The 918861-nt window shown below is 58.9% G+C and carries 887 protein-coding genes, 4 tRNA genes, 1 other RNA gene, 4 pseudogenes and 2 riboswitches (2 of these 898 only partly in view); of the genes and pseudogenes, 391 read left to right on the top strand and 505 right to left on the bottom strand.

All coding sequences use genetic code 11. The features are described from left to right. Positions 1–840 carry the 5' portion of a citramalate synthase gene (cimA, locus tag K3754_RS08535; RefSeq protein ID WP_259942855.1) on the bottom strand. The gene continues 774 nt to the left of window position 1, outside the view, so 840 of the gene's 1614 nt are visible here — the first part of the coding sequence; the start codon lies at positions 838–840; the stop codon falls past the left edge of the window. 136 nt (positions 841–976) lie between these two features. Continuing rightward, entirely contained in the window at positions 977–2413 is a 1437-nt protein-coding gene (gene cysS / locus K3754_RS08530) for a cysteine--tRNA ligase (protein WP_259942853.1), read from the bottom strand. Positions 2414–2634: 221 nt separating this feature from the next. Between cysS and K3754_RS08525 the strand changes: the two genes are divergently transcribed. Then, positions 2635–3810: a pyridoxal phosphate-dependent aminotransferase gene (locus K3754_RS08525; protein ID WP_259942852.1), complete on the top strand. Its 1176-nt coding sequence runs from the start codon at positions 2635–2637 to the stop codon at positions 3808–3810. Between the two features lie 59 nt (positions 3811–3869). On the opposite strand, the gene K3754_RS08520 is transcribed toward K3754_RS08525, so the two are convergent. Next, positions 3870–4469 (bottom strand): outer membrane protein, encoded by a 600-nt coding sequence (locus K3754_RS08520; RefSeq protein WP_203211436.1) that lies wholly within the window; start codon positions 4467–4469, stop codon positions 3870–3872. Positions 4470–4893: 424 nt separating this feature from the next. On the opposite strand from K3754_RS08520, the gene K3754_RS08515 reads away from it, so the two are divergent. After that, on the top strand, positions 4894–6435 hold the full coding sequence (locus K3754_RS08515) for a trimethylamine methyltransferase family protein (protein ID WP_259942849.1): 1542 nt from the start codon (positions 4894–4896) through the stop codon (positions 6433–6435). A 380-nt stretch (positions 6436–6815) separates the two neighbouring features. On the opposite strand, the gene K3754_RS08510 is transcribed toward K3754_RS08515, so the two are convergent. Further along, entirely contained in the window at positions 6816–10475 is a 3660-nt protein-coding gene (locus tag K3754_RS08510) for a vitamin B12-dependent ribonucleotide reductase (protein ID WP_259942847.1), read from the bottom strand. 875 nt (positions 10476–11350) lie between these two features. Between K3754_RS08510 and K3754_RS08505 the strand changes: the two genes are divergently transcribed. Continuing rightward, on the top strand, positions 11351–14917 hold the full coding sequence (locus K3754_RS08505) for an Ig-like domain-containing protein (protein ID WP_259942845.1): 3567 nt from the start codon (positions 11351–11353) through the stop codon (positions 14915–14917). A gap of 2 nt (positions 14918–14919) precedes the next feature. Here K3754_RS08505 and K3754_RS19865 read toward each other — a convergent pair whose 3' ends face one another. The 5 genes from K3754_RS19865 to pdxH all read right to left on the bottom strand — a co-directional run bounded on the left by K3754_RS19865 (position 14920) and on the right by pdxH (position 18469). Further along, positions 14920–16350 carry a DUF4214 domain-containing protein gene (locus tag K3754_RS19865; RefSeq protein ID WP_311201479.1) on the bottom strand — a complete coding sequence of 477 codons (1431 nt, stop codon included), beginning with the start codon at positions 16348–16350 and terminating at the stop codon, positions 14920–14922. A 249-nt stretch (positions 16351–16599) separates the two neighbouring features. Further along, a tRNA-Pro gene (locus K3754_RS08490) sits at positions 16600–16676 on the bottom strand. A gap of 61 nt (positions 16677–16737) precedes the next feature. Next, positions 16738–17238, bottom strand: a complete 501-nt coding sequence (locus K3754_RS08485; RefSeq protein ID WP_259942843.1) for a DUF192 domain-containing protein — start codon at positions 17236–17238, stop codon at positions 16738–16740. Beyond that, positions 17196–17756 carry a cold-shock protein gene (locus K3754_RS08480; protein WP_259942841.1) on the bottom strand — a complete coding sequence of 187 codons (561 nt, stop codon included), beginning with the start codon at positions 17754–17756 and terminating at the stop codon, positions 17196–17198. Before K3754_RS08480 ends, K3754_RS08485 begins: the two co-directional genes overlap by 43 nt. Positions 17757–17863: 107 nt before the next feature. Further along, complete coding sequence (gene pdxH, locus K3754_RS08475) at positions 17864–18469, bottom strand: pyridoxamine 5'-phosphate oxidase (protein WP_203211442.1); 606 nt, start codon at positions 18467–18469, stop codon at positions 17864–17866. A 177-nt stretch (positions 18470–18646) separates the two neighbouring features. On the opposite strand from pdxH, the gene fabI reads away from it, so the two are divergent. The 9 genes from fabI to K3754_RS08430 all read left to right on the top strand — a co-directional run bounded on the left by fabI (position 18647) and on the right by K3754_RS08430 (position 28041). Next, complete coding sequence (fabI, locus tag K3754_RS08470; protein WP_259942835.1) at positions 18647–19453, top strand: enoyl-ACP reductase FabI; 807 nt, start codon at positions 18647–18649, stop codon at positions 19451–19453. Continuing rightward, positions 19450–20061 carry a LysE family translocator gene (locus K3754_RS08465; protein WP_259942833.1) on the top strand — a complete coding sequence of 204 codons (612 nt, stop codon included), beginning with the start codon at positions 19450–19452 and terminating at the stop codon, positions 20059–20061. Before fabI ends, K3754_RS08465 begins: the two co-directional genes overlap by 4 nt. A 20-nt stretch (positions 20062–20081) precedes the next feature. Then, positions 20082–20684 (top strand): LysE family translocator, encoded by a 603-nt coding sequence (locus K3754_RS08460; RefSeq protein ID WP_203211445.1) that lies wholly within the window; start codon positions 20082–20084, stop codon positions 20682–20684. A 6-nt stretch (positions 20685–20690) separates the two neighbouring features. Beyond that, positions 20691–21212 carry a xanthine phosphoribosyltransferase gene (gene gpt, locus K3754_RS08455; RefSeq protein ID WP_203211446.1) on the top strand — a complete coding sequence of 174 codons (522 nt, stop codon included), beginning with the start codon at positions 20691–20693 and terminating at the stop codon, positions 21210–21212. A 61-nt stretch (positions 21213–21273) separates the two neighbouring features. After that, entirely contained in the window at positions 21274–22452 is a 1179-nt protein-coding gene (locus K3754_RS08450) for an aminotransferase (RefSeq protein WP_259942827.1), read from the top strand. 66 nt (positions 22453–22518) lie between these two features. Then, positions 22519–24363, top strand: coding sequence for a peptidyl-prolyl cis-trans isomerase (locus tag K3754_RS08445; protein WP_259942825.1), 1845 nt, complete (start codon positions 22519–22521; stop codon positions 24361–24363). Between the two features lie 12 nt (positions 24364–24375). After that, on the top strand, positions 24376–25887 hold the full coding sequence (gene trpE / locus K3754_RS08440; protein WP_259942823.1) for an anthranilate synthase component I: 1512 nt from the start codon (positions 24376–24378) through the stop codon (positions 25885–25887). A 237-nt stretch (positions 25888–26124) separates the two neighbouring features. Next, entirely contained in the window at positions 26125–27165 is a 1041-nt protein-coding gene (locus tag K3754_RS08435; protein ID WP_259942820.1) for a succinylglutamate desuccinylase/aspartoacylase family protein, read from the top strand. Positions 27166–27258: 93 nt separating this feature from the next. Then, entirely contained in the window at positions 27259–28041 is a 783-nt protein-coding gene (locus K3754_RS08430) for a methyltransferase domain-containing protein (RefSeq protein WP_259942818.1), read from the top strand. A gap of 7 nt (positions 28042–28048) precedes the next feature. On the opposite strand, the gene K3754_RS08425 is transcribed toward K3754_RS08430, so the two are convergent. Continuing rightward, positions 28049–29569: a divergent polysaccharide deacetylase family protein gene (locus K3754_RS08425; RefSeq protein WP_259942816.1), complete on the bottom strand. Its 1521-nt coding sequence runs from the start codon at positions 29567–29569 to the stop codon at positions 28049–28051. 170 nt (positions 29570–29739) lie between these two features. Here K3754_RS08425 and K3754_RS08420 point away from each other — a divergent pair, with 170 nt between their 5' ends. The 7 genes from K3754_RS08420 to lexA all read left to right on the top strand — a co-directional run bounded on the left by K3754_RS08420 (position 29740) and on the right by lexA (position 35271). Then, a complete protein-coding gene (locus tag K3754_RS08420) occupies positions 29740–30321 on the top strand; it encodes an aminodeoxychorismate/anthranilate synthase component II (RefSeq protein ID WP_259942814.1) in 582 nt (193 codons plus the stop codon). Further along, the gene (gene trpD / locus K3754_RS08415; protein ID WP_259942812.1) at positions 30318–31334 is read left to right on the top strand and encodes an anthranilate phosphoribosyltransferase; all 1017 of its coding nucleotides are present in this window, start codon (positions 30318–30320) and stop codon (positions 31332–31334) included. Before K3754_RS08420 ends, trpD begins: the two co-directional genes overlap by 4 nt. Further along, positions 31331–31990: a uracil-DNA glycosylase gene (locus tag K3754_RS08410; protein WP_259942811.1), complete on the top strand. Its 660-nt coding sequence runs from the start codon at positions 31331–31333 to the stop codon at positions 31988–31990. The genes trpD and K3754_RS08410 overlap by 4 nt, the downstream gene beginning before the upstream one ends. A 10-nt stretch (positions 31991–32000) precedes the next feature. Next, positions 32001–32813 carry an indole-3-glycerol phosphate synthase TrpC gene (trpC, locus tag K3754_RS08405; protein WP_259942809.1) on the top strand — a complete coding sequence of 271 codons (813 nt, stop codon included), beginning with the start codon at positions 32001–32003 and terminating at the stop codon, positions 32811–32813. Continuing rightward, positions 32813–33289, top strand: a complete 477-nt coding sequence (gene moaC, locus K3754_RS08400) for a cyclic pyranopterin monophosphate synthase MoaC (protein WP_259942807.1) — start codon at positions 32813–32815, stop codon at positions 33287–33289. The genes trpC and moaC overlap by 1 nt, the downstream gene beginning before the upstream one ends. Further along, positions 33286–34458, top strand: a complete 1173-nt coding sequence (glp, locus tag K3754_RS08395) for a gephyrin-like molybdotransferase Glp (protein WP_259942805.1) — start codon at positions 33286–33288, stop codon at positions 34456–34458. The genes moaC and glp (K3754_RS08395) overlap by 4 nt, the downstream gene beginning before the upstream one ends. Before the next feature lie 111 nt (positions 34459–34569). Continuing rightward, complete coding sequence (gene lexA, locus K3754_RS08390; protein ID WP_203211460.1) at positions 34570–35271, top strand: transcriptional repressor LexA; 702 nt, start codon at positions 34570–34572, stop codon at positions 35269–35271. Here lexA and K3754_RS08385 read toward each other — a convergent pair. Continuing rightward, entirely contained in the window at positions 35265–37319 is a 2055-nt protein-coding gene (locus K3754_RS08385) for a ComEC/Rec2 family competence protein (RefSeq protein WP_259942801.1), read from the bottom strand. The two genes, lexA and K3754_RS08385, sit on opposite strands and share 7 nt — an antisense overlap. Positions 37320–37443: 124 nt before the next feature. On the opposite strand from K3754_RS08385, the gene gltX reads away from it, so the two are divergent. The 4 genes from gltX to K3754_RS08365 all read left to right on the top strand — a co-directional run bounded on the left by gltX (position 37444) and on the right by K3754_RS08365 (position 41048). Beyond that, entirely contained in the window at positions 37444–38844 is a 1401-nt protein-coding gene (gene gltX / locus K3754_RS08380; protein ID WP_259942799.1) for a glutamate--tRNA ligase, read from the top strand. 113 nt (positions 38845–38957) lie between these two features. Next, positions 38958–40253, top strand: a complete 1296-nt coding sequence (gene gltA, locus K3754_RS08375) for a citrate synthase (RefSeq protein ID WP_203211463.1) — start codon at positions 38958–38960, stop codon at positions 40251–40253. Positions 40254–40623: 370 nt separating this feature from the next. Then, positions 40624–40752, top strand: a complete 129-nt coding sequence (locus K3754_RS08370; RefSeq protein ID WP_259942795.1) for a hypothetical protein — start codon at positions 40624–40626, stop codon at positions 40750–40752. Continuing rightward, a complete protein-coding gene (locus K3754_RS08365) occupies positions 40749–41048 on the top strand; it encodes a hypothetical protein (protein WP_203211465.1) in 300 nt (99 codons plus the stop codon). Before K3754_RS08370 ends, K3754_RS08365 begins: the two co-directional genes overlap by 4 nt. 39 nt (positions 41049–41087) lie before the next feature. On the opposite strand, the gene K3754_RS08360 is transcribed toward K3754_RS08365, so the two are convergent. From K3754_RS08360 to K3754_RS08315, 10 genes are all read right to left on the bottom strand, one after another. Then, entirely contained in the window at positions 41088–41864 is a 777-nt protein-coding gene (locus K3754_RS08360) for an enoyl-CoA hydratase-related protein (RefSeq protein WP_259942793.1), read from the bottom strand. Between the two features lie 73 nt (positions 41865–41937). Next, positions 41938–42390 (bottom strand): cytochrome c-type biogenesis protein, encoded by a 453-nt coding sequence (locus K3754_RS08355; protein ID WP_203211467.1) that lies wholly within the window; start codon positions 42388–42390, stop codon positions 41938–41940. Continuing rightward, positions 42387–44348: a heme lyase CcmF/NrfE family subunit gene (locus K3754_RS08350; RefSeq protein WP_203211468.1), complete on the bottom strand. Its 1962-nt coding sequence runs from the start codon at positions 44346–44348 to the stop codon at positions 42387–42389. The genes K3754_RS08355 and K3754_RS08350 overlap by 4 nt, the downstream gene beginning before the upstream one ends. Before the next feature lie 73 nt (positions 44349–44421). Then, positions 44422–44997, bottom strand: a complete 576-nt coding sequence (locus K3754_RS08345) for a holin family protein (protein WP_259942789.1) — start codon at positions 44995–44997, stop codon at positions 44422–44424. Then, the gene (locus tag K3754_RS08340; protein WP_203211470.1) at positions 44988–45599 is read right to left on the bottom strand and encodes a holin-associated N-acetylmuramidase; all 612 of its coding nucleotides are present in this window, start codon (positions 45597–45599) and stop codon (positions 44988–44990) included. The genes K3754_RS08345 and K3754_RS08340 overlap by 10 nt, the downstream gene beginning before the upstream one ends. Before the next feature lie 71 nt (positions 45600–45670). Next, the gene (gene ccmE / locus K3754_RS08335; protein ID WP_203211471.1) at positions 45671–46114 is read right to left on the bottom strand and encodes a cytochrome c maturation protein CcmE; all 444 of its coding nucleotides are present in this window, start codon (positions 46112–46114) and stop codon (positions 45671–45673) included. Positions 46115–46120: 6 nt separating this feature from the next. Further along, entirely contained in the window at positions 46121–47149 is a 1029-nt protein-coding gene (gene argC / locus K3754_RS08330) for an N-acetyl-gamma-glutamyl-phosphate reductase (protein ID WP_259942786.1), read from the bottom strand. 36 nt (positions 47150–47185) lie between these two features. After that, entirely contained in the window at positions 47186–47995 is an 810-nt protein-coding gene (gene murI, locus K3754_RS08325; RefSeq protein ID WP_259942784.1) for a glutamate racemase, read from the bottom strand. A 7-nt stretch (positions 47996–48002) separates the two neighbouring features. Continuing rightward, positions 48003–48890 (bottom strand): lysophospholipid acyltransferase family protein, encoded by an 888-nt coding sequence (locus K3754_RS08320; protein WP_259942782.1) that lies wholly within the window; start codon positions 48888–48890, stop codon positions 48003–48005. Positions 48891–48965: 75 nt separating this feature from the next. Beyond that, a complete protein-coding gene (locus K3754_RS08315; RefSeq protein WP_259942780.1) occupies positions 48966–52382 on the bottom strand; it encodes an indolepyruvate ferredoxin oxidoreductase family protein in 3417 nt (1138 codons plus the stop codon). Between the two features lie 174 nt (positions 52383–52556). Here K3754_RS08315 and K3754_RS08310 point away from each other — a divergent pair, with 174 nt between their 5' ends. The 3 genes from K3754_RS08310 to purL all read left to right on the top strand — a co-directional run bounded on the left by K3754_RS08310 (position 52557) and on the right by purL (position 56701). Beyond that, positions 52557–53462 (top strand): LysR family transcriptional regulator, encoded by a 906-nt coding sequence (locus K3754_RS08310; protein WP_203211476.1) that lies wholly within the window; start codon positions 52557–52559, stop codon positions 53460–53462. 410 nt (positions 53463–53872) lie between these two features. Continuing rightward, positions 53873–54403 carry a hypothetical protein gene (locus tag K3754_RS08305; RefSeq protein WP_259942776.1) on the top strand — a complete coding sequence of 177 codons (531 nt, stop codon included), beginning with the start codon at positions 53873–53875 and terminating at the stop codon, positions 54401–54403. 138 nt (positions 54404–54541) lie between these two features. Beyond that, complete coding sequence (purL, locus tag K3754_RS08300; protein ID WP_259942774.1) at positions 54542–56701, top strand: phosphoribosylformylglycinamidine synthase subunit PurL; 2160 nt, start codon at positions 54542–54544, stop codon at positions 56699–56701. A gap of 228 nt (positions 56702–56929) precedes the next feature. Here purL and K3754_RS08295 read toward each other — a convergent pair whose 3' ends face one another. Beyond that, the gene (locus K3754_RS08295) at positions 56930–58189 is read right to left on the bottom strand and encodes a VWA domain-containing protein (protein ID WP_259942771.1); all 1260 of its coding nucleotides are present in this window, start codon (positions 58187–58189) and stop codon (positions 56930–56932) included. Between the two features lie 60 nt (positions 58190–58249). Then, complete coding sequence (locus tag K3754_RS08290) at positions 58250–59158, bottom strand: MoxR family ATPase (RefSeq protein ID WP_259942769.1); 909 nt, start codon at positions 59156–59158, stop codon at positions 58250–58252. 225 nt (positions 59159–59383) lie between these two features. On the opposite strand from K3754_RS08290, the gene K3754_RS08285 reads away from it, so the two are divergent. The 9 genes from K3754_RS08285 to K3754_RS08245 all read left to right on the top strand — a co-directional run bounded on the left by K3754_RS08285 (position 59384) and on the right by K3754_RS08245 (position 69631). Continuing rightward, positions 59384–60427 carry a glycosyltransferase family 2 protein gene (locus K3754_RS08285; protein ID WP_259942766.1) on the top strand — a complete coding sequence of 348 codons (1044 nt, stop codon included), beginning with the start codon at positions 59384–59386 and terminating at the stop codon, positions 60425–60427. Beyond that, positions 60424–61059 (top strand): sulfotransferase, encoded by a 636-nt coding sequence (locus K3754_RS08280; RefSeq protein WP_259942764.1) that lies wholly within the window; start codon positions 60424–60426, stop codon positions 61057–61059. Before K3754_RS08285 ends, K3754_RS08280 begins: the two co-directional genes overlap by 4 nt. Next, the gene (locus K3754_RS08275) at positions 61059–63416 is read left to right on the top strand and encodes a glycosyltransferase family 2 protein (RefSeq protein WP_259942761.1); all 2358 of its coding nucleotides are present in this window, start codon (positions 61059–61061) and stop codon (positions 63414–63416) included. The genes K3754_RS08280 and K3754_RS08275 overlap by 1 nt, the downstream gene beginning before the upstream one ends. A 2-nt stretch (positions 63417–63418) precedes the next feature. Next, entirely contained in the window at positions 63419–64111 is a 693-nt protein-coding gene (locus K3754_RS08270; RefSeq protein ID WP_259942759.1) for an FkbM family methyltransferase, read from the top strand. Beyond that, a complete protein-coding gene (locus K3754_RS08265; RefSeq protein WP_259942757.1) occupies positions 64112–65155 on the top strand; it encodes a glycosyltransferase family 2 protein in 1044 nt (347 codons plus the stop codon). Positions 65156–65263: 108 nt separating this feature from the next. Next, the gene (locus K3754_RS08260) at positions 65264–66211 is read left to right on the top strand and encodes a phosphoadenosine phosphosulfate reductase (protein WP_259942755.1); all 948 of its coding nucleotides are present in this window, start codon (positions 65264–65266) and stop codon (positions 66209–66211) included. 33 nt (positions 66212–66244) lie between these two features. Beyond that, positions 66245–67279 (top strand): dihydroorotase, encoded by a 1035-nt coding sequence (gene pyrC, locus K3754_RS08255; protein ID WP_259942753.1) that lies wholly within the window; start codon positions 66245–66247, stop codon positions 67277–67279. A gap of 36 nt (positions 67280–67315) precedes the next feature. After that, positions 67316–67993, top strand: a complete 678-nt coding sequence (locus K3754_RS08250; RefSeq protein WP_203211488.1) for an orotate phosphoribosyltransferase — start codon at positions 67316–67318, stop codon at positions 67991–67993. Positions 67994–68146: 153 nt separating this feature from the next. Continuing rightward, entirely contained in the window at positions 68147–69631 is a 1485-nt protein-coding gene (locus K3754_RS08245) for a replicative DNA helicase (RefSeq protein ID WP_259942751.1), read from the top strand. A gap of 50 nt (positions 69632–69681) precedes the next feature. Here the strand turns inward: K3754_RS08245 and K3754_RS08240 are convergent, their stop codons facing one another. Further along, a complete protein-coding gene (locus tag K3754_RS08240) occupies positions 69682–71007 on the bottom strand; it encodes a dienelactone hydrolase (RefSeq protein ID WP_259942749.1) in 1326 nt (441 codons plus the stop codon). Between the two features lie 83 nt (positions 71008–71090). Then, complete coding sequence (locus K3754_RS08235) at positions 71091–71822, bottom strand: sterol desaturase family protein (RefSeq protein ID WP_259942747.1); 732 nt, start codon at positions 71820–71822, stop codon at positions 71091–71093. Positions 71823–72010: 188 nt separating this feature from the next. Here K3754_RS08235 and alr point away from each other — a divergent pair, with 188 nt between their 5' ends. From alr to K3754_RS08170, 13 genes are all read left to right on the top strand, one after another. Then, positions 72011–73045, top strand: coding sequence for an alanine racemase (gene alr / locus K3754_RS08230; protein ID WP_259942745.1), 1035 nt, complete (start codon positions 72011–72013; stop codon positions 73043–73045). Between the two features lie 41 nt (positions 73046–73086). Further along, positions 73087–73542, top strand: a complete 456-nt coding sequence (locus K3754_RS08225; RefSeq protein WP_259942743.1) for a paraquat-inducible protein A — start codon at positions 73087–73089, stop codon at positions 73540–73542. 59 nt (positions 73543–73601) lie between these two features. Beyond that, on the top strand, positions 73602–74969 hold the full coding sequence (radA, locus tag K3754_RS08220) for a DNA repair protein RadA (protein ID WP_203211494.1): 1368 nt from the start codon (positions 73602–73604) through the stop codon (positions 74967–74969). A 26-nt stretch (positions 74970–74995) separates the two neighbouring features. Further along, positions 74996–75550, top strand: a complete 555-nt coding sequence (locus K3754_RS08215; RefSeq protein ID WP_120504770.1) for a CvpA family protein — start codon at positions 74996–74998, stop codon at positions 75548–75550. Positions 75551–75726: 176 nt separating this feature from the next. Further along, entirely contained in the window at positions 75727–77211 is a 1485-nt protein-coding gene (purF, locus tag K3754_RS08210) for an amidophosphoribosyltransferase (protein ID WP_203212153.1), read from the top strand. A gap of 220 nt (positions 77212–77431) precedes the next feature. Then, positions 77432–77689, top strand: a complete 258-nt coding sequence (locus tag K3754_RS08205; RefSeq protein WP_203211495.1) for a YjhX family toxin — start codon at positions 77432–77434, stop codon at positions 77687–77689. 9 nt (positions 77690–77698) lie between these two features. Continuing rightward, on the top strand, positions 77699–78160 hold the full coding sequence (locus tag K3754_RS08200) for a GNAT family N-acetyltransferase (protein WP_259942737.1): 462 nt from the start codon (positions 77699–77701) through the stop codon (positions 78158–78160). Positions 78161–78243: 83 nt separating this feature from the next. Next, positions 78244–78657 carry a hypothetical protein gene (locus K3754_RS08195; RefSeq protein ID WP_259942735.1) on the top strand — a complete coding sequence of 138 codons (414 nt, stop codon included), beginning with the start codon at positions 78244–78246 and terminating at the stop codon, positions 78655–78657. Between the two features lie 74 nt (positions 78658–78731). Next, complete coding sequence (locus K3754_RS08190) at positions 78732–79061, top strand: pilus assembly protein PilP (protein WP_259943283.1); 330 nt, start codon at positions 78732–78734, stop codon at positions 79059–79061. Between the two features lie 43 nt (positions 79062–79104). After that, a complete protein-coding gene (locus tag K3754_RS08185; protein WP_203211499.1) occupies positions 79105–79740 on the top strand; it encodes an SDR family oxidoreductase in 636 nt (211 codons plus the stop codon). Positions 79741–79830: 90 nt separating this feature from the next. Continuing rightward, the gene (surE, locus tag K3754_RS08180) at positions 79831–80616 is read left to right on the top strand and encodes a 5'/3'-nucleotidase SurE (protein ID WP_203211500.1); all 786 of its coding nucleotides are present in this window, start codon (positions 79831–79833) and stop codon (positions 80614–80616) included. After that, the gene (locus tag K3754_RS08175; protein ID WP_203211501.1) at positions 80613–81269 is read left to right on the top strand and encodes a protein-L-isoaspartate(D-aspartate) O-methyltransferase; all 657 of its coding nucleotides are present in this window, start codon (positions 80613–80615) and stop codon (positions 81267–81269) included. Before surE ends, K3754_RS08175 begins: the two co-directional genes overlap by 4 nt. A gap of 61 nt (positions 81270–81330) precedes the next feature. Continuing rightward, complete coding sequence (locus tag K3754_RS08170; protein ID WP_259942732.1) at positions 81331–82602, top strand: M23 family metallopeptidase; 1272 nt, start codon at positions 81331–81333, stop codon at positions 82600–82602. Between the two features lie 8 nt (positions 82603–82610). Here the strand turns inward: K3754_RS08170 and K3754_RS08165 are convergent, their stop codons facing one another. Genes K3754_RS08165 through tatA form a run of 4 tightly spaced genes read right to left on the bottom strand, consistent with a single transcriptional unit; the run spans position 82611 to position 85189 of the window. Next, positions 82611–83453, bottom strand: coding sequence for an ATP-binding protein (locus K3754_RS08165; RefSeq protein ID WP_259942730.1), 843 nt, complete (start codon positions 83451–83453; stop codon positions 82611–82613). Next, positions 83450–84349 (bottom strand): twin-arginine translocase subunit TatC, encoded by a 900-nt coding sequence (gene tatC, locus K3754_RS08160; protein ID WP_203211504.1) that lies wholly within the window; start codon positions 84347–84349, stop codon positions 83450–83452. Before tatC ends, K3754_RS08165 begins: the two co-directional genes overlap by 4 nt. A gap of 3 nt (positions 84350–84352) precedes the next feature. Continuing rightward, positions 84353–84976, bottom strand: a complete 624-nt coding sequence (gene tatB / locus K3754_RS08155; RefSeq protein ID WP_259942727.1) for a Sec-independent protein translocase protein TatB — start codon at positions 84974–84976, stop codon at positions 84353–84355. 3 nt (positions 84977–84979) lie between these two features. After that, positions 84980–85189: a twin-arginine translocase TatA/TatE family subunit gene (gene tatA / locus K3754_RS08150; protein WP_203211506.1), complete on the bottom strand. Its 210-nt coding sequence runs from the start codon at positions 85187–85189 to the stop codon at positions 84980–84982. Positions 85190–85401: 212 nt separating this feature from the next. Here tatA and K3754_RS08145 point away from each other — a divergent pair, with 212 nt between their 5' ends. Together K3754_RS08145 and K3754_RS08140 are read left to right on the top strand one after the other, a co-directional pair. Next, a complete protein-coding gene (locus K3754_RS08145) occupies positions 85402–85713 on the top strand; it encodes a hypothetical protein (protein ID WP_259942725.1) in 312 nt (103 codons plus the stop codon). A 1-nt stretch (position 85714) separates the two neighbouring features. Next, the gene (locus K3754_RS08140; protein ID WP_259942723.1) at positions 85715–86392 is read left to right on the top strand and encodes a YafY family protein; all 678 of its coding nucleotides are present in this window, start codon (positions 85715–85717) and stop codon (positions 86390–86392) included. Here K3754_RS08140 and K3754_RS08135 read toward each other — a convergent pair whose 3' ends face one another. From K3754_RS08135 to K3754_RS08110, 6 genes are all read right to left on the bottom strand, one after another. Further along, complete coding sequence (locus K3754_RS08135; RefSeq protein WP_259942720.1) at positions 86393–86761, bottom strand: Lin0512 family protein; 369 nt, start codon at positions 86759–86761, stop codon at positions 86393–86395. Beyond that, on the bottom strand, positions 86754–87107 hold the full coding sequence (locus tag K3754_RS08130) for a Lin0512 family protein (protein ID WP_259942718.1): 354 nt from the start codon (positions 87105–87107) through the stop codon (positions 86754–86756). Before K3754_RS08130 ends, K3754_RS08135 begins: the two co-directional genes overlap by 8 nt. 26 nt (positions 87108–87133) lie before the next feature. Then, on the bottom strand, positions 87134–88219 hold the full coding sequence (locus K3754_RS08125; RefSeq protein WP_203211511.1) for an ABC transporter ATP-binding protein: 1086 nt from the start codon (positions 88217–88219) through the stop codon (positions 87134–87136). 33 nt (positions 88220–88252) lie between these two features. Then, positions 88253–89611, bottom strand: a complete 1359-nt coding sequence (locus K3754_RS08120) for a sodium:proline symporter (RefSeq protein ID WP_259942716.1) — start codon at positions 89609–89611, stop codon at positions 88253–88255. Between the two features lie 107 nt (positions 89612–89718). After that, the gene (locus tag K3754_RS08115; RefSeq protein WP_259942714.1) at positions 89719–90837 is read right to left on the bottom strand and encodes a hypothetical protein; all 1119 of its coding nucleotides are present in this window, start codon (positions 90835–90837) and stop codon (positions 89719–89721) included. Then, the gene (locus K3754_RS08110) at positions 90837–91616 is read right to left on the bottom strand and encodes an SDR family oxidoreductase (protein ID WP_203211514.1); all 780 of its coding nucleotides are present in this window, start codon (positions 91614–91616) and stop codon (positions 90837–90839) included. The genes K3754_RS08115 and K3754_RS08110 overlap by 1 nt, the downstream gene beginning before the upstream one ends. Before the next feature lie 137 nt (positions 91617–91753). Here K3754_RS08110 and K3754_RS08105 point away from each other — a divergent pair, with 137 nt between their 5' ends. After that, a complete protein-coding gene (locus K3754_RS08105) occupies positions 91754–92767 on the top strand; it encodes a Hint domain-containing protein (protein WP_259942712.1) in 1014 nt (337 codons plus the stop codon). Here the strand turns inward: K3754_RS08105 and K3754_RS08100 are convergent. Further along, on the bottom strand, positions 92764–93480 hold the full coding sequence (locus tag K3754_RS08100) for an MgtC/SapB family protein (RefSeq protein WP_259942710.1): 717 nt from the start codon (positions 93478–93480) through the stop codon (positions 92764–92766). The genes K3754_RS08105 and K3754_RS08100 overlap by 4 nt on opposite strands. A 116-nt stretch (positions 93481–93596) precedes the next feature. On the opposite strand from K3754_RS08100, the gene K3754_RS08095 reads away from it, so the two are divergent. From K3754_RS08095 to K3754_RS08085, 3 genes are all read left to right on the top strand, one after another. Next, the gene (locus tag K3754_RS08095) at positions 93597–95204 is read left to right on the top strand and encodes a peptide chain release factor 3 (protein ID WP_203211517.1); all 1608 of its coding nucleotides are present in this window, start codon (positions 93597–93599) and stop codon (positions 95202–95204) included. Continuing rightward, positions 95204–96139 carry a glycosyltransferase family 2 protein gene (locus K3754_RS08090; protein WP_259942706.1) on the top strand — a complete coding sequence of 312 codons (936 nt, stop codon included), beginning with the start codon at positions 95204–95206 and terminating at the stop codon, positions 96137–96139. Before K3754_RS08095 ends, K3754_RS08090 begins: the two co-directional genes overlap by 1 nt. 139 nt (positions 96140–96278) lie before the next feature. Next, the gene (locus K3754_RS08085) at positions 96279–97799 is read left to right on the top strand and encodes a DEAD/DEAH box helicase (RefSeq protein ID WP_259942704.1); all 1521 of its coding nucleotides are present in this window, start codon (positions 96279–96281) and stop codon (positions 97797–97799) included. A 73-nt stretch (positions 97800–97872) separates the two neighbouring features. On the opposite strand, the gene K3754_RS08080 is transcribed toward K3754_RS08085, so the two are convergent. The 37 genes from K3754_RS08080 to K3754_RS07900 form a co-directional block, all read right to left on the bottom strand. Beyond that, positions 97873–99540 (bottom strand): ribonuclease J, encoded by a 1668-nt coding sequence (locus K3754_RS08080; RefSeq protein ID WP_259942702.1) that lies wholly within the window; start codon positions 99538–99540, stop codon positions 97873–97875. Then, on the bottom strand, positions 99540–100316 hold the full coding sequence (locus tag K3754_RS08075) for a type III pantothenate kinase (RefSeq protein ID WP_259942700.1): 777 nt from the start codon (positions 100314–100316) through the stop codon (positions 99540–99542). Before K3754_RS08075 ends, K3754_RS08080 begins: the two co-directional genes overlap by 1 nt. A gap of 19 nt (positions 100317–100335) precedes the next feature. Next, positions 100336–101070, bottom strand: coding sequence for a biotin--[acetyl-CoA-carboxylase] ligase (locus tag K3754_RS08070; RefSeq protein ID WP_259942698.1), 735 nt, complete (start codon positions 101068–101070; stop codon positions 100336–100338). A gap of 51 nt (positions 101071–101121) precedes the next feature. After that, positions 101122–102564 carry an NADH-quinone oxidoreductase subunit NuoN gene (gene nuoN / locus K3754_RS08065; RefSeq protein ID WP_203211523.1) on the bottom strand — a complete coding sequence of 481 codons (1443 nt, stop codon included), beginning with the start codon at positions 102562–102564 and terminating at the stop codon, positions 101122–101124. A gap of 13 nt (positions 102565–102577) precedes the next feature. Further along, entirely contained in the window at positions 102578–104140 is a 1563-nt protein-coding gene (locus K3754_RS08060; protein ID WP_203212154.1) for an NADH-quinone oxidoreductase subunit M, read from the bottom strand. Continuing rightward, complete coding sequence (gene nuoL, locus K3754_RS08055) at positions 104140–106233, bottom strand: NADH-quinone oxidoreductase subunit L (protein ID WP_259942695.1); 2094 nt, start codon at positions 106231–106233, stop codon at positions 104140–104142. The genes K3754_RS08060 and nuoL overlap by 1 nt, the downstream gene beginning before the upstream one ends. A gap of 4 nt (positions 106234–106237) precedes the next feature. Continuing rightward, a complete protein-coding gene (nuoK, locus tag K3754_RS08050; RefSeq protein WP_025048953.1) occupies positions 106238–106543 on the bottom strand; it encodes an NADH-quinone oxidoreductase subunit NuoK in 306 nt (101 codons plus the stop codon). 73 nt (positions 106544–106616) lie between these two features. Further along, entirely contained in the window at positions 106617–107219 is a 603-nt protein-coding gene (locus K3754_RS08045; RefSeq protein WP_203211525.1) for an NADH-quinone oxidoreductase subunit J, read from the bottom strand. After that, positions 107216–107617: a carboxymuconolactone decarboxylase family protein gene (locus K3754_RS08040; protein ID WP_203211526.1), complete on the bottom strand. Its 402-nt coding sequence runs from the start codon at positions 107615–107617 to the stop codon at positions 107216–107218. The genes K3754_RS08045 and K3754_RS08040 overlap by 4 nt, the downstream gene beginning before the upstream one ends. Beyond that, positions 107614–108108, bottom strand: a complete 495-nt coding sequence (gene nuoI / locus K3754_RS08035) for an NADH-quinone oxidoreductase subunit NuoI (protein ID WP_203211527.1) — start codon at positions 108106–108108, stop codon at positions 107614–107616. The genes K3754_RS08040 and nuoI overlap by 4 nt, the downstream gene beginning before the upstream one ends. Before the next feature lies 1 nt (position 108109). Further along, entirely contained in the window at positions 108110–109150 is a 1041-nt protein-coding gene (nuoH, locus tag K3754_RS08030) for an NADH-quinone oxidoreductase subunit NuoH (RefSeq protein ID WP_203211528.1), read from the bottom strand. Between the two features lie 7 nt (positions 109151–109157). After that, positions 109158–109541, bottom strand: a complete 384-nt coding sequence (locus K3754_RS08025; RefSeq protein ID WP_203211529.1) for a hypothetical protein — start codon at positions 109539–109541, stop codon at positions 109158–109160. After that, on the bottom strand, positions 109538–111553 hold the full coding sequence (gene nuoG, locus K3754_RS08020) for an NADH-quinone oxidoreductase subunit NuoG (protein WP_259942682.1): 2016 nt from the start codon (positions 111551–111553) through the stop codon (positions 109538–109540). The genes K3754_RS08025 and nuoG overlap by 4 nt, the downstream gene beginning before the upstream one ends. A gap of 4 nt (positions 111554–111557) precedes the next feature. Continuing rightward, the gene (locus K3754_RS08015) at positions 111558–111959 is read right to left on the bottom strand and encodes a DUF5333 domain-containing protein (protein WP_203211531.1); all 402 of its coding nucleotides are present in this window, start codon (positions 111957–111959) and stop codon (positions 111558–111560) included. A gap of 120 nt (positions 111960–112079) precedes the next feature. Beyond that, positions 112080–112406, bottom strand: coding sequence for a hypothetical protein (locus tag K3754_RS08010; RefSeq protein WP_231024155.1), 327 nt, complete (start codon positions 112404–112406; stop codon positions 112080–112082). A 69-nt stretch (positions 112407–112475) separates the two neighbouring features. Continuing rightward, positions 112476–112982: a DUF3291 domain-containing protein gene (locus K3754_RS08005; RefSeq protein WP_259942678.1), complete on the bottom strand. Its 507-nt coding sequence runs from the start codon at positions 112980–112982 to the stop codon at positions 112476–112478. A gap of 4 nt (positions 112983–112986) precedes the next feature. Further along, positions 112987–113394: an MAPEG family protein gene (locus tag K3754_RS08000; RefSeq protein WP_203211533.1), complete on the bottom strand. Its 408-nt coding sequence runs from the start codon at positions 113392–113394 to the stop codon at positions 112987–112989. Then, positions 113394–114689 (bottom strand): NADH-quinone oxidoreductase subunit NuoF, encoded by a 1296-nt coding sequence (gene nuoF / locus K3754_RS07995; protein ID WP_203211534.1) that lies wholly within the window; start codon positions 114687–114689, stop codon positions 113394–113396. Before nuoF ends, K3754_RS08000 begins: the two co-directional genes overlap by 1 nt. A 10-nt stretch (positions 114690–114699) precedes the next feature. Next, the gene (locus K3754_RS07990) at positions 114700–114930 is read right to left on the bottom strand and encodes a DUF5337 domain-containing protein (RefSeq protein WP_259942676.1); all 231 of its coding nucleotides are present in this window, start codon (positions 114928–114930) and stop codon (positions 114700–114702) included. A gap of 17 nt (positions 114931–114947) precedes the next feature. Further along, positions 114948–115784: an NADH:quinone oxidoreductase gene (locus tag K3754_RS07985; RefSeq protein ID WP_259942674.1), complete on the bottom strand. Its 837-nt coding sequence runs from the start codon at positions 115782–115784 to the stop codon at positions 114948–114950. 31 nt (positions 115785–115815) lie between these two features. Continuing rightward, positions 115816–117018, bottom strand: a complete 1203-nt coding sequence (locus K3754_RS07980; RefSeq protein ID WP_259942672.1) for an NADH-quinone oxidoreductase subunit E — start codon at positions 117016–117018, stop codon at positions 115816–115818. 79 nt (positions 117019–117097) lie between these two features. Then, positions 117098–118339 carry an NADH-quinone oxidoreductase subunit D gene (locus tag K3754_RS07975; RefSeq protein ID WP_203211537.1) on the bottom strand — a complete coding sequence of 414 codons (1242 nt, stop codon included), beginning with the start codon at positions 118337–118339 and terminating at the stop codon, positions 117098–117100. Continuing rightward, positions 118339–118473 carry a hypothetical protein gene (locus K3754_RS07970; RefSeq protein ID WP_259942670.1) on the bottom strand — a complete coding sequence of 45 codons (135 nt, stop codon included), beginning with the start codon at positions 118471–118473 and terminating at the stop codon, positions 118339–118341. Before K3754_RS07970 ends, K3754_RS07975 begins: the two co-directional genes overlap by 1 nt. Then, positions 118473–118646, bottom strand: coding sequence for a hypothetical protein (locus K3754_RS07965; protein ID WP_025048937.1), 174 nt, complete (start codon positions 118644–118646; stop codon positions 118473–118475). Before K3754_RS07965 ends, K3754_RS07970 begins: the two co-directional genes overlap by 1 nt. Continuing rightward, entirely contained in the window at positions 118646–119251 is a 606-nt protein-coding gene (locus K3754_RS07960) for an NADH-quinone oxidoreductase subunit C (RefSeq protein ID WP_259942668.1), read from the bottom strand. Before K3754_RS07960 ends, K3754_RS07965 begins: the two co-directional genes overlap by 1 nt. After that, a complete protein-coding gene (locus tag K3754_RS07955) occupies positions 119248–119772 on the bottom strand; it encodes an NADH-quinone oxidoreductase subunit B family protein (RefSeq protein WP_025048935.1) in 525 nt (174 codons plus the stop codon). Before K3754_RS07955 ends, K3754_RS07960 begins: the two co-directional genes overlap by 4 nt. Further along, positions 119763–120128: an NADH-quinone oxidoreductase subunit A gene (locus K3754_RS07950; RefSeq protein WP_025048934.1), complete on the bottom strand. Its 366-nt coding sequence runs from the start codon at positions 120126–120128 to the stop codon at positions 119763–119765. The genes K3754_RS07955 and K3754_RS07950 overlap by 10 nt, the downstream gene beginning before the upstream one ends. Positions 120129–120350: 222 nt before the next feature. Further along, positions 120351–120797: a hypothetical protein gene (locus tag K3754_RS07945; protein WP_259942663.1), complete on the bottom strand. Its 447-nt coding sequence runs from the start codon at positions 120795–120797 to the stop codon at positions 120351–120353. Positions 120798–120952: 155 nt separating this feature from the next. Continuing rightward, positions 120953–121735: a crotonase/enoyl-CoA hydratase family protein gene (locus K3754_RS07940; protein WP_259942661.1), complete on the bottom strand. Its 783-nt coding sequence runs from the start codon at positions 121733–121735 to the stop codon at positions 120953–120955. Positions 121736–121777: 42 nt separating this feature from the next. Then, a complete protein-coding gene (locus K3754_RS07935) occupies positions 121778–122632 on the bottom strand; it encodes a hydroxymethylglutaryl-CoA lyase (protein WP_259942659.1) in 855 nt (284 codons plus the stop codon). Positions 122633–122660: 28 nt separating this feature from the next. Continuing rightward, positions 122661–123332: a glutathione S-transferase family protein gene (locus K3754_RS07930; protein WP_203211542.1), complete on the bottom strand. Its 672-nt coding sequence runs from the start codon at positions 123330–123332 to the stop codon at positions 122661–122663. Further along, positions 123329–125275 carry an acetyl/propionyl/methylcrotonyl-CoA carboxylase subunit alpha gene (locus tag K3754_RS07925; RefSeq protein ID WP_259942655.1) on the bottom strand — a complete coding sequence of 649 codons (1947 nt, stop codon included), beginning with the start codon at positions 125273–125275 and terminating at the stop codon, positions 123329–123331. Before K3754_RS07925 ends, K3754_RS07930 begins: the two co-directional genes overlap by 4 nt. Before the next feature lie 120 nt (positions 125276–125395). Beyond that, positions 125396–127000 (bottom strand): carboxyl transferase domain-containing protein, encoded by a 1605-nt coding sequence (locus K3754_RS07920; protein ID WP_203211544.1) that lies wholly within the window; start codon positions 126998–127000, stop codon positions 125396–125398. Positions 127001–127094: 94 nt separating this feature from the next. Beyond that, positions 127095–128612, bottom strand: a complete 1518-nt coding sequence (locus K3754_RS07915) for an AMP-binding protein (RefSeq protein WP_259942653.1) — start codon at positions 128610–128612, stop codon at positions 127095–127097. Beyond that, positions 128612–129325 carry a flavodoxin family protein gene (locus K3754_RS07910; protein WP_259942650.1) on the bottom strand — a complete coding sequence of 238 codons (714 nt, stop codon included), beginning with the start codon at positions 129323–129325 and terminating at the stop codon, positions 128612–128614. Before K3754_RS07910 ends, K3754_RS07915 begins: the two co-directional genes overlap by 1 nt. Then, positions 129322–129669: a hypothetical protein gene (locus K3754_RS07905; RefSeq protein ID WP_259942647.1), complete on the bottom strand. Its 348-nt coding sequence runs from the start codon at positions 129667–129669 to the stop codon at positions 129322–129324. Before K3754_RS07905 ends, K3754_RS07910 begins: the two co-directional genes overlap by 4 nt. A gap of 4 nt (positions 129670–129673) precedes the next feature. Then, entirely contained in the window at positions 129674–130837 is a 1164-nt protein-coding gene (locus K3754_RS07900) for an isovaleryl-CoA dehydrogenase (protein WP_259942644.1), read from the bottom strand. A 141-nt stretch (positions 130838–130978) separates the two neighbouring features. Between K3754_RS07900 and K3754_RS07895 the strand changes: the two genes are divergently transcribed. After that, positions 130979–131455, top strand: a complete 477-nt coding sequence (locus K3754_RS07895) for a pyridoxamine 5'-phosphate oxidase family protein (RefSeq protein WP_203211549.1) — start codon at positions 130979–130981, stop codon at positions 131453–131455. A 35-nt stretch (positions 131456–131490) separates the two neighbouring features. On the opposite strand, the gene K3754_RS07890 is transcribed toward K3754_RS07895, so the two are convergent. Then, complete coding sequence (locus K3754_RS07890) at positions 131491–132687, bottom strand: DegT/DnrJ/EryC1/StrS aminotransferase family protein (protein ID WP_259942641.1); 1197 nt, start codon at positions 132685–132687, stop codon at positions 131491–131493. Then, the gene (locus tag K3754_RS07885; RefSeq protein ID WP_259942639.1) at positions 132684–133361 is read right to left on the bottom strand and encodes an HAD-IIIA family hydrolase; all 678 of its coding nucleotides are present in this window, start codon (positions 133359–133361) and stop codon (positions 132684–132686) included. The genes K3754_RS07890 and K3754_RS07885 overlap by 4 nt, the downstream gene beginning before the upstream one ends. Before the next feature lie 129 nt (positions 133362–133490). Between K3754_RS07885 and glmU the strand changes: the two genes are divergently transcribed. The 4 genes from glmU to K3754_RS07865 are packed head-to-tail and all read left to right on the top strand — an operon-like array spanning position 133491 to position 137902. Continuing rightward, a complete protein-coding gene (glmU, locus tag K3754_RS07880) occupies positions 133491–134843 on the top strand; it encodes a bifunctional UDP-N-acetylglucosamine diphosphorylase/glucosamine-1-phosphate N-acetyltransferase GlmU (RefSeq protein ID WP_259942637.1) in 1353 nt (450 codons plus the stop codon). Positions 134844–134845: 2 nt separating this feature from the next. Then, complete coding sequence (gene glmS / locus K3754_RS07875; RefSeq protein WP_259942635.1) at positions 134846–136666, top strand: glutamine--fructose-6-phosphate transaminase (isomerizing); 1821 nt, start codon at positions 134846–134848, stop codon at positions 136664–136666. Next, the gene (locus K3754_RS07870; protein WP_203211554.1) at positions 136666–137220 is read left to right on the top strand and encodes a pyridoxamine 5'-phosphate oxidase family protein; all 555 of its coding nucleotides are present in this window, start codon (positions 136666–136668) and stop codon (positions 137218–137220) included. Before glmS ends, K3754_RS07870 begins: the two co-directional genes overlap by 1 nt. Beyond that, a complete protein-coding gene (locus K3754_RS07865) occupies positions 137213–137902 on the top strand; it encodes a DNA alkylation repair protein (RefSeq protein ID WP_259942633.1) in 690 nt (229 codons plus the stop codon). The genes K3754_RS07870 and K3754_RS07865 overlap by 8 nt, the downstream gene beginning before the upstream one ends. On the opposite strand, the gene K3754_RS07860 is transcribed toward K3754_RS07865, so the two are convergent. Next, positions 137899–138438 (bottom strand): hypothetical protein, encoded by a 540-nt coding sequence (locus K3754_RS07860; protein ID WP_259942631.1) that lies wholly within the window; start codon positions 138436–138438, stop codon positions 137899–137901. The genes K3754_RS07865 and K3754_RS07860 overlap by 4 nt on opposite strands. An 85-nt stretch (positions 138439–138523) precedes the next feature. Here K3754_RS07860 and moaA point away from each other — a divergent pair, with 85 nt between their 5' ends. From moaA to K3754_RS07845, 3 genes are read left to right on the top strand one after another with little or no spacing between them, the layout of a single operon-like run. Then, complete coding sequence (gene moaA, locus K3754_RS07855; RefSeq protein ID WP_203211557.1) at positions 138524–139531, top strand: GTP 3',8-cyclase MoaA; 1008 nt, start codon at positions 138524–138526, stop codon at positions 139529–139531. A 6-nt stretch (positions 139532–139537) separates the two neighbouring features. Then, a complete protein-coding gene (locus K3754_RS07850; protein ID WP_259942628.1) occupies positions 139538–140827 on the top strand; it encodes a 3-deoxy-D-manno-octulosonic acid transferase in 1290 nt (429 codons plus the stop codon). After that, positions 140820–141848, top strand: coding sequence for a glycosyltransferase family 4 protein (locus K3754_RS07845; protein ID WP_259942626.1), 1029 nt, complete (start codon positions 140820–140822; stop codon positions 141846–141848). Before K3754_RS07850 ends, K3754_RS07845 begins: the two co-directional genes overlap by 8 nt. Before the next feature lie 10 nt (positions 141849–141858). Here the strand turns inward: K3754_RS07845 and K3754_RS07840 are convergent, their stop codons facing one another. From K3754_RS07840 to K3754_RS07815, 6 genes are all read right to left on the bottom strand, one after another. After that, on the bottom strand, positions 141859–143025 hold the full coding sequence (locus tag K3754_RS07840; RefSeq protein ID WP_203211560.1) for a M20 aminoacylase family protein: 1167 nt from the start codon (positions 143023–143025) through the stop codon (positions 141859–141861). Between the two features lie 61 nt (positions 143026–143086). Next, positions 143087–144253, bottom strand: coding sequence for a M20 aminoacylase family protein (locus K3754_RS07835; RefSeq protein ID WP_259942622.1), 1167 nt, complete (start codon positions 144251–144253; stop codon positions 143087–143089). 22 nt (positions 144254–144275) lie between these two features. Next, positions 144276–145622, bottom strand: coding sequence for an FAD-binding oxidoreductase (locus K3754_RS07830; protein WP_259942619.1), 1347 nt, complete (start codon positions 145620–145622; stop codon positions 144276–144278). 17 nt (positions 145623–145639) lie between these two features. Beyond that, positions 145640–146803 (bottom strand): acetylornithine deacetylase, encoded by a 1164-nt coding sequence (argE, locus tag K3754_RS07825; RefSeq protein WP_203211563.1) that lies wholly within the window; start codon positions 146801–146803, stop codon positions 145640–145642. Then, on the bottom strand, positions 146796–147176 hold the full coding sequence (locus K3754_RS07820) for a VOC family protein (RefSeq protein ID WP_259942614.1): 381 nt from the start codon (positions 147174–147176) through the stop codon (positions 146796–146798). Before K3754_RS07820 ends, argE begins: the two co-directional genes overlap by 8 nt. 4 nt (positions 147177–147180) lie before the next feature. Beyond that, complete coding sequence (locus K3754_RS07815; protein WP_259942611.1) at positions 147181–149013, bottom strand: ABC transporter ATP-binding protein; 1833 nt, start codon at positions 149011–149013, stop codon at positions 147181–147183. A 309-nt stretch (positions 149014–149322) separates the two neighbouring features. Here K3754_RS07815 and K3754_RS07810 point away from each other — a divergent pair, with 309 nt between their 5' ends. The 4 genes from K3754_RS07810 to K3754_RS07795 all read left to right on the top strand — a co-directional run bounded on the left by K3754_RS07810 (position 149323) and on the right by K3754_RS07795 (position 154460). Further along, complete coding sequence (locus K3754_RS07810; protein ID WP_203211566.1) at positions 149323–151044, top strand: peptide ABC transporter substrate-binding protein; 1722 nt, start codon at positions 149323–149325, stop codon at positions 151042–151044. 108 nt (positions 151045–151152) lie between these two features. Then, positions 151153–152190, top strand: a complete 1038-nt coding sequence (locus K3754_RS07805; RefSeq protein ID WP_203239659.1) for an ABC transporter permease — start codon at positions 151153–151155, stop codon at positions 152188–152190. Beyond that, a complete protein-coding gene (locus K3754_RS07800; RefSeq protein WP_203211568.1) occupies positions 152183–153181 on the top strand; it encodes an ABC transporter permease in 999 nt (332 codons plus the stop codon). The genes K3754_RS07805 and K3754_RS07800 overlap by 8 nt, the downstream gene beginning before the upstream one ends. A gap of 205 nt (positions 153182–153386) precedes the next feature. Next, on the top strand, positions 153387–154460 hold the full coding sequence (locus K3754_RS07795; protein WP_259942604.1) for a YeeE/YedE family protein: 1074 nt from the start codon (positions 153387–153389) through the stop codon (positions 154458–154460). Here K3754_RS07795 and K3754_RS07790 read toward each other — a convergent pair. The 3 genes from K3754_RS07790 to K3754_RS07780 form a co-directional block, all read right to left on the bottom strand. Continuing rightward, the gene (locus K3754_RS07790) at positions 154396–155679 is read right to left on the bottom strand and encodes a DUF3422 family protein (RefSeq protein ID WP_259942602.1); all 1284 of its coding nucleotides are present in this window, start codon (positions 155677–155679) and stop codon (positions 154396–154398) included. The genes K3754_RS07795 and K3754_RS07790 overlap by 65 nt on opposite strands. 365 nt (positions 155680–156044) lie before the next feature. Continuing rightward, a complete protein-coding gene (locus K3754_RS07785; protein WP_203211571.1) occupies positions 156045–157478 on the bottom strand; it encodes an NAD(P)(+) transhydrogenase (Re/Si-specific) subunit beta in 1434 nt (477 codons plus the stop codon). A 13-nt stretch (positions 157479–157491) separates the two neighbouring features. Then, positions 157492–159066: a Re/Si-specific NAD(P)(+) transhydrogenase subunit alpha gene (locus K3754_RS07780; RefSeq protein ID WP_259942599.1), complete on the bottom strand. Its 1575-nt coding sequence runs from the start codon at positions 159064–159066 to the stop codon at positions 157492–157494. A 307-nt stretch (positions 159067–159373) separates the two neighbouring features. On the opposite strand from K3754_RS07780, the gene K3754_RS07775 reads away from it, so the two are divergent. Continuing rightward, the gene (locus K3754_RS07775) at positions 159374–159925 is read left to right on the top strand and encodes an REP-associated tyrosine transposase (RefSeq protein ID WP_259942597.1); all 552 of its coding nucleotides are present in this window, start codon (positions 159374–159376) and stop codon (positions 159923–159925) included. Positions 159926–159927: 2 nt separating this feature from the next. Here the strand turns inward: K3754_RS07775 and K3754_RS07770 are convergent, their stop codons facing one another. The 5 genes from K3754_RS07770 to K3754_RS07750 form a co-directional block, all read right to left on the bottom strand. Beyond that, entirely contained in the window at positions 159928–160704 is a 777-nt protein-coding gene (locus tag K3754_RS07770; protein WP_203211574.1) for a gamma-glutamyl-gamma-aminobutyrate hydrolase family protein, read from the bottom strand. 67 nt (positions 160705–160771) lie between these two features. Next, entirely contained in the window at positions 160772–161197 is a 426-nt protein-coding gene (locus K3754_RS07765) for a heme-binding protein (protein ID WP_203211575.1), read from the bottom strand. A gap of 88 nt (positions 161198–161285) precedes the next feature. Continuing rightward, on the bottom strand, positions 161286–163418 hold the full coding sequence (locus tag K3754_RS07760; protein WP_259942594.1) for a malate synthase G: 2133 nt from the start codon (positions 163416–163418) through the stop codon (positions 161286–161288). A 240-nt stretch (positions 163419–163658) separates the two neighbouring features. Continuing rightward, positions 163659–165023 carry an IS1182 family transposase gene (locus K3754_RS07755; protein WP_259940777.1) on the bottom strand — a complete coding sequence of 455 codons (1365 nt, stop codon included), beginning with the start codon at positions 165021–165023 and terminating at the stop codon, positions 163659–163661. 99 nt (positions 165024–165122) lie between these two features. Next, the gene (locus tag K3754_RS07750) at positions 165123–165314 is read right to left on the bottom strand and encodes a hypothetical protein (protein WP_203211577.1); all 192 of its coding nucleotides are present in this window, start codon (positions 165312–165314) and stop codon (positions 165123–165125) included. 102 nt (positions 165315–165416) lie between these two features. Here K3754_RS07750 and pepN point away from each other — a divergent pair, with 102 nt between their 5' ends. Genes pepN through K3754_RS07735 form a run of 3 tightly spaced genes read left to right on the top strand, consistent with a single transcriptional unit; the run spans position 165417 to position 169147 of the window. Next, positions 165417–167969: an aminopeptidase N gene (gene pepN, locus K3754_RS07745; RefSeq protein WP_259942591.1), complete on the top strand. Its 2553-nt coding sequence runs from the start codon at positions 165417–165419 to the stop codon at positions 167967–167969. Position 167970: 1 nt separating this feature from the next. After that, positions 167971–168708, top strand: coding sequence for an SDR family oxidoreductase (locus K3754_RS07740; protein ID WP_259942587.1), 738 nt, complete (start codon positions 167971–167973; stop codon positions 168706–168708). Beyond that, positions 168689–169147: a hypothetical protein gene (locus tag K3754_RS07735; RefSeq protein ID WP_259942584.1), complete on the top strand. Its 459-nt coding sequence runs from the start codon at positions 168689–168691 to the stop codon at positions 169145–169147. The genes K3754_RS07740 and K3754_RS07735 overlap by 20 nt, the downstream gene beginning before the upstream one ends. Here the strand turns inward: K3754_RS07735 and K3754_RS07730 are convergent. After that, positions 169141–169863 (bottom strand): transglycosylase SLT domain-containing protein, encoded by a 723-nt coding sequence (locus K3754_RS07730; protein WP_203211580.1) that lies wholly within the window; start codon positions 169861–169863, stop codon positions 169141–169143. The genes K3754_RS07735 and K3754_RS07730 overlap by 7 nt on opposite strands. A gap of 254 nt (positions 169864–170117) precedes the next feature. Here K3754_RS07730 and K3754_RS07725 point away from each other — a divergent pair, with 254 nt between their 5' ends. The 3 genes from K3754_RS07725 to K3754_RS07715 all read left to right on the top strand — a co-directional run bounded on the left by K3754_RS07725 (position 170118) and on the right by K3754_RS07715 (position 173498). Next, positions 170118–171416, top strand: a complete 1299-nt coding sequence (locus tag K3754_RS07725; RefSeq protein ID WP_203212157.1) for a hypothetical protein — start codon at positions 170118–170120, stop codon at positions 171414–171416. A 72-nt stretch (positions 171417–171488) separates the two neighbouring features. Further along, positions 171489–173000, top strand: coding sequence for an Asp-tRNA(Asn)/Glu-tRNA(Gln) amidotransferase subunit GatB (gatB, locus tag K3754_RS07720; RefSeq protein ID WP_259942581.1), 1512 nt, complete (start codon positions 171489–171491; stop codon positions 172998–173000). 24 nt (positions 173001–173024) lie between these two features. Next, positions 173025–173498 (top strand): thioesterase family protein, encoded by a 474-nt coding sequence (locus K3754_RS07715; protein ID WP_203211582.1) that lies wholly within the window; start codon positions 173025–173027, stop codon positions 173496–173498. Here K3754_RS07715 and K3754_RS07710 read toward each other — a convergent pair whose 3' ends face one another. Both K3754_RS07710 and K3754_RS07705 read right to left on the bottom strand, forming a co-directional pair. Then, positions 173499–173903 (bottom strand): group III truncated hemoglobin, encoded by a 405-nt coding sequence (locus K3754_RS07710; RefSeq protein WP_259942580.1) that lies wholly within the window; start codon positions 173901–173903, stop codon positions 173499–173501. It abuts the gene before it with no gap. Next, the gene (locus K3754_RS07705) at positions 173900–174055 is read right to left on the bottom strand and encodes a hypothetical protein (protein WP_259942578.1); all 156 of its coding nucleotides are present in this window, start codon (positions 174053–174055) and stop codon (positions 173900–173902) included. The genes K3754_RS07710 and K3754_RS07705 overlap by 4 nt, the downstream gene beginning before the upstream one ends. 77 nt (positions 174056–174132) lie before the next feature. Here K3754_RS07705 and K3754_RS07700 point away from each other — a divergent pair, with 77 nt between their 5' ends. Next, positions 174133–174561 (top strand): Rrf2 family transcriptional regulator, encoded by a 429-nt coding sequence (locus tag K3754_RS07700; protein WP_203211585.1) that lies wholly within the window; start codon positions 174133–174135, stop codon positions 174559–174561. A gap of 171 nt (positions 174562–174732) precedes the next feature. Further along, positions 174733–175158: a DUF4177 domain-containing protein gene (locus K3754_RS07695; protein WP_409202372.1), complete on the top strand. Its 426-nt coding sequence runs from the start codon at positions 174733–174735 to the stop codon at positions 175156–175158. A 9-nt stretch (positions 175159–175167) separates the two neighbouring features. Here K3754_RS07695 and K3754_RS07690 read toward each other — a convergent pair whose 3' ends face one another. After that, entirely contained in the window at positions 175168–175425 is a 258-nt protein-coding gene (locus K3754_RS07690; protein ID WP_259942572.1) for a BolA family transcriptional regulator, read from the bottom strand. Positions 175426–175500: 75 nt separating this feature from the next. On the opposite strand from K3754_RS07690, the gene K3754_RS07685 reads away from it, so the two are divergent. The 7 genes from K3754_RS07685 to K3754_RS07655 all read left to right on the top strand — a co-directional run bounded on the left by K3754_RS07685 (position 175501) and on the right by K3754_RS07655 (position 183837). Further along, positions 175501–176127 (top strand): J domain-containing protein, encoded by a 627-nt coding sequence (locus K3754_RS07685; RefSeq protein ID WP_203211588.1) that lies wholly within the window; start codon positions 175501–175503, stop codon positions 176125–176127. A gap of 130 nt (positions 176128–176257) precedes the next feature. Then, on the top strand, positions 176258–177925 hold the full coding sequence (locus K3754_RS07680; protein WP_259942568.1) for a tetratricopeptide repeat protein: 1668 nt from the start codon (positions 176258–176260) through the stop codon (positions 177923–177925). Between the two features lie 116 nt (positions 177926–178041). Then, the gene (gene cobS, locus K3754_RS07675; protein WP_259942565.1) at positions 178042–179028 is read left to right on the top strand and encodes a cobaltochelatase subunit CobS; all 987 of its coding nucleotides are present in this window, start codon (positions 178042–178044) and stop codon (positions 179026–179028) included. A 21-nt stretch (positions 179029–179049) separates the two neighbouring features. Continuing rightward, positions 179050–179754: an aspartate/glutamate racemase family protein gene (locus tag K3754_RS07670; protein WP_259942562.1), complete on the top strand. Its 705-nt coding sequence runs from the start codon at positions 179050–179052 to the stop codon at positions 179752–179754. Further along, positions 179747–181624, top strand: coding sequence for a cobaltochelatase subunit CobT (cobT, locus tag K3754_RS07665; protein WP_203211592.1), 1878 nt, complete (start codon positions 179747–179749; stop codon positions 181622–181624). The genes K3754_RS07670 and cobT overlap by 8 nt, the downstream gene beginning before the upstream one ends. A 44-nt stretch (positions 181625–181668) precedes the next feature. Then, the gene (locus K3754_RS07660) at positions 181669–183459 is read left to right on the top strand and encodes an aminopeptidase P family protein (RefSeq protein WP_259942557.1); all 1791 of its coding nucleotides are present in this window, start codon (positions 181669–181671) and stop codon (positions 183457–183459) included. Positions 183460–183492: 33 nt separating this feature from the next. Then, the gene (locus K3754_RS07655) at positions 183493–183837 is read left to right on the top strand and encodes a DUF427 domain-containing protein (RefSeq protein ID WP_203211594.1); all 345 of its coding nucleotides are present in this window, start codon (positions 183493–183495) and stop codon (positions 183835–183837) included. A 12-nt stretch (positions 183838–183849) separates the two neighbouring features. Here the strand turns inward: K3754_RS07655 and K3754_RS07650 are convergent, their stop codons facing one another. The 16 genes from K3754_RS07650 to K3754_RS07575 form a co-directional block, all read right to left on the bottom strand. Continuing rightward, positions 183850–185535: a chloride channel protein gene (locus K3754_RS07650; RefSeq protein WP_259942555.1), complete on the bottom strand. Its 1686-nt coding sequence runs from the start codon at positions 185533–185535 to the stop codon at positions 183850–183852. Between the two features lie 64 nt (positions 185536–185599). Next, on the bottom strand, positions 185600–187249 hold the full coding sequence (gene recN, locus K3754_RS07645) for a DNA repair protein RecN (RefSeq protein WP_259942553.1): 1650 nt from the start codon (positions 187247–187249) through the stop codon (positions 185600–185602). A gap of 36 nt (positions 187250–187285) precedes the next feature. After that, positions 187286–188155 carry an outer membrane protein assembly factor BamD gene (locus K3754_RS07640; protein WP_203211597.1) on the bottom strand — a complete coding sequence of 290 codons (870 nt, stop codon included), beginning with the start codon at positions 188153–188155 and terminating at the stop codon, positions 187286–187288. A 226-nt stretch (positions 188156–188381) separates the two neighbouring features. Next, a complete protein-coding gene (gene lpxC / locus K3754_RS07635) occupies positions 188382–189305 on the bottom strand; it encodes a UDP-3-O-acyl-N-acetylglucosamine deacetylase (protein ID WP_203211598.1) in 924 nt (307 codons plus the stop codon). Positions 189306–189509: 204 nt separating this feature from the next. Further along, positions 189510–191129 carry a cell division protein FtsZ gene (ftsZ, locus tag K3754_RS07630; RefSeq protein WP_259942539.1) on the bottom strand — a complete coding sequence of 540 codons (1620 nt, stop codon included), beginning with the start codon at positions 191127–191129 and terminating at the stop codon, positions 189510–189512. A gap of 175 nt (positions 191130–191304) precedes the next feature. Continuing rightward, positions 191305–192639, bottom strand: a complete 1335-nt coding sequence (gene ftsA, locus K3754_RS07625) for a cell division protein FtsA (RefSeq protein ID WP_203211600.1) — start codon at positions 192637–192639, stop codon at positions 191305–191307. A gap of 31 nt (positions 192640–192670) precedes the next feature. Continuing rightward, positions 192671–193558 (bottom strand): cell division protein FtsQ/DivIB, encoded by an 888-nt coding sequence (locus tag K3754_RS07620; RefSeq protein WP_259942534.1) that lies wholly within the window; start codon positions 193556–193558, stop codon positions 192671–192673. Further along, on the bottom strand, positions 193546–194424 hold the full coding sequence (locus K3754_RS07615; protein WP_231024158.1) for a D-alanine--D-alanine ligase: 879 nt from the start codon (positions 194422–194424) through the stop codon (positions 193546–193548). The genes K3754_RS07620 and K3754_RS07615 overlap by 13 nt, the downstream gene beginning before the upstream one ends. A gap of 106 nt (positions 194425–194530) precedes the next feature. Continuing rightward, on the bottom strand, positions 194531–195478 hold the full coding sequence (gene murB, locus K3754_RS07610) for a UDP-N-acetylmuramate dehydrogenase (protein ID WP_259942532.1): 948 nt from the start codon (positions 195476–195478) through the stop codon (positions 194531–194533). Between the two features lie 31 nt (positions 195479–195509). After that, positions 195510–195803, bottom strand: coding sequence for a hypothetical protein (locus tag K3754_RS07605; protein ID WP_203211604.1), 294 nt, complete (start codon positions 195801–195803; stop codon positions 195510–195512). Beyond that, positions 195800–196066 (bottom strand): DUF2484 family protein, encoded by a 267-nt coding sequence (locus K3754_RS07600; protein ID WP_259942529.1) that lies wholly within the window; start codon positions 196064–196066, stop codon positions 195800–195802. Before K3754_RS07600 ends, K3754_RS07605 begins: the two co-directional genes overlap by 4 nt. After that, positions 196063–196314 (bottom strand): DUF2484 family protein, encoded by a 252-nt coding sequence (locus K3754_RS07595; RefSeq protein WP_203211606.1) that lies wholly within the window; start codon positions 196312–196314, stop codon positions 196063–196065. Before K3754_RS07595 ends, K3754_RS07600 begins: the two co-directional genes overlap by 4 nt. Further along, positions 196311–197732 (bottom strand): UDP-N-acetylmuramate--L-alanine ligase, encoded by a 1422-nt coding sequence (gene murC / locus K3754_RS07590; RefSeq protein WP_203211607.1) that lies wholly within the window; start codon positions 197730–197732, stop codon positions 196311–196313. Before murC ends, K3754_RS07595 begins: the two co-directional genes overlap by 4 nt. Further along, complete coding sequence (locus K3754_RS07585) at positions 197729–198829, bottom strand: UDP-N-acetylglucosamine--N-acetylmuramyl-(pentapeptide) pyrophosphoryl-undecaprenol N-acetylglucosamine transferase (RefSeq protein WP_259942525.1); 1101 nt, start codon at positions 198827–198829, stop codon at positions 197729–197731. Before K3754_RS07585 ends, murC begins: the two co-directional genes overlap by 4 nt. 31 nt (positions 198830–198860) lie before the next feature. Beyond that, positions 198861–200030, bottom strand: coding sequence for a putative lipid II flippase FtsW (gene ftsW, locus K3754_RS07580; protein ID WP_203211609.1), 1170 nt, complete (start codon positions 200028–200030; stop codon positions 198861–198863). A 156-nt stretch (positions 200031–200186) separates the two neighbouring features. Continuing rightward, on the bottom strand, positions 200187–200714 hold the full coding sequence (locus K3754_RS07575) for a peroxiredoxin-like family protein (protein WP_259942519.1): 528 nt from the start codon (positions 200712–200714) through the stop codon (positions 200187–200189). A 107-nt stretch (positions 200715–200821) separates the two neighbouring features. Here K3754_RS07575 and K3754_RS07570 point away from each other — a divergent pair, with 107 nt between their 5' ends. Beyond that, positions 200822–201994, top strand: coding sequence for an NAD(P)/FAD-dependent oxidoreductase (locus K3754_RS07570; RefSeq protein WP_259942517.1), 1173 nt, complete (start codon positions 200822–200824; stop codon positions 201992–201994). Position 201995: 1 nt separating this feature from the next. On the opposite strand, the gene murD is transcribed toward K3754_RS07570, so the two are convergent. Then, positions 201996–203390 (bottom strand): UDP-N-acetylmuramoyl-L-alanine--D-glutamate ligase, encoded by a 1395-nt coding sequence (murD, locus tag K3754_RS07565; RefSeq protein WP_203211612.1) that lies wholly within the window; start codon positions 203388–203390, stop codon positions 201996–201998. Positions 203391–203593: 203 nt separating this feature from the next. On the opposite strand from murD, the gene K3754_RS07560 reads away from it, so the two are divergent. Then, on the top strand, positions 203594–204520 hold the full coding sequence (locus K3754_RS07560) for a glutaminase (protein ID WP_259942512.1): 927 nt from the start codon (positions 203594–203596) through the stop codon (positions 204518–204520). A 15-nt stretch (positions 204521–204535) separates the two neighbouring features. Here K3754_RS07560 and mraY read toward each other — a convergent pair whose 3' ends face one another. From mraY to mraZ, 7 genes are read right to left on the bottom strand one after another with little or no spacing between them, the layout of a single operon-like run. Then, positions 204536–205618, bottom strand: coding sequence for a phospho-N-acetylmuramoyl-pentapeptide-transferase (gene mraY, locus K3754_RS07555; protein WP_259942510.1), 1083 nt, complete (start codon positions 205616–205618; stop codon positions 204536–204538). A gap of 43 nt (positions 205619–205661) precedes the next feature. After that, positions 205662–207089 (bottom strand): UDP-N-acetylmuramoyl-tripeptide--D-alanyl-D-alanine ligase, encoded by a 1428-nt coding sequence (gene murF, locus K3754_RS07550; protein ID WP_259942509.1) that lies wholly within the window; start codon positions 207087–207089, stop codon positions 205662–205664. After that, on the bottom strand, positions 207086–208567 hold the full coding sequence (locus tag K3754_RS07545; RefSeq protein WP_259942507.1) for a UDP-N-acetylmuramoyl-L-alanyl-D-glutamate--2,6-diaminopimelate ligase: 1482 nt from the start codon (positions 208565–208567) through the stop codon (positions 207086–207088). The genes murF and K3754_RS07545 overlap by 4 nt, the downstream gene beginning before the upstream one ends. A 15-nt stretch (positions 208568–208582) precedes the next feature. Beyond that, complete coding sequence (locus tag K3754_RS07540; RefSeq protein WP_203211617.1) at positions 208583–210370, bottom strand: penicillin-binding protein 2; 1788 nt, start codon at positions 210368–210370, stop codon at positions 208583–208585. Next, on the bottom strand, positions 210367–210732 hold the full coding sequence (locus K3754_RS07535) for a cell division protein FtsL (RefSeq protein WP_025048854.1): 366 nt from the start codon (positions 210730–210732) through the stop codon (positions 210367–210369). Before K3754_RS07535 ends, K3754_RS07540 begins: the two co-directional genes overlap by 4 nt. Positions 210733–210734: 2 nt before the next feature. Continuing rightward, positions 210735–211724 carry a 16S rRNA (cytosine(1402)-N(4))-methyltransferase RsmH gene (rsmH, locus tag K3754_RS07530; RefSeq protein WP_203211618.1) on the bottom strand — a complete coding sequence of 330 codons (990 nt, stop codon included), beginning with the start codon at positions 211722–211724 and terminating at the stop codon, positions 210735–210737. Positions 211725–211729: 5 nt separating this feature from the next. After that, positions 211730–212233, bottom strand: a complete 504-nt coding sequence (mraZ, locus tag K3754_RS07525; protein ID WP_203211619.1) for a division/cell wall cluster transcriptional repressor MraZ — start codon at positions 212231–212233, stop codon at positions 211730–211732. A gap of 812 nt (positions 212234–213045) precedes the next feature. Between mraZ and K3754_RS07520 the strand changes: the two genes are divergently transcribed. Then, positions 213046–213837 carry a hypothetical protein gene (locus K3754_RS07520; RefSeq protein WP_259942501.1) on the top strand — a complete coding sequence of 264 codons (792 nt, stop codon included), beginning with the start codon at positions 213046–213048 and terminating at the stop codon, positions 213835–213837. A 29-nt stretch (positions 213838–213866) separates the two neighbouring features. Here the strand turns inward: K3754_RS07520 and K3754_RS07515 are convergent, their stop codons facing one another. Further along, positions 213867–214940, bottom strand: coding sequence for an Mrp/NBP35 family ATP-binding protein (locus K3754_RS07515; RefSeq protein ID WP_259942498.1), 1074 nt, complete (start codon positions 214938–214940; stop codon positions 213867–213869). 521 nt (positions 214941–215461) lie between these two features. Here K3754_RS07515 and K3754_RS07510 point away from each other — a divergent pair. Next, complete coding sequence (locus K3754_RS07510) at positions 215462–215674, top strand: DUF1127 domain-containing protein (RefSeq protein ID WP_203211622.1); 213 nt, start codon at positions 215462–215464, stop codon at positions 215672–215674. Positions 215675–215874: 200 nt separating this feature from the next. Here K3754_RS07510 and K3754_RS07505 read toward each other — a convergent pair whose 3' ends face one another. Together K3754_RS07505 and K3754_RS07500 are read right to left on the bottom strand one after the other, a co-directional pair. Next, complete coding sequence (locus K3754_RS07505; protein ID WP_203211623.1) at positions 215875–216078, bottom strand: helix-turn-helix transcriptional regulator; 204 nt, start codon at positions 216076–216078, stop codon at positions 215875–215877. Beyond that, on the bottom strand, positions 216078–216608 hold the full coding sequence (locus K3754_RS07500) for a hypothetical protein (RefSeq protein WP_259942493.1): 531 nt from the start codon (positions 216606–216608) through the stop codon (positions 216078–216080). Before K3754_RS07500 ends, K3754_RS07505 begins: the two co-directional genes overlap by 1 nt. Positions 216609–216706: 98 nt before the next feature. On the opposite strand from K3754_RS07500, the gene K3754_RS07495 reads away from it, so the two are divergent. Further along, positions 216707–217336 (top strand): hypothetical protein, encoded by a 630-nt coding sequence (locus tag K3754_RS07495; protein ID WP_259942490.1) that lies wholly within the window; start codon positions 216707–216709, stop codon positions 217334–217336. A 7-nt stretch (positions 217337–217343) separates the two neighbouring features. On the opposite strand, the gene K3754_RS07490 is transcribed toward K3754_RS07495, so the two are convergent. Further along, positions 217344–219686 carry an ATP-dependent helicase gene (locus tag K3754_RS07490; RefSeq protein ID WP_259942486.1) on the bottom strand — a complete coding sequence of 781 codons (2343 nt, stop codon included), beginning with the start codon at positions 219684–219686 and terminating at the stop codon, positions 217344–217346. A gap of 150 nt (positions 219687–219836) precedes the next feature. Between K3754_RS07490 and K3754_RS07485 the strand changes: the two genes are divergently transcribed. Together K3754_RS07485 and K3754_RS07480 are read left to right on the top strand one after the other, a co-directional pair. Beyond that, on the top strand, positions 219837–221000 hold the full coding sequence (locus tag K3754_RS07485; protein ID WP_259942483.1) for an alpha-hydroxy acid oxidase: 1164 nt from the start codon (positions 219837–219839) through the stop codon (positions 220998–221000). A 147-nt stretch (positions 221001–221147) separates the two neighbouring features. Continuing rightward, positions 221148–224588 carry a pyruvate carboxylase gene (locus K3754_RS07480; protein ID WP_259942480.1) on the top strand — a complete coding sequence of 1147 codons (3441 nt, stop codon included), beginning with the start codon at positions 221148–221150 and terminating at the stop codon, positions 224586–224588. A gap of 33 nt (positions 224589–224621) precedes the next feature. On the opposite strand, the gene K3754_RS07475 is transcribed toward K3754_RS07480, so the two are convergent. Continuing rightward, positions 224622–225854: an adenylate/guanylate cyclase domain-containing protein gene (locus K3754_RS07475; protein ID WP_259942478.1), complete on the bottom strand. Its 1233-nt coding sequence runs from the start codon at positions 225852–225854 to the stop codon at positions 224622–224624. Between the two features lie 102 nt (positions 225855–225956). Here K3754_RS07475 and K3754_RS07470 point away from each other — a divergent pair, with 102 nt between their 5' ends. Together K3754_RS07470 and K3754_RS07465 are read left to right on the top strand one after the other, a co-directional pair. After that, positions 225957–226331, top strand: coding sequence for a VOC family protein (locus tag K3754_RS07470; RefSeq protein ID WP_259942475.1), 375 nt, complete (start codon positions 225957–225959; stop codon positions 226329–226331). 79 nt (positions 226332–226410) lie between these two features. Further along, on the top strand, positions 226411–226917 hold the full coding sequence (locus tag K3754_RS07465) for a DUF2244 domain-containing protein (RefSeq protein ID WP_259943279.1): 507 nt from the start codon (positions 226411–226413) through the stop codon (positions 226915–226917). Here K3754_RS07465 and K3754_RS07460 read toward each other — a convergent pair. Next, positions 226893–227777, bottom strand: a complete 885-nt coding sequence (locus K3754_RS07460; RefSeq protein WP_259942472.1) for a LysR family transcriptional regulator — start codon at positions 227775–227777, stop codon at positions 226893–226895. The genes K3754_RS07465 and K3754_RS07460 overlap by 25 nt on opposite strands. Positions 227778–227872: 95 nt before the next feature. On the opposite strand from K3754_RS07460, the gene K3754_RS07455 reads away from it, so the two are divergent. Further along, positions 227873–228514 (top strand): class I SAM-dependent methyltransferase, encoded by a 642-nt coding sequence (locus K3754_RS07455; protein ID WP_259942469.1) that lies wholly within the window; start codon positions 227873–227875, stop codon positions 228512–228514. Positions 228515–228617: 103 nt separating this feature from the next. Here the strand turns inward: K3754_RS07455 and K3754_RS07450 are convergent, their stop codons facing one another. Next, positions 228618–229076, bottom strand: coding sequence for a GatB/YqeY domain-containing protein (locus K3754_RS07450; RefSeq protein ID WP_259942466.1), 459 nt, complete (start codon positions 229074–229076; stop codon positions 228618–228620). Between the two features lie 195 nt (positions 229077–229271). On the opposite strand from K3754_RS07450, the gene carA reads away from it, so the two are divergent. Both carA and K3754_RS07440 read left to right on the top strand, forming a co-directional pair. Beyond that, positions 229272–230429, top strand: coding sequence for a glutamine-hydrolyzing carbamoyl-phosphate synthase small subunit (gene carA, locus K3754_RS07445; protein WP_259942464.1), 1158 nt, complete (start codon positions 229272–229274; stop codon positions 230427–230429). 102 nt (positions 230430–230531) lie between these two features. Then, positions 230532–232442 (top strand): glycosyltransferase family 2 protein, encoded by a 1911-nt coding sequence (locus K3754_RS07440; protein ID WP_259942461.1) that lies wholly within the window; start codon positions 230532–230534, stop codon positions 232440–232442. A gap of 29 nt (positions 232443–232471) precedes the next feature. On the opposite strand, the gene K3754_RS07435 is transcribed toward K3754_RS07440, so the two are convergent. Continuing rightward, the gene (locus K3754_RS07435) at positions 232472–233125 is read right to left on the bottom strand and encodes a GntR family transcriptional regulator (RefSeq protein ID WP_203211636.1); all 654 of its coding nucleotides are present in this window, start codon (positions 233123–233125) and stop codon (positions 232472–232474) included. A 100-nt stretch (positions 233126–233225) separates the two neighbouring features. Here K3754_RS07435 and K3754_RS07430 point away from each other — a divergent pair, with 100 nt between their 5' ends. Next, the gene (locus tag K3754_RS07430; protein WP_259942456.1) at positions 233226–233873 is read left to right on the top strand and encodes a pyrimidine 5'-nucleotidase; all 648 of its coding nucleotides are present in this window, start codon (positions 233226–233228) and stop codon (positions 233871–233873) included. A 9-nt stretch (positions 233874–233882) separates the two neighbouring features. After that, a complete protein-coding gene (locus tag K3754_RS07425) occupies positions 233883–235079 on the top strand; it encodes a UbiH/UbiF family hydroxylase (protein WP_259942454.1) in 1197 nt (398 codons plus the stop codon). A 230-nt stretch (positions 235080–235309) separates the two neighbouring features. Here the strand turns inward: K3754_RS07425 and K3754_RS07420 are convergent, their stop codons facing one another. From K3754_RS07420 to K3754_RS07395, 6 genes are all read right to left on the bottom strand, one after another. After that, positions 235310–235855, bottom strand: coding sequence for a hypothetical protein (locus K3754_RS07420; protein ID WP_259942451.1), 546 nt, complete (start codon positions 235853–235855; stop codon positions 235310–235312). Between the two features lie 197 nt (positions 235856–236052). Beyond that, the gene (locus tag K3754_RS07415; RefSeq protein WP_259942449.1) at positions 236053–237177 is read right to left on the bottom strand and encodes an aminotransferase class V-fold PLP-dependent enzyme; all 1125 of its coding nucleotides are present in this window, start codon (positions 237175–237177) and stop codon (positions 236053–236055) included. Between the two features lie 75 nt (positions 237178–237252). Next, entirely contained in the window at positions 237253–237687 is a 435-nt protein-coding gene (locus K3754_RS07410) for an ion channel (protein ID WP_203211640.1), read from the bottom strand. 63 nt (positions 237688–237750) lie between these two features. Further along, on the bottom strand, positions 237751–238074 hold the full coding sequence (locus tag K3754_RS07405) for an antibiotic biosynthesis monooxygenase (protein WP_203211641.1): 324 nt from the start codon (positions 238072–238074) through the stop codon (positions 237751–237753). A gap of 66 nt (positions 238075–238140) precedes the next feature. Continuing rightward, complete coding sequence (locus tag K3754_RS07400) at positions 238141–238602, bottom strand: Lrp/AsnC family transcriptional regulator (protein ID WP_203211642.1); 462 nt, start codon at positions 238600–238602, stop codon at positions 238141–238143. Further along, positions 238599–239054 (bottom strand): Lrp/AsnC family transcriptional regulator, encoded by a 456-nt coding sequence (locus tag K3754_RS07395; protein WP_259942446.1) that lies wholly within the window; start codon positions 239052–239054, stop codon positions 238599–238601. Before K3754_RS07395 ends, K3754_RS07400 begins: the two co-directional genes overlap by 4 nt. Before the next feature lie 135 nt (positions 239055–239189). On the opposite strand from K3754_RS07395, the gene ilvC reads away from it, so the two are divergent. The 4 genes from ilvC (at position 239190) to K3754_RS07375 (ending at position 242975) form a co-directional block, all read left to right on the top strand. Continuing rightward, positions 239190–240212, top strand: a complete 1023-nt coding sequence (ilvC, locus tag K3754_RS07390) for a ketol-acid reductoisomerase (protein WP_203211644.1) — start codon at positions 239190–239192, stop codon at positions 240210–240212. 99 nt (positions 240213–240311) lie between these two features. Next, positions 240312–241406, top strand: a complete 1095-nt coding sequence (locus tag K3754_RS07385; RefSeq protein WP_259942443.1) for an alanine racemase — start codon at positions 240312–240314, stop codon at positions 241404–241406. 155 nt (positions 241407–241561) lie between these two features. Then, positions 241562–242059, top strand: a complete 498-nt coding sequence (locus K3754_RS07380; protein ID WP_259942441.1) for a cupin domain-containing protein — start codon at positions 241562–241564, stop codon at positions 242057–242059. A 34-nt stretch (positions 242060–242093) separates the two neighbouring features. Beyond that, positions 242094–242975 (top strand): DMT family transporter, encoded by an 882-nt coding sequence (locus tag K3754_RS07375; protein WP_259943276.1) that lies wholly within the window; start codon positions 242094–242096, stop codon positions 242973–242975. On the opposite strand, the gene glmM is transcribed toward K3754_RS07375, so the two are convergent. The 9 genes from glmM to K3754_RS07330 form a co-directional block, all read right to left on the bottom strand. After that, entirely contained in the window at positions 242972–244324 is a 1353-nt protein-coding gene (glmM, locus tag K3754_RS07370; RefSeq protein ID WP_203211647.1) for a phosphoglucosamine mutase, read from the bottom strand. The genes K3754_RS07375 and glmM overlap by 4 nt on opposite strands. Continuing rightward, positions 244321–245343: a dihydropteroate synthase gene (folP, locus tag K3754_RS07365; protein WP_259942437.1), complete on the bottom strand. Its 1023-nt coding sequence runs from the start codon at positions 245341–245343 to the stop codon at positions 244321–244323. Before folP ends, glmM begins: the two co-directional genes overlap by 4 nt. Continuing rightward, positions 245340–246266, bottom strand: a complete 927-nt coding sequence (locus K3754_RS07360) for a dihydroneopterin aldolase (RefSeq protein WP_259942435.1) — start codon at positions 246264–246266, stop codon at positions 245340–245342. The genes folP and K3754_RS07360 overlap by 4 nt, the downstream gene beginning before the upstream one ends. 109 nt (positions 246267–246375) lie before the next feature. Further along, complete coding sequence (locus K3754_RS07355; RefSeq protein ID WP_259942433.1) at positions 246376–247017, bottom strand: cell wall hydrolase; 642 nt, start codon at positions 247015–247017, stop codon at positions 246376–246378. 128 nt (positions 247018–247145) lie between these two features. Beyond that, positions 247146–249713: a putative PEP-binding protein gene (locus tag K3754_RS07350; protein ID WP_203211651.1), complete on the bottom strand. Its 2568-nt coding sequence runs from the start codon at positions 249711–249713 to the stop codon at positions 247146–247148. Between the two features lie 105 nt (positions 249714–249818). Beyond that, positions 249819–252047 carry a glycine--tRNA ligase subunit beta gene (glyS, locus tag K3754_RS07345; protein ID WP_259942430.1) on the bottom strand — a complete coding sequence of 743 codons (2229 nt, stop codon included), beginning with the start codon at positions 252045–252047 and terminating at the stop codon, positions 249819–249821. 114 nt (positions 252048–252161) lie between these two features. Beyond that, positions 252162–252977: a DUF1206 domain-containing protein gene (locus tag K3754_RS07340; RefSeq protein WP_259942427.1), complete on the bottom strand. Its 816-nt coding sequence runs from the start codon at positions 252975–252977 to the stop codon at positions 252162–252164. A gap of 67 nt (positions 252978–253044) precedes the next feature. Beyond that, positions 253045–253569: a DUF6446 family protein gene (locus tag K3754_RS07335; RefSeq protein ID WP_259942424.1), complete on the bottom strand. Its 525-nt coding sequence runs from the start codon at positions 253567–253569 to the stop codon at positions 253045–253047. A gap of 27 nt (positions 253570–253596) precedes the next feature. Further along, positions 253597–254535, bottom strand: a complete 939-nt coding sequence (locus K3754_RS07330; protein WP_203211654.1) for a glycine--tRNA ligase subunit alpha — start codon at positions 254533–254535, stop codon at positions 253597–253599. A gap of 179 nt (positions 254536–254714) precedes the next feature. Between K3754_RS07330 and K3754_RS07325 the strand changes: the two genes are divergently transcribed. Then, a complete protein-coding gene (locus K3754_RS07325) occupies positions 254715–256490 on the top strand; it encodes a serine protease (protein WP_259942420.1) in 1776 nt (591 codons plus the stop codon). Between the two features lie 108 nt (positions 256491–256598). Here K3754_RS07325 and K3754_RS07320 read toward each other — a convergent pair whose 3' ends face one another. From K3754_RS07320 to metZ, 6 genes are all read right to left on the bottom strand, one after another. Then, positions 256599–258152, bottom strand: a complete 1554-nt coding sequence (locus K3754_RS07320) for a 5-guanidino-2-oxopentanoate decarboxylase (RefSeq protein ID WP_409202381.1) — start codon at positions 258150–258152, stop codon at positions 256599–256601. 56 nt (positions 258153–258208) lie between these two features. Continuing rightward, positions 258209–259657, bottom strand: a complete 1449-nt coding sequence (locus K3754_RS07315) for a TrkH family potassium uptake protein (protein ID WP_203211657.1) — start codon at positions 259655–259657, stop codon at positions 258209–258211. Positions 259658–259779: 122 nt separating this feature from the next. Beyond that, positions 259780–260031 carry a hypothetical protein gene (locus K3754_RS07310; protein WP_259942413.1) on the bottom strand — a complete coding sequence of 84 codons (252 nt, stop codon included), beginning with the start codon at positions 260029–260031 and terminating at the stop codon, positions 259780–259782. A gap of 125 nt (positions 260032–260156) precedes the next feature. Next, entirely contained in the window at positions 260157–260612 is a 456-nt protein-coding gene (locus K3754_RS07305; protein ID WP_259942411.1) for a DUF2867 domain-containing protein, read from the bottom strand. Positions 260613–260704: 92 nt separating this feature from the next. Beyond that, positions 260705–261799: a GTP cyclohydrolase FolE2 gene (folE2, locus tag K3754_RS07300; protein WP_259942409.1), complete on the bottom strand. Its 1095-nt coding sequence runs from the start codon at positions 261797–261799 to the stop codon at positions 260705–260707. A 192-nt stretch (positions 261800–261991) separates the two neighbouring features. Then, positions 261992–263173, bottom strand: a complete 1182-nt coding sequence (gene metZ / locus K3754_RS07295) for an O-succinylhomoserine sulfhydrylase (protein WP_259942407.1) — start codon at positions 263171–263173, stop codon at positions 261992–261994. A gap of 88 nt (positions 263174–263261) precedes the next feature. After that, a riboswitch (SAM riboswitch) is annotated at positions 263262–263338 on the bottom strand. Between the two features lie 111 nt (positions 263339–263449). Here metZ and K3754_RS07290 point away from each other — a divergent pair. Continuing rightward, positions 263450–264151, top strand: coding sequence for a glutathione S-transferase N-terminal domain-containing protein (locus K3754_RS07290; protein WP_203211662.1), 702 nt, complete (start codon positions 263450–263452; stop codon positions 264149–264151). Positions 264152–264187: 36 nt separating this feature from the next. Here the strand turns inward: K3754_RS07290 and K3754_RS07285 are convergent, their stop codons facing one another. From K3754_RS07285 to K3754_RS07265, 5 genes are all read right to left on the bottom strand, one after another. Beyond that, positions 264188–264799 carry an inner membrane-spanning protein YciB gene (locus K3754_RS07285; protein ID WP_259943273.1) on the bottom strand — a complete coding sequence of 204 codons (612 nt, stop codon included), beginning with the start codon at positions 264797–264799 and terminating at the stop codon, positions 264188–264190. A gap of 13 nt (positions 264800–264812) precedes the next feature. Then, positions 264813–265715: a DMT family transporter gene (locus K3754_RS07280; RefSeq protein WP_259942404.1), complete on the bottom strand. Its 903-nt coding sequence runs from the start codon at positions 265713–265715 to the stop codon at positions 264813–264815. Positions 265716–265740: 25 nt separating this feature from the next. Next, positions 265741–267075 (bottom strand): signal recognition particle-docking protein FtsY, encoded by a 1335-nt coding sequence (gene ftsY, locus K3754_RS07275; protein ID WP_259942401.1) that lies wholly within the window; start codon positions 267073–267075, stop codon positions 265741–265743. Positions 267076–267140: 65 nt separating this feature from the next. Continuing rightward, positions 267141–267779 carry a lysoplasmalogenase gene (locus tag K3754_RS07270; RefSeq protein ID WP_259942398.1) on the bottom strand — a complete coding sequence of 213 codons (639 nt, stop codon included), beginning with the start codon at positions 267777–267779 and terminating at the stop codon, positions 267141–267143. A 3-nt stretch (positions 267780–267782) separates the two neighbouring features. Further along, on the bottom strand, positions 267783–269495 hold the full coding sequence (locus K3754_RS07265) for an NAD(P)H-dependent oxidoreductase subunit E (RefSeq protein WP_259942395.1): 1713 nt from the start codon (positions 269493–269495) through the stop codon (positions 267783–267785). Positions 269496–269664: 169 nt separating this feature from the next. On the opposite strand from K3754_RS07265, the gene K3754_RS07260 reads away from it, so the two are divergent. Continuing rightward, positions 269665–270687, top strand: coding sequence for an alkane 1-monooxygenase (locus K3754_RS07260; RefSeq protein ID WP_259942393.1), 1023 nt, complete (start codon positions 269665–269667; stop codon positions 270685–270687). Positions 270688–270713: 26 nt separating this feature from the next. Further along, the gene (locus K3754_RS07255) at positions 270714–271109 is read left to right on the top strand and encodes a hypothetical protein (RefSeq protein ID WP_203211668.1); all 396 of its coding nucleotides are present in this window, start codon (positions 270714–270716) and stop codon (positions 271107–271109) included. Between the two features lie 15 nt (positions 271110–271124). On the opposite strand, the gene xseA is transcribed toward K3754_RS07255, so the two are convergent. Beyond that, entirely contained in the window at positions 271125–272672 is a 1548-nt protein-coding gene (gene xseA / locus K3754_RS07250; protein ID WP_259942391.1) for an exodeoxyribonuclease VII large subunit, read from the bottom strand. Between the two features lie 96 nt (positions 272673–272768). On the opposite strand from xseA, the gene purD reads away from it, so the two are divergent. After that, the gene (gene purD, locus K3754_RS07245; RefSeq protein WP_259942388.1) at positions 272769–274034 is read left to right on the top strand and encodes a phosphoribosylamine--glycine ligase; all 1266 of its coding nucleotides are present in this window, start codon (positions 272769–272771) and stop codon (positions 274032–274034) included. Between the two features lie 84 nt (positions 274035–274118). Here the strand turns inward: purD and K3754_RS07240 are convergent, their stop codons facing one another. Continuing rightward, a complete protein-coding gene (locus tag K3754_RS07240; RefSeq protein ID WP_259942386.1) occupies positions 274119–274844 on the bottom strand; it encodes a VCBS repeat-containing protein in 726 nt (241 codons plus the stop codon). After that, the gene (locus K3754_RS07235; protein ID WP_025048791.1) at positions 274844–275167 is read right to left on the bottom strand and encodes a 2Fe-2S iron-sulfur cluster-binding protein; all 324 of its coding nucleotides are present in this window, start codon (positions 275165–275167) and stop codon (positions 274844–274846) included. The genes K3754_RS07240 and K3754_RS07235 overlap by 1 nt, the downstream gene beginning before the upstream one ends. A 208-nt stretch (positions 275168–275375) precedes the next feature. Between K3754_RS07235 and K3754_RS07230 the strand changes: the two genes are divergently transcribed. Then, positions 275376–275939, top strand: coding sequence for a peptidoglycan-binding protein (locus tag K3754_RS07230; protein WP_203211671.1), 564 nt, complete (start codon positions 275376–275378; stop codon positions 275937–275939). Positions 275940–276021: 82 nt separating this feature from the next. On the opposite strand, the gene K3754_RS07225 is transcribed toward K3754_RS07230, so the two are convergent. From K3754_RS07225 to K3754_RS07215, 3 genes are all read right to left on the bottom strand, one after another. Further along, positions 276022–277497 carry a DegQ family serine endoprotease gene (locus tag K3754_RS07225; protein ID WP_203211672.1) on the bottom strand — a complete coding sequence of 492 codons (1476 nt, stop codon included), beginning with the start codon at positions 277495–277497 and terminating at the stop codon, positions 276022–276024. A gap of 348 nt (positions 277498–277845) precedes the next feature. After that, a complete protein-coding gene (locus tag K3754_RS07220; protein WP_203211673.1) occupies positions 277846–278646 on the bottom strand; it encodes a glutathione S-transferase family protein in 801 nt (266 codons plus the stop codon). A 4-nt stretch (positions 278647–278650) separates the two neighbouring features. Next, positions 278651–279094 carry a cupin domain-containing protein gene (locus K3754_RS07215; RefSeq protein ID WP_259942379.1) on the bottom strand — a complete coding sequence of 148 codons (444 nt, stop codon included), beginning with the start codon at positions 279092–279094 and terminating at the stop codon, positions 278651–278653. An 18-nt stretch (positions 279095–279112) separates the two neighbouring features. Here K3754_RS07215 and K3754_RS07210 point away from each other — a divergent pair, with 18 nt between their 5' ends. Beyond that, positions 279113–280138 carry a LysR family transcriptional regulator gene (locus tag K3754_RS07210; RefSeq protein WP_259942377.1) on the top strand — a complete coding sequence of 342 codons (1026 nt, stop codon included), beginning with the start codon at positions 279113–279115 and terminating at the stop codon, positions 280136–280138. A 285-nt stretch (positions 280139–280423) separates the two neighbouring features. Here the strand turns inward: K3754_RS07210 and hflC are convergent, their stop codons facing one another. The 4 genes from hflC to rpiA all read right to left on the bottom strand — a co-directional run bounded on the left by hflC (position 280424) and on the right by rpiA (position 284895). Further along, positions 280424–281323, bottom strand: coding sequence for a protease modulator HflC (hflC, locus tag K3754_RS07205; RefSeq protein ID WP_259942375.1), 900 nt, complete (start codon positions 281321–281323; stop codon positions 280424–280426). Next, positions 281323–282546, bottom strand: coding sequence for an FtsH protease activity modulator HflK (gene hflK / locus K3754_RS07200; protein ID WP_203211676.1), 1224 nt, complete (start codon positions 282544–282546; stop codon positions 281323–281325). The genes hflC and hflK overlap by 1 nt, the downstream gene beginning before the upstream one ends. Positions 282547–282615: 69 nt before the next feature. Further along, complete coding sequence (locus tag K3754_RS07195) at positions 282616–284094, bottom strand: FAD-dependent oxidoreductase (protein WP_259942372.1); 1479 nt, start codon at positions 284092–284094, stop codon at positions 282616–282618. Between the two features lie 12 nt (positions 284095–284106). Next, on the bottom strand, positions 284107–284895 hold the full coding sequence (gene rpiA, locus K3754_RS07190; RefSeq protein WP_259942370.1) for a ribose-5-phosphate isomerase RpiA: 789 nt from the start codon (positions 284893–284895) through the stop codon (positions 284107–284109). Between the two features lie 178 nt (positions 284896–285073). On the opposite strand from rpiA, the gene K3754_RS07185 reads away from it, so the two are divergent. Then, entirely contained in the window at positions 285074–285769 is a 696-nt protein-coding gene (locus K3754_RS07185; protein ID WP_259942368.1) for a glutathione S-transferase family protein, read from the top strand. After that, the gene (locus K3754_RS07180; RefSeq protein ID WP_259942366.1) at positions 285769–287142 is read left to right on the top strand and encodes an L-serine ammonia-lyase; all 1374 of its coding nucleotides are present in this window, start codon (positions 285769–285771) and stop codon (positions 287140–287142) included. The genes K3754_RS07185 and K3754_RS07180 overlap by 1 nt, the downstream gene beginning before the upstream one ends. A 244-nt stretch (positions 287143–287386) precedes the next feature. Here the strand turns inward: K3754_RS07180 and K3754_RS07175 are convergent. Both K3754_RS07175 and K3754_RS07170 read right to left on the bottom strand, forming a co-directional pair. Next, positions 287387–288376: pseudogene (locus K3754_RS07175) on the bottom strand (NAD(P)-dependent oxidoreductase); the annotation flags it as partial. A 65-nt stretch (positions 288377–288441) separates the two neighbouring features. Then, positions 288442–289299, bottom strand: a complete 858-nt coding sequence (locus K3754_RS07170; RefSeq protein ID WP_259942361.1) for a helix-turn-helix domain-containing protein — start codon at positions 289297–289299, stop codon at positions 288442–288444. A 62-nt stretch (positions 289300–289361) separates the two neighbouring features. Here K3754_RS07170 and K3754_RS07165 point away from each other — a divergent pair, with 62 nt between their 5' ends. From K3754_RS07165 to K3754_RS07150, 4 genes are all read left to right on the top strand, one after another. Beyond that, entirely contained in the window at positions 289362–290483 is a 1122-nt protein-coding gene (locus tag K3754_RS07165) for an alpha/beta hydrolase (protein ID WP_259942359.1), read from the top strand. Positions 290484–290514: 31 nt separating this feature from the next. Further along, positions 290515–291690, top strand: coding sequence for a reductive dehalogenase (locus K3754_RS07160; RefSeq protein ID WP_259942356.1), 1176 nt, complete (start codon positions 290515–290517; stop codon positions 291688–291690). Next, complete coding sequence (gene fosX / locus K3754_RS07155; RefSeq protein WP_259942354.1) at positions 291687–292097, top strand: FosX/FosE/FosI family fosfomycin resistance hydrolase; 411 nt, start codon at positions 291687–291689, stop codon at positions 292095–292097. The genes K3754_RS07160 and fosX overlap by 4 nt, the downstream gene beginning before the upstream one ends. Before the next feature lie 98 nt (positions 292098–292195). After that, positions 292196–293107: a pirin family protein gene (locus tag K3754_RS07150; RefSeq protein WP_259942352.1), complete on the top strand. Its 912-nt coding sequence runs from the start codon at positions 292196–292198 to the stop codon at positions 293105–293107. Between the two features lie 136 nt (positions 293108–293243). On the opposite strand, the gene K3754_RS07145 is transcribed toward K3754_RS07150, so the two are convergent. After that, positions 293244–293831, bottom strand: a complete 588-nt coding sequence (locus K3754_RS07145; protein ID WP_259942349.1) for a TetR/AcrR family transcriptional regulator — start codon at positions 293829–293831, stop codon at positions 293244–293246. Positions 293832–293908: 77 nt separating this feature from the next. On the opposite strand from K3754_RS07145, the gene K3754_RS07140 reads away from it, so the two are divergent. Both K3754_RS07140 and K3754_RS07135 read left to right on the top strand, forming a co-directional pair. Next, a complete protein-coding gene (locus K3754_RS07140) occupies positions 293909–294205 on the top strand; it encodes a hypothetical protein (RefSeq protein WP_259942347.1) in 297 nt (98 codons plus the stop codon). A 105-nt stretch (positions 294206–294310) separates the two neighbouring features. After that, entirely contained in the window at positions 294311–295597 is a 1287-nt protein-coding gene (locus tag K3754_RS07135) for a homoserine dehydrogenase (protein ID WP_259942345.1), read from the top strand. A gap of 80 nt (positions 295598–295677) precedes the next feature. Here the strand turns inward: K3754_RS07135 and K3754_RS07130 are convergent, their stop codons facing one another. The 15 genes from K3754_RS07130 to K3754_RS07060 all read right to left on the bottom strand — a co-directional run bounded on the left by K3754_RS07130 (position 295678) and on the right by K3754_RS07060 (position 309753). Next, complete coding sequence (locus K3754_RS07130) at positions 295678–296373, bottom strand: RraA family protein (RefSeq protein WP_259942343.1); 696 nt, start codon at positions 296371–296373, stop codon at positions 295678–295680. Continuing rightward, positions 296366–297040 (bottom strand): alpha/beta fold hydrolase, encoded by a 675-nt coding sequence (locus tag K3754_RS07125; RefSeq protein ID WP_259943270.1) that lies wholly within the window; start codon positions 297038–297040, stop codon positions 296366–296368. The genes K3754_RS07130 and K3754_RS07125 overlap by 8 nt, the downstream gene beginning before the upstream one ends. A gap of 29 nt (positions 297041–297069) precedes the next feature. Next, positions 297070–298194, bottom strand: coding sequence for a cobalamin-independent methionine synthase II family protein (locus tag K3754_RS07120; protein WP_203211690.1), 1125 nt, complete (start codon positions 298192–298194; stop codon positions 297070–297072). Positions 298195–298211: 17 nt separating this feature from the next. Next, positions 298212–299180, bottom strand: a complete 969-nt coding sequence (locus tag K3754_RS07115) for a cupin domain-containing protein (protein ID WP_259942341.1) — start codon at positions 299178–299180, stop codon at positions 298212–298214. A 54-nt stretch (positions 299181–299234) separates the two neighbouring features. Beyond that, positions 299235–299372, bottom strand: coding sequence for a hypothetical protein (locus tag K3754_RS07110; protein ID WP_203211692.1), 138 nt, complete (start codon positions 299370–299372; stop codon positions 299235–299237). Position 299373: 1 nt separating this feature from the next. Continuing rightward, entirely contained in the window at positions 299374–300363 is a 990-nt protein-coding gene (locus tag K3754_RS07105) for an ester cyclase (RefSeq protein ID WP_259942334.1), read from the bottom strand. Then, positions 300360–301394, bottom strand: a complete 1035-nt coding sequence (locus K3754_RS07100; protein ID WP_409202371.1) for a LacI family DNA-binding transcriptional regulator — start codon at positions 301392–301394, stop codon at positions 300360–300362. The genes K3754_RS07105 and K3754_RS07100 overlap by 4 nt, the downstream gene beginning before the upstream one ends. Continuing rightward, positions 301379–302143, bottom strand: coding sequence for an SDR family NAD(P)-dependent oxidoreductase (locus K3754_RS07095; RefSeq protein WP_259942331.1), 765 nt, complete (start codon positions 302141–302143; stop codon positions 301379–301381). Before K3754_RS07095 ends, K3754_RS07100 begins: the two co-directional genes overlap by 16 nt. Next, on the bottom strand, positions 302143–303198 hold the full coding sequence (locus tag K3754_RS07090; protein ID WP_259942329.1) for an ester cyclase: 1056 nt from the start codon (positions 303196–303198) through the stop codon (positions 302143–302145). Before K3754_RS07090 ends, K3754_RS07095 begins: the two co-directional genes overlap by 1 nt. Beyond that, entirely contained in the window at positions 303195–304505 is a 1311-nt protein-coding gene (gene hisD, locus K3754_RS07085; RefSeq protein WP_203211696.1) for a histidinol dehydrogenase, read from the bottom strand. Before hisD ends, K3754_RS07090 begins: the two co-directional genes overlap by 4 nt. A 5-nt stretch (positions 304506–304510) precedes the next feature. Next, positions 304511–305047 carry an ester cyclase gene (locus K3754_RS07080; RefSeq protein ID WP_203211697.1) on the bottom strand — a complete coding sequence of 179 codons (537 nt, stop codon included), beginning with the start codon at positions 305045–305047 and terminating at the stop codon, positions 304511–304513. A 122-nt stretch (positions 305048–305169) separates the two neighbouring features. Beyond that, positions 305170–306324 carry a carbohydrate ABC transporter permease gene (locus K3754_RS07075; protein WP_259942324.1) on the bottom strand — a complete coding sequence of 385 codons (1155 nt, stop codon included), beginning with the start codon at positions 306322–306324 and terminating at the stop codon, positions 305170–305172. Further along, positions 306324–307346: a carbohydrate ABC transporter permease gene (locus K3754_RS07070; RefSeq protein ID WP_203211699.1), complete on the bottom strand. Its 1023-nt coding sequence runs from the start codon at positions 307344–307346 to the stop codon at positions 306324–306326. The genes K3754_RS07075 and K3754_RS07070 overlap by 1 nt, the downstream gene beginning before the upstream one ends. Positions 307347–307435: 89 nt before the next feature. Beyond that, positions 307436–308644 carry an ABC transporter substrate-binding protein gene (locus K3754_RS07065; RefSeq protein ID WP_203211700.1) on the bottom strand — a complete coding sequence of 403 codons (1209 nt, stop codon included), beginning with the start codon at positions 308642–308644 and terminating at the stop codon, positions 307436–307438. A 59-nt stretch (positions 308645–308703) separates the two neighbouring features. Beyond that, positions 308704–309753 (bottom strand): ABC transporter ATP-binding protein, encoded by a 1050-nt coding sequence (locus K3754_RS07060; RefSeq protein ID WP_259942316.1) that lies wholly within the window; start codon positions 309751–309753, stop codon positions 308704–308706. Positions 309754–309875: 122 nt separating this feature from the next. Here K3754_RS07060 and K3754_RS07055 point away from each other — a divergent pair, with 122 nt between their 5' ends. The 8 genes from K3754_RS07055 to K3754_RS07020 all read left to right on the top strand — a co-directional run bounded on the left by K3754_RS07055 (position 309876) and on the right by K3754_RS07020 (position 318316). Continuing rightward, a complete protein-coding gene (locus K3754_RS07055) occupies positions 309876–310877 on the top strand; it encodes an ester cyclase (RefSeq protein WP_409202370.1) in 1002 nt (333 codons plus the stop codon). After that, entirely contained in the window at positions 310874–311740 is an 867-nt protein-coding gene (locus K3754_RS07050; RefSeq protein ID WP_203211703.1) for an amidohydrolase, read from the top strand. The genes K3754_RS07055 and K3754_RS07050 overlap by 4 nt, the downstream gene beginning before the upstream one ends. A gap of 85 nt (positions 311741–311825) precedes the next feature. Beyond that, positions 311826–312794, top strand: a complete 969-nt coding sequence (gene glpX / locus K3754_RS07045; RefSeq protein ID WP_203211704.1) for a class II fructose-bisphosphatase — start codon at positions 311826–311828, stop codon at positions 312792–312794. Between the two features lie 77 nt (positions 312795–312871). Beyond that, positions 312872–314611 (top strand): single-stranded-DNA-specific exonuclease RecJ, encoded by a 1740-nt coding sequence (recJ, locus tag K3754_RS07040; protein WP_259942307.1) that lies wholly within the window; start codon positions 312872–312874, stop codon positions 314609–314611. A 90-nt stretch (positions 314612–314701) separates the two neighbouring features. Beyond that, positions 314702–314776, top strand: a tRNA-Glu gene (locus K3754_RS07035). A 345-nt stretch (positions 314777–315121) separates the two neighbouring features. Then, complete coding sequence (locus K3754_RS07030) at positions 315122–315874, top strand: sugar transferase (protein WP_259942305.1); 753 nt, start codon at positions 315122–315124, stop codon at positions 315872–315874. A 70-nt stretch (positions 315875–315944) separates the two neighbouring features. Next, positions 315945–316886 (top strand): CpsD/CapB family tyrosine-protein kinase, encoded by a 942-nt coding sequence (locus tag K3754_RS07025; RefSeq protein WP_203211707.1) that lies wholly within the window; start codon positions 315945–315947, stop codon positions 316884–316886. 128 nt (positions 316887–317014) lie between these two features. Further along, positions 317015–318316, top strand: a complete 1302-nt coding sequence (locus tag K3754_RS07020) for a Wzz/FepE/Etk N-terminal domain-containing protein (protein WP_203211708.1) — start codon at positions 317015–317017, stop codon at positions 318314–318316. Here K3754_RS07020 and K3754_RS07015 read toward each other — a convergent pair. After that, positions 318307–319620, bottom strand: a complete 1314-nt coding sequence (locus K3754_RS07015) for an oligosaccharide flippase family protein (protein ID WP_259943267.1) — start codon at positions 319618–319620, stop codon at positions 318307–318309. The genes K3754_RS07020 and K3754_RS07015 overlap by 10 nt on opposite strands. 151 nt (positions 319621–319771) lie before the next feature. Between K3754_RS07015 and K3754_RS07010 the strand changes: the two genes are divergently transcribed. After that, complete coding sequence (locus K3754_RS07010) at positions 319772–320959, top strand: glycosyltransferase (protein ID WP_259942299.1); 1188 nt, start codon at positions 319772–319774, stop codon at positions 320957–320959. 2 nt (positions 320960–320961) lie between these two features. On the opposite strand, the gene K3754_RS07005 is transcribed toward K3754_RS07010, so the two are convergent. The 8 genes and pseudogenes from K3754_RS07005 to K3754_RS19880 form a co-directional block, all read right to left on the bottom strand. Then, positions 320962–321795: a glycosyltransferase family 2 protein gene (locus tag K3754_RS07005; RefSeq protein WP_259942297.1), complete on the bottom strand. Its 834-nt coding sequence runs from the start codon at positions 321793–321795 to the stop codon at positions 320962–320964. Beyond that, on the bottom strand, positions 321792–324305 hold the full coding sequence (locus tag K3754_RS07000) for a hypothetical protein (RefSeq protein ID WP_259942294.1): 2514 nt from the start codon (positions 324303–324305) through the stop codon (positions 321792–321794). The genes K3754_RS07005 and K3754_RS07000 overlap by 4 nt, the downstream gene beginning before the upstream one ends. Continuing rightward, complete coding sequence (locus K3754_RS06995; protein WP_259942289.1) at positions 324302–325246, bottom strand: hypothetical protein; 945 nt, start codon at positions 325244–325246, stop codon at positions 324302–324304. The genes K3754_RS07000 and K3754_RS06995 overlap by 4 nt, the downstream gene beginning before the upstream one ends. Positions 325247–325260: 14 nt before the next feature. Continuing rightward, positions 325261–325947 carry a 4'-phosphopantetheinyl transferase gene (locus tag K3754_RS06990; RefSeq protein ID WP_259942286.1) on the bottom strand — a complete coding sequence of 229 codons (687 nt, stop codon included), beginning with the start codon at positions 325945–325947 and terminating at the stop codon, positions 325261–325263. Next, a complete protein-coding gene (locus K3754_RS06985; protein ID WP_259942283.1) occupies positions 325944–330527 on the bottom strand; it encodes a MupA/Atu3671 family FMN-dependent luciferase-like monooxygenase in 4584 nt (1527 codons plus the stop codon). The genes K3754_RS06990 and K3754_RS06985 overlap by 4 nt, the downstream gene beginning before the upstream one ends. Continuing rightward, positions 330524–331522, bottom strand: coding sequence for a glycosyltransferase family 2 protein (locus K3754_RS06980; RefSeq protein ID WP_259942281.1), 999 nt, complete (start codon positions 331520–331522; stop codon positions 330524–330526). Before K3754_RS06980 ends, K3754_RS06985 begins: the two co-directional genes overlap by 4 nt. Before the next feature lie 5 nt (positions 331523–331527). After that, positions 331528–338010 (bottom strand): type I polyketide synthase, encoded by a 6483-nt coding sequence (locus K3754_RS06975; RefSeq protein WP_259942278.1) that lies wholly within the window; start codon positions 338008–338010, stop codon positions 331528–331530. Positions 338011–339248: 1238 nt separating this feature from the next. Then, positions 339249–339299, bottom strand: a pseudogene (locus tag K3754_RS19880) (hypothetical protein); the annotation flags it as partial. A gap of 446 nt (positions 339300–339745) precedes the next feature. Here K3754_RS19880 and K3754_RS06965 point away from each other — a divergent pair. Together K3754_RS06965 and K3754_RS06960 are read left to right on the top strand one after the other, a co-directional pair. After that, entirely contained in the window at positions 339746–339931 is a 186-nt protein-coding gene (locus tag K3754_RS06965) for a hypothetical protein (protein ID WP_259942272.1), read from the top strand. Then, entirely contained in the window at positions 339928–340674 is a 747-nt protein-coding gene (locus tag K3754_RS06960; RefSeq protein ID WP_259942269.1) for a WecB/TagA/CpsF family glycosyltransferase, read from the top strand. The genes K3754_RS06965 and K3754_RS06960 overlap by 4 nt, the downstream gene beginning before the upstream one ends. A gap of 2 nt (positions 340675–340676) precedes the next feature. Here K3754_RS06960 and K3754_RS06955 read toward each other — a convergent pair whose 3' ends face one another. The 9 genes from K3754_RS06955 to K3754_RS06915 all read right to left on the bottom strand — a co-directional run bounded on the left by K3754_RS06955 (position 340677) and on the right by K3754_RS06915 (position 349613). Continuing rightward, a complete protein-coding gene (locus tag K3754_RS06955) occupies positions 340677–341621 on the bottom strand; it encodes a glycosyltransferase family 2 protein (RefSeq protein ID WP_259942267.1) in 945 nt (314 codons plus the stop codon). Next, entirely contained in the window at positions 341618–342661 is a 1044-nt protein-coding gene (locus K3754_RS06950; protein WP_259942262.1) for a glycosyltransferase family 2 protein, read from the bottom strand. Before K3754_RS06950 ends, K3754_RS06955 begins: the two co-directional genes overlap by 4 nt. Positions 342662–342696: 35 nt before the next feature. After that, positions 342697–344037 (bottom strand): FAD-binding oxidoreductase, encoded by a 1341-nt coding sequence (locus tag K3754_RS06945; RefSeq protein WP_259942261.1) that lies wholly within the window; start codon positions 344035–344037, stop codon positions 342697–342699. Continuing rightward, the gene (locus tag K3754_RS06940; RefSeq protein ID WP_259942258.1) at positions 344034–344786 is read right to left on the bottom strand and encodes an NAD(P)-binding domain-containing protein; all 753 of its coding nucleotides are present in this window, start codon (positions 344784–344786) and stop codon (positions 344034–344036) included. Before K3754_RS06940 ends, K3754_RS06945 begins: the two co-directional genes overlap by 4 nt. After that, the gene (locus K3754_RS06935) at positions 344786–346285 is read right to left on the bottom strand and encodes an aldehyde dehydrogenase (protein WP_259942255.1); all 1500 of its coding nucleotides are present in this window, start codon (positions 346283–346285) and stop codon (positions 344786–344788) included. The genes K3754_RS06940 and K3754_RS06935 overlap by 1 nt, the downstream gene beginning before the upstream one ends. A 4-nt stretch (positions 346286–346289) precedes the next feature. Further along, the gene (locus K3754_RS06930) at positions 346290–347204 is read right to left on the bottom strand and encodes a dihydrodipicolinate synthase family protein (RefSeq protein ID WP_259942253.1); all 915 of its coding nucleotides are present in this window, start codon (positions 347202–347204) and stop codon (positions 346290–346292) included. A gap of 6 nt (positions 347205–347210) precedes the next feature. Further along, positions 347211–347915: a GntR family transcriptional regulator gene (locus K3754_RS06925; protein ID WP_259942251.1), complete on the bottom strand. Its 705-nt coding sequence runs from the start codon at positions 347913–347915 to the stop codon at positions 347211–347213. Between the two features lie 79 nt (positions 347916–347994). Continuing rightward, positions 347995–349026, bottom strand: a complete 1032-nt coding sequence (locus K3754_RS06920) for a GGDEF domain-containing protein (RefSeq protein ID WP_259942249.1) — start codon at positions 349024–349026, stop codon at positions 347995–347997. Then, the gene (locus K3754_RS06915; protein ID WP_203211727.1) at positions 349026–349613 is read right to left on the bottom strand and encodes a heme NO-binding domain-containing protein; all 588 of its coding nucleotides are present in this window, start codon (positions 349611–349613) and stop codon (positions 349026–349028) included. Before K3754_RS06915 ends, K3754_RS06920 begins: the two co-directional genes overlap by 1 nt. Before the next feature lie 182 nt (positions 349614–349795). Between K3754_RS06915 and K3754_RS06910 the strand changes: the two genes are divergently transcribed. Further along, positions 349796–350311 (top strand): hypothetical protein, encoded by a 516-nt coding sequence (locus tag K3754_RS06910; RefSeq protein WP_203211728.1) that lies wholly within the window; start codon positions 349796–349798, stop codon positions 350309–350311. 74 nt (positions 350312–350385) lie between these two features. Here K3754_RS06910 and K3754_RS06905 read toward each other — a convergent pair whose 3' ends face one another. The 3 genes from K3754_RS06905 to K3754_RS06895 all read right to left on the bottom strand — a co-directional run bounded on the left by K3754_RS06905 (position 350386) and on the right by K3754_RS06895 (position 353027). Continuing rightward, positions 350386–351945 carry a trimethylamine methyltransferase family protein gene (locus K3754_RS06905; RefSeq protein WP_259942244.1) on the bottom strand — a complete coding sequence of 520 codons (1560 nt, stop codon included), beginning with the start codon at positions 351943–351945 and terminating at the stop codon, positions 350386–350388. Positions 351946–352050: 105 nt separating this feature from the next. Then, complete coding sequence (locus tag K3754_RS06900) at positions 352051–352746, bottom strand: HAD family hydrolase (RefSeq protein WP_203211731.1); 696 nt, start codon at positions 352744–352746, stop codon at positions 352051–352053. After that, a complete protein-coding gene (locus K3754_RS06895; protein ID WP_259942240.1) occupies positions 352743–353027 on the bottom strand; it encodes a DUF3572 domain-containing protein in 285 nt (94 codons plus the stop codon). Before K3754_RS06895 ends, K3754_RS06900 begins: the two co-directional genes overlap by 4 nt. A gap of 97 nt (positions 353028–353124) precedes the next feature. Between K3754_RS06895 and K3754_RS06890 the strand changes: the two genes are divergently transcribed. Then, positions 353125–354528, top strand: coding sequence for a diguanylate cyclase (locus tag K3754_RS06890; RefSeq protein WP_259942239.1), 1404 nt, complete (start codon positions 353125–353127; stop codon positions 354526–354528). An 87-nt stretch (positions 354529–354615) separates the two neighbouring features. Continuing rightward, the gene (locus K3754_RS06885) at positions 354616–355542 is read left to right on the top strand and encodes a DMT family transporter (RefSeq protein ID WP_203211734.1); all 927 of its coding nucleotides are present in this window, start codon (positions 354616–354618) and stop codon (positions 355540–355542) included. Here K3754_RS06885 and K3754_RS06880 read toward each other — a convergent pair. Beyond that, positions 355475–356167, bottom strand: a complete 693-nt coding sequence (locus tag K3754_RS06880) for a thiamine diphosphokinase (protein ID WP_259942236.1) — start codon at positions 356165–356167, stop codon at positions 355475–355477. The two genes, K3754_RS06885 and K3754_RS06880, sit on opposite strands and share 68 nt — an antisense overlap. A 141-nt stretch (positions 356168–356308) precedes the next feature. Between K3754_RS06880 and K3754_RS06875 the strand changes: the two genes are divergently transcribed. Further along, positions 356309–358348: a hypothetical protein gene (locus K3754_RS06875; RefSeq protein ID WP_259942234.1), complete on the top strand. Its 2040-nt coding sequence runs from the start codon at positions 356309–356311 to the stop codon at positions 358346–358348. A 70-nt stretch (positions 358349–358418) separates the two neighbouring features. Here the strand turns inward: K3754_RS06875 and K3754_RS06870 are convergent, their stop codons facing one another. Next, positions 358419–358640 carry a DUF2842 domain-containing protein gene (locus K3754_RS06870; RefSeq protein WP_203211737.1) on the bottom strand — a complete coding sequence of 74 codons (222 nt, stop codon included), beginning with the start codon at positions 358638–358640 and terminating at the stop codon, positions 358419–358421. Between the two features lie 25 nt (positions 358641–358665). Next, entirely contained in the window at positions 358666–359961 is a 1296-nt protein-coding gene (locus K3754_RS06865) for an adenylosuccinate synthase (protein ID WP_203211738.1), read from the bottom strand. A 176-nt stretch (positions 359962–360137) separates the two neighbouring features. Here K3754_RS06865 and K3754_RS06860 point away from each other — a divergent pair, with 176 nt between their 5' ends. Beyond that, complete coding sequence (locus K3754_RS06860; RefSeq protein WP_203212169.1) at positions 360138–360533, top strand: DUF6524 family protein; 396 nt, start codon at positions 360138–360140, stop codon at positions 360531–360533. A gap of 11 nt (positions 360534–360544) precedes the next feature. Further along, positions 360545–360757: a hypothetical protein gene (locus tag K3754_RS06855; protein WP_203211739.1), complete on the top strand. Its 213-nt coding sequence runs from the start codon at positions 360545–360547 to the stop codon at positions 360755–360757. A gap of 17 nt (positions 360758–360774) precedes the next feature. Here the strand turns inward: K3754_RS06855 and K3754_RS06850 are convergent, their stop codons facing one another. Genes K3754_RS06850 through nthA form a run of 3 tightly spaced genes read right to left on the bottom strand, consistent with a single transcriptional unit; the run spans position 360775 to position 362374 of the window. Beyond that, the gene (locus K3754_RS06850; protein WP_259942230.1) at positions 360775–361089 is read right to left on the bottom strand and encodes a nitrile hydratase accessory protein; all 315 of its coding nucleotides are present in this window, start codon (positions 361087–361089) and stop codon (positions 360775–360777) included. Continuing rightward, positions 361086–361763: a nitrile hydratase subunit beta gene (nthB, locus tag K3754_RS06845; RefSeq protein ID WP_203211741.1), complete on the bottom strand. Its 678-nt coding sequence runs from the start codon at positions 361761–361763 to the stop codon at positions 361086–361088. Before nthB ends, K3754_RS06850 begins: the two co-directional genes overlap by 4 nt. Beyond that, entirely contained in the window at positions 361760–362374 is a 615-nt protein-coding gene (gene nthA / locus K3754_RS06840) for a nitrile hydratase subunit alpha (RefSeq protein ID WP_259943264.1), read from the bottom strand. The genes nthB and nthA overlap by 4 nt, the downstream gene beginning before the upstream one ends. Before the next feature lie 339 nt (positions 362375–362713). On the opposite strand from nthA, the gene secG reads away from it, so the two are divergent. The 17 genes from secG to K3754_RS06755 all read left to right on the top strand — a co-directional run bounded on the left by secG (position 362714) and on the right by K3754_RS06755 (position 378059). Beyond that, a complete protein-coding gene (secG, locus tag K3754_RS06835; RefSeq protein ID WP_203211742.1) occupies positions 362714–363073 on the top strand; it encodes a preprotein translocase subunit SecG in 360 nt (119 codons plus the stop codon). Positions 363074–363251: 178 nt separating this feature from the next. Beyond that, positions 363252–364898 carry a CTP synthase gene (locus K3754_RS06830; RefSeq protein WP_203211743.1) on the top strand — a complete coding sequence of 549 codons (1647 nt, stop codon included), beginning with the start codon at positions 363252–363254 and terminating at the stop codon, positions 364896–364898. A 34-nt stretch (positions 364899–364932) separates the two neighbouring features. After that, positions 364933–365370 (top strand): hypothetical protein, encoded by a 438-nt coding sequence (locus tag K3754_RS06825; protein ID WP_259942226.1) that lies wholly within the window; start codon positions 364933–364935, stop codon positions 365368–365370. Further along, complete coding sequence (locus tag K3754_RS06820) at positions 365367–366059, top strand: HTTM domain-containing protein (RefSeq protein ID WP_259942224.1); 693 nt, start codon at positions 365367–365369, stop codon at positions 366057–366059. The genes K3754_RS06825 and K3754_RS06820 overlap by 4 nt, the downstream gene beginning before the upstream one ends. A 45-nt stretch (positions 366060–366104) precedes the next feature. Beyond that, a complete protein-coding gene (gene rlmJ / locus K3754_RS06815) occupies positions 366105–366881 on the top strand; it encodes a 23S rRNA (adenine(2030)-N(6))-methyltransferase RlmJ (protein WP_259942222.1) in 777 nt (258 codons plus the stop codon). Positions 366882–366936: 55 nt separating this feature from the next. Next, complete coding sequence (locus tag K3754_RS06810) at positions 366937–367587, top strand: hypothetical protein (protein ID WP_259942220.1); 651 nt, start codon at positions 366937–366939, stop codon at positions 367585–367587. Positions 367588–367596: 9 nt separating this feature from the next. Beyond that, the gene (locus K3754_RS06805; RefSeq protein ID WP_203211748.1) at positions 367597–368034 is read left to right on the top strand and encodes a TerB family tellurite resistance protein; all 438 of its coding nucleotides are present in this window, start codon (positions 367597–367599) and stop codon (positions 368032–368034) included. Between the two features lie 36 nt (positions 368035–368070). Next, positions 368071–368514: a TerB family tellurite resistance protein gene (locus K3754_RS06800; RefSeq protein WP_259942217.1), complete on the top strand. Its 444-nt coding sequence runs from the start codon at positions 368071–368073 to the stop codon at positions 368512–368514. Positions 368515–368631: 117 nt separating this feature from the next. Beyond that, the gene (locus K3754_RS06795) at positions 368632–369408 is read left to right on the top strand and encodes an ABC transporter ATP-binding protein (RefSeq protein ID WP_259942215.1); all 777 of its coding nucleotides are present in this window, start codon (positions 368632–368634) and stop codon (positions 369406–369408) included. Positions 369409–369436: 28 nt separating this feature from the next. Further along, a complete protein-coding gene (locus K3754_RS06790) occupies positions 369437–370171 on the top strand; it encodes a transporter substrate-binding domain-containing protein (protein WP_259942213.1) in 735 nt (244 codons plus the stop codon). A 79-nt stretch (positions 370172–370250) separates the two neighbouring features. After that, on the top strand, positions 370251–371132 hold the full coding sequence (locus tag K3754_RS06785) for an ABC transporter permease (protein WP_203212171.1): 882 nt from the start codon (positions 370251–370253) through the stop codon (positions 371130–371132). Next, on the top strand, positions 371129–371935 hold the full coding sequence (locus tag K3754_RS06780; RefSeq protein ID WP_203211751.1) for an ABC transporter permease: 807 nt from the start codon (positions 371129–371131) through the stop codon (positions 371933–371935). Before K3754_RS06785 ends, K3754_RS06780 begins: the two co-directional genes overlap by 4 nt. Positions 371936–372051: 116 nt before the next feature. Beyond that, on the top strand, positions 372052–373386 hold the full coding sequence (locus K3754_RS06775) for a glutamine synthetase family protein (protein WP_259942210.1): 1335 nt from the start codon (positions 372052–372054) through the stop codon (positions 373384–373386). A gap of 9 nt (positions 373387–373395) precedes the next feature. Next, positions 373396–374085 carry a type 1 glutamine amidotransferase gene (locus K3754_RS06770; RefSeq protein WP_259942208.1) on the top strand — a complete coding sequence of 230 codons (690 nt, stop codon included), beginning with the start codon at positions 373396–373398 and terminating at the stop codon, positions 374083–374085. Continuing rightward, on the top strand, positions 374085–375443 hold the full coding sequence (locus tag K3754_RS06765; RefSeq protein WP_203211754.1) for a glutamine synthetase family protein: 1359 nt from the start codon (positions 374085–374087) through the stop codon (positions 375441–375443). Before K3754_RS06770 ends, K3754_RS06765 begins: the two co-directional genes overlap by 1 nt. A gap of 29 nt (positions 375444–375472) precedes the next feature. Further along, positions 375473–376777 (top strand): FAD-binding oxidoreductase, encoded by a 1305-nt coding sequence (locus K3754_RS06760; protein WP_259942206.1) that lies wholly within the window; start codon positions 375473–375475, stop codon positions 376775–376777. 103 nt (positions 376778–376880) lie between these two features. Continuing rightward, positions 376881–378059: a DegT/DnrJ/EryC1/StrS aminotransferase family protein gene (locus tag K3754_RS06755; protein ID WP_259942204.1), complete on the top strand. Its 1179-nt coding sequence runs from the start codon at positions 376881–376883 to the stop codon at positions 378057–378059. A gap of 128 nt (positions 378060–378187) precedes the next feature. Here the strand turns inward: K3754_RS06755 and phaR are convergent, their stop codons facing one another. From phaR to K3754_RS06740, 3 genes are all read right to left on the bottom strand, one after another. Beyond that, positions 378188–378748, bottom strand: coding sequence for a polyhydroxyalkanoate synthesis repressor PhaR (phaR, locus tag K3754_RS06750; protein ID WP_203211756.1), 561 nt, complete (start codon positions 378746–378748; stop codon positions 378188–378190). A gap of 131 nt (positions 378749–378879) precedes the next feature. Beyond that, positions 378880–379323, bottom strand: a complete 444-nt coding sequence (locus K3754_RS06745; RefSeq protein WP_203212173.1) for a phasin family protein — start codon at positions 379321–379323, stop codon at positions 378880–378882. Positions 379324–379471: 148 nt separating this feature from the next. Continuing rightward, a complete protein-coding gene (locus tag K3754_RS06740) occupies positions 379472–381277 on the bottom strand; it encodes an alpha/beta hydrolase (protein ID WP_203211757.1) in 1806 nt (601 codons plus the stop codon). 105 nt (positions 381278–381382) lie between these two features. Here K3754_RS06740 and phaZ point away from each other — a divergent pair, with 105 nt between their 5' ends. Next, positions 381383–382654, top strand: coding sequence for a polyhydroxyalkanoate depolymerase (gene phaZ / locus K3754_RS06735; protein WP_203211758.1), 1272 nt, complete (start codon positions 381383–381385; stop codon positions 382652–382654). 4 nt (positions 382655–382658) lie between these two features. Beyond that, complete coding sequence (locus tag K3754_RS06730; RefSeq protein WP_259942200.1) at positions 382659–383228, top strand: DUF6151 family protein; 570 nt, start codon at positions 382659–382661, stop codon at positions 383226–383228. 7 nt (positions 383229–383235) lie between these two features. Here K3754_RS06730 and K3754_RS06725 read toward each other — a convergent pair whose 3' ends face one another. The 7 genes from K3754_RS06725 to K3754_RS06695 all read right to left on the bottom strand — a co-directional run bounded on the left by K3754_RS06725 (position 383236) and on the right by K3754_RS06695 (position 388472). After that, entirely contained in the window at positions 383236–383946 is a 711-nt protein-coding gene (locus K3754_RS06725) for an alpha/beta fold hydrolase (protein WP_259942198.1), read from the bottom strand. 98 nt (positions 383947–384044) lie between these two features. Further along, the gene (locus tag K3754_RS06720) at positions 384045–384662 is read right to left on the bottom strand and encodes a hypothetical protein (RefSeq protein ID WP_259943260.1); all 618 of its coding nucleotides are present in this window, start codon (positions 384660–384662) and stop codon (positions 384045–384047) included. A gap of 17 nt (positions 384663–384679) precedes the next feature. Further along, the gene (locus tag K3754_RS06715; RefSeq protein WP_259942195.1) at positions 384680–385108 is read right to left on the bottom strand and encodes a VOC family protein; all 429 of its coding nucleotides are present in this window, start codon (positions 385106–385108) and stop codon (positions 384680–384682) included. Between the two features lie 15 nt (positions 385109–385123). After that, positions 385124–385876, bottom strand: coding sequence for a carboxylesterase (locus K3754_RS06710; protein WP_203211762.1), 753 nt, complete (start codon positions 385874–385876; stop codon positions 385124–385126). Between the two features lie 70 nt (positions 385877–385946). Then, positions 385947–386192, bottom strand: a complete 246-nt coding sequence (locus K3754_RS06705) for a hypothetical protein (RefSeq protein ID WP_203211763.1) — start codon at positions 386190–386192, stop codon at positions 385947–385949. A 117-nt stretch (positions 386193–386309) separates the two neighbouring features. Beyond that, complete coding sequence (locus tag K3754_RS06700) at positions 386310–387569, bottom strand: MFS transporter (RefSeq protein ID WP_259942190.1); 1260 nt, start codon at positions 387567–387569, stop codon at positions 386310–386312. Between the two features lie 60 nt (positions 387570–387629). Next, positions 387630–388472, bottom strand: coding sequence for a creatininase family protein (locus K3754_RS06695; RefSeq protein WP_203211765.1), 843 nt, complete (start codon positions 388470–388472; stop codon positions 387630–387632). A 73-nt stretch (positions 388473–388545) separates the two neighbouring features. Here K3754_RS06695 and K3754_RS06690 point away from each other — a divergent pair, with 73 nt between their 5' ends. The 6 genes from K3754_RS06690 to K3754_RS06665 all read left to right on the top strand — a co-directional run bounded on the left by K3754_RS06690 (position 388546) and on the right by K3754_RS06665 (position 394489). After that, positions 388546–389718, top strand: a complete 1173-nt coding sequence (locus K3754_RS06690) for an MFS transporter (protein WP_259942188.1) — start codon at positions 388546–388548, stop codon at positions 389716–389718. 88 nt (positions 389719–389806) lie between these two features. Beyond that, the gene (thrS, locus tag K3754_RS06685; RefSeq protein WP_203211767.1) at positions 389807–391753 is read left to right on the top strand and encodes a threonine--tRNA ligase; all 1947 of its coding nucleotides are present in this window, start codon (positions 389807–389809) and stop codon (positions 391751–391753) included. A 228-nt stretch (positions 391754–391981) separates the two neighbouring features. Then, positions 391982–392284, top strand: coding sequence for a DUF2282 domain-containing protein (locus tag K3754_RS06680; protein ID WP_203211768.1), 303 nt, complete (start codon positions 391982–391984; stop codon positions 392282–392284). Between the two features lie 64 nt (positions 392285–392348). Further along, a complete protein-coding gene (locus tag K3754_RS06675; RefSeq protein ID WP_259942182.1) occupies positions 392349–393197 on the top strand; it encodes a DUF692 domain-containing protein in 849 nt (282 codons plus the stop codon). After that, positions 393194–393937 (top strand): DNA-binding domain-containing protein, encoded by a 744-nt coding sequence (locus tag K3754_RS06670; RefSeq protein ID WP_259942179.1) that lies wholly within the window; start codon positions 393194–393196, stop codon positions 393935–393937. The genes K3754_RS06675 and K3754_RS06670 overlap by 4 nt, the downstream gene beginning before the upstream one ends. A gap of 9 nt (positions 393938–393946) precedes the next feature. Next, positions 393947–394489 carry a DoxX family protein gene (locus K3754_RS06665; protein ID WP_259942176.1) on the top strand — a complete coding sequence of 181 codons (543 nt, stop codon included), beginning with the start codon at positions 393947–393949 and terminating at the stop codon, positions 394487–394489. A 45-nt stretch (positions 394490–394534) separates the two neighbouring features. Here the strand turns inward: K3754_RS06665 and K3754_RS06660 are convergent, their stop codons facing one another. Continuing rightward, complete coding sequence (locus K3754_RS06660; protein WP_259943258.1) at positions 394535–394855, bottom strand: ArsC/Spx/MgsR family protein; 321 nt, start codon at positions 394853–394855, stop codon at positions 394535–394537. A gap of 177 nt (positions 394856–395032) precedes the next feature. Between K3754_RS06660 and K3754_RS06655 the strand changes: the two genes are divergently transcribed. Continuing rightward, entirely contained in the window at positions 395033–395239 is a 207-nt protein-coding gene (locus K3754_RS06655; RefSeq protein WP_025047677.1) for a cold-shock protein, read from the top strand. A gap of 72 nt (positions 395240–395311) precedes the next feature. On the opposite strand, the gene K3754_RS06650 is transcribed toward K3754_RS06655, so the two are convergent. The 3 genes from K3754_RS06650 to thyX form a co-directional block, all read right to left on the bottom strand. Further along, positions 395312–396496 carry a cytochrome P450 gene (locus K3754_RS06650; RefSeq protein ID WP_259942174.1) on the bottom strand — a complete coding sequence of 395 codons (1185 nt, stop codon included), beginning with the start codon at positions 396494–396496 and terminating at the stop codon, positions 395312–395314. Between the two features lie 43 nt (positions 396497–396539). Beyond that, positions 396540–396863, bottom strand: a complete 324-nt coding sequence (locus K3754_RS06645) for a TraR/DksA C4-type zinc finger protein (protein ID WP_259942172.1) — start codon at positions 396861–396863, stop codon at positions 396540–396542. A 232-nt stretch (positions 396864–397095) separates the two neighbouring features. After that, positions 397096–398001, bottom strand: a complete 906-nt coding sequence (thyX, locus tag K3754_RS06640; protein WP_203211774.1) for an FAD-dependent thymidylate synthase — start codon at positions 397999–398001, stop codon at positions 397096–397098. A gap of 213 nt (positions 398002–398214) precedes the next feature. On the opposite strand from thyX, the gene K3754_RS06635 reads away from it, so the two are divergent. The 5 genes from K3754_RS06635 (at position 398215) to K3754_RS06615 (ending at position 402608) form a co-directional block, all read left to right on the top strand. Next, positions 398215–399246, top strand: a complete 1032-nt coding sequence (locus tag K3754_RS06635; RefSeq protein WP_259942170.1) for a hypothetical protein — start codon at positions 398215–398217, stop codon at positions 399244–399246. Beyond that, positions 399247–400641 carry a surface lipoprotein assembly modifier gene (locus K3754_RS06630; RefSeq protein WP_259942168.1) on the top strand — a complete coding sequence of 465 codons (1395 nt, stop codon included), beginning with the start codon at positions 399247–399249 and terminating at the stop codon, positions 400639–400641. It begins immediately after the preceding gene. A 97-nt stretch (positions 400642–400738) separates the two neighbouring features. After that, complete coding sequence (locus K3754_RS06625; RefSeq protein WP_203211777.1) at positions 400739–401173, top strand: VOC family protein; 435 nt, start codon at positions 400739–400741, stop codon at positions 401171–401173. Then, positions 401167–401883 carry a DUF1194 domain-containing protein gene (locus K3754_RS06620; protein ID WP_231024290.1) on the top strand — a complete coding sequence of 239 codons (717 nt, stop codon included), beginning with the start codon at positions 401167–401169 and terminating at the stop codon, positions 401881–401883. Before K3754_RS06625 ends, K3754_RS06620 begins: the two co-directional genes overlap by 7 nt. Beyond that, positions 401880–402608: a DUF1194 domain-containing protein gene (locus tag K3754_RS06615; protein WP_259942164.1), complete on the top strand. Its 729-nt coding sequence runs from the start codon at positions 401880–401882 to the stop codon at positions 402606–402608. The genes K3754_RS06620 and K3754_RS06615 overlap by 4 nt, the downstream gene beginning before the upstream one ends. Here the strand turns inward: K3754_RS06615 and K3754_RS06610 are convergent. The 3 genes from K3754_RS06610 to K3754_RS06600 form a co-directional block, all read right to left on the bottom strand. After that, complete coding sequence (locus tag K3754_RS06610) at positions 402605–403105, bottom strand: MarR family winged helix-turn-helix transcriptional regulator (RefSeq protein ID WP_203211779.1); 501 nt, start codon at positions 403103–403105, stop codon at positions 402605–402607. The genes K3754_RS06615 and K3754_RS06610 overlap by 4 nt on opposite strands. 122 nt (positions 403106–403227) lie before the next feature. Beyond that, a complete protein-coding gene (locus K3754_RS06605; RefSeq protein WP_203211780.1) occupies positions 403228–403506 on the bottom strand; it encodes a succinate dehydrogenase assembly factor 2 in 279 nt (92 codons plus the stop codon). Beyond that, positions 403499–403897 (bottom strand): helix-turn-helix transcriptional regulator, encoded by a 399-nt coding sequence (locus tag K3754_RS06600; protein ID WP_259942160.1) that lies wholly within the window; start codon positions 403895–403897, stop codon positions 403499–403501. Before K3754_RS06600 ends, K3754_RS06605 begins: the two co-directional genes overlap by 8 nt. Before the next feature lie 102 nt (positions 403898–403999). Here K3754_RS06600 and K3754_RS06595 point away from each other — a divergent pair, with 102 nt between their 5' ends. Beyond that, positions 404000–405202: a pyridoxal phosphate-dependent aminotransferase gene (locus K3754_RS06595; protein ID WP_259942158.1), complete on the top strand. Its 1203-nt coding sequence runs from the start codon at positions 404000–404002 to the stop codon at positions 405200–405202. 10 nt (positions 405203–405212) lie between these two features. Then, positions 405213–405617 (top strand): hypothetical protein, encoded by a 405-nt coding sequence (locus K3754_RS06590; protein WP_037909586.1) that lies wholly within the window; start codon positions 405213–405215, stop codon positions 405615–405617. A 4-nt stretch (positions 405618–405621) separates the two neighbouring features. On the opposite strand, the gene K3754_RS06585 is transcribed toward K3754_RS06590, so the two are convergent. After that, positions 405622–406470 (bottom strand): DMT family transporter, encoded by an 849-nt coding sequence (locus K3754_RS06585; protein WP_259942153.1) that lies wholly within the window; start codon positions 406468–406470, stop codon positions 405622–405624. A 104-nt stretch (positions 406471–406574) separates the two neighbouring features. Between K3754_RS06585 and K3754_RS06580 the strand changes: the two genes are divergently transcribed. Further along, a complete protein-coding gene (locus tag K3754_RS06580; protein WP_259942151.1) occupies positions 406575–407258 on the top strand; it encodes a YafY family protein in 684 nt (227 codons plus the stop codon). A gap of 2 nt (positions 407259–407260) precedes the next feature. Here the strand turns inward: K3754_RS06580 and K3754_RS06575 are convergent, their stop codons facing one another. Continuing rightward, positions 407261–408628: an MATE family efflux transporter gene (locus tag K3754_RS06575; protein ID WP_259942149.1), complete on the bottom strand. Its 1368-nt coding sequence runs from the start codon at positions 408626–408628 to the stop codon at positions 407261–407263. 42 nt (positions 408629–408670) lie between these two features. After that, complete coding sequence (locus K3754_RS06570; RefSeq protein WP_259942147.1) at positions 408671–409060, bottom strand: DUF4260 domain-containing protein; 390 nt, start codon at positions 409058–409060, stop codon at positions 408671–408673. Between the two features lie 92 nt (positions 409061–409152). Here K3754_RS06570 and K3754_RS06565 point away from each other — a divergent pair, with 92 nt between their 5' ends. Further along, a complete protein-coding gene (locus K3754_RS06565; protein WP_259942146.1) occupies positions 409153–410019 on the top strand; it encodes a LysR family transcriptional regulator in 867 nt (288 codons plus the stop codon). Positions 410020–410096: 77 nt separating this feature from the next. After that, positions 410097–410963: an alpha/beta fold hydrolase gene (locus K3754_RS06560; protein ID WP_259942144.1), complete on the top strand. Its 867-nt coding sequence runs from the start codon at positions 410097–410099 to the stop codon at positions 410961–410963. Positions 410964–410966: 3 nt separating this feature from the next. Here the strand turns inward: K3754_RS06560 and K3754_RS06555 are convergent, their stop codons facing one another. Continuing rightward, on the bottom strand, positions 410967–411575 hold the full coding sequence (locus tag K3754_RS06555) for a carboxymuconolactone decarboxylase family protein (RefSeq protein ID WP_259942142.1): 609 nt from the start codon (positions 411573–411575) through the stop codon (positions 410967–410969). A gap of 113 nt (positions 411576–411688) precedes the next feature. On the opposite strand from K3754_RS06555, the gene K3754_RS06550 reads away from it, so the two are divergent. From K3754_RS06550 to K3754_RS06535, 4 genes are all read left to right on the top strand, one after another. Further along, on the top strand, positions 411689–411937 hold the full coding sequence (locus K3754_RS06550) for a hypothetical protein (protein ID WP_025047699.1): 249 nt from the start codon (positions 411689–411691) through the stop codon (positions 411935–411937). Further along, entirely contained in the window at positions 411934–412314 is a 381-nt protein-coding gene (locus tag K3754_RS06545) for a type II toxin-antitoxin system death-on-curing family toxin (protein WP_259942138.1), read from the top strand. Before K3754_RS06550 ends, K3754_RS06545 begins: the two co-directional genes overlap by 4 nt. 71 nt (positions 412315–412385) lie before the next feature. Beyond that, positions 412386–414344, top strand: a complete 1959-nt coding sequence (gene parE / locus K3754_RS06540) for a DNA topoisomerase IV subunit B (protein ID WP_203211791.1) — start codon at positions 412386–412388, stop codon at positions 414342–414344. Next, positions 414341–415072 carry a DUF4145 domain-containing protein gene (locus tag K3754_RS06535; RefSeq protein WP_259942135.1) on the top strand — a complete coding sequence of 244 codons (732 nt, stop codon included), beginning with the start codon at positions 414341–414343 and terminating at the stop codon, positions 415070–415072. The genes parE and K3754_RS06535 overlap by 4 nt, the downstream gene beginning before the upstream one ends. A 95-nt stretch (positions 415073–415167) precedes the next feature. Here K3754_RS06535 and K3754_RS06530 read toward each other — a convergent pair whose 3' ends face one another. Continuing rightward, positions 415168–415569, bottom strand: coding sequence for a cytochrome c (locus tag K3754_RS06530; RefSeq protein ID WP_203211792.1), 402 nt, complete (start codon positions 415567–415569; stop codon positions 415168–415170). 132 nt (positions 415570–415701) lie between these two features. On the opposite strand from K3754_RS06530, the gene K3754_RS06525 reads away from it, so the two are divergent. Together K3754_RS06525 and K3754_RS06520 are read left to right on the top strand one after the other, a co-directional pair. Further along, the gene (locus K3754_RS06525; protein ID WP_203211793.1) at positions 415702–416103 is read left to right on the top strand and encodes a PaaI family thioesterase; all 402 of its coding nucleotides are present in this window, start codon (positions 415702–415704) and stop codon (positions 416101–416103) included. Then, positions 416100–416777, top strand: a complete 678-nt coding sequence (locus K3754_RS06520; RefSeq protein WP_259942131.1) for a hypothetical protein — start codon at positions 416100–416102, stop codon at positions 416775–416777. The genes K3754_RS06525 and K3754_RS06520 overlap by 4 nt, the downstream gene beginning before the upstream one ends. Here K3754_RS06520 and K3754_RS06515 read toward each other — a convergent pair. Further along, a complete protein-coding gene (locus K3754_RS06515) occupies positions 416774–417184 on the bottom strand; it encodes a cytochrome c (RefSeq protein WP_311201470.1) in 411 nt (136 codons plus the stop codon). The two genes, K3754_RS06520 and K3754_RS06515, sit on opposite strands and share 4 nt — an antisense overlap. 99 nt (positions 417185–417283) lie before the next feature. Here K3754_RS06515 and K3754_RS06510 point away from each other — a divergent pair, with 99 nt between their 5' ends. Beyond that, positions 417284–417718, top strand: a complete 435-nt coding sequence (locus K3754_RS06510) for a DMT family transporter (RefSeq protein ID WP_259942129.1) — start codon at positions 417284–417286, stop codon at positions 417716–417718. A gap of 1 nt (position 417719) precedes the next feature. Here the strand turns inward: K3754_RS06510 and K3754_RS06505 are convergent, their stop codons facing one another. The 6 genes from K3754_RS06505 to pepT all read right to left on the bottom strand — a co-directional run bounded on the left by K3754_RS06505 (position 417720) and on the right by pepT (position 424235). Further along, positions 417720–418700: an Ldh family oxidoreductase gene (locus K3754_RS06505; RefSeq protein ID WP_259942126.1), complete on the bottom strand. Its 981-nt coding sequence runs from the start codon at positions 418698–418700 to the stop codon at positions 417720–417722. Positions 418701–418875: 175 nt separating this feature from the next. Further along, positions 418876–419559 carry an ABC transporter ATP-binding protein gene (locus K3754_RS06500; RefSeq protein ID WP_259942124.1) on the bottom strand — a complete coding sequence of 228 codons (684 nt, stop codon included), beginning with the start codon at positions 419557–419559 and terminating at the stop codon, positions 418876–418878. Next, entirely contained in the window at positions 419552–420799 is a 1248-nt protein-coding gene (locus K3754_RS06495; RefSeq protein ID WP_409202380.1) for a lipoprotein-releasing ABC transporter permease subunit, read from the bottom strand. The genes K3754_RS06500 and K3754_RS06495 overlap by 8 nt, the downstream gene beginning before the upstream one ends. 99 nt (positions 420800–420898) lie before the next feature. Continuing rightward, positions 420899–421408 (bottom strand): DUF2937 family protein, encoded by a 510-nt coding sequence (locus K3754_RS06490; protein WP_259942119.1) that lies wholly within the window; start codon positions 421406–421408, stop codon positions 420899–420901. Between the two features lie 80 nt (positions 421409–421488). Beyond that, positions 421489–422829 (bottom strand): proline--tRNA ligase, encoded by a 1341-nt coding sequence (proS, locus tag K3754_RS06485; RefSeq protein ID WP_259942116.1) that lies wholly within the window; start codon positions 422827–422829, stop codon positions 421489–421491. Between the two features lie 161 nt (positions 422830–422990). Then, a complete protein-coding gene (gene pepT / locus K3754_RS06480; RefSeq protein WP_203211800.1) occupies positions 422991–424235 on the bottom strand; it encodes a peptidase T in 1245 nt (414 codons plus the stop codon). A 117-nt stretch (positions 424236–424352) separates the two neighbouring features. Here pepT and K3754_RS06475 point away from each other — a divergent pair, with 117 nt between their 5' ends. The 5 genes from K3754_RS06475 to K3754_RS06455 all read left to right on the top strand — a co-directional run bounded on the left by K3754_RS06475 (position 424353) and on the right by K3754_RS06455 (position 431479). Then, on the top strand, positions 424353–425714 hold the full coding sequence (locus K3754_RS06475) for an FAD-dependent oxidoreductase (RefSeq protein ID WP_259942110.1): 1362 nt from the start codon (positions 424353–424355) through the stop codon (positions 425712–425714). A gap of 67 nt (positions 425715–425781) precedes the next feature. After that, the gene (locus K3754_RS06470; protein WP_259942107.1) at positions 425782–426861 is read left to right on the top strand and encodes an AI-2E family transporter; all 1080 of its coding nucleotides are present in this window, start codon (positions 425782–425784) and stop codon (positions 426859–426861) included. A 1-nt stretch (position 426862) separates the two neighbouring features. After that, positions 426863–427543: an HdaA/DnaA family protein gene (locus K3754_RS06465; protein WP_259942103.1), complete on the top strand. Its 681-nt coding sequence runs from the start codon at positions 426863–426865 to the stop codon at positions 427541–427543. A gap of 74 nt (positions 427544–427617) precedes the next feature. Then, the gene (locus tag K3754_RS06460) at positions 427618–429792 is read left to right on the top strand and encodes an RNA degradosome polyphosphate kinase (protein WP_259942101.1); all 2175 of its coding nucleotides are present in this window, start codon (positions 427618–427620) and stop codon (positions 429790–429792) included. Between the two features lie 103 nt (positions 429793–429895). Beyond that, the gene (locus tag K3754_RS06455; protein WP_259942099.1) at positions 429896–431479 is read left to right on the top strand and encodes a Ppx/GppA family phosphatase; all 1584 of its coding nucleotides are present in this window, start codon (positions 429896–429898) and stop codon (positions 431477–431479) included. Positions 431480–431559: 80 nt separating this feature from the next. Here the strand turns inward: K3754_RS06455 and K3754_RS06450 are convergent, their stop codons facing one another. From K3754_RS06450 to K3754_RS06420, 7 genes are all read right to left on the bottom strand, one after another. Beyond that, the gene (locus K3754_RS06450; protein WP_259942096.1) at positions 431560–431925 is read right to left on the bottom strand and encodes a hypothetical protein; all 366 of its coding nucleotides are present in this window, start codon (positions 431923–431925) and stop codon (positions 431560–431562) included. Positions 431926–431948: 23 nt separating this feature from the next. Next, the gene (locus tag K3754_RS06445) at positions 431949–432998 is read right to left on the bottom strand and encodes an endonuclease/exonuclease/phosphatase family protein (RefSeq protein WP_259942093.1); all 1050 of its coding nucleotides are present in this window, start codon (positions 432996–432998) and stop codon (positions 431949–431951) included. Beyond that, complete coding sequence (locus tag K3754_RS06440) at positions 432998–433678, bottom strand: molecular chaperone DjiA (protein ID WP_203211808.1); 681 nt, start codon at positions 433676–433678, stop codon at positions 432998–433000. The genes K3754_RS06445 and K3754_RS06440 overlap by 1 nt, the downstream gene beginning before the upstream one ends. Before the next feature lie 31 nt (positions 433679–433709). Next, a complete protein-coding gene (locus K3754_RS06435; protein ID WP_259942090.1) occupies positions 433710–434195 on the bottom strand; it encodes a GNAT family N-acetyltransferase in 486 nt (161 codons plus the stop codon). After that, positions 434192–434806: a VOC family protein gene (locus K3754_RS06430; protein WP_259942087.1), complete on the bottom strand. Its 615-nt coding sequence runs from the start codon at positions 434804–434806 to the stop codon at positions 434192–434194. Before K3754_RS06430 ends, K3754_RS06435 begins: the two co-directional genes overlap by 4 nt. Before the next feature lie 191 nt (positions 434807–434997). After that, on the bottom strand, positions 434998–437139 hold the full coding sequence (gene scpA, locus K3754_RS06425) for a methylmalonyl-CoA mutase (RefSeq protein WP_259942084.1): 2142 nt from the start codon (positions 437137–437139) through the stop codon (positions 434998–435000). Next, the gene (locus K3754_RS06420; protein ID WP_259942082.1) at positions 437099–438112 is read right to left on the bottom strand and encodes a hypothetical protein; all 1014 of its coding nucleotides are present in this window, start codon (positions 438110–438112) and stop codon (positions 437099–437101) included. Before K3754_RS06420 ends, scpA begins: the two co-directional genes overlap by 41 nt. A gap of 99 nt (positions 438113–438211) precedes the next feature. Here K3754_RS06420 and K3754_RS06415 point away from each other — a divergent pair, with 99 nt between their 5' ends. Further along, entirely contained in the window at positions 438212–438673 is a 462-nt protein-coding gene (locus K3754_RS06415; RefSeq protein WP_203211813.1) for a DUF4174 domain-containing protein, read from the top strand. An 85-nt stretch (positions 438674–438758) separates the two neighbouring features. Here the strand turns inward: K3754_RS06415 and K3754_RS06410 are convergent, their stop codons facing one another. From K3754_RS06410 to K3754_RS06370, 9 genes are all read right to left on the bottom strand, one after another. After that, positions 438759–439538, bottom strand: a complete 780-nt coding sequence (locus K3754_RS06410) for a hypothetical protein (RefSeq protein ID WP_203211814.1) — start codon at positions 439536–439538, stop codon at positions 438759–438761. A gap of 4 nt (positions 439539–439542) precedes the next feature. Next, the gene (locus K3754_RS06405) at positions 439543–441588 is read right to left on the bottom strand and encodes an acetyl/propionyl/methylcrotonyl-CoA carboxylase subunit alpha (protein WP_259942077.1); all 2046 of its coding nucleotides are present in this window, start codon (positions 441586–441588) and stop codon (positions 439543–439545) included. Positions 441589–441723: 135 nt separating this feature from the next. Then, positions 441724–441930: a hypothetical protein gene (locus K3754_RS06400; protein ID WP_025047728.1), complete on the bottom strand. Its 207-nt coding sequence runs from the start codon at positions 441928–441930 to the stop codon at positions 441724–441726. Positions 441931–442255: 325 nt separating this feature from the next. Beyond that, the gene (locus K3754_RS06395) at positions 442256–442603 is read right to left on the bottom strand and encodes a hypothetical protein (RefSeq protein WP_203212179.1); all 348 of its coding nucleotides are present in this window, start codon (positions 442601–442603) and stop codon (positions 442256–442258) included. A 78-nt stretch (positions 442604–442681) separates the two neighbouring features. Beyond that, positions 442682–442828 carry a hypothetical protein gene (locus K3754_RS06390; protein ID WP_162933395.1) on the bottom strand — a complete coding sequence of 49 codons (147 nt, stop codon included), beginning with the start codon at positions 442826–442828 and terminating at the stop codon, positions 442682–442684. 214 nt (positions 442829–443042) lie between these two features. After that, the gene (locus K3754_RS06385) at positions 443043–443417 is read right to left on the bottom strand and encodes a DUF6497 family protein (RefSeq protein ID WP_259942071.1); all 375 of its coding nucleotides are present in this window, start codon (positions 443415–443417) and stop codon (positions 443043–443045) included. Continuing rightward, positions 443414–443809, bottom strand: a complete 396-nt coding sequence (locus K3754_RS06380; RefSeq protein WP_203211817.1) for a cupin domain-containing protein — start codon at positions 443807–443809, stop codon at positions 443414–443416. Before K3754_RS06380 ends, K3754_RS06385 begins: the two co-directional genes overlap by 4 nt. Continuing rightward, complete coding sequence (locus K3754_RS06375; protein WP_259942068.1) at positions 443806–444279, bottom strand: isoprenylcysteine carboxylmethyltransferase family protein; 474 nt, start codon at positions 444277–444279, stop codon at positions 443806–443808. The genes K3754_RS06380 and K3754_RS06375 overlap by 4 nt, the downstream gene beginning before the upstream one ends. Next, positions 444276–445808 (bottom strand): acyl-CoA carboxylase subunit beta, encoded by a 1533-nt coding sequence (locus K3754_RS06370; protein ID WP_203211819.1) that lies wholly within the window; start codon positions 445806–445808, stop codon positions 444276–444278. The genes K3754_RS06375 and K3754_RS06370 overlap by 4 nt, the downstream gene beginning before the upstream one ends. Before the next feature lie 169 nt (positions 445809–445977). On the opposite strand from K3754_RS06370, the gene K3754_RS06365 reads away from it, so the two are divergent. After that, complete coding sequence (locus K3754_RS06365) at positions 445978–447195, top strand: multidrug effflux MFS transporter (RefSeq protein WP_259942064.1); 1218 nt, start codon at positions 445978–445980, stop codon at positions 447193–447195. Between the two features lie 83 nt (positions 447196–447278). Further along, the gene (locus K3754_RS06360; protein WP_259942062.1) at positions 447279–448679 is read left to right on the top strand and encodes a short-chain fatty acyl-CoA regulator family protein; all 1401 of its coding nucleotides are present in this window, start codon (positions 447279–447281) and stop codon (positions 448677–448679) included. Here the strand turns inward: K3754_RS06360 and K3754_RS06355 are convergent, their stop codons facing one another. The 7 genes from K3754_RS06355 to K3754_RS06325 all read right to left on the bottom strand — a co-directional run bounded on the left by K3754_RS06355 (position 448680) and on the right by K3754_RS06325 (position 456562). Next, on the bottom strand, positions 448680–449345 hold the full coding sequence (locus K3754_RS06355; RefSeq protein ID WP_259942059.1) for a thermonuclease family protein: 666 nt from the start codon (positions 449343–449345) through the stop codon (positions 448680–448682). Positions 449346–449452: 107 nt separating this feature from the next. After that, positions 449453–451111 carry a choline dehydrogenase gene (gene betA, locus K3754_RS06350; protein WP_259942057.1) on the bottom strand — a complete coding sequence of 553 codons (1659 nt, stop codon included), beginning with the start codon at positions 451109–451111 and terminating at the stop codon, positions 449453–449455. Positions 451112–451365: 254 nt separating this feature from the next. Continuing rightward, a complete protein-coding gene (gene betB, locus K3754_RS06345) occupies positions 451366–452823 on the bottom strand; it encodes a betaine-aldehyde dehydrogenase (protein ID WP_259942055.1) in 1458 nt (485 codons plus the stop codon). Positions 452824–452870: 47 nt separating this feature from the next. Next, complete coding sequence (gene betC, locus K3754_RS06340; RefSeq protein ID WP_259942053.1) at positions 452871–454379, bottom strand: choline-sulfatase; 1509 nt, start codon at positions 454377–454379, stop codon at positions 452871–452873. Further along, a complete protein-coding gene (gene betI, locus K3754_RS06335) occupies positions 454376–454951 on the bottom strand; it encodes a choline-responsive transcriptional repressor BetI (RefSeq protein ID WP_259942051.1) in 576 nt (191 codons plus the stop codon). The genes betC and betI overlap by 4 nt, the downstream gene beginning before the upstream one ends. Before the next feature lie 71 nt (positions 454952–455022). Further along, the gene (locus K3754_RS06330) at positions 455023–455925 is read right to left on the bottom strand and encodes a DMT family transporter (RefSeq protein WP_259942048.1); all 903 of its coding nucleotides are present in this window, start codon (positions 455923–455925) and stop codon (positions 455023–455025) included. A gap of 37 nt (positions 455926–455962) precedes the next feature. Then, positions 455963–456562: a LysE/ArgO family amino acid transporter gene (locus tag K3754_RS06325; RefSeq protein WP_409202369.1), complete on the bottom strand. Its 600-nt coding sequence runs from the start codon at positions 456560–456562 to the stop codon at positions 455963–455965. Positions 456563–456653: 91 nt separating this feature from the next. Here K3754_RS06325 and K3754_RS06320 point away from each other — a divergent pair, with 91 nt between their 5' ends. Beyond that, on the top strand, positions 456654–457532 hold the full coding sequence (locus tag K3754_RS06320) for a LysR family transcriptional regulator ArgP (RefSeq protein ID WP_259942046.1): 879 nt from the start codon (positions 456654–456656) through the stop codon (positions 457530–457532). Positions 457533–457630: 98 nt separating this feature from the next. Continuing rightward, the gene (locus K3754_RS06315; RefSeq protein ID WP_203212181.1) at positions 457631–457876 is read left to right on the top strand and encodes a hypothetical protein; all 246 of its coding nucleotides are present in this window, start codon (positions 457631–457633) and stop codon (positions 457874–457876) included. Positions 457877–457958: 82 nt separating this feature from the next. On the opposite strand, the gene K3754_RS06310 is transcribed toward K3754_RS06315, so the two are convergent. Both K3754_RS06310 and K3754_RS06305 read right to left on the bottom strand, forming a co-directional pair. Next, on the bottom strand, positions 457959–458324 hold the full coding sequence (locus tag K3754_RS06310; protein WP_203211829.1) for an STAS/SEC14 domain-containing protein: 366 nt from the start codon (positions 458322–458324) through the stop codon (positions 457959–457961). A gap of 149 nt (positions 458325–458473) precedes the next feature. Continuing rightward, positions 458474–459214: a YebC/PmpR family DNA-binding transcriptional regulator gene (locus K3754_RS06305; RefSeq protein WP_203211830.1), complete on the bottom strand. Its 741-nt coding sequence runs from the start codon at positions 459212–459214 to the stop codon at positions 458474–458476. Positions 459215–459353: 139 nt separating this feature from the next. Here K3754_RS06305 and K3754_RS06300 point away from each other — a divergent pair, with 139 nt between their 5' ends. Then, positions 459354–461126: an SLC13 family permease gene (locus K3754_RS06300; RefSeq protein WP_259942041.1), complete on the top strand. Its 1773-nt coding sequence runs from the start codon at positions 459354–459356 to the stop codon at positions 461124–461126. Between the two features lie 89 nt (positions 461127–461215). Continuing rightward, positions 461216–462073: a bile acid:sodium symporter family protein gene (locus K3754_RS06295; RefSeq protein ID WP_259942039.1), complete on the top strand. Its 858-nt coding sequence runs from the start codon at positions 461216–461218 to the stop codon at positions 462071–462073. A gap of 12 nt (positions 462074–462085) precedes the next feature. Here the strand turns inward: K3754_RS06295 and K3754_RS06290 are convergent, their stop codons facing one another. From K3754_RS06290 to mgtE, 4 genes are all read right to left on the bottom strand, one after another. Continuing rightward, positions 462086–463858, bottom strand: coding sequence for an SLC13 family permease (locus tag K3754_RS06290; protein ID WP_203211833.1), 1773 nt, complete (start codon positions 463856–463858; stop codon positions 462086–462088). Positions 463859–464100: 242 nt separating this feature from the next. After that, positions 464101–464913 carry a TIGR00282 family metallophosphoesterase gene (locus K3754_RS06285; protein ID WP_259942035.1) on the bottom strand — a complete coding sequence of 271 codons (813 nt, stop codon included), beginning with the start codon at positions 464911–464913 and terminating at the stop codon, positions 464101–464103. A 64-nt stretch (positions 464914–464977) separates the two neighbouring features. Continuing rightward, complete coding sequence (locus tag K3754_RS06280; RefSeq protein WP_259942034.1) at positions 464978–465547, bottom strand: 5-formyltetrahydrofolate cyclo-ligase; 570 nt, start codon at positions 465545–465547, stop codon at positions 464978–464980. Next, complete coding sequence (gene mgtE / locus K3754_RS06275; RefSeq protein WP_203211836.1) at positions 465544–466947, bottom strand: magnesium transporter; 1404 nt, start codon at positions 466945–466947, stop codon at positions 465544–465546. The genes K3754_RS06280 and mgtE overlap by 4 nt, the downstream gene beginning before the upstream one ends. A gap of 111 nt (positions 466948–467058) precedes the next feature. Here mgtE and guaD point away from each other — a divergent pair, with 111 nt between their 5' ends. Then, positions 467059–468354 (top strand): guanine deaminase, encoded by a 1296-nt coding sequence (gene guaD / locus K3754_RS06270; protein WP_259942031.1) that lies wholly within the window; start codon positions 467059–467061, stop codon positions 468352–468354. Between the two features lie 10 nt (positions 468355–468364). Here guaD and K3754_RS06265 read toward each other — a convergent pair whose 3' ends face one another. The 5 genes from K3754_RS06265 to K3754_RS06245 all read right to left on the bottom strand — a co-directional run bounded on the left by K3754_RS06265 (position 468365) and on the right by K3754_RS06245 (position 472724). Continuing rightward, the gene (locus K3754_RS06265) at positions 468365–468784 is read right to left on the bottom strand and encodes a CAP domain-containing protein (protein WP_259942029.1); all 420 of its coding nucleotides are present in this window, start codon (positions 468782–468784) and stop codon (positions 468365–468367) included. Further along, a complete protein-coding gene (locus K3754_RS06260; protein WP_259942027.1) occupies positions 468781–470121 on the bottom strand; it encodes an 8-oxoguanine deaminase in 1341 nt (446 codons plus the stop codon). Before K3754_RS06260 ends, K3754_RS06265 begins: the two co-directional genes overlap by 4 nt. A 108-nt stretch (positions 470122–470229) precedes the next feature. Continuing rightward, entirely contained in the window at positions 470230–471030 is an 801-nt protein-coding gene (gene hisN, locus K3754_RS06255; protein WP_259942026.1) for a histidinol-phosphatase, read from the bottom strand. A gap of 54 nt (positions 471031–471084) precedes the next feature. Next, positions 471085–471456 carry a helix-turn-helix domain-containing protein gene (locus K3754_RS06250; protein ID WP_203211841.1) on the bottom strand — a complete coding sequence of 124 codons (372 nt, stop codon included), beginning with the start codon at positions 471454–471456 and terminating at the stop codon, positions 471085–471087. A 392-nt stretch (positions 471457–471848) separates the two neighbouring features. Next, positions 471849–472724: a LysR family transcriptional regulator gene (locus K3754_RS06245; RefSeq protein WP_203211842.1), complete on the bottom strand. Its 876-nt coding sequence runs from the start codon at positions 472722–472724 to the stop codon at positions 471849–471851. A 123-nt stretch (positions 472725–472847) separates the two neighbouring features. Between K3754_RS06245 and K3754_RS06240 the strand changes: the two genes are divergently transcribed. Beyond that, positions 472848–473063 (top strand): DUF1127 domain-containing protein, encoded by a 216-nt coding sequence (locus tag K3754_RS06240; protein WP_203211843.1) that lies wholly within the window; start codon positions 472848–472850, stop codon positions 473061–473063. A gap of 126 nt (positions 473064–473189) precedes the next feature. Then, on the top strand, positions 473190–473966 hold the full coding sequence (locus tag K3754_RS06235) for a Bax inhibitor-1/YccA family protein (protein ID WP_203211844.1): 777 nt from the start codon (positions 473190–473192) through the stop codon (positions 473964–473966). 146 nt (positions 473967–474112) lie between these two features. Here the strand turns inward: K3754_RS06235 and K3754_RS06230 are convergent, their stop codons facing one another. The 8 genes from K3754_RS06230 to gatC all read right to left on the bottom strand — a co-directional run bounded on the left by K3754_RS06230 (position 474113) and on the right by gatC (position 479490). After that, on the bottom strand, positions 474113–474637 hold the full coding sequence (locus K3754_RS06230) for an AAA family ATPase (protein ID WP_259942022.1): 525 nt from the start codon (positions 474635–474637) through the stop codon (positions 474113–474115). A gap of 70 nt (positions 474638–474707) precedes the next feature. Beyond that, positions 474708–474875 carry a 50S ribosomal protein L33 gene (gene rpmG, locus K3754_RS06225; protein ID WP_011454349.1) on the bottom strand — a complete coding sequence of 56 codons (168 nt, stop codon included), beginning with the start codon at positions 474873–474875 and terminating at the stop codon, positions 474708–474710. A 117-nt stretch (positions 474876–474992) separates the two neighbouring features. Continuing rightward, positions 474993–475700: an SDR family oxidoreductase gene (locus K3754_RS06220; protein ID WP_259941992.1), complete on the bottom strand. Its 708-nt coding sequence runs from the start codon at positions 475698–475700 to the stop codon at positions 474993–474995. A gap of 95 nt (positions 475701–475795) precedes the next feature. Continuing rightward, an RNA gene (gene rnpB / locus K3754_RS06215) (RNase P RNA component class A) lies at positions 475796–476200 on the bottom strand. Between the two features lie 93 nt (positions 476201–476293). Next, entirely contained in the window at positions 476294–477019 is a 726-nt protein-coding gene (locus tag K3754_RS06210; protein WP_259941990.1) for an N-acetylmuramoyl-L-alanine amidase, read from the bottom strand. After that, a complete protein-coding gene (locus tag K3754_RS06205; protein WP_203211847.1) occupies positions 476958–477677 on the bottom strand; it encodes a hypothetical protein in 720 nt (239 codons plus the stop codon). The genes K3754_RS06210 and K3754_RS06205 overlap by 62 nt, the downstream gene beginning before the upstream one ends. 38 nt (positions 477678–477715) lie before the next feature. Continuing rightward, positions 477716–479203 (bottom strand): Asp-tRNA(Asn)/Glu-tRNA(Gln) amidotransferase subunit GatA, encoded by a 1488-nt coding sequence (gene gatA / locus K3754_RS06200; RefSeq protein WP_203211848.1) that lies wholly within the window; start codon positions 479201–479203, stop codon positions 477716–477718. Continuing rightward, positions 479203–479490 (bottom strand): Asp-tRNA(Asn)/Glu-tRNA(Gln) amidotransferase subunit GatC, encoded by a 288-nt coding sequence (gatC, locus tag K3754_RS06195; RefSeq protein ID WP_203211849.1) that lies wholly within the window; start codon positions 479488–479490, stop codon positions 479203–479205. The genes gatA and gatC overlap by 1 nt, the downstream gene beginning before the upstream one ends. A gap of 186 nt (positions 479491–479676) precedes the next feature. Between gatC and K3754_RS06190 the strand changes: the two genes are divergently transcribed. Next, a complete protein-coding gene (locus K3754_RS06190) occupies positions 479677–480372 on the top strand; it encodes a metal-dependent hydrolase (protein WP_259941987.1) in 696 nt (231 codons plus the stop codon). Positions 480373–480375: 3 nt separating this feature from the next. Here the strand turns inward: K3754_RS06190 and K3754_RS06185 are convergent, their stop codons facing one another. The 3 genes from K3754_RS06185 to K3754_RS06175 are packed head-to-tail and all read right to left on the bottom strand — an operon-like array spanning position 480376 to position 481888. Continuing rightward, positions 480376–480810: a hypothetical protein gene (locus K3754_RS06185; protein ID WP_203211851.1), complete on the bottom strand. Its 435-nt coding sequence runs from the start codon at positions 480808–480810 to the stop codon at positions 480376–480378. Further along, positions 480807–481427 carry a DUF5671 domain-containing protein gene (locus K3754_RS06180; RefSeq protein ID WP_203211852.1) on the bottom strand — a complete coding sequence of 207 codons (621 nt, stop codon included), beginning with the start codon at positions 481425–481427 and terminating at the stop codon, positions 480807–480809. The genes K3754_RS06185 and K3754_RS06180 overlap by 4 nt, the downstream gene beginning before the upstream one ends. Before the next feature lie 5 nt (positions 481428–481432). Further along, positions 481433–481888 carry a nucleoside deaminase gene (locus K3754_RS06175; protein WP_259941982.1) on the bottom strand — a complete coding sequence of 152 codons (456 nt, stop codon included), beginning with the start codon at positions 481886–481888 and terminating at the stop codon, positions 481433–481435. Positions 481889–481950: 62 nt separating this feature from the next. On the opposite strand from K3754_RS06175, the gene K3754_RS06170 reads away from it, so the two are divergent. Then, positions 481951–482796 (top strand): pseudouridine synthase, encoded by an 846-nt coding sequence (locus tag K3754_RS06170; protein ID WP_203211854.1) that lies wholly within the window; start codon positions 481951–481953, stop codon positions 482794–482796. Between the two features lie 25 nt (positions 482797–482821). On the opposite strand, the gene K3754_RS06165 is transcribed toward K3754_RS06170, so the two are convergent. Then, a complete protein-coding gene (locus tag K3754_RS06165) occupies positions 482822–484078 on the bottom strand; it encodes an MFS transporter (RefSeq protein WP_203211855.1) in 1257 nt (418 codons plus the stop codon). Positions 484079–484635: 557 nt separating this feature from the next. On the opposite strand from K3754_RS06165, the gene K3754_RS06160 reads away from it, so the two are divergent. The 8 genes from K3754_RS06160 (at position 484636) to dtd (ending at position 491796) form a co-directional block, all read left to right on the top strand. Continuing rightward, positions 484636–485520, top strand: coding sequence for a 5-bromo-4-chloroindolyl phosphate hydrolysis family protein (locus K3754_RS06160; protein WP_259941979.1), 885 nt, complete (start codon positions 484636–484638; stop codon positions 485518–485520). Positions 485521–485556: 36 nt separating this feature from the next. Then, positions 485557–486753 (top strand): toxic anion resistance protein, encoded by a 1197-nt coding sequence (locus tag K3754_RS06155; protein ID WP_203211858.1) that lies wholly within the window; start codon positions 485557–485559, stop codon positions 486751–486753. 55 nt (positions 486754–486808) lie between these two features. Next, the gene (locus K3754_RS06150; protein ID WP_259941975.1) at positions 486809–487717 is read left to right on the top strand and encodes a DUF2927 domain-containing protein; all 909 of its coding nucleotides are present in this window, start codon (positions 486809–486811) and stop codon (positions 487715–487717) included. Positions 487718–487752: 35 nt separating this feature from the next. Further along, positions 487753–488874 (top strand): SPFH domain-containing protein, encoded by a 1122-nt coding sequence (locus K3754_RS06145; RefSeq protein WP_025047777.1) that lies wholly within the window; start codon positions 487753–487755, stop codon positions 488872–488874. A gap of 43 nt (positions 488875–488917) precedes the next feature. After that, the gene (locus tag K3754_RS06140; protein ID WP_231024285.1) at positions 488918–489493 is read left to right on the top strand and encodes a cytochrome b/b6 domain-containing protein; all 576 of its coding nucleotides are present in this window, start codon (positions 488918–488920) and stop codon (positions 489491–489493) included. A gap of 71 nt (positions 489494–489564) precedes the next feature. Beyond that, positions 489565–490677: a TFIIB-type zinc finger domain-containing protein gene (locus K3754_RS06135; protein WP_203211861.1), complete on the top strand. Its 1113-nt coding sequence runs from the start codon at positions 489565–489567 to the stop codon at positions 490675–490677. Next, the gene (locus K3754_RS06130) at positions 490674–491348 is read left to right on the top strand and encodes a nitroreductase (RefSeq protein ID WP_259941968.1); all 675 of its coding nucleotides are present in this window, start codon (positions 490674–490676) and stop codon (positions 491346–491348) included. The genes K3754_RS06135 and K3754_RS06130 overlap by 4 nt, the downstream gene beginning before the upstream one ends. Before the next feature lies 1 nt (position 491349). Next, positions 491350–491796 carry a D-aminoacyl-tRNA deacylase gene (gene dtd / locus K3754_RS06125; RefSeq protein ID WP_259941966.1) on the top strand — a complete coding sequence of 149 codons (447 nt, stop codon included), beginning with the start codon at positions 491350–491352 and terminating at the stop codon, positions 491794–491796. On the opposite strand, the gene K3754_RS06120 is transcribed toward dtd, so the two are convergent. Beyond that, positions 491793–492104 carry a cupin domain-containing protein gene (locus tag K3754_RS06120; RefSeq protein ID WP_259941964.1) on the bottom strand — a complete coding sequence of 104 codons (312 nt, stop codon included), beginning with the start codon at positions 492102–492104 and terminating at the stop codon, positions 491793–491795. The two genes, dtd and K3754_RS06120, sit on opposite strands and share 4 nt — an antisense overlap. A gap of 148 nt (positions 492105–492252) precedes the next feature. On the opposite strand from K3754_RS06120, the gene K3754_RS06115 reads away from it, so the two are divergent. The 8 genes from K3754_RS06115 to K3754_RS06080 all read left to right on the top strand — a co-directional run bounded on the left by K3754_RS06115 (position 492253) and on the right by K3754_RS06080 (position 502523). Beyond that, a complete protein-coding gene (locus tag K3754_RS06115; RefSeq protein WP_259941962.1) occupies positions 492253–494250 on the top strand; it encodes a CocE/NonD family hydrolase in 1998 nt (665 codons plus the stop codon). Between the two features lie 123 nt (positions 494251–494373). Next, a complete protein-coding gene (locus K3754_RS06110; RefSeq protein WP_259941960.1) occupies positions 494374–495969 on the top strand; it encodes an ABC transporter substrate-binding protein in 1596 nt (531 codons plus the stop codon). A 16-nt stretch (positions 495970–495985) separates the two neighbouring features. After that, complete coding sequence (locus K3754_RS06105; RefSeq protein ID WP_025047785.1) at positions 495986–496942, top strand: ABC transporter permease; 957 nt, start codon at positions 495986–495988, stop codon at positions 496940–496942. After that, positions 496939–497754: an ABC transporter permease gene (locus K3754_RS06100; RefSeq protein WP_203211867.1), complete on the top strand. Its 816-nt coding sequence runs from the start codon at positions 496939–496941 to the stop codon at positions 497752–497754. Before K3754_RS06105 ends, K3754_RS06100 begins: the two co-directional genes overlap by 4 nt. Beyond that, a complete protein-coding gene (locus tag K3754_RS06095) occupies positions 497751–499388 on the top strand; it encodes an ABC transporter ATP-binding protein (RefSeq protein WP_259941957.1) in 1638 nt (545 codons plus the stop codon). The genes K3754_RS06100 and K3754_RS06095 overlap by 4 nt, the downstream gene beginning before the upstream one ends. A 208-nt stretch (positions 499389–499596) precedes the next feature. Next, positions 499597–501312, top strand: coding sequence for a DUF4214 domain-containing protein (locus K3754_RS06090; protein ID WP_259941954.1), 1716 nt, complete (start codon positions 499597–499599; stop codon positions 501310–501312). Positions 501313–501450: 138 nt separating this feature from the next. After that, a complete protein-coding gene (locus K3754_RS06085) occupies positions 501451–501903 on the top strand; it encodes a MarR family winged helix-turn-helix transcriptional regulator (RefSeq protein ID WP_259941952.1) in 453 nt (150 codons plus the stop codon). Further along, positions 501900–502523 carry a cysteine hydrolase family protein gene (locus tag K3754_RS06080; RefSeq protein ID WP_259941950.1) on the top strand — a complete coding sequence of 208 codons (624 nt, stop codon included), beginning with the start codon at positions 501900–501902 and terminating at the stop codon, positions 502521–502523. The genes K3754_RS06085 and K3754_RS06080 overlap by 4 nt, the downstream gene beginning before the upstream one ends. Positions 502524–502529: 6 nt before the next feature. Here K3754_RS06080 and K3754_RS06075 read toward each other — a convergent pair whose 3' ends face one another. After that, complete coding sequence (locus K3754_RS06075; RefSeq protein WP_259941948.1) at positions 502530–503756, bottom strand: hypothetical protein; 1227 nt, start codon at positions 503754–503756, stop codon at positions 502530–502532. Between the two features lie 213 nt (positions 503757–503969). On the opposite strand from K3754_RS06075, the gene K3754_RS06070 reads away from it, so the two are divergent. Then, positions 503970–504806 (top strand): alkaline phosphatase family protein, encoded by an 837-nt coding sequence (locus tag K3754_RS06070; RefSeq protein WP_259941946.1) that lies wholly within the window; start codon positions 503970–503972, stop codon positions 504804–504806. Positions 504807–504824: 18 nt separating this feature from the next. Here K3754_RS06070 and K3754_RS06065 read toward each other — a convergent pair whose 3' ends face one another. The 14 genes from K3754_RS06065 to K3754_RS06000 all read right to left on the bottom strand — a co-directional run bounded on the left by K3754_RS06065 (position 504825) and on the right by K3754_RS06000 (position 520441). Further along, complete coding sequence (locus K3754_RS06065; protein ID WP_259941944.1) at positions 504825–505781, bottom strand: alpha/beta hydrolase; 957 nt, start codon at positions 505779–505781, stop codon at positions 504825–504827. Then, positions 505778–507655 (bottom strand): acyl-CoA synthetase, encoded by a 1878-nt coding sequence (locus tag K3754_RS06060; RefSeq protein WP_203212184.1) that lies wholly within the window; start codon positions 507653–507655, stop codon positions 505778–505780. Before K3754_RS06060 ends, K3754_RS06065 begins: the two co-directional genes overlap by 4 nt. A 235-nt stretch (positions 507656–507890) precedes the next feature. Further along, positions 507891–508322, bottom strand: coding sequence for a peptidoglycan-binding protein LysM (gene lysM, locus K3754_RS06055; protein WP_037908994.1), 432 nt, complete (start codon positions 508320–508322; stop codon positions 507891–507893). Positions 508323–508387: 65 nt separating this feature from the next. Next, complete coding sequence (locus K3754_RS06050) at positions 508388–510211, bottom strand: ABC transporter transmembrane domain-containing protein (RefSeq protein WP_259941941.1); 1824 nt, start codon at positions 510209–510211, stop codon at positions 508388–508390. 99 nt (positions 510212–510310) lie between these two features. Then, positions 510311–510385: transfer RNA gene (locus K3754_RS06045), tRNA-Gly, on the bottom strand. A gap of 109 nt (positions 510386–510494) precedes the next feature. Further along, the gene (locus K3754_RS06040) at positions 510495–511925 is read right to left on the bottom strand and encodes a mandelate racemase (RefSeq protein WP_259941938.1); all 1431 of its coding nucleotides are present in this window, start codon (positions 511923–511925) and stop codon (positions 510495–510497) included. 60 nt (positions 511926–511985) lie between these two features. Beyond that, positions 511986–512966, bottom strand: coding sequence for an ABC transporter substrate-binding protein (locus tag K3754_RS06035; RefSeq protein ID WP_203211875.1), 981 nt, complete (start codon positions 512964–512966; stop codon positions 511986–511988). Between the two features lie 35 nt (positions 512967–513001). Continuing rightward, a complete protein-coding gene (locus K3754_RS06030; protein WP_203211876.1) occupies positions 513002–513778 on the bottom strand; it encodes an ABC transporter ATP-binding protein in 777 nt (258 codons plus the stop codon). After that, on the bottom strand, positions 513775–514527 hold the full coding sequence (locus K3754_RS06025) for an ABC transporter permease (protein WP_203211877.1): 753 nt from the start codon (positions 514525–514527) through the stop codon (positions 513775–513777). The genes K3754_RS06030 and K3754_RS06025 overlap by 4 nt, the downstream gene beginning before the upstream one ends. Before the next feature lie 39 nt (positions 514528–514566). Beyond that, positions 514567–515622, bottom strand: a complete 1056-nt coding sequence (locus tag K3754_RS06020; protein ID WP_203211878.1) for an NAD(P)-dependent oxidoreductase — start codon at positions 515620–515622, stop codon at positions 514567–514569. A gap of 24 nt (positions 515623–515646) precedes the next feature. After that, positions 515647–516738 carry a dihydrodipicolinate synthase family protein gene (locus K3754_RS06015; RefSeq protein WP_259941932.1) on the bottom strand — a complete coding sequence of 364 codons (1092 nt, stop codon included), beginning with the start codon at positions 516736–516738 and terminating at the stop codon, positions 515647–515649. Continuing rightward, complete coding sequence (locus K3754_RS06010) at positions 516735–518333, bottom strand: acyl CoA:acetate/3-ketoacid CoA transferase (RefSeq protein WP_203211880.1); 1599 nt, start codon at positions 518331–518333, stop codon at positions 516735–516737. Before K3754_RS06010 ends, K3754_RS06015 begins: the two co-directional genes overlap by 4 nt. Continuing rightward, positions 518330–519082, bottom strand: a complete 753-nt coding sequence (locus tag K3754_RS06005) for an enoyl-CoA hydratase/isomerase family protein (protein ID WP_259941928.1) — start codon at positions 519080–519082, stop codon at positions 518330–518332. The genes K3754_RS06010 and K3754_RS06005 overlap by 4 nt, the downstream gene beginning before the upstream one ends. Positions 519083–519106: 24 nt before the next feature. Next, positions 519107–520441 carry an FAD-dependent oxidoreductase gene (locus K3754_RS06000; protein WP_259941925.1) on the bottom strand — a complete coding sequence of 445 codons (1335 nt, stop codon included), beginning with the start codon at positions 520439–520441 and terminating at the stop codon, positions 519107–519109. A gap of 106 nt (positions 520442–520547) precedes the next feature. On the opposite strand from K3754_RS06000, the gene K3754_RS05995 reads away from it, so the two are divergent. Further along, on the top strand, positions 520548–521234 hold the full coding sequence (locus tag K3754_RS05995; protein ID WP_203211883.1) for a GntR family transcriptional regulator: 687 nt from the start codon (positions 520548–520550) through the stop codon (positions 521232–521234). Between the two features lie 79 nt (positions 521235–521313). On the opposite strand, the gene K3754_RS05990 is transcribed toward K3754_RS05995, so the two are convergent. After that, positions 521314–522207: a LysR family transcriptional regulator gene (locus K3754_RS05990; protein ID WP_203211884.1), complete on the bottom strand. Its 894-nt coding sequence runs from the start codon at positions 522205–522207 to the stop codon at positions 521314–521316. 117 nt (positions 522208–522324) lie between these two features. Here K3754_RS05990 and K3754_RS05985 point away from each other — a divergent pair, with 117 nt between their 5' ends. From K3754_RS05985 to K3754_RS05945, 9 genes are all read left to right on the top strand, one after another. Then, a complete protein-coding gene (locus K3754_RS05985) occupies positions 522325–523269 on the top strand; it encodes a tripartite tricarboxylate transporter substrate binding protein (RefSeq protein WP_203211885.1) in 945 nt (314 codons plus the stop codon). Then, positions 523266–523766, top strand: a complete 501-nt coding sequence (locus K3754_RS05980) for a tripartite tricarboxylate transporter TctB family protein (protein WP_259941919.1) — start codon at positions 523266–523268, stop codon at positions 523764–523766. Before K3754_RS05985 ends, K3754_RS05980 begins: the two co-directional genes overlap by 4 nt. A gap of 39 nt (positions 523767–523805) precedes the next feature. After that, positions 523806–525254: a tripartite tricarboxylate transporter permease gene (locus K3754_RS05975; RefSeq protein ID WP_259941915.1), complete on the top strand. Its 1449-nt coding sequence runs from the start codon at positions 523806–523808 to the stop codon at positions 525252–525254. Beyond that, positions 525251–526090, top strand: coding sequence for an amidohydrolase (locus K3754_RS05970; RefSeq protein WP_259941913.1), 840 nt, complete (start codon positions 525251–525253; stop codon positions 526088–526090). Before K3754_RS05975 ends, K3754_RS05970 begins: the two co-directional genes overlap by 4 nt. A gap of 19 nt (positions 526091–526109) precedes the next feature. Beyond that, positions 526110–527276: a UxaA family hydrolase gene (locus K3754_RS05965; protein WP_259941910.1), complete on the top strand. Its 1167-nt coding sequence runs from the start codon at positions 526110–526112 to the stop codon at positions 527274–527276. After that, the gene (locus K3754_RS05960) at positions 527273–527575 is read left to right on the top strand and encodes a UxaA family hydrolase (protein WP_259941908.1); all 303 of its coding nucleotides are present in this window, start codon (positions 527273–527275) and stop codon (positions 527573–527575) included. Before K3754_RS05965 ends, K3754_RS05960 begins: the two co-directional genes overlap by 4 nt. A gap of 306 nt (positions 527576–527881) precedes the next feature. Further along, entirely contained in the window at positions 527882–529273 is a 1392-nt protein-coding gene (locus K3754_RS05955; protein WP_259941907.1) for an MFS transporter, read from the top strand. After that, positions 529270–530214, top strand: coding sequence for an alpha/beta hydrolase (locus K3754_RS05950; RefSeq protein WP_259941905.1), 945 nt, complete (start codon positions 529270–529272; stop codon positions 530212–530214). Before K3754_RS05955 ends, K3754_RS05950 begins: the two co-directional genes overlap by 4 nt. Further along, positions 530201–531088 carry an SDR family oxidoreductase gene (locus K3754_RS05945; protein WP_259941903.1) on the top strand — a complete coding sequence of 296 codons (888 nt, stop codon included), beginning with the start codon at positions 530201–530203 and terminating at the stop codon, positions 531086–531088. Before K3754_RS05950 ends, K3754_RS05945 begins: the two co-directional genes overlap by 14 nt. Before the next feature lie 27 nt (positions 531089–531115). On the opposite strand, the gene K3754_RS05940 is transcribed toward K3754_RS05945, so the two are convergent. Further along, positions 531116–531820 carry a TetR/AcrR family transcriptional regulator gene (locus K3754_RS05940; protein ID WP_259941901.1) on the bottom strand — a complete coding sequence of 235 codons (705 nt, stop codon included), beginning with the start codon at positions 531818–531820 and terminating at the stop codon, positions 531116–531118. Between the two features lie 122 nt (positions 531821–531942). Continuing rightward, positions 531943–533223 carry a tetratricopeptide repeat protein gene (locus K3754_RS05935; protein ID WP_259941898.1) on the bottom strand — a complete coding sequence of 427 codons (1281 nt, stop codon included), beginning with the start codon at positions 533221–533223 and terminating at the stop codon, positions 531943–531945. Positions 533224–533625: 402 nt separating this feature from the next. Between K3754_RS05935 and K3754_RS05930 the strand changes: the two genes are divergently transcribed. Genes K3754_RS05930 through K3754_RS05900 form a run of 7 tightly spaced genes read left to right on the top strand, consistent with a single transcriptional unit; the run spans position 533626 to position 541287 of the window. Beyond that, positions 533626–534966 carry an ABC transporter substrate-binding protein gene (locus K3754_RS05930; protein ID WP_259941896.1) on the top strand — a complete coding sequence of 447 codons (1341 nt, stop codon included), beginning with the start codon at positions 533626–533628 and terminating at the stop codon, positions 534964–534966. A 51-nt stretch (positions 534967–535017) separates the two neighbouring features. Further along, a complete protein-coding gene (locus K3754_RS05925; protein ID WP_259941892.1) occupies positions 535018–535998 on the top strand; it encodes a carbohydrate ABC transporter permease in 981 nt (326 codons plus the stop codon). After that, on the top strand, positions 535998–536999 hold the full coding sequence (locus K3754_RS05920; RefSeq protein ID WP_259941890.1) for a carbohydrate ABC transporter permease: 1002 nt from the start codon (positions 535998–536000) through the stop codon (positions 536997–536999). Before K3754_RS05925 ends, K3754_RS05920 begins: the two co-directional genes overlap by 1 nt. A gap of 4 nt (positions 537000–537003) precedes the next feature. Next, entirely contained in the window at positions 537004–538089 is a 1086-nt protein-coding gene (locus K3754_RS05915) for an ABC transporter ATP-binding protein (protein ID WP_259941887.1), read from the top strand. Beyond that, positions 538086–538820, top strand: coding sequence for a hypothetical protein (locus K3754_RS05910; RefSeq protein ID WP_259941885.1), 735 nt, complete (start codon positions 538086–538088; stop codon positions 538818–538820). The genes K3754_RS05915 and K3754_RS05910 overlap by 4 nt, the downstream gene beginning before the upstream one ends. Positions 538821–538847: 27 nt before the next feature. Continuing rightward, on the top strand, positions 538848–540281 hold the full coding sequence (locus K3754_RS05905) for a sulfatase-like hydrolase/transferase (RefSeq protein WP_259941882.1): 1434 nt from the start codon (positions 538848–538850) through the stop codon (positions 540279–540281). 4 nt (positions 540282–540285) lie between these two features. Next, the gene (locus tag K3754_RS05900) at positions 540286–541287 is read left to right on the top strand and encodes a Gfo/Idh/MocA family protein (protein WP_259941879.1); all 1002 of its coding nucleotides are present in this window, start codon (positions 540286–540288) and stop codon (positions 541285–541287) included. A gap of 20 nt (positions 541288–541307) precedes the next feature. Here K3754_RS05900 and nanR read toward each other — a convergent pair whose 3' ends face one another. After that, positions 541308–542033, bottom strand: a complete 726-nt coding sequence (gene nanR, locus K3754_RS05895) for a transcriptional regulator NanR (protein WP_259941877.1) — start codon at positions 542031–542033, stop codon at positions 541308–541310. Between the two features lie 179 nt (positions 542034–542212). Here nanR and K3754_RS05890 point away from each other — a divergent pair, with 179 nt between their 5' ends. Both K3754_RS05890 and K3754_RS05885 read left to right on the top strand, forming a co-directional pair. Then, positions 542213–543049 (top strand): phosphogluconate dehydrogenase C-terminal domain-containing protein, encoded by an 837-nt coding sequence (locus tag K3754_RS05890; RefSeq protein WP_259941876.1) that lies wholly within the window; start codon positions 542213–542215, stop codon positions 543047–543049. A 3-nt stretch (positions 543050–543052) separates the two neighbouring features. After that, positions 543053–543886 (top strand): sugar phosphate isomerase/epimerase, encoded by an 834-nt coding sequence (locus tag K3754_RS05885; protein WP_259941875.1) that lies wholly within the window; start codon positions 543053–543055, stop codon positions 543884–543886. Here K3754_RS05885 and K3754_RS05880 read toward each other — a convergent pair. The 5 genes from K3754_RS05880 to K3754_RS05860 form a co-directional block, all read right to left on the bottom strand. Beyond that, a complete protein-coding gene (locus K3754_RS05880; RefSeq protein WP_259941874.1) occupies positions 543871–545238 on the bottom strand; it encodes a four-carbon acid sugar kinase family protein in 1368 nt (455 codons plus the stop codon). The two genes, K3754_RS05885 and K3754_RS05880, sit on opposite strands and share 16 nt — an antisense overlap. Then, the gene (locus K3754_RS05875) at positions 545235–546482 is read right to left on the bottom strand and encodes a ribulose-bisphosphate carboxylase large subunit family protein (protein WP_259941872.1); all 1248 of its coding nucleotides are present in this window, start codon (positions 546480–546482) and stop codon (positions 545235–545237) included. Before K3754_RS05875 ends, K3754_RS05880 begins: the two co-directional genes overlap by 4 nt. Further along, positions 546475–548226: a hypothetical protein gene (locus K3754_RS05870; protein WP_259941869.1), complete on the bottom strand. Its 1752-nt coding sequence runs from the start codon at positions 548224–548226 to the stop codon at positions 546475–546477. The genes K3754_RS05875 and K3754_RS05870 overlap by 8 nt, the downstream gene beginning before the upstream one ends. 131 nt (positions 548227–548357) lie before the next feature. Further along, positions 548358–548747 (bottom strand): hypothetical protein, encoded by a 390-nt coding sequence (locus K3754_RS05865; RefSeq protein ID WP_259941867.1) that lies wholly within the window; start codon positions 548745–548747, stop codon positions 548358–548360. A gap of 185 nt (positions 548748–548932) precedes the next feature. Next, the gene (locus K3754_RS05860) at positions 548933–549790 is read right to left on the bottom strand and encodes a M15 family metallopeptidase (RefSeq protein WP_203211911.1); all 858 of its coding nucleotides are present in this window, start codon (positions 549788–549790) and stop codon (positions 548933–548935) included. 201 nt (positions 549791–549991) lie between these two features. Between K3754_RS05860 and K3754_RS05855 the strand changes: the two genes are divergently transcribed. Both K3754_RS05855 and K3754_RS05850 read left to right on the top strand, forming a co-directional pair. After that, the gene (locus K3754_RS05855) at positions 549992–550546 is read left to right on the top strand and encodes an OmpA family protein (protein ID WP_203211912.1); all 555 of its coding nucleotides are present in this window, start codon (positions 549992–549994) and stop codon (positions 550544–550546) included. A gap of 34 nt (positions 550547–550580) precedes the next feature. Next, positions 550581–552752 carry a serine/threonine protein kinase gene (locus tag K3754_RS05850; RefSeq protein WP_259941864.1) on the top strand — a complete coding sequence of 724 codons (2172 nt, stop codon included), beginning with the start codon at positions 550581–550583 and terminating at the stop codon, positions 552750–552752. Positions 552753–552769: 17 nt separating this feature from the next. Here K3754_RS05850 and K3754_RS05845 read toward each other — a convergent pair whose 3' ends face one another. The 19 genes from K3754_RS05845 to K3754_RS05755 form a co-directional block, all read right to left on the bottom strand. Beyond that, complete coding sequence (locus K3754_RS05845; RefSeq protein WP_203211914.1) at positions 552770–553492, bottom strand: PP2C family serine/threonine-protein phosphatase; 723 nt, start codon at positions 553490–553492, stop codon at positions 552770–552772. After that, positions 553489–554172: a type VI secretion system-associated protein TagF gene (gene tagF / locus K3754_RS05840; protein WP_259941861.1), complete on the bottom strand. Its 684-nt coding sequence runs from the start codon at positions 554170–554172 to the stop codon at positions 553489–553491. The genes K3754_RS05845 and tagF overlap by 4 nt, the downstream gene beginning before the upstream one ends. Next, the gene (gene tssM, locus K3754_RS05835) at positions 554172–557732 is read right to left on the bottom strand and encodes a type VI secretion system membrane subunit TssM (protein ID WP_259941859.1); all 3561 of its coding nucleotides are present in this window, start codon (positions 557730–557732) and stop codon (positions 554172–554174) included. The genes tagF and tssM overlap by 1 nt, the downstream gene beginning before the upstream one ends. Then, positions 557729–559162, bottom strand: coding sequence for a type IVB secretion system protein IcmH/DotU (icmH, locus tag K3754_RS05830; protein ID WP_259941857.1), 1434 nt, complete (start codon positions 559160–559162; stop codon positions 557729–557731). Before icmH ends, tssM begins: the two co-directional genes overlap by 4 nt. A gap of 15 nt (positions 559163–559177) precedes the next feature. Then, positions 559178–560518 (bottom strand): type VI secretion system baseplate subunit TssK, encoded by a 1341-nt coding sequence (tssK, locus tag K3754_RS05825; RefSeq protein WP_203211918.1) that lies wholly within the window; start codon positions 560516–560518, stop codon positions 559178–559180. A 33-nt stretch (positions 560519–560551) separates the two neighbouring features. Beyond that, complete coding sequence (gene tagH, locus K3754_RS05820) at positions 560552–561958, bottom strand: type VI secretion system-associated FHA domain protein TagH (protein WP_259941854.1); 1407 nt, start codon at positions 561956–561958, stop codon at positions 560552–560554. Between the two features lie 9 nt (positions 561959–561967). After that, complete coding sequence (locus K3754_RS05815) at positions 561968–562267, bottom strand: PAAR domain-containing protein (protein ID WP_203211920.1); 300 nt, start codon at positions 562265–562267, stop codon at positions 561968–561970. A 4-nt stretch (positions 562268–562271) separates the two neighbouring features. Continuing rightward, positions 562272–562823 carry a DUF6931 family protein gene (locus tag K3754_RS05810; protein ID WP_238938215.1) on the bottom strand — a complete coding sequence of 184 codons (552 nt, stop codon included), beginning with the start codon at positions 562821–562823 and terminating at the stop codon, positions 562272–562274. A gap of 65 nt (positions 562824–562888) precedes the next feature. Next, a complete protein-coding gene (locus tag K3754_RS05805) occupies positions 562889–564892 on the bottom strand; it encodes a type VI secretion system Vgr family protein (RefSeq protein ID WP_259941849.1) in 2004 nt (667 codons plus the stop codon). Between the two features lie 91 nt (positions 564893–564983). Further along, on the bottom strand, positions 564984–567695 hold the full coding sequence (gene tssH, locus K3754_RS05800; protein ID WP_259941847.1) for a type VI secretion system ATPase TssH: 2712 nt from the start codon (positions 567693–567695) through the stop codon (positions 564984–564986). Positions 567696–567733: 38 nt separating this feature from the next. Next, a complete protein-coding gene (tssG, locus tag K3754_RS05795; protein ID WP_203211924.1) occupies positions 567734–568777 on the bottom strand; it encodes a type VI secretion system baseplate subunit TssG in 1044 nt (347 codons plus the stop codon). Continuing rightward, positions 568741–570621 (bottom strand): type VI secretion system baseplate subunit TssF, encoded by a 1881-nt coding sequence (tssF, locus tag K3754_RS05790; protein WP_203211925.1) that lies wholly within the window; start codon positions 570619–570621, stop codon positions 568741–568743. Before tssF ends, tssG begins: the two co-directional genes overlap by 37 nt. 6 nt (positions 570622–570627) lie before the next feature. Next, positions 570628–571125, bottom strand: a complete 498-nt coding sequence (gene tssE / locus K3754_RS05785; RefSeq protein ID WP_203211926.1) for a type VI secretion system baseplate subunit TssE — start codon at positions 571123–571125, stop codon at positions 570628–570630. Continuing rightward, positions 571118–571954 carry a type VI secretion system accessory protein TagJ gene (locus tag K3754_RS05780; protein WP_259941843.1) on the bottom strand — a complete coding sequence of 279 codons (837 nt, stop codon included), beginning with the start codon at positions 571952–571954 and terminating at the stop codon, positions 571118–571120. The genes tssE and K3754_RS05780 overlap by 8 nt, the downstream gene beginning before the upstream one ends. 60 nt (positions 571955–572014) lie before the next feature. After that, entirely contained in the window at positions 572015–572506 is a 492-nt protein-coding gene (locus K3754_RS05775; RefSeq protein WP_203211928.1) for a type VI secretion system tube protein Hcp, read from the bottom strand. 87 nt (positions 572507–572593) lie between these two features. Continuing rightward, the gene (tssC, locus tag K3754_RS05770) at positions 572594–574087 is read right to left on the bottom strand and encodes a type VI secretion system contractile sheath large subunit (protein WP_259941841.1); all 1494 of its coding nucleotides are present in this window, start codon (positions 574085–574087) and stop codon (positions 572594–572596) included. 3 nt (positions 574088–574090) lie between these two features. Further along, positions 574091–574627, bottom strand: a complete 537-nt coding sequence (gene tssB / locus K3754_RS05765) for a type VI secretion system contractile sheath small subunit (RefSeq protein ID WP_409202368.1) — start codon at positions 574625–574627, stop codon at positions 574091–574093. A gap of 47 nt (positions 574628–574674) precedes the next feature. Beyond that, a complete protein-coding gene (gene tssA / locus K3754_RS05760; protein WP_259941838.1) occupies positions 574675–575715 on the bottom strand; it encodes a type VI secretion system protein TssA in 1041 nt (346 codons plus the stop codon). 241 nt (positions 575716–575956) lie between these two features. Further along, positions 575957–577087 carry a bifunctional 2-polyprenyl-6-hydroxyphenol methylase/3-demethylubiquinol 3-O-methyltransferase UbiG gene (locus K3754_RS05755; protein WP_259941836.1) on the bottom strand — a complete coding sequence of 377 codons (1131 nt, stop codon included), beginning with the start codon at positions 577085–577087 and terminating at the stop codon, positions 575957–575959. 293 nt (positions 577088–577380) lie between these two features. On the opposite strand from K3754_RS05755, the gene K3754_RS05750 reads away from it, so the two are divergent. The 5 genes from K3754_RS05750 to K3754_RS05730 are packed head-to-tail and all read left to right on the top strand — an operon-like array spanning position 577381 to position 580838. Next, entirely contained in the window at positions 577381–577803 is a 423-nt protein-coding gene (locus tag K3754_RS05750) for a hypothetical protein (RefSeq protein ID WP_311201469.1), read from the top strand. A gap of 3 nt (positions 577804–577806) precedes the next feature. Continuing rightward, positions 577807–578430, top strand: a complete 624-nt coding sequence (locus K3754_RS05745; protein WP_203211932.1) for a MotA/TolQ/ExbB proton channel family protein — start codon at positions 577807–577809, stop codon at positions 578428–578430. Between the two features lie 10 nt (positions 578431–578440). Continuing rightward, positions 578441–578881, top strand: a complete 441-nt coding sequence (locus K3754_RS05740) for a biopolymer transporter ExbD (RefSeq protein WP_259941833.1) — start codon at positions 578441–578443, stop codon at positions 578879–578881. Then, complete coding sequence (locus tag K3754_RS05735) at positions 578878–579294, top strand: biopolymer transporter ExbD (RefSeq protein ID WP_259941831.1); 417 nt, start codon at positions 578878–578880, stop codon at positions 579292–579294. The genes K3754_RS05740 and K3754_RS05735 overlap by 4 nt, the downstream gene beginning before the upstream one ends. Beyond that, positions 579291–580838: a DUF4384 domain-containing protein gene (locus K3754_RS05730; protein ID WP_259941830.1), complete on the top strand. Its 1548-nt coding sequence runs from the start codon at positions 579291–579293 to the stop codon at positions 580836–580838. Before K3754_RS05735 ends, K3754_RS05730 begins: the two co-directional genes overlap by 4 nt. A 21-nt stretch (positions 580839–580859) precedes the next feature. Here the strand turns inward: K3754_RS05730 and K3754_RS05725 are convergent, their stop codons facing one another. Further along, entirely contained in the window at positions 580860–581369 is a 510-nt protein-coding gene (locus tag K3754_RS05725) for a hypothetical protein (RefSeq protein WP_259941828.1), read from the bottom strand. 236 nt (positions 581370–581605) lie between these two features. Here K3754_RS05725 and K3754_RS05720 point away from each other — a divergent pair, with 236 nt between their 5' ends. Further along, positions 581606–582316, top strand: coding sequence for a hypothetical protein (locus K3754_RS05720; protein ID WP_259941826.1), 711 nt, complete (start codon positions 581606–581608; stop codon positions 582314–582316). A 58-nt stretch (positions 582317–582374) separates the two neighbouring features. On the opposite strand, the gene K3754_RS05715 is transcribed toward K3754_RS05720, so the two are convergent. Further along, positions 582375–583886, bottom strand: coding sequence for a caspase family protein (locus K3754_RS05715; protein ID WP_259941824.1), 1512 nt, complete (start codon positions 583884–583886; stop codon positions 582375–582377). Positions 583887–584211: 325 nt separating this feature from the next. Here K3754_RS05715 and K3754_RS05710 point away from each other — a divergent pair, with 325 nt between their 5' ends. After that, positions 584212–592317, top strand: a complete 8106-nt coding sequence (locus K3754_RS05710; RefSeq protein WP_259941822.1) for a DUF4214 domain-containing protein — start codon at positions 584212–584214, stop codon at positions 592315–592317. A 5-nt stretch (positions 592318–592322) separates the two neighbouring features. Here the strand turns inward: K3754_RS05710 and K3754_RS05705 are convergent, their stop codons facing one another. The 5 genes from K3754_RS05705 to K3754_RS05685 all read right to left on the bottom strand — a co-directional run bounded on the left by K3754_RS05705 (position 592323) and on the right by K3754_RS05685 (position 597712). Next, entirely contained in the window at positions 592323–593234 is a 912-nt protein-coding gene (locus K3754_RS05705; protein ID WP_259941820.1) for a hypothetical protein, read from the bottom strand. Positions 593235–593319: 85 nt separating this feature from the next. Beyond that, entirely contained in the window at positions 593320–593916 is a 597-nt protein-coding gene (locus K3754_RS05700; protein WP_203211941.1) for a putative adhesin, read from the bottom strand. Positions 593917–594393: 477 nt separating this feature from the next. Continuing rightward, entirely contained in the window at positions 594394–595428 is a 1035-nt protein-coding gene (locus K3754_RS05695) for a fatty acid desaturase (RefSeq protein WP_259941817.1), read from the bottom strand. A 173-nt stretch (positions 595429–595601) separates the two neighbouring features. Further along, on the bottom strand, positions 595602–596375 hold the full coding sequence (locus K3754_RS05690; protein WP_259941815.1) for a 3-keto-5-aminohexanoate cleavage protein: 774 nt from the start codon (positions 596373–596375) through the stop codon (positions 595602–595604). A 17-nt stretch (positions 596376–596392) separates the two neighbouring features. Beyond that, positions 596393–597712 (bottom strand): aspartate aminotransferase family protein, encoded by a 1320-nt coding sequence (locus K3754_RS05685; RefSeq protein ID WP_259941813.1) that lies wholly within the window; start codon positions 597710–597712, stop codon positions 596393–596395. 108 nt (positions 597713–597820) lie between these two features. On the opposite strand from K3754_RS05685, the gene K3754_RS05680 reads away from it, so the two are divergent. The 4 genes from K3754_RS05680 (at position 597821) to K3754_RS05665 (ending at position 602830) form a co-directional block, all read left to right on the top strand. Continuing rightward, positions 597821–598687 carry a MurR/RpiR family transcriptional regulator gene (locus K3754_RS05680; protein WP_259941811.1) on the top strand — a complete coding sequence of 289 codons (867 nt, stop codon included), beginning with the start codon at positions 597821–597823 and terminating at the stop codon, positions 598685–598687. 37 nt (positions 598688–598724) lie between these two features. Next, the gene (locus tag K3754_RS05675; protein WP_203211946.1) at positions 598725–599693 is read left to right on the top strand and encodes a TAXI family TRAP transporter solute-binding subunit; all 969 of its coding nucleotides are present in this window, start codon (positions 598725–598727) and stop codon (positions 599691–599693) included. A gap of 96 nt (positions 599694–599789) precedes the next feature. Then, positions 599790–602396 carry a TRAP transporter permease gene (locus K3754_RS05670; RefSeq protein ID WP_259941808.1) on the top strand — a complete coding sequence of 869 codons (2607 nt, stop codon included), beginning with the start codon at positions 599790–599792 and terminating at the stop codon, positions 602394–602396. Next, positions 602393–602830, top strand: a complete 438-nt coding sequence (locus tag K3754_RS05665; RefSeq protein WP_203211948.1) for a universal stress protein — start codon at positions 602393–602395, stop codon at positions 602828–602830. Before K3754_RS05670 ends, K3754_RS05665 begins: the two co-directional genes overlap by 4 nt. A gap of 44 nt (positions 602831–602874) precedes the next feature. On the opposite strand, the gene K3754_RS05660 is transcribed toward K3754_RS05665, so the two are convergent. From K3754_RS05660 to K3754_RS05630, 7 genes are all read right to left on the bottom strand, one after another. Beyond that, a complete protein-coding gene (locus K3754_RS05660) occupies positions 602875–603801 on the bottom strand; it encodes a LysR family transcriptional regulator (protein ID WP_203211949.1) in 927 nt (308 codons plus the stop codon). A gap of 30 nt (positions 603802–603831) precedes the next feature. Then, entirely contained in the window at positions 603832–604863 is a 1032-nt protein-coding gene (locus K3754_RS05655; RefSeq protein ID WP_203211950.1) for an ABC transporter ATP-binding protein, read from the bottom strand. Continuing rightward, complete coding sequence (locus K3754_RS05650) at positions 604860–605852, bottom strand: ABC transporter ATP-binding protein (RefSeq protein ID WP_259941803.1); 993 nt, start codon at positions 605850–605852, stop codon at positions 604860–604862. The genes K3754_RS05655 and K3754_RS05650 overlap by 4 nt, the downstream gene beginning before the upstream one ends. A 5-nt stretch (positions 605853–605857) precedes the next feature. Then, positions 605858–606802, bottom strand: a complete 945-nt coding sequence (locus K3754_RS05645) for an ABC transporter permease (RefSeq protein ID WP_259941801.1) — start codon at positions 606800–606802, stop codon at positions 605858–605860. Further along, positions 606799–607779 (bottom strand): ABC transporter permease, encoded by a 981-nt coding sequence (locus K3754_RS05640; RefSeq protein ID WP_203211953.1) that lies wholly within the window; start codon positions 607777–607779, stop codon positions 606799–606801. Before K3754_RS05640 ends, K3754_RS05645 begins: the two co-directional genes overlap by 4 nt. 128 nt (positions 607780–607907) lie before the next feature. Continuing rightward, the gene (locus K3754_RS05635) at positions 607908–609467 is read right to left on the bottom strand and encodes an ABC transporter substrate-binding protein (RefSeq protein WP_259941799.1); all 1560 of its coding nucleotides are present in this window, start codon (positions 609465–609467) and stop codon (positions 607908–607910) included. A gap of 227 nt (positions 609468–609694) precedes the next feature. Next, positions 609695–610648: an ornithine cyclodeaminase family protein gene (locus tag K3754_RS05630; protein WP_259941797.1), complete on the bottom strand. Its 954-nt coding sequence runs from the start codon at positions 610646–610648 to the stop codon at positions 609695–609697. A gap of 253 nt (positions 610649–610901) precedes the next feature. On the opposite strand from K3754_RS05630, the gene K3754_RS05625 reads away from it, so the two are divergent. Both K3754_RS05625 and K3754_RS05620 read left to right on the top strand, forming a co-directional pair. Then, a complete protein-coding gene (locus tag K3754_RS05625) occupies positions 610902–614357 on the top strand; it encodes an indolepyruvate ferredoxin oxidoreductase family protein (RefSeq protein WP_259941795.1) in 3456 nt (1151 codons plus the stop codon). Between the two features lie 126 nt (positions 614358–614483). After that, entirely contained in the window at positions 614484–616082 is a 1599-nt protein-coding gene (locus tag K3754_RS05620; protein WP_259941793.1) for a tetratricopeptide repeat-containing sulfotransferase family protein, read from the top strand. Between the two features lie 38 nt (positions 616083–616120). On the opposite strand, the gene K3754_RS05615 is transcribed toward K3754_RS05620, so the two are convergent. From K3754_RS05615 to K3754_RS05570, 10 genes are read right to left on the bottom strand one after another with little or no spacing between them, the layout of a single operon-like run. Beyond that, a complete protein-coding gene (locus K3754_RS05615; protein WP_259941791.1) occupies positions 616121–617404 on the bottom strand; it encodes a glycerate kinase in 1284 nt (427 codons plus the stop codon). After that, complete coding sequence (locus tag K3754_RS05610) at positions 617385–618161, bottom strand: oxidoreductase (protein ID WP_259941789.1); 777 nt, start codon at positions 618159–618161, stop codon at positions 617385–617387. The genes K3754_RS05615 and K3754_RS05610 overlap by 20 nt, the downstream gene beginning before the upstream one ends. A gap of 12 nt (positions 618162–618173) precedes the next feature. Next, the gene (locus K3754_RS05605; RefSeq protein ID WP_203211960.1) at positions 618174–619049 is read right to left on the bottom strand and encodes an SMP-30/gluconolactonase/LRE family protein; all 876 of its coding nucleotides are present in this window, start codon (positions 619047–619049) and stop codon (positions 618174–618176) included. After that, positions 619049–619987, bottom strand: coding sequence for a 3-keto-5-aminohexanoate cleavage protein (locus tag K3754_RS05600; protein WP_259941786.1), 939 nt, complete (start codon positions 619985–619987; stop codon positions 619049–619051). Before K3754_RS05600 ends, K3754_RS05605 begins: the two co-directional genes overlap by 1 nt. Before the next feature lie 4 nt (positions 619988–619991). Continuing rightward, positions 619992–620921 (bottom strand): 3-hydroxyacyl-CoA dehydrogenase, encoded by a 930-nt coding sequence (locus tag K3754_RS05595; RefSeq protein ID WP_259941785.1) that lies wholly within the window; start codon positions 620919–620921, stop codon positions 619992–619994. Next, positions 620918–621964 carry an ABC transporter ATP-binding protein gene (locus tag K3754_RS05590; protein ID WP_259941783.1) on the bottom strand — a complete coding sequence of 349 codons (1047 nt, stop codon included), beginning with the start codon at positions 621962–621964 and terminating at the stop codon, positions 620918–620920. Before K3754_RS05590 ends, K3754_RS05595 begins: the two co-directional genes overlap by 4 nt. Further along, positions 621965–623077: an ABC transporter ATP-binding protein gene (locus tag K3754_RS05585; protein ID WP_259941781.1), complete on the bottom strand. Its 1113-nt coding sequence runs from the start codon at positions 623075–623077 to the stop codon at positions 621965–621967. Continuing rightward, the gene (locus K3754_RS05580; RefSeq protein WP_203211965.1) at positions 623077–624024 is read right to left on the bottom strand and encodes a carbohydrate ABC transporter permease; all 948 of its coding nucleotides are present in this window, start codon (positions 624022–624024) and stop codon (positions 623077–623079) included. The genes K3754_RS05585 and K3754_RS05580 overlap by 1 nt, the downstream gene beginning before the upstream one ends. After that, the gene (locus K3754_RS05575) at positions 624021–624869 is read right to left on the bottom strand and encodes a carbohydrate ABC transporter permease (RefSeq protein ID WP_037908891.1); all 849 of its coding nucleotides are present in this window, start codon (positions 624867–624869) and stop codon (positions 624021–624023) included. The genes K3754_RS05580 and K3754_RS05575 overlap by 4 nt, the downstream gene beginning before the upstream one ends. A gap of 58 nt (positions 624870–624927) precedes the next feature. Next, positions 624928–626538: an ABC transporter substrate-binding protein gene (locus tag K3754_RS05570; RefSeq protein ID WP_259941778.1), complete on the bottom strand. Its 1611-nt coding sequence runs from the start codon at positions 626536–626538 to the stop codon at positions 624928–624930. A gap of 328 nt (positions 626539–626866) precedes the next feature. On the opposite strand from K3754_RS05570, the gene K3754_RS05565 reads away from it, so the two are divergent. From K3754_RS05565 to K3754_RS05550, 4 genes are all read left to right on the top strand, one after another. Continuing rightward, the gene (locus K3754_RS05565; RefSeq protein WP_203211967.1) at positions 626867–627922 is read left to right on the top strand and encodes a sugar phosphate isomerase/epimerase; all 1056 of its coding nucleotides are present in this window, start codon (positions 626867–626869) and stop codon (positions 627920–627922) included. A 5-nt stretch (positions 627923–627927) separates the two neighbouring features. Continuing rightward, positions 627928–629115: a Gfo/Idh/MocA family protein gene (locus tag K3754_RS05560; RefSeq protein WP_259941774.1), complete on the top strand. Its 1188-nt coding sequence runs from the start codon at positions 627928–627930 to the stop codon at positions 629113–629115. 49 nt (positions 629116–629164) lie between these two features. Continuing rightward, on the top strand, positions 629165–630130 hold the full coding sequence (locus K3754_RS05555; protein WP_259941771.1) for a DUF4432 family protein: 966 nt from the start codon (positions 629165–629167) through the stop codon (positions 630128–630130). A 64-nt stretch (positions 630131–630194) separates the two neighbouring features. Next, positions 630195–631172 (top strand): LacI family DNA-binding transcriptional regulator, encoded by a 978-nt coding sequence (locus K3754_RS05550; protein WP_231024274.1) that lies wholly within the window; start codon positions 630195–630197, stop codon positions 631170–631172. Positions 631173–631192: 20 nt separating this feature from the next. On the opposite strand, the gene K3754_RS05545 is transcribed toward K3754_RS05550, so the two are convergent. Beyond that, positions 631193–631609, bottom strand: coding sequence for a DUF4345 domain-containing protein (locus tag K3754_RS05545; protein WP_259941769.1), 417 nt, complete (start codon positions 631607–631609; stop codon positions 631193–631195). 137 nt (positions 631610–631746) lie between these two features. Between K3754_RS05545 and K3754_RS05540 the strand changes: the two genes are divergently transcribed. Next, entirely contained in the window at positions 631747–632739 is a 993-nt protein-coding gene (locus K3754_RS05540) for an AraC family transcriptional regulator (RefSeq protein WP_259941767.1), read from the top strand. A gap of 7 nt (positions 632740–632746) precedes the next feature. Continuing rightward, complete coding sequence (locus K3754_RS05535; RefSeq protein ID WP_259941765.1) at positions 632747–632905, top strand: hypothetical protein; 159 nt, start codon at positions 632747–632749, stop codon at positions 632903–632905. A gap of 399 nt (positions 632906–633304) precedes the next feature. On the opposite strand, the gene K3754_RS05530 is transcribed toward K3754_RS05535, so the two are convergent. After that, positions 633305–633880, bottom strand: coding sequence for a hypothetical protein (locus tag K3754_RS05530; protein WP_259941763.1), 576 nt, complete (start codon positions 633878–633880; stop codon positions 633305–633307). 189 nt (positions 633881–634069) lie between these two features. Between K3754_RS05530 and K3754_RS05525 the strand changes: the two genes are divergently transcribed. Further along, on the top strand, positions 634070–634654 hold the full coding sequence (locus K3754_RS05525; RefSeq protein ID WP_259941760.1) for a DUF2199 domain-containing protein: 585 nt from the start codon (positions 634070–634072) through the stop codon (positions 634652–634654). A 568-nt stretch (positions 634655–635222) separates the two neighbouring features. On the opposite strand, the gene K3754_RS05520 is transcribed toward K3754_RS05525, so the two are convergent. The 12 genes from K3754_RS05520 to K3754_RS05465 form a co-directional block, all read right to left on the bottom strand. Beyond that, positions 635223–635918 carry a GntR family transcriptional regulator gene (locus K3754_RS05520; protein ID WP_259941758.1) on the bottom strand — a complete coding sequence of 232 codons (696 nt, stop codon included), beginning with the start codon at positions 635916–635918 and terminating at the stop codon, positions 635223–635225. Beyond that, a complete protein-coding gene (locus K3754_RS05515; RefSeq protein WP_259941756.1) occupies positions 635915–638011 on the bottom strand; it encodes a molybdopterin cofactor-binding domain-containing protein in 2097 nt (698 codons plus the stop codon). Before K3754_RS05515 ends, K3754_RS05520 begins: the two co-directional genes overlap by 4 nt. Beyond that, positions 638008–638433: a (2Fe-2S)-binding protein gene (locus K3754_RS05510; RefSeq protein WP_259941754.1), complete on the bottom strand. Its 426-nt coding sequence runs from the start codon at positions 638431–638433 to the stop codon at positions 638008–638010. Before K3754_RS05510 ends, K3754_RS05515 begins: the two co-directional genes overlap by 4 nt. Next, positions 638430–639158 carry a class II aldolase/adducin family protein gene (locus K3754_RS05505; protein ID WP_259941752.1) on the bottom strand — a complete coding sequence of 243 codons (729 nt, stop codon included), beginning with the start codon at positions 639156–639158 and terminating at the stop codon, positions 638430–638432. The genes K3754_RS05510 and K3754_RS05505 overlap by 4 nt, the downstream gene beginning before the upstream one ends. An 11-nt stretch (positions 639159–639169) precedes the next feature. After that, entirely contained in the window at positions 639170–640480 is a 1311-nt protein-coding gene (locus K3754_RS05500) for a TRAP transporter large permease (protein WP_259941750.1), read from the bottom strand. Further along, positions 640477–640992, bottom strand: coding sequence for a TRAP transporter small permease (locus K3754_RS05495; RefSeq protein WP_259941748.1), 516 nt, complete (start codon positions 640990–640992; stop codon positions 640477–640479). The genes K3754_RS05500 and K3754_RS05495 overlap by 4 nt, the downstream gene beginning before the upstream one ends. Before the next feature lie 4 nt (positions 640993–640996). After that, positions 640997–642049, bottom strand: coding sequence for a C4-dicarboxylate TRAP transporter substrate-binding protein (locus K3754_RS05490; protein WP_259941745.1), 1053 nt, complete (start codon positions 642047–642049; stop codon positions 640997–640999). Positions 642050–642105: 56 nt separating this feature from the next. Then, on the bottom strand, positions 642106–642741 hold the full coding sequence (locus K3754_RS05485) for an RraA family protein (RefSeq protein WP_259941743.1): 636 nt from the start codon (positions 642739–642741) through the stop codon (positions 642106–642108). Next, positions 642738–643556, bottom strand: a complete 819-nt coding sequence (locus K3754_RS05480; RefSeq protein WP_259941741.1) for a fumarylacetoacetate hydrolase family protein — start codon at positions 643554–643556, stop codon at positions 642738–642740. Before K3754_RS05480 ends, K3754_RS05485 begins: the two co-directional genes overlap by 4 nt. Positions 643557–643724: 168 nt before the next feature. Beyond that, positions 643725–644144 carry a DUF6326 family protein gene (locus K3754_RS05475; protein ID WP_259941739.1) on the bottom strand — a complete coding sequence of 140 codons (420 nt, stop codon included), beginning with the start codon at positions 644142–644144 and terminating at the stop codon, positions 643725–643727. 62 nt (positions 644145–644206) lie between these two features. After that, complete coding sequence (locus K3754_RS05470; protein WP_259941737.1) at positions 644207–644863, bottom strand: DUF2306 domain-containing protein; 657 nt, start codon at positions 644861–644863, stop codon at positions 644207–644209. Between the two features lie 34 nt (positions 644864–644897). Then, positions 644898–645518 (bottom strand): class I SAM-dependent methyltransferase, encoded by a 621-nt coding sequence (locus tag K3754_RS05465; protein ID WP_259941735.1) that lies wholly within the window; start codon positions 645516–645518, stop codon positions 644898–644900. A 175-nt stretch (positions 645519–645693) separates the two neighbouring features. Here K3754_RS05465 and K3754_RS05460 point away from each other — a divergent pair, with 175 nt between their 5' ends. After that, positions 645694–646608 (top strand): LysR family transcriptional regulator, encoded by a 915-nt coding sequence (locus tag K3754_RS05460; RefSeq protein ID WP_259941732.1) that lies wholly within the window; start codon positions 645694–645696, stop codon positions 646606–646608. 296 nt (positions 646609–646904) lie between these two features. On the opposite strand, the gene K3754_RS05455 is transcribed toward K3754_RS05460, so the two are convergent. Then, positions 646905–648137 (bottom strand): adenylate/guanylate cyclase domain-containing protein, encoded by a 1233-nt coding sequence (locus K3754_RS05455; RefSeq protein ID WP_259941730.1) that lies wholly within the window; start codon positions 648135–648137, stop codon positions 646905–646907. Positions 648138–648357: 220 nt separating this feature from the next. Further along, positions 648358–648810, bottom strand: a pseudogene (locus K3754_RS05450) (tyrosine-type recombinase/integrase); the annotation flags it as partial. Positions 648811–648889: 79 nt separating this feature from the next. On the opposite strand from K3754_RS05450, the gene K3754_RS05445 reads away from it, so the two are divergent. After that, the gene (locus K3754_RS05445) at positions 648890–649156 is read left to right on the top strand and encodes a hypothetical protein (protein WP_259941728.1); all 267 of its coding nucleotides are present in this window, start codon (positions 648890–648892) and stop codon (positions 649154–649156) included. A 165-nt stretch (positions 649157–649321) separates the two neighbouring features. Here the strand turns inward: K3754_RS05445 and K3754_RS05440 are convergent, their stop codons facing one another. Next, on the bottom strand, positions 649322–650734 hold the full coding sequence (locus tag K3754_RS05440) for an RtcB family protein (protein ID WP_259941726.1): 1413 nt from the start codon (positions 650732–650734) through the stop codon (positions 649322–649324). A 283-nt stretch (positions 650735–651017) separates the two neighbouring features. Between K3754_RS05440 and K3754_RS05435 the strand changes: the two genes are divergently transcribed. Beyond that, positions 651018–652577 carry an RNA repair transcriptional activator RtcR family protein gene (locus K3754_RS05435; protein ID WP_259941724.1) on the top strand — a complete coding sequence of 520 codons (1560 nt, stop codon included), beginning with the start codon at positions 651018–651020 and terminating at the stop codon, positions 652575–652577. A gap of 626 nt (positions 652578–653203) precedes the next feature. Here the strand turns inward: K3754_RS05435 and K3754_RS05430 are convergent. The 3 genes from K3754_RS05430 to K3754_RS05420 form a co-directional block, all read right to left on the bottom strand. Beyond that, a complete protein-coding gene (locus tag K3754_RS05430) occupies positions 653204–653968 on the bottom strand; it encodes a hypothetical protein (RefSeq protein ID WP_259941722.1) in 765 nt (254 codons plus the stop codon). A gap of 140 nt (positions 653969–654108) precedes the next feature. Further along, a complete protein-coding gene (locus tag K3754_RS05425; RefSeq protein ID WP_259941720.1) occupies positions 654109–654399 on the bottom strand; it encodes a hypothetical protein in 291 nt (96 codons plus the stop codon). Further along, positions 654396–656027, bottom strand: a complete 1632-nt coding sequence (locus K3754_RS05420; RefSeq protein WP_259941718.1) for a phage minor head protein — start codon at positions 656025–656027, stop codon at positions 654396–654398. The genes K3754_RS05425 and K3754_RS05420 overlap by 4 nt, the downstream gene beginning before the upstream one ends. A gap of 158 nt (positions 656028–656185) precedes the next feature. Here K3754_RS05420 and K3754_RS05415 point away from each other — a divergent pair, with 158 nt between their 5' ends. From K3754_RS05415 to K3754_RS05395, 5 genes are all read left to right on the top strand, one after another. Then, entirely contained in the window at positions 656186–657403 is a 1218-nt protein-coding gene (locus K3754_RS05415) for a site-specific integrase (protein WP_259941716.1), read from the top strand. Continuing rightward, on the top strand, positions 657318–658016 hold the full coding sequence (locus K3754_RS05410; protein ID WP_259941714.1) for a hypothetical protein: 699 nt from the start codon (positions 657318–657320) through the stop codon (positions 658014–658016). The genes K3754_RS05415 and K3754_RS05410 overlap by 86 nt, the downstream gene beginning before the upstream one ends. Before the next feature lie 122 nt (positions 658017–658138). Further along, a complete protein-coding gene (locus K3754_RS05405; RefSeq protein ID WP_259941711.1) occupies positions 658139–658363 on the top strand; it encodes an AlpA family transcriptional regulator in 225 nt (74 codons plus the stop codon). Positions 658364–658386: 23 nt separating this feature from the next. After that, positions 658387–660159 (top strand): bifunctional DNA primase/polymerase, encoded by a 1773-nt coding sequence (locus K3754_RS05400; RefSeq protein ID WP_259941708.1) that lies wholly within the window; start codon positions 658387–658389, stop codon positions 660157–660159. A gap of 132 nt (positions 660160–660291) precedes the next feature. Beyond that, positions 660292–660588: a hypothetical protein gene (locus K3754_RS05395; RefSeq protein WP_259941705.1), complete on the top strand. Its 297-nt coding sequence runs from the start codon at positions 660292–660294 to the stop codon at positions 660586–660588. Positions 660589–660910: 322 nt separating this feature from the next. Here the strand turns inward: K3754_RS05395 and K3754_RS05390 are convergent, their stop codons facing one another. Together K3754_RS05390 and K3754_RS05385 are read right to left on the bottom strand one after the other, a co-directional pair. After that, on the bottom strand, positions 660911–661249 hold the full coding sequence (locus K3754_RS05390) for a hypothetical protein (RefSeq protein ID WP_259941703.1): 339 nt from the start codon (positions 661247–661249) through the stop codon (positions 660911–660913). A 165-nt stretch (positions 661250–661414) separates the two neighbouring features. After that, positions 661415–661795, bottom strand: coding sequence for a hypothetical protein (locus tag K3754_RS05385; RefSeq protein WP_259941700.1), 381 nt, complete (start codon positions 661793–661795; stop codon positions 661415–661417). A gap of 311 nt (positions 661796–662106) precedes the next feature. Here K3754_RS05385 and K3754_RS05380 point away from each other — a divergent pair, with 311 nt between their 5' ends. From K3754_RS05380 to K3754_RS05335, 10 genes are all read left to right on the top strand, one after another. Continuing rightward, entirely contained in the window at positions 662107–662310 is a 204-nt protein-coding gene (locus K3754_RS05380; RefSeq protein ID WP_259941697.1) for a hypothetical protein, read from the top strand. Positions 662311–662416: 106 nt separating this feature from the next. Next, the gene (locus K3754_RS05375) at positions 662417–664180 is read left to right on the top strand and encodes an SIR2 family protein (protein WP_259941694.1); all 1764 of its coding nucleotides are present in this window, start codon (positions 662417–662419) and stop codon (positions 664178–664180) included. Continuing rightward, positions 664180–665592 (top strand): nuclease PIN, encoded by a 1413-nt coding sequence (locus K3754_RS05370; protein WP_259941692.1) that lies wholly within the window; start codon positions 664180–664182, stop codon positions 665590–665592. Before K3754_RS05375 ends, K3754_RS05370 begins: the two co-directional genes overlap by 1 nt. Before the next feature lie 220 nt (positions 665593–665812). Next, on the top strand, positions 665813–667567 hold the full coding sequence (locus tag K3754_RS05365) for a retron Ec67 family RNA-directed DNA polymerase/endonuclease (RefSeq protein WP_259941690.1): 1755 nt from the start codon (positions 665813–665815) through the stop codon (positions 667565–667567). Positions 667568–668390: 823 nt separating this feature from the next. Further along, positions 668391–671372, top strand: a complete 2982-nt coding sequence (locus K3754_RS05360; protein WP_259941687.1) for a pentapeptide repeat-containing protein — start codon at positions 668391–668393, stop codon at positions 671370–671372. Positions 671373–671684: 312 nt separating this feature from the next. Further along, complete coding sequence (locus K3754_RS05355; RefSeq protein WP_259941685.1) at positions 671685–672878, top strand: site-specific integrase; 1194 nt, start codon at positions 671685–671687, stop codon at positions 672876–672878. Next, positions 672809–673483 carry a hypothetical protein gene (locus K3754_RS05350; protein WP_259941683.1) on the top strand — a complete coding sequence of 225 codons (675 nt, stop codon included), beginning with the start codon at positions 672809–672811 and terminating at the stop codon, positions 673481–673483. The genes K3754_RS05355 and K3754_RS05350 overlap by 70 nt, the downstream gene beginning before the upstream one ends. 101 nt (positions 673484–673584) lie before the next feature. Further along, the gene (locus tag K3754_RS05345; protein ID WP_259941680.1) at positions 673585–673809 is read left to right on the top strand and encodes an AlpA family transcriptional regulator; all 225 of its coding nucleotides are present in this window, start codon (positions 673585–673587) and stop codon (positions 673807–673809) included. A 264-nt stretch (positions 673810–674073) separates the two neighbouring features. Beyond that, the gene (locus tag K3754_RS05340; RefSeq protein ID WP_259941677.1) at positions 674074–675024 is read left to right on the top strand and encodes a RepB family DNA primase; all 951 of its coding nucleotides are present in this window, start codon (positions 674074–674076) and stop codon (positions 675022–675024) included. Next, entirely contained in the window at positions 675021–676001 is a 981-nt protein-coding gene (locus K3754_RS05335; protein WP_259941674.1) for a helicase RepA family protein, read from the top strand. Before K3754_RS05340 ends, K3754_RS05335 begins: the two co-directional genes overlap by 4 nt. 388 nt (positions 676002–676389) lie before the next feature. Here K3754_RS05335 and K3754_RS05330 read toward each other — a convergent pair whose 3' ends face one another. Together K3754_RS05330 and K3754_RS05325 are read right to left on the bottom strand one after the other, a co-directional pair. Beyond that, the gene (locus tag K3754_RS05330) at positions 676390–676620 is read right to left on the bottom strand and encodes a hypothetical protein (protein ID WP_259941672.1); all 231 of its coding nucleotides are present in this window, start codon (positions 676618–676620) and stop codon (positions 676390–676392) included. 236 nt (positions 676621–676856) lie between these two features. Next, complete coding sequence (locus K3754_RS05325; RefSeq protein WP_259941670.1) at positions 676857–677432, bottom strand: GIY-YIG nuclease family protein; 576 nt, start codon at positions 677430–677432, stop codon at positions 676857–676859. Between the two features lie 311 nt (positions 677433–677743). Here K3754_RS05325 and K3754_RS05320 point away from each other — a divergent pair, with 311 nt between their 5' ends. From K3754_RS05320 to K3754_RS05310, 3 genes are all read left to right on the top strand, one after another. Then, a complete protein-coding gene (locus K3754_RS05320; RefSeq protein WP_259941668.1) occupies positions 677744–677944 on the top strand; it encodes a hypothetical protein in 201 nt (66 codons plus the stop codon). 137 nt (positions 677945–678081) lie between these two features. Further along, positions 678082–679041, top strand: a complete 960-nt coding sequence (locus K3754_RS05315; RefSeq protein WP_259941666.1) for a DNA cytosine methyltransferase — start codon at positions 678082–678084, stop codon at positions 679039–679041. A 66-nt stretch (positions 679042–679107) separates the two neighbouring features. Continuing rightward, entirely contained in the window at positions 679108–680010 is a 903-nt protein-coding gene (locus K3754_RS05310; RefSeq protein ID WP_259941664.1) for a NaeI family type II restriction endonuclease, read from the top strand. A gap of 510 nt (positions 680011–680520) precedes the next feature. Here the strand turns inward: K3754_RS05310 and K3754_RS05305 are convergent. The 7 genes from K3754_RS05305 to K3754_RS05275 all read right to left on the bottom strand — a co-directional run bounded on the left by K3754_RS05305 (position 680521) and on the right by K3754_RS05275 (position 685057). Then, positions 680521–681621, bottom strand: coding sequence for a DUF262 domain-containing protein (locus K3754_RS05305; RefSeq protein ID WP_259941660.1), 1101 nt, complete (start codon positions 681619–681621; stop codon positions 680521–680523). A gap of 178 nt (positions 681622–681799) precedes the next feature. Then, a tRNA-Phe gene (locus K3754_RS05300) sits at positions 681800–681874 on the bottom strand. 102 nt (positions 681875–681976) lie between these two features. Next, positions 681977–682168: a DNA gyrase inhibitor YacG gene (locus K3754_RS05295; protein WP_203211995.1), complete on the bottom strand. Its 192-nt coding sequence runs from the start codon at positions 682166–682168 to the stop codon at positions 681977–681979. Further along, on the bottom strand, positions 682165–683187 hold the full coding sequence (locus K3754_RS05290) for a ribonuclease E/G (RefSeq protein ID WP_259941656.1): 1023 nt from the start codon (positions 683185–683187) through the stop codon (positions 682165–682167). Before K3754_RS05290 ends, K3754_RS05295 begins: the two co-directional genes overlap by 4 nt. Then, entirely contained in the window at positions 683184–683762 is a 579-nt protein-coding gene (locus K3754_RS05285; protein WP_259941654.1) for a nucleoside triphosphate pyrophosphatase, read from the bottom strand. Before K3754_RS05285 ends, K3754_RS05290 begins: the two co-directional genes overlap by 4 nt. Positions 683763–683881: 119 nt before the next feature. Next, entirely contained in the window at positions 683882–684100 is a 219-nt protein-coding gene (infA, locus tag K3754_RS05280; protein WP_005978431.1) for a translation initiation factor IF-1, read from the bottom strand. 81 nt (positions 684101–684181) lie between these two features. Continuing rightward, the gene (locus K3754_RS05275) at positions 684182–685057 is read right to left on the bottom strand and encodes a carbon-nitrogen hydrolase family protein (RefSeq protein ID WP_203211998.1); all 876 of its coding nucleotides are present in this window, start codon (positions 685055–685057) and stop codon (positions 684182–684184) included. Between the two features lie 173 nt (positions 685058–685230). On the opposite strand from K3754_RS05275, the gene K3754_RS05270 reads away from it, so the two are divergent. Both K3754_RS05270 and K3754_RS05265 read left to right on the top strand, forming a co-directional pair. Beyond that, entirely contained in the window at positions 685231–686205 is a 975-nt protein-coding gene (locus K3754_RS05270) for a LysR family transcriptional regulator (protein WP_203211999.1), read from the top strand. Continuing rightward, entirely contained in the window at positions 686202–686906 is a 705-nt protein-coding gene (locus tag K3754_RS05265) for an NAD-dependent deacylase (protein ID WP_259941650.1), read from the top strand. Before K3754_RS05270 ends, K3754_RS05265 begins: the two co-directional genes overlap by 4 nt. 80 nt (positions 686907–686986) lie before the next feature. Here K3754_RS05265 and K3754_RS05260 read toward each other — a convergent pair whose 3' ends face one another. The 3 genes from K3754_RS05260 to rpmB all read right to left on the bottom strand — a co-directional run bounded on the left by K3754_RS05260 (position 686987) and on the right by rpmB (position 688235). Further along, entirely contained in the window at positions 686987–687454 is a 468-nt protein-coding gene (locus K3754_RS05260) for a copper chaperone PCu(A)C (protein ID WP_231024271.1), read from the bottom strand. 39 nt (positions 687455–687493) lie between these two features. After that, on the bottom strand, positions 687494–687805 hold the full coding sequence (locus K3754_RS05255; RefSeq protein ID WP_259941647.1) for a hypothetical protein: 312 nt from the start codon (positions 687803–687805) through the stop codon (positions 687494–687496). A 130-nt stretch (positions 687806–687935) separates the two neighbouring features. Continuing rightward, on the bottom strand, positions 687936–688235 hold the full coding sequence (gene rpmB / locus K3754_RS05250) for a 50S ribosomal protein L28 (RefSeq protein ID WP_203212002.1): 300 nt from the start codon (positions 688233–688235) through the stop codon (positions 687936–687938). 244 nt (positions 688236–688479) lie between these two features. Here rpmB and K3754_RS05245 point away from each other — a divergent pair, with 244 nt between their 5' ends. Beyond that, on the top strand, positions 688480–689169 hold the full coding sequence (locus tag K3754_RS05245) for a phosphatidylcholine/phosphatidylserine synthase (protein ID WP_259941645.1): 690 nt from the start codon (positions 688480–688482) through the stop codon (positions 689167–689169). Between the two features lie 70 nt (positions 689170–689239). Beyond that, positions 689240–690697: an MFS transporter gene (locus K3754_RS05240; RefSeq protein WP_259941643.1), complete on the top strand. Its 1458-nt coding sequence runs from the start codon at positions 689240–689242 to the stop codon at positions 690695–690697. Here K3754_RS05240 and K3754_RS05235 read toward each other — a convergent pair whose 3' ends face one another. The 5 genes from K3754_RS05235 to K3754_RS05215 form a co-directional block, all read right to left on the bottom strand. Further along, on the bottom strand, positions 690698–691153 hold the full coding sequence (locus tag K3754_RS05235) for a methylated-DNA--[protein]-cysteine S-methyltransferase (RefSeq protein WP_259941640.1): 456 nt from the start codon (positions 691151–691153) through the stop codon (positions 690698–690700). It abuts the gene before it with no gap. 93 nt (positions 691154–691246) lie between these two features. Continuing rightward, on the bottom strand, positions 691247–694171 hold the full coding sequence (gene ileS, locus K3754_RS05230; RefSeq protein ID WP_259941638.1) for an isoleucine--tRNA ligase: 2925 nt from the start codon (positions 694169–694171) through the stop codon (positions 691247–691249). A 292-nt stretch (positions 694172–694463) separates the two neighbouring features. After that, positions 694464–695465, bottom strand: coding sequence for a YcjF family protein (locus K3754_RS05225; protein WP_259941636.1), 1002 nt, complete (start codon positions 695463–695465; stop codon positions 694464–694466). Continuing rightward, positions 695465–695908, bottom strand: coding sequence for a GNAT family N-acetyltransferase (locus K3754_RS05220; RefSeq protein WP_231024269.1), 444 nt, complete (start codon positions 695906–695908; stop codon positions 695465–695467). The genes K3754_RS05225 and K3754_RS05220 overlap by 1 nt, the downstream gene beginning before the upstream one ends. Then, on the bottom strand, positions 695905–697320 hold the full coding sequence (locus K3754_RS05215) for a YcjX family protein (protein WP_259941633.1): 1416 nt from the start codon (positions 697318–697320) through the stop codon (positions 695905–695907). The genes K3754_RS05220 and K3754_RS05215 overlap by 4 nt, the downstream gene beginning before the upstream one ends. A 90-nt stretch (positions 697321–697410) precedes the next feature. On the opposite strand from K3754_RS05215, the gene truA reads away from it, so the two are divergent. Further along, positions 697411–698178 (top strand): tRNA pseudouridine(38-40) synthase TruA, encoded by a 768-nt coding sequence (gene truA / locus K3754_RS05210; protein ID WP_259941630.1) that lies wholly within the window; start codon positions 697411–697413, stop codon positions 698176–698178. A 9-nt stretch (positions 698179–698187) separates the two neighbouring features. Here the strand turns inward: truA and gndA are convergent, their stop codons facing one another. After that, positions 698188–699606 carry an NADP-dependent phosphogluconate dehydrogenase gene (gene gndA, locus K3754_RS05205; RefSeq protein WP_259941626.1) on the bottom strand — a complete coding sequence of 473 codons (1419 nt, stop codon included), beginning with the start codon at positions 699604–699606 and terminating at the stop codon, positions 698188–698190. 255 nt (positions 699607–699861) lie between these two features. Here gndA and K3754_RS05200 point away from each other — a divergent pair, with 255 nt between their 5' ends. From K3754_RS05200 to K3754_RS05190, 3 genes are all read left to right on the top strand, one after another. Further along, a complete protein-coding gene (locus tag K3754_RS05200; protein WP_259941623.1) occupies positions 699862–702051 on the top strand; it encodes an NADP-dependent isocitrate dehydrogenase in 2190 nt (729 codons plus the stop codon). A 174-nt stretch (positions 702052–702225) separates the two neighbouring features. Then, entirely contained in the window at positions 702226–702684 is a 459-nt protein-coding gene (locus K3754_RS05195) for an NUDIX hydrolase (protein WP_203212012.1), read from the top strand. A gap of 139 nt (positions 702685–702823) precedes the next feature. Next, positions 702824–704311, top strand: coding sequence for an inorganic phosphate transporter (locus K3754_RS05190; RefSeq protein ID WP_203212013.1), 1488 nt, complete (start codon positions 702824–702826; stop codon positions 704309–704311). On the opposite strand, the gene K3754_RS05185 is transcribed toward K3754_RS05190, so the two are convergent. From K3754_RS05185 to K3754_RS05175, 3 genes are all read right to left on the bottom strand, one after another. Next, positions 704308–705330 (bottom strand): 2-dehydropantoate 2-reductase, encoded by a 1023-nt coding sequence (locus tag K3754_RS05185; protein WP_259941619.1) that lies wholly within the window; start codon positions 705328–705330, stop codon positions 704308–704310. The two genes, K3754_RS05190 and K3754_RS05185, sit on opposite strands and share 4 nt — an antisense overlap. Further along, positions 705320–706225, bottom strand: a complete 906-nt coding sequence (gene argF / locus K3754_RS05180) for an ornithine carbamoyltransferase (RefSeq protein WP_259941617.1) — start codon at positions 706223–706225, stop codon at positions 705320–705322. Before argF ends, K3754_RS05185 begins: the two co-directional genes overlap by 11 nt. 70 nt (positions 706226–706295) lie before the next feature. Beyond that, entirely contained in the window at positions 706296–707468 is a 1173-nt protein-coding gene (locus K3754_RS05175) for an aspartate aminotransferase family protein (RefSeq protein ID WP_259941614.1), read from the bottom strand. A 265-nt stretch (positions 707469–707733) separates the two neighbouring features. Between K3754_RS05175 and K3754_RS05170 the strand changes: the two genes are divergently transcribed. From K3754_RS05170 to mdoH, 8 genes are all read left to right on the top strand, one after another. Then, on the top strand, positions 707734–708642 hold the full coding sequence (locus K3754_RS05170; RefSeq protein ID WP_259941612.1) for a DMT family transporter: 909 nt from the start codon (positions 707734–707736) through the stop codon (positions 708640–708642). A 103-nt stretch (positions 708643–708745) separates the two neighbouring features. Then, the gene (locus K3754_RS05165) at positions 708746–709321 is read left to right on the top strand and encodes a GcrA family cell cycle regulator (protein ID WP_025049850.1); all 576 of its coding nucleotides are present in this window, start codon (positions 708746–708748) and stop codon (positions 709319–709321) included. Between the two features lie 321 nt (positions 709322–709642). Continuing rightward, positions 709643–711259: a thiamine pyrophosphate-binding protein gene (locus K3754_RS05160; protein ID WP_259943250.1), complete on the top strand. Its 1617-nt coding sequence runs from the start codon at positions 709643–709645 to the stop codon at positions 711257–711259. Beyond that, positions 711243–712466 (top strand): CaiB/BaiF CoA-transferase family protein, encoded by a 1224-nt coding sequence (locus K3754_RS05155; protein ID WP_259941609.1) that lies wholly within the window; start codon positions 711243–711245, stop codon positions 712464–712466. The genes K3754_RS05160 and K3754_RS05155 overlap by 17 nt, the downstream gene beginning before the upstream one ends. A 184-nt stretch (positions 712467–712650) precedes the next feature. Next, positions 712651–714000: a tetratricopeptide repeat protein gene (locus K3754_RS05150; RefSeq protein WP_259941607.1), complete on the top strand. Its 1350-nt coding sequence runs from the start codon at positions 712651–712653 to the stop codon at positions 713998–714000. 29 nt (positions 714001–714029) lie between these two features. Continuing rightward, positions 714030–715286 carry an OpgC family protein gene (locus K3754_RS05145; RefSeq protein ID WP_259941604.1) on the top strand — a complete coding sequence of 419 codons (1257 nt, stop codon included), beginning with the start codon at positions 714030–714032 and terminating at the stop codon, positions 715284–715286. Continuing rightward, entirely contained in the window at positions 715286–716815 is a 1530-nt protein-coding gene (locus K3754_RS05140) for a glucan biosynthesis protein (protein WP_259941601.1), read from the top strand. Before K3754_RS05145 ends, K3754_RS05140 begins: the two co-directional genes overlap by 1 nt. Next, positions 716812–718695, top strand: coding sequence for a glucans biosynthesis glucosyltransferase MdoH (gene mdoH / locus K3754_RS05135; RefSeq protein ID WP_259941599.1), 1884 nt, complete (start codon positions 716812–716814; stop codon positions 718693–718695). The genes K3754_RS05140 and mdoH overlap by 4 nt, the downstream gene beginning before the upstream one ends. On the opposite strand, the gene K3754_RS05130 is transcribed toward mdoH, so the two are convergent. The 4 genes from K3754_RS05130 to K3754_RS05115 all read right to left on the bottom strand — a co-directional run bounded on the left by K3754_RS05130 (position 718696) and on the right by K3754_RS05115 (position 721205). Next, positions 718696–719121, bottom strand: coding sequence for a rhodanese-like domain-containing protein (locus tag K3754_RS05130; RefSeq protein WP_259941597.1), 426 nt, complete (start codon positions 719119–719121; stop codon positions 718696–718698). A gap of 68 nt (positions 719122–719189) precedes the next feature. Continuing rightward, positions 719190–719714, bottom strand: a complete 525-nt coding sequence (locus tag K3754_RS05125; protein WP_203212021.1) for a YHS domain-containing (seleno)protein — start codon at positions 719712–719714, stop codon at positions 719190–719192. 128 nt (positions 719715–719842) lie between these two features. Beyond that, positions 719843–720625 (bottom strand): SseB family protein, encoded by a 783-nt coding sequence (locus K3754_RS05120; RefSeq protein WP_203212022.1) that lies wholly within the window; start codon positions 720623–720625, stop codon positions 719843–719845. Then, on the bottom strand, positions 720618–721205 hold the full coding sequence (locus K3754_RS05115) for a uracil-DNA glycosylase family protein (protein ID WP_259941595.1): 588 nt from the start codon (positions 721203–721205) through the stop codon (positions 720618–720620). Before K3754_RS05115 ends, K3754_RS05120 begins: the two co-directional genes overlap by 8 nt. A gap of 119 nt (positions 721206–721324) precedes the next feature. Here K3754_RS05115 and K3754_RS05110 point away from each other — a divergent pair, with 119 nt between their 5' ends. The 6 genes from K3754_RS05110 to K3754_RS05085 all read left to right on the top strand — a co-directional run bounded on the left by K3754_RS05110 (position 721325) and on the right by K3754_RS05085 (position 727872). Further along, positions 721325–721669, top strand: coding sequence for a helix-turn-helix transcriptional regulator (locus K3754_RS05110; protein WP_025049839.1), 345 nt, complete (start codon positions 721325–721327; stop codon positions 721667–721669). After that, a complete protein-coding gene (locus K3754_RS05105; protein WP_259941592.1) occupies positions 721662–722687 on the top strand; it encodes a permease in 1026 nt (341 codons plus the stop codon). Before K3754_RS05110 ends, K3754_RS05105 begins: the two co-directional genes overlap by 8 nt. Positions 722688–722976: 289 nt before the next feature. Beyond that, positions 722977–723636 (top strand): ABC transporter ATP-binding protein, encoded by a 660-nt coding sequence (locus tag K3754_RS05100; protein ID WP_203212025.1) that lies wholly within the window; start codon positions 722977–722979, stop codon positions 723634–723636. Next, complete coding sequence (locus K3754_RS05095; RefSeq protein WP_259941589.1) at positions 723614–725521, top strand: capsule biosynthesis protein; 1908 nt, start codon at positions 723614–723616, stop codon at positions 725519–725521. The genes K3754_RS05100 and K3754_RS05095 overlap by 23 nt, the downstream gene beginning before the upstream one ends. After that, positions 725518–726351: a 3-deoxy-8-phosphooctulonate synthase gene (gene kdsA / locus K3754_RS05090; protein ID WP_203212027.1), complete on the top strand. Its 834-nt coding sequence runs from the start codon at positions 725518–725520 to the stop codon at positions 726349–726351. The genes K3754_RS05095 and kdsA overlap by 4 nt, the downstream gene beginning before the upstream one ends. Before the next feature lie 24 nt (positions 726352–726375). Further along, the gene (locus K3754_RS05085) at positions 726376–727872 is read left to right on the top strand and encodes a phosphomannomutase/phosphoglucomutase (protein WP_259941586.1); all 1497 of its coding nucleotides are present in this window, start codon (positions 726376–726378) and stop codon (positions 727870–727872) included. A gap of 92 nt (positions 727873–727964) precedes the next feature. Here K3754_RS05085 and K3754_RS05080 read toward each other — a convergent pair whose 3' ends face one another. The 8 genes and pseudogenes from K3754_RS05080 to trmB all read right to left on the bottom strand — a co-directional run bounded on the left by K3754_RS05080 (position 727965) and on the right by trmB (position 734928). Then, the gene (locus K3754_RS05080; RefSeq protein WP_259941583.1) at positions 727965–728612 is read right to left on the bottom strand and encodes a phosphoribosylanthranilate isomerase; all 648 of its coding nucleotides are present in this window, start codon (positions 728610–728612) and stop codon (positions 727965–727967) included. A gap of 8 nt (positions 728613–728620) precedes the next feature. Next, the gene (locus K3754_RS05075; protein ID WP_203212030.1) at positions 728621–728971 is read right to left on the bottom strand and encodes a lipopolysaccharide assembly LapA domain-containing protein; all 351 of its coding nucleotides are present in this window, start codon (positions 728969–728971) and stop codon (positions 728621–728623) included. Then, positions 728971–729279 (bottom strand): annotated as a pseudogene (gene ihfB / locus K3754_RS05070) (integration host factor subunit beta); the annotation flags it as partial. The gene K3754_RS05075 and the pseudogene ihfB, both read right to left, overlap by 1 nt. Before the next feature lie 258 nt (positions 729280–729537). Further along, entirely contained in the window at positions 729538–731211 is a 1674-nt protein-coding gene (rpsA, locus tag K3754_RS05065) for a 30S ribosomal protein S1 (protein ID WP_203212031.1), read from the bottom strand. Positions 731212–731544: 333 nt separating this feature from the next. Further along, entirely contained in the window at positions 731545–732183 is a 639-nt protein-coding gene (locus K3754_RS05060) for a d(CMP) kinase (RefSeq protein WP_259941578.1), read from the bottom strand. Continuing rightward, positions 732180–732695, bottom strand: coding sequence for a hypothetical protein (locus tag K3754_RS05055; RefSeq protein ID WP_259941577.1), 516 nt, complete (start codon positions 732693–732695; stop codon positions 732180–732182). Before K3754_RS05055 ends, K3754_RS05060 begins: the two co-directional genes overlap by 4 nt. After that, on the bottom strand, positions 732695–734047 hold the full coding sequence (aroA, locus tag K3754_RS05050; protein WP_259941575.1) for a 3-phosphoshikimate 1-carboxyvinyltransferase: 1353 nt from the start codon (positions 734045–734047) through the stop codon (positions 732695–732697). Before aroA ends, K3754_RS05055 begins: the two co-directional genes overlap by 1 nt. Positions 734048–734226: 179 nt before the next feature. After that, positions 734227–734928, bottom strand: a complete 702-nt coding sequence (gene trmB, locus K3754_RS05045; RefSeq protein WP_203212035.1) for a tRNA (guanosine(46)-N7)-methyltransferase TrmB — start codon at positions 734926–734928, stop codon at positions 734227–734229. 103 nt (positions 734929–735031) lie between these two features. Between trmB and K3754_RS05040 the strand changes: the two genes are divergently transcribed. Then, positions 735032–735808: a response regulator gene (locus tag K3754_RS05040; RefSeq protein ID WP_203212036.1), complete on the top strand. Its 777-nt coding sequence runs from the start codon at positions 735032–735034 to the stop codon at positions 735806–735808. Positions 735809–735879: 71 nt separating this feature from the next. Here the strand turns inward: K3754_RS05040 and metK are convergent, their stop codons facing one another. From metK to miaB, 8 genes are all read right to left on the bottom strand, one after another. Then, entirely contained in the window at positions 735880–737061 is a 1182-nt protein-coding gene (gene metK, locus K3754_RS05035; RefSeq protein ID WP_203212037.1) for a methionine adenosyltransferase, read from the bottom strand. 4 nt (positions 737062–737065) lie between these two features. Further along, positions 737066–737115, bottom strand: a riboswitch (SAM-SAH riboswitch). A 37-nt stretch (positions 737116–737152) separates the two neighbouring features. Further along, a complete protein-coding gene (gene lnt, locus K3754_RS05030; protein WP_259941571.1) occupies positions 737153–738640 on the bottom strand; it encodes an apolipoprotein N-acyltransferase in 1488 nt (495 codons plus the stop codon). Next, positions 738637–739536 (bottom strand): hemolysin family protein, encoded by a 900-nt coding sequence (locus K3754_RS05025; RefSeq protein ID WP_203212039.1) that lies wholly within the window; start codon positions 739534–739536, stop codon positions 738637–738639. Before K3754_RS05025 ends, lnt begins: the two co-directional genes overlap by 4 nt. Positions 739537–739561: 25 nt before the next feature. Next, on the bottom strand, positions 739562–740077 hold the full coding sequence (gene ybeY / locus K3754_RS05020) for an rRNA maturation RNase YbeY (RefSeq protein WP_259941568.1): 516 nt from the start codon (positions 740075–740077) through the stop codon (positions 739562–739564). A 69-nt stretch (positions 740078–740146) separates the two neighbouring features. Then, positions 740147–741145 carry a PhoH family protein gene (locus K3754_RS05015; RefSeq protein ID WP_259943247.1) on the bottom strand — a complete coding sequence of 333 codons (999 nt, stop codon included), beginning with the start codon at positions 741143–741145 and terminating at the stop codon, positions 740147–740149. A gap of 147 nt (positions 741146–741292) precedes the next feature. Next, positions 741293–741622: a hypothetical protein gene (locus tag K3754_RS05010; protein WP_259941565.1), complete on the bottom strand. Its 330-nt coding sequence runs from the start codon at positions 741620–741622 to the stop codon at positions 741293–741295. 5 nt (positions 741623–741627) lie between these two features. Next, positions 741628–742200, bottom strand: a complete 573-nt coding sequence (locus K3754_RS05005; protein ID WP_409202367.1) for an OmpA family protein — start codon at positions 742198–742200, stop codon at positions 741628–741630. Between the two features lie 198 nt (positions 742201–742398). Next, entirely contained in the window at positions 742399–743721 is a 1323-nt protein-coding gene (miaB, locus tag K3754_RS05000; RefSeq protein ID WP_259941562.1) for a tRNA (N6-isopentenyl adenosine(37)-C2)-methylthiotransferase MiaB, read from the bottom strand. A gap of 111 nt (positions 743722–743832) precedes the next feature. On the opposite strand from miaB, the gene K3754_RS04995 reads away from it, so the two are divergent. Together K3754_RS04995 and K3754_RS04990 are read left to right on the top strand one after the other, a co-directional pair. Then, positions 743833–744702, top strand: coding sequence for a glycosyltransferase family 2 protein (locus tag K3754_RS04995; protein WP_259941559.1), 870 nt, complete (start codon positions 743833–743835; stop codon positions 744700–744702). A 1-nt stretch (position 744703) separates the two neighbouring features. Continuing rightward, positions 744704–745549: a sterol desaturase family protein gene (locus tag K3754_RS04990; RefSeq protein ID WP_259941557.1), complete on the top strand. Its 846-nt coding sequence runs from the start codon at positions 744704–744706 to the stop codon at positions 745547–745549. Here K3754_RS04990 and K3754_RS04985 read toward each other — a convergent pair whose 3' ends face one another. Then, positions 745550–746344 (bottom strand): phytanoyl-CoA dioxygenase family protein, encoded by a 795-nt coding sequence (locus K3754_RS04985; RefSeq protein WP_259941554.1) that lies wholly within the window; start codon positions 746342–746344, stop codon positions 745550–745552. 89 nt (positions 746345–746433) lie between these two features. On the opposite strand from K3754_RS04985, the gene K3754_RS04980 reads away from it, so the two are divergent. Further along, positions 746434–747342: a LysR family transcriptional regulator gene (locus K3754_RS04980; RefSeq protein ID WP_203212046.1), complete on the top strand. Its 909-nt coding sequence runs from the start codon at positions 746434–746436 to the stop codon at positions 747340–747342. On the opposite strand, the gene irrA is transcribed toward K3754_RS04980, so the two are convergent. Further along, complete coding sequence (irrA, locus tag K3754_RS04975; protein WP_203212047.1) at positions 747339–747761, bottom strand: iron response transcriptional regulator IrrA; 423 nt, start codon at positions 747759–747761, stop codon at positions 747339–747341. The two genes, K3754_RS04980 and irrA, sit on opposite strands and share 4 nt — an antisense overlap. 187 nt (positions 747762–747948) lie before the next feature. Here irrA and fabA point away from each other — a divergent pair, with 187 nt between their 5' ends. The 3 genes from fabA to K3754_RS04960 all read left to right on the top strand — a co-directional run bounded on the left by fabA (position 747949) and on the right by K3754_RS04960 (position 750614). Further along, entirely contained in the window at positions 747949–748458 is a 510-nt protein-coding gene (gene fabA / locus K3754_RS04970; protein ID WP_203212048.1) for a bifunctional 3-hydroxydecanoyl-ACP dehydratase/trans-2-decenoyl-ACP isomerase, read from the top strand. 126 nt (positions 748459–748584) lie between these two features. Next, on the top strand, positions 748585–749814 hold the full coding sequence (gene fabB / locus K3754_RS04965) for a beta-ketoacyl-ACP synthase I (protein ID WP_203212050.1): 1230 nt from the start codon (positions 748585–748587) through the stop codon (positions 749812–749814). A gap of 8 nt (positions 749815–749822) precedes the next feature. Further along, the gene (locus K3754_RS04960; protein ID WP_025049809.1) at positions 749823–750614 is read left to right on the top strand and encodes an enoyl-ACP reductase; all 792 of its coding nucleotides are present in this window, start codon (positions 749823–749825) and stop codon (positions 750612–750614) included. A gap of 6 nt (positions 750615–750620) precedes the next feature. Here the strand turns inward: K3754_RS04960 and K3754_RS04955 are convergent, their stop codons facing one another. Beyond that, positions 750621–750866 carry a hypothetical protein gene (locus tag K3754_RS04955; protein WP_259941546.1) on the bottom strand — a complete coding sequence of 82 codons (246 nt, stop codon included), beginning with the start codon at positions 750864–750866 and terminating at the stop codon, positions 750621–750623. A gap of 99 nt (positions 750867–750965) precedes the next feature. Further along, positions 750966–752081 (bottom strand): class I SAM-dependent RNA methyltransferase, encoded by a 1116-nt coding sequence (locus K3754_RS04950; protein WP_259941544.1) that lies wholly within the window; start codon positions 752079–752081, stop codon positions 750966–750968. 90 nt (positions 752082–752171) lie between these two features. On the opposite strand from K3754_RS04950, the gene K3754_RS04945 reads away from it, so the two are divergent. Then, entirely contained in the window at positions 752172–752537 is a 366-nt protein-coding gene (locus K3754_RS04945; protein WP_259941542.1) for a hypothetical protein, read from the top strand. A gap of 21 nt (positions 752538–752558) precedes the next feature. On the opposite strand, the gene K3754_RS04940 is transcribed toward K3754_RS04945, so the two are convergent. Further along, positions 752559–752987: a peptidylprolyl isomerase gene (locus K3754_RS04940; RefSeq protein ID WP_203212055.1), complete on the bottom strand. Its 429-nt coding sequence runs from the start codon at positions 752985–752987 to the stop codon at positions 752559–752561. A gap of 182 nt (positions 752988–753169) precedes the next feature. On the opposite strand from K3754_RS04940, the gene K3754_RS04935 reads away from it, so the two are divergent. The 10 genes from K3754_RS04935 to K3754_RS04890 all read left to right on the top strand — a co-directional run bounded on the left by K3754_RS04935 (position 753170) and on the right by K3754_RS04890 (position 763077). Next, the gene (locus tag K3754_RS04935; protein ID WP_259941538.1) at positions 753170–753856 is read left to right on the top strand and encodes a haloacid dehalogenase type II; all 687 of its coding nucleotides are present in this window, start codon (positions 753170–753172) and stop codon (positions 753854–753856) included. Beyond that, positions 753856–754680, top strand: coding sequence for an alpha/beta fold hydrolase (locus K3754_RS04930; RefSeq protein WP_203212197.1), 825 nt, complete (start codon positions 753856–753858; stop codon positions 754678–754680). The genes K3754_RS04935 and K3754_RS04930 overlap by 1 nt, the downstream gene beginning before the upstream one ends. Further along, the gene (locus K3754_RS04925; protein ID WP_259941536.1) at positions 754677–755648 is read left to right on the top strand and encodes a threonine/serine dehydratase; all 972 of its coding nucleotides are present in this window, start codon (positions 754677–754679) and stop codon (positions 755646–755648) included. The genes K3754_RS04930 and K3754_RS04925 overlap by 4 nt, the downstream gene beginning before the upstream one ends. After that, entirely contained in the window at positions 755645–756841 is a 1197-nt protein-coding gene (locus tag K3754_RS04920; RefSeq protein WP_259941533.1) for an endonuclease/exonuclease/phosphatase family protein, read from the top strand. The genes K3754_RS04925 and K3754_RS04920 overlap by 4 nt, the downstream gene beginning before the upstream one ends. Next, positions 756841–757629: a 3-oxoadipate enol-lactonase gene (pcaD, locus tag K3754_RS04915; RefSeq protein ID WP_259943241.1), complete on the top strand. Its 789-nt coding sequence runs from the start codon at positions 756841–756843 to the stop codon at positions 757627–757629. Before K3754_RS04920 ends, pcaD begins: the two co-directional genes overlap by 1 nt. Next, positions 757622–758002 carry a 4-carboxymuconolactone decarboxylase gene (gene pcaC, locus K3754_RS04910; protein ID WP_259941531.1) on the top strand — a complete coding sequence of 127 codons (381 nt, stop codon included), beginning with the start codon at positions 757622–757624 and terminating at the stop codon, positions 758000–758002. The genes pcaD and pcaC overlap by 8 nt, the downstream gene beginning before the upstream one ends. Positions 758003–758005: 3 nt before the next feature. After that, positions 758006–759331, top strand: coding sequence for an adenylosuccinate lyase family protein (locus tag K3754_RS04905; RefSeq protein WP_259941528.1), 1326 nt, complete (start codon positions 758006–758008; stop codon positions 759329–759331). A gap of 4 nt (positions 759332–759335) precedes the next feature. Continuing rightward, a complete protein-coding gene (locus tag K3754_RS04900) occupies positions 759336–760535 on the top strand; it encodes a TCR/Tet family MFS transporter (protein ID WP_259941526.1) in 1200 nt (399 codons plus the stop codon). A 92-nt stretch (positions 760536–760627) separates the two neighbouring features. Continuing rightward, the gene (locus tag K3754_RS04895) at positions 760628–761716 is read left to right on the top strand and encodes a Zn-dependent alcohol dehydrogenase (protein ID WP_259941524.1); all 1089 of its coding nucleotides are present in this window, start codon (positions 760628–760630) and stop codon (positions 761714–761716) included. A gap of 128 nt (positions 761717–761844) precedes the next feature. Further along, entirely contained in the window at positions 761845–763077 is a 1233-nt protein-coding gene (locus tag K3754_RS04890; RefSeq protein ID WP_259941522.1) for a mandelate racemase/muconate lactonizing enzyme family protein, read from the top strand. Here K3754_RS04890 and K3754_RS04885 read toward each other — a convergent pair. Both K3754_RS04885 and K3754_RS04880 read right to left on the bottom strand, forming a co-directional pair. Then, a complete protein-coding gene (locus tag K3754_RS04885) occupies positions 763074–765263 on the bottom strand; it encodes a thiamine pyrophosphate-dependent enzyme (protein WP_259941520.1) in 2190 nt (729 codons plus the stop codon). The genes K3754_RS04890 and K3754_RS04885 overlap by 4 nt on opposite strands. Positions 765264–765418: 155 nt before the next feature. After that, entirely contained in the window at positions 765419–766642 is a 1224-nt protein-coding gene (locus K3754_RS04880) for an acyl-CoA dehydrogenase (RefSeq protein WP_203212064.1), read from the bottom strand. Positions 766643–766726: 84 nt separating this feature from the next. On the opposite strand from K3754_RS04880, the gene K3754_RS04875 reads away from it, so the two are divergent. Then, positions 766727–767641, top strand: coding sequence for a LysR substrate-binding domain-containing protein (locus tag K3754_RS04875; protein WP_259941513.1), 915 nt, complete (start codon positions 766727–766729; stop codon positions 767639–767641). Between the two features lie 108 nt (positions 767642–767749). Further along, complete coding sequence (locus K3754_RS04870) at positions 767750–768082, top strand: hypothetical protein (RefSeq protein WP_259941510.1); 333 nt, start codon at positions 767750–767752, stop codon at positions 768080–768082. Between the two features lie 42 nt (positions 768083–768124). Here the strand turns inward: K3754_RS04870 and K3754_RS04865 are convergent, their stop codons facing one another. Then, complete coding sequence (locus tag K3754_RS04865; protein WP_259941508.1) at positions 768125–768790, bottom strand: SOS response-associated peptidase; 666 nt, start codon at positions 768788–768790, stop codon at positions 768125–768127. A gap of 104 nt (positions 768791–768894) precedes the next feature. Beyond that, on the bottom strand, positions 768895–769920 hold the full coding sequence (locus K3754_RS04860; protein WP_259941505.1) for an alpha/beta fold hydrolase: 1026 nt from the start codon (positions 769918–769920) through the stop codon (positions 768895–768897). 145 nt (positions 769921–770065) lie between these two features. Here K3754_RS04860 and K3754_RS04855 point away from each other — a divergent pair, with 145 nt between their 5' ends. Beyond that, positions 770066–771100: an AraC family transcriptional regulator gene (locus tag K3754_RS04855; protein WP_259941502.1), complete on the top strand. Its 1035-nt coding sequence runs from the start codon at positions 770066–770068 to the stop codon at positions 771098–771100. Positions 771101–771142: 42 nt separating this feature from the next. Here K3754_RS04855 and K3754_RS04850 read toward each other — a convergent pair whose 3' ends face one another. Together K3754_RS04850 and K3754_RS04845 are read right to left on the bottom strand one after the other, a co-directional pair. Then, a complete protein-coding gene (locus K3754_RS04850; protein WP_259941499.1) occupies positions 771143–771685 on the bottom strand; it encodes a hypothetical protein in 543 nt (180 codons plus the stop codon). A 207-nt stretch (positions 771686–771892) separates the two neighbouring features. Further along, entirely contained in the window at positions 771893–773449 is a 1557-nt protein-coding gene (locus K3754_RS04845; protein WP_203208797.1) for a bifunctional UDP-sugar hydrolase/5'-nucleotidase, read from the bottom strand. Positions 773450–773607: 158 nt separating this feature from the next. Here K3754_RS04845 and K3754_RS04840 point away from each other — a divergent pair, with 158 nt between their 5' ends. From K3754_RS04840 to arsC, 4 genes are read left to right on the top strand one after another with little or no spacing between them, the layout of a single operon-like run. Then, positions 773608–773958 carry a DUF952 domain-containing protein gene (locus K3754_RS04840; RefSeq protein WP_259941496.1) on the top strand — a complete coding sequence of 117 codons (351 nt, stop codon included), beginning with the start codon at positions 773608–773610 and terminating at the stop codon, positions 773956–773958. Continuing rightward, complete coding sequence (locus tag K3754_RS04835; protein WP_259941493.1) at positions 773955–774386, top strand: DUF1330 domain-containing protein; 432 nt, start codon at positions 773955–773957, stop codon at positions 774384–774386. The genes K3754_RS04840 and K3754_RS04835 overlap by 4 nt, the downstream gene beginning before the upstream one ends. After that, positions 774383–775426, top strand: coding sequence for a quinone-dependent dihydroorotate dehydrogenase (locus K3754_RS04830; RefSeq protein WP_259941490.1), 1044 nt, complete (start codon positions 774383–774385; stop codon positions 775424–775426). The genes K3754_RS04835 and K3754_RS04830 overlap by 4 nt, the downstream gene beginning before the upstream one ends. After that, entirely contained in the window at positions 775423–775767 is a 345-nt protein-coding gene (arsC, locus tag K3754_RS04825) for an arsenate reductase (glutaredoxin) (protein WP_259941487.1), read from the top strand. Before K3754_RS04830 ends, arsC begins: the two co-directional genes overlap by 4 nt. Before the next feature lie 123 nt (positions 775768–775890). Here the strand turns inward: arsC and K3754_RS04820 are convergent, their stop codons facing one another. Genes K3754_RS04820 through K3754_RS04810 form a run of 3 tightly spaced genes read right to left on the bottom strand, consistent with a single transcriptional unit; the run spans position 775891 to position 778174 of the window. Beyond that, the gene (locus tag K3754_RS04820; protein ID WP_259941485.1) at positions 775891–777243 is read right to left on the bottom strand and encodes an MATE family efflux transporter; all 1353 of its coding nucleotides are present in this window, start codon (positions 777241–777243) and stop codon (positions 775891–775893) included. Next, on the bottom strand, positions 777243–777755 hold the full coding sequence (locus K3754_RS04815) for a PaaI family thioesterase (protein WP_203208803.1): 513 nt from the start codon (positions 777753–777755) through the stop codon (positions 777243–777245). Before K3754_RS04815 ends, K3754_RS04820 begins: the two co-directional genes overlap by 1 nt. Then, complete coding sequence (locus K3754_RS04810; protein WP_259943239.1) at positions 777752–778174, bottom strand: PaaI family thioesterase; 423 nt, start codon at positions 778172–778174, stop codon at positions 777752–777754. Before K3754_RS04810 ends, K3754_RS04815 begins: the two co-directional genes overlap by 4 nt. Before the next feature lie 119 nt (positions 778175–778293). On the opposite strand from K3754_RS04810, the gene K3754_RS04805 reads away from it, so the two are divergent. Then, positions 778294–778668 carry a MerR family DNA-binding transcriptional regulator gene (locus K3754_RS04805; RefSeq protein WP_203208805.1) on the top strand — a complete coding sequence of 125 codons (375 nt, stop codon included), beginning with the start codon at positions 778294–778296 and terminating at the stop codon, positions 778666–778668. 27 nt (positions 778669–778695) lie between these two features. Here the strand turns inward: K3754_RS04805 and K3754_RS04800 are convergent, their stop codons facing one another. Together K3754_RS04800 and K3754_RS04795 are read right to left on the bottom strand one after the other, a co-directional pair. Next, a complete protein-coding gene (locus K3754_RS04800) occupies positions 778696–778914 on the bottom strand; it encodes a hypothetical protein (RefSeq protein WP_259941483.1) in 219 nt (72 codons plus the stop codon). A 79-nt stretch (positions 778915–778993) separates the two neighbouring features. Continuing rightward, positions 778994–779752, bottom strand: a complete 759-nt coding sequence (locus K3754_RS04795) for a LuxR family transcriptional regulator (RefSeq protein WP_203208807.1) — start codon at positions 779750–779752, stop codon at positions 778994–778996. A gap of 276 nt (positions 779753–780028) precedes the next feature. Between K3754_RS04795 and K3754_RS04790 the strand changes: the two genes are divergently transcribed. The 8 genes from K3754_RS04790 to K3754_RS04755 all read left to right on the top strand — a co-directional run bounded on the left by K3754_RS04790 (position 780029) and on the right by K3754_RS04755 (position 789378). Further along, positions 780029–780430, top strand: coding sequence for a MerR family DNA-binding transcriptional regulator (locus tag K3754_RS04790; RefSeq protein ID WP_203208808.1), 402 nt, complete (start codon positions 780029–780031; stop codon positions 780428–780430). Between the two features lie 54 nt (positions 780431–780484). Next, positions 780485–782266, top strand: coding sequence for an acyl-CoA dehydrogenase C-terminal domain-containing protein (locus K3754_RS04785; protein WP_203208809.1), 1782 nt, complete (start codon positions 780485–780487; stop codon positions 782264–782266). Between the two features lie 48 nt (positions 782267–782314). Then, positions 782315–782527 carry a hypothetical protein gene (locus K3754_RS04780; RefSeq protein WP_259941480.1) on the top strand — a complete coding sequence of 71 codons (213 nt, stop codon included), beginning with the start codon at positions 782315–782317 and terminating at the stop codon, positions 782525–782527. Positions 782528–782561: 34 nt separating this feature from the next. Beyond that, complete coding sequence (locus K3754_RS04775) at positions 782562–783710, top strand: acyl-CoA dehydrogenase family protein (protein WP_259943238.1); 1149 nt, start codon at positions 782562–782564, stop codon at positions 783708–783710. A gap of 170 nt (positions 783711–783880) precedes the next feature. Then, positions 783881–784519, top strand: a complete 639-nt coding sequence (locus K3754_RS04770; RefSeq protein ID WP_259941478.1) for a glutathione S-transferase family protein — start codon at positions 783881–783883, stop codon at positions 784517–784519. A gap of 11 nt (positions 784520–784530) precedes the next feature. Next, positions 784531–785742 (top strand): acetyl-CoA C-acetyltransferase, encoded by a 1212-nt coding sequence (locus K3754_RS04765; RefSeq protein ID WP_203208812.1) that lies wholly within the window; start codon positions 784531–784533, stop codon positions 785740–785742. A 21-nt stretch (positions 785743–785763) separates the two neighbouring features. Beyond that, complete coding sequence (locus K3754_RS04760; RefSeq protein WP_259941474.1) at positions 785764–787968, top strand: 3-hydroxyacyl-CoA dehydrogenase NAD-binding domain-containing protein; 2205 nt, start codon at positions 785764–785766, stop codon at positions 787966–787968. Between the two features lie 144 nt (positions 787969–788112). Next, a complete protein-coding gene (locus tag K3754_RS04755; protein ID WP_259941469.1) occupies positions 788113–789378 on the top strand; it encodes a cytosine deaminase in 1266 nt (421 codons plus the stop codon). Here the strand turns inward: K3754_RS04755 and K3754_RS04750 are convergent. Further along, positions 789368–790282, bottom strand: a complete 915-nt coding sequence (locus K3754_RS04750) for a DMT family transporter (protein WP_203208815.1) — start codon at positions 790280–790282, stop codon at positions 789368–789370. The genes K3754_RS04755 and K3754_RS04750 overlap by 11 nt on opposite strands. A gap of 135 nt (positions 790283–790417) precedes the next feature. Here K3754_RS04750 and K3754_RS04745 point away from each other — a divergent pair, with 135 nt between their 5' ends. Then, positions 790418–790705: a helix-turn-helix domain-containing protein gene (locus K3754_RS04745; RefSeq protein ID WP_259941465.1), complete on the top strand. Its 288-nt coding sequence runs from the start codon at positions 790418–790420 to the stop codon at positions 790703–790705. 10 nt (positions 790706–790715) lie between these two features. On the opposite strand, the gene K3754_RS04740 is transcribed toward K3754_RS04745, so the two are convergent. Together K3754_RS04740 and K3754_RS04735 are read right to left on the bottom strand one after the other, a co-directional pair. Then, on the bottom strand, positions 790716–791363 hold the full coding sequence (locus K3754_RS04740) for a sulfotransferase family protein (protein WP_259941461.1): 648 nt from the start codon (positions 791361–791363) through the stop codon (positions 790716–790718). Positions 791364–791372: 9 nt separating this feature from the next. Next, the gene (locus K3754_RS04735; protein WP_311201468.1) at positions 791373–792299 is read right to left on the bottom strand and encodes a DMT family transporter; all 927 of its coding nucleotides are present in this window, start codon (positions 792297–792299) and stop codon (positions 791373–791375) included. A 92-nt stretch (positions 792300–792391) separates the two neighbouring features. On the opposite strand from K3754_RS04735, the gene K3754_RS04730 reads away from it, so the two are divergent. From K3754_RS04730 to K3754_RS04720, 3 genes are all read left to right on the top strand, one after another. Next, a complete protein-coding gene (locus tag K3754_RS04730) occupies positions 792392–794023 on the top strand; it encodes an AMP-binding protein (RefSeq protein WP_203208818.1) in 1632 nt (543 codons plus the stop codon). An 89-nt stretch (positions 794024–794112) separates the two neighbouring features. Next, positions 794113–795126: a hypothetical protein gene (locus K3754_RS04725; RefSeq protein ID WP_259941457.1), complete on the top strand. Its 1014-nt coding sequence runs from the start codon at positions 794113–794115 to the stop codon at positions 795124–795126. A 4-nt stretch (positions 795127–795130) separates the two neighbouring features. Then, a complete protein-coding gene (locus tag K3754_RS04720; protein WP_259941454.1) occupies positions 795131–795883 on the top strand; it encodes an SGNH/GDSL hydrolase family protein in 753 nt (250 codons plus the stop codon). Here the strand turns inward: K3754_RS04720 and K3754_RS04715 are convergent. From K3754_RS04715 to K3754_RS04695, 5 genes are all read right to left on the bottom strand, one after another. Next, positions 795856–797010, bottom strand: coding sequence for an SPOR domain-containing protein (locus K3754_RS04715; protein ID WP_259941451.1), 1155 nt, complete (start codon positions 797008–797010; stop codon positions 795856–795858). The two genes, K3754_RS04720 and K3754_RS04715, sit on opposite strands and share 28 nt — an antisense overlap. Positions 797011–797107: 97 nt before the next feature. Beyond that, a complete protein-coding gene (gene upp, locus K3754_RS04710; protein ID WP_203208822.1) occupies positions 797108–797749 on the bottom strand; it encodes a uracil phosphoribosyltransferase in 642 nt (213 codons plus the stop codon). A 135-nt stretch (positions 797750–797884) separates the two neighbouring features. Further along, a complete protein-coding gene (locus K3754_RS04705) occupies positions 797885–799078 on the bottom strand; it encodes a phosphopentomutase (protein WP_259941449.1) in 1194 nt (397 codons plus the stop codon). Then, positions 799078–800385: a thymidine phosphorylase gene (locus K3754_RS04700; RefSeq protein ID WP_203208824.1), complete on the bottom strand. Its 1308-nt coding sequence runs from the start codon at positions 800383–800385 to the stop codon at positions 799078–799080. The genes K3754_RS04705 and K3754_RS04700 overlap by 1 nt, the downstream gene beginning before the upstream one ends. Then, on the bottom strand, positions 800386–800781 hold the full coding sequence (locus K3754_RS04695) for a cytidine deaminase (RefSeq protein ID WP_259941446.1): 396 nt from the start codon (positions 800779–800781) through the stop codon (positions 800386–800388). It abuts the gene before it with no gap. A gap of 189 nt (positions 800782–800970) precedes the next feature. Here K3754_RS04695 and K3754_RS04690 point away from each other — a divergent pair, with 189 nt between their 5' ends. Continuing rightward, positions 800971–803244 (top strand): NADP-dependent malic enzyme, encoded by a 2274-nt coding sequence (locus K3754_RS04690; RefSeq protein ID WP_203208826.1) that lies wholly within the window; start codon positions 800971–800973, stop codon positions 803242–803244. Positions 803245–803473: 229 nt separating this feature from the next. Continuing rightward, positions 803474–805363 (top strand): propionyl-CoA synthetase, encoded by a 1890-nt coding sequence (locus K3754_RS04685; protein WP_259941441.1) that lies wholly within the window; start codon positions 803474–803476, stop codon positions 805361–805363. Positions 805364–805414: 51 nt separating this feature from the next. Here K3754_RS04685 and K3754_RS04680 read toward each other — a convergent pair whose 3' ends face one another. Then, on the bottom strand, positions 805415–805612 hold the full coding sequence (locus K3754_RS04680; RefSeq protein ID WP_203208828.1) for a CsbD family protein: 198 nt from the start codon (positions 805610–805612) through the stop codon (positions 805415–805417). A gap of 94 nt (positions 805613–805706) precedes the next feature. Continuing rightward, a complete protein-coding gene (locus K3754_RS04675; protein WP_203208829.1) occupies positions 805707–806468 on the bottom strand; it encodes an NAD kinase in 762 nt (253 codons plus the stop codon). 166 nt (positions 806469–806634) lie between these two features. On the opposite strand from K3754_RS04675, the gene glyA reads away from it, so the two are divergent. Both glyA and K3754_RS04665 read left to right on the top strand, forming a co-directional pair. Continuing rightward, positions 806635–807912 carry a serine hydroxymethyltransferase gene (gene glyA / locus K3754_RS04670; RefSeq protein WP_203208830.1) on the top strand — a complete coding sequence of 426 codons (1278 nt, stop codon included), beginning with the start codon at positions 806635–806637 and terminating at the stop codon, positions 807910–807912. A gap of 211 nt (positions 807913–808123) precedes the next feature. Continuing rightward, complete coding sequence (locus K3754_RS04665) at positions 808124–808477, top strand: phasin family protein (RefSeq protein ID WP_259941436.1); 354 nt, start codon at positions 808124–808126, stop codon at positions 808475–808477. A gap of 87 nt (positions 808478–808564) precedes the next feature. Here K3754_RS04665 and K3754_RS04660 read toward each other — a convergent pair whose 3' ends face one another. After that, positions 808565–809341 (bottom strand): SDR family oxidoreductase, encoded by a 777-nt coding sequence (locus tag K3754_RS04660; protein WP_203208832.1) that lies wholly within the window; start codon positions 809339–809341, stop codon positions 808565–808567. 108 nt (positions 809342–809449) lie between these two features. Between K3754_RS04660 and K3754_RS04655 the strand changes: the two genes are divergently transcribed. The 3 genes from K3754_RS04655 to K3754_RS04645 are packed head-to-tail and all read left to right on the top strand — an operon-like array spanning position 809450 to position 811272. Beyond that, positions 809450–810001 carry a TetR/AcrR family transcriptional regulator gene (locus tag K3754_RS04655; protein WP_259941432.1) on the top strand — a complete coding sequence of 184 codons (552 nt, stop codon included), beginning with the start codon at positions 809450–809452 and terminating at the stop codon, positions 809999–810001. After that, on the top strand, positions 809998–810393 hold the full coding sequence (locus K3754_RS04650) for a cupin domain-containing protein (protein ID WP_259941429.1): 396 nt from the start codon (positions 809998–810000) through the stop codon (positions 810391–810393). Before K3754_RS04655 ends, K3754_RS04650 begins: the two co-directional genes overlap by 4 nt. An 18-nt stretch (positions 810394–810411) precedes the next feature. Next, complete coding sequence (locus tag K3754_RS04645; RefSeq protein ID WP_231024263.1) at positions 810412–811272, top strand: DUF817 domain-containing protein; 861 nt, start codon at positions 810412–810414, stop codon at positions 811270–811272. Here K3754_RS04645 and K3754_RS04640 read toward each other — a convergent pair. Further along, complete coding sequence (locus tag K3754_RS04640; RefSeq protein ID WP_203208835.1) at positions 811263–811637, bottom strand: hypothetical protein; 375 nt, start codon at positions 811635–811637, stop codon at positions 811263–811265. The two genes, K3754_RS04645 and K3754_RS04640, sit on opposite strands and share 10 nt — an antisense overlap. A 53-nt stretch (positions 811638–811690) precedes the next feature. Between K3754_RS04640 and K3754_RS04635 the strand changes: the two genes are divergently transcribed. After that, complete coding sequence (locus tag K3754_RS04635; protein WP_259941426.1) at positions 811691–812461, top strand: alpha/beta fold hydrolase; 771 nt, start codon at positions 811691–811693, stop codon at positions 812459–812461. Positions 812462–812600: 139 nt separating this feature from the next. Next, positions 812601–815933, top strand: coding sequence for a carbamoyl-phosphate synthase large subunit (gene carB, locus K3754_RS04630; RefSeq protein ID WP_259941423.1), 3333 nt, complete (start codon positions 812601–812603; stop codon positions 815931–815933). A 3-nt stretch (positions 815934–815936) separates the two neighbouring features. Here the strand turns inward: carB and K3754_RS04625 are convergent, their stop codons facing one another. After that, positions 815937–816806: a hypothetical protein gene (locus K3754_RS04625; RefSeq protein ID WP_259941421.1), complete on the bottom strand. Its 870-nt coding sequence runs from the start codon at positions 816804–816806 to the stop codon at positions 815937–815939. Positions 816807–816936: 130 nt separating this feature from the next. On the opposite strand from K3754_RS04625, the gene K3754_RS04620 reads away from it, so the two are divergent. Then, positions 816937–818061, top strand: coding sequence for a beta-ketoacyl-ACP synthase III (locus tag K3754_RS04620; protein ID WP_259941417.1), 1125 nt, complete (start codon positions 816937–816939; stop codon positions 818059–818061). Positions 818062–818081: 20 nt separating this feature from the next. On the opposite strand, the gene K3754_RS04615 is transcribed toward K3754_RS04620, so the two are convergent. Then, positions 818082–818540, bottom strand: a complete 459-nt coding sequence (locus K3754_RS04615; RefSeq protein WP_203208840.1) for a hypothetical protein — start codon at positions 818538–818540, stop codon at positions 818082–818084. 207 nt (positions 818541–818747) lie between these two features. On the opposite strand from K3754_RS04615, the gene K3754_RS04610 reads away from it, so the two are divergent. Both K3754_RS04610 and K3754_RS04605 read left to right on the top strand, forming a co-directional pair. Continuing rightward, the gene (locus K3754_RS04610) at positions 818748–819326 is read left to right on the top strand and encodes a thymidine kinase (RefSeq protein WP_259941414.1); all 579 of its coding nucleotides are present in this window, start codon (positions 818748–818750) and stop codon (positions 819324–819326) included. Positions 819327–819437: 111 nt separating this feature from the next. After that, complete coding sequence (locus K3754_RS04605; RefSeq protein WP_259941412.1) at positions 819438–820640, top strand: GAF domain-containing sensor histidine kinase; 1203 nt, start codon at positions 819438–819440, stop codon at positions 820638–820640. A 48-nt stretch (positions 820641–820688) separates the two neighbouring features. On the opposite strand, the gene K3754_RS04600 is transcribed toward K3754_RS04605, so the two are convergent. The 5 genes from K3754_RS04600 to K3754_RS04580 all read right to left on the bottom strand — a co-directional run bounded on the left by K3754_RS04600 (position 820689) and on the right by K3754_RS04580 (position 823899). Then, positions 820689–821639 (bottom strand): D-glycerate dehydrogenase, encoded by a 951-nt coding sequence (locus tag K3754_RS04600; RefSeq protein WP_259941410.1) that lies wholly within the window; start codon positions 821637–821639, stop codon positions 820689–820691. Continuing rightward, positions 821636–821974, bottom strand: coding sequence for a tRNA-binding protein (locus tag K3754_RS04595; RefSeq protein ID WP_203208844.1), 339 nt, complete (start codon positions 821972–821974; stop codon positions 821636–821638). Before K3754_RS04595 ends, K3754_RS04600 begins: the two co-directional genes overlap by 4 nt. Next, positions 821967–822782 carry a pyrroline-5-carboxylate reductase gene (proC, locus tag K3754_RS04590; protein ID WP_259941408.1) on the bottom strand — a complete coding sequence of 272 codons (816 nt, stop codon included), beginning with the start codon at positions 822780–822782 and terminating at the stop codon, positions 821967–821969. The genes K3754_RS04595 and proC overlap by 8 nt, the downstream gene beginning before the upstream one ends. A 33-nt stretch (positions 822783–822815) precedes the next feature. Further along, positions 822816–823316 carry a YbjN domain-containing protein gene (locus K3754_RS04585; RefSeq protein WP_203208846.1) on the bottom strand — a complete coding sequence of 167 codons (501 nt, stop codon included), beginning with the start codon at positions 823314–823316 and terminating at the stop codon, positions 822816–822818. A gap of 343 nt (positions 823317–823659) precedes the next feature. Further along, complete coding sequence (locus K3754_RS04580; protein ID WP_025047864.1) at positions 823660–823899, bottom strand: accessory factor UbiK family protein; 240 nt, start codon at positions 823897–823899, stop codon at positions 823660–823662. Positions 823900–823995: 96 nt separating this feature from the next. Here K3754_RS04580 and lgt point away from each other — a divergent pair, with 96 nt between their 5' ends. The 5 genes from lgt to K3754_RS04555 all read left to right on the top strand — a co-directional run bounded on the left by lgt (position 823996) and on the right by K3754_RS04555 (position 828222). Next, positions 823996–824874: a prolipoprotein diacylglyceryl transferase gene (lgt, locus tag K3754_RS04575; RefSeq protein WP_203208847.1), complete on the top strand. Its 879-nt coding sequence runs from the start codon at positions 823996–823998 to the stop codon at positions 824872–824874. Continuing rightward, a complete protein-coding gene (locus tag K3754_RS04570) occupies positions 824871–825932 on the top strand; it encodes a class I SAM-dependent methyltransferase (RefSeq protein ID WP_259941404.1) in 1062 nt (353 codons plus the stop codon). Before lgt ends, K3754_RS04570 begins: the two co-directional genes overlap by 4 nt. Continuing rightward, the gene (gene pgeF, locus K3754_RS04565) at positions 825929–826684 is read left to right on the top strand and encodes a peptidoglycan editing factor PgeF (protein ID WP_259941402.1); all 756 of its coding nucleotides are present in this window, start codon (positions 825929–825931) and stop codon (positions 826682–826684) included. The genes K3754_RS04570 and pgeF overlap by 4 nt, the downstream gene beginning before the upstream one ends. A 286-nt stretch (positions 826685–826970) precedes the next feature. Further along, on the top strand, positions 826971–827114 hold the full coding sequence (locus K3754_RS04560; RefSeq protein ID WP_203208850.1) for a hypothetical protein: 144 nt from the start codon (positions 826971–826973) through the stop codon (positions 827112–827114). Between the two features lie 307 nt (positions 827115–827421). Beyond that, complete coding sequence (locus K3754_RS04555; RefSeq protein ID WP_259941399.1) at positions 827422–828222, top strand: Hint domain-containing protein; 801 nt, start codon at positions 827422–827424, stop codon at positions 828220–828222. Here K3754_RS04555 and K3754_RS04550 read toward each other — a convergent pair. Beyond that, positions 828213–828713 carry an Lrp/AsnC family transcriptional regulator gene (locus tag K3754_RS04550; protein ID WP_203208851.1) on the bottom strand — a complete coding sequence of 167 codons (501 nt, stop codon included), beginning with the start codon at positions 828711–828713 and terminating at the stop codon, positions 828213–828215. The genes K3754_RS04555 and K3754_RS04550 overlap by 10 nt on opposite strands. Positions 828714–828997: 284 nt before the next feature. Here K3754_RS04550 and trxB point away from each other — a divergent pair, with 284 nt between their 5' ends. Both trxB and K3754_RS04540 read left to right on the top strand, forming a co-directional pair. Next, a complete protein-coding gene (gene trxB / locus K3754_RS04545; RefSeq protein ID WP_203208852.1) occupies positions 828998–830002 on the top strand; it encodes a thioredoxin-disulfide reductase in 1005 nt (334 codons plus the stop codon). A gap of 156 nt (positions 830003–830158) precedes the next feature. Next, positions 830159–831883, top strand: coding sequence for a bifunctional sulfate adenylyltransferase/adenylylsulfate kinase (locus K3754_RS04540; RefSeq protein ID WP_203208853.1), 1725 nt, complete (start codon positions 830159–830161; stop codon positions 831881–831883). A 73-nt stretch (positions 831884–831956) separates the two neighbouring features. Here the strand turns inward: K3754_RS04540 and K3754_RS04535 are convergent, their stop codons facing one another. Together K3754_RS04535 and K3754_RS04530 are read right to left on the bottom strand one after the other, a co-directional pair. Then, complete coding sequence (locus tag K3754_RS04535; protein WP_231024260.1) at positions 831957–832178, bottom strand: DUF1150 family protein; 222 nt, start codon at positions 832176–832178, stop codon at positions 831957–831959. 4 nt (positions 832179–832182) lie between these two features. Continuing rightward, a complete protein-coding gene (locus K3754_RS04530) occupies positions 832183–832596 on the bottom strand; it encodes an Hsp20 family protein (RefSeq protein WP_203208854.1) in 414 nt (137 codons plus the stop codon). A gap of 164 nt (positions 832597–832760) precedes the next feature. On the opposite strand from K3754_RS04530, the gene K3754_RS04525 reads away from it, so the two are divergent. The 3 genes from K3754_RS04525 (at position 832761) to K3754_RS04515 (ending at position 834617) form a co-directional block, all read left to right on the top strand. Further along, entirely contained in the window at positions 832761–832985 is a 225-nt protein-coding gene (locus tag K3754_RS04525) for a YdcH family protein (RefSeq protein ID WP_025047875.1), read from the top strand. A gap of 80 nt (positions 832986–833065) precedes the next feature. Next, the gene (purE, locus tag K3754_RS04520) at positions 833066–833554 is read left to right on the top strand and encodes a 5-(carboxyamino)imidazole ribonucleotide mutase (RefSeq protein ID WP_259941391.1); all 489 of its coding nucleotides are present in this window, start codon (positions 833066–833068) and stop codon (positions 833552–833554) included. Next, positions 833547–834617 (top strand): 5-(carboxyamino)imidazole ribonucleotide synthase, encoded by a 1071-nt coding sequence (locus tag K3754_RS04515; protein WP_259941389.1) that lies wholly within the window; start codon positions 833547–833549, stop codon positions 834615–834617. Before purE ends, K3754_RS04515 begins: the two co-directional genes overlap by 8 nt. On the opposite strand, the gene K3754_RS04510 is transcribed toward K3754_RS04515, so the two are convergent. Continuing rightward, positions 834618–835760 (bottom strand): alpha-D-ribose 1-methylphosphonate 5-triphosphate diphosphatase, encoded by a 1143-nt coding sequence (locus tag K3754_RS04510; RefSeq protein ID WP_259941388.1) that lies wholly within the window; start codon positions 835758–835760, stop codon positions 834618–834620. It abuts the gene before it with no gap. Then, on the bottom strand, positions 835747–836535 hold the full coding sequence (locus K3754_RS04505; RefSeq protein ID WP_259941386.1) for an alpha/beta fold hydrolase: 789 nt from the start codon (positions 836533–836535) through the stop codon (positions 835747–835749). Before K3754_RS04505 ends, K3754_RS04510 begins: the two co-directional genes overlap by 14 nt. Before the next feature lie 70 nt (positions 836536–836605). Between K3754_RS04505 and K3754_RS04500 the strand changes: the two genes are divergently transcribed. Further along, entirely contained in the window at positions 836606–837058 is a 453-nt protein-coding gene (locus K3754_RS04500; protein ID WP_259941384.1) for an NUDIX domain-containing protein, read from the top strand. Here K3754_RS04500 and K3754_RS04495 read toward each other — a convergent pair. From K3754_RS04495 to K3754_RS04480, 4 genes are all read right to left on the bottom strand, one after another. Next, entirely contained in the window at positions 837024–837872 is an 849-nt protein-coding gene (locus K3754_RS04495) for a DMT family transporter (protein WP_259941383.1), read from the bottom strand. The two genes, K3754_RS04500 and K3754_RS04495, sit on opposite strands and share 35 nt — an antisense overlap. 59 nt (positions 837873–837931) lie before the next feature. Then, positions 837932–838549 (bottom strand): response regulator, encoded by a 618-nt coding sequence (locus tag K3754_RS04490; protein WP_259941381.1) that lies wholly within the window; start codon positions 838547–838549, stop codon positions 837932–837934. A gap of 174 nt (positions 838550–838723) precedes the next feature. Beyond that, entirely contained in the window at positions 838724–839455 is a 732-nt protein-coding gene (locus K3754_RS04485) for an ATP-binding protein (protein WP_259941379.1), read from the bottom strand. 76 nt (positions 839456–839531) lie between these two features. Continuing rightward, positions 839532–841016: an ABC transporter substrate-binding protein gene (locus tag K3754_RS04480; protein WP_259941377.1), complete on the bottom strand. Its 1485-nt coding sequence runs from the start codon at positions 841014–841016 to the stop codon at positions 839532–839534. Here K3754_RS04480 and K3754_RS04475 point away from each other — a divergent pair. Together K3754_RS04475 and K3754_RS04470 are read left to right on the top strand one after the other, a co-directional pair. Continuing rightward, on the top strand, positions 841015–843087 hold the full coding sequence (locus K3754_RS04475; RefSeq protein WP_259941375.1) for an ATP-binding protein: 2073 nt from the start codon (positions 841015–841017) through the stop codon (positions 843085–843087). The two genes, K3754_RS04480 and K3754_RS04475, sit on opposite strands and share 2 nt — an antisense overlap. A 21-nt stretch (positions 843088–843108) precedes the next feature. Further along, the gene (locus K3754_RS04470; protein WP_203208864.1) at positions 843109–843546 is read left to right on the top strand and encodes a response regulator; all 438 of its coding nucleotides are present in this window, start codon (positions 843109–843111) and stop codon (positions 843544–843546) included. A gap of 83 nt (positions 843547–843629) precedes the next feature. Here K3754_RS04470 and groL read toward each other — a convergent pair whose 3' ends face one another. From groL to K3754_RS04455, 3 genes are all read right to left on the bottom strand, one after another. Beyond that, a complete protein-coding gene (gene groL / locus K3754_RS04465; protein ID WP_203208865.1) occupies positions 843630–845282 on the bottom strand; it encodes a chaperonin GroEL in 1653 nt (550 codons plus the stop codon). 115 nt (positions 845283–845397) lie between these two features. Beyond that, complete coding sequence (groES, locus tag K3754_RS04460; protein WP_025047887.1) at positions 845398–845685, bottom strand: co-chaperone GroES; 288 nt, start codon at positions 845683–845685, stop codon at positions 845398–845400. Positions 845686–845874: 189 nt separating this feature from the next. Then, on the bottom strand, positions 845875–846555 hold the full coding sequence (locus K3754_RS04455; protein WP_259943234.1) for a DUF2161 domain-containing phosphodiesterase: 681 nt from the start codon (positions 846553–846555) through the stop codon (positions 845875–845877). Between the two features lie 52 nt (positions 846556–846607). Between K3754_RS04455 and K3754_RS04450 the strand changes: the two genes are divergently transcribed. Both K3754_RS04450 and K3754_RS04445 read left to right on the top strand, forming a co-directional pair. Beyond that, the gene (locus K3754_RS04450; RefSeq protein WP_259941372.1) at positions 846608–846985 is read left to right on the top strand and encodes an MmcQ/YjbR family DNA-binding protein; all 378 of its coding nucleotides are present in this window, start codon (positions 846608–846610) and stop codon (positions 846983–846985) included. 62 nt (positions 846986–847047) lie between these two features. Continuing rightward, positions 847048–847968, top strand: a complete 921-nt coding sequence (locus K3754_RS04445) for a manganese-dependent inorganic pyrophosphatase (RefSeq protein ID WP_203208868.1) — start codon at positions 847048–847050, stop codon at positions 847966–847968. Between the two features lie 79 nt (positions 847969–848047). On the opposite strand, the gene K3754_RS04440 is transcribed toward K3754_RS04445, so the two are convergent. Continuing rightward, a complete protein-coding gene (locus tag K3754_RS04440; RefSeq protein ID WP_203208869.1) occupies positions 848048–848398 on the bottom strand; it encodes a hypothetical protein in 351 nt (116 codons plus the stop codon). A gap of 213 nt (positions 848399–848611) precedes the next feature. On the opposite strand from K3754_RS04440, the gene K3754_RS04435 reads away from it, so the two are divergent. From K3754_RS04435 to K3754_RS04415, 5 genes are all read left to right on the top strand, one after another. Continuing rightward, positions 848612–849484 (top strand): TIGR01459 family HAD-type hydrolase, encoded by an 873-nt coding sequence (locus K3754_RS04435; protein WP_203208870.1) that lies wholly within the window; start codon positions 848612–848614, stop codon positions 849482–849484. 90 nt (positions 849485–849574) lie between these two features. Next, entirely contained in the window at positions 849575–850018 is a 444-nt protein-coding gene (locus K3754_RS04430; protein ID WP_025047893.1) for a MaoC family dehydratase, read from the top strand. Between the two features lie 117 nt (positions 850019–850135). Further along, complete coding sequence (locus K3754_RS04425; protein WP_203208871.1) at positions 850136–851068, top strand: bifunctional riboflavin kinase/FAD synthetase; 933 nt, start codon at positions 850136–850138, stop codon at positions 851066–851068. Further along, positions 851065–851535 carry a YcgN family cysteine cluster protein gene (locus tag K3754_RS04420; RefSeq protein WP_203208872.1) on the top strand — a complete coding sequence of 157 codons (471 nt, stop codon included), beginning with the start codon at positions 851065–851067 and terminating at the stop codon, positions 851533–851535. Before K3754_RS04425 ends, K3754_RS04420 begins: the two co-directional genes overlap by 4 nt. Continuing rightward, on the top strand, positions 851535–852569 hold the full coding sequence (locus tag K3754_RS04415) for a low specificity L-threonine aldolase (RefSeq protein ID WP_259941362.1): 1035 nt from the start codon (positions 851535–851537) through the stop codon (positions 852567–852569). Before K3754_RS04420 ends, K3754_RS04415 begins: the two co-directional genes overlap by 1 nt. Before the next feature lie 7 nt (positions 852570–852576). On the opposite strand, the gene K3754_RS04410 is transcribed toward K3754_RS04415, so the two are convergent. Together K3754_RS04410 and K3754_RS04405 are read right to left on the bottom strand one after the other, a co-directional pair. Next, entirely contained in the window at positions 852577–853350 is a 774-nt protein-coding gene (locus tag K3754_RS04410; RefSeq protein WP_259941359.1) for an alpha/beta fold hydrolase, read from the bottom strand. 26 nt (positions 853351–853376) lie between these two features. Continuing rightward, a complete protein-coding gene (locus tag K3754_RS04405) occupies positions 853377–853973 on the bottom strand; it encodes a 2-hydroxychromene-2-carboxylate isomerase (RefSeq protein WP_203208875.1) in 597 nt (198 codons plus the stop codon). Between the two features lie 105 nt (positions 853974–854078). On the opposite strand from K3754_RS04405, the gene K3754_RS04400 reads away from it, so the two are divergent. Continuing rightward, complete coding sequence (locus tag K3754_RS04400) at positions 854079–855098, top strand: ribose-phosphate pyrophosphokinase (protein ID WP_203208876.1); 1020 nt, start codon at positions 854079–854081, stop codon at positions 855096–855098. An 8-nt stretch (positions 855099–855106) separates the two neighbouring features. On the opposite strand, the gene K3754_RS04395 is transcribed toward K3754_RS04400, so the two are convergent. The 8 genes from K3754_RS04395 to K3754_RS04360 form a co-directional block, all read right to left on the bottom strand. Continuing rightward, on the bottom strand, positions 855107–855457 hold the full coding sequence (locus K3754_RS04395; protein ID WP_203208877.1) for an H-type lectin domain-containing protein: 351 nt from the start codon (positions 855455–855457) through the stop codon (positions 855107–855109). Positions 855458–855572: 115 nt separating this feature from the next. Continuing rightward, positions 855573–856010 (bottom strand): F0F1 ATP synthase subunit epsilon, encoded by a 438-nt coding sequence (locus K3754_RS04390; protein ID WP_025047901.1) that lies wholly within the window; start codon positions 856008–856010, stop codon positions 855573–855575. Positions 856011–856025: 15 nt separating this feature from the next. Then, on the bottom strand, positions 856026–857450 hold the full coding sequence (gene atpD / locus K3754_RS04385) for a F0F1 ATP synthase subunit beta (protein WP_203208878.1): 1425 nt from the start codon (positions 857448–857450) through the stop codon (positions 856026–856028). 19 nt (positions 857451–857469) lie between these two features. Further along, on the bottom strand, positions 857470–858348 hold the full coding sequence (locus tag K3754_RS04380; protein WP_203208879.1) for a F0F1 ATP synthase subunit gamma: 879 nt from the start codon (positions 858346–858348) through the stop codon (positions 857470–857472). Between the two features lie 14 nt (positions 858349–858362). Beyond that, entirely contained in the window at positions 858363–859901 is a 1539-nt protein-coding gene (atpA, locus tag K3754_RS04375) for a F0F1 ATP synthase subunit alpha (protein WP_203208880.1), read from the bottom strand. After that, positions 859902–860462, bottom strand: coding sequence for a F0F1 ATP synthase subunit delta (locus tag K3754_RS04370; RefSeq protein ID WP_259941353.1), 561 nt, complete (start codon positions 860460–860462; stop codon positions 859902–859904). Between the two features lie 334 nt (positions 860463–860796). Beyond that, positions 860797–861114 carry a DUF3775 domain-containing protein gene (locus K3754_RS04365; RefSeq protein ID WP_259941351.1) on the bottom strand — a complete coding sequence of 106 codons (318 nt, stop codon included), beginning with the start codon at positions 861112–861114 and terminating at the stop codon, positions 860797–860799. Positions 861115–861200: 86 nt separating this feature from the next. Then, positions 861201–861947, bottom strand: coding sequence for a methyltransferase domain-containing protein (locus K3754_RS04360; RefSeq protein ID WP_203208882.1), 747 nt, complete (start codon positions 861945–861947; stop codon positions 861201–861203). A gap of 62 nt (positions 861948–862009) precedes the next feature. On the opposite strand from K3754_RS04360, the gene gloB reads away from it, so the two are divergent. The 3 genes from gloB (at position 862010) to K3754_RS04345 (ending at position 866238) form a co-directional block, all read left to right on the top strand. Then, entirely contained in the window at positions 862010–862777 is a 768-nt protein-coding gene (gloB, locus tag K3754_RS04355; protein WP_203208883.1) for a hydroxyacylglutathione hydrolase, read from the top strand. A gap of 174 nt (positions 862778–862951) precedes the next feature. Further along, entirely contained in the window at positions 862952–865273 is a 2322-nt protein-coding gene (gene clpA, locus K3754_RS04350; RefSeq protein ID WP_025047909.1) for an ATP-dependent Clp protease ATP-binding subunit ClpA, read from the top strand. Continuing rightward, positions 865270–866238, top strand: coding sequence for a M23 family metallopeptidase (locus K3754_RS04345; RefSeq protein ID WP_259941346.1), 969 nt, complete (start codon positions 865270–865272; stop codon positions 866236–866238). Before clpA ends, K3754_RS04345 begins: the two co-directional genes overlap by 4 nt. Positions 866239–866242: 4 nt before the next feature. Here K3754_RS04345 and K3754_RS04340 read toward each other — a convergent pair whose 3' ends face one another. The 3 genes from K3754_RS04340 to K3754_RS04330 form a co-directional block, all read right to left on the bottom strand. Then, complete coding sequence (locus tag K3754_RS04340) at positions 866243–868330, bottom strand: peptidoglycan -binding protein (protein ID WP_259941344.1); 2088 nt, start codon at positions 868328–868330, stop codon at positions 866243–866245. Between the two features lie 2 nt (positions 868331–868332). Then, the gene (locus K3754_RS04335) at positions 868333–869538 is read right to left on the bottom strand and encodes a biopolymer transporter ExbB (protein WP_259941342.1); all 1206 of its coding nucleotides are present in this window, start codon (positions 869536–869538) and stop codon (positions 868333–868335) included. A 73-nt stretch (positions 869539–869611) separates the two neighbouring features. After that, on the bottom strand, positions 869612–870142 hold the full coding sequence (locus K3754_RS04330; protein ID WP_203208887.1) for a gamma-glutamylcyclotransferase: 531 nt from the start codon (positions 870140–870142) through the stop codon (positions 869612–869614). Between the two features lie 66 nt (positions 870143–870208). Between K3754_RS04330 and K3754_RS04325 the strand changes: the two genes are divergently transcribed. Further along, entirely contained in the window at positions 870209–871213 is a 1005-nt protein-coding gene (locus K3754_RS04325; protein ID WP_259941340.1) for a DUF2125 domain-containing protein, read from the top strand. On the opposite strand, the gene K3754_RS04320 is transcribed toward K3754_RS04325, so the two are convergent. The 5 genes from K3754_RS04320 to K3754_RS04300 all read right to left on the bottom strand — a co-directional run bounded on the left by K3754_RS04320 (position 871214) and on the right by K3754_RS04300 (position 875707). After that, positions 871214–871990 (bottom strand): extensin family protein, encoded by a 777-nt coding sequence (locus K3754_RS04320; RefSeq protein WP_259941338.1) that lies wholly within the window; start codon positions 871988–871990, stop codon positions 871214–871216. Then, positions 871990–872913, bottom strand: coding sequence for a prephenate/arogenate dehydrogenase family protein (locus tag K3754_RS04315; RefSeq protein WP_259941335.1), 924 nt, complete (start codon positions 872911–872913; stop codon positions 871990–871992). The genes K3754_RS04320 and K3754_RS04315 overlap by 1 nt, the downstream gene beginning before the upstream one ends. After that, positions 872910–873992: a histidinol-phosphate transaminase gene (gene hisC, locus K3754_RS04310; protein WP_259941333.1), complete on the bottom strand. Its 1083-nt coding sequence runs from the start codon at positions 873990–873992 to the stop codon at positions 872910–872912. The genes K3754_RS04315 and hisC overlap by 4 nt, the downstream gene beginning before the upstream one ends. A gap of 126 nt (positions 873993–874118) precedes the next feature. After that, on the bottom strand, positions 874119–874739 hold the full coding sequence (gene rpsD, locus K3754_RS04305; protein ID WP_203208892.1) for a 30S ribosomal protein S4: 621 nt from the start codon (positions 874737–874739) through the stop codon (positions 874119–874121). Between the two features lie 398 nt (positions 874740–875137). Further along, complete coding sequence (locus K3754_RS04300; protein WP_259941329.1) at positions 875138–875707, bottom strand: DNA-3-methyladenine glycosylase I; 570 nt, start codon at positions 875705–875707, stop codon at positions 875138–875140. A gap of 100 nt (positions 875708–875807) precedes the next feature. Here K3754_RS04300 and K3754_RS04295 point away from each other — a divergent pair, with 100 nt between their 5' ends. The 5 genes from K3754_RS04295 (at position 875808) to K3754_RS04275 (ending at position 880878) form a co-directional block, all read left to right on the top strand. Beyond that, entirely contained in the window at positions 875808–876653 is an 846-nt protein-coding gene (locus tag K3754_RS04295; RefSeq protein ID WP_259941327.1) for an EAL domain-containing protein, read from the top strand. A gap of 121 nt (positions 876654–876774) precedes the next feature. Next, the gene (locus tag K3754_RS04290; protein ID WP_203208895.1) at positions 876775–877950 is read left to right on the top strand and encodes an acetyl-CoA C-acetyltransferase; all 1176 of its coding nucleotides are present in this window, start codon (positions 876775–876777) and stop codon (positions 877948–877950) included. Positions 877951–878026: 76 nt separating this feature from the next. Then, positions 878027–878749: an acetoacetyl-CoA reductase gene (gene phbB, locus K3754_RS04285; RefSeq protein ID WP_259941324.1), complete on the top strand. Its 723-nt coding sequence runs from the start codon at positions 878027–878029 to the stop codon at positions 878747–878749. A gap of 330 nt (positions 878750–879079) precedes the next feature. After that, complete coding sequence (locus tag K3754_RS04280; RefSeq protein WP_259941321.1) at positions 879080–880018, top strand: transcriptional regulator GcvA; 939 nt, start codon at positions 879080–879082, stop codon at positions 880016–880018. Beyond that, the gene (locus K3754_RS04275) at positions 880015–880878 is read left to right on the top strand and encodes a DMT family transporter (protein WP_259941319.1); all 864 of its coding nucleotides are present in this window, start codon (positions 880015–880017) and stop codon (positions 880876–880878) included. The genes K3754_RS04280 and K3754_RS04275 overlap by 4 nt, the downstream gene beginning before the upstream one ends. Positions 880879–880890: 12 nt before the next feature. On the opposite strand, the gene K3754_RS04270 is transcribed toward K3754_RS04275, so the two are convergent. From K3754_RS04270 to K3754_RS04260, 3 genes are all read right to left on the bottom strand, one after another. Further along, the gene (locus tag K3754_RS04270; protein WP_081785672.1) at positions 880891–881055 is read right to left on the bottom strand and encodes a YdcH family protein; all 165 of its coding nucleotides are present in this window, start codon (positions 881053–881055) and stop codon (positions 880891–880893) included. A 110-nt stretch (positions 881056–881165) separates the two neighbouring features. Further along, the gene (locus K3754_RS04265; protein ID WP_203208899.1) at positions 881166–881918 is read right to left on the bottom strand and encodes a tRNA1(Val) (adenine(37)-N6)-methyltransferase; all 753 of its coding nucleotides are present in this window, start codon (positions 881916–881918) and stop codon (positions 881166–881168) included. Next, positions 881915–882130: a DUF2007 domain-containing protein gene (locus K3754_RS04260; RefSeq protein ID WP_203208900.1), complete on the bottom strand. Its 216-nt coding sequence runs from the start codon at positions 882128–882130 to the stop codon at positions 881915–881917. The genes K3754_RS04265 and K3754_RS04260 overlap by 4 nt, the downstream gene beginning before the upstream one ends. Before the next feature lie 56 nt (positions 882131–882186). Here K3754_RS04260 and K3754_RS04255 point away from each other — a divergent pair, with 56 nt between their 5' ends. Continuing rightward, entirely contained in the window at positions 882187–883185 is a 999-nt protein-coding gene (locus tag K3754_RS04255; protein WP_259941311.1) for a polyprenyl synthetase family protein, read from the top strand. Here K3754_RS04255 and K3754_RS04250 read toward each other — a convergent pair. The 4 genes from K3754_RS04250 to soxR all read right to left on the bottom strand — a co-directional run bounded on the left by K3754_RS04250 (position 883178) and on the right by soxR (position 888156). After that, on the bottom strand, positions 883178–883984 hold the full coding sequence (locus tag K3754_RS04250; protein ID WP_259941309.1) for a 4-(cytidine 5'-diphospho)-2-C-methyl-D-erythritol kinase: 807 nt from the start codon (positions 883982–883984) through the stop codon (positions 883178–883180). The genes K3754_RS04255 and K3754_RS04250 overlap by 8 nt on opposite strands. Further along, positions 883974–885689, bottom strand: a complete 1716-nt coding sequence (locus K3754_RS04245) for a tetratricopeptide repeat protein (protein ID WP_259941306.1) — start codon at positions 885687–885689, stop codon at positions 883974–883976. Before K3754_RS04245 ends, K3754_RS04250 begins: the two co-directional genes overlap by 11 nt. Before the next feature lie 167 nt (positions 885690–885856). Next, positions 885857–887506 carry an electron transfer flavoprotein-ubiquinone oxidoreductase gene (locus K3754_RS04240; protein ID WP_203208904.1) on the bottom strand — a complete coding sequence of 550 codons (1650 nt, stop codon included), beginning with the start codon at positions 887504–887506 and terminating at the stop codon, positions 885857–885859. Positions 887507–887700: 194 nt separating this feature from the next. Beyond that, on the bottom strand, positions 887701–888156 hold the full coding sequence (soxR, locus tag K3754_RS04235) for a redox-sensitive transcriptional activator SoxR (protein WP_259941304.1): 456 nt from the start codon (positions 888154–888156) through the stop codon (positions 887701–887703). A gap of 87 nt (positions 888157–888243) precedes the next feature. On the opposite strand from soxR, the gene K3754_RS04230 reads away from it, so the two are divergent. The 3 genes from K3754_RS04230 (at position 888244) to K3754_RS04220 (ending at position 890300) form a co-directional block, all read left to right on the top strand. Then, on the top strand, positions 888244–888624 hold the full coding sequence (locus tag K3754_RS04230; protein ID WP_203208906.1) for a VOC family protein: 381 nt from the start codon (positions 888244–888246) through the stop codon (positions 888622–888624). Between the two features lie 141 nt (positions 888625–888765). Continuing rightward, the gene (gene greA, locus K3754_RS04225; protein WP_203208907.1) at positions 888766–889236 is read left to right on the top strand and encodes a transcription elongation factor GreA; all 471 of its coding nucleotides are present in this window, start codon (positions 888766–888768) and stop codon (positions 889234–889236) included. Between the two features lie 14 nt (positions 889237–889250). Further along, positions 889251–890300, top strand: a complete 1050-nt coding sequence (locus K3754_RS04220; protein ID WP_203208908.1) for a hypothetical protein — start codon at positions 889251–889253, stop codon at positions 890298–890300. Between the two features lie 39 nt (positions 890301–890339). On the opposite strand, the gene K3754_RS04215 is transcribed toward K3754_RS04220, so the two are convergent. Further along, positions 890340–890774 carry a GNAT family N-acetyltransferase gene (locus K3754_RS04215; protein ID WP_203208909.1) on the bottom strand — a complete coding sequence of 145 codons (435 nt, stop codon included), beginning with the start codon at positions 890772–890774 and terminating at the stop codon, positions 890340–890342. A gap of 18 nt (positions 890775–890792) precedes the next feature. Here K3754_RS04215 and K3754_RS04210 point away from each other — a divergent pair, with 18 nt between their 5' ends. Next, positions 890793–890957: a hypothetical protein gene (locus K3754_RS04210; RefSeq protein ID WP_259941300.1), complete on the top strand. Its 165-nt coding sequence runs from the start codon at positions 890793–890795 to the stop codon at positions 890955–890957. A 69-nt stretch (positions 890958–891026) separates the two neighbouring features. Here K3754_RS04210 and glp (K3754_RS04205) read toward each other — a convergent pair whose 3' ends face one another. The 4 genes from glp (K3754_RS04205) to K3754_RS04190 are packed head-to-tail and all read right to left on the bottom strand — an operon-like array spanning position 891027 to position 895100. Then, positions 891027–893078 carry a gephyrin-like molybdotransferase Glp gene (gene glp, locus K3754_RS04205; RefSeq protein WP_259943233.1) on the bottom strand — a complete coding sequence of 684 codons (2052 nt, stop codon included), beginning with the start codon at positions 893076–893078 and terminating at the stop codon, positions 891027–891029. A gap of 20 nt (positions 893079–893098) precedes the next feature. After that, a complete protein-coding gene (mobB, locus tag K3754_RS04200; protein WP_259941297.1) occupies positions 893099–893590 on the bottom strand; it encodes a molybdopterin-guanine dinucleotide biosynthesis protein B in 492 nt (163 codons plus the stop codon). Beyond that, positions 893587–894189 carry a molybdenum cofactor guanylyltransferase MobA gene (mobA, locus tag K3754_RS04195; RefSeq protein WP_259941295.1) on the bottom strand — a complete coding sequence of 201 codons (603 nt, stop codon included), beginning with the start codon at positions 894187–894189 and terminating at the stop codon, positions 893587–893589. Before mobA ends, mobB begins: the two co-directional genes overlap by 4 nt. Beyond that, complete coding sequence (locus K3754_RS04190) at positions 894186–895100, bottom strand: formate dehydrogenase accessory sulfurtransferase FdhD (protein WP_259941292.1); 915 nt, start codon at positions 895098–895100, stop codon at positions 894186–894188. Before K3754_RS04190 ends, mobA begins: the two co-directional genes overlap by 4 nt. Before the next feature lie 23 nt (positions 895101–895123). Between K3754_RS04190 and K3754_RS04185 the strand changes: the two genes are divergently transcribed. After that, positions 895124–895843 (top strand): AzlC family ABC transporter permease, encoded by a 720-nt coding sequence (locus tag K3754_RS04185; protein WP_259941289.1) that lies wholly within the window; start codon positions 895124–895126, stop codon positions 895841–895843. Continuing rightward, positions 895840–896166: an AzlD domain-containing protein gene (locus K3754_RS04180; RefSeq protein ID WP_025047944.1), complete on the top strand. Its 327-nt coding sequence runs from the start codon at positions 895840–895842 to the stop codon at positions 896164–896166. The genes K3754_RS04185 and K3754_RS04180 overlap by 4 nt, the downstream gene beginning before the upstream one ends. A 6-nt stretch (positions 896167–896172) precedes the next feature. Here the strand turns inward: K3754_RS04180 and K3754_RS04175 are convergent, their stop codons facing one another. The 5 genes from K3754_RS04175 to K3754_RS04155 form a co-directional block, all read right to left on the bottom strand. Continuing rightward, a complete protein-coding gene (locus K3754_RS04175) occupies positions 896173–896778 on the bottom strand; it encodes a hypothetical protein (RefSeq protein WP_203208915.1) in 606 nt (201 codons plus the stop codon). A gap of 29 nt (positions 896779–896807) precedes the next feature. Then, on the bottom strand, positions 896808–896942 hold the full coding sequence (locus tag K3754_RS04170; protein WP_025047946.1) for an aa3-type cytochrome c oxidase subunit IV: 135 nt from the start codon (positions 896940–896942) through the stop codon (positions 896808–896810). A gap of 103 nt (positions 896943–897045) precedes the next feature. Continuing rightward, positions 897046–897519, bottom strand: coding sequence for a DUF6173 family protein (locus K3754_RS04165; RefSeq protein ID WP_203208916.1), 474 nt, complete (start codon positions 897517–897519; stop codon positions 897046–897048). A gap of 9 nt (positions 897520–897528) precedes the next feature. Beyond that, entirely contained in the window at positions 897529–898581 is a 1053-nt protein-coding gene (locus K3754_RS04160) for an MBL fold metallo-hydrolase (protein WP_259941284.1), read from the bottom strand. Further along, positions 898581–900293, bottom strand: a complete 1713-nt coding sequence (locus K3754_RS04155) for an acyl-CoA dehydrogenase (RefSeq protein WP_259941281.1) — start codon at positions 900291–900293, stop codon at positions 898581–898583. The genes K3754_RS04160 and K3754_RS04155 overlap by 1 nt, the downstream gene beginning before the upstream one ends. Positions 900294–900425: 132 nt before the next feature. Here K3754_RS04155 and K3754_RS04150 point away from each other — a divergent pair, with 132 nt between their 5' ends. After that, positions 900426–901367, top strand: a complete 942-nt coding sequence (locus K3754_RS04150; protein WP_259943232.1) for an L-threonylcarbamoyladenylate synthase — start codon at positions 900426–900428, stop codon at positions 901365–901367. 8 nt (positions 901368–901375) lie between these two features. Here K3754_RS04150 and K3754_RS04145 read toward each other — a convergent pair whose 3' ends face one another. Continuing rightward, positions 901376–901945: a YqgE/AlgH family protein gene (locus K3754_RS04145; protein ID WP_259941278.1), complete on the bottom strand. Its 570-nt coding sequence runs from the start codon at positions 901943–901945 to the stop codon at positions 901376–901378. 135 nt (positions 901946–902080) lie between these two features. On the opposite strand from K3754_RS04145, the gene K3754_RS04140 reads away from it, so the two are divergent. Next, positions 902081–902902 carry a protein-disulfide reductase DsbD domain-containing protein gene (locus K3754_RS04140; protein WP_259941275.1) on the top strand — a complete coding sequence of 274 codons (822 nt, stop codon included), beginning with the start codon at positions 902081–902083 and terminating at the stop codon, positions 902900–902902. Position 902903: 1 nt separating this feature from the next. Here K3754_RS04140 and K3754_RS04135 read toward each other — a convergent pair whose 3' ends face one another. The 5 genes from K3754_RS04135 to K3754_RS04115 form a co-directional block, all read right to left on the bottom strand. Further along, positions 902904–906305: an efflux RND transporter permease subunit gene (locus K3754_RS04135; protein WP_259941273.1), complete on the bottom strand. Its 3402-nt coding sequence runs from the start codon at positions 906303–906305 to the stop codon at positions 902904–902906. A 2-nt stretch (positions 906306–906307) separates the two neighbouring features. After that, entirely contained in the window at positions 906308–907774 is a 1467-nt protein-coding gene (locus K3754_RS04130) for an efflux RND transporter periplasmic adaptor subunit (protein WP_259941270.1), read from the bottom strand. A gap of 91 nt (positions 907775–907865) precedes the next feature. Then, positions 907866–908408, bottom strand: a complete 543-nt coding sequence (gene moaB, locus K3754_RS04125) for a molybdenum cofactor biosynthesis protein B (protein ID WP_259941268.1) — start codon at positions 908406–908408, stop codon at positions 907866–907868. Next, positions 908405–909019: a LysE family translocator gene (locus K3754_RS04120; protein WP_203208923.1), complete on the bottom strand. Its 615-nt coding sequence runs from the start codon at positions 909017–909019 to the stop codon at positions 908405–908407. Before K3754_RS04120 ends, moaB begins: the two co-directional genes overlap by 4 nt. Continuing rightward, positions 909016–909786, bottom strand: coding sequence for a uracil-DNA glycosylase family protein (locus K3754_RS04115; RefSeq protein WP_259941264.1), 771 nt, complete (start codon positions 909784–909786; stop codon positions 909016–909018). Before K3754_RS04115 ends, K3754_RS04120 begins: the two co-directional genes overlap by 4 nt. Before the next feature lie 150 nt (positions 909787–909936). Between K3754_RS04115 and K3754_RS04110 the strand changes: the two genes are divergently transcribed. The 7 genes from K3754_RS04110 (at position 909937) to K3754_RS04080 (ending at position 914897) form a co-directional block, all read left to right on the top strand. After that, positions 909937–910878 carry an aspartate carbamoyltransferase catalytic subunit gene (locus K3754_RS04110; protein WP_120504432.1) on the top strand — a complete coding sequence of 314 codons (942 nt, stop codon included), beginning with the start codon at positions 909937–909939 and terminating at the stop codon, positions 910876–910878. A gap of 42 nt (positions 910879–910920) precedes the next feature. Then, a complete protein-coding gene (locus tag K3754_RS04105) occupies positions 910921–911445 on the top strand; it encodes a hypothetical protein (protein WP_259941262.1) in 525 nt (174 codons plus the stop codon). A 139-nt stretch (positions 911446–911584) separates the two neighbouring features. Next, positions 911585–912040, top strand: coding sequence for a hypothetical protein (locus K3754_RS04100; RefSeq protein ID WP_259941260.1), 456 nt, complete (start codon positions 911585–911587; stop codon positions 912038–912040). A 79-nt stretch (positions 912041–912119) separates the two neighbouring features. Beyond that, entirely contained in the window at positions 912120–913394 is a 1275-nt protein-coding gene (gene pyrC / locus K3754_RS04095; RefSeq protein ID WP_259941258.1) for a dihydroorotase, read from the top strand. Then, on the top strand, positions 913394–914002 hold the full coding sequence (plsY, locus tag K3754_RS04090) for a glycerol-3-phosphate 1-O-acyltransferase PlsY (protein WP_259941256.1): 609 nt from the start codon (positions 913394–913396) through the stop codon (positions 914000–914002). The genes pyrC (K3754_RS04095) and plsY overlap by 1 nt, the downstream gene beginning before the upstream one ends. Before the next feature lie 41 nt (positions 914003–914043). Then, on the top strand, positions 914044–914277 hold the full coding sequence (locus K3754_RS04085; protein WP_203212209.1) for a hypothetical protein: 234 nt from the start codon (positions 914044–914046) through the stop codon (positions 914275–914277). Then, a complete protein-coding gene (locus K3754_RS04080; RefSeq protein WP_259941253.1) occupies positions 914274–914897 on the top strand; it encodes a LysE family translocator in 624 nt (207 codons plus the stop codon). Before K3754_RS04085 ends, K3754_RS04080 begins: the two co-directional genes overlap by 4 nt. 9 nt (positions 914898–914906) lie before the next feature. Here the strand turns inward: K3754_RS04080 and K3754_RS04075 are convergent, their stop codons facing one another. The 3 genes from K3754_RS04075 to K3754_RS04065 all read right to left on the bottom strand — a co-directional run bounded on the left by K3754_RS04075 (position 914907) and on the right by K3754_RS04065 (position 917683). Beyond that, a complete protein-coding gene (locus K3754_RS04075; protein WP_259941251.1) occupies positions 914907–916277 on the bottom strand; it encodes a glutamate--cysteine ligase in 1371 nt (456 codons plus the stop codon). Positions 916278–916337: 60 nt separating this feature from the next. Further along, complete coding sequence (locus tag K3754_RS04070; protein WP_203208932.1) at positions 916338–916865, bottom strand: hypothetical protein; 528 nt, start codon at positions 916863–916865, stop codon at positions 916338–916340. An 89-nt stretch (positions 916866–916954) separates the two neighbouring features. Further along, positions 916955–917683: a 16S rRNA (uracil(1498)-N(3))-methyltransferase gene (locus tag K3754_RS04065; RefSeq protein WP_259941246.1), complete on the bottom strand. Its 729-nt coding sequence runs from the start codon at positions 917681–917683 to the stop codon at positions 916955–916957. Between the two features lie 12 nt (positions 917684–917695). Between K3754_RS04065 and ubiA the strand changes: the two genes are divergently transcribed. Beyond that, complete coding sequence (gene ubiA, locus K3754_RS04060) at positions 917696–918670, top strand: 4-hydroxybenzoate octaprenyltransferase (RefSeq protein ID WP_259941243.1); 975 nt, start codon at positions 917696–917698, stop codon at positions 918668–918670. 61 nt (positions 918671–918731) lie between these two features. Further along, a protein-coding gene (locus K3754_RS04055) for an OmpA family protein (RefSeq protein WP_259941240.1) crosses the window boundary here: on the top strand, positions 918732–918861 show its beginning. Its footprint extends 1778 nt past the window's final position; the window shows 130 of its 1908 coding nt (coding positions 1–130); its start codon is at positions 918732–918734; its stop codon lies off the right edge, out of view.

Here is a 918861-nt window from a genome sequence, read left to right as displayed (position 1 = left end):
CAGCATCCGGCTGGTGCGGGTCAGCCCTTTGAGAGCTTTTTTACTGACGCCGATCTCATAGGTGCTGGCATAGGGTTCTTTGAGCAGCAGGATCGGGATCAGCGCCGTCAGATTGGCATTGCCGCATCGCTCGCCCAGCCCGTTGAGCGTGCCCTGGATCTGCCGCGCCCCGGCATCGACGGCAGCCAAGGTACAGGCGACCGCGTTTTCGGTATCGTCATGGGTGTGAATGCCAAGGTTTTCGCCCGGAATGCCCGCCGCAATGACCTCGCTCGTGATCCGCCCCACCTCGGAAGGCAGCGTACCGCCGTTGGTGTCGCACAGCACGATCCACCGCGCACCGGCGTCCCGCACGGTCTTGAGGCATTCAATCGCATAGTCCGGGTTGGCCTTGTAACCGTCAAAGAAATGTTCCGCATCAAAAAGCGCCTCGCGCCCGCTGGCCACGATATGGGCAATGCTGTCGCGCAGCAGCGTCAGATTTTCATCAAGCGTAATGCCAAGGGCGGTCTTGACGTGAAATTCATGGGTCTTGCCAACGATACAGACCGATTTGGTGCCGGCGTTCAGCACGGCGGCCAAAACATCATCGTTTTGCGCCGACATGCCGGGGCGTTTGGTCATGCCAAAGGCGGTCATCCTGGCTTTGGTCTTTGGGGCCGCATCGAAAAAGGCATTGTCGGTCGGGTTGGCACCGGGCCAGCCACCTTCGATGTAATCCACGCCCAGATCATCGAGCGCACGGGCGATCTGTTGCTTTTCTTCGGTGGAGAACTGCACGTCCTGGGTTTGCTGACCGTCGCGCAGGGTGGTGTCATAAAGGCACAGGCGGGTTTTCATGACTGTGCTCCTTTTGGGCAAGAGACAACAGTTCTGAATACCGGTTCGTGCCCGTGGCACGAACAGTCCCCGACCGCCCCCATGGGCGGGGACTTACGCCCTACCCGCGGCCGGGGACTGCTCTGTGTTGACGAGTTCATCGCAAAGCCTCCACCTTCTCTTTATCAAAGTCCGGGCCAGGCAGAAGAGCGATCTCGGATTTACTCATTCGCACTTCCAATCCAGCATCAACAAGCGCTTTCTTGAGGGCATCCAGCTTTGAGAAATCCTTCGTTTCCATTGCTTCGGCCTTTAGAGCCCCTAGTAAGTCCACAAAATGCGAGACAGCCAGTTGTTCAACTGCTCCATCGAACACCCAAGCCCCCATAGTCGCGTTATCCGACAGAAGGCCTAACAGCCGCGCAGAAGCCGCAAGATCGTCCACATCCTTTTCTGTTCTTTCGGAGCGCTCTTTCTTGAGCAAGGCTTGCGCCAATTGATGTAACTCGGAAATCGCAAGTGGCGTATTGAGATCATCTTCGAGAGCCGCAATCACTTTGTCCGAGACAACTCCGCTGTCGCCAGCTCCGTTTACCAAACCTCGCCACTTCCGCAGCGTCTTTTCCGCCTCGGCCCGCTTTTTCTCCGTCCAATCCATTGGCTTGCGATAATGCGTGGATAGCATGACAAAGCGGATCACCTCGCCCGGCACGCCCTGATCCAGCAGATCGCGCACGGTAAAGAAATTGCCCAGGCTCTTGGACATTTTCTTGCCCTCCACCTGCAACATCTCGTTGTGCATCCAATAACGGGCAAAACCGTGACCGGCGCAGGTGCTCTGCGCGATCTCGTTTTCGTGGTGTGGGAACTGCAGATCATTGCCGCCGCCGTGAATGTCAAACTCGCTTCCCAGCAAGGCCTCCGCCATCGCAGAGCATTCAATGTGCCAGCCCGGACGCCCCTTGCCCCATGGGCTGTCCCAGCCGGGGGTGTCCGCATCTGATGGTTTCCACAGGACAAAATCCATCGGGTCTTCCTTGTAGGGCGCCACCTCGACACGCGCACCGGCGATCATGTCATCCACAGAACGGCCCGACAGTGCACCGTATTTCTCATAGGACCGCACCCGGAACAGAACATGCCCCTCGGCCGCATAGGCATGCCCCTTGGCGATCAGATCTTCGGTCATCGCAATCATTTCCGCGATATAGGCAGTGGCACGCGGCATCGCCTTTTGATGCGCCTCCCCCCTGATCGAGGGTTGCAACGCCCCGACGGCGGCCATGTCATCCAAAAACCACTGGGTTGTCTCGGCCGTGATATCGCCAATGGAGCGCCCGGTTTCCGCCGCACGCGCGTTGATCTTGTCATCCACATCCGTGAAATTGCGCACATAGGTGACGTTACCCACGCCAAATTCTTTGCACAGCAAGCGATAAAGCACATCAAAGACGATCACGGGCCGGGCATTGCCCAGATGCGCCCGGTCATAGACCGTCGGCCCGCAGACATACATGCGCACATCATCGGCGTTGATCGGGACAAAATCCTCTTTTGTCCGGGTCTTGGTGTTGAAAAGTTTGATCGTCGTCATCGGGCCGTCCTCGCGCAGGTCTGGCGCGGGCTTGCCACATATTTCTCAGAATGAAAACGACATGAACACGCCCGCGAGAAGTCTCAGCAGGTAATAATGCAGCAAATAATGCAGGTCATCGTATTCATACCCCTGCCTAGCCTGCGACCCGCCGTGCGGTCAAGGGCAATTGACGAATCAAATGACCTCTGCGCCCCTGCCCCAAAGCATGGGAGAAAGTTATGCAGGTATCGCAGCGCATTGGCGGCATTCTGGGTGGTGGATCAGACGGTTGGGATGTGTTCAACCGCGCCCGTGACATGATCGCGGATGGCGTGGCCGTGACAGAGCTGACCATTGGGGAACATGACATCCGCACCGCAGCGCCGATCCTGCAGGATATGCACCGCGCCGCGATGGCGGGTCACACAGGCTATGCCGCTGTGCCGGGCACCAATGCCCTGCGCGACACCGTGGCGAAACGGGTGCAAGACCGCACCGGCGTGACAACCACACGTGACAATGTGTTGATCACTCCCGGCGGCCAATCGGCCCTTTATGCCGCGCATATGGTGGCCTGTGATGCAGGCGATACCGCGCTATACCTTGATCCGTTTTATGCCACCTACCCCGGCACCATTCGCGGGGTCAGCTGCACACCCCGCCGCATAGCCACCCGCGCCGAGGATGCGTTTCAGCCCCGTGCGTCTGACATCGCAGCGGCGGCTGAGGGGGCCAAATCCCTGCTGATCAACTCGCCCAATAACCCCACTGGCGTGGTCTATTCCCGCGCCACGCTTGAGGGGATCGCGCAGGTTTGCAAGGATCATGATCTGTGGCTGATCTCGGACGAGGTTTACGACACCCAGGTATGGGAGGGCGAACATCTCTCGCCCCGCGCCCTGCCCGGCATGGCCGAACGTACTCTGGTGGTCGGATCCATGTCGAAATCCCACGCCATGACCGGATCGCGCTGCGGCTGGATCATCGGGCCGGAGGATGTGATCGGCGATCTGATCAACCTGGCCACCCATACCACCTATGGCGTGCCCGGTTTCATTCAGGATGCCGCCGTCTTTGCCTTGGACCAAGGCGCTGAATTTGAGGAAGAAATCGCCGATCCATTCCGCCGCCGCCGCGCCATTGCGCAGCGGGTTCTGGCCGGTCAGAACACGGTCTCATTGGTGCCCTCTCAGGGTGCGATGTATCTGATGCTGGATCTGCGGAGCACCGGAATGACCGGCGAAGAGTTTGCCAATGCGCTGCTTGATGCCCATCAGATTGCCACCATGCCCGGCGAAAGTTTCGGCGAGGCGGCGGCGGGCCATCTGCGCGTGGCGATGACGATTGAGGATGACGCCTTTGAAGCGGCGCTCACGACCCTTTGTGCCTTTGCCCAGACCTGCGCAACGGGCTGAAACGAAAAAGGCCGGGGCGTGTTCGCACCCCGGCCTTCTGCCTCAAATCAACCCGATCTTCAGAACCGGAGCGAACCGCGCAGGCTGAACGTGGTCGCATCGATATCATTGCCGGCTACGCCGCCAACATCGCTGAACCGATGTTCAAGCAGCTCCGCGCCAACAGTGAACCGGTCCGTGACCCTATGAGCCACACCGATCCCTGCAAATGGGCCGGTTTCATCGCCAACAGAGGTATCCGCGCGGGCGACACCGCCGGTGGCATAGATCAATGTATTGCCCAGATCATAGCCGCCCTTCAGCTTGAGCCGCGCCACGGAATCGATAGAGGCTGCACCGCCCCCAAGGCTGATGTCTGTCTTGTCGTAGTCCAGTTCACCACCCAGAACAAAATCGCCAAAGTCGTAGTCATAACCTGCGTGAAAACCGTAGGAATTGTCATTGCCATCCAGTGCCCCGGGGCCATCCGCATCGGCATAGCCAAGCTGCAAACCGGTGTAGAAGCCTGTCCAGTCGCCGGATGCGGCGATCACCGGGGCGGGCACAGCCACGGGCGCCTCAACAGCGGGATCTTGCAGGCTGCCTGCCTGTGCGATGCCGGTAAAGGCGGTGGCGGACAACAGCGCGGCGGCGGCGGTCAGTTTGGTGAAACGTGTCATATCTCTGCTCCTTGTTAACAACAGCCCCACCGTTGCGGCGGGATCATCTGTTAACGCGGCAAATAGGATCGGGTTTCCTTGTCGACATCCCCCATAACCGTCATGGGCGAAATGTCGCCCGATTTCGATATATCGTCGGCCAGCATTGGCCCAAGGCTGCCATGCCCCTGCAAATGCGCCTGACTGGTCCTTGAAAACCTTAAGCTCACACCAAGTCGCAAATGGAACAGCCGGTCGCAAACGGGACAGAACCGCAATCGGGGATTTCCCAGACTTTTCAAAAGACCGGAGCATATATGAAAAGAGATCTGTGCATTATTTCCCGCGTGATCCGCACCATCGGTGCGGAACGGGGACGTGCGGCGCGAGGGGCACCGGCCAAGGGGTAATCCGCCCTTCCCTCTTTTTTACAACGGATCTTGCCATGTCAGACATTTCTCCCTCACGCAGCGGTGGCCGTGCTGCCCGCCGTGCTGCGCGCAACGCGCCCCTTGCCCAGCACCTGCGCCCCATCCGCCCCGGCCTTGAGGGTGGCACCTATAAGCCGCTCAGCGAGGCCGATATGCAGGCCATTCACCGCGCAGCGCTTGAAGCCCTCGAAGAGATCGGGCTGGCCGATGCCCCGCCCAGCGGCATAGCTCATCTGACCGGCGCGGGCGCGATCCTGGGCGACGACGGGCGCATCCGCTTTCCCCGCTCCTTGGTTGAAGACACGCTGGCAATGGCCAATCGCCAGATCACCCTTTGCGCCCGCGATCCGGCCCATGATCTGGAATTGGGCGGCAACCGCGTGCATTTCGGCACGGCCGGCGCAGCGGTACATATGGTCGATGCACAGGGCCGCAATTACCGGGAATGTGGCGTGCAGGATCTGCATGATGCAGCGCGAATTTGTGACACTCTGGACAACATCCATTTTGTGCAGCGCCCGATGGTCTGCCGCGATATTCCTGACAATCAGGAGATGGATCTCAACACCATTTTCGCCTGCTGCTCTGGCACGACCAAGCACATCGGCACCTCTTTCACGGAACCCGCATTCGTACCTAAGGCATTGGAAATGCTGCATATGATTGCGGGCGGCGAAGACAAATGGCGCGAACGCCCCTTCATGTCCAACAGCAATTGTTTCGTGGTTCCGCCGATGAAATTCGCCACTGAATCCTGCGAGGTTATGGAGGCGGTGATCGAAGGCGGCATGCCGGTTCTGCTGCTCTCGGCTGGCATGGCGGGGGCCACGGCCCCTTCCACCGTGGCAGGCGCGATTGTGCAGGCCGTCGCGGAATGTCTGGCCGGGTTGGTCTATGTGAACGCCGTGAAACCGGGGCATCCGGCGATCTTTGGCACATGGCCTTTTGGCCTTGATCTGCGGTCGGGTGCCATGACGGGCGGATCCGGAGAGCAGGCCTTGTTGACCGCAGGTTGCGCGCAGATGCATAAATTCTACGGCGTGCCCGGCGGCGCGGCGGCGGGCATCGCAGACAGCAAACTGCCCGATATGCAGGCCGGATGGGAACAGATGTGTTCTAATGTTATGGCCGGATTGTCAGGCTGCAACATGATCTATGAGGCCGCCGGGATGCATGCCTCGCTGCTTGGGTTTTGCCATGAATCGCTGATTCTGGGGGATGACCTGATTGGTCAGGCGCTGCGCTGTGTGCGCGGGATCGAGGTGAACGACGAAACATTGGCGCTGGATCAGATGCGGCAGGTCTGCCTGGGCGGGCCGGGGCATTATCTGGGCACCGAACAGACCCTGAGCCGGATGGAACTGGATCATGTCTATCCGGCGCTTGGCGATCGGTCCTCGCCCAAGGAATGGGATGAACTGGGCAAGCCGGATCTGATCGAAAAGGCCACGGCCCGCAAAGATCAGATTTTGGGGCAAAGATCCGCCGCCAGCTTTGATCCGATGCTGGAGAAGGCCTTGCGGGAAGCATTCCCGATCCATTTGCCGGTGCAGTAACGGCACCCTGACCCTTTGCCCGGAATCAAGGGCTTGCCCGCCGGGCAGCGCCCGTCCGCCCCATGGGCGGGCGCTTTCTGGAGGTTTGGAAATGCTGTCAGCTTCGCAATACCTGCACCATAAATTGCCCGATCTCGACCGGTCACGCGCCCACCCGCGGACGGGCATTGCCCTAGTTGCCCAGAAAGAAGAAAGGGAGAACCGGAGTTCTCCCTGAGTTTCGCCGTTCAAGCTCAATATGTTAACCGCTCGAGATTTATTTTTGCCTGCGGCCTGAACGTCGTCCGGGGCGAGCGCACCCGCCCCTTGTGAGGTGGGGGGACGTAACGTACCGCCCCACCCATGGCAAAGAGGCACCGGATCACCGATGCCCCAATTCCTTAACTACACCCGCTTGTCCCGCCGCAGGTGTTGCATTTCATGCAGGTGCCGTTGCGCACCAGAGTGTAATTGCCGCATTCGCCGCAGGCCTCACCCTCATAGCCCTGCATCTTGGCCTTGGTCCGGGCATCAAGACTGGTGACAGAGCCGGACGCCACAGCCGTGGTGGTCGACATCGCCACCGCAACGCCGCCGGCAGTGGCCACTTCGGGCACAAGTGTTTCTACCGCGGATGCAGTCACTTCCTGACCGCCCTGCAGGACAACCAGTTCCTGCGGCAAACGGTTGCGCAGATATCCGGTTGAACTGATTTGCTTGAGCACTTCGAGGGACCGCGTCGCAGCGGTTTCGGACAGTTCGGACACATTGGCCACGTTTTCTTCGGCCTCGCCCTTGCCCAGATCATCAAATGTCGCGCCCTGCGGCTTCACATGGGCCAGATCGGTGCGATCCAGATAGCTTACCGCCAGTTCGCGGAAGATATAGTCAAGGATCGAGGTCGCGTTGCGAATGGTCTCATTGCCCTGCACCATGCCCGCGGGCTCAAACTTGGTGAAGGTGAAGGCGTCGACAAATTCCTCAAGCGGCACGCCGTATTGCAGGCCAACCGATACTGCGATGGCAAAGTTGTTCATCATCGCCCGGAAGCCAGCACCTTCTTTGTGCATGTCGATGAAGATCTCGCCCAGCTTGCCGTCTTCGTATTCGCCGGTGCGCAAATAGACCTTGTGCCCGCCAACAACCGCCTTCTGGGTATAGCCCTTGCGGCGTTCCGGCATTTTTTCGCGGTGGGATTTGATGATCTCTTTGACGATCACCTTTTCCACGACTTTTTCCGCAAGAACCGCAGCCTTTTCCTGAATGGAGCCACTTTCGAGCACTTCTGCCGCCTCGTCGTCATCCTCAACCAGCGCCGCCGCCAGAGGTTGCGACAGTTTGGAGCCGTCACGGTAGAGCGCGTTGGCCTTGATGCCCAAGGACCAGCTCAGCTCATAGGCTTTTTGACAATCCTCGATGGTGGCATCGTTTGGCATGTTGATGGTTTTTGAGATCGCGCCGGAGATAAAGCTTTGTGCCGCCGCCATCATGTAGATGTGGCTGTTCACGCTCAGGTAACGCTTGCCCTTTTTGCCACATGGGTTGGCGCAATCGAAGATGCCGTAATGCTCTTCTTTCAGATGCGGCGCGCCCTCAAGGGTCATGGTGCCGCAGACATGGTCGTTGGCTGCATCCACATCCTTGCGGGAGAAACCCAGAGATTTCAGCAGGTCAAACGTCGGATCGTTCAGCTTTTCTGCCGGAATACCAAGGACTTGGGTGCAGAACTCTTCTCCCAATGTCCACTGGTTGAACACAAACCGGATGTCAAAAGCCTGCGCCAATGCCGCGTCAACCTTGGCCAGTTCATTGGGACCAAAGCCGTGACCGGCCAGCGTGGTGTGGTTGATGCCCGGCGCATTGCCGATGGTGCCGTGGCCCACTGCGTAAGATACAATCTCTTCGATCTGGGCAGAGCCATAGCCCAGCTTTTCAAGTGCTGCCGGAACCGATTGGTTGATGATCTTGAAATAACCGCCGCCGGCCAGTTTCTTGAACTTCACCAGCGCAAAGTCAGGCTCGATCCCGGTGGTGTCACAATCCATCACCAGACCAATGGTGCCGGTTGGCGCGATCACGGAAACCTGCGCGTTGCGGTAGCCATGGGACTCGCCCAGCTTCAGCGCCTCATCCCAGCAGGACATGGCCACATCGACCAGACCCGGCTGCGGGCAGTTGCCATGATCCAGCGCCACAGGCTTGACCGCCAGCTTTTCATAGCCGGTGTCATTGCCGTAAGCCGCGTTACGGTGATTGCGGATCACACGCAGCATGTGTTTGTCGTTCTTGGCATAGCCCGGAAACGCGCCCAGCTCACCCGCCATCTCGGCGGAGGTGGCATAAGACACGCCTGTCAGGATCGCGGTCAGCGCACCACAAAGGGCACGGCCCTCATCACTGTCATAGGAATACCCCATGTTCATCAGCAAACCGCCGATGTTGGCGTAGCCAAGACCCAGCGTGCGGAAGTCATAGGACCGCTGTGCAATCTCTTTGGACGGGAACTGCGCCATCATCACCGAGATTTCCAGTGTCACTGTCCACAGACGCGAGGCATGCATGTAGTCTTCGACCTGGAACTCGCCATCCTTGAGGAAGGTCAGCAAGTTCATCGAGGCAAGGTTACAGGCCGTGTCATCAAGGAACATGTATTCAGAACAAGGGTTTGAGCCGCGAATGGCGCCGTCCTCGGGGCATGTGTGCCATTCGTTGACCGTGTCGTGATACTGGATGCCCGGATCGGCGCAGGCCCATGCCGCGTGGCCCACCTGTTCCCACAGATCGCGGGCCCGGACGGTTTTGGATACTTTGCCGTTCACCCGGTCGATCAGTTCCCAATCGGCGTCTTTTTCCACGGCTGTGAGAAATGCGTTGGTGACACGGATGGAGTTGTTGGAGTTCTGGCCCGATACAGAATTATAGGCTTCGGAATCCCAGTCGGTGTCATAGGTGGGGAATTCGATGCTGGTGTGACCCTGCTTGGCGTAATCCAGCACACGCTTGACATAAGTCTCTGGGATCGCAACTTTTTTGGCGTCGCGCACAGCTGCTTTCAACTGATCATTCTTGGCCGGATCATAGGCGTCTGCCTCTGCCCCGTCCCATGCTTTGATGGCGTCAAAGATCTGGTTCAGCTTTTGCTCGTGCATCTTGGAGCCTGCGACGATGGACGCCACTTTCTGCTCTTCGAGAACCTTCCAGTTGATGAATTCTTCGATGTCGGGGTGATCGGCATCGACGATCACCATTTTGGCCGCGCGGCGCGTTGTGCCGCCCGATTTAATTGCGCCCGCAGCGCGGTCACCGATTTTCAGGAACCCCATCAAGCCAGAGGATTTGCCGCCACCAGACAGGCTTTCTCCTGCGGCCCGCAGGGACGAAAAGTTGGTACCGGTGCCGGAGCCGTATTTGAACAGACGCGCCTCGCGGACCCAAAGATCCATGATGCCGCCATCTCCCACCAGATCATCGGCAACCGACTGGATAAAGCAGGCATGCGGCTGCGGATGTTCATATGAGGATTTGGAGCGGGTCAGCTTGCCGGATTTGTGATCGACATAATAGTGGCCCTGTGCCGGACCATCGATGCCGTACGCCCAATGCAGGCCGGTGTTGAACCACTGAGGAGAGTTCGGCGCGGCGCGTTGGCTGGCCAGCATGTGGCGCATTTCGTCATAATAGGCGCGGGCGTCGTCCTCGGTGGTGAAATAGCCACCCTTCCAACCCCAATAGGCCCAGGCACCTGCCAAACGGTCAAACACCTGCTTGGAAGAAATCTCGCCGCCCATCTCGGCGCCCTCAGCCGCAACAGAGCGCCACAGGAACTCTGGCACGCCCTTTTCTTTGACCTTCTTGAGTTTGCTGGGCACGCCCGCCTTGCGGAAATATTTTTGCGCGATGACGTCGCTTGCGACCTGGCTCCAGCTTGACGGAACTTCGACATCGTCCAGTTTGAACACCACCGATCCATCCGGGTTTCGGATTTCCGATACCGTGGTGATAAAATCCAGGTCCGCGTAGGCGTCCTGACCGGCTTTGGTGAAATTCCGTTCAATCTTCATTGTCGCTGCCTCATATCCAGCTGTCCACATCAAGAGCCGCACCCGTCATTGCAGGTCGCCTCCGCCCCTCATAACCGCCAAAATGGCGCAGTCGTTTATTGGCCCGGTCAAACCTGTTGACCGGCCGAAACGCAGCATCTGACTTTGATATTTAGTCCTAAACCTGCCTGCACCTGCGATGCGCCCTTGCGGTTTCATCCACTACATATTGTGGCGTCATCGTCGGCCTCCACAAACTGACGTATTCACCCCTAATGGGTCAACGGAAATATTGTAAAAATTTCCAAAAGAAATTGTTGACCAAAGATATTCCTGCCGGGCCAACCCGGCCAAAGTGATTCAAGCGCAATCTATCCCCAGCTTGATCCATAGGCACGGGTCCGCACAGCATCCCAATTAACCGAAGTTTCCGGCATGCTTAGCCAAAATTGCTCATCTGATGGGTGAAGTTATCCACAAAAACCAGTTACAGAAATGGCCCTTCCGGGCGGCGCTAACCCCACGTTAACCTTTGCGCATTTTTGCAGCACAGATCACCCGTTTTTGCGCCGCGCCCACAGAATCGGCACCGAATCTCTCAAGGCGCAGCCCAGGCCGGTCACACCATCTGGGAGGGTTTCGCGACAAAACACACCATATCTAGGGAAGGCCTAAAACAGCCCGACGAGGCCGGATACAAAGGCCAAACAGCGCTGATCCGATGAAATTTCCCTTGGCCCCTATTGCGCTCTGGGTCTAGGGTACGCCACTTTGTGCAAGACCGGATCAGGATCATATCTGCGCGGCAAATCAGATAGATCCACCGACGATCCTGCATCGCCGACTGTATGACATTAACCATTGCCCGCCGACGCCATTTTGAGAAAGTCAATTAGATGCCAGACGATATCTCCGATACAACATTGACTTCCGGTGCAATCACCCCCGGCACATCGGTCACCGGCGAGATCGAAGTCATCGGTGATGCGGACTGGTTCGAGGTCACGCTGATCGCGGGACGGATCTATGAAATAGAGATGCGCGGCGCAGACACCGCGGATGGCACATTGGCCGATCCCGAATTTGCCGGTGTGTTTTTGTCCGATGGCACGGCAGCGGTGGGTACCGGCAATGGCGATGCTTCTGCCGACACAACAAACAGCGCAACGACATTCTATGCGCCCTACAGCGGTGTCTATTATCTGTCCGCAACCGGGCTGACAGGTACCGGCACCTATACTTTGGAAATTACGGATCTGTTGAACAGCGTCAGCGGGGCCGCGCCAGACGACCTGATCGTCGGAACCGAAGCGGACGACACGCTGCTTGGCCTTGCGGGCAACGACACGATCTATGGATTGGGCGGCGATGATCTTATTGAGGGCGGTGACAACGACGACAGCATCATCGGCGGGCTGGGCGCAGATACGATCCTGGGCGGCAGCGGCAATGACACCATCGTAAGCTCGAATGGACCGGACCCGGACCATGATGGCGCAATCCTCGGCGTGGCCGAAGACGACCTTTCCATCACCGACGTGATCTACGGCGGCGATGGCGATGACCTGATCAACATGGGCGACGATCTGCCTGCCGGCAACAACTCCATCACCTATGGCGAGGCGGGTAACGACAGCATAACCGGACGCGGCGCAGTGCAATACATCGACGGCGGCACCGGCGCGGACTACATGCAAGGCAGCGGCGGCGCGACGATCTACATCGTCGACAACTTTGGTGATCAGACGATCGAGCTTTCCTCCGATGTGATGGGCCCCGGCAATACAGCGACCGGCGATATTGACGAAGTGCGCTCCAGCATCAGTTGGACCTTGCTGCCCTGGAATGAGGCAGGCGGGGCAAACCAGATCGAGAACCTGACACTGATCGAGGGCGGCAACGCCAGCGCAACTGGCAATGAGGTGGGCAATGTCATAATTGGCAATACGGGCAGCAACCGGATCAACGGAATGGCCGGCGATGACACCCTAACCGGTGGCGGCAGTGCGGATATCTTTCAATTCTCTCCGGGCGGTGGTCACGATATCATCACAGATTTTCAGGTCGGCATTGATCAATTCGGCACCGTCGGCTTTGGCAGCGCGCCTACAGTGGTCGAAACTGTCGATGCAGACGGATATCGGGTCTTTACCTTTGATGGCGAGACGTCCGTGACCCTTTTGGGGGTCTTTGCCAACCGCGCGCCGGAGTTTACCAGCGTCCCGCCCCTGACCATCAACGAAGACGAGCTGTTCACTTACCGCGTGACGGCAGACGATCCCGACGACGACAACCTCAGCTTTGTCAGCTCCTCCTGGCCATCCTGGCTGACGCCGGTGGGCGGGGTGCTGACAGGCACCCCCACGCAAGAGAATGTCGGCACAGAGGGCAACAGCTTCAGCTTTGTTATCTCGGATCCGGGCGGCCTGACCGCAACGCAGGAATTTGTCATTGAGGTTTTGAACGTCAATGATGATCCGGTCTTTGACACCTCCCCGATCCTGACGGGGACCGAAGGCTCTGCCTACAGCTACACCCCGGCCTTTAACGATGAGGACGGGGACATCCCGACCATCGACATGGCGAACACCCTGCTGCCTGATTGGTTGACTATTGATCCGGCAACCGGCGCCCTGAGTGGCACCCCGACACAGGCGGATGTCGGCACCCATGCGATTAACATCGCCATCAGGGATGGCAACGGTGGCACCGCGGTGCAAGCCTTTGATCTGACCATTGAGGCAGTCAATGACCCGCCCGTTGCACAGGATGACACAGCCACCGGCACAGAAGATGCCGTTCTGGTCATCGCGAACCTACTGGGCAATGACAGCGATGCAGAGGGCGATCCATTGAGCATCCAGTCTGTCAGCCAAGGCGCACATGGGGATGTGATGTTGAACGCTGACGGTACAGTCGGCTATACGCCTGATCCCGATTTCAGCGGCACCGACACATTCACCTATACCGTCGCAGACGACACAGGTGGCACCGATACGGCAAACGTGACGGTGACCATCGAGAATGAAAATGATGCGCCCGCAGGGGACATCCGTATCTCCGGCGCTGCCATTGTGGGCCAGACCCTGACCGTCGATCTGTCACAGTTTTCCGACCCGGACGGGATCGACAGCGCCACAATGACCTATCAATGGTTGCGAAACGGGACAGAGATTGCCGGAGCCACCACCAGCACCTTCACCCTCAGCGACGCTGACATCGATGCAACACTGTCCGTCTCACTGTCCTACAACGATGAGGGCGGCACGGCGGAGGCGGTGACCAGCCTTGCCACAGGTCCAGTTGCGGCCGAGGCCACGCCGGTGACTGGAACACTTGCCATCACCGGGACTGCCGGATTGTTTCAGCTGCTGCAGGTGTCCAAAGATCAATTGAATGACCCCGACGGCCTTGCACTGCAAAGCGAGAGCTATCAATGGCTCAGCGACGGACAGCCCATCACAGGCGCAACCGGCCCTGTTCTGGAAATTACGCCAGAGCTGATGGGCCGCGATATTACCGTGCAATTGCATTACGTTGACAGCACTGGCACTGAGGCAACCCTCGCCAGTGCCCCACTTGCCATACCGGATCCGATCATCGGCACCGAGGCCGCTGACCAGATGACCGGCACCTCCGGCAACGATCTCATTGATGGTCTGGACGATCACGACACGCTGGCCTTTACCGCAAATCGGGCAAGCTACTCCATCACGCTCGGCCAGCAGGGGATCATTGTGGACGACCGCCGCACCGATGGTGATGGCACGGACCAGATCGCCAATATCGAAACCCTTGCGTTTCTCGACAATGATTGGCCGCTGCATGTGTTTTCTGACGTGACCACGCTAAGCCAGGCGGAATTTTCGACCTTTATCGAGATGTATATCGCTTACTTCAATCGCGCCCCGGATGCCGAGGGGCTGTTCTTCTGGGCAAATGCCCTGTCCAACGGCACCTCCCTGGAAGAGATCGCGGCACTGTTCTTTGATCAGGACGAAACCCGCAGCATCTATGGCGAAGAGATCACCGATCTTCAGGGGTTCGCCCAACAGGTCTATCAAAACGTGCTGGGCCGCGCATTTGATCAAGAAGGGCTCGATTTCTGGGTATCGGTTCTGCAAAGCGGCGCCGTGGCCCTGCCAACCTTCATGCTTGAGATCATCAGAGGAGCAAAAGCACCGGCGGCGGAGGATGCAAGCCAGGCTTTCAAGGATCAGAAGGCCACCGATGTTGCCTATCTGTCAAACAAGGCCGATCTGGGCACTTATTTCTCTGCCATCAAAGGCATGAGCGACGTAGAAAATGCCCGCGTAGCCATGACACTGTTTAACGGCAGTGCAGACAGCATCACCGCCGCGAAAAACGCGATTGATGGTTATTATGCAGATGCTTTGGATGCCCAGAACGGTGAATTCCTGATCTCCGTTGTGGGTGTGGTCGATGATCCGTTTGCGGGCTAGGATCACGCCACGGCAAAAAGATCATCCAAGAATCCCGCCATTGGCATCAGGAACGCACCCTGTTCCGGGTCGAGCGCGGCAAGATGCGCCAGATCAATCGCTGCAATTGCTTCAGAAAAACCCGCATCGCTGCCGTCATACAAGGCCATGGCAGAGGATGCGCTTTGCAGATCGGACAGGCCCAGCTGCACAGAGAAATACGCCCCTATGTCCGTCTTGGCTTCGAGAAAGGCCAAATCTGCAAGCTGTTGATTTTCAAATTCCTGACCCAGATGGGAGGGCGGCGCGGCCTTGGCGCCTTCCAGCACGCGCAAAATAAATGCGTCGCGTTGCACCTGCCCGCTGTCCAGCAGGCCCACCCAGAAGTTGAAGCCGTCCGGGTCCGGTGCGCGGCCCAAAACGTTGTCATAAACTGCAGTGGCAAATTCGGCCGCGCTGGTGCCAACGGGGTAAAGGGAAAGCGTTTCGGCCTGACCGGAGAATTCCTGTGACATCTTATCTAGCGGCAAACCATCAGCAAATGCCGCCGCCCAGAAATACAATCCTTCCGCATCCGGGGCCCGGTCGAAATAGGCCACGTAAAGCTCGATGATGCTTCTCAGATCGCTCTGCGCGATTTGGGACACCGCCATCAAAGCCGCGAGATTCACCCCAGCGTCGCCAGCGCCTCCGTCGAACTCCAGATGCTCGATCCGCGTCAATTCATCCAGCCCTTCACCATCGACCCTGCGATCCAGCAGCGTGACGCCAGATGGGCCAACGGTCAGCGTAAAACTGTCCTTCTCACCAGACACAACCGCCGTATCAGTGCCCTGCCCGCCATCCAGAATGTCGTTCCCATTGTCGCCGGACAGCCGGTCATCACCGGCCCCGCCGGACAGCATGTCGTCACCGCCCGCACCAAAAATTTCCTGATCAAAGCCGCGGGTCAGGATCACATCCGCCTCTGCCGTGCCGACAATCGAAAACGGAAACTCAATAAGCGTGTCCCGCGCAACAAAGCCAAGCCAACCCACACCGGACGGATTGGGCAGAACATCATCGACATCAATCCCGACCAGATCCAAGAGTGAGCCAATCACCGAATTGCTGTTTTGATCGAACACCTCGTAGCTGAGTGTCTGGCCGTTCATCGCCAGCGCAAACTGATCAATCAGCGCGGCCACGGCGGCGGGGGATCTGCCGCCCAGATCCAGCGTGACGCGGTCGATCCGATGCGCTTCTATGCTGCTTTCAGAAGAAAGCGCACGCGGCACCCAAGCGCTTTGCTGATGTGTCTCAACGTATAATTCCCCTGAAAACAGGGTGTTATCTGTATAGGCCGAGAGGATGAACTCAGCGTCCTGATCATCGGTGAGGATCAAAGCAAGATGCCCTGCGCCGGTTGATATGTCCTGACCTACCCTGCGTCCGGCAATTTCAATAGATGCCATAACTCCGTTCCCTCAAAGGTGCGTGTCAATTGGCGACAATCGCAAAAGGGTGCCCTGCCAAGGGGGGCAATTCAACCTGGATTCGTTAGGGCCAAGCGGAGTATCGCCGCCACGATCCTGAGGCGGCCCGGACAGGCAGAATCCGAAAAACACCCGGAAAGGCAAAAATCGCGGCCATCATAGCCTGGCGAAGTCTTCACCCGTCATGCGGCCCACAAAAGTGGAAGTCTCTGATGATGCTTGTGAAAGTGGTCGGAGCGAGAGGATTCGAACCTCCGACCCCCTGTACCCAAAACAGGTGCGCTACCAGGCTGCGCCACGCTCCGACGTGGCCTCTTTAGCCACAGTTGATCTGAATGAAAAGCCCTAGATTGCGAGTTTCTGAGATCAATTGCAGGGCCAAGCCGGATCATGGGCGCCAAAGGCCGGATGACGCAGGGCGCTGCCCTCGGTTATCCCCAGTTTTTTGGCCATTCCGCCGTTGATCTCCAGCACCGCCAGCACCTGATCCCCGCCAAAAATCGGCGTCTCATCCAGGGGAATCGCCTGATGGTGAATGTGCTGCACAATGCCCTGCGCGTCGACAAACAGCATATCGAGGGGAATCAGCGTGTTGCGCATCCAGTATTGCGCAGTCTGCGGCGCCGGGTAGACAAAGAGCATGCCTGCGCTGGCCGCCAGTTCTTCGCGGTGCATCAATCCCTGCGCCTGTTCGGCGGGATCATCGGCAATTTCAACGTTGAAACGGGCCTGCCCCCAGTCGCCGCGCAAACTGACGGTGTCGTCTTGGCAGATGTCCTGCGCGAAGGCACCGAGCGGCAAAAGCGACAGAGCCGCCGCCCCGCCTAGGTGCCGCCACCCTCGTCTGATCCAATTGCTGCTTCCCATGCCTGCACCTCAGCGGCCATAACGCCGCGTTTACCATTGATCACCCGCATCGCCAAAGCTTCTCCCGGTTGCAGATCGGACAAGCCCGATTGCCGCAACACTTCGACGTGCAAAAACACATCTTCGTCCTTGCCAAAGACATTGGCAAATCCAAATCCCTTGGCCTTGTCAAACCATTTGACACGCGCCGGTTGCAACGGCGTATCCGCCATCGCCTGCGCGTCCAACTCTCCGATGTCCGTCAGCACCGCCGCCTGCGCACCCTCAGGTGGAATGATCTCGGTGATGCTTGCCGCCTGAACGCCGCGATCTGTCTGGTGGGCGTGAAAGGTTATCTTGGCCCCGTCCGCAACGGAACTTTGGCCAAAATTTCGCAACACATTGACATGCAACAAAATATCCGGCCCACCATGATCCGAAATGACAAAGCCAAAGCCTTTGACAGGGTCGAACCATTTGACCACTCCGGTCAGCGGCTGCGGATCAACCTGGGGTATTTCAGGGTTGTCTTGTGACACATCTCAACCATTGCTGTTTTGCCGTTCACGGCTTCGTTATCTGGACGACATTAGACATTTTTTTCTGTTTTGCATCAAATTTAGCCCATGATCTATGTCCTATCACATCACGGGTTCAGGCGTGTCACGCTCCAAGGGGCGTCCGGGGCAGCGCGGCGCCACTGGAATCTGTCGTGCAGACGGAAATCTCCATCCGCCCACAGTTCGATCTCCAGCGGGGTCAACCGGTATCCCCCCCAAAAGGGTGGACGCGGGGGATTCGGCCCTTTGCTGGCCGTGATTTTGGCGACTTCGGCCATCAGTGCGGCCCGGCTGCTGAGCGGCCGCGACTGCGCAGAGGCCCAGGCGCCCAACCGGCTCTTGAGCGACCGCGACGCATAATAGGCATCCGCCTTTGGCCCATCCTCACGGGTGATCAGCCCCCGCGCCCGCACCTGGCGGCGCAAGGATTTCCAATGCATTACAAAGGCCGCCTTGCCCGCACTGTCCAGCTCCTGCGCCTTTGCGCTTTCGTAATTGGTATAAAAAACAAAGGCATCCGCCTCGATTTCTTTCAGCAGAACCATCCGCGCATTGGGCATTCCATCGGCATCCACTGTCGACAGGGCAATCGCGTTGGGATCGTTCACCTCGGCCGGTTCGGCCTCTGCCAACCAGCGGCGGGCAATCTCAAAGGGGTCATCACCCGCAAACAGACCTGTACGTTTTTCCATTGTGATACTCATCCATGCTTTGCCCCGACAGCGCCGGGATTTCCAAATCGCTAACGCAATAGACATACGGCAGCAACGCAAAGGTCAATTGGACATATGCGCCGCGCGGCGCTTGATGGCATGGTCACAATCCCCTAAACGTGGCTTTGTTAATGACTTTCAGGGTGAGGCAGCACTATGGCGAACGACTTGATGCAGGGCAAACGCGGGCTGATTATGGGCCTCGCCAACGACAAATCCATCGCTTGGGGCGTCGCACGCGCACTGGCCGATGCCGGGGCAGAACTGGCCTTTTCCTATCAGGGCGATGCTCTGAAAAAACGCGTTGATCCACTGGCCGCACAATTGGGCAGTGACATTGTCCTGCCTTGCGATGTGGGCGATGAGGCCTCGCTGGATGCGCTGTTTGCCGATCTCAAGGAGCGCTGGGGCGAACTGGACTTTGTGGTCCATGCCATCGGCTTCTCCGACAAGAACGAATTGCGCGGACGTTATGTCGACACCAGCCGCGGCAACTTTGCCATGTCGATGGATATCTCTGTCTATTCTTTCACCGCCGTGATGCAACGCGCGGAAAAGATGATGTCGCCCGGCAGCAGCGCCCTGACGCTCACCTATTACGGCGCAGAAAAAGTCATGCCGCACTATAACGTCATGGGTGTGGCCAAGGCCGCGCTTGAAGCATCGGTGAAATATCTGGCCGAGGATCTGGGCAAAGACGGCATTCGCGTCAACGCAATCTCTGCCGGTCCGATCAAAACGCTGGCCGCCTCCGGTATTGGCGATTTCCGCTACATCATGAAGTGGAACGAATACAACTCGCCCCTGCGCCGCAACGTGACCATTGATGATGTGGGCAAGGCGGCTCTGTTCCTTGTCTCCGATCTGGGCTCCGGCACCACGGGCGAGAACCTGCACGTCGATGCAGGCTATCACGTCGTGGGCATGAAGGCGGTGGATGCACCGGACATGAGCAAGGAATGACGGCAACCGCACTCGCCAGCCTTGCCATTGTGCAGCTTTTGATCGCAATGAGCCCCGGCCCCGCCGCGGTTCTGACGATCCGCACGGCGGCGGTTGAGGGTGCCAAACCCGCGCTGACCCTCAGCGTCGGCCTCGCGATTGGTGTGCTGCTTTGGGCCGTGGCTGCCCTGCTTGGCCTGTCTTTGGTGTTCGAAATCATGCCGTGGCTGCAAACCGGTCTGCGGGTGGCTGGCGGGCTGTTCCTGATCTGGATCGCCCTCTCCCTTTGGCGCAATGCCGCGGCGCCCTTGCCCGAGACCCGCACGCAACTTCCGCGCAGCACGCTGTCCATCCTGCGACTGGGCATCTGGACCAATCTGGCCAACCCCAAGGCGCTCGCCTATTTCGCCGCTGTGTTCACCGGCGTGTTGCCCGCAGACTTGACCCTGATGCAGGCGCTGGTCGTGCTTGCCATGATCTTTGCCATCGAAACCGGCTGGTATGCCGCGCTTTCCTTACTGTTTTCCCGCGCGGGACCGCGCCGCGTCTATGTGCGGATCAAGACTGGTGCAGAAAGGGTCTTTGGCGTGCTGCTGGGCCTCTTTGGTGTCCGAATTGCATTGTCATAACCGCACGAAGGATCCGTTGAATGTCTCTTGAAGCCCTGATTGCATTTAATCTCGTCCTGCTGGCCGCGCTTGCCAGCCCCGGCGCTGCCATGCTGTACACCGTCAAGAAAACCGTCAGTGCAGGCCGCCGGGCCGGTATGATGACTGGTATGGGCCTCGGCACCGCCGCCGCCTGCTGGACCCTCGCCGCCTTTCTGGGTTTGGAAAGCGTTTTTGCCCTGTTTCCATGGGCTTATGGCGCTTTGAAGGCGGGCGGCGCGCTCTATCTGATCTGGATCGCTGTGCAGACATGGCGCCACGCCCGCGCCCCCCTTAACGATGCCCCAACCCCTTCGGCCCGCAGCTTTGCAGGCGGATTGCTGGTGAACTTCGGCAATCCAAAATCCATGCTTTTTGCCGCCGCCGTGATCCTCGTGGTCTTTCCCAAGGATCTGAGCGCCGGGCAGATCACCTTTGTTGTGCTCAACCACCTTGTGCTGGAATGGCTGTTTTACGGCATTCTGGCCACCGCCCTCAGCGCCCCTGCTGCACGGGCAGGATATCTGCGCCTCAAACCCATTTTTGACCGCATCGCCGCCTCTCTGCTGGGCGCGTTTGGACTGCGGCTGCTCCTTGAAAGGTAACCCCCCATGACCGACAACAGACTGCCCCACGAAAAAGGGTTCCACATCAGCTGGGATCAAATCCATCGCGACAGCCGCGCCCTGGCGTGGCGGCTTGATGGAAAGGGGCCGGATGATGGCGCGTGGCGTGCTGTGGTGGCCATCACCCGGGGCGGCATGGCCCCCGCGATGATCGTCGCCCGCGAGCTGGACATCCGCACCGTCGATACAATCTCCGTGGTGTCTTATCATTCCGGTGGCGGCAAGGCCGATCAGCGCCGCGAAGCCAAAGTGCTCAAATCCCCGGACAAAGAAGTAATGGGCGATGGCACCGGCGTGCTGATCATCGACGATCTGGTGGACAGCGGCAAAACCCTCGAACTGGTGCGCCAGCTTTACCCGCAGGCCCATTTCGCAACAGTCTACGCCAAACCCGAAGGCGAGCCGCAGGTTGACACCTTCATCACCGGGGTCAGCCAGGACACATGGATTTTCTTCCCCTGGGACATGGCCCTGCAATATGTCGAGCCTTACCGCGGCAAGGACTGACCCCTCTGCGCCCCCTTTTTGGCCATAAATACTCTCCCGCACTCTCACCCATGAGCCGCACATGACCCTGACACGCACCGCCGCCACCTTCCCGCCCCCCGTGATGGAGGCCCGCCGCTGGCTCACGGGCGTGAATTTTCCCGCAGATCGCCCGCTGATCAACGTCAGCCAGGCCGCGCCGGTTGATCCACCCCCCGCGCCCTTGCGCCAGGCGATGGCCGATGTTGCCCTGACCAATGACGAGGCGCATCTCTACGGGCCTGTGCTGGGCCTGCCGGAGTTGCGGGCCGAACTGGCCGCACAAACCGCTGCGCATTACGCCGGCACCGTGCATGCCGAACAGGTCTGCATCACCTCCGGCTGCAATCAGGCCTTCGCCGCCGCCATTGCGATGCTGTGCAGCGAGGGGGATGAGGTCATCTTGCCAACCCCTTGGTATTTCAACCACAAAATGTGGCTGGACATGTCCGGCGTCACCTCCGTGCCACTGGCCACCGGCGCGGATCTGCTGCCTGATCCGCAAGCGGCGGCTGCCCTGATCACCCCGCGCACCCGTGCTATTGCGCTGGTCACGCCCAACAACCCCGGCGGCGTCGAATACCCCGCCGAACTGGTGCAGGGCTTCTTTGATCTGGCCCGCGACAAGGGCATCGCCCTGATCCTTGATGAAACCTACCGCGATTTCGACAGCCGCAGCGGCCCGCCCCATGCCTTGTTCCAGGATCCCGATTGGCAGGACACGCTGATCCACCTTTATTCCTTCTCCAAGGCCTACCGCCTGACCGGCCACCGCGTTGGCGCGATGATCTCAAGCGCGGCACGTCTGGCCGAGGTGGAAAAGTTTCTTGACACCGTGGCAATCTGTCCGGCGCAACTGGGCCAACATGCCGCGCTTTGGGGGATGCAGAACCTCAAACAATGGCTGGCCGGAGAGCGCGACGAAATCCTCGCCCGCCGCGCCGCGATCACCGCAAACATGCCCAAGCTGGAACCGCTGGGCTGGAAACTGCTGGGTCTGGGCGGCTATTTTGCCTATATGCAGCATCCCTTTGCAGAAAGCTCCGCCGTTCTGGCCCCGCGTCTGGTGCGCGATGCGGGTATCCTGACCCTGCCGGGCACCATGTTCTGTCCTGAAAGTGACCCAAGCGGTGCCAGCCAACTGCGGATCGCCTTTGCAAATCTGGACGCGGACGGGATTGCTGTGCTGTTTGACAGGCTGGCCGCGGTGCCACAGGCGTAACCGGCTCTTGCCCCCCTGCCACGCAGGGCATAGACAATCGACAAACAAATTTACAGGTGCGCTGACATGGCCAAAGGTTCTAGCCTTTCGAAAACTGCAATCTGGATCCTGATGGGTCTGCTGATGTTAGGCCTTGGCGGCTTTGGCGCGGTGAACCTCAGCGGCAATATCCGCTCAATCGGCACTGTCGGTGACAAGGCGATCCCCGTGGATGCCTATGCCCGCCAGATCCAGAACGAAATCCGCGCATTGGAACAGCAAACCGGACAGGCCCTGCCCTTTGCCCGCGCTCAGGAAATGGGTCTGGACCGCGCCGTGCTGCAACGTGTGGTGCGCAATCGCGCCCAGGACCACGAGACAGAACAGCTTGGCCTCTCTGTCGGCGATGAAACCCTGCGCGACGAGATCCTGCAGATCCCCGCGTTTCAGGGCGTAAACGGCGAATTTGACCGCGAAGGCTATCGATTTGCCTTGCAACAGGGCGGCATCAGCGAGGCAGAGTTTGAAACCTCCCTGCGCGAAGAGGCGGCCCGCACCTTGCTTCAGGGCGCGATTGTCGGCGGTGTGCAGATGCCCGACACCTATGCCAAGACCCTTGTCAGCTATCTGACCGAGACCCGCAGCTTTACCTGGTCGCAACTGGATCGCGATGATCTGGCCGCGCCGTTGCAAACTCCGGCAGATGACGTTCTGAAAACCTATTATGATGAGAATGTTGATCTGTTCATGCTGCCCGCCAGCAAACAGATTACCTATGTCACACTGTCGCCTGATGCGCTGATCGACGAGGTTGTCGTCCCCGAAGAGGAACTGCGCGCCGAATATGACGCCCGCGCCGATGAATACAATCAGCCCGAGCGACGCTTGGTCGAACGTTTGGTGTTCTCGGACAATGATGCCGCCGACAGCGCTGCCGCCATGCTTGAGGTCAGCGGCACCACGTTCAACGCCTTGGTCGAGGAACGCGGGCTTCAGCTCTCCGATGTGGATCTCGGCGATGTCAGCCGCCTTGAGCTTGATGCCGCCGGAGAGGCTGTCTTTGCCGCCGAAGTGGGTGCGGTGGTTGGCCCCCTGCCCAGCGATCTCGGCCCGGCCCTGTTCCGCGTAAACGCGGTTCTGCCCGCACAGAACACCAGCTTTGAAGAGGCCATGCCGGCCCTGCGTCAGGAATTGGCCCTGACCCGCGCTGTGCGTGCGGTAGAGGCCCGCGCACAGGATCTTGATGACCAACTGGCGGGCGGTGCAACGCTCGAACAACTGGCAGCAGAGACCGAAATGAGCCTTGGCACCATTGATTGGACCGAGGACAGCTCCGAGGGTATCGCCGCCTACGGCGAGTTCCGTCAATCCGCAGCGGCACTTGACGAGGGCGATTTCCCCAAGATCGAACAGCTTGAGGATGGCGGCATCTACGCCATGCGTCTCGACACCGCGCTGGACGCTCGACCTGAGCCGTTTGACAGCGCCCGTGATGCCGTACTGGAAAGCTGGCAAGCCCAGCAAACGGTCAATCTCCTGACGGCGCAGGCCACAACGCAGATCGCCACATTGGGCGGCGCGGCCTCCTTTGAAGCCGCCGGTCTGGATGCAACTGTCGAGACCGACCAGAACCGTAACGCCTTTATCGAAGGGGCACCTGCCGGTTTCATGGACGAGGTTTTCGCCATGAACATCGGCGATGTCGCGGTCCTGCCCGGTAAGGACACGGTGACCATTCTACGGCTCGACGATATCAACGCGGGATCGCAAGATGACGACCGCTCCAACGCGCTTGTTGCCCAGATCAGCGAGCAGTTGAACCAGACCCTCGCGCAGGATCTTTACGGGATCTTTGCCGACGAGGTCGTCAGCCGTGCAGGCCCGCAAATCGACCAACGCGCCTTGCAGGCCGTTCACGTCAACTTTCCCTAAGGCACTGAATACATGGCACTGACCCCGGAATTTGATGACTTTGCCAAGGCCTATTCCGCCGGACAAAATCAGATCGTCTATACCCGTCTGGCCGCGGATCTGGACACGCCTGTATCCTTGATGCTCAAGCTGACGGGCGCGGCAGAAAATGCCTTTGTGCTGGAATCCGTCACCGGCGGCGAAGTGCGCGGCCGCTATTCGATCATCGGCATGAAGCCCGATCTGATCTGGCGCTGCCGGGGCGAAACCTCCGCGATCAACCGCGCCGCCCGCTATGATGCGGAGGCCTTTGAAGATGTGCCGGGCGACCCTTTGGATGTGCTGCGCAGCGTGATTGCGGAATCCAAGATCGACCTGCCCGAAGATTTGCCGCAAGCGGCGGCGGGCCTGTTTGGCTATCTTGGCTATGACACCATCCGGTTGGTGGAACACCTGCCGAATGTGAACCCCGATCCGCTGGGCCTGCCCGATGCGCTGATGCTGCGCCCCTCTGTTATTGCGGTGCTCGACGGGGTCAAAGGTGAGGTCACCATTGTCTCTCCCGCCTGGGCTTCAGACGGACAATCGGCCCGCGCCGCTTATGCCCAAGCCGCCGAACGGGTGATGGATGCGGTGCGCGATCTGGAACGCGACATGCCCGGCGCCTCCCGCGATCTGGGCGATGCGGGCGAAGATGCTGCGCCTGTGTCCAACTTCACCCGTGAGGGGTACAAGGCCGCTGTTGAAAAAGCCCGCGAATACATCGTTGCGGGCGATATTTTCCAGGTGGTGCCAAGTCAACGCTGGGCCCAGGGGTTTACCCAGCCGCCATTTGCCCTTTATCGGTCCTTGCGGCGCACCAATCCGTCGCCGTTCATGTTCTACTTCAACTTCGGCGGCTTCCATGTGGTTGGCGCCTCGCCCGAGATCCTTGTGCGGGTCTTCGGCAACGAGGTGACGATCCGCCCCATCGCAGGCACACGCAAACGCGGTGAAACCCCAGAAGAAGATCGCGCATTGGAGGCCGAATTGCTGGCCGACGAAAAGGAACTGGCAGAACATCTGATGCTGCTGGATCTGGGCCGCAATGACGTGGGCCGGGTGGCCAAGATCGGCACCGTGCGCCCCACCGAAGAGTTCATCGTTGAGCGTTACAGCCATGTGATGCACATCGTTTCGAACGTGGTGGGAGAGCTGAAAGAAGGCTGTGATGCGCTTGATGCTTTCTTTGCCGGAATGCCAGCCGGCACGGTGTCCGGCGCACCCAAAGTCCGCGCGATGGAGATCATTGATGAGCTGGAGCCGGAAAAACGCGGCGTCTACGGCGGCGGTGTCGGATACTTCAGCGCGGGTGGTGATATGGACATGTGCATCGCCCTGCGCACCGCGGTGATCAAGGACGAAAAGCTGTATATCCAAGCAGGCGGCGGCGTGGTCTATGACAGCGACGCAGAGGCCGAATTCATGGAAACCGTACACAAATCCGGTGCCATTCGCCGCGCGGCTGCCGATGCGGCGCGCTTTGATGGCAAGGGGCGGAATTGATCGGTTTGACCGTCCGACCGCACCAATTGATGGGCCACCTGTTCGCGCCCGAACCCGAGGGCGGCTCTCAGTCTTGCAAAGGCTCTTTTGCAAGCATTTACGGTGCAAGGACTTTCTTGGGTCGGAAATTCGCACCCGCCCTGGGGGGGCGGGGTCGGGCGCGAACCGGATCGCCGGGCGATCCGGAGGCGTTTTTGATGCATTTCATTTTTTCTCCTGGGAACTAGGACGGACGACATGGCGACACGCGAAGACTTTTCGATTGGCAACATCTCCATCGCCCCAGGCACGTCGCAATCTGTCACCCTGCCCGTGTCGATCCTGCCCGATCACACGCCTGTCGGGTTGGCTGTACAGGTCCATCACGGCAAGCGCCCCGGCCCCACGATGTGCGTCAGTGCGGCTGTGCATGGCGATGAGGTGATCGGCGTTGAAATCGTGCGCCGCCTGTTGCGCGCACCGCAGCTCAAATCCCTGCGCGGCACGCTCTTGGTGGTTCCGGTGGTCAACTCCTACGGGTTTTTGTCCCGCTCACGTTATTTGCCCGACCGGCGCGATCTCAACCGGTGTTTTCCGGGCCACCCGTCCGGCTCACTGGGCGCCCGGCTGGCACATATCTTTCTAAATGAGGTGGTTCTGCGCTGCGATTTCGGAATTGATCTGCATTCGGCAGCAATCCACAGGACAAACTTGCCGCAGGTGCGGGTGTCTCCGGCAGACAAGGTGACCGCTGGCATGGCACTTGATTTTGGCGCTCCCGTGGTGCTGACCTCGCCCCTGCGGGATGGGTCGTTGCGGGCCGTAGCAGCCAAACACGGCACACCCATTTTGCTGTATGAGGCGGGCGAAGGGTTACGGTTTGACGAGATGGCCGTGCGGGCCGGTGTGGCCGGTATCCTGCGAGTGATGCGCGGGCGCGATATGTTGCCCGCGAAGGGCATCGCCAAGGCCAAGAGCGCACCGCATATCTGCACCTCTTCCACATGGCTGCGCGCCCCGGCGGGCGGGCTGCTGCGCACCTTCCGCGCCGAGGGGGAAACCGTGGCCAAAGGGGATGTGCTTGCCACGGTCTCTGATCCCTTTGGCGATGTGGAAGCCGATCTGGTCGCACCCTCCGCTGGCATCCTGATTGGCCGCGCGATCCTGCCGGTGGTGAATGAGGGCGATGCGGTGTTCCATCTGGCCCAGCTCAGCCCCCGCGCCAATGCCGATACGGTGGAGGATCTCGCCGAGCAGCTGGAAAGTGATCCCTTGTTTGACGAGGATGAAATTATCTAGCTGCGTCAGGCCACTGACCCAAAATTTTCGCAACGCTGCGCAGATCGCCATTTTTTGTTAAACTGTCGGAGCTTTCCCTGCCGGAGCCCCGAAATGCTGAAGTTTGACGCCGAAACCGCCAAGATCCTGGACAACGCCTATCAAGGGGCCGATTTCACGGCGCGGCGCTTGGTCTCCTACAACGCCTTGTCGCCAAACCCCGGCGAGACCCTCCTGGATATCGGATGCGGCAACGGTCTGCTGACACTGGATCTGGCCCGCGCCACAGGGCCAGAAGGCCGGGTCGTGGGCATTGATCCGAGCGCGGATATGCGCAAGGTCGCCGCAGCGCGATGCGCAGGGCAGCCCCATGTGACATTCCGTGACGGACTGGCCGGTGCGCTGCCGGTTGAGGATGGCGTGGCCGACGGCGCCGTGGCGTTGCAGGTTTTCGAATATGTTGATGACCTAGGCACCGCCATGCGGGATGCGATGCGATGTCTCAAGCCCGGCGGGCGGTTGGTGATCGGAGATCTTCACTTCGGCAGTTTCATCTGGCACAGCGAGAATCCCCCACGTATGGCACGGATGCGGGCCGCATGGGACCACCACTTTGTCCATGCTGACCTGCCGACCAAAATGCTGCCGCTGTTGAAAGAGGCCGGTCACCGCGTCGAAGCGGTTCACCCCTTCACCACCGCCGATCATTGCCTCAGGCCGGACGGGCTGGCCCGCATGATGATGCACCTTATGACCCGCTATGCCGTTGAAAACGGACATGTTTCACAGGATGAGGCAGACGATTGGTTCGCCGAACAAGAGGATCTGGCCCGCAGGGGACATTTCTTTTTCTCGCTCAGTCAGTTTGTGATCACCGCCCGCAAGACAGGCTCATAAGCCGCGTTTATTGTTCGCGGCTCAGCACAGCGGAAATGGGCGCCAACGCCACTTTGCCCGCGCGGTCCTGCAGCCCCCATAACAAGAGCGCCGAGATTGTATCCGCCCGCAACCGGCCCAGCATGATCACACCGCCGTCTTGGCCGGCGCGAAACGCCGCCTGATCCAGAAAACGCCGGATCACGGTGGCGGTCTGGCCCTTGCTGTCAAAATCGCGGAAGATCGGATCGGCAGCCACACCAGCCTTGCGGGCCAGTTTTGGCATTGTGTTCAAACCCTTGTCCTGTGTCACAAGCCCATGTCCTGTCTGGCCAAGGATCGCAGTGACCTGATCGGACAGTTCTTTGGAGCCTTGCACACCCGTGTCGGTACCTTCCAGCACAGCCACAGCGCCCGGCAAACCAGCCAACGCCGTGGCAAGCAGGGTCTCGGCGTCAACGGCGGTTGCCGCCTCGGGCAAATCCACCTCGATCAACACCTCCAACCCTTCGGACCGGTAAAGCGCGATCCGCTCGGCCGCGTCAGGGGCGTTTGCATTGACCGCAAAGCTGAGCGGATAGGGAAAACTGCGCAGCGCGGCTATGCCCGCCGCCCCGGTGACAGGCGCATTGCCGTCGTCAATCAGGACGATCGCCATCAAGGGTTTGCCTTCGGGGTTTTCAAAAGGCTCGGCGTTGATCTCAAGCGCGGGTCCGACCTCAGCCACGACCTCTGGCGCAGCCGGAGTGGTTCCCGCATCTACCAGCGCATCAGTGGCCGGTCCGCGATTGATCGTTACGCCGCTGTCCCGGTCTGTCAAAGAGATCGCAGGCTTGCCGATGCTGGGGCGGCCAGTGTTTTCATCATTCGTTTCGTTTTCTGCGGTCTGCGGCTGCGCAGGTTCCAACGCAGGTGCTGGCGCTTCGGGCTGGCTGGCGGTCTGCGGTGTTTCGGGTGCTTGATCCGCCTCGGTGTTGCCCGCCAAATCAGGTTTTACCGAATCCGCAGGCGCCTCGCCAATTTGCACGGGCGCTTGCACCGGCTCTTCGGCTTCAGGTGCCCTGGACAGAGCAGGATCGTCGCTTTGGGTGACAGGTTGTTGCGGCAGGCCGGGATCAGTGTTGATCGCCACATCATCGGTTTCGGGCGGCGCCATCGGGGCCAGGGCCTGCGGATTGGGCAGTACAGGCGCATCGGGCGCGATCGCCACACTGCCCGTATCATCGGTGCCTGCCGGGGCTTGCAAGCCATCCGCCGATCCGGTTTCGGGGCGCCCTGCGGAAGACTGTTCCTCTGCGCCTAAAGCCGCCTCGCTGTCGGGGGCAGGTGCCGTGGCTTGCGGCGCGGTGCCGACCGATGCCGGGGCACTGTCGGTGCTAGGCTGTGTGTCTGGCGCTGCAGGATCGGCCACGGGGGCATCCACCGCACCGGGGGCCATATCATCCACCACAGGTGATTGCGGCAATGGCATCATCACCGAGGCCACACCGGCCACGCCGACGCTCAATACGCCGCCCCAAAGCACACCGCTTAGAAATCCCCGTGCCATCGCGCACTCTCCTGCTCAAACGACCGCATGCTGTGCGGTCTCTGTCCTCATCTGGCTGCCCCGCTCTTGACGCCAGCGGACAAGCCTGAACATGTATGGCACCGTGTATACTCTGTCTCGGCAGCGTTACTCTAGCCCTAATGCCCGGCCCCAATACAAAGAGTTGTCCATTGTTGCTGCTTATCGATAACTACGACAGTTTCACCTATAATCTTGTGCATTATCTCGGCGCTTTGGGCGCGGATGTGCATGTGGTGCGCAATGACCAGATCACCGTGGACAAAGCCATGGCCATGAACCCTGCGGGGATCTTGCTGTCTCCCGGTCCATGTGACCCCGATCAGGCGGGCATCTGCCTTGACCTGACACGCGCGGCGGCAGAGGCGAAATTGCCTTTGCTGGGTGTCTGTCTTGGCCATCAGACACTGGGCCAGGCCTTTGGCGGCAAGGTGGTGCGGGCCAAAGACATCGTGCACGGCAAACTTGGCCAAATGCATCACAAAAACAAAGGCATGTTTGCAGGTCTGCCCAGCCCCTTTTCCGCGACGCGATATCATTCGCTGGTGGTGGATCGGGACAGCCTGCCAGACACGCTTGAAATCACCGCAGAATTGGAAGACGGCACAATCATGGGCCTGCAACACCGCAACCTGCCCCTGCACGGCGTGCAATTCCATCCTGAATCGATCCGTTCCGAACACGGGCATGCCATGCTCCAGAACTTCCTGAATGAAATGAAGGTGCCCGCATGAGTGACGCGCTTAAACCGCTGATTGATGCCGCCGCCAACGGCCCCCTGACACGCGCACAGGCTGGCGAAGCCTTCGAAATCCTGTTTGACGGCGAGGCCACGCCAAGCCAGATCGGCGGCTTTCTGATGGCGCTGCGCACGCGGGGCGAAACAGTGGATGAATATGCCGCCGCTGCAAGTGTCATGCGGGCCAAATGCCACGCGGTGGCAGCGCCAGAGGGCGCGATGGACATCGTCGGGACCGGCGGCGATGGTAAAGGCACGCTGAACATTTCCACCGCGACCGCCTTCGTCGTGGCGGGCGCGGGTGTGACGGTGGCAAAACACGGCAACCGCAACCTCAGCTCCAAGTCCGGCGCGGCTGACGCGCTGACCCAGATGGGTATCAACGTGATGGTCGGCCCCAAGGTGGTGGAACGCGAACTCGCGGGCGCTGGCATCGGCTTTATGATGGCACCGATGCACCACCCGGCGATTGCCCATGTGATGCCAACTCGGTCCGAATTGGGCACACGCACGATCTTTAACATTCTCGGCCCACTCACCAACCCCGCCAGTGTCAAACGCCAGTTGACCGGCGCCTATCGCCGCGATCTGATCCGCCCGATGGCGGAAACCCTGCAAGCCTTGGGCTCTGAAAAAGCATGGTTGGTACATGGATCGGACGGCACGGATGAGTTGACCATCACCGGGGTCAGCTGGGTCTCTGCCTTGGCGGATGGTGCGGTGACAGACTTTGAAATACATCCCGAAGAGGCCGGCCTGCCCGTGCATCCTTTCGAGGCCATCGTCGGCGGCACGCCAGAGGAGAATGCCCGTGATTTCAACGCATTGCTGGACGGTGAACAATCAGCCTACCGCGATGCGGTGCTGCTGAACTCCGCCGCGGCGCTGGTGGTGGCGGATGCCGCAACGGATCTGAAAACCGGGGCAGAAATGGCACGCACCAGTATCGATTCCGGTGCCGCCCGCGACCGCCTGACCAAATGCGCGGCCCTGTCGCAGGAAAAATGACCCCCCTTGATGTCAGTAATCTCGGGGCGTGGTCGGACCTGCCCTTTTTTGAGACAACATTGCCAAGGATCGAAGCCGCCCTTGCCGCCGAAGAGCGCCCCGTCTTTCCGCCAGCCAAGGCGGTCTTTAACGCCTTGGAACGCTGCCAGCCAGAAGACACCCGCGTCGTGATCCTTGGCCAGGATCCCTACCACACACCGGGCAAGGCCGATGGTCTGGCTTTCTCCATCCCCCAAGACTTTGGCGGGAGGCTCGACAGCCTTGGCAATATTTTCAAAGAGATAGAGACCGATCTTGGTCAGGTTCGCACCAGAACGGACTTGCAAGACTGGGCCGATCAGGGCGTTCTGCTGCTGAACACCGCGCTCACCGTGCCGCAGGGCGCGGCCAAGGCGCACGCCAAGCTGGGATGGTCAGTGCTGGTCCAAGAGGTCTTGGCCAAACTCGCCGATCGCCCCCGCGTGTATCTGCTTTGGGGCGGACCGGCGCAGAAGATCGGGCGCCACATCGACCCCCATCAGAATCTCAAGATCGAAACGGCCCATCCCTCACCCCTGTCTGTATATCGTGGATTTTTTGGCGCACGCCCCTTCAGCCGCAGCAATGCATGGTTGCAGGCCCGCGGCATGGGGGTCATAAACTGGGCCAACCCATGAGAAAGCTGCCATGACCGATACCATTCTCGACAAGATCAAAGCCTACAAGCTGGAAGAAGTTGCCGCCGACAAGGCCGCAAAACCCCTCAGCGAAGTTGAAGCCGAAGCGCAGGCCGCCAGCCCCGTGCGCCCCTTTTCAGAGGCACTCTTTGAGGCATCCCTGCAAGGCTATGGCCTGATCGCTGAAATCAAGAAAGCCAGCCCGTCCAAAGGCTTGATCCGCGCCGACTTCGACCCGGCCGCATTGGCGCAGGCCTATGCCGCAGGCGGCGCAACCTGTTTGTCGGTTCTGACCGACACGCCCAGTTTTCAAGGCGCCAAGGACTATCTGGTCGAGGCCCGCGCAGCCTGCGATCTGCCCGCGCTGCGAAAGGATTTCATGTATGACACCTATCAGGTTGCCGAAGCGCGGGCGCTGGGGGCAGATTGTATCCTGATCATCATGGCTTCCGTGTCTGATGCCCAAGCCGCCGAATTGGAGGATGCCGCGGCCCAATGGGGCATGGATGCACTGATCGAAGTGCATGACGCCGAAGAACTGGAGCGCGCCTCCCGTCTCAAAAGCCGCATGATCGGCATAAACAATCGCAATCTCAAGACTTTCGAGACCTCTCTTGATGTGACCCGCACCCTGTCCAAACAGGTGCCGGGGGACCGGATGATGGTCTCGGAATCGGGCTTGAACACACCCGAAGATCTGGCCGATATGGCCCGCTTTGGCGCCCGGGTGTTCCTGATCGGCGAAAGCCTGATGCGGCAAGAAGATGTTGAGATCGCCACCCGTGATCTGCTTGCCGATCCCCTGACCGCCGGAGGCATGTGATGGCCCTCACGCATTTTGACGCCAAGGGCGACGCCCATATGGTGGACGTCTCGGACAAGGACATCACATCACGCATCGCCGTGGCCGAGGGTCATATCAAGATGCAGCGCGAGACCTTTGAAATCATTACCGAAGGCCGTGCCAAGAAAGGCGACGTTCTCGGTGTCGCACGACTGGCCGGTATCATGGCGGCGAAACGCACCGCCGATCTGATCCCGCTGTGCCATCCTTTGCCGATCACCAAGGTCAGCGTCGATCTGGAGCCGGATGATAGCCTGCCCGGCATCCGCATCACCGCCACTGTCAAGACAACCGGCCAAACCGGCGTTGAAATGGAGGCGCTCACCGCCGCCTCCACGGCCGCGCTCACGGTTTATGACATGTCCAAAGCGGTCGATAAATCCATGGAGATCGGCGGTATTCGGGTCATGCTGAAAGACGGCGGGAAATCAGGGCGTTACGAGGCATCCGAATGATCCCTGTCGCCGAGGCGCTGCAACAACTTTTGGATCTGGCCTCACCTCTTGATGTCGAAGACGTGCCACTGCGCCAGGCCGCCGGACGGGTATTGGCCCGTGACGTGGTCGCGGCCCGAACACAGCCGCCTTTTGCCGCGTCCTCCATGGATGGCTATGCGCTGCGCCGCGCCGAGGTTGAACCCGACGCGATGTTCAAGGTCATTGGCGAGGCGGCGGCGGGCCATCGGTTCAAGGGCACGCTCAAAGCCGGACAAGCGGTGCGTATCTTTACCGGTGCCCCCATCCCCGAAGGCGCAGATTTTGTTGTTATTCAAGAGGATACAACGCGTCGCGGTGATCTGATCACATTGGGTCACAAGGTCGGAACCAAAGACAACATACGTCCGGCTGGTGGTGATTTTGCCAAGGGGCAAAAGGTCTCTGCCCCCCTGCTGTTGCGCCCTGCCGATATTGCCTTGCTGGCGGCCATGAACATTGCCCGCGTGCCGGTCGCCCGCAAACCCGTCGTTGCGATCCTCGCCACGGGGGATGAATTGGTGCAACCGGGCGAGACACCGGCCGAAGATCAGATTGTTGCCTCAAACAGTTATGGCCTGGCAGCCATGTTCGAAAGCAAAGGCGCTCAGGTTCGAATGCTGCCCGTGGCCCGCGACAATGCGGCCTCTCTCAAGCAGGCCTTTACGCTGGCCAAGGGTGCGGATCTGATTGTGACCATCGGTGGCGCTTCTGTTGGTGATCACGATCTGGTTGCGCCAGTTGCTGCCGAGATCGGAATGCAGCAAAGCTTTTACAAAGTGGCCATGCGCCCCGGCAAACCGCTGATGGCGGGCACCTTGGGCAATGCGGTTATGCTGGGCCTGCCGGGCAATCCGGTGTCTGCGATGGTCTGCGGTACGATCTTTGGGGTGCCGCTCCTGCGTAAGATGTTAGGGCTTGAGTCCGATCCCCTGCCGATGCAGGAGGCGCCGCTGGGCGTCGACCTGCCGCAAAACGGCCCTCGCGCCCATTACATGCGCGCCCATTTGCGCGATGGCGTACTTTTCCCGGATGACAGGCAAGACAGCTCTCTTCTGTCGGTACTGGCCACAGCAGATGCCTTGATGGTACGCCCCGTGGACGAGCCCCCCCGCAAAGCGGGCGATCGCGCAGAATACATCGCGATATAAGCAAGGCCTGTTGCCAGAACCGTCGCGAACAAACCAATTTTCGAAGAATTGTTGACACAAAACGGGAACATCACTAGAACAAAACAAAACCGATGTTCGAAGGGACCGCCCATGTTGACGAAAAAGCAACTCGATCTTCTGGCCTTTATTCACAAACGGGTGCAGCGCGATGGCGTGCCGCCCAGCTTTGATGAGATGAAGCTGGCGTTGGATCTGCGGTCGAAATCGGGCATTCACCGGCTGATCACAGCCCTTGAAGAGCGCGGATTCATCCGCCGTCTGGCACATCGCGCCCGTGCGATCGAGGTTGTCAAACTTCCAGAAAGCCTTGGCGGCACGCCGAATGCCGGGTTCACACCCAAGGTCATTGATGGCGATCGGCCCGATGGCCCGCCGCCAGCGACAGCCCTGCAAACGCACACGGCGCAGGCCGTCGATCTGCCCGTTATGGGCCGCATCGCGGCAGGTGTGCCGATTGAGGCGATCAACCAGATGACCCATTCCGTGGCTGTGCCGGGCGGTATGCTGTCGGGCAACGGACAGCACTATGCCCTTGAGGTCAAAGGCGATTCGATGATCGAGGCCGGCATCAACGATGGCGATGTGGTGGTGATCCGCGAAACCAATGTAGCCGATGATGGTGACATCGTCGTGGCCCTTGTCGAAGACAGCGAAGCGACGCTCAAACGTTTCAAACGCTCCGGCAGTTCCATCGCGCTTGAGGCTGCCAACCCCGCTTATGAAACGCGGGTATTGCCCTCTGACATGGTCAAGGTGCAGGGGCGGCTGGTCGGTCTGATCCGCACCTATTGAGGATCGCGCGGCGCTTTGGGCCAATTGGTCCAAAGCCGTTCGCCTGTGCGGGCGCGCGCGGTTGTGATTTGCCAGTCCCGCGCGCCCTTGCGCAGGGCCAATGCACCGGTTTTCCGCAATGCTGCAGGATCGAAAATCAGGCAGTCCGCACCCGCGATCCCGGGTGCATCCACGGACACCACGACAATCTGCTGCGCCGAACATCCCTTGAAGCTGGCCAGCGCCCGCTTGCCAGACAGATGCTGCACTGGGCCGTTTTTCCACCGGGCGGCGGCCTGATCCTGCCTTGCCCCATCGCCATCGTTCTCCAGCCAGATCTGTGCAACGAACCCTGCGCCTTTGGCCTTGCTCAACGCGCGGGCCTCCGGCCCCATCACCCCGACCAAGGTGCCCTGTTCGGCAATCAACACATCTGGCCGCTCCGCCCCCCGCCAAAGCAGCAGCGCCGCCGCCATCATCACCGGCCCGCCCCAGCGCAAGCGACCCTGCCAGAGCACCAGCACCAAAAACCCCGACGCCAGAACCGGCAGCACGGATGGCCCCGGCGCCACAACATAGCCCCGCGCGCCATCCAGCGTTGCCACCTGATGCGCCACCCAAAGGATCCATGACAACCCCCATCCCATTGGCCAAAGGCCCAATGCCTCCAGCCCGAAGGGCCATAATACCAGCGCCAAAACAGCCGCTGGGATCACCAGAACCCCCATCAACGGAACCGACAGAAGATTGGCCACCAATCCATAATGGGCGATGGTATTGAAATGTGCCGCCGCTATTGGCGCTGTGGCAAATCCTGCCACTGCCGAGGACAGAACCGTGGCCAGAACCACCCTGCCCCAGCGCGGCATCTGCGGCAGCGGCGCATCACGCAGCCAGCCGAAGACTGCAACCAGGGCCACGGTCGCGGCAAAGGACATCTGAAAGCCCGGCCCGGTCAGTGCCTCTGGCCGCAGCAGCAAAACAATCGTTGCAGCCACCGCCACCGCCCGCAGCGAAATCGCCCGCCGCCCGATCAACAACGCCCCAAGCGCCGTCCCTACCATGATAAACGCCCGTTCGGTTGCGACATTGCCGCCCGACAACGCCAGATACCCCGCCGCAGCAACCAGCGCACAAACCGCGGCAATTTTTTTGGTTGGCCAATAAAGCGCGGTATAGGGGATCGCACTCAGCAGAACGCGCAGGGCACCAAGAACCACCGCTGCAAGCAATCCCATGTGTAGGCCCGAGATTGCCAACAAATGCGCGAGATTGCTGGCCCGCAAATCCTCCAACGTACTGCGGGGGATGGCGCTGCGGTCTCCCGTGGTCAACGCCGCAGCAAAACCGCCGATCTCGCCGGGCAAGATGTTTCGAATATGGGCCGAGATGGCCATACGCGTGCGAAACAACATCAGATCCAGCGTGCCGTGCTCGGGCCACGCTGCCCCCATCAGCGGCACACGGGTATAGCCAACAGCACCGAGTTGGGCAAACCAGGCATGGCGCTGAAAATCAAAGCCGTCCGGCTCCACCGGGCCGGAGGGCGGCGACAAATGCGCCGTGGTCATCACCCGCAGTCCCGGTTCGGGGGTGATACCCTGGGTTTTGCTGTGCAAGGAGATCCGCACCCGCGCGGGGGTCCGCTCCGGCGGTACGCGTTCCAACTGCACACGGTCCAGCGTCAGGCGCAGGGCATCCGATTGACTGCGGTCCATAGCGATGATCCGGCCTTCAACCGCGCCGTAATACCGCCAGCCCAGAACCGGATTGGTTAAGCTATGTGCCCGCAGTCCGGCAACGGTGAACCCGGTCACAATCAGCGCCCCTGCGATGGCCAGTGGTGCCGCCGCCTCGGACAGGAACACCGCCAGCACCGCCAAGGCCACGGCCACCCCCACCAAGACAGGGTAAAGCACCAAGGCAGGCTCAAAACGCAGGCTGAAATAGCACCCGATGCCAATGGCGAGACAAACCGGCACCCAGCCCAGCATCATCCCGCGTTGCGCCAGCATCAACTGGCTCAACGCCGATTTTACCCAAATGGACAGCGCCGCGGCCCGCCCCATGCTTGCCCCCGTTCCCCGCACTGGATAGACAGACGGGAAATCTACGGCGCGGATGGTTAGCAAATGGTAAACACCAGCAGCCCCAGCCGCCGCGCCGCCTTATCCAGTTAAGAAAGACACTGTCATGTCCGCATCTGTTGTGACCCGTTTTGCCCCATCGCCCACCGGCTTTTTGCACATTGGCGGGGCACGCACCGCCCTGTTCAACTGGCTTTATGCCCGTGGTCGGGGCGGCAAATTCCTTTTGCGGATCGAGGATACGGACAGGGCGCGTTCTACCCCCGAAGCAACAGAGGCCATCTTGCAGGGCATGGCCTGGCTTGGCCTTGATCATGATGGTGAAATTGTCAGTCAGTTTGACAACGCCCCGCGCCACGCCGAAGTTGCGCTGGATCTGCTGGCACAAGGCAAGGCCTACAAATGCTTTGCCACCCAAGACGAGATCACCGCCTTCCGCGAGGCCGCCCGCGCCGAAGGGCGCAGCACTCTTTACCATTCACCTTGGCGCGATGCCGCCCCCGGAACCCACCCCGATGCGCCTTATGTGGTGCGCATCAAAGCGCCGCAAACCGGCGAAACCGTGATCCGCGATCAGGTGCAGGGCGATGTCACCATCCGAAACGATCAGCTGGACGACATGGTTCTGTTACGCTCTGACGGTACACCGGTCTATATGCTGGCCGTGGTGGTGGATGATCATGATATGGGCGTGACACATGTCGTGCGGGGCGACGACCACCTCAACAATGCCGCCCGGCAGATGATGATCTATGATGCGATGGGCTGGGACGTGCCGGTCTGGGCGCATATCCCGCTGATTCACGGGCCGGATGGCAAGAAACTGTCGAAACGTCACGGCGCATTGGGCGCGCAGGAATATCAGGCCATGGGCTATCCTGCCGCTGGCATGCGCAATTATCTGGCCCGTTTGGGCTGGAGCCATGGGGATGACGAGTTTTTTACCGATGCGCAGGCACAGGAATGGTTTGATCTGAGCGGTATCCGCAAAAGCCCCGCGCAGTTCGATCTCAAGAAGCTTGAGAACATCTGCGGTCAGCATATTGCGGTGACGGATGATGCTGCATTGCGGCGTGAAACCGAGGCTTATTTGCAAGCAGCAGGCGAACCGGCCTTTTCTGACGCCCAGTCATCCGCTTTTGAGGCTGCGCTTTATTGTCTCAAGGAGCGGGCCAAGACATTGCCGGAACTCGTTGAAAAGGCACACTTTGCCCTCACGTCCCGCCCCATTGAACCGGATGAGAAGGCTGCAAAAAACCTCGATACGGTATCCCGTGGTATACTGGCGGAATTGACGCCGCATCTGCAAAATGCTAGCTGGGACAGAGAAACGCTGGAAGAGGTTCTGAACGGCTTTGCCGCCGCGAAAGACACCAAGTTTGGCAAGTTGGCAGGGCCGCTCCGCGCGGCCCTTGCTGGGCGGGCCGTCACACCATCTGTCTTTGACATGATGCTTGTGTTGGGACGTGACGAAACCCTGGCCCGATTGACAGAGGCCTCTGCCTGAGAACTGGTTAACCGTTTCTCAAGGCGGGAGGGGATAACAGACAAGGCAGCCTTTTCGGGGGCTGGCCAAGACGGCGGTCACCTGTACCGCAAAAACATTCGGGAAGGGACCATATGACTGAAACAAAGAAATCCGCAACGCTGACAATTGATGGCAAAAGCTACGATTTGCCCATCTTTTCGCCAACGGCTGGTCCTGATGTGCTCGATATTCGCAAGCTGTATGCTCAGGCGGATGTCTTCACCTATGACCCCGGCTTTACCTCGACTGCGTCTTGCGACAGCACCATCACCTTTATTGATGGCGAGGAAGGCGTGCTGCTACACCGCGGCTATCCGATTGATCAACTGGCAGGCAAATCGCATTATCTCGAAGTGTGCTACCTGCTGCTCTATGGTGAGCTGCCCTCCCCCGCAGAGCTGGAAGATTTCGAATCCCGCGTGACCAACCACACCATGCTGCATGAACAGATGATGTATCTGTTCCGTGGCTTCCGCCGCGATGCGCATCCAATGGCCATCATGGTGGGTGTGGTGGGCGCGATGTCGGCATTTTATCACGACAGCACGGACATTTCTGATCCATGGCAGCGTGAGGTCGCCTCGATCCGCATGATCGCCAAGATGCCAACCATTGCCGCGATGGCCTATAAATACACCATCGGTCAGCCATTTGAGTATCCGCGCAACGATCTTGACTATGCGTCCAACTTCCTGCGCATGTGTTTTGCCGTTCCTGCACAGGACTATGAGGTAAACCCGATCCTGAGCCGCGCGATGGACCGTATCTTTACCCTGCACGCCGACCACGAGCAGAACGCATCGACTTCGACCGTGCGTTTGGCATCGTCCTCTGGCGCCAACCCCTTTGCCTGTATCGCGGCGGGCATTGCCTGTCTTTGGGGTCCGGCACATGGCGGCGCCAACCAGGCCTGTCTGGAAATGCTCAAGGAAATCGGCACGCCTGATCGCATTCCTGAATTCATCGCCCGCGCCAAGGACAAGAACGATCCATTCCGTCTGATGGGCTTTGGCCACCGCGTTTACAAAAACTTTGATCCACGGGCGACCGTGATGAAAGAAAGCGCGGACGAAGTGCTCGAACTGCTGGGTGTTGAAAACAATCCGGTGCTTCAGGTCGCCAAGGAGCTTGAGCGTCAGGCGCTGGAAGATCCGTATTTCGCGGAAAAGAAACTGTTCCCGAACGTCGATTTCTATTCCGGCATCATCCTGGAGGCCATGGGCTTCCCCACATCGATGTTCACCCCGATCTTTGCCTTGTCACGGACCGTGGGCTGGATTTCCCAGTGGAAAGAGATGATCGGCGATCCACAGAACAAGATCGGCCGTCCACGCCAGCTTTATCTCGGCGAGACCAGCCGCGACTATGTGGATATCGAAAACCGCTAAGTTCCGGATCCAGATCCAAACTGACAAACGCCCCGGTGTTTCCGGGGCGTTTTTCGTTCAACAGCCTGTTTCCAGATCAGAAACAATGAACCACAGCCAAGGCTGATGTCTACTCGCCCCTAAGCTGCAGATCCCGCCCTTAAGAACCCCTAAAGGTCAAATGCCCTTTGATTCGTTGACCAGATCAACCGATTCATCAGGGTTTTGCCGCCAATCCACCCGCCCAATTTTGACACTTTGTCTTGCTTTGGCGCTAAATGAGGCGCGGATGTGGCATTGTTTCTGGCGCTGTGACAATGCCCTGCTCAAACTTGACCGGACGCGCCCCGCCCCCCTATCGTCAGAGCAACGTAAATCAGGGTGCGATCTAATGATGGAAATTCTGGCGACATGCTGCGCCTTGCTGGTGTTAACAGGTATCGCGGTCCAGGCGGGCCGTCTTTGGGTCACAGCAGCGATCTGTGCCAAGGCGCAGAACGCACAAAGGAACATGCGATGAGCAAGAAAATGACGCATCGCCACCTGTGCTGGGACAGCGCGGCCAATATGATGCCCGTTGCCGCCGCAACAGAACCCTGCCCGCAAGGGGTACTGGTGCCAAATACGCAAGAAAACCATGACCAGATTGCCGTGGTCTATGACAAGGGCAATCCGCCGCCCGAGATTACCATCAAAGAGATTTCCGGCACCGTGCATACCGTGCTTGCCGATGGTGTGGCCGTTGCCGTTGTGGCGCGGGCCACCGGCCCTGCGCCCCGTGTGGATGAAGTGCTGTTGGTGGAGCGGAGCCTGTAGACCGGCCCAAGCATCCACCCCATCCGAACATGGACAGGATCAGCGGCCCTCGAACTTGGCCGCGCGTTTTTCGGTAAAGGCCAACACGCCCTCTTTGAAGTCACGCGATTTGCCGCAAACGCCCTGTTGTTGCGCCTCAAGCGTCAGCTGTTCTTCCAATGTGTTGTCCCAGCTGGCGCGGATCACCTCTTTGGCCGCCTGATAGGCCGCTGTTGGCCCTGCGCCCAGTTGTGCCGCCTTGCCGCGCCAGTGCGCGTCAAAGTCCGCATCCGGCACAGCCTCCCAGATCATGCCCCAATCATCGGCCTGACGGGCCGAGATCTTGTCTGCAAACAGCGCCGCTCCCATCGCTTTGGCCATGCCCATCTGGCGCGGCAGCGTATAGGTGCCACCCGCGTCAGGGATCAGGCCGATCCGTGTAAACGCCTGAAGGAAATAGGCCGATTCCGTTGCAAAAACCACATCCGCAGCCAGCGCGAGGTTCGCCCCCGCCCCGGCCGCAGCCCCGTTTACGGCAGCAATGGTCGGCACGGGGCAATTCACAATCGCCCGCAACATCGGAGCATATTCATCCCGAAGGGTGCGTTCGAGATCGACCGAAGCGCCGGACGCCCGATCCCCCAGATCCTGTCCGGAACAAAACGCCCGGCCCGCACCTGTGATAACAACCACCCGCGCATCCTTGCCGCCTTGCGTGACCGCATGGGCAATCTCGGCCCGCATCTGCGTGGTGAGCGCGTTCATCTTGTCTGGCCGGTTCATCGTGATCAGTGCCACGTTGTCCGAAACGTCATAGGTGATCGTTTGATAGTCCATATCGTCAGTCCTTGCTTACCGGCATTTGACGCAGGTTATCAAAGCCAGCGGGAGGGACCAGCGAAACCGCGCGTCAGCCCTTCAAAATATCATCCAGCCGCGCTTGTTCTTCCGCGTTCAGCGGGGTGTCGGCGGAGGCCACAGCTTTGGACCGGCCGCGCAGATAGATCATACCGGCCCCACCTGCAAAAAGCAGCATGAGCGGCCCCGCCCCCCAAAGCAGCCAATTGGCCCCTGTGTTGTCCGGCTTGAGCAGAACATATTCGCCATAACGGTCCACGATAAATGCGACCGCCTGCGCGTCCGTATCCCCCGCCACAAGCCGATCACGCAGCAAGATCCGCAAATCCCGCGCAAGGCTTGCATTGCTTTCGTCAATGCTCTCGTTGCGGCACACCAAACAGCGCAGCCCTTTGGACAGCTCACGCGCCCGCGCCTCAAGTGCGGGATCGTCCAGCACCTCATCAGGTTGGACCGCGGCCAAAGGGCTGGCCAGCAACATCAGGATCAGGGCGATGCGTTTCATTCGGCAGGCACCGCGCTGAACTTGCGGGCGCCAGCCGCCACACGGAACCGCCTGTCAGACAGGCTCAGCAATCCGCCAAGCGCCATGAGGGCACAGCCGATCCAGATCCAGTTGGTCATGGGTTTGATATAGGTCCGCACGGTCCAGCCGCCGTTGTCCTGCTGATCCCCGATCACCACATAGACATCGCGCAACAGATTGTAATCAATCGCGGCTTCGGTCGTGGGCATCTGCGCAACCGGGTAAAACCGTTTCTCCGGTGTCATTTTCGCGATCTCTGAACCGTCTTTGGCCAGTGTCACAAAACCGGTTGTCGAAAGGTAGTTCGGCCCGCGCAATTCCTGCACATCCGTCAGCGTCAGCGTGTAGCTGCCCACATCAAACGGCGTGTCGATCTGCGCCACGCGAATATCATCCACGGTCCACGCCGTCAGACCGGCGATGCCCGCCATCGTCACGCCCAGCCCGCCATGAGCCACCGCCTTGCCCCAGTCGGCACGCGGCAGACGCCACAAACGACCCAGCCGGTTCGCCCCTCGCCCGGTCCGTTGCATCAACTCCACCACAGTGCCAGACACCAGCCAAGCGCCAAGGAAAAGACCCATGGGCCCCAACATGCTGCGCCCGGTCTGCATCACGAAGGCCAGCCCCGCGACGGCCAAAGCCAACACAAAAACATAGCGCAGCGGCCACATTGCACGGGATATCCGCGCCCGTTTCCATGGCAAAACACTGCCCACCGGCAGGATCAGCCCAAGCGCCACCATGAAGGGTGTGAAAGCCGCATTGAAAAACGGCGGGCCGACGCTGAGCTTGCGGTCAAAGAACATCTCGGCCAACAGGGGCCACATTGTCCCGACAAAGACCACAAAGCAGGCAACCGCCAACAACAGGTTGTTCACCACCAGCGCGGATTCGCGGCTGACCAGACCAAAGACGCCCTTGGCCTCCATCGCGCCCGCCCGCAGGGTAAACAGCACCAGTGCCCCGCCCATAAAGAACGCCATGATTGCGAGGATGAACACCCCGCGTTCGGGATCATTCGCAAAAGCATGGACGGAGGTCAGCAGGCCGGAGCGCACGATAAACGTGCCAATCAGAGAGAAGCCAAAGGCCAGAATGGCCAACAGGATGGTCCAGCTTTTCAGGCTCTCGCGTTTTTCCACCACGATCGCCGAATGCAGCAGCGCCGCCGCCAAGAGCCATGGCATAAAGCTGGCGTTTTCAACAGGATCCCAAAACCAGAAGCCGCCCCAGCCCAGCTCATAATAGGCCCACCATGATCCCAATGCGATCCCGATGGTCAGGAAGATCCATGCCGCCAAGGTCCATGGCCGCACCCATCGCCCCCAGGCAGCATCCACGCGCCCTTCGATCAAGGCCGCCACGGCAAAGCTGAACGCCATGCTCAGCCCGACATAGCCGAGGTAAAGAAACGGCGGGTGAAACGCGAGACCGGGATCTTGCAACAGCGGGTTCAGATCCTGCCCGTCAAAGGGCGGCACCTCAAGGCGCAGAAACGGGTTGGAGGTAAAGATGATAAAGGCAAAGAACGCCACCGCGATGGCCGATTGCACGGCCAGAACCCGCGCCCGCAGGGTGGGCGGCAAACCACCGCCAAACCATGCCGCCATCGCGCCAAACAAGGTCACAATCAGCACCCAAAGCAGCATCGACCCTTCGTGGTTGCCCCATGTGCCGCTGATTTTATAGAGCATCGGCTTGGCCGAATGGCTGTTGGCGACCACCACGTTGAGCGAGAAATCAGAGACAACAAAGGCCCATGTCAAAGCGCCAAAAGACAGCGCCGTCAGCACGAATTGCGCCCCGGCGGCAGGTTCGGCGATGGCCATCCAACCCGGCCAGCGTTTGTGCGCCCCGATCAGCGGCACGATCATCTGAACAATCGCCACAGCAAAGGCGAGGATCAGGGCGAAATGTCCAAGTTCTGTTGTCATACCATGGTTATAGGGCGCAGGGTGCCCCCTTGCCATGGCCTTTTACATCACGTTTGAGCGCAAAGCGTCGCAGTCAGCGCCGCGTCGCCTGCCAAGCAATAAGTGCGGGGTTCTCCTGCGGCGCCAGACTGGCGTTTTCCAGCGCGGCATCGGTGCCGGTTTGGGCGGCCTGCCCATCATCAAATCTCAACTTTTCAATAGCTTGCACATTCTCGATCATCTGCGGCACGCGGATCATGCTGGCCGCGATGTCGCGTTGAAAATCTTGCGCTTTGACCTGATGACGCGCCCCGAAATAAAACGATACGATGACCCCTAGCAGCCACCAAAGTGGCTCTGGCACCAGTGCAATGCCTTGCATCCGTTCGGCGAACCACAGCGGGTGCACCATCGCCGAGATGAACAATCCCAGGGTGCCAAGCGCCAGCGCCGGACGCGGCAAGCGGTTCAAGCCGTCCATGAATCGATCAAACCGGCCCAAACGCGGTACGGCAAACTCTGCGCCCAGCTGGCTCATCGCTTGTTTCTGGATCTCGGCACTGCGCCCTGCGCCCGCCTCCGCGTTTTCGCGGAACACTTCTACCGTGTCGCGTAAGACATTGCGGTTGCTGCCAAAAATAAACCCGAAGATGCGTTCGATCATCCCCATGCCGCGGTCCTTTGTGCAAATTCTGCATCGCTGAGATGGTATTTGGGATCAATGAATTCTTCAGCCCGTTTGATCCAGCCGCCTTTCCCGCCAGCAATTGTTCGGGCATATTTGCGGCTGGCAGGTCGCCGGTCCGCAAGGCGGAAATAATAGTTGCGCCGTGCAATGCCGTATGCGTCCACCAGATGATCCGGCGCGGCTGACATCGCTTGTGCAGCGGCGGCAACGCTCTGCGGTCCAAGCGCCCCGTCCACCGCCACCACAAACCCCATATCGCAAAGCAGTCGTTGCAGGATTTTCACCGCATTGGCGCCCGCATTGACGTACATGTCAAAGACGCTCGCTTGTAGCGCCTCGGGCAAATCACCAATGCGCGGTCGTTTGAAATAGTGCTCAATGAAGATGTCCGTTGCCTGCGCGCGGCTCAGCCGCCGGACGTCTGCAGCGGTCACCCTGCCATCGCCTGTCAGGTCCACGCCAAGGCGGCGCATGGTGTGGATCGTGACGCCAAATTTGGTCGCGCCGCCGGGATCATCGGGGTCATTCACAAAGCCGCCTTCGCGGGCGACGATCTGTTTTGCAATTTCTCTGACCGTTTGCATCCGTCCCTCCCCGTTTGGTCGGCAAAGGGAAGGCCAGAATGGTTAATCACCCGTCAGGGCACCGCGCGGTCTTAACTGTCCGGCGCTTGATAGACACCTTGTTCCTTCAACGCGTCCACGACCTCTTTCGGCATATAGGTCTCGTCGTGTTTGGCAAGGATTTCAGTCGCTTCAAAGACACCGTTGATGTAACGGCCCGTGCCGACCATGCCCTGGTTTTCCTCAAACAAATCCGGCAGAACACCCGTGAATGTCACGGGTACGGTAGCGCCTCCATCTGTCACGCTGAAGCGGACAGTTTCACCATCGCCGCGCACCAGTGATCCCTCTTCAACCAGACCGCCAATGCGAAAAACTTCGCTTGCCACGGGCGGTTCCTCCATCACCTGGCTGGGCGAGCGGAAATAGTTGATGCCGTCCTGCAAGGCATAGCCGATCAGTGCCGTGGCGGCGATCAACGCCACCACCGCCACTGCAATCACCTGGATACGTCTTTGTTTTTTAAGGCTTTTCATATCACCTCATGGGAACAGAGGGGCCATCATCAGCCCTTCGGTCTCTTCCAGACCTAACATCAGATTGGCGTTCTGCAAGGCTTGACCGCTCGATCCCTTGGTCAAGTTGTCCAATGCGGCGATGACGATCACGCGGCCCTCGATCCGGTCCGCAACCACCCCGATATGGCAGAAGTTAGAGCCGCGAATGTGCCGTGTGCTGGGCGCCTCGCCCATCGGCAGAACCTCGATAAAGGGTTCATCTGCATAAGCTTTTTGCAATGTCGCATGGATCTCTTCAGCCGAGCCCTTGACATAGCAGGTCGCCAGAATGCCCCGGTTCGCAGGTACAAGATGCGGCGTGAACTGCACCTGCACGGGCCGTCCTGCAACTGCGGTAAATTCTTGGTCAAACTCGCCCAGATGCCGGTGCGTGCCGCCCACGGCATAGGCATGATAACCTTCGGACAACTCCGCATGCAGCAGGTTTTCCTTCAACGCCCGACCTGCCCCCGACACCGCGCATTTCAGGTCCATGATGATCTCGTCCAGATCAATCACCCCTGCGGCGATCAACGGCCGCAGTGCGAATTGCCCAGTGGCCGCGTTGCAGCCCGTACCCGCCACCAGACGCGCGGTGGCGATCTCGTCGCGGTAAAATTCGGTCAGCCCGTAAACCGCCTCTTCCTGCTGTTCCAGCGCGGCATGGGGATTGCCATACCATTTGTCGTATTCCGCCGGATCGCGGAGCCGGAAATCCGCAGACAGATCGACAATTTTCAAGGTTTTGGGCAATGCGGCGATCACTTGCTGCGAGGTCTTGTGCGGCAGGGCGCAGAAACACAGGTCAATCTGGGAAAAATCGATATCTTCGATGGTCACCAGTTCGGGCAGGTCCAAATGGCGCAGGTGCGGAAACACCTCAGACATCTGCTGCCCGGCCTTGGAGTTCCCTCCCAAGGCTTTGATTGTCATAGAAGAATGGCCAGCGATGAGCCGGATCAGTTCTGCGCCGGTATAGCCGGACGCGCCAAGGATGGCGATGTTATAGGTCATGTGTCGGTCCCACTTTGGGTATGATGTGCAAGAGTTTCAGGCGGCGGTAAATGTGATTTCTCGTCGCAGAAACTGTGTTGCGCGGCTGCTGACCCGTTTTGGATCGCCCGTTGTCAAAAACGACGATGTGCCGCTGCCCGTCATGTTGGGGTGCCGTTCCAGATAATCGGCGAGGCTTTCGGCCACCAAAGAGGCCTGCGAAAACACTTTTACATCCGGGCCCAGCGCATCCTGAAAGGCCTTTTGCATCAAGGGATAATGGGTGCAGCCCAAGATCGCCGCTTCTGGATCGGGCATCTTGCGTTTGAGCGCATCCACATGGCTGCGCACCATCGCCTCGGCAAGTATGAAATCGCCGTCTTCGATGGCATCCACAATCCCGCCACAGGCCTGCGCCTCAACGTCCACGCCGATTGCCCGGAAGGCCAATTCCCGCTGAAACGCCCGCGATGCCACAGTGGCGGGTGTGGCAAACAGCGCCACGTGTTTTACAGCCACCTCGCGGGGCGGTGAGTTATCGCCCCACTGGCGTTCCGTCATCGCCTCGATCAGCGGCACAAACACGCCCAGAACACGCTTGTTTTCGGGCACCCAGCTTTCCTGCATCCGGCGAAGCGCGGCGGCCGAAGCGGTGTTGCAGGCCAGAATCACCAAATCGCAGCCCGCATCAAACAGCCGCTGCACAGCGGCCACGGTCAGGTTGTAGATATCATCGGCGGTGCGCACGCCGTAGGGTGCATGGGCGCTGTCCGCCAAATAGACAAAATCTGTATCCGGAAGCCGCTTTTGCACTGCATCCAGAACTGTCAGCCCGCCAAGGCCGCTGTCAAAAATACCTACTGCCATGTCACTGTCACCTTGCAGCGCGATGCCGCTCTTCAAATTCAAAGCCCAACTCGCTGGCGCGATCCGGCTCTTGGGACAACTCATAAGTGGCTTTGCGCAGGAAATCCATCATCGCTTTGCCGTCTTTTGACAGTGGGTTCAGAATGTCGCGGGTGATGGGTGCTCCGATGGCCACGCGCACCGGGGTATCGACCCGTTTGCGAAATTCCTTGATCAACAGCCCCATGCGCAATGTGCTGTGCAGGTGACTGGCAATCTGGAACATTCGGCTGGTGTGCCCGTCAAAATAGACCGGCACCACCGTGGCATCTGATTTTGCAATCATCCGCGCGGTAAAGCTGCGCCAGACCGGATCCAGCGGCTTCGAAAACGGCCTTGCCGCTGTGCTGACAGTGCCCCCCGGAAAGATACCGATGGCACCGCCCTGCCCCAGATAGTCAAGCGCGGTCTTTCGGGTCTGGATGTTCAACGCCAGCGCCGCCTTATCCGCATCAAAGCTAATGGGCAGGAGGTGTTTGCCCAGATCGGGCGCACGGCGGAACACCGAATGGGCCACAATACGGAAATCACCGCGCGCCTGTGACAGCATTCGCCCCATCATAAGCCCGTCAAGAATGCCGTAGGGATGATTTGCGATCAAAATCACGGGGCCATGGCGCGGGATATTGGCCAATGACCCGCTGGTGATCTCAAGGCTCAGCCCATAGCGATCTGCCATAACGTCAAAAAAGCTGCGCCCCGAACGCATATCTTCCTCATAGCCGGAGGCACGGCGGATCAGACCCAGCCGTCCGGTGCTGTTCTCCATCAACCGGATCAGGGCTCGCCCACCACGCGATGCGGCGGAATAGGCGTAAGAGATATCGCGGGTGGATGCGGCGGTGTCTTTGGTCATCTCTCTTCCGGTCGTAAATGGGGGCAGGCACCCTGCCCCCATTTACGACGGTTTTGCGAAGATTACATGACGAAGTTACTCTGCCGCCTTGGATGTTTTGGTGCCGCCCGCCCGGATCACCGACAACAGCTCTTCGCGGCGCTTGGCCGCTTTGGCCTCATTTGCCTCTTTCACCGGACCAAAGCCGCGGATTTGCAGGGGCAATTCGGCAAGCGCAACAATGGCATCACGGGTCTGATCTGTGAGCAACGGCAATACTTCGGCCATATCACGCTCATATTGTTTGATCAGCGCCCGTTCCATCTTGCGCTCTGCTGTGCGGCCAAATGGGTCAAGCGGCGTGCCGCGCAGGCCCTTCATCTTGGCCAACAGGCGCAAAGGTGTCTCCAACCATTCGCCAAATTCGCGTTTCTTGGGACGACCATCCGGCCCTTTGCCACTCAGCATCGGCGGGGCGAGGTTGAAAGTCATTTTGAAATCACCGTCAAATTCCGCTCGTGCCTTGTCACGGCTTTGCAGCAGCAGACGCGCCACTTCGTATTCGTCCTTATAGGCCAGCAACTTGTGATAGCCCAGCGCGGCCGCCTCTTTGACCGCCCTATCCGAAATGCCATCCAGCATCTTGCCATAGCGTTTGGCCAACCGTTTGCCTTGATACGCGGTCAAATGCTCCTTGCGGAACGCGATCTTGTCGTTCAGCGTTTTTGGCAGCGCGATCACCTTGGGTTTACTGACCTCTGCGGCGTCCTGTGGATAGAGCACCGCCCAGCGCCCGATCTCGAACGCCCTCAGGTTCCGGTCTACTGCGGCACCGTTCATGCGGATGGCCTCTTGCAGGCTCTCCAATGACAGCGGCAAAAGCCCCTGCTGCCAGGCCGCACCAAAGACCATCATGTTGGAATAGATACTGTCGCCCAGCGCCGCCTTGGCCAGATCAGAGGCGTCAAACAGCGCCACATCGTCTTTCAGACGCGCCTGCAGGGCCAGCTCAAGCCGGTCGTAGGGCAATTGGAATTCTGTATCGCGGGTGAAATCGCCCGTGATGATCTGATGCGAGTTCACCACAGCACCGGTTTGCCCCATCTTGGTCAGACCAAGTGTCTTGTTCCCGGCTGAAACCACCAGATCGCCGCCGATCAAGGCATGTGCCTCCCCCGTGGCCACGCGGATGGCGTTGATATCTTCGGGCCGCTCGGCCAAGCGGCAGTGGATATGCACCGCGCCGCCCTTCTGCGCGAGGCCCGCCATTTCCATCATGCCCGCACCTTTGCCATCCAACTGGGCGGCTTGTGCCAGCAATGCGCCAATGGTCACAACACCTGTCCCGCCCACTCCGGTGATCACCACGTTATGGGTGCCGTCGATTTTGGGCAGGTTTGGCATCGGCAGATCGGGGATGGTAAGCTCTGTCGTGGGATCCTTGCGGATCTTGGCCCCTTCGAGGGTCACAAAAGACGGACAGAACCCTTTGACGCAGGAAAAATCCTTGTTGCAGGACGATTGATCAATCGCACGCTTGCGGCCCAGCTCGGTTTCATTGGGCACGATAGAGACACAGTTGGACTGCACCCCGCAATCACCGCAACCTTCGCAAACCGCGTCGTTGATAAACACCCGTTTGTCCGGATCGGGGAACAGCCCCCGTTTGCGGCGGCGGCGTTTTTCGGCGGCGCAGGTCTGGATATAGACAATCGCGCTGACGCCTTCGACCTTTTCAAAATGTTTCTGCACATTCATCAACTCGGCACGCTCAAACAGCTCAACACCTTTGAACGCAGAAAAATCAACGTCTTCTTTCTCGTCATAAACAACGGCAAGGGTCTTGACCCCCATCGCCTGCAGTTCCGCGACGATGCGCGGGGCACTGAGATCGCCCTCGTTGTGCTGGCCGCCGGTCATGGCAACCGCATCATTGTAAAGGATCTTGTAGGTGATGTTGGTGCCTGCCGCGAGGGCCGCGCGGATCGCCTGAACGCCCGAGTGGTTGTAGGTGCCATCGCCAAGGTTCTGGAACACATGTTTGCGGTTCGAGAACGGTGCCTCACCGATCCAGTTCGCGCCCTCGCCCCCCATATGGGTAAAGCCGGTTGTCTCACGGTCCATCCATTGCACCATGTAGTGACAGCCGATGCCTGCATAGGCCCGCGCACCCTCGGGCAGTTTGGTCGATGAATTATGCGGGCAGCCTGAGCAGAAATACGGCAAACGCGCCGCGATATCTTCGGCATTGTCGGCGCGGCGGGCATTGTCCAATGCCTCAAGCCCGGCGCGAATGCCATCGGTCTCGCGCCCCTCTTCCAAAAGGATGCCGCCAATCTTTTCCGCAATCAGAATTGGATCAAGCGCTCCGCGTGTCGGGAACAGTTCTTCGCCATGCTCAAGCCCCGCACCGCCGCCCTTGTACCAACCATAGACCCGGCGGTGCTGATCCGAGAACAACGCCTCTTTGATCTGCACTTCGATCAGCTTGCGCTTTTCTTCCACCACCACAACAAGATCAAGACCTTCGGCCCACTCATGAAAGCCCTTCATATCAAGCGGGAAGGTCTGCCCGATCTTGTAAAGTGTGAGGCCCAGCCGCTCCGCCTCGTTCTCGTCGATGTTCAGCAGGCTCATCGCGTGCAGCAGATCCAGCCAGTTCTTGCCCGCAGCGGCAAAGCCGATCTTGGCCCCCCGCTTGCCCCACATGCGCTTGTCCATCTTATTGGCATGGCTGAAGGCTTCGGCGGCATAGCGTTTGTAATCGATCATCCGGATTTCTTGCAGATGCGGCGTGTCGCCAAGGCGGATGTTCAACCCGCCGTCCGGCATCTCGAACTCCGGCGTGATCAGTTTCATCCGGTTTGGATCACCATTGACGACGCTGGTAGCCTCGACGGTGTCTTTCATCGTCTTGAGACCCACCCAAAGGCCAGAGAACCGCGACAAGGCCCAGCCGTAAATACCGTAATCAAGAATTTCCTGAACACCCGCAGGGCTGACCACGGGCATATAGGCATCCACCATCGCCCATTCCGATTGGTGCAACACGGTAGAGGATTCGCCGGTGTGGTCATCCCCCATCGCCATCAGAACACCACCATGCTTGGAACTGCCGGCCATATTGGCGTGGCGCATCACGTCGCCGGTGCGGTCCACACCCGGACCTTTGCCGTACCACAGGCCAAAGACACCGTCATATTTGCCTTCGCCGCGCAGCTCGGCCTGCTGGGTGCCCCAAAGGGCGGTTGCGGCCAGATCTTCGTTCAGGCCGGGCTGAAAACTGACGTTATACGCGGCCAACAGTTTCTCTGCCCTGCTCATCTGCAGATCGACCCCGCCAAGAGGGCTGCCGCGATAGCCGGTGCAATGGCCCGCAGTGTTGAGACCCGCGGCCCTGTCCCGCGCCGATTGCATCATCATCAGACGCACAAGCGCCTGCGTGCCATTGAGCAGCACAGGTGATTTTTCCAGATCAAAACGGTCGTTCAGCGAAATCTTAGGGGCAGTCATGGCGGTCCTCCCTTAGGGCGCGATGGCAAACAGATATGGACGGCTATATAGGTCACAATTGCTGACCTGTATAGCGTGTTTTTTGTGCATAAGTGCAAATCTGCCGATCCAACCCCTGTCTTTTGGTCCAATTTAGGTTAGGACTAACGCAAAAAAGAATAGGATCGCGGGACGATGGATTGGGACAAACTCAGAATATTTCACGCCGTAGCGGATGCCGGGTCCCTGACCCACGCGGGCGAGAAGCTGAACCTGTCGCAATCTGCCGTGTCACGGCAGATTCGCGGCCTAGAGGAACAGCTTAACACGAACCTGTTTCACCGCCATGCGCGGGGGCTGATCCTGACCGAGCAGGGCGAGCTGCTTTTTGATGCCACCTCTGCGATGACCAAACGTGTCGATGCCGCTGCCGCCCGCATTCGCGACAGCGAAGAAGAGGTGTTTGGCGAATTGCGCGTCACCACCACCACCGGCTTTGGCACCCTGTGGCTGGCACCCCGGCTGCCAAAGTTATACGAGAAATATCCCGATCTAAAGGTCGACCTGATGCTGGAGGAACGGGTATTGGACCTGCCGATGCGCGAGGCGGACGTAGCGATCCGTATGAAAGAGCCCTCCCAAGCGGACCTTATTCGCAAACGTTTGATGAATGTACGCATGTGCCTTTATGCCAGCCCGAAATACCTGGCCGAACACGGCAACCCGCAAACCATCGAAGAAGTGTCCAATCACCGACTGATTTGCCAGAACACCGACAGCGATCAAGTTGCGGCAGGTCAGAACCTTGTACAGCAACTGATGCTGAATGATGTGCGGTCCATGCTGACCGTGAACAATTACTTCGGCGTGCTGCAGGGGGTTCTGCATGATCTGGGGATTGGGGTTCTACCGGACTACCTAACGCAGGATTTTCCCGATCTGGTGCAAGTCCTGCCCGAAGTTGAGTCGGCAGATGTGCCTGTTTTTCTGGCCTATCCCGAAGAATTGCGCCAATCCAAGCGCGTTGCGGCCTTCAAAGACTTCGTTCAGGATGAGATCATTTCTTACCGCAAGCAATTGAGAGAAAAAGAAAAAGACTAAGCTATGCACGGCGCGCATACCGGACATGCTTACTAAATGGTCAAAACTGACTTGATCGAAGCAGCACTGCTGCCTAATTGACCATCATGAAGATTGACCGCCCGAGGGCGCGTCGCTTCATACCTCCCTGTTGGACTTGGCCGAGCGTAATGCTCGGCCTTTTTTTTGCGCATCGGTCTGAGGATCGGTCCATCACCCCACTGCATACGACCTGAACGTGCCTCTGTTCCTACCGGGTCGGCGCAACGCCAGAAAAATCAAAACCCGATAAACAGATATAAAACAGTCAGTTAAACAAATTCTCTACCCGTTTTTCAAAATTTTTTGGAACTTCCCACCCAGGCATCCGTTGTCTCACCGTACACCGCTGACGATGCGGACTGAGAGTAACGAATGAAGGAGTTTACACCATGACACGCAAGCTTTTGCTGACATCCACCACCGTCGCCACACTGATCGCCGCCCCTATGGCCTATGCAAGTGGCACCATCGCTGATGAGCTGCCAACCAACTCGCCTGAAGTGAGCGCGAACGTACCCGCGACTGATGGCGGTTCGACATTGAACAATTACGATACGGACAACAAACGCTATGGTCTCGGCATCGCCGATTATGACCCCACTACCATGAGCCTCACCGATGAAGAATACGCGGCGGTGAAGGCCTCCGTCGGTGCCAACTTCGAAACCCAAGACGGTGAAGTGTTGGGCGTTGTGAAAGGCGTCAGCTTCGACGGCCAGGGCAACCCTGAAATGATTGTGGACCTGGAAGAAGATACCAAGATTGACGCCGAAGTGCTGGTCGTGACGCTGCTGCCAGACAGCCTGCGCCTCGATAACGGCCAGATCGTGATCGATACCACGGCGGACGAGCTTTACCTCAAGGCCCAGCAGGGTTCCAAGGCCGATGACGAAACACGCACAACTGTCATCGTGATGTAAACGGATCGCCCTTTCGGGCATCCCTGCACCAAGGGGCGGCTTTCCACTTCGGAAAGCCGCCCATTTTTGCGTATCCCCCTTCCCCCGCGCCCGCCCATCCTCTAAGAGACGCGGCATCAATGCCGAAGGGGACCGCGCATGACCGAACCAGCCATCACCGAAGACATCATTGCCGCACATGGCTTCACCCCGGATGAATACGCCGAAGTGAACAACATCCTCGGCCGCGCCCCCAATTACACCGAGATGGGCATCTTCTCGGCAATGTGGAACGAACATTGTTCGTATAAGTCCTCCAAGAAGTGGCTGCGCACCCTGCCGACGACCGGCCCGCAGGTCATCTGCGGCCCCGGCGAAAACGCTGGCATCGTGGATATCGGCGACGGCCAGGCGTTGGTTTTCAAAATGGAAAGCCACAACCACCCCTCCTACATCGAACCCTACCAAGGGGCCGCCACAGGCGTGGGCGGGATTCTGCGCGATGTCTTCACAATGGGCGCCCGCCCCATCGCGGCGATGAACGCGCTCAGCTTTGGCCGCCCCGATCACCCCAAGACCCGCCAGCTTGTGCATGGTGTGGTGGCCGGCGTCGGCGGATATGGCAATTGTTTTGGCGTGCCAACCGTGGGCGGCGAAGTGCGCTTTGATGCGGCCTATGACGGCAATTGCCTGGTCAATGCCTTTGCCGCAGGCCTCGCAGATGCCGACAAGATTTTCTACTCCGCTGCCTCGGGCGTGGGCATGCCGGTGGTCTATCTTGGTGCCAAAACCGGCCGTGATGGCGTTGGCGGGGCGACCATGGCTTCGGCCGAATTCGACGACACGATCGAAGAAAAGCGCCCCACCGTGCAGGTCGGCGACCCCTTCACCGAAAAGCGCCTGATGGAAGCCACGCTGGAGCTGATGGCGACAGGTGCGGTGATCTCGATCCAGGATATGGGCGCGGCGGGTCTGACCTGCTCTGCCGTGGAAATGGGCGACAAAGGCAAACTTGGTGTGCGCCTTGATCTTGAAAAGGTGCCCACGCGCGAAGAGAACATGACCGCCTATGAGATGATGCTGTCGGAATCACAGGAACGCATGCTCATGGTCCTTCGCCCCGAGCTTGAGGCAGAAGCCAAAGCCGTGTTCGACAAATGGGATCTGGATTTTGCCATTGTCGGGGAAACGCTGGCCGATGACCGGTTCCTGATCATGCTGAACGGCGAGGTCAAGGCCGACCTGCCGCTCAGCAAACTGGCCTCCACCGCCCCTGAATATGACCGCCCCTGGGTCGAAACCCCGCCAGCCGAACCCATGGCTGATGTGCCGGGGGTCGACCCGATTGACGGGCTCAAGGCGCTGATCGGTGATCCGAACTATGCCGCCAAGAACTGGGTCTATGAACAATATGACACCATGGTGATGGGCGACACCGCCCGCACGCCCGGCCTTGGCGCGGGAATTATCCGGGTGCATGGCACCGACAAGGCAATTGCCTTCACCTCCGATGTGACCCCGCGCTATGTCAAGGCGAACCCCTTCGAAGGCGGCAAGCAGGCGGTCGCGGAAGCCTACCGGAACCTGACCGCTGTTGGCGCACGGCCTTTGGCCACCACCGACAACATGAACTTCGGCAACCCCGAAAAGCCGCAGATCATGGGCCAATTTGTAGGTGCGATCAAAGGCATCGGCGCGGCGGTTGAGGCGCTGGATATGCCTATCGTGTCGGGCAATGTCTCGCTCTACAATGAAACCGACGGCGCGGCGATCCTGCCCACACCCACCATCGGCGCAGTGGGCTTGCTGGACCACACCGACGATCTGATCGGCTGCGAAGTCCGCGAAGGTCATCTTGCGCTGGTTCTGGGCGACACCGCGGGCCACCTCGGCCAATCGGCGCTGCTGGCACAGGTCTTTGGCCGCGCGGATGGCGACGCGCCCCATGTTGATCTGGCCGCAGAAAAAGCCCACGGGGATTTCATCCGCGCCAACCGTGCCCTGATCAAAGCCTGCACCGACCTCAGTGATGGAGGTCTGGCACTGGCCGCCTTTGAAATGGCCGAAGCCGCAGATGTGGGCGTCACCCTCGACACCGCAGACACGCCGACGCTGTTTGGCGAAGATCAAGCCCGCTACCTGATCGCCTGCAACTTTGATCAGGCCGAAGCCTTGATGACCGCCGCAGGTGCCGCAGGTCTGCCCCTGCATACGGTCGGCAAATTCGGCGGCAGTGATGTGTCCTTCGGCGGCACCTCCGCCCCGCTCGAAGAGCTCAAAACCATCTACCGTACCACCTTCGCGGATACTTTCGCCTGATCCTTTGGGTCCGGAGCCGCCCTTGCTTGTGCACGGGCGGCCCGATCAGCGCGGCACGGTCAAGACAAATCGCCGAGGGCCCCCGCAGGGGATACGGCTATTTGTCTTGAGCGGGACGAGAAGATTGGGCAGACAGGGCTCAAGCAAGGGATGCACCCCGGACCCTTTGGGTCAGGTGAGCCCGCAGCGAAAACCGGAAAAATCAAACACCGAATGCGGCGCAGCCGCTCATTGCTCCATGGCCAGCAACAGGCGCTGCTTTTCGCCGCTGTCATCGGGACGTGACAAAGCCTCGGCCAAAGCTTCCAACGAGGCGATGGAATGACCGGCGCGGAAACTGTCCACATGAGGCAACATCGCGCGAATGCCTGCCGCCTTCGGCGCAAATCCATCCCAGCGCAGCAGCGGGTTCAGCCAGATCAGCCGCCGCGCGGTCAGATGCAGACGCTGCATTTGCCGCCCCAAGTCCTCGGGCGCATCTCGATCCAGCCCGTCGGTGATCAAAAGAACCACCGCACCCTGCCCCATGACCCGCCGCGACCAATCGCGGTTGAATGCCTCAAGACTGGCCCCGATCCGGGTGCCGCCTTCCCAGTCCTGCGCCTCGGCCCCCGCCGCCGCCAGCGCCGCATCCACATCACGGGTGGCCAGATGGCGGGTGATATTGGTCAGGCGTGTGCCAAAGGTAAAGGCATGCACCCTGGCCCAACCTGCCCCCTGCGCGTTGCTGACAGCATGCAGAAAATGCAGGATCATTCGCGAATACTGGCTCATGGACCCTGAGATGTCGCACAGCACCACCAGATTGGGGTAACGCGGGCGCGGGGTCTTGAGCACAAGCCGGTGCATCTCGCCGCCTCTGCGCAATGCCCCGCGCAGGGTGCGGGCGGCATCGATGCGCCCGCGCGGCGCGGCCATGGCCCGGCGCGACGGCAAGGGATTGACCGGCAGGGTCAGCCGCGCCAGCATGCGTTTGGCCTGGGCAATTTCGGCAAGGCTCATCTGTTCAAAATCCAGTTGGCGCAACCGTTCGGTGGCCGACATGGTCAGGCTGGCGTCCACTTCCAATAATGGATCATCCTGGGCGGTCTCGTCTTCATCCTGCGGTAGCGGCGCATCTGCGCCGTCCAACAAGGCCTCCGCCGCGCGTTTTTCCGCCGCTTGGGCCGGTCTGTCCTCCTGTACCCCGCGGATCGCAGGCAACATCGCCGACATCATATGTTCCAGATAACGCGGATCACGCCAGTAAAGCCGGAAGATCTGCGCAAAGACCCGGCGGTGCTCCGGGCGGTTCACAAAACAGGCATGCAGGGTCCAGTAGAAATCGCGTTTTTCAGTGAAACCCGCCACCTGCACCGCGCGGATCGCGTCGATCACCCGTCCGGGGCCAATGGGCAACCCCGCCCGGCGCAGAGCGCGGGCGAAATGGGTGATGTTGCCCGCCAATTTGGGATCATCGGGCAGATCGAGGGGCAGATGTTCAGCCATGAATGGCTGATTGGAGGCTCTGCCTCCAAACCTCCGGAGTATTTTGGGCCAAAAAGGGGGTCATGCCACTTCCAGCGTGGCCCTGGCCTGATCAAGGATGCGTTTGGCCTCGGACCCTTGCAGTTTGGCAATGTCATCTTGGTATTTCAGGATCGCGCCCAATGTGTCGGCGATCACCTCGGGGCTGAGACTGATCACGTCGAGGGCCAGAAGGCATTTGGCCCAATCGATGGTTTCGGCCACGCCGGGTTTCTTGAACAAATCCTCGGTGCGCAATTGCTGGACAAAGGCGACAACCTCCCGGCTGAGCGCCTCTGATGCCTCGGGCGCGCGCGCAGCGATAATCTCCATTTCGCGGTCGAAACCGGGGTAATCGACCCAATGGTAAAGGCAGCGCCGTTTCAGCGCGTCATGCACCTCGCGGGTGCGGTTCGAGGTCAGGATCACGATCGGCGGCTCTGGCGCCTTGATCGTGCCAAGTTCGGGGATGGTGACCTGAAAATCGCTGAGCGCTTCGAGCAGGAACGCCTCAAATGGGGCATCGGTGCGGTCCAGCTCATCAATCAGCAGCACCGGCGCGCCGTTTTCATCGGGGCGCATCGCCTCGAGCAGAGGGCGTTCAATCAGATAGTCATCGCTGAAAAGCTGGGTATTGAGCGCGGCACTGTCGGCACTGCCCGTGGCCTCGGCCGTGCGGATCGCAATCATCTGGGCCGGAAAGTTCCACTCATAGACTGCAGAAGAGGCATCAAGCCCCTCGTAACACTGCAGGCGGATCAAGCGGCGGTCCAGACCCGCCGCCAATGCCTTGGCAATCTCGGTCTTGCCCACGCCAGCCTCCCCTTCGAGAAACAGCGGCCGGCCAAGCGAGAGGGCGAGAAACACCACGGTGCCCAAAGCCCGGTCGCTGATATAGCCCTGATCGTCCAGCATTTTCTGAACGGCGTCGATACTGGATATGTCTGGCATGGCAGCTCCTCTTGCCTCAAAGGTGCATCTTGGCGGCGCAGCGTCAAGCCGTGCTGGCGGATATGTCACGCCCTGCCCGCCTGCTGCTGCAAAGATTGACGCGATTCAGCCGCCCTGCCATACTCAGAGGCGAATAATATGAGGTTTCGGGGCATCTCGCACCCGGCCCAGAGGCGGCTATGAGACAGAATATCTACATCCCCAATGCGGGCGGTGCGGCCTGATATGCGCATCACCGCTGTGACCTGTGTCAAGAACGAAGGCCCGTTCCTGCTGGAGTGGATCGCCTTTCACCGTGTGATCGGCGTGACCGATTTTCTGTTTTATTCCAACGATTGCACCGATGCGACCGACCGTTTGCTGGACCGGCTGGAGGATCACGGCATGGTCGCGCATCTGCCCAATCCGGCGACCAACCGCAATTACCAGATGCAAGCGCTGAAAAAGGCGCGAAAGCATCCCTTGATCCGCAATGCCGATTGGGTCTGGGTGGCGGATGTGGACGAATTTCTCAACATTCATGTGGGCGATCATACGATCCCCGCGCTGATCCATGCATGCGGCAATCCGCAGGCAATCTCGGTCACGTTTCAGTTCTTTGCCAACGACGGTATAGAGACCTTTGAAGATGAGCCGGTGATCGCCCAATTTTTGCGCAGTCACAACCCTGACATCTGGTGCGCCGACACGGCGATTGAAGTCAAAAGCCTGGTACGTGGGGATTTCCCACTGGATTACTATGGTGCGCATCGTCCCTTCCATAATGAGGATGTGCCAAAGGAAGAGCGGCCAAGCTGGACCGATGGCGCGGGCCGTCCTGTGCCCGGCCCGTTCCGCCGCCGCGCCAACAAGCGCCGCATCCGCGCCTTTCCCGCCCATGGTGCCCGGCGATTTGCCACGTTGAACCATTATGCCCTACGCTCGCTCGACAGCTATCTGGTCAAGAACGACCGGGGCGATGTGAACCGCGAACACCGTGCCTTTGACGACAGCTATTGGCGCGAGCGCAACGATGGGGCGTTCTTTGATGACAGCATCTTGCGATACCGCGATGCGCTGAGCGAAGAGATGAACCGCCTCAAAGCCCTCCCCGGCGTTGCGGACCTGCATGCGGAGGCAGTCGCCCTTCACCGCGCCAAACGCGACGAGTTGCTGTCCCAGGACAGTTACCGCGCCATGCAGGACCAATTGCGCAATGCCAGCCGTTATTGCGCTGCTGAGGCCGCAATCCGAGAAGAGATCGGAATGGACGAAGGGGCACAGCCATGACCCGCCTGCGCATTGTCAATCTGGCCCTGCCCAAAACCGGCACCACCACCCTGACCGAGGCCTTGCGAGCCGCTGGTTTGACGGTCGCCGATTGGAAGATCCGCCCCGGCCAATCCACCCGCAATGACATTCCGCGTCAGCATCTGGGGAAAATAATCTATACCGATTATTTCGACAGCGGCGATCCATTGGCGCGGCTGGATGAGTTTGACGCCGTGAACGAAATGTCGGCCGTGCGCGAGGATCGGTCCTTGTGGCCGCAAACCGATTGGGGTCTGCTGAGCGCCATCCAGAAGCACCACCCCGGCGTCAAATTCGTACTGACGCGCCGCGATCCGGCCAAGGCAGCCAACAGCATGATGCGGTGGAACAATCTTGGCAAACGCCGACTGCCACAGGCCGATATTCCCGGCCTGCCGCGTGGCTTTGGCCAGAGCGAGACAGAACTTGCCCGATGGATGGAAGGACATTACGCCTTTTGTGACCGTGTCTTTCAGGGCTGCGACAATTTCCATGCCTATGATATCGAAGACAGCCAAGCGCCTGAAAAGCTTGCCGCCTATCTGGGCATTGAACTGCCGTGGTGGGGACAGGCCAATGTCGGCAAGGTCAAAGCGGAAGAGGCAAACTGATGCGTCTGACACTGCTGATCGGACCCAATGAGAAAGCCGCCGCGCGGTTTCGTGCGATGTTCAAACAAAAGGCGGCCGCGCTGGAGAAACAGGGCATTTGGGTGCCGGAGTGGAACCATGTAAGGCTCTATGCCGCCTGCGCGGAAACAGGCGATGTGACCTCGCTGCGCCACAAACGCGGGATGGACAGCGCCTTGGTGCAGCAGACCATGGCGCATGAGTTTCAGACATTGTTTGACAAAGAATTGCCTGAAGCGCCAGCTGATCATGTGGTGTTCAGCGCGGCACAATTGGGGTCTCTGCTGACGAAACCATCGGAAATCAAACGTTTGCACGGCCTTTTGGCGCCCTATTTCGATGACATCCAAATCGTGGCTCATGTTGAGGAACAGGCTCGGGCCTTGGCGGCGCATTACATCACGGCGATTCTGGACGGGCGGCGGCATTCGTTGCAGCAAGAGCTTGATCTGGCGAAAGGCAGCAATTGGTGGGCCGGCGCATTGGCCTTGCGACAGGGGCCGGACACCTATGCGGGCCTCTTTGACGATGTACAACATCCGCCGCATTGGCTGGACTATGCCGCGCTGCTTGATCATTGGGAAACGGTCTTTGGCAAAGGCAAAATGCACCTGCGCCCGCTTGATCTGGCCGCTTTGAGGTCAGAAACCTGCACCGATGAACTGGTGGATATGCTGGGCCTCGGCGCAAACCTTGGCAAGATGGCAGAGGAGCGGGTGTTCCATCCCGAGCCTGCGGCCTCTCTCACCCGGATGCGGCAGTTCAACGAGGTATTGATCCGCCATGCGCAGGCCAAAGACATCATTGTGCCGCGTGACCTATGCCAGCAGATGCGGATGAGCCTGCGCGTGCCCGGCCCGCCCACCGCGCCCGGCAGCCTCTTTGCGGTCTCGGACCATTTTGCCAAAGACAATGCCAAGCTGATCAAGGCCTTTCCTGGTCTGGCTGGCGCGCTGACCCCTGATGCACCAACTGTGGCTTGGCAGGAGGCTGATCCCACCAATGGGTACCGCGCAACACAATACCTTGCCGCCTATGCCCACCAGATCCGCAAGAACAGCACCCCCGTCGCCGAAAAACGCGCCGAAGCGGCGGCGGCGAAAGAGGCCACTGCGAAATTCGATACGCTTTTATCAGATGATACCGCTGACGCAGATCAGCAGGCCAGCAATGCCCGTCTGCTCAATCGGGTCAAGCTGAACCACGAAATGATCCTGAACACGCAGTTCAGACCCCACAACAATCTGGGCGCGGTCAACGAAGAGGAACTGGCAGCCGCCTACACCATCGCCCCGCCCCGCAAATTGGCCCCCGGCAGCAGCGGCAATGTCATCGTCGGCTGCATGAAAAACGAAGCGCCCTATATCGTGGAATGGATCGCCTATCACCGCGCCATCGGGGTCGATAACTTCCTGATCTACACCAATGATTGCAGCGATGGCACGGACGAGGTTCTGGGCCGCTTGCAGGATATGGGCGTGATCCAGCACCGCAACAACGACAACTGGAAAGGCAATTCCCCGCAGCAATATGCGCTGAACCAAGCCCTGAAAGAGCCCGTCATCCAAAAAGCGGAATGGATCATTCACATCGACGTGGACGAGTTCATGAACGTGCGCACCGGTAACGGGACTTTGGATGATCTCTTTGCCGCTGTGCCGGATGCCACCAATATCGCGATGACATGGCGGCTGTTCGGGCACAACGGGATCACCCAATTGAACGATGCCTTTGTGATTGATCAATTTGACGCCTGTGCGCCGAAATACTGCCCCAAGCCGCATACGGTCTGGGGGTTTAAGACGATGTTCCGCAACATCGGGGCCTATGCCAAAATTTCCTGCCACCGTCCCAACAAACTGGACGAAGGGTTTGAAAACAAAATCAAATGGGTAAACGGCTCCGGTCAGGATATGACCCGCGACGCCGCGCATAACGGCTGGCGGTCCTCAAAGAACAACATCGGTTACGACCTTTTGCAGCTGAACCATTATGCGCTGCGCTCTGCCGAGAGTTTCCTGATCAAACGGCAAAGAGGACGCGCGTTGCATGTGGATCGCTCGATCGGCATCAACTACTGGATTCGGATGGACTGGTCCGATTTCCGCGACATCACCATCAAACGCAACATTCCCCGTGTCCGCGCCGAATATGATGATTTGATGCGGGACGACATACTGCGCCAAGCCCATCAGGACGGTTTCGAATGGCACAAGGCCAAGGCAAGGGAATTGCACCAAATGCCGGAATTTCAGGATCTTTACCGCCAGGCGCTTGAGGTCAAGCTGAACGAAACCGAACGGGTGGCCTATGCCCTTTCGCTGGATATGGAGAGTTGAGCATGGACGGCCAAGCGACTGAAGACACAGGATTTGTCCGGTCTCGCGGGATGAAATTTCCCAAGCACCCCGAGATCATGCAGGGTAAAATTCGCCGGTTGTTGCGGTCCAATTCCTATGAGGCCAAAGAAACCGAAGCCGCCCTGCGTGTGGTGCGCGAGGGCGATGTGGTGGTCGAACTGGGCGGCGGTATCGGGTATATGTCCACGCTGGTGGCCACCAAACGCGCGATCAAATCGGTGCATGTATTTGAAGCCAATCCAAACCTGATCCCCTATATCCGCTCGGTCCACGTGGCCAATAACGTGACCAACGCCCATGTGACCAACGCCATCCTAGGTCCGCGCAAGGGATCGGTGGATTTTTATGTGCGCGAACCCATGCTTGGCTCGTCCATGCAGGTGCTGGAGGGTGAGGTTGATCCACCCTCTGCAAAGGTGGACGTGCTGAATGCCAAAGCGACCTTCAAGGAGATTGGTGCAACCGTCCTGATCTGCGATATCGAGGGGGCCGAGGTCGATCTGATCCCGCAATTGGATCTGACCGGTCTCAGGGCCGCAATCATCGAAACCCATCCACAGTGGATCGGGCCAGAGGGCATCAACAAGGTCTTCCGCGCCTTTATGGATGCCGGTCTGGCCTATTACCATCGCGGCTCGCATGGCAAGGTTCTGGCCTTTCGGACGGATTGGTAAGTGACCCACCTCGCCATCCTCTGCGTCAAGAACGAAGGCGCGTTTCTGCTGGAATGGCTGGCCCATCACCGTGCCTGCGGGTTTGACGATTTTATTGTCTTTTCAAATGACTGCAGCGATGGCACCGATCAAATTCTGGACCGGTTGCAAGACATTGGCTGGCTGACCCATCACCGCAATGGCGGCCCCTACGACAGTGGCGGCATTCAGTTTACCGCGCTCAAACAAGCGTCCAAGCTGGATGCGGTCAAGCGGGCCGAGTGGATTTTGCCGCTGGACGTGGACGAATTTGTGAACATTCACTGCGGCGATCACACGTTGGCCGCGCTGCACACCGCCCTGCCCGAGGCAACGGCGATCACGCTGACATGGCGGCTGTTTGGCAATGGCGGCATTGCCCGCTACGCAGATGTGCCCGTGACAGAGACCTTCACCCGGTGCGCCCCCAAGGTCATGCCTTGGCCGTGGCGGGCGGCGATGTTCAAAACGCTGTATCGCAATGACGGGATCTACCGCAAACCCGGCGTGCACCGGCCCCGTGATCCAGACAAAACCCGCCTGAGCGAGGCGCAATGGTTTGACGGGCGCGGAGAGGCTTTGGATGACAGCTTCCGCACCAAGGGGATCTTTTCCGATTTCCGGCAGGACAACACACCTCTGGTGCAGTTGAACCATTACCCCCTTGGCGCGATGGAAAGCTATATTCTCAAGGCTGACCGTGGCCGCGCCGTACATGCCGAGGACCGTTTGGGCATGGACTATTGGGTCGAACGGAATTTCAACACCGACACGGACACTTCCATTTCCGCATTGGCCCCCCGGCGCGACGCCCTGCAGGCGGAATTGCACGCCGATCCCGTGCTGGGAGAGCTGCACCAACAAGCCGTGCAATGGCGCAAAGACCGCTTTGACGCGCTGATGCTGGAAGAGCCGAACCGCGCCCTTTTTGGCCGTTTGGCGATGACGCCAGCCTCTGAACCGGTCCCTTCTGAAACCGCTAGTTTCCTCATGTCTTATGGGCGAAGGGCGCAAAACCGCCACTAAACCTCACTGTTTTCACACGCATTTTCCGCAATTTCGCCGCATTGGGCCGGTAAATCCTCATACAAATGCGCACAAAATAAGCGCGAATATGCTATTGAGGACGTGGCAATGACAAAAGAGACGCCCACACTTCAGATGTCACTGGTAGACCTGCCTCGGCGGGACTGGCTTGGTGCAATCGAAAGCATTTGTGAAAACGAAGGTTTCTACGAACCTTTGGGCCGACGCCACTTTGCCGCTTATGTTGAAAAAGGCGATACATTGGTGGTCTCCTTCGAGACCATTCAAGGCATTCACGCCCTGTCCGACTATGGCCAACCTCTGGCCTGGGACATGGCCCGCAACCACAATTGGTCCAGCCTCAGCATTATCAGCCATGGCGATACATGGTTCCGCGACAACAAGGTTTACGGTTTTTTCGACCGCCTGATCGACGAAGGCGTGTTTGACGAGTTTGAGACCATCCTGTTTTATGGCGCTGGTCCCTGCGGCTATGCCGCCGCCGCCTTTTCGGTGGCTGCCCCCGGCGCCCGTGTGGTGGCGATCCAGCCGCAGGCCACGCTGGACCCGCGCGTCACCGAATGGGACAACCGCTTTACCGAGATGCGGATCATCGATTTTACATCCCGCTATGGCTATGCCCCCGATATGCTGGATGCGGCCGAACAGGCCTATGTGATGTATGACCCGCGTGAACAGCTTGATGCCGTTCACGCCGCACTTTTCACCCGTCCCAATGTGCGCAAACTGCGGATGCCCTATATGGGCGGCGCCTTGCAGACAGATCTGCTGGAGATGGAACAATGGGAGGCGCTGCTGTGCGCTGCAGCGGATGACCGGCTGACCGTGCGCCGCTTTGCCAAGATGTACCGCGCCCGCCGCGACTACCGCCCCTACCTGCGCAATCTGATGAAACACCTCGAAGCCGAGGAACGTATTCCGATGCTTCTCGCGCTGTGCCGCAATGTAACAAGCCGCATGAACGCCCGCAAATTCGCCAACAAGCTGCGCGAATACGACGAAGAACCAGAGCAGAAAGCAGCAGAACAAGGCTAGGATTGGCAAACGCTCTGTGCTAGCGGAAGCGCCATGACACAGAGCCTGACACTCCGCCGCCCCGATGACTGGCATTTGCACCTGCGCGATGGCGATATGCTGCGCGCCGTGCTGCCCCATACCGCCAATCACTTTGCCCGCGCCATCATCATGCCCAATCTGGTGCCGCCGGTTGTGACCGGTGCCGACGCCGCCGCTTACCGCGAGCGCATCATGGCCGCATTGCCCGAGGGCAGTGATTTTGAGCCGTTAATGACACTCTACCTGACCGAAGATACAGATCCCGAAGATCTGGCCGCCGCCCATGCCAGTGGGCTGGTGAAAGCGGTGAAGTTATACCCCGCAGGCGCAACAACCAATTCCGCCAGCGGTGTCAGCGACTTTAACAAAGTTGCAAAAGTCCTTGAAAAAATGGCCGAAATCGGCCTGCCGCTTTGCACCCATGGCGAAGTGACCAACAGCGACGTGGATATTTTTGACCGCGAGGCCGTGTTCATCGACCGTGTGCTAGACCCCATCCGCAAGGACCATCCGGCGCTGCGCGTCATCATGGAACATATCACCACAAAAGATGCCGCTGATTATGTGCGCTGCGCGGATCAGAACCTCGCGGCAACAATCACGACGCACCATCTGGTGATCAACCGCAATCATATCCTCGCCGGGGGTATCAAGCCGCATTACTACTGCCTGCCCGTGGCCAAACGCGAAACCCACCGTCTTGCCCTTCGGGCCGCGGCCACATCCGGCGATCCACGGTTTTTCCTTGGGACCGACAGCGCCCCGCACACCGACGCCAACAAGCTGCTGCCTTGCGGCTGCGCGGGCTGTTTCACTGCGCCCAACACCATGTCGATCCTTGCTGAAGTGTTTGAACAAGAAGGCAAACTTGATCAGCTTGAGGCTTTCGCATCGCTGAACGGGCCTGCCTATTACGGCCTGCCAGCGAACGAGGACCAGATCACCCTGATCCGCGAAACGCCCAGCTTTCCTGTGCAGATAGACACGCCCGATGGCCCCGTCACCGTCTTTGATCCCGATATGCCACTGCACTGGCGTGTTGCTTAAATTTCAATCCCAGCCTGCCACCAAAGGACCGCCTGCATGATCCCTTCCAGCTACCCCACCGCCGAAGAAATGGCCCGCCTCACCGCCCGGATGCTGCTTGAGATCAAGGCGGTGCATTTCAACGCCGATGAACCCTTCACCCTGGCCTCCGGCCTGCCCAGCCCCACCTATATCGACTGCCGCAAGCTGATCAGCTATCCGCGCATTCGCAGCACCTTGATGGATTTTCTCACCGTCACCGTGATGCGCAACGCAGGTTTTGAGGCGTTTGACAACATTGCAGGCGGCGAAACCGCAGGTATTCCCTTTGCCGCCATGGTCGCCGAACGCATGGCGCTGCCGATGACCTATGTGCGCAAGAAGCCCAAAGGATATGGCCGCAATGCCCGGATCGAAGGCGCGATGAGCGAAGGTGAACGTGTGCTGCTGGTCGAAGATCTGACCACCGACGGCGGATCAAAGCTGAGCTTTGTGGACGCCATCCGCGAGACCGGCGCGACCTGCGCCCATACGGCGGTGATCTTTTATTACGGTATCTTCCCGCAGACCGAAAAGACCCTTGGCGATCACGGCGTGGCCCTGCACAGCCTGTGCACATGGTGGGACGTTCTGGCCGAAGCCAAGGCGCAGGGCGCGTTTGACGAAAGCACCCTGTCCGAAGTTGAGGCGTTCTTGAACGCACCAAAAGAATGGCAGGACGCCCGAAAAGTCTAACGGCCCTAAACCCACAATATGTTGACGTCGCATGCCCTTTCGGGGCAAGATGAAGTGTGCGCAAAGCCTTCCACAACTTATCCACATAAACATACAATTTGCGCCGATCCGCGCCTCTGTCTATGACAGAAGCGGGACAGACAGGGTGAGATAATGAACGAAATAACATCGCTGAACGCGAACCAGATCGCTGTGCAGGCCCCTGAAACAATGCCGCATTCCATCGAGGCTGAACAACAGCTTCTGGGTGCGATACTGACCAATAACGACATTTATGATCGTGTTGCCTCGATCATCACGGCCAAGCATTTTTACGATCCGGTTCATGCCCGCATTTTCGACATTGCGGCCGCCCGCATCGCCAAGAACAACCTTGCCTCGCCCGTGACTCTCAAAGCCTTCATGGAAGATGACGAAGGCCTCAGGGAATTGGGCGGTCCGGCCTATCTGGCCCGTCTGGCCGGCGCTGCGATCTCTGCCTTTGCGGTGCGCGACTATGCCCAGATGATCTATGATCTGGCGGTCCGCCGCGACCTGATCCAACTGGGCCGGGACATATCGGCCAAGGCCGCGCAGGTCGATGTCAAATCAGAGCCACGCGAGCAAATCGTCGAGGCCGAGCAACAGCTTTACAAGCTGGCTGAGCAAGGCCAGACCGAAAGCGGTTTTCAAAGCTTTCTCAAGGCGGTAACCGATGCTGTTAATGTTGCCAACGCCGCTTATCAACGCGAAGGCGGGCTTGCAGGGCTGTCCACCAAACTGAACGATCTGGACAACAAGCTGGGTGGCTTGCACAAGTCGGACCTTTTGATCCTCGCCGGTCGTCCGTCGATGGGCAAAACCTCGCTTGCGACCAACATCGCCTTCAACATTGCCAAGGCCTATCGCCGTGGCACGCGCCCCGACGGCACCGAGGGGGCTGTCGATGGCGGCGTGGTAGGGTTCTTTTCCCTAGAGATGAGCGCCGAGCAGCTCGCGGGCAGGATTTTGGCGGAAGCGTCGGAAATCTCCAGCCACAAAATCAGGCAAGGCGACATGGACGAAACCGAATTCCGGCGGTTCGTCAACGCCGCCAAGGAACTGGAGGCCTGCCCGCTTTTCATTGATGACACCGCTGCCATTCCGATTGCGCAGCTTTCTGCGCGGGCGCGGCGGCTCAAGCGGACGCACGGTCTGGATCTGCTGATCGTGGACTATTTGCAGTTGGTGCGCGGCACGGCTGAAAACCGGGTGCAGGAAATTGGCGAAATTTCCATGGGTCTCAAAGCCATCGCCAAGGAACTGGATATTCCGGTGATCGCCCTGTCACAGCTGTCGCGGCAGGTGGAAAGCCGCGAAGACAAGCGCCCGCAACTGTCAGACCTGCGCGAATCCGGCTCCATCGAACAGGATGCGGACGTGGTGATGTTCGTGTTCCGCGAAGAATACTACGTCGAGCGGGAAAAGCCCGGCGAAGAACGTCTTGACGAGATGGCCGAATGGCAAGAACGCATGGCCCGCCTGCACGCCAAGGCCGAGGTGATCATTGGCAAGCAGCGCCACGGTCCAATTGGCACGGTCGAGCTGAGCTTTGAAAGCGAGTTCACCCGCTTTGGCAATCTTGCAAAGCCTTGGCAGCAAAGCCCGGAAGGGTTTTGAGGTCAGGATAACGGTATGAAACGGCGGGCTGATGGGCCCGCCGTTCTTGCTTATTGAGCGGCCTTTTTGACCTCGTATTTTAGACCCTTGGCCGTGCCCTTGGCAAAACCTTTCCAATAGCTGTGGTCTTCCTTGGCCGTGCCGTCTTCGTTCATCGACCACACGCCCGCGTTTGAATCCTCGGTCAGCTTAAGATGGGCGGCTTTTTCGGCATCGCCTTTCAGATGGGAATCCAGCCACGCGGTTACAAAATGCTGTGCAATGTTGTTCATCCGCGCAGAATCCCAGACCGGATCGGTGTAGTGCTCCGAGATGTCAAAGCCTTTGCTTTCGTTGAAGTAATAGCTTTCCTTTGGCGCAGGCATCGGGGCACCGGAGTTGTGGCCCCCGTTGACATAGGTCAGCAATGCGCGGTCCACATTGCTGGCGTTGTCCCAGATGGCCCGCACACCGTTTTCATAAAGCGAAACATCGTCCTGCGATCCGGCGATGAACAGCATCGGGATTTGTATCCCCGCCAGTCCATCGGCATCCCAAAACCCGGTGTTCATACCCCAGGGGCCAAAAGCCACGGCGGTCTTGATCCGTGCGTCAGGCAACGCGTTATGGGTCTCGCTGCCCGCTTGGTGGATGCCAAGCGTGCCGTGCGGCCCGCCCCAAGGATACCCAACCGAGGCTTCAGTCACACCGCCACCTGCGGTGATGATTGCGCCGTAACCGCCCATGGAATAACCGATCAAACCGGTGTTGCCTGCATCGTATAGCCCGGCAAAATCACCGCCCTCCGTCGCCATCTGCGCCATTTCCTCAAGCACGAACAACTGGTCCAGCGAGCGGTTCACAAGCGTAGAGCCAAACGCCGCCTGCGTCCGGTAGGTGCTGTCCGTATGGTCGATCGAGGCCACGACATAGCCCTTTGACGCGATGTTCTCCGCCAGATGGGACAGCAGGAAACGGTTGCCCGGATAGCCATGGCTGATCAATACCAGCGGATAAGCCGTGTCTGTCTGCGCAGGTGCGGCATCGCGCACGGCGCGGCCCGTCAGTGTCACTTCGGTTGTGCCATCGCGCAGAAACGCCTTGAGCGTGGTGTCGCCGCTGGCCCCTGCGGCTGCGGGATACCACATCTCGACCGTCAAGGGCCGGTCATAGCGCGGCCAAGCGTCCGGCTTGGGTGCGGCAGGGTCGATAGCCAGAATATTGATCTGGTCCGCATTGACCATCTCAAGCTGGCGCACGCCCACGGGCATCTCGCCATAGGCGGCCAGTTCCGGTGCGCTTGGCAATTGTGTATCTATGGGGTTTTCGGCCAATGCGGCGCTCCCGATCAGGCTGGCGCTGGCCGCAAGGGCCGCCAATGATGTTGATCTGTTCATGATGTCCTCCCTTTATCCGGACCAGCTTAGAGTGCGGCAGGGACAGGGCAAGAAATGCTTTGGTGACGTTGCGGCGTTTCGGCCTAGCCCGACACCCGCGCAGCCTGCGTTATTTCCGCCGTGCTTAGCCCGTATCTGTCCGCAAAACGGACCCGCGCGGCGACAAGGCGCGGATCATCCGGTGACATACCAAGAGTGCGGATGAACTCCATCCGCTGTTGCGATTTGAGCGCCTCGCGGTCGATATCGGTGCCCATGGCGCGGTCAATGATCTCGCCGCCAGGGCTGACATGGAACCATTTGCCGAAGTCGCGGAAATGATGTTGATTGTGCAGCCGGGTCACATGCCGCTCAACTGCGGTTTTGGGCAGGTTCAGATGGGCGGTCATATGGAACCACTCATAAACCATAAACATCAAAACCCCGCCCGCAGGCACAATCGCAACCGCGATCCAGATGGCATCCGCCGCCCCAAAAAGAGCGGCAATCCCCCAGACCGCAAGGAAATTAAACGCCAGCATCGGCAGCGCAACCCAGATCGGCACAAAGAACAACCCGTGATTGGTTGGGAAATCGTGATGGCCGTAATGCGCCTGATAGAGCAGATCAAATGCCCATTGGCGGCGCGGCGGATTCAGGTGAAAGACATGGCGGTGCAGGTTGTATTCGTTCAACAATTGCGCCCCGATGCCCAGCGGCACCAGCAACCACACCCAAGCTGGCCCGGCGAAAATCATCGCAACAAAGGCCAGCCCGCAGGCCAGCGCCATGATCCAGATCGCGGGATGTTTGAACATGATCGACAGTCGCAACATGGGTCTGATGCCCCCTTTCAAGGCAAGTGTGCTTTGACGGCCCTTGGTTTGTAAAGCGTGGCGCGCGCAAGCTGACGCGAGGTCGACTTGCATAACCCTTGCGCGAATTTGTTGCGCTGATCCGGCGGGTTCAGCAAATCTGCCCGCCATCGCTTGACGCATCGCAGGTTTTGAGCCAGCAGAAGCCCATGACAACTGCACATCTCACCATCGACCTTTCTGCCATTGCAACCAACTGGCAGGCCCTGAACCGCCTCACAGATTGCGCCACCGCAGCCGTGATCAAGGCGGATGCCTATGGTCTTGGCATCGAACAGGTTGGCCCTGCCCTTGCCGCCGCGGGCGCACGGCAGTTCTTTGTCGCCGCCGCGGAAGAAGGCGCTGCGCTGCGCCGCGTGCTTGGCCCCGGCCCGGAGATCCTGATCCTGTCTGGCCACATGGATGGCGACGCACAGCTGTTGCAGCAAGCCGATCTGGTGCCGATGATCAACTCGGTGGATCAGTTGCTGATGCAAGTCGAGGCCCTGCCGGGGCACCATTTCGGCGTGCAACTGGACAGCGGCATGAACCGGCTGGGGATGGAGCCCGCCGAATGGGCCGCCCTGCGCGATATTGCAGAGGCACAGGATTTGCGGCTGGTGATGTCGCATCTGGCCTGCGCGGATGAACCGGACCACCCGATGAATGCCGCGCAATTGGCCAGCTTCAAGGAAATGGTTCAAGGGGTTGAGGCACCTTTGTCGCTGGCGGCCACGGGCGGTATCCTGCTGGGCCGGGATTATCATTTTGATCTGACCCGCCCCGGTGTCGGTCTCTATGGTGGCCTGCCTTTTGTCGATGCCGTGCCGGTTGTGACGCTGGATCTGCCGGTGATCCAGATCCGTGATGTGGAGCCAGGCGAGTCCGTAGGCTATGGCAACGCCTTTGTGGCGCAGCGCCAGACCCGCATTGCCACAGTGGCCGCCGGTTATGCCGACGGGCTGATCCGCGCGATGGGCGGCACGGCAACTGTGACCTGCGACGGGCAGAAACTGCCCGTTGTCGGGCGGGTTTCCATGGATATGCTCACCATTGACGTGACCGCGCTGGACCATGCCCCGGCAACGCTGCAACTGCTGGGCCAGCATCAATCCGTTGACACGGTGGCCGGATTTGCCGGAACCATCGGCTATGAAATCCTGACCTCGCTTGGGGCGCGGTACAACCGTAGCTATATCGGGTAACATCAAGGGCGCGAACAAAGTGCCAAAGGGTTTGTTTTGCCATGGCACTATTGAAATTTCTCAACCTGTCCTTGCTGATCCTCTACCCCATTGCTTGGACGGCCCCCTTGATGCGGGCAGGCCTGCTGCCGCTGTTTTCGCTGAGTGAGATATCCGTGCTGACGGGTCTGCAATCACTTTGGGCATCCGACATTTTTCTGGCGCTTCTGGTGACGGTGTTTGCTCTTTTTGCACCATATCTCAAGACGATAGGCCTCGCGCTTGTGCAGTTTGGATGGCTCAGTGAGCGCAGCCTGCCCGCGTTGCATGTGCTGGGAAAACTGGCGATGGCCGATGTGTTCCTGATCGCGCTTTATATCACGCTCACCAAAGGCATCGGGCTGGGCCGGATTGAAACCGCATGGGGGCTCTATCTGTTCACGGCCTGCATTCTGGCATCGCTGCTGATCTCCTGGCGCACCGAGAACCTGTTAGCAAGACCGCACCCTAAAGAGTGATCCGCGCTGCCCCTGCGGTTTTTCTTTGACCCCGCGCATCACCTCCGCCACAAGACGATATGGCAAAATCGAGCAAGACATTCTCCTGCGCCAGCTGCGGGGCCAGTTTCAACAAATGGTCCGGGCGCTGTGACGGCTGCGGCGAATGGAATACCATTCAAGAAGACAAAGGCATTTCCGCCGGACCGCCCAGCAAATCACTGGGCGCACGTCGCGGTGCGGCGCTGGAACTGACGGATCTGGCCACTGAAGAGGCGCCGCCGCCGCGCAGCCATTCCGGCATTGGCGAGTTGGACCGCGTTTTGGGCGGCGGGCTTGTGCCGGCCTCGGCCATTCTGGTGGGCGGCGATCCGGGCATCGGCAAATCCACCCTGCTTTTGCAGGCCGCGGCGCATTTTGCCAAGAACGGCATCAAGACCATCTATGTCAGCGGCGAAGAGGCCAGCGCACAGGTGCGCATGCGGGCTCAGCGCCTTGGTCTTGCGGATGCGCCGGTGAAACTGGCCGCCGAGACCAACTTGCGCGATATCCTGACGACGCTGGACGCAGAGCGCCCGCAGCTTGCGATCATCGATTCCATTCAGACCATGTGGGCTGACAACGTTGAAAGCGCGCCGGGATCGGTCAGCCAGGTCCGCGCCGCCAGCCATGAATTGACCGCCTTTGCCAAACGCACCGGCACGTCGGTCATTCTGGTGGGCCATGTCACCAAGGAAGGCCAGATCGCAGGCCCGCGTGTTGTGGAACATATGGTCGACACCGTGCTTTATTTCGAAGGCGAGCGTGGCCATCAGTTCCGTATCCTGCGCAGCGTCAAAAACCGCTTTGGTCCCGCCGACGAAATTGGCGTGTTTGAAATGACCGGGCACGGATTGTCCGAAGTGACCAACCCTTCTGCCCTGTTTCTCAGTGAACGTGGTCAACCCGCCGCCGGATCTGTGGTCTTTGCGGGGATCGAGGGCACAAGGCCCGTGTTGGTGGAACTTCAGGCGCTTGTTGCCCCCTCGCCGCATTCGCAGGCGCGCAGAACGGTTGTGGGCTGGGATTCGGGGCGGCTGGCGATGATCCTTGCGGTTCTTGAGGCCCGCTGCGGCATCCCGTTTGCAGGGCTGGATGTATACCTCAACGTGGCAGGCGGCATGAAAATCTCGGAACCTGCCGCAGATCTGGCGGTCGCTGCTGCGCTCCTCAGTGCCAGGGAAGACGTGGCCCTGCCCGCAGAAACTGTTGTTTTTGGCGAGATTAGCCTCTCTGGCGCCCTGCGACCGGCCTCTCAGACCGAAAACAGGTTGAAAGAAGCGCAAAAACTTGGTTTTACCAGCGCCATCGCTCCGTCGGGCGGCAAAGCTGTTGGCACCTCTGGGATCACCCTCAACACAATGAGCGATCTCACCGGGTTTGTTGGCGAAATATTCGGAGCGGGCTGAGGCCCATAGCGGAAGGCAAAAGGCAAATGGAAGGTTTTACCATTATTGATGGCGTGGTGGCATTGGTCATCGTGTTGTCCGCCCTGTTGGCCTATGGCCGTGGGCTGGTGCGAGAGAGCATGGCAATTGTGGGCTGGGTGGCGGCGGCTGTTCTGGCGTTTCTGTTTGCGCCTCGGGTCGAACCATTGGTGCGCGAAATTCCGGTTGTCGGTGAATTTCTGGCGGACAGTTGTGAATTGTCGATCATTGGCGCCTTTGCCATTGTCTTTGCCATTGCGCTGATCGTTGTGTCGCTCTTCACACCGCTGTTTTCATCGCTGGTGCAACGCTCGGTGCTGGGTGGATTGGATCAGGGGCTTGGTTTTGTCTTTGGCGTGGCACGGGGCATCTTGTTGGTTGCGATTGCCTTTTTTGTCTACGACACCGTGATCACTGGCCAGCAATACACCATTGTGGACGAAAGCCGTTCTGCCGCTGTGTTTGGCCAATTCACCGGCCAGATCGAAGAGCAAAACCCCGAAGAGGCCATGGGCTGGATCACCTCGCGTTACGAGGCATTGGTGGGCAATTGCGGGCAATAAGCCCCAAGGCCCGGCCCCTGTTGATCGAGACCGCACAACCGCTATCCGGTGATGTATCTGGACAAAGGCAAAAACCGCCCGGATCAGACGTTCTTGCGGGGTGACATGCGCGATCATTCCCCCTAAACAGGCGATGTCTGTTAGCCGGATTCGGAGCCTCACCGTTGTCCAAGATCATGCCCCCCGCCCATCCCTTTGACACCTCCTATCTGCGCGATAGTGATGATGGTGATAAACTCAAGGAAGAATGCGGGGTGTTCGGCGTGATCGGCGTTGCTGATGCCGCCAATTTTGTCGCCCTCGGCCTGCACGCCTTGCAACACCGCGGCCAAGAGGCCGGCGGCATTGTCAGCCACCATCCTGATGCCGGTTTTCAATCCGCCCGCCGCTTTGGCTATGTGCGGGACAACTTCACCTCGCAGGACGTCATGGAAACCCTGCCTGGCCCGCTGGCCATCGGGCATGTGCGGTATTCCACCTCCGGCAACAAAGGCCCGACCGCGATCCGCGATGTGCAGCCGTTTTTTGGCGAATTTGCCATGGGCGGCGCGGCCATTGCCCATAACGGCAACATCACCAACGCCGAAGCCCTGCGCCGCGAATTGATCGAACGGGGCAGCATTTTTCAATCCTCGTCAGACAGTGAATGCATCATTCACCTGATGGCCCGTTCCCTGCAACGCAACATCCCCGAACGCATGGAAGACGCCCTGCGACGGGTTGAAGGGGCGTTTTCCATCGTCGCGATGACCCGTACAAAGCTGATCGGTGTGCGTGACCCGCTGGGCGTGCGCCCGCTGGTTCTGGGCAAGGTCGGTGACGGCTGGGCGCTCAGTTCAGAAACCTGCGCGCTGGATATCATCGGCGCAGAATTTGTTCGCGAGATCGAGCCGGGCGAGATGGTCGTTATCACTTCCAAGGGGCTTGAATCGCATTTCCCCTTCCGCCGTCAGCCCTCGCGGTTCTGCATCTTCGAACATGTCTACTTCAGCCGCCCTGACAGCATTCTGGGTGGACGGTCCGTATACGAAACCCGCGAAGCCATTGGCCGCGAGCTGGCCAAAGAAAGCCCGGTCGAGGCCGATCTGGTCTGCCCCGTGCCGGACAGTGGCACGCCTGCGGCCATCGGTTTTTCGCTGGAATCCGGCATTCCCTACGCCATGGGGATCATTCGGAACCAATACATGGGCCGCACATTTATTGAGCCGACAGAACAGATCCGCAACATGGGTGTGCGTCTGAAACTGAACGTCAACCGTGCCCTGATCAAGGGCAAGCGGGTGATCTTGGTGGACGACAGCGTGGTGCGCGGCACCACCAGCCGCAAGATCAAGGAAATGATCCTCGATGCCGGCGCCAAGGAGGTGCATTTCCGCATCGCATCGCCGCCCACGGCCTGGCCGTGTTTTTATGGCGTGGACACGCCGCAGCGCGAAAAACTGCTGGCCGCGACCATGTCCGAAGAGGAAATGCGCGAACATCTGGCGGTGGACAGTCTCAAGTTTATCTCGCTTGACGGGCTTTACCGCGCGGTGGGTGAAACAAAGGGGCGCGACAAGAAGTGTCCGCAATATTGCGATGCCTGTTTCTCTGGCGAATATCCGGTCACCCCAGCCGATCAGATCAGCCATGGTTTCGAGATGAAGCCAGCGGCGGAATAGCAACACTTGCACGCAAGCCCGATCGCGACGCTTGCGTGATCCCGCACATCCCCCTATCTGAGCCGCAACGTATCGCCCAGCCGCGATATGATGGAGTGTTTATGTCTACGATTGTGGTCCGCCACTAAGATCCGGCCAGCCGGATCGACCTAACCCAAACCCCTACCGCGCGTCAGGCCGGTGGGCGTTTTGCGTTGACGTAAATCCACGAGACATCACAGTGAACATCTCAAAACACGAACAGCGTGTTTTGCACGTCCTTGCACAGGGCGGCGCAATTCATTTCGAACGTATGCCCAACGGCAAAATCAACAGCGTCAGTTGTTACACACGGCAGGGGCACCTGCTGGAGGACTGTACGCTTCCCCTCTTTGACCGCCTCAAGAAACGGCGGTTCATCAAATCCAAAGGCGGACGCCCCTACCGGGTCACCCAGCAGGGTCTGGCCTGCGTCCGCGCACAACTCGACAACAGATAGGCGATAAATATGACATTAACCATCACACCAACACGCGCCGATGACATCCCTGCCCTTGGGCAGATCCTTGACCAGACCGAGCTTTTTCCGCCTGAGATGCTCAAGGAAATGCTCATGCCCGCTTTGGATGGCAGCCATCCCGCGCTGTGGCTCACTGCACATCTGGACGGCAGTGCCATCGGGTTCAGCTATACCGAGCCTGAAATGCTTGCCGAAGGGGCGTGGAACATGCTGGCCATTGCCATCGCACCGGACCATCAGGGCAAGGGACATGGCGCAGATCTTGTCCGCGCAACAGAAGCGCAGCTGCGCCAAAATGCGCAGCGACTGCTGATTGTGGAAACTTCCGGTTTGGCGGCATATGCCGCCACCCGCCGTTTCTATGACACCGCCGGTTATGACCAAGAGGCCCGCATTAGGGATTTTTGGGCTGATGGCGACGACAAGGTGATCTTTCGCAAACGGCTTTGAGCGGTTGGCCCCTGACCCGCAATCCAGGTCGGGGGCCAACCTCCTGCCATCTTTTGTCAGCAATTCATGGCATAACCCAAAGGATGCAACATGCGCCCGCCCCGCTTCTGGCCCTGATCGCCAAATGGTCCGGCCCCGCCCAGCAAGGGCTTTGGGCCTGCCGCGCCATCTTTCACGATGTGGCGGGGACCGCTGGCATCGGGCATCTGGACGAAAGCCTCAAATGGGGCCAACCGTCCTGGCGGCCGAAAAAGCCGCGCACAGGGTCGACTTTGCGGGTCAGTTGGGACAGCGGTGATCCCAATCACCTGCCCCTGTTTGTGGATTGCAAAACCGATTTGGCCAGCCGCATGCGGACCCTTTACCCCGATTTGCCGCAAAATGACGGGCGGCGGCGTCTTGCGGTGGATCTGACACAGCCCCTGCCGGAGCAGGCCATCGCGCATCTGGCGCAGATGACCTTCTGCTATCATCTGAAAACCGCCGCTGTCGGCTAATCTCCGCCGCCGTATTGGCAGGCTTTGGCTGACGCCAAGACAGGCCCCTTTTACCTTCTTACGGGCGTTGTTAGCTGGCTGTTAACACACCACCCGTTAAGCAGCCGGGCCAGAGAGCCAGGCGCAAGAAGGCATATATGACATCGCAGACATCGCAGGGGCAGACGCCCCCACAGGTGGCCAAACTGGCCACCGAACAGGTTCGCTTGGACAGCACCGCAGTGATCGGGATTTTCGGCAGCAACGCCGCGCCCGGCGCCTTGATCCGTACCCACCGAGGCAAGATTGAACGGGTCGCGGTGGGCGATAAGGTCGCAGGGGGCGTGGTCGCCGCGATCAGCGAAAACGCCGTAATCCTGAACAAACGTGGCAAAACCACCCAGATGAAGCTGCCCCAGACCTGACAGCAGCCTTGACGCGCAAGGCCGCGAAGTGCAAACCGCGCCCATGACAAAAACCGTATTGATCACAGGCGCCTCGCGCGGCCTTGGCGCCGCCCTGGCAGAGGCTTTGGCCCCCACCCATCACATCATCGCTGTGGCCCGCACCACCGGCGCCCTAGAAGAGCTGGATGACCGCATTCAGGCCGCTGGCGGCACTGCCACGTTGGCCCCGATGGACATCACCACCGCTGATGCCATGGCGGTCCTGTGCAAGGGCATTCATGACCGTTGGGGCAGCCTTGATCTGTGGCTGCACACCGCCATTCACGCCGCGCCGCTGGCCCCTGCCGATCATGTGGATGCCAAGCATCTGGCCAAATCCATCGACATTAACGTCACCGCCACATCGCGGCTGATCACCTATGTTGCGCCTTTGCTGGGGCAATCCGGTCAGGCGGTGTTCTTTGACGACCCTTGCGCGGGCCAGAAATTCTTTGGCAGCTATGGCGCCTCCAAAGCGGCGCAGATGGCGCTGGCCCGGTCCTGGCAGGCCGAAACTGCCAATATCGGCCCCAAGATCCAGATCGCCACACCCGCGCCTATGCCCACCGGCACCCGCGCCCGGTTCTTTCCCGGCGAGGATCGCAGCCCGCTGAGTGACACCAAAACCCAGGCCGCTGCGGTATTGGCGCAACTCTAAACGCTGCTGTGGGGTAAATTGCGGCTCGGCAAGGCCCGCATCCTTGCCCAGTCGCGGCCCCTCGCCTATCAAGGCGAAAAAGGGGCTTTCATGCGCATTCTGATCACAAATGACGACGGTATCAACGCGCCGGGGCTGCAGGTTCTGGAAGAGATCGCCAAAACCCTTGCCGGACCGGAGGGAGAGGTCTGGACCTGCGCCCCCGCGTTTGAACAATCCGGCGTTGGACATTGCATCAGCTACACCCACCCGATGATGATCGCCAAGATGGACGAGCGCAGCTTTGCCGCCGAGGGATCGCCAGCCGATTGTGTGCTTGCCGCGCTGCATGACGTGATGCCGGATGCGCCGCCCGACCTGGTGCTGTCCGGTGTGAACCGGGGCAACAACTCTGCCGAAAACACCCTTTACTCCGGCACAATCGGCGGCGCGATGGAGGCGGCGCTGCAAGGCGTGCCGGCCATCGCCCTGTCACAGTACTATGGCCCCGCCAACCGCGACATGGACAACCCATTCGACGCCTCGGCCCGACACGGGGTCGATGTGATCCGCCGCATCCTGGCCGCGACGCCAAACGAGACAGACGGTTACCGGTTGTTTTACAACGTGAATTTCCCGCCCGTCCCCGGCGCGGATGTCAAAGGCATCCGTCTGGCCGAACAGGGCCGCCGCCCCGGCACGGGCTTTTCAACAGAGCCGCATCAGTCGCCCTCGGGCCGCCGTTTTCTGTGGATCAAGGGCGGCGATCAACAGATCAAAACCGCCCCCGGCACCGACGCGGCCGTGAACCTTGAGGGATATATTTCGGTAACGCCCATGCGCGCCGATCTGACGGCCCACGACATGATGCAATCGCTGGATGGCATCAACACATGAGTGATCCCGCCGCCTCTGATGCAGAACGCAAGATGCAGTTCCTATATGCGCTGCGCTCCAAGGGGGTGACGGACAACCGGGTGCTGTCGGCCATGGAAGCGGTGGATCGCGGGCCGTTCATCAAGGGGCTATTTTCCGAACGCGCCTATGAGGATATGCCGCTGCCGATTGCCTGCGGCCAAACCATCAGCCAGCCCTCTGTGGTTGGGCTGATGACCCAGGCGCTTGAGATCAGCCCGCGCGACAAGGTGCTGGAGATCGGGACCGGTTCTGGCTATCAGGCGGCGATCCTCAGCAAACTGGCGCGGCGCGTCTACACCATCGACCGGCACCGCCGTCTGGTGCAGGAGGCCCGCAGCATCTTTGACGCGCTGGACATGCACAACATCACCGCCATCACCGCCGATGGCAGCTTTGGCCTGTCTGAACAGGCACCGTTTGACCGGATCATCGTGACCGCCGCCGCCGAAGACCCGCCCGGCCCGCTGTTGGCGCAGCTCAAGGAGGGCGGCATCATGGTGCTGCCTGTGGGCCAGTCGGATGCGGTTCAACACCTGATCCGCGTGCGAAAATCCGCCGATGGTCTCGAATATGACGAATTACGCTCTGTCCGATTTGTTCCCCTGTTGGAAGGGTTGGGCAAGGACGGATAAATATATTATGGTATGCGAAAATTCCGGACGACACGGAATAGACGCGGATGAGGACATGCAGATGCACCGTTCATTTTTACGCCGCCGTGCGCGGCTGACTCTGTTGGCAGGCAGCAGCGCCATTATTCTGGCCGCTTGCGGTGATCAGCCGCTTGATTTCGACCTGCGCGGCCTTGGCGGCGGATTCAGCACCGCCGAAGCGGCCACCGGCCCCCTGGCCAAACGCCCCAAACCCGATGATCGCGGAATCATCTCCTATCCGAACTATCAGGTGGCCGTCGCCCGGCGCGGTGACACGCTGGATGATGTGGCGGCACGGGTTGGCGCCGATGCGTCCACATTGGCCAGCTATAACGGCATCGAGGTCGACGTGGCCCTGCGCAAGGGCGAGATCATCGCGCTGCCCAACCGCGTGGCCGAACCCTCCCCCGCCACAGGCGCGGCGGGCACCGGCCCAATTCAGCCTCTGGACATCACAAGCATTGCCGAAGGCGCGATCGCCCGTGCGCCGGAAACTCCGGCCGTGCAAACCGCCGCGCTGCCGCCATCCCAGCCAGCGGCCAGCGCCAAGGCCGTGCCCGTGATGACTGGCAAAGAACCGATCCGGCATCAGGTGGAACGCGGCGAGACTGCCTATACCATCGCACGGCTCTATGCGGTGCCGGTCAAGGATCTGGCCGAATGGAATGGTCTTGGCGCCGATTTTGCCCTGCGGGAGGGGCAATTCCTGTTGATCCCTGTGCCGCAGCAAGCCCCGCCAAAGCGCAAACCGCAGCCCGCCACGGCGAAAAAGACCGCAGCGACCACCGCCAAGCCCGTTACAACCACCCTTCCCGGTGCCGGATCGCCAACGCCAACACCGCCCTCAGCGGCCAAACCGTTGCCTCAGGACAGCACGGCCAAGCCACTGACCCAAAAGGAAAAAGCGGCACCATCCAAACCGGTGGCCGATGTCGGCAAACCCACCAAAGCTGCCAAGGCGGGCAAACTCCTGACACCCGTGAAGGGCAGCATCATTCGCGGGTATTCCAAAGGTCGCAATGAGGGCATCAACATCAAGGCTGCCGCCGGCACTGCGGTAAAAGCCGCCGACACGGGCACCGTCGCCGCGATCACCAAGAACGCTGAAGGTGTGCCCATTGTCGTGGTACGCCATGCCGATAACCTGCTGACCGTCTATGCAAACGTCACCGATGTAAGCGTCAAGAAAGGCGATAAGGTCTCGCGCGGTCAATCCATCGCCAAGCTGCGCAGCGGCGATGACGCCTATGTGCATTTTGAAGTGCGAAAAGGCTTTGACAGCGTCGATCCGGAACCGTTTATCAACGGCTGATTAAGGGTTTAGCCCAGCGTCACGCCTTTGCGGCCCGCCAGATCAACAAAGTATTGCCATGCCACGCGGCCCGACCGTGCACCGCGTGTGGCCTGCCATTCGATGGCTTCGGCCCGCAGATCGTCATCGCTGATCTGCACTCCATGGGCATCGCAATAGCCCCGGATCATCGACAGATATTGGTCCTGATCGCAGGGATGAAAACCGAGCCAAAGACCAAAGCGATCCGACAAGGATACTTTTTCCTCAACCGCCTCAGAGGGGTTGATCGCCGAGCCGCGCTCGTTTTCGATCATGTCACGGGGCATCAGGTGACGGCGGTTTGACGTGGCATAAAGCACCACATTGTCCGGCCGCCCTTCGATCCCGCCGTCCAGAACGGCCTTGAGCGACTTGTAATGCGCATCATCATGGCCAAAGCTCAGATCGTCGCAGAACAGGATAAACCGCTGCGGCGCACCGCGCAGAAGCGACAATAAACGCCCCACCGATGGCAAGTCTTCGCGCTGCAATTCCACGATCCGCAACCGGTCATGGCTGGCGTGAACATCCGCGTGTATAGCTTTGACAAGGCTGGATTTTCCCATGCCCCGCGCCCCCCAAAGCAGCGCGTTGTTGGCGGGCAGCCCCGCCGCGAACTGGCGCGTGTTGGCCAGCAGTGTATCGCGCGACCGGTCCACACCGACCAACAGGCCGATATCGACCCGCGATACATTCCCAACCGGCTCTAGCAGGTCCGGATCGGTGTGCCAGACAAAGGCCGTCGCGGCGTCAAAATCCGGCGTGGCGAGTGGCGCAGGGGCCATGCGTTCCAGGGCCGCTGCGATACGTTCCATCGGATCTTTGGTCACTTCAGGTCGTCCTCGTCATCCGCGTCTTCGTCGTCGAATTCTGCCAAGAGATCATCTTCGTCGTCATAATACCCTTCGGCCCGCAGACGTGCCTCGCGCTTGGCCTCAACCCGGCTGACAAGGAAGATCGAAATCTCATAAAGCCCATAGACCACAACAAACAGGATAAGCTGGGTGACAACATCGGGCGGTGTCACCAGCGCGGCGAGCAAAAGGATACCAACAACCGCATATTTCCGCACGTTCCGCAGGCCTTCGGTGCTGACCAGACCGGCCTTGCCCATCAGGGTCAAAAGCACCGGCAGCTGGAAACACAAGCCAAAGGCGACGATCATTTTCAACGTGATATCAAGGCTTTCGTTGACCTTACCGTTGAACACGATATCGATCCCGCTTTTGCGGCCATCGCCGTCAACCACAAGGGCGGCGATGTAGGATGCCGCGTCAGAAAACCCAAGGAAGAACTGCATCGCCAGCGGCACAACCACGTAATGCGCAAATGCGGCCCCCATCAGGAATAAGACTGGCGAGGCGATCAGAAACGGCAGGAACGCCGATTTTTCGTTCTTATAGAGCCCCGGCGCCACGAAGCGCCACAACTGGTTGGCAATCACCGGAAAGCTGATGGCCAGACCGCCCACCATCGAGATGCGGATCAATGTAAAGAAATACTCCTGTGGCGCAGTGTATTGCATCACCGGATTGGGATTTCCGAGATTCCGCATGGTGTTTTCTATCGGCACCAAAAGGAAATCGAGGATCGCACTGCCAAAGGCAAAACAGATGATCATCCCCACCAGAAACGCCAGCACCGACCGGATCAGCCGCGTGCGCAATTCTGCCAGATGTTCAATCAGCGGCGCTGCGCTGTCGTCGATGTCTTCGGTGGCGCTCATGTTTTACTCTTTTTTGGCCGCAGCTGTTTTGGTGGCGGTTTTCTTGGCGGGCGCTTTTTTGGCAGCGGGCGTCTTGGCCGGGGCCGTCTTTGCAGCAGGTTTTTTCGCCGCGGTTTTCTTGGCTGCCGGTTTCTTGGCCGCCGGTTTTTTGGTGGCTGGCTTTTTGGTGGCAGGTTTTTCCGCCGATGGCGCAGCGACATCCGCCTCTGCCGCTTCGGCTTTGGCCAGCGCCTCAGTCGCCTCGCGCTGCTTGCGCTCTGCGGCGGCGCGTGCGGTGGCGGCTTCGATCTTTTTGCGATCCGCCGCGCGTTCTGCGGCCAGCTTGCCAGTCTCGCTGTTGGGGTCGAGGTCCGTCAATGACGAGGCAGCCGATTTGACACCGTCCATCGCCGCCCCCACCGGGTTGGTGGCCGCCTTGAGGGATTTGTTGATGCTGCTGGACATTTCGCGCACGCCGCTTTCGTCCGCGGCGTCATTCATCGCCGTGCTGAATTCACGCGCCATACCTTTGGCCTTGCCCACAAACTGCCCGACACGTCGGAACAACACAGGCAGATCCTTCGGCCCCACCACGATCAACGCGACGATGCCAACGACCAATAGTTCGGTCCAGCCCAGATCGAACATCCCTTAGACCTTGTCTTTTTCCGGAGCGGTCTCTTGATCAGCGGTCTCGGACTGGTCTGCCAGTTCCTTTTCGCCTTCGTTGATGCCCTTTTTAAAGCTGGTGATGCCCTTGCCGACTTCGCCCATGAGCGACGAGATCTTGCCACGGCCAAAAAGCACCAGCACCACAACCGCAATAAGCAGCAGGCCCGGCAATCCGATATTGTTCAACATTTTGCTTCTCCGTTCTGTACGCCGCCCCTCAGGCGACCGTTTTTCAGCATCTTTCTTAGGCCGCTTGGCGCAAGACAGGAAGGGCAAACGCCGTTTGCGGTGCATTGCGCGGGGTCGATACGCAAAAAATCAGACACTTGCGACACTCAACTGACAGGTTTATGTCAGTTGTAGGCGGCTAAGACGGCCTCACACATGAAAAGGAGTATCCCATGTCTGAGACCACACAAGTTGCCGAAGTTGTCACGTTTCGCCTGTTGAAGGGCGCCGATCCCGCCGCATTTGTCAGCGCTGCTGCCGAGATTGATCCCATCCTGCGCAGAAGCGGAGCCGTTCTGGGGCGGACCCTGTCCATGGACGATGATGGACTATGGACCGATCACATCATCTGGACCGATTTGCAATCGGCCCGGACAGTTGCAGAACAGATGATGGCCGATCCCGCCGCCGCGCCCATGATGTCGATGATTGACCCCGATGATGTGGCCCTGCGCCACGCCAGGATCATGTATCAAAAGGAGTAATATGCGCCGCAGCGACCGTCTTTTTGACATTATCCAAATCCTGCGCGACGGCAAACTGCACCGCGCGCAGGACATCGCCGCACGTCTGGAGGTGTCCACCCGCACGATCTACCGCGATATGGACACGCTGGTTGGCTCCGGCGTGCCAGTCGAGGGGGAGCGCGGCGTCGGCTATATGATCACCGAAGCGATCAGCCTGCCGCCGCTGACCCTGACGGCCAGTGAGTTGGAGGCGTTGAACCTTGGGCTGGCTGTTGTGGCGCAGGCCGCCGATCAGGATCTCAAAACTGCTGCCGACACGCTGGCCGACAAGATCGACGCCGTGCTGCCCGCCCGCACGATTGCCGAGGCGCAGGCGTGGAAATTTGCAGTCTATCCTTTTGCAGATGCCACCCGAAACCTGAGCCACATGGCCCTGTTGCGCAGCGCCATCAAAGCCCGGCAAAAGGTGCGGCTGACCTACACCTCGCGGGACGACAATGTCACAAGCCGGGTGATCCGGCCTTTGCATATGGAATATTGGGGCCGCGTGTGGACGCTGACATCATGGTGCGAATTGCGCAATGGTTTCAGGGTGTTCCGCCTTGATCTGATCGAAAGCACCGAGGCTTTGCCGGAACTCTTTGTGGACGAACCGGGTAAGACCATCGCGGATTACCAGCCCTATGCGGACAGTTGATCAGCCCTTGATCTTCCATCCGTTCTGCGGCGGCAGGAACGCCTCGACACTGGCTTGAGCTATCACAATAGTCTCGCCGCCCGCTGGCACGTTTAATCCGCCAAACACCGCCGTGACCTCGGCCCGCCCGCGTGGCAGTTTCGCCGCGAGAACCTCAAGATCCAGCTTTTCCGGCTCCTGCACCGCAACCGTCACCTGGACCCTCATGTCACTGTGATCCAGCCCCGTCACGCCAAAGATCGGCAGTGAGGAATGACGAAACGCATCTTCAATCGCGCGGCCAGCGGCCTTGGTATAGTCCATACCGTGCAGATCATTGCCCATGCCCATTTCGATGATGACGCGCTGATGGTCTTTGGTGTTACGCATCGGCCCGCTCCATCTCGAACCCGACGGACAGCGCCACATTGGCCATGATTGTCGGATGACCGTCCCCATCCGGGCGCGGCACATCCAGACCGCCGCGCTGGATGTTGACGGTCACCTCACCATAGGGAAACACCGCCCGCAGGGCATCAGCATCCACCTCTTCGGGCTTTTGCACACCCACATCGAGGGTGATCTGCATGTCGGTTTTGTCAAAGCCGAACAGCTCCGCCAGATTGATCGAATTATGCCAGAGCGCATCTTGCACAGCACGCTTTGCCGCTTGGGTATAATCTCCGCGCCGCAGCGACGACCCCATACCAAATTCCACCAACAACGTCTGCGCCATGATTGCCCTCCTCGATCAGTCCCCGGTCAAGTGACTGGAAACACAAAACATTTGTCACGCCGGATGGTCAGCCACATCACCGCTCCGGGCTGCGGCAGGAACACATTGGGCACCGTCGCCTTGAGCAATGACCCATCGTGATCCATGCGAAATTCCACAAGGCTTTCGTTGCCCATGAACCGCGCCCGTTCCACCACGGCCCGCGCCGCCGCGCCGTCGGTGGCGGTGGGCGCTGGCCCTTTGCCGCCACGATCAAAGTCGATGCGCACATGCTGGGGACGGAAAACGATATCAACGGCGGTGCCATCGGGCACACCGGGGGCCAGAAACCGGCCAAATGGAGTTTGTGCCAAAGCGCCTGAAACTTCGGCCCGCAGCACATTGGCGTCACTAAAGAACGCAACCGAGGCGCGGTCAATCGGGCGGGTGTAGACATTATAGGGCGCGCCCTGCTGTACGATCTTGCCATTGCGCATCAGGGCGATTTCATCCGCCATCCGCATCGCCTCGTCCGGCTCATGGGTGACAAGCAAAACTGCCGTGTCTTCTTCTTTCAGGATGCTCAGGGTCTCATCGCGAATACCATCGCGCAACCGGTTGTCGAGCCCCGAGAATGGCTCATCCATCAACATGATGCGCGGACGGGGGGCAAGCGCACGGGCCAGCGCCACGCGTTGTTGTTCGCCGCCGGAAAGCTGATGCGGATAACCGTCGATAAACCGTTTGAGATCAACCCGTTCCAGAAGCTCTTCGATCCGCTTGCGTTTTTCCGCCTTGGTCCCGGTCTTCAGGCCAAAGCCGACGTTGTCTGCTACGCTTAGATGCGGAAACAGGGCAAAATCCTGAAACATCAAGCCAATCTCGCGCCGCTCAGGCGGGACACGAAACACCGTGTCGCAGATCAGCTTGCCATCCACATGGATTGTGCCGCTGTCCTGCATCTCTACGCCGGCGATCATCCGCAATGTCGTGGATTTGCCGCAGCCAGACGGGCCCAGCAGACAGGTCACCTGCCCCGGCATGATCTGCAAAGACACACCATCCACAACCGGCCGCCCCTCATAGGTGCGGCGCAGGTCTTTGATCTCAAGGCGGGGAACAGGGGCAGTCATGGGTATCCGATAAAATCACTCGGAAACCAGCTATCAGCCCCGCCGCATCCCCGCAAGCACTGCGGCAAAACCTGCGACCAAAACCACCACGCAGATCACCAGCAGTTGTTCGTATTTGTGCCCCTCCGGCAGGAATGCGGCCACCGTCGGCCAGCTGCGGGCGAAATAGGCAAAAGCGCCCAACATCGCCGCGCCGAAGGCCACCAGATAAGCCCAAAGTGCCACAGGCCGTCCCATCACCAACCCGACAATCAGCACGGGTGTAAGGAACATCGACGCCGTGCCAGACACCGCCACTGCATCAAACAACGTGGCATTGCCCCACAGCGTCAGCGCAGTGCCAGCAGTCATAAACACCAGCATCACAATACGTCCCCCACCAAGGGACCGGGGCGCAAGGCGCAACTCCTCTACCACCAGACGCGCCGCAGAGGACAGGGCCGAATCCAAAGTGCTGAGCGCAGACACCAGCAGCGAAATCATTAACGCCACAAAGACCCAAGGCGGGAACATGAGCGCCCATGTGCCGATCAATTGTCCCTCATAATCCGCACCGGTCAGCCCAGCTTGAATTCCGAAAAAGCCAAACCCGATGATGCAAAGGGTCGAGATCCAGAAGGCATGCAGAAAGGAACGCTGTGTCGTCGCGGGATCCGCGATGAAACCGCGATCCATCATCACCGGATCATGCGCGGGATAGGAGAAAACCTGTAGCCCCGCCACCAACAGCAGCACCCAGCCGTTGTAAGCACCAGAAACGCCCGGTGCGGTCAGAACGGCAGGCAGATCAAACCCCGGTGCCGCCAACAGCGCCCCAAAGGCAAGGCCAAACACCACCAGAAAAACCGCCATCTGCAAAACATCCGTGCGCAGCGCGGCAGACAAACCGCCCCATGCCGAATAGGCCAGCCCCAGCACGGCAACGATCAAGATCGCGCCCGTGCCACTGCCCGCAAGCACAGCGTTGAAAATCAGCCCCACCACCAAAAGATTGGCAAAGACCTCGGACAACAGCCGTAATGCAATCACCAGATTGTAGCACCCGGTGCCAACCGCGCCAAACCGGCCTTGCAACCAATCCTGCACGGACCCTGCGCCGCCGCGCCGCAGATGCCCGACGATATAGCCGCCCGTCAGGAACGATCCGTAATAGGCGGCATAGGCCAAGGTGCCCGCAATCCCGTAATAATAGCCCAGAATCGCTGCGTTCATCAGGGATCGGGCAAATATCCAGGTGGTCACCTGCGACAGGACCAAGACCCAGAGACCCGGCGCTCGGCCATCCACCCCCTGCCCGCCAAAGAACCCCTCAACGCTGGCGCGGCGCGGCGCTACCAATAGGCTGGCAACAAGGACCGCCGCAAAGAGCGCAATCAGAACAGGGGTTTGCATGGTAAAGCCTTTCGCAGATCACCTTGTGGATCAGCCTTAGTCGAGCACCACCAACCCCGCCAGTTGTCGCAGGCGCCGCTGTCAGGAATGTGATGGGTTGTCATCCCTCAGGTCAGCTCAAAATCCGCCGTGGCCACATCGACACCATTGACCTGCAAGATGACCTGATGCGCGCCCGGATGCAGGGTAAAGGTTGTCGCATCGCCCTTGAGCCGGTGATTCTTGGACAGGATCAAAGGTTTGCCAGCCGTGATCTTGCCAGTCTTGAGCTTGAACACTTTCTCCGCGCTCTTGCCCTGCGGTCGCGCAAATCGCAGGCGGTAATCCACCAGCACAGGCAGCTCTTGCTTGGCAGTCAGTTCCACCTCAAAGCTCAGAACTTCGCCGATGGCATAGCTCTCTTGTCCCAGCCTGACCTGCGCCGTCACATCGACATCACTGCGGTAGCCAAGCAGATCCAGCGCCCCGCCATGCCCTTGCTTGATCAAGGTGCGCAGGGAATGCCGGGTCATCCACGCCAGTTCTTTGGCACTTTGCTTGCCACTGTCATCCCAGGATCTAAGCAGATTCACCACGACATCGGGTTGGTTTTTTGCAATGTCATTCAAGTGATTAGAGACCGATCTTGTCACATATCGGGTCTTGTCCGCATGGAGCCGCGCCAGCAATGGCAAAGTCTGATCGCTGCTCAAGGTGACAGCCTTGGCCCATGGCAATTTCGGGCGCGTGCCTTCGCTTACCAAGCGGCGCACATGGTAATTCTCATCCTCAACCCAACGGTTCATCCGCGCCAGTGTTTCATCCGGCCAACGGTTCAGAAAGGGTCGGATGTAGAACTCCATCGAGAACCGCTTGGTCGCCTGATAAAGCAGATCAAGCGCCCGTTCCCGGTGATCCTCCAGCCCATGCCGCACCGCAAGAATGCCGGGCAAGCCGTGGATAAACCGCCCAAAATCATCATCGGTCAATGACGGATCAAGCGGAGGCGGCATCGCCGCTTCAAGCTGTGCGGCCATTGTGGGAAAATCGCGGGCCAACTGCGCTTCAAGGCAATCGGCCATCCACTCCATCCGCGCCAGCAATTCCCGCTCGGCAAAGCCTGAAAGCGCCTCCCGCTGGAAGCGAGCGGCGTCAAAGTCGGGCAAGGCGCTGGCAAATTCGGATGCCAGATCACCCACTGAATCTGCATTGAACAGGTGATCCTTAAGCGAAAATTTCTCAGCCATTACATCGTGATATTGGTCGCACCACCATCCAGCAGGATATTCTGCCCGACGATGAAACCGGCATGTTGTGAACACAAAAACGCGCAGGTCGCACCAAATTCGTCCGAGGTGCCATAGCGCCCTGCCGGAATTGTGGCTGCGCGTTCGGCGCGGGCCTCATCAAGAGAAATGCCGCGGGCCTTTACCACGCCACCATCCAGCATATCTGCGCGGTCGGTCGCATGAATGCCGGGCAACAGGTTGTTGATCGTCACGCCCTTGCTCGCCACCTGCCGCGAGGTGCCAGCGACATACCCGGTCAGCCCGGTGCGGGCCGAGTTGGACAGGCCCAAAACACCGATCGGCGCGCGCACGGATTGCGAGGTGATATTGACCACCCGGCCCCAGCCACGCTCCATCATGCCGGGCACTTTGGCTTTGATCAGGGCAATCGGAGCCAGCATATTGGCATCCAGCGCCTTGATGAAATCCTCGCGGTCCCAGTCATGCCACATACCCGGAGGCGGGCCGCCCGCGTTGTTGACTAGAATATCAATGTCGCCCGCCGCCTCGATCACGGCCGCTTGGCCCTCTGCGGTGGCCACATCCGCCGCCACTGTGGTGATCTCAACACCGTAGGCCTGCCGCAGACGCTCCGCCGAAGCCTGCAGCGCCTCGGCGCCACGTGCGTTCATAACCAGATTGACACCAGCCGCCGCCAATGCCTCGGCGCAGCCAAGGCCGAGGCCCTTTGAAGATGCGCACACCAGTGCCTTTTTGCCCTTGATCCCAAGATCCATATCGCGATTCCCTCCATCTGTTGTGCAAGACCTACCACGGCCACGATCCGAAGCCAGCACCGATACATCATCCTTACCGGTTAACGGAATTCTCACAGTTTCAGGTAAATCATCGCAAAACTGCAAAGGATCCTGCCATGCCAGCCTCTCGCACGTCCCATCCGCATCAGCTTGCCGTGATACGCGGTGATGACTTCCGCGTCAGCCAGGGCGCAAATCAAGGGGATGTTTTGACCGGTGCCTCTGATTTGGTGTTGGACGATCAATATACCTTGGCCAAGGATGCACCAGCGGAGGTTCTGGCCCTGCATCCCGGCCCGGACAACCTGTTTGAGGTTGCCGATGGCACGTCTGTGGCACGCGCAGGTGCTCAACTTTTGTTGGAAGCGCGGCTGTGCATGATGTCTCCAATGGGGATGATGATGGATGCGCTCTTGTTTGTTGAAACAAACACATCAGGTGCCAACCGCGCGGTTTTCCTGCATCCTTTCTCGCCCCTGATGCCCGGTGTGCCCTATGCACTGGTGGATATTGACCCGGACAATGCACGACTGTTTTTTGCGCAATCCGGCACGGTGTCACTGGGGCGCGGCACCCTGATCACACGGGCGGGCGGACAGCAAACCCCCGTCGAACATTTGCGTCCCGGCGATCTGATCATGACCCGTGACGACGGTGCGCAACCCCTACGCTGGATCGGGCAGCAAACGCTGCGGGCGGTCGGGGATCTGGCCCCGGTTCTGATCCCGGCCGGAACGCTGAACAACCAAAACGACCTGTTGCTCAGCAAGGATCAAAGCCTGTTCATCTATCAGCGGGACGACCGTCTGGGCCTTGGCCGCGCCGAAGTGATGATCAAGGCAGAGCATCTTGTAGATGGCCAGATCATCACCCGGCAAGAGGGTGGTTTTGTTGAATATTATCAGTTGGTTTTCGACAATCACCAGATCATCTTTGCCGAAGGAATCGCCGTGGAAACCATGCGGATCAATCGCCGCAATCGAGCATTGTTGCCGGCCAAGATGTCGCGCCGATGGGGGCCGGCGATCCCGGGCCATTCCGACAGGCCTCATGCCGCTTTTGAAATCGCTGACGCCCCCTTTGGCAAGGCAAACCCAGCGCAGTTGCTGCGCCGCGCCAGCCGGGGTTAGCTGTCGCCAGCCGCCTCATACCGCAGGCTGCTGATCTTGAGGTCCAGCATCAGCGGATCAAGCGCTTCCTTGAGCGGCGCATCGGACGGCCCCGCCACTGTCACACTGAGGTCCAGACGCGATGCCCCGCTGTCATCCTCGCGCTGACGTTCCAACCCGCTGACATGGAATTCAGGGGGCGGCAAACGGTTCAGAAGCAAAGACCGTACATCCGCCTCATGCTTGGACTGACAAGACACCGTGATATGCGCCTCCGTTACAATCGGCATGCCAGCAGAGGTCTTGGTTTTGAGAAATTTCACCAAGGGCCGCAGGCCCAGATTGACAAAAATGATCATGCCTGTGGCAAGCACCGCAAACAATGGCGCCCCCGCACCGGCCAACAAACCGACCGCAGCAGAACACCACAAGGTTGCCGCAGTGTTCAGTCCGTGCACGGTAAACCCATGCCGGAAAATGATCCCCGCGCCCAGAAAACCAATGCCGGACACCACCTGTGCGCCCACCCGTGTCGGGCTTAATTCATCGGGGAAAAGGCTTGAAAACACGACATAACTTGCCGCGCCAAGCGCGACCAAAGCATTGGTGCGCAGCCCTGCCATGCGTTGGCGCACCTGGCGCTCTGATCCGATCAACCCCCCGCAGACGAGGGCCAAAGCCATGTTCAATGCCGCCGCGGCAAGTGAGATCGGGAGGGTTAAATCTGATTCCATTCAGCCACCCTAACGGGCAGGTCAGCCCTGCGCCAACCAGATCCGACGTAAAGCAGCCCATCACCGCCGCCCAAGCCCGCTTGCCGCCGCGCTGCGCCATCGCTATATGCCAATCCATGTTGGACAACCTCAAGAACCGCCCCGAATTGCCCCCGGAAATCGCCCGTCGCCGGACATTTGCCATCATCAGTCACCCTGATGCGGGCAAAACCACCCTGACGGAAAAATTCCTGCTGTTCGGGGGTGCGATCCAGATGGCCGGACAGGTCCGTGCCAAGGGCGAAGCGCGGCGCACGCGATCTGACTTTATGGCGATGGAGAAGGACCGTGGCATCTCTGTTTCCGCTTCGGCAATGTCCTTCGATTTCAAAGAGTTCCGCTTCAACCTTGTGGACACACCCGGCCACTCCGACTTTTCCGAGGACACCTATCGCACGCTGACGGCGGTGGATGCAGCCGTGATGGTGATTGACGGTGCAAAGGGTGTGGAAAGCCAGACGCAAAAGCTGTTCGAAGTGTGCCGGATGCGCGATCTGCCGATCCTGACCTTCTGTAACAAGATGGACCGCGAAAGCAGGGACGTTTTTGAGATCATTGACGAAATTCAGGAAAACCTCGCCATTGACGTGACCCCGGCCAGCTGGCCCATCGGGATCGGACGCGATTTTATCGGATGCTATGACATCCTGCGCGACCGGCTTGAGCTGATGGACCGCGCCGATCGCAACAAGGTCTCGGAATCAATCGAGATCAACGGCTTGGATGATCCAAAACTCGCCGAACATGTGCCGGCCAACCTGCTGGAAAAGTTGCAGGAAGATCTTGAAATGGTGCGCGAATTGATGCCGCCCATGGACGCGAGATTGATGGCCGAAGGATCACTGACGCCAATCTGGTTTGGCTCCGCAATCAACTCTTTCGGGGTCAAGGAACTGATGGAGGGCATCGCCAAATTTGGCCCGGAGCCGCAAATCCAGTCGGCTGAACCGCGTCACATCCTGCCCGAAGAAAAGAAAGTGTCGGGATTTGTGTTCAAGGTACAGGCCAATATGGACCCCAAGCACCGCGACCGCGTGGCCTTTGTCCGGCTTGCCTCGGGGCATTTTCTGCGCGGCATGAAGATGACCCATGTGCGCACCAAAAAACCGATGTCGATCACAAATCCGGTGATGTTCCTCGCCTCTGACCGTGAGCTGGCCGAAGAGGCATGGGCCGGCGATATCATCGGCATTCCCAATCACGGCCAATTGCGCATCGGCGATACCCTGACCGAAGGCGAAGCGTTGCGGGTCAGTGGCATCCCGTCGTTTGCGCCCGAATTGCTGCAAGGGGTGCGTGCAGGTGATCCACTCAAGGCCAAACACCTTGAGAAAGCTCTGATGCAATTTGCCGAAGAAGGCGCGGCAAAAGTGTTCAAACCCTCCATCGGTTCGGGCTTTATCGTCGGCGTTGTGGGGCAGTTGCAGTTCGAAGTTCTGGCCAGCCGGATCGAGCTGGAATATGGCCTGCCTGTGCGGTTTGAAGCCTCACAATTCACCTCGGCACGCTGGGTGAATGGTGATACGCAAGCCGTTGAAAAATTTGCAGATAGCAACAAACAGCACATCGCCCATGACCATGATGGCGACATTGTCTATCTCACCCGTTTGCAGTGGGACATTGACCGGGTTGAGCGCGATTACCCCGACGTGCGCCTGACCGCGACCAAGGAGATGATGGTGTAATGACCACTTGGGGGTTGAGCGCGACTGTCCTCGCCCCTGCCGCGGAAATTCTGCAATTTGCCGCCTACCATCTGGAGGCGGGCGCGCATCGGATCTATCTCTATCTGGACGATGACAACCCCGCCGCCTTTGACCCACTCAAGGCACATCCCAAGGTCCGTGTGACCCGCTGTGATGCCGCTCACTGGGACCGGCTGGGTATGAAACGGCCCCGCAAACATCAGGTCCGGCAATCGGCCAATGCCACGCAGGCCTATCAACGGGCGGGCGAAGTCGATTGGTTGATCCATATGGATGTGGATGAATTTCTGGTGTCATCCCGGTCTGTTGCGGCCTCCCTTGCCGCCTGCCCGGCAGACCAGAAAATCGCCCGCATTCGCCCGATGGAAGCGCTGGCAGGTGACGGCACTGCCTTCAAAGCCTTCATTCCCAACGGTCCTGACCGGGCCAAGATCGTGCGCGACCTTTACCCGACTTACGGCGCCTATGTGAAAGGTGGGTTTCTCAGCCATCTGGCCGGCAAGGTGTTTGTACGCACCGGACTGCCCGACGTTCGAGTGCAGATCCACAACGCTTTTCAAAACGATCAGATGCTCAAAGGGCCAGAGCAACATCCCGATATTGATCTCGCCCACCTGCATGCCGCGAGTTGGGACAAATGGATGGCCGCATATCGGTTCCGCGTCGCCAAAGGGTCCTACCGCGCAGAACTTGCGCCGAACCAACCGCGCGACAAGGGCGGGTTGTCGATGCATGAGCTTTTGACAATGATCGAAACCGAAGATGGCGAGGCTGGACTGCGCGCGTTCTTTGACGAGCTTTGCGCGGATACACCCGCAATGCGGGAAAGGTTGGCGGGTTTTGACATGCTCAAGCGGGCCAATCTTGGCTTAAAGGCAACATTGTCCACACATTTCCCGCAGTTTTTGCTCTAATCGCACATCTGTTTGACGCGATAGCACCAAGTTGTTATGCGAACGCAACATGTAGCGGCCGGGTGGCCGCCCCTTGGGCCATGCGGGCCGACATGAACTGCTGCTGCGGGCCAAGCGTGTCCGCTTTTATCGGATACACATGACAAAATTTTCTGATCTGAATCTGAATCCCAAAGTGCTCAAGGCCGTTGAAGAGGCCGGGTACGAAACCCCTACCCCCATTCAGGCGGGTGCTATTCCCCCTGCGTTGATCGGCCGTGATGTTTTGGGCATTGCCCAGACCGGCACCGGTAAAACCGCCAGCTTTACGCTGCCGATGATCACGCTTTTGGCGCGTGGCCGGGCGCGGGCGCGGATGCCCCGGTCTTTGGTTCTATGCCCCACACGGGAACTCGCCGCACAGGTGGCCGAGAACTTTGACACCTATGCCAAACACGTCAAACTGACCAAGGCATTGCTCATTGGTGGTGTGTCGTTCAAGGAACAAGACCTGCTGATTGACAAGGGCGTTGACGTCCTGATCGCCACGCCGGGCCGTTTGCTTGACCATTTTGAGCGCGGCAAGCTGATCCTGAATGACGTAAAAGTCATGGTTGTGGATGAGGCTGACCGGATGCTTGATATGGGGTTCATCCCCGACATCGAACGTATCTTTGGTCTGACCCCCTTTACCCGCCAGACATTGTTCTTCTCTGCCACTATGGCCCCCGAGATCGAACGGATCACCAACACCTTCCTCAGCAATCCAGAGCGGATCGAGGTTGCCCGCCAGGCCACCACAAGCGAGACAATCACCCAAGGTGTGGTCAAGTTCAAAGCCTCCCGCAAAGATCGCGAAGGGTCAGAGAAACGCAAACTGCTTCGCACTTTGATCGACGCCGAGGGCGAAAAACTGACCAATGGCATTATCTTCTGCAACCGCAAGATGGATGTGGATATCGTTGCCAAGTCACTGAAAAAATACGGATATGACGCCGCGCCGATCCACGGCGATCTGGACCAAAGCCAGCGTACAAGAACGCTTGATGGCTTTCGCGAAGGCGCGCTGAAGATCCTTGTGGCCTCTGACGTGGCTGCGCGCGGTCTGGATGTGCCCTCTGTCAGCCATGTGTTTAACTACGACGTGCCCAGCCATGCCGAAGATTATGTCCACCGCATCGGGCGCACAGGCCGCGCCGGACGCGATGGCACCGCAATCATGATCTGCGTGCCGCGCGACGAGAAGAACCTCGAAGACGTAGAACGTCTGGTGCAGAACGAAATTCCGCGCTTGGACAACCCGTTGGCCAAGGGTCAGCCGAAAGAGGACGCCAAAGCAGAGACCAAGCCAGCAGAAAGCGCCGAGGGCGAAAAACCCAAGCGCAGCCGCTCGCGCTCTCGCAAGTCAGACGACAAGCCCAAAGAGACGGCCCAAACGGCGGAAACGCCTTCAAAGCCCGCTCAGGAACAGGCAGCCCCCAAGGCCAAATCCGAGAGCAAGCCCAAGCAGGATGACAAACCCCGCGAGACACAGGGCCGTGACAACAGCCAGAAGGGCCGCAATGACAAACGTGGCCGTGGCCGCAACGATCATCGTGGTGGCCATCAGGTGGTGGGTCTGGGCGATCACACGCCAGAGTTTATTGGCCTCAGCTTTGATGATCGCCGCAACGCGACCTGATCAAACGGACACGCGTACAAAAAAGGCCCCGCAATTTGCGGGGCCTTTTGTTTTGCATGGGTGGAAAACCGGCTCAACTCAGCCGGCTCACCACGATTGTTACTTCCGGCTTCTTGCCGATTTCGTCCTGTGCGGACTGACGCACCACGCGTTTCAGACCATCGTGCAGCTTGTCATCGTCGCGCAATGTCGCTGCCTTGGACCGGCCAAGCCATTGGCGAAGGTCTTCCTCCAGCACATCGACCAGCGGTGCCTTGGATCGGCCCGTTTCCGGCAGCCCCATCATATCCACCCAAGGATCGCCCAGAGGTTCGTCATCGGTGTCCATGATCACAGTCACGGTCACATGCCCATTCAGCGCCATGCGGATACGATCCCGCACCACGCCATCAAGCGCACCGATTTGCACCGAACCATCCAGGTAGGTGCGGCCGGTTTCGATGTATTCCGCCACTTTCGGCTCATTGCCGGACAGATCAATCATCATGCCGTTCACAGCCAGCACACCTTTGATGCCCTTGGCTTCGGCCAGCTTGGCATGTTCGCGCAGATGGCGGTGTTCGCCGTGCATCGGAATCAGCACTTGCGGTTTGACCACATCATGCAGCGTTTCGAGATCGGGGCGGTTGGCGTGACCGGACACGTGATAAAGACCGGAGCTGTCATCCACCACATCCACTCCCTTTTCAGAGAACTGGTTGATGATGCGAATGACGCCGCGTTCGTTGCCCGGGATGGTCTTGGAGGAAAACAGGAACATGTCCCCTTCCTTCATCTCGATCCCTTGATACTTGCCCCGCGCCAGCTGCGCCGAGGCTGCACGGCGCTCGCCTTGCGAGCCCGTCACCAACAGCATCAGATTTTCGCGTGGCACCGCGCGGGCCTCTTCGGGGCTGATCACATTGGGGAAATCCTTCATCACCCCGGTTTCCAGCGCCGCCTCGACCATGCGTTTCATCGCACGGCCTAGCAGAACAATCGACCGCCCGGCCTTGTCCCCCGCCACAGCAAGGGTTTTCACCCGCGCCACGTTGGAGGCAAAGGTGGTTGCGACAACCATTCCTTCGGCACTTGAAACCAGCTTTTCGATCTCGGGGCCAACGGTCACTTCAGACCGGCCCGGCGCGGGCGAAAAGACATTGGTACTGTCGCAGACCAGCGCCTTGACGCCATCCTTGCAGACTTCGGCCCAAAGATCGGGGTCATAGGCCTCACCCACACCCGGCGTGGTGTCGATCTTGAAATCACCCGAATGGATCACGCGGCCCGCAGGTGTATCAATCACCATGGCCGAGGATTCAGGGATCGAATGCGAGATCGGCAAAAAGCTGATGCTGAATGGACCGACTTTGATCTGTTCTGGATAAGCCCCGACAACACTGACCGCGTCTTCGGGGTGCCCGTGTTCAGACATCTTGCGATGGGCGATATTGGCGGTGAACCGGCGCGCATAGATTGGCGCGCGCAGCATGTCATAGGTGTGGGCCACGGCGCCGATATGATCCTCATGGGCGTGGGTGATAAACACCGCCTCAATCTGGTCACGGCGTTCCTTCAGCCAGGCAATATCGGGCAGGATCAGATCCACGCCGGGGCTGCCATCCATGTCGGGGAAGGCCACGCCAAGGTCCACGACAATCAGCCGCTCCTTGCCCGGTTTCCCAAAGCCATAGACATAGGCATTCATGCCAATTTCACCGGCCCCACCGAGGGGCAGGTAGATTAATCTTTCACTGCTCATTAGTCAGCATTTTCCTTGTTATACTTATGGATGACGGTCAGCCCGTGCATCGTCAGGTCATCTTCGATGACGTCAAATAGATCTTCGGTTTGCGCAAACAACGGGGCCAGCCCGCCGGTTGCTATGATTTTCATTTTCTGGTCGCGTTCGGCCTTGATCCGGGCGCAGATCTCTTTGACCAGCCCGACATAGCCCCAAAAGACGCCCGATTGCATACAGGCGACGGTATTAGTGCCTACTACACGCTGCGGCTTGGTAATGTCCACATGCGGTAGCGCGGCGGCAGCCATATGCAGTGCTTCGAGTGACAGATTTACACCGGGGGCGATCACGCCGCCCACATAGGCACCATCCCGGCCCGCCACGTCAAAGGTCGTCGCAGTGCCGAAGTCCACCACAATCAGGTTGCCGCCATGGCGGTCAAAGGCTCCTGCGGTGTTGACCAAACGGTCTGGCCCGACAATCGTGCCCTGATCCACACGCGGAAGCGCTGGCAACAGGCAGTCAGGCTTGCCCACCACCAGCGGGCGACAACCAAAGAACTGATCCGAGAACACCCGCAGATTGAACACAACCCTTGGCACGGTAGAGGAAATGATCACCTCGGTGATCTTGGGATCAATGCCGTAGTGTTCCAGCAAGGTCGAGAACCACGTGAAATAGGCATCCGCCGTGCGCGCATGATGGGTCGAGGTTCGCATGGTGCAGAGGAATTTCTCCCCGTCCCAGATCGAAAAAACCGTGTTGGTGTTGCCGCAGTCAATGGCCAGAAGCATATCTTGGCCTCCTTTTGGGTTAGAAATAGACATCCGCCGCTGTGATCGCGGCGCGGCCATTGGCCGTTTGCAAGATCAGATTGCCCGCCTCATCGACATCCTCAAAGGTGCCAACGGTTTCATCCCGCATTGTGCGGGCAGTGATCACTTCGCCCAGTTTGGCCGCATGAGACAGCCACGCCCGGCGGATCGGGGCAAATCCATGTGCGGTAAACTGGGTCTCCAGCACCGCATATTCCGCCGCGAGTGCGTCCAGAAACACCTCAGGTGCGACATTGATATCCAGCGTTCCGGCCAGCGACATCGGCGTCAGCGCCCGCGCCTCGACCTCACCGGCGCCGGGGGCATGGGCCAGATTGACGCCGATGCCGATCACCAGGTGATCGCCGATGCTTTCCAGCAGAATACCCGCGACCTTACCGCCCTTGAGCAATACATCATTGGGCCATTTGAGTGCAAAAGCCTGTGCCTGCCCCGTGACCTCGACAAAGGTCCGATAGAGCGCCAGCGAGGTCACGAAACTGCGCAGGGCAGCCACGCCCGGCTCTTCTCGCCGCCGCATGATCAGGGTGCCTGCAAAATTGCCACGCGGGGTGGACCAGGCCCGCCCGCGCCGTCCGCGCGCGTTGGTTTGTTCCAGCGCCAGTATCCACGCAGGTCCGGACAACGTGGGCGCCATACGCGCCGCCTCAGACAGGGTTGAATCCAGCACATCAAAAACATGCCGCCCATAGCCCTCCGGCCAGGCGGTCATGTTTTCACCATGTCTTCAAAGCACGGCATCACAGCCGGCAGGCAGGCACCGTCAGTTGACAAGCGCACCCGCCGCCGCCGCTGCGGCCCCTTCCACGCCAAACATATTGGCAATGCCAAGCACCATGATCAGCGCCGAAGCAATCAGGAAGCCGCCCAAGATCCCGCCACGCGAATTGTCGAGCTGTTCGGATTGTTCCTCACCAAAGTACATGTAGAACACGATCCGCAGATAGTAATAGGCACCAATCACAGAGGCGATCACACCGGCAATCGCCAGCCACACCAGATCAGCCTCATAGGCAGCCCGCAGCACGTAAAGCTTGCCAAAGAAGCCCAGCATCGGCGGCACACCGGCCAGCGAGAACAGCAGAACCAGCATCGCCAGGGCACGGCCCGGATTGGTTTTGGAGTACATGTTCAGCGACGAAATATCCGTGACCGGTGCGCCGTCCTTCTGCATCATCAGGATGAAGGCAAAGGTGCCGACATTCATCGTCACATAGATCGCCATATAAACCAGCATCGCCTGCACACCCAACACGGTCCCGGCCGCCAGACCCATCAGGGCGTAACCCATATGCGCGATGGACGAAAACGCCATCAGACGTTTGATGTTGGTCTGGCCAATCGCCGCGATCGCGCCAAGGAACATCGACAGCACCGAGAGCAGTGCAACAATCTGGCTCCAGTCGCTGACCGCGTTGCCAAAGGCATCATGCAGCACACGTGCAAACAGACCCATCGCCGCAACCTTGGGCGCGGTGGCAAAGAACGCGGTAACCGGGGTTGGAGACCCTTCATAAACGTCAGGGGTCCACATGTGGAACGGAACCGCGGATACCTTGAACGCCATGCCCGAGATCAGGAACACCAGACCAAACAGCAAGCCCAGAGAGACATTGCCCGATTGTGCGGTGGTGATGATACCGGAGAACAGCGTTGTGCCCGCGTAACCATAAACCAGCGATGCACCATAGAGCAGCAAACCAGAGCTGAGCGCGCCCAGCACAAAGTACTTCAGGCCCGCTTCGGTGGATTTGACAGAGTCGCGGCGCAGGGAGGCAACGACGTAAAGTGCCAGCGATTGCAGCTCCAAACCCATGTAAAGCGCCATCAAGTCGCCCGCGCTGACCATCATCATCATGCCCACGGCAGAAAGTGCCACCAGCATCGGATACTCAAACCGCAGCAAACCGCGCGATTTCATATAGCCTTCGGACATCACCAGAACCGCCGCTGCGGACAGCAGGATCGTCACCTTGGCAAAGCGGGCAAAGCCATCCTCGATGAACATCCCATCAAAGGCCACGCGCGTGCCCTCACCCGTCAGGCCAATCCATGCCGCCAGAGCAACAAAGACGATGGCCGTCAGCCAGACCAGCAAACCACCGGTTTTGTCCTTGGTGGTATAGACCGCCCCCATCAGCCCCAACAGCGCAAAGGCTGAGAGCAGAATCTCGGGCAGGATGATATTCAGATCAGCGGAAATCATCGCGTGGTCCTTCTTAATGAGTGGCTTCGGCGGATTGGACAGCGGTATCAGCCGCGTCCAGCGCCACAGTGTAGTTTTCAACCAGCGCCGCAACGGACGGGCCGATCATATCAAGCACCAGTGCCGGATAGACCCCCAAGAGCAGGGTCATCACCACCAGTGGCGCAAAGATCCAGCGCTCACGCGGGGTCATATCGGTGATCGCCTTAAGGCTTTCCTTGATCAGGTCGCCCATGACCACCCGGCGGTACAGCCAAAGTGCATAGGCCGCCGAGAAGATGACACCGGTTGTGGCAATCGCTGCAACCCAGGTGTTGACCTGGAAGGTCGCCATCAGCGTCAGGAATTCCCCGACAAATCCGGAAGTACCCGGCAGGCCGACATTGGCCATGGTGAACAGCATAAAGATCATCGCATAGGCCGGCATCCGGTTCACCAGACCGCCATAGGCGTCGATGTCGCGGGTGTGCATGCGGTCATAGATCACTCCGACGCAGAGGAAGAGCGCGCCGGAGATAAAGCCGTGGCTGATCATCTGGAAAATCGCGCCATCAATACCCTGCTGGTTGGCGGCAAAGATCCCCATGGTGACAAAGCCCATATGCGCAACAGATGAATAGGCAATCAGCTTTTTCATGTCTTCCTGCACCAGCGCGACCAGCGAGGTATAGACAATCGCAATCGCCGACATCCACAACACCAGCGGCGCCATGATATCCGATCCCACAGGGAACATCGGCAGGCTGAAGCGCAGGAAACCGTAACCACCCATCTTGAGCAGGATCGCCGCCAGAACCACGGACCCTGCGGTTGGCGCCTGTACGTGGGCATCCGGCAGCCAGGTGTGCACCGGCCACATCGGCATTTTCACCGCAAAGCTGGCAAAGAACGCGAGGAACAATAGTGTTTGCATCCCGCCGATGATCTGAACGCCCATCACGCTGAAGGTTTCGGACCCAAAGGTGTGTGTCAGCAAGCTCAGCTCGCAACCGCCGATACATGTGGTGCCCGCCTCGGTAAACATCGCCACCATGGCCACCAGCATCAGAACCGAGCCGAGGAAGGTATAAAGGAAGAACTTGAAGCTGGCATAGATGCGGTTGGCCCCGCCCCAGATGCCGATGATCAGGAACATCGGGATCAGGCCTGCCTCAAAGAACAGGTAAAACAACACCAGATCCAGCGCCATGAACACACCCAGCATGAGCGTTTCGAGCACCAGAAAGGCAATCATGTATTCCTTGACGCGGGTGTTCACGTTCCAGGAGGCTGCGATCACCAGCGGCATCATGAAGGTGGTCAGCATCACGAACAGGATCGAGATGCCATCAACACCAAGGCGGTACTTCAGGCCCAGCAGCCAGTCTGCCTCATCGACAAACTGAAACCCGGTGTCGTTGGGGTCAAATTCAAACAGAATGAACAGCGAGATCAGGAAGGTCACCGTGGTGGTGATCATCGCGAGCCACTTGGCATTGCGCCCCGCAGCCTCATCATCACCGCGCAGGAAAATAGCCAGGATCAGCGCCGCAAAGGCGGGCATGAACGTGACAATGGAAAGCAGATGCGAGTCCATCAGTTTGCCCCCCCGCTCATCGTCATCCATGTGACAAGGACCGCGATCCCGATCACCATGGCAAAGACATAGGTAAAGATGTAGCCCGATTGCGCCTTACCGGCCAGACGGGTGAAGAAGGGGACGATGCCCATGGCGACGCCGTTCAAAGTGCCGTCAATCACGTTGCCATCTCCGCGCTTCCACAAGAAGCGGCCAAGTGCCTTGGCGGGGCCGACAAAGACCACGTTGTAGATCTCATCAAAGTACCATTTGTTTTTCAGGAATAGATAAAGCGGCTTTTGGTTTTCGGCCAAACGTGCCGGCAGGGTCGGGTTCCAGATGTAGAACCACATCGCCATGAAAAAGCCGCCCAGCATCGCAATGAAGGGACTGACCTTAACCCATTTCGGGGCGTCATGAGCCGCATCCAGCACATGGTTGTCCGGAGCAAAGTAGAGCGCGCCATCACCAGGGTTGCCGCCAAAGGCCGCGTGGTGTTCACCGTCAGAAGCGCCATGATCACCTTCGCCGTGATCGGTTGACGCGCCATCCACTTGGGCGTCGCCATGCCCGGCCTCTTGGGCCAGCGGAATGTCATAGAACTCCGCAATCTCGTCAGTGTGCCCAAAGAAGCTGCCATACCACAACATGCCCGAGAACACCGCGCCCAGGGCCAGAACACCCAGAGGGATCAGCATGGTCATGGGCGATTCATGGGCGTGCTCATGGGTGTGCTTGTTGCCGCGCGGGGTGCCATAGAACGTCAGGAAGATCAGGCGCCAACTGTAGAAGCTGGTCATCGCGGCAGCCACAACCAAGAGCCAGAAGCCATACATAGACCCACCGCCCCAGGCGCTTTCGATAATCGCGTCCTTGGACAGGAAGCCCGCGAAACCAATATGCGTCAGCGGAATGCCAACACCGGTGATCGCCAGCGTACCAATCATCATCGCAGCAAAGGTATAGGGGATCTTTTTGCGCAGACCGCCATAGTTCGTCATGTCCTGCTCGTGGTGCATCGCGTGGATCACCGAACCGGCCCCAAGGAACAACATCGCCTTGAAGAACGCGTGGGTGAACAGGTGGAACATCGCGGCGGAATACATGCCTACGCCCGCGGCCACGAACATATAGCCCAGCTGCGAACAGGTGGAATAGGCAATCACACGTTTGATGTCGGTCTGAACCAGCCCCACTGTCGCGGCAAAGAACGCTGTTGTCGCACCAATCACGGTCACGAATGTCATGGCCTCGGGCGCAAATTCCATCAATGGGGACATGCGGCAGACAAGGAATACACCTGCTGTCACCATGGTCGCGGCGTGGATCAGGGCAGACACCGGGGTTGGGCCTTCCATCGCGTCCGGCAACCATGTGTGCAGGAAAAGCTGCGCCGATTTGCCCATTGCGCCGATGAACAGCAAGAAGGCAATCAGGTTGGCTGCGTTCCATTCGGTCCACAGGAAGCCAACGGTCTGTTCAGCCAGCTGCGGTGCCGCAGCGAATACATCGTCAAAGCGTATGCTGTCGGTCAGGTAGAACAGCGCGAATATCCCTAGCGCAAAGCCAAAGTCGCCCACTCGGTTGACCACAAAGGCCTTGATCGCGGCGGCATTGGCGCTTGGCTTTTTGAAGTAGAAACCAATCAGCAGATAGGAGGCCACGCCAACCCCTTCCCAACCAAAGAACATCTGCACAAGGTTGTCAGAGGTCACGAGCATCAGCATCGCGAAGGTAAAGAACGACAGATAGGCAAAGAAACGCGGGCGATAGCTTTCGTTTTCACCAAAGTTCTCGTCGTGGGCCATGTAGCCAAAGGAATAAAGATGCACGAGGCTGGAGACCGTGGTCACAACAATCAGCATGATCGCGGTCAGACGGTCCAGACGGATCGACCAATCGGTGCTCAGGCTGCCGCTTTCGATAAAGCGCAGGATCTGGATATGCTCTGTGGGTCCCTCAAAGGTCAGGAATGTGAGCCAGCTCAGCGCAGCGGACAGGAACAAAAGCGCTGTTGCAACCATCTGTGCAGGTCGTTCGCCGATGATCTTCCAGCCAAAGCCGCAGATCAATGCGCCAACCAGAGGGGCAAAAAGGAGTGTGGTTTCCATGATCTCAGCCCTTCATCACGTTGACATCTTCGACCGCGATCGTGCCACGGTTACGGAAGAAACAGACCAGAATGGCAAGACCGATGGCCGCCTCAGCCGCCGCAACGGTCAGGACAAACAACGTGTAAACCTGCCCGACCAGATCACCCAGAAAGCTGGAGAAAGCGACAAAGTTGATGTTCACCGCCAAGAGCATCAATTCGATGCTCATCAACAAAATGATCACGTTCTTACGGTTCAGAAAAAGCCCGAAGATGCCAATGACAAACAGCGTCGCCGCTACTGTCAGATAGTGTTCAAGTCCGATCATCTTATTCTTACACTTTCCGTCTTGCGCCGGTTTCTTCGAAGAAACCGGTCCGATTTTTCCGAAAAATCGGGGCTCAGAGCCCCTGCCCCGGTTTCACGTCTTTCAATTCCATCGCCTTCGCCGGATCGCGCATCATCTGCGCCACCACGTCCTGGCGTTTCACATCCACCCGGTGGCGCAGCGTCAGCACAATCGCGCCGATCATCGCCACCAGCAGGATCAGCCCCGCCAGTTGGAACAGCAGGAAGTAGTCATCATAAAGGATCAGACCCAGCGCCGCAGTGTTGTGCACGCTTGTGTCCGTCACCTGCGTGCGCAGCCCCTCGGCCGCCGCGTTGCTTTCCCATGCGCCAAAGGCCATGACGAATTGCATCAAGATCACCAGACCGATGAGCAAAGCCAGCGGCATATAGCGAGCCATCTCTGCCTTCAGCTCGGCAAAGTCGACATCCAGCATCATCACCACGAACAGGAACAGCACCGCGACAGCGCCGACATAGACAATGATCAGCAGCATCGCGACAAATTCCGCCCCCAGCAGGACAAACAGGCCCGCCGCGCTCAGGAATGACAGGATCAACCACAGCACCGAGTGCACGGGGTTGCGGCTGATCACGGTGAACAGCCCGCCCGCAATCACGCAGGTTGCAAACAGGTAGAATGAAAAGACACTCATGCGTCGCCCTCTTTTTCGTCCAACACCGCTTGCGCCAGTTCCAGCGCGCGGGTCATTGCGGGAATACCGGCGAACACCGACATCTGCCCGATTGTTTCTACGATGTGCTGCTTGGTCGCCCCGGCCTCAAGCGCGTGGCGCACGGTCTGGCGCACGGCCATATCGTTTTGTGCGCCCTGCATGGTCAGCCCGGCCAATGTCAGCAACATCCGTGTGCGCGCATCCAGCCCGCCTTCGTTCAGCGTATTGCCGAACATCATTTCCATCATGTCCTTGGGCATGGTGCCCATCATCGCCTCAAACCCCTTCGGCGTGAACGCATCCATCGCAGGAAAGCCTTTGGCCATTTCCTGCGCTTGGTTCATCATCGCTTCAAAGGGGTTTTTGGGATCGCTCATCGGTAAGGTGCATCCATTTCGAGGTTGCGGGCGATTTCGGCTTCCCAGCGGTCACCGTTCTCAAGCAGCTTGGCCTTGTCGTAATACAGCTCTTCGCGGGTTTCAGTTGAGAACTCGAAGTTTGGCCCCTCGACAATCGCATCTACAGGGCAGGCTTCCTGGCAGAAACCGCAGTAGATGCATTTGGTCATGTCAATGTCGTAACGCGTGGTGCGGCGGCTGCCGTCCTCGCGCGGCTCGGCGTCGATGGTGATCGCCTGTGCAGGGCAGACCGCCTCGCACAATTTGCAGGCGATGCAACGCTCTTCGCCATTTGGATAACGGCGCAGCGCATGTTCACCGCGAAACCGCGGGGACAGCGGGCCTTTTTCGTGCGGATAGTTGATGGTCGCCTTGGGGCGGAACATATACTTCAGGCCCAGCATCATGCCTTTGGCAAAATCCTGCAGCAGGAAATATTTTGCGGCGCGGGTATAGTCGATCTGCGTCATATCAGCCCCCTACGGTCCAGCGCGCATATACGCCCCAGAACCATTCGAATTTTGCGGCAAAGGCCACGAACACCACCCAGAACAGGCTGAACGGCAGGAACACCTTCCACCCCAGTCGCATCAGCTGGTCATAGCGGTAGCGCGGCGTGATCGCCTTCACCATGGAGAACATGAAGAAGACAAACAGCATCTTGATGAACATCCAGAAGAAGCCATCGGGCAGGAACGGCACCGGCGACAGCCAGCCACCGAAGAACAACAGCGATACCAATGCGCACATCAGAACCACGGCCACCAGTTCACCGATCATGAACAAAAGGAACGGCGTGGAGGAATATTCAACCTGATAGCCCGCCACCAGTTCTGATTCCGCTTCGGGCAGGTCAAACGGTGGGCGGTTGGTTTCGGCCAGCGCCGAGATGAAGAACAAGAACAGCATCGGGAAATGCGGCAGGAAGTACCAGTTGAAGATGCCCCAATCGCCATCTTGCGCATTCACGATCGAGCTAAAGTTCATCGAACCGGTGGACAGGATCACGCCGATGATGATCAGGCCGATCGACACCTCGTAAGAAATCATCTGCGCCGCAGAGCGGAGCGAGCCAAGGAACGGATACTTGGAGTTGGACGCCCAACCACCCATGATCACGCCGTAAACCTCAAGCGAGGAGACCGCAAAAACATACAGGATCGCCACGTTGATGTCCGACAGGATCCAACCCTCGTTGAAGGGGATCACGGCCCAGGCGATCAGTGCCATCACCAGCGACACCATCGGCGCGAGGAAAAACACCGGCTTGTCCGCGCCCGCAGGGACGACGACCTCTTTCACCACGTATTTCAGCAAGTCCGCGAAACTTTGCATCAGACCAAAGACGCCCACCACATTGGGCCCCCGGCGCATCTGCACCGCCGCCCAGATTTTGCGGTCCGCGTACATCAAAAAGGCCAGCGCGACCAAAAGCGGCAGAAGGATCAACAGAACCTGCCCCAATGTCAGCAAGGCAATGCCCAGACCCGTGTTGTAAAAGAATTCAGCCATTAGTCCCTCACACCGTCGGTATGCCGCGTTCTGCGCAGTCTTGCGCAGTCACTTCAGCATCAATTGTCCTCAAGCCGCGCGGCAGGCTCGGCGAGATTGTGTAAACAGCATCTGCCCGCCATATGCTACCCTCTTGGCTCACATTTGTGCGGACATGACGCGCAAAACCGTAACCACGGATTAACGTGTACTGCGCAGCAGCGCATCTGGCGTAATCCGCTACGTCTTTTGTGCTTTGTGCTTTGGTCATGGCGACGTTGAACTGCACCAGATCGCCCTCCAAAAGCTTGGTTTCCACCCCTTTGTATTCCGGGATGAAATCCTCCGCCGTGGGCGGCGGTGTCTCGCAAGCCGCCAAGGCAAGAGGAAAAACTGCTGCCACCCGCTTCACTCCGCCGCCAGTGGTGCAGCGGCGCGTGCGGCGGCGTTGGCGGACAGCTCCGCCATCAATTGGCTGGCGCGGGCAATCGGGTTGGACAGGTAGAAATCCTTGATCGCCGCGTCAAATGGGTTGGCCATGATCTTGCCGCGCTCAAGTGGTTGCCATTCGTTCGCCGCAACTTCATCGACATCGCCCAGATGCGAATGCGCCGCAACCAATTGCTGACGCAGGGCAGCGATGGAATCGAACGGCAAGGTTGCATCCAGTTCCGCAGAAAGTGCCCGAAGAATGGCCCAGTTTTCCTTGGCTTCGCCGGGGGCAAAGCCTGCTCGCTGTGCAATCTGTGGCCGCCCTTCGGTGTTCACAAACAGACCCGGCTCTTCGGTATAGGCGGCACCGGGCAGGATGATGTCTGCGCGGTGAGCACCACGGTCGCCATGGCTGCCCTGATAAATCACAAACGGACCGGCGGGAATGTCACCCTCGTCCGCGCCAAGGTTGTAGATCACCTCTGCGCCCAGAACATCGGTGATGCCGTTCTCGGACGTCGCGCCGATGTCCATCGCGCCCACACGGCCTGCCGCAGTGTGCAGCACCATGAAGGTGGATTTGGTGCTGTCGGCCAGCGCCATCGCCTCGGCCAGGATCGCCGCGCCATCCTCTCGGGCCAATGCCGCCTGCCCGATGATGATCACTGACGGCTTTTCAGCCACATCAGAATGATCCCGCTTCATCAGGTCGGACATGATCGAGGGATCATCACCGATATGCATGGTTTCATAGGTCAGATCGACGTTTGTGCCAATCACGCCAATGCCCGCGCCTTTGGTCCAGGCCTTGCGGATACGCGCATTCAAAACCGGCGCTTCAACTGCGGGGTTGGTCCCGATCAGCATGATCGCCTGTGCGCTGTCGATGTCTTCGATTGTGGCCGTGCCCACATAGCCAGATCGGTTGCCCGCTGGCAGTTTCGCGCCATCGGTGCGGCATTCAACGCTGCCGCCCAGCCCTTCGATCAGTTGTTTCAGGGCAAAGGCCGCCTCGACCGACGTCAGATCGCCGACCAGACCGCCAACTTTCTTTCCCTTCATCGCCGCCGCAGCCGCGGACAGCGCCTCTGGCCAGCTGGCTTTGCGCAGCTTGCCGTTTTCGCGAATGTAGGGCGTGTCCAAACGCTGGCGGCGCAGACCGTCCCATACAAAACGGGTTTTGTCGGAAATCCATTCCTCATTCACGCCGTCATGGTTGCGCGGCAGAATGCGCATCACTTCGCGGCCCTTGGTGTCCACCCGGATGTTGGAGCCAAGCGCATCCATCACATCGATGCTTTCGGTTTTGGTCAATTCCCACGGACGGGCGGTAAAGGCGTAAGGCTTCGACACCAATGCGCCCACGGGGCACAGATCAATGATGTTGCCTTGCAGATTGCTGTTGAGCGTCTGGCCCAGATACGAGGTGATCTCGGCATCTTCGCCGCGGCCTGTCTGACCCATCATGTGCAAACCCGCCACCTCGGTGGTGAAACGCACACAGCGGGTGCAGGAAATACAGCGGGTCATGTGGGTTTCAACCAATGGCCCAAGATCCAGATCTTCGGTGGCGCGCTTGGGCTCGCGGTAACGCGAGAAATCAACGCCGTAGGCCATCGCCTGATCCTGAAGATCGCATTCGCCACCCTGATCGCAGATCGGGCAATCAAGCGGGTGGTTGATCAGCAGAAACTCCATGACCCCTTCGCGGGCCTTTTTGACCATAGGCGAATTGGTCTTGACCACAGGCGGCTGGCCCTCGGGACCGGGGCGCAGATCGCGCACCTGCATCGCACAGGAGGCCGCAGGTTTGGGCGGACCACCCACAACCTCGACAAGACACATCCGGCAGTTCCCGGCAATCGACAGCCGTTCATGGTAGCAAAACCGCGGCACTTCGACGCCGGTCTGCTCACAGGCCTGAATGAGGGTCATCGCCCCATCGACTTCGATTTCCTTGCCGTCGATGATGATCTTGCGGGTATCGCTCATATGCTCACTTCGCTTTCAGTAACGAACCGATCCGGCTCGATTTTTGAATCTCTGCACGTCCTAGCGCACAATAGCTTTGCGGGTCAGAAGTATCGACCCCCTTTGCCTTGAAAAACGCCCTTCCACGGGCACGCATCCGGTCTTTTTCGGCCTCGCTGTCGACGTAGGCCTCGATCTCTGCTTCGGAATAGCCAAGCGCCCGCGCCTGCGCCTTTAGATCCCAGACATAACTGACCGCCTTGAGCATCCGCGCCGAGATCGTTGGACAGCTTTTGCGGATCCGGTCGGCAATCCCAAGATCAAGCAGCGCATCATCAATCACAGCCACCTCCCGCAACGGGGGCTTGGCCATGGCGGGCACCGCCATCAAACTTAATCCGGTTATTGCAATCACGATAAATCGCATTCTTACTTCTCCTCATGTGATGCGGGCAGTCTGGCCCAGCTTCGCACATGCGGTTTTGGTGTCTGATAGGCAATAACATCACGAAATGCAAAGCCTCAGGCGGGTTTTACGCGCCAAATTTTACTGTGGGCAACGGCCACTGAAAACCAGCCGGTCATCCACAATTCTCAACTCCTCTGCGGGGGTGTCAGGACCAACCGTCCATTCGATATCGGAACTGCCGTAGTACTGCACGCAATGGGAGATCGCCGCGTGTTCACCGGCCTGCCGCGCACCCTCAACCGACTGGGAGGCGTCGCGCACTGTCACGGTGAATACATCCAGCTGTTTGTCCACCTTTGCCACCTTGGTGCGATAATAGAACCCTTCGAACGGGGTCAGTTTGCTTTTGTCTGCGCAGCCTGCCAGCAACGCGGCAACCATCAGGGCTGGAACAATTATCTTCATCTTACTTCTCCGCCAGAATGCAGCAGGGCCGCAGCCCCCGCATCATCATATGTTGCCCGCGCGAAATGCTCACGCCGCCTGCCCCGCGCCACAGGCCTTGGTCTTCCAAAGTCCTGCAGATTTCACAAAGGACCAGCCAAAGGCAAAATCACTTTCGCCGTGCTTTTCCAGATGCCTGAAACGTTCCATCGCCTCGGCCATGGTGGGGCGATGTCCCTCAGGCACCCACCACATCGCAAACCGCAGTGCCGCGCCCATGTCGTACCATTCCGCCTTGCGATCATAGAACTGCTTGTGAACGGTGTTCCAGACAAAATGTTCAAGCGTTTCAACGCTTTCCCAAACAGAAAGGGTCGAGGCCATGCGCGGGTTACCCCCCATTTCGCCTTCGGGATTGTTCTGTTCGCGCTGCATGGTGTCTTCGTTCATCATCCAGACAAAACCGGCTGCGCGTTGCGCAATCCCGTTGACCAGATCCAGCCCATCTACAAAATCCTTCACCCTTGGATCATCCCAATCATATTTGAGAATGCCCAGGTTCAGCTCGGCAAGATGATGACCGGCGGGATGTTGCATCAGATCAAAGCACCGCCACAACGGCCAGAACAGCCAATGCCAACATGCAGAACCAACCCACAGCAAAGCTGGCCGAACGCATGCCCTGGTTTTCCGTCTTGATGTGAATAAACACCATTACGATCCGCGCCACGATGAACAACGAGGCCAGAAGATTGACCCAGAACGCCGGCGCACCGGCCAGCATCGCGGCTGCTGTAGCCGCCACGAATGGGCCGGAGTTTTCAACCGCGTTCATGAACGCCCGCTCACGGCGGTAAACCACATCGGAATAATCCCGCTTTGGCTTGCCACATTCACAACGTTTCTCTGCCGAGCGGCCAATCGTGGACGCCCCCGCCAGAAGCGCAACAATCACTGACCAAAGCGCCAAAGACAGGATGGCGTGGCTGTATTCTGCAAAAGCTTCCATTATTCTGCCGCCACTGCTGAAACGCGTCCGGTGCGTTTGTGTTTGATCCGGTCTTCGATCTCGTCGCGGAAGTGGCGGATGAGACCCTGAATAGGCCAGGCCGCCGCATCACCCAGCGCACAGATTGTATGGCCTTCGACCTGTTTGGTCACGTCCAGCAGCATGTCGATCTCTTCGGGTTCCGCGTCGCCTGTCACCAGACGGTCCATCACCCGCATCATCCAGCCCGTGCCTTCGCGGCAGGGCGTACACTGGCCGCAGCTTTCGTGCTTGTAGAACTTCGACAAACGCCAGATCGCTTTGATCACGTCGGTGGAATTGTCCATCACGATGACCGCCGCCGTGCCCAGACCAGAGCGCTGCTCACGCAGGTAGTCAAAGTCCATGATCGCTTCGCGCATGTCCTTGCCGGGGATCATCGGCACCGAGGATCCGCCCGGGATCACAGCCTTGAGATTGTCCCAGCCGCCGCGAATGCCGCCGCAGTGGGTTTCGATCAGCTCTTCGAAAGTGATCGACATCGCCTCTTCGACCACGCAGGGGTTGTTGACGTGACCGGAGATCGCAAACAGCTTGGTGCCCGCGTTGTTGGGGCGGCCAAAACCGGCAAACCATTCCGGCCCGCGCCGCAGGATTGTTGGCACAACGGCAATCGATTCCACATTGTTCACCGTGGTCGGACAGCCATAAAGGCCAGCCCCCGCCGGGAACGGCGGCTTCATCCGCGGCATGCCCTTTTTGCCCTCAAGGCTTTCCAGCAGCGCGGTTTCCTCGCCGCAGATATAGGCCCCTGCCCCGTGGTGCAGGTAAAGATCAAAGTCCCAGCCGGACTTGGCAGCGTTCTTGCCCAGAAGGCCCGCGTCATAAGCCTCATCAATCGCGGCTTGCAGCGCCTCACGCTCGCGGATGTATTCGCCGCGAATGTAGATGTAGCAGGCGTTGGCATTCATCGCAAAGCTGGCAATCAGGCACCCTTCGATCAGCGTATGCGGATCGTGGCGCATGATTTCGCGGTCTTTGCAGGTGCCCGGCTCGGATTCGTCCGCGTTGATCACGAGATAGGATGGCCGGCCATCGCTTTCTTTCGGCATGAAGGACCATTTCAAACCGGTGGGGAAACCCGCACCGCCGCGCCCGCGCAGACCGGAGGTTTTCATCTGGTCGATGATCCAGTCACGCCCCTTTTTGATGATGCCGGCGGTGCCATCCCAATGGCCGCGCGCCTGCGCCCCTTTGAGCGTACGGTCATGCATCCCGTAGATGTTGGTAAAGATGCGGTCTTGGTCCTGAAGCATAACTGCCTACCTACTCACTTGCTTTGGCGGCCCGCCGGGCCTGCCATATCTGATAAATCACAACCAACGCCCAAAAGAGCGCGGCCAAAGCTGCAAAATCGAACAGGAGCGCGAAACGCCCCGGCAGCCCCAACGCAGGCCCCGCCCATTGTGCGATGATCCAAAGCACCATCGTCACGGCAATGACCAGAGCAACACTCTGGCCTTTGCGTGCAATTGCTTTGTCTGTCTCAACGCTCATCTGCGGGGCGCTCCGGTCTATTTCTTCTTACGCTTCGAGAACTCGGTCTCGCCGCCTTTGGCCAGTATCTTGGCCTGACTGACCCAATTGTCCCGTTCGATGCGGCCTTTGAAGCGCAGGCGCTCATCAACCCAGGCGATCTCTTTCTTGCGCAATCCGGCAACCTGATCGTAGTGCCAGATGCCCATCTCGTTCAGGGTTTGCTCCAACTTGGGGCCAACGCCGCTGATCAGTTTGAGATCATCCGCGCCAGTTGCACGCGGTGCAGTCATCAATTCGGGTTTGCCATCCGCCGCGACGGGCGGCCGCTTGGGCTTGGCCGCGGCATCTGCCTTGGGTTTCGCTGCGGCTTTGGACTTGGCAGCGGCTTTTGGTTTTGCTGCGGCTTTTGGCTTGGCTGCGACCTTTGGCTTGGCTGCGGCGGCCGGTTTGGCACTTGCGGCCTCAGCTGTTTCTGTGGCCGGGGCGGAGGTCTCTGCCGGTGCGGCCTCCTGCGCCTCCGGCTCCGGCGCGGGATCAACCATATCGACCGCTTTGGCCGGTGCTGCATGGGCCGTTGCCGCAGCAGAAGACGCAGCAGGTGCAGCAGAGGTCGTGGTGTCCGTGCTGGCTGCGCTGGCCGCAGAGACCGTCGTCGCTGCCGGACCCGAGGCAAAGGAACTGCCACTGCTGCTACAACGGAACTGGATCAACAAATAGCCAAGAATGATCGCAATCACGATCCCTGCAAACAGCGATGAAAGGAACGACCAGCCCGCCAAGGCCAGCAGCAACAATGCGCAGATCACGCCGCCAACGGCACCCATGATCCAACAGTTACGCGCGCAATCGGCGCCTTCTGTGTTTTTTGTCATTTTCGTCCCTCTTCCCGTTGTTTTTTATGTCTCAGTCTTTGTAGATATTCCCCTTGCTGGCCCGCGTGGAAAACTCTGTCTCCTCGCCTGCGGCCAGTTTAACCGCCTGTTCGACCCAATTGTCGCGGCTCACGCGACCTTTGAAGCCTTCCAAATTCTCATCCACCCAAGCCACCGCCTGTGCGTCCCACTTTGCGATCTGGTCGTAGTGGAAATAGCCCATGGAGTTGAGCAAATCTTCCAGCTTTGGCCCGACGCCTTTGATCATTTTCAGATCATCCGGTCCCGCTTTGCGCGGCGCTTTCATCGTGCGTGGCTTTTTGCCCGCAGCCGGGGCCGCCTCTGCCTTGGCCGGTGCTGGTGCCACACTGCCCGACTTGGGCTTGGCCTTTGCCTTGACCTTGGGCGCTTCGCCCGGTGTTTCGGAGTGCTTGTCGGAACTCTCGCCCACCGCGCGTTTGGCCGCCGCAGGTTTTGCCGCCGCTTTGGTCTTTTTCGCCGCCGCAGGTTTCTTGTCCGCGTTTGCACCCTTGAGCCATGGGGTCAGCAACGGCACCTCGGTGCCATCAATGCGTTTAACGCTGTCGCCAATGTCCACGGCCAGTTGCGCACTGGCGTTGTATTGCGTCTTGCCGCTGTCATGGCCGGTCAAGCTTGTCAGACCGCTGAGTGGCTCGGAGGCGTAACGCCCGTTTTGCGGGCCCGGAACCGGAACCTTGCCAGCGGAAAGATCATCCAGCAGTTCAATCAATTTGTCACGGGTGAGATCTTCGTAATAATCCTTGCCGATCTGGGCCATGGGCGCATTGGCACAGGCCCCAAGGCATTCGACCTCTTCCCAGGAAAACTTGCCATCCGCCGACAGCTCATGCGGGTTGGGCGCGATGCGTTCCTTGCACAAGCCAACCAGATCTTCGGCGCCGCAGATCATGCAGGTCGTGGTGCCGCAAATCTGGATATGCGCAACAGAGCCAACCGGCTGCAACTGGAACATGAAATAGAAGGTCGCGACCTCAAGCCCGCGAATATAGGCCATGCCCAGCATGTCAGAGATATGCTCAATCGCCGGACGGCTGAGCCAGCCCTCCTGTTCCTGCGCACGCCACAACAGTGGAATGATCGCGCTGGCCTGACGCCCTTCGGGGTATTTGGTCATCTGCGCTTCGGCCCAGGCCTGATTGGCAGGGGTGAAGGCAAAGCTTTCGGGTTGTTCGTGGTGCAAACGGCGCAGCATAGTCTCTAGCTTTCGTTTGTGTGGCGGACCGATGGCCCGCCATGAGTGTATTCAAATAGGTGATGGTCCATCGGCCGCATCAGCGGTCGATCTCCCCGAACACCACGTCCATGGTGCCAATGATCGCAGCAACATCGGCCAGCTGGTGGCCCTTGCTGATGTGATCCATCGCCTGCAAATGCGGATAGCCCGGTGCGCGGATCTTGGCGCGGTAGGGTTTGTTGGATCCATCCGCCACAAGGAACACACCAAACTCGCCTTTTGGCGCTTCGACGGCGCAATAGACCTCGCCCGCCGGCACGTGGAACCCTTCGGTATAAAGCTTGAAGTGATGGATCAGGCTTTCCATGTTGGTCTTCATCGCAGAGCGGGTCGGCGGGGTCAGTTTGCCCCGTGCCAGAATATCACCCTTGCCCTCGGGCGCGCGCAGCTTGGCAATGGCCTGATGGATGATGCTGACCGATTGCCGCATCTCTTCCATCCGGCAGAGGTAGCGGTCAAAGCAATCGCCATTCTTGCCGATCGGGATCTGGAAATCGAACTCGTCATAGCACTCATAGGGCTGCGAACGGCGCAAATCCCATGCCATACCGGAGCCGCGCACCATCACGCCGCTGAAGGCATAATCCAGAATGTCCTGTTCGGTCACGACGCCAATATCGACGTTACGCTGTTTGAAAATCCGGTTTTCGGTCAGCAACCCGTCAATGTCATCCAAGAGGTTCGGAAATTCATTGGCCCACGTTTCGATATCGTCGATCAGGTCTTCGGGCAGATCCTGATGCACACCGCCGGGACGGAAATAGGCCGCGTGCAGACGTGCGCCACAGGCCCGCTCGTAGAACACCATCAACTTTTCGCGTTCCTCGAAACCCCAGAGCGGCGGCGTCAGCGCCCCCACGTCCAAGGCCTGCGTGGTCACGTTCAGCAGGTGGTTCAACACCCGGCCAATCTCGGAATAAAGCACCCGGATCAGGCTGGCGCGGCGCGGCACTTCGGTGCCGGTCAGCTTTTCAATCGCCAGACACCAGGCATGTTCCTGGTTCATCGGCGCCACATAATCCAGCCGGTCGAAATACGGCAGGTTCTGCAGATAGGTCCGGCTTTCCATCAGCTTTTCCGTGCCACGGTGCAGCAGACCGATGTGCGGATCGCAGCGCTCTACAATCTCGCCGTCCAGTTCCAGTACCAGACGCAAAACCCCGTGCGCCGCGGGGTGTTGCGGGCCAAAGTTGATGTTGAAATTGCGGATCTTCTGTTCCCCGGTGACAGCATCGGTTGAGCCGTCATCATAGGTGTTCACGCGAATATCGCCGTCCATTATTGATCGCCTCCGGATGTCCTGCGGGCAAAGATGTCCGACTTGTCATCGCTGTCCTCAACCCGCACAGGGATCGGCAGCTCTTGGCGCAGACCAAACAGATCGGCCATCATCTTTTCCAGAAACGCAATCATTACAGTTTCTCCAACTCTTGCAGCTTGAGACCCATCCACCACAGCAAGGCAATAGTGCCCAGCGGGACAAGGCACACAGCCGCCCAGTATTTGTTGATGCCAAAGAATGGCAGCAGCTTGACCATCGGGATGGCTGTCAGTGCAGACAGGATCAACCACCAGATACCGCCCATTACTTCGCCTCCGCCTTGTCGTCGCCGGGCAGGATGTATTCAGCCCCCTCCCATGGCGACATAAAGTCAAACTGGCGGTATTCCTGAACCAGCTTCACCGGCTCATAGACCACGCGTTTCTGCGCCTCGTCATAACGCACTTCGGTATAACCCGTGGTCGGGAAATCCTTGCGCAGCGGATGCCCGCGAAAGCCGTAATCCGTAAGGATGCGGCGCAGGTCCGGGTGACCGGAGAACAGGATGCCGAACATGTCAAAAATTTCACGCTCGAACCAGTTGGCGCTGGGATGTACATCGACCAGCGAGGGCACCATATCCATTTCCCGCGCCGCGACGCGCAGGCGAATGCGGTGGTTCTGGTACATGCTGAGGAAATGGTACACCACGTCAAAGCGTTTGGCACGGCCCGGATAATCCACCGCTGTGATGTCGATCAAGGTCGAGAACCGGCAGGTTGCATCGCCTTTGAGAAACTCCACCAGACCAGTGATGTTGGTCAGCGTGACATCCACGGTCAGCTCACCATGGGCAATCTCCCATGACAGCACACAATCGGGGCGTTTGGCCTCAATATAGGCGCCGAGTTCTTGCAGTTGCTCGCTCATCGTACAATTGTCCCTGTCCGGCGCATCTTGCGCTGCAATTGCAGCAGACCATACAGCAGCGCCTCAGCCGTGGGCGGGCAGCCCGGCACATAGACATCCACCGGCACAATCCGGTCACAGCCGCGCACAACGCTGTAGGAATAGTGGTAATAGCCGCCACCGTTGGCACAGGATCCCATGGAGATCACATAGCGCGGCTCGGGCATCTGGTCGTAGACCTTGCGCAGCGCCGGCGCCATCTTGTTGGTCAGCGTCCCGGCAACGATCATCAGGTCAGACTGGCGCGGGCTTGCGCGCGGCGCGGTGCCGAAACGTTCAAGATCATAGCGGGGCATTGAGGTGTGCATCATCTCAACCGCACAGCACGCCAGACCAAAGGTCATCCAGTGCAACGAGCCTGTCCGGGCCCAGTTGATGATGTCTGCGGTTGACGTGACAAGGAACCCCTTGTCCTGCAATTCTGCGTTCAGGGCCTGCGTTGCAACCTCGCGGTCGGGCCCTGCCGTTGCGGTCACTGCCATTCCAGCGCCCCTTTCTTCCACTCATAAGCAAATCCGGCGGTCAAAACCCCCAGGAACACCATCATCGACCAGAAGCCGACCATGGAGATATCCTTGAACGCCACCGCCCATGGGAACAGGAAGGCAATCTCAAGGTCAAAAATGATGAACAAAATCGAGACGAGATAGAATCGCACGTCGAACTTCATCCGCGCATCGTCAAAGGCATTGAACCCGCATTCATAGGCGGACACTTTTTCAGGATCCGGGTTGCGCACAGCAACCACGATAGCGGCAAGGATCAGCACAACGCCAAACCCGATGGCCACGGCCAGAAAAACAAGGATGGGCAGATATTCCCGCAGCATGTCGTCCAAGGGGAGGCTCCTTTAGCTTGGCAGTCTTTGGATTGGTCAAAGACGCTGGCAGAACAGACTTGGAACGGGTTTAGCCAAGGTGGTGGTCAGGGTCAACGGGAGGATGGGTGTAAATGGCCGCAGAAGCGCCCTTATCAGGTGCAATTGGATGGATATGGGGTGCCTCGCGCAGATTGACCGCAAGGGCTTGGCCGCGTTCGCGGTTTACCCCTTTGCAGTCGATCAATCCGCAATCGTGCAATCTGGGTCCGCCAAACAGGCCCGGACCTTCTGGAACATGGGTTCAGAAAGCCTGAAATAGACCTCACACAGATCAGCGCGAATTTCGACCCAATCCTCCTGACCCGATGACCACATTATGCCAAACACCGGCTCATCAAACGCTGGCAGTGATCCGATGAATTGCGCTCGAACCGGTAAGTGAACGATCGTCTGGCTGGTCGAGAAGGACTCGGCTGATCCGTTTTTCAGCCGCACGCCCGAAAATCGAATGGCTCTACGATAGGTATAGGTGACATCAGCTTGAATTTCATTTGCCGCGGTATCGGGATCGAGCCAACGCTCAGATCGGTCATCAACCTCGATCTCATGTGTAAATGGCCCGACTTTCACCTTTTCAACGGTGCCCCAGACCAGAAATTCCCCTTCTGACAAATCGCCATGCGCCATCGCAAGCCGCCGAATAAATTCATCCTGAGTTTGCTTGGCCGGGTCTTTGCCAAAAAAGGCCTCAGGGTATCGACAGCTCAGAGCACTCGCTGGCGCGGCACAGATCAAAGCGCCAAACGCTATGAACAAACAAACCGCCGCGCCGTCCCTGCCCCTCACGCCATCCAAGCCGCCTTGCGCCGGTCAAAGAACGCGCCGATGCCCTCGGCGGCCTCTTCTGTCTCCCACCGTTCCGCCAGTGCGGCGATGGTATGCGCTACGACCTCATCATCAATCCGCGGTCCCAGATCACGGGCCAGTTTCTTGGCCGCCGCCACCGCGCCGGGGGCGCAGGACAGATAGGGCACCACTTCGGCCTCAATCGCCGCGTCCAGATCATCCGCAGGCACCGCGCGGGCCAGCAGGCCCAGATCAATCGCCTCAGCCGCGCCAAAAAGCCGCGCCGACATGAACACGCGCCGTGCCCGCCCCTCGCCCATCCGTGCCAGAACATAAGGGCCGATGGTCGCCGGAATGATCCCAAGCCGGGTCTCGGTGAACCCCATCTTGAGGCTGTCCACACCAATCGCAACGTCACAGACCGAGGCCATGCCAACCCCGCCGCCAAAGGCATTGCCCTGCACCTTGCCAATCAGCGGCTTTGGTAGCCTGTTGAGCGCCCCCAGCATCGTCGCCAGCTTGCCTGCCTCTTTGCTGCGGGTTTCCGGGTCCATCTCGGCCTGATCGCGCATCCAGCCGAGATCACCGCCGGCACAAAAGGATTTGCCCGCACCGGTCAACACCACCACCCGCACTGCATCATCCGCCGCCAGATCCGCCGCCGCCTGTGTCAGATCGGCCAGCATCTGCGCCGACATGGCGTTGTGCTTTTCCTCCCGGTTCAGCGTCAGCGTCGCCACACCGCGCGTGTCGGTTTCAATCTTGATTGTCTCGAACATATTGTTCCTACTTCGTTTTTCCCCGATTGCCGCGCCCGTGGCCTAGCCCCGCATCGCGCGGGCCATCCCGGCGGCCTCTTCGATCACCGCTTGATCAAGGCCCGTTTCATAACCCAGTGCCGTCAGATGCGCATTCACCGCCTCCGTTGCGACATTGCCCGCCGCCCCCGGCGCATAGGGGCAGCCGCCCAAGCCGCCAACAGCCGCATCAAAGACCCGCACCCCCATCGACAAAGATGCATCAATATTGGCCATCGCCCGCCCGTGAGTGTCATGGTAATGCCCCGCCAGACGCCCCACCGGCACCACATCGCGCACCGCCAGCAGCATCTTGGCAATGCTGTCCGGCGTGCCTGCGCCAATCGTGTCGCCCAGCGAAACCTCATAACATCCCATGGCAAACAGCTTGTCCGCCACCATTGCCACAGCGGAGGGATCAACCGCGCCGTCATAGGGGCATTCCACTACACAGGACACATAGCCGCGCACCGGGATATCCAGATGCCGCGCCTCCTCCAGCACCGGCACAAACCGTTCCAGCGATTCTGCGATACTGGCGTTGATATTCTTTTGGCTGAACCCCTCAGAGGCCGAACCGAACACCGCTATCTCATCAGCTTTGGCCGCCAGCGCATCCTCGTAACCGCGCATGTTCGGCGTCAGGGCAGCATAGCGCACGCCCTTGGCCCGCTTGATCTGGCCCAGAACCTCACCCGAGCCCGCCATCTGCGGCACCCACTTGGGGCTGACAAAACTGGCGCATTCAATGCGCCGAAAACCCGCGTCGCTCAGCCGGTCGATCAGCGCGACCTTTTCCGCCACGGGAATTTCCCGTGCCTCGTTTTGCAATCCGTCCCGGGGGCCGACCTCAAAAATTTCACATGGTCCCAAGCTCATGGCATTCCCCTTCGTTGCCGCATCCGCCTCAGACCTTTTCTATTGGCCAGGGGGGATAAAATTCCTGTTCATAGATCCCGCCCTCTGTGGGCAAGGATTTGGCAAAGCTGTCCCGCGCCGTGATCCGCGCATACCATTCGGCCACCGCAGGGTGCTGATCCAGCTTCACAAAGTAGCGTGACATATAAACAGCCTGACCAACAGATATATCCGCAGCCGAAAACCCGCTGGTCAAAAGATAGTCGCGGTTCTCCACCGGTGTGCTCAGCCGCGCCTCGAGTGCATCATAACATTTGCCAATCCGCGCCGCCTCCAGCTTCATCACGATAGGGCTGCGCATATGGTCCTCGCGCAGCGCCACATGTTGCTGGGTGAGGGCCGCCGTGTGCTGGCTGATGGTTTCAGCGAAATGTACCCAGACCAGCCAGGCCATGCGGTCCGGATCATCCGCTGGACGGCCCAACCGGTCAGGGCTGTAGCGTTCACACAGGTATTGTGTGATCGCCCCGGTTTCAAACATCCGTTCCCCGTCGATCTCAAGCGCAGGCACCCGGCCTGCCGGTGACAGGCTCAGGTACTCCGGATCGCGCAGGGATTTGTCAAACGCATGCAGCTTGAGCTGGAACGCCACATCCATCTCGTTGAGCAACCAAAGGGTGCGCATCGAGCGGGTCTGCGGACAGTGGTGCAATGTGATCATGCAGCGGCCTCCTCTTCGGCCTCCAACCTAACGAGTGCTGCGCCCGCTTCAACCTGATCGCCAGCCGTGGCCAGAACCTCGGCCACCACGCCATCGCGGGCCGCCAGCAAGGAATGCTCCATTTTCATGGCCTCTAGGACCGCCAGTCGGTCGCCCTTGGCCACCCTCTGCCCGACTTTGGCATCCACAGCGCGGACAAGTCCGGGCATCGGTGCCTCGATGAGATTGCCGTCGCCCTGCGCCCCTGCCGCCCGCGACAGCGGGTCAATCACGTCAAAGGCCATGCCGTAACCCTCAAACACAGTGACTGTCGCGCCCGAGATGGCCACATCCGCTGCAGGTTGACCGCCAATGGTCCAGCGCCCCCCCCGGCGCAGGGCCTGCACTTCGTCCTCGCCCAGAGTCCAATGCTGTTCATCCGGTGAGATCACCCGCACTTTCAGCAGATGTTCCTCGCCGCCCCAGCCGAGCATGATCTGACGCCGCAGCGCCCGCCACAGGGTGAATCCCGTCTCGGCCTGGGTCTCCAAGAGACCCAGCGCCGCCATTCCGGCCAACGCCGCATGGCGCGGTGCAATCTCCGGTGCGGCTGTCAGCGCATCAATGTCGCGGGCAATGAGGCCTGTATCGACCTCGCCCTTGCCAAACCCTTCATGCGCGGCAAGCGCGCCGAGGAAGGCCAGATTGGTCACGGTGCCGCCCACCTGACAACCGCTCAGTGCCGCACGCAGGCGCGACAGGGCCACATCGCGGTTCGGCCCATGCACAATCACCTTGGCAATCATCGGATCATAAAACGGGCTGATAGTATCGCCCGCCCGCACACCGCTGTCGGCGCGGGTCTGCGGGGTGAACTGCAAATGCGTCAACGTGCCGGTCGCGGGCAAAAAACCCTTTGGCACATCCTCGGCATAAAGCCGCGCTTCAAAGGCGTGACCGCTGATCGACAATTCGCCCTGCTGCTTCGGCAGGCTCTCGCCCGCCGCCACGCGCAGCTGCCATTCCACCAGATCAACACCGGTGATCAACTCGGTCACCGGATGTTCCACCTGCAAGCGGGTGTTCATCTCCATGAAAAAGAAACCATCTGCGCGCAAACCGCCCGAGCCGTCCACGATAAACTCAACAGTGCCGGCCCCGGCATAGCCAATCGCCTCGGCGGCCCGAACCGCCGCCTGGCCCATGGCATCGCGCACATCCTGCGGCATATCCGGCGCGGGTGCCTCTTCGATCACCTTCTGATGGCGGCGCTGCAAGGAACAATCGCGCTCGAACAAATGCACCGCCTTGGTGCCATCACCAAAGACCTGCACCTCGATATGGCGCGGCTTGGTCACAAATTTCTCAACCAGAACATCCGAATTGCCAAAGGCGGTCTTAGCTTCCGAGCGAGCCGAGTCCAGCGCCGCCTGGAACGCGCCCGCCTTTTCGACCAATCGCATGCCCTTGCCACCGCCGCCTGCGACCGCCTTGATCAATACCGGATAGCCGATCTTCTCGGCCTCGGCTGCCAGCAGCGCATCGTCCTGATCCGCCCCATGATAGCCCGGCACCACCGGCACGCCGGCCTCCACCATCAGCGCCTTGGCCGCATCCTTCAGGCCCATCGCCCGAATGGCCGATGCCGATGGCCCGATAAAGGTCAAACCGGCCTTCTCGACGGCCTCCACAAAATCGGGGTTCTCGGACAGAAAGCCATAGCCGGGATGGATCGCCTGTGCGCCGGTCTCCAGCGCCGCCTGAATGATCACATCACCCTTCAGATAACTTTCCGCCGGGGCGGAGCCGCCAATATGCACAGCCAGATCTGCCATCTGCACATGTTTTGCCGCGCGGTCCGCATCAGAATACACCGCCACGCAACGCACACCCATAGCCTGCGCCGTTTCCATCACCCTGCAGGCAATCTCGCCCCGGTTCGCAATAAGGATCGTGTCAAACATTCGCCGTTCCTTCACTTTCAACTTTGTCTTCCTTTTTGGCCTTCAATACTCCGGGGGTCTGGGGGCTGGCCCCCAGCTCTGCCCAAAAAAAGACCCCTGCGCCTTCGTGATCCATCGCCATCACATCCGGAACACGCCAAAGCGTGTCGGCTCAATCGGTGCGTTCAAACTGGCTGACAAAGACAGTGACAGCACATCGCGGCTCTTGCGCGGATCAATGATCCCGTCGTCCCAAAGCCGCGCGGAGGCATAAAGCGGATGGCTCTGTTCTTCGAACATATCTATCGTCGGTTGCTTAAAGGCCGCCTCTTCTTCGGCGGACCAGGTGCCGCCTGCCCGTTCAATGGCATCACGTTTGACTGTCGCCAGAACCCCCGCCGCCTGCGGGCCGCCCATCACGGAAATCCGGCTGTTGGGCCAAGTCCACAGGAACCGCGGGCGATAGGCCCGGCCGGACATGCCATAGTTGCCCGCCCCGAAGGAGCCGCCCACCAGCATGGTGATCTTGGGTACATTTGTGCTGGCCACCGCTGTCACCATCTTGGCGCCGTGCCGCGCAATGCCTTCATTTTCATATTTACGTCCGACCATAAAGCCGGTGATGTTTTGCAGGAAAACCAAGGGGATATTGCGTTGCGAGCACAGTTCAATGAAATGCGCACCCTTCTGCGCTGCCTCGGAAAACAGCACACCATTGTTGGCCACGATCCCGATCGGGCATCCTTTGACATGAGCAAAACCGGTCACAAGGGTCTCGCCAAAGCGGGCCTTGAATTCATCAAAGCGGCTGCCGTCGACCAGACGCGCGATCACCTCGCGGATATCATAGGGCGTGCGCAGATCCGCCGGCACCACACCCAGCAGTTCGGATGGATCATAGGCCGGCTCTTCGGGGCTGGCCCATTCCACGGTCTTTGGCTTGCTGCGGTTCAGCTGCCCCACTGCACGGCGGGCCAGAGACAAGGCATGGGCGTCATCTTCGGCCAGGTAATCGGCCACGCCGGACAGGCGCGTATGCACATCACCGCCGCCCAGATCTTCGGCAGAGACCACCTCGCCCGTGGCCGCCTTGACCAAGGGCGGACCGGCGAGAAAGATCGTGCCCTGCTCTTTGACGATGATTGTCACATCCGACATCGCCGGTACATAGGCCCCGCCCGCGGTGCAAGAGCCCATCACCACCGCGATCTGCGGAATGCCCTTTGCGCTCATCCGGGCCTGATTGTAGAAGATCGCACCAAAATGATCCCGGTCGGGAAACACTTCGTCCTGATTGGGCAGGTTCGCGCCGCCGCTGTCCACCAAGTAGACACAAGGCAGATGGTTGGTCTCGGCGATCTCTTGGGCCCGTAGGTGTTTTTTCACCGTCATCGGATAATAGGTGCCGCCCTTCACGGTGGCGTCGTTACACACCACCATGACCTCTTGCCCCTGCACCCGGCCAATGCCTGCGATCACACCCGCACAGGGCGCCGCTCCATCATAAAGCCCATGCGCCGCCGTCGCGCCGATCTCCAGAAACGGGCTGCCCGGGTCCAGCAGGTTGGCCACACGTTCGCGCGGCAACATCTTGCCCCGGCTTTCGTGGCGGGCGCGGGACTTCTCGCCGCCACCCAATGCGGCGGCCTGTGCCGCCTCGCGCACCTGCTCCAGCGCCTCCAGATGGGCCGCTTCGTTGTTTTTGTAGCCTTCGGACGAAGGCAGCGCCTGCGAAGTGAGTTTCACGTTTCATCTCCTTCATTTCGCGGAATATTCTGGCACCGAGGTGCCGGCTTTTTCGAATAAATCTGTTCTGCCGCCGGGTGGAGAATGGACCAGTTCATACGGCCCCCTCCGCCGCAGCACGGGCCTTCAGCTCCTTGCGGATCACCTTGCCAGTTACCGTCATCGGCAGGGCGTCGACAAAAGAAATTTCCCTTGGATAAGAATAGCTTGCCAGCCGATCTTTGACCCATTTCTGCAACTCTTCGGCCTCTACACCGGAACCGTGCTTGCGCACCACATAGGCTTTGACCACCTCCGTGCGCAGCGGATCAGGCTTGCCCACAACCCCCACGGTCGCAACGCCGGGATGGGTCAGCAGGCAATCTTCAATCTCGACCGGGCCAATGCGGTATCCGGCCGAGGTGATCACATCATCCTCGCGCCCGACAAAGCGCAGGTAATCACCCTCCCAGATGCCGCGATCTCCAGTGATCAGCCAATCATCGCGAAATTTCTCGGCCGTCGCCTCTGGCCGGTTCCAATAGCGCAGCATCATCGACGCCGATCCGCGCCGGATGGCCACGTCACCTTCGCCCGATGTGGGTTGGCCTGCGCTGTCAATCACGGCAACGTCATGGCCCGGCACCGGCTTCCCGATACACCCCGGTTGTGCATCAAAATCAGCGGCGCAGGAGGAAGCGACCATGTTGCATTCGGTCTGGCCGTAGAACTCGTTGATCTCCAACCCGAAGGCTTTGCGCCCCCAAGCCAGCATCTCGCCGCCCAATGGCTCGCCGCCACTGGCCACGGACCGCAAACCGGGGATCGCCATATCTGCCGCTTTGAGCATTCTTAAAGCAGTGGGCGGAAAGAATACATTGCGCGCCCCGCCCTGCGCGATCACCTCGGCGCAGCCCTCCACCGTGAATTTGCTCATCCGCGCCGCCACCACAGGAATGCCAAGCGCCAGCCCCGGCATCAGCACGTCGAACAGCCCGCCAATCCACGCCCAGTCCGCGGGAGTCCAGAGGCAATCACCCTGCTGCCCCAGATGATTGTGACTGATCGAGACCCCGGGCAAATGGCCGGTCAGAACCCGGTGCCCATGCAGCGCGCCCTTGGGGCTGCCGGTGGTGCCGGAGGTATAAATCAGCACGGCGGGATCGTCAGCGGCGGTGTCGGCAAACCCGACCGGATCACCCTGTATGCCGACGTAGTTCGCGATCCACGCCTCTGCCAAATCGCCCAGCAGTGCCGCCCCTTCATCGTCCGTCAGAACAATGGCACAGCCCGCATCCCCGACCCGGCTGGCCAGCGCATCATGCTTGAAGAGTTTGAACAAAGGCACTGAAATCGCGCCAATTTTCCAGATCGCCAGATGGGCCGCCGCGCACCAAGGGCTTTGGCTGAGCAAAACGCCCACACGGTCACCTGCCCGCACCTTTTTCAACAGGGCACGGGCCAGACCATCGGCCATGGAATGCAATTGGCCAAAGCTGACATCGCGCCGCTGCGGACCGGTCAAATCAATGATCGCCGTGGCCCCGTCCGGCTGCGACAGGCATTGCGCGGCCATGTTCAGCCGCGCGGGAATGTCCCAGCTGTGGTCAATATGCAGGCCCGGCAGGTCCATCAGCTGCGATACTCCGGATTCTCATAGCCAAATCGTGCACCCGCATCCCAAGCCTTGCGATCGTTGCCCTGATTGGGATAACCGCCTGCCGCATTGAGCATTCGTGCCAGATGCATGGCGTTCCACGTCATGATCGTGGTGTTGCGCTGGGTGAATTCATTGTCCAACCCGGCGCGGCTGCCATCCTCCAGATCGTCTCCATAGGATGGCCCTGGCCCCGCCTCGCCGATCCAGCCACAATCGGCCTGCGGCGGGATCGTGTAGCCCAAGTGGTTCATCGCAAAGCCAAGGGTCATGGCGGTGTGTTTGATGCCATCCTCGTTGCCGGTGATCACACAGGCCGCAACCTTGCCATAGAAGACCGATTGCCCCTTGTTGTTCAGCTCCCCGCTCATCGCGTAGAGACGTTCGATCAGGACACGGCAAACAGAGGATTCCTCGCCCAGCCAAAGCGGCGTGCCTATGATCAGGATATCGGCGGCCAGCACCTTTTCCCATAAAATTGGCCAGTCGTCCTGCGCCCAGCCATGTTCGGTCATGTCGGGATAAACACCTGGCGGCACCTGATGGCTGAGCAGATGCAGATGTTCAACCTCTACGCCCTCGCCCTCCATGATGGCGGCGCTGGCGTTCATCAAAAGCTTGGTATGGCTTTCCGATGGCTCTTTCTTGAGAGACGTGTTGATAAACAAGGCTTTGAGAGGGGTTGTCATGTGTCGGGCTCCAGTTCCGGAAAAGGCGATGTACCGGCCGCAGGCAAGGGTGCCGCAATGCGGCCGCCGAACCTATTCACGTAGTACACAGCCTCAAACACTCCAGTTTCTCCCATCGGTTTACACCGCACGACGATCCAAACGCTGGCCAAATCCGGCGCGGGATAGGCCGCGCAATCGATTGGTTTGGCCCCTGTTCCGGCCTCCTGCAGATAAAGCGCGGCATACCGCGCGATCACGTCGCTTTGCTCCAGCGTGGCCACGATCCAGCCCAACCGGAACACCAATACTGCGCCAAGACCGGTCAGCGCCGCCAAGGGCGCCCACCAAAGCCAGCGCGGCATCTGTTTAACCCATCGAAGCCATCATCTCGCGGCCCACCAGCATCCGGCGAATTTCCGAAGTGCCTGCGCCGATTTCCATCAGTTTGGCATCACGGAAAATCCGGCCCACCGGGTTGTCGGACAAATAGCCCGCGCCGCCCATGGCCTGTACGGCCTGATGCGCCTGCACCATGGCCTGCTCCGAGGCGTAAAGACAGCAGGCCGCGGCATCCTGACGGGTTACGGTGCCACGGTCACAGGCCTGCGCAACCGAATAGACATAGGCACGGGCCGAATTCATCGCGGTGTACATATCCGCCATCTTGCCCTGCATCAGTTGGAAGTTGCCGATCGGCTGACCAAATTGTTTGCGCTCGGCCATGTAAGGCATGATCTCGTCCAGACAGGCCGCCATAATGCCAAGGCCGATACCGGCCAGCACCACGCGTTCGTAGTCCAGACCGGACATCAACACGCGCACGCCTTTACCCTCCTCGCCCAGCACGTTCTCAAACGGCACTTCTACGTCGTCAAAGATCAGCTCTGCCGTGTTCGACCCGCGCATCCCCAGCTTGTCAAAATGCGGGCTGGTTGTGAAACCCTTCATCGTCTTTTCGATCAAGAAGGCGGTGATCCCCTTGGAGCCGGCATCGGGGTCCGTTTTGGCGTAAACCACCAATGTATCGGCATCCGGGCCGTTGGTGATCCAGTATTTATTGCCCGACAGACGGTAATGATCGTTTCGCTTTTCGGCGCGAAGTTTCATGCTGACCACGTCACTGCCCGCAGATGGCTCTGACATTGCCAAAGCGCCGACATGTTCGCCGGAACACAGCTTGGGCAGGTATTTCTCTTTCTGCTCTTGCGTGCCGTTCAACTTGATCTGGTTCAGGCATAGGTTCGAATGCGCCCCATAAGACAGCGAGACCGAAGCCGACGCCCGCGCGATTTCCTCTACCGCAACCGTATGCGCCACATAGCCCATGCCCGTGCCGCCAAATTCCTCGTCGACGGTCATACCAAGGAGGCCCAGTTCACCCATCTCGGTCCAAAGCTCGGGCGGGAACTCATTCTTGGTGTCAATGTCTGCGGCCATCGGCTTGACGCGCTCTTGCGCCCAGCGATGCACCATTTCGCGCAATGCGCCGACATCTTCCCCCAGATCAAACTGCATACTGGCGTTGAACATGGCTCTCTCCCGTTTATTGAACGCTTGTTCATTACTTACAGATCAAACATCCACCGGTCAAGCGTCTTGGAAAGGTGGAACCAATTGCCGCGCTGCCCGTTGGTCCTTCAGCAATGCAAATTCAGCAAAAAGAGAGAGAACATGACCGACAGTTTGAAAAAAGAATTCTGGGACCGTCTGGAAGACACGCGCACAGGCATGTTGTCCGCCGGATCCGCCCCTGCCGTCCCAATGAGCCATTTTGTTGAGGACGACAGCACCGCGCCATTCTTGTGGTTCATCACCGCCAAAGGCACCGCACTGGCCGAGGCAGCAGCCACGGGCGCCGACGCCCAATATATTGTATCGACCAAGGACGAACAGCTTTACGCCCGCATTGATGGGCGTGTCCAGGCAGTGAATGACCCTGCGCAGCTTGACCGGATCTGGAACGTGATGGCCGATGTCTGGTTTGATGGGGGTAAGCATGACAGTGACGTGCAGCTGCTGCGGATGGATCTGAAACAGGCCGAGGTCTGGCTGACCGATGGCAGCATCAAATTCCTGTTCGAAGTGGCCAAGGCCCACCTGACAGACCAACAACCCGATGTCGGCCAGCACGGCACGGTGCATTTCTAATCAACCCCGCGCCCTCTCCTTTCGGAGGGGGCGTTTTAGCTTGGCGCTTGATACACGCGGCCAACCTCTGCGCGGATGATCCGCGCAATCAAGGCACAATCTTCCAAAGAGAAGGTCAGCGGCACGCGCATATCCACGATCCCGGCCAGCACCGCATCACTTTTGGGCATCGGCGGCGCATCCACGTAACGCCATGAATCATAGCGGCTGGTAAATCCGACCGGCTCTGCCCCGCCGAACCATTTCAATTCAACACCGCGTGCCGCGCAACTGCGCTGTACCTCTAGCACGGCGGCCTCGCTCCAGCCGGACAGCAGGAATTGAATGGAAGATCCAACAATACTTTCTTTTCCGGGGCGTTCGATCACGGTCAGGCCCGGCGTGCCGCGCAGCCCCGCTTCGATCGCATAGTACCGCTCGTTCCACCGCTGCACTTGACGGTCCAGGTCCTTCAATTGCGGGCGCAGGATCGCGGCCCGCAGATTATCCATTCGCCCCGAAATGTTGGGGGTCTCATAGCGAATGGTCTCAAAAGCCTCTCTCGGCGGACCGGCTTCATGCCGTTCATACAGCATGTAAGAGCCGGACAATATGATCGCCCGCGCCGCCACCTCTGCATCGTCTGTGACGAGCAATCCACCCTCGCCCGAATTGACATGTTTGTAGGTTTGGCAGGAATAGCATCCGACCTTGCCCTGCGTTCCCGATGGCACCCCATCCCAGGCCGCGCCCATGGTATGCGCACAATCTTCAATCACGGTGATCCCCGCCGCATCACAAATCGCCATGAGCGCGGTCATATCCGCCAAATGCCCGCGCATATGGCTCAACAATAAAACATCGGCCTGATCGGCCTTGACGGCGAGATCCTCAAGATCAATCACCAACTGGTCTGTGACACCGACAAACACCGGCACAGCGCCAAGCGCCGCAATTGCCCCCGGAACCGGGGCCAAGGTAAAAGTGTTTGTCAGAACCTTATCGCCGGGTTTGACCCCCACCGCCCGCATCGCCGTGGCCATCGCATAACCGCCCGATGCCACCGCGAGACAGTACTTCGCGCCGGCCTGCGCGGCAAACTCCTGCTCCAGCAGCGCAGTTTCCGCGATCTCGCCCGCGACAGTATTATATCGGTGCAAGCGCCCATGCCGCATCACCGCCACGGCTGCCTCGATGCCGGCCTCGGGAATTGGCTCTTGCTGTGTGAAACTGCCTTTGAAAACCTCTGTCATTGCCCCGCCCTTCCGATCAAATTTTCAACAATGCCCGGCAGATCCGCATAATCATGTAGTAACGCCTCAGGCTCCAATGCCGACATGTCGCCGCCCGCCGGACCGAATGTCACCAACACACAAGGCACCCCGGCCGCCTGCGCCGTCTTTCGGTCCGTGATCGAATCCCCGATCAGCATGGACTGCGCCGGATCCCCGCCTGCGCGGCGGGTGGTTTCGTGCAAATGCTCAGGATCAGGCTTGCGCACAGCGAGGCTGTCGGCCCCCAGCATGGATTGCCAGATGTCACGCACGCCCAACCGCCGCAGCAATTGATCGGCCAGCGCCTCTGGCTTGTTTGTGCAGATCGCAACGCGATAACCGCTTGATTTCAAGGTCTCAACCGCATCCATCGCGCCGGGATACAGATAGGTCCGGCTGTCAATGTCCTGCGCATAGGCTTCAAGCAGCTTGGGATAGAATACATCAATCACGGCATCATCAAGCGGACGGCCCAAACGTTCCATCCCGAGGGTCAGCATCGCCCGACCGCCCCGCAACGCCGTCCCCGCATCGCGGGCAGCATCCAGCAGATCGCCCTCGCCCATCTGCCGAAAACAGGCGTTCGCCGCCGCGATCAGATCCCCGCTGGTGTCTGCCAAAGTGCCGTCGAGATCAAAAACAACTGTCTTCATGAAACCCTCTGCTAAGCGGAACCCCGCCCGTACATGTTGCAACCCGCAACCTTGTTTGATGCCGCGCAGCCTTGCGCCTTTGTGCGAAGGGCGTAAAGAGAAAGCAAGTATCAGAATAAAGAGACAGACATGAAAACTGGACTGATCATCCTTGCCGCAGGCAAAGGCACGCGGATGAATTCGGAATTACCAAAAGTACTGCACCCAATCGCGGGAGAGCCGATGCTGGTGCACGCCATGGGCTCCGGTGCGGCGCTGGCACCGGAATGTACCGTGATTGTCGCCGGACATGGGGCCGCGCAGGTCGAAACCGCAGCGTTGGAACATGATCCCGATGTCACCGTCGTCACCCAGGACGAACAGCTTGGCACTGCCCATGCGGTTGCGCAGGCCCGCAAGGCGCTGGATGGGTTCGATGGAATGGCATTGGTGCTATACGGTGACACCCCATTCGTGCAGCCTGAAACGTTAGAAAAAATGCAAGAGGCACTGACCAGGCATGATCTGGTTGTGCTGGGCTTTGAAGCGGCTGATCCGGCCCGCTATGGGCGGTTGATCCTGCAAGGGGATCACCTGGACCGGATCGTCGAATACAAAGATGCATCAGATGAAGAACGCGCAATAACGCTCTGTAATAGCGGTGTTGTTGCCTGCAAGTCGGACCTGCTCTTTGATCTGATTGATGCCGTTGGAAATGACAATGCGGCGGGCGAATATTACCTCACCGACATCGTAGAAATCGCCCGTGCGCGGGGCTTGTCTGCCACTGCAGTGACCTGCGCCGAAGAAGAAACCATGGGCGTCAATTCTCGCGTTGATCTGGCCGCCGCAGATGCCGCGTTTCAGTCCCGCGCCCGCCAAACCCTGATGGAAGATGGCGTCACCCTGATGGCCCCCGAAACAGTTTATCTGGCCCGTGATACGGTGATTGGCCGCGACACGGTGATTGAACCGAATGTGGTCTTTGGCCCCGGCGTGACTGTCGAATCCGGCACAACCATTCGCGCGTTTTCGCATTTGGAAGGCTGCCATGTGTCCCGCGGTGCCATTGTCGGCCCTTATGCCCGCCTGCGCCCTGGCGCGGAGCTGGCCGAAGACGTGCGCATCGGCAATTTTGTCGAAGTGAAGAACGCGCAAATCGCCGAAGGGGCCAAGGTCAACCACCTCAGCTACATTGGCGATGCCACAATCGGGCGCAAATCCAACATCGGCGCCGGTACGATCACTTGCAATTATGACGGCGTCATGAAGCATCACACCCATATCGGCGAGAACGCATTTATCGGGTCAAACACCATGTTGGTCGCGCCGGTCTCAATCGGGGATGGCGCGATGACCGGCAGCGGCTCCGTCATCACCTCGGACGTGGAGCCGGACGCGCTGGCGCTGGCCCGTGCGCCGCAAGTCGAGAAACCGGGGATGGCACGTAAATTGTTCGAAATGTTAAAGGCCAAAAAGGCCAAAGCGCAGAGAGGCAGCTAGAAATGTGCGGAATTGTAGGGGTACTGGGAAACCACGAAGCAGCGCCGATACTTGTAGAGGCTCTCAAACGGCTGGAATATCGTGGCTATGACAGCGCCGGTATCGCAACGGTGAACGACGGCACATTGGACCGCCGCCGTGCAGTCGGAAAGCTGGTGAACCTCAGCGATCTGCTGGTGCACGAACCGCTGGCGGGCAAGTCCGGCATCGGCCATACCCGCTGGGCCACCCACGGTGCGCCGACGGTCAACAACGCACACCCCCATAAGGCCGGTCCAGTTGCCGTGGTGCACAACGGGATCATCGAGAACTTCCGCGAATTGCGGTCCGAACTGGCGGAAAACGGTGTGAAATTCATCACCGAGACCGACACCGAAACCGTCGCTCTTATGGCGCAGCACTATATGTCTCAGGGTCATGAGCCGGTTGAGGCGGCAAAACGCACGATTGCCCGGCTGGATGGCGCATTCGCCTTGGCTTTCCTGTTTGACGGCCATGACGATCTGATGATTGCAGCCCGCAAGGGATCACCTCTTGCGTTGGGCTATGGCGAGGGCGAAATGTTCGTCGGCAGCGACGCCATTGCCCTATCGCCGCTGACAGACCGGATATCCTATCTTGAAGAAGGCGATGTCGCGGTCATCACACGAAACTCCGCCGAAATCACCGATGCAAACGGCGCATTGGCCAATCGCGCGATCCGTACCATCCAGATTGACAGCACCCGCATCGACAAGGGCGGGCACAAGCACTTTATGGCCAAGGAAATCGCCGAACAGCCCGGTGTGATCGGGGATGCACTGCGGCAATATATCACCGCCGAAGGCGAGATTAACCTACCAGATAAAGGCATTGATTTCAGCAAGATAGACCGCATCACTATGGTCGCCTGCGGCACGGCATTCTATGCCTGCCTCACCGCGAAATATTGGTTTGAGCAAATTGCTCGCCTGCCCGTAGAGGTCGATGTGGCCTCCGAATTCCGCTACCGCGAACCGCCGATCCCTGATCGCACCCTGGCCCTGTTTGTCAGCCAGTCAGGCGAGACTGCCGATACCCTGGCCGCCCTGCGCTATTGCGAGGGCAAGGCGCAAACCATCACATCAGTGATCAACGTTCCGGAATCCTCCATCGCCCGCGAAAGCGATCTGGCGCTGCCGATCTTTGCCGGTGTTGAGGTTGGCGTGGCCTCGACCAAAGCGTTCACATGCCAGCTCACAGTGTTGTTCCTGCTTGTTCTGAAGGCGGCCAAAGACCGCGGCGCTCTGGATGACGCCGCGATCGCGGATCACATCAGCCATCTGCGCGGATTGCCTGCCGTATTGAACACCGCGCTAGAGCAAAACGATGCCCTGCGCGATGCGGCCCGTAAACTGGCCTCGGCCCGAGATGTACTGTTTCTGGGGCGTGGCCACATGTATCCTCTCGCCCTTGAGGGCGCTCTTAAATTAAAAGAAATCAGCTATATACACGCCGAAGCTTATGCATCAGGTGAACTGAAGCACGGCCCCATCGCGCTTGTGGATGAGAACGTGCCGGTGGTGGTGCTGGCCCCGCGTGATCCGCTTTTCGACAAGACGGTCAGCAACATGCAGGAGGTCATGGCCCGCAAAGGCAAAGTGATCTTGGTGTCCGACAACAAGGGTTTGAGCGAGGCCAATGAAGGAGTCTGGTCGAGCATCGAGATGCCTTCAATAAGCGATGCACTCACCCCGATCCTTTATGCGATACCGGCTCAATTGCTGGCCTACCACACCGCCGTCGCCAAGGGGACGGACGTTGACCAGCCGCGCAATCTGGCCAAATCGGTCACGGTGGAGTAATGGCCAAGCAATTTGACGCGCTCAGCGACGATCACAGCAGCTTTATCGCCGCGCAGCACATGTTCTTTTGTGGCAGTGCGGCGCAGGACGGACGTGTCAATATCTCGCCCAAAGGGATGGACAGCCTGCGGGTGCTTGGCCCCAACCGGATCATCTGGCGCAATCTGACGGGATCGGGCAATGAAACCGCCGGTCATTTGGCACGGGTCAATCGCATGACCCTGATGTGGTGCGGATTTGAAAAGCGCCCGATGATTTTGCGCTGCTACGGCACGGCCCGCACCCTGCACCCCCGTGATGTGGAATTCGCCGAATTTAACAAACTCTTCCCACCCTCAGACGGCGCAAGGCAGATCTACGATCTGCAGATCGACCTTGTGCAAACCAGCTGCGGCTATGCCGTGCCGTACTATGACCACCAAGGCCCGCGCGACACCTTGGAAAAATGGACCTTGGACAAAAGCCCCGCGGAAATCGAAACCTATTGGGACACCCGCAACCAGCGCACCATTGACGGGATGCCAACCCATATTCTTGGTCCGTCTGATGATTGATCCGTACCTTGAGGCATTGGAGGCGCTGTCAGACCCCGAACGCGCCGTGCAGATGCGCAAGTATCACAAAGCGGACCGCCGATACCTTGGCCTGGCCAACCCGCAAATTGACGCGCTGACCAAGTCCTGGCGGGCCGAGCTGAATCTGGCAGAACGGGTCGCACTGTCAGATGCGCTTTGGCAGACCGATATTTTCGAAGGGCGTTTGGCAGCGGCCAAATTGCTAACCCAGGCCCGACTGCGCCCCGATGACACACCCGCATGGCGATTGATTGCATCATGGACCACTGATTTTGACAGCTGGGCGATCGCCGATCACGCCTCTATGGCTGCGCAAAAGCGTTTGGTGGCTGACCCCGCACGTTTAGACGAGGTCGAAACCTGGATTGCCTCCGATCACATGTGGACACGGCGTGCGGCGTTTGTCTCGACCTTGCCCTGGACCAAGCAGAACCACCCTAAACCCCATGAATTGGCCGCTCGGGACCGCATTCTGGGCTGGGCCGCAGCCCTGGTTAAAGATCATCAGTGGTTTATTCAAAAAGCCATCGGCTGGTGGCTGCGCGACCTGTCGCGCCATGATCCGGCCCGCACCATCGCGTTTGTCGAGGCCCACGGGGATGTCATGAAGCCTTTCGCAGTGAAAGAAGCGATGCGGCATCTGAAAAAAGCGGGTGGTTAACCCTCCAGCGCGACAGTGACCTCGGTCAGGTCCGTCAAGGACGCGCCGATCAAACGCATGGCAGACAGTGACACCCGGCTGCCGCCCGTTGCGGGCCCATCCAAGGGGATTAAGGTCACCAGAGAGGATTTGCCATTGGCGGGATTGGTCACCCGTCCTTGCGCCTCGGCTTTGACCAAGGGTGTTTTCAACCATAATCCGGGCTCTGTTGGGCTGCCCAGACTGGCCACAGTACGCCCCAGATCGCGGGTGGGCGCGGCAGGGGGGGCAACAGCGGCGGCGCGTTGCTCTGCTGTGGTGGTGTCCAATGCTTCTGCCGATTGGGCGCTTGGCGCGGGCGGCGGCGCCGAGGTTTCCGGGGTCAAGATATTGCCCTGCGACACCGGATCACTGGGGACAAAAGGATCAAGCGGCGCGTCATTAGCCACCGCATCCGGTTTGCCCGGTCCGGGCATGGAGATTCCGATCCTGTCCATCACGCCGGCGCAACCGACGAGGATAAGACAGGACAAACTGATCAGGGCAAACGGCTTCATCCTGCCATTCTAGCCCCGGCCCTTCGGACCGGCAATCAACCAATTGGCGCTTGCCCCGCAATAGGCGGGGCATTACCTATGACCCATGAACGCACCTCTCATTGATCCTTTCGCGCGCGCAATCACATATCTGCGGGTTTCTGTCACGGACCGTTGCGATTTCCGCTGTGTCTACTGCATGTCGGAAAACATGACCTTCCTGCCCAAGAAGGAACTGCTTACCCTCGAAGAACTGGACCGCATGTGTTCCACCTTTGTTGGACTGGGCGTGCAAAAGCTGCGCATCACCGGCGGAGAACCCTTGGTGCGCCGCGACATCATGACGTTTTTCAATGCGATGGGCCGTCACCTTGAGGCTGGAACGCTCAAGGAACTGACGCTCACCACCAACGGCAGCCAGTTGGAGCGTTTCGCAGGTGATCTTTATGCCGCAGGCGTGCGGCGGGTGAATATCTCGCTCGATACCCTGGACGAAGGAAAATTCGCCGAAATCACGCGCTGGGGCCGTCTGGCGCAGGTTTTGCGCGGTGTTGATGCGGCGCAAAAAGCCGGTCTGCGGGTCAAGATCAATGCTGTGGCGCTCAAAGGTTTCAACGAAGACGAGCTGCCCGAAATTACCAAATGGTGCGCCGAGCGGGACATGGATCTGACCTGGATTGAAGTGATGCCGATGGGCGATCTGGGCAATGAAGACCGGTTGGAACAATACTGGTCCCTCGACGATGTCCGCGCACGTTATGCCGAACATTACACGGTGACAGATCTGGCGGAGAACTCCGGCGGACCTGCGCGTTACGTGCGCCTTGAGGAAACCGGCCAGAAGATCGGCTTTATCACCCCTCTGAGCCATAATTTCTGTGAAAGCTGCAACCGTGTGCGTATCACCTGCACGGGCGAGATTTACATGTGTTTGGGGCAGGAGGACGTCGCCGACCTGCGCGGCCCTCTGCGGGCCCATCCCACCGACAGCGCCCCGCTTGAGGCCGCGATCCGCGCCGCGATTGAACGCAAGCCCAAGGGCCATGACTTTGACTATTCGCGCCAGCGCGCCGATGGCCAGATGTCGCGCCACATGAGCCATACAGGCGGCTGATCTTCCATGCCTGCCCCCTTTCTCTATCGTGCCTGGGTGGGGGCAAGCATGTTGCTTGTGCCATTCTTTGCCCGTCGTGAAGTGCGCAAATTGCGCGATGCCGGACTGTCAGTGGACCGCGCCCATGAAAAGCTGGGCCATGCCACAGAACCGCGCAACCCCTCCGGCCCGCTGATCTGGTTTCACGCCGCCTCTGTCGGGGAAAGCCTGTCTGTGCTGGCGTTGATTGACCGCATGGGCAAGGCTTTGCCGAATGCGCAGTTTCTGATCACCTCCGGCACCGCCACATCGGCCCGCCTCCTGGCGCAGCGCATGCCGCACCGTGCGGTACATCAATTTGCCCCGCTCGACGCCCCCGGCCCGCTGAAACGGTTTCTGCGCCATTGGCGCCCCGATGCGGCAGTGTTTGTGGAAAGCGAACTTTGGCCGCAAATGCTGCGCCGGACCTATGAGCGTGGCACCAGGATGGCACTGGTCAATGCCCGCCTGTCCGAAGGGTCCATCGCGCAATGGCGCAGGTTCCCCAAAACCGCCCGCTATATCTTTGATGTCTTTTCGCTGATCCTGACTCAAAACGACGCAATGGCCGGGGCGATGGTGGCGATGAACGCGCCGCCGGATCGTGTGGCGCGGGGGATCAACCTTAAATCCATGGCAGGCCCGCTGCCAGTGGACGAAGACCTCTTGTTTGAGGCCCGCGCCGCGCTTGGGCATCGGCCGGTCTGGGTGGCCTCCTCGACCCATGAAGGCGAAGAGGAAACGGTGCTGGCGGCGCATCAGGCTTTGCTCAAACGGTTCCCTGATCTGTGCCTGATCCTCGCCCCCCGCCATCCCGAACGCGGCGATGCGGTGGCAGCGATGATCGTACAATCCGGCCTCAGCATGACCCGCAGAACCGCAGGCGACATGCCCGGCGGACAGGTGTTTCTGGCCGATACCATGGGCGAATTGGGCAGTTGGTATGCCGTCAGTGATCTGGTGTTCCTGGGCGGGTCTTTGCACCCCATCGGCGGGCACAATCCGTTTGAAGTGGCACAATCAGGCGCTGCGGTTTTGTCCGGCCACCACGTGAAGAATTTTTCCGAAACCTATGAAGAGATGGAAAAAAATGGCGCTGCCCGTTTGGTAAAGACAGCCGAGGATCTCGCCGCACACATCGCTGAACTGCTTGACAACGAGACACGGCGGACTGCCATGAAAAATGCAGCTGCCTCCTTCACCGCCGCGCAAACCGACAAGCTGGACAGCATCGCGCAGCGCCTGATCAAAGCATTGGACCTTGGCGCAGATGGCTGAAGTTTTTGTCACGAACTACAACCCGAATTTCACCGGTGTTTCGGCCACAGCCGCCAATGTGATCCGCCAGCAGCGGCGGCGCTATGATCTGACCTTTGTTGGACACCCCCTGCCCGGCTGCCCTGATCCGGTCACGCCAGGTGCGGCCCATGCCATGTCCCGCACCGTGCCCGACGACCGCCCATTCGCGATCTGGCATGTGCGGCGAAACCCCGAAATGCGCAGCGCCATCTGGTTGCGCGATATCCGGCGCGCGCCGATCAAGATCGTCTTTACCTCCGCCGCGCAGCGCTTGCATTCGGCCTATCCGCGCTGGCTGATCAGCCGCATGGACGCGGTGATTGCCACTACGGATAAAGCCGCCGAATTTGTGCCCCACGTCCGCGCGGTGGTTCCGCATGGGGTCGATACCGAGGCGTTCTATCCCGCCAAGGATCGCGCCGCCGCATGGGCCAATCTCGGCTATGGCGGCACGTCAGGGATCGCGACCATCGGGCGCATCCGGCCTGAAAAAGGAACCGATGTTTTTGTCGATGCAATGCTGCGTCTGCTGCCTGAACGGCCCGGAACGGTGGCTCTGGTCATTGGCCGGGCTGGCGGGAAATACGAAAGCTATCTCAAAGACTTGAAAGCCAAGGTTGCCGCCGCCGGACTGGCCGATCGCCTGCTCTTTCCCGGCGAGATTGCAGCGGACAGGTTGCCCATGCTGATGCGGTCCCTGTCACTGGTGATGCAACTGCCACGCTATGAGGGGTATGGCATGGTGCCGCTGGAAGGTCTCGCGTCAGGGGTGCCATTCGTGGGCAGTGAAACAGGATACTATCGCAATTTTTCCGCGCAGGGGCGCGTCGGTGCCATTGTCCCGCTGGAAGATGCAGAAGCCGCCGCCTTTGCCGCACAGGAAATGCTGGACCGTAAGAACGCCGCTGCTGCGGCCCGTGACGTTGCGCTTCACAGCTTTAGCGCCAAGGCAGAGGCAGACGGCATTGATGCCGTCTACCAATCGCTTTGGCAGGGTTAGCGCCCGCCGCTTAGTTCATCACAGGCATGCGCTGCTCAACGATGCCCGCCCACCAGCTGCATCCTGCTGGGATCGCCTCGTCGTTGAAATTGTACATCGGGTGATGCACGGCGGCGCTGTCGCCATTGCCGACAAGGATGTAGGCGCCGGGCCGCTCTTCGAGCATAAAGGCGAAATCTTCACCGCCCATGACCAGCGGTGCCTCGTCACAATCACCTGACACGGACCGCGCAACTTCGGCTGCAAATTCTGTCTGTTCTTCGTGGTTTACCATGACCGGATAGTTGCGTTTATAGTTCACTCGTGCAGTCGCGCCAAAGGTCGTGGCGATGCCTTCACAGATCTCCGTCACCCGCTTTTCCGCCAGATCGCGCAGCTCATTGGACAAGGTGCGCACCGTACCCAGCATATTAACCCGCTGCGGGATCACGTTGAACGCCTTTGAGGAGGTTTCAAAGGATGTGATCGACACCACGATGCTGCCCACCGGATCGGCATTTCGCGAGGCAATGGTCTGCAGGGCGGTCACGATATGCGCGGCGACAACGGTTGTATCAATTGTCTCGTTCGGTTTGGCCGCATGGCCGCCCAAGCCCTCAATCTCGATATCAAGCAGATCGGTCGCCGCAAAGAACGGGCCCGAGCGGATGCCGAACTTGCCCGTCGGCACGCCCGGCCAGTTGTGCATGCCGTAGACCTCTTGGATGTTCCAACGGTCCATCATCCCGTCTTCGCACATCTCGCGGCCACCGCCGCCGCCCTCTTCGGCGGGCTGAAAGATCACCACCGCCGTGCCGTCAAAATTGCGGGTCTCCGCCAGATATTGCGCCGCGCCAAGAAGCATCGCCGTATGCCCGTCATGGCCGCAGGCATGCATCGCATTGGGCGTCTTGGAGGCATATTCAACACCGGTCTGTTCATGGATCGGCAGCGCGTCCATATCCGCGCGCAGACCGATCACCTTGCCAGACGCGGTCGATTTGCCCTTGATCACACCCACAACACCGGTGCGCCCGATGCCTTCGACCACTTCGTCGCAGCCGAACGCCCGCAGTTTCTCGGCCACGGTGGCCGAGGTCCGGTGGGTCTCAAACAGGATTTCGGGGTGTTCATGCAAATCACGTCGCCATGCGGTGATGTCATCATGCAATTCGGCAAATCGGTTCTTTACGGGCATTGGGTGTCTTCCTTTTATTCTTGTTTAGGCGGTTTCATCCGCCTCTGTTTGATATGTAGGATCAGTTTGACGGCAAACGAGTCTCAACCATTTCGGCAAACCATGAACAGCCCGCCGGAATCGCATCGTCGTTGAAATCATACATCGGGTGATGCACCGTCGCGCCATCGCCGTTGCCAATCATGATATAGGCTCCCGGACGCGCATTCAGCATATAGGAAAAATCCTCTCCGGCCATGATCGGCGGCGTGTCGCGCCAGACGTCTGGCACAATTTTTTCAGCAACATCAGCGGCATATACGGTTTCTTTGTCGTGATTGACCGTCACGGGATAGCCACGTTCATAATCAATATCGGCGCGGCATTGATAGGCCGCAGCGGTATGCGTCACCAGCTCGCGCAGCCGCTGTTCGGCCAGATCGCGCACGTCTTCATCCAAGCTGCGCACCGTGCCGCGCAGGCGCACGGTTTGCGGCAATACATTGTGGCTGTCGGTGTCACTGCGCAGGGTGCAGACCGAGACAACCACCTGTTTGATCGGGTCCACATTGCGGCTGGCAATGGATTGCAGCGCCACCACCACATGCGCCGCCGCCAGATTGGTATCAACCGCCTCATGCGGGGCGGCGGCATGACCGCCCTGCCCGTCGATCACGATGTCAAATTGATCCGTCGCCGCCAGCAAGGCACCGGGGCGGATCGCGAATTTGCCCACCGGGTAATCCGGCATATTGTGCATGCCGTAGACCTCATCAATTGACCATCGTTCCATAAGCCCGTCTTTGACCATCTCATTGCCACCGCCGCCGCCCTCTTCGGCAGGCTGAAAGATCAGAACACAGCGGCCATCAAAGTTGCGGGTTTCCGCCAGATATTGCGCCGCCCCCAGCAGCATCGCGGTATGGCCATCATGGCCGCAAGCATGCATCTTGCCGGGAACTTTGGAGGCATATTCAAGGCCCGTTGCCTCTTCGATCGGCAGTGCATCCATATCGGCCCTCAGCCCGATCGTGCGCCCCGATGTGTTGGTCTTGCCCTCAATCACCGCCACAACGCCGGTCTGGCCAATGCCGGTGGTGATGTCCGTGATGCCAAATTCCCTTAGCTTCTCCTCAACGAATTTCGCGGTTTCATGCACGTCAAATTGCAGTTCTGGATATTGGTGCAAGTGACGGCGCCATGCGGTGATTTCGGCATGAGTTTCGGCAAAACGGTTCTTAATTGGCATATGTCCCCCTAAATTGGCGGGCTCAAACAGATGGGCCCAGCCGGATCGCGCTGCCATCGGTGAATCGGGCTGCGCGAAACCTTGTCAGATCATGCCCCAGCGGATCGCCAGTGACCAGAGCCGCCAAAACACGCCCCATCGCAGGACCAATGCCGAACCCATGGCCGGACATGCCCGTGCCGATCACCAGCCCCGGCAGCTCAGTACAATGGTCCACCACAGGCACCACATCAGGCATTGTATCGATCATCCCTGCCCAGCGGGCCGTGACCTTGACCTCAGGCAAGGCCGGGAAAAGCGCGACAAAATCTTCCACCAAACGGTCCAGCTTTTTGATGTTGGGCGCAGGGTCGAGAATGCGCATCCGCTCAAACGGGGTTTGATCATCTGCGGTCCAGCGGCGTTTGGTCCCCCAACCATCCGGATAATCCTTTGGCGATGCAAGATGATAGGATTGTCCCAAGGGATTGGCCCTAAGCTGGGGCAGATACTTTCCGAAATGGCGAAAGGCATCTGGACCGATGAAGAGCTCTGTCACGCCAGAGGGCGCCAAAGTGTAGCCGCCATCGGCCCGGCGCCGGAACGCCACTTTGCTGTCCGCAGCCGCGCCTTCACACAGATGCGGCAAGGGCGCGGTCGACAGAACGCTTTCGCGCACCGAAAGCTGTGGCAGGGACACCCCGTGATTGCGCAGAAACAAGGATGACCACGCGCCAGCCGCCAAAACCACACGCGGCGCAGCGATACGGCCGCTTTCCGTAACGACGCCCGCCACTTTGGCCGCCGCCAGATCAAGGCAACGCACCGCGCAGTTCTCAATGATATCTACACCTTCCGCCGCCGCAAGATCCGCCAGGGCGGGCACCGCCAGCCATGGCTCTGCCCGCATGTCAGACGGCGTCACCATCGCGCCTTTGTAACGCTGTCCCATATCGGGAAACATCGCCGCCGCCTCACGCGAGGACAACATACGGGTGTCCAGATCATGATCCGCCGCCAACGACTGCCAATTGGAAAATCCGGACAGGTCTTTCTCGGTCTCCGCGAAATAGGTCACGCCGCCCTGATGCAGCCCGATGTCAACGGCACAATCGGCGGCCAGATCCTGCCACAGGCCGATTGCCTCCATCATGATCGGCAGTTCGTCGGGATCGCGGCCCTGTTGCCTGATCCACCCCCAATTGCGCGCGGATTGTTCGGCGGCGATGCGCCCTTTTTCAAGCAGGACCACCCGGTGCCCGCTCCGCGCCAGGTAAAGCGCGGTGGTCACCCCGATCACGCCGCCACCGATGACAACCACATCCGCCGCCTCAGGCACGGGCCCGGCAAAGCGTTGCGGTATCGGGGCGCGGAACGGGAAGGCGGACATTGGTGACTGTTCGGGCCTTAAGAGGCCAGCCGCGACAGCAGGCTCTTCATAAAGTCATGTCCGGCGTTGAACTGAGATATCTCAATAAACTCATTGGGTTGATGCGCCTGCGCAATGTCACCCGGCCCGCAGATCACCGCCGAATATCCGGCCTCTTGGAACTGCCCGGCCTCGGTGCCATAGCTGACCTTGTGACTGGCATTGTCACCGGTGATCTGGCGCACCAATGTTTCGGCCTCGCCATTGTCTTCGGGCTTGAGCCCCGGCACATCAAAGCGTGGTGTGACCTCGATGTAGGTCTCGGGCACAACAGCCTGCATCTGCGCTTCGACCTCGCGCACCTTCTTGAGATAGGCGGTGCTCCAGGCATCTTTGTCCTCGCCCGGCACCACGCGGAAATCCATGGCGAATTTGCAGTCCTTGGCGGTGATGTTATGGGCTGTTCCCCCTTCGATCATGCCAACATGGCTGGTGGTGAACGGCGGATCAAACATCGCGGCAATGGCAGTGGGTTTACGCGCCATGCTTTGAGTGTTCATTTCATTGGCCCATTCGATCAATTTGGCCCCGGCCATGATCGCGTTGACCCCGGTATGCATCAGCGAGGAATGCACCTCAAAGCCCACCACGTGCGTGTCAAACCCGGTGCCGCCCTTGTGGCCGGTCACCGCTTGCATGGTTGACGGCTCCCCCACGATCACGGCAGATCCCTTGGGCAACACAGGCTGCATCGCCTCAATCATCGGCGGCGCGCCGGTGCATCCAATTTCCTCATCAAAACTCAGCGCGATCTGCAACGGGCGTTTCAGCCCCATGTATTTCCCCTCGACCAAGGCCCAAAGGGCCAGCGCATCAAACCCTTTCATGTCGCAGGTGCCGCGCCCGTAATATTTGCCGTCTTTTTCCACAACGCTGAACGGATCAGTGTCCCAGGGTTGCCCGTCAATCGGCACAACATCGGTATGCCCCGACAGGACGATTGCGCCCTCTTCCCAAGGGCCGACATGGGCAAAAAGCGCATGCTTGGGCTCCTCCGGATCAACATAGCGATGGCTCTCGATGCCGTGGCTGTCCAGGTAATCGGCCACCCAGTCGACCAGCGGGATGTTGGTGTCACGCGATACAGTGGGAAAACTGATGAGTTTTTCCATCAGGGCGAAGGGGGAAAGCCGTTCAGCCATTTGAGTTTATTCCTTCTCCGAAAAAGACCAGGGTGCAGTCTTCGTCCGCCACGTGGAATTCACGCTGGCCATAATCTTGGTTGAAGGGGGCCCGCACCCGGCCCGCCGGCAGCCTGTCCAGCATGAGTTTCATGTCGGCATAAAGCGCGTCAATGCCCTGTACATCTATGTAGAATGATCCCTCGCGGGCAGGATCTTTGAGATCCACCCCCGCACTGACCTCGACCAATCGAACCGCAACATCATCCCGGCGCAAAAAGGCATAATTGTCTGCCTCAAATCCCAGGGTAAACCCCAGCACGTCGCGATAGAACCCGGTCTGCGCCGCCAGGTTGGTGCAGGGCACAAAGGGTGTGATCTGCGTCAGGCGCATGGGATCAATAGCCGCTGTCGGTCAGCAACACCTCGTGGCCCGGTTCGATCTGCCGGTAGATGGATTTCTGCGGCCTGTAACTGATTGGATGGATCGGCGAAGGGATCGGCTTGAAGTTGAGATCCTTCTCGTCCTTACGTTTGCGCGGGTCGGCGATGGGAACCGCTTTCATCAAGGCTTGCGTGTAAGGATGCTGTGGGTTTTCAAATACTTGCGATCGCTTTCCGATCTCGACAATCCGGCCCAGATACATCACGCCCACGCGGTGGCTCACACGTTCGACCACCGCCATATCGTGGCTGATAAACAGGAACGACAGATTAAGTTCTTGTTGCAACTCCATCATCAGGTTCAGCACCTGCGCCTGCACCGACACGTCCAGCGCCGACACAGCCTCATCCGCAATGATCAACTTGGGGTTCAGTGCCAGCGCACGGGCAATCGCGACACGTTGGCGTTGTCCCCCGGACAGTTCGTGCGGAAAGCGCCGCATAAAGCTGCGCGGCAGCTCCACCCGGTCAAACAGCATCTCGACCCGTTTGGTGATGTCCCCACCCTTGAGCGTGGCAAAGTTGTGAATGGGTTCGGCCACCTGATCGGACAATTGCATCTGCGGATTGAGCGAGGCGAAGGGATCTTGAAAGATCATCTGCATATCAAGCCGCGCGTTGCGCAACTGCTGGTGGTTCAACGCCATGATGTCTTTGCCGCCAAGGTCGATCTCACCCTCTTGCGGCTCTACCAGCCGCAAAATGGACCGGCCCGCGGTGGATTTGCCGCAACCGGATTCGCCCACAAGGCTCAGCGTTTCGCCTTTGTTGATTGAGAATGAGACATCCTCGACCGCATGCACATTGGCGATTGTCCGGCGGAAAAAGCCGCCCTGCACCGGAAAACGTGTGGTCAGATTCTTGACCGTCAGCAAAACCTCGTCCGATCCCTTGATCGGCAGGATTTCCTTGTCTTCGCTGCCCATCAGTTTCATCGGCTCGGGATAGGCCTTGCCGGTCATCTCGCCCAGTTTTGGAACCGCCGCCAAAAGCGCCTTGGTATAAGGGTGCTGCGGGTTCTCGAAAATCTCTTCGACCGTGCCCTCTTCGACCTTGTTGCCGCGGAACATGACCACCACACGGTCGGCCATCTGTGCCACAACGGCCATATCATGGGTGATAAACATCACCGCCGTGCCGGTTTCGCGCTTCAATCGGTCCATCAAGGCAAGGATTTCGGCCTGAATGGTCACATCCAGTGCCGTTGTCGGCTCATCCGCGATCAAAAGGCGCGGCTCGCAGGCCAGCGCCATGGCGATCACAACACGCTGGCGCATGCCGCCTGACAATTCATGAGGGTATTGCTGCAAACGCCGCTCCGGCTCGGGGATGCGCACCTGTTTGAGCAGATCCAGCGCCCGCGCTTCGGCCTGCGCCTTGTTCATGCCCTTGTGCAAGCGAAGACCCTCGGTCAACTGCTTGCCCACTGTGAACACCGGGTTCAGGGCCGTCATCGGTTCTTGGAAGATCATCCCGATCTCATTGCCGCGAATATGGCGCATCGTTGGCTGATTGGTTTGCGCCAGATCCACCTCGCCGCCCTGGGCACGGTCAAACAACAGCCGCCCCCCGGCAATTTCTCCGCCGCCATATTCGACCAACCGCATCAAAGACAGCGATGAGACCGATTTACCGGAGCCAGATTCGCCCACGACACAGACCGTTTCGCCCGGATTGATGTCGAAACTGACATCTTCAACGCCGACCACAGGGCCATCTTTTGTTTGAAATTCCACGCGAAGCCCTTGAATTTGGGCAATCGGGCCTTTGGTCGTCTGATCCAGCATCACGTTTCCTATTGTTATTTGTCGTCTGGGTTGATGGACGCTACGGCGATTGCACCAAGACTGTCAAACATCCGCCGTTGCCCATGCGTAATTTGCGGCTGGATTAATGTCTGGGGTTGCATTTCTGGCCAAACCTGTTTCGATACGCCCCATGCGCTTTGGGGGAGTGAACAAACAAATCGGCTTTTGCGCGGACTTTACGCAACGTTAGCCGTCGTTCTTAAACCAAACTCAATGCGACAAGAAAGGGTGCGGACCAACCCCACCCCAAAACGCGACACGCAACACGTGTCCAACAAGGAGTAAAAAATGAAAATGAAAACCCTTTTGATGGGTGCAATTGCCTCAGCTGCCTTTGCACCTTTCGCCCTCGCGGACGGCCATTCCGGCGAACGCGGGCGCGACGGTGAGGTCAAGATCATTTATTGGCAAGCGCCATCGATCCTGAACCCATATCTGTCCGGCGGCACCAAGGATCTCGAATCGGCCTCGCTCGTGATTGAGCCTCTGGGCCGTTACAACGAAACCGGCGCATTGGTCCCCTATCTGGCGGAAGAAATTCCAACGGTTGAAAATGGCGGCGTAAGCGCAGATCTCAAATCCATCACATGGAAGCTGAAAAGCGGTCTTGTATGGTCCGACGGCTCCCCTGTGACATCTGCGGACGTCGCGTTCACGGCGGAATACTGCATGCACCCCGAAGGTGGCTGTGCGCAGGGTTCCAAGTTTGACGGCGTTGATTCGGTCGAAGTTCTGGATGACCTGACGGTCAAGGTGCACTTCTCCGAAGCCAAACCAAACCCATACGGCCCGTTCATGGGCGGCCAGTCCCCGATCATTCAGAAGGCACAGTTCTCTGAATGCCTCGGTGCCAAGGCGCCGGAATGTACCGAAGCCAACTTTAATCCAATTGGCACCGGTCCTTTCAAGGTTGTGGAGTTCCGTCCAAATGACGTGATCACCATGGAAGCCAACGAAAACTACCGTGAAGAAGGCAAACCTGCCTTTGCGTCGCTGACCTTCAAAGGTGGCGGTGATGCGGTTGCAGCTGGCCGTGCGGTTATGGAAACCGGCGAGTTTGACTATGCATGGAACATGCAGTTGGCACCCGATGTTCTGGCCAAAATGGCCGAAGCGGGCAAAGGCAAGCCAATTTCCGCATTCGGTACGCTGGTTGAGCGTCTGGAAATGAACCTGACCAACCCATCGCCAGATCTGCCCGAGGGCGAGCGCTCCACCGTTGCGCATCCGCACCCGTTCCTGTCTGACGAAGCGGTACGCCGGGCACTGTCCATGGCGATCGACCGTCCTTTGCTGGTCGAAGTTGGCTACGGTCAAGCGGGTCGTCCGACCTGTAATCTGGTGCCTGCGCCAGCGCTTTATGCGTCCGACAACACCGAGTGTCTGACACAAGACATCGACGGCGCCAAAGCCATGCTCGACGCAGCCGGCTGGGTTGACAGCGATGGCGACGGTGTACGTGACAAGGACGGCGTGAAACTGTCGATCCTGTACCAGACATCGACCAACGCTGTGCGTCAGGATTTCCAAGCCCTGATCAAGGACTGGTGGAACCAGATCGGCGTAGAAGTTGAACTGCGCAACTTGGACGCATCCGTGTTCTTTGGTGGTGACCCAGGTTCCCCTGACACCTTCCAGAAGTTCTACGCGGACGTGGAAATGTACGCCAACAACTTCGACGGCACAGACCCACAGGCTTATCTGTCGGCCTACCGTTGCGGCAACGAGCCAAAGCCATCCAGCCAGTGGCAGGGTGAAAACATCAACCGCTTCTGTGATCCAGAATATGACGCCCTGCTGGACGAATTGTCCCGCACAGGCGAACTGGACAAGCGCGGTGAAATCTCCAAGAAGCTGAACAACATGCTCACCAAAGACACGATGACAATCGTGCCGCTGGTTGACCGTGGTCGTGTTTCCGCTGCGTCCAACACATTGGGCGGTGTTGTCCTGAACACATGGGACAGCGAACTGTGGAACGTTGCTGACTGGTATCGCATCAAGGAATAAAAGAATGGCGGGTCGTCTGGCCCGCCTTTCTCTTTTTGCGGCAGGGCGGGCATGTCTCGCCCTGCACCTTCACCCACCCCATCAGACTGAATTGCAAAGGCGACGCTTATGTTGACCTTCACCCTACGACGATTGTTGCTGTCGATCCCGACACTTTTGTTCATCAGTCTCGTTATTTTCCTTCTTCTCCAACTCGCTCCGGGCGATCCGATGGCACAGGTGCCGTTGACGGTGCCGCCCGAGGTCAAACAAAAGATGCGCGAGGCGCTGGGTCTGGGTCAGCCGATCCATGTGCAGTACTACAAGTGGCTGATCCAGTTCTTCTGGATCGAACCGCTGGTCTTTATCGATTATCTGACCAACACGTCGAGCCTGTTCAGCTGGCTGCCGGATACCGCATTCTCCGAAGGCAAACTGCGCGTGATCAGTTGGCAAACCCGCTCTCCGGTGATGGACATCGTGGTGCAGCGGATGCCGCAAACCCTTTGGGTTGTTGGCTTGAGCTATGTTGTTGGCATCGTGATTGCGATCCCGATCGGGATCTATTCGGCCTACAAGCATTACTCCGTGTTCGATCAGGCCGGTACCTTCATCACCATGATCGGCTTTTCGATCCCGCCATTCTTCACCGGCCCCCTGCTGATCGTGATCTTCTCGGTTTACCTCGGTTGGTTGCCATCGATCTATGACACCACCCATGTGGTGACCGACTGGGCCAGCTTTAAGGTGCAGTTCTTCCAGATGATCATGCCGGTGATGGTGCTGGCGCTGCAAACCACCGCCCAGATCAGCCGCTATATGCGCGGTGCGATGCTGGACAACCTCAATCAGGACTATGTGCGCACAGCCCGTGCCAAAGGCCTGCGCGAAGGCGTTGTGGTCATGGTGCATGTGCTGCGCAACTCGATGATCCCGGTTGTGACCGTGATTGCACTGGGCATGCCGGCCATCTTTGGCGGCGCGATCATCACCGAGAACGTGTTCAAGGTGAACGGTATCGGACAGCTTCTGCTGACCGCGCTTTTTGCCAACGATCTGCCGATGGTGATGACCCTGACCTTTATCTTCGCCATCCTGATCGTTCTGTTTAACCTTATCGCCGACGTCCTCTATGGCGCGCTTGACCCGAGGATCCGCTATGACTGAGCAACCTATCCCCGCAAGCCCCATCGAGGCCGATATCGAGACCTTTGGCGCGCTCACCGACAAAGAGCCGCAAAAGCCGCCGCGCAGTCAGTGGCGCGATGTCTGGGACCAGTTCCGCAAACACAAAGGCGCGGTCTTTGGTGGCGGCTTCCTGATCTTCATCACCTTTGCGGTGATCTTTGGCCCTTACCTGTGGGATGTTGATCCCAAGGGGCTCGATATTCGCAACAAGAACTGGCGCCCGGTCTACACCCTGCTTTGGGAACCGGATGCGAAGGCCGGATGGGCGCATCCCTTTGGCACCGACCAATTGGGCCGCGATATCATGGCCCAGATGATTGCCGGAGGGCGCGTATCCATGTCCGTCGGCTGGCTCGCCATGGGTCTGGCTTTGGTTATCGGCACCGCCATCGGCGTGATTGCCGGCTACTTCAAGCGGCTTGATTTCTGGCTGATGCGTTTTACCGATCTGGTGTTGTCGCTGCCGATCCTGCCACTGGTTCTGCTGGCGGTGACCCTGTTCCGGCAACCGCTCAATTCGCGGTTCGGGCCCGAAGGCGGCATGTTCATCCTGATTGTCGCAGTCATCGGCCTCACCTCATGGATGCAAACCGCGCGGATCGTGCGGGGTGACATTCTGGCGCTCAAGGAACGTGAGTTCATCCTCGCCGCCCGGTCCATCGGCACCACTTCGGGCAAGATCATCCGCCGGCACCTGCTGCCCAATGTGATCTCGCCCATCATGGTTTCCGCGACGCTGGGCCTGGCAACCGCGATCATCACCGAAAGCGCGCTGAGCTTTCTGGGCGTTGGCTTCCCCTCGGACTATCCGACATGGGGCAAGCTATTGGCCGATGCGGTGCAGCGGATGCAGGACTTTCCCGAGCGGGTCTTGCTGCCCGGCATCGCGATCTCACTGACGGTGCTGAGCGTGAACTACCTTGGCGATGGCCTGCGTGATGCGCTCGATCCGCGGATCCGCGGACGATAGGCAAATAAGGATCAATGCGCCTCCACTGGCGCGTTGAAACAACTCCTGTTCTGACAAATCAATAAAGGGTGGAGGATGTTTTGATCCTCCACCCTTTTTCAGAATTATCTCCCTGCCAACACCCCACAATCACATTCTCATATGCTTGATTGGCAATGTATATCGCGCCAAATGGGAAAATATTCCGATTTTGGAGATTACGGCGATGTTTGAGTCTTTTGGTTTTGAAGAAACCACCGCGCGGCAGGCGTCTGTTCTGCTGGCGGCGATCATTGGTCTGGTGTTTGGCGTGTTGGCGCAGCGCACCAAGTTCTGTTTCCGCCGGTCGCTGGTTGGCGAAGATCGCCGCGCCGCGGGCGGTGTCTGGCTCATGGCGCTGGCTGTCGCGATCATCGGCACCCAAGGTGCAGTGGCCGCCGAATGGATCACCTTTGACGAACATCGCTTTATGACATCGGCCCTGCCCATTCTGGCCATCGCTGCAGGTGGCCTGCTCTTTGGTGCAGGAATGGTCCTGACACGCGGCTGTATCTCTCGCCTGACGGTTCTATCCGGCTCTGGCAACCTGCGTGCGGCGCTGGTGGTGCTGGTCTTTGCCGTTGTGGCCCATATGACCCTCAAAGGGGTTCTGGCCCCCCTGCGCGTGGCCCTGGGCAGTGTCACAGTGGAAATGGGCGACTACGTCAGCCTCGCCGCCCTGCCCGGCGGCGCATGGGTCTGGAGTGGGCTGATTGTCATGATCGCCCTGATCTTTGCCTTTCAATCCGGCAACTCCGTTGCGCAATTGGTGATGGCCGCCGTGATCGGCCTTTTGGTGCCTGCCGCATGGGTCGGCACCGGCTTTGTCCTCTTTGACGATTTTGACCCCATCGCCATGGAAAGCCTGTCGTTCACTTCCCCCGCATCGGAGACCCTGTTCTGGAGCATCGCCAGCAGCTCAATCCCTTCCGGATTCGGCACTGGCCTTCTGGGCGGCGTCTTTGTTGGTGCCTTGCTGGCCAGCCTGCTGTTTGGCGGCTTCCAGTGGCAAAGCTTTGAAGCGCCACGCCAAACCGGGCGCTACATGCTGGGCGCGGCGCTCATGGGCGTCGGCGGTGTGCTCGCGGGCGGCTGTACCCTTGGTGCAGGCCTTTCAGGCGTGCCGACACTCTCTGTGGCCGCCATTCTGGCAATTGTGATGATTGCGGTCGGGGCCAAAGTGACCCACGCCCTGCTCAGCCAAGACGCTTACGCAGACGCCGCACCATCCACCAAACAGCCCCCACTACCGGCAGAGTGATCAACGAGATGAGCATGCCTTTGCTCATCTCCATCACCCCCGCCAATGGATAGAGCAAATACCCGGTGAGCGAGACCGCGTAATAGCTGATCGCCACAACCGAAAGCCCCTCAACGGTATGTTGCAACCGCAACTGCAAATCGGCGCGGCGGTCCATACTGGCCAGAATGGCCTGGTTCTGGGCCGAGCGTTCCACATCCACCCGCGTCCTGAGCAACTCACTGGCACGGATCGCCCGCGCCGATGTCTCCTTGAGCCGCGCCTCGGTGGATTGCACGGTGCGCATCGCAGGCTCATAGCGGCGCATCATAAATTCGCCAAAGCCTTGCCGCCCCATAAACCGCGACTCCCGCAGCGCCAGGATGCGCTGGTTGACCAAGGCCTGATAGGCCCCCGTCGCACCCAGCCGGTAGGCCGATTGCACAGACAGCGTCTCAAGCTCCACCGAGATATCCAACAGCGCGTGCAATGTGTCCTCTGCGACCGCAGAAGAGCCGCGCATCTGCGCCATCAGATCGGTCAGCTTGCCATCAAGCCGGTTGAGCTGCGGTGACATGGTCTTGACCATGGCAAACCCCAGCATCGAGGCCGCCTTGTAGGTCTCGATCTCGCAGAGCCGCTGCAGAATGCGCCCGATGCGACGTTTGCCGGTGGTCTCTGCCGTGAAAATCGCAATGCGCAGGTGGCCCGCCGGATCGATCCTGAAATCGGTGGCCACAACGGCAGCCCCTTCCAGAACCGTGGCCACTGCAAGGCTTTCGGGCACAAACCAATTGCGCAACTGATCGGCAATCTGGATGTCCTCTTCTGGCCGCGGCATCAACCGGAGCAAGGCAGATGTGATCCGCCCCCCCGGCACGCTCTCAAGCCAATAGTCGGGAAAAACATCAAACTCGACAGGATCAAATGGCCGGTCCGACACATCTTGGGAAAATACCGTATAGGTTACAAATTCCGTGTGTTGTTCCCACTTGAGCCAGTATTTCCCCATCTCACCATAATAATGTGTAGCATCCGCACCGGGATGCGGCGCGCCGTAATGGTCCAGCAAAGCGACCAAATGCGCGTGATCGGCGCTGCGGTCCCGCTTGGCAGGATCTGGAGAGGGTTGGATCGCCAGGAAGACCGCCGTTGAAGGCGCAGTGAGCGATGGAAAGGGCCGCGCGTGAAGCTCCCCCGAAAGGGCATAGCGGTTGGGGTGGTCTTTGATCGGGGCCATGGGTCAAATCCGGCAGTCGAGGACATTTCGCCCACCATAGGGAATTTCTCCGCCCTGAATAGAGAAAAATGTTATATATCAGCATCTTGACGGTGTACTTCGGTATACAGATCATTGCCTGCCACGCCGCGCATCATCGCAGCCCAAAGCGGGGGGGCTGACAAGGCGTGTCATGGCGGCACCTGCCCATGGCACATTTGACTGCGGGTCTCTGAACCAATTGGAACGGCCACGGCGCCACTATCCTGATCGAATTCTGCGCTCCTGCCTTCAAAGAAAAACGCCCCGCCATTTCTGGCAGGGCGTTCAAGGATGGTGCGCGGAACTTTTCAGAATTTCCGCACCGTTTTCTTTCCAGGAAAACGTCAGTCGATCATCGGCAACAGCTTGTCCAGGGACGCCTTGGCATCGCCATAGAACATCCGCGTGTTCTCCTTAAAGAACAACGGGTTCTCGATCCCGGAATAACCGGTGCCCTGCCCGCGTTTGGACACGAACACCTGCTTGGCTTTCCAGCATTCCAGAACCGGCATACCGGCAATCGGGCTGTTCGGATCGTCCTGCGCCGCCGGGTTCACGATGTCGTTGGAGCCAATCACAATCGCCACGTCGGTGTCAGGGAAATCATCATTGATCTCGTCCATCTCCATCACGATGTCATAAGGCACCTTGGCCTCGGCCAGCAGCACGTTCATGTGCCCTGGCAAACGCCCCGCAACCGGATGAATGGCGAACCGCACATTCTTGCCCTTTGCACGCAGCTTTTTCACCAACTCGCTCACGGCCTGCTGGGCCTGGGCCACCGCCATACCGTAACCGGGGATGATGATGACGCTGTCGGCCTCGTTCAAGGCCGCAGCAACGCCATCGGCCTCGATCGCGATCTGCTCGCCCTCAACCGCCATCTGCTCACCTGCGGGGCCGCCAAAGCCGCCGAGGATCACGCTGATGAACGAACGGTTCATCGCCTTACACATGATGTAGCTGAGGATCGCACCGGAAGAGCCAACAAGTGCACCCACCACGATCAACAGATCATTGCCAAGGCTAAAGCCAATCGCCGCCGCAGCCCAACCTGAGTAGGAGTTCAGCATCGAGACAACCACCGGCATATCCGCGCCGCCGATCCCCGTGATCAGGTGATAACCGATAAACAAGGCGGCCAGCGTCATCACAAAGAGCGGCAGGAAGCCACCTGTGTTGAAATACCAGATCAGACAAATGGCAGAGAGCGCCGCCGCAGCCGCGTTCAGGAAATGCCCACCGGGCAGTTTCTTCGCCGCTGAATCTACACGGCCCGCCAGCTTGCCATAGGCAATCACAGAGCCGGTAAAGGTCACCGCACCGATAAAGATGCCCAAAAAGACCTCAACCCGCAGGATGGCAATCTCGACGCCGTCTTTCTTGGCCAGAAGCGCGGCAAAGCCTTCGGTCGCCTTCTTCGCGGCCTCGTCCATCGCCATCACATTGCCCAGCTCAAAATGGGCGTTGAAGCCAACGAAGACCGCCGCGAGACCCACCAAGGAGTGCATCGCCGCGACCAATTCGGGCATCTGCGTCATCTGCACCCGTGTGGCCAGCTGATACCCGATGGCACCGCCACCGGCGATCAGCACCAGCGACAAAAGCCAGAAACCTGAGCCCGGCCCGATCAATGTGGCCGCAACCGCCAGCGCCATGCCGACAATCCCGTACCAGACCGCGCGTTTGGCGCTTTCCTGACCGGACAGCCCGCCAAGGCTGAGAATGAAAAGAACGGCCGCAACGACGTAGGCTGCTGTTGTAAAACCAAAATCCATGGATCCCGCTCCCTTAAGATTTCTGGAACATGGCGAGCATGCGCCGTGTCACGAGAAAGCCACCAAAGATGTTGATCCCACACATGAAGACCGACAAGGCAGCTAGAATGATCACCAGGAACGAGCTGGAGCCGATCTGCATCAGCGCCCCCAGAATGATGATCGAAGAGATCGCATTGGTCACCGCCATCAGCGGTGTGTGCAGGCTGTGCGCCACGCCCCAGATCACCTGGAACCCGACAAAGACCGCCAGCACAAAGACGATAAAGTGCTGCATAAAGCTGGCTGGCGCCACAAGGCCAACCGCCAGAAGCAACGCACCGCCCACGGCCAGCAATGTGACCTGGTTCTTGGTCTGCTGTTTGAACGCGGCGACCTCTTGTGCGGCCTTTTCTTCGCGTGTCAGCTCTTTGGGCGCTTCTTTCTTGGGCGCTGCCGCAATCGCCGCGATCTTGGGCGGGGGCGGCGGGAAGGTGATTTCCTTGGCGTGGGTCACGGTCGCGCCGCGGATCACGTCATCTTCCATATTGTGATTGATCACACCGTCTTTTTCAGGGGTCAGATCGGTCATCAAATGACGGATGTTGGTGGCATAGAGGGTTGAAGCCTGCGTCGCCATCCGGCTTGGGAAATCCGTGTAGCCGATGATGGTCACGCCATTGTCGGTCACGATCTTCTCGTCCGCCACGGTCAGCTTGCAGTTGCCGCCCTTTTCCGCCGCCAGATCCACGATCACGGAGCCAGGTTTCATGGATTTCACCATGTCCTCGGTCCACAGCTCCGGCGCCTCGCGGTTGGGGATCAACGCCGTGGTGATCACGATATCGACTTCAGGCGCCAGTTCACGGAATTTGGCCAGCTGCGCCTCGCGGAATTCCGGTGAAGAAACAGAGGCATAGCCGCCTGTTGCCGCGCCGTCCTGCTGTTCTTCCTCAAAATCGAGGTAGACAAATTCAGCGCCCATGGATTCAACCTGTTCGGCCACTTCTGGACGTACGTCAAAAGCATAGGTGATCGCACCCAGCGATGTGGATGTCCCAATCGCCGCAAGGCCGGCCACACCCGCCCCGACAACCAGAACTTTGGCCGGGGGCACCTTGCCCGCCGCCGTGATCTGGCCGGTGAAAAAGCGGCCGAAGTTGTTGCCGGCCTCGATCACCGCGCGGTAGCCTGCGATATTGGCCATGGACGACAACGCATCCATTTTCTGTGCGCGGGAAATACGCGGGATCATCTCCATCGCGATGACCGTGGCGCCCTTCTTGGCCGCCGCTTCCATGCCTTCGGCATTTCCTGCCGGGTTGAAGAAGGAAATCAGCGTCTGGCCGTCGCGCAGGCGCTTCAGCTCGGCGTCATTGGGCGCGCGGACCTTGGCCACCACATCGGCCGCTTTCCAGAGCGCCGCGGCGGTTTTGACCACCTCGACACCCGCAGCCTTATATGACGCATCATCAAAACCAGCAGCGGCACCCGCCCCCGTTTCAATCACACAATCATGCCCGAGTTTTTGCAACTGAAGAGCCGACTCCGGCGTCATTGCAACGCGGGCTTCCCCTTCAAAAATCTCTTTTGGCGTTCCGATCTTCAATTCAAAATCCCCCGCAAATGAGCCGCACCCCATTGGCGCAACTTTGTTGCGTATCCGATAGCGTGCAGACCACAATTGTACAAGCGGCAGTCCATGTTTCGGGGCGTCAAACGAGGGAAATCCTTCCCAAAAATGCTGTTTCTTAGGCACAAAGTGTCGTGATCAGAATGTTCCGGTGCCATGAGCCGCATTTGCAGAGGTGAATCGCCCTGCCGCATCGAAGAGGCCGGTGCGCCTGCGCACCTCTGGTTTTCCGCTCCCCCGGCGTTAGCCAAGTGTTAACCTTGCCCTGCGTAGCCTCATCACCATGCAAGATCTCACCCCGCCCGCCTTCGGCACGAACCGCCACTTCTTCACGCTTCGCCTCGCCGATCCGCAAGACGATGTGCTGCTGCGCCGCATCGGCAAATTGCGCGCCGCCATGCGCAGCACCCTGCGCCATCACAGGTTTCGCATAGATGCCATTGCCGTTCTGCCTGCAACGATCCACATGATCTGGACCTTGCCGCATGAAGCTACAGATATCGCCAACCGGATTGGCATGTTCAAAGCGCGGTTTTCAAGACATCTGCCACCCGCGACCTATCGCAGCCCGTCACAAATCAAGAAGGGAGAGAAAGGCATCTGGCAGCGCGGCTATTGGTGCCACCCTCTACGCAATGCGGCCCAGTTCAATCGGTATCGGGCTTTGATTTACCACAGTCCGGTTCAGGCCGGATTGTGCAAGACCCCGCAGGATTGGCAATATTCATCGATCCACCGCGACCTTGCCCGCGGATACCCCCTGCCTGCGCCACTTGGCTCTGCCGCGCCGCCAGCAATACCGCAACCCGTTGAGATCGCGCGTGTTGCTTTGTGAATTCAGACCGCTTTGAGGGCCGGCGCGGCGCCACTCGCCGCCCATTGGCGCACCGCGCTGCCAAATCCGGCAAACAAGGGCCGTGAAACAGGATCACCCGCCGCGTTCCACTCCGGGTGCCATTGCACCGCCAGGGTAAAGCCCGGCGCGCCCTCAACATAGATCGCCTCAGGCGTGCCATCCTCGGCATGACCATCAATCACAATCCGTTGCCCGGCGCGTTTGATCCCCTGCCCGTGCAGCGTATTGGTCCGAACGACTGGCGCCCCCATAAGCTCATGAAACACGCCGCCTTCGGTAAAGGTCACATCATGGCGCAGTTCGAACTTCTCCTCGATGGTGCCCTCGGGCGGCATCCGGTGGTTCATGCGCCCCGGCAAATCACGGATCTCGGGATAAAGCGTGCCGCCCATCGCGACATTGACCTCTTGAAACCCCCGGCAAATGCCCAGAAACGGCTGGCCGCGCTCCACGCAGGCCCGCACCAGCGGCAAAACAATTGCATCGCGGGCGCGGTCAAATTCTCCGTGTGCCTCGGTTGCGTCCTCGCCATATTCCTCGGGATGCACATTGGGCCGCCCACCGGTCAGCAGGAAGCCGTCACACACATCCAGAAGCTCTGCAACGCTGACATGTTTGGGGTCACTTGGAATGATCAACGGCATGCAGCCGGCCACTTCGGCCAAGGCATCCGCGTTCATCTGCCCGCCCGCATGCACCGGGTACTGATCGTTCAACAAATAGGAATTGCCGATAATGCCAACAACTGGACGGGCCATAGATCACCAAAAGGTTAGACAGGTTCGAGGCAATATAGGGCGGGATTTCCCCGCCCTCAACCACCGATCAGATCTCGCCGGTCAGACCCGCCGCTTCGATCCCGGCCAGCGCCGCCACCGCATCATTGTCCGAGGTATCCCCCGTGACGCCAACCGCGCCAATCACCGCGCCCTTTTTGTCGCGCAGCAACACGCCGCCCGGCACCGGGATCACCTGACCGCCATAAACGCCGTTCACCGCCGCCATGAAATAAGCCTGATCCTCGGCCCGTTTCATCTGCGCCGTACCGGCCATGCCCAACATCACGGCACCATAGGCCTTGCCATGGGCGATCGAGAACCGCCCTGGTGCTGCGCCATCCTCCCGCTCAAACGCCTGAACATGGCCGCCTGCATCCAAAACCACCACGGACAATGGCTTCAGCTCCATCTCGCGGCCTTTTTCCAGTGACTTGCGAATAATCGTCCGCGCCTTGCGCAATGAAATACCCATCTCGATCTTCCTCTTCCCTTTTTGGCTCTAAATACTCCGGGGTGCGCGAGGGGCTGGCCCCTCGCATCCGCCCTGTGTTCCGCGCAGCCTAGTCTGCGGCCTTCAACTCCAACCGTCGTGCATGCAGCACAGGCTCGGTATAGCCTGAGGGCTGCTGCCGCCCTTTCAGCACCAGATCACAGGCCGCCTGAAACGCGATCCCGTCAAATCCTGGCGCCATTGGCTGATAAAGCGGATCTCCGGCGTTCTGCCGGTCCACCACTGCCGCCATCTTTTTCAATCCGGCCAGGACCTCCGCCTCGCTGATCACCCCGTGATGCAGCCAGTTCGCCATCGCTTGCGCCGAAATCCGGCAGGTGGCGCGGTCTTCCATGAGGCCCACATCATTGATGTCCGGCACCTTGGAACAGCCAACCCCCTGATCCACCCAGCGCACCACATAGCCAAGAATGCCTTGGGCGTTGTTCTCGATCTCGCGGGTGATCTCTTCGGCGCTCAGATTGCGGCCATCCATCACCGGGATGGTCAACAGATCCGCAAGGGTGCCGCGGGCGCCGCCTGCCTTGATTTCGTTCTGGCGGGCCAGAACATCCACCTGATGATAATGGGTGGCATGCAATGTCGCCGCTGTGGGGGATGGCACCCATGCGCAATTGGCACCCGATTTGGGGTGGCCGATCTTGACCTCCAGCATATCGGCCATCAGGTCGGGCATGGCCCACATGCCCTTGCCGATCTGCGCACGACCCTGCAGCCCGCAGGCCAGCCCGATATCGACGTTTCGATCCTCATAAGAGGCGATCCAGGCGGCATTTTTCATCTCGCCTTTCGGCACCATTGGGCCGGCTTCCATCGAGGTATGGATCTCGTCGCCGGTGCGGTCGAGGAACCCGGTGTTGATGAAGGCCACCCGCTTTTTCGCGGCGCGGATACATTCCGCCAGATTGGCAGAGGTTCGGCGCTCTTCGTCCATGATGCCCAGTTTCACCGTGTTCGCAGGCAGGCCCAGCGCCGCCTCGACATGGCTGAAAATCTCGTCCGCAAACGCAACTTCTTCCGGCCCGTGCATCTTGGGTTTGACCACATAGATGCTGCCCTTGACGGAATTGCCGCCCTCGCGCGCCAGATCGTGCATGGCGATCAGGCTGGTGATCATCGCATCCATCAACCCCTCGCCTGCTTCCAGCCCGTCGCGGTCCAGAATGGCCGGATTGGTCATCAGATGGCCCACATTCCGTACCAGCATCAGCGACCGACCCTTCAGCGTCAGCTCAGACCCGTCTGGCGCGGTATAGTCGCGGTCCGGATTCATCCGGCGGGTCATCTGCTTTCCGGCCTTTTCAAAGGTCTCTTCCAGATCACCTTTCATCAGGCCAAGCCAGTTGCCATATGCGACAACCTTGTCCTCCGCATCCACGGCCGCGACGCTGTCTTCGCAATCCATGATCGTGGACAGGGCCGATTCCATGATCATGTCGGACACATGCGCCGGATCGGTTTTTCCGATGGCATGCTCCGCGTCAATCTGCACCTCGATGTGCAACCCGTTGTTCTTGACCAGGATCGCCGATGGCGCATCCACCGCGCCGCGATACCCGGCAAATTGAGCGGGATCAGCCAATGCAGGCGCCAATGCCCCGTCTACAACACTATATCCCGTCACATCCGAATGGCTGCCACCGGCCAGCGGCGCAACCTCATCAAGAAACGCCTTGGCCTTCGCCACAACACGCGCACCGCGCTCTGGGTCATAGCCGCCCTTGGCAGGCAGATCGCCCAGCGCATCGGTGCCATAAAACGCATCATAGAGGCTCCCCCAGCGGGCATTGGCAGCGTTCAGCGCAAAACGGGCGTTGGTGATCGGCACCACAAGCTGCGGCCCCGGCACCTGTGCGATTTCAGGATCAACATTGGTCGTTTCAATAGAGAACGCGCCGCCTTCCGGCACCAGATAACCGATCTCTTTCAAAAACGCGGTATAGGCCGCCGCATCGTGGGCCTGGCCCCTGTGATCTTTGTGCCAATCGTCAATTTTGGCCTGAATATCGGTGCGGGCCTGCAGCAATGCGCGGTTTTTTGGCCCCAGATCGTGAACAAGCGATGAAAAACCGGTCCAAAACGCATCTACGTCCACGCCCGTGCCCGGCAAGGCTTTGGTTTCGATAAAGTCTGCCAGCAGCGGGTCAACCTGCAACCCGTGTTTATCGGTCCTGTTTGTCACGATGCGCTCCTCCAATGCAATGTTCGGCCTTGCCGCGTTTATCCATAATGTCGCAGCGATACAAGTTGGGGCGGTAATACTATATTACCAATTCCGATCCCTACGCGATCATGATCACAAATGGTGCACTTTGCAGGCGGTCCAAAAGAAAAAGCACACCCTCCCGGATGTGCTCAGATTACTGACAAACCCCGTCATTTTGGCGGGGTTTTGTTTATGTGTTTAGGGGTTTGCTCTGTCTCAGGTGCTTTGTGGTGTTCCACGCGATACAGCCATTGCGATTTTCTTGATGTTCTGGGCGGTGGCTGCCAGGAGGCATTGGGTCTGGACTTTGGCTCGGGATCGGAAGCGGGCGTAGCGGTGGCCGAAGAGTTGTTTGGCGTCCGCAAAGGAGCGCTCGACGGTTTCTTTTCGTCGTTTGTAGAGCGCCTTGCCCCAGTCGGTCAGGCGGTGGGCATCTGTGCGTTCGCGGGCGTCGGCCCAGACATGGCGGGTGACGGTTTTCTGGGCCTTGGCGTTGGTGGTACAGGAGGCCAGCAGTGGACAGTCGCGGCACTGTGACGGGTCAGATTTGTAGTGACGGTAGCCGCTGCGGTCGGTCGTGGCGTAAGGGATCACCTGACCTTCGGGGCAGCGATAGGCGTCCACTGCCGCATCATACCGGAAGGCGCGTTTGGGCAGCATCCCTTTAGGACGCGACGGGCGCAGGTACCCCGTAACACCGAGGATACCGCGATCCTCCAGCCCCCTGGCAATCGGCGCGCTGGCATAGCCTGCATCCAGGCCCACCGCCTGCACGTCAAATCCGAACCGCGCCCGCTGACGGTCCAACCGCCCCAGATAGGGGATGCTGTCATGCACGTTGGCGGCCGTCACATGGGTGTCGGTGATGATGGCGTAGCGCCCGTCCACTGTACGGTGATCAAGGTAAAAGAACCCTTTAGGTTTGCCGTCACGCACCATGTAACCTGCGTCCGGGTCGGTGCGGCTGACCTTGGTTTCCTTCACCGGCGGCTGGCGATCCTTCGGCTTGAGGGGATTTTTGCCATGCGCGGCACGGTCGGCAGTGATGGCCGCATCCAAATCATCCCAATAGGCGGCGCGGGATTTGGCGACCATGTCCTTGTCATAGCGGCCCTTGTTGGCATTGGCCTTCAGATGCGTGCTGTCTGTATAGAGCACCTCACCGCCCACAAGCCCGCGCCCAATGGCCTGCTCCACAATATGATCAAAGATGCGCTGTGCGATATTCGTCCCGTCGAACCGGCGGCGGCGGTTCTGGCTGAAGGTGCTGGCGTCAAAAACGCTGTCCGTTAGCCGCAGCCCGATGAACCAACGATAAGCCACGTTCACCTCGATCTCCCGCATCAGCTGCCGTTCCGAGCGGATGCCGAACAAGTATCCGACAAACAGCGCCTTGAAGAGCATCTCAGGCGCAATCGGCGGGCGACCATTGTCGGGGCAATAAAGGTCCTCGGTCATCTCCCGGATGAACCCGAAGTCAATCGCAGAACTCACCTTGCGCAAAAGATGATCGCTCGGCACCAATTGCTCCAACGTAACCATCTCAAGTTCGGTCTGCTGTGGGGAAGGCTTTCTCAACATACCCCATTGAATCAAAAGTCCCCGCTCATGGCGAGGACTTTGTCAGCAGTCTGAGCACACCCTCCCGGATGTGCTTTCTCATAGATAAATTTATAATGATCAGTTGCTGGGCTGAACCGTCGTTTCAGTCCCGATCAGGGTTTCCGCACTTGGTTCTGATCCGTTCATGACCGAAAAGAGGATCACCACCAAAAGCATCAGCGCCCCAAAGATCATTGCGCCTTTGATCCCCAAAAGCGGGGGACGGTGGTTTTCTTTTTGTGTTTCGATATTTGTGTCGGGTGCAGACATTGTTCGTTCCTCTCATCAGTTCGGTTCAGACCCGGTTGCGGGTCTCCGTTCAGGGACATAACGTGCGGCAAAACAAATTGTTCCATCTCAAGGATCTGCTCCATGCCCGAGACTGCCCCCGAAACCATCTATCTGGCCGATTACACCCCCTTCGGTTTCATCGTGGACAGCGTGGCGCTGACCTTTGATCTGGATCCCCGCGCGACCCGCGTAACAAGCCGCATCGCCTTTCACCCCAACCCAGATGCCGAGGACCACGTTTTTTTTCTGCATGGGGAGCACCTCAAATTGATCTCGGCGAAGATCGACGGACAGGCGGTTTCACCCCAGATCACGTCCAAGGGGCTGACCTGCGATGTGCCGGACGCACCTTTTGTCTTTGAGGCAGAGGTCGAGATTGACCCAACCGGCAACACCGCGCTGGAGGGGCTTTATATGTCGAACGGGATGTATTGCACCCAATGCGAGGCCGAGGGCTTTCGCAAGATCACTTATTATCCCGACCGCCCCGATGTGATGGCCACCTTTGAGGTCACGATCAATGGCCCCCACCCCGTGCTGCTGTCCAATGGCAATCCTATCAGCAGTTCAGAGCATCATGCCAAATGGTATGACCCTTGGCCCAAACCCGCCTATCTCTTTGCCTTGGTCGCCGGTGATTTGGTCGCCCATCCGGGCAAGTTCACGACCCAAAGCGGGCGCAAGGTTGATCTCAACCTTTATGTCCGTCCCGGCGATGAGGGTAAATGCGCTTTTGGCATGGAGGCGCTGATCGCCTCGATGAAATGGGACGAAGAGGTTTATGGCCGCGAATATGATCTCGATCTGTTCAACATCGTTGCGGTGGACGATTTCAACATGGGCGCGATGGAGAACAAGGGGCTGAACATCTTCAACTCCTCCGCCGTCCTCGCCTCCCCCGAAACTTCGACCGACATGAACTTTGAGCGGATCGAGGCGATCATCGCCCACGAATACTTCCACAACTGGACCGGCAACCGCATCACATGCCGTGACTGGTTCCAGCTGTGCCTCAAGGAAGGGCTGACCGTCTACCGCGACAGCCAGTTCACCTCTGATATGCGCTCTGCCGCGGTCAAGCGGATCTCGGATGTGATCGACCTGCGCGGGCGGCAGTTTCCCGAGGATCAAGGGCCGCTGGCCCATCCTGTGCGCCCTGAAAGCTTTCAGGAGATCAACAACTTCTACACTGCCACTGTCTATGAAAAGGGCGCCGAAGTGATCGGGATGCTCAAGACGTTGGTGGGGGATGAAGCCTATGCAAAAGCGCTCAACCTCTATTTTGAGCGCCATGACGGTGATGCGGCAACAATCGAGGATTGGCTGAAAGTGTTTGAGGACACCACCGGCCGTGATCTGGCGCAGTTCAAGCGTTGGTACGGTCAGGCCGGCACCCCGCGCCTGAGCGTTGAGGAAACATGGGAAGACGGCACGCTGACCCTCACCTTTACCCAGCATACACCGCCCAGTGTCGCCACCCCCGATCCACAGCCGCAGGTCATCCCGATTGCCACCGGCCTGATCGGCCCCAATGGCAACGAATTGGCCGAAACGCGGATTCTGGAAATGACCGAAGCCAAGCAAAGCTTTACCTTCGAAGGGTTGGGCGCACGGCCCGTGGCCTCAATCCTGCGCGGGTTCTCGGCGCCGGTTGTCCTCACCCATGATCTGTCCGACGCGGACCGTGCGCATTTGCTGGCCCATGACTCCGACACGTTCAACCGCTGGGAAGCCGGGCGCAGCTTGGCGCGGCAATCCTTGTTGGCGATGATCACATCGGACGCCGCGCCCGACAGCGCGTATCTGGATGGCATTCATGCGGTGGTCTGTGACGCCGCCCTTGATCCGGCTTACCGCGCGTTGATGCTGGGCCTGCCCAGCCAATCAGATCTGGCCTCCGCCCTGCATGACCAAGGACATGTGCCGGACCCCGCTGCGATCTACCGCGCCGGTGAGGCCATGCGCGATGCAAAGGCTGCACGTTTCGCAGATGAAGCCCAAGCCATCTATGACGCCTGCAAAATCGATGGTCCCTATGAACCCGGTGCCGAACAGGCGGGCAAACGCAGCCTCGGCAACGCCATGCTGTCCATGATCACCCGCCGCCAGGGCGGGGCTTTGGCCCAAGCGCAGTATAACGCAGCCGACAACATGACCCAACAGCTCAGCGCGCTGGCCTGTTTGATCCGCGCCGGTGACGGCGAAAAACCCCTCGCCAGGTTTGAAACCCAATGGCGCGATGACCGGCTGGTGATGGACAAATGGTTCGGCCTACAGGTGCTGGAGGCCAAGCCCGAAGAGGCCGCCGCCGTGGCCGAAAGCCTGACGAAGCATAGCGATTTCAACTGGAAGAACCCCAACCGTTTCCGCGCGGTCTTCGGCAGCCTGTCCATGCATCATGCGGGGTTCCATCACGCCAGCGGCGATGCCTATGCCTTGCTGGCCGATTGGCTGATCAAGCTGGACGCGGTTAACCCGCAAACCACGGCGCGGATGTGCACCGCCTTCCAGACCTGGAAACGCTATGACGCAGATCGCCAGGCCAAGGCCGCCGCCGCGTTGGACCGCATACTGGCCACACCGGATCTCAGCCCCGATACAACAGAGATGCTTACCCGCATCCGGGGGGCATAAGATGCGTCCGGTTTGTCTCATCACGGGCGCTTCTGCGGGCATCGGTGCGGCCTGCGCAACACTGGCGGCCAGCCGTGGCTACGATCTGGCGCTGACCTACAACTCTGACCCCAAGGGCGCAGAGAATGTTGCCGACAAAGCCCGTGCAGCCGGGGCAAAGGTGGTCGTCCTGCAATTGGACGTGGCGGACCCTGAAGCCATTGAAGCCATGTACAGGGCGGTCGATGATCATTTCGGGCGGTTGGATGCGCTGATCAACAACGCGGGCATTGTCGCAGAGGCGGCGCGGCTGACTGACATGGATCACGCCCGCCTGCGGCAGATTTTTGATGTCAACGTGATCGGCGCGATGCTGGTGGCCAAGGGGGCCGTGGCAAGGATGGAACCTGCGGGCGGCGGGGTGATCGTCAACATCTCCTCTGCTGCGGCACGGCTTGGATCTGCCAATCAATACCTCGACTATGCCGCAAGCAAAGGCGCGATCGACACCTTTACAAAGGGGCTTTCGGATGAGGTCGCGCCAAATGGCATTCGGGTGATGGCCATTGCGCCGGGCCTGATTGAAACGGATATCCATATGAAGGGCGGTCAGCCAGACCGCGCCGCGCGGCTGGGCGGCAGCACCCCCATGGGCCGCGCGGGCAGCGCCGAAGAGGTCGCCAATGCGGTGATCTGGCTGCTGGGGGATGAGGCCTCTTACGTCACCGGATCGGTTCTGAATGTCACCGGGGGCCGCTGATCCCATGGAGGACGGGCTGCATTTTCGCCGCTCGGCCCGCAATCGCAGCACGCTCATCACGCTTGCGGTGATCTGGCTGGTGCTGCTGACCTTGCTGCTGTTTTTGGAAGCGGCGTGGTGGATCATCGCTTTCCTGGGGGCCTTCACCCTGCCCGCGCTGTGGGATGTGGTCCGCGACACCCAAAGCGGGCTGGAGTTGAGCGCATATACTCTGAGCTGGTTCACCGGCCGCCGCAGCGCCGAGATCGCGCTGGAAGATATTGATCATATGCGTCTGGACACGCGGCTGGACTTTTCGGTGCGGGCCACTGCGGTGCTCAAGACCGGGCGCAAAATTCGCCTGCCATTTGAATGCACGCCGCCACATCAGGCCTTCGAGGACGCTTTGACCGCCCAGGGGCTCAAGGTGCGGCGCACCCATTTCCAACTGCGTCAGTAGTCCGGGGTTTCAGGCCGCGCCTTGGGCCGCTGTTTGTCCAGACGGGTGCAATAGGCCTGTTTGCGCAGCCATCCGGCCATGTCCCGGCGCTTGGCCGCAGAATGCATCGGGCCCCAATCGGCGGTAACCCCCTGCCCCTTGCGGCCACGATAGCCATGGATGACCCCGTCACGCGGCACAGTATGGGCCATGATCCGCACCGCGCAGCTGAGGTTAGCCGCACCGTTCTTGAGACCGTCGCCAGACCGCGCATTGCATTTGTAACCCCGCGCCGTTGCAGGCAGAATTTGCAGCAGGCCATACCAGCGCCCGCCGCCGCCCACGGCCCAAGGTCGATAGGTGCTTTCGTGTTTGGCCAGTGCAGACATGAACCCAACCCAGAAATCTGCCCTTTGCTGTGCATCCGCTGCCGGATAGGCCGGGCACCATTTGGCGATATCAGCAGGCACCAGTTCGACCAGCGGCCTGCCATGGGTCGCCAGCGCAGACAATGCGCCGCGCGTCCATGTGGCGTGGCCCTTCATATGTTGCCAACGCGTGCGCGGCAGCGCGGCCCGGCGCAGCGGCGGACGCAGCTTTTTGAGCCCCGCATCTATTGGCATACTCTGATCGGACGGGGCCACCAATGCCACTGCAACAGGCGTGTCCGTCTGTGCGAGGACACCCCCCGCACCAATCCAGATCGCCAGCGCCCCCCCAAGGAACGTAAACTTCATCGCGAAACTATGGGTGCCCCACGATGCCATTTTCAAGTTTCTTAACGCGCCTTAACCCTTCAGGGCGACAAAAAGGCGGCTTTTGCGCAACTGTCCTGCCCTTTGCAACAATCCGGCACATTCTGCGCCAGACCACGCCATAGAGCGGGTTCCAGCCCGATTTCTCCGCGAGAACACCCCACAGCGGTCATGGTTCCGCCCCAAATCAGGGGCAGATTGGACCTCGAACACAAATCGCCAGGACCAAACCCGTGATGAAAACGCTGAACGACATTCTGCAAAAACACGCCAGCCCCCTGCTTGGGCTGCTCGATAAATCGCGTGTTGGCACCCGTCGCGGCAAATCTCGCCGGCAAGAGGACGCGATGGATCCGATTGTCCCGCTGGCGCCACTGGTCAAACGTGACACGCTGCGCATTGCATGCCCTGATCCCACCGCCGAAGACACCCTGCGCGACCGCCACATCCGGCAGGCGCAGGCCTTGGTGCGCCAGGAACGCTGGGCGGAGCTGACCCAAACCATCAAAGATGCGGACATGCGCCGCGAAATGACACCGGGTGCGATGCCGGTGGCCGATCTCATGGCATATGGCGCCCGCGCCGATGTTGTTGCCGCCGCTGAACATGCCTTGATGGATGGAAAACCAGCCAAGGGCGCGCCCCTGTTGGCCGGGATTGAAGCGCTGGAACATGTGCTGGCAGAAAACAAAGGTGATCACATCATCGGGTCGATCGTGGCCCAGGCGCATATGGACATCGGCTGGGCCTGGCGCGGCAACGGCTGGGACGGGGATGTACCGGAACTGAACGCCAACGCCTTTGCTGCGCATTTTGACCGGGCCACGGACATCATCTCTGACTTTAATATTCAAATCCACCAATCGGCGCTCTTGGCGGGCACGGCCTGTGCCCTTTTGGGCGGCACTGCGCCCGGCAGGCTACCGGTGGCAGACCGCTATGAAAAGCTGATTGATTTGAACCCTGCCAACCCGCGTGTGATGCGGGCGATGGGCAACCACCTGTTGCCGCGCTGGTACGGCTCTTATGATGAGCTGGAACTGGAGGCACGCCGCACCGCCGCCCGCACCACTGACACATGGGGCGCCGGCGCCTACACCTGGGTCTATTTTGACGCGATCTTCAACGACGAAGGTGCCTGTGCCAACCTCGATTTGCCCTTCTTTATCGAGGGCTTGCACGACATCCTTGAACGCCGCCCCGATCCATATACTGCCAATCTGCTGGCCGCCTATTGCGCAAATGCCATTGGACAGGCGATCTCCGGCAATGATGATGTGGATCAGATCCGCTCGCAAATCGCGGATTGCGCCCATTGGATTGTGCGCCGCCACCTGACCGAACTGCACCCGATGATCTGGGCCCATGCCGCCCGCGGGTTTGACAACAATCTGCGCATCCGCTCAGCCACACGTTTTGCCGAAGCGGGCCGCGAAGATGCCGTGCGGATCATCACAAAACTGTTCCAACGCGAAATAGCGGCCGGAAAACGTATCGTTTTCACCGACACAGGGCCAATTGCACGCGCCGGATAAGCCGCAGCCTCTTGCAGCACCCCGCCCCCTGTCCTATGACCTTCGACGTTCGCCAACGCACGAGGGCCTTCCATGCTTGATCTGACTTACGACACCCCGAAACCACGCGTGATCGCGGGGGCCAAGAATGACTGGGAACTGGTCATCGGGATGGAGGTGCACGCACAGGTGCAATCCAACGCCAAATTGTTCTCAGGTGCCTCGACCAAATTTGGTGCAGAGCCGAACAGCAACGTGGCTTTCGTGGATGCCGCCATGCCCGGCATGTTGCCGGTTATCAATGAATATTGTGTGGAACAGGCGGTGCGCACCGGCCTTGGCCTGAAGGCGCAGATCAATCTGAAGTCGGCCTTTGACCGGAAAAACTATTTCTATCCCGATCTGCCGCAGGGCTATCAGATCTCCCAGCTTTATGAACCGATTGTCGGTGAAGGCGAAGTTCTGGTTGAGATGGGCGATGGCACCGCGCGTCTGGTACGTGTGGAACGCATCCACATGGAACAGGACGCAGGCAAATCCATCCACGACATGGATCCGAACATGTCTTTTGTGGATTTGAACCGTACGGGCGTCTGCCTGATGGAGATTGTCAGCCGGCCCGACATTCGCGGCCCCGAAGAGGCCGCCGCTTATCTGGGCAAACTGCGCCAGATCCTGCGCTACTTGGGCACCTGCAACGGTGACATGCAGTCGGGCGCGATGCGGGCCGATGTGAACGTGTCGATCTGCCGTCCGGGCCAGTATGAGAAGTATCAGGAAACACAGGACTTTTCCCACCTCGGCACCCGCTGCGAGATCAAGAACATGAACTCCATGCGCTTTATCCAGCAGGCGATTGAAGTCGAGGCGCGCCGCCAGATCGCGATTGTCGAGGCGGGCGGCGAAGTGGTGCAGGAAACCCGCCTTTTTGACCCCGACAAACAGGAAACGCGGTCCATGCGGTCTAAGGAAGAGGCGCATGATTACCGCTATTTCCCCGATCCCGATCTGCTGCCACTGGAGATTGAACAGGCTTGGGTAGACGACATCGCGGCCAACCTGCCCGAACTGCCTGACGCGAAGAAATCTCGCTTTATCAACGACTTCGGGCTGAGCGACTATGACGCTTCGGTGCTGACTGCAGATCTGGATTCGGCGGGCTATTTCGAAGCCGTGGCCAAAGGCCGCGACGGCAAGATGGCTGCGAACTGGGTGATCAACGAATTGTTCGGCCGCCTGAAAAAAGACGACAAGGACATCACACAAAGCCCGGTATCCCCTGCCCATTTGGGTGCCATCGTAGATTTGATCGCATCTGACGCAATCTCTGGCAAAATCGCCAAGGACGTCTTTGAAATCAGCTATACCACGGGCCGCGAGCCGGGCGAGATTGTCGAGACCGAAGGCATGAAGCAGGTCACGGACACCGGCGCCATCGAGGCCGCAGTGGACGAGATCATCGCCGCCAACCCCGATCAGGTCGCCAAGGCCAAGGAAAACCCCAAATTGGCAGGTTGGTTTGTGGGTCAGGTGATGAAGGCCACGGGCGGCAAGGCCAATCCAAAGGCTGTGAACCAATTGGTCGCGAAAAAGCTGAACTCATAAATGGGGCCACCCGCAGGAGCGCCAATGACCCAGCTTTTCCGATCCCGTCCGCTCAAGGTTTTGCCGGAGTGGATTGATTTCAACGGCCATCTCAACATGGCCTATTACAACGTGTTGTTTGATCACGCGGTGGATCACGCATACGAGCAGTTGGGCTTTGGGCCAGAGTATCAAAAGACCGGCTGCACCACCTATGTTGCGGAATGCCACATCTGTTATCTGCGCGAATTGCATGAGGGCGACGAGGTCACGGTCACGCTGCAACTGATTGATTATGATGAGAAACGTTTCCATTATTATCAAGAGATGTGGCATTCGGATGGCTGGCGTGCAGCAACTGCCGAAGGGCTGACGCTGCATGTTGATCAATCCGGCCCGCGCGTGGCACCGATGCCGGACGACATTCAGAAAAAGCTGGCGGCGTTCAAGGCCGGGCAAGGCGAAATGCCTCTGCCAGACCGTGTGGGCCGCAGCATCGGGATCAAGCGCAAGACCTGATCACCCCAGATCCGGCAGCGCTCCGAACCCGCCGCGCTGCGCCAACAGGCCAGACCGCAACCCCTGCCCGATCCGGTGCGCAAGCGCCGACCATGCCTGTGCAGATGTTTGCGGCAACTCGCGCTGCAACACCTCGTCAAACAAGGTGAGCCAACCTGTAAAATGGTCGGGATGCACCGATTTGGCCTTGAGATGAACCTGCATGGGATTGCCCGAATAGCACCGCTCTCCCAAGATCGCATTGCGCCAGAACAGAACGATCTTGTCCTCGTGGCTGGGCCAATCGGCAACATGGCCGCCAAACACAGGCCCTAGCACCGGATCGTCCCGCACAGCGCTGTAGAAACTGCGCACAACGCGGATGATCTCATCCGCATCCACTTCAAATCTCGGCGGAAGGCTCATACGGCAAACACCCAAACGGCGATCAACATCACGACGGTGTAGATCAAGGTATTGATCATCCAGCGGATCAAACCCGCGTCCGAGGTCGGCTCCACCCCGATCCATTTGCAAAACTGGGTTCCAGGCCAAAGGATAAGATCTGATAGAGTCATGTCGCACCTATAATCGGTATTTTCGATGCGGCTTTTATAACGCTTCTAAATACGCATTGTAAATGCTAAATAAAGCCATGCAGCTCGATAAATTCTCAGACTATGCCCTGCGCATCCTGATGGCGCTGGCGGTGCACCACCCAGAAAAGATGGCGGTGGCCCGCATCGCAAAGGTCTATAACCTGTCTGAAAACCACCTGTCCAAAGTGGCCTCTGCCCTTGTGCGGGGCGGGTTTCTACGTTCTGAACGGGGCCGCGCAGGTGGGTTAACTCTGGCTCGGGCGGCAGATGAGATCAGCATCGGCGCGGTCATTCGTCATCTCAAAGAGGACGAGCCGGTGGTGGAATGCTTTGGCCCGAACTGCCAATGCCGCATCGAATCTGCCTGCGGTCTGCGCGATCCGCTGGCCCAGGCCAAAGAGGCGTTCTTTGCCGCGTTGGACCCTTATAGCCTCGCCGATGTCTCTGCCAATCGCGGCGCATTGGCCAGTTTGCTTGCCCCATGAACGGATAACATTCCCTTTGGGCGCGTCATAAGGTAGACAGCGCGCAGATTTTAAAGAGATGTTCCTATGCCCCGTTACGAATACAAAGTTGTGCCCGCCCCGACAAAAGGTCTCAAAGCGAAGGGATTACGGACACCGGAGGCCCGGTTTTCCAATGCGCTTCAAGCGCTGATGAACACACTTGGTGGCGATGGCTGGGAATACCAGCGTGCGGAAACGCTGCCGAGTGTCGAACGGTCCGGTCTGACATCATCTACAACAGAGTGGCGTCACGTTTTGGTGTTCCGCCGCGCGGTGGAAACCCAGACCGAAGCCTTTACGCCTGAACTGTTGCCTGCCCCTGTGCCAGTGGAAATGCCCAAAGATCCTGCCCCCGAAAAGCCTGAAACGGCCGGGGAGTCTGAGGCGGAAAAGCCCTCGGAAGTGGCTCCTGAAAAAGCTGAGGACAAGGCTACAGAAAAGCCCGATGAACAGCCCAAAACACCTGTGGACAACCCTGTGGATAACGGCGTTGAAGACACTGATGATGTGGCCGGTATCGGCTCACCACTTGAGGTTCTTGCAAAGGCAAGAAATAAATCAAAATCAGATAATTAAGAGGCACTCTTAAACGTCTAAATCAAGTGCCAGCGCGTGAATCCGGGCAATCAGCTCCGGCCCCAGTGCGGCGTGAACCGCCCGGTGCCGCGCCAACCTGTTTTTGCCTTCAAAATCCTTGGACCGGATGCGCACATTGAAATGGCTTTCGCCCCCCTCTTGATAGCCCGCATGTCCGCGATGGCTTTCGCTGTCATCCACCACCAGAACCTCGCCATCGGGAAAGGCAGCGGTCAGCCGGTCTTCGATCTCTTGCGTTTTCGACATTTTTTTTCCGAAGCCCCTTCAATCTCGCTGCACAAAGTCTAAACTCTGCCGCCTGAGTCTAAAAGGTCTATCACTATGCCCAAACCAGATCCGTTCGGATTTGACATGTCCGTGTCCACATCGAAAAAGAAAAATCCGCGCGGTCGCCGTGGCATGTCCGGCGCGTCCGAGACATCGACACGGATCTGCGATCATGAGGGATGCGAGGAGGCGGGAAAGTTCCGCGCGCCCAAAGCACCCGATGTTCTGGACGATTATTTCTGGTTCTGCCAGCAGCACGTGCGCGAATATAATCTCAAGTGGAACTTCTTTGACGGCACCACCGAGGCCGAAATGAACGCCCAGATGTCCGAAGACAAGGTGTGGGAACGCAAGACCAAGCCGCTGGGCGATCCCGAAGCGCGCGCATGGGCGCGTCTTGGGATTGAAGACCCGCATCAGGTGCTGGGTAAGAACGCGACTCAGAATCCCGGTCGCGGGCCACAGGCGGGCCGCCGCCTGCCCCCCACCGAACGCCGCGCCATCGAAATACTTGAAGCCAAGGACACATGGTCCAAGCCCGAGGTACGCAAGGCCTACAAGGCTCTGATCAAGGTGCTTCACCCCGATATGAACGGCGGCGACCGGTCCCAGGAAGAGCAGCTGCAAGAGGTTGTATGGGCATGGGACCAGATCAAAGGCAGCCGGAATTTCAAGGACTGATCTGAATATATCAGATTGATATCAAAACCTTAAAGGATCGCTCTGGCGGTCCTTTTGCTTTTTCATCTGCCGGGTCTGGGCAAAGCCCATTGCAATTGGCATCCTGCGCCAAACCGCAGGAGCCGCGCAGATGAATTACCCTTATGATTTGGGCCGATACGGCCGCACATTGACGACTGGCGCAGCGGACGCGCAGACATGGTTCGATCGCGGCCTCAATTGGATCTACGGATTTAACCACGAAGAGGCGGTTGCCTGCTTTATCAAGGCCGCCGCCGCAGATCCGCATTGCGCCATGGCCTTTTGGGGGCATGCCTATGCGGCCGGTCCCAATTACAACATGTCCTGGGATCTGTTCGATGACAAAGGCCGGGCGGAGGCGCTTGCCGCGTCCTATGACGCCACCCAAGCCGCCTTGGCGCAGATTGCCCATGCGTCCCCGCCGGAAGCGGCCCTGATCAACGCGCTCACCGCACGCTATCCACAGCGGGAGGTGATCGAGGACATGCACCAGTGGGATTATGACTTTGCCGATGCGATGCGCGCGGTTCACCACGCCTTTCCCCATGACGCCGACATCGCCACCATCTTTGTCGATGCATTGATGAACCTGACCCCATGGAACATGTGGAACCTCGAAACCGGCGCAATAGCCTTTGATGCGGCGACCGAAGAGGCGCAAGAGGTGCTGGAGCGGCACATGGCCATGCCCGGCGGCATGGCGCATCCCGGCATCCTGCATCTCTACGTTCACCTGATGGAAATGTCCCCCTTTCCGGAAAAGGCGCTGAAGGCGGCGGATGTGCTGCGCACGCTGGTGCCCGATGCGGGCCATCTGGTGCATATGCCCACCCATATTGATGTGCTTTGCGGGCATTACGAAAATGTCGTGCGCTGGAACGAAAAGGCGATCGAGGCCGATCTGAAATATTACGAGGCAGAAGGCGCGTTCAACATTTACACCGGCTACCGGCAGCACAATTATCACTTTGTGATCTGCGGCGCGATGTTTCTGGGACAGTTTGAGCCAGCCATGCAGGCCGTGCGGCAAATGGCAGAGACCGTCCCGCCAGAGCTGTTGGAGATCAAATCACCCCCGATGGCCGATTATTTCGAAACGGCCTTGGGCAAAGAGCCCCATGTCCTGATCCGCTTTGGCATGTGGAACGAGATCCTCGAACTGGATCTGCCTGCCGACACCGAACTTTATTGTATGACCACGGCTTTTATCGAATATGCCAAGGCGCTGGCCCATTCCGCGCTTGGCAATGTACCGCAAGCCGAGGCGCAGCTTGAGGTGTTTCTGGCCGCCAAGGCCCGCGTGCCGGAAAGCCGCCTGTCGCATAATGTGCGCGGGGTTGACCTGTTGGACGTGGCCGAGGCGATGCTGCGAGGGGAGCTGACCTATCGCAAGCGCGACTATGACACGGCCTTTGCGCATCTGCGCCGGGCCGTGGCGCTGGATGATGCCCTGCCCTATGACGAACCCTGGGGCTGGATCCAGCCCACCCGCCATGCCCTCGGCGCGTTGCTTTATGAACAAGGGCAATATGCCGAGGCCGAACAGGTCTTTCGCGAGGATCTCGGCCTTGCCCCCGGCCTGCCCCGTGCCTGCGTGCATCCGGACAACGTTTGGGCGCTGCGCGGGCTTTACGACTGTCTGATCGCACAGGGAAAAACCGAAGAGGCACCGCACATCAAATTGCGCCTCGATCTGGCCAATGCCCGCGCGGATCGGCCCATTTTGGCGGCCTGTGGATGTGCCCAGGTTGCCGTGACGCAATGTTGCACCAAATAACTGGCCTTAAAGTCTGACAAACCATTAGCCCAACCCTTGCACCCATCGGACGAATGGTGAACAACGGTCCGGCTTGAGCCGCCCTTTGGGGCGCACCAGAGAAAAGGACAGGACAGATGGCCGACGGCGCGCTGGATATCGACACCAAACCAACCGAAGAAATCAGCGTCCGCGAGGTTTTCGGTATTGATACGGACATGGTTGTAAAAGGCTTTGCCGAACGCACCAACCGCGTCCCGGAACTTGACAGCACTTACAAGTTTGATCCCGATACGACATTGGCGATCCTTGCAGGCTTTAGCCACAACCGCCGCGTGATGATCCAGGGCTATCACGGCACGGGCAAATCGACCCATATCGAACAGGTGGCAAGCCGCCTGAACTGGCCTGCGGTGCGCGTCAACCTCGACAGCCACATCAGCCGGATCGACCTGATCGGTAAGGACGCGATCAAGCTCAAGGACGGCAAGCAGGTTACAGACTTCCAAGAAGGCATCCTGCCCTGGGCGCTGCGCAACCCGACCGCGATTGTATTTGATGAATATGACGCAGGCCGCGCCGATGTGATGTTCGTGATCCAGCGTGTTCTGGAAGTGGACGGCAAGCTGACCCTGCTGGACCAGAACCAGGTGATCACGCCCCACCCTTATTTCCGCATTTTTGCGACCGCCAACACCGTGGGTCTGGGTGACACGACTGGCCTTTACCACGGCACACAGCAGATCAACCAGGGCCAGATGGACCGTTGGTCTTTGGTGGCGACGCTGAACTATCTCAGCATTGATGCAGAAACCGCGATCGTTCTGTCCAAGAACCCGCATTACAACACCGAAGCGGGCCGCAAAACGGTCAAGCAGATGGTGACTGTTGCGGACCTGACGCGTACGGCCTTCATGAACGGTGAGCTTTCCACCGTGATGTCGCCACGTACCGTCATCGCATGGGCCCAGAACGCCGAAATTTTCCGCAATGTCGGCTATGCCTTCCGCCTGTCCTTTCTCAACAAATGTGACGAGCTGGAGCGCCAGACGGTGGCGGAGTTCTATCAGCGTCTGTTCGATGAGGAACTGCCCGAAAGCGCGGCCAGCGTTAGCTTGGGGTAAGCCAAAGCCTAAGGAGGCGTCATGCACTTAGGTTTGATCGGCGGCATCGGTCCGGCATCCACGGTTGTCTATTATCAAAAACTGACGTCTGCCCTGCGCGCATTGGGGCAGCCGCTGGAGCTGACCATCGTCAACGCGGATGCCAATGTTCTGGTGAAAAACAATCTGGCAGATGACCGCGCCGCGCAGGCAAAGGTCTATGCGGGATTGATTGACCGGCTCAAGGCGGCGGGGGCCGATTGTGCGGTGATCACCTCTTTGGGGGGGCATTTCTGCATTGAGGAAACCGTGCCGCTGTCCGCATTGCCGTTGATCAGCGGTGTGACCCCGCTGGACGGATACTTCACGCAGCAGGGCATCAAAACGGTTGGCTTGTTGGGAACGGCAGTGGTGATGCGCACAAAATTATACGGCCAGCTTGAGAACACCGCGGCCATTGCGCCCGATGACATCGCCGGCGCGGGCCAAACCTATCTCGATATGGCGTTGTCGAGCATCTGCACCGACGCGCAGCGCAGCTATTTCTTTGAGCAGGGTCAAAGCCTGATCGACGCTGGCGCGGATGCCGTCGTTCTGGCAGGCACCGATCTGAACCTTGCGTTTGACGGGCGCGATATTGGCTATCGGGTGATTGACGCGCTAGACATACATATCGACCTTCTGGTCAAGCTGGCCACGGGGGCGGCTGATCTGAACGAGCATGCAATGGGGGCAACCAATGTCTAAACCATCCGACAATCCCGCAGATGCGTTCAAAAAGGCGCTTGCCGAAGCGTCCAAGGTCATGGCCAATGATCCCGAACTGACGGTCAGCTATTCGGTAGATCCCTCCGGCCTGTCCGGCGACACCATGCGCCTGCCGCAAGTGACCCGCCGCATGACCCGCGAAGAGGTTTTGCTGGCCCGTGGAACCGCCGATGCGCTGGCGCTGAACCGGCGCTATCACAACGGCCAGACCCACGCACGCTATGCCCCGCAAGGGGAAATGGCGCGCGATCTTTACGAGGCCATGGAGACCGCCCGCTGCGAAGCGGTGGGCGCGCGCGACATGCCCGGCACCGCGGGTAATATCGACGTCAAAATCAAACATGACGCCCTGCGCAAGGGCTATGATCAGGCCAGACAGGCCAGTGACGTGCCACTGGCCACCGCTGCGGGCTATCTGGTGCGCCATCTGGCCACCGGGCGCGACTTGCCCCCCGGCGCGGACAACGCGATGGAGCTGTGGCGCGGTTATATCGAGGAACAGGCCGGCGGTACGCTGGACACCCTTGGGGATATTCTGGAAGACCAATCCGCCTTTGCCAAATTCGCCCGCCAGATGATCAGCGATCTGGGTTATGGCGATCAATTGGGCGATGATCCTGACCAGCTTGACGAAGACATGGAAGACGAGGCCGAAGAAGGCGCGGAGGAAGAACAAGACCCCGACAGCACCGGCGAGGACGATCAGGACGAAGACGACGCCGAAGGCAGCGCCGAGCAAAGCCAGGAAGAACAGCAAGACAGCGCCGAGGCGCAGGTCTCGATGGACGAAATGGCCGATCAGGAACTGGGCGAAGAGGCGGAAATGCCCGAAGGCGAGGCCCCGCTTGAGCCACCTGCCCCGCAGCCGGTTTCGGACGCCGATCCCAATTATCTGGTCTATATGGACACCCACGACGAGGTGATTGGAGCCGAAGATCTGGCAGAGCCGGTAGAGCTTGAACGCCTGCGGGCCTATCTCGACCAACAGCTTGAGCCGCTCAAGGGCGCGGTCAGCCGTCTGGCCAACAAGTTGCAACGCCGTTTGCAGGCCCAGCAGAACCGGTCTTGGGAATTTGACCTCGAAGAAGGCATGTTGGACGCGGGCCGGCTGGCGCGGGTTGTGGCCAATCCCACGACGCCGCTGTCCTTCAAGGTCGAGAAAGATACCGAATTCCGCGACACGGTTGTGACGCTGCTACTCGACAATTCCGGCTCCATGCGCGGTCGGCCGATTTCCATCGCCGCGATCTGTGCCGATGTTCTGGCCCGCACATTGGAGCGGTGTAACGTCAAGGTCGAGATTCTCGGTTTTACCACCCGCGCCTGGAAAGGCGGGCAGGCTCGCGAGGCGTGGCTGAACGAAGGTCGCCCGGTGCAGCCCGGTCGCCTGAACGATCTGCGCCACATCATCTATAAGTCCGCTGACGCCCCGTGGCGGCGGACCCGGCCCAATCTGGGGCTGATGATGAAAGAAGGCCTGCTGAAGGAGAACATCGACGGTGAGGCGCTGGAATGGGCGCACCGCCGGATGCTGGCGCGGCATGAAGCCCGCAAGATCCTCATGGTGATCTCGGACGGGGCGCCGGTGGATGACAGCACCCTGTCGGTGAACCCCGCCAATTATCTGGAAAAGCATCTGCGCGATGTGATCGCCATGGTCGAGAAACGCAAGGCTGTGGAACTGCTGGCCATCGGTATCGGCCATGACGTCACGCGCTATTACGACCGCGCGGTGACGATCACCGATGTGGAGCAATTGGCCGGTGCAATGACCGAACAACTGGCGGCGCTGTTTGACAGTGATCCACGGGCACGGGCCCGCGTCATGGGTATCCGCCGAGCCAGTTGAGAGCGCTGGATTGAGTTTTTTTGAGCCAAATGAAGGAGGGGCGGATGTTCCAGAGTTTCGAGGTCACCGCACGCCCGGAACAGGGGCCTCCCCGTCTGGCCGCGCTGCGCCAAGAGTTGACCGCAGAGGGCCTTGATGGGTTTCTCATTCCCCGCGCCGATGCCCATCAGGGCGAATATGTTGCCCCCCGTGATGACCGGCTGGCCTGGCTGACCGGGTTTACCGGCTCGGCAGGCTTTTGTGCGGCGCTGAAAGGCGTCGCGGGCGTGTTCATTGACGGGCGCTATCGCACACAGGTCAAGACGCAGGTCGCGGCAGAGTTTACGCCGGTGCCATGGCCGGAAATGTCTTTGGCGCAGTGGCTCAAGGACCAATTGCCCAGCGGCGGCGCAGTTGGGTTTGACCCCTGGCTGCACACCGCAGGGCAGTTGGAACAATTGGCCGAGGCTTTATCCGGCACCGGTATAGAAATGCGGACCTGCGCCAATCTGGTGGACCGGATCTGGGCAGATCAACCTGCCCCACCGATGGCACCGGCCAAGGTACACCCCATTGAATTTGCTGGCGAAAGCCATGAGGACAAGCGGGCACGGCTGGGCAAGTCTTTGCAAGAGGCAGGCCATTCCGCAGCCCTGATCACCCTGCCCGACAGCCTGTGCTGGCTGCTCAACCTGCGCGGCGCGGATATTCCACGCAATCCGGTGATGCATGGCTTTGCGGTGCTGCATCAGGACGGCGCGGTGGATCTGTTCGCTGCCGCCTCCAAGCTGCAAGCGGCAACAGACCATCTGGGGGCGGAAGTCACGATACATAACCCCGAAACACTGATCACCTTTCTGCAACAGCTCAAAGGCCCGGTGCGCATAGAAAAGCAAAGCGTTCCGGTCATTCTGGCCGAAGCTTTGCGCGATGCTGCGGTCTTTGGCGATGATCCCTGTGCCCTGCCCAAGGCTTGCAAGAACGCCGCCGAGATCGCCGGATCAGCTCAGGCGCATCTGCGCGACGGGGCCGCGCTCTGCGAAGTGCTGGCCTGGCTGGACGCGCAGCCCGTGGGCAGCCTGACAGAGACACAGGTGGTCAGCCAGTTGGAGGCAGCGCGGCGCAAGGACAATGCGCTGCAGGACATCAGCTTTGAAACCATCGCGGGCACCGGCCCTAATGGCGCGATCATGCATTACCGCGTGACCGAAGACAGCGACAGCCGCCTGGAAGACGGTCATCTGCTGGTGCTGGACTCCGGCGGGCAATATCTCGATGGCACCACCGACATCACCCGCACCATTGCCATCGGCACACCACCTGAAGAGGCCAGCGCCGCCTTCACCCGCGTTCTGTCCGGAATGATCGCCATGAGCCGCCTGCGCTGGCCGCGCGGGCTGGCGGGACGTGATATCGAGGCGATTGGCCGCATGCCGCTGTGGCTGGCTGGGCAAGACTTCGATCACGGGCTGGGGCACGGCGTTGGCGCTTATCTCAGCGTGCATGAGGGGCCACAACGGCTCAGCAAACTCAGTCATGTGCCGCTGGATACGGGCATGATCCTGTCGAATGAGCCGGGCTACTACCGCGAGGGCGCCTTTGGTATCCGGATCGAAAACCTGTTGGTGGTCGAAGACGCACCAGATTTGGCCGGCGGCGACGCGCACCGTAAAATGCTGCATTGGCGCACGCTCAGCTTTGCGCCCATCGACCGGAGGCTGATCCTGCCTGCACTGTTGGACCCGCTGGCGCGTGCATGGCTCAATGCCTACCACGCCGAGGTTGCAGAAAAAATCGGCCCGCGGGTATCGCCTGTTACAAAACTATGGTTGGATGCTGCCACCGCCCCGATTTGACGGGGGAGAAGAACGCTTTTGGGGAGAAACAGCATGGCCGATCACATCACAATTACACAATCCGATGCCAATTGGACCGTGCGTGCCGGTGGTGCCGTTCTGGGCGAAACCACCAATGCCCTGATCCTGCAAGAGGGCGATTATCCCGAGGTTGTCTATTTCCCGCGCAGCGATATTGCCATGGCGTTTCTGGATGAAACGGACAAAACCACCCATTGCCCACACAAGGGTGATGCCCGCTATTTCTCTGTGGTGACCAAAAGCCGAACGCTGGAGAATGCGGTTTGGTCCTACGAAAACCCGCATGAGGCCGTGGCGGCGATCAAGGATCATCTTGCCTTTTATCCCATCGAGGAAATCACCGTCGAACAGATCTGATCCCGCACCGGGTCAGGAGTGTTCCTCTGCCGCTGTGGCGGCCAGAGCCCTGTTGTAGACCTTAAGCGCATCGACGTGGAACAACGCCCCGAGCAGTTCGGGAGGCGCATCCGCGCTGAGCGTCACGACCGGAATGAACCGTGCGCCTGATTGCTCAAACACCGGCAGCGCAGCTTCAAGCGTGGCGGTGCCGTCGATATAGGTACCTTCGTTGATGAGATCCCAACAGGCGGCGTCATCCGCCGCCCTCGGATCATCCGGCCGGCGCATGATCCGCGCCACCATGAACATCGACAGCAGATAAGCCTGCGGCCCTGCGGCCAGATGAATGCCGCGCCGCTCGATCTGGGTCAGGAAGAAACTGCGATCGACGATGCGCGAGGCCAGAGCCGTGGACATGCTGACCGCGACCATCACCGCAAGACCGGTTTGCCAATCCCCGGTCAGCTCAAAGACGATCAATGTGGTGGAAATCGGCGCGCCCAGCACCGCTGCGGCCACCGCGCCCATACCCGCCAGCGCATAAAGCGAGGACGAACCGGAGACATCGGGAAACACGCCGGTGGCAATCAGGCCAAAGCCCAGGCCCGTCAGCGCACCGATCATCAACGAGGGCGAAAACACCCCGCCGCCCATGCGCCCGCCCAAGGTGATGGAAACCGCCGCCACCTTGAGCACGGCAAAGATGATCGCCTCGTGCAACACCAATTGGCCGGTCAGTGCATGTGACGTGGTTTCATAGCCCACGCCAATGATATGCGGAAACCAGATCGCAATGACGCCAAGGATCGCCCCCGCCACCGCCGGGCGCAGCCATCGCGGCAGTTTTGTCGCCTTTTCAATGACATCACCAAAGTCTTCAGCCCAAAAGATTCCCCGCATCAAGACCACAGAGACCAAACCGCAAGTGAGCCCCAGCAGCAGGAACGCGGGCAGCTCGACATAGAATTGCAGATCGCCGTAGGTCGGCAGGATAAACTCGGTGACGCCGCCAAACTCCCAGCGGTTGATCACTGTGCCCGCTACAGATGCAATAACGATGGGTGCAAAGGCATGTACGGCAAAATGCCTCAGCACCACCTCAAGCGCGAACAAGGCCCCTGCAATGGGGGCGTTGAAGCTGGCCGATACCGCCGCCGCCACTGCGCATCCCAGCAGATCCCGCCCCGTTATACCATCGGCGTTTATGCGGCGGCTGACCCATGTGGAAATCACTCCCGCCAGATGCACAACCGGCCCTTCGCGCCCCGACGACCCACCGGTGCTGAGGGTGATCATTGACGACAGCGCCGAGGCGAGCCCGGCGCGGGTCTCGACCCGGCCATCATGCATTGCCGCGCCGAGGATCACGTCACTGACGGACCGCGACCGCGCATCATGGGTGAAGAAATGCAGGATCAGCCCGACAATCAACCCGCCAATGGTGGGGATCAAAACGATATAATACCACGGCACTCCGGTGAGGAAACTATGCAGGTTCTGCACATCTTCCGTTCCGTAAAGGGTGGCCTGTAGCCAATTGATCCCTTTACGAAAAAACAGTGCTGCGAAACCGGCGGCGATGCCGATCAACAGGGCAATAAACCAAAAGGTGATCTTGCCCGGACCACGGGTGCGAATGACCTTGAGACCATCACGGCAGGCGCAGACCGCCTGGTCAAACTGCTGTGCAAGAAAGGAAGGCGGGCGTTCGGTCATGTCACCACCGGCATCGAGGATCGATCAAATCGGAGCAAAGACTTATGACATTGCCCCATCCCGCCTACCCCGCCAACAAGGCCTCGGCGGCGGCGCGGGCGGCGTCGGTGATCACGTCCCCCGACAACATCCGCGCCACTTCGTCCACCCGGTCCGCAGGGGCCAGCGGCACCACGGTTGAGGTGGTGATCCCCTTGGCCACGCCTTTGGCCACGCGCCAGTGATGCGCCCCAAGGGCGGCCACCTGCGGCGAATGGGTGACAACCAGAACCTGCCCTCCCTCGGCCAGCGCCGACAGACGTCGCCCGACCGCATCGGCAGTTGCCCCGCCCACACCGCGGTCAATTTCGTCAAAGATCAGGGTCAGCCCCGACTGGCCTTGGGTCAGGCAGACCTTGAGCGCCAGCAAAAAGCGGCTGAGTTCACCGCCAGAGGCGATTTTGCCCAGCGGGCCAGCGGGCGCACCGGGGTTGGTGGCCACGGTAAAGGACACGCCATCGTGCCCGTCCGGGCCGGGATCTTCGGCGGTGATTTGGGTTTCGAACACCGCCCGCTCCATCTTGAGAGGGGCCAGCTCTGCCGCGACAGCCTTGTCCAGCTTGGCCGCGGCCTTGGCACGGCTCCGGCTCAATGCTTCTGCTGCGGCCTCATAAGCAGCTTCGGCATCGCGGACAGCCTGTTCAAGCGCGGCCTGCGCTGCCTCGCCTGCGTCCAGTGCATCCAGCTTGGCCCGCAGGGTATCGGCAAATCCGGCAAGATCGTCGGGGGCCACATCATGTTTGCGCGCCAGTCCACGAATGGCAAACAGGCGCTCTTCGGCCTCTTCCAGCTCAATCGGGTTAAAGGACATCGCATCAATCGCATCAGCCACGCCGGACATCGCCTCGTCCAGTTCCACCATCGCCCGGTTCAGCGCCGCCATCGGTGCCTCAAGCGCCCCTTCGGCCTGTGCGGCCGCACCATCGAGCCAGCGCAGCGCATCGCCCAATTGCCGCTCCGCACCGTTCTGGCCCATCATCTCATAGGCGTTGACCACATCACTGCGGATCTTTTCCGCGCCCTGCATCATCCGGCGTTTGGTATCCAGCGTGGCCTCTTCGCCCTCTTGCGGGTCCAGCTTGTCCAGTTCGGCCACCGCATGGCGCAAGAATTCTTCTTCGGCTTCAATAGCTGCGCGTTCGCCAGCGGCAATCTTGGCGGCTTTACGCGCCGCCGCAAGCGCAGACCATGCCTTGCGCACATTGATTTGTGCCGCACCGTTGCCGGCAAAATCATCCAGAATGGCCCGGTGCCCGCGCGGGTTCAGCAAACCGCGGTCGTCATGCTGCCCGTGCAATTCCACCAGGGTTTCGGACAGCGCCCGCAACACCTCGCCCGAACAGCGCCGGCCATTGACCCAGGCGGTCTTGCGCCCGTCGCGGCCATTGATCCGCCGCAGGATCAACTCATCCCCATCAGGCAATCCCGCCTCTTGCAAAACAGCACGGGCCGGGTGCCCCTCGGCCAGATCGAACCATGCTGTGACCTCGCCCTGCTCCGCACCCTGGCGCACCAGATCGGCGCGGCCGCGCCAACCCAGAACAAATCCCAAAGAATCTAGAAGGATAGACTTGCCCGCACCGGTTTCACCGGTCAGCACATTCAACCCCGGTTGAAAGCCAAGCTCCAGCCGGTCAATGATCAGCATGTCCGATATATCAAGCCCGCGCAGCATCAGATCAGCCCGTAGAGTGGGGAATTACCCCACGCGTTACAACCACTCGCCCTTGATGGTCTGGCGGTAAATCTTGCCCAGCCAGTTGTCCTTAAAGAACTTCGGCTCAAGCCCCTGACCGGTAAGCAGTTTATAGCTGTCCTCATACCAATCCGTGGATCGGTAGTTGTGGCCAAGGATCGCCGCCGCGGTCTGGGCCTCGTTTGTCAGGCCAAGCGAAAGATATCCTTCGACCAGACGATGCAAGGCTTCGGCAGTGTGGGTTGTGGTCTGGAAATCCTCCACCACAACGCGGAAACGATTGATCGCAGCGGTGTAATGATCCCGGCGCAGGTAATAGCGGCCGATCTCCATCTCTTTGCCCGCCAGATGGTCAAAGGCCAGATCAAATTTCAGGATCGCCGATTTGGCATATTCACTGTCTGGGTATTTCTCGATCACGTCACGCAACGATTGCAACGCCTGAAAGGTCAAACCCTGATCACGGCCCACTTCGTCAATCTGGTCATAATAGCTGAGTGCCAGCAGATATTGCGCATAGGCGGCATCGTCATCATCGGGGTAAAAATCGATGAAACGCTGCGCCGCAGACCGGCTGTCGGGGTAGTCCTTGTTCTTGTGATAGGCAAAGGCCTGCATGATCAATGCGCGGCGGGCCCAATCCGAATAGGGATAGAGCCGCTCAATCTCGGCGAAGTAGAACGCGGCCTCTTTGGGGCGGCGGCGGTTCAGTTCAAACTCGCCCCGTTCAAAGATCTGTTCGGCAGAATAGGTCTCAAGCGGGATTTCCTGAGGGTTGAAGAAACTTGTTGTGGTGCGCCCGGCATCCCGTGCGCCGCAAGCCGTCAAAGCCGCAACCACAAGCACCGCACCGATCATCCGCTTACGCGACCCCGCCACTGTCATGCCCCCACCCTTTGTATCGTTAAACACATGGTCACCCGACCCTTCTTGCGACCTTGCCTAGCACAATAATTTGCGTTGCAAAACGCCGATTCCGCACTTTGTGGTGTACCTCACGGAAAAGTCCGAGGAATTGACGCGCCGCCACCGTTATCTGTATGGAATTACATGCACTTGGGCCACGCTTCAATGGCAATAGCGGCAACATCGCAACTGTTGCGTCCTGACCCTAAGCAACCTGCGGAATTTCGTCCCAGATCAGGCCCGCACCCGGCAGCCGCGCTGCGGTCTGTGCATCACAGGTGATCAGCCGCACAGCACCGGGTGTGGCAAAGAGTGCGCGCAGCAAGGTGTTGGTCAGGGAATGGCCCGCACGAAAACCCGTATAATGGCCCAAAAGTGGCGCTCCCGCCAAAGCCAGATCACCCAATGCGTCCAGCATCTTGTGACGCACAGGCTCATCCGCATAGCGCAGACCGCCCGGGCTGATGACACGGTCACCGTCAAAAACAACCGCGTTCTCACCAGAATCGCCACCCAGCGCCAGACCATTGGCCTGCATCGCATCCACATCCGCCTGGCGGCAGAACGTGCGACTGTCACACAGCTCGCGGGCAAATGAGCCGTTGTTCATCACCAGGGATTTCTTCTGATGGCCAATGGCCGCGTCAGCGAAATCGATCTCGAAATCAATGCGCAGCGTATCAGCCGGCGCGATCGTTGCGGTCGCTTCACCATCCCGGACAGTGACGGTCTTGAGCACCTCAAACGCCATCACAGGCGCGGACAACTGGCGAATGCCACGCTGCATGAAACCGCGCACAAACGGGATCGCAGAGCCATCAAGGATTGGCACTTCTGGTCCGTCGATGTCGATCATTGCATTGTGGATGCCGCAACCAGCCAGCGCCGCCATCAGATGCTCAACCGTCGAAACAGCCAAACCCGAGGCATTTTCCAGCTTGGTACACAATGGCGAACGGTTCACCGCGTCCCAACGTGCGGGGATCAGGCGGTCACCGACCAAAACATCGCTCCGGGAAAACCAGATACCGTGATGGGCCCCGGCGGGGCGCACGGTCACTGTGGCCGGTGCACCCGAGTGCAGGCCCTTGCCCGTAAAGCTGATGGAAGATTTGATCGTATTCTGCACGCAGTCCGCCTGTATCCGAATCCCGCCGCAGCGGTTGCCATGGAAGTAAGGGGCGGACACCGCAGTCTCAACTCAATCTTTGTAACGGACTGAAACATGGCTGTAATGATTGAGCGCAAAGACGCCAATGACAAACCAAGCCCCTGATTAAAAACGAAAAAGGGCCGCCAAAAAGCGACCCTTCCTTGATCATTTGTGAGGCGCTTAGTTCGCCTGACGGCGCAAAAACGCGGGAATCTCGATCCGTTCCTGATCCGGATCGGAGCTTTCCTGCGGCTGCGGCGCGGCGGCGGCCTGCCCCTGATGGGGCTGCATTTGCGGCTGCTGGCGGGCCGGACGCTGCTGCGCTTCGCCCTCTGCGTGGCCGGTCATCCGGTTGATCAGCGAGTTGATGCCAAAGCGTGGTTTTTCAGCCTGCGGTGCGACCTGTGGTGCTGCGGCGGGCGCTCTCTGTTGCTCTGGAGCGGCTTTCTGAGCCGCGGCCCGCAAACGTGCCAGCGCCTCCGGAGACGGGGTGCCAGGTGCGGGGGCACGCGGGGCCACAAAGGTATCAGGCTCGGCCTCAAGGCTTTCTTCCTGACGGGGTTCAAAGGCCGCGACCTGCGGCTGATAGGCCGGTGGTGGCAGGTCATCCGCATCATTGGTGTCTTCGGCAAACAGATGGTCGACCTGCTCTTCCTCGGCGGCACGTTGCACGTCGAGATCCTCGAAGAGCGGCGCCTGATCTTCCGCCTGTGCGGTCTCAGCCGTCATTGGCGTTTCATCGGCCACATCAACAGGTGCCTCTTCGGCCACGGTCTGCGGCTTCAAGGGGGCGCTCATGGATCGGCGCGGCACCGGGATGTCCGTGTTGACTTCAACCGCGTCGATCCCTGTTGCCACAACGCTGACGCGCATCATGCCGCCCAGGGAATCGTCCATGGTGGACCCGACGATGATGTTCGCATCCGGGTCAACTTCTTCGCGAATGCGGTTCGCCGCTTCGTCCAGTTCAAACAAGGTCAGATCCTGACCGCCGGTGATGTTGATCAACACGCCCTTGGCTCCGCGCAGGCTGATTTCGTCCAGCAGCGGGTTGGCAATGGCCTTTTCAGCGGCCTGAATGGCGCGATCTTCGCCGTCGGCCTCGCCTGTGCCCATCATCGCCTTGCCCATTTCGTCCATTACGGCCCGCACGTCGGCAAAGTCGAGGTTGATCAGGCCGGGACGGACCATCAGATCCGTAACGCCCTTAACCCCTTGATAAAGCACGTCATCTGCCATCGAGAAGGCATCGGTAAAGGTGGTCTTTTCATTCGCCAAACGGAACAGGTTCTGGTTTGGAATGATGATCAGCGTGTCCACGACCTTTTGCAGGGCTTCGACACCCTCTTCGGCCTGGCGCATCCGTTTGTTGCCCTCAAACTGGAAGGGTTTGGTGACAACGCCAACGGTCAAAACGCCCAGTTCACGCGCCGCCTGGGCGATGATCGGGGCTGCACCGGTGCCGGTGCCGCCGCCCATACCTGCGGTGATAAAGCACATATGCGCACCCGCCAGATGATCGACGATCTGTTCAATGCTTTCCTCGGCAGCGGCCGCGCCAACGCTGGCTCGTGCGCCCGCGCCCAAGCCTTCGGTCACTTTGATACCCAACTGCACCCGGCTTTCCGCCTTGGCTTGCTGCAAAGCCTGCGCGTCAGTGTTCGCAACCACGAATTCGACGCCTTCGAGCGATTTGTCGATCATGTTGTTGACCGCGTTGCCGCCTGCGCCGCCGACACCGAAAACGGTGATCCGTGGTTTCAGGTCATCATGCCCGGGCATGGAAAGATTGAGTGTCATAATGCTGTCCGCCTGTTTATTTGCCCACGTTCGCAGGCTTATTTCGCCACCAATTGCCGGTAATCTTAACGGCCTGCAGCCCCATCGTCACCCATAAATCGATTAAAACCAGCTAAATATGGGCATTTTTTCGCCGATTTACCATGCATTTCGGGTCATCCACCGCATATTGCGGTCACCAATTGTCTCGGAACCATTTTACGGCCCGCTTGAGCGACTTAGACGGATAGCTGTCCGCCGGGATCGCAAAGTCCCACCATTCGTCCTGAGGATGCGCCGCAAAGAGCGACAGCCCTACGGCCGAGGCAAAGCCCGGCCCGGTTGCGGCCTGCGGCAACCCATGCACGCGCAGGGGCCGGCCAAGGCGCACCTGTTGTCCCAAAATCTTGCTCGCCAGCCCGTCCAGGCCGGGGATCTGGCTGCCGCCGCCGGTCAAAACGATCTGCTGGCTCGGCAGATGGTCAAAGCCTGCCGCATCAAGGCGCACCCGCACCTCTTCGAGGATCTCTTCGACCCGTGGCCGCATGATGCCAATCAATTCGGCGCGGCTGGCGGTGCGGCGATCATGTTCGTAATCGCCCGTGTCGCCGCCGATCTCGATCATCTCGCGGTCGTCCATGCCGGTGGCATGCACGCCGCCGTAAAATGTCTTGATCCGTTCGGCATTGGCTGTCGGAACTTGCAGCCCCATGGAAATATCGCTGGTGACGTGATCACCGCCCATGCGCACGCAATCTGCAAAAATCATATGTTTCTTGATGAAAACAGACACGCTGGTTGATCCGCCCCCCATATCGATACAGGCCGCGCCCAGCTCTTGCTCATCCTCGACGAGTGCCGAAATGCCCGAGACATAGGCAGAAGAGGCAATGCCAGCCAATTCAAGATCACAACGTTTGATGCAATGGGCCAGATGCTGTACCGCTGCGGCATCGACCGTCAGCATATGCATATCCACCGAAAGGGTATTGCCCAATTGTCCGCGCGGATCGCTGAGCCCCGACCGATGGTCCAGCGCAAAGTTCACGGGCTGGGCATGCAGCACTTCGCGGCCCTCGCCGTATTCGGGCACCTCGCATCCGGCCAGAACCTGGGCGACATCCTGTTCGGACACGGTTTGCCCGTCCAGTTCGATCTGCGCGTCCAGCCCGTAGCTGCGCGGCTCGGCCCCGGAGAAACAGGCAATCACGTGATCCACACGGATACCGGCCATCTTTTGGGCGGCCTGCAATGCGGTGCGGATGGCGCGTTCGGTTTCGCCCATCGCGCATATCTCGCCAAAGCGGACCCCGCGAGACCGTGTCGTCGCGGCGCCAATAACCCGAAAGCCCGACTGCCCCGCCAGCGATCCGATTTCACCCTCGTCGCCCAACTGCCCCGCCCCGTCAAAGCGCAGAACAAGGCAGGCGATCTTGGAACTGCCTACATCCAGAACGGCGACAACACCGCGCTGCATGGCGAGTTTCCGCATGTGCCGCATAGACCGTTGGCTGTCATATAGATTTGTCATCGTCTCACCGCCTCATGTCGCGGGTCCAGCATCACTGGCCCGAAATCTGTTTGATCTGCCACCATTGTTTTGTGGCTTCTTCACTCATCCTGACGGTCGGCCGCTGGGCCAACCGCATGTCCACAACCAACACATCCCGGCTGAGAACCTCTTGTGCGCCTTCCAGCGCGATCACCCGCTCCAGCGCTTGAACCGCGCCGGTTTCGGGCAACATGATCCGCTGGTCGCGGTCCAGAACCACATCCCAGCGCCGTTCGCCCACACGGACCAAACCGCGCAGTCGCTTTCCAATGGGCGCGGTTGCGTTGATCAGGCGCAATGCCTCCGGCACCTTTGCCTGCGCCCCCTGCCCGGCGATCAACGGCAAATCGGGACGCGCCGCGCGGCTGTCAACCACTTCGACCCGTGCGCCACCCTCATCCACCAGAACCAAACCGTCTTCGGTGCGCCAAACCGCAACCGGAATGCGCGGCGTCACATCCACCTGCAAAATACCGCCTGGTTTGATCCGCACGCTGGCATTCTTGACCCCGTCCAGTTCGGTGATCTGCTGGCGTAGGGTTGTGACATCCAAATCAAAAGAACTGACGGGAAATTCCACCGGCACCAGCGCCCGCACATTTGCCGCGAGCGCGCCGGTCGCCCCATCCACAGCCATCAGTTTGACCATAAATTCCGGGCGCTCTTCAATGCTGCGCCGTGCGTCCGACACCGCCAGCGCAATCGCCTCGCGGCGCTCTTCGTTGGACAGGTAAATCGTGGCGGCCATCAAGGTCAGGCAAAACGGAACACCCGCCCGCAGCGCCAGCCGGAACCCCGGCGTCAGCATCAACCGCTGCATCCGCCAGGACCAGCGCGATGGCGCGGGGTCTGCTTTGGCCGGTTTGGCCGAGGAACGGCGCAGGCTCAGCGGGAACATGTCGCGTCCTCCACCATCCAGGCGCAAAGCTCAGGGAAAGACATGCCGCAAGCCGCCGCCTGTTCCGGCGTCAGTGACGTGGCGGTCATGCCCGGCTGGGTATTGGTCTCAAGCAGCACCAGACCATCGGCGCCCTTGCTTTCGTCCCAACGGAAATCCGTGCGGCTGACGCCCCGGCATCCCAAGGCGTTATGCGCCCGCAAGGCATACTCAAGACAAAGCTCAAAAATCTCGGTCGGGACATCGGCCGGCACGATATGGGACGATCCGCCCTCTTTGTACTTCGCGTCATAGTCATACCAGCCGGTGGTCAGGATATCCGTGACCGTCAGCGCCCGCTGTCCCATCACAGTCGTGGTCAATTCGCGCCCCGGCGCGAAAGCCTCGACCATCACAAATTCTGGCATCTCCGGGCCCAGTTGCGGCGGGCCGTTGTTCTCGGCGCCCACCAGATAGACCCCGACGGAGGATCCTTCGTTATTGGGTTTGACCACATAGGGTGGCGTCATCACGTGGTCGCGGCGCACATCCTCGGCGGCGGCTATCGTGCTTTGCACAACCGGCAGGCCAACACTGCGATAAATCTCCTTGGTGCGCTGTTTGTCCATCGCCAGCGCAGAAGACAACACACCCGAATGACTGTAGGGGATCTGCAACCATTCCAGCAAACCCTGCACACAGCCATCTTCGCCCCAGCGGCCATGCAGGCAATTGAGAACGGCGTCAGGCTTTATCTGTGTCAAAACGGCAGCAAGATCGGGGCCAGCGTCGACCTCGATCACATTGTAGTTTCTTTCCCTTAGCGCGGCTGCGCAGGCTTGCCCACTGGACAGCGAGACCTCGCGCTCTGCAGAGGGGCCGCCCATCAATACCGCCACTGTCGGGGTTGTCCTGCTCGACGTACCCACCGGAGTGCCTTTTGTCCCGGACCTTTTGCGGCCCTTATTTTCAGTTTATTTGCCGATTTTCGGCTTATGCCTCAGGCACCGGATCGCCTAAAAATTCACCGATGCGCATGATTTCCCATTCTAGCCTTATCCCACTGGTTGCGTAAACCTTTTTCCGCACCTCCTCGCCCAATCTTTCAAGATCTTCGGCTGTGGCCTGATCGGCGTTGATCATGAAATTGGAATGTTTCGGGCTCATCTGCGCGCCGCCCACACAGGCGCCGCGCATGCCTGCGTCGTCGATAACCTTCCATGCCTTGAGATCATGCACATCGTCGGCTTCGCCCGTGCTTGAGAAACCCGCAGGATTGCGAAATGTGCTGCCCGCGCTGCGGTCTTTTGTGGGTTGGGTCTCATCGCGCTTGCGCAATTGGTCTTCCATGCGGGCGTGCAATGCCTCTGGATCGCCCTTGGGCGGCGCAAAGGTGGCGCTGACGATCACGGCCCCATCTGCTAAGTCACTTTGGCGATAGCGAAAATTCAGATCATCGGCAGTCAGGGTGATCAAACTGCCGCTGCGGGTCACCGCCTGGGCCGAGACGAAATGATCCGCCGTATAGCTGCCATAGCACCCTGCGTTCATGCGAACTGCACCACCGATACTGCCCGGAATGGTACGCAAGAATGTAAGGTCAAGTCCCGCATCTGCCGCCTTACGGGCCACATGTGCATCCAGCGCCGCCGCGCCAGCAGTGACTTGGCCGTCTGATACGTCAATGCCGTTGAAACCGCGCCCCAGACGGATCACCACGGCCCGCAAGCCCCCGTCCCGCACGATCAGATTGCTGCCCACGCCCATGGGGAAAACCGCCACAGTTTTGGGCAGATCACGCAGGAAATCGCGCAAATCATCCAGATCAGCGGGTTGAAAAAGACGATCCGCCGGTCCGCCCACGCGCAGCCATGTCAGATCGTTCAGGGGGCGCTGCGGTGTCAGCTTGCCGCGCACGGATGGGTAATTCTCATCAGTCATGGCGCGGGACTAGCGGCAATTTTGGTGCGGGTCAAACATCGCTTTGATCCACTCGGCTGGCCACCCAAGCGCGGTGGATGCGTCCGGCAAACCCGCCGACACCAAAGGCACAAAGCGCATAGAGAACGGCAGAAGCCTGCGCAATCAACGCGTTGATCTCAAGGGGATGCGCATTCAGCCATCCCATCATCCAGATCATGTTAAGCCCCAGCCCGACAATCAAGACAGCAAAGAACCGTTTGATATTGAAATGAAATCCGGTCCAGGCACAGGCCAGCATCCAAACCGCCAGCACCGCAACAAGCGAGGCGACCAGCAGGCTCATTCCGCAGCGCCATCCCGGCGCAACACCACACGGCGCAGCCAACGGCCCAGATAGATCACCGGCCAGCGCAGCACCGAACAGGCCCCCGCCAGAACCAGCAAGGCCACCCAGGGACCATGCTGCATGATGACATAGCCGAGAATGGGAATGCCCAGCCCGATCAGGATATAGGCGTTGCGCCAATGCTGATCCTTGCTTGGCGTCATAGCCAGGACATTGGCCACTACGGCCCACAAGCAGGCCAACGTCAGGGAAAGGCTCATTCCGGCACCTGAGGATTTTGTCCACGCAGCTTGGCGATCAGGAATTTCAGCGGGTTACGGTACATCGAGACAAAACCTGCCAGCGCAAGCGCGGCAATCAGCCATCCCACCTGCAATCCGATCATTACGATCAGCACCGGCGCCGCCAACAAAAGCGCCACCCCCGGCACATATTGCCGCCGCATGGGCAGCATTGCCACGCCCACGGAGGCAAAGACCCAAAAAATGCACAGCCAAAGCAAGGTCACGCCGCCGCCCCTTTCATCGTCTTCAACCGGTCCGGCAATTCATTGGCCCATGCACTGATCGTACCGGCGCCAAGACAGACCACCATGTCGCCGGGGCTGGTCTGTTCACGCACCAATCGGGCCAGATCATCGCCATCCTGCACAGCGCGGGCATGACGGTGGCCGTGGCGGATCAATCCGGCCACCAGACCGTCACGATCTGCCCCTTCGATGGGGTCTTCACCCGCCGAATAGACATCGGCGATGCCAACCACATCCGCATCGTTGAAACAGGCACAGAAGTCATCGAATAGGTCATGCAACCGGCTGTAGCGATGCGGCTGATGCACCGCGATGACGCGCCCTTCGGTGGCTTGCCGCGCGGCCTTCAGAACGGCGGCAATTTCAACCGGGTGGTGGCCATAATCATCAATGATCGTCACGCCATCAATTTCGCCAACTTTTGTGAACCGGCGGTTAACGCCGCCAAAGCTGGCCAATGCGCCGCGGATCTCTTCAGCCTTCATGCCCAGATGCCGCGCCACAGCCACCGCCGAGAGCGCGTTGGACACGTTGTGATCCCCCGGCATCGGCAGGCTGCAGTCCTTGATCACGATGTCTTCGGCCTGCAGGTAGATATCAAAATGCGCAACACCATTTTTGTAGTGCAGGTTTCTGGCCCGCACATCGGCCTGCGCGTTGAACCCATAGGTCACGACCCGGCGATCGGTGATCTTGCCCACCAGCGCCTGCACTTCGGGGTGATCGGTGCAGCACACAGCCAGCCCGTAGAACGGAATGTTCGAAACAAAATCAAGAAAGCCCTGCCGCAGCGTGTCAAAGTCGCCCCAATGTTCCATATGTTCAGGGTCGATGTTGGTCACAATCGCAATGGTTGCCGGCAGGCGGTTGAAAGTACCATCGCTTTCGTCGGCCTCCACCACCATCCATTCGCCCTGCCCCATCCGGGCATTGGAGCCATAAGCGTGAATGATCCCGCCGTTGACCACCGTGGGGTCAATCCCACCCTTGACCAACAATTCCGCCACCAGTGTTGTGGTGGTGGTCTTGCCGTGGGTGCCTGCGACCGCGATGTTGGATTTCAGGCGCATGAGTTCTGCCAGCATCTCGGCCCGGCGCACGATGGGCAGGCCTGCGGCGCGGGCGGCGTCGAGTTCGGGATTGCCGGGCTTGATCGCGGAAGAGATCACCACAACCTCGGCATGTTCGATGTTTTCTGCCTTTTGCCCGCCTTCAAAAATCGTCGCGCCCAATTCGGCCAGACGGTTGGTAATCTTGCTGGCCTTCAGGTCAGAGCCTTGCACGGTGTACCCGTGATTCAGCAACACCTCGGCGATGCCAGACATGCCAATGCCGCCGATACCGACAAAATGGATGGGGCCCACATCGGTGGGCAGTTTGGTGGCGGCTGCGTTCATGTCTGCTTTCCTTTTTGGGCCAGTTCTTCGACCATCTGCGCCAATGCCTCGGCAGCTTCGGGTTTGCCGACCGACAGCGCGGCCAGCGCCATTTGCATCGCCGCATCCGAATTGCCAAGCACCAAGTGAATCTGTTCGGTCAGGCTTTCGGGATTTGCGGCGTCTTCCGGCACCATGATCGCCGCGCCGGCCTCAACCAGGCCGCGTGCGTTTGCGGTCTGATGATCGCCAGTGGCTGCGGCGAAGGGGATCAGGATCGACGGGCGACCAATCACCGATATATCCGCAACCGAGGACGCACCAGCGCGGCTGATCACCAGCTGCGCCTCGCTCATCCGGCGCGGCACATCGTCAAAGAACGGCTGAACATCGGCGGAAATCCCGTGTTCGGCATAAAAGGCCGAGACCCGTTCGCCGTCTTCATCCCGCGCTTGATGGCTGACGCGGATGTTGCGCAGCATATCCATCGGCAGGTTGGCAATGGCCGGTGGCACAACGTCACTGAGAATGCGGGCGCCTTGCGATCCGCCCATCACCAGCAGTTCCATCGGATAGTCCCCCGGCGCGATATAGCCAGCGCCGGCTCGATCCAGAACGGCACTGCGCACCGGATTGCCCACATGTACCCCTTCCACCCCTTCTGGCAGGGTTGTCGGCCATGTCCCGCAGGCCACCGCATCCACGCGTTTGGAAAACACTTCGTTCACGCGGCCCAAGACGCCGTTTTGTTCATGGATCATGCGCGGCAGCCGCAAGGCCCAAGCCGCGCCCAGCGCCGGAATAGAAGGATATCCGCCAAAACCGACCACTGCCGCAGGCCGGTCGCGCAGCATACGGGCCATCGCGCCCAGCGCCCCTGCACCAATGCGCAGCGGCACCATGGCCCTGGCCGCAAGTCCGCCACGGGCAAAGGTGGCGGAACTCACTTGCACGATCTCGACCGCATCTGGGAAACCGCCTGTGTACCGCGCCCCGCGTGCATCCGTGGACAGGCGCACCCGCCAGCCCCGCGCGAGCATCACCTCCGCCAGCGCCTGCGCGGGGAACATATGCCCACCGGTGCCTCCGGCTGCGATAATCAATAGCGGTGCCGTCATGACCGTCTCCTTGTGCCGCCCTTTGGCACGATCAGCGTGCCCGGCCGCGGCCCAGTATATCAGAAATTTCGCCCTGGGGCCTTGTGCGGGTAAAGGCAAGCAACATGCCAACCGCGATCCCGGATGCAATCACCGAACTACCGCCATAGCTGACAAACGGCAAGGTCATGCCTTTGGCCGGCAGCAAACGCACCGCAACGCCCATGTTGATCATCGCCTGAACGCCAAACATGCAGGCCAGCCCCGTGCCCGCCAGCCGGATGAACGGATCACGTTCCCGCACCAGCCGCAACAGCGACCGCACCACAACGCCGGAGTACAGCAGGATAATGCAAAGAACGAGGATCAGCCCGTATTCTTCGGCCGCCACCGCGATAATGAAATCCGTATGCGCATCCGGCAGGGACCATTTCACCTGCCCCTCGCCCACACCCACACCGAAGAGCCCGCCCTCGCGGATCGCATTGGTGGCATAGCCTAGTTGCGTTGTGGGATCGACATCGGGGCTGAGAAACCCATCAATCCGCCGGGCAAAGTGTTCGGAATTGGAATAGGCCACCGTGCCTGCCACAACGACCAATCCAGCCATACCCACCAACAATGTGATCGGCGCACCGGCGACAAAATACATCACGCCCCAGCCAAACAGCACCAGACAGGCCTGACCGAAATCGGGCTGCATCGCCAGCATCAGCACAATCGCGATGCATAGCGCAAAAGACCAAAGCCGCCCTGGAGGCCCGTTAATTTCCTGGCTGGCGGCCATCATCCAGGCCGCCGCCACCACAAATCCGGGTTTGAGAAATTCGGAAGGTTGCACCGAGGCGAAGCCAAGTGAATACCAACGCACCGCGCCTTTGCCAAAATCTGTCCCCAGAAACGGCAGCAACGCCAGCGCCACAAAGGCGCAGATGAACCCAAGGACCGCCAGCCGCCGCACCAGAACCGGCGACATCATCGAGGTCAGCACCATTGCGATCATCGCAAGACCGCCAAAGAATGCCTGCCGCTGCACATAGTGAAACGGCTCAAAGCCGTTTTTCGCGGCCAGGGGCGGCGAGGCCGCGAGCCCCAGCAACATGCCAACAAGGAACAGCATGAGGATGCAGGACATCGCCCATCTATCAACTGTTCGCCACCATTTTGGAAGAATCGGTTCGCCATCCCGCACCGGGACCGCACCATAGACCATTTCTGTCATGGGCTCTGCCTTACACTGCCTTCAACTGCCGCGTCCTGGCTTCTGCCCGGCACGTCGCCCCTTTTCGGGGTCTAAAAGGCAGCATAACGCGAAAAGCCCCTGTAATCTAGTGGATTTCCACCAGGGGATGATCCCCCGGTGGCAGTTTTTCGCAGATTACGCGGCGCGGTGGGTTCCGCGCACCGGATAGTCATTGGCCCGGATGAATTTGATCCCGTTCAGGATACCTTCCAGCTCCGGCCGGGCAAAGGGCGCATTGGACACATCAAGGATCTGCACATTGCCTTTTTCATTGATCACAAAAAGGCCCGGTTCGGGGAACGGACGGTCGGTTTCCTTGGCGCTGCGCGGGTCCGATATATAAAGCCCCAAGGCCTGCATCTGCGCCACGCTCAGCCCGTATCCCATTGGCAGGCTCAGTTCCTTTTCATCCACCATTGCCTGCGCTTTTTCCTCAGGATCGCCTGAAACCATGACCACTTCGACCCCCTCGGCGTGGTATTGCGGGGCCAGTTCCTCCAGCTTGGCAAGGTATTTTTTACAAATCGGGCAATGCAGCCCGCGATAGACCACTACCATCTGCCACTCGAACCCGTCTGAGGGCGTGCCAAGGGTCACATGCCCCCCGCCCAATTTGTCTGCGGTCATGAGCGGAAATGCCTGTCCGGCCTCTAGCGTATTCATTCTTTGTCCTTTCTTGCGTGTTTCCTCCGACTTAACGCCCCATGGTGTCGCGGCAATCCCCCTCACAGCATCTTGACCGCCCTCGCCAAAGCAGGCAGAGCCGCCCCATGCAGGTGGATACAGCAATCATAGGCGCAGGCGCGGCAGGCATGATGTGCGCAGCCCATGCGGGCGGCAAGGTGCTGTTGGTTGATCATGCAAAGGCGCCCGGTGAAAAGATCCGCATTTCAGGCGGCGGGCGCTGCAATTTCACCAATATGTACTGCGATCCGGGCAGTTTCCTCTCTGGCAATCCACATTTTGTCAAATCCGCCTTGGCCCGCTATACCCAATGGGACTTCGTCGAGCTGGTCGATCAACACAGTATCAAATGGCACGAAAAGACTCTTGGTCAGCTGTTTTGTGACACCTCCGCCAAAGAGATCATCGCCATGCTGCGCCGCTTGATGCAGAAGGCCGGCGTCGATCTGCGCCTGCAAAGCAGTGTTTCGAACATCCGTAAGACGGAAAGCGGCTTTGCGCTGACCTTGCATGGGCCGCAGGGCGATACATTGGTTGCTGCAAATAACCTTGTGATCGCCACAGGCGGCAAATCCATCCCCAAAATGGGCGCGACCGGCTTTGCCTATGAGGTCGCCGCTGCGTTTGGCCTTCCGGTGACAGAGACGCGCGCAGGATTGGTGCCATTCACCTTCACCGATGCGCGGTTCGCCCCGATTTCGGGCACCGCAGTCCCGGCCCGTGTGACGGCCGGCGGCACCAGCTTTGACGAGGCGCTTTTGTTCACCCATCGCGGGCTGTCCGGTCCGGCGGTCTTGCAGGCCTCCTCCTATTGGCAGGACGGCGCGGAGATCACCGTCAATCTCGACCCGAATACCGCCCTGTTCGAAGCGCTGCGCGACCAGCGCCAAAGCTATGGCCGCCGCAATTTCACCACTGAACTCTCTGCCCACCTGCCCGCCCGATTGGTGGAGCACCTTGGGGCGTTGCATGACCTGACCGGAAACCTGGCTGACTGGTCCGATGCGCGGCTCATGGCCCTCTGCGACGGTCTACAAAACTGGCAGATGGTTCCCTCCGGCACCGAAGGATACCGCACCGCCGAAGTGACCCTTGGCGGGGTGGACACGGATGCGTTGTCCTCCAAGTCCATGATGGCAAAAACCGTTCCGGGCCTCTATTTCATCGGCGAAGCGGTGGATGTGACCGGCTGGCTTGGCGGCTACAACTTCCAATGGGCCTGGTCCTCCGCGATGGCGGCCGCCCGCACGATGGGCTGACTTAGCCCAGCTGCTTGGCCACCTGCGCTGCAAAGTCATCGCCGCGCCGCTCGAAACTGTCGTATTGGTCAAAACTCGCCGCCGCCGGGGCCAGCAGGACCACATCGCCCGCTTCGGCCTCCGCCACCGCACGGGCGACGGCTGTGGCCATATCACCGCAAACCTCGGCCTCCACGTCCAGCTGCATGGCAAAACCCGCCGCCTCGCGCCCGATCACATAGGCTTTGCGCACCCCACCGGTGGCGCCTGCAAGCCCGCCAAGACCGCCCTCCTTCTCCAGCCCCCCGCAAATCCAGCGGATGTTGCTGAAGGCCGCCAGCGCCTTGGCCGCGCTGTCCACATTGGTGGCCTTGCTGTCATTGACATAGCGCACGCCGTCTTTCTCGGCGATGGTCTGGGACCGATGTGGCAAACCGCCAAAGCTGTGAAAGGCCGCCTCGATCACCTTGGGCGCCAGGCCAAGCGTCCGGCAGGCCGCATAAGCGGCGCAGGCGTTCTGGTGATTATGTGCGCCGGGCAAACCTGCCACCCCGCGCAGATCAATCGACGCCACCTGCTTGCCCTTGCGATATTCCGACAGGAACCCTTTGCGGGCAAACACCTGCCAGCCCGGCCCTGTCAGCTTTTGCGCCACACTGATCCGGATCACCCGGTCATCCGCCGGTCCCTCGGTGAGCTGCCCGGCCAGGAACCGCCCTTCGACCTCGTCCACACCGATCACCGCACGGTCCGGTCCGCCTTCGGCAAAAAGCCGTCGCTTGGCCGCAAAATATCCGCCCAATCCATGATGCCGGTCCAGATGGTCGGGGCTGAGATTGGTGAACACCGCCACATCCGGGGTCAGGCTGCGCGCCAGATCGGTCTGATAGCTTGACAGCTCCAGCACCACCACTTCGCCATCGATCGCCGGATCCAGATCCAGAACCCCGCGCCCGATGTTGCCCGCCAATTGGCAGGGCCGGCCCACCTGTTCCAGAATGTGATGGATCAGCGCCGATGTCGTTGATTTCCCGTTCGATCCGGTGACCGCAACCACCCGTGGGCTGGTATCAAAATTGTCCCATTCACTGGTGGCAAAGCTTTGAAAGAACAGCCCGATGTCATTGTCCACAGGCACGCCGGCCTCCAGGGCCGCCGCGACAACCGGATTTGGATCAGGATAAAGATGCGGAATGCCGGGGCTGACAATCAGACGCGCAATCCCGTCAAAGCCGCGACGCCGGAGATCCACACATTCAAATCCCTCAGCCTCGGCCTTGGCTCGCGCGGCCGGATTGTCATCCCAGCACAGCGCCGCAGCCCCACCAGCCGCCAAGGCCCGCGCGGCCACAAGCCCCGAACGCCCCAGTCCCAAAACCGCCACCTGCGTGCCCGCCAATCCTTGCACCGGAATCATCGCCGTCCCCTTCTTTTGCCGGCAAGATGGCGCAAGGGCGCGTCGAAGACCATCCACCCTGTCCCTTTTTGGCCCTAAATAATCCGGGGGAATCGCGGCCTGCCGCGATGGGGGCTGGCCCCCTGCTGCCACTGGAAACACCCGCCCGCCCCTGCTAGGCAACCTCGACAGACCCACACCGCATCCGCCAGAAAGGCCCGTCCATGCCACGATCCAGCGCCCCTGACCTGCCCGGCCTCCTGTCGCGCCTTAACGGGCACATGCGCGAGGATGACCATTGGGGCGATGTTGCCGCCTATATCCCGCAGCTGGCCCATGTGGATCCGCGCCAGTTTGGCATTGCCGTGGTGACGGCGGACGGTACCTGTCATGTGGCAGGCGACAGCGAGGTGCCCTTTTCGGTTCAATCCATCACCAAGGTCTTCACCCTTGCCATCGCGTTGGGCCGGTCCGGCGATCAACTGTGGCAAAGGGTCGGGCGTGAACCGTCGGGCCGGGCCTTCAACTCCATCGTGCAGCTTGAACAGGAACAGGGCCGCCCGCGCAATCCCTTCATCAACGCCGGTGCCATCGTGACCACGGACGAGGTGCTGGGCCAGCGCCCCCCGCGCGAGGCTTTGGCAGAGATCGTGCAATTTGTCCGCGCCGCGGCAGGCACCGAGGACATCCACATCAATGATGCCGTTGCTGCGTCAGAAACCGCCTTTGGCCACCGCAACTTTGCGCTGGCACATTTTTTGGCGTCGTTTGACAACCTCAAGAACGCGCCCGAGCTGACGCTCGGCACCTATTTCCACCACTGCGCCATCGAAATGTCCGTCCGGCAACTGGCCATGGCGGGCCGGTTCCTTGTCGATGCGCCCGGCCTGCCGCGCCTTGTGTCAGCGGGGCGCATCCGGCGGCTGAATGCGCTGATGCTGACCTGCGGCCATTACGACGGATCGGGCGATTTTGCCTATCGCGTTGGCCTGCCCGGAAAATCCGGGGTTGGCGGCGGCATCCTTGCCATTGTTCCCGGCCAGGCCAGCATTGCGGTGTGGTCGCCGGGGCTCAACCGCTATGGCAATTCGCACAAGGGCACCGAAGCCTTGGCCGCCCTTGCGCGCCAGATGAATTGGTCGATCTTCTAGATTTGCGGCAGATCCTTAACGGATTTTCAAGGTCGCCAGCCCGAGCATTGCCAGAATAAGCGAAATGATCCAGAACCGGATCACGATCTGCGGCTCCGCCCAACCTTTTTTCTCATAATGGTGATGGATCGGTGCCATCAGGAACACCCGCTTGCCGGTGCGTTTGAAGTACAGCACCTGAATGATCACGCTCAGCGCCTCTACCACGAACAATCCGCCAACAATCGCCAGCACCAACTCGTGCTTGGTCGCCACCGCAATCGCGCCCAGCGCCCCGCCAAGCGCGAGTGACCCCGTGTCGCCCATAAACACCGCCGCCGGAGGGGCGTTGTACCAAAGAAAGCCCAAGCCGCCGCCAAAAATACCGGCTGTAAAGATCAGGATCTCGCCCGTTCCCGGCACGTAATGCACGTCCAGATATTCGGTGAAATCGACGCGGCCCACAGCATAGGCAATGATGCCAAGGGTGCCAGCGGCAATCATCACCGGCATGATCGCCAGACCGTCCAGACCATCGGTAAGGTTCACCGCATTGGCCGCGCCCACGATCACGACAATCGCAAAGGGGATGAACAGCACCGAAAGGTTGATCAGCGTGTCCTTGAACACCGGCAGCGCCAGTTTGTACTGCAGCGCCTCAGGGTGGTATTGCGCCGCCCAATAGCCCGCAATCCCGGAAATGATCAGCCCCAGCAACAGCCGCACCTTGCCCGATACACCGGCCGTGTTTTGCTTGCTGACCTTGGCGTAATCGTCGGCAAAGCCAATCGCGGCAAAGCTCATGGTGACAAAAAGCACCAGCCAGACAAACGGATTGTCAAGCCGCGCCCAAAGCAAGGTCGAAGTCAACAGCGCCCCAACGATCAACAGCCCGCCCATTGTCGGCGTGCCTGCCTTGACGAAATGCCCCTCTGGCCCGTCATCGCGGATCGGCTGGCCTTTGCCCTGCTTGCGGCGCAACACCGCGATCAATGGCTTGCCGAACAAAAACCCGAACAGTAAGGCGGTCAGAAACGCCCCCCCGGCCCGGAAGGTGATGTAGCGAAACAGGTTAAAGAAATCGCCACCGTCCGACAGCAGGGTCAACCAATAGAGCATAAAATGCGTCCTTACTCATGATCGGGAGGCCAGATGGCCCCGTTCAACTCTGGCCGTTGCGATGGCCCATTTTGCGTATGGCGTCAACAACAGCGCCCAGTTTCATCGAAAGAGACCCCTTGGCCAGAACCACATCTCCCGCATGCAAACGGCCTGTCAGCCCCTCCAGCATCTCGGCGGAGGTCTCTGTCCAGTCACCACGCCGGTGTTCGGGCAACAGATCATAAAGCGATTTCATCAGCGGCCCGATGCAATGCACAACATCCACCTTCTCCATCGCCTCCAGATGGGCGAGCCCTGCATGCAGCGCGATCTCGTCGCTGCCCAGTTCTTTCATATCGCCCAGAATGGCAATCCGCCGCCCTGCGCGGTTGTGGATCGCATTCTCGCCAACTGCCGATGCCGCCAGCACCTCCAAAGAGGCGGCCATCGAGGTCGGATTGGCGTTGTAGCTGTCATCGATCAGATCCAGCGTCAGGTGATGTTCCACCGGGTCAAGCTGCACCGTTTCGCGCACGCCCCGCCCCTTGTAGGGCGACCAGCGGCCTAGCGATTGCGCAGCGAGCGCCAGATCGGCACCCATCGCCTCCGCCACCGCCAATGCGCCCAGCCCGTTCATCGCAAAATGCCGCCCAGGCGTTGCGATTTTGAACAGCAGCGGCGTGCCATTGGCCTGCGCCTGCACCACGGTGGTATCGGCCTGCACCTGCACCTCTATCAATTTGAAATGCATCGCATGGGTGCCAAATTCCACATCGCGCAATTTGCAATCCACGGCCTTGGCCATCAGGATCGCCGCATGTTCAATATCGGCATTGATCACCGCCACGCCGCCAGGCTGCAGCCCCTCGAACACCGATGCCTTTTCAACGGCGATGCCCGCCACATCGTTGAATGCCTCCAGATGTGCGGCGGCAACTGTTGTGACCATGGCCACATCCGGTTTGGCCATTTTGGCCAGCGGCGCAATTTCGCCGGGGTGGTTCATGCCGATCTCGATGATCGCGAACTCGGTGTCCTGCGGCATCCGCGCCAGCGTCAGCGGCACCCCCCAATGGTTGTTGTAACTGGCGACAGAGGCATGGGTCCGCCCCTGATCCCCCAGCATTGAAAGCAGCATTTCCTTGGTCGAGGTTTTGCCAACGCTGCCGGTGATTGCCGCAACCTTGGCCCCCGTTCGGGCCCGCGCCGCCGCGCCAAGCTGTTCCAGGCCGGTCAAAACATCAGGTACGATCAACAAGGGCGCGTCCGGCGCGACACCTTCCGGCACATGGCTGACAAGGGCTGCGCCCGCGCCTTTTGAAAAGGCCTGCGCCACAAAATCATGGCCGTCACGCACGTCTTTAAGGGCCACGAACAAATCGCCTGCTTCAATCGTGCGGGTGTCGATGGACACCCCGTTGCAGGCCCAGTCTCCCTGAGCCTTGCCGCCCGTTGCCGCCTGCGCCTCTGCGCTGGTCCAAAGTGTCATGCCAGTCTCCCGTCCAGCGCGGCCACCGCAACGCTGGCCTGTTCCACATCATCAAAGGGCAGGATGTCATCACCGACCACTTGCCCGGTTTCATGGCCCTTGCCCGCAACCAGCAACGCATCCCCGGCCCCAAGCATGTCCACGCCGCGCAGAATCGCCTCGGCACGGTCGCCAACCTCGGTTGCCTCGGGCGCACCTTCCAGCACAGCGGCGCGAATGGCCGCCGGATCTTCGGAGCGCGGGTTGTCATCGGTCACAATCACCAGATCGGCATTTTCCGCCGCTGCCGCGCCCATCAACGGACGTTTGCCCGCATCCCGGTCGCCGCCCGCACCAACAATGGCGATCAAACGCCCCATCACATGGGGGCGCATCGCCGCTAGCGCCGTGGCCACCGCATCAGGCGTATGGGCATAATCGACAAACACGGCCGCGCCATTGTCGCGGGTCGCGGCCAGTTGCATCCGGCCACGCACCGTCGTCAGATGCGGGATCGTGTCGAACACATCCGCCGGATCACCACCGCAAGCGATGACCAGCCCCGCCGCCAACAGCACATTGTCGCCCTGAAAGCCGCCAATGAGGTTCAGCCGCTTTTGAAAGGTCTTGCCGCGCCAATCAAACCGGAGATCCTGGCCCGTGGCATCAAACCTTTGTGCCGTCAGATGCAGATCACCGCCATCGCGGCCCACTGTGATCACCTCGCAGCCGCGCGCCTTGGCAATCGCGGCCATGTCCACGCCCTTGGGGTCGTCGATATTGATCACCGCCGTGCCATCCTGCGGCAAAACCCGCGAAAACAGTCCCGCCTTGGCATCAAAATAGGCCTCGAACGTCTGGTGATAGTCCAGATGATCCTGAGTGAAATTGGTAAATCCAGCAGCACGTAGGATCACACCGTCCAATCGCCGCTGATCCAGCCCATGTGACGAGGCCTCCATCGCCGCATGGGTGATCCCGTTCTGCGCGGCCTCGGCCAAGGTCCGGTGCAGTGTGATCGGCTCTGGCGTGGTATGGGCCAACGGGGCGGACCATGCACCTTCAACGCCGGTGGTGCCCAGGTTGACCGCTGGCAGATCCATCTCGATCCAGATTTGCCGCACAAATGTCGAGACCGAGGTTTTGCCATTGGTGCCCGTGACCGCGACCATCGTCTGGGGCTGCGCCCCCGACCACAAGGCTGCCGCCCGTGACAAGGCCTCACGCGGGGCATCGGTGATGACAACAGCTGTGCCTGCCTCCGCCATAAGATCTGCGGCAATCTCGGCCCCTTCGGCATCGGTCAGGACCGCCACCGCCCCCATGCGCAATGCATATTGGATAAATTCAGCACCATGCACCCGGCAGCCGGGCATCGCGGCAAACAAAAATCCGTCTTTCACGGCGCGGCTGTCCACCGCAACGCCAGTGATATCGGGATTGGCCCCGCCCCGTGCCGTCAGACCAAGGGAGGAAAGGGAAACACACGGGCTGGCCATAGGTTATTCTTTTTGTCAGTTGCTGCTGGTCAGCGTTAGCACAGCGTCGTTTGCAGGTTCAACAGTTGGTCGCACCCCCAAAAGCGGTGCGACGCGCCGGATCATTTCCGCAGCCACCGGAACCGCCGTCCAGCCAGCGGTACGGCGCGGCTTGTCACCCGAACTTTCCACCGGTTCGTCCAGCGTCACAACCAGCACATACTTGGGATCATGAGCCGGAAAAATCGAGGCGAAGGTGGCGATCACCTTGTCCTCGTAATAGCCGCCCGTGGGTTTGGGTTTGTCCGCTGTGCCGGTTTTGCCGCCCACATGATAGCCGGGCACCTCGCCAAAGCTGGCGGTGCCCTTGCTGACCACTTTGCGCAGCATCAACCGCGCCGCCTTGGCCGCGCGTGAGGACATCACCCGCTCGCCCATCTTGGAACGGGGCTGTTTGATCAAGGTCGGCTCCACCTTGAACCCCCCATTTGCAATCGCCGCGTAACCTGCCGCCAAGTGCATTGGGCTGGTCGAAATGCCATGACCGTAAGAGATTGTTACGCTGGACAGGTCCGTCCATTTCTTTGGCAACAGGGGTTTACCCCCTGCGGCCTCGACGATTTCAAAGCCCGTGGGTTCAAAAAAGCCAAGGCTTTTTAGAAATTCCTGTTGGCGTTTGATGCCAATCTCCAAGGCCATCCGGCCGGTGCCTCGGTTCGAGGATTTGACGATGATGTCAGTGACTGACAGCTTGCCGTAGTTCTTGTTGCGGAACTCGCCAATGCGAAACCCGCCAACTTTCATCGGGCCTTTGGTGTCGATCACGGTGTCCGGGTTCACCAGCCCCAGATCAACGGCCTGCGCGGCGGCAAATATCTTGAAGGTCGAGCCAAGCTCGTAGACCCCCTGCACCGACCGGTTGAACAACGGGCTGTCGGAGGCGTCGCCCTCGACCGCGGGGCGCGGGCGATCATTGGGATCAAAGCTTGGCAAAGAGGCCACGCTGATCACTTCGCCGGTTTTCACATCCATCAATACCGATGTCGCACCCTTGGCGTTCATCAGTTTCATACCGCCAAACAGCACCTGTTCGGCTGCGGCCTGCACTGTCAGATCCAGCGACAGTTGCAACGGCTTGTTGCCGTTGGCCGGATCACGCAGGTATTTGTCGAAATATTTCTCAACTCCCGCAACGCCGATCACCTCGGCAGCATGCACGCCCTCTTTGCCGTAGCTGGCACCGCCCATCACATGTGCGGCCAGCTTGCCGTTAGGATAAAGCCGCATATCACGCGGCGCAAACAGCAGGCCCGGATCGCCGATATCATGCACGGCCTGCATTTGCTCCGGGCTGATTTTCTTTTTGATCCACAAGAATTTACGCTTGCCGGTAAAGTCCTTCTTGAGCCGTGCCAGATCCAGATCGGGGAAGATCTTGACCAGACCTTCGGCGGCAGCATTGGGATCAACCATATGCAGGGGCTGGGCATAAAGGGCATGGGTGTCAAAATTCGTGGCCAGCAGGCTGCCATGACGGTCCACGATATCGGCCCGGCTTGCCGAAATGACGGCGCCCGGCGCATGGGTGCGCGGCTCAACCGGTTCGGACATCGCCAAAAGGCCCATACGCCCACCGACAACAGAGAACGCACAAAAGAAACACACGCCCATGATCAGCAAACGGCCCTCGGCGCGTTGCCGCGACTGGTCGCGCATCTGTTCGTGACGGATACGTTTGTTTTCCCGCTCGATCGCGTCGGGATTTTCGCCTTTTTGACGGGCGTCCAGAATGCGGGCAAGCGGGCGGAGCGGCGTGCGGATCATAGCGGATCATCCTGAGAAGAAGTGCCAGAGTTCATGGTGGAGACATCGACCGGATTGGTGATCGGCAACAGCGGTGCAGGGGGATAGGCCACCTGATCCACCAGGCCGAACTGATCCGGCTGCAAGGGCAGAAGGCCCAGCCGGTCAAAGTTGATCACCGACAGATCGCGCAGCCGGTCAGGACGGTTCTGATAGGCCCATTCGGCCCGCAGCACCGCCAGCCTTGCATGGGCCTGCCGGATGCTGGCGTGCAGCTTGTCTGCTTCGCTCAGCGCCGATTGGGTCGCATAATTCTCGCGGTAGGCCCAGAAGGCCAGACCGATCACCGCCAAAGACGTCAGGATGTATAACACCGCTCGCATGATCAGAGCCCCTTTACCATCGGCATCCCGATGGATTTTGCATCAACGCCCCCTGAGGGTGCGTCAGTACGTGTCGCCACCCGCAGCTTGGCCGAGCGGCTGCGCGGGTTGTCTGCCAATTCTTCGGCATCCGGTCCTATCGCCTTGCGCGATTTCACGGTGAACTGCGGCGCGTCGCGCTGCATCTCGGGGGCAAAGCGATTTGCATTGCCGCCCGACCCTGACCGCGCGGTCAGGAACCGTTTGACCATTCTGTCTTCTACAGAATGAAAGGTAACAACGGCCAATTTTCCCCCGGGCTTCAGCGCCCGCTCGGCGGCCATAAGGCCTTGGAACAATTCGCCATATTCATCGTTCACCGCAATCCGGAGCGCCTGGAAGCTGCGGGTGGCGGCATGGGATTGGCCGGGCTTGCTGCGCGGCAGCACCCCTTCAATCAGGGAGGCCAGTTCAAGCGTGGTGGTGATCGGCGCCTCGGCCCGCGCACGGCCAATGGCTTTGGCGATGCGGCGGCTGGCGCGTTCTTCGCCGTATTGAAACAGGATGTTGGCCAGCAGCTCTTCTTCGGCCTCGTTGACCAGGTCGGCCGCCGATGGTCCGTCCTGCGACATCCGCATGTCCAGTGGGCCATCCCTCATAAACGAAAACCCGCGCTCCGCGAGATCTAGCTGCATTGAGGACACGCCAAGATCCAGCACAACGCCGTCCAGATCCTGCGCATATTCATCCATCCGCGAAAACACGCCCCGCTGCATCACGATGCGGTCGCCATAGTCGCCCGCCCATTCCGCGGCCATCTCAAAGGCCAGCGGGTCACGGTCCACGCCAATCACGCGCTCTGCGCCTGCCTCAAGCAGGCCGCGCGTATAGCCGCCAGCACCAAATGTGCCGTCCAGCCAAACGCCCTCAACCGGCGCAACGGCCGCCAACAACGGGCGCAACAATACTGGGGTGTGGGGGGCAGAGGGATGATCAGTGGCCGCAGCAGCCATATCCGTTACTCCCCCGACTTTCCGTCCAGAAAGACCAGAGGATCAAAGTCCTCGGGCAATTCATCTAACCACTCTTCCTCTTTTGCCCGCTCTACGGTGTCATAGGTTTCAGGCTTCCAGATCTGGAAGGTGTCGCCCGCCGCGATAAAGAAGGCTTCGTTTTCAAGCTCGATTTTCCGGCGCAGTTTGGCCGGCAGAACCAAACGCCCGGTTTCATCTACATTTGTGGGAAAGGACTGCCCGTGAAACAGACGTTGAAGCATCTTGCGCTCCATTGATCCGCGCGGCAGCGCGTCGATCTTGTCGTCCACCTCGTTGATGGCGTCCATTGTATAACATTCAAGATAGTTGCGGCGATGATCGCCATAGACAATGACCAGTTCGGGGTTGTTGCCCGATTGCCAGTTCGGGTCGCCAGCCTCAAGCACACGGCGAAAAGAGGCTGGGATAGACACCCGCCCCTTCGTATCGACCTTGTGTTGGCTCTCGCCTCTGAACCTGCGGCTCACTGTCTTTGTCCTGCCTGCGCTTAACTGCGCTTTGCTATTGTCGCGCCCCCGCGAATGCCCCCCACCGATCTTGTGAAATGGAAACGGCGGGTTGATCTGCTGCCACTGATCAACCCGCCGCCCTCGTCCCGCTGTTGCGGGGAAGTCCGACTGCGCGCGCCACCTGGGGGGATGTCTGCTCGCTCGCGCGCCGGATCTCTTGGTCTGATGAAATCGAGGGCCTGTATGAAACCTGCGTGGTTTTTATTGTGTGGGGTCGTTTGGTGCCCCGTGTCCCGTTCTCATCCGATGAACAAGGGATGCCACGGGAAATCATGGGTGTCTACATTTATTATAGCCAATCGACACAATATCTGGTTTTGCACAAGGCTGAAAAACAAGATTTAGCTAAGAAATGGCTCGCAAAATTGGCTCAATTTGCAGTAGATGACCCCAAAGGCACTACATATAGTAGGATATCGACGCATCGAAAAAAGTGGGATAATTTCCCAGAAATTTTCGCCCACAAACTTATCCACAAGCAATGTTCACCACTTGTTCCCATCAGTAACTGCAAACCAAGGCAAATTTCAACCCTATTCCCGTGGAATTGATTCGGTTTCGGCAGGTTTCAGCCGGACTTCACGCCCCTGATTGGTATATGGCCCATCTATTCCCGTAAGCCGTCCCATCTAATCCCACAGGTGCCATAGGATCCCAGTTCCGACCTTCCACGCGCTGCAAAATCGCGCCTTACCTTGCGTCCCCCGCGCCAAACCGCCAAAACAGGCGGGCCAGCCCGCATTACGGGCTATTGGGCAGAGGAGCTAAAGATGACCACCGCACTGGCGCTGATTTCCCATGCCATTCGTATGTTGGTGTTCGAAACCGGCACAACGTTGAAAGTTGTGATGCCCGCCATCCTGCTGGTGCTTGGCAGCACATTGGCGTCCGTGGTCTTGTTGCCCGACGCCATCGCCGCGTTGCAAGCCCACCCGGAAGATATGGTTCTGCCCTCCGGTGGGGAACTTGGCTTGCTGGCGCTTTTCGGGCTTTGTGCGCTGATGGGCTATGTGCTGATGGCGATCCTGTGGCACCGGCATGTCTTGCTGAGTGGGACCGACCATGCCGACGATCTGCGCCCTTCAGCATCGATTGTATTGTCTTACGTCTGGCGGGCGATCCTTGTCGGCCTCATGCAATTGCTCGCTACCATCCCGATTGTCATTGGCACCGCCGCCATCGGCGCCGTGATTGGGATAACCGCAGGACTGGGCGGCAGCGCCTTTTTGGGACTGGTCATCGGGCTGCTGGCCAGTGTGGTCTTTGTCTGGATCGCGCTGCGGCTCTCGGTCGTGCTGCCGGCTGCTGCATTGGGGCAACCAATGAAGATCTTCGAAAGCTGGCGCGAAACTGCGCCGATCTCCGGACCGCTTTGGGGCGTTGCCGCGCTTTTGGCGGCGATCAACATCGGGATCAACGGTTTTGCCGCGATGATCCTGCCAGAGGCCGCCGTGGTCTCAGCCCTGATTTCGGCCTGCGTTTACATGATCGAAGGGTTGGTCTTTGTCTCGGTCCTGACAACCCTATACGGTCATTTGGTGGAAAGGCGCACGTTGGGGTGACATGCGCCTTCGGGCCTAAAGTCCTGCCCCTATGCCATGCCACCTTTGATCAAGCCTTCGGCGATCTGCCCGTAAGCCTTGGCCATCGCGCTGTCCCCCGCCGCGACCGGCGTGCCGCCGTCACCCGCCAAGCGGGTCTCCAGATCAATCGGCAAAGTGCCCAGCAAAGGCACGCCGATTTTCTCAGCCTCATCCGCCACGCCACCGCGGCCAAAGATCTGATGCTCTGACCCGCAGTCGGGGCACACGAACATCGACATATTCTCGATCAAGCCCAAAACCGGTGTCTTCAGCGTGCCGAACATGTCCAGCGCCTTGCGGGCGTCAATCAACGCCACATCCTGCGGTGTGCTGACCACAATCGCGCCGGTCAGTTCGGACTTGGTGCAAAGGGTCAACTGCACATCCCCTGTACCCGGCGGCAGATCGACCAGCAAAACGTCAAGCTCCCCCCATTCCACCTGCCCCAACATCTGTTGCAAGGCGCCCATCAACATCGGCCCGCGCCAGACCACGGCCTTGCCCTCCTCCATCATAAAGCCGATGGACATCAATGTGACCCCATGGGCCTGCAACGGAATGATTGTCTTGCCATCCGGGCTGGCGGGCTTTTTGTTGATTCCCATCATGCGCGGCACGCTGGGCCCATAGATATCGGCATCCAAAAGGCCGACCTTGCGCCCGGCCCGTGCCAGCGCCACAGCCAGATTGGTGCTGACCGTGGATTTGCCGACACCGCCCTTGCCCGATCCAATGGCCAATATGCGTTTGACACCGGATGGTTTGGTTGGACCGTCTTGTGGTTTGGGATGACCGCCGACCTTTAGGGATGGAGGTGCGGCCGGTTTGGCCGCCGGACCATGTGCTGTCAGCGCGACCGTGGCCTGGGAGACACCAGGCAGATCCGCCACGACCTTCTCCGCCGCATCGCGCAGCGGCGCCATTGAGCGGGCCACGTCTGCATTTGGCGCCTCAATGACGAAGCGCACCACATCCCCGTCAATGGTCAATGCACGGATCAAATCATGATCCAGAATGCTTTTGCCATCCGGCAGGGCCACACGGGCCAGTGCGGCCTCTACCTCGGCTTTGGTGATGGGCATTGCGAACTCTCCTCTTGTTTGACCCTGAAATGGCAGGTTCTGCCCAAATCACAAGAGGGGCGCGGCGATTTGCGCAATGGTTCTGCGCGCAATGCAAGGGGGCCATCGCAATCCATGCGAATGCTGCATAGCAGCATTGCAAATTTAATTATTGTGCAGTTGCAGCATCTGCCTCATCTTAGTCTCATCAGGAAGCCGCAAGGCTCCTTGAGAAAGTTACCAAACAGGCCTACCTCCTCCCGGGCTTGTTTGAATTTGGCGGCGACATTTTCCTCCTCCCTAATGTCGTCGCCCTTTCTTTCTTTTCTCCCCCTTCAAAATCAGCTTCGCCCCACACCGATGCCCTGCGCCAAACTGCAGCGCCATTTGTTTCCGTTTTATTAACAACAGGTTGCCGTCACGTCGCCCATGCAAAAACTGCATATCGGCTTTGCCATTACAGCCGTTGTAAGGGTCTGGGAAAGGCGTATGTACCCCTCATCAGACAAGACGATAACGTCATACATATACGAGGTGCCCCGATGGCATACATGAACACAACAACCGCCGCTCACCCTTCTGTATTTGCACAAATCGGTGCATTTTTTGAAGGCGCAGCAACACGCTACAAACAATACCGTCTTTACCGCGCAACCTTTGATGAGCTGAGCGCCCTGAGCAACCGTGAACTGGCCGATCTGGGCCTGAATCGCTCTGACCTGCGCCGCGTTTCGATCGAAGCCTCCCGCGCCTAAGACACCGAGATTGGACGCAACGCACCTCCCTGCCTTTGCGTCCAAAGCAGAGGTCCGCATCACCTTCCTCCTCCCTGATGCTGCGAGACCCTGCGCATAGACCCGAAGCCGACCCTCCCTTGACGCTTCGGGCCGACATAGAAACAGCGACACCTTCCTCCCAAGGTGTCGCTGTTTTCTTTTGTGAGGCCGATGTCGCCTCAGGGCGCCGCTTCAAGCAGGTCTCCGGGCTGGCATTCCAGCACCTCGCAAATCTTGGCCAGCGTTTCAAACCGCACGCCTTTGACCTTACCGGACTTGAGCAGGCTCAAATTCTGCACCGTGATCCCCACCGCTTCGGCCAGATCCTTGGACTTCATCTTGCGTTTGGCCAACATCACATCCAACCGGACAATGATCTGCATCAGACAAACTCCTCATTCTCGCGGGCGATCCGGATGGCTTCGCGCATCACAAGTCCGAGGAAAAAGAATGCCAGCCCGCTGAACGCCAATCCCAGATTGCCGCTGTCATACCAGAACCGAAGCGGTAAGGGACCGCCCGCATTGTGCCAGGACCGGATCATCGGGCTGACCGCGCCTGCCAGAAGCGAAGTTGTCGCAGAACCAAAGATCAACAGCCCCATCCAAACCAGCCGGCAGGCAATGCGCTGATCAAACACGGCCCCGGCCCGCAGCAACCAAAGCAGCGACGCGCCGGTCAAATAGGCCAGCCAACCCAGTGCCGTGGGAACAAGCCAGACGCAAAAGAACACCATGCGGGTCGTGACGGAGATCTCTGCATAGGGGTCAACCCACCGATCATTGCGTGTCCAGCGCCCCCAATCCAGAAACGACAATTGGAGGTTCCAGCTTAGTGCTTCATAGGGATAGTAGATCAGCATCGGCGAAATGCAGATTAGGGCAATGATGGACAATCTTTGTATTTTCGTCATGAGCACTTCCAAAAATTACTGTTTTACGATAATTTTGTATTGCATTTCATAAATTGTCCAGCCTTTACTGGAGGCAGTTCTTAATGAGGAATCAACAGATGCGAAAAACCCAATTACCCTTTCTCGCCCTATGTGCCGTGCTGCTTGGCGGTCCGGTTGCCTCTGAGGTCAAGATATTTGGCAACGCCGTGGCCCTCGCCAAAGTCCCCGGTATTGAACTGTCGCGCAAACAGCAAAGACACTTTAACGAATTTAAGGCCAAGAAATCCTACTTCGGGGCTTTCTATGCTGCGCCCGGCACCGACTATTCCTTCTGGACCAGAAATTTCCACAGCCTGAACAGCGCCAAAATGGGTGCCAAGAAGGGCTGCGAGCTTGGCGCGAAAGTGGCCAAATGTTCACTGGTCGCTGTGTTATTCCCCAAAGGCATGGATCCCAACGGCAACGGGCTTGCGGGGCTTGGGCAAAGAGCAGGCAAGGAGTTCACTTCGACCTACGTCAAAAAGCAGAAAAAAGGTAAATTCGGGGCCTTTGCCATCAACGGAGCAAGCGATCATGGCTTTTCTTACGGATGGGTCAGCGCCGCCGAAGCAAACGCCGCTGCTATCGAGTTTTGTAACGCCGGCAGTGCCCAAGCGCTTGCCAGGTTGGGCATTGAGGGGCGCAAATGGGCTCGGTCAAACGGATTGGACAAATGCCGTGTGATCGACACCCACTCCCCCGATTGATCAGGCGTTAAAACGGCACATCATCACAGCCTGAGAGAAAGCGGGACACAACTTTCTTTGTGCCCGCTTTTTCAAATTCGACCTCAAGCTTGTCACCCTCGATCCCGATCACCGCGCCATAGCCGAACTTCTGGTGAAAGACCCTTTCGCCCATCGTGAAACTGCTCACGGCGTTCATATCGATCGTGACATTGCGGGTTTCTTTGGGCTGGCTCATGCCACGTTCCCCTGCCCGCGCCTGCAGGCGCCGCCAACCGGGGGAGTTATAGACATTCGCCTCCGCCGCCTGATCATGCAGATTGCTGGTCGGCATCGCCGCGCCGTAGCCGCCGCCATAAAGACCGGGGGGCGTCAGCACCTCGACGTTTTCCTCTGGCAGCTCATCAATAAACCGTGACGGCATGGAGGATTGCCATTGGCCAAACACCCGCCGGTTCGCGGCAAAGGAAATCGTACACAGCTCTTCGGCCCGCGTGATCCCCACATAGGCCAGCCGCCGCTCTTCTTCCAAACCCTTGATTCCGCTTTCATCCATCGACCGCTGCGAGGGGAACAAACCATCCTCCCAGCCGGGCAGAAAAACCGCAGGAAATTCCAGCCCCTTGGCCGCATGCAGGGTCATGATCGACACTTTCGCGCCGCCGTCATCGCTTTCATTGTCCATGATCAGGCTGACATGTTCCAAAAACCCTTGCAGGTTCTCGAATTGTTCAAGCGCCTTGACCAGTTCCTTGAGGTTTTCCAGCCGCCCCGGCGCCTCAGGCGTTTTGTCATTTTGCCACATCCCGGTATAGCCGCTTTCGTCCAGAATGATCTCGGCCAGCTCCACGTGGGACATCGTCTCATCGCCCACCATCCGGCCCCAGCGGTCAATCCCGTCAATCAACAGACGAAGCTGCGCCCCGCCCTTGCCGCCCAAACCGTCATGAGCCAACAAGATCCGCGCCCCCTCGACAAGGTTGGTGCCATGTTCGCGGGCGGTGATCTGGATCTTTTGCTGCGCCTTGTCCCCCAGCCCGCGCTTGGGCGTGTTCACAATCCGCTCAAACGCCAGATCATCATCCGGACTGGTCACCACGCGGAAATAGGCCATGGCATCGCGGATTTCCAAACGCTCATAGAATCGCGGCCCACCAATCACCCTATAGGGCAAACCGATGGTCAAAAACCGGTCCTCAAAGGCGCGCATCTGGTGGCTGGCCCGCACCAGGATCGCCATCTGATCCAGATCCATCGGCGCCTGCCCGCGCGTGCCGCGCTGCATCGCTTCGATCTCATCCCCGATCCAGCGGGCCTCTTCCTCACCGTCCCAATGGCCAATAAGGCGCACCTTCTCGCCGTCCTCGGCCTCGGTCCACAGCGTCTTGCCCAAGCGCCCCTCGTTGCCCGCGATCACGCCGGAGGCAGCAGCAAGAATATGCGGGGTCGAGCGGTAGTTCTGCTCCAGCTTGACAACATGCGCGCCCGGAAAATCCGTCTCGAACCGCAGGATATTGCCCACCTCGGCGCCGCGCCAGCCATAGATCGACTGGTCATCATCCCCCACACAGCAGATATTGCGATGCCCCTGTGCCAACAGACGCAGCCACAGATATTGGGCCACGTTGGTATCTTGGTATTCGTCCACTAGGATGAATTTGAACCAGCGCTGATACTGCTCCAGAATGTCCGGATGGGTCTGGAATATCGTGACCATATGCAAAAGCAGATCACCAAAATCCACCGCGTTCAGCTCTTTCAAACGTCGTTGGTATTGATCGTAAACCTCTGTACCGCGGTGATTATACAGCCCCGCATCGGCCGCTGGCACTTTATCGGGCGTCAACGCGCGGTTCTTCCAGCCATCAATGATCCCCGCCAGCATCCGCGCCGGCCAGCGTTTGTCATCGATATTCTCGGCACGGATCAACTGTTTCAGCAGCCGCAGCTGGTCATCGGTATCCAGTATGGTGAAATTGCTCTTGAGCCCCGCCAGTTCCGCATGGCGGCGCAACAGTTTCACACAGATCGCATGAAATGTGCCAAGCCAGGGCATCCCCTCAACCTGTTGACCAAGCATATGCCCAACGCGGGTCTTCATCTCTCGCGCTGCCTTGTTGGTAAAGGTCACCGCCAAAATCTCGTTGGGCCGTGCCCGCCCGGTGTTCATCAAATGCACAATTCGCGCGGTCAGGGCCTTGGTCTTGCCCGTGCCTGCCCCGGCCAGCATCAACACCGGCCCGTCCATCTGCTCTACCGCGGCCCGCTGCGCGGGGTTCAGCCCGTCCAGATAGGGTTGAGGCCGCGCCGCCATTGCGCGGGCGGACAAAGATGCGCCTTCAAAGGCGTCCATTTCATCAAAACTGCTCATGGCGGTTAACCTAGCCGCTTTCACCGCGCAGGAAAACCCATGTTCTTGGGATGTTCCCCTCCCTTTTTGGCCTTAAATACCTCCGGGGGTTTGGGGGCTGGCCCCCAACTGGCGCTAGACAATTCCGCCCCTCTTGGCGCAAATGCTGATATGGACCTGCACGCCACCTACCCCGCCCTGTCTGACCTGCGCCGCCGCGCCCAAAGGCGGATACCCAAATTTGTGTGGGAATATCTCGACAGCGGCACCGGCAACGAGGCGACAAAGGCCCGCAACCGCGCAGATCTCGACCGTATCGGCATGATGCCGGCGATTCTGGGCGGCGAATTCATCCCGGACCTGAGCATCTCCCTCTTTGGCCAGACACTTCCCCTGCCTTTCGGGTTTTCGCCCATTGGCATGTCCGGTCTGATCTGGCCCGACGCCGAAGGCCACCTCGCCCGCGCCGCGGCCAGGGCGGGCATCCCCTATTCCCTTTCCACCGTCGCCAGCCAAAGCCCCGAAGACCTCGCCCCGCATCTGGGCAGCCACGGCTGGTTCCAGATGTATCCACCCCGCGATCCCGAGATCCGCAAGGATATGTTGCTGCGGGCCAGATCCGCCGGGTTCAACACTTTGATCCTGACCGTAGATGTGCCCGTGGCCAGCCGCCGCGAAAGACAGGTGCGATCGGGTCTGACCAACCCGCCAAAATTGACACCGCGCCTGATGGCGCAAGTGGCGCTGCGTCCGGCCTGGGCCTTGGGTATGGCGCAGCGCGGCATGCCGCATATGCGGATGCTGGACAAATACACAAGTGACGCCACCGCCAATCTGTCCCCCACGGCCCATGTGGGCTACCTGCTGCGCACGGCGCCCGATTGGGAGTATGTCAAATGGCTGCGCGATCATTGGGACGGGCCATTTGTCATCAAAGGTGTGTTGCGCCCTGAAGATGCAGCACAGCTGGAAAGCCTTGGCGTGGATGGCATCTGGGTGTCCAATCACGCGGGTCGCCAGTTTGATGGCGCGCCGTCCAGCATCGCCGCACTTCCGGCCATTCGGGACGCAACAGACCTGCCTGTGATCTTTGACAGCGGTGTGGAAAGTGGCCTTGATATCCTGCGGGCAATGGCCCTCGGCGCGGATTTTGTCATGCTGGGCCGCGCCGCGCATTTCGCACTTGCAGCGCTGGGTCCAAGGGGCGTTGATCACCTGATTGACCTGCTTTCCAAGGATCTCAGCGCCAATATGGGCCAATTGGGCGCAACAGACCTAAAAAACCTGCCCGCCCCGATTGCGCTAACAGAAAATCCTGTAAAACCAGCCCTGTAAAGGAAAAATTGACGTTGGGGCAGTTGACCCTGCGCGCCAATCCTTACGAAACCTTTCGCAATTGTTACAAAACCGTCGCAGGAGGGATTGCGCTGCATCGCAGCATCCTTAAAGTGCGGCCAAATTCAATCGTCGAGGATCTGCCCCATGCCCGATTTTTCCAAAGTCCTGATCGCCAACCGCGGCGAAATTGCCATTCGCGTCATGCGTGCCGTCAGCGAGATGGGCAAGACAACAGTGGCCGTCTATGCCGAAGAGGACAAGCTGGGTCTGCACCGGTTCAAGGCAGATGAGGCCTACCGCATTGGCGAAGGATTGGGGCCAGTCGCGGCCTATCTGTCGATTGATGAGATCATCCGCGTGGCCAAGGAATCCGGCGCGGATGCGATCCACCCCGGCTATGGTCTGCTCTCGGAGAACCCCGATTTTGTTGACGCCTGCGAAAACAACGGCATCACCTTTATCGGGCCCAAGGCAGAAACCATGCGGGCCTTGGGCGACAAGGCATCCGCCCGCCGCGTCGCCATGGAGGCCGGTGTGCCGGTCATTCCCGCCACCGAGGTGCTGGGCGATGACATGGACGCCATCCGCGCCGAGGCAGCCGAGGTCGGTTATCCGCTGATGCTCAAGGCGTCATGGGGCGGTGGCGGGCGCGGCATGCGCCCGATCCACGGCGAGGCCGAGCTTGAGGAAAAAGTGCTGGAGGGCCGCCGCGAGGCCGAGGCCGCCTTTGGCAATGGCGAAGGTTATCTGGAAAAGATGATCATCCGCGCCCGCCACGTCGAGGTGCAGATCCTTGGCGACAAACACGGGGAAATCTACCACCTGTTTGAACGCGATTGTTCGGTACAGCGCCGCAATCAAAAGGTCGTGGAACGCGCCCCTGCCCCCTATCTGACCGAAGAACAGCGCGCCGAGATCTGCGAGCTGGGCCGCAAGATCTGCGCCCATGTCGGCTATGAATGTGCTGGCACTGTTGAATTCCTGATGGATATGGAAACGGGCAAATTCTACTTCATCGAGGTGAACCCGCGGGTGCAGGTGGAACATACCGTCACCGAAGAGGTCACCGGCATCGACATTGTGCAGGCGCAGATCCTGATCGCCGAGGGCAAGACCATTGCCGAGGCCACGGGCAAGAACGCACAGGACGAGATCCGCCTGAATGGCCATGCCCTCCAGACCCGCGTCACCACCGAAGACCCGCTGAACAATTTTATTCCCGATTATGGCCGCATCACCGCTTACCGCTCAGCCACCGGCATGGGCATCCGCCTGGATGGCGGCACCGCCTATGCGGGCGGGGTGATCACCCGCTATTACGACAGCCTGCTGACCAAGGTCACGGCCTGGGCGCCAACCCCGGAAAAGGCGATCTCCCGGATGGACCGCGCCCTGCGGGAATTCCGTGTGCGCGGCGTCAGCACCAACATTGCCTTTGTGGAAAACCTGCTCAAGCATCCGACGTTCTTGAACAACGAATACACGACCAAGTTCATTGACGAGACGCCCGAGCTGTTCCAGTTCAAAAAGCGCAAGGACCGCGGCACCAAGGTTTTGACCTATATCGCCGACATCACCGTGAACGGGCACCCCGAGACCAAGGATACCCCGCGCCCCTCTGTGCAATTGCGCGATCCCAAACCGCCCGCCACCAAGGCAGATCCGATGATGGGCACACGCAATCTGCTCGAACAGAAAGGCCCGCAAGCCGTGGCCGACTGGATGGGCCAACAACGCCAGCTGTTGATCACCGACACAACCATGCGCGACGGGCACCAATCCTTGCTGGCCACGCGGATGCGCAGCCACGACATGATCAAGGTCGCCCCCGCCTATGCCGCCAACCTGCCGCAACTGTTCTCGATGGAATGCTGGGGCGGTGCAACATTTGACGTGGCCTACCGGTTCTTGCAGGAATGCCCATGGCAGCGCCTGCGCGATCTGCGCGCCGCCCTGCCCAATGTGATGACGCAGATGTTGCTGCGCGCCTCAAACGGTGTGGGCTACACCAACTACCCTGACAATGTCGTGCAGAAATTTGTCGCCACGGCCGCCGAAACCGGGGTCGATGTCTTCCGCGTCTTTGACAGCCTGAACTGGGTAGAAAACATGCGCGTCGCAATGGATGCCGTGGTCGAGGCGAACAAGGTCTGCGAAGGCACGATCTGCTACACCGGCGATATCTTTGACCCGAACCGCGCCAAATATGACCTGAAATACTATGTCCAGATGGGCAAGGATCTGAAGGCCGCTGGCGCCCATGTGCTGGGCCTGAAGGATATGGCCGGACTTTTGAAACCGGCGCAAGCCCGCGTGTTGATCAAGGCGCTCAAGACCGAGGTTGGCCTGCCGATCCACTTCCACACGCACGACACGGCGGGCATTGCCTCTGCCACCATCCTTGCGGCCTCCGAGGCCGGTGTGGATGCGGTGGATTGCGCCATGGACGCGCTCAGCGGCAATACCTCACAAGCGACGCTTGGGTCCGTGGTTGAGGCGCTCAAACACACCGACCGCGACACCGGTCTGGATATGAACGCAGTGCGCGAAATCTCTGACTATTGGGAAGCGGTACGCGGCCAATACAGCGCCTTTGAAACCGGCATGCAGGCGCCTTCCTCCGAGGTGTATCTGCACGAAATGCCCGGCGGCCAGTTCACCAACCTCAAGGCGCAGGCCGCCTCGCTTGGCCTGGATGACCGCTGGCCAGAGGTCGCCCGCACCTATGCGGATGTGAACCAGATGTTCGGCGATATCGTCAAAGTGACGCCCTCCTCCAAGGTTGTGGGCGACATGGCGTTGATGATGGTCTCCCAAGGGCTTTCCCGCGCCGATGTGGAGAACTCCGAAACCGATGTTGCCTTTCCCGACAGCGTTGTTGACATGATGCGCGGCAACCTGGGCCAGCCTCCTGGCGGCTTCCCGGAGGGGATCGTCAAAAAGGTGCTCAAGGGCGAAGCGCCCAACACCGAACGCCCCGGCAAACACCTTGAACCGGTCGATCTCGAAGCCGTCCGCGCCGAGCTGTCGGCAGAGCTGGACGGCATGGCCATCGATGATGAGGATCTCTGCGGCTATCTGATGTATCCCAAGGTCTTCCTCGATTACATGGGCCGCCACCGCATCTATGGCCCGGTGCGCACCTTGCCGACGCAAACCTTCTTCTATGGCATGGAACCGGGCGAAGAAATCTCTGCCGAGATTGACCCCGGCAAGACCCTCGAAATTCGCATGCAAGCGATGAGCGAGACCACCGAAGACGGCGAAGTCAAAGTGTTCTTTGAACTCAACGGCCAGCCGCGTGTGATCCGGGTGCCGAACCGATTGGTCAAATCGACAACCCTGCAACGGCCCAAGGCCGAGGCGGGTAATGAGAATCACATCGGCGCACCGATGCCGGGGGTTGTGGCCTCTGTCGGGGCCGTGGTTGGGCAAACCGTTCACGCAGGTGACCTCCTGCTGACCATCGAAGCGATGAAGATGGAAACCGGCATCCACGCCGAGCGCGACGCGGTTGTGAAGGCCGTGCACGTGCAGGCAGGTGGCCAGATCGACGCCAAAGACCTGCTGGTCGAGTTGGAATAAAGGCTATCAGCAGGGCGGTTCAACGCCGCCCTGTCATTCGCTGCCTAAATACAGCGTGAACAATTCCTGCGGCGCTTCGACACCGCGCAGCATATAGGGGCCAAGCGAGATCACCTGCGCCTTGCGGGTTGTGACCTGCCGCGCGACCTGGGCGGACATGATAAAGTTGCGGTCCAGCGGCCCACACATGCCCTGAATACGGGCCGTTTGATTGACCGCAGCCCCGATCACCGTGAAATCCAGCCGCGCCTTGCCGCCGATATTGCCATAAAGCACATCACCCAGATGCAGCGAGAGCGAGTAATCGGTGGTGGTCAATCCCTCCTCCGCCCGCCGGGCGCTGACCGCCGCCATCCGCTCTCCCACCTGGATCGCCGCCTCAAGCGCATTGTCCACCGCGCCGGCGTCTTTGCTGCAATCAAAGATCGCAAGCAGGCCATCGCCCATAAATTTCAAGACATTACCGCCGTGCCCTTCCACAAGGCCGACCACTTCGCCAAAGTAGTCATTGAGCATATCAATGACCGCATGACCGGCAATCCGTTCCGACAATTTGGTAAAACCGCGCAGATCAAAGTACCAGATCACCGCATGTATTGTCTCGGATGAGCCGCGCACGATATCGCCCGACAGCACCCGTTCGCCCGCATCGGCGCCCAGATAAGTCTGCACGATGTCACTGGCCATCTGCCGGTTCGACGCCGATTTGAGCGCCAGCCCCAAATAGGGCAACAACCGCCGCAACATGGCAAGATCACTATCAGAAAACCCGCCTTCGCTGTCGCTGGTCCAGGACATCATCAATCCTTCGGCGGGGTCATCGGGATTGGTCGCCAACGAATTGCGCGGCTGTTCAAAGCTGACCTTGGCCGCGAAATAATCGGTGCATCCGCGTTCTTTCAATTCGGACAGAAACGGAAACCGGGCGGGCGGGTCGCCTTTTTCGAGGCTGATCCGCAGATCCGCCTCATCGACACTCAACAGATAATAAAGCGGGCTGGCCAGCCAGACATCCAGCGGCGCATCCGTGTGTTCATAGGAATCGCGCTCCATGCCTGCATCGCGCTGCCAGTTGTAGCCAAAACCGCCATATTCGGGATGATAGGCCCGCTGTGCCACATGCACCCGCTGCACCGGGAGACCCGCCTGCAATATCCGGGTGCAATACCCTTCAAGCAGGTCTTCTTGCGAGGTGCCGTAGACCCCTTGTAGGACAAGCCATTCTGCAATGGCGTCATGACTGCTGAGGTTCGGGTCTGGCTGCATATGCGCAATATGGGGGCAGGCTGGACCGCTTGCAAATCAATCCTGACCCATCGCATCTTTCAAACGCTTGATCATCGGGCGCAGAACCTGCACTGACGTCACATGCGCCTTTCTGCCCTGACCTTGATTGTCCCCGACTATGACGCCGCCATTGCCTTTTACTGCGGGCAAATGGGGTTTGTTTTGGATGAAGATATTGATCAGGGGCACAAACGTTGGGTCCGGGTTACACCTCCGGGCGGCGGCGCGGGTTTTGTTCTGGCCCAAGCGGCAGACGACCGGCAAACCGCCGCGATCGGCGATCAGGGCGCAGGGCGGGTCTGGCTGTTCTTGCAAACCGATGATTTTGCCGCAGATCATGCGCGGCTGTTGGCGGCGGGTGTCACCTTTGAAGAAGCGCCGCGCCATGAGCCCTATGGCACCGTTGCAGTGTTCCGCGACATTTTTGGCAATCGTTGGGATCTGATCGGCAGCTGAAGTTTGCACATCGTGCCGCATTGCCTTGACGCCTGGGGCGGTTATCTTGGCCATCCAAGACAACAATTGCGCTGATCCGATGCCCTACGAATGGACCACCTCGCCCGGTGACACACCTCAGGAAATGCGCCTTTGGCCGCATCAATCCCTGCCGCCCCGCGGCTTTGCTGGCTTTATCCTTGTGACCTTCACGCTGATCCTGATCCCGACCCTGCCGCTGTTGGGCACGGCGCTGCTGTGGGGTTTGTTGCCCTTTGTCTTGCTGGCGGTGGCGGGGATGTACTTTGCCCTGCAACGCAATCACAAATCCCGCCTGATCGAAGAGGTGCTGACCCTCGATCAGGAGATGACCCACCTGCGCCACACTACGGCCAAGGGGGAGGTCAAAGACTGGGATTGCGACCGCTATTGGACCAAGGTCACGAAATATGACGCAGACGGCCCGGTGCCGCACTACGTCACCTTGCGCGGCAAGGGGCGCGAAGTCGAAATCGGAGCCTTCCTGTCCGAGGACGAACGCATCGCCCTTTTTGAGGAGCTGCAGCGCCGCCTGCCCCCGGATCAGCCAAGTGCCTCAACCAGATAATCAAAGACAATGCGCATCCGGCGGCTTGTGCTCAACTCGCGGTGGGCCACCAGCCAGGTTTCGATCTCAAAGGGGGCAATCCCCGGCATCAGCCGCACCACCCCCGCCGTTTGCGCCGCCACATCATCGGTCATGATCCCGATACCAAGCCCCTGCTGCACCATTTGCCATTGCACAAGATGGGTGGCACTGGTCAAAACAAAGTTCTCCGCCGTAACCGGCACGCCCGCCGCGTTCAAGCCGTCTATCAGAACATCATTGTCGGCAAAGCCGATAAAATCAGCCGCCACCAGCGACTTGAGCGTGTCAAAGGGACCGTTATCCCGCACATAGCTTTGCGCGGCATAAAGGCTGGCCCGCCCATTGCGCAGCTTTCGGGCGATCAATTGCGGATCGGTGGGCCTTACATTACGCAGGGCGATATCGGCCTCGCGGCGCCTCAAATCGCGCAGTTCGTTGCTGGCCACGATATCAATGCGAATGCCCGGATGCGCCTGACGCAGCTTGGCCAGAACGGGCGGCAGATTATAGACCGACAGGATCTCGCTGGCGGTGATGCTGACCAATCCTTCCGCCGTCTGGGATTGCCCCGATGCCACCCGAGACAGCCCACCTGCGGCTTGTCCCATGGCGCGGACGTGGTCCATCATCTCGAGCCCTGAAGGGGTCAGCATCAGCCCGTGCCCTGCCCGTTCAAACAAGGCCACGCCCAGTTCCTCCTCCAGCGCGGCCACCTGCCGGCCCAATGTTGGCTGGGTCAAGCCAAGAGCCCGCGCAGCGGCGGACAAAGAGCCCTCTTCCGCCGTGACCAAAAAGGCCCGCGCCCTGTTCCAATCAAAGTTGATCAATCGCCAATCCATGCAAATTTGCATAGCAATTCACCAGATTTAGTCAATTCCCCTAAAATTTCTTATGGTGTAGCCACACTTCACGCCTCAAATGCATGGATCACCCAATGACCAATCTCACCAAACCCCATCCCGAAAGCCGGTTTTGGAACCGTATGGCCCCCGGTTATGCCCGCAGCACCATCTCCGATGTGGAAAACTACGAACGCAAGCTGCGTGAAACCGCCGCATTGATGCGACCTGACATGCAGGTGCTTGAGATCGGCTGTGGAACCGGATCCACCGCACTTTGGCACGCGCCAAACGTTGCGCATATCACGGCAACGGATTTATCCTCTGGCATGCTGGACATCGCCCGCGAAAAGGCCCGCACAGCGGCGATTGAGAACATCACCTTTGTGGAGGCCGCGGCCGAAGATGTCCCGCAACCGGATCGGCCCTATGACATGATCATGGCCCATAGCCTGCTGCATCTGGTGAAAGATCATCGCGAAGTGATCACCAACATGGCCAATATGCTGGCCCCTGGCGGCTATCTCGTGACCAGCACCATCTGCATGTCGGAAGGGTTGTCAGCTTTCAAACTGATCGCTTGGCCCGGCCGCATCCTTGGACTTTTGCCGCGCATCAATTTTCTACGCAAACGTGATTTGGAAAATGCAGTGCAGGATGCCGGTTTAAAGATCCACACATGCTGGCGTCCGGGCAAGCGCAAAGCCGTTTTTCTGATCGCCCAGAAACCGGCATAAGAAGCCCCACCCTGTGGATAACTGCCTCATGCGCCGCATGAGGTAGTCCCGCCAAGCATTTGTTATGTTTGAAATTCGGGCGCATCGCACCCCTGTGGGAAAATTAGCCCAAGCGGTTCTTAACCTTCGGCCCAACAGCGCCGAAATCCATCCGCCCTGTGTACTTGGTCTTGAGCAGGCCAATCACCTTGCCCATGTCCCGAATAGACGACGCACCAACCTCTGAAATCGCCGCTTCGACGGCGGCTTCAACCTCGGCATCGTCAAGTTGACGCGGCAGGAACTCTTCGATCACAGCGATCTCCTGACGTTCCCGCTCAGCCAGATCCAGACGCCCGCCCTCTTCATAGGCCCGCGCCGATTCCATCCGCTGTTTGGCCATCTTGCCAAGAATCGCCAGAACCTCGGCTTCGCTGGCGCCGTCGTCGCTGCCGGTCGCGCGGCTCGCAATGTCCTTGTCCTTGATCGCAGCATTGATCAACCGCAAGGTCGAAAGCCGCTCAGCGGCCTTGTCTCGCATGGCTTGTTTGAGGGCATCTGAGATGCGGGTGCGCAAAGTCATGAGTTCGGTCCTGTGCTCTGATCGATACTAAGCTTCGGACCATACCTGCACTCCGCCCAGCAGGCAATGGGCATCAAAGCCGCTAAGATATTGTTTTCCAACACAATCTCATTTTTCAACAAGACTTGACCACAGCCCGCCCCGGCATTAGGTTCGCGCAGATTTATCCAGACACATCCCGCCCGGAGGCCCCCCATGTCCGCGCCCGTTCCCCCTCGCCCGACTGCCTGTCTTGTACTGGCGGACGGTTCAATTTTCTACGGCATGGGTTTTGGTGCCACTGGCCAAACCGTCGCAGAGCTTTGTTTTAACACAGCAATGACCGGTTATCAGGAGATCATGACAGACCCCTCCTATGCGGGCCAGATCGTGACATTCACCTTTCCGCACATCGGTAACACTGGCACCAACCCCGAAGATGATGAAACCGGCGATCCGGTCGCCTCAGGCATGGTCGTCAAATGGATGCCGACGGACCCGAGCAACTGGCGCAATGTGCAGCATTTGTCGAATTGGCTGGCGGCGCGGGGCCGGATCGCGATCGGCGGTGTGGACACCCGCCGTCTAACCCGCGCCATCCGTCACAGCGGCGCGCCCCACGTGGCGATGGCCCATGACCCCGATGGCAACTTCGATATCGAAGATCTGATCGCCAAGGCCCGCGCCTTTGCCGGTTTGGAAGGCATGGATCTGGCCAAGGAAGTGACCTGTGCGCAGTCTTACCGCTGGAACGAGACCCGTTGGGCCTGGCCCGATGGCTACAAACCCAATGAGAACCCCAAGCACAAGGTTGTCGCCGTTGATTATGGCGCCAAGCGCAACATCCTGCGCTGCCTAGCCTCTGCCGGTTGTGATGTGACGGTGCTGCCTGCCACGGCCACCTATGAGGATGTGATGGCGCATAATCCTGACGGCGTGTTCCTGTCTAACGGCCCCGGCGATCCGGCGGCCACAGGCGCTTATGCCGTGCCGATGATCCGCGAAGTGCTGGACAAGACGGAGCTGCCGGTTTTTGGAATTTGCCTTGGACATCAGATGCTTGCACTGGCCCTTGGTGCCAAGACCATCAAGATGAGCCACGGCCACCACGGCGCCAACCATCCGGTCAAGGACAATGACACCGGCAAGGTTGAGATCACTTCGATGAACCATGGGTTTGCTGTCGATGCCCAGACCCTTCCGGAGGGCGTTGTGGAGACCCATGTGTCGCTGTTTGACGGGTCCAATTGCGGTATCCGTCTGGCGGATCGTCCGGTGTGGTCGGTCCAGCACCACCCTGAAGCCTCCCCCGGACCGCAAGACAGCTTCTACCTGTTTGAGCGTTTTGCTGAAGCGATGGAAAACCGCGCCTGATCCGCGATCCGGCTTGACGGTCAACCGCTCTTCTCTCTGGTTAAGGGAAAATTAACCAACCAAAGCCAATGCTGACCTGAATTTCAGGTTGGGGTTTTGAAAATGAGCAATCTTCGGCTGGCTCTGGCAGCGCCGCAGATCGCCAACCCGGTTCAAAAACGTATGCCATTGGGCCAACACCTGATGGCGGCGGGGGTTATTGGTGATCAGGATTTGGCGCATGCGTTGGATTTGCAGCGCCATGTTGACGCGCCTATTGGCGAAATCCTGGTTGCCGAAGGGTTGGCGACGCGCAACGATGTTCTATTGGCGCTGTCACGCCAAAGCGCCGCACAATTGGCCGATCTGGATGGTCAACCGCCAACCCCGATGATGGCACAGCATCTGTCCGCTTCGGTTTGCCTGAAATTTCAGGTGGTTCCGTGGCTATCCCTGAATGGTATGCTTCTCGTTGCCACCAGCAATCCCAATGAATTTGAACAATTGCGCCTCTCCGTGGGAGAGAACGGCAAACGGATGTTTCCCGCCATCGCCTCGCCGCGGCAAATCAAGAAACATATCAGCCGCCTTTACGGCGCGGAACTGGTCCAGCATGCCGCCAGAAAGGTGCCCGCAGTCGAAAGTTGCCGAACTTGGGACATTTCGGGAAACCGGCGGCGCAATTGGGCTGTGGCCGTCATCGCCACTTTGCTGGTGGCGCTTATTTACGCGCCCCTTTGGACCCTCACCGTGCTGATGCTTTTCGCGGTCGGGACATTGGTGATGTCCACCACTCTCAAGGCCGCCGCGCTTTGGGCCGAGTTGACCCATAGATATACAGCGCCGCGCCAGACCGCGCCCTCCTCTGTCCTGCCGTTTCGGGTGCCAAAAGTTTCTGTCCTGGTGCCATTGCTGCACGAGAAGGAAATTGCGGGCGCCCTGATCAAAAGGCTTGAACGGTTGACCTACCCAAAATCCCTGCTGGAAATTGTGTTGGTGCTGGAGGCCACGGACGATCTCACCCGCGAGACATTGGCCCGCACATCGCTACCCGAATGGATCAATGTGATCGAGGTGCCCGAAGCCAATCAATTGACCACAAAACCGCGGGCATTGAACTATGCGATGGACTTTTGCCAAGGATCGATCATTGGCGTTTGGGACGCCGAAGATGCCCCGGAGGCCGATCAGATCGAAAAGGTCGTCTCCCGTTTCCAATCCGCCCCGCCAGAGGTCGCTTGCCTGCAAGGCAAGCTGGACTACTACAACAGCAGTGCAAACTGGTTATCACGTTGTTTTACAATCGAATATGCGGCATGGTGGCGGGTGCTTTTGCCCGGTGTGGCGCGGTTGGGACTGGTGCTGCCCCTGGGCGGGACAACCCTGTTTTTTCGCCGTGATCTGCTGGAGAAGCTCTGTGGTTGGGATGCCCATAACGTCACCGAGGATGCCGATCTTGGCGTGCGACTGGCCCGCCATGGATACCGCACGGAGCTGATTGATACCGTCACATTTGAAGAGGCCAATTGCCGGACGTGGCCTTGGGTGCGGCAACGCTCGCGCTGGCTCAAGGGGTTCTTGATCACATGGTCGGTGCATATGCGCGATCCGGCCGCCTTGTTGCGTGATCTGGGGTGGCTGCGTTTTTTGGGGGTGCAAACCATGCTGCTGGCGACCTTTGCCCAGTTTGCCGCCGCGCCGCTGCTGTGGTCATTCTGGCTGGCGCTGGCGGGGCTGCCCCATCCGGTTCCGATGACCATGGGCAATGGGGTGCTATGGGCGATGGTGACGCTGTTTATTCTGTCAGAGACCCTGAACCTGTTGATCGGGATGATTGCCACCTCCGGCGAGCGGCACCGCCGCCTGATGCCTTGGGTGTTCACGACGCCGTTCTATTTTCCACTTGGGGCGCTGGCCGCGTACAAGGCTCTGCATGAATTTGTGGTCAGCCCGTTTTTCTGGGACAAAACCCAGCATGGCGTCACGCCGGACCCGCAGCCGCATTTGCCCGCAAACGCCTCACATCTCAGCTAAATGGTGACACAGACACCAAGGCAAGGGGTCTAGCCTTCGTCCTCGCGGCGCGCCGCCTCTTGCTTGAGACGGGTCACAAAGGCCACCGAAATATGACTGCGCAGCGCCTCATCCGCGCCATCTTCATCCCGCGCTTCGATCATTGAAACGATCTTGTCATGTTCCGCCTGCGCAAGCGCTCCGCGCCCCTCCGCCGCCAATGACGTGGTCGCCATAAGCGCCATGGAACGGTACAAAAGATCGAGCTGTTGCACCAAATAGCGGTTGTGCGAGGACAGATGGATCTGTTTGTGAAAGCGCCGGTTGCTGCGCGAGAGCGCCGAGGGATCATTGACCAGCTTATTGTCCGACTCCACCATTTCGCGCAGAACCCGCACCTCTTCCTCGGTGGCGTGGCGGGCGGCCAGACGTGCGGCCAGCCCCTCCAACTCCCCCCGCACCACGTAAAGTTCGGCGGTTTGGTTATGATCCAGTGACGCCACGATAAGGCTGCGCCCGTCACGTGTCAGCAAGGACTGTGTCTCCAACCGTTGCAACGCCTCGCGCACCGGGGTGCGTGACACGCCAAAACGATCCGCCAATTCGCTTTCCACCAGCCGGTCACCGGGTCGATAGGTGCCCACATCGATGGCCTCAAGTATCATCGAATAGGCGTCTGTTGATCCGGGTTTGGGCGCGGCCATAGCAATCTTCCTTTGGTTGCGGCCACCTTACTGTCTGATCCCTTCGGCGCAAGCCCGCAGCCCCCTTGCGAAGCATCCGCCAAGCGCCTAAGCCAAACATATGCCACGCGATGCCTTCTCTCACGTCGATACCTGGGTCTTTGATCTGGACAACACGCTGTACCCGCCCGAGGCGCGGCTGTTTGACCTGATTGAGGTCCGCATGACCAATTGGGTGATGCAGGAACTCAAGGTGGATCAGCCCGAAGCGGACCGTCTGCGCCGCAAATACTGGCACGAACACGGCACCACATTGGCCGGCTTGATGCGCGAACATGACATCGACCCCGCCCCCTACCTTGTGGACGTGCATGATATTTCCATGGACAGCCTGACCCCCGATCCCGACCTTGCCGCCGAAATCCGCAGCCTGCCGGGGCGGCGCATTGTCTACACCAATGGCTGCGCCCCCTATGCCGAGCGGGTGCTGGCCGCGCGTGGCCTGTCGGGGCTGTTTGATGCGGTCTACGGGGTGGAACACGCCGATTTCCTGCCCAAGCCGGACCGGGCGGCCTTTGACAAGGTTTTTGCCACCGACGGCCTGAACCCTGCCTCTGCCGCGATGTTCGAGGATGATGCCCGTAACCTGTCCGCACCCTTCGAGATGGGCATGCGCACGGTGCATGTGGCCCCTGCGCGACAGCATGCCGCGCATATTCATTACCATACCGATGATCTTCGGGGTTTCCTCGGCCAGGTGAAAGCATAAGTGTAAGCCATGGCTTTTGACTGCGATATTCTGATCTCGGGCGGCGGGATTGCCGGGCTGACCGCGGCGGCGGCCTTTGGCACCGCAGGGTTTGATGTGATCTGCGTTGATCCGGCCCCGCCCGTGGTGGAACGGGACGCCCAAGGCGCCGACATGCGCAGCACAGCATTCCTGCAGCCGGCCCGCCGGGTGCTGGAAGCGGCCGAGATCTGGCCCGCGCTCGCCCCTCATGCCGCCCCTTTACAGATCATGCGCATTGTTGATGCGGGCGGCGCAGAGGCCCAGCCGCGCGTGACCCGCGAATTTGATGCCAGCGACATTTCGGACCAGCCCTTTGGCTGGAACTTTCCCAACTGGCTGCTCCGCCGGGAACTGGTGGCGCGGCTGAACGATCTCCCTAATGTGGATTTCCGGCCCGGCACCGGCACAACATCCCTGTTCACCCGCACCGCAGAGGCCCGCGTGGGCCTGACCGATGGCAGCCGCATCCGCTGCAAACTGGTGGTCGCCGCCGATGGCCGCGCAAGCCCGATGCGCGAGGCGGCGGGCATTTCCGTCAGCACCCGGCGTTATGGGCAAAAGGCACTGGCCTTTGCCGTGACCCACCCGATCCCGCACGAAAATGTATCGACCGAGATTCACCGCACTGGCGGGCCGTTCACACTGGTGCCCCTGCCCGATCTGGATGGCATGCCCTCATCGGCGGTGGTCTGGATGGACGATGGCCCCCTGACCGTGGCCCGCGCCGCAACGGACACCGCCGATTTTGAGGCCGAAATGTCAGAGCGGTCCTGCCATCTGTTTGGCCCACTCACGCTGGCCAGCCCGCGCAATGTCTGGCCGATCATCAATCAGCACGCCGAAAGGTTGTCGGGAGAACGGTTGGCGTTGATCGCAGAGGCCGCCCATGTCGTGCCGCCCATCGGGGCGCAGGGGTTGAACATGTCGCTCAATGATCTGGCCTGCTTGCTGGATCTGGCGGTGGCACATCCCGAAACGCTGGGCGATGCGGCGATGCTGGAGAAATATCACAAGTCCCGTTTTGCCGACATCCAACTGCGGGTGCGCGGCATTGACCTGCTCAACCGCGCCAGCCAAGCCAGCAGCCCGCTCGCCCGCGACGCCCGCGCGGCCGGTCTCAATGCGCTTTATGCCATGCCGCAGGTGCGCAAGATGCTGATGCAAATGGGCCTTGGCGTGCGGTAACGCGGGGTTCGCTTTGCCACGTAAGTTGGCTCTGGGGGACGCTTGCTTGTGCTGTGTTGCACCTTTCGCAGACTGAAATCGCCAGATGTCCGTTTCCAGCCCAGAGTCACCGATGCTGTGTCGTGATTAAATGTCCGCTTTGCGTGCCGCAGACCAGCATTTCAAAACGCCTCTTGTAAGACTGTTGTAGTTGCCGACTCCCAGTTACAATGTTGACTCTATGGACTTGGTTACAGCCAGTCTGCCACGGCCGCTTTGAGTGAATTAGTATCGGCGTTTTCGCCGTGCGCTGCGATCAACTGTTCAACCACTCCAAATTGTGAAACGGCATGACCCAAATCCCAAACTCCCAGCAGGTCGGTGTAGATCGGCACATAACCCTTGTCTGCAAACGCAAGATAGGATGCTGGCACCTCGCCGAATTGGGTCAGGTCATGCTCGCTGATACTTTTGAATTGCTTGTCTTGATTCTCCTTGATCAGAGAAACGACGCTACCAAGCCAAGCGGCAAGCGGTTCACGCATCGCCGGTATGGCAATGAGTTTTTGCCACGCGGAGCTGAAGGGTTCGTCCCAGGGGGCAAGTTCGCAATCTCCGGGACGCCACGTTCCAGACAAATCGATGGTGTAGTGGAACAGGTCAACGTCGCTCAGACCCTCCCGAACAAGCGTCAGCGCATCATTAAGGTCTTTGCCCATTTGAGCGACGGAACCATCGTTTTGAACACTGATTATGAGCGTCATGCTGCTTGCGTCAGCGTAGGGTGTCAAAGCCATGAGAGGTCCTCGTCTAGAGCCAGTTCTGTAATTCCGACATTAAACTCTTACATTCCGGCCTTATTTGGGCGAAACCGCGTCAGACATCTAATGCCGGAGATCGCGATTGGCTAATCTGTATGCAGACATTCGTCAGAAGCTTACGAATGCCCGCTTCGTCCGCAAAGCGGACATTTCCCTCCCCAAGAACCACCCCCTCAAACAACCTCATCCACCACAGCCGCCAGCCTCGCCAATGTGGCGTCCACATCATAAAGCTTGTCCAAACCAAACAGGCCCAGACGGAAGGTGCTGAAGCCCTCAGGCTCACCCACCTGCAACGGAACACCGGCGGCAATCTGCATACCCTTTTCGGCAAACGCCTTGCCGTTCTGGACCTGCGGGTCGGAGGTATAGCTGACCACAACCCCCGGCGCACCAAAGCCATCCGCCGCGACCGAGGTCACGCCCTTGGCCGCCAACATCGCCCGCACCCCATCACCAAGCCGCCATTGCGCCTCTTTCAAACGGTCAAATCCGTATTCCTTGGTCTCGATCACCGTATCGCGGAACGCCCGCAAGGCATCGGTCGGCATGGTCGCATGATAGGCATGACCGCCGTCCTCATAGGCTTTCATGATGCTGCGCCACTTGGCCAGATCAATGGCGAAACTGTCCGATTGTGTCTCTGCCAACCGCGCTTCGGCACGCGATGACATCATCACGATGCCTGCACTTGGCGAGGCGCTCCACCCCTTTTGCGGGGCCGAAATTGCCACATCGACGCCAAGGGCTTTCATATCGACCCAAGCGCAGCCCGAAGCGATGCAATCCAGCACCATCAGCGCCCCCATCTCATGGGCGGCCTGCGCCATGGCGGTGATGTAATCATCGGGCAGGATCACCCCGGCACTGGTTTCCACATGGGGGGCAAACACCACCTGCGGCCTGTTCTCGTGGATGGCCGCGATCACGTCCTCAATCGGCGCAGGGGCAAAGGGGCTTTGCGGCGCATTGCCTTGAGGCCGTGCCTTCATAACGGTGGTGTTGCCAGTCAAATCGCCGCTTTCGATGATCTGGCTCCAGCGGTAGGAAAACCAGCCATTGCGCACCACCAGCACCTCGGCGCCGCGGGCGAACTGCCGCGCCACGGCTTCCATCGCATAGGTGCCGCCGCCGGGGATCAGGGCCACAGCATCCGCGTTGTAAACCTCTTTCATCAGCTCGGAGATGTCGCGCATCACCTGTTGAAAGGCGGCGGACATATGGTTGAGCGAGCGATCCGTAAACACCACGGAAAACTCATCCAACCCGCTTGGGTCAATTGTATTTAGCAAAGCCATTTGAGGTTCCTTTTGCAATTCGCCCTGCACTTTCGCCGCGCAGGTAAGTCAATCTGATGTCCATATCCGATCCGGTCAAACCGAGCCACCGCGCTGGCGGGTGCGGATCTGGCGCAGGGTTTCCACCAGCATCGCAGTGAGCAAACCAAAGATCAAAAGACCATTTGCCGCTGCCAATCCGCCAAGCAGGCGCCATTCCACCGGCAACAGAATGTCGCCAAACCCCAGCGTGGTGAAGGCAACCAGCGAGAAATAAACCGATGCCTCAAAGGTCACAAAGATCTGCAACAGCCACAGGGCGACCGCCCATATCCAGACCGCCGCTGTCATCATCACCAATGTCCAAAACATCGCAAAGGACAAAACAATGGTCAGTTTTGGCCCATGAGGCGGGCGGATCACCCAGCGGTGACTGCGCGCCAGTGCCAGTTCGAGCCCCCACCACGACATCGCAGCGGCAATGGCAGTGATTGCAATCAAACCACTTCCCAAAAGCAACTGAATGAACATGCCGCGATCCTTTACGCTGAATTCACGCCCAAGGCATAGCGCAAGCGTGCCCGCCCTGCACCCCTATTGAGGAAAGGTGGCAGCGACCTCATACATCACCGGCTCGAACCGGGTACAAAGCTTGGCAATCTCGCGGTTGCGGCGGCGCATCTCATCTGTGCGCAGCATCGCCTTGAAATCATCACGGGTGGCCCATTGGGAGTAATTCGCGATCCGCGTTTCCGCGTCGTTCACATGCAGTCCGGCCCCCGTAAATCCCGGTTGTTTCGAGATAAATTCAGCATAGGCCTGGGTCAGCAGGTCCAGCAAATCCTGACAGGTTCCGGGCGAACATTCAAAGGTGGTGATGACGGTCTGCAGGGCAGCATTGGCTTTGATCTGGGGCATTGTGGCTCCTCCTTGGGGTCATGCTAACACGAAAATCCCGGATGTCTGGCCTCTTATGCACCCCGTTCAAACGCCAAGTGGCCCCGGCAGACGTTCCTCGCTGAGCAGCACATTCGCCTCCACCTCGCCCGCGCCGGGCAAGGTCATGATCCGCCGCCGCAGCACCCGTTCAAAATCCGGCAAATCCCGCGCCACGACCCGCAAACGGTAGTCATAAAGGCCCAGAACATGCTCCACCGTCTGCACTTCGGGGATCGCCGCCACTGCGCGCTCAAAATCCTCGAGGCTGACGCGCCCCTTGGTGGCCAGCTTGATGCCCAAAAACACCGTCACCCCAAAGCCAAGGCTTTCGGCATTGAGCCGCAATCTGCGCCCGCGCAAGATCCCGGCCTCCTCAAGCCGCCGGATGCGCCGCCACGTGGCCGGCTGGCTCAGCCCATAGCGCCGCCCCAAGGCAGAAGCACTTTGTGTGGCGTCGCGCGCCAGTGACCGGATCAATTGATGGTCGATTTCATCAAGATCAATCATATCGGCAAAGTCTGTTCTGATTTGATCCGCGCCACCTGCATCAAGGCCTCAATGTCCGCAATATGCGGCAGGGGAAGGATACGGCTGCGGTAAATCTGTTGATAATGGCCCATGTCACGGGCGATGATCGAGAGGCGCACATCGACGCGGCCCAAAAAGGTCTGGACCTCGATCACCTCGGGCACTTTCCGTGCCTCGGCGAGAAAGGCGTCAAACGCATTGCTTTGGGTTTTGTCCAGCGTCACCCGCAAGGACACCTCCACCGCATAGCCAAGCGCGGCCCAGTTCACCACCGCGCTCACGCCCTGCACGATGCCGTCATCTTCCATCTTGGCAATCCGCCGCGCCGCCTTGCCCGGTGTCATGCCGCAGCGTTCGGCCAATTCACCGGGGCTCAGGCTTGGCTCCGCCTGCCAATAGCGCAACAAACGCCGATCCACGTCATCAAGCATGATTTTTCCATTATTTGACCAAATCACGCATTACCATCTTCATCTGATCGAATAAACTCATAAATCAGCAATAGCCCCTCACGGCACAATGCGTATGTTGAACCTCAGATTTATGACCTCGAAAGGACCGCCAAAATGCGCGTTTATTACGACCGTGACTGTGACGTTAACCTCATCAAAGACAAAAAAGTCGCCATCCTCGGCTATGGCTCACAGGGCCACGCCCACGCACTGAACCTGCGCGACAGCGGCGCGAAAAACCTTGTAGTAGCCCTGCGCGACGGCTCTGCCTCCAAGGCCAAAGCCGAAGGCGAAGGTCTCAAGGTTATGGAAATCTCCGAAGCCGCAGCATGGGCCGATGTGATTATGTTCACCATGCCCGATGAACTGCAGGCCGATACCTATAAAAAATACGTGCATGACAACATCCGTGAAGGCGCAGCGATCGCATTTGCCCACGGTCTGAACGTACACTTTGGCCTCATTGAGCCAAAGGCAGGCGTTGACGTGATCATGATGGCGCCAAAAGGCCCAGGCCACACGGTGCGCGGCGAATACACCAAAGGCGGCGGCGTGCCTTGCCTCGTTGCGGTAAACCAAGACGCCTCCGGCAAAGCGCTGGAAATCGGGCTGTCTTACTGCTCCGCCATCGGTGGCGGCCGTTCTGGCATCATCGAAACAGATTTCCGCGAAGAATGCGAAACCGACCTCTTTGGCGAACAGGCCGTTCTCTGTGGCGGTATCGTTGAATTGATCCGTATGGGTTTCGAAACACTGGTTGAAGCCGGTTACGAGCCTGAGATGGCCTATTTCGAGTGCCTGCACGAAACCAAGCTGATCGTGGACCTGATCTATGAAGGCGGCATCGCAAACATGGATTACTCGATCTCCAATACAGCCGAGTATGGCCAGTATGTTTCCGGCCCGCGCATCCTGCCTTACGACGAAACCAAGGCCCGTATGAAAGCGGTTCTGAGCGACATCCAGTCCGGCAAGTTCGTGCGTGACTTCATGCTGGAAAATGCAGTTGGCCAGCCAACGATCAAATCCTCGCGCCGTGCAAACGACGAGCACCAGATCGAAGTTGTCGGTGGCAAGCTGCGCGACATGATGCCCTGGATCTCTGCGGGCAAGATGGTCGACAAAGCCAAGAACTAAGGCTTACGATCTCGACAATTCAGCGCCCGGCAGCCTGTTCTGCTGGGCGCTTTTTATTGTGCGGGCCTTTTCAGCTGGCCGGCACACAGGAGAAGCCCGATGAATTATGCGGACATGGAAACACCCTGCCTTATCCTCGACCAAGAGCGATTTGAGGCCAATGCAGCCAAGATGCGTGCCCATTGTGATGCACGCGGTGTCGCCCTCCGGCCGCATCTCAAGACGCTCAAATCGGTTGACGCGGCCAAGGTTGCGACGGGTGGAATGCTGCAAAGGATCACGGTTTCTACGCTCCGCGAGGCGGAGGTTTTCGCCCGCGCCGGTTTTGACGACATCCTGCATGCGGCGGGGATTACGCCGAACAAGTTTGATCACGTGCGCAAGATCAACGCAGAGACCGGCAAGAGGCTGATCCTGACCCTTGATTCTATCGAAATGGCGCAGGCTTTGGTGCAAAACGACCTGCCCAATAGTGCCATGATCGAGATTGACTGCGGCGAACATCGAGGCGGGATCGGAAGCGATAACAAAGGCTTGGAAGACATCGCCCGGATGCTTGGACGTCAATTTACGGGCATTATGACCCACGCAGGTCATTCTTATAGCTCTGACCAGATCGGACGGATCAAAGAGATCGCCGATGATGAGGTCAATGCAGCCACCACAGCGGCAACGCGGCTCCGGGCTGCCGGGATAGAGGTGCCGAGTGTCTCTGTCGGATCAACGCCCACGGTGCTGCATGCGGACTCTCTAGACGGGGTCGATGAGGTGCGCTGCGGGATCTACATGGTCTGGGATCTGAGCCAATTCGGGCGGGGCATCTGCGCCCTAGACGATCTCGCCTTGACGGTGCTGGCCACGGTGATCGGGCACAACCGAAGCGCGGGCGTTCTGACCGTCGATGCGGGCGCTCTGGCCATGTCCAAGGACATAGGCGCCAACACCTATCTGCCTGATGCGCGTTTTGGCTGGCTTTGCGATGCAAATGACCTGACCCCGTTGGGTCTGAGCATCGACACAGTGCATCAGGAACACGGCACGGTGGTGGTCAAAGACCCGTCCGCATTTGACCGTTTGCCCATCGGAACACAGGTGCGCATTCTGCCCGGTCATGCCTGCCTCACGGCGGCGGGCGGCTATGAAGGCTATCATCTGCGGCAGGGTGGGTTCTGGCCAAGGTTCAACGGCTGGTGAGCGCAGCTTTTCAAATCTCTTGGCGTCCTATTGGGTCGCCGCCAAAGGCGGCCTTGCCATCCTTCGGCCCATGGCGAAGTAAATCTGATTGACCCCGGTCCCCTGTCGGGGTCTTTTGCGTGAACGCATCACCCCCAAGGTCTAGGAAAGCCGAAATGCCCATCATCACCAAAGCCGCCGCAAAACGCGATAGCTGTGACGGCAAGAACAGCCCCTGTGGGTCTTATGACGCCCTGCTTTATTCTGACAGCGGTGGCTTGACCCAGTTTGGCGCTTTTGTTGAGACCCTGCCTCCGGGCTCGGCGTCCTCCATCAAGCACTGGCATGCCAAGGAAGACGAAATGATCTATGTTCTGGACGGCGTTGCAACTGTCCTCGAAGGAGATGAGGAACACCAGCTCACCCCCGGAGATGCTGCAACTTTCAAGGCCGGCGATCCCTTGGGACATTGCGTGCAGAACAAGTCAGACCGACCGATTACATATCTCGTCATCGGCACTCGCAAGGAAGCCGACACCGTGACCTTTCCGGACCACGACCGCGTTCTGCATTTCACCAGAGATGACGCAGGAGAGACTGCCGAAAGACATTTTGAAACCTTACAAGGCGCGCCTGCAACCAGCCCCTATGTGATCGACGCCAGTGCCACCTGACACCACCCCACGCATCACCCTCTACAGCTGGCTGATGGTGGCCATCCTTGCCTTTGTCTGGGGCGGCACGTTTATGGTCACCGAAGTGGCGCTGCGTGGCATCACCCCGTTCTGGCTGGCGGCCTCGCGCATTGTATTCGCTGCCATGATCATGATCGCGGTTTGGGGATTGCGCGGCTTTGTCCTGTTCCAGGCTCCACTCAGCGGGGCTCAACGTGCGGCCCTGTTCACCATCGGCGCGGCCAGTTCGGCGGTGCCTTTTTCCCTGCTCGCTTGGGGCCAGCAGCATGTGACCTCTGGCTTTGCCGGCGTGTCCATGGCCTCAACCGCGCTGATCATGCTGGTGCTGGCGCATTTCTTTGTGCCGGGTGAACGGTTGACCCTGCGCCGGTCTATCGGGTTTGCCATCGGATTTTGCGGGGTTGTGGTGCTGATCGGTGGTCAAGCCTTCGAGACCTCGGGCGGCCTGCTGGAACCCATTGGACGTGCGGCCTGCATCGGCGCCGCGTTCTGTTATTCGGTCAGCTCGATCCTGATGCGCCGGTTGCCTGCGGTCGATCCCATTGGTCTGGCGACCGTATTGCTGTTGATCGCCTCTGCGATCACCGTGCCGCTGGCCCTCATCACCGAAGGGCTGCCGCCGCTGCCAGACAAGCAAACCCTTGTTGTGCTTGCCTTTCTGGGACTGATCCCCACTGCTGCCGCCAATATCCTGCGGGTGCTGGTGGTGCGCAGCGCCGGGCCGGTCTTCATGTCACTGGTCAATTACCAGGTGCCGGTCTGGTCTGTGGTGCTGGGCGCATGGATCCTGGCCGAACCGATGCCGCCATCGCTGCTTTATGCGATGGTCTTGATCTTGGTCGGGGTCGGGATCAGCCAATATGGAGCATTGCGCCGGTTGTTTGGCCGCGCCTAACTCGAACCGCCAACGGCCTCTGTCACAGCCGCCACAACACCATCCACACAGCGCTCCATCAGCGCTGCGTCTTCGTGTTCGGCCATCACCCGGACCAAAGGTTCAGTGCCGGACTTGCGGATGAGCAGACGCCCACCCCCAGACAAATCCGCCTCTGCCTGCGCGATCGCTGCCTTGACCGGGGCCATTTCCAGCGGCGCCTGGCCCGCCGCAAAACGTACGTTCTTAAGCAATTGCGGCACCGCATCAAATTGATGCAACAACTCTGACGCTTTGCGCCCGCCCCGCACCAGTTCCGCCAGAAACTGCATGCCCGCCATCAGCCCGTCGCCCGTGGTGGCATAATCGGTCATCACGATGTGCCCCGATTGTTCGCCGCCAAGGTTAAAACCGCCCTGCCGCATACGTTCCACCACATAGCGATCGCCAACGCTGGTGCGTTCCAGCCGCAAACCCCGCGCGTCCAGGAAACGCTCCAGCCCCAGATTGCTCATCACAGTGGCCACAAGGGCGTTGCCCTTCAGCCGATCTTCTTCGGCCCAGCGGGCCGCCATCAGCGCCATGAACTGATCGCCGTCGCCAACATTGCCCTTCTCGTCGATCAGAATCACCCGGTCGGCATCACCATCCAGACAAATGCCCACATCTGCCCCATGGGCCACGACCGTTTCTGCCGCGGATTGCGGATGGGTCGATCCACAGCCCTCGTTGATGTTGTGGCCATTGGGGGCCACGCCCACGGGAATCACGGTCGCGCCCAGCTCCCACAGGGTCATCGGCGCGACGTGATGCGCCGCACCGTTGGCGCAATCTATCACCACCTTCAACCCGTCCAGACGCATCTGGCGCGGAAAGGAGGATTTCACCCTTTCGATGTAACGAAAGCGGCTGTCGTCGATACGTTTGGCGCGGCCAATCTCGGCCGCCGCAGTCGGTTCAACCCCTTCGGCGACCAGCGCCTCAATCTCGGCCTCAGCCTGATCGGACAGTTTGAACCCGTCAGGGCCAAAGAATTTGATGCCATTGTCATGGGCCGGGTTGTGGCTGGCGGAAATCATCACCCCCAGATCGGCGCGCATCGACCGGGTCAGCAGCCCAACCGCCGGGGTCGGCACCGGCCCCAAAAGCAGCACATTCATGCCCGTGCTGGTCAGGCCCGCCGTCAGCGCGTTTTCAAACATATAGCCAGACAACCGCGTGTCCTTGCCAATCACCACCCGGTGCACACCCTTGTTGTCACGCCGGAAATAACGCCCCACAGCCGCGCCGATGCGCAGGGCCATCTCGGCGGTCATGGGATAGATGTTGGCCGTGCCGCGCACGCCGTCAGTGCCAAAAAGCTTTGTCATGCCTGTCTTCCTGCCATGGCAGCCCGCCACAGCGCTATTGCCTGAGTTGTTTGCGGCACATCATGCACACGCAGGATCTGAATACCATGGGCAAGGCCTGCAAGCGCAACCGCAATCGACCCCGGTGCGCGGTGATCTGCCTGCGGGGCATTGCCGATGGTGCCGATAAACCGCTTACGCGATGCACCCAGTAGGATCGGCACCCCCAGATCATGAAACAGGCTGAGCCGCGCCAAGAGGGTCAGGTTGTGATCCAGCGTCTTGCCAAAACCGATGCCCGGATCGGCGATGATCCGGCTGTGCGGAATGCCCTGGGCTGCAAGCGTTTCAATGCGGCCCGCCAGATAGTCGAAGACATCCAGCAGCACATCATCATAGCGCGGGTCTTTCTGCATGGTTTCGGGATCGCCCTGCGCATGCATCACACAAACCGGCAAGGACCGTGCCGCGCAGAAAGGCGCCAGCGCATCATCATAGGTCAGCCCGGAAACGTCATTGACCAGATCCGCACCCGCCCGGATTGCGTTTTCAGCCACCGCCGCTTTGCGGGTGTCGATGGAGATCGCACAATCCACACCGGAGGCCCGCAACCCTTCGATGACAGGAGACGTACGGCGGATCTCTTCGTCCACGGCGACGGTTTCCGCGCCGGGGCGGGTGGATTCGCCGCCGATGTCCAGAATATCCACGCCCGCAGCCTGCATTTGCAATCCGGCGCGAACCGCGTCCTGTTCCGCCGCGTGAACACCGCCATCTGAAAAACTGTCCGGTGTGGTGTTCAGAATGCCCATCACCCGCGGACGATCCATGGTCAGCATGGCCACTTGGGGGCGGGGTGCACTCAAACGGGCGGCCGCATCGGCCGGCAGGTCTTCCGCCGCGATGATCTGCCCCGACGCGCCACGGCGCAACACCTCAACTTGCGAGAACCAGCCCCATCCCCCCGCAAGGGAAAGCGCCTCATCAGGCCGCGCTGGCCCGCATTGCACAAGCGGGCGAAAATAGTCGCGCCCAGTCACAACCTGTCCTGCTCCGCCGAGATGGGTTTGAGCGGCACGGATGCCTCTTGCGGCAGCGCCGCCCCTATCACCAGCATATCCTCGGCCTCCATCGAGGCGGCAAACCATGCGGCCAACGCCACCGCATCACGCGGCTGGGCAGACGGGGTATCCACAGAATCCAGCACAATCTTGGACGGTGCCCAGACGCAAGTTTGGCCGTTCTTCATTGCCCAGTCGAGTTCAGTGCGGGTGTCCACCACCACGCAGCGGTCATCCCTGGAGGCCAGAACCCATGCATTCTGTTCAATCGCCAACAGATCAATCCGGCGCTGTGCCATCTTGTGCGACAACTGCGGCGCGGCGGCATCCGGTGCGCCCACACAAATAATCACCGGCTTGCCCTGCCCGGTCAATTGATCCAGCCATCCCGCCAGATGCGGAGAGGCAATTGCGGCATTGCCCAGAAACAGAAACTGCGGCTGCGGTGCGGCCTCTTGCACCACCTCGGGCGCGGGGGCAGCGGCCACGCGGGCCCGCACAATCTCGACGCCCAATGCACCGGGGCCACGATCCAGCTTTTCGATACGCACAAAGGCCCGCATGGCCTGCGGTTCCAGCAATATTCGATCTGCAACGCGCTCTGCCAGTGTTTCAAGCAACGCCAAACGCTCCACCGCCAGTTCTGCGGCAATCGCTTCGGTCACTCGATCATAGCTCAGGATACGGTCCACATCGTCTTCAATAGGCCCGGTCAGCGGCTGCACCTCAACCACGACATTAAAGCAGATGCGCTGTGTCACCCCGCGTTCAGCCTGAAACGCGCCGATCTCGACCTCTACGATGTGATCGCGCAGGGAAATGCGGTCCAGCGGGGCGTCACCGGCCATGGCCTCCGCACGCTCTGAGGGATGCGCAAAGGCAAGGCGGACTTCGTTCGACATGGTTCTGGCCTTCAATGGGTGTTTTCAGATGCGGGCATAGCCGATCCGGCCCGCATTAGCAGCCATTTTTCCGGCAGACCAGCACCGGAACACGCCCTTTTGGGCGAAATCAGTTGGAGGCCGTGCGCCAGGTGTGACGGTAGAACAGATGAACACCGATCCGGGCCGTGCGGGTGTAGACGCGCGACCAACGCGGTTTGACCGCCGTTGTGTGGTAATGCGTGGCGCCATCCGTCAGCTCAGGCGCCTTGCCGTCAAGGCTTGCGCGGGCCACTTTCGACACCCGGGCAAAGGCACGCGGCTCAGCGATCACTTCTTTATGGCCATCACAGGTATAGGTGAACTGGCACTGATATTTCTTGCCGGTCCCCTGATTGATCACACCGCAAGGAGTGCTGGGAAAGCGTTTGCTTTCCACCCGGTTCAGGATCACCTCGGCCACGGCAAACTGGCCCTTCACGGTCTCGCCGCGCGCCTCGAAATAAAGCGCCTCGGCCAGACAGCGCCATTGGGCAGACCCTGAGGCTTTGGGCTGCGCGTCGAGCCACTTGCGTGAGAACTCAACATCGGATTGGGCTGCTTTTGGCTCTGTGACCAACGACTTCAATCGTTTGTCCCCGGCAGATTTGAGGCCCTTTGCCTCGACCTTAGCCAGTTCTTCGGCCTTGTCTGCATTGGCTGTTGCGACCACGGGGGTGATCACGATGGCCGACAAAAGTGCCGCGAAAATCGAAGTCTGAAACCAACGCATGCTGCGCCTCGTGTGCTGTTAACTCAGCTGAGCGCCTACCCAGAATCCGCGTTCTGGTAAACCCACCCGTTTGCGGGTGCGTCAATTGTGGAAAAAATTGGCCGGTATTGTTGATCCGCAGGGGATTTCTACCCGATCTTGTGTTGAATTGCGAGTTGTGCTGCGGCAAGTCTTGCTACCGGAACGCGAAACGGTGAGCAAGAAACGTAGTCGAACCCCGATTCCCGGCAAAATGCAATCGATTCGGGGTTGCCGCCGTGCTCCCCGCAGATCGACAGGGTCAATCCCGGCTGCGCCTTGCGGCCCCGCTCTGCCCCAAGCTGCAAAAGCTCGCCCACGCCCTCAACATCGAGAACGTGAAACGGATCTTCTGGAAAGACCCCCTGCTGCACGTAATCAGACATGAAACGCCCCGCGTCATCGCGGGACAGACCATAGGTCATCTGGGTCAAATCGTTGGTGCCAAAGCTGAGGAACGCGCAATGCGGCGCAATCTCGGCCGCCCGCAAGGCTGCACGCGGCGTTTCCACCATCACACCCAACCGGTAAGTAAAGCTGGCATCGCTTTCAGTGCGCACCGCCGCCGCCACCGCATCCACGGAGGTCTTGATCAGCTCGACCTCGCGTTTGGCGCTGACCAGCGGAATCATGATCTCAGGCACGACCGGTTCGCCATCTTTGCTGGCGGCAATGGTCGCCTCAAAGATCGCCCGCGCCTGCATCTCGTAAATCTCCGGCACCGTCACGCCCAACCGAACCCCGCGCAGCCCCAGCATCGGGTTGTATTCGCTCATCGCCTCGATCCGGCGGGTCACATCCGACAAGGGCAGGCTCAATGCCTCGGCCAACTCGCGCTGGCCAATCCGGTCCGCGGGCAGGAATTCGTGCAAGGGCGGATCGAACAGACGGATGCACACCGGCTGCCCCTGCATGATGCGGAACAACTGGGTGAAGTCATCGCGTTGCATCGGCAACAGCCGTTCCAGCACGGCGCGGCGATCCTCGCCGGTTTCGGCAAAGATCATTTCACGCATCACGGTCAGGCGGCCGGGATCAAAGAACATGTGTTCCGTGCGGCACAGCCCGATGCCATGGGCGTTAAAGTTGCGGGCGGTCTGCGCGTCTGCTGGCGTGTCCGCATTGGCGCGGATGCCAATGTCGGCGACCTGCTCTGCCCAGTCGAGCAATTTGTTGAATGTCTCGTCCAGCGCGGCCTCTTGCATCTTGACCGCGCCCGCCAGAACCTGACCATTTGATCCATCCAGCGTGATCTCGTCCCCTGCGTTGAACACCCGGCCATCCGGCGCGGTGATCTGCTTTTTCTTCAGGTTCAGTTTCATCGAAGAGGCGCCAACGACACAGGGCAGGCCAAGCCCGCGCCCGATCACCGCAGCATGGCTGGTGATCCCGCCCCGTTCCGTCAAAACCGCGCTGGCGGCATGCATGCCGCGAATGTCCTCAGGGCTGGTTTCGCGGCGGATCAGAATGCAAGGTTCGCCGCGTGAGGCGCTGGCCTGCGCCTCGGTCGCGGAAAACACGATCCGGCCCGTGGCCGCACCGGGACTGGCGGCAATGCCGCGCCCGATCACGTCTCGCTTGGTCTTGGGGTCAACCTGCCGGTGCAACAATTCGGTCAATGTGCGCGGTTCCACCCGCATCAATGCCTCTTCGCGGGGGATAATCTTGTCATCCGCCAGCCGCACGGCAATGCGCACCGCCGCCCGTGACGACCGCACCACGCGCACGCCGTCCAATATGTGCAAAGCACCATCCTGAATGACAAATTCGACCTGCATTTCCTCGCGCAGTTTGGCCCGCATCAAAGCGGCATGTTGGGTCAATTCGGCGAAGGCGTCCGGCACCAGTTCCTCAAGCGACAGGCCGCGCGGATCTTTGGTCAGGTACAGTGCCTCTGAATCGCCCTGCAACGCATCGCGCCCCTGCGATTGGCTAAGGTAGCGGCCCTTGATCTGCGGCAGCCCTGTATCACTGTCCACCAGTTGCAAAACGCCCGACCCGCATTGGCCGGTTCCGACGCCAAAGGCCATCTCTTGCACCACAAGACCAAGCCCCGCATCCGCTGGCGCCCCCTTGGCCTGCCGCAACAGCCGCGCCGAGGTGCCACCCCAGGCCCGCGCCATCGACCGCAACACGCCGGCCAACTGTTTGGCCGGATCCTGGGGGAAGCTTTCCTCGGTCTCTTGTTCATAGGCCCAGAGCGATTGCTCCAACGCGGCGCGGCCATCGCCGGTCACATCGTCGAACATATCCGGGTCAAGCCGCGCCACGTTGATCGCATAGGTCTGGACAAACCGGGTATATAGCGCCGCTGCCGGCTCCTCGCCCATGGTTTCGCAGAATTCATCGAACCGCGCGCCGTTGATGCCAATGTTCAACACGGCCCCCGGTCCGCCCCAATCCGGATCCTGGCTGGAGGGGCGCACACAAAGCAACGCCTCTTTGGGAAACTGCGCCACCACGGCATCCACATCGGGCAAATGCCCTTCAGCGATCTTTTGCACCGCATCAAAGGACAACGCCACCGTACGCGGCACAGGCAGGTCAAGCCGCACCAGCCGTTGCAGGCATTTCGCCCGCCCCCCGTGGGTGTCATTCGCAATCGGCCCGTCGGCCGTCACAAGCGTTGTATGTGGATTATTCTGCACCGCAGCACCTTTCGTGTTCAGGTGCAGCATAGGCAGTTGACGCCAACAGGCAAGAGAAAGGCGTGAGCAGCTGACTGCATCACGCCTTTGCCTTCGTCAAACTTGCCGTATCAGCCCCGCCGGAGGGGCAGGCGTTTACCCATCAATCCGCGTCAGATCCGCGACCGAAGAACAGGTGGTGCGGATGCGGCTGAGCAGGTTCAAACGGTTGCGGCGCACGGTGCCATTGTCGCTGTTGACCTGAACCGCATCAAAGAACGCATCAATCGGACCGCGCAGCGCGGCCATGGCGGACATCGCTGTGGTGAAATCCTGCGCGGCCATTGCCGGGGCAATCGCGGCTTCGGCCTTGTCCAGCGCGGCGAAAAGCGCCTTTTCCTCATCGGTTTCGGCAAATTTGATGTCTGCACCGTAAGAGTATTCCACGCCATCCGCCGCTTCGGCCTGCGTCAGGATGTTGTTGGCGCGCTTGAAACCCTGGATCAGGTTTTCGCCATCATCGGTTGACAGGGTCTCGGACAAGGCACGGGCGCGTTTGACCAAGAGCGTCAGATCGTCGTTGCCTTCCATCGCAATGCAAGCGTCGATGATGTCGTGGCGGATGCCTTGGTCCTTGAGGTAGACCTTGAGGCGGTCGTGCAAGAAACCCAGTAGATCCACCGATTTGTCCGGCACCTGTTCACCCAAAGCTTCAAAGGCAGCGTTGCCTTCCCCTTCGGCAAGGCGCGCCTTCACGGTTTTGAATGCCGCCCCGAACACGCCGTGTTCGGCAATTTCTTCGACCAGATCGTGGATCAGGTTTGCCTTGAGGTCGCCATTTGACTGCCCCTTGTTGCGCACCAGTTGCGCGTCGATAAAACGGTCCATGTGCAATGAGATGTCGTTCTCAACCAATATCCGAATTACCCCCAGCGCCGCACGGCGCAGGGCAAACGGATCCTTAGAACCCGTCGGCTTTTCATCAATCGCCCAAAACCCGGTCAGCTTGTCGATCTTTTCGGCCAGCGACACGGCAACCGACACAGGCGCGGTGGGCACGTCATCGGATGGCCCAAGTGGCGCGTAATGTTCCTTGGCTGCCGCCGCAACCGCATCGCTTTTGCCCGCCGCTTTAGCGTAATAACTGCCCATAAGCCCTTGAAGTTCGGGGAACTCGTAAACCATCTCCGACGACAGATCCGCCTTGGCCAGCCGCGCCGCCTGCTCTGCCTCATCAGCATCCGCGCCGACCATCGGGGCCAGCTCGCGGGCCAGCACGGCCATGCGTTCGATCAATTCGGCCTGCGTTCCCAGTTTGTTGTGGAAAGTCACATTCTCAAGCGATTTGACCCATGCGCTCATGCCCTCATTCGAGGTCGCGGTGCGCAGGTCGTTTTCCCAGAAGAACTTTGCATCTGCCAGACGCGCCGACAGCACCTTTTCATTGCCCGCCAGAATGGTCGCGCCATTGTCCGCCGTGGTGCGGTTGGCCACGGTGATAAACCGTTCGATCTGTCCGGTCTTGGGATTGCGCACGGAAAAGAACTTCTGATGTTCGCGCATAGAGGTCTGAAGCACCTCTGGCGGCAGGCCCAGAAAATCATCGGCAATCTGACCCATCAGAACCACCGGATATTCGACCAGACCTGCGACCTCGGCCAAAAGACCCGCGTCCTCCACCACTTCCAGCCCATTGGCAAAGGCCATATTGGTGGCGTCATTCCAGATGGTTTCAGCACGCTCTTCGGCGGAAAGCACCACAAAGGCGCGCTTTAGCTTGGCCGCGTAGTCCTCAAAGCTGCTGACCTTGATCGCCTCTGGCGCAAGGAAGCGGTGGCCGCGAGTCTCATCGCCGGAGGTGATCCCGTCCACGTCCAGCGCGACAACCTCGGCGCCGTCTTCGGCCGACATGATGCACAGGATCGAATGCAGCGGGCGCACCCATTTCAGGCTGCCACTGCCCCAGCGCATGGATTTGGGCCATGGGAAGTTGCGAATGGTCTGTTCAAGCACCTCTGCCACGATCTCGGCTGCCGGGCGGCCCGGCTTTTCGATCATGGCAAAGAGGATCTTGCCTTTGGGGGTATCGCGTTCCTCAAGCTGGTCACGGGTCAGGCCCGCGCCGCGCAGAAACCCTTCGATGGCTTTTTCGGGCGCGTCAGCTTTTGGGCCTTTGCGCTCTTCCACCGTGCGCGGGCTGGCGGCCAGCATATCACCAAGCGCCAGCGTCAACCGGCGCGGTGTGGAAAAGGCCGCAGCAGAACCATAGGTCAAACCCGCCTCTACCAGACCATTGGTCACCAGCTTTTTCAAATCCTCGGCGGCGCGGGTTTGCATCCGCGCGGGGATTTCTTCGGAAAACAGTTCAATCAGCAGGTCTGGCACGGGCGGTGTCCTTCGTCTTGCCGCGATGCGGCGCGTCTTTCGCGCTTGGATAACCGCAGGGGCGGCGTGGGTCCAGCCCCGAAGCGCCTCCGCCATGGCTATAGAACCCGGTCTTTAGCTGGCCAATGTGCGAATATCCGGCGCTGACAGCTTCGGCACGACCCGCCAGCCCGCCTCAACCATATTGTACACGGCAAATGCCACCAGTCCCAGCCCCGCCCCCGCCAGCAGGAACCGCCCCAGATAAGCGCTCCGCAGCTGGTCCAGCGCCTGCCCCAGCCCGCCAGCCTGCGACGGATCGGCATTCAGCGCGGCAAAGCCAAGCGACAGGGCCACCAGCGCCAGCATCAGCCCGTAGATGATCAGACCTGCGGTCAGCACAGGATCAACCTTCTGCGTGAATTGTGAGCGGGCAAGATGTGACTTGTAGCTGCCGCGCCAGCCCTTCTGCATGTAGTAGATCCCGGCCCCGACAAGGATCAGCGCCGCCAGCGCCACCAAATAACGCCCGCCCGGCATCGCCATCAATCGCGCGGTCCAGTCTTGCGCCGCGCTGCCCCCCTGATCCGATCCGGCATAGGCCAGACCAATCACCGACAGCCCGATCCCGCCGTGGATGAGCCCCGTCACGATCTGACCGCCACGCGCAATCAAACCCTTCGGACCGGTTCCATGGTCCTCAACATCCGCGATCCCCGCCGTAACACGCCACGCCAGATAGGCCATCAGACCAAGCCCGATGGCCCAAAGCGCCGGAACCCCCATGGGCTGTGCGCGCAGGGCGGACAGCGTGTCTTCGGTGCCGGAGCTGGACATGGAGGAGAACGATGCCCAGAACGCCAGCCCCCCGATCAGGAAATAGATGATCCCGCGGGCGGCATAGCCGCATCGCATGACCCATTTGAGGGTGGAATGTGGGGTGTCAGACACGGGCAAATCCTTTCGCTATGAAAGAACAAGCCGGTAAGGGGCGGTTTGGTTCCGCCTTGAGCGGGGATTAGTCCGAGAGGCTGGACGGAAGCGGCGGACATTCTTCGCCGACAACCGTGCCGTCATAGGCCTTTTCGCCGCAATCGTTCAGTTCGTGCCAGACATAGCCGCGCCCGTCATCGGTGATCGCGACAATCCGGTCAACGCCATAAGCGATGTTCTTTTGGCCCAGAAAGGTCAACGCGGTGCCGGTTTCGATCTCGTTGCCCAGCGCCTCGGCGTCAAAGCAGTCAAACCACCCCGGCGCGTTGCGCGGCGTGGCGCTGTCGACCAGTACATAGGTCTCGGTCAGCAAAGGCAGGCTGAGATCCGTGGTAAAACAGGCCCGGAACCGAATGGGGGAGCTGTCAGCATCAATCGCCTGTATCCCGGCAGCCTCAATTGTTTCCGGCTCTTGCGTGGTAAGAGAGACCAAGGTCACGTCAGCCGCAGGCACCTCGCGGTAAAACCCGTAGATTTGCAGGTAGTACAGGCCAAGGCCCGCTATCAGCGCCGACACCATAATGACGATTCCCACGATCTTGCCGTTCATATCCCTGCCCTCAACCTGGCCGCGCTGTTACGCGGCATCCTCGGACCAGCCACCTGCGCGGGTCTGCACAAAGGCATCGGCGCACATCTTGGCCAAGGCCCTGACACGCCCGATATAGGCCTGCCGTTCGGTTACAGAGATCACGCCCCGCGCGTCCAGCAGATTGAACATATGGCTGGCCTTGATGCATTGGTCATAGGCCGGATGCGCCATGATGATGCGCTTGCCGGTCTTTGGATCGGTCGCGGGTTGCTCAAGGATCACCTTGCAATGGGCCTCGGCCTCTTCGAACTGGCGCAACAGAACTTCGGTGTTGGCGGTGTCAAAGTTCCAGCGGGCGTATTCCTCTTCGGTCTGTTTGAACACATCCGCATAGGTCAACGGGATCAGTGCATCAGGATCATTGAACGGCATGTCCATCACATGGTCCACGCCCAGCACATACATCGCCAAACGTTCCAAGCCATAGGTCAATTCGCCCGAGACCGGTGCGCAGTCATGGCCGCCGACCTGCTGGAAATAGGTAAACTGGCTGACTTCCATACCGTCGCACCAGACCTCCCAACCCAGCCCCCAGGCGCCCAGCGTCGGGCTTTCCCAGTCATCCTCGACAAATCGGATGTCGTGCAGGTCCATATTGATGCCAATCGCCTCAAGCGAGCCGAGATACAATTCCTGCAGGTTCGGCGGGCTGGGTTTGATCAGCACCTGATATTGGTAATAATGCTGCAGACGGTTCGGGTTTTCCCCATAACGACCATCCGTCGGGCGGCGCGAGGGCTGCACGTAGGCGGCTGTCCAGGGCTGGCTGCCGAGGCTACGCAATGTGGTGGCCGGATGGAACGTCCCTGCCCCAACTTCCATGTCATAGGGCTGCAGAATCGCGCATCCCTGCTGCGCCCAATAGTTTTGGAGCGCCAGAATGATCGCTTGAAACGACCGGGGTGTTTGCGGCTTTTCGGACATGGAGATCCCCTTTGAACTTGCGCGACTTACCTACGAGCGCAGCCGCGCAGGGTCAATTGCAGCAATGACACATTTTCACCGTGCTTTCCCATGGCATTTTACCGGATTTCCTGCTTATCTGCGGCGAATTTTGGTGAACGAGAGCTGAGTTGACGATGTTGCGCATTCTGAACGTCCTTATGACAACCCTTCTGGCCGTATTTCTGGCCGTGCCAGCCATGGCACAATCACAATCAGACGACGATGTAGTCTGGGTCCAGATCGAGGCACATCCCAGTTTGGCAGCCGCGACCGAACGCGCCCGCGATTTCAGTGGGCAGCTTGAGGATGTGAACGGTTTTGCCCTTGGTGGCGGATGGTACGGTATTGCCCTTGGCCCTTATCGCCGCGCCGATGCAGAACTGGTCCGGCGCACCTACGTGCGTCAAGGGCTGGTCGCGCGTGACAGCTTTATCCAGCTTTCCAGCCGGTTCCGCCAACAGTTCTGGCCCGTTGGTGCAAATGTGCTGAACCGCGGCGTGATCGAAGCGCCCGCCAGCGTGGGTGCCGCCCCTCCTCCGCAGACCCCCGACGAGACACCCACGCAGGAAACCGTGGCGCAGGAAGAAGCACCCGTGGTGATTGCCGAAGAGCCCGATGAAACCCCGCGTGAAGCCCGCCGGAGTGAGCAATTGCTGAACCGCGACGAACGCAAGGATTTGCAGATTGCTCTGCAATGGGCCGGTTTTTACAACGCCGCCATTGATGGCGCATTCGGGCGCGGCACCCGCAACTCCATGGGCGCCTGGCAAGAGGCCAACGGCTATGAGGTCACCGGGGTTCTGACCACCCGCCAGCGGGCGGCACTAATCAGACAGTACAACGCGGTGCTGGACGGTCTGGGCCTGCAAATGGTCCGCGACGAGACCGCAGGTATCGAGATCATGATGCCCACCGCCGAAGTTGCCTTTGCCCGTTACGAGCCACCCTTCGCCCATTACGACAGCACCGGCAATATCGGCGCAAAGGTCTTGCTGATTTCGCAAGCCGGGGATCAGAACACGCTTTTTGGTCTTTATGACATCATGCAAACCCTTGAGATCGTGCCGCTGGATGGTCCACGCGCACGCAAGAACAATTCGTTCGAATTGATCGGTGAGAACGGCAGCATCATCAGCCAGACACAGGTATCGTTGCAGAACGGTCAAATCAAAGGCTTCACCCTGATCTGGCCCGCAGGTGACGAGGACCGCCGCCGCCGCGTTGTGGCGGAGATGTCCAAGAGCCTGACGCGGCTGGACGGCGCGCTCGACCCCGCAGCGGGCGGAAGCGACACACAGGCGATTGATCTGGTGGCCGGCCTGAAGATCCGCCAACCCAAAATCTCGCGCTCCGGTTTCTTTATCGACGGGCAAGGCACAGTTGCGACCACCTCTGAGGCGGTTCAGGCCTGTACGCGCGTGACCCTTGATGGCGACACAGAGGCGGACATTCTGGCTGATGACAGCGCCAGCGGTGTCGCCCTGCTGAAACCACGCGATCGCCTGTCACCGATGGCCGTGGCGCAATTCGGCAGCACCCCGCCCCGCCTGCAATCAGAGATCTCGGTCGCCGGCTATTCCTACGAAGGCGTGCTCAGCGCGGCCACGTTGACCTTTGGCACTTTGGCCGACCTGAAGGGCCTGCGCGGCGAGGAAAACCTGAGCCGCCTGGCGCTCGACGCACAGCCCGGCGATGCGGGCGGACCGGTCTTTGACGTCAGCGGCAATGTTCTTGGTATGCTGTTGCCCAATGCGCAAAATGGTCAGCAATTGCCGGAAAACGTCAGCTTTGCCATTGAAGGAGCCACGATTGCCGATCTGGTGCAGCAGGCCGGTTTGAGCCTGACCAAGACAGACAATGTCGGATCCGTCGCCCCCCGAGATTTGCGGATCGCAGCGCAAGGCATGACGGTTCTGGTCAGCTGTTGGGAGTAAAGGCGGACAGCCTGCGGAGATCTTGAAAACTCTGGAACGATGTCAAAGAAGAACCTAACGCCCCGGAGTTATCAAAGACTCCGGGGCGAATTTTCTAAAAAGATCGCATCACGCCGTCAGCGCCGGTGTGAGATAGATCAAGGTCGGTCCTTCCGCCTCAAAGGCCTCCGAAACCGCGCTCTGCATCTCTTCCAGTGATCCCGGAGCAACCGCACGCGCGCCAAACGCCTCGGCCAGCTTCACAAAATCGGGGTTCTGCGCAATCACCGCATTTGGCGCGATCTGCGCGCCGACCATGCTGTCCTCGATCTCTTTCAGCTTGCCATTGTCCCACAGGATGATCGGCAGGCTGAGACCCAATTCCACCGCAACACCCAGTTCCTGCATCGTGTAGTGAAAACCGTAATCGCCAATGATCGCCATGGTCGGTTGCCCCCGCCGCGCTACTGCGCCGCCAATCGCAGCAGGCGTGGCATAGCCCAAGGTGCCAAAGCCATATGGGTGATGCCAGTGGCCAGGCCGGTCCATGTCCCACACTTCCTTGGCCACATAGGCAAACTGGGTCATGTCCGAATATATCATCGTATCGGCGGGTACAGCTGCACGTAGCGCATCACAGATCGGCACAATGCCCGGACGTTCCGCATCGGTTTCGGCCCGCCAGCGGGCGCGGGTTGCAGCCACCTGTTCTGCGGACCATTCACTGCTGCCTGCTCCGTCTGGCATGGCCCGGGACAAGGCAGACAGGAACGCTTGCGCGTCCGCGTGGATGGCAAAGCTGGCCCCCTGCGGATCGCAGAGCACTTCAGGGTCCAAATCAACCCGGATCATCGGTGCGGTATGACCCAAATGCGCCCGCCACAGATCGACCTCCACCAGTTCGGTGCCGACCGCCAGCACCAGATCAGCTTCGGCCATCACTGCGGCGCTGTCAGCCCGCGCCAGACAGGCTCCGAAATGCAGGGGCGCATCCGGCCCGACGATCCCGCGCCCGGCATAGCTGGTCGCGGAGGCCGCGCCGCTTTTGCGTAGCACCTCACGCGCGGCATCGGAGGCCTGCGCCGCCCCGCCACCAAACACGATCATCGGCTTTTTCGCTGCCGCCAGCATCGATGCCACCTCCGCCACGTCATTCGCATGCGCGGCTGGCCGCTTGCGTTTGGGCGTATGCGCCAAATCCGCCGCGGGCGCCTGCGCCTCCAGCTGGGCAATCGGCACCTGAATATGCTTTGAGCGTGGGCGTTTGGTCTCGAACTCCACCAGGGCGCGGTCGATCAGTGCATAGGTAGCGTTCGCCGACAGGGCCGTTTCCGACCAATCGCACACCGTGCCAGCGGCAATTTCCTGATCCTTCATCTGGTGCAATTGCCCACGCCGCGCCGCTGTTTCATCGAGACAGGACGACAACACCAACATCGACACAGAGTCCGAATAGGCCTGCCCCATCGGGGTCATGATGTTGCAGACACCCGGTCCGGTGATCACATAGGCCACCCCCGGCCGCCCCGTTGCGCGGGCATAGCCGTCGGCCATAAACCCCGCACCCTGTTCGTGACGGGCCAGCACATGGGTGATGCCTGCCTCTTCGATCCCGCGATACATTTCCTGATTGTGCACGCCGGGAATGCCAAAGATCACATCCACCCCGCGATCCTTGAGCATATGAGAGATTTGCGCCCCCAAGGGACGGGTGCGGCCAGCGCCGTTTTGATCAGCCATCAGGCCCTCCAGAATTTAACGGTAAGAATGACGTAAACCGCCATCAGTTCGAGACGTCCGATCAGCATCGCGGCTGTCAGGATCCATTTTGCGGTGTCGTTGAGGCTGCTGAAATTGCCCGCGGGGCCGATGATATCGCCCAGCCCCGGACCAATGTTGGCCAGCGCCGCCGCCGCGCCGGAGACCGAAGTCACAAAATCCAGCCCCGTCATGCTCAGCGCCACAGCCACCAATCCCATCGTCACCACAAAGAACATAAAGAACGACATCACCGAGCTCAGAACGTCCTGTCCCACAGGTCTGCCGTCATAGCGGGGGGTGAAAATGCCATGCGGCGACCGAATGCGTCGCAACTGGGCGCGGATCGATGCAAAGAGCAGCTGATAGCGGAAGATCTTGATCGAACAGGCGGTTGAACCCGCGCAGCCGCCAATCAGCCCGATGAAAAAGAACAGCGCCACCGCGAAGGGGCCCCACTGCATATAATCAACAGAGGCATAACCCGTGCCCGAGATAATCGAGGTGATGTTGAACAGCGCCTCTCGAAAACTGCGTTCCCAACCAAAGGAAAAGGTCTGTTGCAACGAGATGACAATCACGGCGACGAGGATCACGATGGTCACGAGGAACCCACGCACCTGCGGATCGCGGTGCAGGGCCAGCGGGTTGCCATTGATCAATTGCACATAGCGCACGAAGGGCAGTGCCGCGAGAATCATAAATACCGTGGCCACATATTCCATCGGCCCCGAAAACGCCCCAAAGGAGGCATCGTAATTGGAAAACCCACCGGTCGAGATCGTGGTCAGCGCATGTACCGTGGCGTCAAACGCATTCATCCCCAGCGCCAGATAGCTCAGGATACAGCCCATGGTCAGCCACAGGTAGATCACCGCGATCTGGGTCGCGATTTCACCGGCACGGGGCAGGATTTTACCAAAGGTATCAAACCCTTCGGAGCGGAAGATTTGCATGCCGCCCACCTTCAGCTCTGGCAGGAACACCATTGCCACGACGATGATACCAATGCCGCCCAGCCATTGCAGAATACCGCGCCACAAGAGCAGCCCCTTGGGCAAGCTGTCCAGCCCCGACAAAACCGTGGACCCCGTCGTGGTCAGCCCTGACATCGCCTCGAACACCGCGTCCGTCACACTGGAATTGGTCTCGCCCAGAATAAACGGCAATGCGCCAAACAACGGCAGCATCAGCCAAACGCCAGTGGTCAGCAAAAAGGTTTGCTGGATCGTCAGCCCTTCGCGCACGCCATTGGAACAGGCCAGCGCAATCATGCCGCCGCCCAGTGTGGTGATCAGAAAGGTCTCAACAAAAACGAAGGCATGGCCGCGCCCTTCGGCCAGATCAACCAGCATCGGCAAGAGCATGAAAAGCCCCAGCACCGCCACCAGCAGTCCAACAACATATCCAACAGGGCGCAGATCCATCATGCCGCAGCGTTGGCGCGGGGGCGGGCCAGTGTCAAGCCACGCCAGCCAAACAAAAAGACCCCGCCGCACCGCGCATACGCGAGGTCAGGCAGGGCCAATTGCGTGTTGGGTGGTGGTGCCGCTCAAACGTAGTAGATGTCTTTGAACACGTAATGCACGATGTCATCGCGTTTGATGTTCAATTCCGCCAGTTCGGCGTCCGATTTTGCCCGCAGCCGTTCCACACGGTCGATCCGCCGTTGGCCGGCGGAATTGGCCATGATCGCGCGGCCGAACTTCGAAAAGCTATTGGCAATTGCGTCGAGCAGATTGCGGGTCATGGTGATTTCCCGGCCCATTACTTCGGCAGGGGATGCGATGTCGTTATACGCCATTGTTTTATCTCAGCAAATGATTGGAATGTCTTGCCCTCTACATAGGGACAGACATCACCGGGCAGTACCGACAATACTGCATAGCCGCCGCCCGCCCCGCACAGTGCAGCGGCGCGCCAGAAAGATCAGTCCGCAGCGTTGACGCGGGCCAAGGCGTCACGGGCGATCATGATGTGAAACGGCAGGATCATCCTCAGATAAAGCTGACCGCCGATGTTGTGGGGATGCACCCAGGTGGCCAATGACACCTGGCCGCCCTGACGCAGAACGGAAACGCGAAAATCGAGGTGGCGGTCGTTGAACCCTGCGATCAGCTCGCCCTCGGTGTCGATCTCAACCGGAAAAATGCCGACCTTGTCTTTGCCTTCCGGCCCATCGTTGGACAGACCGAAGGGCGTCGTCACCCAGCGACGGATCAGCAGCAAGAACTGCGCCCAACCGGGAAAGCTGGTGATGATCTCGGCGGCACGGCGCGGGGGCATATCCGCCGCGACGGTATAACAATCGACAAAATCATGCGGCCCGACCCGCGACCAAAGCTGGCTGTGAATGGGAAGATCAATCTTGCGGACCCGTGTCATATCGGCGCTCCCTGGCTGATTGAGGTCAGCCTAGCCGCGCTTGACCCGCGCTGCAGTGCGGCATAGGGGCGCAGCATGCCGCGCCCTGCCCGTCATCCGACGTGGAACAACGTGTTGAACAGCTTGGGGTCGATGCTTTGCATCTCAAAGGTCGGCCCCTCGGTCAGAATGCTGATCGCGTCATGGCTGTGCAGGCTTTCCTGATGGCTGGCAATCACGCGGAAATCGCCAACGCGCGCATCTTGCTGCAATTGTTGACAGAAAAGACGCGCGGCATCCTCCACAAAGATCGGATTGGCTGCGTTCAACTCGGCAAAGGCCTGTTCATCCTCGCGCTTGACCATCACTTGTGTTTCGGTCGGCACCGCGCGGCGGCAGGCCTCGATCAGGTCTTCAAACCACAAACAACTGTTGTCGCCCTCAAGCACTGCCGAAATGCGTGCCACGGATCGCTGCGAATGCGGAGTGGCCAATTGATTGCGCGTGGCGCGGGCATGTTCGCTCAATTCCAGGGAACAAGGGCATGTGCTGGAGTAGACGTAATCGAGATGGATGATCTTCTGACGAACACCGTCTTTCTCCACCAGCTCCAGCGCGATGTCATAATACTGATACCCCGACAGGCCCGAGCGCAGGCTTTCGATTTTCATCGGAAAGGAGAACCGCATCTGAATCCGTGCATCAAAGCTTTCCAGATCGGATTTGTAATCGTCCAGCGCCGCCTCAATCACATGAAAACTGAACGTGCGCTCGGCATGTTTGTAAAAGCTGCGCATGATCCGGGACATGTTGATGCCCTTCTTGTCCGCCTCAAGGCTGACCGAACCGGTGATCGATGTCTCCAGCGTCAGATCACCGTTGTTGCGGGTATGAAACCGGATAGGCAGGCGAAAGTTCGAAATGCCAACATGCTGGATCTGCTGCTTGGCCCCGCGGATCAGGCTTGAAGGTCCGTTCTGTAGGTCGGGCAAACCCGCCTTATAGGCGGCATCCACTTTGAAATCCTGCGGGTATTCGCGGCTGAAGTTTGGGTATTCACCTTTGTCTTGCAAAAGCCGCGCCACATGGGGGTCGAGTGCATCAATCTCGGTCGCGCTGGCCCCTGCGGCCCAGGCCTTGAGCGTGGCAAGCGCCTGTTCGGCATCGGACTTGTCTGGCCCTTTTTCGACGGATGTGATGGCATTCATGGCGGTCTCCCCCTTTTGGTGCCTGCCTCATACTTATGCTGCGCGGCGCCAATTACCAATTATCATAACACATACGGTGCAAGTCGGGGCATGGATCACACCGTTTGCGTCCTTTGAGAGGCCAAAACCAACATCACACATCAAAAAAAGTAAGGAATGGCACGGTTTGGACCGCAAACCGCGCCCCATCCTTCACAAATCAGTGAGCGCCTGCCGGATATCGGCGATCAGATCCTGCGCATCTTCCAGCCCGATGGACATCCGCACGAGGCCCGGTGCGATTCCCAAAAGGTCTTTTTGATCCTGCGGCAACCTCTGATGGGTGGTGGTGGCAGGATGGGTCAGGATGGTCTTGGCATCACCCAGATTGTTGGAAATCACCCCGACCTCGATCGCATTGAGGAACTTGAACGCCGCGTCTTTGCCGCCCTTCAGAACCAGCGACAACACCGTGCCGCCCGCCCCCATCTGCGAAAGCGCGAGTGCATTCTGCGGATGATCCGCCAAACCGGGGTAGATCACTGTCTCCAGCGCCTCATGGCCCTGCAATGCCTCTGCGATGGTCTGGGCCGACGCCGCTTGCGCCCGAACGCGCAGGCTCATGGTTTCCAGCCCTTTGAGCATCACCCAAGCGGTAAACGGGCTCATGGAACCGCCGGTATGTTTCATATAGGGTTCAACCGTGCCGCGGATAAAATCGCGGGTGCCAAGGATCACCCCGCCAAGGGTGCGGCCTTGGCCGTCGATGTGTTTGGTGGCCGAATAGATCACCACATCTGCCCCCTGCGCGATGGCACTGGAAAATTCCGGCGTGGCAAAGACATTGTCGACCACAACCAATGCCCCTTGGGCGTGGGCCAGTCCGGACACCGCTTTGATATCGACCAGTTGCAGCGTCGGGTTGGAAACCGATTCAAAAAACACCGCTTTGGTGTCAGGACGGATCGCCGCCTTCCATGCGGCCAGATCGGTGCCGTCCACCAGGGTAATCTCGACCCCGAACCGGGCCAGCACGTCTTCGAGCACGTAAAGACAAGATCCGAACAACGCCCGCGCCGAGACAACGTGATCCCCGGCCTTGAGCATCGCGGTCAACGCGCCGCTGACCGCGGCCATTCCGGATGCGGTTGCAAAAGCATCCTCTGCCCCTTCGAGCGCTGCAATGCGGTCCTCGAACATGGCCACGGTCGGGTTGCCATAGCGGGCATAGATAAATTCATTAGGGCCGCTTTCCAAGAAACGCGCCTCGGCGTGTTCGGCGGTCTCGTAGACAAACCCCTGAGTGAGGAATATCGCCTCGCTCACCTCGCCATATTGGCTGCGGCGGGTACCGGCGTGAATGGCTTTGGTGCGCGGATGCCAATCGTTGCTCATCGTCTTTTCCTTTCGCGCCTGCGCGGCAGGCATAAGTTGACCCGGCGGCGAAAGAGACAAAAATGCCCCCAACGCGGTCAAGCGAAAGAGGGCTTTCATCCTGACCTTTTAGCAGATTGTTTAACGTGGCCCGCAATCCGGTTACAAATCACCACGGGTCCGCTTTACGCCTGATGGCGTCATGCGTCAATGGTGCGCTGCGCGATTGACGGGCTGGCCTCTTGGCAATCCGGCGGCAACAGGCCAAGCTGGCACAAACCGCAGGAGGAGCGCCCCATGACAGCCCCCATCGACCTTTATTTCTGGCCCACACCCAACGGTTGGAAAGTCTCTATCGCGCTTGAGGAAATGGGCCTGCCCTATGACACCCATCTGATCAACATCGGCGCTGGTGACCAATTTGCACCGGAGTTTTTGAAGATTTCCCCCAACAATCGCATGCCTGCGATTGTAGACCCGGATGGCCCGGATGGCGCACCGATTGCCATCTTTGAAAGCGGGGCAATCCTGCAATACCTCGCCCGTAAGACCGGTCAATTCTGCGGCAGCACCGAACGCGAACGCATCGCGGTGGATCAATGGCTGATGTGGCAGATGGGCGGGCTGGGTCCGATGGCGGGACAGGCGCATCATTTCCTCAAATACGCCCCCAATATGGAGCCGCCCAACGATCTGCCCTATGCCAAGGACCGCTACCGCAACGAGGTGGCGCGGCTCTATGGTGTGCTGGACCGGCAATTGGCGCAGCATGAATTCGTGGCGGGTGATTTTATCTCGATCGCGGATTTCTCGATCTGGGGATGGGCGTCCTTGTGGGAAGGGCAGCAACAGACGCTGGAGGACAAGCCGCATATGGCCCGATGGCTCGACCAGATGGCCGCGCGGCCCGGCGTTCAGGCCGGACGGGCGCTTCATGCCGAAAAACGCGGTGACATCGCCAAGGACAAAGGCGCGCAGGATCAATTGTTTAAGCGTTGAGCTACCGCGGCGGGCGCGGACTTATTGAAATCTCCGCTACGCCCCGCTGTCGTCTTTCTCAATACCGTAGGTCTGGAACAATGCGCCTTGCGTCATGAAAAACGCAAAGATCGCCGCTGTCAGACCGAAGGTTTTGAAATAGACCCAGATTTCTGTGCTGAACATTCGCCAGATCAGTTCATTGGCGACGGCCATCCCGAAGAAGAACAGCATCAACCGTTTTGTCAGCAACATCCAACCGGCATCCTGCAACGGCATCATCTCTTCCATCACATATTTAAGGTAAGACTGCCCGCGCAGCAAGCCAACCGCCAGAACACCGCCAAACAAGGCGTAAATCATCGTTGGCTTCATCTTGAAGAACCGGTCGTCATTCAGCCAGACCGACAACCCGCCAAAGACCACAACCAACACCACCGTGGCAATCTGCATCCGGTTGATCTTGCCGGTCAGCGCCCAAATCGCCCCGGTCGCCGCAACGAGGATCGGGATAAACGCCGCTGTCACAACGATAAATCCGTCGTATTCAGTGCCGCCGATGGTGAACACCCGGTCCTTCAGCCGCAAATAGGCGACAAAAAACAAGATGATCGGCCCGTATTCGAGCGCCATCTTGACCATGGGGTTGATCTGCCGTTCCTGCGCCATCATCTGCTCCTGCTTATCCGCCCATCTCAACTATCACGGCGCCCGCCGCAATCAAGGCCATCAAAGCCACGCGGCGCGGGCCGACAGTTTCTTTCAAAAACACCCAGCCGATGATCGCGGCAAACACCGTCGAGGTTTCGCGCAGCACCGCCGCCTCACCCACCTTGTCCAGCCGGGTTGCCATCATGATTGCGCCAAAGCTCATGAAGGCGACAAGCCCGCCAATGAAACCGCGCCCCATCAGGGGGCCAAGCGCGGGCGGGTTTTCCATGGCCCACCACCGCCGCGCGGCGATGAAGGGCATCACCACTCCGTCAATCATGAAAAACCATGCCAGAAAGGTGAAAGGATCCGACGTCGCACGAATGCCGTAAGCGTCATAAGTGGTATAAAGCGCCACGAAGAGGCCGGTCAGCACCGCAATCGCAAGGGCGGCGTTCAACGTCTCCCGCTCCGCCGTGAGAAAGATCATGTTGTAGATCGCCAGCCCAAAAATCCCCGCAAGCAAGACCGCAACGCCCATCCATTGCAGCAAGGTGAAGCTTTCCTCGAAGATCAGATAGGCGCCAATGACCGCAAAAAGCGGCCCCGTCCCGCGCACCACCGGATAGACCACGGTATAGGCGCCCTTGGTATAGGCCCAAGCCTGCAACATCTTGTAAACAATGTGAATAAGGAACGCACCAAGGAAGATGATCCACATATGCGGCTCGGGCCAAGGCACCACAAAAAGCGCGAAAGGCGCGGCCATCACACAATAGGCAAAGTCAATCGCGCCCCGTGTCAGCCAGGGATCGTGCCGCCCCTTTTGCAGCGCCCCGAACACCGCATGCAAAAACGCCGCCATCACCGCCAGCCACAGGGCCACCGTATGGCCCGTCGCTGTCCCTTCGATGGAGATCAACCATTCTGTCATGGACGGGCAAAGGCGGGTCTAAACCTCACCGTTCATAACCGACAAGGGCATCTGCAAATTCTTGCGGGTCAAAGGGCGACAGATCGTCGATCTGTTCGCCCACACCGATAGCATGGATCGGCAGGCCAAACTGATCGGCCAGCGCCACCAGAACACCTCCCTTGGCCGTGCCGTCCAGCTTCGTCATCACCAGACCGGACACATCTGAAATCTCTTGGAAAACCTTCACCTGATTGACCGCATTCTGGCCCGTTGTCGCATCCAGCACCAACAGCGTATTATGGGGCGCGGTGTCGTCCTTCTTGCGGATCACACGCACGATCTTGGCCAGCTCTTCCATCAGATCACCGCGGTTTTGCAATCGACCGGCGGTGTCGATCATCAGCAAATCAGCGCCGTCTTCCTGTGCTTTGGTCATTGCGTCAAAGGCCAGGCTGGCCGGGTCCGTGCCCTGCGCGGCGGTCAGCACAGGCACCCCCGCACGGTCGCCCCAGACCTGCAATTGTTCTACAGCGGCGGCGCGGAATGTATCGCCCGCCGCGATCACAACGTTCTTGCCCGCCGCTTTGAACTGGCTGGCCAATTTGCCGATGGTCGTGGTCTTGCCCGATCCGTTGACTCCCACGACCAAGACCACTTGCGGCGTTTTGGAATAAAGCGGCAAGGGACGTGCAACCGGCTCCATGATCCGGGCGATTTCATCGGCCATCAATTGCTTGATTTCGCCCACGGACAGCTTCTTGCCAAACCGCCCTTCAGCCATGTTGGCGGTCACCCGCATCGCCGTTTCCACACCCATATCGGCGGTGATGAGCAGCTCTTCGAGCTGCTCCAGCATGTCGTCGTCCAATGTCCGGCGCACCACGGTTTTTGGTGCGGCGCGCCCCATCAGGCGGCCCAATAGCCCCGGTTTGACAACCTCTGTCGGCATGGCCTCTTCGAGATCGGGTGCCACCGACGTCATGGTGGTGCGCAGCGGTTCGGCTTTGATCCGCTCCGGTTCGGGCGCAATCTCTGGCTCTGGCTCTGGCTCTGGCTCTGGCTCTGGCTCTGGCTCTGGCTCTGGCTCTGGCTCTGGCTCTGGCTCTGGCTCTGGCTCTGGCTCTGGCTCTGGAAGGGGCTCGGCGATCTCCTCCTCTTTGGCCAGCTCTTCTATCGGCTCGGGGTCCGTTGCAACGGGCGCAGGCTCCGGATCAACGGCCTCCGGCAAGATTTCCGCAGCCGCCGCCGGAGCCTCTTGCATCACCTCATCCACAGCCGCCTCTTCGGCGCCGCCATCACTGACAATCGCCTCCAGACCTTCGTCGATCTTGGACGAGGATTTAAACAGCTTGTCTTTGAGCTTCTTGAAAAATGCCAAGGGAAATCTCCGCGCAGGTTTTCCCTGATCTATAGTCTAGTTCCGCCGGATGGAAGAGTGGCCGGTTAAAACACCCCTTGCCCAGCCGTCCCGAGTGTTAAAAGCACGATCGCCCCCCAATACAGCGGCCAGATCAGAACGTTGGCCCAGCGTTCGGCTCGGTCCCCCCGCGCCAAAACAAAGGTTTGCAATCCCAGCAGTGTATCGGAGGCCGCAAACGTCAATGCCCCCAAAACCACCAAAGGTTCTGCCGTCATAAGACCGCAGATGCCCATGGTGATGATAATACCTATATAAACAGCCACCGGCAGGCGCAGATCACCGGCATTGGGCAACAGCACGCGCACCATGATGCCCGCCAGAACCGCCAGACCAATGAGAAGTGCAATGGCCAGCGGCGCAGCCAGCTGGGCCGGATCAGGAACCAAATAGACAAAAAACACGGCAATCCACGCCAGATGTCCCAGCGCGAAGGCGATCAATCCCCCCAGAAACGCCTTGTCCCCCGGACGGGACAAAATCACATCACCAAGACTGCAAAGCGCCAAAGCCAGGGCAAGCGCGGGCAAACCCGCAAGCAGCGCCACAATCGCCAGAGGAAACACAGACAAGCCTTTGACAGCGCTCCGAAAAACGCTGTGGCCTTCGAACAGCGTCAGCGCCCAATAGATCGCGGCGGCCGCCCCAGTCAGTGCCCAGATCAATCCTTAAATCTCGTCCGGGAAATGCTTCATCACCAGCCGGATCGGGTTTGGCGCCGCCTGTCCCAGACCGCAAATGGAGGCATCAACCATCGCTGTGCTCAATTCTTCCAGCAGCCCCTGATCCCAGCTGTCTTTCTGCATCAGCTTCACTGCCTTTTCGCAGCCTACCCGGCACGGTGTACATTGGCCGCAGCTCTCGTCCTCAAAGAACCGCAGCATGTTCAGTGCCGCCGCCTTGGCCGAATCCTGATCGGACAGAACCACCACCGCAGCGGAGCCGATGAAGGATCCATGGGGCTGCAACGTGTCGAAATCCAAGGGTATGTCATTCATCGACGCAGGCAGCAGTCCCGAAGACGGCCCGCCCGGCTGATAGGCCTTGAAGCTGTGACCGCTCGCCATGCCGCCGCAGGCCTCGATAATATCGGTGATGGTTGATCCGGCGGGCAGCAGATACATCCCCGGATTGGCCACACGGCCCGACACGGAATAGCTGCGCAGCCCTTTGCGGCCGTTTTTTTCGGTGGACGACAGAACCTCCGGCCCTTCCCGGCAAATCCGCGCAACCCAATGAAGTGTTTCGACGTTGTGCACCAATGTCGGTTTGCCAAAAATTCCGACCTGCGCCACAAAAGGCGGGCGGTGGCGTGGCATGCCACGTTTGCCTTCGATGCTTTCGATCATCGCGCTTTCTTCGCCGCAGATATAGGCGCCAGCGCCGCGGCGCAGATCGATATAGCCCGGCTCAACGATGCCCGCGCTTTCGAGTGCTGCAATCTCGCGGCGCAGAATTTCCAGAACTGCCGGATATTCATCGCGCATGTAGATAAACGCTTTTTCTGCCTCAACCGCCCACGCAGCGATCAGCATGCCCTCAAGGAACAAATGCGGCGTGCGTTCCAGATACCAACGGTCCTTGAACGTGCCCGGCTCCCCTTCGTCGCCATTCACAGCAAGGTAACGTGTACCTGCGTTGGCGCGAACAAAGCCCCATTTCTTGCCTGACGGGAAACCGGCCCCGCCCAGACCGCGCAAGCCAGAGGCCAGCACTTTTTCCTGCACCTCTTCCCAATTGCCATTGTCGCGCAGGTCTTTGAAGGTTTCATATCCGCCGGTGGCGGCATAGGCATCAAAGGTTTCATAATCGGGCAGATGGGCGTGGGTGTCACTTGCAGCAATTGCGGCCTGCACCTTCTCGGGGGTCGCATTGTCGATATGATTGTGGCCCAGTTCCAGCACTGGCGCGGTGTCGCAGCGGCCCATGCAGGGCGCCCGCAGAACGCGGACCTCTGCCGGATCAAGCCCGTCTTCAAGCGCCGCTTTCAACTGCTGTGCGCCAGCCAGTTCACAAGACAAAGAATCGCACACGCGAATGGTCAGTGCGGGGGGCGGAGTTTCGCCCTCTTTGACCACATCAAAATGCGCATAAAAGGTTGCGACCTCGTAAATCTCCGCCATCGACAGGCGCATCTCTTCGGCCAGCGCCCGGATATGCGCGGCAGACAAATGCCCGTATTCGTCCTGAATCAGGTGCAAATGCTCAATCAGCAGATCCCGGTCGCGGCTTTTCCCGTCAAGCAGCGCACGCACCTCATCCCAGGCCCGATCCTCAAGCTGGCGGCCCTTGGTGTGACGGCGGCCCTTACCTTTGCCGGACTTCCAGACGCCTTTTTTCGGCCCGTCGCCTGCGGTCTTGGTGTTCTCATCCAGCGCCATGATCTACCCTTTTTGTGCATTGGTTGGCGCATCTCTAACAAATCCTTAGGGGCGGGCACGATAAAAAAGCGACAATTCCATCGCAGTTTGCGCGGGCGGCGGGCGATAAGTGTGATTGTGCCGCCCGCGCCGCCGCGCCAGAATAGCCGCAGTTGAGGAGAGCCGTTTCGTGTTGTGGTATGCCATCGCCAGCCTGACCCCTGCGGCATTTCTGGGGGCCGCCTGCCTGTGGGGAGGGATATGGCCGTTGCTGGCATTGCTGTCGGTGACCGGCGCTGTGTATTTTATGGATCGCCTGAACCGGCTGTTGCCAGACACGCAAAGCTCCGGTCTCTGGCTGTCTTACCTCTTGACTGCCGCGCATTTTTTGCTGCTGTGGTTGGGGGTTATCGCGCTTTCCTCAGACAACCCACTAAATCTCACCGGCAAAATCATGACCTTTGCCGCATTGGGGCTGTTCTTGGGTCAGGTGTCCAATTCCAATGCGCATGAGCTGATCCACGCCAAGGCGCGCTTGCCCCGTCGCTTGGGTGCCTTGATCTTTTGCACCTTGGGCCACGGGCATCATGTCTCGGCGCATCTGCATGTCCATCACATCCACGCCGCCACAAACGGCGATCCAAATTCGGCCAGATTGGGCGAAGGGTTCTGGCAGTTCTGGTTGCGGGCCGCACCGGCAGAATTTGTCGCTGGCCTGCGGGCTGAGAGCCGCAGACATCAAGGAAAGCCGCTGCGCCACCCCTATTGGCTGTGGATCGGCGGAGCAGCGATCAGCCTGCTCTTGTCCTATGCAATTGCGGGAACGAGCGGGCTGTTGATCCATGTGGCCTTGGCCGCCTATGCGCAATGGCAATTGCTTTTGTCCGATTATGTCCAACACTACGGGCTGCGCCGTGCAATCCTACCGGGGGGCAAACCCGAACCCATGGGCCCGCAGCACAGCTGGAATGCGCCACAATGGTATTCTTCTGCGATGATGCTGAACGCACCGCGCCATTCGGATCACCACCTGCGCCCTGCCCGCCCGTTTCCGGCGCTCCAGGTGACGCCGGACACCATGCCAGTGCTGCCACGGTCCCTGCCTGTTATGGCCAGCATCGCGCTGATCCCGCCCATCTGGCGCCGGATCATGGATCATCGCGCTGCCCGTTGGCAAAATGCGGCTTCTGCCGATCAGAGGGCTGGTCGATGAGGCCGGTTTCTGACAATCATTGGCCCATGAGATACATCGCTTTGATCTTTGCCGCCTTCACCGCTCTGCCCGCCGCAGCGCAGGATCTGATGACAGCCGCCGAATTTGACCGCTACACCAAGGGCAAGACACTGTTCTATGGCCGCGATGGCGCGGCTTATGGGGCCGAGGTCTATCTGGAAAACCGCCGGGTGCGCTGGTCCTTTCTGGACGGCCAATGCAAGGACGGGGAATGGTATGAAGAGGCCGGGCTGATCTGTTTTGTCTATGAGGACAACCCTGACCCGCAATGCTGGTCCTTCACCGAGGGCAGCGGCGGACTGGTCGCGCGGTTTGAAAACAATCCCCTGACAACAGAGCTTTACGAGGCGCAGGACGTGGGTGAAGAGATGGTTTGCCTAGGCCCAAAGGTCGGCGTCTAAGGGCCAGCAGGCGGATTATAGCAGCGTCCCCTGCTCCGGTGCGGGGGGCGGCGGGGTTTTCTTCTTGGCCGGGGCTTTGCCACCAACCTCAACCCGCCCATCGGCAAATTCGATCTCAAGCGTTGTTGCCTTTTTCGCCGCGGCTTTGCCCGTGATCACCGCCCCGTCGCCCCGCACCACGGCATAGCCCCGCGCCAGGGTGGATTTGTAGCTCAGCGTTTCGCGCAGCCGGTCCAAGGCGTCGATCTTTTGCCGCCAATTGCGGGTCTGCCGTTGCCCCGCTTCGGACAGGCGCAGGCTGATCTGGGCAAGAGTACCCGACTTGCGCTGGTGATCCTGCGCCAAGGCTTCGGGCCGAAACGCCTTTGCGCGGGCCTCGTAACGGTCGCGCTTGGCCGCGATGGTGCGCAAGAGCGCCGGATCAAGGCGCGTCGCCAATCCCGCCAACCTGCGCCGGTCATTGTCCAATAGCCGATTCAATGTCGCTGGCCGCAACGATCCGGACACATCCGCGAGCCGCACCCGCCGCCGTTGCACCCCGGCGATCAGCGCCGGTTCCAGTTTCTCTGCCGCGCGGTCAAGCCGCTGTCGCGGGCCATCCAGCAAGGTCTCGGGGCGGGGCAAGGCACGGGCCATGTCGCGCAGCCGTTGGCCCCGCCGGGTCAATCCCTGGCTCAGCATCTGGCCCATGCGGGCCTCTTGGGTCTCCAGCCAAGCGGCCAATTCGTGCCGGACCGGCACCGCCAGTTCTGCCGCCGCCGTTGGGGTTGGGGCGCGTTTGTCCGACACAAAGTCGATCAGGGTGGTGTCGGTTTCATGCCCCACCGCGGAGATCAGGGGAATCTGCGAGGCGGCTGCAGCCCGCGCCACACTTTCCTCGTTGAAGCCCCAAAGATCCTCGACCGACCCGCCGCCCCGCGCCACGATCAGCAAATCGGGCCGTGGCAGCGCCCCGCCCGGTGTCAGCGCATTGAAGCCCTCGATGGCGCGGACCACCTCGGGCGCACATTTGGCCCCCTGCACCGCCACCGGCCAGATCAGTACCTTGCGCGGAAACCGATCCCGCAGCCTGTGCAGGATGTCGCGGATGACCGCGCCGGAGGGCGAGGTCACAACGCCTATAATTTCAGGCAGGTAAGGCAAGGGCCGCTTGCGGGCGGGGTCAAACAACCCTTCTGCCGCCAGCATTTTCTTGCGTTTCTCCAAAAGCGCCATCAAGGCGCCCATGCCTGCCGGTTTGATATCTTCGATGACGATCTGGTACTTGGACTGCCCGCCAAAGGTGGTGACGCGCCCGGTCGCCACGACCTCCATCCCCTCTTCGGGCTGGGTCTCCAGCTTGGCGCTGACCCCTTTCCAGATCACGCCGGATATGACCGATTTGTCGTCTTTAAGGTCCAGATAGATATGCCCGGACCGGGGGCGGCTGACCCGGCCCACCTCGCCGCGGATGCGCACATGGCCAAATTCGCCCTCGATCACACGCTTGATCGCGCCTGACAGTTCGGTGACCGAAAACTCGGGGCTGTTCAGTCCGTCCTGGGGATCGTCGATCAGGTCCATGCAGATTGTGTCCTTATGTCCGCCTGCGCCGCCTTGTCTCGGGGCTTTGCCCAGCTTAGAACGCCAGCACGCAGAGGCCAAGGGAGCAAGAGCGCGATGAACATCCTAATTCTGGGCAGCGGTGGACGCGAACATGCATTGGCCTGGGCGGTGATGCAGAACCCCAAATGCGACAAACTCATTGTCGCGCCCGGAAACGCAGGCATCGAAGCAATTGCCGATTGCGCCAGCTTTGACATCATGGACGGTGCCGTGGTGGTCGGGTTTTGCGAAGAGAACAGCATTGATTTTGTGATCGTCGGACCCGAGGCGCCCCTGGCCGCCGGTGTGGCCGACGATCTGCGCAGCGCCGGTTTCAAGGTGTTTGGCCCTTCGGCAGGTGCGGCGAAGCTGGAAGCGTCCAAAGCTTTTACCAAAGAGATTTGTGATGCCTGCAACGCCCCAACGGCGGCCTATGGTCATTTCACCGATGCTGCCGCCGCGCGGGCCTATGTCGCCGCGCAGGGCGCACCAATTGTGATCAAGGCTGACGGTCTGGCCGCAGGCAAAGGTGTGATCATCGCCATGACCGATGCCGAAGCACTGGCGGCGGTGGACGAAATGTTCGACGGCTCCTTTGGCGCGGCGGGCGCAGAGGTGGTGATCGAGGAGTTCATGGAAGGTGAAGAGGCTTCGTTCTTTGTCCTGTGTGACGGCGAAGAGGTGCTGCCCATCGGCACCGCCCAAGACCACAAACGCGTGGGCGAAGGCGACACCGGCCCGAACACCGGCGGCATGGGCGCCTATTCCCCCGCGCCGGTTCTGACCGACGCGATTGCGCAAAAGGCGCTGGACGAGATCATTCGCCCGACCATGGCCGAAATGGCCAAACGCGGCACGCCCTATCAGGGGGTGCTTTATGCCGGGCTGATGATCAAGGATGGCCAGCCGCGTTTGGTGGAATACAATGTGCGCTTTGGTGATCCGGAATGCCAGGTGCTGATGATGCGCCTGGGGGCGCAGGCGTTTGACCTGATCCAGGCCGCCGCAGAAGGGCGGCTGGACGAAATGCGCGTTAATTGGGCCGAGGATCATGCCATTACGGTTGTGATGGCGGCGGAGGGTTATCCCGGTAGCTATGACAAGGGATCGGTAATCAACGGTTTGGACAACATGCCGGAAGACAGCGCCAATATGGTGTTTCACGCGGGCACAGCCCTGAAAGACGGGGCGGTCATTGCCACGGGCGGGCGGGTCTTGAACGTCACGGCGCGCGGAGCCTCTTTGGCCGAGGCACAGGCGCGGGCCTATAAGATGGTGGATGGGATTGACTGGCCCGAAGGGTTCTGCCGCCGTGATATCGGCTGGCGGGCTTTGGGGTAAACATCTTCGGATCGGGCTTTGCCGATCCGACCGGACGGGGGGCCAGCCCCCCGCACCCCCCGGAATATTTAGGGCCAAAAAGGGTCAGTTACAGGCAAGCGCGGCGCGAAAGCTTTTGCGTCCCTTGTGCGGGCCGATGTCGCGTTTTTGCAGTTGGGTTCCGTCGAAAGTGACCGCCATCAGGCGCGACCAATCTGCGGTGGCGACGATCATTTCAGGTCTGTCATCGCAACTGCGAATGCCCCCCGCGATATCCGTCTCGCCAATACGGTGGTTGGTCAGGCCCGGCAGCGTGGCCACCTCTGCGAGCCGGTTGTCTTCGAACCGCCAGAGACGCAGGGTTTTGGCCAGATGGGGGCGGTCGATATAGGCCAGTTCGACCCTACCGTCGCCGTCCAGATCCGCCGCGCCAATCGGGGCCAGCCAGCGGTTGCGGGTGCCGATGAAGGGTGTCGCGGTCACGACGCCGTTTGCGTCGTAGATCGCCAGTCGCGCCCCTTTGGACAGATCGCTTTCGACTACCACAACCAACGGCGCATCTGCGCCAAGATCGGCAAGCCGGGGCGCGACATCCTCAAAAACGCGATGTTGGGGGAGACGCAGCAGGATCTGTCGGGCCGGGCAGTCAGTACAGTCCTTTACCTTGAGCCGCAGCGCACCCCATTCGATCGCATCGCCAAGGATGCCATGGGTGTAGCGCGTGGTGGGCTCGGCATATTCCGCCGCAAGGATCGTCGGGGCGGGGCCAGCAATGGCCCCCTGCCCCAGAGTGAGCAGCAGCGCCAGAATACTCCGCTGCCACAGGCGCATCAGATCTGCTTTTCTGGCATCTGCACGCGCAGGCCGTCCAAGGCATCTGTCACCTTGAGCTGGCAGGTCAGTCGGGATCGTTCTGGATTTGGCTCATAGGCGAAATCCAGCATGTCTTCTTCCATGTCGTCTTTGGCCGGCAGTTTCTCTACCCAAGCCGGATCCACATAGACATGACAGGTGGAGCAAGCACAGGCACCGCCACAATCGGCCTCGATACCGGGGATGTTGTTGTCGCGTGCGCCTTCCATGACGGTCATGCCATTTGCGACCTCGACCACATGTTCGGTTCCGCCGTGCTCCACATAGGTGATTTTCGCCATTCGAGCGCCCTCAATCAAATTTCGATTTTTTCTGTTTAGCGGGGCAAGCGCGGCACTGCCACCCCCTTTTTCATTGGCGTTTTTCCATGACAGATTGGCCGGGGTTTGGGGCCTGAATTTCAGGCAGGGTTAATAGGTCCGAACCCTAGGCAGGCGGCGGGAAAACCGCTAATCTGGGCCGAACCGCAGACCCAAGAGGCATTGGGCTATGATACAGGCAACACCGCTCCGATGGCTCCGGCTGGCGGCCTTTGGGCTGGGCGGTGCTGTTGTTCTGGCGGGATGCGAAACCCAATATGCCGACAAGGGCCATGCCTATAGGGCAGAGCCCGGTGTCTATCAGGCCACCCGCAATGGCCCGGATGGCGCACCCCAAGGCAGTTGTTGGGGCCGCACAGTCAGCCCGGCGGTGATTGAAACGGTCACAGAGCAGGTGCAGGTGTCGCCGGCGCAATACAATCCTGATGGCAGCCTGCTGCGCCCGCCGTCATACCGCAGCGAAGCCCGGCAAATGATCGTCACGCCCCGTGTTGACAGTTGGTTCGAGACCCCCTGCGCCGAGGCTCTGACGCCTGATTTCATTGCATCGTTGCAGCGTGCACTTGCCGTGCGCCGTTATTACGAAGGGCCGATCACAGGGATATTGGACAAAAACACCCAAGCCGCCATTCGCGCCTTTCAGCGGACCACCGGACCGGACAGCGGTGTGCTGTCGCTGGCCTCTGCGCGGCAATTGGGGTTGATCGCTGTGGACAGGACAACGTTGGAATAAAGGCAAGACCAAGGGTCAGGTCCCAAAAAAGGGCGCCCCGCAGGACGCCCTTTTTCATGAATGCGATTTGTCCTGCGACCAATCAGTCAGACAGGGTCAGCGCCACAAACCGTGGATCACCCGCGCGGCGCACCAACATCAACAGCGACTTGCGCCCTGCTTCCTTGGCCGCGTCCACCCGCGCCTCCAACTCGGCGATGTTGGTGACCTTCTGTTGGCCCGCCTCGGTGATGATGTCACCTGCACGCAGACCTTTCTCAAAGGCCTCGGAGGTTTCATCCACTTCGGTCACGGCCAGACCGGCCATGTTCGCCTCAACACCCAGTTCCGAGCGCAGATCGTCGGTGAGCGGTGCAAGGGTCAGACCCAGCACGGTTTTGCTTTGCGGTGCCGGCGTTTCTTGTTCCTGCGCAGGAGAGGATGACGCCCCGTCCGCATCTTCGCGGCGACCCAGAACAACCTTGATTGTCTGGCTTTTGCCCTCGCGCAGGACGGTCACCCGAACCGTGGCGCCCACCGGGCTGTTGCCCACCTGACGGACGAGGCCTCGTGTATCGGCCACATCGACGCCATCGAAGGACAGGATCACATCACCTGTTTCAAGGCCTGCCTCTTTGGCGGGGCCATCCGGCACATCGGTGATCAGCGCACCTGCAGCGTTCTCGAGCCCCATGGCATCGGCCACATCATCGGTCACATCCTGAATGCGCACACCCAGCCAGCCCCGGCGGGTTTCGCCAAATTCCTTGAGCTGGTCCACCACACGGGTCACCACGTTGGAGGCCATGGAAAAGCCGATCCCGATAGAGCCGCCATTGGGCGACAGGATCGCCGTGTTCACGCCGATCACGTCACCGTCCATATTGAACAGCGGGCCGCCCGAATTGCCCCGGTTGATCGCTGCGTCGGTCTGGATGTAATCGTCATAGGTGCCGGACAGGGCCCGGTTACGGGCAGACACGATACCCGCAGAAACAGAGAACCCCTGCCCCAGCGGATTGCCCATGGCGATCACCCAGTCGCCCACACGGGCGGCGTCACTGTCACCGAACGATACAAACGGCAGCGGGGTTTCGGCCTCTACCTTGAGCAAGGCAATATCGGTGTTCGGGTCCGTACCGATCACCTTGGCCTGCAGTTCTTCGCCAGAGAAAAATTCGATGGTGATCTCATCCGCCCCGTCGATGACGTGATTGTTGGTGACGACATAGCCGTCCTCCGAAATCACAAAGCCCGACCCAAGTGCCGAGGACCGGCGTGGGCGGTTGCCATCACCGCGGTTGTTGCGGTCCTGGAAATCGCGGAAGAAATCCTCAAACGGCGATCCTTCGGGCACAATGCCCTGCGGGCCGGTGCGGCCCTCGATCACGGTTGAAGTGGTAATATTGACCACCGAGGGGCTGATCTTTTCGGCCAGCGGCGCGAGGCTTTCGGGTTTGGCCAAGGCCATCGCCGCCTGCACCGTGAGAAAGATCAACGTCAAAAAGCTGAGGAAAAAGGCCTTGAACGCCAGCGTTTCCTGTATCGGGCTGGCTTGCACTTTTGCCTGTGACTGCATGGTATTCTCCTGCTGTGTCCTGCTGGGCGCGGGCACGCCCCGGTCATTCCGTGAAGAGCAGACTGCATCCTGCAAGGCCGCTCCGCAATATGAAAGATGTGGCTGATCACGTGCTTTTCAACTGCCGCAAGGGCAGTCGTGAGGTGAGATATGCGCAAAATTTTGCCGAAAAGGGCGGTTTTGGGTGGGGTGAGGCGCGGTCTGGCGCGTCTGTGGTGGCCAGAAGCGAATTGAGCCACTGTTCCAACGGTACGGGCCGATCTGCCGGTTTGGGGTGTCTGTTTTGAACCCAAACTGTCCGATGCTGCGCGGAGCATAAATTTCCGGTTTTTATTTCCTACGCCATGGTCAGGCAACAAGGCCAAGGTCTTTGTCGGTGGCTGTAGCCAAATATTTCTCTTTGGGGGGCATGGGTCTTAATGGCCAAGGCGGCTCGAAGGCGAAACTTGAGACGCTGCGCCCTTCTGGCAAGGCACCATTTCCTGCCCCAAGCGCGTAGTCGTAGTACAGCTTGACGATCTCTTCTTCGGTCACTTGCTTTGTCGCCGGATGAGCCATGCACGCGTCATGCCATGCGCGAACACGGTCATAGTCTTTGCCTTCGGGAAGTTTGAAGCCTTCGTAGTAATCGAGGAACCAAAATCGCTTGAACATTGGTGTGAAGACGGCCTCAGCCAGACCGAATTCCTCAAATAGATAAGGGCCGGTCGGATTGTAATGACCCAGAAAATCGTCAATTTCCCGGTACAGCGCCAAGAGCTTGTCTAGATGCGCGTCCCGCTGTGCCAGGTCCTGGTTCATGACAAAAAGATAGCCAGCCATCGTAAAGGGCCCTTCGCAGGCAATAAGCATTGACTCAATGGCATGTTCGACCGGGTCGCTACGGCGCAACGGTGCCCCCGGCAAGACTTCGTCAAGGTAGCGCAGGATGACGAGGCTTTCTTTGAGTATGCGCCCATCACTGGTTTCCAGCACTGGCAAGGCAGTGGTGCCTCGGGTTTTGGCCAGCAAATCCGGGTCGCGCGGTTTGGTGATATCCACGACCCTGAATTCGACCGCGCCTGACAGACCCCGAAGAGCCAGCAAAATCTCCAGTCGTTGCGAAAAAGGGCAGACGGGGATGTGATAAACGATATGTTTGTCAGTCATGTGATCAATCCAGCGGGGGGCCGGTAAAGGCCATATTGTGCCGCTTGGCACTCTCTTCGATGACAGGCATGTCCTCGGGGATGCGACACTGACCAGCGGCCATGTCTGCAAAGAAACCTTCGAAACCGCCGGGTGTCAGGATAATCAGGTGTCGGCATGGTCCGTCATCAGTTACTTTGAACGTATGTTCCTTGCCGCGCGGGATGAACACGCTTTCGCCAGCACCTGCTGTAAACTCCCGGCCTTCCAGCCAGAACTTGCAAGTCCCAGTGAGTATGACAAAGGTTTCGTCCTCGTTTTGATGTACATGGCGCGGTGGACCGCTGCCCGCAGGGGACCAACTATCCACAATGGACATTGCACCGCCTGTCTGTTCAGGACCCAGAATGGTCTTATACTGGACACCTAGCCATTCAATGGCTCCGTCGATTTGGGCCAGGTCTTTCATCGTTTCCTCCCTTTGATATTGGATGAAACGAAAGCGCTTTCGTTGACAGAATATTACAATTTTGCCAACCTATCAGGCAAATCGTATTATCTGATACAGGATATCGACCAAGTGAATTTCGCCACTTTGGATCTTAACCTCTTACGTGTCTTAGACGCAGTTTTCCACGAAGGCTCAACCGTCAAGGCGGCGAACAGCTTGGCCATGTCACAATCGGCTGTGTCTGGAGCCCTGTCGCGTCTACGCCATGCCTTGGGCGATCCCCTTTTTGTCCGGCAGGGAAATCGATTGGTTGCGACGGATTACGCAGCGGGGATCGAAACCGGTTTACGCGAAGAACTCGAACGTCTGGAAACATTACTTGCGCCGCCGGCGACCTTTAATCCACAAACCGCAGAAGGCACGTTCCGTATCGCCGCGAGCGATTTTTTCGCGGAACTCCTCATGCCGCCCTTGGCCGATCTCCTGCAAAAATCAGCGCCTAGTCTTCGCGCACAACTCGTTGACCTGGTTCCGAATGATTATGTGGCTAGCCTAGAACAACGTAAGGCCGACATTACACTGATCCCCGACTTGGAATTGCCGGACTGGGTCAATCGAGAACCGCTCTTCCATTCCCCGTTCCACGTAATCGCCCGCAAAAGCAATCCAGGTATTGAGGGACTTACGGACGGGACGCAGATGCCAATGGAAACCTTTTGCGCGCTTCACCACGTTCTGTTTTCTCCTGAAGGAAATCTCGCTGCGATGGGTGATGCAGCGCTGGCACGCGTTGGTAAATGTAGACAGGTCGCTGTGACTGTTCCTGTGTTTAGCGGTGTATGCCGCGCGGTGAGCGAAAGCGATCTCATCGCGCTTGTGCCTGCACAACTTGCTAAGAAGGTGGCCAAGGCATTTGGGCTGCATGTGTTCAAACCTCCAATGAAGATTGAACCTGCGTTGATCATCGGCGTTTGGCACAAGCGTTCCGAAAACGCGCCGATGGCATCCTGGATGCGGAGCCAAGTCTTCAAATTAATGAAGGGTTTAGATTCAGGCAGTTAGTTAAGAATTTTCCATCCGGCGCCGTTCGGAAAGATACAAATTGATGTTTCAAAGAACAGAATAGAAGTAAATTTGATCGTTCAATCCAGACATTCGCGCAAGCGCAGCGAATTCACCCTCTGTCCGCATAGCCGACATTTGACACCTGATCCCCCTTTTCGGTCAACCAGAACTGCCAGACCGTTGAGCGTGATCAGCCTCCAACCCCCAACAAAAAAAGAGGCCAGTGCATGCACCGGCCCCTTCCAAATTCTTTGCCAACCCGCAGGCCAGCGGAACAAACCCTTAGTTGCGTTCGCCTTCTTCGGAGCGGCTGCCCTGATCGGAGCGCAGGTAGTTGAAGAACTCGCTGTCCGGGGAGAGAACCATGGTCGAATTCTCCCCTTTCAAGGCCTCTTCGTAGGCCGTCAAAGACCGGTAGAATTCAAAGAACTCCTGATCTTTTCCATAAGCCTCGGCAAAGATGCGGTTCCGCTCGGCGTCTGCCTCACCTTCGATGATACGCGCATCACGGCGGGCCTCTGACAGGATCTCTTCGTAGGTCCGGTCTGCAAGGGCGATCACACGTTGTGCCGCCTCTTGGCCGCGGGCACGTTCGTCGGTCGCTTCACGGTCACGTTCCGCGATCATCCGCTGCAGGGTGGCGTCGAAGTTCTGCTCCGGCAGGTTGGTTTGGCGCAGGCGCACATCCACAACCTTGAGGCCCAGCGCATTGGCCCGTGCGTCCGCCCGTTCCCGGATCTGGTCCATCAGCGCCGAACGCTCCGGCGACAGGATGGTGTTTGAGGTCACACCTTGCGAACCCAGCACCGCGCGGATCTGTGATTCCAGAATACCGCTCAAATCGCTGCTGGCCTGACGTTCACCGCCAGCACCAATCGCCTGACGGTACTGTACGATGTCGTCGATCCGGTAGAGCACAAAGGCGTCGATTTCGAGGCGGCGGTCATCGGCCGGCGTCACTTCGATCACCTCGGTCTCAAGCGACAGGATACGGTCTTCGAAGCGGACGACCTCATCCAACATCGGTACTTTAAAGCCGATGCCCGGCTCGATCCGCACCTGTTTGATCTGGCCGAAACGCAGCACCAGTACCTTTTCGCGTTCGTCCACAACAAAAATCGACGACAACACCGCCACGGCGGCAATCACCACAATCGGGATCAGAAAACCTGTTTTCCGCATCAGTTTGATCCCCCGTTGCGACGCAATTCATTCAGCGGCAGATAAGGCACAACGCCCTGCCCGCCGGCACCGCCGGTGTTGTTTTCAAGAATGATCTTGTCCACGTCGCCCAGTACCTTTTGCATGGTTTCAATATAAAGACGTTTGCGCGTCACCTCGGGTGCCGCCTGATATTCGGTCAGAACCGCCTCAAAGCGGCTCGCCTCACCCACAGCATCGTTGACCACACGGGCGCGATAGCCTTCGGCCGCTTCGAGCAGTTGGGCGCTTTCACCGCGCGCCTCAGCCGTGCGGCGGTTGGCATAGGCATCCGCCTGACGCTCAACCCGGTCGCGCTCCTGTTCAGCGGCCTGAACGTCGCGGAAGGCATCCACAACAGATTCGGCGCTGATTGTGCCATCCGGATTGGTCACCCGAACTGTCTGGCTTGGCGGGTCAACCTTGTTCACGTTGACACGCAGCACGTTGATACCGGTCTGGCGGTTATCAAGCGTGATCTGGATCAGCTCCTTAACGCGGTCGGCAACAGCGCCACGATCCCGGTTCAGAATTGGTGCCAGTTCAGATTGCGCAATCACTTCGCGCATCGCAGATTCAGAGATCGCCCGCACAGAGGCATCCGGATCGCGCAGCGAGAATTTGAAATCCTTGGCGTTCTTGATGTTCCACACCACCTGGAAATCAATGTCCACGATGTTTTCATCCGTGGTCAGCATCAAACCGTCGTTGTCACTGGCCCCGCGCCCCACGCCGATCTCTTCGGTGCGGTTGGTGGTGACGTCAAAGACCTCAGCCGTGACAACCGGCCATGGGGCAAAGTTCAAACCCTCGGTACCGATCTCGGAGAATTCGCCAAGGAACAGCTCGATTGACTGCTGTTCAGGGCGCACGGTGTAAAAGCTTGCAAACCCCCAAAGTGCCACAGCGGCCAGAATGCCGATGCCGACTGTGCCGCGCGTCAGGGCCGGACCATTGCCGCCTCCGCCGCCGCTGCCATTGCCGCCGCGCTCACGGCCACCGCCGCCGCCCATCAGAACACGCAGCTGCTCCTGGCCTTTTCTCACCAGATCGTCGATCTCCGGGATTTGCGGTTTTTCACCTTCAGGGCGACGTCCGCCCCCTTGGTTGCCACGGTTCGGAGGCGTGCCGCGATCACCGCCGCCGTTGTTGCCTCCGCCGCTGTTTCCGCCCCCGCCCCAGGGACCGCCTGAATTGCCAGCCATGTATTCTTTTCCCCTTATGTGCCGCTCAGTGCGGCCGATGTCTCAAACTTGTGTGCAGATGGCCGAAAATCAAGCCGTCCGCGTCGGATTGCGCATGGTGACCAACTCTTCGGACATGGTTGGGTGCACCGCGCAGGTTGCATCGAATTGTTCTTTGGTCAACCGCGCCTTTACCGCGATCCCTGCCAATTGGATCATCTCGCCCGCATTGGGGGCGACGATATGACAGCCAAGGACCGTGCGGTTTTTCTTGGATACGACCAGTTTCATCAGCACCCTATCAGATTTTTCGGCAAAGGCCGACTGCATCGGCCGGAAGGATGTGCTGTAAACCTCGATCTCCTCCTGTTCACGCGCGTCTTCCTCGCTCAGACCAACGGTGCCCATCTCCGGCTGCGTGAAAATGGCACTGGCAATCACATCGTGATCCACCGGCGTTGGATTGGCGCCAAACACGGTTTGGACAAAAGCCATCCCCTCCCGGATCGCGACCGGGGTCAGGTTCACCCGGTCCGTGACATCGCCGATGGCATAGACGGATGGCACTGCCGTCTGGCTGTATTCATCCACCTCGATCTGCCCCTTGCGGCCCAGCTTCACGCCCAGCTCTTCCAGGCCCATATCGGCACTTGCCGGGTCACGGCCCGTGGCAAACAGCACCATGTCGAATACTTTTTCGCCGCCCGTGGTCGACTTGACCCAGATCGGCCCCTTTTGCCCGGCGGATACGCCGCTGCTTTGGGCGTGCATCTCTTGGGCTTGCTGCACAGAGGCGCCCATCGCCGCATCTGACTGGGTCGGCATCGCGCCATCCTTGTGATCGGCCAGCAGGGACATTTCCAGAATGTTGGTGCCTACATGCAGATCAACGCCGTTTTCGCGCATGGATTCCGCAACCAAGCCGCGGGCCTCTTCATCAAAGCCGCGCAGAATCTGCGCACCGCGATAATATTGCGTAACCTCAACCCCCAAGCCATTGAGAATACAAGCAAACTCGCTCGCGATATAGCCACCGCCAATGATAAGAATGGACTTTGGCAGTTTTTCCAGATGGAAGATGTCATCCGACACGATCCCCAATTCGGCATTGGGAATGTCAGGCCGGATGGGCCGCCCGCCCGTCGCCACAAGGATGTGTTTCGCCGTCTTGGTGGTGCCATCGGCCAGCTCAACCGTATGGGCATCCTTCAGCTTGGCCCGCTGATCATAGGTGTCCACACCGGATCCGGCCAAAAGATTGCGATACACCCCCTCAAGGCGGTCCAATTCCGTATTCAGGCGGGTTTTAAAGCCATGCCAGTCAAATGGCCCTTCGGTCAGATCCCAGCCATAGCATTTGGCCTCTTCCACCACATTGGCATAGCCCGAGGCAAAAACCATTAGCTTTTTCGGCACGCAGCCCCGGATCACACAGGTGCCGCCATAGCGGTCATCCTCGGCCAGCGCCACCTTGGCCCCATATTCGCCAGCCGCCACACGGGCCGCACGCACCCCGCCAGAGCCGCCGCCGATTACAAAAAGGTCATAGTCAAAGTCTGTGTTGGCCATGGGGCGCATTTCCTATTCCGTAAGGTCCGAAAACAAATTGTCAGATTCAACAAAATCAAGCCGTTCTGTTGCAACCGTGCCTTCATTTATGTCGCGCACCTCGACCTTGCCATCCCCGTAACCGATCACAACTGTGTCACAGATGTCGATAAACAAGCCGTTTTCCACAACCCCTGGCATCTGGTTCAGTACCAGCGCCAATTGCCGGGCATTGCCGATCCGGTTGAGATGCAGATCAAGGATGTGATTTCCCTCATCCGTGACAAAGGGCGCCTGGCCATTCATCCGCAGGGTTGAGGTGCGCCCTAGAACATCCATGCTGATCAGCGTTTCTTCGATCAGCGCCTGTGTGGATTGCCAGCCAAACGGGATCACTTCCACCGGCAGGGGAAACGCGCCAAGGGTCTCGACCTCTTTGCCGACATCGGCAATCACCACCATCTGGTCACTGGCCGTTGCCACGATCTTCTCCAAAAGCAACGCGCCGCCGCCCCCCTTGATCAGGTTCAGATCACCGTCAAATTCATCAGCCCCGTCAATGGTCAGATCCAGCCATTTGGCCTCGTCCAGCGTGATCACCTCAATCCCCACATCCCGCGCCAGCTGCGCGGTGCGGCTGGAGGTCGGCACGCCCTTGATCTTGAGCCCGTCATCGCGCACCAGCTCCCCCAGGCAACGCACCAGCCATGCGGCGGTTGATCCGGTGCCAAGCCCAACACGCATCCCGTCTTCGACATATTGCGCGGCCCGTTTTGCCGAAACAAATTTGGCCTTGTCGATGGGTGAGAGTTCTCCGGACATGAGGCAGCTCCGATAAATGACGTCTGTGCGCGGTTATAGGCACATTGCCGCGCGGGTGCGAGAGGCAGGAAGGTCTTTTTTGCAGCGCCGATCCTCCTGCGGCCCTGCAAGACCCATTCAAGAGGCAAGTGGTCGTTTTCAAACCTGACGGCGGAGGGCGGCAGGGTTACACGGGCCCATGACCTATGTGCTTCACTATGCCCCTGACAACGCTTCCCTAATCGTCCGCATGGCGCTGGATCATCGCGGGCTGCCATACCGGACCCAACTGGTAGACCGCGCCAGCCAAGAACAAAGCTCGGCGGCCTACCGCGCCCTTAATCCCAACGGATTGATCCCGACCCTGGAAACCCCGCAAGGGCCACTCTTTGAAACCGGCGCAATCTTGCTCTGGCTGGCCGACACCCATGGCGGGCTTGGCCCTGATCCCGCAGATCCGGCGCGCGGGGACTTTCTCAAATGGCTGTTCTTTGTGGCCAACACCCTGCACCCCTGCCTGCGGATGCTGTTCTATCCGGAAAAATACATCGGCACGGGCCATCAAGATGCGCTGCGCAGGGGATTGCAGGCCCAATTGAAACAGGGCTTTGCAACCCTCGATACCTATGCCTCCCAATCAGAGACCTGGCTCAGCGGCCGAAAGCCCGGCGTGCTTGATTTCTACACCGTTGCCCTGCTGCGCTGGCCCGCGCTCTACCCGTCAGACGCTGATCGCAGCTGGTTCACGCTGGCCGACTACCCTGCTTTGCAAGATCTTTGCACCCGCATCGAAACCCTGCCCTGCACCGCCGCCTTGCAAAAGGCCGAAGGTCTGGGCGATACACCCTTCACCGCGCCCCGGCGCCCCACCCCTCCAGAAGGCTCGGCCACCTGATGTTTCTTTCGGTTTTTGACATGTTCAAAGTGGGCATTGGCCCGTCTTCCTCGCACACGATGGGGCCCATGGTGGCCGCCGCACGGTTCCTGAACCAGATGCGCGCCTCGCCCTTCCACTTTGCCGGGCTGCGCGCCTCCCTGCACGGATCGCTGGCGTTCACCGGTGTCGGCCATGCCACGGACCGCGCCACCATTCTCGGGCTCGCAGGGTTCACCCCGGGCGATTATGACGCCGACCGCGCCGAGGCGGTGCTGGCTCAGATCAACGAAACCCATGAAATCACGGTCGGCGGATTGCCGCCCCTGCGGTTCAACCCAAAGACCGATATGATCTTTGACTACGATCATAAGCTGGAAGGTCACGCCAACGGCATGATGCTGATGGCCACGGACGCCCAAGGCGACGTCACCTTGAGCGAAACCTTCTATTCCATCGGCGGCGGCTTTGTCATGACCGAAGCCGAACTGGCAGCAGGAAAAGACACCGACGAAGGCGCGCCTGTGCCCTTTCCGTTCAAATCGGCCGCCGAAATGCTGGAGATGGCCAAAGCGTCCGGCAAATCCATTGCCCAGATGAAACGTGACAACGAAGTGTCCCGCAACGGCGAGGTGCATCTGCGCTCCGGCACCAAACGGCTTTGGCAGGTGATGAACGATTGCATCAACCGCGGTCTGGCGACCGACGGCATCCTGCCCGGCGGCCTGTCCGTCAAACGCCGCGCCAAGGGCATCCATGACGCCCTGATCGCCGAACGCGGGCTGAACCAATCCGCGCCGCACACCATCAATGACTGGATGAGCGTTTATGCCATGGCGGTGAACGAAGAAAACGCAGCTGGCGGACAGGTTGTAACCGCCCCCACCAATGGCGCGGCCGGCGTGATGCCGGCGACCCTGCGCTATTACCTTGACCACGTACCGGGCGCCTCGGAAAGCCATGTGGAAGACTTCCTGCTGACCGCGGCCGCTATCGGCGGGCTGGTCAAGTTCAACGCCTCGATCTCGGGCGCCGAAGCGGGCTGTCAGGCCGAAGTGGGCTCTGCCGCGGCCATGTCTGCCGCCGGCCTCTGCGCGGTCATGGGCGGAACACCCGAACAAATTGAAAACGCGGCGGAAATCGCACTGGAGCACCACCTCGGCATGACCTGCGATCCGGTCAAAGGGCTGGTGCAGGTGCCCTGCATCGAACGCAACGGGTTGGGCGCGATCAAGGCGGTCTCGGCTGCCTCCCTGGCGCTGCGCGGCGATGGCACCCACCTTGTGCCCCTGGACGCCTGTATCGAAACCATGCGTCAGACCGGTGCGGATATGTCCGAGAAATACAAGGAAACCTCGCTGGGCGGCCTGGCCGTCAACGTTCCCAACTGCTGATCAAACACGGCGATTCTATTTGGGGTCAAGGATGCGCAGCACCGGGCCTGCCCGGCTTGTCCTTGAGGCCGAATGGAATCGTCCCCACCCTCGAATAGGTGCCTTGAGCGCAGACCTGCGGCTCAAGCACCTCTGCGCAAAACGGGCCACTGCCCTCACCTCCGCAACCCTGTCAAGGCAAGGGCTCGCGCCGCCCCCCGCGCCAAATATCACGTCGCGGCCCCTGCGGGCCGCGCCCGCCGGATCACGCTCCGCGCCGGACTTTCACCTCATAACCGCGTTCCTCGGGTTCATCATCCACCAGTTCCTGCGGGAAACCGGGGACGGTCACACTCAGGCCCGTCGCCTCTTCCAGCCGCTCGATCATCCGGTCCGACTGTGCCCGTTCGCCAAAGCGCTTCTGCCCGTCAGTCATCATCTCGATCATCAAGGGCGACAGCTCCAGCGGCACGCCGTGATCATCGGCCAGTTTCTGGAACAAGCCGATGTCCTTTTGCACAAGATCCATGGTGAAATTCACATCCCGCGACCCCGACAGGATCAGCTGGCTTTCGGTCTCATGCACAAAGCTCGTGCCAGAGGACATCGCGATTGCCTCATAGGTCATGGCAAGGTCCATACCGGCAGCTTTCATCACCGTCAACGCCTCGCACAAAGACAAAAGGTTCATTGTTGCCAGATAGTTGGTCATCACCTTTAACGTACTGGAGGTGCCCACATCGCCGACATGCAAAATCCGCCGCCCCATATGGGTCAGGATCGGCAACACCTTGTCAAAGGTCTGCCGCGTACAGCCGGCATAGATCGAGATGTTGCCGGTCCCGGCCCGGTGACAGCCCCCGGACACGGGGCAGTCCACCGCCTCACCGCCGGCAGCAATCACCGCTTCGGCATGGGCCTTGATCTGATCGGCATCCGTGGTCGACATTTCCATCCAGATCTTGCCCTTCCCCACATGGGGCAGCATATCCGCCACCACCGCCGCACAGGCCGCCGGGCTGGGCAGGCAAGTGATCACCGCGTCGCATTCTTGCATGAGCTGCGCTGCGGATCCCCCAGTGGCCGCGCCGCGTTCGGCGAAATCGGCCACCAGATCGGCGTTCAGATCGAAGACCGTAAGATCCACCCCGTTGCGCAGCAGCGATCCCGCCAGTTTGCCGCCGACATTCCCCAGCCCAATAAACCCAACTTTCATCTGCATCTCCCTGATATCTTTACCCATCAGCGAGGCCCGCCCGCGACCTGTCGCGCCTGATCGCGACGTTCTGGCCTTTAGGCGACATCACGCGGCCCAGCTTCCTAGAACCGCTCTCCCAGCAGGCGATAGCACCAGAAGGCCTCCTGCGTTTCAATCATCCGGTTCAGCTTGGCGGGGGAAAAGCCTGTGGCGCGGCGCACCGCGCGCCCCATGTGCGACTGATCGGCAAATCCTGCATCCACGGCAATCGCCGCCAATGGCGCGTCTTTCTCTGCCACTGAAATCTGATGCAGCCGGTCAATCGCTGCATGAAACGCCAGGGTTTGCCGCGACTGCCCGCTCCAGCGTTTGATCCGCCGTTCCATCGCCCGCAAGCTGCGCCCCGGCCCGGCCAATGCGGCGCGGTGCATCAGGGACCGCGACCAGCCCGACAACCACGGACCGCCCGTCCAGCCAACAGCGGAAGGGCGAGATTTCGACCGCTCTGCCATCAACACGGCGCAGAATTGCGCCCAAGCTGCATCCGCAGGCAAGCCCTGCGCATACCCACCAATTGCGGCCTCAAGAAACGCCGGGACCGGACCACCCTGCGCCTCTTCCGACAGCCCCTCCCAGGCATCGGGGAACAGCCCAACCGAAATGGCATAGACCGGGCCGTCACTCCAGCTGGTTGTCGGGCTGGCCTGCGGCGGGGTCAGGGACAACCGATCAATTTCAGGCAATTGGTGGGCCACAGCCACATCGCAGCCTTCAGGCAAAATGCGCAGCCCACCTTCGATCACAAAGGACACCGAGACCAATGGCGAGGCCGGAAAATGGTTCAACCTGTCCGCATCGCTCAGGGTGCAGCCGCGCGTATCGCGCAGAATGCCCGCAAACACCGCGTCCGCCAAAGCCGCAGGCGGCAAGAACAATTTGGAAATGGGTGCCACGCTTTTGTCCTCGACTGTCGGGATCATTCTATTGCGGGCGGGCAGTCTCTGGCAAATCCAAACCGACCTTCTCAAAGCCGGAGCATCCGATGTCCAAGATCAAATTCAGCGGGCCGTTTTCCCTGCGCCTGTCCAGCTTTCTCGCGATCAACAAGATCGCTCTCGCCACCTATGCCCGCCACGCTCTTGGCCGCCGGTTGGAGCGGACATGGGACGCGCATTTTGAGATCGGCATCCGCTTTTGGCGGCACCAGTTCACCAAGGCATTGGCCATGGATGATATAGACAAAGGCCGTGCATTGTTTGACAGCCTGCAAACCGAAACTGACGATCACTATGCCGTCAGACGGAGCACAAGCGACAGTCCAAAGGGAGTGTGGCACCACCCTGAAACACGATCAAGCGCAGCAACCCTGCTCTATCTACACGGCGGCGGCTATACATTTCACGGCGCAGTCAGCCACCGCTATGCCGATATGCTGGCGCATCACAGTGGGGCGCCGCTCTTTGCCCCCGATTACCGCCTCACGCCGGAACATCCTCATCCAGCGCAGTCAGATGACGCCTTTGCCGCGTGGCAATATCTGCGCGAAACCGGTCCCGCCAAGCAGATCGTGGTGATCGGTGACAGTGCAGGCGGGCATATGGCCCTCAGCCTGCTGCAACGGCTCAAGATCGAGGGAGAGCCGCAGCCCGCCCTTTGCATTGGCCTCTGCCCCTGGACGGATATCGGGGATCGCGGGGCAAGCCTTCATGGCAACGATTCCTATGATCTGGTGCAAGGCTGGATGGCGTTAAGGTTCGGCGAATGGCTTGACCCAAAAGGCACTTTCGGGCGGCTTGCGCTGTCGCCCATTGCCTATGATTACAATGGCTTGACACCAATCTATCTACAGGCAGGCGGCCGCGAGATATTGCGCGACATGATCCGGGACTTTGCCCGCGCACAGGCCGCGAAGGGCGCTGATATATTGCTCGATCTGTGGCCCGACATGGCCCATAACTTTCAGGCCCTGGACAGCACCAGACAGTCATCAACGGAGGCCCTGCAGCGCATCTGCGCGGCCGTTGAGGCCTTCGCAGGGGCAGGTCCGTCCATGACCGCTGGCCCTGCCACCGAAGTTTGCCATGGCGCGACCTTTTCTTGCGCGGACCACACGGAGGCGGACGCAAAAACCATCGGCCAATTCGCTGTGCAATCCAGCCTTTGACAAATCCGGCGGCGCAGGCTCAACTCCGGCCATGAGCTATCCTTCCAACCGCCCCGCGCCCCACCCCGACGATGCCGCCGCAGGCATTGACGTCACCGAAGATTTCGAACGCTTCACCCAGCGCAATGATATCTTTACCCGCGCCTTTTGGGACGATGCGGTGCGCACCAAGAGGTCCGACGCCTTCTTTGCCTCCTACCGGATGGAGGCTACCCCGCGCCGCGGTGATGGCTTTACCCAGCGTGACTTTGCCCTGCGCAATGCCTCCTGGCTGATCAGTGATCTGATCTCGGATCGCGGTGGTGACAGTGGCCGCCGCGAAGGATTTCAATCCTCGATTGCCAATGACACCCCTGTCGCCCCGATGCAGCAAGAGATCGACGATCCGGCCAAAACGTCCCATGAGATCAAACGCATCGCGCGTTTCTTTGGTGCGGACCTTTGCGGGATCACCGATATGGACGACCGGTGGCTATATGCCAGCCGCGTCGACACCCGCGATATGACGGAGGCTCCGAACGACCTGCCCGAAGGCATGACATCGGTGATCGTCATGGGCCACCAGATGGAAGAAGAGCTGGTTGCCACCTACCCCTCCGCCCTCGCCGGGGCGGCCACGGGCCGCGAATACAGCCACGAGGCCGCCGTGGTCATGCAACTGGCCGCTTATATCCGCAATCTGGGCTACGAGGCTACGGCCAGCATGAATGACACCGGGCTGGTCATCCCCTATGCGATCAAGGCAGGTTTGGGCGAATACGCCCGCAACCAGATGGTGATCACACCGGAATTTGGCCCACGCCTGCGGTTTTCCAAGATCTTTACCAATCTGCCCCTGACCCATGACCGGCCCGAGCCCAAGGGCGTGCGCGCCTTCTGCGATATCTGCACCAAATGCGCCGATGCCTGCCCGGTCAAGGCGCTGCCCTTTGGCCCGCCCGAGGTTGGCGGCAGCAACCCATCCGCGATCAAGGGCGTGCGCAAATGGACATCCGATGCCGAGAAATGCTTTGGCTTCTGGGCCAAGATGTCATCCGATTGTGCGATCTGCATGCGGGTCTGCCCGTTCAACCGCGATTTTAGCAAGACCAGCCATCGTCTGTGGCTGAAACTGGCCCTGTCGCCCCTGCGCAAACTGGCGCTTTGGCTGGATCGCAACCGGGGCAAACGCCGCAAACCCTCTGATTGGTGGGCGGCGGCAGAATGATCGAAGGGCTCAGCCATATCACCTTTATCACCCGCAATCTTGACCGAATGGAGGAGATCCTGACAACCGTCTTCGATGCGCGAAAAATCTACGACAGTGGAGATAAGACATTCTCTCTCGCGCGCGAACGGTTCTTTGACATCGGCGGGGTCTGGGTTGCCGCGATGGAAGGTGATCCGCTGGTCGATCAAACCTACAACCACGTCGCCTTCAAAATGGGCGCGGATGACTATGACGACCGCCTCGCCCGGATCAAGAAACTGGGCCTGACCCTGCGCGAGGGCCGGGCGCGCGTCGAGGGGGAAGGCCATTCGCTCTATTTTTATGACGATGACAACCACATGTTCGAATTGCACAGCGGCACCTTGGACACCCGGCTGGCGCGATATGCCAAAGGACGCACCTAGTTCTGTGCAACCCTGCACAGCCGCCCTGAGTTTCGGCCCTATTGGCGCATGAGTTGCACAGCCCTATATCCATCTCAACGCTGAGAAAGGAGAATGCTATGTCTCTCAGACCCACATTGGAAACCCGCCGCGCCACCCCAACGCTTGAGGGCGCCGGCGTGAAACTGCACCGCGCTTTCGGCTTTCAGGATCCCTCCGAACTGGATCCCTTCCTGCTGTTCGATGATTTCCGCAACGAGCGGCCTGAAGACTTTGAAAAAGGCTTTCCCTGGCACCCGCATCGGGGCATCGAGACCATCACCTATGTGCTGGAAGGCACCGTGGAGCATGGAGATTCGCTGGGCAACACCGGCACATTGGGCGCGGGTGATGTTCAATGGATGACCGCCGGTTCCGGCATCATGCATCAGGAAATGCCCGGCGGAAACGCACGCGGCCAGATGCACGGATTTCAGCTTTGGGGCAATCTGCCCGGCGCGCAGAAAATGTGTGCGCCGCGTTATCAGGATGTGACTTCGGCGGATATTCCGGTTGTGACAGATGACGATGGCACCCGCGTCAAGGTGATCACGGGTGAGTTCTGGGGCAAACGCGGCCCGGTGGACGGCATCGCCGCCGATCCGCAATACCTTGATGTCTTTGTCCCTGCAGGCGTGAAAAAGACCTTCAGGATCGATACCTACCGCCGCGCCTTTGCCTATGTTTTCGATGGGGCTGGCGCATTTGCCGATGCCTCTGCCCCGTCCGGCGTACTGCTGGAAAAAGAAGTCGCGGGTCAAGAGCTGAACATCCGCGATCTGTCGGGTGATCGCACGCTTATCCGCTTTGGCACAGGTGACGAAGTCACGGTTCAGGCTGGCCCCGATGGCATCCGCTTTCTGCTGATTTCAGGTGCGCCGATCGAAGAACCCGTCGCATGGCATGGCCCCATCGTGATGAACACCCGCGAGGAGCTGATGCAGGCCTTTCAGGACCTCAAGAACGGCACCTTCATCAAGCCGGTACACTGACCTTGGATGGGCGGCGCACCCCCGCCGCCCTCACCACAAGGCATCCCACGCTAATAGGGCAAACGCCCCTCTCTTCATTTGGCCAAAAAAACTCAAGAGCACCACGAGCGCCCATCACCAACAGCAGTTATGCGCGTCACCCCGCGCCAACCGCCTTGCGGACCATATCCCAATACTGCGCCACAACCTCGTTCAGCGACAAACGCCCGCCGGACCGGAACCAGGTGTTGACCCCGGTCAGCATCGCAATGATCGCCAGCGTGACAATTTTGGTATCGCTGACGACAAAAACCCCCGCCGCCGCGCCGGCCTGCAAGATGGCTTCGAGATGATCTTCATACCGCCGGCGCAACGCCTCGATCTGGCTGAAGTTTTCAGGCGTCAGATTGCGCAGTTCCATATAGGCGATAAACACCGCATCCGGGCGATCCGCGTGAAATCGGATGTGGAATTCAACAAAATCGCGCAGGGCCTGAAGCGCGGATTTGCCCTCGGCCACCGGCACCTCGGCCAGCAGGTCGGTCATATGCCCCTGCATCAGATCAAACAGCAGCGACTGTTTGTCCGGCGTATAATTATAAAGCGCCCCGGCCTGCACGCCGACCTCGGCCGCAATGGCCCGCATCGACACCGCGGCATATCCGCCCTGCGCAAACAGCCGCAGCGCAGCCGCCCGCACGCGGGGGCCGGTGATATCAGAATGAGATCCGGTGGTTCTTGCCATGGGGGCAATTTAATGAACAATCGTTCAAAAGCAAAGCCCGCTTGCACGCCCTGCCCCACTGATGCAAAAACAGATCCATGATGCAAACGCGTTCTCCATACGTCTGCGCCTTTGCGCTGCTTTTTGCAGCGGGCTGTACGACGTTTCCGCAGCTTGATGACAGCATTCGCCCAGAGGTGCGCGATGCCGATTACGCAACGCTTGTGCCGCTGTCCACATTGCAGACCAGCACGGACCCCATCCGTATTGATCCTGCCCAGACCCAAGCGGAACTGAATGGCCGTCTTGCCGGGTTGCGCGCCCGTGCCGATCGTTTGCGCGGCACCGTGCTGACCGGACGGGAAAAGCAGCGGCTGCAAGAAGGCTTGCAATAGGCATCTGGCGCGTTGCAAGCGCCGCTTGAACCCGCTACATCGCCTTTAAAGCCTGCCGTATTGGGCAGCCCCTATTTATTTTGAATTGCTACAAAGGAACCTCACATGTCTGACCCGCTTCGCCTTGGTATCGCCGGTTTGGGCACGGTGGGTATTGGTGTGGTGCGCATCATTCGCCAGCAGGCAGCACTGCTGTCCGCCCGCACCGGACGAGAGATCACAATTTCCGCGGTTTCTGCCCGCAGCAAAGGCCGGGATCGCGGCATTTCGCTGTCTGGTTACGCTTGGGAAGATGATCCGGTGGCCCTCGCAACCCGCGACGATGTTGATGTCTTTGTTGAGCTGATGGGCGGCGAAGATGGCCCTGCCAAAGACGCAACCGAGGCGGCGCTGAAGGCAGGCAAACATGTGGTCACGGCCAACAAGGCAATGCTGGCCATCCACGGCCAGGCGCTGGCCGAACTGGCCGAAGCCAAGGGGCTGACCCTGCGCTACGAGGCCGCTGTTGCTGGCGGCATTCCGGTGATCAAGGCCCTGTTCGAAGGGCTGGCAGGCAATGAGATCAAGCGCGTGATGGGTGTCATGAACGGCTCTTGCAACTACATCCTGACGCGCATGGAAAATTCCGGCAAAACCTATCAGGAAATCTTCGCCGAGGCCGATGGCCTTGGCTACCTTGAGGCAGACCCGCAGCTGGATGTGGGCGGGATTGACGCCGCCCACAAGCTGGCGATCCTCAGCGCCATCGCCTTTGGCACCAAGGTCGATTTTGACGGTATCCAGCTGGAAGGCATAGAGCGGGTCAGCATCGAGGATATCAATGCTGCCGCCGATATGGGCTATAAGATCAAGCTCCTCGGCGTCGCCCAGAAAACGGGCCGCGGTCTGGAACAGCGCATGCAGCCTTGCCTTGTCCCTGAAACATCACCGCTTGGCCAACTTGACGGCGGCACCAATATGGTGGTCATCGAAGGCGATGCCGTCGGCCAGATCGTTCTGCGCGGCGCAGGTGCGGGCGAAGGTCCAACCGCAAGCGCGGTGATGGCCGATGTCTGCGACATTGCACGGGGCTGGTCCGGTCCGGTCTTTGGCCAGCCTGCCGCGACGCTGGAAACCTCGCAATCGGCGCAGTCACAGGCCGCCGCCCCTTATTATCTGCGCATGGCCTTGGTCGACAAACCGGGTGCCTTGGCCAAGATCGCCACCGTTCTGGGCGAAGCAGGCGTGAGCATCTACCGGATGCGCCAGTATGAGCATGATGCCCCCTCCGCGCCGGTGTTGATCGTCACGCACAAGACAACCCACGCCGCGCTTGAGGCGGCGCTTGAGAATATGCACGGCACAGGCGTTTTGGCCGGTGAACCGGTCGCCCTGCGCATCGAAGAGGTCTGATCGCGGGCAGATCCCAATCTGATACCAAAAAGGCGCGAGATCATTTGATCCCGCGCCTTTTTTTGCATCTGGCAACTGGCTTAAGTGCGTTGGCGTTCAAATTCAGCCCAAGCCGCCTCAAAGCTGGCAAAGTCAAAGCCCGGCGCGCGGGCGGCATTCAGAACGATCTTCTCTGTTTCAAGCAGCTTGGCAATCGCCCCGCCAATAGCGCCCAGATAATCGTCCGGGATCACCAATGCGCCGTGGCGGTCTGCATGCACCATCTCGTTGTCTGCAACTTCCATACCAAAGACGGTCACCGGTGTCGCGATTTCCAGCACATGCACAAAACCGTGGCTTGGCCCCACCGATCCGGCAATCACCGGAAAGTTGTCAGGCAAATCGCCCAGATCGCGCATCACCCCGTTGGTCAAGGCTCCGGCTAGGCCAAAGCCTTTGTGGACACTGGTGTTGATCTCGCCCCAATAGGCACCGATGGCCGCATCACCATCCACGTCTTCGACCACCGCCAGCGCCGGACGCGGGCCGCTGGCCATGTGGCGGTAATAATCCATACGCCGGGCGCGGATCACATCCGCCGCTTCTGTTGGCGGCGCAATCGCCGAGATTTTGGCCGTGCGGGCGCGGCCCACGATGGCCCCCGCGCCAGGATCACTGCACAGCACCGTGCCGCGCGTGAAACGGTCAAAACCGCGCTTGCCCTCCACCACCTCGATGGCGTTGCACACGGTTGGCGTATCGACAGAGCGCAGCAGCGCCAGCAGTTGTTCATCCATTGTCTATCTCCTCAAGCCAGCGGCGCAGCGCGGCGGTTGTTTCGTCAGGTTGTTCCAGCACCGGCAAATGGCCCGCGCCTTCGATGATGCACAGCCGTGATTGGGGCATCAGACCGGCCATCAATTCATGCCGCTCCACCGGGCAAAGCAGATCCTGCCGCCCGCAGAGCACCAGCGCCGGACCGTCAAAGCAGCGTAATGTTTCGGTCTGGTCGGGCCGGTTCATCAGGGCAACGGATTGGCGGCAAAACACCTCCGGCCCCAGCGCCAATGCCATATCCATACACAGATCTAGGATCTCGCCCCGGCGCGGCCCATCACTGAGGTAATTGGGCTTCATCTCGTCGCGCATCACGCTATCAAGCTGGCCATTGCGGGCCTTGTCCATCTGCGGGGCGCGTCGGGCTTTGACCTCATCTTTTTCCGCCAATGGATTGGTGTCCATCAGGGCCAGCCCCGCAACGCGGTCCGGCGCCTGGCGCAAGACCTCCATCGCCACGATCCCGCCCATCGACAACCCGCCAAGGGCAAATCGCGGCGGCGCTGTGGCAAGGATCGTTTCGGCCAAGGCCTCGACACTATCCGCGCTGGCAAGGTCATAGACCTCTACCGCACGGCCCGCGCCGAAAACATCAATCTGGGGGGAAAACAGCCGGGCATCACACATCATGCCCGGCAACAGAACAAGCGGGGTTGTCACTTGACCAGTGCCACCCCTTCGGCCAATGCCGACAGCTTGGCATAGGCGATATCGGGATCCACAGTGCCAAATCCGGCAAAGGTGCCAAAGCCGCAATCGCTTCCTGCGATGACCCTGTCCTTGCCTACGATATCGACAAACCGCTGGGTCCGCTGCGCCACCAGTTCGGGATGCTCGACAAAATTGGTGGTGGTATCGACGACACCGGGCACCAGCACCTTGTGATCCGGGATATCCGCCTTGCGGTCCCGGAACGTGGTCCATTCATGGCCATGGCGCGGATTGGAGGTTTCGAACAACACATACTGCGCCTTGGCAGACATCAGCGTATCAAACATGGTCGCCATCGGCACGTCGCAGATATGCGGCCCCTCGTAGTTGCCCCAGCAGATGTGAATGCGCACTTTGTCTTCCGGCACGTTTTGCAGCGCATGGTTCAACGCCTCGACATGGGAGTTGGCGATCTTCACAAACTCTGCATCGCTCAGATCGTTGAACAGCATGTGCCGCGACAACGCCAGATCCGGGCAATCAAGTTGCAGGTCCAGACCCGAGGCCACAATCGCCTCGTATTCGTCTTTCATCGCATCCGCCAGCGCCGCCAGATAGGCCTCGCGGGTGGCATAGTGATCGTTCTGCAAAAACAGCGAGATCACACCGGGCGATGCTGCATTCATAAAACCGCGCTCTGCTCCATGCGTGGCCATCGCGGCCTTGAGGTTGGCAATGTCTTTCTCAAGCTCGCCCTGACCTTTGGATTTGACCGGCCCTACGCACATCGGGCGGGCATATTGCGGGGTGCCGCCGTCATCGGCCAAACGTTTGAGAAAGCCGGGAAATTTCTTGAGATCCGCTGGCGCGTGGCGGGGGCTGTCGCCGTCAAATCCGGTGTAGCGGTCTTTGACATAGGTGGCATAGCTGATCTTGGAGGTTTCCCCGTCCGAGACAATGCTGACGCCCGCCTCAACCTGTTTGCGCACGGTGTCCGACACCGCCGCCGTCATCGCCGCGTCAAAGGCCGCCGGATCGTAGTTTTCGTTGTTTTCGCGGGCGAAAATGAAATCCACGACCTCTTGGGTCCGGGGCAAAGAGCCCACATGGGTGGTTTTGATCGTTGTCATGTGGGCTCTTCCCTTGTTTAGTTTTCGGTCCAGGTTGCGCCGGCCGGATCATCGGTCGCGGTTACACGATAAAGGCTGGCCTCGCCGGTCATGGAGGGGGCCAGCGCATGGGCCTCCTGTGGGTTGATCAGCGCGGTGTCACCGGGGTTTAGCACAGTTTCATAACCTTCAAAACGCAATGTCCAATGGCCGCGCATCGGCATCAGAACAACATGTTTGTCATGGCTGTGCATCTCGTCCGCGATGGACCCACGGGTCAGGAAATCCACCTCGAAACCCGGTTTGTCTTTCAGCAATGCATCGGTGCCGATCACCTTGGCCGGCTTCTTGCCCGCCAGTGCCATCAGATCCCAGTACCGCGCGACATATCGCGGCACGACATTTTCCACGGGCACTTCGGGGAATTCCTTGAGCTGTTCGGCGCTCAACAATGGCATGGGCGATACATTGTGCGGCAGTTCCTGGCCCTTCTTGGTGTCATAAAGCACACCGTTCTCGCCCAGAACCAATCCATGTGCACTGGCCTCTTCGATCACATGCGGCGCCCAGGTCACGCCGCCACCTGCATCGTCACCGCCAAGGATGGCCATGATCATCCCGTAATCGGTGCCGACGTTTTCAAAGCCGCGGAAAATGCCGGTGGGGATGTTAAAGATATCCCCTTCTTCGGCGATAAATTCGCCCGCTGTGCCGTGCAGACCCCAGAAAAAGCGCCAGCGCCCCTTCAGAACAAAAAACACCTCTGCCGTGGTGTGGCTGTGCAGAGAGTTGCGGCATTTGGGCGGTTGTCCCGCCGCCCCGATGTTAAAGCCGGGGGTGTCGCGGATATGGACGTGTTGGTCCGGGCTTTCGGAAACCCCGCCGCCGATGATGGTAAAGTTTTCCTTTTGATCGCTGCCCGGTGTGTGAGCGTCGATAAAGGCGGTTTTGCAGGGCTTCAGCTCGCCATAGCGAACGATGCGTTTTTCGATGTCTGCGCGTGTCATATGAATATTCCGTTTGTTCAGTTGTCTGGTTTTGGATGTGGGCCGATGGCCCGTTCAGATCACTGCAACTCCCGGTGGGCGCAGGTTCAGCCGCCGCGCACGGCGGCTTTGGAAATAAGCATGCAAACGCCGGGTCTGCGCGGTCTCGCACAGGCCCGATGTCTGGCAAAAGGGCTGTTGCCCTGCGTCCATTTTAAAGGTCTCCGGTCTGAAGCAGGATTTGCTTCCAGACAGATGTTTCGTCAAACAAGGACCATTCGCGGCGCAGCTTGGGCTCGCCGCCCACAAGCGCCCCAAATTCGGCGTGACTTGCACCGAGGATGAACACATCCTTGCCCGTGGGCACACCAAAGCTGCCCCAACCGCTGTGCTTGCCGTGCAAGGTCCAGCGCAAGGCTGCTCGGGGCGGCATCATTGGATCATCGCGGCCAATCGTGTGGTGGATCTTGAACTCCGCATTCGGGAAGGACGCCCGAAGCCCCATCCAGAACTGGTCCGCCCCGTCGAATGACATCGCTTCAATGCCGCCCGGATAATAAAGGTTTGCCGCGCGGTCATATTCCTGCGGGATCACGGTAAAATCGGCATTCATGATACGGGTCAGGATATCGGCGAACCGCTGTCCCCATTCATTGTCGTTGCCGGTGCCCTTGTAGGGGCCTTCGACGTCATTTGCCGGGGTATAGGGCCGTACACAATTTTCCGGACCACCCTCGCGGGCGATGAGATCACGGGCATAGTCCTTGGGGTCCACGCCCAGCTGGCGCACAATCGCACCCTGATCGCGGATCAGCCATTCGTCGTTGATCTGGTTATTGATCGCATGGCAATCCGCAAGAATCCGGTAACCCAGTTTCTTGCCCGTTGCCGCGCCGTAAACGCCAGGATTGCTGTGCGTTGCCGTCGAATACAGCCGGTGTGAGCTAAGCATGCCCTCCTCGGGCGTGCCGGACCAGATGACGTCTTCGCCAAACAGGGTCCGGTCAGGAAACTCCGCCAGCGTGGCCATGGTGGCCGCAATCACCCCTTCATTGCCAACCACAACCGAGGCAGGTGAGCGCACAACGATGTCGGGTGCATAATATTGGTGCAGCGTGGAAATGCCGCGATCTTCCCAGATCTCTTTGGTGATACCGATGATATAGTCGGGAAAATCGGTGAATTTAGGGTCAAACCCTTTCATTGTGTCCATCCTTCAGGAATGCGTGCCGAGCTGCGTACAACCAGCTGGCCTTCTATTTCAAACAGGCCGGGTTTTCCGGCTGGTTTTTCAATTTGGTCGATCAGAGTTTCGACCGTTGCATCGACCATGCGATTGACCGGTTGCCGCAGCGTTGTCAGGTCGTAAGAGCCCCAACTTGCCATTGGCACATCGTCATATCCCACAATCGAAATGTCTCTGCCGGGGGTCATCCCGGCGTCGCGGACCGCGTCCATCACGGCAAAGGCCATGTGATCGTTGCCAACAAAAATCGCATCTGCCGGGTCTGGACGGTCCACCAGGGACCGCGCCGCCGCCATTGCGATATCGCGTTTATACATGCCTTCCAGCACGTCAAACGGCTCCACCCCTGCCGCTTCAAGCGCGGTAACAAACCCCTCTTGGCGATCACGGCCCGTCGAACTGCCCTGCCAACCGGCGATATGGGCGATCCGCTCATGTCCGCCAGCCATCAGGAATTCCGCCACCTTGGCGCCGCCCAACACGTTGTTTGAGGTGACGTTGGAAAACCCTTCGCCGTTTTGGCCCCGGTTGAACAGAACGACAGGAATCCCAGCCGAGCGCGCCCGCGCCGCCAGATCCGAACTCATCGAAACCGACGCCGCGACAATGCCATCGACCTGATAATCCATCAGATCCTGCAAAACGCTGTCGATCCCGTCGGTGGAGTTTGGCGCGGTGAAGATCAGGATGTGATAGCCCTTGGCCTGCAAGGCATTTGAAAGCAGTTCAAGCGCGACGGGATAGAATTGGTTTTCCAGATAGGCCACCACCAACCCGATGATGCGGCTGCGCCCTGATACCATCGCACGGGCCAGAACATTGGGCCGGTAGCCCAGTTCTGCCGCGGCAGTGCGCACCTTCTCCACAGTCTTGGCCGAGGCCGAAGCACCGGGCGTGAACACCCGGCTGACCGCCGATTGGCTTACGCCTGCGCGGGCGGCAACTTCTGCTGAGGTGACCTTGTTCTGCGCCATCAGTCTGCTGTCCATCCTCCGTCGATCAGCATCGCCGTGCCGGTGACAAGCGCAGAGGCATCTGAGGCCAGATAGACCGCCGCGCCCATGATATCCTCGACCTCGCCTGCGCGGCCCAGCTTGATCTTCTCTTCGATCCAGGCGCGTTTGGCCGGATCATCAAATGTCGGGCGTGTCAGGTCGGTCAGGATGAAGGTCGGGCAAATGGTGTTGATGCGGATTTTCGCCGGTCCCCATTCAATTGCCATCGCCTTGGTCATGCCTTCCACGGCATGTTTGGACGCACAATAAAGCGCCCGTTCCTGTCCTCCGACATGGCCCATCTGGCTGGAGATCGTGATCAGTGAACCCGGCTTGCCCGCATCCATCAACCCCTGTGCCACGGCTTGGGCCAAGAAATAGGTGCCGCGCACGTTCACGCCCATCACCGCGTCAAAGTCCTCTGACGTTGTGTTCAGCGCCGGAGCATGGCGCGCCGTGCCAGCGGCATTGAGCAGGATATCAAACGGATCGGCCGCACCGACAGCTGCGCGGGTGCCTTCCAGATCGCCGATGTCCAGCGGCATGATCTCCGCGCTCCAGCCCTTTTCAGCAAAGGCCGCCGCGCAGTCTTCCAAGGCGCCGCGCCGCCGGGCCGCCAGCGTGACAGAGGCGCCCGCCTCTGCCAAAGCGGTCGCGCAGGCCAGCCCGATCCCGGAAGACGCCCCCGCAACAAGGGCGCGTTTTCCATCCAGACGAAAGGACGGTGTTGAAGGCAATTCCATCAAGGGTCTCCTACTGGGAATGGCACCGCGCCGGGCACGCGGGCCTTGTTGAACTCCCGCAGACGGGCAAAGACGTCGACACCCAATTGCCGGTAGGCATCCAGAATATCAACCGTCACCCAGTTCTCGCGGATCTTGCCATCTTCAATACGCCAGAAATCCAGCGACCGCATGGTGATTTTCTTGCCCGAAGGGGCAATCCCGAGCCAACCGTCATGGGTCACGGTCTGGATCATATTGGGCCAGCCCGTGACGGCAGCATAATTGTTGTCGCCAAAGAAGTGATAAGTGATCTCATCCACATATTGGCCGCGGTCCGGCATGCCGCCCAGAAACGGGATCTGGTGCCAGTTGCGAAAGCCTGCATAGCCGCGCCCGGTTCCGATGCCCGCAGGCCCGTACCAGTTCATACGTTCGTCCCAATACTTGGGCATTTGCATGACTTCAGGACCGCCTTTGGACGGATGCAGCTTGAGATGTTCCAGCATATCCACGATCAGGTCGCAGCTTTGCTGGCTTTGCTCAGGATCACGCGCGGGGCGGTGCAGCCCATCACAGGTGGCCGGCCCCGGCACGCAAAACTCGCGCCCCAGCGAAGGCGACATGGGCCATGCATTGGCCTGCATCATCACTTCGGGGATGTCCCAGATCGCCTGAAACTCCACCACTTTGCCGTTCTCGAACCTGTAGAATTCGTGAAACCGCATGTGGCACAAATGGCCCGTTGGCGGGATATCCAGAAACGGCGCGGCAAAGGTGCCGTAGAAATGCCCGCCGCAGCCGACCCATTCTGCCCCGTCGCCATCCTGCCCTGCCATCACGATCCAGTCGCGCCGCTCCACGTCCGGCCAAGCGGCCCGAAGCGGGGCCAAGGCCCCATCATAAAACGCCTCTGCCCCGATCAAATCGCCGAAGGGGTGGCAGTGGTGGAACACTGCGTCCGGCGCTGCGATGTCGTCAAGCGCCGCGCGAATCCCCGCGGCGTCCCAATTGTATTGGGCCGCCCGCAGGGCCCCGAGGGCCGCCTTATTTGCATCATGGCTGTTTAGCGTCATTCAGCCGCCTCGCCGTATGGAACGTTCTGTCCGCCGTAGCGGCGGACACGCAAGTTGCATTGTTCGGCGTGGCCGACAAAGCCTTCGAGCAGGCACAGGCGAGAGCCATAGGCGCCGATCATCGCGGCGGCTTCGTCCGTGGTGACTTTCTGATAGCTGTGGGTCTTGAGGTATTTGCCAACCCACAGACCGCCCGTGTAGCGACCGGCCTTCTTGGTGGGCAGCGTGTGGTTGGTGCCGATCACCTTGTCGCCATTGGCCACATTGGTGCGCGGACCCAGGAACAGCGCGCCATAGCTGTGCATGTTCTCCAGATACCAGTCATCACGGTCCGTCATCACCTGCACATGTTCATAGGCCATGTCATTGGCGACCTGCAGCATCTCGTCATGGCTGTCGCAGAGCACCACATCGCCAAAGTCTTCCCAGCTCACCGACGCCGTATTGGCGGTGGGCAGGATCTTCAGGATACGCTCGATCTCGCCCATCGTCGCCTCGGCCAGTTTGCGCGAGGTGGTGATCAGGCAGGCGGGGCTGTTGTAGCCGTGTTCGGCCTGGCCCAGCAGATCGGTGGCGCACATTTCGGCATCCACCGTGTCATCGGCAATCACCATGGTCTCGGTCGGCCCGGCAAACAGATCAATGCCCACCCGGCCAAACAGCTGGCGCTTGGCCTCGGCCACAAAGGCATTGCCCGGCCCGACCAGCAGATGCACCGGCGCGATGCTTTCGGTGCCGATGGCCATTGCGCCCACTGCCTGAATGCCGCCCAGAACATAGATCTCGTCCGCGCCGCCGATGTGCATCGCGGCAATCACTGCCGGGTTCGGCTCTCCGTTGAAGGGCGGTGTGCAGGCGATGATGCGCGGCACCCCCGCCACCTTGGCCGTGGCCACCGACATATGCGCCGAAGCGACCATCGGGAATTTGCCGCCGGGCACATAGCAGCCCACCGATTGCACCGGGATGTTCTTGTGCCCCAAAATCACACCGGGCAGCGTTTCCACTTCGATATCGGTCATCGAGGCCCGTTGCGCCTTGGCGAAATTGACCACCTGTTCCTGGGCAAAGCGGATGTCGGCCATGTCACGCTCGGACACCTTGGCGATGATCGCCGCGATCTCGTCATCCGACAGGCGGTAGGACGGACGGTCATAGCCGTCAAACTTCACCGCCAGCTCATGCACCGCGGCATCGCCGCGCGCCTCGATATCCGCCAAAGTGGAGGCCACAACATCCCGCACCTTCGCGTCATCTTCTGCTTTTTCTGTCTCGGGCTTGCTGCGCTTGAGAAATTCGATCGCCATTGCTCTTATCCTTGATTGTCGGGCCGGGGCGGCGTTTTTTCGCCCCGGTCATAGCTTTCCCAGCCTTCGCCGTTGAACACATCGACACCCAGCTGGGCCAATACATGCGGAAAATCGACCATCACCCAGTTGTCCGAGATCTTGCCGTCTTCAACTTTCCAGAAATCCATGTAGCGGATTTCAATTCTTTTACCTGTGGGCGCGAGACCCATGAAATCGCCCGAATGCGTGGCTTCCTGCCGGCCAAAGGCCGCGGCCCATTCGCCCATGTAAAGGCGGGCCTCGTCCACGCAGACCTTGTCCGAGAACGCCGCCTGAAAGGGGCGTTGCCAGTTGTCCTGAAACTGCGTCAGGCCGGTTTTGGTGCCGCAGCCGGTGTTGCCCATCCAGCGAAAGCTATCGTGGAAGAATGCGCCAATGCCATCAATCGTATGGTCATTCAGCCCATCCACCATGCCTTCGATCACGGCGCGGGTCTCATCTGTTTTGCTCAGGTCCGTATCACGGCTCAGCACGGCTTGTTCGGGTCGGGATCCTTTCATCGGATCATCCTTTCTTGCATAGGTTTCAGATCAGCACGCGCCGATCCTGCCTATGAAGTCCCTCGGCATCCGGTTGAGCGCCGGATGCCGGGCAGTTGCCCCATGTCGTGCCTTGCTGCTCATCAGCCTTTCACCGCACCTGCGGTCAGGCCGCTGACGATCTGGCGTTGGAACACCATCACCAGCAGGAACAGTGGCGCCGTGATCGACACCGCCGCAGCCACAGCAACCACTTGGTCAGTGGTGGTGGTTTCGCGGTTGAACATGCCTGCGATCGCCGGAACCATCGTTTGATTGCTGGCATCAAGCAGCAAAGAGGTCACGAGGAAGTCGTTATAGGCCAGCAAGAAGCTGAAGAGACCCGTCGTGATCACTCCCGGCCACATGACTGGCATGATCACCAGACGGAAGGCTTTGAAGTGCGAACAGCCGTCCACACGCGCCGCCTCGTCCAGATCCGCAGGGATGTTGGAGAAGAAGCTGCGCAGCATCCAGATCGTAAAGGGCTGGTTGATCGCCACCAGAACCGCAATCACCGCGATGGGCTTGCCGTAAAGCGTGGGCGCGTTTTCACCCAAGATCGGGGCCAGCCATTCAGAGGAGCTGATGAACACAGGCAGGTAGCCTGCGACCAGAACCGAATGCGGCAGGGCGCGGAAAATAAGTGCAATGATCAGCAGCCAGAAGGCCAGAACCGAACCGGACCGTGCCAGACCGTAGCCTGCCAATGTCCCCACCGTCAGAGAGACAGTCACAACGCCGGCGGTCACGATCAGGGAGTTGGCAAAGTTGTTGGCAAAGCCGCGTTCAAACCAGACCGTGTAATAATGTTCCGTGGTTGCGCCCAGCACATCTTTGCCAAGCGGGCCAAGCAGCGGGTTCACCACATTGCTGACCACGGGAAATACACCGAGGAACAGGAAGATCACGGCCACACCCACCAGCGCGGCGGCAATGATCCAGCCCAGCACCAGCCAACCGCCGGGAGAGTGGCGTTCGACCAGTGCGGGCAACCGCTGCATGCAGAGGCGGATCACGAAATAGATCAGCACAACGCCAAGCAGGATATCGAACAGCGAGAGCCCATTGCCATTGGCCACGGTTTCGGGGCCAAAGATCACGTTCAGCGGGTTGCTGTCGAAGGCATCCACGGGGGATTTGAAGCTCATCACCGTGATCCAGAAGATCGGGAAAGCGGCGATCACACTCCAGATCGCGAGGAAGCTGCCCGATGCGATCTTGAGTGAAGTCGGTTGTTGAAGGGCGCGAGCAGTCATTAGTGGGTCCCCCGATGGTCGCGCCAGGTGCGCTTGAGAAGTGGCACGAGCAGGATCGCAATCCCGATCATTGTCAGCATGGCCGAGGCCGATGCCCGTGAAACAGAGCGGTTGCCTGCCTGATCCGGCACAAGGAAGTCATAGGTCAGCCATTGCAGGGAAATCACGTAACCCTGGCTGCTGAAGCCAACGATCTCTTCGAAGGCACGGTAGCAATCCATCAGGTGAATGATGGTCACAAAGATAATCAGCGGCATCAGATGCGGAATAATGATCAGGCGCAGACGCTGCCAACGGCTTGCCCCGTCGATCACCGCGCTTTCAAGGCTGTCCTGGTTCACTGTCTGGAGGCCGGCATAGAAGATGATCGCGGCAAAGGGCGCGACGTGCCAGACGCGGTAGAACATCATCATCAATTCGATGGTCCAGGCCTGAGCAAAGAGCGCCAGATCCTTGGCGGTCCACCATTCCAGAAAGGCTGTCAGAATACCGTCGCCGCGGAACAGCCAGTTGATCGAAAGAGCGCCGATCACAGGTGTCACGACAAATGGCAGCAGCGAGATAAAGATCACCGGCCCGCGAATGGCGCGGCTGGCGTTGTTGATGGTCAGCGCGATCAGCAACCCGGTGCCCACAACAAGTGGCAGGGTGACCAGCGTAAACATCAGGGTAAAGCGCAGAGCTTTCCAGAAATCGATGGTTTGCAGCTTGCCCCATGCCCCTTCGGACACAGCCTCCCAGAAACGGTCCAGTTCAAGCACATTGCGGTAGCTTTGCAACCCGACGAATGTGGTCTCTGTAATGACCTCGCCATGTTCATCCAGCTCCGGGATGGTTTGTGTTTCCATCGTACAGGTCTGGGTCAGAAAACCCGGCGTGCAGGTCTCAACTTCGATGGTTTTGTAGATAGGCTGTGTCAGATTAAAGCTTTGCCAGAACACCGTGATCAGCGGGAAAGCAATAAAAATCAGCATTATCAATACGGACGGGCCGACAAATGCGGCGAATGTCTTGAACTTCATGCGACCTCCCTTTCCGGTATTCGGCTGTTTGTTAATTGAGTTGGTTTGGGAAATCGGGGCCGCCCGCACAAGGCGGCCCCGCAACCGGATCAGTCGATCAGGCCGGATTCTTTGGCAGCTGTTATATAGGCCGCTTCGATGTCTGCCAGCGCAGTTGCTGCGTCTTTTGCACCGGTCAGGTAGTCGGAGATCCCGTTACCCAAAGAGGTGTGCATGATGCCCATCGGGCCGGACGCAGGGTAAGGCTTGGCACCTTTTTGTGCGGTCGCCGCAGCGCCGGCTGCCAGTGGACCAGGCTCATAGCCTGCGATCAGCCACACAGCCGCGTCGTTGTTGGCTTTCACAACTTCCTCGTCCATGCCTTCCATCGCAACGCGGAACGCCGCTTCGGCTTCTTCGTCGGTGATGTTGGAGGCGATCACGATACCGTCCCACCAGATCGAGGAGGCAGGTGCAGCAGAACCCATTGGCGCAGCGGCCATTTTGACTTTGCCGACAACTTGGCTTTCCGCTTCGTCATCCATTGCGCCGCCGCGGCTGGCCCAGAGGTTCGCCATGGCGATTTTGCCCTGCTGGAACTGCTGCTGCACATATGTGGAATCGGACACCAGGTATTCTGGATCCATATACGCGGTCAGAGCCTTGAGTGTTTCAAGAGACTTGATGCCCTTTTCGTTGTTGATCGTTGGCATGTTGTTGCCGTCGATGAACGAACCGCCCTCGCCCAGATACATGTTGATGAACTCTTCGCCGAGGTTCCAACCTGTTTTGAAGGTGCCACCCAAGGGGTATTCAACAACGCCTGCCGCCTTGATCTTCTCAGCTGCGGCCAACACTTCGTCATAGGTTGTCGGAACAGCGATACCCAGATCGTTCAGGATGTCCTCGCGGTACATCAGGTGCTGGTTGTTCACCATCATGGCAATCGCCATGATCTTGCCATCCACAGTGATCTTCTGGTTTGGCGTCAGGTTCTGGCCGTATTTGGCAACCAGATCATCCAACGGACGGATCGAGCCGCTTGTCAGCAGCGGGATCATGGTGGAGTTGGCAACGCCGCCAATGTGATACAGCGATGGGTTCGCAGCAAAAGCTTCTGGCTGCTTTTCGCGGAAGTCCTGGTCGAGGTTGGCCTCGAAGTTCCCACATTCTGCCATCGCGTCTGTGACAGCTTTCCATGCTTCAAAGCCCGCAGACAGCGAACGCAATTCGACAGTGTTTTCAAACGCGCAGTCCGCAGCAACAATGCTGCCTGCAACGCTCATCACACCTGCCATGAGGATTGTCTTGAGTTTCATTTGGTTTTCTCCCTGTAGATAAAGCCGCGCCTTGGGGCGCGGTTCGGTTTGCCGGAGGATCAATCCTCCAGCCGTGCCCCTGTTTCTGCATCAAACAAGTGGCAGTGATCTTGAGGTATCGTGATCGACACCATATCGCCGATCTCGGCGCGGAATGTCTTGTCTGCACGGGCACTGACCAGCGCACTTCCGATCCGAACGCTGACCATGGTCGCATCGCCCAAAAGCTCCAGCGTGTAGATCGGCGCATTGATATTGCCGCCTTCCGCAGAAACCATCGCATCCTCGGCGCGGAAGCCCAAAGTGATCGGGCCGTCCTTGACCTTCAGACCCGGAATGTTGGTGTGCTTGGCCGTGAAGGCGCCGCCGGCGATCTCGCCATCGATCAGGTTCATCGCCGGGTTGCCGATAAAGCTGGCGACAAAGGTGTTGGCCGGACGGTCATAAATGTCTGTGGGGCTGCCCACCTGTTGGACGATCCCCTTTTCCATCACAACAACACGGTCCGCGAGCGTCATCGCCTCGATCTGGTCATGGGTCACGTAAATGGTGGTCGCCGCCAGCTCGTGGCTGAGGTTCTTGATCTGGGCACGGGTTGAAACCCGCAGCTTGGCGTCGAGGTTTGACAGAGGTTCATCCATCAAGAACACATTCGGCTCACGCACAATGGCACGGGCCAAGGCCACACGCTGGCGCTGACCACCCGAAAGCTCTGCCGGTTTGCGGTGCAGGAATTCGTCGAGTTCCACCATCGCGCTGGCCCGCATCACTTTTTCATTGTGGGTCGTAGGATCGACCCCCCGCACCCGCAATGGAAAGCGGATGTTCTCATAAACGTTGAGATTGGGATAAAGCGCGTAACTCTGGAACACCATCGCCACGTCGCGATCTTTGGGTTCCAGATCATTCACGACCTGACCATCGATCAGGATCTCACCATCGGTGGGATCCTCCAGACCTGCGATCATCCGCATGGTTGTTGTCTTGCCGCAGCCCGAAGGCCCCAGCAGAACCAGAAATTCCCGATCCGCAATCGTCAGATCGAATTTGTTGACACCTATGAAGGCACCCCATCGTTTTGAAACGCCGGACAATTTGATTTCGGCCAAAGCGATCTCCCCCCGCAATGATGTTTTTGCATACGTTTGCAACAAGGGTAGACATGTGACCTACCTTACGGCAAGTTCTTTTTCGCAAACGTATGCAAAAAACTGAACCACAGGCTTATAACGTGTTAACATTTAAAGAAGAAAAGCGCCTCGTCCGCGCCCACCATGCCGCCCTCATTTCGGCAGATCCGGCGAAAATCGGCGAATCGATGCAGCGTGATGTTGCCGAAGATTATCTCTGGCGCGGCTTTCATCCATTTGGGCTTCTCAATGGTGCAGAGACCGTTGCGACCCGCTTTTGGACGCCCCTGCGCGCCGCCCTCACCCGGATGCAACGGCGCGAGGATATCTTCTTTGCCGGCACCAACGAAATGGACGGCTTCAAAGGGGTCTGGGTGGTGTCCATGGGCCATCTGATGGGGCTGTTTGATCAGCCTTGGCTGGGCATCAAACCCACCAACAAAATGGCGTTCCTGCGGTATTGTAGCTTTGACCGGGTCGAGAATGGCAAAATCACCGAAACAGCCATGTACTTCGACATTCCACACCTGATGACCCAGGCCGGGCAATGTCCCTTCCCGTCACAGACCGCCTTCCATCTGGTGCAACCCGGCCCGATGACTCACGACGGCTTGTTGATCGATGACCAACCCGAAGAGGAAGGCGCAGCCACCCTTGCCGCCATCAATGCGATGATTGGCGATCTGGGGCAGTGGAAATCCGGCCTGACCCTTGAGGACGAGCTGGTCCGCACATGGCATGACGACATGATCTGGTGGGGGCCAGAGGGGATTGGCGCGACCTACACCATTGAACGCTATGCCAAACAACACGCTGGCCCTTTCCGCGCCGGATTCACCGACCGCGCCAAGACCAGACATATCGCAAGGCTGGCCGAGGGGCATTATGGCGGCTTTTTTGGCTGGCCCAATTTTACCGCCCGCCCCACCGGCGGCTTTATGGGACTGCCCGGCAGTGACACCAGCGGCGAATTCAGGGTGATCGACATCTACCGCCGCGACGGGGACAAGCTGGCCGAAAACTGGATCTTCATTGACCTGCTGCATTTCTGGAAGACCCAAGGTCGCGACTTTCTGGCCGAAGCCACAGCGCAGAGCACATGAGAATAGACGCGCACCATCATCTTTGGGATCTCGGCGCTGTGCATTACCCTTGGCTGATGGCCAAGGGGGTGGAACGGTTCTTTGGCAACCCCGCCCCGATCCAGCAGGACTATCTGCTGGATCAGTTTCGCAAGGATGCTGCCGGATTTGACGCATCGGTGCATATTCAGGTGGGCGCCGCCGACAGTATCGCCGAGGCAACCTGGGTGCAGATGGTAGCGGACAACGCACCGGACTGGCCTTTGGCGCAGGTGGTGTTTTGCGATCTGACCGCGCCCGATCTTGATGCGCAGCTTGATCATTTCCAGACGCTCAGCACCCTGCGCGGTGTGCGGCAGATCGTCGGCCGCGCCCCCGGCGAGGATGCAGTGACCGGCACCAACGATCTGCTGGACAACCCCGCGTTTGCCAAGGGGCTTGCGCTGGCTGGCAAACGCGGATTGTCCTTTGATCTGCAACTCATTCCCGAGCTTTACGATGGAATGGCACGGGTGTTGGACCATGCCCCGGATGTACCGGTCGCATTGTGCCATGCCGGATCGCCCCATGATCGCAGCACGGCAGGCATCACCGCCTGGGCGAAATCCCTGCGCCGAATGTCCGAGCGCCCGCAGGTGACGTGCAAACTCTCGGGTTTGGGGATGTTTGATCACAACTGGACCGCAGACAGTATCCGCCCGATCATCGAGACATGCCTTGATCAATTTGGTCCGGACCGCTGCATGTTTGGATCGAACTTTCCGGTGGATTCGCTTTACTCGGATTATGAAACGCTGATCGGCGCCTATGAGGCCATCGTGCCAGCAGACGCCAAACAGGCGGTCTTTGGCGGCACCGCAGCAGGTTTTTACGGCCTCAAATAGGGCCGCGCGGCCACTGCATGCTTGTGCCAATCGGTATGGGCGGTTAGAGCATGAGCTGACTTTTTGACCAGCAAGGACATTGCCCATGACCGCTTCCGCCCAATTCCAAGACCGCATGTTGTCGCTGGGCCTTGCCCGCGTTTCCGAAGCCGCTGCCTTGGCCTCGGCCAAGCTGGTCGGCAAGGGCGATGAGAAAGCAGCGGATCAGGCGGCAGTGAACGCCATGCGCGAGCAGCTGAATATGCTGGACATCGCCGGTGTTGTGGTGATCGGCGAAGGTGAGCGGGACGAAGCCCCGATGCTGTACATCGGCGAAGAGGTTGGCACAGGCAACGGGCCGGGCGTCGACATTGCGCTGGACCCGCTCGAAGGCACCACGCTGACTGCCAAGGACATGCCCAACGCCCTGACCGTGATCGCCATGGGCCCGCGCGGTTCAATGCTGCACGCACCGGACGTCTACATGGAAAAGCTGGCAATTGGCCCCGGCTATGAAACCGATGTTGTGACCCTGTCCATGTCTCCGGGCGAACGGGTGGAGGCACTGGCCAAGGCCAAGGGCTGTGACGTGGCAGACATCACCGTATGTATTCTGGAACGCCCGCGCCATGAGGCGATGATCGCCGAGGTCCGCGCCAAAGGCGCCGCGATCCGTCTGATCACCGATGGCGATGTGGCCGGCGTGATGCATTGCGCCGATCCTGACACCGGTATCGACATGTATATGGGCGACGGCGGCGCGCCTGAGGGTGTTCTGGCCGCGGCAGCCCTGAAATGCATGGGCGGGCAGATGTACGGCCGTCTGCTGTTCCGCAATGATGATGAACGGGGCCGCGCCGCCAAGGCTGGCATCACCGATCTGGACCGGATCTACAGCCGCGATGAAATGGTGACCGAAGACGTGATCTTTGCCGCCACCGGCGTCACTGGCGGTACCTTGCTGCCCGGTGTGAAACGCGAGCCGGGCTGGATGACCACCGAAACCCTGATCATGCGGTCCAAAACCGGATCGGTGCGGCGCATCAACTACCGCACCCCCGTCGAGACCCACTAAGCCCCAGCGATGGGCGCAGCCTTGGGACGCTCCGCGGGGAGGTTTAAGGGCCAAATGAAGAAGGAGGAGGCCGGCGCGTGCATTTTCTAGGCGTAGAGGCTTCTTTGACGGGCAGACGCTGGGTTGGTCCCGGCGTCGAGGTGGACCGCGCAGCAGAGCTGATCATGCAACGCAGCGCCCTGCCCATGGCGGTCTGTCAGGTTCTGGCCCGGCGCGGTGTGCCCGCAGAAGAGGCGGAGGCGTTCTTGGCCCCGGCCTTGCGCGATCTGCTGCCTGATCCGCGATCTTTGAAAGATATGGAACAAGCCGCTGTGCGGTTTCTGTCTGCCCTGAAAAACCGCGAAAAGATCGCGGTCTTTGCCGATTATGATGTCGACGGCGGCAGCTCTGCCGCACTTTTGCTGGTCTGGTTGCGGCAGATGGGCCATAACGCGACCCTCTATGTCCCCGACCGGATTGATGAAGGCTATGGCCCCAATGAAGAGGCCATGGCGGCACTGGCTGCGGATCATGATCTGATCATCTGCGTCGATTGTGGCACGCTGTCTCATGGCCCGATTGCCGCCGCCAAGGGCGCGGACGTGATTGTGCTGGATCATCACTTGGGCGGTGAAACCCTGCCTGATGCACTGGCTGTCGTAAACCCGAACCGTCAGGATGAGGACGGTGCCTGCGCCCATCTTTGTGCGGCGGCGGTGGTGTTCTTGATGTTGGTTGAGGCCGGGCGGCAATTGCGCGAAGCGCAGGTCAAAGGCCCGGATCTGATGGCAATGCTGGATCTGGTGGGGCTGGCGACAGTGGCCGATGTGGCGCCGCTGACCGGTGTGAACCGTGCTTTCGTGCGTCAAGGTCTGCGGGTGATGGCACGGCGCGAGCGGCCCGGACTGGCCGCCCTGGCCGATGTGGCGCGGATGGACACCGCGCCGACCGCCTATCACCTTGGGTTCCTGCTGGGACCGCGGATCAACGCAGGCGGACGCATTGGGCAAGCCGATCTGGGTGCGCGGCTTCTGGCCTCGGATGATCCGCATGAAACGGCTGCCTTGGCCGAACGGCTCGACACCTTGAACACCGAACGCCGCGAAGTCGAAGCTTCGGTTCGCGCCGCCGCGCTGGAGCAGGCCGAATCCCGTGGATTTGATGCACCGCTGGTCTGGGCCTCCGGACCCGGCTGGCACCCCGGCGTTGTGGGCATTGTGGCATCACGCCTGAAAGAAGCCTCCAACCGCCCCTCGATCGTCATTGGTGTCGAGGATGGCATCGGCAAAGGTTCCGGGCGCTCCGTCTCCGGCATTGATCTGGGCGCCCCCATTCAACGGCTGGCCGCCGAAGGGTTGTTGATAAAAGGCGGCGGCCACAAGATGGCCGCTGGCCTGACCGTGGCCGAAGACAAGCTGGAAGCAGCCATGGAACGCCTGGGCGAGTTGCTGGCAAAACAGGGGGCGCATCTGGCCGGCCCTGCCGATCTGTCAGTGACCGGATTGATGATGCCGGAGGCTGCAACTGTCGAGCTGGCCGAAATGATCGAGCAAGCCGGCCCATTTGGGTCCGCCGCGCCTGCCCCACGATATGTTTTTGCCGAGATGAAGATCTTTTTTGCCAAGCGGGTTGGCGAAAGCCACCTCAAGATCAGCTTTGGTGATGGATTGGGCACCAAGATGGACGCTATCGCCTTCGGCGCGTTTGACAGCCCGCTTGGACCGGCGCTGGAGAATCATAATGGCGCAAGGTTCCACCTGGCGGGACGTCTGGACATCAACACATGGCGCGGTCGCCAGACCGTACAATTGCGTCTGGAAGATGCCGCGCAGGCTTAAAGACCGGCCTCACTAAAGTTTTTTCATTTTGTTTGAAATTTCTGCTTGCGGGTCCAGACACCTTTGCTTAAAGAACCGCTCACAGACAGTGGCCCGTTCGTCTATCGGTTAGGACGTCAGGTTTTCAACCTGAAAAGAGGGGTTCGACTCCCCTACGGGCTGCCACTTACCCCCTTCAAATCAATCAACAATATGACGTAGCGGAAAAACCGTTTCCTCCATTTGGGAAACAGTTTGTTTCGCAGATTTCGCATCAAATGTGTCTAAAAGATGCTATAGATGGGCCAAGAATACTGCGCCTGTTGTCCGACCTACCTTTTTGCTGACGCAAATGCGGCGAGAAAAAGCCGCCGAGGCCCGGAAGGACAAATTGGCCGCCCAAGCGAACCGGTGATGCCTGCTGCCCCTGCATCCCAAACCGCCAAAGCGCCAAAGAAAGGCCAGCCCCGTTTGGCGGATGCTCCGTCACTTGGACCTGAATGATTTGCAAATGACCCTGGGGGGTTTGGCATGAAGAAGTTTAACGCGGATGGGCCTGAGTTTGGCTTGTTTGACATTTCAGCGCCGCACCGCGCCACCGCACCCGTTGCGGTGCGTGCGGCGGCGCGCAGTCAAGTTTGGGATGCCGCCGTTGCGCGCAAAACCGCGCCTTTCTACATCTATCGCGATTATGCCAAGCGCCTGATGGATATCGCCTTTATTGCGATCACCCTGCCATTCTCGCTGCCGGTTATCCTGCTGTGTGCCTTGGCGCTTTGGATTGAAGGCGGCTCGCCTTTCTATACGCAGGACCGTCTGGGCCGCAAAGGCGCACGGTTCTCGATCCTCAAACTGCGCACCATGGTGCGCAACGCCGACGAGGTTCTTGAAACCTATCTGGCCGCCGACCCCGAGATGCGCCGCGAATGGGATGAGCTGCAAAAGCTGCGCAATGATCCGCGTGTGACACCTGTGGGACAGTTCTTGCGGGCGACTTCATTGGACGAGCTGCCACAGCTGTTCAACGTTCTGACCGGCGATATGAGCATTGTTGGCCCCCGCCCGATGCTGCCCGAACAGCTGGCGATGTACGGGGATGCTTCCGCCTATGAGGCCCTGCGCCCTGGAATCACCGGTCTTTGGCAGATCTCGTCGCGCAACGACAACGGCTTTAGCCACCGCAAGTCCATTGATGCAACCTACGAGCGTGATCTGACGCTGATGCTGGACCTGAAAATTCTGTTCAAAACGGTTGGCGTAGTATTGCGCCGGACGGGCTGCTAGAAACAACCCGATCCCGGCAACCCTTTATCAAACGAAGTGGCACATGGCCAAGAAACCCAAAGGCAAGACAATGAAAGATAATTATTTTTCAGAAGACATGTCCGATTTTGACATGGACGATGCTTTGATCGATGCCCCGGTTGATATGGGGCACAGCCTGCGCCCGCGCCGCGGCTTGGCCGAACAGGCCAAACGCCGCTTGCTGGATCAATCCCTTGCCGCCCCAAATCTTGAGTTTGACCTGCCCCCGGAAGAGGAAGAAGCGCCCGCGCCGATGATCCTCGAAGAGGCCGTACAACCGCGTGCCTATGGGTGGAACGACATTCCGATGATCACCGAAGGACTGGGCAATGCCATGTCCCCCGCCCCCAGCACACTGCCCGCAGAGCGTGAAGACGCCTCTGGCCGTGCATTTGATTTGCTGCGCACCCGTTTGCGCCAGACCACGCTGGAAAACGGATGGGTCAACATCGGCATCACCGGCCCGACCGCCGGTTGTGGCAGTACCTTCACCGCCACCAATCTGGCACAAAGCCTATCACGGATTGCGGGCTCGCGCAGCGTCCTGATGGACTTTAACCTGCGCGATCCCGGCGTGGCGCAGGCCTTTAACCTGCCATCCGGCGGCATGATGGAAAACTACCTGTCCGGCGCGGTTGCCGATCAGGATCACCTGCTGCGTGTGTCAGACACACTTGCGCTTGGCCTCAACCAATCGCCCTCGCGCAATGCCGCCGAGGTTATGCAGGATCCCAAGACCCACGCCACGCTGGCGCGGATGCAACAGGATCTGAACCCCGATCTGGTGATCTACGACCTGCCGCCCATGTTGGCCTATGATGATGTTTCGGCCTTCCTGCCGCAGCTTGACGCGATCTTGGTGGTATCTGACGGCACCCAGACAATCAGCCGTGATTTGCTGGAATGCGAACGGATGCTGGACGGTCAGGTGCCGTTGCTGGGTGTGGTTCTGAACCGCGCACGCAAATCAAGCATCCGCCGGTTCCGCTAACCAGAAGTAGAGAACCCTAACCTTCTACATTAATTTGCCCTATTCTAGCCTGAATTCTCTGGTTAGAACGACAGGCCCGGATCGGAACGGCGATCCAGGTGAGGTTATTGAAATAGAATAGAGCACGCATGGGTCCGATCTATACTCTGGCTGACTTTACGGACATGCTCCGCCGCCGTGCGGGGCTGATCCTGTTTGTGTTCCTGCTGGGTTGCGTGGCCTCGGTGGTCTTTGCCCTGCTTCAACAGCACGTCTATAGCTCTTCGGAGGTTATTCAGGTTGAACAGCCCATCGTCAAAGACGACCTGGCCCCTTCGACCGTTGACGGCTCCTCTGCGCGGCGCTTGCAATTGATCGAACAACAGGTCATGGCCCGGAGCAGCCTGCTTGAGATCATCGACAAATTTGACCTCTACAAAGATATGCCCGGTCTGATGCAGATCGAAAAAGTCAGCCGCCTGCGGCAAGCCATTTCAATCACCGGAATGGCGGCTGTGCGCGAAGGCTTTGCCGATGATGGCGCCATTTCGGTGATCACCATCACCGCCAATATGGACACTCCCGAAAAAGCGCAGGCCATTGCCCATGAGATCGCGGATCGCACTCGCCTTTTGGCCGCAGAGCAGCGCGAGGTCAGCACCCGCGAAACGCTGGATTTCTTTGAACAGCAAGAAGACAAGCTGATCGTAGAACTGGCCGCGCTCGAGGCCGAGCTGACCGCGTTCCGCAAGGCAAATGATCTGTCCATTGAAGGCAGCCTTGAATTTCGCCGTGACGAGATTGCAAATCTCAATTCATCCCTGCTGGAACTGGACCGCGAGATTATCTCGACCCAGCTGGCCCGCACCCGCATTGACCGCACCGCCCGTGCCGAAACCGTCGCCCGCCAGGAGCGCGAGATCGAGGCGCAACTCAGCAGCCTGACCACCCAGCGGCGGCTTTTGGACCAACGGCGCACCGCTCTGAGCAAAAGCCTGGAAACCTCTCCAGAGGTCGAACTGCAACTGGCCCAGTACACCCGCCGGATTGAACAGGTACAAGGGCAATTGGACGTCATCGCGACCCGCCGCAGCGAGGCCGAGGTCGGCTTTTCCCTTGAGGCAGGCGCGCGCAGCGAACGAATGATCACCCTTGAAGAGGCGCAAGTGCCCGAGGCGGCAATCACCCGCAGTCGCAAAACCATTGCGATGCTGGGTGCCGTGGCCTCTGTCATTGTGGCGGTTGGCGTGGCGTTCTTGCTGGAGCTGCTGAACCCCGTTGTGCGTTCGGCCCGGCAGATGGAACGAGAAACCGGCCTGCGGCCTGTTGTCTCTATCCCGGTGGTCGAGACCAGCGGCCCTGGCGGATTGAAGGGCATGTGGCAAAGCCGCCGTGAGGCTGGTCAGCGCGGCCGCGCCGCACGGCAGGCTCGCAAATTGCGTCAGGGTTGACCAGAGGCCGCCCAAAGCGCGGCAATCGGTCCCCAATGCATCCAGCCGGCCGTCACAGCCGTGGCCAGACCCACCCCGGCAAACAGCGCATCATGACGCGGATCCCAGACTCCATGCGCCCGGGCCAGCCAGATCAGCACCCCATGTGACAGCACCATCGCCAGTCCCATCCCAATGATTGCGCCGATCAGACCCGCATAAACCGCGCCGACAAACAGCATCCCCACCTGCAAGCTCGACCGGATCGCGGAATAGACAAAGAACCGCCGCGAATCCCCCGCCGCCAAGGCCGCCTGATCATAGGTCATGCCAATCACCTGCGGGATCAGAGCCACCGCCAAAAGCACAATGATCGCCCCTGACAGCGCATAGCGTGCATCATACAGCAGATCCACAAGCCATGGCCCTGACAGCGCCATCACCACCAAAAGCCCGATCACCCCCACCGACAGCCCATAGCGTAGCCGCGCGATCCGCGCGGGTTCCGTCTGTTCCCGATAAACCGGGATCATCACCCGCGCCGTTACATTATGCCCCAGCAGCAGAGGAAAACTGGCAAGGAAATAGCCGATGTTGTAAATGCCCAAGGTCTCAAGCGTCAGAAACTTGCCAAGCACGGCCTTGTCCCCCTGACTGGCAAAGAACCAAAACACCGTGGACAGGAAAATCCATTTGCCAAAGGTGATCAGCTCTTTGGCCGCGGCCCCTTCCCATTGGAACCGGTTGCGATCGCCGGGCAGGTAAAAATGGGTCAACGCCAGTTTTGCCACCGCCCCGATCACCCCGCCAATCACCAGCGCCAGCACCGATTGCAAGATCAACGCCAGTGCGATCATGCTGATCAGCCCGATCACCTGTGACAGCAGATCCAGAACCGTCAGCCGCCCCATCAACAAATGCCGGTGCGCCGTTTCGATCCGTGTCGGGTTGAACCCGCTGACCAGCAGCGAAAGCGCCGCCAGCGGCAAATAGCTGGCCAAAGCTGGCTGGTCGTAAAACACCGACAGCGGATAAGCCAGAAGACAGGCCGCAACCCAGAGCAACCCGCCCCGCACCACCTGAATGCTCCATGCAGTGTTCAGGAACGCCGGATCATCGCCACGTTTGCTTTGTGCGATAGAAGGGGCGATGCCCACGTCCGAAAACAGGGTTAACCCCACCGTCACAACAGAGATGAGCGCCATCAGTCCAAATGCCTCGGGGAACAGAAGCCGCGTCAGGATCAGGTTCGACAACAGCCGCAACCCCTGCGACGCACCATAGCCAAGGATGATCAAAGAGGCCGAGCGGAACACCCGCGCCATCAGCCGGTTGTCCCCCAGTTTTTCCCAAATACGCGCAAACACTCGAAAAATTGCCTCACTTCTGCCGTTTGCGCAGACTAAGCCCTGCAAGACCCGTGTACCAGCGCCAAGATTTGACGTTAGGATGGCACAAACCCAAAGGACAACCCACTTGAAGATCGCCTATATCCTCAACACCTATCCGCAGCCCTCGCACAGCTTTATCCGCCGCGAGATCCACGCGCTTGAGACGCAGGGCCATGATATCTTCCGCATTGCCATGCGCCCCTCTTCGGCTGCGCTGGTTGATCCGCTTGATCAGGCCGAAAACGCCAAGACCGAACATGTGCTGGCCCAAGGGGCCGGGCAGCTGGGCCGTGCGCTGTTTCGGGTTTTGAAATCGGATGCCACCACTTTTTTTGCCGCCGCAAAGGTTGCGTCGGATCTGGGTGCCGCATCCGAAAGCAGCCGCATACGCCATCTGATATATCTGGCCGAGGCCTGCTACGTGCTGGAGCGGTGCAAGGCCGAGGGCATCACCCATATGCATGCCCATTTCGGCACCAATGCCGCCGCCGTGGCGATGCTGGCCCATTTGTTGGGCGGGCCGGAATATTCTTTCACCGTACATGGCCCCGAAGAATTTGACGCCCCCCGCGCGTTGTCCTTGGGCGCCAAGATGCATCACGCTGCATTTACCGTCGCGATCAGCAACTTTGGCCGCAGCCAGCTGTGCCGCTGGGCCGCCGCCGAAGATTGGGACCGCATCAAGGTTGTACATTGCGGGATTGAGCCCGCCCGCTTTGGCGATCCGCGCCCCCTGCCCAAAGGGCCACGGCGGGTGGTCTCTATCGGGCGCTTTGTCGAACAGAAGGGCCAGTTGTTGTTGATCGACGCCTTGGCCAGAACCGAAGATCCCGATCTGCACCTGACCCTTTTGGGGGATGGCGAGATGCGCGGCCTGATCGAGGCACGGATCGCGCAACTTGGCCTGCAATCGCGCGTGTCCTTGCCCGGCTGGGTAGATGAGGCGCGGGTGCGCTCCGAACTGGCCGGTGCGCATGGATTTGTCATGCCCAGCTTTGCCGAAGGTCTGCCGATGGTAATTATGGAGGCGATGGCCGCCGCCCGCCCGGTGATCGCGACCTATATCGCTGGCACGCCGGAACTGGTGGTGGATGGCAAGACCGGCTGGATGGTGCCTGCAGGGGATGCAGATGCATTGGCCCGCGCTCTAGATGAATTGGCCAGGGCCACTCCGCAAAAGCTGACAAAAATGGGCGAAGCGGGCCGTGTTCGCGCCCTGTCCCGCCATGATGTCGCGGTCGAAGCGGCCAAACTGGCCTCTCACGTCCGGTAAATCTAGCGGCCCCGCACCCAGCGGTCTGACGATCGCAGGATCGGCAGCTTGATCGCAATCCGCACAGCCGCAAATGCAACAAAGGCCAGCGGATCACGCAGGGCGCGCTTCCACACCGGCACGACGTTGTCCTTGGGGTCGTCATTGGCCAACAGCGCTGGATAGCGCTCTTCGATCTCGGCCACCCCGATATCCTGCCGCCGCCGCACCCGCACCAGTCGCGCGAACCCTTCGATCATCGGCCAATCATAAACCGCATCCACAGCGTGTCGTTCGTGGGGGCGAAAATTGAGGCGGGCAAAGGTGTCATCCGAAATGATATCCGGCCAATGGTCCCAGCGCCTGCGCCCGGTACGGTTCATCGCAAACACGCCAAAACCGGGCACGCCGTGGGTCATAAACGGTGTGGTCAGCCAGAACCGCGTGTAGTGCCGCGTCAATGCATCATCCTGCACCGTCACATTGGGCTGCCCGCTGGCATATCGCGGGGCATCCACGGCCAGCGCTTTGGCGATCTGCCCCACCAGCGGAGGCGACACATTCACATCCGCATCCAGATAGATCAGCACATCCCCCTGTGCCGCGGCCTCTCCGGCATTCCACGCATTCAGTTTGCCGCCCTGGGCCAGGTCCAACACCTTGAGCCGCCATCCCTTGAGCAGGGTCTGTTCCTCAAACCCCTGCGCAATCGCGGCAGTGTCGTCAGTGCACCCATTGGCGACCACGATCACCTCAACCGGTCCTTCGACCGGGTCAGAAGCCAGCACCGCCCGCATACAGGCCGGTAAATAGCCGGCCTCGTTATGGGCAGGGATCAAGATGGAAGTGCCGGTCATAAATTGCCTGTCAATGCGGTCCAACGTGGGTTTTGATCATCCAGATGGCGCAGGCCACCCCATGATCCCCATTTGGTTGGGCTATACACGTCTGAGTATGCATTGAACAGTTTGCCTCCCACAGACTGCCAGCCGGCCAGCAGTGTCCGGTAAAGATCACCCATCTCCTGCGTGTAGTTGAAGTGGTGAAAGAACGCGGTCAGCTCGGCATCCTCAACCTGCGGGCCAAGACCCACAATATGGCTGCCACCCTCATACATGATCAGGTCCAGCCCGTGGTCTTTTGCAATCTTTGCATGATACGGCCAGACCCGTCCGATGAGATCGGCCAAGGTGTCTTCTGGATTGCCACTCACCGCGCCATCATGCAATTCACGTGCCGCCAAGGTGCTGGCCAGATCATAGCGGTGCGCGGCTATATACTCGGTTGCAGCCTGCCCAGTCAGTCCGTCAGAGGCGGCATCGGCCCGCGCTTTGGCAAGGCTATCTGCAAGCCAGCCTTTGACCATATCCTCGCGGTCCTCCAGCCCCAGAACACCTCCAAAATACCCCGTTACGGCATAGGCATCAAAGGCGGTTTTTGGTGCGGCAACACCTTCGGCCTGTGCCAAAGGGGCATTCAATGCCGCATCCTCCAGCCCCAGCCAGCCGGTTTGGCTGCTGATCACATTGACCAGTTGGTTTTTGGCCTCCGCCGCAAATGCAGCCGACCAGATCCGCGCCACCTCTGCTGCCCGCAACCCGTAATATTGCATCCACGCGTTATCCTCGCCCCAGCGGTCTCGCGCCTGTTCATCCGCCCATCGGGCCTGATCAAACTGCCAGTTCCAGACCTCGTTTGAGAATTCGACGTAAACCTTGCGTTCATCCTTCAACTGATCGCGGGTCATTGCGGCGAAGCGTTGCACAAAATCGTCCGTGGCCTGATGCGGAACATTGATCCAAATGTCCTTGCCCAACTCATTGCCCAGCCGGATCATCACCTCAATCGGCACCCCGCCCATATAGGTGGCATTGCCCGGCACCGGGCGGTCCTGCCATGCGGACAGGTCTGAATTGTTGGTCTCCATCCAATCCATGAACCGCAGCACCTCGAACGAGGTCAGCCGCGCCGTCCAATCGGGGTTGAACATCGCCCCCTGATCCAACATCGCCGCGCGGTCTTCACGTACCAATGTGATCTCACCCAGTGGCGCGGCCGTCCCTATACGCTGCACCCGGATATCCACGCTGCCCGGACCGGGGGTATAGTCAAAACGCACCTCGCCCGTGCCATAACGGATGTTGCTGGCACGGCCCGCAACTTCGATCACCGCGTCCCCTTCAAAGCGCAGCACATACCGCCCCGCCAGTGATGTCGCGCCCTCAGGCATATCGGTCAGAGCCACGGTGCCAATGCTGCTGACCTCCGCAGGCATCCGGATTGGCCAGCCTTGCGCATCCAGATAGCCTTCATCGCGCAACACCGCATGATCCATCCCGCCCCAACGTTTGGGCAGATGGCCAAACCACGGACGGGCGGTTTTCATCACATCAAGGAAAGGCTGCTGGCTGGACCAATCTGTCACGGCCGCAAGACCAATGGCCCCGGCGCCGCCCAAGGTCACATCACCTGCGACCAGCGTGGCGGGTTCCGGCAGCGGTGGGCCAGTGGGTAATTTCGGTGATTTCCCTGCGGTTGCTTTTGGTTGCGGCGCGTCAACCACAATATCGCCCTGATAGGCCACGACCGTATCCCATGCAATCTGCTGCAACGCCGCCATCAACGCGGGATCAAGCGTTTGGAAATCACCGCCCCAGCGCCCCTTACCCGGCCCCGGCAAACCCAGCGGGGATTGACCGGTCAGTGCCGCATATTGAACCTGGGAAACAAAGTAATGGCCCAGATCATTGAGGTGGATGTCATCCGAGAACAGCGCTGAAATGGAGGAAACACCCGCAACCTCGCCAGCATTGATGGCATCATAGAGCCGCCCCATGGCTTGACCTGCGGGCAGTAAACGGGCGGCAGGCGCATCACTTGGCAGGCCCGCATTGACCTCGTCAACAATCCCCTCCCAGACCGGCAGGTCCGCATCAATCCGGCTGCGCCAAGGCACATCTGCCCCTTCGTCATGATCCACCGCAACGCCTGTCCCGCTTTTGAGACTGTGCCAAGTTTCCATGATATAAACTTGCACCGCCGGATTGGCTGCCAGCGCCAGCTCTGTATAAGACCGGGCAAAGAACCCACTGTCGGACCATGTCACATGGTTGGCCAGCGGCAGGGCTTCTGTCAGGACCAGATGGGTGATCGCGCCTTCCGCCAGCACCGTCCGCGCATCCACACCCTCGGCGTCCGCACCATGGTCCCAATTGTAGCGCAAAGGCGCACCGTTGATGATCTGCGCCTGCACCTGCGCTTCGCCTGAACCTGCGCCGAGCGCGTTCTCCAGCATATCCGGCCCGTCTTGGCCAAACAGGCTGTGCCCCACCATCAAGACGGAAAAGACAGTATCCAGAAGGCTCATCCCGCGACTCCGGTTTCCGGCATGGATTGCACCACCTTCCAAACGACCTGCTGCATCAACGCCGCCGCCTCTGCGCTGGGCGCATCGGCATTGCTGCCATCGGCACGGGTCAGTTGATGCGGCAATCCTGACGGATCACGGTGATACAGAACGGCATAATGGGTCAGCGCCACCAGATAGGCACCCAGATCATTCACATGGATCGTGTCGCGACTGCCATCATCCGTCATGCCGAACAGATCATCCACCGCCGTGATACCCTCAACACCCCCGCGCTTCTCAACCGCACGGGCAAAGGCCGCCATCACCTGCCCTGCCGGGATCAGATGGATCGGAGCACCGCCTTGGGCCAGCGCAGGATAAAGCACACGCTCACGCCACAGTGCATCGAGATCATCATCTATGCGTGTCTTCCAGCCTGCAGGATCGTTGATGTGATGCCAGGTCTCATAAAGGTAAAGCCGCGCCTTCGGATTGGCCGCATGGGCCAGCTTGGCCCATTGGCCCAGATAACGGGCGCTGTCGTGGTATTTGATCGCATCGCGCAGCTCGACCATCTCGGTCAACACCACCGCATCATAGGTGCCTGACGTGATCGCCTCGGTCGCGGGGCGGAACCGCGGATGGGCGTTTTCGGCATCAAAGCCATTGATCGGCAGATCCGGCTCCCAATGTTCCTTGAGCGATGTGCCCCATCCAAGCTGGCTGTCGTAGTGATGGCCCGCGCCCGCCAGTTGGGCCAGCATCGCTGGCATGTCGCGCCCCACCAGTGAATGGCCCAGGTGATAAACCCGCAGTGCGCCCTCGGGTGCTGGCAAAGGCGCCGCATAAAGCACCTCGGCCTCGGCTTTGCCCGACTGGCGCCGCAGCATCCAGAACGACCCGCCTGCCGCAACAAGCGCAAGCCCGGTCAGGGTCAATCGTCGGCTCATACTGGCCATCACAAAACGCCTCTTTACTCTTTGGCCGGGTCGATGGTGACCGCCGTAACAATGTGCCCTTGGACCAGGGCAAAGCGGCCCTGCAGCCGATCACCAGCTGCAAACTGTCCGGCTGGTCTTACAAATCGGGCCTGAAACTGGCCTGAATCCGGTGCAATAACAATGTCCAGATGATCAAATCCAAACAGCACTCCTGTCAAAGGGAACTGTGCCTTGTAGGCCGCCTCCTTCGCGGAAAAGATCACCTTGGCCTGCATCGCCTGATCAGAACCAGCAATCCGCGCTCGTTCCTCGGGGCTGCAAATCGTGGACAACAAATCGGGGTTCAGCGGCGTTGCCGCCTCTATATCGACACCCAGATGCGCCGCGCCGCGCGTGACCGCCGCGAGGCACCAGCGGTCATTGTGGGTGATGCTGCCATGCCATCCGATTGGCCATTGCGGGGCGCGGTCCGGGCCTGCCGGAATCGCAACATTCCTGCCGCCCAACTTGCGCATCGCCGCCCGCGCCGCGTTGCGACCGGCGGCGAACTCGGCCTGCCGTTTGGCAACCGCCTGCGCCACAAATCGCGCCTCTTCAACCCAGATCGGCTGCTGCGCCTGATGCGGGTCAGCAACTGCCACAGCAACAGCCCTGTCAAACAGGTCCGCCGCTGCCGCCTCAATCATCGCAGCATCTTCATCGGCGCAGGCCTCGATCATGCGCCGGCCTTGCTCCGCCCGGCGCGCATCATCCGGCGTTTGGACATGGTCTCCGATTTGGCCGGATCGGGTGCCGCAACGGCAGGTTCTGCCGCGGGTTCTGCCGCCGCGCCCGGTGCCTTGTCCAAATGCGCCGCCAAGCCTTCGAGCGTGGGAAAGCGGAAGATGTCCGTGATCGACAATTGTTCCGCGCCCAGCGCCGCCTTGATGTCGCGGTGCGCTTGTACGGCCAGCAAGGAATGTCCGCCCAGACCAAAGAAATTGTCCTCGGCGCGGATGTTTCCAACGCCCAGAACCTTGGACCAGACCTCGGCAATGGCGGCCTGCGTCGCGCTGGCAGGCGCGGCTTTGACGGCGGAACCATCGGCCCGCGCGGCCTTGCGCCGATCCGGGCGAGGCAGCGCCTTGCGGTCGATCTTTTTGTTGGGCGTCAGCGGCATAGCCTCTAGCTGCGCAAAATACCCCGGCACCATGATCGCCGGCAGATCGCGCGACAGATGCGCCGTCAGCTCAGCATCGGCGATAACCCGGCTTGCGGTGAAATAGCCCACCAGTTGCGGCCCGCCCGGCACATCGTCGCGCGGCACAACAACCGACTGTATGAGTCCATCCAAACCCGCAAGACAAGCTTCAATCTCCCCCAGCTCGATCCGGTGACCGCGAATTTTGACCTGCGCATCGGCGCGGCCCATAAAGTGCAACATGCCTGTCGCATCCCAAGCCGCCAGATCGCCAGTGCGGTACATTCGTCCTGCGCCAAAGGGATTTTCGACAAACCGCTCTGCGGTCAGTTCCGGCTGGTTCCAATAGCCATCCGTCACCCCATCGCCGCCAATCCACAGCTCGCCCGCTGCGCCCGCCGGTTGCGGCTGCATGTCCGCGTCCAGAACGTAGACTTGGGTGTTGGCAATCGGCGTGCCGATGGGCGCTGTGGCCTCTGCCCCGTCCCGGACCATCGTTGTGGTCGACCAAATTGTGGTCTCGGTCGGTCCATACATATTTTGCAACCTGGCCGAGGTGCAGGATTTCAGCGCCGCAACCAGTGAACCCGGCAAAGCCTCGCCGCCAACCATCAGATGTCTGACCCGCGACAGTGCTGCCTGTGCCTCGTGGTTGGTGACCAGCATCTGCGCCATGGAAGGCGTGCATTGCAGATGGGTCACACCGTGGCGCACGATCTGCGTGGCGAGCGAATAATCATCCTCGCGCAGCACGGTTTCCTTGTTGGATTGCGCCAGCACATCCGCCAGTGGTTTGAGCCCTTCCATGACCTTCGGCGTGGAGATGCCATAGTCAATCAGACATGCAATCTCATCCACGCCGATCCGCTTGAGCTGTTCTGTACGGGCAAGACCATCGGCCACGGTGCCGAACATGCCACTGTCATTGAAGTAACGCTGGAACGCAAATTCCAAAATGCCTTCCATTTCGTCGTGCGACAGATCCTCCAGATTGACCTCAAAAGGGTTGGTCACGCCCTTGGGCTTCTTGAACGCCGGGAAGGCCCAGGCGTATTGTTTGATCAGACCCGCCGCTGAACGCAGGTAATCTTTCATCGGCTCACGCGCGACCTCTTCGGCCTCTGCGCGGGTGGCGGCAAGATAGGTGTGCAGCATTACGGTGACTTTGAAGTCCGCCGGATCATGCCCTGCCCCGCGCAACGCGTCGTGGTAGATCTTGATCTTGTCCGCGACCTCATCCACCGACTGGCCCAAAAGGTGAGTCAGCACGTTCGCGCCAATCTCGCCCGCCTCACGCCATGTCGCCGGATTGCCCGCCGTGGTCACCCAAACGGGCAATTCCTTGGACACCGGACGCGGCTGGGTGACAACCGCATGGGGCGTGCCGTCCTGCTTGGGGAATTCCACAGCTTCGCCGCGCCACAGGCGCCGCAACTGGTCAATGGTTTCAAACATCGCCGGTTTGTTGTGGGGCGGCGTATTTTCCGGGCGCAGTACAAAATCATCGGGCTGCCAGCCGCTGGCCACGCCGATCCCCACCCGGCCATTGGTCAGGTTGTCGATCACCGCCCATTCCTCGGCAATGCGGGCCGGATGGTGCAAGGGGGCCACGCAAGACCCCGCGCGGATTTCGAGGTTTTGCGTCACAGCCGCCGCCGCCGCGCCGGTCACAGACGGGTTCGGGTATGGGCCACCAAAGGCATGGAAGTGCCGCTCCGGCGTCCAAAGCGCATTGAAGCCGTGGGCATCGGCAAACTTTGCCCCCTCAAGCAGCAGCTCGTATTTCTTCGGTCCGACACCGCCATCGTTGCCCCAGTAAAACAGGTTGAAGTCGATCTTGCGATCCGACAGGCCGATGGGGCCATCCGACACCTGCGTGCGGCTTTCATCACCCGCCAGCACCAGTTTGAAGCCGCGCGACAGGGTCCAGAACAGCTCAAGCACTGAAATGTCGAACGACAGGCTGGTGACAGCCAGCCAAACCGCCCCCGCCTCGTGGTCGATCCGGTCGTCCATCCCGGCAAAGAAGTTGGCGACATTGCCGTGGTTGACCATCACACCCTTGGGTGTGCCGGTGGAGCCGGAAGTGTAGATCAGATAGGCCAGATCCTCTGGGGTGGCAGTGGCCTTTGGATTGTCCTTTGGTGCCGCAGTCACGCGGGCGTCGGTATCTATCTGCAACACCTGCCCGTTATGCGCGGGCAATTGCCCCGCCAGCGCCGATTGCGTGACGATGATGGGCGCAGCGCTATCGGTTATGTAGTGGGCAATGCGATCCGCCGGATAGGCCGGATCAAGCGGGACATAAGCGCCGCCCGATTTCAGGATCGCCAGTGCGCCGACGATCAAATCAACACCGCGCGCGGCATATAGGCCGATGGGCGTGCCGGGTGCTGCGCCCATGTCGCGCAGGACATGCGCCAGTTTGTTGGCGCGACCGTTCAGATCGCCATAACTCAGGGTTTCACCCTCAAACACCAGCGCCTCTGCATCCGGCGTAAGGGCGGCCTGCGCCTCGAATGCCGCGTGAATGGTGGTGCGGTCATAGCTGCGGTCGGTGGCGTTCCAACCCATGAGCAATTGATCGCGTTCGAAGGCAGGCAAGGCCCATAGATCAGCGCAGGTTTGCGCCGCTTCGATCTGCGCAAGCGCCGCTTCGAACCGGGCTGCCAGCAGGGTCAGCGCGGCCTCACCCAAGCGGGTCGGGTCATAGATCACACTGCAACCTTCATCAGTCACTGCGAGGGTCAATGCGGCACCCGGCAGAGGATCGGTGGTGAAGCTCAGACCGATCTCGGCGTGCTCACCATGGTCGATGGCCGGATCACGCAGAGCCAGATCCGTCGCGTGACCCGCGCTGTTTGAGGCCCGCTCCAGATCTTTCTGAAACTCTTCTACGGCCTCTGCAACCGTGGTTTCCGCCGTCGCTGTCAGCGTCAACGGCACATGATCCACCAACAGCGGATGTGCAGTGTCTTGGCGCAGGGCAAGGGTGCCCACGGTTTGCCCAGACGAATTCAGCGCCGCCAATGCCAATGCCGCCGCCTGCTGGGTACGGTCTTGTCCCTTTGGCGTGGCTAGAGAATGCGATTGCAGATCCGCGTCATCTTGAGCACCTCCAGCCCCGGCCAGCGGGCAAGACATCCAATCCGCTTGCCCCAGCGCATCGCGCCAATAGGCTTCATCCTTGACCGGCAGGGGCGCAAGCGCAGGAGGGACGATGCTGTCCCCTGCCGAGAACAAAGTGGTCAGATCAACGGCAGAGCCGTCGAGCATTGTAATATTGTGCAAAGTAACAGCCGCGGATGCGGTACCGATGGTGATCCGGTCCGCCGTCACGGACAGCACCTCTCCACATTCGGCGGTTTGATCCGATGCGGACAGACCACCAATCACCAGAGCCTGATCCCCCGCCATCAGTTTGGCCGTGGTCAGCGGGTTCCAATAACCGCCAAAATCAAGCCCGCGCATCAGGCGTGACAGGGTCATCGCGTCTTGGGTGAAATCGAGAACGCCCATATTGGCAGGACGATCATCACGGGCAAAATAGCTGCGCTGCGTCAGGTCTTGGGCCGTGCGTTGCAACAACCCGCTTTCCAGTTGCGCCACAACATCGGCAAAGCTTTCCATCCCCGCTGCATAGCATTTGGAATTGAGGCTGAAGGCGGTTTCATCCTCGGCAATCTGCACCATCCGCTGTGCCAGAATATCGCCCTCGTCCACACCGCCTTCGATGACGTGCCATGTGATGCCATGGCTGTCTTCGCCGTTGATGATCGCCCAGGCAGGCGTGTTCAAACCGGCGTAACGCGGCAGCGGTCCATCGTGAAAGTTGATCGCCCCCTTGCCGGGCAGGGCCAGCACATCCGCCGGGATCATCCGCAGGTTTGCAATGCTGAGCAGCCAATCGGCGGTGACGCCAGCCACAATCAGATCACGCGGGTTCTCAAGCACCTTGAGACCCTTGCCCTCTGCCCAGCCGCGCACGGCCGGATCACGCGTCACAACGGCAGGCAAGCGATGCCCGCCCGTCAACAACATGTCGCCACAGGCAATCGTGAGGGATTCGTCCCCCATCAGAATGGCGTCAAAACCGGCGGGAATAAAAGCTGCGGTCATGGTCTGTCCTCCGTTGCGGGGCGTCGTGATGTTGCGGGTTGCCGGTCAAGCGACAGGCCAAAGCCATGCCGCGCCAGATCACGCAGGAAATAGGCAGGGTCCTGGCTGATTTTCCCCGAGATGGCACAGCGCAGATGATGAATGGCCCCACCCGCCAACCGCGCCACAAGAGCAGCGGCGGCATAGGCAGAGCCGTGATTTTTGACAAAGTAATGGCGGCGGCTGTCGAACCAATAAGACGGCATACGTTGCCATTCCTTCATACCCGTCGACACCGAGCCGATATGCACCACCCGGCTTTGTGGCAGATACCAACAGCTCCACCCCGCGCGGGCGGCGCGTTTGCACAGATCGGTTTCTTCAAAATAGAGAAAGAAGGTTTCGTCAAACAGCCCGATTTCATCCAGCATCTTGGCCCGGACCAGAACGCTGGCCCCCGCCACCCAATCGACACGGGCGGTGTGATCAGGCAATGGCGGCGCAACGATGGCGTTCTTCAGCAACCGCGAAAAGATACCGGTGCGGGCCGCCCCTTCAAATTCGCCAGCGATCGAAGGGAAACGGAACGCGGTGCAATGGGTCACGTCATCCTCGCCGCGCACATGGCTGCCTGCAAACCCCGCTTTCGGATGGCTTTCCATATGGGTGATCAGACGCGGCAGGCATCCCGCATCGGGAAAGGCATCGGAGTTCAGCACATAAAAGTAATCCGGCGCACTGCCATCGGACATGCGAGATGTGAGACCAAGATTATTGCCCGCGCCAAAACCGCCGTTTACATCCGACAGGATCAATCGCACCAGACCGTTTTCATCCCAGCCCCGTTCGGTGATGGCCCGTTGCAACACCCCCGCCGACCCGTCGCCGGAAGCATTGTCGATCAGGATCATCTCGGCCCCGACCGGCATATCGGCCAGCGCCGCTTCCGCCGCCCGCAGGGTCATCTCAGCCGTGCGGTAGTTGAGGATCAGAACCAGAACTTTTGCTGCTGCCATGTCTCTCACTCCGCCGCTGTGGCTCGGGGCCAGTTACTGTCTTCTGGATCAGGTTCAAGGGCACCGCCGATCACTTCGCGCAATTCCTGCGCCAGCACGGTCACATAGGGCGCAAGCACCATGGAGTCGTGATCTCCCGGCACCTCGATCACCTCTAGGTTCGCCACATATTTGCGCCAGTCGTTGTCCTCGAATACATACTCGCGTTCGGCGCTGACAAAGCGCCCCTTGGTCACACGCCAATGCCGGTCGAGCGGTGGCCGGAACAGGGTCATTGGTCCGTCCCATTTCGGCGTGTCATATGCCCCGACAGCGGTCAGGAAGGCCTGCTGGATCTTGAGGTTGTTAAACTCTGACCCGTTGCCATCCCCCGCCTCTGCCTGGGCATCCGCGCGGCGGGTCTTTTCCCATGCCAGACGGTTTTGCGCCCATTCCACGAGGTATTTCGGGCCTTTGCGGCGCAACTGTGCCAGTTTGATCAGCGCCTTATCTGGACGCGACAACGATGGCCGCACCGGCAGCGGTGTGTCGAGCATCGCCAGCACTGCCACCTCTTCGCCGGCAGAGCGCAACTGTTGCGCCATTTCGTAGGCGGTGATCCCGCCGCCGGAATACCCCGCCAGCAGGTACGGCCCGTTTGGCTGAACCCGGCGCACCTCAGCCAGATAATCACGCGCCGCCTCGCCCACATCGGTGTGGGGCGGCGTGTCGCCAATCAAGCCACGCGCCTGAATGCCCATCACCCGGCGTTCCTTGCTGAACGGCAGGGCCAGATGGCGCAGATTCAACACGTTGCCAAACATCCCCGCCACCACAAACAGCGGCGCGGCGTCCTTGTTGTCGCATTGGTTCAGCGGCACCAGATAATCGTAACTTTCGATCACCGGCCCGTCACCCGCAGCGGCAGGGCCCGAGGCATCGCCCGCATCGCCGGTCTGCGCCGCGATCAAGGCTGCGCATTTGGCAATCGTTGGTGCTTCGAACAGGACAGAGATCGGGAATTCCACCGAAAATTCGCGTTTGACACTGGCAAAGAGGCGCACAGCGATCAAGGAATGGCCGCCAAGGTCAAAAAAGCTGTCCTCAACGCCAACCGGACTGACGCCCAGAAGGTTTTCCCAGATCGCCGCAAGGCGTTCTTCGATGCCATTGCGCGGCGCGACAAATGTGCCGTCCAGTTCAGGACGTTCAAAGCTTTGGCCGCTGGAGCTGGCGCCCTGCGGCGGCTGATCGGCTTGCGCGATCAGACCATCAAGCGGCAGTGAAGAGACAATCACCTGCGAGCGGCCCAGCGCGATGGCCCGGCGCAGCGCCTCTGGCCCTTCAGCGGCACGAATGCCCTGTGACACCATATAGGCCAGACGTTCCTCCGCCGGTGTCAGGTTACCCTGATCCGCTTCGGTATCATCAAAACGCACTTCACGCGGATCCAGCGGCGCAGCGGCAAAACCGCCCTCAAGCCGTTTCATCGCAAAATCCTGCACCGCCACCAGAACCCGGCCCGTCGCGTCACAGATCGTCACATCAAAGCTGGCAAAGCCATCACCTGCCGCCGTTTTCGACAGCGCGACATGGGAATAGATCTCTGCAGGCAGCGACCCATAGACAGTGATTGCACCATAGGACACCGGTACCCAGAGGTGGCTGGCATCATAGCTTGGCACCAGATCAATCGCCCAACCGGTGGCAAGGTCCATCAAACCGGCGTGCAACAGATGGCCCTCAGCCAGATCATCGCGGCAGGCATCAGGCAAGGCCAGTTTGGCAATCCCTTCATTTGTACCTATCGCGGTTTCGCGCAGCACGTGCCAGCGCGGCCCAAAGTCCAGATGCGCCTCTTGCGGTGAGGTCAACCGCCCGCCCTCTGGCGCGGTATCAATTTGCGCACAGCGGCCAAACGCGGCCTCAAGGTCAAAGGGTTCAGACTGCGAATGGCTGGCTGCCGCAATCTGCGCCTGCGCATGAAGCTGCCAACCGGATTTGCCGTTCAAAGTGCAATCGCTGCGCAATTCGGCGGCAAAGCCTGCCCCATCTGCGCTTAGGTTGATCTGCAATTCGCGCGGCGTTTCATCCTCGACCGGCATCGCCCGCAGGAAATAGAGGTCACGGATTTCGAAACCTTGGGTCAACCCCTGCCCCTTGGCGGCTTCGGCCAATAGTTCGATATAGCCTGTGCCCGGCATGATCGCCTGACCATCCTTGGTGCGGTGCTGATCCAGCAGCCAATGTGCGCTGCTGATCTGCGCGGACAAGACAGGATCTCCCGCCGCGTCCGACCCCATGGTCTGCACGAGTGCTGCATTGATCGGGCGTGCGGGCAGCACATCACTTGCGCCCCCGCTCAGGCTGTTGGTGGCCATGCCGACATCGGCCCAAATGCCCCAGTTGATTGCCATCACGCGGGTCGCATCGCCACTGCGGGCGGCGGCATAGGCATTGAGCCAGGCGTTCCCTGCAACATAATCCACCTGACCGGCAGATCGGGTCGCCGTACTGGTGGAGGAAAACAGGATCAGACAATCCAGATCGCCATCAGGCAGCAATTGATCAATGACCCGCAAACCCTGCACCTTGGGCGACAGAACCGCATCCATCTGCGCATCCGTTTTGCCCAGCATCGGCCCATCGTCCAGCGCACCGGCGGCATGGATAACCCCGTTGATCCGGCCATGGCGTTTTTGCAGATCTTCAATCACCCGGCGCATCTGCGCCAGATTGGCCACGTCGGCCCCGGCGACCTCTACCTGCCCGCCTTTGGCGGCGGCGCGTGTCTCAAGTTCGATCACGCTGCGCATCCGCCGCGCGGTGCGGTCCGCGGTGCCATGGCGGCTGAGGTAGCCATTCCACGCCTGACGATCCGGCAAAGGATCGCGGCCCAGCAGAACCACCGTGGCAGACTGCCGCGACAAGATATCGGCTGCCAGTGTCTGGCCAATACCGCCAAACCCGCCCGTGATCAGATAGACACCGCCCTCCTCAAAGAGGGTATCATCGGTGGCGTTCAATGGCGCGGGCTTATAGCTTTGTTCAAACCGTTTCGCGCCGCGATAGGCAGCCACTACATTTGCAGGCACGGCCATCAGGTCTTCCAGCAACCGATCGGTCAGATCATCCGCGACATCGGGTTCAGGCGCGGCAGCAGGCGCAAACCAGCCACGTTTTGCGGGCACATTGGCCGCTTGTTCTTCAATATCGATCTGGGCACAGGTCACGCCCGGCATCTCACGTGGGAACACGCCGACAGGGCCAGCAATCAACGCCTTTTCGGGATGGCGCAGCGCCTCATCCTTCAATTGCGCCGCTCCAGTGGTAAAGACACTCAGATGCAGCGGCGCATCGTTGCCTGCTTCGGTCAGGGATTGGGCAAGCCAGGTCAGGCTCCAGAACCCCTGTTCAAGGTTGCGATCAAAGATGCTGCTGCCGGGGCGCGGGGCGACGTGATCGTCGGTCAGCCAGAAATGCGCGATGCGGTCGGGCATCAGCCCGCGTTCCGCCAGATCGGCAATCAACAGGTCATAGTCCCTGCGTCCTTGTTCGGCGGCCAGTGTGTAGCTGTCATCCCCCTGCCGGGCAAAGGCATCCCCTGCCCGCACGGCGATCACTTTGTGACCCGCGTCGCGCAGGCGCACCATCACCGGCGCGGCTATGCCATCACCATCCGCAAAGAACAGCCAAGAAAGCGGTGTCGCGGCCAGATCGGTGATTGCGTCAATATCGGCATTGGCAAAGCGGGGCCGCCATGTGGGCACTGCGCCCCAGGTGGTGATATCGTCCTGCCGCACCAAGGCGCTGGCGGGCGCGGCAACGGCTGCTGTGCCCGGCTCTATGAAGTAACGGGCGCGTTGGAAGGCATAGGTCGGCAACACCACACGGTTGCGCCGCGCCTCACCCCAGATTTGGGTCCAATCGGCCTCAACGCCGCAGGCCCAAAGCCGCCCGATAACGGACATGAAATACATGTCATCCGCGATATCCTGATCGGGATGGCGCAGGGTCGAAAACGCCTGTGCGGGTTTGACCCCGTCGCTCATCTGCGCGAGCGCGGACAAGGCCTTGCCCGGCCCGACCTCAAGGTAAACGCGGTCACGCGGGGCGCTCAGCGTGGCAATGCAATCAGCAAAGTTCACCGTGTTGCGCAGCTGCCCAACCCAATAATCGGGGCTGGTCGCCTCTTCCGCCGTGATCTCCTGGCCAGAGCGGTTGGACATAAACGGCATCTGCGGCGCTTGCAGGTCAAGCCCGGCAAGGAACGCACGATAGCGATCCAAAATCGGCTCCAACATGCGGCTGTGCGCGGCGATGTCGATGGCGATCCGCTGATATTCCAGCCCTGCGTCGGTCAAACGGGCCTGCATCGCATCCAGCGCAGATTGCGGGCCGGACACGGCAATCAATTCGGGCGCATTGACCGAGGCGATGTCCAGATCGTCCCCCAGTAGCGGTTCAATCGCGCCGAGCGGTGCGGAGATGCTGATCATCCCGCCGGCAGGCACCTCATCAAACAGCTGCCCCCGCAGCAGCACCAGATCAATCAGGTTTTCAAAACTCATCACACCGGCAAGGCATGCCGCCACGTTTTCACCCATCGAATGCCCCACCATCGCGGCAGGTGTCACGCCCCAGCTGATCCACAGCTGCGCCAGCGCATATTCGGTGATCGCAATCAGCGGCAATTGTACGGACGGTTGTTTGAGCCGTTCTGCAGCGGCCTCCATTTGGCCCGCTTCGGGCAACCAAAGGGACCGGATGTCATAATCCAGCTGCGGCTGTAGGTGCGACAGGCCGCGATCCATCCAATCGGCAAAGACCGGCTCTGTCTCGTAAAGATCCCGCGCCATGCCGGGGTACTGCGCCCCGCCGCCAGGGAACATAAACACAACCTCGGGGGCATCACCCAGCAGATCATGGGTAAAGACCCGGCGGGTGTCGCCACCCTCAAGCAATGCGGCGGCCTCCTCATGGGTTTCAGCAACCACAACGCGCCGCTTTTCAAAGCCGCGCCGGCCGTTTTTCAGGGTAAAGGCCACGTCGGCCAAGGGCTGTTCGGGATGTGCCCGCAGATGCGCCGCCAGCGCGGCGGTGTTTGCCTCCAGCGCGGATTTGCTGCGCCCGGAAACACACAGCACATGGAACGGCCAGTCACTTTCTTCGGACGGGGCGCGCGCGGGTGCCTCTTCGATGATCGCATGGGCATTGGTGCCGCCGACGCCCAAGGCATTGACCGCGGCACGGCGCGGCGCGATGCCTTGCGGCCAGTCGCGCAATCTATCGTTGACCGAAAACGGGCTGCCCTCAAATGGAATGGCCGGATTGGGCGCTTCATAGCCCAACGATGGCGGCATCTGTTTGTGATGCAGGGCAAGTGTGGATTTCACAAATCCTGCAACCCCCGCCGCCGTATCCAAATGGCCTATGTTGGTTTTCACGGATCCGATGCGGCAAAAATCCGTATCGGTGGTGGTCTTGCGATAGGCTTCAGTCAGGGCGGCCACTTCGATGGGATCACCCAGATAGGTGCCGGTGCCATGGCATTCGACCATGCCAATGCTTTGGGCGGCGACGCCCGCATCATCGAGCGCCTTTACGATGGCATCGGTTTGTCCATCCACAGATGGGGCCAGATAGCCTGCTTTGGCTGCGCCATCGTTGTTGACCGCCGATCCTTTGATGACACCCCAGATGTGATCCCCATCTGCAATTGCATCCGAGAGGCGCCGCAAGGCCACAGCCCCCGCGCCGGAGCCAAAGACCGTGCCCTGCGCCCGGTGGTCGAAGGCGTGGCAATGCCCGTCCGGTGACAGGATTTCATTTTCCTTGAACTCATACCCGCGCCCATGCGGCAATTCGATGGTCACACCGCCCGCCAGCGCCATGTCAATTTCACCTGCCCGCAGCGCTTGACAGGCATAGTGGATCGCCACAAGAGAGGTCGAACAGGCGGTTTGCATGTTGATCGACGGGCCTTTGAGGTCAAACACATGGCTCACCCGCGTCGAAAGGAAATCCTTGTCATTGCCCGTGTGGCGCAGCAGGAACATGCCCACGTCATCCACCAGATCGGGGTTCGAGCAGATGTTGAAATAGAAATAGCTGCCCATCCCGCAGCCTGCGTAGACACCGATGGGCCCCGCCATGGTTTCAGGGGGATGGCCGGCCTGTTCCATCGACTGCCAGGCCACCTCAAGGAATTTGCGGTGCTGCGGATCAAGGATCGCAGCATCTTTGGGGGAAAAGCCAAAAAACTCTGCATCGAAGGTGTCGAACCCGTCAAGCACAGCAGCGGCAGGCACGTAATTCTTGCGGGCAATGTTCTCGGGGCTTTCGCCAGCGTCCAGAAGTTCCTGTTCGGTCAGGCGGCGAATGGACTCAACACCGTCGCGCAGATTGGCCCAGTAGGCATCTACACCTTCTGCGCCCGGCACGTTCACAGCCATGCCAACAATTGCGATATCTTCGCCTGAAATCGAGCGGCCCTTGGTGGTATCCATTCGTTCAATATTCCCGTTGCCTGCCCCAGGACGGACTTCACCCGTCTGAGTAATTAAGGAATATATGCCTGTGGAACTTGGAGAAATTGGGAAGATTTCAGGGCTTTTCCCCGAAGATCTGCCGTTTTCAACAGGTTTCCCTTAATAACAAGGCTTTGCCCGCCTAAAGCTACCATAATAAAGGCAAAAAAGGGCGGTCATTATTGACGCAGGCGAAACAATTTTGACCAATCGAGGCGGATCAAAACGCCAAATAAGGCCAATTGGCTCATAAAACGGTGCGTTTGCCTTGATTTTGCCTTGTTTTGTCAAGGACTGCGGTTTGCATCTGGTAACGCGGTTGATGGGTGGACCCGGCAAACAGTTTTTCGGCATATCCCACGATCGCCCCCGCCGTCAGCCAGGTGAGCGGCGTCAACGTCGCATTGAGCAGCATATCCATCAAGGTAACGCCCAAAATCAGGCACAGCGGCGCCACATAGGGTGAGACGGTTTGCGGGCGTTGCCTTGACACGTAAAGCCCCATCATCAGCAGCGGCAGCGCCAAAAGCCCGAATTCGCAGATATAGCCAACCCATCCAAAAGTGCCAAAAACGATGATCCAGCGGCCATCGGGAATGGTCAAAATCTCTCCTGTTTCGCTATGGCGGACCAAAGAGCGGCCCCAACCGCCCCACCCAAACGCCGGTTTTTCCGCAGCCCGAACAAGCAGTTGATCCTCGTTGTTAAACCGGTATTCCAAGGATTGCGCCCGCTCGTCGCTGATCTCTGCAGCTTGCGCCAGAATGGCCTCCGTCGGGATAACATCCAGATTGCGCAGCATCGGATATCCCACCGCCACGACAGCAAAAACCACCGCCAGCCGAATTTGCCAACGGCTTGGGATAAACAGCGCAACAGGCGTCAGCGCCACCCCATAGGCAAAGGATGCAAGGCTTTTGCACATCACCAACAGAACCGTCAGATACCCAACGATCAAATACCCTTTCATCCGCTTTTCCGCTGGCCCATAGCGCACCAGGGCTGCGGCTGAAATCAGGCTGGTCACCACGAAGACCGCGAGCCACAAACCATGTGGCAAGAACACGATCGGGCGATAGCCGCCATCGCGGATCATCTGTTCAAAGGAATGCTGGAAAAAGCCGTAAATCCAGATGTTTGTCACCGGGCTGAACTGAATTTCAAAGAACGATGGGATCGAATAGATCAACCCGCCCACCATGAAGGCCAGCAAGATCTCATGCAGGCCTTTTTCGTCTGACAAATACTGCCGCGCCAGCAAGAACGGCACCAGGGTCAGCACCTGTGCCAGCACAACCGCCCCCACGTCACGCACCGATTGGCCCGGCAACTGGTCCACCAAAAAGATGATCGGATGCGCATCGCGCAGCACTTCGAACAATATCGGATCACGGTTGGTCATCACCGTCGGAATGGCGGACAGAACCAGCCCCGCCACCAACAGACGCCCAATCCAGTTTTGCGGCCAGATCTGCAACTTTTCGCGCAGCGAGAAGATCAGGATCAGGACAACGCTGAGGTTCGGAATGGACACTTTGTCCATCGATGGCACCAGTGGCAGATTGAATTCGGCCAGCGGCGGCAAAAACAGATAGCCGCCCAGGATGGACCAGATCAGAGCCCGCTGAAGCGGCATTTTGCGAAACAGCCACAAGCATACCAACGGCCAGATCAACAGCATCAGATATGCAAAACCGTTTGGCATGTTGGTCCTATGGCGTGGTGGCTTTGGGGGAAAATATCATCTGGCCTGACGCCTGTCATCCCGATAGATTCTGTTCACGACGGCGCATTGCGTGATCAAATTGCAGGTAACCACATGATAAAAATTGAAAATTTTGAAATCGCGGCGACACATCACCTTTCATTTGATGTCCAACCCAAGGGCCCCAACCCATGAAATTTGGCAAAGTCCCCCACCAGATCGAGGTCAATGTGCCAACCCGCCACGCATTGTTTCAGGCTGTGACTAAACATTTGAAAGAAAACACCGGATTCGCGCTGGCCACGCTGAACCTTGATCACCTCACCAAACTGCCGGAAGAACCTCCATTTCTCGCCGCCTACCGTGCACAAGATCTGGTGGTGGCCGATGGCCGGCCCGTTGTCTGGCTGTCCAAGATCGCCCGGCAACCGGTTGAACTGATGCCAGGGTCTGACATGATCCTGCCGCTTTGCGATCTGTGTGTTGAAAATGGACGGTCCATCGCTCTCGTCGGTAGCAGTGATGAGGCCTTGTCGGGCGCAGCAAAAGCGTTGAAAGCCCGCATTCCGGGGCTGGAGGTGTCTTTCATCCACGCGCCGCCCTATGGATTTGATCCGCAAGGCGCTGCCGCAGACGAGATCCTTCGTGATCTGGCGAGCAGCGGCGCAGGGCTTTGTTTCATTGCCCTTGGCGCGCCCAAGCAAGAGATTTTCGCAGCACGTGGCCGGCAAATGGCCCCCGATGTCGGATTTGCTTCTATCGGCGCGGGGCTGGATTTCTTTTCCGGCCATCAGGTGCGTGCGCCCAAGATCATGCGCATGGTGGCGATGGAATGGTTATGGCGGGCACTGCAAAGCCCGCGCCGCATGGTCCCACGCTATGCCAAGTGTTTCGCGATCCTCCCGGGGCTCACGATCAACGCGCTGCGCCAACGATAAGGCTATTTGTATTCGATAATCTCAGATTTGCGCCCCGAAATCCGGCCCAAGTGATATTGCACCGCCCCCAAGCCTTCGGGAAACTTTGAAAAGGTCGTCAACGCCCCCCATGCCAACCCGCCTTGCCGGGACAGGCGCAGAACTTGCAACAGGTAGATCCCCAGCAGCAACAGCGCCCAAGGACTGATCAACAAAGCCAACAGCAGGATGAACAAGGGCAACACCGCCCCCCAGATCAACGCACGGCGGCTCTCTGCCACCCAATGCCGCTCCGGCGGCGCACCATGCAGCGCCGCTCCTTCTGCAAAGGCATGGCCTGCCCGCTGGCTGCGCTTCCACCACTGGCTGAGGCGAGTGATCTCGGCGTCATGCCATGTCATCTCTGCATCCAGACGCCAGATCTTCCATCCGTTCTGGCGCAAACGCAGGCAGAGTTCCGGCTCCTCTCCTGCAATCAGGCTGTCACGATAACCGCCCAGCTCCCTCAGTGGTGCAACCCGCATCAGGGCATCACCACCGCAAGCCAAAGTTTGCCCCACCGGCGTGTCCCATTCGCGATCAATCAAACGGTTGTAAACTGAAGCCTCCGGAAACCGTTCGCGCCGCCGACCGCAGACAACCGCCACATCGGGATGGGCTTCGAGGAACCTGCGAGCGGTGTCAATCCACCCCGACCGCAGGGCGCAATCTCCGTCAAGGAATTGAACCAATTCAACACCTTCTGCAACCTCCACCAATCCGGCATTGCGCGCACGGGCCGCTGTGAACGGCTGGGTCAGATCCAATGTAACCACCTGCGCACCCTGGCTTTGCGCCGCCTCAACAGACCCATCGGTGGACCCCGAATCCACATAGATCACCTGATCGACCTGCCCCTCAAGCGCCGCAAGACAGGCAATCAACCGCGCCCCTTCGTTGCGCCCGATAACGACCGCTGCAACCGTCATTGGCCCACCTTTGAAAGATACTCAGAGAACCGCTTGGACCCGACAAGAAACCCCGCGCGGATCAACAATTCCACCCGATTCCAAGGCCGCGCATCCAGTGAAAACAGCGTCACATCCGGCACATTGCGCATCACCGCCGCGCGGCGGGCATCTTCACCATGCGCCACATCCCCTGCGCCCAGCGATGCCGCATCCCGCGCTCCCGGATCATTGGCGAATTTGTAGTGTTTGATCACCCCGGTGATGTCGGCGCAACGCACCCCCATCGACAAATGCGGATGAGGCGCGGGCGTTACCTCCGGCCCGTTGAAGATCAGCGGATGTTTGGTCAGACAACAGGCCTCGCCAAAGACCTTGCCCCGCACCCCGCCAAAGCAGAATTGTATATCGCGGTGCGTGTTCGTGTTGCCTTTGAGCAGCTCTGAGAACGGGATCTCGGCGCTGTGGTAATCATATTTGTCCACTGTGCTAATATCGAAATAGCTAAATTCCTCAAGCACTTGGGCGTAAGGCAAATGTGCCACTTCGCGCAGCGGCGCTTTGGGAAACATCTCTAACATCTGCGCCACCATCGCCGTGGCCCCCTGCCCTTTGAGATAGTCAATCAGCCCATCAATGCCCAAACGCTCCCGGCCTTCGAAATCAAAAATCTCATCCATGTCCACATAGAGGCACCACCGGTTCTGCCCATATGTGTTGGCCGGATATTGCCGGATCAGGTCTTCGAATCCCGCCAATGGCAATGCGCTTTGGTCAATGATCGTGCCGGGCTCTGCCGCGATGCGGGGCAGTGTGTCGTCGGTCGACCCATTGTCGATAAAGACAAAATGCCGGATGCCCATGGCGCGGTAATGGGCAAAAAATGCATCCAGATAATAGCTGCCGTTGCGCACCAGGGCGATCAGCACCACCTCATCGGCACCGACATCCAGTTGCGCGGGCCCGTGCAGATGGCGCAAGGAGCGTGCAAATTGCTGGCGGCGGCGCCGTTCGCGCATTTTATGCAGGGCGCGGCGCATCAGATGGATCGGGCTTTTCATAGGCGGGTGATACGCCAGCGGCGGCGGCGGGTCTACTATTCTGCGCCCGCGCGATGCTCTTTCCAGCGCAGGTATGCATTTGCGCCCCAGGTGGCAAAAGGTTGCGGGGGCAAGGGCTTGGGTGCCGCTTCGGCGTCGAAATGGGCAGTGATCTCCGAGCGGTGCCCCATTGCTGCCTCGGCGGCAGCGATGCCCGTCAGGGTGCCCCGCGCCGTGCCAAGCCCGTTTTGGGCGCAGGCGGCGTAGATGCCATCGTCAATCTGATCCGTAACGCTGACCCCGTTGAGCGTCAGGCACAGATGTCCGGCCCAAGCGTATTGCATCGGCATTCCCGCCAGCTGCGCAAACCGGCTGTCGAATTTTTCGCGGTGGACTTGCGCGGCACGGGCCACATCGCGGGGCGTTGCCATCATGCCAGGGCGCAGGGTCGCGCAGGTCCGCGTGATGATCCGGTTGCCCCCCTGTGCGGTGTCAATGCGCCGCATGGTTGTGCCCATCGGATCGGACGGCGTAATGCCCCAGCGCGGCGCGCCGCCCAAACGGGCCAGCGCATCCTTGTCCAACTCTGGCGTCATGGAGGCATAGAGGAACAACTGCATCAACTGCCCCTTGGCGATGCCAAAGCTTTCCAGATGACCGTTGTTCGCCAGAATGATCCGGGGTGCAGTGATCTGGCCCTGCGCTGTGGTCACAGACCAGTCACTGCCCTGCCGGGCAAACCCGGTCACGGCAGAGCTTTCGTAAATCTGCACATCCCCGCGGCGCAGCCCCTGCGCCAAACCGCGAATATATCCCGCAGGCTGCAAGATCATGGTTCCGGGTGTGAACAGGCCAGAGCGATAGTGGTTGCTGCCGGTCAATTCTTGCATGTGTTGGGCGTCCAATGTTTCGCTGGTCTCGCCCAAGGACGCCAGATGCCGCGCATAGCTGGCGTTATGCGCCTCCCCCTTGGCCGTGGCGGCACCGTTCACCTTGCCCGCCGGATCGGCATAGGCTGGATTGATCCCGTATTGCGCCACCGCATCAGCGGCAAAGGCGATCGCCCGCCGATTGAGCGCGATCAGCGCCGCATCATCGCCCGCCCCCGCGTAATCCTCCGAGGCCAGATCATGCGGCAGGTCAATCATAAACCCCGAGTTACGCCCTGCACTGCCTTCGGCAATCCGCAAACCGTCCAGCACAACAATGCGCAACCCTTTATCGAGCTGCCGTAGACGCCGCGCCGCTGACAGGCCAGCAAAGCCCGCGCCAATCACCACAACATCGGCGGTTTGAGAGCCTGAAAAAGGGGCAGTCACCGGATATGGGCCAAGAATTTCCGCCCATGCGGCGGGGGTATCGAACTGCGGTGCACGTCTTGCGCGATAGTTGGTCACAGACCCAACCGCGGCTTGAGAGCCTCCAACCCGGCGACCAATGCATCATGTGCACCGGTCTCCTGCATATGCGCCTTGAGGCTGGCGTTCAGCCCGCCTTCGGTTGCAAGCCCCTGCAAGAGCGCATCAAAATCCGCATCGCTGGTGGCCATCTGCCGAAGAAACCCTGCAAAGACCCCAGCCACATAACCCTCTGCCGCCTTGGGATCGCCGGTCTGATCGCCCAGCCATTGTGCCCCGGTCTGCATCAGCGCGATCAGCGGCGCAGACAGCGCACTGCCCGCGAAATGCGCGTTCAGCGCGGCTTCGCTGGCAACCGCAAACACATGATCGCTGTCACCAAAGAGCGCTGTCAATGCAGTGGAGGCCGGATAGACCGGCAGCATCGAACCGCCCGTGCTGATCGCCGACAAAGGAATGGTCATCGCAATATCCGTCGCTGGCGCGCACAGCTGTTGCAAGGCGTCATGGCTCACATCCACCATCACCGAAATCACCGCTTGGTCGGCCCGAAACGGAAGGCTTGGCAAAACCTGCCGCGCAACATCTGCCACCAGGCACAGAAACACTACGTCTGATCCGGCCACCACATCCGCATTCGCGGCCACGGTTGCCCCATCGACCTCAGCAGCCAATTGCGCCGCAACCTGCGCGTTGCGCTCTGACACCATGATCTGATGCCCGCGCCCCGCCAGTCCGCGCACCATGGCAGCGGCGATTTCGCCGGTGCCAATAAACCCGATGCGCATCAGGACACCTCGCCGTCGCTGTCATCGGACAGATCAATCCAGATCGTCTTGAGCTGGGTATATTGATCATGGGCATGCACGGAATTGTCGCGTCCACCAAAGCCTGATTGTTTGAACCCGCCGAACGGAGTGGAAATGTCTCCCTCCCCATAGCTGTTCACCGTCACCGTACCCGCCCGCAGCATCCGTGCACCGCGCAGGGCGCGTTTGCCATTGGCCGTGAAGATCGACGCGCAGAGGCCATAGTCGGTGTCATTGGCCACCGCGATGGCCTCCTCAAAGCTGCTGACCGCGATTACGCTCAGAACCGGGCCAAAGATCTCGTCCCGTGCAAGGGTATGAGTGTTGCTTGGCAACTCCAAAACCGTCGCTTCGACAAAAGCACCGCCTTGCGTTCCGCCGCCGATCACCGCCTTAGGAGCGCCCTCCAAATAACCGGAAACCTTATCAAAATGGACCTTGGAGACCATCGCCCCAAGCCGCGTTTCAGGATCAAGCGGATCGCCCAGAGGCCATTCCCGCGCATGGGCTTTGATCCGGTCCAACAACGCGTCTTTGACATCGCGGTGCACGATCAAACGGCTGATGGCCGAACAATTTTCGCCCATGTTCCAGAATGCGCCGTTGACGACATGCGCGGCCACCGCATCGAGGTTTTCGGCATCTTCCATCACCACGCAGGGGTTCTTGCCACCCATCTCAAGCACCACTTCCTTGGCGTTGCTTTCAGCGGCATAGCTGAGGAACTTTTTGCCCGTGACGGTCGAGCCGGTGAAGCTGACCATGTCCACATCCATATGGCGGCCCAGAGGTTCGCCCACCTCTGCCCCACCGCCGGGCAGCACGTTCAGCACACCGCGTGGCACACCGGCCTCATGGGCCAGTTCAGCCACCCGCAACGCGGTGAGCGAGGTTTCTTCCGCCGGTTTCACCACCACCGAACATCCCGCCGCAAGCGCCGGGCCAATTTTCCACGCCAGCATCAACAAGGGGAAGTTCCACGGCAGGATCAGCCCCACCACGCCAATGGGTTCGCGCACCACCATGGCGATGTGATCATCGCTTGCCGGGGCGACCTGATCATACATCTTATCAATGGCTTCCGCGTGCCACTTGATGCAGGTAATGGTCTCTGGCAAGTCCACGGTTTCGCAATCAAAGATGGTTTTGCCGCTGTCGATGCTTTCCATCACCGCCAGTTCGCGGGCATTGCGGGTCAGCAATTTGGCAAAGCGGATCAGGACATCCTTACGCTCTGACGGATGCCGGCGGGACCAACGGCCATCCTCAAAAGCCTCCCGCGCCTTGGACACGGCAAAATCAACGTCCTCAGCTGCGCAAGCGGCAATGTCCGCCAGCGCCTCTCCTGTGGCAGGGTTCACCGTTGTGAAGGTCTCGCCCGACGCCGCAGGGCGATAGCTTCCATCCACAAATGCCGCCGCCGGAAGGTCGAGATTGACGGCGATCGCACGGTATTCTTCTTTTGTCAGCAATCCCATGATCTTAACCTTTCTGAATGTCAGCAATGGTGGATTTGAGCACACGGATCACCTGATCCAATTCGCGTTTGTCGTCTTTGTTCAATGGCTTAAGCGGCGGCATCACCCCGCCCGTGTTCACCCCGGCCATCGTGGTGCCATGTTTGACACATTGCACAAACTTGCCGCCCTGTTCGAGAACCCGCATCAGGGGCATCATCGCTGACATGATCCGCCGTCCCTTGGTGAAGTCGCCCTCAACGGCGCAAGCCTGATAGAGCGCCACATGTTCTTCGGGCAGGAAATTCGACCCGGCACAAACCCAGGATCGTGCGCCCCATGCAAAAAACTCAAGCGCCTGATCATCCATGCCGCAAGACATCTGGATATGCGGATAATCCCGCGCCAAAAGATGTACACGGTTGATATCGCCGGAACTTTCCTTGATCGCGCAGATATTTCGGGACCGGCCAACGCGATCCAGAAATTCCTCGCCCATGTTCACACCCATCCGTCCCGGATAGTTATACAGCATCACCGGCAGGTTCGCAGCGCGGTCGATCGCCAGCGCGTTCAAGGCATTTTCCCGCTCTGTCGGAACGGCATAGGGCGGCGTCGCGAGCAGGATCGCATCCGCGCCAATCTCTTTTGCCCCACTGGCCAAGGCGATGGAATCCTCTGTGCGCATCGTGCCGGTGCCCACAATCAGCGGCAAACGCCCCTTGATCCTATCCTTGGTGAACTGGGCCAGATCCAACCGTTGCTCGACCGTTTGAGCATAGTTTTCGCCGGTGGAACCGCCCGATATGATCCCATGCACCCCTGCCCCAATCAGATGCTCCACCTGATCGGCAAGGCCATCACGGTTGAAGCTGCCATCGGGGGCCAGCGGTGTGACGATGGGCGTGTAGATGCCCTCGAATTGAAAGATTGGTGTCATTGTCCCTCACTCCGGCGCGGTGCCGGTTCCCAGTTGCAGGTCAAGCCCGGCGGGCATGACAAATTGTTCGATACGCCCGCGCGACAGGTTCCAATGTGCGATGGCCAGATCGGCCGCGGCATCATCATCCGCGGCCTCAATCGCCGCGATGATCGCGTCGTGCTGGTCGCTGGCGGAGGTCAGGTTCTCTTCCATCTCGGCGTCTTGCGGACGGAAAAATGTCATCGAGATCCGCGCGTGATCAATCAGCAGACGCTGGAAGCTGGGCAGAAGATACACATTGCCCGCCATCTGTCCGGTCACGTCATGAAAATGGTTATTGGCCAAGGCCCGTGCCGCGATATCACCGCCGCGCAGTGCCGCTTTGAAGGCGCTTTGCGCATCTTTGAGAGCCGCAATCTGGGACGGTTTCGCATTCTGCGCTGCCAACCTGAGGATCGCGCCATAAATCATTGGAGCTGCGAGAAAAAAGTCGCGCAGGGTCTTGTGGCTCATCTCGGCAACACGTGCGCCGCGGTTGGTGCGGATTTCAACAAATCCTTCGCCTGCCAACTGGCGCAGCACTTCGCGCAGCGGCGTGCGCGACAAGTGCCATTCCTCCGACAATCGCGCCTCATCCAGATCCGCGCCTGGCTGCAAGTCCTGGGTCAGGATCGCGTGCCGCAGATGATGCAACACGTGTTCTTTAGAATATTTCTTGTCCTGTGCCACAGCGCCCCCTGTTTCCTCTGAATGAGGTGAGTCGGGGTACTTCTAGCATTGCATACAATTTGTGTACAATAATTTCTTTCTAACGCGGGTCAGGGTTCTGCCGCCGCTCTGACGATGCCATATTGGGAGCCCTTTTTCGCAAGGCCGGTGTGTAGACCGTTTGCCGCGACCGCCCCGCATGTTTGGAGGCATAAAGTGCCACATCCGCGTTGGAGAGCACGTCTTCCATGCTCGATTGATCCTCCTCCCCGATCCAGACGGTGCCGATACTGGCGGAGATCCGGCAATCTTGCCCGTTGAACGATATCGGCTCTTCCAAGCGGTCTATGATCCGCCGGCCCACCCGGCGCATCAGGTTGCCATTGCGCACTTCAGGCAGGACAATTGTGAATTCATCCCCGCCAACACGGGCAACAGTATCGGTTTTGCGGGTTTCGCTGACCATGATCTGCGCGACGATCTGCAGCACATGATCGCCTGCGGCATGGCCCAGCGTGTCATTGACCTCTTTGAAATAGTCCAGATCAATGTTCATCACCCCGAAACAGGCAGTGCCTTTGACCATCCGTTTGAGCACCGTATCCAGCGCCCGTCGGTTCTTGAGGCCCGTCAATGTGTCGGTAAAGGCCTGTTCCTCCGCCGCGATCTTGGCCCCTTGCAGGCGCAGGTTCAACTTGCGAGATGCCTCCATCGCGGCGGTTTTTGCTTCCACCAGATAAAGCATCTCGATGGCAAGATCGGTCGCCGCAAAATCAGCGTTGGACAGGGAATAGTCCCGCACCCCATCCACAATAGAGATGCCAAAGCTGAGGTTCACAACCGTATGATTGCCCGCATCCCCCACCGGCACCATGATCCCCTTGAACGCGGTACGCGGCGGATCACGCAGTTCCAGATGCAGCTTGAGATCACGGGCCTTGTGCAGATCGGCCATCGAGACAATCGCGCGGGGGCGTTTGATATCAAACACTTCCAGAAACCGTTGTCCCAATAGATCGTCAGACTTGCACAGCTTGTGCGCGGTGGGCCCTGCGTGAATGATATGGCCCGTCGCACTGAGAACCAGATGCATCGGGCATAAAACATCCAAAACCGGGGCAGAGACGATCATCACGTCGCCCGTGCGCCGAGATCGAAACGCCGCCCTTCGGAAAAGTCGGTTTTGACCAATGTGATCGACACCGTTTCAACGCCTTGCCCGCCGCCGGTATGTTCCAGCAGTGCCAGCGCCCCGTAGTCATCCGCCATAACCCGAAGAACCCCCATCATCACATGGCCATAGCCCGCCACAGGAGCCGCACAAATCAGCGAGAAATGCCCATCGACGTGATCGCGCAGTTCTATCCGGGGGAGGTGCAGATCGGACAGCGCCAAACGCGCCCGATCTGCAAGATCATCCAGAGAATGCAGAAAATCCTCAAAATTCACGCCGCCAAAACGCAGCAGCCGCCGAGTGCCTTCGAACCGCGGATGCGACACCAGATAGGTGCCGATATCCTCCATCACGTCGACGCGGGGCCGTTCCACCGTTTTGGACACCGCATCAAGAATGGCGGGCGTGATGGCGTCGTCATACTCAAGCATGGCTTCAAACTCGATAAAGTCGAGATTGGCATGGCGGGCACTGGCCTCCCATACGGCGGGGCCGTAAGTGTCACAGACAAAATTCTGGATGCTGCGGTTGAATAACCCATGCATTGGCGGCCTCATTCCCATACGTCCCGGCGCCAGCCTTACCCAAACCCCTTAAGATCTACCCAACAGACACAGTTTTACACATTTCGCAGCACCACATGCGGGCATATCATTATCTCATTGCAACCCATTGTGGAAAAGTTAATCTGCGCGCATCAAGACTGACCTCAACGAAAGACCTCGATATGCCATTGTTCCTGTTGATCCTCAGCGCCCTTGGCGGCGCCCTTTGGTGGTGGGTGCGCAACAACCCGCGTGACGCGTTGCACGTGGCCAGCGATGTTGCAACGACGGTTAAGAACGCCCCGCGCAAACTGGCCTTCCGGCGGCAAACCGAAGCGCATCCCGTCGAAGGGATTGACGATCACCGCATCGCAATCTGCGCCATCGCACAGGCCTTTATCGAACTTGACGACCTGCCCACCCGCGAACAGCGTGACCAATTGCACCTCCTGCTGCGCAGCCGGATGCAGACCTCCGAAGAAGAAGCGCAAGAAATGGAAGTGCTTGGCCGATGGCTGATCACCCAATGTGACGGCGCGAAACCCGCGATTTCGCGTCTTGGCCGCAGATTGCACAAGATCGACGGCAATGCCTCATGGGGGGTCTTGCAAGAGATTTTGATGGATCTGGTGGGCGGCACCCTGTCTTACGGTCAAATCGGCGCGATCGAAGACCTCAAGCTGGCTTTGCGGAAGTAGGCAAAGCCACCAGCGTCCTCACCGCCCCTGCCCGATAATGGCGCAGGGCGATGAGGTTGAATTCCGCATCCAAGTCAGAAATCCGTCGGCGCTCCGCCTTCGGACTTCCGGCGGGCAACAAAGTCGGCCAGTTCATCGCGGATCGCAATGTCCATCTCCGGCGCTTCAAAGCTGGTGATAATTTCCTTGAACATGTGGTGTGCGCGTTCCGCCGTCCAGATGCCACCCGCCGCTTCCCAGCCTTCGTAGTTTTTCCAGTCACTGAGGAAGGGCTGATAGAATGCCGTGGTATAACGATCCTGCGTGTGCTGGATACCAAAGAAATGGCCTGCATTGCCCACGGATTTGACCGCGTCCAGCGCGATCTCGTCTGGTCCGGTCGCACAAATCTCAGGCTGCATGTACCGCTGGATCTGCTGCAAAACTTCGCAATCCATGATAAACTTCTCCGGCGAGGCGATCAGCCCCCCTTCGAGCCAGCCCGCCGCGTGGTAGACCATGTTGGTGCCCGATTGCACCGACGCCCAAAGGCTGTTGGAGGTTTCCCACATCGCCTGCCCGTCCGGCACATTCGCCGCGCAAACCCCGGAGGACCGCATCGGCAGCCCATAGTACCGCGCGAGCTGCCCTGTCATCTGGGTCGCACGCATGTACTCAGGCGTGCCAAAGGCAGGTGCGCCGGATTTCATATCCACGTTGGAGGTAAAGGTACCAATCGCCACCGGGCAGCCGGGGTTGATGATCTGGGCCAAGACAATCGCACAAAGCCCCTCGGCCAGCGATTGCGCCACAGCGCCGGACATTGTCACGGGTGCCATCGCACCTGCAAGGGTGAAGGGTGTCACGACAAGACCCTGCCCGCGCCGCGCCAGACGCATCCAACCGTCCATCATCGGAAAGTCATGCTTGAGCGGCGAGGTTGAGTTGATGTTGGTGTACATACGTGGGGACGCGTCAAACTCATCATGAGTCAGCCCGCCCGCGATGCGCACCATCTCCATCACGTCTTCGACACGCTCAGCGCCCAGCGAATAGGCGTGCATCACTTTGTCCGTCAGCGTCAGCTTGTCATAAAGCACATCCAGGTGGCGCACAGAGGCATGAATATCACAAGGCTCCACCGGATAGCCGCCGGCAAAGTGGATACAGTTGAAATACTGCGTCAGCTTGAGCAGATTCTTGCACATTTCACGGGTGCCGGGCACCTTTTTGCCAATCGACATGTCCCAATAGTTGGGCGGCGAAGACACGTTACCAAACAACAGGTTGTTGCCGCCGACGGTGATTTTCCGTTTTTCGTTTCGCGGTGTCAGCGTGAACTCGGAGGGGGCTTTGCCGACCCACTCCATAACAAAATCACGGCCCATGCGGACGTTTTCGCCATTGATCGTGCAGCCCGCCTTGCGCAGGATTTCAAGCGCTTCTGGGTTCAGGAATTCAATGCCGATCTCTTCGAGGATGCGCATCGCACCGTCATGGATTGCTTCAACCCCCTCGGGGCTCAACGGCTCCGTGGGCCGGTCGATATTGACCGGCGGGTTCCATGGCATTTGTTCGATCACCGCGCTGCCGCGCCGGTCTTGTGCACCTGCGCGGCCGCCGCCGCGGGTTCTGCGTTTGGGTGGCTGTGTCATGTCGTTACTCCTGAGTTGATCTCAGAAGGCACCATCGGCATGACGCCATCCTTTCCATTCACGACGACATATGTCGTTTTTAATCTCCAACCCAAAAATGCCAGATCATTGGGCGTCCAGCCATTCCGGCAAATACCCGATATCAGGGAGGACAACATCGGCGTGCGGCGCAAGATCGGCGCGGCTTGCCGGGCCGGTCAGAACCCCGACACAAATCATGCCCGCCGCCCGTCCGGCATCCAGATCATGGGTGCTGTCGCCGATCATCGCAATCTGTCCCGCGGGCAAACCGCATTGCGCGGCGAAGGCATGCATCTGGCCCGGCGCGGGTTTGCCGCCATGACCACTGTCGAAGCCCGCGACAAAATCGAACATCTCTAGAATACCGGCCTGCAACAGATGCGCACGGGCCGGCATTTCCGCATCATTGGTTGCCACCCCAAGCGCCAGCCCCCTTCGCCGGAACTCGGTCAGAAGCGGGACCAGCGGCACCGCCTGTTGCTGCTGTGTGTTCGCCGCCTCTTCGTTCAACATATCCTCAAGCGCAGCAAAGGACATCTGCGGAAAATGCGGGTGCAAAGCCTCGGTCACTTCTCCTGCGGTGCTGGCAATCACCACGCTATCAGGGGCAAAGTTGCGCTGCTGCATGTCAAATCCGATCGCCGCGCCCACGCGCCCGGCCTTGGCGTGATCCCCCTCGCAGGCTCGCAGCAAGAACGCATGCGCCCAGGTTTCCCAGGTGGCGGCAAAATCGAACAAGGTTCCGTCCTTGTCGAACAAAAGCCCTTTGATTTCAGTCATGTCCAATTCACCTGTGCTCCGCCCGGCAGGGCCATACGGGCCTGCATCAATTGATCGTACGGGATCGCGGCGCTGTCACAAAAGCCAATAACCCAAGCGTCATCCATCATCAGAAAATCCAATACCGCGCCCAAAAAGACCGGATCGCCGGCCCGTTCGCGCAGATCCGCCTCTGACGCACCTGTGCTTCCAAGAAAGGTCGGCAACAGGTCATCATTGGCCGCCAACCACGCCAGCGCCCGCAGCGCCAGAGTTTCAGCAGCATCAACAGAGAGTGTCATAACGTGATCCGGTTTTCAGGGCATCGCAACGGTTTGTTAACCATTAGGGCCAAATACAGGGACATGGAAATGCAAATCATGTCAGAAAGGATGCCGCGTGCAGGGTAAGATCCTCATCGTGGATTCAATTGCCACCAACCGGATCGTGATGAAGGTCAAGCTAACGGCGGCCTGCTATACGGTTGTGCAGGCGTCCTGTGTGAAAAACGCGCTGACGATGGCCGAAATTCACATGCCGGATCTGGTGATTTGTGCAATGACCCTCTCTGACGGAGAGGCCGCTGACCTCTGCCGGGCGATGGGCCGCAACCCGGTTACCCGGCAGATCTGTGTTCTGGCCCTGCAAGGCTCGGGTGATGCCGCATCGCGGGTGGCCCTGCTCAAGTCCGGTGCGCAGGATGTTCTGCCAAAACCATTGGACGACACATTGCTCTTGGGGCGGGTGCGCAGTCTGCTGCGGGCGCAGAACGCCGATGCAGAATGGCAATTGCGCGAAGACACCAGCCGCGCTTTGGGCCTGGCGGAGCCGGACAATCCTTATGCCGAACAGGGGCGCACGATGTTTGTCTGTGCAAGCCCTGGCACCGCGCACAGTTGGGCCATACAGATGCGACCCCACTTGAACCAGCAGATCACCCAAGCCGCGCCAGACACCTTGATGCAGACCCTGCAAAAAGGCGCCCTTCCCGATACCTTTGTACTGATCCTGCCCGCTGACCGGGAGCCGGCACAATCGATGTTGCGATGTATCGCTGCGCTGCGGGCCAATGCCCAGACCCGTCATGCCGGCGTTTTGGTCTTGCAAACCAAGCCCGACGCCGAGATCGGTGCCTCTGCGCTGGATCTGGGGGCCGATGATCTGATGACCGCCGGTTTTGAACCAGCAGAACTGTCCTTGCGGCTCAAGGCGATGCTGCGCCGCAAGCGCATTGGAGAGCAGATGCGCGCCACCGTGCGCACGGGGCTCAGGGCAGCGGTGAATGATCCACTGACGGGCCTTTATAACCGGCGATATGCCATGCCTTATCTGGCCCAGATGGCCGCGCGGGCGCGGGACAATGGCGCGTCTTTTGCGGTGATGATCGCGGATCTGGACCACTTCAAACGGATCAACGATAAATTTGGCCATGCCTCGGGGGATGCGGTTCTGGTGGAAGTTTCGGATCGGCTCAGGGGCTGCCTGCGCAAAACGGATATGGTTGCGCGAATCGGCGGTGAGGAATTTCTGATCGTCACGCCAGCCCCGTCGCTGGCCCAGGCACAAACCGCCGCACTGCGAGTTTGCGATGCGATATCTTCCAGCCCGGTCAACCTGCCCCCGCCACATGCCCCGGTCAGCGTTACGGCCAGCATCGGGATGGCGCTGTGCGATCCGGAACGGCATCCGGCCAAGGACTGCGACGGTATCGGCGAGGCCCTGCTCGCGCAGGCAGATAAGGCGCTTTATGCTGCCAAGGGACGCGGACGCAATCAGGTGAAACTCGGACGTCCTGCGGCATAGGATGATCGCAGCAAACTGAAGCGAGTGATCGAAAGGAATACAACCTAAGCGATTGCAATCCGAGAAGCAGCACCCTAACCTGCCAAGATGACACAGGACAAACCCCTCATCGGAATCGCGCTTATGCTCGGGTTTTGCGCGGTCGCCCCATTTGGCGACGCCGTGGCCAAGATTCTGGGCACCTCTGTACCTCTGGCCGAGGTCGTTCTCGTCCGGTTTGCAGTGCAGACGCTGATCCTGTTCCCGCTGGTCTGGTCCACGGGCCGCGTATGGCGCATGCGGGGCCGTATCCTTGGGCTGACAGTTTTGCGCACCGTTCTACATATCGTCGGCATCGCCGCGATGTTTACAGCCTTGCAATACCTGCCCTTGGCCGATGCTGTGGCGATTGTCTTTGTCATGCCGTTCTTCATGCTGCTGCTCGGAAAGTTTGTCCTGAACGAAGAGGTCGGCAGCCGCCGATTGATGGCCTGTATCCTCGGCTTTACCGGCACGCTTTTTGTGGTGCAGCCCAGCTTTGTTAATGTTGGCTGGCCTGCGCTTTTGCCGGTTTTTGTCGCTGCCAATTTTTCTGTTTTTATGCTGGTCACAAGGCAAATCGCCAAAGAGACTGACCCGATCGGATCGCAGGCCGTCAGCGGGTTGATCGCGGTCGCCATCATGGTGCCGGTGATCTGGGCCGGATCCGGGCATGGGCTCAACCCGCTCAATCTGATTCAACCCAACGCTCAGGAATGGGGCCTGCTGATTGCCATCGGCGTTTTGGGAACGGGCGCGCATCTGTTGATGTGTTGGTCCTTGCGCTATGCGCCCTCGACCACGCTGGCCCCGATGCAGTACCTTGAAATTCCGGTCGCGACCTTGCTGGGCTTTGTGTTTTTCAAAGACCTGCCAAATCTCCTGGCCAGCCTTGGCATCGTCATTACCATTATCTCGGGCCTTTACATCATCTACCGCGAGCAGGCCACCGCGCGGCGTCTGGCTGGCAAAGCGCCGCAACCACATCAGGCATAAGCCGACGCGGCAGGATCAGCGCCAGACCGGGCTGTTCCATCTGCAACGACATAGGTCCGGTCGCTGCGTTGGAGGTGCCGATTTTTTCCCCCAAGGCAAAGTTCAGCCCATCTATCGGCCATTTCAAACCCGCGCTTTGCCCTGCCGCATCGGCCAAAGGGAAAAGCGAGACAACATCTCCTGCCCGTGTTGGCAATGCGATCTTGGGCGGTGCGAGCAAGATCACCTCATCGCGGCCCAGCAACACACAGGGGCGGTCCGCAAAAGCCAGCAGCCCGTGAAGCGCGGCAAGTTGATGATCGACCCGTCCGCCCAGAAACCCAGCGCCCAAAATCACCGGCGCATCAATCCGCGCCAGCGCCTTTTCAAAATCGGTGGTGTCTTGCTCATCGATCCGGTGCAATCGCGCGGGTGGGATCTGGCCCAGAACCGCGCTCGGCGCACTGTCAAAATCCCCCAACACCGCCTCCGGCATGATCCCCGCCTCTAATGCCAGGACCACACCGCCATCAGCCGCCACACAAATCGGCGCAATACTTAATGCTTCTTTAAGATCAACTGTGTTTGCCTCTCCACCACCTATGAGGGTGATTGCGGCAGAACTGTGTATAATGGGGTCAATCATGGCAGATTACCTTGGTTTTGGGAAACTGGACACAATCTCGCCTTGAAATGATACGGTGGTTGGCACAGATTCGGGCCGCTTTGGTCTTGGATATCGTGGTAAACGGTAACCTGCAAAACCGCAGAGGACGAGCATCCGATGATGAGTAATAACAAAATTCTAACGGTTTCCTACGGCACTTTCTCGTGCACGTTGGAAGGTTTCGAAGATTCATTTGGCACCATGAAGGCGATTGCGGAGTATTTCCGCGATCTTGCCTCTGATGACCGATACTTTGGCGCCGAACCGCCGCAGCCCGATGCAGAGATGCTGGCGCGGATCGCCCAAAAGGAAATGACGCGCCGCGTTGAGGCCCGCGAACAGGACGGCAAGATCGTACTGAGCGCCCATGAGCAAAGCGAAACCGCACCGGCCCCCGCTGCTGCGATTGCCGCACCGGCCGCCGCCGTTGTTGCCGCCGCCCCTGACGTGCAATTGCCGCAGGATGACCAGGCCGCTGCGCAAGCTCCGGTGGTCATCTCGACCTCCGCACCCGCAGACATCGCTGAGGCGCAGCCCGCCGTAGAACAGCCAGCCCCCGCAGCCGAAGACACGCCCGAGGACACGCCGGACATTGTGCCCGGTCAGCCGGATGCCGAGGTTGAGGCCTTCTTTGCCGATGCGGACCACGCGGGTGCCAACGACACATTCGAAGATCAAGAGACACTTTCCCCATCTGCCCCTGTGGCGGCTTCTGCTCGGGTTGCCACGGTCGCGGCGGCGGTATCGGAGGGCGCAGAAGCGTCTGACGTACTGCCCACAGAAGAGATTTCCTCTGCCTCTGTGACACCAAAGGAAGACAGCATTGCCGCAAAGCTGCAGCGCATCCGCGCCGTTGTTGCACAGAACGAAGTTGCCGACGAGGACACCGATTTCCTTGAGGACGAACACGCCGATGCCGCGCAAGCCGATACGGCCACACCGGCCGGCCAAGATGATGATGAGGTGGATTCCATCCTCAGCGCCCTGAGCAGCAAAGACATCGACGACGCCAGTTTCGAAGACGAGGCAGTCGAGGTTGAAACTGCGCAGGATACTGTGGAAGATGACGCCGAAGAGGATGATTTGGCCGCAAGCCTGAGCAATCTCTTTGACGAAGAAGACGTAAAGCCCGCTGATGAGGATGCTTTGGCAGATCTGGCCGCACTGGCCGATGAAGACGATGCAAAAGCCGAAAAAGCGCCAGCCGCACGGGTGATCAAGGTCAACCGGGCCGAGCTGGAAGCCGCCCTGAAAGACAGCGAACTGGACGCCGGTGAAACGGCAGAAGAGGCCGCCGAGGATGTATCCGCGCTGGACCAGATCGCACCGTCAAAGACCGATGCAACGGCGTTGACGCCGGAAGACGAAGAAGATCTGGTTGCAGAGCTCTCCTCGCTTGAGGCGGAGTTGGAAGAAGACACCGCCGCGCCAGAGATCGCAGAAAAGGCACCTGCCGCCCCGACAGCGGCCCGGCGTATCCTGCCATCCATTGATGAGGATGATCAAAGCTCTGACGTCAACCGTTTGCTGGCCGAAACCGATCAGCAGATGGACGAACCGGAAAGCGCAACGCGCCGCGATGCCTTTGCCCATTTGCGTGCCGCAGTGGCCGCGAAAAAGGCCGATGTCGCGATGGGTCAGCCAGAGACCGAGGACGAGAACGACAACGCTTACCGCAGTGATCTGGCCGAAGTGGTGCGTCCGCGCCGACCCAGCCCTGAAGGCCGCACCAAGCGCCCAGGCGGCAGCCGCCCTGCGCCACTTAAACTGGTCGCGGAACAGCGTATCGACGTCGCCCGCCCCACATCCGATGGGCCCGTGCGCCCGCGCCGTGTTGCGGCGGTGGCAGATCCGGTTGAAACCCCCGATGGCGACAGCTTTGCCGATTACGCTGCCGAAATGGGCGCAACGAAGCTGCCCGAACTGCTCGAAGCGGCGGCAGCCTATATGTCCTTTGTTGAGGGTCGCAAACAATTCTCGCGTCCACAACTGATGACCAAGGTGCGTCAGGTCAGCGCCGAAGACGGGTTCAGCCGCGAAGATGGTCTGCGCTCCTTTGGGCAGTTGCTGCGCTCTGGCAAAATCGAAAAGATCAAAGGGGGCCGGTTCACGGTATCTGATGATATCGGTTACCGCCCCGGCGAACGCGCAGCAGGCTAACCTGTTGACACTAAAAACAAGAAAAGGCGGCCCCAGTGGCCGCCTTTTTCATTTTCGGAATATGTCCGATCTATTTGTCTTGATCCGGATCGGCCTGACCGATCCCAATAAATACAAACTTGAAGGGCAAGATCCAGACAATGCCAAGCCCGACATAGATGCCCAGTTCCAAAAGGATCGACGGACGCTCAAACTGGTTCACCGCCCAGACCGCGCAAGCGATATAGACCGGCAATCCCACCAGCAGGATCACCAATGACCAACGTCTGCGTGCCTTGTAGCTGAGTGCCATGTGATGCCCTTTCGTACCGCTGTGATCAGTCTGCAAATGGATCAGTGACCAGGATCGTATCTTCCCGCTCCGGTGAGGTGGAAACTAGCGCGACCGGGCAATCAATCAACTCTTCCACGCGGCGCACATATTTGATTGCCTCGGCAGGCAGATCCGCCCAGGATCGCGCGCCTTCGGTGGATTGAGACCAGCCGGGCATCTCTTCGTAAACCGGCACGCAGCGGGCCTGTTCTTCGGCAGCGGTGGGCAGATAGTCCAGCCGCCGACCGTCCAGATCATAACCAACACAGATCTTCAGGGTTTCGAACCCGTCCAGCACGTCCAGTTTGGTCAGGCAGATGCCGGTGATGCCAGAGGTCGCACAGGTTTGGCGCAACAACGCTGCATCGAACCAACCACAGCGGCGTTGCCGCCCGGTGGTGGTGCCGAACTCATGGCCGCGCTCGCCCAGGCGCTGGCCATCCGCGTCCTTCAGCTCTGTCGGGAACGGGCCTTCGCCCACACGGGTTGTATAGGCCTTCACGATGCCCAGCACATAATCAATCGCGGTCGGGCCAAGGCCCACGCCGGTCGCAGCCTGCCCCGCAATCACGTTGGAGGAGGTCACAAAAGGATAGGTGCCAAAATCGATATCCAGCAAGGCGCCCTGCGCCCCTTCGAAAAGGATCCGTTTACCCGCCTTGCGTTTCTCGGCCAATACCTTCCAGACCGGCGCTGCGAAAGGCAGAATTTTCGGTGCAATGTCTTGCAGTTGCGCAATCAGGGCGTCGCGGTCGATGGCCGCGATCCCCAACCCTTTGCGCAGCGGGTCATGATGCTGCAAGGCACGGTCGACGCGGGCCTCTAGTGTCGCGGCATCCGCCAGATCGGCAACACGAATGGCACGGCGGCCAACCTTGTCCTCGTAGCACGGTCCGATCCCGCGGCCGGTGGTCCCGATCTTGGTCCCTTTGCTGGCCGCCTCTTCGCGCGCGCGATCCAGTTCACCGTGAAACGGCAGGATCAGCGGCGTGTTTTCGGCAATCATCAGGCTTTCGGGATTGATCGTCACGCCCTGCGCTTCGATGGTCTTGATTTCGTTCAGCAGGTGCCAGGGATCCAACACCACACCATTGCCGATCACCGACAATTTGCCACCGCGCACCACGCCCGAGGGCAACGCGTGCAGCTTAAAAACCTCACCATCAATCACCAGGGTATGGCCGGCGTTGTGACCACCCTGGAACCGCGCGATCACGTCGGCGCGTTCAGACAGCCAATCGACAATCTTGCCTTTTCCTTCGTCACCCCATTGGGCACCGACAACAACTACGTTGGCCATGATGATCTTCCTTCTAGACAACCCGCGCCCGTATAGCGGCAGCAGGCGGGCGGCGAAACTGGAAAATCCGCCATGCTGCGTTTTGCCTCAAATGAATGCCCATCGTCCGGCTTTCCCGCACTGGACTTTGCCACCGCCTCGGCGGTAGTTTTGGCGAAAAGAAAGAGGGACGTAAAATGGGCTTTGTCCTGCGCTGGATCTGTGCATTTGGTCTGCTCGCCGCGACCTTCAACCCGACCGAGTATAACTACGCCACTTGGGTGCGTGATTTCGGGCGGGAAAATCTGTCTGTTGCGGTGCTTTTGGGGCTGCTTTTGATGATTGGCTATATCATCTATCTGCGGGCCACTTTGCGATCTATCGGCGGTTTTGGTATGATGCTTGTGCTGGCCGTTGTCTCGGCCTCGCTTTGGGTGCTTTATGATTTCAAGGTGCTGCGCCTCGACAATGCCAGCGCAAATGTCTGGCTGGCACTGGCCGCACTCAGCCTTGTTTTGGGCATCGGCCTGAGTTGGAGCCATGTGCGGCGCAACCTGTCCGGACAAGCCGATATGGACGATGTGGACAACTGAAAGGAACGGCAATGCGCAAGACGGCCCGGACAAGCGAGAGCTTTGAAAAGTTCTATTACAAACAGGTTGCTACCGGTGAGGGCTGCGGCTGCGCCGAGCGGATCATCGACGTGCATGAATTCAACCGTCTGGCCGGTTCGTCCAAGCGGATCGGCAGCTTGCTCCCCCAAAAAGGCGCATGGCGGCGGTTTCTGCGTAAAGCGGGCCTGTACAGCCGAGATTGAAGCATTGGATCTGGCGGTCAATCGGCCAGATGCACCGGCGCCCCGTGCGGCGTTGACAGGTAGGCCGCCTCCCACGCATTGCGCAGGTCGGCCACATCCGCGGGGGCGGCCATACCGATCTCGGCCAGAAAGCTTTCAAGTGTTTCCAGCCAGGCGGTAAAGTAATCCTCACCGCCGTTCAGTTCTTTGTCTAAGCCATGCCGCGCCAGCGTTGCGCCAAAGCGTTCCGCCCAATCGGCCCAGGCGAAATGCCCCGCCTCATTCAAATGTACGGTCAAAGCAAAGACCTGCGCATGCCAAGGCGCGTCAAAGGCCGGTTCAGGCGCGCTCATGCCTCCGGCTCCAGATAGCTTTGCCACAGGTCCAGAACCACCTCATCGTGTGGATGCTCGGGGTGCGACCACAACTCGGACGCGGGGAACACCACAGCATAAAGCGGCTCTGCCGCATCTCCCAACCGGTGCGCCGAACTGTCCGGCAACACATGAGTTCCATGCAGGCGAAGGATCCGGCCCCGCGCACCAGCGGCATAGGTCGGCAGGCGCGTATGCCCCCCATCGACCAGCGTATTGGCGGCGATCTTGCGTGTGACAACCACGTCGCCCACTTCGAACTGCGGCGCGGTGTTGCTGGGCCGATCGGCAGGGCCGCCCTTGGCCAGAACCCCCGCCACCTGATCGGCGGTCAGTTTCTTGTCGGCCAGTGGGCTGGGCGCGGGATCGGCTTGTCCGGACAACTCTTCGCGGGTCACAACGCCGGTTTCGACCAGAAGGTTGGCCAGACCCGAAATCCATTTCTCATAGTAAGAGAACCGCGCATAGTCGGTCGGGGCCAGACATTCCCGCGCGTGGCGGGAAACGTCGATGTTCCATTTGCCAAGCGATCCGGCGGCCAAGGTCACGGCCAACGCCCGCGCATGCCAATCGGTGTGGAACACTTCGTCTTCCGGCTCGGGCGTAATGGTGCCATCGCCGTAGCGCCCGCCCATATCATGCACCCGGCTCATGGGGCGCTCGCCAATGCTGTGCCGATCATGCTGTCGCGGCTGATAAGGGTCATCAGCGCCTCTTCGTCCATGCCCTCTGTGCCTGCGGGCCGTTGCGGGATCACCAGATAACGGACCTCGGCGGTGGAATCCCAGACGCGCACCGCGGTCTCGCTGGGCAAGGTCACGCCAAAATCAGCCAAAACCTTGCGCGGCTCGCGCACAACGCGGGCGCGGTAGGCATCTGATTTGTACCACCCCGGCGGAATGCCCAAAAGCGGCCAGGGATAGCAACTGCACAGGGTGCAAACGACAATGTTATGCTGGGTCTCGGTGTTTTCCACCGCGACCATGTGTTCGCCCTGCCGCCCGTAAAACCCGAGATCCGAAACCACCTTTGTCGCATCCTCCAGCAGGGCCGCACGGAACGCCGGATCAAGCCAGGCACGGGCCACCACGCGGGCACCATTGCGCGGGCCGATGCGGTTTTCATAGGTGTCGATGATTTCATCCAGCGCGGCGGGATCAATCAATCCCTTGCGGGTCAAAAGGGTCTCTAATGCCTTGACCCGGAGGGCAGGATCAGAAGGCAAAAGCGCATGCGGGTCTTCGTGAGAATGATCATGAGGCATGGCGCGAGACTGCAACAGCGCACTGACCTTGTCCATGACCGGCGGAACAATTTAATCCGTTTACAATTCAACCCGCGAAATCGGCCGTTTTTTGTGTTATGGTTGTCCTACGAAGCGAGTCTGACCCACCTCAATTCCAGGATAACCCTTCTAACAAGGCGTGGTAGAGCACCGCTTCAACAGACCGCCGCCCCCATGCGGCGGTCTTTGTTATGCGGCGCAGCCGCGACACCCCGCCCTTTAGACCGCAAAGAATGGCGCACAAAGCCGATCCCGACTTGCCCCGCGCCGCAAAGACGCCTAGATACCCGCAAACGAAATTCGAAAGCGCCCGTCTCCATGGAAAATGTCGTTCTGATCGTTCACCTGCTTTTGGCCTTTGGCCTGATTGCCGTTGTGTTGCTGCAACGCTCTGAAGGGGGCGGTCTTGGCATGGGTGGCGGCGGCGGTGCCGTTTCAGGCCGGGCAGCGGCCACAGCGCTTGGCAAATTGACCTGGCTTCTGGGCGCCGGTTTCATCGTCACTTCGATTTCTTTGACAGTGATCGTGGCGCAAAAATCCTCCGGTGCATCGGTTCTGGACCGTCTGAGCGCAACGCCGCCAGCCGTGACCGACACCGAAACGGGCCTGCCCGCCGGTGAAAGCCTGCTGCCACCAACCGCCGATGACAATGCACCTTTGGTGCCAGCGGCGGACTGAACGAAAAACACTAAACATTGAGGCAATGCCATATTTCGCAACATCATGTTGCGGCTTGGCCTTGCCTTGAGCATCCGAATCCTGTTAGGCTTAAATCCCGTGGTGCTGCGTTATTTCGCAGCTCAGTTTGGTGTTTTTGGTCAAACACAAATACGAATTCACGGGGGTCTCAGGACATATGGCGCGATATATCTTCATCACCGGCGGTGTGGTTTCCAGCCTTGGCAAAGGTTTGGCATCGGCGGCTTTGGGGGCGCTGTTGCAAGCGCGGGGATTTTCTGTCCGGCTGCGCAAACTTGATCCCTACCTGAACGTCGATCCCGGCACGATGTCGCCCTTTGAACATGGCGAAGTGTTCGTGACCGATGACGGGGCCGAAACAGACCTCGATCTGGGCCATTACGAACGCTTCACCGGCGTGCCCGCCCGCAAAACCGATTCCGTTTCCTCGGGCCGCATCTATTCCAACGTGTTGGAAAAGGAACGCCGCGGTGACTATCTAGGCAAAACCATTCAGGTGGTGCCGCATGTGACCAATGAAATCAAAGAGTTCCTCGCCATTGGCGAAGACGAAGTTGATTTCATGCTCTGCGAAATCGGCGGCACTGTCGGCGACATCGAAGGTCTGCCGTTTTTTGAAGCGATCCGCCAGTTTTCCCACGACAAGCCGCGCGGGCAGTGCATCTTTATGCATCTGACCCTGCTGCCCTACCTGGCCGCCAGTGGCGAGCTGAAGACCAAGCCGACCCAGCACAGCGTGAAGGAATTGCAATCCATCGGCATTGCGCCCGACATTCTGGTCTGCCGCTCCGAACAGCCGATCCCGCAGAAGGAACGCGAGAAAATCGCGCTGTTCTGTAACGTGCGCCGCGAAGCCGTCGTGGCGGCCTATGACCTTAAATCCATCTACGAAGCGCCGCTGGCCTACCATGCGCAGGGTCTCGATCAGGCGGTTCTGGATGCCTTTGACATCTCCCCCGCCCCGCGTCCCGATCTGGCCGTTTGGCATGACGTTTATGACCGCATTCAAAACCCCGAAGGCGACGTGCGCGTGGCGATTGTCGGCAAATACACCCAGCTTGAAGACGCCTATAAGTCTATCGCCGAGGCTTTGACCCACGGCGGCATGGCCAACCGCGTCAAGGTCAAGGTGGAATGGGTCGATGCCGAAGTGTTCGACAAGGCCGAAGATGTCAGCTCCCACCTCGAAGGGTTCCATGCGATCCTTGTGCCCGGTGGATTTGGCGAGCGCGGCACCGAAGGCAAAATCAAAGCGGCGCAATATGCCCGCGAACACAAAGTGCCCTATCTGGGCATCTGTCTGGGCATGCAAATGGCCGTGATCGAAGCGGCGCGGAACGTGGCAGGCGTCAGCGCGGCGGGCTCCGAAGAGTTTGACCATGAGGCAGGCAAGAAACGGTTTGAACCTGTGGTCTACCACCTCAAGGAATGGGTGCAGGGCAATCACAAGGTCGAGCGCAAAGTGGGCGACGACAAAGGCGGCACCATGCGTCTGGGCGCCTATGATGCGACCCTCACAGAAGGATCTAAAGTAGCGCAGGCCTATGGCACAACCGCCATTGATGAGCGTCACCGCCACCGCTATGAGGTTGATATCGCTTACAAAGACAAGCTCGAAGAGGCAGGCCTGAAATTCTCCGGCATGTCCCCCGATGGCAAACTGCCCGAGATTGTCGAATGGCAGGATCACCCTTGGTTCATCGGCGTACAGTTCCATCCCGAACTGAAATCCAAACCCTTTGACCCGCATCCCCTGTTCAAGGACTTTGTCCGCGCGGCCAAGGAAATGTCGCGGCTGGTTTAACGCTGCTGAAAATCGCAGGTGTTAAGTTGCCAATATGGTGCGTCTTTTCTTCCTGCTGTTGCCGGGGCTGATCCCGTCCTGGGAATTTTTCAAAGCGATTGAACCCTCGCCGCGCGTGCAGTGGCGGCTGTTCTCTATCCCTTTGGAAGATGGCGAAGGCTGGAACGAGTTTCGGCCTCGGCCACAACGCCTGTCCCTGCTGACCATCCTGCGGCGCTTGTTCTGGAACCCGCGTTGGAACGATTCCCTCTATCTTGTGAGCCTGTCAGAGCGGTTGATGCTGAACCCCACTCAGCACAGCGTGGATGAGATTTTTGACAGGTTGAACTTTTATGTCTCGGCGCCCGGTCCCATTGAAGATGGCCCGCTGAACCTGCAATTCCGTCTGATCTTTGTGCGCCGCGAAGGCGAGCAGATCACCGAAAGCATCACCTATATGTCCGAGCCGCGCCGCTATCGAGGCCGCCCATGACGCTCGACACCGCCTTTCGCGCCACCGAAGTGCTGATCGCGCTGGCTTTCCTTCAGCAAAGCGCCGAATTCATGCTGCGCAGCGGGGTGGAACGGGCGATCTTTGCCGTCCGTATCGTGGCCTGCCTTGCCCTGCTCTTTGGCGCCCAAACCGAACTGGCATTGCTGGTTCTCGTGGTGATCAGCCTGTGGATGCTGCATCGGTTTCAGGGCCCCTATAACGGTGGCAGCGACCGGATGAGCCTGCTGATCCTGTGGTGCCTGACCCTTGCGCAATGGATGCCGAGCCTGTTCTGGCAAGAGGTGATCTTTGGCTATCTCGCATTTCAGCTGACGTTGTCCTATTTCATCTCCGGGCGGGTCAAGATCGTGAACCCTGAATGGCGCTCCGGCCGGGCGCTGCGGGATGTGTTTGCCTTTTCCGCCTATCCGGTCAGTGAAAACCTGCGCAAACTTGCGGCGCGTCCGCGCCTGCTTTGGACTGCGTCTTGGGCGGTTATCCTGTTTGAAGTGGTCTTTCCACTGGCCCTGCTGGATCAGACCCTGTTGATTGCCGCGCTGTGCATCGGGGCAAGCTTCCATTTGTCGAATGCGATTTTCTTTGGGTTGAACCGCTTTGTCTGGATCTGGATCGCCGCCTATCCGTCGCTCTTGTGGTTTCAGGACAGGGTTATTGGCGATGTTTTCTGATCCGCACCCTATTGCGCCGCTGCTTCAAACCGCTACACGGGTCAGATGCTGAGCTATCAACACATCTATCACGCGGGTAATCTGGCGGACGTGCAAAAACACGCACTGCTGGCCTGGATGCTGGCCTATTTGACCCGCAAGGATAAGCCCCTCACCTATATGGAAACCCATTCTGGCCGGGCGCTCTATGATTTGACGGATGACGCCGCGCTCAAGACCGGTGAGGCGGCGCAAGGGGTTGAAAAGGTTAAAGGATGGTTTGCGACAGATCATCCCTATGCAGAAGTTCTGACGCAAACCCGCGCCACTCATGGACCTGATGCCTACCCCGGATCGCCAATGATTGCCGCGCAGCTGTTGCGGACACAGGACAGGATCCATCTGGCCGAATTGCACCCCCAAGAACACAGCGGGCTTGATCTGGCCATGTCGCCCTATCCGGCGAAATGCTATTTGCAGGACGGGTTCCAGATGGCCTTTGCCCTGACCCCACCGACCCCGCGCCGTGGGCTGCTGTTGATTGATCCCAGCTATGAGATCAAAACCGACTATCAGGACATTCCCAAACAGATCGGCAAACTGGCCCGCGCGTGGAACGTCGGGATCATCGCCCTTTGGTATCCGATCCTGAACAACAAGGCGCATCTACCGATGTTGCAAACACTGTCCCAAGCGCACCCCGATGCCCTACGGTCCGAGGTCCGGTTTCCCCCCGCACGCCCCGGCCACGGGATGGTGGGTTCGGGCCTGTTTGTGATCAACCCGCCCTATGGTCTGGCCGATGAGGCCAAGCGTCTGGCTGCTCTCTTCGCCAAGTTGTGAGACCTGCGGACAACTAAAACGCTACGCATCTCGAAAAATATGCTAGTCTTGCGGCATGACACGTCTCGGCGCAATTCTTCTGGCCTTGATGCCACATGCCGCATTGGCCTGCGGCGCGCCGGTATGTCTGGTGGATCCAGACGGTTTGGTCCTGCCGCAAATCATCACTTTTGACGATATTCAGGCCGGTGGTGGGCCGGGTTTTCGGGTCGATGATATCCTGCCCCTGCCCGGCGCAACCTTTGGCGAACGCTTTGCCGGCCAGATTGTCGAGAATGTCGGCACCCATGACCAGATCGCCGGCACCGCTTTTGCCCCCCTCACGATGATGCCCGGCGATGCGGGGCAAAACCTTTCAGTGGTGCGGTTTGGCGGCACGACCGTGCTCAACGGATATGGCGCGGCGGGCTACCCCAAGCGCGAGGCGCAGGGCGAAGGCGCAATTGCGGTTTTGTTCGACGAGGACCAATCCGCCTTTGCCTTCGATCTGCGCGGCGGCGAGGCTGGCGTTGCAATAGTCTCGTTCCACCGCCGAGATGGTACGTTGATCGGCACAGTTCCCATTGACCCGACCGGCGAATTTTCCGTCGGGTTCATCCGCAATCGCGGCCCCGATGACATTGCAGGCTTTATTGTGACAAATACTGACCCGCAGGGGCTTGCCATTGACACTTTACGCTTTGGAAAACCACCCAACCTCAGCTAATAACGGCTTATGTTTGAACGTCTCTTCCCGCGCCGTGCGCCCGAACCGAAACCCCTGCCCCAACCCAACGCCCAGCTTGCCCTCGGCGCGTTACTGGTGCGCGTGGCCTTTGCCGACAAGGAATACAAAGCCGCCGAAATCGGCCAGATCGACCGTATCCTTGCGCAATCCTTCGGGCTGAACCCGATTGAAGCGGCCAAGCTGCGTGCCACCTGCGAAGCGCTGGAACGCGACGCCCCCGGCACGCCCGAATTTGCGGCGATCCTGCGCGAAGAGGTGGATTACGCCGACCGCAAGGCGCTGGGTGATGCGATGTGGTCTGTGGCTCTGGCCGATGGCGACCGTGACGATGCCGAGGAAGAGCAGCTCTCGCAGATCGAAGCTGCCCTGGGCTTGACCGATATCGACATTCAGGCCGCCCGGGAAAACGCCCTGCGTTCGATCTGACTTGGCCTGCGCGGTCAGGCGTCCTATATCGCACCCATGTTTGCAGATTTTATAAAACGGCTGACCCAGCCTGATCCCGCCCCGCTGCCAGATGATGACGCACGCCTCGCGCTGACTGCGCTCTTGGTGCGAATCGCACGGTCCGACAACGATTATGCCGCCAGCGAATCCCGCCGGATCGACCAGATCGTGATGCAGCGCTATGGGCTGGATGCTGATGCGGCCCGTGCCCTGCGCAGCGACGCCGAAACCCTTGAGACCGAAGCGCCGGACACCGTCCGCTTTACACGCGCCATCAAAGACGCGGTCGCCTATGAGAACAGGCTGGCCGTGATTGAGGCACTTTGGCAGGTGGTCTTGGCCGATGGCAACCGCTCTGACGAGGAAAACGCGCTGCTGCGTCTGGTGGCGAGCCTCCTGGGAATCACCGACAAGGACAGCGCAATGGCCCGAAAACGCATCGAAAACACGCCAAACTAACCGGTTTCAGGGCGGAATGTGATCGAAACGGCCCGCAGGCAAAGCTCTGCGTTGCATTTGTTTTGGTTTTGGCTCTTTATGACCTACCGAAACGCCTAAAAAAGAGACACGCCCCACGTGAACACACAAACGCCGGTCATCCAAATCAACAACCTCCACAAGGCTTATGGCGCATTGGAGGTTCTCAAAGGGGTGAGTATCACCGCCGAGCGCGGCCATGTGATTTCGCTGATCGGCTCGTCCGGTTCGGGTAAATCGACCCTGCTGCGGTGCTGTAATCTGCTTGAGGACAGCCAGCAGGGCGAAGTGATCTTCAAGGGCGAGCCCGTCGCGTGGAAAGGCACCGGTCATGGCCGCCGCCCCGCCGATGCCAAGCAGGTGCTGCGCATCCGCACCAACCTGTCGATGGTGTTTCAGCAGTTTAACCTCTGGGCGCATATGTCGATCCTGCAAAATGTGATGGAAGCGCCACTAACGGTTCTGGGCCGTGACCGCGCCGAGGTGGAGAAATCCGCCCGCGCCTATCTCGATAAAGTTGGCATTGGCGACAAATGTGACGCCTACCCGGCGCAATTGTCGGGCGGCCAGCAACAACGCGCCGCAATCGCACGCGCCCTCTGCATGGAGCCCGAGGCGCTGCTCTTTGATGAACCGACCTCGGCGCTTGACCCGGAGCTGGAGCAAGAAGTTGTCAAAGTTATCAAGGATCTGGCCGCTGAAGGCCGCACCATGATGATTGTGACCCATGATATGAAACTGGCCGCGGATGTGTCGGACACAGTGGTGTTCCTGCATCAGGGTCTGATCGAAGAACAAGGGACGCCGGAAGCTGTTTTTGGCGCACCCAAATCCGAACGACTGCGCGGGTTCCTGTCGGCAACCCAACCTTCGTAAATTAAAAAAACCAAACGGGAGACTACTCATGAAGAAGATTATCCTCGCGACAGCGGCGTTGGCCGTTACCGGATCATTGGCATTTGCTGATGGTCACGGCAAAACCATCCGCATGGGCACCGAAGGCGCTTACCCTCCGTACAACTACCTCAATGACGATGGCAAAATTGACGGCTTTGAAATCGAGCTGGGCAATGAGTTGTGCAAACGCGCTGAGCTGACGTGCGAATGGGTCACAAACGAGTGGGACAGCATCATCCCCAACCTCGTCTCAAGCAACTATGACACCATCATGGCCGGCATGAGCATCACCGATGAGCGCGATGAAGTCATCGATTTCACTCAGGACTACTTCCCGCCAACCGCCTCTGCCTATGTTGCAGCTTCCGAGGGTGCGGATCTGGAATCCGGTGTGGTTGCCGCACAGACATCCACAATTCAGGCCGGTCACATTGCGGCAAGCGGCGCTCAGCTGGTTGAATTTGCAACGCCGGAAGAAACCGTGGCCGCCGTGCGCAAGGGCGAAGCAGACGCCGTGTTCGCGGACAAAGACTACCTCGCGCCGCTGGTCGAAGCCTCCGGCGGTGAGCTGATGTTTGTTGGGCCAGACGTTCCATTGGGCGGCGGCATCGGCATGGGCCTGCGCGAAAGCGACACCGAGCTGAAAACAAAGTTCGACGCAGCGATCACCGCAATGAAAGCGGATGGTTCGCTGAACGCCATGTTGAAAAAGTGGTTCGGCGACGAAACCGCGACTTACTAAACCAATCAGGGGGAGGGCATCGCGTCCTCCCCTTACCTTTTGATAAAACACAACTTCTACAGCATCCACAGGTGCCACCATTTTCGAATATTGCGCAGACCCCAGCCAGCTAGAAGGCTTTCGCTGGCTCAGTTGCTACCTGACCACGGGCAAGCATATGTCATTGTATTGGTCCGTCGTGACCGTGCTGACACTTTTGGCGATCACCGCACCTGTTGCGCTTGCCTTTGGATTTGCCGGGGCCTCTGCGGCGCGGTCATCGTTCTTTCCGCTGCGCTGGTTTGGCAAGACCTATATCGCGCTGGTGCGCGGAGTGCCCGACATCGCATTTTTCCTGTTCTTTGTAATCGCACTTGATCAGGCCATTGAATATCTGCGCCACAAGGTGCTCTGCCCCGATTGGGAGGAACCCATTCGGCAGGGCAATGATTTTGTGGTATGTCAGGCCGCAAAAATGCCGCTGAGCAGTGCGCCGCAATGGGTGCACGAAAGCTATGGTTTCGGCATTGCGGTTGTGACCTTTGCCATCGTGTTTGGCGCTTTTGCTGCCAACGTTCTGTTCGGCGCCATGCGGGCCGTGCCTCGGGCCCAGCTTGAAACCGCCGAGGCTTACGGGATGTCACAGCGCCAGACGTTCTGGCGCGTGTTGGTGCCGCAAATGTGGGTTTTTGCCCTGCCCGGCCTCAGCAACCTCTGGATGGTTTTGATCAAAGCCACACCGCTGCTGTTCCTTTTGGGTGTTGAGGACATCGTCTATTGGGCGCGGGAATTGGGCGGTTCCAAGACCCCCCGCTTTACCGACTATCCCCATGGCGACTGGCGCATGTGGTACTTCCTTGCGCTATTGGTGTTTTACTTGCTGTTCACTCGGTTCTCCGAAATCGTGCTTGATCGGATCATGGCGCGCCTCACCCATGGACAGGCAACCACCGGCGGCGAAGCACAAAGGAAAGCGGCATGAGCTGTTGGCAGACAATTCAGGATTACGGCCTGCGCTCCCTTGGGATTGGTGAACGGCTTTTGCCGCGTGACAATTTCACTCTGTGCGATCAGTTCACGCTGATCGGTTCGGGCATGATCTGGAACATCTATTTTGGTATTTTTGCCCTTGTCAGCGGCTTTTTCTTTGCCACCCTGGTGGCCCTTGGAAAGGCCAGCCCGAACCCCTGGCTGCGCAAACCGTCCGAGTGGTTTATCTTCCTGTTTCGCGGCTCGCCGCTGTTTATCCAATTCTTTTTCGGGTATTTTTTCTTTCTCACGCTGAAAAGCCACTTTGCCTTCTTCAACCCCTTCACTGCCGCGTGGCTGGGCGCGTTGATTGTATTGTTCCTCAACACCGCCGCTTATTCCGGCGAGATTTTTTATGGCGCGTTGCAATCCATCCCCAAGGGCGATGTCGAGGCCGCCGATGCCTATGGTCTGTCCGGTTGGAACCGCTTCCGCAGGGTGATCTGGCCCACGATGCTGCGCCTTGCTTGGCCGGCCTACACCAATGAGGCTATCTTTCTGTTCCATGCCACAACGCTGGTGTTTTTCAGTGGCTTCCCGGCATGGCAGCAGCGCGGCGATGCGCTTTATTACGCCAGCTATTTTGCCGACAAAACCTTTAACCCCTTTGTCCCCTATCCGATCCTTGCGGGCTATTTCATCTTGCTGACGATCATCGTGATTTCGATCTTTGGTGTGATCAATGCGCGGCTGAACCGGCATTTGCCGCAAGCAGCAAAACGCAAAATTCGCTTGCGTCCCAATCTGATCCGGTAGTATCCAGAATTTGATCAAATTATCCGGCGCGTGGGCGGCGGGTGCCTTTTGGACCGTGATGTAGCCCATCACGCCCGAACAGAGCGGCGTATGCCCACCGCCTTTTCAGGTGTGTTATGAACAATTGGCTCCGCAAACATCCTCAAGTCCGCACAATCCGTGTGGCTGCCGCTGATCTCAATGGCCAGCCGCGCGGCAAACGTATTCCCACCCGCTTTGCTGATAAGGTCACAACCGAAGGCACCCGTTTTCCTTTCTCGGTGCTCAGCCTTGATATCTGGGGCGAAGACATCGACGACAGCCCGCTGGTGTTTGAAACCGGCGACCGTGATGGCGTTCTCAAACCGACTGAGCGTGGCTTTATGCCCATGCCATGGCTCGATGCGCCCTCCGCCCTGCTGCCGATCTGGATGTTTCATGAGGATGGCCGCCCCTATGGCGGTGATCCGCGCCATGCTTTGCGGGCGGTTCTGGACCGGTTCAAGGCACGCGGTCTCACCCCGGTGTGCGCGGTCGAGCTTGAGTTTTTCCTGATCGACGATTCGGGTCGCAACCTGCAAATCCCGATCTCTCCGCGCTCTGGCAAGCGGCGCAAGGCGGCAGAGACCCTGTCGATTCGTGCACTAGATCAGTTTGATGCCTTCTTTACCGATCTCTACGACGCCTGCGAGGAAATGGACATTCCTGCCGACACCGCGATCAGTGAGGCGGGTCTGGGCCAGTTCGAGATCAACCTGATGCATTGCGATGATGCGTTGCGGGCGGCGGATGACGCCTGGCTGTTCAAGATGCTGGTCAAAGGTCTGGCCCGGCGCCATGGCTTTGCCGCGTCTTTCATGGCCAAACCTTATGAAGATTATCCCGGCTCTGGCCTGCACACACATTTTTCGGTGCTTGATCAGGACGGCAACAATGTCTTTGACAACGGCGGCGATGAAGGCACGGATATGATGCGCCACGCCGTTGCGGGCTGTATGCAGGCGATGCCCGGCTCCGCACTTGTCTTTGCACCCCATGCCAACAGTTTTGACCGGATGGTGCCGGGCAGCCACGCGCCCACGGGCGTCAGCTGGGCCTATGAAAACCGCACCTCCTCCATCCGCATCCCGTCGGGCAATCACAAGGCGCGCCGGATCGAGCACCGCGTGTCGGGCGGCGACGTGAACCCCTATCTGATGCTGGCGGCCGTTCTTGGTGCGGCGATCAATGGCATCGATGATGGCATTGAGCCGCCCGCACCTATCACCGGGAACGCCTATGCCGCCGATCTGCCGCAAATCCCCGGCGACTGGTCTTCGGCCATTGATCTGTTTGAAAAAGACCCCGCCGTAGCGCGGATTTTTGCGCCTGAGTTGATCCGCAACTTTGTCCTGACCAAGCGGCAGGAGGTCCACTATATGGCCGAGCTGACCCCGCAAGAGCAGGTCGAAATTTACCTCGATACCGTGTAAGGCAGGAACATGAAGATTGGTATTCTACAGGCTGGTCATTCACCGGATGAGCTGAAAGACGAACTGGGCAACTATGGCGAAATGTTTCCCAAGTTGCTGGCTGGGCACGGCTTTGATTTCGAGGTCTGGTCTGTCGTGGACGGTGTGTTCCCCGACAGTCTGGATCAAGCCGATGGCTGGCTGATCACCGGATCCAAGCACGGCGCCTATGAAGATCACGATTGGATTGCGCCGCTCGAAGAATTCATCCGCGAAAGCTATGCCGCCCACCGCCCGATGGTTGGCATCTGCTATGGCCATCAGGTGATCGCACAGGCATTGGGTGGCAAAGTTGAGAAATTCGATGGCGGCTGGTCTGTTGGCCGCACTGAATATGACATCGGCGGGCGCAAGCTGGCACTGAACGCATGGCATCAGGATCAGGTCACAGCCCTGCCTGAAGGTGCAGAAGTGATCGGCTCCACCGACTTTTGCAAAAACGCGGCGCTGGTCTACGATGACCGGATCTGGACCATTCAACCGCACCCCGAATTTGGCCATGCCTTCATAGACGGGCTGATCAAGACACGGGGCAAAGGGGTTGTGCCGGACGACCAACTTGCCGCCGCCGCAAAAGAACTTGGGGCGCCCCTGCACAATCAGGACATCGCTGACCAAATCGCGACATTCTTCAAGACCAAGCAGAAAGAGAGGGCCTGATGGCCGACTGGACCCAAAACCTTCCAAAAGCCGCAGCGGAATATCTGACCGACCGGCGTCTTGATGAAGTGGAATGTGTGATCCCCGACCTGCCCGGCATCGCCCGAGGCAAGGCTGTCCCGGCCAGCAAATTTGCGCGGCAGGAATACTTTCACCTTCCCGACAGCATTTTCTACCAAACCATCACTGGCAATTGGGGCGAGGCCGCAGGCGATGAAGGTTTCATCGAAAAGGACATGATCCTCAAGCCCGACATGGAGACCGCAACCGCGGCGCCCTGGACCGGGGATTGGACCTTGCAAGTGATCCACGACGCCTATGATCGCGATGACAATCCGGTGCCCTTCTCGCCCCGGAACGTCCTCAAACGGGTGGTACAACTTTATCGAGACAAGGGCTGGGAGCCGGTCGTGGCCCCCGAGATGGAATTCTTCCTCGTGGCCCGCAACCTTGATCCGGCCCAAGAAATCAAACCGATGATTGGCCGCTCAGGCCGCCCCGCCGCTGCGCGGCAGGCCTATTCGATGACCGCCGTGGACGAATTTGGCCCCGTCATCGACGACATTTACGATTTTGCCGAGGCGCAGGGATTTGAAATCGACGGCATCACCCAAGAAGGCGGCGCCGGCCAGCTCGAGATCAACCTGCTGCACGGCGATCCGGTGAAACTGGCCGATGAGGTGTTCTATTTCAAACGTCTGATCCGCGAAGCGGCCCTGCGCCACGATTGTTATGCCACCTTTATGGCCAAACCCATCGAGGATGAACCGGGATCAGCCATGCATATTCACCATTCGGTGTTGGATACGAAGACCGGCAAGAACATTTTTTCCGCCGAAGACGGATCTGAAACGCCTGCCTTTATGCACTTCATCGCGGGGCTGCAAAACCACATGCCAGATGCGCTGGCTGTGATTGCGCCCTATGTGAACAGCTACCGGCGTTATGTCAAAGACCACGCAGCACCAATCAACCTCGAATGGGGGCGCGACAATCGCACCACGGGTATTCGTGTGCCGCTTTCCGGCCCGGCGGCGCGGCGTGTGGAAAACCGCCTCGCCGGCATGGATTGCAACCCCTATCTGGGCATCGCGGCGTCACTCGCTTGCGGATATCTGGGCCTGACCGAGGGCAAAGCCCCGGCGGACGAATTCAAAGGCGATGCCTATGATGGCGATGGCGATATCCCACAGGTTCTCGGCTCTGCCCTTGATCTGTTTGACGAAGCCACCGCGCTGCACAGCGTTCTTGGCACCGAATTCGCCCGCGTCTATTCGATCGTGAAACGCGCCGAATATGACGAGTTCTTGCAGGTCATCTCCCCTTGGGAACGTGAACACCTGCTGATGAACGTCTGACGCCCCCAGACCAACAAAAGGTGACGGAAGTGAACCTGCTTTATGCCAATGACCGGCGCGGCGCTTATCCAGACAGCTGGTACGCCGCGACCGCCACGCCGATGGATCGCTTTCCCACCTTGAAGGGGGCGCAAAAGGCGGACGTCTGTGTGATTGGCGGCGGCTATACCGGTCTGTCTGCCGCCCTGCACTTGGCCCAGGCGGGCCGTGACGTGATTCTGATCGATGCCCAGCGGGTCGGCTTTGGCGCATCAGGGCGCAATGGCGGGCAATTGGGCAGCGGCCAGCGGGTCGAGCAGGACGCGCTGGAAAAGATGCTGGGCGATCCCCATGCCGCGACCCTGTGGCAAATGGGGGAAGAGGCCAAGGATCTGGTCAAGAGCTTGATCAAAAAACACGATATCGACTGTCACCTAAAGCCCGGCGTGGCCTGGACAGCCTCAGACAAGGGCGATCTGAAGCATCTGCACGCCTATGCGGACCATCTGCAAAGCCGCTATGGTTATGACCAGATCGAAACGCTGGATCACACGGCATTGCAATCGGTCTGCCCTTCACCGGATTATCTGGGCGGGGTTCTGGACATGGGCGCGGCGCATCTGCACCCGCTGAACTACGCGCTGGGTCTGGCAAAGGCCGCCGCCGCAGCGGGGGTGCGTATCTTCGAAACCAGCCCGGCCCACCACATCACCGAAGGCCGCAAAACCACTGTTCAAACCGACGCAGGCCGGATCGAGGCCGACCACGTGATCCTTGCCTGCAACGGCTATCTTGGCGGGCTGAACCGCAAAGTGGCGGCGCGGGTGATGCCGATCAACAATTTCATCGCCGCCACCGCCCCCTTGGGGAGTGGCATCAAGGACGTGCTGCCCCGCGACGTGGCCGTGGCCGACAGCCGCTTTGTCGTCAACTATTTCCGTCTGTCCCACGATGGCAGGCTGCTGTTTGGTGGTGGCGAAAGCTATGGCTATCGCTTCCCCACAGACATCGCGGCCAAAGTCCGCAAACCCATGACCGAGATTTTTCCGCATCTCAAGGACATCCCCATCGATTACGCCTGGGGCGGTACGCTGGGCATCACCATGAAACGCCTGCCCTATGTGGCACGGGTGGCCCCCAACATCCTGTCTGCCTCCGGCTATTCCGGCCACGGCGTCGGCACGGCAACCCACGCAGGCGCGTTGATGGCCCGCGCCATTCAAGGCGACAGCGACGGCTTTGACACAATGGCTGCGATCCCGACCCGCCCCTTCCCCGGCGGCGCGGCGCTGCGCAACCCGCTGCTGGTGCTCGCCATGACCTGGTATTCCCTGCGCGACCGGTTGGGCATCTGATCAAACCCCAACTACCGTTCCACAGGGCGGCTATCGCTTGGCCCTTGGTCTGTTCCCTCAATTGTTTTACAAATTCGAAAACAACAATTCGGATTCTTGAAATATGTCACTGCCCGACCTGCACCAGGCCGAAGCCATCCCAACAGCTGCCCAAAACGATCTGAACCGTATTCTGCAAGACGGAGATCTGTTCCGCTATACCGCCACATCGGACGCTCCGGTGTCCCTGCTGGAACGGGATTTTGCGCAAATGATGGGCAGCACCTATGCGCTTGCGGTCTCGTCCTGCTCTGCGGCGCTGTTTCTGTCTCTCAAGGCGCTGGACCTGCCGGCAGAGGCCCGTGTGCTGATCCCCGGCTTCACCTTTGCCGCAGTGCCCTCCGCAGTGATCCATGCCGGATGCCGCCCCGTGCTGTGTGAGGTTGCCGACAACTACCGCATCAATGTCGACGATTTTGCGGAAAAACTTCCCTCAGTTCAGGCGGTGATTATCAGCCACATGCGCGGCCACACCTCGGACATGGATGCCATCCTGACCCTCTGTGCAGATGCAGATATTCCCGTGATTGAAGATGCCGCACATTCCCTCGGCACCCTTTGGCATGGCCGGAAAATCGGCACTCTGGGCAAAATCGGCTGCTTTTCGTTCCAGTCTTACAAAATGATCAACGCAGGCGAAGGCGGCATTCTGATCACAGACGATGCAGATCTGGTTGCACGGGCGATCATCATGTCCGGCGCCTATGAACACAATTGGAAGAAACATGCTGCCCTGCACTCTGCCTTTGCCCGCTGGCAAAACCAACTGCCGCTCTACAATCTGCGCATGTCAAACCTCGCCGCTGCCGTGATCCGCCCGCAGCTGGCCGAATTGCCCCGCCGTACTTCAGATGGGTTGCGCAACCATGATTACGTCGCCGCCCGGCTGTCGCGCACCGACCGGATCGACGTGCCCGCGCCGCTGGCGCCCGAAACACGGGCACCCGATTCCATCCAATTCAATCTCATTGGAATGTCAGACAATGCAGTTGCGCAATTTGCCCAAACCGCCGCCGACATGGGCGTCAAGGTTCAGGTCTTCGGAATGTCAGACGACAACGCCCGCGCGTTCTGGAACTGGCAGTTCATCCCCGATCTGCCCGACCTGCCCCAAACCCGCGCGATGCTGATGCGGGCCTGCGACGTGCGCTTGCCGGTTCAACTGAGCCTTGATCAATTGGATGCGGTCTGTGCGGTGCTGCTCAAGGCGCTGGACCACGCAACCAAAGAGGCGGCCGCCTGACCCCTGCTTCATTTGGCAAGAAAAACTCAATCCCACCGGTACAACCCGCGCCGCCGGTGCACAGGTGGGCTCAGATCAACGCATATCCCGAAAAACATGCCGCGCGGCCCCGCCGCGCGTCCTTTGGATCACTTCAACTTTGACAGTTTGTCCTGAAGCTCCGCCAACTGCCGTTTGATTGCGTCCAGATCTTCGCCTTGATCCGGGCCGTCGGCCTTGGCCGCCGAGGGCGCTTCGGGTGTGGTGCCGCCACTCCAATTGCCCGTCATCGCCTTCATAAAGGCCTGCTGCTGCGCTTGCATAACGTCCAGCCCCGGCATCTTTGCCATCGGGTTCATGGAAGACATATTTTCCATCACCCGCGCCTGCCCGTCCCGGAGCATGTCAAATGAGGCCTGCAAGAACTGCGGCACCACAGATACATCACCGGACATATAGCTGCGCACCAGATCATTCAGCACCTCGACCGGCAAAACAGATTCGCCGCGGCTTTCGTGTTCTGCAATGATTTGAAGCAGATACTGCCGCGTCAGGTCATCGCCCGACTTCAGATCAACGATCTGCACCTCGCGCCCGTCGCGGATAAAACCCGCAATATCTTCGAGCGTCACATAGTCGCTGGTTTCCGTATTATAAAGCCGCCGAGACGCATAGCGTTTGATAAGCAATGGCTTGGGTTTATCCGCCACGGTTGGTCCTCCCAGATTACGTGCTGCATTGCAGCTTATGGGAGTGTTGCACAAAAAGAAAGGGCGGGCTCAATGAGCCCGCCCTGCCCTCACACCCTAAGGGGAGGAAGTGATGTGAGGTCTATTCCGTCTTACTTCGCAGTGGCTTTTTTCGCCGCGGCCTGAACGTCGTTGGACGCCTTTTTAACGGCTGCTGTTGCGTCTTCCTGCATGTCTTTGCCGGCAGCCATCATCAGCTCGACTGTGTCCATCTGGACTTTCTTGGCGATCTCGGCGAATGCCGCCATGTGCTCGGCCGCTGTTTCAGCAGAAGCAGACGCGAAATCGGTCATGGCTTTTGCATAGTCGGCTGGCTCTGCTTTGGCTTTGGACATATCTGCCATTTTCGCCAGTGTGTCTTTTGTCCACTTGCTGGAAATCTCGGTAGATTTCTCAACAGCTGTCAGGGCAACGCCGGACAGTTTTTCATTCAGTGTCGCAGATGTTTTGAATGCGTCTTCCATTGCGGCTGTATCCACTGGGAAAGAACCCATTACGTCTTTGAACATTGCGGTCATGTCTGGTGTCTTAGTCATTTCAAGTATCCTTAAGCTCTGGTTTGTGCTTGGCGGATGCTCCGCCTTTCTGCGTCTGCTAAAGGATATAGATGCTGCAGCGCGGCATTTCAAGTATTTTTTCTGCACCGCAGCATAAATCTGGACCAAGCTCCAAAAGTCATCAAAATCAAAGCTTTGCCTTTTTCGCCACATATTCTCCAGGGGCATCTGATAGAATGATGTGGCCATCATCGCCGGGGAAACGGGCGGGAATCATCTTACCAGACCGCTTTTTCAGCCATTTCTCCCATCGCGGCCACCAAGACCCTTCGTGGAACTTTGCCCCTTCAAGCCAGTCGGCATGATCGAGGCCCAGATCATCATTGGTGTAATGGCCATATTTTTTCTTGGACGGCGGGTTGACGATCCCCGCGATGTGTCCCGACTGCGTCATGATAAAGGTCTTGTTCTCCGACCCCATCTTCTGCACGCCGCGATAGCTGTCTTTCCAGGGCGCGATGTGATCGGTCTCGCAGGCAATGGCGCAAAGCGGCACGTCAATATCGCCCAGTTCCAGATGGTGCCCCATCAGATCAAAGCCGCCATCGGCCAGCTCATTACGTTGGCACAGGCCGCGCAGATATTGCATCGCCATCTTGGCCGGCAGGTTCGCCCCGTCCCCGTTCCAATACAGCAGATCAAAGGCGGGCGGGGTCTCCCCCATCATATAGCTTTTCACCGCGGGCCCGTAGACCAGATCATTGGACCGCAAGAACGAGAACGTCCGTGCCATGATCACAGAGGGCAACACGCCTTTGTCTGCGGTCTCTGCCTCGATCCCATCAATAAAGTCATCCGTCAGGAAAGGCTGGAATTCTCCCTGATCGGAAAAATCCGTGAGCGCGGTAAAGAATGTCGCCGATTTGATCGAGGTATCGCCGCGTTGTTTCAGCAAAGACAGGGTCAGCGACAGCGTTGTGCCCGCAATGCAATAGCCAACGGCGTTGACCTGTTTCTGTCCGGTGATCTTCTTGGCCTCTGCGATCGCGGCCAGATAACCGTCTTCGACGTAATCTTCCATACCGATATCGCGGTAGGCCGCATCCGGGTTGACCCAAGACACCATGAACAAGGTGTAGCCCTGATCGACAACCCATTTGACCAATGAGTTCTGGGCCTTGAGATCAAGAATATAGAACTTGTTGATCCAGGGCGGGAACACAACCAGCGGCGTGGCATGTACCTCTTCCGTGCTGGGGGTGTATTGAATCAGCTCAAACATCTTGTTGCGGAACACGACCTTGCCCGGCGTGGTGGCGATGTTGCGGCCCAACTCAAACGCCTTTTCATCCGCAAGCCGCACGATCAGTTCACCATCATTGGCCTCCAGATCCGAGATCAGGTTTTCCAAGCCCTTGATCAGGCTCTCACCCTCGGTCTCGACCGCGCGTTCAAGGGCATCCGGGTTGGTGGCCAGAAAATTGGTCGGGCTCATCATGTCGATGATCTGGCGGCTGAAATAGGACAGCCGCTGTTTCTCGCGGGGCTCCATATCGGTGATATCTTCAACGGCCTGCGACAAGGCTTCGGAATTGATCAGATACTGTTGCTTGACAAAATTGAAGTAAGGATGCGTTTCCCAAAGCGGATTGGTAAAGCGGCGATCCCCCCCCGTCTTGTCTTCGGGTGCGACAAATGAGCCCTTCGCCAGCGCCTGCTGCGCCTCCATGAAGTGGGTCACGGTCTTGGCCCAGTACCCCATCTGATGTTCCATCAGCTTGGCCGGGTTTTGCACCGCTTCGGCCATATAGGACTGTGCAGCCTTGGAAAACAGCTCTTGATTCGGGCCGTCGAGGGATTGCTGATGGGTCTTGCGATGGGTCATGACCTCGGTCAGACGCGCCGTCAGCTCCTCCACTTTCTTTAAATTTTCGGCCATCCGCGACAACGAAGCCTCAGTTGGCGTGCCCTCTTCCGTGGTTTCAGTTGTCATCTTAACCTTTTGCTCCTATCTTCGCACCTGCAGCATAACATCACGCCTCTCCTTGAGGACTGTGACAAAATAACTGGCAACGGGCTCACAACGAGGACACCCTTCATGCGCTACATGGCTACTTACGACCTGATGGAAACCTTTCGGAACACCAATCAGTGGCTCGGCGCCTCTGCACTTGCCATGGCATCCTACCCTGCTTTTTCGATGTTTCCAAACCCTACGCTTGAATGGATGGCCGCTTGGGGCGAAGTGACGGAACGTACGTTCTCGCGGATGGTGGTGAAACCCGATTGGAACATTCCTCCCTTCGTCGGGGCCAACGGTCAGGACCGGTTGGTGACAACCGAAACCGTGGTAGAGGGCGATTTTGGCGATCTCATTCATTTCCGCGTTCAGGGCCGCACCGACAAAAAGCGGCGCGTTCTATTGGTGGCACCAATGTCCGGCCACTACGCAACTTTGCTGCGCTCAACCGTGATCAGCTTGCTGCCCGATTGTGACGTCTACATTACAGATTGGCACAACGCGCGTGACATTCCAGTCAGCGCCGGCAAATTCGACATCGAAGATTACACGTTGTATCTGGTCGACTACCTGCGCGAGCTGGGTCCGGAAACCCATGTGATCGCTGTGTGCCAACCTGCCCCGCTGGCGCTGGCCGCGACGGCTTATCTGGCCGAAGAAGACCCCGATGCGCAGCCGCGCTCCCTGACATTGATCGGTGGTCCGATCGACCCCAACGCCGCCGCCACAGATGTGACGGACTTTGGCCGCCGGGTCACGATGGGCCAGCTTGAGGAATCGATGATCCAGCGGGTCGGCTTTAAATACAAGGGTGTAGGCCGCATGGTTTACCCTGGCCTCCTGCAATTGGCCTCCTTCATCTCGATGAACAGCGAGACCCATATGGACGCTTTCAAGAACCAGATCTCCCGCGTGATGCGCGATGAGGCCCATGAGCACGACAAGCACAACAAGTTTTATGATGAATACCTTGCCGTGATGGACATGACCGCCGAGTTCTATCTTTCCACGGTTGAGCGAATCTTCAAAGCCGGCGAAATCGCCAGCAACAACTTCACTGTTGCGGGCAAGAAAGTGGACATCGGCAAGATCACAACGGTTGCGGTGAAAACCGTCGAAGGCTCCGAGGATGACATTTCCGCACCCGGCCAATGTGTTGCCGCGCTGGACCTGTTGACCGGCCTGCCGGACAGCAAAAAAGCCAACCACGTCGAAGAAGGCGCGGGCCACTACGGCATCTTTGCTGGCAAAAGCTGGCGCAACAACATCCGGCCATTGGTGTTGAACTTCATCGACGCCAACGAAGGCAAACCTGCCGCAAAGCCAGCCAAGAAAACCAAGGCGGCCTGATCCATTGACCGATCTGCCTTTCTCCTGCCGGTGCGGTCAGGTGAAAGGCACCTTGCATGATGCAGCCCCCGATGCCGGTACCCACGTCCGCTGTTTTTGCAGCTCGTGCCGGGCCGCGATGATCTATACAGGTGATCCTGATCCCGGTGATCAGGGCGTGACCCTGTTTCAGACAACACCGGACAAAATTAGCTTTCAGCAAGGGCAAGACCAGCTTGCGGTCTTTTCCTTCGGTCCCAAAAACATCCTGCGCTGGCGCGCAGCATGCTGCAATGCGGCACTATTCACCACATTACGCAGCCCCAAGATACCATTGGCGGCGCTTATCACCCGGCGGTTGGCAGACGCCACGGCCATCGGGCCGGTGAAATCGCAAGCCTTTGTCCCTCAACCCGACGGCACCAGCCAACATCAGGGAAAACTGGCATTGTTCGGGGGTGTCCTGTGGCGTGGCTTGATCGCCCGGCTGACCGGCCGTTGGAAAAACACGCCCTTCTTCGACATCAAAACACGAACGCCCACGGCCCCCGTAACGGTTCTGACCAAAGAAACCCGCACAAATCTAATTGGCTAACGCCACCCTACCGCAAGATCACCGGCAGCCCCATCCATTCGCGCAGCGCCGCAGTGGTTTCCATCGGCTGTTCCAACATCGGATAATGGCCGGAGTTTTCCAGCACGGTCAGCTTGGCAGACGGGATCAGCTCCGCCATAAAGCTGTGCCGTTTGACCGGGCACAACGCATCATGCACCCCGCACAGCACCAGCGCAGGGACTTTGCATTTCCGCAGAACCGATTGTTGATCCCGCCGGCGCTGCATCGCCCGTGATTGCCGGATGAACACATCCGCGCCCAGCACTTCGGCCATATCCGCCACCAGCGCCATCACTTCCATCCGCTGTGGACCGGGGGCAAGATGGTCTGGGGACAGGGCCGTGCGCATCACTTCGGCCATCCGCCCCGATCGCGCCTTGACGATCTCGGGCTCGCGGTTGGCCGCCATCACCGGCGTTTCCGCCAGCGGATTGGCCCCCATCAGGGCTAGGCGCGAAACGCGGCCTTCTGCGCGGCGCAGAATTTCCATCGCAACAATCGCCCCCAGATCACTGCCCAGCAAGGCAAACCGCCTTGGCAGCATCTCAAGCAAGCTTGAGGCAATTTCCTCCACCCGTTCGCCTTGCGTAACCGGAGCGACCATGATCGGCATTTCCGACGACAATTCAGCGATCTGTGGCCCAAACAAGCGCGCATCGCACATCATTCCGGGCAGAAGAACCAGCGGTTCAACCATAGATCACCATGCAATCACCTGAATACTGGGTCATTTTGCCCTGCCTGCCTGTTTTCCTAGCTATAGCACGCGCGGGCCATCCCGCAATGCGGCGCGTGTCAAAGCGGCAAGGCAATGCCTTTGAACGGCGGGAAATCAGCATAGGCTTTTTGCCGCTCCGCCAAAGTGATCTCTGGCGCCTCCCCCGCCTTCAACAGAGTCCCGCGCGGCGCGATATAACTGGAGATTGTGCGCAGCGGTTTTGGCCGCCAGACAAGGTTGAACGCCGCCAGCTTGGGGAAAAACCACATCTCTGAATAGGGCAGATGGTCATGTATCCACCACGCCAGATCGCGCCAGTCACGCCCCTCGGCATAGCGGTCCGCGAACCACGGGATCACCACCGAAGCACCGGCAATGGCCGCATCGCCAACACCGCGATCCCAGATATGGCATTCCAAGGGGTTGTCGTTGCGGGCGCAGTTCAGCCGGTTTTCATTGCCGTAGCGGTTCAGATCTGGCGCGCGATAGCCCGACCGGACAGCCACCCGGCCAAATGTCTGTTCCAAAGGGTCAAGTAGAGACGTGCAAAACGCCTTGCCATTCTTGATCACCAGATCAGGGTTTTCCGGGACGTTCGGCAGACCATGAAATCCTGAAATCTCCGAATACATGAAATCCCGCATGAAAAAGTATTTCGACAATCGCACCCGGCCAAAGGTCTCCAGGCTCCACATGCTGGCCGGTTTGCGCATCAGCCGTATCCGTTCCAGCGAAATTCGCCCCTTGGCCCCAGCGCGGAGAACGGGTTATGGGCCACCTCCCAGATATGGCCTTCGGGGTCGGCGAAGTACCCGATATGCCCGCCCCAGAAAATATCATGCGCCGGTTTCAGCACCCGCCCGCCTGCGGCTTCGGCCTTGGACAACAACGGCGCCACGTCTTCCTTGTTGGGCACGTTGTGGGAAAAAGTGGACGCCCCGCGCCCGAGTTCTTCAGCCGGCAGGCCAATGTCCTCGGCCAGTTTTTCCAGCGGGTAAATGCCCAAAGTCTGACCGATCAGATCATAGGCGATCACGCCATCTGGGCTGTCCTCTCGCGACCAGCCAAGCGCGTCATAAAAGGCCGCCAATGCAGCGGGGTCTTTGGCACCCAGAGTGATCAGCGAAATGCGTTGATCCAATTTACCACATCCTTTTCAGTTGCTTGCCGCCAAAACCTCATCAATCGCGCCGAGGATCAGATCGAGACATGGCCCGTCCGAGAACCGGTGGTCGGCATCCTTGACCAGCTTCAGCTGCATATCCGGACCTGTGGCGTGCTCCAGCAATCGCACCGCCGTTTCAACGCTGACGGCCGTATCGGCAGTGCCTTGCAGGAACCGCACCGGGAACGGCAGATGCAGTTGGTCGCGCAGGACCAGTTGCTTGCGCCCATCCTCGATCATCCGGCGGGTGATGATGTAGGGCTCCATGTAATCCGATGGCAATTCGACCTGCCCGGCGTCTGCCAATTGCTGTTTCTGCGCATCGGTGAAATTGGCCCAATAGCCATCTTCGGTGAAATCCGGCGCGGCGGCGATGGTCACCAAACCGGCAAGCTTCTCTGGCATCGCCCGCGCCAGCAAAAGCGCCTGCCAGCCGCCCATGGAAGACCCGACGGGCAAGATTGGCCCTTCTGTCAACTCGGCCACCGCCTCTGCCGTGTCTTCGGCCCAATCCCCGATGCAGCCATCCGTGAAACTTCCCGAAGATTCGCCATGACCGGAGTAGTCAAAACGCAAAAAGGCGCGGCCCTGTGCCTGCGCCCATTCTTCGAGAAACACCGCCTTGGTGCCCATCATGTCGGATTTGAGACCACCCAAAAAAACCACACAAGGACCGCGCCCGGTGGTCAGGTGATAGGCCAGTTTGCGGCCCTGTTTGGTGGTCAAAAAAGATGTGTCGCCCATGCACGCCCCCGGTGTTTTGCGCCATCATGCGCCGCACCGGGGCGGAGGGCAACCACCTCAGAACACAGGATCAGCCGCCGATGTATGTGGCTGTCTTGGGACGGTAAAAAACCTTTTGATCATGCATCCGGCCCAGCAATTCCTCGCCCGCGCGTTGATCGGCCTCGATCACCCGGATTGATTCCATGTCCGCCGGATCCTGACCACCCAGTGCAAGACGCATCTTGCTCAGCTCACGGCCCCGCGCGCGCAGCGCTTCTTCAATCAATTCAACGTCACTGATCGACAGGTCAAATGTACGATTATAGCTTGCCATTCTGCTCATCCCCCAAAGGAAAGGTCGGGGTCGCATCGCGCTGCCCCTATGTCGTAAATATACGCTGATACGTCGCAGTCAATCCATACTTGTCGAACAATTGCCGCGGGCCCGTGGCTATTCCACCTCAGGCAGGCCACGCGCAACCATTGCGGCAAGAATCGCCATCACAGCGAAAACCATCAAGGTCGCTTGCGGCCCGATGATCGCGGCCCCGCCACCGATCACGCCTGCCAGCAACAACAAACCACCGATCACCGTGTTGCTCACGGCGGCAAACGCGGCCCTTTGATCTGCGGGCGCGAGGTCGACCAGATAGGTTGAGCGCCCCTGCCGCACCCCGTGATAGGCGACCATCAACACAAACAGAACGGCGGGCATGGCCCAGAACGCCGTGGCCAATCCGGCAAACCACAATCCAACGGCTGCGCAGATCGCTGCCGCGCCTGCGCCGCCCGCCAGCATCAAGACCTTACGGCTGGATCTGTCAGACAAACGGCCCCAGACATAGGAACTGATCAAAGACGCCGATGCAGAGGCCAGAACCAAAGCGCCCAACTGGCCCAGCCCGCTGTCCTCAGACTGGCCAGCAAGAATCACCAGATAGGGTGGTGCCAATGCGGTCGAAACCAGAAGGCCGCGCACCACAACAAACCGGCGCAGATCGGCGTTGTCGCGCAAGACCCCGAACCCTGCAGCGGTTGCCGATTGCTCCGCGCTCGGCTTTTCCTCCACCCTTGAAAACAAAAGGGCTGCCGCAATCCAAAGCCCCGCTGCCAAGGCGATTGCCAAAATGATCGCCCAACGATTTTGCGCAAGACCCGACAGCAGCAACCCGGCAAAGACCAGCACCGCAACAGACGCCACGGATCCCGCCAACCCCGTCACCGCCCCGCGCCGGGTCTTGGCAACGGTTTTCCCCAGGATGTCTTTGTAAGAGACCGAACAGGCCGCCCGGCAAAGCGCCAGTCCGGCAAGAGCGGCACAAATCGCCAGCCCCGCTGCGGCCCCCTCCAGGAACACTGCAGACAGCACAATCAATCCGGCGGCGATCCCCTGCCCGGCGCTGCCGATCACCCAGGCCCATTTGCGCCGGGCCAGGCCTTGCACCCATCCCGCCAAGGGCATCTGCGGCAACAGCGCACCGGCCTCACGGATCGGGACAAGCGCACCTGCATAGACCGCAGGCGCACCCAGCGCCGTGAGCAGCCACGCCAGCACCAGCTTGGGGTCGATCAAACCATCCGCCACCTTGGTCATCGACAGCGACGCGATGTGCCGGAGCCCGTTGCGGGCCTCAGCCTGATCAATGTCTTGGGCGGCGTCCTCTGCCCCGGTGATCGCGGCAAAGGTGTCTTGGCTCTGAATATGGGTCATGATCGGTCCGTCTGTGTCTGGCCTGTGAGGCCAGACCAGTTAGGGCGATGGCCCGTTCCCTCAAGTGCCGGGTCGGAATGGCACCCCGCCGGTTTCCGCGCCGCGCAGATCTTCGGGCGCGGCCCATGTGTCCGGATCGGCAATCATCGCCGCTAGCGCGTCCGCACTCACCTCGATCAATCGCTCCCCCTTGTCCGCCGTGGCCCGCGCCGGATTGCCTGCCACACCATTGCCTGTCAGATGCGTGAAGGGCCGCCAGCGATAAGATGCCTTGCCCGCCCGCAGAAAGGTAGGCCCATCAACCGCCTTACTGGCCAATGCACCCATGTCGCTGCTGTCCACCAGATCTCCCACCAGTGCCATCATCATCGAGGTTTCCGCCTCGCAGGCGTGTTGCATCCCGTCCTGATCCTCAAGAATACCGCCCACTTCCTCAGCCGCTTCCATGGGATAGGTTGTGGCAACCAGGGTTGCGGGCACCTCCGGGGCCAGTTCATCACAGATCTGATGCATCGCGATGATGTTGCCGCCATGGGAATTGGAAATCAGGATGTCTCGAAACCCATGCCGGGTGATTGACAGGACCAGATCCCTGACCAATGCGCGAAACGTGGCATGGCTGACAGTCAGGGTTCCGCCAAAGGGCATGTGATGCTCTGACAGCCCCGACCAGACCACGGGCGTGACCACCACGGGCCGGGTTCCGCTGGCTTTGCGGGCCGCGCGAATGGCCACCTCATGGCCCAGCCGCGTGTCCGTCATAGTGGGCAGATGTGGCCCGTGTTGTTCAATCGAGGCGATGGGCAGGATCACCACCGCATTTTCGTCCGCCAGACGGCGCAATTCATGCGCCTTCAGGTTTTGCCATTCCACTTCGATCATCCTGTCCTCCTTCGGTGTCATGAAAATGCCGACGCTGCGGCAGTCTTGCATGGGCAACTAGACCTGTTAGGCATTTGATATGCAATCCTCTGACATGGCCCCTGCCCCTGATCGGTTGCTGATCCCCCTGTTGTCGTTGGGCAACTTTGTGATCGGTATGGGGGCCTTTGTGATCGTTGGAGTGCTAGAACCTCTGGGCGCCGATATGCAGCGCAGCGCCGCCTCTGCCGGACAATTGTTGACCGTCTATTCCATTGCTTACGCAATCTTGTCGCCTTTGTTGGTCGCCCTCAGCGGGCGCGTGGGCCGCAGGCGGGTCCTGGCATCGGCCTTTGTTCTGTTTGCGCTGGCAGCTGTCCTTTCGGCGGTTGCCACAAACTTTGCCATGCTCAACATCGGACGGGTGCTGGCCGCGGCAGGCGCGGGTCTGTTCACCCCCGTGGCCGCAGCCGTTGCCGCCGCACTCTACCCAGAGGCGCAAAGGGCGCGGGTTCTGGCCAGCGTGTTTTTCGGGCTCACCCTTTCGCAGGTTCTGGGCGTGCCGGTCGGAAGCTGGATCGCCTATAGCTTTGGCTGGCGGTGGGCGTTCTGGCTGGTGCTGGCGCTGACCCTTCCGCTGATATGGCTGACATGGCGGCGCGTGCCGGCCGGTCTGAGGTTTCAGCCCGTGAGCTTGACCGATCTTGGGCATGTCCTCTCGCAGGGCCGCGTGATGCTGGCAGTAATGTTCACCGGCAGTTTTCTTGGCTCGATCTATGTCCTTTATACCTATGTCGCACCGCTGCTGAGCGGGACCATGGGATATGGGCGGGATGGTATTACCGCGATCTTGCTTGTGTTTGGTTTGGGGGCGGTCGGAGGCAACATCCTTGGCGGGTTCCTTGCCGATAAGCTGGGCTGGAAAATCACGCTAACCGCGCTTTGCCTGTGCCAAATGTCTGTGATGCCACTGTTTTCCTTGTTGCCCGTCTCCGACATTGCGCTTGTGGCCATCGCATTTTTCTGGGCGCTCTCCGGATGGGCCTTTATGGCCGGACAACAGATGCGCCTGATCAATTTTGCCGGGGCGCAGGCGCCTGTCGTTCTGGCCGTCAATGCCGCGGCGATCTATATTGGCGCGGCCATTGGATCGGCCATCGGCGGGCTGGTCATCGCAGGATTTGGCATTGCCGCCACTGGATTTGCCGCCGGTTGCTGTGCCTGCCTTGCCCTGCTGCACCTGTGGCTTTCTGTCCGCTATCCGCCACAGCCTCAACACAGCCCTTGACCTTGCCTGCCCGCCGCGCGAAACAGCGCCCACACATAACCCGCAACCGGGCGTCTCGTGGGCGCCAAACTGACGAGGAGCGCCCAAGATGGCTCAAATCTCTCTCACCCTTCCCGATGGCAATGCACGCAGCTACGACGCAGGTATCACTGCGGGCGAAGTGGCGGCCGATATTTCCAAATCCCTTGGTAAAAAAGCCATCAGCGCCACCGTGAACGGCGCACATTACGATCTGGCCTGGCCGATCGATGCTGATGCCGACATCGCCATCCACACCATGGCCGACGAAGAACAGGCCAATGAGCTGGTGCGCCACGACTTGGCCCATATCATGGCCCGCGCCGTGCAGGAGATCTGGCCTGATACCAAAGTGACCATCGGCCCGGTGATCAAGGACGGTTGGTACTACGACTTTGACCGCAAAGACCCGTTTACCCCCGAAGACCTTGGCCTCATCGAAAAAAAGATGAAGGAAATCATCAACAAGCGCGACCCCGTCCGCACCGAGGTCTGGGACCGCGCCCGCGCGATCAAACACTACGAGGACAATGGCGAGCCCTATAAGGTTGAGCTGATCGACGCCATCCCCGGCGATGAGCCATTGCGCATGTATTGGCATGGCGACTGGCAGGATCTGTGCCGGGGTCCGCATTTGCAGCATACCGGCCAAGTGCCGGGCGATGCCTTCAAACTGATGTCCATTGCAGGCGCTTACTGGCGCGGCGACAGCGACCGTGCGATGCTGCAACGGATCTATGGCGTAGCCTTCACCGGCAAGGAAAAACTGCGCGCACATCTGAACATGCTTGAAGAGGCCGCCAAACGCGACCACCGCAAACTGGGCCGCGAGATGGATCTGTTCCACATGCAGGAAGAAGCCCCCGGACAGGTGTTCTGGCACGCCAACGGCTGGCAAATCTACACCGAACTGCAAGACTACATGCGCCGCCAGCAACGCAAAGGTGGCTACGTGGAGGTCAACACTCCGCAGGTCGTGGACCGTAAATTGTGGGAAGCCTCCGGTCACTGGGAAAAGTATCAGGAAAACATGTTCATCGTCGAAGTCGACGAAGAGCACGCCCGCGAAAAGGCGGTCAACGCCCTGAAACCGATGAACTGCCCCTGCCACGTGCAGATCTTTAACCAGGGTCTGAAATCCTATCGCGATTTGCCGCTGCGCATGGCCGAATTCGGCTCGTGCAACCGGTATGAGCCCTCTGGCGCCCTGCACGGTATCATGCGCGTGCGCGGCTTTACCCAAGATGACGGGCATATTTTCTGCCGCGAGGACCAGATCGAGGCGGAAACCGCTGAGTTCATCACCTTCCTCAGCAACATCTACAAAGATCTGGGTTTCGAGAACTTCAGCGTGAAATTCTCCGACCGGCCAGAGACACGCTCCGGCTCGGACGAGGTTTGGGACAAGGCCGAAGAGGCGCTCTTGTCAGCCACCCGTGCCGCCGGGATCGAACCCGAACTGAACCCCGGCGAAGGCGCATTTTATGGCCCTAAGTTGGAGTTTGTCCTGACCGACGCGATTGGCCGCGATTGGCAATGCGGCACCCATCAGGTTGATTTCGTCCTGCCCGAACGGCTGGATGCAACCTACGTGGGCGCCGATGGCGCCAAGCACCGCCCCGTAATGCTGCACCGGGCCACCCTGGGCAGTTTTGAGCGTTTCATCGGGATTCTGATCGAAGAGCACGCTGGCAAATTGCCCTTCTGGCTGGCCCCACGTCAGGTTGTTGTTGCCTCGATCACATCCGAGGCTGATGACTATGTGGTTGAAGTTGTTGAGACTCTCAAAGCCGCCGGTGTGCGGGCCGAGGCCGATATGCGTAACGAAAAAATCAACTACAAGGTCCGCGAACATTCAGTTGGCAAGGTGCCTGTGATTCTCGCCGTGGGTGGCCGCGAAGTGGAAGAAAAGACCGTGTCTGTCCGCCGTTTGGGCGAAAAACAGACTTCGGTGCAACCCTTGGCCGATGTTGCCGCCGCCCTGAGCGTCGAGGCAACACCGCCCGATCTGCGATGATCCGGTCCTTGTAACATTCCTCACACGGGGCCGTTTGCGCGGCCCCGTTTTTTGTGGGCCTGTAACAATTCACAGGTGCCAAAGGCCAAATTCGCAACAAATCTCCCAGATTTTCCGGCAAATCCTGACAGGATCGTGACACACTCCCTCGTGAGTGGTGTTAGACTGGCCCGGATGGTTTACTCTTCACATCACCCGTTGATTTGAACACCAAAGGAAGTTTGAAAAATGTCCAACACACTCAAATCCGTCGCGCTTGCAGGCGCTGTTGCCGCAGCGATGACCGCACAGACAACCACGGCTGAGGCGGCCTCCAAAGAGAAATGCTATGGCGTGTCTTTGGCTGGTGAAAACGACTGCGCTGCCGGCCCGGGCACCACCTGCGCAGGTACATCCGTCACCGACTATCAAGGCAACGCCTGGACGTTGGTTGACGCCGGAACCTGCGAAAGCATCGATTTGCCAGCGATGGCAGACGGCTCTGAGCGCAAAGGCTCGCTTGAGGCACTCGACCGCGACCTGCCCGCGTAAGAAATGCGTTCCGGGCGGCCCAGAGCGCGGCCCGGAACACCCTTGATCCACCGGAGGGCGCATCATGCTCGACACGCGGTCCCGATTTGACCAGTTGCCCAACGCAGCCGGGATCGGATACAAACCCCAACATTTCCAAGAGCTTCTGGATGATCCCGGCGCTGTTGAATGGGTTGAAGTTCATGCCGAAAACTACATGGGTGACGGCGGGCGACCCTTGGCCCAGTTGCAGGCGTTGTCCGAGACCTTTGCGATTTCCATCCATGGTGTAGGCCTGTCCATCGGGGGCCAACAGCCGCTTGATAAGGATCACCTAAATCGGCTCAAGCGCCTGTGTGATCGCATCAAACCCGCCAGCTTTTCGGAACATCTGGCATGGTCCACCCACGGTGCGGAGTTCATGAACGATCTGCTGCCCCTGCCCTATACAGCCGAAACTCTGACCCTCGTGAGTGACCATATCAATCAGGTTCAAGACACCTTGGGTCGTCAAATGCTGCTCGAAAACCCGTCCAGTTATCTGACGTTTGCTGAATCTACTTTTACAGAAACTGACTTTCTTTCTGCGGTTATCCACAAGACATCCTGTGGTCTATTGCTGGATGTGAACAACGTATTCATTTCATCCACAAACCTTGGGCTCAGCCCAGAGACCTACATTGATACCTATCCAACCGATCATGTGGGCGAGATCCATGTGGGTGGACATGATGAAGATCAGGATGATTTTGGTGCGCCGTTGTTGATCGATAGCCACGCCAAACCAGTCGTCGATCCGGTTTGGTCATTGCTCAAATACACGCTTGCACAAACCGGACCAAAACCGGTTTTGGTGGAATGGGACAACGATATTCCGTCTTGGCCAACCCTTCGTGCCGAAGCAAACCGCGCCGCCATGGCCTTGGCCGGATGACCCGATCGGATAGATTTCACGCGGGCCTCCTGGACCCAGCGCGCCCCGTGCCGGACGGTCTGATCGACGGTAAAAACCAACCGGCAGGCCGCAGATATGATGTCTATCGCAACAACGTGACCACCTCGCTTTGTGAGGCTCTATCAACGGCGTTCCCGCTGGTTCGCAAACTGATCGGCACGCAGAATTTCAGCTCGCTCGCGCCGCTCTACGTCCGAAATCACCCCCCTAAATCGCCGCTCATGATGCATTATGGCGTTGATTTTCCTGAGTTTATCGAAAACTTCACGCCCCTTGCGCATATCGGGTATCTGGCCGATGCCGCACGGCTTGATCAGGCCATGCGCCGGTCCTACCACGCCGCCGACGCTCCGAATTTTGACGCGACCAGGCTGCAAAACACTGCGCCGGATGCATTGCCTAGAATGAAGATTGGTCTTGCACCAGCCAGCCTGATCCTGCGCTCAGATTGGCCGCTCTATGACATCTGGCGCTTCAATAACGAAGTTGGCGCGCCCAAACCGCAGGCTATTGCACAGGATGTTCTGATTACCCGTCCAGAATTTGATCCACAGCCATGGCTCCTGCCTCCGGGGGCCGCGATCTGGCTGGAGAACCTGGCCCAAGGCCGGACATTTGGGGCTGCGCACGATCTGACCCTTGCGCAAATACCCGATTTTGATCTCGCCGCCGCCCTCACAACGGCCCTGTCGTCCCGAGCCTTTAAAGAAACCCCGTAAGGAATTGATATGAAACCACTTATATCCCTGCATGATGCAGTTTTCACCAGACTCGAACAGGCCAACTGGTTGTTGCCAACGCTCGCAAGGTTCCTTTTTGCGGCTGTTCTGCTGGTCTACTTCCTCAATTCGGGTCTCACCAAAATCGGCGATGGCCTGTCCGGCCTATGGACACCTTCCGTCGGTGCCTATGCGCAGATCTTCCCCCGTGTGCTTGAAGACGCGGGCTATGACACTGATGCACTTGGTCTTTTTCATCGTTTGGTCGTGCTCGCAGGAACATGGGCAGAGTTCATTTTGCCAGCCCTTATCGTTGTTGGCTTGCTGACCCGCCTCGCCGCGCTCGGGATGATCGGTTTCATCGCTGTCCAATCGCTGACCGACATCTATGGCCATGGCCAAGACAGCGCGTTGGGCGCGTGGTTCGACCGATTTCCGGATGCGGTCATCATGGACCAGAGGGCGTTGTGGGTTCTCTTGCTGCTGATCCTGGTGATCAAAGGCGCGGGGCCCTTGTCCTTTGACCGCGCATTCAAACGGCGCGTTATTTGAGCGTTGAAACCATGCTGGCGCGCGCGCCGCGCCAGCTGACACCATTTAGGAAAGTGCTTTAACTTCCTTCTCTATATCGCTGTTCCAAGATAGAAAAAGTGTGTTATCCACAGCAATCAACGGCCGCTTCATCAACGCGGGATGGGCTTTGATCAATGTCAGAGGATCGGCCTGCCGCTCTACCTCGCTCAGCCCTCTCCAAGTGGTGGACCGTGTATTCATTAGCGCGCCACCGAACTGTTGATGTGCCGCCAACAACACCTCTTCAGGAACGCCATCAACGCGCACATCAACGAGCATAGCATCAGGCAGTGCCTTCATCGCCTTCCTGCAGGTATCGCAATTCTTAAGACCATAAATTTGCATCATTTTCCCTCTTCTTTCGGCGCTTGATCTGAAATTTGAACAAAATTTTTCGCGATTTACTTGATTTTTCTCCCGATTGCGCAATCCTTTCTACTGTAGGGCGCGCCGGAATTGGTTTGGCATAGGCCCTATCCTGTTTCGGCAGGCCTATGAAAGACTAAAGGAGGCGCGGATATTATGCCGAATGGCACCGTGAAATGGTTTAACACCACCAAGGGTTACGGATTTATCGCACCAGAAGGTGGCGGCAATGATGTATTTGTACATATCTCAGCGGTCGAACGCTCTGGCCTGACGGGCCTTGCGGATGACCAGAAAGTCAGTTTCGAACTTTCCGAAGGCCGCGACGGCCGCCAGATGGCGTCTGATATCACCCTGTTATAACAACAGATCAGTGACGGAAAACCGGTAAATTTGGCGTTGTGCAACAACGCCAAACCAAAGATTTTGCTGCGCTCAGGTCAGGGCGCAGGGGAGTGACTGGTATCCGTGAAACCTGATACGCCCACCGCCCAGGCGGCCGGGGGCCAAAACATAATCAGGATAGCGCCTCAAAAAACGTTCAATAGCGATCCGTCCTTCCATCCGCGCGAGCGTCAGGCCCACGCACACATGCGGCCCGCCCGCAAAGGCAAGATGTCGGTTCGGCTGCCGCTTTATGTCAAAGACTGTTGGGTTTTCAAACACATCCGGGTCTCTGTTGGCCGCGCCAATGCACAGATGAAGATTGGTCCCCGGCGGGATAATTATGCCGCCGAACGTCACCTGTGCCGCGGTTTCACGATTGCCAAACTGGTTTGGTGACCGCACTCGCAGGATCTCCTCCACCGCCGTGTTGATCAGCGCCGGGTCGTCAATCAACTGCGCCTTTTGCACTGGATGATCGTTGAGCAGGGCCAAGCCGTTGCCGATCAGGTTCGTCGTGGTTTCATGGCCCGCATTGAGGATGAAAATGCAATTCTGGATCAGCTCGATCTCGGTCAACCGCCCTGTATCATCCCCATTGATCAGCCGTGTCAGCACGTCCGTTTCGGGGTCTCCCGGTTGTGCCCGCCTGCGGGCGATCAGGTCCGTGAGGTAGTCCTTGAAGTCGCGCACCGCTCGATGGCCGGCCTCCAGCTGCTCTGGGGTCAGGACCGGCTCCAACGCGCCGAGAATTGACAGAGACCAATCGCGCAGGGGGCCACGTTCGTCCATCGGTACATCAAGCAGGTTTCCGATGATCTGGATGGGAATTGTAGATGCAAAATCCTCAATAAGATCAGCATCCTGCGGCATGACGTTCAACAAGTGGTCCACCGTTTCAATCAACCCCGGTTCCATCCGCGCCAAGGCTTTGGGCGTCAAGGCTGATGTCATGATCCGGCGCACACGGGTGTGAAGTGGCGGGTCGTTAAACACCAGCGAGGTGGTATGATGTTCGAATAGTGGTGTATCCAGCCCGAATTTGGGGGCAAAGGCCGCCTTTTTGTCCGAAATATAGGTTGTCGTGTCGCGGTAGATGGCATTCAGATCGGCGTGTTTGCAAATCAGGACAGAGCCGTCCGGCTGCTCCAAAACAGGGGTTTCAGCCAGCAGGCGATCGTAATGCGGAAACGGGTTGTCGGTGAAACCGGCGGGTGGGTTGGCAAGATCAAACATGGCGGCAGTCTGGCCTTTGCCACGCCGGTGTCAATGCGGCGCGCTAGCCCGCCTGCATGCAATCGCGGCATTTCGGCATGGAAGGGTCCGCAGCAAGGCGGGCAGGCTCGACCGCCTCGCCGCAATCGGTGCAAAAGCCGTATTCGCCCTCCGCAAGCCGCGCCAGAGCCGCCTGAATGCGCAGCCGCTCGGCCCCGCGTCGCCGCGCCTGTGCTTGTGCCATCGCCTGATTTTGCAGGGCATCCATCCGCGAGAGCCGGCCAACCGCCTGTTGATCCAGTTCCACGGTCTTTTGTCCGTCAAGGCCAGCGGCATCTTCGGCATCAAGCGCCTCAAGTCGGGCGTGTAGGGCAGTTTTCGGATCCATGTGTTGTGGTAGGGCCGGGTTCACCCCGCCGTCAAGGGCATGGTGCAGGCATCGCCGGGCAGCGACCGACCTGGAGGGCGCCTCCCCCCTCCAAGCGGCAGAGGGGCGGCGCAAAATGCACAGCTTTCATGAGGTGTGATCCGGTGCAAAAGCGCCCTCCTGGGGGAGGTCGGGCGCTGCCCGGCGATGCCGGGCGGGGTGGGTGGTGTGACGACAGGCCGCTCAATCTGCCTTACCCAATAACCCCTTCAAACTCGCGCCACTCCCCTTTCGACATCCCCGAAGTCTCCTGCGTGACCGTCTCGCCCTTGAGCATCCGGCGCAGGCAATCCAGCGCCTTTCCAGACAGTGTCGCGCCACCCAAACGATAGTCCTCAAACGCGCCATAGGCTGCGGGCACCCAGTCGGCCACCACCTTGCAGATCGCATCGGCGTAAACCCGGATCTCATATTGCGCATGGGCATCGGCCCGCAAGCGCAGGAAGTGGAAGAGATTGTGCAGATCCACCTTCCAGTACCACTGCGTATAGACATTGGCGGGCAGGTTCATCCGCGCCAGCTCGCGGGCCAGACCGTCCTGCCCCTCTTGCGAGATCATTTCCTGATAATGGTCATAGGCGCGGCTGCTGTCTGCCTTGAGGATCTCCAGCACACGGGCCGCTTCTTCCCCTTCAAGCAGGCCGCCCCGCCCCTGATTGTTCACCGTACTTTGCGCATTGATGTGCTCGGGCGCGGGGATGTAGAACTCGCGGTCCAGAATGGAATAACGGGCGGAATATTCGTTCACATTGGCGGTGCGGTGGCGGATCCATTGCCGCGCGACAAAGACCGGCAGTTTCACATGCAGCTTGATCTCGCACATCTCGAACGGCGTCGAATGCCAGTGCCGCATGAGGTAACGGATCAAGCCTTCGTCGTTCTGCACGGATTTGGTGCCCTTGCCATAGCTGACCCGCGCCGCCTGGCAGATCGCGGCATCATCGCCCATATAGTCGATCACCCGGATAAACCCGTGGTCCAGCACCTCATGCGCCTTGTAAAGATGCGCCTCCATCCCCGGCACGGTGGCCCGCAAGGTAGGCTGGCTTTCGCTGCGCAGGGCGTCAATTTCGGCTTGTTGGTCAGGGGACAGGGGCATGACGGGCGGTCCTTTTGAGGCACTCATGGGTGGCATGGATTCGCAGATCACTATATCTGCGCAAATCCACCTGAGGAACCGCCATATGCGGTATTGTTTTTTGACCACCCTTGAAAAGTTATTCAACCGTGAGGGATGCAGCAGCGTTGACAAAACCGCCTCTGGTTTGAGACTGTAATGCAAAATAAAACACAGAGCTGAAGGCAGGCTATCATGAAAATCAATGCAGCGGGGCTCTTGCTCTGTACGTTTCTTGTTGGATGTGGCGGCACACCTCCCTTCAATGCGGATGAGACAGAAGATCCGACAACAACAGACGGTACGATCGACAGCGATCGCACCCTGCCCCCCGGCACCTCATCACCGCAGCCCGACACCACGATTTTCCGCAAAGAAGCGGTCGACGAGAACGGCAATGGCTTTGCCGAGGGCGTGGCCTATAATTCTACGGACGACACTTTTACCGTCGACAATCTCCCGTTTGATGGCGGCGCAGACACACCATATATCCGCGGCCAAGCGGTCGGCAGCCTCGGACCATATGCGGTTTATGAGGCGGTGCAACAATATCCAGACACACAGACCAACGCGACCATCAACCAATTCCGACACCGCGCCATTTACGGCGTCAGCACCAGCGGCAACACCGAATTTGCCATCGTGCGCACCGGCGCCTACGTCGGCTATGGCTTTGGCGGTTTTGTTTATGAGCGCAACGGAACGGTGGTCCTGCCCACCACCGGCCAGGCGCTTTACAACGGTCAGGGTGCCGGGCTGCGAGACTACAACGGGCGCGGCGGGTTGGAATACACCACGTCGGACGTGCAGATCGCCATCGACTTTGATGACTTCAACGAAACCACAGGCCGCTACGAAGGCGCAGTGGATGGATTTGTGTTCAACCGCAAGGTCTACAACCTCGCCGGCGAGGATATCACCAGCGATATCTATGGCCGCGTCGGAGCTGCAAGCGATGCGACCCTCACCGCGATTCCGACAGCTGTCTTCACCGTTTCGACCAACGCGCTCGATGCCAATGGCGAGATAACCGGCACGCTCACATCCCGCTTTGGTAACAATAGCGGCCAGGCTGTCGATTATGAGAACGGCCAATACTACGGGATCATCTCGGGCGACGGAGCCGAGGAAATCGTGGGGATTATTGTCCTGGAAACAGGCGAAGATCCAACCGCAGACGGTGTCCGCGAGACCCTTGGTTTCACGATCTATCGCGGAAATCAGTAAATGCCCAAGCGGCGCCCCTTTTACAGGAGCGCGGCCATCCTCGGGATCTTGGCCTGTCTGACGGGCCTGCCCGTGGCTGCGCAAACCACATTGGACGCCCCTGCCATGCGGCAGGCGGCAACCGAAGCCTTACGTGCCGGAGATGCGCAGCGGGCCAGAGTCTATGCTGAGGCATTGCTGACCCGCGATGCCAATGATCTGAACGCCCATTTGATCCATGCCCGCGCGCTGCGCGATTTGGGCCGGACCGCCCCTGCCCGCACCGCCGCGCGGCGTGCGTGGCAATTGGCACAAACAGACGCGGAAAAATACTCGGCCGCTCTGATCACCGCTCAGGTATTGTCTACAGCCGGACAGCGCACCCGTGCCCAGCTTTGGCTGCGCCGCGCGGCCGAACATGCGCCCAATGATCTGCTCCGCGCCCGCGCCGAACGTGACTTCAAATATGTAAGAACCCGCAATCCCTGGCACACCAGCCTCAGCTTCACCTTGGCCCCGAATTCCAACATCAACAACGGCAGTGCCCAGGACCGGTCCGAGCTGAACTATGCCATCAGCGAAATCCTGTTCGGCCAGCCCATCGAATACAATCTCACTGGCAGTGCCCGCGCCCTCAGCGGGCTGGAGGTTGGTGGCAGCATGCGCACACGCTACAGGTTTCACCAAACGCCGGTCACTGCGCATGACGTCAAGATCGGCCTGTCCTATCGCACCTTTGCCCTGTCGGGCAGCGCCCAGAACACCGCGCCCAACGCATCCGGCTCTGACTTTGCCTTCGGAACGGCAACGCTCGGCTATGGGTTCAAGCGCATCAACTTTGAACGCAAGGGCGAGTTTACCTTTGACGGCGAGCTGGGCCAATCCTGGTATGGCGGATCCCGTTACGCCAGCTATTTGCGCGGCGCGGCCTTTCAGGCCTACAGCCCCAGCCGCACAAAAAGATACCGCTTTGGCGTTGATGTTGAACGACAATTCGGCCAAGCCACGCCGGACGTTGACAGCCTTGCCCTGCGCGGCAGCCTGACCCAGCGGCTCAAATCCGGCGATACGCTTTATCTTGGGCTGAGCGCGGAAACCACGCATTCCGTCGAAAAGGATGCCGAATACAGTGAGGTTGAGCTGCGCTCAGGCTATGTCATGCGCAAGCCAATCATGGGGGCGGATGTGCAATTTGGCCTTGGTGCCGCCTATCGCGATTATGACGTGTCCCGACATTCGGCGGATGGCCGACAGGATCGCAAGATTTTTGCTGATGTCACCGCAACCTTCCGGCAGATCGACTATTACGGATTTAACCCCTCCGTGACCCTCAGCGCGTCAAAAACCGACAGCAACATTGGCCTTTATGATGTGAACCGCATCGGGCTCAGCATCGGGATCAAATCCGCTTTCTGATCCAAAAATCCCAGACGCTCAAAATCCCGCGAGGCGCTGGAATGCGCGGCGGGCTGTGCTAAGTTGCAGCCAACGCAGTGCAACAAAGGACCACAGCATGCCAATCAAATACCTGCACACGATGGTGCGCGTGAAGGATCTGGAAAAATCCATCGCATTCTACGAACTTCTCGGGCTTGTTGAACGCCGTCGCATTGAAAATGAAGGCGGACGTTTTACCCTCGTTTTCCTGTGCCCTCCGGGTCAGGCGGATGGTCATGCGGACGTGGAACTGACCTACAACTGGGATGGTGACGATGAACTGCCATCCGACAGCCGCCATTTCGGCCATCTGGCCTATACCGTGGATGACATCTATGCCACCTGCCGCCACTTGCAGGAAAACGGCATCACCATCAACCGCCCGCCCCGCGATGGCCGCATGGCCTTTGTCCGCTCTCCCGACAATATCTCTATCGAATTGTTGCAAGAGGGCGATGCACAGGCCCCCGCCGAGCCTTGGGCCAGCATGGAAAACACAGGCCATTGGTAAAACGGCTGGCCTCTGTTGCGGCGCTGGCCTTGGCCGCCGCTGCCCCGGCGGAGGCCGCCAATTGCCGTCTGGCGCTTTTACTTGCGCTGGATGTCTCCAGTTCTGTCGATCCGGTTGAGGATCGTTTGCAGCGCGGCGGCCTTGTTGCCGCGCTGACGTCGCCCGAAGTGCAGCGCGCCTTTTTCGCCGCAGATCAAAAGGTTGCACTGTCCGTTTATGAATGGTCGGGCCGCTACAATCAGGAAGTTTTGCTGGATTGGACGATGATTGACGATCTCGAAACCCTCGTGAACACCGCCGAGATCATCGCAAACAGCACCCGCAGCCACAATGAGTTTCCAACTGCGATGGGCTATGCTTTGGGGCACGGGGCCAAGCTGCTGCAAGCTGCGCCCGATTGTTTGCGCAAGACCCTTGATATGGCCGGTGACGGGCAAAACAACGAAGGGTTCGGCCCGCAAGCCGCCTATCGCGAGTTCCCGTTTGAAGAGGTGACGGTGAACGGTCTTGTGGTGAATGCCGCCGACTTTGAAGGTGAGGTTGGGTTGATCGCCTTTTACCGCGCCGAGGTTTTGCATGGACCTGGGGCGTTCTTGGTGATTGCCGACGGTTTCGAGGATTATGAACGTGCCATGCGGCAAAAGCTGGAGCGTGAGTTGACCCCGCCCGCCATTGGCGCTTTGCCGCGGCCTGCTGGATCAGCGGGATGATCCGCGCCGCGCTGCTGGCGCTGGCGCTTTCCGTGGCCGCGACCAGCGCAACGGCGGCCTGCCGGCAGGCTTTGGCGCTTGGGCTTGATGTTTCCGGATCGGTCGATGCCAAGGAATATCGGGCGCAACTGGACGGGCTGGCATCGGCGCTGAATGATCCGGAGGTCCGCGCCAAGGTTCTGCAAATGCCTTCCGCCCCCGTCCGTCTGCTTGTCTATGAATGGAGCGGGCCAGCCGATCAACATGTGCTCCTGCCTTGGTCCGTGCTGGATCAGCCTCCCGCACTGGATATCGCGATCGAGACCCTGCGCCAGACCCGCCGCCGCAACGCCACCCCTGGCACCGCCCTAGGTGTGGCGATGACCTTTGGCGCGCAACTCTTGGCGCAGCAACCGGATTGCTGGAAACGGACCTTGGACATCTCCGGAGATGGCAAATCCAACCTTGGCCCCCGTCCCCGTGACGTGAATGACCAAATTGAACGCAGCGGCATCACTATCAACGGGCTGGTCATTGGTGCAGACGCCCCGAATATGGGCGATCTCAGGCAGGCGGAAATATCAGAATTGTCCGCTTACTACAGCGCCGAAGTGATCCTTGGCCCGGATGCCTTTGTTCAAACCGCGCTGGGTTATGACCAATATACCGATGCGATGAAACGCAAGTTGCTGCGCGAGTTGGAAGGGCTGGTCCTGTCCTACCTGCCGCCCCAGCCCGACCGCTAGTAGATATAGCGGATCTGATCTGTCCAATACCGTTCCATCCGTTTGAGAGAAACCGTGATCTCGGACACGCCCGCAGGGCCAAGCACACCTTTGTCTTCGAGCCCATCCGCATGCCGCGCAAACAGTTCTGCCACGACGTCGCGAATGTGGCGGCCCTTTTCGGTAAGGCGCACCCGCACGGAACGGCGATCAATCTCGCAGCGTTGATGGTGCATGAACCCCATCTCCACCAGTTTTTTCAGGTTGTAGCTGACGTTGCTGCCCTGGTAATAGCCGCGGCTTTTCAACTCGCCGGCGGTCACCTCATTGTCGCCAATGTTAAACAGCAACAGCGCCTGCACTGCGTTGATTTCCAAGACGCCGACCCGCTCAAACTCGTCCTTGATCACGTCAAGCAGCAGCCTGTGAAGCCGCTCAACCAAAGACAGGGCCTCTAGATAGCCCACCATAAAGCCTGATTCATTGGCAGCGCCGGTGACGGATTGTTGAATGCTCATTTGTTTCTCCGACTCAATGTGTTGCCACAGAAAATGGGAAAAAAAGCAGAATAATTCGTTAAACCCTGAAACAGCTTCGAAGGGCGGCCAAAACAGCGGCCCTCCGGTGTGGGCCGTTTGGGCTAAACCTGTCCGACAGGTTGATCCGCGATGCGGCTTTGAATGCGGGCAATCAGATCGGAATATCGTTCCGGTACAACGACTTGCCCTGTGACCCATTGATAAAGGTCATGGTCGTTCTCGTTCAGCATATCGTCATAAAGCGTCAAACCGGCGTCATCCATCGCCTCAAGATGATCACCCGCAAAGGCCGAAAGGATCAAATCCATTTCTTTGATCCCCCGGCGCATCGACCGCATGTGCAGGCGTTTGACCTTATGCGCCCGCAGCTCTTCAGCCATGGGTCGCATCCTCAAGCATCTTGCGCACGCGTTTTTCCAGACGACCCATCGCCTCGGCCCGTTTTTGCATCTCAAGGCGCATATCGCGGATTTCTGCCAGAATCTCGCTCAGATCGCTGTTGTGCGGGGTGATGATGTCCGGATTGTCCAATCCTTCCCCCTCGCCATTGATCAGCCACATCATCGATACATTCAGCAACCCTGCCAACATCGACAGCCGGTTCGCGCGCGGCTCGGACACGTCGTCCTCCCAACTGCGCAATGTGGATTGTTTGACGCCAAGCCGCTTGGCCAGAACCGCCTGTGTCATGCCCGCCATTTCGCGCGCCGCTGCAACGCGATCTCCAAAGGTCGCCGCCTCCGGTCCATACCAGTCTGCTGTCTCAGTCATCGTTAACATCTCCTCGATCTTTGCATTCTCACCAATGTCGCTTGATCGGTGCGGGGGTGGCCCCTATGAGTATGCTGCACACTTAGACAAACTGAGGCCAAAATGGAACTGCTCTCTCAATCACTCTCCCGCGTCAAACCGTCCCCGACCATCGCGGTGACGACGAAAGCCGCCGAACTCAAGGCTGCGGGGCGCGACGTGATCGGCCTTGGCGCCGGAGAGCCGGATTTTGACACGCCGCAAAACATCAAGGATGCCGCCATCGCGGCGATCAATGAGGGCAAAACCAAATACACCGCAGTGGACGGCATTATCGAGCTGAAGCAGGCCATTTGCGACAAGTTCAAACGTGACAACGGGCTGGACTATACGCCCTCCCAGGTCAGTGTGGGTACGGGTGGTAAACAAATCCTGTACAACGCACTCATGGCCACGATGAACCCCGGCGAAGAAGTGGTGATCCCCGCCCCTTACTGGGTCAGCTATCCTGATATGGTCCTGCTTGCAGGCGGTGAACCGGTGATTGCCGAAGCGTCTTTGCAGACCAACTTCAAACTGACCGCAGATCAGCTTGAGGCCGCGATCACCCCCAAGACTAAATGGTTCATCTTCAACAGCCCCTCCAACCCCACCGGAGCAGGCTACACCCGCGCCGAGCTGAAGGAGCTGACCGATGTTCTGATGCGCCATCCCCATGTCTGGGTGATGACGGACGATATGTATGAACATCTGGCCTATGACGATTTCAAGTTCTGCACCCCCGCAGAGGTGGAACCGGCGCTTTATGACCGCACATTGACCATCAACGGCGTCTCCAAAGCCTATGCCATGACCGGCTGGCGCATCGGCTATGCCGCAGGTCCGGAGAAATTGATTGCTGCGATGCGCAAGGTGCAATCGCAATCCACCTCCAACCCCTGCAGTGTCAGCCAATGGGCGGCTGTGGAGGCGCTGAACGGCACGCAGGATTTCCTGCCGACCAACAACGAGATCTTCGTGCGCCGCCGCAATCTGGTGGTCTCCATGCTGAACGAGATCGACGGAATGGCCTGCCCCACCCCCGAAGGCGCGTTCTACGTCTATCCCTCCATCGCGGGTCTGATCGGCAAGACATCCGCCGCAGGCACCAAGATCACCAACGACGAGGTCTTTGCCACGGCGCTGCTCGAAGAAACCGGGGTGGCCGTTGTCTTTGGTGCGGCTTTCGGGCTGTCGCCAAACTTCAGGGTCAGTTACGCTACCTCTGACGAGGCCCTGAAAGAGGCCTGCACCCGCATCCAGACATTCTGCGCGGGACTGACCTGAAAGGGGCAACATGGCGGCAGAGTTACCTGAGTATTATTTCCGGGTCCGCGAGAATGGCGCGGCGGTTTTCCGTGTGGACACAGAGAACCGCCACCGCCGCATCGAGATGGACCAAATCGCCGTCGTGAACATCCGCAACGGGGCCATCAAACCCCATGGTGAATATGTGCTGACCGACGCGGATCTGGCCCATATCCAAAGCTGGATGGAAGACCGCAATCAGGTTCTGGCCCACCGCGACATCGACGACATTCACCGCGCCGTCGACTACATGAACCTCACCACGCAATGGGTGCAATCCAAAGCCACCGACGAACAGCTCGACGCGGTCACTGATGGTCTGCTTCTGGCGATGCACGATCTGCGCAGCACCTTGGTGCGTAAAAAGGCAGATCGCTTGATCAACAAAGACTAGCCGTCTAAGCCCTGCGTCGCTGCGACCAGATCACCGCCGCGAATATCACCACTCCGCCCAGCAGAACCTGCGGCTTTGGCACTTCTGACAGCAATGCAAAGGCCAAAACAGGTGCCAGCGGCATCTCCAACGTCGATAGCAATGCGGTTTCGGCTGATGGCAATCGCCGCGCCCCTTCCGACAGGGTCACGGAAGCCACAGCAAAGACCAACCCAAAGGCAATGAGCACCGGCATCTCAGCGGCAGGGGTCGCCATCGGATCGCCAAAGGTTAGGGCCAATGGCAACAACACCACAGAAGACAGCGCCGCTGGCAAGGCTGCCGTTGCCTGCGGATACATCCGGTAGGCCACCATCACCCCCGCCATCATCAAGGTCATGAACAGCGCCAGAAAATCGCCCTTGAGCGCGCCACCGCCAACCGATCCCGACAGGATAACCAAGACTCCGCCAAACGCCGCACCAGAGGCGATCATCACCCGTCTGCTGGGCGCTTCCTTGATGAAAATCCACGACAGTCCCGCCGCGATGAAGGGCGCTGCGGCATAGATCAGCGCGACATTGGCAACGCTGCTGTGTTTGAAGGCCGGAATAAACGCCGCCGTGCCTGCCGCCATCATGCCCGTGATCCAGAAGGCGGGCCAACCGAAGGCCCGCACTTCTGACCGCAACTGGCCGCGCATCACCAAATAGACCAGCGTGAACCCCGCCGCCGCCACCCCACGCCAGAAGATCACGCCCCAGGCCGCTGTGGTCACCGATTTGGTAAAGATCCCAGCCGTGGAAAACACCACCGCCGAGATCACCACAAGGAGGATGCCCGCGGTTCGGGTGGTTTGGTCAAATCTATGCATGGGTCTGGTCCTACTTATGTGTTTGACCGGAGCCATAGCGCATCACTGCTGCCATCTATGTGTCAGGAGTGTTAGGCTAGACCGCAAATAACCGAAGGCGCCCCATGTCCAAATCAACACGGTTCTTTGAAGTCATCCAACTGCTGCGAAGTGCGCGCAAACCCATCCTGGCCCGCGAGATAGCCGCCGCGCTCGAAGTGTCGGTGCGCACGGTCTATCGTGACATCGCAAGCCTGCAGGCCATGCAAACGCCTATTCTGGGTGAGCCGGGTGTGGGCTATGTGATGCGCAAGGGCTATGATCTGCCGCCGATCAATCTGGATGTGGATGAGGCCGAAGCCATCGCAGTGGGCCTCAGCCTGATTGCCCGTACAGGTGATCCCGGTCTGTGGCGGGCGGCAGGTCGGGCGGCCCGCAAACTGCAAGAGGCCGCACCTGGAACCCGCAAGCTGGTGACGTCGTCATGGGGGGTGGGCAACACCCCCAGCATCGACATCTCGCAAATCCGGCTGGCCATCCGACGTGAAAGCAAGCTCAGCATCCGCTACCGCGACGTGGAGGGCCGCGAGACCCGCCGCACCATCTGGCCCCTTGTCATGATCTATTATGTCGACAATGCCATGATCGTTGCATGGTGCGAAAAACGCCAAGACCTGCGGCATTTCAGGCTGGACCGGATGACGCATTGTGCCTTCCTTGCGGAGGATTTCAAAGGCCTGGGTGACGCCTTGATCGCGCAGTGGGAGCAGACCCAGAAACACGACACGGTGTCGACCAAAGACCTTTGATATCAGGTTGCAACGGGCTGCCCGACCTGTTTGATCGTCACCCGCCAGAACCGCAGGTTCAGCAAGATCGCTGCAACACCCAAACCAAGGACCAGACCGGCCCAGACACCGATCCCTTCAAATCCGAAGGTGAAGCCCAGCAGGTAGGACGCCGGAATGCCCACGACCCAATAGCTGAACGCGGCCATCCACATCGGCACGCTTGTGTCCTGCACCCCGCGCAAAAGGCCAAGCGCCACTGCCTGTGCCCCGTCGACCAGCTGGAACAGCGCCGCCATTGCCAAAAGGCCCACGCCCACGGCCAGTATCTCAACCCGCGCCGGTTCGCCCTTTTGCATGAACGCCGAGATCAGCGGCTCTGGCCAGCCGACAAAGCCGATGATGGTCAGCACCGCAAATCCAACAGACATGGCCAGAACAATCTTGGCACCGCGCCCCATATGATCGACATCTCGCCGCCCGTAGGCGTTGCCCGCGCGGATTGTTGCCACGTTGCTGAGGCCCAGATGCACCATGAAGGTGATCGAAGCGAGCTGCACCGCGATGCCATGCGCGGCCAGTGGAATTGTCCCCAACCAACCCATCATCATCGCCGAAGCGGCAAACAGGCCAACTTCGCTGAGCGCTGTCAGGCCAATGGGCAGGCCCAGTTTGAACACCCGCGCAAACATCGACGGATCCAGCCGCCACAGGCGCACGAACAACTGGTGCTGCGGCACCACCACAAGAATATAGATGAGAATACCGATCAACGAGACGACCTGCGTGGAAAGCGATGCAATCGCCGCCCCCACAACGCCCAGCTCGGGCGCGCCCCAGTTGCCAAAGATCAGCGCGTAATTCGCAATCGCGTTGAAGATCGCCGCTACGATCGTGATCCAGAAAACCACCTGTGTCCGCTCCAACGCCGCCAGATAGGACTTCAGCACCATCACGAACAGTGCCGGGATGATCCCCCAGCCCGCGACCTTGAGGTATTGCCCCGCTACAAAGGCCAGATCATCGCCCTGCCCCAGCAGCCGCAAAACCGGCTCCGCCCAGACCAGAATGGGCATCGCAATCATTGCAAAGATCAACGAAAGCCAGATCCCCATGCGCGTGGCGCGGCGAATGCCCACCTCGTCCTTTTCAGCCGCAAAGGAGGCCACAAGCGGCATCACCGCCCAGGCGAAGCCCGAGCCGAAGATGAACAACACAAAAAAGAACGTGCTGCCCAACGTCACAGCGGCCAAAGCCTCGACCGAGAACCAGCCAAGCATGACCGTATCGGTCACGCCAATGGCAATTTGCCCCAGATGCCCACCGATCAACGGCAGACCCAAAGTAAGAATCGCGCGGACATGGCCGCCATATGTCATAGGTTGTGTCATGGCCCAGAATTAGGCGCGAATTTTTCAAAGGTGAAGAGGCGGTTATACACGGCCCAAATGCGTGTCTTTGAAGTGACCATTGTACTTAAGTCCATACCCAATGGCCCGGTCGAACCCGATATGGGCGCCCCAGATCAACGCCAGTTCCAAGGCGAGGGATGACCCCATCCATCCCCCCGTAGCCGCCAGCGCCAGCGGTGTCAGATAACTATGGCCGATGTTATAGCACAAAGCGCCAATCCGGTTGCTGGCCAGATACCCCAACATGAACAGATCCGGCAGCAGAAAAGCCATAAAATACAGCCACCAACCGCCTTCCATGTAGCGGTAGCTCAGCGTACAAAGCACCGCTACGGCCGCGCCTTCGCTGCGCAGGATCGCTGGCATATACCAGCTGCGTCCGGCCTTTTTGATCATTTTTGCCTCAGTCATTTCATTCTCCTTTTTCGGCTTCGCAAGGATCATCCCTGTGATTACGCCTGAAAGAAATTGTTCAAATGCGTTTACCCAGCTATCATATTTTGATGAGTACAATTTTCCCGTCCCTTGACCACATCCCGGCCTTTCACGCGGTTATGACAACCGGCAGCCTCAGTGCGGCCGCCCGCAATTTGCGACTGGCGCAGCCCACCGTGCGCCGCCACATCGAAGCGCTGGAACAAGAGTTGAACACCCAGTTGTTCACCCGTGCCGCCAACGGCCTGACCCCGACCTCCATGGCCGAGACACTTTTGCCACTGGCCCGCGCCGTGCTGGAAGAGGCAGCGGCCATGCACCGGGCGGCCTCGGCGCAAAAGGACGCGCTGTCGGGTGTTGTGCGCATTACCTCCAGCCGAGTTGCAGCGGCCCATGTTTTGCCGCCCCTGCTGGCTCGGCTTGCCAAAGACGCGCCCGGCCTGCGCTTCGAACTGGCCGCCACCGATCACGCCGAAGATCTGACGCGCCGCGCCGCCGACATCGCCTTGAGGTTTACCCCGCCCAAACAGCAATCCCTGATCGCGGCGCCCTTGGGCGCGGTCGAGGTAGGTCTCTTTGCCCATCCCGATCTTGATCTGCCGGACAGGATGGACAGCCTGCACAATGCCCCCTTCATTGCAGATGACCGCGAAGGCATCATTCTGCCTGCCATCCAAAGCGCCGGCGTGCCCCTGCCCGATCACATCATCTTGCGCTGCGATGATCCCCTGTCGCAGATCGCGCATATCCAATCCGGTTTGGGCGTGGGGTTCTGCCAGGTCAAGCTGGCGACCCGCCTTGGGCTCAGGCGTGTCTTGCCGAACTGGACCTATGAGATGCCCGCGTGGCTGGTCCTGCACGAAGATCAATCGCGCATCGCCCGAATCCGTTTTGTTTTCGATTATCTCAAGGACGAATTGCGCCATTGGATGTGACAGGCTTGCACCTGCAATCCGCCCGCGCCACAGTTGCCCTGCCCCGAGCGGCAGACCATCCAAAAGGGGACAGGACCATGCGCACCGAAACAACAACATTGAACGGCCAATCCTTTTTTGTCCGGCACTGGGGGGATGAATCCCTGCCCAAAATGTTGATGCTGCACGGCTTTCCTGAATACGGCGGTTCATGGTCCGATCTGGCAGAGCGCCTTTCACATCGCTTTCACATCATCGCACCCGATCAACGCGGATATGGGCAAAGCTGGGCCCCTGCGGATGTCTCTGCCTATACCACCTCGGAACTGGTCAAAGATATGGCGGCCCTGATCGGGGATGATCCCCTGATCGTTCTTGGCCATGACTGGGGTGCAGCGGTGGCTTATGGCATTGCAATGTTCCGGCCTGAATTGGTGCAAAAGCTGATCATCATGAACGGTGTGCATCCGGCCCCGTTTCAACGGGCCATGGCCGCTGGCGGGCCGCAGACCGAAGCATCGCAATACATCCACTACCTGCGCAAGGACGGGTCCGAAGATCACCTTGCCGCCGACAATTTCGCCAAGTTACGGGCGCTGTTCTCTGCAAAAATGGATATGTCTTGGCTTACGGGGGCGACCCTTGAGACCTATCTGGCGGAATGGTCACGCCCCGGCAGGCTGCGCGGCATGGTCAATTGGTATCGCGCATCGCCCCTGCAAGTCCCCCTAACGGGCCAATCGCTCCCGGATTTGCCCGCGTTTGATCCAGCCCGCCTACAGGTGCGCTGCCCGCATCTGTTGATCTGGGGCAGCGATGATACCGCGCTCTTGCCCGCCGCCACCGAAGGGCTCGAGGAATTTGCCCCCGATCTGACAAGGGTAGAGATTGCAGGGGCGGATCATTGGCTGCACCACCAGAAACCCGATGAAGTGGCGCAGGCAATTTTGAGTTGGCTGGACTGATCCCTATTTGTGGCCCCAATCGTCCGGGTCGTCCGAATTGCCGGGGCTGAGGCCGATGATGTCACCATCCGTGGAACACCCAAGCCCGAGAACCGTGCGGTTCGCATAGGAGAAATAAGCGCTGACCTGATTGATCTCCAGAATTTCACCGTCGTCCCAACCCGCATCGCGCAGCGCCTGCACATCGGCCTGTACCATTTGCCCTGCTGCTTGCGTCAGCTTTTGCGCATAGACCATAGCCGCTCTTTGCGCATCATCCAGCGGTGCCGCCGCCACATCACGCGCCGTGATCGCCCCGCGGATCGCATCCGCCCGCGCATCATCACGCAACAGACGTTTCATTCCGGCAAAATGATGCTCTACACAATAGCTGCAATCATTGAGAGATGACACCCAAACGCCCAGCACCTCCAAGAACCATTTGGGGATCTCGTTGTCCTTGTGATGCAGCACATATTTGTAAATCGCCATATGCCCCTCCATCGTGTGAGGACGCAGCGAATGCATCATCATGATGTTGTCGACATTGTTGTTCGGCCCCGTAACCCGTTGATAAAGCTGCTTGAGCTTGCCGGTTGCCGCGTCAAAGGGAATGGTCTTGATCCAAGGCATTGGTGCCTCCTTTATGGTTTTTCCACACACTGCGTCCATGGATGGATCACCGCAAGACCCCTTGCAAAAACAACACAATAATGTATATCTAGATATATATTTTGGAGCACATCATGACCCGCATCCTGACCAACCACATTGCCACGATGACCGAAATGCGCGAGCCGCACAAAGTGCTGGAACGCTCGGGCGGTAAACCTGTGGCGATCATGAAGAACTCCAAATGCGTGGGCTATTTTGTGCCCGCAGAGGCGACCTTGCAGGAAGAGCCACGCTACGCCACGCTTGATGAAGTGATGCAGAGTATTGCCCGTAGGAAAAGCGTCAACCAGCCTGTCCTCGATTACCTCAAAGACAAATGAGTTTTGTCCTTATCGATGCGGATCTGGTGGTTGCCATTCACGATGCGGTTCTCAACCCCGGCGAGTTGCAAGGCATGGCTGGAGACAAATCCATCGGCGGCGCACTGGCGGGCGTCGACAATCGTCTGGTCTACGGCTTGATCAACGACGTTTTTGATCTGGCTGCAGCCTATTGTGTCGCGATCGCGACCGGCCATGCATTTAACGACGCCAACAAGCGAACCGCTCATCAGACAATGGATGTCTGTTTGGATCTCAACGGCGTGCAATTGGCCCACGATACCATCGAAGCGAGTGATCTGATCCGCAATGTGGCGCAGCGGCGGCTGGATGAGGACGATCTGGCCGCATGGCTGCGCAAGAAGGCTGTGGATTAACCGCGCAAACGCATTGCCGGAAGCCGCGCAGCCTGTCAAAATGGCCGGCACATATAAGAAAGAGCAGCCTCATGTCCGATCTTCTCACCGGAACACAGCCCAGCAAAGAATACGATGCCTCCTCTATCCAGGTGCTGGAGGATATGGAACATGTGCGCCTGCGCCCCGGCATGTACATTGGCGGCAAGGATGATCGCGCCTTGCACCACATGGTGGCCGAGATTGTCGATAACTCCATGGATGAGGCCGTCGCGGGCCATGCCACCTGGATCGAGCTGGAATTGCATGAAAACGGCCATGTCACGGTGCGCGACAATGGCCGCGGCATTCCCACCGATCCGCACCCCAAAGACCCCAGCAAATCGGCGCTTGAGATCATTTTCTGCACGTTGAACGCAGGCGGCAAGTTTTCCGGTGACAGTTATGAAACATCGGGCGGCTTGCACGGCGTTGGCTCGTCGGTCGTGAACGCCCTGTCGGACCATCTGCGCGTGGAAGTGGCCCGCAATCGCGAGCTTTTCGCGATGGAATTCTCGCGCGGCATTCCCCAAAGCAAACTGGAGAAGGTTGGCGCCGCCCCCAACCGGCGCGGCACAGCGGTGACGTTCCACCCCGATCCGGAAATCTTTGGTTCGCTGAAGCTAAAGCCTGCCCGGCTTTTTGCTATGGCGCGATCCAAGGCCTATCTGTTTTCGGGCGTCGAGATTCGCTGGAAATGCGGGCAGGATGACGGCACCACACCGCAAGAGGCCAGCTTTCACTTCCCCGGCGGCCTGTCGGATTACCTGAACGAAACCTTAGGTGGATCAACCACTTATGCCGATGCGCCTTTTGGCGGCATGGTGGATTTCAAGGAGAAATTCAACACTCCCGGCAAGGTCGAATGGGCCATCAACTGGACCCCGTCCCGCGACGGATTCATCCAGTCTTACTGTAACACCATCCCCACCCCCGAAGGCGGCACCCATGAGGCCGGTTTCTGGGCGGCGATCCTCAAGGGGATCAAGGCTTACGGCGAATTGGCCGGCAACCGCAAGGCCAGCACGATCACCCGCGAGGATCTGATCACCGGCGGCTGTGCGCTTGTCTCCTGCTTTATCCGCGAGCCTGAATTTGTCGGCCAGACCAAGGACCGCCTTGCCACCACCGAAGCGCAGCGGATGGTCGAAAACGCCGTGCGCGACCACTTTGACAACTGGCTGGCCGCTGACACCAAATCTGCGGGCGCGATTCTCGATTTTCTGGTGCTGCGGGCCGAAGAGCGCCTGCGCCGCCGTCAGGAAAAGGAAACCGCACGCAAGACCGCCACCAAAAAGCTGCGCCTGCCTGGCAAGCTGACCGATTGCACCAGCAAGACCCGTGAAGGCACCGAATTGTTCATTGTCGAGGGCGACAGCGCCGGCGGCTCTGGCAAGGGGGCACGCAACCGCAACAATCAGGCGCTTTTGCCGCTCAAGGGTAAGATCCTCAACGTTCTGGGCGCGGCGTCAAACAAACTGACCACCAATGCCGAAATCAGCGATCTATGCGAGGCTTTGGGGGTGGGCATGGGCACTAAGTTCAACCTTGATGATCTGCGCTATGACAAGATCATCATCATGACCGATGCGGATGTCGATGGCGCCCATATCGCGGCGCTTTTGATGACCTTTTTCTTTACCCAGATGCGGCCCCTGATTGACGACGGGCATCTGTATCTGGCCTGCCCGCCGCTCTACCGGCTGACCCAGGGGGCCAAACGCATCTATGTCGCTGACGATGCGGAAAAGAATTACTGGATGGAAAAGGGTCTGGGCGGCAAAGGCAAGATCGACGTGCAGCGGTTCAAAGGTCTGGGGGAAATGGATGCCAAAGACCTTAAGGAAACCACAATGGACCCCGGAACCCGCAAGCTGATCCGGGTGACGGTGGACGAGGATGAACCGGGCGAAACCGGCGATCTGGTGGAACGTTTGATGGGCAAAAAGCCAGAGCTGCGGTTCCAGTACATTCAGGAAAACGCACGGTTTGTGGAGGAATTGGACGTTTGAGTGACAATTACCTTGGTGCTTTCGGCCCATCAGCGACAAGACGAGCCAATTGTCCAGATTGTAGAAAACCTACACGAGTATCTACACTTTTTGAGAGAATAGATCGCTGGCAGGACGCTCAAAACAACATTGAGGGCCTGATTGAAAGTTACGTTTTTCAATGTAATGGCTGCGAGGTGGTTTTCTTTGCCAGAGTTACTTCGAACTCGGAAGATTATGTGGAACGAACCAATCCATACACCGGCGAAAATTTCCCATATTACAACAATATCTATGTGTATTGCCCTTCGGTCCCATCGTTACCAATTCCAAGCTGGGCTGGATTGAAACTAGCTCTGCAGGATGAACAATTGCATCACCTGCTATCTAGCGTGTACCAAGCCATCAATTCTGACTTACCAGTTCTGGCTGCCATCGGAATGAGGACCGCATTTGATAGAATTTCAGAAATTCTCGGAGTTAATGTTGATGAACCTTTTGCAGAGAAGTTAGAAAGCCTCCGAAAGGATGGTTACATTAGTGGAACCCAAAAGGGTATTTTGGAAGTTCTTGTTAACGCAGGAAGTGCCGCCGCCCATCGAGGTTGGCGTCCAAACTCGCGTCAACTGGTGACAATGCTCGAGATTTTGCAAGCTTTGATACGAGATCACTTCATCTTGAAAGGTGACGTAGCTGATTTGAGGGCAGTAATCCCGACAAAATCTGAACCGAAAAAGAGCGCAGACTGAAAACCTCCGAAAGAGAAGTTGTCACAAAAACCTAAGAGTCCCTTCCCCTCCCCCATTGGGGAAAGGGCTTCATCGCTCCTTCACAAGGCTACGGTTTACGGCTGCTCCTGAATGACCCCCAGATAGGCCACCAAATCGACAATCGCGCGGCTGGTCATAATCGGCTGACCGGTTTCCGCCTTAAGCGGCGTGTCATCCCCCTCAAAGAATGGCCCATAAACCGGCATCGGTGATCCGTGGCTGACCAAGGGATCACGCCCGTCAATCCGAGTCACCACCCGTGTGACCGGGAACTGCCCGTGCCGCGCTGTCAGATCGTTCAGCGGCGGCGGTTGCAGCATCAAGGCCGGAGCCATCGGGCCATTGCCGCGCCCCTCCAGCCCATGACAGGTTGCGCAATGCGCATCATATAGCGCCGCACCTGCCCCTACATCCTGGGCCTGCGCCGCCCCCTGCATCATGCCAAAGGCCACCGCCGCGATCACAAGTCTTTGCATTCGATCCTCCATCGTTATCTGCCCCATCATATCGCAGCCCTCCACCGCCCCGCCCTGCGCTGGATCAAATTTTGCAACTTGCGCCTGTGAATTGCCCCGCTAGGCTGCTGCCATTGCACCAGCGAGGCCGTTATGACCCCGGACATTGTCGAAACGTTTCTTTATGATCACTTCGCCCCATGGGTGCTGGCGCTCAAGCCAAAAGTGGCACAAGCCGATACGCAAAAGACCGTTCTGGAAATCCCGGTCACCGATGCCTTGAACCGTACAGGTGGCATTGTTTGTGGACAGGCACTGTCCGCATTGGCAGACACCGCAATGGTCTTGGCCTGCGGTGCCCATGAGGGTCAGATGATCCCTGTCGGCACCGTCACTTTGGACACGCAATTCATGCGCCCCGCCAGTGGCGACAGCATCCGCGCCGAGGCCGAGATCACCCGCGCTGGAAAAAGCATGATCTTTGCCCGTTGTACACTTTACGCCGAACCCTCGGGCAAGGCCGTTGCCACCGCCACGGCAACTTTCGCACGATGATCCGTATCCTGCTTGTTCTGGTGCTGCTGGCCGGATGTGGCCGCCCCCTGACCGACAATGAACGCGCCTATCTGGCCACGATCCATGGTACCTCGCTGAATATGGACAAGGTGCGCCTGCATGATGGCGCGCCCACCCGCGCTGTCACCTTCCGCCGCAAACCGCGCCCACGCACGACCTGCAGAGAACTGATCCTGCCCCCCGCAACAGAAGCCATCGTAACCTCTAAACCGGCGGCTGTGGCGCTGTATAACACCGTGCTGTTCGACAAGGATTGGTACATCGATGATTACCTGCCCGACTACCCGGACCGGATCAATCTGATCGCAGCGATGTTGCTGGCCCATGAGATCACCCATATCTGGCAATGGCAAAACCGCGCCACGACAGGCTATTCCCCGCTGCGGGCCGCGTCAGAACATGGCAACAAGGCCGACCCATATCTGTTTGATATCAAAGCCAATCCCAAGTTCGGAGACTTCGGATATGAACAGCAAGGTTCGATCGTCGAGGAATTTGTCTGCTGCCGCGCCCTTGCCCCGCAAGCCCCGCGCACCAAACGATTGCATACGCTGATCGGTCAGGTCATGCCGGTGGCCCCGCTTCCGCAACGCCGCCAATATGACGTCAGCCTGCCATGGAAGGGTGTCAAGATCGACGGGATCTGCGGTTAGCGCTGGATCGCTTCGAGATAGGCCAGCAAACCCGCCAGAACGCGTGGTGTGGGTGTCATGACCCCGTCCACATCAACCGGCACCAGATCATCCGCCATGACGCCGCCAAACTGTGGCATTACACGGGCCAAATGCCCCTGCTCAGGATCGCCATAGATATAGCTGAGGGCGCGGGCGGTTGGAAATGTGCCACCGTTTGCGTGGGCAAGAAGCGTCAGATCGGTTGGCTTGCGATCAAGCCCCGACGCCAGAGGCCCGTCACCCCGCCCGGAAGGCCCATGGCAGGACACGCAGTTTTCTGCAAAAAACGCCGCGCCGTCACCAGCCTCGGGCATGGTGTTCGGCGCACAGGCCAACACAAGAGCACCTGCCCCGGCAAGGGCGAGAGTCGTCAAATATGACCGCATGAAATTCTCCTGATCTGATGGCCTGCCATCTATCCTTGTGTCTTTGCCTACAGCTGGCCATGATCCAGATCAAGTCACCACAGGAAGGCAGATTTACCAATGGCACATTACGCCCTGATCATGCTCGTCGCCGGGATCGGCATTCCGGTTCTGGCCGCCCTGAACGCCGCCTTGGGCAGTTGGGTCGGATCACCTGCCGCCGCTGCAATGGTGCTGTTTGTAGTGGCCTTTTTCAGCTGTCTGGTGGTGGTTCTGGTCACTGGCCCGCATGCGCTGGACAGGTTCATAACCGCACCCAGACATTTGTTTTTGGGCGGTGTTCTGGTCGCCTTCTATGTCTTGACCATCACCTTTATCGCCCCGCATTTCGGGGTCGGAAATGCCGTTTTCTTTGTGCTATTGGGGCAATTGATATCAGCCGCAGCGATTGATCATTTTGGCCTCTTCGGGGCGCAGGTGTCCTCGCTGGGTCTGGCCCGCACAGGCGGGATCGCGCTGATGGCGGCCGGTGTCTGGCTGACCCAGCAGGTCTAGACTAGGCCTTCGCGAACCCTTCGATCATCGCCCAAACCGCATCATCCACTTCGACCGGATCACTTTGCTGTTTGTTCTGGCCGGGCATCCGCGCCCCTTCGTCGGTGGCGGCAGCGGCGGCCAATGCCTCAAGCCGTGCGCCGAATTCCGGCGATGAGGACGGGTCGATGATGATGTAATATTGGCCCAGATCATGCGGCGCACCTTCAGGCGCTTTGAGGGGTTTGACATCCTTGGACAGAATGCCCCCCGTCATGCCGGCTGCCAGAATTTCCGCCATCAGGCCAAAGCCCCAGCCTTTGTAGCCGCCCATCGACACCAGCGATCCCCCCAGCGCCGCCTCCGGATCTGTGGTGGGATTGCCATCCGCGTCCACGGCCCAGCCTTCGGGGATCTGCCGTCCGGCGGCCTTGGCCATGGTGATTTTGCCCAAAGCCACGGTTGTGGTGGATTGATCGAACTGCATGGCAATGCCGCCCGCGCCATCCGGCACGGAAAAAGCAATCGGATTGGTGCCAATCACACGGGTTTTTCCGCCCGGCGCGGCCACGATAGGCGATGCATTGGTAAACCCGATGCCGATCAAACCGGCGTGGGCAATCTGTTCCGTAAAATACCCCAGCGACGTGCAGGTGTGCGCATGGCCAACCGCCATCGTGGCCACCCCGGCCTCCCGCGCCGCATCCAGCGCCACAGGCAAACCATAGGCAAAGGCGGGTTGGGCAAAGCCAAATCCGGCATCCACATGGATGGCCGCACTGCGCCGCGCATTTACAACTGGCACCACCTTTCCCTTGACCCGGCCAGAGGCAAGCTGCTGGCAATAGCTTTCCACATAGTACAAACCACAGATCTTGTTGCCGACCGCTTCGGCCTTGGCCACGGCCCGCGCAACCTCGGCGGCGGGAAATGCGTCAGCCCCATGGGCGATCAAAGCCGCCTGCGTGGTTTCCTCGATGGTTTTGAGCGAAATATGCGCCATGCGTCTTCCTTCTTGGCCCCTCCCCTTGGGGGCGAAGATCAGTCTGACCTTAGGTCAATTCTCACGTCAAGCGTTTGAAACCGACCAGAAGGCAATATTTTGCACAGGCAACACATTTTACGAGAAATCGCCACACCGACACACGCAGGCCGAGAACGGCGAAGGTTTTCAGCGCCTAAACGGTCACCAATTGCCCCGCATCCAGCCGGATCTGCCGATCCATCCTTGCCGCCAGATCAAGGTTATGGGTCGCGATCACCGCCGCAAGACCGGTGCCGCGCACCAGATCCATCAACGCCCCAAACACCTGATCCGATGTCCCCGGATCAAGGTTTCCTGTCGGCTCATCTGCAAGCAAAACCTTTGGCGCATTGGCCAGGGCCCGGCAAAACGCAACGCGCTGCTGTTCGCCGCCCGACAGGGCCGCGGGGCGATGGTCTGCACGCTCTGCAATCCCCACTCGCTCCAACAAATTCCGCGCATGCGTCTCAGCCGCCGCTTTTGCCACACCATTGGCCAGTTGTGGCAACACGATATTCTCCTGCGCCGAAAACTCCGGCAACAGGTGATGAAACTGATAGATGAAACCCACCTCACTGCGACGCACCTTTGTGCGTTGCCGATCGCCGCGCCCGGTCATGTCCTGCCCGGTGATCTCGACCTTGCCCGCGTCCGGCGTGTCCAGCAGCCCGGCAATATGCAACAGGGTCGATTTGCCCGCCCCAGAAGGTGCCACAAGGGCCACAACCTCGCCCTTGCGCACATCCAGATCAATGCCGCGCAACACGTTCACTTCATTGGGCAACCCGTGGTTATAGGCTTTGGTGATCCCTGAGAGCCGCAGCACAAACTCACTCATAGCGCAGCGCCTCCACCGGATTCATCCGCGCCGCCCGCCGCGCCGGAAAAATCGTCACGATAAACGACAGCCCCAGCGACAAAGCCACCGCAGACAGCACATCAGCCAATTGCAACTTGGCCGGCAGGAAGTAGATCCCCCTGATCGATGCATCCCACGCCGTGCCGCCAGACAGATAATTCACGAAGCCAAAGATCTGATCGACATATAGCGCAAAAAGACAGCCCAGAATGACGCCCAGCGCCGTGCCTATGATCCCGGTAAACGCGCCGCAAATAAAGAATACCCGCAGCACCGATCCTTCGGTCAGCCCCATGGTACGCAGGATGCCAATATCGCGCCCCTTATTTTTGACCAACATGATCAGCCCCGAAACGATGTTCATCGCGGCGATGAGAACCAGTACAGACAGGATCACAAACATCACCCGATCCTCGATATCCAGCGCATTGAGGAACGACCCCGACGCATCACGCCATGTCCAGACCTGCGCCCGCGGGCCGGTCGCGGTCAGGATCGGCAAAGCGTAGTTATCCACAGCTTCGGGATCTTCGACCATCACTTCAAGTTCGTCCGCCACCCCTTCACGGTTAAAGAAGATTTGCGCATCTGAAATCGGCAGATAGGCACGGGTGCGGTCAATGTCATAACGTCCCGCCGAAAAGATATACACAACCTCATAGGCGTTCACCCGCGGGCTGGTCCCAAAGGCGGTCTTGACCCCGTTAGGCGAGATCAGCTTGACCCTGTCCCCAACCGCGACGCCCAGGGTGTTGGCCACCCCGATGCCCAGTGCAATGCCCTCTTCAAACCGGTCCAAATCGCCCTGCGCGCGGGTCTGGTCGGCGATCCGCGGGATTGTCTTCAAATCCTTCGGCGCAATACCAAACACTTCGACACCTGCATTGGACTGGCGATGATTTGCCATGACCTGCTGCCGGATCAGCGGCGCAACCCGCGTCACCCCCGGCACTGAAGCGACAGACTGGGCCAAGGCCTCGTAGTCGGCAATGCTCCGGTCAATCCGCCCGGCCGCGTTCACCTCGCCCAACTGGTAGACCGTCACATGCGCATTTGCGCCAAGGATCGTATCCACAAACTCCGCCCGAAATCCTGAGCGCACCGAAAGCGTTGCAATCAAAGCAAAAACCGCCAGTGTGATGCCGATCAAGCTGATCCAGGTCATCACCGAAACGCCGCCCTCGGCCCGTCGCGCCCGCAAATAGCGCCAGGCGATCATCCATTCAAAAGGCGCAAAGGGCGCAGTGCTCATCTTTTTGTCCATCCTAAGGAGGCTTCTGGCATTTTGGCCGCAACCTGAGGCTTTGCCCTCACAGGGTCAAGCGCCCATCGCGGGATCGGCGGGCCTGCGTCGAAACGGCCAGGACAGGATGCGCAAAATAACCGCAAGCACCGCCAAGCCCAGCACAAAGCCAACAGCCGCAAAAACCGCTCCGGCAAAATTCAGCGGCAGGGCAGGTTGATACTCCGACCAGGCGGCGCGCGCGATCTCGGGGTCCGTCAGGCTTGGCATATGATAGGCCCGCATGAACGGACCCTCGTTCTTCAATTGCTCCAAATCGGACCGCAACCGTGCGTAGCGGTCAAAGGTTGCGGTCATGTCTCTGCGCCGCCGCTCCAGAAAATCCGTGCCCTGCATCTGCGCCAGTGCATCAGCGCGGCTCAGCCCCACAGCCGCTGCGGAGGCATCAAAATCCGCCACCACATCCGACAGTGCATCAACCGCACCGCCCAGTCTTTGGATATATTGCTGGGAGAACTCAGGGAATTGCGAGGTCGCCGTGGCCCCGGCCAACCCACCCGCAAGGGTCAAGGCCCGCAGGATCATCGTTCTTGCTCCACAATGGGCGCCATGCTCTGCCTCCCGTTTGAACCGCAGGCTAACATACGTCAGCCTGCGATCAAGGATCAGGCGATGCCAGCGTAGATCTGCGCAATCTTCTGGACCGCAGCCTCTGGCGGCATCTCTTCGCTCTCGCCTGTGCGGCGCGAGGTCAATTCGACCACCCCGTTTTTCAGCCCGCGCGGCCCAACCGTGATCCGCCATGGCAGGCCAAGCAGGTCCATCGTGGCAAACTTGCCCCCTGCCCGCTCATTGCGATCATCATAAAGCGGCTCAAGCCCCAACGCCTTGAGAGACGCATAAAGCGCATCACAGGCAGCATCCGCCTCTTCGTCGCCCTGCTTGAGGTTTACAATCCCCGCATGGAAGGGCGTCACGCCTTCAGGCCAGATGATCCCCCTGTCATCATGGCTGGCCTCAATGATCGCGCCCAAAAGGCGGCTCACACCTATCCCGTGGCTGCCCATATGCACCGGCACGGTCTTGCCATCCGGCCCCTGCACCTTGGCGCCCATGGCCTCGGAATACTTGGTCCCGAAATAGAAGATCTGCCCAACCTCAATGCCCCGCGCTGTGCGTTGGCGGTCCTTTGGCACCTCGGCAAAGAGCACCTCATCATGGGTCTCATCCGTGCGGGCATACTTGGAGGTAAACTCCTCCAACACAGCGGCACACTGATCGACACTGTCATAATCGATCTCGCGATCACCAAAGGTCAGATCGGTCACCGCGCTGTCATAAAACACTTCGGACTCGCCGGTTTCGGCCAGCACAAGGAACTCATGGGTGTAATCACCGCCAATCGGCCCCCCATCTGCCCGCATCGGGATCGCCTGCAGGCCCATCCGCTCATAGGTCCGCAGATAGCTTACCAGATGACGGTTGTAAGCATGCAGCGCGTCCTCCTTGGTCAGGTCAAAGTTATAGCCGTCCTTCATGAAAAACTCTCGGCCCCGCATCACACCAAAACGCGGGCGGATCTCGTCACGGAATTTCCACTGAATGTGGTAAAGCGTCAAAGGCAGGTCTTTGTAAGACCCGACATGGCTGCGGAAAATGTCGGTGATCAGTTCCTCATTGGTGGGGCCATACAGCATATCACGCCCATGCCGGTCCTTGATGCGCAGCATTTCTTCGCCATAGTCGTCATAGCGGCCGCTTTCGCGCCACAGATCCGCCGATTGCAACGTCGGCATCAGCATCGGAATATGCCCCGCCCGCTGTTGCTCTTCATGCACGATATTCTCGATCTTGCGCAGCACCTTGAAACCAAGCGGCAACCAGGAATAAATTCCGGCACTCGCCTGCTTGATCATCCCCGCCCGCAACATCAAACGGTGGCTCACAATCTGCGCCTCAGAAGGGTTCTCTTTCAGCACAGGCAAAAAATAGCGGCTCAGACGCATCACGCGCTCCTCGGCAAAGTCAAATTCCTTGCCTTGCCTAATTCAAACCCCGCGCAGGCACAATCACCATCCCGGGCCCTACGCCTTTTTGGCTTCAAATACTCCGGGGGTTTGGGGGCAGCGCCCCCATTCATCTCAAAATTCAAATGCGGCGCAGCCGCTCATTCTGATCCAGCGGCCAATTGCGCAAGCTCCAGCGCCACCTGCGTGGCCTGTGCCATATCCTGCACCGATATCCATTCCAGCGGCCCGTGGATCTCCTGCATACCGGTGAAAATATTCGGGCATGGCACCCCCATCTCGGTCAGGCGCGATCCATCCGTACCGCCCCGGATCGGCACCGACACCGGCTCAAGCCCGGCCTTGCGCACCGCTGCATGGGCCAGATGCACAGGCGTCATATCCTCCTCCAGCCAATAGCGCATGTTGCGGTATTGCGGGCGGATTTCGCAGGTGATCTCGGCACGCGGCTCCGTCGCGGCGACGGTCTGGCAAATCTGGCGCAGCAGATCACCCTTCGCAGCCAAGCCATCCCGCTCAAAATCGCGCAGGATCAGAACGATTTCCGCCTCGGTCGAGCCGCCATTCACTTCGGAGACATGGATAAACCCTTCTGTGCCTTCGGTTGTGTCCGGCGTCATCGTGACCTGCGGCAAGGTCATGATGATCTTCGCAACCAGATGCAGCGCATTGACCATCTTGTCCTTAGCAAATCCCGGATGGGCCGACACGCCCCTGACCTTGATCACCGCCCCATCGGCTGAAAACGTCTCGAACTCCACCTCGCCGGGCTTGCCACCATCGAAGGTATAGGCAAAATCCACTGCCAGATCGGCAGGCAGCCTCGCATCCACCCCACGTCCGATCTCTTCGTCCGGCGTAAAGGCCAGCCGGATCTTGCCATGCGGAATTTGCCGGTTGTTCAACAAATGCCGCGCCGCCGTCATCGCAATCGCAACCCCGGCCTTGTCATCGCCGCCCAACAAGGTTGTGCCGCTGGCCGTGATGATATCTTCGCCCATCTTTTCACCCAAATAGGGCGAATTTTCTGGCGACAGCTTCAACTCCGGCGCATCGGCAAAGGTGATATCGCCGCCGTTGTAACCGCGATGCACCACAGGTTTCACACCTGTGGCATTGAACTGCGGCGCGGTGTCCACATGGGCCAGCCACCCCATCACCGGCGCGTCCTCTACAGTTGCCGGAATGCTCGCCAGAACCACACCGTAATCCGTCAGCACAACATCTTCTGCGCCCATCTCCAGCAATTCTTCCACCAGCAATTGCGACATCTGCAACTGGATCTCGGTGCTGGGGGACGTCGGCGATGTGGCATCGCTCTGGCTGTCAATCGCCGCATAGCGGACCAGCCGGGTTTCCAATTCGTCGTCAAATGCACTGCGCATGGTTCTCTCCCGCTTTTGCCCGATAGAGCCGCCTGAGCGGACCCGAAGTCAAGACAGTCAAATGCTTGACCGGCCCGCGGCGGAAATGCTCAGTGGTCAAAACACCCAGGATTGCCCATGCCCAGCATCACCGAACCGGCCCGCGAAACCCCGATTATTCACCAAACCGGCGTTCTGGTTGTCGGCTCCGGCCCAGGCGGCCTTGCTGCGGCGCTCGCCGCCGCGCGGGCGGGTGCAGAGGTTACGCTGCTGGATCGGTTCGGTTGTTTTGGCGGCAATATCACCGTTGTCGGGGTTGAAGGCTTTGCCTGGTACCGCCATGAAGCGACTGTCGAAGCGGGCGGCATCGGCTGGGAATTTGAGGAACGCGCCAAAGCTATGGGCGCGGCGACCCCGGAATCCCAATCGCTCAGCTATGAGTTGGACAGCGAAGGCTTCAAACTGGTCGCTGACCGGCTGGTGCAGGAGGCCGGCATCCACCCCATGCTGCACCGCCAGTTTGTCGCCCCGATCATGCAGGGGGACCGGATCACCGGGGTGATTGTCGAATCCAAGGCAGGACGCGAGGCGATTTTGGCCAAGGTGGTGATAGATGCCACCGGCGACGCAGACGTCGCACAACGGGCGGGCGCGCCCACACGAAAAACCCCGATCGAAGAGATGCAGGCCGCCTCGGTGATGTTCCATATCGCGGGCGTGGACAAACAGGCCTTCATGGCCGGAGTGCAGAGCGATCCGCAAACCTACAAGGATTGGTCCTCGGGTGAGTGGCAGGTCGAAACCGACGGCAAGGAAGACGATATGTTCTCGCCCTTCCTTGGAAAACCCTTTGAACGCGCAATTAAGGACGGTCTGATCCCGCCGCATCTGAACACCATCGGCGGCACATGGGGGGCGGTCCATGACACCGGCGAGATGACCTATATGAACCTCGTACATCTGGCAGGCTGCGACGGCACCGATCCCGACAGCATGACCCGCTTTGAGATCGAAGGCCGGGCGCAGGCCATGCTCGCCATCGATGCGCTGCGGGCCTATACGCCGGGCTGCGATGCGGCGCGGCTACGCAACTTTGGCATGTCCATCGGCATCCGCGACACCCGCAAGCTGGATGCCCAATACAACATGACCGAAAACGATGTCCGCCATCAGGGCCGTTTTGAGGACAGCATTGGCATCTATCCCGAATTTATCGACGGCTATGGCGTGCTGATCATTCCGACCACGGGGCGCTATATGCAGGTGCCCTATCGGTCAATGTTACCCAAGAAGATCAAAAACTTGCTGGTCACAGGCCGCGCCATTGGCGGCGACAAGATCGCCCATGCCGCCACCCGCAACATGGCCTGCTGCGCCGTAGCGGGCCAGGGCGCAGGCGTTGCGGCGGCGCAAGCTATCGCCACCGGCACCGCGTTGGACCAGCTTGACATTCAAGCCGTGCAAACCACCCTGTCGAAACAAGGCGTGCGGGTATTCTAGCGCCCCCACCCCTTGAAACACCGTTCCGCATGGGCGATGTGATAGAAAGCCCAAACCGGAGACATTCATGGCCCTGCCTGTACGAGATCAGCTGAAATACTGGGGCGCCGCCACGGCGGTGTTTCTCATTATACTGTGGTTTCTCGGTGATGTGCTGCTCCCCTTTGTCTTGGGCGGGGCGATAGCCTATTTCCTTGATCCGGTGGCCGACCGGCTTGAGAAAATGGGCCTCAGCCGCGCCTTGGGAACGGCCTGTATCACCGTTGTTGCCCTGCTGATCTTTGTGGTCATGGCGCTGCTGGTGGTGCCGACACTGGTCAATCAAACTGTCAGCCTGATCGAGGTGGCACCGCAGCTGACCCGCGATTTCACCAATTTCCTGACCGAACGGTTTCCATCCCTGCTCGATCAGGATTCGACCCTGCGCAGTTCGCTCAATTCGATAGGAGCCACCATTCAGGAACGCGGCGGACAGGTGTTGCAAACGGCACTGGCCTCCTTTGCCTCGATTATCAACATCATCCTGCTCTTTGTGATCGTGCCTGTGGTCGCGGTTTACCTGTTGCTGGATTGGGACCGCATGGTCGCTGGCATTGACGGATTGTTGCCAAGAGACCATCAGCCGGTGATCCGCCAGCTGGCCAGAGACATTGACAAAACGCTGGCCTCTTTCATTCGCGGTATGGGCACCGTTTGCCTGATCCTTGGCACCTATTATGCCATCGCACTGATGCTTGTGGGGCTGCAATTTGGTCTTGTCGTTGGGTTTATTGCGGGTCTCGTGACCTTTATTCCCTACCTCGGCGCGATCCTTGGCGGCGCCTTGGCCATCGGGCTGGCATTGTTCCAGTTCTGGGGGGATTGGGTGTCCATCGGACTGGTCGCCGGTATCTTTGCTCTCGGTCAGGTGATCGAAGGCAATGTTCTGACCCCCAAGCTGGTGGGCAATTCGGTGGGCCTGCACCCTGTTTGGCTGATCCTGTCGTTGTCTGTCTTCGGCACGCTCTTTGGCTTTGTCGGCATGTTGGTCGCGGTCCCTGTTGCGGCGGCGCTGGGTGTGGTGGCCCGCTTTGCGGTCAGCCAATACAGACAAAGCCTGCTATACAAAGGCACCAGCCAAAACGCCAAATCCTCGGGCGACAGCTGACATGCACAGACAACTGGGACTGGACCTGCCCAGCCGCACGGCGCTGGAACGGGATGCATTTTTTGTCGCACCCTCGAACGCCATGGCGCTTGCGATGATTGATGGCTGGCAACAATGGGCGGGCGGCAAGCTGGTGCTGACCGGTCCTGACGGATCAGGCAAAACCCACCTTGCCCACGTCTGGGCAGAGATGTCAGGCGCCACCATCGTGCCAGCCAGCAGCCTTCCAGACGCGGACATCCCCGCCCTTGCCCAATCCAGCATCGCGGTCGAAGACATTCCTGCCACCGCAGGCAACGCAGAGGCGCAGACCGCCCTGTTCCACCTTCACAACCTGGTGCTCGCCGAAGGTCACAAACTGCTGCTGACCGGTACACCGCCGGTGCAACATTGGGGGCTCAGTTTGCCAGACCTCATCAGCCGCCTGCGCGGGGCAACTGCCGTCGCGCTGGAGGCCCCCGATGATGCGCTGCTGTCGGCCCTACTCGTCAAACTGCTGGCTGACCGGCAATTGACACCCAAGCCCGATCTGATCCCCTATCTGCTGACCCGAATGGACCGTTCCTTTGCCGCTGCGATTGACCTGATCAACCGGCTGGATGCCGCCAGTATCGCGCTCAAACGGCCCGTGACCCGCCATCTGGCAATGCAGGTGCTGGACAAAGACCACCCTGACGCGTGATACTGCTTTGAAATATGGTAGAAATCCTTTCTGCCTGTCGCAATCCCGTTACACACCAACGCCATAAGGCGCCCATGACCCACGCAGATTTTCTCGAAAGCCCCTTTCCCGACGCGACCGACCTGCCCGAGCTGGACATCTCGGGAACTGGCAGGTTCTTTAACCGCGAACTCAGCTGGCTGGCCTTCAACTGGCGGGTATTGGAAGAGGCCGAGAACCCCCGTGTGCCATTGCTGGAAAGGCTGCGGTTCCTGTCAATCTCTGCCGATAATCTTGATGAATTTTACACCGTGCGCGTCGCAGGCCTGCGCGAGCTGGCACAGGCGGGCAACACCACCCCTGCCGCTGACGGGCTGACACCTGCCGAACAACTGGTGTTGATCAACGAAAACGCCCGCAATCTGATGATGAACCAGCAGCGTGTTCTGGTCTCTTTGATGGCCGAGATGGACGCGCAAAACATCATGCTCGAACGGATCGCGGATCTGACCGACGATGACCGCGTGTATCTCAAGGAAGTTTTTCTAAATCAGGTGTTTGCCGTTCTGTCGCCCCTGGCGATTGACCCCGCGCATCCCTTCCCGTTTATTCCCAACACCGGCTATGCACTGGCCCTGCAACTGGAACGCAGCGCCGACAAACGCCCTTTGCAGGCGCTTTTGCCGATCCCCGCGCAGATTGACCGTTTCGTGTCCCTGCCTGCCCCCGATGGCAGCATCAGGTATCTGCCGCTTGAAGACCTGCTGGTCGTGCATATTCCGGACCTGTTTCCGGGTTACAAGCTCAAGGCACACTTCGAATTTCGCGTGCTGCGCGACAGCGACCTCGAAGTGGAGGACGAAGCCGAAGATCTGGTGCGCGAATTCGAGGTGGCCCTGAAACGCCGCCGCCGCGGCGAGGTGGTGCGCCTGACCCATTCCGCCGGTGCGCCGGAAAAGCTGAAATCCGTTATCATGGACGAATTGGGCGTACACGAACGCGATGTGATCGAGATTGACGGCATGATTGGCGTCGATGACCTGAGCGAGCTTGTCACCGACAGCCGTCCGGATCTGCTTTGGCCGCAGTTCACACCGCGCGTGCCGGAACGGGTGTCGGATCACGATGGCGATATGTTCGCTGCGATCCGCCAGAAAGACATGCTGTTGCACCACCCCTATGAAACCTTCGATATGGTGGTCCGTTTCCTGGCACAAGCAGCGCGTGATCCCAATGTGGTGGCGATCAAACAGACGCTCTACCGCACCTCGCGCGACAGCCCGATTGTCGAGGCGCTGTGCGAGGCGGCTGAGGATGGCAAATCGGTCACCGCCCTGGTTGAGCTGAAGGCCCGCTTTGACGAGGCGGCCAACATCCGCCAGTCGCGGCGGTTGGAACGCGCGGGCGCACATGTGGTCTACGGATTTATAGACCTGAAAACACACGCAAAAATTTCAACCGTGGTGCGCCGTGAAGGCAATCAACTGGTCACCTACACCCATTATGGCACAGGCAATTACCATCCGATTACGGCCCGCGTTTACACCGACCTTTCGCTGTTCACCTGCGATCAGCGTCTGGGCCGGGACGCCACCAAAGTGTTCAACTACCTGTCCGGCTATGCCCAGCCCGACAGCCTTGATAACCTTGCCATCTCGCCCACCACCCTCAAACCGCGCCTGCTTGAAATGATCGCCGCCGAGGCGGATCATGCCGCCAACGGCAAACCGGCCGAGATCTGGGCCAAGATGAATTCCATCATCGATTCCGAAGTCATTGACGCGCTCTACGCCGCCTCGCAGGCCGGAGTGAAGATCAGCCTTGTGATCCGCGGCATCTGCGGGTTGCGCCCCGGCGTCAAAGGGCTGAGCGAGAATATCCGCGTGAAATCCATTGTCGGACGGTTCTTGGAACATTCACGCATTGTCTGCTTTGGCAATGGCCATGGATTGCCGCATAAAAAGGCGCGGGTCTTTATGTCGTCCGCCGATTGGATGGGCCGCAACCTGAACCGCCGCGTTGAAACGCTGGTTGAGATCGAAAACCCGACCGTGAAGGCGCAGATCACCAGCCAGGTGATGGCGGCAAACCTTGCCGATGTGGCCCAAAGCTGGGTCATGGCCCCCGATGGCACATTTGACCGCCCGCCGATCCCCGAAGGCCAGTTTGCATTCAACTGCCACCGCTTCTTTATGGAAAATCCGTCGCTGTCCGGGCGCGGTTCTGCCGGGGCGTCAGACGTGCCAAAACTGACCCATACAGAAGACTGATTTTTGCCCGCCGCACCGCCGGATTTGCCCTGATTAACGATTGACCTAAGCACGGCGCTGGACCATTTTGCGCCCAACTGCCACCTGCCCGCAGGAGACGCCCATGGCCCATCTCACCGACCCCGCAACGTCTGCGGTGCCAGAAACCGGACTTGCGGATTTGGGGCTTTTCGGCAAACCCCTGTTCGAAGATCCAAGCGCACGGGCGCTGGCGCGGGTCGGGGTTGTGGATGTCGGGTCAAACTCTGTCCGATTGGTGGTGTTTGACGGCGCGGCGCGATCGCCCGCCTATTTCTACAACGAAAAAATCATGTGTGCCCTCGGCGCGGGCATGGCCGAAACCGGCCATCTGTCGCCCCAAGGCCGCGCCCGCGCCCTGTCAGCCATGCGCCGGTTCAGCAAACTCGCCGAAGGGATGGGCCTGTCGGAACTCACGGTTGTCGCCACTGCGGCGGTGCGCGATGCCACTGACGGGCAAGAGTTCTGCGACGAGGTGCGCCGCGAAACCGGTCTGCGGATCTGGGTCATTGACGGGCGCGAAGAGGCACGATTGTCGGCGCAGGGCGTCCTGCTGGGCTGGCCGGGGGCTTATGGGCTGGTCTGCGACATTGGTGGTTCGTCGATGGAACTGGCCGAAATTTCCGGCGGGCGCGTCGGGCGGCGGGTCACCTCTCAGCTTGGCCCGCTGAAACTGCGAGACCTCAAAGGTGGGGCCACGGCACGCGATGCCCATATCAAAGAGGTGATGGAAAGCCTGCATGCCCAAATGGGCAGCCAACGCGACCGATTGTTTCTGGTGGGCGGATCATGGCGGGCCATCGCACGGATTGACATGCTGCGCCGGGGCTATCCCCTGCATGTACTGCACGAATACCGCATGACGCCCAAAGCCGTCCGCGCCACCGTGAAATACATAAAGAACTGCGATCTGGATGAACTGCGCGCCGCCTGCGGTGTGTCCTCAACCCGGATGGCGCTGGTGCCCTATGCCGCGCAGGTTTTGTCGCGGCTGGTGCGCACCTTCAAACCCAAGGACATCGCGATCTCCAGCTATGGTATCCGCGAAGGCATGCTTTACGAACAGATGCCTCAACGCCTGCGCGACCGCGATCCCCTGATCGAGGCATGCCGCTTTGCCGAGGCCAAGGATGCCCGGATGCCGGGTTTTGGCAAGGTGCTCAACAATTTTATCGCCCCGCTCTACCGCTCGGCCCCTGCCCCGCGCAAACGGCTGGTCAAAGCCGCCTGCCTTCTTCATGACGTCAGCTGGCGGGCGCATCCCGACTACCGTGCAGAAGTTTGCTTTGACAATGCCACCCGCGCCAACCTCGGCGGGCTGAAACACTCCGAACGTATCTATCTGGGTCTGGCGCTGCTGCACCGATATTCCAACAAGCGCGAGAACACCCGGTTTGAAGATCTCTACGAGATGGTAGACGAACGCACCCGCAGAGAGGCCGAAATCCTTGGCAAGGCGATGCGATTTGGTGCGATGCTGTGGATGAACAAAGATGCAGAACGCGGCGAAATGCGTTGGTTTCCAAAGAAAAAGCTGCTGCAATTGCGCCTGACCGAAGATATGCTGCCCCTGTTTGGCGAGGTCGCCGAAGCGCGGTTCAACTCATTGGCCAGTTCCCTTGAGGCGCAGGTCGAGATCAAGACCGTGCGCGAGGCGCGACACGATTGACACGCCCGCCCGGCCGTGAGGGCGGAATTGAGTTTTTCTTGCCAAATGAAGCAGGAGGACGCACGGAACAACAGCCGTGTTCAAAGGTCAATTTGCGGTGCAGGTTCGGTCGGGGTTTCCGGTTTGACCAATGGATGATCCGGTTTGCGGCGGATCACGATATCCCCGTTTGGCAACATCTCGGGCGCTTGATACGCGCTCCAGTCCTCGACCTCTTCCAAGAGTTCGGTCAGTTTCGGCCCCATCTCCTGGGCAAAGTTCTTGAGTGCCGGGCCCATCTGATCGGCCAGCCCTGAAAATTCCTCGATGGCGGGCTCCATCTCTTTGAGGATGCCTTCCATGAACATCTGCGCCCCGCGTTCCATGAGGGACAATCCGCGGTCCTCCTCGGCGGCCACAGCCAACGGAGCCAGAGCCACCACAATGATCAGACTGATACGTTTCATAGGGCCAATATAGTGGCTTTGCCTCAGGTTTTCGAGGGGGCGACCGGACCATCAGCGAATTCCAGCGTCACCGGGAAATGGTCAGACGCCATTACAAGTGCATCGCGCAGCTCTGGTGTGTGCCAGCAATCAGGATCATCGAGCGGATGCCAGATCCGCCAGGCCGCGCCCCGTTGCCGGAAATGCGGCGTGACCATGATGTAGTCCAAAAGCGCCTGCAAGAACCGCTTTTCCGGCCTGATCCAGAACCGCGAAGTGGTCGGCATTGCGCCCAAACGGCGGCTGAGCGCCTGCCGCGCATGCGGATCAAAAAGCGCATCCGGCCCGTCATCCCCCATGACGATCTCGACCGACGAGCGGCCAAACAGATGTTCAAACTCATCCAGCCCCGGCCCGTCATTCAGATCCCCCAGAACCACCAGCGGCACTGCATCTTGCACATGTTCCTCGATCCGGCCACGCAGCCAAATTGCCTGGGCCAATTGTTTGCGCCGGTTGGCAATGGCAAAGCTCATCACTTCGGCAGGATTGCTTGCCCCATGCGGCGCTTTGGACTTGAGATGCGCCCCGATCATTCGAAAGACAAATCCACCAGCAGTCTCAACCGACAGCTCAAGCGGCGGCTTGGAAAACACCACCCGGTCTTCGGTGGCATCAATATCCAGATCAATCCGCAGCGCCCCGTCGAAACGCGGCGCACCCTTTGCCCCATCGGGACCAGACGCCACACCTTGGGGATCATGCTTGACCCGCATCACATCCGGATCAAACAGCAAGGCGATCTCTTGCTGGGTGTCATTGGGAAAACCAATGACCGCATCCCTTGCCCGCAACCCAAAATGTTCAGCGAACCCGGTCAGAGCTTTGATGGTAGAGCGGCTCTTGCTCTGGTCCGGCGCTTCGATAATCATGACAGCATCCGCATCCAGGGCCTGAAACACCCGGCCCAATGCCTGGGTCTGCTGCGCGCGCGTTACGTTGTAGCGTGCCGACCAGCCGCCATCATTAAAAAGCTGGTCATCGTCGTCAAACAGGCTCGAAAACCACTCGATGTTATAAGTGGCAATCCGCATCAAGCGGCCTTGCCAGACAAGGTTTCCCAGGCCCGGTTGATATCAATCAGCCGCTTTTCCGCCATGCGCACTGCCTCTTCGGGCAGGCCCCGCGCCACCAGGGCATCGGGGTGATTGGCCCGCACCAGTCTGCGCCACGCTGCCCGCGCTTCCTCCATCGAGGCATCCGGCGCAATGCCCAGAACCGTATGTGGCAGCGGCGAGGTATCAGGCACAAACCGCGCCTTGAGTGCCGGAAATATCTCATCGGCCAACCCGAATATTTCCGCCACCCGCTCCAGAAACGCGTCCTCATTGGGGTGATATGTCCCATCGGCCATGGCGATGTGGAAAAGCCCCTCCATCAGATCGGTCAGGATCTCGGGCTGCTCGGCAAACATCTGGGCGATCCGGCGGGCGTAATCGTCAAATCCCGCCACATCGCGCCGTGCCAGATTGAACACCCGCGCCGCACCATCCGCATCGGCCTCGGCAATCTGAAACACCTCGCGAAACGCTGTGACCTCATCGCGGGTGACCAAACCGTCGGCCTTGGCCATCTTGGCCCCCAAGGCGATCACCGCAATGGTGAAGGCCACCGACCGCTCCGGAGGGCTGCGCAGGCGGTCAAACACTTCTCCCAGCCCCTGGCCAGAGGTCAGGGCGGAAAGGGCTTCGGTGATGCGGGTCCAAATCGACATGGGCGAACCATAGACGCTGCCGCGGGGGAAGTCAGGACGTTCGGAGGCTTTTCTGCATCAAAATCAGGTCAAGCCATACGCCGTGCTTGCGCCCCACCTCCGGCATGTGCCCGGTCTGGGCAAACCCCATCTTCCTGTGAAAGGCGACAGCCGCTTCATTGGCCCCACTGATCCCGGCCACCATGACGTGAACCCCCTGATCCCGCGCCGCCTTTTCCGCCTGCGCCATCAGACGCGCCCCGATACCCTGACCGCCAAAACCGTCCGCCACAATCACCGTGTGTTCGACCGTATGGGCATATCCGGGCCCGGCCCGAAACGCCCCGAATGTCACAAATCCGGCCAGTGCACCCGCCTCGGCCACCCAAAAGGCGGAAGGCCGTGAATCAATCAACCCGGCCACCTCCGCTGGCGTTTTCTCAACTGTGGTGAAGGTAAACACCGTGTCCCGGATCATGCCATTCCACAGCGCCGCGATACCCTCTGCATCCGCTGCACCCGCGGGCCTGACAATCACCGCAGCACCCGTGCCTGACCCGCAACGTCAAACCGCGCCTCAAGCCCGGCTGAGCCGGTCTCAAACGCCACAAATGCACCCTGCAAATGCGACGCAAGCAACTGCGCCAGCTCCGCCGCCTGCGGATGGCGCACTGTCAATCCGGTCATCCGGCAACCCTTTTGCTCCAACCGCGTCGCCGGATGTGCAGCGCCCTCCCATTCGATCAGCGCAGGCGCACAATTGTCATAGGGCAAAATCCCGCTCTCCGGCACCGCCATGCGCCACCGCAGATCGCCCCGCTGCAACTGCACAGGTGCGCCAAAGCCTGCCGGCAAGGCGGCCAATGTTGCGTCCAGATCCGAACAGCGGCAAATCCAGTTGCTCAGCCGCGCCGCACCGGAAAACCGATCCAGATCAAACCACCGCGGCCGCATTGGCGTGGCCCCGTCGGGATTGATCGCAATCGCCTCAAGATACAGCCCGTCTTCGAGGCCCAACAGCATATTATGGGTGAAGAACACATCATGCTCACCGCCCTGCTGCAAGGACACACCCAACGCCGCCTCAACATGGGCCTGCGCCGCCGCCAGCGTTTCTCCGGCCACAGCAACATGATCCAGTTCCATCATTGCCCCACTCCCCACTGCAACGCCCCCCTTTTTGGCCCAAAATACTCACGGAGGGGGTTTGGGGGAGGCAGACGGCCTCCCCCAACTTATCAACACGCGCCATCTGTCCAGGCAGATGGACGACAGGGCGGCAGTCAGCCGCCCCCAATCAACAAATCACATCATTTGGCATTCGCCAAATGCCCTTTGGGTCACCCCCGCGCCGTGCGGATCAGCTTGAGAATATCCTGCGCCGCCGACGGTATATTGGTCCCCGGCCCAAAGATCGCCTTGACCCCGGCATCATAGAGGAACTGATAATCCTGCTGCGGGATCACCCCGCCGCAAATCACCAGAATATCCTCTGCGCCCGCCTCTTTCAGCGCGGCGATCAATTGCGGGGCCAGCGTTTTATGGCCCGCGGCCTGCGAACTGATACCGATCACATGCACATCGTTATCAACCGCATCCTGCGCCGCTTCGGCGGGGGTCTGGAACAGCGGCCCCACATCCACGTCAAACCCGATATCGGCAAAGGCCGTGGCAATCACCTTGGCGCCGCGGTCATGGCCGTCCTGGCCCATCTTCACCACCAGCATACGCGGGCGCCGACCCTCGGCCTCGGCAAATTCTTCCACGGATTTCTGGATATTGGCGAAACCCTCATCCCCTTCATAAGCCGCGCCATATACCCCGGCGAGGGTTTTCACCTCCGCCCTGTGGCGGCCAAACTCGTCTTCCATTGCCATGCTGATCTCTCCCACAGTGGCACGTGCCCGTGCCGCTTCGACCGCCCCTTCCAACAGGTTGCCGCCCTCTTTGGCGCGGCGGGTCAGTTCCGCCAATGCGGCGGTACATGCGGCCTCGTCGCGGCTGGCGCGGATGCTGTTCAAACGTTTGATCTGGCTTTCGCGCACCGCGACATTATCCACATCCAGAATATCAATCGGGTCTTCGCTTTCCCGGCGGTATTTGTTGACCCCGACGATCACCTCGGTGCCTCGGTCAATATTGGCCTGCCGCGTCGCCGCCGCCTCTTCGATCCGCAGTTTCGGCATGCCGGAAGCCACGGCCTTGGTCATGCCGCCCAATTCCTCAACCTCTTCGATCAAGGTCCAGGCCGCCTCGGCCAGATCATGGGTCAGCTTTTCAACATAGTAAGACCCGGCCAGCGGATCGACCACATTGGTCACGCCGGTTTCTTCTTGCAAAATCAACTGGGTATTGCGGGCAATGCGCGCGGAAAAGTCGGTCGGCAAGGCAATCGCCTCATCCAGCGCGTTGGTGTGCAGCGACTGCGTGCCGCCCAGTGCCGCCGCCATCGCCTCATAAGCGGTGCGTACCACGTTGTTGTACGGATCCTGTTCCTGCAAGGACACGCCCGACGTCTGGCAATGGGTCCGCAGCATCGAGGATTTCGGGTTCTTCGGCTCAAACTCCGACATGATCCGGTGCCAAAGCAAACGCGCCGCCCGCAGTTTGGCCGCTTCCATGAAAAAGTTCATGCCAATGGCGAAAAAGAACGACAGGCGCGGCGCAAACCGGTCCACATCCATGCCAGCAGCAATCGCGGTGCGCACATATTCACGGCCATCCGCAAGGGTAAAGGCCAGTTCCTGAACGAGGTTCGCGCCGGCCTCTTGCATGTGATAGCCCGAGATCGAGATCGAATTGAACTTCGGCATATGGTCCGAGGTATATTCGATGATATCGCCAATGATCCGCATCGATGGCTCTGGCGGATAGATATAGGTGTTGCGCACCATGAACTCTTTCAGAATGTCGTTCTGAATGGTCCCGGCCAGCACCGACTTGTCATGGCCCTGCTCTTCGCCCGCAACGATGAAATTGGCCAAAATCGGGATCACGGCACCGTTCATCGTCATCGACACGCTGACCTTGTCCAACGGGATGCCGTCAAACAGGATTTTCATATCCTCAACACTGTCGATGGCCACACCGGCCTTGCCGACATCACCCTCAACACGGGGGTGGTCACTGTCATAGCCCCGGTGGGTGGCCAGATCAAAGGCCACCGAAACCCCCTGCTGCCCCGCCGCCAGACCGCGCCGGTAAAATGCGTTGGATTCTTCGGCTGTTGAAAAGCCCGCATATTGGCGGATTGTCCAAGGACGGCCCGCGTACATCGTGGCCTTCACCCCGCGGGTGAACGGCGCGCTGCCGGGGATGGAGCCCAGATGATCCACCCCTTCGAGGTCTTCGGCAGTGTAAAGCGGCTGCACGGGGATGCCCTCAAGGGTGTTCCACGTCAGATCGTCCACACTGCGTCCACGCAGCTCCGCCTCGGCAGCTTTACGCCATGTTTCCTTTGATGTGTCCTTGTCCGCTGTCATGAGCTTGTCCTCTTGTCATCTGATCCGGCGGCAGGTTTTTGTCTGCGCTTGTCCGGATCTTATCCTCTGTCAAATGGGCCAGACCATCAGCACCGGCAGTCAGCCAGTGCAGATCGTCCGCATAGTGATCCGCCAATCGGGCGGTTTGTTCTGGAGTGAACGGGTGCCAACGGCCCTGTCCTTCGGGCAATTGCGCCGGGTCTGCCCCCTGCGCCAACAGCACCCCGCGCAGCTTTGGCAAATCCGGTGACCGGTTCAGCCAAAGCGCATTTCGGTCGGCGGGCACCGCGCGGTCCAATGCCGCCGCCAGCACGCTGTCGGACCGGCCTGCAAAGGTTTCAAACGGCAGCACCTCTATATGCGCATCCGGCACTGCGCAAGACAGATCCGTGATGACATCCCGCCAACCCCGCTGGCGGTTCGAGATCACCTCGAAGGTGCGTGGCTGTGGCACGGGATGTCCTCGGGCCACGGTCATCGCCGCTACCGAGGACCACCATAGGTCGGGCGAGCGGACACATAGAACCACGCGGCTGACCTTGCCGCCAAAGGCCGCTGAAACCCGTGCCAGTCGTTCACCGATCGCAGGATATAGAGTTCTGGCCCGCAGGCAGGCCCGCGGCGTGCCGATCATGTTCTCGTCACTGACCAGAAGATCGCGCAGCCCCAGATCCGCAGCCCGCGCCGCAAGAAGCTGCACCCGCCCTTGGGCACGGGTCTGAAGGCTGAGCCTTTTTGCAGCGGCAGGGCCGGAAAACAACCCCGGAAACACCGACTTACGGGTGCGCCACGGCCCCCAGAACCCGGTGCCCTGTTGGCCCAGATCATCCGCGTGCTCCCGCACATAATGCTGGAACGTGGTCGTCCCGGTGCGATGCGCACCAAGGTGAAGTATGACATCCATAACAGCGGCGCCAATCGTGCTGAGCAAGGCCGCCCCCATCGGCCTGAACGCAGGGGAACACCCCGTCATGTGCCCAAAGCCATTGCATTGTGCTTAATGCGAAAATCACACCGATTTTGCATCGCAAATCTTGCAAAAGCGCCTATATCTGTTTCAACAGGAGCCTTTATGAAACCGCTTATACCGCTTGTTATTGCTGGATTTTTTGCCACCGCACTGAGTGCGGACACCGATGCGCCACCTGCCGCAGATACCGTGTTTCGCACCGCAGATATGGCCGATTTAAGCGAATTCCACTGGAAAAAGCGCCCCGTTGTGGTCTTTGCCGACAGCGAGAACGATCCTGCCTTTATCGAACAGATGGAACTTTTGGAGGCCCGCACGGACGCGCTGATCGAACGGGATGTCGTCGTTTTGACCGACACCGACCCCGCTGCTCGCTCGGCGCTGCGGCTCAAGATGCGGCCCCGCGGCTTTATGCTGGTGCTTGTGGGCAAGGACGGCGGCATCAAACTGCGCAAGCCATTTCCATGGGACGTACGGGAAATCAGCCGCAGCATAGACAAAATGCCCATCCGCCAACGCGAGATCCGCGAAGAGAAAGACACCATGCGCCCCGAGAGGCCGTGATCCTTGATCAGCGGTGCTCTGGCGCCTATGTTAAAGGCAGGAACAACGCGAAGGTCTGATATGGACAAAGATCCCAACATACCGTTCACACCGATCCCTGTGACGTGGCGGACAGGTCCGCGCCCTGGCTATTGATAATCTGCTGGGCCGCTCTGGCCCCGCCGACGGAATAGGCCTTGATCAATCGTAGGGCATATTTTCCGAATAAATACGCCTGTTTACGCATGCCTACATAGTCTGAATACATTGCAGTGCGGCGTGGTGGGTCCAGTGTCTTGAACGTCTCGCCGCGCATATCCTCGGCAAGAGCCGAAACCGATTTGATCAGACTGTAGTAGGCGACAATCGCATCAATCGTCTGGCGCGGCAGCACGTCAATCTCCGCGATCACCGCGTCATAGACATGATCGTGATGCTCACGCGGGATAAAGGGCACATAATCCGCCTCTTTTTCCATACGTTCGGTCAAGGCGGCGACATAGGCCTCCGTTTCCCCCACCACCCAAAGCGATTCCAGCGTATTGCCGATCTCTGCATAAAGCGCCTTGTGATAATCCCGCAGCCGCTCCGCACGCCCGCGCGATTTGGCCAGTTCGGCAAAAATTGCCGTGGTCAGCCAGCCCACCGCAATCACCAGACCCGCGATCATCGCTTGCTGGATACCGGTCTCCAACTGGCCCAGGAAGGGCAGAGCCGCCCAGACTAAAGCGCCGAGGATCACGACGACCGGCAGACCAATCGTCAAAAAGAACTGCGCGATGATCAGACCTGCGGTGCGGGCCTCTTTCCACAGCAACAGCAGACCGGCGCAGAACACTGCGCCAATCGCCAAAAGCCAGGGAAGTGACAGCACCGCATCAGTCATCGGATCATTCGAACTCCATGATCACGTCGTCCACCGCAAGGCTGTCGCCGGCGCTGGCGTTGATCTTGGACACCACACCTTTTTTCTCGGCGCGCAGGATGTTTTCCATCTTCATCGCCTCAATGGTGCAAAGCGCCTGACCTTCCTGCACCTCGTCGCCCACAGCGGCCTCCAGTTTGACCACCAGACCCGGCATCGGGCAGAGCAGCATCTTGGACGTATCCGGCGCGACCTTTTCCGGCATCATCAGGGCCAGTTCGGCCTGACGGGGGGTGCGCACATGCACGCGCAGGTCCGCGCCCCGGGTGCGCACACGGAAACCGCCAGAGATCTTGCCAACCTTCAGGATCAGCGGTGCATCTGCCACGGTCATGGTCGCCAGTTGATCGCCCGGCGTCCAATCGCCGCTCACGCGCAGCGCTTCGCCATCGGCAAAGTTCACGGTCGCGCCGTCCTGATCGGCCTCGATGGTCACATCAAAGGACTGCCCCTGAATGGCGACGTTCCAATCAGTGCCGACCTTGCGTTCGTGGTTGTCCATCCGGCCCGACACCCGCGCCCGGCGGATCTCGGCCACGCGGTGCATGGCAGAGGTCGCCGCCGCAATCCGGCGCAATTCGCCCTCGGGCAGTTCAACCCCCTCAAACCCATCAGGATATTCCTCGGCGATAAAGGCCGTTGTCATATCCCCGTTGATAAAGATCGGGTGATCCATCACCGCCGACAGGAACGGCAGGTTGTGACCAATCCCCTCGACCTCAAAACTGTCCAGCGCCACGCGCATCTGCTCAATCGCCTCGGCGCGGGTCGGGGCCCATGTGCACAGCTTGGCGATCATCGGATCGTAGTACATGGAAATCTCGCCGCCCTCATAGACGCCGGTGTCATTGCGCACGGCCGTTGCCCCTGACGGGGCATCATCCTGCCACTTGCCGTTGTCCAGAAGTGGCCCGGCCGCGATTTCCTGTGGCGGGCGATAGCGTGTCAAACGGCCAATGGAGGGCAAAAACCCCCGATAGGGATCTTCGGCGTAAAGACGGTTCTCAATCGCCCAGCCGTTCAGCTTCACATCCGATTGTTTGATCGACAGCTTCTCGCCATTGGCCACGCGGATCATCTCTTCGACCAGATCAACACCGGTGATCAACTCGGTCACAGGGTGTTCCACCTGCAAGCGGGTGTTCATCTCAAGGAAGTAAAAGTTCTTGTCGCCATCCACGATGAATTCCACCGTCCCGGCAGAGGTGTAATCAACCGCAAGCGCCAGTGCGACCGCCTGTTCGCCCATGGCCTTGCGGGTCACCTCATCGAGGAAAGGCGAAGGTGCCTCTTCGACAACCTTCTGGTTGCGGCGCTGGATCGAACATTCCCGCTCACCCAGATAGATACCATTTCCATGGCTGTCGCAGAGCACCTGAATTTCGATATGGCGCGGCTGGGTGACGAACTTTTCGATAAAGATCCGGTCATCGCCAAAGGAATTGGCCGCCTCGTTCTTGGACGACTGGAACCCCTCGCGGGCCTCTTCGTCATTCCAGGCAATCCGCATGCCCTTGCCGCCGCCCCCGGCAGAGGCCTTGAGCATCACCGGATAACCGATTTCATTGGAAATCTTGACCGCTTCATCCGCATCCTCGATCAGCCCCATGTAACCCGGAACGGTGGAGACCCCCGCCTCCTGCGCGATTTTCTTGGAGGTGATCTTGTCACCCATCTTTTCAATCGCCCCCACGGGCGGGCCGACAAAGGCCACGCCAGCGTCCGACAGCGCCTCGGCGAACTTGCTGTTCTCGGACAGGAAGCCATAGCCGGGATGCACGGCCTCGGCCCCGGACGATTTGACCGCCTCCATCACCTTGTCGATGACGATGTAGGACTGGTTTGCCGGGGGCGGGCCGATATGCACGGCCTCATCCGCCATCTGCACATGCAGCGCCTGCGCATCCGCGTCCGAATAAATCGCGACAGTGGTGATGCCCATCTTACGGGCGGTCTTGATAACGCGGCAGGCAATCTCGCCCCGATTGGCGATCAGGATTTTCTTGAACATGGGATATCCTTCTGGGTCTTGAGGAAAACACAAAAACCCTGTCGCAGCGAAGGCTGCGCAGGGTTCAAATAGGCGGGTGCCAAACATGCGGGCCGGATCTTGCGGCCTGCCGTTTTGGCAATGATTAGAGGGTGATCAGTTGCACTTGCCAGGGTTGAGCTGGCAATAGGCGATGTTGCCCGCAGCCCCGATGGCCGCGCCTTGGGCAAGGCTGCCACTGGTGATCGCCGCAGCGCCCGCGCCAATGGCCGCGCCGCCAAGTGCCTGTTCGCCAAGCGTGTCACCGCAAGCGGCCAAACCGCCGCAGGCCGCAAGGCTGAGAATGATATGTTTGATGGACATCTGCCTGTTCCTTCACTGCTTTTATATGCAGGAACAACGCAGCAGGCGCCCTTTGGTTCCGCGCTGCCGGGCCGATCCTGTGCCTGACCATCCAGACCGCGCCGCCTGCGGGAAAAAACGGGCAGCACAATCGGGGGGACGCTGCGCTGCCCATAAGGGGAAGGGGTTTGGTCTTGATGTGCAAACGGCGCATGTTCTTTGAGCGCGCCGCCTGCAGGTCCGACCCTGTCCAAATCCGCCCCAAGGGCCAAGCCCATAACGCCCCGCGCCGAGAAATCGGCTGAGGATCGCGCAAATGCGGGGAGGAGTGGCGCAAACATGCCGATTAGCCTTCAAACGCTTCTGGAAAGGCCGCGCGGGCGATGGCCTCGTCGATGACCAACAGCGCCTCGTAATCTGCCGGATCAAAAGGATCGGTCGCAGGCAAGACCTCGCGGCCAAACAGCCACGACAGACGTCCCGCGTCCAGATTGCCGCGCTCAAACGGCTGATCGCCAAAGGCTTCCCACAATGCCTTCATAAAGGCAGCATCGGCACGGCGGTCCGGCGGGCGGCGATCCGGGCGACGCTCGCGCCGGGTGATCGGCGTGACGCCCTTGGGATTGGGGCGACGAATGGTGAATTGAAAGTCAGTGCCGGGCAAACGGCCCGGAAACCCGCGATGTTTCAACATATAGGCAGGCATCACACACCCTCCTGACAAAGGGTGGTGGGGATCAAGGCAGGCGGGGTCGCCTGCCTTGTAACAGACTTACTTGTATTTGCCTGTGTATGTGGGCTCAACCGAGATGGGCTCTGGGTCGACAACCACGAATTCTTCTTCGGTCTGGCCGCTTGTGCATGCGGCAACAACGGCAACAAAGCCGAGCGTTGCCAACAGTTTGATGCTCTTTGACATCTATGTCTCCTGTCATTGTTGATGAGGCGCTGCACTGCTAGATGCCTCGCACGCCCCGGTTCTGAGGTAAGGGATACATGGGTATTCCTTGGCCGCAGAATAAGCAAAACGCTTTCCGATTGATATGGTTCCGCCGTCAATCGGCGGACTTGTGACGCCAAAGCCTCATTCATTCGTGTCTGTGGCAAACCGCCCCCTACATGTTGTGGTTGCATCAGAAACCCTCCCAAATACAGGAGCCATTTTCTGCGCGAAACGCTTCGAAAAACTGTGTTGCATCAGGATCGGCAACGCCAAATTCGGTGGGCCGGTCGGCCAGCGAGACCACGATCACATCGCCGGACAGTTCAAAATCCGAGATATACGACAACGCAGTTTCCTCACACAGATGCAACATGTCCTGCGCGTTGGCCTCCGCCATCGCGTCATCGCGGGAGATCTTCGGCGCAACGAACCTGAACCGCAGCCAGACCTCATCGCCCAGATCGTCAATCAGCACCTCCTGAAGGTCTACAGGCTGTCCCGATGGCACCTCGAAGGACCAGACCGGCGTCGCCGCCAGCAAAAGCGCAAAGGCCAGACGGATCATGGCGCCTCTTCCTCCTGTGTGGCGAAATCGGCGGGCGAGATGATCTCGATCAGCTCCATATCGTCCGAATGCCGCACCTCGCGATGCTTGATCCCCGGCGGCTGCAACACGCAAGATCCGGCCCGCAGCAGATGCTCCCCCTGCCCCTCATATTCGAACACCACCCAGCCTTGGGTGACATAGACCATTTGGAAATCCAGTTCATGGGAATGCCATGCACCGGGGCTTTCCATCCCCGGAACCGCGCGGATCACATGGGCGCCGTAGCCGCCTTTGGTCGCATCCTTGATGCCCAGATCGCGATACTCAAAAAACGGCCGCAAACCGGCACCTTCGAACTTGCCATCATCCGCATGGGCGATGGTGAAGGCTTGGTTTTTGAAAAGGGTCATAACCATCTCCGCGTTTGGGTCAGGTATTCATCGTAAGGCGCGCCAAATTTCTGGCTCAGATAGGTTTCCTCGCGCAGCACCACCCCCCAATGCAGGCAAGCCCAAAGGATCACCGCCCCCAACACGGCCCAATCCAGCGAGAACACCAAACCAAGGCCAAGTTGCAGGATCACCATCCCCAGATACATCGGGTTCCGGGTAAACCGGTACGGCCCGTCCTGCACAAGATGCAGCGCCGACTGCCGTGGATCGACATGGGTGCCAGCTTGCCGAAACGCCCGCGTGCCACCTGCCGCCAACGCCCCTGCGCCCAGCATCATCACCAGCCCTGCCACAATGCTCCACCCGGTGCCCGCTGATGGCAAAAGGCCAAGCGGAACCGCCCATTCCGCTGCAATCGCAGCGGCAGGCACCACCACAGATAGCAGCGGCGGAAAGAACAGGATGTCAGGGCCAGCGCTTTGGGTCATAGCGGAATGTTGTCGTGCTTTTTCCAAGGCCGGTTGACCTTCTTGTTCCGCAAGGATGCAAAGGCCCGCGCGATCCGTTTGCGCGTGGTGCGCGGCTGGATCACTTCGTCGATGAACCCGCGCTCTGCGGCGACAAAGGGATTGGCGAACCGGTCTTCATAATCCTTTGTGTGCTGCGCGATCTTTTCCGCATCACCCAGATCCTGACGATGAATAATTTCCGTCGCGCCCTTGGCCCCCATCACGGCCACCTCGGCCGTGGGCCAGGCATAGTTGAAATCGGACCGCAGATGCTTGGACGCCATCACGTCATAAGCCCCGCCATAGGCTTTGCGGGTGATCACCGTCACCATCGGCACGGTCGCCTCGCCATAGGCAAACAGCAGCTTGGCCCCATGTTTGATCACGCCGCCATATTCCTGACTGGTGCCGGGCAGAAAGCCGGGCACATCCACCAGCGTCAGCAGCGGGATTTCGAAGGCATCACAGAACCGCACAAACCGCGCCGCCTTGCGAGAGCTGTCAATGTCCAGACAGCCCGCCAGAACCATCGGCTGGTTCGCAACCACACCCACGGTGCGCCCCTCAAGACGGACGAAACCGGTGATGATGTTCTTGGCGAAATCTTCCTGAATTTCGTAAAAATCGCCCTCATCGGCCAGCTTATGAATCAGCTCTTTCATGTCGTAGGGCGTGTTCGGATTGGCCGGAACCAGGGTATCAAGGGAGGCCTCAATCCGGTCCGGCTCATCAAAGAACGGGCGCACCGGCGGCATCTGGGTGTTATTGGCCGGCAGGAAATCGACCAAGCGCCGCACCTCTGCCAAGGCTTCCACATCGTTTTCAAACGCCGCATCCGCGACCGAGGATTTACGGGTGTGGGTTGTCGCCCCGCCCAGTTCTTCGGCGGTCACCACCTCGTTGGTCACGGTCTTGACCACGTCAGGGCCGGTCACGAACATGTAGGAGGTGTCTTTGACCATAAAGATGAAGTCGGTCATGGCGGGGGAGTATACCGCACCGCCCGCACATGGCCCCATGATCACGCTGATCTGCGGGATCACGCCGGAGGCTTCGATATTGCGCTGAAACACTTCGGCATATCCGGCCAGCGAGGCCACGCCTTCCTGAATGCGCGCCCCGCCAGAATCGTTGATGCCGATCACCGGGGCACCATTCTGGATCGCCATATCCTGAATTTTGCAAATTTTCTGCGCGTGGGTTTCCGAAAGCGATCCACCAAAGACCGTGAAATCCTGACTGAAGACATAGACCAGACGGCCATTGATCGTGCCCCAGCCGGTTACCACACCATCGCCCGCAGGCTTTTGTTTCTCCATGCCAAAATCGGTACAGCGATGAGTGACAAACATGTCAAACTCTTCAAAGCTGCCCTCGTCGAGCAATAATTCAACCCGTTCCCGCGCTGTCAGTTTGCCGCGCCCGTGTTGCGCATCAATGCGTTTTTGACCCCCGCCAAGGCGCGCGGTTTCGCGGCGCTCTTCAAGCTGTTCCAGAATATCTTTCATGATGAACCCCTGCATAAGTTTGGCGCATCTTATCCAAGCGGGGACGGCAACCAAAGTGGATTTGTGAATATTTGCAAAGTATTTCCACAGCTTCACCAGCTAATTGCAAAATTGCAAATGATCCCGCCCTCTCTGGACATTGACCCGACATCGGAATACTTGCATTTGCATGAATGCCCCTCCCGTTATCCGGTTTCTGGATCGGACCACCCCACCGCATATCTCTACGTTGATCCTGCTTGCGGGCCTGTCTGCGATGGTGATGAACATCTTCCTGCCCAGCCTTCCCCAAATGGCAGAACATTTTGGCACGGATTACGCGGTGATGCAGCTTTCGGTCCCGCTCTTTCTGTTTTGCAGCGGCATCCTGCAACTCTTCATCGGCCCGATCTCCGACAATCTGGGCCGCCGCAAGGTGATGATGGGTGGATTGATCCTCTTCATCGGGGCGACATTGGGCTGTATCTACGCCCCCAACGCCACCGTTTTCCTGATCTTTCGCATAGGCCAAGCCATCATTGCCACGGCAATGGTCCTCAGCAGGGCCGTGATCCGCGATCTGTATTCACAGGATCAATCCGCCTCCATGATGGGCTATGTCACCATGGGGGTTGCCCTCGTACCGATGATCAGCCCCGCCATCGGCGGTGCGATTGAACAGGTCTTTGACTGGACCGTCACGTTTTGGTTGATGGCGGTTCTCGGCGGGATAATCCTGCTGATTGTCTGGGCCGACATGGGCGAAACCGCCCGCCACTCCGGCAAGACCTTGCTCGGACAGTTCCGTGAATATCCCGAACTGCTCAGAGCGCGGCGGTTCTGGGGTTATGCGATGGCTTCCGGATTTTGTTCTGGGGCGTTCTACGCCTATCTTGGCGGCGCGCCTTTTGTGGGCAGCACGGTCTTTGGCCTCAACCCGTTCTGGCTTGGCATCTACTTTGGCGCCCCCGCGATCGGCTATTTCGCGGGCAATTTCCTCACCGGTCTTTATGCTGTCAAATTCGGCGTCAACGCCATGGTGCTCTGGGGTTGTATTGCCAATGCCCTGGGCGGCGCAGTATCCTTGCTGATCTTTCTCAGCGGGTATGGCACGGCCGAAACCTTCTTTGGCCTGATGACCCTTGTGGGCCTTGGCAACGGGCTGTGCATCCCCAATGCTGCGGCAGGCATGCTGTCTGTGCGCCCGCATCTGGCAGGTACGGCCTCCGGCCTTGGCGGCGCGATCATGATCGGCGGCGGCTCTGGCCTTGCGGTGCTGGCAGGCGCCCTGCTCACCCCTGAAACCGGCGCCTATCCACTGCTTTGGCTCATGCTGCTGACCGCCATTGCTGGGGTGATCTCCATCGCATCGGTGATCCGCCGTGAAAAAGCGCTCGGATTAGCATAACGTTAACCTTTTCACCGCACCTTGCCGCAGGGAGTTTGCAAAGCTAGGCTATCCCAAACTGCAAAGTTGCAAAGGGTGGCGTCATGGCCAATCAAAAACTCTATGCCGGAGCCAAGCTGCGCGAATTGCGCACGCGCGTCGGGCTGACCCAGAAAGACTTTGCCGGGCGGCTTGGCGTGTCCCTGCCTTACCTCAACCAGATGGAAAACAACAACCGACCGGTCAGCACAACCGTGGTCCTGTCTTTGGTGACAGAGTTCGGCATGGACGTGAGCGAGCTCAGCACCGGTGACGGTGAACGCCTGGTCAGTGACATGCGTGAGGCGCTGGCCGATCCGGTCTTTGGCGGCAACATGCCCCCGCTGGCCGATCTGCGCCTCACAGCCTCCAATGCGCCGGGCCTGGCGCGGGCCTTTCTTGAACTGCACCAAAGCTACCGGCAGACCCACGAGCGCCTCGCCTCTCTGGATGAGGCTTTGGGCCGTGGCGATGCCAGCGCCTCCCCCTCACCATGGGAAGAGGTGCGCGATTTCTTCCACTATTGCGACAACTACATCGACGCGGTTGACCGCGCCGCCGAACATTTCGCCAGCCGCGAAGGCGGTCATAACAATATGCGCGTCGCTGCCGCCTCATCCCTTGCCAATGCCGGGGTCAGCGTCAGCTTTGCCGATGCCGACCGCCTGCGCCAATACGACCCTGCGCAAAAGGCGCTGACCTTGTCGGCCCGCGCCGCACCAGAGACCCAAACCTTTCAAATGCTGCTGCAAGTTGCCCTGACACGACAGGAGCCCCTGCTTGAGGCGACCCTCGATCTGGCCCGTTTTCATTCCACAGGGGCGCGGGAGATCGCCAAGATCGGGCTGGCCAATTATTTCGCCGGGGCCGCACTGATGCCCTACGGCCAATTCCATGAGAAGGCCCAAACCTGCCGCCACGATCTTGAGGTGCTCGCCGGACATTTCGGCGCCTCCATCGAACAGGTGGCGCACCGGCTTTCCACCCTGCAGCGTCCCGGTGCCAAGGGTATCCCGTTCTTTTTCGTGCGGGTGGATCAGGCGGGCACCATCACCAAACGCCACTCTGCCACACGCCTGCAATTTGCCCGTTTCGGCGGGGCCTGCCCGCTGTGGAACGTGCATCGCGCCTTTGAAACGCCGGGGCATTTCCTGCGCCAGCTGGCCGAAACCCCGGACGGCGTCCGCTATATCTCGCTGGCCCGCGACATCACCAAACCGGGCGGCCGCTTTGGCGCCCCTGTACGCCGTTACGCCATCGCGCTTGGGTGCGAAGTGGGCCATGCCGATGCGCTGGTCTACGCCGATGGCATGGACACCAGCCGCGACAGCGCCTTTGAACCCATCGGGATTTCCTGCAGGATTTGCGAACGCAAAGGCTGCCATCAACGGGCTGTTCCGCCCCTTGAACGGCGCCTGGTGGTCGATCCGAACCGCCGCGATGTCCTGCCTTATCAGGTGGAATGATCAGCGCCGTGCGGGCCGCCACCCGGAGGCTCGCGCCTGCGCTTCGGAACAGAACCACCGCTCGCCCTTGGCGGGCTGAATGCCGGTGCGGTCATAAAACTTTTGCCCCGGCATGTGGTAGATCCGTTTGCCCTTGACCGAGATATTGCCCTTGATCGTACAGTTTGGATCTTGCGCGTCGCGCCCCTCGATCCGGGTCAGGCGATAGCGTGCAGGCGATTGCATCGTGAACCCGTGAATTCCGCGCTTGGCAACCAGGGCCGCCTTTTCATCCAGGTCATAATCCATCGCATATTTGCGGTAGGCGAAAGCCAGACCATCCTGCACCAGCCGCGCCCCAATGTCCGCATCCCCGGCATAGCACTTGGCAACCACGCGTCCGTAACGGTCTTTGTCCTTGGCCACACAGCGCACCGGCTGCCCACCATAGAGATCTTGCAATTGCCGCGTGACCCAATCACCGCAGGCCCAGTTTTGCCCGCTGAGCGTTGTGCACGGCTGCCCGCGTTCCGGCGCGTCGATGCCATATAGGCGCACGCGGATCCGACCGACATCCACCGTATCGCCATCAATCACGCGCAGTTTTCCGGTGATATCTGCCGCCTGCACAGCGGGTGCCAGCAGCCAAAGCGCACACAGCGCAAATCGTAAACAAATGGTTAACATGGCGCCACTATGGGCGCTCCACCCGCACGACGAAAGCGGTTTCGTTAAGAAAAGTTAATGCCGCTCAAGCCATGCCGAAGTCGGCTGTCGGGCGATGGCGCAGCAGATCACCGCTGCGCTGTTTCCCACTCCGGGTGAACCCAGGGCACATCATTGGCCCGCGCCAAGGGATCAAGCCCCAGCAACAGATCCGAAACCTTCTCACCCACCATGATCGAAGGCGCATTGAGATTGCCGTTGGTGATGCGCGGAAAGATCGAACTGTCCGCCACACGCAGCCCCTCCACCCCGATCACCCGCGCCTGCGGATCAACCACCGCCATCGGATCATCCGCCGCACCCATCTTGCAGGTGCCGCAAGGGTGATAGGCGCTCTCGGCATGTTCTGCGATGAAACTGTCAAGCTCCGCATCCGTTTGCATCTCCGCACCGGGCTGGATTTCATGTTTCACAAAGGGCTTGAATGCATCCTGCGCAAAAATCTCGCGGGTCAAACGGATGCAGGTGCGGAAATCCTCCCAATCTTCGGGATGGGACATATAGTTGAACCGGATCACCGGATCATCCGCCGGATTGCCGGACCGCAGGGTCACTGCCCCCCGCGACTTGGACCGCATCGGCCCGGTATGGGCCTGAAACCCATGCCCCTCCGCCGCGGCCTGCCCGTCGTACCGTACCGCAATGGGCAGGAAATGATACTGGATATCCGGATAGGGCACCCCGGCCTTGGACCGTACAAAGGCCGCGCTTTCAAACTGGTTGGATGCGCCCATGCCGGTCTTGGTAAACAGCCACTGCGCCCCGATCACCGCCTTGGACAGGACGTTCCAGTGTTTATACAGGGTGATCGGCTGCGATGCGGCCATTTGGATATAAAGCTCCAGATGGTCCTGCAGGTTCTGCCCGACACCGGCGCGGTCCGCGACCACCTCGATGCCATGCTCGGCCAGATGCGCGGCAGGTCCAATGCCCGACAACATCAACAGCTTTGGCGAATTGATCGAGGAAGCGGCCAAAACCACCTCACGCTCGGCGCCGATGACCTCGGTCTTGCCCCCGCGCTGCACCTCAACGCCGATGGCGCGGCCATCCTCAATCACCACACGCTGAGCCAAGGCGCGGATCAATTCGACATTGCCGGTGCGCTGCGCAGGCCGCAAATAGGCATTGGCCGCCGACCACCGCCGCCCGTTCCACACGGTCTGCTCCATCGGGCCAAAGCCCTCTTGCTTTTCCCCGTTGTAATCATCCGTGGCCTCATAGCCGGCCTGCTCGCCGGCCTTCACAAAAGCCTCGAACAACGGGTTCTTGCGCGGCCCCCGGCTCACATGCAGCGGACCGTCCGTGCCGCGCCAACCCGCATCGCCGCCATGACCGCCGTCATGCCAGCTTTCCATCCGTTTGAAATACGGCAAAACATCCGCATAGGCCCAGCCCTGCGCGCCGCTTTCCTCCCAATGATCATAATCCATCGCATGACCGCGCACATAAACCATCCCGTTGATCGAGGACGATCCGCCAATCACCTTGCCGCGCGGGCAGGCCAGTTCGCGGTTGTTCAAATGCGGCTCCGGCTCTGACCGGTAGCCCCAGTCATAGCGTTTCATATTCATCGGATAGCTGAGCGCCGCAGGCATTTGAATAAACGGGCCCGCATCGGTGCCGCCATGTTCAATCACGATCACCTTGCGCCCCGCCATCGCCAAACGATACGCCATGGCACAGCCGGCACTGCCAGCCCCAACAATTACAAATTCCGCCTTCATACCTACCTCTTCGTGATTCCGCGCAGGGTCAAGGAGGCGCAAAGCGCCCCAAGCTGTGCTTGGCTTGTCCTTGACGCTGCGGGGAATCGCACCGCCATCATTGAACCGGTGTCTTGAGCCACAGACCTGTGGCGCAAGCACCTCTCAGCAAATCTCAAAACCGCCACAGAACAAAACCACCGATCCTGATCCGGGCTCACCTCGCCAAAAGCGCCAAAAATGAAACGCGCGTCAGCGCTCCTTTTGGCAGCGCCCTAAAAGGGCGCCTCCACGTCATCCATGCGCACAAACACCGATTTCAACTGGCTGTAATGCGCGATCGCCGCCTTGGAGTTCTCGCGCCCCACACCGGAGTTTTTGGATCCCCCAAAGGGTGCCTCGACCGGCGCGTCATTATAGGTGTTGATGAAACAGGTGCCCGCCTCAAACCGCGCCGCAACGCGGTGCGCACGGGTCAGATCCTTGGTGAACACACCCGCCGCCAGACCAAATTCGGTGTCATTGGCCCGCGCCATCACCTCATCTTCGTCCTCAAAATCCAACACCGCCATCACCGGGCCAAAAATCTCTTCGCGGGCGATGATCATGTCATCGGTCACATCGGCAAACACCGTCGGCTGCATATAGAACCCGTCCCGGTCAATCTGCGCCCCGCCCGTGACCAACCGCGCGCCTTCGGCCTTGCCCTTTTCGACATAGCCCAGCGCGATATTCATCTGCCGCTCTGACACCATCGGACCAAAGCTGGTGTCGGGGTCCATCGGATCGCCAATCACCGCATTGCCCAGACGTTCCGTCAAACGGGTCAGGAACTTTTCCTTGATCGCCTTGTGCACAAACACCCGCGTGCCGTTGGAGCAGACCTGACCAGAGCTATAGAAATTGCCCAAAATCGCCCCGCCAACGGCGTTCTCGATATCCGCGTCATCAAAGACGATCATCGGGGATTTGCCCCCCAGTTCCATCGTCACATGTTTGATGCCTTCGGCCGCAGCGGCATAGACCTTGCGCCCCGTCGGCACAGACCCGGTCAGCGACACCTTATCAACCCGCGGATCGGTGACCAATGCACTGCCCACCTCGCCCATGCCCTGCACGACATTGTAGATGCCCGCCGGCAGACCCGCTTCGTGCAGGATCTCGGCCACCTTGAGCGCACAAAGCGGCGTTGTCTCGGAGGGTTTGAAAATCATCGCATTGCCGCAAGCCAGCGCCGGTGCACCCTTCCAGCAGGCGATCTGCGTTGGATAATTCCATGCGCCGATCCCCACACAAACGCCCAAAGCTTCGCGGCGGGTATAGACCCAGTTCTCGCCCAGCTGGATATGCTCGCCGGTCAGTGTCGCCGCCATGCCGCCGAAGTATTCCAGCGCATCGGCCCCGCTGGTGGCATCCACCACCGAGGTCTCCTGATAGGGTTTGCCGGTGTCATAGGTTTCCAGCACGCTCAGATCGTGATTGCGCTCGCGCATGATCTGCTCGGCCCGGCGCAGGATACGCCCGCGCTCTGTTCCGCTCATCGCGGCCCATGCCGCTTGGGCATTGCGGGCCGATTCAATTGCCTGTTCAACAATCGCAGGCGTCGCGGCATAAACCGTTGCGATCTTTTCCCCGGTTGCGGGGTAAATTACATCAATCGGCGTGCCGCTTGTGTCTTCGACGTAGGCGCCATTGATGAAATGGCTGGCCTTGGGCTGTGTGTCATAGGGCATGGGTTAACTTTCTGCCTCCGGCGGGAGTTTAGGGGCCAAATGAAGGGTCATTCACCGCGCGGGAAGCGTTTGTTTTCTTCCAGCACGTTGAGGTCCATGTGATTGCGCATGTATTGTTCCGACGCCTTGCGCAGCGGCTGGTAATCCCATGGATAATACCCCCCCTCGCGCAGCGCCTCATAGACCACCCAGCGGCGGGCCTGGCTCTTGCGCACATCCGCGTCATAGGCCTCCAGGTCCCAACGGGCATCCGCCTTGGCCCGCAGCGAATTCAACGTGCCTTGGTGATCAGGGTGATCCGCCAGATTGGTCAGCTCATGGGGGTCCGCCTCCAGATCGAACAATTGATCTGGGTCCAGCGCACAGCGATTGTATTTCCACTTGCCATAGCGCAGCGAAACCATCGGCGCATAGCTTGCCTCGGCGGCATATTCCATCGCCACTGGCTCGGTCCGCTCTACCCCTTGGCCCATCGGGACCAGTGACTGGCCGGTGGTCCATGCCATCACCTCGTCCATGCTGACGCCAGCGAGTTCACATAGGGTCGGGCAGACGTCGATGTTGCTGACAGCGGTGGTTTGCAGGCCCGGCTCCATCTGCGGGGCCGAGATCATCATGGGCACGCGCGATGATCCCTCAAGGAAGGACATCTTGAACCAAAGCCCCCGCTCGCCCAGCATGTCGCCATGGTCGGACACAAACAGGATGATCGCCTCTTGCCGCGTGTCTTCCAGCGTTTTCAGGATCTCGCCGATCTTGTCATCAAGATAGCTGATGTTGGCAAAATAGGCCCGGCGGGACCGGCGGATGTCTTCTTCCTTGATGTCAAAGCTGCGCCAGTCGTTCGCGTCAAAGATGCGCTGCGAATGTGGATCGTGATCCTCATAGGCCATCGCGGGCACTTCAGGCAGCAGATGTTCGCAATCCTCGTAAAGATCCCAGTACTTCTTACGTGCCACATAGGGGTCATGCGGGTGGGTAAAGCTGGCCGTCAGGCACCATGGCCGCCCGTCCTCGCCGCGCGACAGATCATAAAGCTTGCGCACCGCGTTGTAGGCAACATCATCGTCATATTCCATCTGGTTGGAAATCTCGGCGACCCCGGCCCCGGTGACAGAGCCCATGTTGTGATACCACCAGTCAATCCGTTCCCCCGGCTTGCGGTAGTCGGGGGTCCAGCCAAAATCGGCGGGGTAGATATCGGTGGTCAGGCGCTCCTCGAACCCGTGCAACTGGTCTGGCCCGACAAAGTGCATCTTGCCCGACAAGCAGGTGTGATAGCCCGCCCGGCGCAGGTGGTGCGCGTAGGTCGGGATCGATGAACAGAACTCGGCGGCGTTGTCATAAACGCCGGTATCGCTTGGCAATTGGCCCGACATAAACGCCGCCCGGCCCGGCGCACACAGGGGCGAGGCCGTATAGGCATTGGCAAACCGGGTCGACCGCGCCGCCAGCGCCTTGAGGTTTGGCGCATGCAGGAAATCCGCCGGACCATCGGGAAAGAATGTGCCGTTGAGCTGATCCACCATCAGGATCAGAATATTTGGTTGTGTCATCTAGGTGCCTTAAGCAAGAGATCGAGTGTTGTAAGGGCTGATTTGAGCGCCGCCTTGGCGGTGCCGGAGTGCGACAGCGCCGCACGAAGATAGAGACCATCAATCAAGGCCGCTATCGTATCTGCATCCGCTTCGGGATGGGGGGATGCGCCGCGCAGGGCATGGGTCAGGTTGGACCGCAACCGGCGCTGGTAGATCCGCAAAAGCCGCTGGGTGCCACTGCTGGTACGCGAAGCGGCGTAAAGCGTCATCCAGGCTGACACCGTTTCAGGTGCAAAACAGGTTTCGTCAAAGCTGGCGATGATAATTGCCGCCGCCCGGTCGCGGGGGGTTTCGGCCTGCGACAGATGGTGCAGAACCTGCGCTTTGTATTCTTCAAGGATATGGGTCATCGCGGCGAGGAAGATCTGATCCTTGCCGCCAAAATAGTGGTGTGCCAGCGCCGTGGACATGCCTGCCCGCTTGGCAATTTGCCCGACGGTGACGTCCAGCGAATGCGCCGCGCCAATCTCGGCGATTGTGGCCTGTACCAGCGCCGAGCGCCGAATGGGCTGCATTCCTACTTTTGGCATGACGGATTCTATCCTTTGGCGTTACCGCGTCAGGATAGTTCGATCTTTATTGACCCGTCAATCAAGAAAAGTCAGAGCTTGGTCGCATTCGCATTCGGAGTGATCTGCCGTTTCAACATTGCCTCGCGCCAGGTGATAAATGTCACCGACCCCAGAATGACAAAACCGCCTACGATGACCCAGATATCCACCGGCTCGTTAAAGGCCAAAACCCCAAGGGACGTGGCCCAAAGCAGCTGCAAAAACGTGATAGGCTGGGTCACGGTCACGGGCGCGGCAGCAAAGGCCAGCGTCATCGTATAATGCCCCGCCGTGGCAAACACCGCGACCGCCGTGAGAATCAAAACCTCGCGCAATGTGGGCATGACCCAAACCGGCAAGGCAAAAGGGGCCAGCGCCAGCGTGACAAAGATCGACAGCATGGCCACCACTACCGCAGGCCGCACTTCATCAGCCAGCACCTTGGCCAAAAGGTAAGATCCGGCAAAAACCACCGCGGCAAACAGCATCGCAAGATGGCCCAGACTGACCTCGCGAAATCCCGGACGCAGGATGATTGCCGCGCCCATCAGCCCCAGACACACCGCCGCGATACGCCGCACCGCCAGCTTTTCCCCCAGAAACACCGCAGCCCCCAACGTGACATAGATCGGGGCGAGGTAATTCATCGCCGTGACCTCTGCGATGGGGATGCGGGTCATGGCGTAGAACCACAAGATCACGCCCAGCGCATGACAAAACCCGCGCAGCCCGAACAAGGACCATTGGCGCCGGCTGAGATTGGTTTTCCGCAAAGCCCTCAACGCAGGCAGCAGGAACACCAGCCCGATGGCATAGCGCAGAAATGCCGATTCCGCCGCAGGCAGGCGCGGGCCCATATATTTGACCAGGGCCGTGACGGCGATGAAAAAAAGCCCCGTGACCAACATCCAAAGAATACCGGTAAGCGGGCGTTGAGGTGTAGCAGTAACCATGGCGCGACAGTTTCTCAACGCGCCGTAAAGGGCAAGGTCACATCAACAATAGTTTTGCCGCAATGCCCCACATCGTTGCCGCGATCAGCCCGTCAAGAATGCGCCAGCTGAGCGGGATCGCAAATAGCGGGCCAAGAAGGCGTGCGCCATATCCCAACGAAAAGAAGAAACAAAAGCTGGCGAGCGTGGCACCGATGCCAAAGGCCAGCCTGTCGGGATACTGCGCCGAGATCGAACCGATCAAAACAACGGTATCGAGATAGACATGCGGGTTCAGCCACGTCAGGGCCAGAACCGTCAGCAGTGATTTGTGCAATGACCCCGCGCCCTGCCCGTCTGCCTCAAGTGCCACGCCGCCCCGCCACGCCGCGCGGGCATTGAGGTAGCCATACCAGATCAGGAAAGCCGCGCCGCCATAGCGCATGACGGTCTCAAACCACGGCCACGCTTCTGCCAATGCGCCAAAGCCTGCAACCCCGCCCGCGATCAAAATGGCGTCCGACAGGGCACAGGTCAGGCAAACCCAGAACACATGCACACGGCGCAGCCCTTGCCGCAGCACAAAGGCGTTCTGTGCGCCAATCGCCAGAATGAGGGTCAGGCTCAGGGCAAAGCCGGGCAGAAAAGAGGTCAGCACACGCGCGGTCCTTTTGCAGGTCTGGCGTTTGACTACAGCGCCCGTGCAGATTAGACAAATTAAAGATACTAAGCTTGAATTAGGAAAACTGATGCCTCTCGACCCCACGCACCTGGCCGCCCTATCCGCCATCCTAAGGCTTGGCAGTTTTGACGCGGCAGCAGGGGCGCTTGGGGTCACGCCATCAGCGGTGTCGCAACGTCTCAAGGCGCTGGAAGAACAGGTCGGCGCCACATTGGTGCACCGCAGCCAACCCTGCCGCGCCACCACGCTGGGTGCCCGACTGGCCAAACATGCCGAAGATGTCGCTTTGCTGGAGGCGCAGGCACTTGGGCAAACCTCTGCGCCGCGCCCAAGGCTGCGCCTTGCGGTGCCGGCCGATGCATTGGCCACCTGGATGATACCGGCCTTGGCAGCGGTGCCGGATTTGCTGTTTGACGTGGTGATCGACGATCAGGACACCGCGGATGATTGGCTGCGCCGCGGTGCGGTCAGTGCAGCCATCACCGGCCATGACCGCGCCGCGCCCGGCTGTGACCTGCTGCCGCTTGGCGCCATGCGATACATCGCGACGGCCAGCCCGCAATTCATGCGCAGCCATTTTGCAAAGGGGGTCAATGCCGGCAGCCTCTCCCAAGCACCGATGATGGTGTTCAACAGCAAAGACCAGTTGCAATCGCGCTGGATCACGCAGGTGACGGGCAAACGCCTGCACCCGCCCAGCCATCACCTTCCCTCCACCCACGGATTTGTCGATGCGGCCCTCGCGGGCATGGGGTGGGGCATGAATCCAGAGCCACTGGCACGGACACATCTGGCCCATGGCAGCCTTGTGGCGTTGGTCAAAAGCGCACCGCTTGACGTGCCGCTTTATTGGCAATGTGCGCGGGTGATGGCGCCTGCCCTCGCGCCACTCACCCGCGCAATCGAGAACGCGGCACGCGGCCACCTGCATCCCACCGCAGGTTGATTGCAACAAAACGGACACAATTCGGTGAATTTGGTTGCGTCTCTCTGGCGAAATGGCGGCGCCGCACCTATCTGCTGCTCATAAGCAAAGGAAGACAGATGAACGATTTTCAAAACAAGCTGGATCTTAACCAGTCGCAATTAGAGGTGATCGAGGCCGCGTTGCATACGCAGTCCAAGATCCTGAACGTACAGGCCAGCACCGGCAGCCGCGCCGCGCGCACAAAACTGAACGAAGTCAAAACCGTTCTGGCCCAGATTGCCCAAGCCAAAACCCCCGAACCAATGAAGCCGTGCGCACGCATCGGCAGTGGTTGGCTCGGAATGTCGCGCATCTTCGGATAAGACAGCGCTGGCCATTGGCCTTCCACCGCCCCTGCGGGGGCGGTTTTTTAGTGCCCAAAGCCCAACTTCCTGGCCACCCAATTTACGCCGCCAGCCACGCCTCCGCCGCCGCAGCGCCATCAAGCGGAAACGCCTTGATCGTCAAACCCGGCATCAACGCGCCCTCGACCTCGGCCGCCGTGCGAATCCAACCCGCATCAGTCAGCACCGCACATTTGTCGTATTTGCCCAGCAGGCCAAACATCTTGGGCAGCATGGTCAATTCAACGCCCAAAGCTTCCAGCGTCGGCAGGGCAAATTCCGGTATCGTATAAAGCATCCTGCCGCCCGAGACCCCTTCGGACATCGACAAAAGATCCTCCAGACCTTTGCGCATCATATCTGCATCCAGTGAGCCGCGCAGTTCGATATCAACGCGGTTGTCCGACGGTTTGGTGATGGTGAGCATGGTATCCTCCTATGCAATACCCCAAGTATCGCACAGCGCCGGAGGGGCGTCTTTGATCGGGGTCAAACCCGGCAGAGATCAGCAAAGACCCGCCACAAAAAAACCGGCCCATGGGGGCCGGCTTCAAAAACTGTTCCGATGGATGCAGATCAGAGCTGCGACATGACCTCATCAGAGGCTTCAAAGTTGGTTGTCACCCGCTGCACGTCGTCATCGTCTTCAAGCGCATCGACCAGCTTCATCAGCTTTTCCATGCTTTCCAGATCCATTTCCGTGGTGGTGGTTGGACGCCAGACCAGTTTGGTCGATTCAGATTCGCCCAGTTCCGCTTCCAGCGCGGTTGCCACTTCATTGAGATCCGTGTCCGCGCAATAGATTACATGCCCGTCCTCAGAGCTTTCCACGTCTTCCGCGCCTGCCTCGATCGCGGCCATCATCACGGTGTCATTGTCACCCACTTCGGCGGGATAGGTCACTTCGCCTTTGCGGTCGAACATGAACCCGACGCTGCCGGTCTCGCCCAGATTGCCGCCGTTCTTGGTAAAAGTCGAGCGCACGGTAGAGGCGGTGCGGTTGCGGTTGTCTGTCATCGCCTCGACGATCACGGCAACGCCGTTTGGACCGTAACCCTCGTAACGGATTTCTTCGTAATCCTCGCCCTCGCCGCCCTGAGACTTCTTGATCGCGCGTTCGATCACGTCCTTTGGCACCGACTGCGACTTGGCCTCTTTGACAGCCATCCGCAAACGGGGGTTCTTTTCAGGGTCGGGGTCGCCCATTTTGGCAGCGACCGTGATCTCCTTGGCCAGTTTGGAGAACAATTTGGAGCGCTGCGCGTCCTGACGCCCTTTGCGGTGTTGAATATTTGCCCATTTGGAGTGGCCGGCCATGGATACCTCATAACTTGGATGATCGCGTTGCCACTCTATAGGGCAGCCCACCGCCCAAGGGCAATCCCCCCTGCCGATTGCCCCTTGCGCTGGCGCATCAGGCGCGGTGTCATGGGGCCAAACACCTTGTGAGGCCGTGATGAGTACCGATCAGATTATCCTGTTTTGCCTGTTTGGCGCTGTCTTTGGCCTGTTGCTTTGGGGGCGGTTTCGATATGACATCGTGGCCTTTTCGGCGCTGATGGTCGGTGTGGTTCTGGGCGTCGTGCCAACAAAGAACGCTTTTGACGGGTTTGGCCATCCCGCCACTTTGGTGGTGGCGCTTGTGCTTGTGGTCTCCGCCGGTTTGGTGCGCTCGGGCGCGGTGCTGTTGATCACCCGCACCTTGGTCGATGCCTCGCGGTCTTTGGGGGCACATATCACCCTGATGGGCGCGGTGGGCGGTATCCTGTCGGCCTTTATGAACAACGTGGCTGCGCTGGCGCTGCTGATGCCCGTGGACATCCAAACCGCCCGCAAGGCCGGACGCCAACCGGGGCTGAGCCTGATGCCGCTCAGCTTTGCCACGATTCTTGGCGGTATGGTTACATTGATCGGAACACCGCCCAACATTATCATCGCCTCGATCCGGCAGGATGCCTTGGGAGAGCCCTTCAGGATGTTTGATTTTGCCCCCGTGGGCGGGGTCGCCGCGATTGCCGGTTTGATCTTTGTGGCGCTCATCGGCTGGCGGCTGATCCCTGCCCGCGATGATGCCAGCATTGGCGAAAGCGATCTGGCGCAATACATCGCCGAACTGACCGTGCCGGAGGGCAGCAAACACATCGGCAAACGTCTGGCCGAACTGACTGAGATCGCCGAAAAATCGGATGTCGCGATCCTTGGATTGATCCGTGATGGCAAGCGCCGATATGGGCAGGCCCGCAACGTCGCACTGAATGCCGGGGATGCTTTGGTGCTGGAAGCGGCCCCCGATGCCCTCGACGAATTTCGCAGCACGCTGGATCTGGCCCTGTCCGACACGGACCGCGAAGAACGCTTGAAAGCTGGCGGAGAAGGCGTTGAAATCATTGAAGTTGTGGTGCAGGAAAACTCCCGCCTGAACGGGCGCACCGCACAGGCCGTGGGGCTGGCGTGGCGGCAACGCACGATCCTGCTGGGCATCTCAAGACAGGGGCGCAAGATCACCTCGCATCTGCGCGGCACACAGCTCCGGACCGGGGATATCCTGCTGCTGTTGGTGCCCCGAGACACCGCCGCCCATGTCACGGATTGGCTGGGCGTGCTGCCGCTTGCAGATCGCGGATTGGCCGTCACCGAAAACTCAAAGGTCTGGCTTGCCATCGGGCTGTTCGCCGCCGCCGTGGCCGCCGCCAGCGTGGGGCTGATCTATTTGCCCATCGCGCTGGGACTGGTGGTGGTGGCCTATGTTCTGGCCAAGATCGTGCCGCTGTCCGAACTTTATACCCATATCGAATGGCCGGTTGTGGTGCTGCTCGGCTCGATGATCCCGCTGGGCGCTGCTTTGGAAACATCGGGCGGCACCGAATTGATCGCGGGCGCCCTTGTCGGTCTGACCGAAGGCATGGCGCCATGGATTGTGCTGACGGTTCTGATGGTGGTGACGATGACCCTCTCGGACGTGCTTAACAACACCGCCACCACAATCGTTGCAGCCCCCGTCGGTATCCAGATGGCGCAGACCCTCGGGGTGTCGCCGGACCCGTTTTTGATGGCAGTTGCGGTTGCGGCGTCGTCAGCATTCCTCACGCCCATCGGCCATAAAAACAACACGCTGATCCTTGGGCCGGGCGGCTATTCCTTTGGGGATTATTGGCGCATGGGCCTGCCGCTTGAGATCATTATCGTTGCGGTCTCCATCCCGGCGATCCTGGTGTTCTGGCCGCTGTAGGCTGCGGGCGCGGTCCTGACCTCACACCACCAAAATGCTTGTTTTTCAGTCTGATGCGTTCCTAATGGCCGGAGACAAAGGAGAAAACCATGGATATCCTGATCAACGTCGTGCTGCCACTGTCACTGGCGATCATCATGCTGAGCCTCGGCATCGGCCTGAGCATTGCTGATTTTGCCCGCGTGGCGCAAAGGCCCAAAGCGTTTTCCATCGGTGCGATCAGCCAGGTGGTGATGTTGCCCATAGTCGCCTATGCCTGCGTGCGGGCCTTCGGGCTGAGCGGAGAACTGGCCGTTGGCCTGATGCTCTTGTCCCTCTGTCCCGGCGGCGTGACCTCAAATATGGTCAGCAAGCTGGCCCGCGGCGATGTGGCCCTCTCGGTGTCCCTGACGGCTGTCGTGTCCTTGTTGTCGATCCTGACGGTGCCGGTTCTGGCGGCCTGGGCGGTGCAGCATTTCATGGGCGATGCCGCGCCGGATGTATCCGTGACCACGCTGGCCTTTGCGATGTTCCTGATCACCACCCTGCCCGTGGGCATTGGCGTTGCCATCCGGCACGTTGCGCCGAGCTTTGCAGACCGGATTGATGGCGGCCTGTCCTTGCTGGCCACAGTCCTGTTTGTCCTGATTGTCGTCGCCGCTTTGGCCGGAAACTGGGCGCTTTTTGTCGAAAACCTGCCCCGGCTCGGACCCGCTTTGATCACGTTGAACGTGGTTCTAATGGCGCTGGGTCTGGCGCTGGCCGCACTTGCCGGGTTGGCATGGCAAGCGCGCAAGACCATCTCCATTGAAACCGGCATTCAGAACGCCACATTGGGCATCACCCTTGCCGCGATCATCTCGGGCCAGTCCGAAGGTTTCAGCACCATGGCGCTGCCCTCCGCCGTGTATGGGATCACGATGTATCTGGTGGCATTGCCGTTCGTCGCATGGTTCCGCAACCGCTAACCCGACAGCGCCCTACCAGAACAGCGGTATCACCGCGCTGGCCAACAGTGACATCGACAGGTTCAACGGGATACCAATGCGCATAAAGTCGGTGAACCGATAGCCCCCCGGCCCATAGACCAGCGTATTGGTCTGGTAGCCAATTGGCGTGGCAAACGCACAAGAAGCCGCAATCATCACCGCCACAACCAAGGGCCGCGCGTCAATGCCCAGCGCCGCGGCAAGGCTGATGGCAATCGGTGTCATGATCACTGCCACCGCGTTGTTCGACACGATCTCGGTCAAGATAGTGGTCAACAGGAACACGCAGAAAATCACCACGGTCAGCGGCAGCGTGCTGAGCACGGGTGCGATATTATCCACCAAAAGCGAGATGGCGCCGGAGTTTTGCAGGCCTGCCCCCACCGCAAGCATGGAAAAGATCAACGCCAATAAACGCCCGTCCACAAAGGAAAACGCCTCTTCGGCGTCGATGCAGCCGGTGACCAGAACCAAGGCCACCGCCAACACAGCCAGCAACAAGATCGGCGCAACATTCAGGGCCGCTAGGGTCACGATCCCGATCAATGCAGCAATTGCAATTGGCGCATGGCCGCGCCGATAGGCCCGCGCCGACGGCTGGCTGACATCGACCATATCCATATCCGCCGCCAGCCGCTGAATATCCTCCGCTGCGCCTTCCAGCAGCAGGGTATCGCCCACCTTGACGATCAAATCATCAAGTTGCCGCCCGATGTTCTGGTTTCGGCGATGCACCGCCAGAGGGTAGACGCCATAACGCCGCCGGAGCCGCATACTGCCCAAGGTTCGCCCCACCATCCGGCAACCGGGTGTGATGAGAACCTCGACTGTGGTGGTCTCGACCGCGGACAGCTGATCCACACGCTTCAGCTCCTTATTGGCCTGAAGGCTCAACAGTTCGGTCATCTGGGTGCGCAAGACCACACGGTCCCCGACCTGAAGTGCCACCCCCTGAAGGTTGCGCCGCAAGGAGGTGTCGCCGCGCACAACATCGATCAGGCGCACGCCCTCGCGCTTGAACAACTGCACGTCCAGCACTTCGCGGCCGATCAGGTTGCTTTCGGGCGGGATCACCGCCTCCGTGAAGAATTTCATCTTGGACCGGTCCGACAGCATATTGGCCATGCTGTCGCGATCCGGCAGCAATTTGCGCCCGATGGTGGACATGTAGATCAAGCCCCAGGCACAGACGACAAGACCAATTGGCATGATCTCGAAAATGCCAAACGGCTCCATCCCCTGCGCCCGCGCGACCCCGTCAACCAGCAGGTTGGTGGAGGTGCCAAGCAGCGTCAGAGAGCCGCCCATGATCGCCGCATAGCTCAGCGGAATCAAAAGCTTGGACGCCTTGGTGCCCAAGGTTTTGCTGAGCTGTACAACAACCGGGATCATCACCACCACCACCGGCGTGTTGTTCATGATCGCAGAGGCCCCCATCACCGACAAGATCACCCCCACCACCGCCAAACGCGGATTGCTGCGGGCGTATCGCTCGGCCAGACGGGTCAGGACATCCAAAGCCCCGGTACGCACCAACGCCCCCATGACGATGAACATTGCCGCAATGGTCCAGGGCGCCGGGTTGGACAGCACCGCCCGCGCGTCCTCATAGGGCAAGACCCCCATCGCCAGAAGGCTCGCGGCACCGGTCAGCGCGACGACCTCCGTCGGAAGGGTTTCACGCAGAAACAGGATAAACATGATCACCACAACCGCGAGCGTCAGAACGGCGCTGCCGGTTTGGGAAAGGCTAAAAAGCTGCATAGGTCAGGCCCATCCGCCAAAAAAGAGTGACGCCAAGTGTCGCCTGTCCGCGCATCCGCCGCAAGGGCACCTTTGACGCAATCGAAGGTGCAAAGGGGGCCAGCCACCACCGCCGCTGCGCGGCGCTCCCGCCGGAGGTTTTCCGGCCAGATAAAGCTGGGTGCCGCTTTTTTTCATTTTGCCCTTAAACCTCTGGGCTCCGGGGCAAAGCGCCGGGTGTTCTCCTCGCACGTGGGGCGGAATTAGGGGGCGCTGGTTTGCAACAAACCGCCATCGCGCACCGGAACGATGCGGGTGGCGCGGCCCGTGCGGTCGTCGGTTTCGATATAGACACCCGACAGCGTTGCCTCGGCATTGGCCGGTGTGAACCGTTCCTTGGGCATGCCCGTGATAAACCGCCGCATGGGTTCGGTTTTCTCCATGCCGATCACCGAATGATAGTCGCCGCACATGCCGGCATCGGTCAAATAACCCGTGCCGCGCGGCAGGATCATCGCATCGGCTGTGGGCACATGGGTATGGGTGCCCACGACCAGCGAGGCACGTCCGTCACACCAATGCCCCATGGCCATTTTCTCCGAGGTTGCCTCGCAGTGAATATCGACGATGATCGCTGAGGCCAGCCCGCCCAGGGGATGGGTTTTCAGCACAGTATCCAGCGCCGAAAACGGGTCATCAAAGGGCCGTTTCATAAACACCTGCCCCAATGCCTGTGTGACCAGCACCTTGCGCCCGTTCTTGGATGTAAACAGCCGTGCGCCTTTGCCCGGCGCGGATTTGGAAAAGTTCAGCGGCCGGATGATGCGCGGCTCTTGTTCGATAAAAGACAGCATGTCCTTTTGGTCAAACGCATGATCGCCCAGCGTCAGGCAATCCGCCCCCGCCTCAAGCAGCAGTTTGGCATGCGCGCCGGACAGCCCCATGCCGCCGGTTGCGTTTTCGCCGTTGACCACGATGAAGTCGAGCTTCCACTCGGTCCGCAGACGGCCCAGATTTTCCGTGATGGCACGGCGCCCCGCGCGGCCCATCACATCGCCAAGAAAGAGTATTTTCATGGCATCAACCGGTACGCGGACACGGGCCGAACAGCAAGTCTAACCTGAGGGCAAAACCCGTGGTTCAACCGCCGCGCGGAATATCGATGATGCCCTGTTCGGTCACTATCAGATCGAGCGGCTGGTCCGTCGGCTCTAGCGGGACATCTGCGTCTTCCTGCCCGGCAAAGGCAAAGCCGATGGCCATGGTTGGCCGTTTGGCTCGCAGCATTTCCAGTGTCCGGTCGTAAAAGCCGCCGCCGTAGCCCAGCCGGCCGCCATCCCTGTTGAACGCCAGGAGCGGCACAATCAGGATCTCAGGTTCAAAGAATTCCGGATCGGCGGGGATCATCGCGCCAAAGGCACCGCTGACCATCTGCGTGTCCGGGGTCCAGGCCGCGAATTTGAGCGGTGTTGCCGCCGCCTCAATCACCGGAACGCCCACGGGGCCATGGGCGCAGGCCTCAGCCATAGCCGGGGTCGGGTCAATCTCGGTGCGGATTGGCATGAAGCCGGACAAAGGCACGCCGCGATAGCCTGCCAGAACCTCGCTCAGATAACCCGCCTGCGCCGCATTTGCGTTTTCAAACAACGGCTTGCGACGGGCGAAAGCCGCCTTGCGGGCCGCGTCCTTGATCGCTGCAAGATCGGTCACAGCAGCACCGCCGCCGCAAGGCCGAGAAAGGCAAAGAAGCCGACGACATCTGTCACCGTGGTCACAAAGGCGCCCGAAGCCAGCGCCGGATCCACGCCGATGCGCTCAAGCAAGATCGGGATACCGGTGCCTGCCAATCCAGCCACCACCATATTGATCACCATCGCCACCGCAATCACATAGCCCAGTGCAGGCGAGCCGAACCAGATAATCCCCACAACGCCCATAATCAGCGCAAAGATCAACCCGTTCACCAGCCCCACCAGACATTCGCGCCGGATCACCCGCCAGACGTTGGAGCCGGTCAAATCCTTGGTGGCGATGGCCCGCACGGCCACGGTCAGACTTTGCGTGCCGGCATTACCGCCCATGGAGGCCACGATGGGCATCAACACCGCCAGCGCCACGATCTGCGCAATGGCCGCCTCGAACTGGGAAATCACCATGGAGGCTGCAATCGCCGTCACAAGGTTCACCGCAAGCCAGGGCAGACGTTGCTTGGTGGTCTCTACCACGCGGTCGGACAGCGACCCCTCGCCCACGCCGGCCAGACGCAGGATGTCTTCCTCGTGTTCTTCATCCAATACCGCCATGGCGTCATCAATGGTGATCACACCAATCAGCCGCCCCTCGTCATCGACCACCGGCGCCGAGATGAGGTGATACTGGTTAAACGCATAGGCCACGTCGCCCTCATCGCGCATCGCGGGGATGATCTGAAAGGTCTCTTCGAGGATGTCGCGCAAGGGCGTCGCGCGTTTCGACCGCATCAGCTTGCCCAGCGTTACATTGCCAACCGGATGCAACCGCGGATCGACCATCACGATGTGATAAAACTGATCCGGCAAATCTTCTTCTGCCGTGTTGCGCAGGTGGTCAATCGCCTGCCCGACGGTCCAGTGTTCGGGGGCCATGACCACCTCGCGCTGCATCAAGCGGCCAGCGGAATATTCAGGCCAGTTCAGCGCCTGTTCTACTGCAACCCTATCGGCGTCTTCGAGCACCTCAAGGATCGCCTCTTGCTGATCATCCTCAAGGTCTTCGATCAGGTCGACAACATCGTCGCTGTCCATATCCCGCACGGCCTGGCTCAGCACTTGCGGGGTCAGAACGGCGATCACTTCCTCACGGATAGATTCGTCCAGCTCCGACAGGATCTCGCCGTCAAATTCACGATCATAAAGCCGGACAAGGCGGCTCCGGTCGAAAGCATTGATCTGTTCGAGAAGGTCAGCAATATCCGCCGCATGAAGCGGTTCCATCAATTCGGTCAGCTTTTCGCGGTCGTCGATATCCACCGCATAGAGCACCGAAGCGACGGTTTTCGGCTCCAGCTTGTAAGCCTGACGCTCCGCATCCTCGCCAGTGGCCAGTTCCAGGTCTTCGATCTGTTCCGACATAGCGTGGTCCTCCGTTTGAGGGCGACCATAGGCAAGCGTATGGGGGGTTTCAATGCCACTTGAGACGGCTTTGCGATTGTCCCCGACCTCTGCGGGGCTTAGGGTTGGAGCATGACAAAGCAGACCCTCATTCTTGGCCCCGTGCTCCGCTATACGGGTGATCCACTGCGTGGCCCCTGGCAGGATGCCGTAAGCGTTGACAGCGCGGGCGGGGTTTTGATCAAGGATGGATGGATCATTGAGGTTGGCTCTGGCGCGGCACTGCAAGAGGCGCATCCGCAGGCCGATCTGCACCACTATAACAGCGATCATCTGATTGCGCCGGGGTTTGTCGATGCGCATGTGCATTACCCGCAGACCGCGATCATCGCCTCATGGGGTAAGCGGCTGATTGATTGGCTGAATTCCTACACATTTCCTGAGGAAATGCGCCTGTCGGATCCTGAATATGCCCATCAGATCGCCGGGCGCTATCTGGATCTGACGCTGGCCCATGGCACCACCACGGCGGCGTCCTATTGCACCATTCACCCCCATTCTGCCGATGCCTTGTTTGAGGCGGCGGCAGCACGCGGGCAACGGATTGTTGCCGGGAAAACCTGTATGGATCGCAACGCGCCCGACAGCCTGCGCGACACGGCGCAGTCGGCATATGATGACAGCAAAGCCTTGATCGACAAGTGGCATGGCAAGGGCCGCGCCGGATATGCCATCACGCCGCGGTTTTCGCCCACATCCACGCCCGATCAACTGGCCGCGTTGGGGGCTTTGTGGGCGGAGTATCCGGACTGTCTGATGCAGACCCATTTGAGCGAACAGACAGATGAGATCGCTTGGGTGAAAGAGCTTTTCCCGCAGGCCCGCGATTATCTTGATACCTATGAGGCCCATGGATTGTTGGGGGAACGCGGGCTTTATGGCCATGCGATCCATCTGGAGCCGCGGGAGATTGACCGCCTCAGGGACTGCGGTGCGGCACTGGTGCACTGCCCTACGTCGAATACGTTTATCGGCTCGGGCCTGTTTGACATGGCCGGATTGACGGCGCGCGGCATTCCGGTTGGCCTTGCCACGGACACCGGCGGCGGATCGTCATTTTCGATGCTGCGCACCATGGCGGCGGCTTACGAAGTGGGCCAATTGCGCGGCACGCCCCTGCATGCGGCACAGTTGATCTGGTTGGCCACCGCCGGTTCGGCCCGCAGTCTGCATATCGGCGACAAGATCGGCAGCCTGACCAAGGGGATGGAGGCTGATTTGACGGTTCTCAACCTCAGTTCGACCCCTGCCATTGCACAGCGGGCAGATCAGGCCAGCGATATTTGGGAAAGCCTCTTTGCCACCATCATGATGGGCGATGATCGCGCGATTGCGGATGTCTGGGTCAACGGGCAGAAACGCCCCTAAGGTCAAAGCGCTAACAAGGTGCGGCCAAAACCATCACCCATAGGTGCCCCGGCCCCCTTGCCACGCCGATCTCGCGCAACTCTGGCCGGATCATATTGGCAAGATGGCCCGGGCTTTCTGCCCAATCCTGCATCACCTGGTTCAGGCTGCGTTGCCCTTTGGCGATGTTTTCGGCCACCAGACACCATTGGTAGCCTTGCGCCGTGACACGTTGTCCAACCGTTGAACCATCTCGGCCTTCATGGGCGAAATATTTCCGCTGTGCCATATCAATAGCATGCAACAAGGCCGCATTCTCCAAAGAAAGTGCATAGGTCATTGGTGCATGGCCCTGCGCAATGCGCAGTTCATTGACCGGGCGCAGAACCGCCGGGTCGGCCAGGGCCGGCATCCCAAGAGCCATCGCAAGCACCATCAATAGTGATCTCATACTGCCTCCGCCAATTCACGTGCCATTCTGTTGTGACGTGAAATGGTTGCCTCAAGGTTAATGGTTTGCACATGCCCGTCCCGCACAATCTGCCGGCCTTCGACAAAAAGGTCACGCACCGTGGTCGGCCCCGCCAGCAACAGTGCTGCCGGATCCCAACTGCCAGCACTGGCCAGCCCCTGCACATCCCAGACCGCGATATCGGCGCGTTTGCCAATCTCCAGCCGTCCGCAATCAGGCCGCCCCAGAATATCAGCGCCGCCGCGTGTCGCAATCTCAAGCGCCTCGCGCACGCTCATGGCATCTGCACCCTGCGCCACCCGTTGCAGCAGCATCGCCGTCCGCGCCTCTGCCACCAGATTGCCCGCATCATTGCTGGCCGATCCATCGACCCCCAAGCCAACCGGCACCCCTGCATCGCGCAGCGCCCGCACCGGCGCGATGCCAGATCCGAGCCGGCAATTGGAACAGGGGCAATGGGCGATCCCCGTGCCCGTCTGGGCAAAAAGCGCAATTTCAGCGGCGTCCAGTTTCACGCAATGGGCGTGCCAAACGTCACGGCCAACCCAGCCCAGATCTTGCGCGTATTCTCCGGGGCGACAGCCGAACTGTTCCAGGGAATAGGCAATATCTTCTTCGTTTTCAGCCAGATGGGTGTGCATCATCACACCTTTGTCCCGCGCCAGAACCGCGGTGTTGCGCATCAGATCGCGGCTGACGGAGAACGGCGAACAGGGTGCCAGCGCCACCCGACACATGGAGCCCTCTGCAGGGTCGTGGAAGGCATCGACCAACCGAACACAATCTTCGAGAATGGAATCCTCGTCCTCAACCAGTGCATCAGGCGGCAAACCACCATCACTTTCCCCGATACTCATCGAGCCGCGCGTGGGCTGGAACCGCAGGCCAAGCTCTGCCGCAGCATGGATCGTGTCCTCTAGCCGAACACCGTTGGGATAGAGATAAAGATGATCAGAACTCAGCGTGCATCCCGACAGCGCCAGTTCCGCCAACCCGATCTGCGCCGAAGCAAACATATGATCCGGCGTCATCCGCGACCAGATTGGATAAAGTGTCTGAAGCCAGCCAAATAGCAGCGCGTCCTGCCCCCCCGGCACAGCGCGGGTCAGGTTCTGGTACAAATGGTGATGGGTGTTCACCAGCCCCGGAGTGACCACACAGCCCGAGACATCCACCACCTCCGCCCCTCCGGAAAGACCCTGCCCGATCTCGGTGATCACACCGCCCTTGAGCCGGATATCGGCTGAGGACAACTCGCGCCGCGCGTCATCCATCGTCAGGATCGTTAGGGCATTTTTCAAAAGGATTTCGGACATGGCTCACCCGTCTTTCGGCAAACCTGTCTCAGATCATGTGCGCATCGGGTGGAAAACAGGCTGAAGAACCGGATGCAGGGGGAACCTAGCCTGCAGTTGACCGCTTGGTCAATATTCTTTCAGGATGGCCAAAGCCTCGGCATGGATTTCGGCATTCGCCGCGGCAATCGCGCGGCCACCATCATGGGCTGGTCCGCCTTGCCAATCCGTGACGACCCCGCCAGCCGCCTGCACCACGGCAATCGGCGCCTGAATGTCATAAGAGTTCAGCCCTGCCTCGATCACCAGATCCACTTGCCCAGCCGCCAAAAGCGCATAGGCGTAACAGTCCATCCCATAACGCGTCAGCCGGGCCTGCGCCGCGACTGCGTGAAATCCGGCTTGATCTGCCGCTGAACCAACCTCGGGGAAAGTCGTAAAGACCACAGCCTCAGACAGAGGTTTCGGCGCGCGCGTCTGCATCGGTCCCATCCCATGCGGGCCGGCAAAGACCGCCCCGTCCGGCGCACCTTCAAAGCGCTCTCCAATATAGGGCTGGTCGATGATGCCAAAAAACGGCCCCTGCCCATCCGACACGGCGATCAATACGCCCCATGTGGGCGTGCCGCTGACAAAACCACGGGTGCCATCAATCGGGTCCAACACCCATGTCAGGCCTGATGTCCCTTGGGATGCCCCGTATTCCTCGCCCAGAATACCATCGCCGGGGCGTTCGCGCGCCAAAATATCGCGCATCGCACGCTCTGCGTCGCGGTCCGCTTCGGTCACGGGGTCATAGCCGCCATCAAGCTTGTTGTCGGCGGTCAATGCAGCATTGCGGAAATACGGCAATATCACCGCACGAGCTGCATCTGCCATCAGATGCGCCACGCGGCGAATGTCACTGTCAAAATCTGTAGATCTGGTCATGGCACCGGCCTGCCACCTCAGGCGAGGCGATGCAAGCCAATGTCATCAATGCTTTCAGGCAACGTCACTGAGAACGCGGGCCAATTCGAACAAACGGCGGCGTTGATCTTCGGGGATCGCATAATACGACCGGATCAGATCCATCGCTTCTTTGTCGCCCATCACGTCGATAGGCACCTTGCCAGAGGTCGTCACCTCGGCACCTTCACCTTCCATACCTTCAAAGAAGAACGCAACGTTCACTTCGAGGGCGTCAGCGATATCCCAAAGCCGGGAGGCGCTGACCCGGTTTGCACCGGTTTCATATTTCTGGATCTGCTGGAACTTAATCCCCACCAGTTCGGCAAGCTTTTGTTGGGTCATCCCGGTGAGCCATCTGCGTTGACGGATCCGCTTGCCTACATGCAAGTCTACTTTATGAGCCATCGTGTACACTCCCCTTCGGCTAAAATGTGCAGTTCGACCATTCTCATGTTCCCCTTCCGCAACGAAGGAGCGCCGACTGTTGAATAAGTCTACAAAACTTAATGGTTGCGAGCAAAACCTTTCGACGCCGTTTTGGCAATAAGTCCGGTCCAGAGGCGCGATCGGATGATTAACGGATGACTCTCCCTATGCTTGCAGATCAGGAAACTCCAAACATCACGACCGCTCAACATGGGTGAAGAAATCTCTGCAAAACATTGAAATACAATGAAGCTTATGGATGTGAGAAATATTCGATTCCACTAAAAGTTGAATAATTGTCTCGAAAAAAATTCTGCCCTGCGCGATTTTATCGCAACGCACAAATTTTAGGCATTCAGCAAAGACCGGCGTCAAACCGCCCGTAAACGGCCCACTTGGCTGGTCGAAAACGCATTTCGCAGGAGGCCCACAAGGGTATCATGCACCTCGTTCTTGGCGGCCCGCCCACCATAAAGATTGATCAGCTGCAATGGCAATTCCGGCAGGGCGCCATCATGGTCGATCTGTTCCATATGCGGGGGTTCGGTGCCCTCGATCATTGCGTTGACCGCCAGATCCGCGCTGACAGCCGCCTCAATCGTGCGGTCGCTGTCGGTATCGAGGGACATCTCCCAAGGCATATTGACCCGGTCCAACGCTGCAGTGACATGGGGCCGGAACGTGCAATAGCGGCAAAAGGCAAGTTTCAGCGGCCGCTGTCGCCATGTTGCACCGCCCGGCGCCCCCAGCCAGACCAGCCGTTTGCGGGCAATCGTGTCACCGCCGCTGTCCACCTCGGGTTCGGTGGTCAGGATGATGTCGCACTCCCCTTTGGCAAATTGTTCCTTCAACGTTCGGGTGTACGAGGCCTCAAGCTGGATCTTCACCCGTGGAAAGGCGGCGTGAAATTGTTTGAGCACCTGCGGGATGGCGGGATAAACGATATCATGCGGCACCCCCAGCGTGATCTCCCCCTCATAGGCGTGATCGGTCAGGCGGGTGATAACTTCGTCATTGAGCGCAATCATGCGCCGCGCATAGGCCAACAATTGTTCGCCCGATGCCGTCAGCGCAATGGTCCGGCCCGTCCGGTCAAGCAATTCGAGGCCCAGCATTTCTTCCAGCCGCTTGAGCTGCATTGAGACTGCCGATTGCGTGAGATGCAGGAAACCGGCGGCGCGGGTGACGCCCCCGGAATCGGCCACCGCAACAAATGAACGCAGTGTCGTGATATCCAGATTTCTCATTCATCAATATCCTTGATGGTCAACATAACAAACATTCAATTTCATTATGCCCATTCGCTGCCATATATCAACCATCGAAATGAATTAAGAAGCTATCATCACGAAAACAGAAAGGTCACTCCCATGACACAGATCACTCTCCGCTCCGCCGGCCTCGCCTCTTCTCGCAGCACGTCTCGCGCTGCTGCCGCCTTGAATGCCATTCAACTGTGGCGCAGCCGCCGTGCGCTGGCCCGTCTGGATGCACGTATGCTTGAGGATATCGGTGTCTCTGCCGAAGCCGCCGCGGCAGAAGCCTCCCGCGCGCCTTGGGATGTCCCTGCCTATTGGTTGAAATAATCGGATGCCAATCCCCCTCATGACACAGGTTCACCCTTGAAAAACGGGACCATAGGCCCAATATTCCTCTCAATACTTCGCGCGCGTTGCGTGAGGGTGAACCTATTAGTCAATTGGAGGTCTTGAATGGCTGACGTGAATACGATCCGGGCCGCAGCCGGAGCCCGCGCCGCCGAAATCGATGCGGGTCTGCGCGCCCATATGAATAAGGTCTACGGCACAATGTCGATCGGCATGCTGATCACATTTGCCGCCGCTTGGGCCCTATCCGGCCTTGCCGTGACAGCAGATCCATCTGGCGCATCCGCGCAGATCGGTCCTGACAAATATCTGACTGGCCTCGGTTACGCGCTTTATGCCTCTCCGCTGAAGTGGGTTGTGATGTTTGCGCCGCTGGCCTTTGTCTTTGGCTTTGGTGCCGCGATCAACCGCATGTCGGCGGCCACCGCGCAGACCGTGTTCTATCTTTTTGCCGCAACGATGGGTGTTTCCATCAGCTCGATCTTTCTGGTCTTCACCGGCTATTCGATCGCGCAGGTGTTCTTGATCACCTCGATCGCCTTTGCCGGTCTGTCCCTCTGGGGCTATACCACAAAGAAAGACATCTCCGGCTGGGGTAGCTTCCTGATCATGGGCGTGATCGGTCTGATCGTTGCGTCTATCGTAAACATCTTCCTCGCCTCTTCGGCGCTGATGTTCGCGATCTCGGCCATCGGTGTTCTGATCTTTGCCGGTCTGACCGCCTATGACACCCAGAAGATCAAAACCGAATACCTGGCCCACGCCCACCACGGCGATACGGAATGGCTTGGCAAAGCGGCGATCATGGGTGCGCTGAACCTCTATCTGGACTTCATCAACATGTTCATGTTGCTGCTCCAGTTGTTCGGCAATCGCGAATAAAGACGGAAAAATCCGCGATGAAGGCCGGTCTCGAATGAGGCCGGCCTTTTTGTTTGTGCCCCTTTGACGCCGCAGCACGTGGCGCAGCGCTGCGCAGTGAGTATTGAGGGCCCAGCCCCCTACGAAAAGTTGAAGGGAGAGGGGCGTCAGTGCGGCGGCAAGGTTTCTTTCAGCCACTCCCGCAGCGCGCGGGGACTGGTCAGATGCACGATCCTTTTGTCCGCCGGGGCCGTTTGGATCAGCGAGGTGATCTTGGCGCGGGCGCTGTGCCTTGTGGTCCAGATCAGGCGGTAGAAGGCCCAGGTTTCCGGGTGCAGCCTTTCGCGGCAGCCCTGCGGCAGATCGGGCCGGGCCTGACCGAGATAGCGAAACAGCCGTTTGGTCACCCGCCACAGGCGCAGCCCCACCGGCAGATCCAGCCAGATCAGCGTATCGGCACGGGCCAGGCGGCTTTCATAGGTGCTGGACATCCCGCCTTCGAACACCCATTCATCCTGCGCCTCTACCGCCCGTGCCAGAGGTATTTTCTCGGCCTTCGTGCGCTCAACCCAGTTATCCTGCCAATGGATCAGATCCATGTGGAAAACGGACAGCCCTGTCCGTTCCCCCAGCAGGCGCGCCAGGGTGGATTTACCCGATCCCGGCCCACCGACAATCATCACACGTTTCATTGATCACCCTCCCCCAAACGCAAAAAGCCGCGCATGAGCGCGGCCTTAAAGCGATCCAAAGGAACAGATCTTACTTGATCTTGCCTTCTTTGTATTCCACGTGCTTGCGCGCAACGGGGTCATACTTACGGACAACCATCTTTTCCGTCATGGTGCGTGCGTTCTTCTTGGTCACGTAGAAATGGCCTGTGCCCGCGGACGAGTTCAGACGGATCTTGATCGTGGTTGGCTTTGCCATCTTGTCATCTCCTGCTGCACCTTAGACCATCGGGCGGGTGCGTGAATTCTGAAACCCGGCTTGTAACGGGATGCGGCTGCGTGTCAACAGCAAAAGCTATGGGAAATCATGCTTTCCTCACAACTCGATGCGCACATCGTGCATCCACAGTTTTGCAGGCCGTGACAACATGAAAACCACCACATCGGCCAGATCACCTGGTTCGGTGAAAATATGGTTTGGCACATCCTCGCCTGCCTTGTCGAACATGCCGGTGTTTGTACCGCTTTGATAAAGCCCCGCCACCCGCACACCACTTTCGGCCTCATCTTGCTTGAGCACATCGGTAAAGCCGCGCATGCCATATTTGCTGGCGGTATAGACCGATTGCCCGGCCTGCGCCAAAACGCCGGATTTGGAAACGACGTTGAGAATCGCGGCCTCCTCGCGGCTGCGCAACCCCGGCAAGAGGGCACGGGTCAGGTGGATCGCGCCATTGAGATTGGTGGCCAGTGTTGCCTCAATCATGGCCGGATCAATGCTGTCGAGCGGGCCGGCCTTGTGCCAGATGCCAGCGTTGTTGATCAGAATGTCGATGGGGCCGAAGCCATCGAGAATCGCCGTTACAACAGCGTCAATCTGTTCGGTTTGGGCCAGATCACAGACAAAACCCTGGGCCTCCGGTGCGCCCGCCCGAAGCGCCTCTGCGGCCACGGCATCCAGACGGCCTTTGTCGCGCCCCAGCGCCGCGATGCGCAGGCCCTGAGCGGCAAGTTTGAGACAGATGTGCCGCCCGATGCCATCGCTGCCACCCGTGACGAGGGCAGATTTTCCAGTGAGTTGCATGGGATGGCTCCTGTCTGCGCTCTGCGTTGGGCGGGGCGCGGAAAATTTGAATTTTCCGGTCCGTTTTCTTGGAAGAAAACGGCGCCGGGTCATAAATGCGCGGAAGGCCTGTAAGCCGGATTCTGTCCAGGGCTTGCGCCCCTGGATGACCATTCCTCTGACCACACCGTTGCCGGTGCAGCTATAGCTGCCAACCCGAACCTGCTGGGGCAAAAACAGCCCCGCCCCCTTGCGGTGGCACGCGGTCCCTATTTGGCATTGCTCCCGGTGGGGCTTGCCGTGCCGCCCCTGTTGCCAGCGGCGCGGTGGGCTCTTACCCCACCGTTTCACCCTTACCCCTCCGGCGGTATCGGTTGCCCGACACAGACCCGCAGGGGCGGTTTCATTTCTGTGGCGCTCTCCGTCGGGTTGCCCCGCCCGGGCGTTACCCGGCACCGTTGTTTTTTGGAGTCCGGACTTTCCTCGACGATTTGCATCGCCGCGGTCATCCGGCCTTCCGCGCAAGGTGCGGCGTAGCGCGCCGACGCCGCTGTCGTCAATGGCTGCTCGGGCGGGATTGAGTATTTAAGGGCCAAAAAGGGGGAAGAGTGGCGTCAGCGCAGCGGCGGGAGGTTCAGGTCATCCGGATGCAATGCGCCTTGCCGCCAAGGGGCAAAACGCAGCCGTGTGGCCGCGAGCAAATCGTTCAGCGGCACGTCAGCGGTAAATCCAGCGGCGCGAGCGGCCGTGCGGAAACTGTTTTCGGTCACGTCTTGCGCTGTGGCGGAAGGGCCAGCGGGCCGCGCGAGCCCTTGGCGCGCGAGCCGTGTCCAGTCAAAGCGCGGGCCCGGGTCGCATTTGCGGCCCGGCGCCATATCGGAATGGCCGATCACGCCTTCGGGCGCGATATTCCAGCGGGTCATGATCTGACGCAGAAGGGTTTCCAGCGCCCGCATTTGCGGTTCTGAAAAAGGATGGGCACCGGTGTTGTCCAGTTCGATCCCGATGGAGCGGGAGTTGACATCGGATTGTCCGGCCCATTCCCCGGCACCGGCATGCCAGGCGCGGCGGTCCTCCGGCACCAGCCGCAGGATCTCACCATTGTTTGCAATCAGGTAATGGGCGGACACCTCCGCCTCCGGATCGCACAGGCGGTCACGGGCGGCGGCGGCGCTGTCCATGGCGGTGTAGTGGATCACGATCAGGCTGGGCGTCAGACCGTCCCGGCGCGGGCCGCAGTTGGGCGAAAGGTGATCCCTGATCGCAGGGCCTGTCACGTCAGCCTTGGGCCGCGCGGCGGAACGGGGTTGGATCCCAATCGCAGGCAAACCCATCGCCATCAGGGTCCATGCCTTTGCGGTCCTTTTGTGGACCCCCACGGGCGAGGAAATCAATCTGCGCCTGATCTGGCGTGCTGAACGAGCGGCAGGACCGGGCGTATTTTGCCGCCTTGTTCAGGCCGATGCGGCGATAGATCTGTTCGCCAACGGCATTTTTGGTGCTCAGGGCATAGGCCACGATATTCGGGCCGCTATCAACGCGGGTTGGCAGGGCCTGGGGCGTGACCACCTCGTACTGAGCCTTGTTGGCGGCGATACGGGCGGCGTCGTCATCAATGCTGCGCTGGCCCGACACGGCGTCAAAGTTGTTTTCGTTGGAGATCCCTGCCGTGTTTACCACTGCGGGCGGCGGGTTGGTCGGGCTGGCATTGATCGGCACACCGCCGCTGTTTGGCACCCCCGGACGGGTGGCGGCCAGCACGCGGGCGGTTTCCGCTGCGGTGGCGGCGGCGGATGGATCGCTCGGCAGGTTCGGCTGGATCGGCGTTTCCGCTATCACCGGCGTTGCAGGCACGATGCCGGTCAGAGCCGCGTCGCGCTTGCGCTGCTCGGCTGCGAAGTTGTCAAATCCGGCGCCGCGCCCCGAATCCGGGATAGCAGGCTGACAGGCGGCAAGTGTCACGCCTGCGGCGAGAACGAAGAAGGCATGTTTGATCATCTGGACTGCTCTGTCTTTTGACGGTTATTGGCGCTGGTTTACCACCATTTGTCTGCCTTGGCTACAAAGCCTGCCGCCTTCTCAAGCGCATAGGCAGAAGACAGCAGATCTGCCTCTTCCCATGGCCGCCCGATCAGTTGCAGGCCCAAAGGCAGGCCCTGACGGTTCTGCCCCGTTGGCACCGCGATGCCCGGCAAACCGGCCAGGTTGACCGTGACGGTGAACACATCGTTGAGATACATCGCCACCGGATCGGCGTCGGTCATCTCACCCAGACCAAAGGCCGCAGACGGGGTGGCCGGGGTTAGGATGCTGTCGATGCCCTGAGCAAAGACGTCTTCGAAGTCTTTCTTGATCAGGCTGCGCACCCGGCGGGCGCGGTTGTAATAGGCATCGTAAAAACCGGCAGACAGTACGTAGGTGCCAATCATCACCCGGCGTTGCACCTCGTGGCCAAAGCCTTCGGCGCGGGTCTTTTCGTACATTTCGGTGATACCGTCCCCTGCCTCAAGCGTGGCGCGGTGGCCGTAACGGACGCCATCATAGCGCGCGAGGTTCGAGGAGGCCTCAGCCGGCGCAATCACGTAATAGGCTGGCAAAGCATATTTGGTATGTGGCAGCGAGATATCGACGATCTCGGCGCCGGCATCCTTCATCATCGCAATGCCGTCTTGCCACAGGGTTTCGATCTCCTCGGGCATACCATCCATGCGGTATTCCTTGGGAATGCCGATTTTCTTGCCACGAATATCACCCGTCAGCGCCGCCTCGAAGTTCGGCACCGGCAGATCGGCCGAGGTGCTGTCCTTTGGATCATGGCCGCACATCGCCTCAAGCATGATCGCCGCATCGCGCACCGATTTGGTCATCGGACCGGCCTGATCAAGCGAGGAGGCAAAGGCAACAATGCCCCAACGCGAGCAGCGCCCGTAGGTCGGCTTGATCCCAACCGTGCCGGTAAAGGCTGCAGGCTGGCGGATTGACCCGCCGGTATCGGTGCCGGTGGCCGCAAGACACAGATCGGCTGCAACCGCCGCAGCAGAGCCACCGGAGGAGCCACCGGGCGTCAGCGCCGCATCATCATTGCCGCGCCGCCAGGGGTTTACCGCATTGCCGTAAACGGAGGTCTCGTTGGAGCTGCCCATGGCAAATTCGTCCATGTTGAGCTTGCCCAGCATCACCGCACCCTTGTCAAAAAGGTTCTGACTTACGGTGCTTTCATACTCGGGCAGGAACCCTTCGAGAATGCGCGAGCCTGCCTGAGAGGGCACACCCTTGGTGCAGAACAGATCCTTGATCCCGATGGGCAAGCCGCACATCGCAGGTGCTTCACCTGCCGCGAGGCGTTTGTCAGCTGCATCGGCCTGCGCCATCGCCAGATCCGGCGTGTTGTGTACAAAAGCGTTCAGCGCTCCTGCCCCGTCAATGGCCTTAAGGCAAGCTTCGGTCAGATCTTTGGATGTCACATCGCCGCTGCGCAGCGCATCGCGTGCGCCCGCCAGGCCCAGTTTGTTCAGTTCAGTCATTATTCCACCACCTTCGGCACGGCAAAAAAACCTTCGCGGGCATCGGGTGCATTGGCCAACACCTTTTCTTGCTGGTCACCGTCACTCACCACATCTTCACGCCGCTTCAGCTTTTGCGGGGTCACCGAGGTCATCGGCTCGACCCCGTCAATGTCCACTTCGTTCAGCTGTTCAATGAACCCGAGGATATTATTGAACTCCTGCGCCAGCGCCGGCAGCGCCTCAGGCTCTACCTTGATGCGGGCCAGTTTCGCCACGCGGGCGGCGGTGTTTTCGTCGATCGACATGAAGGCTCTCCATCTGCTTGGGCGGCGGTGTATCCTTCCTTTTGCGCCCTCGCAAGGGTGCGCCCTGCCCGCCTCTTCATTTGGCCCAAAAAACCTCCCCCCGGAGGGCCGGCTTGCCGCCAGATGCCGCACTTGCCGCAGCGCCAGAACGGATTATGCTCTCCCCAATCGAAGGGGAGAACACATATGAATATCATCTGGCTTGGCCACGGCTCATTTCGCATCGAAATCGAAGATCAGGTGGTCTTGATCGATCCTTGGCTGAACGGCAATCCGATGATGCCCGAAGACGGTCATGAGGCCGCCACCCAAGGCGTGACGCATATTCTGGTCACCCACGGCCATTTTGACCACATCACCGATGTTGTGGAGATCTCCAAATCCACCGGCGCACCGGTTTCAGGCATGTATGAGCTGGCGCAATACCTCGCGGCGGGCGGTGCGGTGGAAGGGGCGGCCTATAACATCGGCGGCACGAACCCGCTGGGCGAGAACGTGACCGCCGTGATGGTGCCTGCGATGCATTCCTCCTCAACCATGGAGGGGGACAAGCCTCTGGCTATGGGCCGCGAGACGGGATTTATCCTGCGCGGTGAAGGGCATACGGTCTATATCTCAGGCGATACCGGCATCATGGCCGACATGGACTGGATCGGCGATTTCTATAAGCCGGATATCGGTATCTTGTCGGCAGGAGGGTTCTACACCATGGGCATGGCCGAAGCCGCCTATGCCGCCAAGCGCTATTTCAACTTCAAGACCGTGATCCCCTGCCATTACCGCACCTTTGACGCGCTGGAACAATCGGCCAAGGTGTTGGCAGAAGGCCTGCCGGGGGTGAATGTGATTGAGCCTGAGGTGCTCCAGGCGATCAGCCTGTAACTTCTAATTTGTCACCCAATCCATACCCGCAGCATTGCGGGTATAGGTCAAACACCCGTTCTTCCCCTCAAAAGTGATCATCTGATAGGGGTATTGCTGGGTGTTCTGGCTGTCCGTCTCAAAGGTTGCACAAACTTCAAAGCTGTCCGGGCCGGATCGGGTGAACCTGTACTCTGCATCGGTGGCCGGATCGCGGGCATCCGGCTTGCGCCGGTGCCCATGGCAGCGTTCGGGGTTGATCTGCGGATCGCTGTCTCCAAATGCCAAATCAACGGGAAGGTTGCAGCGGTAATATTCCCCGAGTCTGCGCAGATCCTGCGCCCGCTTGGAATCATTCTTCTCCATCCTGGCGAATCCCGGACCGCCAACCACCATCAGCGCGGCAATCACTGCGCCGCAGACAAGCGCCGCAGAGGCGACAAACAAAAGCCTGTTCACGCCGCGTCCCCTTTGCGGATATCCCCCAGATAATAAACAAAAATTAATCCGGAGACTGCGCCGACAACCAACGCTTTGGCCAAGAACTGCAAAGTGAAATCGCCGCTGAGGAAGGCGTAGATCACCGACACCAGATCACCCAGCAACACGCCGGACGCGCCCAGCAAGGTCAGATAGGTCATCCAGCGCCGGATCACAGATCGATACAGCGCCGGATCCGCCGCCAGTTTGCTGCGTTCCCGCGCGGTCAGCCAAAGGTAGGTGGGCGCTGTCACCACGAGAACTGCAATTGCCCAGCGGATGCCATGGCTGCTGCGGTAGCCCGCATCGTCAAAGGCCAGATCGATCAGGTGGTTCAGCAAAAGCACCAGATGGATGGCACCAAACAGCAAGACCCCGAACATCAGGGCGTAGATAAAGAAATCCCGTGCCGACACGGTGGATTGCGGCCTTGGCACCGGCGGCGCGAAGGGGGTGTCAGCCCATGCACTCAAGGCATCTGACACCTCTGATGCGCTCCAGCCTGAGGCCGTCAGGGCCGCTGCAATCTCATCGCGGCTTTTGCCCGCACTCAGTGCATCGCGGGTAAAGCGGGAAAGCTCCTTACTGACAGCCATACCAATTAACCTTTTCTTTTTGCTTCAAAAAACTCTTTCAACATGGTCTCCGCCGCCGCACCATCAATGCCGTCAAACACCTCCGGCACATGATGACATTGCGGATGGGAAAACACCCGTGCCCCCTGCGCGACCCCACCCGATTTGGGATCGGAGGCACCGTAATACAACCGGGCCACCCGTGCCGCCGCAATCGCGGCGGCGCACATCGGGCATGGCTCAAGCGTCACGTAAAGCGCATGGCCCGGCAGCCGTTCCGACCCTGCCGCCGCACAGGCCGCACGGATCGCCAGCACCTCCGCATGGGCGGTCGGATCGTTCAATTCGCGGGTGCGGTTGCCTGCCTGCGCCACAACCTGCCCTCCTGGATCGACGACAACTGCGCCCACCGGCACCTCGCCGCGTGCACCAGCGGCGGCCGCTTCGGCCAGGGCGGCCTGCATGTGGGATCGAAACACCATCCCTTTTCATGCCCGCAATTGCCGCCCTTTCGCAACCCGCACAAACAGGGTAAGCGGGCGGCATGACAGACAATGCCCCCAAAGAGACCCCGAAAGGCGACCGGATCGCCAAAGTTCTGGCCCGTGCCGGTGTCGCCTCCCGCCGCGAGGCGGAGCGCATGATCGAGGCTGGCCGTGTACGCGTGAACGGGGAACAGATCCTGTCCCCCGCACTGAACGTGACCGAAAGCGACACCATCATGGTCGATGGCAACCCCGTGTCAGAACCCGAGCCGCCGCGCATGTGGATGTATCACAAGCCCACCGGGCTGGTGACCAGTGATCGCGACGAAAAGGGCCGCGAAACGATTTACGACAAGATGCCCGAAGACATGCCGCGTGTGATGTCGGTGGGGCGGCTTGATATCAATTCCGAAGGGCTTTTGCTGTTGACCAATGATGGGGGCATCAAACGCAAGCTGGAGTTGCCCAGCACGGGTTGGTTGCGCCGTTACCGCGTGCGGGTCAACGGGCGGCCCAGCGACGAAGCGTTGGAGCCCTTGCGCAAGGGCATCACCATCGAGGGCGAACGGTTTCAGCCGATGACTGTGACGCTGGACCGGCAGCAGGGCGCAAATGCCTGGCTGACCGTGGGTCTGCGCGAGGGCAAAAACCGCGAGATCCGCCGTGCGATGGAAGCCGTGAACCTCAGCGTGAACCGCCTGATCCGCATCAGCTATGGGCCTTTTCAGCTGGGCGAGCTGAAATCCGGCGAGGTCGAAGAGGTCCGCCGCAAGATCGTGCGCGATCAATTGGGACTTGAGATCGAAGATCCCAGCGGCACCGCGCAGAAAAAGCCGAAGGCGGTCCAGAGGTTCTCAAAACGCCGCAGCAGCATGGCCGGAAAACCGGGCAAACCGCGCCGTTAAATTAGGGCGACGGCGCCGCCGGGCATTACCACGCCGCCTCAGGCTCTCCCGTTTCGGCGGGCAACAACGGCCCGGCAGGTTTCAAACGCGCTTCGCCCAGTCGCGGATGCAGGCGCCCCGCGATGCCCCAAGCGACAAAGCTGGCCGCCCCTGCAGCCACAAAGATACCAGAAATCGGCGCGGCCAGCAGGATCAGCCATGCAATTCCCGGTGTCGCAATGCCCGACACATCACGGAACGAGGAATAGATCGCCGACATCTCGGTCCGCTCGGACGGCTTGACCGCCATCAGGAACGGCAGGCCCGCGCAAATATCCAGCAAGATCAAAAAGAAACTCCCACAAAACAGCAGCGCAATCGTGGCCAGCGGCAGACCAGCGACAAAGCCGCCCAGCGCGAAAAGCAACCCACAGGCCATGAAACCGGTGCGCACTGAACGGCGGATCGACCCCGCCTGCATCCAGCGCAACATGACCGGCGAGAGGAACAGCGCCGCATTGGTCAGCGACAACAATATTCCGCCCAGCTGATCCCCCAGACCATTTTCCACAGCGAAAATAGGCAGATACACCACATAGGCCCACCAGCCACAGGACCGGATTACCGCAAAAAGCCAACCCGCGATGAGCCTTGGCTGCTCAAAAAAGCGTCCCAGAAACGACAGCGGATTGGGCGGCGCCTTGCGCGCCCGCGTGATCAGCTTGCCATTGCCAAGCCGCATATAGAGGAACACCGCGAGCATCAAAGCCGCGGCAATGGCGGAAACGATGAAAGGCGCAGGCTGCCAAAAGCTCCAAAGCACAACGCCCAGCACCGGGCCAAGGGTCCAGCCCAAAGCCGAATAGAACATGCGCAATGTCTCGCATTTGCCAAGTTCCACCCGTGCAATGTAGTCCAGCACATAGGCGTTGAAGCAGACAAATGTTGTCACGGTCGCCAGCGAGTTCAGCACCAAGGACGCCACGATCATCTCGGGCTGGCCTGTCATCGCCAGCCCGGCCGAAACAACAAAGCCAAACGCCCCCACCCCATACATCCAGCGGCGCGGCACAAATCTGTTCAGGAAGGGCACCAGCAGCCCAACAAGCAGCGACACCACGCCGATGCAAAAGTAGATCGAACTGATCAGGGCCGCATCTTTCAGCGCATTGTAAATCGCCACGGGATAGACAGAGATCAAAATCCCTCTCGCAACGGCTTCACACCCTGCCAGCATCGCAAACCCTCTGACAGAGGGGGCTGGCGCGTGGCGGATCCATTCGGGAATACGGCGTTCGAACATAAGAAAATTCACCCCATGTTTTTTTGCCAACTTGACTGAGAATCCCTGTTTTTCTGTTCGACCTGCGACACCAAAGCGCGATCACGATGTCGCAAAACCTGTTTGGCGTGCAGCGCAGGGTTGATCCCATGGGTGAGTTTTGGATGGTTTTTCCCCGTCACAGATCATTCACAATCGGAGGGTAAACCCCTATATAATCGATATAAATAAGGCAGACGCCCGGCTAGCCTTGGCATGCCTGTCGGCCGCTGGTCTTTGCGCAAGGGCGCATCGTCTGGCACGGTGTTCATGTTGCGCCTATGTTGGCAGTACGGGGGAAAATTGTGGCACGGCTCTTGCTGATCGTATTGTTTGTTGTGGTGATCGTTGCCATTGGCGCGATAATGCTATCAATCTGGAATGCGGCCACGGCCCCTCGGTCTTCCGGGCCGTCAAGGGGCAACGCGGGAATAAAGGATATGCACATGGGGTCAGGGTCCGTTCGAAGAATGGCATATGTTGCGTTGATCGTGGTGCTGTTTGGCGTCACCAGCGGCTTTCTTGGGGGGCTTTGATCCATGGCCAAACGCTTTGGCGGAAAATACAGCCCCGATGGGCAGGTCGCGCCGGACAGCACGCCGCGAAAACGTATTGAAGTGGACCCCGCAGGTGGGCGCTCAAACGTACTGTTTGCCCCGGCGATTGTGCTGGTTTTTACTTCATTGAATGACGGCGCCACCAGTCTGGCGCTGGGTCTGGCGGGGGCGGCCAGCCTGATCCTTGGAGCATGGCTGCTGCGTGAGGGGTTGCGCGCCGAGGCGGAGTTCAACAGCCGCAAGGTGGCCCGCAAACCAGCCCTTCCCCGCAAAATACTGGCCGCTGCCGCCGCTGGCCTTGGCGCGGCATTGGCGGTTCTGGCCCATCAGGACGGCGGCTTGGCCATCCTAGCGCCGCTGCTGTTTGGCGGCTGCACCGCCGCGCTGCACCTGACGGCCTTTGGCCTTGATCCGATGAAAAGCAAAGGCATGGAAGGCATCGACACCTTTCAGCAAGACCGCGTGGCCCGCGTGGTGGATGAGGCCGAGAAGCTGCTCGCCGGGATGAGCGATGCCATGGCCCGCGCCGGAGACCGCGCCGCAGCCAAGCGTCTGGAGGTTTTTCAGGACACGGCACGCGAACTGATCCGCACAGTCGAAGAAGATCCGCGCGACCTGACAGCCGCGCGCAAATATCTGTCGGTTTATCTGCGCGGTGCCCGCGATGCGACGGCGAAATTTGCCGATATCTATAGCCGATCACAGGACGATCAGGCCCGCGCCGATTACCTTGCGCTGCTTGATGATCTTGACCGAAACTTTGCCGCTCGCACACGCAAATCCCTGCTCGAAGATCGCAGCGATCTGACCGTAGAGATCGACGTGCTGCGCGAACGGTTGTCCCGCGAAGGGGTCCGGCTGGACTGACTTTGCCCTGCAAAACGCATGAAGGAAACTTGATATATGTCTGAAACTGTTCGTGAAAAAGCCAATCAATCTCTCGCCATGGTCGAAGAAGTGACCGCCGTTGTCCTGCCCGAACCGGCGGCGGCCAATGCGGTTGTCCCACTGGAAAAGGCCAACAAGACCCAAAGTGCCGAGATCAAGCGTCGCATGGCCGAGATCGATATGGAAGACACGCAATCCATCGTTTCTTTCGGGTCTGCCGCGCAGGCCGAGTTGCAGGAAATCAGCCAGGCGATGCTGGCCGATGTGCGCAACAAGGACGTTGGCCCCGCAGGTGACAGCCTGCGCAATATTGTCAGCACAATTCGCGGCTTCTCTGTCTCGGAACTCGACGTGCGCCGCAAGCGCAGCTGGTGGGAAAAACTGTTGGGCAAGGCCGCGCCCTTTGCCAAGTTCACCGCGCAATTCGAAAAGGTCCAAGGCCAGATTGACCGGATCACCGATAATCTGTTGAGCCATGAGCATACCTTGCTCAAAGACATCAAGTCGCTTGATATGCTTTATGAAAAAACGCTGCAGTTCTACGATGAGCTGGCGCTTTATATCGCGGCAGGCGAGGCAAAGCTGGCCGATCTCGACGCCACCGTGATCCCTGCCAAAGAGGCCGAAGTCAGCAAAGCCGCCGAAGCCGATCAGGTGATGGTCGCACAGGAATTGCGCGACATGCGGGCCGCACGGGATGATCTGGAACGCCGGGTGCATGATCTGAAGCTGACCCGTCAGGTCACCATGCAATCCCTGCCCTCCATCCGGCTGGTGCAGGAAAACGACAAGTCGCTGGTGACCAAGATCAACTCTACGTTGGTCAACACCGTGCCGCTGTGGGAAACGCAGCTGGCACAGGCCGTCACCATCCAACGCTCTGCCGAAGCGGCCAGCGCGGTGCGCGAGGCCAATGACCTGACCAATGAACTACTGACCTCAAACGCGAAAAACCTGCGCGAAAGCAACAAGATGATCCGCCAGGAGATGGAACGCGGTGTGTTTGACATCGAAGCGGTGAAACAGGCCAACGCCGATCTGATTGGCACCATCGAAGAAAGCCTGCAAATTGCCGACGAAGGCAAAGCCAAACGCGCCGCCGCTGAAAAGGAATTGCAGGAGATGGAAGCGAAACTGCGCGATACGCTGGCCGCAGCCAAGGCCAAGAAGACCGGCCTGGGTGATACCGCTGGCGGCGCGGTTCCGGGGTAGGTACTTGATGACGGCAGGCATTCTTCAGCGCATAACGCGCATTGGGGGGGCGGGCATGTTGTCCGCCGCCCTTGCCGCGTGCAATCTGATTGCGCCCGTCGAGCCTTCGCTGAAACCGCAGGCGCGGCCTGCCGCCCTGCCCGCGCCAGTGGTGGCCAAACCCACCTCTCAAAAAAGCGCGATGCTGCGCAGCTATCTCAATCAGGTGCAGACCGCACAATTGACCCAAGGGTTGCTGCGCCGCGACGGCGGCGGCGCTGACACCCCCTTTACCGCCGATATGCTGGCCCGCAACTTTGAGAAAATCGCCTTTTTCAACGAATACGACGGCAACTTCTCCGGCCGGGGCGGCCAAAGCCCCCTGCGCCGCTGGGATATGCCGGTACGGATGGACGTCATCTTTGGCGCCGGGGTGCCGCCATCGCAGCGCGCTGGCGACGCCTATGACGTGCGCCGCTATGCAGGCCGGCTGGCGCGGATCACCGGCCATCCGATTTCCACCTCCGGAACGCCGAATTTCCTGGTGATCATCGCCTCCGAAGACGACCGCGCCGAGGCGTTGGTGGAGGCCGCAACGCGGGTGCGCGGGATCACCGCAAACAGTCTGCGGGCGTTGCGCAACATGCGCCGTGACACCTATTGCGCCGTGGCCGCCTATGCCGCCGGGCCGGATGCCAACACCTATACCGCCGCTGTCGCGATCATTCGCGCCGAAAACCCCGATCTGCTGCGCCTCAGCTGCATCCATGAAGAGCTGGCCCAAGGTCTTGGCCTTGCCAATGACAGCCCGGCCGCGCGGCCTTCGATCTTTAACGACGACGACGAATTTGCGCTGCTCACGGGCCATGACGAACTGCTGCTCAAGATGCTATACGATCCGCGCCTGCGCCCCGGCATGAGCGCCGCCGAAGCGGCGCCGATCACCCGTATCATCGCACGCGAACTGACCGGCGGGCCGTTGTGAGCCTTCCCATTTCTGACCAATAAAGGACCAACCTCATGGGTATTTTCGATTTCCTTTCCGGCGAATTCATTGATGTCATTCATTGGGTGGATGACAGCCGCGACACCATGGTCTGGCGGTTTGAGCGTGAAGGCCATGAGATCAAATACGGGGCCAAGCTGACCGTGCGCGAGGGGCAAGCGGCGGTTTTTGTGCATGAAGGGCAATTGGCGGATGTCTTTACCCCCGGCCTGTACATGCTTGAAACCAACAACATGCCGGTGATGACCACGCTGCAGCACTGGGATCACGGTTTCAAAAGCCCGTTCAAATCCGAGATTTATTACGTCAACACCACCCGGTTCAACGATCTCAAATGGGGCACCAAGAACCCGATCATCGTGCGCGATCCCGAATTTGGCCCTGTGCGCCTGCGCGCCTATGGCACCTATTCCGTAAGGGTCAGCGATCCGGCGCGGTTCCTGACCGAGATCGTCGGCACCGATGGCGAGTTTACGATGGACGAGATCAGCTATCAGATCCGCAACATTATCGTGCAGGAATTTTCCCGCACCATCGCCCGCGCCCAGATCCCGGTTCTGGACATGGCCGCGAATACCCGCGAGCTGAGCAAGCTGGTCGGCACCGAGATCGCGGCGCAACTGGCGGAATACGGGCTGGCCATGCCGGAGCTGTATATCGAAAACATCTCCCTGCCGCCCGCGGTTGAGGATGTGCTGGACAAGCGATCCTCCATGGGAGTGATCGGCAATCTGAACGAATACATGCAGTTTCAGGCCGCTGAGGCATTGGGCCGTGATGGTGGGGGTGCGGCAGCCATTCAAGCGGGTCTGGGTGCAGGTCTGGGTATGCAGATCGGCCAGGCCGCTGCGCAAGCCGGGCCATGGGGCGCACGCCCACAGGTGGCTGCGGCCCCCGCCACCGCCCATATCCCGCCCCCGCCGCCACCTGTCGAACATGTCTGGCACATCGCGGTGGACGGTGAGACCACGGGACCATTTTCCAAAGCCGCGATGGGGCGCAAGGCCGCCGACGGCAGTCTTTCGCGTGAAACCTACGTTTGGACCCCCGGTCAGGATGGATGGCAACGGGCCGAAGACGTGGCCGAACTGGCCCAGCTTTTTACCGTATTGCCACCGCCCCCGCCGGGCGCGTGACGAAGGCGCGAAACTTTTGCGCGGTGTTGTCCGTGGCTGTGCCATGATGACCCGTTTGTTTCGCCCCTCGTTTCAACTGCCCAAATGGCTGCCGCAGCGGCGCACCTGGCTCAAGGCGATGCATTGGGCCATGGTGCCCATGCTGATCTGGTTCCTTCTGGTCACGCCGGATGATGTCCTGCCGTTTGGGCCAAAGGCATTTCAGGCCCATTCGATGCTGGCGCTGATCTTTGTCACGCTTTGCCTGCTTTGGACCGCCGACTATATGCGGCGCGGGTTGGCCAGCCGTCCGGGGCCGAAATTGCCGCCCTGGGCGCGGCGGGCGCATCAATGGATGCACAAGGCCTTGATCTGGGGTTTGTTCGGTGTCGCACTCAGCGGTTTTTTCCTTGGGCTGACTTCCTTTACCCTGCTCAAGGCCGGAGGGTTCCTGCCCATCGCCCCGCCTCTGGGCCTGCGCCGCGCCAATGAGATTATCGGCCAGATCCACATCTATGAATTTTACCTGTTGGCCCTGATCGCCATTTGCCACGCCGCGTTTCATATCTGGCGGCACCTGCGCCTGCGCGACAACGCTCTGCGCATCATGGCGCCCAAACGATTGCATCCTTTTTTGTAGGCCCGCAGGCGGCGGCACTGGCACCCGGCGGTCAAGGCCGCTATGTCTGTGGCAAGACGAACGAGGCCCCGATGACTGATCCTCACATGCCCCCCGCCCCCGTGGCTGAACATCGATTTCCCTGCGACACCTGTGGATCGGACCTGCGGTTTGATCCCGGCGCGGCACAATTGGTCTGTGATCATTGCGGCAACACCGAAGCCATTGCAGGCACCGCCCCGCGCAGCCACGCCATCGCAGAACTGGATCTGCGTTCCGGACTGGCCGCCGATCTGCCCAGCGCCGAGATGGAAGAGACCCGCGTCACCACCTGCCCCAACTGCGCGGCGCAGGTGGAGTTTGAGGCAGGAAAACACGCCGCTGAATGCCCTTTCTGCGCTACCCCGGTGGTGGTTGATACCGGCACCCACCGCCATATCAAACCCCGCGCCGTGCTGCCCTTTGCCTTGGCCGAAGAGACCGCCCGCGATGCAATGACCAAATGGCTTGGCGGATTGTGGTTTGCACCCAACGGCCTCAAGGAATACGCCCGCAAGGGGCGGAAAATGCAAGGCATCTACGTGCCCTATTGGACCTATGATGCGCAAACGCGGTCCTCCTACCGGGGGGAGCGCGGCACGGTCTATTATGTGACCCGCACCGTCACGCGGGATGGCAAGAGGGTGCAGGAACGGGTTCAAAAGGTGCGCTGGTCCCCCGCATCTGGCCGGGTTGCGCGGTTTTTCGATGATGTGCTGGTGCTGGCGTCCAAATCCCTGCCCAAGAAATACACCGACGCGCTGGAGCCTTGGGACCTGTCCGGGCTTGCGCCCTATGCCCCTGAGTACCTTGCCGGATTTCGGGCCGAGGCCTATGCGGTTTCGCTTGAGGATGGATTTGTCGAGGCGCGTGCGCATATGGACCGTGTGATCGAACGGGACGTGCGGTTTGACATCGGCGGCGACCGGCAGCGGGTCCATGATGTGGACACCGCCCTGTCTGACCTGACCTTCAAACATATCCTTCTGCCAGTCTGGTTGGCTGCGTACAAATATCGCGGCAAGACCTACCGTTTTGTCGTGAACGGAACCTCTGGCCGGGTGCAGGGCGAACGCCCCTATTCGGCCATCAAAATCACCATCGCGGTGATCCTTGGCCTGTTGGCCGCCGGGGTCATCGGCTATTTTGTGGCGCAAAATCAATGACCCAGATCGATACCCTGACCGATATCCTCAAGGCACGGCATTCATGCCGGGCCTTTCGCCCCGATCCGGTGGCCGATAGCACCATCACCCAGATCGTAAAAACCGCCCGCCATGTGCCCAGCTGGTGCAACGCCCAGCCCTGGCAGGTCAGCGTGACCAAAGGCGCCGGCACCGAGGCGTTTCGCCAGTTGATGCTGGAGACCGCCAGTGCGGGCGGCGTGCCGCAGCCTGATCTGCCATGGCCCAAAGGGTATTCCGGCGCCTATGCTGAACGGCGGCGCACCTGCGGTTTCCAGCTTTATGACGCGGTGGGCATCGACAAATCGGACCGCAAAAGCCGTCAGGAACAAATGTTGCGCAACTACGCGCTGTTTGACGCGCCGCATGTGGCGATTGTGCATTCCCCGGCAGAGCTTGGCCCCTACGGTGCGATGGACAGCGGTGGATTTGTCACCGCCTTTACCCTCGCCGCCACCGCGCTTGGCGTGGCCACTGTGCCGCAAGCGGCGATTGCAGCCTATGCCCCGCAGGTGCGCGAACATTTTGGGCTGGGCGATGATCGTCTGGTGCTTTGCGCGATCTCTTTTGGGTATGCCGATACGGATCATCCGGCGAACACGTTTCGCACTGAACGGGCGGAACCATCAGATATTATCCATTGGAAAGAGTGAGATGCGCGCAGTTCTTCAACGTGTAACGCAAGCCTCCGTCACGGTAGATGGCGTAGTGATCGGGCAGATTGAGAAGGGTCTGATGATCCTTGTCTGCGCCATGCCCGAGGACGATGAAAAAACTGCCGAGGCGCTGGCGCTCAAGATTTCCAAGCTGCGGCTGTTCAAGGATGACGCGGGCAAGATGAACCTGTCCCTGGCCCAAACCGGCGGCGCGGCCTTGGTGGTCAGCCAGTTCACATTGGCCGCCGACACCTCGCGCGGCACGCGGCCGGGATTTTCCTATGCGGCCAAACCTGACGCGGCCAAGGCGCTTTATCTGCATTTCGCCGATCAACTGCGCGGCCTCGGCATTCCGGTGGAGACTGGCGAGTTTGGCGCGGATATGTCTGTGGCATTGGTCAATGACGGGCCGGTAACTATCTGTCTGGACACCGAGCGGCCCTAGCCCGGTTTCGGCTCCAACAATTCAATCTCGACAAAAGCGCATTCAAAATCGTTGCCGTTGATCACATCGTGCTCAACGCCCAGCTCGCGATAATAGGGCACGCCGTTTTTCATCTCTGCGGTCACACGTTCTCCACCGCCAAGATCAATTTCAAGAACGCCGTCAAACAGCGGGACAACCACGTAATCATAAGCATGGCGGTGCCAGCCGGTGTTGTCCCCGCGCTTGGCAAACCGCCATTCGGTGACTTTGACCCGCTCGTTTTCGATCATGACTTTGGGCACAGCGGTGCCAGCATCAGAACACATTCGGTTTCTCCCGTTGGGACATGATGAAAGGCTGTCCGGTTTTCCGGGCAATCTATAGGTCCAAAGTATACTGTGGATTAGGTCCAGTTCTCTCACCCCGCTTTTCCATCTGCTTGACAGAATCAACGATCCCTCGGACGGTCGCGACATGACAAGCACCCCCAACGCATTGCGCGAGATCACCGAAGAGCCCGACATGGGTATCACTCTTTCTGATGGATGCCGCCTGTCGGCGCGGGTTTGGATGCCCAAAGACGCGGGCGATGATCCGGTGCCGGTGATCCTTGAATATCTGCCTTACCGCAAGCGCGACGGCACCTGCGCGCGGGATGCGTTGACCCATCCGTGGTTTGCGATGCGCGGCTATGGCTGTCTGCGCGTTGATATCCGCGGCAATGGTGACAGCGAAGGACTGATGGAGGACGAATACACCGCACAGGAACTCAGCGACGCTGTTGAGGTGATCAACTGGGCCGCCGCGCAGCCGTGGTCCAACGGCAGTGTCGGCATGATGGGGATCAGCTGGGGCGGGTTCAACGGGTTGCAGGTTGCCGCGATGGATCCGGCCCCGCTCAAGGCAGTGATCACCCTGTGTTCCACTGTGGACCGTTTTGCCGATGATATTCATTACAAGGGCGGTTGCCTGCTCAATGAAAACCTCGGCTGGGGCGCGACGATGTGGTCCTATTCCTCCCGTGCGCCGGACCCGGCCCTGCGCCCCGATGACTGGCGCGAGATGTGGCTGGAGCGGTTGGAGCATGAGCCGTTTCTGCCCGCCCTTTGGCTGCGCCACCAGCGCCGCGATGCCTATTGGCGGCACGGATCGGTTTGTGAAGATTTCAGCGCAATCAAGGCCAAGGTGCTGGCCATCGGCGGCTGGGGGGACGCCTACAAGAACGCCGTGCCGCAACTGGTTGAGGCATTGCCGGGGGCCAAAGGCATTGTCGGCCCTTGGGTGCACAAATATCCGCATTTCGCCGTGCCGGAACCGCGCATCGGCTTTCTGCAAGAGGCGCTGCGCTGGTGGGATCATTGGCTCAAGGGGGAGGAAACCGGCGTGGAGGATGATCCTGACTACCGCGCCTATTTGATGGACGGTATGCGCCCCGCGGCCTGGTACGCAGAACGCCCCGGCCGCTGGGTGGCAGAAGACAAGGGCGCGACCAGCCATCTTGAAATCGCACAATTGCATCTGACCGATGATGGATTGACCGAAACGGCGGGCCCACTGGATGCGCTGGTGTCCTCTCCCGCGCATTGCGGTGCGGATGCGGGGGAATACTGCGCGATATGGCTGGGGCCGGAAATGCCCGGCGACCAGCGCCATGATGATGCGCTGTCGCGGTGCTTTGACAGTGGTCCCCTGACCCGAGACATGGATATCGTCGGGGCGCCGCGTCTGTCATTGACCGTGGTCTCCGACCAGCCGCAAGCCCAGATCGCCGTGCGCCTGAACCACATTCACCCCGATGGTGCATCAACGCGGATCACCTATGGGGTACTGAACCTCAGCCATCGCAACAGCGCAGCAGAGCCGCAGCCGATGCAGCCGGGTGTACCTGAGGGGGTTTCTTTTGCTCTTGATCACATCGCCTACCGCGTGCCCAAAGGGCATCGCCTTCGGGTCTCGGTCTCGGATGCTTATTGGCCGCTGATCTGGCCCTCGCCAGAAAAAACCGAACTGCGGCTGACCAGGGGCACGATCGCCCTTCCCCAACGCCCGACGGCTGGCGGCGATGAATATGTCTTTGCTCCGCCCACCGCCGCCGATCCGTGGCAGACCGAAACCCTGCGTGATGAAAACCACATCCGCCGGCAGGAAACCGATATGGTCACAGGCCGCGTCAGCCTGATCATCGAGGATGATTTTGGCGCTGTGCGCGATGCCGATCACGGGCTGATCACCAGTTCCATCGCCCGCGAAAACTGGAGCATTCATCCCGACGATCCAACCTCGGCGCGGGGCATCTGTCATTGGACCGACGAATTGCAAAAAGACGACATCCGGATGCGCACCGAAACCCGCTGCGAAATGTGGTCAGACGCCACGAAATTTCACCTGACCGCCCGAATCGAAGCCTTTGAAGGGAATGACCTGATTTATTGCAGAGATGTCGAAGACAGCATTGATCGCGACAATCTGTAGTCACAACGACATGAACACCCGTTATTAACCCTTGCAGCAACAGACGAAATGCGCAAACTTGACTCCACAGTCAATAAAACCGCGAGCAACGCGGCGAACCACGATACAACCGGGAGAACCTAAATGAATGATCAACTGAATTACCTGACGGAGAAAGTGGCCAAGGGCCTGATGACCCGTCGTGAGTTTGTCGGCCGCGCCGCTGCATTGGGTGTGACGGCAGCCGTTGCAAACACCATGCTGGCCAGCTCTGCCAAAGCGGACACGCCCAAGCGTGGCGGCATGATGCGCATCGGCTCGTCCGGCGGCGAAAGCACGAACACTCAAGATCCGGCTCTGACCGCATCAGAAGTGCCTTTGAACAACCTGCGTGCCTGGGGCGAGACATTGGTCGAAGTTGACCCAAGCGGCGAGCTGGACTTCCGCATGGCCGAAAGCGTCGAAGCCTCTGCAGACGCCAAGACATGGTCCTTCAAGATCCGCAAGGGTATCCCGTTTTCCAACGGCAAAGACATGACACCAGACGACGTCATGAAAACCATGGAGCGTCACAGCAACGAAGACAGCCAATCGGGTGCTTTGGGCATCATGAAGGGCATCGCGAACATGAAGGTCGACGGCGACAACTTTATTGTTGAGCTGGACACACCTAACGCTGACCTGCCGTTCCTGATGGCGGACTATCACCTGATGATCCAGCCCGGCGGCGGCATGGACAACCCCGGCGCGGGCATCGGCACGGGCCCCTACACCATCGAGATCGACGAACCCGGCGTGCGCCATGCGTTCAAGCGCCGTGACGATTACTGGGACAGCGACAACCGTGGTTGGGCCGATGAGATCGAACAGCTGGTTTTGAACGATGCAACCGCCCGTACCGCGGCGCTGCAATCCGGTCAGGTCCATATCATCAACCGCGTTGACCCCAAGGTTGCCGCGCTGTTGGACCGCGCACCGAACCTGAGCGTTCAATCCGCCTCTGGCCGTGGCCACTATGTGTTTATCATGCACATCGACACCGCGCCGTTTGACAACAACGAACTGCGTCTGGCGCTGAAGTATGCAATCGACCGTCAGGAAATGGTGGACAAGATCCTGCGTGGCTATGGCTCTATCGGAAACGACATGCCGATCAACGCCTCCTATCCGCTGTTTGACGAAACCATTCCGCAGCGCGAGCATTCCATCGAAAAAGCCGCCGAGCACTATAAAAAGTCCGGCCACGATGGCAGCCCGATCATCCTGCGTGTTGCAGACGGTGCCTTCCCCGGTGCGGTTGACGCCGCAGCCCTGTTCCAGCAGAGCGCGGCCAAGGCGGGTATCCCGCTGGAGATCAAGCGTGAGCCGAACGATGGTTACTGGTCCGAAGTGTGGAACGTACAGCCCTTCTGTGCCTCCTACTGGGGCGGCCGTCCGGTGCAGGATCAGATGTATGCCACGGCGTATCTGTCCACCGCGGACTGGAACGACACCCGTTGGAAGCGGGATGACTTTGACGCCCTGCTCAACGCCGCCAAGGCCGAACTAGATCAAGCCAAGCGCAAGGACATCTATTCCCAGATGGGCCGCATGCTGCGCGATGAAGGCGGCTTGATCCTGCCAATGTTCAACGACTTCGTTGCGGGCGTGTCCAACAACGTCGGCGGTTACGTGAATGATCCAAACGGCCCTGTGATGAACAACAAGTCTCACATTGCCTGCTGGCTGAAAGACGCGTGATCCGGGCCATTAGCAAATGCACCCGATTTTAAAACTCATTGTCCAGCGCGTTGCGCTGGGCATTATGCTGCTGTTTGCAGCGTCCATTTTGATTTTTGGCGGCACCATGATGCTGCCCGGCGACGTGGCCCAGCAAATCCTTGGCCAGTCTGCGACCCCAGAAAACCTTGCCAACCTTCGGGAAAGCCTTGGCTTGGACGAACCCCCAGTATCGCGTTATTTCCAGTGGCTCGGCGGCATCCTGCAAGGCGATCTGGGCACCGCGCTGACCAATGGCCGCGATATTGCCGAAAGCCTTGGCGGACGTCTTAAGAACACGTTGTTCCTCGCTTTCTGGGCCGCTGCGATCTCGGTTCCACTCGCTATTTTTCTGGGCCTTCTGGCCGTACGTTACAAAGACCGGATCCCCGACAAGGTGATCTCGGCGGTCACACTGACCACCATTTCGATCCCCGAATTTATGATCGGCTATGTACTTATTTACTGGATTTCCATCCGCCTTGGCTGGTTCTCCTCCGTTGCGATCATCAATGACAGCATGTCGCTTGGTGCGAAACTCAACGCCATTGCGATCCCCGTTATGGTTCTGACCCTTGTGGTGCTGGCCCATATGATGCGGATGACCCGTGCCGCCATCCTGAATGTGATGCAATCGGCCTATATCGAAACGGCTGAACTCAAAGGTATGGGCATGCTGCGCATCATTGCCAAACACGCCTTTCCCAACGCCATCGCCCCCATCGTCAACGTTGTGATGATCAACCTCGCCTATCTGGTTGTGGGAGTGGTCGTGGTCGAAGTGGTCTTTGCCTATCCGGGCATGGGGCAATATTTGGTGGATCACGTTGCCAAACGCGATGTGCCTGTGGTGCAGGCCTGCGGCCTGATCTTTGCCGCCGTTTACATCGGGTTGAACCTGATTGCCGACATCGTCTCAATCCTCGCGAACCCAAGGTTGAGGCATCCAAAATGAAGAACATACCTCTTTCCGCCCTCATCGGCCTGTTCTTCACTGGCCTCTTTTTCCTGATGGCACTCTTTGCGCCCTTTATCGCGCCCTATGGCATGGCCGAAGTCGTCGGCGATGTCTGGGAACCCTCTTCGTCCGAATTCCTGCTGGGCACCGACAGCATTGGCCGCGACCTGCTGACGCGTCTGATCTACGGCGGACGCACAACGATCTTTATCGCGACTATGGCAACGATCCTGAGCTTTACACTTGGCTCTGTCCTGGGCTTCTTTGCCGCGGTATCAGGCGGTTGGGTCGACCAGACCATCAGCCGCTTTGTCGATCTGATCATGTCGATCCCATCGCTGATCTTTGCGCTTGTGGTCTTGTCGGTGATGCCAACAACCACATTCATCCTGATCCTGCTGATGGGCCTTTTGGACAGCACACGCGTGTTCCGGCTTGCCCGTGCTGTCGCGGTTGACATCACGGTCATGGATTACGTCGAAGCGGCCCGCCTGCGGGGTGAAAAAATCGGCTGGATCATCTTCCGCGAAACCCTGCCTAATGCGCTCTCCCCCCTCGTGGCCGAGATGGGTCTGCGCTTCATCTTCGCGGTGCTCTTCATCTCCACGCTGTCCTTCCTTGGTCTTGGTGTACAGCCACCGCTGGCCGACTGGGGCGGGATCGTGAAAGAGAACAAGGAAGGCATCAACTACGGCATTCAGGCAGCGCTTTATCCGGCCTATGCCATCGCCATCCTATGTATCTCGATCAACCTTGTTGCGGACTGGATCCTGAACCGCACCACATCGCTGAAAGGGGGCCGGGGATGACCGAACCACTGCTAAAGGTACGCGGCCTCAAAATTGGCGCGACGATCTATCCACCCGGCGAACGGCCACGGGATATCGAAATTGTCCATGGCGTCGATTTCGATCTTGAGGCGGGCAAGGTGCTGGGCCTGATCGGCGAATCCGGCGCGGGCAAATCCACCATCGGTCTGGCCTCCATGGCCTATGGGCGGGGCGGTGTTGAGCTGACTGGCGGCGAGGTCTGGGTCAATGGCCGCGACATCCTGCAATCGGGTCTGCGCGATGTGCGCCGGTTGCGGGGCGCCGAGGTGACTTATGTGTCTCAATCGGCGGCGGCGTCCTTCAACCCCGCCAAGAAGATCATGGAACAGGTGACCGAGGCGGCAATCTTTCAAGGTAAATTCTCGCGCAAAGACGCCGAGGAACGGGCCGTGGAATTGTTTGCCAAGCTTGGCCTGCCGGACCCGGAAACCATCGGGAACCGGTATCCGCATCAGGTCTCGGGGGGACAGTTGCAACGCTGCATGACGGCGCTGGCGCTGTGTCCCGAGCCGGACATGGTGGTCTTTGACGAACCCACCACCGCGCTGGATGTGACCACCCAAATCGACGTGTTGGCCGCGATCAAGGACGCCATCCGCGACACTGGTGTGGCAGCCCTTTATATCACGCATGATCTCGCCGTTGTGGCGCAGGTCAGTGATCACATCATGGTGCTGCAACAGGGCGAGATGGTGGAATACGGCACCACCGACCAGATCATCAACGCACCGCGTGAGGAATACACCAAGGCGCTGGTTTCTGTCCGGTCGATCAACCACGAAGAAAAAGTCCCCACCGACACGCCGCTGCTGCGGGTTGAGAATGTCACGGCCCGCTACAAGGGCACCAACTTTGACGTGCTCAAGGGCATCAACGTGGAACTGCACCCCGGTCAAACACTGGCCGTGGTCGGGGAAAGCGGATCTGGCAAATCGACCCTTGCGCGGGTGATCACCGGGCTTTTGCCCGCCTCGGACGGACAGATCGTTTTTGACGATCACACGCTCACTCCCGATCTGGCCACCCGTCCGCTTGAGGATCTGCGCGAGTTGCAGATGATCTACCAGATGGCGGACACCGCGATGAACCCGCGCCAGACCGTTGGCACGATCATCGGCCGCCCGCTTGAGTTCTACTTTGGCCTCAAGGGCAAGGAAAAGCAGACGCGTATTCAGGAACTTCTCGATGAGATCGAACTGGGCGAAGGCTTTCAGGATCGTTATCCGGCGGAGCTGTCCGGCGGTCAGAAACAACGTGTCTGCATCGCGCGGGCACTGGCGGCGAAACCCAAGCTGATCATCTGCGACGAGGTCACATCGGCCCTCGATCCGCTGGTGGCGGACGGCATTCTCAAGCTGTTGCTCAAGCTGCAAAAGATCGAGGATGTCTCCTACCTGTTCATCACCCACGATCTGGCCACGGTCAAAGCGATTGCCGACAGTATTGCGGTGATGTTCCAGGGCGAGGTTGTCCGCTATGGACCAAAATCCCAAGTGCTGGCCCCGCCTTTTGATGACTATACAGACCTGCTGCTCAGCTCCGTTCCGGAGATGAAGCTTGGCTGGCTCGAAGACGTTCTAGCCCATCGCAAGATGGAAAGCGCCGGGAACTAAGACCAAAAGGACAAGCCGGGCGCGTTTGCCCGGCTTTCTTTGTTTTGTGGCTGCTTTGACGGCACCCGCAATAGGCAAACCTCCGACCATCTTGCAATCAAAGATTGAACTTGCGACCAGCGCACAGGGAGGTTAACAGGTTACTGTACACCTCTCAACGACAGGTAATTTCATGTCACAATTCTTTATTTTTTCGGCGCCAGCTTTTGTGAGGCCCGTCTCAGACAATTACGTCGATCCAACAGGAACCTTCACCACATTCAACACGCATTTTTCCGCAACCGCAGTCACATTTGAAGCTTTGGGTGAAGCGGAATTGAAGACCAGATTAACAGGGTCTTTTCAGCAAGACGGCGACGGCAGGATCACTGGCACCATCAACGGCATCAGAACGACGCTTGAAGAACCGTCCTATGTTTACGAAGGTGTCCCGATCGAGCAAACGGTTGTGCAGCTTGACGTCAATGGCGTTGATTTCAGTCACTACTCCAATGCCGTAGCCGGCAATGGCCAAGCCAATGATCAGCCTTGGACCAACGAATTGGATGCGGCCTTTTTTGCCGGAGATGACGAAATTACCGTTGAGGCATTGTCCGATGGCACAACACCGCTTGTCGTAAACGGGCATGATGGCGATGACCGTATTCAGATCGAGCCTGAATTTTACGATTTTTTCGGCAATGTGTTGGTCAGCGATCAAATATTGCCAGATACTGACATCAATCTCACCTATGTTGAACGTTGGAAGACATTTGCCCCCTCAGCGAACACCGTAATCGAAGGCGGTGCCGGTGACGATCATATCCGGTCCTCCATCGGTGATGATACCGTGTTCGGGGGAAGCGGTGACGATTTCATTTTCTCGGATATCGGGCAAGATCGTCTATACGGCGGGCCAGGAAATGATGAACTGAGGTCAACCGAAAAAGGAATATTTGGCAGCGATGTGTCCGTGGGGGCAACAGCGGTTTATGACTATCCAAGCTCAAATTTTATCATAAATGTCGAGCAGAACGTCGCGAGGATTCATACAGAATTGCAGAGCATCGTGCCGCTTGACCACTACGAAGGCATCGGCCCTTCTGCACCGCTTGACACGGTATTGCTGATGCGAACCATCTCCGTCCAAGACAAAGTGGCGGACAGAGAAGGCTCAGACACCCTGTTCAACATTGATTTTCTGGAATTTCAGGACCGTACCATTGATCTGAATGAGCTGAGCACCTTTCATTTCCATACCAACGATGAGGTGCATCACCTGACAGGAGACGCCACAGCCCTCAATATTGGCGCACTTCGCGATGCGGTTGAATTGAGTGACGCAGAAGCGCGCGAATTGGTTGAGATCTACACCGCGTTTTTCGACCGTGCGCCAGATGCTTTGGGTCTGTATTTCTGGGCGCAGCATGTGGTGAAGGGGATGTCTCTTGAAGAGGTCGCAGGGCATCTCGCCGCCTCTGTCGAGGCGCAGGCGTTGTTTCCGTTTGACGATGGTCCTGCGGCGTTCATTTCCGCCGTCTATCAAAACGTCCTGAACCGTGCACCGGATGCCGATGGCTTGGCGTTTTGGTCTGGCGTGCTGGAGGCGGGCCAGATCAGCCGAGGAGAATTGGTGCTTGAGATCATCCGCGGCACCCGGGCCGAAGCTTCCGCAGATGACAGTGCGGAAACCATATCCCAGCGGGTCACCGATGCGCTGTTTCTGGAGGCGAAGACCTATCTGGGTCTCTATTTTTCGGCCTACAAAGGAATGAGCAATGTCGATCATGCCGAAAACGTGTTCGAGACATTCGACGGCTCCGGTCAAAGCTTTGCCGAGGCGAAGACCTTGATCGAGGATTACCACGAAGCAGCGATGGACCCGGATACGGGCGAGTTGTTGATCACCATGGTGGGCATCACGGGCGGGATGTTTGACACGTAACTTGGAACGTAAACTTCACCCTGATGAACAGCGTGCCAATTGGCGTGAGATATGACATAGGCCGGGCGCGATTGCCCGGCCTGTTTTTTGTTTAGATCACGTTGACATTATAAATGTCATTATGACATGTTTAATGTCATGATTCACTTACATCATCTTTACCAGGTTATCTGGCAATCCCGCCCCCTGATGCAGGCTGCAGAAGCGGCGGTGGAACGCGGCCTTGAGGGCAGCGGGCTGACCGTTCGCATGCGCGCGGTGCTGGAAATCCTCGCGGATGGCGGCGCGGCGACGGTCCCCGAAATCGCGCAGCGTCTTGAGATCAAACGGCAATATGTACAGCTGATGATCAACGACACCCATGCCGCCGGGTTCACTGAGGCGGTCCCGAACCCCCGTCATCAACGCTCCAAGCTCATTGCCCTGACCGAGACCGGGCAGAGCCTTATTGCTCAGGTCATGCAGCGCGAGAAGGAATTGCTGAAAAGGATCTGTGGCGATCTGACTGATGAAGAGTTGGAGATCACGCTTAAGACCATGCAGCAATTGATCGCGCGGCTAAAGTCCGCCACCGAGGAGAAGGCTCCGTGACGGTTTTTCTTTCTGCTCTTGTCATTGGCGGTCTCACCCTATGGCTTCTTCACGGCATCTGGCTGATAGGACGGGTCAGTACCGGCCCTCTGGTTCGAGGGCAGTCCGAAACGGCACTTGTGATGATCGACCTGCAAACCGTCTTCTGGCAGGATGGCCCCTACAACGCAGATCAGAAGGCCAAGGCAGAAATCGCAATCTTGCATGCGGTGGAACGGGCCAAGGCCAATGGCATCCCCGTCATCGCCCTGCGGCAGGAATGGTCCATCCCCTCGACCAGAGTGATTGCACGCCTCACCATGAAGGGGGCTGCAGTGGCGGGCTCGGATGGCACCGAAATTGCCGCGCCCTTTGCGGGCAAGGCCGATCATACACTGGTCAAGCGGGTGCAGGACGGATTTGAAACGGGCGCACTTGACCCCTTGCTGAAAAAACTTGGGGTCGGCCATTTGCATGTGATGGGGCTCGATACCGCCTATTGCGTGGCCAAAACGGCGCTTGCCGCCCGCGCACGGGGTTATCAGGTGACAATTGACCGGCGGACGATCCTGGCCGCGGATCAAACGACCGGGGACAAAGCCCTGAAACAGCTTGAAGACAACGGCGTTACCTTGATCTAGCCCGGATCAGAACGTCAGTTTCGCACCGATGATCAGCGTATGAGATTGTACACCCGCATCGCCGACCGCCTTGGGCATGATCAGCGGCACAAACCCGTCGTTGAACATGTATTCCGCGCCCAGCTTTAGATGCTTGCTCATGTCCACCTCAACGCCCAGCACAGCCTGATCCATCTTTTCCCACTCGGTGCCCTTGGCCCCCTGCACACCGCGGCTCAGCGATAGGGAATAGGTGGCGGGTTTGCCAAACAGCTCTGACCGGTAGCGGCCCTGAAGAGTCAATGCGCTGACCTTATGGCCGGTCGCGGGCCAGATGCCGGTGGTCTTGGTGAACTCCGCCATCAGGTCATAGCGGTCTGCACTCAGCGTCGCGTTCATGTTATAGGCGCCATTCCACAAACGGGCGGTTCCGGCAGAGGGCGGATGATGGGCAATTGCGCTGTCATAGATCGTGCCCCGCAGATAACCGCCGCCCAGTTGCAGTTGCATCCCGCCCTTCAGGTCCACCCGGTGCGCGAGGTTGACCGCGTAATTCTCGTAATCGCCATCGTTGTCCGGGCTGTCCACGACCCGCAAACCGCGATGGCCAGGAATAAGGCTAAAGGCCAGATCGGTGTTCTTGCCCAGATAGCCGACTTCGATCACCGGATCTTTCGACTGCGCCCAAAAATAGTGATTGCTGTGCGAATGAGTGAAGGGGGCATAGGTGGCAAAATTGCCAAAATTCACCGTCTTGCGCCCCACTGCCAAGTAAAACGGCGACCGGTCCAGATCGCCAAGCGCGACCCAGTATTTGCGCAGTTGCAGCGCATCCTGGCCGGGGTATTCGACTTCGGTATATTCAGCCTGGGCAAAGGCTGTGACCATCGGCAGCGCCAATGTGGCATGCACGGTGGCCTCGTTCACCACGCCATAAACATCAGAGGTGCCGCTGGTGTGGGTCGGCGGCAGCCGCGACAGGATCGGGAATTTACCAGCGGTATTGGTGCGCTCGGCAATGATCGTGGCAAAAAGTCGCCCGCCAAAGGTCAGCGTGCCAATCTCGCCTGACTGCCCGGCCCGCAGGGCGATGCCCACCTTGCCCGTGACGTCCCCCTGCCGGTCCAGCATCCGTTCCGAATAACGCAAGGAGGTGCCTGTGGGCGATTTGGCTTGGTCCGCCTCTCCCGGCTTTGCCCCTACAAGGAGACAAACACCCGCCAAAGCAGCAGTAAACTTTTGAAAATGCGTCATGAAATGAACCCGCCCGATCTGATAACCGCCGAAAATACGGCAGTTTCATCAAATTATCACGGTTTCGTGATCGACTGAATGACCAATTTTGCCACATGGCCCCTAAGTGGCAGGTGACGTGGGGCAAAGGTGATAAATTTGGCCCAACTGCCCCCTTTCTATTCAGAAATACATCTGTGATGGTTCTCAAAACCGCAAGCAATGAGGTGCCACGTGGACAACAAACTTTTGCTGATCATTCTCGACGGCGTGCCCTATCGCAACTGGCGCAGGCTGTTTGGCAATCTGGAAGGCTGGGTGGACAGTGGTGATGCGCGGGTCTGGAAGATCCGGTCGGTGCTGCCGTCCATTTCCGCCTCTTGCTATGCCTCGATCCACACCGGCGTTGCACCCGCGGTGCATGGCTGCACCGGCAATGGCAATGTCTTCCGCCTCAAGGAAAAAGACGTGTTCAGCCAGGTCCGCGAAGCGGGCGGCGTGACGGGCGCGGTCGCACACAGCTTTTGGTCAGAGTTCTTTAACCGCCATCCCTTCGATTATGTCCGTGATGTCGAATACGATGAACCGGACAGCGCCACGATCAACCACGGCCGATTTCACACCATGACTGGATACGGACAGACCAATCAGATGACCCCCTCTGATGTGGATCTCTTTGCCTCGCTGACCAACCTCTGCCTGCGCTTTGGTCTCAATTACGGCATGTTGCACACCTGCACGCTCGACAGTATGGGCCACAGGTTCTTTCACGAAAGCCAGGAAATGGATCATGCCTGTTTCGTGATGGACGAAATGCTGGCCCCGTTCATCCCCAAATGGCGGGCCGCTGGGTATGAGGTGATCGTGACCGCAGATCACGGTCAGGACGCCCGCGGCCACCACGGCGGGCGCGACCCGCTGCAACAGGAGGCGGCGCTTTATTACTTTGGGTCGGCTGAGGGACCGGCAGAGGATACAGTGATTGATCAATTGCAGCTGGCACCAACGATCCTGCACAGGCTCGGCGCACCGATTGCTGACACGATGAAAGCCAAGAGCTTTTTGTCCTAAGGGTTTGATCTGGTTGGGTTACTTCCCCGCCGGCTCCGCATCATAGGGCCATTGCCCCTGCCCCAGTGCCGCCACTGCATCAATCACCCGATCAAAAAACGCAGCCGCACGGACCGAACAGGACCGTGCGCGCAGACAGGCATGCACCATGCCATCCACGTTGAACCACACCGCCTTGCCGCCCGCTCCTTGCACCGCATCGCGATACGCACCGCCATCGCTTGACAACGGATCACATTGCGCGGTGATCAGGACGGTTGGCGGCAACCCACCAAAATCGCTGTCATGCAAAGGTGCAAACCGCGGATCACCTTTTGGCGGCTCCAACCCGCCCGTGCGCACGGTACGGTAAAACGCCATATCCGCGACCGTGAGCTGCGGCGCATTGGCATGCTCCACGTAGGATCCCTGCCCCCAATCGCCGCCCAGCCCGGGATAGATCAACACCTGCCCTCTGACGCGCCCGTCAATACGGCCCCGCGCATGATGGGCCATCGCCGCCGCCAAATTGCCGCCAGCGCTGTCGCCGCAAAGGATCAGATCACCGTCAAACGCGTCTGAAATGGCCGAGAAGGCCGCCCAGGCATCGTTGAAACAGCCCGGAAAAGTCACATCCGGCGCGAGACCATAGTCCACCGAAATCACCCGGTATCCGGTGCGTTTGCAGATCTCGGCACAGACATCATCGTGGCTGTCCAGACTGCCCACGACAAAGCCGCCACCGTGGTAGTAAACCACCGTCACCGCGCTGTCTGACACCTCATAGCGGCGGCAGGGCACGGCGCCGTAAGGTTCATCCGTGACCGTGACACCCTCCGGACGCCCCTGATAAAAGATCGCGCACATATCGTCATAGAGACGCCGCTGATCCTCTATCGTCATTTCAACCGCATCGGGCGGATAGGCCGCGTCGAGCCGGGCCATATAGGCCCAGGTCTCTGCATCGATCAGCGATTGATAATCGGGGGGGCTCACACCAGATCCCACGCCCCGGTGAAGTCATTCAGCACATTGGCCACATCCCCTTCGGACGCGCCATTGCCCGCAACTTTGGCCACCAAACCGCGCTTTTTGTCATCGATCACCGAAGTCACCCGTGCCGCGACGCCCGCTTTCTCCAGCTCTTGGTTGAAAATACGGGTGATTGCCATCTTGCGCAGATCGGGCTTGAAAATCTTGCCAACTGCCGTTTTTGGCAATTCATCCAATATCGTCATATGCTTGGGCCGCGCGGCCCGCTCATGCACTTCTTTCTCGCAATGCGCCAACAGCTCTTCGGGTGTGACGGATGCGCCATCGACCAGCTCAACAAAGGCACAGGGCAGTTCGCCCGAATGCGCGTCCGGCTGGCCAATCGCACCGGCAAAGGCCACAGCCTCATGGCTAAGCAAGGCCTCTTCGATCTCGGCCGGATCAATATTGTGCCCGCCCCGGATGATCAGATCCTTGGACCGGCCCGTGATCCACAGATAACCGTCGCTGTCCACACGGCCCAGATCGCCGGTGCGCAGGTACTTGTCCTTGTAGTAAAGCCCCTCGTTCTTTTCCGCCTCGGTGTAGGTGTTGCCCACATAGACACCCGGATTGGACACGCAAATCTCGCCGATCTCGTCAATCGCCGCCTCGACATCGCCCTTGTCCGTTCCCTTGATGATTTTCACATCTGTGTAGGGGAACGGAATGCCGATCGATCCGACCTTTTTCACCCCGTCCACTGGGTTGCCCGACACAAGGCAGGTCGCCTCGGTCATGCCGTAGCCTTCGACAATGGTCATGCCGGTGGTTTGTTCAAACCGGCGGAACAGCTCAAGCGGCAAAGGCGCGGAGCCTGAGAAAGCGGTTTTCACCGTGGAAATATCAGCATTCACAGGCACCTGCATGGTCGCGGCCAGCGCGGTCGGCACCGACACAACAAAGGTCACCTTCCAACGTTCAACCAGTTTCCAGATGTTGTCGAAGACCCCTTCGCCGCGATAGCCCTGCGGGGTTGGGAAAACGATATGCGCACCAGAAGACAGCGCGCCCAGCAGCATCACCTGACAGGCCATCACATGGAACAGCGGCAATGGGCAAAGCATCACGTCGTTTTCGTCCAGCAGCAAGGTCGAGCCGACCCAACCGTTGTAGATCGTGCCGGAATACAGGTGCTGCGCGACCTTTGGCATGCCCGTGGTGCCGCCCGTGTGGAAATAGAACGCCACGCGGTCTTCTTGCACGTCCTCAAAGGTCAACTTCGTAGGCTGCTTGGCCAGCTCGGCATTGAAATTCATATATTTGGCCTGATTTTCGACCCGGCCCTTGGGGCGTATCAATGGCACGATCCAAGACTTCGGCGGCGTCAGATAGCGCACCAGATCCACTTCCAGAACCGTATGGACACCCGGCGCCAGCTTGACCGCCTCGGCGGTTTTCTCGGCCACATCCGTCTTGGGGAACGGGCGCAATGTCACAACCACAGACGCCCCGGTTTCGCGCAGGATCGATCCGATCTGTTCGGCATCCAAAAGCGGGTTGATCGGATTGGCGATCCCCGCCACACCGCCGCCCAACAGGGTGATCGCGGTTTCATTGCAATTGGGCAGCACATAGGCCACCACATCCTTGGGGCCGACGCCCAATGACCGGAACAGGTTCGCTGCCTGTGTCACACGGCCATGAAGCTGGGTCCAGTTCAGCGTCTCCGCCTTGTCCTTCGGACCCGAAAAAATCTGATACGAGATCGCATTGTGGTTCGGAAACTTCGCGGTTGTGTCACTCAGCAACCCATAAAGCGTCTTGGGCACATCCCGTTCCGCCCACGGCATTTCCGCCTCGATCGCGTTGCGATCCTCCATCCCGGCAAATGTCATCGCCATTCCTCCCCTTGAGCGCCGATTTTTCGGCTTTGTTTTCCCTGAAGGACAGGATGCGGCGAAATGCAGCATTTCGCAAGCTTGCTAGCTACATGGACGCCGCGTCACCCTCTATGACGTCACGACAAAAGGCGCAGGACATTGCTGTACCGGCGCCTCCAGCCTTTTTGGTCCTAAATACCTCAGGGGGTCCAAGGGGGCTGCCCCCCGCCCTACGCGGCTGAAACGGTGATCAGGCTGCGGGGATGCGCAGCACCTGGCCGGGGTAAATCTTGTCCGGATCGCTGAGCATCGGCTTGTTCGCCTCGAAGATCTCCATATAACGCGATCCCTTGCCCAATGCCTTTTCCGACACCGCCCAAAGCGTGTCACCCTTTTCAACGGTGTGGAACACCGGATCGGCGTCGCCGCCCGATACATCATCCTCAACCGCTGCCACGCCTTCGACGTTGCCCACCGCGAGGATGACCTTTTCCTTCATTTCCTGACTGGCGGCCTTGCCGCTGACCTTGACGGTGTCTCCTTCGACCGTGATATCCAGATCATCGGAATCCAGGCCCAGCTCCTTCAGCTCGTCCTTCAGGGCCGCACCGGTCACCTCTTCATCATCACCGCCGCCAAAAACCTTTTTGCCAGCGTCCTTAACAAAACTCCACAAACCCATCTCAATACTCCCATTGATGAAAAAGGTCCGGCAACAGCGCCGAACCGGAACAGATCCCGTTCAGGCTACTCTGCTGCCATCCCGTCTGTAAACTGCAACCGTGCCAGCCGCGCGTAAAGCCCGCCTTTGGCGACCAGTTCGTCATGAGTTCCGGTCGCGACGATCCGGCCCGCCTCCAAAACGACAATCCGCTCGGCCTTTTTCACAGTCGCCAATCGGTGGGCCACGATCAATGTGGTGCGGTCCGCGCTCAGCTTGTCCACCGCCAGTTGGACAGCGCGTTCGCTTTCTGCATCCAGAGCCGAAGTTGCCTCGTCCAGCAGCAGCACCGGGGCATCCCGCAAGATGGCACGGGCAATCGCGATCCGCTGTTTTTGACCGCCAGACAGCATCACGCCCCGCTCGCCAAGGTAGCTGTCATAGCCCTCCGGCAAGGCGCTGATGAACGCATGGGCGGCGGCGGCGCGTGCTGCCTCCTGCACATCGGCATCCGAGGCATCAGGGCGGCCAAAGCGGATGTTTTCAGCGGCACTGGCCGCAAAAATGACCGGATCCTGCGGCACCAGAGCAATCGACCGGCGGAAATCGTCCCGCGCCAATGTGCGCAGATCGGCGCCGTCCAGAGTGATGCGCCCGGACGCCGGGTCATAGAACCGTTGAATAAGCTGGATGATCGTGGTCTTGCCCGCGCCCGACGGTCCGACAAAGGCAACGGTTTCACCCGGCGTGATGGTCAGCGTCACACCATCCAGTGCAACAACATCGGGCCTTGCCGGATAGGAAAAATGCACATCTTCAAACGCGATCAACCCCTTGACCGGCTGTGCCAATGTCGCGGCATTGGCCGGATCTTGCACCGCGTCTTCGGTTTGCAGCAACTCGACAAGCCGCTCTGTGGCCCCTGCTGCGCGCTGCAATTCGCCCCAGATTTCTGACAGTGCCGCAACCGCGCCGGCGACCATCACCGCATAAATCACAAACTGCACCAAAGCGCCTGCTGACATCTGGTCTGCCCGCACATCCCGCGCCCCGATCCAAAGCACACCAACCACGCCCGAGAACACCAGGAAAATCACAATAACTGTCATCGCCGCGCGGGTCTTGATCCGCCGCCGCGCTGCATCAAAAGACGCCTCGGTCATCTGCGCAAACTGACCTCGGCTGGCCATTTCATGGGTGAAGGCCTGCACTGTCTGCACGGCAGTAAGGCTTTCCGATGCATTGCCTGAGGACGCCGCAATCCAATCCTGGTTTTCGCGGCTCATCACGCGCAGCCTGCGGCCCAGAGTCAGAATCGGGATCACAACAGCAGGCACGATCAACAGGACAAGCCCCGTCAGCTTGGCAGATGTCAGCAGCATCAGAACAAGGCCACCTAGGAAAATCAAAAGGTTACGCAGCGCAATTGAGACCGACGATCCGATCACCGACAAGATCAGCGTGGTGTCCGTCGTAATCCGGCTCAGCACTTCACCGGTCATGATGTTTTCGTAAAACGCCGGGCTCATCCCGATCACGCGATCAAAAACTGCCTTGCGAATGTCGGCCACAACCCGTTCGCCCAAGCGAGTGACAAGCGCATAGCGCAGACCCGTTCCAACCGCCAGAAGCCCTGCAATCACCAAAGCCGCGAGAAAGTACTGATCGAGAAGCTCAGGCTCACTGGTGCCGAAATTGTCCACCACGCGGCGCACCGCCAATGGCAAGGTCAGCGAGATCACCGCCGTCGAGATCAGCGCAAGAACAGCAGCGATCATCAACGCGCGGTAGGGCCACATGAACGGCATCAACGCCCGCAGCGCCCCCAACTTGCGGGATTTCTCCCGTTCAGCGTTGGCAGTGCCAGCCGGAACCGGTGGCGGGGTGTTGAGGGTCGTGCGCCGGGCCATGGAACATCCTTTGTGATGATGCACCGGTCATGGCCTGAGCCAACGGCAGGGTCAAGCGCCCTACTGTCGCGGCGTGCAAATTCAAATGATGGGAAATGTTGGAGCGGGCGGAGGGAATCGAACCCTCATCTTCAGTTTGGAAAACTGAGGTCTTAACCATTACACAACGCCCGCTCGGACAGGTTGGTGATTATTTCAAAGGGTTATGGGGGTCAAGTGCAATATGAGGATCATGGGCCGTGCAGGACGGTTCAAGAGGCCTCAAGCTTGCATCCATCACTGGCTAACGGACATGCTGGACGGTTTCAAACGCGTCCAGCAATAGCGACAAGGGCAGACTTGTCCCATAGCCGCTGGAGTTGATGGACCGTGTCGAAAGCTGACCTTGCTGGATTTTCAGATCCACCCGCCCGTCCCCGGCGCGATAAAGATCCCCGTGTTGATCCAGCAGCGCCGAGCGCCAGCTTTGCGGGGCACCTGCAAGCCCGTCACCGTATTGATGGCCGTTGCGCTCTATGTGCGTGCATCCAATGAGGTTGGCCAAGACCACGTCTTGCTGCAAGGCGATCCCGGCCTGGGTGGACAGATCCTCGGCGGACAAGAAGAACCCGCCCAACGGATCTTCAGCATTCCATTTGGCCACCCGCGCACGGTTCAAAAGGGACCGGTATACCCCCTTGCAGGATTTGCTGGATACACCGCGATAACCCAAAGCTTGCGCAGCAAAAAATGCGGTCATGCTTGCATCGGATTCGTCGATTTCGCAGGGTAGATCCGCGCCGACCTGCCCCAAAGGCACCGAAAGTGCGTTCGCCCTTGCGATGGGCTGTTCCACAATTCTCACTGCGTTTGTCAGACGGCCCAGTTGTGGTTGGGCTTTTGCGTTCTCCCAAAACGCCGCAAAGGCGTCGGGTGTTAGAAACTGTTCATTGCCATCAAGTGTGCAAAAATAACCGCCATGCAAGTCATCCAGTACCCCGGCAATCCGGCTCAGACGATCAATGTCTGCAGCCGCATCACCCGACAGCTTTAGCTTGAATGCACGCAGCCCGTAAGCCTCGCAATTTTCGCGCAGGGTTTGCGGCAATCCGTCATTCGGCCCATCGGCGGCCTTGCCTTGCGCCTCGATCACATCTGTAAGGCCGACAGTATGCCGCACTGTCATTGTGTCCGCAGGACGCAACGATGCAAGGAAGGACGGCAGGTCAAAACCCGTCAAATCATGCGCTGTGTCACTTGTGATGCCCGGAAGATTCTGCGCAATCGCCGCGGCAAAGGACACACCCCAAGCGCGGCAACATGCATCTAGAATGGCCCGGTCGATTTGGGCCAAACCAAACCCCGCAACAAGACCCGGCAATTCTTGTTCGGCGCATTCTTCGTGATGTATGGTTTCCGCAGCGCTGTGATGGCCAAATGCACTGGCGTACCGCCGCCCGTCAACATAATGGCTGGCGGCAATTGCTATGGAACGGCGCAGTTGTTCGAAGTTGTCCTGGTTGGTCAATTCAGGTGATTTGTCGAACCATTTGGGCGCCAGAAGGTCGGCGGCGATGCCCCAATGAGACTTCTGATCACGGGTTGTAATGCGGACCGCGACATAGGCTTCTGGTGCTGATGTTAAGGTGACAACACCGTACCGAAACGGCATTCGGAATGTCACCGGCCGCTCGAGTTGAATGACTTCGTCGACGGTAAACTGAAATTCAGACATGGACGCACTTATATTTGCCCCTTCGGCATTTCGGCCAAAGGGGCGGTTGTTTCGGATCGATTACTTTGGGTAGGTCACTGATGTATCGATGAATTCATTGGTAAACACCGTTGATGTATCCAGATCATCAAGACCATAGGCCTGTTGAACCACCTTGTAGTCCTGCGCGAGGCGGTCACCGCTCCATTCTCCGACGGACAACGTGTTGCCGACACCGGGCATGACCCGCGACGCATATTCCAACTGGCGTTCCGCATCTGACAACTTCAGGCTGACCGCTTCGGACAAGGCAGCGGCGCAGGGTGCTGGAGTTTCCAGGCAGAAGGAGAATGCCTTTTGCGTCACGTTGACCATCGCTTTTACCGCATCCTTTTTGGTTTCAAGCGTGTCATCACTGGCCCAATAGGCAAGGCTGTAGTTGTTCATGCCCTCATCGCGCAAAAGCGCATAGCCCAGATCATCACCAAAGATGTCTTCGTAGATGAAGTGCACGGAATAGAAATGCGTCGTCGCGTCAATGGAGCCTGACTGCAATGCCGCCACCTTGGCCGTGGGCTGCAAATTCACCCAAGTGACATCATCGGGATCGAGTCCAATCGCCTGAGAAATCGGAACCCACATCTGGCGGGCCGCGTCAAAGGCAGGCGCGCCGATCTTCTTGCCCTTCAGATCCTGAACACTCGAGATGCCAGAGCTTTTTTTCCAATAGAGGCCAGCCGCGTTGTCATTGTAGGCGACAAAGATGCCTTTCATCTTGCTGCCTTTGCCCAGGAACTGAAGCGCCGTTGGCGTGTCGATGATGGCCAGTTCTGCCTGCCCAACATCCAGCGCTTTGGCCGCCGCACCGGAGCCGGAGCCTTGCCGTACTTCAAGATCCACACCCGCGTCGGTGTACCAACCCTGTTGCAAGGCGTAATAGATCGGTGCGTGATCGCCGCCGGCTTTCCAGTTCAATTGCAGGCTCAATTCTTCGGCCTGTGCTGCGGCTGAGGTGGTGCATGCCAGGGCGCTTGCGCCCAGCAGTTTCGCTATGTTTCTCATGGTTTCCTCCCTTAGAGAATTTTCGTGGTTCTGGTTCAGTCCAATCCAAGCAGGCGATAGATTTGCTTGGTGTATTCGCCAAATTTTTCGGTTGTTTTGACGTCGAGTGTTCGGGGTTCTGGCAAGTCGATATCGAAATGCGCGGCCATGCGTGCCGGACCGGAAGTCATCACGGCCACCTGGCTGCCCAGAAACACGGCCTCTTGAATGCCGTGGGTGACAAACAAGATGGTCTTTTTGCTTTCTTTCCAGATCCGAAGCAGTTCGAGGTTCATCCTCTCTCGGGTCAGCGCGTCCAATGCGCCAAAAGGCTCATCCATCAAAATCAGGCGCGGGTCATGCACAAGGGCGCGGGCAATCGACGCCCGCTGTTGCATGCCGCCTGAGAGTTGCTGCGGAAACGCATCGGCAAAGTCGCCAAGGCCGACCATCTCAATCAGGTCTTTTGCCCGCTCCCGGCTTTCTTTTTGCGGAAGTCCAAGGATTTCGGCCGGCAGCATGACGTTGTCGATGATCGTGCGCCATTTCAGTAAAAGCGCCTTTTGGAACACCATGCCGATGTCTTTGCCCGGCGTAAACGGGGACAGGTCATTGCCGATTTGTACGGTGCCTTCGGTGGCGGGATGCAGTTCGGACAGGATGCTGAGAATGGTCGATTTACCACAGCCTGACGGCCCGACAATCGACACCAATTCCCCCTCTTTCACTTCAAAGGAGACATCCTGCACAGCAAGGAACTCTTTGTCGCCAACCTTGAAGACTTTCTTAACGCCGTCCAGCTTGACGAAGGGCTGAGGATCGATCTTGCTCATGTCTGAATTCCCTTACGTGTGATGAAGATGTATTCGAGCGCGATGACAAAGCCGTAGAGGGCCATGCCAATCGCCGTGATCAGCAGCAGCGCCATCATCATTGCCGAGGTGTTGAGCGCGTTCTGCTGGATCAGCAGAAAGTTCCCCAAACCCTCTTCGGAGGCGATGAATTCGCCCACGATTGCGCCTGCCACAGCGAGGATTGCGGCAACCTTCATCCCGGAGAACAGATAGGGGAGAGATCCAGGCAATTGGATCTTGATGAAGATCTGCCAGCGGTTCGCCTTGAGCGCCTTGACCAGGTTGATAAGATCCGGCTCCACCTCGACCAACCCGCGATAGGTCGTCAGAACAATCGGGAAGAAGCAGATTGTGAATGCAATTATCATATTGGGAACAATGCCGTAGCTGAACCAGATGATGAACAACGGCGCCATCGCGACTTTGGGCACCATGTTCAAAGTCACCAGCAGCGGCATCAGCGATGCGTTCAGCGGCGGCACCCAGACGAACAAAACCGCCAGCGCCACCCCCACGATCACAGCCATGGCATAACCGCCAAAGATCTCCAACGTGGTGACCCATGTATGGGTCCACCAGTTATAAGAACTGTCCGTGATTTCCGCGATGGTCTCGAGCGGTGATGGCAAGATGTAGCTGGGTACATCTGCGACGATGACAGCGAGCTGCCACAACAGGACGAACCCGATATGCGCCGCAATTGCGTATAAGTATCCACGAGCGGACATGTTGCGTCCCTCCTTGTTCAAAGTGCGTTGCTGGTCCGATCAAAATTCGCCTGATCGCACTTCGAATTTTGACGGTTTGCCATGAACGGGTTTGCCTGTCTTGACCCAGTCAGCGACCCATTTGATCATCGGATCCATCGGGACAACCGGATTGCCCAGAATGCCGTTGGCCTTGTCACAGTTGACCAGCAAACAATTGTCCTGCTCCTGGCCGGTGAACCGCGGCTCGATCCCGAACTCCTGGCCAAACCGGTTGGCGAGGTAGCGTACCGATACAGTTTCTGGGCCACCAACGTTGATCGGGCTGGTTGGAACGGTGGTGTTTGCCAACATGCGGAGGAATTGCGCATTTGCATCGCCCTGCCACATGATATTGACGTGGCCCGTGTCCAGCGGAATATCTTTTCCGTCTTTCACCCAGCTCGCGATTTCCTGCATCACGCCATACCGGGGGTCGATCGCATAGACAAAGCGCATGGCGCGGCCGGGCGTCCCGTGCAGCTTGGAGAAATACTCGAATGTCCGTTCACGGCCGACGACAGAGTTTGCGTATTCGCCGGGCCGGGCCAAGGGCAGATCCTGTTCCGTTACTCCGCCATGCAGAGGGTTCGACCATGGATAGACGTGAATGGTCGAAAAAGTGACGAGCCGGCTGTCTTTGAAAGCTTCGGCCGTGATCTGCGGCGCGATTGTGTTCATTGCCCAGAGGAAATCTTCGCGGCCCCGGAAATCGAACTTGAGCCCCGCCATGTAGATCACGTTTTTGATCTTCGGCAGCGCGTTCACAGCATCCCGATCCAGCAGATCACACGGGATCGTCTCAATGCCCCATGCATTCAGCCGCTCTTGCACGCCTTCTTCGGAAAACCGCGAGACACCGATCACGCGCTTGTCCGGGCAGGCCTTTTTGGCCATGCGGGCCATTGTCACGCCGATCTTTCCGCCGACGCCCAAGATCATGATGTCGCCGTCCAGACTGTTCAGATCATCAACGACCTCCTGTGTCGGGATCGACATGAAATCTTCAAGGTGTTCGACATCGCGAAACGCTTCGGGAAACAAGCTCGGGTTCAGGGTTTCAATTGTAGTTGTCATTTGGGTTCCTCCCCTTGGGGTCGTTCAGGTCACAAGCGGGTGCGCGTTTTGGTCACCGCTCAGCCAGCGTTCAAGATTGATTTTTACAAAGATGTCGTCGTTCATTTCCGGATACATCCGGTAAACGCGGTCAATTTGTTCAAGTTGACCGGGGCTTAGGGTTTCGTCCGGATTGAGGCACAATGTGTTCTCTGCCAGCCCCTGCCGGCGCAACACTTCGAGACAACCGGGGATGCAGCCCTTGAGATCGTTCAGCGCGTCATAAATCGCCAGATTACAATCTGTTACCATGCTATCGAGGGCCAGCAGATCTTCGGGCATATCCGCGCCATCCGGAACCGCCTGAATGCGGCGCAGCATCTTGGCGGATTTCTCGACCCAAACGCTCCAATGGCCCAGAAGCCCGCCGCGAATGCGGGCCCGGCGTTCTTGTTTGCCATCCTCAGAGCGCACAACGAAAGGCTGGATCAGATCCAGAATGATATGATCGTCATTGCCGGTGTAGAGCGTGATCCGATCTTCGGCGCCGGCATCATAGACCGCGCGGACAATATCAATCGTCCGGTACCGATCAAACGGGGCCATCTTGATCGCGATGACGTTTTCAATCTGCGCAAAGGCCTTCCAGAACTCATAGGACAGATGGAAGCCCCCCACCGAAGGCAAAAGGGCAAATCCGATGACCGGCATTTCCTTTGCAACGGTCCGGCAATGCTCAAGAATCTCCGCCTCCGGCACGCCGTTGAGGTGGGCAAGGTTCAAGAGTGCCGCGTGGTACCCCAGCCCACGGGCGACCTGCGCCTCTTGGGCAGCCTGTGCCGTTTTGCCCGTCACCCCCGCAATGAGAAGCCGCGCGTCGTCCGTCCAGTCAAGCGCTGTCTCGGCTGCGAGGCGCAAGACCGGCTCATAAAGTCCGACGTCGCGGATGGCGAATTGGGTTGTGTGAACGCCCACGGCAATGCCGCCTGCCCCGGCATCCAAATAATACCGCGTGACGGCCTGTTGGCGGGTGGTGTCCAACTTGCGGTCATTGTCCAACAGTAACGGATGGGCCGGAATGGCCACGCCGGTACGAAGAAGGTTCAACGCCTCTTTTGGGATGTCTTGGGCAATCATGTGCTCACGCGCTCCTCTTCCCGATCTGGTTTCAAGAAATGGGCCGCATCCATCAGGGCCAGCGGCTCCGCTATTCTGACCGGTGCAAAATCCATCAGGTCAAGAACCTGCGTTTGAAGATCAATGCCAGGCGCAATTTCGATCAGCTCAAGACCATCCGCTGCGCATCTGAAAACAGCCCGTTCAGTGACGATCAACGCATCCTGGTTTCGTTCGGATACACCGTGTTGAACCCGGTAGGTGATGGAGGCGGCTTCTTTGACAAACTTCCGCACTTTCCCCTCCCGTTCGATCACCAGCTTGCCAGCGACCACATCGGCACGCAATCCACCGGTTGTGAAAGTACCTGCAAAAATAAGGCGTTCGGCATTCTGCGCGATGTCGATAAACCCACCAGCACCCGGATTGGCCTTGCCAAATTTCGACACGTTCACAACGCCGGAAGCGTCATATTCCGCAAAACTCAGCGCAGTGAATTTGCACAATCCCCCATCGATCACGTCAAACTGCGTGACCCCATCAAGCAATGCATCAGGGTTGATATTGGCCGAAAACTGCCAGCCGGGCATCACGATACCGCCGTAGGCGCCGTGTTCCGTCGTGCCGGGATAATCGTATATGCCACCGTTATCAAACTGGCCGTTCTCGGCCATGACCAAAGGCACATCGGTGGCCGCGCCAAAGCCAAAGATTGACAGCTCGTGCTTGCGAACCTCCGGGGCGATCCGGTTGGCAATAATCCGGTCCACCGAAAACGGTGGCGCGGAAAGAGTTGAGATATCCTTGTGCTCGCCGCCGAAATAGGCCGCATCATAGGGCACATCAGTGGTCATCATCATATCGGGATCAACAACCACCTGATCGACAAACACGCCCGGAAGCCGATTCTGGCTGGCGGGACGATCCCCCACGGGCACAACGCGGCGCACTTGGGCAATCACCTTGCCGCCCGACGCCTTGGCCGCCAGCGCCAATGCGACGTTGGAGGTGGTCAGCGGCTCATCTTCCCAACTGAGGTTGCCATGTTCATCTGCCGTGGCCGCCCGCAGGATCGCCACATCGATGGGCCAACTGGGGTAGAACAACAGCTCCTCGTCATCGAGGGTGATCACACGGATCAGATCCTCGGTTGCCTTATCGGTAAACTTGCCACCGCCGTGACGGGGGTCGGCATATGTTCCCAGACCAACGCGGGTCATATATCCGGGGCTCTTGCGGGCCACTTCGCGCAGCCAATGCATGGTTGCGCCAATCGGCCAGCTGTAAGCTTCGACCTTGTTGTCATGGATCAACCGCATCAAGGCAGGTCGCTGCCCGGTCGCCGGATCAACCGGATTGATATAGCTGCCCGACACGATGCGTTTCATCAGCCCTTCACGGGCGACGTGATCCATCCCCTTGATGCCAACCGCATCCCCTGTCCCGCAAGGGAAAAAGAATGTCAGATCGCGGGGCGCGGCGGTTTGTGCAAACCGGTCCCCCAATGCCTTGAGCACCTTGTCCGGTGTGACCCAGCCGATGACACCTGCACTGGCAACTGTTGCATGTGACGGAATGTCCGCAACGGCTTGGGCTTCTGTGACGATCTTGTTCATCGGGCCACCGTAAACTTGGCCAGAACGGCCTTCGCCGCCTCGCTTTGGCAATCAAGCCCAAACAATCGGTTGGCCTCTGCATCCTGCCGTTCGGCGTCAGCCGTGGCGGTTGTTTCAAAGAACCTCTTGGTTGAGGCCACGGCATTCGCGGGCAAATCGGCCAACCGCTTTGCAATTCCGCACGCGGCAACCAGCGCCTCTCCGTCCGGGGCAATCACATCGGCAACCCCAAGGCGCAGCGCCTCTGCCCCGTCGATCTCCAGAACACCCCATGTGATAAGCCGGGCGTTTGCAGCGCTCGTGCGCGCCGCCAAGGTTTGCAGACCCCAAGGCGGGATCCAGCCATTGCGCACTTCTGGCATGTTCCATTTTGTGCTGGCCGCACTGACAACGATGTCGCAGGACGTCGCCAGGATAAACCCGCCGCCCAGCGCATAACCCTCCACGGCCGCCACAACGGGAATGGACAACATCCCGATCTGTCGTGCGATACGTGCGGTTTCCGCCTCATGGGCGCACATGTCCGGTATCGAAAGTCCGCCCAGCTCCTTGAGATCACTGCCCGCACAGAAAGCTGGTGCTGCACCGGTAAGAACAACCGCTTTACACTCGGGATCTTTTTCCAGATCCAGCAGCGCGGCATAAAGTTCGGCCATGCTTTGTGTGCCCAGCGCATTGCGGCGGGCCGGTTTGTTGTTTGTGACGATTGCGTAGCCGTCTTTGTGATCTATCAAAATCTGATCGCTCATTGCAGTTCTCCAGTCAGGCGGGTCTTAGTCCAGCCGGGCATTTTCACGGTTCAAAATCATGCGGATATCCGCGCCTTGAATATCTCTTGGGGCAACGCCGTCCCGCGCGGCTATCACCGCCGCGTGACCCACCGCATGACCATATCCAAAACACTGCGCCGTCACACGAGCCGAGGCGACGGCCTCATGCTCTGCCGACAGGCACCGGCCAGCGACCATCAGGTTTTCGCCCGCCTGCGGAACGAAACACCCAAAGGGGATTTCATAAACGTCGTTCAGCAGCCATTCGACCTTGGGCTTTATTCCCGAATGCAGTTCAATCGGCCAAGGGGACCGCGCGATCCCATGTTTGAATTTTGTGCCAAGGACCACGTCAGTATTGGTCAGCTTGGTCGTGCCTTCGACCTGCCGGGTTTGCCGAACACCCACCTGAACCGCCATGTCGTTGACAAAGGACTGCTCGCATCCCACGAGATTGTCCTTGAAGAACCGCGCGTATTCACGGGCTTGCCGGCGCCCCTGTATTTCCGCCTCTGAAAAGTCTTTCCAGAACAATGGGTTCAGCTCGCGACCATCCTCGCCAATGATCCGCGTGCAATTGCAAAGCAGCTCATTCGGGCGGGTTGTTGGAAACAGCCAGATCTTGGCCCGTGGCAGGGTATATTTCCCTGATGCATTGCTATCGATGATCAGTTGCGAGACATCTGGCGGCATAATGGTGTCCGCGCCATAACGTGCCTTGAACGCACCGACATCGACACCCAAAAGCCGAAAGATCATCGTCGGGTTCTGCACCCGCCCGTTGTCTCCGACAAAGTTGGGCAGGCCTGCCATTGCCACGATATCTGCATCCCCTGACGCGTCCACAGTGACCTTGGCGCGCACCTCCAGCGGCCCCTGTTTTGTCCAAACCTCGACACCTTCGATTTTCTCACCTTCGGCCAGAACGCGCGTTGCGACCGCGTGATAGATGGTTGTAACGCCCGCCTCGGTCAAAAGATCATCCGACACCTCACGCCAGACAATCGGATCATGCACGCGGGTAAAGGTTTTTCCGTATTGCACTGGCTCTGCCAGTCCGCCGCGTTCTTCCATCCGGCTGATAAATTCCGATGCAAATCCATGCACGGCCAGGACTGGCGCATTGGACTGATTGTCGGTTGCCTCGTAGAGCCCGCAAATGGTGCCGGAGTGACCGGCCACTGCCCCGCCGCCGGCAAAGCCGTGACGTTCAATCACGACGACCCGCAGACCGGCGCGTGCCGCAATGGTTGCGGTTGTCACCCCTGCGGCGCCACCGCCAACGACAACCAAATCGCAATCCAGTCTTTGCTTGGCTCTTAGGTCTTGCGCAGTCATCTCACCCCCTGATCGTCATCTGATATATCAGTTGTTGATTTGACTAATAAGCAATTGATATACACCTTGTCAACAATTACATTTGCCCCGAAGTGGAGCATGACTGATGGTAAAAGAGATTGTTGAAGATCCGGCGGTGATCGAAGCGGGCGACAGATCGCTGACAGACATTGCCTATGACGCGATCCAAAAGATGATCGTAACAGGACGCCTTGGCACCCATCAGCTTATCTCAGAAAGCGAACTTGGCCGTGAGTTGGGATGCGGCAGAACGCCCGTGCGCGAGGCGCTTCAGCGGCTGAAGTTCGAAGGGTTTGTCGAGGTTCTGCCGCGCCGTGGAATTCTGGTAACCGCCGCTGATGTCACAGGCCAGCTGGAGCTGCTGGAAATGCGCCGCCCCCTTGAAAAGCTGGTGGTATCTTTGGCGGCCAAACGCGCCAAGCCCAAACAAAAGCAGGCCATGTTGCATCTTGCGGATGAGTTGGAGCGGGCCATCAAGGAAAACGACATTGAGCATTACCTCGATATCAACAAGATGATCCACGAGATTCAGGCCGAAGCCACGGGCAACCGGTTTCTAAAAAACCAGATCACCGTTGTTCACAACCTTTCGCGGCGGTTTTGGTATGCGTCCATTTCGGACACCGACAGTTTTTCCATCGCCGCAAAACATCACGCCGCCACCTTGCGTGCAATTGCGGCTGGCGATGAAACCGGCGCGATGGAAAGCAACTGCGCCCTTTTGGATTGTCTTGAGAAAGCCACCAAGGATTCGATTCGCGGAATTGGCTGATCGCGCAATGGGCATGCCATGCCTGCCGAATTGCCTATGGGACAGCGCGGGCAGACAATAGGGCCAAGACCTGCGCTTGCTACACTTTTCCAACATGCGCCTTGAGCACATCAACAAAACGCCTCTGCGGCCGCGTGACCGGCTCGCCTGCCCGTGTCATGATGCCCATGGGCCGCTCAAGCATCGACCCCATTTCCAGAAATGTCACATCGGATCGCGGATGCGCAGCGATCAGCGCGTCGGTTGCGGTGCCAAGCATCCCACTATGCCCGACGCAGGAAATCACAAACGGCATAAAGTTGGTCTCTATCTCTGCAACGGGGGGCGCCAGCCCCTGCTCCAAAAACAGATTGTCCAATCGGGCACGGAACAAGGTGCTCCGAACCGGCAACACCCACTGGTAGGCCTCCAGATCTTTGAGAGAAACGGGATCGTTCTCCAGCAGTTCGTGCCCTTTGGCCAGGATGATCCCCTGACGGTTCGATGCGATCGGTTCAAAAATCAGGTCGTCCATATCTTCCATCTGTGACACCCCGACCACCAAATCCAGCCGCCCATCGCGCAAATCGGCGACCAAGGCCCGTGTGTTGCGCCCCGACGAGATGAAAATTTGCGTGCCGGGGTATTTCTGGCGCAAGTCAAGAACCGCCTGTTCGACCCCAAACTCAAGCCACTCTGGCGCCGCTCCGATGGCGATTGCGCCATCCCGGCCCTCGATCAGGTCGGACACGGTACTGACCGCGCGATCAGACTGCGCCAGAACCAGCCGCGCATGGGGCAGCAGGGTGCGTCCGGCCTGGGTCAATGTCATGCCCTGAACCGACCGGCGGAACAGTGCGCCGCCAAGACTGGTCTCAAGCCGCTGGATACTCTTGGTGAGGCCGGTCTGCGTGATATTCAGTTTTTCCCGTGCCCGGCCAAGGCTTCCCTCTTCGGCAACTGTCACGAAATGTCGCAAACTTTGGATGTTCATACGGCCTCCAGCCTACCTACCATGACAAGCTATCATGCCAGCATGACAAATTGAAACTATTGCTTATGCATCAACCCTGTCATGCTAACCAGGAATTAACCTCTGGGAGGAGAGATCATGAAGTATCTGGCACTTGCCGCGGCGATGGCCGCAGGATTGGCAAGCCCGCTTTTGGCGGATTACCCCGAACAACCGATCAAGCTGATTGTACCGACTGGTGCTGGCGGCGGTATGGACACCACGGCCCGTATCGTTCAGCGCACCATTGAAGCCAACAACTTGCTGCCCGAAAGCATCGCCATCGTGAATATGAAGGGCGCAGGCGGCACCATCGGCACCCGCGAAGTTCTCAAGGCGGATCCGGACGGCTATACATTCGGGTTCTGGCACGAAGGCATCGTGACCTCGAATGTCATGGGTGTGGTGGACTACGACCACAACGACTTTGAAATTGTCGGCGCGACGGGTTTTGTCGGTCTTGGCATAGGTGTGCGCAAGGACAGCGACATCGCGTCCTTGAAAGACTTGTTGGAGCGCGGCAAATCAGCGCCGGATACGCTTTCGGCTGCCACAAACATCGGACTGACCGTGCATTTCTTTCCACTTCTGGTGGCCGAGGAAGCCGGAGCAAAGTTTCGTTTTGTCCAGGCCGGCGGCGGGGCCAAGCGTCTGGCCGCGGTCTTGGGCGGGCACAATGATTTTGCCACTTTTGGCGTGAACGAGCTGGTCAAACACAAGGATTCGGGGCTGCGTGCCATCGCCGTCCTTGCAAATGAACGCAGCGCGGCATTGCCTGATGTGCCCACCGCAGCCGAGATCGGCATCCCGGTTTCTGCGCAGCACACAAGGATCTGGCTCGCGCCCAAAGGGACGCCCGAAGACCGGTTGAACGTCATGCGCGATGCCCTGCGAGCGGCAATGTCCAACGCAGATCTACAGGCAGAATTCGAAACTCTGGGCATTTCGGCCAGCTTCATCGAACCGGATGCCCTTGATGCCCAGCTTGACGACTTTAGCGCCAAAATTGCACCACTGGTCGAAACGGTCAAAGCGTCGAAATGAGCACGCAAGCCGAAAACCTGCCTGAGGGCGGCTCACCCCGCCCGACGGACAACGCCGATCTCCACCTCTGTATCTTTACCGCCATCATTGCGGCTGGATTATACGCAGGTGCATCGGTGCTGCCACCGCCAACATTTGATCCTTTGGGATCGGCCGCCGTGCCAAAGGCAGTGGCTGTTGTTCTGGCCGGTTTGGCACTGCTTGTGCTGATGCCCTATGTGCGGCAGCGGCGGCAATCGGAAGCCACCGGCCAGGCCTCCCTTCAAGGGGCCGCAAACGGGGCCGGCATTGTGCTGTTGGCATTGCTTTATACCGGCGTGCTGGATTTCCGGATTGTCCCCTTCTGGCTAGCAACACTCCTGTTCATCCCCGCAGCAGGCGCCATCATCCGGCCTGAACGGTCGGTGCTGATCGTGAACCTGATCATTGGTTTGATCCTCGGCGTTGGCGGCCAGTGGATCTTTACGAAATTCTTTTACATGGATCTGCCGGTGTAAACTATGACTGAAGCTCTGTTTTCTGCCCTCATACAGGTCATGCAATTTCCGACCGTGCTTTGGCTGATCCTCGGTGTTGGCTGCGGTATCGTGGTTGGTGCCATCCCTGGCCTCGGCGGCGGGATGCTTATCTCGCTGACCATTCCGCTGACATTCGGGATGAACGCGACCGACGCGTTGGTGATGATGATTGGCATGTATGTCGGCGCTGTGTCCGGCGGAATGGTCAGCGCGACCCTGCTGCGCATGCCCGGAACGCCGTCGGCTGTCATGACCACATTTGACGGCCACCCAATGGCGGCCCGCGGCGAAGCGGGCAGAGCCTTGGGTCTTGGCGTCACCGCCTCTTTGGTAGGTGGATTGATCGCAGGTGTTTTTCTGGTTGTCATGTCTCCGCCGCTGGCCAAGCTGGCGCTGACCTTCGGGCCCTGGGAATATTTCAGCATGGTGCTGCTGGCGATGGTCCTGATCGCCGCGTTGTCCAAAGGCTCGATGGCAAAAGGCCTGCTCGGCGGCGCGCTTGGCATTGCCTTTGCCCTGCCTGGCCTGAATGAAAGCGATGGTCAATTGCGTTTGACCTTTGGTGTGGATGAGCTGGCGGACGGCTTCAACCTATTGCCCGTCCTGCTGGGTGTTTTTGTGATGAGCCAAATCATCAGAGACACCGCAGCCGCTGCCACCCGCGGCGCGCCGCCGATCATGGCAAAGTTTGACAAGACAAAACTGCCGGGCCTGCGCGACTTGCGTCGCCACGGCGGCAATATGTTCCGCTCTTCTGTGATCGGCACCTTTGTCGGTGTTCTGCCCGGCGTTGGCGCCTCCATCGCGTCGATGATCGCCTATGGCACCGCCAGAAGCTTTTCCAAGACCCCCGAAAAGTTCGGCACCGGCTGCGAAGAAGGCATCGTCGCCTCGGAATCGGCCAACAATTCGAACGTTGGCGGGGCCTTGGTTCCGCTGATCACCATGGGCATTCCCGGAAGCCCCATCGATGCGATCCTTCTGGGGGCATTGGTGCTGCACCAAATCCAGCCCGGTCCGCTTTTGTTTGTAACCAACGGTGAGTTTGTCTGGGCCCTGATGGCGGCCTACCTGATCGCCAATGTCTTGATGTTCGCCATGATGGTTCTTGCGCTGCCGGCATTGGCACGGATCGTGCGGATCAAAACCGCCTACCTGATGCCTGCGATCTTTGTGTTCTGCGTCATCGGTGCTTTTGGTCTGTCGAACCGGATGTTTGATGTCTACGTGGTGATCGGGTTTGGCCTCGTTGGGGTCTTGCTCGAACGGGCAAAGGTGCCTGTCGGCCCCTTCGTCATCGGCTTTGTGCTGGCCAGCATTCTGGAAGCAGAGCTGCGGTCCGGCTTGCAGGCCTCTGGCGGGTCTTATCTGCCCATGCTGACCCGGCCTGTCAGCCTTTTCTTTGTGCTTTCTGCCGGGGTTCTGCTGGCCCTGCAAATGATCCCCCGGCGCGGCGGCAAAACATGACGAACCGCTGCACAGAAACACTTCGGCTGCGCCCCGATGCCGGGGCCTGCGACACCCACATCCATTTCTTTGCGGCAGGGGTAAAACGGGCCAAGAGCGCGCAAAAACCGTTGCCCCCACCTTGCGGGCGCAGCGAATATACCAAGGTGCAAGAGGCGCTGGGGCTCAGCCGGGCGGTTCTGGTCCAGCCCACACATTACGGGCAAGACAATTCTGTGCAGCTTGGCGCAGTGGCGCAGTTCGACGGCAATGCACGTATGGTGGCGGTGGTTTCCCCCGATGTCTCCGATGCGCAGCTGCACGATCTGCACCAGCGCGGAGTACGCGGCTTGCGCTATTTTTTGCTGGATGGCGGGGCAGTTACCCGCGACGGGCTGGTGCAAACCGCCCAGCGCATCGCACCCTTGGGGTGGCACATTGAGATACAGGTCAACGGGCGTGAACTGCCCGATCTGGTTTCGACACTTTGTGCTTTGCCTTGCGATGTTGTCATCGCACATATCGGCAGGTTCCTCCCTCCTGTCAAAGTCACACATCATGCGTTCCGCACATTGCTAACGCTTGTGGACGCCGGGGCCTGGGTGAAAATCTCGGCGCCCTATGTCAATTCGCGCAGCGGCGGGCCGGATTTTGAAGATGTCGCCGCAGAGGCCCGTGCCTTGATTGCACATGCGCCCGGCCGGATGCTTTGGGCCTCAAACTGGCCGCATACCAACGATGTCCCCGCCCCGTCAGAAACGCATTTGCTCAACCTTCTGCTGGATTGGTGTAATGAGGATCCGGAGACCTACAACCGGATACTCTGCGCCAACCCCGCGCAGCTTTACGGGTTCTGAAACCGGTCAGGAAAATGCGATGACGGCCCTGCAAGACTTTGATGGATATCACAGGCCCAATGGTTTGGTGGGCGTCCGCAACCATGTTCTTGTGCTGTCCGTGACGGGGCTGACCACCGCCCCAGCCCGGCAGATCGGCGCAGCAGTGCAAGGGTGCCACGTCGTAACGATGCCCTATTCGACCGGATTGATCGGCCAGGACCGAGAAGTACATTACCGCGCCCTTGTCGGCCTGGCCTGCAACCCCAACAATGGCGCCGTTCTCCTGATAAGCGACCACAAGCCCAAAGCGGAAACACTGGCCCAAGCCATCAAGGCAGAAGGTCAAACTGTCCAGATCCTGACCTTGAACGAGGTGGAACAAGACCCCGTCGATCTTGTTGCGAAAGGCACACGCATGGCTGCGCAACTGGCCAAAGACCTGTCCAGCCAGCGCCGCGCACCCGCGCCGGTTTCTGCACTGCGCGTTGGATTGAAATGCGGGCGGTCCGACCCCAGTTCAGGTCTGATCGCCAATCCCAGCACCGGGGCTTTTATCGACCAATTGATTGCACAGGGCGGCACAGCCATCTTTGGCGAGGTCGTTGAATGGATCGGGGCGGAGCATCTCTTGGCAGCGCGGGCCGCGTCAGCAGAAATTGCAGATCGGCTTGTCACCCTCCCCGCAGGGCGCGAAGCCTCTGCCATGGCCACCGGTCTCAACCTGATGGGCAGCAATCCCAGCCCCACAAACATCGCCGCAGGGCTTTCCAGCATCGAAGAAAAGTCACTGGGCGGGATTTCAAAGACCGGATCAACCCCGATCATGGGCGTTCTGGACTATGCAGAAACGCCCCAAGGCAGCGGATTGTTCGCCATGGACACGCCAAACTATGCGCCCGAACACCTAACGGCCCTGGCCGCTGCCGGGTGCCAAATCGCGCTTTTCACAACGGGTGCGGGGAACAGCTTTGTCAGCGGGCTCATGCCCACGATCAAGATCTGCGGGAACAAGGTGAGTTGTCAGCGACTGTTCCAGCAGTTCGACGTGCGGCTTGACGACTTGATTGAGACAGCAGCCCCCCTGCCGACCGGGTCAAGACGGATCGCAGAGGCAACCCTTGATGTGGCCAATGGCCAGATGACATGGGGCGAAATATTGAAACAGGGCGATGATGTTGTCAGCCGATTTGGAGCGGCACTTTGAGCAAGGCATCCCCGCAAAAGACCGTCCCCGCCATCGTCCTACATCCGGACGATACTGTTGCAACACTGCTGGCCGGTGCCAAGACAGGCGACAGTATTGCCATTGGGTCTCACCAACCATTGGTCGCCAAAGAGGATATTCCAATCTACTTCAAGGTCTGCTTGAGCGATCACAAGGCCGGTAGCGACGTGATCAAATACGGTCAAACCATTGGCACCGCACAGACTGCCATTCGCAAGGGCGAGAAAGTTCATATCCACAATATGACGTCCAAGCGCGGCCGTCACTCAGGGCACTGACCGGCCAAGAAAACTTGCCCAGAATGGCAGAATCGCAGCGGTATCCCTGCCCCATGACATCAACCGGAATACGATCCGAAAACGGGCGCAGTCGCACCCGAAATACGCCCGACGGTGATCAATTTACCGGCAACTGTCCCCAATCCTGATCCGCTTTTCCCGCCGAACCACAGGCAGAACGTCCACATCCTATGATCGCAGGGCGGCCTTGCATAAAGGGATTTCCAACACGCTTGTGAGATTTCAAATTAAATGATAAGCATATCATTAAACCTCATGTCAGAGGGTTCTTTGGGAGGGGAACAGATGACCAAGACCAAATCCGCAGGAGGGTTGTCGATTGGCCGCAAAATGGCCTATGGCGCAGCCGAATTGAACGTCGGCCTCGCCTTTATCGCGATCAACTCATGGCTGCTGTATTTCTTTGTGAACATCGCGGCGATCCCGCCATTTCTGGCAGGTATCGCCTTTCTGACGGGGCGCCTGTTTGATGCGGTGATGGATCCGGTGATCGGGCGTTGGTCGGACCGGATGCGCCATTCTGTCGGCCGGAAACCGGCGATCAAATGGGCCCTGTTGCCCGGCGCGCTCAGCTATGTTGCGATCTGGGCACTGCCTGTTTTGGTCGACGGCACAGCCGCCAAATTCGTTCTGGCGACTTTAGGTTTCATGACTTTCTCGTTGTTCTTTACCATGATCTCGATCCCGCGCCTGGCCTTGGTGCCGGATCTCGAACCGACCTACCATGGCCGTACCAAGCTGTTGTCGGTCAATTTCATGTTCAACTTCCTCGCCGTGCTGATCGCCATCGCTGTCACGCCCGGCTTGGTGCTGGCACTTGGGCAGGCCACTGATCTGGCAGCATCCCCCGCATTAGCTTGGATCACGGTTGCCGCTGTGTTCGCGGCGGTAGGCGCGGTCTCATTGGTCCCCTTCCTTTGGGCCATTCCCGATGCAAAGACCGGAGCGGATGCCCTGCCGAGCAAGCCGTTTTGGGCTGAGGTCAAAAGCCTCTTCCGAACGCCGGGTTATACCCGCATCGTGTTGATTTTGCTTTTGTCAGTGCTGGGCACGTTGATTGTGCAATCCATGGTGCCGTTCTATCTCGAAAGCGTGATCGGCGTGCCGGGCCCGGCACAGGGGCCGATCCTGGGGGCGATCTTTCTGTTGTCGATCCTGTCCTTCCCGCTCTGGGCCTTTGTCGGCGGCAAGATCGGCAAACACCGCGGCTTGATCGCAGGTTTCGTGGTCTATGGCGTGTTCCTTGCCATGATCCCCTTCATCCCAAGGGACGGGGTGACGCCCACGCTTATGATTGCTGCCGCGATCTCTGGCATCGGGATCTCTGCCATCAATCTGTTTCCTTGGGCGATGCTGCCTGACGCCGTGGACATGGACGCGCAGACGCACGGGGCCAAACGCGAGGGGCTGGTGTCGTCGGTCTTTGTTTTTGCGCAAAAGATCGCCGGATCGCTGGCGATCTTCTGGAACGCCATGATGTTGTCGGTCTTTGATCATCAAGCCGGGCAAGTTGTCCAAAGCGAGGGCACGTTGACCGCCTTTGTCTGGATGACCGGCCCGATCCCGCTGGCGATCTTTCTTGTCGCGATGGTTCTGACCTTTGGATATCCGATCACCCGCGCTGTGCAACAAGGCCTGCGAACAAATACGGCCCAGCCTCAGGACGGAGAGGCATGATGGCGCAAGCTCACACCACTGCCAGAGATCTGGCGGCAAAGATTGCCACCTGCGAGACCGACATCGAGGTTGGCGGCGATCTTGTACATGTCTGGGTCAAACGGGCACAAGACGTATCTGGCAAACAGCCAGCCATCGTTCTGGCGCATGGATTTTCTGGGGTGATCCATGAACCGCTTTTGCGGTATGGCGATCATTTCGCCGCAGCCGGATTGACCGTGGTTTTGTTTGACTACCGCACCTTTGGCAGATCCGGTGGCCTGCCCCGTCAGTGGATGGATATTCCAAGACAGCAAGAGGAATGGCGTGCGGTGATTGACTGGACCCGCGCCCGCGACGATGTGGATCCCGCGCGTGTGGCGATTTGGGGGTCGTCCTTTTCCGGCGGTCACGTCATGGATATTGCCCGCACCGCGCCCGTGGCGGCCGCCATCGCCCAAGCGCCCTTTGCCGACGGACGCCAAAACACGGGCGATCCCAAAACCGCGTTTCGCCTATTCATCGCCGCGCTGCGGGACCGCTGGCGCGAAAAACGTGGCAAATATCCTTATTACGTCGGCGCAACAGGCCATCCCGGCACACTCTGCGCCATGACAACGCCCGACGCCATTCAGCCCGATTGGTGGCAAAAGGATCAAGGCTCTACCATGGAAAACCGGATCACCCCGCGCGTCTTTCTGCAGATGCTGAAATGGCGGCCCGGCACGACCACTGCCGAAATTCCCTGCCCATTACTGGTGCAAATCGCAACCAAGGATGCCGTGACGCCTCCCGAACCGGCCCGCGCCGCGGCGTCTAACGCGCCCAAGGGAAGACATATCGACTATCCGATTGAACATTTCGAAATTTATCACGGTGCGCCCTTCAAAGCCGCGATCGCCGATCAGATTGCATTTTTGCAAAGCGCCCTGAACATGGAGACCGCCAATGTCAACGCTTGAGAACCGCGTCATTCTGATCACCGGTCCGGCCCGCAATGTAGGCCGTGCGATGGCCCGCGCCATGCACGCAGAAGGCGCGCATATCGTTCTGGCCGGTCTTGAACCTGAACTGTTGCAGGCACTTAAGAACGAACTCGGCGGGCGCACGATGGCCGTGGATATGGACGTGACCGACGATACCTCTGTCAAGGCAGCGTTTGAAGCCGCAGCACAGGAGTTTGGTCGCATCGATGCGGTGGTGTCAAATGCCGGCATCATGGGCACCGGCAGCGTTGAAGCTGCGCCGCCAGCGACGATGGAACGTATGGTTTCCGTCAATCTCACCGGCACTTACCGCGTCGCCCATGTCGCCCTGCCCTACCTGATGATGAGCCGGGGGTATTTCCTGTCTGTTTGTTCAACCGCTGCAGTCGCCCATTCGCCGCTGCAGGGCCAATATTGCGCAACCAAAGCAGGCGTCTGGGCGCTTATGGATTGCATGCGCCAAGAAGTGCGGCACCGGGGCGTTGATGTAGGCGCGCTCTGCCCCAGCTTTGTCGTGCCCGACCCTGACGAAATTCGTCCGGTGGATCAAGTCATGGTGCATCTTTGGGGCGAGCCGAACCTTGGCGGCAAACAATCCGTTTCTGCCCGTGACGTGGCACAGGTGGCCGTGGGAATGGTGAAGAAACGGGAACGCGAAGCCGTTGCGCCGCGCCGGATGAACTATGTCATTCGCTGGCCCCGCTTTGTTCAAAGAATGCTGGAACGCGCCTATAAGGATGAAAACATCGAGGCCGCAATGACGGCCTCGCGCAAGCTGGCGGAACAGGGACGTATCGTATCGACGGATCTGGGCCACGAGGATGACGGAGCGCTCGACAAGGCGGGTTAGTTAAGGTCACACCTTGGTGTCTTGTCCCTAAGCTTGATCAACCTGCCGGGCAAACATCCCTGCGGCTGCGGCACTGACACCAAACACCGCAGTCTGTTCGGCCAAAAGCCGGGCCGCGGCGGTGCGGGCCAGCTGCCCTTCCCGCCACATGCGGACCCCCTCAAATGTCTGGCGCACAAGAAAATGCGCCATGACGAAGCAAGCCTGACGCCGGTCTTTTGCACTGCGATGGGCCAGCGCCGGGGCACCTGCATCCGCTGGCATGATTGCATCCAGGTGATCGGTAAGATCCTCCACCAGCGCCGCCTCACCTTGATCCAGCACCGCGCCCAACGGGCTGCGATCCTGCCGGTAGCGCAGGAACAATTCCATCAGTGGGCCGGTGTCTTCGATCAGATCGAACAGCCCCTCGTAATAGGGGGTCAACGTCGCTGCATCACTTGGATTGGACTGCCGCAGCGCCGCCATTCGTTCTGCAATGGGCGCCCGCACCGATGCTTCGATCCGCAGCGCAAGGGCCGAGATACAGTCGTCCATGTTCTTGAAATGCGCGTAAAAACCGGACTGCACAATATCCATCGCCCGCGCAATGCGCACCGTCGAGAGGGCCTCTGGCCCATTCTCAAGCGCCAGCATGATCGCAGCGTCCAGAATACTGCTGCGATTGATGTTGGAATTGGGTTTGCGCCCTCTGCGCCGCGGCGGCTTGGCGGTCTTGGTGTCGTCAGTCATACCATTTGGATAGCACATGCTTTCCAAGCGCGGACAGACGAAATTTCGGCCTGTTTCCGGCGTGAAAGGCTGCAAACGCTTGGTTCCGACACGCGGTTCTGGCCATTCCCGCCAAATCGCGGTTACGCCCCAAAGCCTGCAATCGGCGGGGCAGCGGCCAGCACCGGCCTGCGCGTGTTCAAGCTGCGCCGTGCCTCTTCGGTCAGGCCAAGCTTGAGCAGGACATTGGCGTAGGTCAGTTCCAGCAGATCACGTTGGGCGCGGCTGCCGCCAAGCCGCTCCGTTGTTCCCATAACCATGACCAGCTCCTCCAACGCCGCCTGCCAATCCTGACGCGCAATCGCCCCCCATGCCCGCGCGACGGGCTGTACAAGATCGCCGGCAAAGCCCTTGGCTGTGTCGCAGATATAGGCCAGACGATCTGCGTTCCCCGCCATGGCATGGGCCAAGGCCGCATGCATATCGGCGAAGCTTTGGCCGGTTTCGGGGAAAAGCTGTGTGGCATACTCACTCAATTCCGACCAGCGTTTCGGAGCAACGGGCAGGCCCGCAAGTTCGGCTCGGTAAAAGATCGCGGCGGTATCTGTCAGCACATTGATCGGCAGGCCCTTCGCCGCCTGCGGACCGACGCCAACATCAATCGCCGCCCACATGCCCTGCGCATCGCCGTCATGAAGCGCCCAAAGTGCGGCATGCCAGCTCAGGTGCCCATGCAGCACGGCGCGGTCGTCATAATCCACAAGCCAATCGGCCAGATACCGACGCCCCGCCGTCGTATCTCCGGCCTCATATTGCGCGTGTGATTTGAAATGGGCCGCATTGGCATTGCGCGCATTCAGGGCCAGCGACTTGTCCATCAACTGCATCGATGCGTCGATCTGACCGGTCTCACAGAGGGACAGCGCATGCATCGACATCATCCACCAATCCTCGCAATAGTGCGGCAAGAGGGCCGAGGTATAGGCCAGCAATTCGGCCTCGCGACCCACTTCGCCAGAAAACCCGATCAATCCGAACACATTCGCGCAAAGCTGGGCTGCAAGCGCATCCCGTGGATAGGCGCGCACATGGCTCTTCACCATTGCGCGGGCTTTGTGCGGTTGGCCCGCAAACAGCAGGGCAAAGCACTCGACATGCTGGCGCTGCCGTGTATCCAGTCTGGCCGCAAGAGTTTGGGCGCGGGCCATCGCGGCCTTGGCCGCCGGCATTTGGCCGGACATCATCAGCGCCCGCGCCAGCCCCACATGCCCAAGGGCAAAACCTTCATCCTGATCAACGGCCGTTTGAAACGCCTCTGCCGCGCCAAAATCTGCCGCCAGGAACTGTCTGACACCCAGGTCGTATTGATCCAGTGCCGCTTGGGACGTGACCGTAATTTGGTTGCCATAGCTATCGGTCAACATGGATTTATCCTTTCACAAGGGGCGCGTGGTCCCTGAATGGTTTTCGAGCGACCATAGGGCGTTTCTCTTCAAATGTCTGCGGCTGGAGATGCATTTCCTGCTGCGCCGCGCCGTGCATTTCGTTGAGGCGCAAGTCGCCCAAGCACGATGAGACTGCGCGACCGGGGTGTTTCGGCTCATTTACAGAAAGGTAGCGATCCAATCTTAACTCACTGATGTATTGACATAGAATTCGGGCGTCCTGTCAAAATCGGCCAACACCCACCCAATGCCACAGCCGTATCATGCGCCGGAATCCGGCCTTGGCTTCGTGACATTTCATTGGCCGATAATAAAGATTTACAACTGGTATGATGACATGATATTGATACCGCATAAAGCAAAACGAATAGGGGGAAGACAATGTCAAAGGCACTATCAAGATTGGGCTGCGCGGTCAGTTTCGCGGTTGCAGGCCTGACCGGAATGGCCGCTGCACAAGAGACCGTGCTGGAAGTTTCGGCCACTCAACCAGAGTATTTTGCCCAGGATCGGGCGATCTGGGATCTTTACGAGGAAGAAAATCCCGGCGTAAAGATCGAGCTGTTTGCAATCAACGAAGACACCGAAGCGGCCTTTCAAGCGCGTGTAGCCGCTGGCGATCCACCCGACATTCGCGGCCTGACATTTCCTACACAAGACAATTACAAGACATACCTGAACCTCATGGAAATTGATTTTCCGTGGTGGGACAAGGCCAACTACGACGCCCGCCAGATCTTTGAAAAAACCCATGGCGTAAAAGGCTATGCCCCCGCATTCAACGTGCAGGGTGGCTTGTTCCTGAACATGATCTACTACGCCGACGAGATGAAGTTGGCCGGACTTGACCCTAAATCAGTGAAATCCGTCGATGACTTGCGGGCGCTTCTCGAAGAACTCAAGGTCTACGTCGCGGGCCGCGACGATCTGGAATATGTTCTTGATATCGGTTGGCATCCACGTTTCTGGGGCCGCTGGATGTTGGAAGCATGGGCCGTTGGCCTCGGCGCCTCCAAAGAAGATGTGCGCGATTTGTGGACTGGCAAAATTGCCTGGACCGATGAGGCGAACAACCCATTGGTGCCGGCCCTGAAACTGGCCAAAGAGTTCACCGAAAAGGGTTATTTCCCGAACAACTGGTGGAATCGCGCATGGGAGCAGGAGTTTGAAGCCAGCTTTATCACCGGCAAATCCATCCTTGCCGTGCATGGACCTTGGCTTTGGAACAAGGTGATGGCGCAGAATCCCGATGTGGAACTTGACGGCATCTTTTTCCCGCCAAATGCCGATGGCGTCGTGTGGCAGGATGCAACAACCGCTGATCGTGGCTCTGCCCTTTATGCGGCCAACAAAGACGATCCGAACTTTGACGCGGCGAAAAAGGCATTTTACTGGTGGACCTCCCCGGAGATCGTCAAACTGCGCGCCGAAGCTGTTGGCTATGTCCCCGCCATGGATCTGTCCGAACAGGGCGGTGTGGAATTGCAAAACCCGCAATATCTCAAGCTGGTCGGGCCATCCCTTGACGCAGGCGAGATCACTTTTGACAGCTCCCTTGGTGGTCAGGCTGCGGCCGGTCCGATGCAAAAAAGTGGCACACCTTTCGTGATCGAAGATAACGTGATGGCATCTGAAATCGGTGATTACGTTTCCGGTGAACAAAGCCTCGCTGATTTGCTTGCTCTGATGCAGGAACGGTGGGACCAAGCTTACGGGCAATAGGATCACCCGCTAACCACCTTTTCCACCCAGGCTATTGCGACGGAGCAAGGCATGAATACGAGCAGTCAACACGGGCGCGTGGCCTCCAATAAGGCCACGCGCGATCAAGCCGCAAAGGCACGGAGCAGGCGGGAATTTCTGACCGATCTGATTTACATCGCACCGCAGTATATCATCTACATCGGCCTGCAGATCCTGCCCTTCGCGATTGCGCTTCCGATCATCTTTACCGATCAGGTGGACTTCCTTGATCAGGACGTCAATTGGGTCGGGTTCGACAATATCGCCTCGTTGTTTCAGGGGCCGCTTGATGAACGGCTTTTTGCAGCATTGCGGCGCACGATCATCTTTTCCTGTGTGAATTACGTGATGGTCTTTCTGTTCGGCTTTTTGCTGGCGCTCGCCATGTTCGAATTGGTGTCAAAGCTGAAGGGGCTGTTCTTTACCATCATCTATATGCCTTGGATGTTGTCCGGCATCGGGGTTGGCCTGATCATGGTCATGCTGTTTTCCACGGACACCGGATCGTTCAATCTGATTTTGTCCGAGGCAGGGTTCAGCAACAATGCCTTTGATGCCAAAAGCGAGACAACCTCACTTTATGTCCTGCCCTTCATGTACGGTTGGAAAGCGGCCGGATTTAACATGGCGCTGTTTCTGGGTGGGTTGCTTGCTATTCCCAGTGAGACAATCGAATCTGCACGCATGGACGGCGCCCGCTATTGGCAGCGTGTCAGGTACATATACCTGCCGCAGATCGTGCCCAGCATGATCATCGCGACCATCTTCTCCATCATCAATTCTTTCGGGATCTTCGATGAACTTGTCGGCCTCGGTGCATTGGCTGGCAATCAGAACGGTGAATTTATGTCTATCTTCATCTATCAGCTTGGTTTCGGGTCTGCGACGATGGGCGGCGCCAAGATTGGCACCCTGGCGCAAGGTATAACCGCGTCAATGGTGATTTTCCTGCCACTCGTGTTTCTCGCGTTCTGGCTCAACCGGCTGCAAAAGAAATTGAGCTATCACTGATGCGTAAATCTACCCGGAAAAAGTACCTGCTGATTGCCTTTCTATCGGCCTATTGTCTGTTGACGCTGACACCCTTCTATATTCTGGCGGTGCGGGCTTTCACGCCGACAATTGAGTCCACCGAATTGCACCTTTGGATCCCCGAGCGCCGCGACCTGTCGATGAATGCGCGGATCGGTGATCTATCAACAATCTACAACGTCGATGCCCGCGCCTTCCGGCGGGAGATGGGGATCAAAGGGTATCTGAACCCCCAGCTGAAACTGAGCCAGATCGCCGAGAAGTATGAGATCGAGCCGGAGAGCATCCGCAGCTATCTCGAACCGTTTGTCCAATACAATGGGATTTATACCATTGTGAACAATGGCTTTGTCCGCTCACTCATAGCCACAATCGTTGTTACTGGTGCCTCCGTTCTGGTCGGGGCCCTTTTGGGGATCATGACCGGATCAGCCCTGGCCGGGTTCCGGCGGCGATGGCATATGTTCGTCTACAACACCTACCTATTGAACATGATCATTCCACCCATGATGGTCATCTTGCCCCAATACATCATCATCACGCGGTATCTGGGGTTGGAAAACAGCCTGCTGTCGCTGGTCTTGCTGCACATCAAAGGCGGCGCCCTGTCCACGATGGTATTTACCTCCTACATCGCAACAGTTCCGCGCGAATTGAAAGAGTCCGTCTATATGGATGGGGGCAAACACTATCACTATTTCCTCTACATCCTGCTGCCGCTTATGGGGACACCCTTTGCCGTCTTTGCGTCCATTACCATGCCCTGGTTCTGGAACGATCTGCTACATGCGCTGGTGCTGCTGAGACCTGACAACTACACCCTGCCCGCATTTGTGGCATCTATAGGCGGCACGTTCACCACCAACTTCGAGGCGATCTTCTCGGGCGTGCTGTTGTCACTGCTGCCGATCCTGGTCGTTTATCTGGTGTTCCAGAAATTGTTTATTCGCTCGGCCATGGCCGGCGCGGTCAAAGGATAGGCCCATGACACAAGTAACCCTTACCAAAGCCGTCAAACGGTATGGTTCCGTTGAAGTATTGCATGGCATTGATCTGGAAATTGAGGCCAACAAGCTGACGGTCCTGCTTGGCCCGTCAGGCTGCGGCAAGTCCACCCTGCTGCGGATGATCGCGGGCCTGGAAGACATCAGCGATGGCGAATTGCAGATCGGGGACCGGATCGTGAATGAGGCCGACCCGTCGGAACGCGGATGTGCCATGGTGTTTCAGAACTATGCGCTTTACCCGCACCAGACTGTTTTCAAGAACATGGCTTTTCCCCTGAAAATGAAGGGCACGCCAAAGTCAGAAATTGACATCAAGGTGCGCGAAACCGCCCGTGTGCTTGAGCTTGAGCCGCTTCTGGACAGGCTGCCGCGTGACCTTTCAGGCGGCCAACGCCAGCGGGTTGCCATGGGCCGTGCGATGATCCGCAATCCCAAGGTGTTCTTGTTCGATGAACCGCTGTCTAACCTTGACGCCGAATTGCGGGTCAAGATGCGGCTCGAAATTGCCAGATTGCAAAAGGAACTGGGTGCCACAATGATCTTTGTCACCCATGACCAGGTCGAGGCGATGACCTTGGCCGATAACGTGGTGATCCTGAACAGTGGCTATGTTCAACAGGTCGGTGCGCCGCTTGATATCTACAACCATCCCGCAAACCGATTTGTTGCGGGGTTCATCGGCTCACCCTCGATGAATTTCCTGCCCGTCGAAAAAGTGGACAACGGGCCAAAAGGATCGGTTGTGTATCTGCAAGGCGGCCTTCAGGCAAAGTTCAAGCGGCAAGTGCCACAAGGCACCCGCACCTTGGGTGTGCGCCCTGAACATGTGATTGTCGGCGGGAGCACGGTAAACATTGCTGCTGCCGATTTTACCGAACTGGGGGCAGAGCATTTGGGCGACCGGGCCTATCACCATATTTCGCTGCCGTTTGGCGACTTCACTATTTTGCAGGCCGAAGGTGGGTCGATACCTTCAAGCGATGCATTGTCCTTGGGTTTTGCCGAAGCGCGGCTTCATTTCTTTGATGATGGCGGCATCGCACTGACGGGCAAAGACATATGATCGCTGCCCTGCTCCGCCGGTCCTTGGTTGATCTGTGGGACAATGCCGTCTCTTGTTTCGGCCTGAATATCGCTGTGCTGAGCCTTGCCGCGCTTTTTCTATACCCGATCTCGCTGACCTATGCGTTGTCGCCGGTGTTGTTTGCGCCCGCGATGGTGGTCGCGGTTTGGTTTGGCCTCGTGGCATTGGCCGCCACTGCAGAACTGGTAAGCCAAGTTGCGGCGCGGGCCGATATCAACGTTTCATCGATGCGGCCCGACTGGCTGTTTTGCCTTGTTTTGGCTTTCACCTTGGTCGGGCTTGGCGGGGCGGCAATGCTTTTGCTGCTGGGCGCTGATGCGGGTTCTGCCCAAGGGGTAGCGCGGGCCGTGGGCGGCGGTTGGCTGATCCTCGTCGTGCTGGAACTTGCCGTATTGTCGCCCGCCTTTGCCTTGGATCGCGCCGCCGCCCTACCCCGCAGACTTGCCGAACTTGCCGGGATTGTCCTGCGGTATCCGCTGGCCTGCTTTACCATTCTGGCATTGTCGATGTTGGCCATGACAGCCACGGTTGGCCTGCTCCCCGGCCCTGCTGGCGCAGCCTATCTCTATCTGCGGTCCGGCCGCATGATGCGCGTGGGATTGAACGCAGCGGGCAATCCAAATCCGATGACCGACGCCATTCATCATGAACGGCAGCGTGTCGCCAACCGCACACCGCGTAATTTGTTGCAGCCATGGCGTACGTCGTAGTTGCCAGATCAAACCAAAGGAAACTGAATGAGCCGGCCTAACATTCTTGTCATTGTAACCGACCAACAACGGGTGGATTCCGTCGGGGCCTACGGGTCCACTGTCTGCCGGACCCCGAACATGGACAAGGTTGCCAAAGCCGGCATGCGATTTGACAAGGCCTTTACGCCCACAGGCCTGTGCTCGCCCGTGCGGTGTTCCCTGCTCAGTGGTGTTTATCCGCATGAACATCGCGTGTTGACCAATGTGGGCCTGCATCCGGTGCGCGCTCAGCTTGAACCTGCCGATGATCGGATGTCTGCCGCTTTGAAGTTGGCAGGATACCGGATGGGCTATGTTGGCAAATGGCATGTCTCAAAGATCGACCCGCCGGGGTTTGGCTACGAAGATTATGTCAGTCTGGGCGACTACATGACTTGGCGGCAGGATCAGGGGTTAGCCATGCCTGACGCCTTTAACGATTACCTCACCCAACGCGCTGTCAGGGACGAGGCACCTGCCGACAAAAGCCGCCCCGCCTTTCTGGCCGACAATGCCATTCGACTGATCGACAAACACCATGCGGGCGATGATCCATTTTTCCTGCGGCTTGATTTTCACGGACCGCATTTCCCCAATGTTGTGCCAGAGCCCTATTTTTCGATGTACGACCCGGCGGATATCCCGCAATGGCCGAACAATGCCGACACCCTGGAGGGAAAACCCTCGGTCCAGAGCATCAAACAAAAGCACTGGCGCACGGAAAATCTGCCCTGGGCCGATTGGGCGAAACTGATCTCGGCCTATTACGGCGAGATCACAATGATCGACGATCAGGTCGGGCGTGTGCTTGACCACCTCACGGCTCTGGGGCTCGACGATGATACGCTGGTAATCTGGACATCCGATCACGGCGACACCATCGGGGCCCATGGAATATGCAACAAAGACTACACGATGTACGAAGAGATCTACCGCGTGCCCATGCTCATGCGGTGGCCCGGAGTGATCCCGAAGGGCAGCACCTGTGACGCCTTCGTGCATCATTTTCTCGACATTTGCGGCACGGTCATGGAAATCGCCGGTGCCGAAAGGCCAGACGTGTTTCATGGCCGGTCCCTGCTCAGCCAAATGAAAGGCGCCCCACCCCCGGACGACTGGCCAGATAGCGCCTATTGCGAATTTCACGGCAGCCATATGGGGCTGTATTCCATGCGGCTGCTGACCACCGACGATTGGGCCTACATCTACCACACCAACGATATCGACGAGCTTTATGATCGCAAGGAAGACCCATGGCAGATGGTCAATCTGGCCCAAAGCAAGGACCACGCAGACGTCTTGGATATGCTCAAACGCAAGATGGTCGGATGGATGGCCGATACCAATGACCATTTGCACAATGAATGGACCGTTGATTGGCTGACCAAAGATCCAGAACTGATTGCGCAGGCGCCCGGACGCCGGCGGACCAAATGGTGACAACATGGGACTGAGAATTGGACTATCCGGCGCTGGCTATATCGCGCCTGTACATATCGAGGCATGGCGCCGCGCAGGTGCAGAAGTGGTGGCCATCGCGGACCCGGACCTTGCACGGGCACATTTCACCGCGGATCACTACCAGATTGGCAAAATCCACACGGATGCACGCGCCATGATAGATGCAGGCGAGATTGACGTGCTGGACGTCGCGGCCCCTCGACAGGTGCACATCGAACAATCGCTGGCCGGTCTCGCGGCCGGATTGCCTGTCATTTGTCAAAAACCGCTTGCACCCTCACTGGCCGAGGCGGAAGAGTTTGCGCAAAAGCTGTGCGCGGAAGACCGGTTTATGGTGCATGAAAACTGGCGGTTCCGCCAGCCCTACCGCCGGATCAAACAATGGATTGACCAGGGTCTTGTCGGTGACATTCGCCATGTCTCGATGGCGATGCGGTCCACCGCGATGCTGCCTGATGAGACCGGCATGCGGCCTGCGGCTGGCCGCCAGCCGTTCATGTTGAAAGAGCCCCGCCTCGTGCTTGCCGAAGTGTTGATCCACAACATCGACACGGTTCGTTTCCTTGTCGGGGATCTCAATCTGATCTCTGCCCGCGCCGCCCGCGTGGATCCTCAAATCACCGGCGAAACCTCGGCAACCTTAAATGCAGAAACCACCAACGCGGTTCCGGTGTTGATCAGCGGCGATATGACCGCACATGGCACCCCAAACGGCGCAAGCGATTGGCTGGAAATACTGGGTTCGAAGGGGCGCGTGACCCTTGAAAACACTTTGCTGCGCCTGCATGGGCCGCAACCTCAGGAAATCGACTTTGGTGAGGACAACCTGCTTGCCGAGGCCGCATCCGCGACCATCGCGCATTTTGTTGAACAACTGGAAAGCGGCGGCGCCTTTGAGACCGGTCTTGAGGACAATCTCAAAACGCTGCGTCTGGTCGAACAAGCCTATGCGCTTTCTGCCCCGATAGGTGCGGCGCCGCAGTAACCATCCGTGCGAGAGGGTTGCTAGGAATCGCTGCGGGCGTTGGCCTGATCGTACAGGGCATTGCTGCGCATCAGGTGCCGTTTCATCGCGCTGCGCGCCTGCGTCGGATCCCCCTGGGCGATGGCATCAAAAATCTCTTGATGCTCTGACAGGGTCAGCTCTTCGAGGCCCGGCGTGCGCACATTGGCGACGTGAAACACCGAAAGCCAGTCGAAAATCGCATGGGTCACAGCACTGTAAAGCGGATTGCCGGGTATCTCGGCGATTGCCTGATGGAAACGGCCGTCCAAAGTCATGAATTTCACCGGCGCATCCCGCGCGTCCCGCAGCGCATCCATGATCTCGGCCAGATGATCCAATTGCGCCTGCGTGCGCATATCTGCGGCCCGGCCCACCAAATAGCATTCCAGCCCGATCCGGGCTTCCTTGAGATGCTCAAGCGTGGTCCCGGAATGCGACAGGATATGCTTCATTGTCAGGCTCATCTGATCCAGCGCACCATCCATGGACGGTTCTGCGACCCGCGGCCGTTCGCCGTGGCGCACCTCGATCAAACCCATGCTTTGCAGCGATTGCATCGCCTCTCGAATCGCGGGTCGGCCAACGCCATACTGGTTCATCAACTCGCGCTCTGACGGCAGGATATCCCCCGGCCCCAAAGCCTCGCGTTGAATGGTCTCAAGAATGCGCTCTTTGACTTCGTCGCTCAGCTTTCGACGTCGTATCGGTTGGGTCTGGGGGGCCAAGGTTGCCTCGCTATCTCAAGATCTTCCGATCGCTCATTGCACTTGTATGACATGTAAACCAGTGAACCCGACGTTTCCAGCCCTTTGGCCGCAGTGTTGACTTATCTCGGGGTTTGCCGCATAAAGTGGTATACTATGTTAATCACATAATCTCTATCTGAAATCCAAACGGTAAGTACATGAACAATAAAATTGCGATACTCGGTGCAGGCGGAAAAATGGGTGCGCGAATTTCGCGAAAAATCCATGAATCTCAATATGATCTGGTTGCTATCGAAATTTCTGACGAAGGCCGGGAACGCCTTGGCAATGCAGGCATTCCGGTGACCGATGGCGATGATTGGATCAAAACGGTTGATGCTGTTGTGCTTGCCCTGCCGGATTCTGTTATCGGGCAGGTCGCGGACAAATTGGTGCCACGCCTGAAGCCTGGCACGATTGTACTGATCCTGGACGCGGCTGCGCCCTATGCCGGGGTCTTGCCCGAACGCGAGGATATCACCTATTTTATCGGCCATCCGTGTCATCCGCCCATTTTCAACGACGAAACCGATTGGGAGGCCCGCCGCGACTATCACGGCGGTGTGGCCAATCAAGCCATCGTTTGCGCCTTGATGCAGGGACCAGAGGAACACTACGATATTGGCCGCGAGATTTGTGAAACCATGTGGTCGCCGATCATCCGCACGCACCGGGTGACCACCGAACAACTGGCCATTCTTGAGCCGGGCTTGTCCGAGATGGTCGCTATGCCCTTCATCGACGTCATGGTCGAAGCGGTGGATGAATGCGAAAAGACCTACGACATCGACCGGCAAGCCGCATTTGATTTCCTGATCGGGCATCTCAACGTCGAATTGGCCATGTGGTTCGGATTCTCACCCAAAGTGCCGTCTGACGCTGCGCTTCGGTTGATGGAATTTGCCAAGAAAGTGGTGGTCAAGGATGACTGGCGCCGCGCCCTCGACCCCAAAGTGGTCAAGGAAGCCTCTGAGCTGATCGTTAGCGGCGGTTGATCCGTGACGCTTGCAGTTTCCACGGTTCTCTACGATGGCTACAGCTTTGATGCCGGTCTCGCCGATATAGCCGAGGCCGGTTTCACGCTGATCGAACCTGCCTATATTCATGGCTATGTCGATTTTGGTGAGACCGACCTTTCCGAGCCCGCCGCCCGGCAATTGCGGCACCGCGCCCAGACCGAAGGCCTGGGCATTCGCGCGGTGTCGGCACATCTGGATTTGGGCGAGGCGGACGCGGCAGAAATGCTGCGCCGCCGGGTTCGTTTTGCGGCGGAACTGGGCGCGGAATTCCTGATCACCAATTCTGCGTCTCATGCCCGAATGGACAGTTTTCGCGCCGCGCTTGAGACTGCGCAAGATGAATGCGAGGCAACAGGCGTTGTTCTGGCCTTGGAAAACCCCGGCCACGGGGCGGACAACCTGATTGGGACGCTTGCCGAGGGCAACGCGTTGCTTGACCGGATCGGCGCTGATTGGATCGGATTGAACTACGATATCGGCAATGTTTTCACATATTCACGCGGCGCATGTGACCCGCTTGACGATCTGGCCGGTGATCTGCGGCACGTCGTTCACTACCACCTCAAAGACGTTGCAACCGTCGCCGATGATTGGGTGTTTACGCCCATTGGCCAAGGCGATTTGCCCTATGACCAGATCATTCCTGCACTGATGCAGCATGGGGATGTCCCCGCCTCGTTGGAAATGCCATTGCGCCTGGCGCGTCCGGGCCGCGCGGATCCGGTGCGGCGCCAACATCCGTGCAGCCGCACCGAAATTGCAGCGGCCTTCACCACCTCACGCGCATTTTGCCGTAGTTACGGGTTGGTGTGATCCCGCACACCGTCGCACAAGTCACAAAAACAGCTGGTGCGTCCCATCTGCCCGCCCTTCAACGCGATCTCTAGCCCGTCTGTTGCCGGATCGTCCGACGCCGCACGAAACATCGCCGCCCCCGGCGAAACCGGTGCAAGCGCCTCAAGCGCAAATATGTTCAGCTCTTGGGCGGCATGGCTGGAACTGTCGCCGCCGGATATGACAACCCGCGACGCGCCGGTCTGTGCAATGAGATCTTGCAGAAGTCGGCCAAGGACATGCCCGATGCGACGGTTCGTTTCGTGCAGTGTCAGGCCAGCTGCCGCGACTGACCGCCGGTAGCGCTCAACCGCGGGATCGTCAGGCCCGCGCGCCGTGTAGATCAGCGGGCTTTGCCCAGACTGGAATGCCTTGACTGCAGCGCCGCGCGCGGCGTCCAGCGCCCTGCGCGATGCCGGACCATCCACAGCAATCTCAGCAGCATCAAGGGCGATCCCAACGAATCCGTGTGAAGTGGCATGTGCAATCTGCGCCGCAGTGACCGCAGAAACAGAGCCTGACACCGCGAGTATATTCTGCACCGGAGCGAGGCGCGGCAGCGCGGGCGCCGTTGGGATAATGCCGGTCGCGGCCCAATGGGCCACCAATGCGTAAGCAACCCCCTGCGAGCCGACCGCGAATTGCGGCGCTTGGCGGTTGTCCCAGATCAACTTGCCGCAACGGGACATGTCAGCCTCGCTCTGCGCATCCAAACTGATGATTTCCGCGCCGCTTTGCACGGCATTGGCCAGACAGGACGCAGCCCCTTCATCATCAACCAGCGCTGCCAGATCAACCAACCCGAACTGCCGCCCGGTCTGGCGTGAGAGGTGCAGCGCAACATCGGATTCCTGCATCGGCGTGACCGGATGCCGGGCCATCACGGGATGCCGGTCCAACCGGTACACTTTGGTCGGCGCACCGGCAAAAAGATGGCCAAAGCACTGGTAGCGGCGCATTTGCGGTGCCGCGACGAGGCAGGGCACCCATGCATTGTCAAAAACCCGCTGGCCAATATCAATGGCCCGGCCAATTGACCCGACCTGCGGGGCGGAATCCAGTGTGGAGCAAACCTTGTAAAGCGCAATCTCCGCACCGCTCTGATGCAACCACTCAAAGGCCACTGGCAGATTGGCCTCCATCCATTCTGGCGTTTGCGCCCGCGCCGCCCCCGCAAGTCCAACCGCCCGTGCAGCGCTAAATCGGTCCCTTTGCTGGTCGGTTGGCGGCTTTAGGAACAAGACCCCGGACACTCCTGCAAAAGCCAACACCTCCAGCACTGCGGCTGATCCGGTGAAGTCGTCACCATACCACGCCATCAAGGGAATCATTGATCAAACGCCTTGATTGCCGCCGCCAGCGCCGGATTGCCCCGCGCCGCTTCGCCGATAGGAATACCATTCATGGCCGCATCCCATGCCGCCCGCATCGCCCGAACACCGGCGGCCGCGCCGTGGGGGTGGCCTGCAATGCCGCCCCCTGCCGCGTGGATCAGATCTGCGCTGCCCAATTGCCGACAGGTTTCCGCCGCCTGCAACGGGGTCTGCGCCGATGAGAAGACAGGCATCGCAAGGCAGGGCGCCTCAGGCCTCAGCGGCGTCAAACAAGCCCGCGCCGAACGGATCACACTTTCGTCGGCCTCGCAAAATTTGTTGCGCAGCCCGTTTACATGCATGTGGTCCGCACCCGCCAGCCGCCAAAACTTTTGCCACGCCACGTAAGACCACCCAAGCATCGGTTCACGGCTCAGATATCCCCACCCATTCCGGTGCGCATGGATCGGCAATTCGGAATGCCGCGCCAAGGCCAACATCCCTGACAGTCCGACAGAGTTGAGCGATACCATCACACAGGTTCCGCCAAGATCCCGTATCAGATCATGCCGGCGGCGCATCTCGTCCACTTCTCCTGTCAGGTTGAATGCAAACATAATCTTGCGGCCCGTCCTGTTTGCGGCGAGGTTGATCACCTCCATGACTGCACGCGCCCGATCTTCGAAGGGGCAGGCAGGACCATCGGCCTGCAATTCGTCATCCTTGATAAAATCAACGCCAGCTTCGGCAAGGTCCGCGACCATCGCAGCGGTTTGTGTTGGGTCAAGTCCGACGGATGGTTTGATAATCGTACCAATCAAGGGCCGCTTATGCACCCCGCTCAACCGGCGGGTGCCCTCTATGCCAAATTTTGGGCCGGGGTTGTGGCTGGTGAATGCGGCGGGCACCCGCAGATCCAGAATGCGCAGCCCGGTGAACTGGCGCAGCTCGAACAGATTGCCTGAGATCGTTGCCATCAGATTGGGTAGTGACGGCCCCAGGTTTTCCAGCGGCCAGGACAGGGTCACCTTGGCCACGGCATAGGATTGCGCCGCGATCGCCCCCGGCAACGAGGGCTGCGCAACGGTGTCTATTGTCTCGACATGTTGGACCCGCGCCGCGGCGCGTTCGATCAATTCGGGCGTCTCCGATGCCAGTTTCACGAAGGTTCCTGACGATTGCTCTCCCGCCATTACGGCGGCGGCATCTGCAGGATCAATCGGGGTTTCGATCAAATAGTCAGCTTCTATTCGGTCACTCATCTGCGCGGCTCCGGTTTTGAGGCAAAGGTCTGTCTGGATGCATAGAGATGTGGCAGGACATCGCAGGCAGCACGCGATGGGTGCCTGCGGCGGCGTCTGTGCCAACCAACAAAGTGCCAACGGGCGAAATGCCATCGGGCAACCTCTGCGAGGTAAGATTGCAATTTGCGGTTATCGCTGTTGTGCCTGCGCTGAGGCGGTAAACACCGTTGTCATAGGCCGCTGTCACATTACGCCCTGACAAACCTGCCAACTGGCCAACCACATGGCCAATCGGATGCAGGCGCCGGTTTTGGTCAGCGATAGAAAACGGACCATCCAGCGCCCCGAGGCAGATCGCCTCCGCCCCGGCACGGGCTGCAAGGGTTGCCGCAGCGACGGCATATGCGGCACCAAAGCTGGTGCGCTGCCGAGGATCATCATCGGTCATGGACATCTGTGCGCCATCCGGGTTGGGCAGCAGCCCATCTGCATGCGGATTGCTGCGCATCGCGATCGCCACCAGACCAAGTCGATATGCCCGATCACCGGCTATGGCGCAGGCACTGCGCATCACGTGGCGCAACCCCGTGAGGGTTTCAAGAACGGATTGATCATCGGCGGAATGCACAATTGCGGCATTGCCATGGGTTACATACGCCCCCTGTCCTTCAGATGGCCGGCGACGGTTCAGCTCCGTGAAATGGGTCAAGGCGCCAACGCCCAAACCTGCGCCTCGAAAGGCTTGCGCGGCAAGGTCGGCAGCCGCGGCAAGGCCAAGCCCCGAAGGGACGGCCCCATCCGGCGGCAGCCGTTTGAGATACCCCGAAGGAAGCGCAACAACATGTGCCACTTCAACGCCAGCGTCACTTAGATCTTGGGCAAGTCCGCGCATAAAATATTCGGCCCGCGTCGGATCGGGCGGCAGCACAATCTCCGCATCAATGGGGGTGCCACCGGACAGATTGCCCAATTCAGCATCCGTCCAAGGTGCATCTGAATCAAACCGGACCAACCGTCGCGCGCCTTTCGGAAGGGCCGTCTGGGGGGCCGGTTTGCCCGCGACAAGCAAGATCTCCGGCATCCAGACGCTGCGCGGTTGGGTGGTCTTGACCGTTGCCCTTTTTTGCGGTGCGCCAGTGATCTTGACGGTCACGCGCTGGCAAATCACCTCCCCTGCTTCAAACCGTCTGGGACGCGGATCGGCAAGTGGCGGACAATAGGCCTTGAAGGATGCATCAGACCAGTTCCGCTGATCCTCCAACTCAAAAACCTCGCCCTCAAAAGTGAGGGCAACCTTTGCCGACTGCACGGTATATTCGATGCCCTGCATATCGAAAAACGGCTGTTCGGGGCTGATCAGCTCTGGAAACCTCCCCAATTCAACCCTTCCGTTTGAATGCAGGACGTTTGCAGATCTCCCGGAAAGATCGTCGATGGGGAACAAGACATTGAACCCGGCGCGATTGACCTCAAAGGCCCGCCTGCTGGTCAGCGACATCTCAAGTGAGATCAAACCGCTGTCTTGCGCCGTGACCGACAGACAGCTCTCGAAATTGTCCGCAAACACCTCGCGACGGGTCCAATGAAACTGCTCTGGCGTCGTGGTTTGGACCTCTTCGACATCCTGCGATGGCAAGACTTCCCACTTAAGACCACGAACCGCAAAGAACACCGAGTGCAGGATATTGACCCCGCCCCAAGAAAGATCGCGCAGACCCGCGCCTGCCGTCGAAAACGTCAGTCGGTTGAGGTTCACAGCCAAGGGCTCAGACTTTTCTCGAAAAACAAAAGATCACCTGATTATACCAGTTGCCTCTTGAATATGGGCAGGGTGTTCATTTGTCAATCAATCGGGGCCGCTGGGCCGATTGCGCGGGACCACGCTGCGATCGGCTACTGGCCGTTTCGGGCGATGGCCTGCTCAAAACTCGCAAGTGCGTTGGGAAAGCCGATGGTCACGCTGTCTTCATTCTCGTCGCAGATCGCCGCCCATGGCCGCCCCGCCATGAACCCGCCGTAGGTCAGGACAAAACCATTGAGCATCGGCAGGGTGATCCTCAGTGTCTCGCCGGTACGGTGCTCTACCCCGGCGTTGGCCCAATCAGCCGCCGTCGGCTCTGCGTTTCCGAGCAACATCAACTGTTCATTGCGCTCCGCAATCTTGGCCCGCCATATCCCCGGTGAGGCGCTGCCGCGCAGGTATCCAACCACCGGCGGCGCGGGGGCTGGCAGATAGTATTGGTTCAACACAGCGCGAAGCTGTAGAAAAAGGTTATGGTCCATCGCATTGTCCAATTTGCGCAAAGAGACATGGCAGGCCTCTGGCCGCCACAGATCACCGCCCGCCTCTGAGCGCAGAATTTTCGCTTGCTCTATGGGCCGGATTTACTCCGCTCCCCAGCTCTACGCAGGCCGATCTTAGCATAATCACAAGGAAAAGTCGCGGGACGGGCAATCGTCCTGTCAGATCAAAGCTGTCCGTCCTTGATCCATTGGTCCAGCAATTGACGGCTGACCTCAAAATGCATGCTGTCTTCGCGCCCCCATGCGGCGCCCCAGACCCAGCCTTCGCTGCGGAAAAAATCAGCCAGAATGGTCAAGCCCAGCTGGGTCTTGCCATCGCCCAATGTGTCGAGCACTCCGTCGATGTTCAGATCTACCGCGAGGCCAAAGGAATGGGTCGATGCCCGTCCCCGCGTGCCGCGGATCTGCCGGACACATAATGCCCCTGCGGTGTTGATCCGCGCATAAAGATCAGGGTCGGTCACCTGAATATTCTGCATGATCTTATGCAAGGACTCGATGGCCGGTTTGAGCATCCGAACCCGAATGGGACCGACCTTTTCGGTGACCAGTTTCCCCTTCAATCGGGGGTTTGTCATCGCTTCGCAATTGTCCGACAACACTTCGCGCGGTGGGCCGAACACCTTGGTCAGATGCCGCGGACCGGCAATGACCAAACCCTCGTTCACCTTGCGCCGGTTCGCAATCAGAACAACCTGCGCGTATGAATCTATGATCTCATTTGGTCCGCTTTGGCGGAAGGTATCGGCATCATCGGGCACCGAATTCAACCCGCCGCCGCCACCCATCGGCGCACGCGATGCCTGCGCTGCGACATTGGACAATTCCGAGCTAAGCTCTTCAATCTGGATTTGCAGATCCTCGACCCGCTGGTTGAGCATCTCAATCTCGATACGGGCACCGGAATCAATGGCGGGGCCGTCGATCAGGTTCTCTTCGACCAGCACAGCAGGCAATAGCAGCCAAATGACCGGCGCGATGACAATCGCGAGGCTGATGAGGATCGCTGGAAGCAAGCGCATGATCTGAGGTCCACAAGATGCTGCCGAAACAGGATGGCGTGAGTAAAGCCTGCTTCGGCCTTGCGGCCAAGCGGAAACCACCTCAGAGTTGAACACCCGCCTCAAAAACGTTGTGAGACAGGGCAGCCTAGGATAGACTTTGCATATTATCCCGATCCCTTTGAAAGGAAGCGCGTTATGATTTCTCGCAGTAGAACATGTATGGGTGTAACGCTTGCAGTTGCAATTTCTGCGATGCCATTGACCTTTGCCGCCGCGCAGACCTCTTCTGAGATGACCGCAGAAGAGATCACTCAGGCTTTCGAAAAACAAAAGACCCGTGGTCTTGTTCTGGTGCCCGCAGACGGGTCAGACACAGGTGCAACAACGGAAACTGCGGCGGTCAAACCGGCACAGACCACCTATTCCCAGGTTGCCAAGGCAGATCAGGTGAACATCAAGATCAAGTTCGATTTTGACAGTGCCTCGTTGCGGGATGACCAGAAATCGAAGCTCGACACGCTGTGCCAGGTGATGAATGCGGTTGACGTCAAACTGTTTCAGATCGTCGGTCACACCGACAGTTCAGGGTCTGCGTCCTATAACAAGAACCTGTCCTTGCTGCGCGCTCAAGAGGTCAAGCGCCATCTGGTGAACGAATGCGCCGTTGATGAAAACCGCCTCGAAGCGATTGGTCTGGGCGAAAGTGCACCTTTTGACACCTCCGATCCCCGCAGCGATGACAACCGGCGCGTTGAATTTCAGGCATTAGGTTGATGGGCCTCGCCGTCTCTGCGGCAGCGACAGCACCATGACCAAGTCCCTTCCCAGCGACCTGTTCCAGATTGGTGATCTGGTCAACAATACCTACCGGGTCGAGGCCATTCTGGGCCGGGGCGGCACGTCCGACGTTTATCGCGCCCGGTCAGAGATCTCTGGCCGACTGGTTGCGCTAAAGGTTCTCAAGACCGAATTTGCCAATAACGATGACTATCTGCTGTTGCTCACCCGCGAAGAGGCGATGCGTGAGATCCGGCATGACGCGGTGGTGCGCTATGCCGAAAACAACCGCACGCCCGATGGGCATGTTTATCTGCTGATTGACTATGTCGATGGCCCGGGCCTTGATAAAAAGCTCAAAGAAGGGCCGATGTCTGCCGAGGACCTGTTGGTCATCTGCCGCCGGGTTGCCGAAGGGCTGCAGGCCGCACATGCCCATAATATTTGCCACCGCGATCTGTCGCCTGACAACATCATCCTGCGCGGCGGCGATCCGGCGCAGGCAGTGATCATCGATTTTGGCATCGCCAAAGACACCAACCCCGGCGCGGAAACTATTGTCGGCAACGAATTCGCTGGCAAATACGCCTATGCCGCGCCCGAACAGATGGCCGGCCACACCGATGAACGGACAGATATCTATTCCTTGGGCGCGCTTTTGTTGGCCAATTTCCGGGGCAAATCCCCCGACATCGGCAACAATCCAATGGAGGTGGTCAAGAACAAGGCATTGCCCCTTGATACCGATGGTGTGCCTGAGCCGCTGAAATCCCTGCTGGATAAGATGACTGATCCGGTGCCGGACAACCGTTATCAATCCGCGGCGGCGGTTCTGTCGGCCTTGGATGGCTCAGCCGCAGATGCCTCCCCGGACGAAGATGATGATTTATCAGACGCGACAATCATCGCGCCCCTGCCAAAGAAACAACCAAAGGCACCAACCGCTGCCCAAGCCAAGCCAGCCGCCCCCGCCAAATCCAAAGCCGATCCACAGAAATCCCGCGTCCTGATTCCGGTGATAGGCGGGCTGGTTGCAGTAGCCATAGGGATCGGGCTGTTCCTGTCCGGCGTCTTTTCCTCGGGCCCCGCCCTGCCCGTCGCGGATCCATACCGCCTGTCCATGGCCCGCGCCAAAGATGCCCTGCCCCGCGCTGTTGGATTTGTCCCGTCCGACATGGTGGCAGACGAAATTCGCGAACGCATTCGCGCGGCCAACGGCACCACCGATCTGACCCTCGCCAGCGGCGCAATTGCGGAAAGCTGGGGCGCAGATATCCTGACAATTCTGGACGCCGTAGATGATCTGGAGGTCTGGCGCGTCTCCGTGTCCGGCAATGACGTTGTGATCGAAGGTGAGACAACGGACAAAGCCGATTATGACCAGCTTCAAACCCTGTTTGATGCAGGCACCATTGGCGAACTTCAGACAGATGCGGCCTTCCGACTGAACGAAATTGTCCTGCCGGCGGAACGGTTGACCCCGATCCTCAAGGCGCGGGCCGATTGCGGGCCTCTGTCGCTCATCGACCCACCTGCGGTGGGTTACGGGCTGGGCAGCGCAATCACGGTTGGTGGCACGATGGCCAGCCCGCAAAGCCGTGATGCGCTCAGTGCCGCGCTTGGCGATGTGGCGGGCGACCGGCCAGTGAACATCTCAGTTGATCTGCTGAACCCAACATTGTGCCTGATGGAAAGCATTCTGCCCAAGGCTCCGACCAGCGACATCGACGTGGTCTTTTATCAGGGCGACAATGACAACGCCCCAAACCTGACCGGCGACTTTGTCGTTGGTGAAAACCCGGTGATTGATGTACAACTGCCGCCCGAGGTGAATTCAGGCTACCTTTCGGTTTCAGTGCTGGACGTGTCTGGCAACGTCTTTCACCTGCTGCCGAATATCAACCGCGCCAGCAACGCCGTAGCAGACCTGCGCGAGGGCGCGGAGGGGGCACAGACCATTCGCGTGGCATACGCCGTGAACAGCCCCCGCGAAAACGGCGAGATCGCGTTTCGGGTGGACGATTCAACTGTCGGGAAATCCAAGATCATCGTGATCCACTCCAGCGCGCCCTTGTTCGATGAAATGCGCCCCACAAGCGAATCCGCGCTCAGTTACTCAGAGGCACTGCTGGCCCAAGAAGGGGTGAACCAGGCGGAGATCTATTCGCTCGACAGCAAGATCCTTACGACCTCGACCCGCTAGCGTTATACTGGTCCGGCCTAATCGACATCCACGACAATAACGGTGATGTTGTCCGCGCCGCCGCCATCCAATGCGATCTGGATCAACCGGTCCGTGATCGTCTCAAGCGGGGATTGCGCCAGAACCTTTTCGAGCATCCCAAAGGTCGCATATTTGGTCAGCCCGTCAGAGCATAGCAAGAACCGGTCGCCCGGCTCCACTTCGCCGCGCACTTTATCCAGCTCCAGCTCCTCGCCCACCCCAACCGCGCGGGTGATGGCATTGGATTGCGGATGCTGTTCGGCCTCGTCCCAGGTTAGCTGACCAGATTGCACCAAAGTTGCAACGATAGAATGATCTGCCGTCAGCATCTGAATTTCCCCATCGCGAAAGCGGTAGATGCGGCTGTCACCGGCCCAGATCCCGACAAAGTGGGAATTGGCCAGAACCAGACAGGCAACCGTTGCGCCGATCACCTCAACCTGCCGGGTCTCGGCTTCGGCTAGGATCATCGCATGGGCGCTTTGGATTGCACCGCGCAGGGCATGCATCGTATCGGCGGCAGGCAGGTCGGGGTCGATTGTGGCAATCAATCCGGTGATCAATTGGCTGGCGTAATCCCCTGCCGCATGGCCGCCCATGCCGTCGGACACCACCCAGATCTTCTGCTCTGGCAGGGCCAAAAGCGAATCTTCATTTACGGCCCGTTTGAGCCCGACATGGGATCGCGCGTTATAGCGCACTTGTGTGATGTCGCTCATGTCGCCTCCTCCGTCCAGACCGCTGCGTCGAAATCAAACAGCGCCTGCATGTTCGGGCCTTCTGGCAGACCTTCGCAAACCAAAATCCGTTGATCCCCGTCAATTTGCGCAGACCAAACGCTGGGCGCGGTCAGATGGGCGGGCATTGACCGTCCTGCCAATGCTGCCAATAGATCGGCCTCCGATCCGGACTGCTGCATTGTCATCCGGCTCACCCCTTGCGACACTTTTGCCGCCGCGCCAGCCACTGGGCCGTTTAACGTGGACAAGGCAGCCTCCAGCCCGTCCCGGCCGGTTTCATCATCAAGGGAGGCCAGCGCTATATCTTCAAGCCGGGAAAAGAGATCCGCGTTGGAGAAATGATCGGACAACACAGGCGCGGCGGATATCAGCGGCGCCATCAATGTCAGCGGAAACCGCCGCCCGACCCGATCCACCGATGGCATCAGAACACCGATGATCTTGCCCGCCCCGGCCAGCCCCGGCGAAAGGCAAAACCGCCAGATCGGTACCGACATATAAAGCGCGTCCCATTGGCCGCCGTATGTATGGGTGCCCGATACCAAACAGCGCTGCAACCAATTGTCCCAGACAGAAACAAAACCCGGTGGAGGGTCCAGGCGGAAAAAATCCCCGATGCTGGGAATTTTGCCATAGGCTCCGAACCCAGCCGCCCCCATCAGAATGTCTTTGGGCAGCTGAATTTCGACAAGGCAGGCAAAGCAAAGGGGTTGATCACCGATCCGGACTGCAGCTGGAAGATCGCGATGCGCCCCCCGACCGTAAAGATCACCCGCTTGCGATCAGACACATTTGTGCGCCGCACCGTCGCTGCATTCAACAGACGGAACCACGCCCAGGGGCCGTCGCGTTGCAGCACGCTTTCGATGTTGCGCGGTTGCGGGTCAAACACCAGCCGCGCCAGCCCAACACCGCCCGGCCATTCCACCGCCACCGGTGTAGGCGCCCTGTCCCCATGGGAAAAGTTTACCTGACTGCCGTGAATTTCCAGCGCCACAGACTTGGCCTTGGGGTCAAGCGCCTGCGGCATGATCTGGAACTGGATCGTCGGTGTGGCCCCGCCAGCAAAGAATGCCTCACGGATTTCAGCGGCATATTGCAGTTGTTTGAGGACCGCAGGGCTGATCCCCAGATCAACGTCATTTACACGTTTCCACGACCAGGGCCGTGTGCGGGTGTCGATATACTTGAGCAGGTTTTCATTGACGAAACTGTCAATCAGGCCGGTTGGCCCGAACAATTTCTGAAAATCCGCAATCGCCACGTCAGCCCGCGCTCTTTGGTTGAACGGATAACGGTCGGTCAGCGCCTGTTGGCAGAAAGGCAGAATGCTGGACTGCCACCGCGCATTGATCCCTGATCGGGTGCTGTCCGAAGTGATGCCTGACGACCCGGACGCGATTTGTGTCGCCCAACGTTCAAGCGGCCCATCCGCACGGGCAGCGGCGTCAAGGAACCGTTTGATTGCAATGCCACCCTCACCGCCCGTGGACGAGCCAGAGAAGCTCATCTTGTTCAGCTCTTGATACAGCTCTGTCAGCAGGGTCATCAATTCGCCCAGCTGCGACGGCAGGCCCGGCTCCGGCGCTTCTGTCAGGCGGTGCAACCATTCGAACCGCTCTTCCACATAGGTGCCCGGTGCCTTGGGGGGCGGTGCGCCCGTTGCGGCAGCGGATTTTGACAGCGCCTCAAGCAAGATACGTGTCCGGTAACTGACTGAACGCTGCACCTCATTGTCAGCTGCCTGACCAAGGTCGGCCGCAACACCAGATCCACCGGTTGCCCCTGTCTCCGAAGCCAGCTTGGTTTCTTCCGCTATTGCTTCAAGCAGATTGACAATTGGTGAAGTCGGGCCAGACAGGACATTTGTCACCTCAACCGCGTGGCTGAGAGATTCAAGCGGGATGATGTCCACATCGCCCAGAATCGCATCGTAGCGCGAGATGTAATCGTTGTAGTAAAGATCAAGCACATCGCGGCTGAGCGCGGACAGCGCCTGTTCGGTTTGCTCTGCCTCGCCGCGGGGGCCAAGAACCCAGCTCTCGCGCTGGATACGCGCGGCCACCCCCAATGCTTCGTCCAAGAATACCCGGTTGAACCCCGCGTGGGTAAAGATGCCCTCGATACCCTCGTTCAACGCCTTGCCGGAGGACCGCACAAATACCCGCGACACCGCAGGGCCGCTGACATCCGTGATCCGCCATTTCGGCAGCTCGGCGGCGGCAGGGCTGTTGATGATGCCGTTATAGACCCGCTGTGCCAGAGGCATTTCAGACAGCAAGCCCTGCACTTGTTCGACCAATGGCCCGTTTAGTGCGATCTCCTGCATAGGCTGGGTCAACAGTGCCTCAAGATGCGCCTCAAGATCGGCGCGAAAGGCATCACGGGATGGTCCGGGATAGGCTAGCGACCAGTCCAGCACCATCCATTCACGCACCAGATCCTGGTTCATTGGCCCTTGCAGACCCAGCATCAGATAGATTTTCAACGCCTCATAAAGCAGATCTGGGTTGTTCATATTGCCACTGATCTGTTCCTCAAGGCGCAGCAAGAGCCGTGGCAAGAACCGCTGGTTCAAGGCCCGCCGATAGGTCTGCGCCGCTTGCGATCCGATGACCTCGCCTTGATACAAACCGTAGGTCAGCTTGGTTTCCGGCTTGGGCGCCCCAACAGTAGGGTTGTCCGGAAGCATCTTCAGCACATTCAGCGCCTCAACCACCGGCACCAGATCGGTATCGCCGATCGGACTGCTGGGCAGTGATGCCGCCACAACGCTATAATTCGCAACATTTTCGTTGGCCTCGGCGATCAGCGCACTGTTGCCCTGAAAGGACCGCACCAAAAGCGCCCCAACGCCGACCGCGACCAATACGGTCGCGGCAATGGCAGCCCATTTTGTGATCTTGTAGCGGCGTTCAACCTTGGCATCGGCAGACACCAGACCCGCCTCGGGAAAGATTACCTGTTCAAACAGGCGGGTCAGGAAATAGGACCGCCCCGCGCCCTGCCCACTGCCGATGGCCTGCCGGCCAATCCCGAAGGTCCGCGCCATGCTGAGCATCAGACGGTCGATGGGCGTGCCTTCCTGCGTGCCGGAGGTGAAATAGGCCCCGCGCAGCATTTGCCGCTGCTGATAACGATTTTCCTGAAAGACTTCGTTCAAAAAGGTGCGGGCGACGCCGCGCATAGATGCAACCTGACTTGGAAACCCTGCAATCAGCGACCGGCGCTGCGGGTCGGTTTCGGCCTGCATTTTTTCAAGGGATTGCGAATTGAGCCGCTCCAACAGCGCCGCAAACTGTTCATCAAAACCGGCCACGGGGGAGGCATCGCCCTTGGCTGTATCCAGCTCAAAGGTGAAGCCCCAGACCTGTTCGCGGTCCTCCTTGCCCAAACTGTCATGGAATTCCATGAAACCCGCGATCAGGTCCGCCTTGGTGAACAGCACATAAACAGGGAACCGCGCCGCGAGGGTCTCGCGCAGTTCAACCAAACGCTTGCGCACCGCATTGGCATGGCCCTTTTGGGTGATCTCATCCTGCAAAGCCAGATCGCTCAGGCTGATGGCAATGATCGCGCCGTTGATCGGCTGGCGTTTGCGGAATTTCTTGAGCAACCGCAAAAAGCCAAGCCAAGCGGCATTGTCCGCCTTGGCGTCGCTTTCCTGAGTTGTATAGCGGCCCGCCGTATCGATCAGCACGGCATCATTGGCAAACCACCAGTCGCAATTGCGCGTGCCGCCCACACCGCCAATGGCCGCCTTGCCCATTTTTTCGGCCAGCGGAAATTGCATGCCGGAATTGACGATCGCCGTTGTCTTGCCCGCGCCGGGCGGGCCAATCATGATGTACCACGGCAATTCGTTCAGATGCGTCCGCCCGTTCTTGGACTTGCGCAAATCTGCCATCGCGGTTTTCAGCTTGGTCCGCAGCTCCGAAATTTCATCGCCAACAACGTCATCGCCCGCATCGGTGCTTTCGGCGATCTCTTCAACCATTGCTGTTTCTTGTTTGCGCCGCTTTAGAAAAATCCCAAGCGAGATACCCCCGAACACCAGCAACACAGCAGCAACAACGACCAGACGCACCAGCACAGACCCAAGTGGCCTGATTTCATCGCCGCCAAAGAGCGGACCAAAATACCAGATGCACAACGACAGCACGACGGCAAAGAACGCCAGTACAAAGTGGATGGATTGGAAAAAGCGGAGAAACTTCATGCGTCTTTCTCCTGCACGAGGATCACTTCAATGCGGCGGTTGGTGGCCCGCCCTTCTCGTGTGCCGTTGTCGGCAATGGGTTCGGCATCCGCGCGGCCTTCGGCGCTGAGGCGGTCGGTATTCTGTACGGTCGCGGCCATGGACTTCATCACGGATTTGGCCCGCGCGAGCGACAGATGCATGTTCGAGGGAAACCGCGAAGACCGAATGGGAACATTGTCCGAATGCCCCACAATGATGATCTTGCCGGGCTCGTCGCGCAGCGCCTCGGCCACCCGTGCAATCGGTTTTTCAAAGGCATCAACCAGCCGGTCAGAACCAGACCCGAACATGCCAGACCCAGCAATACGTATGACCAATGTGTTGCCCTTGCCAAAGACCTTGACCAACCCTTCGTTGATCTCTGGCTCCAGAAAGGACACGACCTTTTCGATCTGGATGTCTTTGGTCGGAATGGGCGGTGGTGGCGGCGCACGGCGTTCCAGCTCGGCCACCGGACCCGCGTCAATCACCGACAATTGCCCGATCAAGTTCTCGGTCCGGTTGGACAGAACATAGCTCAATCCGGCAAATTCGGCGATCAGCAAGATACCTGTGACAGCAAGCGCGATCCAAACTGGTTTCCACGCCGACATAGCGCGATGGGGTTTGTCGACACCCTTCCATTGCGGTGAGAGGTCTCTTTCGAAATCCCCGCGCTGCGCCCGGATCAATTGCGCCAGCCCAAGCCGGATACGCTGATGCTTTTCCGGCCCGCCCTGTTCGACCCGCAAGCGCCCCTCAAAGCCAAGCGAGAGACACATGTAAAGAAACTCCAACAATTCCAGATTGTTGCCAGCGTCCTTTTGCAGCCGCGCCAGAAGATCATAGAACCGATCGCCGCCGACTGTTTCGCGGTGAAACGTGCCGACCATGGATTGCAGACCCCAGTTGGATTGCCCGCCCCAAGGCGTGTTCAGCACGATATCATCTATCGTCGCGCATAGCGCATAGCGCGCGGCCTTCACCGTTTGGGCCGCAATCCCCGCCTGCAAGGCGCGATTTTCAAAGGCCCGCACCTCGGACACAACCGATTGGCGCAGCTTTTCCGCGTCCATATGCTGTGCCTGGTTCTGGATACGGCTGACCAAAGCAAAAAGCGGCGCCGCGCAAGCGTTCAGCGTGTTCATGCCCGTCAGGACAAGCTCTGGTTCATTGTGGGATTTTCGGGTCTGCGCCGCGCTGCGCTGGCCGCCTTGTGGGTTGGGAACGCCAAAAGCTTCCGGGCCGCCCTCCTGCGCAGTGCTATGTTCTTGCGGCGTGGGCGCTGGAGCTGCGGGCGCTGGCGCCGCAGGTTGCGATTGCCCCACAGACCGACGCCCGCCGGGGTTGGGTTTAATCACCGTCTTGTCGGTATCGCCAGGTTCGGCGAACGGGTCGTCATCAGACATCGCGGCAGACCTCTCCTAGCTGTTTCGGATCGCCCAAAGTTCCATCTCTAGGCCGGGGTATTGTCCCGACACATGCACGGCGATCCCCCCCGAGGTGGTCATCTTGCCCCAATAGGGGCTTTCTGCATCCAACTCGAAATAAACGGTGCCCGCATGATACGCGACCTGGCGGGGGGCAATCGGCAAGGGCCGCAAGGTGATCCCCGGAAGTGCCGAGTTGACCAACTGCCGGATTTCCTCAACCGGACCGATCTTGGATTGTCCGGCAAAATGCCGGCGAATGTCTTCGGCAGGCACGTCGGCTTTGACCGCCAAAACAAAACCGGCGTTGGACAGCAGCTTGCGGTCGGCAATGATGCCCACACTGATGCCGTATTTACGCTCTTCCAGAGCGATGGATACCGCCGTTTGTTCCAGAACCGCGCTCAGGTATTGCCGCAAGGCACGGAACACCGGGTTGAAGGTGCCGCGCAAATCATCATGCTGATAGGCCGGAAACAGCGGCGCTTCTTTGTTGTCGCTCATAAAAGCGGCCAGTTCACCGGCCAGCGACACACAGGCCCGATAGGCGGCCTCTGGATGCAGGTTTTCGATGTTCGCAAAATGCCGGAACACCGGCAGCGCCCTGTTCACCGTCATCAACAACAGAAAATCGGAAATATCCGCCGTGCCCCGCGCAGGCCCGCTTTCAGACAAACGCCCGGCAAGCGCCTGCATCCGGTGCGACAGCAGCCCTTCCAACTCGCTGATAAAACCAGCCAAAGCAGGGGCGGCACGCACATCCAGGCAACTGGGAATAAACGACCGGTCCAGCAACACCTCTTTGTCGGGACGCACCTCAATGATCCGCGCAATGGGAATCGCCAGCATGTCCGACAGGTCATCCACCGCCAGCGCGAATTTCAGGCGCAGCTTGCCCACACCAATCGTCACAGGCTTTTTGCCAGCTCCTGCTGCATCGGTAACTTCAATCTCGGAGGGCAACAACCGGCTGGCGGAGTGGCCTCCATCGGTCATATCAACCTCGCTGGCCCCTTGGCGGCGTTGCGGGATTGTCAAAAGAACGACGCAATCCTTGATGTTTTCAGGCACCTCCAGCGACGGCGGGTGATCCTCGGCTTGCGGTACCCGAAAGACCGTGCCGTCCTGCGTCAGCCCGGAACAGTTCTTGAGGCTGAACTTACCAACCTTCAGCGCCTCCTCGTCGATTTCTAGCGATGAAAAGCCCCATGAATAGGGCAGCGTTCGACGCGCGATACCTGCAATCAGCGATTCAGTATATCGATCAGCCTGCTGGAAATGATGGGGTTGCAAAAACAGCCCCTCGGTCCAAAGCACTTTGTTGTCCCAGGACAATCGCCGGCCTCCCGTTTGTTGCGCAAAATAGCACTATTTCAGTTTATCGAGCTGCTCTTTGTAAGCCCGAGCAAATTCCCGGCTGAACAACTCATGGAAATCGTTCTCAGCCTGGTCGGATATCTGAGAATACATTTTTTCGTATACTTCCCAGTAACGGGCTTTCTTGCCTTTGAACATACTGCCAAAGGCACCCGAGGTTTCAATCTGGCCCGCCAGTTCCTGTGGGTCAAGCTTGCTCAGAACCCCTTTGATGGCCGCCTGCATGCCCGTGACCATCGCAACCTCGTGGGCTTTGATGTCATCCAGCGCCTCTTCGGTCGCGCTTTCAGGGGAAAGGTAGCCTTTGGACTTGGGTTTGACCAAGGCCTCAATGGCGTGATCTTCGCTCAGGGAGAACTTTAGCGGGTTATTTCCACCGGCGCTGATCATCGTTTGATCAATGCGGAACTCGGATTTGATCGACGTCCGCGTCATCAGGATTTCGCGCAGGCCAATGATCATTGTGCGCATCACACGGCCCAGACGGGCCATGGTTTGATCCAGATCCGCATCGGCGACCGCCAGATCCTCACAATCCAGTGCCTCGATAAAGCGTTTAGCCGCCGTTTGATCACCGCCACCGGATTGAGGTGCGGCGGCAACTGGTGCGGGCGCAGGCTGTGCAACGGGTGCAGACGCTGGCGGGACAGACGCTTGGGCCACTTCTGGCTTCGGCACCACGGTCTCTGGCGTTTTCGTCGGGGCCGCATTGTCAGGTTCCAGCAAATTGTCCCAATCATCCGGGATCAGCGAGGTATCAAACGCCGCGCCCGGTTTGAAACTGTCATTGGTCGAGGGGCTGTGCATCTCCAGCGATGCACCGCTGCCTTCGGTGCCGTCCTCGGGGTGTTTGAAGAACGGATCTTCTTCGTCACCCATCGGCAAGAGCAGCTCATCAATGGGATCAGATGTGTCAATCTGGGTCGGCCCTTTTGGACCGCCCTCTGCACCCAGAAGGTCATCCAGAAAATCGCCTTCGATGCTGGGATCGTCCAGTACCGCCAGGGGATCGGAGGACGTATCCGCATTGCCCGGAAACGCCGAGGCTGTGGGGGCGGGAATATCCATCAGATCAGGCAATTCCGCGCCAATCTCAACCACCAGCTCATAACCGCCAGCCGACAAAACATCACCGCTGTTCAGGGGCTTGGGCGTCCGGCCCAAGGGCACCTTGGAATAGTTCAGAAAGGTGCCATTGGTGGATAAATCTACAATGACGTACCGCCCGTTATGTTCTTCTAGGACAAAATGGTTCTTGGACAACATCCTGTCCGGATCGGGTAAAACCAGATCATTGGCGGGGCCGCGCCCGACGGTCAGGCTTCCGCCACGCATCGTGACAGGTTGGCCGTTGCCGGGCACCATGCCCGAGGATTGAAATTTAAGCGTTACCGTCATCGTGGAAAATCAGCCCCCCACCAGCACGGTAAATTCGCCCAGTGCAATTGGACCGCCACAGGCGCAGTTGTCACCGATCCGCGCGGCCAACAATTTGCCGATCAACACCGTGCCGGACCCTTTGACGATCGGATGCGGCGGCACGGCCATTGTCATGTCGGTGACCCGCGCCGCAGGCAGCTTGCCAATCATCACGGTTGGCAGGCAGGGCGGCGCAATCGGGATCGGCACGGGCAAAACCGGTGGTGGCGGCGTGGTCGGCAAGGCACAGGCGTGCAGATCGGTCATTCTGGCTTGTGGCATACCCATGATCTTATCCTTCTTGTTTCGTTTCTGAGGCGTCAAAGACACCGTTCCCGCCTTTGGCAATGTCCAACGCACGGTCCACCAAGAGCTGTGTATAGCTGTCGAACTGATCCATCTTCTTGCCAAGCGCCTCAATATTCATAGCAAAGGCCGCCACGGATGATCCACCCGCCGGACCGGGATATTGCGCCATTTCGCCCGGCCCCAATGTTCCGTCCGCATACATCACGCTCAGGGCGCAATTGACAGTGTCATCCTGCACCGGCGCATAGTCCAGACTTGCAATCGCCGCCTCGCGGTTTTCATCGGTGGGCTGAAAAACCCATGCCTCGGCGGCGGCCAGCGACGGTGTGGCATTTGCCGCGCCCGCCCCGACAATATCACGCGCCGCAAGACAGGCCCACCAGACCCGTTCACGCGCAGGCAAAACAACAGACATCAGACGCAGAATATCTATCGGCGCATCCTTGGCGTCCAACTCTTCGAGCACCACGCCAATCGGCGCACTGGCGGGCGCGGACAACTGGGTTCCCAGCTTTGCGTTTTGTTCTGCCAACATCTTTGCCGCAGGCTCCGATGGCAATTTTGTCAGGTTTTCGAAACGTTTATCCAATGCACTGCATCCTAGTTGATAAAGACCACACCGCCCTTAAGCGTGAGCATCGTATCGGCTTTGACCGTTGTCAGCGGGCTGGTCACATCGGCCTTGATATCGGCCTGCACGGTGACGGTCGGACTTTTCACTGTGATCGATTTGGGATCCATCTTGATCGAGGAACCGCCCACCTTGAACTCGATGGATTTCATCGCCGTGACGACAATCTTGCCCGATTTCACATCGACCTTCATGTCGCCCATCTTGAGCAAAGTTTCATGATCGCCCTTGTCCAGCGTGGTCTTGTGATCGCCCTTTTTGACCTTTTCAGTATAGTTGCCTTCGTTGATGGTCTCGTTCACATCGTTGTGCACCACAACATCGAGATTGCCGTCGTCCTTTTTCTCAAGGCCGATCTTGACCGATGCATTGTTCTTGACGATCTGCTCATAGTCTTTTTCCGACTGGAACCGGACCAGTTCATCGTCTTTCTTGTCCTCAAACATCAGTTCGTTGAACCCGCCCCCCTTGAGAGAGCTGTTGGTCTTCACGCCTGATTGGGTCTTGTTGTCCGGCAAGCTGTAGGGCGGCATGGTCTTGTCATTGTACAGCATGCCAATGCACAAGGGCCGGTCCGGATCGCCCTCTTCAAACTGGATCACCACCTCTTGGCCGATGCGCGGGATCGCAATCGCGCCCCAACGTTTGCCGGTCCATGGCATCATCGTGCGCACCCAGCAGGAAGACTTGTCATCGTTCTCGCCGTCCCGGTCCCAGTGAAACTGGATCTTGATCCGGCCAAATTTATCAGTCCAGATTTCCTCTCCGGCGGGACCGGTGACAACTGCGGTATGGATGCCGCCGATATTTGGCCATGGGGTGATTTGAGGGCTGCGATACTGCGCATCGCTGGCAATCGCCTTGAAGCGCACCAAATGCGCGTCGTTGTGGTCGGCCTGGGGGTCATCAACGCCCAGCGTCTTGAACAGATTGCCCAGCACCGCATCGCCCAGCGCCTGAACCTGCAAAAACTGGTGTTCGCATTCCAGCACCATCACATCCGTCGGATCATCCGGGCGGGGCGATTTATCCAAGGTAAATGTCTGACCGACCCCCATCATCACCGCGTCCGACAGCCCCACAACCGTCTTGTGCTGCACACCTTCGCTTTCCATGCGGACCTTGGCAAACTCCTCGCCCAAAGGCGCCTTGCGATAGTGGCCGGGGTAGTCATAGCGTTCGTGTTCCTGATCGATGTAGGCTACGCCCGATTTCGTGCTTTCGGTCGTCAAATCGGCGGTGGTGTTCTCGAAATCATAGTCCTCCAGCGTCACCTTGCCGCTGCGAACCTGTTCGGCGTTGTTCCATTCGAAGACCACCGGATCGGTCACTTCGATTGTGGATTTAATGGTCTGCGGCATGAACAAAAGCTTCGACGGTTTGGCGATGGGTTCATGCGCACTGGGCGCATCTGCGAGAACCAGCTTTTCGGTGTCCCCTTCGTGCCGGAAGAAATAATAGATCCCCTCTTCCTCCATCAGGCGGCTGATGAAATCAAAGTCGGTCTCGCGGTATTGGGTGCAATATTCGCGCGGTTGGTAGCTGGCGTTCAGTTTTTTCTGGATGTGACCGGAAAAGCCGTACTCCTGAATCACTTCCGTAATGATTTCAACAACGGTCTTTTTCTGATAGATTCGCACATCGGTCCGGCGCGTCAGGAACCACAGCCATGGACGGATCTCGGCGCGGTAATGTGCCCCGACTTCCACCTTTCCCACAAACTCGGCCGAGATGCAGGTGCCGCGAAACCAGCGTTTTTGCGCGTCTTTGTCGTCAGCCGCAACAAGGTGCATGGATTTGCCAACAATATCTGTCAGGGCCAGTTTGGCGTTCTCGCAGAAGAACTCGACTGTGACGCTGGAAATGGTGCTGACGCCTTCGCGCACCTGCGCAACCAGCGGCAGCAGTTTTTTGTCTTTGACATCCCCTTCAAGCCGTAGCGGAAAACCGGCAGGATCAAGATTCTTTAGCATGTTCTGCCCTCTCTGACTCTGATGAGCCTAGCCCAACCGGCGTTCACTGACCAACTCTCGGACCGCAGTCTTTTGACCCCGGCCCGCAGTCTCAGTCAAAACCGTAGCTGAACTCTCCATCTGTTACATCAATCGCCACTTTGCTGACTGTCTCGCCGACCATCATCCGGCGCAAAAACTCAGACGAGATGTCCGGCAGCATCGAATTGGTCACGATGGCGTCAATCATCCGTCCGCCAGATTCCAGCTCCTGACAACGTGACACGATCGTATCAACAACGGCGTCCGTATAGGTGAACGGCACCCCATGTGCCTCTGAAACCCGCTTCTCGATCCGGCCCAGTTGCAGCCTTGTGATCTTGCCGATCATATCAGGCGACAACGGATAATAGGGTATCGTGACGAGCCGCCCCAGCAACGCCGCCGGGAAAATCTTGAGCAATGGATCGCGCAGTGCTTTTGCGATGCCTTCAGGTTCCGGCATCAGGTCAGGATCGGCGCACATGTCCATAATCAAATCGGACCCCGCATTCGACGTCAGCAGGATCAGCGTGTTCCTGAAATCAATCGACCGTCCCTCGCCGTCTTCCATCACACCTTTGTCGAAAACCTGAAAGAACAGCTCGTGCACATCTGGATGCGCTTTTTCGACCTCATCGAGAAGAACAACCGAATAGGGTTTGCGCCGCACCGCTTCGGTCAAGACGCCCCCCTCCCCGTAACCCACATAACCCGGAGGCGCACCTTTCAGGCTGCTGACGGTATGGGATTCTTGATATTCGGACATGTTGATGGTGATGACGTTCTGTTCGCCGCCATACAGCACCTCGGCAAGGGCAAGCGCGGTTTCGGTTTTGCCGACGCCGCTGGTCCCTGCCAGCAAGAAGACACCGATGGGCTTGTTCGGGTTGTCCAGTTCGGCGCGGCTGGTCTTGATACGCTTGGCGATCATTTCCATCGCGTGATCCTGTCCGATCACCCTTTTGGACAGATGCTCTTCGAGGTTCAGCACAGTTGCCAGTTCATCGCTGACCATGCGTCCCACGGGAATGCCTGTCCAATCGCCCACAACGCTGGCCACGGCATGGGCATCGACGATGGGCAGGATCAGTGGCGTCTGGCCCTGCAGTTCTTCAAGCTCGGCGTTTTTGGCCTTGAGCTGCGTCAACAGATCGGCGCGTTCCTCCGCTGTCATCGGGCTTTGCTTAACCGCGTCTTCGCTGTCGGCATCAGGTGTATCCACCGGCGCGCCGCCTTCGCGCAATTTGCTGCGCAGCTCCAGAATGCCGCTGACCACAGCTTTCTCGGCCTCCCAGCGTTCATCAAGCGTGGCAAGACGCGCCTCTTCCTCGGCTTTGAGGGCTGTGATCGCCTCGCGCCGGCCGGCCACATCCATGCCTGCGGTCTCATCGCGGCCTATGATCTCTAGTTCCGTGGTCAAAGCATCAATCCGCTTGCGGCTATCGTCCACCTCGGCAGGTACGGCATGTTGGCTCACGGCCACACGGGCGCAGGCCGTGTCCAGAACGCTGACCGATTTGTCGGGCAACTGGCGGGCCGGAATATACCGCGCCGACAGCGACACCGCCGCTTCGATGCCTTCGTCCAGCACTTGCACCTGATGGTGGCTTTCCAACATCGTGGCAATCCCGCGCATCATCATGATGGCCTTGGGGATATCCGGCTCTTCGACCTGAACCACCTGGAAACGGCGCGTGAGGGCTGGATCTTTTTCAATATGTTTTTTGTACTCGGCCCAGGTGGTCGCACCAATGGTACGCAATGTGCCTCGCGCCAGCGCGGGCTTGAGCAAGTTCGCCGCATCCCCGGTGCCCGCCGCGCCGCCCGCGCCCACGAGGGTGTGGGTTTCATCCACAAACATGATGATCGGCACGGTTGAGGCCTGAACCTCGTCAATGACCTGACGCAAACGGTTTTCGAATTCGCCCTTCATCGAGGCGCCAGCCTGCAGCAGCCCCACATCGAGCGTCAGCAACCGTGCCTCACGCAATGCTGGCGGCACGTCGCCGCGCGCGATGCGCAGTGCAAAGCCCTCAACAACCGCCGTCTTGCCCACACCGGCCTCACCGGTCAGGATCGGATTGTTCTGGCGTCTGCGCATCAGCACATCAACGATCTGGCGGATTTCTTCATCACGGCCAACAATCGGATCAATCTCGCCGTTGCGGGCCTGTTCCGTCAGATCGGTGCAGAACTGCTGCAACGCCTCTTCCTTGCCCATCGCGCCGGGGGCCATAGCGCCGGAGGCCTCACCCGGCACTGCGCCGCCGCCGGTTTGCGAGCCGTCCTGCGGCCGCAAAGCGTCTTCGATCGAACCGTCCACGATGGCGTCGAAGTTGTCGGAAAAGTCATCCACCTTGATCTTGGCAAATTCGCCCGAGATATTCATCAGAATTGGCCGCAGATCCGGCGTCTTGAGCAGCCCCAGAATCAAATGCCCGGTGCGAACCTGATTGGAGTTGTAGAGCAGCGATCCGTAAACCCAGGCCCGTTCCATCGCACTTTGCAAATGCGCCGAAAGATCTGAAATTGAACTGGCACCGCGCGGAAGAGCATCCAACGCGCGGGTCATATCCGCCGAAAGTTTGGCCGGGTCCAGATCGTAATGCTGCATCACCTTTGCCAGATCGCAATTGTCGATCTGCACCAATTGCGCCAACCAATGAATGAGTTCGACGTAAGGGTTGCCGCGCATCTTGCAAAACACGGTCGCGCCTTCGATGGATTGATATCCAATCTTGTTCAGCTTGCCAAAAAGGGCAACACGGCTGATTTCGGTCATCGCAATCTCCTCCGCTGTGGCGCGGTTAAGGTTTCAATTCAGGCCGCCTGCACCTCATGAGCGGGCCGGGCGACCAAGGGTTCTAGATACAAATCGGCAACTTCCTCGGGATGCGGATCCGAACCGATCCAGCTGGTTAGCCCCAATTGGGTCGTGGCCCCCAACTGCGCTTGCGGGACATCTTTGCCGTGCAGGACAAGGTTCACATCCCAATCGAGTTGATCTCCGATATAATTGCGCACAATCGCCCGCAGCCGTTCCAACGCGGGGGAGCCGGGCAACAGGTTTTGATAATCCTCCATCGACAGGGGTCCAATCCGCAGACGGAACTTCGACGACTGCGACCAAACCCGCGCCCCGATACAGGCGGTCTGCCCCAGTGTTGCAGGCCCGCCAAGGATCCAATGATCGGACGGCTCAAGCGTCAGCCATTCGCCAACAAATTCTTCCAATGTCACGGGCGCGTCAAAGAAGCCGTTGAGGATCGCGACCAGCCCATCGGCATTGCGCGGTCCATTGGCCAGCAACCCGACATAATGGCGTTTCGCCATTTCAGGCATCGCGTCCCGGTTCCGCAGGTTCTTGCCGTGATACCCACCCAGCGCCGCGATCTTGTTTTCGGTTTCGCTGTTCTCGCCGCGATCAAAGGCGGCTGTCGGCTGGCCCTGCACCCAAGCGCGATACAGCAGGGTCATCAGCCGGTGCGTCAGCATATCGGCAAAGGCCACAAAGGTAGGATCGTTGTAGTTCAACTTCCGGCTGCGGGCATATTCCGTCAGGTGCAGCGGCAAAGGGCCATGTGGCCCAAAAAAACCGAAAAAGAAGTTTCGCAGTTTTGACGGTCTCGCTTTGGTAGGTTTGTCAAAGCCCTGGATCGTTGAGGGTGGAAACCCAAGATAGGGTTCCTGACCAAAACGCACACCATCCTGCCGCGGACGCCGGGACTGGCCGAACCGCGGGCCGCCCTGCCCCTGTGCATCAAGAAGGCGCATGGCGTGGAAAATATGATGGGCTTCGGGATCACGGATCAGACGTTCAAGGTGGGTCAGATCGCGCGATGTGTCCCCTTCCTTGGTGACCATCTTGTGATCTCTCCTCTTTGTTGGGTTTTCAGGACCATCTCGGTAAAACTGTTGATGGTCGCATATTTTTGAAAGAACCGCTCCAACACCGCCGCGAGGGACAGCACCGAACTACCCTCGAACAGGGTTTCGTCCAGTTCCAGCGTGATTTCCAGGCCGCGCACTGCGGTGGACAAGGTGCCCTCATGGATGCGCCGGACAATCGGGCGTGTATTGACTGCGACGATCCCCTCAAGTTGTTGCTCCATCGCGCGGTCGCCGATGGGCGCGTAAAGTCCAATGAGTTCGCGAAGCGCCGCCGCGCCGCCGCCGTCGGCCCCGGTGTCATCCGAGATTGACAGGTAATTCAGGCTCAGATGGCTGACCGCCCGCCAGGCGGCATCCCCCTGGGCAATGCAGGGCTTGGGCTTGGTTGGGCCGACAGGCGTTCGAATTGTCGTAACCGGCCCGCCTTCGGGCAAGTGAAACACGTTATCAACCCCATTGGGCAGCAGCATCGGCAGATCGCGGTTGGTCACCATCGCCTCAACTGCCAATTGGCCAAGATGGGCCGGATAGGGCGCTTCATGCGCATCCACAATCGACAGATAGCTCTCGGACCCAAGGTAATTGGTGCGCATCCCCTTGAGGGTTTCCGCCGCGCTGCGCTGGCGCAAATGGCGCTTGTGGGTGTAATACGCCCCGCCCCCACCCGCCGCTGCGGTCATCTCATCGGCGGAATAAAACGCCTTCAGCGGCAGATCGTCTTTGCCTTCTTTGCTGATACCCGTGACCTTGGAAATTGAAAAAACCTCGAAATCCTTGGGCGCGGTTCGGTCCGCGACAAGGTGATATTCTGTAAACCGCTCGGACACGGGCACGCGGTCACATCGTTTCGGGAAAAGATTGATCGCAGGCACACAATGCAGCTTCAGCGCATCCGGCGTGATGTTCGGCGCAATCTCCGGCTTGCTGTCCCGCATCAGGAAATAAAGATCGAGACTGTCTTCATCGCAGCGCGTGATCACCGATTGCAGGCCCGACACCTCAACAAACAGATTGCGTTCCGGCATCGCAAAATGTTCCTGCAACAACCTGTAGCCATCGAAGGACGGGCGCGGCGTGGGCAACAACGCCTCATCCCGGTCCAGGCCGCGTGGGCGGATCGGGTTTTGCAACCTTTGGGTCCAGCCGTCCCGCCGGTTCGGCGATTTGGCCACCACAGTTGCGGGGCTGGCGCAGAGCATTTCGAACAAGGACCAACCGGTGCTGAGCTGTCCACCCAGAAAGAACGTCAGCCGATCCAGCGGCAATTCCTTGATCGGCAATCCGCCATGCCGGGTCAGCCGCAATCGGACAGCGGCGCGGGCGTCGGGGTCTTGCGCAACGCCCGCGGCAACCAGCGCACCGCGCCCGTCGATATATTCCGCCTCTGTCACAGTGATGGGCCACAAATCCAAGTCATGGGCCGTGCGGAACTGGCAGGCTTTTTGAGCACCGCTGACCGTCTTGGACCGCAACGTGGTGTCGCGGGGCAGCTCATAGCCCTGCGCGAGGTCGGCATTGGTCAGATCGGGAAGCAACTCTGCCACCATCATCGAGGGTGTCGGTGCCAGAAAATGTGGGAACACCACGTCAAGCAAATGGCTGGTGAAGGCCGGATATTGCATCTCCAGCTCTAACTGGACACGCGCCGTCAGAAACGCCGTACCTTCCAGCAATCGCTCAACATAGGGATCTAGGATTTCGAGACCGTCCATGCCCAGGCGCGAAGCGATCTTGGGATAGGCATCTGCAAATTCCGCGCCCATCTCCCGCAGGAAGGCAAGCTCGGTCTCGTAATGTCTCAGCAGGCGGCTATCCATCGTGGGTTATGCCCCCTGCTCTAGCGTGACCTGACCGGTTGTGGTGTCAAACTGGCTGCGCAGATACAATTCGGTCGGCAGGGGCTGGGCCCACATATCGCCGACGATATCAAAAGTGATCACCGGCTCGCGCTTGGCATCCTTGGTCCGGCTGATCACGTTAAGGGATCCATCAATCAGACGCGGCTCAAAAAGTTCGACAGCCTTTTGAATGGCATCGCGCACATTGGCCGCACGGCGCAGGTTTGCGTAATCGCCCGTCGCGTCCGGCACACCATAGTTCAGGACCGATTGCGAGACATTGGGATAGAGATCGGCGTCGATCTCGCTGTCAATGTTACCGGTGTTCAGCAGCCAAGACAGATCACGCTGAATGATCTCGCGCAGACGCCGGATATCGATCATCCGCTCCGATGCTGTTTCGGTCTTTTTGTGCGGTGCTTCGTCGGTGAGCCGATCCAGGATCGACGGTTGAAGGCGCTCTGTAAGGGTCCGATCAGCCATCCCCCTCGTCCCCATCCGGTGCCGCCGAACCGGACGGCGCAGCAAACTGGATGTTACGCGCGTCCATCAACGGAATTTCCGCCGCATCAGTCACCAAAAGCCTCTGACCCAGACCGGCAAACAACCCTTCGCCCAGATCATCCCATTGCGTGGTTCGCGACAACAGCATCGCATCCTCGCCCGTCGCCACAGTTCCGGCATAGCGGGTCGGAATGAGCCCGACCAATTCGCCGCCGTTGTTCAATGTCAGATTGGCGGCCGTCCAAACGGTATCACGCAAATCCTCCGGCGCCTCGATCCGGAGACTGGAAAGGACATTAAAGGGCATCCAGAAGTACTTGCCGTTAATGACAATTTCCAATACCGGGCCCAGCCGCATATCGGCGTCCGCGATCCATTCAAAATCCTGCCCGTCAATTTCGCCTGAGGCGGCAGGTGCCTTGTCAAAGGCCTCTTCGCGCAGCTGTGCGGCTTGGGCGGTATCACCTTTTGCAAGCGCCCGAAGCGCCTGTGCCAGCAAAGCCAGCCAATCCTGAGGTTCCCCAAAAATCAGCGCGTCTTTCTCGCCCTTGAATACCTTCTCGCGGAATACCTCACAGATAATCGCCTCGCGGTAGGTTTGGGCCATCGGCAAGGCCGAAGCGTCCAGTTGCGCACATAGTTTAAGCTGCGCAATGGCCCGTTCCCAGTTCCCCTGCACACAAAGCAATTGAAACAGAAAAATGCGCAATTTGGCATCTTCGGGTCGCGACCGGACATCGTTCTGCAAAGCAGCCAATGCGCCGGCCAAATCCCCGGATTTCAAAAGATCTTGTGCGGTATTTTCCACAAGTGCGCTCCGTCAGAAATGTGCAAGGAAGGTCGCCGCGACCAGGTCGCGGCGCACCCTTTAGCCGAACTTTGGTTCGTTCTCGGCCATGTTCCATTCGAAAGTCTTCGCAGCATCGCCGCTGCCGTCTTTCTTCTGTGGTACATATTCAACCTTGCAGGACCGGAAGTTCAGCGTGACATTCTCCGTCAGCTTGTCTTCTCCGCCCGAACCACCTGTGGACACAGATGTGATCAGAACGTCTTTCATGGAGATGATGATATATTCCAGCGGCTTTTTGCCGGCCTTGCGAACCGTCAGCTTGGCTTCAGCGAAGTGATCACCATTGGCGCAATACACCATCAGAATGGCGGATGCTTTATCCACCCATTTTGTGATCGAGATGTCTTGGAAGTTTGCCTTGCCGGAACCGCCGCCACCACCAACGTGGAAGCTGCCGGACTGGCTCATGCCCCATGACCAAGCCAGAACATCAATTTCGTTCTTGTGTTTCGCATCCTGCGATTCACCTTCAATTTCACCCGTGATATCGAGAAACATGTCGACGGCCATTACGAACGTCCTTTCATGGATAGAGCGGATCTTCCGCGTTTAAAAAATTGGCGGGTCGCACCGACAACCGGAGCGACCTCAATTTTCTTACTGTTTTTCAGAAGGCAACTTCGACACAAGCCGCAGTGAAACGGACAGGCCTTCCAATTGGTAATGCGGGCGCAGATAGAATTGCGAGCGGTAGTAGCCCGGATTTTCCTCGTCCGCCTCGACAACAACCTCGGCCGCCGCAAGAGGCTTGCGCGCCTTGGTGTCTTCGCTCGATGTGCCCGGGTTGCCGTCGACGTATTGCATAATCCAGTCGTTCAGCCACCGCTCCATTTCAGCCCGTTCTTTGAATGAACCCACCTTATCACGAACCATGCATTTTAGATAATGCGCAAAACGGCAGGTCGCGAAAAGATAGGGCAAACGTGCCGCAAGGTTGGCATTCGCTGTTGCATCCGGATCGTCATATACGGCCGGTTTATGCAGCGATTGCGCCCCGATGAATGATGCCACATCCGTGTTTTTACGGTGCAAAAGCGGCATCAGACCCGCCTTGGCCAGTTCGGCCTCGCGGCGGTCACCGATGGTCACTTCGGTTGGGCATTTCATGTCCACGCCGCCGTCATCTGTCGGGAAGGTATGGGTTGGCAGACCTTCGATTGTGCCGCCCGACTCAACTCCGCGGATACGGCTGCACCACCCATATTCCTTGAAGGACCGGTTGATGTTCATCGCCATCCCATAGGCTGCGTTGACCCATGCAAACTTGGATGAATCGCCGTCGCCGGTTTCCTCTTCAAAGGCGAATTCTTCCACCGGGTTCGACTTGGCCCCATAAGGCTGACGGCCCAAGAACTTTGGCATCGCCAGACCCAGATATTTGCTGTCCTCGCTGTCGCGCAGACTGCGCCAACCAGCATATTCCGGCGTCTGGAAAATCTTGGTCAGATCGCGCGGGTTGGAGAGCTCACCCCAGTTTTCAAACTGCATCAAGGATGGGGCTGCCGCAGCAAGGAATGGCGCGTGACCAGCGGCACTGATCTTGGCCATTTCACCAAGCAGTTCCACATCCGGCGGCGTGTGGTCAAAGTAATAGTCCCCGACCAGACAGCCATAAGGTTCGCCGCCGATTTGGTCGTATTCTTCGCCGTAAAGTTTTTTGAAGATCGGCGATTGATCCCAAGCCGTGCCTTTGAACTTGCGCACTGTCTTGTGCAGTTCTTTCTTTGAGATATTGAACACCCGGATCTTCAGCATCTCATCGGTTTCGGTGTTGTTCACCAAGAAATGCAAACCCCGCCACGCGCTTTCCAGCTCTTGGTATTCTTCATGGTGGATGATCTGGTTGATCTGTTCTGACAGCTTACGATCAATTTCCGCCACCATCGCTTCGAGCGACAGCAGAACATCCTCTGAAATAAGGGATGCGTTCTCAAGGGCTTGCTGGGCCAATGTGGTGACAGCAGTTTCAACGGCAGTTTTGGCCGTCTCCGTGCGCGGGCGAAACTCTTTCTGCAGCAGGCTGGAAAAATCAGACTCTTCCGTCTGAACCGCGCCTGCGCCGCCTTCGACTTCTGTTGCTTCTTCGGCCATGGTTTACTCCTCGTCTTTCGCGTCGCCCTGATCGTCAGCCGGAGCAGCTTGCGCCGCCAACGACTTGAGCAATGCAGGATCGTTCATCGCTTTTGAAATCAGCTCTTCCGCACCGGGTTTGCCGTCCATGTAGGTCATCAGATTCGACAACTCGTTGCGCGCCTCCATCAACTTGCGCAGCGGCTCAACCTTGCGGGCAATGGCACCGGGCGAAAAATCGTCCATGCTTTCAAAGCTGACATCGACCGACAGATTGCCTTCGCCGGTCAGCGTGTTTGGTACGGAAAACGCCACGCGCGGTTTCATCGCTTTCATCCGGTCATCGAAGTTATCGACATCAATTTCCAGGAACTTGCGATCCGCAACGCCGGGCTGTTCCACTTCGGACTTGCCCGCGAGATCAGACATGACCCCCATAACAAATGGCAGCTGAACTTTTTTCTCGGCACCGTAGAGCTCAACGTCATATTCGATTTGCACCCTCGGGGCGCGGTTTCTGGCGATGAATTTCTGTGAGCTGGACATTGTCGTCTCCCCCATTTTTGATGTTTTTAATTGGCTTTCCCGCCCCGGAAATCAGAGGCGGCTTATTCGCTGTAGTCTTCTTCTATGCCTCCCACGAGGTTGACATTCTCTAGGCCCAAGGGCGCGATATCATTCACGATTGTCAGGAAATCCGCCCCGATCAACCGCCGCGCCCGTGCGAGCAGAATAGGCAATGGGCTAGAGGGTTCGTTTCGCTTATAATACGCAATGATGCTGTCAAGGGCGCTGGCCACATCGGCGGGTGATGCAATCTGCCCCGGCGCACTGACCGCCGCGCCGCCTGCCCCGCCACTTTGGGGCGCTTGGCCGGTTCCCGCATCGGTTTCGGCATCGCTGCCCTCGGTGGCGGGTGTATCTGCGCCGGTTTCTTTGGCCAGAATGCCGACAATATCGCCCAACATCTTTTGCAGCGGGTCAAGTGATGGACCAAAGCCAGGTGTTTTCTCAAGGAACACCGCATCAATGGCGTTCACATCTTCAAAGGCTGATCTTGCAGCTTCATAGTAGGCCATCAGTTGTTCTGATGGCGTATCCTTAAAGGCCGCCTGCACATCCGACATCGGCATCGGTGTCTCATCATCCGCTGGCGGGGTATCGCCGTTCGACACCTCAATGTCGCGCAATGTGACCTGCCCAAACGCCCGGCTGTTGGTCAAAGGTGCCCAGCGACGCAAAGACCGCAGCACAGTCGCCCGGCCCGCGAGGTTGGTAACCGCATTGATCCGCATGGTTGGATCATTGTCATCATCCGCATCCAGTTCCGGATGGCAGGTGTCCCAATGCTCCTCAAGGCAGAAACGTATAAATCTTGTGACCTCGGCAAACCCTTCCAGCCCGTTAATCCGTAGCTCGCTGTCGGCCAGATAGATCGCCGCGCGGATCTCGTGGCTGCGGTCCAGCACTTCCCGCGCCTTTTGCGCCAGCGCTTTGTAGTCCGGATCACTGCCCGCAACAATTTCGCTGCCCGCCTGGCGCTCTTCTTCCGGCTGCGCTTCAAGCTCCATCGCTGTGAAGGCCGGATCATACTCCAAATTTTCACCGCTTGGCGTTTCATCGCCATGGATCTTCATCAAGTCAGACAAAGCACAAAACCTTAATTACAGAGGACACCAAAAGAACGAGGAACAAAGCAGACCGTAAAGAAATTATGGTACCAACTCCTGCGAGAAAAGCTAGGTCTAGAATTGGTTGAGCGGGATTTAGCAAAGAGGCCTGTCGGAAATTCCCCGTTGATACGGCACAGTTGGCCCGCATCGCAGGCTTCGCCAAACCCCGCACCTATCGCGGGGACCTCAGTTTGCATCGTGCCTTAGGGTCAGGGCCCTAGTATCGCGGTTTCTTGTAGCGGTCTGGAATATCAAACCCGTTGGCACGTGACACCACCAACAGCGGGTCCCAAACCGAAGACAGCAGCGCATCATCCGGTTTCACGATATAGGGGCCCATTTTCTCTGCCTTGATCCGAAGGCTGTTGGCCTGCTTTTGTGACAACCCCGCGACATAGACAGCACCGCCAATATGGCCGCAGCCCAGCGCCTCATGGCGGGCCGGAAAACTGACGTATGGTGCAACCAATACCGTGCCGGGACGCGCCTGTGTGGCAATCGCTTGCTCCATCTCGATCAGAAGGGTTTCTTCGCTGATTGGGCGGTAGAAATAGATAACATCGTAGTTCCCGTACCCCTCAAAGGTCAGCGCGTCTTGTTCAAACACCTGGCAATTGAGACCATCATCCTTGGAAAGCAGATGATTGGCGGCGTCCACATAGGCGGGATCAAAATCAAACCCGTGGGTTTCCGGGAAATAGCGAAAGGCGGTCAGGACCTTGAGCCCACCACCACAGCCGACATCCAAGAACCGCACAGGTTCATTCCGGCGTTGCGCAAGGATCACCCGATAAGCGGCATGCAAATGCTCGTGAAACTCACTGTTGGACAGCGCAATATCTGGGAAACACGCGTGATCACGGGCGGCATCGCTTTGCTCTGACGGGTTCAACATCGCATGCAACCAATGGAACACATCATCGCTCGCGCCCATCTGTGTATAAGTCGTTTTCGCCAGCTTGGCCTGTGGCGGATAAAGCGGCAGTCGTCTGGTCTGGCGCTGTTCCTGAACCAGCCCCCGTATGGTGGCCCATCTGTTGATCTCGAGACGAAACAGATTGGTTCGGGCACCCACAACGCCCCAAGCGCGTTTGATGTCCATCGCCTCGTCTGGGGTGCTTGCCGCGGCCTCTTGTGCAATCCGCGCGGTGTTCATTGCCGTCAGAAAAAGCAGGTACTCGCGGGTCAGACGGTCAATCTCTGTACACAGGAAATCCACCTGCCGTGCGTTCCGGCGGGATGGTTTCGCAAGCTCTGCCTCGAGCTTTTGAATGATCCCTTTCAGGCGCCCGTCAAACCCGCCAAGTTGCTTGAAATAGCTGTCAGGGCCGCCGCTTTGCTCGTGCATCACATTGGTCCTTTCAAAGACTGTAAATTGAACTCAGGTCGCATCACCGCACCCCTAATTGGTGCGATCGCGGATGCGCGTGGACCTCATTCTTGAACCGGCCTTGACCAAAATGCAAACTTGTCGTTCACTTTGCCCCATTGTGTAAGCGGCCCAATTCTTGGGCGAATTATCGCGCAGCCAAAGCGAAATATCGGCCCGATCAGGACAGAAACACAATGCCGGGCACGCCTGACATTGCGCAACATTCGATCAGTTCACGGCGACGCGGTCACTATTTTTGGGGGAAAGATGTGAAACGAATTTCGACAATCGCCGCAGGTGCGATCATGGGATTGATGGCGACCGGCGCATGCGCCGAAAGCGGCGATCTCACCGTGGAATTGAACAAGTTCGAACCGGGTGAAACCGGCGGATGCCAAGCGTTCTTTTTGTTTCGCAACGAGGTCGGCAAAAGCTTTGAAGGCTTTGAGATGAGCCTGGCCATTCTTGATTCCCAAGGTGTGATTGACCGGCTTTTGTCCATCGACGCCGCCCCCCTGCCGATTGAACGCACCACGTTGAAACTTTTTGCGATCCCACAGATTGCCTGCACAGACATCTCGGAGATCCTGCTGCACGACATCACGACCTGCAAACCCCAGAATGAGCCTGAGGCGGATTGTTTCTCCTTTCTAAAGCTGAACAGCAAGACCACAACAAAGTTGGTCAAATAACCGATGTTTGGCTTGTTTGAGAGCATCGGAACTGGCGGTCCCATCATTGCAGTGCTGATCGTGTTGTCGGTGTTTTCCCTCACGGTGATTGCCGTCAAGACGCTGCAACTTTGGTCGGTGACCTCTGGGTCGGACCTGCGCACGGCTGCGATTGAGGCATATGCCAAGGGCGACACCACATCCGCCGCCACACAAAGCGGCGCAGGAAAGGCACCCGCAGATCGGGTTCTAAGCTACGCCATGCAAGCGCTGAAAGATGGCTATTCCGGCCCCCCCTTGATGACGGAGCTCACCCGCCGCGGCAACGAGGAATTCGCGCAGATGAACAAACAGATCCAGTTTCTGGAATTGATCGCGATGATTTCGCCGCTGATAGGTCTGCTGGGGACTGTTCTGGGCATGATCCAGTCCTTTCAGGAATTGGAGCTGGCACAGGGTGCGGCAAATGCTTCTGTTTTGGCGGGCGGTATCTGGCAGGCACTTCTGACCACAGCCGCCGGATTGCTGGTCGCTATTCCCGCGGCGGTCGGGGCGTCCTTGTTGTCGGCCCGCGCAGAACGCGGGGCACAATGCATCGAAGGGGCCATCGCGCAGTTGATGTTGGTCCACGAACAACACCCCAAGTGAGGCGGCAGGCATGACCCATGATCCTGCCCCAGTACTGCACCGGCCCAAACGGCCCAAGGCGCTGATTTCCATGGTGCCGATGATCGACGTGATGTTGATCTTGTTGATCTTCTTTATGGTCACATCGACCTATATCAATCTCGACATGATCCCCGCGCTGCAACGGGCAGATGATGCCTCTGACGATGCGCCACCCGCCCAAGTGGGTGGCGGCGGGCTCTTGATGGTGCGGATCGGGGCGGACGGAACACCCACCCTGCGCGGGCAAGCTTATGCGCTGGCCGATCTGAAACAGCTTTTTAAGAACAAGATACAACAGAACGCAGACCAACAGGTGCTGATCCTGCCGTCAGGATCGGCCAGTATGCAGGCGCTGGTTTCGGTGATGGACATAGCCACCCTATCCGGTGTGACCCAATTGCAAATTGTCCGGCTGGATGCCTCCCCATGAGGTTGTCCCGCCGCCCATCCCGCACCCCGCCAGAGACCATCGTGGCCCTGATTGATGTGGTCTTTTTTCTGCTGGTTTTCTTCATGTTGATCGGCCGCATGGATGCAACGGCACCCTTTGATGTAATCCCGCCAACCGCATTGACCGGCGCGGATATGCCATCGGGCGGGATGACCGTTTCGGTCTCTGCCTCCGGCACCGTGGCGCTGGATGGCGCATTGGTCACGCTTTCCCAAATGGACAGCCGCCTGGCACGGGCATTGGCCGACGCCCCGCAAACCCTGATCCGCATCAACGCCAACAGTGCCGTCGAACTGCGCCATGTCCTGCCTTTGCTCAGACGGATAGAAGGATTGGGCGCACAGGAGGTGGCATTGGTTGTCACCCCCGAACCCCACGATCCAACCCAATGATGCGCGGCGCGGGTCTTTGGGGTGCGGGCACGGTTGCCTCTGTTGCCTCCCATGCCGTCGCCGCGGCGCTTTTGATCTGGGCGATCAAACCCGGGCCCGTGGAGGATCAGCCCAAGCCGCAAACCAAGCTGAATATGACAACCTATCAGGTGGCGCGCAGCGCGGCCAAAGAAGCCACGCCAGAAATGACCGCGGCCCGGCAGAACACGGCGGAAAGCAGCAGACTTGCCGCCCATGGCCCGGCCCTGCAACGCTCGCAAGCGGTTAAGGCGAGATCCGAGAAAATACCGCAAGCCCCGCCTGTGTCCCAGACCGCACCCCGGATTGCGGCCCGATCGACGCCCCTCACCAACACAGTGGCGCAAAGCGCGACCCCGGCGCAGGCCTTGAACCTTCCTGCCCCCACGCTGGCCAGTGCCGTGACTGTTCAAAACATCGCTCAAGCTGTTTCTGTTTCGGCAACCGAGGCACAGCCGATCGCCGCCGCCTCTGTACAAACCCAGACAATCACCCTGCTGCAACCGGCAAGCGATACAGCAAAACTGGTCGTCTCGGCGGCCCTCACACTGCCGCCGGCACCGCTTGCAGCCCCCCCTGCCCTCGCCGCCAATTTGTCCACAACACAAGCCATTGCAAACACCCCTCAAGCCATGGCCAGCGCCGATGTTCCGCTTTCCGCAGACGCGGCAGTCCCGTTGGACCTGCCTGCACTTGAGGGTCAAGCCACCCTCGCATTCGCCGCCCCGGGGGACGGACCCGTCGATCCCGTTTCGCTGACCGCCTTTCAAAGTTTTATGCGGCCCGGCGATTTGAGAGGATCTTCAGATGACGTCAAAGACGATCTCGCCTCGGTGATCAGCGGCGTCCCCTGTTCGCGCGTTCAGGTTCGGTTTGAGCCTCTGGACAATGCACTGGTTGTATCCGGCCATGTGCCGGAAGATGCCCTGCGAGGATCGGTTCTGCAGGCAATGCAGGAAAAAATGGGCGCTGACATACCAGTGTTGGACAACCTGTTGATCCTGCCCAGCCCGCAATGCGGTGCATTGGCTGGCATTGCCGGGGTCGGCCTGCCGCAATCGACCGATCAAATCACCAATCCGCTGTTGGTTGGCGATGACACCCACGCCAGGGAGTTCCGATATGTCGCGGAACAGCCGATGGTTCTAACACTGCAAGGGGCCGATTACGACGCCTACGTCTATGTGGATTACTTCGATGCGGCGGGGAACGTCATTCACCTGTTGCCCAACGCCCATACACCGATGAAGCGGGCACCGAAACAATCCGCCATAAAGGTCGGCTCGGACCGCGCCTTGCAGCCGGGAGAGACCGGATTGTTCATGAAGGTTGGCCCGCCCTACGGGCAGGAAATCGCAGTGGCCTTTGCCGCGTCAGCACCGCTTTATGACGGGGTACGCCCCTTAAGCGAGCCGGCCGCGCCCTATCTGGATTGGCTGAAGGACAAGGTGGCCGAGGCCAAATCGACCCATCCGGATTTCAAAGGGGAATGGGTCTATTTCTTTGTGTCCACCTCGGCCGAATAATTCCACGCCACCGCCGCGAAATCAGTTCTCGGCTGCGGTTTCGCGCCGCCGTTGGCGGCGGCCAAGCTGACTGTACTTGGTATGCATGACGTTCACCGCCCCTTGCGGTTTGAAATCTTTGTCCGGGTGCCAGCATACAATCGCCCTGCCCTTCAAATTGACCTCAAAAAGCGTGCCTTTCCAAACCGTATATCTGGCCAAGGTCGCAGAAAAACTGGGTTGATCGACCAGTTCGATATAAACCGCCAAACGGTGATCGCGGTTCTGTTCAATCACCGCCACCAGCGTATCGGCATCCTTTGAATAGGATTTTTGGGCACTCTGGAAGACCATGCCACGAACGAAATCAATCACATGCGAAATCGCCTCGATCTGGGTCCCGAATTGAGCGCCGGGAATGGCGGCATAAGCATCAAGAACACCGTCGATCCAGCCATGCGCCATGGCCTGATCAAGTCGCCCAGACAGATCCTTGGCCAGTTTATCCAGCCCTTTCGATTCCAGATTATGCAGCCCCTGCGACTTTGCCATAATGTGTCCGTTGTCTGTTCGTGCGCATCTTATCACATCCGCCGCAAAGCGCGAAATCAAGGGCACCATGGTGGCCTTTGGCAACCAATTGCGGGCGGCAACCTTGCTTTGTTTTTCCGACAGGCTTACCATCTTCCGGATAACTCCAATCGTTTGAACATCTCGCATCGCGCACAGAAATGTGTGATTTCAGTTCGTTCGATATGTTCAAATTCTCAGTGGAAAGCGCTGTATCAATGATTTCAAATAAATATACCCGCCTTGCTGTTGGCCTGGTCGCACCCCTTGGTCTGGTTGCGACGCCGGTTTTTGCCAATACCCCAAAACATGCCCAATCGCCCGATTTTCAAGACGCCCAGGCAACTGCGATTGAATTGATTTACCCGCGCTACGCACAGGTCGGCGGGGAGCCGATTGAGCCGGAGCCTGAGTATGAAATGGAAGAGGAAGAAGGCGAAGGCCCCGCCGGACACGAACCCGAGATTGAAGCGACAGATGCCCAAACTGCGGCCTTTGTCACGCAGATCCAGCAGATTGGCGACATTTGCGAAGCCGCGCCCGATGAATACCAGATCGGTTGTTATGCCGCGATGTACCGCGAGCTGGCAGCGGACATCCCGGCCAATGGCGATTATGCCGAGGTAAAACAAATCCTTGAGGACACAGCGCGGGATCTCACCGCACTGACCCGCGCCAACGCAGACAAGGCCAAGCCAAAAGTGCGCGTCAGCACAACAAAGAACAATGGTCAGACCTTGACCACACCGCCCATCACACCGGTAAAGCCAGAAACCATTGTCCCGCTGCGGCAGGCGGCGGCAAATGTGATGGAAGAGGCCGAAACCAAGCTTTTGCGGGCGGCAAGTTCGGATGCCAAACGGGCGATCCACTATCAAAAGATCGCGGCGGCAGTCGGATCAAACAAGGTTCTGTTGCGGTCCGCGTAAGCCGCGCCAAAACAGAAACACAAGACCTGCAAAGGCCGGCCCTCGAAAAGGGTCGGCCTTATCCGTCTTCCAGGCCGTATGCCGCGCGGATGCTGCGATTGGTGCCGGGGCCAAAATCGCCATCAATGCTGCCGGCGTAAAAGGCGTTGTTCTTCAGGAGCTTTTGCAATTCACGGCGGGTTTCCTCTTTGAACATGGTGGGCCGCTGCAACAAAAGGTTCAGCACATCCTCACTGCCCGACCGCAATGCCGCATAGAGATATCCAGCCGCCTCTGGCGGGCCCTTCTTGGCGATCAGCCCATCATCAATCAATGCTGCAAAATTGAACTGCGCCTCGGGCTGGCGCAGATCTGCGGCCCGCTCGAACAGCTCAAGCGCCTTTGCCGGATCAGCCCGCAGACCCAAACCGCCCTGATAATACAAGAACCCGAGATCATTGATTGCATCGGCAAAGTCCTGGTCCGCCGCAGCGCGATAAAGCTCCAGCGCGCGTTTCTCGTCAATTTCCACGCCAAGGCCCTGTTCAAAAAGCTTGGCCAGTTCCATCTGCGCCTCTGGAGATCCTCGCGCGGCGGCCTGTTCCAGAAACTCGACCGCTGCGGCGGGATCAAAACGCGGATCTTCCGGGTTCAACCGGATATAGGCCAATCCCAGCATGGACCGGGTGTCCCCCAGATCGGCCAGCGCCAAAAGCTGCGATTCCTGATCGGGGCGCAGCTTGGACCACGCGGTTGCAGGCTCCGCGCCTGAAATATCGGGTTGGCCTTCGCTGTTGCCGGACAGATAAAACGGGGTGCCGGACAGGCTGCCGTAGGTGTGCGGCTCTTGCAAATTGCCGGTTTCGCGCAGCACCGCATCCCGGACCTGCCGGAACATCAGGCTGATCTCCAGGCCCGGCTCGGCCATCTTGTCAATCAACGCACGGGCATAGGGGCTGTTACCGCGGTTGCCATCAAGAGCGACCTGCCCGTCCTTGGCCGCAAAGGCGACCAATGTGCCGCGATCCGGGTTCGCTGCGGCAAGCCCGCCAACGCCGCGAGTGGCCTCGTCCACCGGTTGCTGGTTCGACGTGTCAGTCTGGGCAAGGCTAATCCCCCCGCCCAAGGGATTGTTTCGGCAACTGTCGAGGATCACGATCCGCATCTTTCGCGCCCGTTCCACCACGGCCAGCATCTCTTTGAGGGAAATGGATTGTTGCTGTACATCATCGTTGCTGCGTGGCCGCGCATCGATGGGGATCAGGAAATTCTCGCCCTGCACCTCAATCCCGTGCCCGGCAAAATAGACCAAAGCCAGATCCGCCGTTTCAGAGCGGAAGGCAAACTCCCGCATCATCTCACGCAGCTCAGCTGCGGTCTTGTCCAAACCCAACGTCACATCAAACCCGATATCGGTCAGCGTCTTTGCGAGAGCCTCTGCATCGTTGCTGGTGTTGGTCAGAGGCTCAATCGACTGATACTGCGCCATGCCCAGAACCAGTGCCACCCGTTCAGGGCTGGCATGGGCCAAATGGACGGTCCCGGCGCACAACGCCAAAGCAAAGAGAAACGCACGCAGCAGAGTTTTCATAGCAGGCCAACTTTCGAAATTCCCGTTGATCGCGCCATCATAGGGTGATCACCTTGGCGCACCATACACCTTTTTTTGAACGGATGCAGCCACCCCGACGGCCGGGGTGCCGATGCCTGAACGCTTGACTTGCAGCCCAATTCGGCTTCTGCTCCCAAAATAGTCCGGGGGGGCTGGTCATGACTTATTCCGCCTCTTCAAGCAATTAGATCGTGCTGACATGCCGGTATTGCGCGAAATTTCTACGCGCTCACCGGTGCAATTTGATCAGAAAAATCTCGTTGCGAATTGCAAATGACACCACCAGATCGAAGATTGGTTTGCCATGCCCGATGATTTTGACGCTTCCATCCTGACCGCTGCCTCTGTCGCGATTGGTGACGCCGCAACTGGAGTGATCGAAACCATCGGCGATCAGGATTGGTTTTCTGTCTCGCTGCTGGCGGGACAAACCTATGAGATCCGCATTGATGGCATTTACAGTGATGATCTCAACACCCTGTTCGATCCCTTCTTGCGCGGCATGTATGATAGCACCGGCATCGCCATTCCCGGCCAGGCTGACGACGACAGTGACCCAGCCACCCGTAGCGCCAGTATAATCTACACCGCCACCTACGACGGCCCACATTTCATCGCGGCTTCGGCCTATAATCTGGGCACCGGCAGTTATACCCTATCGGTCAGTGACCTTGGAACCTTTGACGATTATGCCGCGAGCACATTCACCACGGGCAGTGTATTTGCGGGCGGCTCGGCGTTTGGAGCGTTTGAGACCCAGGGCGATTCCGACTGGTTCCGCGCGGACCTCGTTGAGGGCGTAACTTACCGGTTCGAATTGTTTGGCGATGGTGCTGGCACATGGGCCACGGCCCCTGCCGTCAGCATGGGTTTGCTGCGCGACGCCAACGGAGATGCCATTTCAAACAGTCTGGATATCAGCGGATCCAGCGTGTCTCCTGTTTCCAGTTTTTTCGAATACACCGCCACCTATTCGGGCGTTCACTATGTTGACGCCTCGACCTCCGGCTCGGATATGGGACGTTACCAGTTAGACCTCACCGATCTGGGTTATCTTGACGACTACACCGACAGCAACGCAACGCTAGGGTTTGTTGCGGTCAACGGCAGCACCACGGGCGAAATCGAAGCTGACGGAGACGTCGATTGGATCGAGGTCACGCTGACCGCGGGCGAGACCTATGACATCTACGCCTTGGGACTGGACACCGCCGATGGCACATTGGATTTTCCCGTTATCGAAGCAATAATCGACCCGCTTGGGTCAGCTGTCCCCTATGCCTTTAATGGTGGTGCATCTGGTGGCAACAGCGCCCTGCGCTATCTCGCGACCGCTTCGGGCGCGCACCATATCGCGATTGCGTCCTATGTCGGTCATACTGGCACCTATACCGTTGAGGTCGACGAGATTGCGGTCATTGATGACTATGGCAACAACCCGTCAAGCGATGGTGATCTGCCGATCAACGCCGTCGTCGGCGGAGAAATCGAAACCGCATTTGATCGCGACTTTTTCCTTGTCGAACTGACCGCTGGCACGGTCTATCAGTTTGATCTCAACAGCTCTGGTTTTGTGGACCCCTATATTTACGGGCTCTACAGCTATGCCTGGAACAACTACTATAACCACCCTGACAACCTGATCCCCGGCACGGGCAATGATGATATTGAAGACGGCAATCTGGACAGCCAGATCATCTTTACCGCCCCGACCACCGGCGATTATTTCATCTCGGCAGGTGCTTTCTCATCGACGACCGGCTCTTACACTCTAAGCCTGCTGACCATCGGCTCCGCACTCGATGACTATGCCAACACCACCCTGACCACCGGATCCCTGACCATCGGCGGCAGTGTGACCGGAACCAATGAAACCGAAGACGACGAAGACTGGTTTGCCGTCAGTCTGGAAGACGGGTTCGCCTACACCTTCTCCTTTCTCGGCGAAGACAGCTACCGGTCCGACTTCGACCTGCCAGCCTTACGCGTCTATGATCCGTCCGGCTTTCAAGCCTTTGGCGTGAGTGGTGAAAGCTCCATTTACAACAGCGGCCAGATTACCTTTACCGCCGATGAAACCGGCACCTTTTACATCGCCGTTGGCGACGATGGCGCACAAAACGGGACGGGCTATTATCAGCTGAGCGCGGCGTTGATCGGGCCCGTGGACGACTTTGCCGATGATATCACCACCACCGGCACTTTTGCACCAGGCGGCTTTGCAAATACCCATGTCACAGGCACCATCGAAACCTTTGACGACGTGGATTGGTTTGCGGTCTCACTCGTCCAAGGCAGCCTTTACGACATCCATCTCAAGGGCGAAGAAACCGGCGTCGGCACCCTCGAAGATCCGCTGTTCCTTGGGGTCTATGACAATCTCGGCGCCTTGCTTGGTGGCGAAGACGACGACAGCGGCGAAGGGCTGAACAGTTTTTCCACCTATGAGGCCACCTATACCGGCACCCATTATTTCGCGGTCAGCGCCTCGCCCAGCGAAGGCTCAGACACCGGCAGCTATGTTCTGCAATACGATGAACTTGGCCCGCCTCTGGGCGATCCACTGCTGGACGAGACCGTAAACGAAGGGGACACCTTTACCGCCAATCTGACCCTTGAGGATGTCGGCTTTAGCTCTGACACGGTGATCAATTGGGACGTGACAAGCGTTCTTTTTGCAGGCACCGCCCTGTCACCGGATGATTTCATTTTTGATTACGAATTGGACAACACGCTGGATATCTCGGTGCAGGCGGTGGACGATGATCTGGTCGAGGATGACGAAACACTGACCATTGACACAACGATCTCTTTGAATTGGGTTGGTCCGGCGGGCAACAACGGCGGCGCGACCTATGAAAACGTCAATGGCGGGCAGGTTTTTGGCCAACTGCAGTGGACCGAGGTCGACCTGTCGTTGGAATTTACCATCAACTCTGCGCCCGAAGGGGCGACATCGGAAATTTTTGACTATCAGTTTACCGATCCCGAAGTGATCGGAAATGTCCTGATCGAATATCTCGATGGCAGCGGCGAGGATTTCTCTGTTTTGCCGTTTACCTTTGGCGGCGCTCTGACCGGATCAATGGCCGCAAATGGCGATATCACCGTCAACAGCGCGGCGGCGGCCCCTGGGTCAAGGCTGGTTATTCCTTTCACTGTGATCGACTCGCGTGGCGCGACGACCCTCGGCAACCAGTTCATTACGATGGCGGAACTGGCGGACGACTATCTGCCCGGCGATGACGCAAGCGAATATGGCAATCTGACACTGACGGCCCCGGCAACGGGCAGTATTGAGACGCTAGGCGATCGCGACAGGTTCCTGATTTCTCTGGAGGCGGAGCAGGTCTATTCCCTCTCGCTGGCTTCGGCGGATCTGAGCAATGACCCTCTCTTGGATCCTGCAATTATTGGACTTTTTGATGCGCTCGGCCTGTTGGTCGATGGCACAGCGGACGACAACAGCGGCACCGGAAACGATGCGCTTGTCTCGGGCTTCACAGTCCCAGAGGATGGCATCTACGAGGTCGAGGTCGCCGCTTCTGGCGATCTGGCCACGGGGGATTATGCTCTGACGGCGACGGCCCTTGGCGCAGTGGATGATTATCTGCCGGGACTGTTCGCTACGTCAAATGGCGCAATATCCGTGGGGCAAGCTGCGACAGGGCGGCTGGAGACCGAAGCAGACCGCGACAGGTTCACTGTTGAGCTGACCGCGGGCCATACCTACGAGCTGAACCTGACAGCCAATGGCATTTCCAACGATCCGCTTTTGAACCCCGAACTCTACGGTGTGTTTGACCCACTTGGCACCTTGGTGGCAGGCACCACGGATGACGACAGCGGTCAACGCTTTGATGCGCGCGTCGACAGCTTCCGTGTCACCGCGGACGGGCTTTATGAGATCGAGGTCGGATCGTCGGGAGACGGGTTTGCGGGCGATTACGCGCTCAGCATCGGGACGAAGGACGACTTCCTGCCAGGCACCGCCGTGGATATTCCCGCCTCGCAGTTTGGCACTTTGCTGGTTGACGGAACCGCCGAGGGCCACATCGATTTTGAAGGCGACCGCGATCGTTTTTCTGTTGAACTGAATGCAGGCGATTTTTACGCGCTCACGGTTATCGGCACATCGGGCATCAGTGACCCGTCCTTGATCGGTGTCTTTGACATCGAAGGTGAAATGGTCTCTGGAACCGCAGATGGTGACGACAACCCCATCCCAGACGGAATCGTGCCGATCTTTTCGGTCGAAGCCACAGACACCTACCAAGTCGAAATTGGCAGCCACGGCCCGCAGGGTGGCGGGTACCGTGTTGAACTGATCAACTTGGGCACCGAAGACGATTATTTGCCCGGCCCATTTGCCACCCAATTTGGCAACATTGCCGCCGGTCAGACAGAAGTTGGCAGTATCGAAAGCGCCGGGGACACAGACAGGTTTTTGGCCACGCTTGAGGCTGGCAAACTCTACACCATTTCCCTTCAAGGCAGTGACAGCGCCGGTGGCACATTAAGCGATCCTGCGCTCTTGGGTGTTTATGACCCGCTGAACCAACTTGTGAGCGGCTCAAACGACGACAATTCAGGCACCGGAACAGATGCGCTGGTGACAGGTCTTAATGTCAGCGCAGACGGGGTCTACGAGATCGAGGTTGGATCGATCCTGCAAGGCGCAACGGGCAGCTATTCCCTGAGCCTGATCGAAGACGGCTTCATTGACGATTTCCTACCCGGCGGCACCGCAAGTCAACTGGGCAACGTTGCTGCAGACAATAGCGCTACGGGTGCCATCGAATTTGACACCGACCGCGACAGGTTCCAGGTCAGCTTGGAGGCGGGTTTGGTCTATGAGATCACGGTTTCAGGCGATTCCGGCGGCGGCGGCAGCCTGCCAGACCCGGAACTGTTTGGCCTGTTTGATCTGGAAAACAACCTTGTATCTGGCACGGCAGACGACAATAGCGGAACCGGCCAAGACGCGGCCAGCGCCCCATTTACTGTCGGCAGCGACGGCACATACGAAATCGAAGTGGGCAGCCATCTGGACATAGGCACCGGCGATTACACGGTGGCGGTCAATACGCTGGGCGCAGTTGACGACTACCTCCCCGGCAGCTTTGCCGATGTGTTTGGCGCGCTGATGGTCGATACACCGGCCCTCGGCACAATCGAGACCGCAGGCGACCGCGATCGGTTTGATGTGACGCTTCTGGCCGGGGTGGAATATGCCATCTCGCTAGAGGGGGCCGCGACCGGCGGCGGATCGTTGTCCAACCCCGAATTGATCGGCCTGTTTAGCAGCAGCGGCGCATTGATTGCCGGAACATCCGATGACAATGGCGGCGTGGGCGACAATGCCTTGGTCGATAGCCTGACGGTGGATCAGGACGGGATTTACCAGATCGAGGTGGCCGCATCAGGCGATCTGGGTATTGGCGACTATACATTGACCGCAGACTTCGTGCGCTATCTGGACGATTTTCTCCCGGGTGTCGCTGGCGAATTCGGCGCACTGACCCTTGGCACGCCCGGCAACGGTATCATCGACAGCCCCGGAGACACCGACCGCTTTTTGGTGACTTTGGATGGCGGCACCAGCTATCAGATCAATCTACAAGGTGTGGATTCCAACGGTGGCACATTGGCCGATCCAGTCCTGACGGGCGTTTTTGCACTGGACGGCAGCGGCCCGTTTTCCCAAAGCACCGATGACGACAGCGGTGTTGGAAGGGACAGTCTTGCCAATTTCACGCCACCTGAACAGGGCCAATACTATATCGAAGTCTCCGGTTTTGACGATGAGATCGGCAGCTACACCGTCTCTATCGACGATCTGGGCCTGCTGGATGACTTTGCTGCGGATGTGTCAACCACTGGCCGAATTGTCCCCGGTGGAAGCGCGACAGGATCTATTGATTTCCCCGATGACAGGGATTGGTTTGAGGTCGATTTGACCGCCGGCCGCCTCTACCAGATTGATCTGCTATCGCAAGACGGACCTGCAGCCCTGAGCGATCCCTATTTCTACGGTGTCTATGACAGCAACGGCGTCTTGATCACCAACACAGAGAATGACGACGGCGGCAACGGTGCCAACAGCGCCCTGCAATTCTCAGTCGAAAACTCTGGTACCTATTATTTTTCAGCGGGCGGCTTTCTTGAAACCACAGGGCAATACCAACTGAACCTCAATGATTTAGGGGGCGTTGTTGATAACGACAGCTTTGACATCACGCTCGATTATCAAGGCCCGGAAGAATTCCGCCAAGGATTTGAAGCCGCTGCCGCACGGTGGGAATCCGTTATCACTGGTGATCTGCCCTTTGCCTCGGTCGAGGGCTACGGCTTTGTGGATGACATCCTGATCGAAGTGCAGATTGTCGATATCGAATTGGTGTTCGAAGGGGTTGAGCAGGAGATTCTTGCGATCTCCGGTGTCGTCGAACAGCGCGGTACAGATCTTGCGACGGGGGCGCTGTTGCCGACCCGATCCCGGATCGTCGTCAATGCCGAAGCGGCCGAAACCGTGAAACTGAGCATTGATGATCTGGCGGCCAATGCCATCGGGCGCGCGCTTGGCTTTGGTAGCCTTTGGGAAGAATTTGGGCTGGTGCAAAACACCAATGGGCAAACGGCCTATGTCGGTTCCAATGCGCTGCGTGAATTTGCCGATGTTTCGGGCACACCGAACGGCAGCGCCCTGCTTGAAGACGGTGCAGATGGCGGACTGGCCAATGAATACTGGCGCGAAGCCATCTTGGACAAAGAACTGATGACGCCAACAATCGGGTTCCGAAATGAAAGCAGCGGCCCGCGCCCGCCCGGCGTGATCGACAACGCCCTTAGCGCCATCACAATCGGCGCAATGGAAGATCTTGGTTATCAGGTTAACTATGGCGCCGCGGATCCCTTTGCCCTGCCCACATTGGCCGGCACACAAGCCTCTGTGGTTCAAGCGCCAGCCCCCTCGCCCAACACCGCAGATCCAGCGCCGGCCGCGCTTGTCCTGACGGATGATTACACCGACATCCCCGGCGGCCAGACGATGTATTACGAAAGGCCAAATATCCTGACAGAAAGCCCGGCCAGCTTTGCCTTGGTCAATGGCAACACCAACCTGATCAGCGCGGATGGCAATTCTGCTCTGTTCCTCGAAGGGGTCACGGGGCAAAACCTGCTGATTGATCTGGACGGCGGATTTGAAAAGAACAGCCCGTCTGCCGTGGCTGATCTGAGCGGTACAGTCCACGCCGCCGAGGTTTTCTCGCAAACCGGATCGCGATTGCTGCGCTTTGATTTCTCGCAAAAACCTGTGCTTATCCAAGACCTGTTGGCCGCCTGGCCCGGATTTGATTTCGATGATGAAAACGTCATCGTGGTCGACAGCCTCTCTGGTGCTGCGGTGCGCATCAACCCAGATGCACTGCAGGGCGATGGCAATCAGATCAATGCCGGAACTGGCGATGATTATGTGCGCGGGGGAGATGCCGCCGAATATATCAACGGCGGCGCAGACAATGACATATTGCTGGGTCAGGGCGCAAACGACACATTGATCGGCGGCAGCGGTGATGACATCATCGATGGCGGAACCGGCAGCGATATGGCGCGTTTTTCCGGCGGTCAAACCGCATACACTCTGACACTCAGCCCCACAGAGACCTTGATCGCGGATCGCCGGACAGATGGCGATGGCAGCGATACTCTGGTCGATGTCGAGCTCTTGGATTTCTCCACCAACCTCTTTGGCGGCGCCTTCGATTTGACCTTTTTCGGTGGCCCGACTGGATTGTCCATCGAAGATTTCCAAAGTTTTATCGAGCTTTACATCGCATACTTCAACCGCGCACCGGACGCAGTTGGCCTGAACTTCTGGGGCACCGCCTTTGCCAAGGGGACAACCCTGAGCCAGATGGCGACCCTCTTTGTGGACCAGGACGAGACCAAGGCGACCTATCCCCCTGGCACCGCTTTTGATGTCTTTGCCGAAGCCGTTTACAACAATGTGCTGGGCCGCACCCCTGATCAGGCCGGATTTGATTTCTGGGTTGGCCTGCTTGAAACCGGCGCCGTCAGCCGCGATGCCTTCATTCTCGAAGTGTTGCGCGGTGCGAAATCGGAACTGGACCCCACCCAAGGCGAAGACTTTGTCGCGCAGCAATTGCTAGACCGGGAATACCTTGCCACCAAGACTGACATCGGCACCTATTTTGCGGTCACCAAGGGCATGTCAGACGTGAGTAATGCCACAGATGCGATGGCCCTTTTTGATGGCAGCCAATCCAGTCAAGACGCCGCCGTTGCGGCCATTGACGCCTATCACATCGCCGCGCTTGATCCGGTCAACGGGGCGTTCTTGATGCCTGTGGTCGGCGTTCTGGATGATCCGTTTGCGATTGCCTAGGCGCGTTAGCTGTTGGCCCCGGGCAAGGCGGGCAAGGTCAGATGCGAGTGGATGGTCACATCCCCCTCTTCGCTGACGGAAACCACACGCAAATAGGGCGCTCCGGCGGCGGGATCTTCGGTATGATCATGCGAAATACCCGCAACAACAGCCGCCGAACCGGGTTTCATCACATAATCCTGGAACAGGGTGAGCCGGAAGCGACATTGAAAGCTGTTGCAGATATTGGCCCGATAATTGCGCGGCAATGTACAGCCCTGCACCCCGTGATACACGCAACTGCCTGATGTGCTGTTCTCCGGGATATGGTCCAGATAGTTCTGGACAATCTCATCCGCCGTGGCCTCCGGATTGGACCAGCGGAAATAGTCGATCACATTTTTCTTGATAAAAGCGTGGCGGGTGCCGCCTTGCAAACAGCAATCGCCCTGACAGGCAATGCAGGCCGCATTGAGCGCCATCGGATCCGGCGCTTCCTGCGCAAGGCGGCGGGCATATTCAGGATCATCCTCTGGCCGCTCCGGCGGCTCCTCGCTGGCATCGGTTGCCTCAAAACTCTCGCGCACGGCCGCCCGAAGATGTGCCTCAAACGCCGATCGCCGCTCTGCCGGAAGCGGCACCACGGGAATATCGACATAGGGCGCCAGCCCATGCGCCACTTCGTCCAGATCATCCTCACCAATTTCCTGCGCAGCAGCCATGATGACAGGCGCAGTGCGGGCATGGGTGATCTCCAGCCATTTCTGGTATTGTTCTTCCTGTGATTTTGCCAACTGCCCGGACTGGTCAATTTTCATTCTGGTCGCACATTCCGGACGGTCGCAATAGCCTGCCTCGACAGCCGCGACCGACGTCAGTTGTTGACGGCAGGATTTGCAGAATGCGGGGGTGCGGGCTGGCGGATTGGCGAAAGTCATAGGTTGTTTATCTGTCAAATCCGCTCAAGTAGACATCAAAAAAGGCTATCAGCACTCACCACGGATGTTGCTGCCCCCGTCCTTGTCACCCTGTTACATCCGAAGGTGTCCCGCCATATGGCACGCGGCAGGCCCCAAAATGCAAGGTCTGATATCCCATGTCCTTGATGATCGAAAAAACATCCGACAGGGCGCGCGGTTTGGTCGTGGTCATCACCATCAGATCGATATCCACATTTTGCGCCCCTCTCGCATGGGCCGCCGTGGTCTTTTTTTCATTTTCATAGCGCGTGCCGTTGGGCTCACGTGACAGGACATAGTCGAAGATCGGATTGGGGCCTTCAAAGCTGTCGTAAACGCCTGTTGTCTGGGCAAGCTGTCGGTCCCTGAGTGTTTCAAACGAAGTGTTGTATGCCTTGGCCATGTCCCTCAGATCATCTTCGGCGATGTCCAGTTTCTTGACCAGCCCGCCCCGCGCACGTGCAGGTTCTTTACAGACCGCATCATATACAGACATACCGATGGTGAAATGCCCGTGGCCGGTATAAAAGCAAAGCCGAACCCCAGCAGGAATACTGGTGAATCCGTCACCATCGTTCCACCCACCGTGGCACAACAGAACGATCTGCGTGGCCATCCCGCTTTGAATGATCTTAAATCCGTTCTTCTTCTTCGTTTTCATTACCTTCCTCCGCTGACCTAATGTTGAACTCTCTGTTACTGCGTGCTGCGCCTGCCCTGGTTTTTCATTTGCTCGGCACATGTCGCGACTGCGTGCCTTTGTGGATCACCCCGGTTTCGTGATCCCTCCGTCATCGTCGGGCGGTTTCGGCAACTTTATATCCGGACCTCCGCAGCGAGGGTTCTCAAAAGAATATTCATGCTCAAACACAACCGCCCCACAGCGGCATCGCGAAACACACTGTCCACATTACTGTCCTTGCCTGCAAAATTGCCGGCACCAATGGCACATTGGCTTGATGCACTCCGGTTGACAAAATTTGTAACCGATCAACGAACAGCTCGCACACAAATGGCGCTGAAGGAGAGTCCCAGACATCTCCTGTGTCTGTCAACGCTCAAATAAACTTGTGCTAGCAGCCCCCAAAATGGAAGCCAACTATCGGTAGAAAAGATGATGGCCTGGGGGCGTGGCGCCTCAGCTGCGCAACGCGCGGGCCTGTGCAAAGGACAGCAACTGACGGCTGTCCTCGTCCCACAGGTGCAGCCGGGCATTGGCGAGGCTTTCACGGATCGTCATGCGGTTGCCAATGTCGAGGTCCGGAAAGTCGCGCAGGACATCTGGCAGACGATAAAATGGAATGCGGCTATACAAATGATGGACATGGTGGATGCCGATGTTGGCGGAGACCCACTGCAACACAGGCGGCAAAACATAGTGAGAGCTGCCGTGCAGCGCCGCGTCATGCAGATCCCAATCGGTGCTTTTGTCCCAGTGGGTTTCTTCGAACTGGTGCTGAACATAAAACAGCCAGACACCCGCAGTTGCCGCAAGCAATGTGGACGGCAGAAAAATAAGCAAAATCGGCGCCAGCCCGCCAAAATAAATCACAAGGCCCAGCACGGCGAGGATTGCCGCATTGGTTGCCATCGCGCTGGTCCAGTATTTCGCACGGCCCATCAGGCCAAGCGGAATACGGTTTTGCAACAAGAAGATATATCCTGGCCCCAACCCAAACAGAACCAAAGGATTGCGATACAGCCGGTAGTGTAGCCGCAGAATCCAAGACAGCTTTTGGTATTCTTCGACGGTCATTGTGTGAATGTCGCCCATCCCGCGCCGGCATAGGTTGCCCGATGAACTGTGGTGGACGGAATGCGTATGCCGCCAAACATCGTAGGGCGTGACGGTCAGTACCCCAAGGACACGGCCAACCCAATCACTGAAAGTGCGGCTCTTGAAAAACGCGCCATGGCCGCAATCGTGTTGAATCGCAAACAAGCGCAGCAGAAAACCCGCATTCAGCAAAGACAAACCGAAGGTCAGCCAATAGCTGACCGACATTGCCGCCCAGGCCAACGCCCAAAGCAGGACAAAGGGTACCAATGTCACCCCCAGTTCGAATGCACTGCGTGTGGTCGCAGGTTCGCGGTATCCGGAAAGAACTTTCACCCAGTCGCGTGAAGCACGAATTTCGGGCGATTGCCCGGTAGAATTTTTATTTAGGGACATGCGCCTGCTTCTATCGTTTGAATTTCTGATAAACGATTAACCCGTCGAATCAAGAAGACTCTTGGCCCTTTGCTGCGACAAACGGGCAATTCTCCCTGTTTGGGCAAGCCCCCGCGCAGTGGGAGGCTTTGTCAAAGGTCCGATCAACTTGGGCGGGAACGGAGAAACCGACCCTAGGCGAGAGCGACAGGACGGCTTTGCCCGGCGGATATGACTTGCGCGATCTCCGCGACTCTCTCAGCGTTGTCGGCGGCAATTGTTCCATCGGCATTGTGCAAAGAGTTCTCAAACCCAACCCGCAGTTTGCCGCCCGCTCCGGCGGCAGCGGCGAGGCAGGCGGTTTCTTGGGTGCCAAAGGCGCAGATCGCCCAGTCCAGCGGCACCTCAAGTCCCGCCATCCAGGACAGAAACGGATCAAGATCAGCAGGCAGTGATTGCTGCCCGTCACTATACCGACCCAACACAAAAATTACTTGCAACACCCCGTCGCCCAATTGACCCTGTGCCGCCATTGCCGAGAACGTCTGCAGATCTTCTGCACCATAAAGAATGTGCTGCACCGCAATCTCGTTGACTGCTGCCCAGTCATAAAACGCCAAGACCGCGCTTTGATCATCATCCGCTGTCATCTCGGCCAATGACACCGACACCAGATCCGGGCGCACTTGCCGGATGATCTGACGCTGCTCTGACGGAGAGTAGCGGCCAACAGCCTCGGTCGTGATCTGCACGGCCATGTCAGGAAGGGCATGTCGCAACGCCTCAAGCGCCTCGCGGTATTGCCCTGCGTCCAGAACATGGGCACCCTGCGCATTCCGGATGTGCAAGTGCAACCCATCTGCACCAGCCCTGAAACACGCCTCCGCCGTGCGCAGGATCTCGGGCAAGGTGATAGGCAATTCGGGATGGTCTGCCTTGGTTTTGCGGGCGCCGGTGGGCGCGACCATAAGCCTAGGAAGTGGCGTCACAACACCGCACCAATGGCGGTGCTCAGCTTGGTCACGATCTCGTCGATATGCCCATCCTCAAGGATAAACGGCGGGGCCAGCAGGATGTGATCTCCGCGTACGCCGTCAATCGTTCCGCCCATCGGATAACAGATCAAGCCCGCCGCAAATGTCTCTTTCTTGAGCAGCTTGTTGATGCCCCGCTCCGGTGCAAAAGGCGCTTTGGTCTCGCGGTCCTCAACGATCTCGATCCCGCGGAATAGCCCCCTGCCCCTAATGTCACCGATGTTGGGATGCTGGCCAAAGGCCTGTTCCAGGGCCGACTGCAATTTGCTCCCCATCTCTGCAGAACGGTTCACCAGCCCGCCATCGGTCAATTTGGTCAGCACCGCAAGCGAAGCCGCACAGGCGGTCGGGTGCCCGACATAGGTATGCCCATGCTGGAAAAAGCCGCTGCCATCCTCGATCGCGGCATAAATTCTGGCGCTGCACAGCATCGCGCCGATGGCCTGATAACCCGCACCCAGCCCTTTGGCGATGGCGATGATGTCCGGGGCAACGCCGTCCTCTTCGCAGGCAAACAGTTTGCCGGTGCGACCCATCCCGCACATCACCTCGTCCAAGATCAACAAAACGCCATAGCGGTCGCAAATTTCGCGGATGCGTTTGAAATAGCCCTCAACCGCTGGCACCGCGCCGGCGGTCGCCCCGACCACTGGTTCTGCAACAAAGGCAAAGACGCTGTCCTCCCCCAGACGCTTGATCTCGGCCTCCAACTCATCGGCAACGCGGTGGCCATAGGCCAGCGTGGTTTCTTCGACCCGCTTGCCACGGTATTCAAAACACGGCGATATATGCGTGGTTTCAACCATCAACGGCGCAAAAGGCGCGCGCCGCCATTCATTGCCGCCCGTGGCCAAGGCGCCCAACGTGTTGCCATGATAGCTTTGCCGCCGTGCAATCACATGGCGGCGCTGTGGCTGGCCAATCTCAACAAAATACTGCCGTGCCAGCTTGAGTGCTGCCTCCATCGCCTCGGACCCGCCTGACACCAGATAGACCCGGTCAATGCCTTCGGGGGCATGAGATATCAGTTTGTCCGCCAATTGCTCGGCCGGATCGGAAGTGAAAAAGCTGGTGTGCGCATAGGCGATGCTGTCAAGTTGCGCCTTGATCGCCGCAATCACATCCGGATCACCATGGCCAAGGCAAGACACAGCTGCGCCGCCTGACCCGTCAAAATATTGCTTGCCCGATTGATCGTAAAGATAGACCCCCTCGCCGCGTGCGACGGTGGGAAGGTTGGATTTAGTATGACGTGGAAAGACATGTGACACGGGAAAACCCCCATTGGTGCAGCTGCCATATTGAAACATACGATTCTGTGATTGACTAGGTGTGAAACAGATGAAACACTCCTGTGATGCAGTCATCGGGGGGGTGATTTGTCAGATCTGTCGTTTGAACAACAACTGTCAGGAAAATACGCCACGCTCAGCGCCAAGCTGAAAGAGGCGGCCGATTTTGTTGTGTCAAACCCTGTCGATGTCGCCACCCGAAGCCTACGCACCATTTCCAAAGACGCCAAGCTGGCCCCGGCCACCTTTTCGCGCATGTCCAGTGCCTTGGGCTTTACCAGCTATGAAGACCTGCGCGATCTGTTGCGTCTGGAAATCCAACACCGCCCCGGATCGTTTTCGCGCGGCGTCGAGGCCTTGCAGCAAAGCCATGACGAAGGGGATCCCGATTTTATCGCACAGCACACCCAAGCCTGCGCATCGAACTTGCAGGCGCTAAGCGGCACCATCGATAAAGACCGGCTCGATGCTTGTGTGGATCACCTTTATCAGGCACGGCGGGTGCTGGTGACAGGCGCCCTTGGGTCAACGGGCGTTGCAGAATATCTCACCTATATGGCCAGTTTCCTTTTTGACAATTGGTCCATGGCCAGCCGAATGGGCGCATCCCTTGCCAGCGGTTTGGTGGGATTGTCTTCCAAAGACGTGTTGATCGTGATCACCAAACCGCCTTTTGCCAGCAAATCCATCAATGCCGCCAAGGAGGCCTTTGATGCGGGTGCCTATGTCGTGGTGATCACCGACACGCATACCTGCCCGGCGCTGGCCTATGCATCGGACAGTTTCATCGTCCCGACCCAAAGCCCACATTTCTTTTCATCCTACACAACCACCTTGGTTCTGAGCGAAATCCTGATCGGAAAGCTGGCCGCAATTTCAGACGCTTCCGCACGGCACCGCATCGCCGAAGTGGAAAACAAGAATCGTCGTCTCAGCGAGGTTTGGGACGGCTGACATCACCAAAAGCAAACATCAAACAAGGAGAGTATAGATGTCTATCAACTGGAAATTTTCTGCCGCAGGTCTGGCGCTGGGTGCGCTGATGGCACCGGCCGCGATGGCCGAAGAGTTCATCACAATCGGCACCGGTGGCGTGACCGGCGTGTATTACCCAACGGGTGGCGCAATCTGCCGTCTGGTGAACAAGGGCCGTAAAGAGCATGGCATCCGCTGCTCCGTGGAATCCACGGGCGGATCGGTCTACAACATCAACACCATCCGCGAGGGTGAGCTTGAGTTTGGTGTGGCCCAATCCGACTGGCAGTACCACGCCTATAACGGCACATCCAAATTCGAAGAAGCTGGCAAATTCGAAGGTCTGCGGGCTGTGTTCTCTGTCCACCCTGAGCCCTTTACCGTTGTGGCCCGCGCCGATGCTGGCGTGAAAAACTTTGACGATCTCAAAGGCAAGCGTGTGAACATCGGCAACCCCGGTTCCGGTCAGCGCGGCACAATGGAAGTTCTGCTGGAGGCCAAAGGCTGGACCACGGGCGATTTCGCACTGGCAACAGAGCTGAAAGCGGCAGAGCAGTCTGCGGCGCTGTGTGACAACCAGATCGATGCGATGGTCTACACCGTTGGCCACCCATCCGGCTCCATTCAGGAAGCGACCACCGCTTGCGATTCCGTTCTGGTGACAGTTGACGGCGACGCAGTGAATGGCCTGATCGCGGATAACCCGTTCTACCGCTCCGCAACAATTCCCGGCGGCATGTATCGCGGCAATGACGGCGACACGATGACATTTGGTGTGGGCGCGACATTCGTGACCTCCACAGATGTGTCAGAAGAAGCGGTCTATGCGGTTGTGAAATCCGTGATGGAAAACATCGAAGATTTCAAAAAGCTGCACCCTGCCTTTGCCAACCTTGACCCCAAGGAAATGGCAACCGCGGGTCTGTCCGCGCCGCTGCACCCCGGTGCTGCGAAATACTACAAAGAAGCAGGCATCATCGAGTAATCGAAAGCCTCACAGAAAGGGGCGTTCGCGCCCCTTTCTTCACGACCAGATAGAACAAAAAATGCAGCAATATCTGCACTCAGGGGGACATTCTTCATGGCCGACAATTCACAAAACAGAGCGCTAAGCGAAGAGGAGCTGCAGGATCTTGTTGCCTCCTCCGACGCAGGCGCACGCGATCCTGCGGGGGGTGTCGGCACAATGCTGGCCATCGTCGCTGTGGTTTGGTCTTTGTTTCAGGTCTTGCTGGCCTCGCCGCTGGCCAATTACGTCCTGCCCGGCGATGTGATCAACAACTCGCGGCAGGTGCATTTGGCTTTTGCGGTCTTTTTGGCCTTCATGGCCTACCCCGCATTTAAATCCAGCCCCCGCCATTACATCCCCATTGCCGATTGGATCATGGCGCTGGCCGGCGCGTTCATCGCGCTTTACGGTTTTGTCTTTTACCAAAAGATCGTCGATGCAGGCGGTTTGGCTGACGACGTGGACAAATGGTTCGCGCTGGCCGGTCTGCTGCTGCTGTTTGAAGGTGCGCGCCGCGCCCTCGGGCCCGCCATGGCAATTATTGCAGTGATCTTTCTGGGCTATGTGTTCTTTGGTTCATCCGAGATAGTGCCCGATGTCATCCGCTGGAAAGGCGCCTCGCTGAAAAAAGCGATGAGCCATATGTGGATCACCTCCGAAGGTGTCTTTGGTATCGCCCTTGGGGTATCGACCAAGTTCGTATTCCTCTTTGTTCTCTTTGGGGCCCTGCTCGATAAAGCGGGTGCCGGGAACTACTTTATCAAGATGGCCTTTGGCGCCCTTGGGCACCTCAAAGGCGGCCCTGCCAAAGCGGCGGTTGTCGGCTCTGCCGCGACCGGCCTGATCTCTGGCTCATCCATCGCCAATGTTGTGACCACCGGCACATTCACCATTCCCCTGATGAAACGTGTGGGCTTCTCGTCTGAAAAGGCGGGCGCGGTTGAGGTTGCGTCTTCAGTGAACGGTCAGATCATGCCACCCGTTATGGGCGCCGCGGCGTTCCTGATGGTGGAATATGTCGGCATTTCCTATGTCGAAGTGATCACCCATGCCTTCTTGCCGGCGACGATTTCCTACATCGCGCTGGTCTATATCGTGCATCTCGAAGCGGTAAAGAACAACATGCCGACGCTGGGCAACCGCGTTGTGTCCATGGGCCGTACCATCGGCGGCATGGCGCTGTTCTTTGCCGGATTTGCGGGCCTTTGTTACGGCGTGCAATATCCCGTCGCTTGGGTTGTGGCGGCAGTGCCGGACAATTCCGGCCTGATCCTGTCGATCCTGATCTTTTTGGCCTACGCTGTTTTGCTCAAACTGGCGGCCAGCGTGCCGGATCTGGAACCTGATGATCCCAACGCCGAAGAGGTTGAACTGCCTGTTGTCGGCGAGATCTACAAATCGGGTCTCTATTACCTCCTGCCGATCATCGTTCTGGTGTATTTCCTGATGATCGAACAGAAATCTCCGGGTCTGTCGGCCTTCTGGGCCACCATGCTCTTGTTTGTGATCCTGCTGACCCAACGCCCGCTGAAGACGATCTTCCGTGGGGAAAGCGAGATGGCCAATGCCTTCAAAGATGGTGTTGTCGATCTGGTGCAGGGTCTGATTGACGGCGCACGCAATATGATCGGCATCGGTCTGGCCACGGCCACGGCGGGTGTGATCGTGGGCACAGTGACGCTGACCGGTGTGGGTCAGGTCATGGCGGATCTGGTCGAGTTCCTGTCGGGCGGCAATCTGATCTTGATGCTGGTGATGGTGGGACTGTTGTCCCTCGTCCTTGGCATGGGTCTGCCAACCACCGCCAACTACATCGTTGTGTCCTCGCTGATGGCGGGCGTTGTGGTTGAACTGGGCGCGCAATCGGGCCTGATTGTGCCGCTGATCGCGGTGCACCTGTTTGTCTTCTACTTTGGCATCATGGCGGATGTGACCCCGCCCGTGGGCCTTGCCAGTTTTGCCGCCGCGGCGGTGTCTGGCGGGGATGCGATCAAAACCGGGTTTGTGGCGTTCTTCTATTCGCTGCGCACCGTGGCCCTGCCGTTCGTGTTCATCTTCAACACCGACCTGTTGTTGATTGATGTAACCTGGATGCAAGGGATACTGGTCTTTGTCACCGCCTCCATCGCGATCCTAGTGTTCACTGCGGGCACGATGGGCTGGTTCCTGACCAAGAGCCGCATCTATGAAAGCGTCGCTTTGGTGCTGATCGCCTTTGTGCTGTTCAGGCCGGACTTTGTGATGAACCGATTGCAGCCTCCGTTTGCGGTGGTTGAACCGGCGGCCTTTACCACGGCACTGGGCGAGGCCAAGGCAGGCGATGAAATGCGCCTGATCGTATCCGGCCCCGACTTTGACACCGGCGAGACCAAGGAAACCACTTTGGTCATGCCGATCACTGGCGACGGCTCCGCAGATGACCGGCTTGCCGAATTCGGGATGCTGCTGGTCGAAGACGGTGACGCGGTCAATCTGGATGAGCCTGCCTTTGGCTCGCCCTTCTCGGACAGCCTCAGCAGCTTTGATTTCTATGGCGACAACCCGGTGCAGATCGCATCGGTCAAAGCGCCGGCAGATCAAATGCCCAAAGAGGTAATCTTTATCCCCGCCCTCATCCTGCTCGCGTTTGTGGCCTTCCTCCAACGCGCCCGGATGTCCAAGACAGGAGAGCCAGCATGAGCAATTCCGTATTATGTGCCGTTGATGTCAGTCACGGCGACGAAGACCTCAAGACCATTCAGATGGCGGCACGCCTTGCCGCCCTGGATGGGGCGCAGCTGGATGTGGTTGCCGTCATCCCCGACTATGGGATGACGTCGGTTGCAGGGTTCTTTGACAAGGATCATCACGAAAAGATGGTGGCCGATGCCAAGGTTTTGCTGGACGAGGTGGTGACCAAGGCACTGGATGATGCCCGGAACGCCAACGTGCGCCATATCGTGGCCACGGGCCGCGCCTATGAAGAGATCCTGAAACTGGCCAATACCACCAAACCGGCGCTGATCGTTGTCGGGGCGCATAAGCCAGACCTGTCAGATTATCTCATCGGGCCCAACGCCTCGCGCATTGTCCGGCACGCCAAATGTTCGGTCTATGTGGTGCGCGACACCTGAGCCAAAGAACGATGCTGCCCCGGCTGACAAGGTCGGGGCGGCCCCTAACCGCCTGCCTGTGCCTCAACCAGCAGCTTCATGTCATCCCACAAAGTGTTGAGCGTTGGCTTGCGGTTGTCCTTATCGCGATAAAGCCGCACTTCAAGCTTCTCGATATAGGCGTCAGAGCCAACGATTTGTATCTGCCCGCCCTCCAACTCTTCTTTGCACAGTTCGCGGGGCAACCAGCCAAGGCCAAACCCCTCCATGATCATCGCCTTGACAGAGATCGCAAGCGCATTGCGGTTGACCACCAGTATTTTGGGTCCGTCAATGTTCTGGCGCAGGGTGTTGTCGACCACGGACCGCAAGGCAGAGGCTGTGCCATAAGACAAGAGCGAAACCGGTTTGTTGCCGCCCTTGCGCAGCTGATGCATCGGGCCGTCTGCGCCCACGCGCGACACTGGCAGGAAGTCATCGCGCGATAGGGTCAGATATTCACATTTGCCCATCTCAAGCGGTGCCAGGAAATCCATCGACGGATGCCAATAAGTCAGGATCACATCGCAGTAGCGTTGTTGAAGTGCAGAGACGAATTGATCCGCCGCCCAGCTTGTCGAGTTAAGATCAATGTCCAGACCACCCTTTTCCACCAGCGGCGCAATATGCGTCTTGTAGTGGGTCATATAGAGCGATTGCGAGGTGGCAAAGCGGATCACGTTCTCGCCAGCGGCATCAATGATCTGGCAGCGCTCAAGTGTCTCTTGATATGTGCGAAGCATGATCCGGGCTTGGGGCAAAAACACCTCGCCTGCCGGCGTCAGGGACAGGGGCAAGGTTTGGCGGTTGATCAGCTTGACGCCGACCTCCTCTTCCAGCGCACGAATGCGCCGCGAAAAGGCCGGTTGGCTCACATTGCGATCTTCCGCCGCCCGCGAGAAGTTCTTCTGCGCGACCAAAGCCTCGAAATCTCTGAGCCAGGCAATGTCCAACTGAGCAATCCGTTCTACAACGTCGGATGTTTAATCAACCATCCGGCCTTCTTCAACCGCGTGGCACGCCACCATGGATCCGTCCGGCTGCAGCGCAGGGCGCGGCTGGTCCGTCCGGCATCGGTCATTGGCATAGGCACAGCGGCTTTGGAACGGGCAACCTTGCGGCAGGTTGATCGGCGTGGGGATCTCGCCCTTGAGGCGGATATGGTTGGGTCGGTCATCCTTGAGCTGTGGCACAGCCGACAACAGCGCCCGCGTATAGGGGTGCTTGGGGTTTTCAAACAGTGTCGCCGTATCCGCCAATTCGCAGACCGACCCCAGATAAAGCACCGCAACACGGGTGCCGAAATGCTGCACCACGCTGAGGTCATGGGTGATGAACAGATAGGTCAGACCGCGCTGGTCCTTGGCCTCAAGCATCAGGTTCAGCACCTGCGCCTGAATGGACACGTCCAGCGCCGAAATCGGCTCATCCGCGATGATAAATTCAGGATCAACCGTCAAGGCGCGGGCAATCGCGATCCGCTGGCGCTGGCCGCCCGAAAATTCGTGCGGATAGCGCGCCGACCAGCTGGGATCGACCCCGACAGAGCGCATGACCTCGGCCACCTTGTCGCGTACCTCGCCGCGGCCGAAACCGGGGTTGTGATAGCGCACGGGCTCTTCCAGCGCTTGCTGGATGTTCATCCGCGAGTTCAGTGACGCATAAGGGTTTTGAAAGATCATCTGCATCTTCTTGCGCAGCGGAATCATCGCCCGGCGCGACCGGTTGTCGATGCGTTCTCCGTCGTAATGGATCTCGCCTGCGTTGGGCTTGAGCAGACCCGCGATCAGACGTGCCACCGTGGATTTGCCACAGCCGCTTTCGCCCACCACACAAAGTGCCTCGCCGCGGTCCACCTTGAGCGAGACATTGTTGACCGCATGCACGGACCGCTTTTCGCGGATCACCTTGCCTTTGCGCAGTTTGATCGTCTCAAGAAAGCCCTGATCCAGATCAAAGCGTTTCTCGACCTGCTTCAGCTCCAGCAGGGATCCATCGCTCATGGCGTCTTTCATGCGCTTTGCTCCTCTGAATTTTCCTGATGCAGGCGGTTCACCTCATGGCAGGCCACCTCGACATGGGCGTATTGCACGGGTTCAGGCCGTGTCGTGCGGCAGTGATCGCGCACATATTCGCAGCGCGGGCTGAAGGGGCACCCGGCCGGAATCGCGGTGAGCGATGGCATATTGCCCGGAATCTGCTTGAGCCGCATGCCCGGTTTCGTCTGCTGCGGCAGGGCGTTGATCAACCCTTGGGTATAGGGATGCTGCGGATCATTGATGATCTCGCGCGTGCGGCCCGCCTCGATGATCTTGCCCGCATACATCACCAATGTGCGTTCGGTCATCTGGCTGACCACGCCCAGATCGTGGGTGATCAGGATCAAACCCACCTTGTTGGATTGGCACAGCTCCAGCAACAGTTCCATGATGTCAGCCTGAATGGTTACATCCAGCGCAGTGGTCGGCTCATCCGCAATGATCAATTCCGGATCAAGCAGCAGCGCCATGGCGATGATGATCCGCTGGCGCATCCCGCCAGACAGCTCGTGCGGGTATTGTGCCAGCCGTTCTTCAGGCGACGGGATATAGACTTCACGCAGTTTGACCACGGCGATCTGTTCCGCCTCCGCCTTGCTCAGCTTGCGATGCGCCATCAGGGTCTCGACCATCTGCTGGCCAATTGTCAGAACCGGATTGAGCGTCACCATCGGATCCTGAAAGATCATCGCCATACGGTTGCCGCGAATGCCACGCATCTGGGTTTCGGACATCTTCACAATGTCTTCCCCCTCAAACAGGACCTTGCCGTGGTCGATAAATCCCGGACGGCTGAGCAGGTTCATCAACGAAAAGCCGGTGATGGATTTGCCCGCACCGGATTCCCCGACAATGCCCAAACGCTCGCCCTTGGCCAGATCAAAGCTGATGTTGTCGAGCGCGGTCACCGTGTTCTCACGCATGGCGAATTTGACGGTCAGGTCACGTACAGAAAGCAAAGACATGGCGCTTAACCCTTATACAGTTTCGGGTTCAGGACATCGCGCATCCAGTCGCCCAGAAGGTTGATCACCAGCACCAGCACCACCAGTACCACACCGGGGATTGCCGTGATCCACCAACTGCCGGAGAAGATGTAGTCAAAGCCGGACGAGATCAGCGAGCCCAGTGATGGTTGGCTTGGCGGCATACCCAGTCCAAGAAAGCTGAGAGAGGCCTCGGAGATGATCGCATTGGCCACCTGCACCGTGGAAATCACAAAGATAGGAGACAACGAGTTGGGCAGGATGTGCCGCACCATGATCCGCAAGGGGCCAAAGCCGAGGACGCGGGCGCTGTCGACATATTCTTTCTTTTTCTCGGCCAGCACAGTGGCCCGCACCGTGCGGGCGTATTGCGGCCATTCGGCCACGCCGATCACGGCAATGAGGAAGTACACCGCGTATTGGTTAAAGGTCTCGGAGCCGAACATCGCCTGCGTCACCGCAAGGAAAATGATCGCCACCATCAACGTGGAGAACGACAGCTGAATATCGGCCATCCGCATCAGCAAGCTGTCCAGACGCCCGCCGACATAACCTGCAATCAGGCCGATTGAGATGCCAAGAAACGCCTGCAACGCCACCGCACAAAGACCGATCAACAACGACAGCCGCGTGCCATAGAGAATGGTTGACCACAGATCTCGGCCCTGATCATCGGTGCCAAACATGAATTGCGGATCTGCCCCATCCACCCAGACCGGCGGATATTCACTGTTCATGATATCGATCTGAGCTGGATCATATGGGTCAAACGGCGCAATCAGCGGGGCCAAGAGCGACATCATCGTGATGAAAACAAAGATTGCCAGTGAAACGACGGCCACGGGATTGCGGCGAAAGCTGTAGCCCATGTTGGAGTTCCACATACGGCTCCAGCGGGAGGCCTCGGCAGCGGTTGTGGTCATGCTCATGCCCCCATCCTCGCAAGGTTAACGGTTGGATTGACCAGTCCGTAAATCAGATCAACCACAGTGTTGGTCAGCACAAAGATGAACCCCACAACAATCAGATAGGCAACGATCAGGGGCGTATCGACACGGTTCACGGCCTCCAGGAACATGAACCCCATGCCGGGCCACTGGAACACGGTCTCGGTCAGGATCGTATAGGCGACCATCGTGCCGATCTGCACACCGCCCACCGTGATCACCGGCAACAGTGTGTTTTTGAGCGCATGCACAAAGTAGATGCGGAACGGCCGGATGCCCTTGGCCTTGGCGTATTTCACATATTCACTTTGCAAGACTTCCATCATTTCGGCCCGGATCAGGCGCACAAACAGCGGCAGCATGATCGAGGCCAGTGCCAGCGATGGCAGCAGGATATGCGCCCAGCCATCCAGGGTCGCAAAGTTGGTGTCCCAATAGCCGAAGACATTCACAACATCCCCCCGCCCATAAGAGGGCAGCCAGCCAAATTCGACGGAAAAGACAAAGATCATCAGAATCGCGGTCAGGAACACCGGAATGGAAATCCCGACAATCGAGATGCCCATAATCAGACGGCTCAGGATCGTGTTGGGTTTGATCGCCGTATACACGCCCAAGGGAACGGAGAAGCCGACAATGATCAAAGTCGCGCCCAGCACCAGCTCAAGCGTGGCGGGCAGCTTTTTCAAAATCACATCCAGCGCCGGCTCCTTGAAGAAATAGCTGGTGCCCAGATCGCCCTGCAACGCATTGCCCAGGAACCGGGTGTATTGCTTGAAAAAACTGTCGTTCAGGCCCAGCTCATCACGCAGATCCTGACGCACTTCCTCAGACACTGATTGCCCGACAAGTTCGCGCAGCGGATCCCCCAGATTGTCTTGAATGGCAAAACCAACCAGCGAGATGACAAGCATCACTGCGATGGCCTGGAACACGCGTTTCACGAGATAGGCGAGCATATTTTCTAACCTGTTATGTCGTTTGTTGATGCGCGGCCACCATAGCACCGCCCACGAAAAAACAACCTGTCATCAAGAATCCGGGGCGGCATAGGCCCGCCCCGGACAGGTGTCACGTTGACCGCGATTTATTTATCTACAACGAGATCGCCGAAGTATGGGAAGTTCAGCGCATTCACGATGGCTTCTGCATGGACACCTTTGCGGGCGCCCCATGCGAGGTTCTGCCAATGCAGCGGGATGAACGCCGCTTCTTCGTACAGGATACCTTCCAGCTTTTGCAGCATTGCGCCGCGCTTGCCTGCGTCGGTTTCGCTGTTGGATGCATTCATCAACGCATCCGCTTCGGCGTTACAGTAGTTGCCGGAGTTATATTGGCCGTTGCCGGTTGCCTCATCAGGGCAGGCAGACAGGAACTGGTGGAAGTTCGCCGAATCTTCGGTGTCCGAATGCCAGCCGATCATCATCATGTCAGCCGCGCGTTCGTCGAATTTGGGCCAGTATTGGGCCTTTGGCATGGTCTGCAGGTCAACTTTGATGTTGATCTTGGATAGCATGGACGCCACCGCCTGTGCGATCTTGTCGTCGTTCACATAGCGGTTGTTTGGGGCCATCATCGTCACTTCGAAACCATCCGCATAGCCAGCTTCGGCCATCAGCGCCTTGGCTTTTTCCACATCGAAACGTGGTGTCAGTGCCGGGTCGTGACCCAGATAGCCTGCCGGGCTTGCCTGTGCGCCCACGGTGCCAAAGCCGCGCATGATGCGGTCAACGATACCGGCGTTGTTCACGGCATAATCGATCGCCTTGCGCACACGGGCGTCTTTGAACGCTTCGACACGGTCCTGGTTCATCTGGAAGGTGATGATACGTGTGCCGGGCATGGTGATCAAGTTGGTGCCGTCGTTCTCTTCAACACGCTTGAGGTCGGTTGGTGGAACCGGCGCGATAAAGTCCACATCACCGGACAGCAGGGCCGCCACACGTGTCGGGTCTTCTTTGATCGGCGTCAGAACGATCTTGTCCACGTTGCCTTTGCTTGCAGTGTCCCAGTAGCCGCCGAAACGGTCAAAGACCACTTTCACACCCTGTTCACGCTCGGTCACCGTGAAGGGGCCGGTGCCGGAAACGTTGCGCGACGCAAAGCTGTCGCCGTGCTTGACCAGTTCAGCTTTGTCTTTTCCGTCATCTGTTGTGCCGGTGTAGAATTTGCTGTCCATCGGGAAGATGTAGGTCGCTGTGTGCAGCACCAGCGGATAAGGCTCGGAAGTGATCAGATCAAACGTGTCTTCGTCGATCACTTTCACATCGGTGAACAGGCTGAAGATCCCCTTGAAGTCAGGGCTTTCTTTCAGGCGGTCAAAGGTCCACTCAACGTCAGCCGCGGTCAGTTCGTTGCCGGAGTGGAACTTGACGCCGTCCCGCAGGTGAAAGCGGGTTGTGGTTGCGTCGATCTGTTCCCAGCTTTGGGCCAGACGCGCTTCGAATTGCAGGTCCTGTGTCCAGCGCACCAGCGGGTCAAAAACCATATGCGACAGTTGCAGCGTGCCACCGGACAGTTGCTCATGCGGATCAAGCGAAACGGGATCGGCGTCATAGGCCACTTTCACAGTGACCTCCGCCTGCGCAACAGTGCTGAGGGCGGCGGTCATCACGCCAGCCGCAGCAATGCGGATAAGTTTATTCATGGTGTTTCCTCCTTGTCGGATGCCAAGCATTGGCCTCCTGTATCGGTGGCAAATTGTTAAGACATACAGGCGGGAAGTTGCCAATGCCAATTTCAAATCGCTCATGCAAATCGGTAATGGCTCTTGTTTTATCTTTACATTTCTGCGCCTTACATCGAGCCTTAAACAGAATACTGAGAAATTGACCGCGCCTTAATCGCAGCCGCGGCAGTTCTCTAACACTCAGTTCAGGGATCCCGGACCGCCCGCCACACATGATCGGCGCAAAACAGATCCTGCGCAGCAATGCCCAACGAACGATAAACCGTGATCTCATCCGCGGCTCTGCGCCCCGCGGCCAGTCCCCGATAGACATCGCCAATTTCGGCGCAGATATCCGCCTCCGTCATCATACCCGCATCAATCGCCGTAATGATATCGCGCGCCTGTGCAAGGGCGGAGGGTTTGTAATCGACAAACAATCTGCCCTGCGCCACCAGGGCGCTGTCGATCTCTTGCAGACTTGGAATGGAGGCGCCCACAGCGTTGACATGGGTACCGGGCTCAATCCATTCCGCCTGCAAGATCACCTCGGCTGACGAGGTCACGGTACAAACAATATCTGCACCGCGCACCGCCGTAGGCACATCCGGTGATGCGGCAAATGTGATGGCGGGATAATGTTGTGCCTGCGCCGCGACGAAAGCCTCCGCACGCTCCGGGCTGCGGCCCGCGATGCGGATGTCCCGAATGCCGCAAACCTGCGTGAGCGCCGCAATATGGCTTTCGGCCTGTTCGCCCGTTCCGACAATCGCAAGGGTCTGCGCATCCTTGCGGGCCAGAACGCGGGTCGCAGCAGCGGTTGCGGCGGCAGTTCGGATCGCGGTCAGGGCATCCGCGTCCATGCTGACCACGGGCGCGCCGGTGTCTGCATCAAACAGGATCACCACCCCGATATGCGATGACAAGCCCCGGGCCGGATTGCCGGGAAACAAGCTGAGGATCTTGACACCGTAGAGCACCGGATCGCGCATCGCGCCCGGCATGATGCCCAGTTTGTTAACACCATCGATGTCCATCACACTGCGAAGCGGCAGGTTGGCCTTGCCCTCAGCCACCGCAACCATCGCGGCCTGTACCACCTCAATGGCCTCGGCCATTGGCAAATGCTTGCGGATCTCATCGGCGGTGATGTTTATCATGGTATGGCTTCCTTGCGCCCACGTTAGGCTTATACCGTTCACCTTATCGACCTTGGGCGGGCCGACATAGGGCAATGTGCTGCCCGGTGCTCCGCAGGCTCGATGGCGCCCTCTCGTTCTGATTGACGCCGCGTGACAGTCACAAAAGAAACTGGACGCAAAGACAGTTGCGCTTCTACACTTTCAGGATCGGGGACTGCGCCGCCGCAATTGATCGCGACGATGCCGCCCCATCCAGCGAGGAGCCATTGGCATGAACGCACCGACCCCGACCAACAGACTTGAGATGACGCTTGAAGATCGGCTGTCACAAGATGAGGGCTGGGTCTATATGACCGGCATGCAGGCGCTGGTCCGTTTGCCGCTCCAACAGCGCAAACGGGATGTCGCCGCAGGGTTGAACACGGGCGGATATATTTCCGGCTATCGCGGATCACCCATGGGCCGCTATGACATGGAGCTTTGGGCTGCCGAGAAAGAGCTGCTGGCCCATAACGTGGTGTTTCAAGCGGGCGTAAACGAAGATCTGGCCGCCACCGCCACATGGGGCGCACAGCAGGTTGGCCTGTTCCCCGGTGCAAAAGTCGAAGGGGTGTTCTCAATCTGGTACGGCAAGGCCCCCGGCATGGACCGGTCGCTTGACCCGCTGCGCCACGCCAATCTGGCTGGATCAAATCCCAAAGGCGGATCGATCCTGTTGGTGGGTGACGATCACGGTGCAAAATCGTCAACGTTGGCCTGCTATTCCGACTATAACTTTGTCTCGCTTGGCATGCCGCTTTTGGCCCCAGCCAATGCCCAGGAGGTTCTGGATTACGGGTTGCACGGCATCGCGATGAGCCGGTTTTCCGGCGCTTTGGTCGGGTTGAAGCTGGTCACTGACGTGGTCGAAGGCGGAGGATCGGTGCAGGTTGGCCCGGACAGCCCGCACATAACAGTGCCCGCCTCTGATACACCGCCCCCCGGCATCACCCATTTCACCCCGCTTATGGAACAAGAGCGCAGGCTTTGGGATGAAAAGATCAAGCGCGCCTTGAACTATGCCCGCAGCAACGATCTGAACCAGATTAGCGGCAGCAAGAACGCGACCATCGGCATCGTGGCGGCGGGCAAGGCCTGGCAGGATCTGGCGCAGGCATTGGCCGGAATGGGATACAAGGACGGCAAGATCGGCAATGCGGAGGTACGGCTTTTGAAGGTGGGCATGGTCTGGCCACTGGATGACACGGCCGTGAAAGACTTTGCCAAGGGGCTGGATACGATCATCGTGGTTGAAGAAAAGCGCCCGCTTCTCGAAGATCAGATCCGCACACAGCTTTATGGCACCGCTCTCACCCCCCGCCTGATCGGCAAAACCTTCAGCGGTCAGGCCTATTCATCCGACGCGGGTGATCCAGCCTTTCCCAACTTTGGCGAAATTGATCCGACAATGATTGCCCGCATCATCGCAAGAGGCGCGAATGAGGCCGACCCGGCCTGCGGCATCCCCCTGCCCAATCAACCGGATCAACCTCCGGCCCTTGGCAGCAGCGGCGCAATCCGCGCCCCGTCCTTTTGCGCCGGTTGCCCGCACGGGCGTTCCACCCAAGTCATCGACGGCAGCCGCGCCTTGGCCGGGATTGGTTGTCACTCCATGGCGATGCTGCGCGACCCGACGCGGACCAACTCGATGTCACATATGGGCGGCGAGGGTGTGGGATGGCTTGGTCAATTTCCCTTTACCGATGAAAAACACGTTTTCACCAATATGGGCGATGGCACCTATTTCCACTCCGGCCTGATGGCGATCCGCGCGGCCATCGCAGCAAATGCGCCGATCACTTACAAACTGCTGCACAATGGCTTTGTCTCAATGACCGGCGGTCAGGCCCATGATGGCGATGTCTCACCCGAAAGCATGGTCGCGCAACTGCGGGCCGAAGGGGTCAACCGGATTGCGCTGGTCTCCGATGAGCCGGAGAAATATGCAAGCGTACCCCTGCCCAAAAGGGTCACGCTGCATCCTCGCACCGCCATGGATCAGGTTCAGCAAGAGCTGCGCGAGATCCCCGAAGTGACCGTACTGATCTTTGACCAGCCTTGCGCAACCGAACGTCGCCGCCTGCGCAAACGCGGCAAATGGGTGGACCCGGACAAACGCGCCTTTATCAACCCGGCGGTCTGCGAAGGCTGCGGCGATTGTTCGACCGTGTCGCAATGTATGGCGATTGAGCCGCTGGAAACCGAGCTGGGCCGCAAGCGGCAGATCAATCAATCCTCCTGCAACAAGGATTTCTCCTGCGTCGAAGGGTTCTGTCCCTCCTTCGTGACAGTATCCGGCGCAACCCTGAAAAAAGCGCGGCAGCAGGCAGGCACCATTGACATCAGCCACCTGCCCGACCCGAAAATCCCGGCGATTGACGGGTCTTGGTCGGTGCTGGTGTCGGGCATCGGCGGCGCGGGCGTTGTCACGGTTGGCCAGACCCTTGCCGTGGCCGCCCATGCCGAGGGGCATTATTCGTCCAACCTCGACATCACCGGACTGGCCCAGAAATACGGCGCGGTGCACTCCCATATCAAGATCGCCGCCAGCCCCGCGGATATGCGGGCCACGCGCATTGCCGTGGACGAGGCCAACTGCCTGATTGGTTGTGATCTGGTTGTGGCAGCGGGGGATGAGGCCCTGTCGCTGTTGAAATCTGACGATGCCGTCGCCGTGACAGATACCACGGTGGTTCCCACCTCCGAGTTTTCCAAGAACCCGGATTGGACGTTGAACGGCGACGAACAGATGTCGCGCCTGACCACTGTATTGGGGGATCGCGCCCGTGGACTAGCGGCGCAGGATCTGGCGGAAAAAGTGATGGGCGACCGCGTGTTTGCCAATATGGTGCTGATGGGTGCGGCCTGGCAACAAGGCGGCGTGCCGCTGTCGCTGGCCTCAATCCGCCGCGCTATCGCGCTGAACGGCACCAAGGTGGAACAGAACTACCAAGCCTTCGATCTGGGCCGGTTGGCCTATGCCGATCCGGAGGCGGCACAGCGGTTGGCAGGTGGCGAGGCACCGGTTGATCTCAGCGCCCGCCGGGCGGAACCCGTTGATGAATTGATCGCAAAGCGCACGGATATGCTGCGCGCCTATGGCATTGCAACCAATGTCACCCGCTACACGGACCGATTGACCGCAGCACGCGAGGCCGGATGCAATGATGCCGCGCTCAGGGCGCTGGCCAAGGGATACTTCAAAATGCTGGCCGTCAAAGACGAATGGGAAGTGGCCCGCCTTTATGCCGACCCGGCCTTCCAAGAAGGCTTGCAACAGACCTTTGACGGCGATCTGAAGCTGACCTTCCATGTGGGCGCATGGCCCTTCGGCAAGATCGACAAGGCCTCAGGCAGACCGATCAAGGGCGAGGTTGGCCCATGGGTACTGACGGCCTTTGGCCTGATGTCCAGACTGCGCGGATTGCGCGGCACGCTGCTTGACCCCTTCCGCAACAGCGCAGAGGCGAAACTGGCCCGCCGGTTGCTGGCTGAATACGAAGATGACGTGGCCTTTGCGCTCGATCATTGGTCGGACGGCAGAGCCGACGACATCACCGCCCTGCTGAACCTGCCGGAGCGGATCCGCGGCTACGGGCATATCCGTGAGCGTCACGCCGATGCTGCCGCGCTGGTCCGCGCCGAGCTTCGGTCGAAGATCACGGCAAAGCCGGCACAGGCCGCCTGAACCAGAGAAATAGTACCAAAGGTGAATTGCCCATACACCCGCTAAGAGATCTGAACTAAGATCGCATCAATCACAGATTGGGCTGCCAAATCCCGCAGCCCGTCGCGGCGATTGGAAGGATCACACGTGCCCAAAAAAGAACCGACCGACAAGATCCTGACCCGCGCCCGTAAGGCGGCCAACGCAGGTGATTATCCCGGCGCGGTCGCAGCATTTGCGCAGGTTCTGACACGGTTTCCATCGAACAAACGTGCCTTGCAGGGGATGGCGGCGTTGAAAACCACAGCCCTGCCGCAGATGCGCACCGCCGCGCGAAAAGCGCAGGAAGAACGCCGGTGGTCCGACGCGGAAGCACAGCTGCGCGCCGCCTGTACTCTGGCCCCTGAAGAGAACGACCTCAGGCTTGCCCTTGCCTCGTGCTTGTTGGATCAACTCAACGCGCCCGCGGCCCTCGCCGTCGCGCAGGCCATTTTGGACAAATCCCCGGATAACCGGCATGCGTTGAACATCCAAGGCACTGCGCAACGGCTCTTGGGACAGGGCGCGGCAGCAAAAAAAAGCTTTACTGCCGCGCTTGGCGATCCTGCCACCGATGTTCAAAGCCTTAACAATCTGGGTATTTCGGCCCGTGCAGAGGGTGCCCGCACGGAGGCTGCCGAATACTATCGTCGCGCCATCGCGATTGATCCGGCCAATCCGGCGCTGCATCTCAATCTTTCGCAGGAAACCACCTATGCCGCCGACACACCGCACCTGCAACAGATGCGCGACCTGCTGGCCTCTAAGGACAGAAACAACCCGGCGCTGGCCCCGCTGCATTTTGCCCTGTTCAAGGCCTATGATGATCTGGGTGATACCAAGCAGGCCTTTGCCCATCTGGAACAGGCCAACCAACTGGCCAAAGCCAACCTGCAATACGACTTTCAAAAGGATGCGATCCCCTGTGCCCTCAGCAAAGTGTTGATGAAAGAACCGATGCAATCCGCCGAAGTTGCCACCCCACAGCGGCCCATTTTTATTACAGGTCTGCCGCGCACCGGCACCACTTTGGCAGAGCAGATCCTCGCCCGGTCAAACGGTACGCGCCCCTGTGGTGAGTTGACCGTGGTGCAACTGGCCGTGGTGCGCCTGATGCGTGACGTGATGGACCGCGCGAACAAATCCCTGACCCTGACCGACATTGACGACTTGGGCAATGAGCTGCGCAGCGGCCTGGCCGAATATGGCGATGGGGCGGCAGTTCTGATCGACAAAATGCCGCTCAATTTCCGCTGGATCGGCTTTATCTGTGCTGCGCTGCCAGAGGCCCGTATTGTTCATATGTCCCGTGATCCGATGGCGGTGGCATGGTCGCTTTACCGGCAATCTTTTGACAGCGCGGGCAACGGGTTTGTCTATGATCCAAGTGATATCGCACGTTTCATGGCGCTGCACCGCGATCTGATGGCGCATTGGCGCAGCTGCTATCCGGACCGGATCTTCGATCTGGGCTACGAGGCTTTGGTCTCTGAACCGGAGAGCACAACCCGATCTCTGGCCGCCGCGACCGGACTGGACTGGTCAGAGGATTGGCTCACCCCCGAAAAGGGATCAAATCTGGTGCTGACAGCCAGCGCAAGGCAAATCCGTCAACCGATCTACCGGGACAGCAACCGGCAATGGACCCGTTATGAGGCGGAATTGGCCCCGATGCGGTCGGCGTTGGTGGCATCTGGATTGATCTAGCACCAAGTAAAACGTTTGGACCCCGTCACGCGCGCCAATCACCGCACAATAATCGCCCTGAAATCATTCACGTTTGTGCCCGTCGGACCGGGCGAAAACAAATCTTCGCTGGCCTCGAAAGCGCTAAAGGCATCATTGGCGTTCAAATCCCCTCTGGGGTCTCGGCCATGGCGGCGCATCCTTGCGCAACTGGACCCGTCCACAAAGGCACCGGCGTTGTCCTCCGATCCGTCGATGCCATCTGTGTCTGCGGCCAGCGCCGTGATCCCTGCCGTGCCTTCCAGATGCAGCGCCAGTGACAACAGAAACTCGGTGTTGCGCCCGCCCCGGCCCCTATGGCGCAGGGTCACTGTGGTTTCGCCACCCGACAGGATCACCACTGGTTTGGCAAAGGGGTGGTCGCGGTCTTTGACCTGACGGGCGATGGCGGCATGCATCTGTGCCACCTCCCGCGCCTCGCCTTCGATAGCATCGGACAGGATCGCGGCATCTAGCCCCCGCGCCTTGGCCACTACCGCCGCAGCGTCAAGAGATTGACGGGCAGAAGCGATAACGCGCACTGAATGGTCCGCAAAAACCGGATCCTCAGGATGCGGCGCGTCGGCCTCTGCGCTGGCGATGTGGGCACGGATATGCGCCGGCAAATCGATGTTGTAGTGATCAATCATCGCTAGGGCATCTTGGCGCGAAACCCTGTCCGGTACAGTTGGGCCAGATGCCACCTGTGCCGGATCATCACCTGGCACATCCGACACCACCAAAGTCACCACCCGTGCAGGATAGGCGGCGGCGGCCAACCTGCCCCCCTTGATCGCGCTCACATGTTTGCGGATCGCATTCATCGCCGATATGGGCGCACCCGAACGCAGCAATGATTGGTTCAACTCCTGTTCGTCCTGCAACGACAGCCCTTCAGGTGGAGCCGGCAAAAGCGCCGATCCCCCGCCGCAGATCAGCGCAATCACCAGATCCTCTGGCTCCAGACCCGACACTGTCTCAAGCAGCGCCGACGCCGCCTCCACACCTGCCTGATCCGGCACCGGATGCGCCGCTTCCATCACGGTGATCTGCTTGCAAGGCACCGCAAATCCGTAGCGTGTGGCAACAACACCCGTCAGCGGACCGGGCCATAGGTGTTCAAGTGCATTGGCCAATTGCGCTGCGCCCTTGCCCGCCCCTACAACCACGGTTTTGCCTTGCGGCGGATCGGGCAAGGCGTTTCGCAGCGCCGTCATCGGATCCGCCGCCGCAACTGCGGCGTCAAACAGATCAATCAACAAAGCCCTGTCCACGACCGAAGGATCAGGCACCGGGGTTGTCATCCACGGTGCCTGCGACGAACTGGTCCAGATCAATGATTGCACCCGTCATCATGCAGGCATCCTTGGACGCCAGAAACGCAACCAGTGCCGCCGGGTCTTCGGGCATCAAAAGCCGCCCGAAAGGCTGGCTGGCCCCGACAGTTTCGCGCCAGTCATCAGGCAAGCCATGAACCTTGGTCTGGGTCTCCTGCTCGCCGGGGGTCCATGTCCAGCCCAAATTGATCCCCAACACCCGTACCCTGTCCCGTTTGAGCGTGTTTGCCGCGCTTTTGGTCATCGCCACCAGCGCCGCCTTGGTCGCGGAATAGGTCATCAGGAAGGGCGGGCCGCCATAGGCCAGCATCGAGGTGACATTGATGATCACCCCGCCCTCTCGCATTTTCGGGGCAACCAGTTGCATCAAGAAAAATGGCGCACGCACGTTGATCGCAAAGAGCAGATCAAAGGCCTCGGGCGTGGTATCGGCCAAGCCGCCCCGTGCGGTGGACCCTGCGGTATTGACCAGAATGTCCACCGGGCCAATCCCATCCAACGCGGCCGGCAAATCCCGCATCAGCCCCTCTATATCAGCAAGATCCAGCGTCAACACATCTGCCTCAACGCCCCTGTCCTTGAGACGGGCCGCGAGACCCACCATAGCTGCGCCATTGCGGTCAATCAGCAGCATGCGCGTGACACCTTCTCCTGCCAAACGCTCTGCGATCGCCTCTCCCACGCCTTGTGCGGCGCCCGTGATGATTGCTGTTTTCTGGGTCATGTCATGTCTCCTTTAACCGGCAAAGCGGGGTTCAGGCAGGCCGGTCACGCCCAATCCATCAATGCGAAATGTCGCGCCGCGCAGCGGGCCATCACCGGGGTGGCGGGGCAATGGCGGCTCTGCCATCGAGGTGACAAACAGGGTGTCAAGCTGCGGGCCGCCAAAGGTCAGGCTGGTGATCTTGCACACCGGCATTTCAATCACGCGATCCACACTGCCATCCGGCGCAAAACGGTGAATGCGGCCATCAAAGACACAGGCCGACCAGACATAACCTTCGCTGTCCACAGTTGCCCCGTCAGGAGCGCCGCCCCTGTCGTCTGGCAACACAGCAAAGGTCCGGCTGTTGCTGGGTGTGCCCGTTTCAGGGTCATAATCATAGGCCCGGATCTTGCCGGTGAAACTGTCTGCAAAATACAACGTGTGCCAATCGGGCGAAAAGCACGGACCGTTTGAACAGATGATATTATCCTCAAGCCGGTGCAGCGACATATCCGGGTCAAGGCGCCACAGCGTGCCGGTTGGATCGGTCTCGCCCATGTCCATGGATCCGCAAAGGAACCGGCCTGCGCCATCGACCTTGCCATCGTTCAGCCGGTTGCCCGGACGCTCTGGTTCGGGATCGATGATATGGCGCAGCTCTCCACTGTCGAAATCAAGCGCATGAAACCCGTCCTGCAGGGCCACAATCGCCCCTCCTGCCCGCCGCAACGCCATGGATCCGATGGGGGACGGGACCGTCCATGCCGACATCTCGCCGCCCTGTTCGGTACAGCGAAAAATCCGGCGGCCAAGGCTGTCGATAAACCAAAGCCTTTGGCGTTCAACATCCCATATCGGGCCTTCGCCCAACAGGGGTTTCACGTCACATAGAACCGATATCTTCATCAGAAATTCACTTCATTCGCGCCTTTGAGCCCAAGGATGGAACGGGCATCATCCGGTGTTGCAGGGGCCAGGCTGAGACCTGACAGAACGTCTTTGACCTTTTCGATCTGTTGGGCACTGCTGGTGGCCAGTTGCCCCGGTCCCGCCCAAAGGGAATCCTCAAGCCCAACCCGCACATGTCCGCCGGTCGCGGCAGCCGTGGCCGCGATGCGCAACTGGTTGGACCCTGCCCCGAGCACCGACCATTCATAATCATCCCCAAGCAATCTGTCCGCGGTGCGGCGCATCATCATGACATCCTCCGGGTGTCCGCCGATGCCCCCCAACAGACCAAAAACCGATTGTACGAACAACGGGCCAGAAACCTTGCCGCGCCCTTTCATATGGGCCAGCGTGTAAATGTGACCGATGTCATAACACTCAAATTCAAACCTTGTGCCATTTGGCCCGCATGTGTCGAGGATATGTTCGATATCTTTGAAGGTGTTGCGGAACACCACATCGCGGGAATTTTCCAGATGGTCGTTTTCCCAATCACGTCCCAGATCCGGGAACCGCGACTGCATCGGGTAAAGCCCCATGTTCATCGAGCCCATGTTCAGCGATGACAGCTCTGGCGCGAAATGTGCGGACGGGCCAACACGTTCGTCCACTTTCATGAAGGGGCTGCCGCCGGTGGTGATGTTGATCACCGCGCCGGTTTCCTTGAGCGCGGGCAGAATACGGCCAAAGGCCTCAACCGTTTGATCTGGCCGGCCGGTTTCGGGGTCGCGGGCATGGACGTGCAGAATGGCCGCCCCTGCCTCTACCGCGCGGCGGCCTTCGGCGATGATTTCATCTGGTGTGACCGGCAAATAGGGCGACATCCCAGGGGTATGGATGGCACCGGTCAAGGCGCAGGTCACGATCACGGTTCCGGTTTTTTTCTGAGCAGTCATAGTCTTAACTTTCTTTTTCTTCTCCGACGAACTTGGCCAGATTGGCCAGCCTGTCGTCGCGCCAATTGCTGCGCGTTTTTCTATCATACCCCTGAAGCGCTTTGATCACGCTGTCAGACACCGGCCCGGACCAATCCGTACGGCCAGGACGATGTGCCCCGATCCGGTCATAGGCTGGTCCGTAACGGTCAATGAAATCCGCAACGCCGCCGGGGGCATTGAGATCAATCGTTTCAAATGGCCCCATGAACACCCAGCGCCGCGCCAACCCGTCCCGCATCGCGGCATCCACATCCTGCGGGCTGGCAAGGCCTTGTTCAACAAGGGCAAAGGCTTCGTCTAGGATCGCGCCCTGAAGCCGGTTCATGATGAAGCCCTCCACCTCGCGCAGCGTCCGGATCGGCGTTTGCCGGATCGCCTGCATCAACCGGGTTGTAGCCTCCATCGCCTCCGCTGACGTCGCAGGTCCGGGCACCAGTTCCACCGCGGGGATCAGATGCGGCGGGTTCAAGGGATGCGCCACCAGACAGCGGTGCGCTCCTTCAAGTCCTTCAGAAAACTGCGACGGCATCAAGGCCGACGTTGAACTTGCGATCACCGCATCTTTGGGTGTGGCGCGATCCAGATCGGCAAAAATGCCGCGCTTGATCTCAACGTTTTCCGGTGTGTTCTCCTGAACATGGCAGACCCCGTCCACCGCATCTTCCATGGACGAAGCGCTCCGTATGCGGGCGCAGACCTCTGCCCCGCTTTGCCCCGACAACAGATCAAGTTCCTCGAGCGATCCGCAAGAACGAGCGATCTGGTCATGAGCGGCCTCCACCGCCCCTTTTTGGGTGTCAAACAACGCGGCATTGTACCCCGCGCGGGCAAATGTGATGGCCCAGGATTGGCCGATCAGGCCTGCCCCGATAATGGCGATATTCCGGTTCATGTGTGCCGCACCCCGGTTTCAGGATCGAACAGCAACATACCGCCCGGATCGACTGTGATCTCGACCTCGGCGCCCAGTCGCAGCGGGCTGTCACCATCTGTGATTGCACGCACCTGCGCCCCGTCACGCCCGGCCGTCACGATCGCAAATGCGCCCAACCGTTCAATATCGGTCACAGGGGCTGAACATGGGCCATTGGCACCGGGGGTTAGGCGTACCGCCTCAGGGCGCAGCGCCATCAAACATTCGCCCTTGACCTTTTCGCCCTCCAGCCGGCCCAGTGCGAATTTCATCCCATCACTGTCACCAAAGGCAGGCAGCACCGAAATACGCGGCGCGCCGACCAATTCGGCAACGGCAAGCGTGGCCGGATCGCCGTAAACATCCTCTGGCCGGCCAACCTGTTCAAACCGCCCCTCGTTGAGGATGGCCAATTGATCGGCCACAGCCATCGCTTCATCGCAGTCGTGGGTGACGTAGATGAAAGTTTTGCCCAGCTCCGATTGCAGGCGTTTCAGTTCAAGCCGCATGTCGTCGCGCAGCCGCGCGTCCAACGCGGCAATCGGTTCATCCATCAGATAGGCACCGGCATCGCGCACCAAGGCACGGCCAATCGCAACCCTTTGCCGTTCGCCACCCGACAGCGCCGCTGGTTTTTTCGAAAGGATGTGTCCGATGTTCAGAACGCCGGTCAGGGCATCGATGCGTTTGTCGATTTCCGCTTGATCGGTGTTCCGGCGGCGCAGGGGAAAGGCGATGTTTTCATAGGCGGTCAGTTGTGGAAACAGCGCCAGGTTCTGAAACACCATGCCCAGATTGCGTTCGCTTGGCAGGGCGCGGGTGACATCGACACCGTCGATCAGGATCTGCCCCGCATCCACTGTCTCAAGCCCCAGCAAAAGCCGCAACAACACCGACTTGCCCGACCCCGGAGGCCCAAAGATCGAGGTGAACGACCCGTCCTTCAGAGTCAGGGATATATTGTCGAGGGCGGTCACACCGCCATAGGCTTTGGATACGCCCAATATCTGAATTTCAGCCATCTAGTCGTCCTCCCCCAGCCGCAACCGCAGCCCTGTATTCGGGTCAAAAAGGTGACATTTCCCGAGATCGAACGAGACATTGGCCGCCTCGCCGGGCCGCAAGGAAACGCTGCGGTCAAAGCTGCCGACAAAACGGGTTTGTCCGGTTGAAAAATGCACAAGTTTCCGGCGGCCAACCAATTCGACCAGGACCACCTGAGCGGCCAGGGTGCCCGCGCCCGGCTGATCCGAAATGCGCAGATGCTCAGGCCGGAAACCGAACGTCAGTGCAACCCCGCCGCTGGCCCGCGCCTGTTTGGTCAACCGGTCATCCAGCGCGACCGCATCGGCCTCCCGGCCGGCCAGAACCGCAAACATCGCGCCGCCCCGGTCTTCTATCCGCGCACGCACCAAATTCATCGAAGGCGCGCCGATGAAACCGGCAACAAAGGTGTTCTCAGGCCGCGAATAGATGTTCTCGGGCGTGTCGAACTGTTGCAAGGTGGCCTGATCCATAACCGCAATCCGGTCGGCCAGCCCCATCGCCTCGATCTGGTCATGGGTGACGTAGATCATTGTCTGGTTCAGACTGCGCTGCAATTGCCGAAGGTCACTCCGCATCCGCTCGCGGAACGCTGCATCAAGATTGGACAGCGGCTCATCCAGCAAGAAGATCGACGGCTCGACAATCGCAGATCTACCAATCGCCAGTTTCTGCAGCTCATTCACCGACAGGGATGCAGACGGCGCATCAATGCGGTGGCTGAGCGCCATAAACTCGGCCATTTCCTCAACCCGTCGGTTGATCTCGGCCTGTTGCACCCCCTGTACCTCCAACCCGAAGGTCAAGTTCTTGCGCACCGACATATGCGTAAAGATGGCGTAGTTCTGGAACACAAACCCAACGCCGCGTTTTTGCATCGGCACATTGGTGACATCCGTTCCGTCAAACCGGATGGTGCCGCCACTGACATCCTCGATGCCTGCGATCATGTTCATCGTCGTGGATTTCCCGCAGCCCGACGGCCCGAGGATCGCAACAAACTCTGCATCGTTGATCGCAAGATTCATGTTTCGAACAGCGGTGAATTCACCGAACTTTTTTGAGGTGCCCTCAAGCGTTACACTTGCCATCAGCTTGCATCCTTTTTCTTGACGCGGGCCATCAGCACCGCAGTAAGCACCGACAGTGCAACAAGGACCGTGATCCCGATGGAGGCCACATAGGACCATTCGAGATCCTGAAAGGTGCGTTTGTAGAGAAACAGCGACAGGCTTTCTGTGGCGACGCCCGGCCCACCGCCTGTCATCACAAACAACATGTCAAAGATCTTGAAACACTCGATCACCCGCAGCCCGATTGCGATGGCGATGACGGTCTTGATGCGCGGCAGTGCGATGCGAAAGAACCGCTGCCGCCAGTTGGCACCAAGGATCGTTGCCGCCCGCATTTGATCTTCGGGCACGCTCATCAGTCCGGCAAAAAGGATCAAAAACATCAGCGGCGTCCACTGCCAGACATCCGCGATCACAACAGCGATGAATGCGCGGGTGGTGTCATTGAGCCAATTGACATCCAACGCCCCTGGCCAAACCAGTGACAAAGCGGAATTCAGCGGGCCAGTTTGTTGAAAAATCAGGAAAAAGATGTATCCCGCCACCGCCGGCACAATCATCATCGGCATCAGGATCAGGCTATAAAGCACGGGTCGCCCGAACACGCCCTCATAAAACAGCGCGGCCAACATCAGGCCCAGCAGAAACTCAATCGGGACTGCCACCGCAACAAAGAGCAAGGTCCGCCCGACCGAGCCCCAAAGTCCGTCGTCCTGCATCAGATAGGTGTAGTTGTCGAACCAGTTCCACGACATCCATGCCAGATACCAGGGATCACCATCCAGCGGCGTCCACCATGTCAGCGAGATAAAGATCTGCATGATCAGGGGGAACGCGACGATGAAAACCAGCAGCACCTGCGCGGGAATCAACAGCCGAACGGCAAGGGACCGGCGCGATTGTGCAAGCTTGTCCGCGGGCGGTTCCTCAACGGACAGAGGTGCAGAAGAAGTTGCATCAGTCATTGTTTCAGTGCTCCGAATGTCAGACCACGCACGAGGAACCTTTGGATCGAAATGCCAAGGATGATCGGTGGCACGGCGGCCAACAGGCCCAGCGCGGCCTTTGCGCCATAAAGTTGTCCGCTTGCCGCTGTGGCCAGCGCGTTCATGTAAACAGGGATCGTCGTCCAGTCCTTGCGGGTCAGCAGCAGCGCGATGAGGTAATCGGACCAGTTGAGGATAAAGATAAACAGGGCTGTCGAGGCCACCGCGGAGGCAACAATCGGCAATGTGATTTGCCGGAAAGCCTCAAACGGGGTGCAGCCCTCGACGATGGCCGCCTCTTCGATCTCGCGGGGCAATTCGTCGAAATAGGCTTTCATCAGCCAATAGGAAAACGGCAGCGTCACGATGCCATAGATCAGGGCCAGCCCCCACCATGTGTCGATCATCCCGAGGAACGACCACATGATCATCACCGGGATCATCACCGCCAGCGGCGGGAAGATCCGAAGTTGCAGCAGGGAAAGTCCGATGCTCTCATGCACACGCTCGCGGCTCACCGCATATGCCGCCGCCGTACCGCAGATCACTGCAATCAACGTGCCGGAGATTGCCGTCAAAAGGCTGGCATAAAGGGGCCGCCAGACGGTCCGGTCCAATCCGACCATTTGATCGGGGGAGTTGCCGGTGAACACATAGCGGAAATTGTTCAGCGTCGGGTCTTTGGGCAAAAAGGTCAGCCCGCCAGCGGCGGACGTCCATTCCGCAGCCGGCTTGAACGCCATGGATGCCATCCAGGAGATCGGCAAAAGCGCAAGCGCAGCAAAAAAGGCCACCGCAAGGGTGCGTAATAGTAGTCCAGTCATTGTGATCTCCGGTTGGGTCACGATCCCGCAGCGATCCTGTGCTGCGGGATCGCTGGGGTTAGCCTTTGTCGATGAGCGTTGGCCACGCTGCACGACTGGCTTGAATGGCGGGGATCATCTTTTCCTCGCCCTTCCGTTTGATCACCCGTTCCCATTTGCGCTGCGCATCGCGCATCGCATCCTCGGGTGATTTCTGCCCTGTTAATGCGGCCTGCAATTCCTCATCCAATGCGGAATCGAAGGCCGTCTGCCCGGCAAAGTTGATGGTTGGTGCCGACCGCGCAATGGTCTCGCGGATCGTGTCCATCATATAGGGATGATAGGTGTCCTCCACGAATTGTTCCGAGAAGTTGGCCTTCTGGAACGGATCGAAGTAACCCGCCGGATTGCCTGTCATCCACGAATAGATCCGCGTCGAGCTGAGCCATTGCAGGAACAGATAGGCCGCTTCGGGGTTGGCACTGTTGGAACTCACGGTGCCGGTGATGTTGTAGTAGATCACCGAACGGCGCACCAAATCACCATCATGGTTCACACCGGGCGGGATATAGGCGCTCAACTGCCCTGCTGCGGGGCTTGCCGGAGTGCCATCCTCATTCATCCGATCCACAAATTTGGTGACGTTGGTATAGGTCGTCAGATGCGGTGTTTGCCCGCTTCCGATCCCGGCATAGCCCTCGGCATAGGTCCAGGACAATGCATCAGGGTGCGCCCATTCGCGGGATTTGACGTATTCGGACGCCGCCTTGATCGCCTGATCGGTATCAAGGTTAGGCCGACCGTCCTCGTCGAACCAATACATGTTCGGCACCGCCTGCGCGGCAAATCTGGCATAAAAGCGTGGCAAGCCCCAGAACGGCGCCATGTCGTTGCCATTGCCGTAGATCTTGCTGCCGCCAAGGCCGGTCCGGCCGGTAAAGAACGCGCTGATCTGATCGCTTTCTTCCCATGTGTTTGGCGGCGCGAGTACACGGCCATACTGATCCTGAAACGGCTGGGCATGGGCAGAATCTTCAAAGTAGCCCTTGTTGTAAACCCAGGTTTGAAAGTCACCATCCAGCGACGCACCATAATAATCGCCGCCATATTTATACAGCAATTCAGCGGTTTGCGCTGTGGGCGTTCCACGTTCCTCATCCGCCCAATCAGGCTGGTGGGTTGCGACGAAATCATTGAGGTTCATCGCGCCGCCGGCCTCGACCAGATCGCCAAGGCTGTTCCATGGATGGGTGTAGATATCAAAGGCACCCGATTGCGTGGTCACATCTTGCAAAACCCGCTTCCAGATGTCGCCTGCCGGTGCGCCGACGATCTCGATCTCCACGCCGGTTTCCGCTTCCCACACCTCTTTGACCGAGGGGCCGGACGGGAAAGGCTGTGTGATCTGGCCGATGGCACCATCGGTCAGGAGCATTGTGATCTTTGCAGGTGCCCGCCCTTCGGCAACCATCTTTTTCATCGCTTCGATGGCGCGGCCTTCTGAATGCGATTCATTGTACTGGAACCGCTCCGCACCAGGAAATCCTGTTGGACCGCCCGTCATTCCCGACGCAAGCGCCGATGCATGGGCTGGTCGCACGAACCGAGGGTTGATGCCAACAGCACCAAGCGCCGTCATCGCAGCGCCGCCTTTCAGCATTCCTCTCCGCGTAATGTTGGTCTTTGTCATAACTTCCTCCCTGAGACACGCTCTCCGCCTTTCTTGATCGGCCGCGTTTCATCTCGTTCCTTTAGGGAAGAGGAAACGTTTACATTAGTCAATCCTGAATCTGGGCGAAGTTTCTTTGGGTAAGGCCGCTATCCACATACTATTGATATAACAAGGTTATTAACTGTAAATTGAATATTGCATCGCTTTTCTAATGGGATTTTTGCGCAGATTTTCGAAATTTCTTGACAATGAGCGCCGACTTTTCAAGGATCAGACTGGAAACGTTTACTTGAGCTATGCAAGCCAATTTGACATAGTCGAATCAACACAAAAGGGAGAGACCACAATGGAAACCATCAAAGGACCGGGCCTGTTTTTGGGCCAGTTCGCTGGCGACGATGCGCCGTTCAACAGCCTCGACGCGATTTGCGGATGGGTCAAAGAATGCGGCTTTGAAGCTGTCCAACTGCCGATGTGGGACACCCGCTTTATCGATCTGAAAAAAGCCGCCGAATCAAAGACCTACGCCGATGAGTTGAACGGTATCGCCAAAGAGAACGGCGTCGTGATCTGTGACACCGCCAGCCACATCCAGGGCCAGCTTTGCGCGGTCCACCCCGCTTATGATACGTGGATGGATGGCCTTTGCCCGCCCGAAGTGCGCGGCAACCGCAATGCACGGCAGGCTTGGGCCATTGAACAGCTCAAAGACTGCGCCCGCGCCTCCAAGAACCTCGGCCTGACTGAACACGCCACCTTTAGCGGCGCATTGGCCTGGCCCTTCTGGTATCCATTCCCGCAACGCGACGAGGCCCTGATCAACGAAGCCTTTGACGAACTGGCCCGTATCTGGCTGCCGGTTCTGGACGTCTACGAAGAGAACGGTGTGGATCTGTGCTTTGAGCTGCACCCGACCGAAGATCTCTATGATGGCGTGACCTTCGAGATGTTCCTAGAGCGCGTGAACAACCACAACCGTTGCCACATTAACTACGACGCAAGCCATTTTGTGAAACAGGGCTTGGACTACGTGCAATTCATTGATTTCTATCATGAACGGATCAAGATGTTCCACGTCAAGGACAGCGAGTTCAACCCAACGGGCAAGCAAGGCTTCCTGTCCGGTTACCAGCCGTGGCTGAAACGCGCCGCACGGGACCGCAGCCTGGGTGACGGGCAGACGGATTTTGGTGCGATTTTCTCGAAGCTGACGGAATATGATTTCAAAGGTTGGGCCGTTTACGAATGGGAAGACTGCATTGAACACCCCGAGGATGCCGCCCCCAAAGGGGCCCAGTTTATCCGCGATCAGATTCGCCGGGTCACAGACAAAACCTTTGACGATTTTGCCGGTGGCAAAGGCGATGTCTCAGGTGCCCGCGCGATCCTGGGCCTGGAGTAAGCGACATGGCAATCGAATCCTTTGGAACAGAACAAGCCGCAAGAAAATTGCGGCTTGGCATGGTCGGCGGTGGTCGCGGTGCGTTTATCGGCGCGGTGCATCGCATGGCCGCCCGTCTGGACGACAAATGGGACATTGTTGCAGGGGCGCTGTCGGCGGACCCGGACAATGCCAAGGCCTCCGGTGCGGATCTGGGGCTGGACCCGGATCGCGCCTACACAAGCTGGCAGGACATGGTCAAAGCCGAAAGCAACCGCGAGGACGGCATTGACGCGGTCTCCATCGTGACGCCGAACCACCTGCATTTTGAGGTCTCCAAAGCGTTCCTCGAGGCGGGTATCAACGTCATCTGTGACAAACCCATGACCGTCACCTTTGCGGAATCGCAAGAACTGGTGCGCATCGCGGACGCCAGCGGCGTGCAGTTTGTGCTGACCCAGAACAACACCGGCTATCCCTTGGTGCGGCAGGCCCGCGCGATGGTGGCTGATGGCACATTGGGCGAGATTCAAGTCATTCGCACGTCGTATGTGCAAGATTGGCTGACCACGGCGCTGGACGCTGAAGGGCAGAAACAGGCTGCTTGGCGGACCGATCCCAAGCTGGCGGGCGCCGGTGGGTCCATCGGTGATATTGGCGTGCATGCGTTTAATCTTGCGGCCTTCATCTCTGGGCTAGAGCTGGAAGAGGTCTGTGCCGATCTGCGCAGCTATGTTCCGGGTCGCCAGCTTGATGACAATGCCAACGTCCTGCTGCGCTACAAGGGTGGCGCGACCGGAACGCTTTGGACCAGTCAGGTTGCACCGGGGAATTACAACCGTCTGAGCATCGGCATCTATGGCACCAAGGGCGGGCTTGAATGGGTCGGCGAGGACAATGACAACCTCTATTACACCCCCTTCGGAGAGCCGACACGCACCATCACCCGCGGCGGTCCCGGCGCGATGGATGTGGCCAACGCAGGCACCCGAATGCCACCACGCCATCCTGAGGGCTATATCGAAGGCTTCGGGAACATCTACTCCAACGCCGCCGAGATTATCTGGGCTGCAAAGGAAGGGCGTGACCCGGACCCGTTTGCCACTGACTTACCAACCGTGCGCGACGGCGCCACGGGCCTCGCGTTCATCGAGGCATGTGTGCAATCATCCAATGCAGGCGCGGTCTGGCAGAAGGTGGCAAAGGCAGGCTGAGCCGCCTCATGCCATCCCGCAGACCTCAACCGCAACAAAGGAGCGCAGCTTGACCCCGACCGAAATTTTTCGCCGCACGGCAATGGGACGGGGTCTCGCTGACATCCGGCAGGTCACTATCACAGATGGCCCCGGTGCCAGCGGCCGACTGATCGAGGTGCGCACGCCAAGCGGGCTTTGCGCCGATATCGCGCTGGATCGGGGGGGCGACCTGCTGCGCCTATCTTACAAGGGGGCCGAAATCGGCTGGCATTCCAACACCCGCGCCCCCTGCCCTTGGCCAGACAGCGAAGCCGAACATGGCCTTGGGTTTCTGCGCGGCTTTGATGGCTTTATGGTGACATGCGGGCTCGATCATCACGGAGTGCCGACAGAAACCCCTGCGGACGATTTTTTGTATCCGCTCAGAGAGAACAACGTGCATCCGTTACACGGACGCATTGCCGCGCAAAAGGCGGAGGTTCTCGAAAAGCAGATCGATTGGGACAACGGCGTAATCTGCATCAAACTACGCATCCAACAGGCCAGTGTTTTTGGCGAAAACCTCGAACTGCTGCGCACCTACCGGTTTTCCCTTTCCGCCGCCGAGATCACTATTGCGGACCATGTCACCAATCGCGGGTTTCGCCCGGTCCGACACGGCATCCTCTATCACTTCAACGCGGGCTATCCGTTCCTGAATGCACAAAGCAGCCTGACCGGCGATTGCTGGCCTCTGCGCGATCAGCTTGATGCAAGTGGCGCTGAGCCATCGGAGGATCATGTCGAAGTCGTGCAAGCCTGCGCCGCACCTCAGGACGGCCATATCGGCCTGACCAACGGCGCGGGTTGCACGTTGTCTATCCAATTTGATCCCGACACCCTGCCCGTGACTGCGCTTTGGCAGGCATTTCAATCCGGCACCTTCGCCCTCGGCCTGGAGCCACAGACCGATTTGAACGACAAGAGACAATCACATCTGGTTGCCGGAGCGCAGAGAGACTACTATCTGACCGTGTCTGTAAGCGGGCCATGAAATTTGCGGCCCGTGCCTGCCTTTATGTGAGAGTTATACCTTTATGAAATCCAAGGCCCCCAAGGTGTCAATCAAGGACGTCGCGCAGGCCGCAGGGGTTTCCATTGCAAGTGTCAGCCGGGCCATGAACGAGGGAACCGGCAATGTCTCCGAGGCGACGCGCCAAAAGGTCGAAAAAGCCATTGCAGAGCTGAACTATCGCCCCAACTGGATCGGCAAGGCGCTGCGCGGACATTCCAACAACACCTTTGCCATGATCATTTCCAGCATCCAGAACAACTTCTTTTCTGCCGTGGCCTGGGAAATCGAGCGCCGCCTGAACGATGAAGGTGCGGCAATGCTGTTGTTCAACTCGAACGAAAACGTCCAACTGCAAGATCGCTGCCTCGAAGAGATCCGTTCGCGGCAGGTGGCTGGTGTCTTTATGCTTTGCGCGGTCGATAGTCCAAATCTCAAGGAACTGGCCGAACATACACCGGTGATCCTGATCAACCGGCAAATTGACGATTTGCCCGACCTGCCGTTTATCGGCATTGACGACCGGTCCGCAGCCAGCGAATTGGCCAAGGCAATCATGCGTGAAAACGATGGCCCGATTGCCCTCATTCACGGCCCCCAGACATCCAATACCAGCCGCGCCCGTCTGGACGGGTTCCGCAGTGAGTTCGAACGAGAAGGCCGCGCCATTCTGCCAGAGAACATGATCGAGGCCGAACTGTCGATGGAAAGCGGTTATGCCTGCGCCGTTCACCTCATGAACACAGCCAAGACCCCCTACTCCGCCATCGTCTGCGGCAACGATCAAATCGCCTATGGCGCCTACCGGCGGTGCCGCGAATTGGGCCTGAACGTGCCGCAGGATACGGCGATCTACGGCTTTGATGACAACCCCCTGAACCACTGGCTTGCCCCATGGTTGAACACGGTGAGTGTGCCGCATGTCCGCTACGCCGAGGAGGCAGTCGAACGGATGAAGCGTTTGGTCAACGGGCAAACCGTTGAGAATGCGATCCTGCCTTACGACATTATCCTTCGACGCTGATTTCGGCGAGCGACGGGCATTCAGGCCTGTTGCAAAGCGCGCAGGTTCTGCCCTCTTACCGCATAAAGCAATAACGCGCTCATCCCTCCTATAAACAGCTCCAACCCTAGAATCTGCAACATCGCCGCGTTTGGAATGCCGTCCGCCACCACACTCACAATCCGAGACAGCCCAAACGACAGATACACGGCTGTGGAAAGGATCAACGCCACCACCGTAAGTCGCGACCGGAATGCGCCAACCAGAATAACGGCACCAGCCAAAAGGATCATCGCGCCCGGCGATCTGAGCTCATTGAGCAGATTCACGTCGCCGCCCACACTGATCCCCGCCGAAGCGTGAAACGCATGCGGCAAAAACAGAACGCCAATTCCCACCCCCACAGCGATCAACCCGGAGAAGGCCAGCAAGATCTTGGTCATCATTGAGGTATTCATGTCATCTTCCTTGTTTCAATTGATGATCCAAAGGTAACGCCGAGATCTGCATGAACAATGACAGTATGTCCAAGATTTATATCTGTTCGTCCTGAATAGCTGGACGTGAGACTATCTATTCGATATCAAACCAACCCATGTCTCCTGCCGATACACATATCCCTGACCCCGCTGCCGTGGCCCAGCCGATTGGCGATCCCTTGGGCGAAGTGCTTCATCTTCTCAAGTTATCCGGCACATTCTACTGCCAGACGGAGTTGTCCGCCCCTTGGGGGTTTAATGTGCCAAAAGTGGACGGTGTTCTGGCCTTCATAGTTGTCACAGAAGGCCAGTGTTGGTTGGAGATCGGGGACAGAAAACCACTGTTGATCGGCCAGGGTAATCTGGTCCTTCTGACCTCCGGCGCCCCGCACATCTTGCGCAGCGGTCCAGATGCCAAAACCGAAGATCTTGCCAGTCTCCCCGTACGCAAGATAACCGATGCCTATGAGACCTTGCATTATGGCGGCGGCGGCGACGTGACCCGCGCCATGTATGGCATTGTCCGGTTTGACCATGCGGCAGGCCAACGGCTGATGGCCATGTTGCCAGATGTCCTCAAAATTGACACTTGGCAAGGATACGCAGGCACATGGCTGCAAAGCACATTGCAGTTCATTTCAAACGAAGCACGGCAGTTGCGCCCCGGCGGCGAAACAGTGATCACCCGGCTGGCCGATGTGGTGGTTATCGAAGCGATCAGAAACTGGATCAACACCGCGCCGGAGGCCAACACCGGCTGGTTGCAAGCCCTGCGCGACGCCCAGATCGGCCAGGCCATCATGGCCATTCATCGCACCCCTGCTGAGGGATGGACGGTCGAAACCTTGGCCAAGACCGCCGGCATGTCCCGTTCTGCCTTTTCCGCGCGTTTCACAGCCCTCGTAGGGCAGCCAGCCATGCAATACCTTACAGTTTGGCGCATGCAACTGGCGCGTCAGAAGCTTTCGGAAACGGGGCTGCCTCTGGCCACAATCGCCGACAGCCTGGGCTACACATCAGAACCCGCGTTCAGCCGCGCGTTCAAACGGGTTTTTGGCGTATCCCCGGGCCAAATTCGACATAAAAAGGAAGCCAGTCCCGCACAGTAAGGAGCATATGAAGATCAGGACCGGCCCTTTTTCAGGGCAGCAAGCCGATTACCTCGATGATTTGCAAGCAGGGCTTTATAATCAGCCTCACAAAACAATTGCCGCAGCAGCCAGTGAACTGCAAATGAAGGAAGCTCATTTAAGTGGTGCCGGGGGCGGAGTTTAGAAAGAATGGCAAGTATCAGATTTTAAACAGAAGTATATACGTATAAAACTCCTTGTATCCCATTCGGCACCTCCAACTCCGCATTTGCCTCTGGTGCGAGTACGAAAACTTGTTTTGAAACCTGGTCACGTTCCCTCGTGTGAACGAATATCAAATATTTGTAGCAGACAGGTGCTCCAACCGACGGCAATCGACCAATGTCCTTGCCATTCAACGTGACGTCGATGATGTGTAGACCGCCGCGGAAAGCGGCTGGGGTTCTTCTCGGCAAGATGGGCTGTCGGCCCAAAGAAGTCATCTAGGCTCCCTGCAGCGAACGTCTGCAACGAGCCCAGAGTTCAAATAGCTGCGTTGTGCACGAATGGCGGCTTTCCTCAGGAACTGATTTTCGCCTGTTGACTACTTTGAGGGTGAGAAGCCTTGTGTGAGCCTTTGCCCATTCAAAGTGTGGGTGCAGCATGAGCAGAATGGCTTCATGGAATTGGAAGTCAGATCGGGGTCAACCAAAGCTAAGCGATTGTCGTCATCCACATAAAGACCGCTAAAGTAGGAACTTTCTCCAGTCCGAACGAAAGGCCGACCTTCTTCCTTGGTTTCTGACACCAACCAAGAAATTGGTTCGTCGTTGTCCAGCCTGCTCACGGCCTCGCTATGAACCTCATCCCAGTTCTGGCCGACCTTGGACAATAAGAACTTAAACAACGGTGTATAGTCTAAGCCATGCCGATGTTTCTTGTGCATTGTTCCAAGCATCGATTGGTCGCGGTCAGCCTTTTTTGTGCCGCGTTCCCATTTCGCTTTTCCTCCATCACCATGGCGCACACCATAGGTTCGAGTGTTAACTTTTCGATATAGTGGTTTCTTTTCGTGTCCCATAGAAGAGAAGGCTTTCTTTGTTGTCGTTGCCCACTTTAATGCACGATTAGATATCTCCTGAGTGTCCTTGACTAGAACAATGCATATCAAAGCGGTCATTCTTTTTCTACTGGTAGAAGTCGGCTTTGTCCCGCACAGCCGCCATTCGGCCTTCTTTGTGTCGTGCCCCACCCTACAAGTTGGCAATGCCGACCGAAACTGTCACATGTCGGGTATGAGCCCGAAGTGGACCAGATTGAAAGTCCTCATAATGTCTGCTTTCTTCATAGTGGATCGAAGGGATCAGACATGTTTGAACGTTTACTCCGGAAAAGGAGTTTCAAGTATAAATGCAATGAATGTGGAAAACATCATGAGGGATCGCCATCCTTCTCCGTGAAGTACCCCCCATATTACTTTGATGTTCCAGAAACAGAGAGAAGTAATCGGATTCAATATTGCGATGACCTTTGCAAGATAGTCCCAAGCGATAATGACACAAGTGAAGACCCGATTTATTGCATCAGGGTCATTCTGGAAATCCCGATTATAGGGGCATCCGAGCCTTTTACATGGGGTGTGTGGATAACCCAGTCGGAAGAGAATTTCGAAAAATACACAGAAACCTTTGAAACTGATCAGTCGGATGAACAGAGCTTCGGATGGCTGCCTGTGAACTTGCCATTTTACAATAACACTCAGATTGGCGAACCACTTACCCATCTTGAGGGTGAAGTTTATTGGGGCTCAAAAGGCCAGAGACCAAAAGTAATCTTGTGGAAAAATGCACATCAGCTTGCAGTTGATCAAAGGAAGGGTATCAGTTGGAAACAAGCAACCAAAATTGCAAATCAAGCGAACAGCGAAATTCAAAGCTTAACAGAGCCGACTTAAAGATTACTGTTAGCGGACACTCGCCAAAGCATTGCTTTGGTCGCTTTGTCCGCTCTCCGGACCTCCCTGTGCTGATATATTGCGTTCCTGCAGCGATTGGCCGGAATTCGGGCTGCAACCGCAGAAACCTAGCAAGGCGACAAAATTCGGCTTTGGGCCGACCCCAACAGGGCGGACGTCCCTTTCGAGGAAATGCTGCAATCGATCTAACGGCGGTAGAGAGCCCAGAGCAGAAGTCTTCAAATAATGCTGCGAGCGCGCGTAGCACGAGAATCGCCGTATCTGCTCGATTCGTGACACTGCGCGACGGCGGAGATACCTGCCATTCAGTCGTCGCGCAGCAAAAATTTTGGCGGCAAGGATCAAGTCGCGGACTTTACAGGCATTCGCCGTGCCAGGGACAAAGCCTGTTTCAATAGTCAATACTCATCAGACGGGTTGGATCTGGTGCGCACCTATTACTGCCAGTTAAGCGTCCCGCCCGTGCAGTGTCGCGTAGGATTTGGATCCGGTTCTATGAGTCGGCACATTTTCTTTGGGCTTTACGAAGACGTTTTCCAATTGGCCGCTACACATCGAGGCGTTTTTCAACAAGTTCAATCGTAGTACGGTAATGCGCCGACAGCCGATCAATGGCTGCGCCTTGGTCACCTCCGATCACGGCCTCCAGAAGCGCGCTGTGCTCTGTTTCTCGCAGGCGGCCATCGGGTGTAGACGTGACCGCGAGGAACCGCGCGCGGGCGGCTTGGTACATCAGGTCATCGCAGAAGTTAAGTAGGCGTGGAGAGCCGCATGGCTCAATCAACTTGAGATGAAAGCTGCGATGCGCCGCTTCCCACTCAAGATCGGGGAGTCCTTGAGCGTCAGCATAATGTGTTTCGGACAACACGTGAAACGCCACCTTGCAATCACGCCGCCAGCTGTCATCGCCGCGTTCCATGGCGCGGCGCAGCGCAATCGTTTCGAGAGCTATGCGGGTGTCGGCCAGATCTCGCAGGTCTTCGACCGTCATCAAGGGTGCAGCAAAGCCTTTCTGGTCGCGCTGTACGATCAGACGCTCCGCAGTCAGCCGGTTCAGCGCCTCCCGCACCGGATTGTTCGAGGTCTCGTAACGGTTGGCCAGGGCGGACACATTTAGCCGTGCGCCGGGTTTAAGCGCGCCGGTCATCAGATCAACCTTCATGCGGCGATAGACTGCGGTTGCGGTCGTTTCGCGCACGCCGGGTGAATTGAACGGGTCGCCAAGAACAGGAAACGCGGTCATGCCAAGGCCTCCAGCAGTTTTTGGGGGGTCAGCGGCATTGCAGTCAAGCGAACCCCGAGCGCGTTGCGAATGGCATTCCCAACAGCACCCGCGACAGGGCCCATCGTGCATTCCCCTACCCCAAGGGCCGGGTTGTTTTCGGCATCCATGATCTTGACCTCCAGCTTGCTTGGTAGCTCGTCCCAGTTGATGATGGAATAGGTGTCCCAGCCCCGTGCCGACAATCCATCAGGTCGCAGTACCGTCTCTTCTTTCAAAGTCCAGGACAAAGCCTGAATGATACCTCCCTCAATCTGGTTGCGTACCCCGTCGGGATCAACAGGCAAACCGCAATCAACCGCGCAATGGACGTTCGTAACATGGAGGGCTGTGTCAGCTTCCAGCCGAAGCGCCACGGCGAAATAGGCTGCCTTGTTTTTGTAGCGGCCCAGTCCGATGCCCCAACCGATACCGTCGCCCCCTCTGCTGCGATCGTCCCAACTTGCCATATCTGCTGCGCAGCGCAGGACCGCGCGCGCACGTGGGTCTTCCAAGTGCGCAAGGCGGAAAGCAACCGGATCAGCCCCCACCGATAGCGCACATTCATCCATCAGGCTTTCGATGGCAAAGACATTGGCATGCGCCCCCAGCGACCGCAGCGCGGAGGTCCGCACCGGTTGCGCCTTGATCATATCATACGTGACCTGGATATTCGGCACCGCATAAAGCGGAATCGCATTCCGGTCTCCCCCGCCGCCAAAAGGCACTTGGCCGGGATCCTCAATGTCTGAGGCCGCATGTGGATCGCCTAGACGCCATGCCGACAGCAGATTGATGCCGTCGCCCCAGCCGGGCCGTGTGAGATGCGTGAGCGAGCGCACCTTATGCGTCCAGCCCGTGATGCGCCCCTGCGCAAGGCTGGCACCGACATCGACCATCATGCCCGAGCCGAGCGGCGCAGACGTCATTTCCTGCGTGCGCGTCCATGACACGCGCACCGGTGCGCCGACAGCACGGGCACAAAGCGCCGCATCAAGGGCCACATCATCGGCCCCGTTGTGGCCATAACATCCCGCCCCCGGAACATGGATCAGGCGCAGGTCTTCGGATGCAATGCCCAACGTACGGGCAATTTCATCACGGGTCGGATAGACCCCTTGCGACTGCGTCCAGACGGTCATGCCTTTGTCATCGGGCCGGGCCACCGCTGTCGAAAGTCCGACAGAGGCATGAGCCAGAAAAGGCCGGGTGACGCAGAGTTCAACATCAACGGAGGTGACCGCGTCACCCCTTGTTAGGATGCGCCGCCGCTCTGCCGGCAGACCCTTGAGCAGCGCGGGCAGGTCCGCGCCTTCGGGCAGATCCGGCGTGTCCCAGCTGACATGCGCGCTGGCCGCCTGGGCCGCGCGGATTGCGTCATGCTCTGTCTCGGCGACCAAGGCGACAAAGGACCCATCCCGCACGACATGACGGACGCAGGGAAGGGCCGCCAAAGCCGTCTCATCGCACTGCAACAGCACACCAGCCGTGCAGGGCGGATGCAGGACGCGCGCGTGAAGCATCCCGGGCAATGTGAAGTCCTGCAGGAAGGCACCTGGCTTTCCGGTCAATCTATCCCGCAAATCATGGGGTACCGTTTTCTCGGGCAGAACGCTGTAATCGGATCGGGGCTTGGGGGACAGCGCCGGATCGACCGGCACGTCAAGATCAAGACTGGGTGCGACTGCATCGTAAAGGGCCGCCATGTCGGCAGTCCCACGCCCGCAACCGGCGACGCCAGCGTCCTCCGGATGGACATTTTGCAGCCGGGCACCCTCGGCCAAGGCCAGTGCACGCGCATGTGTGCATGCCTGGCGCACCGCAAGCCCACCAACCTCGACAGAAATCGATGCTGACGACCACAGTTCGTTGGGCGTTTCCGCCGTGCGGCCTTGCACCAGGTCGATGATCTCCATCGGCACTTCCAGTTCTTCGGCCGCGATGCGCATCAGCGCGTGGCCGATGCCCTGCCCGATCTCGACCTTTCCTGAACGGATCTGCACGCGACCGCTTTCAAAACCCACCCAATGCGAGATAAGCGGTGCGGCCTTGAGGCTTGTGGACGGCGCGGTCATAAAACCGTCCGCGCCGCACGCAGGATGCGCATATGCGTCCCGCAACGACAGATGTGGCGCTCGTCAAGCGTCTGAAGCAGATCGCCGCCTTTCCCCTGATCCCGCAAGGCCGTCACCGTCATCAAAATGCCGGGGATGCAAAAGCCGCATTGCGCCGCGTTCTCCTCCATGAAAGCTGCGATGACAGGATCATCTGCACGCAACCCTTCAACGGTACGCACCTCCGCCCCTTCCAGGTCCCACAGCGGTGTCTGGCAGGATTGCACGGCTTGCCCGTTCACGATCACCGTACACGCTCCGCAATTCCCCTCACCGCATCCCAGCTTGGCCGCGAAGAGATCCAACTCACCGCGCAGCAGATGCAAGAGCGGGCCGTCAAAGGTGGTTTCGACCGCCCTACCGTTGACCGTCAGTGCCGTCATGTCAGCGCGCCATCCGACAAGCCGGACCGCTCCATGCTGCGCAGATACCAGTTCCAGGTGCCATCCGCGAACATATCCGAAGCGAGAAACTTTTTGCAGTCGTCGATCTCTTCCTGCGGCATGAGGTCGATCTTGCCTGCGGCCATCGCCATTAACTGAACCTCCATAACACGGTCCAGTTCTGCGGCAGCAACAACGGCATCGCGCACACTGCGGCCCGTGACAAGAACGCCGTGGTGTTTGAGGATAAGTGCCTTGCCGCTGCCAAGCGCGTCGACCATTGATCCTCCCTGATTGTGAATCTCGGGAGCATCGAAATCCTCGACAATTTTAATCTCGTCATGCCAACGGCCCGAGTTGCGATCATAGGGCTGCACATTGGCACCAATAGCCCCCATCGCAATGGATGCTTTGGAATGATGATGCAGGATGCAGGTCACATCGGGCCGCGCCTTGTAGACATCCCCGTGGCACAGGATCGACGGGTTGATCCGTTTGCCTTCAATCAAAGGTTTTGTGTCCATCGTGCATTCGGCCAGATCTGACACTGTGACTTCCTCGACAGATTGGCCGATCTGATACGTCCAGTACGTGTCCGATCCAGGCAACCGCGCCGTCAGATGCGCAAGCAGGCCAAGGCCCAAACCGTTGAAGGCCATGGCACGATATCCCAGGGCGAGTTCGTTTTTCAGCTCTTGGGTGGCGTCACGTTGATTGTCAGGCATTTTGAAATCCTTCAGCGAACAAGAATGAGCGATAGCGCGGGAAATGCTATCACCAGTGCGAGGGCAATCGCCATGATCGCGGCGAATGGGGCCGCCCCCATGAAGACATCACGCAAGGTGATCCGGTCGTCGTCAAGGTTAGCCTTGACCACAAAGGCCGAGATGCCCAACGGCGGGGTCAGCAAACCGATTTCGACCGCGATGATAGTCACGATGCCGAACCAAACCAGATCGCCGCCCATACCCGCGACGATTGGCGCAAAAAGCGGCACGCAGATCAACATGATCGACGTCGAATCCAGGATGGATCCCATAACGAGGATCAGCGCGACATAGGCGACAACGATCCCGACGAAGCCCAATTCAGAGGCGCGCAGCCAGTCACCCAGTGCATCTGGAAACCCTGACAGCGCCAGCATCCGTGAATACATCGTTGCCGCCACAAAGAGTATGCAGATGGCAGCGGTGATGTATCCGGTCTCGCGGAGGACCTCCCAGAATGCCTGAAAGCTTAATGCGCGGCGGACAAGTGCGATGACCAGCGCACCGAGTGCGCCGACTGCACCGGCCTCTGTCGGGGTGAAAAGCCCTCCGTAAAGTCCCCCGAAAACCGCACCGATCAGAATGACCACCGGCGCGAGTTTGGCTGCAACGGTTTGCAGAGGCATTGGCGGGCCGTCCAACACACGAGGTGCGCCAAGCGTTTTTGGCGCAAAATGTGCAGCACCCAGAATGCCAATTGCATAGAGGACTGCGAGCATCAGGCCGGGAATAACGCCCGCAATGAAAAGATTGCCTATCGAGACCTCGACCAGAACACCGTAAATAATGAGGAGAAGGGACGGAGGGATCAGCATACCCAGCACGGATGATCCGGCAACGACCCCGACGGCGAAGCGTGGTGCATAGCCGCGGTCGATCATCTGGGGGACGGCCACCTTGGTGAAGACCGCAGCGGATGCAATCGAGACACCGGTGATTGCCGCGAAGATCGCATTCGCGCCGACTGTCGCAATACCTAGCCCACCCTTGATGCGCCGAAACGCGGTCTCGGCGACATCGTAGGCGTCACGCCCAACCCCTGCCCGTTCAACCAGCAGCCCCATCAGAACAAAAAGCGGGATCACCCCAAACACATATGACGAGATGGAGTCCTTGGCCGCCAGCCCGATCAGCCGCGCTGCAAGTTCCGGATCACCGCGCAGTGCCCAGACCGCAAGAAAGGACGTGAGTGCAAGCGCCACTGCGACATGCAGGCCCAGCCAGATCAGGCCCACCATTCCCACAACCGACAATAGACCGACCGTAGTTTCGATGCTCATGGCTGGTTCTCTTTCCGGGTGATGCTGCGTAGATAGATCGCTGCACAGGTCAGTGAACCAAGAACAACAATGAGGCTGATTGGCCAAGTCGGAAAGGTGATGACACCCAAGGTGCCAACATAGTCGCCGCGCGACCATGCCTTGGTCAGGATCGGCCAGGACGCATAGGCGATGCATCCGAACAACGCGGCACCCGCCAGACCGAACATTCCAGCAAACCAAGGGTGCAATCGTGGACGCTGCGCCAGAATCAGCTTTGCCAGCGCGTCCGATTTGATGAAACGCCCCGCCAGAAGAGCGGAGGGTGCCTGCAAAAAGACAATGCCTGTAATCGACAAGGCGACGAGCTCGGGTATGGCAGGAAGCGGTCGATTAAGAAACGAACGCATACCCACATCGAGGTTGACGACGACGAGCAAGGCAAGCGTCGCGAGCGCGCCAAGCCCGGCGAACGCGGCCGCCACGATGGCGAGCACGCGATCAACAGGATGGATTGTTTTGGTCTGTACCAAGACGCTATTCTTTGTCCCAGTCGCGCAATGGCGTCTCACCCGCAGCGCGTAAGGCATCCATGTAAGCTCTCAGCACTTCGGTGCCCGGCAGTCCGGCAGCATCCTGTCGCGCCGCCCAGTCTCTTGGAATGGCTGGCAAAGCGGCGGCCCATTCTTGGCGCACCTCTTCGGAGGGATCAATGATCTGACCGCCGTCAGCGGAAATTTTGTCGTAGGCGCCCGCGATCAGGTCTTCTTGGTCAGAGAACATAGCCTCGGCGAAGGCGTCCGCACCGGCATGTAATGCGGCACGCACTTCCTCGGGAAGATCCTCGTAGAAGTCCGCATTCGCGGAAAGCCCGGCCGCGAATGGCGCACCAAAGTCGACACGGATCATATAGGGCGCGACCTCTGCGATACCTGCAGGCGCCGCGGCGGTGGCAAAGACAACTGCTCCATCACAGACCCCTGTCTGGATCGAATTGTAATATTCGCCGAGGCTTGACGACACTGGCGCAGCCCCCGTTCCCTGGATCCAGTTGGCCGTTGGTCCAGGCGCGCAAATGCGTCGCCCTTCCATATCCGCAACACTGTTTACCGGTTCCGTCACAAACAGGTGGTAGCTGTCGATGGCAAACCCGCCACCCAGAAAGACCTGATCTTGATCAGCCCAGGCCTGCATCATAGCGGGTGTCTTCGCCTGAATTTCCGTCACGATCTGAGCTGCAAGCCGGGGATCGTCCGTGCCAAATGGCGCAACGTAAGCGACGTTTTGCAGTGGGTAGAGTGACGGATTGAAGAGAGTCGGATTGTAGGCCACCTGCGCAAGACCGGCAGCGACCGCATCGCTTTCACCGCCCGGTTTGGCAAGCGACCCGCCGTAGGCCTCATTCCAGTCGATGGAATGACCGGTCCCCTCAAGTGCGGCATCCACGGCTGGGATGAAAGCTTCCGTTAGGTTCTTGACCCAAATAAAGATCGGTGGATGGCCCGCCACGATCGTCACGTCGATTGTCTCGGCAGCCATCGGTGTGGCTGTTGCCATGGCAATAGCCATAGCACCTGTCAAATGTTTCATGATGTTCCTCCCTTTGCCACGTACCGTGGCGCTTCTTTGGTTTGCGCTGCTGCACATCACAGCACCTTGGTTGACTCTGCAGACACTGCCTCCCGCAGTCCCAGCGCGGTGAGCGTCGTTGTTCGTTTGCTCCGCAGATCGTCTATGAGGGCTGCTTCGGATGTGGCACGGGCCTCGGCGGCTGCGATCACGGCATCGAGATCGGCTTGGGCCACGCAGACGACCCCGTCTGCATCCGCAATAATCCAGTCGCCGGGTGATACGCATGCAGCGCCAAGCACAAGAGAAACGTCGGTCTCTCCCAGCTTGTCTTTGGCTGGTCCGGGCACAGCCAGACCTGCCGCATGCACTGATAGGCCCATGGCCTGAATCTGTGTGGCATCGCGAATAGCCCCGTCAACCACCAAACCCGCACAGCCTTGCGTCAGCGCGGCAGCGGCCATCACATCACCCCATAAGGCTGTTTCAAGGTGACCCCCTCCATCAACAACCAGTACTTCGCCAGAGCGCAGCGTCGGGACCATGTGATGCAAGGTCAGGTTTTCGCCCGCTGGCACCCGCGCGGTGCGCGCTGGACCTGCAAATGCACCGCCAGTTACAGGCCGTAGGCGCGGCGGCAGAGCACCTTTCTTACCTGCGGCTTCAAACAAAGTCGCGGCCCCGAGTTCTGTAAGGCGGGTGGCTCTTGTCATGCGACCGTATTCTCCAGCACCGGCAGACCAGTAATCTCGATCCGCACGACATCGCCGGAGGAGATGTATTGCCCTGTGCCCGCACCGACGCCCGGTGGCGTTCCAGTGGCGATCACGTCGCCGGGACTCAGGGTCACGCGGCTAGAGATGAAGGCGATCAAGGTCGGAATGTCGAATATCATATCCGAGATCGGTGCATCCTGACGAACGTCACCGTTCACCTTGGTCACGACGCGCACCGTGCCTGCCTCAATGGCATCACGCATTTGTGTCATCGGCACAACTTCTGGGCCTATTGGAGTGGACCGGTCAATCGACTTGGCTGAAAACCAGTCAAGGTGGACGGTATCGCCCGCTTTTACCTTGAAAATATCTCGCGCCGAAACATCGTTGAAGGGTGTCACGCCCGCAATATGATCAAGCGCATCTGCCTTGGAGATATCGCGCCCGCCCTTACCAATGATGATGGCCATCTCGCCTTCATAGTCGAGTTGTTTGATCATCGACGGAGGATCAATTGGATCGTCAGCGCCGATCATGCATTCTGCCGCTTTGAAGAACAGCAGTGGCGTTTCAGGAATCGGTTGCTCTGCCTCTTTGGCATGATCGACATAGTTCAGCGCCACGCAAAGAATTTTGCCGCCTGGATCAAGTGCCGGAAGCGGGTGCAAGGTTTTGAGATCCACGGTTTCACCTTTGGCGCAATCCAATGCAAGCGCATCGACCAGCGTTGCTGCGTCCAGCTTTGTCGCAGTGTCACCCTCTACGAGAGCATAGGCGGCACCCGCCTGGTTTTGATATCTCAAAATACCCATCAAATCCTCCATTTAGTGCACGATATACAAATCGTGCACGATTTGGCAACACTAAAATTTTGTTCTCGTAACTCTCCCTTGCTATCCAATCGAAATGGGCCGGATCCACGCCACGAGACGGCGCGCCCCAATGCACAAGACGGAAAGTCGGCTTTGGGACGCGAGTTTTTACGGAGAACTTGCGTCGGATTGCGGCGCGGTGTGTTCGTGCTCGGGCCACGTCCATGCGGTCCAGAGAATTGCGATTAGAGCCACGATCTCGATGACGAGATGGAAGGTGTCATCCATGTCGGTGGGGGCCGAGGAAAGGAGCGTACCGGTTGTGACGATCGCTGCAAGAAAGGTGACAGGGCGACCAATCCTGCGGGTTAGCAGGAGCGAAAAGAGCACCATCGCAATCGGCACTTGGACAAGGAAACCGCCCAAAAGCATCAGCCCTTCAGTGATCTCGATGCCGTTGTAATGGCCAGTCAACAGCATCTCGATATGGGACGCGAGGACAAACTGGTGAATGTCGCGAAAGATGATGTTGAGCAATATGAACAGCCATAGGGCCGATAGAAGAATATGGGTATCGAGCCGTCTCATTTAGGTGTCTTCTTTCTGTGTTTCTGAAGTTTGCAAGTATCAGGCAGGGAGCACGACCGGGTTCAGATCACTGCACCGGATGCGCGCACCGCAAAGGCGCGGCGGATCAGGAATTCTGCAATCGCAAGGTTGATGGCCCACGCCCCGACCATCAGTACGTCACGGGAGAACCCCAGCGGCTCAATGTCAAAGAGGCCCATCGTGACCAGAAAGAGCGCGGTCTGCGTTGAGGCCCCTTGGCCGATTGCATAGGCGCGCAGCATCGCGGCGCGGTGCGCGGCGACGTCTCGCGACCGGATTGCGCCAATAGCCCATGCAATGAGAGAGACCATCGCGAGGCTAAGCGTGATCCTCGCCCCATAAAGCAGTGGTCCCTGGAGGGCGTCGGGAAATGCATAGGCCACGGTCATCCAGAGACCGGTGAGTGCGCTGACGCACCCCGCTGCCGCCACGATCCACCCGATGGTCCTGTGTAGGGCGGGGCGATGACGCCTCAGGCTCGGCAAGAACTGCACAGCCCCCACAAGGCAGAAAACTGAACTGCTAAGGATATGTAATGTGATCGGGAGTGGATCGGTCACCGCACGCGGGTTCGGCGGGATAATCGCCGCAGCGCCGAGAAGTTCTGGAAGCCGAACCAGCCCGACGACTGCGGGAATGAAAGAGTAGAGAAATACGAGGGCAAGGAACGCCCATTCGCGATGGTTAATCATGTGCATGGTTCGGTCTCTCGAAATAGGTTGCCGGTCTGCCTCAGGCGGGCTTGCGCGCGACGATAAAGGGGCTCAGTCGGTTCTTTCCAAAGTACCGCGTCTGCTCGATTTCGAATCCGGCCCGGATCAGGTGCCGCATCAATTCAGCGAGGCTCAAGATGATCACGTTAGGCGCGATCCGCGCGGCCATGAGCACGCGAACCATGGCGCGCATCCAGCGAGGCGCGTCCTTCAGGCAAACAGTCTTTGATATGAAGTGACCGCCGGGTTTCATTTGGTGGAATGCTGCATCCAGCACGGTGGGTATGTCATCCACCAAGTGAAGCAGGCTAAAAGCGCAAATGGCCTCAAACGGTTGGCCAGGAATATGTTGCCCCGCCTCCGCCTGAAGAAATTCTGGTGTTCCCTCCGCATCTCCGCCTGATCGTGACCGGGCGATCCGGATCATCTCGGCAGAGAGGTCGGTTGCGGTCACATGAGCGACGACAGGCGCGATCTTACTCGCCGTGCCGCCTGTCCCGCAGCCGATTTCAAGAACGCGGTCGGTTGATCGAAGAAGCTCAGTGACGCATTCCAGCTTTTCTTCGTAGGCGGTGACATCGGCAATGGGCTTTTTTGCGTACTTGGGCGCATGCCGGTCCCAGAAGGCTTGGGCAGTCATGTCGGTTTCCTTTGCGTGTTGCACTTCAGGTTTAAAGCAGCGCGGAAGCGCCGGGCGTAAGAACGGGTCGCTTTCGATTGCCGCGATAAGGCCGGTCTCGTTTCGTAGTCAGTATCATCCATGCGCCGGTGAAGGGTCGATTGCCTAAATTTGTCCACCTGCTATACGCCCATGAATGAACTGGCAGGCCGTCTCCTTCGATTGGAACCAAGTGCGCACTTTCCTCGCGACAGCTGAGGAAGGCTCGTTCAGCGGCGCGGCGCGTGTGTTGAAGACAACGCAACCGACGATAGGACGGCAAATCGGTGCGCTGGAGGAGGCACTTGGCGTCACGCTGGTAGAGCGCAGCGTTCGTGGCCTCACCTTGACGAAGGCAGGGCGCGACCTGCTTGATCACGTGCGCACAATGGGCGAGGCCGCGACGCTCATCTCGATAGTTGCCGACGGAAAGTCTCAGGAAGTCACGGGCGAGGTGACGGTAACAGGAACAGACCTTCTGTCAGCGGCGATCCTGCCGGGCCTACTCAAGCCGTTGCGACAGGTGGCGCCAGGCATCCGCGTACGCATCCTTGCGTCAAGCGACATGCAGAATTTGACGCAGCGCGAAGCGGACATCGCGATCCGACACGTCCGGCCAGACCAGCCGGACCTCATAGCGCGGCACTTGGCCGACTTCCGCGCCAATCTCTATGCCACGACCGAGTATCTCGATCGCGTAGGCCGCCCACGCACACCGAGCGAGGTAGCCGCTCTCGATTTCGTCGGCAACGCCGACCCCGAGCGGCTGATGGCCCCTCTGCACAACATGGGCGTAACCGTTCGTGCAGAGAGCTTCGTTATGTCGAGTGAGAGCGGTGTTGTCGCATGGGAATTGGTGAAAGCGGGCTACGGCGTCTCTATGCAACCCGAAACGTTGGGCGAGGCTGAACCGGGCATCGAGAAGGTCTTACCGGATTTCCCATCGTTGGAGTTTCCAATATGGCTGGTCACGCATCGGGAGTTACAGACCAGCCGCCGTATCCGGATCGTATTCGACCTGCTGGCCCGAGGTCTTTCAGACGTTGCGAAGCGCCGAAGTGGTGGCGATTGACAGGTGAAAATGCACCGAACCCGGAGCAAGCGAGGTTGCGTGGCAATAATTGAAGCTGCGATTGCACGAGTTCATTTTGTCCGATCAGTGCACGCTAATGTTGGAGATGGTGCGCAATCGATCAACGTCTGCTTTGGGGAAGTTGCAATGCGGCAAAGTCTCTCGCGATGAACGGCTGGTTAGGGCCGTTTGGGCCAGCCAAATTTATGCGTATCTTGCTGATACTTAAATGAATCCGAAGTCGGTAGAGAGCCTAAAATGACTGGGTTCGATGTTGTCGCAATACTCAAACACGGCTATTCGGCCGTCAGCAACAAGTAGGCATTCCGAGCCGCATGGCCTTTGATTGCAATACTTCCACGAGGCTCGGCAAGATAGCGTTCAGGCAACAAGTCACGTGTTTCTGATGACATCTGAATGCGATCAGCGATACCCGAAGACTCCATGCGACTGGCGATGTTAACCGTATCTCCCCAAAGATCGTAGGCAAATTTCTGTTTGCCAATCACGCCAGCAACGGCGGCCCCGGAATGGACGCCTGTGCGTAGTCCGAGATCCAACTGCTGCGTCTGTCGGAAATCTTCAAATGTGGAGTGCATATCCTGCGCCAGGTTGATCATCGTCTCCGCATGGTTGCCCGTGCCATCCAACCCTGTCGCAACCATATAGCCATCTCCAATGGTTTTTATCTTCTCAGCTCCATGCTGTTCAACCAAAGCGTCAAATCGGATGAAAAGGTCGTTTAGCAAAGTCACCAGCGCCTCGGCGGTCATGCCGCGAGACATTCTCGTAAATCCGGCGATGTCAGAAAACAGCACCGTGACAGACGTCAGACTATCGGCCAAAGGCTCTTCCTGAGCTTTCAAACGCTCAGCAATCCGAGCAGGAAGGATGTTTAGCAAAAGGCCTTCCGCACGTTGGAATTCGTGTTGTTGGGCCCTTTCCGCGGCTTCAACAGCCACATCATACATGGCAACAACCATCGATATCGCCAATGCGAGCATAAGGAGATTATTCATCAGAAATATGTGGGAGAGCCAATTGGGAACGTCGTATTTTGCCCCAGTTTCGAGTGAATAAATACAAACCAAGCCGACAATGACGACAATTGTATTTGCTAAAAGGAACCGCTTCGGACGTGGAAAGATTGGACAGAGCAAAAGGACAGCGATGCTCATGAAACCAGCCAGCCAGAAGCCACCTTCGAACCCAAGATACAGCGTTGCCAAAATGGCATGTAGCGGGAATTCGATAAGGACGCCAAGATAGGTTGCTGTCTTGTAATCGCCGTTGAACGATCGCCACGCCCCAAAAGCAAATGCTAAAACGCTAAAGACATTGTAGACCGCAAGCAAAGTGTAGTCGAGCTGCCAGAAAACGACCAAGAAGCCAAAGTGCCCAAGGCCCGCTACTGGACCACCTAGGTTAAGAACTGTGAGATATCGTTGCTCTTCTTTGCTCAGGCCCAGTTGCTTGGCTTGGAACAATTCCCAGAGATTCAATTTTCCAGTAGCGTTTTGCGTCAACATTGACCCCAATCGGTTCCAGCTAAGGCGCGCATGGCGAATGTGTCAATGCCGGGGTGTCTAACTCTTCAATATAGCTGCCAGCAATGTACCCATTGTGTGAAGCGGCGCTGCGTTGATTATGCAGTGGCGGCGAATGTCTGAAATGCAAAAGCTGCATCGCAGCGGCGAAAGCCGTGGCGAATGTCTCTTAAGGGCTGCCCCTGTCGGCGACCCAAGGCCTTTAGATCTCGATGGCTTCTGCGATGGCCAGAGCATCTCCAAGTTCGACGCCTAAGTATCGAACGGTGCTATCCATCTTAATATGGCCAAGCAGAAGTTGACCCGCTCGCAAATTGCCAGTCTTTTTATAGATTTGCGTTACTTGGGTCCGGTGCATTGAATGAGTTCCATATGCTGCCGCTTCAAGGCCAATCGATGTGACCCAATCCCGAACAATCCGCGCGTATTGCCGTGTCGAAATATGGAGGCGCTCATGAAATCGACCGGGCCAAAGATATTCTGAACCGACCATGAGTGGGTCCTCCATCCATTTCGCAACCGATGCTCGGGTGCCCCCCGATATTTCGAACCGGACAGGTTTCTCTGTCTTATTTTGAAGCACCGAAGCCCGCTCCTTGATCTGGCCTGACGCCATGACGTCAACAACTTGCATGCGACAAAGGTCGCAGCCGCGTGTCTGAAGTCAGCACTTATGGGTCCAAATAGGGTCATTTGCTAAGAGAGGGTTTGTTGCTCATCGTAGCCACTGAGGAGTGGATGATGAGAAAGACTACAAGGTTAACGGCGAGGTTTGGTGGGTACATAAATTCGACGCTGATCCGTTTCCTTCAAATCCTCACGCTCACTGTGTTGGCGAAAGAGACCGATTTCTGGGCCTGAAAATGCATCTCGGAAATGCAGAATTGTTTCGCGGAGCAGAAACAACCGGCCGATTTCTGGGTAAGAAGCAATTCAAAAGACTGATCGACCTCATCCGCCCAAAATTTCCGGACATCATTTTTCCGCCAGAAAACAAGTGAACTCGCGGCCCAAACCGGACATAGCGCAGCCAAGTTCATACTGCGGTGCAGCGTGTGTCAAAGCGGACGTTTCCAACCATCATAACTTGCCAAGGTCGCCATCAGCTTTGTTCCATTGTCCGAACCTCGAAAAGCCCCGAGAGCATGCTCAGGGCTTTTCAGTTTCTACCGGCGACCCTTCGGGCGACGAATGAACCGTGGCATATCACCGGCCATGATGGACCCATACGGGTCAATCCAGTCGACGATCTCCGCCAAATTGAAAGACTCAATCTGAGCGGCAACCGCAGTCGCTGGCTTGTAGCTGGACGGCAGTTCTGACGCATCGACTTTACCTGCGTGAAAACGCACGTCCAAGCCGGCGGTTTCCTCGATCAACGCCTCTTCAGCTGTGTTTGCGCCAAGCCTGCGCATGTGTTCTGTCCGCGACCAGTTGCGCCCCGCCCCGTGCGGACTGAATCCAAGGGCATGTGGCGCATCAGTGCCCCGAACAATCAACACAGGTTCCGCCATGTTCAGCGGGATGATCGTGCGACCACCTGCATCAGCATCTGCTGCAAACCCAGACCATCCGGGTGTGGCGCCTTTGCCGTGAAGGTAAACGTCACCACGCCGAAAGACGAAGTTATGCTCATTCCAGAACCGCTCACCTGCAGAGGCTTGCGCCGCCTCCATCGTTGCCTGATGGATTGAGTTGTGGTTCGTCTTCGTCCACTTGCGGATGATCTGCAACGCATCCCAATAGGCACACCCGTCTTCGGTGTCTGCGGGGATCCACGCGTTCTGCTTCAAGGTCTTGGGTGAATGTCTGCGGCGATATTTCTCCGCAACTTCCATTCCAGCCTTATATAGTTTTGCGCCCGGTCCGCGTGATCCATGGTGTGTGATCATTGCTGTTCGACCTGTGGTCCGAGACCGCCCTACAAACAAGAAATGGTTCCCGTCGCCCTGCGTGCCCATCTGTTCCTGTGCCGCGCGAATTGTCTTCGCGTTGTTCAGAAACGGGTTGCCACGAAACGCATCCAGCAAATCCAACGACACTGTAAAGCGCTGCCCTTGCGGACGGCCACCGGGCCCGAAATGGGTCACCCTCGCGGCTGCATCCATCACGGCAGCTGGATCGGCGTCACCCAAATCGGTCATCATCAAAGAACAACAAATGTCGGCCGAGTGCATGCCTGGGTGGATCGCATTCTTTGCCGCGACAACCCCACCCACCGGAATGGTCCCGATGGGACCTGCAGGACAGGCATCAGGCATGATCGCTCCGCCAACCACAGTTGGGGTCTGCATCACGGCGCGCATTGTCTCGCGAACCTTAGCAAGGTTTTTTTCTTCATCTGCATCAGCAGGGATAAGGTTCTCATGGAACGTGACAGACCCCATCTCATGCGGCTCGATCTGTTCGGGTGGGATCGGAATTTCAGATGACAGATCGTTCCGAATATCCTTCACATCCTTCCCCTCTTCCAGCATCTGATTGGCCCGCGCCAAAAGGTGTGGAAACTGCGGCCCAGGCACATGTCCCCAACTTTTGAGGTCGCGACCGTTGAGCGGTGTGAATGTGAGGTCTTCCATTGTCTTATCCTTTGGTCATTGCTCCCCATTCCTTGGGGTGACGGTTGCGGCACGGCGGATTGGGAATACGCCCAACCCGCCGCTTTTCCGGATGCGAATTCATCCGTTTGCTTTGCTTGGTCTCTTTCGGTGGATCAGTTTTCGCAGGATTCGGGCCGACGAACAAAGAAGAGCGAAATACTTCTTATCATGTTGATAATGAACACATTTACTTAACATTGGCGCACATGTTAGCTTGTGATACTATCTAATAGTATCGCCTTTTATTAATATGGATAATGCCATGCGTAACGTCGTCCTTGGCTTTCTTGGAACACAGCTTGATCGCGGTAAACGCGGCGGCTGGAAACCGTCTCTGGGCTTGTGTCAGGTAGACGGCTTTCCGGTTGATCGGTTTGAATTACTGTATGATGTTAAGTTCAGCCGCGTCGCGCATAGCCTCAAGAAAGAGATCGAACTGGTGTCTCCTGATACCGAGGTTTTGCTTCATCGCATGGATATGGTGGACCCATGGGATCTCGAAGAGGTCTATTCAAAGCTATACGACTTTGCGCAGGACTACGGGTTTGACGAGGATCGTGAGCGATATCACATCCATCTGACGACTGGCACGCATATCGGCCAAATCTGCTGGTTCTTGCTGTCTGAATCCCGGCACATCCCAGCAGCTCTGATCCAAACCGGGCCGCCACGGGGCGAGCAAGCAAACGGTACTTTTGATCTAATCGATCTTGATCTCAACAAATATGATGCGCTTCAGCAGCGCTTCGACGAGCAAACACGCGAATACGGAGACCTGCTAAAAGGCGGGATTGAGACGAAAAACTCCCGGTACAACGCGTTGATTGACCGTATCGAACAAGTTGCGGGTCTTTCGGATGCGCCAATCTTTTTGCTCGGTGAGTCGGGCACTGGGAAGTCAGAGCTTGCCCAGCGGATCTATGAACTGAAGCTGCAGCGAAGGCGCGTCAAAGGACGGCTTGTTCAGGTCAATTGTGCCACCCTGCGTGGGGGCGCAGCACTACCTACGCTCTTTGGCCAGAGACGGAGCCACACAGGGCAGCCAGGGACGGAACGTGCGGGTCTTTTGCGCGAAGCGGATGGCGGTGTCTTATTCCTGGACGAGATCGATGAACTGGGACTGGAAGAACAAGCACTGCTGCTGCACGCTATTGAAACGGGCCGATATTATCCGCTTGGATCCGACTCAGAAGTCACCAGCCGGTTTCAAGTCATCGCAGGTGCGACCAAAGACCTGACGAGGCTCGCGGCGGAAGGTCAGTTCCGCCTCGATCTATTGTCGCGATTGAACCTGTGGACATTTAGATTGCCCGCATTGCGAGAGCGTACCGAGGATCTTGATGCAAACCTGCGGTTTGAGCTCGCGCGCGCAGAGAAAATGCTGGGCATCAGGGTCGGTTTTAATGCCGACGCCGCTGACGCTTGGTTACGATTTGCAAAGTCGCCCTCAACACTTTGGCCGGGCAACTTCCGCGATTTCAGTGGTGCTGTCTTGCGGCTTTGCACGCTGGCGCCACGCGGACGCATCACAAGAACACAAGTCGAAGAAGAAATCGCAACTCTGCAACGTCGGTGGCGTGCCGCAGACAGTAACGTGGATAGCAAGCTTGTCGGCGATTATGTAGATCGGCCATTGGACCCATTTGATATCAGCCAATTGGCACAGGTTATTCGGACTTGCCAATCGTCACAATCCATCAGTGAAGCCGGACGAAAGCTGTTTGCCGTATCCCGCGAAGAACGGGCTAGCCGCAACGATGCTGATCGTCTGCGTAAATATCTCGCGAAATTCGAGCTGTCATGGCGCGATCTGATTGAATAGTAACGGCCCAAAGCCGACTTTTGTCGCCTTGCTAGGTTTCTGCGGTTGCAGCCCGCATTCCGGCCATTCGCTGCAGGAACGCAATATATCAGCTCTGGGAGGTTCGGAGAGCGGACTTTGTTACCTTAATTCGGGCGCTCAATTTCGTGGTGTGATACACGGACAGAACGCCCACTATAGTTACCAAGAGAATACTGGTCATACGGTTGATAAAGCCAACAATCAGTCCAATCCCCCGCATCGTTGGGGAATTCTAACCTGCCCCCATACGACACCCAGCTAAAAATTGACACATCGCCCAGGACCGGCAACTACCAGCAAGGTACTGTTCTTAATTAGAATTAATGGTGCCCGGGGGCGGAATCGAACCACCGACACGAGGATTTTCAATTAGCCTTGTGATCCGCGCAGGCTGTCTCAAGCGTGCTCAACCTGTAACGTAGCCGATTGAAAACCTTGATATTTGAGCTTAGCAGAACGTCTCGACTTGTCACGCGCCAGAGCATTCAAGCACACGGCTACTGCTACCCCAACGATACCCCAAGCTTCCTAGCGGCCTAATAATCAAAATCCGGCTTTCGCAATTTGATTTTGGCGAAGACTAGGGGAAATCTAACGTGCAGAGCTTAGCGGCGTGGAAATTGAGACAACCACTCAACTCCACCATCCATTGATCGCCAAAGGTCATAGGCTTGGTTTGAGTACGCCTTCGCCTCTTCAATCGAACCTTGAGCTACCCACGCAGCTTCACTCCGTTTGGGGTGTCGCTTTAAGAGAAGCTGTCCGACAATATGCGTATTTCTTTGTCTGGCCTTCGTTACCATGTCCTGCGCCGCTTCAAGATCATCGTCTTGGAATGCACAAAGTGCGGCCCACATATTCATCTCTGTTCGATATTCATCCCGAAACTCAGACAAAAGACGCCGTCCTAACGACCATTTGTTTTGTCTGGCGTACCATTCGGGTAGCAGGAACCTCACGCCAATATTATCGTTTGGGCATATACGGAGCATTTTTTGAGCAATCTCAATCGCTTCATCTCTTGCGCTGCTTCTGCCATCTTCCCAAAGCGCAAGCGCCAGCGTATGAAGACCACGCATGTACGGTCTTGTCCTTGTGACACTCCAAAATGGGAAGTCCTCCGAGGGTGCAGAGGCGATTTCGTCCTTGAACGCGATTTCGCCAAGACGGACGGCTTCGCGAGCATAAGCCTGCTTTTGCCCTAGTACTGCTGCGGCTTGAGCGAGAATGACATAGCTGTCAATCGTATCGGGTTCTAACTTGATTGCTCTGAGCGCGGCGTCGGTCGCTCCCCGCAAATCGCCGACTTCCATTCTGTCCCAAGCGAAGTCTTCCAGCTCTTGATTCTCTGGAATGTCCCAGTCCGACAAAATTATGATCCCTGCTCTCTTGGCTCTCAACCATAGGTCGATTTTCGCACCTAAAATGTGACTGCGCTTTCTTGGGCGCCACCAAAGGCGGCAACGCCTCTTGGTCACGGCTTTGAGCGCAACTTGCCTACAAGGAGAGATTAAATCAAGTCGGGGAACGGGCCTGATCTATAAAGGTAGTCATACAGTCGATGTAGGTAGGCGTGCAGATCTGCATCAGAATCAAAACTGACATCTGTTTGGTTCTCGTAGTCTAAGGCAGTCACGCTTTTTTTCGCGAGAACATGCTCAAAGTTTCGCTTCAAGCGATCTGACCACTCCGTACGTTCGGCAGAAATTTCCTTCAGTCTGGCAGGATCGTTTGTATTCGCGCCACAATACAGTCCAATATCTTTCATCCATGCTTGGGTTCTCAGATCAACTTGAGTCATGTGTTCCCTCCAATCGGAAATAGCGTGACCAGCAACGGTTCCCCATCTGGTGTCAATTCGTACACAGCTTTTATTTGTCCGCCTTCGAAGTCAATCGGAGTAACCCCTTGAGGGCTCTTGAAACTACCCACTCTTGTGACACCTTCAACTGCATTCGCGTAGTTGGGGCCAAGGACGTCTTCGATAGGCAACACAACTTCAAACCGGGACCGACCATTTCCAACCAGAGACAAAGCTGTATCTCGTGCAAGTCTGTATTCTGGCGACCTTCTAATGAGCGATTCAGCGGCAACAAAATCCGCTTCACTCGTAATCCGAGTTGCTCTTCGGCTCACGATGTGTGGTCGGCCTGTAACCCCATCTTTCCGACTGCCTGTCATCGGATCGAAACCTTTCAATACTCGATCTTCCAGCATCTGACGTGTGACGGCCCCTTCATGTCGCTGCGGTCCATGACCCTGTGCTTCCAACTCAGCGAAGCGGTTAGCAACAAGCGCATCCGCTTCTCTTCGGCGGGTGTTGAGCATGTCATCCAACCTTGCGCGTCCCACTCGCAATGCGTTTAACGCGGCGGCAGGACGTAGGCGAGATAGATTTACCCCAAGTTTTGCGGCGCCCGCTGTGAACGCGGTTCCCCCCAACAAAACAGAGGCGTCGAGATATGCCACGTTTTCGTATGCGCGCAGCAATGCGTCTTCACTAGTCAGGCCAAGGCGGTATTCCAAGTCTAACAGGCGAAGCTCTGCGTGCTGAGCTTCAAAGTAAGCGACGGCTTCGTTCGCGATCATCTCAGCCGTCTCTAAATCCAATTCGGTCAGTCGATCTAGCGCTGCAAGAATGTTTTCACGCGCAGCAAGGCGTTCCGCTTCTTCTTCCTCGGTGATGATCCCAAAAAGTCTCCGATAGCCGAGGTAGGAAAAACGCAGCAGATCGAAAGTTGCCGTTACAGTGCCGACCAGCGCATCTTCGCCGGCTTGTGCAAGTCCCCGACTTCGCGCGCCAGCGATGCGATCCGCAAGATCAGGGGGAACGGTACGACCTGTCAGTATTGTCGTACCATTGAGCACAGCCGGTTCTGCGTAGCACCGACAGTTGTGCGCCTCACCTGGCAAGCCGTCTGGAAAGCTGTGGCTCCAAGGAAACACGCGGTCATCGCGCTCTGCATGGCTGGACCGGACTTTAGAGTCATCGGCTGATCGCCAAACGTAATGTGTCACACCCGCTGCACGTTGGCGCGCCTCATTAAGTACGTTTTGAAATTTGCGGAGCAACCATGCTTCTGTGGCGTTAATATCGACCTCGATCAATGTTGCGATTTCATCGCGATCACGACCTTCACGTTCGTAGACGCCCAGCACTGCAAACAACCGGGCTTCAAATTCATCATATGCACGTTGCTTCAATGACTCTGAGTTGAATTCTCCTACATCACCAAAATGTTCCGACAGGAAATCTGCGTTGTCGGCATCGGCACCGTCCAAAAGCTCCAAAAATCTCAGGAGATGTGGCCTGAGATTGAACGAAGCATTCTTCCACTCTGGCGAGCTATGAATACGTTTCAAGCTGACCGTAAATTCGGATTTACCGCCAGATCGTAAGAATCGGACAACGGGGGTATCTAGCGCCATGAGAAACCTTCAGAAAGCAGTTGGTGGAGGATACGCTGGCGAAGGTAAGTTATTGGCGAAGTGGGCGAACGGTAAGTTAACCAATTCCCATCCAACCCGTCTCGCTTCGTCTAGGATTGTCCCTGACGTGGCGTTTCCGGGTCTCTTATCATGACCCCATGATACAGAAACTCACCACAAAGTTCATCGAAACCAGAAAGCCCGACCCATCCAAGCGCGTTGACTATCGAGACACGGTTGTTCCCGGCTTGGTCCTTCGTGTGAACAAATCCGGCACCAAGACGTTCAGCTTCCACAAGCGCATTAACGGGAAAATGAAGCGATTGACCATCGGCCAGTTCGGGCCGTTTTCCCTAACGGACGCACGGGAACGAGCGCGACAAATCCTCTACGAAGTCGAAACGGGCAGGTTTGAACAGAACACTGGTATAGAGATCGAAGCGAAACCGACGCTGGTTGACGTGATCCCCGATTACATCGTGAAGCATGCGAAGGTTCACAACCGCGATTGGAAACGCAAGAAAGCTTTGTTGGAGAAATTCACCACGTTGCACGGCAAACGGATCGACGAGGTCAAGCGCGCCGACGTAGTGAAAGCTTGCGACACGATCCACAAAATGGCACCCGTCAGCGCGAACCGAGCGCTGGCCCATCTCAAACATCTAATGGGATGGTGTGTTGAGCGCGGCATGATCGATGTCAATCCCATCGCCGGAATGAAACCTCTATCGAAAGAAAAACCCCGTGAGCGTGTGTTGTCGGGCGAAGAACTGGGCGCGCTGTGGGTGGCCTGTGACGACGAGGGCTATCCTTTTGGGGATTGCATGAAGCTGTTGATGTTGAGCGGCCAGAGGCGCGCTGAGGTCGCCGAAATGCGCTGGTCCGAACTCGACCTCGAAAAACGCCTTTGGACCCTTCCTTCGCAGCGCGCGAAGAACGGTAGACAGCATACCGTTCCCATCACGGATGCAATGTTTGACGTTCTGCGCAAGGTGCCAAAATTCATCAGATCGGACTACGTGTTCACGACCACCGGCAAATCGCCCGTGTCGGGTTTCGGTCGCCTGAAAGACCGGCTCGACAAGGCGCTGACCGAGGGCACGGAACCGTGGATCATTCACGACCTGCGCCGCACCATGTCCACCAACATGGCGATGCTGGGCGTCCCGCAGCCTGTCACCGAAGCCCTGCTGAACCACAAGACGGGTGTGGTCTCGGGCGTGGCCGCTATCTACAATGTCTATTCATATGCAGATGAAAAGCGCGATGCGCTTGAACTTTGGAATAGTCATGTCGCGAAAGCCACCAAATCAGCCCTACTACCTGAAATATCGCGATCTGGGATGGTTGGAGCGGCCACTTCCACCAGCACCTAACTTTTTCTCGGAAAAGCTGATCGAGAAAATTTGCAGAAGGGTTGCTAGTAAAAAGAACGTTGACCAAGTGGCGTTGGCAAAGGATCTGCGGGCCATTGCCGAGGCGTATTGGATTGCAGCAATGTCTTCGCCTCTCGGGATCGGCGATGGGCCAAAACTACTGGGGCCAGATGAGCGAAAGCGAACAATCAAAAGCTCGGTTTTACACCCGGCGCAGAAACTTGTCGCAGCTCTTTCGGATGAAAATTTAACCTTGCTTTCTGAGTGGCCAGACGGCGCAGTTTCCGCACCGCCTGATCGAAAGCTGTTACTCGAAGAGCTTGAATTGCTGGTTGGCCGAGTGACCGATTTGTTAGAAGCAATGGAAGGGCGCACGCGCCGAGGTTCACCTCTTTCAAATGAATTCAAAATAGATTTAACAGAAGTTCTGACCGAGGTGTTTCGTCAGTATTTTCCTGACCTGCCTGCTCGGCGTGGTGGATACGACCGGACAAAGACCGCGAGTAGCGAGTACACGCAATTCATGGAAGCATGTGGTCGCGAAATTTTCGGGCCAAGCTTCTCGTTTTCCGGTCAGGTGCTTGATGCTGCCACTTTGCCGCCGGAAGAGTAGGTACCATTAGTTGCGCAAAACCTGCGCAGCTTTGGCTGCAGCATTGATTTCACGCCATCTCAATCTGTCGTATTTCTCCACACATGGGGTCGACCCCTTCATCAACCCGATGGAGGTCCATTATGAAAATCGAAGACGGTCGAAAGACCTTAGCCACGCGCGATGATCTGAAACGCATGGGCATTACTGTAAGCAACACAACCTTGTTGCGCTGGGAGAAACATGGCCGCTTTCCGCGCCGCTTGAAATGTGGCGGGACAACCTGCCTTTGGTCGGTCGCAGAGCTTTCAGCTTGGTTGGAAGAGCGTGCCGAAGAACGTTCCCGAACATTTTACGCTGACTACTAATCACCAATATGAGGAGAACCGAAATGCCTAGTTCATTTCGTTTCGAGGGTGATATGAAATCTTCCTCGAAGGTCAAAGCCGCGCTCGCTTGGGCGCGGCAAGGGGTCAAAATCATTGCTCTGCACGGCATCGACGATGACGGGGTTTGTACCTGTCGCAAGAAAACCTGCGTCGCTCCGGGCAAGCATCCGATTGCTGCGTTGTTTCCGCAGGGACAACACAGCGCAACGAGCGATCCCCGCGAAATTAGGTCGGCATTCAAGAAATACCCGTCGGCCAATCTAGGGGTCATTCTGCCACCCCACATCGTGGTGTTGGACGTTGATGGCTCCGAAGGCGCGGAAACCTACAAGAGCTTTAATTTGCCCAAGACACCATATGTCCGTACTGGCAGGGGCAGGCACTACTACTTTCGGGTTTCGGGTGAACTCCCGAAAAAGAAAGCCAAGCTTGCCGGTATCGACATAAAGGACGCTCAGAGCGGATACATAGTGGTTCCGCCAAGCACACATCATAGCGGCAAAGAGTATCGCGCTTTTCAACTCCAAAGGCCGATTGCAGGGCTTCCACAGAGCGTGCGGCAGAAACTGGCTGTAAAATCGCCGCGCACTATGCAGTTTGGTCAAGAAAACACATTCAAAGCCGGTGGGCGGAATAATGAACTTACCAAGATCGCCGGATCACTCCGATTTCGTGCGCTGCCGGAAACGGCAATTGCGGGTGCGCTAAAGGCAATCAATGAGACCGCTTGCAGCCCGCCTCTGGACGATGACGAAGTCGAGCGTATCGCGGCAAGTGTTAGCGGCTACGACGCAGGACACGAAGAGGCGTTCGGTTGGCTGGGTGACGTTGAGGAAAGCGCACCCCAGTTTCTTGCGTACCCCTATATCGTCAAAGGTGCACTGACAGTGCTCGACGGTAACATGGGCCAAGGGAAATCCACGTTTACCTGTGCGATTGCAGCGGCGGTTACGATTGGGGAGCCTCCACCCTTCGTTGATGAAATCGAAAAAGGCTCCGTTCTGTTCATGTCCGCAGAGGATGACCCGTCGCGGGTTCTCAAGCCTCGCCTGGTGAAAGCTGGCGCGGATGTGTCAAAGGTTAGATACCAAGAAGAACCATTCACGTTGGACGAAAGAGGGCTGTCTTTACTGCGTCAGGAATTGTCGGCGAACACCCCTGCGCTGGTCGTCATCGACCCCATCATAGCGTTCATGAAAGAGGGCGCGGATGGGAACAAGGCGACTGAGACCATGCACTTTATGGTACAAATTGACCTGCTTGCCCGTGAGTTTGATACTGCCATATTGATCGTGCGGCATCTTCGGAAAGCACGCGCTGATCACGCTATGCACCAAGGTATCGGGTCGATTTCTATATCGGCACGCGTTCGCTCGGGTCTGATCCTTGCACCGCATCCTGACGATCCACGCAAGCGTGCCGTCGCTCATGCGAAATCCAATTATGCGGAACCGGGTCCAACCATTGTTTTTGAAATGGAAAGCGGTGGTCCGCGAGAGCATCCCCAAATCAGGTGGCATGAGTGCGACCCAGAGCTAACAGTTAGCGATCTGCTTGCGCCGCCCGAAGCCGAGCGTGGGAGACCTCCAAAAGAACGCGACACGGCGACAGCGTGGCTGGAGAGTATTCTGCGCAACGGGCCGGTCAAAAAGAAAGCGCTGGACGGGATGGCCTCCGCAAACGGGATCACGCAAGCCACCCTTCGCCGGGCGGGTGACACGCTCGGTATTGCGAAATCGAAAGACGGAAAAGCGTCGGTCTGGGCGCTGCCCTGATCAACGCATCAGCATCACTTGCTCACAATTCGCATACGTGTGGGATTTTTGAGCAAGTGTTCACCCCCCACAAAACAAGGCTCCGTCTCGCATCTGCGTGTTCGGCGCACGGAAAAACAAAGGAAACATAGAATGACCAGACACGAAAAAAATATTAAGCGCCTAAAGTCCAAAATCCACAATGCGATATTGGATTGCGGCGAAATTGATGGTGCCGACCGCGTTGCCCTCAAAAACACTGATGTCGTCGATGCCCTGCTGGAACTCACCGGTCTTTATTGTTCGATCCATGGTTTCGAGACTTTCTCGCGGACGGACCTCGCTTTCAAACACGCCCTCACGATCATGGATCACATAGAGGTATTTCAGGATATGCGGAAAGAAGGAAAGATGCCCGCGACGGCGGTGCCTCGTAACAAGGTAAACTGACCACACGTCCAGTGGGGGTGGTGTGGGTAGCGGCTGAGGGCCAAATACCTCAGCAGTATGCATGACCACTTGTCTGCCCGAGAGGCACGCGCCGTTAAAAAAACGCCTCCCCCATCCCCCCTTTGGTTGCTCTATCACAGCGCCGCATCGGGCACCGCGCGGAACACCTCGGACTGACCCGTTGACTACGTATCAGTCTTTCGGGTGCGAGCCGGAGCTAAATCGCTGATTCTTTTCAAAGAGTCCGTGCTTACATCGGGTATCATGCCGGTGTCTGGGGTTCCACTTGGGTAGCATTCTGCCAGTTTGGGCGTGCTTGCGATCATTCCTGCGCCCAGCCCTTGCGATGGAAATGCCGCAGCACGATGGACCGGTTGTAGAGCGGGAATCCAACCCAGAGGCCATTGGCGGTCAGCAGGGACAACAGTGCCCACAGCCACATGCCCTTAAACAAGTAATACAGCGGCCCGAATAGCAGACACCAAAGCCGATGCCAGTTCCCGAGTATGACCTTGGTTTCGCCGTTGAAGCCCCATTTTGCGCTGATTGTCATTTCAAATATCTCCTCGCTAAAGCTGATGATGAATATCTCGATAAGAAAGATGCGAACTTTGGTCAGGCCTAACCCCGGCCAGCCGTACAGAGTTAAATGACGGTTCAATCATGGGGTGCTGTTCGGGTAGCATTGGCTCCCTCAGCGCGCCGCTGAGCGTCCCCCGCGCGAATTTATGGGGTTGTCCCTGAAAATACCGAAACTGGCGCTTCTGGCTCATTGTAACGCCGCCGCGCACGCGTTTAGCTCTACCTGCCGGGGATTTATTGCGGGTCATTCCGAGTTGCACACCGGCAGTGCCCCATGCGCCTCAACATGTTCCCAGATCAGCCGCCGTTCGGCGTAAGCTATGTAGGGATGGAGAATGTGATCGGCGGGATCGATCCCATTGGGCAGATGCACCGATACCCAAAGTTCGGATGTGTCGCCATCGAACACATCGTGAAAAGTGACGCCTCCCGCGTGGCCCTTCTTGCCTGTCGAAGCCGATCTATGGAATTGACGTATCCGGTTCCTGATCCCTTGCGCCGCCCATGTCCTGCCTATGTAGACGGTGTTGGTTGGCTCTCCACGCGAGATTACATAAATGCCTGCCTGCTGCGGCAACGCCGATCTATTGGCCCATTCAATTGGTTCGGTGAGGTGAAGCCCCATGCTGCCCCGATCTGCGAGCGCCCTCGCGGTTGACTGGTGATCGGGGTGTTAGAAAATCGCTGTAACACGATCCCTGAGCTTTTAGCCGGAGCCTGTTGTATAGCACAGGCACCCCGACCATAGGTCAAAGGCGGTCACCATTTCTGGCGCCATGTTACAGAGAGGTTTCTAAGCCCCAACGTGACCGCGTCTGTCACGTCGAGATCAGTGGTAGCAGCAATTCGAGAAAAGCTAAAGATGCGCTAGGGTTATCCCTGACAAATTTGCGAACCGCGTCTTATCGATCTGCATCAGAAACCAAGGAGATCGACATGCCCGACATCATCACGCTGAAAGCCCTTTGCGAAGAACTCAAGATCGACCCACGCGAGGCCCGTGAACGCCTGCGCGCTGCCGTTAGCGACACGAAGGCGTACCCAGAATTGGCGAGGGCAAGGAAGCCGCGAACGCCGTGGCAATGGGTGAAAGGGTCCGCGACATTGGATGAGGCCAAGAGGGCAGTAACCATCAAATAGCATTGCCACTTTCAAAACTACTGCACCTTGTTGTGGAAACATCGGCGGGTACAATCTATGCTGGCGCTCATGAGGGGCTAACTAGCATTGTGGTAGAAGCAGTAATTTGATCGATCAAGCACAATTGACAGCATTAATATGTGAACGCCTGGAAAACTTCGCTTGGTTTCTAGGAGCAGGCTCATCTCGTTCGGCAGGTCTACCGACCGCTACCGATCTGCTATGGGACATGAAAAGGCGATATTATTGTAGGGAAGAAAATCAAGAGATATCTCGGCAAGACATGCAGCTGGTGCCAGTGCAAGAGAAGATCCAATCATTTTTGTTGACTAGAGGGTTTCCGCCTCTTTGGGCTGATGAAGAATACTCTCTGTGTTTTGAAAAAATCTTTGGTGAAGACAGAGAGCTACAGCGTAGATATTTGAAAGCAAAGCTATCGGAAGAAAAAGTATCGCTGTCCGTTGGGCACCGAGTTTTTGGCGCGATGCTCTCATCTGGAAAGACGCGCGCTGTTTTCACCACCAATTTTGACAGTGTGATCGAAAAAGCGGTGGCCGAAGTTGGAGCTATGTCGCTGTCCGCATTCCACTTGGAGGGTTCTCATTCTGCAATCGACGCTCTCAACAATGAAGAATTCCCAATCTACTGCAAGCTTCATGGCGATTTTCGCTACGACAGTTTGAAGAATTTGTCGGCTGATCTCGCAAGCCAAAACAGGCACTTATCGCATTGTCTCGAGAATGCAAGTAGCCGCTTTGGGTTCGTCGTCACCGGATATAGTGGCCGTGATGAGAGCGTCATGGCGCTATTTCGTTCTGCACTCGGTGGGCCGAATCCTTTTCCTCATGGCTTGTTCTGGACTGGAATGAAAGGGAGCCATCCACTTCCCGCTGTTCAAAATTTGCTGGATCAAGCGACTGAAAAGGGCGTTAACGCCCACTACGTGCCAGTTGAAACTTTTGATTCACTGCTTTCGCGCATTTGGCGGAACATAGAAGACAAAGCTACAATATTAGACCTCAAAGTCAGAAAATCTTGCGCCGCGACCGTTTCTATCCCCATGCCGCCAACGGGAACTGCGAACCCGCTGGTGCGCTTAAATGCTCTCCCCATCAAAGCAATTCCGAAGACTTGTCTGTCACTAGATTTCAAAAACCCGAAGGACTGGTCCGATCTCCGCAAGTCGCAGGGTGACGCTGACGGAAATCTCATTTTTACCAAGGCCGAGGATGTATGGTGCTGGGGGCGGCGATCACTAGTAAAGGAACATTTTGGAAACGAGATTTCCTCTATTGGTGAAGTTAATTTGCCTAGCGATCCAACTGCACCAGAGAGCCTACATGTAAAAGGATTCATTGAAGCTGCTCTCTGTAAGGCCCTTGCCAAAGATAAACCGCTTCTTTCAAGGTCGACTCGCTATGCGTCTTGGCTAATTGTTGACCCTCACAGTGATGATTTGGATCAGCTCAATCCCTTAAAGTCAGTCGTAGGAAGTTTCTCTGCGAAGATTTCGGGGCTTTTTACAGAAGTTACCGACGACCATCCCCATCAAGAACAGGTGAGGTGGGCAGAAGCCGCACGCGTCTCTTTGGAGGTCAAAAACGGTCAGGCTTGGTTGCAAATTGATCCTGATATCTGGGTCTGGCCACCGAGGGCAAGACGGGATGCTATTCCGATTTTGGATAAGCGCCGCTCCAACCGTTTCAATAAGACATTTAATGCGCTACTCGATGCTTGGGTTCGTATTGCTTTAGGTACAAATGAGCGGAACACTGAAGTTAAACTATCTGCTTTCGACGATGGCGGCCAAGCGGAGAACCCAGAGTTCTTGATTGGAACACGCACTGCTTTTGCAAAGAGGTTGGTGTGATGGCTGCATCAGACAACGCTCTTGGAGGATACTCACGTATTGCTGAGCCGGAATTGATATTCAACGAAGATAGGCGACATAAGCACCCGCTACTTGGCCTCATTCAACACGGCCCTTATGGGCTAAAGCTTGGATTTCCGGCATCTGTTCGCTTTGCTCTTCTGGCTCCACAGGCAGATATGGAACGGCTTCGAGGCCTTACAGCGGAGTTAAACCGAGCAGTTCGCCCACGAGAGGCAAAAAACTATTACCCTGAATACCCAGGTTTCGACACTCTCTTTAGAGTGCCAATTGCGGCTCAAGATGATGCTTTGATTTTGTCATTCCCTCAGGAACTCGACACATTTGCCCAAAAACGAGACAAGGTTGGATTGGCTCAGGGTCTATTCCAGCACATTGCTACTTTGCAAAAGCAGGCTAGCAATTTTGATGTTGCTCTGGTGTACCTCCCAGATAGCTGGGCGGCTTGCTTTGACGGCGATAATTTCGACTTCCATGACTATTTGAAGGCATATTGCGCACCCTCAAATATTCCCATCCAAATTGTTCGGGAAGCCAGCTTCAAAAGGCAATGCCGCGCCAACGTCATGTGGGGGTTGAGTGTCGCCATCTATGCAAAAGCCGGTGGAATCCCTTGGAAACTAGCCGGTCTTAATGTGGATGAGGCTTTCATCGGCATCAGCTATGCCATGAAAACCGACAAAGAAACTGGAACGCAGTACAGTACATGTTGCAGCCAAGTCTTTGACCCAGATGGCACAGGATTTAAGTTTGTTGCCTATGATGCGCAAGAATTCACGCAAGACCAGCAGCGAAACCCCTACCTGTCGTACTACGAAATTCAATCTGTGTTGACCCGCAGCCTCGAAATATACCAGCGCGGCCACTTGGGTGCGATTCCGAAAAAAGTGACAATTCACAAGAACACACCGTTCAAGGAAGACGAGATTCTTGGCGCACTTGATAGTTTTCGGGATGGTACAGAAGTCGAGCTTGTACAAATTGTTAAAGGCACGGACTGGAAAGGTGTTCGCTTCGAGGGTTCGCCACTCGCTGCTCATGGATATCCAGTAGATCGGGGCACGTATGTTCCCCTCAGCAAAAACGAAGCTTTACTTTGGACACAAGGCAGCGTGCAAGGAGTTCACGTCGATAACCCACGCTACAATGTCTACAAAGAAGGTGGCCTCAAACCGACACCATCTCCTGTTCTTCTGCGGCGCTACTCAGGTGAAGGGGGGTGGCATGATACCTGTTCAGGGGTTCTTGGTTTAACCAAGATGGACTGGAACAACAACACGCTTTACAAGAAATTGCCCGTAACACTCGGATACTCAAAGGCATTCGCGGAGATTCTTCAGCACAACCCAGACATGGTTGACCGTGTTTATGATTTCCGGTTTTTCATGTGAATAATATTGGCACAAAACCAACCGGACAGCCTTGCAATTAGAGCGTGTGTCATTCAAGCTTGCCCTAGCTTACGGGCAGACTTTCTGCTGCGCATCGCGGCATATGACAACAACGGTAGGTAGGCTGCTACCTTCAGTTCCTTTCGGTATTGTCGATTTTCTGATGATCGGTAAACCTCGCTTAAGAGTGCCCGTAAGCAACTAACAACAAGAGTTGATTTTGAGTACCTTAGAGAAATTACAAAGCGCAAAGAACTTAACAGACCTTGCCAAACTTCTTGGGTTTACCCCGAAGGGCGCAAGCTATGTCCTCTACAAACTTCCCACCTCTCAAAAATACCGAACGTTTGAAATCCCGAAAAAAAGCGGCGGTACGCGAACGATCAATGCACCAGAGAAGTCACTTTCGTTGTTACAAAAGCGGTTAGGTGAACTGCTTTATGAGTGCGTGACCGAACACCAAAAAAGCCACCCGAGATTTTGGCACGCATCACATGGATTTCAGAAAGATCGCACAATTATCTCAAATGCAGAGGTGCATCGCCGTCGTCGATTTGTCTTCAATGTGGATTTAGAGAATTTCTTTGGTACGTTGAACTTTGGACGGGTGCGTGGCTTTTTCATTCACGACAAAGCATTCACCCTTGACCCAGCTATCGCAACCATTATCGCGCAAATTGCCTGCCACGAAAATGCACTCCCCCAAGGGAGTCCTTGTTCTCCTGTAATTTCAAATCTAATTGGTAACATTCTTGATCTTCGGTTGCTGGCATTGGCGCGTGAGGCAAAGTGTACATATACTCGCTATGCTGATGACTTAACCTTTTCAACGAATGAAAAACTTTTCCCGACTGAGATTGCCATTAACGTTCACGGCAGCGAATGGATAGTTGGTAAGCGACTGAACAAACAAATCGAACGCGCTGGTTTCACACTGAATGACGGTAAGACGAGAATGTCCTTGCGTCAGTCTCGACAAACAGTGACAGGGTTGGTTGTCAACGCAAAGGCGAACATTAATGTTGACTACTATCGAACCGCTCGTTCGATGTGCAATTCACTGTTCCGTACCGGCACCTATTACAGGAAGTCGGGCGATGCCCCAGAACCAATTGACAATCTCAACCCTCTGGAAGGGATGCTGTCACACATCTATTTTGTGAAAGCGCGAAGGGATCGCAAGCCACAAGTAAATCGTCTCGCCGTCAAAGCAGGAGAATTCAAGCCGCCTCATGCACCTGTCGATCTCTACAGAAAATTCCTTCTGTACAAGCACTTTGTAGCGCCTTCGGCTCCCGTGATCGTGACGGAAGGGATTTCTGATATCACCTACCTAAAATGTGCTATCAGGTCCTTGGCCAAGTCGTTTCCTTCATTAGTGGAAGAGAAAGATGGACAGATAACGCACTCGGTCAATTTCCTTCGCCCTACAGGAACGACACGTGATGTGTTGAACTTGGGGCATGGTGCATCAGGGCAAGCCTCTCTCGTTTCACAATACTCAAACATACTCAAAAAGTATGTCCACAAACCGCTCCAGCACCCCGTGATTATCCTGTGCGACAACGATGGGGGGCCAGACAAAGTCTTTAAAAACGCCGCCAAAAAATGCGGTAAGAAGATCTCAAAGACAACGACCGATCCGTTCTACCATCTCGGTGACAACCTCTATCTGGTTAAAGTGCCCGAAGTTACACCTCCGATAGACAGGGACATTGAAGATCTTTTTCAGCCTGCGTTGCTGGCGACTGTCCTCGACGGAAAACCCTTCGACAAAAGGAAGGATCATGGTGATGAAACCGCCTATGGAAAAGTTGTCTTTGCTGAGAAAGTTGTACGCGCAAACGCGTCAACCGTAGATTTTTCAGGTTTCTCAGACCTTTTGTCTCGTATCGATCAATGCTTGACGCACTACAAGACTGTCGTACCCATGGCATTACCGGCGGCAACAACGGGAACTACTGGAACCCCGTAGGAGTGGACTGACTGAAATTGAACCGGTGCTGATTGCTACCCCAGTGATACCCCCAGCCCAAATTGGGCAATCCCACAACAAGCCCAGCTTCCTGCAAGGCATTGTTTTCACTAGATTTAAATGGTGCCCGGGGGCGGAATCGAACCACCGACACGAGGATTTTCAATTTTCCTCAGCATCCGCGCAAGTTGAAGCATCGCATTACAGACCGTCGCAAAAATTTATTTCGATCATGTATTTAGTGCTTCCAAGCCATTCGAACCCACCTCATACGCAAGCATGCAAGCTCAAGAAATTTTGCTCCCATATGGCACCCAGCACCACGCCTGCAATGAGGTTACATCGTCACCAAGCTAGCTTCCGCTCCCAAGGATATCCGTTCGGGGAAAACCAGGTCCGTAACTTGCAATCCAGCACATCGGCCCATTAAAGCTAGGCGATCTCGCTCACGCGCATCCCTGCGTAGCGAGACAGCATGAGAATCAACCTGTAGCGCTTGAGCTCTGTATCCGTCAGCACCTTCGCTTGTTTCATCGCCCCATCGCCAATCCATTGCAATATAACGTTTTTTGTTCAACGAACTTGCTGCGTTGTGTTGCCACCTGCTGGGCAGAGCGACCGTTTTCTGGCTACCAAGATTCTGAAGTTGGTAGGGGGCGGGCGCGAAAAATATGCATTTTGTTATGTTGTTCTATTGAGCCTGTGAAAGAGTGTGCACTTTGTGCCTTTCGCGGTTGACGGTAGTTCCGAAACTGGAGTTATCCTAAGTCCGCAGCCTTTTCGTTCTGCGTAATCGTCGAAGGCATCAAGCTTGGAGGTCATTTTGAGCATCTATTTTAAGAAACCAGATTTCAAAAACGATTGGTTGGAGACAACAAAAAACCTTACTTTCGCAGCGATAGAAATTGTCGGCCTTCAGTTAGGTGCCGTGGTGCTAGGTGCTGGTGGAAATATCACTGGGGCATTAGATCGTTTCAATGCGGCGTTCCCCGATTCCAAGGAGAACCATACTACGGACGAACGAGCTTGGGTTTGGCTGTACACTACCTTGTCAGCGGGACTTTACATGTTGTATCTTCAAGTCCCTAAGCAGCAGCGAATTGATGATAGTTCTGCAAAAAATCTGATCAAAGAAAACGTTTCTGATGCGCTGGCCAAGATAACTGAGCAAGAAAGACAGCATACCTTAACTGAGGGCATGCTATTCAATCCTGCAGATACTACGGTTCTTTCTGGTGTTGTTGAAAAGTCGGGCGAAATATTTTCCGATTTCTTCGTTGACCAGGACACCGCCAACAGTTTGAAAAAAGGTGAACTTGGAGCAGCCCTTCGCGCAGCTTCTTCAAGAGTTTTGGCATTGGAGCCGGAATACTATCAGCCCCTTCTCAACTCCGTCGAAAACACAAAGGGTGGTCAAGTCGACCTCAACTGGAACCGACATCTGCAATGGATGCGGAGGAAATTTGAGAAAGACTCGATCTTTGCGATTGATGAGAATGACGAGTATCCGTTGTCTCAAACCTATCTTCGTTCAAGATGCTATTGGCATGTTGAGGAAGTGACTGAATACGAGGTCGAGCGGAAAGTCCAAGGGCGCACTGTCGTTGATAAGCGACAAAGAACTGAGTTGAGCGCATTCGTTGGCGATCTCCACGAAGAAGTGAGAGGATGGCTTCAACAAAAAGAAGTTCTTGACCCACTTAGAATAGTAACTGGCGGACCAGGATCAGGCAAATCGTCTTTCGCAAAGGCTTTCTCTATTGAAGCTTCCGATAATTGCGGCTGGCGCACAGTCTTTATCGAACTGCAAAACATGGTCTTTGAAGCAGGCCGCTTCGATCAAAGAGTTGGCGAACACCTAAGGTCAATCAATTCAAGCCCCGATCACGCTGAAAGTGCCGGCTTCCCTCAAAATCCACTTGATGAGCGCAGCGAGAACTCTGATCCAATACTCCTGGTTTTTGATGGCTTGGACGAGTTGAGTGTAGTTGAGAAAACTGCAACCGACTTGGCTAGAAACTTCGTAATTTCCTTGAACCGTTATCTAAGCAGCCTGAATTCAAACCCAGGTCCTGCTGTTAAGGCTATCGTACTGGGAAGATCAGCTGCTTGTCTGGAAGGTCTAAGGCATGCAAACTTACCTGTGGAAAAAATGTTCTACGTTGCTCCTCTATGCCCAATACGAACCTTCGAAGACCTTGGTATTCGTTTGAACGAATACACGGAAAGGCAAGACTATCATGTTCGACGTCAGATCTTTGGAAAGGGAGACGTCAAGTCGCTCTGCCAATTTGATCAACGGGAGGAATATTGGGAAAAGTGGGCGACACTCACACAGCAAGATTTAAGCGTTCCTCCCGCGGTTACGTCTCCAGAAATGTCTGATCTGAACCTGGAACCGTTGTTGCTTCATCTTCTTATCCTTTCTGGTTATGTCGACGAACGATGGGAGGAAGCACGAGGCAATAAGAACATTGTCTATCGAGAAATTTTTCTCCGTGTGCTGAGTAGAAACGAGGAAAGACAAAGAAACGCTGGCCATCCTGTACTTGCTGCCAATGATGCGCTGACCGCTTTGGAGTGTATGGGCTTGGCGGCATGGCGCGGCGGTGGACGAACTGGGAGCCATGATGCGTTCGATACTCTTCTCGAAAAGTACAATCCCGACATTGTAAAAAAACATCCAGATATGGCCCAGCTACTCAAGCTGGATTTTATTGCAATTCAGTTTCACGCCCGGGGGACGATGGAAGCAGGTTACGAGTTTATTCACAAAAGCTTTGGTGAGTATTTGACTGCGTGCGCCATACTACAAATGGCGGCAGATGCTTCTGATGATCTGTCTCGCGAACGCCGAGCAGCTGATCCACTTGAAGCGTGCAGGCTATGGCTGACTTTGACCCAAGGCGCCGAATTAACTGATGAAGTAGTTCAATTTCTTGTTGGTGCGGCCAAATTACTTCCAAGGGAAAGAGCGCTTGAAATCAAGCGCAACTTGCTTGAGTTGCTTAACTATGTCGTGAGGAACGGCATGCCAGCACATGAGGTTTGGCCTTCATTTACATACAGAAGAGTTGAACAGGCCCAACGAAATGCGGAAGCCAGTCTAGTTGCTGTTTTAGGAGCGCTGGCTAACGTAATCGGAAAAGAAAATATCCCCGAAAAAGACATGCAAACACCTCACCTCATTTCTGCGAAATGGGATGAAGGTACTCATGGCAGTACGCCTGACTTTATGGCTTCATATTCGACTGGCCCAGAGGACGTACTGCGTAGATTGTTTTCTCGGAGGGACTCCGCTCTCCGTTTAACTCTCTTTGGAATGGATTTCCGCAATGCTTGGCTGAGAGCGTGGAACTTTAGGAACACTTTCCTTGATTTTAGCTGCTTTCAGAGTTCTTTCCTTCAGCATGCAGATTTCTCGAATGCTAGCTGCGAAGGCGCTAGCTTCTTCAAGGCGAATTTGGAGAAAGCTGACTTCACAGGTTGTCGTGCGCGTCTGTCCAATTTTAGGGGTGCAAGAGTTTCCGGAGCCTCTTTGAAGGAAGTGGACTTCAGAAACGCAGACTTGCGGGGTGCAACGTTCAGTGGGTCAAACTTGGAGGGAGCAGACCTTTGTGGCGCAGATGTTGTAGGGGTTGATTTTTCAAATGCTCGTCTAGCAAAAGCAAAGGTGCATGGATCGGATCTTTCTAAATGTAAAAACCTGAGCCAAAGGCAAGTAAACACGATGCTCGGTGATGATCAGACAAAACTAAACTTGGATCGAGTCCGCCCGCCACGGGAATGGTTGGATGTAGGCTGAATTTGCGTTGTTTTCGACTGATGCTTGCAGTTTGCAACCTTCAAGGAACCTGATCGTTGTAATGAGTGCAAGCCAGCATTCGCCGCCAGCGTGTTCATGCCCAAACTAGCACAGTTGAATTTCAACTTAGCAATATCAATAATTTAACCCACCATGACGCGCATTGAATATCCACTGCTCCATGATCCTGTGGAGATGTTGATCAGCTCGCAGCACATGTCGCTCCATTCGGCACCAAGCTTTTTCAGGCCCTGACAAATTCCTCCAAACCATACCCTGACACGCGGATTCTGGGTGTCTTACGATGTCTGCATGAAACAGATGCTGACAACCAAATCTCTCGATGCGATGCCACCGGCGACCACAAAACGGTACGAGGTGCGCGACCAGAAAGTAAACGGCCTGCATGTGCGTGTGTCGACCACAGGTGCCAAGGTGTTCTACACGTTGGTCCGCCCGAATGGTTCGCGCAGGCGCATCAAAATCGGCCCTTACCCTGTGGTCTCCCTTGCCGATGCTAGACGCCGAGCGATGGAAATCGCCCGTGATGTCGAGTTGGGCGAGTTTGATAAGGCCTCTGAGGTTTCAGAGGCATCGGCCCTGACGCTGGGCGAGACAATCCCCAAGTTTATTGAGCTTCACGCCAAGCCCAACACCAAGGACTGGAAGCGCACGGAAAGCGTTCTGCATAGATTCGACGGGTTGAAGGATCGGCCTATCGACCAGATCAAGCGGCAGGATGTCAGCAAGGTGCTGGACGGCATCATCGCCAACGGCACACCGACGCGTGCAAATCGGGCGCTCTCAGCGATCAAAAAGCTCATGAACTGGTGCGTCATGCGTGGCGACATCGAAACATCGCCTGTGGCTCTCCTCAGGCCGCCTACGCGCGAAATCCCACGTGATCGCGTACTCAACGATGATGAAATACGAATGATTTGGCATCATTGCGACGTCGAAGGCTACCCGTTTGGCCCATTCCTCAAGTTGCTGATGATGACGGGGCAGCGACGGGCAGAAGTGTCTGACATGCGCTGGTCAGAACTCAATCTTGATGAGGGCATCTGGGAACTTCCAGCAAACCGCGTGAAAAACGCTCGCCTGCATATCGTGCCGTTGCCAGATCAGGCCGTGGAAATCCTGCATTCGCTGCACAAGTTCCTCGACAGCGATTTCGTATTCACGACAACCGGACGCTCAGCGATATCTGGCTTCGGGCGATTGAAGGAGCGCGTCGATACGGCCTTGCCTGATGGAACGGCCGACTGGCGCTTTCATGACTTCCGGCGTACTGCCTCGACAGGCATGGCCAAGCTTGGCGTAATGCCCCACGTGATCGATGCCGTGACCAACCACAAATCAGGAGTCGTGTCCGGCGTTGGCGCAACCTACAATCGCTACACGTATTTCAACGAAAAGCGTGAGGCGCTGGGACTGTGGGCGAGCGAAGTGACGAGGATTGCTACGAAGCATTTGGAGATGAATGCCGTGAAGACGTCCGAGTAATTCTCGGCCTTGCCGATGACGATAGCTTTCAAGATTTCTGGACGAAATTGCGTGAAGAGTGCTTGAAGGTTCGACGGAGCATCAAGACATCGCCCAACGGCTTCAGGCTGGCCCGCTTCGACATGTCGCTTACGCAGCGCATCACTTGGCTGCAACGGAATGTGCTGCATCCCGTAGATAGGTTGGAAAGCGCGCTGGCCGACGAGAACCGGCCAAACTTCGTGCACTGGGAAGATATGCTTCAAAAGCGGCGTGGCCCATATCTTCCAGACGATTTGGATGCAATTTCTTCTGGCCTGGTCGAACTCAAAGAGCAGGTTCGTGACCTAGTTTATTCCCTGCAAACCGAGAAAGACCAGAACATCAAAACCACGGACGAGATTCGATATTACATTGTCTATAACGCAATTTGGGACCTGCACGAATACTTTCCAGATTTTCCACTGTCGCGGGGCAGTTGGGACCCAGAACACAAGCAAGTCGGGATTTTGCCTGACTACGTGCGACGCGTGTTCTTGGAGACTACGGGGGAACACGAACGGCTTGATGGCCCCATCAAGCTCGCCCTCGAAGACGTAAGAAAATCCCAACGCAAAACGACTTGACGCTTTCAGAACGTTCGCTCGAAACGAGTCACGATCTGCGTCATCTTCTGTCTTGTCGGAGCGCTCCTTCGCAAACGCATCAATGCAGAAGGAAAAAGACAATGGATATCTCAAACGGGCAAAAAGCCCTCGCCACACGCGCTGATCTCAAGCGCTTGGGCATCATCGTAAGCAATAGTACGCTTTTGCGCTGGGAGGCCCGAGGGCGATTTCCACGCCGCGTGCGCCTCGCTGGCACCAGTGTCGCATGGCTGCTGAAGGAGATCGAACAGTGGCTCGCTGAACGCGCCGAAGCACGGTCTCGCACCCATTATGCCGATTTCTGACTATGAGTATCAGATATCGCTGGGGCTACAGCTATGAGTGCCTCGTTCGCATGGGAATTTACTACGAATACCATGAACTGATTGATCTCGGTGAGCGTGGTCGATTCCCGAAGCAGCCCGCCCCTTTCATTTGGGACGCCGAGGAAATCGTAGACTGGCTTGCGCTCTATAGATGGCGCTTACCACCAAAGCCCAAAAAACACTGACATTAATGGCTGGGCGAAATTCGCCCCGTCCTCCCCGTACATCTCGAAAGGAAACAACATGCGAAATCGCGTGAACCATACCGCTCGTCCTCGCAAAGGGCATCCCCATGCATTCAAGGACTATGACGATGATTGCGTCATCCACCAAAGCATGGTGGGATTTTTAACCGACATTTGGAGAGGGGCGCCCAGCGACAGTTGCTTTTTCCTCGCTTCGGCTGATCCTGATGGCAAAAAATGGCGAGAACATGTTGTCCATGGCGACGACGTGATCCCGGGTCTGAACAGGTTCTTTAACCAGCATTCTCGGTGGGACTTCAACCTGTACTTCTGTCCCAACCCGTTTTTCAAAGACCGCAGGAAAAAGGAATTCGCACGCCCATCACGGCTCGGCTGGTGTGATATCGATGAAGCTGACCCTTACGCCTTTCGGCCAGAAGCCAGCCTTGTCTGGGAAACATCGCCGGGTCGTTTTCAGGGGGCTTGGCTATGGGACGGTTGGCACAGCCCCGAAGAAGCCGAAGGCTACTCTCGCGCTCTTGCTGATCGGCACGGTGGCGACAGCGGCTGGTCGATCACCAAGATGCTGCGCGTTCCCGGCTCCGTAAACCACAAACCCCAGTATGATGAGCCTTTCGTTCAACTGGTGCATCGCAACTGGAACAGGATCAGCGACCGTCCCCCTTTGCCGGAAATCGCTCGCGCAATGGAGGCTGGTGATTTCGTCAATCCAGACGCAAACGATCCGAAGGAAGGTTTCGAGAAATACAGGAAACAACTTCACGCGAAAGCGCGCACGCTCATCAGGCATACACGTGTGAAAGAGAAGGATCGATCATCCTGCATTTACCTCATTATCTCGTGCCTGCACGAGGTAGGCGCATCACCTGACGAGATCGGATGCATCCTTTGGCACAGCCCGTATTTCATCGAAAAACACGGTTATCACCTTGACCGACTGGACGCAGAAGTAACGCGCGTGGTCTCGAAGCTGGAGACCGCCCAATGAGCCGCAGGAATTCAACGAAGTTACGTGTTGCCCGGCTTCCCAAGAAGAAGACGAATCGGCCCAAACCATCCAACAAGTTGACAACTTTTACAGCCAACGACTTACAGGCCATGGAATTCCCACCCCTCGAATTTGTGGTCGAGGGACTGATAACCGAAGGCCTGACGCTATTGGCTGGCAAACCCAAGATGGGTAAGTCATGGATGGCGTTGGACTTGGCGATGTCGGTCGCCATTGGCTGTGAGGCGCTTTGTGACAGGGCCTGCAAGAAGGGTGCTACGCTCTATTGCGCGCTCGAGGACAATCCGAGACGTCTACGAAGGCGAATGATCCAGAACTACGGTGATCAGACCTCTTGGCCAGAGAACTTTCACTTTTCGGTACGGTTGAAAAAGCTGGACGATGGGGGGCTCGATCAGCTCGAGGAATTTATCGAGGAGCATCGCCCGAGCTTGATCATCATCGATACGCTGGTTTGCGTTCGGCCGAAGGTGAAAGGCAAAAATGAGTACGAGGCCGATTATGCAGCTCTGTCTCCACTTCAGAAACTCGCGGGCGAGCATGGCATCGCGATCATCGTCATCCACCACCTGCGCAAGATGAGTGGCGAAGACCCCTTGGACATGGTGTCGGGAACCACAGGATTGACTGGGGCCGTCGATAACGTTCTCGTCCTTGATCGGAAAAGCGATGGCGTCACCCTTTACGGGCGAGGTCGGGAGATGGAAAACATCGACGTCGCTGTGGAACTCGACGATGGCCTATGGCGAATTCTGGGCGATACAGACTCCGTGAGGATTTCGAGTCAACGCAGGTCAATTATCGATCTGTTGCGAAGTGCTGGAAAACCGATGGGGCCGAAAGACATCGCCGAGGCGCTAAAATGGCCACAGGAAAACGTGCGCCAACTGCTCTTGAGCATGGCGACCGACGGCGAAGTTAGAAAGCCAAGGCGCGGCAAGTACCAATTACCGTGAACCGGGCAAGTGCGATCACTTTGATCACAAAATCACTTTTGCAACTCGAATGTGATGATGTGATCGAAGTGATCGACCTTAAGCAAAACGTCGAACGGCTAGGGGCCAAAAAACTCAGAAGTACGTATGATCCCTTGTCTGCCCATAAGGCGGGCGCCGTTAAAAAAACACCTCACCCCATCCCCCTGTGGTCACCTGTTGTCTTCGCCTTGGTCGGTGGGGCCAGATGCGCCCGAGACCGACACGCGGACTATTGATCAGGCTGTTGGATGGGAGACGGACCCGAATAGCTAAGTCTTTTCAATCGGTCTGCATTCGGGTTCATCTGAGTGGGTGTATTCGGGTGCAGCATGGGTGGGATTACTCATTGGCTGGACTGTCCGAAGCATCAATTTTGAACCCAACCCTTGCGATAGAAATGGCGCAGCACAATGCTGCGATTGAGCAACGGGAAGCCGATCCACAGGCCGTTCAAGGTGAGGAAGGATAAGATTGCCCACCACCACATGCCTTTGAAGGCATAGTAGAATGGGCCGAACAGCAAGCACCACAGGCGATGCCAATTGCCGAGGACAACTTTCTCCTGACCGTTGAAGCTCCAAGTCGCGCGAATAACCATTGCGATCTCCTTTTACTGATTGCAGTCGCAACAGCGCAATAAGATCGGGCAGGAGCAGTCGTCAGGGTATTTCCCGGTGAAGAACCCGTCTACGCGGCGTACAAGGGCCAACGTCAGCCTCGGTGAGGCGTCGGGCTGGATGTGTCGGGAATGCCTGTCACACGTCCTGCTGGCTCAATACAACGCGGCCACGCGCGCCTATCGCTGCATATGCCGGGGATTTGTTGCGGATCGCGTCAATCGCGCCCCAGCGCCTTTCTGAGAGCGCTCAAGGTGGGCTTGAACGGATGGCCTGACATGCTCAGGTTCAAAGGCAAAGGCGGGCCGTTTCTGACCAGCGCTTCCTCTAGCTGCCATGGGGCGTCATGATGGACCACAGAAATCCCTGCATGTTCTTCGATCCAAGTTGTCAGCTGTTCTTCGTGATCTTTGGCCATGCGAACTCGGCCTCGTGCATCGCGATAGAAGTCGAAGCATAGTTGATCCTTTAGCAAGGCAGCGAGGGACAAGCGCAGCGTCGAGGATCGGACAGAGCCGCGCAGGTGGTTGCGCCAAAGGCGTCGTTTGACAGGCGTAGCCGAACCCGGCCTTATCGGTCGGTCTTTCGGGGGCGCGATGCCGATATAGAGCAAGTGCTTACCGTCAAATTCACGGCAGCCGCCACTGGGAACTTCAGGAAGCGAGTCATCGAACCACCAGCCGTACAACCCATGCGTGATTGCATATTCTTCGATATGAACCAAAATGTCGGCAGGCCGAATGAGCTTGGCCGGTTCCAAAACCTGTTTGGCTGCAATCTGGTCGGCTTCCATGCCCACCCCAATCTGCGAGCGCCCTCGCATTGACTGGTGATCGGGGTGTTAGCAATCCGCGCGTACACGGACCCTGTGCCTTTAGCCGGGGCCTGTTGTATAACACAGGCACCCCGACCATAGGGTCAAGGTTTCAGCCGATTGCTCGGCCTAGTACGCGAGGGGTTGCTACGCCCCAACGTGACCGCGTCTGCCACGTCGAGACCAGTGGTAGCAGCAATTCGAGAAAAGCTAAAGACGGTCTGGGGTTATCCCTGACACCACAGCGATCCGCATCTTATCGATCTGCATCAGAAACCTAGGAGATCGAAATGGCCGATATCGTCACACTGAAAGCCCTTTGCGAAGAACTGAAGATCGACCCGCGTGAAGCCCGTGAGCGACTACGCGCCGCGGTCAGCGATGCCAAGGCGAACCCCGAACTGGCGAAAGCTCGTAAACCGCGCACGCCGTGGCAATGGGTGAAGGGGTCTGCTGCTTACAAGGAAGCGGTTTCTATCCTAAAAAAGTGACACAACTGCCACCAAGCATGTTGCTCAGATTGCCCCTTTGCCGTTAAGAACATAAAAAGAACATTTGACGACTATCACTCGGTGAGTTGATTTGGTCGACCACAATGTGTTGAATGAGCAAAAAGAGGGCGGGCAACATGCTGACATCGGTTGAACTATGCGCAGGCGCGGGCGGTCAAGCACTGGGCCTTGAGCAAGCAGGCTATAAGCACTCAGCATTGGTTGAGATCGACAAGCACTGTTGCAACACGCTGCGTCATAATCGGCCTGAATGGAATGTCCTTGAAGAAGATATGAGAATCTTCAAAGAGCGTGCATCTGATTTCAAGGGAATGGATCTGCTCGCCGGTGGCCTACCGTGCCCTCCTTTTTCCGTCGCAGGTAAGCAGCTTGGCGAAAAAGACGAACGCAACTTATTCAACGATGCGATTGACATAGTCGATGCCGCCCGGCCGCGAGCAGTGATGATTGAAAATGTCCGTGGGTTCTTGGACGCTGTATTCCACGACTATCGTGAGCATTTGAAGGCGCAGCTAGAAAAGCTGGGATACAAGACAGACTGGAGGCTATTGAACGCATCGGATTTCGGCGTTCCACAATTGAGACCTCGGGTGGTTATCGTTGCTATCCAAGAAGAGCGCGGTGAGTTTTTTGATTGGCCCGAACCCAATCCTCACAATCCCCCCACAGTAGGTGAAACGCTTATTGACCTTATGGGGGAACGGGGATGGCGTGGCGCTGAGAAATGGGCTGAAAAAGCCGATGAGATCGCGCCAACAATCGTTGGTGGATCGAAGAAACATGGAGGACCTGATTTGGGTCCGACCCGAGCACGTGCAGCGTGGGCAACACTGGGTGTCGAGGGGCGCACTATCGCTCCAGAGGCTCCAGATGCATTCCACGAAGGCATGCCCCGTTTGACCGTCCCAATGGTTGCCCGCATTCAAGGTTTTCCAGATGAGTGGCACTTTACGGGTGCCAAGACCAATGCATACAGACAGGTAGGCAATGCTTTCCCACCGCCAGTCGCCAAGGCTGTATCTGTGAAGATCGCCAAAGCTCTGAGAAAACGTGTGCTTCGTTCAGTGGTCGCCTAACTTCCAAATTACATTCCGATATGTCAGCTTGCTGAGGGAACTATAGAATCTCAGGACGCTAGGCATTTGAAGAAGAGCATTCCAGACAGCATCGTTGTGCCGGGGCATCCCGACTATGACTTATTGACGGGGCTGGCAGATGAAATCACCAAACGTGCAGGGGGCCCGAAGGCGCTCGGGCAAGGGTTTTCGGCGATGCTGCGTCAGTGCGTTGACGATGTGATCATGACGCCCAAGACCGGTCGCCGGTCGTATGACGAGTTGGAGAAGACGGAAAAGACATACATCGGTACGAGAGTCGAAATTGAACTCCGAGCAATGCTGCGATTGCCGAAGGGCAAATTAGATACTCTTATCCTCGGCCAAGATGTCGATATCAAAAACACTATGGGAAGCAATTGGATGATCCCTACAGAGGCCATTGATCATCCATGCATATTGGTCGCGGCGGATGAGAAGAGAGCAATGTGCTTTCTGGGCCTCATAGTAGCGAAACTAGACTATCTAACTGCTGGCCAAAACAAAGACGCGAAGAAGAGCGTTTCGGCTGAGGGATTTGCCAACATCCTATGGCTTATCAAGGGAAGGCCCTATCCACCGAATTTCTGGCAAACCGTACCATCAGACGCTATCCAGCGAATTTTTTTAGGATCGTCTGGGAACCAACGAATGGCTAGCCTGTTTAGGGAGGTTCAGGACACCCCCATCAAGAGGGAAGTTGTTGAGGCCGTTGCAAAGCAAAAGGATTTCATGAGGCGCATTAGATCTGACAATGGCCGAGGAACCAGAGACATACTTCTGAAGGAGTCTATCCTGTTACTTTCGGGCGATTTCGATGCTGGGCTTATCAAACAACTTGGGTTGCCAGAATGCTCAGGAAGCGAGTTCATTTCGTACCAAGTAAAAACAGCCCAAGATGTAAATCTTGCGTCAAAGCATGGGGTGATAGTCAGCGCTACTTTAGACTAGTCGCAAAATGATTGTTTCAGCAATACGCCCGTAACGCCTTGTCATACGCGTCTAGGCCTGCTGAAACCGAATAATACCTAGAAATCGTGATTGATGGCGCGTCGTAGTGGTGCGTCACCCCTTTGTAGTAGGTGTGCGCCAATGAATTCCGACGCTCCTTTAGGTTACCGAGCTCTGATTTGAAACTTGTAGAGACCGTGGTGGGAATAGACTTCTCTAAAGTCTCATAACCATGAAAGCCGACCAAGGATGTTATGAGCGACACGAAGTGTTTCTTATACTCGAAGCCGTAGTTTAGCTTTACCTTCTCTCTCACGGCTTTACGGTTTTTCTCTTGCTTCAAGCCTCTAACGCAGCCTCTCAAGACGATGTCGTCCATCGACAGCTCGATCCAGCCACACAACTCGAGGATTGCGAGTTTTGAGCAATAGCTCGCCTCTGTAATAGAGTTTGTTCTTCGATAAACACGGTCAAGGTATGCAAGGTTGCTCTTGATGTAACTGTGCGAAATCATTTGGAGAAAATATCTGTTGCCTCAGCTAGTCTTGCGTCGACTTTGTCTTTCTTAGACAAGCCTTCAGCAAGCCCTTCATCCTTGAAATTCTGAGAGTCTCGAAGTTGCTGATAGCGTTCGAGTATCGCAGCTTTATCCAGCGCTTCAACCTGCTCGATATTTCGGGCAACTCCAACGAGCAGTGCCTCAACAACGGCAGTAGGCATTCTATCGGTCGGCCCTTCTGGGAACGCCTTGTTCAGGACATCAACTACTCTGACAAAGATATCCCGTTTTGACGCGATAAACTCGGCATCGGGGTTGCGACGTGGATACATGTAGTCATTCAGGAACTTACCAACCTGTCCGCCGTACTTTTGAGGCTCATCCAGAAAGGCAAAAAACCGAAGGATGACTTCCTGTTTCACGAACCGGTAATTGTTGTCCTTTTTCATTTTGTTGAAGGTTCTCCAACCCTCAATCCTGTCGAGTTCACGTAGCAGCATGTTCAAGTCGCCACTATAGATGCAGTTTCGAATTTCTTGGTTGTTGAGCTTTGACCCACCTGAATTTAGGCGATGGAACACTGTAAATAGATACTCCATGTGGCTTTTCTTCGAAAAGTCGCAGCGCAATACGGTTATTGGCAGCGTCTTATTTTGAACCCGATCAAATATCTTTTTCTGCTCGCCCTTCCCGTTCTTGAAGGTCGCAGCAAGCTTGCCAGCCACCTTCGCGTCAATGTCATCTAGCTTCGACAGGCGCCAATCACCACCGGCCAAAAACTTCACGATTGAACTCATACGTTGCAAGCCATCGATGACAATCCATGTGTCGGTCTTGTGGTCCAAAGCAAAACACATACTCGGAATTGGTAGCTGCTTGATCAGCGAGTCGATGAAACGTGTTTGGTCGGCAGGTTTCCAAACTACATCACGTTGAAAATCCGGCTGAAGATCGATGATTCCATCGCTGGTCATTCTGGCGAGGTCTGCACAGGAACGGAGCTCATTGTATGCAACAATGTCGGTCGGTGGGGTCTCAGAAGTATCGTCTTCGTTGAATTCTGGATCTTCGAATTCTGGAAGGTGATCTTCCGCCACATCGTCATCAGCCAAATCAAATCTCCTTCTACTTGAAACCACTATTACTCTAATCGCCATCAGTTTGAAGCATAACCCTCACTCGGGAAGGGCTTTATCAAAAACCAAGCACCCATACGGCACCCAGCATCGCAATACTTTGACGAAACGGTGTTCGCACTAGTCGCAACTATATGTTTTTATTTGGTAAAAATGGTGCCCGGGGGCGGAATCGAACCACCGACACGAGGATTTTCAATCCACTGCTCTACCCCTGAGCTACCCGGGCACGGGAGACCAATCATTGGTCGGGTGAGCGGGTTCTAGGAGGTTGCGGCGGGGGTGTCCAGCCTCTTTTACGAAGTTTTTTCGCGCCATCGCCCAATCAGCTTTATTGCGGCTTTTGTGCTGCGTTCAGAGCGGCTTCGGCGGCCTCTGCGGCGGCTTCAATGTCTTCGGGATCGCGTGAAGGGATCGCGTAATTGCCGTTCATCCATTTGGACAAATCCACATCCGCGCAGCGCCGCGAACAAAACGGGCGGTACTTTGCGGAACTGTCCTCAGCACAGATCGGGCAGCTCATGACAGGGCCTCGTTCAGGGGCGCGCGAGCGCGTTTGCGTTGCAGCTCAAAGTGGCCGAGCGGCGTCCAGCCCACCAAAGTCGTTTCGACCCCGTCGGTGCGAAACGCGGCCCGCAGGGCAGTTTCAAACGTGCGGCGGTCCTTTTTGGGCATGGGTGCCAGATCCAGCGTGATTTGCCCGCCCAATCCCCGCACCCGAAGCGCACGCGGCAACAGGCGGGCGCAGGCCATATTCGCCTTTACCCCTGCCGCCAATGACGCATCATTGCCTGTGTTGACATCAACAGCGACCAAGGCGCGGGTCGGTTCAACATACATCGCAGCGCCCCCGCCAAGGCCAACAGTCGCGCCGCGAGCGGCCTCCAATGCATCCAGGACACCATGGGTTTCAAACCCGCCTACCTCCGTAACCACCTCCGCAGGATCGGTCCAATCGCGCCATGCCAGGATATGCGGGCCGTCGCCCTCAGCCAGCACTTCCATTTCGGTCGACGTATCGCCAAGCACCTTGTCGGCCAGATCCAGCATTGCTGAGATATCGTCGCTGATCTCGTCGCCATCCGCCCCTGCGCAGGATGATCGCAGGATCAACCCATGTGGTGCCTCGCTGGCAACTTCATGGGCAATCTCAAGCAAACGGTCGCGCTCGTCTTCCTTTTTGATGCTGCGCGAGACGTTCAAGCCCGGTGCATCGGGCGTGACAATCGCATAGCGGCTTTTGAACAGGATCTTTGCGGTCACCGGCAAGGCCTTGCCCGGCTCGGCATATCCGGTCACCTGTACCAAAATTGGCTGGCCGGGGGACAACCCTTTGATCTGGCGTAGAAATGCCGATCCGTCAGGGGTTTTCAGGAACATTCCGCCCTGCCCTTTGACGGGCCGGTCCGCGATCGCACGATAGATCGTACCGGGGCGCGGCGCATCGCTGTCAATGAGCAGATCGTCCAGCTTGCCATCGACCATCAGCGCGGCGGCTTCTGTCTCTCCCAGATGGTCAAGAATAATACTGCGGCCCTTCATGCGGCACCTCCATAAAGCGGATACCCTGCAGCGATCAGCAGATTGGCGGTCTCGGCCAGCGGCAATCCCACAATCGCGGTGAACGAGCCGCTGATCCACGGGATCAACGCCCCTGCCGGTCCTTGAATGCCATAGCCGCCCGCCTTGCCCTGCCAGTCGCCGGTGGCAAGATAGGCCTTGATCTCCAGGTCAGACAGGGATTTCATTTTGACCGTGCTTTGCACGTCCCGTTCCCAGGTCCGATCACCGCGCTTCACAGCCACGGCGGTGATCACCTTGTGACGGCGTCCGGACATCAGGCGCAAAAAGGCCTCGGCCTCGGCCTCATCGTCAGGTTTTCCAAGGATGCGCCGACCCAGGGCCACCGTCGTATCGGCGCAAAGCACGATATCATCGGCATCTGCTGGTACGGCCGCCGCTTTTTCCCGCGCCATGCGCGCACAATAGGGGCGCGGCAGTTCGCCCTTTGCCGGGGTCTCATCAATGTCGGGGGCACGAATATCATCTGCAACCACGCCAATTTGCGCCAGCAATTCCTTGCGGCGCGGACTGCCTGATCCGAGGATGAATGTCATGGGTCTGCGCCTCGTCTGCCTGATGATGCCACAGCCGCAGCATCTGCGCCCGCTGGCCCGCGGCAGGGGGTCAAGGCCGGGTGCAACTGCATGATGCGGTCCCGGCCATCGATCTGATTTTACTTAAAGCGGTAGTTGATCCGACCCTTGGTCAAATCATAGGGGGTCATTTCCACCTGTACCTTGTCGCCAGCCAGAACACGGATGCGGTTCTTGCGCATCTTGCCTGCCGTATGTGCGATGATCTCATGGCCGTTTTCCAGCTCGACCCGAAACGTCGCATTAGGCAAGAGTTCCTTCACGACACCGGGAAATTCGAGCGTATCTTCCTTGGCCATGGTCTCTCCTTGATCAAAATGCCCTCCAAAATAAGGGCGCAGGCTTAAATGGGCGCATTTTGCCAATATTTCAAGGGGCAATCAGCGCAAAGAGACGTTTGTCGCAGGATGGTCACGCCCCTCCTGACCGGACCAGTGCTGACGGTTCAAAACAATGCCATCGGCGCGGACATTGGCAATCTGTTTCAAATCCACATCTGCATAGGTCCAAACCGGATCATTGAGCGCCCCTGCGGCCAGCACACCCGTGGGCGGAAAGCCGTTGTCGGGCGGGCCATAAATGCCGCCCGCACCAAAGGATGTGCCCAAAGCTTCTGACCATTCAGCATCGCCCACAACCGAAGACATCGCCGTAACACATTGATTTTCCAGCGCCCTTGCCATCGATCCGATACGCACCCGCCAATATCCGGCCAGGGTTTCGGTGACGCTGGGCACTGCGATCACATCACATTCTGTCAGCGCACGACCCAGCAGTGGAAATTCGCTGTCATAACAGATCAGAATGCCGATCTTGCCCAATGCGGTGTCAAACACCTGCAAGTTGTTGCCCGGCACCACATCCCAGACCTCGCCCTCAAACCGGGTCATGATCTGTTTGTCTTGCACACCGACCTGCCCTGTTGGCGTGATCAACCGCGCACGATTGACCGGGCGAGTCGCTGTTGCCGCCGGACCGGAGGCCGCGACGATATGAACGCCGTAAGACGCCGCCAACTTGAGGTGCAATGCATCTGCATCCGGCAAACGGTCCGAAACCGAAAACAGACTTGCCTCCAGATCGCCGGCGACCTTCAAACCATCCAGCGTGGCCAGCTCCATCGCACCATATTCAGGAAAGACCAGCAAATCTGCCCCGGCACCCGCGGCATCCGCCACCCAAGCCTCAATCTTGTCTTCAAACTGCGCCCAGGAGGTCAAAACATCCAAAGGATACGCGGCACTGGCAATTTTCATCTGTGTGTTCCCTTACTTCAGTCGCAGTTTGCGCCGCCTTCCTCTGTCCTTCAAGCCAGATTTGGGAACATCTTCCTATTTCGTTTTCGATAAACTGGTCTCCTACTTACCCATATTTACTTGACTGAAAGGCGCATTAGTTTCAAACAACCAAAAATGAGGGGGAGAAATTCATGTTGAAAAAAGGCATCTCACTGCGCGGCATCGAAGTGTTCGAGGCCCTCGCCCAGACCGGATCTGTGGCCCAAGCTGCAGCCATCACCGGGCTCAGCCAACCCGCAGTGAGCCAGCAAATGCGCAATCTTGAAACGGCCGTTGGTGCCGAGTTGATAGATCACGGTCGCCGTCCCATGCGTCTCACCCCGGCAGGCCGCCTCTTCCTGCGCCGCACCGAGGCTGCTCTTTCCGAGTTGCGGCTTGCACAAAGCGAAGTCACCGTGATGGATCTGGCACATCTGGGCGAATTGAATCTCGGTATCATTGACGATTTCGACGACGATCTGACGCCAAGGCTGGCCACCATATTGGCCGACAGCCTGACCGGTTGCCGGTTTCGCATGACCACCGCAGGCAGCAACGAACTGGCCCAAGCGATCCGCGACAAGAGCCTGCACATGGCGATCGCGGCCCGCACCAGTGAAAAGGTTCCCGGCGTGATCGAATATCCGCTGGCCCGCGATCCCTTCATCATTGTCACCCCTGCGGGCAGCCGCGCACAGGCGCAACAATTGCTTGAGGGGGAAGGAGATATTCCCTTTTTGCATTATGCCACGGGTCAGTTGATCGAAACCCAGATCAGCAGTTTTCTCCAAGGTCAGGATCTGGAACTCTCGGCCCGCTTTGAGATTGGCAGCCATCTGGCGCTTATGGCCATGGTGGCACGCGGCATCGGCTGGGCGATCACCACACCGCTGGGGTATATGCGGGCCACCCGGTTCCACGAGGGCATGCGGGTGATGGCCCTGCCGATCCCGGAGGCGGCGCGGCAAATCTCGCTTTTTGCCGGATCGGAATGGTCCGGACCGGTGCCGCGTGATATCGCCCGCACGATGCAACAGCTGATGGAGGCCCATATGATCGGCCCCGCCACCGCCCGCCGTCCCTGGCTTGCAGATAAGTTCCATCTGATCGGAGAGACAGCCGGATGATACAGCCAAATGCCAAGATTGTCATATTGACCGGTGCGGGTATTTCCGCCGAAAGCGGGATCGAAACGTTTCGGGCCGAAGATGGCCTCTGGGCGCAGCACCGGGTTGAGGATGTCGCCACCCCGGAAGGTTTTGCCCGCGATCCGGATCTGGTTGTGCAATTCTACAACGCCCGCCGTGCGCAAGCAGCCGAGGTTCACCCCAATGCCGCCCACAAGGCACTGGCCCGGCTCGAAGCGGAGCACCCCGGCGAAGTGATTGTGATCACCCAGAATGTCGATGACCTGCACGAACGGGGCGGCTCGCAGGTCGTACATCATATGCACGGGCATCTGAAAGGCGCACTATGTGCGGTTTGCGATCACAGGTGGCCCGCACCCATGGTCATGGCTGCCGGTGACCCCTGCCCCGCCTGCAACGCGCCTGCAGCACGCCCTGACATCGTTTGGTTTGGCGAAATGCCCTATGAGATGGATCTGCTGTTTGACCACCTGACGCAGGCAGACGTCTTTGCCGCAATTGGCACATCGGGCAACGTATATCCAGCGGCTGGATTTGTCGCGGAGGCGCGCCGCGCTGGCGCCCATACGCTTGAGTTCAATCTGGAACGCTCGGCTGTGGGAAACCAGTTTGCGGAGCATCGGCTGGGGCCGGCCTCGGAAACGGTCACGGCCTGGGTGGATGAAATCTTGGGTCAGTGACTCCGGAAAACGCGCATTTCCCGGCCTGATCTTTGTCAATAAAACGAAGACAGCGCGGGCCAAAGCCCGCGCCGCTTGTGTCAGTGGCTCATCGCCCCATGTTTTGGTTTGCGCGTGTGATCCACAGGGATCTTCACGTCGATGTCACCGGCTTTTTCAAAGGTCAGGGTAACGGTGATCTCTGTGTCCTGCTCAAGCGGCGCTGACAGCCCCATGAACATCACATGATCGCCGCCCCGTTTGAGCGCATGCATTTCGCCCGCTGGCACCGCGATGCCGCCTTCGATCTCGGTCATCTTCATCACGCCGTTCTCGTCTTCGATATGCGTGTGCAGTTCAACCCGGCCCGCCACGTCGGAACTGGCCGCGATCAGGCGGTCATCCTGATCAGAATTGTTCATCAGTATCATAAACGCAGCGCCCGTCGGCGAGGATGGCGTAGAACTGCGGGCATAGGGGTCTTTGACCATGATATCCCCTGCAAAAACAGGGGCGGCCAACATGAAGAACGCAGCGGAAGCTGCTGAAAAGAATCGTGTATATGTCATTGTCTTGTCCTTGATTGATCGGAAAACGGAAGTTTCAGATCAAACAGGGGGAGCCCGTGTCGGCGGCATTAATGCACGCGCTGCCAGCCGTGTAGGCAACGCCAGCCTACGGCCAACCTCAAAGCAAAGAATTTGCTGCGGCGCGTTGAACTCCGGCGCCTGGACCTCAAACAGGACATTCAGCGCCGAGTCAGGGCAAATGTGGGGTGCAGACGTCGGCGCGCCACTCGCATCTACATAGACCGCCAACGGACCATTGCCCGTACACAGAACCATCTGCCCCGTGGCTGCATTTGCCCCACGCGCCACCGCCATGCTCTGGCTGGTCAGCGCCAGAACAAGAACCATCATAAATGAGAGCAGGTGGCGTTTCATACCTTCGCATTAGCCCATGCAGGTCGGACATTCGAGGCGCAAAACGACGCAACCCCGGATCAGATGATCCGGGGTTGCCTAAACTCAAACTGTTCGGAGTTTCCGATCAGGAAAGCGCTTCTGCTGTTGCGCTGGATTTGGCGATTGCCTTTTTGATCTTCAGCGCGTTGGCAGACAGCTCGGTGTCTTTTGCCTTGGCCAGGAACTTGTCCAGACCGCCACGGTGATCCACGCTGCGCAGAGCAGCCGCAGAAATGCGCAGTTTGAACGAGCGGCCCAGCGATTCGGACTGCAATGTGGTGTCGTTCAGGTTCGGCAGAAAGCGGCGACGCGTCTTGTTGTTCGCGTGGCTTACGTTGTTGCCCGTCATCGGGCCTTTTCCGGTCAATTCGCAAACGCGCGACATGGGTCTATCCTTTTGTTTAGTGGTGCAGCGCCAAGGGGTCGGCGCAACACATAAAACGGGCCGCGGCGGGCGACCCTGAAACTGGTTCGCTGGCTTTAGTGGGAATCGGCCAAGGCGTCAACCCGAAGTCCGCGCGAGGGCGGAATTTCGGGCCTATGTGCATTTGCCACATTCCTGGCCCCGGCGCCAGCCCGGCCGCGCCATTTCCTTTGCATCCCTCGCGCAGATTTGCGACACCTGCCAAATGACCATACATATGCGCGCCCTTCTCGTTCATCTTTTCACTGCAACCGGTGCCGTTTTTGCCATGCTCGCGATGCTTGCCGCGGTCGACGGCAAATGGGATCTGATGTTTCTGTGGCTCGTTGTCGCGTTCTTTGTTGACGGGATCGACGGCCCGCTGGCCCGCCGGTTTGATGTCAAAACCAATGCGCCCGAATTTGACGGTGTGTTGCTGGATTTGATCATCGACTATCTGACATATGTGTTCATCCCGGCCTTTGCGCTGTTTAAATCCGGCCTCATGGACGGGTGGAGCGGCTGGGCCATGATCATCATCGTCACCTTTGCATCTGCAATGTATTTTGCCGACACCCGGATGAAGACCAAGGACAATTCCTTTTCCGGCTTTCCCGGCTGTTGGAACATGCTGGTGATCGTGCTTTTCGCCCTGCAACCGGTGTGGTGGGTCAGCCTGATCATCGTGTTCACACTGGCCATCACGATGTTCCTGCCAATCAAATTTGTGCACCCCGTGCGCACTGAACGCTGGCGCACAGTGACTTTGCCCATGGCGCTGGCCTGGACCTTTTTCGCCGGATGGGCGGCTTGGGTCGATTTTCATCCTGAAAGCTGGGCGCATTGGGGTTTGGTCATCACTTCGGTCTATCTGATTTGCGCTGGCGCCGTGCAGCAGTTGACCGAGCCCAAATAGACTGGTGCATTTTCCTCTTGACCTCAACCTAGGTTGAGCCTGCATCAGAAATGCAACGAGAGGATTTGACATGACCGACGCCCCCAGTTCCGACGCCCCGTTGCCACAACAAGACAGCTATGTCTCTTGGGGTGAATTTCTGCGCAGTGGCTATTCCGGCCCCTTGGCCTTGGTCTGCCTCGCGGTTTGGTTACATGCCGCTGACAGCCTGATCGTGGCGACAATGCTGCCTTCCATGGTGGCAGATATTGGCGGCGCGGCCTTCGTCAGCTGGACCGTATCCATCTATGAAATCGGCTCGATCGTGGCCGGCGCAGGCACTGCACTTTTGACGATGCGCTACGGGCTGCGCGGCCCGATGAGTGTCGCAGCGGCCCTCTTTGGGCTCGGTTGCCTGCTCAGCGCCATCAGCCCCACCATGGGCGTTGTCCTGATCGGCCGGGTGATGCAGGGCCTTGGCGGCGGCGGCATGGTTGCGATGGCTTTTGTCGCGGTAGGCGTGCTGTTTCCGCGCCGCTATGCCGCGCGGGTGTTGGCGGTGGTGTCGACGTTCTGGGGGCTCTCTGCCTTTCTGGGGCCCTTGCTGGGCGGGCTCTTCGTCGAATATGCCAATTGGCGCTGGGGCTTTGGCTTTTTCGCCGTGCAGGCCGTGTGCCTCGCGATCTGGATCGCCCTGCAGGGCAGCACCGGCCCCCTGCCCCAAGACGGCCCACTGGGACGGTTCCCCGTTGTGCGGCTTGCGGTCCTCTGCCTTGCCGTAGTGCTGATCTCGGCCGGCGGTATCCGGGTTGAACCTCTGCGCTCCACCCTTCTGATCCTTGCGGGTCTGTCCTGTCTTGGCTGGTTCCTCTGGCGCGATGGGCAGGCGGGCGCAGACCGATTGCTCCCCAATGCCCCGCTTGACCCGAGGCACGCCACAGGCGCAACCCTGCTGATGATCCTGATGCTGTCGATCGCCACCATTGGCATCCTTGCCTATGGCCCCCTTCTGATGACCACGATCCATGGCATCTCTGCCCTGACCGCCGGATACATCGTCGCGGCCTCCTCCATCGGCTGGACCCTCGCCGCCGTGACGGTGAGCGGTGCACCCGAACGTCTTGATCGGCTGTGGATCGCCGCAGGCATGATCATGACCACCATCAGCATCCCCGGCTTTGCCTATGCAGTGCCTGCTGGCCCGATCTGGTTGATCGCCTTCTTTGCAGCACTGGAAGGTGGCGGTTTTGGCCTGGCCTGGACCTTCATCCTGCGCCGCATCACTGCATTGGTGCCGGAACACGAAATCCAGCGCGTGTCGGGTGCCATCCCCACCGTGCAGCGCATCGGCTATGCCCTTGGCGCGGCCTATGTAGGGATCATCGCCAATGCCGCGGGGTTCCTGACCATGACCGGACCCGACGACGCCGCCAGCGTGGCGCGTATATTGTTCCTGTCCTGCCTGCCGCTGGCGCTGATCGGGCTGGGGGCCATGCTGGGTTTGGTGCGCAAACATCCTTATGATGCGGCGATGACCGCCGAAATTTGATCAGATCAACAGACCCGCCGCGCCCTCATGGCGCAAGAGCGCCACCTTGGTCTCGACCCCGCCGCGCCCCGAAAACCCGGTCAGCCCTTTGGCCCCCATCACGCGGTGGCACGGTATGATCACCGGGATCGGATTGCCGCCACAGGCCTGCCCGACCGCCTGTGCCGGCACGCCCAGTGCCTTGGCAATCTCGCCGTAGGTGCGGGTATAGCCAAAGGGGATTGCGGACATCGCCGCACAGACATCGCGCTGAAAATCGGTGCCCGCAACCCGCAGTGGCAGATCAAAATCTTCCAGATCACCCGCTGCATAGGCCGCCAGCTGCTCTGCCGCGCGATCAAGCAAGGATGAGCGGTCCTGCTGTCCGACCCTGGTCCAATCCAGACGAGTGATCGCCCCGTCCTCTTCGGTCAGGGTCAGGTTGCCAAATTGTGTGGGAACGCTTCGCTTTTTCATGCAACTATGATGGGGGCAAGCGCTCCCCGCCGCAATCCGGTTCTTGCGCAAGAACCGGATGGGGAAAGGTGGGGAAAATCCCCACCTTAGGTTTTAAACCGCGTTGGCCTCATCCACCGCAGTATCGCACCGACCGCAAACGCCGCCATGGCTGTGGCTGCCCACATCCGGCAGGACCTTCCAGCAACGCTCGCATTTGTCGCCCGCCGCCTTTGCAAAAACCACGGCAACGCCTTCTGTCTCTGGCAAACGGAACGCATCTGACGGCGCATCATCCCCAGAAACGGTGATGGCAGAGGTGATCGCCACATCCTCGAATGACACGCTTTCCAGTGCCGCCCGTTGATCTGCATCCGCGACATAAACCACCGGCGCCGCCTCAAGCGAGGCTCCGATCACCTTCTCGACCCGCTGCACCTCAAGCGCGGCAGTCACCACGCGGCGTGCAGCGCGCACCTGCGCCCATTTCGCCGCCAGATCTGCATCCAGCCAGCTTTGCGGTGTTTCAGGGATATCGGTCAAATGCACCGAACTGCCTTCACCAGGGAAACGTTCAAGCCAGATCTCTTCGGTGGTGAACACCAAGATGGGGGCAAGCCATGTGGTCAACCGGTGGAACAGGATATCCAGCACCGTCCGCGCCGACCGGCGGCGCAGGGTGTCGCCATCGCAATAAAGCGCATCCTTGCGGATATCGAAGTAGAACGCACTCAAATCCACCGTGGCAAAGGTAAAGACCGCCTGGAACACACCCTGGAAATCAAACTTGGCATAGCCATCGCGCACCTGCGCGTCCAACTCGGCCAATCGGTGCAGCACCCAGCGCTCCAGCTCTGGCATATCCGCAGGCTCCACCCGATCACTTTCGGTGAAGTCATTCAGCGAGCCCAGCATATAGCGCATCGTGTTGCGCAACCGGCGATAGCTGTCAGCCACCCCTTTGAGGATCTCATCGCCAATCCGCTGATCTGCGGTGTAGTCGGTCTGCGCCACCCAAAGCCGCAGAATATCCGCGCCATATTGCTGCACGATCTTCTCCGGCACGATGGTGTTGCCGATGGATTTGGACATCTTCATGCCCTTGGCATCAAGCGTGAAGCCATGGGTCACCACATTGCGATAGGGCGCACGGCCCGTGGTGCCCACCGATTGCAGCAGGGACGAATGGAACCAACCCCGGTGCTGGTCGGTGCCTTCCATATAGACATCTGCGATACCATCCTCGGTGCCATCTTCGCGGTCGCGCAGGGTAAAGGCATGGGTCGATCCGCTGTCAAACCACACGTCCAGAATATCCATCACCTGATCATAGTCATCGGGGTTCACGATGCCGCCGAGGAATCGCTCTTTGGCACCTTCCTCGTACCAGCAATCCGCCCCCTCGGCCTCAAAAGCCTCGACAATCCGGGCATTCACATCCGCATTGCGCAGCAGAAAATCAGGATCCGTCGGCAGCACGCCTTTCTTGGTAAAGCAGGTCAGCGGCACGCCCCAGGCGCGCTGACGCGACAACACCCAGTCGGGCCGCGCCTCCATCATCGAATAAAGACGGTTGCGCCCCGATTTCGGGGTCCAGTTCACATTGTCGATCTCGGTCAGCGCCCGCTCGCGGATGGTCTTGCCATGCATATCCAGCCCATCGCCCACCGGCTTGTCGATCGCGGCAAACCACTGCGGCGTGTTGCGATAGATCACCGGCGCCTTGGAGCGCCAGGAATGCGGATAGCTGTGCTTGATCTTGCCGCGCGCCAGCAGCCCGCCGACCTCGACCAGTTTGTCGATGATCGCGGCATTGGCATTGCCCTCTTTGCCATTGGGCTTGAGGATCGCCTTGCCACCAAAGAACGGCAGATCATCGCGGAACCGCCCGTCAGGATTGACGTTGTAGGTGATCACATCGGCCAACATGCCCAGATCGCGATAAAGCTCGTATTCCTCAAGACCATGCGAGGGCGCACAATGTACAAAACCAGTGCCTTCTGTGTCGGTCACAAAATCCGCCGCGCGGAAATCGCGCAGATCATCCCATTCGCCTTCGCTGCCTTCGGCCCCGGCCAGCGGATGGCGCAGCGCAATACCCGCCAACTCGTCATTGGTAACATCGCGCAGGCGGGTCCACTGCCCATCCTCAAGCCGCGCCCGGCCAAAGACATCGGCCGCCAGATTATCGGCCAGCAGGTATCTGTCGCCGACATTGGCCCAGCACTCCTCCGGCGTCGCAGTCACTTCATAAAGGCCATAAGAAATACCCGCGCCGTAAACCACGGCCTTGTTCGATGGCATGGTCCATGGCGTTGTGGTCCAGATCACCACCTTTGCACCGCTCAGATCACCATCCGAGACCACGTCAAACTTCACCCAAATGGTAAAGCTGTCCTTGTCATGATATTCCACCTCGGCCTCGGCCAGGGCGGTCTGCTCCACCGGCGACCACATCACCGGCTTCGACCCCTGATAAAGCGTGCCGTTCATCAGGAACTTCATGAATTCCTCGGCAATCACCCGCTCGGCATGGAAATCCATTGTCAGGTAAGGTTCGGCCCAATTGCCCTGCACGCCAAGCCGCTTGAATTCCTCGCGCTGCACATCGACCCAGCCACGGGCAAACTCGCGGCATTCCCCGCGAAACTCGTTGATCGGCACCTGATCCTTGTCGCGGCCCTTCTTGCGGTACTGCTCCTCGATCTTCCACTCGATCGGCAAGCCATGACAATCCCACCCGGGAATGTACCGCGCATCAAAGCCCATCATCTGATGGCTGCGCACGATCATATCCTTGATGGTTTTGTTCAGCGCATGACCGATATGCAGATGCCCGTTGGCATAGGGCGGCCCGTCATGCAGCGTAAAAGGCGTGCGCCCCGCTTTCTCGCGCAGGCGATCGTAAACGCCAATCTCTTCCCAGCGCGCCAGCCAGGCCGGCTCCCGCTTGGGCAGGCCCGCCCGCATCGGGAAATCGGTCTTGGGCAGGTTCAGCGTGGATTTATAGTCGTGTGTCTCGGGCGTATCGGCGCACATCTGTCGCGTCCTTTGGCAAATCAATCAGGGGATGTATCGGAAGGTCGGTGCGATAGTCTCAAACACCTCTGCCCGGCGTCTCACTTTATCAGAGCGCCGGGTAAATAATTCGAATAATGATCGCTGTGATGCGTCTCATGCCCCGCTTATAGGCCCGCAGCAAATGCCCCACAAGCCCCCGTTTATCCCCCTTTTTGGCCCTAAATACTCAGGGGGTTTGGGGGCATAGCCCCCATTCAACTTAAATCGAATGCGGCGCAGCCGCGCCTTTGCATCGGCCAGAAATGCAGGGCTAAGCTGTCGCACCAAACAGCCCGCCCAAGGCCCGCTTGACGATCCCGCGCACCTTGGGGCGCCGATCCGGCGCAAAGGGCAGCGGGCGACACACCTCCATCGCGGCCACGCCGACGCGGGCTGTCAATGCACCATTCACCAAGCCTTCGCCAAACCGGCGGCTGAGCTTGCCAAGGATCGAGCCGCCCAAAAACGGCTCCAGCATATCATCGCCAACCGCAACCGCACCCGTTGCCACCAGATGCGACATCACCGCGCGGGTCAGCCGCCAGGATCCGAAAAATCCGGACCGCCCGCCATAGACCTCAGCCACCCGCCGGATCATCCGCAGGTTGGCCGTCAGTGCCGCGGCCACATCCGCCAGCGCCAGCGGCACCAGCGCCGTCACCGTTGCCACCTGACGTGCCGCCGCTTCAACCTCGCGGCTGGCGGCCTGATCCAGTGGCGCCAGCAGCTCCGCCTCTGCCAGATGTAACAGCCCTTCGGCATCCATTTGATCGCCGCGCAGCTCCTTCAGACGATCCCGGCCCCAACGGGTGTCCTCGCGCCCCTGATAAAGCCGGACCAGCCGGTCGGTCACCGCCCGTGCAGCGCCCAGATCCTTTTGCGCCAGCGCCTGCCCCGCATCATGGCGCAGCCCGTCCAGTTTGGAGAGCCGGCCAAAGGCAGCCATCTCGCGCAGGCCCATCAAGGACAGCACCAGCAAAAACGCCCCGATCAGTACCGTCATCGCCCAACCCAGCAGCGGATACCGTGCCATCAGGTCCGTAACAAAGGTCCATGCCGCAATGGACACCAGCGCCCCGACCAAGGCACCTGACAACCACCAAAGCAACCGGCCCAGCAGCGATGGTTTTCGCGCCGCCAGCCGCGCGGCGACCTGCATCGCCTGCCCCTGTGGCGCGGCAGGCAGGATATCGGGCACCGGCGGCGCATCGGCCACTTGCGGGCGCGCTGCGGTATTCTCTTCGATCTCAAATAGAACCGGACCCTTGGCCATCACGCGCCCTCTCTTTGCCATTCGAAACGCACATCCGGCAGTTTTTCATCGGTGGTCATTCCATCCGTGCGCTCTATTTCGGAAAATCCGTGACGCAGGTAGAACCGCTGCGCCCCTACATTGGCCTGAAACGTCCAAAGCGTCAGCCTGTCATGCTGGCCTTGCACGTGGCGCAAAAGCGCCGTTCCGGCCCCCTGCCCCCGCGCTGCGCCCGCCACGTAAAGCGCATCCAGATCCGCGCCATCACATGCAGAAAATCCGATCACCTCGCCACTTGCCTCGGCCACGGTCACCCAGCCGCGCTTGATCATCGCGCCTGCATGGGCAATGTCTTCGGCCCCGCTGTGCAACTTTGGCATCCAGTCGGTTGTCGCGGCAAATTCGGTCAGAATACCTCCGACGGTCCCGGCATCTGTGGACCGCGCGGCCCGCAAGGCAATCACAACCGATCCCCGATCAGGAACTCCGCCGCCCGGTCCAGCCGGATATGCGGTGGCCCGTCACCCGGGCGCAGGTTCAAAGGCGCCGGGGCAAAGCGCATCACCTGGTAATCCTGATCCAGCCAAGCCTCTGCCCCCTGCCGCGCGGGCGTCAGCAGATGCGCCGGATCTTGTGGCAAGTCGCCGGGGTAAAAGGCCGCCTCCTTGCCGCTCTCAAGCAGGGTGCCACGCACCACGGGCAACAGATCGCCCCCGTGTTTCATCTCATCCTCCGTCGTTGCCCTGAGCGAGGCAATCGACAGGGCGGCGGTGCCTGCACCAGCGTATTGCGCGCGATCCTGTGCCTCTCGGACAAGGGCCTGCATGATCGCGGTCAGACGCGGATGTTGTTTGTGGTGCAAATGGTCGGCCTTGGTGGCCGCAAACAGAATCTTCTCCACCCGCTTACCGCGCAGCAGATTGCTGAGAAACCCGTTGTTGCCGGGCCGGAACGCAGACAAGGTCTCGCTCAGCGCGGCCCGCAGATCCTCGACCGCTTGCGGCCCTTGATGGATCGCGCCCAGCGCATCAACCAAAACCACCTGCCGGTCAATCCGCGCAAAGTGATCGCGGAAAAACGGCTGCACCACACGTTTCTTGTAGGCCTCGAACCGCCGCGCCATTTCGCGGTGCAAAGACCCGCGCTTTGACGGGCCATCCGTGCGGATCGGCGCAAAGGTCAGTACCGGCGATCCGGCCAGATCACCGGGCAGCAGGAAACGCCCAGGCGTGCAATCGGAAAACCCGTCCTGCCGCGCGGCCTGTAGATAGCTGGCAAATTCCCGCGCCAGATCCTGCGCCAAGGTTTCTTCATGCTTGGCCTCGGGGTCCGTGGTCTTGGCCAGCGCCAGAAAGGCCGCCGCCGCTTGGCGGTTGTCAATGCGGCTCAGGGTGTCGTTGGACCAGTCTTCATAACTGCGCTCCATCAAGCCCAGATCCAGCAGCCATTCGCCGGGGTAATCTACGATATCCAGATGGATGGTGCGTGGCCCCTGCAACCCGGACAAAAGCCCGTTTGGACGCACCTTGAGCGACAGACGCAGCTCGGAAATCGCGCGGGTGCTGTCTGGCCAATGCGGTGTCGGGCCAGTCAGCGCAGCAAGGTGGTTTTCATAGTCAAAGCGCGGCACCGTATCATCGGGCTGTGGTTGCAAGAACGCCGCCTCAATCCGCCCTTCGGACGCGGCCAATAGCCCCGGCATACGGCCACGGTCCAGCAGGTTCGCCACCAGCGAAGTGATGAACACCGTCTTGCCCGACCGCGCCAAGCCGGTTACGCCAAGACGGATCACCGGCTCAAAAAATGTCTCTGACACGGTGTCTTGCACCGTTTCAACCTGCCGCCAGATACCATCGGCAATGCGTGAGATGACCAAAGCTGCGTCCGCCCCGAAATGTGTTTGGGCTTAACATAGGCAGGCGGGTCAGGGATTGCCAGAAGCCAGCCACCACGCTAGACGCGGCCCATGCCCCGTTTTGCCCTCCAAATCGAATACCACGGCGCGCCTTTTGTCGGCTGGCAGCGACAGGTGAACCTGCCGTCGGTGCAGGGCGCGATTGAGACAGCTTTGGCCAAACTGGAGCCGCGTGAACACACCATTGCCGCCGCCGGACGCACCGATGCCGGCGTGCATGCGCTGGCGCAGGTGGCCCATTGCGATATGAACGGTGACTGGCAGGCCTTTCGCTTGTCAGAGGCGCTCAATTACCACCTCAAGCCGCAGCCTGTCGCGATCACTGCCTGCGCAGCAGCTGACGATGACTTCCATGCGCGGTTCTCGGCACTTGAGCGGCGCTATCTGTTCCGTATCCTGTCGCGCCGTGCCCCGGCCACCCATCAAGAAGGGCTGGTCTGGCAGGTCAAACACGATCTGGACGAAGGTGCCATGCAGGCTGCGGCGGATATTCTGGTGGGCAAACATGATTTCACGACGTTCCGGTCAACGATCTGCCAGGCCGAAAGCCCGGTAAAGACCCTTGATCATCTGCGCGTCAGCCGCGTGGAAACACCGGGCGGCACCGAGTTTCATTTTGATGTGCGGGCACGGTCCTTTCTGCACAATCAGGTCCGCAGCTTTGTCGGCACGCTCGAACGGGTCGGCGCTGGGTCTTGGACGCCCGAAGATGTGCGTTCCGCACTGGCGGCACGTGACCGCGCCGCCTGTGGGCCGGTCTGCCCGCCGCAAGGCCTTTATCTGGCGAATGTCAGCTATCCGGCAGATCCCTTCGCCTAAGCGCAGGCCTTACAGTGCGTTCCAATCCCCGTGAAACTTGCCCTCTTCGTCGATGCGGGCAAAGCCATGCGCCCCAAAGAAATCCCTCTGCGCCTGAATAAGGTTTGCGGTGCCGCGCCCCCGCCGCATGGTGTCATACCACGCCAAAGACGCAGACAGCGCGGGCATCGCCACGCCCAAGCCAATCGCCGCCGTCAAAACCCGCCGCAAGGCTGGTACGGATGCCTTCAGCCGCGCACGCATGGCCGGCGCAAGGATCAGATGGCAGGCAGGCAATTCACTGCGGAATGCATCCGCAAATTCGTCCAGAAGGGCCGAGCGGATGATACATCCCGCCCGCCAGATCTCGGAAATGCGCGCCATGTCGAGGGACCAGTCAAACTCTTCCGATGCGGCCCAAAGCACGCGAAAGCCCTGAGCATGGGCCAGAATACGGCCCGCCAGCATCGCCTGTTCCAGATCCGCCGCGCTTGGCATCCCTGCTTCAAGCGCCCCCGCTGCCAACAAAGGCTCGGCCATCACCCGTGTGTCTTTCTCCGAGGACCAGCCACGCGCGCCCACCGCTGCCTCGATGGTATTGGCCGACTGCCCCATCTTCAACGCCTCGATCAAGGTCCAGCGGCCCGTGCCTTTTTGCCCGGCCTGATCACGGATTACATCAACCATGGGCTGGCCGGTCTTGCTGTCGACCGACTGCAGCGCAGCTGCGGAAACTTCAATCAGATAAGAGCTGAGCGGGCCATCTTTCCAATCCGCAAACAATCTACCGATCTGCGGCGCAGACTGCCCGCCCGCATCGCGCAGCAAACCGTAAATCTCGGCGATCATTTGCATATCGGCGTATTCGATGCCGTTGTGCACGGTCTTGACAAAATGTCCCGCACCATCCGGCCCCAGATGCGCCACGCAAGGATCGCCCTTGAACTTGGCCGCAATCGCCTCTGCCATCGGGCGCAGGCTGGTCCACGAATGATCGCTGCCGCCCACCATCATCGAGGGACCATGCCGGGCGCCCTCTTCCCCGCCCGATACGCCCATGCCAACAAAATGCAGCCCCGTGCCATCCAGATCCGCAGACCGCCGACGGGTGTCGTTGAAATCGGCGTTTCCCCCGTCAATGATTGTATCACCCTCCTCCAGATGCGGGCGGATGGCCTCAATCATGGCATCCATGGGCGCGCCGGACGGGATCATAAAGAGGATGCTGCGTGGCCGTGCGACGGCCGCGACAAAATCCGCCAGATCAGCCTGACCGGTCAACCGCTTGCCCAATGGTCCGGCTTCTTGGATGAAATCGTCGATCCATTCCGCTTCCCGATTAGAGACCGCAACGTCGAACCCGCTATCGGCAAGATTGAGCGCCAGCGCAGACCCCATTGTGCCCAGCCCGTAAACACCGATATCCGCACCCTTTGACTGTTTGTTCATGGCTGCCGCTGCTCCCGGATGTGTCTCAAATGTCGCCTGTTCTCCAACTCATTTAAGCGGGCGAACTCCAGAAGGCCAATAGGCATTCGTTGGCACCACGCCCTCCCAATCCCTCACTCGCCCGCGAAAACCTGCCTGCACGGGTGCAAAACCATCAAAAAAGTTCAATATGCCGCATCGTATACAATGGTATACCGTAGACGTTCTCCAATGAACCCGCTATGAAGCGGCAAATTCACACATGAGGAGATTCCTATGTCCGATATCATTTACACCAAAGTGGACGAAGCGCCGGAACTGGCGTCCGCATCTTTCCTCCCTATCATCCAGAAATTTGCCGCAGCCGCCGGTGTTTCCGTCGGGACCAAGGACATCAGCCTCGCCGGGCGTATCCTCGCCACCTTCCCCGAACACCTGAGCGAAGCGCAGCAGCAGTCCGATGATCTGGCTGAACTGGGCCGTCTGGTCAAAACGCCGGACGCCAACGTGATCAAGCTGCCCAACATCTCGGCCTCCGTGCCGCAGCTTGTCGCCGCGATCAAGGAGCTACAGTCGCAAGGCTTTGCCCTGCCCGATTATCCCGAAGCGCCCGCAACCGACGCGGAAAAAGCCATCCGTGCCAAATACGACGGCATCAAAGGCTCTGCCGTGAACCCGGTCCTGCGCGAGGGCAACTCTGACCGCCGTGCCGCCAAAGCCGTGAAAAGCTTTGCCCAGAACAACCCCCACCGCATGGGCGACTGGAGCGCAGACAGCAAAACCGAAGTCTCCTCCATGTCCGGTGGCGACTTTTTCTCGAACGAAGTTTCCGCGACACTGTCCAAGGATACCACCGCCAAGATCGTTCTGGAAACCGCGACGGGTGAAACTGTTCTGAAAGACGGTATCGCCTACCCCGCAGGAACCGTGGTCGATGCCACGTTCATGAGCGCAGCCGCCTTGAAAGCCTTCCTCGCCAGCGAGATTGAAAAGACCAAAGCCGCAGGCACGCTGTTTTCGTTGCACATGAAAGCAACGATGATGAAGGTCTCTGACCCGATCATCTTTGGTCACGCGGTCAAGGCTTTCCTTGCCCCGGTGTTTGAGGCCCATGGCGACAAGATGGCCGAGCTGGGTGTGAACCCGAACTCCGGCCTGGGCGATCTGCTGGCCCGCGTCGAAGGCGATGCGGCGATCATGGCAGATATCGAGGCCTGCATGGCCGCGCGCCCGCCGATGTACATGGTGGATTCCGACAAAGGCATCACCAACCTACATGTGTCCTCTGACGTGATCATCGATGCCTCCATGCCCGCGCTGATCCGCGCTGGCGGCAAAGGTTGGGGGCCAGACGGCAAGGAAGCGGACACCAATTGCGTGATCCCTGACAATTCCTATGCGCCGGTTTATGACGAGACCATCAAGTTCTTCAAAGAGAATGGCAAGATGAACCCCGCCACCGCAGGCACTGTCCAGAACATCGGCCTGATGGCGCAAAAAGCCGAGGAATACGGCTCCCATCCGACGACATTCGAGATCCCTGAGGCGGGCACCGTCAAGATGATCCTCGATGATGGCACAGTCCTGCATTCCCACGCGGTTGAGGTTGGCGACATCTGGCGCTCTGCCTCTGCACGCAAGGCCCCGATCGAGGACTGGGTGAACCTCGCGATTGATCGTCAAAAGGCCGAAGGCTGCCGCGCGATCTTCTGGCTGGACGCAGACCGCGCCCATGACGCGGAACTGATTGCCTATGTCAAACCAATCCTTGAGGCCAAGGGCGTCGCCGACAAGTTTGAGATCATGGCCCCGCGCGAAGCCACACGCGCCTCGTTCGAGACCATCACCAAGGGCGAGAACACCATCGCCATCACCGGCAACGTGTTGCGGGACTATCTGACCGATTTGTTCCCGATCCTTGAGCTGGCAACCTCGGCCAAGATGCTGTCGATTGTGAAGCTGATGAACGGCGGCGGGCTGTTTGAAACGGGCGCGGGCGGCTCTGCCCCCAAGCACGTTCAACAGTTGGTCGAAGAAAATCACCTGCGTTGGGACAGCCTTGGCGAATTCTGCGCCCTGGGAGAAAGCCTGACGTTCCTGGCCGACAGCAAAGGCAACGCAAAGGCCCGCGTTCTGGGCCAGGCGGTGGATGCCGCAACGCAAGGCATTCTGGACAATGGCCGCTCGCCCTCCCGCAAGGTGGGTGAGCCGGACAACCGCGACAGCCATTATTGGTTCGCCCGCTACTGGGCCGAGGCATTGGCCGCGCAATCGGATGATGCCGATCTTGCAGCGCATTTTGCGCCCATCGCCAAAGCATTGGCCGAGAGCGAAGACAAGATCATTGCGGAACTGGCCGCGGCACAGGGCTCTCCTGTGGACCTGGGCGGATATTACCGCACTGACGCGGCCAAAACGGCGGCTGTTATGCGGTCCTCCGAGACATTGAACAGCATCATCGGATAAACCGATCTGGCGCGAAACCAAGGCCGTGCAACCCCATAGGTTGCGCGGCCTTTTTCGTTTGTACGGCCTTCCCTGAGCCGCTCAAACCCGCCCCAGGTTTGATCTTTGGCCATTTTACGCCTATATGTAGAACGAGAGCAGACGAAAAACCTACAAAAACGAAGCCAGGTCAATATGATACACACATTCAAACGTGCATGGGATGACATGCTGCTGCCGCTGTTGCAGCGCCCCAAGCGACTGCAGGTCGCGGCGTTGTGCTATCGCGAAACCGAAGACGGCAAGCGTGTGCTGCTGATCACCAGCCGGGACACCGGGCGCTGGATCGTGCCAAAGGGCTGGCCCATTGACGGGCTTGATGGCCCGGGCGCCGCCCTGCAAGAAGCATGGGAAGAGGCTGGCGTGACCCAGGCGGACATCGAAAGCGATCCGGTCGGCTTTTACGAATATGCCAAGGGCCTTGGCGAAGGGTTGACCGTGCCGGTCGAGGCGCAGGTCTACCTGACCCGTGTGCGCGATCTGAGCGAGGATTACCCGGAGGCAAATGCCCGCAAACGCGCCTGGTTCGCCCCCAAAGAAGCCGCCAATCTGGTGGATGAGCCGGACCTGAAGGCGATCTTGAACGCGCTCTGAGCCTGCTCTGACCCGATTGCCCCTCTCAAAAGCCTCAATCCGCCATAAAATGTGACGGTTTTGTGACGCCGCGCTTGCGCGGCGGCGCGTGGTATGCCACCTCCCCACCGGATCAATCACTTCCTTGGAAGGTACAGGCATGGCGACGGACAAAGGCCCGCAGGGCAGTCAGTGGAAAACACTGGATACAGACCTCAACCGCATCTCTCAGGTTGAGCTGGCCACGACCTATGTCGCTCGCCCTCTGGTCGGTCCCGGTATCGCACTGGCCTTTATGGTGCTGGCCGGGGTGATTGCCGCAGTCTTCTTTGGCCAGACCCCCACCAGTTTTGTCGTTGTCGCTGCTGCCGTCTTTGGTGCCTATATGGCCGTGAACATCGGTGCCAACGATGTGGCCAACAACATGGGCCCGGCGGTAGGTGCCAATGCCCTGACCATGGGCGGCGCCATCGTGATTGCGGCGCTGTGCGAAAGCGCAGGCGCCTTGCTGGCAGGCGGCGATGTGGTTTCGACCATCTCCAAAGGCATCATTGATCCGGCCTCCATCGCGGATACACAGGTGTTTATCTGGGCAATGATGGCGGCGCTGATCTCATCGGCGCTTTGGGTCAACCTTGCCACTTGGGTTGGTGCGCCGGTTTCCACAACCCACTCCGTCGTGGGCGGTGTGATGGGTGCGGGCATCGCGGCGGCAGGGATGACAGCGGTCAACTGGCCCTCCATGGGACTGATCGCCGCCAGCTGGGTGATCTCGCCGGTTCTGGGCGGCGCAGTGGCCGCCATGTTCCTTGCCTTCATCAAGGCACGGATCATCTATCAGGATGACAAAATTGCAGCCGCCCGCCGCTGGGTCCCTGTCCTTGTGGGCGTCATGGCCGGTGTTTTTGCCTCCTATCTGGCGCTGAAGGGGCTGAAAAAGATCGTCAAGATCGATCTGCCCACTGCCTTGTTGATCGGGCTTCTGCTTGGGGCTCTGGCCTATGCCATATCCGCCCCGCTGGTGCGGCGCGCCTCCGTTGGCATGGAGAACCGCAACAAATCCGTGAAAATCCTCTTCGGCCTGCCGCTGGTGTTGTCTGCCGCTTTGCTCAGCTTTGCCCATGGTGCAAACGACGTGGCCAATGCCGTTGGTCCGCTGGCCGCAATTGTCCATGCCACCGAATTCGGCGGCTTCGAGGCCAAGGTGTCCATTCCGATGTGGGTGATGGTTATCGGTGCCTTTGGTATCTCGTTTGGCCTGTTCCTGTTTGGTCCCAAGCTGATCCGCATGGTCGGCAGCCAGATCACCAAGCTGAACCCGATGCGCGCCTATTGTGTGGCCCTCTCGGCAGCGATCACCGTGATCATCGCCTCATGGCTTGGCCTGCCTGTCAGCTCAACCCATATCGCGGTTGGCGGGGTTTTCGGTGTTGGGTTCTACCGCGAATGGCATATGGAACGCCGCCTGCGCCGCCCCGGTGAAACCGCGGGCAACGTCAAACGCATCGCCCCAGAGGAACGGCGCCGCCGCAAGCTGGTGCGCCGCTCTCACTTTATGACAATTGTAGCCGCCTGGGTCATCACTGTGCCCGCCGCCGCAACGATGTCGGCGATTGTGTTCTACGTTCTTAACGCGGTCGTAAATTAAGAAGCACCCTGCCGGATCTCGCGGCGCAAAGCTGTGGCGCTGAGGTCGGGCAACCCTTCTGCGGCCAATTCCGCGGTGCGGATCACCTCAGCCACCATAGTGCAAATCGGCGCGGGACGGCCCTGCGCCTGCGCCATCGCAATCACTGCACCCTGCAGGCTGTCAATCTCGGTCGGGCGGCCCGCCATCAGATCCAGCGCCATCGACGTCCGCGCCTGCGCATCAATTGTCAACATCGAGGCCGCGATCCTCGAAAACAGCGGCGTCGGCAGGCGCAGGATAAACGGGACCATTCCGACAGAAACCGGCGTCGTCGACACGGGGCGAATACCAGCCCCGCGCAGAATGCCCAAGGCCTCCTGCCATTGATCCGCCATCAGCCGCCGCCAGGCCCGATCCCGCAGTTGTTCTGCCAAGGGAAGGCCGCTCAGCGCATTCAAAGCATTGTTGAGGTTGATCAGAAACTTGCCCCATTGCACCGCTTCGATGTCACGGCTGCTGGTTGTGCTGAGGTGCGGCACTGACAGCAACCCGTCCAGATCGCCTGCACCGCCCGCAATAACCACATCCCCGCTGGTGGCGCGGTGGTAACATCCCTGCCCCATCGGTACGACGTTGAAAGGCACCATCCCGCCGCGCACATCGCGCCCGGGCAAGACCTCTTGCAGCAGCGCCCCGTTGCGCAACCCGTTTTGCAGGCTGATCACCGGCGCTTTGATCGGGGCGTGTTGGTCGATCAGTTCCGCGATGGTCGCCGTATCGCCCGACTTGACCGTGACAAGCACCACATCCGCCTTCGACAGGCAGGCCGGATCTTCGGACAGGGCCAGACGATCCGTAGCGATCTGAATCGCCATGCCGCCAAAATCGGTGAGCGTCAGACCATGCGAGCGGATTTCCTGCGCCACCCGTGGTCGCACCAGCAACGTGACCCGCCGCCCGCCAGCGGCCAAAAGGCCGCCGACAAAACAACCAATGGCCCCCGCCCCGGCAATGACGATACGTGGCTCAGCGGCCAAGGCACCACCGCATGATCGCCTTTTGCGCGTGCAGGCGGTTTTCTGCCTCGTCAAAGATCACCGAATGCGGCCCGTCCATAACGCTGCTCGTGGCCTCATCATCGCGGTGTGCAGGCAGGCAATGCATAAAGAGCGCATCATCCTTGGCCTTGGCCATCAGTGCATCATTGACCTGATAGCCGCGCAGCTGGTTGTGCCGCCGTTCGCGGGCCGACTGCGGATCATGCATGGAGACCCAAGTGTCTGTGACCACCAGATCGGCACCCTCAACCGCCTTTTGCGGATCGCGTTCGATTGTGTAGAGACCATCAAGCGCTGCTTCGGGGTCCAGCGGCGGCGGGCCGGTGAAGGTCAGGTCAAACTCAAACTGTTTGGCCGCATGGGCAAAACTTGCAAAGACGTTATTGCCATCGCCGGACCAGACAACCTTTTTGCCTTTGATGGGGCCGTTGTGTTCCTCGAACGTCTGGATATCCGCCATGATCTGACAAGGGTGCGTTCGGTTGGTCAGACCGTTGATCACCGGCACCGTGGCGTATTCGGCCATGTCCAGCAGGGTCTGTTCCTCGAAGGTCCGGATCATGATCAGATCGACGTAACGGCTCAGCACCCGCGCGGTATCCGCGATGGTCTCGCCGTGGCCCAGTTGCATATCCGCACCCGACAGCACCATGGTCTGCCCGCCCATCTGGCGCACGCCCACGTCAAAAGACACCCGGGTTCGCGTCGATGGCTTTTCAAAGATCAGTGCAACCATGTGATCCTTGAGCGGCTGTTCATCATCCGGCGCACCGCGTGGACGCCCGGCCCGCGATCTTTTCATCGCAGCGGCGTCATCAATGATGCTCCGCAGATCGGCAGGTGAGGTTTGGTGAATGTCTAGAAAATGGTTCATGGGTATTCTTTCTCGTCAAAGTTCGCAGCATCCCTTGGCGGCAGAACTCTTGTCATCGGTCAATCTTGGATCAGGCGCTCAGGCTGGCCGCAGCACGATCAAGGCGGGAGACCGCTTCGGCAATCTCGTCATCGCTGATGTTCAGTGCGGGCAACAGGCGGATCACATTGTCGGCGGCAGGCACGGTGATCACCTCGGCGTCATAGCCGGCCTTCACCACATCCGCGTTCACCGCCTTGCATTTGATGCCCAGCATCAGACCCGATCCGCGCACCTCTTCGAATACATCCGGATGGCTGGCGATCAGCCCTTCCAGCTTTTGCCGCAACAGGCCCGCCTTGCGGTTCACCTCGGCAAGAAACGCCGGATCGGCCACGATATCAATCACCGCATTGCCCACGGCACAGCCCAATGGATTGCCGCCATAGGTTGACCCGTGGGTGCCAGCGGTCATGCCAAAGGCCGCTTCCTCGGTCGCCAGAACCGCGCCCAGCGGGAAGCCGCCGCCGATGCCCTTGGCCACCATCATGATGTCTGGTCCGACACCGGCCCATTCATGCGCAAAGAGCTTGCCCGTCCGGCCAACGCCGCATTGCACCTCATCCAGCATCATCAGAATGCCGTGTTCGTCACACAGATCCCGCAGCCCCTTCAGGCAGGCATCCGGCAGCGGACGAATGCCGCCCTCACCCTGCACAGGCTCCACCAGAATACCGGCAGTCTTGTCAGTGATCGCCGCCCGCAGCGCATCATGATCACCAAATTCGAGATGTACAAAACCGGGAAGCAACGGGCCAAACCCCTTGGTCATCTTTTCCGATCCGGCCGCCGCGATCCCGGCCGAGGACCGGCCATGGAAACTGCCCGAGAAGGTGATGATCTCCACCCGCTCGGGCTGGCCTTTGTCATAGAAATACTTGCGCGCCATCTTTACCGCCAGCTCACAGCTTTCTGTGCCCGAATTGGTGAAAAACACCGTATCGGCAAAGCTGTTATCGACCAGCTTGTCCGCCAGCGCCTGCTGCTGCGGGATCTGATAGAGGTTCGAGGTGTGCCAAAGCGTTCCCGCCTGGGCGGTCAAGGCCTCAACCAGCGCCGGATGCGCATGGCCCAGTGCATTCACCGCAATCCCCGCACCCAGATCCAGAAAACGTCGGCCATCCGCCTCGATCAACCAGCTGCCTTGTCCGGAGACAAAGCTGAGAGGAGCACGCGAATAGGTCGGCAAGACGGAAGAGATCATGGAAGTGTCCTTAGGTAAGGGCCGCAACAAAGGCCCAAAAGGGCATGGGCGGCGGGTCTGGTCAAGTCAGTTTGGAAGGAGGGCTGCACACAGGCAACAAGATCACCACCTGCAATTGTGCAGAGGAGCGGTATAAAACCTTAGCGTCGTCGGGACAGGTATGCCATTTGTGTGATCATGGGCCCTCTCTTAGGGGCAAATCCAACAGTTGCAAAGCCCCAATTTCCCACTTGTGACGCATCGCCGCTGCGGTCATAGCTTGGCCATGTATCAGGCCAAGCATCAAAACAACGCCCTCGCCGCCGGATTGATCGGGATTGCGACCGCCTTTATCGCGGCCACCACGCTGATGGCCAAGGCGCTTGGCAATGATGCACTTGGTCCTGCTTTGCCCGCGCTCCAGATCAGCCATGGCCGCTTTTTGTTTGCATTCATGGCGATTTCCACCGCCGTCATGATCATGCGCCCCCGCCTGAGCGCACCGCATTGGGGGTTGCACCTGGCCCGCACCAGCTGCGGTTGGGCCGGGATCACGCTGATGTTTGCCTCTGTCGCCTATATCCCGCTGGCCGATGCCACGGCGATCTCCTTTCTCAACCCGGTTTTTGGCATGATGCTGGCCATTCCCCTGCTTGGCGAAACCGTGGGCCGCATCCGCTGGTTTGCCGCAGCGCTGGCGCTTTTTGGCGCACTTATTCTTCTGCGCCCCACACCTGAGAGTTTTCAGCCCGCCGCGCTTTTGGCGTTTGGCGCGGCAATGGTCATGGGGCTTGAACTGATTTTCATCAAGAAACTGACGGGACGCGAAGGGCCGTTCCAGATCCTGTTTTTCAACAACCTGATGGGGCTTTGTATCGCCACATTGGCGGTTCTGCCCGTCTGGCAAATGCCAAGCGCCGCACAATGGGCGTTATTGGCTGCAATCGGGGTCTGCATGGCGGTCGCGCAGACCTGCTTTGTCAATGCGATGGCCCGCGCCGATGCCAGCTTTGTCGCGCCGTTCAGCTATGGCACATTGATCTTTGCCGCGCTCTACGACCAAATCTTCTACGGTGTAACCCCCGACGCCATCACCCTGATCGGCGCAGGCATCATTATCGCCGGTGCCGCCCTGCTGGCCCTGCGCGAGGCACGCCAAAAACCCAAACCTCCGGCCGCTCATACGGCGCTGTGACGCTTCACACCTTGCACCCAGCCCCCGAGTGATTAGAATAGACCACTGAATTTGACAAAGCGGTCCATCATTGGGGGCCGCTTTTTAGCTAGGGAAACCGCAAATGTCCTGGACTGATGAGCGCGTAGAGACACTCAAGAAAATGTGGGGCGAAGGCCAGTCCGCAAGCCAGATCGCCAAGGAACTGGGCGGTGTGACGCGCAACGCCGTGATTGGCAAGGTGCACCGTCTTGGTCTGTCGAACCGCACAACCACGGGTGCTGCCGCGCTGAAATCCGAACCCAAGGCCAAACCCGCCCCCAAGGCGGAACCCAAGGCCAAGCCAGCCGCGCCCAAACCCGCCGCGCCGGAAATGAAAACCGAAGCCGCCGCGCCGCCGAAATCCAACTTGCCCGCCCGCAAGCAGATTATCCCGGCAGGCCAGCCCTTGCCGCCGCAGCCGTCAGCCAACGAGATCAGCCCGGAGGCTTTGGCCAAGGTCAACGAGATTGAGAAGAAGGCCAAGAAGATCGGCCTGATGGAGCTGACCGAGCGGACCTGCAAATGGCCCGTAGGCGATCCGGCTACCGAGGATTTCTGGTTCTGCGGTCTGCCCGTGCAACAAGGCAAACCCTATTGCGAGGCCCATGTTGGCGTGGCCTTCCAACCCATGTCAGCCCGCCGCGACCGCCGCCGGTAAGCTGGCCACAGCTCTACAAGATTAGAAGGGCGGGACGTAAAAGTGCCGCCCTTTTTCCTTTGCTGGCGCCGAATCTTGGGTTCAAGCGCCAAGCCGGGCAATATCAGCCCGCGAGGCGGTCTGCCGCTGCCTGGCAGCTAAGCCCTTGCCCTGTGCATGACGGCCATGTGCCAACTTTGCAAAAACCCCCACTCCGCCTCTTTCACCAATCCGTGAGGGGGATTTACGCGCATGCAATAATCTCTAGAGATCAATAGATTGCACCTTTGCGCCGACCGTGCATTGGTAACTTGCCGAGTTCTGCATCCGAAAGGTCCGATGATGCCTGATACGATCCGCGCTGCTGACGCACTGGCCCGCCGTCTGTATGATGCCGGCTGCCGCTATGCCTTTGGCATGCCGGGTGGTGAGGTTTTGACCCTGATAGATGCGCTCGAACAAGCGGGCATCCAGTTTATCCTCGCCAAACACGAGAACGCCGCGGGGTTTATGGCCGAGGGGGTACACCACCGCGATCATGCGCCTGCCATTCTGGTCGGCACCATCGGCCCCGGCACATTGAACGGGGTCAACACCGTGGCAAACGCACTGCAAGATCAGGTGCCGCTGATTGTTCTGTCCGGCTGTGTCGATGCGGATGAGGCGGCCCGCTACACCCATCAGGTCGTTGATCATCAGGCGGTGTTTGCGCCGATCACCAAGGCGACGTTCCGCTTGTCTGCTGGCGCCGCCCATGTGATCGCGGACAAGGCCATTGCCATCGCCACCGAAGGGCGCATGGGCCCGGTTCATATCGACGTGCCCATCGGCGTGGCCGATACCGACATTCCCGCGCTGGCCCCTGCCCGCCGCCGCCCGGCATCACCCAGCATTCCGGCGGAAAAGGATCTGGAAACCGCCCGCAGCTGGCTGGCCGATGCGCGCAAGCCGCTGATGATTGTTGGCGTGGATGCGATGAACCAACACGCCGCGCAAGCGGTGCGCGAGTTCGCCGAAGATCACAACATTCCGGTGATCACCACCTATAAAGCCAAAGGCATGTTGCCCGAGGATCACCCGCTGGCCCTTGGCGGTGCAGGTCTGTCCCCCTTGGCGGACACGCATCTGGTGCCTTTCACACAATCGGCAGATCTGGTCATCTGTGTCGGCTATGACCCCATCGAAATGCGCCCCGGTTGGCGCGATGTCTGGACCCCGGACAGCCAGCGCGTGATCGACATCACCGCCGCACCAAACCACCACTATATGCACCAAAGCACGCTCAATTTCGTGACGGACTGCGCCCCGACCCTTGCCGCCCTCAGTGACGGGCTGGATCCGCGTGCGACATGGGTGGACGGCGAAATTCATCAGCTCAAGACCGCGCTCAGCGCAGCCTTTCCCAATGACGAAGACTGGGGGCCTGCCGCAGTGATCGACACCTGCCGCGCTGTTCTGCCCAAGGGCACCATCGCATCTGCCGACAGCGGTGCGCACCGGATCTTGCTGAGCCAGATGTGGGAATGCCACGCGCCGCGCGATCTTATGCAATCTTCGGCGCTTTGCACCATGGGCTGTGCTGTTCCGATGGCGATCGGCGCAAAACTTGCCGACCCGGAGCGCAATGTCGTGTCGTTCTCCGGCGACGCGGGGTTCCTGATGGTGGCCGGTGAATTGGCAACCGCCGCGGAACTGAGCCTTGCGCCCATTCTTGTGGTCTTTGTCGATGCTTCACTTGCCCTGATCGAGAAAAAGCAGCGAGAGCGGAGGCTTAGCAACTCTGGTGTGGATTTCCCCCGGCACAATTTCGCGGCCATGGGGGTGGCATTTGGCGGCCGCGGCGCGACGGTGCGCAGCCGCAAGGCACTGGAAACCGCGCTTGAACAGGCGATGCAGGCGGACACCTTCACCGTGATTGCCGCCGTGATTGATCGCGGAGCTTATGATGGCCGCATCTGAGCCAAAAGGCGCGTTGGACGGTGTTTTTGTCCTCGACCTCAGTCGCATTTTGGCCGGTCCGACCTGCACACAGATGCTGGGCGATCTCGGCGCAACGGTTATCAAGGTGGAGAACCCGCGCAGTGGCGGCGATGACACCCGTGGCTGGGGTCCGAATTACGCTAGGGGCGCGGATGGCAATCCCACCGATCTGTCAGCCTACTTCATGGCTGCGAATCGGAACAAACACTCCATCGCCGTGGATATTTCCACCGCCGATGGCCAAAAGATCCTGCGCCACCTTGCGGCGCGCGCCGATATTGTGGTGGAGAATTTCAAGCCCGACGGCCTCAGGAAATACGGGCTGGATCACGCCAGCCTGTTGGCCGCGCATCCCGCGCTGATTTATTGCTCCATCTCCGGCTATGGCCAGACCGGCCCCAACCGCGATCAACCCGGCTATGATCTGATGGCGCAAGGGTTCGGCGGGATCATGTCGATCACTGGCGCACCCGATGGGGCCCCGATGAAAGTGGGCGTTGGCATCGCGGATGTGATGTGCGGCATGTATGCCACCATCGGCGTTCTGGCCGCCCTGCGGCATCGCGATCAAACTGGCGAGGGCCAGCATATCGACCTGTCCCTGGTGGACAGCGCCATGGCGTGGCTGATCAACGAAGGTACCAATTTCCTGACCTCCGGAAACTTGCCAGAGCGGCGCGGCAATGCCCACCCCAACATCGTGCCCTATGACGCCTTTGAATGCCGTGACGGGCATATCCTGTTGGCGGTCGGCAATGATGCGCAATTTGCGCGGTTCTGCGATGTAATCGGGCTGAGTGTTCTGGCGGGCGATCCGATGTTCCAGACCAATCTGGCGCGCATCGAAAACCGCACCGCACTGCTGGCGAAAATCGTGCCGGCGATGAAAGAGCGCCCGAAGGCCGAGATGCTGGCCCAATTGCAGGCGGTCAAAGTGCCTTGCGGCCCGATCAACACCATTGCCGAGGCGCTGGCGTCGGATCAGGCACGCGCCCGCGATGCTGTGATCGACATGCCGCGCCCCGACATCGCGGGCGGCATGTTACAACTTTTGGGCAATCCGCTGAAACTGTCGCGCACGCCGGTGCAATACCGTCGCCCGCCGCCGCGATTTGGCCAGGACACCCGTGATGTGCTTGAAACATGGGGGCCGGATGCGCCTCAAAAGGGCGATCCACAGCGATAGACCGCCACCCAAAACAATGCGATCGCGTAAGATCGTGGCACCCAGGCTGACCAACTGACACATTCGCTCACGAAAGCGCAGGCCCGCTTCACGTTGGCGTGTGACACGCGTCAGACCCGTTCATCGGTTTTCAGAATCCCGCTATCCCTTTGCCTTAGAACAGCAATCGCAGAAGGCCACGGTGATGACAGTCGATATTTGCAACGCATCCGTTTCACTGCAAAGTACAGAGGCGCTGACCAATTGGAACGCGATGATCCGCGCGTTTCTGGCACATGGCACCGCCACGCCGCAGCATCTGGGTGCCACGCTGGAGGCTGATCCCGATTTTGCCATGGCCCATGCGGCGAGGGGGCTTTTTTCGCTGATGCTGGGCCGCGCCGAGATGTGGGCGGTGGCCGAGGGGGCGCTGGTTGCTGCAAAGACAGCCCGCGCCGCGCGTCCCGTTTCAGACCGCGAGGCCTGCTGGATCGATGCATTGGAGGCATGGCTGGCAATGCACCCCACCGGCGCGATTGCCGCGCTTGAGAAGGCTCTGCAGGATCAACCCCAAGACACATTATCCGCCAAGGCCAGTCAGGCCATCCGCTTTATCCTTGGGGATGCGGCCGGGATGCGCAGATCAATCGAACGGGTTTTGCCCGCGCATGGGCCGGATCATCCACTGTGCGGTTACGTGCTGGGATGTCACGCCTTCGCGCTTGAGGAAACAGGAGAATACGCCCGCGCCGAACATACGGGCCGGGCCGGTCTGACCTATGCGCCCGACGATGCCTGGGGGCTTCATGCGGTGGCGCATGTGCATGATATGCGGGCTGAGCCGGGCGCTGGGATCACTCTGATCGAAAACCACAAAAGCGCCTGGGACGGATCCAACAATTTCCGCTATCACGTTTGGTGGCACAAGGCGCTGTTACATCTCGACCTTGGTCAGCTTGACGTGGCGCTGTCCCTCTATGACAGCCAGATCCGCGCCGACAAAACCGACGATTACCGCGACATTGCCAATGCAACCTCACTGCTGATGCGGCTTGAGCTTGAGGGCATTGATGTTGGCGCCCGATGGGACGAGCTTGGCGCATTGGCCGCACCACGCATTGACGACGGTTGCCTTGTCTTTGCCGACCTGCACTACATGCTGGCCCTATCCGGCGCCAAGGACGGCGCAGCCGCCGATGCCATGGCCGCCCGCTTTGCCCGCGATGCCAAGGACAGCGGTGAAATGGCCGCCCGCGTGGCCGATCCAGGCCTTGCCGCACTGGAGGGTCTCAACGCCTTTGCCGAGGGCCGCTATGGTGATGCCTTTACCCTGTTGGCGAAAGCCCGCCCAAAAATGCAGAGCATCGGCGGAAGTCATGCCCAGCGCGACGTGTTTGAACGCATGACCATTGACGCAGGACTGCGTGCAGGCCATCTGGATGGCGCAGAAGCGATCCTGCTGGACCGTCTTGCCCTGCGGGCCGGTCATGAGGATCGCTTTACCGCAACCCGATTTGACCGCCTGTCCACAGCCCGCCGCATCCCGGCGCAATAACCATCTGATTTGCGGACCCACCGAACATTATGAGCCTTGCAGCTGCCACATCCGAAATTCCATCCCGCCCGGTGACCGCATTGGGCGCACAATCCGGCACACGGGTGCGCGATCTGCGGCTGGATTTCTTTCGCGGCATTGCGATGTTCATCATCCTGATCGCCCACACCCCCGGAAACCTGCTGACCCTTTGGATACCCGCGCGTTGGGGGTTTTCCGACGCCACCGAGATATTTGTGTTCTGTTCCGGCATGGCCAGCGCCATCGCTTTTGGCGGCGCATTTGTGCGGATGGGTTGGATGTTGGGCACGGCGCGTGTGCTGTTCCGGGTCTGGCAGGTCTATTGGGCGCATGTGGGGCTGTTCTTTGCGACGCTGGCGATGACCGTCTATCTGACAGAGCTGGACATCACCGGGCGCAACTATTGGGGCCAGTTGAACCTGTGGATGATGTTTGTCGAAAGTGACAAATGGGACAACTCCAACATCCTGCTCAGCTTTATGACCCTGCGCTATGTGCCGAATTATTTCGACATTTTGCCGATGTATATGGTGGTTTTGATCATGATGCCGCTGGTGATGGCACTGGCGCGGATCCACCTATGGGCCGTGGCGGGTTTTGTCATACTTGTCTGGTTGATGGCGCAGGATGCCCTTCTTGAGGTCTTCGGCCTTGGACATCTGCATCTGGAGTTCCCGGCGGAGCCCTGGACAGACAGGTCTTGGTTCTTCAATCCGTTCGGCTGGCAGCTGATCTTTTTTACCGGCTTTGCCTTCATGCGCGGCTGGCTGCCCAAGCCGCCGGTTCATAAGATCCTGATCGCCGTGGCGGCATTTGTGGTGCTGGCCAATGTCCCGCTCAGCAGCATTGGCGTGCGCGAATTTGGTTTTGACTGGGCGAAAGACTGGCGGATTACAAACGGCGGGCTGATCAACAAATCGGACTTCGGCATTCTGCGCTATGCACATTTTCTGGCGCTGGCCTATCTGGCATGGGTCGCGGCGGGCGACAAAGGGGCGCGGCTTTTGGCCCGTGGCACCGGCGCTGCGGCGCGGGTCTGGTCAGGCGCCTTGGCGGTGATCCTCAAGGTCGGGCAACAGTCATTGGCGGTCTTTGTTGCCAGTATGTTCATGGCGCGGGTCATGGGTTTCGCGCTGGATGTGCTGGGCCGCAGTCTGGCTGCCACCCTGCTGGTCAATCTGATCGGCGCAGCAATACTGGTGGCGGTGGCCTATGGCGCAGGTTGGTTCAAATCCCAGCCCTGGCGCGCAAAGGCCGGTGCCTGATGCTGCGCCGCGATGTTCTCAAATCTCTGGCCGCACTGGCCGCCCTGCCCGCCGCCGCCTGGGCCGAAGAACCGGGCTTGCAATTGGCAGCCGAGGCCAGCGCCTTTGATCTGGACACCGTTCTGGCCCGCGCCCGCGCCCTGGCCACCAAACCCTACAGCCCGCGCCCGCAGATCCCTGAAAGCTGGCGCAACCTGACCTATGACCAATATCGCAAGATCTGGTTCGATGCCCGCAACGCCCTGTGGGAAAACAGCGATGCCCCCCAGCGGGTTGATGTCTTTCCCCCCGGTCTCTACTTTCCGCAAGCCGTCGCCTTGCATGTGGTGGAGGATGGCCAATCGCGCCCCGTCCGTTTTGACATGGGCGTATTTGACACCACCGACAAGTTCCCCGACGTCGATCTTGACGAGACCCTCGGCTATTCCGGTCTGCGCCTGCGGGCTGAGCTGGAAACAAGCGGCATATTTCAGGAATATGCGGTTTTTCAGGGCGCCAGCTATTTCCGCGGCATTGGCACGGGTGAGATTTACGGGTTGTCTGCGCGTGGGCTCGCGCTCAAAACCGGCGACCCGATGGGCGAGGAATTTCCCGATTTCACCGCTTTTTGGCTGGAAACGCCCGCACCCGGCAGTGACAGCATCGTCCTGCATGCCCTGCTCGACAGCCCGTCCTGCACCGGGGCTTACCGGTTTGAGATCACCCATGGCGCGGTCTTGGAGATGCAGGTTGAGGCCCATGTTTTTGCCCGCACCGACATCACCCATCTTGGCATAGCGCCGCTGACCTCCATGTTCCTGTTTGACGACACCATGCGCCAGCGGTTCTCGGATTTCCGGCCCGCCGTCCATGACAGTGACGGCCTGCTGATCCACAATGGCGCAGGCGAGGTGATCTGGCGGCCACTGGCCAACCCCGCCGCCCTTCAAATCAGTGCCTTTGCCGACAACAATCCGCGCGGTTTTGGCCTGATGCAGCGCAAGCGCAAGTTCTCGGATTTCAATGACCTTGAGGCGCTATACCACAAGCGTCCCGCCGTCTGGATTACACCGGGCGAGGATTGGGGCAAGGGCGCGGTCACGCTGGTCGAGATCCCTGCTGACCTTGAAATTTACGACAACATCGTCGCCTATTGGCGGCCCTCTGCCCCGCTCAAGGCCGGGTCTCAACATCAGATGAGCTATACCCTCCATTGGGGCGCGGATCCGGTTGTCGATGTGCCTGACATGCCGCTAAAGGTTTTGAACACAGCGATGGGCGGCCGTCCCGAAGGCGGACAGATCATCGCAATCGACTTTGAAGATGCCGCCCATGTGCCGGATGACCTGAGCAAGGTTGAGATTATTCTGCGTTCCAGCGCCGGTGACACATCATCCGGCATAGTGCAGCGCAACCCAGAAACCGGCGGTCCGAGATTGGCATTTACCTTCGAGCCCGGCGAGGCGACGCTGGCCGAATTCCGGGCGCAGCTGCGGCTGAACGGCGCCCCCTTAAGCGAGGTTTGGCTCTATCGGTGGACCGCATCATGACCCAGCCACCCTGCCCCCCCAATGCCATGCCGCCCGCCGCGCCACTGGATATGGACGCGCAGGATTTCACCCATGCACCCGCCCGCCGCGCCGAGGCACCCGCTGGCAACAGACGTTGGCGCTTGGCTGTGTTTGGCCCTGCCTGTGTGGGGACACTGGCACTGATGCTTGGCATCTATGGATGGCTGTCCAGCGGCGGCATGACCGGGCTGGAATGGGCCTTGCTGATGATGATCGGACTGACCTTTGTCTGGGTCACGCTGTCGGTCAGCACCGTCGGCGTGGCGATCTCGGCCTTGCTGGCACGGCAGGCGGCAGAGACAAGAAGCCCCGCCGCGATCACACCCATGGATGTCGCTCTGTTGGTCCCGATCTACAACGAAGTTCCTTGGGATGTTTTTGGCAATGCCGCCGCCATGCTGGACGATCTGGCCGCCCGCAAAGGACCGCACAGCTATAGCCTGTTCATCCTGTCCGACACGCGGAACGAAACCATCGCTGCGCAGGAGCGGCAGGCATTTGAACGGTTGCGGGCCACCGCGCCGAAACAGATACCCATCTATTACCGCCGCCGCACCGCCAACACGGACAAGAAGGTCGGCAATCTGGTCAACTGGATCACAGGCTGGGGTGCCGCCTATGAAGGGATGCTTGTGCTGGACGCCGACAGCCTGATGACAGGCCGAGCGATTGAACGCCTGGCCTCCGAACTGGCAAATGATCCTGAGGCCGGTCTGATCCAGAGCTTTCCGATGCTGATTGGGGCCAACACCCTCTTTGCCCGCGTACAGCAGTTTTCCAACATCGCCTATGGCTGGCTTCTGGCCGAGGGGCTGGCGCTTTGGTCACGTAACGAGGGCAACTATTGGGGCCATAACGCGATCATCCGAACCCGTGCCTTTGCCCAAAGCGCGGGCCTGCCGCATCTGCGCGGGCGCAAAGGGCGCAGTGATCTGATCCTCAGCCATGATTTTGTCGAAGCGGGCCTGCTGCGCCGCGCCGGATGGCGTGTGCGGTTCCTGCCCCGCGTCACCGGCAGCTTTGAAGAAACCCCCGGCACGTTGATAGACTATGTTCTGCGCGACCGCCGTTGGTGCCGGGGCAACCTGCAGCATCTGCGACTCCTGCGCACAGCAGGTCTGCATCCGGTATCGCGGTTTCATCTGCTGCATGGCGCGGTGAGCTATCTTCTGTCGCCTGCATGGTTTGTGCTGCTGGTGGTCTGGGCCTTGCTCGGCAAAGACGCTGAAACAAATGTGATCCGATATTTCAACGAGGCCAATCCGCTGTTCCCGGACTGGCCCCCCGCCATGAGCCATATCGACAGTGCCGTGTTTCTGGTGATCATGTACGCGATGTTGCTGGCACCGAAACTGGCCGGTGCCGCGATCATCGCCGCCACACCGACCGCGACACGCAGTTTTGGCGGGCGGCGCCCCTTCCTGATCTCCGTCCTGACCGAAATTGCGCTTTCTATCGCCTATGCGCCGGTCCTGATGATCCAGCAGACCAAAGCCGTGCTGCGGGCCACCTTCACCCGGTCCGAACCATGGGCCCCGCAACAGCGCAGCGCCCAAAGCTATCCGATCACCACGTTGATCAAATTCCACTGGATCGAAACCCTGCTCGGGCTGCTGCTGCTCGCGGGGTTGCTGGCCGGTCTGATATCGCTCTGGCTGGTGCCGATTGTGTTCAGCCTTGTGGCTGCGGTGCCGCTGTCGGCACTCTCCGCGCTGGATGTCTCGCGACTTGGCCTCAAAGGTCTGCGCATGGACAGCCCCAATTCCCTGCGTGAGCCGGCCATTGTGCGCCGCGCCCGCACGGCGCGGTCCAAAATGAAAAATCAGATTTTGGCCGCAGAACAGATCGCGGCAGAATGATCAGGGCTGGCGTACCGGCAATCCGCGACTGATCCACCCCGGCCCGGCGCCGGATCCAACCATACCTTCCGGCACATCCAGAACCTGTTCAAAGCCCGCCTCCCGCAACGCCCTGGCCAGTCGCGCCGACCGCACGCCACGGGCGCAGATCAAGGCCACGGGTTGTGCCCTGTCGCCGTTCACGGCCTCAAGCAGAGCAACAGCAAAGTCATCCCGCCGCATGTCGATAGGCACCGCCGGTTGCGCGATGCCTGTTGCCGCCCATTCCTCGGGCCTGCGAATGTCAATAAGCGTGATCTTCCCGGCATCGGCCTGCGCCAATGCCTCCGGGGCGGTGAGGTCAGCGCTGCCAACCTCCGCCCCGATGTTGTAATATCGTGCGACCCAAAAGACGCTTAGCGTGACCCCCGCCACAGATCCCAGCATGAACCCCCGACGCGGAAACCGCTTTTTGGGCGGAGGGTCAAACGATGGATCGCGCCGGGGTCTGCGCATCAGTTCACAGGCGCGGCGCTGGTGAACTTGGGAATGGCCCGATCAGATGCAGGCGCAGGTTCGATGCTGGTCCAGTTGCCTTCGGCCAGATCGATGTTACCTGGAATGTCTTCTTCCCAAAAACCAACGACGTTCTTGGTGATGTTCAGGTACAGCTTGTCATCCACAATCCGCCACAGGGTCGGGTTGCCCGGAACCTTGCCGCCCTTGGACACGCCATAGGCGCAATGGCCGTCATACTGCGGTGCATATTTGGCCGGATCGGCCAGAAACGCGGTCTTGTTGGCTTCGCTGGAAAAGGCAAATTTTGCCCCGTTGTATTCAGCAGTGATATCCTTGTCCCCGGCAACGGGCGCAGGCTGGCTTTGACCAATGGGGTTTTGAGGCAGATCGAAATAGGCAACCACGTCATAGCCTGAAGCGGCAAAACCGGTGCCGTCGATATACTGATCTCCTGCAAAAGCTTGCGAGGCAAAGGTCAGGGCTGTGGCAGCGGCGGCGATGGAGAGGGTAAAGCGGTTCACGTTTCAATTCCTTTATGAGGCTTCGGTAAAGCCAACCTAGGATCCCGCCCCTGCATTCACATCCCACGAAGCTGTGACCTCGCGCCGATGTGACGGGGCGGTGAATTTCCGCAGGATAACAGAGAGGTTTATTTCAAAATAGGGGGTTTGGAGGGGTCACTGCCCGGTGGCATGCGCGGCGTATGTTGCAATCCCTCGCCCTGCGGCAGGTCAAAGCGCAGCCCAACTCTGGCCAGTTTTTCGACCGTCGGATCATTTGGCGCGAAAAAGCCCACATCCATGGCCCCTGCTTCGATCCCGGAAAACGTGAGCGCCTCAGAGGCGGCCCGAACCAGCGCATCCTGCGCCCGCGGGATCGCCCCGACAAAAGCCAGCAAATGACCGCGCCCACCGCCCGCATAATCCACCGCCACCAAAAATGCGCCCGCCGCCATGCCCGTGGCCGTCGCCAATTTGGCGTCAATTGCGGCGATCAATGTCTCAGGCAAGCCCTTGGGCGGCAGCAAAGCCTCAATCTTGGCCTCCACCTCACCCGCCTCATGGGCCAGGGTATCACGCAGCCATTCCATTGCACCGGCGGGCAGCAGGATTTCTGATGGTGCCACACCGATATTCACGGCCATGCCCAAGGGCTGTCCCTCCAGCATTCCGGCAATCGCCCGTCCTGACAGTGCCACATAGGGCGCCGCCTCGCCCACATAGGCAGCCAGACGCGCCGCGCGGTCGAACACCACAACATAGGCATCGTCCAGCAAAATCGGATTGATCTGATCGCCCTCCGGCTCTGCCTCAAGCAGCATGAACAGCTCGACATCTGCGATCCGCTCGTAAAACCGCAGGCGCGCCGTGTCGTCATCGGGCGCGGCGGTCATCGCGGCATGTGCCTCGTCCAGCGGGGTCAGATCAGTCATGGAGCACCTCGGTCACAGCGGCCCGCAGTCGCGGCACCACTTCTGCCTCGAACCACGGATTTTTCTTCAGCCAACCGGTATTGCGCCAGGACGGGTGAGGCAAGGCAAAGACGCCTTTTGGATGATCCCGCCACCCCGCGACGGATAGGCGCACCGATTGATGGTCCGGCAGATGATATTTCATTGCATAGCCGCCAATCAGCACTGTAAGCCGGATATCCGGCAACAGGTTCAGTGCCTCTGCCCGCCACGTCCTGGCGCAGATCGGTGGCGGCGGCAGGTCGCTGCCGCTGGCATTGTAGCCGGGAAAACAAAACGCCATCGGCAAGATCGCCAGCTTGGATTGGTCATAGAAGGTGTCTTCATCCAGCCCCATCCAGTCGCGCAAACGGGTGCCGGAGGCATCCCAGAACGGCTTGCCACTCTCATGAACCCGCAGCCCTGGCGCCTGTCCCGCGATCAGGATCCGGGCCTCCGGTGCGAACCAGACCACCGGACGCGGCTGATGGCCCGTCGCCGTGGCGGCAAAGCGATCTGCACAGAGAGTACAACGGCGCAGGGGATCACGGATGTCTGTCATGGGCGCAGGATAGCCGATGCCACTGCCGCGCCAAGGCGAAACAGTGAGAAGGCGCGTTCATTTCGAAGATTACCGAAATAAAGCTTGCGTCGCCTCTTCATTTCTATATTTCTAGAAATATGAAAATTGATTCTCCACAAACCCCGCCCCTCACTCTGGCCGCTGCCAGCTTTGCCGCGCTTGGCTCCGAGCAGCGCCTGATGGTCCTGCGCACCTTGGTTCGGGCTGGTCCTGACGGGCTCAGCATCGGACTGCTCGGGGATCGCACCGGCGTGACCGGATCGACCCTGACACATCATCTCAAGCTGTTGGCTGCCGCTGGCCTTGTCAAACAGGAACGGCAGGGCCGCAGCACCATCTGCGCCGCTGTGGCCTATGAAGAGGTGCAGGCGCTGTCCCATTTCCTGCTGACCGAATGCTGCGCGGATGCGGGCAGTCCCTGTGAGGAACACAATCATGGCTGACACAACCCAAACCCAATCCCCGATGAGCCGCCTGAAAATTGGCGCATGGGGGGTAACCGCCCTGATGCTGGCGCTTGTCGCATTGCTTGACTGGCCGCAGCTCATCCCGACGGTGACATTCGCCGCCAAGGCCTTGTCTGGCACCGCCCCCTTTATTCTTTTTGCTGTATTTGCAGTCGCTTACCTCAAAGCCAGCGGGGCGGAAAACCTGCTCGCCCGCGCGTTCGAAGGCAACCCGGCGCGGATGATCGTGATGGCGGCCCTGCTGGGCGGGTTGTCACCCTTTTGTTCCTGCGAGGTCATCCCCTTTATCGCCGCTTTGCTGGCCGTAGGTGCGCCTTTGGGTGCGGTCATGGCCTTTTGGCTGGCCTCCCCGCTGATGGATCCGGCAATGTTCGCCATCACCTCTGGCACCTTGGGATTTGATTTTGCACTGGCCAAAACCATCGCTGCCGTTGGCATCGGGATGCTGGGCGGTTTTGGCGTCATGCTGGCCGCGAACACCCCGCTTTTTGCTGATCCGCTGAAGGAACGCCCCAGTGTTGGTGGCTGCTGCGGCGTACAAAAACCGTTCTCCGGCCAAACTGTTTGGAAGTTCTGGCCCGAGCCGGGCCGCCGCGCGGTGTTTTCCGAAACCGCCCGCGAGAATGCGCTGTTTCTCTTCAAATGGCTGACCCTTGCCTATGTGATCGAGGCATTGATGCTGCACTATATCCCGGCCGAGATGATCGTATCCGTCTTGGGCGGTGAGGGGCTGATGCCGATCCTGCTTGGCGCATTGGTGGGCGCACCGGCCTATCTCAACGGTTATGCCGCTGTGCCGCTGGTGGACGCCCTTCTGGCCCAAGGCATGACCCAGGGCGCGGCGATGTCCTTTGTCATCGCGGGCGGCGTCAGCTGTATCCCGGCGGCAATCGCGGTCTGGGCCTTGGTCAAACCACGGGTCTTTATAGCCTATCTCGGCTTTGCCCTGATCGGCGCGATGATCGCGGGTCTTGCTTGGCAAGCCGTCGCCTGAGCCACTGATGGCCTTGCCCCCTGCAGCCTGCTCAGGCAGTGCTGCGGGGGGCTCGATTTTTGAACAGTAGATCCGGTTTTCGGCCCGTGGGAGGCATATTCTCACCCACTTTCCGCACCGAATTGGTGCCACACCTCCACAATTGCGCGGTAAAGCACGCCAAAGGCTTCCGATCATTGTACTTTTCCAAGAAAATGGGACATAGTGCAGAAAAACGCGGTAAATAGGCCTTTAAGACACCTCTGCTAAGGAGGGACAGGCCCAATAACAGGCGGCACCGGAGCAGGGCATGCTGGAGTTTGAGAATGTATCCAAGTCCTTTTGGACGGGATCGCAGCACAAGGTCATTCTTGACCATGTGTCTTTTCGCGTGGACCTGGGCAATTCTCTGGGAATCCTCGCCCCCAACGGCACTGGTAAATCGACACTTATCAATATGATGGCCGGTTTGGAGAAACCCGATGAGGGTGAAATCCGCCGTGGCTGCAACATCTCCTTTCCGCTGGGGTTCATGGGCGGTGTTGTCGGCAAGGTTTCCGCCATGGAAAACGCTCGATACATCGCGCGGCTTTATGGGCTCGACCCCGATTATGTCGAAAGCTTCTGCCGCTGGCTGTGTGGGTTGGGCGAATATTTTGACCAACCGCTGGGCACCTATTCCTCCGGCATGCGATCGCGGTTCACATTCTCGCTGATGCTGGCGCTGGATTTCGACATCTACCTGATCGACGAGGGCATGCCGTCAACCACGGATATGGAGTTCAACCGTAAGGCCGGTGAAATCCTGCAGGAACGTCTGCGCACCACCACGATCATCATTGTCTCGCACCAAGCGCAGACCTTGGAAAAATTTGCCCGCTCGGCGGCCGTCCTGTTGGGCGGGAAACTTTACATGTTTGACACCTTGGAAGAAGCGAAACAGCTCTATGACTACGAAACCCAAGGCTAGAAAATTCCGCATCAAGCGGAGCGCCTCACCCACGCACAGCCAGCCTGCCGATACGCCGGAGCATGTGCAGCGCCCGCAAGCCAAGGAGCAATACGGCGAGCCGCCCGTTGCATTGCAACGCCGCGCCGCCGCGCATGCAGCCCCCCGCGCCGTGCCGCCGCCCGAAGCGGCGCATCACGAACCGCCACGCCAGGCCGCCCCCCGTCGCGACGCGCCGCAAGCCGCACCGCCACGGCAGCAACCTGCCCCCACACCGGCGCCCCCCCCGCAGCCACAGCGTAGGCCAGCGGGCGATCATGCTCAAACTCATGCGCCAGAGCAAACCCGCCATGCCCCTCGGCCAGAGGCCACGCCAACACCGCCACAAAAGGACGCGGTGCCCAGCCAGCCACCGGGCGGCGAGACAGATATCGATGCGATCCGGCGTGAAGGCCTTACGGGACGGCAGTTGCGCATGGCCCGCCGGGTGGCCCAAAAACACGGGCTGGCCCCAACATCCGATTTTGACGCGGTGCGCCTGCTGCGGGAACAAGGCATCGACCCGTTCCAACGCTCCAACATGCTGGAACTGGTTGTGCCAAACAACGATGGACAGCCCCCCGCCAACCCGGCAGGTGCGCCCAAGCCACCTGCCAACACCCCGCAGCCCAATGCCAAGGGCGGGCGCATTCAATTGCCGCAAACCACGCCAGTTGGCAGCAACACTCTGCCCTCCACCGAACAGCTCTCTCCAGCAGAGCGGCGCGAACATGAAATCTCGCAAATTCAACGGGACATTACCCTGCGCCGTCGTCGCAAGCTGGCCCTGTTGCTGGCCCGGCTCTCCGCCTTTGTATTGCTGCCTACGCTGATTGCGGGGATCTATTTCTACAAGATCGCCTCGCCGATGTATGCCACCAACAGCCAGTTCCTGATCATCCAAAGTGAGGGCGGCGGCGGTGCCAGCCCCTTTGGCGGGATTCTACCCACGCAATTTGCCAACAGCGCCGACAGCATCGCAACGCAGGCCTACCTGCAATCCAAGGATGCGATGCTCAAGCTGGACGAAGACACAGGATTCAAGGCACATTTTTCAGATCCCTCGATCGACGTTGTGCAACGGCTCAAAGAAAACCCGACCAACGAAGAGGCCTATAAAGTCTATAAAAAGAACGTCAAAATCGGCTATGACCCTACTGAGGGCGTGATCCGCATGGAAGTGATCGCTGCCGATCCGCAGGTCTCTGCCGCCTTTTCCGAAAGCCTGCTGGAATACGCCGAAGACCGCGTCAACGAACTGTCTAAGCAAAAGCGTGAAGACGGGATGCGCGACGCGTTGGCCGGCTTCGAAACCGCGCAGAAGAACCGCCGCGACACGCAGGAGGCATTGATCCGTCTGCAAATTGAAAACGGCGTTGATCCCGAGGCCGAGATCGTCGCAATCCGCGCCCAGATCACCACTTATGAGGGGCTGTTGATCGAAAAGGAGCTGGCCTTGTCGGCCCTTCTGGACAACCCGCGCCCCAACAAGGCCAAGGTGGATGGCGCGCGCAGCGACGTGCGCCGCCTCAAGGAACAGCTTGCCAAATTGAATGTGAAAATGAACTCCGCCACCGAAGGTGAGAATTCCTTGGCCAAGCAGGCGGTGACCATGCAATTGGCCAAGGCCGATCTTGCCGCCGCAGACATGGTGCTGCAATCGGCACAAACCGCGATGGAGCAAGCCCGGACAGAGGCCAACCGCCAGGTCCGCTATCTGACCGTCGCCGTGCAGCCCGTCGCCCCGCAAGAGCCGACATATCCCCGCCGATTCGAGAACACGATCTTGGCTTTCCTGATCTTTGCAGGCATCTACCTGATGTTGTCCCTGACAGCCTCCATTCTCAGAGAACAGGTAACCTCATGACCCAAGTAACCATCCGTGACGTGATTGTCGGCAATGATCGCCCCCTGACCGTGATCGCCGGCCCCTGCCAGCTTGAAAGCGAAGATCACGCCCAGATGATTGCCGGCAAAATGAAAGAGGCCTGCGCCGCCGCCGGGGCGCAGTACATTTTCAAAGCCAGCTATGACAAGGCCAACCGCACTTCGCTGTCTGGCAAACGCGGTTTGGGGATTGATCAGGGCCTCAAGGTGCTGCAGTCGGTTGGCAAGGCACTGGATGTACCTGTGCTCACGGATGTCCACACCGAGGCCCAATGCGCCATCGCCGCAGATGCGGTCGATGTGCTGCAAATCCCTGCCTTCCTGTGCCGCCAGACCGACATACTTTTGGCCGCAGGCAACACCGGCGCTGCGGTGAATGTGAAAAAGGGCCAATGGCTCGCCCCTTGGGAAATGGGCAACATCGTCGACAAGATCAAATCGACCGGCAATGAGAAAATCCTGCTGACCGAACGCGGCACCGCCTTTGGCTACAACACATTGGTAACGGACATGCGCGGCCTGCCGCAGATGGCGCAAACGGGCTATCCGGTGGTGATGGACGCCACGCACGCGGTTGCCAGCCCCGGCGGCAAGGGGACCTCATCGGGCGGGCAGCGCGAATTTGCCCCGGTGCTGGCCCGCGCGGCTGTGTCTATCGGCGTGGCGGCGGTGTTCCTCGAAACCCACGAAGATCCGGACAACGCGCCCAGCGACGGCCCCAACATGATCTATCTCGACCAGATGCCCGATCTGATCACCACATTGATGAAGTTTGACGCGCTGGCCAAACAGCACCCTATGACATTTTAATCGACCCAATTTGCGAGATCTGACGTGACAAAACCGGCACCAACCGTGACCCAGAACACCTGGGAATTCCTGCGCGATGCGATGATCACCCCCACGGGGTTCCGCGAATATGACGCCCGTTGGAAATACCCAGATGACATCAACCTGCCCGGCATCACCGCCCTCGGCCTCGGCCTTGGCACCCAGATGCAGCGGCGCGGGATTGAACCCGTGATCGCCGTCGGCAACGATTATCGCGACTATTCCCTGGCGATCAAAAACGCGCTGATGCTCGGGCTGATGCAGGCCGGAATCCACGTCAAGGACATCGGCCCTGCCCTGTCGCCCATGGCCTATTTCGCGCAGTTCCACTTGGATGCGCCTGCAGTGGCCATGGTCACGGCCAGCCATAACCCCAACGGCTGGACCGGGGTCAAAATGGGCTTTGAACGCCCGCTGACCCATGGTCCAGACGAGATGTCCGAACTGCGCGACATCGTCCTGAACGGAGAAGGCAATCCCCAAAGCGGCGGCCGTTACGAATTTATCCATGGTGTGCGCGAGGCCTATCTCGACGATCTGGTTGGCGACTTCAAAATGTCCCGCAAGCTCAAGGTCGTCTGCGCCACCGGCAATGGCACCGCCTCTGCCTTCGCGCCCGAACTCTTTGCACGCCTCGGCGTCGAAGTTGTGCCCAGCCACAACGCGCTGGATTACACTTTCCCGCACTACAACCCAAACCCCGAAGCCATGGAAATGCTCCACGACATGAGCGCCTCGGTCAAAGCATCCGGCGCAGACTTCGCGCTTGGCTTTGACGGCGATGGCGACCGCTGCGGCGTGGTGGATGACGAAGGTGAGGAAATCTTCGCCGACAAGGTTGGCGTAATCATGGCCCGTGATCTGGCCAAACTCTATCCCAATGCCACCTTTGTTGCAGACGTGAAATCAACTGGCCTCTTTGCCTCGGACCCCGAGCTTCAGAAACACGGTATCAAAGCCGACTACTGGAAAACCGGTCATTCCCACATGAAGCGCCGGGTGAAAGAGATCGGCGCATTGGCGGGGTTTGAGAAATCCGGCCATTACTTCCTCGCCGAACCCATTGGCCGCGGCTATGACTGCGGCATGCGCGTCGCGGTCGAGATCTGCAAACTCATGGACCGCAACCCCAACATGTCGATGTCCGACTTGCGCAAGGCCCTGCCGCAAACCTGGGCCACGCCCACCATGTCGCCCTATGCCGCCGACACCGAAAAATACGACATCCTCGCAAGGCTGGTGGACAGGCTTGTCGCCAAACACGCCGCAGGCGAACAGATCGCAGGCCGCGCCATCAAAGACGTTGTGACAGTCAACGGCGCCCGTGTGATCCTCGACAACGGCGCATGGGGGCTGATCCGCGCCTCGTCAAACACGCCCAATCTTGTGGTCGTCTGCGAAAGCCCCGCATCAGAAGCCGAAATGCGCGCAATCTTTAAGGATCTGGATGCCGTGATCCGCACCGAGCAGGGCGTGGGGGATTACGACCAAACCATCTGATCCGGCCCTTCTTCATTTGGCCAGAAAAACCTCTGGGGGGTTTGGGGGGCAAAGCCCCCCATCCAAAAATAGATCAAATGCAGCGCAGCTGCTCAATTGCCATGGGCCGCGCCGCAAAACGCCGCGATCTTCGATGTATCTTTTGCGCCGGGCGCATGCTCCACCCCGGATGACACATCCACCTGATTTGCGCCGGTCATCGCAATCGCCTCTTCCACATTGTCCGGCGTCAATCCTCCGGCCAACATCCATGGCACCGGCCAGCGGCGCCCGGCAATCAAACGCCAGTCAAAGGCCAACCCGTTGCCGCCGGGCAGCGCAGCGTCTTTCGGCGGCTTGGCATCCACAAGGATCTGATCGGCAACCTGCATATAGGCCTCAAGCGCGGGCAGATCGCTGGCATCGGCAATCCCGACCGCCTTCATCACCGGCAGGCCATAACGCGCCTTGATCTCAAGAACCCGCGCAGGGCTTTCCTTGCCATGTAGTTGCAGCATATCAAGCGGGACTTCGGCCAGCAGCCGGTCAAGGAATGCATCCTCTGCATCCACTACCAGCGCCACCTTGCAAATCCCTTCCGGGATCAGCGCGGCCAACGCCGCAGCATCCGGCAAGGAAATATGGCGGGGAGATTTCTCAAAGAACACCAATCCGACATAGCGCGCGCCCGCCACCACGGCGGCGTCCAAAGCCGCGCGATCGGTCAGACCGCAGATTTTGACATTTACATGTGCAGGCATGATCTGCCTCAGCTGGCCTCGTCAAGCAGCGCGAGAACCTCGTCCTTGCCCTGATGCTTTTCGCCCTTAAGCCGGGCGACCTCACGCTCCAGCCGGCGCATTTCGCGGGCCTGCCGCGCCGCTTCTGCACGTTGGCCGTATTCGCGGATCCATTCCCAGATAAAGCCAACCAACAGGCCGGCGACAATGCTACCAAGGATCACCAGAAACAGCGGCAGTTCGATCTGCGGGTTCACCGCAAACCAATGTGACACCTCTGTGGGCAGGATCTTGAGCGGCACAATCGCACGATTGGCCAGCGCAACAGAGATGAGCGCCACCGCAAAGATGGCAATACAAAAATAGCGAACGTAACGCATCAGGCTTTCCCGTTTAACCGATCCCGCAGCAGCTTGCCGGTTTTGAAGAAGGGCACATGTTTTTCCTCAACATTGACCGCTTCGCCGGTGCGCGGGTTACGGCCCACTCTGGCATCCCGCTTCTTGACGGAAAACGCGCCAAATCCGCGCAGCTCAACACGGTCGCCCTGCGCCATCGCGCTGGTGATCTCGTCAAAGATGGTATTCACGATCCGCTCAACATCGCGTTGGTACAAATGTGGATTGTCGTCTGCAATTTTCTGGATCAGTTCTGACCGGATCATCGAATTATCCCCCCCGAGACGTCTATATGTTTTTTTGCTGCTAAAAGACGACTATAGGAAGAAACCTTTCAATCGGGAAGTGATCCTTGCGCCCCCCGGTCGGGTTTTTTCGGCAGAAGGCACTGTTTTCAGGCAATTTTCCGCTGGCTCCTCCGGCGTTTTGGCTATTCTGGCTGGAAATTGCGCCCTTCATCCATCTTCAGATCCGGGCGATTCGCAAAAAAATAGCCCCGCAACATGCGCTGCGGGGCCACCTTAATCTATGCAATGGGATCTAGCAGATCACTCGTCGCCCTTCAGCGCCGCACCAAGGATATCACCCAAGGATGCGCCGGAATCGGAGGAACCATACTGTTCAACCGCTTCTTTCTCTTCGGCGATTTCGCGGGCCTTGATAGACACGCCCAAACGGTGTGCCTTGGCGTCCACGTTGGTAATGCGCACGTCAACCTTGTCACCGACCGAGAAACGCTCTGGGCGCTGCTCTGCACGGTCACGGGACAGATCGGAGCGACGGATGAAGGATTTCATGCCTTCATATTCCACTTCGATTCCGCCCTCTTCGATCGAGGTCACGTTCACGGTCACGATGGAGCCGCGCTTCACGCCGCCAACCGCTTCTGCGAACTTGTCGCCACCGACGCCTTTGATGGAGAGCGAGATACGCTCTTTCTCAACGTCAACCTCGGAGACAACGGCCTGAACCATGTCGCCCTTGCGGTAGTTCTGGATCGCGTCTTCGCCGCGCTCGTCCCAGCTGAGGTCAGACAGGTGCACCATGCCGTCGATGTCGCCTGGCAGGCCAACAAACAGACCGAATTCGGTGATGTTTTTGACTTCGCCTTCAACTTCTGTGCCTTCAGGGTGTGTTTCTGCAAACACTTCCCATGGGTTGCGCATGGTCTGCTTGAGACCAAGGGAAACGCGGCGCTTGGCACCGTCGATTTCCAGAACCATGACTTCGACTTCCTGAGATGTGGAAACGATCTTGCCTGGGTGTACGTTCTTTTTGGTCCAGGACATTTCGGACACGTGAACGAGACCTTCAACACCGGGCTCCAGCTCAACAAAGGCACCGTAATCGGTGATGTTGGTCACGCGGCCAGTGTGCGAGGATTCCAGCGGGTATTTCGCGGCAACCAGATCCCATGGATCTTCTTGCAACTGCTTCATGCCCAAGGAGATACGATGTGTCTCTTTGTTGATCTTGATGACCTGAACCTTGATGGTTTCGCCAATTGTCAGGATCTCGGATGGGTGGTTCACACGGCGCCACGCCATGTCTGTGACGTGCAGCAAGCCGTCAACACCGCCCAGATCAACAAACGCACCATATTCGGTGATGTTCTTGACCACACCGTCAACAGTCTGACCTTCGGTCAGGTTGCCGATCACTTCGGCACGCTGCTCGGCACGGGACTCTTCGAGGATCGCACGACGCGAGACAACGATGTTGCCGCGGCGACGGTCCATCTTCAGAACCTGGAATGGCTGCTTGAGACCCATCAATGGGCCGGCATCGCGCACGGGGCGCACATCAACCTGAGAGCCGGGCAGGAACGCAACCGCGCCGCCCAGATCAACGGTAAAGCCACCTTTGACGCGGCCAAAGATCGCGCCTTCGACACGCTCTTCTGCGGCATAGGCTTTTTCCAGACGATCCCATGCTTCTTCGCGGCGGGCCATCTCACGAGAAATAACCGCTTCACCGCGGGAGTTTTCGACCTGACGCAGGAAGACTTCTACCTCGTCGCCGACTTCAACTTTGGGAGCTTCGCCTGGTTCGGCAAATTCTTTCAGCTCAACGCGGCCTTCCATCTTGTAGCCTACGTCGATGATGGCCTGGCCCGCTTCGATCGCGATCACCTTGCCTTTAACTACGGAACCCTCTTCGGGGGTGTCCATTTCGAAGCTTTCGTTCAAGAGTGCTTCAAACTCGTCCATCATATTCGCCATGTAGCGTATTTTTCCTAATCTAGACTTGTTTTCTGGCCGTGCGGTTGTCTCCGCCGGTCTTGGAATGAAATTGGTCTGCCGAACGGGCATCAAACACAAACGAAAGAGGGCCGGTTGAAACCGACCCTGCCCGCAAATTGTGTCCGAAGCTGTATCCGCCCCTTAGACAGACGCGCGTATAGGCCAAATACCCCTGCACTGCAAGGGCCAAAGCCCCATTTGTCTGCCCCGGCGCTGTGCCAATGGGCCGGTCCGATCACCGGTTTCCAGCCGCGCCGCTGCCCGAGCGCAAAAAATCCGGAATTTAGGGCCCGATGCCTTTCATGAAATAGCCTATGCTCTGTTGTCTGGCATTCGATCCAGAACCTTCTCGATCAAGGCAACGACTTCCGCCACTGCATCGGCTATCGCCATATTCGACGTATCAATCCGCACCGCATCTGTCGCCGGTTTGAGCGGTGCATCGGCGCGTCCCATATCCCGCGCATCCCGCGCCAGCACGTCTTTCAACACCTCTTCCGGCGTCACATCCATGCCCTTGCCTGCCAGCTCAGCATAGCGGCGTTCGGCACGTATTTCGGCATCTGCGGTGACAAACAGTTTCACCTGCGCCTGCGGGCAAATCACCGTCCCGATGTCGCGCCCATCCAGAACCGCACCGCCTGCCCGCGCCGCAAAACTGCGCTGAAAATCGATCAAAGCCGCCCGCACTTCGGGGATCGCCGCAACCCGGCTGGCCTCCTGCGCCACAGAGGGGCGGCGCAGATCGTCATGCTCCAGATCCCCCGGCACCAGCGCCCGCGCGGCCTCTTGAGGCGGCTGCCCCTGCAAGGTTTTTGCCGCAACCGCCCGATACAGCAAACCGGTGTCCAGATGCGCAAAACCGAAATGCGCTGCCACGGCCTTGGAAATTGTGCCCTTGCCAGAGGCCGCAGGCCCGTCAATTGCCACGGTAAAGCCGTTTGTTGTCATGACCCGCTCCTTGCGCGTTGTTTTGGTGCCCATCGCCATGCCCAAAGACAAATGGCACATGCCAGCGCGAGAAAGCTCCATTTCGCCATAGTGAACCCGCTGGCCAGCGTCACCGTTTCTGCATCCAACGCCGCACTGCGCAACATATCGGCCACCAAGGCATTCTCTACCAGATCCATCACCAGATAAGCCGCAGGAATGATGAGTAACGACAGGCGCATTGCCGGATGAACCCCAGGTGCCTGCCCCCAAAGAACCCCCGACAGAAAAAACGTCAGAAGCACCGGAAACACGGTATCCAGCCAGCGAAACCATCCCAGATAGAGCTGCTTTTGCCCCGCATCCAGCACACCGAGATAGGCCTGCGCCTCTGCCAGAGTATATCCGCCAAGCCGGCTGTCAAAAATTAGCATCCCGTCTGGCTCCAGCCACCCTTTCGACAATGCCGCCAACACCAGAAAAAGCACAAGCGAGATCGCGCAGGACAGTTTGACCAAACGGCCCAGCGTCATCAGCCCGCGTTGCGCGTCACCTGCGCACCCAGCTTTTGCATCAACGGCTCAAAAATCGGGAATGACGTGGCAATCGGCCCGCCGTCATCCAACTGCACCGGCTGCTGCGACGCCATGCCCAGGATCATGAATGACATCGCAATCCGGTGATCGAGATGGCTGGCGCAGGTCGCGCCGCCAGGCACATTGCCGTGACCGCGCCCGGTGACGATCCACCAGTCAGGTCCATCCTCAACCTCAATGCCATTGGCCCGCAAACCCGTGGCCATCGCGTCAATGCGGTCGCTTTCCTTCACGCGCAACTCTTTCACACCGCGCATCACAGTCTGCCCCTCGGCAAAGGCGGCAACAACCGACAATACCGGATACTCATCAATCATCGACGCGGCACGTTCCGGTGGCACTTCGATCCCCTTGAGGTTCGGCGAAAACCGCGCCCGCAGATCGGCAACCGGCTCACCGCCCTCTTCGCGCTCATTCTCGTAGGTCAGATCCGCACCCATCTCTCGCAGCGTGGTAAAGACACCGGCCCGCGTCGGGTTCAACCCGATCCCCGGCACCAGGACATCCGACCCCGGCACGATCAGCGCGGCACAAACCGGAAAGGCCGCCGAAGACGGATCACGCGGCACATCAATATGCTGAGGCTTTAACTCGGGCTGCCCCTTCAGGGTGATCACACGCCCTTCGTCTGTCTGTTCTACAGTGATCTCTGCGCCAAAACCGGCCAGCATCCGCTCCGTGTGGTCGCGTGTTGCTTCGGCCTCAACCACCACGGTCTGACCCGGCGTGTTCAACCCGGCCAGCAAGACCGCTGATTTGACCTGCGCCGACGGCACCGGCACCTCGTAAAGCACAGGCACAGGATCACCTGCACCCACCAATGTCATCGGCAAACGTCCACCCTTGCGGCCCACGGACTGACAACCAAACAGCGCCAAAGGGTCGGTGATCCGGGCCATGGGCCGGCCATTCAAACTGGCATCACCGGTAAAAGTTGCCGTGATTGGCGATGTCGCCATTGCCCCCATGATCAGCCGCACACCGGTACCGGAATTGCCGCAATCGATCACGTTCTCAGGCTCGGCGAAACCGCCCACGCCAACCCCATGCACCGACCAGGATCCGCCGCCGTGATCCGTCACCTCTGCGCCGAAGGCCCGCATGGCCTTGGCCGTATCAAGCACGTCCTGCCCTTCCAGCAATCCGGTGATCGTGGTCTCGCCCACCGCCATCGCACCCAAAATCAATGATCTGTGCGAAATCGACTTGTCACCTGGTACCTCGGCCACGCCGGACAGAGGCCCACAGGCGGTAGAAGTCATGGGAATGGGGGCACCGTGGCTCGACATGTTAGCGTCCTTACTTTGTTCAAAGTGCTTCTATCGCAGCCTTGAAACCACGTCCATGCCATCCGCAACGGCGCCGGCACCAAACTTCATTTGGCCCAAAAACCTCTGGGGGAGTTTAAGGGGCCAGTGCCCCTCATCAGCAAAACAAAATCGAATGCGGGCCTTCCCGCACAATCGGATCAAGTCTTGCGGAAGGTCAGGTAGTGCGGTGTCCGCCCTTCGCGCAGAGCCTTTTGCTCATACCGGGTCGAAAGCCAATCATCCCATGGCTGCCGCCAATCCTCCGGCCCTTCGGCCAGCCACTCAAACCCGAACTGCGGCACCTGCTCCAATGTCTGGCGCACGTAGTCCTCGATATCCGTAGCCACCCGAAACATCGCACCGGGCTTCAGCACCCGCGCCAGTGGCTCAAGATGCTCCGGCGTGACGAATCGCCGGCGGTGATGCCGTGATTTTGGCCAGGGATCGGGATAAAGCAGAAACGCCCGGTCAATCGACGCCTCTTCCAACACATCAAACATATCGCGCACATCACCGGGGTGGATTGCCAGATTGCCGACACCCGCGCGGCGGATCTTGCCCAAGAGCATCGCAACCCCGTTGATATAGGGCTCGCAGCCGATGATCCCGACATCGGGATTCTGCACCGCCTGATGCACCAGATGTTCACCGCCGCCAAAACCGATCTCAAGCCAAACCGGCTTGCCATCAAAGAGGCCTTGCAAATCCAGAGGGTCGCGCTGCGGATTGTCTTCCCAGCTGACCGGACCGGGCGACAACCCGTCCAGATCCTGCTCAATATACCCCTGTTGGGATTTCTTGAGCGATTTGCCTTTGAGGCGACCATAGAAATTGCGGCGGGGGCGTATTGGCTGTGTCATGCGCTGCCTTTACCGAAGCCCGCGCCCTGCTGCAACGGGCGCATTAAGGCTTGGGTAATAACCTCGCGCCTATAAACGGGCAATCTTGTTGAAAGGACGCTCCTTGCCCAGCCCCTCACCCCTGCGGCCACATGGATCTGTCACCAATGGCCAACCGACATCGGTTCTCATCCTGGATGACGAACGGTTTGACAGGCACCGTCTGGCCCGATTCTGTTCGGGCCTCGATTTTCCCTGCGCGGTGTCCAACGCCAGCAGCCTCAACGATTTTCGCAGCCGCATCGAAGAAAGCACATTCTCGCTGATCTTGATTGATTACTATCTGCCCGACGGCAATGGACTGGATGCACTGGAACTGGTGCGCCTGTCGCCGCGCAACCTGAACACCGCCACGATCATGATCACAGGGCTTGGTCAGGACAATATCGAACAACAGGCGCTCGATTGGGGCTGTGCCGATTATCTGACCAAGGACGAACTGTCCTCGGCCACCTTTCAACGCGCTGTCGGCAACGCCCTTCAAAAATCAGAACTGACCATCGCTGTCGAAACCCAGACCTACGCCCGTCAGGAGGTGGAAAGGGTGCTTGAACATTTCGCCGGCCAATGTGCCCGCGACATCAAACCCATGGTCAGCCGCATGATGCGGCAATTGCGGGATCTGCGCTCAGGCGCGGAACGCGCAGGGGCCCCGCAACTGGATCAGTTTGACCGGATTGACAGCTCTTGCATGATTTTGTGGGAATTCCTGATCGAGATGGAGCGCTATCAGGGCGAAGCTTTGGTTGGCGGGATGCTGACGCCGCTCAGCGAAGCCGCGCAGGAGGATCTGGCCGCGCCGCGCAAACCGCCCTCTCCATTCGCCCGAATGCCGCACTGATCCTGCACACAACCGAAAAGGGCCGCGATAGCGGCCCCTTCTTTACATACTTTGAAGGTTTGGACTGCCGATCAAACGGCGGCTTTCAGCGCCTCTGCCAGGTCAGTCTTTTCCCAGCTGAAGCCACCATCCTCTTGCGGGGCGCGGCCAAAGTGGCCGTAAGCCGCCGTGCGCTGATAGATCGGGCGGTTCAGCTGCAGATGTTCGCGAATGCCGCGCGGCGTCAGGTCCATCGTGGCACCAATCGCCTTTTCGATGTCCTCGTCGCGCACTTGGCCGGTGCCAAAAGTGTCACAATAGATCGACAATGGCTTGCTCACCCCAATCGCATAGCTGAGCTGGATCGTGCATTTGCTGGCCATACCGGAGGCCACAACATTCTTGGCCAGATATCGGGCCGCATAAGCCGCCGACCGGTCAACCTTGGTCGGGTCTTTGCCGGAAAACGCGCCGCCACCATGCGGGGCCGCGCCGCCATAGGTATCCACGATGATCTTGCGTCCGGTGAGGCCCGCATCGCCGTCCGGTCCGCCGATCACAAATTTACCGGTGGGGTTCACCCACCATTCGGTCGCATCGGTGATCCAGCCGTCGGGCAGTTGCTCGCGGATGTAAGGCTCGACAATGGCGCGGATGTCATCGCTGGTCTGGCTTTCGTCCGCATGCTGTGTCGACAGAACAATGGACGTCACGCCAACCGGCTTGCCATTTTCATAACGCACAGACAGCTGGCTTTTGGCATCTGGGCGCAGAGTTGGCTCTGTCCCGTCTTTGCGAACTTCGGCCAAGCGGCGCAGGATCGCATGAGCGTAATGAATCGGCGCTGGCATCAATTCGGGTGTCTCATCGGTCGCAAAACCGAACATGATCCCCTGATCGCCCGCGCCTTCATCTTTGTTGGCAGAGGCATCAACACCCTGCGCGATATGAGCAGATTGCCCATGCAACAGGTTGGTGATCTCGCAGGTGGCGTGGTGGAATTTGTCCTGCTCGTAACCGATGTCTTTGATACAAGCCCGCGCAATGTCCTCGATCTGATCAAGATATTCCCCCAGCTTTTTCTTGTCGCTGAGCCCAACCTCGCCGCCGATGACCACGCGGTTCGTGGTGGCAAAGGTTTCGGCCGCCACCCGCGCCTCGGGCTCTTCGCTCAGGAAGGCATCGAGAACCGCATCCGAAATCCGGTCACAGACCTTATCGGGGTGGCCTTCGGAAACGGATTCCGAAGTAAAAACATAATTCTGTCGGGACATATCGTGCTCCAATAGATAAAAAACTGCCACGTCAGGAAGCCGTTGTGGCATATCTGTTCGGCTTATCGGCGCAGGCCAGCAGGGTCAATCTTTAACTGCGGCGACGGCCGAGTGCCGCAGCGGCCAAGGCCAGAACAAGCAAGATCGCAAGCGGCAGATCGCCCGTGCGCGCGTAAAGCGTCGCAGGTGCAGCGGCGGGCAGGACCGCATCCACAAAGCCGGATGTGTTCAGCGGCAATGATGCTGTCACACGGCCCCAAGGGTCAATCATTGCAGAAATGCCCGTGTTTGCCGCCCGCGCCAGCGGCAACCCCTGTTCCATTGCCCGCATACGCGCCTGCGCCAGATGCTGTTTCGGTCCGGCCCCTTTGCCGAACCACGCATCATTGGTGATCTGGATCAGAAAGGCAGGCCGCTGGGGCGCGCCGTTCACATCATGGGCAAAAACCGCCTCATAACAAATCAATGGCAAGGCCTGCCCCAAAACCCCGAAATCCAGCAGTTCAGGCCCAGGGCCGGCCGAAAATCCCGCCCCGTTTTGCGGGGCCAAGCCATGGATCCCGATCCGGGCCAGCAAATCGCCAAACGGCATATATTCGCCAAAGGGCACAAGATGATGTTTGTCATAGGTCTGCGTCACCGTACCTTGCGGATCCAGCACCACCATGGAGTTGAAAAACCGCAAATCTCGGGTGCGTTGAACACCCAATGTGACGGTGGCCTGTCCCCCCGCTTCGGCAATGGGGGCCAATGCCTCTTCGCCGTAGGGCAAGGCCCATGGGATCGCGGTTTCAGGCCAGATGACCAGATCAGGCGCTTGTCCAGATGCATGCGGCGGCGCTGCGGTCAGCTCCAACTGACGGTAATAGAATGTGTAGGCCTTGTCCGGATCCCATTTGTCTTTCTGCGGCGCGTTTGGCTGGATCAGGCGCAGGGTATGATCGGTCATCGGCGCGGTCGGCGCATAGGGCGGCAAGAGCAAAAGTGCAGCGGCGGCAGCAGCGCTGATCCCACCGACGAAACGTGCAGCGCCATGACGAGTTGCACCAGCGGCGAGCGCGGCACAGATGAGCAAGGCCAGGTTCACCCCGTGCGGCCCCACAAAGGCCAGCCCCTGCCCCGCCGCCACATCAACCAAGGCTTGCGCCGGTGTGGCCCAGGGAAAACCGGTAAAGATATAGGCACGGATCATCTCTGCCGCCGCCAGACATAGCGCAACAGGCCATAGGCTCTTGCGTGACAGGTACCGCCCGCCGGCAAAAGCCGCCCCCCAGAACAGAGCAAGACCCGCCGCCATAAACACCAGCGCGAAGGGCGCCATCCAGCCGTGACGGGGCACATCCACCAGGAACGGCGAGACGATCCAATGCAGGCTGTGCAGGAAATATCCGGTGCCAAATGCCCATCCCAAAAGCGCGGCGCGGCGGATGCTTTGTTGCTGCCGCGCCAACCAGAAGACAAAAGCAAAAGCAGCAAAAAGCAACACGGGCAGGTTATAGGGCGCCTGACCAAAGCCTGCGGCGGCGCCGACAAGAGCCGCCACAATCAAGCTGCGCCACACCCCCTTCGGGGTGGTCATCCGGTGGATCCGGTGGTCCGCACCCGCAATCGTTTGATCCGGCGGGGGTCCGCATCGATCACCTCGAACTCCGGGCCATCAGGGTGCAAAACAACCTCACCGCGCGTCGGTACGCGGCCCGACAGCATGAAAACCAACCCCCCAAGCGTGTCGATTTCCTCTTCGTCGACGGCCTCGTGATCGGTCAACGAATGGCCGATCTCCGCTTCGAAATCCTCAAGTGGGGTCTTTGCCAGTGCCAGATAGGTGCCGGGCTTTTCCACGCTCCAGAAGGTGCCTTCGTCCACGTCGTGTTCGTCTTCTATCTCGCCGATGACCTGTTCGATCAGATCCTCGATTGTCACAAGACCATCCACGCCGCCATATTCGTCAATTACCAGCGCCATATGCCGCCGCTCTGCCTGCATCTTGGTCAGCAACACGCCAATGGTCATGCTGGGCGGCACAAACAACAGCGGCCGCAGCATATTGCCCATGTCGAAATCTGTGGATTTGCCGTTGAACCCATGCTGAAGCGCCAGATCCTTGAGGTGGGCCATGCCCACAGGCGTATCCAGTGTGCCATCATAGACCGGCAAACGGGTCAGGCCGCTGTCTTTGAATACCTCGACCAGTTCTTCCAATGAGATCGTGACCGGAACAGCGGTGATTTCCGCCTTGGGAACCGCCACATCATCCACCCGCATCCGCCGCAAGTTCATCATGCCGCGGGCCGAGACCCTGTCCACCTGTGGCGGTGTCAGATCATTCTCGATCTCGCTGTCGGAAGGGCTCAGCGCCCCGATCACCCGTGAGAAGAAACCGCCCGATTTTGGGCTGTCTTCGGTCTCTTGGTCCATTCCTTCATCTGGAAGCGCGCGCCGCGCCGCGTCAGATGGTCCGTCTGTATCGCCCATTGGGTCCTGTCTTGTGATAGGGCAGTCAATCTGCCGGGATGATCCTATATGGGTCATCATGACCCAGTTTGCCAAGTATTTCGACCTCGAACCCTTCCATCAGGGCCGCATCTGGGTCGCAGATGTGATCAAAACCCAACAGATGCAGCACGCCGTGCACGATGAGATGGGTCACATGGGCCGGAATCGGCTTGTTTGCCGCGGCGGCCTCTGCTGCGCAGGTGTCGTAGCTGATGGCGATATCGCCCAGTTCAATCATGCCGTCCGGCCCGGGCAATGCCGGCAGCGGGTCACCGCCGGGCCGAGCCGGGCCGCGCTCTTCGGCAGGCCAGCTGAGCACATTGGTTGCGGTGGGTTTGTCCCGAAAATCGCCATTCAGCACAGTTATGCGGGCATCATCGCAGGCCAGCACCGTCAATTCACAGCAGTCCGCATCCATCGCCAGATGGGCCAACGTGGCCTGAGCCGCAGTTTCCGCGAGGGTTTCGAGATCAAGATCCGCCCAACGCGCATCTTCGATCACAACATCGAGTCCCTGCATCTCAGCGCTGCCGGGGGCCAGCCCCCGGACCCCCGGAATATTTAAGGCCAAAAAGGGAGAGGACGCCTATCATGCTTTGCGCTCTGCTTCGGCCTCGTAAGCTTCGATGATGGCGGCGACCAGCGGGTGGCGCACGACATCCTTGGAGGTGAAATAGTTAAAGCTGATCTTTGGGATGCGGTTCAGCAGGCGTTCGGCATCTGCCAGCCCTGACGGCACCCCGCGCGGCAAATCGATCTGTGTGCGGTCGCCGGTGATGACCATGCGCGAGCCCTCACCAAGGCGGGTCAGGAACATTTTCATCTGCATCGAAGTGGCGTTTTGCGCCTCATCCAAAACCACAAATGCGTTGGACAGGGTGCGCCCACGCATGAAGGCCAGCGGCGCGATTTCGATGCGTTTTTCCTCAAGCAGTTTGGCCAGTTGCTTGCCCGGCAGAAAATCATTCAGCGCGTCATAAAGCGGCTGCATGTAGGGATCGACCTTGTCTTTCATATCACCAGGCAGATAGCCAAGCTTTTCACCCGCCTCGACCGCCGGACGACTGAGGATGATCCGGTCCACGTGACCGCCGATGAACATGGAAACCCCCACCGCCACAGCAAGGTAGGTTTTGCCAGTGCCCGCCGGACCAATCCCGAACGCCAGTTCATTGTCAAAGAGCGATTGCACATAGGCCTTTTGTGCCTCTGTACGCGGCTCGACCCGTTTTTTGCGGGTCTGGATTTCGATTGCCTGACCAATGGGCATTTCGATCTGATCACCCTGACGCACGCCGGTATCGACCTCTGATCCGCCCATGCGGATCAGGCTGTCCACATCCGCAGGTTCCACTGCGCGCCCCCCTTCGAGGCGGGCGTAAAGCATGTTGAGCAATTGCCCGGCCTGTTGGGCTGCGTCCGCTTCACCCAGCACGGACAATTGATTGCCGCGGCGGATGATCTGCACCTCCAGCGCCTTTTCGACGGCGGCGAGATGGGCGTCATAGGCGCCGCACAGATCAATCAACAGACGGTTGTCTGGAAATTCCAGCACAACAGGATCAGCGTTTGGTGTGGCGGCTGTCATCAGATCGCTTTCAGGCAAGTGGCGCTCCTTTGCTTGCACTCAGACTCAGTAGATAGGGCGATTGCGGGGCGATTGCATCCCGCAAAAACAATAAGGGCCGGAGCGTCCCACGCTCCGGCCCGGTGATGGTGTGGCACTGGCGCATGTTCAGTTCGGATCCGGCACGTTTGAGCCGCGCTTGAAATCCCCCGAGGTGTAGGTCGGCGGCACATCACCACTACAAACCGGTTTGCCGTCACGATCCAGGCGGGGCGACAGATAGCCCTCGACCCCGTCATCGACGATCCAGTGGTCACAGCCATTTGGATCCACCCAAATGCCTGCTTGCAGCTCGCTTAACGGTTTTTTGTCAAAGCCGCGGTCAAAGGATTTGTCAGCCGCGAACCCCACACCGGGACCGGCCTCCATATCGACGCAAGCCGCGAGGCCAAGCAGGCAGGCCGTGACAGCAATAAATTTGGTCTTTTGCACTATCATATCTTTCACCGCACACAGAGGATTTCGACGCGGCGGTTCTTGGCCCGGCCAGCGGCGGTTGCATTGGAGGCGGCGGGTTTGCGTTCCCCATAGCCGCGCACGTCACTGACGTTGCCGCCGTTTGCGCGGGCAATCGCTGCCACTGCATTGGCCCGGTTTAGCGATAACCTCATGTTATAGGCATCGGAGGCGCGGCTGTCGGTGTGGCCAGTGATCACGAATGACGTCGCCTGTTCGTTTTGAAAAAACGCAGCCAGCCGTTCCTGCGCAGAGGCTCCGAGACGGAAGCTGTTGGTGGCAAAGAACTGATCCGAATTCAAAACGCCGCAGATATTGCCCCCCCGGCAGACGGGTTTGCCATCGCGCGTCAAATGCGGGCTCATGAACCCTTCTGCGCCGTCGTCCATGACCCAATGTTCGCAGCCATCTGGATCAACCCAGATGCCCGGCACATATTGCCCCTGATCGCGGCCCTGCTGTGATGCGGTTTGCGCAACCGCGGGCGGCGCGGCCAAAAGGCAGGTCAGCAATGCAGAGATGCCCCATGTGCCGATCCGCTTTGAGAGTGTGTTCACCACAAGTTTTCCTCGCTTTTCGGTTTTGACGGGCAGGCACCCTGCCTGCACGCCACTGCCGCCTGCATTCCCTATGAGGTTAGGCAGAAAAACAGCTTCTGTGAAGCACAGATATCAACATTTAGGGGGTGAAAGTGTTAACAGACCCAATAAAATGCGCCAGAACCTAGGCTGGCGCCTTTTTGTGCTCGGGCAAGCCTTTTACCTGATTTGTCGCGCAGTGAGGGAATTTGTCATGGATTTCACAATCTTAACTGGCACGATATCACCAATCTGTGCCTGCGCGTCATCAATATGCACCGCATGCAAATACTCGGATTTACCAAGCATCTGGCCGGGGTTACGGCCAGATTTCTCGACCAGAACAGACAGCTCGCGCCCAACCATACTTTGCTGGATTTCCTTCTGGTGCTGGGTGATCAAAGCCTGCAAGCGCTGCAACCGGTCGTTGGCCACATCGTCAGGGATAAGCGCACGTTCAGCCGCCGGAGTGCCGGGGCGAGTGGAGTATTTGAACGAATAGGCATAGCCGTAGCGGACCTCGCGCACCAGATCCATGGTGGCCTCGAAATCTGCGTCGCTCTCTTCGGGGAAGCCGACGATGAAATCACCGGACATCAGGATATCGGGCCGCGCGGCGCGGATGCGTTCGATCAGCCGCAGATAGCTTTCGGCGGTGTGGCTGCGGTTCATCCGCTTGAGGATGTGGTCAGAACCCGATTGAACCGGCAAATGCAGATAGGGCATCAGCGCCTCAACCTCGCCATGGGCGGCGATCAGATCGTCTTCCATGTCGTTGGGGTGGCTGGTGGTGTAACGAATGCGGTCCAGCCCGTCGATTTTGGCCAGTTCCCGCACCAAGCCCGCCAGCGTCATATCGCCCTTGGGGCCAGCACCGTGATAGGCATTGACGTTCTGGCCCAGCAGGGTGACCTCGCGCACACCGCGATCGACCAAAGCGCGGGCCTCATCCAGAACGCGCGTGGCGGGGCGGCTGACCTCTGCGCCGCGGGTATAGGGCACAACGCAGAAGGCGCAAAACTTGTCGCAGCCTTCCTGAACCGTCAAAAACGCCGCCGGGGCGCGTTTGGTTTGCGGGCGCGATTTGAGATGCTCAAACTTGTCCTCTTCGGGGAAATCGGTATCGAGCGCGGTTTCTCCCTTGCGCACCTTTGCCTCCATCTGGGGCAGCCGGTGGTAGGATTGCGGCCCAACCACCAGATCCACTGCGGGCTGGCGGCGCATGATCTCTTCGCCTTCGGCCTGCGCAACACAGCCCGCCACGCCGATCTTGAGATCCGGGTTCAACGCCTTGAGCGGCTTGAGGCGCCCCAATTCGGAATAGACCTTTTCGGCGGCTTTTTCCCGGATGTGACAGGTGTTGAGCAGGATCATGTCCGCGTCATCGGCTGTCTTTGTCTCAACATAGCCTTCACCGCCCAGCGCTTCGACCATGCGTTCGCTGTCATAGACATTCATCTGACAGCCGTATGTCTTGATAAACAGTTTCTTAGGCGTGGTCATGGCAGATATCCGGATCAAAGGGCAGAAGCCGCCATGTAACAGCGCCTGCCATGGCTTGCAATGGAGGTGGAATTGGCCGATTCTGCGCCCAACGACTGTCCGTGAGGCCCTATGCACCATTCTTCGCTTGATGAATTGATCAAAGACGCGCCTGAGGCATTGGCCAAGGGGCCGGTTGCAGTGATCATGGTGGAGGATGACGTCGAGATCGACACAACCTTGCGACACCATCAACAGGCAGGGTTCAAAACCATCATCGCATTGATGCCGCCGGAATTTGATCTGCCCCGCGACCTGTCCGAGACGATCCATAGGGTTGATTATGACATGTCCGCCGAAATGGCGATGGAGACTGCGATCAACGCTCTGATTGATCCCGCCGACGGGCAGTGGATGTATTACTGCTACAATGCCGAATACCTGTTCTATCCGTTCTGCGAGACCCGCAATGTTGTTGAAATGCTGGCCTTTCACACCGAAGAGCGGCGCTCTGCGCTTTTGGCCTATGTCATTGATCTTTATTCCGACGATCTCGGCGAGCATCCAAATGCGGTGTCGCTGGACCGGGCCCATCTGGACAAATCGGGCTATTACGCATTGGCCCGCAAAGACGACGCCAATGGCCATAGCCCCAAGGAACGGCAGCTTGATTTCTTTGGTGGGCTCCGCTGGCGATATGAGGAACATGTGCCCGCCACACGGCGCAAGATCGACCGCATTCCGCTGTTTCGTGCGAAGAAAGGACTGCGCCTTCGGTGGGATCACACCTTTAATGATGAAGAATACAACACCTACGCCTGTCCTTGGCATCACAACATCACGGCGGCGGTCTGTTCTTTCCGCACGGCCAAGGCGCTCAAGACCAATCCTGGCAGCACCTTTGAGATCGACAGTTTCAAATGGCACAACTCCGCCGCCTTTGAATGGCACTCGCGACAACTGCTTGATCTGGGGTTGATGGAACCAGGGCAATGGTTCTGAAATGACGCAAGCCCTGCTGGAAAACGAAGCGCGATTGCGCATCTTGGTTTTCCTGCTGGTGTTGCTGATCATGGCGATTTGGGAGATCGCATCCCCCCGCCGCCGCCGCGATATCCCAAGGCTTCTTCGTTGGTCCAACAATCTGGCGATTGTGGTGCTGGATGCGGCCCTGGTACGGCTGCTGTTTCCCGTGGTGGCTGTTGGCTTTGCTGTCATTGCACAGCAAAACGGTTGGGGTTTGCTGAACCTGCTGGCACTGCCACAATGGCTGGCTGTAGTGGTTTCGCTCCTGCTCTTTGATCTGGCGATCTATCTGCAGCATGTGGTGTTTCACGCGGTGCCTGCACTGTGGCGGCTGCACCGGATGCATCACGCCGATCTGGAATTCGACGTGACCACGGGCCTGCGGTTTCATCCGGTTGAGATCATACTGTCAATGGCGGTCAAGATGACGCTGGTGTTGATCCTTGGCCCGCCTGCCATCGCGGTCTTGCTGTTTGAGGTGGTGCTGAACGCCAGCGCAATGTTCAATCACGCCAATGTCCACCTGCCAAACCGTTTGGACCGGATGCTCCGCCTTGTATTGGTCACGCCTGATATGCACCGGGTCCATCATTCGGATATTCCTGCGGAGACCCATAGCAATTTTGGCTTTAACCTGCCCTGGTGGGATCGGATTTTTGGCACCTATACGGCCCAACCCCGCAAAGGACATACAGGTATGACCATCGGATTGCCGCGGTTCCGGACCCGCCGTGATCTGTGGCTTGACCGGATGTTGATGCAACCCCTGCGCGGCGATGAGGAGACGCCAAGGCGCGAGCCCTCCCCGCCCTCGGGCGGCTGATCAACGGGGCCAGAGCACCGGAAACCAATCCTCGCGCAGCTTTTGGCCCTCGGTCATGTCATGGCCGGGATAGGGCGGTGAAGTTGGCCCGGGCCGCTGGGTATAGCGGGCGTCATCCCCCACCAACCGCAGTGAAAACGCCCGCCTCCGCGCCCCCGAGGTATTGCCCCGCGCACCGTGCAGAATGCTATAGTTGAACGCCACCGCATCGCCCGGCTCCATCGGCCATTCGCGGATATCCATTCCTTCGGCATCCGGATCCGGGACCGGCATATAAGGTGCAGGATCAAAGAACGCATCCCCCTTGGCCCAGCGCGTCGGCAGCACGGGTTTTTCCCACAAATGCGATCCCGCGACACAACGCAGCGAGGCCTCCTGCACCGGATCAAGCGGCGACCAGAAACTGACTGTCTGCTTGCCCTCAACAAAATAATACGGTCCATCCTGATGCCATGGGGTGGCCATGGAGGTGCCCGGCTCTTTGACCAACACGTGATCATGAAAGAGCTGTGCCGACTGGCTTTGCATCAACTCGGAGGCGATCTCAGCAACGTCAGAATTGCGGATCACCTCTTCAAATTCGGGGATACGATCCCAGTTGCAGTAATCGTCAAAGAACAGGCCTGTCTCGCCCGGCTTGTCGTTGTTTGACGCGTATGGGCCTGGCGCCTCCATATTGCGGGCCACACCGGCGCGAAGGGTTTCGACGTGGTCTGCAAACAGACCTTTGATCAACACCACACCGTCACGCTGGTAGCTGTCGATATGGTCTTGGGTGATCAGGGGATGCGGCATTTGATTGTCCTTTGGCTGTGTCTTGCCATGACATTCGCGCCAGCAGTCGTTAGTTTCAAATAATAAATGCGAAACATTGGAATAGCCTGATGCTATACTTAACGCTCCGGCACTACAGCTATGTGGTCGCGATTGCCGATCACGGCAGCCTGTCCGCTGCAGCCGCCCATCTGAATGTGTCGCAGCCCTCGCTGTCCAATGCGCTGGATATCATCGAGGCCCGATTGCAGCGGCCCTTGTTCCTGCGCGGGCGCGGACAAGGCGTGACGATAACCCCGGATGGGCGAAACTTTGTCAAAGAGGCCAAATCCCTGCTTGGGTCGGCCCGAAGACTGGAACAATCAGGGCAATCGCCCCTGTCACAGCCCAGCGTTGCCTTGGGCTGTTTCCACGATCTGGCACCCTTTGTCTTGGCCCCGGCCCTCAGCCGTTTGCGCCAGTCCCTGCCGGAGATTGAGCTCCGCAGCCGCCTAGGCAATTTTGAAACGCTGGTGCGCGGTATGGCCGAAGGCGCGATTGATCTGGCGATCACCTGGGACATTGGCCTGGATGCGCGGTTCAGCAAACGGGTTCTGGGGCACCTGCGTCCGCATGCCTTTATCGCCATGGATCACCCGCTGGCGCGCCGTGCAGACCTGAAACTGAGCGATCTGGCCGAAGAGGTGTTGATCCTGTCAGATGACGGACTTTCGGTGCAGCATATGGTCAAACTCTGTCAAAGCGCCGGATTTACCCCGCATTTGGCAGGCCACGCCGCCCCGGTTGAGGTGATGCGGTCCCTTGCCGCCCATGGGGAGGGCATCGGCATCAGCTATTCGGTGCCCCCATCACAGCACAGCTATGATGGCCGCGCCCTTTGTGCCCTGCCCGTCACGGACCCCGCCGCAGAGGAGCCTGTCGTATTGGCACAATTGGGCGATCCTGTGCCCGGCGGCACAGCGAATTTGATTGGAGAGATTTTGGAGGACGCAGATTTATTCCGCTTTGGCGGCGCTTAATTCGCTTTGCGTCGCAGACGGATCACCACATCCACACTGGCAATCTCGGCCCCGTCAGGCGCGTCTGGCACCTGCGAAATCACCAACTGATCGGCCGGTGCATCGGTCAGCCGCGCATCATCTTCCCAATAGAAATGCGGGTGATCATGGGTGTTGGTGTCAAAATAGCTTTTGGAGCCGTCAACAGTAACCTCTTGCAGCAAACCTGCATCGCAAAAAGCACGTAAGGTGTTGTAAACAGTTGCCAATGACACGGCATCGCCCTGCCCTTTGGCGGCTTCAAACAGGCTTTCGGCGGTGACATGGCGGTGCTGGCCATCACCCACCAGAAGGCTGGCCAATGTGACCCGCTGCCGTGTGGGGCGCACCCCGGCCTGTTCCAGCCATCGCGTGCCGTTCTGTTGATGCATCTGTGTCATGATGGCTCCGTTGCGCGTCGTCCCTGCCTACCATATAGGGCGCGGCGACCCTTGTTTTCAATGACTATTCGCCCTCTATGCACAACAGTGCTCATGCCGCCGCCCGTGGGCTTTGACTTGCGGCTTGTGCAATCGGGGTGCTAGATCAGGTCAACTTGGAACCACGTGACGCAGGAGAGCCGACCCAATGGCCGAATACCCCACCAGCTTTGACAAAGAAGATCTGTTGAAATGCGCCGAAGGAAAGCTGTTTGGCCCCGGCAACGCCCAATTGCCAGCACCGCCCATGTTGATGATGGACCGGATCACCGATGTCTCGGCCGATGGCGGCGCCCATGGCAAGGGTCATATCACCGCCGAATTCGATATCACGCCCGATCTGTGGTTCTTTGACTGCCACTTTCCCGGTAACCCAATCATGCCCGGCTGTCTGGGCCTGGATGGCCTGTGGCAGCTGACCGGTTTCAACCTTGGCTGGCGCGGCTGGCAGGGGCGCGGCTATGCCCTTGGCGTGGGCGAGGTCAAACTGACCGGCATGGTGCGCCCTGACCGCAAGATGCTGACCTACAAGATTGATTTCACCAAGGCGATCCAGACCCGCCGCCTGACCATGGGTGTCGCCGATGGCATCGTCGAGGCGGACGGCGAGGTGATCTACCAGGTCACCGGAATGAAAGTTGCGCTCAGCGAAAGCTGAAGGTGTAAATTCGGGTTGACCGGGCGTGCTCGGTCAACCTGTGGCATCTCCTTTCATACCCCCTAACCGCTTGCGCCCCCGCACCCTGCTGTCATACACAGAACCAACCAATCAAAGGAGTGCGGTATGCGCCGTGTTGTCGTTACAGGTCTGGGCATTGTCTCATCTATCGGAAACAACGCAGAAGAGGTGATCGCCTCTTTGAAAGCGGGGAAATCGGGGATCGAAGCCAGCCCCGAAATGGCCGAACACGGGTTCCGCAGCCAGATCGCCGGCACGATCAAGCTGGATGTTTCCGAACATGTGGACAAGCGCACATTGCGGTTCATGGGGCCGGGTGCCGCCTATGCCTATATCGCAATGGGGCAAGCGATTGCCGACGCGGGCCTTGACGAAAGCATCATCAGCAACCCGCGCACCGGTCTGATCGCTGGCTCCGGCGGGCCGTCCACCTCGGCCATGAAGATCGCCCATGACACCGTCGACAAAACCGGCGCGACCAAGCGGATCGGGCCATTTGCCGTGCCAAAATGCATGTCCTCCACGATCAGCGCCAACCTCTCCACGGCCTACAAGATCAAAGGCATCAATTATTCCATCACCTCGGCCTGCTCGACCTCGCTACATTGCATGGGCTCGGCGGCAGAGCAGATCATGCTGGGCAAACAGGACGTGATGTTTGCAGGCGGCGGCGAAGAACTGGATTGGACCCTGTCTTGCCTCTTTGACGCCATGGGCGCGATGAGCAGCAAATACAACGACACGCCGGACAAAGCCTCCCGTGCCTTTGACGCCAACCGCGATGGTTTTGTCATCACTGGCGGTGGCGGCATCGTGGTGCTGGAAGATCTGGACCACGCATTGGCCCGCGGTGCAAAAATCTATGCCGAAGTGACCGGTTTTGCGGCCACCTCGGACGGCCATGACATGGTCGCCCCCTCTGGCGAGGGCGGACAGCGGGCTATGGAACTGGCGCTGGCCACCCTGCCCGAAGGCCGCAAGGTCAGTTATATCAACGCCCATGGCACCTCGACCCCGGTCGGCGATGTCGGCGAGATCGAAGCCGTGCGCCGCGTTTTTGGGGCCGGCAGCACGCCGCCCGTCAGCTCGACCAAATCCCTCACCGGCCATGGTCAGGGCGCAGCAGGCGCGATGGAGGCAATCTTTTGCTTGCTGATGCTGGAGAATGATTTCATCACACCCTCCATCAACGTCGAAACCCTCGATCCGGCGCTCAAGCCTGAAGAGATTGCAACAGATCTGGTTGAAAATGCCGGTTTGGATTCTGTCATGACCAATTCCTTTGGCTTTGGTGGCACCAACGGGTCTATGATCCTGTCCAAGTATCAGGGGTAAGGAACAAAATGTCGGATTTGCTTAAAGGGAAACGCGGCCTGATCATGGGTGTCGCGAACGAACGGTCCATTGCATGGGGCATTGCCAAGGCGATGGCCGGCGCCGGGGCCGAACTGGCCTTTACCTATCAGGGGGAGGCCTTTGGCTCGCGTTTGCGGCCATTGGCGGAATCGGTGGGATCGGACTTCATGGTCGATGTGGATGTGACCGATGATGCATCGCTGGATACCGCCTTTGATCAACTGGCAAGCCGTTGGCCGACCATTGATTTTGTGGTCCATGCCATTGCCTTTTCCGACAAATCCGAACTGACCGGGCGATTTTTGAACACCAGCCGCGAGAACTTTAAGAACTCGATGGATATCTCGGCCTACAGCTTTATCGAAGTGGCCCGCCGCGCCCATCCGCTGATGGTGGAAAACGGCGGCACTTTGATGACGTTGACCTATCAGGGGTCCAACCGCGTTGTGCCCAATTACAACGTCATGGGTGTGGCCAAGGCGGCACTGGAAAGCGCGACGCGCTATCTGGCCAATGATCTGGGTCCCGAAGGCATCCGCGTAAATGCCATTTCGCCCGGCCCCATGAAAACGCTGGCGGGTGCGGCCATTGGCGGGGCACGAAAAACCTACAAGCACACCGACCAGAACGCGCCTCTGCGTTCAAACGCGACGCTTGAGGCTGTGGGCGGCACTGCCGTTTATCTGGCCTCAGACGCGGGTGCCTGCACCACGGGCGAGATTGTGCGCGTGGATGGAGGTTTTCACGTTCTGGGCATGCCGCAACAGGACAACCTTTAAAGAAGGTTACCAAAACCCGTCGCAGATAACCGTGCCCATGCCAAACGTGCCAACGGCCCACAAAATGACCAGATGCGGCGTGACCCAAATGGTTCCGGCATAGACAAAGCCCGCGCCGACGCAGCCGTAACACAGCGACATCAGGCTGCGGCGCAGCGCGAAATAGATCAATGTGCCGATCAGATAAAGCGTTGCGGCGCCCACCGCGAGGTAGGCGGCGATATTGTCGGCACACTGCCCCAAGGCTTCCATGTCTGCATCCTTTCGTAAGCGGCGAAACAGCGCATAATTTGGCAATTGGTCAGAATTTCGACAAAATGACGGCTGGCCTTGGCCGGACTTAGAGCCACCTTATCGCAGCGGTGGCGTCTGCCACAGCCAGATTTTCAAACCGCCATGCGCCACAGCCGGCCCCAGCGGTTTCCACGGCAGTCCGGTCGCCTTGGCCAATGGCGGCTCTGACGTCACCAGCCCGACGCGCCAGCCTTTAAAGCGTTCCAGCAAGGTCTGCCCCAACGTCCCATAGAGCGGATAAAGTAGTTTTTTATTGCCGATCCGTGCACCATAGGGCGGGTTTACAATCACCAGACCGGGCGGGCCTTCGGGCGGTGTGACCTCACCCGCACCATGGCAGGCAAAACTGCACCAGTCTGCAACGCCGGCCCGGTCGGCATTGGCCGTGCTCATCCGGATTGCACCTGCATCCCTGTCCGATCCAAAAAACCGCTTTTGTGGGCTCACTTGCGGGACATCCTTTTTCATCGCGTCCCAAGCCGCCTCATCAAAACTGGCCAAATCTTCAAAGGCAAACCGCCGACTGCGCCCCGGTTGCAAGCCCGCCGCAATCTCCGCCGCTTCGATCAAGAAGGTGCCGGAGCCGCACATCGGATCGACCACAGGTTCCTGCCCATCATACCCGCATTCAAGCAAGAACAGCGCCGCCAGGTTCTCGCGCATTGGCGCTTTGCCAACCGCCTCTTTGTGCCCGCGCTTGTGCAGAGCCTCGCCGCTGGTATCGAGGCTGATCGTCACCTGATTGTCGTGAATGCGCACTTTCACCACCATCTCGGCCTCGGGCGAAACGGTGATGCCGTGGCTCTCGCGCAGGGCGGTTTCGATGCGTTGGCTTGCAGCCTTGGCGTGATAGATCTTCGAGGCTTTGCACGTCACCTGCACCTTGACCGGCACATCGGCGCGCAGCACATCACCCCATGGAAACCTGCGCGCGCGTTTGTCGAGCTGCGCCAGATGGAAGGCCATGAACGATCCGATCCGCGCCAGCACCCGCACCGCCCCGCGCAGTTCCAGATTGGCGCGCCAAACATCGTGCCAGCCGCCCATGATGGTCACGCCGCCACCGGTGGTCTGCGGATCGGCGAAGCCGCGCTGCGTCACCTCTTGATGCAACTGCGGCTCGACGCCGGGGGCGCAGACCAGGAAAATCTCAAATGTATCAGATGTGTTCATGCGCCTTGCTTAATCGCTTTGACAGCTGGCGGCGAGGGGCAGATGCATTTTCTGATCTTTTGATCCGTCTGCCCTTTTTCTGCCGATTTCATGGTCTACCCCTTGGCTATGAGCTTTGCCGAGACTTACAAACACGAAACTCTTCAATCGCGGCGTGACAGATCGCGGCGCGCGATGTTCTGGGCGCGTATTCTTGGGCTTGTGCTGATGCTGACTATCGGCGCGATCCTCAGGTCAGAGCCGCAGTTGCGCCAGGATTTGATGAATGCCGGGATCGAGGCTGTTCTAAAACTGACCAAACGGGATCAGCCGCAACATGCAATAGCGCCTTTGCCCACTGACGCGCCAGGCAGTGGCGGGATCAGGATCAACCGGCCCGTAACCGAAGCGCCCGACAGCGGCGCATTGGCGGTCGAAGCCGGGCGGCGCATCGCCGCCCGAAAAGTCGAGGAATAGGGCCGCGGCCCCATCCATCCCTTAGCCGATCGAAACCAGCTCGATATCAAATTGCAGGTCTTTGCCCGCCAGCGGGTGATTGGCATCCAGTGTCACGGTCGCCTCGTCCACCTCAACCACCATCACCGGCAAGGCCTGGCCATCGGGGGTCTGCATTTGCAACTGCGTGCCAACTTCAAGCGGGATGTCTGCCGGAATGCCTTCCCGCGGAACCGCCTGACGCATTTCCGGGTTCAGCGGGCCGTAAGCATCCGCGCAAGCGATCTTTACCACCTTCTTTTCACCCACCACCATGCCGGGGATCGCTACATCAAGGCCGGGAATGATCTGACCAGAGCCAACTTCGAATTCCAGCGGCTCGCGTCCTTCGGAACTGTCAAAGGTTGTGCCGTCCAGCAACGTGCCTGTGTAGTGAATGCCAACTTTATCGCCTGATTTGACCTCAGCCATAGAAAACTCCAATTGTATCGGGAAAATGGGCGGAGGCCGCGTATCTGCACGGGTGCTCCGGGTTCGGCGCAATGTTTCAAAGCCGCGCCGCCGTGTAAACCCCCTGCCCTGTATTGGCATTTCGCCTCTTTTCCCTCCCTGCCTGCCGTGACAGTCTGCGCTGGCACATCAAGGAGTATCCCATGCCCATCACCACCTGTGTCTTTGATGCTTATGGCACGTTGTTCGATGTCGCCGCCGCAGCACGCCAAGCTGCAGCAGAACCGGATTTCGCCGCGATCAAGGACGATTGGCCGCAGATTGCCGAACATTGGCGGCTCAAGCAGCTGCAGTATTCATGGCTGCGGGCCGTGGCGGATGCCCATACGGATTTTTGGGAAGTCACCCAGAACGGCCTTGATTGGGCGCTTGAGAAAACCGGCCATGCGGGGGATGCGCCGCTGCGCGAACGGCTCTTGGCGCTCTATTGGGAGTTGCAGGCCTACCCGGAGGTGCCCAAGATGCTGGCCGCGCTCAAGGCGGCGGGTTTGAACACCGCGATTTTGTCAAACGGGTCGCCCGATATGCTGCAAGGAGCCGTAGCCAGTGCCGGGATTGGTGATGTTCTCGACAGCTGCCTGTCGGTGCAAAGTGTCGGTATCTTCAAACCCGACGCGCGGGTCTATGATCTGGTCGGACAGCAATTTGGCTGCGCCAAGGACGAAGTTCTTTTTGTATCATCAAACGGTTGGGATGCGGGTGCTGCCACTGGCTACGGGTTTACCACCGCGTGGGTGAACCGCGGTGGTGATCCGGTTGACCGCCTGCCATGGACACCCAAACATGTCATGTCCGACCTGACGGGCATTCCCGAACTGGCGGGCGCATGATGGCCAAATTCACAACTTCTGACGGCCTGTCCCTGCTTTACACAGATGAGGGGACTGGCCTGCCGATCCTTTGCCTTGCCGGTCTGACCCGCACCGGCGCCGACTTTGATTACGTGATGCCGCATCTGTCTGGCCATCGGGTGATCCGGCTGGATTATCGCGGGCGCGGCGGATCGGATTTTGATCCCGATTGGCAGAACTACAACCTCAACGTGGAATGCCGCGATGTCGTTGAGCTTTTGAACCATCTTGAGCTGGACAAGGTCGCCGTGCTTGGCACATCGCGTGGGGGTCTGAATGCGATGGTTTTGGCCGCCGTAGCCAAAGACCGCCTGCTGGGGGTCGCGCTCAATGATGTGGGGCCAGTGCTGGATCCAAAGGGGCTTGAGCTGATCATGGGCTATATCGGCCGAAACCCCTCGGCCAAAACCCACGCCGAGGCGGCTGCGACCATGGCCGCACTTTTTGTCGATTTTAGCAATGTTCCGGACAGCCGCTGGCTGGAAGAGGCGCAAAAGCACTACACCCAAACCGAAAGCGGGCTGAAGATCACCTATGATCCCGCGCTACGAAAAGCCGTAGAAGCCGCGGCGCAGGCCGATCCAGTGGACCTTTGGCCACTGTTTGATGCGCTGGCCGACCTGCCCATCGCGGCCATCCGCGGGGCCAATTCAAACTTGCTGAACGTCGAGACATTGAACGAGATGCAGCGCCGCCGCCCCGATATGATTGCCGCCACTGTGCCGGATCGGGGACATGTCCCGTTTTTGGATGAACCAGAGGCCGTCGACGCCCTGAACGATTGGTTAGGAATGCTCAAATGAACATCGAAATGATCCGCGCCGCAGCCGCACGCCTCAAGGGTCACGCCCGCGAAACGCCTTTGCTGAATGCGCCGCTGCTGGATGAACTGGCGGGCCGCCGGGTCTGGGTGAAACCGGAATGCCTGCAACACACCGGCAGTTTCAAGTTTCGCGGTGCATGGTCGGCCCTTTCTGCCCTCGCGCCGGACGTGCGGGCCAAAGGGGTCATTGCTTTTTCAAGCGGCAACCACGCACAAGGGGTGGCTTTGGCGGCGAAGATGCACGGCGCACCTGCCGTGATCATCATGCCCTCGGACAGCCCGGTCCTGAAGATCGAGAACACACGCGCTTATGGGGCCGAAGTGGTGCTGTATGATCGGGCTGGCGAAAGCCGCGAGGAGATTGGTGACAAGCTGGCCCAGGATCGTGGGCTGACCTTGATCAAACCCTATGATGAACCGCAAGTGATCGCCGGACAAGGCACCACGGGACTTGAGATTGCCCGCCAAGCGGCAGAGCAAGGCATTGAAAAAGCAGACGTTATTGTCTGTTGCGGCGGCGGTGGGTTGACCTCCGGCATCGCGCTGGCGCTTGAGGCGGAGGCGCCGGGCCTGCGCGTGCGCCCGGCAGAGCCGGAAGGCTTTGACGATGTGGCGCGGTCCTTGCAATCGGGCCGGATCGAACGCAACGCCCGCACCTCGGGCAATATCTGCGATGCGATCATCACCCCGCAACCGGGCGAGATCACCTTTCCCATCATGCAGCGGCTCGCTGGCCCCGGATTGGTCGTGTCCGAAAATGAAGCGTTGCAAGCGATGGCCCATGCCTTCAATCGCCTCAAACTGGTGGCCGAACCAGGGGGCGCAGCGGCATTGGCAGCGGCCCTTTTCCGGCGCGATGAGATAGAGGGCGACGACGTGATCGTCACAATCTCGGGCGGCAATGTGGATGCGGCGATGTTCATCCGTGCCTTGGAAACGCTGGCATGACCCAATTTTCCATCGCCAGTTTCAACGTCAAAAACCTGATCGGTCCCGATCAGGAATATTACAAATTCCAGTCCTACACACCGGAGGAATACGCCTGGAAAGAAGACTGGCTGGCCGATCAGATCGTATCACTGAACGCCGATATCATTGGCTTTCAAGAGATTTTCGACGAGCAAAGCCTGCGTGCCACCATCGCCCGCGCAGATCGTTACGGTCAGGACAGTAACGACGCCTCTGTGCCCGGCGAAGACAAAAGGTACCGCCACCGCGCGATCTTTGACAGGCTTGCGTTTCGTGATTACAGCAACGCCGCGCTGGCTTTTGCGCCCAACGTACATGATGGCGCGCCCGGCCAGCGCCGTCCCGGCGTGGCGATCCTGTCGAGGCTTGGCTTTGCCGAAGACCCGCAAATCATTCAAGTTCTCGATACGCCGCTGGAAATCCCTTTTCAGACCTTTGGCGGGACCGAGGGCGGGCATTTTACCGTTCAAAAACTCAGCCGCCCCATCCTCAAGGTGCGGGTGCCGGTGGGCGATCAGGTCGTCACTGTGTTCAATTGCCACCTGAAATCAAAACTTGGGGAATTTATCCGTGCAGAGGGGGCAGAATATCCCGCAGAGGCCGATCTGACCCAATATGATCCGGTGGGCCGTGCCTTGGGCGCGGCACGGTCGGCGATGCGGCGCATGGCCGAAGCATGGGTGCTGCGCGGCGCTATTGTCGGGGAACTGCGACAGGGCCGCCCCGTGATGGTGCTGGGGGATTTTAACGACAACGAACATGCGGTCAGCACCGAGATCATCATGGGCGAACAGCCCTTCAAGAACTACGCTTGGATGCTGCGCCATGATGCGGAGCATCGCGGCGACCGCTATTCAGAGGCCGAAAGCGCGCAGATCACCGAAAGCATCGAGGCCGTGCGCCTGCATTCCGCGGAAAAGATGTTTGTGCGTAAATCCCTGCGCGACATGGTCTATACCTCGGCCTTTGGCGGCGTCTATGAGAGCATCGACCAGATTATGATGTCACGGCATTTCTTGCCCGATTGGAAAGGCCATATCGGCGAAATGTCCTATTTCACAGTGTTGAATGACCATTTGACGGATGGAAGCCACCCCGAAGCGCCCTATAACAAGCTGGCCTCGGATCACGGACAGATCATGGCGACCATTCAATTGCGGGAGGGCAAATGATGAGGATGTTTGATACCGGCGATGTGCGTCTGCACTACCGCGTTGATGGACCGGATGATGGGCTGCCCGTGGTTTTCGCCAATTCACTGGGCACGGATATGCGCCTGTGGGATCCCATCCTGCCGATGCTGCCCAAGGGGCTGCGGATCATCCGGTTTGACAAACGCGGTCATGGGCTGTCCTCCTGTCCGCCCGGCAATTACTCGATGGGCAGCTTGGTCACCGACACCGAAAGGCTGCTGGATCATCTGGGGGTAAAGGAATGCGTTTTTGTGGGCCTTTCGATTGGCGGAATGATTGCGCAAGGGCTGGCGGTCAAACGGCTGGACCTGATCCGCGCCGTGGTCCTGTCCAACACCGCAGCCAAAATTGGGAATGCCGAAATGTGGGCCGAACGCATTGGCGCGGTACAAAAGGGCGGCATAGAGGCTCTTGCTGATGCGGTTATGGAACGTTGGTTCGCTGCCCAGTTCCGCGCCACGCCAGAGCTGGAACTGTGGCGCAATATGTTGGCCCGGCAGGTGGACCACGGATATATCGCTTGCGCCGCTGCGATCTCTGGCACAGATTTTTACACGCCGACGTCTGGTCTGCGCCTGCCCGCTCTGGGCATCGCCGGGTCCGAAGATGGAGCAACACCGCCCGATCTGGTGCGCGAAACCATTGACCTCATCCCCGGCTCCAGGTTCCATTTGATCCGCAAGGCGGGCCATCTGCCCTGTGCCGAACAGCCCGAAGAATACGCGCAGGTTTTGACCGATTTCCTCAAAGGTGTCGGTCATGTCTGACCGTTACGACAAAGGCATGGAGGTGCGCCGCTCGGTCTTGGGCGACGCCCATGTGGACCGCGCCGAGGCCGCGAAAACCGATGCCGATGCGCCCTTTCAGACCCTGATCACCGAGGGCGCATGGGGCAATGTCTGGGCATCAGACGCGATCTCGCGGCGCGAACGGTCGATGCTGACGCTGGCCTTGCTCGCCGCGATGGGCAACTTTGACGAGATTCCCATGCACATCCGTGCCTGCGCCCGCACAGGGGCAAGCCAAGGCGATATTATCGAAGCGTTTCAGCATGTTGCGATCTATTGCGGGGTGCCAAAGGCGAACCACGCGATCAAATTGGCCAAGCAAACCTGGGCCGAAATGGAATTGGAAGACTAAAACATGGCCGCATCGGTTTTTGACAGCCCGCTGTTCGCGCAGCTTTTTCCGACAGGCGACACAGGGCGGCTGTTCTCGGACAGCGCCGCCATTCGCGCCATGCTGCTGACCGAAGGGGCGCTGGCCAAGGTGCAGGGCGATCTGGGTGTGATCCCGCAAATCAGCGGCGCGGCAATCCATCGGGCCGCGATGGAAATTCAGGTAGACCCCGGCGCAATTGCCAAGGCCACCGGCGCAAACGGGGTCAGTGTTCCGGGGCTGGTCGCGGCATTCCGCGATGAGATGCAAGCCCCCGAACACGCGCAATACGTGCATTGGGGTGCGACCTCGCAAGACATTATCGACACTGCGTTGATGCTGCGCTTGCGGCAGGCTTTGGCATTGGCCGAGGCGGACCTGCGCGAGATTTTGAAGGCGTTGGGCAAGGCAGCGGAAGAACATGCCAGCCTGCCGATGCCCGCCCGCACCTACGGCCAACATGCCACCCCGACCACCTGGGGCGCTGTTCTGGCGCATTGGGGGAAGCCGCTGCTGGATGCGCTGAGCGAGTTGGAAGATCTGCGAAAATCATCGCTTTGGGTATCGCTCTCCGGTGCGTCTGGCACGGCCTCTGCGCTGGGTGACAAAGCCTCTGAGACTCGCGCGGGTTTGGCCAAAGCCTTGGGGTTGAACGACCCTAAGCGATCCTGGCACACGGACCGCACCCCTTTGTTGCGGATCGCGGATTGGCAGGGGCGCGTGATGGCGGCGCTTGCGCATATCGGCCAATCGCTGATCGGGCTGACCGGCAGCGATGTTCAGGAGATCAGCCTCGGCGCGGCTGGTGCCTCCTCCACCATGCCGCAAAAACAAAACCCTGTGGGACCGTCTGCGATCCTTGCCCTGTCGCATCAGTTCACCGGCCAGCGGGCCACCCTGCAAGCCGCCGCCGCCCATCAACATCAACGCGACGGGGGGGCGTGGTTTGCCGAATGGATGGCCCTGCCGCCCCTCTGCCTGTCTCTGGCCTCGGCATTGGACCATACCAAGCGGCTCGCCAGCGGGATTGCGCCGCGCCCTGTGCAGATGCACGCCAATCTGGAAGCGTCATTGGGCCTGATCCACGCCGAAGCGCTCAGCTTTGCATTGGCCGATCTGATGCCGCGCCCCGAGGCGCAGGCCAAAGCCAAAGCCCTGTGCCTTGAGGCCATGGAAAAGCAAATACCGCTCAAGGATCTCGCAAAGGCGGCCTATCCTGATCTTGCAGAGAACACCTTTGATCCTTTATCCGGCAGCGGCCAAGCCGCCGCAGACGCAGCAGCATTTGCCAGCCGCACAAAGGATCTCTGAGCGCATGAACCCTGCCGTTCTGTTCATCATGGCCACGGTGATGATTGATGCCATGGGCATTGGTCTGATGATGCCGGTGATGCCCGATCTGATCCGCGAAGTGCGCGGGCTTGCCCTCAGTGACGCCGCGCTTTGGGGCGGGGTCATGGCCACCAGCTTTGCCGTGATGCAATTCCTGTTCGGCCCGACATTGGGCGGCTTGTCGGACCGCTATGGCCGCCGGCCTGTCTTGTTGACTTCTCTGGTCGTGATGGCGATCGACTATGTGGTGATGGCGCTGGCAGGAAGCATATGGCTGCTGCTGATCGGACGGATCGTCGGCGGGATCACGGCGGCAACCCATGCAACGGCCACGGCCTATATGGCTGACATTTCCGCCCCCGAGGACCGGACCAAGAACTTTGGCCTGATCGGGGCCGGGTTTGGCATCGGCTTTGTTCTGGGGCCATTGATTGGCGGTTTGCTGGCCGAATATGGCACCCGCGCGCCGTTCTGGGCCGCGGCGGCGCTGGCCAGTGCCAATGTGGTTTTGGGCTGGTTTGTTTTGAAAGAGACCGTCACAGATTCCACGCGCCGCCCGTTTGAATGGTTGCGGGCCAATCCCTTCGGCGCATTGCGGCAACTGCGCAAGCTGCCCGGTGTTCTGCCCTTGGTGGCGGTTTATTTTCTCTATCACGTGGCCTTTGCGGTCTATCCTTCGGTCTGGTCCTACTTCGGGCAGGAACGGTTTGAATGGTCCGCCTCAGTGATCGGGCTTTCACTGGCGCTGTTTGGAGTGGCGATGGCGCTGGTGCAGGGCGGCGCAATCCGGTTGACGCTCAAATGGTTTGGCGAACGCGGCACGGTGAACTTTGGCTTTATTTTTGCCATCGCAAGCTATGGCGCAATTGGGGTGATCACCTCGGGCACGCTTGCCCTGATCCTCACCCCGATTGCGGCCATCGGCGGGGTCATCCCACCGGCGCTTCAAGGTGTTATGTCGCGGCGCGTCGATGCCAACGCCCAAGGCGAATTGCAAGGCGCACTCACCTCGACCACGGCGCTGGCCATGATCCTGTCACCCTTGGCGATGACCGCCAGTTTTTCGGAGTTTACCAAAGACGGAACCACCTTCTATCTGCCGGGCGCACCATTTCTTTTGGCCATGGCCCTCAGCATCGTTGCACTGGCGATCTTTGTTTTTTCACCCCGTAAAACAACGTGACGTAATCGGACAAAACAAGGGTCGTATCTTCGCTTGCGCCGCATGGCTTTTCTCGCCACCCTGACCGGTGACCCGCGAGGAAAGGAAAGCCCGTGACCCCGATCAAAGCCGCCGTCGCCCATGAGTTTGGTGCACCCCTGACAATCGAAGAGGTGCAACTGCGCGCGCCGGGCGGCAGTGAGGTGGAAGTCACCCTTGATGCCGTCGCGATCTGCCATTCGGACATTTCCTTTGCCGAAGGGGCATGGGGCGGATCCCTGCCCGCCGTTTATGGCCATGAAGCCGCCGGACGGGTAACAGCCGCCGGCCCCACGGTGCGCGGCCTGTCAGTGGGAGACAGTGTTGTCGTGACCCTGATCCGCGCCTGCGGCACCTGCCCCAGCTGTTCGGGCGGCAAACCGACCATCTGCGAGACGCCCTATGACGGCGATCACGGCCCCTTAAAAACCGCCGATGGAGGCAAGCTGCATCAGGCGATGGCCTCGGGTGCCTTTGCCGAAAAGGTCGTAGTAGAGCAGTCGCAGGTGGTGAAGATCAGCCCAGACATCCCCAAAGACGCCGCCAGCCTGATCGCTTGCGGCGTGATCACCGGCGTGGGCGCGGTGGTCAATGCTGCCGGTGTGCGGGCTGGTCAGGATGTCGTGGTGATCGGCGCAGGCGGTGTCGGTCTCAACGCCATCCAAGGCGCACGAATCGCAGGTGCGCGGCGCATTGTTGCTGTGGACATGAGCGAAGAGAAGCTGGAGATCGCCAAAGAGTTTGGCGCAACCGATGGCGTCTTGGCCACCGACCCCAAGCCGTGGCGGGCCGCGCAAAAGGCGATGGGCCGCGGCGCCGATGCTGTGATTGTCACCGTTGGGGCCATCCCGGCCTATGACAGTGCCCCGCGCTATCTGGCGGGCGGCGGCAAGGTGATCATGGTCGGCATGCCGCATTCCGGTCAGGTCTCGACCTATGAGCCGGTGATGCTGGCTGCTGTGGGTCAGGGCATGGTCGGCTCCAAAATGGGCGACGTGGTGATCCAGCGGGACATCCCGTGGATGGTGGACCTGTATCTGCAAGGGCGGCTTAAACTGGACGAGTTGATTTCGGGGCGCTGGACCCTGGACCAGATCAATGACGCCATTGCCGACACCAAGACCGGCGCGGCGCGGCGCAATGTGATCATGTTCGACCGTTGAAGCCGATTTTCGCAGATCCCCATTGGATCTGCGGCCGGATTGAGGGGGCGTTCCTCCCCCTCAAACTCCCCCTCCGAGTATTTTTGGCCAAAAAGGGAGGGGCACGGGCCCTTTGAAAGGACTGTAAGATGAAGCTGCAAGATCTTGACGTGATTGTCACATCGCCGCCTGCACCCGGATGGGGCGGGCGTTATTGGATTTTGGTAAAAGTGACCACGGATACCGGGATCACCGGTTGGGGTGAATGTTACGCCAGTTCCATCGGTCCCAAAGCAATGGTCGCGGTGATTGAGGATGTGTTTGAGCGGCATATGCAAGGCGAGAACCCAGAAAACATCGAATTGATGTTCCGCCGCGCCTATTCGTCCGGTTTTACCCAGCGGCCTGATCTGACTGTGATTGGCGCGTTCTCGGGGCTTGAGATCGCCTGTTGGGATATTCTGGGCAAAGACCGCGACCGCCCGGTTTATGCGCTTTTGGGCGGGCGGATGAATGCGCGGGTGCGGGCCTATACCTATCTTTATCCGATGGCGCATCATGATGTGTCGGCGTTCTGGACCTCGCCAGAGATGGCCGCCGAAGCCGCGGCAGATTGTGTTGCGCGGGGTTTTACAGCCGTGAAATTTGATCCGGCTGGCCCCTACACCCTGCGCGGCGGTCACATGCCCGCGATGAGTGACATTGCGCAATCTGTCGCCTTTTGCAAAGCCATCCGCGACGCGGTGGGCGACAAGGCGGATTTGCTGTTCGGCACTCATGGTCAGTTCACCACAGCAGGCGCGATCCGGCTGGGTCAGGCATTGGAGCCTTATAGCCCACTGTGGTTTGAAGAGCCGATCCCGCCGGATGCGGTAGAACAGATGGCGCAGGTAGCCCGGTCTGTTCGTATCCCCATCGCCACAGGAGAGCGGTTGACCACCAAGGCCGAGTTCGCGCCGGTTCTGCGATCTGGTGCGGCGTCAATCCTGCAACCTGCGCTTGGCCGGTCTGGCGGTGTTTGGGAAACCAAGAAGATCGCCGCAATGGCAGAGGTCTATAACGCCCAGATGGCACCGCATCTTTATGCCGGGCCGGTGGAATGGGCGGCCAATATCCATCTTGCCGTGTCCATCCCCAACATCCTGATGGCAGAAACCATCGAGACGCCGTTCCATGACCAGTTGATCAAGGGATCGATCCGGGTCGAGGAGGGGTTCATCCCTGCCCCAACCGCCCCCGGTCTTGGCATCGAAGTGGACGAGGAACTGGCGCGGGCCAATCCCTACCGCGGCAACGACCTGCATTTGCAAATGCAGGAAGCGCCCTGTGATTATGTCAATGGCAACGCTTTTGAGGGCGGTGCGCCTTCCCACAAGGACTAGTCTGGGCTGCTTTTCACAAGGCGGTGCGCCGCCACCACGATCCCCTCACGAGAGGGCATGGTCACGCCGTAAGCCGGACCGGTTGCGATAAAGCTGTCCTCGGCGACGATGCGGGCGGTCTGATGTTTGCCCGCCTCCAGCATCAGCGCCATCAGTGCCTCGGCCTGACCGCCGGTGCGGCGGCATTCGTCAACGATCAGCACGGGCCGGTCGCCGATTGCATCAAGCAGGGCCTGTTCTGGCAGAGGCGCAAGCCAGCGCAGGTCGATCACCCGCGCATTGATGCCGCTGGCCGCCAGATCATGCTGCGCCTGGCGGCTGAGGTAGTGACCATTGCCATAGGTCACAATCGCCAGATCCCCACCCTCGCCATGCACGCCAACAGTGTCCAGTCCGATCCGCTGATCCGGCGCGGGATAGCTCCGCATCCACCCCCCGTCGCCTTCCTCAAGCAGATCGCGCATCGGGTAAAGCGCGATGGGTTCTACAAAAATCACCACCCGCTGTTCCTCACGCGCGAGGCGATGCGCCTCACGCAGCATCATCGCGGCCTCATCGCCGCTGGAGGGGCAGGCAATGATCAACCCCGGAATGTCGCGCAGCACCGCCAGCGAATTGTCATTGTGGAAATGCCCGCCAAAGCCCTTTTGATAGCCCAGCGCCGAAATGCGGACGACCATCGGGTTGGCCCATTGCCCGTTTGAGAAAAACGGCAGGGTCGCCGCCTCGCCGCGCAGCTGGTCCTCGGCATTGTGCAGATAGGCCAGAAACTGGATCTCGGGCATCGGGATAAACCCGTTGTGGGCCAAACCGATGGCGAGCCCCAGAATACTTTGTTCATCCAGCAATGTATCAATCACCCGCGCCGGGCCAAACCGGGCATGCAGCTTTTGCGTGACCCCGTAGTTGCCGCCTTTGCGCCCGACGTCCTCCCCCATCAGCAGGGTCTCGTCATGGGTCAACATAAGATCATGTATGGCCCAGTTGATCAGTCGTGACATGGGTTGCGGTTGATCCATCTGCGCCAGATCGCTGCCAAATACCTCAGCGCGGCGGTCGGCAGAGGGGCCATTGCTGGGCGCACAGGCACGGGTGGGCGGGATCAGACTTTTCATCACCTCTGCTGCGTTTTTCAAACGCGGGACCTTAGCCATCTCCTGCGCGGCCTCGGCGACATCGGCCAGTGTGCCCTGATATATGCCAAGCACTTCCTCTGCTGTGGCTGCCCCCGCGGCTATCAAACCCCGCGCGGAATACAGCAGCGGATCATGAGCTTCATCCGCCTCGACCTCGGCCTTTGGCAAATAAGACGTCACAACATCCGGACCTGCATGGCCATACAGCCGCACCGTGCGCAAATGCAGAAACGCCGGTTTGCGGTGTATGCGGACCCATTCGGCAGCCTCCCGCGCGGCGGCAAAAGCCGCGTACATATCAAGACCATCCGCCTCGAAGTACTTCAAACCTGGCCGCATCGACATGGAGGATTTGACCCAACCTGTCGGCGTCTTGGTCGAAATCCCGATGCCGTTGTCCTCGCAGACAAACAGCAAGGGCAAAGGCACTGCCTGAACCGCCGTCCAGCAGGCCGCATTGATCGCCCCTTGCGCGGTGGAATGATTGAGCGAGGCATCACCAAAACTGCACATCACGATCCCGTCACGGGGCAGGACCGCGTGTTCGGGCCGTTTGCGCCGGGCAAGACCGATGCTATGCGCGGCCCCTACCGCCTTGGGCAGATGGCTGGCGATCGTGGAGGTTTGCGGGGGGATCATCAAAGGACGCGATCCCAAAACCTTGTGCCGCCCGCCACTGGTTGGATCTTCCGCCGCGCAAGCGAAGCTCAGTAACATATCCCGCATGATACCCTCGTGACCGGCCTTGCCGGCACGGGCGATCTGAAACGCCGCATCGCGGTAATGCAGGAATGCCATATCGTTCACGCGCAGCGCATGGCCCACCGCCGCCATTCCCTCATGACCGGATGATCCGATGGTATAGAACCCCTGCCCCTGCTTTTGCATCACGCGGCTTTGCAAATCCAGGGCGCGACTCAAAACCTGCGCCCGGAACACCGCCAAAGCTTCGGCCGGCGCAAGCGTTTCAACAGGGCTGTTCCCAACGGGAAAATCCTGCGCAGGCACCCGGCGCAGGAAGTTTTCATGCACAATACTGACGCGGTCCATCTGGGTCCTATGTTCTTGGTGCCGCCTGCCGGACCGTCATCCAACACAGCAGCGGATCAAAGGAAAAGCCAATCAAAGAAACGTCTCTTCCCTTTTTGGCCTCAAATACTCGGAGGGGGAGTTTGAGGGGGAGGAACGCCCCCTCAAACCCGTCTTTAGAAAAACGCCTGAAGGCCGGTTTGCGCACGCCCCAGGATCAGCGCATGCACATCATGGGTGCCCTCATAGGTGTTCACTGTCTCCAGGTTCATCATGTGGCGGATCACTTGGAACTCACCGGAAATCCCGTTGCCACCATGCATGTCACGGGCATGCCGCGCCACTTCCAGCGCCTTGCCACAATTGTTGCGCTTGACGATCGAGATCATCTCGGGCGCGGCATTGGCCGCATCCATCAAACGCCCCACCTGAAGCGAGCCTTGCAGGCCGAGGGAAATTTCGGTCATCATATCCGCCAGCTTTTTCTGGAAAAGCTGGGTCTGTGCCAAGGGCTTGCCAAACTGTTTGCGGTCCAGACCATATTGGCGCGCCGCGTGCCAGCAGAACTCGGCTGCGCCCATCGCGCCCCAGCTGATGCCGTAGCGTGCGCGGTTCAGACAGCCGAACGGCCCTTTGAGACCCTGCACATGTGGCAGCAATGCATCCTCGCCCACTTCAACATTGTCCATCACGATCTCGCCGGTGATCGACGCCCGCAGCGACAGCTTGTTGCCAATCTTGGGGGCAGACAGCCCCTTCATGCCTTTTTCCAGTACGAAACCGCGGATCTTGCCGCCATGCTCTTCGGACTTGGCCCAAACCACAAAGACATCGGCAATCGGCGCGTTTGAGATCCACATCTTTGATCCGGTCAGCTTGTACCCCGTTGCGGTTTTCACGGCGCGGGTTTTCATGCCTGCCGGGTCAGACCCCGCATCCGGCTCCGTCAGACCAAAACAGCCGATCCATTCACCGCTGCACAGCTTTGGCAGGTATTTCTTGCGCTGCTCTTCCGAGCCGTAGGCGTAAATCGGATACATCACCAGACTGGCCTGAACCGACATCATCGACCGGTATCCGCTGTCCACACGCTCCACCTCACGTGCCACCAGCCCATAAGACACATAGCCGCCGCCCAGCCCACCGTATTCCTCGGGTATGGTCACACCCAAAAGGCCCATGTCGCCCATTTCCTTGAAGATGGACGGGTCGGTCTCTTCGTTGGCAAAGGCGTCAATGACCCTTGGTTGCAGCTTTTCCTGCGCATAGGCGCGGGCGCTGTCTTGGATCATGCGTTCATCTTCGGTCAGTTGATCAGTCAGGCGGAACGGGTCCGCCCAGTCAAATGTGCCCAGATCGGGGGCATCCTTGGCACGCAGTGCAGGCGCATCAGCGGTCATATCTAGTCCTTTCAAAGGTCGGCGATTTAGCGGCAGTATTGCAAAACCGTGCCGCAAACACTATCGCTGCTTTGTTCTGCATTCATGAGAAAAAGTCATATGATCGCCCCGCGCCGGTTTTTGCCCTCGATCTCTGCCCTGCTCGCCTTCGAGGCCGTGGCCCGGCTTGGCAGCGCCACGCGGGCCGCGCATGAATTGTCGCTGACCCAAAGCGCGATCAGCAGGCAGCTCAAGACCCTGGAAGACCAGCTTGGCGTGCCGCTGCTCGCGCGTCAGGGGCGGCAATTGACCCTGACCGAGGCAGGTCATTCCTATGTTGGAGAGGTCCGCGCGATCCTGAACCGGCTCGCGCAGGCCTCTGTCTCGGTGCGCACCAATCCTGTCGGCGGCTCGCTGAACCTTGCCATTCTGCCGGCTTTTGGCATGCATTGGCTGGCCCCGCGCCTGCGCGGTTTTGCCCGCAGTCATCCCGAAGTGACCGTCAACCTCAGCACACGCCTGCAACCTTTTGCCATTCAAGACAGCGCTTTTGACGCAGCGATCCATTTCGGGTTCGAGGATTGGCCTGGCGTGAACTACCTGCCCTTGATGCCCGAAACCGTGGTTCCGGTTTGCGCCCCCGACCTGCTTGAGGCGCCCCTGACCGATCCACAAGATATCCTCAACCATCCCCTTTTGCATCTGGAAACCCGGCCGCGCGGCTGGGCCCGATGGCTGGCCGCATTGAAGGTTGAGGGCGATCCGCCCACGGGTATGATGTTCGATCAGTTTTCCACCATGGCCCAGGCGGCCATTCATGGGCTTGGCGTTGCCCTGCTGCCAACGTTTTTTGCAGAGCCTTATCTGCGCGACGGCCAATTGCAGCTTGCCTCGCGCGAGACCACCCAGAGCATCGGCAGTTACTATCTGGTCTGGCCGCTTGACCGGCCGGAGGGCGCCGCGCTCTCCTCGTTTCGGGACTGGCTGTCGGAACAGGCAAAACTGCCCCTGCGCGACTGAGGTTTGCAAAGTTTACGCCAAAATTTTGCCCCATTTGATCGATATAGACAATTCACATGAACGGTGGGGGCCGTTGAAAGGAGCACTTCGATGCTTAACTCATTTCGCATGAGCACATTTGCTCTTGCCGCCGCAGCTGCTTGCATCGCAAGCCCTGCTGTATCGGCAGAGCACACCGTGTTGATCGAGGACGGCGGGTACTTCCCGACCATCACCTATGCGATGCAGGGTGATACAATCGTTTTCGTCAACGACAGCAACGCCACACAAACAGTGTCCGGTCCAAATGACAGCTGGACCTCAGGTTCGATCCCGGTCGATGGCAGCTTTGCACTGGCGTTGATGGAAGACACACCGCTGACCTTCAATGGCGGCGTTGACCTTGAAGGCCTTGATATCGAAGGACAAATTTCCTACGATCCGGCGCCGCTCGACGAATAATCAAATTCTCAGGCCGCAGCCAGACTGCGGCTTTTGACGGCGCTAGATGGGCTCGATCAATTCGGGCCCGGATGCCCGGTTTGAATTTACCGCACGGTCCACCCTGTGCCACTGCAAAAGGTCATCTTTTGCAGGCTGCATGAGTGTGGCCGCCCCTTTGCCTTGTTCGCCCAACCACAAGGGCCAATCGTCTTCGTCGAGGATCACCGGCATTCTGTGATGGATCTCCTGCATGGGCGTATTGGCTCCGGTGGTCACTATTGCACAAGTGGGAATCACATCCCCGTCGGGCGTTTTCCAGTTTTGCCAAACCGCCGCAAAGGCCAGCGGTGAAGTGTCGCGACGGGTGATATACCAAGGGTCGCGCCCCCCTTCGGCATCCTTGGTCCATTCATAGAACCCGCTACAGATGATCAACCCGCGCCGTTCCCGCGCCGCTGTGCGAAAGGCGGGTTTTTCGGCGATGGTTTCGGCCCGTGCGTTGATCAACAAGGGACCGCCTGCCGGTTTTTTGTACCACACCGGAATGAACCCCCAGCGCATCGCGCCCAGCCGTCTGTGACCTTCCGCATCCGAAGTCACAATATGCACATCCGTGGTCGGGCAGACGTTGTAGTTCGGCACGCTTGGCAAGGCATTGGCGGGCGCCGCGGCAAAAATCTGCGCCATCGCATCATGCGGCAATGTCACTGCCATCCGTCCGCACATAATCTTGCCCTCCCCGCCAACAATCACAGTTTAGCCAGGTGGCGAAGAACTGACTAGGGCGACGGACCATCCCTGACCCGCAGCCCATTGCCTTGGTCGGAAGCTTATTGGAACTGCGCCACGGTCGCCTTGAGGATCATGGCATGGTCCTGCGCCCGTGCGGCCCCACCATCGCGGCAGATGATCTCATCGCCCGGCTCTTCGGTTTGCAGGATCTCGAAACCGGCCGGCTTGCAGATGCCCATGAAATCAAAATGCGACAAGGTTGCCGGCTCAAGATATGTGACCTCTTCCGCAGGCAGCAAAGCGGACAGCGCCCGCGATTCCGTATCGAGGTTCATTCCCGCGATGTCCACCGGCGCGCCCATCACCAGCATTGGCCGTTCAATCGCGGCAAGGCTCTGGGCCGAAAAGGTTTGCGTGCCGCCAAGATCATACACCGCAAAGGCCTTGATCCGTGGATCGGACAAATCCTGTGCCATCTGGATGCGATCATCGTCTGATCGCGCCACCTTCCAATTGGCCAAGGCTTTGCACCCGATATCAGCCGCATCACTTGCACAGAACGCATCAAATGCCGCCGGATCAAACCGCCCGCCTGCCAAGGCCACGGCAGTGAACCCGCCCAAGGAATGTCCCGCCATATAGATCCGGTCCGGGTCAATATGGGCAGAGAGCGCGGGATCAGACAACGCGTGATCTATCACGCGGCTTATGTCGCGAGGCCGGTCCCACAGCGCCCGCGCATGATCTTCGTCACGAAGCCAGGTCGATGTGCCCGGGTGGCTGATCGCGGCCACAATGTATCCCTCACCCACCAGCGCATCCGCAAGCCAGGTTTGGTTCATGGCATTGCCATACATACCGTGGGACAGCACGACAAAGGGATGCTTGCCAGCCTCTGGCGCCGCATCCTTGATGACGTCGATCCCCTCCCAAACGGCATTGGTGTGGACTGTCTCGGCGGTGCCGGTCTGCGCAGTGGGATACCAGAAAAACCCGCTGAGCGGGCGGTCGCTGCGGCTGTCTGAAACGGTCAGCTCAGCCAGTCCGGTGTGATCGGCATCTGCATGGGCAACCCCCGCAAAGAGCGACAATGAGAGGGCGGTGATGTGAAACAGGTTCTTCATGGACGTGATCCTTTTTGGGTGTCGATGCATCCCAAATTGCCAAGCGAACCAAGCAAAACAATGGGTTGAGGGGGGCAAACCTGTCCTCTATCACGATCTAGGACAGGTCTGACGCAATCGAGGACATCAAAGAGGAACCATAGGGATGATTTCGCTACCATTGCCGGTGTTGGCGGCTCTGCTGTGTCTGGTGATTGCACCTCTGATGCTACGGCTTGACCTGGGCCGGCGCAGTGCGGCGGTGTATTTTGCCCTGCTGTTTGCCGGTTTTGCCTTGCAATCGCTGTTGGTTGGTCTGCGCTTTGGCTACGGCATCGAGGATTTCATCACATTTCAACGGGTGCTGCCGCTGTCGGTCGGGCCGCTTTTGTATCTTGGGTTTCTGTCGCTGGCGCTGCCCGCCAAAGACCTGCACAGGCAGGCATCATGGCATCTGGGTGCAGCGCTGTTGTTGGCTTTGGTGCTTGGTCTCTTTGCCATTATCTACCGCGACTTCGATCTGGCGATCAGCCTCAGCTATCTGATCTACATCGCCTTGCTGATCCGCCTGTCCCGAAAGGGGCCAGACCACCTGATCTTTGCCCGCCTCGACATTGCCCGCCCGGCGCAGCGTTGGATGTTGCTGGGGGCGGGTTTGCTCTTGATCTTGCTGATACTGGACACCGCGATTGCGCTGAATTTCGTTTTCGCCCGCGGCAATCACGCCACTGCGATGGTGTCGCTTGGATCGCTCATGCTGATTGGGTTGCTGTTGCTGATCCTCACGCGCATGCCCAGCATTCTGGCGCCTGAACAATCGTCCCCTGCCCCCGCATCGGAAAGCCCGGCCCGAAATGAGGCAGACCTCGAACAGCGGGCCCGCGAGATGCTGCTCAAAAGCCAGATCTATCTGGACCCCGATCTGTCCCTACAAAGGATTGCCCGCCGCCTGTCCGTGCCCGAACGCAGCCTGTCAACGGCGATCAATCAAAGCCAGGGCATGAACATGTCGCAATATGTGAACGGTTTTCGTTTGGGCCACGCCGCACGCCTGCTGCGCGACACCAACGACAGCGTATCGCAGGTCATGTCCCAAAGCGGGTTTCTGACGCGATCGAACTTCTATCGGGAGTTCCAGCGTGTGTACCAGCAAACGCCGGCGCAATATCGGGACGAGGCGGCCGCGAAGACGAAAGACTGATTGGGGCTGACAGATCCCAGCCAAGATGCCAACGCCAGCTGGTCAATTTTCGAATGTTCCGGCCTCGAAGATGGGAAGCTCCACGCAGAGCAGTTCCCATATTTCATCAATTTCATCTCCATTCGCATCAAAGACATGGACACCATCTTGCATCAAAAAATCCGGTTCATCCGAACCTGGAAAGGTAGAGGAGCGTTCAGCATATGGAACGCCGACGATTGCGATTTCTCTTCTCTGACCTAGAAGGCTACTTACAAAAGCCTCATCGACAGTTGTCGAATTAAGAAACCGCGTTGCCACTTCGCGTTTCTCGAACACTTCCCCACGCAGCGTTTTGTGAACGTTTAATTTCAATACCCAAGAGTTGGGGTATTCTGAGCGGGTTTCGCCACGAATACCTTGCACCAACGGCCGCTGTTCAAAATCATAGACAGTGGCATCGACAATACTGGTCGAATGTTCTGCCCAATAAGCAGGATCAGCTTCACTAAAAACCATACAGGCGCCTGCGTGGTTTGGCAGACTTGAGGTGATAAAAATGATTGCGGCAGCGGCAATTGTGGGATGGCGACTAAGCTTAAGCATCAGAGAGAACTATTCCTCTGATCATATGTTTCAATAACCTTGCCGGACATTGGCTAACGAAAAAGGCCACTGCGGTCCTTAATCCGAGATCAACACTCGGCCCGCTCGCGCGCTAACTACATCACCACTCCATCGCGAAAGGATCGCAACTGAAAAAGGCGCGCCCCATTGGAACGCGCCCCTTTCTCACAAACATGACGTCTGCGTTTACTTCACAGTGATACGGCCATCCGTATAGGGCTTGTATGGTGCATTCGCGGCCAGATATTCCGCCGTTACATCTGCCAGATCCGGCCCGAAGTCGTAGGCATTGTCGGCGTCTTTGAACATCTTGTAGCCGTCGCCGCCGTTGCGGACATAGTTGTTGGACACAACGCCATAGACCTTGTTCAAATCAATCGGCGCACCGCCGACCATCACGTCGCTGATGCGGCTGCCCGCTTCGGCTTTGCCGTCAAAGGCATAGGTCATGCCCGCAACCTGCGGGAAACGACCTGCACCCTCTTCGACCTGGCTCACACCGTTTTCCAGCGCTTCAACCAATGTGGCACCCGTCACCTGGAAGGTGGACAAGGTGTTCTGGAACGGCAGCACGGTCAGCACCTCGCCCATCGTCACTTCGCCCGCCTCGATGGAGGCACGGATGCCACCGCCGTTCTGGATCGCCACGTCGATGCCCTGATCCTTGACCCGCGCCAGCATCGCATCGGCAATCAGGTTGCCCATGGTGCATTCCATTGCGCGGCACACCGCACGGTCGCCGCCAATGGCCTCATCGGTCTGGGCCACAACCTTGTTGCGGATCTCTTCAAGCGGGACAGCCGCCTCTGCGATGCGGGCAACTGTGCCTTCGTCTTCGGTCACGGCCGCATCCATGATCAACGGTTCACCCTTGGCCTCGGTCAGATTGCCAGCGTCGTCAAAGGTGACGTTCAATTCACCGAGGAACTTGCCATAAGCATAGGCCTGCACAATCGCGGTGTTGCCCACCATTGTCGGATACGGCCCCTGCGCACGGTCATTGGTGTTGGACAGAAGCGTATTGGAATGCCCGCCCACGATCACGTCAACGCCCGTGGTTTCAGCCGCGACTTTTTGATCGACGACATAGCCGGAGTGGCTGAGCACGATGATCTTGTTCACGCCTTCAGCGGTCAGTTTGTCCACCTCGCCCTGCACCGCTTGCACCGGATCAGTAAAGACAATGTTTTCGCCGGGGCTGGCCAGCTCGTGCGTGTCATGCGGGGTCAGGCCGATCAGGCCCAGCTTCTCGCCGCCGCGTTCGATCACTGTAGATTTTGCCAGTTTGCCCGCCAGCAACGGCTCCCCCGAGACATCGGCATTGGACATCAAAACCGGAAATTCCACCGCATCCATAAATCCGCGCAGAACCTCTGGACCGTCGTCAAACTCGTGGTTGCCCACGGTCATCGCGTCATAGCCCATCTGGTTCATCATCTCGGCGGCCAGCGCGCCCTTGTAATAGGTATAGAACAACGTGCCTTGAAACTGGTCGCCGCCATCCACAAGGATCGAGTTGTTGGTCCGGCCACGCGCTGCCGTGATCGCAGTCTGCAAACGTCCAGAGCCGCCAAAGCATTTGCCCTCGCCATTGTCCTCGGCGGAGCAGGGTCCGTCGTATTTGCTGATCGGCTCAAACCGGGCGTGGAAATCATTGGTGTGCAAAATCGTCAAATTGTAATCGGCTGCGGCCATGGTGCCGGTCAGTGCCAGCGCAGCTGTGGCAGTCAGGAATCGTTTCATCGGTTTTCCCCTATTGGATTTGTTATGCCCGCATGGTGGCGCGAGGGCGCTGCGCTGTCAAAGATGTTATGCACGCCTGGCGCGATACCCCTGCGTCAAAGCGGCAAGATCAGAGCGATCCACTTGACCCCATGCGCCCCCCAAGGCATCAGGATGATATGCTGATTTTCAAGATATTCCGGTCCGATGAATGGGCCGCGCTGCGCCGCGATGGAGAAACCACGGGCGCACCCATTGATGTGGCCGATGGCTATGTTCATTTCTCGACCGCAACCCAGGTCGCCGAAACCGCAGCCAAGCATTTTGCCGGAGCAGAGGATTTGCATCTGATCGCTGTTGATGTCGAGGCGGCGGGTGATGCCTTGCAATGGGAAGTGTCGCGTGGTGATGCGCTGTTCCCTCATTTGTACCGAAAGATGACTATGGACGATGTGGTTTGGGCGCAGCCCCTGCCTCTGGTGGACGGCGTGCATCAGTTTCCTGCAGGGCTGGAAGAGGCGAGCGAATGACCGGGCATATTGATCCTGATCGCGCCCAGTTTGATGCGTTTAAGAACCTCAGCCGCGAAACGCCTATCGAAATGGTCAATCTGGTCGCCCTGAACGATCTGGCCAACTATCCTGGCGATCATGAACTGGCCCGCGATGGCCTGACGGGTGCGCAGGCCTATAGCAACTACGGCAAGCAAAGCGCGCCTGTGCTGGCCAAGGTCGGCGGCAGTATCCTGTGGCGCGGCAAGTTCGAGACCACGTTGATCGGCCCCTCTGACGAAGCCTGGGATCTGATGTTTATTGCCCGCTATCCGAACGCCCATGCCTTTCTCGCGATGATCTCTGATCCTGAGTATCAACAGGCTGTTGTTCACCGGCAGGCGGCGGTCAAAACTTCCCGGCTGATCCGGGCTGGCGCATTGCCTGTGACGGATGAATTTGCATGAACGCGCTGCTGGAACGGCTTGGCCTCGCAGCCCTGCGCAAGATTGATCCCGAGGCCGCACATGGGCTGGCAATCCGCGCCTTGCAATTGGGGCTGACCCCTGCACCTGGCCCAGCGGCGTCGTCCCGTTTGAAAACCACGCTTGCGGGATTGGAGCTGCCCAATCCGGTTGGTCTCGCCGCAGGGTTTGACAAGAACGCCACCGCAATTGCGCCCCTGTCCCGCGCCGGTTTCGGATTTATCGAGGTGGGCGCCACAACGCCGCGACCTCAGCCAGGCAACCCGAAACCGCGCCTGTTTCGCCTGACCGACGACCGCGCCGCGATCAACCGCTTTGGCTTCAACAACGATGGCATGGAGGCGATCATCGCCCGCCTTGCCCGGCGCGGCGCGGGCGTTCCGGTGGGGCTGAACCTTGGCGCGAACAAAACCAGTACCGATCGCGCTGCCGATTTTGCAAAAGTCATGACCGCCGCACGGGACCACGTGGATTTTGCAACGGTGAATGTCTCTTCTCCCAATACGGAAAAGCTGCGCGATCTACAGGGCAAGGCGGCCTTGGCGGGCTTGCTGGACGGGGTTATGGACGTGCGCGGGGCAACGCCTGTATTCCTGAAGATCGCGCCGGATCTCACCCCTGCCGAGATCGAGGATGTGGCAGATGTGGCCAACAACGCAGGTGTTGCCGCGATCATTGCCACCAACACCACGCTTGACCGCGACGGGCTGAAAAGTCCGCACAAAGCCGAGGCCGGAGGTCTGTCCGGTGCGCCGCTGTTCGACAAATCCACACGCGTTCTGGCGCGGCTTTCCACGCTCACGGACATCCCGTTGGTGGGTGTGGGCGGGATCGCCAGTGCGGAACAGGCCTATACAAAAATCCGCGCAGGCGCATCTGCGGTGCAGCTCTACACCGCGCTGGTTTATGGCGGGCTCTCAATGGTATCCGAAGTTGCGACGGGTCTCGATGATCTGCTGGCCCGTGACGGGTTTGCCACCGTGGCCGATGCTGTCGGCACTGCAAAGGAAGGTTGGTTATGATCACCATTTGGCACAATCCGCGCTGCTCAAAATCGCGGCAAACGCTGGCCTTGATCGAAGAGGCGGGTGCAGAGGTTGCGATCCGCAGATACCTCGACGATGCCCCGACAGAGGCAGAGATCAAAGCCGTCCAAGCGGCGCTTGGCACGCCGCCACTGATCGAGATGATGCGCAGTGGGGACAAGGCGTTTAAGGATATGGGCCTTGGAAAGGACAGCTCCGACTCGGAACTACTCAGCGCCATGGCAGCACAGCCTGCGTTGATCGAACGTCCGATTGTGATCAAGGGGGATCGGGCGGTCATAGGCCGACCACCAGAGAACGTCAAAACACTGCTTTAAGGACCGGAGTTTTCAAAAACTCCGAACCGATTTCTTCGAGGAAATCAAAATGGGCGCGCGACGCCTGATCCGCACCACACCGGAAATTTCAAAATTTCCGGTCCGTTTTCTTTAGGAAAACGACTAGACTGCCGCTTCCAGTTTCGGGTATCGCCACGCCAAGGTTGCAGTCCGCGCCACGAAAGAGATCAAGATCGACACCCAAAGCCCGTGATTGCCCAGCCACGGCACCAAGATCAACGCCGCCGCTGCATAGATCACGAATGACACAAGCATCATGTCACGCATGTCGCGCGACCGCGTTGCTCCGATAAAGATCCCGTCGAGCATGAACGCGCCGCAGCCCAGCACCGGCATCAAGACCACATAGGGCAGGAATTCCCGCGCGGCCAGGCGCACGTCGGGCGCGGTGGTCATCAGATCGATCAACCACGGGCCCGCGATCCAAAAGCCGATCATCAGCAATGAGCAAATGAAAAACGCCCAGCCAGAGGTCAGCACCGCCCCGCGCCGCAGCACACCGCGCCGCCCTGCGCCAAAGGCCTGACCCACGATCGCCTCGGCGGAAAAGGCAAATCCATCAAGGGCATAGGAGGTGATCATCAAGAACTGCATGAGCACCTGATTGGCCGCCAACGTGACGTCACCAAACCCCGCCCCGACAAACAGGAAGGCCACGAACATCGCCTGAAGCAACAGCGACCGCAGCAGAATATCCACATTCAGCTGCATCATCCGCACCCATCTGGCGCGGGCAAAGATCTGCACACGGTCGCGCCAAGCGCCGCTTTGAAACACGCCCCGACAGAACCACAGACCCAGCGCGGCGCCGCTCCATTCGGCGATAAAGGTGGCGAAGGCCACGCCGCTCACGCCCCAGCCGAGACCCAGCACGAACCACAGATCCAGCAGGATATTCAGCCCGTTCATCCACAGTTGCAGCACCAGCACAGCACGGGTGCGTTCCTGCGCGATGAGCCAGCCGGTGATTGCATAAAGGGATATCGCCGCCGGGGCAGACCAGATACGCACCGCCATATATTGATGGGCCAGCGTTTCGACCTCTGCCGATCCCGGCGCGAGCCGAAACGCGCCCCAGAACAGCGGCAGTTGCAGGGCCACCAAGACCGCGCCCGCCCCCGCACCAATCATCAAGCCACGACTTAGCAGCGCAGCCACCTCGGCCTGATCGCCCTGCCCTGCGGCCTGCGCGGTCAGACCAACAGTACCCATGCGCAAAAAGCCGAAGATCCAGTAAAGCGCCGACAGGATGATCGCGCCCAGCCCTACCGCGCCGATGGGGGCTGCCAGCCCCATCTGCCCCACGACACCGGTGTCCACTGCACCAAGGATCGGCACCGTGGCATTGGACAGCACAATCGGCAGCGCAATATGCAACACACGGCGGTGAGTCACCGCCTCTTTCGGGCCAAGCTCCCTATCGCTCAGGTCGGCATCTTGCAGCGGGTCTGTCATTAACCCTGCCGCGTGGGCAGCACAAAGTGGCCGGTTGCCTGGGCAAAGAGCTTGCTGCGGTTGTCCTGCCACGCCTCAACATGCACCGACGCATAACGCCGGCCAGACCGGTTGATCCGCGCCCGCGCATAGGCGTCGCGCGGCAGGCCCGTACGCAGGTAATCCACCGTGAAGTCGACAGTTTTGGGCAGGCGTGGCAGGTGCGAATGATCAAGGTTGTTCACATCCAACGCGCCGCTTTCCATATCTTCCCATATCAATCCCCAGCTGAGGGTGATGATCGCGGTCACCTCCAAAAAGGCCGCCGTGGCCCCGCCGTGCAGGGCCGGCAGAATGGGATTGCCGATCAGGGATTGGTCAAACGGCATCACGGCCGTCAGCTCATCCCCCCGGCGTTCAAACTCAATGCCCAAAAACTGGATGTAGGGCACCCCTTCGACCATGGTACGCAAAACTGCATCACGTCGTTTTTTGACCACTTGAACAGGCTCTGGCGGGCGGCGATTGCTCATTTTTTGCCCTCCACAGTAAAGGTGCCGGTCGCGATAGCAACCGGATTTTCGCTGTCATCATCTGACGCGGCAGCGCGGACAAAAGCGACGGAGCGCGTGACGTGATAGCAGGTGGCGCGGGTGGTGATTGTCTGCCCCGGCGTCGCAGCACGCAGATATTCGATCCGCAGATCAAGCGTCGCGGTGCCGGCCGGATTGCTGGGATGGCTCATGACCGCCGCGCCGCAGCTGGTGTCCATAAGCGCCGACACCGCACCACCATGCACAACCCCGGTCTTGGGATCGCCAATCAGTTTATCCGAATAAGGCATCGAAATCACGGCGGTGCCATTGTCCAGTTCATCCAGATGCATGCCCAGCGCCACGGAATGCGGCAGGGCCTGAATGAACTGGCGTGCCATCTTGATCTTGTCTGACATGGAAGGTTGGTCCTCGCCTGCGGTTTGGCTCTTTATCATAGCGTGACCAACAAAGGGCAAGCCCGCTGCTTGCGCTTGGCTTGGCATGATCATAGCTTGGTCCAGAGGAGAGACAGAACATGGCAGACGACCGCCTGACATTCAAAGAAATGTGCGCCAAATTTGATGTCACACCGCGGACCCTGCGGTACTATGAGTACATTGAACTGCTGGAACCGGATCGCGAAGGACGAGCGCGGTTTTATGGACCGCGCGAAAGTGCGCGCATGAAATTGATCATGCGGGGCCGCAAGTTCGGCTTTTCGCTTGAGGACATTCGACAGTGGTTGCTGATCTACGAACACGAGGGCACCGAGGCGCAGATGCGGGCTTGGGTCGAAATGGCAGATGGTCAATTGCTTGAGCTGGCGGAGCAGCGGGTGCAACTGGACGAAGCCATCGACGAGTTGCAGAAATTGCGCGACGAAACAGCCAAAACCATTGCGCTGGACTGACCAGACAGGCCGGACGAACAGAACGGCCTAGTTAACCTTGTTTGCGCGTTTGGTCATTAGCCCATCAACGACACGCTGCAAATCCGCAGCAATCGCAATCAGCTCGGAGATGGTTTCACCGCGTGCGGTTTCTGCCAGATCATAGGTGGCCCGTTCAATCAGCATGACGGCCTCTTGCAACTCTTCTGCGGGCCGCGCACGGGCTTTGCATAGCGTGGTCTCGGTCATTTCTACCTCAAAAGCCATTCTGGCTCACAATTCATTGGAAAATGCGTTTAGCGCTAGCTAGGTCTTGCCCAAAGGCGGGTCATGTCACGCAATTGCGTTACACCACCTGTTTGCGGCGCAACTGCAACAAACCTGATCCGAGCCCCCGAACTGCGGCGGTGGTGCGGTCATTGACGTCCAGCTTGTCAAACATCCGGCGGGTCATTGTATCGACCGTATGCCGCGAGATGCCCAGAATCTCGGCGATGACGGAGTTGCTTTTTCCGCGGGCAATCCAGCGCAGCACCTCTAGCTCCCTTGGGGACAGATCCACCTTGGCCCGATCCTGTTCACCCGAGATGGCGCAATAGCGCAGATGGGCAATCTGCGCCGCGCATTGCAATTCAAATATCGCCTCTGCAGTCAGCTTTGGCGTTCCGTCACCAAAGCCAAGACAGACAAGCGCATTGCGCGCGTTCGGCCCGTAGACCTGCAGCGCAATCCCGTCGCCCAGATCGGAAGCCGCCCGAAGGGCCATGTAGCGTTGTTGTTCATATGTCAGATTGGCCAGATCGTTGATCTCAGACCAGTAGAAAGGCCGCCCGATCTTGGCTGCAAGTTCCGGCATTGGGTCCAGCAGGCTCAGCTTGCCGTCGATATACTGGCACACCCATTCCTCGGGGTAACCGCTTTGCAGGATGCCCGACTTGCCAATTGTGCCAAGTTCTCTGTTCTCAACTTCGGTGTCGGAATGATAGCTGACCATCGCAATGCCACGACTTTCGAAAAAGCGTACAGAAAGACGCCACAAATCAGCCAGATGATTTGCAGTCTCACAATCTGTCACGAAGTCTTTCAGCGGCGGAACGTCCGTCATGGTCTCCTCCGTTCGACCCATAAAGTAGCACAAATTCAGAAATTGTCAGCCTAAGGGGCGCAAAAGGGGATTCGGCCAGGCAGCGCCTGATACCGCCCCGTCCTCTGAAAAGGCCACCACAAGAATGCGTGAACACAGAGATTTCCGGCGAAAACCTGCGCAACCACCAAAGTGACGCGACGTCCAGCTTACGTCAACGTCAATCACTGTTGTAAGAACGACATCGAACGCCCAAATGCGCTTCAGAACGTAGCTTTTCTTACGAAGGAAACGACTATGAATACTGAAACACTCACGATCCGTCAGATGTGCGATGCATTCGACGTGACCCCACGCACACTGCGCTTTTACGAAGCCAAAGAACTGCTTTTTCCGATCCGCGAGGGTCAGAAACGTCTGTTCACCAAACGCGACCGCGCCCGGCTCAAACTGATCCTGCGCGGCAAGCGGTTTGGCTTTAGCCTTGAGGAAATCCGCCAGCTGCTCGACCTTTATCACATGGGCGACCAGCAGCAGACCCAGATCGCCCGCACCTATGAGATTGCCCGCGACCGTCTGGCAGACATGATCTCTCAACGTGATGAGCTGAACGAGGCCATCGACGATCTCAAGGATCAGATCAAATGGGGCGAAAAGATCGTCGCCTCCATGAATCAAAATCGCAAGGCGGCGGAGTAATCCGCCCCTGCCTCAATAATATCAGCTGACCAATCGAGCTTTAGGGAGACACTCATGCCCAGCTACACCGCCCCGACAAAAGACCTGCAATTTGTCCTGCACGACGTTCTGAACATCACCGGATCGACCATTCCCGGCTATGACGAGCTGGAGGCCGATTTCACCTCCGCGATCCTCGAAGAGGCCGGCAAACTCACTTCCGAAGTCCTCGCGCCACTGAACGTGGTGGGCGACAAAGAAGGCTGCCGCCTTGAAAACGGCGTTGTCTATACGCCCAAGGGTTTCAAGGAAGCCTTTGAAAAGGTCAAAGAAGGCGGCTGGCCCGGCCTGGACATGCCCGAGCAATATGGCGGGCAGAACATGCCTTATGTTGTTGGCACCGCAGTGGGCGAGATGTTCTCGGCCGCCAACCAGGCCTTCACCATGTATCAAGGTCTGACCCATGGCGCCGCCTCGGCCATTCTGGCCCACGGCACGGACGCGCAAAAAGACACCTATCTGCCCAACATGGTCTCCTGCGAATGGACCGGCACGATGAACTTGACGGAGCCGCATTGCGGCACCGATCTGGGCCTGATGCGCACCAAGGCCGCGCCACAGGCAGACGGGTCATACAAGATCACGGGTCAAAAGATCTTCATCTCGTCCGGCGAGCATGACATGGCCGACAACATCATCCATCTGGTGCTGGCCAAGATCGAAGGCGGCCCCGAAGGGATCAAAGGTGTTTCTCTCTTCATCGTGCCAAAGTTCATCGTCAACGAAGACGGCTCTTTGGGTGAACGCAATGGCGTTGCGGTTGGCTCTATCGAGGAAAAGATGGGCATCCACGGCAACTCCACCTGCGTGATGAACTATGACGGCGCCACCGGTTATCTGCTGGGCGAAGAACACAAAGGCATGCGCGCCATGTTCACCATGATGAACGAAGCGCGTCTGGGCGTTGGCATGCAAGGTCTCGCCGCGGCGGAAGTGGCATATCAGAACGCTGCCGAATACGCCAAGGACCGCCTGCAGGGCCGTGCCGTGACCGGCGCGGAGCACCCTGACAAGCCTGCCGATCCCCTGATCGTACACCCCGACATCCGTCGCTCGCTGATGGACCAGAAGAGCTTTGCCGAGGGCGCACGCGCCTTCATCCTTTGGGGCGCGACCATGATCGACGCCGCCCACCGCGCGGGCGACAAAGACGCCGACGGGCTGGTGTCATTGCTGACGCCGGTGATCAAAGGCTTCTTGACCGATCAAGGCTACGACATGACCGTGAAGGCCCAGCAGGTCTATGGCGGCCACGGCTATATCGAAGAATGGGGCATGTCCCAGTTCACCCGCGATGCCCGGATCGCGATGATCTACGAGGGCGCAAACGGCGTGCAGGCGCTGGATCTGGTGGGCCGTAAATTGGCTCAGGACGGCGGCAAACATGTGATGGCCTTCTTTGATCTGGTGAAGAACTTCATCAAGGAACATGCCGGTCAGGACGCGGCGTTCGACAAAGACTTCCTTGATCCGCTGAAGGCGGCCAGCAAGGATCTGCAGAGCGCGGGCATGTATTTCATGCAGAACGGCATGAAGAACCCCAACCATGCGCTGGCAGGCTCCAACGACTTTATGCACATGTTCGGCCACGTCTGCCTTGGCCTGATGTGGGCTCGCATGGGTCTGGCCGCAAAAACCGCCCTTGCAGGCGGGACCGGTGACGCCGCGTTCTATGAGACAAAGCTCGCGACAGGCCGCTATTACATGGCACGGCAACTGCCCGCCACGGCACTGCACCTGACACGGATCCAGTCCGGTGCCGATACCGTGATGGCCCTTGACGCCGCGCAGTTTTGAACCTTTCTGGGTGGGGTCACCCCCACCCAGTTCCATGCCGGAGACCCAATGCCAAAACGCTTTCGCCTGACCCGCCGCTTTCCCGCCGCCATGACCGAGGAAGGCTATCGCAGGCTCAAGAAGTTCAGCGCAGAAGCTGGTTTGGACGAGGGTGAGGCGCTGTCGTTTCTGTTCGAGAATTTCAACAGCGTCATGAACGAAGAAAACCTGATCGCGCGCCTGCGCCTGTTCAACTCTGAACTGGACGACCGCAAACGTTGATCCGTGCCACCTTGGGAGGGGTGCAATGACCCAGATGACCGCCACCACATCGACATGGATGACCGACGAACACCGCATGATTGCGGAGATGACGGCGCAGTTCATCACTTCCGAATGGTCCCCCCATTTCGAGAAATGGCGCAAGCAGGGCCAGATGGATCGGGACACCTGGAACCAGGCGGGCGAGTTGGGCCTGCTGTGCCCGTCCATTCCCGAGGAATACGGCGGCGCGGGCGGTGATTTTGGCCATGAGGCCGCCATCCTGATCGAAGGCTCCCGCGCCAATCTGGCGTCCTGGGGCAATGGCATCCATTCGGGCATCGTGGCCCATTACATCCTCGCCTATGGCACCGAAGATCAGAAAAAACGCTGGCTTCCCAAGATGGCCACCGGCGAAATGGTTGGGGCGCTTGCGATGACCGAACCCTCCACCGGATCGGATGTGCAGCGGATCAAGACCAAGGCCATCCGCGACGGCAACGCCTACCGCCTGTCGGGCCAAAAGACATTCATCACCAACGGCCAGCACGCCAACCTGATCATCGTGGCGGCCAAAACTGACCCTTCGGAAGGCTCCAAGGGGGTTTCGCTGGTCGTTCTGGAAACAGAGGGCGCAGACGGGTTCCAGCGTGGCCGCAACCTCGACAAAATCGGGTTGCATGCGGCGGACACGTCAGAGCTGTTCTTTGACAACGTCGAAATCCCGCCTGAGAACATCCTCGGCCAACAAGAGGGTCAGGGATTCTACCAGATGATGCAGCAATTGCCGCAAGAACGGTTGATCATCGGCTGCGGCGCAGTGGGTGCCATGGAAGGCGCAGTGGAACGCACCATCGCCTATTGCAAGGAACGCGAAGCCTTTGGCGGGCCGCTGACAAAGTTTCAGAACACCCGCTTTCAACTGGCGGAATGCAAAACCAAAACCATGGTCTCCCGCGCCTTCCTCGACGAATGCATCGCCGATCATTTGCGCGGCGAACTGACCGTCGAAAAGGCCGCGATGCAGAAATACTGGCTGACCGATACACAGGGCGAAGTTCTGGATGCCTGTCTGCAGCTGCACGGCGGCTACGGCTTCATGCAGGAATACGCAATTGCAGAAATGTGGACCGACGCCCGCGTGCAGCGCATCTACGGCGGCACCAACGAGATTATGAAAGAATTGATCGCGCGCGGGCTGTAGCCGCCCGCCGCGCCAGACGAGAGGAAAGATTGAGTTTTTCTGGAAAAATGAGAACAGGCCCGCGCACCCCTCACGGCTCTGCGCCCCGCCCTGCTTCATTTGGCCAGAAAAATCTCCACGGGGGTCTGGGGGTGTGAAACCCCCAGTGCAACATTCAGGAAGGATCAACAATGACCATCAAACTCCACTGCTTTGGCGAATCCGGCAATGCCTATAAGGCGGCACTGGCGCTGCAATTGTCCGGTCTGGACTGGGAACCGGTGAAGGTCGATTTCTTCGGTGGCGAAACCCGCACGCCCGAGTACCGCGCGACCGTAAATTCCATGGGCGAAGCGCCGGTGATGATCGACGGAGATCTGCGGTTGACCCAATCCGGGGTTATCCAAGACTATGTGTCCGAAAAGTCAGGCAAGTTCGGCGGCAAGGACGACGCAGAGCGACGCGAAATCCTGCGCTGGGTGCTCTGGGACAATCACAAGCTCAGCTCCATGGCCGGGCTGACCCGTTTCTTGATGAATTTCCTGCCCGCAGACAAACGTCCAGCCGAGGTGATTGCCTTCAATCAAGGTCGCCTCAAGGCGGCCTATGCCGTGCTCAACGATCACCTCGAGGGCCGCGAATGGATTGTCGGCGATGGCGTGACCAACGCCGACCTGAGCTGCTGCGGCTATCTGTATTACCCTGAAGCCTTCGGTTTTGACCGCAAGGATTGGCCCAACATCGACGCGTGGCTCACGCGTCTGTCCAACGAACCGGGCTGGAAAGCCCCATACGATTTGATGCCCGGCAGCCCCGCTGACCGCGCTTGAAGGAGAGAGACATGACCGAAGCTTATATTTATGACGCATTGCGCACACCGCGCGGCAAGGGCCGCAAGGACGGATCCCTGCATGAGGTGACCGCCGCACGGCTGTCCTCACTGACATTGAACGCCGTAAAGGAACGCAACAACCTTGAAGGCCACGCCGTTGAGGATGTGATCTGGGGCAATGTCACACAGGTGATGGAACAGGGCGGCTGTCTGGCCCGGACCGCCGTTTTGGGCTCTGAACTGGATGAACGCATTCCGGGTCTGGCCATCAACCGGTTCTGCGCTTCTGGCATGGAAGCGGTGAACCTCGCGGCCAATCAGGTCAAAGGCGGGGCCGGCATGGCCTATATCGCCGGCGGCGTGGAAATGATGGGCCGCGTACCCATGGGCAGCGACGGCGCCGCCATTGCCGTCGATCCGAGCCTTGCTATTGACCAGTATTTTGTCCCGCAGGGCATCTCGGCCGATATTATTGCCACCGAATACGGCTTTACCCGCGACGATGCGGATCAGCTGGCCATCGCATCGCAGCAGCGAGCGAAAAGAGCATGGGACGAAGGCCGCTTTGCCAATTCCGTGATCAAGGTCAAGGACCAGAACGGGCTGACCATTCTCGATCACGACGAATATATGCGCCCGCAAACAGACATGCAGTCGCTGGGCAGTTTGAACCCCGCGTTTCAGGCCATGGGTGAAGTGATGCCGGGCTTTGATAAGGTGGCGATGCTGAAGTACCCGCATCTGGAAAAGATCAACCACATCCACCACGCCGGGAACTCTTCGGGCATCGTTGATGGCGCAGCTGCTGTGCTGATCGGCAACAAGGAGTTTGGCGAGAAATACGGCCTCAAACCCCGCGCCCGCATCCGGGCCACCACCAAGATCGGCACCGACCCCACCATCATGCTGACCGGCCCTGTGCCTGCCACCAAAAAGATCCTTGCCGACAATGGCATGAACATTTCTGACATTGACCTGTTTGAGGTCAACGAGGCGTTTGCTTCTGTTGTGATGCTGTTCATGGATGCCTTTGGCGTGGACCATGACAAGGTCAACGTGAACGGCGGTTCCATCGCCATGGGTCACCCGTTGGGCGCCACTGGCGCGATGATCATCGGCACCTTGCTGGATGAGCTTGAGCGGGCGGACAAAGAGGTGGGTCTCGCCACCCTTTGCATCGCATCCGGCATGGGCGCCGCGACCATCATTGAGCGCGTGTAAGCGCGGATCAGGAGACAAGATATGACCGATTTTACAATGACCACCGACAGCGAAGGCGTTGCTGTCATCACATGGGATGTCGCGGACAAGACCATGAACGTGATGTCCATCGACGGGCTGACAGAACTGGACGCGCTGATTGATCAGGCGCTGGGTGACGACGCCGTAAAAGGCATCATCATCACCTCTGGCAAGGACGGTTCCTTTGCGGGTGGGATGGACCTCAACCTGCTGGCCAAGATGAAGGCCGATGCAGGCGACGACCCTGCCAAGGGCCTGTTCGAAGGCACCATGCGGATGCACCATCTGCTGCGCAAGATCGAACGCGCGGGCATGGACCCAAAGACGCTGAAGGGCGGCAAGCCAATAGCCGCGGCCCTGCCCGGCACCGCCGCTGGCATCGGGCTGGAACTGCCATTGGCGACGCACCGGATTTTCTGCGCGGACAACCCCAAGGCACGCATCGGCTTGCCAGAAATCCTCGTCGGGATTTTCCCTGGCGCGGGCGGCACAACCCGTCTGGTGCGCAAACTGGGCGCGATGGCCGCCTCTTCCTTCCTGCTCGAAGGCAAGATGGTTGCCCCTGCCGCCGCCGCCAAGGCCGGTTTGATCGACGAAGTGGCCGATGATCCAATGGCAGCCGCCCGTGAATGGGTGTTGAACGCCAAGGATGCCGATCTGGTCAAACCATGGGATGCCAAGGGCTACAAAATGCCCGGTGGTGCCCCCTATCACCCGGCCGGTTTCATGACCTTCGTGGGCGCCAGCGCAATGGTTCATGGCAAGACCAAAGGCGCGTTTCCTGCCGCCAAAGCCTTGCTTTCTGCCGTATACGAAGGCGCCTTGGTGCCTTTCGACACCGCGCTCAAGATCGAGGCGCGTTGGTTCACCAATGTTCTGATGAACCCCTCGTCCTCTGCGATGATCCGGTCTTTGTTCCTGAACAAGGAAGCCTTGGAAAAAGGCGCTGTACGCCCCGAAGGCATCCCTGACCAGCGCGTGAAAAAGCTGGGTGTTCTGGGCGCTGGCATGATGGGTGCAGGCATCGCTCTGGTCTCCGCACAGGCCGGGATCGAGGTTGTTCTGATCGACCGCGACCAAGCTGCCGCTGACAAGGGCAAAGCCTATTCCGAGGCCTATATGGACAAGGGCATCGCCCGCAAAAAGGCCACGCCGGAAAAGAAAGAAGCCCTGTTGAACCTGATCACGGCAACGCCGGATCTCGATGCGCTGAAGGGTTGCGATCTGATCATCGAAGCGGTGTTTGAAGATCCCAAGGTCAAGGCCGAGATGACCCAAAAGGTCGAAGCCGTGATCCCCGAGGATTGCATCTTTGCCTCCAACACCTCGACCCTGCCGATCACTGATCTGGCAAAGGCGTCCTCACGTCAGGACCAATTCATCGGCATTCACTTCTTCTCCCCCGTGGAACGGATGTTGCTGGTGGAGATCATCAAAGGCGCCAACACCGGTGACCGTGCGGTGGCCAAGGCGCTGGATTACGTGCGCCAGATCCGCAAGACCCCGATTGTGGTCAACGACGCGCGGTTCTTCTACGCCAACCGTTGCATCATCCCTTACGGCAACGAGGCCACCCGGATGGTCACCGAAGGTGTGGCGCCCGTGCTGATCGATAACGCCGCGCAGATGCTCGGCTTCCCCGTAGGCCCGATCCAACTGGGCGATGAGACCTCCATTGATCTGGCAACCAAGATCATGCGCGCGACCAAGGCGGCGATGGGCAATGAATACCCGGCCTCCGAAGCGGATGATCTGATTGTCTGGATGGAAGATCTGGGCCGTTTGGGCCGCAAGGCCAATGCGGGCTATTTCGACTATGACGAAAAAGGCAAGCGCATTGGGTACTGGAAAGGCATCCACGACAAATATCCTTTGGCCGAAGAACAGCCAGACCTGCAAGAAGTGCAGGACCGGTTGATGTTTGTTCAGGTGCTCGAAGCCGTCCGCGCTCTGGAAGAAGGTGTTCTGATGGACATTCGCGAAGGCGACGTTGGCGCGATCCTGGGTTGGGGCTTTGCCCCCGCCACAGGCGGCCCGCTGAGCTGGCTGGACATGATCGGAACGCCTTATGCGGCAGAACGTTGTGACCAGTTGGAAGCGAAGTTCGGCCCGCGCTTTAAATGCCCCGATCTGCTGCGCGAAATGGCTGAGAAGAACCAGACGTTCTATGGCCGCTTTGGCCCGAAGGCCGCCGCAGCCGCGTAAGCTTGGGCACAAGCAAACTGCCATCACAAACGGGGCGCTGCGGCGCCCCGTTTTGCGTCTCAGCGCAACGCGGGCGCTTGACAGGAACGCCCATCGCCGCAAAGTCAACGCACCACCAACGCAGGGCAAGAGGCGACACCGCATATGGATTTCAAAGATCTGCCCCAAGGGCCGCTCACCCTGAAGAACCTCACAGTTCCAGCCTGTTATCTGGGGCAAACCGGCGATCTGCGCCGCATCGACATCAGCATTGAGAATGGCCGGTTCTGCGGCCTGCATCCACAGGCCGATGTGATAGATATGGGCGGCGCGATGGCCTTTGCGCCCTTCACCGACATGCACACGCATCTCGACAAGGGGCACATCTGGCCCCGCGCCGCCAATCCTGATGGCAGTTTTGACGGGGCGATAGGTGCGGTGCAACCGGACCGGCAGGCCCGTTGGTCTGCGGATGATCTGCGCCGCCGCATGGATTTTTCCCTGCGCTGCGCCTATGCCCACGGCACCAGTGCCATCCGCACCCATCTCGACAGCGCTGCCCCTCAGGACGTCATCAGTTGGCCCGTGTTTCGGGAGGTGCAACAAGAATGGGCAGACCGGATCACCTTGCAGGCGGTTTGCCTTGTTGGCTTGGCCGAGGCGGTTACGGACCCGGCTTTTGCCCGCACCGCCGATTTGGTGGCGCAATACGGTGGAATATTGGGATGTGCCACATATCCCATGCCGGACCCGCGCCGCGCCGTGCAAGAATTTCTGACCATTGCCGAGGCGCGCGGCTTGGCCGTTGATATGCATGTGGACGAAACCGCCGATCCCTCCTCCAACTATCTGCGGCTGATCGCGGAAACGGTTCTGGAGTTGGGGTTTGATGCCCCGGTCACCGTCGGCCACTGCTGTTCACTGGCCATGCAGGAAGAGGCCGAAGCCAAGCAAACCCTCGATTTGGTTGCCAAGGCAGGTCTCAACGTTGTCAGCCTTCCGATGTGCAACATGTACCTGCAAGACCGCCGGGCGGGGCGCACGCCGCGTTGGCGGGGGATCACCTTGGTACATGAAATGGCGCAGCGCGGGATCAATGTCAGCTTTGCCTCCGACAACACACGCGATCCGTTTTATGCCTATGGCGATCTGGACATGATCGAGGTGATGCGCGAGGCCACGCGCATCGCGCAACTGGACCATTCGAGCTATGATTGGACTCGCGCATTTTCTACCAATCCGGCACAGGCCTGCGGATTTCGCGCGCCGTCCCTTGCCATCGGCCAACCCGCCGATCTGGTGATTTGCCGCGCCCGCAACTGGACCGAAATGTTGGCCCGCCCGCAATCGAACCGGATCGTGTTGCGTGGCGGCAAGCAGATCGACCGGACCTTGCCAGACTATGCCGAGCTTGACCCGATCATGCCTTGATCGCAGGTCTGACCGACGGCTGGCGTTTCGCAGACAGCACAAGATAGACCGCGCCTGATATGATCCCAAGGGCAAGCATTTGACTGGGCGCGAGTGTTTCGCCCAATAGTCCAACGCCAATCAGACTGCCGCCCACAGGCACGGCAAAGTTGATCTGCGACATCCGTGTTGCCCCGAGGCGGGGCACCAGATGGAAATAGATCAAATTGGCCGCGGCGGTTGAGAAAAGCCCCAGATAGACAACCGCGCCAATGGATCGCGGCGACAAATCAACGCCCGTGATGCCTTTCCCCCAAACCGTTGCGATGACACAGGCCACGATGGCCCCGACCAGCATGGAGCCCGCCGCCATTTCCATTGCTGGCCTTTTCACATATGCTTTGACGTAGATCGTTCCGGCGGCATAACAAAGCGTTGCACCGACGATGGCCAGTTGACCGCTCAGGTCATCGCCCAGCCCAGAAAGAGCCGCAGGGCCAACCAAGGTCACAACCCCGATCAGGGCCAAACCAACCCCTAAAGTCACCCGCGTTGTCAGCCGTTCATCGGCAAAGGTCAAAGCTGCCAAGAGAACCGTGGCCACAGGTGCCACCCCCATCAATATGGACGCCAATGCGCTGTCGACCGTTTGCTCGCCAAAGGTGATCAGTAAGAACGGCACCGTGCTGCCCAACATTCCGGTGATCAGATAAGACGTCCAATCACGGGGCCGCGTTGACAGGCGTTGCCCCCGCAGCATCAAAACCGCAAGGATGACGGCCGCCCCGATCACCATACGGCCCGCCACAAGCGTCATCGGGTCAAGGGTCTCGACGCCCAGTTTGATCACGCCATAAGACGAGCTCCACATCGCGGCGAGCGCGAGCCAAAGCGCGATATCCGAGGGGCTTGCTTTTTGTGACATGGCTGGGGCATCCTTTGCTACGAAAATAATAGCATAGGTTGCTACATTTTTAGTAGCAAGGCCAGAATGACAAAAGACATACGCCTTCCGAAACCCGGAACTGCCGTGCGCGGATCGAAAAGTGGTCAACCCATCATGGTGCTCTTTGACCTGCTCAGCCGTCGCTGGGCGATGGGAATCTTATGGAATCTCAGCGACAAGAACCGCAATTTCAGAGACTTGCAGACCAGATGTGACAGCGCCTCGCCCAGTGTGCTGAACACCCGCCTCAAGGAATTGCGGGCCGTTGGTTTGGTTGACAGGGCCGATGATGGCTACAGCCTGACGGCAGATGGGCGCGACCTGTTCAAACGGCTGGAGCCGCTGGGGGATTGGGCGCAAGACTGGGTTCCGACCCTGGCGGCGGCTTCAACGGACGACTGATCCGGCCCCGTTAATCGTAGGCATAACCAAATCGCGCGATATCTTCTGCGCAACACTCGGCAACAACTTTGCACGTCGCCGGGGAATAATAGCGCCGGTAATCTGTTTCCCGCACAGATGCATTGCTCTGCGGCAGATCCAGTTCCACCCCCAGATGCGCCCAAAGCGGTGCGGCATCCTCGGCCAGATGTTCAAGGCGGATATAGGCGCGGCACTGCTCCGTTCCGTTGACATCCGTCATGTAGCGACGGGCAGGCCACTGCCGCAGACTTTGCTGAATCTGTGGATCAGATACGAAACCCTCAAAATCCTGCGTCTTGGCCAGCCTGACCGATGCATGATCAAATGTCTGCTCGCGCAACCAGTGATAATAGCTGACCGTGCGATCCCACGGGTTGCGCACAAGGGTGAAAGTGAAGAGATCCGCGATCTCATCCGCACCGATCAATCCATCAATATCGGCCAATGTGCTGTGTTTCCAAAGCCGCCCGGCGGTTTGCACATCCTTGAGGCGACGCCGCCGTTTGACCGCCTTGGGCGTGTCTCCGATCATCACATCGTCCTTCATTGCGCGGCCCTCAAGCGCCAGCGCCATGGAGGTGCCGCCGGTTTTGGGAATATGCACAAAGAGATAGGACCGCCCGCGGCTGATGATCATATCCGCATCCTATTCCGGCACCCGGCCCGCGCCAACCGGGGCGGTGCTGCGCAGGGCGATGATGCTACCCGCAAGGGCGATCAAGACCATGCCAAACAACCCCAACACCGGCACGGTTTGATCCCAAAGAACCCATGCCCAAAAGCTGGCAAAGACCAGCAGCGAGTATTCAAAGACGGCCACATGACTGGCCTCACCCAACAAATAGCCGCGAAAGATCAAGCCGATCCCGATGAGTGAGCCAACCGCCTGTACCGCGAACCAGAACAGCATCTCCGCGTCCAGCGGCCCCCAGGAGCGCAGCACAAAACCATCGTGCCCTGCCGGTGCCTCGCCAGAGACAACAAACACCCCAATAAGGCCAAACACGCCCAGCATTCCGAAGAATCCGGCGGTCAGGGTCAACGTGCTTTCCCCCTCGCACCACGCCCGCGTGGCCACTGCGCCAATAGCGTAAAGCAACCCCGCCACAATGGGCAGGAAACTGATCGGGTCCAGCGCGGAAGGATCGGGGCGGATCACCATCAAAGCGCCGACAAAGCCAGTCACCACAGCTGTCCAGCGGAACAGGCCCACGGATTTGCCCTGAAACAGGATCGAGATCAGCACCACAAACAGCGGTGATGTGAACAGGCCCGCCACCACCACGCCAATCGGCAGCACGGACAGGCAGCCAAAATAGATCAGCATTGCACCGGCTTGAAACAGACTGCGCCCCAGCACCGCGATGGGCCGCTTGGCCCGCAAACTGCCGTAGCCGAATGCCACCACAGCACCCAAGACCACAAAGGCCATCACCGAGCGCACAAGGTGGAACTGCCACAGCGACCCCCGTTCCGAAATATGCGGCACGAAGTTGTCGGTCAGCCCAAGGGCCGCCATTCCGCCCAGCACAGAGATCGCGGCCAGCGCGGGCTTTGTCGATTGTTCGTTCACTTGCGCCCCTTTGTGCAAATCAGCCCTTCCAAAGTCACGCACAGCCAGCAATATTCAACCCCCAAAGCGACATGAATTCGGGGAGACAGGTCATGGGTTGGATGCAGGACGAAACCGGGCTGGACAAATGCGCCGCCAATTATGTGCCCCTGACGCCGCTGTCGCATCTGCGCCGCGCCGCCGAGGTGTTTCCGGCACGCACGGCGGTTGTTTATGGCGATCACCGCGTGAATTACGGCGAATACTACGAACGGTGCACCTGCCTTGCCTCTGCGCTGGTGGGGATCGGGGTGAAACCCGGTGATGTTGTGGCAACGCTCATTCCCAACCTGCCTGCACAGGCCGAGGCCCATTTCGGGGTTCCGGCCTGCGGTGCGGTCCTGAACACCATCAACACCCGGCTGGACGCCGGAACGGTCGCCTATATCTTTGATCATGGCGGCGCCAAGGTGCTGCTTGTGGACAGTGAATTTATGGACCTGGCCGAAACTGCCGCCGCGCTGATGGATGGCACCCCGCCCAAGATCATCGAGGTGGTCGATCCCAATTCACGGCACAAGCCCTCTGGCCGCCATCCCCAATACGAGGATTTTCTGAAAACCGGCAATGTGGAATTTGCCTGGCTCATGCCGCAGGACGAATGGGAAAGCCTCGCACTCAACTACACCTCAGGCACCACCGGACGGCCCAAAGGTGTGGTTTACCACCACCGCGGCGCCTATCTGATGACCATGGGCACGGTGATCTCATGGCGGATGGTGCTGCATCCGGTGTTCATGCAGATCGTGCCACTGTTTCACTGCAACGGTTGGAACCACACATGGATGATGCCGCTGATCGGCGGCACCTTGGTCTGTTGCCGCGATGTAACCGCAGGGGCGATCTACAATGCCATCGCGGATGAAGGGGTCACCCATTTTGGCGGGGCGCCCATCGTTCTGAACATGGTGGTCAACGCATCCGACACCGAACGCCGCGCCTTTGATCATCAGGTGGAGGTTTTTACCGCCGGTGCGCCCCCTGCCCCGGCCACCCTCGCCAAAATTGAAAAGCTGGGATTCAACGTAACCCAAGTTTACGGCCTCACCGAAACCTATGGCCATGTCACCGAATGCCTGTGGCGCAGTGAGGATTGGGAAACGCTGGATCAATCCGCCCGCGCCGCGATCAAGGCCCGTCAGGGTGTGGCCATGCCGATGATGGACCACATCACTGTCACCGACAGCAAGATCCGCCAGATCCCCCGCGATGGCACCACCCAGGGTGAGATCATGATCCGCGGCAATTCGGTGATGAAAGGATACCTAAAAAACCCCGACGCTACTGCCGAAGCTTTTGCTGGCGGCTATTTCCATTCCGGCGACTTGGCCGTGCAACATGAGGACGGCTACATCCAGATCGCCGACCGCGCAAAAGACATCATCATCTCGGGCGGTGAAAACATCTCGTCCGTCGAGGTTGAAGGTGTCCTGATGGAGCATCCGGACGTCAATCTTGCAGCTGTCGTCGCCAAACCCGATGAGAAATGGGGCGAAGTGCCCTGTGCCTTTGTGGAGCTCAAACCCGGCGCAGAGGGGGACGAAGCGGCATTGATCGCCTTTGTCCGGCAAACGCTTGCAGGCTTCAAAGCGCCCAAAAGGGTGATCTTTCAAGAGCTACCAAAAACCTCAACCGGTAAAATCCAGAAGTTCGAGTTGCGCACCATCGCCGGTCACTTGCGCTGAGAACCATGGGCATTGGGCGCATTCTGCCCATTGCCCCGTTTCGCCTCTGTGTTAAATTGAACAGATAACAAAGGCAGTGCAGCAAACCCATGACCGCCCTCAGAGAATACGCCCGTCTCGAAGCGACGGGCCTGTGGCGTGCCAGCCCCGACGCCCAGCGGCGCGAAGTGATCGTGTCTTTGGGCGATGCCACCCTGACTCTGACGGACATGAAAGATCAGCCGCTGGCGCATTGGTCTATCGCAGCTGTTGAACGGGCCAACCCCGAGGAGGTGCCGGCGCTCTATCATCCTGACGGCGATCCGGGCGAGACACTTGAACTGCCGGAAAACGAGACCGAAATGGTCGCGGGGATTGAAAAACTGCGCCGCCGTATCCACAAAAGCCGCCCGAAACCGGGGCGTCTGCGCTGGCTAGGGGTTCTGGTCTCGGTGGTTGTGGTGCTTGCGCTGGCGCTCTTTTGGTTGCCCGGCGCGATGCAGGACCACACCTTGCGGGTGGTGCCACAGGTCAAACGCGCCGCCATTGGTGCGGAACTCCTTAAACGGATTGAACGTGTCTCGGGCACGCGCTGCACTGACGCAAGCGGGCTGGCCGCCCTTGGACTGCTCTCCAAGCGGCTCGGCGCGGGCAAGCTGGCGATCCTGCCCGAGATGCCGCAACACAGCCTGCATCTGCCCGGCGGCGTGATCGTGCTGGACCGCGACGTGGTCGAGGACTGGGAAGAGCCGGACGTGGCCGCCGGATATATCCTGACGGAAATGACCCGCCGCGCCGCCAAAGACCCGTTGCGCGATCTGCTTGAGGTCGTCGGCATCCGCGAGAATTTCCGGCTGTTGACCACCGGGGATGTTGCTCCGGCCGCTCTTGCCACCTATGCCGAACACCTGACCACAACGCCCCCCGATGCGCCGGATGTCGCCGCGCAGCTGGCCCGTTTTGGCGCGGCAGAGCTGCGCAGCACCCCCTACGCCTATGCCCGCGACATCACCGGCGAGACGGTTCTGCACCTGATCGAAGGCGATCCGATGAATGGCAAGCTCACCGAACCTTTGATGTCTGACGCCAACTGGCTGCGCCTGCAAAACATTTGCGGGGGTTAACGCCGTGTTGGACACCATGGCCCGCTTGGCCCTGTCCCCGCTGTTGACTGCCCAAGCCTTCAAAGTCAGACGCGTTGCCCAGCGGTTGCCCGAGGCGGCTGGACCCAGATCGGGTGTGTTGGGCAGTGGCCCGCCTCTGCGCCTGCGGATCGTCGGTGACAGCTCCGCCGCCGGTGTTGGCGTGCGAACCCAAACGGAGGCACTCAGCGGGCAACTGGCCGCTGCGCTTGCAGGCCAGTTCACCGTTTCATGGCAACTGGACGCCTTGTCCGGCGCAACCACAAAAAGCACGCAAATGCGCCTGCAAAACACAACCGCCGATCCCGCCGATATCATTGTCACCGCTTTGGGCGTGAACGATGTGACCCGGCTGCTGCCCCGCCGGACATGGCTGCGTCAACAAATGGCGCTATTTGACGACCTCAGGGCACGCCATGATCCGCGCCGGATATATCTGTCCGGCGTACCTCCGATGGGCGCGTTTCCATTGCTGCCACAGCCCCTGCGCTGGACCCTTGGCCGCCACGCCCAAGCCTTCGAGACCACGATGCAGCGCCATGCCGCCAAAACCGCCGACCTGACCTATGTGCCGTTTGATCTTCCGGCTGATCCAGGGCTGATGGCCTCGGACGGCTTCCACCCCAATGCGCAGCTCAACACGCTTTGGGCAAAAGAAATGGCCAGCCGGATCATCACCGACTGGCCAAAACTCAAATCTGGATACCAGGGTCAGTCCCGCAGAACGCGCCCGTCGTAGCCGGCACCGATCACCTTCTTTTGTGCCACTTGCGCAGCAGCTTGTCCCGCAAACGGTCCCGCTTGCACCATGCTGTAGAGCTTTCCGCCCTGCCGTTTTTTGCCGATACGGGCCGGCATCCCCATCCGCGCAATCCGCTGTGCCGCCGCCTTTGCCTTGGCCGGCGTGGTGAAAAGACCAATCTGAATATAGCGGGTCGCGTTGTCTGTCACTTTAGGTGCAACGCGGACCTCCGGCCTGGCCAATGGCACCTTGGGCGCGGACCGCGACGACAGAACCGGCGGGCGCACAACCGCAACCGGCCTTTGATTGCGAATGATCCGTTTCATCCGCTGCCCGTCCTTCTCGACGATGGTCACTTCGCCCAAGCCCTGCCGTTGCCGGGCCAAATCGACATAAGGATAAACGAGTGGCACGCTGGCCGTCATATCGCGCCCGCTGCGCTGATCAATCAAACGGCGCGGCACGGTCTGGGTCCAGACCAGCAGCATGTCGTTGCGCCCGTCAAGATTCTGTTCGGCGCGGTGGGGGTTCAGACGGTCATCATCCCAAACCCGGCGATAGCCACGCGGGATTGTGACATTTCGGGTGTTCACGCGGTTTGCCACCACATGAACGGGCGCGATGCGGGTTTGCGGGGTGATCTCAACCCGTCCCGAGGCTGCGGTCCGCAGGTTGACAGGCGGCTTGGGAAACACATCAACCGATGCCACAGGAACCGGCTTGGGCGCGGTCTGGCGGCGCACAACCGGCGCCTTCCGGCGCGGCTTGGCTTTGGCCTTCGCAGTGCGCTCAGGTTTCACCACTGGGGATGGCGATGTCTCCGGCGCGGCAGCGGCCACTTCGGTTTCTTCCGGGACCACTTCGGCGCTGGCCACCTGCGATGGCAGGCTGGGTGCAAAGCCGCAAACGATCTTGCGATCCCGCGTGACGCGCGGCACCCAGGACACGTTGCCGTCAATGCCCGCGCGGATAAAAACGCATCCCTCGCTGTCGACATATTGTTTGCCCTTGAAGCTATCAGGCGGAAACTCTGTCGGCTGCCGTTCTGCTGTCTGGGCCTGAGCAAGGCCCAAGCCAAGGCCACCGGCCAAAGCTGAAGCTGCAATCAATCTGAAGATCTTCATAACGTGTCCCCACACACAAGATGTTGTCAGAATGCACCAGCAGACCGCCCAAGTCTAGGGTCAGAAATACACGCAACGCGTGAAAGCATGGCCCGAATTATTTGGTCCCGAACATCCGGTCGCCCGCGTCCCCGAGGCCTGGCACGATATAGCCAACCTCATTGAGCCGCTCATCCAAGGCTGCCGTCACAATCGGCACATCTGGATGAGCCTCACGCATCCGCGCCACACCTTCAGGCGCTGCCAAAAGACACAGAAACCGAATGTTGGTTGCGCCGGATTTCTTGAGCAGATCAATCGCTGCCACCGACGAATTTCCCGTCGCCAGCATCGGATCAACGGCAATCACCAACCGGTCATCCAGCGCCTCAGGCACCTTGAAATAATACTGTACCGGCTTGAGCGTTTCCTCATCACGGTACAGCCCGACAAACCCAACCCGCGCCGAGGGGATCAACTCAAGCACCCCATCCAACAGGCCATTGCCCGCCCGCAGGATCGAAATCAGCGCCAGTTTCTTGCCATCCAGAGTTGGCGCACTCATGGTCTGCATAGGGGTTTCGATCTCTTTGGTCGTCATCGGCAGGCCGCGCGTGACCTCATAAGCCAACAGCTGGCTGATCTCGCGCAGCAACTGACGGAACACCGCTGTCGGCGTTTCCTTGTCGCGCATGATGGTCAATTTGTGCTGCACCAGCGGGTGATCAACAACAGTCAGATGGTCGGCGGCATGGGACATGGGGCAGCTCCTTTGGTTTACATGTCTTTTGGCCCGAAACGCCCGCCGCCGCAAGCGCAGCCCCCCTCCCTTTTTGGCCAAAAGTACTCCGGGGGAACCGGCTTTGCCGGTGGGGGCTGGCCCCCAAATTGACATTTACGTCTGTGGAGCGACCCCCAAATGGTCCGCCACCACATGCGCCACATCGGCAAAGCCGATCTGCCCCAGTGGCCCCTGCGCCCCGCCTGTCACCAGCACGGGCACCCGTTCCCGGGTGTGATCGGTGCCGATCCACGTCGGGTCATTGCCGTGATCGGCGGTCAGGACCATAAGATCACCCGGCCGCAGCCGCGCCATGATCTGCCCGATCTCACGGTCAAACCACTCCAGCGCACGGGCATAGCCGGACACATCGCGGCGGTGACCATATTCACTGTCGAATTCCACAAAATTGGCAAATGTAAATGATCCGTCTTCCGCCTCATCCACCAAATGACCCAAATGTCCCATCAACGCCGCGTCACGTCCTTTGCGGACCTCATCAATCCCTTGCAATGAAAAAATATCGCCAATCTTGCCAATGGCATAGACCTTACCGCCCGCGTCTTGCACCCAATTGGTCAACACCGGCTTGGGGGGCATAATCGCAAAATCACGGCGGTTGGCAGTGCGTTCAAACCCGCTGGCGGCATCGCCGACGAAGGGCCGCGCGATCACGCGGCCGACTTTCATCTCATGCAACATCGGCGCAACGGCGCGGCAGAGATCCAACAGGCGGTCGAGCCCAAAATGGTCCTCATGCGCGGCGATCTGCAAAACGGAATCGGCAGAAGTGTAGCAGATCGGCCAACCTGTTTCGCAGTGCTCCGCTCCCAGATCAGCAATGACTGCCGTGCCAGAGGCATGGCAATTGCCCAAGATCCCCTCGGTTCCGGCCATCTTCGCCAAATGCGCAGTAACAGGATCGGGAAAGGCTGGCGTCTCGTCCGGGAAGTAATGCCAATCCCACGGCACGGGCAATCCTGCCAGTTCCCAATGCCCTGACGGCGTATCCTTGCCGCGCGAAACTTCGGTGGCCGCGCCCCAGCCGCCTTTGATCTCTGCATGCAGGTCCGGCAGATCCAGACCGCTGGCCAGTTTAACCGCCGCACCAAGGCCAAGCGCCGAAAGCACCGGCAGTTTTAACGGCCCGCTGCGCCCCTCTTCGGCCCTTCCCGCCGCACATGCCTGCGCAATATGGCCCAGCGTATTGGCCCCGGTATCAGGCTGATCCCCGTTGAAAAACTGGTCCGCATCCGGCGCGCCGCCAATGCCGACACTGTCCATCACCACCAAGAACGCACGCGCCATTATCCTACCCTTTCGATGATCAGATCAGGCAGGTCTGCCCGCTTGTCCGACAGGGTCATCGCGGCCCGCACCGCCGCGACCGCCTGATCCGCCAGATCCGACCGGCTGGCATGGACGACGGCCAAGGTTTGCCCGCGTGTCACCCTTTCGCCCAGCCGCACCACTTCTGACAGGCCAACCGCCGGGTTCACCTCGTCGCTTTCGATTTTGCGCCCGCCGCCCAGTTCCACCACAGCAAGGCCAAGCGCCTCGCCGTCGATTGCTGTGACATAGCCCGCACTGGTGGCCTTGACCGCGCGGATCACCGTGGCCTCGGGCAAAAATCGCTGCCAGTTTTCGACAAAGCTGACCGGCCCGCCCAAGGCAGCCAGCATCTTGCCAAACACCTCTGCCGCGGCACCCGAGCGGATGGCAGTCACAATCGCATCCGCCCCCGCCTGCACATCCGGCACCAATCCACCATTGGCCAACAACACACCGCCAAGCGCCGCCGCCACATCGATAATCGGACCCTGCTCATCTCCGCGCAGCACGCGCATCACCTCTGCCACCTCAAGCGCATTGCCAAGACTCGGCACCAAAGGTTGGTTCATGTCGCTGATCACCGCCGTTGTGCGGCAACCGGCAGCATTGGCCGTTGCGGTCAGCGCCTTTGCCAAAGCCTGCGCTTCGGGAAGCTCCTTCATAAAAGCACCGCTTCCGACTTTCACGTCCAGCACCAGCCCCTCAAGACTGGCGGCCAGTTTTTTGCTGAGGATCGACGCGGTGATCAGATCCAGCGAATCCACCGTAGAAGTCACATCACGCACCGCATAAAGCCGCTTGTCCGCGGGCGCGATGTTGCCCGTGGCCCCGACGATGGCACAGCCGACCTGACGCACGATGTCGTGCAAGCGTGCCTCCTCGACTTGCGTCGTCACGCCCGGTATGGCCTCCAGCTTGTCCAGCGTGCCGCCTGTATGGCCAAGGCCGCGCCCAGAAATCATCGGCACAAAAGCCCCGCAAGCCGCCAAGGCGGGCGCAAGAATCAAGGACACACAATCCCCGACACCGCCGGTGGAATGTTTGTCCAGCACGGGCCCGTTCAGATCCCATTTCAGCACTTGCCCGGAATCGCGCATCGCCAGCGTCAGCGCCACGCGGCCCGCGTCATCCAGACCATTGCGGCAAATCCCCATGGCAAATGCGCCTGCTTGGGCGGCGCTCATCTCGCCGCTGGCAAGGGCGGCGGCGGCCCAACCCAGTTCGGACGCATCCAGCGGTTCTTGATGACGCAGTTTGGCCAATATGGTTCGGGCGTTGGTCATTCAGCCCTCCATATGCGCGGCGGCAAAGGCACCGGGCAACAGATCTGCCAGAGTTGTATGTTCTTCGAGGCCTGCAGTTGTCGCCATGGTGACGGGCACTGCGCCGGCGCCAAACTCGGCCAGCTTCTGACGGCATCCGCCGCAGGGCGTCACCGGCAATTCACTGCCTGCCACCACATAGGCTTCGGTCAGCTCGGTCTCGCCCGCAGCCACCATCGCGGCAATTGCACCCGCTTCGGCGCAGGTGCCTTCGGGATAGGCTACGTTTTCGACGTTGCAGCCAACATAGACAACACCGGACGCCGCTCGGATGGCCGCCCCCACCTTGAAGTTGGAATAGGGGGCATGCGCATTTTCGCGGACCTGCACGGCGGCGGCTCTTAATTCTTGGGACATTGCGCTCTCTTTTTCGGGTCACTCATTCACTTCCGATAAGGTTACGATGGATTTGCGCAGATTATCCACCCGCTTGCCGTTACGATCTGTTAGAAAGTGTGAAACCGGATCGGTGCGCAGAAATGTCGTATTGGCTGGATCGAAAAAGTAGTTTAACGCTAAACCATATTTTTCTCAGGGAGCCTTTTCATGTCCGACAAGCCAAATCTCCGTCAGGCCGCGCTTGATTATCATGCCTTTCCCAAGCCGGGCAAGCTTGAGATCCGGGCGACCAAACCATTGGCCAACGGGCGTGATCTGGCGCGGGCCTATTCCCCTGGCGTGGCCGAAGCCTGCCTTGAAATCAAGGAAGATCCCGCAACGGCTGCGCTCTATACATCCCGTGCCAATCTGGTGGCAGTGGTGACAAACGGCACCGCGGTTCTGGGGCTTGGCAATATTGGTGCGCTGGCCTCCAAGCCGGTGATGGAAGGCAAGGCAGTCCTGTTCAAGAAGTTTGCCAGCATTGATTGCTTTGACATCGAGGTGGACGAAAGTGACCCGGAAAAGCTGGCGGATATTGTCTGTGCGCTTGGCCCCACCTTTGGCGCGATCAATCTCGAAGACATCAAAGCGCCCGATTGCTTTACCGTTGAACGGATCTGCCGCGAACGGATGAATATCCCGGTTTTCCACGACGATCAGCACGGCACAGCCATTGTTGTCGGCGCAGCAGCCAAGAACGCCCTGCATGTGGCGGGGAAGAAATTCGAGGATATCAAGATTGTCTCAACCGGCGGCGGCGCGGCGGGCATTGCCTGTCTGAATATGCTGCTCAAACTTGGCGTTAAGCGCGAGAACGTCTGGCTTTGCGACATTCACGGGTTGGTTTACGAGGGTCGTGAGGTCGATATGAACCCGATCAAGGCCGAATATGCCCAAGCCACGGACCTGCGCACGCTGGATGATGTCATCCATGACGCAGACATGTTCCTTGGCCTGTCCGGGCCGGGCGTATTGTCCCCTGAAATGGTCGGCAAGATGACCAAGCGGCCGATCATTTTTGCCCTCGCCAATCCCACGCCCGAAATCCTGCCGGATCTGGCGCGGGCCGTGGCACCGGATGCGATCATTGCCACAGGCAGGTCCGATTTTCCAAATCAGGTCAACAATGTACTGTGTTTTCCCTTCATCTTCCGGGGCGCATTGGATGTCGGGGCCACCACCATCAATGACGAGATGCAGCTGGCCTGTATCGACGGCATTGCCGCCCTCGCACGTGCAACGACCTCCGCCGAGGCCGCCGCAGCCTACCAAGGCGAGCAACTGACCTTCGGGGCGGATTATCTGATCCCCAAACCCTTTGACCCGCGCCTGATCGGAGTGGTGTCATCTGCCGTCGCCAAGGCTGCGATGGAAACCGGCGTGGCGGCGCGGCCCATTGACGATCTTGAGGCATATAAACACCGCTTGGACGGATCTGTGTTCAAATCCGCATTGCTGATGCGGCCCGTATTTGAGGCGGCCCGCACCTCGCCGCGCCGCCTGGTCTTTGCAGAAGGCGAAGATGAACGGGTGCTGCGCGCCGCGCAGGCGATCATTGAGGAAACCGTCGAACGCCCGATCCTGATTGGCCGCCCCGAGGTGATCGAACGGCGGATCGAGAAGGCCGGCCTGACCCTCAAACTTGGCGACAATGTGGATCTGGTAAACCCCGAAAACGATCCGCGTTACCGCGACTATTGGGAAACCTATCATCAGCTGATGGCCCGGCGCGGCGTATCGCCCGACATTGCCCGCGCGGTCATGCGCACCAACACCACCGCGATCGGTGCGGTGATGGTGCATCGCGGCGAGGCCGACAGCCTGATCTGCGGCACCTTTGGTGAGTTCCGTTGGCATATGAATTACGTCGAACAGGTGCTGGGTCGGGACGGTCTGCGGCCTCATGGTGCTTTGTCGATGATGATCCTCGAAGACGGGCCGCTCTTTATCGCCGACACGCAGGTGCATCTGCACCCCACCCCCGAACAGATTGCCGAGATCGCACGCGGCGCGGCGCGGCATGTGCGCCGCTTTGGTCTGGAGCCCAAGGTCGCCTTCTGTTCGCAAAGCCAATTCGGCAATCAAGGCGAAGGCAGCGGCAAACGACTGCGGGCGGCCATTCGTCTGTTGGATGCAGGGGGCGATGACTTTGCCTACGAGGGCGAGATGAACATCGACACCGCGCTGGACCCCGAACTGCGCGAGCGGCTTTTGCCCGGCAACCGGCTTGATGGGGCAGCCAATGTTCTGGTCTTCGCCCATGCGGATGCGGCATCGGGCGTGCGCAACATTCTCAAGATGAAAGGCGGCGGTCTAGAGGTCGGACCGATCCTGATGGGCATGGGAAACCGGGCGCATATCGTTTCACCCTCGATCACGGCCCGCGGGCTGCTGAACGTGGGGGCAATTGCGGGCACACCTGTGGCGCATTACGGCTGATCAGTGACCCAAAGGCGGCAGACAGGCCCCTCATCTGATTTACACAATTCTCCCTTCGGGGAGGATTGGGGTGAGTTTTTCTCGCCAAATGAAGAGGATAGCGGCGTTACAACATTGATGTGGATCTAGAAAATTTCTTTTCAAATCTTGCGCTGCGACTTTTGCGCCTCTTGCCCGCTGCAGTGACGCTGCGTAACCACAAGGGCGAGGGATTACGGGGGAGGACACCATGGGATACCGCGAAACTTATGCCGCCTGGCAGGATGATCCGGAGGCGTTTTGGCTGAAGGCAGCCGAGGCGATTGATTGGGTTGAGGCCCCCAAGCAGGCGCTTTTTGAACGGGGCAATGACCTGTTTGAATGGTTCGCGGATGCCAAGGTCAATGGTTGTTACAACGCCGTTGATCGCCATGTAGAAGGCGGGCGCGGCGATCAGGTGGCAATCATTCATGACAGCCCGATCACCGGAACGCAGGCCAAGATCACCTATGCAGAACTGCAAACCCGCGTTGCGTCGTTGGCCGGCGCATTGTCCGCGCAGGGTGTGGTCAAGGGCGACCGGGTAATCATTTATATGCCCATGGTGCCAGAGGCGCTTGAGGCGATGTTGGCATGTGCACGCATTGGTGCAGTACACTCTGTGGTCTTTGGCGGATTTGCCGCCAATGAACTGGCCGTGCGCATAGATGATTGTGCCCCCAAGGCGATTATTGCCGCCTCCTGCGGCTTGGAGCCGGGCCGTGTCGTGGAATACAAACCGCTCCTCGATGGTGCGATTGAAATGGCCGATCACAAACCGGATGTCTGTATTGTTTTGCAGCGCCCGCAGCATTTGTGCGCGCTGACGCCGGGCCGTGATCTGGATTGGCATGATTGCCAGCAGGGCGTCACCCCTGCCGATTGTGTGCCGGTTGAGGGCAATCACCCTGCCTATATTCTTTATACTTCTGGCACCACCGGTGCGCCCAAAGGTGTCGTACGCCACACGGGCGGGCATCTGGTGGCGCTGAACTGGACCATGAAAAACATCTACAATGTAGATCCTGGCGATGTGTTCTGGGCTGCCTCAGATGTGGGCTGGGTCGTGGGTCACAGCTACATCTGTTATGGCCCCTTGATCCATGGCAACACCACCGTGGTGTTTGAGGGCAAGCCCATTGGCACGCCGGACGCAGGCACCTTCTGGCGGATCATAGAAGAGCATAACGTGCGCAGCTTCTTCACCGCGCCCACGGCCATCCGCGCCGTGAAACGCGAAGACCCCAAGGGTGAATATCGCAAGAAATATGATCTAAGCGGTTTGCGCGCGCTGTATCTGGCGGGTGAAAGAGCTGATCCAGATACCATCGAATGGGCGCAAGAGATTTTGGACATCCCGGTCTATGACCATTGGTGGCAGACCGAGACAGGCTATACCATCGCGGGCAACCCTGCCGGGCTGGAGGCATTGCCGGTCAAGATCGGCTCTCCCACCGTGCCTATGCCGGGATATCAGGTCGAAATTCTGGACGAGGCCGGCCACCCGCAAAAACCTGGTGAACTGGGCGCGATTGCGATCAAATTGCCCCTGCCCCCCGGCACATTGCCAACCCTTTGGAATGCCGAGGACCGGTTCCGCAAATCCTACCTGACGACCTTTCCCGGCTATTACGAAACCGGTGATGCAGGGATGATGGATGAGGACGGATACCTCTACATCATGGCGCGGACCGATGATGTGATCAACGTGGCCGGTCACCGTTTGTCGACCGGCGCAATGGAGGAAGTTCTGGCGGGCCATCCCGATGTGGCAGAATGTGCGGTCGTCGGGGTCAGTGATGCGCTTAAGGGGCAATCACCCGTTGGCTTTTTGTGCCTGTCCAATGGTGTGAACCGCCCGCATGAAGAGATCACGAAGGAATGTGTCAAACGCATCCGCGATCAGATTGGCCCGGTGGCCGCGTTCAAACAGGCGTTGGTGGTAGACCGTCTGCCCAAGACACGCTCGGGCAAGATCTTGCGGGCGACGATGGTCAAGATTGCCGACGGGCAAGAGTTCAAATTGCCTGCCACGATTGATGATCCGGCCATTCTGGATGAAATCAAGGCCGCATTGCAGACCATCGGCTACGCCAAGTAACGAAAAAGGGCGGCCTGATAAGGCCGCCCCAGTCCCGTTCGATATTTTCAATCAAGCTTTTGCGAAAAAGTCGTCTACCTGACGCTCCGCCTCTTCCTTGGCGATGCCGTAACGTTCCTGAATCTTGCCGACCAGCTTGTCACGGTTCCCCGCCGCCTCATCGACTTCATCGTTGGTCAGTTTGCCCCAATGGGCCTGCACGTCACCGGAAATCTGCTTCCATTTGCCTTTGATCTGGTCCCAATTCATGTCTGGTCTCCTTTTCTCGAGTTGCAGCGCTCAGGCGCCTTCGAGAAACCAACGGACACACCCCACCAGCCGTTCCATAAAATCGGGAAAAAGTTCAGTTGAACTGTTCGCTGATCAACCGCTCTTCCAGGCCATGGCCGGGATCAAAAAGGATCGTATGCGCCACCTCCGGCTCTGAACGGACCTCGACCGAGACCACATCACGGTGTGACTTGCCATCCGCATCCGCCATCACGGGGCGCTTTTCCGGCTCAAGCACATCAAAGCGAACATGCGCCGTCTTGGGCAGCAGCGCCCCGCGCCACCGGCGGGGGCGAAAGGCGGCCATGGCCGTCAGGGCCAGAATCTCGGCGCCAATGGGCAGGATCGGACCATGAGCGGAATAGTTATAGGCCGTGGATCCGGCTGGCGTGGCAACCAGGGCACCGTCGCACACCAGTTCCTGAAGCCGCAAGCGACCATCAACAGTGATCTGCAACTTGGCCGCTTGCGGACCAGCACGCAGCAGGGACACCTCGTTGATCGCCAGTGCCTCATGCACCTCTCCTGCGCTGTCTGTGGCACGCATCACCAAGGGATTGATCACGGCCGTTTCGGCCGCGCGGAGGCGTTCAACCAGATCGGATTCGCGGTATTCGTTCATCAAGAACCCGATGGTGCCGCGATTCATCCCGTAAACCGGCGCGGGCAAATCCTGAGTATTATGCAATGTTTGCAGCATGAAACCATCGCCGCCCAGCGCCACGATCACCTCTGCCTCTTCGGGGGGCACATTGCCATAGCGCCCGATCAACGCTGCACGCGCGGTCTGGGCGACACTGGCGCGGCTGGCCGCAAAAGCGATTCTCATGGACATGGGGCAAAGTTTCCGATTGGGCGCAATTCGCTCCAAAACAATCACATTATTCCTCAGGCTACCAGCATTGCCGCACATATCTGGCGTTGCGTCGCTTTCCCCACTTCCAAGCCGCCGGTGTTTCCGATACGAAACACGAAATTTCGCAGCCCAAAGGAACAGCATCATGTCCGGCTTTTTCACCGCTACCCTGTCTGAATCAGACCCCGAAATCTTTGGCTCCATCACCGATGAGCTGGGCCGCCAGCGCGATGAGATCGAGCTGATCGCATCTGAAAATATCGTGTCTGCCGCTGTGCTTGAGGCGCAGGGGTCTATCATGACCAACAAATACGCCGAAGGCTATCCGGGCCGCCGCTATTATGGTGGGTGCCAGCATGTCGATGTGGCCGAAAACCTTGCCATTGAACGGGCCTGCAAACTGTTTGACTGCGCATTTGCCAACGTGCAGCCCAACTCCGGCTCGCAGGCGAACCAAGGTGTGTTCCAAGCGCTGTTGCAGCCCGGCGATACGATCCTTGGCATGTCCTTGGATGCAGGTGGTCACCTGACGCATGGTGCCAAGCCGAACCAGTCAGGCAAATGGTTCAACGCCATCCAATATGGCGTGCGCAAGCAAGACAACCTGCTGGATTATGATCAGGTTGAGGCATTGGCCAAAGAGCACCAGCCCAAGATGATCATCGCGGGCGGTTCCGCCATTCCGCGCCAGATCGATTTTGCCCGCATGCGGGAGATTGCCGATATGGTTGGCGCTTATCTGCACGTTGACATGGCGCATTTTGCCGGTCTCGTGGCCGCAGGCGAACATCCATCGCCCTTCCCGCACGCCCATGTGGCCACCACCACAACCCACAAAACCCTGCGCGGCCCGCGCGGCGGCATGATCCTGACCAATGACGAGGCACTGGCGAAAAAGTTCAACTCCGCCATCTTCCCCGGTATTCAGGGTGGCCCGTTGATGCATGTGATCGCGGCCAAGGCCGTCGCCTTTGGTGAAGCGCTGCGTCCTGAGTTCAAGGACTATATCAAACAGGTCATCACCAATGCGCAGGCGCTTTCCGATCAGTTGATCAAAGGCGGGCTGGACACTGTGACCCACGGCACCGACACCCATGTGGTGCTGGTCGATCTGCGCCCCAAGGGCGTGACCGGCAACATCGTCGACAAGGCATTGGGCCGCGCCCATATCACCTGCAACAAGAACGGTGTGCCGTTTGACCCTGAAAAACCAACCGTGACTTCGGGCATCCGCCTTGGTTCCCCCGCCGGGACAACCCGCGGCTTTGGCGAGGCAGAGTTCCGCCAGATCGCGGATTGGATCATCGAAGTGGTCGATGGCCTGGCCGCCAACGGCGAAGACGGCAACGCAGAGGTTGAAGCGAAGGTGCGCGGCGAGGTTGCCGAGCTTTGCGCCCGCTTCCCGCTTTACCCGAACCTCTGAACCTTTTCTCTTTCTTGAGAACGGCAAACGCCCTCGCTGACATGCGGGGGCGTTTTTGTTTGAAAGCCTGCGATCCGCATCTAGATCTGGCACGAGGCAGCCCTCATTGACCTGCATCAAGGCAGCAAAACACAAAATCTGCTAGACTTTGGGGGTTGGATCAGCGGCAGATTCCCGCTGGCACATGACACTCAGAAAGGGAGACGCGAGAATGGGAAAGACATCGAAAAAGGCCGAAACAGCAGATTTTTCCGCAATGCCAATGGCAGCCGCAATGGCGGCGGTCAATCCCGTTGGAATGTCCGCATGGAAAAAGGTCATGGATGAAAGCAGCCGGTTTGTCTCTGAGCGGTTTGAACAGGACGTCGAACTGCAAAAAGCGATGATGGGCTGCACCACTCCGCAGGAATTGTTTCAGCTTCAGTCCGAATTCTACACCAAGGCCGTTCAGGACTATACCGCCGAGGCGTCCCGCATGTTCGAGATGATGACCAAGGCCACGCAAGACACCATGAAAGAGGCCACCGCCTCACATGCGCGCAAATACGACGACGTGCCTTTGTAAATCTTTGCACGCCGGGCAAAAGTGAGTACCGGCTGGCCATAGGCCCGCCGGAGTAGAACAATTATGGCCTAGCGGCCCATGTGCCGGTCATTTGGCCTGCATATTCTGCACCATCTTGAGCACCTGACGGCGCGGCAGGAACGGGATCACCCAGTTCACCAAAAAGCCCAGCCCACGTTCATTCACCGTCACCAGATCGCCGCGCATCATCGCGTCATAACCATGTTTGGCGACGCTCGCAGGGGTCTTGCCACCGCCAGAGACCAGCTTGGTCCCTTCAAGGTTGGCCGTCTGCGCAAACTCCGTTTCGACATAGCCGGGTGCCAGCACGGTTGAGGTCACGCCGCGCGGGCGCAGCTCTTGGTCAATCGCCTCCGAGAAGGATTTCACAAAGGCCTTAGTCGCGAAATAGACTGCCTGATTGGGCCCCGGCATGAATCCGGCTGTTGACCCCACTTGCAAGATCTTGCCGCCGCCCTGCGCCACCATATCCGCCGCCGCCAGATGGGTCAGCGCGACCAGGGCTTTGACATTCAGGTCGATCATTCCCAACTCGTCCTCAAGGGGCCGGTCGATATGCATGCCCTGCCCGCCGAACCCGGCGTTGTTGATCAGGATATCGACCTTGAGTCCCGCCGCCTTTATCTTCTGATAGAGCGCTTCTGCTCCGCCCTGCGCACCAAGATCCAATGCAAAGACATGCACTTCGATCCCATGTTTCTGCTCAAGCTCAGCCTTGAGCGTGTTCAGCGTGCCTTCCCGCCGCGCCGTGATGATGACATCACCGCCCTTGGATGCGTGATAGCGGGCAAATTCCATGCCGATGCCAGACGAGGCGCCAGTGATCAATGCGGTGTTGCTCATGAGAGTGTCCTTCGGGTTGGGTCAACAGTTGTTGACACTCTACCTAAGCTCTCTGTTCGATATGTCAACACTTGTTGACAACCTAAAACCGGAGTTTAAGCTGCCTTTATGACCAAAGCCTTGAATACCCGCGAGAAACTGCTCCTCCACGGACGTCGCCTGCTTTGGGCGCAGGGCTATACTTCGGTATCTCTGCGCCAAATCGCCAAGGCTGCGGACGTCGATGTGGCGCTGATCTCGCGCTATTTCGGCGGCAAGATGGGTCTGTTCGACACCACCTTGGCCGGTGCATTTGACGACCCAAGCGCACGGGCCAAGTCCACAGATCAATTGATGGATCTGATGACACAGCTTTTTGTCACCGCCCCAAGGGGCGGCGAAATGCCATCGGTTGTGCGGATGATCTTGTCAAACGCCCATGACGACGAGGTCGGCGAAAAGGTGCGCCGCCTGACCCATGACAATTTCTACGCCCCCCTGCTGGTTATAATCGGATGCCCCGCCCGCACCGCGCTTTTCATGGCGGTGCTTCTGGGCATCAGCGTGGTCGAGAAAACCATCAAACTGCCGGATTACCCCGCCCCAAGCACCGCCGCCTATGAGGCCCGGCTGCGCCACATGATGCAAGCCGCCCTTTCATATTCAGGAGAGACCCCATGATCATCCATCCCGCAGGTTCGCGCCCCTCGGGCGCAGGCAGCCCCGACTATTTCACAGGCACTGTTCGCATGGACCCCTTGGTCAACACCCCTGCCCCGTCCCGCCTGCGCGGCGTGACCGTCACGTTTGAGCCAGGCGCCCGTACGGCATGGCACACCCATCCATTGGGCCAAACCCTGATCGTGACCTCTGGCGCCGGACTGGCCCAAAAGGAAGGCGAACCGGTCAAGCCGCTGCGTCCCGGCGATGTGGTCTGGTTTGAACCGGGTGAAAAGCATTGGCACGGAGCCGCGCCCGATTGCGCGATGACCCATATCGCCCTGCAAGAGGAACTGGATGGCAGCGCAGTGGATTGGATGGAACATGTTACTGACGCCCAATACAGCGCCTGAACGCGGCTGCACTTACTGATGAAAGCGACACCTTCGAACCGCACGAAACGCCTTGAACGCAATCTGGGCGACTGGATGCGCGCCCGCCTGCCGATGGCGCTGGCTGAATTCGTAATGTTTGTGCTGAAACAGGGCTGGGCCGCTTTTCCCGGTGCCCTGCTGCTGGCCGGATTGATCATCAGTGATCGCATCTGGCAGCCCCATTGGCCCATCGCACGCTTTGATGCCCTGTTGATCTACGCCCTCGCGTTGCAAGCCCTGTTCCTCGCAACCGGTATGGAAAGCTGGCGGGAGGCCCGTGTAATCGCCCTGTTCCACTTGACCGGCACACTGATGGAGATCTTCAAGGTCAACGCGGGCAGTTGGGCCTATCCCGGCGATGCGATCAGCAAGATCTGGGGTGTGCCGCTTTTTTCAGGCTTCATGTATGCGGCGGTAGGCTCCTATATGGCACGGGTGATCCGCCTGTTTAACATGCGCTTCGCGCCCTATCCGCCCTATTGGACAACGGTTCTGTTGGCGGTGGCGATCTACACCAATTTCTTTGCCCATCACTATCTGCCGGATATCCGCATCGCGCTGTTTGCCGCCACGGTTGTGCTGTTTGCCCGCACACGGATCTGGTTTCACATCGGTGCACGGCGCTATTGGATGCCGCTGCCTCTGGCCGCCTTCCTCACCAGCTTCTTTCTCTGGGTGGCTGAAAACATCGGCACAGCCACACGCACATGGCTTTATGCGGGCCAAAACGCCGGTGAAATGGTGCGCTTTGCCAAGATGGGGTCATGGTATTTGCTGCTTTACGTCAGTTTTGTCACTGTCACGCTGGTGCTGCGCGACGCGCTGCGCCCACCAGAGGATGACCCGCCTCAAACGTAGCCGCGCCACCACATCCAAAAGACAAAGGCACTCACGATCACCAGCAGATAAAACACAATCAGTCCGGCCATCCGCAAAAGGTATGATTTGCGCCGCTCTTTCACGTCGATCTGGCGCAGATGCGCCGCCACGGCCTCAAAGGCCTGATCAATCCGCGCCGGATCCCATTGCAATGCAAGCTTGGGATGACTCGCCTCATGCTCCGCCCGGATCAGAACCTCGGCCTGCCTGTGCAATGCCTGCGGCAATCGTCGCCCCGTGCGCGCCAATGCACGCCGCAAATCGCGTGCCTTGACGCCAAATTTCTCTCGCAACAAATCGCGAAGGGCTTCGGTTTTGACAGCGATGTCCGATTGATAAATCATCCCCCCTTTTAATCGCTCTGGCCCATGGGCTGCAATGGCGCTACCCCTATCTCATGCTCAGCTATTCCGAATACGGGGATAACCCCGCAACCGCAGACACCCCCGCCCTGATCATTGTGCATGGTCTATACGGATCAGGCCGCAATTGGGGCGTGATTGCAAAGCGCCTGTCCGACCGCCGCCGGGTGATCACCGTGGATATGCGCAACCACGGCACCAGCCCGCGCATGCCCAGTCAAAGCTACCCGGACATGGCACAGGATCTGGCCGATCTGATCACCCACCTGAACATCCCCGTCGATGTCTGCGGGCATTCCATGGGCGGCAAGGCGGCGATGGTGCTCGCATTGACCCATCCAGAGCTTTTGCGCCGGTTGATTGTCGCAGATATCGCGCCAACCGCCTATGGCCACACACAGCAAATGTATATCGACGCCATGCGAAACGTTGACCTCTCCGCCGTCACCCGCCGCTCGGACGCTGAGGCGCAATTGGCCGAACAGGGCGTCGACCGCGCCTTGCAAAGCTTTTTCACCCAATCGCTGGATGTGCCAGGCAAGGCATGGCGTCTCAACCTCGATGTGCTTGAGGCCGAAATGCCCAAGATCATCGGCTGGCCCGCCGAAATTTCGGGCTCTTTCGACGGCCCCACCCTATTCCTCTCCGGCGGCGCATCCGACTATGTGCAACCCGAACACCGCCCCACAATCAAGGCACTGTTCCCCGCCGCCCGCTTTGCCAAACTGCCCGGCGCAGGGCACTGGCTGCATGCCGAAAAACCCCGCGAATTCGAGGCCGCCGCCCGGATTTTTCTGGACGCCTGAACCCGACACAGGCAGACCCTCGCCCTTTTTGGCCAAAAATATTCCGGGGGTATGGGGGCTGGCCCCCATTCCACCCTTGCAACCGGCGTTGCCATCCCTATAACGCAGGACAATTTGCAAACATCCGGGGGCCATAGCCATGCCAAAGAGAACCGACATCCAGTCGATCATGATCATTGGTGCAGGCCCCATTGTTATTGGCCAGGCCTGCGAGTTTGACTACTCCGGCGCACAGGCCTGCAAAGCCCTCAAAGAAGAGGGCTACCGTGTCATTCTTGTGAACTCCAACCCGGCCACGATCATGACCGATCCGGGGCTGGCCGATGCGACCTATATCGAACCGATCACGCCCGAGATTGTCGCCAAGATCATTGAAAAAGAACGCCCCGATGCCTTGCTCCCGACGATGGGCGGCCAGACCGGGCTGAACACTTCCCTCGCCCTCGAAGAGATGGGTGTGCTGGAAAAATTCGGTGTTGAGATGATCGGAGCCAAACGCGAAGCCATTGAAATGGCAGAAGATCGCAAACTCTTCCGCGAAGCAATGGACCGTCTGGGCATCGAAAATCCCCGCGCCACGATCTGCACTGCGCCCATCGGCGCGGACGGCAAGAAAGATCTTGCCGCGGGTGTGGCGCTGGCGCTTGAAGACCTCGAAGAGATCGGTCTACCGGCCATCATCCGCCCCGCCTTTACCATGGGCGGCACCGGCGGCGGCGTCGCCTACAACCGCGAAGACTACGAATTCTTCTGCCGCTCCGGCATGGACGCCTCTCCTATGGGGCAGATCCTGATCGACGAATCACTGCTCGGTTGGAAAGAGTTCGAAATGGAGGTGGTGCGCGACACGGCCGACAATGCGATTATCGTCTGTTCCATCGAAAACGTGGACCCGATGGGCGTGCACACCGGCGATTCCATCACCGTGGCACCGGCACTGACCCTGACGGACAAAGAATACCAGATCATGCGCAACCACTCGATCGCGGTTCTGCGCGAGATCGGCGTGGAAACCGGCGGCTCCAACGTGCAATGGGCGGTGAACCCCGCCGATGGCCGCATGGTTGTGATCGAAATGAACCCGCGCGTGTCGCGTTCCTCGGCGCTCGCGTCCAAGGCGACGGGTTTCCCGATTGCCAAGATCGCGGCAAAGCTGGCTGTTGGCTTTACCCTCGATGAGCTCGACAACGACATCACCGGCGTGACGCCAGCCAGCTTTGAACCGACCATTGACTATGTGGTCACCAAGATCCCGAAATTCGCCTTTGAAAAATTTCCCGGTTCCGAGCCGAACCTGACCACGGCGATGAAATCCGTGGGCGAGGCGATGTCCATCGGCCGCACCATCCACGAGAGCATGCAAAAGGCGCTGGCTTCGATGGAATCGGGCCTCACCGGCTTTGATGAGATCGACATTCCCGGCGCGCCTGACCAGGCGGCCTTGGTCAAAGCGATCAGCAAACAAACTCCGGACCGTCTGCGCACCATTGCCCAAGCCATGCGCCACGGCATGTCCGATGACGAAATTCACGGCGTGACCATGTTTGACCCTTGGTTCCTCGCCCGCATCCGCGAAATCATCGACGCGGAGACACAAGTCAAAACCGACGGCCTGCCCACGGATGAAACCGCGATGCGCCACCTCAAGATGATGGGCTTCACCGATGCACGGCTGGCCCATTTGACCGGGCAATCCGAAACCGCAGTCCGCAACGCACGCCTGAACGCAGGCGTCAAAGCGGTGTTCAAACGCATCGACACCTGCGCCGCGGAATTTGAGGCGCAGACGCCTTACATGTACTCCACCTACGAGGCTCCAATGATGGGCGACGTGGAATGCGAGGCGCGCCCATCGGACCGCAAAAAGGTCGTGATCCTTGGCGGCGGCCCCAACCGGATCGGTCAGGGGATCGAGTTTGATTATTGCTGCTGTCACGCCTGTTATGCGCTGACCGATGCGGGTTACGAGACCATCATGGTCAACTGCAACCCCGAGACGGTCTCGACCGACTATGACACCTCGGACCGGTTGTATTTTGAACCGCTGACCTTTGAACATGTCATGGAAATCCTGCGAGTTGAGCAGGAAAACGGCATCCTGCACGGTGTGATCGTTCAGTTTGGTGGCCAGACCCCGCTGAAACTGGCTAACGCCTTGCAAGAGGCCGGTATCCCGATCCTTGGCACCACGCCGGACGCAATTGACCTGGCCGAGGATCGTGAACGTTTCCAGCAGCTTGTGCAAAGCCTTGGCCTGAAGCAGCCGCACAATGGCATCGCGCATTCCGACAGCGAAGCGATGGAAATTGCCTCTGACATCGGCTTCCCGCTGGTGATCCGTCCCTCCTATGTTCTGGGGGGGCGCGCCATGGAAATCGTGCGTGATCAGGCGTCGTTGGAACGCTACATCTCGACCGCAGTTGTTGTCTCTGGTGACAGCCCTGTTTTGCTCGACAGCTATCTGTCCGGCGCGGTGGAACTGGACGTTGACGCCCTTTGCGATGGCAAAGACGTGCATGTCGCCGGTATCATGCAGCATATCGAAGAGGCGGGTGTGCATTCGGGTGACAGTGCCTGTTCCTTGCCGCCCTATTCGCTGTCCCGTGACGTGATCGAAGAGGTCGAGAAACAGACCCGCGCCCTGGCCTTGGCATTGAATGTGGTTGGTCTGATGAATATTCAGTTCGCCCTCAAAGACGGCGAGATCTACCTGATCGAAGTGAACCCGCGCGCCTCGCGCACCGTGCCGTTTGTGGCCAAGGCCACGGACAGTGCCATTGCTTCCATCGCCGCCCGGATTATGGCGGGTGAGCCTCTGTCAAACTTCCCTAAGCGTCCCGCCTATCCAGAGCAGGCCTCTTATGACGATGTCCTGCCGCTTGGTGATCCGATGACATTGGCCGATCCAAACATGCCGTGGTTCTCGGTGAAAGAGGCCGTGATGCCATTCGCCCGTTTCCCCGGCGTTGATACCCTGCTTGGGCCGGAAATGCGCTCAACCGGTGAGGTGATGGGCTGGGATCGCGACTTCCCCCGCGCCTTCCTCAAGGCGCAGATGGGCGCGGGCAACCCGCTGCCACGCAACGGTTGCGCTTTCCTGTCGATCAAGGACATGGACAAAACGCCGGATATGCTTGAAGCGGCCAAAGTGCTTTTGGATCAGGGCTTTACCCTGATCGCCACCCGCGGCACCGCCGAATGGCTCAATGGTCAGGGATTGTCCTGTGATGTGGTCAACAAGGTCTATGAGGGCCGCCCTGACATCACGGACATGATGAAAGATGGCGACGTGCATCTGGTGATGAACACCACCGAAGGTGCCCAAGCCGTCGAGGACAGCAAATCCATTCGCTCCATCGCGCTCTTTGACAAGATCCCCTATTTCACCACGGCGGCCGGTTCACATGCGGCCGCTCTGGCGATCAAGGCGCAGGCCGAAGACGAGATTGGGGTGAAATCCTTGCAGGGGTAACCCTCACAGCTTTCGATACATCTTGATCAGTTTGGTCATGCGGTGGGTGAGGGTTTCGCCCAACACAGATGCAAGCTGTACATCGCGCACGTCCTGTTCCTTGCCCGTCGCGGCATCGTTGAGCAGGGCGTGAAGGCTGATCCATTTGCTGTCCACTTGGCCAAGGGCAATCTTGATACTGATATTCGGGGCTTTGGAGAGTCCGCGCTCGGCATCACCTGTGATCAAGGCCGCATTCGCCGCCTCAAACCTGCGCATCTTTGCAATCATTTGCGCCCCGTGATCTTCGGGTCCAAGCGACAGCCGTGCATAGCAAACATCGCGAAGCAATTCTTCGATCAAGGCATGTTGGGCCTGCAAAAGCCCGATCGCATTGCGGACTTCCGTTGGTTGTTCAGCCGGGGCATAGCTTGGGGCCGCTTCCGACAAAACCTCAAACATCTGATCCGCCACCCGTTGATTGCGCACCAGCAACAAAGAGACAGGGATCGTGTGAAAATCCCCTGCTGCAATCTGCAAAGAAGAACGTGTCAATCCTTTAGAAAGACGCGATATTTCCTCCAGCCTCTGACGCCGTGCATCGTCTTTCTCAGGTGCCAGTCCGGCCCCGGCGTCCCCGTCGATGAGCTGCACCATGGTGGCATCAAATTCCAGCGCGGTTTCAGTGGCCGCATCCGCGTGCAGCTCTGATTGTGATCCCGACATGACCAAACAGGCGGATTTCGCGATCCGCAGCGCCCTTTGACCCTGCTGCGCCATCAAATCCATCCGCAGTGATCCGGCATCCTGCGCCAATGCAGGTCCGGCACAAAGAAACACGGCAAGGAAAAGCCGCACCCAGAAACCCAATGTCATCGCCCTTTGCAGCTTCATCCGCGGTAACATCGCTGCAAAGCCTTAAAACTTTCTGACCTGCGCTCTCACAAATACCCCAGAACCCCCTTCGCCCTTGCCCCGCTGGCCCCGGCATGTGTACCCTGACCCAACGCAAGAGGGCCTTTTCATGTTCAAACCTGCCATCACCGGCACCGGTGTTTTCACCCCGGACCAGATCATCACCAATGCCGAATTGGTCAAAGCGTTCAACGCCTATGTCGATCTCTATAATACGCGAAACGCGGATGCGATTGCGGCCGGTGATCTGGATGCAAAGGAGCATTCCTCCGAAGAGTTCATTTTTAAGGCCAGCGGCATTGAGCAGCGTTATGTGATTGATAAAACCGGCGTTCTCGATCCTGAGGTGATGCATCCCCTGCTGCGCCAGCGCAGCGATGATGAACCCAGCCTGATGGCAGAGATGGCCCTTGATGCCGCAACCAAAGCATTGGCCCAGGCGGGCAAAACCGCTGCCGATGTGGATGCGGTGATTTGCGCCGCCTCCAACCTTGAACGGGCCTATCCGGCGGTGGCAATCGAAATACAGGATCTGCTGGGCATCGAGGGCTTTGCATTTGATATGAACGTCGCCTGTTCATCTGCAACATTCGGCATTCAGGCGGCGGCGGATATGGTGCGCTCCGGCTCCATCCGGTCGGCGCTGGTGGTCAATCCGGAGATCTGTTCGGCGCATCTGGAATGGCGCGACCGCGATTGCCATTTCATCTTTGGCGATGTCGCCACCGCCACCCTGATCGAACGCGAAGAAGCAGCAACCGGCCCCTATTTCGAGATCAAATCGACCCGCTGTGCCACTGATTTTTCCAATAATATCCGAAACAACAATGGCTTTTTGCGCCGCTCGCGCCCCGATGGGGTCAAGGACCGCCGCGATATGCAGTTCATGCAGAATGGCCGGAAGGTGTTCAAAGAGGTGTTGCCACTGGTGGCGGAACATATCGCCAGTCACATGGCCGAAGAGGGTGTGGATGCGAAGGATCTCAAACGGCTGTGGCTGCATCAGGCCAACAAATCCATGAATGATTTTATCGGTCGCAAGGTTCTGGGACGCACGCCGGAGCCAGGCGAGCAGCCCAACATCCTGCAAGAATACGCCAACACCTCATCGGCGGGGTCGATCATCGCGTTTTCCAAACATTCCAACGATATGAAAGACGGCGATACCGGGCTGATCTGTTCGTTTGGCGCAGGCTATTCCGTTGGCTCCGTGGTGGTCCAACGGCACGGCTAACGCCTGCCCCGCCCCTGCTATCAGCCGCTTTCGTCTTCGAGGTTCAGCTTCATGTCCACCAGCACCTGCTGCAACAGGGTGGTTTCTTTCAGCAATCGCTTGGCTTCGTTCACAGAGATCTGCCCGTCTTCTATGGACTGCTGATACTCTGCCATCAAAAGCGCAAACCGTTGGCTGAGCGCGATCACATCTGAATTCACATTGCCCGAGCGTTCGGAATTGGCCCGCCGCCCTTCGAAGTTCAAGGCAACGCCGCGCAGCTCGGCCAAGGCGACCGTGACATGAGGATAGCCAGCGGCCTCTTCCAGCTGCGCCACGGCATCAATGGGCATGAAACGATCAGAATGTTCAGGGTTGTCTGAATAGTAACGACCCAAGGTCGCCTTGGATTTACCGGTCACTTCGCACGCGGGCTCGATGCCAACATCTTTCACCAATGCTTCGGTGTGTTTCTTCAGATAACTGCCCATACCGGCCATGTCTCAGCCTCCCCGCCGCTCGCTTGCCCGTTTCTTATTGTCGCAGAAAACCGGCCCGTTGGTAGACCCCTTACTCAAACCACCCCGACTTGTCATTTATAAAACGGCGTCTGCTTCTTTTGGCCTCACCGGAAATTGCGCCCGCCGGTCGGTTTTCGGCCGCCGAACGCTTGAAGCCCGCCCGCCCGATGGCGTACCAACACGGCCATGGCAAAACTGTACTTTCACTATTCCACCATGAACGCGGGCAAATCGACGGTACTGCTTCAGGCGGCGCATAACTATGTCGAACGGGGCATGGTGCCCTATCTTTTGACCGCCCAGTTTGACAATCGCGCCGGCGAAGGGCGCATCGCCTCGCGGATCGGCATTGGCGAAAAGGCCGATACCTTTGCCCCCGGCGAAGATCTCTTTGCCAAGATTGAAAATCGGATCGACGCCGGGCCCTGCGCCTGTGTGTTCATTGATGAGGCACAGTTTCTGGAGCCCGAACAGGTGTGGCAACTGGCCCGCGCTGTGGACGATCTGCGGGTGCCGATCATGTGTTTCGGCCTACGTGTCGATTTCCGCGGAGAGCTGTTTCCCGGATCGGCCACCCTGCTGGCGCTGAGCGATGAAATGCGCGAAGTCCGCACCATCTGCCATTGCGGGAAAAAAGCGACCATGGTTGTCCGGACGGCGGCGGATGGCACCGTCTTGAAAGACGGCGCACAAGTCCAGATCGGCGGGAATGAGACCTATGTTTCCCTGTGCCGCCGACACTGGCGCGAGGCGGTCGAAGACTGATTTCACACGCCCCTGCCAATATTTACCGAAGTCCTGCCCAATTTTTGACCTGATCTTCCCTTAGCTCAGGCAAAAATATTGATTTGAACCCAAAACATATTGAGGCCGGATATGAGAACCCACCCAATTCCCTTCAATGAAGAAGCCCGTGTCGCTGCCGTGCAGCATGTGCCGGGTCTGACCCGCGAAAACGAAGCGTTGTTTGATGCACTGTGCGATGCGACGGCCAAGCTGTTTGGCTGTCCTATCGCGCATATCTCTGTCGTGGAACAAGACACACAGTGGTACAAATCGGTGATCGGCATTGAACTGGGCGAAATGCCAAAGAATCAATCGTTCTGCACCCATACGATCATGACCGAACAGCCGATGATTATCCCCGATCTCAGCAAAGATCCCAAGTTTGCCGATCACCCGATGGTTGCCGAAGGCGGCCCTCAAGCCCGGTTTTATGCCGGTGTGCCGCTGATCTTGTCGTCCGGTTATCGCTTCGGCAGCCTTTGCGCCTTGGATGTGGTCCCGCATGAGGCCCCCAGTGAACGCGATATGGCTGTGCTCAAGGACATGGGCCGCGCGGTTGTGGCCGCATTGGAAAAAGCCCCTGCAGAACCTGCTGCCGTGCCTAGTGATCAAGGCCAGTCGGCTTTTCTCACACTTGTTGGTCATGAGCTGCGCACGCCCCTGACCATCGTTCACGGTGCGATGCGCATCCTCGAGTCCCGCCTTGAAGACCAGGTCAGCAAAAAGCTGGCCAACAGTTCAATCAAATCCAGCGAACATCTGTCGACGCTGATCGATTCCATTCTGAAGTTCAGCAACATCAACACTGGTGAATTGCAACTGAACGAGCAGTCAACCAATATGGCCGATCTGCTGGATGATCTGCGGCAAAACCATCAATTCAGCGTAGCCGAAGTTGGCAAGACCATCGTCAACCCGACAACGGATATGCACGGTGAAATTCTTGTGGATCAAGAACACATCAAGATCTGCCTGACCTCACTGATGCTCAATTCCGTTCTGCATGGCGGTGACGAGATTGCGATATCCTGCGGTCATGACCCAGCCGGAAACGTCGAAATTTGTGTTGCCGACAATGGCAGCATCGACGATCACGTCGAGCTGGCCGAGCTTTACAAACCCTTCATCGTGGGCGGCGACATCGAAAAACGCGGCACCGGCGGCGGCCTTGGTCTTGGCCTGCCCCTGACCCGCAAACTTGTTGAACTGCACGGCGGTGAATTTGAGGTCCGGGCCGAACCAACCCAGACCGTGGCCTGCATTCGCCTGCCCAAATGGCGGACGGTCAACTAGACCCGAGATCTACAGGCGCTGCATCCTCTTACCGGTGCAGCGCCTTTTCTACACTGCGTTTGGCGGTGTCTTTCCGGCCAAAAACGCCTGAATATTCTCAACCGCCATCAGCCCCATTTCGACCCGCACCTCCAGTGCGGAGGTGCCCAGATGCGGCAACAGCACGACATTCTCCAGTTCCCGCAGCGCCGCAGGCACTTTCGGCTCGAATTCGTAAACATCCAGCCCGGCACCACCGATCCGCCGGTCTTGCAAGGCTGTGATCAAAGCGGCCTCTTCAACAACATCTCCCCGCGAGATGTTGATCAGATGGCCATGGGGTTGCATCGCATCCAACACCGCAGCATCAATCAAATGATGGGTCTGCGGACTGCCCGGTACAGCTGCCACCATGATATCAACTTTTCCGGCCATCTCTTTGAGGTCGGAATATTGTTGCGCCGGATAGGCCAGCGTCTTCTCGCTGCGGCTGAAATAGGCCACATCCATGCCAAACCCAAAATGGCAGCGCCGCGCAATCGCCTGTCCGATCCGGCCCATACCGACGATCCCAACCGTCTTGCCCGTCAGATGCAGGCCCAGCATCTGCGTCGGATGCCACCCCGGCCAAGTGCCGGAACGCACAAACCGTTCCCCTTCGCCGGCACGCCGAGCCGACATGAGCATCAGCGTCATTGCAATATCCGCAGTGGCATCGGTCACTGCGCCGGGTGTGTTGGTGACAGTGATCCCCGCCGCCTTGGCCGCCGCTGCATCAATGTGGTTATAGCCAACACCGAAATTCGCCAGCAAACGGCAGCGCGGCGCAGGCACATCTGCAAAAACCGCGGCCGAGAATGCATCGCCCAAGGTCGGCAAAACCGCGTCATACTCGGATAATGCGGCCCGCAATTCCTGCGCGGTCAACGGCAATGTCTCATCGCGCACTGTCAGTTCCACAGCGGTCAGTTGCGATGTGACGGCCTCCGGCAGGGGCCGCGTTACCAAAACCTTATTCAATGCATCCGCCCTCCGTTCGGCACCTCTTGGCCGGGTTGCAAAAGCACGATCGCGCCGTCCGCATCCGGCGTTCCCAAAACCAGAACCTCTGACATGAACGGCCCGATTTGCCGGGGCGGGAAATTGACCACGCCCATCACCTGCCGCCCGACCAGGTTCTCAGGCGTGTAATGCACGGTGATCTGCGCGGATGTCTTGCGCTCACCAATCTCTGGCCCGAAATCGATCCACATCTTGATCGCAGGCTTTCGCGCCTCCGGAAAGGGTTCGGCCCGCGTCACCGTGCCAACCCGAACATCCACCTTCATGAAATCATCAAATGATATCTCAGCCACCTGCCAGTTCCTTCGATCTGTCTGTTGCCGCCTTCACCGCCCGCTGCAGCAAGGCAGGAAAGCCGTCTTTTTCATCCATCAACACCTCAAGCGCGGCCTGCGTGGTGCCATTGGGGCTGGTCACATTGACCCGCAACTGCGTTGGGCTTTCCTCTGCCGCCATCGCCAAGGCACCTGCCCCGGCCACGGTTGCCTTGGCCAATTGCATTGATAGACCGGCTGGCAACCCTTGCGCCTCACCCGCCGCCGCCATGGTCTCTATCATATGGAACACATAGGCCGGACCCGATCCGCTGACCCCGGTGACCGCGTCAATCTGCGCCTCCTGCTCCAACCGGACAACCGCACCCACCGCGGACAAAAGCGCCTCCGCCTCATCCAGCGCGGCTGCTCCAGCGGCGTCATTGGCGACAATTGCCGTGATCCCCTGAGAGATTGCTGCCGGCGTATTGGGCATTGCCCGCACAATAGGCGTGTCTGCGCCAAGTACATTTTCAAAGAAGGAGATCGTGGTTCCCGCCGCGACACTGACAAAAACAGTCTCGCCGTTGCCCATTGGCCTCAAAGTCGGCAAGGCCTCGGCCATCATCTGCGGTTTGACTGCGACCAGCACCACCGCTGGCGTCTCTGGCAAAGGTTGGTTCAGATGCACGCCTTGCGCCTGCAACCATTCAGATGGATAGGGATCCTTGACCCAAACCGACGTGGCCGGCAAGCCGCGGGCCAGCCACCCGGCCAACATCGCGGATCCCATCTTGCCGCATCCCAGCAACACCAGGCCGCCCGATGCAATTCGGCTGTCTTTCATGATATGTCCCCCCGGTTGTTCCGGGGCAAAGTGTTACGCCCGCCCGTAGGCCTCTGCAATGGCAACCTGAATGGCTTCTTCCGGCGTCCGGTCCCCCCAGACCAGAAGCTGCAGCGCCGGGTAATAACGCTCCGCGCTCATCACGGCGGCCCCGATCATTGTGTCGATCTGCTCGGCCGAGGCAACATTTCCCCCTGCCAGCACCAAACCATAGCGATAGACCATCAACTTCTGCTCTGCCCAATAGGTAAAGGCACCAGCCCAACATTGATCGTTCACATTGTTGAGAAGCTCATAAAGCTTTGGCAATTTCTCGGCGGGCGGCTCCATCTCGAAGGTACAGATCAAGCGCAAAGTCTCATCATAGGACGACCAGGCAAGGGTGATGGAATAGGTGCGCCACTGCCCCTCCACAGCCATCGCAATCTGATCATCCGCAATTCGATCAAAATCCCAATCATGATGAGCCGCCAAATGCTCAACAATATCAATAGGATGAATATCTTCTTCAAGGTACTGCTCGGACAGGGCCATTTCGCCACCTCTTTTTTTATCCGGGTCGGGCGGCGTATTCACCACCAAACATGGAAGCCTGCACTAAAAGGCGTGGGGCGACCCAGCGCCTATACTAGATATGGTGCGGGCAGCGGGCGCATCTGGCAACCCCTTTTCTGGGGATAACCACAATTCGTAGGGGATAACTCCAATATCTTGTGTGTAAGTCGGCCCGAACACCAAAATAACGCGGTGCATCTCTTCATTTGGCAAGAAAAACTCAAGAACAACAAAACACCCGGACGCCACGGGGGCGGTCCGGGTGATCATTCTCAATCTGCAATATACAAAATGGTGCGGCAGCGCCGCCTTTGGGTGGCCTTTACTTGGCCTCAAGCGCGTCCAGACGCGCCTTGAGCGCCTCGTTCTCTTCGCGCGCCTTCTGGGCCATCGCCCGCACCGCGTCAAACTCTTCGCGCGTCACAAAATCGCGGTCCGCCAGCCAGCGGTCCATCATGCCTTTCATGGCGGTTTCCGCTTCGTCCTTTGCGCCCTGTGCCACGCCCATGGCGTTGGTCATCATCTGGCTGATATCGTCAAAAATCTTGTTACGGGTTTGCATGTCTGGTCTCCGGCGCTTTGTGTTGATCCTTATATGGGGTCTCGGCGCGCCGCTCGCAAGGTTGACTTCCTCGGCCCATCACGCTCAATCAGCGCCATGACCGCTATGATCCCCTTTCCCGATATCGCCCCCGAGATCTTTACTGTGTCTCTTTTTGGTATGTCTTTTGCCCTGCGGTGGTATGCGCTGGCCTATATCGCAGGGATCGTCATCGGCTGGCGGCTTGTCGTGCGCACGATCCGCAAGCCAGAGCTTTGGCGCAGTAATACCCCCCCAATGACCGCGCAGCAGGTCGAAGATATGTTGTTCTGGGTCATTCTGGGGGTCATTCTGGGCGGGCGCTTGGGCTATGTCCTGTTTTATCAACCCGCGCATTATCTCGCCAATCCCGGCCAGATCCTACAGGTCTGGCAGGGCGGTATGTCGTTTCATGGCGGTGCACTTGGCGTGATCATCGCCGCCTTTGCCTATACCCAGCGCCACGCCATCCCCAAACTGCCAACCGCCGATATGATCTGCCTCGGCCTTGCCCCCGGCCTTTTGCTGGGGCGGATTGCGAATTTCATCAACGCAGAACTCTGGGGGCGTCCAACCGATCTGCCTTGGGGCGTGGCCTTCCCGACCGAAGCTGCGCAATTTTGCCCGGAGGTGGCTGGTATCTGCGCCCGGCACCCCTCGCAGCTTTATGAGGCGCTGCTCGAAGGGTTGATCCTTGGGGGCGTGATCCTCTGGCTGGCATGGCGGCGCGGCGCGCTGAAGCGTGGCGGCGTGATTTGCGGGACATTCCTTGCCGGATACGGCGCGGCGCGATTTGCTGTTGAATTTGTCCGCCAGCCGGATGCGCAATTTGTCTCGGATGGCAACCCATTGGGCCTTGCATGGCAGCTTGGCGAATTTGGCCTGACCATGGGCCAGATCCTGAGCCTGCCGATGATCGCTGTCGGCCTGTTTTTGATCTTCCGCGCCCGCCCATGACCCTCAAGGACCATATCCTCGCGCGGATCGCGGCCGAAGGACCGATGCGTCTGGACGATTATATGTCCACCTGCTTGCTGCACCCGACGCTGGGTTATTACACCAGCCAAACGCCATTTGGACAAAGCGGTGATTTTGTCACGGCACCAGAAATCAGCCAGATGTTTGGCGAATTGATCGGCCTTGCCTTGGCGCAGGCCTGGCTGGATCAAGGTGCACCCAATCCCTTTACCCTGGCCGAGCTTGGACCGGGCCGCGGCACATTAATGGCCGACCTGCTGCGGGCTGCAAGACAGGTGCCGGGCTTTCTGGATGCGGCTGAGGTCATCTTGATCGAGGCCTCCCCCGCATTGCAATCCGTGCAGCAAGAAACCCTCAACCCGCATCCCGTGCGCTGGCTGGACAGTATAGCAGACCTGCCCGAACAACCGCTGTTCCTCATCGCCAATGAATTCTTCGACGCCCTGCCGATCCGGCAGTTCCAACGCGCCGGGCCCAACTGGCGCGAGCGTAACATCGGCACAGAGGGCGGCACGCTGACCATGGGCCTTGGCCCTGCCCAACCGTGCCCTGGCCTGAGTTTCCGCCTCGATGATACCAAAGACGGTGATCTAGTTGAGACCTGCCCAGCAGCCGGACCCATTGCAGAACAGATTGCCAGCTGCATCGCCGCCCGAGGCGGCGCAGCGCTGATCGTTGACTATGGCGACTGGCGCAGTCTGGGTGACACGCTTCAGGCCGTTCAGAATCACGAATCCGTTGATCCGCTCTCCTCTCCTGGCCTTGCAGACCTGACCGCCCATGTCGATTTCGAAGCGCTGGCCATGGCCGCATCCGGTTGCGCCTATAGCCGCGTCACCGCCCAAGGGGTGTTTCTCGAACGTCTTGGCATCACCCAAAGAGCGCAGCAACTGGCCGGTGCGCTCAGCGGATCGGCACTCGAAAACCATATTGCCGCACATCGCCGGTTGACGCATCCCGCAGAAATGGGAAACCTGTTTAAAGTGATGGCGCTCTTTCCCAAGGGCGGCACACCGCCTCCGGGATTGGATCCATGACACTCGAGATTCTGACAACTGACAGCCTTGCCCCCCTGCGCCACGGGTTCTTCACCCGCAAGGGCGGTGCGTCTTCTGGCGTGTTTGCCGGATTGAATTGCGGTCAGGGCAGTTCTGACCAGTCCGAGATCGTCACCATTAACCGCGCCCGCGTGGCAGATGCCATGGGTGTGGCGCCAGATTGCCTCTTGGGGGTGCATCAGGTGCACTCTGCCGACGTTGTCACTGTTACCACCGCCACCAAAGACAAACCACGGGCCGATGCCTTGGTGACCGATACACCCGGACTTGCCCTGTCGATCCTGACCGCCGATTGCCAACCCGTTCTATTTGCCGACCCAGATGCCGGTGTCATCGGTGCCGCCCACGCGGGCTGGCGCGGGACGCTGGACGGCGTGTTACAAGCGACCGTGGATGCGATGGTCAACCTTGGTGCAACGGCTGGCAACATCACAGCCGTCATCGGCCCCTCCATCAGCCAACGGGCCTATGAGGTGGGGCCGGAGTTCTTTGAGGATTTTCTGGCCGAAGATCCCGACTATGCCCGCTATTTCGCCCAAGGTGAGGCAGATCGGATGCAGTTTGATTTGCCCGGATTTGGACTGAACCGCCTGCGGGCTGCTGGTGTGGGCCATGCCGAATGGACGCGGCATTGTACCTATAGTGATCCTGACCGGTTTTATTCCTACAGGCGCACGACCCACGCCAAAGAAGCCGATTATGGGCGTCTGATTGCCTGCATCACTCTCTGATCTGGGCAGGATTGGGGCGAAATCTGCCCCAGACCTGCCCAATTGCCTGATCCCAATCTGGAAACAATCCGAAATTTTCGACCGGATTGATGATTGAACGGCCGCATGGTCCATAAAAACAAGGGCGCCTGCCAATTGGGGCAAGCTGACCACAAAGCGGCAGGAATTGCGCCGGAGTTTTTTCAACTTTTTCTCAAATTGCCAAAAACCGGCCCGATTGACCCGCCATATTCATCCTCAAGCAAGGGCAAACGCCCAGAACAGAATGCACAAGAGGACCAGAGCCATGAAAACCAACAAACGCTTCATCAAAGGTGTCGTCGAAGCAGCAGCCAAGAACGATACAGTGATGCCCTGGGCCCGCGGTGCACGCCGCGCTGCATTCATCGCCAAGCGCAACGCCGCAGCGCCGCAGCGCAAAAGCGCCTAGCGCAGAGATCTCCCTCCCGGTTACCGGGATTTGAACGTTCCCTCGTTCAGAACGCCCCGCATGTGTTGATTCGCATGCGGGGCGTTTTTGTCTGCAAATGTGGCAAATCCATCCACAATTAAGGAAACAGTAAGGCAACCCCCCTCAAAATTGGGAAAGAAAGAGGCGTCAATGTCCCCGGTTTTTTGACAATCACGGGCTTGGGCTGCGATTTTCGCTGCAATGACGACATGAGATGACACCTGTTATTTCCGTAGTTGTCGGTGGGGGCCGACACGGATGTGACCAACCTGAGAAAGGTTTTCGCATGACATTGAACGCATACCGCACCACCGGTGCGACATCCGCAGGACTGTCACAGCCGGGCTTTGCCCAATACCCACCGGCACAGCGTGGCGGGCGCGGCACATCGCCTGTGCCCATGCGCAGTTTTGAAATTGCCGCGCTGCGCAAAGACGGATCGCTGTTCATCGGCCAAGATCGTGCGCCTGCCCTGTCCTTGTTTGAATCCGCCTTCACCGCCTTTGCCCGTGGCACTGTCATCCAGACCGAAATCGGCGGCATCGCCGTGGAAGACCTGCAACCGGGCGATATGGTCAACACCTCCTCGGGCGAGCCGGCACCCGTGATCTGGATCGGATCCAGCAGCTTTGTCCCTGCCGACGCAGGCCGCCGGATGCCATTGATGCGCATCATGGCGGACAGTTTCGGCCCGGCGCGCCCCTCGTCTTTCCTGACTGTGGGACCGGGCGCGCGTATTCTCAAGACGCCGCATCACCTGCGCGGCGAGGCTGGCGAAACCAGGCTCCTGACCCCGGTGCGGGAATTTGTGGATGGTGTGAATGTGATTGAAGTGGTGCCACCGACGCCGGTGCGCCTGTTCCACATTTGCCTGACCCGCCATGCGGCGATCAATGCAGGCGGGCTGGAGATGGAGACATTTCACCCCGGTGCCCATGCGATGCGGGCAACGTCATCCTCCTTACGGGACCGATTCCTGGAAATGTTTCCGCAGATCGACACCTTGGCCGATTTTGGGCCTCTGGCACATCCCCGCGCACCCGAAGCGGGTTTGGACACCGGAACCGTTCAGGCGCTTCAGGCCTGAGTTTCGAGCCGCTGTTCCAAAACATCAAAGGGAACGCCAGGGTCATCCTTGGCGCCCCGGATCACTAGGCTGGTCTTGACGCTGGCCACATTGGGTGTGGTCAACAAGTCACCGGTGAGAAAGCTTTGAAAGCTGGACAGGTCCGGCGCCACGCATTTGAGGATGAAATCCACCTCGCCGTTGAGCATGTGGCATTCACGCACCAGCGGCCATTCGCGGCATTTCGCTTCGAAGGCACTCAGATCAACCTCGGCCTGGCTGGCCAGCCCCACCATCGCAAACACCTGCACCTCAAAGCCCAACTCGCGGGCGTCAACATCGGCATGGTAACCCTTGATGTACCCCTGTTCCTCGAGGGTACGCACCCGGCGCAGACAGGGCGGCGCGGAAATACCAACCCGTTTGGCCAATTCAACGTTGGTCATCCGACCGTCCGCCTGCAATTCAGCCAGAATTTTCCGATCAATCGGATCAAGCCGTGTGCCTGCCATGTTTGCCCCTTTCAAGATTGCGATTCTTATAGCAGCGCCAGTGGCGCACGCAATATTGTTTCGCATTCACGCAAGATTCTTTCTGCGATGTCTGAACACCCCGACTTGAGCACCAAGATGCAGCCATTGATCTTTGGCGCTAACAGCTTGGGTTTGCGGCTGATAATCGGATTTCTGTCGCAGGTAAAGCGGCCTTGGCTCCCTATCCGGAATCTTCAGGGGTTTAAGCAGGCCGCCGCCATGGCTATATCGGGCGGGCTGCAATTGATCTTCGGGGGTGCCATATGGCCGAGACACGCAAAACCAAAGTTCTGATCATCGGCTCAGGCCCAGCGGGATATACCGCAGGCGTTTATGCCAGCCGCGCCATGCTGGAGCCTATCTTGGTGCAGGGCATCGAACCTGGCGGCCAGTTGACCACCACAACAGAGGTCGAAAACTGGCCCGGCGATACCGAGGTGCAAGGGCCGGATCTGATGGTCCGCATGCAAGACCACGCAAAGGCGATGGGCACCGAAATCATCGGCGATATTATCACCGATCTGGATCTGTCCAGCCGCCCATTCCATGCGACAGGCGACAGCGGCACCACCTATGTGGCAGACGCGGTCATCCTCGCCACCGGCGCCCGTGCCAAATGGCTTGGCCTTGAGAGCGAAGAAAAGTTCAAAGGATTTGGCGTATCTGCCTGTGCCACATGTGATGGCTTTTTCTACCGAGGTCAGGAGATCGTCGTCATCGGCGGCGGCAACACCGCCGTGGAAGAGGCATTGTTCCTCACCAACTTTGCCTCCAAGGTCACGTTGATCCACCGCCGTGATGAGCTGCGGGCGGAAAAGATCCTGATCAACCGCTTGATGAAAAACCCCAAGATTGAGCCTCTCTGGTTCCATGAATTGGAAGAGGTTTACGGCACCGACAATCCGCTGGGCGTCGAAGGCGTCAAGGTCAAACACACCAAAACCGGCGAGATCACTGACATTCCGGCCAAGGGTGTTTTTGTTGCCATCGGTCACGCGCCTGCCAACGAATTGGTCAAAGATACGCTGGAGACCCACATGGGCGGCTATGTCGTGACCAAGCCTGATAGCACAGAAACGTCGATCCCCGGCGTGTTCGCTGCGGGTGATCTGACAGACCACAAGTACCGCCAAGCGGTGACCAGTGCGGGCATGGGGTGTATGGCCGCGCTAGAAGCGGAGCGTTTCCTGGCCGAAGTCGGTGATGACGAAGGCAAAGACACCTCCCTGCCGCTGGGTCACGGTGCAGAAGTAAAAGAGGGCGTTTAACGCCAATTTAGACGGTTTGGCGTGGTTTTTGCGCCAAACCGCGAACTTTTTCCTTTTTGAAAGCTGTTTTTTCGAGCTTTGCTAGACATTTGTCTTATTGAAGGGGCATACCGCGCGGGAAAGTCGCGCTGCGACCTGAGGCAAAACGAGAAAACCATGACAATGTTGAGCAATCTGGCCCCGATACCGGAGCTTTTTGTATCCTACGATTCCGCGCAGAAGATGAAACTTGAGGCGGCGGAACTGACCAGCCACGATCTGTCTCCGCGCCAGATTTGTGATCTTGAACTGTTGATGAATGGCGGGTTCAACCCGCTCAAAGGGTTCCTTTCCGAAGAAGACTACAACGGTGTCGTTGAAAACATGCGGCTGGCCGACGGCAGCCTCTGGCCAATGCCGATCACGCTGGACGTCTCCGAAGACTTCGCCGCCTCGATCGAAGTAGGGCAAGACATCGCCCTGCGCGACCAAGAGGGCGTTATCCTTGGCACCATGACCGTGACCGACCGCTGGACGCCCGACAAATCGCGCGAGGCCGAGAAGGTTTTCGGCGCGGATGACGACACCCATCCAGCCGTGAACTACCTGCACAATCAAGCCGGCAGCGTCTATCTTGGCGGTCCGGTCACCGGCATCCAGCAACCGGTACACTATGATTTCCGTGCCCGCCGCGACACGCCAAACGAATTGCGCGCCTATTTCCGCAAGCTGGGCTGGCGCAAGATTGTGGCCTTCCAAACCCGCAACCCCCTACACCGCGCCCATCAGGAACTGACGTTCCGCGCGGCCCGTGAGGCACAGGCGAACCTGCTGATCCATCCGGTGGTTGGCATGACCAAACCGGGCGATGTGGATCACTTTACCCGCGTGCGCTGTTATGAGGCGGTGCTGGACAAATACCCCGCCGCGACCACCAACATGTCTTTGCTGAACCTTGCCATGCGTATGGCTGGCCCGCGTGAGGCCGTCTGGCACGGGTTGATCCGCAAGAACCATGGCTGCACCCATTTTATCGTGGGCCGCGATCACGCTGGCCCCGGCAAAAATGCCAAGGGCGAAGATTTTTATGGCCCCTACGATGCACAGGATCTGTTCCGCGAGCATCAAGAGGAAATGGGCATCGAAATGGTCGACTTTAAGCACATGGTATATGTGCAGGAACGCGCCCAATACGAACCTGCCGACGAAATCCTAGACAAGGACGACGTGACGATCCTGAATATTTCGGGCACGGAGTTGCGCCGACGCCTGCAAGAGGGTCTTGAGATCCCAGAATGGTTCTCTTTCCCCGAGGTGGTCAAAGAGCTGCGCCGCACCCGGCCGCCGCGCAGCCAGCAAGGCTTTACCGTGTTTTTTACCGGTTTCTCCGGCTCTGGCAAATCCACCGTCGCAAACGCCTTGATGGTCAAGCTGATGGAAATGGGCGGGCGCCCCGTGACCTTGTTGGACGGCGATATCGTGCGCAAAAACCTCAGCTCCGAACTGGGGTTCAGCAAGGAACACCGCGATCTCAACATCCGCCGCATCGGCTATGTCGCATCTGAGATCACCAAGAACGGCGGCATCGCCATCTGTGCGCCGATCGCGCCCTATGCCACCACCCGCCGCGCCGTGCGCGAAGACGTCGAGAACTTTGGCGCCTTCGTCGAGGTGCATGTGGCCACCTCAATCGAGGAGTGCGAACGCCGCGACCGCAAGGGGCTCTACAAGCTGGCCCGCGAAGGCAAGATCAAGGAGTTCACCGGGATCTCAGACCCTTATGACGTCCCTGAAAGCCCGGAACTGCGACTGGAAACCGAAAATGTTGAGGTCGACAACTGCGCCCATCAGGTGTTGTTGAAGCTTGAAAGCATGGGTTTGATCAACGCGATGAGCCTCTGATCAGGCAACCGATCACAAAAAAGGCCGCAGTTATCACTGCGGCCTTTTTCGTTTCTAAGGTCGGATCAAACGATCAATGCACCATCACCGGCGCATAGTCGTGTTCACGGGCCAGATGAAAGGCCAGCTTGCGATTGCCAACAAGCGCCAGCTGCTGCCCCTGTGCGTCATGGACCGCGTAAAGCTGCTCTAGCCCTTCGGCCTGCGCACGTACCTCACGTGGCAGATCCGTGACCGCAATTGTTTTGACGTAAACGGTCCGGTCCTTGTTTGGCTGGGCGTTCATATTTTCCATTCGGCTACCCTTTCTTAATCGCGATTGTCTGTACAACTGTCTCAGGTTTGGCGCGGGTCAAGTCCACGTGCAGCAAACCGTTCTCCATCAGTGCCTCTCCAACCTCGACACCGTCCGCCAGAACGAAGGAGCGTTGGAATTGCCGAGCCGCAATGCCGCGGTGCAAAAACACTCGTCCGGCGGAATCGTCGGTCTGACGGCCACGGATCACCAATTGGCGATCCTCCACGGTGATCGACAGATCATTATCGGCAAACCCGGCCACGGCCAAAGTGATGCGATAGCTAAAATCGGATGTCTGTTCGATGTTGAACGGGGGATAGCCTTCGTTGCCACCTTTGGCAGTGCGTTCCAGCACCCGTTCCAGCTGTTCAAACCCCAACATATGGGGATAAGAGCCTAGCGTCATTTTTGTCATGCGACACGTCCTTACGATCTCAAGCGACAGTCAAATACCAGGCCCCTGATGCGGCAACCCGTTAAAAAGAATATGGGGGCGCATTTGGCGCGGCGCAAGGGCTATGCGCGATCATGGCTAACCCCTATATTCAACGGACCGATGCCAAACGGAATCACCTGCCCATGACCGACCCCCAAGATCTGTCGATGAAAAACGACGATGTGCTGCGCGTGGAACTGGAAGTGTTCCGGCGCGAGCACCGGGATCTGGACGAGGCCATTCATGCGCTTGTGGATCGCAAAACCGGCGATCAACTGACCCTTCAGCGGCTGAAAAAGCGCAAACTGCGGCTCAAAGATCTGATTGCCCAGATCGAAGACCGTCTGACCCCTGATATCATTGCCTAAAGCGCCGGTGTTGCATTGCCACGGCGGGCCGCTTGGCTATAGTGCCGCTTCTTCAAATTTCTAATCAAAGGCCCAGTTTCATGACCACCCCCCCTGTCGGTATTATCATGGGATCTCAGTCGGACTGGGCCACCATGCGCGAGGCGGCAACGCTGCTTGATGAATTGGGCATCGCATATGAAACGCGGATTGTTTCTGCGCATCGCACCCCCGACCGGCTTTGGGACTATGGCAAAACGGCGGTGGACCGCGGCTTGCAGGTGATCATCGCCGGCGCAGGCGGCGCGGCCCATTTGCCAGGGATGATGGCCTCAAAAACCCGTGTGCCAGTCATTGGCGTGCCGGTGCAAACCAAGGCGCTTTCGGGTGTGGATTCCCTCTATTCCATTTTGCAGATGCCCAAGGGGTTTCCCGTGGCCACGATGGCCATTGGTGTGGCGGGCGCAGCCAACGCCGGATTGATGGCTGCCGGCATTCTGGCGTTGCAAGACGCAGGTGTAGCAGAGCGGCTGGATGAATGGCGCGAAGCGCTGAGCGCGTCGATACCGGAGACCCCAAGCGATGACTAAACCTCTCCCCATTGGCAGCACAATCGGCATTCTGGGCGGCGGGCAATTGGGCCGGATGCTGTCTGTCGCGGCAGCGCGGCTTGGTTTCAAAACCCATATCTTTGAGCCGGGCGCAAACCCGCCTGCGGGTCATGTCGCCAATGCGGTGACCACTGCCAGCTATGACGATCATGATGCATTGCTCCGATTTGCCAAATCCTGTGACGTGGTGACGTTTGAGTTTGAAAACGTGCCCACCGCCGCGTTGGACGTGATTGAGGCACAGGTCGCCATCCGTCCGGGGCGCGAAGCCCTGCGGATTTCACAGGACCGCCTGACCGAGAAAGAATTTCTGCAAGGTCTGGGCCTGACAGTTGCGCCCTTCGCCGATGTGCCTGACGCCGCTGCGATGCAGACCGCTGCCGCATCAATTGGCACCCCTTCGATCCTGAAGACACGGCGTTTTGGGTATGACGGCAAAGGTCAGGCGCGGCTGCGCAGCGCAGAAGACACCGATCAAGCCTTCGCGGACATGCAAGGCGCGCCTGCTGTTCTAGAAGGGTTTGTCGAGTTCAGTCACGAAGTATCCGTGATCGCCGCCCGCAGCCCTGAGGGCGATGTGGCCTGCTTTGATCCCGGTGAGAACGTCCATCGTGACGGTATTTTGCACAGCACAACTGTGCCAGCCAAGCTCAGCGCATCCCAGCGGACGGATGCCGTGCTGATGGCCGCCAACATTCTCAATGCATTGAAATATGTAGGTGTCTTGGGCGTCGAGCTGTTTGTTACGGCGCAGGGGCTGGTGGTCAATGAGATCGCCCCGCGCGTGCACAATTCAGGTCATTGGACGCAGAATGGCTGCACCGTCGACCAGTTCGAACAGCATATCCGCGCCATCACCGGCTGGCCGCTGGGTGATGGGTCGCGTCATGCCGATGTGGTGATGGAAAACCTGATCGGCGATGACATGGACCGCGTACCGGAACTGATGAAAGAGCGTGATTGCGCCCTACATCTCTATGGCAAGTCGGAGACCAAACCGGGCCGCAAGATGGGACATGTAAACCGCATCCAGCGCGGATGATCAGCCGATAAACCGCGTGGCAATTTCGCCCGATAGATAGGAAAACCGCCCACCCGCGAGGGTCGCCGCCACGCGGCGGCTGTCCTTGTGCAGGATCACCATATCGGCCCGCATTCCCGGTGTCAGACTACCCCGATCCGCCAAGCCCAACACCTTGGCCGGACCTGCCGACACCAGATGCCAGGCAGCGGCCAAATCGCACAGCCCCGTATCCGCCAACATCAGTGCTGCGCGGCGCGGCGATGGGTAATGATAGTCGGACGCAAGCGCATCGCACATGCCCATCGCAATCAAATCGATCGCCGAGAGATTGCCATTGTGCGAACCTCCGCGCACGACGTTGGGCGCGCCCATCACCACCGCATCACCCGCCGCATGCGCGGCCTCCGCAGCGGCATGGGTTTCAGGAAATTCCGACACCCGCACGCCCCGCTCGCGCCAGATCGCACGATCCTCGCTTGTCTGGTCATCGTGGCTGCCCATCTGAATACCTGCGCGTGCCAAAGTGGCGCAAAGTGCGTCCAACGCCGCAGGTACTTCATCCCGGCGGGCATGCATGTCTTTCATCATGGCCAGGTGAACATCTGGATTGCGTCCCGCCTTGAGCGCCTGCCCCACCATCCGCTTGGGCGTCTTGCCAGCCGCAAGACGGTCATGCGGCAGATGATCGTTGAACACCACATAGGACAAGCCCCACTGCCGAATGCGCTCCGGCAGCTCTGCATAGAGGTTCAGCATATGGGTCTCAAACCGCAATTGCGCCCGCAGGTCTGTCACAACATCCGGCGCAGTTGACCGGATCGCGCCGAACACCTGATCGGCAAAATCCAACCCGCGCAGCCCGCCTTCCCAGCTGACGAATTGCGCAAGAACCGCGGTTGTAATCCCATTGGCCGCGAGTTCAGCTTCGGCAGCAATCAACCCTTCGTTCATCTGTTTCATCGCGCCGCGGCGAGGCGCAAGGTGGCGTTCAAACGCATCGCCATGCAGATCAATAATACCGGGAAGGACCAGGAATCCAGTCAGATCGACCGTACGTCCGGCCCGCTCTGCCTGCATGAAGCCCTGCGCAAAAGAGACCGTCTGAACCTGCAGTCCACCTGGCAACAAGACCTCCGCACCGGTCAGATCAAGGTTTTGCATCGGGCAGGTCCACTCCGGGCAGGCACACCCCGTCAGAGCAGCCAATTGAATCCAAAACACCGTCGAGCCATGTCATTGACCGGTCAAACGACCCGGTCTTGAGAAAGGTCATGGTCTGCGCGATCACCCGTGGATTGTTCATCATAAAGGTATGGGTCACCGGCAAAACGATGTGGTCCGTCATACCGTCCACCATCGTCGATGCAACCGAAACCTTGCCATCATCCGCCCCCGGCAACAGCGATGAAAAATAGGGGTTCAACGATTGTGATCCCGCGATCACGCCCACCGGATAATCCACCGGGGGCAAATTACGCGGCAGGGACTCCGCCCCCGTGCCCATCTGCCCCCCCGCCGGACCGTTGACCCAGCCGAAGACATTGTAATCATCCAATTCGTCAACGACTTCACTGCCTTGATTGGGCGGTGCCAGCATCACCACTCGGCCGATCAGCTCTGCGCCGGCCTCTGCCGCCCATTGCCGAACCAGAATGCCGCCCATGGAATGGGTCACAAAATCAACCTTTTCGGTGCCGCACTCGGCGATTGCATCCGGCAAGGTCGGCTTGATCAGATCCTGAATGGACGCCTCTGTTGACGGATAGCCGGGGCGGACAATGCGGTATCCTTCGGCCTCTAGCGCGGCTTCCATCAAGGCAAATGAGGTCTCCGTACGCGCCAATCCGTGCAGCAATACCGCACAGCGCTGCTGGGCCAATACCGGCAGCGCGGTCAGCCAGAGAAACGCAAAAGAGATCACAAATCGTGCAAACATAGAACTGAGATAGACTGAATCCCCGCCATGTGAAATGCTGCCCAGAGTTAATCTGACGAAAAGAACCACCATGCCCAATGCCCCACGGGTGGCCGTTCGCGCCATCTTGCTCCATGAAGGCAGGCTGCTCATGGTCAACGCCTATGCAAACGGGCAAAGCGCGTTGATGTGCCCCCCCGGCGGCGGGGTCGAGCCGGGATCATCCCTGCCAGATAACTTGCGCCGAGAGGTATTTGAGGAAACCGGCCTGCAAATCGAGGTCGGCCAGCCTTGCCTGGTGAATGAATTTCACGATCCGGGCGGCAGCTTTCATCAGGTAGACATCTATTTTCGGTGCAGCGTGATTGGATCAGCCGAAATCAAACCCAACTGGGAGGACACGGACAAGATCGTCACAGTGCGGCGCTGGCTGACAGAGACGGAGTTGAGCGCGGTGCGTCACAAGCCGGACAGCCTCCGCGCAGTTGCCTTCGATCCGGCGCAGGCCATCACCTATGATCCGCTGGAACCTTTGGTGCGGTAACGGCCCAGCCGATCCCCCCAACGACCAAAGCCGTCGCAATCATCAAGAGCAGCCCCACAGTTTCATTTAACAAGAGCGCTCCACCGAGGATGGCAAGGATCGGCACGCTCAATTGTACCACCGCTGCCGTCGCGCCCTCTATTTGCGGCAAGACACGATACCACAGGGCATAGCCCAACCCTGACGTCAGCCCGCCACAAAGGATGGCAAGCGCTGCGCCGGTGATCGACATCGACAAGGCAGGCCCGACCAGAAGGACAATCAAAATCGGAAAGCAAAGCAAGAAGTTAGCCGTCGTTGCGGCCAATGGATCAACCGCGCCGCGACCAATGATCGAATAGGCCGCCCAGCCCAAACCGGCCATCACCATCAACGCCGCGCCAACGAGATCGGTGTTACTGCCCGCCCCTGGCCAAAGCGCGACAAGCAATCCAGCAAAGGCCAAACTGGCACCGCCGATCTGCCGCAGGCTTGGCCGGCTGCCAATGATAGCCGCGTGAACAAACATCGCGATTTGAACGACACCAAACAGAATCAACGCACCAAGCCCGGCATCGAGTGTCAGATAAGCCAGCGAAAAGCCAACCATATAGGCTGCCAGACTAAACGCACCGGGAAGCCGCCTCTTGCGCAACAAACGCAAGGAGCCTCCGCGCAAGGTCATCAACATGCCCAGAACCACCGCGCCAGACAGAACCCGGATCAGGGCAAAACCGGATGGATCCATATGCCCGCCCGCAATTGCCAGCCGGGTGAGGACAGAGTTTGCCGCGAAGGCAATCATCGTCAAAGTGATGAGCAAGAAAAGCCGCATTCCTTTGGCTTAGCGGCCGCGTCCTGTGCCGCCAAGCGAGAAAGTTCAATGATGCCGCGTTAGTGAAAAATAAAGTCATCCTCGTCTGAAAAACCAGATACCAGCACATCAATTTCGGCGGGGGTCAAATCAGAAAGGCGGGCCTTGCGCAGGGCGGTCATGCTGTCGAATTCCTGTTTGAACATTGTGACAACATTGTCGCGCAGCTCCTGATCCTTCATGGCATCCAACAGCGCATTCTTGATCATACTTTGCTGGAGCTCAAGCTCGCTGGTTTGCAAGCGACGCTGCCGCGCGACGGTCAATGCATTGATAATCGCGCCGTGCAAAACATCCTCGTCCATATCATCTTTGTTCAGATAATCATGACACCCACCGCGCATCGCCTGTACGGCCGTATCTACGGCACCGTTACCGGTGATCATGATTTTTCCGGCATCGCGGTTTTGATCATTTTGCAAAATATGATCCAGTGCGATCAATCCATCCCCAACAGGAAGCCGGTAGTCGATCAAGATCAGATCGTAGTTTTCGTTGATCACCGCCTGGTCCATGGCGTCAATGCTATCGACTTCGTCAATCTGGATAGAGAGACCCGTTCGTTGGCTCAGCCGCCGAATGCGCGCACGATCAAAATTGCTGTCATCCAGCAGCAGCGCCCGAATGTCGCCGGGCATCAAAATATGTGGTGAAGGTTGCAGTTCTGTTGGTCCGGACTGAAGCATTTTTCTCACTCTCACTTGGTCGTGTACGAGAAAGATTGGCGCGGCAGTGTTGACCAAACCTTAATTGCGCGTTCAGCGGTCAGTATACTTCGATCGAAGTTTAGTCGGATTGTCGGTCGCCCGACCTCAGGAAATGCGCACCTCAATGGAACATCCTCTGCCATAGACAGACGGCACCACCGATGCGCTGCCTTTATAAAGATTTGCGATCTTGCGTACATTGGCCAGCCCCATGCCGCTACCTTCCACCTCATCGCGGGGCCGCAGCGTGATCATCGCACCAAAGACCCGCTCGCGAAACTCTTCGTCTATACCTGGGCCATCATCCGAAACGCTCAGCACAACATCCGCTCCATCCATCCGCGCCGCCACGTGTATCTTTCCCCAAGTTTTGTCATGGTGCCGAAAGGCATTGGAGATAAGTGCAGACAACAGCGTTAGAATATCGCGGTTTCCTATCGTGACCTCCAATGCTTTCAAATCACGGGTCACGACAAAGCCGGTGGGCAGGTCAATCTCTTCCAAAACTTGATCGAGCGCATCATCAAGGGACAAGGTTTGAACGCTCTGCATGCGTCCTATCCGCGAATAGGTGAGCAGATCCACCAGCATACGATCAAGGCGGCTGGTGTGCCGGTTCATCAGCTCAATCGAAGCCGCAACTTGCCCTTGAACAGGAAAACCGGCTTCTTCCAGATCTTCGGAAATCCAATTTGGAAGCTCAAGCAATGCCCGAACCGAGCTTCGAACGTCGTGACTGATCAGATAGATAAAGTCTTCGATATCCTGCGAATTTTGACCCGATTCCTGAGAGCCGTCGTTACCCTCAGGCTGGGCAGGCATCTGTTCGCTTTGCATAATGTCCTCAATAAGTCGGTCTGATGGAGGGTTACACAGCCCACCTTTCTTTTTGCTTAACGGTCGCCCTTTGAGGTCATAAATCCCTCAACGCAGCTTTGACATGCGGCGGGTATTTCTCACGCAGGTCTCGCCATCGCAAAACCTGTTGCACATGCCCCGCCTTCCCCGAAATCAACTCCCATTTCTGTGCAACGCCCTGCAATGCAACTTCGGGCTTTAGTGCACCTGTAACTGCCGCGTCCAAGCCCTTTGCCAATGCCGAAAAATACTCCGAGTGCCCTTTGAGGTATAAATCGGGAATGGCATTGCCCATGGCCTCTCTATGAACTTTGAGAAAGGGCGCCGAATAGGCCTCGATGATCTTTGCATCCTGATAATGTTCTGCCCGGAAGGGGTCAAAAAATCCCCCGGTCTGGCCAACCGCCAATGTTGACATGCGGGGGCTGGCTGCAAACAAAGAGAACAAATAGGCAAGTTCCGGGTAATCGGATGTGGCGCTCACCACAAAGTTCCAGCCCCAATTGAAATAGGGAACAGCCAACGGGCCTTGGCCAATTTGCCCACCCGGTGTTGGGCCAAACACCATGCGCCCCCGCATCCCGGACTTGGGTTGGTTGAGATATTTCTGTGTCCCGCCCCAACCAATATTTGCGTAGATATCACCTTTGGCGTACCGCTCCCAATTCTCGAACAGACCGATGTTTTCATGACCTGGAGCAAGGCTATCGGTGGCGCGGATCATCTCTTCAAGGGCTGTGACGCCGGCCTCGCCGTGGATCTGGGGTGTGAGGTCCGGCGCCATCGGCCATACCCCCTTGGAATGAAACCGCCCCCACCATTCCCATGCCAGAAATTGTGGAACGCGGAACAACAATCCTCCAAAGACACCGTCCTCCGGCGCATGAAAGAACGCCATCTGCCGGTCCAGTTCTTCCCACGTACGCGGAATTTCAAGCCGGTGGCCAAAGCGCTCAGCAAAACGTTCCTGATTCTCCGTACTTGAGATCATTTCGGCATGGTAGAACATCAGATAGGCATCGCCATCTGTTTGAAATCCATAGGTTTCACCGTCAAATGTATCTCCGGTTGGATACAGAATCCCGTCGCGGAACCCCGCCGGCTCATGAGCGGCCACATATTCATCCAGAGGCAGCAGAGTGCCTGCCGAAACAAGATCCGGCAGGGCAAAAGTTGCAGGCAATGCGATATCAAACCGACGTTGATCCAGCACGTTGTCGAGGATCAGCGTATTCACGACCTCATCCAGCGGCACTTCAATCGGTTCTATATTCACGCCGGTTTGCGCCTTGAATGTCGCAATCACCGGCCCCAGATTTGCGCCGGATCCATTTGGCAACAGCAACCTAAGTGATTGTGATTGAGCGGAAAACCTATCCCGCAGAACCTGCACGACGTAGGCGTCAACACTCTGTTCAGCATTGCCCGCATTTGCCGGCACGGCGCGCAATCCACCTGCAATAGACATCAGCCCGCCCGCGCAAAGCTCAAGGGCATCTCGCCGGCTGAGCGCAGGTGGCGGATCAGTTTTGCAAATCATGGTACAGTCCGGTTCTAGACTATCTGGATCGACCAAGGCCTATCTGCCGGGCGTTAAGAACGCCTTAATGGGCATGACCTATGCAAGAGGCATGTTGCCTCTCCAATGGCTCGGTTTACCGGGACCAAATCATCTGTCGCGCATCACTGTGCGGCTTCGCATTGCGCTGCTGATCCTTGCGACAGTCACAGCGGTTGTCTGGCTTGCCTCCATGCAGCAGGCCCGCGCGATCATGCAGTCGTACAACCAGCTTGATCAGGCGGCCCTCCCGATCCTTGACCGGTCAGAGGGCATTCAGGCCGGCTTGGTACAACTGGCCGCATTGGTGAGCCGAATTGACCGTATTCAAGCGGACGAGGCGACCGACCATATCAGGGACGACATCGCCCAATCGGTGCAGGATATGCATAAAAATTTGAGACAATTGATTGCGCTAGGGCAATCGCAAGTCGCAATTTCAGAGCTAACAGAGAACCTTCGGCTGGCTGAGGCAAGTGCCCTCTCAATTCTGGAGGACCGCATATCCTACCTCAAAGTCCGGCAAACATTGAATAGCCAACACAAAATTCTGAACGATTTGCACACGCAATCACAGGATTTACTCGAGAAGTTCACATTGAATTTGTCCAGCCAAACCAATGACTTTCTCCAATCCATGTCGCTTTCCGGTCAAATCAGCCCAGCCATGGTTGCCGGTGCCTTTGAAGGACTTTTCCTGCCATCCCTGACAGTCACCAGCCTGAGCTTTGAACTCGACAGAGTGGTGGGGTTGGCACATGTGTCAAACGACAGCAACGTGCACCAAGAACACGCGCGCGCACTGGCACAGGCCCAATTGGGATTACAAAGAGCCATTTTGTACCTCGCCGAATTGCCCGAAGGACCAGACCGTCTTGCCTTGTCGCGGCATATTGCCGGGATGCGTGATGTGCTGCGCGAAAAGGACGGTATCTTCACCCAGAAGAAGGCTCTGGCCACTTTGGATGAAGCGCAGAGAAAGCACAGGGAGACCCAGCAAGACCTGACGGCCAGCGCGATGCAATTGACCTCTGGGCTGGTGATCCGTTCTCGCGATGTTGTAGAGGCGGCTTCGCAGGCATTACAGCAAGCCATATCCAGGATCACCCTGACCTTGGTCATTGCGGTGGCCGTCGGATTGACGGTCACTTTCACCGCGAACCACAGCATTATTGAGCGGCAGTTCAATCGACGAATTCATCGGCTCAACCAATCGGTTCGGGCTATAGCTTCGGGTGATCTCAATCACCCGATTCCGGTCTCCGGCCCGGACGAGCTTGGTGAAATGGCCAATGCGCTTTTGACCTTCAAAAAGAACGCCGAAGACCTGCACTATTCGAATGAGGAACTGGAGAAGTTTGCCTATATCACCGCGCATGATTTGCGCACCCCGGTCAGGGCCATTCAGGATTTGTGCACCTGGGTCTCAGAAGACGAAGAGAACCAACTGTCTTCCGAAAGCCGCGCCTATCTGTCTTTGCTGGAGAAACGGACGCTCCGCCTGAACGGTCACCTGAATGATCTTCTGGCCTATGTTCAAGCCGAACATGTCTCTGACGCATTCGAACTTGTGGATTTTCGCCAAACCGTGATCCGCATTCTGAAAAACCTTGATCCCGACCAGAACTTTGAGGTGGTTTTTGGAAAATTGCCGATGCCCTTCGGTGCCAAGGGCGATGTTCTGCGCAATATCTGCACCAACCTGCTCATCAATGTCATCAAACACCACGACAGGCCGAATGGCCGTATCACGTTCCACGCTGAGATCATCGCGGACCAATACCGTTTCGAAATTCAAGACGATGGGCCGGGCATATCCCCGCTTTACCACGAAAAAGTATTCGAATTGTTTCAAACCTTAAAGCCGCGCGACGAAGTTGAAGGCAGCGGGCTTGGCCTGGCGGTTGTGCGCAAACTTATCAAACGTGAAAAAGGTGCGATCACCCTTCAATCGAACCCCGATTTAAGACGGGGCACAACAATCTGCGTAACCTTGCCGCTCCACCCTCCTCCGGCACGTTGCGACCAAACCCGGCTGGGCAAAGCAGCCTGACCAGAATGAAAAGGTGCGAATATGCGAAACAAGAAGTTGCAAGAAGCACGGTTCTTAATCGTGGATGACGATGAAATCAGCGTCATGGCAATGCAAAGAGCCATGCGAAAGTTAAAGATTTCGAATGAAACCCATATCTGCACGGATGGCCAACATGCCTTGGAATTCTTGAAAAGAGAGTTGAAGGAGCACGCTGGCCTGCCGCCCTATATCGTCACACTGGACCTGAACATGCCGCGCATGGGCGGGCTTGAGCTGCTCGATGCGCTGCGGTCGGACCCAGATCTTTCGCGGGTTGTGGTCTTTGTCTTTACCACATCAGACACACCGCAAGACGTCCAATCCGCCTATGATCACAATGTCGCCGGTTATGTGGTCAAAGAAAATCCGTCGGAAACATTGGCCACAGCGCTCAACATGTTGGGCACCTACTCACGCATTGTCGAGCTGCCCGTCTGACGGCGGTTGAAACAGCCAGGACCGAAAAGAAAAAGGGCGCGCCGTCACCGGCACGCCCCAAATTTTCAGCACGATAGGCTGGCTTACATCATGCCGCCCATGCCGCCCATGCCGCCCATGTCGGGCATGCCGCCGCCGGCGCCGGCGCCGTCTTTGGCCGGACGATCAGCAACCATAGCTTCGGTTGTGATCAACAGACCTGCAACAGAGGCCGCATCTTGCAGCGCGGTACGGACAACTTTGGCCGGGTCGATGACGCCGAACTTGAACATGTCGCCGTATTCTTCGGTCTGAGCGTTGAAGCCGAATGTCAGGTCGGAGCTTTCACGGATCTTGCCCGCGACAACCGCACCATCAACGCCGGAGTTTTCAGCGATCTGACGCAGTGGCGCTTCGATGGCCTTGCGCACGATGTTGATGCCAACGTTCTGATCGTTGTTTGCACCTTCGAGACCGTCGAGTTTCTTGCCGGCCTGAACCAGAGCAACACCACCACCCACAACGATACCTTCCTGAACAGCGGCACGTGTCGCGTTCAGTGCATCGTCAACGCGGTCTTTGCGCTCTTTCACTTCAACTTCGGTCATGCCGCCCACGCGGATAACGGCAACACCGCCTGCCAGTTTGGCAACACGTTCTTGCAGTTTTTCACGGTCGTAGTCGGAAGACGTTTCTTCGATCTGGCCGCGGATCTGAGCCACACGTGCTTCGATCTCGGCTTTGTCGCCGGAACCGTCCACAACGGTTGTCTCGTCTTTGGTGATCGACACTTTCTTGGCAGAACCCAACATGTCCATGGTCACGGACTCAAGTTTCATACCCAGATCTTCGGAGATCACCTGACCGCCTGTGAGGATCGCGAGGTCTTGCAGCATCGCTTTGCGGCGATCGCCAAAACCGGGCGCCTTCACAGCTGCGATCTTCAGACCGCCGCGCAGTTTGTTCACAACCAGGGTTGCCAGGGCTTCGCCTTCAACATCTTCAGCGATGATCAGCAGAGGCTTCTGAGACTGGATCACCTGCTCCAGCAGTGGAACCATTGGCTGCAGGGACGACAGTTTCTTTTCGTGCAGCAGGATGATCGCATCCTCCAGCTCAACAGTCATCTTGTCAGCATTGGTGACAAAGTATGGGGACAGGTAGCCGCGGTCGAACTGCATGCCTTCGACAACGTCTGTCTCTGTTTCCAGACCTTTGTTTTCTTCGACGGTGATCACACCCTCGTTGCCGACTTTCTGCATCGCATCTGCGATCTGGCGACCGATTTCCGCTTCGCCGTTGGCGGAGATGGTGCCAACCTGGGCAACTTCGTCGCTGTCGGACACGGGACGTGCCGCCGCTTTGATTGCTTCAACAACTTTGGAAGTTGCAAGATCAATGCCGCGCTTGAGGTCCATTGGGTTCATGCCAGCGGCAACAGATTTCATACCTTCGCGCACGATAGCCTGAGCCAGAACAGTTGCGGTTGTTGTACCGTCACCGGCTTCGTCGTTGGTGCGAGAAGCAACTTCTTTCACCATCTGTGCGCCCATGTTCTCGAACTTGTCTTCCAGTTCGATCTCTTTCGCCACGGATACACCGTCTTTGGTGATGCGTGGTGCGCCGAAAGATTTGTCCAGAACCACGTTGCGGCCTTTGGGGCCCAGCGTGACTTTCACCGCGTCAGCCAGGATGTTCACACCCCGGAGCATTTTGTTGCGGGCATCGGTGTCAAATTTGACGTCCTTAGCAGCCATTTGTCGTCTCCTAATATCTATCTTCCGTTTTGACGGACAATCCTGTCCGGCCTACGGGTTTGATGTTGTGCAATCATGTGGGTCGAACAGATCGTCCGACACCGGGCCAGTCCGATTAGGACAGGATCCCCATGATGTCGCTTTCTTTCATCATCAGCATTTCTTCACCATCGACGGTGACTTCTGTACCGGACCATTTGCCGAACAGGATGCGATCGCCGGCTTTTACAGCCATCTCGATCAGTTCGCCGCTGTCTTTACGGGCGCCTTCACCTGTCGCGACAACTTCGCCCTCGGAAGGTTTTTCTTTTGCGCTATCAGGGATGATCAATCCGCCAGCAGTTTTTTCTTCGCTTTCTGTGCGCTTTACCAGCACGCGGTCGTGAAGCGGTTTCAATGCCATCTTTGCAGCTCCTTAAGGCTCAAAGTTACTCTCCCAGACCCGCTGCTCCGTTTGAGAGCGGGCCGTTATCACTCATCCAGTTCGAGTGCTAACGGCGCATAGCTAAGGATGAGCGACAAAGCTGTCAACCAATGAGATTAGAAAAATTGCATGCAAAATTTCAGAACAACTCGGATCAGCCGTCCCGGATCAGTCTGAGCCAAGCACATTGCCCGATGTGCCAACGGCCTCCGCCCCGGCCGGGGTCAGCCCGTAGACCCCTTTTTCGACCTTCTCGAACCATCCATAGTGATTGTCCCGCATCATCCGTGTCGCCACCGAAACCTTGGTTTCTTTGGCCACATCCGCGCCTTTGCTTGCGCCGACCTCAAACAGATACATCGCGATCTTGAGCGCATCTTGTCGGTAAGCCGTCACCAATCCTGCTCGGGTTTGGCCGCCGTCGTTCGGATCGCCCTGCCGCCGTGCAAATTCGCGCAGCAGTTGGACCTCACGTTTCTTGTTTTTACGCGGTGCATAAGGCCCGGGATCGCAATGAACCTCGACAAGCCCATCCGACAGGCGCACCGTGATCAGGCCAAGCCCTAGCCGCCGCGCAAGGGCGGTATTGTCCTTTACCGCCTTTGCAAACCGCTTGCCGCTCTGCCGCGCCACCGCAAGATAAACGTCATCGGTCACTTTCATCCGGGCAATACATTGATGAAACAACGCCAAGGAGAACCCAAGTTTCAGTTCAACCACGACCGGAGGCTCACCGCCGCGCAAGGCTACCACATCAGCCGCGCCAACCTCGGATTTCACCACATAACCCTGATCCTCAAGAAAGGTTTTGATCGGGGGATAAAGGTCAGTTTCGCGCGGATTGCTCATCGCCTCAGATTGCCCCATTTTCACACCCCCTCCAACCCGCTAATCTGCCGTCATGACACGTGATGAACTGAAGACCTTCTGCGCCGGACTTCCGCAAGCCACCCATGTGGTCCAATGGGGCAAATCCGACGTTTACAAGGTGGGCGGCAAGCTTTTTGCCGTCGTTGGGATGGGGGATGGTGGCAATACCGTGACCTTCAAAGCCACCGAAATGGGCTTTGAGATTCTCTCGGACAGCCCCGGATTACGGCCCGCTCCCTACATGGCTTCAAGGGGGTTGAAGTGGATTCAGCATTATGGCGAACCGGGCTTGTCAGACGACAGCCTGCGCGAACACATCCTTGCGTCTTACGAGATGGCCATCGACGCCCTCACCAAGAAAAAACGCGCCGAACTGGGGCTTGACGCCGCACCGCGGCAAAAGCCGTGACAACGGACCAAACGCCCCATATAAGGCGGCGAAACCGTTAGATTGCGACGCAAGGATAGCCCATGACCACGCTTGTTTTTGGCCACAAGAACCCCGATACCGACAGCACCGGCAGCCCGATCATCTGGGCATGGTATCTCAACCAGATCAAAGGTGTTGAGGCAAAGCCCGTCCTTTTGGGCGAGCCGAACACCGAGGCGCTCTTCGTGCTGGACCATTGGGATCTGGACAAGCCGGAGATCATGACCGAACTGGCCGCTGACACCCCTGTTGTAATTGTCGACACCAACAACCCCGGCGAATTGCCTGACAATATCAACGAGGCCGACATTCGCGGGATCATTGATCACCACCGTCTGGTGGCAGGTCTGGAAACACGCGGCCCGATCGAGATCAACATTCAGCCGCTCGCCTGCACAGCCACCATCATGTACAAAATGATCGGCGATGACCTGGCGCAGGCTCCGCGCGGGATCAAGGGCGCGATGCTGTCGTGCATTCTGTCTGACACGCTGGAATTCCGCAGCCCGACCACGACTCAGGAAGACACCGCCATCGCCCATGCGCTGGCCGAGGATCTGGGCGTCGACATCAGCGCCTTTGCCGCCGAGATGTTCGCAGCCAAATCCGATGTCTCTGCCTTTTCGGAGCCAGAATTGCTGCGCATGGACAGCAAGGAATTTGATCTGGATGGCACTGGCCTTCGGGTTTCGGTTCTGGAAACCACCTCCCCTGCCCCGTTGCTGGCTCGCAAAGACGCACTGATGGCCGCAATGCCCGGCATCGCGGAAGAAGACGGCGCCGCGCAGGTGTTGCTGTTCATCGTCGACATTCTCAAGGAAGAGGCCACCCTGCTGGTGCCAAATGACATGGTCAAGCACATTGCCGAGAACAGCTTTGGCGCGTCTGTTGAGGGTGACACCGTTGTCCTGCCCGGCATCATGAGCCGGAAAAAGCAGATTATCCCAAACCTGAAACTGTAACGCAATTGTAATGTTCGAAAAAGAAATGGCCGCCTCGGGGCGGCCATTCTCGCTTCACAAGTAAACTGTTTGTCGCGGTTCAGGACGTCTTGAGCAGATCGTCCAGCGCCGACGCAACATCGCGCATCTTCACCATTCCTGAGTTGGACTGGGTTTGCAGCGACTTCAGCACCGAAATCTTCTTTTCCTTCGTGCTTTGCCGAGACACCGCTGGGCGTTTGGCAGGCGCAGGTTTTGCCGCCTGATTGGCCGCCGCCACGGGCTTGCGTTCTACGTACCGGCCGCTGGCCTTTTGATAGGCGCTGACCCCAAGCAGCGTCGATGAAATTGTCGGATTATGGAACACGTCCATGTCTTCCCCCAAGTATTGCAGAGTCCAAGCATTGAGGGGAATCCCGGCCGTTTCAAACAAATTCCACAATTCGGCCACATTCTGGTGAGGATTGAATATCTGGCGGCATCAATGGTCAGTTATCCCCTGAATTATCCCCAGAATCCGAAACATCCCCGCCAAAACCCGCGGCAAAATTAAGGCGCAATTGTGCTCAAAGGGCGAATCGGGGGCCACTCCGCCACCGCATCGCTGGTTCCATCACGCGGCATTATCCCCTAAGTCTGCTGCATAACCAGTTGGAGCCTTCTGATGACACGCATAGTTGACACCCTCGCCGAGATTTCCGCGCAATATGATGCGCTGTTTGTGGATCTGTGGGGTTGTGTGCATGACGGGGTCAAAGCATTGCCCGATGCGGTCGCGGCCCTTCAGACCTATCGCAAGGCTGGCGGCAAGGTCGTGTTGGTCACCAATTCTCCCCGCCCCCGCGCCGGCGTCGAGAAACAGCTGGTGCATTTCGGTGTGCCGGATGACGCATGGGACACAATTGCAACCTCAGGCGATTCCGCCCGCTCCGCCATGTTTCAGGGGGTCGTCGGGCAAAAGGTCTGGTTCATTGGCCAACCGGGTGAGGAAAAGTTCTTCCAGCCGCTGCATCTGCTCGACAATCCGATGACGATCGAACAGGTGCCGCTGGCTGAGGCTGAAGGTATTGTGTGCACCGGCCCGGAAGATCCGCATGCGGACCCCGATGTGATGCGCCCACAGTTCCTGATGGCCAAACAGATGGGTTTGAAACTGCTTTGCGCCAATCCTGATATCGTGGTGGATCGTGGCCACCAACGCGAATGGTGCGCCGGGGCGCTGGCCAAGCTCTATGCGGAGATGGGCGGCGAGAGCCTGTATTTCGGAAAACCGCATCCGCCGATCTATGATCTGGCGCGGCGGCGGCTGTCTGCACTGGGCAAAGTTGTGTCAGACGACCGGATTTTGGCCATCGGCGATGGCATCTTGACCGACATTCGCGGTGCGATTGGCGAAGATATTGATTCTCTGTTCATCACAGGCGGCCTTGCCGCAGCGGAAACAAAAACTCTGCGACAACCTGACCCAGATGCGCTAAATGACTATCTGGAAAAAGAAAAATCCTCTCCGACCTATTCAATCGGGTTCCTGCGCTAGTCATTTTCCCCTTGATTTTCTGCGCCTGCAAAGTAATTAAGTTACATCGGAGATGCTCCGAACGGCATTTTATTACTCAGAGGATGGGGTATGTTGGACAACCTTCCGCGCGGCACGATCTGTATCGAAGACATCGAAATCGGCATGAGCCGCTATCTGCGTAAGGTCGTGACCGACGCGGATATCGAAATGTTTGCGCAGATCTCGACGGACCGGAACCCGGTGCATCTGGATGATGACTATGCCCAGGACACGATCTTTGAAGGCCGGATCGCCCACGGGATGCTGACCGCCGGATTGATCTCTGCCGTGATCGGGGAACAACTGCCCGGTCATGGCACCGTGTATCTGGGTCAATCGCTCAAATTTCTTGGCCCTGTGCGCCCCGGTGATATGGTCTATGCCGAGGTCAAGGTCACCGACATTGAGTTCGCCAAACGCCGGGTGAAAATGGATTGCCATTGTGCCGTGGATGGCAAGAAGGTGTTGATCGGCGAAGCCACAGTGCTGGCACCGTCGCGAAAGTTCGACTGATCCGGCAAGGGGGCCAACCCCCATCGCGGCAAGCCGCGATTCCCCCGGAAGTTTTTGGACCAAATGAAGCTGGTCCAGTGCTTGCCACTGCGGGCCGTGGCCGCTAGGCAATGATCTATGAAGATCATCCGAGACCATCAGTTTGTAGAACAAAGCGACCGCGGTGCCACCGCCGCGATTGGCAATTTTGACGGCGTGCATCAGGGACATATGTCCGTGATTGATCTGGCCCGCAACGCCGCCCCCGATGCACCGCTGGGCGTGATCACCTTTGAGCCGCACCCGAGGGAATTTTTTGCCCCCGACGCGCCGCCCTTTCGCCTGATGAGCCGCGATGCGCGGGCGCATCGGTTGGAGAAGGTTGGCATTGATCTGCTTTACGAGCTGAACTTTGGCACGCAACTGGCCTCCCTCACGCCCGAAGAATTTGCCCGCGATGTGCTTAAGGATGGGCTGGGCATTGCCCACGTGGTGGTTGGGGCCGATTTTTGTTTTGGCAAAGGCCGCGCGGGCAGCGCGAAGGACCTTGTCACCTTTGGCGAGACTTTCGGCTTTGGCGTGACGATTGCCCCGCTTTTGGAAACCGGAGCACAGACCGTATCCTCCACCGCGATCCGCAAGGCGCTCAGCGATGGCAAGCCGCGCGAGGCGGCCGCGATGTTGGGCCATTGGCACCGCGTGGACGGGCCGGTGATCACTGGTGAACAGCGGGGGCGCGAGTTGGGCTTTCCCACGGCGAATATGTCCATTGATGACATCCACCCGCCTGCTTTTGGCGTTTACGCGGTGCTCGTCGATGTTTTGGAAGGGCCACACAAGGGCAGCTATCAAGGCGCGGCAAGCATCGGCGTGCGGCCGATGTTTGGAGAGAACACCGCCAATCTGGAAACCTATATCTTTGACTTCAAAGGCGATCTTTACGGCACGCCGTTGTCCATCGCCTTGGTCGAACATCTGCGCGGTGAAGAGAACTTTGACAGCCTTGATGCCCTGATCACCCAGATGGATGCCGATTGTGCCAAAGCCCGCAGCATTCTGGACGCCTTATGAGCGATCCCATTGTGCGCAAGGGCCTGACCCCGAGGTTTTGGGAAAAGAAACCGCTGTCCGAGATGAACCCGACAGAATGGGAAGCGCTTTGCGATGGCTGCGGGAAATGTTGCCTGAACAAGCTGGAAGATGAGGACAGCGGCGAAGTGGCGCTGACCCGTGTGGCTTGCCGCCTGCTGGATGATGCGACCTGCCGCTGTGTGCATTACGAAAACCGCCATCAGTTTGTGCCCGATTGCATCGTGCTGCGCCCGGACAACATGGACAGCCACGCCTATTGGATGCCGCAGACCTGCGCCTATCGGTTGCTGTGGCAGGGCAAGCCCCTGCCCGCTTGGCATCCTTTGATCAGCGGCACCGCCCAATCGGTACACGACGCCGGGATCAGCGTGCAGGGTGGCACCGTTTCAGAATTCGACACCCCGTTCGAGGAATGGGAAGACCATATTATCGAGGAACCGACCTGATGTTTTTTGCCTCTGACAATGCAGGCCCAGTGCATCCCAAGGTGATGGAGCGGGTGATCGCGGCCAACACCGATTACGCAATGCCCTATGGTAAAGATCCGATCATGGATGAGGTTCGCACCGAGATCCGCCGGGTGTTTGAAGCGCCAGAGGCGGCGGTTTATCTCGTGGCAACGGGCACAGCGGCCAATGCGCTGGCGCTCGCTTGTTATTGCCAGCCTTGGCAAACTATTTTCTGCTCCGAAGTTGCCCATATTCACGAAGACGAGTGCAACGCGCCGGAGTTCTACGCAGGTGCAGCCAAGCTGACGGTGATTCCGACCGACGACAAGATGACGCCTGAGAGCTTGCAAGCGGCAATCACGGCTCGCACGGCGGGCGATGTACATTCCGCTCAGCCTGGCCCGGTGTCGATCACCCAAGTGACCGAACGCGGATCAGTACACAGCCTGGAAGAACTACGGGCGTTGACAGATGTGGCCAAGACGCATGAATTGCCGGTGCATATCGATGGCGCACGGTTCGCCAATGCGACTGAGGCGCTGAACTGCGCTGCCGCCGAGATGACATGGAAGTTGGGTGTGGATGTTGTCAGCTTTGGCGGCACCAAGAACGGCTGCATGGGTGTTGAGGCGGTTGTGTTCTTCGATCCGGCTAAGGCCTGGGAATTTGAACTGCGCCGCAAGCGCGGGGCGCATCTGTTTTCAAAGCACCGGTTCCTGTCCGCGCAAATGGCTGGATACCTGCAGGGTGATCTTTGGCGCGAGACCGCGCAGCAGGCCAATGCCAATGCGGCCTATTTGGCTGAAGGGTTGCGCAAGGCCGGGGCGGAGTTTTTGCACGCGCCGCAGGCCAATATGCTGTTCCCGCGTTTCCCACGCGCCATTCACCGCAAGCTGCATGAGGCCGGGGCCAAATATTACCTATGGGACGGGCCGCTTGATGGACCAGAGGACAGCTTGCTTGCCGCGCGGATGGTCTGCGACTGGTCCATCAGCAAGGAGCAAATCGACCAGTTTTTGAGCCTGTTCTAATCGCCAATCAGGCCCGTTCGAGCAAGCTGGCAAATGCTTCTGCCGTTTCAGCCGGATGGCTGATCGGGGCCATGTGACCTGCCCCGGCAATAATCGATTGAGCCGCGCCGGGGATGCGTTTGCACAGCCCGTCATTCACCGCTGCAATGGCAGGCAATGCCTGTTCGCCGCGGATCAGCAAGGTTGGCACCGACAGCGTATCAAGCTGCCCCGGTTCCAGCAGTCCGCAGAGGTCGTCATAGAGAAACGCATCGGTGTCCGGTACCACGTGGATGGCACGGGTCATGGCGGCGCGGGTGCGGTTTGGCAAGCGATCCCACGTGCCTGCCTCGCTCCACATTCGGTTGAACAAACGGGCAGCAAGCGCGGGGTCACCCGCTTGCATGGCGTCCACGAAAGGTTGTGCCCGCCCGTCGTGATCTCCCATGGTTTCTGGCGCGTCGGCTATCGCTACGGCAAAAAACACCGGCTCGATCAAAGTGATACTTCGGACCCTTGCGGGATGCTGTACCGCCATGCGCAGGGCCGTAGCCGCGCCAAAGGAGTGACCGATCACATCCATCGGGGCATCATCCATCACCGACAAAGACGCCGCCAGCACGGTATCTGCAAAACTGCTCCGCTGATCCCAATCAACGCTGCGGCCATGGCTGGGCATGTCGGGTGCGACAAAGGTCAGGTCTTCGCCAAGCTGCTTGACCATACCGCCCCACGCCCCGCCAAAGGCCAGCGTGCAATGCAAGGCAAGAACCCGGCGCGGGCCGGATCCAAGCGTGCTCACATGGGGGATAAAACCCGCTTGGACTGTCACAGATCGCCTGCCAGATGGGCATCAAGATCCGCGATGCGGTCCTGCCCCCAGAACCGTTGATCACCCACGAAATAGAACGGCGCGCCAAAGACCCCGCGTTCCACTGCCTCTTCGAGGTTGCGGGCATAGGTTTCGGCCCCGACCAACATGCCGCTGTCCGCCAATGCAGGATCAAATCCGGCCTCTTGCAGGCAGGCGCGTATGACGTCGTCTTGGGCGATGTCTTTTTCCTCGGCCCAAACGGCGCGGGTGATCAAATGCGCCAATTGGCCCAAATCACCACCGCCTGCATTCTGGGCAGCGATAAAGGCATAGGCGGCGGGTGCCCCATTGGTCGGCCAATGTGCAGGTTTGAGATTGAACGGCATATCCAACTTCTTCGCCTGCCGGACCAGTTCCTGCGCGCGATATTCGATCCGGCTGATGTGCCGGTCTTTGGGCGGTGTCCCCCCCGTCCGGCCAAAGGCCGAAACGATATCAAACGGCTTGTAATTGATGGTCGCCCCATGTTTAGCGGCAACCTCTTCAAGGCGGGTGCCCGCGAGGTAGCAATAAGGGGACAGAGTGGCAAAAAAATAGTCGATCTGGATCATTTGGCTCTCCTTCTGGGTTGAGCTGCTTTGCGGCACCGTAAGGCCATGCTAGGTGGTGTCAACGTCACGAATCTGTCATCTACGCCCCACTCGGAGACTGCCCCAATGCCCACCCGCTCAGAACCCAAACTGATTTCAGGCAACGCCAATATGCCACTGGCAAAGGCAATCGCGCGGCGCATGTCGCTGCACCGGGGGGTCAACGTAGGTTTGGTCGATGCGCGGGTCGAGCGGTTCAACGATGGTGAAATTTTTGTCGAGGTGTTCGAGAACGTGCGCGGCGAGGATATGTTCATTATTCAGCCGACCTCGAACCCGGCCAACGACAACCTTATGGAACTGCTGATCATGGCCGACGCGCTGCGCCGGTCATCTGCGGCGCGGGTTACAGCGGTACTGCCATACTTCGGCTATGCCCGTCAGGATCGCCGCACCAAGGCGCGGACACCGATCACCGCCAAGATGGTGGCAAACATGCTGGTTGGTACCGGGATTGAACGGGTTCTGACGATGGACCTGCACGCCGCACAGATTCAGGGCTTTTTCGATATTCCAGTGGACAACCTCTATGCCTCACCGGTGTTCGCCCTCGATATCAAACACACATTCAAAGAGCGCATGGACGAGTTGATGATCGTCTCCCCTGACGTGGGCGGCGTGGCCCGCGCAAGGGAACTGGCCAAGCGGATCAATTCCCCGCTGGCTATCGTCGACAAACGCCGCGAAAAGCCCGGCGAAATCGCCGAGATGACCGTCATCGGTGATGTGAAAGGCAAGATCTGTCTGATCGTGGATGATATCTGTGACACCGCTGGTACATTGTGCAAAGCCGCCGAAGTGCTGCTCGAAAATGGGGCCAAGGAAGTGCATTCCTACATCAGCCACGGCGTGATGTCCGGCCCCGCCGTGGAACGGGTGACAAACTCTGTTATGAAATCGCTGGTCATCACCGACAGCATTCAACCCACTGCCGAGGTCAAGAATGCCGCAAACATCCGCATCGTGCCAACGGCACCGGTCTTTGCCCAGGCAATCCTGAATATCTGGAACGGCACATCCGTGTCGTCGCTGTTTGAGCAGGACACGCTGGGCCCGATCTATGATGGCATGTACGCGGGCAACTGATCGCCTGATCAGCTAACGTCCCAATCGTCGTCTTCAGAGAGTTCCCCAATGGCCGACCACGCCATGCGCACCCGTGCCACACGGGTGTCGCCCCACGTACGGAACACCATGTCAAAACCGGTCTCTGTCACCGCATCTGCGGCGATATCGGCGCGCATGACCGTCGCAGCATCCACGTCCCACAACGACAGCGACACCTGAACACTGGGTGGAGATTTGAACGCTTCGGAAAAGACGATTTGTTTGCGTCGCTCGCGCTGGCCCTCGCCTGTCCACATGTCGCCGCCGTTTTCATAGTCGGAAAACAGGACAACATCTCCGCTGTCCACGCCAATAAGATGACTGCGTAGTTTTTTCATAATTCAGACGGTGCCCGGCATTCCAGTTTTGCGTGCATACTGGCGGATTTTGCGGGTGCAGCAAAGCAAAAAGGCCCCGCTTTCGCGAGGCCTCTTTAATACTATTGTAACCAGATCAGAGGTTTGGCTGTTTCGCCGAAAGACCGATCTCATCGCCCATTGCGACCATATCCGACAACAGCTTGGCTGCGTCATCCACGGGGCCGGGTTCATTTGCAAAAGCCTCTTTGGCTTTGGCATAGGTGGTCTTGGCCTCTTCAACCATCTCATCGAGCTGGTCTTGGGTCATGTCACCCTTAACCACGGCACGCTCGGCCAGAACCGACACACCACGGCTGCTGATTTCGGCGAAACCGCCGGTCACAACATAGGCTTGTGTCCCATCCGGGCCGTCTACTGTCAGAACGCCGGGGCGCAGCGTGGTGATGGTGGGGGCATGCCCCTCCATCGCCGTCATATCGCCATCCGCACCGGGAATCTGTACCGAAGTGACCTCCATCGAGGCCAGCCGCCGCTCGGGCGACACCAAATCGAATTGCATCGTGTCTGCCATGAGTAAGGCTCCTGATTAGGCGGCGTCTGCTGCCATTTTCTCGGCTTTCGCCTTCACTTCGTCGATGCCGCCAACCATGTAGAAGGCGCCCTCTGGCAGGTGATCATATTCACCGGCCACAACCGCTTTGAAGGACGCGATTGTGTCTTCCAAAGGCACCTGAACACCGTCGGAACCGGTAAACACTTTCGCAACGTCGAAAGGCTGGCTCAGGAAGCGTTCGATCTTACGGGCACGGGCCACGGCAAGTTTGTCTTCTTCGCTGAGTTCGTCCATGCCGAGGATCGCGATGATGTCCTGCAAGGATTTGTAGCGCTGCAGAACCTGCTGCACGTCTGTGGCGACCTTGTAGTGCTCTTCGCCGATGATCAGCGGATCGAGCAGACGGGAGGTGGAGCCAAGCGGATCCACAGCAGGGTAAATACCCTTTTCCGAGATTGCACGGTCCAGAACGGTAGTCGCGTCGAGGTGGGCAAAGGATGTCGCTGGCGCAGGGTCAGTAAGGTCATCCGCAGGTACGTATACGGCCTGAACCGATGTGATCGAACCGTTCTTTGTCGAGGAAATACGTTCCTGCATCGCACCCATGTCGGTGGCCAGCGTTGGCTGGTAACCCACAGCAGAGGGAATACGGCCCAGAAGGGCGGACACTTCGGAACCGGCCTGTGTAAAGCGGAAGATGTTGTCCACAAAGAACAGAACGTCCGAACCGGATTCGTCGCGGAACTGTTCGGCCAATGTCAGACCGGACAGGGCCACACGCATACGTGCGCCTGGAGGCTCGTTCATCTGGCCATAGACCAGAGCAATTTTGGACTCTGGCAGGTTATCAGGAACGATAACGCCGGATTCAATCATTTCGTGGTAAAGGTCGTTCCCTTCACGGGTCCGCTCACCCACACCGGCGAACACGGACACACCGGAGTGCACCTTCGCGATGTTGTTGATGAGTTCCATGATCAGAACGGTTTTGCCAACGCCGGCACCGCCGAACAGACCAATTTTACCACCCTTGGTGTAGGGGGCCAGAAGATCGATCACCTTGATGCCTGTTGTCAGGATCTCGGTTTCGGTGGACTGCGCTTCGAACGCAGGCGCATCGCCGTGAATGGCGCGGCTGTCTGTTGCGTCAACCGGGCCCTTTTCGTCAACCGGATCACCGGTCACGTTCAGGATACGGCCCAATGTGCCTTTGCCAACGGGCACCTGAATCGGTGCGCCTGTGTCGGTTACAGAGGCGCCGCGAACGAGGCCTTCTGTGGCGTCCATCGCGATGGCGCGAACGGTGTTTTCGCCAAGGTGCTGCGCCACTTCGAGAACAAGGTTCTTGCCTTGGTTCTCTGTGTGAAGGGCGTTCAGGATCTCAGGAAGATTATCTTCGAACTGCACGTCAACGACGGCGCCGATGACCTGAGTAATTTTGCCGACTGCTTTTGCCATGTCGTTTCTCCGATATTGCTTACAGCGCTTCCGCGCCGGAAATGATTTCGATCAGCTCGTTCGTGATGACGGCCTGACGCGAGCGGTTGTACTGGATCGTCAAACTGTCGATCATGTCGCCCGCATTGCGAGTGGCGTTGTCCATCGCGGACATCCGCGCGCCCTGCTCCGATGCTGCGTTTTCCAACAAGCCAGAGAAGATCGCAGTGGCAACACCACGTGGCAGCAGATCCGCAAGGATCGCCTCTTCAGAAGGCTCGTAGTCAAACAGCGTCGAGGCGCCCGCATCTTCGCCGGCATCTTCGAATTCCGCCGGGATGATCTGTTGGGCTGTCGGGATTTGGCTGACCACATTGACGAACTTCGCATAGAACAGCGTCGCCACGTCGAATTCGCCAGCATCAAACCGCGCCAGGACGTCTTTGGCGATGTTTTGCGCATCGGCATAACCCAGACGCTTCACCTCGGACATGTCCACGTGACCGATCATATAGGTGCCAAATTCACGCTTCAGCTGATCGCGGCCTTTTTTGCCAACGGTCAGAATCTTCAGCTGTTTGCCCGCTGCCAGCACTTTTTGTGCCTTGGCTTTGGCCAATTTGACGATGTTGGTGTTGAAACCACCGCACAGCCCGCGTTCGGACGTCATGACGACCAAAAGCTGAACCTGATCTGACCCTGTACCGCTTAGCAGTTTGGGGGCACTGTCAGATCCGCCAACGGAGGCCGCAAGCCCCGCCATCACGGCGTTGAACCGTTCGGCATAGGGGCGTGAGGCTTCGGCAGCTTCCTGCGCGCGGCGAAGTTTCGCCGCGGCAACCATTTGCATGGCCTTGGTGATCTTGCGGGTCGATTTGACCGTCGAGATCCTGTTTTTAAGGTCCTTGAGATTTGCCATTGGCTTATCTCTCCTTAAGCGAAGTCAGCGGCGTAAGAGTCGAGCGCAGCTTTGATTTTGTCTTCCAGCTCGTCTTTCACCTTACGATCGTTGTCGGTGATGTCCTTGAGCAGGTCGGCGTGCTTGCCGCGCAGATGCGCCAGCAGACCCTGTTCCCAGCGGCCCACTTGCGCCACGTCGAGCTTGTCGAGGTAGCCGTGTGTACCGGCGTAGATCACGCAAACGATCTCGGCGTTGGACAGTGGGGCGTACTGCGGCTGTTTCATCAGCTCGGTCAAGCGGGCACCACGGTTCAACAGCTGCTGAGTGGCGGCATCCAGATCTGAGCCGAACTGGGCAAAGGCCGCCATTTCGCGGTACTGAGCCAGCGACAGTTTCACCGGACCGGCAACCGAAGACATCGCTTTGGTCTGGGCCGAAGAGCCAACCCGCGAAACCGACAGACCGGTGTTCACAGCAGGACGGATACCTTGGTAGAACAATTCTGTTTCCAAGAAAATCTGACCGTCGGTGATCGAAATCACGTTGGTTGGAATAAACGCGGAAACGTCACCACCTTGGGTTTCGATGATCGGCAGAGCCGTCAAGGACCCGGCGCCGTTGTCTTCGTTCAGCTTGGCCGAACGTTCCAGCAGGCGGGAGTGGAGATAGAAAACGTCACCAGGATAGGCTTCACGCCCTGGTGGGCGACGCAGAAGCAGGGACATCTGGCGATAGGACACAGCCTGCTTGGACAAATCATCGTAGATGATCAAAGCGTGGCGGCCATTGTCGCGGAAGTGCTCTGCCATCGCGGTGGCGGCATAAGGCGCGAGGAACTGCATAGGTGCAGGCTCCGACGCGGTGGCAGCGACAACGATGCAATATTCCATCGCGCCAGCTTCTTCGAGCTTTTTGACCAGCTGCGCCACGGTGGAACGCTTTTGACCAATCGCAACGTACACGCAGTACATTTTCTTGCTCTCGTCGTCACCGGCGGCGGCGTTCACCTGTGCCTGGTTCAGCATGGCGTCCAGCGCCACGGCTGTTTTACCGGTCTGACGGTCGCCGATGATCAATTCGCGCTGGCCACGGCCAATCGGGATCATCGCGTCAACGGATTTGAGACCAGTCGCCATTGGCTCATGCACCGACTTACGCGGGATAATGCCGGGCGCTTTCACATCGGCAAGACCGCGGGTCTTGGAATTGATCGGGCCTTTGCCGTCAATTGGGTTGCCCAGACCGTCAACAACACGGCCAAGAAGTGCGTCACCTGTTGGCACGTCCACAATGGAGTTCGTGCGCTTGACGGTGTCGCCTTCTTTGATGTCACGGTCGGAACCGAAGATAACAACACCAACGTTGTCCGCTTCGAGGTTCAGGGCCATACCCTGAATACCGCCGGGGAATTCAACCATCTCACCAGCCTGAACATTGTCCAGACCGTAAACACGGGCAATACCGTCACCGACGGACAGCACGCGGCCAACTTCGGCCACTTCTGCTTCTTGACCGAAATTCTTGATCTGGTCTTTCAGGATCGCAGAAATCTCTGCAGCTTGGATACCCATTTATCCGACCTCTTTCATTGCATTCTGTAGGGAATTGAGCTTCGAGCGGATCGAAGTGTCGATCATCTTGGAGCCCACTTTGACGACAAGACCGCCGATGAGGGTTTCATCCACGGTCGTTTGGAGCGTTACGGTTTTGCCGGTCGTCGCCTTAAGCGATTTGGCAAGTTTGTCTGATTGTGTCTTGGTCAGCGCCTTGGCCGATGTAACTTCGGCGGTGATCTCGCCTTTGTCGGCAGCGATCAGATCGCGCAGTGTCTTGACCAACTGCGGCAAAACAAACAGGCGGCGCTTTTGCGCCATCAGCGCCAGCGTGTTGCCCATCATCGGCGACAGTTTCATTTTCTTGGCCAGCGCGGAAACGGCATTTGCCTGTTCATCGCGGCTGTAGATCGGGGAATGGATCAGATTGCGGAAATCTTCGCTCTCTGTCAGCGCCGCGGACAGACCTTCAAGGTCGGTCTCGATGGCTTTGACCTTCTTGGTCTCTTTCGCCAGATCGTAAACGGCAGCGGCATAGCGTTGCGCGATGCCGGTGGAAATTGATGCTGTTTCGGACACGTCCATCCTCTCATACAGTCAGTTCCGGTATGCGAAGGAAGTCGCGTCACCGGAGTGTTGGCGCGGCTTGAAACGGTTCAAGACGTCTAAATCAGGGGCGATGTAGCAGACAGGGTTCCGCCCCGCAACACTGTATCACGCCCCGACGAAGAGTCCCTATCGCTTTATTTTATGGGGTCAGCGGCACATGCGGCGCTTTGTCCACCTGTAAATCCCTCAATGTTGCTTAAAAATAGCGAGGTTGCGCGATTCTTACACCCGCCGCCCAGGGTCTGTTTGTCTGTTTACGGCGCATCCGGACCTTCTCGGACATGCCGCGCATTTCTCGCTTTGGTTACAGCAAATCTTCTTCTGCGTCTGCAACCGACAGGCCCAGAGCCTCCATCCCGCTTTCGAGGTGGTCGCAAAAGTGCGGAGAGCCCAAAAGGTAGTCGGCTGTCGGAATGCTGGCCTCGCGTTCGGCGGTGGCCATTGCCTCGGCCAGATCATCGGGCTCAAAGCTGCCCCGTCCGATCCACATCACGGCAACAAGGCTGTGCAGTTCTTCGTCATTGAGGGTTTCGAGAAAGCCGCGCAGTTCCGCTTCGCCGCGTTCGATCTCATGACCATAAAGAATGATTTGCGCCACTTTGCGCTGGCTGATCTGTAACATCGCTATCCCCTTTGATTCAGTGTTGGGCTGAACCTTGGCATGCCCCAGCGGGGGTTTCTTTGCGCCAGATCAATGTCGGGGCGGGTCTATATTGGCTTGGCTGTGGGTTCGGCCATGCCTTCAAGCACTTCAATTGCCCGCCGCGCCGTGCGCCGTTCCACCTTGCCTTTGGGCGGGTATACCAGTTTGGTCGCTTCGACCATAAACGCGCCGCCTGCCATCATCGTTGGCATATGCCGCCCGACTTTCTCAAACAATCCGGCCGATTTCATCCAGACACGTTGCTGGGAGGGAAACTGGAACAAGGCACCCATGTGCCGCTCTGGCAAGAACTGATGCTTGCGCAGTTGGGTCTCAAGCTGGCCGGGCGAATAGGGCCGCCCATAACCGAACGGGGTCCGGTCCCGCCGCGCCCAAAGACCGGCCCGGTTCGGTACGATAAACAGCGCCCTGCCCCCCGGCCCCAGCACCCGCCAGCATTCCTCAAGCAGATCACTGGGGCGTTCGCTGGTCTCAAGCCCATGCAGCAGCACCAGCTTGTCCACATGACCGGTCTCTATCGGCCAAAGCGTTTCTTCGGTCAAAACGGAAGTGTTCGGCATGCCCGCCGGCCAGGGCATCACCCCCTGCGGCCCCGGCATCAGAGTGATCACCCGCCGGGCGTCTTTCAGATAGGGCCGCAACAAGGGTGCAGCAAAGCCAAAGCCGACCACCGTCTGCCCCTTGGCCTCAGGCCAGAATTCCAACAACCGGCTACGCATGCTTTTCTGTGCCGCACGTCCCAGCGCACTGCGATAATAGAAATTCCGCAAATCTTGTACATCAAGATGCATTGCAGCCCGCCTTGGTGAGTGACACTCTGTCGTCATAGTACGCACCACCGAGGTAAGACACCATGCCCTATGATCTGATCACGATCCCCTGCCTGTCCGACAATTACGCCTATCTGTTGCGCGATCATGACAGCGGCGAAGTTGCGGTGATCGACGTGCCGGAAGCGGGCCCGATCCTGAAAGAGCTGGAAGGCCGCGGCTGGTCCGCAACGCAGGTCTGGCTAACCCATCACCATTGGGATCATATTGACGGCCTGCCCGATCTGCTGGCGGTTCATCCGGCCAAGGTGGTTGGCGCCAAGGCCGATACGCACCGCTTGCCCAAACTCGATCTGGCTGTGTCCGAAGGTGATACGGTATCGCTGGGGGCATTGCAGGCAGAGGTGCTGGATGTGTCTGGCCATACCATCGGTCATATCGCCCTATATGTCCCCAAGGCCGGTGTTGCCTTTACCGCCGACAGTCTTATGGCGCTAGGCTGCGGCCGCTTGTTTGAAGGCACGCCAGACCAGATGTGGGCCAGCATGCAAAAGCTGATGGCCCTGCCCGCCGAGACGGTTATCTGCTCGGGCCATGAATATACCGCCTCAAACGCGAAATTTGCGCTCACGGTTGATCCCGACAACGCAGCCCTTATATCTAGGTCAAACGATATTCAGGCGGCCCGAGAAAAGGGGTTGCCGACTGTTCCCTCGAAACTTTCAACTGAGCTTGAAACCAATCCCTTTTTGCGCCCCGCCGATCCTGGCATCCGCGCAACCCTGGGGATGCAAGATGCCACGGATGCCGCTGTTTTTACGGAAATTCGCAAGCGCAAAGACAGTTTTTAAACCCGGCTTAAATGGCCAAAACGCACCGATCACGGCAAAAGTGAGCGTCTTTTTCAAGAAAACGCTTGAAGACCGGCCACGATCAACCAAACTCTAATACTATGAGGCCATGGTCGGACCGGGGTCTGTTATCCCACAGAACTCCGCCGGCCCCGATCGAAAAGGAGCACGCCCGTGCCTTCATTCTCGACTACACTTGAGCAGGCAATCCACGCAGCCCTTGCGCTGGCCAATGCCCGCCGCCATGAATTTGCCACGCTGGAACATCTGCTGCTGGCACTGATTGATGAACCCGATGCCGCGCAGGTGATGAAAGCCTGTTCCGTCGACACAGACGAATTGCGCGACACCCTGAACGAATTTGTCGACGAGGATCTCAGCAACCTCGTCACCGATGTGGACGGCTCCGAAGCGGTACCCACCGCCGCGTTCCAGCGGGTGATCCAACGCGCCGCGATCCATGTGCAATCCTCGGGCCGGACCGAAGTGACCGGCGCCAATGTGCTGGTCGCGATCTTTGCCGAACGCGAAAGCAATGCCGCCTATTTCCTGCAGGAACAGGAAATGACCCGCTATGATGCGGTCAACTACATCGCCCACGGTGTTGCAAAAGACCCCGCCTATGGCGAGGCCCGCCCCCTGTCCGGTGCCCCCGAGCACGAGGAAGAGCCGCAGGGCGTCACCGAGGGTGAGAAAAAAGAATCGGCACTGGCCAAATATTGCGTGGATCTGAATGCCAAATCCCGTGACGGTGACGTGGATCCGCTGATTGGCCGCTCTGACGAGGTCGAACGCTGCATTCAAGTGTTGTGCCGCCGCCGCAAGAACAACCCACTGCTGGTGGGTGATCCCGGTGTTGGTAAAACCGCCATTGCCGAGGGGCTGGCCCGCAAGATCGTCGCTGGCGAAACCCCGGAAGTTCTGGAAAACACCACCATCTATTCGCTCGACATGGGCGCATTGCTGGCTGGCACCCGTTACCGCGGTGATTTTGAGGAACGGCTCAAGGCGGTTGTGACCGAGTTGGAAGAACATAAGGACGCTGTTCTGTTCATCGACGAGATTCACACCGTGATTGGCGCTGGCGCAACCTCTGGCGGGGCGATGGATGCCTCAAACTTGCTGAAACCTGCGTTGCAGGGTGGCAAGCTGCGCACCATGGGCTCCACCACCTACAAGGAGTTCCGCCAGCACTTTGAAAAGGACCGCGCCCTGTCGCGCCGGTTCCAGAAAATTGATGTGAATGAGCCTTCCGTCGAAGATGCGGTGAAGATCCTGCGCGGTCTGAAACCGTATTTCGAGGATCACCATTCGGTCAAATATACCTCGGATGCGATCAAAACCTCTGTCGAACTGGCGCACCGTTATATCAATGACCGCAAGCTGCCGGACAGCGCGATTGACGTGATCGACGAGGCCGGCGCGGCGCAACATCTGGTTGTCGCCTCCAAACGCCGCAAGACCATCGGCACCAAAGAGGTAGAGGCCGTCGTCGCCAAGATCGCCCGCATCCCGCCCAAGAATGTCTCCAAGGATGATGTGATTGTGCTCAAAGACCTCGAAACCTCGCTCAAGCGGGTGGTCTTTGGTCAGGATACCGCGATTGAGGCGCTTTCCTCCGCCATCAAATTGGCGCGCGCGGGCCTGCGGGAGCCGGAAAAACCCATCGGCAACTACCTGTTCGCCGGTCCGACAGGCGTCGGGAAGACCGAGGTTGCCAAGCAATTGGCCGATACCCTTGGTGTGGAATTGCTGCGCTTTGACATGTCCGAATACATGGAAAAACACGCCGTTTCGCGCCTGATTGGTGCGCCTCCCGGTTATGTCGGCTTTGACCAAGGCGGGCTGTTGACCGATGGCGTTGACCAGCATCCGCATTGTGTTCTGCTGCTCGACGAGATGGAAAAAGCCCACCCTGATGTCTACAACATCCTGTTGCAGGTGATGGATAATGGCCGCCTGACGGATCACAACGGTCGCACCGTTGATTTCCGCAATGTGGTGCTGATCATGACCTCCAACGCCGGTGCTGCGGAACAGGCGAAAGAGGCCGTCGGCTTTGGCCGGGATCGCCGCACAGGTGAGGACACCGCTGCGATCGAGCGGACCTTCACACCGGAATTCCGCAACCGTCTGGATGCCGTGATCAGCTTTGGCGCCTTGCCGAAGGAAGTGATCCTGCGCGTGGTCGAGAAATTTGTGCTGCAACTCGAAGCGCAATTGATGGACCGCAACGTGACCATCGAGCTCAGCAAGAAAGCCGCCGAATGGCTGGCCGATAAAGGTTATGATGACAAAATGGGCGCCCGTCCCTTGGGCCGCGTGATCCAGGAACACATCAAAAAACCTTTGGCGGAAGAGCTGCTGTTTGGGTCGCTCGCCAAGGGCGGTGTTGTGAAGGTCGGCGTCAAAAAAGGTGAGCTGGACCTGACCATTCTCGGCCTTGAAAAGCCGCGGATCTCTGGCGACAAACCACCGCTGCTGACTGCGGAATGATTTTGCGGGGCCTGTTGGCCCTGCTAACCCCCTTCGCCGGTCCTGCACTGGCGGAGGGGTTTCTTTTGGAACTGCCGATTGACTGCGATCTCGGACAGACCTGCTATATTCAGCAATATGTAGATCATGATCCAAGCGAAACGGCGCAGGATTACCGCTGTTCCGGGCTCAGTTATGATGGCCACAAAGGCACCGACTTTGCCCTGCCCCACCTCGCCATGATGAAACGGGGCGTGCCTGTCTTGGCAGCGGCGCCCGGTGTGGTGATCGGGCTGCGCGATGGCATGGCAGATCAGGTCTATTCGCAGGCCAACGCCAAAGAGATCAAAGGCCGCGAATGCGGGAATGGCGTGGTTCTGCGCCATGCGGATGGTTGGGAAACCCAATATTGCCACCTCAAACGCGGATCTCTCGCCATTGCAAAGGGGGATTGGGTCGCCGTTGGCACCCCTCTTGGAGAGGTTGGAATGTCCGGTAGGGCGGCCTTTCCACATCTGCATTTATCGGTGCGCAAGGATGGCAATCAGATTGATCCATTTGTGCCAAACGGGGAAACTTCCTGCGCCATTGCGCCATCCCAAACCCTCTGGCGGGATCCGCCACCCTATCGCGCGGGCGGGTTGCTCTTGTCTGGGTTTACCGATCAGGTGCCCGATTATTCTCAGGTCAAGGCGGGCACGGCCAGCAGCGAATTATCCAGAAAATCGGAAAATATCGTAGCGTTCTCCTTTGGATTTGGCTTTCGAAAAGGCGATATTCTGGACATCTCCATCACTGGCCCAAATGGCTTCCGTCTGTCCAAGCGCCACAGCTTCGACAAAGCAAAAGCCCAAGCCTTCCGCGCCATTGGGCAGAAACGCCGCCACACCCCTTGGCCATCAGGCGATTATGCAGGACGTGCCGCCCTCATCCGGGATGGTGCCGTGATCGACAGCCAGACCTGGACCACCACCATTCAGGACTGATCCGTTACTTTTCGGTGAACTTCAGTTCAATCCTGCGATTCTGCGCCCGTGCCTCTTCGCTGTCGCCAGCCGCAACCGGCTGATACTGACCAAACCCGTTGGCGGCCAACCGGTCCGGCGCGATACCCAAAGCCGAGATCATGTATTTCACCACCGACAAGGCCCGCGCCTGGCTCAACTCCCAATTGTCTGCAAATTCACCTAGCCCCGACAGCGGGACGTTATCGGTGTGCCCGTCCACGCGGATCACCCAGTCAATTTCGGGCGGGATGTCATCCGCAACCGATTGCAGAATTCGCGCCACTTTGGCGATCTCGGCCTGCCCGTCATCAGACAAAACCGCGCCGCCGGGTGGGAACAAAACCTCGGAAGAAAACACAAACCGGTCCCCTTCGATTCGCACACCATCCTGATTGCCAAGCACGTCGCGCAGACGCCCAAAGAACTCTGAACGGTACTGTTCCAGATCCTTGGCTTTTGCTTCAAGTCGCGCCCGTTCCGCGGCCTCAAGGGCTGCGCGGCGGCTTTCTTCGGCGGCCACACGGGCCAGCGCGGTGTTCAAATCTGAGCCGAGCGATTCCAATTGCAGGGTCTTTGCCGCATCCCGTAGTTCAGCGTCATCCAGCAAGGCACGCAGATCGCCAAGTTGCGTACGCAAGGCCGCGACCTGTTGGTTCAAAAGTTCGGTTTGGCGCTGCGCCTCACTGCTGATCTGTTTTTCTTCGGCCAAGGCCGCCTGCGCGGCGCTGACCAATGCCGCCTGTTTCTGCGCATCGGTGCTGTTGTCCTCGGCCAATGCCTGCGCCGCAATCTTCGCCGCCAGTGCCTCTGCCAATTGCGCGCGGAGCGTTGCGCGGTCGGTTTCCAAAACCGTCTGATTGTCCTGCAAGGCCTGCTCCAACACTGCGATATCGACCCGCGCCTGCGCCAACTCCTCACGCAGCGCGTCACGGTCTGCGCTCAAACGGGCGCGACTGGTTTCAAGGTCTCGTTCCAGTTGCGCAATCTGCCCCTGTGCCGCCGCCAGATCCGCCCGCAGCGCATCGCCTTGCGCCGTCAACGTCAGCTCCGTGTCAGCCCCGGCCGCCCGGGCCCGGTCCAGTTCGGCCCGCAAAACGGTCAATTCTCCCTGAAGCCGCCCAACCTCGGCCTGCGCATCCTCACCAACCTTTGCCGCAGTTTCCGCAGCTTGGAGGCTGATCAGAGCTTTGATCAACTGGTCATCCAGTTCAGACTGCGACGCCCGCGCTGCCGCCAGCAACGTCAGGGTTTCTTCAGCTTCCTTTCGCTTGGCCTCCAGCGCCAGCGTCATTGCCGTCAGCTCGGCATCCGCATCCTGCAACTTTGCCCTCAGCGCCTCTGCGGCTGCAGCTTCGGCCAGTTTTGCCGCCTCTTCCTCTGACAGAGCCTTGGTGGTTTCTGCGATTTGCCCCTGCAGCGCTGTCACTTGCTCTTGCGCCTCGGCGTTGCGCGCCTGCAAATCAGCAACCAATGCATCAAGTGCCTCACGCCGGGCAGCAGCCAATCGCGCAGCTTCTTCTTGAGCATCGATTTCACTTCGGCTGGCCGCCAATGCCAGATTGAGGGCCTCTTGTTCATCAAGCAAGCTCTGCTGCCGGTCCAGCAACTCGGACTGGCGTGTCTCCAATGCGCCGATCTGCGTCAATGCCCCGTCGCGCTCCGCCAAAAGCGCGGCAACCTGCGCCTCAAAACCTGTGATCTGGCTTTGCGCAGCCCGCAGATTTTCTGCCTGCTGATCCCGCTCGGACGTCAAGGCCGCGATCAACGCCGATTGCTCGGTCAGCTCGCCCTGCGCGTCACGCAATGACGCATTAAGCGCACCAAGGCGGGCCTCGAGCTGCGCATTGGACCGTTCCTCAAGCCCCAAAGCCTGCGCCAAGGCAGCCACTTCGCCAGACAGCGCGTCCAGCTCGGTTTCTTGTCCTGTGATCCGTTCGGTCAGAACGAATTGCACGATCATGAAAATTGTCAAAACAAACATCAGGACCAGCAAAAGGCCAGTCATTGCATCCACAAATCCCGGCCAGATCGACCCCTGAAAACGCGCACCTGTCCTGCGGGACAATGCCATGGCTAGCGCGTCCCGCCGCCGGGTTGGTCATTGGGGCGTTGCCTGCGCGGTTCAGTGTTGCGACGCGGCGAAGACAGGGCCTTGGCCAGCAGTGACATATCGTGGCGCAACTCGGCCATGGTTTCTTGCCGGCCTGCGGAGATCTCTTCCAGAATACGCAGCATCTGTACGTCGATGGACCGCAACCGCATCCGGCTTTCGGCATCGATCCCCTCGCCTGATCCTTGCGCCTCAAGCGTGGCGATCAGGCGTTCTTGTCCTGCGGCCACTCGTTCGAGGGCAGCGCTGGCTGGATCGGTCCCTTCGATCCGGGTGGTCATCCGATCAACGGCATCGGCCAGTTTACCCATCTTTTCATCAACCTGGGCACGGCTGGCGTCAGAGCGGGCAAACAATTGCTGCAACTGCTCCATCTGTTCGGCCATGTGATCGACAACACCGGCCATAACGTGTTGTTCGCCCCCGGCTTCTTCGCCAGAGGAGAAACCGACGCGTGTGATGGAACTCAGCCAATCTTCCAGCTCTTGATAGAATCGGTTCTGGCCATGCCCTGCGAACAGCTCCAACAGGCCAACAACCAGCGATCCGGCCAATCCCAAAAGGGACGATCCAAAGGCCACGCCCATACCGCCAAGCTGCGCCTCAAGCCCGGTCATCAACCGCGTGAAAACATCGACGCCGCCGTCACCCTCGGCTGGGGCGAGGCTGCGAATGGTATCAACAACAGCCGGAACTGTGGTCGCGAGGCCATAGAAAGTACCCAGAAGACCCAGAAAAATCAGCATGTTGACGATATAGCGCGTAATTTCACGCGCCTCGTCTATTCGGGTGGCAACTGAGTCAAGAATGGATCTGGTTGATGTTGCACTGACCTGCATCCGTGCCCCCCGCGTCCGCAAGAGCGAGGCCAGAGGAGCCAAAAGCTGCGGCGCGACGGTGTCGGGGTCGGGGGAGTCAGACGCGAAATTCTCAATCCAGCGGACCGATCCCATCAGTTGCACCACCTGATAAAAACAGGCCAGCACGCCGATCAAAAAGACAAAGATGATCACGCCGTTGAGATAAGGATTGGCGGCAAAAATCGGATATACCGAAGGCAGCGCCAGCGTGGCACCAGCACCCGTCAAGATCAACACAACCAGCATCAGAGCAATCTGACGCAAGGGTTGGGAAAACTGCGGTCGTTGTTCGCGTTCTGGCTGCGACATGCGGCCCTGCTCCTGACCCTTTTGCCTGCTTTAGTTGCAGTTTACACCGAAAATTGCGCCGGATGCCAAGGAATTATGTTGCCAGTGTTTTGACCCGCGCATTGAGCCATTCGAGCGCCGGATCATGCAGGCCAACCTCGGCCAGATGATCGGCGGTATTGTAGAGATATTCGGTGTTTGGCCCGCGCCCTCCCACCGCTTTGGCGATGATTTGCGCTTGTTCTTCGAGCGGCAGACCACCGCAATATTGCACATGCGCCTCGTCGATCACATAGACCAACGCCTCAATATCGCGATTGTCATTGAGATGTACGGTCAGCGTTTTTTCCACGTAAGCTGAGGAAATCAATTCACGTTCCCGCAAATAGGCCAGTGTCTCGGCCTCCTGCCCCGGCACAACCCGCAGCGCAATCCCTTCGCATGCGGTGTCTGGATGTTCATCAAGCGCAAGAACCAAGCCGGGGTTTTCCTCGGTGCCGCGATGATGGATGGAGCGCATGCAGAATGACCGCGCATAGCCCGGCAAGGTGCCGATCACACTTTCGGCGACATCAAAACCGGGGTTCCAAAGCAGACTGCCATATCCGAATACCCACATTGCCATCGCGCTGGTCCTTTCTATTTGCCTTGGGTAAACCGCATATAGCGGTAGAGTTAAAGGGGTTTCAGCATGCGTATATTGATCCGATTGCTGATCCTTTTGGCAGTGGTTTGGAGCGGTTGGTGGTGGATGGCCGCCTCCGTAATTGATCGCGGTTTAGATGGCTGGATGGCGGCCCGCCGTGCAGAAGGATGGCAAGCGGAAGCGGCGCCCATCACTACCACCGGTTTTCCTTTTGAGCTTCAGACCCAAATCATGGATCTATCTCTCGCGGATCCAGAAACGGGACTGGCGCTTCGGTTGGACGGCACCACGGTTTCCGCGCCCGCCTATTGGCCGGGGTATGTCACCCTGTCTGTGCCAAGCACCCCGATTGAACTGCACATCGCTGACAGCAAACATCTGTTCCGGCTGCAAGATGGCATCGCGCGGCTGCATTTGCATCCGGGAGTATCATTGGAGTTGGACAGCATGCAGACCCACGGCGGTGCATGGCAATGGAACACCCGACTGGGTAACGTTCTGGCCGGTGACAGCTGGGCCATGCAAATCACGCAAGATGATGTTATCGATGAGGAATATCATTTTGACTTGCAAATCGACAATCTCCGTCCAGGCGACCCCCTGCGGGTTCAATTGGCAGTGCCCGCTGATTGGCCGCTGTCTTTCGAAAACTTCGCCGCAAACCTGACAGTGACCTTTGACCGCCCATGGGACCGCCGCGCAGTCGAGGACATCCGGCCCCAACCGCGCCGCATCATCTTGCGAGACGCCAATGCAACCTGGGGGCCGGTCCGCTTGGTTGCGGATGGCGATCTGACCGTGGACAGCATGGGCACCCCCGATGGCACCGCAAACCTCTTGGTCGAAAATTGGGGAGAGCTTTTGGATCTGGCCGTGGCAGCTGGCGTCCTGCCCGCAAGCATACGCCCGCAATCCCAAACAATGCTGGGCGCCTTGGCCAATCTGGGCGGTGATCCGACCCGCCTTGATCTAGGTCTGCGGTTCGCGGGTGGCGAGATGTTTCTGGGCTCAATTCGTCTGGGCCCGGCCCCGCGCATTGTGCTGCGCTGATCAGCGGCAGTAATTGCCGCCGCGATAGATCGCTGTGTCGAAATGGAAATGATCGCGATGATAACGATCCGCTTGCGGGCCAAGAACGGTCTTGAATGGGCCGCACGCGCCGCGGTGCATTTTGCGCAATGCCTTTTTGGTTCCACGGTTGTTCCAGCCGTGCAAAACGGTGATCTCCGACCCGTTGCGCAACCGGAAGGCGGAAATATCAATCGCCCGGCCTTTGCCATGCTCCGATATCTTTGCGCCTTTCTTATTGTTGCGGGTTCGGCAAGCGTAATGCGCCGCCACCTTGAGGCCGGTCAAACCGCCGCCCGTGCGGGACAACGCAGGCTTGGCCGTGCGATCCAGCCATTTTTTCAACGCGTCAGCCGTCCGGCAATCCATCACGGATGTCTGGCTCAGGCTCACACCGGAAACCGACCTTACGCGCACAGCCCGCTCAACACCGCAACCTTTCAGCCGCGCTTTGACCCGGCCGATCTCTTCACCTTGGATGGCCAGATCTCCGCACACAGCGCCCTTCCTCAGAATTCGTTTTTTCTGGCGGGCGTTTTTCTCCACCCGCGCGGGGCGAAACAATGGCCGCAGCGACAAAGATAACCCATTGTCCAGCATCAATTTTTCATGACTTGCAACCGGCGCAGCCACACCAGCCCCAGCCATAGCCGCCGGATAAACATTTCCGCCGCGTTGCACCGGCCTCTTGGAATTTTCCGGTCCTTCGGCCCAACAGGCCTGTCCGATCATCACCAAAGCCAGCACAAGCAAACGCATTATTTTCCCCTAGCACCGCGCCCGAAGTCCGGCGCATCCGTATCCTGCCCCGCCTCAATGATCCCGCGCCGGATGGCACGGGTGCGGGTGAAATAGTCAAACAGGTGATCACCATCACCCTGACGGATCGCCCGTTGCAGCGCAAAAAGCTCTTCGGTAAAGCGCCCGAGGATTTCGAGGGTTGCATCTTTGTTGGTCAAAAACACATCCCGCCACATCGTCGGGTCGCTCGCTGCGATCCTTGTAAAATCCCTAAACCCAGCTGCTGAATATTTTATTACTTCGCTGTCAGTCACACGTCTCAGGTCATCGGCGACCCCTACCATCGTATAAGCAATAAGGTGCGGCGCATGAGAGGTGACCGCCAAAACCAAATCATGGTGTTCGGCATCCATTTCATCAACGTTGGAGCCAAGCCCCTCCCAAAACCGGCGCAAATCTGCCGTGGCTTGGGGGTTGGTGCCTTCTACCGGCACCAAAAGGCACCATCGGTTGTCGAAAAGTTCCGCAAACCCTGACCGAGGGCCGGAATGTTCGGTGCCAGCCAATGGGTGTGCGGGAATGAAATGCACGTTGTCAGGCAACTCAGGGCCAACCTGGGCGATCACGTCCGCTTTGACGGACCCCACATCCGTGACCGTGGCACCGGGTTTCAGCATTGGCGCAATCTCTGCGGCAACCGCGCCCATCACCCCGACCGGCACACAAAGCACAACCAGATCCGCGTCTTTCACAACCTCGGACAGGCTGCCGCACACGGTGTCACACAGGCCAATCTCGCGGGCAACATCACGGGTCTCGGCGGACCGGGCGTAGCCTGAAACGGACCCTGCAACACCGCCACGTTTCATCGCCCAAAACATCGAAGAGGCGATAAGCCCAAGCCCGATCAAGGCAACCTTTTCATATACTTGCGCACTCACCCTGCAGTTCTCCAGTTGGTCAAAGCCGTGATAACACGATCTGTTTGTTGGGCATCGCCGACGGTGATCCGCAGACCTTCGGGAAAGCCATATCCAGGCACGCGGCGGATCAGAATGCCGGCGGCCTTCAGGGCCTGATCAGCTGCATCCGCCTCCGCTGCGTCCCGGCAACGGACCAGAACAAAATTGGCCGAACTGTCATCGCAGGCCAGTCCCAATTGCCGCACGGCGCCCGTCAGTCGCGCCCGTTGTTCTGCGTTCAAATCTACGCAGGTGCGCAGCCAATCACGGTCTTTTGCAGCCGCCTCAGCCGCAGCCAGTTGAACGCCAGACAGGTTGAAGGGCTGGCGAACGCGGCGCATCACATCGATCATCTCTTGTGGACCGTAGCCCCAACCGATGCGCAAACCGCCCAGTCCGTAGACCTTGGAAAAAGTGCGTGTCATCAAAACGTTGGAACGCGATTGAGCCAAAGCAGCCCCGCCATCAAAGCCTTCGGCGTATTCAGTATAGGCCCCGTCGATTACCAGGATCACATCCGCAGGCAAGGCATCCGCCAGCCGCTCCAGCTCTCCTTCGGGCAAGACAGTGCCGGTAGGGTTGCCGGGGTTGGTGATCAGAACCAGACGGGTCTTATCCGTGACGGCTGCTAATACCGTATCCACATCCACAACGCGGTTCTTCTCAGGCACGCAGACAGGTGTAGCGCCTGCCATGTGAGTCAGGATCGGATACATGGAGAACCCGTGTTCGGTAAAAATGATCTCATCACCCACACCTGCGTAGGCTTGAATGACAATCTGCAACACCTCGTCCGAACCCACACCGCAAAGGATCCGCTCCGGATCAAGCGACCAAAGATCCGCAATCGCGGCGCGCAGTTCGGCATGATCCGTGGAGGGATAGCGATGCAGTTGCGAGGCGGCCTCTGACACGGCCTTCATCGCGGAAGGCGGCGGGCCAAGCGGGTTCTCATTGGAGCTGAGTTTGAGCACATCACTGTGGCCGGGCAATTGGCTTGCCCCACCTTGGTAAAGTGCGATCTCCATGATGCCGGGTTGCGGTGTGATCTTGGTCATCTGCTGTCTTCCTTCCCCCATCGCGAGGGTTGTAGCGGCCATGGGAAGCTGCGGCCAGCCAAAACGAGAAAGGCCGCGGCGGTTTCCCGTCGCGGCCCTGAATTGGCTTGGAATGAAAGGCGAAGATTAGTTCTTCGCGTAGAATTCCACGACGAGGTTTGGTTCCATCATGACCGGATACGGCACATCGCCCAGCGCAGGCGTGCGCACGAATGTCGCGGTCATCTTCGAATGGTCGGCCTCGATATAGTCAGGCACGTCACGCTCAGCCAGCTGGGTGGCTTCGAGCAGTGCAACCATCTGCTTGGAACGGTCACGCACTTCGATAACGTCACCTTCTTTTACACGGTAGGAAGGAATGTTCACTTTCTTGCCGTTCACACGGACATGGCCGTGGTTCACGAACTGGCGTGCAGCAAATACGGTCGCAACGAATTTGGCGCGGTACACAACCGCGTCCAGGCGGCGCTCCAGCAGACCGATGAGGTTTTCACCTGTGTCGCCTTTTACACGCTCAGCTTCACCGTAGATGCGGCGGAATTGCTTTTCGGTCAGGTCGCCATAGTAGCCCTTGAGCTTCTGCTTGGCGCGCAGCTGGATACCGAAGTCGGAAAGTTTGCCTTTGCGGCGCTGACCGTGCTGGCCGGGGCCATATTCGCGGCGGTTCACGGGGGATTTCGGACGGCCCCAGATGTTTTCGCCCATGCGGCGGTCAAGTTTGTGCTTGGCAGCGGTGCGTTTGGTCACGGCTGTTCTCCTTTAAATGTTAAAGGGCGTTGTCCTTTGGTCCAAGACCCGACAGGCATCCCCTCGCGGGGGCCACCAACACCAATGAAGCCGCGCTTATACGGGGGATCGGGGCAGAGTCAACACGGGAATGGGGTTGGCTGAGGAAAGGAAGAGGTTTTCAGGTTAGCCGCTTCTATTTGGTCAAACCTGGAAGGCTGCCAGGACGACAATAAATTGACAGATCAAGGTCAGCTATGAGGCCTTACGTGCCCTTCAAGATAGCGTGCAAAATGCCAAATCTTCGATTTGGCAGCGCCCGAACCGCCCCCACGGGGCGGGCGCTTTGCTTTCCGCCCCTCGTTTCGGGCGCGGCGGCTCTTGTTGCTCGGCAAGTTCCACATAGCCGCCAACCGCCCCTACTGCGCCATCGCAGCACATTCATCATGCCGGTGGCAGCTCACGATGTGATCATTCACCAGACCGCAAGCCTCCATCCAGGCGTAGACAATCGTCGGGCCACAAAATTTGAATCCGGCTTTCTTGAGATCTTTTGACACCTGCACCGAAAGCGGGGTCTGTGGCGGCACATCGGCCTGCGTGGCAAAACGGGTCTGCAGGGGGGTGCCGTCCACGTAACGCCACATGAAGGTATCGAAGCCGCCCTTCTCCTCCAATTCGATCCACGCGCGGGCATTGTTGATCGTGGCCTCGATCTTGCCGCGGTGGCGGATGATGCCGGGATCGGCCAGCAGGCGGGTCACCTCCGCCTCGCCCCAACCGGCAATCACATGCGGATCAAACCCCTCAAAGGCAGCGCGAAAATTTTCGCGTTTTTTCAGGATCGTGATCCAGCTCAGCCCTGCCTGAAACCCGTCCAGAATGAGCTTTTCCCAAAGCGCGCGACTGTCATACTCCGGCACGCCCCATTCCGTGTCGTGGTAATCAACGTAAATCTCTTCCAGTCCGGCCCAGCCACAGCGTTCCATCAATCCTGCCTTTCCCTCGATTTTTCGAAAATTTGCCTGTTAAGGCCGCGTTATCATTTGCCCTGCACTGTCGGCACGGGTCAGAGGAAAGTACATCATCGTGGGCAGCCGGCACAAACGTCGTTTCAGCGATATCACACCGGGGGTGGAAAGCCCGCTGAATTTTGCCCTTGCCCAACGGGACAGAAACACTGTTGCCATAGTTCGTGATGCGCTGCTGCACAAACAGACGCTGCTGGCCTACCAGCCGATTATGCGGGCCAGCAACCACAGCAAGGTTGCCTTTTATGAAGGGTTGATGCGGATCATCGATGAAACCGGGCGGGTGATCCCGGCACGCGAATTCATGCCTGCGGTCGAGGATACGGAGTTGGGCCGCGAGATTGATGTGCAGGCCCTGCGCATGGGGCTGAGTGCCTTGCGCCAAAATCCGGGGCTGCGGCTGTCGATCAATATGTCGGCACGGTCGATCGGCTATAAATCATGGAATCAGGTATTGCGCCGGGCCTTGCGGCAAGACGAAACGCTGGGCGAGCGGCTGATCCTTGAGATCACGGAAAGTTCGGCCATGCTGGTGCCGGAACTTGTCGCGGATTTCATGGATGAGCTGCAACCGCATGGTGTTTGTTTTGCCATGGACGACTTTGGCGCAGGCTTTACCGCGATCCGCTACTTCAAGGATTTCTACTTTGATATCCTGAAACTGGACGGTCAATTCATCCAGGGAATCTCTCAAAACCCGGACAACCGCGCCATCACCGCGGCGCTGATTTCCATAGCGCGACATTTTGACATGCTGACCATCGCCGAATTTGTCGAAAACGCAGAAGATGCCGCTACGTTAACGGAAATGGGCGTAGACTGTTTACAAGGCTACCTTTTTAGCGCTCCCATAACCCGGCCCAAATGGCTCAAAACCGGGAAAGGGCCAACCGCCCCCATATGATCGGTTCAGTTGCCGCGATGCAGCAAATAGGGTAAGAGACCCCCAGAAGGTTTGGGGAGCGCCCTGTCACTTTTCGGCAGGCGTTATTGTATCCTCGGCCAATGGTAGAGGAATTAACTATATGACCAACGTCGTCATCGCATCCGCGGCACGCACCCCGGTGGGCAGCTTCGGTGGCTCTTTCGCCACGACGCCCGCACATGATCTGGGCGCTGCCGTTCTCAAGGAAATCGTAGCCCGTGCCGGTGTGGATGCCTCCGAGGTTTCCGAAACTATTCTGGGCCAGGTGCTGACCGCCGCCCAAGGCCAGAACCCTGCCCGTCAGGCGCATATCAATGCTGGCCTGCCACAAGAAGCCGCCGCCTGGAGCATCAACCAGGTTTGCGGGTCCGGCCTGCGTGCCGTGGCATTGGCCGCACAGCACATCCAGCTCGGCGATGCCTCCATCGTAGCGGCAGGCGGTCAGGAAAACATGACCCTCTCTCCCCATGCGCAAAATCTGCGTGCGGGCCAGAAAATGGGCGATCTGCAATTCATCGACACCATGATCCGCGACGGTCTTTGGGATGCGTTCAACGGCTATCACATGGGTCAAACCGCCGAAAACGTTGCCGAAAAATGGCAGATCAGCCGCGAACAGCAGGACGAATTCGCCGTCGCTTCGCAAAACAAGGCCGAAGCCGCCCAGAAAGCCGGCAAATTCGCCGATGAAATCACGGCTTTCACCGTCAAGACCCGCAAGGGCGACATCGTTGTGGACAGTGATGAATACATCCGTCACGGCGCTACCATGGAAGCCATGCAGAAACTGCGCCCTGCGTTCACCCGCGACGGTTCGGTCACTGCGGCCAACGCATCAGGCCTCAACGACGGCGCCGCTGGCGCCCTGTTGATGAGCGCGGATGACGCAGAAAAGCGCGGCATTGAGCCATTGGCCCGCATTGCATCCTACGCCACTGCCGGTCTGGACCCATCCATCATGGGTGTTGGCCCAATCTACGCCTCCCGCAAGGCGCTGGAAAAGGCGGGCTGGAAGGCCGAGGATCTGGATCTGGTTGAAGCCAACGAAGCCTTTGCCGCACAGGCCTGCGCCGTGAACAAGGATATGGGCTGGGATCCATCCATCGTCAATGTGAACGGCGGCGCGATTGCCATCGGTCACCCCATTGGCGCATCTGGCGCACGTATTCTCAACACACTGCTGTTCGAAATGAAGCGGCGCGGCGCCAAGAAAGGTCTTGCGACACTTTGCATCGGCGGCGGTATGGGTGTTGCTATGTGCCTTGAACGCCCCTAAACAGACCTGGGTGCGCAAGAATATTGCGCACCCACGCTCGAATTAGAAATAACGTTACTCAAGGGAAAGGATCACTATGTCCCGCGTCGCACTTGTTACCGGAGGCAGCCGTGGCATCGGCGCCGCCATTTCCAAAGAACTCAAAGCAGCCGGTTATTCCGTCGCCGCGACCTACGCAGGCAACGATGAAGCCGCCGCCGCCTTCACCGAAGAGACCGGCATCAAGACCTACAAATGGAACGTTGCCGATTACGACAGCTCCAAAACGGGCATCGAACAGGTCGAAGCGGACCTCGGCCCGATCGAAGTGGTCGTGGCCAACGCAGGCATCACCCGCGACGCGCCTTTCCACAAAATGACCCCCGAACAGTGGCATCAGGTGATCGACACCAACCTGACCGGCGTGTTCAACACGGTTCATCCGATCTGGCCCGGCATGCGCGAGCGCAAGTTTGGCCGTATCGTTGTGATTTCTTCCATCAACGGTCAGAAGGGCCAGTTCGCCCAAGTGAACTATGCTGCGACCAAAGCCGGTGATCTGGGCATCGTGAAATCGCTGGCCCAGGAAGGCGCACGTGCAAACATCACGGCAAATGCCATCTGCCCCGGTTATATCGGTACAGACATGGTCATGGCCGTGCCCGAGAAAGTTCGTGAAAGCATCATCGCGCAGATCCCAGCCGGACGTCTGGGCGAACCAGAAGAGATCGCCCGCGCGGTGAAATTCCTCGTGGCGGACGACGCGGGCTTTATCAATGGCTCCACGATCTCTGCCAATGGCGCACAGTTCTTTGTCTAACTAAGACACCCCCGCCACGGCGGATCTGACAACAAAAAGGCCGGCTCATCCAGAGCCGGCCTTTCTTTATCCCGTAAGAACGCTGCAGTCGCTCAGCGGGAAGATCTACCCATCAGCCAGGCCCAGACGCCCTGAACGGCGGCGGCGCGTTCGGCATGGGCGTTCTGCATGATGCTGCGGGCGGCGGGGTTTGTGGTCGCTTCGATCATGATCTGGATCCTTTCAGAAGGGAAACTTGAGTACATTTGAACTGACCCTAAGATGTACCTTCCGTTCACTACTGACAAACGAGACTTTCCAAAGTCTCAGTTAAGTATTACTTGTGTGAACATGTCGAATACCCTGCCCCCTCTCACCGCCTTGCGTGCCTTTGACGCGGCTGCACGGCACATGTCCTTTGCTCGCGCGGCGGATGAGCTGAATGTGACCCCTGCCGCGCTGAGCTTTCAGATCAAGTCCCTTGAAGATCATCTGGGGGCGCCTGTCTTTCGCCGCCTCAATCGCGCGGTTGAACTCACAGATGCGGGCCGGGCATTGGCCCCGGAGGCCCAAGCCGCCTTTGAAACCCTGACGGCAGGGTGGCGTGCCGCCCTGCGCACACAGGATCACCAAACGCTCACCGTGACAGCAGGCCCGGCCTTTACCGCCAAATGGCTGGCGCCGCGGCTTTATGAATTTGCCCAAAAACATCCCGAGATCGAGCTTCGGTTTTCTGCCTCGCTCAGAATGATGGATTTTGCCCGTGACGATGTGGACGTCGCAATCCGGTTTGGCCAGGGGCCCGATGAAGGGCTTTACTCCCTCCCATTGGCGGCGGAATGGGTTGTTCCGGTGATGACGCCAGAACTCGCTGCGCGTTACCCCACACCACAAAGCCTGACTGACGCGGTGCTCATCGTAGACAAGTCCATTGATTTTGTGCGCCCCGTGGTGAACTGGCAAAGCTGGTTTGATGCAATGGGCGTTCCCATGACCCCCAATTACGGACCTCAGTTTTCCCAAGCCGATCATGCCATCGACGCCGCCCTCGCCGGGGTTGGCGTGGCGCTAGGACGCCGGGCCTTGGTGATCAAGGATCTGGCGGACGGGCGGCTTGTTGCGCCCTATCCCTTTGTCCTGCCCACCGGCGGGCGGTTTCGGTTCATCTGCCCATTGGGCGCGGAAACCCGGCCTCAGGTGCACGCCTTTCAAAACTGGATATTGCAAGAGATCGAAAAAACCGAACATATCGCGGATGCAATGACCCCGCTGGAGCAGCCAAACCCATGACCCGCCCTCAGGCCACCGCAATCGGTTTTGTCGCCGTTCTTCTATGGGCCCTGCTGGCGCTGTTCACCGTGGGCTCTGCGCCGACGCCGCCATTTTTGCTCAATACGCTGTGTTTCGCCATCGGCGGTACGCTGGGCCTGATCTGGGCGGCAGCGACGGGTTCATTGCCCCGCCTGCGTAAGGTACCATTGCGTGTCTATATCTTTGGCACACTTGGGCTTTTTGGCTACCACGCCCTGTACTTTTCGGCGCTGCGCCTCGCACCTGCGGCTGAGGCCGGTTTGATCGCTTATCTCTGGCCGCTCTTGATCGTGATCTTTTCCGGCCTCCTGCCCGGTGAAGTCTTGAAAAACGGGCATATCATCGGCGCATGTCTGGGTTTTGCCGGCGCGGCGCTGATCATCACGGGCGGCGGCGCGGGGTTCTCCGCCGAATATGCACCCGGCTATGCGCTGGCTGTGCTGTGTGCGCTGACATGGTCCGGCTATTCGGTGCTGTCTCGCAAGGTAGGCACGGCGCCAACGGCATCTGTCGCGGTGTTCTGTCTGGCTAGCGCTGCCCTGTCCCTGCCCATGCATCTGTTGTTCGAGGAAACGGTGTTGCCGCAAACCACACTTGGGTGGGCTGCCATCGCGGGCTTGGGGCTTGGTCCCGTTGGTCTTGCATTCTTTGTCTGGGATATCGGGGTGAAGCAGGGTGATATTCAATTGCTCGGCACCAGCTCATACGCCGCGCCCTTGCTGTCTACTCTGGTTCTCGTGATCGCAGGAGTGGCCGCGCCCAGCTTTACCTTGCTCTGGGCGGCGGCCCTGATCACAGGCGGCGCGGCAATCGCAGCTCGCGCCAGCCTTCGTCAATAAATTACAAAATCGTCAACTCGATAGCCGCGCAATTTCCTCTTTCAGTCGCAGCTTTTCCTTTTTCATCGTCGCAACTTCCAGATCATCAACTCCGGGGGCGCGTTGGGCGTTTTCGACAGCATCGCTCATCGCCTGGTGTTTCCGCTTCAGGGTCTCCAGATGTGCGTTAAGGGCCATGTATTCCTCCTTGATGAATGTTTAGGTCTCGAGTGGACCACACTCCTGCAAACATGTCACGCCGCCCTGCAGCAAATCTGTTACATCGGTAAATATTTGCTTAATCATGCTCAGAAACGCAGCGCCGCGCCATTTCGCAAAACATCATCTATTTCAGGGGTATAGCGCTTTGCGTTCGGATCATGTCGTGCGCCTAGATGCATGACCATTGCCGTATGGAGACGAAACGCCGCACGACCGTTTTTGCGAGCCCGTACAATCACCCTGTCCGGGTCACGTCCGGCGCGGGCGGCCAGCGGTAAAACTTCAACAGATCCAAGGTCATGCGGCATGGCCCGCAACAGATCCGGCAACCGCTCAATCCGGTGAATGAAATGCGCTTGCCCTTTGGGGGCCAGCCGCTTGGCGGCAACTTTCACCCATTGTGCCAGCGGCGTGTCCTCGCCATGGGCGCTTTCCCGCGCCGGATCATCAGAGGCAACAGAGGCCGCGCGATCAAAATAGGGTGGATTGGCCAGCACATGGTCAAATTGCCGCTGCCGCAGGTGCAAGGGCATCTCGCGCAGGTCTGCCGTTACAACCTCAAGCGCATCACCGCCGTTGCGCAAGGCCAACTCTGCAAAGGCTGGCTCCCGCTCAATCCCGGTCAATTGCAAGTCCGGCACCCGCGCCCCAAGGCAGAGAATCGCCGCGCCAACGCCGCAGCCAAGCTCTAGAACGCGCTGCCCGCCATCCGCCGGCACACTGGCCGCCAGAAGCACCGGATCAACGCCTGCACGATATCCATGGCGCGGCTGATAGAGATGCAGCAGCCCTCCCAGAAACGCATCACGGGTCAATGCGTTGTCGGAAAACCCCGTCACAAACCCAGCGGGATGTCATTGTCCCGCAAAACCAGAACTGCATCCTCATGATCATCGGGATGCACCATCAAGCGGCGCGGAAAGATACCGATGCCACCTTCCAGCACGCTCATGTTTACGTCCATTTCAAAGCAGTCTATATCCTCGCCCTGAAGAAGGGCCGTGGCAAAGGCGATGACCGTCATGTCTGTGCTGCGCAAAAGTTCCTTCATACCAAAGATGTGGGACAGGCAGACCGAATTGTCGAGCCTTGGGTGGGATCATATTCATGAAAAATGGCAACGCATTGAAACCCCATGACCGCCTTGCGGCCTATCTGGCCGAAGATATGGCCGCTGTTGGGGATTTGATCCGTGAACGGATGGCCTCGGAACACGCGCCGCGCATCCCCGAAGTGACCGCGCATTTGGTTGAGGCCGGCGGCAAACGTCTGCGCCCGATGATGACCCTCGCCTCGGCGCGGATGTGTGGCTATGACGGGCCCTATCATGTGCATCTGGCCGCCACGGTTGAGTTTATTCACACCGCGACTTTGTTGCATGACGACGTGGTTGACGAAAGCGCACAGCGACGCGGGAGGCCCACGGCGAACCTGCTCTGGGACAACCAATCCTCTGTTCTGGTGGGGGACTATCTGTTTGCCCGCAGCTTTCAGTTGATGACCGAACCCGGCTCCATGCCAGTGATGCGGATCCTGTCAAACGCTGCCGCCACGATTGCCGAGGGCGAAGTGTTGCAACTGACCGCCGCACAGAACCTTGCAACGGGCGAAGACATTTACCTGCAAGTGGTGCGCGGCAAAACCGCCGCTTTGTTCTCTGCCGCGATGGAAGTGGGCGGGGTGATTGCCGGGGCCGAAGCGGCCCGCGTACAGGCACTGTTTGACTACGGTGATGCCCTTGGCATTGCGTTTCAGATTGTCGATGACCTGCTCGACTATCGCGGTGAGCCAAACGCGACCGGCAAGAACATCGGCGACGATTTCCGCGAGCGCAAGCTGACACTGCCGGTGATCAAAGCCGTGGCCAAAGCCGACGCCGAGGAACGCGCCTTTTGGGAGCGGACCATCGAAAAGGGCAAGCAGGAAGACGGTGATCTGGATCACGCCCTTTCCCTGCTGGCCAAACATGACACATTGAGCGCAACGCAGGCCGATGCGCTGGATTGGGCCAACAAGGCCAAGGCGGTGCTTTCCCCCCTGCCCGATCACGATGTCAAAGATATGTTGGTCGATCTGGCCGACTACGTGGTCAGCCGCATCAGCTAAGCACGCAAGGCCGCACCCACCAGTCGGCATGCTCAGTCGCGATGGTCTGCGCCGCTTCTGCGGTGTGTTTCGCCGTGTCCATCAATGCAAAACACGTCGCCCCGGACCCCGACATCCGCGCCAAACGGCAGTGCGGCATGCCATTGAGTGTGTCTAGAACTGACGTGATCGCGGGCGCCACGGATTGCGCCGGGTCTTCAAGATCATTGCGCTGACCTTTCAAGAACGCGATCACATCCTCCGCCGTTGAAAGACCCATGGGATCACCTGACATTTCGGAATTTTCTTTTTGGTTCAGCGCCTTGAACACCTCGGGCGTCGAAATCTCCACTCCCGGATTAACCAGAACAGCATGCAACGAAGGCCAGCCAGAAAGCGGTGTCAAAACCTCGCCAATACCCTGCATGCGCTGCGCCTTGGCAGCTTTGCAAACCGGCACATCCGCGCCAAGCACTGCGCCGTCGCCGGCATAACCGCAGTGACGCAGCACCGCCGCAGCATCAGATGAGCCACCCCCGATGCCGGCTCCATGTGGCAGATTCTTCTCAAGCTGGATTGCACCGGAAAACCCGGCCAGTTCTGCCGCCCGCCAAACCAGATTGCGCCTGTCCACAGGCACCCCTTCGGCAAAGGGACCAGCTACGGAAATCGCCATGTCTTCAGCCTTAGAAAACCAGAGCCGATCACCGACATCCGCAAACATCACAATGGAATCAAGCAGATGATACCCATCATCCCGTTGGCCCGTCACATGCAGCGCGAGATTGATCTTGGCCGGCGCAAATGCCTCAGATGTCATTGGCGACCTTAAGAGGAGGTGCACCTTCCTCTTCCAAAACGACGTCTAGCCCAACCTCTAGCTTGCGGCGGATGCGTTTCGGATCGGCCTCTGTGTCAGTGTCGTCTTCGTCAATGAAAGACAAAGCCCGGCTCCACTGAAACTCCGCCTCGCGGAAGCGGCCCACGGCCCAATAGACATCACCCAAATGGTCATTCACCACCGGATCAATCGGGATCAGCTCGACCGCGCGTTCCATCTGCTCAACCGCCTCGTCATAGCGGCCAAGCCGGTAGAACACCCAGCCCAGCGAATCGACGATATAGCCACTGTCCGGACTGGCCGCGACGGCCCGTTCGATCATATCGAGCGCCTCATCCAGATTGCGCTGCTGTTCTACCATCGAATAGCCGAGATAGTTCAACACCTGAGGCTGTTCGGGGTTGATCGCCAGCGCGGCCCGAAAATCGGCCTCTGACGCGACCTCATCGCCCAGCCTTTCATAGGCAATGCCGCGCGAATATAGCAGAACCCAGCGCAGACGAGCGGTGTCTGACACCCGTTCAATCGCGCGATCATAGGCCGCAATGGCACCCTTGAAATCATCCTGCGCGCGCAGAACATCGCCCAATGTGGAGTGCACAACCGCCAGGTCCCCATGGCTGCGGGCCAATTGTTCCAAAACCTCAATGGCTTGATCTGCCTTGCCGGAGCGACGCAAAGCATCCGCGCGGCCCAGTTCAGCCGCGTGATAGGTCGGGCTGTCGGCGGGCACGTCCTTGTATTCCTTGATCGCTAGATCATGCTGGCCCAGCCCTTCCAGCAGGCTGGCCGTCAGCAAAAGCGCATCCACGTGATCCGGGCGCAGATAACGGGCCAGCCGTGTGTACAACAGCACGTAATAGTCCCCTGCGGCCTCACTTTTCAGGACCGCTGCAAAAGTAAAGAATACCTCGGCAATTCCAGATTTTGCATCGCGTACATGGGTAAATGGCACGGTCTCTTTGGCTTTGAGCGCGGCAATCAGCACGTCCAATTCAGGGTCCGTGCTGCCGCCAAAACTGGCTTCGATCACTTGCAGGGCGTCGCCATGGCGGTCAAGCTGCGCCAGAATTTCCGCATGGGCCATCACGCCCCGGCGGGTCTGACCGGCAGCGCCAGCAACCTGATCACCAAATATCTTTTCCGCGCCTTCAAAATCACCCACACTCGCAAGAGCCAAAGCCTTGTGATACATCACAAAACCTTGCATGCCGGCCTCTTTGCTGAGCTTGTCAAAGGCGGCCATCGCTGCACGCACATCGCCGGTGCCCATCAGCGCCCACGCCTTGACCAACCCATCGACCCAAGGGCCAATACCGCTGCTGTCGTCTTCGCTGGCCAGGATCGTTTTGTAATCCTCTGTTTGCGCATGACCCGCGGTCAGCAACATCCGCGCGACCTGGCTGCGTTGTTTCTTGGCCTCAAGCACACGGGCCAGCGGCAGGGCGCGTTCCACCTCGCCCAGCGACAGATAGGACAGCGCGGCGCTTTCCATCAATTCAACGTTTTGCGAATCCCGCGCAAGCGCTTGTGCATAATACCGGGCGGCCTCGGCATAATCGCTGTTCACGGCGGCATGGCGGCCCGCCAGATAGGGGCCAGCGACAGATTGCGCCTGCACCGGCGCACCCGCCATCCCCGTCAGCGCCAATACGGCGGCCATTCCCAAAGCTTTGCGCAGCATCACTGATCGTCCTCATGCGTTTTTTCAAAGGCTATCAGACCAGCGGCCAAGCGCAATGGTGACGAAGGCAGCTCAAGGCGTTGTGAGGGCGTGTCGGCGGAACCCCGCAATATATAAAAAAAGGCGGGGTTGCCCCCGCCTTTGATCCGCTTGCGATCATCGGTTGATCACATGTTAGGGTAATTCGGCCCATCGCCACCCTGCGGCGTTGTCCAGGTGATGTTCTGGCTTGGGTCTTTGATATCGCAGGTTTTGCAATGCACACAGTTCTGGAAGTTGATCTGGAACTTGGGCGCGCTGCCTGGCTCTTCGATGAACTCGTAAACACCTGCCGGGCAATAGCGGGCCGAAGGACCAGCAAATTTGGCAAGGTTCACCTCGACCGGCACAGAGGCATCTTTCAGCTTCAGGTGGGCCGGTTGGCTTTCCTCGTGGTTGGTAAAGGAGAACGCAACATTGGTCAGGCGATCAAAGCTGATCGTGCCATCGGGCTTGGGATAGTCAATGACCTTGTGTTTGTCCGCATGCTCCGTTGCCTCGGCATCGGATTTGCCGTGTTTGAGCGTGCCAAGAAGTGAGAAGCCGAAAGTGTTGCACCACATGTCAAAACCGCCAACCGCCAGCGATGCCATCAGGCCGTACTTGGACCACAACGGTTTGACGTTGCGTACCTTTTTCAAATCCGCGCCAATTGGGCCGCCGCGTACATCGGCTTCGTAGTCATTCAGCTCATCACCCGAACGCCCGGCCTGGATCGCCGCATATGCGGCCTCGGCCGCGGCCTTGCCAGAGAGCATTGCGTTATGGTTGCCCTTGATCCGGGGCACGTTGACCATACCAACCGAACAGCCCAACAAGGCAACACCCGGCGCTACCATTTTTGGCATCGACTGATAGCCGCCCTCGGTGATGGCACGAGCACCATAGGCCACGCGTTTGCCGCCCTTGAGCAGTTCGGCCACCATTGGGTGATGCTTGAAGCGCTGGAACTCCATGTAAGGAAAAACATGTGGGTTCTTGTAGCCAAGGTGGACAACAAAACCGACATAGACCTGATTGTTATCAAGGTGATAGATGAAAGATCCGCCACCTGCGTTGCTGTTGAGAGGCCAACCCATCGTATGCGTCACCGTACCTTCACGGTGCTTCGCCGGGTCAATTTCCCAGATCTCTTTCATGCCAAGGCCGTATTTCTGCGGCTCAACACCGTCTGACAGACCGTATTTCTCGATCACTTGCTTGGAGAGGCTGCCGCGCACCCCTTCGGACAGGAAAACATATTTGCCGTGCAATTCCATACCCGGCTCTGTGTCCGGCCCGATGGTGCCGTCGGCCTCAAGGCCAAAGACACCGGCAACCACACCTTTGACTTCGCCATTGTCGCCAAAGACCAATTCGGAACAAGCCATGCCAGGGAAAATTTCGACACCCATTTCTTCGGCCTGTTCCGCCATCCAGCGGCAGACGTTGCCCATAGAAACGATGTAATTGCCGTGGTTGTTCATCAGCGGTGGCATTGGGAAGTTTGGCACACGGATCTGGCCTGCTTCGCCCAACATATAGAAGTTGTCCTCTTTCACCGGAACGGTGATAGGGGCGCCTTTTTCCTTCCAATCGGGGATCAAAGCATCCAGACCGCAAGGATCAAGAACCGCACCCGACAGAATATGCGCGCCCACTTCAGAGCCTTTTTCCAGCACAACAACGTTGCAATCCGGGTCCAACTGCTTCAGCCGGATCGCTGCAGACAGGCCCGCAGGCCCTGCACCAACGATCACAACATCGTATTCCATTGCTTCGCGTTCAATTTCAGCCATGGCAAAGGCCTCCCTCAGGGCAAAATCGGTTTGAAGTTGGCTAAACTACGCCAAGCGTCATTGCAATCGGGACGATACGTTAATTGCTGCATTTGCAGCATGTTTGCACGATTTGTTCGTCGCCGATGTAGAAATGACCCCAAAGAAAGGCCAAAAACGACCTGCTTGCCCGCCCCCGAATGGTTGTCGCCGCATTACGTTTCGGGGCTATCCCCCATCAAATAACGCGGGCCGGGCCCTTTTTCGGCGGCGCGATCCACCGGATTGTACATGGCACAGACATCCAGGCTTAGACATCCGCATCCAATGCAACCGTCCAGATTCGCACGCAGCTTTGTCAGGGTCTCGATCCGCTGATCCAATGCATCGCGAAAGCTTTCGCTGATCCGCGCCCAGTCGGCCTTCGTGGGTGGCCGTTTGCCCGGCAATTGGTCCAGCTCCGCTCTGATCTGCGGCAGGGTGAACCCAAACTGCTGCGCGATCATGATAAAGCTGAGCTTGCGTAGATCGGCCCGTTCAAACCGCCGCTGCCCGCCGGCATTGCGCCAGGGTTTGATCAGACCCTGCGCCTCGTAATATCGGATCGCCGACACGGCCAGCCCGGTCCGCCCTGCCAATGCCCCGATCGAAAGCCCGTCATTTATCGCCATATCGCCCTCCGAAAAAAATGCTTGATCTAAAGTTAGGTTTAGAAATTACAACAACAGGCAGTCAAGCAAAACCGAAGAGGAAAAAACATGCCTGCACTTTTGGAACACACCAATTTCACCGTGGCTGATCCCCACAAAACCGCCGCCTGGATGGAGGCTTTGTTCGGGTGGAAAATCCGCTGGCAAGGCGATTCCCTTGGCGGCGGCCTTTCCATTCACGTCGGCACCGAGGACCAATACCTTGCGCTCTATACCCCCCGCGCGCCGATGGACGCCAAGACCAACACCTACACACAGGTCGGCGGGCTCAACCACATCGCTGTTGTCGTGGATGATATCGACGCCACCGAAGCGGCCGTGATTGCCCATGGTTTCAAAACCGGCAATCACGCCGATTACGAACCCGGCCGGCGGTTTTACTTCCACGACGATGACGATATCGAATACGAAGTTGTCCAATACGATTGACGGCTGATCCCTGCCAATTGACGAACCCATCCCCCTTGCAATCCAACGGCAATTTGGGTCAGGTAATGGGCAGCTATTTTCGAAAACGGCCGCCCCCGTTTGATTTGCGGGTGCGGCCCTCATTACGTGGACAGACCACCCATGGAAAAGATTCCCATGACCCGCGCGGGCCATACCGCGCTGGAAACAGAGCTCAAGCAGCTCAAGACAGAGGAACGCCCTGCGATAATCAAGGCGATTGCCGAGGCCCGTGAACATGGGGACCTGTCCGAAAATGCCGAGTATCATTCGGCCAAGGAAAAACAATCCTTCATCGAAGGCCGCATCAAAGAACTGGAAGGCGTGATTTCGCTGGCCGATGTGATTGACCCGGCCAAATTGTCCGGCGCAATCAAGTTTGGCGCACGGGTCACCCTGGTGGATGAGGACACCGATGAGGAAAAGACCTATCAGATCGTTGGCGAATATGAGGCCAAGATCGAGGATGGGCTGCTGAACATCAAATCGCCCATTGCCCGCGCCCTGATCGGCAAGGAAGAAGGGGATTCGGTCGAAGTGCGCACACCGGGGGGCGAGAAATCCTATGAGGTTCTCAAAATCGTCTTTGCCTGAACGGGAAAACCGGCATGGCTGAACGACCCGAAATCGAAGCAGCGGCTGACAGCGCGGCCCCGGCCCGCCCGACACCGCTTGGCATCTATGACAAACCCAAACCGCAAACCGTGACCGGTATTGAGGTGGTGGCGATTGCACTCAGCGCGCTGTGGCTGCTGGGCGCCGTGGTGTTTTTTGTCGTTTTGCCGCAAGATCCGCAGGCCGGTGGTAGCAGCGATGCGGATGGCCTGCGTTTTCTGATGACGATGCTGGCGGTCTTCATGCCCGTGGCGATGATCTGGGTCGCCGCCACCGCCGCACGGGCCAGCCGTGTGATGCGCGAGGAAAGCCAACGGTTGCAGACCGCTATAGACGGCATTCGCCAAGCCTATATCGCCCAACAACAAGGGCATGGGATGCAATCTGGATCGTCTTCTGTGGCCCGCAAACTGGATGAGATCGCAACCACGGCCCGCAAAACCGAAACCGCGCTGGCCACCTTTCAATCACGCCGCGAAGAGCAGGCCCGCAAAGTCCCGCAGGTGGCCGCGGCACCAGTGGATGATCAGCCTACACTGGCCCTTGGCACACAGGCGGCAGACCTCGCGCCGATGCTGTCCAATGATGATTTCATTCGCGCCTTGAATTTTCCTGAAACCGCCGAGGATGAGGTTGGCTTCGCCGCTTTGCGCCGCGCACTCAAGGACCGGTCCGCCGCACAATTGGTCCAAGCGGCCCAGGATGTGCTGACCCTGATGTCCCAGGACGGCATCTACATGGACGACCTGCGCCCCGACCGCGCCCGCCCCGAGATCTGGCGGCAGTTTGCGCAAGGCGCACGCGGACGCCCCATCGCCGCCCTGGGTGGGATCAGGGACCGCTCGTCGCTGGCCCTCACCAATGCGCGGATGAAACAGGATCCGATCTTCCGCGACGCCGCGCACCACTTTTTGCGCCGCTTTGACAAGACCTTTGCAGAATTCGAAGAACGTGCCAGTGATGGTGAAATCTCTGCGCTGGCTGACACGCGCACGGCCCGCGCGTTCATGTTGCTCGGCCGCTGCGCCGGTACGTTTGACTAGGTCAAAAGGGGCGGAAAGTTTCCTCTCCGCCCCAATCTGCTATTCGGATTTTTGGTAGGTCAAACGGATTTCCATCTGACCTGTGGGTTCGTGAATACTCTCTTGATCCCCGGTAAATCCATAGGCCTTGTAAAAACGCCGCCCGATAGGATTGTCCTTGAACACACCCAGCGTCACCGCACCGCCGCGCAGTGCGACGGCGTGGTCCATCAAGGCCCGGCCCAAGCCGCGCCCGTGATAGTCTGGGTCTACAAAGAACCCGCCAACCTCATCATCCAGCAAGGCGATGAAACCGGCGATATTGCCGTTCACTTCGGCCACCCATGTTTCGGCATGAACCAGATAGATGTTCCTGACGTTGTCCGCCTCGCTTTGCAAAAACGCTTCGCTGAGAAAAGGATGGGCCAGATAACTGGCGCGAAGCCAGATGTCGATGATCGCTTCGGTGTCTTCGGTTTTGAATTTTCTGATCATTGTCAGAGCATGCTTTCTTTGATCGAACAGACCGGCATGGCACTGTTCGTTGTATTGATAAAATTTGGTGATTGCACGACAACGGCGTCCGCCAAGGCGGTCAAATCAACGGTTGTCTGCACAAGGGCTGCGCATTGCAGCCCGCAATTATCAGGACATCAAAGCTCCATTTTGATGCGCTGAGTATGACAGCCCCGCCGCAAATCCCCAAGGGCCAGGCGAGCCACTATCCAGGCACGATGCAAAACCGCATCACCCCGCAAGGCCATAGCTGCCAAACGGCACATAGCGGACCATATCACCTGGCTTGATCTCACCGGCAGGTTCCGGCAGTTCCACCAGCCCCTCGGCCCAACTGAGCCCGCTGATCCGGCCCGACCCTTCGGATGCAAACACCTCTGCCCGGCCACCCCGTATTCTTGCGCGGAGATATTCCCGGCGTCCTGCCTTTTTCGATTTGACGAAGGCAGCGGGCACTTCAAACCCCTGCGGGTCAGCCCAACCTGCCCCGGCCAAAACCGACATCGCGGGCCGCGCAAAGATCAACGCGCAAACCAATGCCGCCACGGGATTGCCGGGCAGGCCAAAGACCGGAACGCCCTGCCACAGACCCAGCGCCAAGGGACGCCCCGGCTTGATCGCCATGCGCCACAGCGCCATGGCACCTGCCTGCTCCAACAAGGCCGACACGTGGTCTTCATCCCCCGCAGAGGCGCCGCCGCTGGTCAGGATGACATCAACCTCCGCCGCCGCACTGTCCAGCCGCGCCCGCAAGAGTTCGCGGTCATCCGGCACCCGGCCCAAGTCCACAGGCACATGGCCAAACTGTTCTGCCAACGCCAGCAACATCGGACGATTGGCATCATAGATCTGCCCGTCGCGCGCAGAGGCACCCGGCTCAACCAGCTCATCCCCTGTTGAGATTACACCCACCTTCAGCGGCTTTCGCACGGCGACCTCGGAAACACCGGTCGCCGCCAAAAGGGCCAGATCCGCTGGTGTGATCTTGCGCCCAACAGGCAGAATTTCCTCTCCCGCGCTCACGTCTTCGCCAGCCTTTCGGGTGTTGGCTCCGGCCTTTATAGGGCCGGAAAAACGGACCGACCCATCCGCCAAACCAACATCTTCTTGCAAGATCACCGTATCCACCCCTTCGGGCAGCGCCGCACCTGTCAGAACCCGGATCGCCAGACCCTCCGGCACAGCGCCGGGCGCGTCACCTGCCGCCGCACGCCCCTCCACCAATGGCAACTCATGTGTGCCAGCCCCGCGTCCACCGGAAAACCCGTACCCATCCACCGCCGTATTGGGCAGCGGCGGATTGGCCCGTGCGGCGAAGACCGCCTGCGCCGCGATCCGGCCCGCCGCCACGCCGAGCGGCACGGTCTCGGTCCGAGTGACCGCCGAAAGCCGCGCCTTAAGCAGATCATGCGCCTCGCTTACGGGCGTCCAGTGCACGCCAGGCGGCAATGCAAAACAATCGTTGCGCAAAGGCGGCGGCACATCGCCGCGCAATTCATCTTCATGTCCCAAACCGAATATCCACCCTTCCTCCGGCGCATCAACATCAAGCAGCGCGGCCAGCCGGTCTGCAGGCAATTGCGCCACTTGCCCAGCAATCTGCTGAACCTGCCATGCGTCTTTGATCATGCCCTCTGGTGCAGTCCCGGCAGTCAGCGACGGCCAAATCTCAACGAATGCAATGGGCGCGGTCAGCGGCTGATAAGGCCAGACCGCAACCTCGAACTGGCGGCGCAACCGCGCCAGTACAGGCAGACCCATCATCACCTGCCCCCCTACCGCACCGGCACCGCCCATTTGCCAACAGGTAAACGCACCCTTGGCCCGATCCTCACAGCGCCGCTTTTCCGGGAACGGATTGGCATAGCCATCCTTGTTGCGGGGCAGCCCCTCAATATCACGAGACAGCGTGTTGAACCAAAACGGCCCCTGCCCCAACCCAAGACCAAGATTGATCTCGGCTGCCAGATCAAAGCGGTTGTTGCCCTTTGGCTCATCCTCAATCCGGGCCTCGAACCAATCCCACAAGTCCAGCGGATCAGATGACCCGCACAGCGCCTCGGAAAAGCCTAGCGGATACCCAAAGGGAAAATCAAAGCCGACCAGCACCCGCCGGCCCTCATCATGTTCAACTGTCAGAAACGCCTCCAACCACCCCTCGGCCTCTTGCCGATTGCGCTGGTAGACAGGCTCCTCAGCCGCTGCGCCCCGCTGCACCCCGATCCAAATCGCGTCCTTCACCGGACGCGGCCCACGGTCGTTTCCAGCCGACCAATCGACCATCACAACCGTGTCAAACGGGGTCAAAGCCCGACCTCGGACAGTATGAAATCAGCGATCGCCACCGTATCATTCAAATCAAACACCGGCCGATCCAGATCAAGCGACACATCCGCCGCCACCGCCCGCACGGTTGGATCTTCGGGCGCGATCAAGGGATTGCCCGTCACAGCCCGATGCGCCTCGACCTTGGGGTGATCATCGCGTTTGTATCCTTCGATCAGCACCAGGTCGACGGGGCTGAGGCGGGTCAGCAGATCTGCCAAAATTGGCTCCTTTGCGCCGCGCAATTCATGCATCAAGGCAAAGCGGTTGCCTGAGGCGAGCAGCACCTCTGACGCGCCTGCCGTGCGATGGCGGAAACTGTCTTTGCCCGGATGATCGACATCGAAACTGTGGTGCGCATGTTTGACGGTCGACACGGTGATGCCGCGCCCGGTGATCTCTGTCACCAGACGTTCCATCAGACCGGTCTTGCCTGCGTTTTTCCAACCGACAACGCCAAATAATTTCACAACATCTCCTCCGCCCGCGCCAGATCTTCGGGTGTGTTCACGTTAAAGAACGCAGCTTCGTCCGGGAACAACGCCTCGCGCCCGCCATGCTGATCTGTCCACATGACAACCTTGCGCAACCCGCCTTGCAGCGCTGCCCGCAGATCATCACGCAGCGCCACGGGCCACAGGCCAAACGTCGGATGTCGCGCCTGTCCGCGCTTGGCATCCGGTGTCGCGGCCAGGACCATGGGATACGTCATACCCTCGCCGCGCAACAAAAGCTGTGGCACCAGATCGCAAGGGAAAAACGGTGTGTCTGCGGCGGCGGTCACAATGGCATCTGCCCCCTGTTCCGCGGCCCAATCCAGCCCGGCCAGCACGCCGGCCAACGGACCGACGAACCCTGAAATGCTGTCTGGCAACACCGGCAAATCAAACCCTGAAAACCGCGCGGCATCGCCATTCGCGTTCAAAGCCATCCCGGCCACTTGCGGCTCAAGCCGGTCTATCACCCGCGACAGCAAGCTTTGCCCGCCCAGCGCCAGCAATCCCTTGTCGCCGCCGCCCATGCGCGTGGCCTGTCCCCCCGCGAGGATCACGCCCAATGGTTGCTTCATCCCTTGCCCCCCTTGCGGCCAGACTTGCGCGGCTCTTCCGCCACCTGCGCGGGGTCCGCATCGCGGATCAGCCGGTCCTCGCCGCTCAGACAGACAAAGCGTTTGCCTTTCATCCGGCCAATCAGGGTCAGCCCGATCTGCTGTGCGATCTCGACACCCCATGCGGTAAAGCCCGACCGTGATACCAGCACCGGAATGCCCATCATCGCGGTCTTGATCACCATTTCAGAGGTCAGTCGCCCGGTGGTATACAGGATCTTGTCCTCTGCCCCGATCCCTTCGGACATCATCCATCCCGCAATCTTGTCCACCGCATTGTGGCGGCCCACATCTTCCATATAAACCAAAGGCTTATCCTCATGACACAGCACAGTGCCATGGATCGCGCCTGCTTCAAGATACAGCGACGGCGTTCGGTTGATCTTGGCCGACAGGGCATAGAGCCATGAACTACGTACCGGTGTATCTGCCAGCACGACCTTATCCAGCCCCTCCATCATGTCCCCAAAAACCGTGCCCACCGCACAGCCGCTGGTGCGTGTTTTGCGGCGCATCTTGTCTTCGTAATCTGTGGCCCGCGCCGTGCGCACAACCACGGTTTCGAGCTCTTCGTCATAGTCAACGCGGGTGATCTCTTCGTCCGGGCGCAGCATGTGTTGATTGCGCAGAAACCCTAGCGCCAGATATTCGGGATAATCCCCGATCGTCATCGCCGTGACGATTTCCTGACTGTTGAGATAGATCGTAAGCGGGCGCTCCTCGACAACGCGAATGGTGGTTTCATTGCCATCGTGATCCATGCCCGTCACGGGCCGTGTCAGCCGCGCCGCCGCTGGATCAGGCGCAATCAGGTATTCGGTCACATCCGGGTCTTGTGCCAATTGTATCCCCCCACCAATGGCGCTAGTCATGGCCGGTAAGTTAGGGATTTCCCATGGCCACCACCACCGCAAAATCGACCTATTTGAAGGGGATCTTAGACAGCTCTCCGTTCATTCTGGTGATCATTCCGTTTGCCTCTCTGTTTGGCCTTGTGGCGACGGAGGCGGGTCTCAGCGTGGTCGAAACGCTGACCTTTTCCATTGTCGTTATTGCAGGCGCGGCGCAGTTTACGGCCCTGCAACTGATGCAGGAACAGGCGCCTACACTTGTGGTGATCATCTCATCGCTGGCTGTAAACCTGAGGATGGCGATGTATTCTGCCGCACTGACCCCCTACATCGGGGCCGCCCCGTTGTGGCAGCGTGCGCTGGCCGCCTATTTGACCGTGGATCAATCCTATGTGGTCTCGGTCGCCGAGTATGAACGCCGCCCCGAGATGTCCATCCCGTTGCGGATGGTATATTTCTTTGGCGTGGTCACACCGATTGTGCCCCTGTGGTACGGGTTTACCTTTATCGGTGCCTATCTTGGCGCATGGTTTCCTGATGGCTGGGCGCTGGATTTTGCAATCCCGATCACCTTTCTGGCAATGATCGCGCCGATGTTCCGCACGTTGGCCCATGTGGTTGCCGCATTGGTGGCCGTGGCAGTCAGCCTGTTGGCCGCTGGCATCCCCTATTCATTGGGCCTGATGGTGGCTGGTATTGTCGGGATGATGGCCGGTGCGCAAGCCGAGCTGTGGCAGGAACGCAAACGGGGGCGGGCAGAATGATCGACAAAACCACCCTCTGGATCGTGATCATCGCCCTCGGCATCGGCAGCTTTTTTCTGCGCTTTGTCTTTACAGGATTGGTCGGATCACGGGCCATGCCAGATTGGTTGCTGCGCCATCTGCGTTATACGGCGGTGGCCATTTTGCCCGCCCTCGTCGCGCCGCAAGTGATCTGGCCGCAAGCCACAGGCGGCGAGACAGAGCCCGCCCGCCTCGCAGCGGCTTGTGTCACGCTGTTGGTTGGATTGCTCAGCAAAAACGTGATTGCGGCGATCCTGTCGGGCGCATTCACACTATATGGTTTGCTGTATTTGCTCGGCTAACGCCGGTTATTGGGCCAATTGCCCAGCCTTCACCGCATCGATCACATCACCCTCGTCATTTTCATAAAGACGCGTGGTTCGAACTCCGGGGAAGCTTTCGATCTGTTCCATCAGTTTGACCGGATAAAACGTCTGTTTCACGCCCTCGAACCCTTCGATCTGGCTCAGAATCGCGGTTGTCGCATTGGCGCAGAAGGCCCCTGGCACCGCGCCATTGGCCTGCACCAACCGCAGCGCTTTTTCCGCCTGTTCGGGCGTGACGACAAATTCCTGACTGACCACGTGATAGGTGCTGCGCGCGTGGGCGGATTTATAGGCCTGTAGCCAACCTGGCGTCACACCATAAAGCACATCGCCGCGTTCGGTCACGCGCGGATCACGGAATGATCCAGCCGGATCAAAAATCACCCGCTGGGATCCATTGACCATCAGGGCGGTGTGCCCGCCACTGCCCGTGCGATTGTTGACCATGGTAAAAATGGTCAAGGTCTTTGGCCCGGGCGCCTGATAAGCCGCCGCTTGCACGGCTTCGATCGGGCTGTCGGGGCTGTTGTCTGCAGCACATCCCGCCAACAAGGCGACCAGTGCCAGACCGGCAAAATAACGTGTCACAGAAACACCCTTGTGTCTTGGTGGCGGTCTTAGCGGATAAAGATCGCCATCAACACCAGCAGAACCAAAATCACAATCACGGATTTGGTTGTAAATGACATGAAGCCGGCAAAGGTTTTTTCCTGCGCTTCGTAGTTCATGCTGCCATGTTCGTGTTCGGCCATTTTTGCGGTCCTCGGTAAATTGGTTTGCGGGTTTGCTATCCTAATTGCACGGCGCTGTCACGCGGTCAAAGCATCAGATCGTCACATCCATGCCCTTGCCCCGCTATGCCGGATCATCACCGGAATTTTCCAGATCCTCGACCAATCGAAATCCGATCCGGTTCGGGGCGGCATTTTCCACCCGTTTCGGCAATGCCCGCAGTACGACGTTAAGCTGGCTCACATGCTGGATCAGCTGGGTCCGCCCCCCGGTTTGGTCTGTCCCGTAGAATGTCACGATATCGGGGTCAAAATAGCCCATGCCCTCGATCCGCAGAACACCGGCCTCAGTGCCGGTAAAGCCCATGGCGACCTCGTGTTCGTTGTCCAGCTGTTCCTCAAAATTCTTAAGATACAGCACCACACGCTCATAAGCCCATTGCGCAGGGGATTTCTGCGTGACCGGCTTGTCTTTGACGCTTTGCGGGATTTCCTGATCGCAAGCATTGCGGCTATTGGGATCGGAATGCACCTCATGCACACGCGGCATGGCATCTGCCTCGAAGGCTTCGGCGGCGGTCCTGATCTCATCATCCATTGGCAATTGCTATTCCTTGCGTTGATACACCCATGCACCGTCCGCCTCGCGTTTGTCGCGTATTGCGAGGCCGGTTTGGTAAAGGTGGCTCAAATGCGCGACGGACTCAACCAAAGCCAGGCCATATTCCGCCTCTCCTATCGATCTTTTGAACAGCGGCGGGAAACATTCAGAGGCCGCTTTGGGCGTTTCGATGAAGGCCAATAGCCGATCGAGCGCGCCATGGTGATTCTCAATCAGCTGCGACATGCGTTTGGGCAGTCCCGTGAACGGCAACTTATGCCCGCCCAGGACCAGATGATCAGGCCGCGCCATCGGCGCCAGCCGTTCGCAGGCCTCAAGCCATTCGCCGATAGGGTCCGCCATCGGCTCAGTCGGATAAACGCCGACATTGGGGCTTATGGACGGCAGGATCTGATCGCCCGCAATCACCAGATTGTCATCGCGGCTCCAGAATGTGGCGTGTTCGGGGGCGTGGCCATTGCCCATATGCACATCCCAGACCCGCCCGCCCATGGTGATCGTGTCGTCCTGCTTGATCCGGGTATAGCCCAGCGGCAAGGGCGCGACGATATCGGCAAAGTTGAACGGTCGGTCCGTCCTGCGTTTTTCAAAAATCTCGTTGTCCATGCCGGACTGGCGATAAAAGCTGAGCGTTTCGGCGGGAGCCACCTCTTGTTCATCCAGCGTCAGCATCCGCGCCGTCAGCCATGCGGTGCGCGTCGTCACCAATTCGGCACCAAATTCGGTCTGAAACCATCCCGCTAGACCCACGTGATCGGGGTGATGGTGGGTCACCACAACCCGCGAGACCGGCTTACCTCCCAGTGGGCCATCCATGGCTTCCTGCCAGATCGCCTTGGACTTTTTCGATGAAAATCCGGTGTCAATGATGGTCCAACTGTCACCTTCGTCCAGCGCATAAACGTTCACATGGTCCAGCTTCATCGGCAATGGCATCCGCAGCCACAATACCCCCGGCGCGACCTCGATCGCCTCGGTGCCGTGGGCGGGCGGTGTGTCCCAAGGATAGCGGATACCTTCGGGTGCAAAATCGGCCATTACGCAATCAACTCTTCTGTTGTGAGGGCAAATAAGTCTTTGTCGCCTGCCTGTGCATGCGCCAAAAGGCCCTGATGTTCCGGCAATAGCCGTTGAATATAAAAACGCGCCAGTTTTTCCCGTGGCCCGCCGATGTCCGCCTTGGCAGACAGCAGATGCAGATGCCCGCCCAGAACCCGCGCAAAAGCACGCAGATACGGCACCGCCCCGGCAAATCGTGCGTTCATATCCGTCTGCGCCACCATCCAGTCGGTCGCCTCGCGCAGGGTTTCGCACGACTGCCAGACCGCATCGGCCATTTTTGGGAAATGCACCCGTGCGCCTTCAATCTCGGCTTCGATCTCGTCCAAAAGCCGGTTTGCGGCCTCGCCGCCGTCCAGCATTTTGCGCCCAACCAAATCCATCGCCTGAATGCCGTTGGTGCCTTCATAGATCGCCGTCACACGCACATCACGGCTGTATTGTGCCGCGCCTGTCTCTTCGATCACGCCCATGCCGCCATGCACCTGCAATCCGGTCTGCGCGACCTCGATCCCGACATCAGATCCGAACGCCTTGGCAATCGGGGTCAAGAACGCCGCCCGCGCGGTCCAGTCCGCAGCGCCGGTGGCGCGGCCCATATCAATCGCATGGGCGCAAGACAGCGCAATCGCCCGCGCCGCAAAAGTATCGGCCTTCATCGTCATTAACATCCGGCGCACGTCTGCATGGTCCGCAATTGTGCCAGCGCCACCTGCGCCCGTCCGCCCCTGTTTGCGCTCCATCGCATAGGCCAAGGCTTGCTGGCAGGCCGCCTCTGCAACGCCAATCCCCTGCCCACCGACGCCAAGCCGCGCGTTGTTCATCATTGTAAACATCGCAGCCATGCCGCCATGCTCCGGCCCGACCATCCACCCCGTCGCCCCGTCATATTGCATCACTGCAGTGGGGGATCCGTGCAGTCCCAGCTTGTGCTCCAAACTGACCACCGAGAGGGTGTTGCGCGAACCCGGATCGCCGTTTTCATCTGGCAGAAACTTCGGCACCAGAAACAGGCTGATCCCCTTGGTGCCGGACGGGGCATCGGGCAAACGCGCCAGAACCAGATGGCAGACATTGGCGGCAAAATCGTTGTCGCCCCATGAGATGTAGATCTTTTGTCCGGTGATCGCATAGGTTCCATCGCCATTGCTGATCGCTTTGGACGACAATGCACCGACGTCCGATCCCGCCTGCGGTTCGGTCAGGTTCATCGTGCCCGTCCATTCTCCGCTGATCAGCTTGGGCAGATACAACGCCTTGATCGCGTCCGAGGCATGATGTTCCAACGCCTCAATCTGGCCCTGACACATCAAGGGAGCCAGTTGCAGCGAAAGGCACGCGCCGCTCATCATTTCATTGACCGCGTAGGTCAGGCTCATCGGCAGCCCCATCCCACCGTATTCCGGGTCCGCTGACATCCCGATCCAGCCCCCCTCGGCAATCGCCTTGAATCCTTCGGCATAGCCCGGCGAGGTGCGCACAACGCCGTTTTCCAACCGCGCGGGATGCAGATCGCCGGCCCTTTGCAGTGGGGCCAAGACCGCGTCACACATCTTCCCAGCCTCCGCCAAGATCGCTTTGGACATATCCTGCGTGGCATCGGCAAAGAGCTGCGTTTCGCTGAGCGCGGCGAAATCGATCACCTGCCCCAGAAGGAAGTCAAAGTCATCTACAGCGGCGCGATATGGCATGGGCAATACTCCTGTTAGGGCGCGCAGGCGCTTGGCAAACACGATCCTGCCCTGCTAAGGGCTGCTGGTATTGAGATCAGCATGAAACGGCAACCGCAGTCCCGCAACCTGAACGCGGCGTCACGCACAGAGATGGCCATGGACACAAAAATCCTCTCCGCCACAGATGATGGCATCTCCCATGCCGCCGCTTTGCTGCGCCAAGGGGGTTTGGTCGCCTTCCCGACAGAGACGGTTTATGGCCTTGGCGCGGATGCCACGAACGGACAGGCTGTTGCCGGGATTTACGAGGCCAAAGGCCGGCCCAGTTTCAATCCACTGATCGTGCATCTGTCGGATGCTGGGATGGCGCGGAACCATGTAGATTGGCCAGATGCCGCCGAAATACTCGCGACGGCCTTTTGGCCCGGCCCGCTGACGATGGTGTTGCCATTGCGTAATCAACAAAATCTGTCGCCGCTGGTGACAGCCGGTCTGAACAGCGTCGCCCTGCGGGTGCCGATGCACCCCGCCGCGCGGCGTCTGCTGGCCGAATTTGGCGGGCCGGTTGCCGCCCCCTCTGCCAATCCATCAGGCCGGATCAGCGCCACAACCGCCAATCACGTGATGGCCGGTCTCAATGGACGGATTGCGGCGGTTCTGGACGATGGTCCCTGTTCCGTTGGACTGGAAAGCACAATTGTCGGTCTCACCGGCCCTGATCCGGTGGTCCTGCGTGCAGGTGGCTTGCCGCAGGAGGCGATTGAGGCTGCGCTGGGTCGGCCCGTGCAAACGGCACAAGGGTCCGAGATCATCGCGCCGGGCCAACTGGCCTCCCATTATGCGCCTGATGCTGCTGTGCGCCTGAACGCAGGCAAGGCGCGAGGCGATGAGGTTTTGCTGGGCTTCGGACCGATGCAGTGCGATCTGAACCTGTCAGCCTCCGGTGATCTGTCCGAAGCTGCGGCAAACCTTTTTGGCCATCTGCACCAGCTCAACAGCACCCGCCGCCCCATCGCAGTGGCACCTGTTCCGATGCAGGGGCTGGGCCGCGCGATCAATGACAGGTTGCAACGGGCAGCTGCGCCGCGCTGATCCAGCCTTTAGGCGTGACCGGCCGTGGCCGAGAGGCCCAATGGATCAATGCCAATGCTTTCCAGCGCCGCCGCCCATTTTTTCGCGTCCGCCATTCCAAATACCAGATCCGGCGGCACATCGCAGGTCAGCCAGCCGTTCTGCGCAATCTCGCCCTCAAGCTGCCCCGGACCCCAGCCGGAATACCCCAGCATCAACAGGCTGCTTTCCGGTCCGTCGCCCCGCGCGATGTCCTCCAGAATATCCAGGGTCGCAGTGAGGGCGAAACCCGGCGCAACCCTCAGTGTATGAATGGCAGAACAATAGTCATCCGAATGCAATACAAAACCGCGCCCTGTCTCGACCGGGCCGCCAAAATGCACCCCGTGCAAAGGGCCATCCATGGGCGGGGCGCTTTCCAGTTGATCCAGCACATCGGCAAGCGATACCCCCGGTGCAGGCTTGTTCACGATCAGACCCATCGCCCCTTCGTCCGAATGGGACACAAGGTATATCACCGAGTGGTCAAACCGCGGATCGCCCATGCCCGGCATCGCGACAAGCAACTTTCCAGTGAGATCCAGCGCCTGAGCAGCCATGCAACATTATCCCCAAAATTCCCGTTCAGGATGCACCCTCGCCGCCAGCGGGGCAAGGGGCGCGGCACAAAGACGCGAAACATGGCTGATGCAAACGTGACTTGGCTGTTACGCCGGATTGTCCCATGTAGGGGTATGATCAAACGTCTATTCACCTCGCTTGCGCTTTGTAGCGCGATGGCCCTGTCTTCGCCCCTGCCCGCCTTTGCGCAGGACGCATTTGAGGTTCCGGTCACAGGCGACATCCTGACCGGATGGCAGCAGGCCGACGGCAGCCGCGTGGCAGCGTTGCGCCTTACGCTGTTGCCGGGGTGGAAAACCTACTGGCGTACCCCCGGCGATGCTGGAATACCGCCGCAGTTCAACTGGTCCAAATCCGGCAATCTCAAGGCTGTGCGGGTGATCTGGCCCACGCCCGAGGTGTTTAGCCAGAGCGGGATGCGCACCATCGGATACGCCCGAGAATTGGTTCTGCCCCTTGCCATCGCACCGCGCCGGGCAGGCCAGCCGATCAACCTGCATGCAACACTCGACATCGGGGTGTGCAGCGATATCTGTGTGCCGCAACAACTGACCTTGAGCGCGACCTTGGACAGCACGTCTGCCAAGCCAACGCCAGTGATCGCCGCCGCATTGGCGTCGCGGCCCTATTCGGCCAAGGAGGCAGGCGTTAAATCCGCCTCCTGCACACTGCGCCCCACGTCAGATGGATTGCAGATCACCGCCAAGCTGACCCTGCCCCACGCGGGCGGCAAAGAAGTCGTGGTGTTCGAAACCCCGAACCCCGACCTATGGATGAGCGAAACCCGCGCAAGCCGGGCCGGCAAAACGCTTACAGTTCAGGCGGAACTGGCTTCGGTCAGTGGCAGTGCCGTGGCGATCAACCGATCCGATATGGTGATCACCGTGCTGGGCAAGAAGCACGCGGTCGAGATCAAAGGCTGCGCCCCGCGTTAGCCTAAGCGGCCTGTTTGCGCCCTCCGATGGCGTAGACCGCAATCCCCGCGACATAGCCTGCCAGTGCCACCACCAAAGCCCCGGCAACAAACGCCGCCAGTGCCGCGCTCATCGCTTTGAGCCCGGCCAGCATGGGCAACAGGGCCAACACCTGCGGATGGAGCGCGCCCTGCCACGCGGCCCAGCCCAACGTCACCGCGCCCCAAGCGACCACAACAGCCCACAAGGCCAACAATCCCCAGCGCAAGCTGCGCACCGGTGCCGCTGTGCCCCGGCGCATCGCCGCGATCTGGCGGGCCACATCATGCTGTGCAGCCACTAGCGCAGGCACCACCAGCAAGACCAGCAACATGCCAAAGCCCAGACCGTAGACCAGTGTGATCACCGTGGGTTTGAGGAACTGCGCCTGCTGGCTTTGCTCATAAAGCAGCGGCGCCATCCCCAGAACCGTGGTCATTGTCGTCAACATCACTGGCCGCAACCGATCCGCTGCGCCATCAATGATCGACGGTATCAGCCCGCGCGTAGTGGCGTATTCGTCAATCGTTGTGACCAACACGATAGAATCGTTGATGATAATTCCCGTCATGCCAAGCAGCCCAACAACCGTGAACATGCTCAGCGGCACCTCCCACAAGGCATGACCATAAATCGTACCAACCAGCCCGAACGGAATGATTGCCATCACAACCAGGGGCCGGGTCCATGAGCCAAAGATCCACGCCAGTACTAGAAAGATGCCCGTCAAACACAGGATCAATCCGGTCAAGGCATCGCTCAGGAATTCGTCTTCCTGTTCGCTCAGACCGGCCAACCGGAACTCGACCTGCAATTCGGAGGCAATGCGCGGCAGGATGTCATTTTGCAAAGCCTCGCCAATTTCGCTGGCGCGGGCCGGATCGTCTTCGGAAATATCTCCGGTCACGGAGATCAGCCGAATGCCGTTCTCACGCCGCACCATGCTGAACCCCGTGCGCCGCTCCACACTGACGATATCGGCCAGCGGCACGTATTGCCCTGCCGGTGTCCGCATCTGCGTGCGGTCCAGAAAATCTGCGGTCAGCTCGCCTTTGGGCAGTTCAACGCGGATCGCAGCGGAACGCGGCCCATCGGGATAGGTCGCCGCCTCAATGCCGCCCAAACGGTTGCGCAAGGCCCGGCCCAGCGTGTCGATGGTAAAGCCAAGCGCCTGTCCCTGCGCCGTCAGATCGAGGATCAACTCCTCTTTGTCATAGGCCAGATTGTCCTGAACCGCGCTGACTTCCGGATATTGCCGCAGCGCCGCCTGCAACGCTTCTGATGCCGCCTTGAGCGTATCCGTGTCGGCGCCGTAAAACTGCACGTCCAGCGCATCGCCTCCGGGGCCGGACCGCCACCCCCGAAAACTGACCGTTTCGGCCAGTGGATGCTGCACCACGCGGTCCTGAAGCTCTCCAACAAAGGCAAAGCTGGAATAGGGGCGCAGATCGGCGTCAATCAACTCAATCGAAATGCCACCCAGCAGGTCGTTGTCCTTACTGTCTGCGCCCGCCAGCCCATAGCCCGAATTGCCCCCCGTTTGCGCGATGACATAATCCAGCGGGTTGACCCCGTAGCGTTCTTCATATTCCGCCCCCAAAGCCTCCGTTGCGCGCTGCATCTCGCGCATCATTTCAAGCGTATCGGAGCGGGTTGCGCCTTCAGCCATGGCGAAGTTGCCGGTGACGGACCCGCGCTCAGGTGCGTTGAAGAACCGCCATTGCACATCGCCATTGATGAACAGCGCCACCTGAGAGGCCAGGATCGCAGTCACCCCGGCCAGCACAACATAGCGCCCCCGGATCACCCCGGCCATGAACGGGCGGAACAGGTTTTCACGCAACCAGACAAAGCCGATGTTGGTGATACGGCTGGGCAGATCATACCAATGCTCTTTGGCGGCCGCCCGCATGGCATGGGCCATATGATTGGGCAGGATCAAGAAACATTCGACCAGTGACGCCGCCAGAACCGCAATCACCGTGAAAGGAATATCGCGGATCAGATCGCCAAATCGCCCTCCCACAGCCACCAGACCAAAAAAGGCAATAATCGTGGTCAGTGTCGCCGCAAACACCGGCATTGCCATGCGCCGCGCGGCGTTCTCCGCCGCCTGCATCGCCCCCTCGCCAAGGGTGCGGTACCGGTGATCAGCGTGTTCGCCCACCACGATTGCATCATCCACAACAATGCCCAGCGTGATGATCAGCCCAAAAAGCGAGATCATGTTGAGCGTCAGACCCGCCGCATACATCAGCGCAATCGCCGCCCCCATCGCAACAGGGATGCCTGCCGCGACCCAGAACGCGGTGCGGGCATTGAGGAACAAAAACAGCAACCCAACGACCAGCCCCAGCCCCATCAGCCCGTTGTCGATCAGAAGATCCAAACGCCCGGTAATCGCTTCGGCGCGGGTGCGGATCAGCTCCACCGTCACAGAGGCAGGCAAACCGGCCTGCAATTCGGCGGCGACCTGTTCCACCCGCTCCTGTATCGCGATGGCATCGCCCCGGTCAGATCGGTCGACGCGGATCGACATCGCCGGATCGGCCCCCACGAAAAAGCTGCGTTCGCGGTCCACGCCTTGGGTACGCACCAGCGCGACATCCCCGATGGTCAGCTTTGACCCGTCAGGATTGGAGCGCAGAACAATGCCGGCGATTTCGCCCGCGCTGCGTTTGGCCGTCCCTGTCCGGACCCTCGCGTTGGCCCCGCTCACATCGCCCGCCGGATCGGCATCGACCTCGGCGGCAATGGCGCTGGCAATGTCGGCCATAGAAATGTCAAAGGCGATCAACTTGGCCGAGGGCACCTCGACCAAAGTCTCTGGCGCAGCGACGCCTTGGATGGTTGTCCGCGTGACGCCCGCCGCAAAGAGACGCGTCACAAATTCATCCGCAAACCGTCCAAGCTGCGCAGGCGCAATCGGGCCGGTGATCACCACATCCGTGACCCTGTCGCGCCAGGCACCGCGCCGCACGGTGGGATCTTCGGCATCGTCGGGCAGCGTGGTTATGGCATCGACCGCCGTCTGCACATCCGCCGCGGCGCGGGCCATGTCCCAGCCCGGCTCAAAATCCAGTGTCACAACAGCGCGCCCTTCGCGCGAGGTGCTGTTGGAACTTTCGACACCCTCAACACCCAGCAAAGCAGGCTCCAACACCTGCACGATGGCCTCGTCCACATCTTCGGCCCCGGCCCCGCTCCATAGGGTGGTCACGGAGACATTGTCGATGATCACATCAGGAAAAAACTGTGCGCGCATGTTGGGCGCGGCGGCAAATCCGGCCACCAAGAGCACCACCAGCAAGAGGTTCGCCGCCGTGGCGTGGCGGGTGAAATAGGACAGGATACCCCCTGCGGCAGATCCAATGGGCCGTGCCATAGCTAGCCCCCCATGCGGCTTTCAATCCGGGCCACCATGCGGGCCGGCACCTGCGGTTTTGACAATTGTGCCAGCACCCGCGCCTTGGCCTCTTTTGGCATCCGCTTGTTGCCCTCGACAAAGGCCACAAGACGGGCGCGGCGTTCCTCGGTCAGTTCCAGCATTTCCGGTTGGTCCGGCGGCGCAGTGGCCGCGCCATCCGCGCCGCGACGCAATGGTTTCACAGCAATCCCTGCGCCCAGCAGGGGCGAGCGCGCCTCGACCACTTCACGCCCCAGGATCGGGCCGCGTACCAGCACATCATCACCCTGATTGCGCAGCACCGTGACCTTCACGGCCTCCAGCCGGTCTTCGTCGTCCAGCACCAGAACCTCGCCGCCTGCGTCCACCGCTGAGGCTGGCAGGCGGACCACATCGGGCAACGCCGGTTCGCGCACTTGAACGGTCACAAAATCACCGGGTTTGAACCCCGGCGCACTGCCCAGCGCAGCAAAGATCAAACGCCCCGTCGATCCCTCGCCCGCCGCCGCAGCGGCGCGGCTGATACGGCCTTTTGCCGTCAAATCCACACCTGCCACATCCAAAATCACGTCCACATCTGCCTTGATCAACCCGCCCTGATCATCCAGCAATCGCGCGAATTGCGCGGTCGACAACCGGAAAGACACCTCAAGGTCATCGGGATCAATCAGCTCTGCCAACCGCTCGTTTGCAGAGACCAAGCGCCCCACCACGACATTGGTCGAAGACAATGTGCCATCAAAGGGCGCGGTCAAAGTGGTATCCTCAAGCCGCCGCCGCGCCTCGGCCAGCGCGATGCGCGAGCGTGCCAATCCTGTTGCGGCCTGATCCACACGGGTTTGTCCCTGCGCCAGCGCCTGCCGCCGTGACAGCACCGCCTGCTGCGCGGCTGAGACCGCCAGCTCGGCTGTTTCGGTGGCCGCTGTGGTGCCAACGCCCCGCTCGGCCAGATCCTGTTGCCGGACAAGAGCGCGTTCGCGCAAAGCGGCCTGATCTTCCGCTGCAGCCAGTTCATCGCGTGCCAATGCAAGGTTGCGGTCCGCGTCACGTACAGCCGCTTCGGCATCGGCAAGATCATTGGACGCCCGGTCCACCGCAGATTGCGCATCTGCCGGGTCGAGCTGCACCAGCTCTTGCCCGGCCACAACTGTGCCGCCGTCCTCAAAGCCGTCAGCCAAGCCGATCACCCGGCCACTGCCCGCGGCACGAAGCTCCAGCAACCGGCGGCTTTGCACTTCGCCAAAGCTTTGCAAAACCGGCACAACCGTCTGCGCCCGCGCCGTTTGAACATTGACCGCAAATACCCGCTCTCGCGGGGGGGGGGCTTTCGCCTCATCGGCGAGGCGTTCGCGCAGGGCACCGCCCACCAAAGACACGGCATAAGCCAGCAGGCCAAACGTCAGCGCCGCCAGAAACAAACCGATCATGCTTTGTCTTAGAAACCGCATCTTTATCCCATCACCTGCGGACATGCGCCGCCCAACTAACCTAGTGGCATGCCCACAAATGCCAAGTCACAAGATGATACGGGGTCCAGCGCTATTTCCGTCGCTTGTGTTCATCCAAACGTGGCATGATTTCTACAAAATTGCAGGGCCGGTGCCGATAATCGAGCTGTTTGCACAAGATCTCGTCCCATGCATCCTTGCAGGCCCCCGGTGATCCCGGCAGCGCAAAAAGATAGGTGCCATTGGACACGCCGCCCGTGGCGCGGCTTTGCACGGCGGAGGTGCCGATCTTTTGCATCGATACGATGGTAAAGACCGTGCCAAAGGCTTCTATCTCTTTTTCGTAAACATCGCGGTGCGCCTCAACGGTCACATCGCGGCCTGTCAAACCGGTGCCGCCGGTGCTGATCACCACATCAATATCGCCGTCGGCGCACCATGTCCGCAACTGGTCCGCGATCAATTTGCGTTCGTCGCGCACGATGTTGCGCTCTTTCAGGATATGCCCAGCCGCCTCGATCCGCGCGGCCAGAACATCGCCTGACTTGTCATCGGCAAGGGCGCGTGTGTCCGACACGGTCAGTACCGCGATGCGGACCGATACAAATTCCATGGTTTCGTCAATTCTGCTCATGTTCGCTCCATCAGGGCCAATCGCGCCGCAAGCGCGACAAAAATACCGCTGGTGATCCAGCTCAACGCGCGACTGCCCGAGGCCACGCGCCGCCCGACACCGCCCGCAAAAACGCCCACAGCGGCGTTGATGAAAAAGCCGAACAGCCCGATGATCGACCCGAAGATGAGGAATTGCAGCAAGACGCTGCCCGCCTCGGGTTTCACAAACTGTGGTAAGAACGCCAGCACAAAGAAGATCAGCTTTGGGTTGGTCAGGTTCACGATAAAACCCGTTGCAAAGGCTCGCGCAGGACGCAGCGCCGCCGCCTTTTGTTTGGCTCCAGCATGGCTGCGCAGGGATTGCACCGCCAGGAACAGCAGATAGGTCACACCAGCCCAGCGGATCGCGTCAAAGGCCCAGGGCAACGCGGCGATCACCGCACCAAGGCCCAGGCCCGCCAGCAAAACATGCACCATGGATCCCGCCGAGATCCCCGCGCTCGCCGCCACCGCCGCCCTTGGCCCAGAGCGCAACCCCTGCCCGAGACAAAACATCATATCCGCCCCCGGCGTCAGGTTCAGCGCCAGAGAGGCAGGCACAAATGCGGCCAGGGTCAGCAGGTCAATCATCCTTTCAACCGCCCCTTCAGGCTAAGCAAATCTGCCCAAGCCTCGCGCTTGGCATCTGTATTACGCAGCAGGTAGGCCGGGTGGAACATCGGGATAACGGGTAGGCCCGCCACCTCAGCCCATTGGCCGCGCAAACGGGTGATCCCGCGTTTGTTCAGCAGCGCCTGACAGGCATGAGCGCCCACTGCGACCAGCACCTTAGGCTTGGCCAGCACGATATGCCGCATCAAGAACGGGCGCATCATAGCGATCTCTTCGGGCTTGGGGTCGCGGTTTTGCGGTGGCCGCCAAGGCAGAACATTGGTGATATAGATCGGCGCGGCCTCATTGGACCTGCCCATATCAATTGCGGCGAACATCCGATCCAGCAATTGACCGGCGCGGCCCACAAACGGCTTGCCAGCACGGTCTTCGTCCCGGCCCGGCGCCTCGCCCACGATCATCACAGCCGCCCCGGCGATGCCGTCGGAAAACACAAGATTACGTGCGCCTTTCCTAAGCTCACAAAGCTCGAACCGTGCCAAAGCGTCTTGCAGCTCTGGCAGGGTCTGCGCGGCCTGCGCGGTCCTTTCGGCCTCAGCAACGGCATCCACTTCGACGGGAGCGGCAATACCCGGTTTGATCGCTGCGACCGCTGGCTTGGGCTTTTCAATCGCGGCGGGCACTTCATAGCGGTTGACCGGCGCATCGCAGATCGCATCGGTCGCGCCCAGTTCGACCTGCCAATCCAGCAAGGCCAGATCGTGATGAAAGTTCACTGATTCCATGGCCCCAACTTACGCCTCTGGCCAGGGGAACCAAAACCCCTGTTCGACATGCGGCAATTTGCGCGGGCACTGGTGCCTGCTGCAGCAATCACCTTGCCGCGCAGGGCAATGCCCGCCTATAAGGCCGCAACGCTGCAAAAGGGTCTGCCCATGTCCTTCCCCCACCGTCATCTGCTTGGCATTGAGCCGCTGTCACCGCCGGATATCACTGCTATTTTGGACCGCGCCGATTTCTATGCGGATCTGAACCGGCAGGCGGACAAGCACAATGACGTGCTGGCGGGCATGACCCAGATCAACATGTTCTTTGAAAACTCGACCCGCACCCAGGCCAGTTTCGAGATCGCGGGCAAACGCCTTGGCGCGGATGTGATGAATATGGCGATGCAGGCCTCATCGATCAAAAAGGGTGAGACACTGATTGATACGGCTCTGACCTTGAATGCGATGCATCCCGACCTTCTGGTGGTACGCCACCCGCAATCGGGCGCGGTGGACCTGCTGGCGCAAAAGGTGAACTGCGCCGTGCTGAACGCCGGTGACGGGCGCCACGAACACCCAACCCAGGCCTTGTTGGATGCGCTGACCATCCGCCGCGCAAAGGGCCGCCTGCACCGTCTGTCCATCGCGATTTGCGGCGATATTGCCCACAGCCGCGTGGCACGCTCCAACATCATGTTACTGGGCAAGATGGAAAACCGCATCCGCCTGATCGGCCCGCCCACCTTGATGCCCGCCCAAATCGGCGAATTTGGCGTCGAAGTGTTTGACGACATGGCCGAGGGATTGAAGGACGTAGATGTGGTGATGATGCTACGCCTTCAGAAAGAACGCATGGATGGCGGGTTCATCCCTTCAGAGCGCGAATATTACCACCGCTACGGGCTGGACGCAGAGAAACTGGCCCATGCCAAACCCGATGCGATCGTGATGCACCCTGGCCCAATGAACCGCGGTGTCGAGATTGACGGCACCCTCGCAGATGACATCAACCGAAGCGTGATTCAGGACCAGGTCGAGATGGGCGTGGCCGTTCGTATGGCCGCAATGGACCTGCTTGCACAAAACATTCGGAACGCACGGGCGGCCTAGGCGTTGTGTTCGTGGACCCGGACACACCAAAGGAGCAGCGACATGAGGACGATTGATATCCCCCGCAACGAACACGGGCAGGTCAGGGTGTTCTCGGTCTCGCTGCCAGATGGTGCGGCGGAAACGCTTGAGAACCCCGGATCGCTGTCGACAATGCTCGGTGCTGAGGTAGACCCCAAAGGTGTTGAGGTCATCCGTATATCTGATCTCGACCAGCTCGGGTTGCTGGGCTATCTGCGCGAGGGTGTTGACGTGCAATCCGAAGCACTGGACCGCGACGCGGCAAAACTGGCCGCGCTGGAGGGATGGGTGATGTTGGTCTATTCCACCGCATTTCGCGGGGAAGCGGCCGTGTTGAACCCTGCATTGCAACTGACACTGATCGGCACCTACGGTCGCACAAAATCTGCCCCGCCCGAAAGCCCACTGACCAGCGAAGCCGCCGCGCCTTATACCGGACACGCGCAGACCACACCGCCAAATCCTGCGGACGGGCGCGGCGCCGGCGCGATGGTGGTGGCCGGGCTAATCGTTCTGGGCGCTTTGATCCTGTGGTGGCTGCTTTAACGCGGGCCGCGCCACTGGCGCAGCCATCTGCATTCCGCTAAACCTTTGTCATGCAAGAACCCAAACCCGATCCCAAAATGTCCGGCCGCATCGCGATGATCGCGTTGTTGGTGGCCTTTGGCGTGGTCGGTATGATGCTGTGGATCGGGTAGAGCCCATTGCGCAATGGCGGCCCGCACCCAAAGCCAGCCTGCGCCGTATCGCAATTGTCACCGCACTGACCGCGCTTGGCCTGCAACTGCCTGCAATTTTTGCGCTGGCCCTTCCCGGCGCCCCTTATAAGGAGTTCCTGCAATTTGGCTCAGGCTGGTCATTGCTTGCGACGGCCGGTTTCGTCGGTGTCTTTGCCATCGAAGATTTGGCCGCGTGGCGCAAGCGTCGTCATGAGATCTGGAAATTGACGAGTGCGGCGTTGATCTACGACGGCCCCGAAGGCCATGGGCAGGTCACGCTGAGCGATATCAAGTTCTTGCGCAGACAATGGCTGTCGCGTGTTGTCGTGACTTTGCAAAACGGCCAGTCGGTTGTGATCCGCGATCTGGCCCAGCCCGCCGACGTTGTCGCAACAATCAAGGCGGCCCAAGCCGCGCTTTGAGAATTGTTCGCCACATCCCCCTTGGTTTGAACCCGTTTTTCAGGCAAGAGGGCGCAACTCCACTGCACGAAGGCCCGCCATGACCCTGCATTTCACCAATGCCAAGCTGATTGACCCAGACGCCGGACAGATCATCACCGGCGGTTTGACGGTTTCAGAGGGAAAAATACTGCAAATTGGCGAAGATAAGGCCCCGAAGGGGGCTGACGTCATCGACTGTGGCGGCCATTGCCTTGCCCCCGGTATCGTCGATCTGGGTGTCAAAGTCTGCGAGCCGGGTGAGCGCCACAAGGAAAGCTACCGCTCTGCCGGCTTGGCCGCGGCGGCAGGGGGCGTGACCACCATGATCACCCGCCCTGACACCGAACCGGCGATCGACAGCCCCGAAGTTCTGGAATTTGTCACCCGCCGCGCCAATGAGGCCGCGCCCGTAAATGTCGTTCCGATGGCTGCCCTGACCAAGGGGCGGCAGGGCCGGGAGATGACCGAAATCGGGTTCTTGATGGATGCGGGTGCCGCCGCCTTTACCGATTGTGATCACGTGGTCACAGACACCAAAGTCTTTGGCCGCGCTTTGACCTATGCCCGCAGCCTTGGCGCATTGGTCATTGCCCACCCGCAAGAGCCGATCCTGAGCAAGGGCGCCGCCGCCACCTCGGGCAAATTTGCCTCGCTGCGCGGCTTGCCTGCTGTCTCGCCTATGGCAGAGCGAATGGGGCTGGACCGCGACATCGCCCTGATCGAAATGACCGGGGCAAAATATCACGCGGACCAGATCACCACCGCCCGCGCCCTGCCCGCGCTGGAACGGGCCAAGGCCAACGGGCTGGACATCACGGCGGGCGTAGGCATCCACCATCTGACGCTCAATGCGCTGGACGTGGCGGATTATCGAACCTTCTTCAAACTGAAACCTCCCCTGCGCGACGAAGACGACCGCCTTGCGGTCGCCGAAGCTGTCGCCAGCGGATTGATCGATATCATCTGTTCGATGCACACCCCGCAGGACGAAGAATCGAAGCGCCTGCCCTTCGAAGAGGCCGCTTCCGGCGCGGTGGGGCTAGAGACTTTTTTGCCCGCCGCCATGCGTCTGGTCCATGCGGACGTCATGGATCTGCCGACGCTATGGCGTGCTATGTCACTGAACCCGGCGAAGCGACTTGGCCTTCCCTCGGGGCGGCTGCAGGCCGGTGCCCCTGCCGATCTGGTTCTGTTCAACCCCGATGCACCTTTTGTCATGGACCGCAGCACACTGCGTTCCAAGTCCCTGAACACGCCATTTGACGGAATGCGGATGCAGGGTAAGGTGCTGAAAACCTTTGTTGCAGGCAATTGCGTATTTGAGGCTCAATAATGCCAGAGATCATCTCTTCTCCTCTTGTTCTGACCCTTTGGGCACTGCTGGGTTATCTGATCGGGTCCATACCGTTTGGCATGATCCTCGCCCGTTTGATGAATCTGGGAAACCTGCGGGAGATCGGGTCTGGCAACATCGGCGCGACCAATGTCTTGCGCACCGGGAACAAGACCGCCGCGGCGTTGACCCTGCTGTTTGACGGTGGCAAAGGCGCGGTGGCCGTCCTGCTGGCCCGCGCAATGGTCGGCGAGGACGCCGCGCAGATTGCTGCCATTGCTGCAATGCTCGGCCATTGCTATCCGATATGGCTGCGGTTCAAGGGCGGCAAAGGTGTGGCGACTCTGCTGGGCCTGCTGCTGGCGCTCGCTTGGCCTGTCGGAGTCGGCTGTTGCATCGCTTGGCTGATCGGCGCGTTCAGTACACGGATCTCATCCATGGGCGCTTTGGCTGCGGCGGCAGCATCGACCTTTCTAATGGTCTTGCTCAACTTTGGCCATATGGTCCTGTTGGGCGTGGCCCTGACCCTGCTGATTTACTGGCGACACCGGGCCAATATCAAACGTATCAGGTCCGGTGAGGAACCCAAGATCGGCCAAAAGGGGTGACACCCCCGGATGACGTCGCGGCCTGCCTCGACGCCATTCCCATGGGCGCGAATACCGGACGTTACGGAGGGCGCCGCTATCTGGTCACCCGCAGCAAGTTCGCGACCGGAAAATCACAAAAGCTGGTGGCGCAGGAATTGGGCGGACCGGACTATATCAGCTTGAACTTTTACACACTCAAGGATGGTCCCCGGCTTTACCCTTGCGAAATGCCCGCTGAAAAGGTCATCTCGTTCTTGCGCGGCTACCGCCCTGACCTGAAAGACCCGACATGACCGACGTAAACCTTCCCGTGATCCTCTTTGCCGCCTTCATTGCCGCAGGCAGCCCCGGCCCGGCCACTTTGGCCATTGCAGGTACATCCATGTCATCGGGACGCCAGTCCGGACTGGCGTTGGCCTCGGGCGTGACCACCGGATCGTTCATGTGGTCCATCGCGGCGGCCTTTGGCCTTGGCGCGGTGATGTCCGCCAATGTCTGGGTGTTTGAGGTCGTGCGCTATGTCGGCGCGGCCTACCTGATGTGGCTGGCCGTGAAATCCGCCCGCGCCGCCTGGATGGGCAACAAGATCACAACCAGACCGCTGCCCAAGACCACCCCGCGCCGTGCCTATGCCAAGGGGCTGGCCCTGCACCTGACCAATCCCAAAGCGGTATTGTTCTTTGGGGCGCTTTACGCCATCGGTATCCCGCCCGGCACTGCGCCCAGCGCCTTGATCACCGTGATCGCAGCGGTCGGCTTGCAAAGCCTGCTGATGTTCCACCTCTATGCGCTGATCTTTTCCTCCGCGCCAATGACCGCCGCATACACCCGCGCCAAACGCGGGTTTGAGGGGTTCTTTGCACTGGCCTTTGGCGCAATCGCAATCAAGGTTCTCACGACGCGGGTAGGTTAAACGCGGCGGTTAGTAACTGTATTCCGCATAAATCCGGTCCAGATCGCCACCCCATTTGCCGTTGTAATCGGCCAGCAACTCATCCGCAGGCACCTTGCCGCTTTCGATGCTTTCCTTCAGCGCATTCAGGAAATGGGTCTCATCCGGAACCAGACCACCTGCACCGGTACGGCGGCGCGCGCGCAGCCCCATATCCGACAGCATCACCGCCTCATGGGCGATGTCATGCATTTTGATGCCTTCCACTTCGGCTTGCAAACCATCCACCGAAGCGGCAATGCGCAGGGCATCGCGCTGTTCCGGCGTCCACCCCTTGACCAGATCCCACGCCGCATCCAGCGCGTTTTGATCATACATCAAACCAACCCAGAATGCCGGCAATGCGCAAAGCCGCCGCCAAGGGCCACCATCGGCCCCGCGCATCTCGATAAATTTCTTCATCCGCGCTTCCGGGAAGGCGGTTGTCAGATGATCGGCCCAATCGCTGAGCGTTGGTGTTTCGCCTGGCAAGGCAGGCAATTTGCCTTCCATGAAATCGCGGAAAGACATGCCAAGCGCGTCGATATACTGACCATCGCGATAGACGAAATACATCGGCACATCGAGCGCGTAATCCACCCAGCGCTCAAAGCCGAAGCCATCTTCAAACACAAATGGCAACATGCCTGTGCGGGCGGCGTCCAGATCCCGCCAAACCCGGCTGCGCCAGGATTTGTGGCCATTGGGCTTGCCCTCAAAGAAGGGTGAATTGGCAAACAGGGCGGTCGCCACCGGCTGCAAGGCCAGCGCCACACGCATCTTTTTGATCATGTCGGCCTCGGACCCGAAATCAAGGTTGACCTGCACCGTACAGGTCCGGCGCATCATCACCCGGCCCATGGTGCCAACCTTGGTCATATAATCGTTCATCAACTTGTAGCGGCCCTTGGGCATCAAATCCATCTGTTCATGGGTCCATACCGGGGCCGCGCCCAGACCAATCCAGCCAACGCCGATCTCATCGGCCACATCCTTGACCTGCCGCAAATGAGTGTTCACCTCGTCACAAGTCTCGTGAATGGTCTCGACCGGCGCACCGGACAATTCCAACTGGCCGCCCGGCTCAAGCGAGATATTGGCGCCGTCTTTCTCAAGCCCGATCAACTTGCCACCCTCTTCGACGGGTGCCCAATTGTGCCTGTCTCGCAGCCCTTCGAGCATCACGCGAATGGACCGCTCTCCCTCATATGGCAGTGGCAAAAGCGTGTCTTTGCAATAGCCAAACTTCTCGTGCTCAGTGCCGATCCGCCAATCTTCTTTGGGTTTACACCCATCCGCCAGATATTGTGCAAGCTGGTCGCGATGTTCGATCGGGCCACCGCCGGATTGAGGAATGGACATATTGAAGGCTCCGATATTGGCTCTGTGCTTCCGCAGGGATGCGGGGAATTGCGAGGGGTGTCAATGCAGCAGCTGTGGGTTTTGCCCCGGCGGACCGCGCCGCCAGATCACAACCGCTTGATGGGAATTTGCGTTGAGCATGCTCAGCATCCGTTCGGTCCGCAGTCCCGGCAGCGTCGCAAATGCATCAAAAAGCGCCTCGGCTCCCGCTGCATTCACCGGGATCAGCAAGGCTGGCTGGCCCCGCTGGGTCAGCCGCCAATGGGCCGGAAACATCGCCCCATCAAGGGTCAGGCTGTCCATCTCGCGCAAAGCCACGGTGCCGCCAGTCAATGGGCCAAAATAGCTCACCTGCCCTTCGTCCACCTGCACTGCGCCCGCGCCGCCATCTGCGCCGCGAAACCGCCCGCGTTGAATGCCCAGCCAAGCCAATGCAACACCGCCAAGGATCAATGCATAGCCGGGTATCGCCAGCAACAGCCCCGGCCCTGCCACCATCCAGATACCGATCAGGAAAATCCCAGCCGCCGCGATCACCTCGCGCCACCGCCAAAGTTGTGCCCGCGCTTCTGGTCTGAAAAAACTCATCGCAAACCGCCCATCTTCATTTGGCTAAAAAACCTTCGCGGGGGTCTGGGGGTGTGAAACTCCCAGCGCCTGTAAAGAATGCTGTGCTCTCACGTCCAATCCCCCATCGACTGCTGCCAAAGCGTCATCGCCGCCACCGCCGCGGTATCCGCACGCAAGATCCGCGGGCCAAGCCGCACCGCATGGGCCGCCTCTAGCCGTTGTAGACGTCCACGTTCCCGTTCTGAAAACCCGCCTTCGGGGCCGATCAGGATCGCCCATGGACCGGTATCACCATCCGCCAGCCCCACCGCGCCGCCAGTGGTTGCCAGCGCCTCATCACAAAACATGATCCGTCGTTCGGGGCCCCAGCCGTCCAGCAACCTGTCAAACTTCACAGCCTCGGCGACCTCAGGCACAAATGTGCCGCCACATTGCTCAGCTGCCTCAACCGCATGGGCTTGCAGCCGGTCGCGCTGCACCCGTCCGGCATTGGTGAATTCCGTCATCACCGGCACGATCCGCGCCGCGCCCATTTCGGCGGCCTTTTCCACGATGAAATCGGTGCGGGCCTTTTTGATCGGGGCAAACATCAGCCACAAATCGGGCGGCATCTGCAAATCCCGCGTCTGCGCGTCACAGGCCATCACGCCGCCCCGCTTGCCCGCCTCCATCACATCCGCCCGCCATTCGCCGTCACGGCCATTGAACAACAAGACCTGCGCCCCAACAGCAAGCCGCATCACCCCAAAAAGGTAATGCGCCTGCGCTTTGTCCAAAGGAACCGATTGCCCCGGCCCCAGTGGGTGATCTACATAAAGTCTGATTTTTGCACTCATGGGCCAAGATATATGCAAGACCACCCGCCTTCGCCAGATGCACCGGACGATCAAACTGTGGCAGACGCCGCCGCGGATAACTGGGTGGACAAATATGCGCCCGCCGCGGCCCGCCCCTATCTGCAGCTCAGCCGCGCAGATCGGCCCATCGGCACATGGCTCTTGTTGTTGCCGTGCTGGTGGGGGCTGACCCTGGCGATCCTGTTTGATCAATCCCCCCGCTGGGAGGATCTGTGGATCTTTGTCGGCTGCGGCCTGGGCGCTTGGCTGATGCGTGGCGCGGGCTGCACGTGGAATGACATCACCGACCGGAAATTTGACGCGCAGGTTGCCCGCACGCGGTCGCGGCCCATTCCGTCGGGGCGTGTCACTGCGCGGCAAGCATTGGTATGGATGTTTGCGCAGATCATTCTGGCCGCAATGATCCTCTTTACCTTCAACCACGCGGCCATCTCGCTTGGCGTTTTGTCCCTGATCCCTGTGGTGGTCTACCCCTTTGCCAAGCGCTTTACATGGTGGCCGCAGGTGTTTCTGGGTATCGCATTCAACTGGGGCGCATTGCTGGTCTGGACCGCCCACACCGGAAGCCTCGGATCACCTGCCCTGTTGCTTTATGGCGCTGGCATCGCCTGGACGCTGTTCTACGATACGATCTATGCCCACCAGGACACCGAAGATGACGCGCTGATCGGCGTCAAATCCACCGCCCGCCTTTTTGGCGAGAACACGTCACAATGGTTGCGCAGGTTCTTGATGGCCACTGTCGGCCTGATGGGACTGGCCGTGGTCTTTGCCGCTTTGCCCAATGCCTCCGTTCTGGCGATGGTTATTGCCCTTGCCGGACCTTGGGCGATGGGATGGCATATGGCGTGGCAATTGCGCGGGCTCGACATCCATGATCCCGCAAAAATGCTGCAGCTTTTTCGCGTCAACCGCGATACCGGCATGATCCCGCTTGTGTTTTTTGCCGCAAGCCTGCTGGCGTGATTGCACCCCCGCGCCTGCGGGCGTATCAAAGGCTGACCTTGAACTGTACAGAAGTTGACGCATGCGCCTGTCCGCTCTTTTGATCATCAGCCTGACATTTACCGCCGCGGCGGTTGTTTCGCTGGTTGCCGCCAACTTTTCCGTCAAACTGATCGAGGAATCCTCCGAAATCGGGGTGCGCGACGCTCTGG

Source organism: Sulfitobacter sp. M368, assembly GCF_025141875.1.
GTDB lineage: Bacteria > Pseudomonadota > Alphaproteobacteria > Rhodobacterales > Rhodobacteraceae > Sulfitobacter > Sulfitobacter mediterraneus_A.
The sequence above is the reverse complement of the archived record's forward strand: the minus strand, read 5'-3'. Positions and strand labels throughout refer to the sequence as shown.

Excerpts from the sequence above, each read along its gene's own strand:
- cysS (WP_259942853.1), bottom strand. The coding sequence starts at position 2,413 with ATGACGACGATCAAACTTTTCAACACCAAGACCCGGACAAAAGAGGAT.
- K3754_RS08525 (WP_259942852.1), top strand. The coding sequence starts at position 2,635 with ATGCAGGTATCGCAGCGCATTGGCGGCATTCTGGGTGGTGGATCAGAC.
- K3754_RS08520 (WP_203211436.1), bottom strand. The coding sequence starts at position 4,469 with ATGACACGTTTCACCAAACTGACCGCCGCCGCCGCGCTGTTGTCCGCC.
- K3754_RS08515 (WP_259942849.1), top strand. The coding sequence starts at position 4,894 with ATGTCAGACATTTCTCCCTCACGCAGCGGTGGCCGTGCTGCCCGCCGT.
- K3754_RS08510 (WP_259942847.1), bottom strand. The coding sequence starts at position 10,475 with ATGAAGATTGAACGGAATTTCACCAAAGCCGGTCAGGACGCCTACGCG.
- K3754_RS08505 (WP_259942845.1), top strand. The coding sequence starts at position 11,351 with ATGCCAGACGATATCTCCGATACAACATTGACTTCCGGTGCAATCACC.
- K3754_RS19865 (WP_311201479.1), bottom strand. The coding sequence starts at position 16,350 with ATGGCATCTATTGAAATTGCCGGACGCAGGGTAGGTCAGGACATATCA.
- K3754_RS08485 (WP_259942843.1), bottom strand. The coding sequence starts at position 17,238 with ATGGGAAGCAGCAATTGGATCAGACGAGGGTGGCGGCACCTAGGCGGG.
- pdxH (WP_203211442.1), bottom strand. The coding sequence starts at position 18,469 with ATGGAAAAACGTACAGGTCTGTTTGCGGGTGATGACCCCTTTGAGATT.
- fabI (WP_259942835.1), top strand. The coding sequence starts at position 18,647 with ATGGCGAACGACTTGATGCAGGGCAAACGCGGGCTGATTATGGGCCTC.
- K3754_RS08465 (WP_259942833.1), top strand. The coding sequence starts at position 19,450 with ATGACGGCAACCGCACTCGCCAGCCTTGCCATTGTGCAGCTTTTGATC.
- K3754_RS08460 (WP_203211445.1), top strand. The coding sequence starts at position 20,082 with ATGTCTCTTGAAGCCCTGATTGCATTTAATCTCGTCCTGCTGGCCGCG.
- gpt (WP_203211446.1), top strand. The coding sequence starts at position 20,691 with ATGACCGACAACAGACTGCCCCACGAAAAAGGGTTCCACATCAGCTGG.
- K3754_RS08450 (WP_259942827.1), top strand. The coding sequence starts at position 21,274 with ATGACCCTGACACGCACCGCCGCCACCTTCCCGCCCCCCGTGATGGAG.
- K3754_RS08445 (WP_259942825.1), top strand. The coding sequence starts at position 22,519 with ATGGCCAAAGGTTCTAGCCTTTCGAAAACTGCAATCTGGATCCTGATG.
- trpE (WP_259942823.1), top strand. The coding sequence starts at position 24,376 with ATGGCACTGACCCCGGAATTTGATGACTTTGCCAAGGCCTATTCCGCC.
- K3754_RS08435 (WP_259942820.1), top strand. The coding sequence starts at position 26,125 with ATGGCGACACGCGAAGACTTTTCGATTGGCAACATCTCCATCGCCCCA.
- K3754_RS08430 (WP_259942818.1), top strand. The coding sequence starts at position 27,259 with ATGCTGAAGTTTGACGCCGAAACCGCCAAGATCCTGGACAACGCCTAT.
- K3754_RS08425 (WP_259942816.1), bottom strand. The coding sequence starts at position 29,569 with ATGGCACGGGGATTTCTAAGCGGTGTGCTTTGGGGCGGCGTATTGAGC.
- trpD (WP_259942812.1), top strand. The coding sequence starts at position 30,318 with ATGAGTGACGCGCTTAAACCGCTGATTGATGCCGCCGCCAACGGCCCC.
- K3754_RS08410 (WP_259942811.1), top strand. The coding sequence starts at position 31,331 with ATGACCCCCCTTGATGTCAGTAATCTCGGGGCGTGGTCGGACCTGCCC.
- trpC (WP_259942809.1), top strand. The coding sequence starts at position 32,001 with ATGACCGATACCATTCTCGACAAGATCAAAGCCTACAAGCTGGAAGAA.
- moaC (WP_259942807.1), top strand. The coding sequence starts at position 32,813 with ATGGCCCTCACGCATTTTGACGCCAAGGGCGACGCCCATATGGTGGAC.
- glp (WP_259942805.1), top strand. The coding sequence starts at position 33,286 with ATGATCCCTGTCGCCGAGGCGCTGCAACAACTTTTGGATCTGGCCTCA.
- lexA (WP_203211460.1), top strand. The coding sequence starts at position 34,570 with ATGTTGACGAAAAAGCAACTCGATCTTCTGGCCTTTATTCACAAACGG.
- K3754_RS08385 (WP_259942801.1), bottom strand. The coding sequence starts at position 37,319 with ATGGGGCGGGCCGCGGCGCTGTCCATTTGGGTAAAATCGGCGTTGAGC.
- gltX (WP_259942799.1), top strand. The coding sequence starts at position 37,444 with ATGTCCGCATCTGTTGTGACCCGTTTTGCCCCATCGCCCACCGGCTTT.
- gltA (WP_203211463.1), top strand. The coding sequence starts at position 38,958 with ATGACTGAAACAAAGAAATCCGCAACGCTGACAATTGATGGCAAAAGC.
- K3754_RS08370 (WP_259942795.1), top strand. The coding sequence starts at position 40,624 with ATGATGGAAATTCTGGCGACATGCTGCGCCTTGCTGGTGTTAACAGGT.
- K3754_RS08365 (WP_203211465.1), top strand. The coding sequence starts at position 40,749 with ATGAGCAAGAAAATGACGCATCGCCACCTGTGCTGGGACAGCGCGGCC.
- K3754_RS08360 (WP_259942793.1), bottom strand. The coding sequence starts at position 41,864 with ATGGACTATCAAACGATCACCTATGACGTTTCGGACAACGTGGCACTG.
- K3754_RS08355 (WP_203211467.1), bottom strand. The coding sequence starts at position 42,390 with ATGAAACGCATCGCCCTGATCCTGATGTTGCTGGCCAGCCCTTTGGCC.
- K3754_RS08350 (WP_203211468.1), bottom strand. The coding sequence starts at position 44,348 with ATGACAACAGAACTTGGACATTTCGCCCTGATCCTCGCCTTTGCTGTG.
- K3754_RS08345 (WP_259942789.1), bottom strand. The coding sequence starts at position 44,997 with ATGGGGATGATCGAACGCATCTTCGGGTTTATTTTTGGCAGCAACCGC.
- K3754_RS08340 (WP_203211470.1), bottom strand. The coding sequence starts at position 45,599 with ATGCAAACGGTCAGAGAAATTGCAAAACAGATCGTCGCCCGCGAAGGC.
- ccmE (WP_203211471.1), bottom strand. The coding sequence starts at position 46,114 with ATGAAAAGCCTTAAAAAACAAAGACGTATCCAGGTGATTGCAGTGGCG.
- argC (WP_259942786.1), bottom strand. The coding sequence starts at position 47,149 with ATGACCTATAACATCGCCATCCTTGGCGCGTCCGGCTATACCGGCGCA.
- murI (WP_259942784.1), bottom strand. The coding sequence starts at position 47,995 with ATGGCAGTAGGTATTTTTGACAGCGGCCTTGGCGGGCTGACAGTTCTG.
- K3754_RS08320 (WP_259942782.1), bottom strand. The coding sequence starts at position 48,890 with ATGACCAAAGACACCGCCGCATCCACCCGCGATATCTCTTACGCCTAT.
- K3754_RS08315 (WP_259942780.1), bottom strand. The coding sequence starts at position 52,382 with ATGACTGCCCCTAAGATTTCGCTGAACGACCGTTTTGATCTGGAAAAA.
- K3754_RS08310 (WP_203211476.1), top strand. The coding sequence starts at position 52,557 with ATGGATTGGGACAAACTCAGAATATTTCACGCCGTAGCGGATGCCGGG.
- K3754_RS08305 (WP_259942776.1), top strand. The coding sequence starts at position 53,873 with ATGACACGCAAGCTTTTGCTGACATCCACCACCGTCGCCACACTGATC.
- purL (WP_259942774.1), top strand. The coding sequence starts at position 54,542 with ATGACCGAACCAGCCATCACCGAAGACATCATTGCCGCACATGGCTTC.
- K3754_RS08295 (WP_259942771.1), bottom strand. The coding sequence starts at position 58,189 with ATGGCTGAACATCTGCCCCTCGATCTGCCCGATGATCCCAAATTGGCG.
- K3754_RS08290 (WP_259942769.1), bottom strand. The coding sequence starts at position 59,158 with ATGCCAGACATATCCAGTATCGACGCCGTTCAGAAAATGCTGGACGAT.
- K3754_RS08285 (WP_259942766.1), top strand. The coding sequence starts at position 59,384 with ATGCGCATCACCGCTGTGACCTGTGTCAAGAACGAAGGCCCGTTCCTG.
- K3754_RS08280 (WP_259942764.1), top strand. The coding sequence starts at position 60,424 with ATGACCCGCCTGCGCATTGTCAATCTGGCCCTGCCCAAAACCGGCACC.
- K3754_RS08275 (WP_259942761.1), top strand. The coding sequence starts at position 61,059 with ATGCGTCTGACACTGCTGATCGGACCCAATGAGAAAGCCGCCGCGCGG.
- K3754_RS08270 (WP_259942759.1), top strand. The coding sequence starts at position 63,419 with ATGGACGGCCAAGCGACTGAAGACACAGGATTTGTCCGGTCTCGCGGG.
- K3754_RS08260 (WP_259942755.1), top strand. The coding sequence starts at position 65,264 with ATGACAAAAGAGACGCCCACACTTCAGATGTCACTGGTAGACCTGCCT.
- pyrC (WP_259942753.1), top strand. The coding sequence starts at position 66,245 with ATGACACAGAGCCTGACACTCCGCCGCCCCGATGACTGGCATTTGCAC.
- K3754_RS08250 (WP_203211488.1), top strand. The coding sequence starts at position 67,316 with ATGATCCCTTCCAGCTACCCCACCGCCGAAGAAATGGCCCGCCTCACC.
- K3754_RS08245 (WP_259942751.1), top strand. The coding sequence starts at position 68,147 with ATGAACGAAATAACATCGCTGAACGCGAACCAGATCGCTGTGCAGGCC.
- K3754_RS08240 (WP_259942749.1), bottom strand. The coding sequence starts at position 71,007 with ATGAACAGATCAACATCATTGGCGGCCCTTGCGGCCAGCGCCAGCCTG.
- K3754_RS08235 (WP_259942747.1), bottom strand. The coding sequence starts at position 71,822 with ATGTTGCGACTGTCGATCATGTTCAAACATCCCGCGATCTGGATCATG.
- alr (WP_259942745.1), top strand. The coding sequence starts at position 72,011 with ATGACAACTGCACATCTCACCATCGACCTTTCTGCCATTGCAACCAAC.
- K3754_RS08225 (WP_259942743.1), top strand. The coding sequence starts at position 73,087 with ATGGCACTATTGAAATTTCTCAACCTGTCCTTGCTGATCCTCTACCCC.
- radA (WP_203211494.1), top strand. The coding sequence starts at position 73,602 with ATGGCAAAATCGAGCAAGACATTCTCCTGCGCCAGCTGCGGGGCCAGT.
- K3754_RS08215 (WP_120504770.1), top strand. The coding sequence starts at position 74,996 with ATGGAAGGTTTTACCATTATTGATGGCGTGGTGGCATTGGTCATCGTG.
- purF (WP_203212153.1), top strand. The coding sequence starts at position 75,727 with ATGCCCCCCGCCCATCCCTTTGACACCTCCTATCTGCGCGATAGTGAT.
- K3754_RS08200 (WP_259942737.1), top strand. The coding sequence starts at position 77,699 with ATGACATTAACCATCACACCAACACGCGCCGATGACATCCCTGCCCTT.
- K3754_RS08195 (WP_259942735.1), top strand. The coding sequence starts at position 78,244 with ATGCAACATGCGCCCGCCCCGCTTCTGGCCCTGATCGCCAAATGGTCC.
- K3754_RS08185 (WP_203211499.1), top strand. The coding sequence starts at position 79,105 with ATGACAAAAACCGTATTGATCACAGGCGCCTCGCGCGGCCTTGGCGCC.
- surE (WP_203211500.1), top strand. The coding sequence starts at position 79,831 with ATGCGCATTCTGATCACAAATGACGACGGTATCAACGCGCCGGGGCTG.
- K3754_RS08175 (WP_203211501.1), top strand. The coding sequence starts at position 80,613 with ATGAGTGATCCCGCCGCCTCTGATGCAGAACGCAAGATGCAGTTCCTA.
- K3754_RS08170 (WP_259942732.1), top strand. The coding sequence starts at position 81,331 with ATGCACCGTTCATTTTTACGCCGCCGTGCGCGGCTGACTCTGTTGGCA.
- tatC (WP_203211504.1), bottom strand. The coding sequence starts at position 84,349 with ATGAGCGCCACCGAAGACATCGACGACAGCGCAGCGCCGCTGATTGAA.
- tatB (WP_259942727.1), bottom strand. The coding sequence starts at position 84,976 with ATGTTCGATCTGGGCTGGACCGAACTATTGGTCGTTGGCATCGTCGCG.
- tatA (WP_203211506.1), bottom strand. The coding sequence starts at position 85,189 with ATGTTGAACAATATCGGATTGCCGGGCCTGCTGCTTATTGCGGTTGTG.
- K3754_RS08145 (WP_259942725.1), top strand. The coding sequence starts at position 85,402 with ATGTCTGAGACCACACAAGTTGCCGAAGTTGTCACGTTTCGCCTGTTG.
- K3754_RS08140 (WP_259942723.1), top strand. The coding sequence starts at position 85,715 with ATGCGCCGCAGCGACCGTCTTTTTGACATTATCCAAATCCTGCGCGAC.
- K3754_RS08135 (WP_259942720.1), bottom strand. The coding sequence starts at position 86,761 with ATGCGTAACACCAAAGACCATCAGCGCGTCATCATCGAAATGGGCATG.
- K3754_RS08130 (WP_259942718.1), bottom strand. The coding sequence starts at position 87,107 with ATGGCGCAGACGTTGTTGGTGGAATTTGGTATGGGGTCGTCGCTGCGG.
- K3754_RS08125 (WP_203211511.1), bottom strand. The coding sequence starts at position 88,219 with ATGACTGCCCCTGTTCCCCGCCTTGAGATCAAAGACCTGCGCCGCACC.
- K3754_RS08120 (WP_259942716.1), bottom strand. The coding sequence starts at position 89,611 with ATGCAAACCCCTGTTCTGATTGCGCTCTTTGCGGCGGTCCTTGTTGCC.
- K3754_RS08115 (WP_259942714.1), bottom strand. The coding sequence starts at position 90,837 with ATGGCTGAGAAATTTTCGCTTAAGGATCACCTGTTCAATGCAGATTCA.
- K3754_RS08110 (WP_203211514.1), bottom strand. The coding sequence starts at position 91,616 with ATGGATCTTGGGATCAAGGGCAAAAAGGCACTGGTGTGCGCATCTTCA.
- K3754_RS08105 (WP_259942712.1), top strand. The coding sequence starts at position 91,754 with ATGCCAGCCTCTCGCACGTCCCATCCGCATCAGCTTGCCGTGATACGC.
- K3754_RS08100 (WP_259942710.1), bottom strand. The coding sequence starts at position 93,480 with ATGGAATCAGATTTAACCCTCCCGATCTCACTTGCCGCGGCGGCATTG.
- K3754_RS08095 (WP_203211517.1), top strand. The coding sequence starts at position 93,597 with ATGTTGGACAACCTCAAGAACCGCCCCGAATTGCCCCCGGAAATCGCC.
- K3754_RS08090 (WP_259942706.1), top strand. The coding sequence starts at position 95,204 with ATGACCACTTGGGGGTTGAGCGCGACTGTCCTCGCCCCTGCCGCGGAA.
- K3754_RS08085 (WP_259942704.1), top strand. The coding sequence starts at position 96,279 with ATGACAAAATTTTCTGATCTGAATCTGAATCCCAAAGTGCTCAAGGCC.
- K3754_RS08080 (WP_259942702.1), bottom strand. The coding sequence starts at position 99,540 with ATGAGCAGTGAAAGATTAATCTACCTGCCCCTCGGTGGGGCCGGTGAA.
- K3754_RS08075 (WP_259942700.1), bottom strand. The coding sequence starts at position 100,316 with ATGCTTCTGGCCATTGACTGCGGCAACACCAACACGGTTTTTTCGATC.
- K3754_RS08070 (WP_259942698.1), bottom strand. The coding sequence starts at position 101,070 with ATGACCGCCTGGCCGGAGGGCTATGGGCGGCATGTTTTTGATGTGCTG.
- nuoN (WP_203211523.1), bottom strand. The coding sequence starts at position 102,564 with ATGATTTCCGCTGATCTGAATATCATCCTGCCCGAGATTCTGCTCTCA.
- K3754_RS08060 (WP_203212154.1), bottom strand. The coding sequence starts at position 104,140 with ATGGACTCGCATCTGCTTTCCATTGTCACGTTCATGCCCGCCTTTGCG.
- nuoL (WP_259942695.1), bottom strand. The coding sequence starts at position 106,233 with ATGGAAACCACACTCCTTTTTGCCCCTCTGGTTGGCGCATTGATCTGC.
- nuoK (WP_025048953.1), bottom strand. The coding sequence starts at position 106,543 with ATGATCGGACTTGAACACTATCTGACAGTAGCGGCGACGCTGTTTGTC.
- K3754_RS08045 (WP_203211525.1), bottom strand. The coding sequence starts at position 107,219 with ATGAGTGTCTTTTCATTCTACCTGTTTGCAACCTGCGTGATTGCGGGC.
- K3754_RS08040 (WP_203211526.1), bottom strand. The coding sequence starts at position 107,617 with ATGAGCGATCCCAAAAACCCCTTTGAAGCGATGATGAACCAAGCGCAG.
- nuoI (WP_203211527.1), bottom strand. The coding sequence starts at position 108,108 with ATGACGCAGATCGACTATACCCGCGCCGCAAAATATTTCCTGCTGCAG.
- nuoH (WP_203211528.1), bottom strand. The coding sequence starts at position 109,150 with ATGGCTGAATTCTTTTACAACACGGGTCTGGGCATTGCCTTGCTGACA.
- nuoG (WP_259942682.1), bottom strand. The coding sequence starts at position 111,553 with ATGAGCGATACCCGCAAGATCATCATCGACGGCAAGGAAATCGAAGTC.
- K3754_RS08015 (WP_203211531.1), bottom strand. The coding sequence starts at position 111,959 with ATGCGATTTATCGTGATTGCAATAACCGGATTAAGTTTGATGGCGGTG.
- K3754_RS08010 (WP_231024155.1), bottom strand. The coding sequence starts at position 112,406 with ATGAAGATAATTGTTCCAGCCCTGATGGTTGCCGCGTTGCTGGCAGGC.
- K3754_RS08005 (WP_259942678.1), bottom strand. The coding sequence starts at position 112,982 with ATGCAACATCCCGCCGGTCATCATCTTGCCGAGCTGAACCTGGGCATT.
- K3754_RS08000 (WP_203211533.1), bottom strand. The coding sequence starts at position 113,394 with ATGGAAGCTTTTGCAGAATACAGCCACGCCATCCTGTCTTTGGCGCTT.
- nuoF (WP_203211534.1), bottom strand. The coding sequence starts at position 114,689 with ATGCTTCAGGACCAAGACCGCATCTTTACCAACATCTACGGGATGCAT.
- K3754_RS07990 (WP_259942676.1), bottom strand. The coding sequence starts at position 114,930 with ATGAGCGTTGAGACAGACAAAGCAATTGCACGCAAAGGCCAGAGTGTT.
- K3754_RS07985 (WP_259942674.1), bottom strand. The coding sequence starts at position 115,784 with ATGACAAAAAACACAGAAGGCGCCGATTGCGCGCGTAACTGTTGGATC.
- K3754_RS07980 (WP_259942672.1), bottom strand. The coding sequence starts at position 117,018 with ATGCTGCGCCGTTTGCACCACGAACAACCCGAAAGCTTTGCCTTCACC.
- K3754_RS07975 (WP_203211537.1), bottom strand. The coding sequence starts at position 118,339 with ATGGACGGCGATATTCGCGTGAACACCTATGATGACGGCTCAACCGAT.
- K3754_RS07970 (WP_259942670.1), bottom strand. The coding sequence starts at position 118,473 with ATGATTGCGTTTCTGGAAAAGATGATGGCCGATCTGTTTGGTCTGCGC.
- K3754_RS07965 (WP_025048937.1), bottom strand. The coding sequence starts at position 118,646 with ATGGGCGGTATCTGGTGGTTGATCCTGTCTGCACTGACAGCCATCCCG.
- K3754_RS07960 (WP_259942668.1), bottom strand. The coding sequence starts at position 119,251 with ATGAGCGAGCAACTGCAAGAACTCGGCGCCTATATTGAGGCCAAACGC.
- K3754_RS07955 (WP_025048935.1), bottom strand. The coding sequence starts at position 119,772 with ATGGCAGTGACCGCAACGGCAGGGCCCGACCGCGAGGTTGCAACGCAG.
- K3754_RS07945 (WP_259942663.1), bottom strand. The coding sequence starts at position 120,797 with ATGGCGCATGGCGATTTGTCAGAAGGGGAATTTCTGGTCTGGGGCACC.
- K3754_RS07940 (WP_259942661.1), bottom strand. The coding sequence starts at position 121,735 with ATGTTCGAGACAATCAAGATTGAAACCGACACGCGCGGTGTGGCGACG.
- K3754_RS07935 (WP_259942659.1), bottom strand. The coding sequence starts at position 122,632 with ATGAGCTTGGGACCATGTGAAATTTTTGAGGTCGGCCCCCGGGACGGA.
- K3754_RS07930 (WP_203211542.1), bottom strand. The coding sequence starts at position 123,332 with ATGATCACATTGCACCACTGTCCGCAGACCCGCTCGATGCGCACCCTT.
- K3754_RS07925 (WP_259942655.1), bottom strand. The coding sequence starts at position 125,275 with ATGTTTGACACGATCCTTATTGCGAACCGGGGCGAGATTGCCTGCAGG.
- K3754_RS07915 (WP_259942653.1), bottom strand. The coding sequence starts at position 128,612 with ATGGACCTGCCGGGCCTGCATATTGACCACAGCTGGGACATTCCCGCG.
- K3754_RS07910 (WP_259942650.1), bottom strand. The coding sequence starts at position 129,325 with ATGACAACCCCTCTCAAAGCCTTGTTTATCAACACGTCTCTCAAGAAA.
- K3754_RS07905 (WP_259942647.1), bottom strand. The coding sequence starts at position 129,669 with ATGCCGCGCTGGCTTTGGTGGGCGCCCTTGGCGGCGCTGACCGGTCTT.
- K3754_RS07900 (WP_259942644.1), bottom strand. The coding sequence starts at position 130,837 with ATGTTCAACGCCAGTATGCAGTTTGATCTGGGGGAAGATGTCGGCGCA.
- K3754_RS07895 (WP_203211549.1), top strand. The coding sequence starts at position 130,979 with ATGACCGACAGTTTGAAAAAAGAATTCTGGGACCGTCTGGAAGACACG.
- K3754_RS07890 (WP_259942641.1), bottom strand. The coding sequence starts at position 132,687 with ATGACAGAGGTTTTCAAAGGCAGTTTCACACAGCAAGAGCCAATTCCC.
- K3754_RS07885 (WP_259942639.1), bottom strand. The coding sequence starts at position 133,361 with ATGAAGACAGTTGTTTTTGATCTCGACGGCACTTTGGCAGACACCAGC.
- glmU (WP_259942637.1), top strand. The coding sequence starts at position 133,491 with ATGAAAACTGGACTGATCATCCTTGCCGCAGGCAAAGGCACGCGGATG.
- glmS (WP_259942635.1), top strand. The coding sequence starts at position 134,846 with ATGTGCGGAATTGTAGGGGTACTGGGAAACCACGAAGCAGCGCCGATA.
- K3754_RS07870 (WP_203211554.1), top strand. The coding sequence starts at position 136,666 with ATGGCCAAGCAATTTGACGCGCTCAGCGACGATCACAGCAGCTTTATC.
- K3754_RS07865 (WP_259942633.1), top strand. The coding sequence starts at position 137,213 with ATGATTGATCCGTACCTTGAGGCATTGGAGGCGCTGTCAGACCCCGAA.
- K3754_RS07860 (WP_259942631.1), bottom strand. The coding sequence starts at position 138,438 with ATGAAGCCGTTTGCCCTGATCAGTTTGTCCTGTCTTATCCTCGTCGGT.
- moaA (WP_203211557.1), top strand. The coding sequence starts at position 138,524 with ATGAACGCACCTCTCATTGATCCTTTCGCGCGCGCAATCACATATCTG.
- K3754_RS07850 (WP_259942628.1), top strand. The coding sequence starts at position 139,538 with ATGCCTGCCCCCTTTCTCTATCGTGCCTGGGTGGGGGCAAGCATGTTG.
- K3754_RS07845 (WP_259942626.1), top strand. The coding sequence starts at position 140,820 with ATGGCTGAAGTTTTTGTCACGAACTACAACCCGAATTTCACCGGTGTT.
- K3754_RS07840 (WP_203211560.1), bottom strand. The coding sequence starts at position 143,025 with ATGCCCGTAAAGAACCGATTTGCCGAATTGCATGATGACATCACCGCA.
- K3754_RS07835 (WP_259942622.1), bottom strand. The coding sequence starts at position 144,253 with ATGCCAATTAAGAACCGTTTTGCCGAAACTCATGCCGAAATCACCGCA.
- K3754_RS07830 (WP_259942619.1), bottom strand. The coding sequence starts at position 145,622 with ATGTCCGCCTTCCCGTTCCGCGCCCCGATACCGCAACGCTTTGCCGGG.
- argE (WP_203211563.1), bottom strand. The coding sequence starts at position 146,803 with ATGGCTGAACGGCTTTCCCCCTTCGCCCTGATGGAAAAACTCATCAGT.
- K3754_RS07820 (WP_259942614.1), bottom strand. The coding sequence starts at position 147,176 with ATGCGCCTGACGCAGATCACACCCTTTGTGCCCTGCACCAACCTGGCG.
- K3754_RS07815 (WP_259942611.1), bottom strand. The coding sequence starts at position 149,013 with ATGCTGGATCAGACGACCAAAGGCCCGATTGCCCAAATTCAAGGGCTT.
- K3754_RS07810 (WP_203211566.1), top strand. The coding sequence starts at position 149,323 with ATGAAAATGAAAACCCTTTTGATGGGTGCAATTGCCTCAGCTGCCTTT.
- K3754_RS07805 (WP_203239659.1), top strand. The coding sequence starts at position 151,153 with ATGTTGACCTTCACCCTACGACGATTGTTGCTGTCGATCCCGACACTT.
- K3754_RS07800 (WP_203211568.1), top strand. The coding sequence starts at position 152,183 with ATGACTGAGCAACCTATCCCCGCAAGCCCCATCGAGGCCGATATCGAG.
- K3754_RS07795 (WP_259942604.1), top strand. The coding sequence starts at position 153,387 with ATGTTTGAGTCTTTTGGTTTTGAAGAAACCACCGCGCGGCAGGCGTCT.
- K3754_RS07790 (WP_259942602.1), bottom strand. The coding sequence starts at position 155,679 with ATGGCCCCGATCAAAGACCACCCCAACCGCTATGCCCTTTCGGGGGAG.
- K3754_RS07785 (WP_203211571.1), bottom strand. The coding sequence starts at position 157,478 with ATGGATTTTGGTTTTACAACAGCAGCCTACGTCGTTGCGGCCGTTCTT.
- K3754_RS07775 (WP_259942597.1), top strand. The coding sequence starts at position 159,374 with ATGCAAGATCTCACCCCGCCCGCCTTCGGCACGAACCGCCACTTCTTC.
- K3754_RS07770 (WP_203211574.1), bottom strand. The coding sequence starts at position 160,704 with ATGGCCCGTCCAGTTGTTGGCATTATCGGCAATTCCTATTTGTTGAAC.
- K3754_RS07765 (WP_203211575.1), bottom strand. The coding sequence starts at position 161,197 with ATGGGTATTTCATTGCGCAAGGCGCGGACGATTATTCGCAAGTCACTG.
- K3754_RS07755 (WP_259940777.1), bottom strand. The coding sequence starts at position 165,023 with ATGTTGAGAAAGCCTTCCCCACAGCAGACCGAACTTGAGATGGTTACG.
- K3754_RS07750 (WP_203211577.1), bottom strand. The coding sequence starts at position 165,314 with ATGTCTGCACCCGACACAAATATCGAAACACAAAAAGAAAACCACCGT.
- pepN (WP_259942591.1), top strand. The coding sequence starts at position 165,417 with ATGCCCGAGACTGCCCCCGAAACCATCTATCTGGCCGATTACACCCCC.
- K3754_RS07740 (WP_259942587.1), top strand. The coding sequence starts at position 167,971 with ATGCGTCCGGTTTGTCTCATCACGGGCGCTTCTGCGGGCATCGGTGCG.
- K3754_RS07735 (WP_259942584.1), top strand. The coding sequence starts at position 168,689 with ATGTCACCGGGGGCCGCTGATCCCATGGAGGACGGGCTGCATTTTCGC.
- K3754_RS07730 (WP_203211580.1), bottom strand. The coding sequence starts at position 169,863 with ATGAAGTTTACGTTCCTTGGGGGGGCGCTGGCGATCTGGATTGGTGCG.
- K3754_RS07725 (WP_203212157.1), top strand. The coding sequence starts at position 170,118 with ATGAAAACGCTGAACGACATTCTGCAAAAACACGCCAGCCCCCTGCTT.
- gatB (WP_259942581.1), top strand. The coding sequence starts at position 171,489 with ATGCTTGATCTGACTTACGACACCCCGAAACCACGCGTGATCGCGGGG.
- K3754_RS07715 (WP_203211582.1), top strand. The coding sequence starts at position 173,025 with ATGACCCAGCTTTTCCGATCCCGTCCGCTCAAGGTTTTGCCGGAGTGG.
- K3754_RS07710 (WP_259942580.1), bottom strand. The coding sequence starts at position 173,903 with ATGAGCCTTCCGCCGAGATTTGAAGTGGATGCGGATGAGATCATCCGC.
- K3754_RS07705 (WP_259942578.1), bottom strand. The coding sequence starts at position 174,055 with ATGACTCTATCAGATCTTATCCTTTGGCCTGGAACCCAGTTTTGCAAA.
- K3754_RS07700 (WP_203211585.1), top strand. The coding sequence starts at position 174,133 with ATGCAGCTCGATAAATTCTCAGACTATGCCCTGCGCATCCTGATGGCG.
- K3754_RS07695 (WP_409202372.1), top strand. The coding sequence starts at position 174,733 with ATGAACACACTTGGTGGCGATGGCTGGGAATACCAGCGTGCGGAAACG.
- K3754_RS07690 (WP_259942572.1), bottom strand. The coding sequence starts at position 175,425 with ATGTCGAAAACGCAAGAGATCGAAGACCGGCTGACCGCTGCCTTTCCC.
- K3754_RS07685 (WP_203211588.1), top strand. The coding sequence starts at position 175,501 with ATGCCCAAACCAGATCCGTTCGGATTTGACATGTCCGTGTCCACATCG.
- K3754_RS07680 (WP_259942568.1), top strand. The coding sequence starts at position 176,258 with ATGAATTACCCTTATGATTTGGGCCGATACGGCCGCACATTGACGACT.
- cobS (WP_259942565.1), top strand. The coding sequence starts at position 178,042 with ATGGCCGACGGCGCGCTGGATATCGACACCAAACCAACCGAAGAAATC.
- K3754_RS07670 (WP_259942562.1), top strand. The coding sequence starts at position 179,050 with ATGCACTTAGGTTTGATCGGCGGCATCGGTCCGGCATCCACGGTTGTC.
- cobT (WP_203211592.1), top strand. The coding sequence starts at position 179,747 with ATGTCTAAACCATCCGACAATCCCGCAGATGCGTTCAAAAAGGCGCTT.
- K3754_RS07660 (WP_259942557.1), top strand. The coding sequence starts at position 181,669 with ATGTTCCAGAGTTTCGAGGTCACCGCACGCCCGGAACAGGGGCCTCCC.
- K3754_RS07655 (WP_203211594.1), top strand. The coding sequence starts at position 183,493 with ATGGCCGATCACATCACAATTACACAATCCGATGCCAATTGGACCGTG.
- K3754_RS07650 (WP_259942555.1), bottom strand. The coding sequence starts at position 185,535 with ATGACCGAACGCCCGCCTTCCTTTCTTGCACAGCAGTTTGACCAGGCG.
- recN (WP_259942553.1), bottom strand. The coding sequence starts at position 187,249 with ATGCTGCGCGGGCTTGATATATCGGACATGCTGATCATTGACCGGCTG.
- K3754_RS07640 (WP_203211597.1), bottom strand. The coding sequence starts at position 188,155 with ATGACAGTGGCGGGGTCGCGTAAGCGGATGATCGGTGCGGTGCTTGTG.
- ftsZ (WP_259942539.1), bottom strand. The coding sequence starts at position 191,129 with ATGACACTCAATCTTTCCATGCCCGGGCATGATGACCTGAAACCACGG.
- ftsA (WP_203211600.1), bottom strand. The coding sequence starts at position 192,639 with ATGACAAATCTATATGACAGCCAACGGTCTATGCGGCACATGCGGAAA.
- K3754_RS07620 (WP_259942534.1), bottom strand. The coding sequence starts at position 193,558 with ATGTTCCCGCTGAGCCTGCGCCGTTCCTCGGCCAAACCGGCCAAAGCA.
- K3754_RS07615 (WP_231024158.1), bottom strand. The coding sequence starts at position 194,424 with ATGGGCGGCCCCTCTGCAGAGCGCGAGGTCTCGCTGTCCAGTGGGCAA.
- murB (WP_259942532.1), bottom strand. The coding sequence starts at position 195,478 with ATGACTGATGAGAATTACCCATCCGTGCGCGGCAAGCTGACACCGCAG.
- K3754_RS07605 (WP_203211604.1), bottom strand. The coding sequence starts at position 195,803 with ATGAGCCTGCTGGTCGCCTCGCTTGTTGCGGTGCTGGCGGTTTGGATG.
- K3754_RS07600 (WP_259942529.1), bottom strand. The coding sequence starts at position 196,066 with ATGAGCCTTTCCCTGACGTTGGCCTGCTTGTGGGCCGTAGTGGCCAAT.
- murC (WP_203211607.1), bottom strand. The coding sequence starts at position 197,732 with ATGAACGCAGCCGCCACCAAACTGCCCACCGATGTGGGCCCCATCCAT.
- K3754_RS07585 (WP_259942525.1), bottom strand. The coding sequence starts at position 198,829 with ATGACGGCACCGCTATTGATTATCGCAGCCGGAGGCACCGGTGGGCAT.
- ftsW (WP_203211609.1), bottom strand. The coding sequence starts at position 200,030 with ATGACAGAAATGGTCTATGGTGCGGTCCCGGTGCGGGATGGCGAACCG.
- K3754_RS07575 (WP_259942519.1), bottom strand. The coding sequence starts at position 200,714 with ATGAATACGCTAGAGGCCGGACAGGCATTTCCGCTCATGACCGCAGAC.
- K3754_RS07570 (WP_259942517.1), top strand. The coding sequence starts at position 200,822 with ATGCAGGTGGATACAGCAATCATAGGCGCAGGCGCGGCAGGCATGATG.
- murD (WP_203211612.1), bottom strand. The coding sequence starts at position 203,390 with ATGATTCCGGTGCAAGGATTGGCGGGCACGCAGGTGGCGGTTTTGGGA.
- K3754_RS07560 (WP_259942512.1), top strand. The coding sequence starts at position 203,594 with ATGCCACGATCCAGCGCCCCTGACCTGCCCGGCCTCCTGTCGCGCCTT.
- mraY (WP_259942510.1), bottom strand. The coding sequence starts at position 205,618 with ATGCTCTATTGGTTGACCCTGCTGTCGGACGGTGGCGATTTCTTTAAC.
- murF (WP_259942509.1), bottom strand. The coding sequence starts at position 207,089 with ATGACACTTTGGACCAGCGCAGAGGCGCAGGCGGCAACGGGCGGCAAG.
- K3754_RS07545 (WP_259942507.1), bottom strand. The coding sequence starts at position 208,567 with ATGGCCAGCCCGTGTGTTTCCCTTTCCTCCCTTGGTCTGACGGCACGG.
- K3754_RS07540 (WP_203211617.1), bottom strand. The coding sequence starts at position 210,370 with ATGATCCGCACGCCGCTCCGCCCGCTTGCCCGCATTCTGGACGCCCGT.
- K3754_RS07535 (WP_025048854.1), bottom strand. The coding sequence starts at position 210,732 with ATGCGAGCGGTGTTATACATCCTGACGTCTTTGGCGGTGATCGGTCTG.
- rsmH (WP_203211618.1), bottom strand. The coding sequence starts at position 211,724 with ATGGCTGCTGCGGCCACTGATCATCCCTCTGCCCCCCACACCCCAGTA.
- K3754_RS07520 (WP_259942501.1), top strand. The coding sequence starts at position 213,046 with ATGACCACCGCACTGGCGCTGATTTCCCATGCCATTCGTATGTTGGTG.
- K3754_RS07515 (WP_259942498.1), bottom strand. The coding sequence starts at position 214,940 with ATGCCCATCACCAAAGCCGAGGTAGAGGCCGCACTGGCCCGTGTGGCC.
- K3754_RS07510 (WP_203211622.1), top strand. The coding sequence starts at position 215,462 with ATGGCATACATGAACACAACAACCGCCGCTCACCCTTCTGTATTTGCA.
- K3754_RS07505 (WP_203211623.1), bottom strand. The coding sequence starts at position 216,078 with ATGCAGATCATTGTCCGGTTGGATGTGATGTTGGCCAAACGCAAGATG.
- K3754_RS07500 (WP_259942493.1), bottom strand. The coding sequence starts at position 216,608 with ATGACGAAAATACAAAGATTGTCCATCATTGCCCTAATCTGCATTTCG.
- K3754_RS07495 (WP_259942490.1), top strand. The coding sequence starts at position 216,707 with ATGCGAAAAACCCAATTACCCTTTCTCGCCCTATGTGCCGTGCTGCTT.
- K3754_RS07490 (WP_259942486.1), bottom strand. The coding sequence starts at position 219,686 with ATGAGCAGTTTTGATGAAATGGACGCCTTTGAAGGCGCATCTTTGTCC.
- K3754_RS07485 (WP_259942483.1), top strand. The coding sequence starts at position 219,837 with ATGGACCTGCACGCCACCTACCCCGCCCTGTCTGACCTGCGCCGCCGC.
- K3754_RS07480 (WP_259942480.1), top strand. The coding sequence starts at position 221,148 with ATGCCCGATTTTTCCAAAGTCCTGATCGCCAACCGCGGCGAAATTGCC.
- K3754_RS07475 (WP_259942478.1), bottom strand. The coding sequence starts at position 225,854 with ATGCAGCCAGACCCGAACCTCAGCAGTCATGACGCCATTGCAGAATGG.
- K3754_RS07470 (WP_259942475.1), top strand. The coding sequence starts at position 225,957 with ATGCGCCTTTCTGCCCTGACCTTGATTGTCCCCGACTATGACGCCGCC.
- K3754_RS07465 (WP_259943279.1), top strand. The coding sequence starts at position 226,411 with ATGCCCTACGAATGGACCACCTCGCCCGGTGACACACCTCAGGAAATG.
- K3754_RS07460 (WP_259942472.1), bottom strand. The coding sequence starts at position 227,777 with ATGGATTGGCGATTGATCAACTTTGATTGGAACAGGGCGCGGGCCTTT.
- K3754_RS07455 (WP_259942469.1), top strand. The coding sequence starts at position 227,873 with ATGACCAATCTCACCAAACCCCATCCCGAAAGCCGGTTTTGGAACCGT.
- K3754_RS07450 (WP_259942466.1), bottom strand. The coding sequence starts at position 229,076 with ATGACTTTGCGCACCCGCATCTCAGATGCCCTCAAACAAGCCATGCGA.
- carA (WP_259942464.1), top strand. The coding sequence starts at position 229,272 with ATGTCCGCGCCCGTTCCCCCTCGCCCGACTGCCTGTCTTGTACTGGCG.
- K3754_RS07440 (WP_259942461.1), top strand. The coding sequence starts at position 230,532 with ATGAGCAATCTTCGGCTGGCTCTGGCAGCGCCGCAGATCGCCAACCCG.
- K3754_RS07435 (WP_203211636.1), bottom strand. The coding sequence starts at position 233,125 with ATGGCCGCGCCCAAACCCGGATCAACAGACGCCTATTCGATGATACTT.
- K3754_RS07430 (WP_259942456.1), top strand. The coding sequence starts at position 233,226 with ATGCCACGCGATGCCTTCTCTCACGTCGATACCTGGGTCTTTGATCTG.
- K3754_RS07425 (WP_259942454.1), top strand. The coding sequence starts at position 233,883 with ATGGCTTTTGACTGCGATATTCTGATCTCGGGCGGCGGGATTGCCGGG.
- K3754_RS07420 (WP_259942451.1), bottom strand. The coding sequence starts at position 235,855 with ATGGCTTTGACACCCTACGCTGACGCAAGCAGCATGACGCTCATAATC.
- K3754_RS07415 (WP_259942449.1), bottom strand. The coding sequence starts at position 237,177 with ATGGCTTTGCTAAATACAATTGACCCAAGCGGGTTGGATGAGTTTTCC.
- K3754_RS07410 (WP_203211640.1), bottom strand. The coding sequence starts at position 237,687 with ATGTTCATTCAGTTGCTTTTGGGAAGTGGTTTGATTGCAATCACTGCC.
- K3754_RS07405 (WP_203211641.1), bottom strand. The coding sequence starts at position 238,074 with ATGCCCCAGATCAAAGCCAATGCTGCCCTGCAGACCGTCATCACCACC.
- K3754_RS07400 (WP_203211642.1), bottom strand. The coding sequence starts at position 238,602 with ATGATTGATCTTGATGAAATCGACCATCAATTGATCCGGTCACTGGCG.
- K3754_RS07395 (WP_259942446.1), bottom strand. The coding sequence starts at position 239,054 with ATGCTTGATGACGTGGATCGGCGTTTGTTGCGCTATTGGCAGGCGGAG.
- ilvC (WP_203211644.1), top strand. The coding sequence starts at position 239,190 with ATGCGCGTTTATTACGACCGTGACTGTGACGTTAACCTCATCAAAGAC.
- K3754_RS07385 (WP_259942443.1), top strand. The coding sequence starts at position 240,312 with ATGAATTATGCGGACATGGAAACACCCTGCCTTATCCTCGACCAAGAG.
- K3754_RS07380 (WP_259942441.1), top strand. The coding sequence starts at position 241,562 with ATGCCCATCATCACCAAAGCCGCCGCAAAACGCGATAGCTGTGACGGC.
- K3754_RS07375 (WP_259943276.1), top strand. The coding sequence starts at position 242,094 with ATGGTGGCCATCCTTGCCTTTGTCTGGGGCGGCACGTTTATGGTCACC.
- glmM (WP_203211647.1), bottom strand. The coding sequence starts at position 244,324 with ATGACAAAGCTTTTTGGCACTGACGGCGTGCGCGGCACGGCCAACATC.
- K3754_RS07360 (WP_259942435.1), bottom strand. The coding sequence starts at position 246,266 with ATGTCGAACGAAGTCCGCCTTGCCTTTGCGCATCCCTCAGAGCGTGCG.
- K3754_RS07355 (WP_259942433.1), bottom strand. The coding sequence starts at position 247,017 with ATGCGTTGGTTTCAGACTTCGATTTTCGCGGCACTTTTGTCGGCCATC.
- K3754_RS07350 (WP_203211651.1), bottom strand. The coding sequence starts at position 249,713 with ATGCTGCACCTGAACACGAAAGGTGCTGCGGTGCAGAATAATCCACAT.
- K3754_RS07335 (WP_259942424.1), bottom strand. The coding sequence starts at position 253,569 with ATGAACGGCAAGATCGTGGGAATCGTCATTATGGTGTCGGCGCTGATA.
- K3754_RS07330 (WP_203211654.1), bottom strand. The coding sequence starts at position 254,535 with ATGTCCGAAAAGCCGCAAACACCCCGGTCGTTTCAAGCGATCATTCTG.
- K3754_RS07325 (WP_259942420.1), top strand. The coding sequence starts at position 254,715 with ATGACAACCCTTCTGGCCGTATTTCTGGCCGTGCCAGCCATGGCACAA.
- K3754_RS07320 (WP_409202381.1), bottom strand. The coding sequence starts at position 258,152 with ATGCTCAAGGATCGCGGGGTGGATGTGATCTTTGGCATTCCCGGCGTG.
- K3754_RS07315 (WP_203211657.1), bottom strand. The coding sequence starts at position 259,657 with ATGATGGATCTGCGCCCTGTTGGATATGTTGTTGGACTGCTGGTGGCG.
- K3754_RS07310 (WP_259942413.1), bottom strand. The coding sequence starts at position 260,031 with ATGGCGTATAACGACATCGCATCCCCTGCCGAAGTAATGGGCCGGGAA.
- K3754_RS07305 (WP_259942411.1), bottom strand. The coding sequence starts at position 260,612 with ATGACACGGGTCCGCAAGATTGATCTTCCCATTCACAGCCAGCTTTGG.
- folE2 (WP_259942409.1), bottom strand. The coding sequence starts at position 261,799 with ATGAATGCCATCACATCCGTCGAAAAAGGGCCAGACAAGTCCGATGCC.
- metZ (WP_259942407.1), bottom strand. The coding sequence starts at position 263,173 with ATGAGCAACGATTGGCATCCGCGCACCAAAGCCATTCACGCCGGTACC.
- K3754_RS07290 (WP_203211662.1), top strand. The coding sequence starts at position 263,450 with ATGACAGCCCCCATCGACCTTTATTTCTGGCCCACACCCAACGGTTGG.
- K3754_RS07285 (WP_259943273.1), bottom strand. The coding sequence starts at position 264,799 with ATGGCGCAGGAACGGCAGATCAACCCCATGGTCAAGATGGCGCTCGAA.
- K3754_RS07280 (WP_259942404.1), bottom strand. The coding sequence starts at position 265,715 with ATGACAGAATGGTTGATCTCCATCGAAGGGACAGCGACGGGCCATACG.
- K3754_RS07265 (WP_259942395.1), bottom strand. The coding sequence starts at position 269,495 with ATGGCGCTGGATGAGAACACCAAGACCGCAGGCGACGGGCCGAAAAAA.
- K3754_RS07255 (WP_203211668.1), top strand. The coding sequence starts at position 270,714 with ATGAGATACATCGCTTTGATCTTTGCCGCCTTCACCGCTCTGCCCGCC.
- xseA (WP_259942391.1), bottom strand. The coding sequence starts at position 272,672 with ATGGACCTGATCGACGATCCCCAGGACGGACTGAACAGCCCCGAGTTT.
- purD (WP_259942388.1), top strand. The coding sequence starts at position 272,769 with ATGAACATCCTAATTCTGGGCAGCGGTGGACGCGAACATGCATTGGCC.
- K3754_RS07240 (WP_259942386.1), bottom strand. The coding sequence starts at position 274,844 with ATGCGCCTGTGGCAGCGGAGTATTCTGGCGCTGCTGCTCACTCTGGGG.
- K3754_RS07235 (WP_025048791.1), bottom strand. The coding sequence starts at position 275,167 with ATGGCGAAAATCACCTATGTGGAGCACGGCGGAACCGAACATGTGGTC.
- K3754_RS07230 (WP_203211671.1), top strand. The coding sequence starts at position 275,376 with ATGATACAGGCAACACCGCTCCGATGGCTCCGGCTGGCGGCCTTTGGG.
- K3754_RS07225 (WP_203211672.1), bottom strand. The coding sequence starts at position 277,497 with ATGCAGTCACAGGCAAAAGTGCAAGCCAGCCCGATACAGGAAACGCTG.
- K3754_RS07220 (WP_203211673.1), bottom strand. The coding sequence starts at position 278,646 with ATGACTGACAAACATATCGTTTATCACATCCCCGTCTGCCCTTTTTCG.
- K3754_RS07215 (WP_259942379.1), bottom strand. The coding sequence starts at position 279,094 with ATGAAAGACCTGGCCCAAATCGACGGAGCCATTGAATGGCTAGGTGTC.
- hflC (WP_259942375.1), bottom strand. The coding sequence starts at position 281,323 with ATGCGGAAAACAGGTTTTCTGATCCCGATTGTGGTGATTGCCGCCGTG.
- hflK (WP_203211676.1), bottom strand. The coding sequence starts at position 282,546 with ATGGCTGGCAATTCAGGCGGTCCCTGGGGCGGGGGCGGAAACAGCGGC.
- K3754_RS07195 (WP_259942372.1), bottom strand. The coding sequence starts at position 284,094 with ATGGCCAACACAGACTTTGACTATGACCTTTTTGTAATCGGCGGCGGC.
- rpiA (WP_259942370.1), bottom strand. The coding sequence starts at position 284,895 with ATGTCCGGAGAACTCTCACCCATCGACAAGGCCAAATTTGTTTCGGCA.
- K3754_RS07185 (WP_259942368.1), top strand. The coding sequence starts at position 285,074 with ATGACCTATGTGCTTCACTATGCCCCTGACAACGCTTCCCTAATCGTC.
- K3754_RS07180 (WP_259942366.1), top strand. The coding sequence starts at position 285,769 with ATGTTTCTTTCGGTTTTTGACATGTTCAAAGTGGGCATTGGCCCGTCT.
- K3754_RS07170 (WP_259942361.1), bottom strand. The coding sequence starts at position 289,299 with ATGATCCCGACAGTCGAGGACAAAAGCGTGGCACCCATTTCCAAATTG.
- K3754_RS07165 (WP_259942359.1), top strand. The coding sequence starts at position 289,362 with ATGTCCAAGATCAAATTCAGCGGGCCGTTTTCCCTGCGCCTGTCCAGC.
- K3754_RS07160 (WP_259942356.1), top strand. The coding sequence starts at position 290,515 with ATGAGCTATCCTTCCAACCGCCCCGCGCCCCACCCCGACGATGCCGCC.
- fosX (WP_259942354.1), top strand. The coding sequence starts at position 291,687 with ATGATCGAAGGGCTCAGCCATATCACCTTTATCACCCGCAATCTTGAC.
- K3754_RS07150 (WP_259942352.1), top strand. The coding sequence starts at position 292,196 with ATGTCTCTCAGACCCACATTGGAAACCCGCCGCGCCACCCCAACGCTT.
- K3754_RS07145 (WP_259942349.1), bottom strand. The coding sequence starts at position 293,831 with ATGGCAAGAACCACCGGATCTCATTCTGATATCACCGGCCCCCGCGTG.
- K3754_RS07140 (WP_259942347.1), top strand. The coding sequence starts at position 293,909 with ATGATGCAAACGCGTTCTCCATACGTCTGCGCCTTTGCGCTGCTTTTT.
- K3754_RS07135 (WP_259942345.1), top strand. The coding sequence starts at position 294,311 with ATGTCTGACCCGCTTCGCCTTGGTATCGCCGGTTTGGGCACGGTGGGT.
- K3754_RS07130 (WP_259942343.1), bottom strand. The coding sequence starts at position 296,373 with ATGGATGAACAACTGCTGGCGCTGCTGCGCTCTGTCGATACGCCAACC.
- K3754_RS07125 (WP_259943270.1), bottom strand. The coding sequence starts at position 297,040 with ATGTGTGATGCCCGGCTGTTTTCCCCCCAGATTGATGTTTTCGGCGCG.
- K3754_RS07120 (WP_203211690.1), bottom strand. The coding sequence starts at position 298,194 with ATGACAACGATCAAAACCACCCATGTGGGCTCTTTGCCCCGGACCCAA.
- K3754_RS07115 (WP_259942341.1), bottom strand. The coding sequence starts at position 299,180 with ATGACACGCGCAGACATCGAAAAACGCATCGTTCGCTATGGCGAGCTG.
- K3754_RS07110 (WP_203211692.1), bottom strand. The coding sequence starts at position 299,372 with ATGGACGCAGGGCAACAGCCCTTTTGCCAGACATCGGGCCTGTGCGAG.
- K3754_RS07105 (WP_259942334.1), bottom strand. The coding sequence starts at position 300,363 with ATGAAAGGGTTTGACCCTAAATTCACCGATTTTCCCGACTATATCATC.
- K3754_RS07100 (WP_409202371.1), bottom strand. The coding sequence starts at position 301,394 with ATGGACAGCAGACTGATGGCGCAGAACAAGGTCACCTCAGCAGAAGTT.
- K3754_RS07095 (WP_259942331.1), bottom strand. The coding sequence starts at position 302,143 with ATGGAATTGCCTTCAACACCGTCCTTTCGTCTGGATGGAAAACGCGCC.
- K3754_RS07090 (WP_259942329.1), bottom strand. The coding sequence starts at position 303,198 with ATGACGCTAAACAGCCATGATGCAAATAAGGCGGCCCTCGGGGCCCTG.
- hisD (WP_203211696.1), bottom strand. The coding sequence starts at position 304,505 with ATGGCGATCGAATTTCTCAAGCGCAGCAAGCCCGAGACAGAAAAAGCA.
- K3754_RS07080 (WP_203211697.1), bottom strand. The coding sequence starts at position 305,047 with ATGAAAGGATCCCGACCCGAACAAGCCGTGCTGAGCCGTGATACGGAC.
- K3754_RS07075 (WP_259942324.1), bottom strand. The coding sequence starts at position 306,324 with ATGACTGCTCGCGCCCTTCAACAACCGACTTCACTCAAGATCGCATCG.
- K3754_RS07070 (WP_203211699.1), bottom strand. The coding sequence starts at position 307,346 with ATGAAGTTCAAGACATTCGCCGCATTTGTCGGCCCGTCCGTATTGATA.
- K3754_RS07065 (WP_203211700.1), bottom strand. The coding sequence starts at position 308,644 with ATGAAACTCAAGACAATCCTCATGGCAGGTGTGATGAGCGTTGCAGGC.
- K3754_RS07050 (WP_203211703.1), top strand. The coding sequence starts at position 310,874 with ATGAGAATAGACGCGCACCATCATCTTTGGGATCTCGGCGCTGTGCAT.
- glpX (WP_203211704.1), top strand. The coding sequence starts at position 311,826 with ATGACCGCTTCCGCCCAATTCCAAGACCGCATGTTGTCGCTGGGCCTT.
- K3754_RS07030 (WP_259942305.1), top strand. The coding sequence starts at position 315,122 with ATGAAGAAGTTTAACGCGGATGGGCCTGAGTTTGGCTTGTTTGACATT.
- K3754_RS07025 (WP_203211707.1), top strand. The coding sequence starts at position 315,945 with ATGAAAGATAATTATTTTTCAGAAGACATGTCCGATTTTGACATGGAC.
- K3754_RS07020 (WP_203211708.1), top strand. The coding sequence starts at position 317,015 with ATGGGTCCGATCTATACTCTGGCTGACTTTACGGACATGCTCCGCCGC.
- K3754_RS07015 (WP_259943267.1), bottom strand. The coding sequence starts at position 319,620 with ATGGCGCGGGTGTTCCGCTCGGCCTCTTTGATCATCCTTGGCTATGGT.
- K3754_RS07005 (WP_259942297.1), bottom strand. The coding sequence starts at position 321,795 with ATGACCGGCACTTCCATCTTGATCCCTGCCCATAACGAGGCCGGCTAT.
- K3754_RS07000 (WP_259942294.1), bottom strand. The coding sequence starts at position 324,305 with ATGAGCCTTCTGGATACTGTCTTTTCCGTCTTGATGGTGGGGCACAGC.
- K3754_RS06995 (WP_259942289.1), bottom strand. The coding sequence starts at position 325,246 with ATGGCCAGTATGAGCCGACGATTGACCCTGACCGGGCTTGCGCTTGTT.
- K3754_RS06990 (WP_259942286.1), bottom strand. The coding sequence starts at position 325,947 with ATGATCGAGGCCTGCGCCGATGAAGATGCTGCGATGATTGAGGCGGCA.
- K3754_RS06985 (WP_259942283.1), bottom strand. The coding sequence starts at position 330,527 with ATGACCGCAGCTTTTATTCCCGCCGGTTTTGACGCCATTCTGATGGGG.
- K3754_RS06980 (WP_259942281.1), bottom strand. The coding sequence starts at position 331,522 with ATGGCAGCAGCAAAAGTTCTGGTTCTGATCCTCAACTACCGCACGGCT.
- K3754_RS06975 (WP_259942278.1), bottom strand. The coding sequence starts at position 338,010 with ATGGATACCACCAAGGGCCGCTCGATTTCAGGCGAAGATATCGCAATT.
- K3754_RS06965 (WP_259942272.1), top strand. The coding sequence starts at position 339,746 with ATGGCGTGGTGGCTTTGGGGGAAAATATCATCTGGCCTGACGCCTGTC.
- K3754_RS06960 (WP_259942269.1), top strand. The coding sequence starts at position 339,928 with ATGAAATTTGGCAAAGTCCCCCACCAGATCGAGGTCAATGTGCCAACC.
- K3754_RS06955 (WP_259942267.1), bottom strand. The coding sequence starts at position 341,621 with ATGACGGTTGCAGCGGTCGTTATCGGGCGCAACGAAGGGGCGCGGTTG.
- K3754_RS06950 (WP_259942262.1), bottom strand. The coding sequence starts at position 342,661 with ATGAAAAGCCCGATCCATCTGATGCGCCGCGCCCTGCATAAAATGCGC.
- K3754_RS06940 (WP_259942258.1), bottom strand. The coding sequence starts at position 344,786 with ATGCGCATCGGGTTTATTGGCACCGGCGAAATCGCCGCTGCCATGGTG.
- K3754_RS06935 (WP_259942255.1), bottom strand. The coding sequence starts at position 346,285 with ATGGGATTGCTGACAAAAGAAGAATACCGTGCGATCGCCGTCAATCTC.
- K3754_RS06930 (WP_259942253.1), bottom strand. The coding sequence starts at position 347,204 with ATGACACCAATCTTTCAATTCGAGGGCATCTACACGCCCATCGTCACA.
- K3754_RS06920 (WP_259942249.1), bottom strand. The coding sequence starts at position 349,026 with ATGATCGTCTCTGCCCCGGTTTTGGATGTTTTATGCCCGATGCATCTG.
- K3754_RS06915 (WP_203211727.1), bottom strand. The coding sequence starts at position 349,613 with ATGCATGGGTTATTCAACCGCAGCATCCAGAATTTTGTCTGTGACACT.
- K3754_RS06910 (WP_203211728.1), top strand. The coding sequence starts at position 349,796 with ATGCCATTGTTCCTGTTGATCCTCAGCGCCCTTGGCGGCGCCCTTTGG.
- K3754_RS06905 (WP_259942244.1), bottom strand. The coding sequence starts at position 351,945 with ATGACACAGCCACCCAAACGCAGAACCCGCGGCGGCGGCCGCGCAGGT.
- K3754_RS06900 (WP_203211731.1), bottom strand. The coding sequence starts at position 352,746 with ATGACTGAAATCAAAGGGCTTTTGTTCGACAAGGACGGAACCTTGTTC.
- K3754_RS06895 (WP_259942240.1), bottom strand. The coding sequence starts at position 353,027 with ATGACACTCTCTGTTGATGCTGCTGAAACTCTGGCGCTGCGGGCGCTG.
- K3754_RS06885 (WP_203211734.1), top strand. The coding sequence starts at position 354,616 with ATGACACAGGACAAACCCCTCATCGGAATCGCGCTTATGCTCGGGTTT.
- K3754_RS06880 (WP_259942236.1), bottom strand. The coding sequence starts at position 356,167 with ATGATTGACCCCATTATACACAGTTCTGCCGCAATCACCCTCATAGGT.
- K3754_RS06875 (WP_259942234.1), top strand. The coding sequence starts at position 356,309 with ATGAGTAATAACAAAATTCTAACGGTTTCCTACGGCACTTTCTCGTGC.
- K3754_RS06870 (WP_203211737.1), bottom strand. The coding sequence starts at position 358,640 with ATGGCACTCAGCTACAAGGCACGCAGACGTTGGTCATTGGTGATCCTG.
- K3754_RS06865 (WP_203211738.1), bottom strand. The coding sequence starts at position 359,961 with ATGGCCAACGTAGTTGTTGTCGGTGCCCAATGGGGTGACGAAGGAAAA.
- K3754_RS06860 (WP_203212169.1), top strand. The coding sequence starts at position 360,138 with ATGGGCTTTGTCCTGCGCTGGATCTGTGCATTTGGTCTGCTCGCCGCG.
- K3754_RS06855 (WP_203211739.1), top strand. The coding sequence starts at position 360,545 with ATGCGCAAGACGGCCCGGACAAGCGAGAGCTTTGAAAAGTTCTATTAC.
- K3754_RS06850 (WP_259942230.1), bottom strand. The coding sequence starts at position 361,089 with ATGAGCGCGCCTGAACCGGCCTTTGACGCGCCTTGGCATGCGCAGGTC.
- nthB (WP_203211741.1), bottom strand. The coding sequence starts at position 361,763 with ATGAGCCGGGTGCATGATATGGGCGGGCGCTACGGCGATGGCACCATT.
- nthA (WP_259943264.1), bottom strand. The coding sequence starts at position 362,374 with ATGCCTCATGATCATTCTCACGAAGACCCGCATGCGCTTTTGCCTTCT.
- secG (WP_203211742.1), top strand. The coding sequence starts at position 362,714 with ATGGAAAATGTCGTTCTGATCGTTCACCTGCTTTTGGCCTTTGGCCTG.
- K3754_RS06830 (WP_203211743.1), top strand. The coding sequence starts at position 363,252 with ATGGCGCGATATATCTTCATCACCGGCGGTGTGGTTTCCAGCCTTGGC.
- K3754_RS06825 (WP_259942226.1), top strand. The coding sequence starts at position 364,933 with ATGGTGCGTCTTTTCTTCCTGCTGTTGCCGGGGCTGATCCCGTCCTGG.
- K3754_RS06820 (WP_259942224.1), top strand. The coding sequence starts at position 365,367 with ATGACGCTCGACACCGCCTTTCGCGCCACCGAAGTGCTGATCGCGCTG.
- rlmJ (WP_259942222.1), top strand. The coding sequence starts at position 366,105 with ATGCTGAGCTATCAACACATCTATCACGCGGGTAATCTGGCGGACGTG.
- K3754_RS06810 (WP_259942220.1), top strand. The coding sequence starts at position 366,937 with ATGACACGTCTCGGCGCAATTCTTCTGGCCTTGATGCCACATGCCGCA.
- K3754_RS06805 (WP_203211748.1), top strand. The coding sequence starts at position 367,597 with ATGTTTGAACGTCTCTTCCCGCGCCGTGCGCCCGAACCGAAACCCCTG.
- K3754_RS06800 (WP_259942217.1), top strand. The coding sequence starts at position 368,071 with ATGTTTGCAGATTTTATAAAACGGCTGACCCAGCCTGATCCCGCCCCG.
- K3754_RS06790 (WP_259942213.1), top strand. The coding sequence starts at position 369,437 with ATGAAGAAGATTATCCTCGCGACAGCGGCGTTGGCCGTTACCGGATCA.
- K3754_RS06780 (WP_203211751.1), top strand. The coding sequence starts at position 371,129 with ATGAGCTGTTGGCAGACAATTCAGGATTACGGCCTGCGCTCCCTTGGG.
- K3754_RS06775 (WP_259942210.1), top strand. The coding sequence starts at position 372,052 with ATGAACAATTGGCTCCGCAAACATCCTCAAGTCCGCACAATCCGTGTG.
- K3754_RS06770 (WP_259942208.1), top strand. The coding sequence starts at position 373,396 with ATGAAGATTGGTATTCTACAGGCTGGTCATTCACCGGATGAGCTGAAA.
- K3754_RS06765 (WP_203211754.1), top strand. The coding sequence starts at position 374,085 with ATGGCCGACTGGACCCAAAACCTTCCAAAAGCCGCAGCGGAATATCTG.
- K3754_RS06755 (WP_259942204.1), top strand. The coding sequence starts at position 376,881 with ATGTCACTGCCCGACCTGCACCAGGCCGAAGCCATCCCAACAGCTGCC.
- K3754_RS06745 (WP_203212173.1), bottom strand. The coding sequence starts at position 379,323 with ATGACTAAGACACCAGACATGACCGCAATGTTCAAAGACGTAATGGGT.
- K3754_RS06740 (WP_203211757.1), bottom strand. The coding sequence starts at position 381,277 with ATGACAACTGAAACCACGGAAGAGGGCACGCCAACTGAGGCTTCGTTG.
- phaZ (WP_203211758.1), top strand. The coding sequence starts at position 381,383 with ATGCGCTACATGGCTACTTACGACCTGATGGAAACCTTTCGGAACACC.
- K3754_RS06725 (WP_259942198.1), bottom strand. The coding sequence starts at position 383,946 with ATGGTTGAACCGCTGGTTCTTCTGCCCGGAATGATGTGCGATGCGCGC.
- K3754_RS06720 (WP_259943260.1), bottom strand. The coding sequence starts at position 384,662 with ATGTGGAGCCTGGAGACCTTTGGCCGGGTGCGATTGTCGAAATACTTT.
- K3754_RS06710 (WP_203211762.1), bottom strand. The coding sequence starts at position 385,876 with ATGGGCGACACATCTTTTTTGACCACCAAACAGGGCCGCAAACTGGCC.
- K3754_RS06705 (WP_203211763.1), bottom strand. The coding sequence starts at position 386,192 with ATGGCAAGCTATAATCGTACATTTGACCTGTCGATCAGTGACGTTGAA.
- K3754_RS06700 (WP_259942190.1), bottom strand. The coding sequence starts at position 387,569 with ATGACCCATATTCAGAGCCAAGACACCTTTGCCGCGATCACCGGGGCA.
- K3754_RS06695 (WP_203211765.1), bottom strand. The coding sequence starts at position 388,472 with ATGACACCGAAGGAGGACAGGATGATCGAAGTGGAATGGCAAAACCTG.
- K3754_RS06690 (WP_259942188.1), top strand. The coding sequence starts at position 388,546 with ATGGCCCCTGCCCCTGATCGGTTGCTGATCCCCCTGTTGTCGTTGGGC.
- thrS (WP_203211767.1), top strand. The coding sequence starts at position 389,807 with ATGGCTCAAATCTCTCTCACCCTTCCCGATGGCAATGCACGCAGCTAC.
- K3754_RS06680 (WP_203211768.1), top strand. The coding sequence starts at position 391,982 with ATGTCCAACACACTCAAATCCGTCGCGCTTGCAGGCGCTGTTGCCGCA.
- K3754_RS06675 (WP_259942182.1), top strand. The coding sequence starts at position 392,349 with ATGCTCGACACGCGGTCCCGATTTGACCAGTTGCCCAACGCAGCCGGG.
- K3754_RS06670 (WP_259942179.1), top strand. The coding sequence starts at position 393,194 with ATGACCCGATCGGATAGATTTCACGCGGGCCTCCTGGACCCAGCGCGC.
- K3754_RS06665 (WP_259942176.1), top strand. The coding sequence starts at position 393,947 with ATGAAACCACTTATATCCCTGCATGATGCAGTTTTCACCAGACTCGAA.
- K3754_RS06660 (WP_259943258.1), bottom strand. The coding sequence starts at position 394,855 with ATGCAAATTTATGGTCTTAAGAATTGCGATACCTGCAGGAAGGCGATG.
- K3754_RS06655 (WP_025047677.1), top strand. The coding sequence starts at position 395,033 with ATGCCGAATGGCACCGTGAAATGGTTTAACACCACCAAGGGTTACGGA.
- K3754_RS06650 (WP_259942174.1), bottom strand. The coding sequence starts at position 396,496 with ATGTTTGATCTTGCCAACCCACCCGCCGGTTTCACCGACAACCCGTTT.
- K3754_RS06645 (WP_259942172.1), bottom strand. The coding sequence starts at position 396,863 with ATGGATCCGAAAACTGCCCTACACGCCCGACTTGAGGCGCTTGATGCC.
- thyX (WP_203211774.1), bottom strand. The coding sequence starts at position 398,001 with ATGCCCCTGTCCCCTGACCAACAAGCCGAAATTGACGCCCTGCGCAGC.
- K3754_RS06635 (WP_259942170.1), top strand. The coding sequence starts at position 398,215 with ATGAAAATCAATGCAGCGGGGCTCTTGCTCTGTACGTTTCTTGTTGGA.
- K3754_RS06630 (WP_259942168.1), top strand. The coding sequence starts at position 399,247 with ATGCCCAAGCGGCGCCCCTTTTACAGGAGCGCGGCCATCCTCGGGATC.
- K3754_RS06625 (WP_203211777.1), top strand. The coding sequence starts at position 400,739 with ATGCCAATCAAATACCTGCACACGATGGTGCGCGTGAAGGATCTGGAA.
- K3754_RS06615 (WP_259942164.1), top strand. The coding sequence starts at position 401,880 with ATGATCCGCGCCGCGCTGCTGGCGCTGGCGCTTTCCGTGGCCGCGACC.
- K3754_RS06610 (WP_203211779.1), bottom strand. The coding sequence starts at position 403,105 with ATGAGCATTCAACAATCCGTCACCGGCGCTGCCAATGAATCAGGCTTT.
- K3754_RS06605 (WP_203211780.1), bottom strand. The coding sequence starts at position 403,506 with ATGGCTGAAGAGCTGCGGGCGCATAAGGTCAAACGCCTGCACATGCGG.
- K3754_RS06600 (WP_259942160.1), bottom strand. The coding sequence starts at position 403,897 with ATGACTGAGACAGCAGACTGGTATGGACCGGAGGCGGCGACCTTTGGA.
- K3754_RS06595 (WP_259942158.1), top strand. The coding sequence starts at position 404,000 with ATGGAACTGCTCTCTCAATCACTCTCCCGCGTCAAACCGTCCCCGACC.
- K3754_RS06590 (WP_037909586.1), top strand. The coding sequence starts at position 405,213 with ATGGCGGCAGAGTTACCTGAGTATTATTTCCGGGTCCGCGAGAATGGC.
- K3754_RS06585 (WP_259942153.1), bottom strand. The coding sequence starts at position 406,470 with ATGCATAGATTTGACCAAACCACCCGAACCGCGGGCATCCTCCTTGTG.
- K3754_RS06580 (WP_259942151.1), top strand. The coding sequence starts at position 406,575 with ATGTCCAAATCAACACGGTTCTTTGAAGTCATCCAACTGCTGCGAAGT.
- K3754_RS06575 (WP_259942149.1), bottom strand. The coding sequence starts at position 408,628 with ATGACACAACCTATGACATATGGCGGCCATGTCCGCGCGATTCTTACT.
- K3754_RS06570 (WP_259942147.1), bottom strand. The coding sequence starts at position 409,060 with ATGACTGAGGCAAAAATGATCAAAAAGGCCGGACGCAGCTGGTATATG.
- K3754_RS06565 (WP_259942146.1), top strand. The coding sequence starts at position 409,153 with ATGAGTACAATTTTCCCGTCCCTTGACCACATCCCGGCCTTTCACGCG.
- K3754_RS06560 (WP_259942144.1), top strand. The coding sequence starts at position 410,097 with ATGCGCACCGAAACAACAACATTGAACGGCCAATCCTTTTTTGTCCGG.
- K3754_RS06555 (WP_259942142.1), bottom strand. The coding sequence starts at position 411,575 with ATGCCTTGGATCAAGACCATTCCCTTTGACGCGGCAACCGGCAAGCTC.
- K3754_RS06550 (WP_025047699.1), top strand. The coding sequence starts at position 411,689 with ATGACCCGCATCCTGACCAACCACATTGCCACGATGACCGAAATGCGC.
- K3754_RS06545 (WP_259942138.1), top strand. The coding sequence starts at position 411,934 with ATGAGTTTTGTCCTTATCGATGCGGATCTGGTGGTTGCCATTCACGAT.
- parE (WP_203211791.1), top strand. The coding sequence starts at position 412,386 with ATGTCCGATCTTCTCACCGGAACACAGCCCAGCAAAGAATACGATGCC.
- K3754_RS06530 (WP_203211792.1), bottom strand. The coding sequence starts at position 415,569 with ATGCAAAGACTTGTGATCGCGGCGGTGGCCTTTGGCATGATGCAGGGG.
- K3754_RS06525 (WP_203211793.1), top strand. The coding sequence starts at position 415,702 with ATGACCCCGGACATTGTCGAAACGTTTCTTTATGATCACTTCGCCCCA.
- K3754_RS06520 (WP_259942131.1), top strand. The coding sequence starts at position 416,100 with ATGATCCGTATCCTGCTTGTTCTGGTGCTGCTGGCCGGATGTGGCCGC.
- K3754_RS06515 (WP_311201470.1), bottom strand. The coding sequence starts at position 417,184 with ATGCGGTCATATTTGACGACTCTCGCCCTTGCCGGGGCAGGTGCTCTT.
- K3754_RS06510 (WP_259942129.1), top strand. The coding sequence starts at position 417,284 with ATGGCACATTACGCCCTGATCATGCTCGTCGCCGGGATCGGCATTCCG.
- K3754_RS06505 (WP_259942126.1), bottom strand. The coding sequence starts at position 418,700 with ATGGCGCATATTTCGCTCAAAACCATCGAGGAAACCACGCAGGCGGCT.
- K3754_RS06500 (WP_259942124.1), bottom strand. The coding sequence starts at position 419,559 with ATGAGTGAGTTTGTGCTGCGGCTCTCAGGGATCACCAAAGCCTATAAC.
- K3754_RS06495 (WP_409202380.1), bottom strand. The coding sequence starts at position 420,799 with ATGATCGCCTGGCGCTATTTGCGGGCGCGACGGGCCGAGGGCGGCGTT.
- K3754_RS06490 (WP_259942119.1), bottom strand. The coding sequence starts at position 421,408 with ATGATCCTGCGGGCCTTGACCCTTGCGGGTGGGTTGGCCGGGGCCACG.
- proS (WP_259942116.1), bottom strand. The coding sequence starts at position 422,829 with ATGCGTCTGAGCCGCTATTTTTTGCCTGTGCTGAAAGAGAACCCTTCT.
- pepT (WP_203211800.1), bottom strand. The coding sequence starts at position 424,235 with ATGCGCAGTGCATTTGACGACGAATTGGAAACCCGGCTGGTCCGCTAT.
- K3754_RS06475 (WP_259942110.1), top strand. The coding sequence starts at position 424,353 with ATGCCCAGCATCACCGAACCGGCCCGCGAAACCCCGATTATTCACCAA.
- K3754_RS06470 (WP_259942107.1), top strand. The coding sequence starts at position 425,782 with ATGGCCCTGCCTGTACGAGATCAGCTGAAATACTGGGGCGCCGCCACG.
- K3754_RS06465 (WP_259942103.1), top strand. The coding sequence starts at position 426,863 with ATGCACAGACAACTGGGACTGGACCTGCCCAGCCGCACGGCGCTGGAA.
- K3754_RS06460 (WP_259942101.1), top strand. The coding sequence starts at position 427,618 with ATGACCCACGCAGATTTTCTCGAAAGCCCCTTTCCCGACGCGACCGAC.
- K3754_RS06455 (WP_259942099.1), top strand. The coding sequence starts at position 429,896 with ATGGCCCATCTCACCGACCCCGCAACGTCTGCGGTGCCAGAAACCGGA.
- K3754_RS06450 (WP_259942096.1), bottom strand. The coding sequence starts at position 431,925 with ATGAAACGTATCAGTCTGATCATTGTGGTGGCTCTGGCTCCGTTGGCT.
- K3754_RS06445 (WP_259942093.1), bottom strand. The coding sequence starts at position 432,998 with ATGCGGATTGCCACTTATAACATCGAGTGGTTTTCGAGCCTGTTTGAC.
- K3754_RS06440 (WP_203211808.1), bottom strand. The coding sequence starts at position 433,678 with ATGTCGATTTGGACCCGCATCACCGAAGCCCTTTCCGCCCTGACCTCT.
- K3754_RS06430 (WP_259942087.1), bottom strand. The coding sequence starts at position 434,806 with ATGATGGAACTGGATCATGTTGCTGTGGCCGGAGAAACGCTGGCGGCG.
- scpA (WP_259942084.1), bottom strand. The coding sequence starts at position 437,139 with ATGACAGCGGACAAGGACACATCAAAGGAAACATGGCGTAAAGCTGCC.
- K3754_RS06420 (WP_259942082.1), bottom strand. The coding sequence starts at position 438,112 with ATGACGGGGTGTTCCCCTGCGTTCAGGCCGATGGGGGCGGCCTTGCTC.
- K3754_RS06415 (WP_203211813.1), top strand. The coding sequence starts at position 438,212 with ATGAAACCGCTTATACCGCTTGTTATTGCTGGATTTTTTGCCACCGCA.
- K3754_RS06410 (WP_203211814.1), bottom strand. The coding sequence starts at position 439,538 with ATGACTGATGCGGTGCTGTCACTTCCCTGGCTTTTGGCGATTGGCGCA.
- K3754_RS06405 (WP_259942077.1), bottom strand. The coding sequence starts at position 441,588 with ATGTTCAAGAAAATCCTGATCGCCAATCGGGGCGAGATTGCCTGCCGC.
- K3754_RS06400 (WP_025047728.1), bottom strand. The coding sequence starts at position 441,930 with ATGTCCATCAAACATATCATTCTCAGCCTTGCGGCCTGCGGCGGTTTG.
- K3754_RS06395 (WP_203212179.1), bottom strand. The coding sequence starts at position 442,603 with ATGTTGAAACATCGCGGGTTTCCGGGCCGTTTGCCCGGCACTGACTTT.
- K3754_RS06390 (WP_162933395.1), bottom strand. The coding sequence starts at position 442,828 with ATGTCAAAGAGCATCAAACTGTTGGCAACGCTCGGCTTTGTTGCCGTT.
- K3754_RS06385 (WP_259942071.1), bottom strand. The coding sequence starts at position 443,417 with ATGATCCGTCTGGCCTTTGCGCTTTTGCTGGCGGCGACGCCGGTCTGG.
- K3754_RS06380 (WP_203211817.1), bottom strand. The coding sequence starts at position 443,809 with ATGACCCTTTTCAAAAACCAAGCCTTCACCATCGCCCATGCGGATGAT.
- K3754_RS06375 (WP_259942068.1), bottom strand. The coding sequence starts at position 444,279 with ATGACCCAAAGCGCTGGCCCTGACATCCTGTTCTTTCCGCCGCTGCTA.
- K3754_RS06370 (WP_203211819.1), bottom strand. The coding sequence starts at position 445,808 with ATGAAAGATATTCTGGAACAGCTTGAAGAGCGCCGCGAAACCGCGCGC.
- K3754_RS06365 (WP_259942064.1), top strand. The coding sequence starts at position 445,978 with ATGAATGCCCCTCCCGTTATCCGGTTTCTGGATCGGACCACCCCACCG.
- K3754_RS06360 (WP_259942062.1), top strand. The coding sequence starts at position 447,279 with ATGGCCAATCAAAAACTCTATGCCGGAGCCAAGCTGCGCGAATTGCGC.
- K3754_RS06355 (WP_259942059.1), bottom strand. The coding sequence starts at position 449,345 with ATGTTAACCATTTGTTTACGATTTGCGCTGTGTGCGCTTTGGCTGCTG.
- betA (WP_259942057.1), bottom strand. The coding sequence starts at position 451,111 with ATGAAGGCGGAATTTGTAATTGTTGGGGCTGGCAGTGCCGGCTGTGCC.
- betB (WP_259942055.1), bottom strand. The coding sequence starts at position 452,823 with ATGCCCTATGACACACAGCCCAAGGCCAGCCATTTCATCAATGGCGCC.
- betC (WP_259942053.1), bottom strand. The coding sequence starts at position 454,379 with ATGACACAACCAAATATTCTGATCCTGATGGTGGATCAGCTCAACGGC.
- betI (WP_259942051.1), bottom strand. The coding sequence starts at position 454,951 with ATGCCAAAAGTAGGAATGCAGCCCATTCGGCGCTCGGCGCTGGTACAG.
- K3754_RS06330 (WP_259942048.1), bottom strand. The coding sequence starts at position 455,925 with ATGGTTACTGCTACACCTCAACGCCCGCTTACCGGTATTCTTTGGATG.
- K3754_RS06320 (WP_259942046.1), top strand. The coding sequence starts at position 456,654 with ATGCCTCTCGACCCCACGCACCTGGCCGCCCTATCCGCCATCCTAAGG.
- K3754_RS06315 (WP_203212181.1), top strand. The coding sequence starts at position 457,631 with ATGAACGATTTTCAAAACAAGCTGGATCTTAACCAGTCGCAATTAGAG.
- K3754_RS06310 (WP_203211829.1), bottom strand. The coding sequence starts at position 458,324 with ATGCTCACCATCACCAAACCGTCGGACAACCGCGTTGATATCGAACTG.
- K3754_RS06305 (WP_203211830.1), bottom strand. The coding sequence starts at position 459,214 with ATGGCCGGCCACTCCAAATGGGCAAATATTCAACACCGCAAAGGGCGT.
- K3754_RS06300 (WP_259942041.1), top strand. The coding sequence starts at position 459,354 with ATGAGTACCGATCAGATTATCCTGTTTTGCCTGTTTGGCGCTGTCTTT.
- K3754_RS06295 (WP_259942039.1), top strand. The coding sequence starts at position 461,216 with ATGGATATCCTGATCAACGTCGTGCTGCCACTGTCACTGGCGATCATC.
- K3754_RS06290 (WP_203211833.1), bottom strand. The coding sequence starts at position 463,858 with ATGCAGCTTTTTAGCCTTTCCCAAACCGGCAGCGCCGTTCTGACGCTC.
- K3754_RS06285 (WP_259942035.1), bottom strand. The coding sequence starts at position 464,913 with ATGAAAATACTCTTTCTTGGCGATGTGATGGGCCGCGCGGGGCGCCGT.
- mgtE (WP_203211836.1), bottom strand. The coding sequence starts at position 466,947 with ATGTCGGAACAGATCGAAGACCTGGAACTGGCCACTGGCGAGGATGCG.
- guaD (WP_259942031.1), top strand. The coding sequence starts at position 467,059 with ATGACAAAGCAGACCCTCATTCTTGGCCCCGTGCTCCGCTATACGGGT.
- K3754_RS06265 (WP_259942029.1), bottom strand. The coding sequence starts at position 468,784 with ATGAGATCACTATTGATGGTGCTTGCGATGGCTCTTGGGATGCCGGCC.
- K3754_RS06260 (WP_259942027.1), bottom strand. The coding sequence starts at position 470,121 with ATGTCCGAAATCCTTTTGAAAAATGCCCTAACGATCCTGACGATGGAT.
- hisN (WP_259942026.1), bottom strand. The coding sequence starts at position 471,030 with ATGACCAGATCTACAGATTTTGACAGTGACATTCGCCGCGTGGCGCAT.
- K3754_RS06250 (WP_203211841.1), bottom strand. The coding sequence starts at position 471,456 with ATGGCTCATAAAGTAGACTTGCATGTAGGCAAGCGGATCCGTCAACGC.
- K3754_RS06245 (WP_203211842.1), bottom strand. The coding sequence starts at position 472,724 with ATGAGAAATCTGGATATCACGACACTGCGTTCATTTGTTGCGGTGGCC.
- K3754_RS06240 (WP_203211843.1), top strand. The coding sequence starts at position 472,848 with ATGACACAGATCACTCTCCGCTCCGCCGGCCTCGCCTCTTCTCGCAGC.
- K3754_RS06235 (WP_203211844.1), top strand. The coding sequence starts at position 473,190 with ATGGCTGACGTGAATACGATCCGGGCCGCAGCCGGAGCCCGCGCCGCC.
- K3754_RS06230 (WP_259942022.1), bottom strand. The coding sequence starts at position 474,637 with ATGAAACGTGTGATGATTGTCGGTGGGCCGGGATCGGGTAAATCCACC.
- rpmG (WP_011454349.1), bottom strand. The coding sequence starts at position 474,875 with ATGGCAAAGCCAACCACGATCAAGATCCGTCTGAACTCGTCCGCGGGC.
- K3754_RS06220 (WP_259941992.1), bottom strand. The coding sequence starts at position 475,700 with ATGCAACTCACTGGAAAATCTGCCCTCGTCACGGGTGGCAGCGATGGC.
- K3754_RS06210 (WP_259941990.1), bottom strand. The coding sequence starts at position 477,019 with ATGGCGATGGGTTTGCCTGCGATTGGGATCCAACCCCGTTCCGCCGCG.
- K3754_RS06205 (WP_203211847.1), bottom strand. The coding sequence starts at position 477,677 with ATGATCAAACATGCCTTCTTCGTTCTCGCCGCAGGCGTGACACTTGCC.
- gatA (WP_203211848.1), bottom strand. The coding sequence starts at position 479,203 with ATGACTGAACTGAACAAACTGGGCCTGGCGGGCGCACGCGATGCGCTG.
- gatC (WP_203211849.1), bottom strand. The coding sequence starts at position 479,490 with ATGTCGATCGACGAAAACACCGCCGCCCGCGTGGCGAAACTGGCCCGC.
- K3754_RS06190 (WP_259941987.1), top strand. The coding sequence starts at position 479,677 with ATGAATATCATCTGGCTTGGCCACGGCTCATTTCGCATCGAAATCGAA.
- K3754_RS06180 (WP_203211852.1), bottom strand. The coding sequence starts at position 481,427 with ATGGCTGTCAGTAAGGAGCTTTCCCGCTTTACCCGCGATGCACTGAGT.
- K3754_RS06175 (WP_259941982.1), bottom strand. The coding sequence starts at position 481,888 with ATGGTGTTTCGATCCCACATGCAGGCCGCCCTGGCCGAAGCGGCCGCC.
- K3754_RS06170 (WP_203211854.1), top strand. The coding sequence starts at position 481,951 with ATGACAGACAATGCCCCCAAAGAGACCCCGAAAGGCGACCGGATCGCC.
- K3754_RS06165 (WP_203211855.1), bottom strand. The coding sequence starts at position 484,078 with ATGTTCGAACGCCGTATTCCCGAATGGATCCGCCACGCGCCAGCCCCC.
- K3754_RS06160 (WP_259941979.1), top strand. The coding sequence starts at position 484,636 with ATGGCCAAACGCTTTGGCGGAAAATACAGCCCCGATGGGCAGGTCGCG.
- K3754_RS06155 (WP_203211858.1), top strand. The coding sequence starts at position 485,557 with ATGTCTGAAACTGTTCGTGAAAAAGCCAATCAATCTCTCGCCATGGTC.
- K3754_RS06150 (WP_259941975.1), top strand. The coding sequence starts at position 486,809 with ATGTTGTCCGCCGCCCTTGCCGCGTGCAATCTGATTGCGCCCGTCGAG.
- K3754_RS06145 (WP_025047777.1), top strand. The coding sequence starts at position 487,753 with ATGGGTATTTTCGATTTCCTTTCCGGCGAATTCATTGATGTCATTCAT.
- K3754_RS06140 (WP_231024285.1), top strand. The coding sequence starts at position 488,918 with ATGATGACCCGTTTGTTTCGCCCCTCGTTTCAACTGCCCAAATGGCTG.
- K3754_RS06135 (WP_203211861.1), top strand. The coding sequence starts at position 489,565 with ATGACTGATCCTCACATGCCCCCCGCCCCCGTGGCTGAACATCGATTT.
- K3754_RS06130 (WP_259941968.1), top strand. The coding sequence starts at position 490,674 with ATGACCCAGATCGATACCCTGACCGATATCCTCAAGGCACGGCATTCA.
- dtd (WP_259941966.1), top strand. The coding sequence starts at position 491,350 with ATGCGCGCAGTTCTTCAACGTGTAACGCAAGCCTCCGTCACGGTAGAT.
- K3754_RS06120 (WP_259941964.1), bottom strand. The coding sequence starts at position 492,104 with ATGTGTTCTGATGCTGGCACCGCTGTGCCCAAAGTCATGATCGAAAAC.
- K3754_RS06115 (WP_259941962.1), top strand. The coding sequence starts at position 492,253 with ATGACAAGCACCCCCAACGCATTGCGCGAGATCACCGAAGAGCCCGAC.
- K3754_RS06110 (WP_259941960.1), top strand. The coding sequence starts at position 494,374 with ATGAATGATCAACTGAATTACCTGACGGAGAAAGTGGCCAAGGGCCTG.
- K3754_RS06105 (WP_025047785.1), top strand. The coding sequence starts at position 495,986 with ATGCACCCGATTTTAAAACTCATTGTCCAGCGCGTTGCGCTGGGCATT.
- K3754_RS06100 (WP_203211867.1), top strand. The coding sequence starts at position 496,939 with ATGAAGAACATACCTCTTTCCGCCCTCATCGGCCTGTTCTTCACTGGC.
- K3754_RS06095 (WP_259941957.1), top strand. The coding sequence starts at position 497,751 with ATGACCGAACCACTGCTAAAGGTACGCGGCCTCAAAATTGGCGCGACG.
- K3754_RS06085 (WP_259941952.1), top strand. The coding sequence starts at position 501,451 with ATGATTCACTTACATCATCTTTACCAGGTTATCTGGCAATCCCGCCCC.
- K3754_RS06075 (WP_259941948.1), bottom strand. The coding sequence starts at position 503,756 with ATGACGCATTTTCAAAAGTTTACTGCTGCTTTGGCGGGTGTTTGTCTC.
- K3754_RS06060 (WP_203212184.1), bottom strand. The coding sequence starts at position 507,655 with ATGACATTTGCCGGGATGGAGGATCGCAACGCGATCGAGGCGGAAATG.
- lysM (WP_037908994.1), bottom strand. The coding sequence starts at position 508,322 with ATGGGTTTGTGGAGTTTTGTTAAGGACGCTGGCAAAAAGGTTTTTGGC.
- K3754_RS06050 (WP_259941941.1), bottom strand. The coding sequence starts at position 510,211 with ATGGCCCGGCGCACGACCCTCAACACCCCGCCACCGGTTCCGGCTGGC.
- K3754_RS06040 (WP_259941938.1), bottom strand. The coding sequence starts at position 511,925 with ATGTCTGAATTTCAGTTTACCGTCGACGAAGTCATTCAACTCGAGCGG.
- K3754_RS06035 (WP_203211875.1), bottom strand. The coding sequence starts at position 512,966 with ATGAGAAACATAGCGAAACTGCTGGGCGCAAGCGCCCTGGCATGCACC.
- K3754_RS06030 (WP_203211876.1), bottom strand. The coding sequence starts at position 513,778 with ATGAGCAAGATCGATCCTCAGCCCTTCGTCAAGCTGGACGGCGTTAAG.
- K3754_RS06025 (WP_203211877.1), bottom strand. The coding sequence starts at position 514,527 with ATGTCCGCTCGTGGATACTTATACGCAATTGCGGCGCATATCGGGTTC.
- K3754_RS06020 (WP_203211878.1), bottom strand. The coding sequence starts at position 515,622 with ATGACAACTACAATTGAAACCCTGAACCCGAGCTTGTTTCCCGAAGCG.
- K3754_RS06015 (WP_259941932.1), bottom strand. The coding sequence starts at position 516,738 with ATGATTGCCCAAGACATCCCAAAAGAGGCGTTGAACCTTCTTCGTACC.
- K3754_RS06010 (WP_203211880.1), bottom strand. The coding sequence starts at position 518,333 with ATGAACAAGATCGTCACAGAAGCCCAAGCCGTTGCGGACATTCCGTCA.
- K3754_RS06005 (WP_259941928.1), bottom strand. The coding sequence starts at position 519,082 with ATGAGCGATCAGATTTTGATAGATCACAAAGACGGCTACGCAATCGTC.
- K3754_RS06000 (WP_259941925.1), bottom strand. The coding sequence starts at position 520,441 with ATGACTGCGCAAGACCTAAGAGCCAAGCAAAGACTGGATTGCGATTTG.
- K3754_RS05995 (WP_203211883.1), top strand. The coding sequence starts at position 520,548 with ATGGTAAAAGAGATTGTTGAAGATCCGGCGGTGATCGAAGCGGGCGAC.
- K3754_RS05990 (WP_203211884.1), bottom strand. The coding sequence starts at position 522,207 with ATGAACATCCAAAGTTTGCGACATTTCGTGACAGTTGCCGAAGAGGGA.
- K3754_RS05985 (WP_203211885.1), top strand. The coding sequence starts at position 522,325 with ATGAAGTATCTGGCACTTGCCGCGGCGATGGCCGCAGGATTGGCAAGC.
- K3754_RS05980 (WP_259941919.1), top strand. The coding sequence starts at position 523,266 with ATGAGCACGCAAGCCGAAAACCTGCCTGAGGGCGGCTCACCCCGCCCG.
- K3754_RS05975 (WP_259941915.1), top strand. The coding sequence starts at position 523,806 with ATGCAATTTCCGACCGTGCTTTGGCTGATCCTCGGTGTTGGCTGCGGT.
- K3754_RS05970 (WP_259941913.1), top strand. The coding sequence starts at position 525,251 with ATGACGAACCGCTGCACAGAAACACTTCGGCTGCGCCCCGATGCCGGG.
- K3754_RS05965 (WP_259941910.1), top strand. The coding sequence starts at position 526,110 with ATGACGGCCCTGCAAGACTTTGATGGATATCACAGGCCCAATGGTTTG.
- K3754_RS05955 (WP_259941907.1), top strand. The coding sequence starts at position 527,882 with ATGACCAAGACCAAATCCGCAGGAGGGTTGTCGATTGGCCGCAAAATG.
- K3754_RS05950 (WP_259941905.1), top strand. The coding sequence starts at position 529,270 with ATGATGGCGCAAGCTCACACCACTGCCAGAGATCTGGCGGCAAAGATT.
- K3754_RS05945 (WP_259941903.1), top strand. The coding sequence starts at position 530,201 with ATGTCAACGCTTGAGAACCGCGTCATTCTGATCACCGGTCCGGCCCGC.
- K3754_RS05940 (WP_259941901.1), bottom strand. The coding sequence starts at position 531,820 with ATGACTGACGACACCAAGACCGCCAAGCCGCCGCGGCGCAGAGGGCGC.
- K3754_RS05935 (WP_259941898.1), bottom strand. The coding sequence starts at position 533,223 with ATGTTGACCGATAGCTATGGCAACCAAATTACGGTCACGTCCCAAGCG.
- K3754_RS05930 (WP_259941896.1), top strand. The coding sequence starts at position 533,626 with ATGTCAAAGGCACTATCAAGATTGGGCTGCGCGGTCAGTTTCGCGGTT.
- K3754_RS05925 (WP_259941892.1), top strand. The coding sequence starts at position 535,018 with ATGAATACGAGCAGTCAACACGGGCGCGTGGCCTCCAATAAGGCCACG.
- K3754_RS05920 (WP_259941890.1), top strand. The coding sequence starts at position 535,998 with ATGCGTAAATCTACCCGGAAAAAGTACCTGCTGATTGCCTTTCTATCG.
- K3754_RS05915 (WP_259941887.1), top strand. The coding sequence starts at position 537,004 with ATGACACAAGTAACCCTTACCAAAGCCGTCAAACGGTATGGTTCCGTT.
- K3754_RS05910 (WP_259941885.1), top strand. The coding sequence starts at position 538,086 with ATGATCGCTGCCCTGCTCCGCCGGTCCTTGGTTGATCTGTGGGACAAT.
- K3754_RS05905 (WP_259941882.1), top strand. The coding sequence starts at position 538,848 with ATGAGCCGGCCTAACATTCTTGTCATTGTAACCGACCAACAACGGGTG.
- K3754_RS05900 (WP_259941879.1), top strand. The coding sequence starts at position 540,286 with ATGGGACTGAGAATTGGACTATCCGGCGCTGGCTATATCGCGCCTGTA.
- K3754_RS05890 (WP_259941876.1), top strand. The coding sequence starts at position 542,213 with ATGAACAATAAAATTGCGATACTCGGTGCAGGCGGAAAAATGGGTGCG.
- K3754_RS05880 (WP_259941874.1), bottom strand. The coding sequence starts at position 545,238 with ATGATTCCCTTGATGGCGTGGTATGGTGACGACTTCACCGGATCAGCC.
- K3754_RS05875 (WP_259941872.1), bottom strand. The coding sequence starts at position 546,482 with ATGAGTGACCGAATAGAAGCTGACTATTTGATCGAAACCCCGATTGAT.
- K3754_RS05865 (WP_259941867.1), bottom strand. The coding sequence starts at position 548,747 with ATGGACCATAACCTTTTTCTACAGCTTCGCGCTGTGTTGAACCAATAC.
- K3754_RS05860 (WP_203211911.1), bottom strand. The coding sequence starts at position 549,790 with ATGCGCTTGCTTCCAGCGATCCTCATCAGCCTCGCGATTGTCATCGCG.
- K3754_RS05855 (WP_203211912.1), top strand. The coding sequence starts at position 549,992 with ATGGGTGTAACGCTTGCAGTTGCAATTTCTGCGATGCCATTGACCTTT.
- K3754_RS05850 (WP_259941864.1), top strand. The coding sequence starts at position 550,581 with ATGACCAAGTCCCTTCCCAGCGACCTGTTCCAGATTGGTGATCTGGTC.
- K3754_RS05845 (WP_203211914.1), bottom strand. The coding sequence starts at position 553,492 with ATGAGCGACATCACACAAGTGCGCTATAACGCGCGATCCCATGTCGGG.
- tagF (WP_259941861.1), bottom strand. The coding sequence starts at position 554,172 with ATGGGGGCGGCTGGGTTCGGAGCCTATGGCAAAATTCCCAGCATCGGG.
- tssM (WP_259941859.1), bottom strand. The coding sequence starts at position 557,732 with ATGAAGTTTCTCCGCTTTTTCCAATCCATCCACTTTGTACTGGCGTTC.
- icmH (WP_259941857.1), bottom strand. The coding sequence starts at position 559,162 with ATGTCTGATGACGACCCGTTCGCCGAACCTGGCGATACCGACAAGACG.
- tagH (WP_259941854.1), bottom strand. The coding sequence starts at position 561,958 with ATGACGGTAACGCTTAAATTTCAATCCTCGGGCATGGTGCCCGGCAAC.
- K3754_RS05815 (WP_203211920.1), bottom strand. The coding sequence starts at position 562,267 with ATGGGTATGCCACAAGCCAGAATGACCGATCTGCACGCCTGTGCCTTG.
- K3754_RS05810 (WP_238938215.1), bottom strand. The coding sequence starts at position 562,823 with ATGTTGGCAGAACAAAACGCAAAGCTGGGAACCCAGTTGTCCGCGCCC.
- K3754_RS05805 (WP_259941849.1), bottom strand. The coding sequence starts at position 564,892 with ATGCTAAAGAATCTTGATCCTGCCGGTTTTCCGCTACGGCTTGAAGGG.
- tssH (WP_259941847.1), bottom strand. The coding sequence starts at position 567,695 with ATGACCGAAATCAGCCGTGTTGCCCTTTTTGGCAAGCTGAACAAGATT.
- tssG (WP_203211924.1), bottom strand. The coding sequence starts at position 568,777 with ATGGTCACCAAGGAAGGGGACACATCGCGCGATCTGACCCACCTTGAA.
- tssF (WP_203211925.1), bottom strand. The coding sequence starts at position 570,621 with ATGGATAGCCGCCTGCTGAGACATTACGAGACCGAGCTTGCCTTCCTG.
- tssE (WP_203211926.1), bottom strand. The coding sequence starts at position 571,125 with ATGGCTGATCGGACCCTTACAGAGCGCCTTCAACCGTCGATCCTGGAT.
- K3754_RS05775 (WP_203211928.1), bottom strand. The coding sequence starts at position 572,506 with ATGGCCGTCGACATGTTTCTCGATATCACGGGTGAAATTGAAGGTGAA.
- tssC (WP_259941841.1), bottom strand. The coding sequence starts at position 574,087 with ATGGCCGAAGAAGCAACAGAAGTCGAAGGCGGCGCAGGCGCGGTTCAG.
- tssB (WP_409202368.1), bottom strand. The coding sequence starts at position 574,627 with ATGGGGGAGACGACAATGTCCAGCTCACAGAAATTCATCGCCAGAAAC.
- K3754_RS05755 (WP_259941836.1), bottom strand. The coding sequence starts at position 577,087 with ATGCACGAGCAAAGCGGCGGCCCTGACAGCTATTTCAAGCAACTTGGC.
- K3754_RS05745 (WP_203211932.1), top strand. The coding sequence starts at position 577,807 with ATGTTTGGCTTGTTTGAGAGCATCGGAACTGGCGGTCCCATCATTGCA.
- K3754_RS05740 (WP_259941833.1), top strand. The coding sequence starts at position 578,441 with ATGACCCATGATCCTGCCCCAGTACTGCACCGGCCCAAACGGCCCAAG.
- K3754_RS05735 (WP_259941831.1), top strand. The coding sequence starts at position 578,878 with ATGAGGTTGTCCCGCCGCCCATCCCGCACCCCGCCAGAGACCATCGTG.
- K3754_RS05730 (WP_259941830.1), top strand. The coding sequence starts at position 579,291 with ATGATGCGCGGCGCGGGTCTTTGGGGTGCGGGCACGGTTGCCTCTGTT.
- K3754_RS05725 (WP_259941828.1), bottom strand. The coding sequence starts at position 581,369 with ATGGCAAAGTCGCAGGGGCTGCATAATCTGGAATCGAAAGGGCTGGAT.
- K3754_RS05720 (WP_259941826.1), top strand. The coding sequence starts at position 581,606 with ATGATTTCAAATAAATATACCCGCCTTGCTGTTGGCCTGGTCGCACCC.
- K3754_RS05715 (WP_259941824.1), bottom strand. The coding sequence starts at position 583,886 with ATGAAAACTCTGCTGCGTGCGTTTCTCTTTGCTTTGGCGTTGTGCGCC.
- K3754_RS05710 (WP_259941822.1), top strand. The coding sequence starts at position 584,212 with ATGCCCGATGATTTTGACGCTTCCATCCTGACCGCTGCCTCTGTCGCG.
- K3754_RS05705 (WP_259941820.1), bottom strand. The coding sequence starts at position 593,234 with ATGACTTTCGCCAATCCGCCAGCCCGCACCCCCGCATTCTGCAAATCC.
- K3754_RS05700 (WP_203211941.1), bottom strand. The coding sequence starts at position 593,916 with ATGAAAACGAAGAAGAAGAACGGATTTAAGATCATTCAAAGCGGGATG.
- K3754_RS05695 (WP_259941817.1), bottom strand. The coding sequence starts at position 595,428 with ATGTCCCTAAATAAAAATTCTACCGGGCAATCGCCCGAAATTCGTGCT.
- K3754_RS05690 (WP_259941815.1), bottom strand. The coding sequence starts at position 596,375 with ATGGTCGCGCCCACCGGCGCCCGCAAAACCAAGGCAGACCATCCCGAA.
- K3754_RS05675 (WP_203211946.1), top strand. The coding sequence starts at position 598,725 with ATGTCTATCAACTGGAAATTTTCTGCCGCAGGTCTGGCGCTGGGTGCG.
- K3754_RS05670 (WP_259941808.1), top strand. The coding sequence starts at position 599,790 with ATGGCCGACAATTCACAAAACAGAGCGCTAAGCGAAGAGGAGCTGCAG.
- K3754_RS05665 (WP_203211948.1), top strand. The coding sequence starts at position 602,393 with ATGAGCAATTCCGTATTATGTGCCGTTGATGTCAGTCACGGCGACGAA.
- K3754_RS05655 (WP_203211950.1), bottom strand. The coding sequence starts at position 604,863 with ATGAAAGACGCCATGAGCGATGGATCCCTGCTGGAGCTGAAGCAGGTC.
- K3754_RS05650 (WP_259941803.1), bottom strand. The coding sequence starts at position 605,852 with ATGTCTTTGCTTTCTGTACGTGACCTGACCGTCAAATTCGCCATGCGT.
- K3754_RS05645 (WP_259941801.1), bottom strand. The coding sequence starts at position 606,802 with ATGAGCATGACCACAACCGCTGCCGAGGCCTCCCGCTGGAGCCGTATG.
- K3754_RS05640 (WP_203211953.1), bottom strand. The coding sequence starts at position 607,779 with ATGCTCGCCTATCTCGTGAAACGCGTGTTCCAGGCCATCGCAGTGATG.
- K3754_RS05635 (WP_259941799.1), bottom strand. The coding sequence starts at position 609,467 with ATGAATAAACTTATCCGCATTGCTGCGGCTGGCGTGATGACCGCCGCC.
- K3754_RS05630 (WP_259941797.1), bottom strand. The coding sequence starts at position 610,648 with ATGATAAACATCACCGCCGATGAGATCCGCAAGCATTTGCCAATGGCC.
- K3754_RS05625 (WP_259941795.1), top strand. The coding sequence starts at position 610,902 with ATGAACGCACCGACCCCGACCAACAGACTTGAGATGACGCTTGAAGAT.
- K3754_RS05615 (WP_259941791.1), bottom strand. The coding sequence starts at position 617,404 with ATGACAACCCCGGTGCCTGATCCTTCGGTCGTGGACAGGGCTTTGTTG.
- K3754_RS05610 (WP_259941789.1), bottom strand. The coding sequence starts at position 618,161 with ATGACCCAGAAAACAGCAATCATCACGGGCGCCGCACAAGGCGTGGGA.
- K3754_RS05605 (WP_203211960.1), bottom strand. The coding sequence starts at position 619,049 with ATGAAGATATCGGTTCTATGTGACGTGAAACCCCTGTTGGGCGAAGGC.
- K3754_RS05600 (WP_259941786.1), bottom strand. The coding sequence starts at position 619,987 with ATGACTGCTCAGAAAAAAACCGGAACCGTGATCGTGACCTGCGCCTTG.
- K3754_RS05595 (WP_259941785.1), bottom strand. The coding sequence starts at position 620,921 with ATGAACCGGAATATCGCCATTATCGGGGCAGGCCTGATCGGCCAATCC.
- K3754_RS05590 (WP_259941783.1), bottom strand. The coding sequence starts at position 621,964 with ATGGCTGAAATTCAGATATTGGGCGTATCCAAAGCCTATGGCGGTGTG.
- K3754_RS05585 (WP_259941781.1), bottom strand. The coding sequence starts at position 623,077 with ATGGCAAGTGTAACGCTTGAGGGCACCTCAAAAAAGTTCGGTGAATTC.
- K3754_RS05580 (WP_203211965.1), bottom strand. The coding sequence starts at position 624,024 with ATGACTGATGCAACTTCTTCTGCACCTCTGTCCGTTGAGGAACCGCCC.
- K3754_RS05575 (WP_037908891.1), bottom strand. The coding sequence starts at position 624,869 with ATGACTGGACTACTATTACGCACCCTTGCGGTGGCCTTTTTTGCTGCG.
- K3754_RS05570 (WP_259941778.1), bottom strand. The coding sequence starts at position 626,538 with ATGACAAAGACCAACATTACGCGGAGAGGAATGCTGAAAGGCGGCGCT.
- K3754_RS05565 (WP_203211967.1), top strand. The coding sequence starts at position 626,867 with ATGGAAACCATCAAAGGACCGGGCCTGTTTTTGGGCCAGTTCGCTGGC.
- K3754_RS05560 (WP_259941774.1), top strand. The coding sequence starts at position 627,928 with ATGGCAATCGAATCCTTTGGAACAGAACAAGCCGCAAGAAAATTGCGG.
- K3754_RS05545 (WP_259941769.1), bottom strand. The coding sequence starts at position 631,609 with ATGAATACCTCAATGATGACCAAGATCTTGCTGGCCTTCTCCGGGTTG.
- K3754_RS05540 (WP_259941767.1), top strand. The coding sequence starts at position 631,747 with ATGTCTCCTGCCGATACACATATCCCTGACCCCGCTGCCGTGGCCCAG.
- K3754_RS05535 (WP_259941765.1), top strand. The coding sequence starts at position 632,747 with ATGAAGATCAGGACCGGCCCTTTTTCAGGGCAGCAAGCCGATTACCTC.
- K3754_RS05530 (WP_259941763.1), bottom strand. The coding sequence starts at position 633,880 with ATGACCGCTTTGATATGCATTGTTCTAGTCAAGGACACTCAGGAGATA.
- K3754_RS05525 (WP_259941760.1), top strand. The coding sequence starts at position 634,070 with ATGTTTGAACGTTTACTCCGGAAAAGGAGTTTCAAGTATAAATGCAAT.
- K3754_RS05520 (WP_259941758.1), bottom strand. The coding sequence starts at position 635,918 with ATGACCGCGTTTCCTGTTCTTGGCGACCCGTTCAATTCACCCGGCGTG.
- K3754_RS05515 (WP_259941756.1), bottom strand. The coding sequence starts at position 638,011 with ATGACCGCGCCGTCCACAAGCCTCAAGGCCGCACCGCTTATCTCGCAT.
- K3754_RS05510 (WP_259941754.1), bottom strand. The coding sequence starts at position 638,433 with ATGACGGCACTGACGGTCAACGGTAGGGCGGTCGAAACCACCTTTGAC.
- K3754_RS05505 (WP_259941752.1), bottom strand. The coding sequence starts at position 639,158 with ATGCCTGACAATCAACGTGACGCCACCCAAGAGCTGAAAAACGAACTC.
- K3754_RS05500 (WP_259941750.1), bottom strand. The coding sequence starts at position 640,480 with ATGAGCATCGAAACTACGGTCGGTCTATTGTCGGTTGTGGGAATGGTG.
- K3754_RS05490 (WP_259941745.1), bottom strand. The coding sequence starts at position 642,049 with ATGAAACATTTGACAGGTGCTATGGCTATTGCCATGGCAACAGCCACA.
- K3754_RS05485 (WP_259941743.1), bottom strand. The coding sequence starts at position 642,741 with ATGACAAGAGCCACCCGCCTTACAGAACTCGGGGCCGCGACTTTGTTT.
- K3754_RS05480 (WP_259941741.1), bottom strand. The coding sequence starts at position 643,556 with ATGGGTATTTTGAGATATCAAAACCAGGCGGGTGCCGCCTATGCTCTC.
- K3754_RS05475 (WP_259941739.1), bottom strand. The coding sequence starts at position 644,144 with ATGAGACGGCTCGATACCCATATTCTTCTATCGGCCCTATGGCTGTTC.
- K3754_RS05470 (WP_259941737.1), bottom strand. The coding sequence starts at position 644,863 with ATGCACATGATTAACCATCGCGAATGGGCGTTCCTTGCCCTCGTATTT.
- K3754_RS05465 (WP_259941735.1), bottom strand. The coding sequence starts at position 645,518 with ATGACTGCCCAAGCCTTCTGGGACCGGCATGCGCCCAAGTACGCAAAA.
- K3754_RS05460 (WP_259941732.1), top strand. The coding sequence starts at position 645,694 with ATGAACTGGCAGGCCGTCTCCTTCGATTGGAACCAAGTGCGCACTTTC.
- K3754_RS05455 (WP_259941730.1), bottom strand. The coding sequence starts at position 648,137 with ATGTTGACGCAAAACGCTACTGGAAAATTGAATCTCTGGGAATTGTTC.
- K3754_RS05440 (WP_259941726.1), bottom strand. The coding sequence starts at position 650,734 with ATGGAAGACCTCACATTCACACCGCTCAACGGTCGCGACCTCAAAAGT.
- K3754_RS05435 (WP_259941724.1), top strand. The coding sequence starts at position 651,018 with ATGCGTAACGTCGTCCTTGGCTTTCTTGGAACACAGCTTGATCGCGGT.
- K3754_RS05425 (WP_259941720.1), bottom strand. The coding sequence starts at position 654,399 with ATGACTCAAGTTGATCTGAGAACCCAAGCATGGATGAAAGATATTGGA.
- K3754_RS05420 (WP_259941718.1), bottom strand. The coding sequence starts at position 656,027 with ATGGCGCTAGATACCCCCGTTGTCCGATTCTTACGATCTGGCGGTAAA.
- K3754_RS05415 (WP_259941716.1), top strand. The coding sequence starts at position 656,186 with ATGATACAGAAACTCACCACAAAGTTCATCGAAACCAGAAAGCCCGAC.
- K3754_RS05410 (WP_259941714.1), top strand. The coding sequence starts at position 657,318 with ATGTCGCGAAAGCCACCAAATCAGCCCTACTACCTGAAATATCGCGAT.
- K3754_RS05405 (WP_259941711.1), top strand. The coding sequence starts at position 658,139 with ATGAAAATCGAAGACGGTCGAAAGACCTTAGCCACGCGCGATGATCTG.
- K3754_RS05400 (WP_259941708.1), top strand. The coding sequence starts at position 658,387 with ATGCCTAGTTCATTTCGTTTCGAGGGTGATATGAAATCTTCCTCGAAG.
- K3754_RS05395 (WP_259941705.1), top strand. The coding sequence starts at position 660,292 with ATGACCAGACACGAAAAAAATATTAAGCGCCTAAAGTCCAAAATCCAC.
- K3754_RS05385 (WP_259941700.1), bottom strand. The coding sequence starts at position 661,795 with ATGGGGCTTCACCTCACCGAACCAATTGAATGGGCCAATAGATCGGCG.
- K3754_RS05380 (WP_259941697.1), top strand. The coding sequence starts at position 662,107 with ATGCCCGACATCATCACGCTGAAAGCCCTTTGCGAAGAACTCAAGATC.
- K3754_RS05370 (WP_259941692.1), top strand. The coding sequence starts at position 664,180 with ATGGCTGCATCAGACAACGCTCTTGGAGGATACTCACGTATTGCTGAG.
- K3754_RS05355 (WP_259941685.1), top strand. The coding sequence starts at position 671,685 with ATGAAACAGATGCTGACAACCAAATCTCTCGATGCGATGCCACCGGCG.
- K3754_RS05345 (WP_259941680.1), top strand. The coding sequence starts at position 673,585 with ATGGATATCTCAAACGGGCAAAAAGCCCTCGCCACACGCGCTGATCTC.
- K3754_RS05340 (WP_259941677.1), top strand. The coding sequence starts at position 674,074 with ATGCGAAATCGCGTGAACCATACCGCTCGTCCTCGCAAAGGGCATCCC.
- K3754_RS05335 (WP_259941674.1), top strand. The coding sequence starts at position 675,021 with ATGAGCCGCAGGAATTCAACGAAGTTACGTGTTGCCCGGCTTCCCAAG.
- K3754_RS05330 (WP_259941672.1), bottom strand. The coding sequence starts at position 676,620 with ATGGTTATTCGCGCGACTTGGAGCTTCAACGGTCAGGAGAAAGTTGTC.
- K3754_RS05325 (WP_259941670.1), bottom strand. The coding sequence starts at position 677,432 with ATGGAAGCCGACCAGATTGCAGCCAAACAGGTTTTGGAACCGGCCAAG.
- K3754_RS05320 (WP_259941668.1), top strand. The coding sequence starts at position 677,744 with ATGGCCGATATCGTCACACTGAAAGCCCTTTGCGAAGAACTGAAGATC.
- K3754_RS05315 (WP_259941666.1), top strand. The coding sequence starts at position 678,082 with ATGCTGACATCGGTTGAACTATGCGCAGGCGCGGGCGGTCAAGCACTG.
- K3754_RS05295 (WP_203211995.1), bottom strand. The coding sequence starts at position 682,168 with ATGAGCTGCCCGATCTGTGCTGAGGACAGTTCCGCAAAGTACCGCCCG.
- K3754_RS05290 (WP_259941656.1), bottom strand. The coding sequence starts at position 683,187 with ATGAAGGGCCGCAGTATTATTCTTGACCATCTGGGAGAGACAGAAGCC.
- K3754_RS05285 (WP_259941654.1), bottom strand. The coding sequence starts at position 683,762 with ATGACATTCATCCTCGGATCAGGCAGTCCGCGCCGCAAGGAATTGCTG.
- infA (WP_005978431.1), bottom strand. The coding sequence starts at position 684,100 with ATGGCCAAGGAAGATACGCTCGAATTTCCCGGTGTCGTGAAGGAACTC.
- K3754_RS05275 (WP_203211998.1), bottom strand. The coding sequence starts at position 685,057 with ATGAAAATTGCCAGTGCCGCGTATCCTTTGGATGTTTTGACCTCCTGG.
- K3754_RS05270 (WP_203211999.1), top strand. The coding sequence starts at position 685,231 with ATGTTGAAAAAAGGCATCTCACTGCGCGGCATCGAAGTGTTCGAGGCC.
- K3754_RS05265 (WP_259941650.1), top strand. The coding sequence starts at position 686,202 with ATGATACAGCCAAATGCCAAGATTGTCATATTGACCGGTGCGGGTATT.
- K3754_RS05260 (WP_231024271.1), bottom strand. The coding sequence starts at position 687,454 with ATGACATATACACGATTCTTTTCAGCAGCTTCCGCTGCGTTCTTCATG.
- K3754_RS05255 (WP_259941647.1), bottom strand. The coding sequence starts at position 687,805 with ATGATGGTTCTTGTTCTGGCGCTGACCAGCCAGAGCATGGCGGTGGCG.
- rpmB (WP_203212002.1), bottom strand. The coding sequence starts at position 688,235 with ATGTCGCGCGTTTGCGAATTGACCGGAAAAGGCCCGATGACGGGCAAC.
- K3754_RS05245 (WP_259941645.1), top strand. The coding sequence starts at position 688,480 with ATGACCATACATATGCGCGCCCTTCTCGTTCATCTTTTCACTGCAACC.
- K3754_RS05240 (WP_259941643.1), top strand. The coding sequence starts at position 689,240 with ATGACCGACGCCCCCAGTTCCGACGCCCCGTTGCCACAACAAGACAGC.
- K3754_RS05235 (WP_259941640.1), bottom strand. The coding sequence starts at position 691,153 with ATGAAAAAGCGAAGCGTTCCCACACAATTTGGCAACCTGACCCTGACC.
- ileS (WP_259941638.1), bottom strand. The coding sequence starts at position 694,171 with ATGTGCGCCGATACGCCCGAGACACACGACTATAAATCCACGCTGAAC.
- K3754_RS05225 (WP_259941636.1), bottom strand. The coding sequence starts at position 695,465 with ATGGCCAAGGGTCCGGTTCTATTTGAGATCGAAGAGAATACCGCAGCG.
- truA (WP_259941630.1), top strand. The coding sequence starts at position 697,411 with ATGCCCCGTTTTGCCCTCCAAATCGAATACCACGGCGCGCCTTTTGTC.
- gndA (WP_259941626.1), bottom strand. The coding sequence starts at position 699,606 with ATGAACAAACAGTCAAAGGGTGCGGATATCGGTGTTTACGGGCTGGGC.
- K3754_RS05200 (WP_259941623.1), top strand. The coding sequence starts at position 699,862 with ATGTCCGATATCATTTACACCAAAGTGGACGAAGCGCCGGAACTGGCG.
- K3754_RS05195 (WP_203212012.1), top strand. The coding sequence starts at position 702,226 with ATGATACACACATTCAAACGTGCATGGGATGACATGCTGCTGCCGCTG.
- K3754_RS05190 (WP_203212013.1), top strand. The coding sequence starts at position 702,824 with ATGGCGACGGACAAAGGCCCGCAGGGCAGTCAGTGGAAAACACTGGAT.
- argF (WP_259941617.1), bottom strand. The coding sequence starts at position 706,225 with ATGAACCATTTTCTAGACATTCACCAAACCTCACCTGCCGATCTGCGG.
- K3754_RS05175 (WP_259941614.1), bottom strand. The coding sequence starts at position 707,468 with ATGATCTCTTCCGTCTTGCCGACCTATTCGCGTGCTCCTCTCAGCTTT.
- K3754_RS05170 (WP_259941612.1), top strand. The coding sequence starts at position 707,734 with ATGTATCAGGCCAAGCATCAAAACAACGCCCTCGCCGCCGGATTGATC.
- K3754_RS05165 (WP_025049850.1), top strand. The coding sequence starts at position 708,746 with ATGTCCTGGACTGATGAGCGCGTAGAGACACTCAAGAAAATGTGGGGC.
- K3754_RS05160 (WP_259943250.1), top strand. The coding sequence starts at position 709,643 with ATGCCTGATACGATCCGCGCTGCTGACGCACTGGCCCGCCGTCTGTAT.
- K3754_RS05155 (WP_259941609.1), top strand. The coding sequence starts at position 711,243 with ATGATGGCCGCATCTGAGCCAAAAGGCGCGTTGGACGGTGTTTTTGTC.
- K3754_RS05150 (WP_259941607.1), top strand. The coding sequence starts at position 712,651 with ATGACAGTCGATATTTGCAACGCATCCGTTTCACTGCAAAGTACAGAG.
- K3754_RS05145 (WP_259941604.1), top strand. The coding sequence starts at position 714,030 with ATGAGCCTTGCAGCTGCCACATCCGAAATTCCATCCCGCCCGGTGACC.
- K3754_RS05140 (WP_259941601.1), top strand. The coding sequence starts at position 715,286 with ATGCTGCGCCGCGATGTTCTCAAATCTCTGGCCGCACTGGCCGCCCTG.
- mdoH (WP_259941599.1), top strand. The coding sequence starts at position 716,812 with ATGACCCAGCCACCCTGCCCCCCCAATGCCATGCCGCCCGCCGCGCCA.
- K3754_RS05130 (WP_259941597.1), bottom strand. The coding sequence starts at position 719,121 with ATGCTGGGATCTGTGGCGGGGGTCACGCTAAGCGTCTTTTGGGTCGCA.
- K3754_RS05120 (WP_203212022.1), bottom strand. The coding sequence starts at position 720,625 with ATGACTGATCTGACCCCGCTGGACGAGGCACATGCCGCGATGACCGCC.
- K3754_RS05115 (WP_259941595.1), bottom strand. The coding sequence starts at position 721,205 with ATGACAGACATCCGTGATCCCCTGCGCCGTTGTACTCTCTGTGCAGAT.
- K3754_RS05110 (WP_025049839.1), top strand. The coding sequence starts at position 721,325 with ATGAAAATTGATTCTCCACAAACCCCGCCCCTCACTCTGGCCGCTGCC.
- K3754_RS05105 (WP_259941592.1), top strand. The coding sequence starts at position 721,662 with ATGGCTGACACAACCCAAACCCAATCCCCGATGAGCCGCCTGAAAATT.
- K3754_RS05100 (WP_203212025.1), top strand. The coding sequence starts at position 722,977 with ATGCTGGAGTTTGAGAATGTATCCAAGTCCTTTTGGACGGGATCGCAG.
- K3754_RS05095 (WP_259941589.1), top strand. The coding sequence starts at position 723,614 with ATGACTACGAAACCCAAGGCTAGAAAATTCCGCATCAAGCGGAGCGCC.
- kdsA (WP_203212027.1), top strand. The coding sequence starts at position 725,518 with ATGACCCAAGTAACCATCCGTGACGTGATTGTCGGCAATGATCGCCCC.
- K3754_RS05080 (WP_259941583.1), bottom strand. The coding sequence starts at position 728,612 with ATGCCTGCACATGTAAATGTCAAAATCTGCGGTCTGACCGATCGCGCG.
- K3754_RS05075 (WP_203212030.1), bottom strand. The coding sequence starts at position 728,971 with ATGCGTTACGTTCGCTATTTTTGTATTGCCATCTTTGCGGTGGCGCTC.
- rpsA (WP_203212031.1), bottom strand. The coding sequence starts at position 731,211 with ATGGCGAATATGATGGACGAGTTTGAAGCACTCTTGAACGAAAGCTTC.
- K3754_RS05060 (WP_259941578.1), bottom strand. The coding sequence starts at position 732,183 with ATGACAACAAACGGCTTTACCGTGGCAATTGACGGGCCTGCGGCCTCT.
- K3754_RS05055 (WP_259941577.1), bottom strand. The coding sequence starts at position 732,695 with ATGACGCTGGGCCGTTTGGTCAAACTGTCCTGCGCGATCTCGCTTGTG.
- aroA (WP_259941575.1), bottom strand. The coding sequence starts at position 734,047 with ATGTCGAGCCACGGTGCCCCCATTCCCATGACTTCTACCGCCTGTGGG.
- trmB (WP_203212035.1), bottom strand. The coding sequence starts at position 734,928 with ATGACACAGCCAATACGCCCCCGCCGCAATTTCTATGGTCGCCTCAAA.
- metK (WP_203212037.1), bottom strand. The coding sequence starts at position 737,061 with ATGTCCCGACAGAATTATGTTTTTACTTCGGAATCCGTTTCCGAAGGC.
- lnt (WP_259941571.1), bottom strand. The coding sequence starts at position 738,640 with ATGACCACCCCGAAGGGGGTGTGGCGCAGCTTGATTGTGGCGGCTCTT.
- K3754_RS05025 (WP_203212039.1), bottom strand. The coding sequence starts at position 739,536 with ATGGGCGATACAGACGGACCATCTGACGCGGCGCGGCGCGCGCTTCCA.
- ybeY (WP_259941568.1), bottom strand. The coding sequence starts at position 740,077 with ATGCAGGGACTCGATGTTGTGATCGAAGATGCGCGTTGGGCGGATCTT.
- K3754_RS05015 (WP_259943247.1), bottom strand. The coding sequence starts at position 741,145 with ATGACAGCCGCCACACCAAACGCTGATCCTGTTGTGCTGGAATTTCCA.
- K3754_RS05010 (WP_259941565.1), bottom strand. The coding sequence starts at position 741,622 with ATGATAGTGCAAAAGACCAAATTTATTGCTGTCACGGCCTGCCTGCTT.
- miaB (WP_259941562.1), bottom strand. The coding sequence starts at position 743,721 with ATGACCACGCCTAAGAAACTGTTTATCAAGACATACGGCTGTCAGATG.
- K3754_RS04995 (WP_259941559.1), top strand. The coding sequence starts at position 743,833 with ATGCACCATTCTTCGCTTGATGAATTGATCAAAGACGCGCCTGAGGCA.
- K3754_RS04990 (WP_259941557.1), top strand. The coding sequence starts at position 744,704 with ATGACGCAAGCCCTGCTGGAAAACGAAGCGCGATTGCGCATCTTGGTT.
- K3754_RS04985 (WP_259941554.1), bottom strand. The coding sequence starts at position 746,344 with ATGCCGCATCCCCTGATCACCCAAGACCATATCGACAGCTACCAGCGT.
- K3754_RS04980 (WP_203212046.1), top strand. The coding sequence starts at position 746,434 with ATGCTATACTTAACGCTCCGGCACTACAGCTATGTGGTCGCGATTGCC.
- irrA (WP_203212047.1), bottom strand. The coding sequence starts at position 747,761 with ATGACACAGATGCATCAACAGAACGGCACGCGATGGCTGGAACAGGCC.
- fabA (WP_203212048.1), top strand. The coding sequence starts at position 747,949 with ATGGCCGAATACCCCACCAGCTTTGACAAAGAAGATCTGTTGAAATGC.
- fabB (WP_203212050.1), top strand. The coding sequence starts at position 748,585 with ATGCGCCGTGTTGTCGTTACAGGTCTGGGCATTGTCTCATCTATCGGA.
- K3754_RS04960 (WP_025049809.1), top strand. The coding sequence starts at position 749,823 with ATGTCGGATTTGCTTAAAGGGAAACGCGGCCTGATCATGGGTGTCGCG.
- K3754_RS04955 (WP_259941546.1), bottom strand. The coding sequence starts at position 750,866 with ATGGAAGCCTTGGGGCAGTGTGCCGACAATATCGCCGCCTACCTCGCG.
- K3754_RS04950 (WP_259941544.1), bottom strand. The coding sequence starts at position 752,081 with ATGAACACATCTGATACATTTGAGATTTTCCTGGTCTGCGCCCCCGGC.
- K3754_RS04945 (WP_259941542.1), top strand. The coding sequence starts at position 752,172 with ATGGTCTACCCCTTGGCTATGAGCTTTGCCGAGACTTACAAACACGAA.
- K3754_RS04940 (WP_203212055.1), bottom strand. The coding sequence starts at position 752,987 with ATGGCTGAGGTCAAATCAGGCGATAAAGTTGGCATTCACTACACAGGC.
- K3754_RS04935 (WP_259941538.1), top strand. The coding sequence starts at position 753,170 with ATGCCCATCACCACCTGTGTCTTTGATGCTTATGGCACGTTGTTCGAT.
- K3754_RS04930 (WP_203212197.1), top strand. The coding sequence starts at position 753,856 with ATGGCCAAATTCACAACTTCTGACGGCCTGTCCCTGCTTTACACAGAT.
- K3754_RS04925 (WP_259941536.1), top strand. The coding sequence starts at position 754,677 with ATGAACATCGAAATGATCCGCGCCGCAGCCGCACGCCTCAAGGGTCAC.
- K3754_RS04920 (WP_259941533.1), top strand. The coding sequence starts at position 755,645 with ATGACCCAATTTTCCATCGCCAGTTTCAACGTCAAAAACCTGATCGGT.
- pcaD (WP_259943241.1), top strand. The coding sequence starts at position 756,841 with ATGAGGATGTTTGATACCGGCGATGTGCGTCTGCACTACCGCGTTGAT.
- pcaC (WP_259941531.1), top strand. The coding sequence starts at position 757,622 with ATGTCTGACCGTTACGACAAAGGCATGGAGGTGCGCCGCTCGGTCTTG.
- K3754_RS04905 (WP_259941528.1), top strand. The coding sequence starts at position 758,006 with ATGGCCGCATCGGTTTTTGACAGCCCGCTGTTCGCGCAGCTTTTTCCG.
- K3754_RS04900 (WP_259941526.1), top strand. The coding sequence starts at position 759,336 with ATGAACCCTGCCGTTCTGTTCATCATGGCCACGGTGATGATTGATGCC.
- K3754_RS04890 (WP_259941522.1), top strand. The coding sequence starts at position 761,845 with ATGAAGCTGCAAGATCTTGACGTGATTGTCACATCGCCGCCTGCACCC.
- K3754_RS04885 (WP_259941520.1), bottom strand. The coding sequence starts at position 765,263 with ATGGACCGCGTCAGTATTGTGCATGAAAACTTCCTGCGCCGGGTGCCT.
- K3754_RS04880 (WP_203212064.1), bottom strand. The coding sequence starts at position 766,642 with ATGACCGCTGATGCGCCTGCACTGCGTGCCAAGGATGCCCCCGATCTG.
- K3754_RS04875 (WP_259941513.1), top strand. The coding sequence starts at position 766,727 with ATGAGAAAAAGTCATATGATCGCCCCGCGCCGGTTTTTGCCCTCGATC.
- K3754_RS04870 (WP_259941510.1), top strand. The coding sequence starts at position 767,750 with ATGAGCACATTTGCTCTTGCCGCCGCAGCTGCTTGCATCGCAAGCCCT.
- K3754_RS04865 (WP_259941508.1), bottom strand. The coding sequence starts at position 768,790 with ATGTGCGGACGGATGGCAGTGACATTGCCGCATGATGCGATGGCGCAG.
- K3754_RS04860 (WP_259941505.1), bottom strand. The coding sequence starts at position 769,920 with ATGAAGAACCTGTTTCACATCACCGCCCTCTCATTGTCGCTCTTTGCG.
- K3754_RS04855 (WP_259941502.1), top strand. The coding sequence starts at position 770,066 with ATGATTTCGCTACCATTGCCGGTGTTGGCGGCTCTGCTGTGTCTGGTG.
- K3754_RS04850 (WP_259941499.1), bottom strand. The coding sequence starts at position 771,685 with ATGCTTAAGCTTAGTCGCCATCCCACAATTGCCGCTGCCGCAATCATT.
- K3754_RS04845 (WP_203208797.1), bottom strand. The coding sequence starts at position 773,449 with ATGAAACGATTCCTGACTGCCACAGCTGCGCTGGCACTGACCGGCACC.
- K3754_RS04840 (WP_259941496.1), top strand. The coding sequence starts at position 773,608 with ATGCTGATTTTCAAGATATTCCGGTCCGATGAATGGGCCGCGCTGCGC.
- K3754_RS04835 (WP_259941493.1), top strand. The coding sequence starts at position 773,955 with ATGACCGGGCATATTGATCCTGATCGCGCCCAGTTTGATGCGTTTAAG.
- K3754_RS04830 (WP_259941490.1), top strand. The coding sequence starts at position 774,383 with ATGAACGCGCTGCTGGAACGGCTTGGCCTCGCAGCCCTGCGCAAGATT.
- arsC (WP_259941487.1), top strand. The coding sequence starts at position 775,423 with ATGATCACCATTTGGCACAATCCGCGCTGCTCAAAATCGCGGCAAACG.
- K3754_RS04820 (WP_259941485.1), bottom strand. The coding sequence starts at position 777,243 with ATGACAGACCCGCTGCAAGATGCCGACCTGAGCGATAGGGAGCTTGGC.
- K3754_RS04815 (WP_203208803.1), bottom strand. The coding sequence starts at position 777,755 with ATGAGCAATCGCCGCCCGCCAGAGCCTGTTCAAGTGGTCAAAAAACGA.
- K3754_RS04810 (WP_259943239.1), bottom strand. The coding sequence starts at position 778,174 with ATGTCAGACAAGATCAAGATGGCACGCCAGTTCATTCAGGCCCTGCCG.
- K3754_RS04805 (WP_203208805.1), top strand. The coding sequence starts at position 778,294 with ATGGCAGACGACCGCCTGACATTCAAAGAAATGTGCGCCAAATTTGAT.
- K3754_RS04800 (WP_259941483.1), bottom strand. The coding sequence starts at position 778,914 with ATGGCTTTTGAGGTAGAAATGACCGAGACCACGCTATGCAAAGCCCGT.
- K3754_RS04795 (WP_203208807.1), bottom strand. The coding sequence starts at position 779,752 with ATGACGGACGTTCCGCCGCTGAAAGACTTCGTGACAGATTGTGAGACT.
- K3754_RS04790 (WP_203208808.1), top strand. The coding sequence starts at position 780,029 with ATGAATACTGAAACACTCACGATCCGTCAGATGTGCGATGCATTCGAC.
- K3754_RS04785 (WP_203208809.1), top strand. The coding sequence starts at position 780,485 with ATGCCCAGCTACACCGCCCCGACAAAAGACCTGCAATTTGTCCTGCAC.
- K3754_RS04780 (WP_259941480.1), top strand. The coding sequence starts at position 782,315 with ATGCCAAAACGCTTTCGCCTGACCCGCCGCTTTCCCGCCGCCATGACC.
- K3754_RS04775 (WP_259943238.1), top strand. The coding sequence starts at position 782,562 with ATGACCGCCACCACATCGACATGGATGACCGACGAACACCGCATGATT.
- K3754_RS04770 (WP_259941478.1), top strand. The coding sequence starts at position 783,881 with ATGACCATCAAACTCCACTGCTTTGGCGAATCCGGCAATGCCTATAAG.
- K3754_RS04765 (WP_203208812.1), top strand. The coding sequence starts at position 784,531 with ATGACCGAAGCTTATATTTATGACGCATTGCGCACACCGCGCGGCAAG.
- K3754_RS04760 (WP_259941474.1), top strand. The coding sequence starts at position 785,764 with ATGACCGATTTTACAATGACCACCGACAGCGAAGGCGTTGCTGTCATC.
- K3754_RS04755 (WP_259941469.1), top strand. The coding sequence starts at position 788,113 with ATGGATTTCAAAGATCTGCCCCAAGGGCCGCTCACCCTGAAGAACCTC.
- K3754_RS04750 (WP_203208815.1), bottom strand. The coding sequence starts at position 790,282 with ATGTCACAAAAAGCAAGCCCCTCGGATATCGCGCTTTGGCTCGCGCTC.
- K3754_RS04745 (WP_259941465.1), top strand. The coding sequence starts at position 790,418 with ATGGTGCTCTTTGACCTGCTCAGCCGTCGCTGGGCGATGGGAATCTTA.
- K3754_RS04740 (WP_259941461.1), bottom strand. The coding sequence starts at position 791,363 with ATGATCATCAGCCGCGGGCGGTCCTATCTCTTTGTGCATATTCCCAAA.
- K3754_RS04730 (WP_203208818.1), top strand. The coding sequence starts at position 792,392 with ATGGGTTGGATGCAGGACGAAACCGGGCTGGACAAATGCGCCGCCAAT.
- K3754_RS04725 (WP_259941457.1), top strand. The coding sequence starts at position 794,113 with ATGACCGCCCTCAGAGAATACGCCCGTCTCGAAGCGACGGGCCTGTGG.
- K3754_RS04715 (WP_259941451.1), bottom strand. The coding sequence starts at position 797,010 with ATGAAGATCTTCAGATTGATTGCAGCTTCAGCTTTGGCCGGTGGCCTT.
- upp (WP_203208822.1), bottom strand. The coding sequence starts at position 797,749 with ATGTCCCATGCCGCCGACCATCTGACTGTTGTTGATCACCCGCTGGTG.
- K3754_RS04705 (WP_259941449.1), bottom strand. The coding sequence starts at position 799,078 with ATGGCGCGTGCGTTCTTGGTGGTGATGGACAGTGTCGGCATTGGCGGC.
- K3754_RS04700 (WP_203208824.1), bottom strand. The coding sequence starts at position 800,385 with ATGACCAACGCCCGAACCATATTGGCCAAACTGCGTCATCAAGAACCG.
- K3754_RS04695 (WP_259941446.1), bottom strand. The coding sequence starts at position 800,781 with ATGTCCCAAGAATTAAGAGCCGCCGCCGTGCAGGTCCGCGAAAATGCG.
- K3754_RS04690 (WP_203208826.1), top strand. The coding sequence starts at position 800,971 with ATGTCCGACAAGCCAAATCTCCGTCAGGCCGCGCTTGATTATCATGCC.
- K3754_RS04685 (WP_259941441.1), top strand. The coding sequence starts at position 803,474 with ATGGGATACCGCGAAACTTATGCCGCCTGGCAGGATGATCCGGAGGCG.
- K3754_RS04680 (WP_203208828.1), bottom strand. The coding sequence starts at position 805,612 with ATGAATTGGGACCAGATCAAAGGCAAATGGAAGCAGATTTCCGGTGAC.
- K3754_RS04675 (WP_203208829.1), bottom strand. The coding sequence starts at position 806,468 with ATGTCCATGAGAATCGCTTTTGCGGCCAGCCGCGCCAGTGTCGCCCAG.
- glyA (WP_203208830.1), top strand. The coding sequence starts at position 806,635 with ATGTCCGGCTTTTTCACCGCTACCCTGTCTGAATCAGACCCCGAAATC.
- K3754_RS04665 (WP_259941436.1), top strand. The coding sequence starts at position 808,124 with ATGGGAAAGACATCGAAAAAGGCCGAAACAGCAGATTTTTCCGCAATG.
- K3754_RS04660 (WP_203208832.1), bottom strand. The coding sequence starts at position 809,341 with ATGAGCAACACCGCATTGATCACTGGCGCCTCGTCTGGCATCGGCATG.
- K3754_RS04655 (WP_259941432.1), top strand. The coding sequence starts at position 809,450 with ATGACCAAAGCCTTGAATACCCGCGAGAAACTGCTCCTCCACGGACGT.
- K3754_RS04650 (WP_259941429.1), top strand. The coding sequence starts at position 809,998 with ATGATCATCCATCCCGCAGGTTCGCGCCCCTCGGGCGCAGGCAGCCCC.
- K3754_RS04645 (WP_231024263.1), top strand. The coding sequence starts at position 810,412 with ATGAAAGCGACACCTTCGAACCGCACGAAACGCCTTGAACGCAATCTG.
- K3754_RS04640 (WP_203208835.1), bottom strand. The coding sequence starts at position 811,637 with ATGATTTATCAATCGGACATCGCTGTCAAAACCGAAGCCCTTCGCGAT.
- K3754_RS04635 (WP_259941426.1), top strand. The coding sequence starts at position 811,691 with ATGCTCAGCTATTCCGAATACGGGGATAACCCCGCAACCGCAGACACC.
- carB (WP_259941423.1), top strand. The coding sequence starts at position 812,601 with ATGCCAAAGAGAACCGACATCCAGTCGATCATGATCATTGGTGCAGGC.
- K3754_RS04625 (WP_259941421.1), bottom strand. The coding sequence starts at position 816,806 with ATGAAGCTGCAAAGGGCGATGACATTGGGTTTCTGGGTGCGGCTTTTC.
- K3754_RS04620 (WP_259941417.1), top strand. The coding sequence starts at position 816,937 with ATGTTCAAACCTGCCATCACCGGCACCGGTGTTTTCACCCCGGACCAG.
- K3754_RS04615 (WP_203208840.1), bottom strand. The coding sequence starts at position 818,540 with ATGGCCGGTATGGGCAGTTATCTGAAGAAACACACCGAAGCATTGGTG.
- K3754_RS04610 (WP_259941414.1), top strand. The coding sequence starts at position 818,748 with ATGGCAAAACTGTACTTTCACTATTCCACCATGAACGCGGGCAAATCG.
- K3754_RS04605 (WP_259941412.1), top strand. The coding sequence starts at position 819,438 with ATGAGAACCCACCCAATTCCCTTCAATGAAGAAGCCCGTGTCGCTGCC.
- proC (WP_259941408.1), bottom strand. The coding sequence starts at position 822,782 with ATGAAAGACAGCCGAATTGCATCGGGCGGCCTGGTGTTGCTGGGATGC.
- K3754_RS04585 (WP_203208846.1), bottom strand. The coding sequence starts at position 823,316 with ATGGCCCTGTCCGAGCAGTACCTTGAAGAAGATATTCATCCTATTGAT.
- K3754_RS04580 (WP_025047864.1), bottom strand. The coding sequence starts at position 823,899 with ATGCAAACCCGTAACAAGATTTTTGACGATATCAGCCAGATGATGACC.
- lgt (WP_203208847.1), top strand. The coding sequence starts at position 823,996 with ATGACCGCTATGATCCCCTTTCCCGATATCGCCCCCGAGATCTTTACT.
- K3754_RS04570 (WP_259941404.1), top strand. The coding sequence starts at position 824,871 with ATGACCCTCAAGGACCATATCCTCGCGCGGATCGCGGCCGAAGGACCG.
- pgeF (WP_259941402.1), top strand. The coding sequence starts at position 825,929 with ATGACACTCGAGATTCTGACAACTGACAGCCTTGCCCCCCTGCGCCAC.
- K3754_RS04560 (WP_203208850.1), top strand. The coding sequence starts at position 826,971 with ATGAAAACCAACAAACGCTTCATCAAAGGTGTCGTCGAAGCAGCAGCC.
- K3754_RS04555 (WP_259941399.1), top strand. The coding sequence starts at position 827,422 with ATGACATTGAACGCATACCGCACCACCGGTGCGACATCCGCAGGACTG.
- K3754_RS04550 (WP_203208851.1), bottom strand. The coding sequence starts at position 828,713 with ATGGCAGGCACACGGCTTGATCCGATTGATCGGAAAATTCTGGCTGAA.
- trxB (WP_203208852.1), top strand. The coding sequence starts at position 828,998 with ATGGCCGAGACACGCAAAACCAAAGTTCTGATCATCGGCTCAGGCCCA.
- K3754_RS04540 (WP_203208853.1), top strand. The coding sequence starts at position 830,159 with ATGACAATGTTGAGCAATCTGGCCCCGATACCGGAGCTTTTTGTATCC.
- K3754_RS04535 (WP_231024260.1), bottom strand. The coding sequence starts at position 832,178 with ATGGAAAATATGAACGCCCAGCCAAACAAGGACCGGACCGTTTACGTC.
- K3754_RS04530 (WP_203208854.1), bottom strand. The coding sequence starts at position 832,596 with ATGACAAAAATGACGCTAGGCTCTTATCCCCATATGTTGGGGTTTGAA.
- K3754_RS04525 (WP_025047875.1), top strand. The coding sequence starts at position 832,761 with ATGACCGACCCCCAAGATCTGTCGATGAAAAACGACGATGTGCTGCGC.
- purE (WP_259941391.1), top strand. The coding sequence starts at position 833,066 with ATGACCACCCCCCCTGTCGGTATTATCATGGGATCTCAGTCGGACTGG.
- K3754_RS04515 (WP_259941389.1), top strand. The coding sequence starts at position 833,547 with ATGACTAAACCTCTCCCCATTGGCAGCACAATCGGCATTCTGGGCGGC.
- K3754_RS04510 (WP_259941388.1), bottom strand. The coding sequence starts at position 835,760 with ATGCAAAACCTTGATCTGACCGGTGCGGAGGTCTTGTTGCCAGGTGGA.
- K3754_RS04505 (WP_259941386.1), bottom strand. The coding sequence starts at position 836,535 with ATGTTTGCACGATTTGTGATCTCTTTTGCGTTTCTCTGGCTGACCGCG.
- K3754_RS04500 (WP_259941384.1), top strand. The coding sequence starts at position 836,606 with ATGCCCAATGCCCCACGGGTGGCCGTTCGCGCCATCTTGCTCCATGAA.
- K3754_RS04495 (WP_259941383.1), bottom strand. The coding sequence starts at position 837,872 with ATGCGGCTTTTCTTGCTCATCACTTTGACGATGATTGCCTTCGCGGCA.
- K3754_RS04490 (WP_259941381.1), bottom strand. The coding sequence starts at position 838,549 with ATGCCCGGCGACATTCGGGCGCTGCTGCTGGATGACAGCAATTTTGAT.
- K3754_RS04485 (WP_259941379.1), bottom strand. The coding sequence starts at position 839,455 with ATGCAAAGCGAACAGATGCCTGCCCAGCCTGAGGGTAACGACGGCTCT.
- K3754_RS04475 (WP_259941375.1), top strand. The coding sequence starts at position 841,015 with ATGGTACAGTCCGGTTCTAGACTATCTGGATCGACCAAGGCCTATCTG.
- K3754_RS04480 (WP_259941377.1), bottom strand. The coding sequence starts at position 841,016 with ATGATTTGCAAAACTGATCCGCCACCTGCGCTCAGCCGGCGAGATGCC.
- K3754_RS04470 (WP_203208864.1), top strand. The coding sequence starts at position 843,109 with ATGCGAAACAAGAAGTTGCAAGAAGCACGGTTCTTAATCGTGGATGAC.
- groL (WP_203208865.1), bottom strand. The coding sequence starts at position 845,282 with ATGGCTGCTAAGGACGTCAAATTTGACACCGATGCCCGCAACAAAATG.
- groES (WP_025047887.1), bottom strand. The coding sequence starts at position 845,685 with ATGGCATTGAAACCGCTTCACGACCGCGTGCTGGTAAAGCGCACAGAA.
- K3754_RS04455 (WP_259943234.1), bottom strand. The coding sequence starts at position 846,555 with ATGAGCAATCCGCGCGAAACTGACCTTTATCCCCCGATCAAAACCTTT.
- K3754_RS04450 (WP_259941372.1), top strand. The coding sequence starts at position 846,608 with ATGACACGTGATGAACTGAAGACCTTCTGCGCCGGACTTCCGCAAGCC.
- K3754_RS04445 (WP_203208868.1), top strand. The coding sequence starts at position 847,048 with ATGACCACGCTTGTTTTTGGCCACAAGAACCCCGATACCGACAGCACC.
- K3754_RS04435 (WP_203208870.1), top strand. The coding sequence starts at position 848,612 with ATGACACGCATAGTTGACACCCTCGCCGAGATTTCCGCGCAATATGAT.
- K3754_RS04430 (WP_025047893.1), top strand. The coding sequence starts at position 849,575 with ATGTTGGACAACCTTCCGCGCGGCACGATCTGTATCGAAGACATCGAA.
- K3754_RS04425 (WP_203208871.1), top strand. The coding sequence starts at position 850,136 with ATGAAGATCATCCGAGACCATCAGTTTGTAGAACAAAGCGACCGCGGT.
- K3754_RS04420 (WP_203208872.1), top strand. The coding sequence starts at position 851,065 with ATGAGCGATCCCATTGTGCGCAAGGGCCTGACCCCGAGGTTTTGGGAA.
- K3754_RS04415 (WP_259941362.1), top strand. The coding sequence starts at position 851,535 with ATGTTTTTTGCCTCTGACAATGCAGGCCCAGTGCATCCCAAGGTGATG.
- K3754_RS04405 (WP_203208875.1), bottom strand. The coding sequence starts at position 853,973 with ATGATCCAGATCGACTATTTTTTTGCCACTCTGTCCCCTTATTGCTAC.
- K3754_RS04400 (WP_203208876.1), top strand. The coding sequence starts at position 854,079 with ATGCCCACCCGCTCAGAACCCAAACTGATTTCAGGCAACGCCAATATG.
- K3754_RS04395 (WP_203208877.1), bottom strand. The coding sequence starts at position 855,457 with ATGAAAAAACTACGCAGTCATCTTATTGGCGTGGACAGCGGAGATGTT.
- K3754_RS04390 (WP_025047901.1), bottom strand. The coding sequence starts at position 856,010 with ATGGCAGACACGATGCAATTCGATTTGGTGTCGCCCGAGCGGCGGCTG.
- atpD (WP_203208878.1), bottom strand. The coding sequence starts at position 857,450 with ATGGCAAAAGCAGTCGGCAAAATTACTCAGGTCATCGGCGCCGTCGTT.
- K3754_RS04380 (WP_203208879.1), bottom strand. The coding sequence starts at position 858,348 with ATGGCAAATCTCAAGGACCTTAAAAACAGGATCTCGACGGTCAAATCG.
- atpA (WP_203208880.1), bottom strand. The coding sequence starts at position 859,901 with ATGGGTATCCAAGCTGCAGAGATTTCTGCGATCCTGAAAGACCAGATC.
- K3754_RS04365 (WP_259941351.1), bottom strand. The coding sequence starts at position 861,114 with ATGTTACAGATCAGCCAGCGCAAAGTGGCGCAAATCATTCTTTATGGT.
- K3754_RS04360 (WP_203208882.1), bottom strand. The coding sequence starts at position 861,947 with ATGCATCTTGATGTACAAGATTTGCGGAATTTCTATTATCGCAGTGCG.
- gloB (WP_203208883.1), top strand. The coding sequence starts at position 862,010 with ATGCCCTATGATCTGATCACGATCCCCTGCCTGTCCGACAATTACGCC.
- K3754_RS04345 (WP_259941346.1), top strand. The coding sequence starts at position 865,270 with ATGATTTTGCGGGGCCTGTTGGCCCTGCTAACCCCCTTCGCCGGTCCT.
- K3754_RS04340 (WP_259941344.1), bottom strand. The coding sequence starts at position 868,330 with ATGGCATTGTCCCGCAGGACAGGTGCGCGTTTTCAGGGGTCGATCTGG.
- K3754_RS04335 (WP_259941342.1), bottom strand. The coding sequence starts at position 869,538 with ATGTCGCAGCCAGAACGCGAACAACGACCGCAGTTTTCCCAACCCTTG.
- K3754_RS04330 (WP_203208887.1), bottom strand. The coding sequence starts at position 870,142 with ATGGCAATGTGGGTATTCGGATATGGCAGTCTGCTTTGGAACCCCGGT.
- K3754_RS04325 (WP_259941340.1), top strand. The coding sequence starts at position 870,209 with ATGCGTATATTGATCCGATTGCTGATCCTTTTGGCAGTGGTTTGGAGC.
- K3754_RS04320 (WP_259941338.1), bottom strand. The coding sequence starts at position 871,990 with ATGCGTTTGCTTGTGCTGGCTTTGGTGATGATCGGACAGGCCTGTTGG.
- hisC (WP_259941333.1), bottom strand. The coding sequence starts at position 873,992 with ATGACCAAGATCACACCGCAACCCGGCATCATGGAGATCGCACTTTAC.
- K3754_RS04300 (WP_259941329.1), bottom strand. The coding sequence starts at position 875,707 with ATGGAACGCTGTGGCTGGGCCGGACTGGAAGAGATTTACGTTGATTAC.
- K3754_RS04290 (WP_203208895.1), top strand. The coding sequence starts at position 876,775 with ATGACCAACGTCGTCATCGCATCCGCGGCACGCACCCCGGTGGGCAGC.
- phbB (WP_259941324.1), top strand. The coding sequence starts at position 878,027 with ATGTCCCGCGTCGCACTTGTTACCGGAGGCAGCCGTGGCATCGGCGCC.
- K3754_RS04280 (WP_259941321.1), top strand. The coding sequence starts at position 879,080 with ATGTCGAATACCCTGCCCCCTCTCACCGCCTTGCGTGCCTTTGACGCG.
- K3754_RS04275 (WP_259941319.1), top strand. The coding sequence starts at position 880,015 with ATGACCCGCCCTCAGGCCACCGCAATCGGTTTTGTCGCCGTTCTTCTA.
- K3754_RS04270 (WP_081785672.1), bottom strand. The coding sequence starts at position 881,055 with ATGGCCCTTAACGCACATCTGGAGACCCTGAAGCGGAAACACCAGGCG.
- K3754_RS04260 (WP_203208900.1), bottom strand. The coding sequence starts at position 882,130 with ATGAAGGAACTTTTGCGCAGCACAGACATGACGGTCATCGCCTTTGCC.
- K3754_RS04255 (WP_259941311.1), top strand. The coding sequence starts at position 882,187 with ATGAAAAATGGCAACGCATTGAAACCCCATGACCGCCTTGCGGCCTAT.
- K3754_RS04250 (WP_259941309.1), bottom strand. The coding sequence starts at position 883,984 with ATGACATCTGAGGCATTTGCGCCGGCCAAGATCAATCTCGCGCTGCAT.
- K3754_RS04245 (WP_259941306.1), bottom strand. The coding sequence starts at position 885,689 with ATGCTGCGCAAAGCTTTGGGAATGGCCGCCGTATTGGCGCTGACGGGG.
- K3754_RS04240 (WP_203208904.1), bottom strand. The coding sequence starts at position 887,506 with ATGGCTGAAATTGAACGCGAAGCAATGGAATACGATGTTGTGATCGTT.
- soxR (WP_259941304.1), bottom strand. The coding sequence starts at position 888,156 with ATGGCGATAAATGACGGGCTTTCGATCGGGGCATTGGCAGGGCGGACC.
- K3754_RS04230 (WP_203208906.1), top strand. The coding sequence starts at position 888,244 with ATGCCTGCACTTTTGGAACACACCAATTTCACCGTGGCTGATCCCCAC.
- greA (WP_203208907.1), top strand. The coding sequence starts at position 888,766 with ATGGAAAAGATTCCCATGACCCGCGCGGGCCATACCGCGCTGGAAACA.
- K3754_RS04220 (WP_203208908.1), top strand. The coding sequence starts at position 889,251 with ATGGCTGAACGACCCGAAATCGAAGCAGCGGCTGACAGCGCGGCCCCG.
- K3754_RS04215 (WP_203208909.1), bottom strand. The coding sequence starts at position 890,774 with ATGATCAGAAAATTCAAAACCGAAGACACCGAAGCGATCATCGACATC.
- glp (WP_259943233.1), bottom strand. The coding sequence starts at position 893,078 with ATGGTCGATTGGTCGGCTGGAAACGACCGTGGGCCGCGTCCGGTGAAG.
- mobA (WP_259941295.1), bottom strand. The coding sequence starts at position 894,189 with ATGAAGCAACCATTGGGCGTGATCCTCGCGGGGGGACAGGCCACGCGC.
- K3754_RS04190 (WP_259941292.1), bottom strand. The coding sequence starts at position 895,100 with ATGACTAGCGCCATTGGTGGGGGGATACAATTGGCACAAGACCCGGAT.
- K3754_RS04185 (WP_259941289.1), top strand. The coding sequence starts at position 895,124 with ATGGCCACCACCACCGCAAAATCGACCTATTTGAAGGGGATCTTAGAC.
- K3754_RS04180 (WP_025047944.1), top strand. The coding sequence starts at position 895,840 with ATGATCGACAAAACCACCCTCTGGATCGTGATCATCGCCCTCGGCATC.
- K3754_RS04170 (WP_025047946.1), bottom strand. The coding sequence starts at position 896,942 with ATGGCCGAACACGAACATGGCAGCATGAACTACGAAGCGCAGGAAAAA.
- K3754_RS04165 (WP_203208916.1), bottom strand. The coding sequence starts at position 897,519 with ATGGATGATGAGATCAGGACCGCCGCCGAAGCCTTCGAGGCAGATGCC.
- K3754_RS04160 (WP_259941284.1), bottom strand. The coding sequence starts at position 898,581 with ATGGCCGATTTTGCACCCGAAGGTATCCGCTATCCTTGGGACACACCG.
- K3754_RS04155 (WP_259941281.1), bottom strand. The coding sequence starts at position 900,293 with ATGCCATATCGCGCCGCTGTAGATGACTTTGACTTCCTTCTGGGGCAG.
- K3754_RS04150 (WP_259943232.1), top strand. The coding sequence starts at position 900,426 with ATGGCCATGGACACAAAAATCCTCTCCGCCACAGATGATGGCATCTCC.
- K3754_RS04145 (WP_259941278.1), bottom strand. The coding sequence starts at position 901,945 with ATGGCTGCTCAGGCGCTGGATCTCACTGGAAAGTTGCTTGTCGCGATG.
- K3754_RS04140 (WP_259941275.1), top strand. The coding sequence starts at position 902,081 with ATGATCAAACGTCTATTCACCTCGCTTGCGCTTTGTAGCGCGATGGCC.
- K3754_RS04135 (WP_259941273.1), bottom strand. The coding sequence starts at position 906,305 with ATGGCACGGCCCATTGGATCTGCCGCAGGGGGTATCCTGTCCTATTTC.
- K3754_RS04130 (WP_259941270.1), bottom strand. The coding sequence starts at position 907,774 with ATGCGGTTTCTAAGACAAAGCATGATCGGTTTGTTTCTGGCGGCGCTG.
- moaB (WP_259941268.1), bottom strand. The coding sequence starts at position 908,408 with ATGAGCAGAATTGACGAAACCATGGAATTTGTATCGGTCCGCATCGCG.
- K3754_RS04120 (WP_203208923.1), bottom strand. The coding sequence starts at position 909,019 with ATGATTGACCTGCTGACCCTGGCCGCATTTGTGCCTGCCTCTCTGGCG.
- K3754_RS04115 (WP_259941264.1), bottom strand. The coding sequence starts at position 909,786 with ATGGAATCAGTGAACTTTCATCACGATCTGGCCTTGCTGGATTGGCAG.
- K3754_RS04110 (WP_120504432.1), top strand. The coding sequence starts at position 909,937 with ATGTCCTTCCCCCACCGTCATCTGCTTGGCATTGAGCCGCTGTCACCG.
- K3754_RS04105 (WP_259941262.1), top strand. The coding sequence starts at position 910,921 with ATGAGGACGATTGATATCCCCCGCAACGAACACGGGCAGGTCAGGGTG.
- pyrC (WP_259941258.1), top strand. The coding sequence starts at position 912,120 with ATGACCCTGCATTTCACCAATGCCAAGCTGATTGACCCAGACGCCGGA.
- plsY (WP_259941256.1), top strand. The coding sequence starts at position 913,394 with ATGCCAGAGATCATCTCTTCTCCTCTTGTTCTGACCCTTTGGGCACTG.
- K3754_RS04085 (WP_203212209.1), top strand. The coding sequence starts at position 914,044 with ATGGGCGCGAATACCGGACGTTACGGAGGGCGCCGCTATCTGGTCACC.
- K3754_RS04080 (WP_259941253.1), top strand. The coding sequence starts at position 914,274 with ATGACCGACGTAAACCTTCCCGTGATCCTCTTTGCCGCCTTCATTGCC.
- K3754_RS04075 (WP_259941251.1), bottom strand. The coding sequence starts at position 916,277 with ATGTCCATTCCTCAATCCGGCGGTGGCCCGATCGAACATCGCGACCAG.
- K3754_RS04070 (WP_203208932.1), bottom strand. The coding sequence starts at position 916,865 with ATGAGTTTTTTCAGACCAGAAGCGCGGGCACAACTTTGGCGGTGGCGC.
- K3754_RS04065 (WP_259941246.1), bottom strand. The coding sequence starts at position 917,683 with ATGAGTGCAAAAATCAGACTTTATGTAGATCACCCACTGGGGCCGGGG.
- ubiA (WP_259941243.1), top strand. The coding sequence starts at position 917,696 with ATGCAAGACCACCCGCCTTCGCCAGATGCACCGGACGATCAAACTGTG.